The sequence below is a fragment of the Tsuneonella dongtanensis genome, from assembly GCF_001698205.1.
Classification (GTDB): Bacteria; Pseudomonadota; Alphaproteobacteria; order Sphingomonadales; family Sphingomonadaceae; genus Tsuneonella; species Tsuneonella dongtanensis.
This window is the reverse complement of record NZ_CP016591.1, coordinates 1,623,624-2,520,999: the sequence shown is the minus strand read 5'-3', so window position 1 is coordinate 2,520,999 and position 897,376 is coordinate 1,623,624. Positions and strand designations below refer to the sequence as shown.

891 protein-coding genes, 15 tRNA genes, 3 other RNA genes and 3 pseudogenes (2 of these 912 only partly in view) are annotated in these 897,376 nt (G+C 65.5%); 455 read left to right on the top strand and 457 right to left on the bottom strand.

The genetic code is table 11. The features are described from left to right. Together A6F68_RS12340 and A6F68_RS12335 are read right to left on the bottom strand one after the other, a co-directional pair. Positions 1-117, bottom strand: the start of a protein-coding gene (locus A6F68_RS12340; protein ID WP_067680597.1) for a 3-hydroxyacyl-CoA dehydrogenase NAD-binding domain-containing protein. It extends 1,917 nt beyond the left edge of the window; the window shows 117 of its 2,034 coding nt (coding positions 1-117); its start codon is at positions 115-117; the stop codon falls past the left edge of the window. A 10-nt stretch (positions 118-127) separates the two neighbouring features. Beyond that, positions 128-1,366: a serine hydrolase domain-containing protein gene (locus A6F68_RS12335; RefSeq protein ID WP_067680594.1), complete on the bottom strand. Its 1,239-nt coding sequence runs from the start codon at positions 1,364-1,366 to the stop codon at positions 128-130. Positions 1,367-1,541: 175 nt separating this feature from the next. On the opposite strand from A6F68_RS12335, the gene A6F68_RS12330 reads away from it, so the two are divergent. Together A6F68_RS12330 and A6F68_RS12325 are read left to right on the top strand one after the other, a co-directional pair. Next, positions 1,542-3,305 carry a class I adenylate-forming enzyme family protein gene (locus A6F68_RS12330; protein WP_067680591.1) on the top strand — a complete coding sequence of 588 codons (1,764 nt, stop codon included), beginning with the start codon at positions 1,542-1,544 and terminating at the stop codon, positions 3,303-3,305. A gap of 9 nt (positions 3,306-3,314) precedes the next feature. Continuing rightward, a complete protein-coding gene (locus A6F68_RS12325; RefSeq protein ID WP_067680588.1) occupies positions 3,315-4,568 on the top strand; it encodes a TetR/AcrR family transcriptional regulator in 1,254 nt (417 codons plus the stop codon). A gap of 63 nt (positions 4,569-4,631) precedes the next feature. On the opposite strand, the gene A6F68_RS12320 is transcribed toward A6F68_RS12325, so the two are convergent. The 3 genes and pseudogenes from A6F68_RS12320 to A6F68_RS12315 all read right to left on the bottom strand — a co-directional run bounded on the left by A6F68_RS12320 (position 4,632) and on the right by A6F68_RS12315 (position 8,940). Continuing rightward, entirely contained in the window at positions 4,632-6,962 is a 2,331-nt protein-coding gene (locus tag A6F68_RS12320; protein WP_232308141.1) for a TonB-dependent receptor domain-containing protein, read from the bottom strand. Positions 6,963-7,148: 186 nt separating this feature from the next. Continuing rightward, positions 7,149-7,532, bottom strand: a pseudogene (locus A6F68_RS15465) (TonB-dependent receptor plug domain-containing protein); the annotation flags it as partial. Positions 7,533-7,758: 226 nt separating this feature from the next. Continuing rightward, complete coding sequence (locus A6F68_RS12315; protein ID WP_084001815.1) at positions 7,759-8,940, bottom strand: MFS transporter; 1,182 nt, start codon at positions 8,938-8,940, stop codon at positions 7,759-7,761. 12 nt (positions 8,941-8,952) lie between these two features. Here A6F68_RS12315 and A6F68_RS15065 point away from each other — a divergent pair, with 12 nt between their 5' ends. Further along, on the top strand, positions 8,953-9,093 hold the full coding sequence (locus tag A6F68_RS15065; protein WP_157096732.1) for a hypothetical protein: 141 nt from the start codon (positions 8,953-8,955) through the stop codon (positions 9,091-9,093). Here A6F68_RS15065 and A6F68_RS12310 read toward each other — a convergent pair. The 13 genes from A6F68_RS12310 to tsaD form a co-directional block, all read right to left on the bottom strand. Further along, the gene (locus A6F68_RS12310; protein ID WP_067680579.1) at positions 9,087-10,154 is read right to left on the bottom strand and encodes an acyl-CoA dehydrogenase family protein; all 1,068 of its coding nucleotides are present in this window, start codon (positions 10,152-10,154) and stop codon (positions 9,087-9,089) included. The two genes, A6F68_RS15065 and A6F68_RS12310, sit on opposite strands and share 7 nt — an antisense overlap. Before the next feature lie 17 nt (positions 10,155-10,171). Then, positions 10,172-11,380 carry an acyl-CoA dehydrogenase family protein gene (locus A6F68_RS12305; protein ID WP_067680573.1) on the bottom strand — a complete coding sequence of 403 codons (1,209 nt, stop codon included), beginning with the start codon at positions 11,378-11,380 and terminating at the stop codon, positions 10,172-10,174. 13 nt (positions 11,381-11,393) lie between these two features. Next, on the bottom strand, positions 11,394-12,881 hold the full coding sequence (locus A6F68_RS12300) for an MFS transporter (RefSeq protein WP_067680569.1): 1,488 nt from the start codon (positions 12,879-12,881) through the stop codon (positions 11,394-11,396). After that, positions 12,878-14,185, bottom strand: coding sequence for an acyl-CoA dehydrogenase family protein (locus A6F68_RS12295; protein WP_067680566.1), 1,308 nt, complete (start codon positions 14,183-14,185; stop codon positions 12,878-12,880). Before A6F68_RS12295 ends, A6F68_RS12300 begins: the two co-directional genes overlap by 4 nt. 77 nt (positions 14,186-14,262) lie before the next feature. Continuing rightward, a complete protein-coding gene (locus A6F68_RS12290) occupies positions 14,263-15,030 on the bottom strand; it encodes an SDR family NAD(P)-dependent oxidoreductase (RefSeq protein ID WP_067680563.1) in 768 nt (255 codons plus the stop codon). A gap of 61 nt (positions 15,031-15,091) precedes the next feature. Next, positions 15,092-16,099 (bottom strand): fumarylacetoacetate hydrolase family protein, encoded by a 1,008-nt coding sequence (locus tag A6F68_RS12285; RefSeq protein ID WP_067680560.1) that lies wholly within the window; start codon positions 16,097-16,099, stop codon positions 15,092-15,094. Next, positions 16,096-16,734, bottom strand: coding sequence for a maleylacetoacetate isomerase (gene maiA / locus A6F68_RS12280; RefSeq protein ID WP_067680557.1), 639 nt, complete (start codon positions 16,732-16,734; stop codon positions 16,096-16,098). Before maiA ends, A6F68_RS12285 begins: the two co-directional genes overlap by 4 nt. Next, on the bottom strand, positions 16,734-17,906 hold the full coding sequence (locus A6F68_RS12275) for an acyl-CoA dehydrogenase (protein ID WP_067680554.1): 1,173 nt from the start codon (positions 17,904-17,906) through the stop codon (positions 16,734-16,736). Before A6F68_RS12275 ends, maiA begins: the two co-directional genes overlap by 1 nt. A 43-nt stretch (positions 17,907-17,949) precedes the next feature. Beyond that, entirely contained in the window at positions 17,950-18,306 is a 357-nt protein-coding gene (locus A6F68_RS12270; protein WP_067680550.1) for a response regulator, read from the bottom strand. 69 nt (positions 18,307-18,375) lie between these two features. After that, the gene (locus A6F68_RS12265; RefSeq protein ID WP_067680547.1) at positions 18,376-18,912 is read right to left on the bottom strand and encodes a hypothetical protein; all 537 of its coding nucleotides are present in this window, start codon (positions 18,910-18,912) and stop codon (positions 18,376-18,378) included. Then, on the bottom strand, positions 18,909-20,444 hold the full coding sequence (locus A6F68_RS12260; protein ID WP_067680544.1) for a lipopolysaccharide biosynthesis protein: 1,536 nt from the start codon (positions 20,442-20,444) through the stop codon (positions 18,909-18,911). Before A6F68_RS12260 ends, A6F68_RS12265 begins: the two co-directional genes overlap by 4 nt. Continuing rightward, positions 20,441-21,436 carry an NAD(P)H-dependent glycerol-3-phosphate dehydrogenase gene (locus A6F68_RS12255; RefSeq protein ID WP_074428352.1) on the bottom strand — a complete coding sequence of 332 codons (996 nt, stop codon included), beginning with the start codon at positions 21,434-21,436 and terminating at the stop codon, positions 20,441-20,443. The genes A6F68_RS12260 and A6F68_RS12255 overlap by 4 nt, the downstream gene beginning before the upstream one ends. Continuing rightward, entirely contained in the window at positions 21,433-22,470 is a 1,038-nt protein-coding gene (gene tsaD / locus A6F68_RS12250; protein ID WP_067680541.1) for a tRNA (adenosine(37)-N6)-threonylcarbamoyltransferase complex transferase subunit TsaD, read from the bottom strand. The genes A6F68_RS12255 and tsaD overlap by 4 nt, the downstream gene beginning before the upstream one ends. Before the next feature lie 46 nt (positions 22,471-22,516). Here tsaD and hemC point away from each other — a divergent pair, with 46 nt between their 5' ends. From hemC to A6F68_RS12230, 4 genes are read left to right on the top strand one after another with little or no spacing between them, the layout of a single operon-like run. Then, positions 22,517-23,446 carry a hydroxymethylbilane synthase gene (hemC, locus tag A6F68_RS12245; protein WP_067682608.1) on the top strand — a complete coding sequence of 310 codons (930 nt, stop codon included), beginning with the start codon at positions 22,517-22,519 and terminating at the stop codon, positions 23,444-23,446. Further along, a complete protein-coding gene (locus A6F68_RS12240) occupies positions 23,443-24,120 on the top strand; it encodes a uroporphyrinogen-III synthase (RefSeq protein ID WP_067680538.1) in 678 nt (225 codons plus the stop codon). Before hemC ends, A6F68_RS12240 begins: the two co-directional genes overlap by 4 nt. 48 nt (positions 24,121-24,168) lie before the next feature. Continuing rightward, on the top strand, positions 24,169-25,068 hold the full coding sequence (locus A6F68_RS12235; protein ID WP_067680535.1) for a mitofilin family membrane protein: 900 nt from the start codon (positions 24,169-24,171) through the stop codon (positions 25,066-25,068). Between the two features lie 41 nt (positions 25,069-25,109). Further along, positions 25,110-25,679, top strand: coding sequence for an alpha-ketoglutarate-dependent dioxygenase AlkB (locus A6F68_RS12230; protein WP_067680532.1), 570 nt, complete (start codon positions 25,110-25,112; stop codon positions 25,677-25,679). Here the strand turns inward: A6F68_RS12230 and rimO are convergent. Continuing rightward, positions 25,676-27,055 carry a 30S ribosomal protein S12 methylthiotransferase RimO gene (gene rimO / locus A6F68_RS12225; protein ID WP_067680529.1) on the bottom strand — a complete coding sequence of 460 codons (1,380 nt, stop codon included), beginning with the start codon at positions 27,053-27,055 and terminating at the stop codon, positions 25,676-25,678. The two genes, A6F68_RS12230 and rimO, sit on opposite strands and share 4 nt — an antisense overlap. A gap of 64 nt (positions 27,056-27,119) precedes the next feature. On the opposite strand from rimO, the gene A6F68_RS12220 reads away from it, so the two are divergent. Then, positions 27,120-27,539: a DUF1761 domain-containing protein gene (locus A6F68_RS12220; RefSeq protein WP_335673616.1), complete on the top strand. Its 420-nt coding sequence runs from the start codon at positions 27,120-27,122 to the stop codon at positions 27,537-27,539. On the opposite strand, the gene A6F68_RS12215 is transcribed toward A6F68_RS12220, so the two are convergent. The 3 genes from A6F68_RS12215 to serS are packed head-to-tail and all read right to left on the bottom strand — an operon-like array spanning position 27,536 to position 30,629. Next, positions 27,536-28,591 (bottom strand): potassium channel family protein, encoded by a 1,056-nt coding sequence (locus A6F68_RS12215; protein WP_067680523.1) that lies wholly within the window; start codon positions 28,589-28,591, stop codon positions 27,536-27,538. The two genes, A6F68_RS12220 and A6F68_RS12215, sit on opposite strands and share 4 nt — an antisense overlap. A 2-nt stretch (positions 28,592-28,593) precedes the next feature. Next, positions 28,594-29,355 carry a 5'/3'-nucleotidase SurE gene (gene surE, locus A6F68_RS12210; RefSeq protein ID WP_067680520.1) on the bottom strand — a complete coding sequence of 254 codons (762 nt, stop codon included), beginning with the start codon at positions 29,353-29,355 and terminating at the stop codon, positions 28,594-28,596. Beyond that, positions 29,352-30,629: a serine--tRNA ligase gene (serS, locus tag A6F68_RS12205; RefSeq protein WP_067680517.1), complete on the bottom strand. Its 1,278-nt coding sequence runs from the start codon at positions 30,627-30,629 to the stop codon at positions 29,352-29,354. The genes surE and serS overlap by 4 nt, the downstream gene beginning before the upstream one ends. A 210-nt stretch (positions 30,630-30,839) precedes the next feature. Between serS and A6F68_RS12200 the strand changes: the two genes are divergently transcribed. Continuing rightward, the gene (locus A6F68_RS12200) at positions 30,840-32,042 is read left to right on the top strand and encodes a sulfotransferase family protein (RefSeq protein WP_232308139.1); all 1,203 of its coding nucleotides are present in this window, start codon (positions 30,840-30,842) and stop codon (positions 32,040-32,042) included. Between the two features lie 19 nt (positions 32,043-32,061). Here A6F68_RS12200 and A6F68_RS12195 read toward each other — a convergent pair whose 3' ends face one another. Then, the gene (locus tag A6F68_RS12195) at positions 32,062-32,712 is read right to left on the bottom strand and encodes a hypothetical protein (RefSeq protein WP_157096730.1); all 651 of its coding nucleotides are present in this window, start codon (positions 32,710-32,712) and stop codon (positions 32,062-32,064) included. A 431-nt stretch (positions 32,713-33,143) separates the two neighbouring features. Here A6F68_RS12195 and A6F68_RS12190 point away from each other — a divergent pair, with 431 nt between their 5' ends. From A6F68_RS12190 to A6F68_RS12165, 6 genes are read left to right on the top strand one after another with little or no spacing between them, the layout of a single operon-like run. Next, on the top strand, positions 33,144-39,035 hold the full coding sequence (locus A6F68_RS12190; RefSeq protein WP_067680512.1) for a DUF5801 repeats-in-toxin domain-containing protein: 5,892 nt from the start codon (positions 33,144-33,146) through the stop codon (positions 39,033-39,035). 19 nt (positions 39,036-39,054) lie between these two features. Then, a complete protein-coding gene (locus tag A6F68_RS12185; protein WP_084001812.1) occupies positions 39,055-39,762 on the top strand; it encodes an OmpA family protein in 708 nt (235 codons plus the stop codon). A gap of 16 nt (positions 39,763-39,778) precedes the next feature. Next, complete coding sequence (locus tag A6F68_RS12180; protein ID WP_067680509.1) at positions 39,779-41,173, top strand: TolC family protein; 1,395 nt, start codon at positions 39,779-39,781, stop codon at positions 41,171-41,173. Positions 41,174-41,203: 30 nt separating this feature from the next. Continuing rightward, the gene (locus tag A6F68_RS12175; protein ID WP_232308138.1) at positions 41,204-43,339 is read left to right on the top strand and encodes an ATP-binding cassette domain-containing protein; all 2,136 of its coding nucleotides are present in this window, start codon (positions 41,204-41,206) and stop codon (positions 43,337-43,339) included. After that, positions 43,336-44,406: a cell wall hydrolase gene (locus A6F68_RS12170; RefSeq protein WP_232308137.1), complete on the top strand. Its 1,071-nt coding sequence runs from the start codon at positions 43,336-43,338 to the stop codon at positions 44,404-44,406. Before A6F68_RS12175 ends, A6F68_RS12170 begins: the two co-directional genes overlap by 4 nt. Beyond that, positions 44,403-45,665 (top strand): HlyD family type I secretion periplasmic adaptor subunit, encoded by a 1,263-nt coding sequence (locus A6F68_RS12165; protein WP_067680507.1) that lies wholly within the window; start codon positions 44,403-44,405, stop codon positions 45,663-45,665. The genes A6F68_RS12170 and A6F68_RS12165 overlap by 4 nt, the downstream gene beginning before the upstream one ends. Positions 45,666-45,669: 4 nt before the next feature. On the opposite strand, the gene A6F68_RS12160 is transcribed toward A6F68_RS12165, so the two are convergent. Then, positions 45,670-46,626, bottom strand: coding sequence for a transglutaminase-like cysteine peptidase (locus A6F68_RS12160; RefSeq protein WP_084001811.1), 957 nt, complete (start codon positions 46,624-46,626; stop codon positions 45,670-45,672). Between the two features lie 251 nt (positions 46,627-46,877). Between A6F68_RS12160 and A6F68_RS12155 the strand changes: the two genes are divergently transcribed. From A6F68_RS12155 to A6F68_RS12145, 3 genes are all read left to right on the top strand, one after another. Further along, positions 46,878-49,874, top strand: coding sequence for a TonB-dependent receptor plug domain-containing protein (locus A6F68_RS12155; protein ID WP_084001810.1), 2,997 nt, complete (start codon positions 46,878-46,880; stop codon positions 49,872-49,874). Positions 49,875-49,937: 63 nt separating this feature from the next. Next, positions 49,938-51,440, top strand: a complete 1,503-nt coding sequence (locus tag A6F68_RS12150) for an MFS transporter (RefSeq protein ID WP_232308136.1) — start codon at positions 49,938-49,940, stop codon at positions 51,438-51,440. Continuing rightward, positions 51,437-52,450: a serine hydrolase domain-containing protein gene (locus A6F68_RS12145; protein ID WP_067680504.1), complete on the top strand. Its 1,014-nt coding sequence runs from the start codon at positions 51,437-51,439 to the stop codon at positions 52,448-52,450. Before A6F68_RS12150 ends, A6F68_RS12145 begins: the two co-directional genes overlap by 4 nt. Here the strand turns inward: A6F68_RS12145 and dacB are convergent. Beyond that, positions 52,443-53,891 carry a D-alanyl-D-alanine carboxypeptidase/D-alanyl-D-alanine endopeptidase gene (dacB, locus tag A6F68_RS12140; RefSeq protein ID WP_067680501.1) on the bottom strand — a complete coding sequence of 483 codons (1,449 nt, stop codon included), beginning with the start codon at positions 53,889-53,891 and terminating at the stop codon, positions 52,443-52,445. The genes A6F68_RS12145 and dacB overlap by 8 nt on opposite strands. Positions 53,892-54,126: 235 nt before the next feature. Here dacB and A6F68_RS12135 point away from each other — a divergent pair, with 235 nt between their 5' ends. Further along, positions 54,127-55,890, top strand: coding sequence for an amidohydrolase family protein (locus tag A6F68_RS12135; protein ID WP_198152603.1), 1,764 nt, complete (start codon positions 54,127-54,129; stop codon positions 55,888-55,890). Here A6F68_RS12135 and A6F68_RS12130 read toward each other — a convergent pair. The 4 genes from A6F68_RS12130 to A6F68_RS12115 all read right to left on the bottom strand — a co-directional run bounded on the left by A6F68_RS12130 (position 55,887) and on the right by A6F68_RS12115 (position 60,377). After that, positions 55,887-57,368: an N-acyl-D-amino-acid deacylase family protein gene (locus A6F68_RS12130; RefSeq protein WP_232308135.1), complete on the bottom strand. Its 1,482-nt coding sequence runs from the start codon at positions 57,366-57,368 to the stop codon at positions 55,887-55,889. The two genes, A6F68_RS12135 and A6F68_RS12130, sit on opposite strands and share 4 nt — an antisense overlap. 65 nt (positions 57,369-57,433) lie before the next feature. Continuing rightward, entirely contained in the window at positions 57,434-58,417 is a 984-nt protein-coding gene (gene dgcA, locus A6F68_RS12125) for an N-acetyl-D-Glu racemase DgcA (protein WP_067680495.1), read from the bottom strand. Next, complete coding sequence (dgcN, locus tag A6F68_RS12120) at positions 58,375-59,412, bottom strand: N-acetyltransferase DgcN (RefSeq protein WP_067680492.1); 1,038 nt, start codon at positions 59,410-59,412, stop codon at positions 58,375-58,377. The genes dgcA and dgcN overlap by 43 nt, the downstream gene beginning before the upstream one ends. A gap of 68 nt (positions 59,413-59,480) precedes the next feature. Continuing rightward, complete coding sequence (locus A6F68_RS12115; protein WP_067680489.1) at positions 59,481-60,377, bottom strand: LysR family transcriptional regulator; 897 nt, start codon at positions 60,375-60,377, stop codon at positions 59,481-59,483. Positions 60,378-60,451: 74 nt separating this feature from the next. On the opposite strand from A6F68_RS12115, the gene A6F68_RS12110 reads away from it, so the two are divergent. Both A6F68_RS12110 and A6F68_RS12105 read left to right on the top strand, forming a co-directional pair. Continuing rightward, complete coding sequence (locus A6F68_RS12110) at positions 60,452-61,678, top strand: serine hydrolase domain-containing protein (protein WP_084001809.1); 1,227 nt, start codon at positions 60,452-60,454, stop codon at positions 61,676-61,678. A 71-nt stretch (positions 61,679-61,749) separates the two neighbouring features. Next, positions 61,750-63,801: a TonB-dependent receptor gene (locus A6F68_RS12105; RefSeq protein ID WP_067680486.1), complete on the top strand. Its 2,052-nt coding sequence runs from the start codon at positions 61,750-61,752 to the stop codon at positions 63,799-63,801. Here A6F68_RS12105 and A6F68_RS12100 read toward each other — a convergent pair. The 3 genes from A6F68_RS12100 to sppA form a co-directional block, all read right to left on the bottom strand. After that, positions 63,798-65,405: a winged helix-turn-helix domain-containing protein gene (locus A6F68_RS12100; RefSeq protein WP_067680483.1), complete on the bottom strand. Its 1,608-nt coding sequence runs from the start codon at positions 65,403-65,405 to the stop codon at positions 63,798-63,800. The genes A6F68_RS12105 and A6F68_RS12100 overlap by 4 nt on opposite strands. 99 nt (positions 65,406-65,504) lie before the next feature. Next, a tRNA-Val gene (locus tag A6F68_RS12095) sits at positions 65,505-65,579 on the bottom strand. Positions 65,580-65,672: 93 nt separating this feature from the next. Further along, positions 65,673-67,550: a signal peptide peptidase SppA gene (gene sppA / locus A6F68_RS12090; RefSeq protein ID WP_067680480.1), complete on the bottom strand. Its 1,878-nt coding sequence runs from the start codon at positions 67,548-67,550 to the stop codon at positions 65,673-65,675. A gap of 102 nt (positions 67,551-67,652) precedes the next feature. On the opposite strand from sppA, the gene A6F68_RS12085 reads away from it, so the two are divergent. From A6F68_RS12085 to A6F68_RS12070, 4 genes are all read left to right on the top strand, one after another. Continuing rightward, positions 67,653-68,699, top strand: a complete 1,047-nt coding sequence (locus tag A6F68_RS12085) for an aspartate carbamoyltransferase catalytic subunit (protein WP_198152601.1) — start codon at positions 67,653-67,655, stop codon at positions 68,697-68,699. Beyond that, a complete protein-coding gene (locus tag A6F68_RS12080) occupies positions 68,696-69,913 on the top strand; it encodes a dihydroorotase (protein WP_067680478.1) in 1,218 nt (405 codons plus the stop codon). Before A6F68_RS12085 ends, A6F68_RS12080 begins: the two co-directional genes overlap by 4 nt. Positions 69,914-69,969: 56 nt before the next feature. Continuing rightward, the gene (locus tag A6F68_RS12075) at positions 69,970-70,458 is read left to right on the top strand and encodes a VTT domain-containing protein (protein WP_067680476.1); all 489 of its coding nucleotides are present in this window, start codon (positions 69,970-69,972) and stop codon (positions 70,456-70,458) included. Positions 70,459-70,534: 76 nt separating this feature from the next. After that, complete coding sequence (locus tag A6F68_RS12070) at positions 70,535-71,353, top strand: hypothetical protein (protein ID WP_198152600.1); 819 nt, start codon at positions 70,535-70,537, stop codon at positions 71,351-71,353. Positions 71,354-71,416: 63 nt separating this feature from the next. Here A6F68_RS12070 and A6F68_RS12065 read toward each other — a convergent pair whose 3' ends face one another. Genes A6F68_RS12065 through A6F68_RS12055 form a run of 3 tightly spaced genes read right to left on the bottom strand, consistent with a single transcriptional unit; the run spans position 71,417 to position 74,065 of the window. Next, positions 71,417-72,790, bottom strand: coding sequence for an SPOR domain-containing protein (locus tag A6F68_RS12065; RefSeq protein ID WP_067682568.1), 1,374 nt, complete (start codon positions 72,788-72,790; stop codon positions 71,417-71,419). A 28-nt stretch (positions 72,791-72,818) separates the two neighbouring features. Then, positions 72,819-73,313: a hypothetical protein gene (locus A6F68_RS12060; protein ID WP_067680474.1), complete on the bottom strand. Its 495-nt coding sequence runs from the start codon at positions 73,311-73,313 to the stop codon at positions 72,819-72,821. Positions 73,314-73,339: 26 nt separating this feature from the next. Next, positions 73,340-74,065, bottom strand: coding sequence for a ParA family protein (locus A6F68_RS12055; protein ID WP_067680472.1), 726 nt, complete (start codon positions 74,063-74,065; stop codon positions 73,340-73,342). A gap of 224 nt (positions 74,066-74,289) precedes the next feature. Between A6F68_RS12055 and A6F68_RS12050 the strand changes: the two genes are divergently transcribed. From A6F68_RS12050 to bfr, 4 genes are all read left to right on the top strand, one after another. Beyond that, complete coding sequence (locus A6F68_RS12050; protein ID WP_067680469.1) at positions 74,290-75,462, top strand: SPOR domain-containing protein; 1,173 nt, start codon at positions 74,290-74,292, stop codon at positions 75,460-75,462. Between the two features lie 9 nt (positions 75,463-75,471). Next, complete coding sequence (locus tag A6F68_RS12045; RefSeq protein WP_232308134.1) at positions 75,472-76,764, top strand: DUF418 domain-containing protein; 1,293 nt, start codon at positions 75,472-75,474, stop codon at positions 76,762-76,764. A gap of 68 nt (positions 76,765-76,832) precedes the next feature. Continuing rightward, positions 76,833-77,021, top strand: a complete 189-nt coding sequence (locus tag A6F68_RS12040) for a (2Fe-2S)-binding protein (RefSeq protein WP_067680464.1) — start codon at positions 76,833-76,835, stop codon at positions 77,019-77,021. 111 nt (positions 77,022-77,132) lie between these two features. Beyond that, positions 77,133-77,615, top strand: a complete 483-nt coding sequence (gene bfr / locus A6F68_RS12035) for a bacterioferritin (protein WP_067680461.1) — start codon at positions 77,133-77,135, stop codon at positions 77,613-77,615. On the opposite strand, the gene der is transcribed toward bfr, so the two are convergent. Further along, positions 77,612-79,012: a ribosome biogenesis GTPase Der gene (gene der / locus A6F68_RS12030; protein WP_067680458.1), complete on the bottom strand. Its 1,401-nt coding sequence runs from the start codon at positions 79,010-79,012 to the stop codon at positions 77,612-77,614. The genes bfr and der overlap by 4 nt on opposite strands. 91 nt (positions 79,013-79,103) lie before the next feature. Here der and A6F68_RS12025 point away from each other — a divergent pair, with 91 nt between their 5' ends. Then, the gene (locus A6F68_RS12025; protein ID WP_084001808.1) at positions 79,104-79,823 is read left to right on the top strand and encodes a CHAP domain-containing protein; all 720 of its coding nucleotides are present in this window, start codon (positions 79,104-79,106) and stop codon (positions 79,821-79,823) included. Here the strand turns inward: A6F68_RS12025 and A6F68_RS12020 are convergent, their stop codons facing one another. Together A6F68_RS12020 and A6F68_RS12015 are read right to left on the bottom strand one after the other, a co-directional pair. Further along, on the bottom strand, positions 79,824-80,117 hold the full coding sequence (locus A6F68_RS12020) for a DUF3297 family protein (RefSeq protein WP_067680455.1): 294 nt from the start codon (positions 80,115-80,117) through the stop codon (positions 79,824-79,826). Between the two features lie 40 nt (positions 80,118-80,157). Then, entirely contained in the window at positions 80,158-80,337 is a 180-nt protein-coding gene (locus A6F68_RS12015; RefSeq protein ID WP_067680452.1) for a hypothetical protein, read from the bottom strand. Positions 80,338-80,475: 138 nt separating this feature from the next. Here A6F68_RS12015 and A6F68_RS12010 point away from each other — a divergent pair. The 3 genes from A6F68_RS12010 (at position 80,476) to A6F68_RS12000 (ending at position 82,660) form a co-directional block, all read left to right on the top strand. Continuing rightward, a tRNA-Leu gene (locus A6F68_RS12010) sits at positions 80,476-80,560 on the top strand. Between the two features lie 61 nt (positions 80,561-80,621). Beyond that, a complete protein-coding gene (gene tig / locus A6F68_RS12005) occupies positions 80,622-82,181 on the top strand; it encodes a trigger factor (protein WP_067680449.1) in 1,560 nt (519 codons plus the stop codon). Between the two features lie 47 nt (positions 82,182-82,228). Next, a complete protein-coding gene (locus tag A6F68_RS12000) occupies positions 82,229-82,660 on the top strand; it encodes a DUF1622 domain-containing protein (RefSeq protein ID WP_067680446.1) in 432 nt (143 codons plus the stop codon). Here the strand turns inward: A6F68_RS12000 and A6F68_RS11995 are convergent. Then, positions 82,591-84,057 carry an amidase gene (locus tag A6F68_RS11995; protein ID WP_418368994.1) on the bottom strand — a complete coding sequence of 489 codons (1,467 nt, stop codon included), beginning with the start codon at positions 84,055-84,057 and terminating at the stop codon, positions 82,591-82,593. The two genes, A6F68_RS12000 and A6F68_RS11995, sit on opposite strands and share 70 nt — an antisense overlap. Before the next feature lie 172 nt (positions 84,058-84,229). On the opposite strand from A6F68_RS11995, the gene A6F68_RS11990 reads away from it, so the two are divergent. The 3 genes from A6F68_RS11990 (at position 84,230) to A6F68_RS11980 (ending at position 86,844) form a co-directional block, all read left to right on the top strand. Further along, on the top strand, positions 84,230-84,934 hold the full coding sequence (locus A6F68_RS11990; protein WP_067680440.1) for an ATP-dependent Clp protease proteolytic subunit: 705 nt from the start codon (positions 84,230-84,232) through the stop codon (positions 84,932-84,934). A gap of 183 nt (positions 84,935-85,117) precedes the next feature. Further along, entirely contained in the window at positions 85,118-86,383 is a 1,266-nt protein-coding gene (gene clpX / locus A6F68_RS11985; RefSeq protein WP_067682561.1) for an ATP-dependent Clp protease ATP-binding subunit ClpX, read from the top strand. A 23-nt stretch (positions 86,384-86,406) separates the two neighbouring features. After that, complete coding sequence (locus tag A6F68_RS11980) at positions 86,407-86,844, top strand: AAC(3)-I family aminoglycoside N-acetyltransferase (RefSeq protein ID WP_335673627.1); 438 nt, start codon at positions 86,407-86,409, stop codon at positions 86,842-86,844. Between the two features lie 12 nt (positions 86,845-86,856). Here A6F68_RS11980 and A6F68_RS11975 read toward each other — a convergent pair whose 3' ends face one another. Together A6F68_RS11975 and mtgA are read right to left on the bottom strand one after the other, a co-directional pair. Further along, positions 86,857-87,783, bottom strand: coding sequence for a cation diffusion facilitator family transporter (locus A6F68_RS11975; protein ID WP_067680434.1), 927 nt, complete (start codon positions 87,781-87,783; stop codon positions 86,857-86,859). Between the two features lie 4 nt (positions 87,784-87,787). After that, positions 87,788-88,456: a monofunctional biosynthetic peptidoglycan transglycosylase gene (gene mtgA / locus A6F68_RS11970; RefSeq protein WP_067680431.1), complete on the bottom strand. Its 669-nt coding sequence runs from the start codon at positions 88,454-88,456 to the stop codon at positions 87,788-87,790. An 89-nt stretch (positions 88,457-88,545) separates the two neighbouring features. Here mtgA and A6F68_RS11965 point away from each other — a divergent pair, with 89 nt between their 5' ends. Then, entirely contained in the window at positions 88,546-88,806 is a 261-nt protein-coding gene (locus tag A6F68_RS11965) for a DUF4242 domain-containing protein (RefSeq protein WP_232308132.1), read from the top strand. Positions 88,807-88,863: 57 nt separating this feature from the next. Here the strand turns inward: A6F68_RS11965 and rpoH are convergent, their stop codons facing one another. Both rpoH and A6F68_RS11955 read right to left on the bottom strand, forming a co-directional pair. Further along, a complete protein-coding gene (gene rpoH, locus A6F68_RS11960) occupies positions 88,864-89,790 on the bottom strand; it encodes an RNA polymerase sigma factor RpoH (protein WP_074428350.1) in 927 nt (308 codons plus the stop codon). A gap of 124 nt (positions 89,791-89,914) precedes the next feature. Continuing rightward, on the bottom strand, positions 89,915-90,859 hold the full coding sequence (locus A6F68_RS11955; protein ID WP_067680428.1) for an RluA family pseudouridine synthase: 945 nt from the start codon (positions 90,857-90,859) through the stop codon (positions 89,915-89,917). 16 nt (positions 90,860-90,875) lie between these two features. On the opposite strand from A6F68_RS11955, the gene A6F68_RS11950 reads away from it, so the two are divergent. The 5 genes from A6F68_RS11950 to A6F68_RS11930 all read left to right on the top strand — a co-directional run bounded on the left by A6F68_RS11950 (position 90,876) and on the right by A6F68_RS11930 (position 95,271). Beyond that, positions 90,876-91,271: a M67 family metallopeptidase gene (locus A6F68_RS11950; RefSeq protein WP_157096726.1), complete on the top strand. Its 396-nt coding sequence runs from the start codon at positions 90,876-90,878 to the stop codon at positions 91,269-91,271. Positions 91,272-91,398: 127 nt separating this feature from the next. After that, positions 91,399-92,043, top strand: coding sequence for a histidine phosphotransferase family protein (locus A6F68_RS15235; RefSeq protein WP_067680421.1), 645 nt, complete (start codon positions 91,399-91,401; stop codon positions 92,041-92,043). Between the two features lie 3 nt (positions 92,044-92,046). Beyond that, on the top strand, positions 92,047-92,751 hold the full coding sequence (locus tag A6F68_RS15230) for an N-acetylmuramoyl-L-alanine amidase (RefSeq protein WP_067680418.1): 705 nt from the start codon (positions 92,047-92,049) through the stop codon (positions 92,749-92,751). 7 nt (positions 92,752-92,758) lie between these two features. Next, an RNA gene (gene rnpB / locus A6F68_RS11935) (RNase P RNA component class A) lies at positions 92,759-93,145 on the top strand. An 80-nt stretch (positions 93,146-93,225) separates the two neighbouring features. After that, the gene (locus tag A6F68_RS11930; RefSeq protein ID WP_067680415.1) at positions 93,226-95,271 is read left to right on the top strand and encodes a S46 family peptidase; all 2,046 of its coding nucleotides are present in this window, start codon (positions 93,226-93,228) and stop codon (positions 95,269-95,271) included. An 87-nt stretch (positions 95,272-95,358) separates the two neighbouring features. On the opposite strand, the gene A6F68_RS11925 is transcribed toward A6F68_RS11930, so the two are convergent. Then, on the bottom strand, positions 95,359-96,669 hold the full coding sequence (locus tag A6F68_RS11925) for a UDP-glucose dehydrogenase family protein (RefSeq protein ID WP_067680412.1): 1,311 nt from the start codon (positions 96,667-96,669) through the stop codon (positions 95,359-95,361). Next, on the bottom strand, positions 96,666-97,628 hold the full coding sequence (locus A6F68_RS11920; RefSeq protein WP_335673615.1) for a metallophosphoesterase family protein: 963 nt from the start codon (positions 97,626-97,628) through the stop codon (positions 96,666-96,668). The genes A6F68_RS11925 and A6F68_RS11920 overlap by 4 nt, the downstream gene beginning before the upstream one ends. Positions 97,629-97,741: 113 nt before the next feature. Here A6F68_RS11920 and A6F68_RS11915 point away from each other — a divergent pair, with 113 nt between their 5' ends. Further along, on the top strand, positions 97,742-98,497 hold the full coding sequence (locus A6F68_RS11915) for a TorF family putative porin (protein ID WP_067680406.1): 756 nt from the start codon (positions 97,742-97,744) through the stop codon (positions 98,495-98,497). A gap of 49 nt (positions 98,498-98,546) precedes the next feature. On the opposite strand, the gene A6F68_RS11910 is transcribed toward A6F68_RS11915, so the two are convergent. Further along, positions 98,547-99,302, bottom strand: coding sequence for an SIMPL domain-containing protein (locus A6F68_RS11910; RefSeq protein WP_067680403.1), 756 nt, complete (start codon positions 99,300-99,302; stop codon positions 98,547-98,549). A gap of 83 nt (positions 99,303-99,385) precedes the next feature. Between A6F68_RS11910 and A6F68_RS11905 the strand changes: the two genes are divergently transcribed. Then, complete coding sequence (locus A6F68_RS11905; protein WP_067680400.1) at positions 99,386-99,823, top strand: VOC family protein; 438 nt, start codon at positions 99,386-99,388, stop codon at positions 99,821-99,823. 66 nt (positions 99,824-99,889) lie between these two features. Further along, a complete protein-coding gene (gene nhaD, locus A6F68_RS11900; protein WP_067680398.1) occupies positions 99,890-101,191 on the top strand; it encodes a sodium:proton antiporter NhaD in 1,302 nt (433 codons plus the stop codon). Here nhaD and nhaA read toward each other — a convergent pair. Beyond that, positions 101,188-102,378 carry a Na+/H+ antiporter NhaA gene (nhaA, locus tag A6F68_RS11895; RefSeq protein WP_067680395.1) on the bottom strand — a complete coding sequence of 397 codons (1,191 nt, stop codon included), beginning with the start codon at positions 102,376-102,378 and terminating at the stop codon, positions 101,188-101,190. The genes nhaD and nhaA overlap by 4 nt on opposite strands. 188 nt (positions 102,379-102,566) lie before the next feature. On the opposite strand from nhaA, the gene A6F68_RS11890 reads away from it, so the two are divergent. Genes A6F68_RS11890 through A6F68_RS11865 form a run of 6 tightly spaced genes read left to right on the top strand, consistent with a single transcriptional unit; the run spans position 102,567 to position 105,670 of the window. After that, positions 102,567-102,851 carry an AtpZ/AtpI family protein gene (locus A6F68_RS11890; RefSeq protein WP_198152599.1) on the top strand — a complete coding sequence of 95 codons (285 nt, stop codon included), beginning with the start codon at positions 102,567-102,569 and terminating at the stop codon, positions 102,849-102,851. A gap of 23 nt (positions 102,852-102,874) precedes the next feature. Next, positions 102,875-103,654, top strand: coding sequence for a F0F1 ATP synthase subunit A (locus A6F68_RS11885; RefSeq protein WP_067680389.1), 780 nt, complete (start codon positions 102,875-102,877; stop codon positions 103,652-103,654). A gap of 33 nt (positions 103,655-103,687) precedes the next feature. Continuing rightward, complete coding sequence (locus tag A6F68_RS11880) at positions 103,688-103,915, top strand: ATP synthase subunit c family protein (RefSeq protein ID WP_067680387.1); 228 nt, start codon at positions 103,688-103,690, stop codon at positions 103,913-103,915. A 60-nt stretch (positions 103,916-103,975) separates the two neighbouring features. Continuing rightward, on the top strand, positions 103,976-104,470 hold the full coding sequence (locus tag A6F68_RS11875) for a F0F1 ATP synthase subunit B family protein (RefSeq protein WP_067680384.1): 495 nt from the start codon (positions 103,976-103,978) through the stop codon (positions 104,468-104,470). Continuing rightward, complete coding sequence (locus tag A6F68_RS11870; RefSeq protein WP_067680381.1) at positions 104,463-105,002, top strand: F0F1 ATP synthase subunit B family protein; 540 nt, start codon at positions 104,463-104,465, stop codon at positions 105,000-105,002. The genes A6F68_RS11875 and A6F68_RS11870 overlap by 8 nt, the downstream gene beginning before the upstream one ends. A 59-nt stretch (positions 105,003-105,061) precedes the next feature. Next, on the top strand, positions 105,062-105,670 hold the full coding sequence (locus A6F68_RS11865; RefSeq protein WP_067680378.1) for a flavodoxin family protein: 609 nt from the start codon (positions 105,062-105,064) through the stop codon (positions 105,668-105,670). Here the strand turns inward: A6F68_RS11865 and A6F68_RS11860 are convergent. The 7 genes from A6F68_RS11860 to aroA all read right to left on the bottom strand — a co-directional run bounded on the left by A6F68_RS11860 (position 105,667) and on the right by aroA (position 112,147). Next, positions 105,667-106,641 (bottom strand): NADPH:quinone oxidoreductase family protein, encoded by a 975-nt coding sequence (locus A6F68_RS11860; RefSeq protein ID WP_067680375.1) that lies wholly within the window; start codon positions 106,639-106,641, stop codon positions 105,667-105,669. The two genes, A6F68_RS11865 and A6F68_RS11860, sit on opposite strands and share 4 nt — an antisense overlap. A 1-nt stretch (position 106,642) precedes the next feature. After that, the gene (locus tag A6F68_RS11855) at positions 106,643-106,969 is read right to left on the bottom strand and encodes a DOPA 4,5-dioxygenase family protein (protein ID WP_067680372.1); all 327 of its coding nucleotides are present in this window, start codon (positions 106,967-106,969) and stop codon (positions 106,643-106,645) included. Positions 106,970-106,971: 2 nt separating this feature from the next. After that, positions 106,972-107,727 carry a hydroxyacylglutathione hydrolase gene (gene gloB, locus A6F68_RS11850; protein WP_067680368.1) on the bottom strand — a complete coding sequence of 252 codons (756 nt, stop codon included), beginning with the start codon at positions 107,725-107,727 and terminating at the stop codon, positions 106,972-106,974. Between the two features lie 95 nt (positions 107,728-107,822). Further along, positions 107,823-109,544, bottom strand: coding sequence for a 30S ribosomal protein S1 (gene rpsA, locus A6F68_RS11845; protein ID WP_067680364.1), 1,722 nt, complete (start codon positions 109,542-109,544; stop codon positions 107,823-107,825). Positions 109,545-109,929: 385 nt separating this feature from the next. Then, positions 109,930-110,553, bottom strand: coding sequence for a (d)CMP kinase (locus tag A6F68_RS11840; RefSeq protein WP_067680361.1), 624 nt, complete (start codon positions 110,551-110,553; stop codon positions 109,930-109,932). Beyond that, complete coding sequence (locus tag A6F68_RS11835) at positions 110,550-110,807, bottom strand: CBU_0592 family membrane protein (RefSeq protein ID WP_418368983.1); 258 nt, start codon at positions 110,805-110,807, stop codon at positions 110,550-110,552. The genes A6F68_RS11840 and A6F68_RS11835 overlap by 4 nt, the downstream gene beginning before the upstream one ends. Then, the gene (gene aroA, locus A6F68_RS11830; protein WP_067680358.1) at positions 110,804-112,147 is read right to left on the bottom strand and encodes a 3-phosphoshikimate 1-carboxyvinyltransferase; all 1,344 of its coding nucleotides are present in this window, start codon (positions 112,145-112,147) and stop codon (positions 110,804-110,806) included. The genes A6F68_RS11835 and aroA overlap by 4 nt, the downstream gene beginning before the upstream one ends. A gap of 138 nt (positions 112,148-112,285) precedes the next feature. On the opposite strand from aroA, the gene A6F68_RS11825 reads away from it, so the two are divergent. The 5 genes and pseudogenes from A6F68_RS11825 (at position 112,286) to rimM (ending at position 115,530) form a co-directional block, all read left to right on the top strand. Further along, positions 112,286-112,609, top strand: a complete 324-nt coding sequence (locus A6F68_RS11825) for a TIGR02300 family protein (RefSeq protein WP_067680355.1) — start codon at positions 112,286-112,288, stop codon at positions 112,607-112,609. Positions 112,610-112,715: 106 nt separating this feature from the next. Next, a tRNA-Ala gene (locus A6F68_RS11820) sits at positions 112,716-112,791 on the top strand. Between the two features lie 123 nt (positions 112,792-112,914). After that, on the top strand, positions 112,915-114,387 hold the full coding sequence (gene ffh / locus A6F68_RS11815) for a signal recognition particle protein (RefSeq protein ID WP_067680352.1): 1,473 nt from the start codon (positions 112,915-112,917) through the stop codon (positions 114,385-114,387). Positions 114,388-114,420: 33 nt separating this feature from the next. Continuing rightward, positions 114,421-114,900 (top strand): annotated as a pseudogene (gene rpsP / locus A6F68_RS15400) (30S ribosomal protein S16); the annotation flags it as partial. Positions 114,901-115,047: 147 nt separating this feature from the next. After that, entirely contained in the window at positions 115,048-115,530 is a 483-nt protein-coding gene (gene rimM / locus A6F68_RS11805) for a ribosome maturation factor RimM (protein WP_067680346.1), read from the top strand. Here rimM and A6F68_RS11800 read toward each other — a convergent pair. After that, positions 115,520-116,452 (bottom strand): NAD(P)/FAD-dependent oxidoreductase, encoded by a 933-nt coding sequence (locus A6F68_RS11800; protein WP_067680343.1) that lies wholly within the window; start codon positions 116,450-116,452, stop codon positions 115,520-115,522. The genes rimM and A6F68_RS11800 overlap by 11 nt on opposite strands. A 38-nt stretch (positions 116,453-116,490) precedes the next feature. Between A6F68_RS11800 and trmD the strand changes: the two genes are divergently transcribed. The 6 genes from trmD (at position 116,491) to A6F68_RS11770 (ending at position 120,569) form a co-directional block, all read left to right on the top strand. Continuing rightward, positions 116,491-117,222 carry a tRNA (guanosine(37)-N1)-methyltransferase TrmD gene (trmD, locus tag A6F68_RS11795; protein ID WP_067682540.1) on the top strand — a complete coding sequence of 244 codons (732 nt, stop codon included), beginning with the start codon at positions 116,491-116,493 and terminating at the stop codon, positions 117,220-117,222. Positions 117,223-117,227: 5 nt separating this feature from the next. Beyond that, entirely contained in the window at positions 117,228-117,593 is a 366-nt protein-coding gene (rplS, locus tag A6F68_RS11790; RefSeq protein WP_067680340.1) for a 50S ribosomal protein L19, read from the top strand. 158 nt (positions 117,594-117,751) lie between these two features. Continuing rightward, entirely contained in the window at positions 117,752-118,777 is a 1,026-nt protein-coding gene (locus tag A6F68_RS11785; protein ID WP_067680338.1) for an aspartate-semialdehyde dehydrogenase, read from the top strand. Further along, positions 118,777-119,388, top strand: a complete 612-nt coding sequence (locus A6F68_RS11780) for a hypothetical protein (protein WP_067680336.1) — start codon at positions 118,777-118,779, stop codon at positions 119,386-119,388. The genes A6F68_RS11785 and A6F68_RS11780 overlap by 1 nt, the downstream gene beginning before the upstream one ends. A 39-nt stretch (positions 119,389-119,427) precedes the next feature. Further along, a complete protein-coding gene (locus A6F68_RS11775; RefSeq protein ID WP_067680334.1) occupies positions 119,428-119,892 on the top strand; it encodes an SAM-dependent methyltransferase in 465 nt (154 codons plus the stop codon). Positions 119,893-119,921: 29 nt separating this feature from the next. After that, positions 119,922-120,569, top strand: coding sequence for a 2-hydroxychromene-2-carboxylate isomerase (locus A6F68_RS11770; RefSeq protein WP_067680331.1), 648 nt, complete (start codon positions 119,922-119,924; stop codon positions 120,567-120,569). Here A6F68_RS11770 and A6F68_RS11765 read toward each other — a convergent pair. From A6F68_RS11765 to A6F68_RS11755, 3 genes are read right to left on the bottom strand one after another with little or no spacing between them, the layout of a single operon-like run. Further along, complete coding sequence (locus A6F68_RS11765) at positions 120,566-122,140, bottom strand: DHA2 family efflux MFS transporter permease subunit (RefSeq protein WP_067680328.1); 1,575 nt, start codon at positions 122,138-122,140, stop codon at positions 120,566-120,568. The genes A6F68_RS11770 and A6F68_RS11765 overlap by 4 nt on opposite strands. After that, on the bottom strand, positions 122,140-123,210 hold the full coding sequence (locus tag A6F68_RS11760; RefSeq protein WP_067680325.1) for an HlyD family secretion protein: 1,071 nt from the start codon (positions 123,208-123,210) through the stop codon (positions 122,140-122,142). Before A6F68_RS11760 ends, A6F68_RS11765 begins: the two co-directional genes overlap by 1 nt. Further along, entirely contained in the window at positions 123,203-123,646 is a 444-nt protein-coding gene (locus A6F68_RS11755; RefSeq protein WP_067680322.1) for a MarR family winged helix-turn-helix transcriptional regulator, read from the bottom strand. The genes A6F68_RS11760 and A6F68_RS11755 overlap by 8 nt, the downstream gene beginning before the upstream one ends. Before the next feature lie 76 nt (positions 123,647-123,722). Here A6F68_RS11755 and A6F68_RS11750 point away from each other — a divergent pair, with 76 nt between their 5' ends. From A6F68_RS11750 to A6F68_RS11725, 6 genes are all read left to right on the top strand, one after another. Next, positions 123,723-124,169 (top strand): GFA family protein, encoded by a 447-nt coding sequence (locus A6F68_RS11750; protein WP_067680316.1) that lies wholly within the window; start codon positions 123,723-123,725, stop codon positions 124,167-124,169. Next, a complete protein-coding gene (locus A6F68_RS11745; protein WP_067680313.1) occupies positions 124,166-124,630 on the top strand; it encodes a GFA family protein in 465 nt (154 codons plus the stop codon). Before A6F68_RS11750 ends, A6F68_RS11745 begins: the two co-directional genes overlap by 4 nt. After that, positions 124,627-125,382, top strand: coding sequence for an alpha/beta fold hydrolase (locus A6F68_RS11740; RefSeq protein ID WP_067680310.1), 756 nt, complete (start codon positions 124,627-124,629; stop codon positions 125,380-125,382). Before A6F68_RS11745 ends, A6F68_RS11740 begins: the two co-directional genes overlap by 4 nt. 81 nt (positions 125,383-125,463) lie before the next feature. After that, positions 125,464-127,290, top strand: a complete 1,827-nt coding sequence (locus A6F68_RS11735) for a M2 family metallopeptidase (protein ID WP_067680307.1) — start codon at positions 125,464-125,466, stop codon at positions 127,288-127,290. A gap of 75 nt (positions 127,291-127,365) precedes the next feature. Then, positions 127,366-127,854, top strand: a complete 489-nt coding sequence (locus tag A6F68_RS11730) for a YbjN domain-containing protein (RefSeq protein ID WP_067680304.1) — start codon at positions 127,366-127,368, stop codon at positions 127,852-127,854. Between the two features lie 66 nt (positions 127,855-127,920). Beyond that, positions 127,921-128,889 carry a YncE family protein gene (locus A6F68_RS11725; RefSeq protein WP_067680301.1) on the top strand — a complete coding sequence of 323 codons (969 nt, stop codon included), beginning with the start codon at positions 127,921-127,923 and terminating at the stop codon, positions 128,887-128,889. On the opposite strand, the gene A6F68_RS11720 is transcribed toward A6F68_RS11725, so the two are convergent. Next, positions 128,867-130,306 (bottom strand): AMP nucleosidase, encoded by a 1,440-nt coding sequence (locus A6F68_RS11720; protein WP_067680298.1) that lies wholly within the window; start codon positions 130,304-130,306, stop codon positions 128,867-128,869. The two genes, A6F68_RS11725 and A6F68_RS11720, sit on opposite strands and share 23 nt — an antisense overlap. Before the next feature lie 79 nt (positions 130,307-130,385). On the opposite strand from A6F68_RS11720, the gene A6F68_RS11715 reads away from it, so the two are divergent. Further along, entirely contained in the window at positions 130,386-131,006 is a 621-nt protein-coding gene (locus tag A6F68_RS11715) for a DedA family protein (protein WP_067680295.1), read from the top strand. Here the strand turns inward: A6F68_RS11715 and A6F68_RS11710 are convergent. Both A6F68_RS11710 and hemW read right to left on the bottom strand, forming a co-directional pair. Further along, positions 131,003-131,893 (bottom strand): tyrosine recombinase XerC, encoded by an 891-nt coding sequence (locus tag A6F68_RS11710; protein WP_067680292.1) that lies wholly within the window; start codon positions 131,891-131,893, stop codon positions 131,003-131,005. The genes A6F68_RS11715 and A6F68_RS11710 overlap by 4 nt on opposite strands. Then, on the bottom strand, positions 131,890-133,035 hold the full coding sequence (gene hemW, locus A6F68_RS11705) for a radical SAM family heme chaperone HemW (RefSeq protein WP_067680289.1): 1,146 nt from the start codon (positions 133,033-133,035) through the stop codon (positions 131,890-131,892). Before hemW ends, A6F68_RS11710 begins: the two co-directional genes overlap by 4 nt. A gap of 53 nt (positions 133,036-133,088) precedes the next feature. Between hemW and A6F68_RS11700 the strand changes: the two genes are divergently transcribed. After that, positions 133,089-133,613 (top strand): CAP family protein, encoded by a 525-nt coding sequence (locus A6F68_RS11700; RefSeq protein WP_067680286.1) that lies wholly within the window; start codon positions 133,089-133,091, stop codon positions 133,611-133,613. Between the two features lies 1 nt (position 133,614). On the opposite strand, the gene rdgB is transcribed toward A6F68_RS11700, so the two are convergent. Then, positions 133,615-134,241 carry an RdgB/HAM1 family non-canonical purine NTP pyrophosphatase gene (gene rdgB, locus A6F68_RS11695; RefSeq protein ID WP_067680283.1) on the bottom strand — a complete coding sequence of 209 codons (627 nt, stop codon included), beginning with the start codon at positions 134,239-134,241 and terminating at the stop codon, positions 133,615-133,617. Next, positions 134,238-134,954, bottom strand: a complete 717-nt coding sequence (rph, locus tag A6F68_RS11690) for a ribonuclease PH (protein ID WP_067680280.1) — start codon at positions 134,952-134,954, stop codon at positions 134,238-134,240. The genes rdgB and rph overlap by 4 nt, the downstream gene beginning before the upstream one ends. Positions 134,955-135,036: 82 nt before the next feature. On the opposite strand from rph, the gene hrcA reads away from it, so the two are divergent. Genes hrcA through A6F68_RS11670 form a run of 4 tightly spaced genes read left to right on the top strand, consistent with a single transcriptional unit; the run spans position 135,037 to position 138,690 of the window. Beyond that, on the top strand, positions 135,037-136,095 hold the full coding sequence (gene hrcA / locus A6F68_RS11685; protein WP_067680277.1) for a heat-inducible transcriptional repressor HrcA: 1,059 nt from the start codon (positions 135,037-135,039) through the stop codon (positions 136,093-136,095). Positions 136,096-136,110: 15 nt separating this feature from the next. Then, positions 136,111-136,689: a nucleotide exchange factor GrpE gene (locus A6F68_RS11680; RefSeq protein WP_067680273.1), complete on the top strand. Its 579-nt coding sequence runs from the start codon at positions 136,111-136,113 to the stop codon at positions 136,687-136,689. Positions 136,690-136,694: 5 nt separating this feature from the next. Beyond that, positions 136,695-137,924, top strand: coding sequence for a threonine synthase (locus tag A6F68_RS11675; protein WP_067680269.1), 1,230 nt, complete (start codon positions 136,695-136,697; stop codon positions 137,922-137,924). Between the two features lie 55 nt (positions 137,925-137,979). Next, a complete protein-coding gene (locus A6F68_RS11670) occupies positions 137,980-138,690 on the top strand; it encodes a VV20781 family protein (RefSeq protein ID WP_067680266.1) in 711 nt (236 codons plus the stop codon). Between the two features lie 20 nt (positions 138,691-138,710). Here the strand turns inward: A6F68_RS11670 and A6F68_RS11665 are convergent, their stop codons facing one another. From A6F68_RS11665 to A6F68_RS11650, 4 genes are all read right to left on the bottom strand, one after another. Continuing rightward, positions 138,711-139,874, bottom strand: a complete 1,164-nt coding sequence (locus A6F68_RS11665; RefSeq protein ID WP_067680263.1) for a PrnB family protein — start codon at positions 139,872-139,874, stop codon at positions 138,711-138,713. Positions 139,875-139,983: 109 nt separating this feature from the next. Then, the gene (locus tag A6F68_RS11660; protein ID WP_067680260.1) at positions 139,984-140,373 is read right to left on the bottom strand and encodes a hypothetical protein; all 390 of its coding nucleotides are present in this window, start codon (positions 140,371-140,373) and stop codon (positions 139,984-139,986) included. A 55-nt stretch (positions 140,374-140,428) separates the two neighbouring features. Beyond that, positions 140,429-140,845: a vgr related protein gene (locus A6F68_RS11655; protein ID WP_074428316.1), complete on the bottom strand. Its 417-nt coding sequence runs from the start codon at positions 140,843-140,845 to the stop codon at positions 140,429-140,431. 113 nt (positions 140,846-140,958) lie between these two features. After that, complete coding sequence (locus A6F68_RS11650) at positions 140,959-141,438, bottom strand: copper chaperone PCu(A)C (protein ID WP_084001807.1); 480 nt, start codon at positions 141,436-141,438, stop codon at positions 140,959-140,961. Positions 141,439-141,607: 169 nt separating this feature from the next. On the opposite strand from A6F68_RS11650, the gene dnaK reads away from it, so the two are divergent. The 4 genes from dnaK to A6F68_RS11630 all read left to right on the top strand — a co-directional run bounded on the left by dnaK (position 141,608) and on the right by A6F68_RS11630 (position 146,197). Further along, positions 141,608-143,533: a molecular chaperone DnaK gene (gene dnaK, locus A6F68_RS11645; RefSeq protein ID WP_067680257.1), complete on the top strand. Its 1,926-nt coding sequence runs from the start codon at positions 141,608-141,610 to the stop codon at positions 143,531-143,533. A gap of 73 nt (positions 143,534-143,606) precedes the next feature. Continuing rightward, positions 143,607-144,728 carry a molecular chaperone DnaJ gene (dnaJ, locus tag A6F68_RS11640; RefSeq protein WP_067680255.1) on the top strand — a complete coding sequence of 374 codons (1,122 nt, stop codon included), beginning with the start codon at positions 143,607-143,609 and terminating at the stop codon, positions 144,726-144,728. After that, complete coding sequence (locus tag A6F68_RS11635) at positions 144,725-145,198, top strand: low molecular weight protein-tyrosine-phosphatase (protein WP_067680252.1); 474 nt, start codon at positions 144,725-144,727, stop codon at positions 145,196-145,198. Before dnaJ ends, A6F68_RS11635 begins: the two co-directional genes overlap by 4 nt. A gap of 60 nt (positions 145,199-145,258) precedes the next feature. Continuing rightward, positions 145,259-146,197, top strand: coding sequence for an MBL fold metallo-hydrolase (locus A6F68_RS11630; RefSeq protein ID WP_067680250.1), 939 nt, complete (start codon positions 145,259-145,261; stop codon positions 146,195-146,197). A gap of 9 nt (positions 146,198-146,206) precedes the next feature. Here A6F68_RS11630 and A6F68_RS11625 read toward each other — a convergent pair whose 3' ends face one another. Then, positions 146,207-148,543, bottom strand: coding sequence for a patatin-like protein (locus A6F68_RS11625; RefSeq protein ID WP_067680247.1), 2,337 nt, complete (start codon positions 148,541-148,543; stop codon positions 146,207-146,209). 71 nt (positions 148,544-148,614) lie between these two features. Between A6F68_RS11625 and radA the strand changes: the two genes are divergently transcribed. The 9 genes from radA to A6F68_RS11580 all read left to right on the top strand — a co-directional run bounded on the left by radA (position 148,615) and on the right by A6F68_RS11580 (position 157,985). After that, a complete protein-coding gene (radA, locus tag A6F68_RS11620; RefSeq protein WP_067680244.1) occupies positions 148,615-149,982 on the top strand; it encodes a DNA repair protein RadA in 1,368 nt (455 codons plus the stop codon). A gap of 17 nt (positions 149,983-149,999) precedes the next feature. Next, a complete protein-coding gene (locus A6F68_RS11615; protein WP_067680240.1) occupies positions 150,000-150,533 on the top strand; it encodes a CvpA family protein in 534 nt (177 codons plus the stop codon). Then, on the top strand, positions 150,530-150,985 hold the full coding sequence (locus tag A6F68_RS11610) for an iron-sulfur cluster assembly scaffold protein (protein ID WP_232308131.1): 456 nt from the start codon (positions 150,530-150,532) through the stop codon (positions 150,983-150,985). The genes A6F68_RS11615 and A6F68_RS11610 overlap by 4 nt, the downstream gene beginning before the upstream one ends. A 39-nt stretch (positions 150,986-151,024) precedes the next feature. Next, the gene (locus A6F68_RS11605) at positions 151,025-152,707 is read left to right on the top strand and encodes an MFS transporter (RefSeq protein WP_067680237.1); all 1,683 of its coding nucleotides are present in this window, start codon (positions 151,025-151,027) and stop codon (positions 152,705-152,707) included. Then, positions 152,704-153,744, top strand: coding sequence for an alanine racemase (alr, locus tag A6F68_RS11600; RefSeq protein ID WP_067680234.1), 1,041 nt, complete (start codon positions 152,704-152,706; stop codon positions 153,742-153,744). The genes A6F68_RS11605 and alr overlap by 4 nt, the downstream gene beginning before the upstream one ends. Positions 153,745-153,834: 90 nt before the next feature. After that, positions 153,835-154,401 carry a polyhydroxyalkanoate synthesis repressor PhaR gene (gene phaR, locus A6F68_RS11595; protein ID WP_067680231.1) on the top strand — a complete coding sequence of 189 codons (567 nt, stop codon included), beginning with the start codon at positions 153,835-153,837 and terminating at the stop codon, positions 154,399-154,401. Positions 154,402-154,475: 74 nt separating this feature from the next. After that, positions 154,476-156,017 carry a proline--tRNA ligase gene (proS, locus tag A6F68_RS11590; protein WP_067680228.1) on the top strand — a complete coding sequence of 514 codons (1,542 nt, stop codon included), beginning with the start codon at positions 154,476-154,478 and terminating at the stop codon, positions 156,015-156,017. 28 nt (positions 156,018-156,045) lie between these two features. Beyond that, on the top strand, positions 156,046-156,624 hold the full coding sequence (locus A6F68_RS11585; protein ID WP_067680225.1) for a DUF805 domain-containing protein: 579 nt from the start codon (positions 156,046-156,048) through the stop codon (positions 156,622-156,624). 38 nt (positions 156,625-156,662) lie between these two features. Further along, positions 156,663-157,985, top strand: a complete 1,323-nt coding sequence (locus A6F68_RS11580) for a M20/M25/M40 family metallo-hydrolase (RefSeq protein WP_067680222.1) — start codon at positions 156,663-156,665, stop codon at positions 157,983-157,985. A 4-nt stretch (positions 157,986-157,989) separates the two neighbouring features. On the opposite strand, the gene A6F68_RS11575 is transcribed toward A6F68_RS11580, so the two are convergent. Next, entirely contained in the window at positions 157,990-160,014 is a 2,025-nt protein-coding gene (locus A6F68_RS11575) for a M3 family metallopeptidase (protein WP_067680219.1), read from the bottom strand. Positions 160,015-160,154: 140 nt separating this feature from the next. On the opposite strand from A6F68_RS11575, the gene A6F68_RS11570 reads away from it, so the two are divergent. Next, positions 160,155-162,425: a ribonuclease R family protein gene (locus tag A6F68_RS11570; RefSeq protein ID WP_067680216.1), complete on the top strand. Its 2,271-nt coding sequence runs from the start codon at positions 160,155-160,157 to the stop codon at positions 162,423-162,425. On the opposite strand, the gene A6F68_RS11565 is transcribed toward A6F68_RS11570, so the two are convergent. Continuing rightward, positions 162,422-163,201, bottom strand: a complete 780-nt coding sequence (locus tag A6F68_RS11565) for a helix-turn-helix domain-containing protein (RefSeq protein WP_067680213.1) — start codon at positions 163,199-163,201, stop codon at positions 162,422-162,424. The two genes, A6F68_RS11570 and A6F68_RS11565, sit on opposite strands and share 4 nt — an antisense overlap. A gap of 121 nt (positions 163,202-163,322) precedes the next feature. Here A6F68_RS11565 and A6F68_RS11560 point away from each other — a divergent pair, with 121 nt between their 5' ends. After that, the gene (locus A6F68_RS11560; RefSeq protein ID WP_067680210.1) at positions 163,323-163,706 is read left to right on the top strand and encodes a hypothetical protein; all 384 of its coding nucleotides are present in this window, start codon (positions 163,323-163,325) and stop codon (positions 163,704-163,706) included. Here A6F68_RS11560 and A6F68_RS11555 read toward each other — a convergent pair. Continuing rightward, positions 163,703-164,155 (bottom strand): universal stress protein, encoded by a 453-nt coding sequence (locus tag A6F68_RS11555; RefSeq protein ID WP_067680207.1) that lies wholly within the window; start codon positions 164,153-164,155, stop codon positions 163,703-163,705. The two genes, A6F68_RS11560 and A6F68_RS11555, sit on opposite strands and share 4 nt — an antisense overlap. A 121-nt stretch (positions 164,156-164,276) precedes the next feature. Between A6F68_RS11555 and A6F68_RS11550 the strand changes: the two genes are divergently transcribed. The 5 genes from A6F68_RS11550 to A6F68_RS15060 all read left to right on the top strand — a co-directional run bounded on the left by A6F68_RS11550 (position 164,277) and on the right by A6F68_RS15060 (position 168,334). Continuing rightward, on the top strand, positions 164,277-165,584 hold the full coding sequence (locus A6F68_RS11550; RefSeq protein ID WP_067680204.1) for a pyruvate dehydrogenase complex dihydrolipoamide acetyltransferase: 1,308 nt from the start codon (positions 164,277-164,279) through the stop codon (positions 165,582-165,584). Continuing rightward, positions 165,584-165,862 carry a hypothetical protein gene (locus A6F68_RS11545; RefSeq protein WP_067680201.1) on the top strand — a complete coding sequence of 93 codons (279 nt, stop codon included), beginning with the start codon at positions 165,584-165,586 and terminating at the stop codon, positions 165,860-165,862. The genes A6F68_RS11550 and A6F68_RS11545 overlap by 1 nt, the downstream gene beginning before the upstream one ends. Further along, positions 165,855-166,415: a hypothetical protein gene (locus A6F68_RS15225; RefSeq protein ID WP_198152597.1), complete on the top strand. Its 561-nt coding sequence runs from the start codon at positions 165,855-165,857 to the stop codon at positions 166,413-166,415. The genes A6F68_RS11545 and A6F68_RS15225 overlap by 8 nt, the downstream gene beginning before the upstream one ends. 246 nt (positions 166,416-166,661) lie before the next feature. Continuing rightward, positions 166,662-168,077: a dihydrolipoyl dehydrogenase gene (gene lpdA, locus A6F68_RS11535; protein WP_067680198.1), complete on the top strand. Its 1,416-nt coding sequence runs from the start codon at positions 166,662-166,664 to the stop codon at positions 168,075-168,077. A gap of 92 nt (positions 168,078-168,169) precedes the next feature. Beyond that, positions 168,170-168,334 (top strand): hypothetical protein, encoded by a 165-nt coding sequence (locus A6F68_RS15060; protein WP_157096723.1) that lies wholly within the window; start codon positions 168,170-168,172, stop codon positions 168,332-168,334. Here A6F68_RS15060 and A6F68_RS11530 read toward each other — a convergent pair. Together A6F68_RS11530 and A6F68_RS11525 are read right to left on the bottom strand one after the other, a co-directional pair. Then, a complete protein-coding gene (locus A6F68_RS11530; RefSeq protein WP_067680195.1) occupies positions 168,331-169,530 on the bottom strand; it encodes a CaiB/BaiF CoA transferase family protein in 1,200 nt (399 codons plus the stop codon). The two genes, A6F68_RS15060 and A6F68_RS11530, sit on opposite strands and share 4 nt — an antisense overlap. After that, complete coding sequence (locus A6F68_RS11525; protein WP_067680191.1) at positions 169,527-170,327, bottom strand: crotonase/enoyl-CoA hydratase family protein; 801 nt, start codon at positions 170,325-170,327, stop codon at positions 169,527-169,529. The genes A6F68_RS11530 and A6F68_RS11525 overlap by 4 nt, the downstream gene beginning before the upstream one ends. 81 nt (positions 170,328-170,408) lie before the next feature. Here A6F68_RS11525 and A6F68_RS11520 point away from each other — a divergent pair, with 81 nt between their 5' ends. Then, positions 170,409-171,560: an acyl-CoA dehydrogenase family protein gene (locus A6F68_RS11520; RefSeq protein WP_067680188.1), complete on the top strand. Its 1,152-nt coding sequence runs from the start codon at positions 170,409-170,411 to the stop codon at positions 171,558-171,560. Next, on the top strand, positions 171,557-172,267 hold the full coding sequence (locus A6F68_RS11515) for an acyl-CoA dehydrogenase family protein (RefSeq protein ID WP_067680185.1): 711 nt from the start codon (positions 171,557-171,559) through the stop codon (positions 172,265-172,267). The genes A6F68_RS11520 and A6F68_RS11515 overlap by 4 nt, the downstream gene beginning before the upstream one ends. A gap of 6 nt (positions 172,268-172,273) precedes the next feature. On the opposite strand, the gene A6F68_RS11510 is transcribed toward A6F68_RS11515, so the two are convergent. From A6F68_RS11510 to A6F68_RS11485, 6 genes are all read right to left on the bottom strand, one after another. Continuing rightward, positions 172,274-172,349, bottom strand: a tRNA-Lys gene (locus A6F68_RS11510). An 89-nt stretch (positions 172,350-172,438) separates the two neighbouring features. Next, positions 172,439-173,554 carry a rod shape-determining protein RodA gene (gene rodA / locus A6F68_RS11505; protein WP_067680182.1) on the bottom strand — a complete coding sequence of 372 codons (1,116 nt, stop codon included), beginning with the start codon at positions 173,552-173,554 and terminating at the stop codon, positions 172,439-172,441. Continuing rightward, complete coding sequence (gene mrdA / locus A6F68_RS11500; protein ID WP_067680179.1) at positions 173,551-175,665, bottom strand: penicillin-binding protein 2; 2,115 nt, start codon at positions 175,663-175,665, stop codon at positions 173,551-173,553. The genes rodA and mrdA overlap by 4 nt, the downstream gene beginning before the upstream one ends. Continuing rightward, on the bottom strand, positions 175,665-176,222 hold the full coding sequence (gene mreD / locus A6F68_RS11495) for a rod shape-determining protein MreD (RefSeq protein ID WP_067680176.1): 558 nt from the start codon (positions 176,220-176,222) through the stop codon (positions 175,665-175,667). Before mreD ends, mrdA begins: the two co-directional genes overlap by 1 nt. Then, positions 176,219-177,124, bottom strand: a complete 906-nt coding sequence (gene mreC, locus A6F68_RS11490) for a rod shape-determining protein MreC (RefSeq protein ID WP_067680173.1) — start codon at positions 177,122-177,124, stop codon at positions 176,219-176,221. Before mreC ends, mreD begins: the two co-directional genes overlap by 4 nt. A gap of 18 nt (positions 177,125-177,142) precedes the next feature. Next, positions 177,143-178,186 carry a rod shape-determining protein gene (locus A6F68_RS11485; RefSeq protein WP_067682518.1) on the bottom strand — a complete coding sequence of 348 codons (1,044 nt, stop codon included), beginning with the start codon at positions 178,184-178,186 and terminating at the stop codon, positions 177,143-177,145. Between the two features lie 191 nt (positions 178,187-178,377). Between A6F68_RS11485 and mutL the strand changes: the two genes are divergently transcribed. Together mutL and A6F68_RS11475 are read left to right on the top strand one after the other, a co-directional pair. After that, on the top strand, positions 178,378-180,177 hold the full coding sequence (mutL, locus tag A6F68_RS11480; RefSeq protein ID WP_067680170.1) for a DNA mismatch repair endonuclease MutL: 1,800 nt from the start codon (positions 178,378-178,380) through the stop codon (positions 180,175-180,177). Then, positions 180,177-180,677 (top strand): hypothetical protein, encoded by a 501-nt coding sequence (locus tag A6F68_RS11475; protein WP_157096722.1) that lies wholly within the window; start codon positions 180,177-180,179, stop codon positions 180,675-180,677. The genes mutL and A6F68_RS11475 overlap by 1 nt, the downstream gene beginning before the upstream one ends. 1 nt (position 180,678) lies before the next feature. Here A6F68_RS11475 and A6F68_RS11470 read toward each other — a convergent pair whose 3' ends face one another. The 3 genes from A6F68_RS11470 to ychF are packed head-to-tail and all read right to left on the bottom strand — an operon-like array spanning position 180,679 to position 183,160. Then, on the bottom strand, positions 180,679-181,146 hold the full coding sequence (locus tag A6F68_RS11470) for a MaoC family dehydratase (protein WP_067680164.1): 468 nt from the start codon (positions 181,144-181,146) through the stop codon (positions 180,679-180,681). 59 nt (positions 181,147-181,205) lie between these two features. Continuing rightward, positions 181,206-182,003 carry a DUF1206 domain-containing protein gene (locus A6F68_RS11465; RefSeq protein ID WP_067680161.1) on the bottom strand — a complete coding sequence of 266 codons (798 nt, stop codon included), beginning with the start codon at positions 182,001-182,003 and terminating at the stop codon, positions 181,206-181,208. 56 nt (positions 182,004-182,059) lie between these two features. Then, positions 182,060-183,160 carry a redox-regulated ATPase YchF gene (gene ychF, locus A6F68_RS11460; RefSeq protein WP_067680158.1) on the bottom strand — a complete coding sequence of 367 codons (1,101 nt, stop codon included), beginning with the start codon at positions 183,158-183,160 and terminating at the stop codon, positions 182,060-182,062. 152 nt (positions 183,161-183,312) lie between these two features. Between ychF and A6F68_RS11455 the strand changes: the two genes are divergently transcribed. Further along, on the top strand, positions 183,313-184,365 hold the full coding sequence (locus tag A6F68_RS11455; protein ID WP_067680155.1) for a magnesium transporter: 1,053 nt from the start codon (positions 183,313-183,315) through the stop codon (positions 184,363-184,365). Here the strand turns inward: A6F68_RS11455 and A6F68_RS11450 are convergent. Continuing rightward, on the bottom strand, positions 184,362-185,342 hold the full coding sequence (locus tag A6F68_RS11450) for an SDR family oxidoreductase (RefSeq protein WP_067680152.1): 981 nt from the start codon (positions 185,340-185,342) through the stop codon (positions 184,362-184,364). The genes A6F68_RS11455 and A6F68_RS11450 overlap by 4 nt on opposite strands. 76 nt (positions 185,343-185,418) lie before the next feature. Between A6F68_RS11450 and A6F68_RS11445 the strand changes: the two genes are divergently transcribed. After that, positions 185,419-185,649, top strand: a complete 231-nt coding sequence (locus A6F68_RS11445) for a hypothetical protein (RefSeq protein WP_067680149.1) — start codon at positions 185,419-185,421, stop codon at positions 185,647-185,649. On the opposite strand, the gene A6F68_RS11440 is transcribed toward A6F68_RS11445, so the two are convergent. The 9 genes from A6F68_RS11440 to A6F68_RS15385 all read right to left on the bottom strand — a co-directional run bounded on the left by A6F68_RS11440 (position 185,646) and on the right by A6F68_RS15385 (position 190,824). After that, positions 185,646-186,269 carry a CPBP family intramembrane glutamic endopeptidase gene (locus tag A6F68_RS11440; RefSeq protein WP_067680146.1) on the bottom strand — a complete coding sequence of 208 codons (624 nt, stop codon included), beginning with the start codon at positions 186,267-186,269 and terminating at the stop codon, positions 185,646-185,648. The two genes, A6F68_RS11445 and A6F68_RS11440, sit on opposite strands and share 4 nt — an antisense overlap. Further along, positions 186,262-186,834, bottom strand: a complete 573-nt coding sequence (gene pth / locus A6F68_RS11435; protein WP_067680143.1) for an aminoacyl-tRNA hydrolase — start codon at positions 186,832-186,834, stop codon at positions 186,262-186,264. Before pth ends, A6F68_RS11440 begins: the two co-directional genes overlap by 8 nt. Before the next feature lie 14 nt (positions 186,835-186,848). After that, positions 186,849-187,349: an AAA family ATPase gene (locus A6F68_RS11430; RefSeq protein ID WP_067680140.1), complete on the bottom strand. Its 501-nt coding sequence runs from the start codon at positions 187,347-187,349 to the stop codon at positions 186,849-186,851. An 88-nt stretch (positions 187,350-187,437) separates the two neighbouring features. Continuing rightward, complete coding sequence (locus A6F68_RS11425; protein WP_067680137.1) at positions 187,438-188,127, bottom strand: 50S ribosomal protein L25/general stress protein Ctc; 690 nt, start codon at positions 188,125-188,127, stop codon at positions 187,438-187,440. Between the two features lie 106 nt (positions 188,128-188,233). Next, the gene (locus tag A6F68_RS11420; protein WP_067680134.1) at positions 188,234-189,115 is read right to left on the bottom strand and encodes a TraB/GumN family protein; all 882 of its coding nucleotides are present in this window, start codon (positions 189,113-189,115) and stop codon (positions 188,234-188,236) included. Further along, entirely contained in the window at positions 189,112-190,044 is a 933-nt protein-coding gene (locus A6F68_RS11415; protein ID WP_067680131.1) for a TraB/GumN family protein, read from the bottom strand. Before A6F68_RS11415 ends, A6F68_RS11420 begins: the two co-directional genes overlap by 4 nt. 40 nt (positions 190,045-190,084) lie before the next feature. Beyond that, positions 190,085-190,504, bottom strand: a complete 420-nt coding sequence (locus A6F68_RS11410) for a hypothetical protein (protein ID WP_067680128.1) — start codon at positions 190,502-190,504, stop codon at positions 190,085-190,087. Then, positions 190,491-190,685: a helix-turn-helix transcriptional regulator gene (locus A6F68_RS11405; RefSeq protein WP_067680125.1), complete on the bottom strand. Its 195-nt coding sequence runs from the start codon at positions 190,683-190,685 to the stop codon at positions 190,491-190,493. Before A6F68_RS11405 ends, A6F68_RS11410 begins: the two co-directional genes overlap by 14 nt. Before the next feature lie 4 nt (positions 190,686-190,689). Beyond that, a complete protein-coding gene (locus tag A6F68_RS15385; protein ID WP_257784442.1) occupies positions 190,690-190,824 on the bottom strand; it encodes a hypothetical protein in 135 nt (44 codons plus the stop codon). A gap of 154 nt (positions 190,825-190,978) precedes the next feature. Here A6F68_RS15385 and A6F68_RS11400 point away from each other — a divergent pair, with 154 nt between their 5' ends. The 3 genes from A6F68_RS11400 to ppdK all read left to right on the top strand — a co-directional run bounded on the left by A6F68_RS11400 (position 190,979) and on the right by ppdK (position 197,183). Continuing rightward, positions 190,979-191,878, top strand: coding sequence for a glycine--tRNA ligase subunit alpha (locus A6F68_RS11400; RefSeq protein ID WP_067682515.1), 900 nt, complete (start codon positions 190,979-190,981; stop codon positions 191,876-191,878). Beyond that, positions 191,845-194,454 carry a glycine--tRNA ligase subunit beta gene (locus tag A6F68_RS11395; protein ID WP_067680122.1) on the top strand — a complete coding sequence of 870 codons (2,610 nt, stop codon included), beginning with the start codon at positions 191,845-191,847 and terminating at the stop codon, positions 194,452-194,454. Before A6F68_RS11400 ends, A6F68_RS11395 begins: the two co-directional genes overlap by 34 nt. A 62-nt stretch (positions 194,455-194,516) precedes the next feature. Continuing rightward, positions 194,517-197,183 carry a pyruvate, phosphate dikinase gene (ppdK, locus tag A6F68_RS11390; protein ID WP_067680119.1) on the top strand — a complete coding sequence of 889 codons (2,667 nt, stop codon included), beginning with the start codon at positions 194,517-194,519 and terminating at the stop codon, positions 197,181-197,183. 14 nt (positions 197,184-197,197) lie between these two features. Here the strand turns inward: ppdK and A6F68_RS11385 are convergent, their stop codons facing one another. After that, complete coding sequence (locus A6F68_RS11385) at positions 197,198-197,887, bottom strand: methyltransferase domain-containing protein (protein ID WP_232308130.1); 690 nt, start codon at positions 197,885-197,887, stop codon at positions 197,198-197,200. A 107-nt stretch (positions 197,888-197,994) separates the two neighbouring features. Between A6F68_RS11385 and A6F68_RS11380 the strand changes: the two genes are divergently transcribed. The 5 genes from A6F68_RS11380 to A6F68_RS11360 all read left to right on the top strand — a co-directional run bounded on the left by A6F68_RS11380 (position 197,995) and on the right by A6F68_RS11360 (position 202,211). After that, positions 197,995-198,792: a ComF family protein gene (locus tag A6F68_RS11380; RefSeq protein ID WP_067680114.1), complete on the top strand. Its 798-nt coding sequence runs from the start codon at positions 197,995-197,997 to the stop codon at positions 198,790-198,792. 245 nt (positions 198,793-199,037) lie between these two features. Next, positions 199,038-199,418: a phosphoribosyl-AMP cyclohydrolase gene (hisI, locus tag A6F68_RS11375; RefSeq protein WP_067680111.1), complete on the top strand. Its 381-nt coding sequence runs from the start codon at positions 199,038-199,040 to the stop codon at positions 199,416-199,418. Positions 199,419-199,450: 32 nt separating this feature from the next. Beyond that, positions 199,451-199,894, top strand: a complete 444-nt coding sequence (locus A6F68_RS11370) for a MerR family transcriptional regulator (RefSeq protein ID WP_067680109.1) — start codon at positions 199,451-199,453, stop codon at positions 199,892-199,894. A gap of 12 nt (positions 199,895-199,906) precedes the next feature. Beyond that, the gene (locus tag A6F68_RS11365; RefSeq protein WP_067680107.1) at positions 199,907-201,706 is read left to right on the top strand and encodes an acyl-CoA dehydrogenase C-terminal domain-containing protein; all 1,800 of its coding nucleotides are present in this window, start codon (positions 199,907-199,909) and stop codon (positions 201,704-201,706) included. Positions 201,707-201,710: 4 nt separating this feature from the next. Further along, positions 201,711-202,211: a GNAT family N-acetyltransferase gene (locus A6F68_RS11360; protein WP_067680105.1), complete on the top strand. Its 501-nt coding sequence runs from the start codon at positions 201,711-201,713 to the stop codon at positions 202,209-202,211. A gap of 10 nt (positions 202,212-202,221) precedes the next feature. Here A6F68_RS11360 and A6F68_RS11355 read toward each other — a convergent pair whose 3' ends face one another. From A6F68_RS11355 to A6F68_RS11325, 7 genes are all read right to left on the bottom strand, one after another. Continuing rightward, a complete protein-coding gene (locus A6F68_RS11355) occupies positions 202,222-202,470 on the bottom strand; it encodes a hypothetical protein (protein WP_198152596.1) in 249 nt (82 codons plus the stop codon). A gap of 54 nt (positions 202,471-202,524) precedes the next feature. Continuing rightward, a complete protein-coding gene (locus A6F68_RS11350; protein WP_198152595.1) occupies positions 202,525-203,424 on the bottom strand; it encodes a hypothetical protein in 900 nt (299 codons plus the stop codon). A 153-nt stretch (positions 203,425-203,577) separates the two neighbouring features. After that, entirely contained in the window at positions 203,578-204,663 is a 1,086-nt protein-coding gene (locus tag A6F68_RS11345; RefSeq protein WP_067680096.1) for a PA0069 family radical SAM protein, read from the bottom strand. Positions 204,664-204,700: 37 nt separating this feature from the next. Continuing rightward, on the bottom strand, positions 204,701-205,330 hold the full coding sequence (locus A6F68_RS11340; RefSeq protein ID WP_067680093.1) for a hypothetical protein: 630 nt from the start codon (positions 205,328-205,330) through the stop codon (positions 204,701-204,703). After that, positions 205,330-205,857, bottom strand: coding sequence for a molybdenum cofactor biosynthesis protein B (gene moaB / locus A6F68_RS11335; RefSeq protein ID WP_067680090.1), 528 nt, complete (start codon positions 205,855-205,857; stop codon positions 205,330-205,332). Before moaB ends, A6F68_RS11340 begins: the two co-directional genes overlap by 1 nt. Beyond that, the gene (locus A6F68_RS11330; RefSeq protein ID WP_067680087.1) at positions 205,857-207,620 is read right to left on the bottom strand and encodes a lytic transglycosylase domain-containing protein; all 1,764 of its coding nucleotides are present in this window, start codon (positions 207,618-207,620) and stop codon (positions 205,857-205,859) included. The genes moaB and A6F68_RS11330 overlap by 1 nt, the downstream gene beginning before the upstream one ends. Next, positions 207,599-208,378, bottom strand: a complete 780-nt coding sequence (locus tag A6F68_RS11325) for a uracil-DNA glycosylase family protein (RefSeq protein WP_067680084.1) — start codon at positions 208,376-208,378, stop codon at positions 207,599-207,601. Before A6F68_RS11325 ends, A6F68_RS11330 begins: the two co-directional genes overlap by 22 nt. 75 nt (positions 208,379-208,453) lie before the next feature. Between A6F68_RS11325 and A6F68_RS11320 the strand changes: the two genes are divergently transcribed. The 9 genes from A6F68_RS11320 (at position 208,454) to A6F68_RS11285 (ending at position 217,630) form a co-directional block, all read left to right on the top strand. Continuing rightward, on the top strand, positions 208,454-210,100 hold the full coding sequence (locus tag A6F68_RS11320) for an electron transfer flavoprotein-ubiquinone oxidoreductase (protein ID WP_067680081.1): 1,647 nt from the start codon (positions 208,454-208,456) through the stop codon (positions 210,098-210,100). Between the two features lie 3 nt (positions 210,101-210,103). Continuing rightward, complete coding sequence (locus tag A6F68_RS15055) at positions 210,104-210,676, top strand: hypothetical protein (protein ID WP_157096721.1); 573 nt, start codon at positions 210,104-210,106, stop codon at positions 210,674-210,676. Between the two features lie 73 nt (positions 210,677-210,749). Then, complete coding sequence (locus tag A6F68_RS11315) at positions 210,750-211,259, top strand: endonuclease domain-containing protein (RefSeq protein WP_335673614.1); 510 nt, start codon at positions 210,750-210,752, stop codon at positions 211,257-211,259. After that, positions 211,256-212,062 (top strand): 4-(cytidine 5'-diphospho)-2-C-methyl-D-erythritol kinase, encoded by an 807-nt coding sequence (locus A6F68_RS11310; RefSeq protein WP_067680078.1) that lies wholly within the window; start codon positions 211,256-211,258, stop codon positions 212,060-212,062. Before A6F68_RS11315 ends, A6F68_RS11310 begins: the two co-directional genes overlap by 4 nt. Beyond that, on the top strand, positions 212,059-212,793 hold the full coding sequence (locus A6F68_RS11305) for an N-formylglutamate amidohydrolase (RefSeq protein WP_067680075.1): 735 nt from the start codon (positions 212,059-212,061) through the stop codon (positions 212,791-212,793). Before A6F68_RS11310 ends, A6F68_RS11305 begins: the two co-directional genes overlap by 4 nt. A gap of 65 nt (positions 212,794-212,858) precedes the next feature. Then, on the top strand, positions 212,859-214,703 hold the full coding sequence (gene ilvD, locus A6F68_RS11300; RefSeq protein ID WP_067680072.1) for a dihydroxy-acid dehydratase: 1,845 nt from the start codon (positions 212,859-212,861) through the stop codon (positions 214,701-214,703). 26 nt (positions 214,704-214,729) lie between these two features. Further along, entirely contained in the window at positions 214,730-215,059 is a 330-nt protein-coding gene (locus A6F68_RS11295) for a hypothetical protein (protein ID WP_074428315.1), read from the top strand. Further along, complete coding sequence (locus A6F68_RS11290) at positions 215,046-216,443, top strand: bifunctional ADP-dependent NAD(P)H-hydrate dehydratase/NAD(P)H-hydrate epimerase (RefSeq protein WP_067680069.1); 1,398 nt, start codon at positions 215,046-215,048, stop codon at positions 216,441-216,443. Before A6F68_RS11295 ends, A6F68_RS11290 begins: the two co-directional genes overlap by 14 nt. Continuing rightward, complete coding sequence (locus A6F68_RS11285; RefSeq protein ID WP_067680066.1) at positions 216,440-217,630, top strand: class I SAM-dependent RNA methyltransferase; 1,191 nt, start codon at positions 216,440-216,442, stop codon at positions 217,628-217,630. The genes A6F68_RS11290 and A6F68_RS11285 overlap by 4 nt, the downstream gene beginning before the upstream one ends. Here the strand turns inward: A6F68_RS11285 and A6F68_RS11280 are convergent. The 4 genes from A6F68_RS11280 to A6F68_RS11265 are packed head-to-tail and all read right to left on the bottom strand — an operon-like array spanning position 217,627 to position 220,401. Continuing rightward, positions 217,627-218,406 (bottom strand): hydrolase 1, exosortase A system-associated, encoded by a 780-nt coding sequence (locus tag A6F68_RS11280; RefSeq protein WP_067680063.1) that lies wholly within the window; start codon positions 218,404-218,406, stop codon positions 217,627-217,629. The two genes, A6F68_RS11285 and A6F68_RS11280, sit on opposite strands and share 4 nt — an antisense overlap. Beyond that, on the bottom strand, positions 218,403-219,089 hold the full coding sequence (locus A6F68_RS11275; RefSeq protein WP_067680060.1) for an alpha/beta hydrolase family protein: 687 nt from the start codon (positions 219,087-219,089) through the stop codon (positions 218,403-218,405). Before A6F68_RS11275 ends, A6F68_RS11280 begins: the two co-directional genes overlap by 4 nt. Continuing rightward, positions 219,086-219,376, bottom strand: coding sequence for an acyl carrier protein (locus A6F68_RS11270; protein ID WP_067680058.1), 291 nt, complete (start codon positions 219,374-219,376; stop codon positions 219,086-219,088). Before A6F68_RS11270 ends, A6F68_RS11275 begins: the two co-directional genes overlap by 4 nt. A gap of 35 nt (positions 219,377-219,411) precedes the next feature. Beyond that, a complete protein-coding gene (locus A6F68_RS11265) occupies positions 219,412-220,401 on the bottom strand; it encodes a GNAT family N-acetyltransferase (protein WP_084001804.1) in 990 nt (329 codons plus the stop codon). Here A6F68_RS11265 and A6F68_RS11260 point away from each other — a divergent pair. From A6F68_RS11260 to A6F68_RS11205, 12 genes are all read left to right on the top strand, one after another. Beyond that, on the top strand, positions 220,400-221,914 hold the full coding sequence (locus tag A6F68_RS11260; RefSeq protein ID WP_067680056.1) for an acyl-CoA ligase (AMP-forming), exosortase A system-associated: 1,515 nt from the start codon (positions 220,400-220,402) through the stop codon (positions 221,912-221,914). The genes A6F68_RS11265 and A6F68_RS11260 overlap by 2 nt on opposite strands. Continuing rightward, positions 221,911-223,140 carry a pyridoxal-dependent decarboxylase, exosortase A system-associated gene (locus A6F68_RS11255; protein ID WP_067680053.1) on the top strand — a complete coding sequence of 410 codons (1,230 nt, stop codon included), beginning with the start codon at positions 221,911-221,913 and terminating at the stop codon, positions 223,138-223,140. The genes A6F68_RS11260 and A6F68_RS11255 overlap by 4 nt, the downstream gene beginning before the upstream one ends. A gap of 176 nt (positions 223,141-223,316) precedes the next feature. Beyond that, positions 223,317-223,964, top strand: a complete 648-nt coding sequence (locus tag A6F68_RS11250; protein ID WP_067682503.1) for an XrtA/PEP-CTERM system exopolysaccharide export protein — start codon at positions 223,317-223,319, stop codon at positions 223,962-223,964. A gap of 14 nt (positions 223,965-223,978) precedes the next feature. Then, positions 223,979-225,484 (top strand): XrtA system polysaccharide chain length determinant, encoded by a 1,506-nt coding sequence (locus tag A6F68_RS11245; RefSeq protein WP_067680050.1) that lies wholly within the window; start codon positions 223,979-223,981, stop codon positions 225,482-225,484. 13 nt (positions 225,485-225,497) lie between these two features. Further along, on the top strand, positions 225,498-226,526 hold the full coding sequence (locus A6F68_RS11240) for a P-loop NTPase family protein (protein ID WP_067680047.1): 1,029 nt from the start codon (positions 225,498-225,500) through the stop codon (positions 226,524-226,526). A gap of 4 nt (positions 226,527-226,530) precedes the next feature. Next, positions 226,531-228,153, top strand: coding sequence for a preprotein translocase subunit YajC (locus A6F68_RS11235; protein ID WP_232308127.1), 1,623 nt, complete (start codon positions 226,531-226,533; stop codon positions 228,151-228,153). Between the two features lie 28 nt (positions 228,154-228,181). Beyond that, positions 228,182-229,309: an XrtA/PEP-CTERM system-associated ATPase gene (locus tag A6F68_RS11230; RefSeq protein ID WP_067680044.1), complete on the top strand. Its 1,128-nt coding sequence runs from the start codon at positions 228,182-228,184 to the stop codon at positions 229,307-229,309. A 16-nt stretch (positions 229,310-229,325) separates the two neighbouring features. Then, positions 229,326-230,213, top strand: a complete 888-nt coding sequence (locus A6F68_RS11225) for an XrtA system polysaccharide deacetylase (protein WP_067680040.1) — start codon at positions 229,326-229,328, stop codon at positions 230,211-230,213. Further along, entirely contained in the window at positions 230,210-231,265 is a 1,056-nt protein-coding gene (locus A6F68_RS11220) for a FemAB family XrtA/PEP-CTERM system-associated protein (protein WP_067680037.1), read from the top strand. The genes A6F68_RS11225 and A6F68_RS11220 overlap by 4 nt, the downstream gene beginning before the upstream one ends. Further along, positions 231,265-232,488 carry a TIGR03087 family PEP-CTERM/XrtA system glycosyltransferase gene (locus tag A6F68_RS11215; protein ID WP_067680034.1) on the top strand — a complete coding sequence of 408 codons (1,224 nt, stop codon included), beginning with the start codon at positions 231,265-231,267 and terminating at the stop codon, positions 232,486-232,488. Before A6F68_RS11220 ends, A6F68_RS11215 begins: the two co-directional genes overlap by 1 nt. Before the next feature lie 46 nt (positions 232,489-232,534). Next, the gene (gene xrtA, locus A6F68_RS11210; RefSeq protein WP_067680031.1) at positions 232,535-233,470 is read left to right on the top strand and encodes an exosortase A; all 936 of its coding nucleotides are present in this window, start codon (positions 232,535-232,537) and stop codon (positions 233,468-233,470) included. An 11-nt stretch (positions 233,471-233,481) separates the two neighbouring features. Next, positions 233,482-235,377, top strand: a complete 1,896-nt coding sequence (locus tag A6F68_RS11205) for an XrtA/PEP-CTERM system amidotransferase (RefSeq protein ID WP_067680028.1) — start codon at positions 233,482-233,484, stop codon at positions 235,375-235,377. Here A6F68_RS11205 and A6F68_RS11200 read toward each other — a convergent pair. The 4 genes from A6F68_RS11200 to A6F68_RS11185 all read right to left on the bottom strand — a co-directional run bounded on the left by A6F68_RS11200 (position 235,374) and on the right by A6F68_RS11185 (position 238,498). Next, positions 235,374-236,072, bottom strand: coding sequence for a pirin family protein (locus A6F68_RS11200; RefSeq protein ID WP_067682498.1), 699 nt, complete (start codon positions 236,070-236,072; stop codon positions 235,374-235,376). The genes A6F68_RS11205 and A6F68_RS11200 overlap by 4 nt on opposite strands. A 68-nt stretch (positions 236,073-236,140) precedes the next feature. Further along, a complete protein-coding gene (gene zapE, locus A6F68_RS11195; protein ID WP_067680025.1) occupies positions 236,141-237,256 on the bottom strand; it encodes a cell division protein ZapE in 1,116 nt (371 codons plus the stop codon). After that, on the bottom strand, positions 237,256-237,714 hold the full coding sequence (locus A6F68_RS11190; RefSeq protein WP_067680022.1) for a PaaI family thioesterase: 459 nt from the start codon (positions 237,712-237,714) through the stop codon (positions 237,256-237,258). The genes zapE and A6F68_RS11190 overlap by 1 nt, the downstream gene beginning before the upstream one ends. Before the next feature lies 1 nt (position 237,715). Then, positions 237,716-238,498: a succinate dehydrogenase iron-sulfur subunit gene (locus A6F68_RS11185; protein WP_067680018.1), complete on the bottom strand. Its 783-nt coding sequence runs from the start codon at positions 238,496-238,498 to the stop codon at positions 237,716-237,718. Between the two features lie 110 nt (positions 238,499-238,608). On the opposite strand from A6F68_RS11185, the gene A6F68_RS11180 reads away from it, so the two are divergent. After that, entirely contained in the window at positions 238,609-239,259 is a 651-nt protein-coding gene (locus A6F68_RS11180; RefSeq protein ID WP_067680015.1) for an HAD family hydrolase, read from the top strand. Here A6F68_RS11180 and A6F68_RS11175 read toward each other — a convergent pair. Beyond that, entirely contained in the window at positions 239,225-240,307 is a 1,083-nt protein-coding gene (locus A6F68_RS11175) for a hypothetical protein (RefSeq protein ID WP_084001802.1), read from the bottom strand. The genes A6F68_RS11180 and A6F68_RS11175 overlap by 35 nt on opposite strands. Positions 240,308-240,517: 210 nt before the next feature. On the opposite strand from A6F68_RS11175, the gene A6F68_RS11170 reads away from it, so the two are divergent. Next, on the top strand, positions 240,518-241,840 hold the full coding sequence (locus A6F68_RS11170; protein WP_067680009.1) for a lipopolysaccharide biosynthesis protein: 1,323 nt from the start codon (positions 240,518-240,520) through the stop codon (positions 241,838-241,840). Here the strand turns inward: A6F68_RS11170 and A6F68_RS11165 are convergent. Further along, positions 241,803-242,591, bottom strand: a complete 789-nt coding sequence (locus A6F68_RS11165; RefSeq protein ID WP_067682495.1) for a nucleotidyltransferase family protein — start codon at positions 242,589-242,591, stop codon at positions 241,803-241,805. The two genes, A6F68_RS11170 and A6F68_RS11165, sit on opposite strands and share 38 nt — an antisense overlap. Before the next feature lie 82 nt (positions 242,592-242,673). Between A6F68_RS11165 and A6F68_RS11160 the strand changes: the two genes are divergently transcribed. Continuing rightward, positions 242,674-243,309 carry a class I SAM-dependent methyltransferase gene (locus tag A6F68_RS11160; protein WP_067680006.1) on the top strand — a complete coding sequence of 212 codons (636 nt, stop codon included), beginning with the start codon at positions 242,674-242,676 and terminating at the stop codon, positions 243,307-243,309. Between the two features lie 69 nt (positions 243,310-243,378). Here A6F68_RS11160 and A6F68_RS11155 read toward each other — a convergent pair whose 3' ends face one another. After that, positions 243,379-246,099 (bottom strand): Rne/Rng family ribonuclease, encoded by a 2,721-nt coding sequence (locus A6F68_RS11155; protein ID WP_067680003.1) that lies wholly within the window; start codon positions 246,097-246,099, stop codon positions 243,379-243,381. Between the two features lie 453 nt (positions 246,100-246,552). Between A6F68_RS11155 and A6F68_RS11150 the strand changes: the two genes are divergently transcribed. The 6 genes from A6F68_RS11150 (at position 246,553) to A6F68_RS11125 (ending at position 253,930) form a co-directional block, all read left to right on the top strand. Further along, complete coding sequence (locus tag A6F68_RS11150; RefSeq protein ID WP_067680000.1) at positions 246,553-247,425, top strand: N-acetylmuramoyl-L-alanine amidase family protein; 873 nt, start codon at positions 246,553-246,555, stop codon at positions 247,423-247,425. Between the two features lie 49 nt (positions 247,426-247,474). Next, on the top strand, positions 247,475-249,991 hold the full coding sequence (locus A6F68_RS11145; protein WP_067679997.1) for a penicillin-binding protein 1A: 2,517 nt from the start codon (positions 247,475-247,477) through the stop codon (positions 249,989-249,991). A 23-nt stretch (positions 249,992-250,014) separates the two neighbouring features. Next, a complete protein-coding gene (locus A6F68_RS11140; RefSeq protein ID WP_067679994.1) occupies positions 250,015-250,560 on the top strand; it encodes a peroxiredoxin in 546 nt (181 codons plus the stop codon). A 69-nt stretch (positions 250,561-250,629) separates the two neighbouring features. Beyond that, positions 250,630-251,757, top strand: a complete 1,128-nt coding sequence (gene prfB, locus A6F68_RS11135) for a peptide chain release factor 2 (protein ID WP_067679991.1) — start codon at positions 250,630-250,632, stop codon at positions 251,755-251,757. Continuing rightward, the gene (locus A6F68_RS11130) at positions 251,757-252,497 is read left to right on the top strand and encodes a class I SAM-dependent methyltransferase (RefSeq protein WP_067679988.1); all 741 of its coding nucleotides are present in this window, start codon (positions 251,757-251,759) and stop codon (positions 252,495-252,497) included. Before prfB ends, A6F68_RS11130 begins: the two co-directional genes overlap by 1 nt. Before the next feature lie 26 nt (positions 252,498-252,523). After that, positions 252,524-253,930 carry an NAD(P)H-dependent flavin oxidoreductase gene (locus tag A6F68_RS11125; protein WP_067679985.1) on the top strand — a complete coding sequence of 469 codons (1,407 nt, stop codon included), beginning with the start codon at positions 252,524-252,526 and terminating at the stop codon, positions 253,928-253,930. Positions 253,931-253,942: 12 nt separating this feature from the next. On the opposite strand, the gene A6F68_RS11120 is transcribed toward A6F68_RS11125, so the two are convergent. Further along, positions 253,943-254,371, bottom strand: coding sequence for a DUF4440 domain-containing protein (locus A6F68_RS11120; protein ID WP_067679982.1), 429 nt, complete (start codon positions 254,369-254,371; stop codon positions 253,943-253,945). Between the two features lie 42 nt (positions 254,372-254,413). Further along, positions 254,414-255,421, bottom strand: a complete 1,008-nt coding sequence (locus A6F68_RS11115) for a 2-hydroxyacid dehydrogenase (RefSeq protein ID WP_067679979.1) — start codon at positions 255,419-255,421, stop codon at positions 254,414-254,416. An 87-nt stretch (positions 255,422-255,508) separates the two neighbouring features. Between A6F68_RS11115 and A6F68_RS11110 the strand changes: the two genes are divergently transcribed. Beyond that, the gene (locus A6F68_RS11110; protein ID WP_067679976.1) at positions 255,509-255,967 is read left to right on the top strand and encodes an SH3 domain-containing protein; all 459 of its coding nucleotides are present in this window, start codon (positions 255,509-255,511) and stop codon (positions 255,965-255,967) included. Positions 255,968-256,012: 45 nt separating this feature from the next. Here the strand turns inward: A6F68_RS11110 and A6F68_RS11105 are convergent, their stop codons facing one another. The 3 genes from A6F68_RS11105 to A6F68_RS11095 form a co-directional block, all read right to left on the bottom strand. After that, complete coding sequence (locus A6F68_RS11105) at positions 256,013-256,414, bottom strand: hypothetical protein (protein ID WP_067679973.1); 402 nt, start codon at positions 256,412-256,414, stop codon at positions 256,013-256,015. A gap of 118 nt (positions 256,415-256,532) precedes the next feature. Next, positions 256,533-256,934, bottom strand: a complete 402-nt coding sequence (locus A6F68_RS11100; RefSeq protein WP_157096720.1) for a hypothetical protein — start codon at positions 256,932-256,934, stop codon at positions 256,533-256,535. Between the two features lie 77 nt (positions 256,935-257,011). After that, positions 257,012-258,208 carry an acetyl-CoA C-acyltransferase gene (locus A6F68_RS11095; protein WP_067679967.1) on the bottom strand — a complete coding sequence of 399 codons (1,197 nt, stop codon included), beginning with the start codon at positions 258,206-258,208 and terminating at the stop codon, positions 257,012-257,014. 299 nt (positions 258,209-258,507) lie between these two features. Here A6F68_RS11095 and A6F68_RS11090 point away from each other — a divergent pair, with 299 nt between their 5' ends. From A6F68_RS11090 to A6F68_RS10960, 28 genes are all read left to right on the top strand, one after another. Beyond that, a complete protein-coding gene (locus tag A6F68_RS11090; protein ID WP_067679964.1) occupies positions 258,508-259,938 on the top strand; it encodes a coniferyl aldehyde dehydrogenase in 1,431 nt (476 codons plus the stop codon). Then, on the top strand, positions 259,935-261,230 hold the full coding sequence (locus A6F68_RS11085; protein ID WP_074428314.1) for a Vgb family protein: 1,296 nt from the start codon (positions 259,935-259,937) through the stop codon (positions 261,228-261,230). Before A6F68_RS11090 ends, A6F68_RS11085 begins: the two co-directional genes overlap by 4 nt. 68 nt (positions 261,231-261,298) lie before the next feature. Next, positions 261,299-261,673, top strand: coding sequence for an NADH-quinone oxidoreductase subunit A (locus A6F68_RS11080; RefSeq protein WP_067679958.1), 375 nt, complete (start codon positions 261,299-261,301; stop codon positions 261,671-261,673). Next, the gene (locus A6F68_RS11075) at positions 261,643-262,203 is read left to right on the top strand and encodes a NuoB/complex I 20 kDa subunit family protein (RefSeq protein WP_067679955.1); all 561 of its coding nucleotides are present in this window, start codon (positions 261,643-261,645) and stop codon (positions 262,201-262,203) included. Before A6F68_RS11080 ends, A6F68_RS11075 begins: the two co-directional genes overlap by 31 nt. Beyond that, positions 262,200-263,072 carry an NADH-quinone oxidoreductase subunit C gene (locus A6F68_RS11070; protein ID WP_067679952.1) on the top strand — a complete coding sequence of 291 codons (873 nt, stop codon included), beginning with the start codon at positions 262,200-262,202 and terminating at the stop codon, positions 263,070-263,072. Before A6F68_RS11075 ends, A6F68_RS11070 begins: the two co-directional genes overlap by 4 nt. Beyond that, positions 263,069-263,617 (top strand): hypothetical protein, encoded by a 549-nt coding sequence (locus A6F68_RS11065; protein WP_067679950.1) that lies wholly within the window; start codon positions 263,069-263,071, stop codon positions 263,615-263,617. Before A6F68_RS11070 ends, A6F68_RS11065 begins: the two co-directional genes overlap by 4 nt. Beyond that, the gene (locus A6F68_RS11060; RefSeq protein WP_067682492.1) at positions 263,614-264,825 is read left to right on the top strand and encodes an NADH-quinone oxidoreductase subunit D; all 1,212 of its coding nucleotides are present in this window, start codon (positions 263,614-263,616) and stop codon (positions 264,823-264,825) included. The genes A6F68_RS11065 and A6F68_RS11060 overlap by 4 nt, the downstream gene beginning before the upstream one ends. After that, a complete protein-coding gene (locus tag A6F68_RS11055) occupies positions 264,822-265,190 on the top strand; it encodes a cupin domain-containing protein (RefSeq protein ID WP_067679947.1) in 369 nt (122 codons plus the stop codon). The genes A6F68_RS11060 and A6F68_RS11055 overlap by 4 nt, the downstream gene beginning before the upstream one ends. Then, positions 265,190-265,858: a complex I 24 kDa subunit family protein gene (locus A6F68_RS11050; protein WP_067679944.1), complete on the top strand. Its 669-nt coding sequence runs from the start codon at positions 265,190-265,192 to the stop codon at positions 265,856-265,858. The genes A6F68_RS11055 and A6F68_RS11050 overlap by 1 nt, the downstream gene beginning before the upstream one ends. Then, positions 265,852-265,995: a hypothetical protein gene (locus A6F68_RS15220; RefSeq protein WP_198152594.1), complete on the top strand. Its 144-nt coding sequence runs from the start codon at positions 265,852-265,854 to the stop codon at positions 265,993-265,995. The genes A6F68_RS11050 and A6F68_RS15220 overlap by 7 nt, the downstream gene beginning before the upstream one ends. Next, positions 265,992-266,195, top strand: coding sequence for a hypothetical protein (locus A6F68_RS11045; protein ID WP_067679941.1), 204 nt, complete (start codon positions 265,992-265,994; stop codon positions 266,193-266,195). The genes A6F68_RS15220 and A6F68_RS11045 overlap by 4 nt, the downstream gene beginning before the upstream one ends. Beyond that, the gene (nuoF, locus tag A6F68_RS11040) at positions 266,185-267,474 is read left to right on the top strand and encodes an NADH-quinone oxidoreductase subunit NuoF (protein WP_067679938.1); all 1,290 of its coding nucleotides are present in this window, start codon (positions 266,185-266,187) and stop codon (positions 267,472-267,474) included. The genes A6F68_RS11045 and nuoF overlap by 11 nt, the downstream gene beginning before the upstream one ends. Before the next feature lie 19 nt (positions 267,475-267,493). Further along, a complete protein-coding gene (locus A6F68_RS11035; RefSeq protein ID WP_067679935.1) occupies positions 267,494-268,072 on the top strand; it encodes a hypothetical protein in 579 nt (192 codons plus the stop codon). After that, positions 268,069-268,764 (top strand): hypothetical protein, encoded by a 696-nt coding sequence (locus A6F68_RS11030; protein ID WP_067679932.1) that lies wholly within the window; start codon positions 268,069-268,071, stop codon positions 268,762-268,764. The genes A6F68_RS11035 and A6F68_RS11030 overlap by 4 nt, the downstream gene beginning before the upstream one ends. A gap of 244 nt (positions 268,765-269,008) precedes the next feature. Then, complete coding sequence (locus A6F68_RS11025) at positions 269,009-270,109, top strand: polysaccharide pyruvyl transferase family protein (RefSeq protein WP_198152593.1); 1,101 nt, start codon at positions 269,009-269,011, stop codon at positions 270,107-270,109. Between the two features lie 156 nt (positions 270,110-270,265). Then, positions 270,266-271,231, top strand: coding sequence for a nitroreductase family protein (locus tag A6F68_RS14880; RefSeq protein WP_067679926.1), 966 nt, complete (start codon positions 270,266-270,268; stop codon positions 271,229-271,231). Positions 271,232-271,353: 122 nt separating this feature from the next. After that, complete coding sequence (gene nuoG, locus A6F68_RS11015) at positions 271,354-273,345, top strand: NADH-quinone oxidoreductase subunit NuoG (protein WP_067679922.1); 1,992 nt, start codon at positions 271,354-271,356, stop codon at positions 273,343-273,345. Further along, positions 273,342-274,388 (top strand): NADH-quinone oxidoreductase subunit NuoH, encoded by a 1,047-nt coding sequence (nuoH, locus tag A6F68_RS11010; protein ID WP_067679919.1) that lies wholly within the window; start codon positions 273,342-273,344, stop codon positions 274,386-274,388. Before nuoG ends, nuoH begins: the two co-directional genes overlap by 4 nt. Next, a complete protein-coding gene (gene nuoI, locus A6F68_RS11005; protein WP_067679916.1) occupies positions 274,385-274,870 on the top strand; it encodes an NADH-quinone oxidoreductase subunit NuoI in 486 nt (161 codons plus the stop codon). The genes nuoH and nuoI overlap by 4 nt, the downstream gene beginning before the upstream one ends. Positions 274,871-274,885: 15 nt before the next feature. After that, a complete protein-coding gene (locus A6F68_RS11000; protein WP_067679913.1) occupies positions 274,886-275,503 on the top strand; it encodes an NADH-quinone oxidoreductase subunit J in 618 nt (205 codons plus the stop codon). Further along, the gene (gene nuoK / locus A6F68_RS10995) at positions 275,500-275,805 is read left to right on the top strand and encodes an NADH-quinone oxidoreductase subunit NuoK (RefSeq protein WP_067679910.1); all 306 of its coding nucleotides are present in this window, start codon (positions 275,500-275,502) and stop codon (positions 275,803-275,805) included. Before A6F68_RS11000 ends, nuoK begins: the two co-directional genes overlap by 4 nt. Before the next feature lie 8 nt (positions 275,806-275,813). Then, positions 275,814-277,853 (top strand): NADH-quinone oxidoreductase subunit L, encoded by a 2,040-nt coding sequence (nuoL, locus tag A6F68_RS10990; protein WP_067679907.1) that lies wholly within the window; start codon positions 275,814-275,816, stop codon positions 277,851-277,853. Next, positions 277,853-279,412: an NADH-quinone oxidoreductase subunit M gene (locus A6F68_RS10985; RefSeq protein WP_067679904.1), complete on the top strand. Its 1,560-nt coding sequence runs from the start codon at positions 277,853-277,855 to the stop codon at positions 279,410-279,412. The genes nuoL and A6F68_RS10985 overlap by 1 nt, the downstream gene beginning before the upstream one ends. Further along, on the top strand, positions 279,412-280,875 hold the full coding sequence (nuoN, locus tag A6F68_RS10980; RefSeq protein WP_067679901.1) for an NADH-quinone oxidoreductase subunit NuoN: 1,464 nt from the start codon (positions 279,412-279,414) through the stop codon (positions 280,873-280,875). Before A6F68_RS10985 ends, nuoN begins: the two co-directional genes overlap by 1 nt. A gap of 4 nt (positions 280,876-280,879) precedes the next feature. Further along, entirely contained in the window at positions 280,880-281,596 is a 717-nt protein-coding gene (locus A6F68_RS10975) for a biotin--[acetyl-CoA-carboxylase] ligase (RefSeq protein WP_067679898.1), read from the top strand. An 11-nt stretch (positions 281,597-281,607) separates the two neighbouring features. Continuing rightward, positions 281,608-282,384, top strand: coding sequence for a type III pantothenate kinase (locus A6F68_RS10970; RefSeq protein WP_067679893.1), 777 nt, complete (start codon positions 281,608-281,610; stop codon positions 282,382-282,384). Further along, positions 282,381-284,033 carry a ribonuclease J gene (locus A6F68_RS10965; protein ID WP_232308126.1) on the top strand — a complete coding sequence of 551 codons (1,653 nt, stop codon included), beginning with the start codon at positions 282,381-282,383 and terminating at the stop codon, positions 284,031-284,033. The genes A6F68_RS10970 and A6F68_RS10965 overlap by 4 nt, the downstream gene beginning before the upstream one ends. Beyond that, the gene (locus A6F68_RS10960) at positions 284,030-284,296 is read left to right on the top strand and encodes a DUF1467 family protein (RefSeq protein ID WP_067679885.1); all 267 of its coding nucleotides are present in this window, start codon (positions 284,030-284,032) and stop codon (positions 284,294-284,296) included. The genes A6F68_RS10965 and A6F68_RS10960 overlap by 4 nt, the downstream gene beginning before the upstream one ends. A gap of 3 nt (positions 284,297-284,299) precedes the next feature. Here the strand turns inward: A6F68_RS10960 and A6F68_RS10955 are convergent, their stop codons facing one another. Next, a complete protein-coding gene (locus A6F68_RS10955) occupies positions 284,300-286,930 on the bottom strand; it encodes a coiled-coil domain-containing protein (protein ID WP_067679882.1) in 2,631 nt (876 codons plus the stop codon). Positions 286,931-287,000: 70 nt separating this feature from the next. Here A6F68_RS10955 and A6F68_RS10950 point away from each other — a divergent pair, with 70 nt between their 5' ends. From A6F68_RS10950 to A6F68_RS10935, 4 genes are all read left to right on the top strand, one after another. Beyond that, on the top strand, positions 287,001-287,303 hold the full coding sequence (locus A6F68_RS10950) for a hypothetical protein (RefSeq protein WP_067679879.1): 303 nt from the start codon (positions 287,001-287,003) through the stop codon (positions 287,301-287,303). Between the two features lie 72 nt (positions 287,304-287,375). Beyond that, positions 287,376-288,536, top strand: coding sequence for a hypothetical protein (locus A6F68_RS10945; RefSeq protein ID WP_157096719.1), 1,161 nt, complete (start codon positions 287,376-287,378; stop codon positions 288,534-288,536). 34 nt (positions 288,537-288,570) lie between these two features. Next, entirely contained in the window at positions 288,571-289,533 is a 963-nt protein-coding gene (locus A6F68_RS10940; protein WP_067679873.1) for a hypothetical protein, read from the top strand. 1 nt (position 289,534) lies between these two features. Beyond that, entirely contained in the window at positions 289,535-290,905 is a 1,371-nt protein-coding gene (locus A6F68_RS10935; protein ID WP_067679870.1) for a sensor histidine kinase, read from the top strand. Positions 290,906-290,907: 2 nt separating this feature from the next. On the opposite strand, the gene A6F68_RS10930 is transcribed toward A6F68_RS10935, so the two are convergent. From A6F68_RS10930 to gltX, 3 genes are read right to left on the bottom strand one after another with little or no spacing between them, the layout of a single operon-like run. Then, positions 290,908-291,117: a hypothetical protein gene (locus tag A6F68_RS10930; protein WP_067679867.1), complete on the bottom strand. Its 210-nt coding sequence runs from the start codon at positions 291,115-291,117 to the stop codon at positions 290,908-290,910. Positions 291,118-291,120: 3 nt separating this feature from the next. Beyond that, positions 291,121-292,407 carry a citrate synthase gene (locus A6F68_RS10925; RefSeq protein ID WP_067679865.1) on the bottom strand — a complete coding sequence of 429 codons (1,287 nt, stop codon included), beginning with the start codon at positions 292,405-292,407 and terminating at the stop codon, positions 291,121-291,123. Between the two features lie 11 nt (positions 292,408-292,418). Then, positions 292,419-293,840 carry a glutamate--tRNA ligase gene (gene gltX, locus A6F68_RS10920; protein WP_067679864.1) on the bottom strand — a complete coding sequence of 474 codons (1,422 nt, stop codon included), beginning with the start codon at positions 293,838-293,840 and terminating at the stop codon, positions 292,419-292,421. Positions 293,841-293,869: 29 nt separating this feature from the next. On the opposite strand from gltX, the gene A6F68_RS10915 reads away from it, so the two are divergent. Further along, positions 293,870-296,062: a ComEC/Rec2 family competence protein gene (locus tag A6F68_RS10915; protein ID WP_084001800.1), complete on the top strand. Its 2,193-nt coding sequence runs from the start codon at positions 293,870-293,872 to the stop codon at positions 296,060-296,062. 6 nt (positions 296,063-296,068) lie between these two features. Here the strand turns inward: A6F68_RS10915 and lexA are convergent, their stop codons facing one another. From lexA to A6F68_RS10875, 8 genes are all read right to left on the bottom strand, one after another. Then, on the bottom strand, positions 296,069-296,746 hold the full coding sequence (gene lexA, locus A6F68_RS10910) for a transcriptional repressor LexA (RefSeq protein WP_067679862.1): 678 nt from the start codon (positions 296,744-296,746) through the stop codon (positions 296,069-296,071). 129 nt (positions 296,747-296,875) lie between these two features. Next, positions 296,876-297,661, bottom strand: coding sequence for an indole-3-glycerol phosphate synthase TrpC (gene trpC / locus A6F68_RS10905; RefSeq protein ID WP_067679858.1), 786 nt, complete (start codon positions 297,659-297,661; stop codon positions 296,876-296,878). After that, positions 297,658-298,650, bottom strand: a complete 993-nt coding sequence (trpD, locus tag A6F68_RS10900; RefSeq protein ID WP_067679856.1) for an anthranilate phosphoribosyltransferase — start codon at positions 298,648-298,650, stop codon at positions 297,658-297,660. The genes trpC and trpD overlap by 4 nt, the downstream gene beginning before the upstream one ends. Then, positions 298,647-299,231: an anthranilate synthase component II gene (locus tag A6F68_RS10895; protein ID WP_067679846.1), complete on the bottom strand. Its 585-nt coding sequence runs from the start codon at positions 299,229-299,231 to the stop codon at positions 298,647-298,649. Before A6F68_RS10895 ends, trpD begins: the two co-directional genes overlap by 4 nt. Continuing rightward, positions 299,228-300,184 carry a prolyl aminopeptidase gene (gene pip / locus A6F68_RS10890; protein WP_067679838.1) on the bottom strand — a complete coding sequence of 319 codons (957 nt, stop codon included), beginning with the start codon at positions 300,182-300,184 and terminating at the stop codon, positions 299,228-299,230. Before pip ends, A6F68_RS10895 begins: the two co-directional genes overlap by 4 nt. Then, complete coding sequence (locus tag A6F68_RS10885; RefSeq protein WP_067679836.1) at positions 300,181-301,002, bottom strand: phosphodiester glycosidase family protein; 822 nt, start codon at positions 301,000-301,002, stop codon at positions 300,181-300,183. The genes pip and A6F68_RS10885 overlap by 4 nt, the downstream gene beginning before the upstream one ends. Then, a complete protein-coding gene (gene trpE / locus A6F68_RS10880; RefSeq protein WP_067679832.1) occupies positions 300,999-302,513 on the bottom strand; it encodes an anthranilate synthase component I in 1,515 nt (504 codons plus the stop codon). The genes A6F68_RS10885 and trpE overlap by 4 nt, the downstream gene beginning before the upstream one ends. An 11-nt stretch (positions 302,514-302,524) precedes the next feature. Continuing rightward, complete coding sequence (locus tag A6F68_RS10875) at positions 302,525-304,462, bottom strand: peptidylprolyl isomerase (RefSeq protein WP_067679829.1); 1,938 nt, start codon at positions 304,460-304,462, stop codon at positions 302,525-302,527. Positions 304,463-304,657: 195 nt separating this feature from the next. Here A6F68_RS10875 and tpiA point away from each other — a divergent pair, with 195 nt between their 5' ends. The 3 genes from tpiA to A6F68_RS10860 all read left to right on the top strand — a co-directional run bounded on the left by tpiA (position 304,658) and on the right by A6F68_RS10860 (position 307,566). Beyond that, a complete protein-coding gene (gene tpiA / locus A6F68_RS10870; RefSeq protein WP_067679825.1) occupies positions 304,658-305,422 on the top strand; it encodes a triose-phosphate isomerase in 765 nt (254 codons plus the stop codon). Positions 305,423-305,495: 73 nt separating this feature from the next. After that, positions 305,496-305,843, top strand: a complete 348-nt coding sequence (gene secG / locus A6F68_RS10865) for a preprotein translocase subunit SecG (RefSeq protein ID WP_067679815.1) — start codon at positions 305,496-305,498, stop codon at positions 305,841-305,843. A gap of 91 nt (positions 305,844-305,934) precedes the next feature. Continuing rightward, positions 305,935-307,566, top strand: coding sequence for a CTP synthase (locus A6F68_RS10860; RefSeq protein WP_067679811.1), 1,632 nt, complete (start codon positions 305,935-305,937; stop codon positions 307,564-307,566). A 287-nt stretch (positions 307,567-307,853) separates the two neighbouring features. Here A6F68_RS10860 and A6F68_RS10855 read toward each other — a convergent pair whose 3' ends face one another. Further along, a complete protein-coding gene (locus tag A6F68_RS10855) occupies positions 307,854-308,330 on the bottom strand; it encodes an Hsp20 family protein (protein ID WP_067679810.1) in 477 nt (158 codons plus the stop codon). Between the two features lie 165 nt (positions 308,331-308,495). Between A6F68_RS10855 and grxC the strand changes: the two genes are divergently transcribed. The 5 genes from grxC to A6F68_RS10830 all read left to right on the top strand — a co-directional run bounded on the left by grxC (position 308,496) and on the right by A6F68_RS10830 (position 311,335). Then, the gene (gene grxC / locus A6F68_RS10850; RefSeq protein WP_084001798.1) at positions 308,496-308,762 is read left to right on the top strand and encodes a glutaredoxin 3; all 267 of its coding nucleotides are present in this window, start codon (positions 308,496-308,498) and stop codon (positions 308,760-308,762) included. After that, positions 308,759-309,577: a carbon-nitrogen hydrolase family protein gene (locus tag A6F68_RS10845; protein WP_067679808.1), complete on the top strand. Its 819-nt coding sequence runs from the start codon at positions 308,759-308,761 to the stop codon at positions 309,575-309,577. Before grxC ends, A6F68_RS10845 begins: the two co-directional genes overlap by 4 nt. A gap of 7 nt (positions 309,578-309,584) precedes the next feature. After that, positions 309,585-310,037, top strand: a complete 453-nt coding sequence (locus tag A6F68_RS10840; protein ID WP_067679802.1) for a DUF1178 family protein — start codon at positions 309,585-309,587, stop codon at positions 310,035-310,037. A gap of 39 nt (positions 310,038-310,076) precedes the next feature. Continuing rightward, positions 310,077-310,153: transfer RNA gene (locus tag A6F68_RS10835), tRNA-Arg, on the top strand. A gap of 24 nt (positions 310,154-310,177) precedes the next feature. Next, positions 310,178-311,335, top strand: coding sequence for an acyl-CoA dehydrogenase family protein (locus tag A6F68_RS10830; protein WP_067679800.1), 1,158 nt, complete (start codon positions 310,178-310,180; stop codon positions 311,333-311,335). Here the strand turns inward: A6F68_RS10830 and A6F68_RS10825 are convergent. Both A6F68_RS10825 and A6F68_RS10820 read right to left on the bottom strand, forming a co-directional pair. Next, a complete protein-coding gene (locus A6F68_RS10825; RefSeq protein WP_067679797.1) occupies positions 311,329-312,039 on the bottom strand; it encodes an anti-sigma factor family protein in 711 nt (236 codons plus the stop codon). The genes A6F68_RS10830 and A6F68_RS10825 overlap by 7 nt on opposite strands. Beyond that, positions 312,036-312,500, bottom strand: a complete 465-nt coding sequence (locus A6F68_RS10820; RefSeq protein WP_067682482.1) for an RNA polymerase sigma factor — start codon at positions 312,498-312,500, stop codon at positions 312,036-312,038. Before A6F68_RS10820 ends, A6F68_RS10825 begins: the two co-directional genes overlap by 4 nt. A gap of 139 nt (positions 312,501-312,639) precedes the next feature. Between A6F68_RS10820 and A6F68_RS10815 the strand changes: the two genes are divergently transcribed. The 5 genes from A6F68_RS10815 to A6F68_RS10795 all read left to right on the top strand — a co-directional run bounded on the left by A6F68_RS10815 (position 312,640) and on the right by A6F68_RS10795 (position 317,893). Further along, complete coding sequence (locus A6F68_RS10815; protein ID WP_232308124.1) at positions 312,640-313,836, top strand: S8 family serine peptidase; 1,197 nt, start codon at positions 312,640-312,642, stop codon at positions 313,834-313,836. A 115-nt stretch (positions 313,837-313,951) separates the two neighbouring features. After that, a complete protein-coding gene (locus A6F68_RS10810) occupies positions 313,952-314,827 on the top strand; it encodes a PRC-barrel domain-containing protein (protein WP_067679793.1) in 876 nt (291 codons plus the stop codon). A gap of 199 nt (positions 314,828-315,026) precedes the next feature. Beyond that, on the top strand, positions 315,027-315,287 hold the full coding sequence (locus A6F68_RS10805) for an FtsB family cell division protein (RefSeq protein ID WP_335673613.1): 261 nt from the start codon (positions 315,027-315,029) through the stop codon (positions 315,285-315,287). A gap of 117 nt (positions 315,288-315,404) precedes the next feature. Further along, positions 315,405-316,511 carry a pyruvate dehydrogenase (acetyl-transferring) E1 component subunit alpha gene (gene pdhA / locus A6F68_RS10800; RefSeq protein WP_067679787.1) on the top strand — a complete coding sequence of 369 codons (1,107 nt, stop codon included), beginning with the start codon at positions 315,405-315,407 and terminating at the stop codon, positions 316,509-316,511. Further along, positions 316,511-317,893, top strand: a complete 1,383-nt coding sequence (locus A6F68_RS10795) for a pyruvate dehydrogenase complex E1 component subunit beta (protein ID WP_067679784.1) — start codon at positions 316,511-316,513, stop codon at positions 317,891-317,893. Before pdhA ends, A6F68_RS10795 begins: the two co-directional genes overlap by 1 nt. Here A6F68_RS10795 and A6F68_RS10790 read toward each other — a convergent pair. From A6F68_RS10790 to A6F68_RS10765, 6 genes are all read right to left on the bottom strand, one after another. After that, positions 317,890-318,579, bottom strand: a complete 690-nt coding sequence (locus tag A6F68_RS10790; protein WP_067679781.1) for a TadE/TadG family type IV pilus assembly protein — start codon at positions 318,577-318,579, stop codon at positions 317,890-317,892. The genes A6F68_RS10795 and A6F68_RS10790 overlap by 4 nt on opposite strands. Next, on the bottom strand, positions 318,576-319,163 hold the full coding sequence (locus A6F68_RS10785) for a TadE/TadG family type IV pilus assembly protein (protein ID WP_067679775.1): 588 nt from the start codon (positions 319,161-319,163) through the stop codon (positions 318,576-318,578). The genes A6F68_RS10790 and A6F68_RS10785 overlap by 4 nt, the downstream gene beginning before the upstream one ends. Further along, on the bottom strand, positions 319,160-321,076 hold the full coding sequence (locus A6F68_RS10780) for a TadE/TadG family type IV pilus assembly protein (protein ID WP_157096718.1): 1,917 nt from the start codon (positions 321,074-321,076) through the stop codon (positions 319,160-319,162). Before A6F68_RS10780 ends, A6F68_RS10785 begins: the two co-directional genes overlap by 4 nt. A gap of 86 nt (positions 321,077-321,162) precedes the next feature. Beyond that, entirely contained in the window at positions 321,163-321,621 is a 459-nt protein-coding gene (locus tag A6F68_RS10775; protein ID WP_067679767.1) for a TadE/TadG family type IV pilus assembly protein, read from the bottom strand. Further along, positions 321,618-322,064 (bottom strand): TadE/TadG family type IV pilus assembly protein, encoded by a 447-nt coding sequence (locus tag A6F68_RS10770; RefSeq protein WP_067679764.1) that lies wholly within the window; start codon positions 322,062-322,064, stop codon positions 321,618-321,620. The genes A6F68_RS10775 and A6F68_RS10770 overlap by 4 nt, the downstream gene beginning before the upstream one ends. Further along, the gene (locus tag A6F68_RS10765; protein WP_067682479.1) at positions 322,064-323,410 is read right to left on the bottom strand and encodes a pilus assembly protein TadG-related protein; all 1,347 of its coding nucleotides are present in this window, start codon (positions 323,408-323,410) and stop codon (positions 322,064-322,066) included. Before A6F68_RS10765 ends, A6F68_RS10770 begins: the two co-directional genes overlap by 1 nt. Positions 323,411-323,477: 67 nt before the next feature. Here A6F68_RS10765 and A6F68_RS10760 point away from each other — a divergent pair, with 67 nt between their 5' ends. Further along, positions 323,478-324,143 (top strand): hypothetical protein, encoded by a 666-nt coding sequence (locus tag A6F68_RS10760; protein ID WP_067679761.1) that lies wholly within the window; start codon positions 323,478-323,480, stop codon positions 324,141-324,143. A gap of 35 nt (positions 324,144-324,178) precedes the next feature. Further along, entirely contained in the window at positions 324,179-324,640 is a 462-nt protein-coding gene (locus tag A6F68_RS10755) for an EF-hand domain-containing protein (protein WP_067679757.1), read from the top strand. Here the strand turns inward: A6F68_RS10755 and trmFO are convergent. Next, a complete protein-coding gene (gene trmFO / locus A6F68_RS10750; RefSeq protein WP_067679756.1) occupies positions 324,637-325,986 on the bottom strand; it encodes a methylenetetrahydrofolate--tRNA-(uracil(54)-C(5))-methyltransferase (FADH(2)-oxidizing) TrmFO in 1,350 nt (449 codons plus the stop codon). The genes A6F68_RS10755 and trmFO overlap by 4 nt on opposite strands. A 67-nt stretch (positions 325,987-326,053) precedes the next feature. Between trmFO and A6F68_RS10745 the strand changes: the two genes are divergently transcribed. Beyond that, positions 326,054-326,701 carry a lysoplasmalogenase family protein gene (locus A6F68_RS10745; protein WP_067679755.1) on the top strand — a complete coding sequence of 216 codons (648 nt, stop codon included), beginning with the start codon at positions 326,054-326,056 and terminating at the stop codon, positions 326,699-326,701. On the opposite strand, the pseudogene A6F68_RS10740 reads toward A6F68_RS10745, so the two are convergent. Both A6F68_RS10740 and gyrA read right to left on the bottom strand, forming a co-directional pair. Continuing rightward, positions 326,689-327,528 (bottom strand): annotated as a pseudogene (locus A6F68_RS10740) (TauD/TfdA dioxygenase family protein). The gene A6F68_RS10745 and the pseudogene A6F68_RS10740 sit on opposite strands and share 13 nt — an antisense overlap. After that, the gene (gene gyrA, locus A6F68_RS10735; RefSeq protein ID WP_067679753.1) at positions 327,525-330,317 is read right to left on the bottom strand and encodes a DNA gyrase subunit A; all 2,793 of its coding nucleotides are present in this window, start codon (positions 330,315-330,317) and stop codon (positions 327,525-327,527) included. Before gyrA ends, A6F68_RS10740 begins: the two are co-directional and overlap by 4 nt. Before the next feature lie 297 nt (positions 330,318-330,614). Here gyrA and A6F68_RS10730 point away from each other — a divergent pair, with 297 nt between their 5' ends. Next, the gene (locus tag A6F68_RS10730) at positions 330,615-331,913 is read left to right on the top strand and encodes a hypothetical protein (RefSeq protein WP_157096717.1); all 1,299 of its coding nucleotides are present in this window, start codon (positions 330,615-330,617) and stop codon (positions 331,911-331,913) included. A gap of 63 nt (positions 331,914-331,976) precedes the next feature. Here the strand turns inward: A6F68_RS10730 and A6F68_RS10725 are convergent, their stop codons facing one another. From A6F68_RS10725 to A6F68_RS10710, 4 genes are read right to left on the bottom strand one after another with little or no spacing between them, the layout of a single operon-like run. After that, positions 331,977-332,699 carry an NYN domain-containing protein gene (locus A6F68_RS10725; RefSeq protein WP_067679744.1) on the bottom strand — a complete coding sequence of 241 codons (723 nt, stop codon included), beginning with the start codon at positions 332,697-332,699 and terminating at the stop codon, positions 331,977-331,979. A 28-nt stretch (positions 332,700-332,727) separates the two neighbouring features. Further along, positions 332,728-333,369: a carbonic anhydrase gene (locus A6F68_RS10720; protein WP_067679741.1), complete on the bottom strand. Its 642-nt coding sequence runs from the start codon at positions 333,367-333,369 to the stop codon at positions 332,728-332,730. Then, on the bottom strand, positions 333,369-333,677 hold the full coding sequence (locus A6F68_RS10715; protein WP_067679737.1) for a DUF190 domain-containing protein: 309 nt from the start codon (positions 333,675-333,677) through the stop codon (positions 333,369-333,371). The genes A6F68_RS10720 and A6F68_RS10715 overlap by 1 nt, the downstream gene beginning before the upstream one ends. A gap of 9 nt (positions 333,678-333,686) precedes the next feature. Further along, complete coding sequence (locus A6F68_RS10710; RefSeq protein WP_084001794.1) at positions 333,687-334,658, bottom strand: sodium-dependent bicarbonate transport family permease; 972 nt, start codon at positions 334,656-334,658, stop codon at positions 333,687-333,689. Between the two features lie 55 nt (positions 334,659-334,713). On the opposite strand from A6F68_RS10710, the gene lipA reads away from it, so the two are divergent. After that, entirely contained in the window at positions 334,714-335,640 is a 927-nt protein-coding gene (gene lipA / locus A6F68_RS10705) for a lipoyl synthase (RefSeq protein ID WP_067679731.1), read from the top strand. After that, a complete protein-coding gene (locus A6F68_RS10700; protein WP_067679728.1) occupies positions 335,640-336,101 on the top strand; it encodes a type II toxin-antitoxin system RatA family toxin in 462 nt (153 codons plus the stop codon). Before lipA ends, A6F68_RS10700 begins: the two co-directional genes overlap by 1 nt. Here the strand turns inward: A6F68_RS10700 and A6F68_RS10695 are convergent. Genes A6F68_RS10695 through A6F68_RS10685 form a run of 3 tightly spaced genes read right to left on the bottom strand, consistent with a single transcriptional unit; the run spans position 336,062 to position 338,246 of the window. Then, the gene (locus tag A6F68_RS10695) at positions 336,062-336,559 is read right to left on the bottom strand and encodes a CinA family protein (RefSeq protein WP_067679725.1); all 498 of its coding nucleotides are present in this window, start codon (positions 336,557-336,559) and stop codon (positions 336,062-336,064) included. The two genes, A6F68_RS10700 and A6F68_RS10695, sit on opposite strands and share 40 nt — an antisense overlap. Next, complete coding sequence (locus A6F68_RS10690) at positions 336,556-337,104, bottom strand: hypothetical protein (protein ID WP_157096716.1); 549 nt, start codon at positions 337,102-337,104, stop codon at positions 336,556-336,558. Before A6F68_RS10690 ends, A6F68_RS10695 begins: the two co-directional genes overlap by 4 nt. An 8-nt stretch (positions 337,105-337,112) precedes the next feature. Continuing rightward, positions 337,113-338,246, bottom strand: a complete 1,134-nt coding sequence (locus A6F68_RS10685; protein ID WP_067679719.1) for a bifunctional 2-C-methyl-D-erythritol 4-phosphate cytidylyltransferase/2-C-methyl-D-erythritol 2,4-cyclodiphosphate synthase — start codon at positions 338,244-338,246, stop codon at positions 337,113-337,115. A gap of 75 nt (positions 338,247-338,321) precedes the next feature. Between A6F68_RS10685 and dusB the strand changes: the two genes are divergently transcribed. The 7 genes from dusB to hflX all read left to right on the top strand — a co-directional run bounded on the left by dusB (position 338,322) and on the right by hflX (position 347,554). After that, positions 338,322-339,338: a tRNA dihydrouridine synthase DusB gene (gene dusB, locus A6F68_RS10680; protein ID WP_074428313.1), complete on the top strand. Its 1,017-nt coding sequence runs from the start codon at positions 338,322-338,324 to the stop codon at positions 339,336-339,338. Beyond that, positions 339,335-340,423 (top strand): two-component system sensor histidine kinase NtrB, encoded by a 1,089-nt coding sequence (locus tag A6F68_RS10675; protein WP_232308123.1) that lies wholly within the window; start codon positions 339,335-339,337, stop codon positions 340,421-340,423. The genes dusB and A6F68_RS10675 overlap by 4 nt, the downstream gene beginning before the upstream one ends. 6 nt (positions 340,424-340,429) lie before the next feature. Further along, positions 340,430-341,845, top strand: a complete 1,416-nt coding sequence (locus A6F68_RS10670; RefSeq protein ID WP_067679713.1) for a sigma 54-interacting transcriptional regulator — start codon at positions 340,430-340,432, stop codon at positions 341,843-341,845. A gap of 58 nt (positions 341,846-341,903) precedes the next feature. After that, positions 341,904-344,138, top strand: a complete 2,235-nt coding sequence (locus A6F68_RS10665) for a sensor histidine kinase (RefSeq protein ID WP_067679710.1) — start codon at positions 341,904-341,906, stop codon at positions 344,136-344,138. Positions 344,139-344,154: 16 nt separating this feature from the next. Beyond that, positions 344,155-345,531, top strand: coding sequence for a nitrogen assimilation response regulator NtrX (ntrX, locus tag A6F68_RS10660; protein ID WP_067679707.1), 1,377 nt, complete (start codon positions 344,155-344,157; stop codon positions 345,529-345,531). Positions 345,532-345,683: 152 nt separating this feature from the next. Beyond that, positions 345,684-346,238, top strand: a complete 555-nt coding sequence (hfq, locus tag A6F68_RS10655) for an RNA chaperone Hfq (RefSeq protein WP_084001793.1) — start codon at positions 345,684-345,686, stop codon at positions 346,236-346,238. A 17-nt stretch (positions 346,239-346,255) separates the two neighbouring features. Then, a complete protein-coding gene (gene hflX / locus A6F68_RS10650; protein ID WP_067679704.1) occupies positions 346,256-347,554 on the top strand; it encodes a GTPase HflX in 1,299 nt (432 codons plus the stop codon). Here the strand turns inward: hflX and mazG are convergent. From mazG to A6F68_RS10605, 10 genes are read right to left on the bottom strand one after another with little or no spacing between them, the layout of a single operon-like run. After that, positions 347,549-348,310 (bottom strand): nucleoside triphosphate pyrophosphohydrolase, encoded by a 762-nt coding sequence (mazG, locus tag A6F68_RS10645; protein WP_067679701.1) that lies wholly within the window; start codon positions 348,308-348,310, stop codon positions 347,549-347,551. The genes hflX and mazG overlap by 6 nt on opposite strands. Before the next feature lie 54 nt (positions 348,311-348,364). Beyond that, on the bottom strand, positions 348,365-348,535 hold the full coding sequence (locus A6F68_RS15215; RefSeq protein WP_198152591.1) for a hypothetical protein: 171 nt from the start codon (positions 348,533-348,535) through the stop codon (positions 348,365-348,367). Next, entirely contained in the window at positions 348,532-349,299 is a 768-nt protein-coding gene (locus A6F68_RS10640; protein WP_067679698.1) for an MBL fold metallo-hydrolase, read from the bottom strand. The genes A6F68_RS15215 and A6F68_RS10640 overlap by 4 nt, the downstream gene beginning before the upstream one ends. Then, positions 349,296-350,072 carry a TatD family hydrolase gene (locus tag A6F68_RS10635; protein WP_232308122.1) on the bottom strand — a complete coding sequence of 259 codons (777 nt, stop codon included), beginning with the start codon at positions 350,070-350,072 and terminating at the stop codon, positions 349,296-349,298. Before A6F68_RS10635 ends, A6F68_RS10640 begins: the two co-directional genes overlap by 4 nt. After that, positions 350,069-351,625: a methionine--tRNA ligase gene (gene metG / locus A6F68_RS10630; RefSeq protein ID WP_067679695.1), complete on the bottom strand. Its 1,557-nt coding sequence runs from the start codon at positions 351,623-351,625 to the stop codon at positions 350,069-350,071. Before metG ends, A6F68_RS10635 begins: the two co-directional genes overlap by 4 nt. Beyond that, a complete protein-coding gene (locus tag A6F68_RS10625) occupies positions 351,618-352,580 on the bottom strand; it encodes a DNA polymerase III subunit delta' (protein WP_067679692.1) in 963 nt (320 codons plus the stop codon). The genes metG and A6F68_RS10625 overlap by 8 nt, the downstream gene beginning before the upstream one ends. After that, on the bottom strand, positions 352,577-353,215 hold the full coding sequence (gene tmk, locus A6F68_RS10620) for a dTMP kinase (protein ID WP_067679689.1): 639 nt from the start codon (positions 353,213-353,215) through the stop codon (positions 352,577-352,579). The genes A6F68_RS10625 and tmk overlap by 4 nt, the downstream gene beginning before the upstream one ends. After that, positions 353,215-354,354, bottom strand: coding sequence for a D-alanyl-D-alanine carboxypeptidase family protein (locus tag A6F68_RS10615; RefSeq protein WP_232308121.1), 1,140 nt, complete (start codon positions 354,352-354,354; stop codon positions 353,215-353,217). Before A6F68_RS10615 ends, tmk begins: the two co-directional genes overlap by 1 nt. Positions 354,355-354,408: 54 nt before the next feature. Next, a complete protein-coding gene (locus A6F68_RS10610) occupies positions 354,409-355,509 on the bottom strand; it encodes an SPOR domain-containing protein (RefSeq protein WP_067679686.1) in 1,101 nt (366 codons plus the stop codon). Next, positions 355,493-356,500, bottom strand: a complete 1,008-nt coding sequence (locus tag A6F68_RS10605) for a lytic murein transglycosylase (RefSeq protein WP_074428346.1) — start codon at positions 356,498-356,500, stop codon at positions 355,493-355,495. The genes A6F68_RS10610 and A6F68_RS10605 overlap by 17 nt, the downstream gene beginning before the upstream one ends. An 88-nt stretch (positions 356,501-356,588) precedes the next feature. Between A6F68_RS10605 and A6F68_RS10600 the strand changes: the two genes are divergently transcribed. The 4 genes from A6F68_RS10600 to A6F68_RS10585 all read left to right on the top strand — a co-directional run bounded on the left by A6F68_RS10600 (position 356,589) and on the right by A6F68_RS10585 (position 358,594). Further along, a tRNA-Ser gene (locus A6F68_RS10600) sits at positions 356,589-356,678 on the top strand. Positions 356,679-356,700: 22 nt separating this feature from the next. Further along, complete coding sequence (gene ribH, locus A6F68_RS10595) at positions 356,701-357,120, top strand: 6,7-dimethyl-8-ribityllumazine synthase (protein ID WP_067679679.1); 420 nt, start codon at positions 356,701-356,703, stop codon at positions 357,118-357,120. Beyond that, positions 357,117-357,665: a GNAT family N-acetyltransferase gene (locus A6F68_RS10590; protein WP_067679676.1), complete on the top strand. Its 549-nt coding sequence runs from the start codon at positions 357,117-357,119 to the stop codon at positions 357,663-357,665. The genes ribH and A6F68_RS10590 overlap by 4 nt, the downstream gene beginning before the upstream one ends. A gap of 2 nt (positions 357,666-357,667) precedes the next feature. After that, positions 357,668-358,594: an aldo/keto reductase gene (locus tag A6F68_RS10585; RefSeq protein WP_232308120.1), complete on the top strand. Its 927-nt coding sequence runs from the start codon at positions 357,668-357,670 to the stop codon at positions 358,592-358,594. Here the strand turns inward: A6F68_RS10585 and A6F68_RS10580 are convergent. Continuing rightward, positions 358,591-359,661 (bottom strand): Rv3169 family protein, encoded by a 1,071-nt coding sequence (locus A6F68_RS10580; RefSeq protein ID WP_067679669.1) that lies wholly within the window; start codon positions 359,659-359,661, stop codon positions 358,591-358,593. The genes A6F68_RS10585 and A6F68_RS10580 overlap by 4 nt on opposite strands. 2 nt (positions 359,662-359,663) lie before the next feature. Beyond that, on the bottom strand, positions 359,664-360,740 hold the full coding sequence (locus tag A6F68_RS10575; RefSeq protein ID WP_067679666.1) for a phosphotransferase family protein: 1,077 nt from the start codon (positions 360,738-360,740) through the stop codon (positions 359,664-359,666). A 76-nt stretch (positions 360,741-360,816) separates the two neighbouring features. On the opposite strand from A6F68_RS10575, the gene A6F68_RS10570 reads away from it, so the two are divergent. Beyond that, positions 360,817-361,125 carry a hypothetical protein gene (locus A6F68_RS10570; RefSeq protein ID WP_067682464.1) on the top strand — a complete coding sequence of 103 codons (309 nt, stop codon included), beginning with the start codon at positions 360,817-360,819 and terminating at the stop codon, positions 361,123-361,125. A 7-nt stretch (positions 361,126-361,132) separates the two neighbouring features. On the opposite strand, the gene eno is transcribed toward A6F68_RS10570, so the two are convergent. Then, positions 361,133-362,413 (bottom strand): phosphopyruvate hydratase, encoded by a 1,281-nt coding sequence (gene eno, locus A6F68_RS10565; RefSeq protein ID WP_067679663.1) that lies wholly within the window; start codon positions 362,411-362,413, stop codon positions 361,133-361,135. 174 nt (positions 362,414-362,587) lie between these two features. Between eno and A6F68_RS10560 the strand changes: the two genes are divergently transcribed. The 5 genes from A6F68_RS10560 (at position 362,588) to A6F68_RS10540 (ending at position 364,721) form a co-directional block, all read left to right on the top strand. Then, positions 362,588-363,190 carry a hypothetical protein gene (locus tag A6F68_RS10560; RefSeq protein WP_067679660.1) on the top strand — a complete coding sequence of 201 codons (603 nt, stop codon included), beginning with the start codon at positions 362,588-362,590 and terminating at the stop codon, positions 363,188-363,190. Positions 363,191-363,213: 23 nt separating this feature from the next. Beyond that, on the top strand, positions 363,214-363,618 hold the full coding sequence (locus tag A6F68_RS10555; RefSeq protein ID WP_157096715.1) for a phage holin family protein: 405 nt from the start codon (positions 363,214-363,216) through the stop codon (positions 363,616-363,618). Beyond that, positions 363,615-363,938: a hypothetical protein gene (locus tag A6F68_RS10550; RefSeq protein WP_067679656.1), complete on the top strand. Its 324-nt coding sequence runs from the start codon at positions 363,615-363,617 to the stop codon at positions 363,936-363,938. Before A6F68_RS10555 ends, A6F68_RS10550 begins: the two co-directional genes overlap by 4 nt. Before the next feature lie 28 nt (positions 363,939-363,966). After that, positions 363,967-364,389 carry a hypothetical protein gene (locus A6F68_RS10545; RefSeq protein WP_067679653.1) on the top strand — a complete coding sequence of 141 codons (423 nt, stop codon included), beginning with the start codon at positions 363,967-363,969 and terminating at the stop codon, positions 364,387-364,389. Positions 364,390-364,484: 95 nt separating this feature from the next. After that, positions 364,485-364,721 (top strand): DUF4170 domain-containing protein, encoded by a 237-nt coding sequence (locus tag A6F68_RS10540; protein ID WP_232308119.1) that lies wholly within the window; start codon positions 364,485-364,487, stop codon positions 364,719-364,721. 24 nt (positions 364,722-364,745) lie between these two features. Here A6F68_RS10540 and greA read toward each other — a convergent pair whose 3' ends face one another. The 4 genes from greA to carA all read right to left on the bottom strand — a co-directional run bounded on the left by greA (position 364,746) and on the right by carA (position 370,547). Next, positions 364,746-365,222: a transcription elongation factor GreA gene (gene greA / locus A6F68_RS10535; protein ID WP_067679650.1), complete on the bottom strand. Its 477-nt coding sequence runs from the start codon at positions 365,220-365,222 to the stop codon at positions 364,746-364,748. Between the two features lie 108 nt (positions 365,223-365,330). After that, positions 365,331-368,654: a carbamoyl-phosphate synthase large subunit gene (gene carB, locus A6F68_RS10530; RefSeq protein ID WP_067679647.1), complete on the bottom strand. Its 3,324-nt coding sequence runs from the start codon at positions 368,652-368,654 to the stop codon at positions 365,331-365,333. Next, complete coding sequence (locus A6F68_RS15050; RefSeq protein ID WP_157096714.1) at positions 368,638-369,384, bottom strand: hypothetical protein; 747 nt, start codon at positions 369,382-369,384, stop codon at positions 368,638-368,640. The genes carB and A6F68_RS15050 overlap by 17 nt, the downstream gene beginning before the upstream one ends. After that, the gene (gene carA / locus A6F68_RS10525; RefSeq protein ID WP_067679635.1) at positions 369,381-370,547 is read right to left on the bottom strand and encodes a glutamine-hydrolyzing carbamoyl-phosphate synthase small subunit; all 1,167 of its coding nucleotides are present in this window, start codon (positions 370,545-370,547) and stop codon (positions 369,381-369,383) included. The genes A6F68_RS15050 and carA overlap by 4 nt, the downstream gene beginning before the upstream one ends. A 123-nt stretch (positions 370,548-370,670) precedes the next feature. On the opposite strand from carA, the gene A6F68_RS10520 reads away from it, so the two are divergent. The 11 genes from A6F68_RS10520 (at position 370,671) to A6F68_RS10470 (ending at position 379,875) form a co-directional block, all read left to right on the top strand. Continuing rightward, positions 370,671-371,123: a GatB/YqeY domain-containing protein gene (locus A6F68_RS10520; protein WP_067679633.1), complete on the top strand. Its 453-nt coding sequence runs from the start codon at positions 370,671-370,673 to the stop codon at positions 371,121-371,123. Positions 371,124-371,132: 9 nt separating this feature from the next. Next, complete coding sequence (locus A6F68_RS10515) at positions 371,133-371,870, top strand: hypothetical protein (protein ID WP_067679630.1); 738 nt, start codon at positions 371,133-371,135, stop codon at positions 371,868-371,870. Between the two features lie 37 nt (positions 371,871-371,907). Continuing rightward, positions 371,908-373,788, top strand: a complete 1,881-nt coding sequence (dnaG, locus tag A6F68_RS10510) for a DNA primase (RefSeq protein WP_067679627.1) — start codon at positions 371,908-371,910, stop codon at positions 373,786-373,788. 11 nt (positions 373,789-373,799) lie between these two features. After that, the gene (gene rpoD, locus A6F68_RS10505) at positions 373,800-375,848 is read left to right on the top strand and encodes an RNA polymerase sigma factor RpoD (protein WP_067679625.1); all 2,049 of its coding nucleotides are present in this window, start codon (positions 373,800-373,802) and stop codon (positions 375,846-375,848) included. Positions 375,849-375,906: 58 nt separating this feature from the next. Continuing rightward, positions 375,907-376,359, top strand: a complete 453-nt coding sequence (gene rpiB, locus A6F68_RS10500) for a ribose 5-phosphate isomerase B (protein WP_067682455.1) — start codon at positions 375,907-375,909, stop codon at positions 376,357-376,359. Beyond that, positions 376,356-377,681: a serine hydroxymethyltransferase gene (gene glyA, locus A6F68_RS10495; RefSeq protein ID WP_067679622.1), complete on the top strand. Its 1,326-nt coding sequence runs from the start codon at positions 376,356-376,358 to the stop codon at positions 377,679-377,681. The genes rpiB and glyA overlap by 4 nt, the downstream gene beginning before the upstream one ends. Before the next feature lie 2 nt (positions 377,682-377,683). Beyond that, a complete protein-coding gene (locus A6F68_RS10490; protein WP_067679620.1) occupies positions 377,684-377,908 on the top strand; it encodes a hypothetical protein in 225 nt (74 codons plus the stop codon). Positions 377,909-377,920: 12 nt separating this feature from the next. Further along, positions 377,921-378,385: a transcriptional regulator NrdR gene (nrdR, locus tag A6F68_RS10485; protein WP_067679617.1), complete on the top strand. Its 465-nt coding sequence runs from the start codon at positions 377,921-377,923 to the stop codon at positions 378,383-378,385. An 88-nt stretch (positions 378,386-378,473) separates the two neighbouring features. Then, the gene (locus tag A6F68_RS10480; RefSeq protein WP_067679614.1) at positions 378,474-378,719 is read left to right on the top strand and encodes a hypothetical protein; all 246 of its coding nucleotides are present in this window, start codon (positions 378,474-378,476) and stop codon (positions 378,717-378,719) included. 83 nt (positions 378,720-378,802) lie between these two features. Continuing rightward, positions 378,803-379,111 (top strand): hypothetical protein, encoded by a 309-nt coding sequence (locus tag A6F68_RS10475; protein ID WP_067679603.1) that lies wholly within the window; start codon positions 378,803-378,805, stop codon positions 379,109-379,111. 44 nt (positions 379,112-379,155) lie between these two features. Beyond that, a complete protein-coding gene (locus A6F68_RS10470; RefSeq protein ID WP_067679601.1) occupies positions 379,156-379,875 on the top strand; it encodes an RNA methyltransferase in 720 nt (239 codons plus the stop codon). Here A6F68_RS10470 and A6F68_RS10465 read toward each other — a convergent pair. Next, a complete protein-coding gene (locus A6F68_RS10465) occupies positions 379,872-380,183 on the bottom strand; it encodes a chorismate mutase (protein WP_067679598.1) in 312 nt (103 codons plus the stop codon). The genes A6F68_RS10470 and A6F68_RS10465 overlap by 4 nt on opposite strands. Positions 380,184-380,399: 216 nt before the next feature. Between A6F68_RS10465 and rpsD the strand changes: the two genes are divergently transcribed. Continuing rightward, entirely contained in the window at positions 380,400-381,014 is a 615-nt protein-coding gene (rpsD, locus tag A6F68_RS10460) for a 30S ribosomal protein S4 (protein WP_067679595.1), read from the top strand. A gap of 151 nt (positions 381,015-381,165) precedes the next feature. After that, a complete protein-coding gene (locus tag A6F68_RS15210) occupies positions 381,166-381,333 on the top strand; it encodes a hypothetical protein (RefSeq protein ID WP_198152590.1) in 168 nt (55 codons plus the stop codon). Between the two features lie 17 nt (positions 381,334-381,350). On the opposite strand, the gene A6F68_RS10455 is transcribed toward A6F68_RS15210, so the two are convergent. Genes A6F68_RS10455 through A6F68_RS10430 form a run of 6 tightly spaced genes read right to left on the bottom strand, consistent with a single transcriptional unit; the run spans position 381,351 to position 387,279 of the window. After that, entirely contained in the window at positions 381,351-382,031 is a 681-nt protein-coding gene (locus tag A6F68_RS10455) for an SDR family NAD(P)-dependent oxidoreductase (protein ID WP_067679592.1), read from the bottom strand. Further along, the gene (gene tgt, locus A6F68_RS10450; RefSeq protein WP_067679587.1) at positions 382,028-383,158 is read right to left on the bottom strand and encodes a tRNA guanosine(34) transglycosylase Tgt; all 1,131 of its coding nucleotides are present in this window, start codon (positions 383,156-383,158) and stop codon (positions 382,028-382,030) included. The genes A6F68_RS10455 and tgt overlap by 4 nt, the downstream gene beginning before the upstream one ends. Before the next feature lie 11 nt (positions 383,159-383,169). Beyond that, a complete protein-coding gene (locus A6F68_RS10445) occupies positions 383,170-384,120 on the bottom strand; it encodes a DUF481 domain-containing protein (protein ID WP_067682452.1) in 951 nt (316 codons plus the stop codon). Between the two features lie 20 nt (positions 384,121-384,140). Further along, complete coding sequence (locus A6F68_RS10440) at positions 384,141-384,905, bottom strand: ABC transporter permease (RefSeq protein WP_067679584.1); 765 nt, start codon at positions 384,903-384,905, stop codon at positions 384,141-384,143. Continuing rightward, on the bottom strand, positions 384,902-385,849 hold the full coding sequence (locus tag A6F68_RS10435; protein ID WP_067679581.1) for an ABC transporter ATP-binding protein: 948 nt from the start codon (positions 385,847-385,849) through the stop codon (positions 384,902-384,904). The genes A6F68_RS10440 and A6F68_RS10435 overlap by 4 nt, the downstream gene beginning before the upstream one ends. Before the next feature lie 5 nt (positions 385,850-385,854). Beyond that, positions 385,855-387,279: an 8'-apo-carotenoid 13,14-cleaving dioxygenase gene (locus tag A6F68_RS10430; RefSeq protein WP_067679578.1), complete on the bottom strand. Its 1,425-nt coding sequence runs from the start codon at positions 387,277-387,279 to the stop codon at positions 385,855-385,857. A 58-nt stretch (positions 387,280-387,337) separates the two neighbouring features. Here A6F68_RS10430 and A6F68_RS10425 point away from each other — a divergent pair, with 58 nt between their 5' ends. Continuing rightward, positions 387,338-387,928 carry a TetR/AcrR family transcriptional regulator gene (locus A6F68_RS10425; protein ID WP_232308118.1) on the top strand — a complete coding sequence of 197 codons (591 nt, stop codon included), beginning with the start codon at positions 387,338-387,340 and terminating at the stop codon, positions 387,926-387,928. Here A6F68_RS10425 and queA read toward each other — a convergent pair. The 5 genes from queA to A6F68_RS10400 all read right to left on the bottom strand — a co-directional run bounded on the left by queA (position 387,898) and on the right by A6F68_RS10400 (position 391,369). Then, positions 387,898-388,926: a tRNA preQ1(34) S-adenosylmethionine ribosyltransferase-isomerase QueA gene (queA, locus tag A6F68_RS10420; protein ID WP_067679575.1), complete on the bottom strand. Its 1,029-nt coding sequence runs from the start codon at positions 388,924-388,926 to the stop codon at positions 387,898-387,900. The genes A6F68_RS10425 and queA overlap by 31 nt on opposite strands. A 39-nt stretch (positions 388,927-388,965) precedes the next feature. Then, positions 388,966-389,643 carry a peptidylprolyl isomerase gene (locus A6F68_RS10415; RefSeq protein WP_067679572.1) on the bottom strand — a complete coding sequence of 226 codons (678 nt, stop codon included), beginning with the start codon at positions 389,641-389,643 and terminating at the stop codon, positions 388,966-388,968. A gap of 70 nt (positions 389,644-389,713) precedes the next feature. Further along, positions 389,714-390,214, bottom strand: coding sequence for a pantetheine-phosphate adenylyltransferase (gene coaD, locus A6F68_RS10410; protein WP_157096712.1), 501 nt, complete (start codon positions 390,212-390,214; stop codon positions 389,714-389,716). Beyond that, positions 390,211-391,125, bottom strand: coding sequence for a polyprenyl synthetase family protein (locus A6F68_RS10405; protein WP_067679567.1), 915 nt, complete (start codon positions 391,123-391,125; stop codon positions 390,211-390,213). The genes coaD and A6F68_RS10405 overlap by 4 nt, the downstream gene beginning before the upstream one ends. After that, complete coding sequence (locus A6F68_RS10400; protein ID WP_157096783.1) at positions 391,118-391,369, bottom strand: exodeoxyribonuclease VII small subunit; 252 nt, start codon at positions 391,367-391,369, stop codon at positions 391,118-391,120. The genes A6F68_RS10405 and A6F68_RS10400 overlap by 8 nt, the downstream gene beginning before the upstream one ends. A gap of 66 nt (positions 391,370-391,435) precedes the next feature. Here A6F68_RS10400 and A6F68_RS10395 point away from each other — a divergent pair, with 66 nt between their 5' ends. Genes A6F68_RS10395 through A6F68_RS10370 form a run of 6 tightly spaced genes read left to right on the top strand, consistent with a single transcriptional unit; the run spans position 391,436 to position 396,122 of the window. Beyond that, entirely contained in the window at positions 391,436-391,834 is a 399-nt protein-coding gene (locus A6F68_RS10395) for a DUF2177 family protein (RefSeq protein ID WP_067679561.1), read from the top strand. Further along, positions 391,831-392,061, top strand: a complete 231-nt coding sequence (locus tag A6F68_RS10390) for a hypothetical protein (RefSeq protein WP_157096711.1) — start codon at positions 391,831-391,833, stop codon at positions 392,059-392,061. Before A6F68_RS10395 ends, A6F68_RS10390 begins: the two co-directional genes overlap by 4 nt. Before the next feature lie 10 nt (positions 392,062-392,071). Beyond that, positions 392,072-392,752, top strand: coding sequence for a hypothetical protein (locus tag A6F68_RS10385; RefSeq protein ID WP_067679555.1), 681 nt, complete (start codon positions 392,072-392,074; stop codon positions 392,750-392,752). A 10-nt stretch (positions 392,753-392,762) separates the two neighbouring features. Beyond that, on the top strand, positions 392,763-395,048 hold the full coding sequence (gene purL, locus A6F68_RS10380) for a phosphoribosylformylglycinamidine synthase subunit PurL (RefSeq protein WP_067679552.1): 2,286 nt from the start codon (positions 392,763-392,765) through the stop codon (positions 395,046-395,048). A gap of 4 nt (positions 395,049-395,052) precedes the next feature. Further along, positions 395,053-395,460 carry a DUF3052 family protein gene (locus A6F68_RS10375; protein WP_067679549.1) on the top strand — a complete coding sequence of 136 codons (408 nt, stop codon included), beginning with the start codon at positions 395,053-395,055 and terminating at the stop codon, positions 395,458-395,460. Beyond that, on the top strand, positions 395,457-396,122 hold the full coding sequence (locus A6F68_RS10370; RefSeq protein ID WP_067679546.1) for a nitroreductase family protein: 666 nt from the start codon (positions 395,457-395,459) through the stop codon (positions 396,120-396,122). The genes A6F68_RS10375 and A6F68_RS10370 overlap by 4 nt, the downstream gene beginning before the upstream one ends. Here A6F68_RS10370 and A6F68_RS10365 read toward each other — a convergent pair. After that, positions 396,119-396,961: a Coq4 family protein gene (locus tag A6F68_RS10365; protein ID WP_067679543.1), complete on the bottom strand. Its 843-nt coding sequence runs from the start codon at positions 396,959-396,961 to the stop codon at positions 396,119-396,121. The genes A6F68_RS10370 and A6F68_RS10365 overlap by 4 nt on opposite strands. Positions 396,962-397,026: 65 nt before the next feature. Beyond that, positions 397,027-397,911 carry a phosphoserine phosphatase SerB gene (gene serB / locus A6F68_RS10360; RefSeq protein WP_067679540.1) on the bottom strand — a complete coding sequence of 295 codons (885 nt, stop codon included), beginning with the start codon at positions 397,909-397,911 and terminating at the stop codon, positions 397,027-397,029. On the opposite strand from serB, the gene miaA reads away from it, so the two are divergent. The 6 genes from miaA (at position 397,904) to leuA (ending at position 404,539) form a co-directional block, all read left to right on the top strand. After that, a complete protein-coding gene (gene miaA, locus A6F68_RS10355; protein WP_067679537.1) occupies positions 397,904-398,851 on the top strand; it encodes a tRNA (adenosine(37)-N6)-dimethylallyltransferase MiaA in 948 nt (315 codons plus the stop codon). The genes serB and miaA overlap by 8 nt on opposite strands. Positions 398,852-398,967: 116 nt before the next feature. Next, positions 398,968-400,731 carry a biosynthetic-type acetolactate synthase large subunit gene (gene ilvB, locus A6F68_RS10350; RefSeq protein ID WP_198152588.1) on the top strand — a complete coding sequence of 588 codons (1,764 nt, stop codon included), beginning with the start codon at positions 398,968-398,970 and terminating at the stop codon, positions 400,729-400,731. A 13-nt stretch (positions 400,732-400,744) separates the two neighbouring features. Then, positions 400,745-401,260 carry an acetolactate synthase small subunit gene (gene ilvN, locus A6F68_RS10345; protein ID WP_067679534.1) on the top strand — a complete coding sequence of 172 codons (516 nt, stop codon included), beginning with the start codon at positions 400,745-400,747 and terminating at the stop codon, positions 401,258-401,260. Between the two features lie 90 nt (positions 401,261-401,350). Further along, complete coding sequence (gene ilvC, locus A6F68_RS10340; RefSeq protein WP_067679531.1) at positions 401,351-402,370, top strand: ketol-acid reductoisomerase; 1,020 nt, start codon at positions 401,351-401,353, stop codon at positions 402,368-402,370. A 9-nt stretch (positions 402,371-402,379) separates the two neighbouring features. Further along, a complete protein-coding gene (locus A6F68_RS10335) occupies positions 402,380-402,673 on the top strand; it encodes an I78 family peptidase inhibitor (protein ID WP_067679528.1) in 294 nt (97 codons plus the stop codon). Positions 402,674-402,859: 186 nt separating this feature from the next. Then, positions 402,860-404,539: a 2-isopropylmalate synthase gene (gene leuA / locus A6F68_RS10330; RefSeq protein ID WP_067679525.1), complete on the top strand. Its 1,680-nt coding sequence runs from the start codon at positions 402,860-402,862 to the stop codon at positions 404,537-404,539. Positions 404,540-404,616: 77 nt separating this feature from the next. Here leuA and A6F68_RS14750 read toward each other — a convergent pair whose 3' ends face one another. Further along, on the bottom strand, positions 404,617-405,147 hold the full coding sequence (locus tag A6F68_RS14750; RefSeq protein ID WP_074428312.1) for a GNAT family N-acetyltransferase: 531 nt from the start codon (positions 405,145-405,147) through the stop codon (positions 404,617-404,619). Positions 405,148-405,395: 248 nt separating this feature from the next. Between A6F68_RS14750 and A6F68_RS10320 the strand changes: the two genes are divergently transcribed. Continuing rightward, positions 405,396-406,439 (top strand): amidohydrolase family protein, encoded by a 1,044-nt coding sequence (locus tag A6F68_RS10320; protein WP_067679519.1) that lies wholly within the window; start codon positions 405,396-405,398, stop codon positions 406,437-406,439. Between the two features lie 113 nt (positions 406,440-406,552). Continuing rightward, the gene (locus A6F68_RS10315; RefSeq protein WP_067679516.1) at positions 406,553-407,527 is read left to right on the top strand and encodes an NAD(P)H-dependent flavin oxidoreductase; all 975 of its coding nucleotides are present in this window, start codon (positions 406,553-406,555) and stop codon (positions 407,525-407,527) included. Here the strand turns inward: A6F68_RS10315 and A6F68_RS10310 are convergent. The 3 genes from A6F68_RS10310 to A6F68_RS10300 all read right to left on the bottom strand — a co-directional run bounded on the left by A6F68_RS10310 (position 407,488) and on the right by A6F68_RS10300 (position 409,395). Beyond that, positions 407,488-408,045 (bottom strand): AHH domain-containing protein, encoded by a 558-nt coding sequence (locus A6F68_RS10310; RefSeq protein WP_232308117.1) that lies wholly within the window; start codon positions 408,043-408,045, stop codon positions 407,488-407,490. The genes A6F68_RS10315 and A6F68_RS10310 overlap by 40 nt on opposite strands. Beyond that, the gene (locus tag A6F68_RS10305; protein ID WP_067679514.1) at positions 408,042-408,764 is read right to left on the bottom strand and encodes a hypothetical protein; all 723 of its coding nucleotides are present in this window, start codon (positions 408,762-408,764) and stop codon (positions 408,042-408,044) included. Before A6F68_RS10305 ends, A6F68_RS10310 begins: the two co-directional genes overlap by 4 nt. A 148-nt stretch (positions 408,765-408,912) precedes the next feature. Continuing rightward, positions 408,913-409,395 carry a flavodoxin family protein gene (locus A6F68_RS10300; RefSeq protein ID WP_067682442.1) on the bottom strand — a complete coding sequence of 161 codons (483 nt, stop codon included), beginning with the start codon at positions 409,393-409,395 and terminating at the stop codon, positions 408,913-408,915. Positions 409,396-409,476: 81 nt separating this feature from the next. Here A6F68_RS10300 and recJ point away from each other — a divergent pair, with 81 nt between their 5' ends. The 10 genes from recJ to A6F68_RS10250 all read left to right on the top strand — a co-directional run bounded on the left by recJ (position 409,477) and on the right by A6F68_RS10250 (position 418,495). Then, on the top strand, positions 409,477-411,258 hold the full coding sequence (gene recJ / locus A6F68_RS10295) for a single-stranded-DNA-specific exonuclease RecJ (protein WP_067679511.1): 1,782 nt from the start codon (positions 409,477-409,479) through the stop codon (positions 411,256-411,258). Positions 411,259-411,329: 71 nt separating this feature from the next. Beyond that, a tRNA-Glu gene (locus A6F68_RS10290) sits at positions 411,330-411,404 on the top strand. A gap of 29 nt (positions 411,405-411,433) precedes the next feature. Next, positions 411,434-411,508: transfer RNA gene (locus tag A6F68_RS10285), tRNA-Glu, on the top strand. A gap of 64 nt (positions 411,509-411,572) precedes the next feature. Continuing rightward, positions 411,573-412,769: an ATP-binding protein gene (locus tag A6F68_RS10280; protein ID WP_067679508.1), complete on the top strand. Its 1,197-nt coding sequence runs from the start codon at positions 411,573-411,575 to the stop codon at positions 412,767-412,769. 68 nt (positions 412,770-412,837) lie between these two features. Then, entirely contained in the window at positions 412,838-414,223 is a 1,386-nt protein-coding gene (pstC, locus tag A6F68_RS10275; RefSeq protein WP_067679504.1) for a phosphate ABC transporter permease subunit PstC, read from the top strand. After that, a complete protein-coding gene (gene pstA, locus A6F68_RS10270; protein ID WP_067679501.1) occupies positions 414,216-415,478 on the top strand; it encodes a phosphate ABC transporter permease PstA in 1,263 nt (420 codons plus the stop codon). The genes pstC and pstA overlap by 8 nt, the downstream gene beginning before the upstream one ends. Beyond that, positions 415,475-416,263: a phosphate ABC transporter ATP-binding protein PstB gene (gene pstB / locus A6F68_RS10265; RefSeq protein ID WP_067679498.1), complete on the top strand. Its 789-nt coding sequence runs from the start codon at positions 415,475-415,477 to the stop codon at positions 416,261-416,263. Before pstA ends, pstB begins: the two co-directional genes overlap by 4 nt. Before the next feature lie 13 nt (positions 416,264-416,276). Further along, entirely contained in the window at positions 416,277-416,942 is a 666-nt protein-coding gene (gene phoU / locus A6F68_RS10260; protein ID WP_067679494.1) for a phosphate signaling complex protein PhoU, read from the top strand. A 64-nt stretch (positions 416,943-417,006) separates the two neighbouring features. Continuing rightward, a complete protein-coding gene (gene phoB / locus A6F68_RS10255; protein WP_067679491.1) occupies positions 417,007-417,693 on the top strand; it encodes a phosphate regulon transcriptional regulator PhoB in 687 nt (228 codons plus the stop codon). Between the two features lie 232 nt (positions 417,694-417,925). After that, positions 417,926-418,495 carry a TMEM165/GDT1 family protein gene (locus A6F68_RS10250; protein ID WP_067679487.1) on the top strand — a complete coding sequence of 190 codons (570 nt, stop codon included), beginning with the start codon at positions 417,926-417,928 and terminating at the stop codon, positions 418,493-418,495. Here the strand turns inward: A6F68_RS10250 and A6F68_RS10245 are convergent. The 6 genes from A6F68_RS10245 to A6F68_RS10220 all read right to left on the bottom strand — a co-directional run bounded on the left by A6F68_RS10245 (position 418,492) and on the right by A6F68_RS10220 (position 426,669). Further along, complete coding sequence (locus A6F68_RS10245) at positions 418,492-419,214, bottom strand: extensin-like domain-containing protein (protein WP_232308116.1); 723 nt, start codon at positions 419,212-419,214, stop codon at positions 418,492-418,494. The two genes, A6F68_RS10250 and A6F68_RS10245, sit on opposite strands and share 4 nt — an antisense overlap. Before the next feature lie 14 nt (positions 419,215-419,228). After that, positions 419,229-419,852, bottom strand: a complete 624-nt coding sequence (locus A6F68_RS10240; protein WP_067679481.1) for a LysE family translocator — start codon at positions 419,850-419,852, stop codon at positions 419,229-419,231. 38 nt (positions 419,853-419,890) lie between these two features. Beyond that, the gene (locus A6F68_RS10235) at positions 419,891-420,307 is read right to left on the bottom strand and encodes a hypothetical protein (RefSeq protein WP_067679478.1); all 417 of its coding nucleotides are present in this window, start codon (positions 420,305-420,307) and stop codon (positions 419,891-419,893) included. A 69-nt stretch (positions 420,308-420,376) separates the two neighbouring features. Continuing rightward, complete coding sequence (locus A6F68_RS10230; protein ID WP_067679475.1) at positions 420,377-423,952, bottom strand: error-prone DNA polymerase; 3,576 nt, start codon at positions 423,950-423,952, stop codon at positions 420,377-420,379. Position 423,953: 1 nt separating this feature from the next. After that, complete coding sequence (locus tag A6F68_RS10225; protein WP_067679472.1) at positions 423,954-425,393, bottom strand: UdgX family uracil-DNA binding protein; 1,440 nt, start codon at positions 425,391-425,393, stop codon at positions 423,954-423,956. A gap of 10 nt (positions 425,394-425,403) precedes the next feature. Continuing rightward, complete coding sequence (locus tag A6F68_RS10220) at positions 425,404-426,669, bottom strand: putative DNA modification/repair radical SAM protein (protein WP_418368982.1); 1,266 nt, start codon at positions 426,667-426,669, stop codon at positions 425,404-425,406. A 112-nt stretch (positions 426,670-426,781) separates the two neighbouring features. Here A6F68_RS10220 and A6F68_RS10215 point away from each other — a divergent pair, with 112 nt between their 5' ends. Together A6F68_RS10215 and A6F68_RS10210 are read left to right on the top strand one after the other, a co-directional pair. Beyond that, on the top strand, positions 426,782-427,657 hold the full coding sequence (locus A6F68_RS10215) for an alpha/beta fold hydrolase (protein WP_067679466.1): 876 nt from the start codon (positions 426,782-426,784) through the stop codon (positions 427,655-427,657). A gap of 103 nt (positions 427,658-427,760) precedes the next feature. Then, complete coding sequence (locus A6F68_RS10210; RefSeq protein ID WP_074428311.1) at positions 427,761-428,489, top strand: PilZ domain-containing protein; 729 nt, start codon at positions 427,761-427,763, stop codon at positions 428,487-428,489. A 109-nt stretch (positions 428,490-428,598) separates the two neighbouring features. Here A6F68_RS10210 and A6F68_RS10205 read toward each other — a convergent pair whose 3' ends face one another. Further along, the gene (locus tag A6F68_RS10205; protein ID WP_067679460.1) at positions 428,599-430,167 is read right to left on the bottom strand and encodes a DUF6504 family protein; all 1,569 of its coding nucleotides are present in this window, start codon (positions 430,165-430,167) and stop codon (positions 428,599-428,601) included. Further along, positions 430,100-430,891 (bottom strand): ImuA family protein, encoded by a 792-nt coding sequence (locus A6F68_RS10200; protein WP_232308115.1) that lies wholly within the window; start codon positions 430,889-430,891, stop codon positions 430,100-430,102. Before A6F68_RS10200 ends, A6F68_RS10205 begins: the two co-directional genes overlap by 68 nt. A gap of 87 nt (positions 430,892-430,978) precedes the next feature. On the opposite strand from A6F68_RS10200, the gene A6F68_RS10195 reads away from it, so the two are divergent. After that, positions 430,979-431,470: a pyridoxamine 5'-phosphate oxidase family protein gene (locus A6F68_RS10195; RefSeq protein WP_067679457.1), complete on the top strand. Its 492-nt coding sequence runs from the start codon at positions 430,979-430,981 to the stop codon at positions 431,468-431,470. A gap of 70 nt (positions 431,471-431,540) precedes the next feature. Here the strand turns inward: A6F68_RS10195 and A6F68_RS10190 are convergent, their stop codons facing one another. Beyond that, complete coding sequence (locus A6F68_RS10190; RefSeq protein WP_067679454.1) at positions 431,541-433,124, bottom strand: amino acid permease; 1,584 nt, start codon at positions 433,122-433,124, stop codon at positions 431,541-431,543. 138 nt (positions 433,125-433,262) lie between these two features. Here A6F68_RS10190 and panB point away from each other — a divergent pair, with 138 nt between their 5' ends. Together panB and A6F68_RS10180 are read left to right on the top strand one after the other, a co-directional pair. Next, positions 433,263-434,132: a 3-methyl-2-oxobutanoate hydroxymethyltransferase gene (panB, locus tag A6F68_RS10185; RefSeq protein ID WP_067679451.1), complete on the top strand. Its 870-nt coding sequence runs from the start codon at positions 433,263-433,265 to the stop codon at positions 434,130-434,132. 13 nt (positions 434,133-434,145) lie between these two features. Further along, positions 434,146-435,234 (top strand): DUF475 domain-containing protein, encoded by a 1,089-nt coding sequence (locus A6F68_RS10180; protein WP_067679448.1) that lies wholly within the window; start codon positions 434,146-434,148, stop codon positions 435,232-435,234. Here the strand turns inward: A6F68_RS10180 and A6F68_RS10175 are convergent. The 7 genes from A6F68_RS10175 to A6F68_RS10145 all read right to left on the bottom strand — a co-directional run bounded on the left by A6F68_RS10175 (position 435,170) and on the right by A6F68_RS10145 (position 444,455). Further along, the gene (locus tag A6F68_RS10175; RefSeq protein WP_067682437.1) at positions 435,170-436,150 is read right to left on the bottom strand and encodes a bile acid:sodium symporter family protein; all 981 of its coding nucleotides are present in this window, start codon (positions 436,148-436,150) and stop codon (positions 435,170-435,172) included. The two genes, A6F68_RS10180 and A6F68_RS10175, sit on opposite strands and share 65 nt — an antisense overlap. 41 nt (positions 436,151-436,191) lie before the next feature. Continuing rightward, the gene (locus A6F68_RS10170; RefSeq protein WP_067679445.1) at positions 436,192-437,748 is read right to left on the bottom strand and encodes a tetratricopeptide repeat protein; all 1,557 of its coding nucleotides are present in this window, start codon (positions 437,746-437,748) and stop codon (positions 436,192-436,194) included. Next, positions 437,732-439,108 carry a PEP-CTERM-box response regulator transcription factor gene (gene prsR / locus A6F68_RS10165; RefSeq protein WP_067679442.1) on the bottom strand — a complete coding sequence of 459 codons (1,377 nt, stop codon included), beginning with the start codon at positions 439,106-439,108 and terminating at the stop codon, positions 437,732-437,734. The genes A6F68_RS10170 and prsR overlap by 17 nt, the downstream gene beginning before the upstream one ends. After that, a complete protein-coding gene (gene prsK, locus A6F68_RS10160; protein WP_067679439.1) occupies positions 439,108-441,219 on the bottom strand; it encodes an XrtA/PEP-CTERM system histidine kinase PrsK in 2,112 nt (703 codons plus the stop codon). The genes prsR and prsK overlap by 1 nt, the downstream gene beginning before the upstream one ends. Position 441,220: 1 nt before the next feature. Then, on the bottom strand, positions 441,221-442,606 hold the full coding sequence (locus tag A6F68_RS10155; protein ID WP_067682435.1) for a TIGR03013 family XrtA/PEP-CTERM system glycosyltransferase: 1,386 nt from the start codon (positions 442,604-442,606) through the stop codon (positions 441,221-441,223). Between the two features lie 123 nt (positions 442,607-442,729). Next, positions 442,730-443,020: a hypothetical protein gene (locus tag A6F68_RS10150; RefSeq protein WP_067679436.1), complete on the bottom strand. Its 291-nt coding sequence runs from the start codon at positions 443,018-443,020 to the stop codon at positions 442,730-442,732. A 67-nt stretch (positions 443,021-443,087) separates the two neighbouring features. Beyond that, positions 443,088-444,455 carry a helix-turn-helix domain-containing protein gene (locus tag A6F68_RS10145; protein WP_067679433.1) on the bottom strand — a complete coding sequence of 456 codons (1,368 nt, stop codon included), beginning with the start codon at positions 444,453-444,455 and terminating at the stop codon, positions 443,088-443,090. Between the two features lie 135 nt (positions 444,456-444,590). Between A6F68_RS10145 and A6F68_RS10140 the strand changes: the two genes are divergently transcribed. The 3 genes from A6F68_RS10140 (at position 444,591) to A6F68_RS10135 (ending at position 447,023) form a co-directional block, all read left to right on the top strand. Further along, positions 444,591-446,189 carry an isocitrate lyase gene (locus A6F68_RS10140; RefSeq protein ID WP_067679430.1) on the top strand — a complete coding sequence of 533 codons (1,599 nt, stop codon included), beginning with the start codon at positions 444,591-444,593 and terminating at the stop codon, positions 446,187-446,189. A gap of 11 nt (positions 446,190-446,200) precedes the next feature. After that, a complete protein-coding gene (locus A6F68_RS15045; RefSeq protein ID WP_157096709.1) occupies positions 446,201-446,377 on the top strand; it encodes a hypothetical protein in 177 nt (58 codons plus the stop codon). 136 nt (positions 446,378-446,513) lie between these two features. Further along, complete coding sequence (locus A6F68_RS10135) at positions 446,514-447,023, top strand: hypothetical protein (protein WP_067679427.1); 510 nt, start codon at positions 446,514-446,516, stop codon at positions 447,021-447,023. 16 nt (positions 447,024-447,039) lie between these two features. Here the strand turns inward: A6F68_RS10135 and A6F68_RS10130 are convergent, their stop codons facing one another. From A6F68_RS10130 to efp, 4 genes are all read right to left on the bottom strand, one after another. Then, a complete protein-coding gene (locus A6F68_RS10130) occupies positions 447,040-448,839 on the bottom strand; it encodes an SLC13 family permease (protein ID WP_067679424.1) in 1,800 nt (599 codons plus the stop codon). Between the two features lie 84 nt (positions 448,840-448,923). After that, positions 448,924-449,008: transfer RNA gene (locus A6F68_RS10125), tRNA-Leu, on the bottom strand. Positions 449,009-449,052: 44 nt separating this feature from the next. After that, complete coding sequence (locus A6F68_RS10120; RefSeq protein WP_067679422.1) at positions 449,053-449,874, bottom strand: inositol monophosphatase family protein; 822 nt, start codon at positions 449,872-449,874, stop codon at positions 449,053-449,055. 7 nt (positions 449,875-449,881) lie between these two features. Further along, positions 449,882-450,445 carry an elongation factor P gene (efp, locus tag A6F68_RS10115; protein WP_067679419.1) on the bottom strand — a complete coding sequence of 188 codons (564 nt, stop codon included), beginning with the start codon at positions 450,443-450,445 and terminating at the stop codon, positions 449,882-449,884. 141 nt (positions 450,446-450,586) lie between these two features. Here efp and A6F68_RS10110 point away from each other — a divergent pair, with 141 nt between their 5' ends. Continuing rightward, positions 450,587-450,952 (top strand): hypothetical protein, encoded by a 366-nt coding sequence (locus A6F68_RS10110; protein ID WP_067679416.1) that lies wholly within the window; start codon positions 450,587-450,589, stop codon positions 450,950-450,952. Here the strand turns inward: A6F68_RS10110 and A6F68_RS10105 are convergent. From A6F68_RS10105 to thiE, 3 genes are all read right to left on the bottom strand, one after another. Next, entirely contained in the window at positions 450,949-451,614 is a 666-nt protein-coding gene (locus tag A6F68_RS10105; RefSeq protein WP_084001920.1) for a M23 family metallopeptidase, read from the bottom strand. The genes A6F68_RS10110 and A6F68_RS10105 overlap by 4 nt on opposite strands. Positions 451,615-451,621: 7 nt before the next feature. Further along, positions 451,622-452,818, bottom strand: coding sequence for a L,D-transpeptidase family protein (locus A6F68_RS10100; protein WP_067679413.1), 1,197 nt, complete (start codon positions 452,816-452,818; stop codon positions 451,622-451,624). 76 nt (positions 452,819-452,894) lie between these two features. Continuing rightward, positions 452,895-453,527: a thiamine phosphate synthase gene (gene thiE, locus A6F68_RS10095; protein WP_067679410.1), complete on the bottom strand. Its 633-nt coding sequence runs from the start codon at positions 453,525-453,527 to the stop codon at positions 452,895-452,897. A gap of 60 nt (positions 453,528-453,587) precedes the next feature. Here thiE and A6F68_RS10090 point away from each other — a divergent pair, with 60 nt between their 5' ends. Continuing rightward, positions 453,588-453,971: a hypothetical protein gene (locus A6F68_RS10090; RefSeq protein ID WP_067679407.1), complete on the top strand. Its 384-nt coding sequence runs from the start codon at positions 453,588-453,590 to the stop codon at positions 453,969-453,971. Here A6F68_RS10090 and A6F68_RS10085 read toward each other — a convergent pair whose 3' ends face one another. Genes A6F68_RS10085 through tkt form a run of 5 tightly spaced genes read right to left on the bottom strand, consistent with a single transcriptional unit; the run spans position 453,972 to position 459,535 of the window. Then, complete coding sequence (locus tag A6F68_RS10085; RefSeq protein WP_067679404.1) at positions 453,972-454,859, bottom strand: fructose bisphosphate aldolase; 888 nt, start codon at positions 454,857-454,859, stop codon at positions 453,972-453,974. A gap of 32 nt (positions 454,860-454,891) precedes the next feature. Further along, complete coding sequence (locus A6F68_RS10080; protein WP_067679401.1) at positions 454,892-455,353, bottom strand: PaaI family thioesterase; 462 nt, start codon at positions 455,351-455,353, stop codon at positions 454,892-454,894. Continuing rightward, on the bottom strand, positions 455,350-456,549 hold the full coding sequence (locus A6F68_RS10075) for a phosphoglycerate kinase (RefSeq protein WP_067679398.1): 1,200 nt from the start codon (positions 456,547-456,549) through the stop codon (positions 455,350-455,352). The genes A6F68_RS10080 and A6F68_RS10075 overlap by 4 nt, the downstream gene beginning before the upstream one ends. Continuing rightward, positions 456,549-457,556, bottom strand: coding sequence for a type I glyceraldehyde-3-phosphate dehydrogenase (gap, locus tag A6F68_RS10070; protein WP_067679395.1), 1,008 nt, complete (start codon positions 457,554-457,556; stop codon positions 456,549-456,551). Before gap ends, A6F68_RS10075 begins: the two co-directional genes overlap by 1 nt. A gap of 14 nt (positions 457,557-457,570) precedes the next feature. Next, positions 457,571-459,535 carry a transketolase gene (gene tkt / locus A6F68_RS10065; protein WP_067679392.1) on the bottom strand — a complete coding sequence of 655 codons (1,965 nt, stop codon included), beginning with the start codon at positions 459,533-459,535 and terminating at the stop codon, positions 457,571-457,573. Between the two features lie 175 nt (positions 459,536-459,710). On the opposite strand from tkt, the gene A6F68_RS10060 reads away from it, so the two are divergent. The 5 genes from A6F68_RS10060 to A6F68_RS10040 all read left to right on the top strand — a co-directional run bounded on the left by A6F68_RS10060 (position 459,711) and on the right by A6F68_RS10040 (position 461,510). Continuing rightward, a complete protein-coding gene (locus tag A6F68_RS10060) occupies positions 459,711-459,926 on the top strand; it encodes a hypothetical protein (protein ID WP_067679389.1) in 216 nt (71 codons plus the stop codon). Then, positions 459,923-460,507, top strand: coding sequence for a cell division protein ZapA (zapA, locus tag A6F68_RS10055; protein ID WP_067679386.1), 585 nt, complete (start codon positions 459,923-459,925; stop codon positions 460,505-460,507). The genes A6F68_RS10060 and zapA overlap by 4 nt, the downstream gene beginning before the upstream one ends. Before the next feature lie 10 nt (positions 460,508-460,517). Then, a non-coding RNA gene (ssrS, locus tag A6F68_RS10050) (6S RNA) lies at positions 460,518-460,687 on the top strand. A 26-nt stretch (positions 460,688-460,713) separates the two neighbouring features. Next, positions 460,714-461,298 (top strand): 5-formyltetrahydrofolate cyclo-ligase, encoded by a 585-nt coding sequence (locus A6F68_RS10045; protein ID WP_067679382.1) that lies wholly within the window; start codon positions 460,714-460,716, stop codon positions 461,296-461,298. Continuing rightward, entirely contained in the window at positions 461,295-461,510 is a 216-nt protein-coding gene (locus A6F68_RS10040; RefSeq protein ID WP_067679380.1) for a DUF2842 domain-containing protein, read from the top strand. The genes A6F68_RS10045 and A6F68_RS10040 overlap by 4 nt, the downstream gene beginning before the upstream one ends. Positions 461,511-461,520: 10 nt before the next feature. Here A6F68_RS10040 and A6F68_RS10035 read toward each other — a convergent pair. Next, a tRNA-Asp gene (locus A6F68_RS10035) sits at positions 461,521-461,597 on the bottom strand. Positions 461,598-461,765: 168 nt separating this feature from the next. Between A6F68_RS10035 and A6F68_RS10030 the strand changes: the two genes are divergently transcribed. Then, the gene (locus A6F68_RS10030) at positions 461,766-462,185 is read left to right on the top strand and encodes a hypothetical protein (protein WP_067679378.1); all 420 of its coding nucleotides are present in this window, start codon (positions 461,766-461,768) and stop codon (positions 462,183-462,185) included. Between the two features lie 6 nt (positions 462,186-462,191). Here the strand turns inward: A6F68_RS10030 and A6F68_RS10025 are convergent, their stop codons facing one another. The 4 genes from A6F68_RS10025 to thyA form a co-directional block, all read right to left on the bottom strand. Then, entirely contained in the window at positions 462,192-463,526 is a 1,335-nt protein-coding gene (locus A6F68_RS10025) for a dihydrolipoamide acetyltransferase family protein (RefSeq protein ID WP_067679376.1), read from the bottom strand. A 4-nt stretch (positions 463,527-463,530) separates the two neighbouring features. Next, a complete protein-coding gene (locus A6F68_RS10020; RefSeq protein WP_198152720.1) occupies positions 463,531-464,535 on the bottom strand; it encodes an alpha-ketoacid dehydrogenase subunit beta in 1,005 nt (334 codons plus the stop codon). Between the two features lie 59 nt (positions 464,536-464,594). Continuing rightward, a complete protein-coding gene (locus A6F68_RS10015) occupies positions 464,595-465,887 on the bottom strand; it encodes a 3-methyl-2-oxobutanoate dehydrogenase (2-methylpropanoyl-transferring) subunit alpha (RefSeq protein WP_067679374.1) in 1,293 nt (430 codons plus the stop codon). An 83-nt stretch (positions 465,888-465,970) separates the two neighbouring features. Beyond that, the gene (thyA, locus tag A6F68_RS10010; RefSeq protein ID WP_067679371.1) at positions 465,971-466,903 is read right to left on the bottom strand and encodes a thymidylate synthase; all 933 of its coding nucleotides are present in this window, start codon (positions 466,901-466,903) and stop codon (positions 465,971-465,973) included. A 101-nt stretch (positions 466,904-467,004) separates the two neighbouring features. Between thyA and A6F68_RS10005 the strand changes: the two genes are divergently transcribed. Then, positions 467,005-467,081 (top strand) — tRNA-Pro (locus A6F68_RS10005). A 21-nt stretch (positions 467,082-467,102) separates the two neighbouring features. On the opposite strand, the gene A6F68_RS10000 is transcribed toward A6F68_RS10005, so the two are convergent. From A6F68_RS10000 to A6F68_RS09985, 4 genes are read right to left on the bottom strand one after another with little or no spacing between them, the layout of a single operon-like run. Beyond that, positions 467,103-467,564 (bottom strand): DUF411 domain-containing protein, encoded by a 462-nt coding sequence (locus tag A6F68_RS10000; RefSeq protein ID WP_067679368.1) that lies wholly within the window; start codon positions 467,562-467,564, stop codon positions 467,103-467,105. A gap of 40 nt (positions 467,565-467,604) precedes the next feature. Further along, on the bottom strand, positions 467,605-468,342 hold the full coding sequence (locus tag A6F68_RS09995) for an energy transducer TonB (RefSeq protein ID WP_067679365.1): 738 nt from the start codon (positions 468,340-468,342) through the stop codon (positions 467,605-467,607). 50 nt (positions 468,343-468,392) lie between these two features. Then, the gene (gene recG / locus A6F68_RS09990) at positions 468,393-470,453 is read right to left on the bottom strand and encodes an ATP-dependent DNA helicase RecG (RefSeq protein ID WP_067679362.1); all 2,061 of its coding nucleotides are present in this window, start codon (positions 470,451-470,453) and stop codon (positions 468,393-468,395) included. 32 nt (positions 470,454-470,485) lie between these two features. After that, the gene (locus A6F68_RS09985; protein ID WP_067679359.1) at positions 470,486-471,880 is read right to left on the bottom strand and encodes a pyridoxal phosphate-dependent decarboxylase family protein; all 1,395 of its coding nucleotides are present in this window, start codon (positions 471,878-471,880) and stop codon (positions 470,486-470,488) included. A gap of 51 nt (positions 471,881-471,931) precedes the next feature. Between A6F68_RS09985 and A6F68_RS09980 the strand changes: the two genes are divergently transcribed. Both A6F68_RS09980 and mfd read left to right on the top strand, forming a co-directional pair. Further along, entirely contained in the window at positions 471,932-472,195 is a 264-nt protein-coding gene (locus A6F68_RS09980; RefSeq protein WP_067679356.1) for an FAD assembly factor SdhE, read from the top strand. Between the two features lie 120 nt (positions 472,196-472,315). Next, positions 472,316-475,783 (top strand): transcription-repair coupling factor, encoded by a 3,468-nt coding sequence (gene mfd, locus A6F68_RS09975; RefSeq protein WP_067679353.1) that lies wholly within the window; start codon positions 472,316-472,318, stop codon positions 475,781-475,783. Positions 475,784-476,076: 293 nt separating this feature from the next. Here the strand turns inward: mfd and A6F68_RS09970 are convergent, their stop codons facing one another. Then, entirely contained in the window at positions 476,077-478,422 is a 2,346-nt protein-coding gene (locus A6F68_RS09970) for an EAL domain-containing protein (protein WP_084001790.1), read from the bottom strand. 686 nt (positions 478,423-479,108) lie between these two features. Between A6F68_RS09970 and A6F68_RS09965 the strand changes: the two genes are divergently transcribed. Next, positions 479,109-480,539, top strand: coding sequence for a winged helix-turn-helix domain-containing protein (locus A6F68_RS09965; protein ID WP_157096708.1), 1,431 nt, complete (start codon positions 479,109-479,111; stop codon positions 480,537-480,539). A 385-nt stretch (positions 480,540-480,924) separates the two neighbouring features. On the opposite strand, the gene A6F68_RS09960 is transcribed toward A6F68_RS09965, so the two are convergent. Further along, positions 480,925-481,725 carry an outer membrane protein assembly factor BamD gene (locus A6F68_RS09960; protein ID WP_067679342.1) on the bottom strand — a complete coding sequence of 267 codons (801 nt, stop codon included), beginning with the start codon at positions 481,723-481,725 and terminating at the stop codon, positions 480,925-480,927. Positions 481,726-481,868: 143 nt separating this feature from the next. On the opposite strand from A6F68_RS09960, the gene A6F68_RS14745 reads away from it, so the two are divergent. The 6 genes from A6F68_RS14745 (at position 481,869) to A6F68_RS14730 (ending at position 485,475) form a co-directional block, all read left to right on the top strand. Continuing rightward, positions 481,869-482,033 carry a Flp family type IVb pilin gene (locus A6F68_RS14745; protein WP_074428310.1) on the top strand — a complete coding sequence of 55 codons (165 nt, stop codon included), beginning with the start codon at positions 481,869-481,871 and terminating at the stop codon, positions 482,031-482,033. A gap of 108 nt (positions 482,034-482,141) precedes the next feature. Beyond that, entirely contained in the window at positions 482,142-482,303 is a 162-nt protein-coding gene (locus A6F68_RS14740; protein WP_074428309.1) for a Flp family type IVb pilin, read from the top strand. Between the two features lie 106 nt (positions 482,304-482,409). Next, positions 482,410-483,228 carry a hypothetical protein gene (locus A6F68_RS09955; RefSeq protein ID WP_067679339.1) on the top strand — a complete coding sequence of 273 codons (819 nt, stop codon included), beginning with the start codon at positions 482,410-482,412 and terminating at the stop codon, positions 483,226-483,228. 180 nt (positions 483,229-483,408) lie between these two features. After that, complete coding sequence (locus A6F68_RS09950; protein ID WP_067679336.1) at positions 483,409-483,903, top strand: hypothetical protein; 495 nt, start codon at positions 483,409-483,411, stop codon at positions 483,901-483,903. Positions 483,904-484,016: 113 nt separating this feature from the next. After that, positions 484,017-484,418, top strand: a complete 402-nt coding sequence (locus A6F68_RS14735; protein WP_198152587.1) for an ImmA/IrrE family metallo-endopeptidase — start codon at positions 484,017-484,019, stop codon at positions 484,416-484,418. Further along, positions 484,408-485,475, top strand: a complete 1,068-nt coding sequence (locus A6F68_RS14730) for a beta family protein (protein ID WP_074428307.1) — start codon at positions 484,408-484,410, stop codon at positions 485,473-485,475. The genes A6F68_RS14735 and A6F68_RS14730 overlap by 11 nt, the downstream gene beginning before the upstream one ends. On the opposite strand, the gene A6F68_RS09940 is transcribed toward A6F68_RS14730, so the two are convergent. The 4 genes from A6F68_RS09940 to A6F68_RS09925 form a co-directional block, all read right to left on the bottom strand. Next, positions 485,476-486,228 carry a sce7726 family protein gene (locus tag A6F68_RS09940; protein ID WP_157096707.1) on the bottom strand — a complete coding sequence of 251 codons (753 nt, stop codon included), beginning with the start codon at positions 486,226-486,228 and terminating at the stop codon, positions 485,476-485,478. A gap of 223 nt (positions 486,229-486,451) precedes the next feature. Continuing rightward, positions 486,452-488,269 carry a translation elongation factor 4 gene (gene lepA / locus A6F68_RS09935; protein ID WP_067679327.1) on the bottom strand — a complete coding sequence of 606 codons (1,818 nt, stop codon included), beginning with the start codon at positions 488,267-488,269 and terminating at the stop codon, positions 486,452-486,454. Positions 488,270-488,316: 47 nt separating this feature from the next. Beyond that, entirely contained in the window at positions 488,317-490,413 is a 2,097-nt protein-coding gene (locus A6F68_RS09930) for an EAL domain-containing protein (protein WP_232308114.1), read from the bottom strand. A gap of 164 nt (positions 490,414-490,577) precedes the next feature. Continuing rightward, complete coding sequence (locus A6F68_RS09925; protein WP_067679321.1) at positions 490,578-492,905, bottom strand: EAL domain-containing protein; 2,328 nt, start codon at positions 492,903-492,905, stop codon at positions 490,578-490,580. On the opposite strand from A6F68_RS09925, the gene A6F68_RS15335 reads away from it, so the two are divergent. The 4 genes from A6F68_RS15335 to A6F68_RS09905 all read left to right on the top strand — a co-directional run bounded on the left by A6F68_RS15335 (position 492,904) and on the right by A6F68_RS09905 (position 497,316). Then, on the top strand, positions 492,904-493,092 hold the full coding sequence (locus A6F68_RS15335) for a hypothetical protein (RefSeq protein WP_067679318.1): 189 nt from the start codon (positions 492,904-492,906) through the stop codon (positions 493,090-493,092). The genes A6F68_RS09925 and A6F68_RS15335 overlap by 2 nt on opposite strands. Before the next feature lie 326 nt (positions 493,093-493,418). Continuing rightward, the gene (locus A6F68_RS09915; protein ID WP_232308113.1) at positions 493,419-495,149 is read left to right on the top strand and encodes a PHA/PHB synthase family protein; all 1,731 of its coding nucleotides are present in this window, start codon (positions 493,419-493,421) and stop codon (positions 495,147-495,149) included. A gap of 11 nt (positions 495,150-495,160) precedes the next feature. Next, on the top strand, positions 495,161-496,000 hold the full coding sequence (locus A6F68_RS09910; RefSeq protein WP_335673612.1) for an alpha/beta fold hydrolase: 840 nt from the start codon (positions 495,161-495,163) through the stop codon (positions 495,998-496,000). Further along, positions 495,997-497,316, top strand: coding sequence for an FAD-dependent oxidoreductase (locus A6F68_RS09905; protein ID WP_067679315.1), 1,320 nt, complete (start codon positions 495,997-495,999; stop codon positions 497,314-497,316). Before A6F68_RS09910 ends, A6F68_RS09905 begins: the two co-directional genes overlap by 4 nt. Positions 497,317-497,325: 9 nt before the next feature. On the opposite strand, the gene A6F68_RS09900 is transcribed toward A6F68_RS09905, so the two are convergent. The 5 genes from A6F68_RS09900 to A6F68_RS09880 all read right to left on the bottom strand — a co-directional run bounded on the left by A6F68_RS09900 (position 497,326) and on the right by A6F68_RS09880 (position 502,247). Continuing rightward, on the bottom strand, positions 497,326-498,399 hold the full coding sequence (locus A6F68_RS09900) for a DUF2855 family protein (RefSeq protein WP_232308112.1): 1,074 nt from the start codon (positions 498,397-498,399) through the stop codon (positions 497,326-497,328). A gap of 2 nt (positions 498,400-498,401) precedes the next feature. Then, the gene (dnaN, locus tag A6F68_RS09895; protein ID WP_067679312.1) at positions 498,402-499,529 is read right to left on the bottom strand and encodes a DNA polymerase III subunit beta; all 1,128 of its coding nucleotides are present in this window, start codon (positions 499,527-499,529) and stop codon (positions 498,402-498,404) included. 167 nt (positions 499,530-499,696) lie between these two features. Beyond that, on the bottom strand, positions 499,697-500,449 hold the full coding sequence (fabG, locus tag A6F68_RS09890; protein ID WP_067679309.1) for a 3-oxoacyl-[acyl-carrier-protein] reductase: 753 nt from the start codon (positions 500,447-500,449) through the stop codon (positions 499,697-499,699). Then, positions 500,449-501,387, bottom strand: a complete 939-nt coding sequence (gene fabD / locus A6F68_RS09885; RefSeq protein WP_067679306.1) for an ACP S-malonyltransferase — start codon at positions 501,385-501,387, stop codon at positions 500,449-500,451. The genes fabG and fabD overlap by 1 nt, the downstream gene beginning before the upstream one ends. Before the next feature lie 26 nt (positions 501,388-501,413). After that, positions 501,414-502,247: an LD-carboxypeptidase gene (locus tag A6F68_RS09880; RefSeq protein ID WP_067679303.1), complete on the bottom strand. Its 834-nt coding sequence runs from the start codon at positions 502,245-502,247 to the stop codon at positions 501,414-501,416. Positions 502,248-502,304: 57 nt separating this feature from the next. On the opposite strand from A6F68_RS09880, the gene A6F68_RS09875 reads away from it, so the two are divergent. After that, on the top strand, positions 502,305-503,726 hold the full coding sequence (locus A6F68_RS09875; protein WP_067679300.1) for a glutamate ligase domain-containing protein: 1,422 nt from the start codon (positions 502,305-502,307) through the stop codon (positions 503,724-503,726). Between the two features lie 3 nt (positions 503,727-503,729). Here A6F68_RS09875 and A6F68_RS09870 read toward each other — a convergent pair whose 3' ends face one another. Further along, positions 503,730-504,698 carry a DUF808 domain-containing protein gene (locus A6F68_RS09870; protein ID WP_074428306.1) on the bottom strand — a complete coding sequence of 323 codons (969 nt, stop codon included), beginning with the start codon at positions 504,696-504,698 and terminating at the stop codon, positions 503,730-503,732. Between the two features lie 185 nt (positions 504,699-504,883). On the opposite strand from A6F68_RS09870, the gene rpsF reads away from it, so the two are divergent. Genes rpsF through rplI form a run of 3 tightly spaced genes read left to right on the top strand, consistent with a single transcriptional unit; the run spans position 504,884 to position 506,095 of the window. Next, positions 504,884-505,249 (top strand): 30S ribosomal protein S6, encoded by a 366-nt coding sequence (gene rpsF / locus A6F68_RS09865; protein WP_067679295.1) that lies wholly within the window; start codon positions 504,884-504,886, stop codon positions 505,247-505,249. Beyond that, positions 505,249-505,473 carry a 30S ribosomal protein S18 gene (gene rpsR / locus A6F68_RS09860; RefSeq protein ID WP_067679293.1) on the top strand — a complete coding sequence of 75 codons (225 nt, stop codon included), beginning with the start codon at positions 505,249-505,251 and terminating at the stop codon, positions 505,471-505,473. The genes rpsF and rpsR overlap by 1 nt, the downstream gene beginning before the upstream one ends. A 10-nt stretch (positions 505,474-505,483) precedes the next feature. Beyond that, the gene (gene rplI, locus A6F68_RS09855) at positions 505,484-506,095 is read left to right on the top strand and encodes a 50S ribosomal protein L9 (RefSeq protein WP_067679290.1); all 612 of its coding nucleotides are present in this window, start codon (positions 505,484-505,486) and stop codon (positions 506,093-506,095) included. A 61-nt stretch (positions 506,096-506,156) separates the two neighbouring features. Here rplI and A6F68_RS09850 read toward each other — a convergent pair whose 3' ends face one another. The 4 genes from A6F68_RS09850 to rsmI are packed head-to-tail and all read right to left on the bottom strand — an operon-like array spanning position 506,157 to position 509,829. Continuing rightward, positions 506,157-507,659 carry a serine hydrolase domain-containing protein gene (locus A6F68_RS09850; RefSeq protein WP_198152586.1) on the bottom strand — a complete coding sequence of 501 codons (1,503 nt, stop codon included), beginning with the start codon at positions 507,657-507,659 and terminating at the stop codon, positions 506,157-506,159. Positions 507,660-507,672: 13 nt separating this feature from the next. Continuing rightward, positions 507,673-508,626 carry a glutathione synthase gene (gene gshB, locus A6F68_RS09845; RefSeq protein ID WP_067679285.1) on the bottom strand — a complete coding sequence of 318 codons (954 nt, stop codon included), beginning with the start codon at positions 508,624-508,626 and terminating at the stop codon, positions 507,673-507,675. A 10-nt stretch (positions 508,627-508,636) separates the two neighbouring features. Next, positions 508,637-508,987 carry a YraN family protein gene (locus tag A6F68_RS09840; RefSeq protein ID WP_067679282.1) on the bottom strand — a complete coding sequence of 117 codons (351 nt, stop codon included), beginning with the start codon at positions 508,985-508,987 and terminating at the stop codon, positions 508,637-508,639. After that, positions 508,984-509,829 (bottom strand): 16S rRNA (cytidine(1402)-2'-O)-methyltransferase, encoded by an 846-nt coding sequence (gene rsmI, locus A6F68_RS09835; protein WP_418368981.1) that lies wholly within the window; start codon positions 509,827-509,829, stop codon positions 508,984-508,986. The genes A6F68_RS09840 and rsmI overlap by 4 nt, the downstream gene beginning before the upstream one ends. Positions 509,830-509,868: 39 nt before the next feature. Here rsmI and A6F68_RS09830 point away from each other — a divergent pair, with 39 nt between their 5' ends. From A6F68_RS09830 to A6F68_RS09815, 4 genes are all read left to right on the top strand, one after another. Then, positions 509,869-511,035, top strand: a complete 1,167-nt coding sequence (locus A6F68_RS09830) for a penicillin-binding protein activator (protein WP_067679276.1) — start codon at positions 509,869-509,871, stop codon at positions 511,033-511,035. A gap of 56 nt (positions 511,036-511,091) precedes the next feature. Then, positions 511,092-513,068: a DNA topoisomerase IV subunit B gene (gene parE, locus A6F68_RS09825; protein ID WP_067679273.1), complete on the top strand. Its 1,977-nt coding sequence runs from the start codon at positions 511,092-511,094 to the stop codon at positions 513,066-513,068. A gap of 61 nt (positions 513,069-513,129) precedes the next feature. Then, positions 513,130-513,981: an AAA family ATPase gene (locus tag A6F68_RS09820; RefSeq protein ID WP_067679272.1), complete on the top strand. Its 852-nt coding sequence runs from the start codon at positions 513,130-513,132 to the stop codon at positions 513,979-513,981. A 127-nt stretch (positions 513,982-514,108) separates the two neighbouring features. Next, positions 514,109-514,411 (top strand): PilZ domain-containing protein, encoded by a 303-nt coding sequence (locus A6F68_RS09815; RefSeq protein ID WP_067679270.1) that lies wholly within the window; start codon positions 514,109-514,111, stop codon positions 514,409-514,411. Here A6F68_RS09815 and A6F68_RS09810 read toward each other — a convergent pair. After that, entirely contained in the window at positions 514,399-515,796 is a 1,398-nt protein-coding gene (locus A6F68_RS09810) for a methyl-accepting chemotaxis protein (protein WP_067679268.1), read from the bottom strand. The genes A6F68_RS09815 and A6F68_RS09810 overlap by 13 nt on opposite strands. Positions 515,797-515,927: 131 nt before the next feature. Here A6F68_RS09810 and A6F68_RS09805 point away from each other — a divergent pair, with 131 nt between their 5' ends. Further along, positions 515,928-517,109, top strand: coding sequence for a vWA domain-containing protein (locus A6F68_RS09805; RefSeq protein WP_067682417.1), 1,182 nt, complete (start codon positions 515,928-515,930; stop codon positions 517,107-517,109). A 454-nt stretch (positions 517,110-517,563) separates the two neighbouring features. Here A6F68_RS09805 and A6F68_RS09795 read toward each other — a convergent pair whose 3' ends face one another. From A6F68_RS09795 to A6F68_RS09785, 3 genes are all read right to left on the bottom strand, one after another. Then, positions 517,564-518,853, bottom strand: a complete 1,290-nt coding sequence (locus tag A6F68_RS09795) for a spinster family MFS transporter (RefSeq protein ID WP_067679264.1) — start codon at positions 518,851-518,853, stop codon at positions 517,564-517,566. Between the two features lie 95 nt (positions 518,854-518,948). Beyond that, on the bottom strand, positions 518,949-520,148 hold the full coding sequence (locus A6F68_RS09790) for an exo-beta-N-acetylmuramidase NamZ family protein (RefSeq protein WP_067679263.1): 1,200 nt from the start codon (positions 520,146-520,148) through the stop codon (positions 518,949-518,951). Beyond that, positions 520,145-520,687, bottom strand: coding sequence for a DOMON-like domain-containing protein (locus tag A6F68_RS09785; RefSeq protein ID WP_067679260.1), 543 nt, complete (start codon positions 520,685-520,687; stop codon positions 520,145-520,147). Before A6F68_RS09785 ends, A6F68_RS09790 begins: the two co-directional genes overlap by 4 nt. A gap of 32 nt (positions 520,688-520,719) precedes the next feature. Between A6F68_RS09785 and tyrS the strand changes: the two genes are divergently transcribed. From tyrS to A6F68_RS09760, 5 genes are all read left to right on the top strand, one after another. Then, positions 520,720-521,928 (top strand): tyrosine--tRNA ligase, encoded by a 1,209-nt coding sequence (tyrS, locus tag A6F68_RS09780; RefSeq protein WP_067679257.1) that lies wholly within the window; start codon positions 520,720-520,722, stop codon positions 521,926-521,928. A 78-nt stretch (positions 521,929-522,006) separates the two neighbouring features. Next, the gene (locus A6F68_RS09775; RefSeq protein WP_198152585.1) at positions 522,007-522,345 is read left to right on the top strand and encodes a PilZ domain-containing protein; all 339 of its coding nucleotides are present in this window, start codon (positions 522,007-522,009) and stop codon (positions 522,343-522,345) included. A 76-nt stretch (positions 522,346-522,421) separates the two neighbouring features. Next, on the top strand, positions 522,422-523,699 hold the full coding sequence (locus tag A6F68_RS09770; RefSeq protein WP_067679251.1) for an MFS transporter: 1,278 nt from the start codon (positions 522,422-522,424) through the stop codon (positions 523,697-523,699). Continuing rightward, positions 523,696-524,616 (top strand): cysteine synthase A, encoded by a 921-nt coding sequence (gene cysK / locus A6F68_RS09765; RefSeq protein ID WP_067679249.1) that lies wholly within the window; start codon positions 523,696-523,698, stop codon positions 524,614-524,616. Before A6F68_RS09770 ends, cysK begins: the two co-directional genes overlap by 4 nt. Then, on the top strand, positions 524,616-525,308 hold the full coding sequence (locus tag A6F68_RS09760) for a dienelactone hydrolase family protein (RefSeq protein WP_067679246.1): 693 nt from the start codon (positions 524,616-524,618) through the stop codon (positions 525,306-525,308). Before cysK ends, A6F68_RS09760 begins: the two co-directional genes overlap by 1 nt. Here A6F68_RS09760 and A6F68_RS09755 read toward each other — a convergent pair. The 7 genes from A6F68_RS09755 to A6F68_RS09725 form a co-directional block, all read right to left on the bottom strand. Continuing rightward, the gene (locus tag A6F68_RS09755; protein WP_067679243.1) at positions 525,305-525,529 is read right to left on the bottom strand and encodes a hypothetical protein; all 225 of its coding nucleotides are present in this window, start codon (positions 525,527-525,529) and stop codon (positions 525,305-525,307) included. The genes A6F68_RS09760 and A6F68_RS09755 overlap by 4 nt on opposite strands. Next, the gene (locus tag A6F68_RS09750) at positions 525,526-527,139 is read right to left on the bottom strand and encodes a long-chain fatty acid--CoA ligase (RefSeq protein ID WP_067679240.1); all 1,614 of its coding nucleotides are present in this window, start codon (positions 527,137-527,139) and stop codon (positions 525,526-525,528) included. Before A6F68_RS09750 ends, A6F68_RS09755 begins: the two co-directional genes overlap by 4 nt. A gap of 43 nt (positions 527,140-527,182) precedes the next feature. Then, on the bottom strand, positions 527,183-530,653 hold the full coding sequence (gene dnaE, locus A6F68_RS09745; RefSeq protein ID WP_067679238.1) for a DNA polymerase III subunit alpha: 3,471 nt from the start codon (positions 530,651-530,653) through the stop codon (positions 527,183-527,185). 65 nt (positions 530,654-530,718) lie between these two features. Further along, entirely contained in the window at positions 530,719-531,198 is a 480-nt protein-coding gene (locus tag A6F68_RS09740) for a glutathione peroxidase (protein ID WP_067679235.1), read from the bottom strand. 5 nt (positions 531,199-531,203) lie between these two features. After that, positions 531,204-531,731: a DUF1579 family protein gene (locus tag A6F68_RS09735; RefSeq protein WP_067679232.1), complete on the bottom strand. Its 528-nt coding sequence runs from the start codon at positions 531,729-531,731 to the stop codon at positions 531,204-531,206. Positions 531,732-531,822: 91 nt separating this feature from the next. Further along, on the bottom strand, positions 531,823-532,500 hold the full coding sequence (locus A6F68_RS09730; protein ID WP_067679229.1) for an ABC transporter ATP-binding protein: 678 nt from the start codon (positions 532,498-532,500) through the stop codon (positions 531,823-531,825). Further along, positions 532,493-533,734 carry a lipoprotein-releasing ABC transporter permease subunit gene (locus A6F68_RS09725; RefSeq protein ID WP_067679226.1) on the bottom strand — a complete coding sequence of 414 codons (1,242 nt, stop codon included), beginning with the start codon at positions 533,732-533,734 and terminating at the stop codon, positions 532,493-532,495. Before A6F68_RS09725 ends, A6F68_RS09730 begins: the two co-directional genes overlap by 8 nt. A gap of 152 nt (positions 533,735-533,886) precedes the next feature. Between A6F68_RS09725 and purF the strand changes: the two genes are divergently transcribed. The 3 genes from purF (at position 533,887) to A6F68_RS09710 (ending at position 536,537) form a co-directional block, all read left to right on the top strand. Then, positions 533,887-535,359 (top strand): amidophosphoribosyltransferase, encoded by a 1,473-nt coding sequence (purF, locus tag A6F68_RS09720; protein WP_067679223.1) that lies wholly within the window; start codon positions 533,887-533,889, stop codon positions 535,357-535,359. Continuing rightward, a complete protein-coding gene (locus A6F68_RS09715) occupies positions 535,360-536,070 on the top strand; it encodes an SDR family NAD(P)-dependent oxidoreductase (RefSeq protein WP_067679220.1) in 711 nt (236 codons plus the stop codon). Between the two features lie 119 nt (positions 536,071-536,189). Then, positions 536,190-536,537 carry a PilZ domain-containing protein gene (locus tag A6F68_RS09710; protein WP_057882900.1) on the top strand — a complete coding sequence of 116 codons (348 nt, stop codon included), beginning with the start codon at positions 536,190-536,192 and terminating at the stop codon, positions 536,535-536,537. Between the two features lie 34 nt (positions 536,538-536,571). Here the strand turns inward: A6F68_RS09710 and A6F68_RS09705 are convergent, their stop codons facing one another. Together A6F68_RS09705 and A6F68_RS09700 are read right to left on the bottom strand one after the other, a co-directional pair. Next, positions 536,572-537,858 (bottom strand): SAM-dependent methyltransferase, encoded by a 1,287-nt coding sequence (locus A6F68_RS09705; protein ID WP_067679218.1) that lies wholly within the window; start codon positions 537,856-537,858, stop codon positions 536,572-536,574. Between the two features lie 35 nt (positions 537,859-537,893). Beyond that, the gene (locus A6F68_RS09700; RefSeq protein ID WP_067679216.1) at positions 537,894-539,264 is read right to left on the bottom strand and encodes a cryptochrome/photolyase family protein; all 1,371 of its coding nucleotides are present in this window, start codon (positions 539,262-539,264) and stop codon (positions 537,894-537,896) included. A gap of 41 nt (positions 539,265-539,305) precedes the next feature. Here A6F68_RS09700 and A6F68_RS09695 point away from each other — a divergent pair, with 41 nt between their 5' ends. Next, positions 539,306-540,067 carry a phosphatase PAP2 family protein gene (locus A6F68_RS09695; protein ID WP_084001786.1) on the top strand — a complete coding sequence of 254 codons (762 nt, stop codon included), beginning with the start codon at positions 539,306-539,308 and terminating at the stop codon, positions 540,065-540,067. Here A6F68_RS09695 and A6F68_RS09690 read toward each other — a convergent pair. The 3 genes from A6F68_RS09690 to A6F68_RS09680 form a co-directional block, all read right to left on the bottom strand. After that, entirely contained in the window at positions 540,052-541,014 is a 963-nt protein-coding gene (locus tag A6F68_RS09690) for a metal-dependent hydrolase (protein WP_067679215.1), read from the bottom strand. The genes A6F68_RS09695 and A6F68_RS09690 overlap by 16 nt on opposite strands. Positions 541,015-541,179: 165 nt before the next feature. Further along, the gene (locus A6F68_RS09685; RefSeq protein WP_067679213.1) at positions 541,180-542,214 is read right to left on the bottom strand and encodes a 2-oxoacid:ferredoxin oxidoreductase subunit beta; all 1,035 of its coding nucleotides are present in this window, start codon (positions 542,212-542,214) and stop codon (positions 541,180-541,182) included. Then, positions 542,211-544,157, bottom strand: a complete 1,947-nt coding sequence (locus tag A6F68_RS09680) for a 2-oxoacid:acceptor oxidoreductase subunit alpha (RefSeq protein ID WP_067679211.1) — start codon at positions 544,155-544,157, stop codon at positions 542,211-542,213. The genes A6F68_RS09685 and A6F68_RS09680 overlap by 4 nt, the downstream gene beginning before the upstream one ends. A gap of 197 nt (positions 544,158-544,354) precedes the next feature. Here A6F68_RS09680 and A6F68_RS09675 point away from each other — a divergent pair, with 197 nt between their 5' ends. Continuing rightward, positions 544,355-545,287, top strand: a complete 933-nt coding sequence (locus A6F68_RS09675; RefSeq protein WP_232308111.1) for an alpha/beta hydrolase — start codon at positions 544,355-544,357, stop codon at positions 545,285-545,287. A gap of 32 nt (positions 545,288-545,319) precedes the next feature. After that, positions 545,320-545,757: an RNA pyrophosphohydrolase gene (locus A6F68_RS09670; protein WP_067682412.1), complete on the top strand. Its 438-nt coding sequence runs from the start codon at positions 545,320-545,322 to the stop codon at positions 545,755-545,757. A 12-nt stretch (positions 545,758-545,769) separates the two neighbouring features. On the opposite strand, the gene A6F68_RS09665 is transcribed toward A6F68_RS09670, so the two are convergent. From A6F68_RS09665 to A6F68_RS09645, 5 genes are read right to left on the bottom strand one after another with little or no spacing between them, the layout of a single operon-like run. Continuing rightward, entirely contained in the window at positions 545,770-546,276 is a 507-nt protein-coding gene (locus A6F68_RS09665; protein ID WP_157096705.1) for a tetratricopeptide repeat protein, read from the bottom strand. 59 nt (positions 546,277-546,335) lie between these two features. Continuing rightward, positions 546,336-547,517 (bottom strand): RsmB/NOP family class I SAM-dependent RNA methyltransferase, encoded by a 1,182-nt coding sequence (locus A6F68_RS09660; RefSeq protein ID WP_067679203.1) that lies wholly within the window; start codon positions 547,515-547,517, stop codon positions 546,336-546,338. A 7-nt stretch (positions 547,518-547,524) separates the two neighbouring features. Next, complete coding sequence (gene guaB, locus A6F68_RS09655; protein WP_067679200.1) at positions 547,525-548,988, bottom strand: IMP dehydrogenase; 1,464 nt, start codon at positions 548,986-548,988, stop codon at positions 547,525-547,527. A 60-nt stretch (positions 548,989-549,048) separates the two neighbouring features. Continuing rightward, positions 549,049-550,530: a M28 family peptidase gene (locus A6F68_RS09650; protein WP_067679197.1), complete on the bottom strand. Its 1,482-nt coding sequence runs from the start codon at positions 550,528-550,530 to the stop codon at positions 549,049-549,051. A gap of 32 nt (positions 550,531-550,562) precedes the next feature. Further along, on the bottom strand, positions 550,563-551,318 hold the full coding sequence (locus A6F68_RS09645) for a 3-hydroxybutyrate dehydrogenase (protein ID WP_067679194.1): 756 nt from the start codon (positions 551,316-551,318) through the stop codon (positions 550,563-550,565). Between the two features lie 114 nt (positions 551,319-551,432). On the opposite strand from A6F68_RS09645, the gene ypfJ reads away from it, so the two are divergent. Further along, positions 551,433-552,287 carry a KPN_02809 family neutral zinc metallopeptidase gene (ypfJ, locus tag A6F68_RS09640; RefSeq protein WP_067679191.1) on the top strand — a complete coding sequence of 285 codons (855 nt, stop codon included), beginning with the start codon at positions 551,433-551,435 and terminating at the stop codon, positions 552,285-552,287. Next, positions 552,271-552,909: a hypothetical protein gene (locus A6F68_RS09635; protein ID WP_067679188.1), complete on the top strand. Its 639-nt coding sequence runs from the start codon at positions 552,271-552,273 to the stop codon at positions 552,907-552,909. The genes ypfJ and A6F68_RS09635 overlap by 17 nt, the downstream gene beginning before the upstream one ends. A gap of 64 nt (positions 552,910-552,973) precedes the next feature. Here the strand turns inward: A6F68_RS09635 and A6F68_RS09630 are convergent, their stop codons facing one another. Beyond that, the gene (locus A6F68_RS09630; RefSeq protein WP_067679185.1) at positions 552,974-554,614 is read right to left on the bottom strand and encodes a M56 family metallopeptidase; all 1,641 of its coding nucleotides are present in this window, start codon (positions 554,612-554,614) and stop codon (positions 552,974-552,976) included. Next, positions 554,611-555,000, bottom strand: coding sequence for a BlaI/MecI/CopY family transcriptional regulator (locus tag A6F68_RS09625; RefSeq protein ID WP_067679182.1), 390 nt, complete (start codon positions 554,998-555,000; stop codon positions 554,611-554,613). The genes A6F68_RS09630 and A6F68_RS09625 overlap by 4 nt, the downstream gene beginning before the upstream one ends. 112 nt (positions 555,001-555,112) lie before the next feature. Between A6F68_RS09625 and A6F68_RS09620 the strand changes: the two genes are divergently transcribed. The 3 genes from A6F68_RS09620 (at position 555,113) to A6F68_RS09610 (ending at position 558,047) form a co-directional block, all read left to right on the top strand. Next, a complete protein-coding gene (locus A6F68_RS09620) occupies positions 555,113-556,294 on the top strand; it encodes an alpha-hydroxy acid oxidase (protein WP_067679179.1) in 1,182 nt (393 codons plus the stop codon). Positions 556,295-556,357: 63 nt separating this feature from the next. Then, entirely contained in the window at positions 556,358-557,398 is a 1,041-nt protein-coding gene (locus A6F68_RS09615) for a winged helix-turn-helix domain-containing protein (RefSeq protein WP_067679176.1), read from the top strand. Positions 557,399-557,489: 91 nt separating this feature from the next. After that, complete coding sequence (locus tag A6F68_RS09610; protein WP_198152584.1) at positions 557,490-558,047, top strand: hypothetical protein; 558 nt, start codon at positions 557,490-557,492, stop codon at positions 558,045-558,047. Here the strand turns inward: A6F68_RS09610 and A6F68_RS15205 are convergent. The 8 genes from A6F68_RS15205 to sdhC all read right to left on the bottom strand — a co-directional run bounded on the left by A6F68_RS15205 (position 558,044) and on the right by sdhC (position 562,834). After that, entirely contained in the window at positions 558,044-558,223 is a 180-nt protein-coding gene (locus A6F68_RS15205) for a hypothetical protein (RefSeq protein WP_198152583.1), read from the bottom strand. The genes A6F68_RS09610 and A6F68_RS15205 overlap by 4 nt on opposite strands. Further along, positions 558,199-558,900 carry a hypothetical protein gene (locus A6F68_RS09605; protein WP_198152582.1) on the bottom strand — a complete coding sequence of 234 codons (702 nt, stop codon included), beginning with the start codon at positions 558,898-558,900 and terminating at the stop codon, positions 558,199-558,201. Before A6F68_RS09605 ends, A6F68_RS15205 begins: the two co-directional genes overlap by 25 nt. A gap of 215 nt (positions 558,901-559,115) precedes the next feature. Continuing rightward, on the bottom strand, positions 559,116-559,559 hold the full coding sequence (locus tag A6F68_RS09600) for a thiol-disulfide oxidoreductase DCC family protein (RefSeq protein WP_067679173.1): 444 nt from the start codon (positions 559,557-559,559) through the stop codon (positions 559,116-559,118). Next, positions 559,556-559,705, bottom strand: coding sequence for a KR domain-containing protein (locus A6F68_RS15040; RefSeq protein ID WP_157096704.1), 150 nt, complete (start codon positions 559,703-559,705; stop codon positions 559,556-559,558). Before A6F68_RS15040 ends, A6F68_RS09600 begins: the two co-directional genes overlap by 4 nt. Beyond that, positions 559,702-560,190, bottom strand: coding sequence for a hypothetical protein (locus tag A6F68_RS09595; protein ID WP_198152581.1), 489 nt, complete (start codon positions 560,188-560,190; stop codon positions 559,702-559,704). Before A6F68_RS09595 ends, A6F68_RS15040 begins: the two co-directional genes overlap by 4 nt. Positions 560,191-560,248: 58 nt before the next feature. Beyond that, positions 560,249-562,057, bottom strand: a complete 1,809-nt coding sequence (sdhA, locus tag A6F68_RS09590; RefSeq protein ID WP_067679167.1) for a succinate dehydrogenase flavoprotein subunit — start codon at positions 562,055-562,057, stop codon at positions 560,249-560,251. Further along, a complete protein-coding gene (sdhD, locus tag A6F68_RS09585) occupies positions 562,057-562,443 on the bottom strand; it encodes a succinate dehydrogenase, hydrophobic membrane anchor protein (RefSeq protein WP_067679163.1) in 387 nt (128 codons plus the stop codon). Before sdhD ends, sdhA begins: the two co-directional genes overlap by 1 nt. A 10-nt stretch (positions 562,444-562,453) precedes the next feature. Continuing rightward, on the bottom strand, positions 562,454-562,834 hold the full coding sequence (gene sdhC, locus A6F68_RS09580; RefSeq protein WP_067679160.1) for a succinate dehydrogenase, cytochrome b556 subunit: 381 nt from the start codon (positions 562,832-562,834) through the stop codon (positions 562,454-562,456). 98 nt (positions 562,835-562,932) lie between these two features. Here sdhC and A6F68_RS09575 point away from each other — a divergent pair, with 98 nt between their 5' ends. From A6F68_RS09575 to A6F68_RS14725, 5 genes are read left to right on the top strand one after another with little or no spacing between them, the layout of a single operon-like run. After that, positions 562,933-563,640, top strand: coding sequence for an SDR family NAD(P)-dependent oxidoreductase (locus A6F68_RS09575; RefSeq protein WP_067682403.1), 708 nt, complete (start codon positions 562,933-562,935; stop codon positions 563,638-563,640). Positions 563,641-563,650: 10 nt separating this feature from the next. Then, positions 563,651-564,595, top strand: coding sequence for a subclass B3 metallo-beta-lactamase (gene bla, locus A6F68_RS09570; protein WP_232308110.1), 945 nt, complete (start codon positions 563,651-563,653; stop codon positions 564,593-564,595). Further along, positions 564,588-565,493: a 50S ribosomal protein L11 methyltransferase gene (locus tag A6F68_RS09565; protein WP_067679154.1), complete on the top strand. Its 906-nt coding sequence runs from the start codon at positions 564,588-564,590 to the stop codon at positions 565,491-565,493. The genes bla and A6F68_RS09565 overlap by 8 nt, the downstream gene beginning before the upstream one ends. Beyond that, positions 565,490-566,161 (top strand): TIGR02117 family protein, encoded by a 672-nt coding sequence (locus A6F68_RS09560; protein WP_067682406.1) that lies wholly within the window; start codon positions 565,490-565,492, stop codon positions 566,159-566,161. Before A6F68_RS09565 ends, A6F68_RS09560 begins: the two co-directional genes overlap by 4 nt. After that, positions 566,050-566,562: a PilZ domain-containing protein gene (locus A6F68_RS14725; RefSeq protein ID WP_084001783.1), complete on the top strand. Its 513-nt coding sequence runs from the start codon at positions 566,050-566,052 to the stop codon at positions 566,560-566,562. The genes A6F68_RS09560 and A6F68_RS14725 overlap by 112 nt, the downstream gene beginning before the upstream one ends. A 3-nt stretch (positions 566,563-566,565) precedes the next feature. Here the strand turns inward: A6F68_RS14725 and ligA are convergent, their stop codons facing one another. The 5 genes from ligA to A6F68_RS09530 all read right to left on the bottom strand — a co-directional run bounded on the left by ligA (position 566,566) and on the right by A6F68_RS09530 (position 573,215). Continuing rightward, positions 566,566-568,626 carry an NAD-dependent DNA ligase LigA gene (gene ligA, locus A6F68_RS09550; protein ID WP_067679148.1) on the bottom strand — a complete coding sequence of 687 codons (2,061 nt, stop codon included), beginning with the start codon at positions 568,624-568,626 and terminating at the stop codon, positions 566,566-566,568. After that, on the bottom strand, positions 568,623-569,444 hold the full coding sequence (locus tag A6F68_RS09545; RefSeq protein WP_067679145.1) for an alpha/beta hydrolase: 822 nt from the start codon (positions 569,442-569,444) through the stop codon (positions 568,623-568,625). The genes ligA and A6F68_RS09545 overlap by 4 nt, the downstream gene beginning before the upstream one ends. Positions 569,445-569,493: 49 nt before the next feature. After that, positions 569,494-570,165: a GNAT family N-acetyltransferase gene (locus A6F68_RS09540; protein ID WP_067679142.1), complete on the bottom strand. Its 672-nt coding sequence runs from the start codon at positions 570,163-570,165 to the stop codon at positions 569,494-569,496. After that, complete coding sequence (gene recN / locus A6F68_RS09535; RefSeq protein ID WP_067679140.1) at positions 570,162-571,826, bottom strand: DNA repair protein RecN; 1,665 nt, start codon at positions 571,824-571,826, stop codon at positions 570,162-570,164. The genes A6F68_RS09540 and recN overlap by 4 nt, the downstream gene beginning before the upstream one ends. 69 nt (positions 571,827-571,895) lie before the next feature. Continuing rightward, a complete protein-coding gene (locus A6F68_RS09530) occupies positions 571,896-573,215 on the bottom strand; it encodes a GGDEF domain-containing phosphodiesterase (RefSeq protein WP_067679137.1) in 1,320 nt (439 codons plus the stop codon). A 128-nt stretch (positions 573,216-573,343) separates the two neighbouring features. On the opposite strand from A6F68_RS09530, the gene A6F68_RS09525 reads away from it, so the two are divergent. After that, positions 573,344-574,120, top strand: coding sequence for an NAD kinase (locus A6F68_RS09525; RefSeq protein ID WP_067682401.1), 777 nt, complete (start codon positions 573,344-573,346; stop codon positions 574,118-574,120). A gap of 54 nt (positions 574,121-574,174) precedes the next feature. Further along, positions 574,175-574,249: transfer RNA gene (locus A6F68_RS09520), tRNA-Asn, on the top strand. Between the two features lie 10 nt (positions 574,250-574,259). Here A6F68_RS09520 and A6F68_RS09515 read toward each other — a convergent pair. Further along, entirely contained in the window at positions 574,260-574,997 is a 738-nt protein-coding gene (locus A6F68_RS09515) for a sulfite exporter TauE/SafE family protein (protein WP_067679134.1), read from the bottom strand. Between the two features lie 50 nt (positions 574,998-575,047). On the opposite strand from A6F68_RS09515, the gene A6F68_RS09510 reads away from it, so the two are divergent. Beyond that, a complete protein-coding gene (locus tag A6F68_RS09510) occupies positions 575,048-575,680 on the top strand; it encodes a GNAT family N-acetyltransferase (RefSeq protein WP_198152580.1) in 633 nt (210 codons plus the stop codon). Between the two features lies 1 nt (position 575,681). On the opposite strand, the gene secA is transcribed toward A6F68_RS09510, so the two are convergent. The 3 genes from secA to A6F68_RS15035 form a co-directional block, all read right to left on the bottom strand. Then, positions 575,682-578,459 (bottom strand): preprotein translocase subunit SecA, encoded by a 2,778-nt coding sequence (gene secA, locus A6F68_RS09505; protein ID WP_067679127.1) that lies wholly within the window; start codon positions 578,457-578,459, stop codon positions 575,682-575,684. Positions 578,460-578,553: 94 nt separating this feature from the next. Continuing rightward, on the bottom strand, positions 578,554-578,826 hold the full coding sequence (locus A6F68_RS09500; RefSeq protein ID WP_067679125.1) for a hypothetical protein: 273 nt from the start codon (positions 578,824-578,826) through the stop codon (positions 578,554-578,556). A gap of 50 nt (positions 578,827-578,876) precedes the next feature. Continuing rightward, positions 578,877-579,965, bottom strand: coding sequence for an energy transducer TonB (locus tag A6F68_RS15035; protein WP_198152579.1), 1,089 nt, complete (start codon positions 579,963-579,965; stop codon positions 578,877-578,879). Between the two features lie 61 nt (positions 579,966-580,026). Here A6F68_RS15035 and argJ point away from each other — a divergent pair, with 61 nt between their 5' ends. Further along, the gene (gene argJ / locus A6F68_RS09490; protein ID WP_067679118.1) at positions 580,027-581,250 is read left to right on the top strand and encodes a bifunctional glutamate N-acetyltransferase/amino-acid acetyltransferase ArgJ; all 1,224 of its coding nucleotides are present in this window, start codon (positions 580,027-580,029) and stop codon (positions 581,248-581,250) included. Positions 581,251-581,263: 13 nt separating this feature from the next. After that, on the top strand, positions 581,264-582,061 hold the full coding sequence (locus tag A6F68_RS09485; RefSeq protein ID WP_067679115.1) for an inositol monophosphatase family protein: 798 nt from the start codon (positions 581,264-581,266) through the stop codon (positions 582,059-582,061). Here A6F68_RS09485 and trxA read toward each other — a convergent pair. The 9 genes from trxA to A6F68_RS09440 all read right to left on the bottom strand — a co-directional run bounded on the left by trxA (position 582,058) and on the right by A6F68_RS09440 (position 595,368). Beyond that, on the bottom strand, positions 582,058-582,378 hold the full coding sequence (gene trxA, locus A6F68_RS09480) for a thioredoxin (RefSeq protein ID WP_067679112.1): 321 nt from the start codon (positions 582,376-582,378) through the stop codon (positions 582,058-582,060). The genes A6F68_RS09485 and trxA overlap by 4 nt on opposite strands. Positions 582,379-582,423: 45 nt before the next feature. Then, positions 582,424-585,876: a double-strand break repair helicase AddA gene (gene addA, locus A6F68_RS09475; protein WP_067679109.1), complete on the bottom strand. Its 3,453-nt coding sequence runs from the start codon at positions 585,874-585,876 to the stop codon at positions 582,424-582,426. Beyond that, positions 585,873-588,821, bottom strand: coding sequence for a double-strand break repair protein AddB (gene addB, locus A6F68_RS09470; RefSeq protein WP_067679106.1), 2,949 nt, complete (start codon positions 588,819-588,821; stop codon positions 585,873-585,875). Before addB ends, addA begins: the two co-directional genes overlap by 4 nt. After that, on the bottom strand, positions 588,814-589,536 hold the full coding sequence (locus A6F68_RS09465) for a nucleotidyltransferase family protein (RefSeq protein ID WP_198152578.1): 723 nt from the start codon (positions 589,534-589,536) through the stop codon (positions 588,814-588,816). Before A6F68_RS09465 ends, addB begins: the two co-directional genes overlap by 8 nt. Then, a complete protein-coding gene (locus A6F68_RS09460; RefSeq protein WP_067679103.1) occupies positions 589,533-590,507 on the bottom strand; it encodes an aminoglycoside phosphotransferase family protein in 975 nt (324 codons plus the stop codon). The genes A6F68_RS09465 and A6F68_RS09460 overlap by 4 nt, the downstream gene beginning before the upstream one ends. Then, the gene (gene tsaE / locus A6F68_RS09455) at positions 590,504-590,941 is read right to left on the bottom strand and encodes a tRNA (adenosine(37)-N6)-threonylcarbamoyltransferase complex ATPase subunit type 1 TsaE (RefSeq protein WP_067679100.1); all 438 of its coding nucleotides are present in this window, start codon (positions 590,939-590,941) and stop codon (positions 590,504-590,506) included. The genes A6F68_RS09460 and tsaE overlap by 4 nt, the downstream gene beginning before the upstream one ends. After that, positions 590,938-593,277, bottom strand: a complete 2,340-nt coding sequence (locus A6F68_RS09450; RefSeq protein ID WP_067679097.1) for a sensor histidine kinase — start codon at positions 593,275-593,277, stop codon at positions 590,938-590,940. Before A6F68_RS09450 ends, tsaE begins: the two co-directional genes overlap by 4 nt. 50 nt (positions 593,278-593,327) lie before the next feature. After that, on the bottom strand, positions 593,328-594,752 hold the full coding sequence (gene ahcY, locus A6F68_RS09445; protein ID WP_084001780.1) for an adenosylhomocysteinase: 1,425 nt from the start codon (positions 594,750-594,752) through the stop codon (positions 593,328-593,330). A gap of 154 nt (positions 594,753-594,906) precedes the next feature. Next, complete coding sequence (locus tag A6F68_RS09440) at positions 594,907-595,368, bottom strand: hypothetical protein (RefSeq protein WP_067679091.1); 462 nt, start codon at positions 595,366-595,368, stop codon at positions 594,907-594,909. Positions 595,369-595,587: 219 nt separating this feature from the next. Between A6F68_RS09440 and A6F68_RS09435 the strand changes: the two genes are divergently transcribed. Together A6F68_RS09435 and A6F68_RS09430 are read left to right on the top strand one after the other, a co-directional pair. Beyond that, positions 595,588-596,067 (top strand): peroxiredoxin, encoded by a 480-nt coding sequence (locus A6F68_RS09435; RefSeq protein WP_067679087.1) that lies wholly within the window; start codon positions 595,588-595,590, stop codon positions 596,065-596,067. 100 nt (positions 596,068-596,167) lie between these two features. Further along, entirely contained in the window at positions 596,168-597,052 is an 885-nt protein-coding gene (locus A6F68_RS09430; protein ID WP_067679084.1) for a phosphatase PAP2 family protein, read from the top strand. Here A6F68_RS09430 and folE read toward each other — a convergent pair. From folE to A6F68_RS09410, 4 genes are all read right to left on the bottom strand, one after another. After that, on the bottom strand, positions 597,033-597,641 hold the full coding sequence (gene folE, locus A6F68_RS09425) for a GTP cyclohydrolase I FolE (RefSeq protein ID WP_067679082.1): 609 nt from the start codon (positions 597,639-597,641) through the stop codon (positions 597,033-597,035). The two genes, A6F68_RS09430 and folE, sit on opposite strands and share 20 nt — an antisense overlap. Continuing rightward, entirely contained in the window at positions 597,638-599,182 is a 1,545-nt protein-coding gene (locus A6F68_RS09420; RefSeq protein ID WP_067679079.1) for a phospholipase D-like domain-containing protein, read from the bottom strand. The genes folE and A6F68_RS09420 overlap by 4 nt, the downstream gene beginning before the upstream one ends. A gap of 170 nt (positions 599,183-599,352) precedes the next feature. After that, positions 599,353-599,429: transfer RNA gene (locus A6F68_RS09415), tRNA-Arg, on the bottom strand. A gap of 46 nt (positions 599,430-599,475) precedes the next feature. After that, a complete protein-coding gene (locus A6F68_RS09410; protein ID WP_232308108.1) occupies positions 599,476-599,868 on the bottom strand; it encodes a (deoxy)nucleoside triphosphate pyrophosphohydrolase in 393 nt (130 codons plus the stop codon). Positions 599,869-599,984: 116 nt separating this feature from the next. Here A6F68_RS09410 and A6F68_RS09405 point away from each other — a divergent pair, with 116 nt between their 5' ends. Further along, on the top strand, positions 599,985-600,161 hold the full coding sequence (locus A6F68_RS09405; RefSeq protein WP_084001914.1) for a Flp family type IVb pilin: 177 nt from the start codon (positions 599,985-599,987) through the stop codon (positions 600,159-600,161). A gap of 117 nt (positions 600,162-600,278) precedes the next feature. Then, the gene (locus A6F68_RS09400; protein ID WP_067679070.1) at positions 600,279-600,443 is read left to right on the top strand and encodes a Flp family type IVb pilin; all 165 of its coding nucleotides are present in this window, start codon (positions 600,279-600,281) and stop codon (positions 600,441-600,443) included. Between the two features lie 73 nt (positions 600,444-600,516). Here A6F68_RS09400 and A6F68_RS09395 read toward each other — a convergent pair whose 3' ends face one another. From A6F68_RS09395 to A6F68_RS09380, 4 genes are all read right to left on the bottom strand, one after another. Further along, positions 600,517-601,968, bottom strand: coding sequence for a M48 family metalloprotease (locus A6F68_RS09395; protein ID WP_232308107.1), 1,452 nt, complete (start codon positions 601,966-601,968; stop codon positions 600,517-600,519). 138 nt (positions 601,969-602,106) lie between these two features. After that, positions 602,107-603,054 (bottom strand): acetyl-CoA carboxylase carboxyltransferase subunit alpha, encoded by a 948-nt coding sequence (locus tag A6F68_RS09390; protein WP_067679067.1) that lies wholly within the window; start codon positions 603,052-603,054, stop codon positions 602,107-602,109. Between the two features lie 10 nt (positions 603,055-603,064). Beyond that, the gene (locus tag A6F68_RS09385) at positions 603,065-603,940 is read right to left on the bottom strand and encodes a tyrosine recombinase (protein WP_157096701.1); all 876 of its coding nucleotides are present in this window, start codon (positions 603,938-603,940) and stop codon (positions 603,065-603,067) included. A gap of 13 nt (positions 603,941-603,953) precedes the next feature. Next, a complete protein-coding gene (locus A6F68_RS09380; RefSeq protein WP_067679064.1) occupies positions 603,954-605,813 on the bottom strand; it encodes a hypothetical protein in 1,860 nt (619 codons plus the stop codon). 206 nt (positions 605,814-606,019) lie between these two features. Here A6F68_RS09380 and A6F68_RS09375 point away from each other — a divergent pair, with 206 nt between their 5' ends. The 3 genes from A6F68_RS09375 to A6F68_RS09365 are packed head-to-tail and all read left to right on the top strand — an operon-like array spanning position 606,020 to position 608,465. Continuing rightward, on the top strand, positions 606,020-606,589 hold the full coding sequence (locus A6F68_RS09375; RefSeq protein WP_067679061.1) for a shikimate kinase: 570 nt from the start codon (positions 606,020-606,022) through the stop codon (positions 606,587-606,589). Then, positions 606,580-607,686 (top strand): 3-dehydroquinate synthase, encoded by a 1,107-nt coding sequence (aroB, locus tag A6F68_RS09370; RefSeq protein ID WP_067679059.1) that lies wholly within the window; start codon positions 606,580-606,582, stop codon positions 607,684-607,686. Before A6F68_RS09375 ends, aroB begins: the two co-directional genes overlap by 10 nt. Further along, positions 607,683-608,465, top strand: coding sequence for a cyclase family protein (locus A6F68_RS09365; protein WP_067679057.1), 783 nt, complete (start codon positions 607,683-607,685; stop codon positions 608,463-608,465). Before aroB ends, A6F68_RS09365 begins: the two co-directional genes overlap by 4 nt. Here the strand turns inward: A6F68_RS09365 and A6F68_RS09360 are convergent. From A6F68_RS09360 to pgi, 17 genes are all read right to left on the bottom strand, one after another. Further along, positions 608,462-608,716, bottom strand: a complete 255-nt coding sequence (locus tag A6F68_RS09360; RefSeq protein WP_067679054.1) for a hypothetical protein — start codon at positions 608,714-608,716, stop codon at positions 608,462-608,464. The two genes, A6F68_RS09365 and A6F68_RS09360, sit on opposite strands and share 4 nt — an antisense overlap. Before the next feature lie 151 nt (positions 608,717-608,867). Next, positions 608,868-610,919, bottom strand: coding sequence for an acetyl-CoA carboxylase biotin carboxylase subunit (locus A6F68_RS09355; protein ID WP_067679051.1), 2,052 nt, complete (start codon positions 610,917-610,919; stop codon positions 608,868-608,870). Positions 610,920-610,923: 4 nt separating this feature from the next. After that, the gene (locus tag A6F68_RS09350) at positions 610,924-611,205 is read right to left on the bottom strand and encodes a hypothetical protein (protein WP_157096700.1); all 282 of its coding nucleotides are present in this window, start codon (positions 611,203-611,205) and stop codon (positions 610,924-610,926) included. Next, entirely contained in the window at positions 611,202-612,209 is a 1,008-nt protein-coding gene (gene bioB / locus A6F68_RS09345) for a biotin synthase BioB (RefSeq protein ID WP_067679036.1), read from the bottom strand. Before bioB ends, A6F68_RS09350 begins: the two co-directional genes overlap by 4 nt. After that, positions 612,206-612,562: a hypothetical protein gene (locus tag A6F68_RS09340; RefSeq protein ID WP_067679033.1), complete on the bottom strand. Its 357-nt coding sequence runs from the start codon at positions 612,560-612,562 to the stop codon at positions 612,206-612,208. Before A6F68_RS09340 ends, bioB begins: the two co-directional genes overlap by 4 nt. Further along, entirely contained in the window at positions 612,559-614,706 is a 2,148-nt protein-coding gene (gene scpA / locus A6F68_RS09335) for a methylmalonyl-CoA mutase (RefSeq protein WP_067679030.1), read from the bottom strand. Before scpA ends, A6F68_RS09340 begins: the two co-directional genes overlap by 4 nt. 7 nt (positions 614,707-614,713) lie before the next feature. Next, positions 614,714-615,325, bottom strand: a complete 612-nt coding sequence (locus A6F68_RS09330; protein ID WP_067679027.1) for a glutathione S-transferase family protein — start codon at positions 615,323-615,325, stop codon at positions 614,714-614,716. 3 nt (positions 615,326-615,328) lie between these two features. Next, on the bottom strand, positions 615,329-616,117 hold the full coding sequence (locus tag A6F68_RS09325) for an enoyl-CoA hydratase-related protein (RefSeq protein ID WP_067679025.1): 789 nt from the start codon (positions 616,115-616,117) through the stop codon (positions 615,329-615,331). Between the two features lie 90 nt (positions 616,118-616,207). Continuing rightward, positions 616,208-616,645 (bottom strand): methylmalonyl-CoA epimerase, encoded by a 438-nt coding sequence (gene mce, locus A6F68_RS09320; RefSeq protein WP_067679022.1) that lies wholly within the window; start codon positions 616,643-616,645, stop codon positions 616,208-616,210. Further along, positions 616,642-617,472 (bottom strand): Abi-alpha family protein, encoded by an 831-nt coding sequence (locus A6F68_RS09315; protein WP_067679019.1) that lies wholly within the window; start codon positions 617,470-617,472, stop codon positions 616,642-616,644. Before A6F68_RS09315 ends, mce begins: the two co-directional genes overlap by 4 nt. A 9-nt stretch (positions 617,473-617,481) precedes the next feature. After that, positions 617,482-619,008, bottom strand: coding sequence for an acyl-CoA carboxylase subunit beta (locus A6F68_RS09310; protein ID WP_067679016.1), 1,527 nt, complete (start codon positions 619,006-619,008; stop codon positions 617,482-617,484). A gap of 57 nt (positions 619,009-619,065) precedes the next feature. Continuing rightward, the gene (locus tag A6F68_RS09305; RefSeq protein ID WP_067679013.1) at positions 619,066-619,788 is read right to left on the bottom strand and encodes an SDR family oxidoreductase; all 723 of its coding nucleotides are present in this window, start codon (positions 619,786-619,788) and stop codon (positions 619,066-619,068) included. Next, complete coding sequence (locus A6F68_RS09300) at positions 619,788-620,810, bottom strand: NAD-dependent epimerase/dehydratase family protein (protein ID WP_067679010.1); 1,023 nt, start codon at positions 620,808-620,810, stop codon at positions 619,788-619,790. The genes A6F68_RS09305 and A6F68_RS09300 overlap by 1 nt, the downstream gene beginning before the upstream one ends. A gap of 55 nt (positions 620,811-620,865) precedes the next feature. Further along, on the bottom strand, positions 620,866-622,215 hold the full coding sequence (gene gor, locus A6F68_RS09295; protein ID WP_067679007.1) for a glutathione-disulfide reductase: 1,350 nt from the start codon (positions 622,213-622,215) through the stop codon (positions 620,866-620,868). 56 nt (positions 622,216-622,271) lie between these two features. Then, a complete protein-coding gene (locus A6F68_RS09290) occupies positions 622,272-623,711 on the bottom strand; it encodes a DEAD/DEAH box helicase (RefSeq protein WP_067679004.1) in 1,440 nt (479 codons plus the stop codon). A 223-nt stretch (positions 623,712-623,934) separates the two neighbouring features. Next, a complete protein-coding gene (locus A6F68_RS09285; protein WP_067679001.1) occupies positions 623,935-624,807 on the bottom strand; it encodes an SGNH/GDSL hydrolase family protein in 873 nt (290 codons plus the stop codon). Then, complete coding sequence (gene pgi, locus A6F68_RS09280) at positions 624,804-626,348, bottom strand: glucose-6-phosphate isomerase (RefSeq protein WP_067678998.1); 1,545 nt, start codon at positions 626,346-626,348, stop codon at positions 624,804-624,806. Before pgi ends, A6F68_RS09285 begins: the two co-directional genes overlap by 4 nt. A gap of 175 nt (positions 626,349-626,523) precedes the next feature. On the opposite strand from pgi, the gene lepB (A6F68_RS09275) reads away from it, so the two are divergent. The 4 genes from lepB (A6F68_RS09275) to A6F68_RS09260 are packed head-to-tail and all read left to right on the top strand — an operon-like array spanning position 626,524 to position 630,167. Beyond that, positions 626,524-627,330: a signal peptidase I gene (gene lepB / locus A6F68_RS09275; RefSeq protein ID WP_067682390.1), complete on the top strand. Its 807-nt coding sequence runs from the start codon at positions 626,524-626,526 to the stop codon at positions 627,328-627,330. Further along, entirely contained in the window at positions 627,327-627,998 is a 672-nt protein-coding gene (rnc, locus tag A6F68_RS09270) for a ribonuclease III (protein WP_074428303.1), read from the top strand. Before lepB (A6F68_RS09275) ends, rnc begins: the two co-directional genes overlap by 4 nt. After that, a complete protein-coding gene (gene era, locus A6F68_RS09265) occupies positions 627,995-628,900 on the top strand; it encodes a GTPase Era (RefSeq protein ID WP_067678996.1) in 906 nt (301 codons plus the stop codon). The genes rnc and era overlap by 4 nt, the downstream gene beginning before the upstream one ends. Before the next feature lie 13 nt (positions 628,901-628,913). Then, a complete protein-coding gene (locus tag A6F68_RS09260) occupies positions 628,914-630,167 on the top strand; it encodes an MgtC/SapB family protein (protein WP_067678993.1) in 1,254 nt (417 codons plus the stop codon). Here the strand turns inward: A6F68_RS09260 and topA are convergent. The 3 genes from topA to plsY all read right to left on the bottom strand — a co-directional run bounded on the left by topA (position 630,164) and on the right by plsY (position 634,448). Beyond that, positions 630,164-632,698, bottom strand: coding sequence for a type I DNA topoisomerase (gene topA / locus A6F68_RS09255; protein WP_067678991.1), 2,535 nt, complete (start codon positions 632,696-632,698; stop codon positions 630,164-630,166). The two genes, A6F68_RS09260 and topA, sit on opposite strands and share 4 nt — an antisense overlap. 65 nt (positions 632,699-632,763) lie before the next feature. Further along, entirely contained in the window at positions 632,764-633,852 is a 1,089-nt protein-coding gene (dprA, locus tag A6F68_RS09250) for a DNA-processing protein DprA (RefSeq protein WP_067678988.1), read from the bottom strand. Continuing rightward, positions 633,849-634,448, bottom strand: coding sequence for a glycerol-3-phosphate 1-O-acyltransferase PlsY (gene plsY, locus A6F68_RS09245; RefSeq protein WP_067678985.1), 600 nt, complete (start codon positions 634,446-634,448; stop codon positions 633,849-633,851). The genes dprA and plsY overlap by 4 nt, the downstream gene beginning before the upstream one ends. A 116-nt stretch (positions 634,449-634,564) precedes the next feature. On the opposite strand from plsY, the gene murI reads away from it, so the two are divergent. The 7 genes from murI to A6F68_RS09210 all read left to right on the top strand — a co-directional run bounded on the left by murI (position 634,565) and on the right by A6F68_RS09210 (position 643,049). Next, positions 634,565-635,359: a glutamate racemase gene (gene murI / locus A6F68_RS09240; protein WP_067678982.1), complete on the top strand. Its 795-nt coding sequence runs from the start codon at positions 634,565-634,567 to the stop codon at positions 635,357-635,359. An 85-nt stretch (positions 635,360-635,444) separates the two neighbouring features. Beyond that, complete coding sequence (gene hemA / locus A6F68_RS09235; protein WP_067678979.1) at positions 635,445-636,665, top strand: 5-aminolevulinate synthase; 1,221 nt, start codon at positions 635,445-635,447, stop codon at positions 636,663-636,665. Positions 636,666-636,733: 68 nt separating this feature from the next. Further along, complete coding sequence (locus A6F68_RS09230) at positions 636,734-638,353, top strand: class I adenylate-forming enzyme family protein (RefSeq protein ID WP_067678976.1); 1,620 nt, start codon at positions 636,734-636,736, stop codon at positions 638,351-638,353. Between the two features lie 113 nt (positions 638,354-638,466). Then, a complete protein-coding gene (locus tag A6F68_RS09225) occupies positions 638,467-640,641 on the top strand; it encodes a putative bifunctional diguanylate cyclase/phosphodiesterase (RefSeq protein ID WP_067678973.1) in 2,175 nt (724 codons plus the stop codon). Between the two features lie 38 nt (positions 640,642-640,679). Next, positions 640,680-641,375 carry a nitroreductase gene (locus tag A6F68_RS09220; protein ID WP_067682384.1) on the top strand — a complete coding sequence of 232 codons (696 nt, stop codon included), beginning with the start codon at positions 640,680-640,682 and terminating at the stop codon, positions 641,373-641,375. A gap of 46 nt (positions 641,376-641,421) precedes the next feature. Next, complete coding sequence (locus tag A6F68_RS09215) at positions 641,422-642,279, top strand: TauD/TfdA dioxygenase family protein (RefSeq protein ID WP_084001778.1); 858 nt, start codon at positions 641,422-641,424, stop codon at positions 642,277-642,279. Then, complete coding sequence (locus A6F68_RS09210) at positions 642,276-643,049, top strand: hypothetical protein (RefSeq protein WP_067678967.1); 774 nt, start codon at positions 642,276-642,278, stop codon at positions 643,047-643,049. Before A6F68_RS09215 ends, A6F68_RS09210 begins: the two co-directional genes overlap by 4 nt. Here the strand turns inward: A6F68_RS09210 and A6F68_RS09205 are convergent, their stop codons facing one another. The 3 genes from A6F68_RS09205 to A6F68_RS09195 all read right to left on the bottom strand — a co-directional run bounded on the left by A6F68_RS09205 (position 643,050) and on the right by A6F68_RS09195 (position 646,796). Next, positions 643,050-644,255, bottom strand: coding sequence for an alanine racemase (locus A6F68_RS09205; protein WP_067678964.1), 1,206 nt, complete (start codon positions 644,253-644,255; stop codon positions 643,050-643,052). Between the two features lie 157 nt (positions 644,256-644,412). Beyond that, positions 644,413-645,585, bottom strand: coding sequence for a carboxynorspermidine decarboxylase (locus A6F68_RS09200; RefSeq protein ID WP_067678961.1), 1,173 nt, complete (start codon positions 645,583-645,585; stop codon positions 644,413-644,415). Then, positions 645,585-646,796 (bottom strand): saccharopine dehydrogenase family protein, encoded by a 1,212-nt coding sequence (locus A6F68_RS09195; protein ID WP_067678958.1) that lies wholly within the window; start codon positions 646,794-646,796, stop codon positions 645,585-645,587. The genes A6F68_RS09200 and A6F68_RS09195 overlap by 1 nt, the downstream gene beginning before the upstream one ends. 64 nt (positions 646,797-646,860) lie before the next feature. Between A6F68_RS09195 and A6F68_RS09190 the strand changes: the two genes are divergently transcribed. The 3 genes from A6F68_RS09190 to A6F68_RS09180 all read left to right on the top strand — a co-directional run bounded on the left by A6F68_RS09190 (position 646,861) and on the right by A6F68_RS09180 (position 648,778). After that, positions 646,861-647,826 (top strand): threonine ammonia-lyase, encoded by a 966-nt coding sequence (locus tag A6F68_RS09190; RefSeq protein WP_067678955.1) that lies wholly within the window; start codon positions 646,861-646,863, stop codon positions 647,824-647,826. Between the two features lie 68 nt (positions 647,827-647,894). Continuing rightward, positions 647,895-648,344: an MAPEG family protein gene (locus A6F68_RS09185; protein WP_067678952.1), complete on the top strand. Its 450-nt coding sequence runs from the start codon at positions 647,895-647,897 to the stop codon at positions 648,342-648,344. After that, the gene (locus A6F68_RS09180; RefSeq protein WP_067678949.1) at positions 648,341-648,778 is read left to right on the top strand and encodes an MAPEG family protein; all 438 of its coding nucleotides are present in this window, start codon (positions 648,341-648,343) and stop codon (positions 648,776-648,778) included. The genes A6F68_RS09185 and A6F68_RS09180 overlap by 4 nt, the downstream gene beginning before the upstream one ends. 4 nt (positions 648,779-648,782) lie before the next feature. On the opposite strand, the gene trxB is transcribed toward A6F68_RS09180, so the two are convergent. The 5 genes from trxB to egtB form a co-directional block, all read right to left on the bottom strand. Then, on the bottom strand, positions 648,783-649,766 hold the full coding sequence (trxB, locus tag A6F68_RS09175; protein ID WP_067678946.1) for a thioredoxin-disulfide reductase: 984 nt from the start codon (positions 649,764-649,766) through the stop codon (positions 648,783-648,785). Between the two features lie 73 nt (positions 649,767-649,839). Then, positions 649,840-650,616 (bottom strand): tyrosine-protein phosphatase, encoded by a 777-nt coding sequence (locus A6F68_RS09170; RefSeq protein ID WP_067678942.1) that lies wholly within the window; start codon positions 650,614-650,616, stop codon positions 649,840-649,842. 37 nt (positions 650,617-650,653) lie between these two features. Continuing rightward, entirely contained in the window at positions 650,654-651,319 is a 666-nt protein-coding gene (locus A6F68_RS09165; protein WP_067678939.1) for a retropepsin-like aspartic protease family protein, read from the bottom strand. 49 nt (positions 651,320-651,368) lie between these two features. Next, positions 651,369-652,355 carry an L-histidine N(alpha)-methyltransferase gene (gene egtD / locus A6F68_RS09160; protein ID WP_067678936.1) on the bottom strand — a complete coding sequence of 329 codons (987 nt, stop codon included), beginning with the start codon at positions 652,353-652,355 and terminating at the stop codon, positions 651,369-651,371. Then, the gene (gene egtB / locus A6F68_RS09155; protein WP_067678933.1) at positions 652,355-653,590 is read right to left on the bottom strand and encodes an ergothioneine biosynthesis protein EgtB; all 1,236 of its coding nucleotides are present in this window, start codon (positions 653,588-653,590) and stop codon (positions 652,355-652,357) included. Before egtB ends, egtD begins: the two co-directional genes overlap by 1 nt. Before the next feature lie 156 nt (positions 653,591-653,746). Here egtB and A6F68_RS09150 point away from each other — a divergent pair, with 156 nt between their 5' ends. Beyond that, positions 653,747-654,724, top strand: a complete 978-nt coding sequence (locus A6F68_RS09150; RefSeq protein ID WP_067678930.1) for a quinone oxidoreductase family protein — start codon at positions 653,747-653,749, stop codon at positions 654,722-654,724. Here the strand turns inward: A6F68_RS09150 and A6F68_RS09145 are convergent. Both A6F68_RS09145 and A6F68_RS09140 read right to left on the bottom strand, forming a co-directional pair. Next, the gene (locus tag A6F68_RS09145; protein WP_067678927.1) at positions 654,721-656,094 is read right to left on the bottom strand and encodes a class II 3-deoxy-7-phosphoheptulonate synthase; all 1,374 of its coding nucleotides are present in this window, start codon (positions 656,092-656,094) and stop codon (positions 654,721-654,723) included. The two genes, A6F68_RS09150 and A6F68_RS09145, sit on opposite strands and share 4 nt — an antisense overlap. A gap of 125 nt (positions 656,095-656,219) precedes the next feature. Then, positions 656,220-659,159 carry a M16 family metallopeptidase gene (locus A6F68_RS09140; RefSeq protein ID WP_067678924.1) on the bottom strand — a complete coding sequence of 980 codons (2,940 nt, stop codon included), beginning with the start codon at positions 659,157-659,159 and terminating at the stop codon, positions 656,220-656,222. Positions 659,160-659,268: 109 nt separating this feature from the next. Here A6F68_RS09140 and A6F68_RS09135 point away from each other — a divergent pair, with 109 nt between their 5' ends. The 8 genes from A6F68_RS09135 (at position 659,269) to miaB (ending at position 664,788) form a co-directional block, all read left to right on the top strand. After that, the gene (locus A6F68_RS09135) at positions 659,269-659,844 is read left to right on the top strand and encodes a NifU family protein (protein ID WP_067678921.1); all 576 of its coding nucleotides are present in this window, start codon (positions 659,269-659,271) and stop codon (positions 659,842-659,844) included. An 8-nt stretch (positions 659,845-659,852) separates the two neighbouring features. Continuing rightward, positions 659,853-660,461, top strand: a complete 609-nt coding sequence (locus A6F68_RS09130) for a malonic semialdehyde reductase (protein ID WP_067678918.1) — start codon at positions 659,853-659,855, stop codon at positions 660,459-660,461. A 42-nt stretch (positions 660,462-660,503) separates the two neighbouring features. Further along, entirely contained in the window at positions 660,504-661,118 is a 615-nt protein-coding gene (gene tsaB / locus A6F68_RS09125; protein WP_067678915.1) for a tRNA (adenosine(37)-N6)-threonylcarbamoyltransferase complex dimerization subunit type 1 TsaB, read from the top strand. After that, positions 661,115-661,570, top strand: a complete 456-nt coding sequence (locus A6F68_RS09120) for a GNAT family N-acetyltransferase (protein WP_067678912.1) — start codon at positions 661,115-661,117, stop codon at positions 661,568-661,570. The genes tsaB and A6F68_RS09120 overlap by 4 nt, the downstream gene beginning before the upstream one ends. Positions 661,571-661,711: 141 nt before the next feature. Further along, on the top strand, positions 661,712-662,152 hold the full coding sequence (locus A6F68_RS09115) for a Ros/MucR family transcriptional regulator (RefSeq protein WP_067678909.1): 441 nt from the start codon (positions 661,712-661,714) through the stop codon (positions 662,150-662,152). Positions 662,153-662,214: 62 nt separating this feature from the next. Beyond that, on the top strand, positions 662,215-662,637 hold the full coding sequence (locus tag A6F68_RS09110) for a Fur family transcriptional regulator (RefSeq protein WP_067678906.1): 423 nt from the start codon (positions 662,215-662,217) through the stop codon (positions 662,635-662,637). Further along, complete coding sequence (locus tag A6F68_RS09105) at positions 662,637-663,389, top strand: lysophospholipid acyltransferase family protein (protein WP_067678903.1); 753 nt, start codon at positions 662,637-662,639, stop codon at positions 663,387-663,389. The genes A6F68_RS09110 and A6F68_RS09105 overlap by 1 nt, the downstream gene beginning before the upstream one ends. A gap of 49 nt (positions 663,390-663,438) precedes the next feature. Next, positions 663,439-664,788: a tRNA (N6-isopentenyl adenosine(37)-C2)-methylthiotransferase MiaB gene (miaB, locus tag A6F68_RS09100; protein WP_067678900.1), complete on the top strand. Its 1,350-nt coding sequence runs from the start codon at positions 663,439-663,441 to the stop codon at positions 664,786-664,788. On the opposite strand, the gene A6F68_RS09095 is transcribed toward miaB, so the two are convergent. Beyond that, the gene (locus A6F68_RS09095) at positions 664,777-665,355 is read right to left on the bottom strand and encodes a hypothetical protein (RefSeq protein WP_067678897.1); all 579 of its coding nucleotides are present in this window, start codon (positions 665,353-665,355) and stop codon (positions 664,777-664,779) included. The two genes, miaB and A6F68_RS09095, sit on opposite strands and share 12 nt — an antisense overlap. A gap of 166 nt (positions 665,356-665,521) precedes the next feature. On the opposite strand from A6F68_RS09095, the gene A6F68_RS09090 reads away from it, so the two are divergent. The 5 genes from A6F68_RS09090 to A6F68_RS09070 all read left to right on the top strand — a co-directional run bounded on the left by A6F68_RS09090 (position 665,522) and on the right by A6F68_RS09070 (position 669,691). After that, a complete protein-coding gene (locus A6F68_RS09090) occupies positions 665,522-666,544 on the top strand; it encodes a PhoH family protein (protein ID WP_067678894.1) in 1,023 nt (340 codons plus the stop codon). Continuing rightward, positions 666,541-667,023, top strand: coding sequence for an rRNA maturation RNase YbeY (ybeY, locus tag A6F68_RS09085; protein ID WP_067678890.1), 483 nt, complete (start codon positions 666,541-666,543; stop codon positions 667,021-667,023). Before A6F68_RS09090 ends, ybeY begins: the two co-directional genes overlap by 4 nt. 26 nt (positions 667,024-667,049) lie before the next feature. Beyond that, positions 667,050-667,961 carry a hemolysin family protein gene (locus A6F68_RS09080; protein ID WP_067678887.1) on the top strand — a complete coding sequence of 304 codons (912 nt, stop codon included), beginning with the start codon at positions 667,050-667,052 and terminating at the stop codon, positions 667,959-667,961. A gap of 71 nt (positions 667,962-668,032) precedes the next feature. Next, the gene (locus A6F68_RS09075) at positions 668,033-668,914 is read left to right on the top strand and encodes a LysR substrate-binding domain-containing protein (RefSeq protein ID WP_067678883.1); all 882 of its coding nucleotides are present in this window, start codon (positions 668,033-668,035) and stop codon (positions 668,912-668,914) included. A gap of 54 nt (positions 668,915-668,968) precedes the next feature. Next, the gene (locus A6F68_RS09070; RefSeq protein WP_067678880.1) at positions 668,969-669,691 is read left to right on the top strand and encodes an EcsC family protein; all 723 of its coding nucleotides are present in this window, start codon (positions 668,969-668,971) and stop codon (positions 669,689-669,691) included. Here the strand turns inward: A6F68_RS09070 and A6F68_RS09065 are convergent. Then, on the bottom strand, positions 669,688-670,149 hold the full coding sequence (locus A6F68_RS09065; RefSeq protein WP_067678877.1) for a peptidylprolyl isomerase: 462 nt from the start codon (positions 670,147-670,149) through the stop codon (positions 669,688-669,690). The two genes, A6F68_RS09070 and A6F68_RS09065, sit on opposite strands and share 4 nt — an antisense overlap. A 100-nt stretch (positions 670,150-670,249) precedes the next feature. On the opposite strand from A6F68_RS09065, the gene mgtE reads away from it, so the two are divergent. After that, positions 670,250-671,692 (top strand): magnesium transporter, encoded by a 1,443-nt coding sequence (mgtE, locus tag A6F68_RS09060; RefSeq protein WP_067678872.1) that lies wholly within the window; start codon positions 670,250-670,252, stop codon positions 671,690-671,692. A 4-nt stretch (positions 671,693-671,696) separates the two neighbouring features. Beyond that, on the top strand, positions 671,697-672,089 hold the full coding sequence (locus A6F68_RS09055; protein WP_067678869.1) for a DUF1489 family protein: 393 nt from the start codon (positions 671,697-671,699) through the stop codon (positions 672,087-672,089). Here A6F68_RS09055 and A6F68_RS09050 read toward each other — a convergent pair. From A6F68_RS09050 to A6F68_RS09040, 3 genes are read right to left on the bottom strand one after another with little or no spacing between them, the layout of a single operon-like run. After that, complete coding sequence (locus A6F68_RS09050) at positions 672,086-672,763, bottom strand: DsbA family oxidoreductase (RefSeq protein ID WP_067678865.1); 678 nt, start codon at positions 672,761-672,763, stop codon at positions 672,086-672,088. The two genes, A6F68_RS09055 and A6F68_RS09050, sit on opposite strands and share 4 nt — an antisense overlap. A gap of 10 nt (positions 672,764-672,773) precedes the next feature. Then, positions 672,774-673,646, bottom strand: coding sequence for an NAD(+) diphosphatase (gene nudC, locus A6F68_RS09045; RefSeq protein WP_232308106.1), 873 nt, complete (start codon positions 673,644-673,646; stop codon positions 672,774-672,776). 4 nt (positions 673,647-673,650) lie between these two features. Then, positions 673,651-674,964: a serine hydrolase domain-containing protein gene (locus tag A6F68_RS09040; protein WP_067678859.1), complete on the bottom strand. Its 1,314-nt coding sequence runs from the start codon at positions 674,962-674,964 to the stop codon at positions 673,651-673,653. A 99-nt stretch (positions 674,965-675,063) separates the two neighbouring features. Between A6F68_RS09040 and A6F68_RS09035 the strand changes: the two genes are divergently transcribed. Continuing rightward, the gene (locus A6F68_RS09035) at positions 675,064-675,288 is read left to right on the top strand and encodes a hypothetical protein (RefSeq protein ID WP_067678856.1); all 225 of its coding nucleotides are present in this window, start codon (positions 675,064-675,066) and stop codon (positions 675,286-675,288) included. Here the strand turns inward: A6F68_RS09035 and mutY are convergent. Continuing rightward, a complete protein-coding gene (mutY, locus tag A6F68_RS09030) occupies positions 675,281-676,303 on the bottom strand; it encodes an A/G-specific adenine glycosylase (RefSeq protein ID WP_067678853.1) in 1,023 nt (340 codons plus the stop codon). The genes A6F68_RS09035 and mutY overlap by 8 nt on opposite strands. A gap of 29 nt (positions 676,304-676,332) precedes the next feature. Between mutY and A6F68_RS09025 the strand changes: the two genes are divergently transcribed. The 4 genes from A6F68_RS09025 (at position 676,333) to A6F68_RS09010 (ending at position 681,820) form a co-directional block, all read left to right on the top strand. Then, the gene (locus tag A6F68_RS09025) at positions 676,333-676,857 is read left to right on the top strand and encodes a DUF721 domain-containing protein (RefSeq protein ID WP_067682381.1); all 525 of its coding nucleotides are present in this window, start codon (positions 676,333-676,335) and stop codon (positions 676,855-676,857) included. Between the two features lie 6 nt (positions 676,858-676,863). Beyond that, on the top strand, positions 676,864-677,538 hold the full coding sequence (locus A6F68_RS09020; RefSeq protein ID WP_084001776.1) for a thioredoxin domain-containing protein: 675 nt from the start codon (positions 676,864-676,866) through the stop codon (positions 677,536-677,538). Between the two features lie 91 nt (positions 677,539-677,629). Then, complete coding sequence (locus tag A6F68_RS09015) at positions 677,630-678,367, top strand: DsbA family protein (RefSeq protein WP_067682375.1); 738 nt, start codon at positions 677,630-677,632, stop codon at positions 678,365-678,367. A gap of 30 nt (positions 678,368-678,397) precedes the next feature. After that, entirely contained in the window at positions 678,398-681,820 is a 3,423-nt protein-coding gene (locus A6F68_RS09010) for a chromosome segregation SMC family protein (RefSeq protein WP_067678850.1), read from the top strand. A gap of 98 nt (positions 681,821-681,918) precedes the next feature. Here the strand turns inward: A6F68_RS09010 and A6F68_RS09005 are convergent, their stop codons facing one another. The 5 genes from A6F68_RS09005 to rpmF form a co-directional block, all read right to left on the bottom strand. After that, complete coding sequence (locus tag A6F68_RS09005) at positions 681,919-682,329, bottom strand: MerR family transcriptional regulator (RefSeq protein WP_067678847.1); 411 nt, start codon at positions 682,327-682,329, stop codon at positions 681,919-681,921. Between the two features lie 11 nt (positions 682,330-682,340). Then, on the bottom strand, positions 682,341-682,640 hold the full coding sequence (locus A6F68_RS09000; protein ID WP_198152577.1) for an integration host factor subunit alpha: 300 nt from the start codon (positions 682,638-682,640) through the stop codon (positions 682,341-682,343). A 108-nt stretch (positions 682,641-682,748) separates the two neighbouring features. Next, entirely contained in the window at positions 682,749-683,714 is a 966-nt protein-coding gene (locus A6F68_RS08995) for a beta-ketoacyl-ACP synthase III (RefSeq protein WP_067678844.1), read from the bottom strand. Next, the gene (gene plsX / locus A6F68_RS08990) at positions 683,711-684,769 is read right to left on the bottom strand and encodes a phosphate acyltransferase PlsX (protein ID WP_067678841.1); all 1,059 of its coding nucleotides are present in this window, start codon (positions 684,767-684,769) and stop codon (positions 683,711-683,713) included. The genes A6F68_RS08995 and plsX overlap by 4 nt, the downstream gene beginning before the upstream one ends. A 23-nt stretch (positions 684,770-684,792) precedes the next feature. After that, on the bottom strand, positions 684,793-684,972 hold the full coding sequence (rpmF, locus tag A6F68_RS08985; RefSeq protein WP_057883014.1) for a 50S ribosomal protein L32: 180 nt from the start codon (positions 684,970-684,972) through the stop codon (positions 684,793-684,795). A 210-nt stretch (positions 684,973-685,182) separates the two neighbouring features. Here rpmF and A6F68_RS08980 point away from each other — a divergent pair, with 210 nt between their 5' ends. Next, positions 685,183-685,575, top strand: a complete 393-nt coding sequence (locus A6F68_RS08980; protein ID WP_067678838.1) for an MAPEG family protein — start codon at positions 685,183-685,185, stop codon at positions 685,573-685,575. Positions 685,576-685,664: 89 nt separating this feature from the next. After that, a complete protein-coding gene (locus tag A6F68_RS08975) occupies positions 685,665-686,141 on the top strand; it encodes a hypothetical protein (protein WP_067678836.1) in 477 nt (158 codons plus the stop codon). Between the two features lie 802 nt (positions 686,142-686,943). Here A6F68_RS08975 and A6F68_RS08960 read toward each other — a convergent pair. Further along, entirely contained in the window at positions 686,944-687,615 is a 672-nt protein-coding gene (locus A6F68_RS08960; protein ID WP_157096698.1) for a hypothetical protein, read from the bottom strand. Between the two features lie 49 nt (positions 687,616-687,664). Between A6F68_RS08960 and A6F68_RS15030 the strand changes: the two genes are divergently transcribed. After that, positions 687,665-687,901: a hypothetical protein gene (locus tag A6F68_RS15030; protein ID WP_157096697.1), complete on the top strand. Its 237-nt coding sequence runs from the start codon at positions 687,665-687,667 to the stop codon at positions 687,899-687,901. Here the strand turns inward: A6F68_RS15030 and A6F68_RS08955 are convergent. The 6 genes from A6F68_RS08955 to A6F68_RS08930 all read right to left on the bottom strand — a co-directional run bounded on the left by A6F68_RS08955 (position 687,898) and on the right by A6F68_RS08930 (position 692,877). Beyond that, a complete protein-coding gene (locus tag A6F68_RS08955) occupies positions 687,898-688,776 on the bottom strand; it encodes a transposase (protein ID WP_067682369.1) in 879 nt (292 codons plus the stop codon). The genes A6F68_RS15030 and A6F68_RS08955 overlap by 4 nt on opposite strands. 49 nt (positions 688,777-688,825) lie before the next feature. After that, positions 688,826-689,404, bottom strand: coding sequence for a winged helix-turn-helix domain-containing protein (locus tag A6F68_RS08950; RefSeq protein WP_084001774.1), 579 nt, complete (start codon positions 689,402-689,404; stop codon positions 688,826-688,828). 349 nt (positions 689,405-689,753) lie between these two features. Beyond that, the gene (locus A6F68_RS08945; protein WP_198152576.1) at positions 689,754-689,921 is read right to left on the bottom strand and encodes a hypothetical protein; all 168 of its coding nucleotides are present in this window, start codon (positions 689,919-689,921) and stop codon (positions 689,754-689,756) included. 492 nt (positions 689,922-690,413) lie between these two features. Beyond that, positions 690,414-691,055: an MBL fold metallo-hydrolase gene (locus A6F68_RS08940; protein ID WP_067678820.1), complete on the bottom strand. Its 642-nt coding sequence runs from the start codon at positions 691,053-691,055 to the stop codon at positions 690,414-690,416. Between the two features lie 76 nt (positions 691,056-691,131). Further along, on the bottom strand, positions 691,132-691,875 hold the full coding sequence (locus tag A6F68_RS08935) for a hypothetical protein (RefSeq protein WP_067678818.1): 744 nt from the start codon (positions 691,873-691,875) through the stop codon (positions 691,132-691,134). 348 nt (positions 691,876-692,223) lie between these two features. Further along, the gene (locus A6F68_RS08930; protein ID WP_067678815.1) at positions 692,224-692,877 is read right to left on the bottom strand and encodes a LexA family transcriptional regulator; all 654 of its coding nucleotides are present in this window, start codon (positions 692,875-692,877) and stop codon (positions 692,224-692,226) included. Between the two features lie 100 nt (positions 692,878-692,977). Here A6F68_RS08930 and A6F68_RS08925 point away from each other — a divergent pair, with 100 nt between their 5' ends. Beyond that, positions 692,978-693,163 carry a hypothetical protein gene (locus tag A6F68_RS08925; RefSeq protein ID WP_067678811.1) on the top strand — a complete coding sequence of 62 codons (186 nt, stop codon included), beginning with the start codon at positions 692,978-692,980 and terminating at the stop codon, positions 693,161-693,163. Beyond that, on the top strand, positions 693,156-693,512 hold the full coding sequence (locus tag A6F68_RS08920; protein ID WP_084001772.1) for a hypothetical protein: 357 nt from the start codon (positions 693,156-693,158) through the stop codon (positions 693,510-693,512). The genes A6F68_RS08925 and A6F68_RS08920 overlap by 8 nt, the downstream gene beginning before the upstream one ends. A gap of 39 nt (positions 693,513-693,551) precedes the next feature. On the opposite strand, the gene A6F68_RS08915 is transcribed toward A6F68_RS08920, so the two are convergent. The 8 genes from A6F68_RS08915 to A6F68_RS08880 form a co-directional block, all read right to left on the bottom strand. Then, positions 693,552-694,997 carry an aldehyde dehydrogenase family protein gene (locus tag A6F68_RS08915; RefSeq protein ID WP_067678808.1) on the bottom strand — a complete coding sequence of 482 codons (1,446 nt, stop codon included), beginning with the start codon at positions 694,995-694,997 and terminating at the stop codon, positions 693,552-693,554. Beyond that, positions 694,994-696,655 carry an acetolactate synthase large subunit gene (locus A6F68_RS08910; protein ID WP_067678805.1) on the bottom strand — a complete coding sequence of 554 codons (1,662 nt, stop codon included), beginning with the start codon at positions 696,653-696,655 and terminating at the stop codon, positions 694,994-694,996. Before A6F68_RS08910 ends, A6F68_RS08915 begins: the two co-directional genes overlap by 4 nt. A 78-nt stretch (positions 696,656-696,733) precedes the next feature. Continuing rightward, complete coding sequence (locus A6F68_RS08905; RefSeq protein WP_067678803.1) at positions 696,734-697,672, bottom strand: D-2-hydroxyacid dehydrogenase; 939 nt, start codon at positions 697,670-697,672, stop codon at positions 696,734-696,736. Beyond that, entirely contained in the window at positions 697,669-699,141 is a 1,473-nt protein-coding gene (gene cysS / locus A6F68_RS08900) for a cysteine--tRNA ligase (RefSeq protein ID WP_067678800.1), read from the bottom strand. The genes A6F68_RS08905 and cysS overlap by 4 nt, the downstream gene beginning before the upstream one ends. Positions 699,142-699,172: 31 nt before the next feature. Further along, positions 699,173-699,850 (bottom strand): nitroreductase, encoded by a 678-nt coding sequence (locus A6F68_RS08895; protein ID WP_335673611.1) that lies wholly within the window; start codon positions 699,848-699,850, stop codon positions 699,173-699,175. Beyond that, positions 699,847-701,667 carry a cobaltochelatase subunit CobT gene (gene cobT / locus A6F68_RS08890; RefSeq protein WP_067678797.1) on the bottom strand — a complete coding sequence of 607 codons (1,821 nt, stop codon included), beginning with the start codon at positions 701,665-701,667 and terminating at the stop codon, positions 699,847-699,849. Before cobT ends, A6F68_RS08895 begins: the two co-directional genes overlap by 4 nt. Positions 701,668-701,774: 107 nt before the next feature. Further along, the gene (fsa, locus tag A6F68_RS08885; protein WP_067678794.1) at positions 701,775-702,428 is read right to left on the bottom strand and encodes a fructose-6-phosphate aldolase; all 654 of its coding nucleotides are present in this window, start codon (positions 702,426-702,428) and stop codon (positions 701,775-701,777) included. A gap of 60 nt (positions 702,429-702,488) precedes the next feature. After that, entirely contained in the window at positions 702,489-703,190 is a 702-nt protein-coding gene (locus tag A6F68_RS08880; RefSeq protein ID WP_067678791.1) for a DUF4197 domain-containing protein, read from the bottom strand. Positions 703,191-703,248: 58 nt separating this feature from the next. Between A6F68_RS08880 and A6F68_RS08875 the strand changes: the two genes are divergently transcribed. The 4 genes from A6F68_RS08875 (at position 703,249) to A6F68_RS08860 (ending at position 707,748) form a co-directional block, all read left to right on the top strand. After that, positions 703,249-705,414 carry a primosomal protein N' gene (locus A6F68_RS08875; RefSeq protein WP_067678788.1) on the top strand — a complete coding sequence of 722 codons (2,166 nt, stop codon included), beginning with the start codon at positions 703,249-703,251 and terminating at the stop codon, positions 705,412-705,414. Between the two features lie 65 nt (positions 705,415-705,479). Continuing rightward, complete coding sequence (locus A6F68_RS08870) at positions 705,480-705,704, top strand: hypothetical protein (RefSeq protein ID WP_067678785.1); 225 nt, start codon at positions 705,480-705,482, stop codon at positions 705,702-705,704. After that, on the top strand, positions 705,705-707,096 hold the full coding sequence (locus tag A6F68_RS08865; protein WP_067678783.1) for a tetratricopeptide repeat protein: 1,392 nt from the start codon (positions 705,705-705,707) through the stop codon (positions 707,094-707,096). It abuts the gene before it with no gap. Positions 707,097-707,112: 16 nt separating this feature from the next. Next, positions 707,113-707,748 carry a glutathione S-transferase family protein gene (locus A6F68_RS08860; protein ID WP_067678780.1) on the top strand — a complete coding sequence of 212 codons (636 nt, stop codon included), beginning with the start codon at positions 707,113-707,115 and terminating at the stop codon, positions 707,746-707,748. On the opposite strand, the gene A6F68_RS08855 is transcribed toward A6F68_RS08860, so the two are convergent. The 3 genes from A6F68_RS08855 to A6F68_RS15020 form a co-directional block, all read right to left on the bottom strand. Then, a complete protein-coding gene (locus A6F68_RS08855) occupies positions 707,745-708,626 on the bottom strand; it encodes a CPBP family intramembrane glutamic endopeptidase (RefSeq protein WP_074428302.1) in 882 nt (293 codons plus the stop codon). The two genes, A6F68_RS08860 and A6F68_RS08855, sit on opposite strands and share 4 nt — an antisense overlap. A gap of 91 nt (positions 708,627-708,717) precedes the next feature. Then, the gene (locus A6F68_RS15025; RefSeq protein ID WP_067678774.1) at positions 708,718-709,482 is read right to left on the bottom strand and encodes an isocitrate lyase/PEP mutase family protein; all 765 of its coding nucleotides are present in this window, start codon (positions 709,480-709,482) and stop codon (positions 708,718-708,720) included. Then, positions 709,479-710,510: a bifunctional transcriptional activator/DNA repair enzyme AdaA gene (locus tag A6F68_RS15020; protein ID WP_067678771.1), complete on the bottom strand. Its 1,032-nt coding sequence runs from the start codon at positions 710,508-710,510 to the stop codon at positions 709,479-709,481. The genes A6F68_RS15025 and A6F68_RS15020 overlap by 4 nt, the downstream gene beginning before the upstream one ends. 112 nt (positions 710,511-710,622) lie before the next feature. On the opposite strand from A6F68_RS15020, the gene A6F68_RS08840 reads away from it, so the two are divergent. Further along, the gene (locus tag A6F68_RS08840; RefSeq protein WP_067678768.1) at positions 710,623-712,170 is read left to right on the top strand and encodes a S1 family peptidase; all 1,548 of its coding nucleotides are present in this window, start codon (positions 710,623-710,625) and stop codon (positions 712,168-712,170) included. Here A6F68_RS08840 and A6F68_RS08835 read toward each other — a convergent pair. After that, on the bottom strand, positions 712,167-712,994 hold the full coding sequence (locus A6F68_RS08835; protein ID WP_067678765.1) for a TauD/TfdA dioxygenase family protein: 828 nt from the start codon (positions 712,992-712,994) through the stop codon (positions 712,167-712,169). The two genes, A6F68_RS08840 and A6F68_RS08835, sit on opposite strands and share 4 nt — an antisense overlap. 197 nt (positions 712,995-713,191) lie before the next feature. Here A6F68_RS08835 and A6F68_RS08830 point away from each other — a divergent pair, with 197 nt between their 5' ends. From A6F68_RS08830 to A6F68_RS08800, 7 genes are all read left to right on the top strand, one after another. Continuing rightward, on the top strand, positions 713,192-713,746 hold the full coding sequence (locus A6F68_RS08830) for a F0F1 ATP synthase subunit delta (protein ID WP_067678761.1): 555 nt from the start codon (positions 713,192-713,194) through the stop codon (positions 713,744-713,746). Between the two features lie 7 nt (positions 713,747-713,753). Continuing rightward, entirely contained in the window at positions 713,754-715,283 is a 1,530-nt protein-coding gene (atpA, locus tag A6F68_RS08825) for a F0F1 ATP synthase subunit alpha (RefSeq protein WP_067678758.1), read from the top strand. Positions 715,284-715,311: 28 nt separating this feature from the next. Continuing rightward, positions 715,312-716,184 carry a F0F1 ATP synthase subunit gamma gene (locus tag A6F68_RS08820; RefSeq protein WP_067678755.1) on the top strand — a complete coding sequence of 291 codons (873 nt, stop codon included), beginning with the start codon at positions 715,312-715,314 and terminating at the stop codon, positions 716,182-716,184. A gap of 24 nt (positions 716,185-716,208) precedes the next feature. Further along, the gene (atpD, locus tag A6F68_RS08815; RefSeq protein ID WP_067678752.1) at positions 716,209-717,666 is read left to right on the top strand and encodes a F0F1 ATP synthase subunit beta; all 1,458 of its coding nucleotides are present in this window, start codon (positions 716,209-716,211) and stop codon (positions 717,664-717,666) included. Positions 717,667-717,670: 4 nt separating this feature from the next. Continuing rightward, positions 717,671-717,928: an ATP synthase F1 subunit epsilon gene (locus A6F68_RS08810; protein WP_067678749.1), complete on the top strand. Its 258-nt coding sequence runs from the start codon at positions 717,671-717,673 to the stop codon at positions 717,926-717,928. Positions 717,929-718,011: 83 nt separating this feature from the next. Next, on the top strand, positions 718,012-718,293 hold the full coding sequence (locus A6F68_RS08805; protein WP_084001771.1) for a VanZ family protein: 282 nt from the start codon (positions 718,012-718,014) through the stop codon (positions 718,291-718,293). Between the two features lie 127 nt (positions 718,294-718,420). After that, entirely contained in the window at positions 718,421-718,648 is a 228-nt protein-coding gene (locus A6F68_RS08800) for a DUF1153 domain-containing protein (protein WP_067678743.1), read from the top strand. Here the strand turns inward: A6F68_RS08800 and A6F68_RS08795 are convergent. Together A6F68_RS08795 and glmU are read right to left on the bottom strand one after the other, a co-directional pair. Beyond that, positions 718,645-718,920, bottom strand: coding sequence for an HNH endonuclease (locus A6F68_RS08795; RefSeq protein ID WP_067678740.1), 276 nt, complete (start codon positions 718,918-718,920; stop codon positions 718,645-718,647). The two genes, A6F68_RS08800 and A6F68_RS08795, sit on opposite strands and share 4 nt — an antisense overlap. Then, on the bottom strand, positions 718,917-720,296 hold the full coding sequence (gene glmU, locus A6F68_RS08790; RefSeq protein ID WP_067682361.1) for a bifunctional UDP-N-acetylglucosamine diphosphorylase/glucosamine-1-phosphate N-acetyltransferase GlmU: 1,380 nt from the start codon (positions 720,294-720,296) through the stop codon (positions 718,917-718,919). Before glmU ends, A6F68_RS08795 begins: the two co-directional genes overlap by 4 nt. Positions 720,297-720,355: 59 nt before the next feature. On the opposite strand from glmU, the gene A6F68_RS08785 reads away from it, so the two are divergent. Continuing rightward, positions 720,356-721,024, top strand: a complete 669-nt coding sequence (locus A6F68_RS08785; protein ID WP_067678737.1) for an HAD-IA family hydrolase — start codon at positions 720,356-720,358, stop codon at positions 721,022-721,024. Between the two features lie 117 nt (positions 721,025-721,141). Continuing rightward, positions 721,142-722,074, top strand: a complete 933-nt coding sequence (locus A6F68_RS08780; RefSeq protein ID WP_067678733.1) for an SDR family NAD(P)-dependent oxidoreductase — start codon at positions 721,142-721,144, stop codon at positions 722,072-722,074. On the opposite strand, the gene A6F68_RS08775 is transcribed toward A6F68_RS08780, so the two are convergent. From A6F68_RS08775 to A6F68_RS08760, 4 genes are read right to left on the bottom strand one after another with little or no spacing between them, the layout of a single operon-like run. Further along, positions 722,071-722,427: a DUF2794 domain-containing protein gene (locus A6F68_RS08775; protein WP_067678730.1), complete on the bottom strand. Its 357-nt coding sequence runs from the start codon at positions 722,425-722,427 to the stop codon at positions 722,071-722,073. The two genes, A6F68_RS08780 and A6F68_RS08775, sit on opposite strands and share 4 nt — an antisense overlap. Beyond that, the gene (epsC, locus tag A6F68_RS08770) at positions 722,424-723,125 is read right to left on the bottom strand and encodes a serine O-acetyltransferase EpsC (RefSeq protein WP_067678728.1); all 702 of its coding nucleotides are present in this window, start codon (positions 723,123-723,125) and stop codon (positions 722,424-722,426) included. Before epsC ends, A6F68_RS08775 begins: the two co-directional genes overlap by 4 nt. Positions 723,126-723,153: 28 nt before the next feature. After that, positions 723,154-723,765, bottom strand: a complete 612-nt coding sequence (locus tag A6F68_RS08765; RefSeq protein ID WP_067678725.1) for a P-loop NTPase family protein — start codon at positions 723,763-723,765, stop codon at positions 723,154-723,156. Continuing rightward, positions 723,765-725,039, bottom strand: coding sequence for a hypothetical protein (locus A6F68_RS08760; protein WP_067678722.1), 1,275 nt, complete (start codon positions 725,037-725,039; stop codon positions 723,765-723,767). Before A6F68_RS08760 ends, A6F68_RS08765 begins: the two co-directional genes overlap by 1 nt. Positions 725,040-725,109: 70 nt before the next feature. Here A6F68_RS08760 and purM point away from each other — a divergent pair, with 70 nt between their 5' ends. The 3 genes from purM to A6F68_RS08745 are packed head-to-tail and all read left to right on the top strand — an operon-like array spanning position 725,110 to position 728,373. Then, positions 725,110-726,216, top strand: a complete 1,107-nt coding sequence (gene purM, locus A6F68_RS08755) for a phosphoribosylformylglycinamidine cyclo-ligase (protein ID WP_067682358.1) — start codon at positions 725,110-725,112, stop codon at positions 726,214-726,216. After that, positions 726,209-727,174 (top strand): phosphoribosylglycinamide formyltransferase, encoded by a 966-nt coding sequence (gene purN / locus A6F68_RS08750; protein ID WP_074428299.1) that lies wholly within the window; start codon positions 726,209-726,211, stop codon positions 727,172-727,174. The genes purM and purN overlap by 8 nt, the downstream gene beginning before the upstream one ends. Beyond that, on the top strand, positions 727,174-728,373 hold the full coding sequence (locus A6F68_RS08745) for a sulfotransferase (protein ID WP_067678716.1): 1,200 nt from the start codon (positions 727,174-727,176) through the stop codon (positions 728,371-728,373). The genes purN and A6F68_RS08745 overlap by 1 nt, the downstream gene beginning before the upstream one ends. Here A6F68_RS08745 and mddA read toward each other — a convergent pair. From mddA to A6F68_RS08720, 6 genes are all read right to left on the bottom strand, one after another. Beyond that, on the bottom strand, positions 728,370-729,104 hold the full coding sequence (mddA, locus tag A6F68_RS08740; RefSeq protein WP_067678713.1) for a methanethiol S-methyltransferase: 735 nt from the start codon (positions 729,102-729,104) through the stop codon (positions 728,370-728,372). The two genes, A6F68_RS08745 and mddA, sit on opposite strands and share 4 nt — an antisense overlap. Positions 729,105-729,193: 89 nt before the next feature. Then, positions 729,194-729,634, bottom strand: coding sequence for a nuclear transport factor 2 family protein (locus tag A6F68_RS08735; RefSeq protein ID WP_067678710.1), 441 nt, complete (start codon positions 729,632-729,634; stop codon positions 729,194-729,196). A gap of 87 nt (positions 729,635-729,721) precedes the next feature. Then, complete coding sequence (gene ndk, locus A6F68_RS08730) at positions 729,722-730,144, bottom strand: nucleoside-diphosphate kinase (RefSeq protein ID WP_067678707.1); 423 nt, start codon at positions 730,142-730,144, stop codon at positions 729,722-729,724. A gap of 74 nt (positions 730,145-730,218) precedes the next feature. Continuing rightward, the gene (locus A6F68_RS08725) at positions 730,219-730,641 is read right to left on the bottom strand and encodes a DNA polymerase III subunit chi (protein WP_067678704.1); all 423 of its coding nucleotides are present in this window, start codon (positions 730,639-730,641) and stop codon (positions 730,219-730,221) included. After that, positions 730,638-730,790, bottom strand: coding sequence for a DUF2256 domain-containing protein (locus A6F68_RS14720; RefSeq protein ID WP_074428298.1), 153 nt, complete (start codon positions 730,788-730,790; stop codon positions 730,638-730,640). The genes A6F68_RS08725 and A6F68_RS14720 overlap by 4 nt, the downstream gene beginning before the upstream one ends. 8 nt (positions 730,791-730,798) lie before the next feature. Further along, positions 730,799-732,253, bottom strand: coding sequence for a leucyl aminopeptidase (locus A6F68_RS08720; RefSeq protein WP_067678701.1), 1,455 nt, complete (start codon positions 732,251-732,253; stop codon positions 730,799-730,801). Between the two features lie 104 nt (positions 732,254-732,357). Here A6F68_RS08720 and A6F68_RS08715 point away from each other — a divergent pair, with 104 nt between their 5' ends. From A6F68_RS08715 to rsmA, 4 genes are all read left to right on the top strand, one after another. Further along, complete coding sequence (locus A6F68_RS08715) at positions 732,358-734,706, top strand: LPS-assembly protein LptD (protein WP_067678698.1); 2,349 nt, start codon at positions 732,358-732,360, stop codon at positions 734,704-734,706. A gap of 116 nt (positions 734,707-734,822) precedes the next feature. Next, entirely contained in the window at positions 734,823-736,181 is a 1,359-nt protein-coding gene (locus tag A6F68_RS08710; protein WP_067678695.1) for a peptidylprolyl isomerase, read from the top strand. Continuing rightward, complete coding sequence (pdxA, locus tag A6F68_RS08705; protein ID WP_418368993.1) at positions 736,172-737,185, top strand: 4-hydroxythreonine-4-phosphate dehydrogenase PdxA; 1,014 nt, start codon at positions 736,172-736,174, stop codon at positions 737,183-737,185. Before A6F68_RS08710 ends, pdxA begins: the two co-directional genes overlap by 10 nt. Beyond that, on the top strand, positions 737,178-737,999 hold the full coding sequence (rsmA, locus tag A6F68_RS08700) for a 16S rRNA (adenine(1518)-N(6)/adenine(1519)-N(6))-dimethyltransferase RsmA (protein WP_067678689.1): 822 nt from the start codon (positions 737,178-737,180) through the stop codon (positions 737,997-737,999). The genes pdxA and rsmA overlap by 8 nt, the downstream gene beginning before the upstream one ends. A gap of 18 nt (positions 738,000-738,017) precedes the next feature. On the opposite strand, the gene A6F68_RS08695 is transcribed toward rsmA, so the two are convergent. From A6F68_RS08695 to A6F68_RS08685, 3 genes are all read right to left on the bottom strand, one after another. After that, the gene (locus tag A6F68_RS08695; protein ID WP_232308104.1) at positions 738,018-739,037 is read right to left on the bottom strand and encodes a sensor histidine kinase; all 1,020 of its coding nucleotides are present in this window, start codon (positions 739,035-739,037) and stop codon (positions 738,018-738,020) included. Between the two features lie 41 nt (positions 739,038-739,078). Next, positions 739,079-739,447: a response regulator gene (locus A6F68_RS08690; RefSeq protein WP_067678683.1), complete on the bottom strand. Its 369-nt coding sequence runs from the start codon at positions 739,445-739,447 to the stop codon at positions 739,079-739,081. A gap of 113 nt (positions 739,448-739,560) precedes the next feature. Next, positions 739,561-741,639, bottom strand: a complete 2,079-nt coding sequence (locus tag A6F68_RS08685; protein ID WP_067678680.1) for a malate synthase G — start codon at positions 741,637-741,639, stop codon at positions 739,561-739,563. Between the two features lie 166 nt (positions 741,640-741,805). Here A6F68_RS08685 and A6F68_RS08680 point away from each other — a divergent pair, with 166 nt between their 5' ends. From A6F68_RS08680 to A6F68_RS08665, 4 genes are all read left to right on the top strand, one after another. Then, on the top strand, positions 741,806-743,008 hold the full coding sequence (locus tag A6F68_RS08680) for a hydrolase (protein WP_067678676.1): 1,203 nt from the start codon (positions 741,806-741,808) through the stop codon (positions 743,006-743,008). Then, positions 743,005-744,018: an arginine N-succinyltransferase gene (locus A6F68_RS08675; RefSeq protein ID WP_067678673.1), complete on the top strand. Its 1,014-nt coding sequence runs from the start codon at positions 743,005-743,007 to the stop codon at positions 744,016-744,018. Before A6F68_RS08680 ends, A6F68_RS08675 begins: the two co-directional genes overlap by 4 nt. Further along, on the top strand, positions 744,015-745,277 hold the full coding sequence (locus A6F68_RS08670) for an N-succinylarginine dihydrolase (RefSeq protein ID WP_067682355.1): 1,263 nt from the start codon (positions 744,015-744,017) through the stop codon (positions 745,275-745,277). The genes A6F68_RS08675 and A6F68_RS08670 overlap by 4 nt, the downstream gene beginning before the upstream one ends. Positions 745,278-745,411: 134 nt before the next feature. Continuing rightward, positions 745,412-745,663: a hypothetical protein gene (locus A6F68_RS08665; protein WP_067678670.1), complete on the top strand. Its 252-nt coding sequence runs from the start codon at positions 745,412-745,414 to the stop codon at positions 745,661-745,663. A 54-nt stretch (positions 745,664-745,717) separates the two neighbouring features. Here the strand turns inward: A6F68_RS08665 and ssrA are convergent. Further along, positions 745,718-746,066, bottom strand: a transfer-messenger RNA (tmRNA) gene (ssrA, locus tag A6F68_RS08660). 7 nt (positions 746,067-746,073) lie between these two features. Beyond that, positions 746,074-746,499 (bottom strand): large conductance mechanosensitive channel protein MscL, encoded by a 426-nt coding sequence (mscL, locus tag A6F68_RS08655; RefSeq protein WP_067678667.1) that lies wholly within the window; start codon positions 746,497-746,499, stop codon positions 746,074-746,076. Positions 746,500-746,650: 151 nt separating this feature from the next. Between mscL and A6F68_RS08650 the strand changes: the two genes are divergently transcribed. The 5 genes from A6F68_RS08650 to A6F68_RS08630 all read left to right on the top strand — a co-directional run bounded on the left by A6F68_RS08650 (position 746,651) and on the right by A6F68_RS08630 (position 750,272). Beyond that, positions 746,651-747,274 carry a LemA family protein gene (locus A6F68_RS08650; protein ID WP_067678664.1) on the top strand — a complete coding sequence of 208 codons (624 nt, stop codon included), beginning with the start codon at positions 746,651-746,653 and terminating at the stop codon, positions 747,272-747,274. Positions 747,275-747,284: 10 nt separating this feature from the next. After that, positions 747,285-748,085 (top strand): TPM domain-containing protein, encoded by an 801-nt coding sequence (locus A6F68_RS08645; protein ID WP_067678661.1) that lies wholly within the window; start codon positions 747,285-747,287, stop codon positions 748,083-748,085. Between the two features lie 13 nt (positions 748,086-748,098). Next, positions 748,099-748,773, top strand: a complete 675-nt coding sequence (locus A6F68_RS08640) for a TPM domain-containing protein (protein ID WP_067682353.1) — start codon at positions 748,099-748,101, stop codon at positions 748,771-748,773. Positions 748,774-748,962: 189 nt separating this feature from the next. Beyond that, the gene (locus A6F68_RS08635; RefSeq protein ID WP_067682350.1) at positions 748,963-749,505 is read left to right on the top strand and encodes an NUDIX hydrolase; all 543 of its coding nucleotides are present in this window, start codon (positions 748,963-748,965) and stop codon (positions 749,503-749,505) included. Then, positions 749,487-750,272 carry an SDR family oxidoreductase gene (locus A6F68_RS08630; RefSeq protein ID WP_067678658.1) on the top strand — a complete coding sequence of 262 codons (786 nt, stop codon included), beginning with the start codon at positions 749,487-749,489 and terminating at the stop codon, positions 750,270-750,272. Before A6F68_RS08635 ends, A6F68_RS08630 begins: the two co-directional genes overlap by 19 nt. 31 nt (positions 750,273-750,303) lie before the next feature. Here the strand turns inward: A6F68_RS08630 and A6F68_RS08625 are convergent, their stop codons facing one another. Further along, positions 750,304-750,522: a PspC domain-containing protein gene (locus tag A6F68_RS08625; RefSeq protein ID WP_084001770.1), complete on the bottom strand. Its 219-nt coding sequence runs from the start codon at positions 750,520-750,522 to the stop codon at positions 750,304-750,306. Beyond that, positions 750,519-750,644, bottom strand: a complete 126-nt coding sequence (locus A6F68_RS15380; RefSeq protein WP_257784441.1) for a hypothetical protein — start codon at positions 750,642-750,644, stop codon at positions 750,519-750,521. The genes A6F68_RS08625 and A6F68_RS15380 overlap by 4 nt, the downstream gene beginning before the upstream one ends. A gap of 228 nt (positions 750,645-750,872) precedes the next feature. Between A6F68_RS15380 and recF the strand changes: the two genes are divergently transcribed. Then, positions 750,873-751,943, top strand: coding sequence for a DNA replication/repair protein RecF (recF, locus tag A6F68_RS08620; RefSeq protein ID WP_067678655.1), 1,071 nt, complete (start codon positions 750,873-750,875; stop codon positions 751,941-751,943). Here the strand turns inward: recF and A6F68_RS08615 are convergent. From A6F68_RS08615 to A6F68_RS08600, 4 genes are all read right to left on the bottom strand, one after another. Continuing rightward, positions 751,940-752,236: a hypothetical protein gene (locus A6F68_RS08615; RefSeq protein WP_067678652.1), complete on the bottom strand. Its 297-nt coding sequence runs from the start codon at positions 752,234-752,236 to the stop codon at positions 751,940-751,942. The genes recF and A6F68_RS08615 overlap by 4 nt on opposite strands. 63 nt (positions 752,237-752,299) lie before the next feature. Beyond that, on the bottom strand, positions 752,300-752,554 hold the full coding sequence (locus A6F68_RS08610) for an accessory factor UbiK family protein (RefSeq protein WP_067678649.1): 255 nt from the start codon (positions 752,552-752,554) through the stop codon (positions 752,300-752,302). A 37-nt stretch (positions 752,555-752,591) separates the two neighbouring features. Continuing rightward, positions 752,592-753,149, bottom strand: coding sequence for a TspO/MBR family protein (locus tag A6F68_RS08605; protein ID WP_067678646.1), 558 nt, complete (start codon positions 753,147-753,149; stop codon positions 752,592-752,594). Then, on the bottom strand, positions 753,146-753,946 hold the full coding sequence (locus A6F68_RS08600; protein ID WP_084001769.1) for a TlyA family RNA methyltransferase: 801 nt from the start codon (positions 753,944-753,946) through the stop codon (positions 753,146-753,148). Before A6F68_RS08600 ends, A6F68_RS08605 begins: the two co-directional genes overlap by 4 nt. Before the next feature lie 53 nt (positions 753,947-753,999). Here A6F68_RS08600 and A6F68_RS08595 point away from each other — a divergent pair, with 53 nt between their 5' ends. Further along, positions 754,000-754,536, top strand: a complete 537-nt coding sequence (locus A6F68_RS08595) for a hypothetical protein (protein WP_067678643.1) — start codon at positions 754,000-754,002, stop codon at positions 754,534-754,536. Positions 754,537-755,041: 505 nt separating this feature from the next. After that, positions 755,042-756,118 carry a branched-chain amino acid aminotransferase gene (locus A6F68_RS08590; protein ID WP_067678640.1) on the top strand — a complete coding sequence of 359 codons (1,077 nt, stop codon included), beginning with the start codon at positions 755,042-755,044 and terminating at the stop codon, positions 756,116-756,118. Here A6F68_RS08590 and A6F68_RS08585 read toward each other — a convergent pair. The 5 genes from A6F68_RS08585 to A6F68_RS08565 all read right to left on the bottom strand — a co-directional run bounded on the left by A6F68_RS08585 (position 756,115) and on the right by A6F68_RS08565 (position 762,326). Beyond that, entirely contained in the window at positions 756,115-757,167 is a 1,053-nt protein-coding gene (locus A6F68_RS08585) for a geranylgeranyl reductase family protein (protein ID WP_257784464.1), read from the bottom strand. The genes A6F68_RS08590 and A6F68_RS08585 overlap by 4 nt on opposite strands. Positions 757,168-757,178: 11 nt before the next feature. Continuing rightward, entirely contained in the window at positions 757,179-757,868 is a 690-nt protein-coding gene (locus tag A6F68_RS08580; RefSeq protein WP_067678634.1) for a methyltransferase domain-containing protein, read from the bottom strand. Continuing rightward, positions 757,861-758,907, bottom strand: a complete 1,047-nt coding sequence (locus tag A6F68_RS08575) for a type III polyketide synthase (RefSeq protein WP_067678631.1) — start codon at positions 758,905-758,907, stop codon at positions 757,861-757,863. The genes A6F68_RS08580 and A6F68_RS08575 overlap by 8 nt, the downstream gene beginning before the upstream one ends. 65 nt (positions 758,908-758,972) lie before the next feature. Continuing rightward, positions 758,973-761,033: an NAD(+) synthase gene (locus A6F68_RS08570; RefSeq protein WP_067682344.1), complete on the bottom strand. Its 2,061-nt coding sequence runs from the start codon at positions 761,031-761,033 to the stop codon at positions 758,973-758,975. A 279-nt stretch (positions 761,034-761,312) separates the two neighbouring features. Beyond that, complete coding sequence (locus A6F68_RS08565) at positions 761,313-762,326, bottom strand: DNA topoisomerase IB (protein ID WP_067682339.1); 1,014 nt, start codon at positions 762,324-762,326, stop codon at positions 761,313-761,315. Between the two features lie 84 nt (positions 762,327-762,410). Here A6F68_RS08565 and yghU point away from each other — a divergent pair, with 84 nt between their 5' ends. Beyond that, positions 762,411-763,295, top strand: coding sequence for a glutathione-dependent disulfide-bond oxidoreductase (gene yghU, locus A6F68_RS08560; RefSeq protein WP_067678628.1), 885 nt, complete (start codon positions 762,411-762,413; stop codon positions 763,293-763,295). Here yghU and A6F68_RS08555 read toward each other — a convergent pair. Further along, the gene (locus A6F68_RS08555) at positions 763,292-763,711 is read right to left on the bottom strand and encodes a c-type cytochrome (protein ID WP_157096693.1); all 420 of its coding nucleotides are present in this window, start codon (positions 763,709-763,711) and stop codon (positions 763,292-763,294) included. The two genes, yghU and A6F68_RS08555, sit on opposite strands and share 4 nt — an antisense overlap. A 123-nt stretch (positions 763,712-763,834) precedes the next feature. Between A6F68_RS08555 and A6F68_RS08550 the strand changes: the two genes are divergently transcribed. Further along, positions 763,835-763,909 (top strand) — tRNA-Gln (locus A6F68_RS08550). A 3-nt stretch (positions 763,910-763,912) separates the two neighbouring features. Here A6F68_RS08550 and A6F68_RS08545 read toward each other — a convergent pair. From A6F68_RS08545 to A6F68_RS08525, 5 genes are all read right to left on the bottom strand, one after another. After that, a complete protein-coding gene (locus A6F68_RS08545) occupies positions 763,913-764,893 on the bottom strand; it encodes an NAD(P)H-dependent flavin oxidoreductase (protein WP_067678622.1) in 981 nt (326 codons plus the stop codon). Between the two features lie 83 nt (positions 764,894-764,976). Further along, positions 764,977-766,656: an alpha/beta hydrolase gene (locus tag A6F68_RS08540; RefSeq protein WP_067678620.1), complete on the bottom strand. Its 1,680-nt coding sequence runs from the start codon at positions 766,654-766,656 to the stop codon at positions 764,977-764,979. A 213-nt stretch (positions 766,657-766,869) separates the two neighbouring features. Then, positions 766,870-767,778 carry a winged helix-turn-helix transcriptional regulator gene (locus tag A6F68_RS08535; protein WP_067678618.1) on the bottom strand — a complete coding sequence of 303 codons (909 nt, stop codon included), beginning with the start codon at positions 767,776-767,778 and terminating at the stop codon, positions 766,870-766,872. Then, positions 767,775-769,073, bottom strand: coding sequence for a serine hydrolase domain-containing protein (locus A6F68_RS08530; protein ID WP_232308103.1), 1,299 nt, complete (start codon positions 769,071-769,073; stop codon positions 767,775-767,777). Before A6F68_RS08530 ends, A6F68_RS08535 begins: the two co-directional genes overlap by 4 nt. A 15-nt stretch (positions 769,074-769,088) precedes the next feature. Continuing rightward, complete coding sequence (locus A6F68_RS08525; protein ID WP_067678613.1) at positions 769,089-771,377, bottom strand: TonB-dependent receptor; 2,289 nt, start codon at positions 771,375-771,377, stop codon at positions 769,089-769,091. 130 nt (positions 771,378-771,507) lie between these two features. Between A6F68_RS08525 and A6F68_RS08520 the strand changes: the two genes are divergently transcribed. The 5 genes from A6F68_RS08520 to A6F68_RS08500 are packed head-to-tail and all read left to right on the top strand — an operon-like array spanning position 771,508 to position 778,041. After that, positions 771,508-772,455 carry an NAD(P)H-dependent flavin oxidoreductase gene (locus tag A6F68_RS08520; RefSeq protein WP_067678611.1) on the top strand — a complete coding sequence of 316 codons (948 nt, stop codon included), beginning with the start codon at positions 771,508-771,510 and terminating at the stop codon, positions 772,453-772,455. Between the two features lie 4 nt (positions 772,456-772,459). Next, the gene (locus tag A6F68_RS08515) at positions 772,460-773,956 is read left to right on the top strand and encodes a carotenoid oxygenase family protein (protein WP_067678608.1); all 1,497 of its coding nucleotides are present in this window, start codon (positions 772,460-772,462) and stop codon (positions 773,954-773,956) included. Next, positions 773,957-775,648: a class I adenylate-forming enzyme family protein gene (locus A6F68_RS08510; RefSeq protein WP_067678605.1), complete on the top strand. Its 1,692-nt coding sequence runs from the start codon at positions 773,957-773,959 to the stop codon at positions 775,646-775,648. 1 nt (position 775,649) lies between these two features. Further along, a complete protein-coding gene (locus tag A6F68_RS08505; RefSeq protein ID WP_067678602.1) occupies positions 775,650-776,879 on the top strand; it encodes an acetyl-CoA acetyltransferase in 1,230 nt (409 codons plus the stop codon). 4 nt (positions 776,880-776,883) lie between these two features. Then, positions 776,884-778,041: a thiolase family protein gene (locus A6F68_RS08500; protein ID WP_067678599.1), complete on the top strand. Its 1,158-nt coding sequence runs from the start codon at positions 776,884-776,886 to the stop codon at positions 778,039-778,041. A gap of 59 nt (positions 778,042-778,100) precedes the next feature. On the opposite strand, the gene A6F68_RS08495 is transcribed toward A6F68_RS08500, so the two are convergent. From A6F68_RS08495 to A6F68_RS08465, 7 genes are all read right to left on the bottom strand, one after another. Further along, the gene (locus A6F68_RS08495; protein WP_067678596.1) at positions 778,101-778,856 is read right to left on the bottom strand and encodes an SDR family NAD(P)-dependent oxidoreductase; all 756 of its coding nucleotides are present in this window, start codon (positions 778,854-778,856) and stop codon (positions 778,101-778,103) included. A 35-nt stretch (positions 778,857-778,891) separates the two neighbouring features. Further along, entirely contained in the window at positions 778,892-780,169 is a 1,278-nt protein-coding gene (locus tag A6F68_RS08490; RefSeq protein WP_067678593.1) for an MFS transporter, read from the bottom strand. Next, positions 780,166-782,343 (bottom strand): alginate lyase family protein, encoded by a 2,178-nt coding sequence (locus A6F68_RS08485; protein ID WP_232308102.1) that lies wholly within the window; start codon positions 782,341-782,343, stop codon positions 780,166-780,168. Before A6F68_RS08485 ends, A6F68_RS08490 begins: the two co-directional genes overlap by 4 nt. Then, complete coding sequence (locus tag A6F68_RS08480; RefSeq protein WP_232308101.1) at positions 782,340-784,583, bottom strand: polysaccharide lyase 6 family protein; 2,244 nt, start codon at positions 784,581-784,583, stop codon at positions 782,340-782,342. Before A6F68_RS08480 ends, A6F68_RS08485 begins: the two co-directional genes overlap by 4 nt. A gap of 121 nt (positions 784,584-784,704) precedes the next feature. Then, complete coding sequence (locus A6F68_RS08475) at positions 784,705-785,439, bottom strand: FadR/GntR family transcriptional regulator (RefSeq protein ID WP_067682330.1); 735 nt, start codon at positions 785,437-785,439, stop codon at positions 784,705-784,707. Between the two features lie 128 nt (positions 785,440-785,567). Next, a complete protein-coding gene (locus tag A6F68_RS08470) occupies positions 785,568-788,633 on the bottom strand; it encodes a TonB-dependent receptor (RefSeq protein WP_198152575.1) in 3,066 nt (1,021 codons plus the stop codon). A gap of 164 nt (positions 788,634-788,797) precedes the next feature. Beyond that, positions 788,798-789,595, bottom strand: coding sequence for a 2-keto-4-pentenoate hydratase (locus A6F68_RS08465; RefSeq protein ID WP_232308100.1), 798 nt, complete (start codon positions 789,593-789,595; stop codon positions 788,798-788,800). Between the two features lie 303 nt (positions 789,596-789,898). Between A6F68_RS08465 and A6F68_RS08460 the strand changes: the two genes are divergently transcribed. The 7 genes from A6F68_RS08460 to A6F68_RS08430 all read left to right on the top strand — a co-directional run bounded on the left by A6F68_RS08460 (position 789,899) and on the right by A6F68_RS08430 (position 796,959). Beyond that, entirely contained in the window at positions 789,899-790,888 is a 990-nt protein-coding gene (locus A6F68_RS08460; RefSeq protein ID WP_067678584.1) for a TRAP transporter substrate-binding protein, read from the top strand. Next, positions 790,881-791,432: a TRAP transporter small permease gene (locus A6F68_RS08455; protein WP_067678581.1), complete on the top strand. Its 552-nt coding sequence runs from the start codon at positions 790,881-790,883 to the stop codon at positions 791,430-791,432. Before A6F68_RS08460 ends, A6F68_RS08455 begins: the two co-directional genes overlap by 8 nt. After that, a complete protein-coding gene (locus A6F68_RS08450) occupies positions 791,432-792,718 on the top strand; it encodes a TRAP transporter large permease (protein ID WP_067678576.1) in 1,287 nt (428 codons plus the stop codon). Before A6F68_RS08455 ends, A6F68_RS08450 begins: the two co-directional genes overlap by 1 nt. Positions 792,719-792,822: 104 nt before the next feature. After that, a complete protein-coding gene (locus tag A6F68_RS08445; protein WP_067678574.1) occupies positions 792,823-794,475 on the top strand; it encodes a right-handed parallel beta-helix repeat-containing protein in 1,653 nt (550 codons plus the stop codon). A 46-nt stretch (positions 794,476-794,521) separates the two neighbouring features. After that, positions 794,522-795,181 carry an RpiB/LacA/LacB family sugar-phosphate isomerase gene (locus A6F68_RS08440; protein ID WP_067678572.1) on the top strand — a complete coding sequence of 220 codons (660 nt, stop codon included), beginning with the start codon at positions 794,522-794,524 and terminating at the stop codon, positions 795,179-795,181. A gap of 10 nt (positions 795,182-795,191) precedes the next feature. Continuing rightward, positions 795,192-795,944, top strand: a complete 753-nt coding sequence (kduD, locus tag A6F68_RS08435) for a 2-dehydro-3-deoxy-D-gluconate 5-dehydrogenase KduD (RefSeq protein ID WP_067678570.1) — start codon at positions 795,192-795,194, stop codon at positions 795,942-795,944. Positions 795,945-795,954: 10 nt separating this feature from the next. Beyond that, positions 795,955-796,959, top strand: a complete 1,005-nt coding sequence (locus A6F68_RS08430) for a sugar kinase (RefSeq protein WP_067678563.1) — start codon at positions 795,955-795,957, stop codon at positions 796,957-796,959. Positions 796,960-796,962: 3 nt separating this feature from the next. Here the strand turns inward: A6F68_RS08430 and A6F68_RS08425 are convergent, their stop codons facing one another. From A6F68_RS08425 to A6F68_RS08410, 4 genes are all read right to left on the bottom strand, one after another. After that, a complete protein-coding gene (locus A6F68_RS08425; protein WP_067678561.1) occupies positions 796,963-798,012 on the bottom strand; it encodes a LacI family DNA-binding transcriptional regulator in 1,050 nt (349 codons plus the stop codon). A 162-nt stretch (positions 798,013-798,174) separates the two neighbouring features. Then, entirely contained in the window at positions 798,175-799,458 is a 1,284-nt protein-coding gene (locus tag A6F68_RS08420) for an alginate lyase family protein (RefSeq protein WP_067678558.1), read from the bottom strand. Positions 799,459-799,464: 6 nt separating this feature from the next. Next, positions 799,465-802,341, bottom strand: coding sequence for a TonB-dependent receptor (locus tag A6F68_RS08415; protein WP_084001765.1), 2,877 nt, complete (start codon positions 802,339-802,341; stop codon positions 799,465-799,467). A 144-nt stretch (positions 802,342-802,485) separates the two neighbouring features. Beyond that, positions 802,486-802,576 (bottom strand) — tRNA-Ser (locus tag A6F68_RS08410). A 76-nt stretch (positions 802,577-802,652) separates the two neighbouring features. Here A6F68_RS08410 and A6F68_RS08405 point away from each other — a divergent pair. Genes A6F68_RS08405 through A6F68_RS08395 form a run of 3 tightly spaced genes read left to right on the top strand, consistent with a single transcriptional unit; the run spans position 802,653 to position 804,342 of the window. After that, positions 802,653-803,054 carry a metallopeptidase family protein gene (locus tag A6F68_RS08405; protein ID WP_067678553.1) on the top strand — a complete coding sequence of 134 codons (402 nt, stop codon included), beginning with the start codon at positions 802,653-802,655 and terminating at the stop codon, positions 803,052-803,054. Between the two features lie 39 nt (positions 803,055-803,093). After that, complete coding sequence (locus A6F68_RS08400) at positions 803,094-804,038, top strand: peptidylprolyl isomerase (protein WP_067678552.1); 945 nt, start codon at positions 803,094-803,096, stop codon at positions 804,036-804,038. After that, positions 804,031-804,342: a DUF1905 domain-containing protein gene (locus tag A6F68_RS08395; RefSeq protein WP_067678550.1), complete on the top strand. Its 312-nt coding sequence runs from the start codon at positions 804,031-804,033 to the stop codon at positions 804,340-804,342. Before A6F68_RS08400 ends, A6F68_RS08395 begins: the two co-directional genes overlap by 8 nt. On the opposite strand, the gene A6F68_RS08390 is transcribed toward A6F68_RS08395, so the two are convergent. Genes A6F68_RS08390 through A6F68_RS08380 form a run of 3 tightly spaced genes read right to left on the bottom strand, consistent with a single transcriptional unit; the run spans position 804,339 to position 807,257 of the window. Next, positions 804,339-804,791 carry a tRNA (cytidine(34)-2'-O)-methyltransferase gene (locus A6F68_RS08390; RefSeq protein WP_067678547.1) on the bottom strand — a complete coding sequence of 151 codons (453 nt, stop codon included), beginning with the start codon at positions 804,789-804,791 and terminating at the stop codon, positions 804,339-804,341. The two genes, A6F68_RS08395 and A6F68_RS08390, sit on opposite strands and share 4 nt — an antisense overlap. Positions 804,792-804,798: 7 nt before the next feature. Continuing rightward, entirely contained in the window at positions 804,799-805,170 is a 372-nt protein-coding gene (locus A6F68_RS08385) for a VOC family protein (RefSeq protein ID WP_232308099.1), read from the bottom strand. Next, positions 805,167-807,257, bottom strand: coding sequence for a RelA/SpoT family protein (locus A6F68_RS08380; RefSeq protein WP_067678544.1), 2,091 nt, complete (start codon positions 807,255-807,257; stop codon positions 805,167-805,169). Before A6F68_RS08380 ends, A6F68_RS08385 begins: the two co-directional genes overlap by 4 nt. Positions 807,258-807,388: 131 nt before the next feature. Between A6F68_RS08380 and A6F68_RS08375 the strand changes: the two genes are divergently transcribed. The 5 genes from A6F68_RS08375 (at position 807,389) to A6F68_RS08360 (ending at position 812,147) form a co-directional block, all read left to right on the top strand. Then, complete coding sequence (locus A6F68_RS08375; RefSeq protein WP_067678541.1) at positions 807,389-808,825, top strand: cytochrome ubiquinol oxidase subunit I; 1,437 nt, start codon at positions 807,389-807,391, stop codon at positions 808,823-808,825. Then, positions 808,822-809,823 (top strand): cytochrome d ubiquinol oxidase subunit II, encoded by a 1,002-nt coding sequence (gene cydB / locus A6F68_RS08370; RefSeq protein ID WP_067678538.1) that lies wholly within the window; start codon positions 808,822-808,824, stop codon positions 809,821-809,823. The genes A6F68_RS08375 and cydB overlap by 4 nt, the downstream gene beginning before the upstream one ends. After that, positions 809,820-809,930 (top strand): DUF2474 family protein, encoded by a 111-nt coding sequence (locus A6F68_RS14715; protein ID WP_084001764.1) that lies wholly within the window; start codon positions 809,820-809,822, stop codon positions 809,928-809,930. The genes cydB and A6F68_RS14715 overlap by 4 nt, the downstream gene beginning before the upstream one ends. A 107-nt stretch (positions 809,931-810,037) precedes the next feature. Then, positions 810,038-810,874, top strand: coding sequence for a glycoside hydrolase family 16 protein (locus A6F68_RS08365; protein ID WP_067682324.1), 837 nt, complete (start codon positions 810,038-810,040; stop codon positions 810,872-810,874). Positions 810,875-810,935: 61 nt separating this feature from the next. Then, positions 810,936-812,147 (top strand): cytochrome P450, encoded by a 1,212-nt coding sequence (locus tag A6F68_RS08360; protein WP_067678535.1) that lies wholly within the window; start codon positions 810,936-810,938, stop codon positions 812,145-812,147. Here the strand turns inward: A6F68_RS08360 and hemF are convergent. Beyond that, positions 812,144-813,001, bottom strand: a complete 858-nt coding sequence (gene hemF / locus A6F68_RS08355) for an oxygen-dependent coproporphyrinogen oxidase (RefSeq protein WP_067678532.1) — start codon at positions 812,999-813,001, stop codon at positions 812,144-812,146. The genes A6F68_RS08360 and hemF overlap by 4 nt on opposite strands. Positions 813,002-813,048: 47 nt before the next feature. Between hemF and pdeM the strand changes: the two genes are divergently transcribed. The 4 genes from pdeM to infC all read left to right on the top strand — a co-directional run bounded on the left by pdeM (position 813,049) and on the right by infC (position 816,706). Continuing rightward, on the top strand, positions 813,049-813,741 hold the full coding sequence (gene pdeM / locus A6F68_RS08350; protein ID WP_067678529.1) for a ligase-associated DNA damage response endonuclease PdeM: 693 nt from the start codon (positions 813,049-813,051) through the stop codon (positions 813,739-813,741). A gap of 103 nt (positions 813,742-813,844) precedes the next feature. Beyond that, positions 813,845-814,270, top strand: a complete 426-nt coding sequence (locus tag A6F68_RS08345; protein ID WP_067678527.1) for a hypothetical protein — start codon at positions 813,845-813,847, stop codon at positions 814,268-814,270. Beyond that, a complete protein-coding gene (locus A6F68_RS08340; protein WP_067678522.1) occupies positions 814,267-816,063 on the top strand; it encodes an FAD-dependent oxidoreductase in 1,797 nt (598 codons plus the stop codon). Before A6F68_RS08345 ends, A6F68_RS08340 begins: the two co-directional genes overlap by 4 nt. Positions 816,064-816,184: 121 nt before the next feature. Continuing rightward, positions 816,185-816,706, top strand: a complete 522-nt coding sequence (gene infC, locus A6F68_RS08335; protein WP_067678519.1) for a translation initiation factor IF-3 — start codon at positions 816,185-816,187, stop codon at positions 816,704-816,706. 47 nt (positions 816,707-816,753) lie between these two features. On the opposite strand, the gene A6F68_RS08330 is transcribed toward infC, so the two are convergent. After that, positions 816,754-817,407 (bottom strand): hypothetical protein, encoded by a 654-nt coding sequence (locus A6F68_RS08330; RefSeq protein WP_084001762.1) that lies wholly within the window; start codon positions 817,405-817,407, stop codon positions 816,754-816,756. Positions 817,408-817,508: 101 nt separating this feature from the next. On the opposite strand from A6F68_RS08330, the gene A6F68_RS08325 reads away from it, so the two are divergent. From A6F68_RS08325 to A6F68_RS15015, 3 genes are all read left to right on the top strand, one after another. Beyond that, a complete protein-coding gene (locus A6F68_RS08325; RefSeq protein ID WP_067678516.1) occupies positions 817,509-818,924 on the top strand; it encodes an SLC13 family permease in 1,416 nt (471 codons plus the stop codon). 139 nt (positions 818,925-819,063) lie between these two features. Next, positions 819,064-820,368, top strand: a complete 1,305-nt coding sequence (locus A6F68_RS08320; RefSeq protein ID WP_067678513.1) for a cystathionine gamma-synthase family protein — start codon at positions 819,064-819,066, stop codon at positions 820,366-820,368. 296 nt (positions 820,369-820,664) lie between these two features. Beyond that, positions 820,665-821,432 carry a hypothetical protein gene (locus A6F68_RS15015; protein ID WP_157096691.1) on the top strand — a complete coding sequence of 256 codons (768 nt, stop codon included), beginning with the start codon at positions 820,665-820,667 and terminating at the stop codon, positions 821,430-821,432. A 48-nt stretch (positions 821,433-821,480) separates the two neighbouring features. Here A6F68_RS15015 and A6F68_RS08315 read toward each other — a convergent pair whose 3' ends face one another. Both A6F68_RS08315 and A6F68_RS08310 read right to left on the bottom strand, forming a co-directional pair. Next, the gene (locus A6F68_RS08315; protein WP_067678510.1) at positions 821,481-822,011 is read right to left on the bottom strand and encodes an SRPBCC family protein; all 531 of its coding nucleotides are present in this window, start codon (positions 822,009-822,011) and stop codon (positions 821,481-821,483) included. 65 nt (positions 822,012-822,076) lie between these two features. Next, positions 822,077-822,610: a J domain-containing protein gene (locus A6F68_RS08310; RefSeq protein WP_067678507.1), complete on the bottom strand. Its 534-nt coding sequence runs from the start codon at positions 822,608-822,610 to the stop codon at positions 822,077-822,079. Positions 822,611-822,714: 104 nt separating this feature from the next. On the opposite strand from A6F68_RS08310, the gene A6F68_RS08305 reads away from it, so the two are divergent. Beyond that, positions 822,715-822,900 carry a hypothetical protein gene (locus A6F68_RS08305; RefSeq protein WP_067678504.1) on the top strand — a complete coding sequence of 62 codons (186 nt, stop codon included), beginning with the start codon at positions 822,715-822,717 and terminating at the stop codon, positions 822,898-822,900. Here A6F68_RS08305 and pal read toward each other — a convergent pair. The 13 genes from pal to hisB all read right to left on the bottom strand — a co-directional run bounded on the left by pal (position 822,893) and on the right by hisB (position 831,079). Continuing rightward, positions 822,893-823,405, bottom strand: coding sequence for a peptidoglycan-associated lipoprotein Pal (gene pal, locus A6F68_RS08300; protein ID WP_067678501.1), 513 nt, complete (start codon positions 823,403-823,405; stop codon positions 822,893-822,895). The two genes, A6F68_RS08305 and pal, sit on opposite strands and share 8 nt — an antisense overlap. 59 nt (positions 823,406-823,464) lie before the next feature. After that, positions 823,465-824,841 (bottom strand): Tol-Pal system beta propeller repeat protein TolB, encoded by a 1,377-nt coding sequence (tolB, locus tag A6F68_RS08295; RefSeq protein WP_067678497.1) that lies wholly within the window; start codon positions 824,839-824,841, stop codon positions 823,465-823,467. A 2-nt stretch (positions 824,842-824,843) separates the two neighbouring features. Continuing rightward, positions 824,844-825,632 (bottom strand): energy transducer TonB, encoded by a 789-nt coding sequence (locus A6F68_RS08290; RefSeq protein WP_067678487.1) that lies wholly within the window; start codon positions 825,630-825,632, stop codon positions 824,844-824,846. 11 nt (positions 825,633-825,643) lie between these two features. Next, complete coding sequence (locus A6F68_RS08285; protein ID WP_067678484.1) at positions 825,644-826,081, bottom strand: ExbD/TolR family protein; 438 nt, start codon at positions 826,079-826,081, stop codon at positions 825,644-825,646. After that, positions 826,081-826,791, bottom strand: coding sequence for a protein TolQ (gene tolQ, locus A6F68_RS08280; protein ID WP_067678481.1), 711 nt, complete (start codon positions 826,789-826,791; stop codon positions 826,081-826,083). Before tolQ ends, A6F68_RS08285 begins: the two co-directional genes overlap by 1 nt. Beyond that, positions 826,788-827,240 (bottom strand): YbgC/FadM family acyl-CoA thioesterase, encoded by a 453-nt coding sequence (locus tag A6F68_RS08275; protein ID WP_067678478.1) that lies wholly within the window; start codon positions 827,238-827,240, stop codon positions 826,788-826,790. The genes tolQ and A6F68_RS08275 overlap by 4 nt, the downstream gene beginning before the upstream one ends. Positions 827,241-827,304: 64 nt before the next feature. After that, the gene (locus A6F68_RS08270) at positions 827,305-827,679 is read right to left on the bottom strand and encodes a histidine triad nucleotide-binding protein (protein ID WP_067678476.1); all 375 of its coding nucleotides are present in this window, start codon (positions 827,677-827,679) and stop codon (positions 827,305-827,307) included. After that, positions 827,679-827,996, bottom strand: coding sequence for a phosphoribosyl-ATP diphosphatase (locus A6F68_RS08265; protein ID WP_067678473.1), 318 nt, complete (start codon positions 827,994-827,996; stop codon positions 827,679-827,681). The genes A6F68_RS08270 and A6F68_RS08265 overlap by 1 nt, the downstream gene beginning before the upstream one ends. 40 nt (positions 827,997-828,036) lie before the next feature. Next, on the bottom strand, positions 828,037-828,192 hold the full coding sequence (locus A6F68_RS14710; RefSeq protein WP_084001760.1) for a PEP-CTERM sorting domain-containing protein: 156 nt from the start codon (positions 828,190-828,192) through the stop codon (positions 828,037-828,039). A 70-nt stretch (positions 828,193-828,262) separates the two neighbouring features. Continuing rightward, positions 828,263-829,021 carry an imidazole glycerol phosphate synthase subunit HisF gene (gene hisF / locus A6F68_RS08260; protein WP_067678470.1) on the bottom strand — a complete coding sequence of 253 codons (759 nt, stop codon included), beginning with the start codon at positions 829,019-829,021 and terminating at the stop codon, positions 828,263-828,265. Beyond that, on the bottom strand, positions 829,018-829,746 hold the full coding sequence (gene hisA / locus A6F68_RS08255) for a 1-(5-phosphoribosyl)-5-[(5-phosphoribosylamino)methylideneamino]imidazole-4-carboxamide isomerase (RefSeq protein ID WP_067682318.1): 729 nt from the start codon (positions 829,744-829,746) through the stop codon (positions 829,018-829,020). Before hisA ends, hisF begins: the two co-directional genes overlap by 4 nt. After that, positions 829,743-830,372, bottom strand: coding sequence for an imidazole glycerol phosphate synthase subunit HisH (hisH, locus tag A6F68_RS08250; RefSeq protein WP_067678467.1), 630 nt, complete (start codon positions 830,370-830,372; stop codon positions 829,743-829,745). Before hisH ends, hisA begins: the two co-directional genes overlap by 4 nt. A 113-nt stretch (positions 830,373-830,485) precedes the next feature. Beyond that, complete coding sequence (gene hisB, locus A6F68_RS08245) at positions 830,486-831,079, bottom strand: imidazoleglycerol-phosphate dehydratase HisB (protein WP_067678465.1); 594 nt, start codon at positions 831,077-831,079, stop codon at positions 830,486-830,488. Positions 831,080-831,195: 116 nt separating this feature from the next. Between hisB and A6F68_RS08240 the strand changes: the two genes are divergently transcribed. From A6F68_RS08240 to A6F68_RS08205, 7 genes are all read left to right on the top strand, one after another. Beyond that, complete coding sequence (locus A6F68_RS08240; RefSeq protein ID WP_067678462.1) at positions 831,196-831,699, top strand: SspB family protein; 504 nt, start codon at positions 831,196-831,198, stop codon at positions 831,697-831,699. A gap of 94 nt (positions 831,700-831,793) precedes the next feature. Beyond that, complete coding sequence (locus A6F68_RS08235) at positions 831,794-832,189, top strand: hypothetical protein (RefSeq protein ID WP_157096690.1); 396 nt, start codon at positions 831,794-831,796, stop codon at positions 832,187-832,189. Positions 832,190-832,238: 49 nt separating this feature from the next. After that, the gene (gmk, locus tag A6F68_RS08230; protein ID WP_084001759.1) at positions 832,239-832,883 is read left to right on the top strand and encodes a guanylate kinase; all 645 of its coding nucleotides are present in this window, start codon (positions 832,239-832,241) and stop codon (positions 832,881-832,883) included. Between the two features lie 80 nt (positions 832,884-832,963). Continuing rightward, positions 832,964-833,386, top strand: coding sequence for a hypothetical protein (locus A6F68_RS08225; protein WP_067678454.1), 423 nt, complete (start codon positions 832,964-832,966; stop codon positions 833,384-833,386). Positions 833,387-834,064: 678 nt separating this feature from the next. After that, complete coding sequence (locus tag A6F68_RS08215; RefSeq protein ID WP_067678450.1) at positions 834,065-834,646, top strand: hypothetical protein; 582 nt, start codon at positions 834,065-834,067, stop codon at positions 834,644-834,646. Continuing rightward, positions 834,643-836,784, top strand: coding sequence for a prolyl oligopeptidase family serine peptidase (locus A6F68_RS08210; protein WP_335673610.1), 2,142 nt, complete (start codon positions 834,643-834,645; stop codon positions 836,782-836,784). The genes A6F68_RS08215 and A6F68_RS08210 overlap by 4 nt, the downstream gene beginning before the upstream one ends. 21 nt (positions 836,785-836,805) lie before the next feature. After that, positions 836,806-837,918 (top strand): TonB family protein, encoded by a 1,113-nt coding sequence (locus A6F68_RS08205; RefSeq protein WP_067678444.1) that lies wholly within the window; start codon positions 836,806-836,808, stop codon positions 837,916-837,918. On the opposite strand, the gene A6F68_RS08200 is transcribed toward A6F68_RS08205, so the two are convergent. The 4 genes from A6F68_RS08200 to A6F68_RS08185 form a co-directional block, all read right to left on the bottom strand. Further along, positions 837,915-839,273 carry a DUF418 domain-containing protein gene (locus tag A6F68_RS08200; RefSeq protein ID WP_067678439.1) on the bottom strand — a complete coding sequence of 453 codons (1,359 nt, stop codon included), beginning with the start codon at positions 839,271-839,273 and terminating at the stop codon, positions 837,915-837,917. The two genes, A6F68_RS08205 and A6F68_RS08200, sit on opposite strands and share 4 nt — an antisense overlap. A 127-nt stretch (positions 839,274-839,400) precedes the next feature. Further along, positions 839,401-840,198 (bottom strand): SDR family oxidoreductase, encoded by a 798-nt coding sequence (locus A6F68_RS08195; protein ID WP_067678436.1) that lies wholly within the window; start codon positions 840,196-840,198, stop codon positions 839,401-839,403. A 14-nt stretch (positions 840,199-840,212) separates the two neighbouring features. Then, positions 840,213-841,352, bottom strand: coding sequence for an acyl-CoA dehydrogenase family protein (locus A6F68_RS08190; RefSeq protein WP_067678433.1), 1,140 nt, complete (start codon positions 841,350-841,352; stop codon positions 840,213-840,215). A 3-nt stretch (positions 841,353-841,355) separates the two neighbouring features. After that, complete coding sequence (locus A6F68_RS08185; protein ID WP_067678431.1) at positions 841,356-842,537, bottom strand: acyl-CoA dehydrogenase family protein; 1,182 nt, start codon at positions 842,535-842,537, stop codon at positions 841,356-841,358. Between the two features lie 171 nt (positions 842,538-842,708). Between A6F68_RS08185 and A6F68_RS08180 the strand changes: the two genes are divergently transcribed. The 5 genes from A6F68_RS08180 (at position 842,709) to A6F68_RS08160 (ending at position 848,553) form a co-directional block, all read left to right on the top strand. Beyond that, on the top strand, positions 842,709-843,566 hold the full coding sequence (locus A6F68_RS08180; protein WP_067678428.1) for an SDR family NAD(P)-dependent oxidoreductase: 858 nt from the start codon (positions 842,709-842,711) through the stop codon (positions 843,564-843,566). Next, positions 843,563-845,017: an MFS transporter gene (locus tag A6F68_RS08175; RefSeq protein ID WP_232308098.1), complete on the top strand. Its 1,455-nt coding sequence runs from the start codon at positions 843,563-843,565 to the stop codon at positions 845,015-845,017. The genes A6F68_RS08180 and A6F68_RS08175 overlap by 4 nt, the downstream gene beginning before the upstream one ends. Before the next feature lie 76 nt (positions 845,018-845,093). Continuing rightward, complete coding sequence (locus A6F68_RS08170; protein ID WP_067678423.1) at positions 845,094-846,386, top strand: acyl-CoA dehydrogenase family protein; 1,293 nt, start codon at positions 845,094-845,096, stop codon at positions 846,384-846,386. Further along, positions 846,383-847,471 (top strand): Zn-dependent alcohol dehydrogenase, encoded by a 1,089-nt coding sequence (locus tag A6F68_RS08165; RefSeq protein WP_067678422.1) that lies wholly within the window; start codon positions 846,383-846,385, stop codon positions 847,469-847,471. Before A6F68_RS08170 ends, A6F68_RS08165 begins: the two co-directional genes overlap by 4 nt. Further along, positions 847,468-848,553: a phosphotransferase family protein gene (locus A6F68_RS08160; protein WP_067678421.1), complete on the top strand. Its 1,086-nt coding sequence runs from the start codon at positions 847,468-847,470 to the stop codon at positions 848,551-848,553. The genes A6F68_RS08165 and A6F68_RS08160 overlap by 4 nt, the downstream gene beginning before the upstream one ends. A 4-nt stretch (positions 848,554-848,557) precedes the next feature. Here A6F68_RS08160 and A6F68_RS08155 read toward each other — a convergent pair whose 3' ends face one another. Next, positions 848,558-850,906: a S8 family peptidase gene (locus tag A6F68_RS08155; RefSeq protein WP_257784463.1), complete on the bottom strand. Its 2,349-nt coding sequence runs from the start codon at positions 850,904-850,906 to the stop codon at positions 848,558-848,560. Positions 850,907-851,144: 238 nt separating this feature from the next. Here A6F68_RS08155 and dapD point away from each other — a divergent pair, with 238 nt between their 5' ends. Genes dapD through A6F68_RS08140 form a run of 3 tightly spaced genes read left to right on the top strand, consistent with a single transcriptional unit; the run spans position 851,145 to position 852,596 of the window. Next, positions 851,145-851,984, top strand: coding sequence for a 2,3,4,5-tetrahydropyridine-2,6-dicarboxylate N-succinyltransferase (gene dapD, locus A6F68_RS08150; protein WP_067678417.1), 840 nt, complete (start codon positions 851,145-851,147; stop codon positions 851,982-851,984). A gap of 55 nt (positions 851,985-852,039) precedes the next feature. Beyond that, positions 852,040-852,366 (top strand): hypothetical protein, encoded by a 327-nt coding sequence (locus A6F68_RS08145; RefSeq protein WP_067678414.1) that lies wholly within the window; start codon positions 852,040-852,042, stop codon positions 852,364-852,366. A 2-nt stretch (positions 852,367-852,368) separates the two neighbouring features. Continuing rightward, on the top strand, positions 852,369-852,596 hold the full coding sequence (locus A6F68_RS08140; protein ID WP_067678411.1) for a hypervirulence associated TUDOR domain-containing protein: 228 nt from the start codon (positions 852,369-852,371) through the stop codon (positions 852,594-852,596). Between the two features lie 30 nt (positions 852,597-852,626). Here the strand turns inward: A6F68_RS08140 and A6F68_RS08135 are convergent, their stop codons facing one another. Then, positions 852,627-853,889 carry a dipeptidase gene (locus tag A6F68_RS08135; protein ID WP_067678409.1) on the bottom strand — a complete coding sequence of 421 codons (1,263 nt, stop codon included), beginning with the start codon at positions 853,887-853,889 and terminating at the stop codon, positions 852,627-852,629. 126 nt (positions 853,890-854,015) lie between these two features. Between A6F68_RS08135 and A6F68_RS08130 the strand changes: the two genes are divergently transcribed. Together A6F68_RS08130 and A6F68_RS08125 are read left to right on the top strand one after the other, a co-directional pair. After that, on the top strand, positions 854,016-854,306 hold the full coding sequence (locus tag A6F68_RS08130) for a DUF427 domain-containing protein (RefSeq protein WP_198152574.1): 291 nt from the start codon (positions 854,016-854,018) through the stop codon (positions 854,304-854,306). Positions 854,307-854,319: 13 nt separating this feature from the next. After that, a complete protein-coding gene (locus tag A6F68_RS08125; protein WP_067678402.1) occupies positions 854,320-854,733 on the top strand; it encodes a DoxX family protein in 414 nt (137 codons plus the stop codon). A gap of 45 nt (positions 854,734-854,778) precedes the next feature. Here A6F68_RS08125 and A6F68_RS08120 read toward each other — a convergent pair whose 3' ends face one another. Next, a complete protein-coding gene (locus tag A6F68_RS08120; protein WP_067678399.1) occupies positions 854,779-855,030 on the bottom strand; it encodes an SWIB/MDM2 domain-containing protein in 252 nt (83 codons plus the stop codon). A gap of 258 nt (positions 855,031-855,288) precedes the next feature. Between A6F68_RS08120 and A6F68_RS08115 the strand changes: the two genes are divergently transcribed. Further along, positions 855,289-856,713 carry a S41 family peptidase gene (locus A6F68_RS08115; protein WP_067678395.1) on the top strand — a complete coding sequence of 475 codons (1,425 nt, stop codon included), beginning with the start codon at positions 855,289-855,291 and terminating at the stop codon, positions 856,711-856,713. Between the two features lie 4 nt (positions 856,714-856,717). Here the strand turns inward: A6F68_RS08115 and A6F68_RS08110 are convergent, their stop codons facing one another. Further along, on the bottom strand, positions 856,718-857,320 hold the full coding sequence (locus tag A6F68_RS08110; protein ID WP_067678392.1) for a TetR/AcrR family transcriptional regulator: 603 nt from the start codon (positions 857,318-857,320) through the stop codon (positions 856,718-856,720). A gap of 123 nt (positions 857,321-857,443) precedes the next feature. Here A6F68_RS08110 and A6F68_RS08105 point away from each other — a divergent pair, with 123 nt between their 5' ends. After that, positions 857,444-858,331, top strand: coding sequence for a metal-dependent hydrolase (locus A6F68_RS08105; RefSeq protein WP_067678389.1), 888 nt, complete (start codon positions 857,444-857,446; stop codon positions 858,329-858,331). A gap of 74 nt (positions 858,332-858,405) precedes the next feature. Here A6F68_RS08105 and A6F68_RS08100 read toward each other — a convergent pair whose 3' ends face one another. The 3 genes from A6F68_RS08100 to rplU all read right to left on the bottom strand — a co-directional run bounded on the left by A6F68_RS08100 (position 858,406) and on the right by rplU (position 859,926). Beyond that, entirely contained in the window at positions 858,406-858,939 is a 534-nt protein-coding gene (locus A6F68_RS08100; RefSeq protein WP_067678386.1) for a GNAT family N-acetyltransferase, read from the bottom strand. Between the two features lie 199 nt (positions 858,940-859,138). Continuing rightward, positions 859,139-859,408, bottom strand: a complete 270-nt coding sequence (gene rpmA, locus A6F68_RS08095) for a 50S ribosomal protein L27 (protein WP_067678383.1) — start codon at positions 859,406-859,408, stop codon at positions 859,139-859,141. 17 nt (positions 859,409-859,425) lie between these two features. Next, entirely contained in the window at positions 859,426-859,926 is a 501-nt protein-coding gene (gene rplU / locus A6F68_RS08090; RefSeq protein ID WP_067678380.1) for a 50S ribosomal protein L21, read from the bottom strand. Positions 859,927-860,122: 196 nt separating this feature from the next. Here rplU and A6F68_RS08085 point away from each other — a divergent pair, with 196 nt between their 5' ends. Then, positions 860,123-860,620, top strand: coding sequence for a hypothetical protein (locus A6F68_RS08085; RefSeq protein ID WP_067678371.1), 498 nt, complete (start codon positions 860,123-860,125; stop codon positions 860,618-860,620). A 73-nt stretch (positions 860,621-860,693) separates the two neighbouring features. Here A6F68_RS08085 and A6F68_RS08080 read toward each other — a convergent pair whose 3' ends face one another. The 15 genes from A6F68_RS08080 to coxB form a co-directional block, all read right to left on the bottom strand. Continuing rightward, the gene (locus A6F68_RS08080; RefSeq protein WP_067678368.1) at positions 860,694-861,116 is read right to left on the bottom strand and encodes a hypothetical protein; all 423 of its coding nucleotides are present in this window, start codon (positions 861,114-861,116) and stop codon (positions 860,694-860,696) included. Between the two features lie 68 nt (positions 861,117-861,184). After that, positions 861,185-861,514, bottom strand: coding sequence for a Rossmann fold domain-containing protein (locus A6F68_RS08075; protein WP_067678363.1), 330 nt, complete (start codon positions 861,512-861,514; stop codon positions 861,185-861,187). Positions 861,515-861,517: 3 nt separating this feature from the next. Further along, positions 861,518-861,889, bottom strand: coding sequence for a dihydroneopterin aldolase (locus tag A6F68_RS08070; protein ID WP_067678359.1), 372 nt, complete (start codon positions 861,887-861,889; stop codon positions 861,518-861,520). Positions 861,890-861,900: 11 nt separating this feature from the next. Beyond that, on the bottom strand, positions 861,901-862,791 hold the full coding sequence (locus A6F68_RS08065; RefSeq protein WP_067678357.1) for a class I SAM-dependent methyltransferase: 891 nt from the start codon (positions 862,789-862,791) through the stop codon (positions 861,901-861,903). After that, the gene (gene thrC / locus A6F68_RS08060) at positions 862,791-864,206 is read right to left on the bottom strand and encodes a threonine synthase (RefSeq protein ID WP_067678353.1); all 1,416 of its coding nucleotides are present in this window, start codon (positions 864,204-864,206) and stop codon (positions 862,791-862,793) included. Before thrC ends, A6F68_RS08065 begins: the two co-directional genes overlap by 1 nt. Before the next feature lie 50 nt (positions 864,207-864,256). After that, the gene (locus A6F68_RS08055) at positions 864,257-864,841 is read right to left on the bottom strand and encodes an SURF1 family cytochrome oxidase biogenesis protein (protein WP_067678349.1); all 585 of its coding nucleotides are present in this window, start codon (positions 864,839-864,841) and stop codon (positions 864,257-864,259) included. Next, entirely contained in the window at positions 864,838-865,221 is a 384-nt protein-coding gene (locus A6F68_RS08050) for a DUF983 domain-containing protein (RefSeq protein ID WP_067678346.1), read from the bottom strand. Before A6F68_RS08050 ends, A6F68_RS08055 begins: the two co-directional genes overlap by 4 nt. Next, complete coding sequence (locus A6F68_RS08045; RefSeq protein ID WP_067678344.1) at positions 865,221-866,045, bottom strand: cytochrome c oxidase subunit 3; 825 nt, start codon at positions 866,043-866,045, stop codon at positions 865,221-865,223. Before A6F68_RS08045 ends, A6F68_RS08050 begins: the two co-directional genes overlap by 1 nt. 87 nt (positions 866,046-866,132) lie before the next feature. Then, positions 866,133-866,705, bottom strand: coding sequence for a cytochrome c oxidase assembly protein (locus tag A6F68_RS08040; RefSeq protein WP_067678342.1), 573 nt, complete (start codon positions 866,703-866,705; stop codon positions 866,133-866,135). Positions 866,706-866,709: 4 nt separating this feature from the next. Then, complete coding sequence (locus tag A6F68_RS15375; RefSeq protein ID WP_257784440.1) at positions 866,710-866,832, bottom strand: hypothetical protein; 123 nt, start codon at positions 866,830-866,832, stop codon at positions 866,710-866,712. Further along, a complete protein-coding gene (locus A6F68_RS08035) occupies positions 866,829-867,746 on the bottom strand; it encodes a heme o synthase (protein WP_067678339.1) in 918 nt (305 codons plus the stop codon). The genes A6F68_RS15375 and A6F68_RS08035 overlap by 4 nt, the downstream gene beginning before the upstream one ends. Continuing rightward, positions 867,743-868,351, bottom strand: coding sequence for a GIY-YIG nuclease family protein (locus A6F68_RS15460; protein ID WP_074428295.1), 609 nt, complete (start codon positions 868,349-868,351; stop codon positions 867,743-867,745). The genes A6F68_RS08035 and A6F68_RS15460 overlap by 4 nt, the downstream gene beginning before the upstream one ends. Positions 868,352-868,506: 155 nt before the next feature. Then, entirely contained in the window at positions 868,507-869,466 is a 960-nt protein-coding gene (locus A6F68_RS08025) for an alpha/beta fold hydrolase (RefSeq protein WP_067678336.1), read from the bottom strand. Between the two features lie 70 nt (positions 869,467-869,536). Next, positions 869,537-871,258, bottom strand: coding sequence for a cytochrome c oxidase subunit I (gene ctaD / locus A6F68_RS08020; protein ID WP_067678333.1), 1,722 nt, complete (start codon positions 871,256-871,258; stop codon positions 869,537-869,539). Positions 871,259-871,289: 31 nt separating this feature from the next. Beyond that, positions 871,290-872,381: a cytochrome c oxidase subunit II gene (coxB, locus tag A6F68_RS08015; protein WP_074428294.1), complete on the bottom strand. Its 1,092-nt coding sequence runs from the start codon at positions 872,379-872,381 to the stop codon at positions 871,290-871,292. A 188-nt stretch (positions 872,382-872,569) separates the two neighbouring features. Between coxB and pyrE the strand changes: the two genes are divergently transcribed. From pyrE to ruvX, 7 genes are read left to right on the top strand one after another with little or no spacing between them, the layout of a single operon-like run. Further along, entirely contained in the window at positions 872,570-873,148 is a 579-nt protein-coding gene (gene pyrE / locus A6F68_RS08010; RefSeq protein ID WP_067678328.1) for an orotate phosphoribosyltransferase, read from the top strand. 1 nt (position 873,149) lies between these two features. Then, on the top strand, positions 873,150-873,878 hold the full coding sequence (locus tag A6F68_RS08005) for a pyridoxine 5'-phosphate synthase (RefSeq protein WP_067678326.1): 729 nt from the start codon (positions 873,150-873,152) through the stop codon (positions 873,876-873,878). Between the two features lie 10 nt (positions 873,879-873,888). Beyond that, entirely contained in the window at positions 873,889-874,290 is a 402-nt protein-coding gene (gene acpS / locus A6F68_RS08000; protein ID WP_067678324.1) for a holo-ACP synthase, read from the top strand. Beyond that, positions 874,287-875,168 (top strand): signal peptidase I, encoded by an 882-nt coding sequence (gene lepB / locus A6F68_RS07995; protein ID WP_067678321.1) that lies wholly within the window; start codon positions 874,287-874,289, stop codon positions 875,166-875,168. The genes acpS and lepB (A6F68_RS07995) overlap by 4 nt, the downstream gene beginning before the upstream one ends. Further along, positions 875,165-876,289 (top strand): AI-2E family transporter, encoded by a 1,125-nt coding sequence (locus tag A6F68_RS07990; RefSeq protein WP_067678318.1) that lies wholly within the window; start codon positions 875,165-875,167, stop codon positions 876,287-876,289. Before lepB (A6F68_RS07995) ends, A6F68_RS07990 begins: the two co-directional genes overlap by 4 nt. After that, positions 876,289-877,443, top strand: a complete 1,155-nt coding sequence (locus A6F68_RS07985; protein WP_067678315.1) for a DUF3089 domain-containing protein — start codon at positions 876,289-876,291, stop codon at positions 877,441-877,443. The genes A6F68_RS07990 and A6F68_RS07985 overlap by 1 nt, the downstream gene beginning before the upstream one ends. Then, the gene (gene ruvX / locus A6F68_RS07980) at positions 877,425-877,910 is read left to right on the top strand and encodes a Holliday junction resolvase RuvX (protein ID WP_067678312.1); all 486 of its coding nucleotides are present in this window, start codon (positions 877,425-877,427) and stop codon (positions 877,908-877,910) included. Before A6F68_RS07985 ends, ruvX begins: the two co-directional genes overlap by 19 nt. Here ruvX and ribB read toward each other — a convergent pair. From ribB to A6F68_RS07940, 8 genes are all read right to left on the bottom strand, one after another. Beyond that, positions 877,907-879,193, bottom strand: a complete 1,287-nt coding sequence (gene ribB / locus A6F68_RS07975) for a 3,4-dihydroxy-2-butanone-4-phosphate synthase (protein WP_067678309.1) — start codon at positions 879,191-879,193, stop codon at positions 877,907-877,909. The genes ruvX and ribB overlap by 4 nt on opposite strands. 48 nt (positions 879,194-879,241) lie before the next feature. Beyond that, entirely contained in the window at positions 879,242-879,940 is a 699-nt protein-coding gene (locus A6F68_RS07970; protein ID WP_067678305.1) for an NAD(P)H-binding protein, read from the bottom strand. Next, on the bottom strand, positions 879,933-881,093 hold the full coding sequence (locus A6F68_RS07965; protein ID WP_067678302.1) for a deoxyguanosinetriphosphate triphosphohydrolase: 1,161 nt from the start codon (positions 881,091-881,093) through the stop codon (positions 879,933-879,935). The genes A6F68_RS07970 and A6F68_RS07965 overlap by 8 nt, the downstream gene beginning before the upstream one ends. A gap of 152 nt (positions 881,094-881,245) precedes the next feature. Beyond that, complete coding sequence (locus A6F68_RS07960) at positions 881,246-882,376, bottom strand: S8 family serine peptidase (protein ID WP_067678300.1); 1,131 nt, start codon at positions 882,374-882,376, stop codon at positions 881,246-881,248. A gap of 110 nt (positions 882,377-882,486) precedes the next feature. After that, entirely contained in the window at positions 882,487-883,182 is a 696-nt protein-coding gene (locus tag A6F68_RS07955; RefSeq protein ID WP_067678298.1) for an aspartate/glutamate racemase family protein, read from the bottom strand. A gap of 50 nt (positions 883,183-883,232) precedes the next feature. Continuing rightward, positions 883,233-884,216: an alpha/beta fold hydrolase gene (locus A6F68_RS07950; RefSeq protein WP_067678296.1), complete on the bottom strand. Its 984-nt coding sequence runs from the start codon at positions 884,214-884,216 to the stop codon at positions 883,233-883,235. Next, positions 884,213-885,214, bottom strand: coding sequence for an SO2930 family diheme c-type cytochrome (locus A6F68_RS07945; protein ID WP_067678293.1), 1,002 nt, complete (start codon positions 885,212-885,214; stop codon positions 884,213-884,215). The genes A6F68_RS07950 and A6F68_RS07945 overlap by 4 nt, the downstream gene beginning before the upstream one ends. Continuing rightward, positions 885,211-886,401, bottom strand: coding sequence for a parallel beta-helix domain-containing protein (locus A6F68_RS07940; RefSeq protein ID WP_335673609.1), 1,191 nt, complete (start codon positions 886,399-886,401; stop codon positions 885,211-885,213). Before A6F68_RS07940 ends, A6F68_RS07945 begins: the two co-directional genes overlap by 4 nt. 119 nt (positions 886,402-886,520) lie before the next feature. Between A6F68_RS07940 and A6F68_RS07935 the strand changes: the two genes are divergently transcribed. From A6F68_RS07935 to A6F68_RS07925, 3 genes are all read left to right on the top strand, one after another. Next, positions 886,521-886,880, top strand: coding sequence for a hypothetical protein (locus tag A6F68_RS07935; protein WP_198152573.1), 360 nt, complete (start codon positions 886,521-886,523; stop codon positions 886,878-886,880). A gap of 94 nt (positions 886,881-886,974) precedes the next feature. After that, the gene (locus A6F68_RS07930; RefSeq protein WP_084001757.1) at positions 886,975-887,763 is read left to right on the top strand and encodes an SDR family NAD(P)-dependent oxidoreductase; all 789 of its coding nucleotides are present in this window, start codon (positions 886,975-886,977) and stop codon (positions 887,761-887,763) included. A gap of 27 nt (positions 887,764-887,790) precedes the next feature. Next, complete coding sequence (locus tag A6F68_RS07925) at positions 887,791-888,726, top strand: YybH family protein (protein ID WP_067678284.1); 936 nt, start codon at positions 887,791-887,793, stop codon at positions 888,724-888,726. Here the strand turns inward: A6F68_RS07925 and A6F68_RS07920 are convergent. Genes A6F68_RS07920 through A6F68_RS14700 form a run of 4 tightly spaced genes read right to left on the bottom strand, consistent with a single transcriptional unit; the run spans position 888,723 to position 891,759 of the window. Then, positions 888,723-890,174: an NAD(P)(+) transhydrogenase (Re/Si-specific) subunit beta gene (locus A6F68_RS07920; protein WP_067678280.1), complete on the bottom strand. Its 1,452-nt coding sequence runs from the start codon at positions 890,172-890,174 to the stop codon at positions 888,723-888,725. The two genes, A6F68_RS07925 and A6F68_RS07920, sit on opposite strands and share 4 nt — an antisense overlap. Positions 890,175-890,185: 11 nt before the next feature. Continuing rightward, positions 890,186-890,494, bottom strand: a complete 309-nt coding sequence (locus A6F68_RS07915) for an NAD(P) transhydrogenase subunit alpha part 2 (RefSeq protein ID WP_067678277.1) — start codon at positions 890,492-890,494, stop codon at positions 890,186-890,188. A gap of 3 nt (positions 890,495-890,497) precedes the next feature. Then, positions 890,498-891,622 (bottom strand): NAD(P) transhydrogenase subunit alpha, encoded by a 1,125-nt coding sequence (locus A6F68_RS07910; RefSeq protein ID WP_067682303.1) that lies wholly within the window; start codon positions 891,620-891,622, stop codon positions 890,498-890,500. Between the two features lie 11 nt (positions 891,623-891,633). Beyond that, complete coding sequence (locus A6F68_RS14700) at positions 891,634-891,759, bottom strand: aa3-type cytochrome c oxidase subunit IV (protein ID WP_084001756.1); 126 nt, start codon at positions 891,757-891,759, stop codon at positions 891,634-891,636. A gap of 167 nt (positions 891,760-891,926) precedes the next feature. On the opposite strand from A6F68_RS14700, the gene A6F68_RS07905 reads away from it, so the two are divergent. The 3 genes from A6F68_RS07905 (at position 891,927) to A6F68_RS07895 (ending at position 894,739) form a co-directional block, all read left to right on the top strand. Continuing rightward, positions 891,927-893,345 carry a sigma-54-dependent transcriptional regulator gene (locus A6F68_RS07905; protein ID WP_067678274.1) on the top strand — a complete coding sequence of 473 codons (1,419 nt, stop codon included), beginning with the start codon at positions 891,927-891,929 and terminating at the stop codon, positions 893,343-893,345. A 48-nt stretch (positions 893,346-893,393) separates the two neighbouring features. Then, the gene (locus tag A6F68_RS07900; RefSeq protein ID WP_067678270.1) at positions 893,394-894,161 is read left to right on the top strand and encodes an SDR family NAD(P)-dependent oxidoreductase; all 768 of its coding nucleotides are present in this window, start codon (positions 893,394-893,396) and stop codon (positions 894,159-894,161) included. A gap of 62 nt (positions 894,162-894,223) precedes the next feature. Beyond that, complete coding sequence (locus A6F68_RS07895) at positions 894,224-894,739, top strand: hemerythrin domain-containing protein (protein ID WP_067678267.1); 516 nt, start codon at positions 894,224-894,226, stop codon at positions 894,737-894,739. Positions 894,740-894,750: 11 nt separating this feature from the next. On the opposite strand, the gene folP is transcribed toward A6F68_RS07895, so the two are convergent. Next, positions 894,751-895,863, bottom strand: a complete 1,113-nt coding sequence (gene folP / locus A6F68_RS07890; protein ID WP_067678264.1) for a dihydropteroate synthase — start codon at positions 895,861-895,863, stop codon at positions 894,751-894,753. A 367-nt stretch (positions 895,864-896,230) separates the two neighbouring features. On the opposite strand from folP, the gene A6F68_RS07885 reads away from it, so the two are divergent. Beyond that, on the top strand, positions 896,231-897,268 hold the full coding sequence (locus A6F68_RS07885) for a hypothetical protein (RefSeq protein ID WP_157096689.1): 1,038 nt from the start codon (positions 896,231-896,233) through the stop codon (positions 897,266-897,268). A 9-nt stretch (positions 897,269-897,277) separates the two neighbouring features. On the opposite strand, the gene A6F68_RS07880 is transcribed toward A6F68_RS07885, so the two are convergent. Continuing rightward, positions 897,278-897,376, bottom strand: the 3' end of a protein-coding gene (locus A6F68_RS07880) for a site-specific DNA-methyltransferase (protein ID WP_067678259.1). The gene runs 1,029 nt beyond the window's last position; only the last 99 of its 1,128 coding nucleotides appear in the window; the start codon falls outside the window, past its right edge; its stop codon occupies positions 897,278-897,280.

The following is an 897,376-nucleotide window of genomic DNA, read 5'->3' as shown; positions in this document are numbered from 1 at the left end:
CTCGATCTCACGCTTGAGGCCGGCGCGCACCGCCTGGCCCAGCGCATTGACGGGCGGGTTGTTCGACACGACGACGAGCACGTCGCCGTCGCGATGGGAGCTGATGGGGTCGGTCATTGGTCTCTCCTCAGGCGCGGCTGTCTGACAGCGCGGAATAGATCAGGGTCTTGAGCTGGCGGCGTACCGGATAGGCGCTCGACGGGTATACCTGCGTCATGAAGACCATCGTGATTGCCTCGACCGGGTCCACGAAGAACGCCGTCGAGTAGGCGCCGCCCCAGTAGAACTCGCCCTTGCTGGCGGGGATCAGCGTCTTCGCGGGATCGATCACGGTCGCAAAACCGAGGCCGAAGCCGACGCCGGCGTTCTGGCTTTCGGAAAACAGGCTTTGCGAAAGCTGGGTCAGGTCCTGGCCGCCGGGCAGGTGGTTGGCGGTCATCAGCGCAAGCGTCTTGGGACTGACGATCCGCGCGCCGTCGTGCTCGCCGCCCTTGACCAGCATGGTCACGAAGCGCTGGTAGTCCGCGGCAGTGGAGACCAGCCCGCCGCCTCCGCTGTCGAACTTGCCGGGCTCCGCCAGCCTGCTGGTCTTGCCCGCGTCGATCAGCCGCGCGGCCTTTCCGGGGACGTACTGATAGGCGTCGACCAGGCGGTCCGATTGCCCCTTGGCAACGCCGAACGCCGTGTCGGTCATACCCAGCGGATCGAAGATGTGCTGCTTGAAATAGTCGCCGAGCCGCATGCCGCTGATCCGTTCGACCGCGACGCCGAGCACGTCGGTCGACACTGAGTAGTTCCATCGTTCGCCCGGAGAGAATTCCAGCGGCAGCCGGGACAGCCGGGTGATGAATTCGTCGGAATCGAGGTGCGAGCGGGCGAAATCGAAATTGCTCTCGCGGTAGGCCGCATCGACGTTGGTGCGGTTCTGCAGGCCGTAGGTGAGCCCCGACATGTGCGTCATCAGATCGACGAATCGCATGGGGCCTGCCGCCTTACCCGGGTGGAAGGGCACGGGGCCGCTGCCACCGCCCGCGAAGATCGACAGGTTGGCGAATTCTGGGAAAACCTTGGTCACCGGTTCCTCGAGCGCAACCTTGCACTGCTCCACCAGCTGCATGAAGGCGATCGAAGTGACCGGCTTGGTCATGCTCGCGATGCGGTAGAGCGCGTCTTCCCTGACTTCCTCGCGGCCCTCGCCCATCGTGCCCGCATGCATCGAGTAGACCGGCTTGCCATCGCGGGCGACGATCAGTTGCGCCATCGGCAAACGGCCGCCGTCGACATAGGCTTCGCGCAGGAACGGCTCGATTCTCGCGAGTCGCTCCGGGTCGAAGCCGAGTGCGGCGGATTGTGTGGTATCGAGCATAGCGCGATTCTCTCCGATAGTCGCCGGTATGGTCTATCTCCGCCATACCCGGGTTTCCGCGAACGGCAACCGTCAACGTAGCGCAGTCTCCATACCAATACCACGAAAGTCCTCTTGCGTGGAGTGGCCGTTGGCCTAGACTGGCCTCGAAAATCAGATCGGGAAGAGGACTGACATGGGAGAAGCGAACCTGGCCGAGGCGATCGGCTGGACGCCGCCGGCGGGCTGGCCGGCGATGACGCGCGACGAAGCGCGTGCGCGGCTGACGGCGCCGGGCGAGCGTTTCGAAATGGAAACCGTGGACATCCGGGGCATTCCGACGCGCGTATGGAAGAACGCTCCGCCCAACTTGCGCGCGCTTATGATGGTCGCGCGGACGCATGGCGAGCGTGAGGCCTTCATTTACGAGGACGAACGGGTCACGTTTGCGGCTTTTCATCGCGCGGTGGCAAAGCTCGCGCACGAGCTGCGCGAGCGCGGAATCGGCAAGGGCGACCGGGTCGCGCTTGCCATGCGCAACCTGCCCGAATGGCCGGTGTCGTTCTTCGCCTGCGTCACGATCGGGGCCATCTGCGTGCCGCTCAATGCGTGGTGGACCGGCCACGAGCTGGCTTATGGGCTGGCCGATTCGGGGACCAGGATCCTCATCTGCGACGACGAGCGGTGGGAGCGGATTGCGCCGCACCTTGGCGACATACCCTCGCTTCGACACGCGCTCGTCTCGCGAGCCGCGGGCGAGCTCCCGGCACCGGCCGAACATCTCGAAAGCGTGATCGGCGCGCCGATGACCTGGGCGGGCCTTCCCGATGCGGAGATACCGGCCGAAGACATCGCCCCGGACGACGACGCGACGATCTTCTACACCAGCGGCACGACCGGCAAGCCCAAGGGCGCGCTCGGCACGCACCGCAACCTCGTCACCAACATCTTCTCCAGCGGTTACGGCGCTTCGGTCGCCGCGCTGCGCCGGGGCGATGAGCCGCCGCAGCCGGTGCACAAGACGACGCTGACCGTCATCCCGCTGTTCCATGTCACTGCCTGTTCGGCGGGCCTCATGGGGCTGGTCGCGGCGGGCAACACCGCGATATTCATGCGCCGCTGGGACCCGGTGAAGGCGTTCGAGATCATCGAGCGTGAGAAGGTCAACGCGACCGGCGGCGTGCCGACGATCGCGTGGCAGCTGATCGAGCATCCCGACCGCGACAAGTACGACCTCTCGAGCCTCGAGGCGATCGCCTATGGCGGCGCCCCCTCGGCCCCCGAGCTCGTGCGCAAGATCCGCGAGATCTTCGGCGCGCTGCCGGGCAACGGCTGGGGCATGACCGAGACGATGGCCACGGTCACCGGCATATCGAGCGAAGATTATCTCAACCGGCCGACGAGCTGCGGACCGCCCGTCGCCGTCGCCGACCTCAAGATCATGAGCGAGGACGGCGAGCGCGAGTTGCCGGTGGGCGAAGTCGGCGAGCTCTACGCGTGCGGCCCGATGGTGGTGAAAGGCTACTGGAACAAGCCCGAGGCGACCGCCGAAACCTTCATCGACGGATGGGTGCGCACCGGCGACCTCGCGCGCCTGGACGACGAGGGATACTGCTACATCGTCGACCGGGCCAAGGACATGATCCTGCGCGGGGGCGAGAACATCTACTCTTCCGAAGTGGAGAACGTGCTCTACGACCATCCCGCGGTGACCGATGCCGCGCTGATCGGCATTCCCCATCCGACGCTCGGCGAGGAACCCGCAGCCGTCGTCCACCTCGCCCCCGGATCGCACGCCAGCGAGGCCGAGCTCCAGGCATGGGTTGCGGAACGCCTTGCCAAGTTCAAGGTGCCGGTGCGCATCCTTTTCACCGAGGATACCCTGCCGCGCAATGCCAACGGAAAGATACTCAAGAAGGATTTGAAAGGCCTGTTCGACAATCCGGTCGCTGCGGGTTAGTCAGCGGCGATGAGCGGGGCAAGGGCATCGAAATCGGGCGAGACGGCGCGCTTCGGACGGCGCCGCGAGGACGTTATCCATGCCGCCTCCGCGCTGATCAACGAACTGGGCGTGAAGGGTACGACCTTCGCCGAACTCGCCCGCTCGGTCGGGCTCAATGCGACCAGCATCACCTACTACTTCGACCGCAAGGACAAGCTCGTCGTCGCGGTCTTCGCCTCCACGCTCGACTGGCTCGAAGACGCCGCGCGACAGGCCGCCGCCAGATCGACGCCGGAGGAGCGCCTGCGCGCGTTCATCGGGTCCCATGTCGATCTGCGCCGGCGTATCCGGCTGGGCGAGAAGGGCCTGATCACCTCGTTGAGCGAAATCCGCACGCTCGACGAGGATGCGCAGGAGCCCCTGCTCCAACAATACGGCCGCGTGGTCGACCATGTGCGATCGTTCTTCGGGAAGGGCCGTTCGGGAGAGCGCCGGGCGCTCGACACTGCTCGTGCTCACATCCTGCTTGAAGCGATGTTCTGGTGGCCCGTCTGGTCGCTGCGTTATTCGGTCCGCGATTTCGAACGGCTGGAAGAGCGGATATTCGATATCCTTGCCAAAGGGCTTGCCGCCAAGCCGGGCGAGTGGGAGCCGCTGCCGCTCGATAACCACGCATGGCGCAGCCGCGAGGACGGCGAGAACGAGATGGCCGACGCCTTCCTTCGTTCCGCGACCGTGATGATCAACCAGCGCGGTTACCGCGGCGCTTCGGTCAACCGGATCGCTGCCGCGCTGAATGTGACCAAGGGCAGCTTCTACCACCACCACAGCGCCAAGGACGATCTCGTCTACGAGTGCTTCGAGAAGAGCTACGACCGGCTGTCGGCCGCCCAGATCGCGGCGCGCAATGCGGACGGCGCGGGCTGGACCCAGGTCGCCAGCGCGCTGGCCGAGCTGATCGACCTGCAATTCCGCGATCCGATGCCCCTGCTGCGCACCGCCGCCTTGTCGGCCCTGGCAAGCGATGAAAGGGGCAGCGTGGTCGTCCGTTCGAACCGGCTGGCCAACCGCTTCGCCGGGATGATCGCCGACGGGATCGCGGACGGGAGTGTGCGCGCGGTGGACCCGATGGTCGCGAGTCAGATCATCATGCCCGCGCTCAATGGCGCCTACGAGGCGCGTGGCTGGGCTGCGCGTCAGCCCGACGCGGCGAGTGCCGTGCGGCTCTATGCGTGGACCCTTGCCGCGGGGGTCTTTGCCGACCCTCCGGATATTTCCTGACCAGACGAGAAAGGGGCCGGACGGTTTCCCGCCCGGCCCCGAGGCATCTCTTGGATTGCGAGCCTAGAACTGCTTGCGCAGTCCGATCTTGAAATTGCGCCCAAGCGGATTGGCCGTGAATGGATCGTAGTTGTAATCGAGCCGGGCGAAACCGGGGTCCTTGTCGGCCAGATTGTAGACCGACAGCAGCAGGTCGGTCTGGAGCGGCAATCCGATACGCGCGGTGAAGTCGATCGTCGTGAAGCTGGGAATTTTGTATCCCGTCGCCGTCGTCGCCTGCCGCTGATCGATGTAACCTTGGATGTAGTTGAGCGTCAGGCGGGCGTTGTGCCGGCCCCAGCCGAGTTCGGCGTACGAGGTCACCTTCCATTCGGGCAGAGGGTAGGCCGTGGTCTGGAAGTTCAGCTTGCCGACCGCTGAAAAGCCCGGCTGAATCAGGGTCGTGCCGATGAAGAAGTCGTTCGTCTTGTAATCAAGGGCATAACTCGCCGTGACTCCCGCCCCGTAGGACCCTTCGGCGCCGAATTCACCCTTGTAGTTTGCAAGGAAGTCAATGCCTGACGTCGTCAATCCCGGGCCGTTGCGATAGAGCGTGTTGATCGCGGTGACTTCGCCCAGCGTACGAGCGACCCCGCCGCAACCACCGCTGGCCGGACCGCCGGAGAAAAAGAAGCGGTCGGCAAGCGGGTTGGCGCAGTTCGCGGCCGATGTCGACGGCGCACTGGAACCGAGAGTTGTGTTGAACACCGAGTTCAGTAACCCGGCTACCGGTTCCGAAATGATGTCGTCGTCGAAGTCATATCGCCAATAATCGACGCTGGCGTTGAAACCGCCGAAGTTCACGATCACGCCGCCGCCATAGCTTGTTGCGCTTTCGGGGATCAGGTCCGGATTGTCGGCAACGCGGACCGCGCGGAAAGAGCCGCCCACGAATTGCAGGGACGTGACAAAATCGTTCGCAGTAAGGATATTCGACGGGGGGGCGCGGAAGGTGGTTTGATAGGTTCCGCGCAAAGCCAGCCAATCGGTGACCTGAAAACGCAGGCTGGCTTTTGGATCAAAGGTCGAGCCCACGTTGCCACTGTAGTCCTCGAACCGAGCCGCCAACTGGATGTCGACCCGGTCGCCGATCGGAATCTGCAGTTCCGCAAACACCGCCTTGGCATCCTGGCTGCTGTTGTTGTTCGTATTCGACCCCAGGAAACCCAGAAGCCCGACGCGGTTCGTGCAGTTTGTCACCCCGAAATCGAGCGAGGCGATGCAGGGATAGTCGGTGAGGTTGTTGAAAGGACCGTATTCTGCGTTGAATTTGGTCTTCCGGTACTGAACACCCAGCGCGAAGCCGACATTCGATCCGCCGCCGATATTGAAGCCCGTATCGCCGCTGACCACGGCGTCGGCTACGAAAAGCTGGTTTTCCGTAACGCTCCTTCCACGCTTGCTCAGCCAGTCGAAGAGAGCCGGAGAGTTGGCAAGCGCCGCGTTGTAGCTCGGATTGGTCTGCCCGGTGATCGGGTTGGACTGTATGCCGTTCGAAAACGGGTTGAAATATACGCACGCGCCGGTGCCGGGAGTGCCGGTAACCGGGTTGCAGCCTTCTCCGCCCAGTCCGCGGAGCGCGAGTTGCAGACGATCGACCAGGGTGTCGTAACCACGGATATCGCGCATGTAGTAATGGTACACCCCGTTCAACGCCCAGTTCACCGACGGAGAAAACTCCCCCTTCAGACCGGCGCTGAAGCGGATCGAATCGCTGTAACGGAATGTGGGTGTGGCCCCTTCCAATCCATTGGTATTGAATCGCGGATCGCCGCCAAGCAAAGCGATGCGGAACGCGCCCGCCGCTACGAGCGCGCTGTTTGCTCCGAGCGGAAACTGGTCCGGATTTGCTGCGCGATAAGCAATGAGGCCCGGATTGGTGGGCGGAATGAAAAACTGGCTACCAATCGGATTGGCCTGGGGACTGGGCTGGTTGAGCAAGAGATATGCCGGCGAGGTGTTCGAAAGAACGTTCGTATGCCCGTACAGTGCCGACGCTTCGAACGTGACGGTGTCCGTCAGGTCGATTTCGGTTTCGATGTAGGCCTGATATTTGTCCTCATTCTCGACCAGGAGGTCGAACAGGGTGTACTGGGCAGCACACCGATCGGCCAACGCGGTCGTCGTCGGAGCACCGCCCCGGACCGGAACCCCTCCAAGGACCTCGCACCCGCGATCGATCTGAAACCCGCCGCGCAGGCCGGCACCTGGCCCGAAGAAAAACGGCAGGAACGCGCTGGGATTGCCACCTTGCGTGAAGCCACCCGCGGGATTTTCGGCATAGGGTCGAATAGCAAAGTCGCGATCGATCGCGGCCAACGGCGAACGGTGCTGGTAACCGAACGACGCGAGCACGCGAAGTCCATCCTGGCTGTGTCCATATGTCGCCGAAGCGGTCCAGTCTCCATCCGACCCCTCAATGAAGCGGTAGTCGCCGCTAAGTACGAGGCCTTCAAGATTCTTGTTGGTAATGAAGTTGACCACACCGCCGATCGCGTCCGAACCGTAGGTGGCGGCGGCACCATCCTTGAGAACCTCGACCCGCCCGATCGCGGCGGCGGGGAGCAGGTTTACGTCCACCGCCGGGATTCCGATCGGAGCCGATGCCAGTCGCCCGCCGTTGAGGAGCACAAGGGTGCGCGCAGGCCCCAGGCCGCGCAGGTTGACGGTCGCAACGCCTTCGGAACCCTGCGAACGCGAATCGAACTGGTTCGAATCGCCGATGACACCGCTCGACCCGGGCAAGTTCTTGATGAGGTCCAGCGCAGTCGGGGTACCCTGATTGATCAGTTCTTCCTGCGAGATCACGTCGACCGGCAGCGCCGCGTCTTCCGCGGATCCGCGGATCAGCGACCCGGTGACTACGATCTGCCGTTCCTCGGCCCCGGCATCGGCGGCATCCTGCGCCCATGAGGCCGTCCCCATCATGCCCGCGCTAAGCGCGAGGCAGGCACACGTGTGGCGTAGTGCGATCTTGGTCATTGGTTCCTCTCCCATGCGAACGGTGTCGTTTTTAAGCCGTCTTGCGGCGGATACCCGTTTCTCGAAATTCAATTACGGTGGAGCCTTCATGTCAACAACAATCGCAATCATCCGTAGGGATTTCGCCGATTCTTCGATCGCTGTCGACAAGCGGCAACGGCAAACCCTGTTACACAAGTCCGCCATCGTGCCCGCGCGGTTCGCGCACGCCCACGAGCATCGTCACCAGCGCGGCCAGTAGCGCGGCCAGGATGATCGCGAACAGCGGCCCGAACCCGGCGGCGGCCACCAGCAGGCCCGCGAGGACCGGCCCGACGGATGCGACGGCACCTTCCGCAGTGGTGAGGAATGCCAGCCGCATCGGAATGTCCTCGTGCGCCCCGAATTCGAGCACCATGGTCGTGGCTGCGAGCATCCAGCCCGATGCTCCGGCGCCCAGCAGCACGAACGCCAAATAGAACAGCGGCGCGCTCGTCCCGGCGAAGATCAGCAGGCCCACCCCAGAGATCGTCGAAGCCAGCGCCAGCAGGAACACGATGCGGAAGCCTAAGCGGTCGCCCATCGGCCCCCACCACAGGTTCGACAATGTGTCGGCCCCCAGGAATGCCAGACTGAGGCCGCCGATCAGCGCGCCACTGAGGCCGAGGCGCTGGCCGGCATACACGGTCCAGAACGGCCCGCCGATGCGGATGGAAGTCGCCAGTGCCTGCGCGATGATGAAGCGCGTGAAATCGCGATGCTCGAACAGCTGCGGTATCTGGCCGAGCCGTTCACGCAGCGACACGACCGGCCGCGAGGCGGGGGCGGGGGGCTCGCGGATCAGCCATTGCAGGGCGACGAGGCCGAAACTGGTCAGCACGAACGCCAGCAGGAAGGTGGTCGAATACCCGTTGCCCAGGACTTCGCCTTCGATGAACCAATGCCCGGCTACCCAGGCCAGCACGGCGGCGATCAGCCCGCCCGCCAGATTGCGATAGCCCTGCAGGCGCCCGCGACGCGCTATCGGGATGACCTTGGCCATCAGCATCTGGAAGGCCACCCGCTGCGCCCCGCTGAAGAACCCGAGCACGAGGAACAGCGCGAGCGTGACGAACACCAGAACCTGCCCGGTCAGGAACCACCCGGCGAGCGCAAGCCCGAGGATGGCAAGGCGCATCAGCGAGCCCACGCCGACCGAGTAGCGCAGGATGTGGCTGCGGTGTTCGATCCGCGCGCCCGAGAGGATCGGCGAGATGGTCGAACCGAGCTGGAGAAGCGCGGTGCCGAGCCCGACCGCGGCGGGGCTGCCGGTGATCGCGAGGAGGTAGGCGGGGATGATCGTCGGCGCGTAGATCAGCCGGAACCCGGTCATCCCCAGGACGCCGTGGATGAAGCTGGCCGCGTAATTGCGCGACAGGTTCGTCTCGACGAATTGCGCGTGCTCGGCAAAGGGATCGGCGGCCCCGCCCTCGTCGGCGAGGGCGAGGCCGTATTCCTCGATTTCGTCCCCGGGCGGGGTCAGTAGCCCGCCAGCGCCGCGAAGCGGTTCTTGAGGTAGGTGGTCGATCCCCAGCTCGCCTCGAGCACGCGCGCGCGCTTGAGGTAGAAGCCGACGTCGTATTCGTCGGTCATGCCGATACCACCGTGGAGCTGGATGCCCTCCCGGCTGATGATGTGGAGCACGCGGTTGGCCTCGGCCTTGGCGACGCAGGCGGCGTGCGGAACGCCGAATCCGCTATCGAGGGCCTCGAGACCGCTTTCGACCGCCGAACGCATCATCGCGAGGTCGGCGAAGAGGTCCGCCATCCGGTGCTGCAGCGCCTGGAAGCTGGCGAGCACCTGGTTGAACTGGACGCGCTGCTTCAGGTAGTCGAGCGTCACGTCGAACACCTGCTGCGCCATGCCAAGCATCTCTGCCGCGGTGAGGATGCGCGCCCGGTCGAGGACCTTGTCGAGGAGGTCGTCGCCGCCGTTCGCCAGCTTGTCCGCCGCCGCGCCGTCGAAGGTGACGTTCGCGTGGCTGCGCTGGTCGGTCAGCTTGCGGTCGCTGAGCGACACGCCGTCGCCCTTTTCGACGAGGTAGAGCCCGTCTGCCGCGCTGACCACGAAGAGCGAAGCGCCGTGCGCCTCGTGCACGAAGGCCTTGGTGCCGCTGAGCTTGCCGCCCGAGACGCTGGCCTCGGTTTTGCCCCCGTGATGTGCGCCCTCATCGACTGCCAGCGTGCCGACGACTTCGCCGCTCGCCAGCTTGGGCAGCCATTTCGCCTTCTGCTCGTCCGATCCGCCCAGCACGATCGCGCTGGCCGCGACGGTGCTGGCAACGATGGGGCTCGCGGTCAGCGTCTTGCCGAGTTCCTCGATCACGAGGCCGGCGCTCATCCAGCCGAAATCGCTGCCGCCGTGCTCTTCGGGAATGACGATCCCGGTCCAGCCCATCTGCGCCATCGTCTGCCAGACATCGGGCTGGAAGCCTTCGGCCGGCTTGTCGGCGCGGTACTTGCGGAAGGCGGTGACCGGGCTTTCGTTGGTCGCCCAGTCGCGCGCCATGTCGCGCAGCATTTCCTGTTCTTCGTTGAGAATGGCCATTGTCCTGCGCTCCCTTCTTACTGGTGGTCCAGCATGCCGAGCACGCGCTTGGCGATGATGTTGTTCTGGATTTCGGTGCTGCCGCCGTAGATCGTGAATGCCTTGCCGAAGAGCCACGCGCGCACACCCGCGAGTTCGCTTTCGGAGAAGCCTTCGCCTTCCCAGCCCAGGCCTTGCAGGCCCATGATCTCGATCGCGAGCTCGGAGCGTTCCTGGCCGAGCTTGGTACCCAGCTTCTTGAGCACCGAGCTGATCTCGCTGACGCCGCCGGCCGCCTTGCTCTCCTCGACCGCGCGGCGCGCGGTGAGCAGGAACGCCTGCCAGCGGATCTCGAAATCGGCGACCTTGTCGCGCAGCACCTTGTCGGCGATCTCACCGTTGGCATCGAACTCGGCGTACTTCTTCGCCACTTCGGACATGGCGGCGCCCATCGCGCGACCGCCGCCGCCTGCGCCCGAGATATTGGTGCGTTCGTGCTGGAGCAGGCGCTTGCCGATCGTCCAGCCCTGGCCTTCCTTCCCGACCAGGTTCTCCTTGGGCACCTTCACATCGGTGAAGAACGTCTCGCAGAAGGGGCTGAGGCCGCTGATCATCTGGATCGGACGGACCTCGACGCCGGGGCTGTCCATGTCGATCAGCATGAAGCTGATGCCGTTGTGCTTGTCGGACTTGTCGGTGCGGACGATGGCGAAGCACTTGTCCGCCCACTGGCCGCCGCTGGTCCAGGTCTTCTGGCCGTTGACGAGGTAGTGATCACCCTTGTCCTCGGCGAAGGTCTGCAGGTTGGCGAGGTCCGACCCGGCGTTGGGCTCGGAATAACCCTGGCACCAGCGAATCTCGCCCTTGGCGATCGCCGGGATGTGCTCGCGCTTCTGCTCCTCGCTGCCGGATTCGAGCAGGGTGGGGCCGAACATCATCACGCCCATGCCGCCGATGGGGTTGTAGGCACCGGCCTTGCCCATCTCTTCCTGCAGGATGCGCGCCTGTTTCTTGCTGAGGCCGCCGCCGCCGTATTCCTTCGGCCAGGTGGGCACGCCCCAGCCTTTTTCGCCCATCGCCTCGCGCCACGCCTTCTGCTGCGCGTCTTCCTGCGTGGGGCCCTCGACGCTGGCGAGCGCGTTGCCCTTGCCCTTGAGTTCGGGCGGGAAATTCTTGGCGAGGAAATCACGCACTTCCTCGCGGAATGCCTCGTCGGTGTCGGCTCTCGGTTCGGCCAGGGTCGCCATTTCGTCTCTCCTGTTATCTGGCAGGCGCGCCGAGGGGCGCATCCTGCATATCGCGTGCCTTCGCTTCCGCCTCTCGTGCGCGCAAGCGTTCTACATTGGCAAGATGTTTTGCCTCGTCGATGGGATAGAACCAGATGATCAGGCAGCCGATCGCCCAAAGGCCCATCACCATCGGGACGTAATGCGCGATCAGGCTGTCAGTCATCGCCTCGGTGACGAGCGCCGGGTCGACGCCGCCGGGAAACTGCGAAGTTTCGAGAACGAACCCGGCCGCGAGGATGCCGAGGCCCGACGCACACTGCGTGGCGAAGCTGGACGCGGCGAAATAGATGCCTGCGTTGTGCTTGCCCGAGGTGACCGCGTCATCCTCCACCACGTCGGCGAGCATCGCGGCGGTCATCATCAGGCTCAGCGCCACCATGGTCCCGTACACCGCGCCGATGAGCAGAAGAGTGGGCAGAAGAAGCGGATGGCCGGGCGGGAAGAAGAGGTCGAAGTATGTCAGCCACAGCGGGCTGGTGCCCAGCGTGATCCCGATCAGCGCCATCCACAGCGATGTGTTGCGCTTGCCAAACCATTTCGTGACCTTGGGCGCGAGGGGGAGTGCGATGCACACCGCCACGAAGCTGTCGAGCGTGAGCAGCGCGAGCTGTCCCGAACTGAGCTGGTAGACATACGTGCCGAAATAAAGCGAGGTCGCGCCGTAGAGGCCAATCGCGGTCCATTTGAGGATCGCGAAGCCGAATACCGTGAGGAAACCGCGGTTCTTGAAAGCGACGCCCATTTCCTTGAAATGCGACAGCAAGCCCGGCGAAGCCTCGCGTTCGTCGGCCTGGCGAATGTAGGGAATACGCGATCGGGTGCCCCAACCGCACACCAGGATGCTGATGAAGATCAGGCTTGCGGCGGTGATGGCGAAGGGCACGTACCCCGCCGGATTGAGTTGCCCTTTGGGATATTCCGGTGTGGCCACGAAGAAGAACTTCAGCGCGAACGCGGCGAAAGCGAACGTGCCCGCGTAGGCGAACCAGTATCGCAGCCCGTAGATGCGGCTGCGTTCGGCATAGTCCTGGGTCAGTTCGCTACCCAGAGCGTTGGCGGGTACCTGATACATGCTCATCGATGCACGCGCGAATGCGGCGAAACCAAAGATCCAAACGCCCATCGCAAAGTCGGACAGGCCGGCCGGGGGAAACCAAGTCATGCCAAAGAAAAACGCCGCCGGCACGGCCGCGGCGAAAATGTAGGGGTGCCGCCGGCCATACTTCGAGCGGGTGAGATCAGACATGCGGCCGATCAGCGGATCGACCACCGCATCGACCAGCAAGGTCAGGGCGATCGCGGTCGAGACGACCGATGCCTTTACGCCCAGAACCTGGTTGAAATAGAGCAAGAGATAGGTCGAGAATGCCGCGCTCTTGATCCCGTCGGCGACCGAACCGAAGCCGTAGGCGAGGCGCGTCGGCCGCCGAAGCGGCGGGGCGTCGGCAGCGACCGTCATACCGCCATTTCCGCCGCATCGGCGATCTCGCCGACGGGGTCCGGGTAAAGCTCCATGGCAAGCGCCTTTCGATTGAGCAGCGAATAGTCCGGAAACACCGGGTCCTTCACGTCGCGGTATTGCTTGAGGTGCTGCTTTGCGACGGTGACCTTGTGCACTTCGGTCGGCCCGTCGGCGATGCCCATGACCATCGCGGCGATCAGGCCGCCGACGAACGGCATCTCGTTGGAGACGCCCAGGCTGCCGTGAATGTGGATGCAGCGCTTGGCGATATCGGCATAGACCTTGGGCATCAGCGCCTTGATCGCGGCGATGTCCTTCCGCACGCGGCGGTAGTCGTTGTACTTGTCGATCGCCCAGGCGGTCTTGAGCACGAACAGCTTGAACTGCTCGAGCTCGATATAGCTGTCCGCGATGTCGAACTGGACCCCCTGGTAGTCCGCGAGAGTTCCGGTGCGGGTGGTCCGGCTGACCGCCCGTCGGCTCATGCGGTCGAGCAGCTTGCGACAGTTGCCGACGGTGCGCATCGCGTGGTGGACCCGGCCCCCGCCGAGGCGGGTCTGCGAGATGGCGAACGCGCCGCCGCGCTCGCCCAGCAAGTGGTCGGCCGGAACGCGCACGTCGGTATAGCGGACGTAGCTTTCGCTGCCATCCTGCTGGCCATAGACGCCTACGTTGCGGACGATCTCGACGCCGGGCGTATCGATGGGCACGATGAACATGCTCATCCGCTGATGGCGCGGTGCGTCGGGATCGGTGACCGCCATGACGATCAGGAAGTCGGCCCACTTGCCGTTGGTCGAGAACCACTTCTCGCCGTTGATTTTCCAGTGGTTGCCATCCTGCTCCGCCCGGGTGACGAAATTGGTCGGATCGGACCCGCCCTGCGGCTCGGTCATCGAAAAGGCGCTGACGATCTCGTTGTCGAGCAGGGGCCTGAGGTAGCGTTCCTTCTGCTCGGGCGTGCCATAGTGGGCGATGATCTCTGCATTGCCGGTGTCGGGTGCCTGGCAGCCGAAAACGATCGGGGCAAACATCGCGCCGCCGATGATCTCGTTCATCAGGCCCAGCTTGACCTGCCCGTATCCCTGTCCGCCGAGTTCGGGGCCGAGATGACAGGCCCACAGGCCCTGGTCCTTCACTTCCTGCTGGAGCGGGCGGACCAGTTCGTTACGCCGGGGGTTCGTGACGTCGTACGGATGGATCCCGAGGTAGCCGAGCGGCTCGACCTTTTCGGTGACGAAGCTTTCCATCCAGTCGAGCTTCGCCTGGAATTCGGGATCGGTTTCGAAGTCCCATGCCATAATCCGCGTCTCTCCCGCAGGGCCGCTTTTCGGGGCTCAAGTGCTCACCATACCGCTTTTTTGAAAGGCGGCAAGACTCAGACGGTGGTCCCTCCATCCACGACGATCGTCTGGCCGGTCAGCCAGCTGGCTGCGGGCGAGGACAGGAAGGCGGCGAGGCCGGCGATATCGGCCGGTACGCCGAGCCGGCCCATCGGGGTGCGCGCTATCGCGGCCTTCTCCGCCTCCGGGTTCTCGTAGAGCGCCTTGGCGAAATCGGTCTTCACCAAACCCGGGGCGATTCCGTTCACCCGGATTCCGTGCCTCCCGTTCTCGACGGCGTAGTTGCGCACCAGCGAGATGTCGGCCGCCTTGGTGATCGCATAGGCGCCGATCGTCTGGCTTCCGCGAAGCCCGGCGATGGAGGATATGACGACGATGGCCCCGTCGCGCTTCGCGCGCATGTCGGGGAGGCACAGCTGGATCAGCCAGTGATTCGAAAGGATGTTGTTGTCGAGCGTCTTGCGGAACTTCTCGTCGTCGATCGTGTCGAGCGATCCATAATGCGGATTCGACGCGGCGTTGCAGACCAGGATGTCGACGGGGCCAAACACCTCCTGCGTGCGCCGGACGAGTTCCTCGAGTGCGTCCTTCGACGAAATGCTGGCGGCGATAGCGACGGCCGATCCTGCGCCGCATTCGTCATTGATCGCGTCGGCGACCGCTTCGCAGGCATCCTGCGTGCGGCTGGAAATCACGACCTTCGCCCCGCGGCGGGCCAGATGCTCGGCGATCGACTTGCCGATCCCGCGCGAGGATCCGGTGATGAGCGCGACTTTGCCGGTGAGGTCGAACGGATCGGTCATGGTATCTCTCCCGCTGCTATGCGGGATACCATGTGTTCGAAAACTCCTCCGCGCAAGAGGTTCAGGCGGCGACGACGTCCTGTTCGATCTTGCCGAAGATCGAGTGACCGGCCGCATCGCGCATCTCGACCGATACCTTGTCGCCCGGCTGCATGAAGCGCGTAGAGGGCTTTCCGTCGGCGATCGTCTCGATCATGCGGATTTCGGCGATGCACGAATAGCCGGCGCCGCCTTCGCTGACCGGCTTCCCCGGGCCGCCGTCCGCACCCTTGTTGCTCACCGTGCCCGAACCGATGATCGATCCGGCGCAGAGCGAGCGCGTCTTCGCCGCGTGCGCGACGAGGTCGGCCAGGCTGAAGGTCGCCTCCTGCCCCGCATTGGCGCGGCCGAAGGGAGCATCGTTGTAATCGACCATGAGCGGCAGGTGGATGACGCTGCCTGCCCAGGCATCACCGAGTTCGTCGGGCGTCACCGCGACAGGCGAGAACGCGCTGGCGGGCTTGGACTGGAAGAAGCCGAAGCCTTTTTCCAGCTCGCCCGGGATCAGCCCTCGCAAGGATACGTCGTTGACCAGCATCAGCAGCTTGATGTGGTCTGCCGCCTCCTCGCTCGAAACGCCCATCGGCACGTCGTCGGTGATGCACGCGATCTCGCCTTCCATGTCGCATCCCCACGAAACGTCCTTGAGCGGGATGGGATCGCGCGGGGCGAGAAATCCGTCGCTGCCGCCCTGGTACATCAGCGGGTCGTGATAGAAGCTTTCGGGCACCGTCGCGCCGCGAGCCTGCCGGACAAGTTCGACGTGATTGATGTAGGCGCTGCCGTCGGCCCACTGGTAGGCGCGGGGAAGGGGGGACATCGCGTCGTGCTCGTGGAACCGGCCGCAGGGCACCGACCAGTGTTCGACGTCGCGATAGAGCGCATCGAGATAGGGCGCCACGCGGTCCCAGTCGTCGAGCGCCGCCTGCAGCGTCGGCGCGATGTTGTCCGCCGCGCAATAGCGCGTGAGGTCCTTGGAGACGACGACGAGCTTGCCGTCGCGGCCGTGCTTGAGCGATGCGAGTTTCATTGAGGAGTATCCGGTTGGTTGTCTGGGTGCGCGCGCTGGAACGCGGGCAGGGCGAGGCACGCGGCCTCGATGCGGGTAAGGTGCGGATGGCGCGAGAGGTCGAAATCGAGCTTGCGCGCGTTGAAGAGCTGGGGAAGCAGCACGACCTCGAACAGGCCGGGGCGCCCATCCATCAGGAAATCGCCGGTGCCGAGTTGGGCCAGCCTCGTCTCGACGGGATCGAGCGTCCTAGCGAGCCAGTGGCGGTACCATTCGTCCGTTTCCGCTTCGCTATGGCCCATCGCGCCGCGCAGGTGCTTCAGCACCTGAAGGTTGTTCAGCGCGTGGATCTCGGTCGCGATCGCATAGGTCAGTTCGCGAACCGTGTAGCGGTCCTCGATGCCCGAGGGCAGCAGGGCTGGCTCGGGATAGGCCTCGTCGAGCCACTCGAGGATGGCCATCGACTGCGCCCGGTCGCGTCCATCGGCCTCCAGCATCGGCACTCCGCCGAACGGGTTGCGCGCGGTGAACTCCGCCGCGCTCTGTTCCGATGTCCGCAGGTTCACCGGGACGATGTCGTACTCGAGCCCCTTGAGGTTCAGCGCAATCCGCACCCGGTAGCTGGTCGAGCTGCGGAAGTAGGCGAAAAGCCGCATCAAAAGGCCGCGATTCCGGTGATCGCGCGTCCGAGGATCAGCGCGTGCACGTCGTGCGTGCCTTCGTAGGTGTTGACGGTCTCGAGGTTCACCATGTGGCGGATGACCTGGTATTCGCCGCTGATTCCGTTGCCGCCGTGCATGTCGCGGCTCTTGCGAGCGATATCGAGCGCCTTGCCGACGTTGTTGCGCTTCACGATCGAGATCATCTCGGGCGCGAAGTCGTGCTCGTCCATGAGCCGGCCGACCCGCAGGCTGGCCTGAAGGCCCAGCGCGATCTCGCTCATCATGTCGGCAAGCTTCAGCTGGTAGAGTTGCTTCGATGCCAGCGGGCCGAACTGGTTGCGGTCGAGCCCGTACTGGCGGGCGGCGTGGAAGCAGAATTCCGCCGCGCCCATCGCGCCCCACGAGATGCCGTAGCGCGCGCGGTTGAGGCAGCCGAAAGGCCCCTTCAGGCCCTGCACGTCGGGCAGGAGCGCATCGGCGCCCACCTTCACCTCGTCCATCACGATCATGCCGGTGGTGCTCGCCCGGAGCGAAAGCTTGTTGTCGATCTTGGGCGCCGAAAGTCCGGCCATGCCCTTTTCCAGGACGAAGCCGCGAATGCCCCCTCCGTGCGCCTCGCTCTTGGCCCAGACGACGAAGACGTCGGCAAACGGGGCGTTGCTGATCCAGGTCTTGCTGCCCGAGATCGAGTACCCGTCGCCGTCCTTTTTCGCATAGGTGCGCATGGAGCCGGGGTCGGAGCCGGCGTCCGGCTCGGTGAGCCCGAAGCAGCCGATGAGCTCGCCGCTGGCGAGGCCGGGCAAATACTTCCGCCGCTGCTCTTCGGAGCCGTAGGCGTGGATCGGGTACATCACGAGGCTCGACTGCACGCTGGCCATCGAGCGATAGCCGCTGTCCACGCGCTCGATCTCGCGCGCGATCAGGCCGTACGAAACGTAGTTGGCACCGGCGCCGCCGTATTCCTCGGGCACCGTGGCGCCGAGCAGGCCGGCGCGGCCCATCAGTGGGAAGAGTTCGGGTGCGTCGACCTCGTTGGCGAACGCGTCGATCACGCGGGGCTGGAGTTCGGCTTGCGCAAAGGCGTGCGCAGCGTCGCGAATCATCCGCTCGTCCTCGCTCAGCTGCGCGTCGAGACCGAACGGATCCTGCCAGTCGAATGGTGTCATGACCCCGCCTTCGCAGGGCTACGCGTCTCGTGCAAGGGCCGCGTCAGGCCGCGGCGAGTGCTTCGCGCATGGTGGCGATTACCTCGCTCGGCGGGCACGGCTTGGCGAGCGCGTGGGCCTGGGGATAGCGGCTGAAAACCTCGCCCGGTTTGACCTGCCCAGAATGGAAAATGACGGGGACGTTCTCGGCCATCAACTTCTCGGCGAGAGGATAGACCTCCCCATCGTCGAGGTTGATGTCGAGGATCGCCAGGTCGGGCTTGCGACGCTCCACGGCATCGATGGCCGACTCGGTCGTATCGAATGGGCCGGCCACTTCGAAGCCGGCTTCCTCGACGGTATCGCACAGGTCGACGCCGATGATCATCTCGTCTTCGGCGACAAGGACACAAAGCGTCATGGGCAGATCTCCAGCTGGCCGAAAGGTTCGCGGCCCAATCTTAACATTCATCAGTGCGGAAGGTTCCGCCTATTGTGCTCCGAATTTCTGTTCGAAACCGGCGAGATCCCCGTCGGCCAGCAGTCTCGCCTGTTCGACCCATGAGTCGCGTCGGATACGCCCTTGAAATCGGCCGAGTTGTGCGTCGATGCGGTCGATTTCCGCCTCGCTCCAGCCGGCGATTTGCGCAAAGCCGGTGACACCGAGATCCGCGAGCGTCGCGGCAAGCTTGGGGCCGAGGCCCTTGATGCGGGTCAGGTCGTCGCCCTCGTGGCTGGCGCGTTCGATCTGCGCTTCTTCCACTGCGGTCGCCACCGCTATTCCGACCCCTGCGATTGCCTCGGGAACCGGTGGCGGCATCGGATTGGTCCGCCCGGCCGCAACCGGCGGTGCATCGATCAGGGCCTGGTTGCGCGCAGCAGGGGCCGCGCCCTCGTCAAGCGTGTCGCGGCGATCGACCTCCACGCGGGTTCGGCGCGTCGCCATCACCAGCCACCACAACACCACGAGTGCGATCAGCCCGCCGATAATGACCAGCGGCAGGTTAGCGGAGACAAACTCGGTCACGAACGGGACTCCTCTGCTGTCGTTTGGGCCTCTTCGGCCGGATGTTCGAGCTTGCGGCGAAACAGGACGCGGTCCTCGGGGCCGAAGCCGTAGCGCCAGATCACCGCGCCATAGGCGAGAAGGATGGCGGGAATGCCGAAGGCGAGTTCAGCCCACTCGGGCAACTGGACCGCGACCCACCCGACGATGATTGCGGGAGCGGCGGCCCAGACGAGCGCCCAGCGCCAGTTGTTGATCGGCTCACCCAGGATGCGCGCGAGCAACCGCGACTTGACGACGGAGGCCGTGCCCAAGGCGAGCATGAGCGCAGCGGCGGCGCCTGCCGCCTTGTAGGTGTCGGGTAATCCGAGACGGTCGACCACGATCATGGCCGTCACCGTCAGCACACCCTGTAGTGCAATGGTCGCTACTGAGATCGCGAGGTTCCGGACCCGCGCGACGTAGATCAGCGCGGCCTCCGAGACGACCGCGGTCGCGGCGACCACCTCCGCCGCGAGGAGGAACGCGAGCGCTCCGGTCCCGCCGACGAAGTTGGGGCCGACGAGGCCCATGACGCCTTCGCCGGGTATGCCGAGCGCCAGCGCGATGCCGGCCTGCGCCGCCACGATCCAGAACCCCACCTGACAGACCTGGCGAGCGATCGCCGGGTAGTTCTTCTCGGTCAGGTTGCGGGTGATGACGGGGCCGAGGATCGGCTCGAAACTGGTCTTCAGCTTCTGCGGCAGCGAGGCGACCTGCTGCGCGACGTAATAGACCCCGACCGCCGCGGGCGCGGCGAAGAGGCCGAGGATGAAGATGTCGAGACGCCGCGTGCCCCATTCGATCGCATCGGCGGTGGCGAGCGGCAGCGCACGCATCGTCATGCGGCCCATTGCCGTCGGATGCGGCCGCCAGCCCCTCGGCAGCCCATACGTGCGCAGGAACGGCCAGAGCGCGGTCGCGAGGCCCGCATAGATCGACGCGAGGTAGGCCATGGCCAGACCCGAATCGGGGATGACGAAATAGAACGCGCCCGCGAGGATCGAGATGGTCCACGGCTCGACGACGGCCCGGGCACGAACGGTCGTGCCGATGTCGAAGCGGTAGGCTTGCGCCGCCAGGACGATCTCGGTGAGCGCATAGCCTGGGATCGCGAGTACGATCAGGAGGTCGAGTTCGGTGTAGATCCCGCTCGGAAACATCGGCGCCGGAACGAGCCAGAAGAACGTCGCGGCCACGATCGAAGCCAGCAGCGCAATCAGTATCCCGTCGAAAATCAGGTTGGCCGGGTGATCGTCGGGCGCTTCGGCGAGGCGCTGCGCAAGGCCGCGCTTCTCGCCCATCGAGCAGATCAGGGCCGTCAACTCGACGACCACGAGCGCGGACGCGAATCGTCCGAGGGCCTCGGCACCGTACAGCCGTCCGGCGATGAACAGGAACGGCAGTCGCGCGAGCAAGCGCAACAGGAAGCCGAGGAAATTGGTGCGACCGCCCTTCGCCAGCGCCGCGATGTCGCTGCCGTCCGATCGCGGCTCTTGCGCCGTGTCGGTCACGCGTCGCTCTCGGCGGTAAGCGGACGCGACAGCAGTTCTGCGACCACCGCTTTGGCCGGATCGCCCTGGAGAATGCGCAGCACGGACCCGACGATCGGCATTGCGACACCGTGACCGTCTGCCAGCTCGGCCAGGACGGGCGCCGTATGCGCGCCTTCGGCCACAGTCCTGCGGTCGGCCATGAGCGCGACGGGGTCACCGCCTTCGCCCAGCGCCTTGCCTAGGCTGAAGTTGCGGCTGGAGGTCGACGAGCACGTCAGGACGAGGTCGCCGAGGCCGCAAAGCCCCGCGAGCGTGTCGCGCTCGGCGCCCAGTGCCTCGCCGAAGCGCAGCATCTCGGCATAGCCGCGGGCGATGAGCGCCGCGCGCGCATTCTGGCCCAGACCGAGCCCGTCGACCACGCCGCAGGCGATCGCGAGAACGTTCTTCACCGCGCCGCCGATCTCGGCGCCTGTGACGTCGTCGGAGTAGTACGGCCGAAACGCGGGTCGTGCGATGTGCGGGGCGATACGCTCCCATTGCGCGCGGCCGCCGCCGCATGCGAGCGTCACGGCGGTCGGCAAACCGCCGGCCACTTCGTGCGCGAACGTCGGTCCGGCGAGGACCGCTATGTCGCTGCCGGGAGCAACGTCGCGCGCGGCATGGTTCATCAGCCGCCCGGTCCCCGCCTCGATACCCTTTGAACACAGCACGAGGTCGCGGGGGTACGAAGGCATTCCCCCGAGTACCGCCGCCATGTGCTGCGCGGGGGTGACGACGAGCAGCACCTCGAGTTCGGCCATTTCGGCGAGGTCGCCGGTCGCCCGAATGGTCGGAGCCAGCGACGCGGACGGTAGGAACAGGCTGTTCCGGTGAGCGGAGTTGATTTCCGCGACCAGGTCCTGCTCGCGCGCCCAGAGTCGCACCTCGCGGCCGTCGGATGCCAGCATCTGGGCGAGCGCCGTGCCCCACGCACCCGCGCCGAGCACGCCGATTGCGGGAGTCGTGCTCAACCCTTCACTCCCGCCCCGCGCACCGCTTCGGCGGCTGGGTCGAGCGGCCACCGCGGACGGGCAGCGAAATCGAGCGGATCGGCCGCCAGCCCCGCGTGCAGCCGTTCCTGTCCGGCCCATGCGATCATCGCCGCGTTGTCGGTGCAGAGCGACGGCGGGGGCGCCGAGAACCGCAGGCCCCAGTCGTCGGCCAGCGCTTCGAGTGCCGTGCGGACCGAGGCATTGGCTGCCACGCCGCCTGCCACCACCAGGGTTTCGACCGGCTCCATCGCGTCGAGCGCGCGGCGGAGCCGGTCGACGACACAGTCGATCGCGGCCTGCTGGAAGCTCGCGGCGATGTCGGCAGCCTCGAAGCGACCGCTTTCATGGGCGCGCAGGACCGCGCTCTTCAATCCGGCGAAGCTGAAATGGGGTTCGCTGCTGCCGGCAAGCGGCCGGGGCAGGGGGACCGCGGTTGCATCGCCTTCGCGCGCCAGCCGCTCGACAGCCGGTCCGCCGGGAAAACCGAGGCCAAGGATCTTGGCGGTCTTGTCGAAGGCTTCCCCCAGGGCGTCGTCGATCGTCGTGGCGAGGCGCCGGTAGCGGCCGACGCCCTCTACCCGGATGATCTGGCAGTGCCCGCCAGAGACCAGCAACAATGCATAGGGAAACTCAAGAGACGGATCGGCCAGCCGGGGCGACAGGGCGTGCCCTTCGAGGTGGTTGACCGCGTAGAGCGGCACGTCGCTCGCCATGGCAAGCGCCTTGGCACTGACGAGGCCGACCATGACCCCGCCGATCAGACCCGGACCCGCGGTCGCGGCGATCGCATCGAGTTCTTCGAGGCCGACGTCCGCTTCTGCGAGAACCGCGGCGATCATCGGCGACAGTCGCTCGGCGTGAGCGCGTGCGGCGATTTCCGGGACCACGCCGCCATAGGGCGCGTGCTCCTCGTCCTGGCTCGCGATCTTCTGCGCGACGATCGTGCGGTCGTCCGCCACGAGCGCCGCCGCAGTTTCGTCGCAGCTCGATTCAATGCCAAGGACCAGCCCCATGCCGCTTCCCCTTAGGCTTTTGCTTGGCTACGGCAAGCGCCGCCCGATGACCGCCACTCCCAAGCTCCGCCTCGGTACCCGACGTTCGCCGCTTGCGATGGCGCAAGCCGAAGAGGCGCGCAGCCGTTTGTGCGCGGCCCACGGCTGGGACGAGAGCGCGGTGGAACTGGTTCCGGTGGTAGCGAGCGGCGATCGCATCCAGGATCGGCCCCTCGCGGAAATCGGCGGCAAGGCGCTGTGGACCAAGGAACTCGACGAGTGGCTCGACGAGGGCCGAATTGACGGCGCGGTCCATTCGCTGAAGGACGTCGAGACCGTCCGGCCATCATTCCTCGCCATCGCGGCGATCCTGCCGCGCGCCGACGTCCGCGACGTGCTGGTCGGGGCCGCGAGCATCCGCGCCATTCCCGAAGGCGCGCGGGTCGGTACGAGTGCCCCGCGCCGCGCCGCGCAGATGCTCTACCGCCGTCCCGATGTGACCATCGTGCCCATCCGCGGCAACGTTGCCACCCGCATCTCCAAGCTGGCCGCGGGCGAGGCCGACGTCACCCTCCTCGCGGCGGCGGGTCTGGAGCGGCTGGGCGAGACGGGGGTCGGCACACCGCTGGAAACTGACGAATGGCTGCCGGCGCCTTCGCAGGGGGCGATCGCGATCGAATGCCGTGCCTACGACCCGCAGACCCGCGATCTGTTGTCGGCGATCGACCATGGCCCGAGCCGGGCGGCGGTCGAGGCCGAGCGCGCGCTGCTCGCTGCACTCGGAGGCAATTGCCATTCGCCGGTCGCCGTGCTGACGGAACGAAGGGGCGAGACGATCGCCCTCACCGCGGCGCTCTACAGTGCAGACGGCGCAGAGCGCGTCGATGGCACCGTCACCGTGTCGCCGGGCGACCGGGAAGGTCCGACGCGCCTCGCGGCCGACCTCCTCGCACGCGCCACCGCGGGCATCACCGTGCTGTTTGCGGGCGATAGGTGACGCGGCCGGTCGTGGTCCTGCGGCCCGAGCCGGGGTGCGGGGAAACGGTCGCTGCCGCCCGGTCGCTCGGGCTCGAAGCCATCGCGTCCCCGCTGTTCGAGGTCGAGCCGGTGGAGTGGTCGGTCCCAGATCCTGCCGAATTCGACGCGATCCTTGTCGGGAGCGCCAACGCCTTCCGTCACGGCGGTGCTGGACTGGAGCGCCTGCGTACACTCCCCGTCCTTGCGGTAGGTGCGCGAACCGCCGATGCGGCACGCGAGCGCGGGTTTCTCGTCCAAGGGACGGGGGAGGGAGGGCTTCAGGCTCTCATCGACCTGCCGGACATGCCGAGGCGGCTGTTGCGCCTTTCCGGCGAGGCGCGCGTCACGCTCGAGATCCCACACGAAACCTCGATCGACGAGGTCGTCGTTTACCGGACCATTCCGCTGCCGCTTTCCGAAGCAGCGGTCGGCGCGCTTCGACGCGGAGCCGTCGCGCTTCTGCATTCCGGGGAGGCGGCACGCCACTTCGCCAACGAGTGCGACCGCCTCGCAATCGCGCGCAGCGACGTGGCCATCGCCGTCCTCGCTCCGCGTATCGCCGCGGCTGCCGGAGAGGGATGGGCGAAGGCCGCGGTGGCAGCCGATGTCACCGACGCTGCCCTTCTGGCCTTGGCCGCAGACATGTGCCATTGATCGGGCAGGGATCGCCCCGGCGCACGTCGGGTCGTACACGGGAATGGAATGATCGACAGCACGTCCAGGGGCCCGTCCGGCCCGTCTCTGAAACCGGTTATCTTCGCGGTGCTCGCTTCGTTTCTGCTGGGCGCTTCCGTGGTCGGCTACCTTGCTTGGCGCGGCTATTTCGCAGGCGACGAACTGGCGGAGATCGATTTCGATAGCGAGCCCTCCGCACTGGCCAGTGCGGACCCTTCGCCAAGCCCGACTCCGAGCGCAACCGAGACCGAACAGGCCGCAGCCGCGGTCGAGCGGGTGGAGCAGACGCAGGGCGGCCTCGACCAACGCATTGCCGCGGCCGAGCAGCGCATCGCGCGCCTCGACCTTCAGGCGCAGGCAGCCGCGGGCAATGCGTCGCGCGCAGAGGGCTTGCTCATCGCGTTTGCAACACGGCGAGCGATCGAACGCGGTGCAGAGCTCGGTTATCTCGGCGACCAGCTGCGTCTCAGGTTCGCCGATGCGCAACCCAATTCCGTCGCCACGGTCATCGAGTTCGCGCGCGACCCCGTCACGCTGGACGTGCTTCTTGCGCGGCTGGACGGCCTCGGACCGCAGCTCGCCACGTCGACCGACCAGCCGACCTTTGCCCGGTTGCGCAACGAGCTTGCGAGCCTTTTCGTGATCCGCCGCGAAACCACGCCATCGCCGCAGCCTTCGCGGCGCCTCGAACGGGCGCGGATGTTCCTCGAGAGTGGACGCGTGGACAAGGCGATCGGAGAGGTCGAGCAGATGCCGGGGGCGGAGCAGGCCGAACAGTGGCTCGCCGATGCGCGCCGCTATGAACGGGCCCAGCGCGCACTCGACCTGATCGAGACGACCGCGGTGCGCGAGCCCCGGCGCTTGCGCGACAGCCAGGGTCGACCGATCGAGCAACCCGGACCTGCCGAAAGCGCGATCCAGGGCTGAAGCCCACTGGCGTCCGGCGGAGCGGACACCATATCCGCGCGATGGTTGCGCAGCCCAGCCTGTTTCCCGCAAGTTCCCTGGTTCCCGGTCTCGTCCTGATCGAGGAGGCGGTCACGGGGGATCGTGTCCGAACCCTGGAGCAGGCGGTCGACGCTTCGCCGCTCGCACCGTTCCAGTTCGGCCAATGGCAGGGCAAGCGACTCACCGCCAACTACGGGTCGGCCTATGACTACCAGCGAGCAAGGCCGATTCCTGCGCCGCCGCTCCCCGTCTGGATCATCGCGATCCGGGAGGTTCTCGCCCCGCTTTTCGGCCGTCGGCCAGAGGATTTCGTGCAGGCACTCGCCATTCGCTACGATCCCGGCGCAGGGATCGGGTGGCACCGCGACCGGCCGCAATACGGCGAGGTGATTGGCCTGTCGCTTTCGGCCCCGGCGACGCTCAGACTGCGCCGGCGGAGGCCAAACGGATCCTTCGAACGCAGCAGCGTCCACTTGCCCGTGGGCTCGGCCTATCTTCTATCCGGTGAGGTGCGCAGCGACTGGGAGCACTCGATCGCGCCCATCGACCGGACCCGCCGCAGCATCACGCTGCGGACGATGATGGCCTAGGGCGCGATCGCTCCGTAGAGGTCGTGGGCATCGGCGTCCTCGACCAGAACGTCCACGAAGTCTCCCTGCTGCAGGTCCACAGGCACGTTGCGAAGGAATACCTGCCCGTCGATCTCCGGAGCGTCGGCCTGGCTGCGGGCGGTCGCGCCGATGTCGCCGTCCTCGTCGGGTTCGCCCACTTCGTCGACGATGACCGGCAGGATGCGCCCCACCTTGGCGGCGAGCTTTGCTGCGCTGATCCGTTCGGTCACTTCCATGATCCGGGCGTAGCGCTCTTCCTTGACGGCCTCGGGCACCGGATCGGGCAGGTCGTTGGCCTGCGCGCCGGCCACCGGCTCGAAGCGGAACGCCCCGACCCGGTCGAGCTGGGCTTCCTCGAGCCAGTCGAGTAGGTAGGCGAAATCGTCCTCGGTCTCGCCCGGGAAACCGACGACGAAGCTCGAGCGGATCGTCAGGTCGGGGGCGATCGCACGCCATGCCTTGATGCGCTCCAGCACCTTGGCCTCGTTGGCCGGGCGCTTCATCGCCTTGAGCACCTTGGGCGAAGCGTGCTGGAACGGGATGTCGAGGTAGGGGGTCAGCAATCCCTCCGCCATGAGCGGGATCACCGCATCGACGTGGGGGTAGGGATAGACGTAGTGCAACCGGACCCATGGTGTCTCACCGTCCGGCGTACGCAGCTGGCCCAGCTCGCGCGCCATGTCGGTCATGTGCGCGCGCACTTCCCGGCCATGCCACATGCGCGGCTCATGCCGGATGTCGACGCCGTAGGCGCTGGTGTCCTGGCTGATCACGAGCAGCTCCTTCGTGCCCGCGGCGACCAGCTTTTCCGCCTCGCGCAGCACCGCGTCGATCCGCCGACTGGCGAGCCTCCCGCGAAGCTGCGGGATGATGCAGAAGGCGCAGCTGTGATTGCAGCCCTCGGAGATCTTCAGGTAGCTGTAATGCCGCGGCGTCAGCTTGACGTCCGGTTGAGGCACCAAGTCGACGAACGGTCCCTGCGACGGCGGCGCGGCTTCCCGGACGGCTTCGACGACCGCTTCGTATTGGTGCGCGCCCGTCACCGCGAGCACCTGCGGAAAGCGTGCGCGGATGACATCGGCTTCCTCGCCCATGCATCCCGTCACGATCACTCGCCCGTTTTCCGCGATGGCTTCGCCGATGGCTTCGAGGCTCTCTTCCTTCGCGCTGTCGAGGAACCCGCAGGTGTTGACGAGGACCACGTCCGCGCCGGCATAGTCGGGGCTCATGGCGTAGCCGTCGGCACGCAGCGAGGTCAGGATCCGCTCGGAATCGACGAGCGCCTTGGGGCAGCCGAGGCTGACCATGCCGACCTTCTTCTGGTCAGGGATAGTGGTGGCAGGGGGTGGGGTCATTGCGGGCGCGCCCCTACACCTCATTCCGCGATTGCGCTACACCGCTTGCATAACAGGGGAGGGGGTGCGCCTAGTGGGCCCGGTAAACTGGATCGCTGTCTTCGCCGCTGCCATCGCGGCTGGCGCCCTGGCGTTTGCGTGGTTCGGGCCGCTTTTCGGTCGCGAGAAAAAGCGCAAGGTTTCCGCGGGCCGGGTGATGACCCGCTCGCGGCCCGAGCGGATCGCGGCGCTGTCGGCCCTTCTCCTCCTGCTGACGGCGACGATGCTCGGCCACATGTTCGCCCGCACGGGCAGCGAGACCCTGGCGGCAAAGCCGTGGCTCTATTTCATGATGAGCGGGGGGCTGGCCGTCGCGTTCGTGATTCCCGCGCTGTGGATCAGTTTCAGCCACATCCGCGTACCCACCCGTGTGGCGCTGATCGACGCCGGTTACTGGCTGGTTGCCTACCTCGGGATGGGCCTGGTGTTCTACCTTTTGTCCTAGGCCTCCGTGTCGGCCGTCGGCAGTATTTCGACGATGGTATCGCCTTCCTTCAGCGGACCGCATTCCCAGTAACCGCGCGCTTCGCCGTCGCGATAGACCCTGAGTCCCTTGCCGCCGGAAATGAGCTCCTCGATCGACTGGCCGATCTCCGCAGGAAGGACGGGCCGCTCGACGAGCTTCACCCGGCCTCCGTGAGAGGCGAGGTCGGCCATGTACTCGGCGATGTGCGAACCTTGCGCGCTGCCGGCGAGCAGAAGCCCGGTAAAGCGCACGGGATTGATCACATTGTCCGCTCCCGCCTGCCTTGCGAGCAGTTCGTTATCCGCGGCGCGCACGACGACGCTGATCGGCACCTTGGGCGCTAGGTGGCGCACGGTCAGCACGATCAGGATGGAACTGTCGTCGCGTCCGGCCGACACCAGCACGGTCGATGCCCGGTCGATCCGCACCGCCACCAGGTTCTCGTCGCGCGAGGCGTCGGCCTCCATGACATTGCACCCGAGCGCCTCGGCCTCGGCCAGCCGCTCGGTGTTGGTGTCCATCACGACGATGCACTCGGCGTCGGTGCCCCGCTCGATGAGCTCGTTCACCGCTTCGGATCCCGAGACGCCGTAGCCGAGGACGACGATGTGGTCCGTCAGGCGTTCCTGTATCCGGCGCATGCGCCACTTCTCCCAGCTTCTGCGAATGACGAAATCGTAGGCCGCGCCGACGAAGATGAACAGCACCGCAAACCGGATCGGCGTAACGATCACGGCTTCCACCAAGCGGGCGCGATCCGAGATCGGCGCGATATCCCCGAACCCGGTCGTGGTGATCGAGATCATCGTGAAATAGACGACGTCGAGGAAGGTGATGTGCCCATCGAGGTTGTCGACGAGGCCCTCGCGATCCCACCAGTGGATCATGATGACCATGAAGACCAGGCCGAGGGCGAGGCCTACGCGAATGCCGAGATCGGCCCACACCGGCACGCGGACCGCTCGTCGCAGCGGCTGGAACCGCGGCCCGCGGAAGGTCTTCTGCGACCCCTTGGACCGGTCGCGGACCAAGGTCAGGCGAACCGTTCGGCGAGCGTGCCGAGCGAAGAGTGGTGCGTCAGGTCGAGCTGGAGCGGGGTCACTGCGACATAGCCCTCGTCGATGGCTTCGAGGTCCGTGCCGTGATCGAGCGTGTGCTCGATCGCCTCGAGGCCGAACCAGTAGTATGGATAGCCGCGCGGGTCACGTCCTTCGACGACGCTACCCCTCGAATAATCGTGAAATCCCTGGCGTACGACCCTGATTCCGTTCACTTTATCGACGGGAACGGCCGGAAAGTTGACGTTCACGAGCGTACGCCGCGGAAGCGGGGCGTCCAGCAGGGGGCCGAGTACCTTGGCGCCCCAAGTGCGCGCGACGTCGAACGGAACGGTGTCGCCCATTCCCTCGCTCGCATAGACCTGGCTGAGCGCTATCGAACGTATTCCGGCAAGAGCACCCTCGATCGCGGCGGACACCGTGCCCGAATAGGTCACGTCGTCGCCCAGGTTCGCGCCCCGGTTGACCCCCGAAAGGATCACGTCGGGTGGGCCGTCCATTACCTTGCGGAGGCCGAGCGTTACCGCATCGGTCGGGGTGCCGCTCACCGAGAAGCGCCGCTCGCCGTGTCGACGCATCCGCACGGGGCGGGACAAAGTCAGCGAGTGACCCGCGCCCGACTGCTCCTCGGCCGGGGCGCAAATCCAGATGTCGTCGGTGAAGGCGCGCGCGATTTCCTCGAGGACGTCGAGGCCCGGGGCGTGGATGCCGTCGTCGTTGGTGAGGAGGATCTTCACTGGCGGCCGGGCTCGAGTATCTCGATCCCGCCGGCCCAGGGCCTGAGCGCCTCGGGCACCACGACCGACCCGTCTTCCTGCTGGTAGTTCTCGATCACTGCGACGAGAGTACGCCCGACGGCGAGACCCGATCCGTTGAGGGTATGAACGAATGCCGGCTTGCCGTTCTCGGCGCGGTAGCGCGCATTCATGCGCCGGGCTTGGAAGTCGCCGCACCAGCTTACTGAGCTTATCTCGCGATAGGCGCCCTGGCCGGGCAGCCAGACCTCGAGGTCGTAGGTCTTGCGGGCCCCGAACCCCATGTCGCCCGCGCACAGCAGCATCGTGCGATACGGCAGTTCCAGCCGCTCGAGGATGACCTGGGCGCTTCGCAGCATGTGCTCGTGCTCGGCGGCAGCGTCCTCCGGACGGCAGATCGAGACCAGCTCGACCTTGTCGAACTGGTGCTGGCGAATGTAGCCGCGCGTGTCGCGTCCAGCCGATCCGGCTTCGGAGCGGAAACACGGGGTCAGCGCCGTCAGCCTGATGAAATTTTCGATTTCGACAATGGAATCGCGGACGGAATTCGTCAGGCTGACCTCGCTGGTGGGGATCAACCATCGGCCGTCGGTAGTCGAAAAGCTGTCTTCGGCGAACTTGGGGAGCTGACCGGTCCCGAACATCGCTTCTTCGCGCACAAGCAGCGGAGTCGCGCATTCGGTGTAGCCACGCTCGGTCGTCTGCACATCCAGCATGAATTGCGCGATCGCGCGCTGGAGCCGGGCCATCTGGCCCCGCAGGAAGGTGAAGCGCGCTCCGGCTATCGTCGCGCCGGTTTCGAAGTCCAGACCCAGAGCCGGTCCGATGTCGGCATGCTCTCGCGGTTCGAACGCAAAATTGCGACGATCGCCCCACGAGGCGATCTCGACGTTACCGTCCTCGTCTGCACCATCAGGAACGTCGTACGCGGGAAGGTTGGGCAGGCCGGCCAGGAACTCGTCCTGCGCCTTCGCAGCCTCGCGTTCGGCTTGCTCGGTGGCAGGAAGTTCGACCTTGATCTGCGCCACTTCTGCCTTGAGCGTCTCGGCAGCATCGTTGTCGCCACGCCCCATCGCGGCACCGATCGCCTTCGATGCCTCGTTCCGGCGCGCGAGCAAGTCCTGCGCCCTGGTTGCGGCCGCGCGACGGGTTTCGTCGAGCGCAAGGATTGTGCCCGAGGAAGCCGGAAAACCACGACGGGCGAGGGCGGCATCGAATGCCTCCGGGTCTTCGCGGATCGAACGTATGTCGTGCATGGGCGCGGCCTATGCCCGAGCGACCCGGCAAGGGCAATGCGGGAACCACGGCCCATGCAAACGGTAATCATCCGCACAGCCAAACGCCGGATACAGGGGGCGAAACTGGACGAGCAGACCATACTTCCGCCCCGACGCACTCCGTTCATCGACGTGGTCGACAGTGCGATCGCCGTCGGTCGCAAAGTGGGCGTTATCGCGCCTCCTCGGATGACCAAAGGCGCCCTTCTGGATCACGCCCGCGCGGCGACCGGTCTCGAGGATTTCGGCGACACGTGGTTCGAAGAACCGATGGATGTCCTTCTGGAGTCGGTTCGCAAGGAAGCGCGGCTCAACCATGCGGGGACTTTGGCCGCCGAGAAGCAGTTCCATCACGTCCTGCGTGACAGGCTCTACACGCAGATGTGGTTCGAAAGGCATCCGGAAATACTGGCCCGCCCGATACCCCATCCGGTCGTGATCGTCGGGCCGATGCGCAGCGGCACGACGCGGCTCCATCGCCTGTTGTCCGCAGACCGGCGGTTCGCCCATCTGCGCAGTTTCGAGACGATCAGCCCGGTACCCCGACCGGAATTCGAAGAGGTTCTGGCAGGTCGCACCGATGACTTTCGGCCCAAACTGGCAGCGCGCATCATGAAGGTGGCGCGGCTCGCCAACCCACGGACGCTCTCCATTCATCCCACCGGACCGTTCGAGCCTGAGGAAGAGCTCGGCCTGCTCGTCGCCTCTATGTGGGGCATGAAGCACGAAGCGCAGTGGACCGTGCCGTCCTACGCCCGCTGGTGCGAGGGCGAGGATGCGACACCCGCATATCGTCACATGGCCAACCTCCTGCGCCTGATCGGCTGGTCACAGCAAGAGAGCTCATTGCGGCCATGGATTCTCAAGACTCCGCAGCACATGCTTGATTTACCGGCATTGTTGCGAGTCTTCCCTGATGCTCGCCTGATCTTCACGCATCGTGATCCAAGGCAGGTTGTGGGCAGCGCTGCCTCGCTCGCCTGGAACCAGACGATCATCTATTCGGATCATGCCGAGCCCGGAAAGGTCGGGCGCGAGTGGCTCCGCAAGACCGAACTGATGGTGAGCCGAATGATCGAGGCGCGCAGGGCCATCCCCAAGGAGCGCATGATCGACGTCCACTACGACGAGATGGAGCGGGATTGGCCTGCGACGATGGGGCGGATCTATCGTTTCTTGGGACTCGACATGGAAAGCGCGCTTCCGGGCATGCACGACTACATTGAGCGCAGCCGAGCCCTCAAGCGTACGCCGCACCGCTACAGCCTCGGCGAATTCGGCCTGGTCGAGGACGAGGTGCTGGAACGTCTCGGCGACTACGTTCGGTTGTTCGACATCCCGATCGGGGAAAGCGCGCCTGAGGAGGTGTCAGGACTTCGCCGGACCGGCTGATCCCACACGATTCGCGGATTCACGAATTCGTGTCGATGACGATCGCATCCGTCAGCGCGTCGTAGCGAACCGCCACTTCGCGGCTGCGCAGCGAATCGAGGGTGACCTGGTCGCCTTCCAGTCGCGACAGCCGATCGGACAAAGCGGGGGATTTATCGGCAACAAGGGTGGCAAGCGCCTGTCGATCAACCGAAACCGAAGCACCTTTTCCGACCGAGAGGTTAATTGCTCCCAGGCGGTTTCCTGCCAGGATCACCGGCTTGCTCGTCCGGATCTGGCCGGCCTCATCAAGCGCACCACCATTGCCGAATTGGGCGATGTCGAAATCGAACGCCAGCATGATGCCCGGGCCCAGGGCAGGTTTGCCGCGCTGCTGGCCATCCGGCGCTACAGCTGTCGGCTCGGCCTCGGTTTCCAGGTTTTGATCAGTTCCCGGCACCTCTTCACTCACCTCGGCGCTTGTCGTCGAGGCTAACGCAACCGGAGTGGGCTCTGGCAGCTCGAGGCGGATGGGATAACCGCCTGCGCCGTTCCCGACGACCGGCATCTCGCGATGAGTTAGCAAATGCGAGCCCCAAGTAGCAGAGGGATTGGCGTTCGCATTCCAGGCGGCGAGAGAGGCAGCTGCCACCGCAAGTCCCGCCAACGAGGTTGCGAACAGGCGAACCATCCCTTTCGATCCTCCTCACTAACCCACCAGCACCTGCGCGCGGCCTTTCACCGGACATATCCGATGATTGCCGACAATCCTACACGCAGAAGGGAAGTTCGCCGGTTCGTTTGCCCAAAACCAGCCTCAAAAAGCGTGCCATTGTGGGATGCGCGGACGGTGCTGCGCGCTAAGTACATGTAAGTCGTGGGCTTACCCCGGCTGAACCAAGGATAGTTAATTCCCTTGAAAGGATATCGGATTCCTGTTCTGTTTCTCCTCAGAAACGACTCGTCGCTGACAGAAGGCACATCATCGTGCTCGTCACGACCATAACCAGGGCCGCAAGATTGGAGTTTTAACGGGGGGCTTACCGCCTCTCTGCCGCTCGATCGCGGTCGCCAATCTTGCTGTGTCGATGAGACACACCCGCAATGCGAGGTTGGAACACGATGGACTTGCACAATCAGGAGCCGAACGGTTTCGGCGATCAGGATTCGGCCGAACTGCAGGACGGTGGCGCCGGCGCGGGCCCTGCGAACCGTAGCGCTTCTCGGGTTCTTGTGGCCGATCAGTCGGGCGTGGTCGTTCTTCCGGCCGGCACCGAGCTCGGCGACATCCGGATCGAGGGCCGGGACCTCGTGGTGATTGGGTCGGATGGCGTGCGGTACGTCATCCCCGACGGTGCAATCATCGTTCCACAGCTCGTCATCGACGATGTGGCCATCCCGCCGCTCAACCTTGCCGCTCTACTCATCGGTAACGAACCACAGCCCGCTGCAGGAAACCCGCAGAGCTCGGGCGGCAACTTTGCCGGTCCGGTGGGACCGATCCAGGATGCCTTCGGTCTGGGCGATCTTCTGCCGTACACCGAACTCGCGTTTCCTGAGCCGGAGGAGCGGGAGATCATCCCCGCCGTCGACAACGAGCCGGATCTCGTCATTGTCACTCCGGATCAGCCGGTCGGTGCGACGGACGCGACTTCCACCGTGGACGAAGCTGCGTTGCCGGCGCGTCCCGGGGAGCCCGCCGGAAGCAATGCGTCGTCGAACGGCGAGACCGTGACCGGCTCGATCGTTTTCAACAGCCTTGATGGCGTCGGCTCAATTACATTTGGCGGCACGGCCATCACGGCGGTCGGCCAGACAATTGCGCTCACGAACGGCACGGTGACCATTACCAGCATCGCGCCGGGGGTTATCGGCTACAGCTATACGCTGGGTGACAACCTGCTCGGGGCGACGGTCGCCGAGACCGTCGCTGTCGTGATCACCGATCTCGACGGCGATACCGCCACCGCCACGCTCACCATCAATCTGCTCGACGATGCGCCGGATGCGCGCAACGACACCGATCTGGTTGCTGCGGGAACGTATGGTCCGGAGACTGGCAACGTCATCACCGGCACGGGCACCACGAGTGGTGCTGCCGGCGCCGATGTTCAGGGCGCAGACGGAGCGCGCGTCACCGCGATCAGCGGCTTTGGAGGTAATGACACGACCTTCGATACTGCCGGGAATCTCGTCGTCACCGGCCAATACGGTACGCTGACGATCAAGGCAGACGGCTCGTACAGCTATGTCCGTACGCCCAACACGGCGGGCGGGGTCACCGATACCTTCACCTACACGCTTACTGACGGCGACGGAGACAGCGACACCGCGACCTTGGTGATCACGATCGCCGACAGCCCGGCGAGCGTCGTCTCGCTGCCGACCAGCGGTGCGGGAACGGTGGTGAACGAGGCCGGCCTTCCGGCCCGCGGCAACGAAGCGCCCGGTACCGCGGCGCCGACCAACGTCGAGACGACTGCCGGCACCATCACTGTCGTAGCGCCGGATGGCATCGCGTCGGTCAAGATCGGCGATGTTACGGTTACTGGGGCGGGCCAGACGATCACCGTACCGCAAGGCACGCTGACGATCACTTCGTACAACCCGGCGACCGGCACGATCGCGTATTCGTTTACGCTCGGTGACAACACCTCGGGCGACACCACCTCGGTATCGTTCCCGATTACGGTGACCGACGTCGACGGCGATTCGGATACGAAAACTCTTACGATCACCATCATCGATGACGTGCCGGTTCCGGCGAACGACAGCGCTGCGCAAACCGTCGAGAACGCACCCGTCACGGTCAACGTATTGGCGAACGACGTCCAGGGCGCGGACAGCGTGCAGCCGGGCACCGTGACGTTTGTACCCGGATCCCTTTCGGTCAACGGTGCGGCAGCGACCGGCACGCTGGTCAACAACGGGAACGGCACGTTCACCTACACCCCCGGTCCGGGTGAATCGGGCGTCGTCACCTTCAACTATTCGATTACCGACGGCGACGGCGATACGCGGCAGGCAACTGTCACGATCACGCTCCTCGATGATTCGACGCCGGTTCTTGGCGAGGGTGCCAACCTGCTTGTCGACGAAGACGGGTTCGGAAGTGCGAATGTCGATTCCGATCCGCTGCAGGCGGACCCCTCTGAAACCGATGGAAACGAAAGCCTGACCGACTCTGGGTCGGTGACCGTTGATTTCGGAGGCGACGTACCCGCCAATGCCTTGGCTGCGTTTGTCCTGCTCGACGATTCGGCTTACGATTCGCAGCTTCTCACGCTTGACGGCAACCCGGTGACGTTTGCCGTGGAAGGCGGTGTCCTTGTCGGCCGCGACAGTGGCGGGGGCGAGGTGATACGCGTCAGTGTCACCGGGGCGGTTCCCGGCTCGAGTGCGGGTGAGGTGGTCTACACTTATTCCGCGACGCTCGTGCAGCCCGTGCGTCACGCTGATGCCGGGTCCGAGGATGTCGTCGTGTTGAGCGGCGTGTCTTTCCAGATCATCGATAGTGACGGGGATATGCTTCCCGCGGCTGGATCGTTTTCCGTTTCAATCCTTGATGATGTTCCCAGCATCGACATCGCGGCGGGGACGACGAACCTGGTGGTGGACGAGTCGTTCGGGACGGGCGGGTCGGTTCAGAACGAGCCGGGCGGAGCTCTCAACAACGACGAGACCGCGCCGGGCGCGGCGATGGGCGCGATCGGGTACGCCAAGGGGACGCTGTTCAGCGTGACCTCGGTGGATGCGGGGACCGACGGCGAGGCGAGCCGGGTTTATGCGCTGAGCGTGACCAACGCGGCCTCGGGCCTGGTTGATGCGGTGACGGGCGAGGCGGTGACGCTGACGCTGGTGGGCGGGGTGGTCGAAGGGCGCACCGCGACCGGCAACGCGCTGGTGTTCACGCTGTCGATCAATGCCTCGACGGGCGAGGTGACGCTGAACCAGTTCCGCGCGGTCGAGCACAACGATGCCGCGGACCACGACGAGAGCGGCGCGAGCGCGGCGGGTCTCGATGCGGGGACGATCGCGCTGGGGGTGACCCTGACCGACGGCGACGGGGACACCGCGGTCGACAGCGTCGACATCTCGGGTCTCCTGAAGTTCGAGGACGACGGTCCGGCGATCGACGTGCTGACGGGCGACGACACGGACGTCACGCTCCGGACAATGGATTCCGCAACGATCGGTGCGGCATCCGACGTCGCTTCGACGGCTAGCGGGGCCTTTGCAGGCGTCTTCTCGTTCACATCAGACGCGGGCACGGATGGGGCCGCAACTCCGACATTGACCTACGCGCTGGGACTTGGCGCCAACGCCGCGATGAGCGGGATGTCCAGCCACGGTGCGCCTATCATTCTGCTGAAGCTTAGCGACGGGTTGATGGTCGGTTACACCGGAGCTGTTGTTCCCACCGCAAAGACCGACGCCCAGGTCATTTTCAGCGTCGAAGTCAATGCCAGCGGGGTCGTAACACTGACCCAATTCCAGCAGATCGATCATCAGCTGCCCGGAGACACTTCGGCACCGTACAACGGATTGTCGGATGACGTCATCCTGTCCAACCAGCTGATCACGCTGACTGCATCTGCGACCATCACCGATGGAGACGGGGATACGGCAACAGACAGCGAAACGGTCGACCTCGGCGGCAATCTGCGATTTGCCGACGACGGTCCGACCGCCGTGTCACCCGAAGCGGCCTCACTGGCGAATAACGCGTCAGGATCGGACATGGGATATCTGTCGATCGACGGACTAGCGGACAATTATGGTGCCGACGGCCCAGGTTCGGTTCGCTTCCCCGGATCTCTCGAGACAACTGCAACGGGGCTGACTTCTGGCGGGGCGCCAATCAAGTACGACGTCTCGGACGACGGCCTCACTCTGACTGCCTATACTGGAGCGTCTCTGGCGACAGGCACGGTTATTTTCACTGCGGTCATCAATCCAAATACCAACCAGTATACAATCGACATGAGCGGGTCGGTCGACTCCGTGACCAAGATCACCCTCAATCCGACAGATTCCAGCTTCGTCGGCGGCAACGATCCGTGGGCCGGTTTCGATCGCGCGGGTCCTGCCGACATTCTCCTCACTCCTACCGCGCCGGGGCAGACGCTCAACACGAGTGCAATTCTGCTTGGCGTCGGCGGTGGCCAGGCGGTCGATACCGGCGAGGGCGTTCGGATCGACTTCGTCAACAATCTCGGTGGGGACCCCGCCAAATCGTCGGGTGCCAACAATGGGTACCTGGATGCCGCGAACCGCGATCACTCGTTCACCAGTCACTACGGAACGAACGGCGCTAGCGTGATCATCACGCAAGAGAACGGGAACCTCGCGCAAGCCACCAACGTGACAGCCAATTTCAAGGCCTTCGACGATCCGGACGGCGTCGACAACACGACTGTCGGCGACGGTTCGTCCGACCCCATCGACGGCATCACGATCACCTATTTGGGGATCACCTATGCTGATCCGATGACCGGCCAGCAGATCATCACTCCTACGCTGTCGCCGCAGAACTATGTCATCAGCGGACATACCTTCACTGTTCAGCTGCTCGCGGACGGTTCGGTCAACGTGACCGGCGTAGAAGGTGACAACGGAAACTCGGGAGCGGGCACCGAGGTCGCGGTGTTCACGGCCAGCGGCTACAACAGCCTCGTCGTGAGCAACGTGTCTCCCGGAACGTCGTTCAAGATTGGCGGATTCGGGGCGTCCGTACCATCGACCGCTCCGGTGAATTTCAGCATCCCGGTCGAGATCATCGACTTCGACGGCGACACTGCGGGCGGCACGAGCATCTCGGTGACGCTGAATCCCGCCCCTGTCGTTCTCGACCTCGATGGCGACGGAACAGAGTTCCTGTCGATCGAGGCAGGGGTCACGTTCGATTATGGTGCAGGGCTGGTGTCCACGGGGTGGGCGCATTCGGATGATGGCATCCTCGTCCGAGATGCAAACGCCAGCGGTACGGTCGACGACGCGACGGAAATCGTGTTCGGCCACTCTGGCATGACCGATCTTGAGGCTCTCGCTGCGCAATACGGCGACATTCTCGATGCGAGCGACGCCGACTTCGGACTGTTTGGCGTTTGGCAGGATGCCAACTCAAATGGCGTCGTCGATGCGGGCGAGTTGCGGTCCCTGGCGGAGGTCGGGATTGTGTCGTTAACGCTTAAATCCGACGGAACATCCTACAGCGCAGCAAATGGTGATGTTTCGATCGCCGGTTCTTCGTCTTACAAGCTTACAGACGGGACTACGGGTTCGGTCGCCGACGCTTCCTTTCACACTCAGTCCAAGGACGCGCAGCGGACCGCCGAGTTGGTTACGACCGCGGCCTTGGCCGGAGCGCTCCTGGATGCGACTTCGACCACGGTAGGAAGCCAGATTGTCGGCGAGATCGTCGCACTGGAGCAGCCGGTCATCGATGAAGTCCGGTTCGCAACTTTCAATGGTAACGTCGAGGCGATGCGCGACAACACCATCGGCGAACCCAGCGAAGCGCTTGAGCTGGCAGCCGACGCCAATGCCCAGGCGACCGCCCATTTCCGGGGCGAGACCGCCGAGGCGGAGCTGGTGGCCGACGGATCGGACTTCCGCTCCGAAGCGCCGGTCTCGGACTTCATCGCCGGCGACGGCGGCCCGTCAGCGGGCGCCGAGGCGGGAGGATCGCTGTTCGCGGCGATGGGCACCGGCGGCGTGATGGAAGGCTTGCTGGCGATGTCGGCAGCGCCTGGTGCTCCGGCCGAACTGTCCGGCAATCTCCAGGGGCTTGTTGGCGGGGCGATGGCGGACTTCGCCGGCGAAGCGATGCTTGACGGCCTGCTCGCGCATTTCTCGCCGAGCATGGAGGGGACGGCATTCACCCTGTCTGCCTTTGACGACATGTCGGGCCTGCTTTCGCAGGATCTCGGCGGGACCAACGCTTTTGCACACATGGCAATTCTACCCGAAGCCAACGACGACGCGAGCATGCTCGCGGCGGCGCAGGCCTGAACTTCGAGGAACGGGGGTAATGATGAGAAAGACGCTTGTATCGACGGTGGCAATCGCCGCTGCGGCAGTGGCGGTGCCAGGGCACGCGCAGGACAGCTCGCTGTCCGGGCTCGACCTGAACTCGCTGCGATCGGAAATCCAGCAACGTTACGACGCGGCGCTCGCACTTTCGACCGATCCCGCGATCGTGTCGGGCGACAATTCCCGCTATGTCTGGGCGAACGAGGCCAAGGTGCAGTGCGGCATCGCGCTCGGCTACCTCAAGTCGTCGACGCGCGACGAGGTCAGCATCGGCAAGTGCGAAATGGCCGCGCGGCTGATGAACCGGGTACCTGCGCCGTACACGCCGCCCCCGCCGCCGGTCGTGGCCGCTCCCCCGCCGGAAATCTGCAGCCAGCGTCTGCCGGGGATCGTGTTCTTCGAATTCGATTCGGCCGCACCGCCGGCGGACGCGAACCAGACGATCGAGTTCGTCTCGCGTAACGCCGCTGCCTGCAACTGGACCGCTTTCGACGTGATCGGCCACACCGACCGGTCGGGAAGCAACGCCTACAACATGGGCCTGTCCGAGCGACGAGCCGAAGCAGTCGCATCGCTGATGGCCTCGATGGGAATCGCGCGCTCCGCGATTTCGACGAGCGCCCAGGGCGAAGAGCAGCCGCGGGTCCCCACAGAAGATGGGGTCCGCAATCCGCAAAATCGCCGTGTCGAAATCGGCGTCCGGTAACATTCGAGGGGTTACTATGCGCAAGTACACACTATCGATCGCGACAGCGGTCCTGCTGGCATCGGCCGCTCCGGCTGCGTTGGCGCAGGATTCCGGTCCGACTTCGCTCCAGGAGGCCGTCGCGGTTGCGATGAAGGCCAACCCTGAAATCATTCAGGCCCAGATGAACACCGAGGCTATCCAGGCCGAGCGCAAGCAGGCGCAGGGTCTCTACGCACCGCGTGTCGATCTCGAAGCATCGGCGGGTATCCGTCGGCTCGAGAACACCACCCGGCGCAACCTCGGTATCGCCGACCAGGAGCTCTATCCGCTTGAGGTAGGCGGGGTCGTCGACTGGACGGTGATCGACTTCGGCCGGCGTCGCGGAGAACTGCTCCGGCAGGCAGCACGCGTCGACGGAGCATCGCTCCGCGTGGTCGAGCGCTCCGAGTTCGTCGCGCTGCAGGTTGCACGCCAGTACTTCGACGTTCTCCTTCAGCAGCGGGTCGCGGCGGCTTCGTCCGACAACGTGACGTTCCACCAGATGCTGGTGGGCGATCTTGGCAAGGGAGTGGAGCAGGGCTCGATCAGTATTGCCGACCGTCAACAGGCGGAAGAGCGGCTGCAGGCTGCGCTGGTTCGGCAGACGGAGGCCCAGCAGGACCTGCAGAACGCCATGATCGAGCTGCAGCGCCTGACGGGCCTGGAAATCAACCAGGTCGTGCTGCCGCCCAACCTTGCCTCCGCTCTGCCGCCCAGTCTCGATCAGGCTGTCGGCCAGGCTCGCACGAAGCACCCCAAGGTGCGCGAGGCGGTTGCCGACGTCGATGCGGCGACGGCCATGGTCAAGGCGGCCGAAGGCGATCTCTATCCCACCGTGGGCATCGAGCTGCGCGGCCGGATCGGCGACGATATCGACGGCTTCCGCGGCGAGACGAACGACCTGCAGGCGCGGGCCGTGATGCGCTGGAACATTTTCGACGGCGGTATCAACCGTGCGAAAGTGCAGGAAATGGTGCGCCGGGCGAGCCAGGCGCGCTATCGCTTGCACGAATTGCAGCGCGAGGCCGAGGCGGACGTGCGGACCGCCTGGACCACGATGAACAGCCAGACCGACATCGTGAACAAGGTCGAACGGCAAAGTCAGGTCAGCGACGACCTGCTCCTTTCGTATCGCAGCCAGTTCAATGTCGGCCGCCGCTCGCTCCTCGACGTGCTCGATGCCCAGAACACCCGCTACAACACGCAGGTGCGGCTCGAGACCTCGCGGTTCTCGCAGCTTTTCGCGCAGTACCAGACACTTGCCGCTACCAACAACCTGCTCGATGCCCTAAGCATCGCTCCGGGCGCAGGTGCGGGAATGGAAGAGCGGGCTCGGTTCGACTTCGGACCACCGGCGCCGGCTGAATTGCAGCGACGCGTCTATCCCTGACCAGGGCCGGGCGTCGCACGGAAAACAGGCATGATGATTGAAGGCGAAGCGATCGAGGGCGCCACGGCCGACCCGCTGGTGGAGTGCGTCCTCGAACTCGCGCGGCGGCTCGGGCCGTCGCTCGATGTAACGCGCCTCGAATACCTGCCGCGCGATGGGGCGGGACGCCTGCCCGGGCACCAGGCCGAGGCAGCGCTCGAGGTTGCCGATCTCGGTTTCGAGCCGCATCTCCGGCGGAGGCTACCCGCGGTGGCATCCGAGTATCCGGCTCTCATCGAATTTTCGCCCGGCGAGTTCGCCATCGGACTGGATGTGCGCGAAGGCGATATCCTGCTCTGGCGGCCCTACAGTGGCGAAACCTGGGAAAGCCGGTCATCGCTCAAGTCGCAGCCGATCACCCGTTTCATCACGGTCTACGGAGATCCCGACAAGCAGCGCGAGGACGAGGCTCCCTGGCACGCCAAGGGCCGGGGACACTGGTTCTGGGGTGAATTGCGCAAGGAGGCTGCGGCTTTCACGCCGGTCATCGTCGCTTCGACGGTGGTCAATCTCCTAGCCGTGGCGCTGCCGCTGTTCTCGATGAACGTCTACGACCGCGTGATTCCCAATCGCGCCCAGGCGACATTGTGGGTTCTGGCGGTAGGCGTCCTTCTCGCGTTCCTCCTCGAATTCCTTCTCAAGCGGGCGCGGACCGAGGTGGTCGACGAAATATCCATGCGGCTCGACCTGAAGCTGTCGCAGAAGATTTTCTCGCGGCTGCTTGCCGCGCCGCTCGACAGCCGGCGCGGTCATACGGGTGCGTTGGCGGCGCGGGTTTCCGAATATGCGACGGTCCGCGAATTCTTCGCTTCGACGACGGTCATACTCGTCGTCGATGTTTTCTTCCTGTTCGTGTTCGTCGGCGTCATCGCGATCATCGCGAGCTGGCTCGCGCTGATTCCGATCGTGATTATCGCTGCGATGGCCGTTGCCGGGTGGGTCCTGCAAAAGCGTGTCGTTGCCGCGGCGCAGGACGCGCAGGCGGATGCCGGGCTGCAGCAGACCCTGCTGGTCGAATCGCTGACCGGAATGGAGACGCTCAAGAGCCTCGGCGGCGAGGGCGGAATGATCGGCCGCTGGCGTCGGCTGGCCGAGGTCGGCTCCCATTCCCAGCAGCGCCTGCGGCACATCAATGCGCTCGCCATCGGCTTGGCCCAGACATTCCAGCAGATATCGACCGTATCGCTGGTGATCGGCGGGTATTACCTGTTCGCGGCGGGCCAGATCACGATGGGCGCCATCATCGCGGTTGTCATGCTTGCATCGCGATCGCTTGCACCGGCGGGCCAGATCGCATTCCTGCTCACGCGCGGGCGGCAAGCGAAGGAAACGCTCGACAGTATCGAGCGCCTGTTCGAGGGCGAGGACGAGCGCAAACGCACCGGCACGCTCGCCCTGGGGGCGATCTCGCGTCCGACGATCAAGCTCGAGAACCTCTCTTTCAAGTATCCTGACACTTCGCAGTCGGCGCTCGACGGTCTCGACCTGACGATCCAGCCGGGTGAAAAGGTTGCAGTCGTGGGCCGGGTCGCCTCGGGCAAGTCCACGTTGGGGCGTATCCTGTGCGGCCTGTACGCGCCCACCGACGGCGCGATGCTGATCGATGGGCTCGACAGCCGGCAGTGCCGGCCGCAGCAGCTGCGCGATGCTTTTCGCTTCGTCGGCCAGGACGCCGCGATCTTTACCGGTTCGGTCAAGGAAAACTTGGCGCTCGGTCGCCGCGACGTGAGCGACGAGGCGATGCTTGCCGCACTTCGTGCGACCGGGGCCGACCAGTTCTTGTCGCGCGATGCCGGCGGTTTCGATCGCGCAGTGGGCGAGGGGGGGCGGCGTCTTTCGGGTGGTCAGCGCTCGTTCCTTGCACTCGCCCGTGCGCTCGTTTCGCCTTGCGAGCTGTTGTTCCTCGACGAACCGACGGGGGCGATGGACGCACAGACCGAGCAACTTTTCGTCGAGCGTCTGTCCCAGTCCATGACAGAAGGGCAAACCCTGGTCATTTCGACCCACAGACCGGCGCTTTTCGCGGTATGCCAGCGCCTTATCGTACTCGACAACGGCCGCGTCGTGGCCGACGGACCGATCCAGGACGTGATCGCCCGATCGGGCCTGGCAGGAAAAACTCAATGAACACGCTCGCCATCGAAACGGCCTCGGTGCCCGACGACGGTAGCCCGGCGAAGGGTCGCCTGGTGAAAGGCGGCCTGCTGTTCGCAATCGTCGTGGGCGCGTTGGGCGCCTCCTCGTTCATGCCGCCCGAGCGCGAGGCGCGCGCCGCGGTGCCGGTCACCAGCGCGGTCCGCCAACAGATCGCGACGATGTCGACGGGAACCGACCAGGCGCTCGTTGTCGAGGGCGACAGCGCGGTAGAGCGTAATGCCCTGATCCCGATCAGCGGGCTACCCGTCGGCCGGATGGCCGCTTTTACCGAAATCGGCACCAGCTCGGCTGCCTATTCGACGGCCCTGCGATGCATGACGCAGGCAATTTACTACGAGGCGGCCAACGAACCCGAAACCGGCAAACGCGCGGTGGCGCAGGTCGTGATCAACCGCCTGAAGCACCCGGCCTATCCCAACTCGGTCTGCGGAGTCGTCTACGAGGGCGCGAACGCCCCTGTGTGCCAGTTCAGCTTCACTTGCGACGGGTCGCTGCTTCGCACCCCGATGGCGCGGCAATGGAACGAATCGCGCCGTATCGCCGCCGAAGCGCTGGCCGGGACGACCGAACCTTCGGTCGGGACCGCGACCAACTACCATGCCGATTACGTGGTGCCGAAGTGGGCCTTCACGCTCGGCAAGCTGGCCCAGATCGGGCGGCACATCTTTTACCGCCTGCCCGGGCGCGTAGGCAGCGAAAGTGCCTTCGGCGACCGCTGGACTGGCGTCGAGCGCATCCCGCAACTCGATTTCGGCCGACTGCGCGCTGAACTCGATGCGCGGCTGGCCGAAGAGACCCTCGAACCTGTCGAGGCGTTCGTGCCGGGCCTGACGGTCACGCCCGATGCCAAGGACCGGCATGCGGCGCACGACGTCGGCGGACGGCTCGATACCACCACGACCTGGCGCCTCTCGATTCCCGACCCGGCGGACATCAGCAACGGCTACAAGAATACCATCTCCAGCCAGGCCGATGCCGTGCGCGCCGCTGGGGCCGGTATCGCCGAAACGCCTGCGATCAAGGACCCGGCTGCGTGACCCTGCGCGAGCGTTATGAGAACTGGGATGCGAGCCGACGCCTCATCGCGATTTCGGCGCTCGGCCTCTTCCTGCTGATTATCTGGGCCGCGTTCGCGCAAGTCGACCAGGTGACGCGCGGGATGGGGAAGGTTATCCCATCGAGCAAGGCGCAGCTGGTTCAGCCGGCCGAGCCCGCGGTTATCAAGGATATCCTCGTCCGCGGCGGTCAGAGCGTGAAGAAGGGCCAGCTGCTCGTCCGGCTGGACGATGCGCAGTCCGCCTCGGAACTGGGTCAGCTCAAGGCCGAGACCGAGCGGCTCGCGATCCGCGCGGACCGGCTTCAGGGCGAGGCTGGCGGCGGTGCGCTGGGATGCGAAGGCGCCGACTGCGCGGACGAACGGCGGCTGCAACAGGTTCGGGTTGCGACTCAGCAATCACGGCAGAATGCGCTGGCCGCCGCGATCGAACAACGGCGCCGCGACCTGAGCGAAGCACAGGCAACTGCGGCATCGCTCGAGGACAGCGTCCGCCTAGCACGCGAGCAGGTCAACATGCTGACCCCGCTCGCTGCGAAGGGAATCGTTCCGCAAACCGAGTTGCTCACGGCGCAACGCGAGCTTGTCGACACGCAAGGCCGACTCTCGGCCGCGCGCCAGGCTGCCGCGCGCGCGTCGGCTTCGATCAGCGAGGCGCAGGCCGATCTGAATGCCGCGCGGCTCGATTTCCGCCAGCAAGCTTTGACCGAGCGGAGCGAGCTGCAGACCAAGATCGCGGTCAACGAGCAGACCATCCGCGGCGCGGCCGCCCGGCAGGAGCGCAATGCCCTGCGCGCGCCATCCGACGGTATCGTCAACGATGTGCAGATCACCACCGTCGGCGGCTTCGTCAACGCGGGCGAAAAGATCATGCAGGTCATCCCCGTGGGCGACAAACTGCTTGTCGAGGCACGGATCGCGCCGAGCGACATTGCCTTCATCAAGGTGGGTGACACCGCGAACGTAAAGGTGACGGCCTACGATTTCTCGATCTTCGGCGGCCTGCGCGGCAAGGTCCAGCAGGTCAGCGCCGACAGCATCTTCGACGAGGCCGAACGGCAGGCGTACTACACGGTACTCATCGAGACCGACAAGTCGTATATCACCAAGGGGGGGCAGCGCTTGCCTATCGTCCCCGGCATGATCTGCGACGTCGAAATCATCACCGGAAGCCGCAGCATCCTGACCTATCTGCTGAAGCCGATCGAAAAGGCCTTCGACATGGCGCTCACCGAGCGCTGAGCGGTCAGACGCCGTGCAGCCAGCGCGTCTGGTTGCCGAAGCTCAGGATTGGCCGGTAATCATGGCTCGGCGCGGCGTCGAGCACTTCGTCGGTCGCGTTGTCGAGCATCCGGTAACCCATGTCCGTGCGAACGATCAGCACCGCATGATCGGCGTTGCGGACGAGGTCGCGGGCGATGGTCAGCATCATGTCGTCGTGCGGCACGCCCGCGGCCGCGAGCAACTGCATCTTGACGAGGGCGATGTCCTCGCAATCGCCGCGTCCTGCCTTCAGCGTCTTGCGTGCGCCCGCCCAGAAGTCGCTCCGTCCATACTGGACGCTGTCCTCGGTATACTTGATCCGCTGGTTGGCCCAGCGGTTGACGGCAGTAAGGGCATCTTCCCGGCTGGCAGGCAGTGCGCCGATGTGCCGCTTGAGCTGAGTGGCGGACAGCGTTTCGCTCCGCACCCGTTTCCAGTCCCTGTCGAAGGTCGTGTTTCCGATGCGAACACGCTTGCTCGCCAGGAAGTTTTCCGGATCGAAGCTCAGGGTCGACAGGGCCGATCGCGCGCCGGAAGTGGGCGCGGTGCGCAGGGCGGCGAGGCCGTTGCACGCGGAGGGGGGGGCGGAGGCGTCGATACCGGGAGACAGCGTAGCCGTCGGCAGACTTGCCTCGGCGATCTGAACCCCGTTTCCGGCTGGTACCGCTGCCACTGCGGCCTGCTGCACCCGGATGGCATCGAGTGCACTCGGAGCGCCGCCGAGAACCGCGGCGCTCTTGGTGATCGGGCTGGCCGGCGCGAGCGCGGGCGACAGCGGCCTGGCGTCCATGACGCAGCCGGACACCGCGTCGATCACTGCCGGCAGCGCTATCGCATGAACGGAAGCGTTCGCCGGCGATGCGAAAGTGCCCAGCGCAAGTGCGGAAGCGCCCGCAGCGATGCGAGAAACGAGAGAAAGGGAGAGGTGGCCCTTGTCCATGCCACCCCGGATAAGGGGGGCAGGTAAGGGTAGAGTGACGAGACGGGGTTAACGCCGCGGTTACGAAAGCGGCGCGGAGGCGGCCTCCGCGCCGCGCCAACACAGGCAAGGGATTGCTTGCGACTTCGCCCAGCCGCTATCGCCTTTGGTTGTAACATAATTGCCTCAGGTTATGAGAATGCGCGGCGACGCTATTTCCTTTCCATGCAAACTGATATCCGCCAGCGAACAACCTTATCCAGGGGGTCTCTATGCGTTTGTTCAATCACCTTCGCCTCGCGTTGTTCTCCACCACGGCGGTGAGCAGTTTCGCATTTGCGCCTGCAGTGTTAGCGCAGGATGCGGGGGTGGCGGAGAACAACGCCTCAACTGAGGGAACAATCGTCGTCACCGGCACCCGCGTCGTGCGCGACGGATTCGAAGCGCCGACCCCGGTGCAGGTGCTGACCGAAGAGGACATCGAGAACTCCTCGCCAACGAACAACATCGCCGACTTCGTCAACCAGCTTCCGGCGCTCGCTGCATCGATCCGGCCGTCGAACTCGCGGCTCGAACTCAGCAACGGCCAGGCAGGCATCAACGCGCTCAACCTGCGCAGCCTCGGCACCGTGCGAACGCTGGTGCTCGTGAACGGCCGACGCTCTGTTGGCTCAACTGCGAATGGCATCGTGGACGTGAACACGATTCCCCAGTCCCTCGTGCAGCGCGTCGAAGTGGTGACTGGCGGTGCCTCGGCCGCGTACGGCTCTGACGCGGTCGCGGGTGTGACCAACTTCATCCTCAACAACGAGTACGAGGGCATTAAAGTGGGGGCCGATGCCGGCATCACCCACCGCGGCGACGGCTTCAACTATTCGGCCGACGCGACGGCAGGCTTTGCCTTCGCCGACGGTCGCGCACGGTTGATCGTCGCGGGCGAAATCGCCCACACCGACGGTATCTTCTCCATTGATCCTATCGAACGCGCGTGGAACCATCAGGGCTTCGTGCGGATCACCAATCCAGCCTGGTCCGCCAACGCGACCGTGCCGCGGTACCTTTTCCGCACGATGGTCGGCGCGGCCAACTCGACGCCGGGCGGCCTGATTACCGGGTCTTCGGGCGGCACCCCGCTCTGTGGCACCTACTTCGGCCAAGGCGGATCGATCAACCAGTACCAATACGGCAGCCTCGTGTTTCCCTCTCCGGCCTGCTCGTCGACCCCCTCGCTAAACCAGGGCGGTGACTGGCGGGTCAACGATTCGGGCCGCCGCATCGGCCTCAGCCCCGAGGAAGACCGCTGGGGCGTGTTCGGCCGCCTGAGCTTCGACATCACCGACGGCGTCCGCCTGTTCGGCGAGGCATCGTTCAACCGCCAGGAAACGCTGTTCAATGCCGGTCCCAACCTGATGACCGGCCTGTCGATCCGTGCTTCCAATTGCGGCACCGGGGCGACCGCCCCGATCAGCTGCAACGCATTCCTGTACCGGACGCTGGGCTCAGCGGCTCTCGCCGGGCGCAACACGGTGACGCTAGCGACCACCGCTGCGGACCTTCCGGGGCGCGGCACTAACAACGAGCGCAAGGTCGAACGCTACACGATCGGTGCGGAAGGCGATTTTGAGGCCTTCGGACGGCCCGCGCAGTGGGATATCTACGGGCAGTACGGCCGCGCGGACCTGCACGAACAGCTGATCAACATCCAGCAGACCACCCGCCGCAACGTCGCCATCGACGCGGTATTCGCCCCGGCCGGGAACGAGAGCGGCCTTCCGGTCGGCTCGATCCAGTGCCGGATCAACGTCGACGGCGATACGACAAACAATGACGCCGCTTGCCGTCCGCTCAACCTGCTCGGATTGGGCGTGTCGTCGGCGGATGCGATCGACTACGTCCTCGGCGATCCTTACCGCGACCAGTTCCTCAAGCAGACGGTGGCGGGCGCGAACTTGTCGCTCAACCCATTCGCCACATGGGCGGGCGACGTTAGCATCGCGGTTGGCGCGGAGTATCGAAAGGAAGAAATCGACGGCTTCGTGCCGCAGGAATTCCAGCCGGTCGTGAACGCCAACGGCTCGACGACGAGCCTGTGGTCGGTGGGCAATTATCGTCCCAGCAAGGGCAGCTACAATGTCAAAGAAGCCTATCTTGAAACCGTGATACCGCTCGGCTTCGGGCTGGACTTCAACGGTGCGATCCGCGGTACGGACTATTCAACCTCGGGTTTCGTCACGACCTGGAAGCTGGGCGCGACGTGGCAACCAATCGACGACATCCTGCTGCGCGCCAATCGTTCGCGCGACATTCGCGCGCCAAATCTGAACGAATTGTTCCAGGCGGGCACTGCGAACACTTCGACCGTAACCAACCCTTACTTTGTCGCGGGACAGATGAATCCCGGACCCGGTACGGGCATTTACGGGCCTAGCCTGTCCTACCTCGGCACCGTTACTGGCAACCTCAACCTGCGGCCGGAGAAAGCCGATTCGTACAGCTTCGGCGCCGTTCTCACTCCGCGCTTCGTACCCGGGTTAAGTTTCTCGGCGGATTACTGGCGGGTGAAAGTCACGGACGCGATCGACAGCCTGAGCGCGGACGATATCGTCAATCGCTGCTTCGAAGGATTGGCGGACTACTGCGCCGCCATCACTCCCGATCCGAACGTTGCCGGGCGCGTCCTGATCAGCCGTTCACCGTTCAATTTCGCGAGCATCCTTATCCGCGGGATCGACTTCGAAGCGGCCTATCGCGCGTCGCTCGGTGCGGGCAATTTGAACATCCGCGGGCTGGCGACGCGTTATCTCGAGAACACCGTCACCACCGGCGTACCGGGTTTCACCCCGTTCGATTCGGTCGGCACGCTGGGCATCGGCACGGGTTCGCAGTCGATCGTGCCGAAGTGGATCTACCGCGTCAGCGCCGCCTATGACACGGATGATTACACCCTGACCGCGGTGGCCCGCGGGGTCGGCGACGGGCGCTACGACGCGACCGGCATCGAATGCGGATCGAGCGGCTGTCCGGTCTCGACCAACCAGTTCCCGACCTATGAGGACAACAGCATCGATGGAGTAACCTACGTCGACTTCAACGCGACGTTCAAGTTCGACGCGTTCGGTGGCAAGAATGGAGAATTTTTTGTCAATGTGACGAATCTGTTCGACACCGACCCGATCGTCCTGCCGGAAACAGGTCTCGCGGCGAACAGTACATACAGCGACTTGCTCGGACGCGCCTATCGCGTCGGGGTACGGCTTAAACTGCGTTGATCGAGTGGCTGGCTGGCGCGCAAACCAATTGCGCCAGCCAGCGTTACGCGCGAAACCACGGGCGTGACCGCCGATCTGGCCATTCCCGCCACCACGCCATTCGGCGGGATGAGCCGCTCGCGCGTGCAGGCGCTCTACCTGCTGCTCGGCTTTTCCGCCGGCCTGCCCTTCTACATGTTCAATGCTGTGCTGACGCTACGTCTGGCGCAGCACGGGATCGACATCGCCATCGTCGGTTTCTTTGCCTGGATCGCATTGCTGCCGACGTTCAAGTTCCTCTGGGCGCCGCTGCTCGAGCGGTTCGATGTCCCGGGTTTCACCGGGTTCTGGGGACGACGCCGCGGCTGGCTGATGCTCGCGCAACTCGGCATCGTCAGCTCGATGGTGGGAATGGCGGCGACCGCCGACGATGCCAGTTTGCCACTCACCGCGCTGTTCGCGGTGACGCTCGCTTTCTGGACCACCACGCTGGAGATCGCCGCGGACGGCTGGCGGATCGAGCTGGCCCCGACCCAGACCGAGCAAGGGCCGGTCGTGGCGGCGAACCTGTGGGGATATCGCAGCGCCATGGTCGCGGCGGGCAGCGGTGCAGCTTTCATCGCGGCGAGGGCCGACTGGGCGGCCGCCTATCTGGGCATTGCCCTGCTCGCGTTTCTCCCGTTCCCGATACTCGCGGCCATGCGGGCGGAGGAGGGGGCCCGTGCCCGCCGGGTAACCGCTTTGGGCGGAGGGCTTGCCGCCGGGGCTATGTTCCTCCTGGCGGTCACCGCGCTCACCGCGGTCGCGGGCTGGGCCGCGCTGTCGCTGGCCGCTTGGGCGGGGATCGATTCCCGAACCAATGTTACTCCGTGGGCCCTTGCGATTTGCATGCTGCCGTTCATTGCGATGGCGCTTGCGTTACCGCGTATCCGCAGGATGGGACCGGACGCTCCGTGGCGGCGGTCGGCTACTGTCGGCCCCTACGTCGATATCTTCTGGCGCTTCGGGTTCGGTACCCTCGCGGTGCTGGCATTTGTTTCGCTCTACCGCGTCGGTGACGTGCTTGCGCTCACGCTCTCGCACCCGCTGTGGGACGCGCGAGGATATTCGCTCGACCAGATCGGTATCGCCGATGGTTTCGTCGCGCTCCCCTCCAGTATGCTCGGAGTGGCGCTGGGCGGATGGATGGCGGCGAAATGGCCGCTCGGGCGTACGCTGGCGATCGGCGCGGTTCTCGCCGCCGCGGGCAACCTGATCTACGCCTGGCTATGGTGGGCCGCGCCGGAGGGGTGGAGGCTTTATTGCTCGGTCGCGCTCGACCAGTTCGGCAATGGCTTCGCAGGCACCGTGTTCGTCGTCTACCTGTCGATGCTGGTGAATCCGCGTTTCCCTGCGGCACAATACGCGTTCCTGTCGGGCTTCGCTTTCCTCCTCGCGCGGCTTCTGGCGGGCGCATCGGGCACCATGCAGAAGGAGATCGGCTATGACGGATTCTTCATCCTCAGCGGCGCGGTCTCGCTCGTGGCGATCGTGCTGATCCCGGTGATCGTGCGCGTCCGCGCACGCCAGCCGGACGTGCCGGCATGATCGACGAGGTCGCCGCCCGCGCGTTCGAAGTCGTGCGCCCGGCACTTCCGGCCATTCCCGGCGCAACACTCGGCGTCGTGAGCGGGTCCGGCGAGCGCGCGGTGCTGCTCGATGGGTTTGCGGCAGTCGAACCAGAGCGGGAAGTGCTGACGCGCGATCACTGGTTCGACCTCGCGTCGCTATCCAAGGTGATCGCCACAACGACGATGATCCTCGAACTGGCCGAGCAGGGCCGTCTCGATCTCGACGCATTCATCACCTCGGCCATCCCCGACTTGCGGCAGTACGATGAAGTCGGCGCGGCCGAACGACGGCTGACCTTCCGTGATCTCCTGGCGCACCGGACTCATCTGCCTGCGGTTTTCCCGACCTACACCTACGGCAAGGACCCCGCGACGCTGCGCGCATTCATTCTCCAGCGCGAATGGTCAAAGGGTCCGCCCGTCTATTCGGACATCAACTTCATCCTGCTCGGCATTGCCATCGAGCGGCTGACCGGTGCCGAAATGCGCGACTGGCCGCTGGGTGAGGGACTGAGCTACGGGCCCCCGCCGGGCCCGGCCGTCGCCACCGAGCGCTGTTCGTGGCGCGGCCGCGTGATGAGGGGCGAGGTTCACGATGAGAACTGCTATGCCCTCGGCGGGGCGACCGGGCACGCAGGCCTTTTCGGCACGGTCGGCGGGGTGCTCGATTTTGCGCAAGGCCTGCTCGACGGAAGCGGCGCGAGCCCATTCGTGATCGAGGGCATCCGGGAGCGGCACGGTGAAGAGCGGACGCTCGGCTGGGAAGCGCGCTTTCGCGGCTGGCAGGGCGGCGACGCCTGTTCGGAAGCGACCATCGGGCATACCGGCTTCACCGGCACGGGTCTCTGGATCGATTTCGAGCGCGGCCTTGCCTGGACCCTGCTGACCAACCGCGTGCACCCGACGCGCCACGTGGACAACGGTATCTTCGAATTGCGGCCTGCGACCGGCGACGCCGTGATCGCCGCTTTCGACGCGCTCAGTTAGCCGCGGCGATGGCCAGCAGGGCGCGGTCCATGAACTGGGTTGCGCGGACCGCCTCCGGCACATCGTTGGCGTAGATCGCGAACGTGAGTGCGCGCCCGCTCGCACCGGTCATGTAGCCCGCCAGCGCATTGGTTGCGTTCAGCGTTCCGGTCTTGGCGAATATCCGCTCGGCAAGCGCTGTTCCGGCAAAGCGCCTGCTGAGCGTGCCATCGACGCCGCCTACTGGCAGGGACGCGCGGAATTCTGCACCCCATGCCTGGCCAGCGACCCAGTCGAGCAAACGGACCGTCGCGCGCGGGGTTACGCGGTTGTAAGTCGACATGCCCGATCCATCGGACAGGCTTACGGTCCCTTCCGGCACTCCCGCTCTAACGAGCATCCCCGTCACGGCCGCCTGCCCATCGGCGATGGAGCAAGTGCCCCGAATGCAGCCGGTGCGTCGAAGGAGAAGCTCTGCGTAAAGGTTCTGACTGACCTTGTTCACTGTCCGGACTGTCTCGCCGATGGGCGGGGTCTCGACCTGAGCGAGTGCGGCAACAGCGGGTACCCGCACTGGCGGCGCATCGCCTCGCACTGCCGGATCATCCGAGGGAAGCAGCGGACGGTAGCGCGAGGACACCTCGCCGGTCACGCGGACACCGCGTACTCGGAGCATCTCGGCCAGGCGCCAGGCGGCGTAGTGCGCCGGATCGTCGACACCCAGCCTCAGCGTTTCGGGCTTCGCGTCCACTCCGATTGATCCCGTGAGGACGAGCTCGCGTCCGTTGGGCGCACGATCATATCCGAGTTCGACCTTGTTGCCGGGTACCGTAGTGGCGAGGTTCATCAGCGAATAGTACGACGGAAGCGTGACCGCCGGTAGTTCCCCAAGTTTGCCCGGGGCCACGCTGGCGAGTATCTCGTTGTCGTCGATCGACAGAGCGGAAATTCCCGTGCCCGAACGCGTCGGGATGTTGTTCCAGCTCATCCCCGGGCTCCAGCGTTGGTCAGGGAAGGCGGCCGCGTCGCCCACCACGTTGCGGACCCGGCGCGTCCTTTTAGCGACGGCATCGGCAAGCGTTGCGAGGCAGTCGGTCGCGCAATCGGGAGCAGCTGACAGGTGCGGGTCGCCGCGGCCTTCCAGGATCACATCCTGCGCCTTACCTGTCCGGCTGATCCGCACCCGCGCGCCAGTGCCGGCGGCTTCCGGGAGCTGACCCTGCGCTACTGCGTCCATCGCTGCTGCGGTGGTGAATATCTTGGTGTTCGAGGCCGGAACGAAGCGCTTGTCCGGATCGATCGACAGGACCTCGCGCCCCTGCCCATCGGTCACCATCAGGCCCCAGCTCGTGGCCGGTCCGGCTTCGTCAAGGATCGAGGTGACTTCGTCCTTGAGCGCGTCTTGCGCGCCCACGGGAGCGGCGATCAGGGCAAGCGGGGCAGCGAAAGACAACAGGCGCATCGGGTCCGAACCTAGAGGGCGGTGTCCGGTTGGCAAGCGGCCTCCATGCCATGCCTTCGCCCGGCCATAACCCCCGAGCATTGATGCGCCCGCGCGGGGGTTGCTGCGCTTCGGCGGCCCCGTCACACTCGACGGCATGACGCGAATGTTGCGCCGTTTTTTCAGGACGTTCCAGTTCGGACTGGCCGCCTCGTTCATGGCGGCGCCGCTTGTACCTGCCTTCGGGGAGAATGTAATGCTGATCGAAGGAGCGCGCGTGTTCGACGGAACCGGCGCCAAGGCGCGGGTCGCCAAAGTGCTGGTGCGCGATGGGCGGATTGTTGCGATCGGCCCGGATGTTGAGGCGCCGACGGACGTCGAGCGGGTCGACGGTCGCGGAAAGACGCTGATTCCCGGGCTGTTCGACCTGCACACCCACACCCGCTCGCCGGCCTACCAGGCGCCGGAGGACTTGCCCAAGGCCTGGGCCGGATACCTTCTCAACGGCGTGACCACGATCAACGACTTCTCTGTTTCCGGCGAGATGATCGCGCCGATCCGCGCGCTGGTCGAGAAACCGGGCGGCTTCTGGGCGCCGCATCTCAACCAGGCCATCCGCTTCGGCGTGCCCGGCGGGCACGGGACCGAGTACGGCTGGGGCAGCTTCTTCACCATGCAGACCACGACGGCGCGTGCCGCCCATTTCCTGATGCCGCGCGCGCTGTCCTACGATCCCGATCTGATCAAGGTTTTCGCCGACGGCTGGCGCTATGGCCGGGATCCGGACGTCATGTCCATGAACGAGCACACGCTCAGCGCCATCGTCAAGGATGCCCACGCCGCCGGCAAGCCGGTGATCACGCATACCGTGACTCTTGAAGGAGCCAAGGTGGCCGCAGCCGCCGGGGTCGACGCCGTCGGACACGGCGTTGGCGATGCATTGATCGACGACGAGCTCATTAAACTCATGCGGCGCAAGGGCACGGCCTACATCGCCACGCTGGTCGTTTACGAGCCGCAACAGGAGCGCGTGTTGAGCGCGGCGGAGCTGGACGGCCTCGACGCAGGTGAACGCGCGGACGAGGTCAACCGCCGCGGCGGGCCGATCCGAGAATACGATACGAAGCGCTGGAAGATCATGCGCGAGAACATCGGCAGGCTGAAGAAGGCGAACATCCCCATCGGCATCGGTTCCGATGCCGGGATCGGCGGGGTTTATCACGGTCACGGCGCTGTCCGCGAAATCTGGTGGTTGGCACAGCTTGGCCTCTCGCCCGCCGAAGCGCTGGTCGCAGCCACGAAGACCAGCGCCGAGATCATCGACAAGGACGGCGACCGCGGGACGATCGAGCCGGGAAAGCGCGCCGACCTCGTGTTGGTAGACGGCTCTCCTGACAAGGACATCGACGACATCTGGAAGGTCGCTCGGGTCTGGCAGGACGGGCGCGAGGTGCCGCTCGCCGAGCTTCGCGCGATGCGCGACCGGCCCGAAACGAGCGCAATGCCGGTCGAGCCGATGACAGGTCCGGTGCTGAGCCAGGCGCGCGAGGACGGGCGAACCGACCTCGACACGCTTCCGGTGGCGACCACCGACCCCGGCATCGATCACTCGCACCTGATCGCGGTCGACAAGCCGGGCGGGAAGCCGGTTTTCCTCGCCGCCCAGATGGGCGCATCGCCGAGGCCTTACGTTCAGTGGGTGCTGCCACTCACGCGCGGACCGATCAACGTCGCGGATGCGAGCGGGTTCACGGGTGTGGAGCTCATCGTCAGGGGCGAGGGTGATTACCGGATGGTGATCGAAAGCTACGGCCTCGACGGCAGCGAGTGGTTCGCCGCGCCGTTTGCACCGAAGGAAGAAGCGCACGCGATCCGCTTGCCGTTCGAGCGCTTCCGTAGCCGCAGCAAGGAAGCCGTTCTCGACCTAAAGCAACTCCGCGCGCTCCGCGTGCATCTGGCGGGCAAGACCGGCGAAACTGCCTCGCTCGAAGTCGATACGATCCGTTTCTATCGGGATTAGGCGGGGCAACGTCCCGGCGGCGGGGTACGGCGGAGGGCTTTGCCTGCCGCGGCTCCCGTCAGCGAGCCCGCATCCACCGCCAGTTGGCCGTTGACCACGACCGTCCGCATTCCGCTCGCAACGAGTTGCGGCTCCTCGTATGTCGCGCCCGCGGCAAAGGTCGCAGGATCGAACACCGCGATGTCGGCAAAATGGCCTGGCTTGAGGCGGCCGCGCTCTTTCAGTCCGAGGAAGTCGGCCGTCACAGCGGTGCTGCGATCGACGAACTCCCGTGTCGAAATCACGCGGCGTTCCTTCGCATAGACGGCGAACTTCCGGGCGAAGCTGCCGTACATCCGCGGATGACCGCCCGACGCGTCGGACCCCGTCATCGTCCAAGGTTGGCGCATGAAAGTGGCGATGTCGCTTTCGGCCATGTTGAAGCTCACCACACTGACGTCGGCTTCGCGGATAATCGCCGTCGCGGCGGCAAGCGGGTCCGTGCCGGTGGCAATTGCGATTTCGCTTAACCGGCGGCCTTTCCAGGGGCCTTCGACGACGAGGAGGCTGTCCGGTCCCCCGCGGCGGCGCAGATTGTCGGCCATCCCCTCGCGCACGACAGGGTCGCCGAGCCGCGCGAGCATTGCCGGACGCCCGCCGGCTTGCGCGGCGAGAGGTACGAGCGAGGCGACCATGCTGGTTCCGCTCGCCTCCCACGGGTACTGGTTGGCCGTAACGTCGAGCCCCTCCGCGCGCGCCTTCTCGATCCGGGCCACGATCGAAGGAGCCATCCCGTGCAGGTCCACGCCGAGCGCCTTGATGTGCGAGATGTGGACCGGAATTCCCGCCTCGCGCGCGATCGCGATCGTTTCGTCCACCGCGGCTGTAAGGCCGACGGTGTAGTTCGATTCGTCGCGCAGGTGCGTATCGTAGACGCCACCCAGTTCTCCTGCGACATGGGCGAGGGCGACGACTTCGGGCTTCTCGGAGAAGCTCTGTGGTGCGTAAAAAAGCCCTGTGGAAAGGCCCAACGCGCCCTCGCACATCGCCTTGCGGACAAGCGTCCTCTCCCTCTCGAGCTCATCGGGCAAGGGCGCGCGGCGGGCATTGCCGATCACCTGCTGCCTGATGGTTCCGAACCCGGTGAAAGCGGCGAAGTTGATGCCGGGCGGCCGTCCAGATGCGCCGGCGAGCAGGTTGTCCATCTCAACCGGGCCGCGCCCGTCGCTGCCGATCACTGCGGTAGTGACGCCTTGCATGAGGAATGGCTCGACAAGCCGGGTCCGCGGTTCCTCGCTGGTCAACCAGCCGTCCATGTGCGTGTGCGGGTCGATGAAGCCGGGCGCGACGATCATTCCGCGCGCGTCGATGGTCCGCGCCGCGTTGACCGACAGACGGGGGCCGAGTGCGACTATCCGCTCGCCGCGCACCGCCAGGTCGCCGATGAAAGGATCCGCGCCGCCCGGATAGATGGTGCCGCCGGCGATAAGCAGGTCCACGTCCGCGGGACTTACAGTGGTGCACGATGCGGTGAGGGCGGTACACAGGAGGAGCGGAAGCCGCTTCAACCCCAGAAACCTTCCTCGGGTGGATGCATCGTGCCGTTCGCTTCCCATACGCCTCCCGGGCGATCGTCGGCCAGCCACAGGGGGCCGTCAAGGTCGGCCCAATCGGCCATCTGCGCGACGTGGAGCGCCGGGGCGATGCCGAGTGATGAGCAGACCATGCATCCGCTCATCAAGCCCATGCCCCGTTCACGTGCCGCCTTCGCCAGTTCAAGCGCGGCGGTGAGCCCACCGGTCTTGTCCAGCTTGACGTTGATCGCCTGGTAGCGCGCCGCGACGCTGTCGAGATCGTCGACGGTGTGCACCGATTCGTCGGCGCAGATTGGGACGGGCCCGCGAAAGCCCGCGAGCCAGCCGTCTTCCTCTGCCTTGCACGGCTGTTCGAGAACGTCGACGCGGCACTCGGCGAGCACGGGCATCGCCGCGCGGACAAGCGCCTCGTCCCAACTCTCGTTGGGATCGACAATCAGCGCAGCGTCTGGTGCAGCGGCGCGCACCGCGCGGATCATCGCGAGCGGTTCGGTCGCATCGACCTTTACCTTGAGCAGCGGTGCATCGGAAATTGCGGCGGCCGCCTCGGCCATTATCCGCGGCGTGTCGATGACTATCGTCAGGGCAGTCGGCACGGGGCCGGGCTCCGCCACTCCCAGCATCTGGGCCACGCTTCGGCGCGACTGCTTGGCCGTAAGGTCCCAGATCGCGCAGTCCACCGCATTCCGCGCCGCGCCCGCTCGCATGCCCGAGAGAATTTCGGCGACGCTCGCCCCGCCTTCGATCGCTGCCCGCGCATCCTCGATCTCCGCGAGCGAACTCTCGATGCTTTCGCCATATCGCGGATAGGGTACGCCCTCGCCGCGCCCGGTCACGCCGTCCATCGCGACTTCGACCGTGACCACTTCGGCGACGGTCTTGATGCCGCGCGAAATGCGGAAGGGCCGGCTCAGCGCGAAGCGATCGGCGCGGGCTTTGAGCGTTCGTGACACAGCAGGTTGTCGATGATCGCCTCGACCCCGAAGCGATAGGGATCGGTGCAGGGCAGTCCGAGCAGGTGGCCGGCTTCGCCGCACAGCCGCTGCGCCTCGGCCTCGGAAAAGCTCGAGGTGTTGAGGCAGATTCCTGCCGCGCGGACATTGGGGCTGGTCAGCCGGGCAACCTGGAGGTTGGCTGCCAGGCACTCGGCGAGCCCCGGCATGGGCCGTTCGGGAAGGCCGCGGATGCCCTTGCGCGCAGGATCGTGACACAGGACGAGCGCTTCGGGTTGCGCACCGTGAAGGAGCCCGGTCGAAACCCCCGCGAACGAGGGATGGAACAGCGAGCCCTGGCCCTCGATCACATCCCACCCGCCGTCATCTCGCGCGGGTGCGAGGTATTCGATCGCACCCGAGATGAAGTCGGCAATCACCGCGTCGAGCGGCACGCCGCCGCCGGCGATGAGAATGCCGGTCTGGCCCGTTGCGCGGAAATCCGCTGTCTGGCCGCTTGCCCGCAGTCCATCGACCAGTGCGAGCGACGCGTACATCTTGCCCACCGAACAGTCCGTGCCGACGGTCAATATCCGCCGTCCTGCGCGGGGGCGGCCGGTGCCCACCGGCAGATTGGCCGGCGGATCGCGCACGTCGAACAGGGCGAGACCCCGGGCGTTGGCGATCGCGACCAGCTCGGGCACCGCGTTGAGCCGGTGGTGCAGACCCGATGCGACATTGAGCCCGGCCTCGAGCGCGGCCTTCGCATCGGCGATCATCGGTAGGTCCATCGTCCCGCCAGCATTGGCGACGCCGAGCACGAGCGTGCGGGCACCCGCTGCTGCGCCTTCGGCAATCGACATGCGCGGCAGACCGAGCGTTAGCGGGCAATCGTCATGGCGGAATTCGCCCACGCAGTCGTGCCGACGAAACTCGGCGAGGCCGCGCGAAGTCTTGATCCCGACCGGGTCGGTCGTGTGCCCCAGATAGAGCAGGTAAGGCGCAGGTATGTTCACCGGTCCTTGCTAACCTCCGGGCGCGGGAATCCTCGCATATGGCCGTGGCGGAGTGGCATAAACGGCGGTTATGCCGGGCGGGATAGAGCGTCGATAGTCCGCGCCAGCGCCTTGAGGAAGTCGGTCGCGAGCGCGGTTGGCGGACGCTCGAGCAAGTACATCGCATTGACGTCAAACGTCAGCCGCGACTTGAGCGGACGCATGGCGAGCCCCGGAACGAGCGAGGCGCGCGCGGTCAAGTTGTCGACCACCGTCATGCCCACGCCAAGCCGGACGAGCGCCGTGGCGATATGGAATGTGCGCGCCGAGACGACTTCGTTCAATTCGACGCCGAGCCTTTCGGCCTCGTTGGTGAATATGGTGCCGACCGGTCCGCTTCCGGCAAGGCTCACGAGCGGACGTCCGGCCAGCTCCTCCAGTCCGATCCGTGAAGGAGCATCGGGCATGTCTTCCTCGCGGTAGAGCACAACCAGCTCACCCGCGCCGAGCCAGAAGCGTCCAAGCGGCGCTCCCTGGGGCACCTCATAGGCGACGACCACGTCGGTCTCCCGCTCGTAGAGCTTGCGAAGCAGGTCCGCGTGATGGACGGTCTGGAGATCGAAGCGGGTGTCCTTGTGCTTGCGCATGAACTGCGCAACCGTGACCGGCAGGGCGTCGAGCGCGATGGAGGGCAGGGCGGATACCCGCAGCAACGTGCCCGCCCCGCGCTTGAGATTGCGGCTCGCCTCACGCAGGGCATAGACCCGTTCCTGGATCTCGGAAACCTCGGCGAACAGGGTATGCGCGTCTTCTGTCGGCACAAGCCGCCCGCCGGTGCGATCGAACAACGGAAAGCCCAGTAGCGACTCGGCATGGCGCAGAACCTTCGAAACCGATGGCTGCGAAACGTTCAGCATCCGCGCCGCGGCACTGACCGAGCCGTTGACGTAGACCGCGTGGAAGACTTCGATATGGCGCAGGTTCATCGCGCACCACGATGGCCGAGCCGAAGCGGCAGGCCAAGCTTCAATCGCGCAGCAAGAGAGGATAGCGTGCCAGGATGCTCTATCGATTCACGCCTGTCGCGATCGCCCTTGTCAGCCTTGCCATGAGCGCCGCGCCCGCGAACGCGGAGGAAATTCCCCGACAGGACCCGGTCGGCTGGGCGCGGGTGACGTTCGATCGCGGCGGTATCACGAGCCAGGCCGCGGGCGGCGTGGCAGACCTCGCAACCGGCAGGCCTTTGACCGTGGAAGACCCGGCACGGGTCGCTTCGATCAGCAAGCTGGTCGTGGCGATCGGCGTCATGCGGCTAGTCGAGCAGGGCACGCTGGATCTGGACGCGGACGTGTCTCGCTACCTTAGCCGCCCGTTCCGCAACCCGACGTTTCCCGATTCGCCGATCACTCTGCGGATGCTGCTGGCCCACACCTCCAGCCTGACCGACACGGTCGATTACGTCCTGCCTTTTGATGCCGACATGTTCGGTGTCCTCGAAAACCCGCGCGCCTGGGACGCCGAGCACGCGCCGGGCAGCTATTTCCGGTACACGAACTTCAATACTCCGGTGGTCGCCTCGATCATGGAAAAGGTGACAGGCGAGCGGTTCGACCGGCTCATGAACCGCCTGGTGCTCGATCCCTTGGGGATCGAAGCGTGTTACAATTGGGCAGCGTGTTCGGACGACTTCGCGAAGCGCGCCGTGGTCCAGTACCGCGAACGCAAGCCGACCAAGGACGATCATCGAGGGCAGCCACCCGAGTGCCCGGTCACGCCGGCAAGCGACGGGTCGTGCGACCTGTCGCGCTGGAAGCCCGGCGCCAACGGAGCGACGTTCTCGCCGCAGGGCGGGCTACGGGTGTCGGTCATGGGGCTCGCGACGGTCGGCCGGCTATTGCTCAATCGAGGTAAAATCGACGGGGTGCGACTGCTGAAGCCCACTTCGGTCAAGGAAATCCTGGCCACCGAGTGGCGTTATGATGGGAGCAACGGCGACAACCAGAACGGCTTCCTCTGCCGCTATGGCCTCGCGACGCAGACCCTCGCGACACCGGAAGCGGGATGCCGCGACGATCCATTCGGCGACGGGCGCGAGCGGGTCGGCCATGCGGGCGATGCCTATGGGCTCAAGTCCGGCCTGTGGATCGATCGCAAGCGCCGGACCGGCGTTGCCTACCTTGCGACCGACGTCCTGGATGCGGACACCGGCCGTCACTCGGCCTACATGCGGATCGAGGAGGAACTCGCCCGCGGCCCGCTGGAACGCCCCTCCGCGCACGAGGACTGAGCGTCGTCCAACCACGCTTGAAATCATGATCGTTTGCGGCAATTTGTGCGTCCGCATCGAGAGGGATCAGGATGCTTGCCAGGATGCTGCTCGCCTCGACGATTGCCACGTCGTCCATGGCTGCGGCCCAATCGAGTGAACAAGTACCTGAGAGCGGCGAAGAAATCATCGTAACCGGCGAACGGGTTGCCCGCCCGATCCGCGAAACGCCTTCGAGCGTGTCGGTCACAACCGCCGAGATGCTGGAGGCATCAAGCGCCGACCGGCTCGACCAGATTCTCGAGGCCACGCCCAACGTCCAAGTCGGCTCGGGCGAGGAAGGTCCGGCAATCCGAGGACAGGATTCGACCGGAGTACTGCGCAACCTTTTCGCATTTCTCGGGGGGACGCGGCCACGGGTGACGGTACAGATCGATGGCAGGCCGAGCACCTACTACGAATATGTCAATTCCTCCGCCGGCCTCTGGGATGTCGAGCGGGTCGAAGTGTTCCGCAGCCCGCAGACCACCACACAGGGCCGCAATGCGATCGGCGGGGCCATCTTCGTCGAAACGCTCGACCCGACCTACGATTGGCAGGGCCGCGCCCGCATGCTGGTCGGCGACCAGGCGACGCGGCAGGGCTCGCTTGCCTTGTCGGGGCCGATCGTTGCCGACCAGCTTGCCTTCCGCGTGAGCGGCGATCTGCGCCTGGGAAAAACTGCAAGCGATCTTGCCGATGCCATTCCGGGCGCTGATGTCCGCCGTGACGATTACGGCCTTGCGCGCGTGAAGCTGCTGTTCGAGCCCAAGTCCATTCCCGATGCGCGGCTAGAGACGACCTACGTTCACACAAGAGCCCAGAGCCCGCAATTCGAGGCGGTGCTCCCGCCTTACCGCGAGCGGCGCGCGGCGATCCCCCAAGTGACCAACGGCGTTCATCGCATCGATGTGGATGCGGTGACCACTCGTCTGGATTACGAGCCGGCCGGCGCCGTTTTGTCGACCGCCACGTTCTCGTTCGGCGATCTCGTGGTCCAGAGGTTCGGTTTGCCCGGGCTCGGCCGGACGCGCGTGGACGGAACGGACTACTCGGCCGAGGGCATCCTGCGCTGGAAGGCGAGTACGGGAATATCACTGATATCAGGCGTCAATTACATTGCCACGCGCCAGCGCCAGTCGATCGACATCACCGGGCTGGGCATCGGCACCGGAGGTTTCCGCGACCGGCAGGAGAGCCTCGGGCTCTTCGGCGAGGCGACGGTGCGACCTGTGCCGCCGCTGAGCCTGACCCTCGGGATTCGATACCAGCGCGATCGCCAGCGGCGCGTGGGGCAGGTCGGTGCCCCGCCGACGGGAATAGCACTCGACTATGACGGATTGTTCGATGCGTGGTTGCCGAAGGCATCGCTGACCTACGAGCTGGCACCGCGGACAACTGCGGGCGTGCTGGTGCAGCGCGCCTACAATCCCGGAGGCACGTCGATCAGCCTCTTCCGCCTCGCAGAAGACAGCTTTCAGCCCGAGACCCTGTGGAATTACGAGCTCTTTTTTCGAACGAGCTTCGCGGGAGGCAGGGGCACCCTCGCTGCAAATCTGTTCAAGAACGACATCGCCGATGCGCAGCGGCAGCAGCTGGTCACGATCATCCTTCCCAACGGTAATCCCTTGGATACCCCGGAATTCGCCAATGCGCCCGTGGCACGAAGCAAGGGGCTCGAAGCGGAACTCGGTTATCGCGCAGGACGGCGCCTGTCCCTGGCCGCCGGCATCGGGCTCTTGCGGACCCGCGTCGTCGAGACGGTGCTCCCGAACGATCCCACGCTTGGGAAGGTCTTTCAGCGGGCCCCGCGCTTTAGCGCCTCCGGAATGGTCGACTGGAACCCGGTCGATCCGCTCCGCCTCTCGGTGCAGCTCACGCATCAGAGCGGCTACTTCAGCGACGACGCGAACACTCCGGCCTTGCGCATCGAGCCATCCACGATCGTCAACCTGCGCGGTTCGCTCGATGCAGGACCAGTGACGATATTCGCATACGCGCGAAACGTCTTCGATACGTTCTACCTGACTTATATCTTTCCCTCGAGGCTCGGCACCGCCGGGGACCCGCGCGAACTTGGAATAGGTCTGGAGGCGCGCTTCTAGACCGAGCTAGCTGCAAGAAAATCGGGCGTTGCACCCGACCGTCTCCAGTAATTCGCCAGCCCGATCCGCTCCATCAGCGGCATGAAGCGCGCATCCCGCTGCATCCCCGCTGCGGTGGGGGTGAACAGCATGTTGGTCTTCCGCCGACGTTGATCAGGAACCATGGGCTGCCCCGGTCGCCAATCCATGGCGGACAGTATGGGGCCCTCCTCCAGGTAATAGGCTTCGGCAAGCGCAAAGGCCGGGTCGTTCGCGCCCATGAGGTTGAGCAGCATCAGTCCGCTCACGACCGACGCGACATTCCGTCCGACGCCGCCCATGACCTGCGCGGTCGCGGCCTCGATCGCATCCGCATCACGGGACTGCGCCGCTGACACTGCAGTTGCAAACGTGGCGACCATGGGTGGCGGTAATGGCGGCCTGCCAGCGGCATCGCCAATGTGCGCCAACGCTCTATCGAAGCGGCCTGTCCCTGCCAGGAGCCATAACCGCGCAAACCACAGGCCATTGTGCCTGGGCCACATCTTGAGACCGCCCGTCACCGTCCGGTCTGCCTGCTCGGTCTGACCCATGAACCAGTGAGTATAGACCTTGCGGAACTGAAAGTTGGGATCGAGCGGCGCCGTCTCCGCGATCGTTTGCCTGAGTTCGGCGCCCTCGCGCATGCGCCCGACCGCGCCAAGAAAGAAGGCGTACGAATCGACCGTTTCGACATGCCCGGGATGACGGTCCAGCACCGACCGCAAGCGGCGCTCGCCTCCAATCCAGTCGCCGTAGTAGGGGACGGCCACCGCGCGCGCGGAAAGCGCATCGGCATTGTCCGCATCGAGCTCGAGTGCACGATCGGCCGCTTCGCTCACCTTGGTCAGCGGTATTGTCGCAGGGAGGATCCCGTGCTCGTCGACGCGGGCACGCGTAAGCGCCAACCGGCCCCACGCCGCGGCATGCGCGGGGTTGGACGCCACGGCCTTTTCGAGCAGGGCGATTGCTCTGGCTTCCCCTTCAGGAGTGCCGGAGTGCAGGGCGGCTTCGCTGCGGGCGATCAAGCGGGCGGAAATGTCTTGTGGTTCAGGGCGTGTTAGCCAGTAGCCCGCGCCTCCAGCGGCTGCGACCAGTCCCCCGGCGATGATCGCACGACGGGTGATTACTGAGCGGCTGGGCGCATTCTCAACGGTGGCGGCTGCGGCCTTCGCATCGGCGCCATCGGCCTCACCGACGCTCAGGCGATAGCCGATGCGGGGAATCGTCTCGACACCGAAACCGCCATCGGTGCTCCGCGCGATCCGCCGCACTTCGCCGATAGCGCGGTTGATGGCGTCGTCGCCAACGACCTGTCCCTTCCAGCAATGGCGAATGAGGTCGTCCCGGGTGAGCACCGCACCCCTCGCGTCGACCAGCGCCACGAGCACCTGCATCACCCGCGGTTCGGCTGTCGCTGTTCCGCCGGGGCCCTCGACCGTGCGAACCGAGGGGCGGACCGTTGCGGCACCCAGCGCGAAGTCGGGCCGTTTCGCAAGCGACCGCGGGTCGAGCCGGCTCGACCCAGAGCCGCCCTCTCCGCGATCGAGCGGAAACGTTTCGGGCGTGAATCGACTTTCGTTCATGCACGTCTTCCGATGCGCAATGGCGCTTCGGAAACTGCAATATCACGATTTTCGCGGACCGCCATGCCGCGGTCCTCGCTGCGCCAACCGGCCAGGAGATGGTGGGCGCGACAGGGATTGAACCTGTGACCCCACCCGTGTGAAGGGTGTGCTCTACCGCTGAGCTACGCGCCCGTCCTGCGGCCCCCGGACATCGTCCGGTGGGGTGGACAGGGGCGCGCCTTTGCCACCGGCTCATGAGCTTGGCAAGCGGCTATCCCGTAGCGGTCAACTAATGAGAGCGATCAGCTTTGCCAGCCAGCCGTCGAGTGCGCGCGCCGGCTGGCTACGGACGACAGGCGCGCATTCCAGGCAGTAGGCCTGCATTCCCTTTACGCCGGCCAGCCGTTCGAGATCAGCTGCCATTTGCGCAACAGCGGCATTGCGCCGGATCGCGAACGCACCGACTAGGTCGGTTCCGGAGGCAGGGCGGGCTTTTTCGCCGAACAGCAGATTGCGCAGCAATGTGTCGCTCGTGCGAGCATCCTCGCCAAGGTATTCGGCGTACCATTCGCCTTCGCCGAGTTTCGCCTGACCGGCCACCCACGCAAGCGCTTCGTCGAGGCCGCCATACTGGTCGACGAGTCCGATCTGCCTCGCAGTTCCCCCGTCCCACACGCGCCCCTGTCCGATTTCGTCGACTTTCGATTTCGAAAGCTTGCGCGCGTTTGCGACCCGCTCGATGAAATCGTCGTAACCGTCCTCGATGTAGGCCTGCATAAGTGCGTCCGCTTCGGGCGGCAGTCCGCCGATGAGGTCGGGTTGGCCCGACAGCGGCGTGGTCTTCACCCCGTCGACGCCGACACCCCACTTCTCCGCGAGGTTTTCGAAAGTCGGGATGACCGCGAAAATGCCGATCGAGCCGGTAACCGTGTCGGGCTCGGCAAAAATCCGGTCGGCCGACGTCGCAACCCAGTAGCCGCCGCTTGCCGCGACGTTGGCCATCGAGACCGCCACGGGAATCTTGCGATCCTTGTGCCGCAGGATCGCCTGGCGGATTTCTTCGCTGGCAAGCGCTGACCCGCCCGGCGAATCCACGCGCACGACGAGGCCCTTGAGATCGTCCTCGAGCGCTTCGTCGAGCAGTTCGGCGATCCGGCTACCCCCCGCAACGCCCGGTCCGGCGTTACCGTCCACGATTTCGCCGGCAATCGTCACGACGCCGATCGCATCGCCGTCTTCGGCCATGGGACGATCATCGAGCCACGGTTCGAGCTCGGTGAAGGCGAAGGCTCCGGGCTTGTCGTCCCATGGATCGTCGCCCGCGACTTCCGCCACACGCTTGCCGAACTGGACGCGGTCGCCCAGCTTGTCGACCAGTCCTGCATTCTTCGCTGCGGTCGCCGCGTCGCCGCCGGCGCGGGTGAAGAATGATACCGGGTCCTGCGCAAAAGCGGCCAGGTTGACCTGGGGCCGTGCCTTCTTGACGTGCGCCTGCCATTCGGCCCACAGCGCCCCGTAGATCTGCGTGTAGTTTTCTCGAGCAGGTTCCGACATCCCGTCGAGGATGTAGGGTTCAACGGCGCTTTTGTATGTTCCGACCTTGTAGACCCGCGCGTTGACGTCGAGCTTCTTGAGGAGGTCGCCGTAGTACAGCCGGTTGCCACCGGGCCCCAGGACGACCGCGCCGCCCATCGGGTTGAGCCACACTTCGCTCGCATGGCTCGCCAGCATGATCGCATCGTCGTTATAGACGGTGGCATAGCTCAAGACCGGCTTTCTCGCCGCGCGCACGCGATCGAGCGCGGCACCGATGTCCTCGAGATGCACCTGTCCGGCGGCAAAAAACCCGCCCATGTCGAGAACGACCGTTTTGATCCGGTCGTCGGTCGCCGCTTCTTCCAGCGCGTGGACGAGTTCCTGGACGTCGTATTCGCCGGTGGGCTCTTCGCCCGAAAGCAGCATCGCGATCGGATCGACAGCCGTCTTTTCCTCGACCACCACTCCGTCGAGCGACAGGAGGAGCGCGCCGTCGCGCACCGCGGAAGCGTTGGGCCGGGCGGTCAGCAGGGCATAGAGCGCCGCGAAAAACAGCAGCAGGAACAGCAGGCTGAGGCCGTCCTTTACGGCGACAATCAGGTGCCAGACCTTGCGAGCGAACGACATGTGTGAGGATTTCCCGATATTGCTTCGGTGGCGATCTAGGGATTGCGGACCGGTATTGCCACCCGATTGCACTTGACCGGCATACCCGCTTCGACCAAGGGCATGGCTTCAATGACATCGGCGGAAAACATCGGCGCTGGCGGGACTTCCGCGAGCCGCTATCCAGCGGGCGCGCGCGCGTTTCCGCACCGGGACTTGCTCGCGATCGGAAAGCTCGAACGGCACGAGATCCTGTTCCTTCTCGACGAGGCGGAACAATGGGTCGAGATGAACCGCGGTGCCGCCAAGCACAGCGACCTGCTCGCCGGCCTGACCGTCATCAACGCGTTCTTCGAGAACAGCACCCGCACGCTTCTGAGCTTCGAGATCGCGGGCAAGCGGCTGGGTGCCGATGTCGTCAACATGCATGCGGCGCAAAGCTCGGTGAAGAAGGGCGAGACGCTGATCGACACCGCAATCACCCTCAACGCCATGCGGCCGGATGCGATCGTGATCCGCCATTCGTCGAGCGGAGCGACCGCGCTGATCGCCGACAAGGTCGATTGCCCCGTGCTCAACGCCGGTGACGGGCAGCACGAACACCCCACGCAAGCCTTGCTCGATGCCCTTGCGCTGCGCCATGCGCTCAAGGCTCGCGGGCATTCAGGAGACGACTTCACCGGGCTGACGGTGACGATCTGCGGCGACGTGCTTCACAGCCGTGTTGCGCGTTCGAATATCCTCTGCCTTCAGGCAATGGGCGCGACGGTGCGGGTCTGTGCTCCGCCCGCCTTGATGCCCAGTCACATCGAGGCGATGGGCGCGAAGCCCTTCACGGACTTCGATCGGGCGCTCGATGGCACAGACGTCGCGATGATGCTGAGGCTCCAGACCGAGCGGATGAGCGGCCAGTTCGTGCCGAGCCCGCGCGAATACCACCACCTGTACGGCCTGACGGCGAAGCGACTGGCGAAGGCGGCGCCCGATGCCATCGTCATGCATCCCGGCCCGATGAACCGCGGGGTCGAGATCGACAGCGACGTAGCCGATTCGATCGACCGCTCGATCATAACAGCGCAGGTCGAGATGGGCGTTGCGATCCGCATGGCCTGCCTGGAGGTGCTCACCCGCCGCCGACGTGGGGTAGAAGGATGGGAGAAGGGCGCATGAACCCGCGTCCCATCACCATAGTCGGCGGAAAGGTCGTGACACCGGAGGGCTTGCGCGAGTCCTCTCTTCGACTTGCCGACGGGCTGGTGGCCGGCTTGTCCGGGCCGGAGCCAGGGGACGAGGTGGTCGACGCGAAAGGGCTGATCGTTGCGCCAGGCCTGGTCGATCTGGGCGTGTACGCCGTCGACAAGCCGGCGTTCCGTTTCGGCGGAATTACCCGAGCCGCGCTGATGCCCGATCAGAACCCGCCGCTCGATTATCCGGCGCGGGTCAATTTCATCGCCAAGAGCGGCAAGCCCGACCTGTGGGTCCACCCGCTTGCCGCGGCCACCGTGGGCCTTGCGGGCGAGCAACTCGCCGAGATCGCCTTGATGAAGGATGCAGGGGCACGCGGGATAGCGACGGGCCGCCGGTGGATTGCCGACTCCGGCGTCATGCTGCGGCTGCTGCAATATGCGGCCATGCTCGATCTCGTCGTGGTGAGCCATGCGGAAGACGCCGGGCTCGTCGGGAGTGCGGTCGCGACAGCGGGCGAGATGGCGACCCGGCTGGGACTGCCGAGTGCGCCCGCGGAGGCCGAACTGCTGGCAGTGGCGCGCGACATTGCACTCGCCGAAATGAGCGGCGCGCGGCTGCACCTTCGGCAAGTGACGACGCGCGGTGCGCTCGACCTCGTCCGGGCCGCAAAGGCGCGTGGCGTCGCGGTGACGGCGGGAGTGACCCCGGCGCATTTCATGTTGTCGGACCTCGCGACGATGGACTTCCGGACCTTTGCTCGCCTGTCCCCTCCGCTCCGCAGCGAAGACGACCGCCAGGCCGTGCGCGAGGCCATAGCGGACGACACCATAGACGTGGTCGCCAGCGGCCACGATCCGCGCGGGCCCGAGGACAAGCGTCTGCCGTTCGCCGATGCCGCGCCGGGGATGGCAGGCGCAGAGACACTCCTGGCGATGACCCTGACACTGGTTCGCGACGGGCTTATCGACATGCCGAGAGCCTTCGACCTGCTGGCGCGCAATCCGGCGAAACTCCTTGGAGTGGCCGCCGGAGAGCTTCGCACGGGCGCCGAGGCTGACGTGGCGATCATCGACCCGGACCGGCCGTGGATCGTCGCGGCCGCGAAGATGGAAGCGAGCGCGGGCAACACCCCGTTCGATCGGCAACCCACGCAAGGGCGCGTTCAGGCACTCTATAAAGGCGGACAGCCCGTCTGACGCGGCGAACCGCACCGGCTGCGGGAACGCATGGCCGGTTCGTTCGATCACGTATCATGGACCTCGCGCTAACCGATTGGTTGTCGATTGCTCGCTTCGAAGCGTTGCTCGCGATGCCCTTTGGCGAGGTATGGCTGGCGGCGGCTTTTCTTGCATTGACCGCGTCGGCTTATGCGTCCGGCGTTCCGGGAACATTGCTGCCCATTTCGTTCTCGTCTGGTGCACTTCTCGGCGGCTTGCTCGGGATGGCCGCAGTCGCAACCGGTGCGCTGATCGGCTCGCTGGTGCTCTACGCCTTGCTCGAGCGCGGCTCGCAATCTGCTCTTCGGGAAAAGTACGGAGAGCGGTTGGAAAAGCTTGAGAAATTCGCAGCTCGCGGAGGTATCTTTCCGATAATCGGGCTTCGTCTAGCGGGTATCCCGCACATCGCCGTGACCGGCCTCTGCGCGCTCGCCGCGGTAGGACGCAACCGCTACGCGGCCGCTACCATGATTGGCACTTTTCCTGCCATTGCGCTGTCTGCGACGGCTGGAGCCGCCCTCTAGAACTTGCTTCCCTCCAAGGCTCGGAAGGCGTAAACCTGCAACTGATGGGTCGCCCTGGGAGGGGGAGGGGCTTGTCATGGCCACAGTCGCGCCGGATGCCGGCAATTTCGATACCGATGGAAATGCGAACGGGTCGTTGACTCGGTTCATGGATCGCTGGATCTATGTCTTCATGGCGATGTACCTCATCGCCATCGTTCTGACCGGCTTCATTCCGGATTCGCTTTTCAAGATCGCCGCGGTCGAGCGGGCCGAGCGCCCGCCATTTCCTTTAGCCATGCATCTTCATGCCGTGCTGATGGGGGCATGGATCCTGCTCCTGCTCGCCCAAACGACGCTCATGGCGACGGGCCGCAAGGGCATGCACATGCAGCTTGGGGTCGCAGCGATGGTTCTGGCGCCAGCGCTCGTCATCGCCGGGGTCGTGCTCGTGCCCACGAACTTGCGCATCTGGGCGGCGTTCGGCGATGCGGCATCACCCGAAGTGCGCGAGGGCGTGCAAGGATTCCTGCACTTCATGGCCAACATTGCGCTGCTGCAGTTGCGGATAGCGTTCTGTTTCCTGTTGCTCGTCTACCTTGGTCTCAGGGCGCGCAAGCGCGACAGCGGCCTGCACAAGCGGCTGATGATCCTGGCGACGATCGCTCCGCTGCCGGCAGCGTTCGACCGGATGACGTTCCTGCCGCATACCCTGCCCGAGTCGCCCTTGACGGTCGAGTTGTGGCCGCTCCTCGCGATTGCGCCAATGTTCCTGTGGGACCTGTACCGTCAGCGCAGCATTCACCGAGCCTACTGGATCTACGCGGCGATCATGCTGCCGACGGCGATTGTCGTGAACCTGCTGTGGGATTCCCCGTGGTGGCACTCGGTCGCGCCGGGGCTGCTCTATCGCTGATACGAAAAAGGCCTCTCCTCGCACGCGGGGAGAGGCCTTCCTCGATGGCTCGATGATCAGGCCCTAGCGGCGCGCCATGCGTACGCCGGTATCGACGGCGCCCGGAAGCGGCCGACTGGCCGCCCATGCGATGCAACCCTGACCCTTGCGCTTGGCCGTGGAACAGAACGATCCGGCTTCGGCACGGGCGAGGCCGCCTGCCGACACGCGGTAATACGTTTTGCCGCGCACGACTGCCTTGGTGATCACCATTTTGAACTGCGACAGCTGCGGGAACTGCTTGGCGTAGATGCCCCAGGCACGAAGTGCGCCGGCTTCCGAGGAGAACGAGCCAAGCTGCACGAGGTGGTCGCCGCTGGCGAGGATCTCGCTGGCGCGGTTTTCGCGATCGACCACGCGGCGCGGTGCCGGCGTGGCTGCCCCAAGGCGGGTCGGGGTCTGCTGGACTACCGGCTGCGCGGCGAAATCGACCGCCGCGGCCATCATCTGCGCCGGAGTGGCACCGCTTGGCGCCGGAGTGGCGAACGCGGCCTGGAAGTCCGCAGGCGGATCGACGCGCTGCGGTGCCACGGCGAGGACCTGTGCGGAACCCGCATCGTCGGCGGGAAGCGCGGGCAATTCGCCGCTGGCATCGGCCAGATCGTTCGCGGGCACGGCCTCCTCTACCGGAGAGGCGAAGGCATTGGCTTCGGCAACGAGTTGCTCATGAGTCGGATGGTTGGCCAGCGCAAGCTGCGCGGGCTGCCCTCCGTCTGCGACCGGGCGGGCGCCCAGCAGTGCCGCTACGCGGTTCTGCGATTCCTCGGGGCGAGCCATCGCCGCCCACTGCGAAATCCGCGCGTCGAGCTGGTCGGCGGGCACGTCCTCGGCCGCCATGATCCGCGCACCGGCCCAGTTGCCGTTGAGGGCGAGGGCATAGGCGAGGTTCTGACGAGTCTTCGGCGTGTTGTCGCCGCTACGCACGGCATTCGACAGGATGTGGACGCCCATTTCGGTCTGTCCGGCCAGTGCGTAGGCCAATCCGATGTCGGCGGCGGGAATTTCGTCGCGCCAGTCGTCGAGGACTTCGAGCGCCGCTCCGCGATCGCCGGTTGCGATCGCTGCAAGCGCATAGCCGAGGGCGGTGCGAGGCGTCTCGTCGCCGAGCGCCATTGCGTCATCGAAGCTGGTACGCGCCGAAAGGAAGCGGCCGGCCTCCATGTATGCGGCGCCCAGCATGGCGCGATAGGCGGCATTGCGCGGGTCGGCGAGAACGGCGGCCTCGGCATGCGCGATGGCGGTGGAGACCTTGCCCTTCTTGAGCGCGACGTCGGCGCGGCCGGCCGAAACCTCTGCGCGCGGCGCGGCCTGCGTGGCGCAACCTCCCAGCATTGCCGAGGCAAGCGCGGTTCCCGCGGCCAGCGTGAGGATGCGGGTGTTCCTTGCCGAGCGGCTCATGGTCATTTCCCCCTGTCGATCCGGTTCTTCAGCGCCGCTTGACCTGCGCGGCGAGCGCTTCGAGTTCGGGCATTTCGCCCAGCAAGGCGTCGAGCGCCTCGGTCACTAGCGCCTGTGCGCTGCAGTCGCGCACGGTGCAGGCCAGGCGCAGCTTGAGATGGCGGTCGGTATCGAGTCGCAGCGTGAAGGCGGCTCGGGTCGACTTGTCGATCTTGGCCTTGCGGACCGGCGCAATTCGTTCGGCGATCGTTTCGCGCTGGCGAAGGACTGTCGGTTCCGGAGCGGTGATGTTGTCCGTTGCGGGCTTACCCGGGTTGAACTGCACGACCTCGGCCGTCTGAACCTGGTCGTCGTTCTCGCCCATGTCGTTCCAGCCCAGATCCTCGAGCTTGTCGGGATCGGAAACGGAATTGCTGGCCGGCATCGCGGCGAGCGCGGCGTGCTGCGGACGCATGGCCGGCTTGGCACCACCCTTTCGGGCCAGCAGCGTCGGGCTGAGCGAGGCGAAGGAGGCTTCGGCCATATCAGTTCGGCCTTTCCTGCCGCCGCTTACTGGGCGACGCGGCGGCCGAAGCCGCCTTGCGGGCGATAGGCGGCGCCGGGCGCCTGCTGATGGTGCATCGCGTTCGGCGCAGCGAACACCGTGCGGCGGAAGTTCTTCTCGAGCCGGTCGGAAATGTAGTTCCAGAGAGCGGCCATCTCGGCGGCCGAACGGCCTTCGGGATCGACCTCCATCACTGTGCGGCCGTCGATCATCGATGCGGCGAAATCGGTGCGGTGATGCAGGGTGATCGGGGCGACGGTGCCGTGCTGGCTCAGCGCGACCGCAGCTTCCGAGGTGATCTTGGCCTTGGGCGTCGCAGCGTTGACGACGAAGATCAGCGGCTTGCCGGCGCGCTCGCACAGATCGACCGTGGCGCCGACGGCGCGCAAGTCGTGCGGGGAAGGCCGGGTCGGCACCACGATGAGCTCGGCCACGCCGATGACCGACTGGATCGCCATGGTGATCGCGGGCGGCGTGTCGATGACGGCGAGCTTGAAGCCCTGCTGTCGCAGGACCTGCAGGTCGCTGGCGAGACGCGCGACGGTCGTCTGCGCGAATGCGGGGTATTCGGCCTCGCGCTCGTTCCACCAGTCGGCGAGCGATCCTTGCGGATCGATGTCGATAAGGACGACCGGGCCAGCGCCGGCGCGCTGCGCCTGCACCGCGAGGTGCCCTGAGAGAGTGGTTTTGCCCGAACCGCCCTTCTGCGAAGCCAGTGCCAATACCCGCAAGGCTGATCCCCCGTTAAATCCCTGTGAAGAGGCGCACCCATGCACCTCACGGAACGGGAGATCGCAGCATACCCCTAATATTGGGTTAAGCCGGGGCCGACCGATGAATGGATGGCGCACCGCGGAAGTTTGGGAAAAGAAACTCTTTGCTAACGGGCCGTTCACTATGTCAGTTTGCTTGGGGCCTGTGCCGGAGGCGCGGGCGACGTGGGGTCGAGAACGCGATGTTCCATTGGAAACCAGCGCTGGCCGGAGCGACCGGGATCGCCGGAGCTGGCCTGCTCGTTATCACCACTGCGGCCCACGCCGATGTGAAGGCCGGGGTCGATGCGTGGAGCGCGGGAAACTACGCCAGGGCGGTCGCGGAGTGGCGAGCCCCGGCGGCCAAGGGTGATGCCGACGCGTTGTTCAACCTTGCGCAGGCCTACCGCTTGGGGCGGGGCGTGAGCGAGGATCCCAGGCAGGCCGAGACATATTACGCACGCGCCGCGGCCAAGGGGCACCTCAAGGCGGCCGACAACTACGGCCTCCTCCTGTTTCAGGACGGACGCCGCGAGCAGGCCATGCCCTATATCACCGCGGCGGCCGAGCGGGGGGACCCGCGCGCTCAGTATCTTCTCGGTATTGCCCACTTCAACGGCGATCTGGTCGCCAAGGACTGGGTGCGCGCCTACGCACTCCTGACCCTCGCCAATGGAGCGGGCCTTCCCCAGGCTGGGCCGGCGATAAAGCAGATGGACGAGCATGTTCCGCTTACGCAGCGGCAACAGGCGCAATCCCTCGCCGCGTCCATTCGGGCAAATGCCGACGCCGCGCGATCGAGCCAGATGGCGGCGGCCGACCTTGGCGAAGGCGGTCCGGTAGCCGTGATCGATGCACCTTCCGGTCGAGCCGTCGCGCCGCAGCCGACGGCGCTTCCTCCTACGCGCCTCCCACAGGCAATCGCGGCGGTCGCCGTGTCGCCCTCGATCAGCGCCGCGGAAGCGGCCGTGGCGGAAGCGATGCGTGCAACGGGAACCGAAAGCCCGGCTACGGCGGGTGCGGACTATGTCCGTGCAGGCCGTCCCGGCACAGCACCAATGCCGGAGAGGGTTGCGCGCGCGACTGCGGAATCCTCCCCCTTGCTTCCCGCGCGCGCCGAACCCGCCGCCGGGCAGAAACCGGCTGCCAGCGGACCCTGGAAGCTCCAGCTCGGCGCCTTTTCAGTCTCGGGCAACGCAGACCGGGCGTGGACCAAGGTCTCGAGCGTTCCTGTCCTCGCCGGCAAGTCCAGGCAGTTGGCGCCCGCTGGCCGGCTCACCAAGCTCTTTGCAGCGGGATGGCCGACCCAGAGCGCGGCGCAGGGTGCGTGCAATGCGCTCAAGGCGAGCGGGCACGCCTGCATCGTCACCCGCTGAGGAAGAAGTGTGAGCGACGGTGACCGCTTGCCCGGGACGGTGGTTTCCAAGCCTGCCCTAGGGGCGATGCCGACGAGTGCGGGCGAACGCCTGCTCAGCCTCGACTTCACTCGCGGCGTCGCGGTCCTCGGCATCCTTTTCGCCAATATCATGGGCATGGGCCAACCACTGGCGACGGCCTACACCTGGCCCGGGGGATTTCTGAACGGGCACGACGGGCTCGCCGATGCACTCTGGGTGGCGCAATTCGTGCTCGTCGACGGCAAGATGCGCGGCCTTTTCACCTTGCTCTTCGGTGCTGGCCTGATCCTCTTCACCGATCGCGCCAAGGCGAAGGGCGGGTGGATAGCGCTGTCGCTCGTGCGGCTCGGCTGGCTGCTCGTGTTCGGCCTGGCGCACTATTACCTGCTGTGGCGGGGCGACATCCTGGCCCTTTACGCGCTGTGTGGTGCGGTGGTGCTCTTTGCGGTGAACTGGTCGTGGGTCCAGCAACTCGCGGTAGGGGTTGCCGTGTACATGGCCGGCGTCTTTTACAACACGGTTGTGCTGGCTCCGCTCTGGGCGGCCAACGAGACGGTTCGCGGCCGCCTTCCCGAATTCGACGGGGTTGCCGAGTCGACCAGGGCATTCGTCGAAAGCCAGCTGGACGACGGGCTGCGCGAGGCCGCCATTGCCGAGAGCGGAACCTGGATCGACTACGTCCGACATTCCGCTGTCGAACACACGTGGGAATGGTGGGACACGTTTCTGTCCTCTGCGCCGGAGGCAACTTCGCTGATGTTGGTAGGGATGGCGCTCTATCGTGTCGGCCTGTTCGACGGGCGGCTGAATCGCCGTGCCCAGGTGGCGTGGGGCTGGGCAGGGGTAATCGTCGGCTTCCTCCTCACATTGCCGCTCGGCCTGTGGGTCTATTTCGGCGGCTTTACGTACACCGGCACCGTGCTCGCCGCTTACGGACCGCAAGGTCTCACCCGTTTGCCGATGGTGCTTGGTCTCGCGGCGCTCTGCGCCGTGTGGGGCATGGGAGCGACGGGGTGGCTGGGGAGCCGGCTTTCCGCCGCTGGCCGCGCGGCCTTTACCAACTACATCGGCACGTCGCTCGTCATGCTGGCCGTCTTCCAGGGCTGGGGCCTGGGCCTGTTCGGTGAATTGAGCCGGGAGGGGCTTTACATCGTCGCGATCGCCGGATGCGTGATCATGCTGCTGTGGTCGAAGCCGTGGCTCAAGCGGTATCGCTACGGCCCGCTCGAGTGGCTTTGGCGATGCCTTACCTATCGGCAGGCCTTCCCACTGCGGCGATAAAAATACTTGCTATTGAGAATTGTTCGCATATTCTCTCCTTGCGAATCGATCGCAGGAGTCTTGCGCCGATGTACGTCTGCGTATGCAATGCCATCCGCGAATGTGAGCTACGCCGCGCAGCGTTGCGCACGGCCGGCGATGCCGAGGCAGTCTACGCCGCGCTGGGCAAGCGTCCCAACTGCGGCACCTGCCTTGCGGAAGCCGATGCGATCGTTTTCGAAGAGCGCGAACTGGCCGCGATTCCCTACGCCGCCTGAACCTGCGAAGCACTCGCAAATGGCGGAATTCCGCCATTTTTCGTCGCATCAGCGGTTGCCCCCACAGTCTGCCGAGCGCATAATCCCCGCGCTTCATCCGGAGATCGATTCATGAAGGGCGACCCCAAGGTCATCGACTACCTCAACCAGGCGCTGACCAACGAGCTGACGGCGATCAACCAGTACTGGCTGCATTACCGCGTGCTGCATCACTGGGGTGTGCGCAAGCTTGCGGAGTACGAGCGACACGAATCGATCGACGAGATGAAGCACGCCGATACGCTGTCGGAGCGCGTGCTGTTCCTCGATGGGCTTCCCAACTTCCAGGCGATCCACAAGCTCAAGGTGGGAGAGACGGTCGAGGAAATCCTCAAGGCCGATCTCGCGCTCGAGATGGAAGCGATCCCGCTGCTCAAGGACGCGATCGCCCACTGCGAAACCGTCCGCGACTACGTCAGCAGGGAAATCTTCGAGCGCATCCTCGAAAGCGAGGAAGAGCACGTCGATTTCCTCGAGACCCAGTTCGACATGATCGAACGCATGGGCCTGCAGAACTACGTGCAGCTGCAGAGCGAACCTGCGGGCGAGGACTAGTCCTTGGCGTAAGGATTCTTCGGCGACTTCAGCACCACGCGCACCGGCACGGCGTCGAAGCCCAGTTCCTTGCGGATTCCGTTCACGAGGTAGCGTTCGTAGCTCTTCGGCAGCATGTCGAGCCGAGTGCCGAACACCACGAAACGGGGCGGGCGGGTGCCAGCCTGGGTGATGTAGCGCAGCTTGATCCGCTTGCCCTTGGGCGCGGGCGGAGGATTGGCTTCGAGAGCATCGTCGAACCAGCGGTTGAGCGCCGCGGTGGGCACGCGCTTCGACCATGCCTCGCGGATCTCGAATGCGGCCTTGAGCATCTGGTCGAGGCCTTTGCCGGTCTTCGCGCTGACCGCGAACAGCGGCAGGCCGCGCACTTGCGCGAGGCCATCGTCGAGCGCGGCCTTGATCCCGTTGAACAGGCGGCTGGCGTCGCCGACCTGTTCGCTGCCCGCCATGTCCCACTTGTTGATCGCGATCATCAACGCGCGGCCTTCCTCGATCACCATCGAGGCGATCTTCAGGTCCTGGTGCTCGAGCCCGCGGGTCGCATCGAGCAGTAGCACCACGACTTCTGCAAAATCGATCGCGCGCTTGGCGTCGGCAACCGAAAGCTTTTCGAGCTTGTCGACAACCTGCGCGCGCTTGCGCATGCCCGCGGTGTCGATCAGGCGGATGTCGCGCACCTCGCCATCGGGGTCGGTCCATTGCCAGTCGACCGCGATCGAATCGCGCGTGATCCCTGCTTCAGGCCCCGTAAGCAGCCGGTCCTCGCCCAGCAGCCGGTTGATCAGCGTCGACTTGCCGGCATTGGGGCGTCCGACGATCGCGAGCTTGAGGGGGCCTAGTTCAAGGTCGTCGGGGTCGCGCGCTTCTCCCGCGCGGTCCGAAGCGGCTCGCTCGTCTTCGAAGGAACCGATGATGGGATAGAGGGCGTCGAAAAGGTCGGCGACGCCTTCTCCATGCTCGGCGGACAGCGCGACGGGTTCGCCGAACCCGAGCGAGAACGCCTCGTAGAGCCCGGCGTCGCCCGCGCGCCCCTCGGCCTTGTTGGCCACGGCGATAACGGGGATTTCCTGCGTGCGAAGCCAGCGGGCGATTTCCTCGTCGAGCGGGGTCAGGCCCGCGCGCGCATCGATCACGAAGAGCGCGGCGTCGGCGCCTTCGAGGCTTACCTCGGTCTGCTTGCGCATCCGGCCGGGGAGGGTCGCGGCGTCCTCGTCCTCCCAGCCTGCGGTATCGACGATGGTGAATTCCAGCCCCGCAATCACCGCATCGCCCATGCGCCTGTCGCGCGTGACGCCGGGCTGGTCGTCGACCAGCGCCAGCTTCTTGCCGACGAGCCGGTTGAAGAGCGTGGACTTGCCGACGTTGGGTCGGCCGATGATGATGACGGTCGGTTTCATGGGCTTGCCTGCGCGCAGGTGGCCGCTCGCGCGGCGAATGGCAAGCGCGGCGGTAACCCGGTGCTAACCTTGTTCTGTCACCGTCAGCGACATGAGGGGTCTTTCGCTCGCCATCGCCATGTGCGCGCTCGCTGTACCGAGCGCGGCTTTTGCCGACATCGCGGAGATGTCGGCGGGCGAGGCCGAACTCGCTCCGTACTTGCAGTGCGTACCCTATGCCCGCGAGCGCACCGGGGTCCAGATTTACGGCGACGCGCGGACCTGGTGGGACCAGGCAGCCGGGCGGTACCGGCGCGGAAACACGCCGCGGCCGGGCGCGGTCATGACCTTCATGCCCACCGGGTCGATGGTTCTCGGCCATGTCGCGGCCGTTTCGAAGGTCATCGACAGCCGCACGGTCCTGCTCGACCACGCCAACTGGTCGCCGATCGACGGCCGGCGCGGTCAGATCGAACGCGATGTCCGCGCGGTCGACGTGTCGCCCGCCAACGACTGGAGCCAGGTACGCGTCTGGTACGCACCGCTGGGAAATCTCGGCACGACCGCTTGGCCGGTGGCCGGATTCATCTACAACGAGCGTGAGGACGGTACGCCGTTGGGCCGTAAGCGGGTCTTCGCCAGTGCGTCGTCTGCGCCTGCTTCAAAGGCTTTCGCTCCCGCCCCGTCGAGCGCGTTCGCGGCCGCCTTCAAGGGCTTCGCCGATCCTGTGATGGTTAAGCCGACAGCGGATGCCCCGCGTCGTATCGCGGCAAGCACGCCGACGCGTCCGCGCGATCCGATCGACGCGGCGATCGCGCTATATGGAAGCTGATCAGGCCTTCTTCGCGACCGGGGGTTCGTCGCCCAGGTCCTCGAACCACGCCTCGACCGGACCATTGAGCTTCAGCGTCAGAGGTTGGCCCTTGCGGTCCATCGTCTTGCCGGCCTGCACGCGGATCCAGCCTTCCGAGATGCAATACTCCTCGACGTCGGTGCGCACACGATCCTTGAACTTGATCCCGACCCCGCGCTCCAGCGCCGACTGGTCGAAATGCTGGTTGCGCGGATTGACCGACAGGCGGTCCGGCGGCGTGTCCTGCGGACTTGGGGCTTTGTCTTCGCTCATGGGGCCGCGCCCTTAGTGCCAGCGCGCCCGCGCGGCAAGCTCACTGCTTGGGTGCGGGCACTTCGGACGGCGTTTCGCCCGGCTGGATCGTATCGGGTTCGACCGACGGATTCTCGTCCGGCTGGCTCGGGGGCGCTTCGCCGGGGTTGATGACCGGCGGCGTCTCCGGCGGAGCGGCGGGTTCGATGGTATCGGGCTTGCTGGGGGGCTGGGTGGCCATGATGATCCTTTCGTGTCGGCTCCTGAACGGTCCACCATCGTCGCACGTTCCCCCGCTTGCCCTTTCGCCGCGCGCGCTGTAACGGCGCACCCCTGTTCGCGAGCGGGGTTCCCCGCCCGCGCGGCTTCGTTCGGGTTTGCGGGCGTGGCGGAATTGGTAGACGCGCTGGTTTTAGGTACCAGTATCGCAAGATGTGGGGGTTCGAGTCCCTTCGCCCGCACCAGCCGCCGCCCCGATCTCGAGCGATCACGAGATTGACGTTTTACAAAGGCTTACGACCTCCCATGAAGATCGAAGAGACCACGAACGAAGGCCTGCGCCGCGCCTACAAGCTGACGATCCCTGCCAAGGAGATCGACGCCGCGGTGACCGCAGAGATCAAGAAGATCGCTCCGCAGGTGCGCATGCCCGGCTTCCGCCCCGGCAAGGTGCCCGCGAACCTCGTGAAGAAGATGCACGGCGAAGCGATTCACGGGCAGGTGGTCAACGAGCAGATCACCGGCGCCATCGATTCGCTGATGAGGGACAAGAAGCTCCGCCCGGCGATGCAGCCGCGCGTCGAGCTGGGCGAGGGCTACGAAGAGGGCAAGGATGCCACGCTGACCGTCGACCTGGAAGTGCTGCCCGAGATCGAGGCGCCTTCGGTCGACGGCATCAAGCTCGACAAGCTGACCGTTCCGGTGAGCGATGCCGAGGTCGACGAGGCGGTGGGCAACATCGCTGCCCAGCAGAAGAGCTGGAAGGACGCGCCCAAGAGCAAGAAGGCGGCCGATGGCGACCAGCTGATCATCGACTTCACCGGTTCGATCGACGGTGTCGAATTCGAAGGCGGCAAGGCGGAGGAAGCGCCCCTGGTTATCGGTTCGGGCCGCTTCATCCCCGGTTTCGAGGAACAGCTCGCCGGTGTGAAGGCGGGTGACGACAAGACCATCACCGTCTCGTTCCCCAAGGACTATCCGGCGAAGGAACTCGCCGGAAAGGACGCGCAGTTCGCGATCCATGTCCACAAGGTGCAGGTCGAGGACGAAACGAAGGTCGACGAGGACTTTGCCAAGAACCTCGGCCTCGAAAGCCTCGAGCAGCTTCGCAGTTTGCTCAAGGGCCAGCTCGAGCAGGAACTGGGTGGCCTCACCCGGACCGCCATGAAGCGCCAGCTGCTCGATTCGCTCGCATCCGGCCACGACTTCGCCGTGCCGCAGGGCATGGTCGATGCCGAGTTCGAGCAGATCTGGGCCCAGCTCCAGCAGGAAGCTGCGCAAGACGAGGATCCGGCCGCCGCCCTCAAGGAAATCGAGGCGGAGAAGGACGATTACCGCGCCATCGCCGAGCGACGCGTGCGCCTTGGCCTGCTCCTGTCGGAAATCGGCCAGGCGAACGGCGTCCAGGTGACGCAGCAGGAGATGAGCATGCTCATCCAGCAGGCTGCCCAGCAGTATCGTCCGGAAGATCGCGACCGGTTCATGGAGCTGATCCGCACGAACGACATGGCCGCCGCCCAGCTGCGTGCGCCGCTCTATGAAGACAAGGTCGTCGACTTCCTGTTCGACAAGGCCGACGTTTCGGAACGCGAAGTGACACGCGACGAGCTCCAGGCCGCGATCGAGGCGGAAGAGGCTCCGGCCCCGGCTCCTGCCAAGAAGAAGGCGCCGGCCAAGAAGGAAGCCGCCAAGAAGGACGCAGCCCCCGCCAAGGAAGCTGCGCCGAAAAAGGCGGCCGCCAAGAAGGATGCGGAACCCGCTGCCGAGAGGCCCGCAGCCAAGAAGGCTCCGGCCAAGAAGGCCGCGGCCGATGAGAAGCCTGCTGCCAAAAAGGCCCCTGCCAAGAAGGCTGCAGCCAAGAAGTAAGCCGGCGCGCTGCGGAACCGCTGCCCTTGGGCGGCGGTTACCGCTCTATGCTCGAAAGCTGGATCCGCGAAGTCACCCTCGCCACCTCACTGGTGGTCGAGGGTGTCGCCGCGTTGATCGTCGCCTACGCTGTGGCCGAGGCGATCGTGCGGCTGCTCATGTCGTTCCGGCGCCACAGCGGCGACCAACCCTCGCACGTCGCGCACGATGCGAAGGAGGATATCCGGCTCCGGCTCGGACGCTGGCTGGCGCTGTCGCTAGAGCTGTTGCTCGGCGCGGACATCCTGCGCACGGCGGTTGCTCCGAGCTGGTCCGAGATCGGTCAGCTCGCCGCCATCGCCGCGATCCGCACCGCGCTCAATTTCTTCCTCCAGCGAGAGATCGAGGCCGCGCAAGGCCGCCGGGCGCGTCAGTCCTCGACCGGCGACCAAGGCAAGAACGACGGAACCGGCACAGAAGCGCTGCGCGCCCGCTCGTAAGCTGCGCCGATCTTCAGGATGGCGTGATCCTGCCATTTGCCGCCCATGAAGCTGATCCCGACGGGCAAGCGCTCCACGGCGCCCATCGGAACGGTAAGGTGAGGATAACCGGCAATCGCGGCGAGATATCCTGCTCCCACCCGGCCGCCGAAATTATCGCCGCCCAAGAGGTCGATCGGCCAGGCCGGCTGCATTGTCGGCGCCACGAGAACGGCGAGATTCTGTTCTCGCAGTAATCGATCGATACCATCCTCCCGTGTCGCCCGCAGGTTTGCGTCGCGCGCCGCGCGATAGGCAGCGGCGTCGGTGGTCGTGAGCGATTGCTCGAACAGGCCCTGATCGAACCAGCGCAATTCCTGCGCGGCATTGGCCTTGTTGAAGGCCACTACCTCCGCGAGCGAGCGAGGCCCGCCCTCGACAGGCCGGGTTGCGAGGTACTCATCCATTCCTTCGCGCAGTTCGAACAAGAGGACTTGCAGGCTTCGCTGCCAGAATGAGCCCTCCGGCTGGAAATCGACGTCCACGAAAACCGCACCCGCGCGCTCCATATCGGCTCGAGCCTGCTCGAACAGCGCAAGGAGGCGAGGGTCGGTCCCGGCCTGATTGCGAAGGACGCCGATGCGAACCCCCTTGAGCGAAGCAGTGTCGAGGCTGCGGGTGAAGTCGGTCTTGTACTGATCGGCCTCGGCTGTTGCAGGGTCCGCCGGATCGCTTCCGGCAATCGCGGAAAGCAGCAGCGCGGCATCGGCCACGCTGCGTGCCATCGGGCCGGCAGTGTCCTGCGTGACACTAATCGGCACGATGTGCGTGCGGCTGACGAGACCGACGGTCGGCTTGAAACCGACGATTCCATTGACACTGGCGGGGCAGGTGATCGACCCGTTCGTTTCGGTTCCGATTGCCGCCCAGGCCATACCAGCTGCAATCGCCGCTCCGCTCCCGGAAGATGAACCGCAAGGGTTGCGATCGATCGCATGGGGGTTTCGCGTCTGGCCGCCGATCGCACTCCAGCCGCTCGACGAATCGTTCGACCGGATGTTGGCCCATTCGGACAGGTTGGTCTTGCCGAGGATCACCCCGCCGGCGGCGCGAATGCGCGCGACTGGCGGTGCGTCACGGCCGGTGCGGTTGTCTTTCAGCGCCAGCGAGCCCGCCGTGGTGGGCCATTCTCGAGTTTCGACGTTGTCCTTTACCAGAATAAATCGACCTTTCAGCGGTCCGGCATCGGCCGCGGCGCGGGACTTTTCGGGTGCGTCGCGATCGTAGACGATCACAGCATTCAGCATGGGGCCTCCATCGTCCAGCGACCGAATGGCGCTCAGGTAACTCGCCGTACGCGCTGCCTCGTCGACCGGTTCGCTGGCGGAAAGTTTGCTGCCGGCCGTGATCGACAGCATTGCAACGGCGAACGAAACGAACTTGGGATTTGATTTCATGTCGTCGACACTGCCATGCACCGCTCTCCCGTCAATCCCCAACGCCTTCGCTGGCAGAAGGTTAATCCCCTTGAACATCGCCAAGCCACTCGCGACATAGGCCGCCGATACGAGACGGAAGGAAGACAATCTCATGATCGATGTGTTCGGCGGTTCGCACGACACCTATGGCTCGCAGGGGCTGTTCCGGCGCGACCCCGTGACCGGAGCGCTGGTGCCCGTGGTGGTCGAGCAGACCAGCCGCGGAGAACGCAGCTTCGACATCTTCAGCCGCCTGCTTCGCGAACGCATCGTGTTCGTCACCGACCAGATCGAGGACAACATGGCCTCGCTGATCGTCGCGCAGCTGCTGTTCCTCGAGAGCGAGAACCCCTCGAAGCCGATCAGCATGTACATCAACTCGCCGGGCGGCGTGGTGACGGCCGGCATGGCGATCCACGACACCATGCAGTACATCAAGCCGCGCGTGTCGACGGTCTGCATCGGCCAGGCCGCGTCGATGGGCAGCTTCCTGCTCGCGGCGGGCGAGCCGGGCATGCGTATCGCGCTCCCCAACGCGCGCATCATGGTGCACCAGCCGTCCGGAGGCGCGCGCGGCATGGCGTCGGACATCGAGATCCAGGCGCGCGAGATCCTGCGCATCCGCCAGCGGATGAACGACCTCTACGTCAAGTACACCGGTCGTTCGCTGACCGAGATCGAGAAGGCGCTGGACCGCGACACCTTCCTCGAGGCCGAGGAAGCGATGAAGTTCGGCATCGTCGACAAGGTGTTCGAGACTCGCCCCGAGGGTGAGGCCGCGGCCGACGCCGAGGGATCCGGCGGAGCGCCCGAATAAGGTCTCAACGCCGGCATGCCCCAGCGCGGGACGCCGCACCGTAGCAATTCGGCAACCCTGCACTTTCAGGTTGTCGCAAGGCCGCTGTGCTAGGCGCAATGAGTTGATTATCGAGAATCCGGCCTTAGGGTCGACGAATCCCTGTCTCGGTCGCGAGGCGTTTTGGGCTTCGAAAGCCAGGATATGACCAAGTTGAGCGGAACCGACTCCAAAAGCACCCTTTACTGCAGCTTCTGCGGCAAGTCGCAGCACGAGGTGCGCAAGCTGATCGCGGGCCCGACGGTGTTCATCTGCGACGAGTGCGTCGAGCTGTGCAACGACATCATCCGTGAAGAGACCAAGGCCGGGATCGCCGGTCGCAAGGAAGGCGACGTTCCCACACCGCTCGACATCTTCACCACGCTCAACGACTACGTGATCGGCCAGGATCGCGCCAAGCGCGTGCTCTCGGTCGCGGTGCACAACCACTACAAGCGGCTGAAGCACAGCGGCAAGGCGGGCGACGTCGAGCTGGCGAAGTCCAACATCCTGCTCGTCGGCCCCACCGGCTCGGGCAAGACTCTGCTCGCGCAGACACTGGCGCGCACCTTCGACGTGCCGTTCACGATGGCCGACGCCACGACGCTGACCGAAGCCGGCTATGTCGGCGAGGACGTGGAGAACATCATCCTCAAGCTGCTGCAGGCAAGCGACTACAACGTCGAGAAGGCGCAGCACGGCATCGTCTACATCGACGAAATCGACAAGATCACCCGCAAGGCGGAAAACCCCTCGATCACGCGCGACGTGTCGGGCGAGGGGGTGCAGCAGGCGCTGCTCAAGCTCATGGAGGGCACCACCGCGAGTGTCCCGCCGCAAGGTGGGCGCAAGCACCCGCAGCAGGAATTCCTGCAGGTTGACACGACGAACATCCTGTTCATCTGCGGCGGTGCCTTCGCCGGCCTCGAGAAGATCATCGCCGACCGCCTGCAGAAGCGCTCGATCGGCTTCGGCGCGCACGTTGCCGATCCCGACAAGCGCCGCGTGGGCGAACTGCTCCAGAAATGCGAGCCCGAGGACCTCCTCAAGTTCGGCCTGATTCCCGAATTCGTCGGCCGCCTGCCGGTGATCGCCACCTTGAACGACCTCGACGTCGACGCGCTGGTGATGATCCTCACCGAGCCGAAGAACGCGCTGGTCAAGCAGTACTGCAAGCTCTTCGAGCTCGAAGACGTGGACCTCACGTTCACCGACGACGCTTTGCGTGCGGTTGCCGAGAAGGCGATCCAGCGCAAGACCGGCGCCCGCGGCCTGCGTTCGATCGTGGAAGGCATCCTGCTCGACACGATGTTCGACCTGCCCGACATGGACGGAGTGACCGAGATCGTCGTCGACAAGGACGTCGTCGAGGGTCGCAAGGATCCCGTTCGCGTGGTCGAGGCCAAGAAAGGCAAGGAAGAGGCGGCCTGAGCCCGCCTTCGTTCGAGACGGATATCCGGAGGCTCAGCTCCGACGATGTGTCGGCCATGCGGTCAGCGCTCGACGTGTACGCTGATTCCTTCGACGACGTGCCGAGCTATCGCGCGGCGCAGCCCGATGACACCTACCTCGAACGATTGCTCGCGCGCGACGATTTCATCCAGCTCGTCGCGGCAGATGGCGGCACTATCGTGGGAGCGATGAGTGCCTACGTGCTGCCGAAGTTCGAGCAGGCGCGGAGCGAAATCTACATCTACGATCTTGCGGTCGACGAAAATTGGCGTCGACAGGGGATTGCCGAACGGATGATTGAGCATCTGAAGTCGATCGCGGGGGACGTGGGGGCATGGGTTATCTATGTCCAGGCCGATCACGGCGACGAACCGGCGATCGCGCTCTACGCCAAGCTCGGTTCGCGCGAGGATGTCATACACTTCGACATCACCCCCTGACCTTCGGTCAGATCAGCAGTCAGCGCCGCACTTCTCGCGCGCAGTCTCGATCTGCACGGTCGCGTGCGCGATGCCGTGTTCGTGTGCGAGGTCGTGCGCGAGCGACCGGAGGAAGGCGTCTCCCGGGTGACCGCCGGGCATCACGAGGTGCGCGGTCAGCGCGGCCTCGGTCGTGCTCATCGGCCAGATGTGGAGGTCGTGGACCGCGGTCACGCCGGGCAGTGAGGCCAGGTGGATGCGAACGGCGGCTTCGTCGATGTGCCCCGGCACCGCGTTCAGTGCCAGCTTCAGGCTGTCCTTGAGCAGACCCCAGGTGCCCCATGCGATCACCGCGACGATGACCAGGCTCGTCGCAGGATCGATCCAGCGCGCGCCGGTCCACAGGATGAAGGCGCCCGCGACAACCACGCCGAGGCTTACCAGCGCATCCGCCGCCATGTGCAGGAACGCGCCGCGAATGTTGATGTCGTGCTTGCGACCGCGCACGAACAGCATCGCGGTGCCCGCGTTGATCAGGATGCCGATCCCGGCGACGATGATCATCGTGCGCCCCTCGACGGCGGGCGGCTCGCCCATGCGGTTGAGCGTCTCGAACGCGATCCCGCCGATCGCGACCAGCAAGAGCCCCGCATTGGCCAGCGCGGCGAGGATCGTCGAACTCTTGAAACCGTAGGTGAAGCGGCCGGCGGGTGGTCGCTTGGCGAGCACGCTGGCGCCCCACGCGAGTGCGAGGCTGAGCACGTCGCTCAGGTTGTGCCCGGCATCCGCGATGAGCGCCATCGAGCCCGACAGGACCCCGGCCACCGCCTCGACCCCGACGAAGGCGAGGTTGAGCACCACGCCGATCGCGAAAGCCGGGCCGTAATCGACCGGACCGTGCGCATGGCCGTGGCCGTGGCCGTGGCCATGACCGTGATCGTGAGAGTGCCCCGCGCCCATAGCCCTATTCGTAGACGCAGGCGTCGAGCCCGTCGCGCCTTACCACTCCGATCCGGGCGGCGATGGTGTTGCCGTAGCGACGGGTGAATCCTGTCGGGTTCACGACCGAGCGTTTCTTCGGCAGGGGCAGGGCGGCCGCCATCCGGGCCGCCTCAGTGCGTGTCATGTGGTCGGCCGAATGGCGGAAATAGCGCAAAGCACCCTCCTCGACGCCGTAGGTCCCGATCCCGGTCTCGGCGACGTTGAGGTAGACTTCCATGATCCGCCGCTTGCCCCAGATCTTTTCGATCAGGAAGGTGAACCAGGCCTCGAAGCCCTTGCGGACGTATCCGCCGCCCTGCCACAGGAACACGTTCTTGGCGGTCTGCTGGCTGATCGTGGAGCCACCGCGGATGCGCCCGCCTTCCATGTTGCGCTGGATTGCCTGTTCGATCGCTTCCCGGTCGAAACCGTCGTGACTGCAGAACTTGCCGTCCTCGGCCGCGATGACCGCCGAAACTAGGTTGCGGTCGATGCTCGACAACGGCTCCCAGTTCCGGACTACCGGGTTGGGGTCCATCAGCATGGTCGCGGTGTAAGGTACCGGCACGAACTTGAAGACGACGACCAGCAGCAGGCTGAGCGCGACGAACCCTAAGGCAAACTTGGCGACCAGCTTTGCGAACCACAGCATCGGGCACCGTTGCTAGGGGTATCGACTTCGCCCCGCAAGCGGTGCACATCTGCGGCGGGTCGTTTCGGAGAATGCCCATGCCGCAATTCGTGATCGAACGTGAAATGCCGGGAGCCGGTGCGCTGTCGGACGACGAACTGAAAGGTGCCTCCCAGCACTCGTGCAGCGTCCTCAAGGATCTCGGCCCCGAGATCGAATGGAACCACAGCTACGTTACCGGCGACAAGATCTACTGCGTCTATTCCGCGCCCAGCGAGGACCTGATCCGGCAACACGCCGAAAAGTCGGGCTTCCCGGCCAATTCAGTATCTGAAGTAAAGACGATCATCAGTCCGGCGACCGCCGGATAGCGAAAGGGCCGCCCCCTTATCGGGAGCGGCCCTTCGATTTTCCCTGCGTTCGGGCTGTCAGCCCGCGGCCAGCGCCGCGAGGCTTCCGGCCGGTGCGAGCCGCTCGCCGGCGATGCGCTGCATCGCCTTCTGGAGCTTCTCGAACGCGCGCACCTCGATCTGGCGGATGCGTTCGCGGCTGACGTCGTACTGCTGCGACAGTTCCTCCAGCGTCTGCGGGTTGTCCGTCAGGCGCCGTTCGGTGAGGATGTGCTTCTCACGCTCGTTGAGGCTGTCCATCGCCTCGACCAGCATCTCGTGCCGCATCGTCGCCTCTTCCGCCTCGGCGGTGGTTTCGTCCTGCAGCGGACGGTCGTCCTGCAGCCAGTCCTGCCATTCGCCCGAGCCTTCCTCGGCTCCGCGCATCGAGACGTTGAGCGACCCGTCGCCGCCCATCATCATCCGGCGGTTCATGTTGATCACTTCCTGCTCGGGCACGCCGAGGTCGGTTGCGATCTTGGTCACGTCGTCGGGATGGAGGTCGGAATCCTCGTAGGCTTCGAGTTCCTTCTTCATCCGCCGCAGGTTGAAGAACAGCTTCTTCTGCGCCGCGGTGGTGCCCATCTTCACGAGCGACCACGAGCGGAGGATGAACTCCTGGATCGAGGCCTTGATCCACCACATCGCGTAAGTCGCGAGGCGGAAGCCGCGATCGGGTTCGAACTTCTTGACGCCCTGCATCAGGCCCACGTTGCCCTCTGAGATGAGGTCGCTGACCGGCAGGCCATAACCGCGGTAACCCATGGCGATCTTCGCCACGAGGCGCAGGTGGCTGGTGACGAGCTGGGCCGCCGCTTCGGGGTCCTCATGCTCGGCATAACGCTTGGCGAGCATGTATTCCTGCTCGGGCGTCAGAATGGGGAATTTCTTGATTTCGGCGAGATAGCGGTTGAGGCTCTGCTCTCCGCTGAGCGCCGGGACAGATACTGTCTTGGTATTGCTCACTTTAACCCTGACCTTTCCTGCGTCGCTCTCGTTATCGGGACCCCTGATGGGCATCCGTCGGTTGGAGCACGCTCCTTGCTATATAGCGCTGGCACTCGATCGATTCGAGTGCTTTTCGTCGATTTCAATGTGCAACTCGGTCGATTAGTTCCGCCATGTCGGCAGGTAGTTCGCTCGCAAAGGCGAGCCGGTTACCGGTAACGGGATGGGCGAAGCCGAGGCTGGCCGCATGCAGTGCCTGGCGGCGGAAATCGAGCTCCGCGAGCAGGGGGCGCAAAGGCGCTGGAGTGCGTCCGTACACAGGGTCTCCCAATAGCGGATTGCCGATTGACGCAAGGTGAACCCGGACCTGGTGCGTGCGCCCGGTTTCGAGCCGGCATTCGACGAGCGCCGCGTGGGTCAACGGGCGCAAGGTCCGGTAGTGCGTGACCGCGTGTTTCCCGCGCGGCGACTTGTCGGGCAGCACGGCCATCTTCTTGCGGTTGGCGTCGGACCGGCCGATGCGCCCCTCTATGCGGCCTTCGGTCGGCCGCGGGTGGCCGCCCGTGACCGCGAGATAGGTCCGCTCGATCGAATGATCGGCGAACTGCCGGGCCAGCCCCTCGTGCGCGACATCGCTCTTGGCGACCACGAGGAGACCGGAGGTGTCCTTGTCGATCCGGTGCACGATGCCCGGGCGCAAGGTCCCGTTGATCCCCGACAGCCGACCCGCGCAATGATGGAGCAGCGCGTTGACGAGGGTTCCGTCGAGATTGCCGGCGGCGGGATGCACGACGAGACCTGCGGGCTTTTCGACGACGATCAGGTGCTCGTCCTCGAACACGATGTCGAGCGGGATGTCCTGTGCCACCGTGTCGAGCGGTGCGGGCGGGGGAAGGGCGACTGCGAATGGCTCGCCGCCTGCGACCTTGGCCGAGCCGCTCGCGACGATCTGCCCGCCGATCGTCACCGCGCCTTCGCCGAGCAGCGACTTGACCCGTTCGCGCGACAGTCCGGTGGCCTCCGCCAGTGCCTTGTCGAGGCGACCGGGCGTCGTCAGCATGCCGGTGATGATTTCGCCGTCCCCCATGCTAGGGAGATGGGCGATGCCGCGCGAAGTCTCAAGCACCCTCGTCGACCAACTCATCGACTGCGCGGGCAAGGCGCATCCGCGCGAGGCGTGCGGGCTGCTGCTGGGCAGCAACGACGTGATCGGCGAGGTTCGCGCTTGCGACAACGTGCATCCTCGCCCCGAAACGCATTTCGAGATCGACCCGCGCGCCCTGATCGAAGCGCACCGTGCTGCGCGGGCGGGCGGTCCCGAGGTCATCGGGTACTGGCATTCCCACCCGGCGGGGCGGCCCGAACCTTCTGCAACCGATCGCGCGCACGCCACGGGAGACGGCAAGGTGTGGGCCATCGTCGGCGAAGGGACAGTGCGCTGGTGGCGCGATGGGCCCGGCGGGTTCGAACCGCTTTCCTACCGCGTGACGGGCGGCTAGGACGGCGCCCATGCCGTTTCCCGCGCCCTGTCTGCCGCCGCCTTGTTCTCGCGGGGCTGGGGGTGCCGGTCTTTCTTCTCAGGACACTGTGACAGGTGTGACACCATTCAGGATGATTTCGACCTAAATGAACGAAACTGACCAACTCGATCTCGCCGCCATGCTCTGTTCGCGGCTTTGCCACGACCTGCTCTCGCCGGTCGGTGCGCTGACCAACGGCCTCGAGCTGCTGGCAGACGAGCGCGACCCCGAAATGCGGCAGAAATGCCTCGAACTGCTCGAGCAGAGCGCCAAGACCAGCGCGGACAAGCTCAAGTTCTTCCGCCTCGCGTTCGGCGCGGCGGGCGGGTTTGGCCAAAGCGTGCCGGTTGACGAGGCGAAGGCCGTGACCGAGGCGCTGGTCGGCGACGCCAAGCGGGTCGAGCTCAAGTGGGGCGTTGCGACCGACCGTCTGCCCAAGGGCGCGGTCAAGGTCCTGCTCAATTTCGCGCAGATCGGGCTCGACGCGCTGGTGCGCGGCGGGACGCTCGAAATCGGGGCCGAGAGCCGCGGTGGATCGAGCGAGATCGTGGTGCGCGCCGCAGGACCGCGGATCGCTTTTGACCAGACGATCGGCCGGGCACTGGAAAACCGGCTCGATCCCGGCGAGCTCAGCAGCCGCACGGCCGCGGCGCACATGCTGGCGCTGCTGGCCAGGCAGGCCGGCGGGGGCCTGCAGTACATGCTGTCCGACGAAGCGCTGATCCTCGGCGCGGTGCTTCCCGAGGGCTGACCCATGGATGAGCTCGTCCATCGCACGGTGCCGTCGCCCAACTGGGACGAGCGCAAGCTGCCGATCTCGATGGTCGTGCTGCACTACACCGAGATGGCGAGCGCCGAGCAGGCTCTGGCCCGGCTGACCGATCCCGAGGCCAAGGTCAGCGCCCACTACCTCATCACCGAAGCGGGTGAGGTCATCCGCATGGTCGACGAGGACAAGCGTGCCTGGCACGCCGGGGTCAGCTTCTGGCGCGGCCATCGCGACGTGAACTCGGCGAGCATCGGGATCGAGCTCGATCATCCGGGCCATGACCTGGGTTACCGCGAGTTCCGCGAAGAGCAGTTCGCGGCGCTGGTGCCGCTTCTGGCGCGCATCGTGAAGGACCACGGCATCCCGCGCGCCAACGTCGTCGGCCATTCCGACGTCGCCCCGGCACGCAAGATCGATCCGGGCGAGCTGTTCCCGTGGGACCGGCTTGCGGAATACAAGCTGTGCCTCGCGCGGCCCGACAAGCTCGAAGCCGGCGATCCGTTCGACAACGACGCCGCCTTCTACCTCGCGCTGGAGCGCTTCGGATACGACGTGACCGACGGGCACAAGGCGGTCGAGGCCTTCCAGCGGCGCTGGCGTCCCGAAAAGATCGACGGCGAGGTCGACGGGCAGGTGCGGGCGATCCTGTTCAAGTTGCTCTTGGATCGCGACCAGGGGCGGACTAGATAGCAACTCGCCAGGGGGCCGGGCAGCCGCGTGCGCCGCAAGGTGCTCGAGGAAAGTCCGGGCTCCACGAAACAAGGGTGGCGGGTAACGCCCGCCGCGGGCAACCGTAGGGAAAGTGCCACAGAAAGTAGACCGCCTCTCTCGAGAGGTAAGGCTGAAAGGGTGCGGTAAGAGCGCACCGGGGTCCTGGTAACAGGGCTCGCACGGCAAACCCCACCCGGAGCAAGGCCAAATAGGGGTCTCGCGCGAAAGCAGGGGCGTTTCGTCCCGAGAGACCCGGGTTGGCTGCTTGAGCCGCGCGGCAACGCACGGCCGAGATGAATGGCTGCCCCGGCGGCGTGGGTCCTTCGGGATACCGCCCGCCGGACAGAACCCGGCTTACAGGCCCCCTGGCGATATCCGTTGCACTTGAAACCGCTTCTGGACTTTGGCGTTCGGTGCATCGAATGCAGTCAGGTTCCTGAGGAGAGTTACCGCATGATTCGCACTGCCCTGTTTGCTTCTGCCGCTATTGCCGCACTCGCTTCCGTCCCCGCCTCCGCGGACGAAGGTATGTGGACCCTCGATGCATTCCCAGCAGAGCGCATGCGCGCCGACTATGGATGGGCGCCGGACCAGGCCTGGCTCGACAAGGTCCGGGGCGGTGCGGTACGACTGACCGGCGGCTGCTCGGCCAGCTTCGTCTCGCCGCAGGGGTTGATCCTCACCAACCACCACTGCATCGCGACCTGCCTCGCCGACAACTCGAGTGAGGCCAAGGACTACCTCAACGACGGGTTCGTTTCCTCGCGCCGCGAGGACGAATTGAAGTGTCCGGGGCAGCAGGCGGAAGTGGTGACCGCGATCACCGACGTCACTTCGCGTATCAAGGGCGCGATGGGGTCGCTGACCGGCGAGGCCCTGACGAAGGCCCGCGACGCGGAGATCGCGGCGATCGAGAAGGCCGGTTGCACCGATCTCAAGACCACGCGCTGCCAGGTCGTCACGCTGTTCGGCGGCGGCCAGTACAAGCTCTACACTTACCGCAAGTATTCGGACGTCCGCCTTGCCTGGGCGCCGGAAGACCGCGCGGCCACGTTCGGCGGCGATCCGGACAACTTCAACTTCCCGCGCTACTCGATGGATGCGAGCTTCCTGCGCGCCTACGAGGACGGCAAGCCGGTGGCATCGCCCCAGTTTCTCAAGTGGAACCCGCGGCCGCCGGTCAAGGGCGAGGCGACTTTCGTGGTCGGCAACCCCGGCTCGACCAGCCGCCTGTGGACCGGCAGCCAGCTCGCCTTCGAACGCGAGGTGCGCCTGCCCGTGACTCTCGCGACGCTTTCCGAGCTCCGCGGGCGCGTGATCCGCGCCATGCAGGAAAGCCCGACGAAAGAGCGCGAAGGTCTCGACACCCTGAACGGCATCGAGAACAGCCTCAAGGTTTTCATCGGGCGGACCAAAGCGCTCAACGATCCTGCATTCACCGGAAAGCTCTCCGCAGCAGAGGCGGACCTCAGAGCGAAAAGTGCCGGTAACGCTGCGATCGGGGATCCGTGGACTACGGTCGACGGTGCGATGAGCGCGTATCGCTCGCTCTATCTCCCGCTCCGCTTCACCCAGCCCTCGAGCGACCTGCTCGGCTATGCCCAGACCCTGGTGTTCGCCGCGCAGGAACGCGAAAAGGACAACAGCGAGCGTCTTCCGGGTTATACGGACAGCCGCTTGCCCTTACTCGAGAAGCAGATTCTCGACGAGCGCCCGATCCACCCGTGGCTCGACAAGCTCACGCTGGAATGGAGCCTTTCTAAGGCGCGCGAGTACCTCGGTGCGGATGATCCGGACACCAAGCTGCTGCTCGGCAAGGCCAGCCCGGAAGGGCTGACCGAATCGCTCGTCAACGGAACCAAGCTCGCCGATCCGGCGGTTCGCAAGGCGCTGTGGGATGGCGGAATGAAGGCGATCAAGGCGTCGGAAGACCCGATGATCGTCTATGCGCTGCGCCTCGCCGACCGTCAGCGCGAACTGCGCAAGCTGACCGATGCGCAGTACAGCGGGCCGCTGGCGATTGCCGGAAGCCAGCTTTCGGACGCACGCTTCGCGGCGTACGGCGACACGCTCTATCCCGATGCCACGTTCACGCTGCGGATCAGCTACGGCAAGGTTGCCGGGTGGACCGAGCGGGGCAACGAGGTGCCCTACGAAACCACCATGGGCGGTACATTCGATCGCGCGACCGGAAATGCGCCCTATGACGCAGCGGGTGGCTTCGTCGCCGCCAAGGCCAAGATCGACCCGAACGCGACCTACAACTTCGTCACCACCAACGACATCATCGGCGGGAACTCCGGCTCTCCGGTGATCGACCGTGCGGGCACGGTGATTGGCGCGGCGTTCGACGGTAACATCCACTCGCTCGGTGGGAACTACGGCTACGACGGCACGCTCAACCGCACCGTCGTCGTATCGACCGACGCGGTCCAGGAAGCGCTCGAGAAGATCTATCCGGCGCCTGCGCTGGTTAAGGAACTCTCTGGCAAGAAGTGATCGGGATGAGGCGGGGCGCTAGGCCCCGCCTGTTCGAGATCGGGGCGGGACCTTAGGTTCCGCCCCTTTTTGCTGCCGGTAAGGCCTTCAGTCCCGCCCGATACTCGAATAGGTAAACCCGGCAGCCCGCACGTCGGCGGGCCGGTAGATGTTGCGGAGGTCGACGAGGACGGGCGCGTTCATCACCGTCTTCAACCTCTGCAGGTCGAGCGCGCGGAAGGCATCCCATTCGGTGACGATCGCAGCAGCGTCGGCCTCTTCGAGCGCCGCGTAAGGGCTGTCGCACATCGTCACTTCCGGCATCAGCGGCCGGGCGAGTTCCATGCCTTCCGGGTCGTAGGCCGTCACTTGCACTCCCGCGTCGACGAGCGCCTGGGCGATGGCAATCGCGGGGCTGTCGCGCATGTCGTCGGTGTTGGGCTTGAAGGTGAGTCCGAGCAGTGCAACCTTCTTGCCGCGTGCCGTGTCGACACCGCCGAGCGCATCGATAACCTTGCGGCCCATCGCGCGCTTGCGGCTGTCGTTGACCTTGACGACCGCTTCCACGATCCGCGTCGGCGCACCTGAATCCTCAGCCGTCTTGAGCAGCGCCAGCGTATCCTTGGGGAAGCAGCTGCCGCCGTAACCCGGCCCGGCGTGGAGGAACTTGGAACCGATCCGCCCATCCATCCCGATGCCGCGGCTCACGTCCTGCACGTCGGCGCCGACCTTCTCGCAGAGATCGGCCATTTCGTTGATGAAGGTGATCTTGGTCGCGAGGAAGGCGTTGGCGGCGTACTTGATCAGTTCGCTGGTCCGCCGGCCGGTGAAAAGGATCGGCGATTCGTTGAGGTATAGAGGGCGGTACACCTCGCGCATGACCTCGCGGCCGAATTCGTCTTCGGCGCCGATGACGATGCGATCCGGGCGTTTGAAATCGCCGATCGCAGCCCCTTCGCGCAGGAATTCTGGGTTCGAAACGACCGACACCTTAAGGCTGCAGCCGCTATCGGCAATGATCCGCTCAACCTCGTCGCCGGTGCCGACGGGCACGGTCGACTTTGTCACCACCACCGCTTCGTTCGCCAGCGCCTCGCCGACCTCGCGCGCGACGGCATAGACGTACGACAGGTCGGCGTGGCCGTCGCCCCGGCGACTAGGCGTGCCGACGGCAATGAAGATGGCCGATGCCCCCGCTATCCCTTCGGCAAGATCGGTCGTGAACGAAAGCCGGCCCGCGTTGACGTTCGCTTCGACGAGCGCATCGAGCCCGGGCTCGTAGATGGGCATCACGCCTTCCCGGAGACGGTCGATCTTCGATTGGTCCTTGTCGATGCAGACCACTGTGTGTCCGAAGTCGGCAAAGCAGGCCCCCGATACGAGACCCACGTATCCCGACCCGACCATCGCGATCTTCATGCTTCGCAATCCTTTTTCGTTATTTCCGTCGCGCCGTTGGCTTCGACCGCCTGGATGATCCGTCGGCTGTCGCCCTCCAGGACGAGCGCAGTCAGGCAGCCGGTACGATAGGCTCCGGTGTCGATCCCGATGCGGTTGCTCCGGAGGTCTATGCTCTCGGCAATTGTATGCCCGTGGACGACGAAGTAGTCGTGCGGCGCATCGTGCTCGAGGAACGGTTCGCGAATCCAGCGGAGATGATGCTGCTTTTGCTCTTCGAGCGCGACGTCAGGCAGGATGCCGGCATGGACGAATAGATAATCGCCGGCGACGAAGTGGTCCTTGGCAGCCGCGAGATAGTCGCGATGCGCCGGCGGGACGGATCTCCCCATGATGTCCTGCAGTTCCTCCAGCGAAGCCTCGTCATACTGCTGGCGAGGGACGCCGTAGCTCAGGATCGTCTGGCGGCCGCCGTGTCGCAGGAAGTGGCGCAGGACCCCTTCGTTGTCGAACGATTGGAGGAACATCTCCTCGTGGTTGCCGGCAAGAAGTTCGACGCGTCGGCGCCGACCCCACTCTATGGACAATTCGACCACTCCGGCACTGTCCGGACCGCGATCCACCAGATCGCCCAGCAAGACGACAGTGGTGCGCGCGGGAGCCGCAGCCTTGTCGTCCTCTTCGATCGCTTCGATCAGCGCTTCGTACAAATCCCGGCGCCCGTGGATGTCGCCGATCACGTAAAAGCGTTCGCCCGCCGGCACCTTGGCGCGGACGGGGGCTGGCTTGGAACGGAAAATCTGGCGCAGCGGTTCGAACATGGCTTCTTGAAAAGGCAAACGAGGTTGCGGGCGGACACGCCGCATAGGGGAGCGGCCGCTAGGCGGCAATGCATGAGCAGGCAGTGAACTTGGCCTGCTGGTGCAGAAAATCAACACAACCCAGCGCATTCGCGTGGATACGAATTTTTTCTTGTGCATTGCAGCATGGCGAGGCAAGAAAGTTGCGCATTTGCCGCAAGGCGGTCCGCAAGAATGACGGACCCCCGGCGTGTGCGCAGGTGGGACGAGGCACAAACCCAAAGGAGTTTGCCATGCTCACGTCCATCCGCGGCATCGTTGCCGCATCAGTTCTCGCTACTTCCGCGCTCGTCGCAACGCCTGCGTTCGCGCAGGATGAAGAGGCCGGCCCCGTTTCCGTCTCGGGCAGCGTTACGCTGGTCTCCGATTATCGCTTTCGCGGCGTTTCGCTCTCGGGCGGCGACCCGGCTGTCCAGGGCGGCATCACCGTCACCCATGAAAGCGGGTTCTACATCGGCACCTGGGCCAGTTCGATCGACGACGGTGGCACCGACATCTACGGTGACATGGAACTCGACGTGTTCGGCGGCTGGAGCGGCGACCTTGCCGAAGGCGTCGGTCTCGACGTCGGCCTGCTGCTTTATGCCTATCCGACCAATGCGGCCGGCGTGAAGGCACAGTACTGGGAGCCCTACGCCACCATCTCGGGCCAACTCGGACCGGTCGAAGCGAAGCTCGGCGTCAATTATGCGTGGGAGCAGGCTTCGCTCGGAAACGACGACAACCTCTACATCCACACCGAACTCGCCACGTCGATCCCCAACACGCCGCTCAGCTTGTCGGCGCATCTCGGGTACACCGACGGCGTGCTGGCGCCTCCGTTCCTCGCGGGAACCGCGGACGATTCCGGCTTCGACTGGTCGATCGGTGCGAGCGCGACCGTTCTTGGAAGCCTGACGCTCGGTGTGTCCTACGTTGGTGTCGAAGGGCCGTCGATCAACGGCTTCACCGACGACGCCGTCGTGTTCTCGCTCGGCGCGAGCTTCTGATCGCAGGGGTGGGGGCGGTCCCGCGGACCGTCCCCATCGCTTGCCCCATTTACCCCAACGAGAAGTTGACCGTCGTGACGACGCGGACCTTCTTGTACGGCGTATCCGATACGCCCCACCCGCCGCCGCTGTCTCCATCGCGCGATTCGATCTCGAAATAGCCTTGGGTCGCGTCCCGGATCGATCCGACGCTGGTTCCGCTGTCCTTCGCGAACTGCTCGGCCGCAGCCCGGGCGTCCTTGGTCGCCTCGGCTACCATCGCCGGCTTGATCGCGTTGAGCCCTGTGAAGGTATAGGCCATGCCGCTTCCTTCCTCGAGCAGAACGCCTTTGTTCACCAGGTCGAACTGCCGCGCGACCGCGCGCTGGGCGCGGGCGATGTCCTTGGTCCGCAAGGCCAGCCGCTGCCGCACCGTGTAGCGCGTCACGCCGTTGTCGGTGAAGGTCGATACGTTGGCGCCCGTGGGCTGCAAGGCATCAGCCGGGAAGCCGAGACCGGAAAAGAACTGCTCGATCGCCGTCGTGTCGGCGCGAACCTTGGCCTGCACTGCCGACAGGTCCGTGCCGGTATCCGAGTAGGAAATGGTCCAGGTGGCAAGGTCGGCGGTGACGTCGCGCTCGGCGAGGCCCCGGACAGTCACGGCTCGTTCGGCCTCCTTCGCCCGCAACAGGCCGTTACCGAGCAGGTAACCCCCCGCTATCAGTCCGGCGGCCAGAACGGTGGCCGTCCCGAGCCAACGAAGGCTCTTGTCGTCGCGCGGAAAGCCCGGCGTGGCATTGATGGATTGATCGGCATGGTCGGTCATCGCTAGGCTCCCTGAAACGGCGCGACCCGTGCGATGAGTTGTGCATTTCTGTCGATGAACCGTTTTTGAATGGAGTCCACCCGATGGTGAAATATCTGCACTCGATGATCCGGGTGAGCGATCCCCAGGCCACCGTCGCGTTCTTCGAGTTGATCGGGCTGAAGCAGGTCCGCCAGTTCGACAACGAGAAAGGGCGTTTCACGCTCATCTTCCTCGCAGCGCCGGGGCAGGAGGGCGTTGCGGAAGTCGAGCTTACATACAACTGGCCACCCGAAGACGGCTCGCCGGGCGAGGAGTACGACGGCGGGCGCAATTTCGGGCACCTCGCCTACCGCGTCGACGACATTTACGCCACGTGCCAACGGCTGATGGATGCGGGCCACACGGTCCATCGTCCGCCGCGGGACGGCCACATGGCCTTCGTGAAGTCGCCCGACGGGATTTCGGTCGAATTGCTCCAGGAAGGCCACCTGCCGCCGCAGGAACCCTGGGCCAGCATGGAAAACACCGGGACCTGGTAAACTTTCCCGGCAGGCGGGGCCCGGTTTGGCTGGCCTTGTCTGCCGGGATTTGCTTGAGGGCAGGGCATGGTCACTGCACTCGTCATCGTTTTCGTCCTAGCTTACGTCGCAATCGCGCTCGAAGAGCCCCTGCGCACCAACAAGTCCGCCGCTGCCCTGATTGGCGCGGGCTTGCTTTGGTCGATCTATGCGCTTGCGACGGGCCTGCCCGAAGTGGTCGACGAGCAACTCAACGAATCGCTCATCGAAACGGCTCAGATCGCCTTCTTCCTCCTCGGCGCGATGACCATCGTCGAAGTGATCGACGCCCACGACGGGTTCGACGTCATCACCAGCAGGTTGCAGGCGAGCACGCTTGCGACCCTGATGCTGTTCATCTGCGGGGTCACCTTCTTCCTCAGCGCGATCCTCGACAACCTGACCACGACGATCGTGATGATTTCCCTGTGCCGTCGCCTGCTGCGGGAGCAGTCGGACCTGCTTCTGTTCGCCGGCATGATCGTGATTTCGGCCAATGCCGGGGGTGCCTGGTCACCGATGGGGGATGTGACGACAACGATGCTGTGGATAGGCGGCCAGGTGACCGCGCTGGCGATCGTCACGAAGCTGATCGTGCCCTCGCTCATCAACATGGCCGTGCCGCTGGCGATCGTCGCGTGGAGCCTTCGCGGCAAGCCGATCCTCGCGCCCGAGACGCTGGCGCCCGAGGCCGATTGCCGCAAGACGACGCCGTTCGAACGCAATCTCATGTTCACTGCGGGCCTGGCTGCGCTGGTGTCGGTCCCGCTGTTCAAGACCATCACGCACCTGCCGCCGTTCCTGGGCGTTCTCTTCGGCCTTGGCATCCTGTGGGCGATCGGCGACCGCATCCACCGCGAGAAGCCCTACGAGGAGCGCCAGCGCGTCACGATCGCGAATGCGCTTGCGCGGATCGACATGAGCGCGATCACCTTCTTCATCGGCATCCTGCTGGCCGTGGCGACACTCCAGCATGCAGGGATACTGGGGGCACTGGCCAACTGGCTCGACGAAACGGTCGGGCGGCTCGATGTGATCGTGATGATCATCGGCCTCGTCAGCGCGATCGTCGACAACGTACCGATGGTTGCCGGTGCCATGGGCATGTACTCGATCGAGGCGCACCCCACTGACAGCTTCCTGTGGGAATTCCTGGCCTATTGCGCGGGAACGGGCGGGTCGATCCTGATCATCGGCTCGGCCGCCGGCGTGGCGGCGATGGGCATCGCGAAGATCGACTTCATCTGGTACATGAAGCGCTTCAGCCTGCTCGCACTCATCGGCTACCTCGCGGGAGCGGGCGCATACATCGCGCAGGAACAATTTCTGCGCGGTGCGGGACTGATCTAGTCCTCGGGCTTCTCCGTGGTCACGCGTAACACTACGTATCCCAATATGAGCGACGCGAACGTACCCGCCAGCACCCCGATTTTGGCCTGTTCGTAGAGCATCGGGGCCTCGGCGAAGGCCATCGTGCCGATAAACAGGCTCATGGTGAAGCCGATGCCGCAGAGGATCGACACCCCCCACAGTTGAACCCAGCTCGCGCCTTCGGGAAGGCGCGCGATGCCTAGCTTGTTTGCCAGCGCCACGGCCCCCACGATGCCGATCTGCTTGCCGAGAAAAAGTCCCGCGGCGATGGCTACAGGCAAGGGTGCGAGCAATCCCTCGATGCCGAGCCCGCGCATGTCTACCCCGGCATTGGCCAGCGCGAACACCGGTACGACGAGATAGGCATTCCACGGTGCCAACCCGTGCTCGACCGTCTCGAGAAACGGCGTGTCGTCTGCACGCCGCATGGGGATCATGAGCGCGGCGACGACGCCTGCGATCGTTGCGTGTAGGCCTGAGTGAAGCACGCACAGCCACAGCACCAGCGTTGCCACGATGTAGGGCCAGTTCCGGTCCACCCTGCGCAAGTTCATCACCGCCATGATGCATCCGACGGCCACGGCGGCCAGAAGCCACAGGGCCTTCACCTGCACCGTGTAGAACACCGCAATGATAATGACCGCGCCGATATCGTCGACGATGGCGACGGTGAGAAGGAACAGGCGCAGCGATGCCGGGACCCGGTTGCCGAGCAGGCCCACGACACCCATCGCAAAAGCGATGTCGGTTGCAGCCGGGATCGCCCAACCACGGTCCAAGGTGGGGTCGTCGCCGACGAGAGCGACGAACAGAGCTGCCGGGATGGCCATGCCCGCGACCGCCGCAATGATGGGAAGCCTGCGTGCTTGCGGATCGGCGAGATCTCCCTCGACGAGCTCGCGCTTCACCTCGAGTCCGACGACGAAGAAGAATATCGCCATGAGGGCGTCGTTGATCCACAGGTGCGCGGTCGACAGCTTGGGGATGGGGGACCACGCCAGCGGGGAGTGGAACAGCGCGTGATAGGCCTCCGACAGCGCCGAATTGGCGAGCGCAAGCGCGGCAAGCGCCACGCCGATGAGCAGGATGCCTTCGCGCGAATCCGAAACGAACAGGGCCTTGACCGGGATGAGCGCGAGTTTGATCGGATTGGTTGTCTGCTGCATCGGGCGACCCTTGTCGAAGCGTCCCCTCCTTGCAAGACCCTCCAAGCCCGGTTTTCGCCGTCCGGCCCGGTTGACTCGGGCAAGCCCCCCACCTAAGGGCGGCGCGTCCGCGGCCGGCCTCGTCGGCTGCGTTTTCCTATGAACCCCGTGCGAGGCTGACGCTCTTCGTGGCGAACGATCCCGAAAACGTGAACGTAGGCGAAGACCCGAAGCTCGATTCGCTCGAGCAGCGGATCGCCGCGGCGCGCCAGGCCGAAGACCATCGCCTGGGGCGCGACAAGCCGCAGATCGACGGCCGCAGCCGGGCGATGCAGATCGCATCGACCATGGTCGGCTATCCGTTGGGCGGCATCGTCATCGGCTGGTTCCTCGACGGGCTGTTCGACACCCGGCCGTGGATCATGATCGGCCTGATGTTCCTCGCATTCTTCGGCGCGTGCCTGCAGGTCGTGCGCCTCAACAAAGCCGACTGACGGCAGCAATCCAGGGATAGACCGTGGCAGCCGAAGCCAAGATGGACCCGATGCACCAGTTCGCGATCTCCCCGATTGGGGGAGGCGAACTCGTTGCGTCGCCGTTCCAGTTCACCAATTCCGCGATGTGGATGGGGTTCGTCGTCGTTGCGATCCTGGTGTTCATGTGGGGTGGTACGAAGCGTCAACTCGTACCGGGCCGCTGGCAGGCCGCGGTCGAGGGAATCACCGGCTTCGTCGGCGATATTGCCAAGCAGGGCATCGGGCCCGAGGGCCGCAAGTACCTGCCGTGGATCTTCACCGCGTTCATGTTCATCCTCGTGTCGAACTGGCTCAGCGCGATGCCGTTCGCGATCATCCCGGGCGTCCACCCCTTCGCGGTGACCGGTCAGTTCACGATCACCGGTGTCCTTTCGATCCTGAGCTTCGCGATCGTCCTCGGCGTGGGCTTCTGGAAGCACGGCCTCCACTTCCTCAGCCTGTTCGTGCCCAAGGGCGCGCCGCTGCCGGTGAAGATGTTCGTTGCCCCGATCGAGTTCGTCAGCTTCCTGGTGCGCCCGTTCAGCCTTGGCCTGCGTCCTTTCGTCGCGATGTTCGCCGGCCACGTCCTGCTCGAGGTGTTCGGAAACTTCGTCGTTCAGGGGCTCAATGCCGGCAGCGTGCTGGGTTGGGGCATTTCGGCGCTGTGCTTCGTATTCCTGATCTTCGTGAACGCGCTGGAACTGCTGGTCGGCGGTATTCAGGCCTACGTGTTCGCGCTGCTGACTGCGCTCTACATCAACGACGCGGTCAACCTTCACTGATTATTCAAACGCTTGCTTAACGGAGTTAATATCATGGATCTCGCTTCTGCTCAGGTCATCGGTGCCGGTCTCGCGGCCATCGGTGCAGGTGCCGCCGCCGCCGGCGTCGGCAGCGTCTTCGGCTCGTTCCTTCAGGGCGCGCTGCGCAATCCGGCCGCCGCGCCAGGCCAGACCACCGTCCTCTACATCGGCTTCGCCGCCGCCGAACTTCTCGGCCTGATGGCGTTCGCCGTTGCGATGATCATCCTCTACGCGCGTTGATCCGGTACCCGGCGGGCAGGGGCCTGCCGGGACCGTTCTTCGGACCGTAAAGGGACACCGATGCCCCAGATTTCCCAATTGGCGCTCGTCTACCAGTCACAGTGGTTCTGGCTGGCTCTGACGCTGGCCGTCATCTTCTTCGTGGTTGGTCGCGGGATCCTGCCCAAGGTCGAGACGACGATCGATGCGCGTGACGCCCAGATCGCCGCCGATCTTGCCGAGGCCGAGCGCCTGCGGGCCGAGGCGGACGCGGCCGAGGAAGGCTGGCGGTCCAAAATCAACGCCGTCCATGCCGAGGCTGCCGCCCAGGCTGCGGCCGCGAAGGCCAAGGCCACAGCAGATGCGGACAAGCGCATCGCCAAGGCCAGTGCCGAGCTCGCCCAGAAGACCGCGGAAGCGGAAGCCCAGCTTGATGCGGCTCGTGCGAGTGCGCTCGCGGAGATCGAGGGTGTAGCTGCCGAGGCGGCGCAGGACATCGTCGCCAAGCTCACCGGAGCGAAGGTCACCGACGCTGCCGCGCGCAAGGCCGTTGCCGGAGCAATGACCCATGCTTGAGTTCCTTGCCGAAGCCGCTGCCAGCGGCGAAAGCCACGCTGCCCCTGGCGCGTTCGGGATCTCGGCCCTCGGGCCCGGCTTCTTCGTCGCGCTGTCGATGCTGGTCGTCTTCGCGATCATGCTCAAGGCCAAGGTGCCGGCGCTGATTGCAAGCATGCTCGATGCGAAGATCGGCGAAATCCGCAAGCAGCTCGACGAGGCCAAGCAGCTTCGCGCCGAAGCCGCCGCACTGCGTGACGAGTACGCGCAGAAGGCCGCCGATGCCGAAAAGGACATGGAGGCGATGAGGGCCTCGGCCGAGCGCAACGCGGCCGAGATCGTCGAGAAGGCCAAGGCAGACGCCGCCGCACTGATAGAGCGGCACAAGACCGCCAGCGCCGAGAAGATCGCCGCCGCCGAACGTACCGCCGTGGCCGAGCTTCGCGCCAAGGCGGCCTCGGCTGCCGCAACTGCTGCGCGCCAGCTCATCGCCGACAAGCACGGTGAGGACGCCGACCGCAAGCTGGCCGACGAGATTATCTCGGGCATCTGAATTCAGCTGGAACGGATTGCCGGGGCCACGCGCTCTTCTGTCATCGACAGGAGAACGCCGTGGCCCTTTCCGCAATCGCCCTGAACTGCTCGCTTTGCAAAACCCGTTCGCGCAAGAGTTCCACCGACGCGATGATCGGCGTGCTCGCCGAGGCCTTCGCCGTGCATGACGTCGCGCTGACCGAGACGATCCGGATCGCGGACCATGACGTGGCGTGGGGGGTTACTTCCGACGAAGGCCCGGACGACGCGTGGCCCGCGATTCGCGAGAAGATCCTCGCGCACGACATCCTGATCTTCGGCACCCCTATCTGGATGGGGCAGGCGTCGAGTGTGGCCAAGCTCGTACTCGAGCGGATGGATGCCTTCCTGTCCGAAACCGATGAAGCCGGGCGCATGCCCAGTTACTCGAAAGTAGCCGTCGCCGCGATCGTGGGAAATGAGGACGGGGCCCACTGGGCAAGCTCACAGATTTTCCAGAGCCTCAACGACACCGGATGGACGATTCCCGCCGTGGCCGCATGCTATTGGGTGGGTGAGGCGATGGGCTCCGTCGACTTCGTCGATCTCGAGCATCGACCAAGAAAGGTCAGCGAGACAGCTAAGATGGTCGCGGCGAATGCGGCGCATCTGGCGAAGTTGCTGAAGGGCTCGCCCTATCCCGGTTAGGGCTCGAAAACGACCTTTCCGACGAGTTGCCCGCCGGCCATCGCGTCGAAGCCCACACGCCAGCGCTTGAGCGGGAGCACGCGATCGATGATGGGGCGGATCACCCCTTTGCCCGCCAAGCGCGCGATCTCAGCGGCGATGGCTGCGCCGCGCTCGGGAAAGCGGCGCGCGAACTCTCCCGCGCGCACACCCACGATGGAGAACCCCTTGATGAGGGGGATGTTCACCGCGATCTCCGGGATCCGACCGGCGACGAACCCGATCACCAGCAGCTTGCCGCCGAATGCGACGCAGCGCGTGCTCTCGTCGAACACGTCGCCGCCGACGGGATCATAGACGAGGTCGCAAAGCGCCCCTCCGGTGAGTTCGGCGACGTCTTCCCGAAACCGTCCGCGATTGACGATTACCGCTTCGGGCGAGACCGCGTCCCGGATGAGGTCGACTTTAGCCGCATCGTGCGTCGCCGCGATCACCCGCGCACCAAGCGCTCGGGCCAAATCGCAGGCCGCCAGGCCGACCCCGCCGCTCGCCCCATGGACGAGAACCCACTGCCCTTCGCGGAGTCCACCCTGCTCGACGAGCGCGGTCCAGGCGGTGGTGTAGGCTGTCCCGAGCGAGGCAGCTGACGCGAAATCCATGCCCGGCGGGATCGGCCTGACCGCCCGCGCGGGGAGGGCGACGTACTCGGCGAACCCGCCCGTCTTCGCGCCGCCCATGACCGCCTGGCCGACGGGCAGGCTGCTGCCATCGGGTGCGGAAACAACCTCTCCCGCCAATTCCATGCCGCTCGTGAAGGGCGGCTCCGGTTTGAACTGATAGGCCCCCCGGGTCATCAGCAGGTCGGGGTAATTGAGCGAGGAGGCGCGCACCCGGACGAGTACTTCGTCCGGCCCCGGCTCGGGCATCGCGATGTCGGTGAGTGCGACCCCTGACAGGTCGTCCGTCAACCGCTCGACCCGCAGCGCCTTCACCTCAGTCGAGCGCCGTCATGTCGAGGCTCTCGGACGGTCCGAACCACACCACGTAGCGCGTGTGGTCGATGAGGTCGTCTCCGCTGAGGCCGTGGGCGAACACCGTCAGGTCGCCGCGTGCCTCGGGCGCCCAGGCGGCGAAGCGTGCGAACTCATCCGGGCGCATCGTAAGCTGCACCGATCCGCGCGGGTGCGGGCCGACCGGCGCGGTATGGAAATGACCGACCGGGCAACCGAACTCGGCTGCTGCCGCCGCGGCGAACGCCTGCGCCTGTTCCAGCTCGTGCGCGTCGAAGTAGATGTGCGCGTGGAATCCGCGGATCGCCACGGTCAGAAGCTGTCCTTGGCGGCGCGCAGCTTCGCGAACGTCTCGTGCGGACTGCCGCCGCCCCAGCGATTGCGCAGGTCCTCGCGATCAGCGCGAAGGAAGGGATTGGTCTTGAGTTCGCGCTCGAGCTTGGTCGGCACGGTCGGTTCGCGCCGGGCGCGCCGATCGTCGATTTCCTGCACGTAGAGCTGCAGGTCGAGGTTGTCGGGATCGGCGTGGAGCGCGAACTTCGCGTTCGACTGGGTATATTCGTGCGCGCAGTAGAGCATCGTCTGCGGGGGCAGCGCCTTGATGCGCGACAGGCTGTCCCAGAACTGCTTGGGCTCGCCTTCGAACATCCGCCCGCAGCCGAGCGCGAAGACGCTGTCACCGACGAACGCTATTTCGTCGTCGGCCAGGTGGTAGGCGATGTGGCCATTGGTGTGCCCGCTCACGTCGATCACGACCGCCGCGTGATCGCCGAGGGTCACGGTGTCGCCGTTCTTCACGACCCGGTCGAGCGGCGCGATCTTCTCGACCTCGGCCGGTCCGGTGATCGTGCAACCGGTCGCGGCCTTGATCGCCGCGTTCCCCCCGGCGTGATCGGGGTGCCAGTGGGTGTTCCAGATCTGGGTGATCTGCCAGCCCTTCGCCGCAGCCTCGCGCAAGTAGGCGTCGGCATCGGGCGTATCGATGCAGGTCGTTTCCTCGCTCACCGGGTCGTGGACGAGGAAGCCGTAGTTGTCGGACAGGCAGGCGAACTGATGGATCTCTAGCATCGCCGGAAGGTAGGCGCTCTTCCCGTTGTAGGAAAGGCCCGCCTGCTCTGCCGAGCGGGCGGGCCTTCCGTTTTGCCTTGCGGGCTAGGTCAGGATCAGTCCTGCTTCGCCTTCAGCGCTTCGCCGAGGATGTCGCCGAGCGACGCACCCGAATCCGACGAACCGTACTGCTCGACCGCCTGCTTCTCTTCGGCGATCTGGCGCGCCTTGACAGAGAAGTTGGGCTTCTTCGAACGGTCGAAGCCGATGACCATGGCATCGAGCTTCTGGCCGGCCTGGAAGCGATCCGGACGCTGCTCGTCGCGGTCGCGGCCAAGGTCGCTGCGCTTGATGAAGCCGGTGGCGCCATCGTCGCCCGCCTGAACCTCGAGGCCGCCATCGCGGACTTCGAGAACGGTGACGGTGACGACGTCGTTCTTCTTCAGACCGCCCGCACCGCCGCTCGCGGCACCGCCGGCAGCCGGCGCGCCCTTTTCGAGCTGCTTCATGCCGAGGCTGATGCGCTCCTTCTCGACGTCGACGTCGAGAACCACGGCCTCGACCTCTTCACCCTTGCGGTGCAGCGCCAGCGCGTCCTCGCCCGAGATGCCCCAGGCGATGTCCGACATGTGGACCATGCCGTCGACGTCGCCGGGCAGGCCGATGAACAGGCCGAACTCGGTGGCGTTCTTGACTTCGCCGGTGACCTTCGAGCCGACCGGGTGCGCTTCGGCGAACTCTTCCCACGGATTGCGCTGGGCCTGCTTGAGGCCGAGGCTGATGCGGCGCTTCTCGCTGTCGACCTCGAGCACCATCACTTCGACTTCCTGCGAAGTGCTGACGATCTTGCCCGGGTGGACGTTCTTCTTGGTCCAGCTCATTTCCGAAACGTGGACGAGGCCTTCGATGCCCGGCTCGATCTCGACGAAGGCGCCGTATTCGGTGATGTTGGTCACCTGGCCGGTCATCTTCATGCCGATCGGGTACTTGGCACCGACGCCGTCCCACGGATCGCTTTCGAGCTGCTTCATGCCGAGGCTGATACGCTGCGTTTCGGGGTTGATGCGGATGATCTGCACGGTGACGGTGTCGCCGATGTTGATCACCTCGTTCGGGTGGTTGACCCGCTTGTAGCTCATGTCCGTCACGTGGAGCAGGCCGTCGATACCGCCGAGGTCGACGAACGCACCGTAGTCGGTGATGTTCTTGACCACGCCGTCGATCACCTGGCCCTCGGCCAGCTTGTCGATCAGCTCGCTGCGCTGTTCGGCGCGGGTTTCCTCGAGCACTGCGCGGCGCGAGACGACGATGTTGCCGCGGCGGCGGTCCATCTTCAGGATCTGGAACGGCTGCGGCATGTCCATCAGCGGGCCGACGTCGCGGACCGGGCGGATGTCGACCTGCGAGCCGGGGAGGAACGCCACGGCGCCGTCGAGGTCGACGGTGAAGCCGCCCTTGACGCGGCCGAAGATGCGGCCGTCGACGCGCTTGCCTTCACCGAACTCGCTTTCCAGCTTGTCCCAGGCGGCTTCGCGGCGGGCGCGGTCGCGCGACAGCATTGCTTCGCCGTCGGCGTTCTCGACGCGGTCGACGAACACTTCGACTTCGCTGCCGACCGAAAGGCCGTGCGAGCCGTCTTCTTCGCCGCGCTCGAATTCCTTGAGGGAGATGCGGCCTTCGCTCTTCAGGCCCACATCGATGATCGCCATGCCGTTTTCGATGGCGGTGACGGTGCCCTTGACGACGCGGCCTTCGAAGCCGTCTTCGCCGGCGCCGCCGAGCTGTTCGTTGAGAAGCGCCTCGAAATCGGCGCGGGTCGGGTTGGCTGTCGAAGCCATGTCAGTTTCCTTCACATTTGCTACCGGCCACGGGTTCTACCCGGGTCTTTCTCCGTGCCGGCGGGATTGCCTTCACGGGCCAAGAGGGCCGATGCCGCGCGGAGCCGTATGCCGTCGCACGGGTCCATTCGAGCAGAAGCTGTCGTGAACGGCCGCGCGCCTAGTCGATGAACGGGCGAAACGCAAGGAGAAGCGCAAAGGGCTCGCCCCGGACAAATCGGGCGAAAGGCGACACAAAGTACACACCTTAAACGGGCAGCGGCTCGGCCTGCGGAACGGACTGCGAACGGGACGGGTTCGGGAGCGTTTCCAACGGAGGCGCGCGGGACCGGCATTGCCGGACCCTTGCCGATTTACCGGCCTGTAGGAAAACGGTTTTCCGTATCTATGCGCGCCGCGCCGCTTCGACGGCCTCGATCGCGGCGGCGAGCGCCTGTTCGCGGGTCATCGCGGTCGTGTCGATGACGGATGCCCCTTCGGCCACGCGCAGGGGCGCGTCCTTCCGGTTGGCGTCGCGCTCGTCGCGCTGGCGGATGTCGTCGGCGATGTCGCCGAGCGATACCTCCAGCCCGTTTTCGCGCATTTCCTTCCACCGCCGCTCGGCGCGCGCCTCTACGCTGGCGGTGACGAACAGCTTCACGTCGGCATCGGGCGCGATCACGGTGCCGATGTCGCGCCCGTCGAGAACCGCGCCGCCCGGCTGCTCGGCGAACTTGCGCTGGCGCTCGTACAGCGCCTTGCGAACCGACGGATGGACCGACACCCGGCTCGCAAACCCGCCGGTTTCCTCGGTGCGCAGGTGCGGGTCGCCCAGCAGGCTGTCGGGAAAGGCGGTCGCAGCCAGCGCGTCGCCGCCATCCTCGGGGTCGCCCCCGTCGAGGAATACCTGCCGCCCGACCGCGCGGTAGAGCAGGCCGGTGTCGAGATACGGGAGGCCGTAATGCGCGGCCAGCTTGCGGGCGAGGGTGCCCTTGCCCGAAGCGGTCGGGCCGTCGACTGCGATGATCATGCGGCGCGCCTGCGCGCGGCGAAGGCTTTCACCAGCCCGTAGATCGCGATCGCCGCCCAGAAGCCTTCGAGCACCAGGCTCGGCAGGTTGGTGTGCACCAGCAGGGATACCGTCAGCAGGGCGGCGCCCGCGAGGTTGGTGCCGTGCAGCACGAAGGGGTTCGGTTCGTCGCTCCACGTCAGGTAGGCGTAGGCCGCGATGATGCAGGCCATGCCGGCAAACCCGACGAGAGTGTAGATATCGAGCCCGGTCACGCGCGCGCACCGTCGAGCAAGGGTTCGAACGCCGGGAAGCTGGTCGCAATGGGGCGTGTGTCGTCGACCTCGACCCCGTCCTTCGACGCGAGGCCCGCGACCGCCATCGCCATTGCGATGCGATGATCGAGGTGGGTCTTCACCCGCGCGTTCGACGTGCCGCGCAGCGGCTCGCCGCCGGTGCCGTCGACGATCAGGCCGTCCTCGGTCTCCTCGACTCGCGCGCCCGCTGCGGTCAGCGCGGCGGCCATCGCGGCGATGCGATCGCTTTCCTTGACCCGTAGCTCCTCGAGCCCGCGGGTGACCGTGCGGCCCTGCGCCAGCGCCGCGGCCACGAAGAGCACGGGAAACTCGTCGATCATGCTGGGGGCGACCGCCGGGTCGACCTCGATCCCGGTGAGGGGGGCATGGCGGACGCGCAGGTCGGCGACCGGCTCTCCGCCGACATCGCGGCGATGGAGTTCCTCGATCTGGGCGCCCATCTGGCGCAGCACCTCGACCAGTCCGGCGCGGGTCGGATTGAGGCCGACGTTCTCGATCACAAGATCGCTGCCTTCGACGATGGTCGCCGCGACCATGAAGAACGCCGCGGACGAAGGATCGCCGGGGACCTCGATCGTCTGGGGGCGCAAGTCGGCCTCGCCGCGAACGGTGATCACGCGCTCGCCGCCCACTTCCTCGACTTCCAATTCTGCGCCAAAGCCGCGCAGCATCCGTTCGGAATGGTCGCGGGTGGGGACGGGCTCGATCACTGTGGTGATTCCGGCGGTGTTGAGGCCCGCCAGCAGCACCGCGCTCTTGACCTGGGCGGACGCGACCGGGAGGCGGTATTCGATCGGAACGGGGACGTTTGCGCCGGTCATCATCAGCGGAAGGCGACCGCCGGGCGACGGGGTGAACTGCGCGCCGATGCGGCTCAGCGGCTCGATGACGCGTCCCATGGGGCGCTTGGAAAGGCTGGCGTCGCCGGTGAACGTGGCGGTGATCGCATGGCTGGCGAGCAGGCCCATCAGCAGCCGCGTCGAAGTACCCGAATTGCCCATGTCGAGCGCCGTTTGCGGCTGCAGCAGCCCGCCGACGCCGACGCCGTGGATGCGCCACTCATCGCCGACCTTGTCGACCTGTGCGCCCATCGCGCGCATCGCGGCGGCGGTGGCCATCACGTCCTCGCCCTCGAGCAGGCCCGTGACGCGCGTCTCGCCCACCGCGAGCGCGCCCAGCATCACCGACCGGTGGCTGATCGACTTGTCGCCCGCCACGCGGATGCGACCGCGCAGGGGACCGGACGGCAGGAAGCGGCGAGGGGACGCTTGGTCCTGTTGGCTGGTCGATGCTTGCATGGGCGGCGGCTCTTTGACAGCGCCCATGCCCTGTGGCAAGGCGCGCCCGCTCTTGATTCCGGTGCGCCGGATATCCATCAAGTTTCGTGAATTTTACGCCCTGTCCCTTCCCGGGCAGGCAGCACCTGAGGATTTACAATGGTCAAGCCAGAGTGGGGCACCAAGCGTCAGTGCCCCAAGTGCGGTGAGCGCTTCTACGACCTGACGAAGGACGAGCCGGTCGAGTGCATCGAGTGCGGCGAGAAGTGGTTCCCCGAGCCGGTGCTCAAGTCGAAGCAGCCGATTCCCTTCGAGGAAGAGAAGAAGAAGGAAAAGGAAGCCGATTCGGACCTGGCCGATGACGATCTGGAGGATCTCGACGTCGACGACGACGAGGATTCGCCGGACAACGACGTCGATCTCGGCGGCGACGACGACCTCGGTGTGACCACCGGCGGCGACGACGACGACAACGACGAATAATTCGGCGGCCCGATTTCGGGCTTGCTATAACGGGTCGCCCTCCATAAAGGGGCGGCCCGCCGGACCCTCGGGACCGGCGATTATCGATGGCCAAGCTTTCGGGTTTGGGGCCTTAGCTCAGCTGGGAGAGCGCCTGCATGGCATGCAGGAGGTCAGCGGTTCGATCCCGCTAGGCTCCACCATCGAAACGGATACAAAGTCGGGTTTCTCGCAATGAGGCTCGCACGCTGGCCGACGAGGTTTCGTCCGCCGGCGTTTTTCGCATTTAGCCGGCCAGTCGCGGTCCGGCCGAGTTGAGGTAGCGCATGTTCGACACCCTGTCCGATCGTCTCGGCACCGTCTTCGACCGCTTGCGCGGTCGCGGCGCGCTGAGCGAACAGGACGTGCGCGATGCGATGCGCGAGGTGCGCGTCGCCCTGCTCGAGGCGGACGTCGCGCTGCCGGTCGCCCGCCGGTTCATCGATTCGGTCACCGAGAAGGCGGTCGGCCAGGACGTGCTGCGCTCGGTCACGCCGGGGCAGATGGTCGTCAAGATCGTCCACGACGAGCTCGTGGAGATGCTCGGCGGCGGCGACGGCGCTGTCGCCGAAGGGCTGAACCTCGCCGCGAAGCCGCCGGTCGTGATCATGATGGTCGGCCTCCAGGGCTCGGGCAAGACGACCACCACCGCCAAGCTCGCCAAGTGGATCCGCGAGAAGCACGGCAAGAAGGCCTTGATGGCCTCGCTCGACGTCGCGCGCCCCGCGGCGCAGGAGCAGCTCGCGGTGCTCGGTACTCAGGTCGAGGTCGCGACCTTGCCCATCGTCCAGGGCCAGCAGCCGGTCGACATCGCCCGCCGCGCACTCGAATCGGCGCGGCTGCAGGCCATCGACGTTCTGCTGCTCGACACCGCCGGCCGGCTCCACGTCGACCAGGCGCTGATGGACGAGATGAAGGCGGTCGCCGGGGTTTCGGCGCCGACCGAAGTGCTGCTGGTGGTCGATTCGCTCACCGGTCAGGACGCCGTGAACGTTGCCCAGTCGTTCTCGGGCGAGGTGCCGCTTACCGGCGTGGTGCTGACCCGCATGGACGGCGATGCGCGCGGCGGCGCGGCGCTGTCGATGCGGCACGTCACCGGCAAGCCGATCAAGTTCGCCGGCACGGGCGAAAAGCTCGACGCGATCGAGGCTTTTCATCCCGGCCGCGTGGCCGACCGCATCCTCGGCATGGGCGACGTCGTCAGCCTGGTCGAGAAGGCGGCGACCGCGATCAAGGAGGAAGAAGCCGAGGCGATGGCCCGGCGCATGGCCAAGGGCCAGTTCGACCTCAACGACCTGCGCATGCAGCTGAAGCAGATGCAGAACATGGGCGGTCTCGGCATGCTGGCGGGCATGATGCCGGGCATGAAGAAGGCCAAGCAGGCGATGGCCCAGTCGGGCGTGGACGACAAGGTCCTCGTCCACATGGACGCGATCATCGGCTCGATGACCCCCAAGGAGCGCGAGCGCCCGGAACTGATGAACGCCAAGCGCAAGAAGCGCGTCGCGGCGGGCGCCGGGCTCGAGGTGCAGGACGTCAACAAGCTGCTCAAGATGCACCAGGAAATGGCGCGGGCGATGAAGCAGATCCGCAAGATGGGCGGTTTCAAGGGGCTCGCCGCTGCCTTCGGGAAGGGCGGCCTCGGCGGTGCGCTCGGCGGCATGGGAATGGGCGGACCGGGCGTACCCCCGCCGTCGCTCCCGGGGCTGGGTGGCGGCGCGCTGCCCTCCAACCTGCAAGATTTGATGAAAAAGAAGTGATTTTCGAGTTTTAGTTCAGAAAGGTGAAGTGAAATGGCAGTTGCAATTCGTCTGTCGCGCGGTGGCGCGAAGAAGCGTCCGTACTACCGCATCGTGGTGGCCGACAGCCGCTCGTCGCGCGACGGCAAGTACCTCGAGCAGATCGGGACCTACAATCCGCTGCTCGCCAAGGACGACGAGAACCGCGTGAAGATCGATGCCGACCGTGCGAAGCACTGGCTGTCGGTCGGTGCGCAGGCGTCGGACCGCGTTGCCCGTTTCCTCGACGCCGCCGGCGTCAAGGAGCGTGCGCCGCGCAACAACCCCAAGAAGGGTGAGCCGGGCGAAGCCGCCAAGGAGCGTGCCGAAGAGCGTGCGGCCAAGGCTGCCGCCGCCGAGGAAGCCGCTGCCGAGGCCGCTGCCGCTCCCGAGCCCGAGGTCGAAGAGACCGCCGCGGTCGAGGCCGAGGCCGCTCCCGCCGAAGCCGAGAACGACGCCACCGGTTCGGTGAAGTCGGAAGAGACCGCTGAAGCCGTCGCCGAATCCGTCGATGCGCCCGAGGGTGCGACGGACGCCGATGCCGCAGCGATCGCCGAGGAAGTCGCCGAGGGCGGCCCGGTTGCCGAAGAGGCTCCGGCCGAGGAAGCGGCCAGCGACGAGAAGGCCGAGGGCTAAGCCCCGATGGACAAGCCCGTCACCCTCGCCGCCGTCGCCGGCGCGCACGGGGTGACGGGCGAAGTCCGCCTCAAGCTGTTCGGCGAGGGCGTCGAGGCGCTTTCGGCGTACAAGAGCTTCAACGACGGCGCATTGACGCTGAGGAAGCTGCGCGACGATGGCAAGGGCGGTGCGATCGCCCGCTTTGCCGAAATCCCCGACAGGACGGCCGCAGAGAAGTTGCGCGGCACCGTCCTCACCGTCCCGCGTTCGGCCATGCCTCCGCTTGGCGAGGGCGAATATTACCACGCCGACCTGATCGGCCTGGCCGCGGTTTCGCCTGACGGCGAAGTGCTCGGCACGATCGTGTCGGTCGAGAACTTCGGGGCCGGCGACGTGCTGGAACTCGAATTGACCGGCGGCAAGCGAGCCATGGTGCCCATGACCGCCGACGCCGTGTCCGAATGGGATCACGCGCGCGCGGTGATCGACCCCGCTTTCATCGCCTGAGCGGCGTCTCCGCGGCCAGGTGGTTGCGGATGGTGGTCGAAGCGACCCCCGCCTGACCCATCGCATTGCTGATCTGGTCGAGTCCCTTCACGACGTCGCCCGCGGCGAACAGTCCGGGCACGCTCGTTTCGTAGTGATCGTCGGTCAGGATGCAGCCGTCTTCGGACAGGCGAGCCCCCGCGTCCTTTGCAAGGCTGGAGCGTATGTGGCTGCCAAGTGCCGGATAGACGCTGTCGAACGCCATTCGTCCGGCGCCAGTGTCGAAGGCCAGCTGCTTGCCCTCGATCTTCCAGCCGCCGCAGGGGCCGTCCACACGGGCGATGCCGGCTGCGTCGAGCTTCGCGATGGATTCCGCGTCGAGCTCGTGCGCACCATCGGGCGAAACCAGCGTCAGGTCCGCGGTGTATCCGCGCAGGAACATCGCTTCGGCCGTGCCCTTCGCGCCTGTGCCCACCACCGCCACCTTCTTGTCGGTCACCTCGTATCCGTCGCAAACCGGGCAATAGCGGAGCATCCCGGCGGCGAGCGCGGCATCGTGCACTTCCTCGGGCAGGTCGGCCGGACGCCGGTTTATGACCCCGGTCGCCAGCAGCACCGACCGCGCGGTGTAAGTGCCGCTTTCAGTGCCCACGGTGAAACGGTCGCCTGTCCTGGCAAGGTGCGTGACGCGCTTGTCCTCGCGAACCGCGCCATAGAGGTGCGCCTGCTTGTACATCCGGTTGAGCAGGTCCTTGCCGTTGATGCCTTCGGGAAAGCCCGCGTGATTGTGGCTCGTCGGTATCCACGCCGCACGGCTTTCGCCGCTGTCGAACAGCCGGATCGAGAGGTGGTACCGCGCCAGGTAGATCGCCGCGGTCAGCCCGGCGGGCCCGGCCCCGATGATGATGCAATCGTCGGGTTTCGCTTCGCCGGTATCGCTCATCCTTGCCTTGCCCCTTCGCCTTGCGCATGGGCGAGGACATGACCTTCGCCGCCACCGTCATAACGCTCTACCCCGAGATGTTTCCCGGGCCACTCGGCATTTCGCTTGCCGGGCGCGCGCTGGAGCGGGGGGACTGGAGCATCGACGCGGTGCAGCTGCGCGATTTCGCGACCGACCGGCACCGCACCGTCGACGATACCCCGGCAGGGGGCGGGGCGGGGATGGTGCTCAAGCCCGACGTGCTCGCCGCCGCGCTCGACAGCGTGGATGATGGCAGGCCGGTGCTGGCGATGACCCCGCGAGGGCGTCCGATCGACCAGGCGCGCATCCGCGGGCTCGCGGCGGGGCCGGGGGTGACCATCCTGTGCGGCCGCTTCGAAGGGTTCGACGAGCGCATCTTCGAGGCGCGGCCGCATATCGAGCAGGTCTCGCTCGGCGACATCGTCCTGTCGGGCGGAGAGCCCGCCGCGCTGGCCGTGCTCGACGCTTGCATTCGCCTGCTTCCCGGCGTAATGGGCGCCCCGCTTAGCGGAGCCGAGGAGTCGTTCGAGGACGGCCTGCTCGAATATCCGCAGTATACCCGACCTCAGGAATGGGAAGGGCGCACGATCCCCGAAGTGCTGCGATCGGGGGATCATGCGAGGATTGCGGCGTGGAGAAAATCCATGGCCGAGACCGACACACGGCTACGCAGGCCGGACCTTTGGGAGCGTCATAGTGGCGCTCGGGTTCAGCCTGCCTCTGGTGCGCAGCGCGAAACGAAGGACTAGGACCAGTGAACCTGATCCAGCAACTCGAGGCCGAAGCGGCCGAGGCCCTGACCCAGGGCAAGGACATCCCCGAATTCCGCGCCGGCGACACGCTGCGCGTGGGCGTGCGCGTCGTCGAAGGCACCCGCACCCGTACCCAGAACTTCGAAGGCGTGTGCATCGCGCGTTCGAACCGCGGCATGGGTTCGAACTTCACCGTGCGGAAGATCAGCTTCGGCGAGGGCGTCGAGCGCGTCTTCCCGCTGTATTCGCCCAACATCGAGAGCATCACCGTGGTTCGCCGCGGCGTCGTGCGCCGGGCGAAGCTCTACTACCTGCGCGGCCGCACTGGCAAACGCGCCCGTATCGCCGAGCGTCGTGAGAACGCCTGACGGCTTGCGCCGTGAAGGCATCAAGGGGCGCTCCGGACCATCCGGGGCGCCCTTTTCGTTTTGGCTCCCTTACGCATACGTCGGCGCGGCGTTGCGCTTTGCGCACGGAGGCGTAAGGGGACTGTCCGAATTTTTGCAGGTGCGAAGGAGTATAGGCCGTGGGTTACCGGGTGGCGGTGGTCGGAGCGACCGGCAATGTGGGCCGCGAGATGCTGGCCGTGCTCGCCGAGCGCGAGTTCCCGTGCGACGAGGTCGCAGCGGTGGCGAGCGCCCGCTCGACCGGGACCGAAGTCGAATTCGGCGACACCGGCAAGATGCTCAAGTGTAGGAACATCGAGCATTTCGACTGGGCGGGCTGGGACATCGCGCTGTTTTCGGCCGGTAGCGGCCCCGCCAAGGAATACGCGCCCAAGGCTGCCGCCGCGGGCTGCGTGGTGATCGACAACAGCAGCTTCTATCGGATGGACCCCGACGTGCCGCTGATCGTGCCCGAGGTGAACCCGGACGCGATCGAGGAGTATGCCAAGAAGAACATCATCGCCAATCCCAACTGCTCGACCGCCCAGATGGTGGTCGCGCTGAAGCCGCTGCACGATGCGGCGGGGATCAAGCGCGTGGTCGTCAGCACCTACCAGTCGACCTCGGGCGCGGGCAAGGCGGGCATGGACGAGCTCTTCGCGCAGAGCCGCGCGATCTTCGTCGGTGACCAGGTCGAAAGCCACAAGTTCACCAAGCAGATCGCGTTCAACGTGATCCCGCACATCGACAGCTTCCTCGACGATGGTTCGACCAAGGAAGAGTGGAAGATGGTGGTCGAGACGAAGAAGATCCTCGACCCGAAGATCAAGGTCACTGCGACCTGCGTGCGGGTGCCGGTGTTCGTCGGCCACTCCGAATCGATCAACATCGAGTTCGAGCGCGAGCTTTCGGCGGAAGCAGCGATGGACATCCTGCGCGAGGCTCCGGGCGTGATGCTGATCGACAAGCGCGAGGACGGCGGATACGTGACCCCGGTCGAGTGCGTCGGCGACGGCGCGACGTTCGTATCGCGCGTTCGCGAGGACCCGACGGTCGAGAACGGGCTCAACATCTGGTGCGTCAGTGACAACCTGCGCAAGGGCGCGGCGCTCAACGCGGTCCAGATCGCCGAGCTGCTCGGTCGGCGTTGCCTCAAGAAGGGCTGATGGCCGTGCGGGTCGCGCTCGCTGTCGGTCTCGCCGCCGCGCTGGCCGCATGCGGCCGGACCGAGCCCGAACCCGTCACGGTCGAGACACCGTCGTCGTCCGGCACGGCCACCGCCGAAGCCACCACGGCGCCCGCCGAGAAGCCCAGGCCGGGCACGGCGATACTCGATGCCGAGGGCGTCGCGCTGGGCCGTACCGCGGCGACGGCGACGCGCTTTGCTTTCGGTACCCGGCGCCAGGACGTGGACGGTGCCGCTGCCGCTGCACTGGGCTCTGCCGGAGAGCAATCGGCCAACGGCGAATGCGGCGCGGGTCCGATGGAGTTCACCGACATCGGCGGGCTCAAGCTCAACTACCTCGACGGCAAGCTGGTCGGCTGGTTCGCGGAGGCCGACCCCAAGGCGGTCACCAGCGATGGCATCCGCCCGGGGATTCGTTTCCGCGACCTTCAGGCCACCCGCAGTGCCAGCCTGATCGAGGGAAGCACGCTCGATGGCGAATTCGAGTATCTCGCTGCCGACGGCCAGACGATCTACGGATTCGTGTCCGGAACCGGTCCAGAAGCAAAGGTCCAGGCACTCTACGCCGGGGTAAACTGTTTCTTCCGATAGCCGCATGCTCCCTCTGCTATCGTGCAGCGGGAGGCAGCGATGACAGACTTCACGATGACACCGGTCGGATACGTCCGCGGAGGGCGCGCGGAGGCGCTCGACGACGACTGGGGCGGGAGCGAGGCCACGATCGAGCTCGACCCGGCACGTTTCGACGCGGATGCCCTGCTCGGGCTCGACCAGTTCAGTCATGCCGAAATCGTGTTCGTGTTCGACAAGGTCCCCGACCACAAGATCGAGACCGGCGCTCGCCATCCGCGCGGGCGCGAGGATTGGCCGCGCATCGGCATCTTCGCGCAGCGCGGCAAGAACCGCCCCAACCGGATCGGGCTGACGACTTGCGAGATCGTCGCCGTCGATGGGACCCGGCTCCATGTCCGCGGGCTCGATGCGATCGACGGCACGCCGGTGCTCGACATCAAGCCGGCGATGCGCGGATTCCAGCCGCGCGGACAATTGCGCGAACCCGGCTGGGCCGGCGAGATCATGGCGGAATACTGGTGAAGGATAGCGGGTCGCGCTAGGAGAAAGGGATGACCTTGCACGCGGACCTCTACTTCAGCTTTCGCAGCCCTTACAGCTATCTGGCGATCGGTCGCTACCGGGCGCTGAGCGAATCCCATACCGTCGATATCGCGCTGCGGCCGGTCTATCCGCTGGCGATCAGGCAGCCCGATTTCTTCGAGCGCAACCACCCGAACTGGCTGCGCTACACCTTTATCGACATGTTTCGCGTGGCGCAGATGGAAGGCATACCTTTCGGCCCACCGCGGCCCGATCCGATCGTGCAAAACCCGATGACGCGCGAGATCGCCGCCGAGCAGCCGTATATCCGCAGAGTGACCCGGCTGGGCCAGGCTGCGGCGCGGCGCGGCAAGGGACTGGCGTTCGCAGCGGAAGCGGGCAGACTGATCTGGGGCGGAGCGGAAAACTGGCACGAGGGTGACCATCTCGCGGGCGCGGCAGCGCGTTCCGGCCTCGACCTTGCCGAGCTCGACGCGGAAGTCGCGGCCGAACCCGATGCGCTCGACGCAGAGATCGCGGCCAACCAGCAGGCGCTGGAGGACGCCGGCCACTGGGGCGTCCCGACGCTGGTGTTCGAGGGTGAGCCGTTCTTCGGGCAGGACCGGATCGCCATGGCGATCTGGCGGATGGAGCAGAAGGGCCTTGTACCGCGCTAGGAGCCGGGCCGCGCCGGCGGCCGGACGACCTTGCGCATCAGGAAGACCAGCGGAAGCGTGGCCAGCGTTAGCCAGAACAACAGGTAGAAATCGTTGGCGTAGCCGATCATCGAGGCTTGCCGGTTCACCTCCATGTCGATCGCGCTAAGCGCGGATGCACCCAGTCCCTGATATCTGTCGGCGGTGGACAGGTCGACGTCGAGCACGCTGGAGACGGTCACCGTCGCGCCGAGTTCCTCGTGGACGGTCTGCACGCTCGCACCCCAGAGCACGGTCACGATCGATATCCCGATCGACGAGCCGACGTTGCGGGCCAGGTTGAGCATGCTCGACCCGTCGGTCCGCAACTGCGGCGGCAGGGTGCCGAAAGCGGTGAGGTTCATCGGCATGAACACCAGCCCGAGCCCCAGTCCTTGCAGGAAGCCCGTCCAGACGACGTGGAACTGGTCCACCTCAAGCGACCAGTGCATCATCTGCCACATCGCAAGGTCGCTGATCAAAAACCCGGCCGCCACCATGTATCGCGGATCGACCTGGCGGTTGAGCAGGAGGCCGCTGAGCTGCATGCTGATGAGCACGCCGATCCCGCGCGGCGCCATCACGAAGCCGGTGTCGACCACGTCGTAGCCGAGGTTACGCTGGAGCAGGGGCGGCAGCAGCGCCATGGTCGCGAACATCACCACGCCGATGACCAGCATCAGGACGAAGGCGATGGCGAAATTGCGATCCATGAACAGCGACGGCGGCACGAGCGGCTGGCGTGCGGTCGCGAAGCGGATCACCGCCATCCAGAGGCCCGATATCGCGACCCCCGCGTAGATCCAGGCCTCGGCGGATTCGAACCAGTCGATCTGCGGACCGCGGTCGAGCAGGAGCTGGATCGAGGCGAGGGCAAAGCCGATCATCGCGAAGCCTGCCAGGTCGAAGCGGCGCTCGCGCAGCGGCCTTCGCGGCAGGCCTGCCAGCAGCATCGCGATCGACAGGGCGCCGACGGGCACGTTGATGTAAAACACCCAGCGCCAGTTGCCGCTTTCGGTCAGAAGCCCGCCGACGATCGGACCCATGATCGGCCCGATCATGATTCCCGCGGACCAGATCGCCATGACCGTCGGCTGGCGGCTCGGGCGGCTGCTGTCGAGCATGAAACTCTGGCTGAGCGGCGCGATGAATGCCCCGAACACACCCTGCAGCACGCGGAAGCTGACCATTTCCTCGAGGTTCTGCGCCAGCCCGCAGGCCATCGAGGCGAGGATGAAGCCGCTGACTGCGATGACGAACAGGCGGCGTGCGCCAATCCGGTCGGCCAGCCAGCCGGTGATCGGCATCGCGACGGAGGTCGCGAGGATATAGCTCGTGAGCACCCAGGTGATCGTATCCGGCGATGCGCCGAGGGACGCCTGCATGTGCGGCAGCGCCACGTTGGCGACCGTGCTGTCGAGCATGTACATCAGCGATGCGGTCATCGCCCCGACGATGAGCGCGGGCTGGTTGGGCGATGGCAGTGCGGCAACGTCCTCGATTTCCGGTGCCGACCCGGCCCGCGAACCCGGCGCCGCCGCGGCGCTGGCCATTACTTGCGGCCGTCGGTGAAAACGGTGACGTGGGTCGAGAGCCCGGCAATCATCTGGCGCCCGGGGTTGCCCTCGATCGCGATCCGCACCGGCACACGCTGGGTTACCTTGACCCAGTTGCCCGTGGCGTTCTGCGCGGGGAGGACCGAGAACTCCGATCCGGTCCCTGCGCCGATCGACTCGACGCGACCCTTCACGACCAGGCCCGGGTAGGCGTCGAACCGCACTTCGGCGGGCTGGCCCACCGCCATCTCGGCCAGGTCGGTTTCCTTGAAGTTGGCTTCCACAAAGCTCTTGCCGGTGGCGACGAGGGTGAGGACCGGCAGCCCTTGCAGGACCGACTGTCCAAGCTGGAGCCGGTCGGCCTGCGCGATCCGGCCGCTGACGGGAGCTCTGACCTCGGTGCGCGAGAGGTTGAGTTCGGCCAGGGCGCGCTCGGCACGACCTGCCGCGACCTGCGGGTTTTCGCCCGGGACCTGAGTGCCGGTCGCAAGCTTGGCCTGCGCGGCCGCGCGGCGCGCTTCGGCGGCGCTGAGCCGCGCGCGCGCCTCGGCGACCGCGTGCTGGGCCGCCTCGAGATCGGCTTTGGTCGTAAAGCCGCGGGTCCACAGTGCCTGCTGGCGATTGAGAGTGGCCTGGTTGAAGGCGATTTCCTCGCGAGCGGCGGCGATGTCGCTGCCCGACAGGTCGGCCGAGCCGGCAAGCGCGGTCACATTCGCCTGCGCAATGGCGATGGCGGCATCCGCCTGGGCGATCTGCAGCCGGTAGGGCTCGGGATCGATGCGGAAGAGGAGGTCGCCCGCTTTCACGACCTGTCCGTCGCTGACCGCGACCTCGACGATACGTCCGCCCACTTCCGAACTGAGCGAAACCTTGTCCTGCTGGACATAAGCGTTGTCGGTCGAAACCTTGCCCTGGAGGGTCCACCAGTAGATCCCGCCGCCGATGAGCAGGGCTATGGGCAGGGACAGCATGAGGATGAGCCCGCGGAACTTGCGGGCCGCGGGGGCGGGCGGCGGTGCGGCGGCCTCGTCCTTCGCCTGCACGATGACCGGATCCGCCTCAGCCATTGACGGCAAGCTCCTCCGCCGGGACCGAAAGGTTCTCCGATATGCGCGCGAGCATGGCGGCAAGCTGGGCCTGCTCGGAATCGTCGAACCCGTCGAGCATCGTCTCGATCAGGCCCGCGAGGCCGGAACGTATGCGCTCGATCTCGCCCCTGCTCCGTTCGGTCAGATGGAGGACGCGCGCCCGGCGATCGCCCGGATCGGCGCGCCGTTCGATAAGGCCCGCCTCTTCCATGCGATCCACCATGCGGCAGAGGGTGATCGGCTCGATCTCGAGTTTCTCGGCGTAGTACGCCTGATTCTGGTCGGGCATGCGCTCGATGTTGAGCAGGAGCCGCGCCTGCTGCGAGGTCGCGCCGGTCTTGCGGACACGCTCGTTGAAGGCTCGCCGCAACAGCCGGGCACTATCGGTCAGCAGGTACGGCATGTTCTTGTCCATGCGTGCACATATAATAAGTATGCTTATGACCGGCAATCGGGTTTGCGCATCGATTTTCCATCGGTAGGATGCTCTCATGATTGAGACGAAGACCGGCGGCTGCCAGTGTGGCCGCGTGCGCTATTCGGCCAAGGTCGACCCGGCCAAGGCGTACCTGTGCCATTGCCGCATGTGCCAGCGCGCGACCGGGGGCGTCGCCGCAGCCTTTGTCCAAGCGCGATGTGATGAGGTGGAATGGGAAGGCGAACCCGACTTCTATGCAAGCTCTCCCATCGCGGAACGTCCGTTCTGCGCGCATTGCGGAACGCCGATCGGTTTCCGCTTCACCGGCTCTGGCGACCACATGGACCTGACCATCGGCAGTTTCGACGACCCGTCGGACTTCGTGCCGTCCAGTCACGCCGGCGCGGAAAGCCTGCACGAGGCGTGGCTCGACACCAGCTCACTGCCGCGCACGCGCACGGACGAAATTCCCAAACTGGTCGAGAAGTGGCGCTCCGTGGGCCGCGACGTCCCCGAATGAACGATCTCTTCGCCGACACGCTCGAGGGCGGCTGCAACTGCGGCGCGGTGCGCTACACGCTCTCGCCGGGTTTCCGCATCGGGCCCTACGCGTGCCACTGTACGCTGTGCCAGACGCGCACCGGCAGCGCATTTGCCGAACACACGATGGTGTCGCGCGCGGCGCTTGCGGTCACGGGAGCGCAAAAGTGCGGCAAGACCGCCAATCCGAGCGGTGCTGAAGTGACCTTGTGGGGTTGCAACGAGTGCGGCGCGCGGGTGTGGGGCGAGAACGCGAGCCGACCGGGCTTCGCCACCTTGCGCTGCGGAACCCTCGATCTCAGTGCCGAGGTCGTCCCGGTCGGCCATATCTGGGTGTCGAGCAAGCAGCCCTGGATCGCGCTCCCCGAGGGCGCCAAGGCGATGGACGAACAACCGCGCACGCCCGAGGAATGGATGCGCGAACTGGGTACTGCCGCATGACCGAAATCCGGACCGAGACGCACCCCGGCTTCGACGGGCAGCCGGTCGCCGTGCATCGCATGGGCGCGGGACGCCCGGTGTTGTTGCTTCACGGCCTGTTTTCCGAAGCGAACACCAACTGGATCAAGTTCGGCCACGCGGCCAAACTCGTCGACGCGGGATTCGAGGCGATCATGCCGGACTTCCGCGCACACGGGGCAAGCGCCAAGCCGCACGACCCGGCCGCCTATCCGCCCGATGTGCTCGTGCGCGATACCTTTGCACTGGTGGAGGAGCTTGGCCTCGACGATTACGATCTCGTCGGTTTCTCGCTGGGGTCGCGGACCGCGGCGCGCAGCGTCATCGCCGGGCTGGAGCCGCGCCGCCTCGTCCTGTCGGGCATGGGTCTTGAGGGCCTGGCGGGCTGGAACCGCCGCTCGGCCTTCTTCCTCGACGCCATCGCGCGGTTCGACGAGGTGAAGCACGGCGATCCCGCATTTATGGCGGTCGCATTCATGAAGACCCAGAAAGTCGACCGCGTTGCCGCGAAGCTGCTGCTCGAATCGGTCGGCGACACCGATCCTGCCGACCTCGAGAAGATCGCCATGCCCACGCTGGTGCTATGCGGTGCGCAGGACCGCGACAATGGCGATCCGGTGAAGCTGACCGAGGCGCTTCCCGATGCCATCCACGTCGAGATCCCCGGCACACACATGGGATCGGTCACGGAAAGCATGCTGGGAGACGAGCTGGTCCGCTTTCTGACCGCTTGATTCAGGTGAGGCACAGGGTAGGGCACCTAAAGCGGTAACAACCGTAATCACCTGGTCGCCAATCTTCCCAAGAGGTTTTCAATGAAGTTCGCACCCGTCGCCCGCTGGGCGATCGCTGCCGCGCTCGTCGCGCCCGTTGCCGTGCCTGCCGTCGCGCACGAAGAAAGTGTTCCTACCGCTGCCGAAGCCAAGGCCTTTGTCGACGAGGCGGCCGCCGCCTATCGCGACCAGGCCATCCGCACCTCCCGTACCAGCTGGGTCTACCAGACGTATATCAATCAGGATTCCGCCGCCCTGAACGCCGAGCAGGAAGCGATCCTCACCAAGATGCAGGTGGAGAATGCGGCGAAGGCCGCTGCTTTCGCAAAGGCGCCGGGCCTCGATTACGACACCGACCGCATCCTGAACCGCATGCGGACGCTGATCACCACGCCCGCGCCGACGCGCGCGGGCGCAGCCGAGCAGGTCGCAGAGCTCAAGGGCGGCAACCAGGGTGCCTATGGCAAGGGCAAGGGCACGCTGAACGGCCAGCCGATCAGCGGCAGCGACATCGAGGCCGCGATGGGCACGAACCGCAATCCTGACGAGCTGAAGGAGATGTGGGTCAGCTGGCACGACAACGTCGGGGCGCCGATGAAGGACGATTATGCCCAGTTCGTGGCCCTGATGAACGAGGGCGCGCGCGAACTCGGTTACGCCGATACCGGAGCGCTGTGGCGGTCCAATTACGACATGGACCCCGACGCCTTCGCGGCGATGACCGAGCGCCTGTGGCTCGAGACGAAGCCGCTCTACGAGGCGCTGCACACCTACACCCGCACGAAGCTCAACGAAAAGTATGGCGACGCGGTGCAGGCCCGGACCGGCCCGATCCGTGCCGACCTTCTGGGTAACATGTGGGCACAGGAGTGGGGCAATATCTACGACATCGTAGCCCCCGCAGGTGCCGGCGACATCGGCTACGACACGACCGAGCTGCTCATGGCCAAGAACTACGACCCGGTGAAGATGGTCAAGGCGGGCGAGGGTTTCTTCTCGTCGCTCGGCTTCGATCCGCTCCCGGACACGTTCTGGACCCGCAGCCTGTTTGTGAAGCCCGCCGACCGCGAGGTCATCTGCCATGCCAGCGCGTGGAACGTGGACCAGGTCGACGATCTGCGGATCAAGATGTGCACCAAGGTCAACGGAGACGACTTCGTCACCGTCCACCACGAACTCGGCCACAACTACTACCAGCGCGCCTACAACAAGCAGAACGTGTTCTACCTCAGCGGCGCTAACGACGGCTTCCACGAAGCGATCGGCGACGCGGTGGCGCTGTCGATGACGCCCGAGTACCTCGTCCAGATCGGGCTTCTCGACAGGGACATGGTGCCGAGCGCGGACAAGGACCTTGGCCTTCTGCTGCGCGAGGCGATGGACAAGGTCGCGTTCCTGCCGTTCGGCCTGCTCATCGACCGCTATCGCTGGGATCTGTTCAGCGGCAAGGTGCAGCCGGCCGACTACGGCAAGCACTGGGTGGACATGAAGCGCCAGTACCAGGGCGTGGTCCCGCCGGTCGATCGTGGACCTGACACCTTCGACGCCGGCGCCAAGTATCACATTCCCGCGAACGTGCCGTATACCCGCTACTTCCTCGCCCGGATCCTGCAGTTCCAGTTCTACAAGGCCGCCTGCGACCAAGCCGGCTGGAAGGGCCCGCTGCACCGCTGTTCGTTCTACGGCAACAAGGAAGTCGGCAAGAAGCTCAATGCCATGCTGGCGATGGGCGCGTCGAAGCCCTGGCCCGACGCGCTGGAGGCCTTCACCGGCACCCGCGAGATCAGCGCCAAGCCGATGCTGGAGTACTTCGCGCCGCTCAAGAAGTGGCTCGATCAGCAGAACAAGGGCGAGAAGGCCGGCTGGTAACTTCGTCAAGGGCACTTGCGCCGCACCGCTTTCCGTTCGACACCTGCCCCGTTGGCGGCAGGTCGGGGGAAAGCGATGCGCGCAAGTGTCTTGATAGCATTCGGGCTGGCGCTCGCGCCCGCGGCGACATTCGCCGCCGATGAGACGGTTGCCGCGTCCAACCCCGACGGCATCGTGCGCGTATTGCGGGAAAGCGGCTTTTCAGCAGAGCTCGACAAGGACAGTTACGGCGACCCGCTCATCAAGACGTCATTCGCCGGATACCCCGGTTCGATCTATTTCTACGGCTGTGCCGCCGAAACGCACGAGGGCTGCGAGTCGCTCCAGTTCCGCGCGGGGCTCGACCGCAAGACACCGCTGACCCCCGAACTCACCAATGCGATCGTCAAGAAGTACCGCTTCACCGCGCTCTGGCTCGACGACGATGGCGACCCATGGGTCAATTTCGACCTGTTCACCGGCAGCGGCATCGCGCGCGAGAACTTCATGCGTACGCTCAAGGCCTTCGAACAGAACTTCGGTTCGATCGCCAACGACGTGTTCGCCGAGGAACGGGGGGAATAGCGCGTGGCCGGCTCTGGTGTCTTTCGCCGTTCGGTCCTGTTGGCGTGCCTTTCGTGCGCGGCATGCATGTCCGGACCCGCGCCTGACAGCGACAGGGCTCCCTTCCGATCCCTCTTTGTTGCCAACAAGACGGTGGGCAGCGTCACCCGGATCGATCTGGCGGACGGGACCGTGGCGTCGCGCGGATCGGCATGCCGCACTCCGCACGAGCTAGCCCTGTCACCCGGCGGGCAGCATCTGGCGGTCGGCTGTTACGATGGGCGCACGATAGCGATCCTCAACGCTGCCGACCTGTCGCCCGTTGCGACGATAGTATTGGGCGAAGGCGCAAGGCCGCATGGCATCGTGTGGCATCCAAAAGGCGAGATTTTCGCCAGCGCCGAAGGGCGAAGGTCGATATTCCGGGTTCGCGACCCGTTGAGCTCGGCACCGCAGATCGACGAGTTTCCGACCGGCGAAACGGGTTCGCACATGGTCGTCATTTCGCCCGCTGCCGACGTTGCCTGGACGGCCAACCTGGGGTCGCAGTCGGTCACGCGGATCGATCTCGGGGGAGGAAGCCCGCCGCGGTCGGTCAAGACGGGGCAGGGCACCGAAGGCATCGTCCTGTCTGCGGACGGCCGCAGGCTGTGGGCTTCCGCGCGCGAAGAGGACCGGCTGGTCGAACTCGATCCCGAAACACTCGCCATCCGGCGCTCTGTCACAACCGGGCGCTTCCCCCTTCGTGTCGTGGAGCATCCTTCGGGCAGGTGGGTCGTCACGTCGAACCTCACCGACGGGACCGTCAGCGTTGTCGACACCGCAACGGGCACGGTTGAACGGACGATAACTGTCTCGGGAGGAGCGGCCTCTGCGCAGGTGACTCTGCTGTTCGATCCGTCCGGGACGCGGCTCTACGCTGCGGAGACCCAGACCGATACGATTGCGGAGATCGACTTTGCGAGTGGCCGGGTACTGCGCAGGCTTGCGGGCGGACCCGGTGGCGACGGCCTGGCCATCCAGGCCGCCGGGATCACCGGAACGGCGGCTCGTTGAAAGCGCGCAGCTTGCGGGAATGCAGCCGGTCGCCTTCTTCGCGCAGGCGGCGGCAGGCGGCAACGCCGATCTGCAGGTGTGCTGCGATCGCTTCCTCGTAGAACTTGTTGGCCTGTCCCGGGAGCTTGATCTCTCCATGCAGGGGCTTGTCGCTCACGCATAGCAGCGTGCCGTAGGGTACCCGGAACCGGTAGCCCTGGCCCGCGATCGTCGCGCTCTCCATGTCGACCCCGACCGCGCGGCTGAGGCTCATGCGGCGGGCGGACTGGGTGTACTGCAGTTCCCAGTTGCGGTCATCGGTGGTGACCACGGTGCCTGTGCGCATGCGCTGCTTCAGGTCGGCACCGTGCGCGCCCGACACTTCCTCCGCGGCGCCGTAAAGCGCCTGCTGGACTTCGGCGATGGCGGGCAGGGGGATTTCCGGCGGCAGCACCGGGTCGAGCACGTGGTCGTCGCGCAGGTACGCATGCGCGAGGACGTAGTCGCCGATCTTCTGGCTGGGGCGCAGGCCGCCGCAATGGCCGATCATCAGCCACGCCTCGGGCCGCAGCACCGCCAGGTGATCGGTGATCGTCTTTGCGTTCGAGGGGCCGACGCCGATGTTGACCAGGGTGATCCCGCAGCGATCCTCGCCGATGAGGTGGTAAGCGGGCATCTGGTGCCGCCGCCACGCGGTGTCGGACAGTTGCATCCGCGCATTGGCCATCCGCTCGGTCAGGAATAGCCCCCCGGCGCCGGCGAGTGCGGTGTATCCGCCCGAACCGAGCTGCTCGGCCGCCCAGTCGACGAACTCGTCGACATAGCGGTGGTAGTTCGTGAACAGGACGAAGCGCTGGAAGTGCTCGGTGCTGGTGCCCGTGTAGTGGGCCAGCCGGGCAAGGCTGAAATCCGTGCGCAGGCCGTCGAACAGCGAGAGCGGGATGGTATCGTCCGGCCCGCCGAGTTCGATCCCGTCCGCGAGTTCGTCGCCGATCAGGGCCAGTTCGGTCGCGGGAAAATGCCGCGCCAGCACTTGCGGCTCGATCCCCGCGAGGACCGAGCCGGCCTCGCCGTCGAGCACATAGGGAAAGGGGATTTCCTGCCGCGATGCACGCACTTCTACCTCGACGGGGTAGTCCGCGGCGATGAGTTCGAGCTGTTCGGCCAGGTAGGACGCGAACAGGCGCGGCTTCGTTACCGTCGTTGCATAAGTACCCGCCGAATTGAGGCGACCATAGGCGAGGCCGCGGGTGCTCGCCGGCGGTTCGCCGTGGTAGCGAATGACGAGTTCGGGATAGGCGTAACTGCCGTCGACCCGCTTGGCAGGGTCGGGAAGGGCGCCATCCCTCGCGTAAGCCAGGATGTCCGTGCGCAAGTTTTCCACTGCACGGTCGTGGAGCTGGGCCAGTTCGGCAATGATGTTTTCGACGGATTCCATCGGCGGCGGATAGCGCGGCGTTTGCGACAAGGCAAAAGGCTCTTGAGAACCCTTTCCAGCGTCCCGACGTTAGAAGTGCATGCACGACCTGATCATCGAGGCAATCGCGCGCGGCGGCTATTTCGGCATCTTCGTGCTGATGGCGCTCGAGAACGTGTTTCCGCCCGTCCCGAGCGAGGTCATCATGGGCGTCGGCGGCGTGCTTGTTGCACGCGGAGAAATGGCGTTCTGGCCGCTGATGATCTGGGGAACGCTCGGCACGACGCTCGGCAACTATGCCTGGTACTGGATCGGCGACAAGTGGGGTTACGAACGCACGCGCCCGTTCATCGATCGCTGGGGCCGCTGGCTGACGATCGACTGGGAGCACATGGAAGCCGCGACGCGGTTCTTCCAGAACCATGGCCAGTGGGTCGTGTTCTTCCTGCGCTTTTCGCCCTTCCTGCGCACGATGATCTCGTTGCCGGCGGGTCTCGCCCACATGCCTCTGGGCAGGTTTCTTTTCTTCACATTTGCCGGATCGGCGATCTGGAATGCGCTGCTGGTGTTCGGCGGAACCGTGCTTGCGCGCTGGCTCGAGGAATACAACGGCGTGATGGGCTGGATCGTGCTCGGGCTCGTGGTCATGGCGATCGCCGCCTACGCCTGGCGCGTGGCGACGTGGAAGCCGCGCCATCTGAGGACGACGACCAACGACTAATCCGAGCGCGGATGCGCCTTGCGATAGGTGTCGAGCAGCGTTGCCGCGTCGACCTTGGTGTAAATCTGCGTCGAGCCCAGGCTCGCGTGGCCCAGCAGCTCCTGCAGGCTCCTGAGGTCCGCCCCGGCGCCGAGCAGATGCGTGGCGAAGCTGTGCCGCAGCGCGTGCGGCGTGGCGGTGGCGGGCAGGCCCAGCGCAATTCGGGCTCGCGCCATGGCCTTCTGGACCATTCCCTGCCCGAGCGGCCCGCCCCTTGCGCCGCGAAACAGCGGAGCGTCGGCGTCCAGCGGCCAGGGAGACTTGGCAGCATAGTCGGCAACACCGTCGCGGACGATGGGCAGCAGCGGCACGACGCGCTGTTTGCTGCCCTTGCCAGTGACCGTCAGCGTCTCGCCCAGAGGCATATCCTTGCCCTTGAGCGACAGCGCTTCGGCAATCCGCAGACCGGCTCCGTACATGAGCAGGAGGACCGCGCGGTCGCGGGATCCGATCCACTCTTCGGCAGCGCTGCCCGCCACGAGGTCCGCAAGGTTGACCGCATCGTCGGGTGTGACGGGGCGCGGGAGGCCTTTCTTGAGCCGAGGCCCGCGCAGGCGGGGTGGCGAGGCATCGTCGCCCATTTGCGATCGGGCGAACGCGACGAAGCCCTTCAGCGCCGAAAGCTCGCGCGCGGCCGAAGCGTTCGCCAACCCTTCCGCGCGCCGCAGGGCAAGCTGACGGCGCAGGGCCGGTCCGTCGAGCGCGGCGAGCGAGGTCCAATCGTCGAGGCCGGTCGCACTCAGCAGCCGGTCGGCGGCGGCGACGTAGGCACGTACGGTATGCGGGCTGCGCCGCCGACCGTCGCGCAAGTGGCCGCCCCAGGCTTCGAGAAGCGCGGCCTTGCTCACGCTTCGACCAGCGCTGCGGGGACCAGCTCGCCCAGCAGCGCGTCGAGCAGGGGCATTCCCGCCTCGGTGACCCGGATTCGCTCGCCCGAGATCTCCACGAAGCCGAGATCGCGGTGGAATGCGAGCCGGTCAGGATCGAGCAATTCCTCGATCCCGAAGCGCGCGCGCATCGCCGCGAGGTCGACCCCTTCGGCTAGCCGAAGGCCCATGAGGAGAGCTTCCGATGCCTGTTCGCGCAGCCCCAGCTGTCGCTCCTCGGCGATGCCGTGATCCGCACGAATTACCGCGTCGAGCCAGTTCTCCGGCTTCTTGTGCCGCACCGTCGCCACGCCGCCGCGCCGCCCGTGTGCACCGGGTCCGATGCCGACGTAATCGCGATAGCGCCAGTAGGTGAGATTGTGGCGGCTCTCGTGGCCCGGGCGGGCGTGGTTCGATACCTCGTAGGCCGGCAGGCCTGCCTCGTCCGTCATCGCGCGCGTCAGTGCGAACAGGTCGGCCGCCGGGTCGTCGTCGAGCGGCGCGAACGCGCCCAGCCGCACGTCGGTGGCGAAGCGGGTGCCCGGCTCGATCGTGAGCTGGTAGAGCGATAAGTGATCGGTCCCGAGCGCCAGCGCGCGCTGGAGTTCTTCGCTCCAGGCCTCCGCCGATTGTCCGGGGCGGGCATAGATGAAATCCGCGTTGACGCGGCGGAAAACGTGTTGGGCAGTATCGAGCGCGCGGAGACCCTCGTTCGCATCGTGCAGTCTGCCGAGGAACCGCAGCGCCGCGTCATCGAGCGACTGAATCCCGAGCGAGACCCGGTTCACCCCGGCTGCGGCAAGGCCAGCAAATGCCGCCGCCTCGACCGACGATGGATTGGCCTCCAGCGTGATCTCGATATCCGGCGCGAACCCCCACAGCCTCTCCGCCTCGTCGAGCAGTGCGCCGACCAGGGCAGGGGGCATCAGGCTGGGGGTTCCGCCGCCGAAGAAGATGGACTCCAGCGGCTCCCCGCCCGCGAGCGCAGCCTCGTGCCGCATGTCGGCCAGCAGCCCCGTCTGCCACGCGTCGACCTCCACCGCGTCGCGCACGTGCGAGTTGAAGTCGCAGTACGGGCACTTTTTGAGGCAGAACGGCCAGTGGATGTAGAGTGCGCGCGCCATTTACCTTGCGTGATACAGAATCGGTTAAGCGGCGTCGCTATAGCCGAAGCGTCATGGGGATGGGTCGTTTCATCGCGCCTGCATTGGGCGTGCTCGCAATCATGGGTTTCGACGCGCCGGCGCTGGCGCAGGGCCGCAGCGATTTCGCCGGCCGCTTGCTTGCCGCACACAACGAGGAGCGCGACCGCGCGGGCTTGCCGCGCCTGTCATGGTCCAGTCGTCTCGCGCAGGACGCGCAGGAGTGGGCGGTCCATCTTTCGCGCAAGGGCACGCTCCAGCATGCCGACAGCCAGCGGCGGCGCAACATGGGCGAGAACCTCTGGATGGGTTCGGCGGGCTACTACAGCGCCGAAGACATGATTGGCGGCTTCCTGTCGGAAAGGTCGAAGTTCCGGCCCGGCACTTTCCCGCAGGTCAGTTCATCAGGCAACTGGTCGGACGTCGGTCACTACACCCAGATCATCTGGCCGCGCACCACCGAGGTCGGCTGCGCGGTTGCAAAGGGCGCGGTGAACGATTTTCTCGTGTGCCGATACAACCCGCCGGGCAACACCTTCGGCGAAAGGGTCGGCGGCTGATCTAGCCGAACTGCTCGGCGACGAGCTTGGCAAAGGCGTCGGCGCGGTGGCTGATGCGGTGCTTTTCCTCCGGGTCGAGTTCGGCAAAAGTGACTTCGCGACCGCTCGGCACGAAGACCGGGTCGTACCCGAACCCCAGCGTTCCGCGTGGCGGCCAGGTAAGGGACCCATCGACCCGGCCCTCGTAGACCGCCGTATCTCCGTCGGGCCATGCGATTGCGAGAACGCAGCTGAACCAGGCGTCGCGCGGGGCCCCGGGGCCCTTGGCCTGAAGCATGCCTTCCACCTTGCCCATCGCCATATACCAGTCGCGGCCCGGATCGCCCTCGAACCACTGCCGCTCGGCCCAGTCGGCGGTATAGACGCCCGGCCGTCCGTCGAGCGCGGCGACAGAAAGCCCGCTGTCGTCCGCCAGCGCTGCCAGACCCGACGCCTCGGCCGCAGCGCGTGCCTTGAGCAGCGCGTTCTGGACGAAGGTCGTCCCGGTCTCCTTCGGCTCCGGTAGCCCGAGCGACCCGGCGCTGATGCATTTCACGCCATAGGGATCCAGCAGCGCGCCGATCTCCTTCAGCTTGCCCGCATTGTGCGTGGCGATGACCAGCGTGCCCGAGCCGATGCGGCGGGTCATTTGCGGGTCGCTTCGTCCTGTGCCCGGAAGACTTGGGCGCAGCCAATCTGGGCGAGACGGAGGAGGCGCAGAAGGCCCTCCTCGTCATAGGTCGCGCCCTCGGCGGTCGCCTGGACCTCGGCGATTTTGCCGCCTTCGATCAGCACGAAGTTCGCATCGGCGTCGGCCGACGAATCCTCGTGGTAGTTGAGGTCGAGCACAGGCGTGCCGGAGCAGATGCCGCACGAGATGGCGGCGACCTTGGCCTCGATCGGGTCGTCGGAGATGGCGCCGGCGGCCATCAGCTTGTCCACCGCCAGGCGCAGCGCGACCCATGCGCCGCTGATCGCCGCGGTCCGCGTGCCGCCGTCGGCCTGGATCACGTCGCAATCGAGCACGATCTGCCGCTCGCCCAGTTTCCTGAGGTCGACCACCGACCGCAGGGACCGGCCGATCAGCCGCTGGATTTCCTGCGTCCGCCCGCTCTGCTTGCCCTTGGCCGCCTCGCGCTGGCCGCGGGTGTGTGTCGCGCGCGGGAGCATCGAGTACTCGGCGGTCACCCAGCCTTCGCCCTTGCCGCGCAGCCATGGCGGGATGCGCTCCTCGACCGAAGCGGTGACGAGGACGCGGGTGTCGCCGAACCCGACGAGGCAAGAGCCTTCGGCGTGCTTGGTGAATCCGGTCTCGATCGAAATGGCGCGCATCTCGTCGGGCGCGCGGCCGGAAGGTCGCATGGGAGTTCCTTTGTGAGTCGTTGCCCAGCGCCTAGGCGCAAGCCCCTTGCCGCCGCAAGGGCGCGCTCTAGATTGGGGGCATATGCCTCCGCATCCCGTCACCGAACTGAGCACTCGCGCGCGGGAAGTTTTCCGGCTCGTCGTCGAGGGATATATCGCGAGCGGCCAGCCGGTGGGCTCGAAGACGCTGGCCGGGCCGAAAAGCGAAGGCGGCGGCGGGCTGAACCTGTCCCCCGCCTCGATCCGCTCGGTTCTGCACGAACTCGAAACGCTCGGCTTGCTCGCCGCCCCACACACCAGCGCGGGGCGGATGCCGACCGAAACGGGACTCCGGCTCTTCGTCGACGGCATGATGCAGGTCGCGGAGCCGTCAGCGGAAGAGCGCCGGACTATCGAGACGCGCATTTCCGCGCCGGGCCCGATCGAGGCGGCGCTGGAGGCGACCAGCGCGCTGCTGTCGGACATATCGGGCGCAGCGGGAATGGTCATGGTGCCCAGGCGCGAACCGCGGCTCGCGCAACTCACGCTTGTTCCGCTTGCCCCGACCCGCGCGCTGGCGGTTCTCGTGGGCGAGGACGGGGGAATCGAGAACCGGGTGATCGATCTCGATGCGCCTGCGTCGGCCTCGGCGCTGGAGCAGGCCGGCAACTACATCACGGCGCGGCTCGCGGGACGCACCCTGGCAGAGGCGGCGACTGCTATGCAGGCAGAGCTTGCGGGCGGGCGTTCGCAATTGGACGCCGCCAGTCGCGACCTGGTCGAGCGCGGGCTCGCAATCTGGAGCGAGGATGCGTCGCGGCGCCCCGTGCTCATCGTGCGCGGCGCCGCGAACCTGCTCGACGAGACCGCGCTCGGCGACATCGAACGCGTGCGCCAGCTCCTCGACGACCTCGAAAGCAAGCAGGCCGTCGCCGAGCTGCTCGAATCGGCGCGGTCGGCCGAAGCGACGCGGATTTTCATCGGTAGCGAAAACCGACTTTTCGCCCTGTCGGGATCTTCGGTGATCGCCTCACCCTATCGCGACCGCGAGGGAAGGGTGGTGGGCGTGCTGGGGGTCATCGGTCCCACGCGGTTGAATTATGCGCGCGTTGTCCCCATCGTGGATTTCACGGCCCGTTCACTGGGCAAGCTCATCGGATAACGACGAAAAAGACCCATGATCGAAGACGAAAAGCAGGCAGCCGAAGAGGCGAAGGCCAAGGAACTCGACGGCGTCCCCGCCGACATGATCGACGACCCCGAGGGCGCGGAAGCGCAGGACGGTCTGTCCGACGCGCTCGCAGCGCTCAAGAACGATCTCGACAAGGCGATGCAGGACGTCCTCTACGCCCGCGCCGAGACGCAGAACGTTCGCCGCAGGATGGAAAAGGACGTCGCTGATGCCCGCGCCTATGCCGCGACCGGTTTCGCGCGCGACATCCTGTCCGTCTACGACAATCTCGTCCGCGCGATCGACGCGATCCCCGCCGATCTCCACGACGACCCGCGGATGAAGGCGATGGTGACGGGGATCGAGGCGACCCAGCGCGAAGTCGAGAAGGTCTTTGCCGCGCACGGCATCACCCGCATTGCGTCCACCGGCCTGCCGCTCGACCCGAACCAGCACCAGGCGATGCTGGAAATCCCTTCCGACGAGCACGAACCGGGTACCGTGGTGCAGGAAATGCAGAGCGGCTGGATGATCAAGGATCGCTTGCTGCGCCCGGCCATGGTCGGCGTGGCGAAGAAGCCCTGACGCGCGTGGCGCTCACCGCAAATCTTGACGGCGAGCGCCCGACTTTCGTCACCCACCTCGAATGCTCGCTGACGGGCGAGCGATACGCAGCGGATGTGCTCCAGGGCCTGTCCGCGGCGGGGCGGCCGCTACTCGTGCGCTACGACCTTGCGGCGGCGGGCGCGGCTCTGTCCCGCGACACCCTCGAAGGACGTCCAACCGACCTGTGGCGCTGGCGTGAACTGTTGCCGGTGCGCCGGACCGCCAGCATCGTGAGCCTGGGCGAGATCGAGACCCCGCTCATACCGATCCCCAACTCGGCCGCCCCGAACGTCATCGTGAAGGACGAAGGGCGCTTGCCGACGGGATCGTTCAAGGCGCGCGGTTTGGTGATGGCGGTCGCGATGGCCAGGGAACTCGGCGTCACCCGGATCGCTATGCCAACCAACGGGAACGCCGGTGCGGCGCTCGCCGCCTATGCCACGCGTGCCGGGATCGAGACCGTGGTGCTGTGTCCCGACGACACGCCGGAAATCAACGTGCGCGAGATCGCAGCGCAGGGTGCGCGGGTCTACCGGGTCAATGGCCTGATCGACGAATGCGGCGCCATCGTGGGGAAGGGCGCGGCCGAGGGGCTGTGGTTCGATTTCTCGACACTCAAGGAGCCGTATCGGATCGAGGGCAAGAAGACGATGGGCCTGGAGCTCGCTGCGCAGCTCGGCTGGCGGCTGCCCAAGGCGATTTTCTACCCCACCGGCGGCGGCACTGGCCTTATTGGCATGTGGAAGGCCTTCGACGAGCTCGAGGCACTCGGCTGGATCGGCAGCGAGAGGCCGAAGATGTTCGCCGTCCAGGCGAGCGGATGCGCGCCAATCGTCAAGGCGTGGGAAGACGGCGTCGAGCACGCCGAGCGCTGGGAAAATGCGGACACGATCGCGATGGGCATCCGGGTGCCCAAGGCCGTGGGCGATTTCCTGATCCTGCGCGCGGTGCGCGAAAGCGGCGGCCGCGGCATTGCGGTGGACGACGCCGACACGCTGGCTGCGGTCGACGACTGCGGCAGGAAGGACGGTCTGCTGCTCTGCCCCGAAGGCGGCGCGACGCTGGCCGCCTGGCGGAAGGCGGTTGCCGAGGGCTGGATCGACGAAGGCGACGAGGCCGTGTTGTTCAACTGCGCAACGGGGCTGAAGTATCCGCTGAAGGACAGTTCGGTGACGCTGGACAAGAAAAATCTTGCGCCGCTGTCTTCGCTTTAGGTCCGTTCATCCCCGGTTTTTCCGCGCGACGTAGTCAGGCGCCGGAGGGAACCAAATGACACGAGAATTCTCCGCGCTTCTCGTTTCCTGCCTTACGGTCGCAGGTTGCCAGTCGATCACCGCGGTAGATGGATTCGACGCGGTCGCCGCGCGTGGTGAAGTCTTGCGGATCGACGGAGCCGGCTGGGGCCGCTCGGGCCACTTCGCCATTGCGCCCGCGGGGACTGCCGGAACCTTTCAACGCAGTGCAAAAGCCACCGCCGTGAACGGTGAGAAACTGGCGCTCGGAGACCTGAAAGTCACACTGGCCGGAGGCGAATTCGACGGTCTGTCGGCCGAGTGCGCTCATTCGCGCGAGACTTTCGAGATCACCGAACAGGTCTCGCGGGGCACGACGATCCAGTCCAGCTATCTGACGGGTCCTTATTTGCTTACGTGCGGTTTCTATCGCGGCGAAGCGGCCATCGGCGGCATCGCGATGCACGAAGAGGTGGCAAACGATGTCCGGACCCTTCGATCGGGGCGGGTCGAGGTTGGTGAGGTGCGGATGCGCCTGACGTCACTCCATTCGGGTCCAGGTCTGGCACTCCCTACCGGCGAGCCTCTCGGCTATGCCATGACCTATGGCTCCGGCGACGAAGCGGTGTTGTTCGTCAACGGCGGTGACCGACGCCTCGCGCTGCCGAAAAACGGTCGCGACGAGCGCGCCGCCGCCATGCTCGCGGGGGTCGCACTGTCGCTGGTATGGGATCCCGGCGACAGCTGACCTCCGCGAACCGTTGGCGATCAGACCAATTGCGCCGCGTTCTCGTCGCGGTGTTTCTTGAGGTACTTCATGAACGGCGTTCCGCCGGTGCCGACGTCGGGGTCGTTGCCGGCGATGCTGCCTGCCTGCTTGTTGATGTAGCTGGCCGCGTATTCGAGGTGGCGGGTGCGGAAGCGGGCGCTCTGGTTGAGGCAGGCGTTGAAGGCGTCCTTCAGGCTTTGCGCGCCGCTCGCCGCGACGAAATCGCGCAAGGTCGATTGCGCCGCGAGGTCCTCGATGAACTTGCGATGCGGCACAGGTCGGTAGTGGTGTAGCTCGTCGAGGAAGCTCTTGAGCGGATCGTCCGAATGGCCGACCTGGAACAGTGCATCCATGGCCGGGACGATGCTGCTCTGGCTGCCGGTCTGCCCGCGATAGGCCATCGGCTTCATCTCGAACCGGTCGACGCCTTCGTAGACGAGTCCGCCGCCGCTCAGTGCCGGATTGTTCGCCCAGCCGTGGATGTAGGGCCGCACGCGGTGGAAATAGATGTAGGGGTCGCACCGCTCCGGCATGCGCGCGAAGTGGCCGTAGATGCGCTCCCACGCGGCATCCATCTCGATCAGCAGGCGCTCGGCTTCGGCCTCGTCGCCCTGCCTGGCAACCGTCACGAGCTTTGCGGCATTGTCGAGCAGCACGCCCGCCTCGGCCTCGATCGCGACGTGGACCAGCACGAACCAGCTTTCGTCGTCGCCGCCGACGAAATGCTGGTGCATCACGATGTTGTCGAGCGCGATCGGGCCCGCCTTGTCGAGCCGGTACCAGTTGTCGAGCACATAGGCGGAATAGGGCAGCAGCGGCGCCTGGCCGAGCCGGTCAGCGATCGCGACCATCGGACGGGCGAGGTTTGCCGGAAGGTGGTCCGGCGGCAGGGGCTCGCCCCAGACGTAGGCCTGCACGAGGAAGCTGTAGTGCACCATGGCGGTGCGGACTTCTTCCTCGGCCGCCTCGCGGGCCCAGTCTTCGAGACCGGGGTCGGCGAGCTGGCCCAGCCAGTGACGCACGCGGCCGGTGGAGAGGAGGCCGGACAGGTTTCCGGCGGCCTGCTTCACCGCGTCGAACAGGCTGGGCAGGGCGATCTCGTCGATCTCGTAATGCGAAAGGTAGCCGCGTTCGCGGCTCATACCGTAGTCGGAAAGCTCCATTGGGTGCACCGTCAGCCGGGCGCGGGTTGGGCCGCCCGGATCGATATGCCAACAAGTATCCGTTGAAACCGGGTGGCTCAAGCGCGTGGCAGGATTTTCAGCGCAAAACTCAATGTCGTGTTGGTCCGCGCAGCACTTTCCCGCTATTTGATACGATCTCGAAAAGCGCCTCGAATACCCGATCAGGCATCTCGCCGACCGGTACTTTCCGGAACCAGCGGCGGACGTGGGTGCCTTCGGGCTGGACCTGAACGAAGTATTCGTTGTCGGTCCCTACGCATCCGAACCAGGTTTCTGCCGGGCCATCCGACTTAACCGGACAGTACCAACCCCAGTCTTCGGCGCATCCGATTTCAGCACTGATTCCGCGCTTCGATAACTCGTCGATCAAGAATGTTGCGAGGGTGTGTCCGTGCATGGAGTCCGAATTGACGAGTTCGTCGTCATCAGCGGTTCTTGGAAATGCATCGGAAGTGAACTCGAAGACTCGCGCCATCATGAGGACCCTCAGAAAGAGAGTATCGACTAGAGACGAATTGCTAATCTTTTGCTCCCTAGGTCCCCGGAAAGCGCACCAGCAGGTCGTACGCGCCGACGTCAGCCACGCCTGCCACCGCAACCCCGTTCCTCAGCCAGAACGCGTGTTTCACGATCTGCGCCTGCTGTTCGATGCCGTAGCGTTCGAGGCTCCAGCCGGGCTTGAGGCTGTAGTCGTAGCGGCAGAACGGATGGCGGTGGAGGATCAAGTACCATTCCCCGCGCGCCTGGGTCTGCCAGACGTGGGTCATCTCGTGGATGAAAAGACCCTGCCGGATCCGGTCAGCGGCAGCGAAATCGTCGCAGTAGCCCTGGCCGTGCGGATGGAAGTGGAGGTGCCCGCGCGGTGCCATCGTGATCTGGCGCGACTGGAACGGGAAGAACTTGCGGCGGCGGATCGTGACCCTGGCATAGTCGATCGCCGAGCCGAACACGCTGCGGGCCAGCGCGACCTCGCCTTCGGTCAGCCGCCGCTCGCCGCCGACCGGACATGCGGGGGCGGTGCCGTCTTCGTGGCTTTCGATCCCGAGGTGGTCGAGCCTGGCCGTCAGCGTTCGTCCCCGGCGGCGCGGATCTCTACCGGGAACGTGTGCTTTGCGCCTCCCGAGACGATGATCGTCGCTTCGGTGGTCCCGCCGGCCTGCAGCGAGGGATCGACGTCCATCGCCATCAGGTGCTTCTTGCCGGGCTCGAAGGAGAGCTTGTCGCCCTTCTTCAGCGGGACCGGGAGCATCTCCATCATCTGGACCTTGAAATCGTACTCGCCATAATCGTGGAACATCGCGCTTTTCGCGCCCTTTACCTCGGCGCGGTTGAGCGCGACGGACCGGTCGCCGTCGTAGGCGAGGTCGAAGTAGATCGCCGCCGGGTTGCCCGCGACCGGCGCGAGGACCATGCGGGCATTGGAAATCTTCATGCCGGCGATGCCCGCTTCCGCTTCGGGTGCCTCGGTGGGGGTTTCCCCGCACGATCCGAGTGAAAGTGCCGCTCCTGCCAGCGCCAGAGCCATCAGCGAACGTGCGATCATCGTTTTCCCCCTGTGGAACAGGCCGGTTCGGTAGCGTTCCCGGTCCCTTGTGCCAAGAAAATTGGCACCTATATCGCCCGCGCAATCCGAGCCGCCGAAAGGGCCTTGCCGTACTGCGGGGGGCCCGACTGGCGGTGTCCAACAACGACTTGAGACGAATAGGGAAACCATGGCCAAAGTTATCGGTATCGACCTCGGCACCACGAACTCGTGCGTCGCCGTGATGGACGGCGGCAAGCCCAAGGTGATCGAGAACTCCGAAGGCGCCCGCACCACCCCCTCGATCGTCGCCTTCACCAAGGATGGTGAGCGGCTGATCGGCCAGCCGGCCAAGCGCCAGGCGGTCACCAACCCCGACAACACGGTGTTCGCGGTCAAGCGCCTTATCGGCCGCCGCTTCGACGATCCGGTGACCAAGAAGGACACCGAGCTGGTTCCCTATACCATCGTCAAGGGCAAGAATGGCGACGCGTGGGTCAAGGCCGGCGGCGAGGACTATTCGCCCAGCCAGATCAGCGCCTTCATTCTCCAGAAGATGAAGGAAACCGCCGAGAGCTACCTCGGTGAGACCGTGACCCAGGCCGTCATCACCGTGCCCGCCTATTTCAACGACGCCCAACGCCAGGCGACCAAGGACGCCGGCCAGATCGCGGGCCTCGAGGTGCTGCGCATCATCAACGAGCCGACCGCGGCTGCGCTCGCCTATGGCCTCGAGAAGAGCGATGGCAAGACGATTGCCGTCTACGACCTCGGCGGCGGCACGTTCGACGTCTCGATCCTCGAGATCGGCGACGGCGTGTTCGAGGTGAAGTCGACCAACGGCGACACCTTCCTCGGCGGTGAGGACTTCGACGCTGCCATCGTCGAATGGCTCGCGGACAGGTTCAAGTCCAAGGAGAACATGGACCTCAAGACCGACAAGCTGGCTCTCCAGCGGCTCAAGGAAGCCGCCGAGAAGGCGAAGATCGAGCTTTCGAGCGCCCAGACCACCGAAATCAACCTGCCCTTCATCACGGCGCGCATGGAAGGCGGCAGCACCACGCCGCTGCACCTCGTCGAAACGATCAGCCGTTCGGACCTCGAAAAGATGGTCGCGGGCCTGATCGAGCGCACCAAGGAGCCGATGAAGAAGGCGCTCGCCGATGCCGGCCTCAAGGCCAGCGAGATCGACGACGTCGTGCTCGTCGGCGGCATGACCCGCATGCCGAAGGTGCGCGAGGTCGTGAAGGAGTTCTTCGGCAAGGATCCCCACACCGGCGTGAACCCGGACGAGGTCGTCGCCATGGGCGCGGCGATCCAGGCCGGCGTTCTGCAGGGCGACGTCAAGGACGTGCTGCTGCTCGACGTGACCCCGCTTTCGCTGGGCATCGAGACGCTGGGCGGCATCATGACCAAGATGATCGACCGCAACACGACGATCCCGACCAAGAAGAGCCAGACCTACTCGACCGCCGAGGACAACCAGAACGCGGTGACCATCCGCGTTTTCCAGGGCGAGCGCGAGATGGCGCAGGACAACAAGCTGCTGGGTCAGTTCGACCTGGTCGGCATTCCCCCGGCGCCGCGCGGGGTGCCGCAGATCGAGGTCACCTTCGACATCGACGCCAACGGCATCGTGAACGTGTCGGCCAAGGACAAGGGCACCGGCAAGGAGCAGCAGATCCGCATCCAGGCATCGGGCGGCCTGTCGGACGCCGACATCGACCAGATGGTGCAGGACGCGGAGAAGTTCGCGGAAGAGGACAAGAAGCGCCGGGCTTCCGCGGAAGCGCGCAACCAGGCCGACAGCCTCGTCCACGCGACCGAGAAGCAGCTCCAGGAACACGGCGACAAGATCGACGCGGGCCTGAAGGGCGAAGTCGAGGCGGCGATCGCCGAGGCCAAGACAGCGCTCGAAGGCGACGACACCGATGCGATTACCGCAAAGGCGCAGGCGCTGACCGAAGTCGCCATGAAGATGGGCCAGGCGATCTACAGCCAGGAACAGGCTTCGGCTGCCGATGCGTCGTCGGATGCCGCCTCGAGCGAGGGCGGTGCGGAGGAAGAGGTGGTCGACGCCGAATTCTCCGAAGTCGACGAAGACGCCAAGGGCTGATCAGCCAGATGGAAACCCAGTCCGCCACCGGTGCCCCAAGCGCCGGTGGCGGCTGAGTTTGGGGCCGGGGTAAATGTCAGCCACCGAAATCGATTTCTACGAAGTGCTCGGCGTGTCCCGCACCGCGGACGACGCGACGATCAAGGCTGCGTATCGCAAGCTCGCCATGCAGTTTCACCCGGACCGGAACGGGGGCTGCAAGGAGAACGAGGACAAGTTCAAGGGGGTATCGGCCGCCTACGAGTGCCTCAAGGACCCGCAGAAGCGCGCCGCCTACGATCGCTACGGCCATGCCGCGTTCAATGGCGGGATGGGCGGCGGCGGTCATCCGGGCGCCGACTTCGGCGACATCGGCGATATCTTCGAAACCATTTTCGGCAGCGCCTTCGGCGGCGGTGCCGGTCGCCAGCAGCCGCGCCGCGGTGCGGACCTGCGTTACGACATGGAAATCACCCTCGACGATGCGTTTCACGGGAAGAGCCGCGAGATCGAGATCGAGGTCAGTCAGACCTGCGGCACCTGCGAAGGATCGGGCGCCAAGCCCGGTACCTCGGCGCGGCGCTGCAACCTGTGTTCCGGCATGGGCAAGGTTCGCGCCAAACAGGGCTTTTTCGTGGTCGAGCGCGCGTGCCCGAATTGCCACGGCCGCGGCGAGGTGATCGAAAGCCCCTGCCGCGATTGCGGCGGCGAAGGCCGGGTCGACAAGCCGCAAGCACTCGAGGTCGAGATTCCGCCGGGCGTCGATACCGGCACCCGCATCCGCCTGTCGGGCAAGGGTGAGGCCGGACCGCGCGGCGCGCCGCCGGGCGACCTCTACATCTTCGTCCACGTCCGCCAGCACCCGGTATTCGAGCGCGAGGGGACGACGCTGATCACCCGCGTGCCGATCAGCTTCACCACCGCGGCGCTGGGCGACAGTATCGACATTCCCGACCTTGGCGGCGATCACCATGCCCTCTCGATCCCCGCAGGGATCCAGAGCGGAAAGCAGCTGCGCGTCCGCGGTGCCGGGATGCCGGTGCTGCAGGGCCGCGGACGCGGCGACATGGTAGTGGAAATCGTTGTCGAGACACCGACGAAACTCTCCAAGGTCCAGCGCGAGATCCTTCAGCAGTTCCGCGAGACCGAGACCGGCGACGAATGCCCTGACAGCAAGGGCTTTTTCGACCGCCTGAAAGATGCGTTTGGCGGGTGAGCGGCGCGTCGCCTGCGGTCCTGCTCGTCTGCCTCGGCAATATCTGTCGCTCTCCGCTCGCTGAAGCCGCGTTCCGTGCCGAGGCAAGGAAGGCAGGACTGGACCTCGAGATCGACTCCGCCGGAACCGCCGACTGGCACGTGGGCAAGCCTCCCGACCCGCGGTCGGTAGCGGTTGCCGCCGCTGCCGGCATCGACATCTCCGGCCTGAAGGCACGGCAGGTGACGGAAGACGACTTCCGCCGGTTCACGCACATATTCGCGATGGATAATCAGAACCTTGCCGATCTGGTCGCCATCGCGCCGCCGGATGCGGCCGCGCGGGTCGGCTTGCTGCTCGACATGGTTGCCTTTCGCGAAGGGGCCAGCGTCGTCGATCCCTATTACGGTGATGCCGAGATGTTCGAGTACACCTGGTCTGCCGTGTCGGAGGCCGCTCGCGCGTTCATGGAATTGCACGCTCACGGCTGATCGGCTCTTCCGGCCGTCGGCGACAATGGGTAACCTCCGGGCAACAGGGAGAGACTGAGCATGCGCACCATACTCCAATTACTTGCCACCGCTGCCGTGAGCGTCCTGCTGGCCATGCCAGCCGCAGCGCAGGTCGATCCTGCGAAGGTCGAGATCAGGGCCGAACCGCTCGGCCCCGGCGTTGCCGTGCTTTTCGGTGCGGGCGGCAACATGGGGGTCTCCCACGGTCCCGATGGCACTGTGCTGATCGACGACCAGTTCGCCCCGCTGACCCCCAAGATTGCAAAGGCGATAGCCGATCTCGGCGGAACGCCGGTGAAATACGTCGTCAACACGCACTGGCACTACGATCACACGGGCGGCAACGAGAACCTCGGCAAGACGGGCGCGACGATTTTCGCGCACGATAACGTGCGGGTACGCATGGCTGCAGGCGCCACGCTCCTTGGCCGGGTGATCCCTCCCGCGCCGCCGATTGCGCTTCCCGTCGTGACCTATGCCGACGGTATCACCTTCCATCTCAATGGCGACCAGATCCATGCGGTCAACACTGGCGGTGGGCATACCGATGGCGACACGGTGCTCCATTGGGCCAAGGCAAACGTCGTGCACACCGGCGACCTGATGATGAGCGACGCGCCGTTCCCGTTCATCGACGTGTCCTCGGGCGGTAACGCGGTCAATCTGGTCGCATCGCTCGACAAGGTCCTGGCGATGACCGACGACAAGACGAAAGTGATACCCGGGCATGGTCCGGTGACGGACAAGGCGGGTCTGAAGGCATGGCGCGACCGGATCGCGGGAGGCCTCGACACCGTGCGCCAGGCCAGAGCGAAAGGCCAGTCTCTCGAAGCCTTTCTCGCCGCCAACCCGTTCAAGCCGATGGACCGCGAAGGTGCCTTCGTGAACAGCGAGGCTTTCGCGCGGGCCGTGTGGGCGAGCCTGGATTCAGAAGCGACGGCCAAGAAGCACGATCACGGACCGGCGCACAAGCACTAGGTCCGCCCCCTAGGCTCCTGCGCGGGGCGCCTCATCAGTGGGCTTGCCCTCGATCTCGCGCCGGATGCCGTCCACGACCGTCTTGCCCGCTTTTAGACGAGGTTCTTCCTCGTCGAGAATGGCGAGGAATGCCCGCCGCTTGAAGTGGGCCTTTTCGCTGTCCGAAAAGTCGGCCACGGTCGAGGCGATCAGGTCGATCATCCGTTCGGCGCCATGCAATCGGCCCCACAGGTAGTCGTTCTCGCGATAGGCCCGGCTAAAGAACGCGCCGAAATTGAAGAATTCCGTCCCGCGCAGCGTGTCGCTCGTCCCGCCAGCGCGGATCGACTTGGCATCGTCAGGGCTGATGCGGTCGACCTTGACCGCGTCGAACTCGGTCAGTCCTTCGTTCTGGAGCAGCGGCAGCGTCGCGACGTCGTAGAAGGGGAAGCCGAGGTACGCCAGTAGCACGCGGCGGCGCAGCTCCTTGGGCATCGCCTCCAGCGCCTCGGCAAGCATGATTTCGGCTTGCGCGTCTATTTCCGGCAGCAGGCGGCGGTGCGCCAGCGCATCGAGGACTTCTCCCGGGTTCGCCATCACGTTTTCAGCGATGGGGGCGAAGTCGTCGCCCAGGCCCTGCACACCTTCCCGCGAGAAGTAGAGCGCGAGGATGCGGTAGATCGCTTCGCGGGCCGCCTCCAGCGCCGCATCGGAGATGTCCGGGTCGGCCTCCCATTCGCGAGACAGGCGACGGGCGATCAGCCGCAGGCGGCGTATCCGAAAGGCGAGATCGTGCGCGCGCAGAAACGCGATCGCCCCCTCGCTCGCCCCGCCACCGGGATCGATCAGGGAGGAGAGGCCCCGCGCGTCGAGTTCCTGGCGCAGTCGCAAGGCGATGGGTTCGGGCTCGGAGAGCTTGAGGCCGGGCGCGGCTTCGAGAACCGTTCTGGCAAGGGTCTCCACGATCCCCGCTACTTTCGCCTGCGCATACGGGTGGAAAGTATAGCTTGCCCGCTCCGCCGCGGCATTCTGTGCCTTGTTGCGCCACGCTGCGAGCCGTTTGGGGGTGGGTTTGTCGAGAAAAAGGGTCATGCCGAACAGGCGCTCGACCGATTCCTCGACCTGCGGGCGCAAGGCCGTGACGATGCGTTGCAGCTTCATGGCCTGCCGCGACTGATGCTCCAGCGCCTCGAGGTTGTCCCGGATGGGCTGCTCGCGCGGAATCGCCGAGATTGAGCCGACGATGGCGGAAAAGAATCCCACCGGACGGATGTGCCGCTCATCGCCCGGTCCGAAGCGATCGGGCGTAGGGTCTATGTAAACGAAGCGCCGGTCGACCTCTCGCTGGGCCGGACGCGACGGGAGCGCTTCGCGCGCCGCCGCGAAGGGCGCATTGATCAGTACCGAGCCGTCCACGAGCGAGGCGTGTTCCTCGTGCCCAAGGCGGACGTGCACCGGCATGATTCGCTCCAGGAACTCCCTGCGTCCTGTCCATTCGCGGCCGTGAGAGGCGGCGAGGGCGTCGATCTCCGCCACCCGCATCGGTGGGAAGGCCCCCGGAAAGCTCGCGGTCGCGCGGGACGCGAAGACGAGTTCGAGCGGCTCGGCCAAAGGTTCGCCCCCGGTCGCCGGAACCTTCGTGCGAAACGAAATCGGCAATCGGTGCTCGCTCTCCTCGACTACTGGCGGGCTGTTGAGCCGCAGCATCGAGAGGTGCCCGCGAAAATCGGTCGCCGTCACCATCAGGTCGATCGGGTGGCCGGGCGGGAGGAGCGGCGCCTCCACCGGCCCGGCCGCCATCGCTGCGAGGCCGTCGTAGAGGAGGGAGGAAAACCCCAGGCCGGAAAAGGGCGGCTCGAACCAGCGCCCGCGGATCAGGTGCGAAACCTTGCGGCGAACCTCGTTTCGCGTCTCGGGCGCGACGCTCTCGCTCACCGCGTTGCCTGGCCGGCGAAGCAGCCACCAGACCAGCGGCATCGCCCAGAGTTTCGCCGCACGGGACCAGGGCCGCGCGTCTGGATCGAGCAGGCGATCGACGTCGGCGGTCTCGAGCCAGAGCTCGGTCAGCGGTTCCAGGCTTGCGCCCGAATGGATCGCCTGCGCGAGGAACACCGCGTTGATGCCTCCTGCGCTGGCCCCGGTCAGGATGTCGGGCAGCACGCGAAGGCGCAGGCCGTGGTGTTCCTCGATCCTTGCGAGGAGCGCGCGGTAGACCGACCGGACGCCGCCCGCGGGGGCGCCGTCGCCGATGTGGTCCCGGCTTGCGCGTGCCAGGTGCCACAGTTCCTTGGTCACGCCGTGCATGTAGACCGCCAGGCTCACCCCGCCGTAGCAGACCAGCGCGATCCTGAGTTCCTTCTGCCGCATCCGAGGATTGTGCGCCCGTATCGCGGCGAAGGCAATTGCGTTCCACAAATGTTCCGGCTACGCCCGGATCGATGGTCAAGACCAAGCGCCGCTACGTGTGCCAGAATTGCGGGTCGGTCAGCAGCCGCTGGCAGGGCCAGTGCGCTGATTGTTCCGAGTGGAACACGCTGATCGAGGATGCGCCGGCGACCGTGTTCTCGATGAAGCACGATCTGTCGAGCGGCGGCCGCGCGATCGCGTTCGAGGACATGAACGCACCGAGCGAGCCGCTGGTGCGCCTGCCGACCGGCCTCGCGGAGTTCGACCGTGCGCTCGGGGGAGGGCTCGTCCCCGGCTCGGCGGTGCTGATGGGCGGCGACCCGGGGATCGGAAAGTCCACCCTGCTGCTCCAGTCGGCCGGCGCGGTCGCCAAGCGCGGCTTGTCGGTGGTGTACGTCAGCGGAGAGGAGGCGGCGGGCCAGGTTCGCATGCGCGCCGGGCGTCTGGGACTCGCCGATGCACCGATCAAGCTCGCCTCGTCGACCAGCGTGCGCGACCTGCTGACGACGCTTGGCACGATGGCGCCGCCGTCGCTGATGGTGATAGATTCGATCCAGACCATGCATTCCGACACGATCGAGGGGGCGCCGGGCACTGTCAGCCAGGTGCGCGGCTGCGCGTTCGAACTGATCCGCTATGCCAAGGAGAACGGCGTCGCGCTGGTGCTGGTGGGCCATGTGACCAAGGATGGCAGTATCGCCGGTCCTCGCGTGCTTGAGCATATGGTCGACGTGGTGATGAGCTTCGAAGGCGAACGCAGTCATCAGTACCGAATCCTGCGCGCGCTCAAGAACCGCTTCGGCGCGGTCGACGAGATCGGCGTGTTCGCGATGGCCGGGGCGGGGCTGGAGGAAGTGGGCAATCCGTCGCTCCTGTTCCTGTCGGGACGCGAGGAGCCACTTGCGGGGAGCGCGGTGTTCCCGGCGCTCGAGGGAACGCGGCCGGTGCTGGTCGAGATCCAGGCGCTGATCGTGCGGCTGCAGTCGGGCGCGACGCCGCGCCGCGCGGTGGTCGGGTGGGACAGCGGTCGGCTCGCCATGCTGCTCGCGGTTCTTGAGTCGCGCTGCGGCCTCAATTTTTCCTCGGCGGAGGTCTATTTGAACGTGGCGGGCGGCTACCGCCTGTCGGACCCGGCGGCCGATGTCGCGGTGGCGGCGGCGCTGATTTCGGCTCTGGCCGACAAGCCGCTCGAAACCCACGCCATCTGGTTCGGCGAGGTTTCGCTGGCGGGGGAGATCAGGCCGGTTGCCCACGCCGGATTGCGCCTGCGCGAAGCGGCGAAGCTCGGCTTCGGCACCGGAAACGGTCCGGCCGATGTCGATGCGGGTTCATCTGGACTTAACTATCGCAGCCTAAGGGGGCTGGCCAATCTCGTTGACCGAGTAATGGCATCGGCATAGGTATCCCCGCGATCGCAATGACGGGTTTTGATCTCATAGTGCTTCTGGTCGTCGGCGTGGCAGCCGTCGGCGGATTTCTGCGCGGTTTCGTGCAGGAGTTGCTCTCGCTCCTCGCGTGGGGCGTGGCGGTGCTGGCGATCTACAACCTGCATACTCCGCTATACGACTGGCTCCTGCCCAAGGTCGGCAACGCGCCCGGTGCGGGGACCGTCGCCTTCGCGATGCTGCTGCTGATTCCCTACGCGGGAATGAAGCTGATTTCGGGGCGGTTGGGGGAAACCACGCGCACGTCGTTTCTCGGGCCCATCGACCGCGTGCTCGGCTTCGGCTTCGGGGCTATCAAGGGCACCATCGTCGTGACCTGCGCCTTTGCACTGCTTGTGCTCGGCTACGACGCGGCATGGGGCATCGCCGGGCGCCCCGACTGGATCAAGCAGGCGCGGACGTATCCGCTGGTCAACGCAAGTGCCGATGCCATGGTGCAGCTCATCGAGCGCCGCGACGAGGACCGCCGGGCCGCCTCGGTGAAGATTCCCGAAATCCGCCGGTGACGGCCCCGCCCGCGGGTGCGCGCGGCGGCGCAGTTCTGTATACTCCCGACCTGCTCGCACTCGCGGTTTCACTGGCGCATTATCCCCTCGATCCGGCGATGCCGTACATCGGAGAAGCGCGCTCGCGCACATGCGGCAATACGCTGGCCGTGTCGCTGAAGGTGGACGAGGGTGACCGGATCGATGCTGTGGGGGTCCGGGTTTCGGCCTGCGCTGTGGGCCAGGGGGCCGCGGCGCTGTTCGCCAAGGGCGCCGTGGGCAGAACAGCAATGGACATCTCCCGGCAGCGCGATCTTATCGCGGCATGGCTCGCCAATGGCGGTGAACTGCCCGGCTGGCCTGGCCTGGAGTCGATCGCGCCGGCGCGCGCATACCCAGGTCGGCATGGGGCGATCCTGCTGGCGTGGGATGCCGCGCTGGCCGCGCTTTCCAAGCGGGAGGCGCGCGGCTAGAGCCGTCCCCAGAGGATCGAAGGGGAGCCTACTGCCGTCATGAGCGACACCGCCGCTGCAACGGGTATTCAGCCATATCACGAACCGAGCCCAAAGGAGGTTCGTCTCGTCATCGCCGCCTCTAGCGCGGGGACGGTGTTCGAATGGTACGATTTCTTCATTTACGGCACGCTGGCGGCGATCATCGGAAAGGCCTTCTTCCCCGCCGATAACGAGACGCTGCAGCTATTGCTGGTTTGGGCGGGGTTTGCCGTCGGGTTCGGATTCCGGCCGCTCGGCGCGATTCTCTTCGGCTATCTGGGCGACAAGCTCGGGCGCAAGTACACGTTCCTCGTCACCGTCACGCTGATGGGCGTGGCGACCGCCGGGGTGGGGCTGATACCCAGTGCCGCGACCATCGGGCTCGCAGCCCCCGCGATCGTCATCTTCCTGCGCATCCTGCAGGGCCTTGCGCTCGGCGGGGAGTACGGCGGAGCGGCGATTTACGTTGCCGAACACGCCCCACCCGAAAAGCGCGGCTTCTACACGAGCTTCATCCAGGCCAGCGTGGTCGGCGGATTCGTGTTGTCGATCGTGGTGGTGCTCGCCTGCCGAGCCCTGATTCCGGAGGAGGCGTTCAACGCATGGGGCTGGCGCGTGCCGTTCCTGCTCAGCCTGATCCTCCTCGGCATCAGCCTGTGGATGCGCCTGAAGCTGAGCGAAAGCCCGGTGTTCAAGGCGATGAAGGAAGCGGGCGAGATGGCCGGCAACCCGTTCGTCGAGAGCTTCACCTATCCCGGCAACAAGAAGCGGATCTTCGTCGCGCTGTTCGGCGTGACCGGCATCCTGACGACGATCTGGTACACGGCGTTCTTCAGCGGAATGGGCTTTCTGCGCGGACCGATGAAGATGGACCCGGCGCTGGTCGAATGGGTCATGCTGATCGCCGGCGGCCTGTCGATGGCGTTCTACGTCTGGACCGGCAAATGGTCCGACAAGGTGGGCCGCAAGAAGCCGATCGTGATCGGTGCGATCGCCACGCTTGTCCTCATCTTCCCGATCTTCTGGGGCATCGGTGCGCTGGCAAATCCGGGCCTTGCCCAGAGCGCGCGCGAGGCGCCTGTCGTCGTGACCGGCACGGATTGCACTTACGATCCGTTTGCTAGCCAGCAGGCCAGCGAATGCGGACGCATGCTCGCCGACCTCACCGCGCTGGGCGTCTCGTACGAGATCGATGCAAAGCCCTGCCCGCCGACGGCGGAATGCGTCGCCAATCCGATCACGATAGGAAACCAGCTCCACGTCTATGGCGGTATGGACGACGCGGCGCGCAAGGCCGCCGTCCAGGGATGGCTCGAGGCAGCGGGTTACGATTTCAGCGTCCAGCGGCCGCCGTTTGCCAACCTCGTCGGGATTGTCGCTCTGCTTCTCGCGTGCGGCATCCTCTCGGCACTGACCTATGGATCGGTCGCGGCGTTGCTGGCGGAGATGTTCCCGCCGCAGATCCGCTACAGTTCGATGTCGATCCCCTACCACATCGGGGCGGGGTATCTCGGCGGCTTCCTGCCGCTGATCGCGGGGTACATCGTCGCCACGACAGGCAACGCCTATGCGGGGCTGTGGTACACGTGGGGGATCGTCGCCTTCGGTCTGGTGGTCGCGTGGTGGGGCATCCGCGGCGGTCCTCCGCGCGACTTCGAGGCCTCGGATCACGTACTTCCGGTGTCGCCGGCCAACCCATGATCGATCTGCCGCCGCCCAGCCTGCGGCTCGATTTCGACAGTGCCGCCCTGGCGGACAACTGGCGTACGCTCGACCGCATGTCGGGCGCCGCCAGCGCGGGCGCGGCAGTGAAAGCGGACGCCTATGGCATCGGCGTGGCGAGGGCCGTTCCCGCGCTGTCCGCAGCCGGTGCCCGCGATTTCTACGTTGCCCACTGGAGCGAGGTCCCTGCGTTGGCCGCGCTCGTGCCGCCGGAGCAGGTCGCGGTTCTCCACGGGCCGATGACCGGAGCGGATTGCGCATTCGCCCGCGTGTGCGGCGTGCGCCCGGTACTCAACAGCCTCGACCAGGCGGCGCGCTGGAAAGCTGGCGGCGGTGGCCCTTGCGATCTCATGGTGGACACGGGCATCAATCGCCTGGGCGTACCGATGGATGCGCTGGGCGACCCGGTGCTGGCCGGGCTCGAGATCGACACGCTGATGTCGCACCTTGCCTCGGCCGACGAGGACAGCGCGCTCAACGACCGCCAGCTTGCCCGTTTCGCCCAGGCGTGCGCAGCCATTCCCGCGCGTCGGCGAAGCCTTGCCAACAGTGCAGGCATAGCGCTCGGCGCCGATTTCGCGTTCGACGTCACGCGCCCGGGGCTCGCGCTCTACGGCGGGGTCCCAAGGGCGGAATTCGCGGGTGCCATTCGCCAGGTCGTCCATCCCAAGGCGGCGATCATGCAGGTTCGCCGGATCGCTGGCGGTGAGGGAGTTGGTTACAACGCCACTTTCATCGCGCCGAGCGCCATGCGGGTAGGGGTCGTCTCCCTGGGATATGCCGACGGGTTTCTCCGGGCGCGCGGCCCCAACCACGCGTTGATGCACGAGGGCGCGCGCCTTCCGCTGCTCGGCAAGGTCTCGATGGATATGGTTGTGGTCGACCTGGCGGCATCGCCATCGCTTGGGGAAGGCGACTGGGTCGATGTGCCGTTCGACCTGCCCGCGGAAGCGGACCGTTCGGGTCTGTCGCAGTACGAACTCCTGACGACACTGGGGATGCGGCTTCGCGCCTGAATATTGCTGCGCACAAAAGGTGCAGCATTTGTTGCACTGCAAATGCTGCGAGTGCTAAGACGGGGTTCCAACCATACAGGGACCGGGTCCATGGCCAAGCGGGACAGCGCCGACGGCGCGATCGTCATCAAGAAATACGCCAACCGTCGGCTCTACAACACCGGCACGTCGAGCTACATCACGCTCGACGATCTGGCGAAGATGACCCGCGACAATGTCGACTTCAAGGTGCTCGACGCCAAGACCGGCGACGATATCACCCACACCATCCTGACCCAGATCATCATGGAAGAGGAATCGAGCGGCGGGGAGCAGATGCTGCCGATCGGTTTCCTGCGCCAGCTCATCTCGATGTACGGCAACTCGATGCAGTCGATGGTGCCGAGCTATCTCGATGCGATGATGGAGAACTTCCGGGCCAACCAGAACAAGCTCCACGAAGCGTTCATGGCGCGGGCAGGGGGGACGCCGCTGGGCAAGATCGCCGAGACCAACATGGCCATGATGCGTGCGGCAACCGACGCTCTGATGCCCAAGCGTGGTGGCGGCGGTAAGCCCACTCCGGCGCCGACGCCCTCCGCCAAGACCGACGAGATAGCCGAATTGCGCGCGCAGATGGCGGCGATGCAGAAAAAGCTCGACGACCTCGGCCAGTAACCCGCCGGGTCAGTGATTGCGGGCAGCGCGGCGCATCGCTAGGGCGCCGCCTCCCAGTTTAGAGAGAAATTCCCGTGTCCCAGATCCGCCACGCCCTGTCGGTCAAACGCGCCGACGACTTCGCCCAATGGTATCAGGAGGTCGTCTCGGCCGCCGACATGGCCGAGGAATCGGGGGTGCGCGGCTGCATGGTAATCAAACCGTGGGGCTATGGCATCTGGGAACGCATCCAGCGCCTGCTCGACGACCGCATCAAGGCGACCGGGCACGATAACGCCTATTTCCCGCTGCTTATTCCCTTGCGCAATTTCGCACGCGAGGCCGAGCACGTCGACGGGTTCGCCAAGGAGATGGCGGTCGTCACGCACCATCGCCTCGTCGCCGACGGCAAGGGCGGGCTGATGCCTGATCCCGAGGCGAAGCTGGAAGAGCCGCTCGTGATCCGTCCGACATCTGAGACGATCATCGGCGACGCGATGGCGCGCTGGGTTCAGTCGTGGCGCGACCTTCCGCTCAAGCTCAATCAGTGGGCCAACGTCATGCGCTGGGAAATGCGCACGCGCATGTTCCTTCGCACCAGCGAATTCCTCTGGCAGGAAGGCCATACCGCGCACGAAACCGCCGCAGAGGCGAAGGAGCACACCCTGCGGATGCTCGAGGTCTATCGCGCCTGCGCCGAGGAAGACCTCGCGCTGCCGGTGATCGCCGGCGAGAAACCCGAGAACGAGCGCTTCCCCGGCGCGGTCGAAACGTGGTCGATCGAGGCGATGATGCAGGACGGCAAGGCGCTGCAGGCCGGCACCAGCCACTACTTGGGCACCAACTTTGCCGAAGCGAGCGGGATCAAGTTCCAGGATCGCGATGGCGGCCAGCAACTCGCCCACACGACGAGCTGGGGCGTATCGACGCGCATGATCGGCGGCGTGATCATGGTCCACGGCGACGACGACGGGCTGAAGGTCCCGCCCGCTATCGCCCCGTGGCAGGTCGTGATCGTGCCGATGCTGCGCGAGGACGACGGCGATGCAGCGCTCATCGAGTACTGCGAGGGACTCCGCGCGAAGCTCGCCGCCAGCAACGCGCTGCGGGAGCCGGTGCGGGTGTTGCTCGACAGCAAGCCCGGCAAGGCCGCGGCCAAGCGCTGGGACTGGGTCCGCAAGGGTGCCCCGCTGATCGTCGAGGTCGGCGGCCGCGATATGGCCGAAGGTAAGGTCAGCCTGCTGCGCCGCGATGCGCTGTGGGCGGAGAACGGCAAGCCCGCCTTCACCGCGCCCTCGCTCGACGTGGCCGCAGCCTCGATCCCCGGCATGCTCGAAGCCATGCAGGCAAGCCTGCTGGCGGATGCGGCAGCTGTGCGCGACAGCCGGATCACGCGTGGCGTCACCGACATTGGCGAGCTTGAGGCGCATTTCGCCGACGGAGTGAAGAACCCCGGCTGGCTCGAGGTGCAATGGTCCAAACCCACCGGGGCTGCGCTGGATGCCGTGACCGAAAAGCTCAAGTCGCTCAAGCTGACGCTGCGCAACGTACCGATCGGTGCCGCTGCCGCGGATGGCACGTGCATTTTCACGGGGAATCCGGCAATCGAGCGGGTATTGGTCGCGCGCGCCTACTAGCGCTCGGCGCCTGACGGGGAGGGGACCAATGGGCAACTCGATCACGTATCACCTGGCGAACCTTGCGAGTTTCGCAGGGCGAGAGGGACGCCGGACGTTCTGGCTGTGGGTGCTGGCGATCGCACTCATCAACATCGTCGTCAGCATCGGATTGAGCGCGACGTTTACCGCCAGCGCAGTCGGTGCGGCCATACAGGGCACCGGAGCCGACGATACGACCGCGATCGAGGCTTTGGTGCTCAGGGAAATGCTGCCGAACATGCCCACTATGATCTGGGCCGGCGTCGCCATGTCGCTGTTCAACTGCGCGATGATGGCGGCTGCCTTCGTTCGCCGTCTGCACGACGGCGGTTTCCCCGGCCTCATCGTCCTGGTCCCGCTCGCGGCGGTCGCGCTCAACCTGTGGTTTCAGATCGAGCAGCTCGGCCAGATCGAGGAACTGCTTCAGGCTGCGCTCAACGCGCGATCGGCTGAAGACCTTGCTGACCTGCAGCGCGACGCGGGGCTACGGGGTCTCGTCAGCTGGATACCGCTGCTGGTCGTCGCCGGGTTCGGCCTGGTGCCTTCGAAGTCGGAGAACCGGTGGGGCCCGCCCCCCGCAGACTGACGGCTTGCCAAGCGCGCGAGGCTGTCCGACAAGGCCCCATGCGCACACGATTTCTGGCCCTTGCGGCCCTGCTTGCAGCCGCTCCCGCCGTCGCTGACGATCCGCAAGGGAGCGTTTCCGAGGCGCGCCTCAAGGCAGATGTCGAGCGGCTCGTCGCATTCGGCACGCGGCACACGATGTCGGTGCAGGATCATCCGACGCGCGGCATCGGCGCGGCGCGGCGCTGGGGCGAGGGGGAATTCCGCAAGACAAGCAAGGCCTGCGCGAACTGTCTCGAGATTGTCCTGCCCGAACGCATGGTGACGGGCGACCGGATCCCCACGCCGACGCGGCTCGTCAACGTAGTTGCCATCCAGCGCGGGACCGAGCGGCCCAACGAAGTCGTCATCGTGCAAGGCCACATCGACAGCCGGGTGAGCGACGTGATGGATTTCACGTCCGACGCGCCCGGCGCCAACGACGACGCCAGCGGGACTGCACTGGTCATCGAGGCTGCCCGTGTCCTGTCGCAGCGCAAGTACCCGACGACGATCGTCTATGCATTGCTATCGGGCGAGGAACAGGGTCTGCATGGCGGGCGCCTTCTCGCCGACTATGCCGCGGAGCAGGGCTGGACCGTCAAGGCCGTGCTCAACAACGACATCGTGGGCAATTCGTGCGGGTCGGACGGGTACTGCCAGCCGAACCACGTTCGCGTGTTCTCGGAAGGTCCGCGCGCCGATCTGGACGACAAGACCCGCGCCGCCCAGCGGCGCTTTGCGGGCGAGAACGACAGCCCCAGCCGCAACCTTTCGCGCTGGCTCGACACCATCGACGACGCCGCGCTCGAAGTCCGCCCGATCTGGCGCGCCGACCGGATGGGGCGCGGAGGCGATCACCTCCCGTTCCTCGAAAAGGGCTACCCGGCGATCCGCTTTTCGGTCGCGGTGGAGGACTACGATCACCAGCACCAGGACCTCAGGACCGAGAACGGCGTCTTCTACGGCGACACGGTGGGAGAGATGGACTTCGGCTATCTCGCCAAGGTCACCACCCTCAATGTCCGCGCGCTGGACAAGCTGGCGCGCTTACCGATGCCGCCCAAGCCGACGGCCGAGGCTGCCGTCCAGACCTTTACCACGCTCAAGTGGGACGAAGTCCCCGGCGCGGCGCACTACGCGATCTGGCAGCGCCCAACCGATGCGGCCGGCTGGGGCGATGAGCCGGTGATCGCGCAGGTCGTCGCCACGAGCGCCAAGCTCGAAGGCGTGCGGGGCGACGACTGGATCTTCGGCGTCAGCGCCTGCGCGGCCGTGGGAACGTGCAGCCCGGTCGCCAGCGCGGTGCCCGGCGGCGCCTTCGCCCCGCTGGCTTCCGACTGACGGCCTACTTCTGCCCGCCGGCGAGTTTTTCCTTGAGCGCCTCGGCACTGACCGGCCGCCCGAGAAAATCCTCGATCAGCTCTGCGGCCGGCTTGCTGCCCCCCGGCCCGATCACCAGGCGGCGATAATCCTGCGCGGTCTTCGGATCGCGCAGGCCGGCTGCCTTGAAGCGCGAGAACAGGTCCGCCGCGATCACGCGCGACCAGCCATAGGTGTAGTACCCTGCGCTATAGCCGTTGAGGTGACCGAAAGCGGCTTCCGGGTGGGTGTTTTCGGCAGGCGGGATCGGCGCGAACGGCGATACATAGGCCTTGTATGCAGCCGAGATGCCGGTTGCCGAGGGGTCGCTCGGCGCACCGAGATGATATCGTAGCGACGCGTTCGAATACCCGAGCTGGGTCTTCTCGTTGATGCCCTGTCCGAAGAACCTTGCGGCGACCATCTTGTCCACCAGTGCACGGGGGATCACTTCGCCAGTTTCGTTGCGGGCGAACTTCGCCAGCGTGTCGTAGTCGTAGACCCATTCCTCGAGCATCTGCGAAGGCGCCTCGGTGAAATCGCGTTCGTTGGCCACGCCGCTCTGGCCCATCCACCGCTGGTTGCCGCCAAGGATGGAATGGATGAGGTGGCCGAATTCGTGGAGATAGGTCTCCACGTCGCGGTGCTCCATCAGGCCGGTGTCGTACCCGCCCTTCGGCAGGTTCATCGTCAGCACCGAGACCGGGATCGCGTCACCCGCGATCCCCTTGCGCAGCGCGATGTGGTTCGCGTGCTTGTACTTCCCGTCGCGCGGGTGCGAATCGAGGTAGAAGCGGCCGATCACCTGGCCGCCGTCGACGATCTCGAACGTCTCGACGTCGGGATGCCACTTGGCGGTTTCCCACGGCCTGATCTCGAACCCGAACAAGTCTTCGGTCAGGTCGAAGATGCCGCGCTGCACGTTGTCGAAGGTGAAGTACTTGCGCACTTCCTGTGAATCCAGGTCGTAGCGCGTCTTGAGTGCGTGCTGGCGGGCGATGCCCAGGTTGAACGGGGTGAGCTCCTGCCCGGGCCGGATTTCGGCCAGCGCGGCCCGCAGTTCCGCCAGGTCTTTCTGCATGGCCGGGGTGGCGGCGGCATCGAGGTCGGCCATGTGCGCGATGACCTGCTCGGGAGTCGTCAGCATCCGGCTTTCGAGGATCAGCGAGGCATAGTTGGGGCGGCCCAGAAGCGTGGCGAGTTCCTGCCGCTTGGTGAAGATCTTGCCCAGCAGTTCGCTGTTTTGCGGATAGGCGCGCGAGGCGTAGACGCGCGCCAGCTTCTCACGCAGCGCATCATTCTCGGCATATGCCATGACCGGCTGGTAATCCGGCGTGTCGGTCGTGATGGTGACGAGACCGTCGGGCCCTGGCTGATGGGATGCGATCCAGTCCGCGGGAAGTCCCGCAAGCTCGCTCGGCAATGCCCTGATCGATCCGCGCGCGGCCGGGATGTTCTGGTCGAACTCGCTGCCCAGCTTGGTCAGCTCGTCCTGCAACGCCTTGACCTGCGCCCGCTTGGCGTCGTCGAGATTGACGCCGCTGCGCTCGTACCCTTCGAGCGTCCGCTTGAGGTAGTACGCCGTGACGGGGTCGCCGGTCACCGCGGGGATGGCTTTCAGCCTGTCATAGACGGGCCGCGACAGACCGATGTCGGTGTCGAGCGCGTCGAAGCGGTTGGCGCAGTCGACCCCGGCCTTGCGCATGTCCTCGGTACCGGCCGACTGGCCATAGCTGTAGAACTCCGCGCCGGCGGCATTGATGAGCGCCGAGAGCTCGTCATAGGCTTTCAGCGCGCTTTCGACCGTGTGCGGGCCCGGCATGGCCTCAAGCGCCGCGAACCGGCGCTTGGCCTCGGCGAAGAGCTTGTCGCAGCGGGCATTAAGGGTCGCTGCATCGGGGGCATCGGCGGACAGCGGACCGACGAATGCAGTCGCCGACTGGGCGTGGGCGATGGCCGGAGTGGCGAGGGCGGTGGCAATCAGCAGGCCGCTGGCAAAGGCGTTCTTCATCGGTAAGTCCCCAATAGCCCCGTCAAAGGGCAGCCTTGCCGAACTAGGAAGACACGGCGCGCTTGCCAACCGCCGTCGTCGAGTGGAGTCGGGCCCTCGTCGCTTGCGCGCACGGGCGGCGCCCCCCATATCGGGGCCCAATGAAGAAGAACCACAGATCCGGGACGCCCACCCGGGCGCAGATCCTCGAATTCCTCCAGTCGAGTCCGACGATCGCCGGCAAGCGCGAGATCGCCAAGGCTTTCGGGTTGAAGGGGCAGGAAAAGATCGCGCTGAAGGCGCTGCTCAAGGACATGGCCGAGGAAGGCCTGATCGACGGTAAGAAGACCGCCTATCACCGCATGGGCGGCGTGCCCAAGGTCACCGTGCTGCGCATCGCAGAGATCGAGGACGGCGAACCCTATGCCATTCCCGACGCCTGGTCGCCCGACGACGCCACTCCGCCGCCGCGGCTGCGGGTGATCGAAGGCAGGAAGGGCCGCGGCAACGCGAAGTTTCCCGCGCTCAAGGTCGGCGACCGCATCCTTGCGCGGACCGAGGAAACCGGGCGCGGCTGGACCGCGCATCCGATGAAGAAGCTGCCCGCGCGGACCGACGGGCTGATGGGGGTGGTCGAGCTCGACCGGACCGGCAAGGGCTGGCTTGCGCCGGTCGACAAGCGGGTGCGTACGTCGAGCCCGATCGCCGACCTGGGCGGGGCGGAAGAGGGGCAGCTCGTGCTCGCCGAGCCGGCGGGCAAGTCGCCGCGCTCGGGCGTCAATGTCGTCGAGGTCCTCGGCGATCCGCTTGCACCCAAGGCCTTCAGCCTGATCGCCATCGCCAAGCACGGCATTCCGCACGTCTTCGGCGAAGAGACGATCGCCGAAGCAGAGCGTGCCGCGCAATTGCCGCTGTCGGCCGAACATCGCGAGGACCTGCGCGACCTGCCGATCGTCGCGATCGATCCGGCCGACGCGCGCGACCACGACGACGCGATCTGGGCCGAACCCGACGGGGAGGGCGGATACCGCGCCGTCGTCGCGATCGCGGACGTGTCGTTCTACGTCCGCCCAGGCGGCCAGCTCGACCGCGAAGCGCGCAAGCGCGGCAACTCGGTCTATTTCCCCGATCGCGTGGTGCCCATGCTGCCCGAGGTGCTGAGCGCCGACGTCTGCTCCCTGAAGGAAGGCGAGGACCGCGCGGCGATGGCGTGCCACCTGCGCATTTCGCCCGAGGGGAAGGTCACCAAGTTCCGCTTCACCCGCGCGCTGGTCCGCATTGCGCACAACATCGCCTATGAGGACGCCCAGGCCGAAATCGACGGCGATGCTCCGCGCGAATTCCTGTCGCATCTGTGGGGCGCGTGGAAGCTGCTCGCGGCCGCACGGGCGGCACGCGATCCGCTCGAACTCGAACTCCCCGAGCGGCAGGTCAGGCTCGACGAGCACGGCAAGATCAGCGAGATCGCGATCCGCGAACGGCTCGATGCGCACCGCGTGGTCGAGGACTTCATGATCGCCGCCAACGTCGCTGCGGCCAAGGCGCTCGAGGCGAAGACCGCACCCGTCGTCTACCGCGTCCACGAAGCGCCGGGGCGCGAGAAGCTCGTCGCGCTGCGCGATTACATGAAGACCTTCGGCCACAGCCTCGCGCTGGGGCAGGTGATCACGCCCGGTCTGTTCAATCGCCTGCTCAAGGACATTGTCGACGACAGCGAGAAGGCGCAGGTCATGGAAGCCGTCCTGCGCAGCCAGACGCAGGCGTATTACGGCCCGGCCAATGCGGGGCACTTCGGCCTTGCGCTGGGCAGCTACGCGCACTTCACGTCGCCCATCCGGCGCTATGCCGACCTGCTCGTGCACCGCGCGCTGGTCGATGCCTACAAGCTCGAACAGCCGAAGCCGAAGGGCAGCCTGCCGGAATCGACCGGCCTGTCGGATCGCGACCGCGCCGACCTGTCGAAGGTGTCCGAAGCAATCAGCCAGGCGGAACGCCGCGCGATGGAGGCCGAGCGCGAGACGATCGACCGTTACGTCGCCGCCTGGCTCGCCGGGCGCGTTGGCGAGGTTTTCCCGACCCGCATCACCGGAGTGCAGAGCTTCGGCTTCTTCGCCACCATCGTCGGCCTCGGCGGCGACGGTCTGATCCCTGTTTCGACCCTCGGCAGCGAATACTTCACCTACGACGAGGCGGCCCAGCGGCTCGTTGGCAAGGACAGCGGCACGACCTACGCGCCCGGCGACAAGCTCGAACTGCGGCTTGCCGAAGCGAACCCGCTCACCGGCGCGCTGAAGTTCGAGCTGCCGAATGCCGAGGGCCGGATCGAGCCGCGCGGCAACCGGCCGCCGCCCAAGGACAGGCCCAAGCCGAAGCACCTGCAGGGCAAGCGCGGGCGCCCCGGCAACATCCGTCACCAGGGCCGGGGGCGCTAGCCGCCGATCTTGCGCAGCAATTCCGCCGATTCACGGTCGGCCGGATAGAACGCTTCGATCGCCAGTTCGCTCAGCGTGATGTCGACCGGCGTGCCGAAGATCGTGACCGTCGAGACGAAGGAAATGCGTCCCACGGTCGTGTCGAGCACCAGCGGCACCGCGATCGCGCTTGGCCCGGTCGTTTCGTTATCGTTCGCCTGCCGGTCGTAGGACGCCAGCTCTTCCCGGAGTTCGGCGAGCGCGGGATCGGCACTGGCCTCTATCTGCAGATCCAACCGGTGGAGGATATGCGCGCGCCACTCGCCGTAGTTGACGATCTGCGGCGCAAGGCCGTCAGGGTGGAGCGCGATCCTCAGTACGTTGGCGGGAGGGGTCAACAATTCAGGCGCTACCTGTTCGGTCAGGATCGCGACCGAGGCGTTGGCGGCGATCATGTTCCAGTGTCGGTCGACTGCCAGAGCGGGATAAGGCTCATGCCCGGCAAGGACGTGGTCGACGATGGCGCGCATCGCCGCCATCTCGTCCTCCGCAAGGTCGCGCTCGCGGTAAACGGGCGCGTATCCGGCCGCCAACAGGAGGGCGTTGCGCGCGCGGTGCGGGACCTGGAGCGTATCGGCGAGCCTGTCGAGCATCTCGGCACTGGGCTTGGCGCGCCCTGTTTCGATGAAGCTCAGGTGCCGGGTGGAGATTTCGCTGTCGAGCGCGAGGTCCATCTGGCTCATCCGCCTCCGCGTGCGCCATTCGCGCAGTTGTTCTCCCACGGGTGCGATGTCCATCGGCAGGTCTCCTTGGCCGCATCGCCTAGCCGGCGAGAGCTACGGGTTCCATTACCTCCGACGTAATCGACCAGCCGCACGGTTCCGGGGATGCTGCACGCGGAACAACCGGAGATCAGCAATGCCCACCCTCAAGCAGACCCTTCTGATGGACGCCGCCAGTGCAGCGCTGTTCGTGATCCTGTGCCTTGGTCTCAACGGCCCGATGGTCGCGCTCACCGGGCTCTCGCCGACGATAGTCGCCATCGCCGGATGGATTTGCGTGCCTTGCGTCCTGCTCTTCACCCAGCAGGCCTTCGCCCCGTCGAAGGGGTTGCTCACTGCGATCGTCGTCGGCAATCTTGCCTGGGTCCTTGCCAGTGTCGGCGTATGGCTGGCCAACTGGAGCGCACTCACCACGCTTGGTCATGTCGTGCTTGTCGCACAGGCCATTGCGGTCGAGTCGTTCGCAATGCTCGAATGGCGCGGGCTGAAGGCGCTCTCGGCAGTCCCCGCTTCCGCCTAACTCAACCGGTCGATGTCCTCGTCGGTAAGGCTGCCGGGGACCACGAATAGCGGGCAGGCAAGCTGGCCCGCGTGCGCCGAAAAGTGGGTGACCAGCGGGCCCGGCCCGCCTTCCGCGGCGGCGCCGAGGACGAGCGCGGCGACCTCGGGGTGCTCCTCGAGGTAGGCGCTGATGACGCTCTGCGCATCGCCGGTGCGAACCGAGATCACCGGCATCTTCCCACTCTCGGCGAAGATCGACCCGGCGGCGCTCGATGCGACCATCTCCGCCCGGTCGCGGGCTTCCTGTTCGATCGTCGCCTGGATCGCGCCGAAGGCGTTGAAGTTCTCGCGCTGGACAAGGGCCAGGATGTGCACCGCGCCCCCGGTCTTCATCGCACGACGACTGGCGAACCGCAGCGCCCGCAGCGCCTCGTCGGTCTCGTCCATGATCACCAGATAGACGCGCATTGTCCCACCCCCGCGAGGGCGCCGGTATCGGCGGAAAACGTATTCAGGGCAAGCCGCTTGCCGTGACGCTACGGCTTTGCCAAAGCGGGCAGGACATTCCTCCCCCTCGCGAAGGACCGCCATGCCGACGCCGATCAAGATGCCCGCCCTTTCGCCGACGATGGAAGAGGGCACGCTCGCCCGCTGGCTGGTCAAGGAGGGCGACACGGTCAGTGCCGGCGACGTGATGGCCGAAATCGAGACCGACAAGGCGACGATGGAGTTCGAAGCGGTCGACGAGGGCACGATCGCCAAGATCGAAGTGGCCGAAGGTACCGAGGGCGTGAAGGTCGGCACCGTGATCGCGTTGCTGGCGGGTGAGGGCGAGGATGCGAGCGCGGCGGCTAGTGCGCCCACACCGACCCCGGCGCCCGCACCGGCTTCGACCCCCGCACCTACACCCGCTCAGCCTGAGCCTGTCGAAGGCCGTGGGGCGACAGTTGCGAAAGGTGCTTCGACAAGCTCAGCACGAGCGGATGGTGGTGACAGGATCATCGCCTCCCCGCTCGCCAAGCGGATCGCCGAGCAGAAGGGCATCGACCTCAAGGGCGTGAAGGGCTCGGGCCCGGGCGGCCGCATCGTGAAGGCCGACGTCGAGGGTGCGCAGCCCGGTGCTGCAAAAACATCCGCTCAGCCTGAGCCTGTCGAAGGCCAAGCGCCACCGCTCGCGGCAAAGCCCGCCGCTGCGCAGGACTTCGGCATTCCGCACACCTCGGAAAAGCTCTCGGGCATGCGCAAGACCATCGCGCGCCGCCTGACCGAATCGAAGCAGCAAGTGCCGCACATCTACCTCACGGTCGACGTGCGCCTCGACGCGCTGCTCAAGTTGCGTTCTGACCTCAACGCGGCGCTCGAACCGCAAGGCGTGAAGCTCAGCGTCAACGACCTGATGATCAAGGCGCTCGCCAAGGCGCTCATCCAGGTGCCCAAGTGCAACGTGCAGTTCGCGGGCGACGCGCTGCTGACCTTCAGCCGCGCCGACATCTCGGTCGCGGTGTCGGTGCCGACCGGCCTCATCACCCCGATCGTCAAGGACGCGGGCGCGAAGTCGGTGAGCGCGATCAGCACCGAGATGAAGGACCTCGCCGGCCGCGCCAAGGAGGGCAAGCTCAAGCTGGAGGAATTCCAGGGCGGCACCGCCAGTCTGTCCAATATGGGCATGTACGGGATCAAGCAGTTCGAGGCGGTGATCAACCCGCCGCAGGGCATGATCATGGCGATCGGCGCGGGCGAGAAGCGCCCTTACGTGGTCAACGACGCGCTCGCCGTCGCCACCGTGATGAGCGCCACCGGCAGCTTCGACCACCGCGCCATCGACGGCGCCGACGGGGCCGAACTGATGCAGGCGTTCAAGGCGCTGGTGGAGGCACCGCTGGGGCTGGTGGCTTGATGGCGCGCGCAAAGCTCGCAGATCAGTGCCTCTGGCTGAAGCACATCGAGGCGGGGCCGCTTCGGAACGCACTTGGAAGCATTCATCCCGGCGGCACGATTTCGTTGCTGGTGGATGGCATCCCGGTCGACTTTGAGCGGATGGCAACTGGCAAGGACGGTCGTGTAACGGACGGCTTTAATCCGGTAGGCTCGAGCGCCGCGACGTGGCGTGCACGCTACGTCGCAGGCGAGCATCAAGATATCGAATTGGATTTCGCTGGTCGGATAGATGCCTAGCCGCTCCCCCCTCATCCGCGTCACCGCCATGCCGGCGGACACCAACCCCTGCGCCGTGGTGTTCGGCGGGCGGCCGGTGATCCGCATGGCGCTCGGCGCGGGGGCGTTGCTGCTGCTTGCGGCCTGTTCACCGAGCGCGGAGGTGCCTGAAAGGGAAGCCGGTGAAGAACCGGCGATCTTGCAGTCCCCGGCGACCGCGCCGCAAGGCTTCCCGGAGCGGCCGGTCATGATCGGCCAAGACGGGCCTGAGATGGACGCCTGCGGAACCGTTAGCAAGGTCAGGCTCGTGCCTGGTGAAGCGGGCGACAAGGCGATCGTCCGCGCCGCACCCGAGGGGGCTGCGCGCGAAGTCGCGCAGCTCGCTAGCGGGCACATGGTCGCGCAATGCGATTTCAGCGACGAGAACGTGTGGCTCGGAATCGTTTTCGACCCCGCCAAGCCGGATAGCCCCGATTGCGGCACCGGCTCACCGGTCGCCGCGGTCCAACCCTACGCCGGAACCTGCAAGTCCGGCTGGATCCGCTCGGACAATCTCGAAATGGTGGCGGGATGATCCCGGTGCCAGTTCGCATTTTCCTACACGCCCACCAATGTGCGATCATCGCGCCGATGACGAGCGATCGAAGCATCTTTGTGACGAATGGGAGGGGAAAGACCCCGACCCTGTACGCTCGTACGGAAGGTGACAACCGAGACACCCCTCTCGCCCCGTTCCACCGAGGGTGGAAGGCCGCTGGCGCGTTTTCAGAATCGACCCCGTTTCGTTGTGACACGGGCCCCACTCACAGACAGGTTTCCCATGGCTGACACCCAATACGACGTCATCGTGCTCGGCAGCGGCCCCGGCGGCTATGTCGCGGCGATCCGCTGCGCGCAGCTCGGCCTCAAGACCGCGATCGTGGAGCGTGAGCTGCTCGGCGGGATCTGCCTCAACTGGGGCTGCATCCCGACCAAGGCGCTGCTGCGCTCTGCCGAGATCCTGCACTATGCCCAGCACGCCAAGGACTACGGCCTGAAGATCGCCGGCACGATCGAGGCGGACCTCGAGGCGGTGGTCAAGCGCAGCCGCGGCGTCGCCAAGCAGCTCAACCAGGGCGTTACGCACCTGATGAAGAAGAACAAGATCGCGGTGCATATGGGCGAGGGCACGCTGACCGGCCCGACTTCGTTGACCGTGAAGGGCGAGAAGGGTGAGGAGAAGCTCACCGCCAAGCATATCATCGTCGCCACCGGCGCCCGCGCGCGCGACCTGCCGTTTGCCAAGGCCGACGGGAAGCGGGTGTGGACCTATCGCACCGCGATGACCCCGCCCGAAATGCCGAAGAAGCTGCTGGTGATCGGCAGCGGCGCGATCGGTATCGAATTCGCCAGCTTCTACAACGACATGGGCTGCGAGGTGACGGTCGTGGAAATGCTCGACCGGATCGTGCCGGTCGAGGACAAGGACGTCTCCGCCTTCCTCGAAAAGAGCCTGACCAAGCAGGGCATGACGATCATGACCGGCGCGGGCGTGGAGGATATCAAGGTCTCCGCCACCGGTGTGAAGGCGAAGATCAAGGACAAGGCGGGCAAGGTCGCGGAGAGCGACTTCACCCACTGCATCGTCGCGGTGGGCATCGTCCCGAACACCGAGGACGTGGGGCTGGAAAAGCTCGCCGACCTAGACCGCGGGTTCATCCAGATCGATCCCTACGGCCGCACGAAGTCGAAGGGCCTCTGGGCGATCGGCGACTGCACCCCCGGCCCGTGGCTGGCGCACAAGGCGAGCCACGAGGGCGTCACCGCGGCAGAAGCGATCGCCAAGGAATTGGGCAATAAGGACGTCCACCCGCACCCGCTCGACCGCAACAACATCCCGGGGTGCACCTATTGCCACCCGCAGATCGCCAGCGTCGGCATGACCGAGGCGAAGGCCAAAGAGGCGGGCTACGAGGTCAAGGCCGGCACCTTCCCCTTTATCGGCAACGGCAAGGCCATCGCGCTGGGCGAGGCCGAAGGCTTCGTGAAGACCGTGTTCGACGCGAAGACGGGCGAACTGCTTGGCGCACACATGGTCGGCGCGGAGGTCACCGAGATGATCCAGGGCTACGTCATCGGCAAGACGCTCGAGACGACCGAGGCCGAGCTGATGAACACTGTGTTCCCGCATCCCACCATCTCTGAATCGATGCACGAAAGCGTGCTCGCCGCCTACGGACGGGCGCTGCACATTTGAGCCTCGACTGATCGCAAGTCTCTGCAACTCGTCGCAAATTTCCGGAACTCGGCAAGACTGCCTCCGTTTCACGGGGCGAGAGGAGTCGCCTGATGGAATTCGAGATCGAGGAACGTCCGGATGCCGGAATTCTGGCAGCCCATCATTATTCGGACCGGTTCATCAGCCCGCAGCGCCAGCGCTTCGATGCCGAGTTGACCCGGCCGGACATGATCGACCGAGCGATCCGGATTCCGGATCAAGAACCGCTGTCCTAGGCAACCACGCCCGCCTCGCGGAGGCTGGCCACCTCGCTTTCGGTGATTCCGAGCACATCGTGCAGCACGTCATCGCCGTTCTCTCCCGCACGAGGGGGGGCGGCGCGGTACGTTGCAGGGGTTCTTGACAGAAGTGCCGGGAAGCCGACGAACCCGACCTCGCTGCCGTCCGCCCGCTCGAGCGATCCGACAAGACCCCGTGCGGCGACCTGTGGATGGGCCAAAGCTTCGGGCACCGTGTTCACGCGGCCGCTCGGTACGCCTGCATCGTTCAACGCGGTCACAAGCGCCTCCGACTGCCAGCCGCCGATGACCGGCTCAAGCTCCGCGAGGAGGGCGTCGCGGTTCGCACCCCGGTCTTTCATGGCCGCGAACCGCTCGTCTCCGGCCAATGCGTCGAGCCCAAGCACGCGGCACAGCTTCCCGAACTGGCGATCGTTCGCGGTGGCGATCAGGATGTCGCCATCGGCGCAGGCAAAGACCTGGTACGGAACGATGTTGGGATGCTGGTTGCCCAGCCGTCGCGGCTCGGACCCCCCGTTGAGCCAGTTGGCCGCCTGGTTGCTCATCAGCGCGACCTGCGCATCGAGCAATGCGAGGTCGATCCGCTGGCCTTCTCCGGTGCGGTCCCGATGACGCAGCGCCGCGAGGATCGAGATCGCGGCGTAGAGCCCGGTGGTGAGGTCGCTGATCGGCACCCCCACCTTCGTCGGTGGCCCGTCCGCCGCGCCGGTCACGCTCATCAACCCGCTCATGCCCTGGATCAGGAAATCGTATCCACCGCGGTCCTTCTCGGGGCCGGTCTGCCCGAACCCGGTGATCGAACACCACACGAGGTCTGGCTTGATTGCGCGCAGGTCGTCGTAGTCGAGGCCGTACTTCGCCAGCCCGCCAACCCGGAAATTCTCGACCAACACGTCGGACACCGCGGCGAGACGGCGAATGAGGTCCGCGCCCTCCTGCGATGCGATGTCGATCGCGATCGAACGCTTGTTGCGGTTGGCGCACGAGAAATACGCCGAGTCCTGCGAATCAGGCAGGAAAGGCGGGCCCCACGCGCGGGTATCGTCCCCCGCGCCCGGTTGCTCGACCTTGATCACCTCAGCCCCAAGGTCGCCAAGCACCTGGGTGCTCCACGGCCCGGCGAGGACGCGCGAAAGATCGAGGACACGGATACCGTCGAGGGCGCCGCTCACCGGTCGCGAAACTCCGGCTGGCGCTTGGCGAGGAAGGCATCGATCGCCTCCACATGGTCTTCGGTATGGTGCGACAGCGCCTGATAGGCTGCCGCCATTTCCAGATGGGTCGGCAACTTCTGGTCCATCCCCTCGCGCATCATGCGTTTTGCCATGCGGGTCGCGTGCCCCGGATTGGCTGCGATTGCATGAGCAAGCTCCTGCGCACGCGGCAAGACCTGCGCTGTCGGCACCACCTCGCTAGCGAGGCCGTATCGCAGCGCTGTCGCCGCATCGATCGTTTCCCCCGTCAACGTCATCCGGCTGGCATTCGACAACCCGACCACGCGCGGCAGAAGCCACGCTCCGCCGCCTCCGGGAATGATGCCGAGTTTCACGTAGCTCTCGGCGACCAGGGCGTCCTCCGCCATCACCCGCACGTCGCACATCAGGGTGATGTCGAGGCCCAAGCCGATCGCATGCCCGTTGATCGCCGCGACGACCGGCACCTCGAGCTCCCACAACGCCTTGCCGATCGTCTGCACGGTGGTGCGGTAGTGGGTCCTCTGGTCGAACGGGGAGCCGGCGAACAGCCCGGTCTTGTCGCGCATCGACTTGACGTTGCCGCCGGCACAGAACGACTTGCCTGCACCGGTCAGCACCATCGCACGGACCGATCGGTCGCGCGCGAGGTTGTCCGCCAAAGCTACGAATTCCGCGCTCTGGTCCGGGTCGGTGATGGCGTTGCGGTCTTCCGGCCGATCCATCGTGACGGTCAGCACCGCGCCTTCGCGCTCGATCTTGAGGAAATTGCTCATGGCCCGGCATTACCCAGCGCGTTACCGTGCCGCAATGCGCGGGATTGCAGCGAGAGGCGGACTGCAGCACACAGGGGTCAGATGTTCGACAGTCTGAGCCTCGCCGCAATCCCGCCGGAAGACGAAGCCCTTCGTCCGCATGTCCGTGCGCTTGCCCGCGAGGCAGTCGCCTCGATGAGCCTCGAACAGCGGGCGCGATCGTGGATGGGCTTCGACCCTGCGTTCAGTCGCACGCTAGGTGCGGCGGGACTGCTCGGGCTCACGCTCCCCCGTGAATACGGCGGCGGAGGGCGGGGACCCTTTGCCAGGTTCGTGGTCGTTGAGGAGTTGCTTGCTGCGGGAGCGCCGGTGGCGGCCCACTGGATCGCCGATCGCCAGAGCGCGCCCCTGATCCTCAATTACGGGACCGAGGACCAGCGGCGCGACTACTTGCCGCGGATCTGCCGGGGCGAAGCATTGTTCTGCATCGGCATGAGCGAGCCCGGCGCCGGGTCCGATCTCGCCGCTGTCCGGACGCGGGCGGAGAAGACCGATAGCGGGTGGGTGCTCAACGGCCAGAAGCTCTGGACGACGGGAGCGCACCACGTCGATTACATGATCGCGCTGGTGAGGACTTCGGGAGGACCGGAAGACCGTCACGCCGGACTCTCACAGCTCATCGTGCCGCTCAGGTCCCCCGGCGTCACGATCCGCCCGATCACGGACCTGGCTGGCGACGAACATTTCAACGAGGTGTTCTTCGACAACGTCGCGTTGTCTCATGAGGCTCTCGTCGGGGCCGAAGGACAGGGCTGGAGCCAGGTGACCGCCGAACTCGCGTTCGAACGCAGCGGACCCGAGCGGATCTACTCGAGCCATGTGGTGCTCGATGCGTGGATCGCTCACTTGCGGGCAGCACGGCGGACAGATGATGCGACCGCAGCCCTCGTGGGTGGTCTCGTTGCGCGATTGGCGGCCCTGCGGGCCATGTCTCTGGCGTGCACCGGACGGTTGGCGGCAGGCGAGAGCCCGGTGGTCGAGGCATCGATCGTCAAGGACCTTGGAACGTCGTTCGAGCAGGAGCTTCCTCTGGCGATCGCCGACGATCTTGCAGCGCACCACGGCGAAGCGGTCTCTCCCGACCTGGTCGCCGCCTTGCGCTACCTCACCCTCGTGGCGCCCAGCTTCTCGCTGCGCGGGGGTACGCGCGAAATCCTGCGCGGGATTATCGCGCGAGGAATGGGCCTGCGATGAGCGAGGTCCTGGCACCCTTCGAGGCGATGCTCGACCGGCTGTTCCCGCTCCAGCGGGTCCGCGCGATCGATGGAGGGGCAGACTGGGCCGCAGAGCTGTCGGAGGTCGAGGCGTCGGGCTTTCTCGATGCGCTTGTGCCCGGCGGACTGTCGCTGGCGGACGTGGTGCCGCTCTGGCGCGCGATCGGGCAGCGCGGCGCCCCGCTGGGCATTGCCCAAACGATGATCGATCGGTCAGGGCGGGAGAGCGGGCCGGCGCGTGCGCTGCTTCTTGCCGCTGCCATCTCGGGGGCGGCCGACCGGGTGCTTGCGATGAGCGTCGATCACGCGGCCCAGCGGGTCCAGTTCGGCAAGCCGATCGGGCGCCAGCAGGCCATTCAGCAGCAACTCGCTGTCATGGCCGAATATGTCGTTGCCGTGCGACTGGCGGTCGACCTTGCCGCGCAGGGCGATTGGCCTTCGGGCGAACAGGCCGCTCTCGCCAAGACGGTTGCGGCCACGTATGCGCCCCTGATCGCCAACACGGCCCATGCCGTTCACGGAGCGATCGGCATCAGCGCCGAATACGACCTTCAGCTATTCACCCGGCGGCTGCATGCATGGCGGACGGACGGCGGCGGTGAGACGTTTTGGGCGCAGAAGCTGGGGCGCGCCGCGCTCGCCTCGCAAGACGATGCGCTCGACTGGATCCGCTCCGCGCTGTTCTGAAGAGGATGGTGGACGCACTAGGGCTCGAACCTAGGACCCGCTGATTAAGAGTCAGCTGCTCTACCAACTGAGCTATGCGTCCGTACCGTCAGCTTTGAGGCGGCGTTTTTGCGCGGCCCCGAATCGTCGGGAGAGGCGCATATAGCGTCCCAATCGCGCTTGCCAAGGGCTTTAGCCGAGGCCTCTCCGTCCGGCCTTGCGGTTCCAGCGGTGCACCATCATCAGCGTGCCCAGGCAGATCATGTTGGTCATCATGGAGCTGCCGCCGTGGCTCATGAACGGCAGGGGGATGCCGACCACCGGAGCGAGGCCCATGACCATCATCAGGTTGATGCAAACGTAGAAGAAGATGGTCGCCACCATGCCGCCGGCAAGGAGGCGCGCGAAGCGATCCTGCGAAGCCAATGCCACGCTCCAGCCCCATCGCAGGATGAGGAAAAAGCAGGCGAGCACGAACAGCCCGCCGATCAGGCCCCACTCCTCGGCCATCGTCGCGAAGACGAAGTCAGTATGCGGTTCGGGAAGATAGTTGAGGTGGCTCTGCGACCCCTCGTTGAATCCTTTGCCGGACAACCCGCCCGAGCCGATCGCGATCTTGGACTGGGTGATGTGGTAACCGTCACCAAGCGGATCGCTTTCGGGATCGAGGAACGTGAACACCCGCTTCTGCTGATACGGCTTCAGGCCGAAGAAAAAGGCCACGGGTGCAAGGGCAGCCCCCGCCACGCCCGCGCCTACGAACCACTTGAGCGGCAAACCGGCGAGGAACATGACGATCGCCCCACCGAACCCGATCGCGAGCGCGGTGCCGAGATCCGGCTGCGCGAGAACGAGGATCATCGGAAAGGCGATCATCACCCCTGCGGGCACGACCGAGCGCCACGTCGGCACCATGCCCGAGGGCAAGTCGCCATAGAAGCGCGCCAGCGCGAGGACGACCGCGGGCTTCATCAGCTCGGATGGCTGAAGAACGATGATCCCGAGGTCGAGCCATCGCTGGCTGCCGCCGCCGACGAACCCGATCGCTTCCACCCCGATCAACATGACGAGGATGATCCCGAAAGCCGGATAGGCAAGCATTCGGACGAAATCCCGGCTGAACAGGGTCATCACGCTGGCCATCGTGAGGAACACGGCGAAGCGGATCAGGTGAGACAGCGCAAAGGGCTGGACCTTGCCGCCTGCCGCAGAAAACAGCACCGCCGCACCGAAAAGGGTGAGCAGGATCAGCGGGGCCAGCATGGCCCAGGGCTGCCTGGCGATCGGTGCAGGGATGACCGAGTTCATCGCGGCTCCGGGGCTTCGGGCCCGATCGACGGCGATGGTTCAGGCTGCGGCGCGGTGGTCGCCGCGGGTTGCGGGCCGACCGGCTCCGGCGGGGGCGTGAAAGCTTCGGTTTCGAGGGGCTGGGGCCGGGTCTGCGCGGCGCGCGATTCTGCATCGACGCGCGCGAACACGTCTTCCACCCGGCGCGGAGCCCGCCCGATATTCTCGCCCGCTGCTGCGGCGAACGTGGCATAGCGCCTTTCGAGCCGCTGCTGCGCGGTGCCGCCCCACTCCTTTTCCAGCGCGTAGAGGGCCTCCATCCCCTTCTGGGGATCGAACATGAAGGTCATCACGTCGCGCGCGATGGGATAGGCAGCGCCCGACCCCCCGCCATGCTCGATCACCACCGCACCTGCGTAACGCGGCTTGTCGAACGGTGCGAAGAATATGAACAACCCGTGGTCGCGATACTTCCAGATGCCGCCCTTGCCGGAAGAGATGTTGAGGCCGACCACCTGTGCGGTCCCTGTCTTGCCGGCCATCAGGACATTGTCGATGGGCAGCTTGGCACGACCGGCGGTACCGGGGCCGTTGACCACATCGCTCATCGCCTGCTGGATGACTTCGACGTGATTGCCGTGGAAATTCATCGACGGCGGTTGCGGCTGCTTCGGGTCGAGCACCATCCGCGGAAGCAGCTTGCGCCCCGTGGCCAAACGTCCCGCCATGACCGCCAGCTGTAGCGGATTGGCGAGCATGTAACCCTGGCCGATCGTCGCGTTCACCGTATCGAATGGCTGCCACTCCTGCCCGTACTTCTTGAGCTTCCACGCGGGATCGGGGACCGTTCCGTAGAACTGGCTGATGACCGGCAGGGGGAATTCCTGGCCCATGCCGCAGCGCTTCGCCATCGGGGAAATTACGTCCATCCCGAGCTTCTGCGCGAAGTGATAGAAATAGACGTCGCATGACTGGTAGATCGCCTTGGCCATGTCGACCGTACCGTGGCCGCGGCGGTTCCAGCAGTGGAACACGCGGTTGCCCACGCGAAGCCCGCCTGCGCATCCCACCGATGCGGAAGGGTCCAACCCTGCTTCGAGGAAGGCCATGGCGACCATGGGCTTTACCGTGGAGCCGGGCGGATACAGGCCTTTCAGCACCTTGTTGCGCAACGGCACCCGCTCGTCCTGGCTGAGCATCGAATATTCGACCCGGCCGATCCCGTCGGAAAAGCTGTTGGGATCGAAGCTGGGCATCGAGGCCATGCAGAGCAGGTCGCCGGTCGCGCAATCCATGACCACGACCGAGCCCGATTCGAGCCCGATGCGCCGCGCCGCATAATCCTGGAGCGGCCCGTCGATCGTAAGCTGCACCGGCTTGCCCTGGACGTCCTCGCGCGTGGCAAGGTCGCGGACCATCCGGCCCGACGCGGTCACTTCGACGCGCCGCGCGCCGGGCACGCCGCGCAGCCGCTGCTCGAACTGCTTTTCGACGCCGTCCTTGCCGATCTTGTAGCCCGGCGTGATCAGGATCGGATTGCGGTCCTTCTCGTACTCCTCGGCGTTCGCGGGGCCAACGAAGCCAATCAGGTGACCTACTGCCGGTCCGGTCGGATAGAAGCGCGAGAAGCCCCGTTGCGGGACCACCCCGGGCAGGTCCGGCAGGCGGACGCTGATCGCAGCGAACTGCTCATAGTTGAGGCCGCTGGCAACCTCGATCGGCTGGAAACCGTGCGCCCCGTCGATCTTGTCGTGGAGATCGCGGATGCGCTCGGGCGTCAGGCCCAGGATCGGCGCGAGCGTGGCAATCTGGCCCTTGGGATCGGGCATCCGGTCGGGGATGATGTCGACGCGGAAGTCGGCCTTGTTGGACGCGAGCGGCGCGCCGTTGCGATCGAGTATCCAGCCGCGCCGCGGCGGGATCAAGGAAAGGTTGACGCGGTTGCTCTCTGCCTCGAGCCGGTATTTCTCGTTCTCGAAGATGGACAGGTAGCTCATCCTCGCCGCCAGCAGCACACCGATACCGGCTTGGAATGTGCCGATGACGAACGAGCGTCGCTCGAATGCGGCGCCCAGCGTGGCCGGGCTCACGATGGCTTTGGCGCGACGGGCGCGGCGGCGGCGCAGCGCCATCAGTCGACCCCTCGCACACGCGCCAGCCGGAAGCGGTCGAGTCCGGCGACGAAGCGGGCGAGGACGGGTATGAGCGCGAGGGTAAAGACCGCCTGCGGTACGAGCACGGCCAGCATCATCGCCCCGATCTGGCCGCCAGAGAACAGGGCGGCGACGACGAGGTAACCACACGCCAGCAGGCCGGAAACCGCCCAGTCCTGGAAAAAGCCCCGCCAGGGGAACCGGGTCTCGAGAATTTCGATTGCGATCATGGTGGCCGACCACAGCATGATCGCACTGCCGAATGGCTGTCCGCTGAACATGTCGTCGAACAGGCCCAGCGGGAACCCGGCCCAGACGGGCAGCAGGCCGGGCCTGACCAGCCGCCACGATACAAGCATGAGGAAGCCGAGCGGCGGCACGAGCGGTACGGCGCTCGCAAGGAAGAAAACCGGCAGCAGCGATCCGATCATGATCGAAGCCCACGGCACGACATAGGCCCGGATCGGCGAATGCGTGCGGTTGATCTTGGATCCGTATCGGTCGCGCCGTGCGCGGCTGGAGAGTTCGCCGATCATTCGGCGCCAGCCTGTTCGCCGACAGCCTCGCTTACCGGGGTCCGCGCCGCTTCGACGGCGCGCGGCTGCCAGATCGGCTCGACGGAAACGAAGTCCGTCGCCGCGGGATCGGCGATGACCGCCGCGACGCCGCCGTCGGCCGTCACCTGCTGCACGATCGCGACGGCAATGCCGGGACGGTAATAGCCGCCCGCGCCGCTGGTCACGAACACGTCGCCCTTCTTGAGCGGGTTGATGCCGAGGTTGATGAGGCGAATGCGCAGCTTGCCGTCACCGCGCCCCTCGGCGAATGCCACGACCTCGTCCTTCGAGCGGCGAACCGGGATGACGCTTTCGGTGTCGGCCAGGAGAAGGACGCGCGCGCTGTCGTCACCCACTTCCAGGACGCGGCCGACCACGCCGCGAGGGCTGCGCACCGGCATGCCGACACCCACGCCCTGTTCGCGTCCCGCGCCGAGATAGGCGAAGCGCCTGGTGCTGGCTGCGGTCGAACCGACGAGCCGCGCCACCGCGACCGGCTTGATTTCCGATTCGCGGAAACCCAGCAGTGCCTTGAGTCGCGCATTTTCGGTGCGAACCGCGTCGGCTTCCTTCAGCCGAATGCGGGCGAGTTCGACTTCCTTGCGCAGCTCGGCGTTCTGGCTGCCGGCCGCGAAGTAGCCGCCGATCGCATCGATCCAGCTTTGACCGCCCGTCCGCACGGCGGCATTCGCTTCGCCGACCGGCGCGACCGCGTCCGAAGCCGAGGTGCGCAGACCGTTGAACGAAGTGGGACGCCACAGCGATACGCCGAGCAGCACCGCGCCCAGCGCAGCGCCGATCGCGGCGAGCACATAGCCCGTGAACTGTCCGTATTGCGCCCTGCGCGAATGCCCGGAGCGCCGTGAAGAAGGCGGCGCCATCTCAACTTACCCTTCAGGTCAGGCGGTCATCAAGACGCCGCGGTAGACCGGATCTTCCATGGCGCGGCCGGTACCGATGGCAACGCACGACAGCGGATCTTCCGCGATCGAGACGGGGAGGCCGGTCTCTTCGCGCAAATGATCGTCGAGCCCGCTGATCAGCGCGCCTCCGCCGGTCAGCACGATGCCCTGGTCGACGATGTCGGCCGCCAGCTCCGGCGCGGTGTTCTCGAGCGCGATGCGAACGCCCTCGACGATCGCACCGATCGGTTCGCTGAGCGCTTCGGCGATGTGGCCCTGGTTGATCTGGATTTCCTTGGGCACGCCGTTGACGAGGTCGCGGCCCTTGATCGTGATCACTTCGCCAATCCCGTCCTCGGGCGGACGCGCGATGCCATAGTCCTTCTTGATCCGCTCGGCGGTCGCTTCGCCGATCAGGAGGTTGTGGTGTCGGCGCACGTAACTGACGATCGCCTCGTCCATCTTGTCGCCACCGGTGCGGACCGAGGTCGTGTAGGCGAGACCGCGCAGCGAAAGCACCGCGACCTCGGTCGTGCCGCCGCCGATGTCGACGACCATGCTGCCGACCGGCTCGGTCACGGGCATGTCGGCCCCGATCGCCGCGGCCATCGGCTCGAGGATCAGGTAGACCTGCGATGCGCCTGCGTTCGAGGCGGCATCGCGGATCGCGCGGCGTTCGACCGAGGTCGAGCCCGAGGGCACGCAGATCACGATTTCCGGGTAGCGCAGCAGGCTCTTCTTGCCGTGGACCTTGCGGATGAAGTGCTTGATCATCTCTTCGGCAATTTCGATGTCAGCGATGACGCCGTCGCGCAGCGGGCGGATCGCCTCGATGTTGTCGGGCGTCTTGCCCATCATCATCTTCGCGTCGTCACCCACCGCCTTGACGCGCTTGATGCCGTTCTGCGTCTCGATCGCGACGACCGAGGGTTCGTTGAGGATGATGCCCTGACCCTCGACGTAGACCAGCGTATTGGCTGTGCCGAGGTCGATCGCCATGTTCTGCGAGCCGAATTTCAGAAGATTCGAGAAAAAGCCCATTGCGTTGCGCATTCCGTATGAAATTTCAGGCCCTTGCCGCAGAATCCTGCGGCGTCACGACCCGGGAGTGACGGGGGATGGGCGTCCCTTATCGAAACACTCCCCAAAAGGCCAAAAATTTTCTCCGCCCGTCCCCGGCAATCTGAACGGATCGCCTCGAATTTCTGACGTTTGGTCGCTAGGTGCGGTTAATGGCCGAAATCCGCCGCCTTCCGGAAAGCCTCGTCAACCGCATCGCCGCAGGCGAGGTGGTCGAGCGACCGGCGGCGGCGCTCAAGGAACTTGTCGAGAATGCGATCGACGCGGGGGCGACGCGCATTGCTGTCGTACTGGACGAAGGTGGTCTCGACCGGATCGAAGTAACCGACGACGGGTGCGGCATGGCGCCTCCCGAGATGGCGCTGGCGCTCGAGCGGCACGCGACTTCCAAGTTGCCGGACGAAAGCATCGAACTCGTCGCCACGCTGGGCTTTCGCGGAGAGGCGCTGCCGAGCATCGCAAGCGTTGCGAAGTTCACGCTCGAGAGCCGGGTGCGGGGGGCCGAACAAGGCTGGCGGCGCGTGGTCGATCACGGGATGGTGATCGAAGATGGGCCGGCCGCCCTTCCTCCGGGTACCCGCGTGCGTGTCGAGAACCTGTTCGCGAAGGTCCCGGCGCGGCGCAAGTTCCTGCGCTCGGCGCGCAGCGAGTATGCTGCCTGCCTCGACGTGGTGAAGCGGCTGGCGATGGCCCGGCCCGAGATCGGGTTCACGCTCGATCACGCAGGGCGGACGGTCCTTTCGCTGCAGCCCGCGCAGGATCTCACCGACAGGGTCGCACAGGTCGTGGCCCGCGAGCTCAAGGACAACGGCGTCGCGATCGACCAGCAGAGGGACGGTATGCGGCTCGGCGGGATTGCGGGCCTGCCGACGTACAACCGCGGGGTCGCCGACCACCAGTACCTCTTCGTCAACGGACGACCGGTGAAGGACCGGCTGCTCGTCGGCGCGGTGCGCGGTGCCTATTCCGACATGCTCGCGCGCGACCGCCACGCGGTGCTTGCGCTGTTCCTCGACATTCCGCCCGAAGACGTCGACGTCAACGTCCATCCTGCCAAGACCGAGGTCAGGTTTCGCGACGCCGGGGGCGTGCGCGGCTTCATCGTTTCGGCCTTGCGCCAATCGCTGGCGAGCGGAGACCGGCGCAGCGCACAGGCGCCCGATGCCGCGGCGATGGGGCGGTGGCAGAGCGAACCGGTGCGAGAGGTCGCGCCCGCACTCGCGTCGATTTTCTCCGGCCGCGACTGGTCGCGACCTTCGACAAGCGTGCGCGAAGCCTCGCAGGCGTGGCGCGCCTATGAAGGCGATGTGCTGGACCGTCCACAAGGGAGGGCGGAAGAGGCCGCGCCGCTGCCGGAGTCGGCCGAGGATTACCCGCTCGGCATCGCGCGCGGGCAAGTGGCGCAGACCTACATCGTGGCCGAGGCATCCGATGGGCTGATCATCGTCGACCAGCATGCCGCCCACGAGCGGCTCGTACTTGAACGTCTGAAGGCCGCGGGCGCGGGCGAGGCGACCGCGCGGGCGCAAGCGCTGCTCATCCCCGACGTGGTCGAGATGGACGAAGTCGACTGCGACCGGCTCGAAGGAGCGGCCGATAGGCTCGCGGACCTCGGGCTGGCGATCGAACGGTTCGGCCCTGGCGCCATGCTCGTGCGCAGCGTGCCCCATGCGCTGTCAGGAGCCGATCCGGACAGGCTGCTGCGCGATATAGCCGATGACATCGCGAAGCACGGCGAAAGCCTGCTGCTCGGCGAAAAGCTCGACCTCGTTCTCGCGACGATGGCCTGCCACGGGAGCGTTCGGGCGGGACGCACGTTGTCCGTGGCGGAGATGAATGCCCTGCTGCGCGAAATGGAACGCACGCCGCGGTCCGGACAGTGCAACCACGGCCGCCCGACGTGGGTGAAGCTCCGCATGGAAGACGTCGAGAAGCTCTTCGGGAGGCATTGATGCGGTCAGTCTGGGTCATGGCGCTGGCGGTGCTGGCGGCGGGTTGCGGCGAGCGGGAGCCCAGCGCAGCGGAGCAGCAGCGGATGGACGATGCCGACGTAGCCGCGGTCAAGGCGGCGCAGGAAGCACCTCCGGTACCGGTGACGCCCGACAAGATCCTCTACCCCGACATCGAGCGTTACGACCTGTTCGGTGCCGGCTGCAATTTCGCGCCCGAGGGCAGCATGGCGGCGATCGTCCTGGCGCAACCTGCGCGCGGCTTCATGAAGATCGACGGCGAAATGGAAACCTTCGCCCCCGATGCGGGCAGCGGCGACCTGCCGCTGGGCGCGAAGGGAAAATACACGGCGGGCGCATGGTCCTTCACGCTCGACCTGGCCTCGGAGGAAGGGGAACAGGACGGTATCGAGACGGTCAACTTCCCAGCGCGGTTCGTGCTCAAGAACGACCGCGACCAGATAGTCTACCAGGCCAACGGTATCGCCCAGTGCGGGAGTTGATCTAGCCGTCCGCTATCGGGGCGTCAGGGTCGCGCACCTGCACGAGGCCGTTGGAGACCATCTCCAGCACCGGCTCGTCGTTCTGGTTGAATACGCGAATCTGCGACTTGAAGATGCCCATTTCGGGCCTCGAACGGCTGCGACGCTTCTCGATGACGGTGGTTTCGCACCGAAGGACGTCGCCGGGAAAAACCGGCTTCATCCAGCGCAGGTTGTCGATCCCGGGCGATCCGAGACCGGCCTGCCGGTTGTTCTGCATGTTCTCGACCAGCATCGCCATCGTCATGGCGCACGTGTGCCATCCGCTCGCCGAGATGCGGCCGAAGTGGGTCTTCGCTGCCGCCTCGTCGTCGAGGTGGAACCCTTGCGGATCGTACTTGCTGGCGAAGTCCAGCACCTCTTCGCGCGTGACCTCGTACCGCCCGAAGCTGTTCGTGCGGCCGACCGGGATGTCCTCGAAATACTGCAAGCCGAATCCCCCTACGAAATGTCAGGGGCCTCATTAATCGAATGACGACGCCGGGAAAGTCAGAGGTGCGGCTTGAGATCGCCCTTCTGGATGTCGGGAATGATCCGGTAGCGCGACGTGATCAGGCTGAACACGCCGAAAAAGATCAGGCCGATCGCCACCAGCGAGTAAATACCGCTGCCGCTGAGTGCCACGATCGCTTCGCCCAGGCCCTTCACCTCGCTGGACTGCGAAAGCCACGCGCTTTTCACCAGCGACCATCCGATGAGGAGAAACACGATCGCGCGTGCCGCATGACCGGCTCGCCCGATGGGTTTCACATGTCGCGGAGCGCCGCCGCCGATGTGCTTCATGAAGCTGGCAGTCCAGGCCGACTTCGCCTGCATCGCAGCACCGACGATGAAGCCAACGCCGACAATGCCGAGCGCCAGCGCACCGAGGTCCCATGACAACAAGGTGCTCGCCGTTTCCTGGCTCTGTCCACCGGCGCCTTCGGACTGCTGCTTCGTGCCGCTCGCGAACTGGTAGGCGGTCCAGGCCAGGAGTGTGTGCGCGATCGCGCTTGCGGCCGCACCGATGCGCTTTGCCTTGCCCTTCGCATCGTCACCGTGATTCTCGATATCGGTCGCCGCGTCGATTGCCTTGAAGGCCGCGTAGGCGAGCAGGCCGAGTGCGATGAGGTAAAGGAGCGGCGTGCCGAAGGGCACGTCCTGCATCATGTCGAAGACCGCTGCCTGCCCGTCGTCGGCCTTGCCGACGGTCGAGAGCGCGATGTAGCCGAGCAGGATGTAGACCACGCCGCGCGCGGCGTATCCCAGGCGCACGAACCAGCTGAATTTCTCTGACTTATCGACCATGCCGCAAACTCCCTTTCGCGCCCAACGGACGAGGCGGGAGAAGGTGCCCGAGGTAGTCAGACGTTGAACTTGAACATCATCACGTCGCCGTCCTGGACGACGTATTCCTTGCCTTCCTGGCGCAGCTTGCCGGCTTCCTTGGCGCCGGCTTCGCCGCCGAGCGCGACGTAATCGTCGAACGCGATGGTTTCGGCACGGATGAAGCCGCGCTCGAAGTCGGTGTGGATCTCGCCGGCCGCCTGCGGGGCCTTCGCTCCCGCGGGGAAGGTCCACGCCCGCGCCTCCTTGGGGCCTGCTGTGAAGAACGTCTTGAGGCCCAGCAGCTTGTAGCCAGCCCGGATCACCCGGCTCAGGCCGCTTTCGGTAAGGCCGAGCGCCTCGAGGTACTCGGCGCGTTCCTCGACCGGCATGGAGACGAGCTCGCTCTCGATCGCAGCCGACACGACGACCGCCTCGGCACCTTCCGCCTTGGCCTTTTCGAATACCTGGGCGCTCAGCGCATTGCCCTCCGAAGCTTCCTCTTCGGCGACGTTGCAAACGTAGAGCACCGGCTTCGCCGTCAGGAGCTGCGCCTGCGCGAAAACCCTGGCCTCGTCCTCGCCGTTGGGCTCGGTCAGCCGGGCGGGCTTGCCCTCGCGGAGCAGTTCCAGCGCCTGGCCGAGCACGCTCGCCATGACCTTCGCCTCCTTGTCGCCGCCCGTCGCGCGCTTTTGCGCCGCGGGCACGCGCTTCTCGAGGCTCTCGAGGTCGGCAAGCATTAACTCGGTCTCGACCACCTCGGCATCGGCGATCGGATCGACCTTGTTGGCGACGTGCTGGATGTCGTCGTCCTCGAAGCAGCGCAGCACATGGACGATGGCGTCGACTTCGCGGATGTTGCCGAGGAACTGGTTGCCGAGCCCTTCGCCCTTGCTCGCCCCCTTCACAAGGCCCGCGATGTCGACGAAGCCGAGCTGGGTCGGGATGACCTTCGCACTGCCGGCGATCGCCGCCAGACTGTCCAGCCGCTCGTCGGGCACGGCGACCTGGCCCACGTTGGGTTCGATCGTGCAGAACGGATAATTCGCCGCCTGCGCGGCCTGGGTTTCGGTCAGGGCGTTGAACAGGGTCGACTTGCCGACATTGGGCAGTCCGACGATTCCGCAGCGGAATCCCATCGTGATATCGTCCTCGTGAAGGGTGCGCCGCGCGCCTTAGCGGGCGAGATTGTCGCGCGCCACCCCGGAAGGCGATTTCCCGTGTTGCGCCTTTGCACCGTTGCGGTAAGTCTCGTTTCGCGCACCGAAATTCGTGCGCAAGGGGTAGTCGGATGAGCGCGACCGCGGCGGCAGCACTGGACGGCGAGGACTTTGCGCAACTGCCGGAATCGGCGCCTTCGACCGGTCGCGAAAAAAGCGTGGCCGACCTCATGAATCCGCCCGTCGGGTTGTTCGGCCCGAAGGTGACCGTCCGCGAAGCGACCGAGGCACTGCGCGAGCAGGTCAAGTCAGCCTTCATCACCTACATCTACGTCGTCGACGACGGGGGCAGGCTGCTCGGCCTCGTCGTCATGCGCGAAATGCTGCTGGCCGAGCCGGACACCGCGCTCGAGGCCATCATGATCGCCGATCCGTTCGCGCTCGACGCCTCGCTGCCGCTGACCGAGGCGCTAAAACTGGCGCTGCACAAGCACTTTCCGGTCTATCCGGTCGTGGGCGAGGGAGGACGTCTGGTCGGGCTCGTACGCGGTTCGGACCTCTTCGCGAACCGGGCGGTGGAGATCTCGGCCCAATCGGGCTCGATGGTCGGCGTCGACAAGGAAGAGCGCATGGGCACTTCGCTCACGCGCAGCCTTAAACTGCGGCACCCGTGGCTGCAGATCAACTTGCTGACCGCCTTCGTCGCCGCCGCCGTGGTCGGCGCGTTCGAGGATACACTGAGCCGGCTCGTGATCCTTGCGGTGTTTCTTCCGGTGATGGCGGGGCAAACCGGCAATACCGGATGCCAGGCGCTGGCCGTCGCGCTCCGGGGCATGACGCTGGGCGACGTCAAGCCCGGAATGGAGCGGGACCTGGTGCGCAAGGAAGGCATGCTGGGCTTCCTCAACGGCGGTCTCGTGGGCCTGACGGCAGGCGCGGGAATGTTCGTCTATGCGACGATCACCGGCGAGCAGCAGCCCTTCACGCTGGCGGCCGTCGTGTTTCTTGCGATGATCATCGCGTGCAGCGTGGCGGGCATCGCCGGTGCGCTGATTCCGCTGACGCTGAAGCGGCTCGGTGCCGACCCGGCGACCGCGTCGAGCATATTCCTTACCACCGCCAGCGACGTTGCCAGCATGGGCATTTTCCTGTCGCTGGCGACGGCGATGATGCCCGCGCCCTAGTCGAGCACGCCGCGCACCCATTCCGCCATCGGCGAGCGGCCCAGCATGGCGAGCTGGGCCTTCTTCGAAACTTCGTTGATCTCGGTCTGGGGGATGGAGCCGCCGCTCACCGGCCTGCGAAGGGGACGCGATCCCGCGGGCATGGCGGCGATCTCGGCAATGGCCCGGGGAATGTCCATGACGTCGGCCGTTCGGCCCGAGCCGTCTTCGCTGCCCATGCGGGCGACCACTCCGGGATAGCCAGCGGCGTGCCGCTCGTTTGTCCGGGCTTTCAGCTCCGCCGAATACCGGTTGCGATTGACCCAGACCTTCGTCGGGTAGCCACCAGGTTCGATGATCGAGACCTCGATCCCGTGCGGGGCGACTTCGTAGGCGAGCTGCTCGAACATCGCCTCCACCGCGAACTTGGTCGCCGAGTAGTGCCCGGCAAAGGGCGCTATGACGCGGCCGAGCTGGCTCGAAATGGCGAATATCAGACCGCTCTTGCGGGCGCGCATGCCCGGCAGGACCGCTCGGGCGAGCCGATGATAGCCGAAGACGTTGGTGTCGAAGGCAAGGCGGGTCGCCTCCATGTCCTGGACCTCGACCGGACCGGTGATCCCGATCCCGGCGTTGTTGACCAGCACGTCGAGCCCGCCACCGGCCTGTCGCTCGGCTTCGGCAACCGCGCGGTTCACCATATCCTCGTCGAGCACGTCGAGCTCGAGCACGGTCAGGTCGAGTTTTTCGTCCCGCGCCAGCTTGCGAAGTTCCTCGGCCTCGGGACGGGGCACGTTGCGCATCGTGGCGAAGACCTTGGCGCCCAGGCGCGCGCAATGCTCGGCGGTGGCCCGCCCGAAACCGGATGACGCGCCGGTGATCAGGATCGACTTGCCCGTCAGCATGGGCGAGGCGCGGCTGTCCGTGGCTCGGGCGGCGGCGGCAAAAGCCCCGGTGGCAGCGGCTCCGGCAAGAAGGTGGCGGCGGTCGATCGGCATCTCGTGTCTCCTCTGCGGCTGAACGGTATCGCCAACCGGCTTGCGCGCCAAGCGTGCGTGGTCCACTCAGCCGCCAATGGGTCGCGCAGTTCCTATCATCGCAGTCGCCGTGCTCCTGTCGGGGTGCGAGACGACCAATTCCAGCGACTGGACGGGGGGCGCGGCGACGCCGTTCGACCAGGCCGAGAAAAGCTGCTTGGAGCTCACCGAGTCGATCGCGGACGCGGCTGACAAGCGCGATTTCTTCATCGACTGCATGGGCGCACTCGGCTGGACGCCGAATCCGGGCGCGTCGGTCGAGCTCTAGCTCGCTGCGAGGGTTTCCGGAGTGTCATATAGGCCGAGGCGTTCGGCTTCGCGCCGCAGCGTCTCGATTGCCCAGATATCATAGACGACGTGGCCGACGATCACGGTGAGCAGGCTGCCCGTGAGCCAGTAGACAGCACCGAACACGATCCCGATCGCGAACAGCAGCGCCGCGATAGGCGGCTTGGCCATATGGAACAGAGCGAAGGCGAGCGCGGTCGCGACGACCGCGACGGGGGTGCCAAACGCATCGCCAATCACCGGCAGGAGACCGCCGCGAAAAAAGGCTTCCTCGCCGATTCCCGCACAGATCGAAATCCATACGAAGAACGGCCATGATCGTTCGGGGCCGATCAGGCGCGCGGTCTTCGACTGCAGTCGCGTCGTCGTCTCGAGGAAGGTCGGCGACAACCGAAAGACCACCGCGGCCAAGGCGATCATCGCCAGCCCGAAACCCACCCCGACCGCGAGGTCGATGGGACCGCCCGATACGAACTGGCTTAGGTCTCGACCCGAAAAGTGCCAGCAGGCAGCGCCCAGTCCGACGAAAACGGCCGCTTGGAAACCGAGTGCGATAGAGACCTTCGAGCGAGGGATTGCCTCCGCGTCGTCGTCAGCCATCGCGCATCCGCAGTGCGATGTCGCTCATGAAGCGGGCGTCGTCGCCTGTCGCGAGCCATTCCGCCTCGCCAGCGATCGCGCCGAGCATGTCGGCGAGATCGTCGATCTCTGCCTTGGCGTAATTGCCCAGGACGTGCCCCGTCACCCGGTCCTTGTGGCCTGGATGGCCGATGCCGATGCGTACGCGCCTGAATTCAGGGCCGAGGTGCTTGTCGATCGAGCGCAAACCGTTGTGTCCGGCGAGCCCCCCTCCGACCCGGACCTTGACCTTGAAGGGGGCAAGGTCGAGCTCGTCGTGAAAGACGGTCAAGGCCTCCACGCCCAGCTTGTAGAACCGCAGCGCCTCGCCAACGGCGCGGCCGCTTTCGTTCATGAAGGTGGCCGGCTTGAGCAGCAGGACCTTGTGCGTACCGATCCGTCCTTCCTGTACCCAGCCGGAGAACTTCTTCTGCACCGGGCCGAATCCGTGCACTTCGGCGATGGCGTCGAGCGCCATGAACCCGACGTTATGCCGGTGCATCGCGTATTGCGGACCGGGGTTTCCGAGGCCTGCCCAGACTTGCATGGCGCGCGCCTAGCCTAAGGCAGCCGGTCGAGAAAGGCCTGCGCCTCGGCAGGCTTGCGAAAGCGGATCACGGTGCCGGGAAAGCGTTCCAGGCAACGCTCGAGCGCGGGGCTCTTCGCGTTGCGGAATGCCGCGACGTACCACAGGAAGGCCCAGTCGATCCGCTCGGGGCATCCCGGAGCAGCATCCGGGCGAACCTGACCATTGAGCGTCGTCACGCGCTTTATGACCCGCCACAGGCACAGCGGAGTGGGATAATCGAGCAGGATCGCCGTGTCCGCTCGCGCCAGTCGCCGGTCCATGCTCCCGCCGTAGTTGCCGTCGATGATCCAGGAATCGCGCGCGAGAATGCCGTCGAGCTTGGCGCGCCACTCGTCCGGATCGCGATCGACCCAGCCCGGCAGGTGGAACTCGGCATCCAGATGGACGAGCGGCAGGCCGGTCCGCGCCGCCAGCGCGCGCGCGAAGGTCGACTTGCCCGCACCGGGCGATCCGATGACCAGTACGCGCCGCATGCGAGAATTCCTCTCCCCCGAAAAGCAAGACGCCGGCCCATTGCTGGACCGGCGTCTGCTTGTCTCGGCAAAGGCCGCGAGCGGAGGTTTACTCCTCGGTCGCCGCTTCCTCGCCTTCGCCTTCGCCGTCGGTCTCTTCGTCCGCGTCGGCGTTCTGCTCGGTGGCGGGCACGTCACCGGCGGCCGCTTCGGCACCTTCGGCCTTCTTCAGCGCCGACGGGGCGACCAGCGTCGCAATGGTGAAGTCGCGGTCGGTAATCGCGCTGATCGAACCGGCCGGCAGCGACACTTCGCTGATGTGGATCGAATCGCCGACGTCCTTGCCGGTCACGTCGATCTCGATCTGGTCGGGGATCTTGTCCGATTCGCAGATCAGGTCGAGTTCGTGACGGACGATGTTCAGCACGCCGCCCTTCTTGAGGCCCGGGCTCTTCTCCTCGTTGAGGAAGACCACGGGGACCATGACCTCGACCTTCGCGTCCTTCGCGAGGCGCAGGAAGTCGACGTGGATCGGCCGGTCGCTGACGGGGTGGAACGCCACGTCCTTGGGAAGCGTGCGCACGGACTTGCCACCGATGTCGATCATGACGATCGAGTTCATGAAGTGGCCGGTGCCGAGCTGGCGCATCAGCTCCTTCGCCTCGACGTGGATCTGGGTGGGTTCTTCCTTGCCGCCGTAGATCACGGCGGGGACACGGCCTTCGCGGCGCAGATGACGGGAGGCTCCCTTGCCAGCCCGTTCGCGCGCCTCGGCCGGCAGGGTCAGAGCTTCGCTCATCGTAGTGCCTTTCGAATGCGTTTGAATATCCGGTCCGCCACGCCTCCAGGGATGACCATGACGCCGGAGCGCGGGCCGTTAGACGGGAACGGCCGGGAAAGCAAGCTCAGCGGACGCGGCGGACGGTATAGCCCTTCGCGGCGAGCAATTCGGGGAGGCCTGCGGGCGGGGCCATGTGCGCGGCACCGACCGCCACCAGCGGCCTCTCACCCTTGGCAAGGATCGCGCCGATCGCTTCGGCCCAGTCGCGATTGCGCCGGGTCAGCAGGGCTTCGCGCAATTCGGGGTCGGCGAGCATTCCCTCGTCGCCTTCGCGGGCGATCGCTTCCATGTCGCCCGCAAGCCACAGCTTCGCGAGCTTGGCCGTGTCGGGCGCGGTCATCGTGTCTTCCTCGACGACAGCGCCCAGGAGATCGCGCTGGTCGGCTTCGGGCAGGGTGTCGAAAATCCGGAACTGGCCCTCGATACCCTCGAGTTCCTCGACCCGGCGGGCCTTGAAATCGCGTACCAGGGCGCGATCCACCCCGTTCTCGCCGATCGAATCGTCTGCCAGCTGGGCGAGGGTCAGGGCGGCGGCCCAGGTCTCGGTCGCCTTGAAGTCGGCCTCGCGGTAACCGCCCTTGGCAATCAGCGCGCGCAGCCGCTCGCGGAGCGCGGTGGGCACGCGCTCGGCCAAGGGAGGCAGGCCGTCGGGTGCGTGCGAAAGCCGGGTAAACGTGGCGGCGAGCTTACGCGAATCGTCGAGGTCCTTGACCTCGACCACCAGCAGATCCGCGTCGACGATAGCCTGGTCGATCGCCGGCGTGCGCCACTTGGCTCCTTCGGGGAGCGAATGGATCGTGCCGAACAGCCAACCGGCTTTTTCTCCGCTGGCCAGGGTGATCTCCCACAACGCCGGGTCGGGTGGGGGCAATTCGGGTTCTGTATCGGCCTTTCCGCACGCCGCCAGGGCGAACAGGGCCAGCAGGCCGGCGAGCAGGCGGGTCACTGGACCCGCACGCTCTGGATCCCGCGCGCCGCCAGCGCCGCCTGCACGCTCTCCGAGCCGGCCAAATGTCCGGCGCCGACCGCCATGAACACGGTCCCGGGCTGGTCGAGCCGGTCGTCGATCCACTGCGCCCAGTTGCGGTTGCGCGCATAGAGCAGGCGGTCGGCGAGCGCCGGATCGTCCTTCATCGCCTCGTTCATCAGCTCGGCAAGCTTGTCGGCATCGCCTTTTTCCCACGCGGCGACCATATCGTTGAGGCCGGGGACGACCTCGTCGATCTTCGCCGAAACGCTGGCGAGGTAGGCGGCTTGCGCGTCGACCGGAAGCTCGTCGAAGAGCTTGAGCTGGCCTTCCAGGGTCTCGACCGCGTCGCGCTTCATGTTCGGGCCGGCCTTGCTCTCGAGCACCTTCTCGACCCCGCTGTCGACCTTGTAGCCGTTCTGGAGCAGCGGCAGCATCGACAGCGTCATCGCCGCGAACCAGGGCTCGAACCGGTCGAACGACTGCGGCGGGATCTTCAGCTTGCCCAATGCGGCCTCGTAGGTCGTGCGCTGTTCGTCCGACAGCATCGCGCGGAGCGACTTGTCGGCGGGCAACATGGCGAGGCCCATGATCGTGGTCTGCGCGGACGGGTCGGTCAGCGCACTCTGGGGCAGTTCGGTGACGATCGATCCCGACGCGGCAAGGGCGCCGGCAATCCGGTCGTCGAACCAGGTGCCGCCTTCGGGCAGGACATGGACCGTGCCGAACAGATAGATCGTCGTGTCCTCGTCGGACACCTTCCAGAGCGCCGGGCCGACCGTCGCAGGGGCGGCGGTCGAACTGGCGGCCGGGGTGGGCACCTCCGCGTGGGCGGTCGCGCAACCGGCGAGCAGGGTCAGTGCTGCGCCTGCGGTGAGGATGGCGCGGGAGTATCGAGCAATGGTCATAATCGGACTTTCGTGATGCCGAGCGGTCGATGGACCGATATCAGCGGTTGATGAATTTGCGGATTGCGTATGCGATGAGAAGGGCGCCGAAGGTTGCCATCCACATGCTACTCGCTTGCGCCTGTGGAGCCAGCCCGGCGCGTTCCAGCAACAGCCACGCCGGATAGCCGATGGCCAGCGCCGTGGTCGCAAAGTGCGAGGCCCAGAGATTGTCGACGAGGTCGAGTTCGTCCACGCGCCGGAAATAGGCGACGCTGAACCATGTGTAGGCCGATACGCCGAGCGCGATCGCCAGCAGCGTCAGGACGACGGATGCGGTGCCGGTCGCAGCGGCGTTGGCGAGGTGCGCCAGTCCTAACGCCGCGACGACCGCGATGGCGCCACCGAGCAGCGAGAAACGCCAGAATGCCAGCCGGCGTCGCCGCAGCCGAGCTTCCCCGCTCTCTTCAGTCATGCTCATCGAAAATCTCCTCGATCGGCAACGAGAACAGGCGTGCGATCCGAAAGGCGAGTCCGAGCGAAGGGTCGTGCTTGCCCGTCTCGATTGCATTCACGGCCTGGCGCGAAACGTCGAGACGCCCCGCCAATTCGGCCTGGCTCCAGTTGCGCTCGGCGCGCAGGACCTTGAGCCGGTTCTGCATGCGCTCAGCCGAAGAGCCAGAACGCGGCGCCCAGGGCGAGCGCCAACTCGAGCGCGAGCCATGCCAGGCCGACCCCCGCAATGCGCCGCGTCCATCGCGACTGGCGGATCGACCGAGGTACTATAGAACCCAGCAGCATGACGATCTCCGTTGTAAGGTATGCATGACATAATGTCGCGATTCGCTGACTATGTCAACACTACCTGACAAAAAGTTCGGACTACTTTCCATGCGTCGTGCGGATGCCCGCGCGGTTGACGCTCCCGCGCGCCTCCGCCATTGCGCGCTGCAACATGAGCCGCGACCCGTCGAAATCCTTCCAGGACATGATTCTCAACCTCCACGATTTCTGGAGCGGGCAGGGGTGCGTCGTCCTCCAGCCCTACGACATGCGGATGGGGGCGGGGACGTTTCACCCGGCCACCACGCTGCGCGCGCTGGGGCCCGAGCCGTGGAACGCCGCGTTCGTCCAGCCGAGCCGCCGCCCGACCGACGGTCGCTATGGCGAAAACCCCAACCGCCTGCAGCACTATTACCAGTACCAGGTGATCATGAAGCCGAGCCCGGCGAACCTGCAGGAGCTCTACCTGGAATCGCTGGGCAGGATCGGGATCGATCCGCTGAAGCACGACATCCGTTTCGTCGAGGACGACTGGGAAAGCCCCACGCTCGGCGCGTGGGGGCTGGGCTGGGAAGTCTGGTGCGACGGGATGGAGGTGACCCAGTTCACCTATTTCCAGCAGATGGGCGGGTTCGACTGCAAGCCGGTGGCGGGCGAGCTGACCTACGGGCTTGAGCGCCTCGCGATGTACATCCAGGGCGTCGACAACGTGTACGACCTCGACTTTAACGGTCGCGGCACGACCTACGGCGACGTGTTCCTCGAGAACGAGCGCCAGATGTCGAAGTGGAACTTCGAGGTCGCCGATACCGAGGCGCTGTTCGACCTGTTCAAAAAGGCCGTGGCGGAATGCCGCAACTGCCTCGCCAACGACGTGCCCATCGCCGCCTACGAGCAGGCGATCGAGGCGAGCCATGTGTTCAACCTGCTCCAGGCGCGCGGCGTGATCAGCGTGCAGGAGCGCGCAAGCTACATGGGCCAGGTGCGCGACCTCGCGCGGTCCTCTTGCGAGGCCTACGCCGCCAAGATGACGCCCGAATGGCAGGCGAAGTACCCGGAGTGGTCGCTGTGAGCGGCGCCGACTTCCTCCTCGAACTCCTCTCCGAGGAAATTCCGGCGCGGATGCAGGCCGGCGCGCGCGCCGATCTCGAGCGGCTGTTCCGTGCCGAGATGGACGCGGCTGGCGTCGCGGTGGGCGAGGTCACGGTGTGGTCGACGCCGCGCCGTCTCGCGCTGGTCGCGAAGGGTCTGCCGGAGGCGACCGAGGCGGTCAGCGAGGAAGCCAAGGGCCCGCCCGAAGGCGCGCCCGATGCCGCCATCGACGGGTTCTGCCGCAAGGCGGGCGTGACCCGCGAGAGCCTCGAATTGCGCGACGTGAAGGGTCGCAACACGTATTTCGCGGTGATCGACAAGCCGGGCCGCGCCACGCGCGAAGTTCTGGCAGAGGTGATCCCGGCGATCGTCCGGGCGTTCCCGTGGCCCAAGTCGATGCGCTGGGGCGAAGCCTCGCTGTCGACCGAGAGCCTGCGCTGGATACGCCCGCTGTCGGGCATCGTCGCTCTGCTCGGGGACGAGGTCGTAGAGTGCGAAGTTCATGGGATGAGAGCTGGTCGCGAAACCGCGGGCCATCGCTTCCAGAAAATCCGCAAGCGCGATCCGAAGTCCCGCAATTTTGGACTGCCGATCGAGATATTCAAAGACAAGAACCCGACCGTCCTGAATGAAAATGGGATGATCGAAATCGACAATGCTGGCGAGTACGAGCGTAGGCTGTTCGACGCGCAAGTGATCGTAAATCAGGGACTACGCGAAGACGAGATCAGGTGGGGCGCTAAGGCTGCTGCGAATGGTGCCAGCCTCACGCTGGTCGAGGACGAGGGGCTGGTGATCGAGAACGCCGGCCTCACCGAATGGCCGGTGCCGCTGCTCGGCCGCTTCGATGAGGCCTTCCTCGACGTCCCGCCCGAGGTGATCCAGCTCACCGCGCGGACCAACCAGAAGTATTTTGTCTGCAACGACAGCGCGGGCAAGCTCGCCAACGCCTTCGTCTGCACCGCCAACATCGAGGCGGCGGACGGCGGCGCGGCGATCGTCGACGGCAACCGCAAGGTCCTCGCGGCGCGGCTATCCGATGCGCGCTTCTTCTGGGAGCAGGACCGCAAGACTTCGCTTGAGGACCACGCGAAGAAGCTGGAGCGGATCACCTTCCACGAAAAGCTCGGCACCGTCGCCGACAAGGTCGAGCGGGTGGCGAAGCTGGCCCGCTGGCTGGTCGAGGAAGGCATCATCCTCCCCGGAACGGGGAGGGGGACCGCGAGCGAAGCTCGGGGTGGAGGGGCACCCGCCGCTGGCGAGACCTCGCAAGGTTCCGCCAATCCGCTTGTGCCCCTCCACCATCCTGCGGATGGTCCCCCTCCCCCGGTGGGGGAGGATCGCGCTGCGCTAGCCGACCTCGCCGAACAGGCCGCGCGGCTCGCCAAGGCCGACCTCGTCACCGAAATGGTCGGCGAGTTCCCCGAACTGCAGGGCCTGATGGGCGGCTACTACGCCCGCGCCGAGGGCCTGCCCGACGCCGTCGCCGACGCCATCCGCGATCACTACAAGCCGGTCGGGCAGGGCGACGAGGTGCCGACCGCACCGGTGACGGTGGCGGTGAGTCTGGCGGACAAGCTGGATACCGCTATTTCCATGTTTGCTGTTGACGAATTGCCAACGGGTTCAAAAGACCCGTTTGCCTTAAGGCGGGCATTCCTCGGCGTAAGCTCGTTAATCGACATGAACGAACTTAGAGTGCCGCTCGAGCAAGTGGTAAGTATGATTGGCGAAATGTTATTCGAACGCTTCGCGGTCGCAACGACGCCTTACCAGGTCACCGACCCTTGGTTTGCATTTCAACACGATTTCACTTTCGACGAATCGGACCCGAAGCTCGACACTTATTTCTCTGATTTGCCATTTGACCACGAAGGTTTTGTTCCGCCCTCAAGTGAAAAAGAAGCAGAGGGCAGATCCGAGTACTTTCTTGTAGCCCGCGAAAAAACACGAGCACGAGTGATGTCGTTCGTAAGCGACCGCCTCAAGGTCCAGCAGCGCGAGGCGGGCGTCCGCCACGACCTGATCGACGCGGTGTTCGCGCTCGGGGGCGAGGACGACCTCGTCCGCCTGCTCGCCCGGGTCCATGCGCTGCAGGCGTTCATGGGCACCGAGGACGGCGCGAACCTGCTCGCCGGGTACAAGCGCGCGGCGAACATCCTCAAGAAAGAGGATTGGCAGCCCGCCGAAACGCGCATTCCCGACAACGCCGACGAAGACCCGATGGAAAACGTCGACGATCCGCAGATGCGCGCGATCTACGCGGCGCGGAGCGCTGAAAAGAAAACACTTTCCTACACGCCCGAACCTGAGGAAAAGGCGTTGATCGATGCGCTCGACGCGGCCGAGCCGCGCGCTGCCGCCGCCATCGGGACGGAGGATTTCGCCGCCGCGATGGCCGCGCTCGCCAGCTTGCGCGCCCCGATCGACCGGTTCTTTGACAGTGTGACGGTGAACGATGCCGACCCGGCCAGGCGGGCCGCGCGGCTGGACCTGCTGGCACGGTTCCGCGCGGCCGTGCACAATGTTGCGGATTTCTCGCGTATCGAGGGATAGGATTTGGGTGTCGCTTTCGTGTCGCTTTCCGGCACGTCCACCCGCCCGGATGACAGGGAGCGATGATGAAGACGGTCTACCCATTCGGCGGCGGCGCGCCCCTCGACGATCCCCGCGCCAAGGACAAGACGATCGTCGGCGGCAAGGGCGCGAACCTGGCGGAGATGGCCGACATCGGCCTTCCCGTGCCCCCCGGCTTCACGATCACGACCGAGGAATGCGTCCGCTACCTTGAGCACGGCGGCGAGTTTCCCGAGAGCCTGAAGGCCGCGGTCTCCGATGCCATCGGCCACATCGAACGGTCGGTGGGCAAGACGTTCGGCGATCCGGCCGATCCGCTTCTGGTCTCGGTCCGCTCGGGCGCGCGGGTCTCGATGCCGGGCATGATGGACACCGTCCTCAACCTCGGCCTCAACGACGAGACGGTGCAGGGCCTCGCGGCGGTGAGCGGCGATCCCCGCTTCGCCTGGGACAGCTACCGCCGTTTCATCCAGATGTACTCCGACGTCGTCCTCGGGCTCGATCACGGGCTGTTCGAGGAAGCGCTGGAGATCGCCAAGGAGGACAAGGGCCTCTACTCCGATACCGAGATGGAGGCCGACGACTGGCAGGCCCTGGTCGCCGAATACCGCAAGATCGCCGAGGACGAACTCGGCCGACCGTTCCCGCAGGACGTGCACGAGCAGCTCTGGGGCGCGATCCGCGCGGTGTTCGATTCGTGGGATTCGGACCGGGCAAAGGTCTATCGGCGCCTGAACGATATCCCCTCCGGCTGGGGGACCGCGGTCAACGTGCAGGCGATGGTCTTCGGCAACATGGGCGACACATCGGCCACCGGCGTCGCCTTCACCCGCGACCCGGCGACCGGCGAGCGGGCCTACTACGGCGAATGGCTGGTGAACGCGCAGGGCGAGGACGTCGTCGCCGGGATCCGCACCCCGCAGTACCTCACGAAAGCCGCGCGCGAACGGGCGAACGCCAAGCCGTTAGCCATGGAAGAGGCAATGCCCGAGGCCTACGCGGAGCTCGCCCGCGTGTTCGACCTGCTCGAGGCGCACTACCGCGACATGCAGGACATCGAGTTCACCGTGGAGCGCGGCAAGCTGTGGATGCTCCAGACCCGCAGCGGCAAGCGCACCGCCAAGGCCGCGCTCAAGATGGCGGTCGACATGGCGGGCGAGGGCCTGATCGACGAGCAGACCGCGATCCTGCGGGTCGATCCGATGGCGCTCGACCAGCTCCTGCACCCGACGCTCGATCCCGAGGCGCATCGCGACGTGCTGACCACCGGGCTCCCCGCCTCGCCCGGCGCGGCCTCGGGCAAGATCGTGCTCGACGCCGACACGGCCGAACAATGGGTCGCGCGGGGCGAGAAGGTCATCCTCGTGCGGGTAGAGACCAGCCCCGAGGACATCCACGGGATGCACGCCGCGCAGGGCATCCTCACCGCGCGCGGCGGGATGACGAGCCACGCGGCCGTGGTGGCCCGCGGGATGGGCCGGTGCTGCGTCTCGGGCGCCTCTGCCGTGTCGATCGACATGAAGAGCCGCACGCTCAGGATCGGCAACCGCGACATGGCGGAAGGCGACGTGCTCACGCTCGACGGTTCGACCGGGCAGGTCATGGCGGGCGAAGTGGCGACGATCGAGCCCGAGCTGGTGGGCGACTTCGGCACGCTGATGGAGTGGGCCGATCGGCATCGCCGGATGAAGGTCCGCACCAACGCCGAAACGCCCGATGATTGCCGCATGGCGGTCCAGTTCGGTGCCGAGGGGATCGGCCTCTGCCGGACCGAGCACATGTTCTTCGACGCGCGCCGGATCAGCGCCGTGCGCCAGATGATCCTGGCCGAGGACGAACGCGGGCGGCGCAAGGCGCTGGCCCTGCTGCTGCCCGAACAGCGCTCGGACTTCGCCGAGATCTTCCGCGTGATGAGCGGGTTGCCTTGCACCATCCGGCTGCTCGACCCGCCGCTGCACGAGTTCCTGCCGCACGAGGATGCCGACTTCGAGGAGCTGGCCGAAGCGACCGGCTACGGTGCCGACCACCTCAAGCGCCGCGCTGGGGAGCTACACGAGTTCAATCCGATGCTCGGCCATCGCGGCTGCCGGCTCGGTATCACCTATCCCGAAATCTACGAGATGCAGGCGCGCGCGATCTTCGAAGCCGCGTGCGATGTCGCGGCGGAAGGCGGAGAAGCGCCGATCCCCGAAGTGATGATCCCGCTGGTCGCCAGTCGCCGCGAACTCGAGCTGCTGCGCGCGCTCGTCGACCGCACCGCGCAGGACGTCTTTGCCGAGAAGGGCCGCACGCTCGACTACCTCGTCGGGACGATGATCGAACTGCCGCGCGCCGCGCTGATGGCGGGCGAGATCGCCGAGGAGGCGCGCTTCTTCAGCTTCGGCACCAACGACCTGACGCAGACCACGCTGGGCGTCTCGCGCGACGACGCAGGGCGCTTCCTGTCGGCCTATGTCGAGCGGGGAATCTTCCCGCGCGACCCGTTCGTCAGCCTCGACATCGACGGGGTTGGCCAGCTGGTCCGGCTGGCGGCGGAGCGGGGCAGGGCGACCCGTCCGGACATCAAGCTCGGCATCTGCGGCGAGCACGGCGGCGACCCGGCGAGCATCGTGTTCTGCGAGGAAGTCGGGCTCGATTACGTGTCGGCGAGCCCCTATCGGGTGCCGATCGCAAGGCTGGCCGCGGCGCAGGCAGCGCTGCGCAGCTAGTCGTGCCAGCCAGCCTAATCCCTCCAACCGGTAAGCGTCAGGATTTCGAGAGTTTCCACGACCCGGCCGTGCCGGTCGGCATCATCGAGAAACGCCGTGCGGGCGCGCTCGAGCCCGGCCTTGGTGACTGGCGGAGTGACATCCGCCAGGGCACTTGTCAGCCCTTGGGTGCGCAAATCGGCGACGAGCGTATCGAGCGAGCCAAAGCGCAGGCGGAGCGTCCAGCTGTCGGCGACCTGCCGCGAGAAACCCGCGCGCTGGAGCAGGGCGGCACCCGAGCGGGCATCGACCGCCGGATGCAGCCGCGCCGCGGGGCGTTCGCCATCGGCGGCGAGCAGGGCAGCGCGCAGCCGCGGCAAGCTCCCCGCGCCGACGAGGTTGGCGATCATCACGCCGCCCGGGCCCAGCGCGTTGCGCTGGTGGATCAGTGCTCCGGGAAGGTCGTTCACCGTGTCGAGCGCGCCGAGGCTGGCAATCAGTCCGAAGCCGCCGACGGGGTAGGGCGCTTCCAGGTCGAGCGAACCCGGCTCCGCCACCGTCACGCGGACTCCCTTTCGCTCGAGCATCTTGCCGAGTTCGCCGGCGCCGGTCCCCAGGACGAGGGCGCGATCCGGTTCGAGCCGCATGAACTCGATCCGCTCGAGCGCGTCCTCGACCAGCGCATCGGCGAGCCAGTCCGCCGCTCCGCTGCGCTGCTGGAGCATTCGGGCTCGCTCCGCCCGCGCTGTCATGCGCCGAGCGCTGAATATCTCGGGTGGCAGGTCGCGAACCATCGGACCGTCCCTGCTCCTGCAAGCGCGCGGTGGCAAGGGTGAGCGTGGCCGGGACCTTGCGCGAGGGAATCGCCCCGCTGGTCGACCTCGTATACCCTCCGCGATGTCCGTTGTGCGGTGCGGCCATCGGTGCCCAGACCGGACTCTGCGCCGCGTGCTGGAGCGAGTTGCGCATACCGGGTGAGCCTTCCTGCGCGCGGTGCCGCCGCCCTTTCGGCGAAATCGACCCCGGTGAGGGCGCGGTCTGCGGGCCATGCATCGCCGACCCGCCGCGCCACGACGGGATCGCCGCGGGAACGCTTTATGGCGAGGGGTCGCGCAAGCTGGTGCTTGCATTCAAGCACGGTCGGCGGATCGCGCTGGCGCCGATGCTGGCGCGGCTGATCGTCGCCCGCCTGCCGAAGCTCGAAGGCGAGTGGATCGTCGTCCCGGTTCCGCTGCATCGCTGGAGGCTGTGGACGCGCGGGTTCAACCAGGCTGCCTTGTTGGGAAGGGAGGTCGCGGCGATGACCGGGGCGACACTGATCGTCGACGGCCTCATGCGGACGAAACGAACGCCGGCGCTGGGCGGTCTCGGCCGCAAGGCGCGCAAGAGGACACTCTCGGGTGCCATAACCGTCGATCCGCGACGCGCCGAAAGCCTAAAGGGTGCGCAGGTCATCCTTGTCGACGACGTGCTTACCAGCGGCGCGACGAGCGACGCATGTGTAGCGGCGCTCAAGCGGGCGGGCGCGGCAAAGGTGGTGGTGGCGTGCTTCGCCCGGGTGCTCGACGAAGTAGACGGGTCCCGGGCCATAAACGAAACGCCCGGGGCCGAGACCCCGGGCGCACCGTGACGAAATTATTTGGACTTTCGGCTACCACCCCCTTCGGCAGCCTGGGTCCGATCCCTCATCGTCTGCTTCCGGAGTCGCGGAATGCGCGTTACTTCCTTCGGCGGTCCCTGAACCTGGCGCTCTTCGGCACCGGCGTTCCGGTTCGCTGCCCCTTCGGACTGCGAGGCGATGTGTCTCATTGATGCTGCGTTCATCAAAGCGACATCTTGCGCGAAGGCGGATTTTGAAAGAGGGCTGTTGTTATCGTGCAACAAACACCCGACAAACCCTCCGAAGCGCCCGAAGCGCCTTTCACGCCCAAGTTCGACGCCACCGGGCTGCTCACCGCGATCGTGGTCGATGGCGATAGCGGCGCGATCCTCATGCTCGCGCACATGGACAAGGAAGCATTGTCGAAGACGCGCGAGACGGGCTTGGCCCATTTCCATTCCCGCTCGCGCGGTCGTCTGTGGATGAAGGGCGAGTCTTCGGGAAATACGCTGCGCGTGGAGCGCATTCTCGTCGACTGCGACCAGGACGCGCTGGTGCTCGAATGCCGACCAACAGGCCCGGCCTGTCACACGGGGGCGATAAGTTGCTTCTACCGCGAGCTTGACGGCGACGTTCTCCGGTCCGTCAATACTTGACGCAAACGTAAAGTAAGGGCTATCCGGCGGGCATGGTCGAACCCGCCCGCAAGCCCGATTCCGCCCATCAGGGCGCGCACATCGATCGCCCCGACCTGCTCGAGCGCGAACAGTTCTCGATTTCGGACCTTACCGAGGAATTCGGCTGCACCGCCCGGGCGCTGCGCTTCTACGAAGACGAGGGCCTGATCGCTCCGCGTCGTGTCGGTCTGGCCCGGATCTACTCGAAGCGCGACCGCGCCAGGCTCGCATGGATCATGCGCGCCAAGAACGTCGGATTCAGTCTCGGCGACATTCGCGAGATGATCGACCTGTACGATCTCGGCGACGGGCGCGTCGAGCAACGCCGCTTCACCATCGAAAAGTGCCGCGCGCACATCGCCAAGCTGAAACGCCAGCGCGATGACATCGATTCGGCCATCACCGAGCTCACCGAGTTCGTCGCGCACGTCGAGCGCGTCGTCGACGAAGGATAACGAGGACCTTTCATGCCCATCTACAACGCCCCGACCCGCGATACGAAGTTCGTCGTCAACGAGGTTCTGGACCTTCCGAGCTATGGCAACCGGCCCGGCTTCGAGAGTGCGACTCCGGACCTGATCGACACCGTGATCGACGAGTGCGGGAAGTTCTGCGCGGAAGTGATCGCCCCGCTCAACCAGGTGGGCGACAGCGAGGGTTGCACCCGGCATCCCGACGGGTCGGTCACCACTCCGACGGGCTTCAAGGAAGCGTTCAACCAGTACGTCGAAGCGGGCTGGTCGACGCTCGCCGCGCCGGCCGATTTCGGCGGGCAGGACATGCCGCACGTCCTCGGCTTCGTGCTCGAGGAGTACGTCTCGTCGGCCAACCAGTCGTTCGGGATGTATCCCGGACTCACCAACGGCGCGGTCAATGCGCTGCTCGCCTTCGGCAGCGACAAGCTGAAGGAGACCTATGTCTCCAACATGATCGCCAACAAGTGGCTCGGCACGATGAACCTGACCGAGCCGCACTGCGGAACCGATCTCGGCCTCATCCGCACGAAGGCCGAACCGCAGGCCGACGGAAGCTACTCGATCACCGGGACCAAGATCTTCATCTCGGCCGGCGAGCACGACCTGACCGAGAACATCATCCATCTGGTGCTCGCGAAGACGCCGGGCGCTCCCGAGAGCAGCAAGGGCATCAGCCTGTTCGTAGTGCCCAAGATCCTCGTCAACGACGACGGCTCGCTGGGTGAGCGCAACGCGGTCCAGTGCGGTTCGATCGAGCACAAGATGGGCATTCACGGCAACTCGACCTGCGTCATGAACTATGACGGTGCGAAGGGCTGGCTCGTCGGCGAGGAAATGCGCGGCCTCGCGGCCATGTTCGTGATGATGAACGCCGCGCGCCTCGGTGTAGGCATTCAGGGCCTCTCGCAGGCGGAGATCGCCTATCAAAACGCCGTCGCCTATGCGCGCGACCGCCGTCAGGGCCGCGCGCTGACCGGCCCGGCCGAGCCCGACCAGAAGGCCGACAGCATCATCGTCCACCCCGACGTGCGGCGCATGCTGATGGACGCCAAGGCTTTCACCGAGGGCATGCGCGCCCTTTACCTCTACGCTTCGCTTCAGGTCGACCTGACCCACAAGGCGGAAACGGAGGAGGAGCGCACGCTGGCCGACGACCTGCTCGGTCTCCTGACCCCGGTGATCAAGGGCTACGGCACCGACAAGGGCTATGCCGTCGCGACCGATATGCAGCAGGTCTTCGGCGGGCACGGCTACATCGTCGAGTGGGGCATGGAGCAATACGTCCGCGATGCCCGCATCGCGATGATCTACGAAGGGACAAACGGCATCCAGGCGATGGACCTTTGCGGGCGCAAGCTCGCGCACAAGGGCGGCGCGGCGATCCAGGCCTTCTTCGCCCAGGTCGACGAGGAAGTGGCCGGTGCCGAGGGCGAACTCAAGCCTCTCGCCGATGCGCTGGCGAAGGCGGTCGGCGAACAGAAGGCCGCGACGATGTGGTTCATGCAGAACGCGATGGCGAACCCGAACAACCTCGGCGCGGGCGCGCATCACTACATGACCATAATGGGCGTGGTCACGCTCGGCTGGATGTGGCTCAAGATGGCGAAGGTCGCGGCCGCGCGGCTGGCGGAGGGCACGAGCGAAAAGGCCTTCTACGAGGCCAAGCTGACCACCGCGCGCTATTTCTTCGAGCGTTTCGGTCCCGACTGCGGTGCGCTGCGCCGGAAGATCGAGGCGGGTGCCGAGGCGATGATGGCGCTCGACGAGGACATGTTCCTCACCGCCGCATGATCCGATGACGACGACGGCCATCCGCACCGCCACGCCGGACGATGCGGAGGCCGTTGCCGCGATTTACGCACACCACGTGCTGCACGGCACCGCGAGCTTCGACACCGAGCCGCCTCCGGTACATTTCTGGACCGAGAAGATCGGTGCGATCGTTTCGCGCGGGTGGCCCTTCCTCGTGGCGATGTCGGAAGGCGCGGTGACGGGCTACGCCTACGCCAGCCAGTTTCGCGACCGACCCGCCTACGCGCACACGTGCGAGGACAGCATCTACATCGCTCCCGACCGGGTGGGCCAGGGCGTCGGCACAAGCCTGTTGGCCGCACTGATCGATGCCGCACACCATTGCGGGTTCGAGCAGATGATCGCGGTCATCGGCGGTGCCGAACCGGCGAGCGTCGCGCTCCATATGAAAGCGGGGTTCGAGGAAGCCGGCCGGATGCGCGGCGTGGGCCGCAAGTTCGGGCGGACACTCGACACCCTCTACATGCAGCGCGCGCTCGGCTGACCCGTCGACGTTATCGGAGCTTCGCGCCCGATCCGGTCCATTTCGCCACGACCTCTGCAATCGGTGGATGACCGCTGCCCACGGGGGAAGGCTGGTGGTGAACCGACAGCACCGTCGCGTAATTTTCGGTCCCGTCCCGGATCACCTGAAGGCGATCGGCGGGCGAGGGCAGGGCGACGAAGTCGAACTCGCCCCAGTCCTCCGACACGGCCCCCGTGCCGCGCACCATGATGATCCGGCAGCTTGGCATCGGGTGCATGGTAGTCGCCCCGGCCAATGAGGCAAGGGTCGACCACCGGACCAACGAGCCGGGTTAACTTCGCAACCCGGTGAGCGACCCGACGACGCTCTGCCGGGTCGGGCTCCCGATCACGAAGACGATCCCGATCTGCCGCGCGCGGGGGCCGAACATCGCACCCGCGAACGTCCCCGTGTAATCGGAATCGGGGCTTTCGGCGGTGCCCTCGAAACGACCGGTCGAGGGCACGTAGGTGCCGCGCAGCCGTACGTTGATCCGCACAGGCTGATTGCCACCCACCGTCGAACCCTGGACGAGCGGCAGGTCGAGCACGAAGTTTGTCGCGCCAAAATCGAACACTGCATCGGCCGTCGTTCCGAACCCGCCCGCTCCGTCGCGAGTTGGCGATGTCGAGATCGCCGTAAAACGGTACCCGACCTGCCCGCTGGAAGGGAGGTCGCCTGCGATCGTCGTTGCGCCTCCGATGGCGTAGCGGTCTGCCTTCACGCGTCGTCCTGTACCATCGCTGACATCGTAATCGCGCGCCTGTCGCACGAGCAGGATTGATTCGCTCGATACCAGGCTGGCGGTCGATGTCGTCGCCGACACGGTAAGCGTTTCATCGACGTAGGGTGTGTTCTGCAGGAGTCGCCACTGGCGCCCGCCGACCGTCTCGCTCGCCAGCAGGTTCGGGCCGAAGCTGGACACCGCCCCGCCGTAGTCGAGCGCGATCATTTCGCTCGCCCGGTTCCATGACAGGAACTGGTCCACGGCGCGCGCATCGACCGATCGACCCTCGCTCGACTGGACGAATTGTCCGGCCGAGATCGTTCCGACCCGCTCGACCGCCGCCGCAATGAGTGCATATCGGAAGTCGGCCGAGAAATCGTACACCGGCTTGTAGGTCGCAGCGGGGGTCGGTGTGGGCGATGGAGAGGGGCTAGGCGAGGGCGAGGGCGCGGGCGTGACGGCCACTGGACCCGTCGATTCGCCGGACCCGCCTCCACACGAAGCGAGCAGGACGGATGCCCCCAGGAGAAGGGCGGAAGACAGGTTCTTCATGAGTTGCGACTCCGGAAAAGGTGCCGCGATTTCCTAGCTTTGCGAGCCGAAAATTGGATTAACGCACTAAAGGAGTCGCATCTGGCCGCCTGTTTCCGGTGGCCGGAATTTCGTGCAGTCGAGCTCGAACCGTTCCTTGCCGATCCCGGCCCTTTTGCAGGCGAGGGCGAAACGTGCGCGGAAGAGGTCCGCCCAGACCCCCGAGGGTTTCATGCGGGTGAAGAAATCCGGATCGTTGTCCCTGCCGCCGCGGATCGAGCGGACGATCCCCATCACCTTGTCGCCCCGCTCGGGAAAGTGGACCGAGAGCCACTCGAGGAACAGCGGCGCCACCTCGTGCGGCAGGCGGAGCGGAATCCAGCCTGCCGAGCGGACTCCCAAGGCAGCTGCGCGGGCGACGATGTCCTCCATGAAACCGTCGGTGATGGCGGGGATAATCGGCGCGACCGAACAATGTGCCGGCACCCCGGCCTCGACCAGCCTCCCAAGGGCGGCAAGGCGCTTGGCGGGGGCGGCGGCGCGTGGCTCGAGCTTCCCCGACAGCTTCGGATCGAGCGTCGTGACCGATACGCAAACCGCGACAAGACGCCGCCTGGCCATCTCGGCGAGGATATCGAGATCGTCGATGACCCGGTCGGACTTGGTCGTGATCGTCACCGGATGGCGCGCGTCGAGGCACACCTCAAGAACCTGCCGGGTGATGCGATAGCGCCGCTCGATCGGTTGGTAGGGGTCCGTGTTGGTCCCCATCGCTATCGGTTTCGGCCGGTAGCGCGGCTTCGCCAGCGTTTCGCGCAGCAACCGCGCCGCGTCGGGCTTGGCGAACAGCTTCGTTTCGAAGTCCAGTCCGGGTGAAAGGTCGTGGTACGCATGGGTTGGCCGCGCAAAGCAATAGACGCACCCATGCTCACACCCGCGATAGGCGTTGATCGAGCGGTCGAACGGGATGTCGGGGGACGTGTTGAAGCTGAGGATCGTCTTGGGATTCTCTTCGGTGACGGTAGTGCGCAGCTTCACCGGTGGCCCGTCGAGCGCCTCCATATGGTCGCGCCAGTCGCCGTCGATCTCGCGCGTTGCCAGGCCGAAACGCGTCGGCACCGCCGAACCCTGAGCGCCGCGGCCAGCGATTTCCGGAGCGAGTCGCCGTTCCATGCATGAGAACATACATGGAACAACCCGGGTGATCCAGCTACGCGGAGCCAGAGTATTCGGGGGCGGCCTGCGATAGTTCGGTAGTGTCGCGGCCCGGAACCTCGGGCCTGACCCCACGGATGTCGAACGCACCGACCATGCCACAGGCCATGTGCCAGCTCAGTTGTTTGGAGTAAGCGCTGCGGAGCCTGTGGCCGGGAGCCGAAATGCCGGGGCCCGGTTCGCGCGTTTCGAGCCAGCGGATCAAACGGGGCAAGGCCGAAGCGGCCTCTTGCACGAGCGCGCGACATGACCCTTCATCGTGGACAAAGTGCGCATACTCGAAACCGCCGACGCTCCGGGACACGACCGACCGGTCGAGCAGGCACAAGTCGATCATTCGTTCAACCGATGCGCGATCATCGAAGTTGGTGTGAGCGAACCGCAATTCCGTTTCGGGAATGATCTTTCCGTCCCAGTGTTTGAACGGACCGCGCGGCGCACGCGCTCCCTGGAACGCGAACGATCCGCCGTATTTGGCTGTCGAGAACCAGACGAAATGCAATTCGTCCCTCCAGGTCCGCTTGAACTCGGGATACGGTCCGGAGAAGCCGCAAGCCGAGAGTTGCGGCTCCATTACCTCGCGAATGGCCTTGCGCACGAACCGGTTGCTCGGCCGCGCCGCCATCAGGATTCCTGCAACCTCGGCATAAGGTCCACGAAGTTGCAGGGGCGGTTGCGGCTGTCGAGTTGCTCGGCGAGGATGCCGTCCCAGCCATCCTTCACCGCGCCGTTGGAGCCGGGCAGCGCGAAGATGTAGGTTCCGCGCGCGACGACCGCCATCGCGCGGCTCTGGACAGTGCTGGTGCCGATCGATCGATAGCTGATCATGCGGAACAGCTCGCCGAAGCCGGGGATCTCCTTGTCCTTCACGCGGTCGAGCGCCTCCGGCGTCACGTCGCGGCCGGTCAGGCCGGTCCCGCCGGTCGTCACGATGGCATCGACCTGGGGGTCGTCGATCCACGTATTGAGGCGATTGGCGAGGATGGTCGCATCGTCCTTTTCGATGGCACGAGCGACCAGCTTGTGGCCGGCGGACCGCACACGCTCGGCAAGGATGTCGCCGCTGGTATCGTCGGCGACAGTGCGGGTGTCGGAAACGGTCAGTACGGCGATATTGATCGGCCTGAACGGCCGGTCGGGATCGACCGCCATCAGCGGTTGCTGCTCAGGCGAACTGCTCGCGCACCCGAAAGCTCGGGGAAGGTCGGCCACATTCCCTGCGCCAGCGCCTTGCGACTTTCGGAACCGACGCCTGCCTGCCGCTCGTACATCCAGTAGTTGCGCATCACGATGCCGACGTAGCCGCGCGTTTCCCAATAGGGGATGCTTTCCATGTAGAGCAGCGGATCGCCCTGGTCGTTGATCTCGCTGTTCCAGCGGGTGATCGGGCTGAGACCTGCGTTGTAGGCCGCCATGATCTTGGGAAGCAGCCCGCCGGTCGCCGCGCTGTCGCGCAGCATCGAAAGGTGTCGCTGGCCAAACGCCAGATTGACCTCGGGCTTGTTAAGATCGCTCGGGCTGCCGCTGTAACCAAGGCTGCCCGAGTGGTCTTTCGCCGCTGCAGGCATGATCTGCATCAGCCCGCGCGCGCCTGCGGGGCTGACGGCGCCGGCCTGAAAGCGTGATTCCTGCAGCGCGTGCGCAAAGGCCAGCGCCGGGTCGACCTTCCAGCCGTTCGAAGGCTGCCAGCGCGGCGCCGGATATCGCAGTGCGTATTCCGCCCGGGCTCCGCGCGGAGCATTGGCCGACATCCACAACTGGGTCGACGGCAGACCGAGTTCGCGCGCAAGGCGGCTCAGGGCGTCGTATTCGCTCGCCGGGCCGATCCGGGCCTCGTGGCGCAGCACTTCGTCGGCAAGGGCATCGCGGCCGATTTCCGAAAGGGCAACCGCCGTGCGGACGTTGGGCTGATCGCGCAGCCGTTGCCAGTCGCCGAGATCGAAGTCCGCGGTGCGCTTTCCGCCCGGAAGCTCCTGCCCCAGGGCTTCGCGTGCCAGCATGCCGTAAAGCGTCTCGTCCATCCGGGCCGCGCCGCGCAGTTGCTCGGCGGCCTTTTCGGGCTGGCGGCAACGCACGTTCGCACGGCTCGCCCAGTAATAGGCGGCGGCATTGAGCTCGGGATTCTGCGCTGAGAGCGCCGCCCGCTGGAAAGCATCGGCCGCGCCTGCGCAGTCGTTCAGGCGCCACGCCGCAAGGCCGGCGGCCCAGTCGCCTTCGCCCACCCAGGCGCCGCTGCCGCCTTCGCGGACCGTGTTCGCCATCGCCAGGGCGGCGGCATCCTGATTCTCGATGTAATAGCTCCAGGCGACGCGCTGGCGCCATTCGGCCCGGGCTGCGCTCGACAGGGAAGCGTCGACACCGTCGAGTAGTACGCGAGCGCCGGACGGGTCGTCGTTCTTGATCCGCTCCAGGATGGCCGCCTTGACCGTCGCAGGCATCGTTCCGTCGTCGACCGCCGAGGGAAGAACGCGGCGCGGGGCGTAGCCCTGCGGGACGAGGCGTTGCTCGGCAGGCAGGCCGGGCATCGCGGTGAGACCGCGCTTGAGGCCGAGATTGGCGATCTGCTCTGCTTGCGGCAGGCTAGTGCCCTGCGACAGCCAGGCCTCGATCGCCGGCAGTTCGACTTTCGGGCTCGCGGCATCGAGGAAATATTCTGCGCGCGCGACCTGGTGCAGCGGCCCGTCCGCCTTCTCGGCGAACATCGCGTCGACGCGGGTCCAGTCCTTGGCGTCGATCGCCGAGAACAGCGACTTGTACCAGTCGCGCTCCGACTTGCTCAGCAGCTCGGGGACGTTGGTCGAATTGGCGCGGTTGCGGAAATATTCGGCGGCGCTGGAATTGGCGAGAGCGGGCGAGGCAAAAGTGCAGGCCAATGCGCTCGCGATGAGTACAGCTATCCGTCGGCTTCGCGCCATGTGTCGCTTTCCGTCCAATCCAGCCAGTGCTGCCAGAGACGCGCCCGGAGCTGCCCGTTACCGAGCAACCGTTCGAGCCCGGCTGCAAACAGCGAAGGAACCCTGCCGCCTTCATGGTTAAAGGAACGTAACTTTTGAGCGCCTTGCGCTGGATCGTGCCCGCAAAGCGGCAGGATGTTCCGTCCGAAGACCAACAGTCGCTTCGGGCGCACGAGGGCGACGTGGTGGGCGAGGAGTTCGCCCATGCCCTGTCGCTCGATCTGTGCCCAGTCGGCAAGCGGGGTGTGCCGGGGGAGGACCGCGGCCTTGTAGACCTTTTCGCCAGGCAGCCCGGCCGCGCGCAGGAACCCGTCGAGCAGCTTGCCATGCGGGCCGGACAGCAGCGTTTCCCGGTCCATCTCCTCGGGCATGGCGACAAGGACCATGAGGTCCGCTCCCGCTTCCCCGGCGGGTGCAATGCGCGGGGATAGGCCGCCTTCGTCGAGCGACGGTTCGGCAAGCCACCAACGCTGGAAAGCCGCGAGATCGGTCGGCCAGCTTTCGCGGGGGCCGCCGATGGTCGGCTCGAGCGCGATGGGCGGCACCTCGTCGGCGATCCGCCGCTGGGGAGCCTCTATTGGCTCCTCTGCTGCTGCGTCGGGATCGGTCAGCCACGCGTGCGGATCGTCGCGAAACACCGCGTCGACGCCCGCTTCGCGCCACCAGTCGAGCACGGCGGCAATATCACTGGCCAGGGGATGGGAAGCAGGCTTGTCCACGGGACATGGGTCTTGACCTGCCCCCGCGCTGCAATCAAGCGTTTCCCCGACATTCCAACGGGGAGCCGACAGGCAATGAGCGAACGCGAATCGATGCCGTGCGACGTGGTGATCGTCGGTGGAGGCCCGGCGGGCCTGGCCGCGGCGATCCGGCTGAAGCAGCTCAACGATGCACTCGAGGTCGTGGTGCTCGAAAAGGGCAGCGAGATCGGGGCGCACATCCTGTCGGGCGCGGTGGTCGATCCGAAGGCGCTCGACGAGCTTCTGCCCGAGTGGCGCGATAGCTGCCCGATGGCGCAGACCCCGGTCACCGACAACTGGCACTGGGTGCTCTCGAAGAATGGCAAGACGAGCCTGCCGCACCTGATGATGCCGCCCTTCATGTCGAACGACGGGTGCTACACCGGCAGCCTCGGCAACATGTGCCGCTGGCTGGCGGAGCAGGCCGAAGCGTTGGGGGTGATGATTTTCCCCGGCTTCCCGGCGGCTGAAATCATCATTTCCGAGGATGGAATCGTCAGCGGTGTCGTCACGCAGGACATGGGCGTGGCGGCGGATGGTTCGCACAAGCCCGATTATCAGCCCGGCATGGAGATCCACGCCAAGTACACGCTCCTCGCCGAAGGCGCGCGCGGCAACCTGACCAAGCAGATGAAGGCCAGGTTCGACCTCGAGGCGGATTGCCAGCCGCAGGTCTACGGGCTTGGTATCAAGGAACTGTGGGACATCGATCCCGACAAGCACGTTCCCGGCCGGGTGATCCACACCCAGGGCTGGCCCCTTTCCGAAAGCGAGAGCTGGGGCGGCGGGTTCCTCTACCACCAGGCGAACGGCCAGGTCGCGCTCGGGTTCGTCACCGCGCTCGACTACCGCAACCCGTGGGTCAGCCCGTTCCAAGAATTCCAGCGCTGGAAGCAGCACCCGGCGATCCGCGAATACCTCGAGGGCGGCAAGCGCGTGGCCTATGGGGCGCGGGCGATCAACGAGGGCGGCTGGCAGAGCGTGCCGAAGCTCGCGTTTCCCGGCGGCGCGCTGATTGGCTGCGCGGCCGGGTTCGTGAACGTGCCGCGCATCAAGGGCAGCCACACTGCGATGAAGAGCGGCATGCTCGCCGCCGAGAGCATCGTGGCGGCCATTGGTCGGGGCGAGGAAAAGACCGCGCTGATGGACTACGACGCGGCGGTCCGCGACAGCTGGATCGCGACCGAGCTCAAGCTGGTGCAGAACGCGCAGCCCGCGGTCGCCAAGTTCGGCGGCGACATCGGCACCGTGATCGCCGGCCTCGACATGTGGCTGCGCTATCTCAAGCTGCCGATCATCCCGGCGATGAAGCACGAGCCCGACTACGAGCTGACCGGTCGCGCCGACCTGTTCCCGAAGATCGCCTATCCCAAGCCCGACGGGGTGATCAGCTTCGACCGCCTGACCAGCGTCAGCTTCAGCTACACCAACCATGCCGAGGACCAGCCGGTCCACCTCAAGGTCAAGGACATGGATCTGCAGAAGCGCAGCGAGCTTGGCGTCTACGGCGGCCCCTCGCAGTTCTACTGTCCGGCGGGCGTCTACGAATGGCTGGTCGACGAGGCCACCGGCGCGCCGAAATACCAGATCAACTCGCAGAACTGCGTCCACTGCAAGACTTGCGACATCAAGGACCCCAACCAGAACATCACCTGGGTCACCCCCGAAGGTGGCGGCGGGCCGAACTATCCGAATATGTGAGTCATGAAGCGGCTCGCTCCCGTAGGAATCGGAGCACTCTTCCTTGGGTTCGGCAGCCTGTACGTTTGGTCGAAATTTGATCGCACTGCAGCGTATTCGGCGATCTGCGATGCAGGACTCCCAAACCTTTCCCGGCCCGCGGAAGTGAAGGCCGATGATCTTGGCTGTGTGGTCCTTGCACCGAAGGCGGTTTATGATGGTGTGCTAATTACCGGATTCGAAGCTTCCAATTTTTCCAGCGCAAATTTTCCCAGGAATTCCGGCAGTTTTTTTGAGCGCGACGATCTAAGAGCTTGGTTCAATTGCCCCGCAACCGGGTGTGGCAACGCGCTTAGGAAGCAATTGGATAACCGCTATCTCGATTCATGCATATTGGATGAACTAGACGGAATCGGGTTCGCGTCCATCCGAGTGGAAGGCTGGGTCACGCTGTCGGCGGATAGATTTGGGCATCTCGGTGCCTATCCGAAAGAGTTCTACGCTTCCAAAATACTGAAGGTCGGTCCGCCTCCCAAGTCCATCATCGATCGATGGATAGCTGGGTATCGAAGGGCCGAGCTTTGTGACGATCAATAGAATTCGTATCACGGAGAAATGTAGAGCGTAAGCATGCACGAAACCGCATTCGCCAAGATCAACCTTGCGCTGCATGTCCGGCGTCGGCGGGAGCATCCTCCCCGGAACGGGGAGGGGGACCACACGCAGTGTGGTGGAGGGGCACGTGCCGATGGCGGGACCTAGCGAGACTGTCCGCCGCGCGCGCAAGCTACGCGCCGAGATGTCGCCGCCGGAAATCAAGCTGTGGAATGTCCTGCGGGATCGTCCCGGCGGGTTTAAATTCCGTCGCCAACACCCAGCTGGGCAGTATGTGCTCGATTTCTACTGCGCATCAGTGAGACTGGCGATCGAGATCGACGGGTTCGCCCATGACAGCGCACGTGCTGCTGCGCGCGACGCTCGGAGATCGGAGTGGTTGCGGTCGCAGCATATCGCGACTTTGCGGGTTCCTGCCCGGGTTGTGCTGGATGATGTGGAGGCAGTTGTCGCGAGAGTCGTCGAGGTTTGTGAGCAGCGGGCTGCCGCGATGTCTCGCCAGAGGATTGTGCCCCTCCACCATCCTGCGGATGGTCCCCCTCCCCCGGTGGGGGAGGACGGGTGAACGAAACCGCATTCGCCAAGATCAACCTTGCGCTGCATGTCCGGCGGCGGCGGGGGGACGGGTATCACGAGCTCGAGACTTTGTTCGCGTTCGTCGATGCAGGGGACGGGCTGACCGCGCGCGCGGCAGAGCGGGACGAGCTAACAGTTATCGGCGAGTTCGCCCCGCAACTGGCTGATCCGTTTGGCAATATTGTCTCCAAGGCGCTCGGCAAACTGCCCCGGACAGGCGGGTTGGCGATCGCGCTCGAGAAGAACCTGCCAGTCGCCGCGGGGCTCGGGGGCGGGTCGGCGGATGCGGGGGCGGTGTTCCGGATCGTCGAGGCGATGCACGGGCTTCCAGACGACTGGCGCGAGCGGGCCGCATCGCTCGGCGCCGATGTGCCTGCCTGCGTCGAGAGCCGGATGTGTCTCGGCCACGGAACCGGCACCGAATTGTCGAGTGTTGACAACGATCTGGAGGGCACTCCTGTCATCCTCGTGAATCCGCGCCTGCCGCTCGCGACCGGGCCGGTGTTCGCCGGATGGGACGGAGAGGATCGCGGGCCGCTGCCCGATGGGCCAGCCTCGAAGATCGCCGCGGATGGGCGCAACGACCTCGAAGCGCCCGCAATCGCGTTGGTCCCGCAGATCGCCGAGGTCCTTTCGGCGCTGCGCGAGGGCGCGGCTCTCGCCCGCATGTCGGGTTCGGGCGCGACCTGTTTTGCGCTTTACGCCGACGAGCAGACGCGCGACGAGGCGGCGGAGCGGATCGCGCGCGATCATCCCGGCTGGTGGCAGATGAGCGGAAACCTGCGCCCATGATCAGCGAATGGCAGCCCTGGCGCCACATCGGGCCCGAGCCGCGCAGGCGCGGGATCGTGCTCATCGCCGATCACGCATCGAACTTCGTCCCCGACGACATCGTCCTCGGCATCGAACCCGCGCTCATGAACGACCACATCGCCATCGACATCGGCGTCGAAGGCGTCGCGGAGCGCATGGCGCGACGTCATGGCGTCCCCGCGCATGTCGCCTGCGTGAGCCGCCTGGTCTGCGATCTCAACCGCGACGAGGACGATCCGCGGGTCGTGCCCGCCAGCAGCGACGGGCACACGATCCCCGGCAACATCGGCGCGGACCTGGAGCGGCGGCTCGACCGATTTCACCGCCCCTACCACCATGCGCTCGCCGATTGGCTCGACCATGCCGATCCGGGACTGGTCATCTCGCTGCACAGCTTCACCCCGGCGCTCAAGAGCGCGCCCGCCAGCCGCCCGTGGGAGGTCGGCATTCTCTACAACACCGACGACCGCGCCGCCCGCCACGGCATCCGCCTGTTCGGCGAGGCGGGGCTCACCGTCGGCGACAACGAGCCCTATTCGGGCCGGGACCTCAACGCGACGATGAACCGCCATGCAGAGGCGCACGGCCGTGCATACCTCGGCATCGAGGTGCGGCAGGACCAGATCGATACCGAAGCGGGCCAGGCGCGCTGGGCCGCGCTGATCGCCGATGTCGCGGGCCGGGTGGCACTCATGCTTGAGGCGGCGTAAGGAAAAGGCGTTGGGTTTGGCGCGGCGGTTCGCCTAGGTCGGCCCCGACAGCCAAGGACCAGACAATGCCCGATCTCCGTTCGAAGACTTCCACTCACGGCCGTAATATGGCCGGCGCCCGCGGCCTCTGGCGCGCGACGGGCATGAAGGACGGCGATTTCGGCAAGCCCATTGTCGCAGTGGTCAACAGCTTCACCCAGTTCGTGCCCGGCCACGTTCACCTCAAGGACCTTGGCCAGCTGGTCGCCCGCCAGATCGAGGCTGCGGGCGGAGTAGCCAAGGAATTCAACACCATAGCGGTCGATGATGGCATCGCGATGGGGCACGACGGGATGCTCTATTCGCTGCCCAGCCGCGAACTGATCGCCGACAGCGTCGAGTACATGGTCAACGCCCACTGCGCCGATGCGATGGTGTGCATCTCCAACTGCGACAAGATCACCCCCGGCATGCTCATGGCCGCGATGCGCATCAACGTGCCGACGGTGTTCGTCAGCGGCGGGCCGATGGAAGCGGGCAAGGTCGTGGTGAAGGGCATGGAAGTCGCGCTCGACCTCGTCGACGCGATGGTTGCCGCGGCGGACGAGAAGTTCACCGACGAGGAGGTCGCCGAGATCGAGCGTTCGGCCTGCCCGACCTGCGGCAGCTGCTCGGGCATGTTCACCGCCAACTCGATGAACTGCCTGACCGAGGCGCTGGGCCTGTCGCTGCCCGGCAACGGCTCGGTCCTCGCCACTCATGCCGACCGGCAGGGCCTGTTCGAGCGCGCGGGGCGCCTCGTGGTGGCGCTGTGCAATCGCTATTACGGCGAGGGTGACGAGAGCGTGCTTCCCCGCAATGTCGCCAGCTTCGAGGCGTTCGAGAACGCCATGAGCCTCGACATCGCCATGGGCGGGTCGACCAACACTGTGCTCCACCTTCTCGCGGCAGCCCACGAAGCCGGTGTGGACTTCACGATGGCCGACATCGACCGGCTCAGCCGCGAAGTGCCGTGCCTGTGCAAGGTCGCCCCTGCGAAGAGCGACGTCCACATGGAAGACGTCCACCGCGCCGGCGGTATCATGGCGATCCTGGGCGAACTCGACCGCGCCGGATTGCTCCACACCGCGCTGCCGACGGTGCATTCGCCGACTATGGGCGACGCGCTCGCCGACTGGGATGTGCGCCTGACCAACAATCCCAAGGTGCAGGATTTCTACCGCGCAGCGCCCGGCGGCGTGCCCACCCAGACCGCCTTCAGCCAGGACAAGCGCTGGGAAAGCCTCGATACCGACCGCGCGAGCGGCGTGATCCGGTCCCGGGACCATGCATTCAGCCAGGACGGCGGGCTCGCGGTGCTCTACGGCAACCTCGCCAAGGACGGCTGCATCGTGAAGACGGCGGGTGTCGACGAGAGCATCGTCAGCTTCGGCGGGCCGGCCAAGGTCTTCGAGAGCCAGGACGCGGCCGTGGCGGCCATCCTGACCGACCAGGTCGTGTCGGGCGACGTCGTGGTGATCCGCTACGAGGGGCCGCGCGGCGGACCGGGGATGCAGGAAATGCTCTATCCCACGAGCTACCTGAAATCGAAGGGGCTTGGCGCGGCTTGCGCGCTGGTGACCGACGGGCGCTTCTCGGGCGGCACGAGCGGGCTCTCGATCGGGCATTGCAGCCCCGAAGCGGCCGAGGGCGGTACCATCGGTCTCGTGCGCGATGGCGACTGGATCGAGATCGACATTCCCAATCGCAGCATCCAGCTCGTGGTGCCGGACGAGGAACTCGCCCGCCGCAGGATCGAGCAGGACAATGCCGGCTGGTTCCCCGCCAAGCCGCGCCCGCGGGTGGTCTCTTCGGCGCTCCAGGCCTACGCCGCGATGACCACCAGCGCCGCGCGCGGGGCGGTGCGCGACGTCAGCCGACTCTACCGTTGATACGCATTCTGCCCGTTGTGGGTTTTGTGGCGCTGTCGGCTTGCAGCCGCGGCGAACCCCAACCTCAGGCGGCGGCCGACGCCACGCCCATTGCATGCGCCATCGGAGAAGCCTCCGATTTCGGGCGCGACTGCCTGGTCGAGAAAGTCGCGGGCGAGCAGGGGCCCGAGTTCGTCGTACGTCATCCGGACGGCAAGTTCCGCCGCTTGCGCATTGCCGAGAACCGCGGCGGCATGATCGCGATCGACGGCGCCGAGGAAGCGATCAACGAACTGGTCGGCGAGCCCCGGGTGCTGCAGGTCACCGTCGGCGCTGATCGCTATCGTTTTCCGGCCACGCTCGATGTCCAGTCCTGACCAGGTCCTGACCGCGGCCGAAATGCGCGCCGCCGAAGATGCGTTGATCGATGCGGGCACATCGGTCGACGAACTGATGCTGCGGGCAGGGCGCGGTGCCGCCGAGTGGGTCTGGCGGGTCGCGGCCGGTCGCCCGGTCACCGTGCTGTGCGGTCCCGGCAACAACGGCGGCGACGGCTACGTGATCGCGGAAACGTTGCGGGCCCGTGGCCTTGCCGTGGTCGTGATCGCGCCGGCCGAGCCGGGGACGGCAGCGGCCCGCACCGCGCGCGATCGCTGGCAGGGGCGTGTCGCGCAGGATGCCGCCGGGGCTCATGGCGGCGTTTTCGTCGACTGCCTGTTTGGATCGGGACTGACCCGCCCGCTTTCCGAAGAGCACGAGGCGTTGCTCGCAGAGCTTGCTGCACATCACGCGTACTCCGTCGCGATCGACTTGCCGAGCGGGGTGGCGACCGACGACGGTGCGCTTCTCGGCCGCGTGCCGCGGTTCGACCTGACTCTGGCGCTCGGGGCCTGGAAGCCGGCGCACTTCCTGATTCCGGCCCTGTCCCGCCTCGGCGAAAGTAGGCTGGTCGATATCGGGGTTGAGGCGTCGGCGAGCGCTGCGTCCGTCTATCCGCGGCCACGCGTCTCCGCGCCTGCGCGCGATGCCCACAAGTACACCCGCGGTCTCGTCGGAGTGGTCGCCGGCGCGATGCCGGGTGCTGCCCTGCTGGCGGCGGAGTCCGCCATGCGGGGCGGGGCGGGTTACGTGAAACTGCTGTCCCCCGTCTCGCACCCGGCCGCGCCCGCCGCCCTGGTTGTCGATCACGGCGATCTCGACGAGGTGCTCGCCGACGCGCGCTGGTCGGCCCTTCTGGTCGGTCCCGGGCTGGGCCGCGACGATGCGGCGCGGGAACGTCTCGAGGCGGCTCTCGCGCGGGGCGTGCCCACTGTGCTCGATGCCGACGCGCTGCACCTGCTCGACGACGACGCGCTCGAAGGCGTCGATCCGGCGCGTATCCTCGCGACCCCGCACGCCGGCGAACTCGCGCGGTTGTGTGAGACTTTCGGTATCGAGGGCGAGGGCAAGGTCGCCCGCGCCCGCGCCCTGGCGGGCCGAACCGGGATCACGATCCTCGCCAAGGGGCCCGACACAATCCTTGCCTCGGCGGACGGACGGCTTGCCTACTTTCCGCCGGCGCCGTCGTGGCTCGCCAGCGCGGGGACCGGTGACGTCCTTGCCGGGTTGGCGGCGAGCCGCCTCGCCATCTCCGGCGATCCGTTCAAGGCTGCCGGAGAAGCCGTCTGGCTGCATTCCGAGGCGGGCCGGATGGCGGGGCCTGCACTGACCGCAGACGATATGGTGTCCGCAATATCATCGGCTTACGCGCGATTCCTGTGAGCGTTTCCGAACCCATCGTGCGGATCGCCGCGAAGGGCGACGGGATAACGCCGAGCGGACGTCATGTTCCGCTGGCTGCACCGGGTGACGTCGTGCTGCCGGACGGCTCGGTGGAGGCGGGACCGCATCATGCCACTCCGCCCTGCCGCCACTTCGGCAAGTGTGGCGGTTGCCAGCTCCAGCATGTCGATGACGTCGCGCTGGCGTCTTTCGTGCGCGACCGGGTCCTCTACGCCGCGCGGTCGCAGGAACTGGAGCCTGAAATCCTCGGTGAAACCCACCTGTCGCCCCCGCGCAGCCGTCGGAGGGCTTCGCTCCACGCGCAACCCTTGGGCGCCAAGGTCGCCATCGGCTTTCGCGAGGCAGGCTCGCACCGGATCGTGGACCTGGCCGAATGCCACGTCCTGCGCCCGGAACTCTTCGCGCTGGTCGCCCCGCTGCGCCGCCTGCTCGGCCATCAGCGGGGGCGCTGGTCGGTCGACGTCGAGCTGACGCTGGCCGATCAGGGTGTCGATTGCGGCATCAGGGGCTTCGCCATGGAGGGTCTCGAAGCGACCGAGGCCGCGCTCGCGTTCGCGCAAGACAATGGCCTTGCCCGCCTGACGATCGACATGGGTTACGGAGCGCAAGCCGTGTGGGAGCCGCAGCCGCTCACGGTCACGCTCGGGCGAACGCCGGTGGCGCTGCCGCCGGGCGCTTTCCTCCAGGCGACGGCGGATGGCGAGGCCGCGCTTGTCGCCGCCGCACGCGAGTGGCTTGCCGGTGCCGATCCGGTCGCGGACCTGTTCGCGGGCCTCGGCACGTTCGCCTTCGCCCTCGATGCTCCGGTATCGGCCTTCGAGGCTGCGCGCGATGCGCACCTTGCCTGCCGCGCCGCCGCGGCGCGGGGCAAACTGCCCGTCGAAGCGCATCACCGCGACCTCTTTCGCAACCCGCTTCAGTCAAACGAGCTGGACCGGTTCGCCGGGGTCTTGCTCGATCCCCCGCGCGCCGGGGCCCGCGAGCAGGCGGCGCGTATCGCCGAAAGCGCGGTGGAACGGGTGGTGTACGTCAGCTGCAATCCGGCCAGCTGGGCGAAGGATGCGCGCACCCTTGCCGACGCGGGCTTTCGGCTCGCGGAATTGCGCCCGGTGGGGCAGTTCCGCTGGTCGACGCATGTCGAACTCGCGAGCCTGTTCGTGCGCTAGGCGCCCCTGAGCGCGGCCAGCAATTCCTTGCGCAGCCATTCGCGGGCATGCGGTTCGGCATAGGCGTGACTGGCGCCCTCGCAGATCCGGACGTCTGCGTCCGGTTCGATCGGGTAGCTCGCGCGGAAGGCCTGGGCGGTGCGGTCCGCTTCGGCGAGCAGGAAGCGGTAGGGCTTGGTCGAGGCATCGAGCCCTCGCGCCATGTCCTGCGCAAGCGAAGTGGCCTGCGCCTTCGGGCCGGCCGCCTTCACCAGTCCCCTTGCCAGCTTTCGCAAGTTCACTTCGCCCGTCACCAGTCGCACGAGTTCGCGCGGGTTTCTGAGTTTCTCGAGATAGCGCGAGCGGATCGCCTCGGCCGGCATCGCGCCGTCGTCCTGCTCGATCGTCCAGGGGTTCGACAGGACGAGCCCGTCGCACATGTCGCCCTGCATCAGCATCAGCGCGCTGGCCGCGTCGCAATTGCCGAACGCGACCACGCGGTTCATTGCCGGGACCATCGCCCGAAACGCCTCGATCGCCGCGCGAATGTCGTTGCCGCTTTTGCGGAAACCGCGGTTCTCGCCCTCGCTGTCGCCGATACCCCGGCGGTCGAATCTAAATACGGGAAAGCCTGCTGCCGCGATCGCTGCGGCGAGCCTGGCCTGCCCCGAAAAGGCGCCTGAGCGCACTTCGTTGCCGCCACTCACGATCAGCAGTCCGCTGGTCCCCGGTGCCGTGTCGAGCGTGCCCGCAAGCGTCGCCCCGCCGCAGGCGAACGTCAGGTGAAGCCGGCTCATGCGGCCAGCATCCCCATCGCGACGACCGCTGCGAGCGCATCGGCCTGGGCCGCGTCCTCGTCGGGTTCGGCGCGAAGCCAGAGGCCGGGGCCGCCCAGCGCCGATTGTTCGATCTCGGTCAGCACGCCATCGGGTTCGGCCGTCTCGAGCGCGCGGAACATCGCGGCGCCGATGGTCCATCCGGCCAGCTCGATCCCGTCCGTCCGGCCGATGTCCTGCAGGTCTTCAGTGCGTTCGGCATTGCCCGCTTCCCTGGAAGCAATGGTCCTGGCGCGCAGCATGGCGCGCAGAACCTGCCGCCCCCCGGTGGGCGCATATCGCCAACCGGGCAGGCCCGCCGGCGCAAGCAGCGCGCCCGCGCGGATTGTCAGCAGGTGCGTCGCCCGGAAATGCGCGGCCGCGGCGGCAGCGCCATCCCGCCAGACCTCAAGCGTCTGTTCGGGCAATTTCGCCTTGCTCTCGTTGCACCCCGGCAGGTCGGGCAGAACGCAGTCGATGCCGGACGCGTCAAGGCGCCGCATGACCTCGACCGTCTGCCGGCGGAGCTTGTTCGCTTCGTCGAACCATGCAGGCAGGACGAGCAGCCGGTGCGGTCGGTTGCGGTCGAATACCAGCGCCTGTTCGTCGTGCCTCCCGCCGTCGGGGGCAGGGCACGCCCAGTCCCTGAATTCGAAGGAGGTCACGTCGTTACGGCTTTGCCCTCGGCAAAAGCCAGCAGGCCGCCATAGGTCTCGAGCATCTCGCCATCGACGTCGTCATCGTCGATCACGATGTCGAGACGGTCTTCCATCTCGGTAAGCAAGCCCGCGACCGCCATCGAATCGAGTTCGGGCAGGTGCCCGAACAGGCCGGTGTCGGCGTCGAAGCCGGCGACGCGCTCTGCGTCGAGCCCGAGAACGTCGGCAATGATCGCCCGCAGCTTCGCGTCGATCGATGCCCGGCTGGGGGCGAGATGGTGGCCGTCAGTCATCCGGGCTGATCCCCCTCACGTAAACGCGCCGCGCCCTAGCGAGCGGATGCCCCGGGTGCAAGCACGCGCAGGGCGCGCTTGGCAAGGGCGGGCCAGGCCGCCGCTTGGCGAGGGTCGAGGCAATCGATCCGGAAACGCGGCCGATCGACCTCCATCCAGTCACGCTTGTATGGATCGTCGCCGGTGCCGAAATCGACCAGCTCCACCTTGTCGACGTCGATGACCCGTTCGAAGAGTGCCGCCGTGAGCGTCGTTCCGGCCGAGAGCGGTTTGGCGCTTTCGCGGTGTGCGAGCTTGTGGATGTAGGCTGTGCCGTTCTCGACCGTCCAGAACTGCGCGGCGACTGCTTGGTCCTCGGCGCGGGCAATGCCGAGGCGCAAGCGACCGGCCGCTCCCTCGGCCTGGGCGAAGGCGCGCAGAAGATCGGGATCGCCTTCCCCGGGCTTCCAGCTTTCCGCGTAGATTGCCTCGTATTCGGACCAGGCGACTGCGTCGAATCGGTCGTGAATCTCGACCGCGACCTTCTTCGCCTTCCGCTTGAGGGTGGTGCGCATCTGGCCGGGCCGTCCTGCCCAGTACTCCGAGAAGCTGCGCCCGTTCACGGGCATAACGTGGTTGTGGTCGCACCGGTCGACCGCGACATGCCAGCCCGCGGTGCGGAAGGCGGCTGCAAGCCGGGTCGCGCTGCCGTCCTCGTCGGGCACAGGCCAGAGTGTTACGCGGTGGCTATGTGCGCGGAGCGATCGGGCAACGGCGGCTAGCAGGACCGGATTGTCGCCGCGCGCACGCCACGTGAAGGCGTACCAGTTGCGCATCGGCTCGATCCGGCCGTTCGCCCTGGTCAGCATCAGCGTGGCGTCGCCGCATCGGGCCACGAGCGGCGGCAATCCCGCATCGGCGAGCAGCTCGAACCACTCGGCGCGATCGAACGGGCCCTCCCAAGGCGCACCTGCGGCTTGCAAGACGTTAACCGTGTCGTGATAGCTGACCGCGACCAAAGTGCTGTTGTCCCTCGGAGTAACCATGCCCCTTACGCTCGATCCCCGGCCCCGGCCGCTCGATCACCTTGCCGAAAGGGGCAGGGGGACCGCGCCGGCGCTGGTCTTGCGCGGCCGCACGCTTAACCATGAGGACTTAAGAACCCGTGTCGGTCAGCTTGCCGCGTGGCTGACGGGCCGCGCTGCAAAGGGCGATCGGATCGCGAGTTGGGCGGCCAAGGGCGAGTCGAGCTGCCTGCTGCCGCTCGCCTGTGCGCGGGCCGGGATGGTGCATGTCCCGATCAATCCGCTGCTCAAGCGGATGCAGGTCGCGCATATCCTGTCCGACAGCGGCGCGGTGCTGCTCATCGGAACAGCGGCGCGGCTCGCAAGTCTCGTCGAGGGCGATGTGCCCGAACACTGCGCCGTGCTCGCCGAAGAGGATTTGTGGGCAGAGGTCGAGGCTCACGATCCGCTCGGACCGTCGGAGCACGATCCCGACGAGATCGCCGCCATTCTCTACACCAGCGGATCGACCGGGAAGGCCAAGGGGGTGGTGCTGAGCCATGCGAACATGTGGCTCGGCGCGGTCAGCGTGGCGCATTACCTCGACATGGCGGCGGACGACGTAACGCTCGGCGTGCTGCCGCTGAGCTTCGACTATGGCCAGAACCAGCTCCTCAGCACGTGGTACGCCGGGGGATGTGTCGTCCCGCTCGACTACCTCGTCGCGCGCGACGTGGTGAAGGCGTGTGCGAAGCACGGGGTCACGACCCTTGCCGCCGTACCGCCCCTGTGGGTCCAACTAACCGAGATCGACTGGCCGGAAGAGGCGACCGGCTCGATGCGCCGCCTGACCAACAGCGGCGGCGCGCTGACCGAACCGCTGGTCCGGGCGCTCCGGCGCACCTTCCCGCAGGCACGCATTTTCCCGATGTACGGCCTGACGGAGGCGTTCCGCTCGACCTTTCTCGACCCGTCGCTGGTCGACAGCCACCCGACCTCGATGGGCAAGGCGATTCCCTTCGCCGAGATTCTCGTGGTGGGGGACCACGGCGACATCGCCGCCGACGGCGAGGAAGGCGAACTGGTCCACGCCGGCCCGTTGGTCGCGCTCGGCTACTGGAACGACGAGGCGCGCACGGCCGAGCGGTTCAAACCGGCTCCGCGGGCTTCGAGCTATGGCGGTATGGCCGTGTGGTCGGGCGACCGGGTGCGGCGCGAGGGCGACGGCCTGCTCTATTTCGTCGGGCGGCGCGACGCGATGATCAAGAGCGCGGGCAACCGCATCAGCCCGCAGGAGGTCGAGGATGCGGCTGTCGCCACCGGCATGGTCGCGGAAGCCGTAGCGGTCGGCGTGTCCGATCCGCGGCTCGGCCAGGCGGTGTGCCTTGCGGTGCGGCCCGCCGGCGATTTCGATGAGGAGGGCTTGCGCAAGGCGCTGGCAGCGGCTCTGCCGAACTTCATGCAGCCGCGCACCATCCGCCCATATGCCCAGATGCCGCGCAACCCGAATGGAAAGCTCGACCGCAACGCGCTCGCCGCGGAGCTGGCCGCGTGAAGCCGCTTGGGCCCATTCCGACGGGCTACGAGAGCCGCGACGGCGAACTCGCGATCGGAGGCAAGACCGCGCGGGAGCTGGTCGCCGAGGCCGGCGGCACGCCGCTGTTCGTCTATTCCAAGGCCCATCTCGATGCGCGGATGGCCGAACTGCGCGCGGCGATGCCCGAACGGCTGGCGATCCACTTCGCGGTAAAGGCCAACCCGTTTCGCCCGGTCATCGAGCACATGGCGGGCCTCGTCGACGGGTTCGACATCGCGTCCGGCGGCGAACTGGCGATGGTGACCGATGCCGGGATCGATCCCGCGCTGGTCAGCTTCGCGGGTCCGGGCAAGCGCGATGCGGAACTGGAAGCGGCGATTGCTGCGGGCGTCACCCTCAACTGCGAAAGCGAGAACGAGGCCCGCCGCGCGCTGGCCATCGGCAGCCGGCTCGGGGCGGCTCCGCGCATCGCGATCCGCGTCAACCCGGACTTCGAGCTGCGCGGCTCGGGCATGAAAATGGGCGGGGGCGCCAAGCCTTTCGGAATCGACGCGGAGCGGGTCCCCGCGCTGGCCCGCGAAGTGATCGCGGCGGGGGCCGACTGGCGCGGCCTGCACATCTTCACTGGCAGCCAGGCGCTCGATGCCGAGGCGATCGCAGAGACGCAGGGCAACGTCCTCGATCTCGCCGACCGGCTTGCGCGCGAGATCGGCCACGGCCCGCTGCCCAAGCTCAACATGGGCGGCGGCCTGGGTATTCCCTATTTCGCCGGCGATGCCCCCGTCGATCTTGATTACGTGGGCGAAGAGTTGTCGAGGAGGTTCGCCACGCTGCCCGAAACGCTCGAGACCACGCAGCTCTGTATCGAACTGGGCCGGTACCTCGTCGGCGAGGCGGGGGTTTACCTCTGCGAGGTCGTCGACCGGAAGGTAAGCCACGGCGAAACCTATCTCGTCACCGACGGCGGACTGCATCACCAGCTGGCCGCATCGGGCAATTTCGGCACCGTCGTGCGGCGGAACTACCCGGTCGCGATCGCCACCCGGTTTGGTGTTGAAGCTGACGAGGAAGCTAACGTCGTAGGGTGCCTGTGCACTCCGCTCGACCGGCTGGCCGACAAGGCCATGCTGCCGCGGGCCGACGTGGGCGATCTGGTCGCGGTCTTCTGTGCCGGCGCCTATGGCGCAAGCGCGTCCCCGGCGAATTTCCTCGGCCAGGGGTCGGCGCGCGAGATGCTGGTTTAACCATTCTCCTCGTGTTGTCCCGACGCGGGACCGCCCTCCAGAGGGCACTTCAAGCCTAACGGTATGTTCACCAATTTCGGCGAGGAAGCGGGCTGGTACACGCGCTTGTGCGGTGCGCCGGGTCGCTCCCGGCTGCGACATCGCATCGGCGCACCCGCGAATTCGAGGATGCATCGATGCTTGCCAACCTTTCTACCCGTTTCCTCGCGAGCACCGCGCTCGCCGCGCTGACGCTCAGCGGATGCGCCACGAACGGCGGTGGCAGCCAGCTTCCGCCGGCCTCGTTCGTCGCCATGCAGGAAGGCCCGGGCGAGGATTACGTGATCGGCCCGCTCGACGAACTGACCGTCAGCGTGTGGCGCAATCCCGAACTGTCGGCTGACAAGATCCAGGTGCGGCCCGACGGGCGCATCACCACCCCGCTCGTCAGCGACATGCCTGCGGTCGGCAAGACCCCGGCGATGCTGTCGGAGGACATCCGTCTCCAGCTGTCGCAGTACATCGAGGAGCCGCTGGTCAGCGTGATCGTGACCAATTTCGCCGGCACGTTCAGCCAGCAGGTTCGCATCATCGGTGCGACCGAAAAGCCGGCGAGCATCCCCTTCCGCGCCAACATGACCGTTCTCGACGCGATGATTGCGGTCGGCGGCCTCAGCGAATTCGCCGCCGGCAACAAGGCCAAGCTGATCCGCTTCGACAAGCAGGTCGGCCGCCAGCGCGAATACGGGCTGCGCCTCGGCGACCTGCTCAAGCGCGGCGAGAGCGAGGCCAACGTCATGCTCCAGCCGGGCGACGTCATCATCATTCCCGAAAGCATGTTCTGAGGGCCTGACCGCACATGAACGAGGTCTTCGAAGAACTGCGCGCGGCCGCCCATTCCGCCTGGGCCCGGCGCTGGCTCGTGCTCGGCGTCGCCTGGGGCGTATGCATGCTCGGCTGGATCGCCGTGGCGCTGATCCCGAATTCGTACGAATCGAAGGCGCGCATCTACGTCCAGCTCGACGACGTGCTGTCGGACCAGCTCAAGATCGCCAACGGCGGCGCGGACGAGATCCAGCGGGTCAAGAAGACGCTCGCGGGCGCGGTGAACCTCGAGAAAGTCGTGCGCAGCACCGATCTCGGCAAGGACATCGCCAGCCAGCGCGAGATGGAAAAGGCGGTCGCCAGCCTGATGGAGGACGTCAAGGTCGAGAGCGTCGAGGACAACCTGTTCACGATCACGGCCAAGGTCGGCAAGCGCAAGCTTTCGGACGCCGAGAATGCCCGGCTCGCGCAGACCGTCGTCCAGAAGCTGATCGACATATTCCGCGAAGAGAACATCGCCGGCAACCGCGGAGAGGTGGCCGACACGGTCGTGTTCCTCGACCAGCAGCTGGAGGAGCGGAAGGCCGAACTCGAGGCGGCGGAAGTGAAGCTGTCCGCCTTCGAAGCCGAGCATCCGGAACTCGTCGGCGGATCGACCGCGATCGCGGGGCGCCTTTCGGGCACGCGCCAGGAACTGCGCGGCGTGGAGGCCGACCTTGCCGCGGCGCAGAGCGCGCTGGCCGCGATCAGCGGGCAGCTCGCCGGTACGCCTCGCACGCTCGCGGGCGGCGGCGGCGACGGCAGTGCGCTCGGCCAGGCGCAGGCGCAACTTGCCGGACTGCAGGCGCGCGGACTGACCGACAGCCATCCCGACATCGTCGCGCTCAAGCGCCAGATCACGCTGCTCCAGCGCAGCGGGGGCGGTGCGGCGCAGGCGGGAACGCCGAACCCGGCCTACAGCTCGCTCGTTTCGATCAAGGCCGAGCGAGAAGCCAACGTGCAGGCGCTGCTCGCGCGCAAGGCCGCGCTGCAGGCAGAGATCAGCGGCGCGATGGCAGACCAGGCCAGCGAACCCGCAGTCTCGGCCGAAGCCAACCGCATCAGCCGCGATTATGAAGTCCTCAAGAAGAAATACGACGAGCTCCTCCAGAACCGCGAGGAGATGCGCCTGCGCGGGCAGGTCGAAAGCGAGCGTTCGAGCTTCAAGTTCGATGTCGTCGACCCGCCGACCACGCCGCGCCAGCCGGCCTCTCCCAATCGGCCGCTGCTGCTGTTCGGGGTGCTGCTTGCCGGGATAGCCGCGGGTGTCGGCACGGCATTCGGGCTGACCCAGCTCAAGTCGACGTTCTCGACCGCCGCGGGGCTCGAGCGTGCGCTCGACCTGCCGGTGCTGGGCACCATTTCCGAGACGCTGACCGAGCGCGCCAAGGCGTTGCAGGCCAAGCGGATGAAGTTGTTCTACGCCGGAAGCGGTGCGCTCGCCGGACTTTTCGTGCTCCTGCTGGGGATCGAGTTCCTCCAGCGCGGCATGGTCGCGTGAGGGGGCTGGCAGGATGACCGATCAGAGCAAGATTCCACTCCCCGGCGAACCCGGCAGCGAAGGCACTCGCGAAAGCTCGCTCCTCGAACGGGCCAGCGGCGCGTTCGGGCTCGACCCGTTCAGTCCGGCGAAGATGCCGGTTCGCCTCGACGAACCGCAGATGAAGCGCGCCAAGGCGGTGAAGCGCGATGAACCCGAGGCCGACGCTGTCGAACCGGTGCCAGTGTCGATGCCGGCGCCGGAGCCGAGCTTGCCGGTGTCCGCGCCGCAGCGAAGCATCGTCGCTCCCACGATCGTCGAACAGCCGGTGCGCTTTTCCGGGCCGCGCCACACGATCGACCGCGAGGTGCTCCTGCACAATGGCGTGATCGTCCCGGACGCCGCCACGACCGCGCTGCTGGAGGAATTCCGCATCGTGAAGCGGCAGGTGATCGCCGCGGCGCAGGCCGCGGGCGATGCAGCCGCGCGCCGCGTCCTCGTCTGCTCGCCTCATCCGGGCGAGGGCAAGACCTTCTGCGCGGTCAACCTGGCCATCGCGATGGCCGGCGAGCGCGACGGCGAGGTGCTCTTGGTGGATGCCGACTTCGGCAAGCCTTCGGTCCTTGCGACGCTCGGTCTCCCCACGGGGCCGGGCCTGATGGATGCACTCGCCAACCCGGCTATCAAGGTCGAGGATCTGGTGATCGCGACCGACATTCCGGGGCTGTTCGTGCTTCCGGCGGGCAGCCAGACCCATGCCGATAGCGAATTCCTCGCGAGTGCGCGCACTGCGGAAGTACTCGACCGCCTGACGCGCGGCGCGCCTGGGCGGATGGTCGTGTTCGACAGCCCGCCGGCGCTCGCCGCGTCGCCCGCGGCCGAACTTGCCAAGCACGTCGGGCAGGCACTGCTCGTCTGCCGGGCCGACCGCACCGGCCGCAGCGCGCTCGAGGATGCTGTCCAGCTTCTCGGCGCGTGCCCCGACATCAAGCTGCTGCTCAACGCGGCGCATTTCAGCCCGAGCGGACGCAAGTTCGGGAACTATTACGGGTACGGGGGGTAGGTCCGTGAACCGCAAGCTCATCCTGCTGGCCGGGGCCGCGACGATTGTCGCCATGCCGGCGCAGGCGCAGGAAGCGCAGCGCGGCGAAAGCCGCAAGACCGTGCGCGTCGATCCCTACATCGAGGCGAACCAGGTCTTCGCGGCCGAGCTCTCTCCGGGCGACGATACGGTGACCTATACCCAGGTCGCGGCCGGGGTGGACGTGAGCGTCCAGGGCCGGAACAACGGCGGCTCGGCATCGGTCCGCTACGAGCGGACCTTCGGCTACGACGACACGGTCTCCGACAGCTCCACGCTCAGCGGTATCGCGCGCGGCTACGCGAGCGTGGTTCCGCGCGCGCTGACGGTCGAGGCCGGTGCATTGGCGACCCGCACGCGGGTCGACGGCAACGGCGGTGCGACGCTCACCGCGCCGCGATCCGATCCTTCCGAAAGCAGGATCTATTCGATCTATGCCGGACCCAACCTGCACACGAGCGCGGGCGACGCGGAAGTCAATGCGAACTACCGGTTCGGATACACCCGCGCCGAGGCACCGGACGCGATCGTGGTCGCCCCCGGCGCGGCGCGGGTCGACGTGTTCGACGAGAGCACCGTGCACAGTGCCAACGCGCATGTCGGCCTGCGGCCCGGCGCACCGCTTCCGGTCGGCATCGGCGTCGGCGGCGGGGTTTACCAGGAAGACACCTCCAACCTCGACAGCCGCGTGCGCGACGCGCATGTGCGCGCCGACGTCACCGTGCCACTCGGGCCGAGCCTCGCGCTTGTCGGCGGCGTGGGCTACGAGGATGTCGAGATATCCAACCGCGACGCGGTGCGCGATGCGGGCGGAAACCCGGTCATCGGCGCCGACGGGCGCCTCGTGACCGACAAGGCGGGGCCGCGGCAAATCGCCTACGACGTTTCGGGTCTCATCTGGGACGTCGGCGTCGTCTGGCGCCCATCGAGCCGCACCGCGGCCGAGGCGCATGTCGGCAAGCGTTACGATTCGACGACGTACTACGGCAGCTTCGCCTGGGCGCCGGACAGCCGCAGCTCGGTCAACCTGTCGGTATACGACGGGATCACCGGCTTCGGCGGCCAGCTCACCAACGCGCTCGCTTCCCTTCCGACCGACTTTGCCGCGATCCGCAACCCGGTGACGGGCGATCTCGACGGATGCGTCAGCAGTGTCGAGGGCGGCAATTGCCTGACCGGCGTGCTCGGTTCGGTCCGCTCGGCGGTGTTCCGCGGGCGGGGTGTCGCGTTCAACTACTCGCGGCAGGTGGGCCGGATGACCGGCGGCTTCGGCGCAGGCTACGATCGCCGCAAGTTCATCGGCGCGCCGGGCACGGTCCTTGCAGCCGCCAACGGCGTGGTCGACGAAAGCTACTGGATCGCCGCGAGCATCAGCGGACAGCTCAGCGCCCGCGACAGCTTCACGGTCAATTCGCGCGCGCAGTGGTTCACCAGCGGCTTTGCGGGCGCGGGCGACGCGACCGTGCTCGGCGCCGCCGCTGCCTATCGGCGCTACCTCATCGAAGGCTTGTCGGCGAACGCCGCGGTCAGCGTGGACCGCCTCGACAGCGATGCCGGCCCCGACCTTTCCACCGCCGCGGCCCTCCTTGGTCTGCGGTACGATTTCTGACGACCGGAACGGATAGCGAGAGAAGACGATGTTCGACGATTTCTACGGTCTCACGGCCCGGCCATTCCAGCTGACGCCCGATCCGAATTTCTACTTCGAAAGCATCACGCACCGGAAGGCGCTGAGCTATCTCGGATACGGGCTCGCGCAAGGCGAGGGCTTCATCGTCATCACCGGCGAGGTGGGGGCGGGCAAATCCACCCTCGTCGCGCACCTCATGCGCAAGATCGACCCGAGCCAGCTGACCGTCGGACAGATCGTCACCAGCAACCTCGACGGCGAGGAAATGGTCCACGTCGCCGCGCAGGCGTTCGGCATCGAGGTGGAGGCGCACGACAAGGCGGCCGCCCTCGGCGCGATCGAGGCATTCCTGCAGGACGAGGCGCGCGCCGGTCGGCGCTGCCTGCTGGTGGTCGACGAATCGCAGAACCTCAGCGTCGAGGCGCTCGAGGAACTGCGGATGCTGTCGAACTTCCAGCTCGGCGCGCATCCGTTGCTCCAGACGTTGCTGCTGGGCCAGCCCGAGTTCAAGCAGGTGCTGGCCGAGCACGACCAGCTCGAACAGCTGCGCCAGCGCGTCATCGCCGCGCATCACCTCGAAGCGATGGAGCGTGAGGAGATCGAGCCGTACGTGACCCACCGCCTCCAGTGCGTGGGGTGGCAGGGCAACCCGGCGTTCGACCAGCGCGTGTTCGCCGAACTTCACGATGCGACCGGGGGCATACCCCGCCGCGTGAACCAGGTGATGAGCCGGCTCCTCCTGCTCGGCGCGGTCGAACAGCGCACGCGCATCGATTCGGTCATGCTGTCGTCGATCCGCAAGGAGATGCAGGACGAAAGCGCGTTCCCGATGGCCGCTCCCAAGCCGCTGGCCAGGATCGAGGCGGCGCCTGCGCCCGGCCCGATCAAGCACGCCTTCGTGCCGCCCCCCGCTCCGCGCGCCAGGGTCGAGGCTCTCCTAGCCGAGCGCGACGCAGAGATCGCCGAACTGAAGCAGGCGGTTTCCGAGCTCGGTCAGGCTCCGCTCGAAGATCGCTGGAGCGACCGACTTTCCGCGCTGGAGGAGCGGGTGGCGGAACAGGACAAGGCAGTGCGCCATGTCCTGTCGCTGCTGATCGACTGGCTCGAGGGCGACGCGCCGCGCGCTGCGGCCTGAAGGGAGCATTGCCGACATGGCGGTGCTGACCGTTCCTCCCCGCAAGATCATCAACGGCCTCTCGGTCGACGTCGAGGACTGGTTCCAGGTCGGCGCATTCGAGGACGTGATCTCGCGCGGCTCGTGGGACCGTCTGCCGCTGCGCGTGTCCGACAATGTCCTGCGGGTGCTCGACCTTTTCGCCGAGGCGGAAGCCAAAGCGACGTTCTTTACGCTGGGCTGGGTGGCGCAGCGCAACACGGAGCTCATGCGCCGGATCGCCGATGCGGGGCACGAGATCGCAAGCCATGGCTGGGATCACGCGCGGGTCCACACTCTCGACCGCGCCGGTTTCGGAGCCGATATCGCGAAGGCGCGCAAAGTCCTCGAGGACATTACCGGCGTGCAGGTGACCGGCTACCGGGCGCCGAGCTTCTCGATCGACCAGCGCACGCCATGGGCCTACATGGAGCTTGCCGAGCAGGGCTATGCCTACAGCTCATCGGTCGCACCCGTGACGCATGATCATTACGGCTGGCGCGACGCCCCCCGGTTCGCGTTCAATCCGCTGCCGTGGAGCGATCTGGTCGAGATCCCGGTGACCACGGCGATGCTCGGTGGCAAGCGCGTCGCCGCAGGCGGGGGCGGCTTTTTCCGCGTGCTACCCTATGCTTTCAGCCGCTGGGCGATCCGGCAGGTCAATCGCACCGAGCGTCGGCCGGCGGTGTTCTATTTTCATCCGTGGGAAGTCGACCCGGACCAGCCGCGCGTCCCGAATGCGCCGATGCGATCGAAGCTGCGGCATTACACCAACCTCGACCGCATGGCCGACAAGCTGCGCGCTCTGGTCCACGAGTTCGATTGGGGCCGGATGGACATGCTCGCGCACCGGGAGGCCTCGCGCGCGACGAGCCTTGCGGCATGAATGCCCCGTTCCTCGCAGCCGAGACGATCGCGCTGGCAGACTTGCGCGATGCGCGCGAGGCGGCACGCATCGAGCGGTTTGTCGCGGAACTGGGCGGCACGCCGTTCCAGAGACCCGCATGGCTGTGCGCCATAGAGCGGGGGACCCGCCAGCGTGCCCTTGGCCTGGTGGCTGAAAACCATGCCGGGCTGACCGGCTGGCTGCCGCTGACCGAGGTCCATTCACCCCTGTTCCCGCGCGCCCTGGTTTCGAGCGGCTTTGCCGTTGCCGGGGGTCCGCTTGCCACCTCGACAACGATCGCACGCAGGCTGTGCCGCGCGGCCGAGGAACTTGCCGTCCGCCGGGCCTGCGCTTCGGTCGAACTGCGGGGCGGCGAGGCCCCGACCGACTGGACGGTGCGGAGCGACAGCCATGCCGGCTTCGCCGCGCGGCTGGCTCCGGACGACGAAACGCAACTGCTGGCCATCCCGCGCAAGCAACGCGCCGAGGTGCGCAAGGGGCTGGAGCGTGACTTCGCGGTCGAAATCGGAAGCGCGGAGCGCGATCGCGCGGCGCATTACGCGGTCTACGCGCAAAGCGTCCGCAACCTCGGCACCCCGGTCTTTCCGCGTTCGCTGTTCGATGCCGTTCTCGACGCGCTCGATGCGGACATCCTCACCCTTCGGCTCGATGGCGAGCCGGTTGCCAGCGTCCTCAGCCTTTACCACGACGGCGTGGTCATGCCCTACTGGGGCGGCGGCACATTCGTCGCGCGCGCGACCCGCGCCAACGAGCGCATGTACTTCGAACTGATGCGGCACGCGCGGGAGCGGGGGTGCCGCACGTTCGACTTCGGGCGCTCGAAGACCGGCAGCGGGGCGTTCGCCTACAAGAAGAACTGGGGCTTCGAGCCGCAGCCGCTGGCCTATTCCACGTGGACGGCGCCGGAGCACGAAGCCCGCGATGTCGATCCGACGAGCGACGCCTATTCGGCGAAGATCGCGCTTTGGAAGCGCCTGCCGCTCGCCGTCGCCAACCGGCTGGGTCCGCCGATCGCACGCGGTCTCGCGTGATGGGCGAGACGCTTTTCATCGCGCACCGGATCCCGTTCCCGCCGGACCGCGGGGACAAGATCCGTTCGCACCATCTGCTGAAGGCGCTGGCGGCGCTCGGACCGGTTCACGTCGCGACGCTGGGCGAAACCGAGGCCGATTTCGCTGCCGAGCCGCTGCTCGCGGAGGTCGCGGCATCCCATTGCCTCGCCCGCAGGCCGATGAACCTGCCGCTCGCAGGTGTGCGCGCCATCGCCAGCGGCAAGCCGGTGAGCCTGACCGCGTTCGACAGTGCTGAATTGCGCCGGTGGATCGCGCGCCTGCTCACGACCCGGCCGATCGAAACGATCTTCGTATTCTCGGGCCAGATGGGACAGTACGTGCCGGATGGTTTCGCGGGGCGCGTGATCGTCGACCTGTGCGACGTCGATTCCGCGAAATTCGATTCGTATGCCGCCGAGCGCTCCGGCCCGCGCGGGTGGATCGACGCGCGGGAAGGGCGCCTGCTCGCGCAGGAAGAAACACGCCTCGTGAAGCGGTCCGACGCCACGCTGCTCGTCAGCGTGGAAGAGGCGGCCCTGTTGCGCTCGCGCATCGGCAGCGACGATGCCCGGATCATGGCCGTCGGCAACGGTATCGACACCGATTTCTTCGACCCGCAGGCAACCGAGCCGCACACGGCGCTCGTGGCGGAGGCGGGGCCGCACTTCGTCTTTACGGGACAGATGGATTACGCGCCCAACGTCGCGGCGGTGATCAGGGCGGCCCGCTCGATCATGCCGCTGGTCCGTGGCTGGCACCCGCACGCCTGCTTCCACGTCGTGGGCCGCGCGCCCAGTGCGGAAGTGCGCGCGCTCGACGGCATCCATGGCACACGAGTCTGGGGCGAAGTGCCCGACGTGCGCCCGTTCCTCGCCGCGGCGGACATCGTGCTTGCGCCGCTCTCGATCGCGCGAGGTGTCCAGAACAAGGTCCTCGAGGCGATGGCCATGGCACGGCCGGTGGTCATGTCTCCGGAGGCCGAGACCGGGATCGGCGGGCGGGACGGGGTGACCTATGCCGTCGCCAGCGACGACGTGCGCATCGCGGAGGCCGCGCAGTTGCTGCTTGCCGACGGGCCCCGCGCCTTGGCGATGTCCGCGGCAGCACGGCGGTTCGTGGTGGCCGAGAAGAGCTGGCAGGCCGCGCTCGCCCCGCTTTCGGGCCTGGTCCGCAGCCTAGGGGTAGCCCGCGATGCGGCGTGACCTCGCCGTTGCCCCTGCGCTAGCCGGTCTCCCTCCGTGGACAGCAGTGGCTCTGCGCATCGCAGCGGCCTGGGCAGTGCTCTTCATCGTCACGTTCCCCGAGTGGCGCGCGATGGCGCACCAGTGGTGGAACATCGACACCTACAACCATGTGCTGCTGGTGCCGCCCATCCTCGCATGGCTGGTCTGGCTGCGGCGCGACGAACTGGCACAGCTGGCGCCCCGGTCCTGGAGCCCGGGCCTCGCCTGGCTTGGAGCGGGACTGCTCGTATGCCTTGCCGGCCGGGCCGCCGACATCAACCTTGTCGCCCAAGCTGGCGCGCTGATGGCTTTTCAGGGCGCGGTTCTGGGCCTGGTCGGCCTGCGTGCGGCGCTCGTCATGGCACTCCCGCTCGCCTACTCGGCATTCTTGGTGCCGTTCGGCGACGAACTGATCCCCGCCTTGCAGCATCTGACGGCCCGGATCACGATTGCCCTGACCCAGTTGTCCGGGATCCCGCTATTGGCCGACGGGCTGACCATCGACACCCCCGGCGGCAAGTTCGTCGTGGCCGAGGAATGCTCCGGCGTGAAGTTCCTCGTCGCGATGATCGCGCTGGCAGTGCTTGCCGGTTGGACCGGGTTCACCCGCTGGCGCCCGCGCATCCTGCTGGTGGCAGGCGCGGCCCTGGTCTCGATCCTCGCCAACGGGCTGCGCGCCTGGGGGACGATCTACGTCGCACAGTGGGTCGGTGCGGAACGAGCCGGGAGTTTCGACCATATCGTCTATGGCTGGGTCTTCTTCGCGATCGTGATCGTGATGGTACTAGGGGTGGCTTGGCGATACTTCGACCGCGAACCGGGCGAGGCCGGATTCTCCGCCGCCCAGGTCGAGGTTGAACCTATTGTGCGGCTCGATCAATTTGCGATGTCGAATGCCGCGGCGATGGCGGGTATTGCCTTCCTTGCAATGGCCTTTGCCGCGCTCGGCGCGCTCGTCTAGGCACGCCGCCCATGTGCGGGATTGCGGGCATATTTCATTGCGGCACGCCCAAGCCGGTCGATCCGGCGCGGGTGAGGGCGATGACCGACGCCCTCGCGCATCGCGGGCCGGACGGGGAGGGGGTATGGAGCGCCCCCGGAGTTGCACTTGGGCACCGGCGCCTGTCGATCATCGACCTGACCGGATCGCCGCAGCCGATGGCCTCCACGGACGGCCGCGCGATGATCGTGTTCAACGGCGAAATATACAATTTCAAGGAGTTGCGCCGCGAACTTGAGAACGCGGGAGCGCGCTTTCACACCGATGGGGATACCGAGACGATCCTTGCCGCATGGCAGAAATGGGGGCCGGACTGCCTTTCGCGGCTGCACGGCATGTTCGCCTTCGCGTTATACGACCTCGACGCGCGGACGCTGTTCCTCGCGCGCGACCGGTTGGGGGTGAAGCCGCTCTTCACGGCGATGCTCAGCGACGGCAGCCTTGCCTTTGCATCGGAGCTGAAAGGACTGCTCGCGCATCCTCTCCTGCGCCGCGAGGTCGATCCGCTCGCGGTAGAAGACTATCTCGCCTGGGGCTACGTGCCGGACCACCGCTCGATCCTGAAAGGCGTCGAGAAGTTGCCCGCAGGCCACTACCGTCTGCTCAGGCACGGCGCGCCTCCAGCGGCGCCGACCCGCTGGTGGGACGTCAGCTTCGCCGAGCGCCGCCGGGAAAGTGCTGCCGACCTCGAAGCTGAACTGCTGTTCCACTTGCGCGAAGCTGTGACGAGCCGGATGGTATCCGACGTTCCGCTCGGCGCCTTCCTGTCGGGCGGGGTCGACAGCTCGAGCGTCGTTGCGCTGATGGCAGAGGCCAGCCGCGACCCGGTCCGCACCTGCTCGATCGGTTTCGATGAATCGTCTGTCGACGAGACGAATTATGCACGCCAAGTGGCGACGAAATTCAGCACCGACCACCGCGAACGAGTGGTCGCGAGCGACGATTTTTCAGAGATCGATCGCCTTGCCGCGATGTTCGACGAGCCTTTCGCCGATGCCTCGGCCCTGCCGACCTGGCGGGTCTGCCAGCTCGCCCGTGAGACCGTGACAGTAGCGTTGTCGGGAGACGGCGCCGACGAGGCCTTCGCCGGATACCGCAGGCATCGCTTTCACGCGGCCGAGGAGCGCGCCCGTCTGGTCCTGCCCGCGCGCCTTCGCGGACCCGTATTCGGGGCGCTCGGCGCTCTCTGGCCCAAGGCCGACTGGGCACCCCGTCCCCTGCGCGCCAAGACCACCTTCCAGTCGCTCGGTGCAAGCGGAGAGGAAGGCTACGCGCGCGCACTCGCGGTCGTTGCGCCGGAGCTGAGGGCAAGCCTCTATTCCGATGGCTTCCGGCGGGAACTGGGCGATTACAGGGCCGAGCGGCCCCTGATCGACCTGATGCGTTCCGCGCCGGCACGATCGGGTCTCGACCGCGCGCAGTACGCCGACCTCAAGTTCTGGCTCCCCGGTGACATTCTCACCAAGGTTGATCGGACTAGCATGGCGGTGAGCCTGGAGGCGCGCGAGCCGTTGCTCGACCACCGGTTGATCGAGTTCGCCGCGGGCCTGCCGCAAAATCTTCGGATCAGGGGTGGGCAGGGCAAGTGGCTGCTCAAGCACGCCATGGAACGCTACCTGCCGCGCGACGTACTCTATCGACCGAAGCAAGGCTTCGTCACCCCGATCGCGCAATGGCTGCGCGGACCGCTGGCCGGTGAGGCGCGGCGGATCGGACGCGGGGCGACGCTGGCGCGTACCGGGTGGTTCGATGGCGATCGCATAGCCGGACTGGCCGAAGCGCACATTTCAGGGCGCTCCGACCATTCACGGCTGCTCTGGCAACTTCTGATGCTCGACCGCTCGCTGGCGGTCCTGAAGATCGCCTAGCGGCTGTCTACGAGTACCAGTTCGGCGTCCTCGATCGCCTCGACCTCGATGACCCGTTCGCCGGTGATGGCGACCCCGTCACGCGCGCCGGCATCGTTGCCGTTGACGCGGTAGCGCCCGTCGACCGCGACCAGGTACTGGTGCCGCGAGGGATCGGCTTCGAAGCGAACCGTCTCGCCGGCCTTCAGCGTTGCCGCCATGACCTTGGCGTCGGCCCGGATCGGCAGCGCATCGTCGGCCTCGGGAGTGCCGCTGGCCAGCACGGTCCACGCGCCCGAACGGTCGCCACGCGGGAATTCGCGCGTGCCCCAGCTGGGCTTCTCGCCCGCGCGATCGGGGATGATCCAGAGCTGGAACAGCGTCGTCGCCTCGTCCTCGAGGTTGTATTCGGCGTGGGTGATGCCGGTGCCCGCACTCATGACCTGCACGTCGCCCGCGACGGTGCGGCCGCGATTGCCGAGCGAGTCCTGGTGGCTGATCGCACCCGAATGCACGAACGTGACGATCTCCATGTCCCGGTGGGGGTGGGGCGGAAACCCGCTCTTGGCAGCGATGTGATCGTCGTTCCACACGCGCAGTGCGCCCCAGCCCATACGTGCCGGATCGTGGTAGTCGGCAAAGCTGAAGTGGAAACGGGTGTCGAGCCAGCCGTGGTTGCGATGCGCGAGACTGTCGCGCGGACGGATATCGATCATCTGGATAGTCCACATCGGCGGGGTGTTGCCGCCGGAATGAAAGGAATGTGGGGCCTGCGCGCCCGGGTTCAACCCTCTGCGCCGTGTCCCAAGGCCATGTAGTCGGCGCTCTGCATTTCCTCCAGCCGGCTCACGGTGCGGGCGAATTCGAACGCGCCGTCTCCGGCGGGGTAGAGCGCTTCAGGCTCCGCCGCGGCGGTGACGAACAGCTTCACCTTGTGTTCGTAGAGAGCGTCGATCAGCTTGGTGAACCGAATGGCCTCGTTCCGGTTGTCGGGCCCCATCGCGGGTACGCCGACCAGCACCACGGTATGGTAGGCACGGGCGATTTCGAGATAGTCGGCCGCACCCCTGTTTTCTCCGCACAGGCGCTTGAAGCTGAATACCGCGACGCCCTTGAGGCTCTTGGGCACGTGCAGGGTACGCCCGCCGCCGAGGTCGAGCTCTCCGGTCGGCACGTTGGCTGCGTCTTCCGGACGATAGTCGGTGAGGCGGAAGAACGCCTCTCGCACCTGGGCGGTTGCATCATCGCCCAAGGGACTGTGCCATGAGTCCATCCCGGCCAGCCGGTCCAGCCTGTAGTCGACCGGCCCGTCGAGCGGGATGACGTCGAGGCGGCTTTCGACCAGCTCGATGAACGGCAGGAATAGCGATCGATTGAGCCCGTCCTTGTAGAGGTCGCGCGGAGGGCGGTTGCTGGTGGTCACGACCGTCACCCCTTCGTCGACGATCAGGGCGGTGAACAGGCGGCCCATGATCGCGGCGTCGGCGGTGTTGGTGACGACCATCTCGTCGAACGCGAGGCAGCGCACATCGGCCGCGATGCGTGCCGCCACCGGCGCAACGGGATCGCCCGCTTCCTTGGCCCGCTCGTCGCGCAGCATGCGATCGACCTCGAGCATGAAGGCGTGGAAGTGCACGCGGCGCTTTTCGGCGATGGCGAGGGTGTCGACGAACAGGTCCATCAGCATGGACTTGCCGCGCCCGACACCGCCCCACAAGTAGACCCCGCGCGGTGTCTCGTTCTTGCGGGCGAACCACTGCGAAAACAGGCCGCCGGGCTTGTCGGCCTCGAGCTCCTTCTCGAGTGAAGCCAGTCGCTCGGCGGCGCGTCGCTGGTCGGGGTCGGCGCGCAATTCGCCCGCTGCGATCAGCCGCTCGTACCGGGCAAGCAGGCCAGCCATCAGCCTGCGGCCTTGCGCACCAGCCCCGAGAAGGATGCGATTAGAACATCATCCTGCTCGACGATGCCGCGCATGAAGACGGTGCGCCGGGTCTCCTTGAGGACTTCAACGACCGAATCGAGCGGCTTGTCCATTGCGCCAGCCCCGATGAATTGCGTCGAGAGTTCCAGCGTCACTGCCCGTGCGCCCTCGTTGTCAGTCAACGTGCGCATGCCGGCGAACATGGAGACATCAATCAGCGAAAGGGTCACCCCGCCGTGGATCATATCCTGCAGGTTCGAATGCTTGCGTTCCGGCTGCATGCGAACGCGGCACTTGTCGCCCTCGATCCGAAGTATCAGCGGACCCATCACGGCGTGGTTGAAGCGCGTCTCGTCAAGGATGTTCCAGGTGTACCAGCCAGGATGGTCTTCGAGTGGGCGGTAGCGAAAGAAGCGTTCGTCTTCGCTCGACGACACGTCAGATATGCCGTTCGGCCTGCATCTTCTTGATCTCGGCGATCGCGCGTGCGGGGCTGAGCCCCTTCGGACACACGTTCGAGCAGTTCATGATCGTGTGGCAGCGGTAGAGACGGAACGGGTCTTCCAGCGCGTCGAGCCGCTCGCCAGTCATCTCGTCGCGGCTGTCGGCCAGCCAGCGATACGCCTGCAGCAGGATCGCCGGCCCCAGGAACTTGTCGCTGTTCCACCAGTAGCTGGGGCAGGCGGTCGAGCAGCACGCGCACAGGATGCACTCGTAGAGCCCGTCGAGCTTCTCGCGCTGCTCGGGCGACTGAAGGCGTTCCTTGCCGCTGGGCGTCGGGCTCACGGTCTGAAGCCACGGGCGGATGCTGGCGTACTGGGCATAGAAATGGGTGAAGTCGGGCACGAGGTCCTTGATGACCTGCATCGCGGGAAGCGGCGTTATGCGCACTTCGCCCTTGAGGTCCTCGATCGCGGTGGTGCAGGCAAGGCCGTTCTTGCCATCGATATTCATCGAGCAAGAGCCGCAGATCCCCTCGCGGCACGAGCGGCGGAAGGTGAGGGTCGGGTCGATCTCGTTCTTGATCTTGATGAGCGCGTCGAGGACCATCGGCCCGCACTCGTCGAGGTCGATCTCAAACGTGTCGTAACGGGGGTTCTCGCCGCTGTCCGGATCGAAGCGGTAGATCTTGAAGCTCTTCTTGCGCGTCGCGCCCGAGGCCGGGTGCGAGCGGCCCTTGCCGGTGATCTTCGAGTTTTTCGGCAGGGTAAAGGTGGCCATGATCGCGAGGGTCCTCGAGCGGAAGCTTGCCTCCCCATCTAACGCTTCGACCGGCGAGGGCAAGGGCAGGCGTTGCATCAGTCGTTGCGTCCTCGTAATCGGCTGCGGACATGCGCATCGCAATCTACGACCTTGACCGGACCATCACGCGGCGACCCACGTTCACCCCTTTTCTAATCTATGCCGCTAGTGCCCTGACTACTTGGCGCGTGGCCCTCGCACCGGTGTGGATCGTGCTGATGATCGGATATCGTTTCGGACTGTACGACCGCACTACGCTCAAGCGATTGGGCATGCGGTTGTTGATCGGGACGGTGCCTCTGGACAAATTGGACCGTGTGAGCGCGCGCTTCGCATCGCACCGGATCGCGCGCAGTGGCTTGCAGAGTAACGTTGTCCAGATGATTGAGAATGACCGTCGCGCTGGCGCGCGCATCGTCATGGCCACTGCTGCTTTTGAGTTCTACGCTTGGTATTTCGCCCGGGCCGTCGGCATCGAGGAGGTAATCGCCACCCGCTGGGACGGACAAGGCATACCTGGCGGCAATTGCTACGGACTGGTCAAGCGCGAGCGGATTCTCACTTGGATGGAACAGGAAGGCCTGGAAAAAGAGAATGCGCGAATTCGGGTCGTGTCGGATAGCTTCGCCGATGCACCGACTTTTGCTTTGGCCGACGAACCCATCTTCGTTTCAACAAGCGATCGCTCGACAGCAAGAGCACTGCTCAAGGGCTGGACTGTCGTTCCGGCAGCCCGCTGACCCAGTCGCGTATCGCAGCGGCAGCTCGGACCGATGCAGGCTGTGATTCTACGCTGAAAGTATACTCGAAAAGCTCGCGCTGCACGGCACGATACGCTTTGCCGATCTCGGCGAAATTGGGCAGTACTGCAACGAGATCCATGACCGTTCGAACGACCGGGCCTGCCTTTCGGAACACAAGCCATTCGTCTTCGCCTCGCTGCCGCCGGGACCGGGCGTCGATGAAGAAAGTCGGTCGCGGGCGAGTAAGGAATTCGTATACTTGGCTCGATACGTCGCCGATATACGCGTCAGCCCCCAGCATGTACGACATGTCGAACAATTTCGACGATGCAACGTCGATGCGAATGTTGGCTGCCCGGTCCGCCACTTCCGGAACTTGGGGCCGTTGGCGCGCGATCCGATACTCGGGGGAGACGTGAAGCTCCTTGCGAAACAGCATCACGTGTGGTGCGAAAATCAGGTTGAACCTTTGGCCGTCCGGACTGGCGAACCAGCGCAGTAGGTCCGGGCCGACATCATACCAACTCGACAGATAGGGGTCGAAGTGCGGATTGTAGACGAATGTCGGGCGTCCGTTTCCAAAGAAGTCGGGTCGCGCGGATAACTCGATAGTGTCGAATTTGGGATAACCGACAACCGTGATACTCTCGGGCGCCACACCGTGTGCAACAAGCTGATCGACGACCTTGGTGCCTGCCACGAAGACACGATCAAAGCGGGCAAAATCGGGATGATACGATACGCTCCTGTCACCCGCTCCATGGGGCAGAATAGCGAAGCGCGGCATCCGATCGGTAGGGATGAAGCGCATCACGTGTAGGCAAGTCCGCTCGGGGGATACGATGACATCAGCGGAAGCGAACGCTTTGCGGTTCGTGTAGAGGCGAAACAGTCGCGACGCTGGAAACAGCCGGTCGAGACCGGTGGCCAGTGCGCGAACAACGCTTGGCAGGCGAAGTTCGCACCACTCGATCCGCTGCGCCGCCACGTCGTCGATCAATTGGGTGAGGCGAGCGCGGATGGGATCATTGGCATACGCGATCACTGTTTGAACGTCCCGATGGTGTCGGGCGAGCGCGGCAGCGACAGGGGCAAGATGTGCTACCTGGTGCGCCGAGTCGTGATTGAATAAGAAGAGTGCACGTCGCATCGGAGAGTGCGCTAGAGGACCGCGTAACTGCAGACAACCGACGACCTGCCGTTCGCCCCTCCCTTGCCATTGCAGTTCTTCGCGCGCGCGCTACAGGCTGGTGCCATGAGCGAAGCGACCCGGCCTGCCGATCGGCGCAACGGTTTGAACAGCATAATGCGAAACGTAGCGTGGCTTATCGGCGGCAAGGGCTTCGGTGCGATCTGCAGCCTTGTCTACCTTGCTCTCCTTTCGCGGTCTCTTGGGCTTAAGGACTTCGGCCATTTTTCCCTCATCTTCGGGACCGCGCAAGCGCTAGTCGCGCTGACAAGCTTCCAGACATGGCAAACCATTGTACGATATGGTGCTGCGCCTGTACACGACCGACAATGGGATCAGTTCGGCAGGCTGGTTTGGTTTTGCGCCAGCATCGATCTCTTGGGGGTAGCTCTGGGCTGTCTCGTGGCGGTCGTGGTCTTCTTCGGGTTCGGCGATGCGCTTTCGCTTAACCCTGAATACACGGTCATGGCGTTCTGGTTCGTTTGCGCATTGCTAATCTCGCGAATGACAACGCCAACGGGTGTCGTGCGCGGGCTCGACCGGTTCGACATTGGCAGCTACGTTGAGGCGATCGTTCCGGCGGGGCGCCTCATTGCCGCAGGCGCGATAGTGCTGACGGGACCAAGCGTGGCGCGCTTCCTGCTGGCATGGGCCTTTTTCGATCTTGTTTCGGGCTTTCTCTATTGGGTTGCTGCGCGGAAAGTGGCGCCCCAGGCCCTTCGTTTCGGCAATTTCGGGCGGTGGTCCGAAGCCTTGGTTGAGAACCCCGGAATCCGTAGCTTCTTCGCGATGACGTTCGCAAGTGCCGCGCTTGACGCACTGTTCAAGCAAGGGCCTTTGCTCGCGGTCGGTTACTTTCTGGGCACGAGTGCGGCCGGGTTATACCGTCTCGCGGACCAGCTTGCGCAAGGCATCAGCCGCTTCGCCCAGCTCATCGCCCGGGCCGTTCTTCCCGAATTCGCCAGGGCGACCGCGCGTGATGACAGGGGCGACTTTGGCAAGTTGGTCCAACAGGTGAGTATCATGGCCGCCAGCGGGGGCGCAATCGTTACACTGCTGGCGGTTGTGGCCGGGCAATGGCTGCTGGTGCTCGTGGGTGGGGAGCAATTTGCCAAGGGTGCGCCCATACTGCTACCACTGGTCATTGCCTCGTCGTTCGAACTGGCCGCGGTTTCATTCGAACCTTTGCTCCTGTCGACTGGGCATGCGATCAAAGCCGTTGCGGCGCGCGCCGTTTCGATCGGCGCACTCGCCGCGGCATTCCTGCTGTTTGTGTCTGAGGGTGTCATGATCGCCAGTTGGGCGGTTCCCATCGGCATGGCCTTGTCGTCCGCTGGAATGGCTATTGCCGTCAATCGCGTGCTGCGGACGATGCGCGACGAGCCATGATCGCTTCGATCACCGGCAAATCCGAGGGCTTGTCTGCGTCGATGCAGGCTTCCGCGGCGTCCATCGAAACGACCTTCCCCAACAGCCCGAACCGGGCCGCGACCCGGTTTGCAAAGGTTTGAATGTCGATCAGCCGCAAGGCGGCTCCCAGAAGAAGGCCCGGACCGAACGCGCCGATGAGTTTGAGGCCCTTCTTGCGGTCCTGCTCGAGCCCGCGCCAGAAGTCGATGAGCGGCGTCACCTTCGGGCCATCTAGGCGAAAAAGGTTCGCGCCCGACCACGCACCGCCCCGGAACCTGAGCCAGGTCCGGGTCGTCGAATGGCCGGCCGCGGCGACCCGCTGACGTTCGACAAGACCCACGGCGACGTCGGACGAGCTTCCCTCCGCCAGGAACTGCTCGATCATGCCCCGAGTCAGCAGGACATTGTCCGCAGTGGTGACGAACAGCGGTCCCGATGCATTTGCCAGGGCGAGCTGGACCGCGTCGGCTATGGACCCGGCCGAATCCCGCCATTGTACCTGAGCGGCTGCCGCTATCGCCGCATCGGCTGCGAGTGGGGCGGTGTCCTGCGCAACGACCGTTATCGCACCGACCGACGGCGAGGCGTCCAGCGCGGCGAGCACCCACGCCAGCATCGGCCTACCGGCGATCGGCAAGAGCGCCTTGGTGGACAGGTCCGTACCATCGAGCAGAGGGTCCTGGCCGGGGCGGGATCCGGCAAGGACGAGCGTGGCGATCGGCGCGGTCATCGGCCCCGCGCCTTGCCCGATTGCGTGCCTGTTCGCCAGCGCTAGAATGATCGCCCGGGTCGCCAGGTCGGAGTAACGCCCGATGGGGCTCAAGCGCTGGTACGATGCGCAAATCATGCCGCGGGTGGTCACCTGTGCGTGCGGCCAGAAAGCGATCGCGCGGCTGCGGGTGAAGGTCGTGCCCCTGGCGCAAGGCAGCGTGCTGGAGATCGGCTGCGGCGGGGGACTCAACCAGCCGTATTACGATCGAGACAAAGTACTGGCATTTGCCGGGATCGATCCCAGTCGCGAACTGCTCGAAGGTGCCCGGCGGATGGCGGGAGAACGCGGTTGGTCAGGGGACATCCGCGAAGGCGTTGCCGAGGACATTCCGTTTCCCGCATCGACTTTCGACACGGTAGTCTGCACCTATACTCTGTGCTCCGTCGCCGACCACGCTGCGGCCATCGCGGAGATGCGCCGGGTGCTGAAGCCGGACGGCAACCTGCTGTTTCTCGAGCATGGCCGCGCACCCGATCCCGGCGTTGTCCGCTGGCAGCAGCGGATCGAGCCCGCCTGGAAGCCGCTCGCCGGGGGATGCCACCTGACACGGCAGATAGGCTCCGCGCTGCGAGGCGGAGGACTGGCGGTCGAGCCCCTAGGGCAGGGCTATCTTCCCAAGACGCCGCGTATCCTGGGCTGGATGGAGTGGGGGATCGCCCGCAAGAGCGCGCTTTAACAGCGGTTGCTAAGCGCCGACCTCCGCCGCCGCGCCCGTCACAGACAGGCACGGCGGCGGATCAGTCGTTCATTCGCCGAATGTGCGCGACCACCAGCCGCCGCGCTTGGCAGGCTTGTCCTCGGCTTCAGGCGTGCCGTTGGCGTCGTTCGCCGCAACCGTTTCCTTCGCATCCTCGGACTGGGGTGCTTCGGGAGCAGCCTTCTTGGCCCGCGTGCGCTTCGGCTTTGCCGGAGCGGCCTCCGCAGCCGGTTCGGCCGCATCCGCTTCGACAGCGGCTTCGGGGGCAGGAGCCTCGGCTTCGGCCTTCTTCTTGCGAGTCCGCTTGGGCTTAACCGGAGCTTCTTCGGTCGGAGCCTCTGCGACGGCCACTTCCGGCTCGGCTGCGGCTTCGGTATCGGCCTTCTTGCGGCGGGTGCGCTTCTTCGGGGCGGCTTCGGCCGCGGCTTCCGCGGTCTGCGGCGTGTCCTCGGGCCCCGCGACGACCGAGATGCTTTCGTCGACGGTATCGCCCACGGCCTCGGCCAGCGCGTCGGCGTCGGCCGAGCTCACGGTCTCGTCGCTCTCGCCCTTGCCACGACCGCGCCGGCGACGACCTCCACGACGGCGGCGCTTCTTCGGCCGGTCTTCGTCGTCGCGATCCGACGCCGCGGCATCGCGCTCCTCGTTACCTTCGTCGTCGTCGTCGTCGGAATCCTCGTCGGAACGAGGGGCGGCGTCGCCATCCTCGCGATCGCGGCGGTTGCGTCCACCACGGCGGCGGCGACGCTTACGTCCGCCGCGATCGTCATCGCCGTCGCGGCGCTGGCGACGCTCACGCTCTTCGACGTCCTCGTCTTCCTCGATCTCGTCCTCATCGTCCTCGATCGGCTCGTCATCGATTTCCTCGACGATCGGGGCGAACTTGGGAGCGGCAGTGGGGCGGGGGCCGCTGCTGGCCACGCGCATCTTGGCGCCTTCATCCTCGCCTTCGGGAAGGACCTCCACGTTGACGCCGTAGCGGTCCTCGATCTCGGCGAGATCGCCACGCTTGGCATTGAGGAGATAGATCGCCGCCTCGGTGGAAGCATAGAGCGAAATCTGCGTTCCCTTGCCCTTGGCTGCCTCGTCCTCGATCAGGCGGAGCGCGGAGAGGCCCGCCGACGAGGCGGTGCGGACGAGGCCCGTGCCGTCGCAGTGCGGGCATTCGCGCGTCGTCGCTTCGAGCACACCGGTGCGCAGGCGTTGGCGGCTCATCTCCATGAGGCCGAAGCCCGAGATGCGTCCGACCTGGATGCGGGCGCGATCGTTCTTCAGCGCCTCCTTCATCGCCTTCTCGACCTTCCGGATATTCGAGGAATATTCCATGTCGATGAAGTCGATGACGACGAGGCCGGCCATGTCGCGCAGGCGCAGCTGGCGGGCGATTTCCCGCGCCGCTTCGAGGTTGGTGGCGAGCGCGGTCTGCTCGATACCGTGTTCCTTGGTCGAGCGGCCGGAGTTGATGTCGATCGAGACGAGCGCCTCGGTCGGGTTGATCACGAGGTAGCCGCCCGACTTGAGCTGGACGACGGGGTCGTACATCGCGCGCAGCTGGTCCTCGGCGCCGTAGCGCTGGAACAGCGGGACGGGGTCGGAGTAGGCTTTAACCCTGCGCGCGTGGCTCGGCATCAGGAGCTTCATGAACTCCTTGGCCGACTTGTAGCCAGCCTCGCCCTCGACGACGACCTCCTCGATCTCCTTGTTGTAGATGTCGCGGATGGCGCGCTTGATCAGGTCGCTGTCCGAATGGATCAGCGCGGGCGCGGTCGACTTCAGCGTGTTTTCGCGGATTTCGTCCCAAAGGCGGGCAAGGTAGTCGAAGTCGCGCTTGATCTCGGGCTTCGTACGCTGGAGGCCTGCGGTGCGGACGATGAGGCCCATCGACTTGGGCAGCGACAGGTCGCTGACGATCGTCTTCAGCCGCTTGCGGTCGGCTGCCGAACTGATCTTGCGGCTGATGCCGCCGCCGTGGCTCGAATTCGGCATGAGCACGCAATAGCGGCCCGCGAGGCTGAGGTAGGTGGTCAGCGCGGCGCCCTTGTTGCCGCGCTCTTCCTTCACGACCTGGACGAGCAGGACCTGGCGGCGCTGGATGACGTCCTGGATCTTGTAGCGGCGACGCAGAGCCATGCGCTTGGCGCGCACTTCGTCGACCTGCTTGGCCCGGCTGCCGCGGTTGTCCTTGCCGCCCTTGCCCTGGCGGCGTCCGCGACCGCGACCACGGGGACGATCGTCTCCGCTCTCGTCGCTCGCGGCGTCGTCGTCGCCATTTTCCTCGTCGCCGTCGTCGTCGCCGTTCTCGAGATGGCCGCCCTCGATGGTGGCGACGTCATCCTTTTCGGACGTGTCGATCTCTTCGACGCCGTCCTCGGCAATTTCCTCGACCAGCGATTCGCCGGTTTCGTCGTCGGCGTCGTATTCGTCGCCGGGGGAGTGGCCTTCCTCTTCCTCCTCGGCGCGGAGCTTCGCCTCTTCCTCGGCGGCTTCCGCTTCCTCGGCGAGCAGGCGCTCGCGGTCCTCACGCGGGATCTGGTAATAGTCGGGATGGATCTCGCCGAAAGCCAGGAAGCCGTGGCGATTGCCGCCGAAATCCACGAACGCCGCCTGGAGCGACGGTTCGACCCGGGTCACTTTCGCGAGATATATATTGCCCTTGATCTGCTTGTGTTCGGCAGATTCGAAATCGAATTCCTCGATCCGGTTACCCTGCAGTACCGCCACCCGGGTTTCTTCCGGGTGGCGCGCATCGATAAGCATGCGCGTTGCCATTGTAATTTCTCCGTGCGCGTACCGCGGCGGGCCGGTCGGGACCGGGCCTGGTTCGGGGTGCGCAATCTGTGGGTGAACCGCCGCCGGAGGAGTGAAGTCCGATGGCGAAAGCGAACCGGCCCATGCGCGCATTCGCGCCGGGCCGGAGTGATGTGTCTGCAAGCATGCGCGTGCGCAACGGGTGCGCTGTCCGGCCCGAAAGGCCCCGTGAACCGCTCGATGGCGGTGTCGGGGACTGCGGGGAGGGAAGGCTCATCGCTTGCGTCAACCTGGTCGTCGAACCGGAAAAAACCCGGGAAAAAGAAAGCCGGACCGCCCCTGCAAGCGACAGCGCGACTTTGCGCAGTCGAGGCTTTCTGGGCAGTTGGCCCGGTTGCCGGGGTTGCTAGCACCGTGGGTTTCTATCGGCAACCATATTGCGCTTGCGCGACAGGACCCTAACCTCCGGCAGCAATGTCGCTGCGCGCCCAACTCCTGGCGATCTACCTCGCACCCGTGGTCGTCCTGGGCGCGTTGTACGCGTTCGGTCGCACGCTGCCGGTGCCGGTGCTCGGCCGCGATTACGTCCTGCATTTCGAACTGCCGCCCGGCGGCGAGCCGGCCGACTTGCCGCGCGTACTGGGCCCGCAGGACAAGTCTCGCCCGCTGATCGTGATCGACGCGGGGCACGGGGGGCACGATCCCGGAGCGAGTGCTGACGGCCTGCGCGAAAAGGACATCGTCCTCGGGCTGGCCACGGCCCTGCGGGACGAACTGGTCCGCGAAGGGGGAATTCGCGTGGCGCTGACCCGAGAGGACGATCGCTTCCTTGTGCTCGGTGAAAGGTTCGCGATCGCCCGCGCGCTGGATGCGGACCTGTTTCTGTCGATCCATGCCGATTCTTCAGGGGGCGTCGACGGGGTGACCGGTGCCAGCATCTACACGCTGTCGGACGAAGCATCGAGCCAGGCCGCCGCCCGCTTCGCCGCACGCGAGAACAGCGCCGACACGATCAATGGAGTAGCGCTCGACGGTCAGAGCGACGCGGTGGGCACGATCCTTGTCGAGCTGTCCCAGCGTCGCACCCAGTCTGACAGCGCGGAATTCGCCCGGCTCATCGCCCGCGAAGGGCAGGGAGTGCTGCAATTCCATCCCCAACCCCGCCGCTCCGCTGCCCTGGCCGTGCTGCGAGCGCCGGACGTGCCGGGGGTGCTCTACGAGGCGGGTTTCATTACCGACCCTGACGAAGCGCGGCGCATGGCATCACCTGAGGGCCGGGCTGCATTTGCGCGCGTGCTCGCCCGTGCGGTTCGCATATATTTCGCCAGGGCTGCGGGCACAGGCTGACCAAGCCACTGGCGCGGCGCGGAATCGCCGTGCTAAGGCCGCTTCGCAGATGGCCGACACGACGACTCTCGAACACTTTCGCTACCGCATTCGCCGCGATGCGCACGGGATTGCCGCCTGGTTCAAGGAGAACTGGCGCGAAAAGCGCTGGTTCCGTTGGGTCGCAAGTCTCGGCGGCGCCGGTCTTGTCGTCTTCATTGCCGGATGGATGTTCCTGGCGAGCGGCCTGCCGGATGCCGAGACCCTGGTGGATTACGAGCCGCCGCTGCCGACGATAGTTCGCGGTTACGATGGCGAAATCGTCCATTCCTATGCCCGCGAACGCAGGGTCCAACTTCAGTACGCCGACTTCCCGAAGAAGCTCGTCGAATCGTTTCTTGCCGCCGAGGACAAGACCTTCTTCACGCACGGAGGCGTCGACATCACGGGTACGCTGGGCGCTGTCGTCGATTATGCGACGAAGATGGGCTCCGGTGAGCGGGCGGTCGGCGGCTCGACGATCACCCAGCAGGTGGCCAAGAACATCCTCCTCGGCGACGAATACTCGGTGACCCGCAAGCTCAAGGAAATGATCCTGGCGCGGCGGATTGAGGGCGTTCTGACCAAGCCGCAGATTCTGGAGCTCTACCTCAACGAGATTCCGCTCGGCCGCAGGAGTTTCGGCGTGCAGGCCGCGAGCCGCGCCTATTTCGACAAGGACGTCGGCGATCTCGATCTGCACGAAATGGCGTTCCTCGCGATCTTGCCGAAGGCGCCGGAGAGGTATGGCCGCAAGAAGAACGAGGCTCTCGCGATAAGCCGACGCAACTTCGTAATCGACCAGATGGTCTCGAACGATTTCATCACCGCGGCGGAGGGCGCGCAGGCGAAGGCGGCGCCCTTGGGCCTCAAGCCCGCGCGATCAACGGTCCCAGTGGTCGATGCGGGGTATTTCCTAGAGGAAACGCGCCGCGAACTGATGGCTCGTTTCGGCGAGACGGCCGAGGACGGGAAGAACAGTGTCTATGCCGGCGGGCTGTGGGTCCGTACTTCGCTCGATCCAGAGCTGCAGACAGCTGCGCGCGATGCGTTGCGGGGCGGGATCCTGCGTTACAGCGCCGGCAAGGGGTGGTCGGGCCCGCTCGCGACGATCGACGTGTCGGACGACACGTGGCAGTCGCAACTCGCCGCCTCGCCGCTCGGCATCAATTACAAGGACTGGCGAGTCGGCGTCGTCACGGCGCGCAACGGCAACAGTGCGACGATCGGCTTCAGCGACGGCGATACGGCGCCGCTGACGGGTTTGCCCGACGGTCTGCGCGCAGGTCATGTTGTGGCTGCGGCGCCCAGCGGAAATTCCTATGCAGTGCGTACGGTGCCCGAGGTCTCGGGAGGGTTCCTGGTTCAGGAACCCGCCAGCGGGCGCGTGCTTGCGATGCAGGGCGGGTTCGACAGCCGCCTGAGCGATTTCAACCGCGCGACCCAAGCGCTCCGCCAGCCGGGTTCGACGATCAAGCCGTTCGTTTACGCGACCGGTCTCGATCAGGGTATGACGCCGGCGAGCGAGGTCCCCGACCAGGCCTACTGCTTCTACCAGGGGGCCGCGCTCGGCGAGAAGTGCTTCCGGAACTTCGGCGGCGGCGGTGGCGGTGTGCACACCATGCGCTGGGGCCTCGAGCAGAGCCGCAACCTGATGACGGTGCACATCGCCATGGAGGCGGGCATGCCCAACGTGACCCGCACCTTCGAGAAGATGGGAATCGGCAAGTACGAGAACTATCCTGCGTTCGCGCTCGGTGCGGGCGACACGACTGTCATGAAGATGGTCAACGCCTATTCCGCACTCGCGAACTTCGGGCGCCTCCATACGCCCACAATGATCGATTTCGTGCAGGACCGGCGCGGCAAGGTCATCTGGCGGGCGGACAGGCGCGAGTGCAGTGGCTGCAACATGGCCGAATGGGACGGGAAGGCGATGCCGCGCCTGGCCCCAACCGGCCGGCAGGTCATGGACCCGCGCACCGCCTATCAGGTCGTCCACATGCTTGAAGGCGTGGTCCAGCGCGGAACCGCGGTGCGCCTTCGCGCGCTCGAACTGCCCCTGTTCGGCAAGACGGGGACGACGACGGGGCCGACCAATGCCTGGTTCGTGGGCGGCAGTCCCGACCTTGTCGCGGGTATGTATATCGGTTTCGACAAGCCGCGGAACCTTGGGGGGTGGGTTCAGGGCGGCAATACGGCCGGTCCGATGATGATGGATTTCGTCAAGGCGACGCGCAAGCGCTGGTCTGACGATCCGTTCGTCGCGCCGGCCGGCGTTCGCATGGTCCGGGTCGATCGCCAGAGCGGCAAGCGCGTGTTCGACGCGTGGCCGACCAACGATCCCAAGGCGTCGGTGATCTGGGAGGCATTCAAGCCCGACACCGAGCCGCCGCGGGCTACCCGGCAGGACGAGATTGCCGCCAAGCGCAATGAAATCCTCGAGATGATCAGGCGCGGCAGGCAGGCCTCCGCCCGGGAGGCGACGACCCGTGAACGCGAGGAGCGACCAGGGGATTTCGTGGAAGAGCAAGGTGGCCTATATTAACCGCCTCGGAGAAGGATGAACGGATGAAAAGGCTGACTTGGCTCGCCGCTGCGGTGGCTTTGATGACGACCCCCGCAGCAGCGGGTTTGCCCACGGGTGCCAAGGCGCCGGTCTTCACCACACAGGCTGCAAAGGCAGGCAAGGCGTTCGGATTCAACCTTCGCAGCGCATTGGCCAAGGGGCCGGTGGTCCTCTATTTCTATCCCAAGGCGTTCACGCACGGGTGCACACTGGAAGCGAACGCCTTTGCAGAGGCGTCGCCGGAGTTTGCAAAGTTCGGAGCAACGGTGATCGGGATGTCCAACGACGACATCAACACGCTGAAGCTGTTTTCGGTCGAGGCATGCCGCAACAAGTTCGCGGTCGGGAGCGCGACGCCCACTATCGTCAAGGCATACGACGTGGACCTGAAGCGCGAAGGCAAGAGCACGGGCGTCACCAGCCGAACCAGCTATGTGATCGACCAGAAGGGCAATGTCGTCTTTGTGCATGAGGATCTGGACTACAAGGATCATGTTCGCCTCACGCTCGACGCCGTGAAGAAGCTGAAGGCGAAGAAGAAGAGCTGAATTCGCGCTCTTTCGCCACCTGCATCCGTCGGCTAAGCGGCGGCCGATCCCTGTTGGAGAAATGAATTCATGCGTGCCGAAGGGCAGGCCCATATCGAACGTATCGAAGCCGCGCTGGCACTGGTGCGCCAGTCGCTTGACTGGGAGCGCGCCCTGCGCCGGCTCGACGAGCTCAACGCTCGCGTCGAGGATCCGAAGCTTTGGGACGATCCCAAGGAAGCGGAAGCCGTCATGCGCGAGCGACGCCGGCTCGACAGCGCGATCGGGACGGTGAACGAGATATCCTCCGAGATGGCGGATGCGGTCGAATTCGTCGAAATGGGCGAAGCCGAAGGCGATGGAGAGATTGAGGCCGAAGGCCTCGCCACGCTCGCCAAGCTGGCCCAGCGCGCCGATGCCGACAAGGTCCAGGCGCTTCTCTCCGGCGAGGCGGACGCCAATGACACCTACCTCGAAATCCATGCGGGCGCGGGGGGCACCGAAAGCCAGGACTGGGCCGAGATGCTCCAGCGGATGTATACCCGCTGGGCGGAGCGTCGGGGGTTCAAGGTCGATCTGGTCGACTATCATTCGGGCGACCAGGCGGGGATCAAGAGCGCGACGCTGCTGATCAAGGGCGAGAACGCCTATGGCTACGCGAAAACCGAAAGCGGTGTGCACCGGCTCGTGCGGATCAGTCCCTACGACAGCAGCGCGCGGCGTCACACGAGCTTCAGTTCGGTCTGGGTCTATCCGGTGATCGACGACAGTTTCGAGATCGACATCAACCCGGCCGATCTCAAGATCGATACCTACCGCGCGTCGGGCGCGGGCGGGCAGCACGTCAACACGACCGACTCCGCGGTCCGCATCACCCACGTGCCGAGCGGCATCATCGTCGCCAGCCAGCAGGACCGCAGCCAGCACAAGAACCGCGACATCGCGATGAATATGCTGAAGGCCCGTCTCTACGAGGCCGAGATGAGGGCGCGCGAAGAGGCCGCCTCGGCAGAGCACGCCTCGAAGACCGACATTGGCTGGGGGCACCAGATCCGCAGCTACGTCCTGCAGCCGTACCAGATGGTGAAGGACCTGCGCACCGGCCACACCTCGCCGACGCCGGACGACGTTCTCGACGGTGCGCTCGACCCCTTCATATCGGCCGCACTGGCCCAGCGGGTGACGGGCGAGACGGTCGAAGTGGAGGATGCCGACTGATGCGCCGTCCGGCGCTTCTTTTTGTTCTGCTTTCGCTTGGAGCCTGCAGCTGGTCGGCATCCGATAACGGTGAACGACCGGATACCGCGCGCGACTTTCCGCGGGCGCACCGGCCGGTCTCGGACCTCAGTGGCAACCAGTTCTCGAACGAAACGCAGCGCGACAGCGTGGGCGAGGCGGCGAAGGTCATGGACCTTGCCGATATCAAGCCCGGGATGACGGTGGCCGACATCGGCGCGGGCGAAGGATATTACACGGTGCGGCTCGCCGAGAAGGTCGGCAGGCGTGGCCGGGTTCTGGCGGGCGATATCGACCGGGATGTCCTCAATCGCCTGGGCCAGCGCGTTGAGCGCGAACGGCTCGACAACGTCTCGCTCAAACTTGGCACCGCAGACGATCCCAAACTGCCCGAAAACAGCTTCGACCGCGTTTTCCTGGTTCACATGTATCACGAGGTGCAGGAACCCTACGCGTTCCTCTGGCGCCTGTGGCCGTCGCTCCGCGAAAATGGCCGCGTGATCGTTGTCGACGTCGATCGTCCGACCAATGAACACGGCATCGATCCGCTGCTGCTCAGCTGCGAATTCGAGCGAGTCGGGTTCCAGCTGGACGCGTTCAAGGATGCGCCCGAACTGGCCGGGTACTATGCACAGTTCAAACGAGCCGATAAGAGGCCCGAACCGGCTGCTATCAAGCCTTGCCGGCGCGACGCCGCGAATACGAGCGGCGGGACGCACTGAACCTCCCGGGGGAGCGATACACCGTAATGACATTCAAGGGGTTGCAGCCGATTCTTTACGGCGAACGCGAAGTCTGGCCGCTCGTCGAGGGCGGCAAGGGCGTGTCCGCGACCAACCACGCAAGCTCGGGCGCCTGGGCCGCCGCGGGCGGGATCGGGACCGTCAGCGCGGTGAACGCGGACAGCTACGACGAGGACGGCAACCCGATTCCGCAGGTCTATCCGCAAGCGACCCGCAAGGAGCGTTTCGAACAGCTCGTCCGCTACGCGATCGACGGCGCCACCGAGCAGGTAAAGCGCGCTTACGAGATCGCCGATGGCAAGGGCGCGATCAACATCAATGTGCTGTGGGAACAGGGCGGCGCGCAGCAGGTGCTGGAAGGCGTTCTGGAAAACTGCCCCGGTCTGATCACCGGCGTCACCTGCGGGGCGGGTATGCCATACAAGCTGGCCGAGATCGCCGCGCGGCACAGCGTGTACTACCTGCCGATCGTCAGCTCTGCCCGCGCATTCCGCGCGCTGTGGAAGCGCAGCTATTCCAAGGTGCCCGATCTCTTGGCGGCGGTGGTCTATGAAGACCCCTGGCTGGCCGGTGGGCACAACGGCCTCTCGAATGCCGAGGACCCGCGCAAGCCCGAAGACCCCTATCCGCGGGTCAAGGCATTGCGCGAAACGATGCGCGCCGAGGGTGTGTCCGAGGATACCGCGATCGTCATGGCGGGCGGCGTGTGGTTCCTGCGCGAATGGAACGACTGGATCGACAATCCCGAACTTGGCAAGATCATGTTCCAGTTCGGTACTCGGCCGCTGCTGACCGAGGAGAGCCCAATTCCGCAGGTCTGGAAGGACATGCTGCGCACGGTCGAGCCGGGCGACGTGCTGCTCCACCAGTTCTCCCCCACGGGCTTCTATTCCAGCGCGGTGAAGACCCCGTTCCTGTACGACCTGATGCATCGCTCGGAACGGCAGATCCCGATTTTCAAGCGCGAGCAGGAAGAGGGCACGATCCCGCTGTCCGATCACGGCAAGGCAAAGTATTTCTGGGTTCATCCCGGAGATCAGCGCAAGGCGCTGGCGTGGATGCACGAGGGCTTTACCGAAGCGCTCAAGACGCCCGACGATACGGTCGTCTTCGTCACTCCCGAAAGCGCAGATCAGATCCGTGCCGACCAGCAGGGCTGCATGGGCTGCCTGTCGCACTGCCAGTTCTCGAGCTGGAAAGACCACGACGATCACACCACCGGCCGCTTGGCCGACCCGCGCAGCTTCTGCATCCAGAAGACGTTGCAGGACATCGCGCATGGCGGAGATCCCGACGACAACCTCGCCTTCGCGGGCCATTCGGCTTACCGCTTCAAGCAGGATCCGTTCTATTCGAACAATTTCACGCCGACGGTGAAGGAACTGGTAGAGCGGATTCTCACCGGGGACTGATACCCCCGGAGATTATCGCCATAGCTGCATCGACCTGACGTCGCGGGGCAGGTCCGCATCCGTATCCTGGCCCGCGAAGACCCGCTCGATGAGTAACCATCTGCGCCGCACCGCCGTGCGGCGCCAGATCGATACGACGAATGTGTTGTCGAGCACCGGTCTGCCATCCACCGTCGATTCAAGTTCGATGGGGGCGGCGAAGATTGCCGACTTGCCCTGGCGGCGCGTGTAGATGCTCCCGTATCGATACCCCGTGCAGCGCAAGCGGGTTTCGGCGGCGTCGAGCCAACTGGCTCGATCGAGGATGGCCGGGTGTGCGGATCCGAACAGTATGACCAGGTCGCGGTCCGCCAGCGCCTTCATGTCCTTGCGGTCGCGGTTGATCCACGCGCGCATCCAGCGATGTTCCAGGGCCTCGATCGTGGAAGCGAAGTCGTTCATTACAAGAGCGAATACCGGACTGCGCTCGTCAGGCAAGCGCCGCTAGACGAGCCCTTCCAGCACTTGGTCGGGTGGACGATGGCCGTCGGCCCAGAAGCGGATGTTGGCGATGACTTTCTCGCCCGCCTGCTCGCGACCCTCGATCGTGGCGCTGCCGATGTGGGGCTGGGCGATTACATTCGGAAGAGCGACGATACGCTCGTCCACGCGTGGCTCTTCGGGAAAGACATCGAGACCCGCGCCGCCGAGATGGCCGCTTTCGAGCGCGCCTATCATGGCGTCGTAATCGACAAGGTCCGCACGCGCCGTGTTGATCAGGATCGCCCCCGGCTTCATCGCCGCAATGCGGGCTGCGTCGATCATTCCTTTGGCCCCGGGACTCGAAGGGCAATGGAGAGTGACGATATCGGACTGCGCGAGAAGGTCGTCGAGGCTTTCGACCCAGGTCGCACCGAACATCGTCTCGACCGCCTCGGGCAAGCGGTGGCGGTTGTGATAGCGGATGTCGAGGCCGAAGGCGCGGGCGCGGAAGGCGACGGCCTGGCCGATACGCCCCATGCCGACGATGCCCAAGACCTTCCCCGAAAGCTTGCGGCCGAGCAGCGCGCCGGGCGCCCAGCCAGTCCATTCGCCGCGGCGAATCAGCGAGGTCCCTTCACGCAGGCGACGCGGTACACCGATGATCAGCGCCATCGTCAGGTCGGCGGTATCGTCGGTGAACACGCCCGGGGTGTTCGTGACGATGATCTTCCGGGCACGGGCGGCAGCCAGATCGATGTGATCGACCCCCGCACCGAAACTGGCAATCAGGCCAAGCTGCGGTCCGGCCGCCGCGATCAGGTCGGCGTCGATCCGGTCTGTCACGGTCGGGACCAGGACGTCTGCCGTCTGCATCGCTCTTTCGAGTCGGTCGCGGCTCATCGGCACGTCATCGAGATTGAGCGCGGTTTCGAAAAGCTCGCTCATGCGCGCTTCAACCGACGGCAGCAGGTGACGCGTCACCACCACGTTGGGCTTGGCGGTCCGGCGCGGGGCAGGGCGGTCGTTCATGGATGTTCGGCTAGGGGGAACGGGGCGGGGCGGTCAAGCGCCGGTCGCTTGCGCGCAGGAAGGGGAACGCGCTAACGCGAAGTCGACATGCGATTTTTCCTGTTTCTTGCCGCGGCACTTCTTGCAACCCCTGCCGTCTCGCAGGATCGCGAGGTGCCCTACTGGGCAACCATCAAGGCCGAGACGCTGAACATGCGAGCCGGACCGGGCCGCGACTTCCCGATTCGCTGGGTCTACAAGCGGGAAGGTTTGCCTCTCAAGGTCATCCGGGTGCACGAAGGCTGGCGCCTTGTGAGAGACCCCGCCGGCGACGAGGGCTGGGTCACGGCGAACCTGCTGAGTGCCGAGCGCGGCGGGCTGGTCGTCGGCGATGGCCTTGCCGCAATACGTACCGGCGGATCGGACAGCGCCAAGGTCAAATGGAACGCGGAGCCAGGCGTCGTCGTCGCGCTGGGCGAGTGCGAGTCGGGCTGGTGCAAGGTGAACGCGGACGGTCGCAGAGGCTTCATGCGCGCCGACCGCCTGTGGGGCGCGGGCGCTCCCTGATCGGAAAGGCGGGGCCGGCCACAGCGACCGGCCCGCCCTTTTACGTCAGCCGGTAACCGGAACGCTGGTCGCCGTCACACCGGCGTCGCTGGTCGCCTTGAAAGTGCCGGTCGCGTCGGCGGCCTCTGCAGTCCAGCACATCTTGCCGAGGTTCTCGCCGTCGCCTTCGGGATCGAAGCAATGCTTACCGTCTTCCACCGAGTGCGCGCCCTTGACGTCGCCGTCCGGCCCCGATGCGGTGTAGGTGCCGTCCGCGTTGACGGTGAACTTCACCTTCGTCCCGTCCTCATAGGTCGCATCGTATTCGGTGCCGACGACCGGTCCGGCTGCGGCAGCAGGCGCGGGGGCGACTTCTTCGGCAGGCTCGGCAGGCGCCGGCTCGGCGGCTTCTTGCGAGCATCCGGCAAGCGCGATGGCGGCTGCCGAAAGAATGAGGATCGATCTCATGGACGTGTCTCCCTGTGAGCGACCCACGGGAGCGTCTAGCACAGTCGTGTGTGCCCGGTCGATAGACGCACAAAGGGCGGCAGTTTCCCGCCGCCCTTCGTTCTTGCGCTGGCGCTGATCAGGTCGTGGCTTCGGCCGGGGCGGGCGGCGTGACCGTCACGACCGTGCCGTCGTCCGCGGTCGAGGTGAAGGTGCCGTCGGCACCCGGAGCCTCGTCCTTCCAGCACATCTCGGGCGCGTCGCCTTCCGGATCGAAGCAGGTCTTGCCGTCCTTCGCCACGTACGTGCCCTTGTTCTCGACACCCTTGCCGTCCTTGCCCATCCAGGTACCGTCGGCGTTCATCGTCACTTCGCCCATCGAACCGTCGGCATACTTGACCTGGTAGGTGCCCATCACGGGCTCCGCAGCCGGAGCGGGCGCTTCAGCGACCGCCGTTTCGGCAGGTGCAGGTGCTTCTTCGGCTTGCTGCGAACAGGCGGCAAGCGCGGCGATTGACGCAATCAGAACGATTTTCTTCATGGCTTCCATCTCCCTCCAAGGGACCGGAAGGCTACGCCTGTCTTATTCCCGCCGCAAACTGTTTCACCGGGGCGTTTTCAGACGAGCTCCACCGCCACCGCCGTCGCCTCACCGCCGCCGATGCACAGCGAAGCGACGCCGCGCTTCAGGCCCTTCTGCTTGAGGGCGTTGAGCAGGGTCACGACGATCCGGGTTCCACTCGCCCCGATGGGATGGCCCAGCGCGGTCGCGCCGCCGTTCACGTTGACCTTGTCGTGCGGGATGCCGAGGTCCTTCATCGCGAACATCGCGACACAGGCGAAGGCTTCGTTGACCTCGAACAGGTCGACGTCAGCGACGGTCCACCCGGCCTTGTCGAGCACCTTGTTGATCGCGCCGACCGGGGCGACGGTGAAATCCTTGGGCTCCTGCGCGTGCGCGGCCATCGCGACGATCCTGGCGACCGGCGTCGCGCCCTTGGCCGAGGCGACGCTCTCTCGCGCCAGCACCACCGCGGCGGCGCCATCGGAGATGGAGCTGGACGAGGCGGCGGTGATCGTGCCGTCCTTGGCGAAGGCAGCGCGCAGCGTGCGCAGCTTTTCGGGGTTGCCCTTGGGCGGCTGTTCGTCGGTATCGACGGTCACGTCGCCCTTGCGGCCCGAGACGACGACGGGGACGATCTCGTCAGCGAAGGCGCCGCTGGTGATCGCCTCGTTCGCGCGGCGAAGCGACTCGACCGAGTAGTCGTCCATGTTCTCGCGGGTGAGCTGGTACTCGTTGGCGGTGTCCTGTGCGAAAGTCCCCATTGCGCGGCCCGCGTCGTAGGCATCTTCCAGTCCGTCGAGGAACATGTGATCGTAGGCGGTGTCGTGCCCGATGCGCGCGCCGGAACGGTGCTTCTTCAAGAGGTACGGCGCGTTGGTCATGCTCTCCATGCCGCCGGCGATCGCGACATCCATGCTGCCGCTGGCGAGCGCTTCGGAGGCCATGATGATCGTCTGCATGCCGCTGCCGCAGACCTTGTTGACCGTGGTCGCCTGGACCGACTTCGGCAGGCCCGCCTTGAGCGCCGCCTGGCGGGCAGGGGCCTGGCCAAGACCGGCGGGCAGCACGCAGCCCATGTAGATCCGCTCGATGTCCTCACCCGAAACGCCCGCGCGCTCAACGGCTGCCTTCACTGCGGTGGCGCCGAGATCGGTCGCCGAAACGTCCGCGAGTGCGCCCTGCATCCCGCCCATCGGCGTGCGCGCGTAGGAAAGGATGACGACCGGATCGGCTGCGGAGAAGGTGGGCATGGTTGACCTTTCAAATTCGGATTGGGCTTCGGCTTAATGCTGCACTGCGGCAATGGCAATCGTCTGAGGAGCGGGGGCTGGAAAGCGACACAAAGGCTACACCCAAATCCGTCCCCACTGTCGCACCCTTGCCGCAATATCGGCAAATCCCGTTCGAGCCGCGCAGAGGCGAAGAACCGCAAGGCGGGACTTATCGCACAGGGTTCGGCTTGTAGGAAAGTGCCGAGTGCGCCGCCCTTGCCAAGCGTCGCGTTATCGCAGAAACCCGTCGCAAACCGAAACCCGTCCGGAGAAGCAGCATGGCCGACAACCGCAAGACCGAACTCGAGGCCTTGCTCGAGAAGCAGCGCGATGCCTTCACCGCCGCGCGACCCGAACCGCTCGATGCCCGCCGCGACCGGATCGAGCGCGCGATGGCGCTGCTGAAGGAAAACGCCGATGAACTCTGCAAGGCGATGAGCGCCGATTTCGGCAGCCGCAGCATTCAGCAGTCGATGATCACCGATATCGCGAGCACGGTGGGGTTCGGGCATTATTGCCTGAAGAACATGGCAAAATGGTCCAGGCCAGAGCGCCGCAAGGTCCAGTTTCCGCTCGGCCTGCTGGGGGCGAAGGCGGAGCTGCGCTACGAACCGAAGGGCGTGATCGGCATCCTCAGCCCGTGGAATTTTCCGGTCAACCTCAGCTTCGGGCCGCTCATGCAGGTGTTTGCCGCGGGCAACCGTGCGATGATCAAGCCCAGCGAGTTCACCGAGCGCACCAGCGACGTCATGGCCGAATTGGTCGCCAAGCGCTTCTCCGACGATGAGTGCGCGGTGGTCACCGGCGGTCCCGAAGTGGCCCACGCATTCTCGAGCCTGCCGTTCGATCACCTGGTCTTCACCGGTTCCACGGCGACGGGGCGCAAGGTGATGGAAGCCGCAGCCCGCAATCTCGTCCCCGTCACGCTGGAACTCGGCGGCAAGAGCCCCGTGTTCCTTGGCCGCAGCGCGGACCTCAAGAAGGCGGGCGAGCGCATCGCGATGGGCAAGATGATGAACGCCGGTCAGATCTGCCTTGCGCCTGACTACCTCTATGTGCCCGAGGACATGGAAGAAGGCGCGGTCGCCGCGGTCGAACTGGGCGCGCGCGACATGTATCCTACGCTGCTGGCCAACGACGATTACGCCAGCGTCGTGTCCGACCGGCACTTCGACAGGCTGAAGGGCCTCGTGGCAGACGCGCGCGAGAAGGGCGCCGATGTCATCGAGGTCAATCCTGCCGACGAGGACTTCGGCAACTCGAACACCCGCAAGATGCCCCTGACGATCCTGCGCAACGTCACCGACGACATGGCCGCGATGCAAGAAGAGATCTTCGGGCCGGTCCTGCCGGTGAAGACCTACAAGGCGATCGACGAGGCGATCGACTACGTGAACAAGAACGATCGTCCGCTCGGCCTGTATTACTTCGGCGAGGACGGCGGCGAGCGCGAGAAGGTGCTCACGCGCACGATCAGCGGTGGGGTCACCGTCAACGACGTCGTCTTCCATGTCTCGATGGAGGACCTGCCCTTCGGCGGCGTCGGACCGAGCGGCATCGGCAGCTACCACGGGGTCGAAGGCTTCCGCGAATTCAGCCATGCGCGCAGCGTCTACACCCAGCCCAAGATCGACGTAGCCAAGCTCGGCGGGTTCAAGCCGCCCTATGGCAGCGCAACGGACAAGGCGATCAAGACGATGATGAAATGAGGGCGCTCGCCCTCGCTGCCGCGCTAGGGGTGGGCGGATGCGCGACCATGCCGCCACCGCCGGTCGACACCCTCGTCGAACCGGCGGACGTCACAACAGGCACCTGGCGCAAGGTCGATGCCGCGACCGGACGTCTGGCCGAGGTCGCCGAGCTGGAGGAGCTTGCACGCGCATTCCCGGATAGCGGGTCGGTGCAGGTCCGCCTCCTTTCGGCATATGTTCGCGAACGGCGGGGCGACAAGGCGCATGACCTGGTAGAAGCGATAACCAGCCGCGGCTATCGCTTCAGTCAGGCGGGCGAGGCGCAGTTGCGCCAGTTCTTCGCCGACCAGGGATCCAACAAGCTCTTCATGCTGTCGATCATGCCGAACGAGGTTCGCGTCGGCAGCGCCGTGGAGGCGACAGTGCCGGCCAGCGTGCTGTTGCCCGAGAGCGTCCTTCGCGAACGCCAGACCGGGCGGCTCTACGCCAGTTCGATCGTCTCGCGCGGATTGTTTCGCCAGGACGGAAAGGGCGGTTGGGAGGAAGTGGACCTGGGGGCGACGGGCAGCCTCTCGGGCATGGTGCAGGCACCCGACGGCACGATCTGGATTGCCTCGGGCGCGTACGAGCCGACGCCCGATCCGGACACCGCTTATAGGGGCTTGATCGGATACGACCCGCGATCCGGAAAGGTGTCGAACAAGGTCGCTCCGGCGGGAGCTACGCCGTCCGACATCGCCATCGGACCGGACGGTACGCTTTTCGCCGCGGATCCGCTGATGGGAGCGATCTACGACAGCCGCCCTAATACCGGGCACCTGCGGATGATCGTGGTGCCGGGTACTTTCCGCTCGCCGCAGGGCATGGCGGTGAGCGGGAACGGTCGCTTCCTCTACGTAAGCGATTACTCCTACGGCCTTGCGGTGGTCGACCTGCGGACGGGCGCGATCGATCGGCTGCCCGCGCCGAATTCGCCCTTCGTCGACGGGACCGACGGTCTCTGGTTTCATGGCGGGGAGCTGATCGCGATCCAGAACGGCGCCCGTCCGATGCGTATCGTCGCGCATCGGCTTGCGGCGGACGGCCGTTCGATCGTCTCGTCGCGTGTGCTCGAACAGGCGAATCCGGATTGGACCGAACCGGGCGCGGGATCGATTGCGGGGGATAGCCTGCTCTACATCGGGACCGGCCAATGGGACCGCTTCGGTGTCGGCGGAACGGCCGTCGAGGGCAAACCGCCCCTGCCGACCGAAGTGCGGAGGCTCGGGGTTGCGAAAAAGGGCATGGCTGTTCCCAAAAACCCCGGCTAGCGGCCTTGCGCGCCGGACCCTCGCGGACTAGGGCGCCCACGAACCCGCACGCAATCGAGTACGGACGCTTGGTCGATCTTTCGCAATACCTGCCGATCCTGATCTTTCTCGGGATTGCGCTCGGTCTTTCCGCGCTCTTCGTGTTCCTGCCGATGGGCGTCGCGCGGCTGACCGGGGCACACAATCCGACGGCCGAGAAGCTCAGCGAGTACGAGTGCGGCTTCCCGGCCTTCGAGGATTCGCGCAGCCAGTTCGACGTGCGCTTCTACCTCGTGGCGATCCTGTTCATCATCTTCGACCTCGAAGCGGCGTTTTTGTTTCCCTGGGCGGTCAGCCTCGACATGACCGGCTGGCCGGGCTGGATCACGATGATGGTGTTCCTCGGCGAACTCGCGGTCGGCCTTGCCTACGCATGGAAGAAGGGAGCGCTGGAATGGGAGTGATCCAACCGGCACCGGGCGGCGCAGTCGTGCCGCCGGACGCCGATTTCCACCGCTCGCTGACCGCCGAGGTTGAGGACAAGGGTTTCCTCGTCACGTCGACGGAGGAGCTGTTCCAGTGGGCGCGCACCGGCTCGCTGTGGCCGATGACGTTCGGCCTCGCCTGCTGCGCGGTCGAGATGATCCACGGCTACATGCCGCGCTACGATTTCGAACGCTTCGGCATCGCCCCGCGCGCGTCGCCGCGCCAGTCGGACGTGATGATCGTGGCGGGCACGTTGTGCAACAAAATGGCCCCGGCGCTGCGCAAGGTCTACGACCAGATGTCGGAGCCGAAGTACGTCATCAGCATGGGCAGTTGCGCCAACGGCGGCGGCTACTACCACTACAGCTACAGCGTGGTGCGCGGGTGCGACCGGATCGTGCCCGTCGACATCTACGTGCCCGGCTGTCCGCCGACGGCCGAGGCGCTGCTCTACGGCATCATGCAATTGCAGCGGAAGATCCGCCGGGTGGGGACGGTCGAGCGGTGAGCGTTCTGCACCCCGCACCGCGATATGCCTCGAACGAGGGCGTGCAGGCCGCGCTGTCGAAGGCGCTCGGCCAGTCGGTTGTTGCCGCGCACGAGGAGCACGGCGAGATCGTGCTGACCGTGGCGCGCGACGATGTCGAGACCGTCCTGCGCACCCTGCGCGACGAGCACGATTATCAGCAACTGATGGAGATCGCCGGGGTCGACTACCCGAGCCGCGACGAGCGGTTCGAGGTCGTCTACATGCTCCTCAGCCTGACGAAGAACCACCGCATCATCGTCAAGTGCACCGCCAGCGAGAGCACCCCCGTACCGACCGTGACCACGTTGTGGCCCAACGCCGGCTGGCTCGAGCGCGAGGTGTTCGACATGTACGGCGTGATCTTCGCCGGCAACACGGACTTGCGCCGCATCCTCACCGATTACGGCTTCGAGGGCCATCCCTTCCGCAAGGACTTCCCGCTCACCGGTTATACCGAGCTGCGCTACTCGGAAGACGAGAAGCGCGTCGTCTACGAGCCTGTCGAGTTGCCGCAGGACCTGCGCCAGTTCGACTTCATGAGCCCGTGGGAAGGCGCCGACTACGTTTTGCCGGGCGACGAGAAGGCGGCGACCCCGCCGGTCGACGAGCCCAAGACCACCGAGAAGCCCTCGCAGACCGGTGCGGGCGCCAAGACGGATGCCAAGGCGGCCGAGGAAGTTTCCGCCGGTCCCCCCGCCGAGAAGGCCAGCCGCAAGAAGGCCGCGGGCGCGCCCGCGCCGACCGAGGACCGCCCGTCACGCGCGCCGCGCAAGGGCAAGTCGGCCGACACCAAGGCCTCGACCGAGCCCAAGAAGCGTGCGCCCCGCAAGCCGAAAGGCGATGCATGAGGCGGCTTGCCGTCATCTCCGCGATCGCGCTGCTCGCCGCTTGCTCGCAGGCCGATGAGCCCAAGGGCGAGAGCGCCGAGGACTTCGCGCAGCGCGCGGGCGTGGCGCCCTCTGCCGGCGCGGTGCCGTCGGTCGCGGAAGTGAACGCGCAGCCCGTCGTGGCGGCCACCGGCGCGGCACAGCTCACCCCGCTCACCGCCGATGCGCCGAAGGTGCTCGGCAAGATCGCGGGCGGCTGCTCGTTCGTCTACCAGGGCCGCTCGCTGCTCGTGGTCGGCGCGGACGAGGGCGCCGATGCCAAGGGTCAGGGGGTGCTCGTGATCGATGGCCAGCAGGTCGTTCTGCCCGGCAGCGCCGCGGGCGGGCCGCAAGTCGTCGAAAGCGGGCCGACGCTTACCGGCGCGGGCTACACCGTCAGCGTCCTGCGCGCGGACGGCGCTCCCCAGGCCAAGGACGGTCGCAACGAATGGACCGCCGGCCTCAAGGTCGCGGGCCCCCAGGGCGAGACGACGTTCTCGCCCGGAACGTGGAGCTGCACGGCATGACGATGCAACTCGAACAGTCGCCGACCACCGGCGACGAGGTCATCACCAACTACACCATCAACTTCGGACCCCAGCACCCCGCGGCACACGGCGTGCTGCGCATGGTGATGGAGCTCGACGGCGAGATCATCGAGCGGATCGATCCGCATATCGGGCTGCTCCACCGCGGCACCGAGAAGCTGATCGAGCACAAAACCTACCTGCAGGCTCTGCCCTATTTCGACCGGCTCGACTACGCGTCGCCGCTGGCGATGGAGCACTCCTATGTGCTGGCGCTCGAAAAGCTGCTGAACATCGAGGTGCCGCTGCGCGCCCAGTACCTCAGGGTGCTGTTCGCCGAGCTGACGCGCATCTCGAACCACCTGCTCAACATGGCGCACCACATCCTCGACGTCGGCGCGCTGACCCCGGGTCTGTGGCTCTACGAAGCGCGCGAGGATTGCCTCAACTTCTTCGAGCGCGTCAGCGGCGCGCGGATGCACATGGCCTGGTTCCGGCCCGGCGGCGTGCACCAGGACGTGCCGGTCAAGCTGCTCGTCGACCTCGCCGACTGGATCGACACGCGGCTGATCCCGCTGTTCGAGGACGGCCTGAAGCTCGTCGTCGATAACCGCATCTTCAAGCAGCGCAACGTCGACATCGCCGTGGTGAGCAAGGACGACGCGGTCGCCTGGGGCTTCTCGGGCCCGATGATCCGCGCCGCGGGCGTGCCGTGGGACCTGCGCAAGAGCCAGCCCTACGACGTCTACGACCGCATGGACTTCGAAATCCCCGTCGGCACGCGCGGCGATTGCTACGATCGGTTCATGGTCCGGGTCGAGGAAGTGCGCCAGTCCGCGCGCATCATGAAGCAGTGCCTCGCCGAGATGCCCGAAGGCCCGATCGCGAGCGACGACCGCAAGGTGGTCCCGCCCAAGCGCGCCGAAATGAAGCAGTCGATGGAAGCGCTGATCCACCACTTCAAGCTCTACACCGAAGGCTTCCATGTCCCCGCTGGCGAAGTCTACGTGGCGACCGAGAGTCCCAAAGGCGAGTTTGGGGTCTACCTCGTGTCGGACGGGTCGAACAAACCCTACCGCTGTAAGATCCGCCCGACCGCGTTCAGCCACCTGCAGGCGATGGACTTCATGTCCAAGGGCCACATGCTCCCCGACGCAACCGCCATCCTCGGCGCGATCGACGTGGTGTTCGGGGAGTGCGACCGGTGACCTTCTGCGAACCTGTATCGCTTGCGGATAAGCTTGCTCAGTTTTCCGATCATTATAATCCGCGGATTATCGGCAACTACAACGGAAACGAAATCCGCGTGGTCAAGCTGCAGGGCGATTTCACCTGGCATAGCCATGCCGATACCGACGAGTTGTTCCTTGTCGTATCGGGCGAACTTGGGATCAGGTTTCGCAATGGGGTGCGGGTGTTGGGACCGGGCGAGTTTCTCGTCGTCCCCAAGGGAGTCGAACACCAACCTTTCGCCGATGGCGAATGCCATGTCATGCTTATGGACCGTGAAGGCGAGCCCAATACCGGATCCCACCCGTCAGTCCTTACCCGTGCAAAACTGGAAGCTATCTGATGGCTGACCGCGCACCCGCCCCCGATACGCCCGAACTGCGCGAGCGGTGGGGTTCGTTCGCCTGGACCGCCGAGAATGCGGACAAGGCGAAGGAGATCCTCGCGCGCTATCCCGAGGGACGCCAGCGCTCGGCGGTGATGCCGCTGCTCGACCTCGCCCAGCGGCAGGTCGGCGCGGAGACGAGCACGCAGGGCTGGCTGCCGCTGCCGGTGATGGAATTCGTCGCCCGCGAACTCGACATGCCGGTGATCCGCGTGCTCGAGGTCGCGACGTTCTACACGATGTACAACATCGCGCCGGTCGGCCGCTTCCACGTGCAGGTCTGCGGCACCACGCCGTGCATGCTGCGCGGATCGGACGACATCATGGCCGCGTGCAAGAAGCGCGGGATGAGCAAAGGCCACACCACTGACGACGGTCTGTGGACGCTGACCGAGGTCGAATGCATGGGCAACTGCGCCAGCGCCCCGATGGTCCAGATCAACGACGCGAACTACGAGGACCTGACCCCCGAACGCCTCGACGCGGTGCTCGATGCGCTCGAACGCGGCGAGACGCCCAAGGAAGGCACGCAGGACCCCGAGCGGCACACGGTGGAGCCGGTCGGCGCGCTCAGCAGCCTGACCGCGATGGTCGGCGAGAACCACGACTATCGGGGTGAATGGTGAGCATCGTCACGATCATCGTCGCGCTCGTGCTGATCTTCCTCGCGTGGAAGGTCCTGATGGGTATTGTGAAATTCGGCGCGATCATCCTGATCCTCGTTGCCGCCGCCTATTTCCTCTCGCAGGGAGGGATGGGATGAGCGACTGGAAAAGCCCCGAGGCCGGGCGCACGCTCGGGCTCATCTTTCTCCTGATCGGGGTGTTCCTGTTCGGCCTCGCCGCCTGGCAGAAATTCGGCCTCGGAGAGGAAACGCGGCTGTTTGCTCCCGCAGCCATGATTTGCGCGGCGGCTGCCATCATCCTCGGACAATCGAAGCGGAGAAGCGACAATGCTCGCTGACAAGGACCGCATCTTCACCAACCTTTACGGCTACCAGGACTGGGGCCTGAAGGCGGCGCAGCATCGCGGCGACTGGGACAATACCAAGGCGCTGATGGGCGTCGGCCAGGACGCGATCATCGACGAGATCAAGGCGTCCGGCCTGCGCGGGCGCGGCGGCGCGGGCTTCCCGACCGGCATGAAGTGGTCGTTCATGCCGAAGGAGAGCAAGGATGGCCGGCCGAGCTTCCTCGTCATCAACGCCGACGAATCCGAGCCCGGTTCGTGCAAGGACCGCGAGATCATCCGCCACGATCCGCACAAGCTGATCGAAGGCGCACTGATCGCCGGCTACGCCATGCGCGCGCGCGCCGCCTACATCTACATCCGCGGCGAGTTCATCCGCGAGGCCGAGACGCTCTTCAAGGCGGTCGCCGAGGCCTATGACGCGGGGCTGCTGGGCAAGAACGCGGCCGGGTCGGGTTACGATTTCGACGTGTTCGTCCACCGCGGCGCAGGCGCCTACATCTGCGGCGAAGAGACCGCGATGATCGAAAGCCTCGAAGGCAAGAAGGGCCAGCCGCGCCTCAAGCCGCCGTTCCCGGCCGGCGCGGGGCTCTACGGTTGTCCGACGACGGTCAACAACGTCGAGTCGATCGCGGTTGTCCCGACGATCCTGCGGCGCGGCGCTTCGTGGTTCGCGAGCTTCGGGCGCCCCAACAACGCTGGCACCAAGCTGTTCCAGATCAGCGGGCACGTGAACAAGCCCTGCGTCGTCGAGGAAGCGATGAGCATCCCTTTCGGCGAGCTGATCGAGAAGCACTGCGGCGGCATCATCGGCGGGCGCGACAACCTGCTGGCGGTGATCCCCGGCGGCTCCTCGGTCCCGCTGGTCCCGGCGGACCAGATCTGGGACTGCCCGATGGACTTCGACGGGCTGAAGGAAGTCGGCAGCGGCCTCGGCACGGCGGCGGCGATCGTGATGGACAAGTCCACCGACATCGTCCGCGCGATCAGCCGCATCAGCTATTTCTACAAGCACGAGAGCTGCGGCCAGTGCACCCCGTGCCGCGAAGGCGTGGGCTGGATGTGGCGGGTGATGGAGCGCCTGCGCACCGGCGACGCGCACGTCGAGGAAATCGACATGCTCCAGCAGGTCACCAAGCAGGTCGAGGGCCACACCATCTGCGCGCTGGGCGACGCCGCAGCCTGGCCGATCCAGGGCCTGATCAAGCACTTCCGGCCCGAAATCGAACGGCGTATCGCCGAGGCCGGCAACATGGCCGAAGCGGCTGAGTAATGCGGAAGGGAGGCGTGCGATGATCAATCGACTGTCGATCCTGGCATTGGTGGCGGCGGCGGTAAGTGCCGCGCCCGCGTCGGCGCAGTATGCGAGCGACGTGACCGAAGACCTGCGCGTGGAAACGCGCGACTTCGCCCAGTGCATTGCGGCCAAGGACCCTGTGAAGGCGCAGAAACTGCTCGGCCTGACGATCGGTTCGCCCGAATATCGTCGCGCGATGACCAAGCTGGTCAAGTGGAGCGGCTGCGTCGAAGATCCGGACATGGCGACTTTCGAGCCGCTTCTGCTCTCTGGCGCCCTGGCCGAACTGGCGATCAAGGATGGCGTCCCGGCCGGTCTCGGTTCGCTGGTTGCGTCGGCCAATCCCGCCGACCCGGCGCTGGCGATGGCCGATTGCGCGGTCCGCGCCGACAAGGCGAAGTCGGAGGCGCTGCTCGCCACCAAATGGCTCAGCGACGACGAGCGCGATGCAGCCTTTGATCTGAGCGCGACCCTGAAGCCGTGCGCGGCGAAGGATTCCATCCGGATCACTGCAGCCCAGCTTCGCGGCCTCGTCGCGCTCGCAACCCTGCGGACTTATGGGAACACGCCGTGAATCGCCTCCTGATATTTTCCGCCGCGCTTATGCTTGCCGGCCCGGCGCTCGCGCAGTCGTCGAACGAGAACGACCGCGACGACATCGCCGCGCGCAACGACGTGTCGGTCGAAAAAACCCTCGAGCGCGCCGAGCATGACCGCATGGACGCGCGCGCCAACGATAGGGTGTCGCGCGTGGCGCTGGAGCAGTGGGCGGGATGCATCGCGCGTTCGCACGCTGGCGAGGCCACACGCGTCCTGACTATCGATTTCAAGGCGCCGGCATATGGCCGGGCGATGCAGATGCTGTCGCAGGAAAGCAAGGACTGCATCCGCTTCCGCGGCACACTGCGCGCGGGCGGACTGCTGTTCGCGGGCGAGATGGCGGAAGCCCTGCTCGAGCAGCCGGGCGAGGCTCCGGTCGCACGGCTGGCGCGCGCCGCGGCGGGCCCGGCGACACCGTCGTTCTCGTTCACCGACAAGGTCGCGATCTGCACTGTGCGCTCGGCGCCCAACGACGTCGCCGACCTGTTCGCAACTGCACGCGACAGTGCCGAGGAAAATGCGGCCCTGCAAAAAGTCTCCGCGATCATGGGTCTTTGCGCCAAGGCGGCGGAAGCGAGCAAGCCGCTGTCGATCAATCCGGCCGGGTTGCGGGCGATGCTCGCCACGGCCGCGTTCCGTTCCGTGGAAAGCAGCAAGTCCTCCTGATGCCCAAGGCTACCGTAGGCGGTCGGGAAATCGAAGTTCGCACCGGGGGATCCGTGCTGCAGGCGCGCGGGCGTTGACGATCGGGCCGAGCACCATCCGCGTCCGGCTTGCGGAAGCGCTCCTGCGCGTGAACGGCCCGCTCCAGAAGGCGGATTGACCAGGCCACGGCTATGGTCCGCGCGGCGGTGCGCATCCGCCCGCCAAGCCGCGGCAAGATGCGCAATCGTGTGAGGGAATTAAGGCAGTGACGGTTCCCCGAAAAGTCGGCATCCTGACTTTGCCGCTCTATGTGAATTACGGGGGCATCCTGCAGGCGGCCGCGCTGTATCGTGTGCTGTCGGACCAGGGGCATCAGCCGGTATTCCTGGAACGGCGCCGCGACCGGAAGCCGCACAAGCAACTGGCGCGGCTGATCGCCGAGAACCTGCCGTTTCTCGACATCAAGGGGTTCCGCACCATGGCCCGGAGGTCGGGCAAGCATCGGCCCTTCATCCAGAACAACATGTCGGTGCGGTCCCGTCCGCTGCGGACCGTTTCCGACTTGCGGAAGGCCGTCTCGGAACATGATCTGGACGCGGTGATCGTCGGTAGCGACCAGGTCTGGCGCCCCGAATATCATGGGGACCAAACACCGCTGGCCTACTGGCTGAACTTCGTCGATCCGCGCCGCAGCAAGCGCATCGCCTATGCTGCGTCCTTCGGCAAGGCAGTCTGGGAGCGGCCCGATCTCGATGGGCGGATCGCCCCCCTGCTGGCCGATTTCCACGCGGTCTCGGTTCGCGAGGCGAGCGGTATCGAGATTTGTGCGCGCCACTTCGCGTACGACGATGCGAAGGTCATGATCGACCCCGCGATGCTCGTGGACCGGGCTTTCTATGACGACATCGCCACGGTCCCTTCCGACGCGGAGGGAACCTTCCTGAACTACATCCTGGGGCTGAACGATACGTCCATCGAAGACCTGACGAGGCTCGGCGCCGAGCTGCCGGGCGTCAGCCGCACGAAGTTCCTGCGCCTCAGTTTGGGAGGGGACGATATCACCATCAACGACTGGGTGGGGTATTTCCGTGCGGCGAAGTACGTCTTCACCGACAGCTTCCACGGTACTGCCCTGTCGATCTTGAACGAGAAGCCCTTTGTGAGCCTGGCGAACAAGAGGGGCGGAGAAGATCGCTTCGTCAACGTTCTCGGGTTGCTGGGACTGGAAGATCGGCTCGTCGAGCACGCGGACATCGGCAAGGTTGCCGAGCTCATGAAACAGCCTATCGATTATGTCGCCGTCCGCGCGCGTCTCGAGGAGTTGCGTGCGGACGCAACCGAGTTCCTGGCGAATGCTCTCGCCTGACATGGGAATCCGTCTCCTTCGAGCAGGTCACGCAGAGCGACGGGTTATGCGCAGGAGCACGGGCTTCCGTCCCCAACCGCGTACCGGCCGGGGACCTCTGGAGAGTGAAATGATGAGGTTGGCGGGAAACGCGATCCAGGCTGAGGCGAACGCGGGATGCTGAAACGTATCGCGCGCCATCTCAAGGGCATTTTCGCCTTATCGTACAACGCCGTTCGCGACACGTATCGTTTCTACAAATGGTCGTCGGCGGTCCGCGAGCCTCACCTGCGCAGCCAGCTTCGCGCCCGCCTGACTTTTGTCTACCACAAGCTGGAAAAAGGGCTGTCCATGCCGGACCGTCGGGCCGGCTTCGGGCGTGATGTCGCGACCAGCCTCGTGACCAAGCTGCGCGCGTACGAGGACGCGTACGGCCACGACGACGTGACACTTGTCGTCCGCGACGTGTTGCGGGAATACCGCTTCGAAATGGCGCGCGACGGGATAGCCGTCGACGAAGTCGAACGAATTCTGGGCCAGGATCCGGTGGCCCTCGACCCCGATCGCCGGGCCGGTTCCGTCCAGCTGACGCGAGACGATCTCTTTCCCATACCGCGCGAAGATGCCGTCCGCTTCCTGCAGGCGCGTCGCAGCGTCCGGCATTTCACGGGAGAACTGGTGCCCCGTGAACAGATCGAGCGCGTCGTGCGGATTGCGCAGCGCTGCCCTTCGGTATGCAACCGCCAGTCGGGCAAGGTTTACGCCTGCAACGACCGGGAGACGATCGATGCCGCGCTGTCGTACCAGAATGGCAATGCGGGGTTCGGCCACCTGATCGGCGGCCTTTTCATTGTCGTTGCAGACGTGACCCGTTTCAATCACGTGGGCGAGCGGCAGCAGGCTTTCGTGGACGGCGGCATCTTTGCAATGGCCCTGTTGCAAGCGCTGCAGGCCGAAGGGCTGGGTGGTTGCATGCTGAACTGGAGCATGGGCTATCACGATGACAACGCATTGCGCCGCCGTTTCGCGCTTGAGGATTCGGTTCACGTCATCACCATGATCGGGTTCGGGCCGACGCCGGACACGTTCAAGGTAGCCGCCAGTCCCCGCGAAAGCGTGCCAATTCGCTGGCTGGGCAATTGAACCATTTACTCTCGCAAGGTGGTTTTCTAAGTGCCCCCCTGAACCCGGGGCGCGGCGTGCGCTCCCCGTCCGGAATCCGGTCGCGCCGACCAGCGCGATCGCGCCTTCGATAAAAGGTAGCAATGCCCAAGGTCACCGTAGACGGCGAGCAGATCGAGGTCCCCGATGGGGCGACCGTCCTGCAGGCGTGCGAGCTTGCGGGGAAGGAAATCCCGCGCTTCTGCTATCACGAGCGGCTTTCGATCGCGGGCAACTGCCGCATGTGCCTGGTCGAGGTGAAGCCCGGGCCGCCCAAGCCGCAGGCGTCGTGTGCGTTGCCGGCTACAGAAGGCCAGGAAATCCGCACCGACAGCGAGATGGTCAAGCTGGCGCGCGAAGGGGTGATGGAGTTCCTCCTCATCAACCACCCGCTCGATTGCCCGATCTGCGACCAGGGCGGCGAGTGCGACCTGCAGGACCAGTCGGTCGCCTACGGCCGCGGAGCCTCGCGCTACGACGAGAACAAGCGCGCGGTGACCGAGAAATACATGGGCCCGCTCATCAAGACGGTGATGACCCGCTGCATCCACTGCACCCGCTGCGTGCGATTCTCCGAAGAGATCGCGGGCGTGGACGAAATCGGCGCGCTCTATCGCGGCGAGCAGATGCAGATTACGACCTATCTCGAAGAGGCGTGCAAGCACGAGCTTTCGGCGAACGTGATCGACCTGTGCCCGGTCGGTGCGCTCACCTCGCGTCCCTATGCGTTCGAGGCGCGGCCGTGGGAGCTCAAGAAGACGCTGTCGATCGACGTCAGCGACGCGGTCGGCGCGAACATCCGCCTCGACAGCCGCGGGCGCGAGGTCATGCGCGCGCTTCCGCGCAACAACGACGACGTCAACGAGGAATGGCTCAGCGACAAGGGCCGCTACATGGTCGACGGTCTGACCCGTCGCCGCCTCGACAAGGTGTGGATCCGCAGCAAGGGCAAGCTGCAGGCCGCGAGCTGGGACGAGGCGTTCAAGGCGATCGCCAAGGCCAAGCCGGGGGCCAGCATAGCGGCCATCGCGGGCGACCTGGTCGATTGCGAGACGATGTTCGCGGCAAAGAGGCTGGTGAATGCGCTCGGCTCGACCCTGCTCGAGGGACGCCAGACCGGGATGAGCTATCCCACCGGCAATCTCGCGGCGGTCAACTTCAATTCGACCTTCGCGGGAATCGAGACCGCGGATGCGATTCTGATCGTCGGCAGCATGGTCCGCTGGGAAGCGCCGCTGGTCAACGTGCGGCTGCGCAAGGCGGCCAAGCGCGGGGCGAAGGTCTTCGTCGTCGGCCCCCGCTGGGACACGACCTATCCGGCCGAATTCCTCGGTGACGACGCGGCGCTGCTGCACGACCTGCCGGGGCATGTGACCGAGGCGCTTGCCAAGGCCGAGCGGCCCGCGGTGATCGTCGGCGGGGCGGGGCTGGCCAAGGGCGCGCTCGATGCTGCGCTGGCGCTGCCAGTCCAGCGTGACGGGTGGAACGGGTTCAACGTGCTCCACATGGCGGCTTCGCGCATGGGCGGGCTGATGCTCGGTTACGCGCAGAAGGGCGGCATCGCCGACATCGCCAAGGCCGCGCCCAAGGTGGTGCTGGCATTGGGTGCGGACGAAGTCGACTGGTCCGCGTTCGCCGATAGCCTGAAGGTCTACATCGGCCACCACGGCGACAAGGGCGCGCACGCGGCGGACATCATCCTCCCCGCCGCCGCCTACAGCGAAAAGGACGGGACCTACGTCAACACCGAGGGGCGGGTGCAGTTCGCCGAGAAGGCCGTGTTCGCCCCGGGCGACGCGCGCGAGGACTGGACGATCCTGCGCGCGCTGGCCGATGCGCTGGGCGTCACCGTCGGGTTCGACAGCTTCGCCGAGCTCCAGGCCGCGATGATCACCGAAGTGCCGGCGCTGGGCGTCGAGGGTCTGGCCGATTACGGCGCGCTGCCGAAAGCCGGGAAGGGCAAGGCGAGCGGCGCGATCGCCTATCCGATCAAGGACTTCTACCTCACCAACCCCATCGCCCGCGCGAGCGTGGTGATGCAGGAATGCTCGGCCGAATTGCTGCATGGCGATGACGTGCGGGAGGCCGCGGAATGACCGAGTTCTTCCAGACCAATCTCGGACTGACCTATGAGTGGTCGTGGTTCCTCGCCACCCTCAGCGGCATCTTGCTCATCGCGCTGCCGCTGATGCTGGCGGTGGCGATCATTATCTACGTCGAACGCAAGCTGTGGGCGGCGTTCGCGCTGCGGCGGGGGCCGAACGTGGTGGGGCCGTGGGGCGTTCTCCAGTCCTTCGCGGACGGCCTCAAGGTATTCCTGCAGGAAACCATCATCCCCTCGGCCGCGAACAAGGGCCTGTTCCTGATCGCGCCGATCATCACCTTCACCGTCGCGCTGATGGCGTGGGCGGTGATCCCGTTCAATTCGGGCGCGGTGCTGGCGGATATCAACGTCGGCCTGCTCTACGTCCTCGCGATCAGCAGCCTCGGCGTCTACGGCGTGGTGATCGCCGGGTGGGCGTCGAACTCGAAGTACCCTTTCTTCTCCGCGATGCGTGCCGCGGCGCAGATGATCTCGTACGAGGTCTCGATCGGCTTCATCCTGATCTGCGTGGTGCTCTACGCCAACTCGTTCAACATGAACGCCATTGTCGAGGCGCAGCGCGGTCACGGGCTGGGGATCGTCAACGGCTACGTGTTCAACCTGCTGCTGTTTCCGATGTGGGTCATGTTCCTGATCAGCAGCCTTGCCGAAACGGCGCGCGCGCCGTTCGACCTGACCGAGGCTGAGAGCGAGCTCGTCGCCGGATACCAGACCGAATACAGCTCGATGAGCTTCGCGCTCTACTGGCTCGGCGAATACGCCAACGTGCTGCTGATGTGCACGCTGAACGCCGTGCTGTTCTTCGGAGGCTGGCTCCCGCCGCTAGAGCTGGAATTCCTCTACGTGATCCCGGGGTTCGTCTGGCTGCTGCTCAAGATCGCGCTGATGTTCTTCATCTTTGCGTGGATCAAGGCGACCGTGCCGCGGTACCGCTACGACCAGCTCATGCGGCTCGGATGGAAGGTGTTCCTGCCGATCTCGCTGCTGTTCGTGGTCCTTACGTCGGGCTGGCTCATGTTCACGAGGTACGGATGACCATCGCCCATCTCATCAAGTCGTTCACTCTGTGGGAGTTCGTGAAGGCGCACGCCCTCACGCTGAAGTACTTCTTCAAGCCCAAGGCGACGGTCAACTACCCGTTCGAGAAGAACCCGCTCAGCCCGCGCTTCCGCGGCGAGCATGCGCTGCGCCGGTATCCCAACGGCGAGGAGCGCTGCATCGCGTGCAAGCTGTGCGAGGCCGTGTGCCCGGCGCAGGCGATCACGATCGAGGCCGAGCCGCGCGAGGACGGCAGCCGTCGCACCACCCGCTACGACATCGACATGACCAAGTGCATCTACTGCGGCTTCTGCCAGGAAGCCTGCCCCGTGGATGCGATCGTCGAGGGGCCGAACTTCGAATACGCGACCGAAACGCGCGAGGAACTGCTCTACGACAAGGCGAAACTGCTGGCCAACGGGGACAAGTGGGAGCGGGCGCTGGCCGCGAACCTTGAAGCCGATGCGCCCTACCGATAGGGGCCGCGCGCAACGATGATCCAGACCGCCGCCTTCTACCTTTTCGCCGCGCTCACGATCGCCTCCGCGGTGCTCGTGATCACCGCGCGCAACCCGGTGCATTCGGTGCTGTGGCTGATCCTCGCGTTCTTCAACGCGGCGGGCCTGATGGTGCTCGTCGGCGCTGAATTCATCGCGATGCTGCTGGTAATCGTCTACGTCGGCGCGGTCGCGGTGCTGTTCCTGTTCGTGGTCATGATGCTCGACATCGACTTCGCTTCCCTGCGTGCCGGATTCGTCAGGAACTTCCCGCTCGGCCTGCTGATCGCGCTGGTGCTGCTGGCCGAACTCGTGTTCGGGATCGGTGCCTACCAGGCCGGCAAGATCGAGCTTGCCACCGGCACCGCCGACCAGGTCGCGCCCATGGCGGAAAGCAACATCGCCGCGATCGGCCAGGTTCTCTATGGGCAATACCTCTTCCTGTTCGAAAGCGCGGGCATCATCCTGCTCGTGGCAATGGTCGGCGCGATCGTGCTGACCCTGCGCGAGCGCAAGGACACCCGCCCGCAGGACATTTCGCACCAGATCCGGCGGCGTCCCGGCGACGCGACCCGCAACGTGAAGCCCGAAGTGGGCCAAGGGGTGCAACTGTGATCGGCCTCGAACACTACGTCGTCGTGGGCACGGTGCTGTTCGTGCTGGGGGTGCTCGGCATCTTCGTGAACCGCAAGAACGTGATCGTCATCCTCATGTCGATCGAGCTCATCCTGCTGGCGGTGAACATCAACCTCGTCGCATTCAGCGCCTTCCTCGGCGACCTGACGGGGCAGATCTTCGCCATGTTCGTGCTGACCGTTGCTGCCGGTGAGGCTGCGATCGGTCTGGCGATCCTCGTCATCTATTTCCGCGGCCGCGGTACCATCGCGGTCGACAGCGTCGACCGGCTCAAGGGATAGGCGGACCCGTGCATCCGATCCTGATCATCGTCTTCGGACCCTTGCTGGCTGCCGTGATCGGCGGGCTGGGCAACCGCATGCTCGGCAATACGGTGGTCAAGTCGATCACCACCGGCGCGCTCTTCCTGTCGTGCGCCTTGAGCTGGCCGATCTTCCTCGGCTTCGTCGGCGGGACTTACGAGCCGACCGTCGTGCCGGTTCTCCAGTGGGTCCAGTCGGGCGCGATGAGCTTCGACTGGGCACTGCGCGTCGACACGCTGACCGCGGTCATGCTGGTGGTCATCACCACCGTTTCGGCGCTCGTCCACCTCTACAGCTGGGGGTACATGGAAGAGGACCCGGACCAGCCGCGGTTCTTCGCCTACCTTAGCCTCTTCACCTTCGCGATGCTGATGCTGGTGACGGCGGACAACCTGGTCCAGATGTTCTTCGGATGGGAGGGCGTCGGCCTCGCCAGTTACCTCCTCATCGGGTTCTGGTTCAGGAAGCCCAGCGCGAACGCCGCAGCGATCAAGGCCTTCGTGGTCAACCGCGTGGGCGACCTCGGCTTCATGCTCGGCATCTTCGGCACGTACCTGGTGTTCGGCACGGTCTCGATCAGCGAAATCCTCGCTGCGGCACCCGGCATGGCGGGGGCGACGATCGGGTTCCTCGGCTACCGCGTCGACACGATGGATGTGCTCTGCATCCTCCTGTTCATCGGCGCGATGGGCAAATCGGCGCAGCTGGGCCTGCACACCTGGCTCCCCGACGCGATGGAGGGCCCCACCCCCGTGTCCGCGCTGATCCACGCCGCGACGATGGTCACCGCGGGCGTATTCATGGTCTGCCGCCTGTCGCCTATGTTCGAGGCGGCTCCGATCGCGCTGATGTTCGTGACCTTCATCGGTGCGGCGACCTGCCTGTTCGCGGCGACCGTCGGCACCACGCAGTGGGACATCAAGCGGGTCATCGCCTATTCGACCTGCTCGCAGCTAGGCTACATGTTCTTCGCCGCAGGCGTCGGCGCCTATGGCGCGGCGATGTTCCACCTGTTCACGCACGCCTTCTTCAAGGCGCTGCTGTTCCTCGGCGCTGGCAGCGTGATCCACGCGATGCACCACGAGCAGGACATGCGCTATTACGGCGGCCTGCGTAAGCACATCCCGCTGACTTTCTGGGCCATGACCGCCGGTACGCTCGCCATCACGGGCGTGGGTATCTACTGGTTGCACGCGGGCTTTGCCGGCTTCCACTCGAAGGACGCCATCCTCGAGGCGGCATGGGGCCGCGGGACCGAGATGGCCCACTTCGCCTTCTGGCTCGGCGCGATCGCGGCGCTTTTGACCAGCTTCTATTCGTGGCGGCTCGTGTTCCTCACGTTCTTCGGCAAGCCGCGCTGGGCGGGCAGCGAGCACATCCAGCACGCGGTTCACGGGCACCATCACGATCATCCCTCGGACGAGGACGCCGGCCATGACCATGCGCATGACCATGCCGCGCATGGCGATGGCACCGCAGGCTATCATCCGCACGAGAGCCCGCTCTCGATGCTGATCCCGCTCGGCGTCCTGAGCCTGGGCGCGGTGTTCGCGGGCTGGGTATTCAGCCACGCCTTCCTCGACGACGCCGGCTTCTGGCAGGGTTCGATCTTCTACAACGAGGATCTCATCCACGCGATGCACGCCGTGCCGCTTTGGGTGAAGCTGACGGCGACGTTCGTGATGCTGATCGGCCTCGCGTTCGCCTGGCTCGGCTACATCCGCGACACCGACATGCCGCGCCGCGCCGCCGAGCAGATCGGACCGGTCTACCGGTTCTTCTACAACAAATGGTACTTCGACGAGCTTTATAACGTCGTGTTCGTGAAGCCGGCGTTCTGGCTCGGCCGCAAGTTCTGGAAGATTGGCGACGAGGGGGTCATCGATCGCTTCGGGCCCGATGGCGCGGCCTGGGTGGTTGCGCAGGGCACGGTGGGCGCCAAGCGCTTCCAGTCGGGTTTCCTCAATACCTACGCGCTGTGGATGCTCATCGGCCTTGTCGCCGCGATTACCTGGGTACTGGTCTGATGGGGGGCTTTCCGATCCTTTCGCTGATGCTCCTCGTGCCGCTCGTGGCGGGGCTCGCTTGCTTCTTCCTCGAAGCGAAGGCCGCGCGCATGGTCGCGCTGATTGCCACGCTGGCGAACCTCGCTCTCGGCATACTGCTCTGGGTGAATTACGATATCGGCGGCGCGCAATGGCAGTTCACAGAACGGGCCGAGCTGTTCGCGGGCTTCAGCTATGCGCTCGGGATAGACGGCATCGCGCTGCTGTTGATCGTGCTCAGCGTATTCCTGATGCCGATCTGCATCCTCGCCAGCTGGGAATCGATCGAGAAGCGCGTCGGCGAATACATGGCGGCGTTCCTGTTCATGGAACTGCTGATGATCGGCGTGTTCGCCGCGCAGGACCTGCTGCTGTTCTACATCTTCTTCGAAGCCGGCCTGATCCCGATGTACCTCATCATCGGCATCTGGGGCGGCAAGGACCGCATCTACGCGAGCTACAAGTTCTTCCTCTACACGCTGCTCGGCTCGGTCGTGATGCTGGTCGCGATGCTGTGGATGATCGGGGAAGCCGGGACGACGGACATCCCGACGCTGATGCAGTACGACTTCGACCCCGCGGCTCAGACGTGGCTGTGGCTGGCGTTCTTCGCGAGCTTCGCCGTCAAGATGCCGATGTGGCCGGTGCACACCTGGCTGCCCGACGCACACGTCCAGGCGCCGACCGCGGGTTCGGTGATCCTGGCGGGCGTGCTGCTGAAGATGGGCGGCTACGGCTTCATCCGGTTCAGCCTGCCGATGTTCCCCGAAGCGAGCGCGCAGCTTGCCTGGCTGATCTTTGCGCTCAGCATGATCGCCGTGGTCGTCACCAGCCTGATCGCGCTGGTCCAGCACGACATGAAGAAGCTCATCGCCTATTCCTCGGTCGCCCACATGGCGATCGTCACGGTGGGCCTGTTCGCCTTCAACGTGCAGGGGCTGGAAGGCGCGATGATCGTGATGCTGAGCCACGGGCTGGTATCGGGCGCGCTGTTCCTCTGCGTCGGCGTCATCTACGATAGGCTGCACACGCGCGAAATCGACCGCTACGGCGGCCTTTCGATCAACATGCCCTACTACGCGCTGTTCTTCATGCTGTTCACGATGGCCAGCATCGGGCTTCCCGGCACCAGCGGCTTCGTCGGCGAATTCCTGAGCCTTGCGGGCATCTACCAGGTGTCGACGTGGGTCACGCTGGTCTGCACCACGGGCATCATCCTGGGTGCGGCCTACATGCTCTATCTCTACTGGCGCGTTGCGTTCGGCGTGCAGAAGAACGCCGACGCCGCGGCCATGCCTGACCTTAATGCCCGCGAATGGGCCATGCTCGCGCCGATCGCTGCCGCCGTGCTGTGGATGGGCGTCTATCCCGAAAGTTTCCTCGCACCCATGCGCAAGGACATCGCCGCCCTCGACGCACGCCTTTCGCGCGCCGCGCCCGAAGGGGACAGCAAGCCCGCCGAAGCCCGGCCCGAACAGGTGCGGACCAAAGCCGCGAACGCGATGCCGCACCATGAAGCGGCTGAAGGGGAGGGCCACTGATGGACTATTCCCTGTCCCTTCGCCTCGTCGCGCCCGAGGTCCTCCTCAGCGTAGGCGGGCTCATCCTGCTGCTCGCCGCAGCGTGGATGGGCGACAAGGCGAGCAAGGCGATCTCGATCGCATCGGTCGCGGTTCTCGTTGCAGCCGCGGCCCTGACCGCGCCGGTCCTGTGCGGCGGAAACGCCGGCGCCGGGACCGAGGCGTTCTTCGGCCAGATGCGCGCCGACGCGTTCGCCGCATTCGCGAAGATGCTGATCTACGCTGCCGGCGCCGCCAGCCTGATGATCGCCCCGCGGTTCTTCGACCGCTGGAACGCGATGCGCGCTGAATACCCCGTGCTGATCGTCTTCGCAGTCCTCGGCATGAGCATCATGGTCTCCGCCGGCGACCTGATGACGCTCTACATCGGGCTCGAGATGAACAGCCTCGCGGCCTACGTCCTTGCGGCTTTCCTGCGTGTGGATTCGCGTTCGGAAGAGGCGGGCCTCAAGTACTTCGTGCTGGGTGCGCTCGCGAGCGGCATCCTGCTCTACGGCATGAGCCTGACTTACGGCTTCACCGGCACGACCAGCTTCGCGGGGATCCGCGCGGTTCTGGAAAGCGGCATGTCGACCGGCGCGCTGTTCGGGGTGATCTTCGTTCTCGCGGGTCTTGCTTTCAAGATCGCCGCGGTGCCCTTCCATATGTGGACGCCCGACGTCTACGAGGGCGCGCCGACCCCGGTGACGACGTTCTTCGCGACCGCTCCCAAGGTCGCGGCCGTCGCGCTGCTGATGCGCGTATCTCTCGATGCGTTCGGGGCCCAGAGCGACGCCTGGCGCCAGGTGGTGACCTTCGCCGCGCTGGCCTCGATCGTCGTCGGTGCATTGGGTGCGATCGGACAGGACAACATCAAGCGCCTGCTCGCCTATTCATCGATCAACAACGTCGGCTTCATCCTTGTAGGTCTTGCCGCAGCCACACCCGAGGGCGCGAGCGCAATGCTCGTCTATCTCGCGATCTACGTCGCGATGTCGGTCGGAAGCTTCGTCGCGGTGCTGATGCTGCGCGACGCTGACGGCAACCAGGTCGAATCGATCACGGACATGGCCGGCCTCAGCCGTACCAGCCCGGCGATCGCATGGTGCCTTCTGCTGCTCATGCTCAGCCTTGCCGGTATCCCGCCGCTGTTCGGTTTCTGGGGCAAGCTGGTCGTGTTCCAGGCCGCCGTCGATGCCGGAATGATCGCCATCGCGACGATTGCCATCGCCGCGAGTGTCATCGGCGCGTTCTATTACCTCAAGGTCGGCAAGGTCATGTTCTTCGACGAGCCGGCGGACAAGGTGAAGGGGCCCAACGACTGGGCGCACTGGGCGCTGCTCGTGGTCAGCACCGTGTTCATTTCGCCGCTCGGCTACCTGCTGACCGGATGGCTCGGCGGCCTGGCCGACAAGGCTTCGGCCGCGCTGTTCCTGGCCGCCTGAGTAATTGGCAACGATCCGCTTCGTCGCCGAGACAGGCTCGACCAACGCCGACCTCATCGCCGCGATCCGCGACGGCGCACGCGTGGCCGAAGGCGAGTGGCTCGTCGCCGACCGCCAGACCGCCGGGCGAGGGCGGCAGGGGCGGACCTGGTTCGACGGTCGCGGCAATTTCATGGGCTCGACCATCGTCTGGCCCGGACCGCACGATCCGCCGGCACCGACGCTTGCATTGCTGGCCGGGGTCGCGCTGTATGAAACGGTCGCGCCCATGCTGGCCGACCCATCCGCGCTGTCGCTCAAGTGGCCCAACGATCTGCTTGTCGGCCGGGCCAAGCTGGCCGGCATCCTGCTCGAGCGGGAAGGTGACGCGGTCGTGGTCGGCATCGGGGTCAACCTGGCCGCCGCGCCGCAGGTTGATGGACGTGAGACGATCGCCCTGTCCACTCTGGGCCCGTCGCCCGACCGCGACCAATTCGCCGAGGCGCTGGCAACCGCTTTCGACCGTGAACTCGATCGGTGGCGCACCGTGGGGCTTGCGCCGCTTCTGCGCCGCTGGCAGGCGGCCGCGCACCGGCACGGCGCGTCTTTGACGGTGCAGGAACCGGGCGGATCGACGGTTTCGGGCACATTCGCCGGTCTCGACGAGACCGGTACGCTGCTGCTGCGCTTGGAAGACGGGACAACCCGGCCTATCCACGCCGGCGACGTCTCGCTGGGGTAAGGAACACCGCCATGCTGCTCGCTGCCGATGTCGGCAACACCAATGTGGTCTTCGCGCTTTTCGACGGGCGCGAAATTCGCGCGCGCTGGCGCATCGCGACCGACCCCCGCCGTACCGGCGACGAGTACGCCGTATGGCTGCTCCAGTTGCTCGAGATCGAGGGTTTCAAGCGGGAGGATATCACCCAGCTTATCGTCGGATCGGTGGTCCCGCGCGCGATCCACAACCTGACCGTCCTGGCCGAGAAGTACTTCGGCATGACGCCGCTGATCGCGGGAGAAGGGGCGGCAGACTGGGGCATTTCGGTCGACGTCGACCAGCCCCGGTCGCTCGGCACGGACCGCGCCCTCAACACCATCGCCGCCCATGCCAAGTACGAAGGCGACCTGATTGTCGTCGACTTCGGCACCGCGACGACCTTCGACGCAGTAGACTTCACCGGTGCATACAAGGGCGGGATCATCTGCCCGGGGCTCAACCTCTCGCTGGACGCCCTCGTCGGCAACACGGCCAAGCTGCCGCGCATCGCGATCGAGGCGCCGCGATCGCACAGCGTCATTGGCACCAACACCGAAGACCAGATGCTGATCGGAGTCTTCTGGGGTTATGTCGCCATGATGGAGGGCCTGATCGCCCGAATGCGCGCGGAAATCGGCCGTCCGGCCAAGGTCGTCGCCACCGGTGGTCTGGCAATCCTGTTCGACGAACACACCGACATCTTCGACCACGTCGACACCGATCTCACGCTGGACGGGCTGGCAATCCTGGCGGAGCGCGCAACGAAGTGAAAAGGGACTTCGCACCAGAGGACGAACTGCTGTTCCTTGCGCTCGGTGGCTCGGGCGAGATCGGCATGAACGTCAATCTCTATGGCTGCCAGGGCCGCTGGCTGATGGTCGACCTCGGGATGACCTTCAGCGGTAACGAGTACCCGGGCGTCGACCTGGTCTTCGCGGATCTCGAATTCATCGAGGAACGCGCCGGCGCACTCGAGGGAATCGTCCTGACCCACGCGCACGAGGACCACATCGGCGCGGTTCCTTACTTCGCCGCGGAGCTGGGCGTGCCGCTTTACGCGACACCGTTCACTGCCGATCTCGTGACGCGCAAGCTGGAAGAGGCGGGCATCGCCAATTCGGTCGAACTCGTCGTGGTTGATGATCTCGAACGGTTCCAGCTCGGTCCCTTCGGCATCTCCTATGTGCCGCTCGCGCACTCGATCGCAGAGGGCCACGCCTTGCTGATCGAGACGCCTTACGGCCGGGTTTTTCATACCGGCGATTGGAAGCTCGACGAGGAACCGATCATCGGCGAGCCGACGACCGAGGAGGAGCTGTGCGAACTGGGCGACGAGGGTATCCTTGCGCTGGTCTGCGATTCCACCAACGTATTCAATCCCGCCGAGAGCGGTTCGGAAGGTGCAGTCTACCGTGCGCTGCACGAGGAGGTCGCCAAGTGGACGGGTCGCCGCGTCCTGGTGACGACTTTCGCCAGCAACGTCGCGCGCCTGCACACCCTCGGCGCGGTCGCCGATGCGACCGGACGTAAGCTTTGCGTGGCAGGGCGTTCGCTCGATCGCATCATCGAGGTGGCACAGGACGCAGGCTATCTCGCGGAGTTCCCCGAGACGGTGGATTTCGATAACGCGATGGGCCTGCCGCGCGGCGAGGTGCTGATCATCGCCACCGGAGGGCAGGGCGAGCCGCGGGCGGCGCTCGCGCGCATAGCCGAGGAGCAGCACCCCATCGAGCTCACCTCGGGCGACGTCGTTCTGTTTTCCAGCCGCCAGATCCCCGGCAACGAGCTCGCCATCGGTCGCATCCAGAACCTCCTCGCCGAACGCGGGATCGTGATGGTGACCGACCGGCAGAGCATGATCCACGTTTCCGGCCACCCCGGGCGACCGGAGCTCGAAGCTCTTTATGGATGGCTCAGGCCGCAGATCCTCGTGCCGGTCCACGGCGAGATGCGCCACATGGCCGAGCAGGCGCGCCTGGGCAAGGCAAGCGGCATTCCCCAGGTGGTCGTGCAGAAGAACGGCGATCTCGTCCGCCTCGCGCCCGGCAAACCCGGCAAGCTCGCCGAAGTCCGCAGCGGTCGCCTCGTGCTCGATGGCGACATCATCGCACCGGCCGATGGCGACGCGATCGTCATGCGCCGCCGCATCGCGCGCGAAGGCGTCGTGATCGTGGTGATCGGGGCCAAGGGCGGCATTTTCGTCGAAGGGGTCGGCCTGCCCCTCGACGAGGACTACGCCGCCTTCGTGGCGGAGGCCGAATCCGACGTGGCGCAAGCGCTCGGAAAGCTGCGCGGACCAGCGGCGCGTGACCGTGATTCGCTGGTCGAGGCTGCGCGCCTCGCTGCCCGCCGGGCCGCGGGCCGCTGGTGCGGCAAGCGCCCGCAGGTGCGTGTCATCGTTCCGGGAGAGGCGGCGTGAACTGGACCTCTGTCGTGGCGATCTACGTGCTGTTCTGGGTCGCTTGCGCGTTCATCCTTCTGCCGTTCGGCGTGAAGACGCACGAGGAACTGGGGATCGAGAAGGTCCCGGGCCAAGCCGACAGCGCTCCGGCCAACTTCCAGCCGCGCAAGATCGTGGTGCGCGCCACGGTTCTATCCGCAGTGCTCACTGCGCTATGGGTGGCGAATCACGTCAACGGGTGGGTTACCCCGGCGACCTTCGGGATCGTGACCGCGAACTGAGTGTCAGTCGCGCAGGCGCTCGATCGCCTGCGCCAGCGCCACGTAGAGCTTGCCCATGTCGCTCGACAGCAGGGTGACGCCGATCGCGTGGCCGTCACGTGTCGACAGCATGGTGCGGAGCATGCCCTCGAAATCGTGGATGTAACGATTGACGTGTTCGCGGAAGTCGCCGTTCGCATCGTAGAGTTCCGCGATGTCGCGCGCCTCGGCCGGTTCGAGCAGGCGCACCGCGCGGCGGGTGAATATGCCCCGGTCTCCGCGCAGGTAGCTGGCCCAAGCCGTGTCGGTGACATCCGCCGAAAGGGCGCGGGCGATGTCGATCGCGTTCGAGTTGAGGCTCTCGGTGATGAGCGCGACCCGCCGGGAGAAGTCCCCGTCGACCTGCTCTTCTGCGCGCTGCCGGGCGAGCGCCACGCGGCTTTCGAGGTTGGCGGCAAGTTCGCTGACCTTCGCGAGCTGGTCGCGCAGCTGGAGTGCAGCCTCGCGTCCGGCACCGGCAGCTTTGGCCGCCGTCGCTTCGATCTCGGCGAGCGCCGATCCGACACGCTCTCGAAGGGCGCGATCCAGGGCCTCGTTCGTTTCTCCCGCGATGCGGGAAGCGATCGCCTCGATCCGGCCGCTTGCGGCTTCGTCGATCGATGCAACTGCGGAGCGGGCCTCGTCCGCAAGGGTCGCGATGGCTTCGCGCAAGGTACCCTGCGCCTGGGCGGAGGCAGCCTCGCTGTCACGGGCAAGCGCGGCGAGTTGCTCGCGCAGCGCTGCGATGCGCGCGGCTTCGCTTTGGCTTCCTTGCGCGACTTGCGTCTGCAGTTCCGCGAGCGTTTCCATGGCCGCAGTGCTGTTCCGCTGCGCCGAGATGACGTAGTCCGAAACCTCGCGGCTCCTGTCGCCCGCGCCCGCCAGCATCAGGCCAAGCGCTGTGCCTCGCTCGCCGAGTTCGGCAAGACGGCTCTCGGCATCGGACAATGCCGCCGGAAGATCGGCCTTGCTGTGTTCGGCACTTGCCCGAATGAGTTCCAGCAGGCGCACGCTCGCGTCGGTAAGCTCGGCCACCATGCGGTCGGTATCGCGCAGCGCTTCGCGGCTCGACCCAAGCCTTTCGCCCAGCGCGGTGATGGCCGCGGTGAGGATGTTTTCGGCCTCGCGGCCCTGTTCGGCGGCGGCTCCCATCTCCTTGGCCAGTTCGTCGAGACGGGCGGCGACCGCTTCGCTCTGCGCGAGCAATTCGCGCGAGCGGGCTTCCTGATCTTCCCTGCGGCCGGCGATCCCGGCATCGATATCGGCCAGCAGCGCGTTGACCTTTGCAGCCTGCTCTTCCGCAAGGTCGGTCGCTTCGCTTCGGCGCTTGGTGATCTCGGAGACGAAAAGGCCGTGCGATTCGGTGAGCTTGGCATCGACCAGGCTCGCTTCGTCACTGATGATCGCCAGCCGCTGCTGCGCACCGGTCTTGGCCGCCATGTCGACGGATTCGACGTGGCGGATCGCGGCTTCGAGATCGGACTTGAGCGTTTCGATCCGCTGGTTCCACAAATCGATAGCTTCGCGCTCGGCGCCGCCAAGGCTCGCGGACACGGTATCCGCGCCTTCGCGCACGCTGGAGATACGTGCTTGCAACGAGCGGAGCAGCTCTTCCTCGCTGCGCTCGAGAGCCTCGGAAACGCTCCCGACCTCCTCGCGCAGGCGGTCGGCGCGGTGCCGCATGGCGGCGAGCGCTTCGACCTCGCGCCCGTCGAGTTCGGCGCGGAAGGCGTCGCTCTTCTCGCGCAGCGCGGCGAAACGCGCGCCCGCTACATCGTCTAGCTGTGCCGCCTGTGCTTCGAAACCGGCGATGGCGGCATCGACCTTCGCTCGCAGCGAAGCGACCTGGCGCTCGCTGGCGAGACCAAACTCGTTGAGCCTCGTGAAGCCGGCAACCAGGCTGTCGAGCTGGCCATGCGCGGTATTTCCCGCCGCCCCAATTTGATTCGAAACGTCGCGCGCGGCGTTGGCGATGACCGGAAGGTCGTCCCGCAGCTTTTCCATGTTCTCGAGCGCGGCGCGACTGACGCCGGCGATCGCATCGACTTGCGCTCCATTGTCGTGAACGAGGGTCTGGAGCCGGTCGGCGTGTTCCGAAATACGCTGCGCAGCGATCCGTCCGAGTGTTTCGAGCTCACGGCTTTGCGCGGCGAGGAATTCACGCGCGAGGCTGAGCTCGCGGTTGACCACCGACAACCTGCTTTCAAGCGCGGCGGATTCCGTGCGAAGCGATAGTGCCGCGTCCGTAAACCGGCCTGCCTCACGCACACTGAGGCGGAGAGCGAGCAGGACCAGCGAAACGACCAGAAGAACCGGCACGGCCCAGTCGACGACCAGCTGCGTTCCGGCTTGGGGTGTCACGCCGCTCGCCAGGGTAGCGCGGTTGGCCCAGGCGAAAAACGCAGTCCAGCCCACGACCGCGATCACAGCGAGTGTCGGCACCAGCCAGCCGGTGAAGCGGCGCGGGGCCGGCTCCTCCCAGTACTCCTCCACGGGCCCTTGTTCCGCCCAGCCTTCCTCCAGCGTCAGCGGTTCGTCGACCGAACGCGTAGCTTCGCCAGGCGCATCCGCGCCGCTTCCGGGGCCGACTGCCCGGATGTGAGATCCCCCGCTCATTCCCGAGAATCTACACGATTCCAGTCATGTTCAACAGAGTCTTAATGATCGCCGCGCTAAAAGCGGGTCGATGGCTTACGAGAATGGTGCCTTTGACGCGACGATAGCCGCGGCTGCCGGGGAGGATCCGGCGCTTCTGCGCGAGCTGCGCGACGCCTTTCGCGAAAGCCTCGATCGCCAGCTGGACTTGCTGAAGCGCGCCCGCTGCGACGGCAACTGGACTGTCGCTGCCCAGCGCCTCAAGGGGCTGGCCGCCAGCTTCCATGCCGACGAACTGATCCATCTTGCCGACGAAGCGGCGGACGGCGCACCCGGCGATCCGTCGGTCGTGCGGCGGATCGAACTGTTCCGCGAACGCTTCGTCGGGGGCTGACCCCGGCCCCCTAGTCAACCCGATACCGGCTCCCTAGTCTGCCGCGCTCAACGTCTGGCGGGGAGTGTGCGCGTGCGGGTCGCGCTGATGGCAATCACGGATGAGGGCGGGGAACCCGTCAAGCTTGGCGGTCGGCCGATCGCATGGCACCAGTTGCAGGCGGCGCTTGCGCTAGGCTGCGAACGGATCGTGTGCCTCGCCGAAGGTCCCGGAGCGACCCTGGGAGCCCTTCAGCGCGAAGCCGAGGGCAGGGATGCGCGGTTCAGCGCCGTTTCCCACGCCCGTGCTTTGTCTGGTCTGATCAGTGCAGCCGACACCCTGTTCGTTTTTGCGCCCGGCATCCTGCCCGACAGGGAATGGCTCAACCAGGCGCTCGGGGCGAGGGCGGGGATTGCGTCGCTCCCGGCCGAAGGCGCGGTCGAACGCGGTTTCGAACGGATCGACCGCGACCGTGCCTGGGGCGGAGTGCTGGCGACGCGTGGCGATGCTGTCGAGGCGCTGACCCTGTTACCGCCTGACGCCGATCCCATTGCGGGCCTGTTGCGCATTGCGCTCCAGCGCGGAGGGCGCTGTGTAGAGGTGCCCGAGCGCTGGCTCGACGAGGGGCGGTGGGCACTTCTGGGAGACAGCGGCGCGGCGCAGAGAATGGAAATGGCCTGGCAATCCCGCCATGTCCCAACCCCCGCGATCGACCGCCCGGGCGAGATGCTCGCGCACTTTCTGGCCCGGTCCGTTCTCCCTCGAACAGCCGATCGACCCGCGGTGGCGCCGTCCATTGCCATTGGCGGAGCGACCCTTGCCGTTGCGGGCGGGATCGCCGGATATCTCGGCATGACGGTCGGCGGCCTGGCCGCGCTGGCCTTTGGAACGCTGGCGAGCGAGGTGGGCGAACGGCTGGGGCGGTTTGCGCGGGCAGGCGCGGGCAAAGAGCCGCGCCGGCGATACATCGAACTGCGTGATGCCGCGCTCGACCTGTCTCTCGTCGCCGTCGCCGCCAGTCCGCAGGAATTTGCCGGATGGCATGCGCCGTTCGTGGCCCTTGTCCTTGTCGGAGCCATCAGGCTGGCTCGCGAGGAGGGCGCGCAAAAGCCCATCCGGCCGCTGGGCGATCGTATCCTCGTCTTTTCAGTACTTTTCCTGGCGGCAGTGGGCCAGGGGTTCGTGCCTGCGATGGCCGCGGTAGGCCTTGCAGCGCTAGCGGCACGTATTTTCTGGCCCCGCCCACGAAGCTAACGCAGGTTTAACCACGGCCCGCTATGGCCGGTTCATGAGTGAAGCAGTGATGATGCAGTCGAGCGAAGCGCCCGTAGAAGCGGTCCTGCGCGATGAGCTGGCGCATGGGGACGTCGTGATCGGCACGATTGGGCCTGTACTGGGCCATTTGCTCGCCAATCACGACCATTCGCTGTTCAGCGACGAGATTGTCAGCCGCGTGCGCGGAATGGTGTGGGATGTGGCGCGCCAGCTGCTCGTCGCGAAGGCCGAGCAGGACACCTCGCCCGATCCGCACGGCGTTGCCGAGCGCCAATGCGAAGGCCTGACGCAATCCCTGCTTACCGATGCGCGGCTGGTCTCGCACTGTCACGCGCTCGCGATGGAGTCGCAGCTTTCCGCGCGTCTGGAAAAGCGCTCGGCGATCGACCCGGTTCTTTCCCCGCTTCTGCAGGCCTTGATCGCATCCGAAGACGGAGCGACCGCCGCGACCGCGATGGCGGCGCTGGCTGCGCAGGCCCGTTTCGTCCAGAGCCAGCGCCGTATGGAGCTTCCGATCGGCGAGCTGCCGGCCGACCTGTTCGATGCCGTCCTCGCGAAGTGGATCCAGCTGGCGGACGAGGGGGAGCGAGCGAGCGTGGAGCGCGCGGTCCAATCCTTCCGCCGCGATTACAGCGAAAGCGCAAGCCGGATCGGCCTGTTGTCGCGCCTCGTCACCGGAATGGGGCCGGGGGCCCGGGCCGCACTTTCCGTAGGCCATTCCGGCGTTGCGCTGTTTCTCAGCGCCATCGCTTCGTCGTCCCGCTTCGACAGGGACCTCGCGGTCGTCGCGACAAACGACAAGCAACTTGCGCGCCTGGCGCTTTCGCTGCGCGCCGCCGGGCTCAAGCCTCGCGAAGTCGAGGAACAGTTCCTGCACCTGCATCCAGACGTATCGCTGCCCGAGGGGTTCGATCTGCTTCGCGCCGACCGGGCTGCCGCCATGCTCGGCGCGTCCGGGCGGAGCTCGGTGGCCTGACATGGCCTCCCAGGGTGTCGTCCTTGCTCGTGCACGCACCGATGCGGCCGACAGGCTGATCGAAGCCGACGAGCCTTTGGCAGGACTTCACCGCCGTTGCGGCGGAGAATTGCCCGGCACGGTGGCGGTGCCCGCCTTGCTCGAACTCGTCCGCAAGTCGCGTCGGCTGGGGCTTAGGCTGGCGCGCACGATCGAGGCGCTCGACGGAGAAGACACCGTCCGTGCATGGGTCGAGATCGAGCCCGAAAGCGAGGGTGAAGCCGGGGGTTGCTCGATCGCGGTGGGAGCCTGGTCGACCAGCCCGCGTCCCGCGCCTTCGGAAGACGAGGCATCGGCCCTCAGGATCGCGATCGACCGCGCTGTTGCCGAGCTTACCGCGCGGCTTGCGCCAGACCAGGGTGTCCTGGCCTTCGACACGTCTGCATCGGACCTGGCCGGCCTCGCCCGCGCGATGCGGGAGAACCCGGGGAAGCCCTGGACCGAGTTCGTTGAATTGCCCGAGCTCGCGCATCGTCCGCCGCTCCATTGGCGGCTGCTCGACGGGACGCGCTGCGTCATCCCGGGCTCTAAACGCGGCTGGACGGTAACGCTGGTGCCGCTGGGGCGTCCCGATCCCGGCAGCGCGGGTTTCGAACTCCTGCTGGTGGCGGATGCGCCGTTGCCCGCAGCAATTTTGGCTTCCGAGGAGCCCTCGCGCGCCACTCCATCGTTCGGGCGGGAATTGACACCCGTGTTGCGCCAGCCGATCGCGCGGATCATCGCTAACGCCGAGACGATCCGCTCGCGCCTCGCGGGGCCGCTCGCCGAAGAATACAGCAGCTACGCTGCTGACATCGCGGCTGCCGGCCAGCACCTGCTTTCGCTGATCGACGATCTGTCGGACCTCGAGATTGTCGAGGCCGACGACTTTCGCACGGCTCCCGACCGAATCGACCTTGCCGACGTCGCACGCCGTGCTGTCGGTATCCTTGGCGTACGCGCACGCGAGCGAGGGACCACGCTTGTCGCGCCAGACGACGGGATCTCGGTTCCCGCGACAGGCGAGTTCCGCCGTGTTCTGCAGGTACTTCTCAACCTGATCGGCAACGCGATCGCCTATTCTCCCGGCGGCACGACCGTGCATATCGAGGTTGCTCGCGAGGGCGACCGGGCGCGGGCGGTGGTGCGCGATGAAGGTCCCGGAATCCCCGCCGACAAGCTCTCCAGCGTGTTCGACAAATTCGAGCGTCTGGGACGCGGGGGAGACGGCGGCTCGGGCCTGGGCCTTTATATCTCGCGCAAGCTAGCGCGAGCGATGCATGGCGATCTGACCGTAGAGAGTACGCCAGGCGAAGGCGCGCGATTTACGCTCGACCTGCCCGCCGCGGACTGAGCTCAGCCGCGCGGGCGGACCCTGCGCGACAGCCACACCAGCAGCAGTCCGAAGGCGGCGATGACGAGGCCGTTGGTCACCCAGTTGCGGTTCGCGAGCATGAAGCTTTCCGCGGGCCACATGATCACGCCTGCTCCTTGTAGCGCAAAGAACGTCCCGAACACGGCCAGCAAAAGGCCGACCACCATCAGAACCGCGCGCAGGGCAGCCATCGGCTAGCGCTTTTCGACCGGCACGTAGTCGCGCGCGGTCGGCCCGGTGTAGAGCTGGCGAGGGCGACCGATGACTTGGCCGGGATCGGAGATCATCTCGTTCCACTGGGCGACCCAGCCGACCGTGCGGGCGAGCGCGAACAGGGCAGTGAACATCGTCGTCGGGAATCCGATCGCCGAGAGGATGACACCCGAGTAGAAATCGACGTTGGGAAACAGCTTCTTCTCTTTGAAGTAGTCGTCGCTGAGCGCCATTTCCTCGAGCCGCAGGGCCGTCTCGAACAGCGGATCGTTTACTTTCAGCGCGTCGAACACTTCGCGAACGGTCTTCTGCATGACCGTCGCGCGCGGATCGTAGTTCTTGTAGACGCGGTGACCGAAGCCCATCAGGCGGAAGGGATCGTTCTTGTCCTTCGCGCGCTCGATGTAGTGCGGAATCTTGTCGGGCGTGCCGATTTCGCGAAGCATGTTCAGCGCCGCTTCGTTCGCACTGCCGTGCGCGGGACCCCACAGGCAGGCAATACCGGCCGCGATGCAAGCGAAGGGGTTGGCGCCCGACGATCCGGCGAGCCGTACGGTCGAGGTCGACGCGTTCTGCTCGTGGTCGGCGTGGAGAATGAAGATGCGGTCCATCGCTTTCTCGACCGCCGGGACGACTTCATACTGCTCCGCCGGCACGCCGAAGGTCATGCGCAGGAAATTGCCCGTGTAGCTTAACGAGTTGTCGGGATAGAGGAACGGCTGACCGACCGAATACTTGTACGCCATCGCGGCGATCGTCGGCATCTTCGCGATCAGCCGGTGGCTGGCGATCTTGCGCTGCTCGGGGTCCGAAATGTCGGTGCTGTCGTGGTAGAATGCGCTCAATGCGCCGACCACGCCGCACATGATCGCCATCGGGTGGGCGTCGCGCCGGAAACCGCGGTAGAACGTCGACAGCTGCTCGTGCAGCATTGTGTGGCGGCTGATCGTGTAGCTGAAATCGTCGAGCTCGGTCTTCGACGGCAGTTCGCCGTTGAGGAGGAGATAGCTCACTTCCATGAAGTTCGACTGTTCGGCCAGCTGGCCGATCGGATAGCCACGGTGGAGCAGGATGCCCTCATCGCCGTCGATGTAGGTCAGCGCGCTTTCGCAGCTTCCGGTCGACTTGTAGCCCGGATCGTAGGTAAAGGCACCGGTCTGGCCATAGAGTTTCCGGATGTCGATGACTTCCGGTCCGACACTTCCTTCGAGCACCGGAAGCTCGATGGTCTTGTTGTCGTAGGTCAGCGTCGCCGATTTGTCCGCCATGTCCGGTCTCCTTAAGCAGTGTGGTCCGCGTCGGCCGGTTCGACCTGCGCGTCAAGCCGCGCGAGAGCCTCTTCCCGTCCGAGCAGGGCCAGAACGTCGAATATGCCGGGGGACGTGGTCGTCCCCGTAAGCGCAGCGCGCATCGGCTGTGCAAGCTTGCCGAGTCCCAGCCCCTGTTCCTCGGCGAACCCCTTCAGATTGGCCTCAAGCGCGGCCACGGTCCAGTCGCTTTCGCTGCTCAAACGCGCAGAAATCCTTGCAAGCAGCGCGCGCGCGTCGTCGGTGAGCAGCGCGGCGGCCTTTTCGTCCATCTGGAGCGGTCGCTGCTTGAACAGGAAAGCCGCGCCGGCCGCGAGCTCGTGCACATCCTTTGCCCGCAACTTGAGCTGGGGCATCGCTTCGGTGAGGAGTGCCAGGTCGGCGTCGGGGCCGATCAGCGGCGCGACCAGCGAGGCAAGGCGGGCATCGTCCGCTTCGCGGATGTAGTGGCCGTTGAGGTTCAGCAGCTTCTTGAGGTCGAACCGGCTAGGGCTCTTGCCGACACCCGCGAGATCGAACAGCTCGATAGCTTCCTCGCGGCTGATCTCTTCGCGGTCCCCGTGACCCCAGCCGAGCCGCAGCAGATAATTGAATACCGCCTCCGGCAGCATGCCCATCTCGTCGCGATAGGCATCGACCCCGACCGCGCCGTGGCGCTTCGACAGCTTCGCCCCGTCGGCGCCCAGGATCATGGGCACATGCGCATAGACCGGCACCTGCCAGCCCATCGCATCGAGGATGACGATCTGGCGGAACGCGTTGTTCAAATGGTCGTCGCCGCGAATGACGTGCGTCACGCCCATGTCGTGGTCGTCCACCACGACCGCGAGCATGTAGGTCGGCGTCCCGTCAGAGCGCAGGAGGACGAAATCGTCGAGCTCGCTGTTGGCGACCGTCACGCGGCCCTGGACTTCGTCCTCGATCGTGGTTTCGCCTTCGCGGGGCGCCTTGATCCGCACGACGTAAGGCGCTTCGGCCGGCCAGGACGATGGATCGGCATCGCGCCACTCGCTGTCGATGCGGAAGGTGCGCCGCTCGGCCTGCGCCTTCGCGCGGCGCTCGGCGAGTTCGTCGGGCGTCAGGTAGCAGCGATAGGCGGCACCCTTCGCCAGGAGTTCGTGCGCAACTTCCGCGTGGCGGTTGGACCGGGCGAACTGGAACGTCGCCGGCTCGTCGCCTTCCAGGCCGAGCCAGCCCAGCCCGTCGAAAATCGCCGCAATGGCAGGCTCCGTCGAGCGCGCGCGGTCGGTATCCTCGATTCGCAAAAGGTACTTGCCGCCATGGTGGCGGGCATAGAGCCAGTTGAACAGCGCAGTGCGCGCACCGCCGATGTGGAGGAATCCGGTCGGCGAAGGGGCAAAGCGTGTGACCACACCTGCGCTATCGCTTGCCATCCGAATTCTCGTCCTTATCCAATGGTTTCATGGCGACCGGTACAGTGCCGTTGGTGCCCCTGTCCGACGATGGGGATAAGGGCGACCCTACGGTCGATGCTGCACTGCAGCGGCCTTGGCGCAAGGCGCGCCCCTTGTCCAGTGCGGCAGACCTGGCAGACCGGTTTCTGGAACGTGCGGCATTTGACCGGGCACCCTGGCTCGCTGTCGCCCTGGCCGCAGGTATTGCGGCATGGTTCGCCCTCCCGACGCCTGTAACCTGGCTCGCCTGGCTCGCAGGATGGACGCTCGCGGCTATCGCGGCGGCCGCTCTGTGGGCCGGCAAGGAGACGCGATCGTACTTGCGCCGCGCGTCCATCGCAGTGGCGATGCTGGCGGCCTTCGGCCTGGCGCTCGTCTGGGCGCGCTCCGAACTGGTCGGGGCGGAGCCGCTGGCGCGCCCACAGGTCAGCTGGATCGACGGCCGCGTCCTCGCGCGCGAGGACCGGCCTGCCGAGGGCCGGGTTCGCCTGACGCTGGCTTATCGCGATGCCGAGGGCGGAATGGCGCGGAAGATCCGCGTGAATGTTTCGCCCGAACTGATCGGCGACGGTGTTGAGGAGGGCGCCCGTATCAGGCTCCGCGCGCGACTGATGCCGCCCGGTCCGCCGATGGTGCCCGGCGCCTACGATTTCGCCCGCACGGCGTGGTTCGCGGGCCTTGCCGCCACCGGGAGCGCGATGGGCCCGGTCGAAACGATAGAGCCCGCTCCGCCTGGTGGCACCATAGCAAGGGCGCAGCGGGCACTGTCAGCCCATGTCCACTCGCGGCTCGACGGATCGGCCGGTGCCATAGCGGCTGCCTTCGCGAGCGGCGACCGCGGCGGGATCGCCATCGCCGATGAGGAGGCGATGAGGGACTCCGGCCTCACCCATCTCCTGTCTATCAGCGGAGTTCATGTCAGCGCGGTGATTGCCGCCGCCTACGTCCTGGCGGTGCGCCTGCTCGCGCTTTGGCCATGGCTCGTGCTGCGGGTCCGCCTGCCGCTCGTCGGCGCCGCGGTCGCCGCCGGCGCTGGCATCGCCTATACCCTGCTGACCGGCGCGGAAGTGCCCACGGTGCGCAGCTGCGTCGGTGCACTGCTGGTCCTCATCGCGCTGGCGCTGGGGCGAGAGCCGCTGTCCATGCGGATGGTGGCGACTGCGGCTTTCGCCGTCCTTCTCGTGTGGCCCGAAGCGCTCGTCGGGCCGAGCTTCCAGATGAGCTTTTCGGCGGTCATCGCGATCGTCGCCTTGCACGAGGCGGCGCCGGTCCGTGCATTTCTCGCCCCGCGCGAGGAGCGATGGATTGCCCGCGCCGGAAGACGTGCCGCGATGCTGTTGCTGACGGGGCTCGTCATCGAAATCGCACTCATGCCGATCGTCCTGTTCCATTTCCACCGGGCAGGCTTCTACGGCGCGCTCGCCAATGTGGTCGCCATTCCGCTGGTGACTTTCATTTCCATGCCGCTGATCGCGCTGGCCTTATTCCTCGACCTGCTCGGCCTGGGGGCGCCGATTTGGTGGTTGGCAGGCCAATCGCTCGAGCTGTTGCTCGCCATCGCGCGGTTCACCGCGGACCAACCCGGGGCGGTGCGCCTGATGCCGCAAATGGGTTGGGGCACCTTCGCCCTGTTCATCGCTGGGGGGTTATGGCTTGCGCTCTGGCGCGGGAAGGCCCGCCTGCTTGGCCTGGTGGCCTCTGGAGCGGGAGCGATAGCGCTTCTTTTTACGCCAACGCCCGACGTTCTCGTGAGTGACGATGGGCGTCACGTGGGAATTGTCGGCGAGGGTGACCGCCTGCTGGTCTTGCGTGAAGGACGCAGCGATTTCGCTCGAGACAACCTGCTCGAACTTGCCGGGTTGGAAGGTGATCCGGTGCCGCTCGAACGCTGGCCCGATGCCCGATGCAGTGCGGATTTCTGTTCACTGGATGTCGTACGCGAAGGGCGCACCTGGACGCTGCTCATGGCTCGCAGCCGGTCGCGCATCGAAGAGCGGTCGCTCGCTGCGGCGTGCGAGAAGTCGGATATCGTGGTCGCGGATCGCTTCCTGCCGATGAGTTGCCGTCCGCGCTGGTTGAAGGCCGATCGGCGCTTCCTGTCGGAGAATGGCGGCCTCGCGGTGGTTTTGCGGAGCGAAACGATCGAAACGGTTGCCGCCGGGCAGGGTCAGCATCCGTGGTGGACTGCCAGGGGGCGATAACGCCCTCTAGTGGTAGCGGCGCAAGAGACCTGCGAGCTTGCCCTGCACCTTGACCTCGTTGGGCCGATAGACCTGCGGCTCGTACGCTCCGTTGGCCGGGTCCAGCCGGACCATCCCGTTCTCGCGGCGCAGGTACTTGAGCGTCGCCTCCTCGTCGCGGACGAGCGCGACCACGATTTCTCCGTCGCGGGCCACATCGGTGCGCTTCACCAGAGCGAAATCGCCGTCGAAAATCCCCGCCTCGATCATCGAATCGCCGGATACCTCCAGCGCATAGTGTTCGCCCGGACCGAGCAGCGCGGCGGGAACGGGCAGGGTGCTTTGTCCCTCGAGCGCCTCGATCGGCATGCCTGCCGCAATACGTCCGTGAAGCGGGAGCTCGACGACGTCGTTGGCCGGCTCGGGACGAACCGGGGGACGCAGCGGCACGACGTTGTCCGCCGAGCGCGTGCGCGGAGCAGCAACCGAATCCTCGGGCTGACGGATGACCTCTAGAGCACGGGCGCGGTTCGCAAGGCGCCGGATGAAGCCCCGCTCCTCGAGCGCCGAGATGAGCCGATGCACCCCCGACTTGCTCTTGAGATCGAGCGCTTCCTTCATCTCTTCGAACGAAGGCGAAATGCCGCTTTCTTCCAGGCGGACGGTGATGAAATGCAGCAATTCGCGCTGTTTCGCGGTGAGCATGGGACCTATCCCCCGGCAAATGTTCCATACGGGAACGAACGCGGAACAATTAGGAAACTTGTTACAGTCCGTCAACCCGTATGAACGTTCTCCACCGAAGACACCGCGGATCGGTGTCGAAGGTTGCGTTCACGCGGCCAGCAATGCGCGCGTCGCCGCTTCGACATCCTGCTGGCGCATCAGGCTTTCACCAACGAGGAAGGTACGCACGCCGCTGCGTGACAGTCGCTCGCAGTCCGCATGGCTGTTGATCCCGCTTTCGCCGACCAGCAAGGTGCCGTCCGGAGCGAGCGGCGCAAGCGCCTCGGTCGTGGCCAGGTCGGTTTTGAAGGTCTTGAGGTTGCGGTTGTTCACCCCGATCAGCCGCGATCGGAGCCGGGCGGCCCGTTCCATCTCCGCCGCATCGTGAACCTCGACAAGGACGTCCATCCCGCGCTCGATCGCGGCGGCCTCGATCTCGGCCATCGCCCCGTCGTCGAGTGCTGCAACGATGATCAGGATCGCGTCGGCGCCGATGGCGCGCGCTTCGGCAACCTGCCACGGGTCGACCATGAAATCCTTGCGGAGAACCGGCAACGCACAGGCGCGCCGCGCATCGGCGAGAAAGTCCTCGTGCCCTTGGAAGAAGGGGGCGTCGGTGAGAACCGACAGGCAGGCGGCTCCGCCACTTTCATACGCAACCGCATGCTCGGCAGGGCGAAAGTCGGCGCGAATCAAGCCTTTGGAGGGGGAGGCCTTCTTGATCTCGGCGATCAGGGCGAACCCGGTCGCGACCTTCGCTTCCAGCGCGGCACGAAAACCGCGAGGCGCCGACTGACCACGGGCAAGACGATCGAGGTCCTCGATAGTCGCCAGCGCCTTGCGCGCGGCAACTTCGTCGCGCTTGACCGCGCATATCTCGTCGAGCTTGTTCATTGAGCGAGATCGATCCACTTCGCGAGCAGAGCTTCCGCACGGCCCGAATCAAGCGCTTCGGCTGCGACGGCGGCACCTTCGGCGTAATTCGCCGCCTTGCCGGCGATCATCAGCGATGCCCCGGCGTTGAACAGCACCGCATCGCGATAGGGGCCGGGCGCGCCCATCAGCAGCGCCTTGAGAGCTTTGGCGTTGTGCGCCGCATCGCCGCCGCGGATGGCCTCGATCGGTGCGCTCGGCAGCCCGGCGTCCGACGCGCGGGCACGGCGCATCTCCCATTCGTGACCCTTGACGTCGGCAATCTCGTTGCCACCCGCGAGGCTCAGTTCGTCGAGGCCTTCGTCACCCGATACAATCAACGTCCGCTCGGTGCCGAGGCGCGCCTTTGCTTCTGCGTAAATTGGCACATAGGCCGGGCGCGCGATGCCGATGAGCTGGCGTGTGACCCCGGCCGGATTCGACAGTGGGCCCATCAGGTTGAAGATGGTTCGGCGGCCGAGCCGCTGACGAATGGGTTGAATTCGACCCATCGCCGGATGATGGTTCTTCGCAAACAGAAAGCAGATGCCGATTTCGGCGAGCGTTCTTTCGGCGGTGCGCCCGGCCGCCTCCATGTCGAGCCCGAGCGCCTCGAGGGTGTCGGCCGCGCCCGCCTTGCTGCTCGCAGCACGGTTGCCGTGTTTCGCCACCGGCACACCTGCGGCGGCCACGACCAGCGACACCGCGGTCGAAACGTTGAGGGTATGGTGCCCATCGCCTCCCGTGCCGCAGACGTCGATGGAGCCCTCCGGCGCGTCGATCGGGATCAGCCGCGCGCGCAGCGCCCGCGCTGCCCCGGCAATCTCGTCGGCGGTCTCGCCGCGGTCGGACAGGTCGCAGAGGAACCGGGCGATTTCATTCTCGGCCACTTCGCCATCCAGCAGGGCACCGAACACCTCTTCGGCCTGCGATTCGGTAAGGTGCGGCTCGGATGGGGGCAGCGTCCTCACGCCGGAACTCCCGCTTCGATACCGCAGAGGCGCAGGAAGTTCGCAAGCAGGGCATGGCCATGTTCGGTGGCGATGCTCTCGGGGTGGAACTGTACGCCGTGGATGGGCAGCTCGCGGTGGCGGAAGCCCATGACATGGGCGTCATCCGCGGTCGCGTTGACGACGAGTGCGTCGGGAATGTCTTCGACCACCAGCGAGTGATAGCGGGTCGCGGTGAAGGGGGAGGGCAGGCCCTCGAACACGCCGCTGCCGTCGTGCGTGACGGGGGACGTCTTGCCGTGCATCAGCCCGCCGCGCACGACGCGACCGCCGAAATGCTGGCCGATGGACTGGTGTCCCAGGCATACGCCCATCAGCGGCTTGCCCGCATCGGCGCAGGCGGCGACGAGGTCGAGGCTGATGCCGGCCTCGTTCGGAGTGCAGGGGCCGGGGCTGATCAGGAATCCGGCGGCATTCGTGCGGATCGCTTCTGCGGCGGTCAGCGCATCGTTTCGCTCCACGCGCACCTCGGCGCCCAGCTCCATCAGGTAATGGACCAGGTTGAAGGTGAAGCTGTCGTAGTTGTCGACGACGAGTATCATGGCGCGGCGTTAGCGAACTTGTCGGTCGCGCGCACCAGTCCATCCACTATACCCGGCTCGCTCGCCGAGTGGCCGGCATCGTCGACAATCCAGAGTTCGGCTTCCGGCCAGACCTTCTTGAGCGCCCAGGCAGATGTCGGGGGCGTGCAGATGTCGTGGCGGCCCTGCACGATGACCCCCGGAATATGCTTGATCCGGTCGACGTCGCGCAAAAGCTGCGCTTCCTCCAGATAGAAATCCTCAAGGAAGAACTTGGCGCAGATGCGCGCGAAGGGCACCGCCTTGGCGGGGTCCTCGAAGTCGGCCAGCAGGCCGGGATTCGGGAGCAGCGTGGCAACGTTGCCTTCCCACAGCGACCACTCGGTGGCAGCGGCGAGGCGGGTGGCTTCGTCGTCGCTGGTCAGGCGAGCGTAGTAAGCTCGCACCAGGTCGCTGCGCTCCGCTTCGGGAATATGGCCCGAAAAGCTGTCCCACTGCTCGGCCATGATCTCGCTCGCGCCGTACTCGTAGAGCCAGCCCTTCTCGGTCTGCCGGGCGAGAAACACGCCGCGAAGGATGATCTCGGTGGCGCGCGCAGGATACTTCTGCGCGTAGGCGAGGGCGAGAGTGGCGCCCCAGCTACCGCCGAAGACCTGCCAGGCATCGTGACCGCACATTTCGCGCAAGGCCTCGATGTCGTCGACGATCCGCCAGGTGTCGTTGGCCTCGATCTCCGCGAAGGGGAGCGACTTGCCGCAGCCACGCTGGTCGAACAGCAGGACGTCGTACCGGGCGGGATCCCATTGCCGCCGATGCGACGTGCTCATCCCTCCGCCAGGGCCGCCGTGGAGGAACACGGCAGGCTTGGCGCCCGGCGTTCCGACGCGCTCGTAGTAGAGTTTGTGCCCGTCGCCCACGTCGAGGTGGCCGGTCTCGTATGGCTCGATTTCGGGATAGAGGGTGCGGTAGGTCATTCTGCCTTCTCCTCGACCAGCAGCATCGGGCCGATCGGTGCGCGGGCATCCATCCGGCCTTCGGCAGGATCCCAGAGCGCGGACACCGCCCCATCGAGATAGAGCGCGTTGGGGGTCTTCAGCACATCGCGGAAGTACCGAGCAAGCTTGCCGAAGCTGACCGGCCCTTCGCTGATGACGAAATGCGCCTTGCCCGCAGCGTCGACGCCCACGCCGTTGCGGATGGTCCGGCTGGGCCCGTCCTCGGTGATCTCGGGATGGAGCTTGCCGTCGATGAGGAGCATCGGTCCGCTCTGGGTACCGAATTCGGGTCGGTCTCCGACCTGGCTGTAGAATGCGTCGGCCGTCATCACGCGCCACTTGCCGGCCGAGCCAAAGAAGACGCCGTTGGGCTTCAGGTGGAAATTGCCCGCCCCGTCGTTGCGGTTGAGTTCCTTCAGTCGCTCGCCGTCCTTGACGTAGTAGCCGATCGGCTTGCCTTCGTCGTCGAACATGCCCGCGTTGACACCGAAAGCGACTCGCATGGCCTCGTCCGGCGAGGCGTCGGCAAAGGCCTTGAATCCCCTGTACGGCGTCTTGCCGAGCATCGTCGTTATCCGGTGGATTGCCGGATCCGCGGTGCAGTGGGTGAATTGCGCATCGTCGAAGGTGACGGTTTCGCACGGGGAGGCGACAGTAGAAGTCGGTGTCGGCGAAGGCGTTGCGGCCACATTCGCGTTGGGATCCTCAAGATCGATGCGCGTCACCGGCTCGCCGCCGGGCTGCTGGTTGCATGCCGCGAGCAGGATTACGAGGGGCAGGGCGAAGCGGGCCGTCACTGGCCGAACCCCGGCTCGGTCGCCTGCCGCGCCGCCTCGCGCGCCGCGGCAATGAGCGCGCTTGCCTTGGCTTCGCATTCGCGCTGCTCGTAGGCCGGATCGCTGTCGGCCACGATCCCGGCGCCGGCCTGCACGTGCATGACACCGTCCTTCACGACCGCGGTGCGAAGAACGATGCAGGAATCCAGCGTGCCGTCGGGTGCAAAGTATCCCACGCCGCCGGCGTAGGGCCCGCGCGCGGCGGGCTCGAGCTCGGCGATGATCTCGCAGGCGCGGATTTTCGGTGCGCCGCTGACGGTCCCTGCGGGAAAGCCCGCGAACAGGGCGTCGAGCGCGCTCTTCGCCGGGTCCAGAACGCCGACTACGTTGCTGACGATGTGCATGACGTGGCTGTAACGTTCGACGGTGAAACTGTCGGTCACCCGGACCGTGCCCTTCGCCGCCACGCGGCCTACGTCGTTGCGGCCCAGGTCGAGCAGCATGAGATGCTCGGCACGCTCCTTAGCGTCGGCAAGCAGACTTTCCTCAGCTTCCTTGTCCGCTTCCGGCGTCGCCCCGCGCGGTCGGGTACCGGCGATCGGGCGGATGGTCACTTCCCCGTCGCGCACGCGGACTAGGATCTCCGGGCTCGAGCCGACCACCGCGAAGCCGGGAAGGTCGAGGAAATAGAGAAACGGGCTCGGGTTGACCCGCCTCAGCGCGCGATAGAGCGAGAGCGGGGGCAGCGGAAAGGGACACTCGAACCGCTGCGACAGCACGACCTGAAAGATGTCGCCGGCCTCGATGTAGTCTTTTGCGCGGGCGACCATGCCGGCGAACTGCTCTGCCGGCATGGTCGGCTGCAGCGCCATTTCTGGCAAGTCGGCGGCGCGCGATGCAGGGGGAGGGGCAGCAGCCAGGCGGCGCAGTGTCTCGTCGATGCGCTCGCTCGCCGTTTCGACCGATTGGGACGGATCGCCGCTTCCGGACCAGACCGGTGCCATGCAGACAAGCTCATCGCTGAGCCGGTCGAACACCAGCAGGACCGTCGGCCGCGCGAACAACATGTCGGGCAGGGCAAGGCCCGGTTCCGCGGCGCGCGGCAGCTTTTCGACCAGGCCGATGGTCTCGTAACCGAAATAGCCGACGAGAAACGACAGCGCAGGAGGAAGGCCTTCGGGCACTTCGATGCGGCAGTTGTCCACCAGCGCGCGGAGTTCGGCAAGCGCGTTGCCTGATAGTTCCTCGAAGCCGTCGCGCGACACCTGCCAGTGGCGGTTCACTGCCGCGCGCTCGCCTTCGGCGCGAAACATCAGGTCGGGGTCAAGACCCAGCATCGAGTAGCGCCCGCGCACTTCCCCGCCCTCGACGGATTCGAGAAGAAAGTCGCCGCGTCCCGGCTCGATCAGCTTCAGTGCCGCGCCCACGGGGGTTTCCGTGTCGGCGACCACGCGCCGCCATACGAGCGCCGGCCGACCCTCAGCCAGCGCCGCGCGTGCCGCGTCGGCGTTCTCGGGAGCTGCGCCGCCCAGCGCGCGCGTCCTCAGTTTGCGCTCGTGCCGGTGAGCTGCCTGCGCACCGCGGCAATGGCGTCTGCGTTGCGCTCGATCTCGGCTTCCTTACGGATCGCGGCCCGCATTGCATCGCCATATTCGCGGCCCAGCATTTCGCTGAACGCACGCGATGCCTGGGCAAGCAGCGGATCGTCCGCTGCAATTTTGCCCGGCTCGATCTCGTCGAGAGCGACCACGAACCAGCCCGCATCGCGAGGCGCCTCGAGACGCTTGACGCTGTCCTTCGCCATCGAGAACAGCAGCGCGAGCGGAGGCGGCACGCGCTGGCCCTGCTGGACCAGTTCGCCGCGGGTCATGTTGACCGAGTCCATCGCCGGCAGGGCCACCTTCTCTGCAGCCATTGCCGCGGCCAGCGTCTGGCCCTTTGCGACGCGTGCAACGATGCGGTCGGCCGCAGCTTTCGCTGCCTTCTGCCCCGCCTCGCGGCGCCAACCGGCGGTTGCATCGTCCCTGATCTCCGCCAGCGGAGCGGCGGCCGACGGCGTAATCCGCGCAGTCTCGAAAACGAGATACTGATCGGTTCCGGGGATCGCAGCGATCTGCGGCTCGCCCTCTTCCATTTCGAAAGCGGCGGCGAGGGCCGGTGCGAGGACCGCCGGCGCGGTTTCGCCAGGAACACCGTAAACCCGTCCATCGGCAACGATCGGCTTTGTCGTGGAAACTTCTACCTCGAGCGACTTGGCGATGTCGGTCAGCGAACCGCCGTCGTCGATCTGGCCTTCCACTTCGGCGGCAAGATCGGCGAGTCCCTGCACGCGCTTTTCTTCGCGCAACGCGGCGACTATTTCGGTCCGAGCCTGGTCGAGTGAACGGGCCGGAGTGTTGTCGATCGCATCAACCCGGACGACGTAGAACCCGAGGCCTCCGCGTGCCGGAGTGGCGATTGCCCCGCGTCCCGCGGCGAAAGCTGCATTAGCCACCGCTTGCGAGGTGTTGCCCGCAAAGGTCGTCTTGTCCACGTTCTCGATCTTGCTCGGCTGGAGCCCGGTCTCGCGTGCAGCGGTCTCGAGCGCAGCCCCGCCACGCGCGGCGATCGCGTCGGCGGCTGCCTTTGTCGGAACGATCAGTTGAGTGAACGAGCGAAGTTCGCGCGCTGCATACTTTGCCGCTCGATCGCGATTGTATCGTGCGGACACCTCGGCGGACGTCGGTTCGATGTTGCCAAGGGCCTCGGCGCCGAACGTGGCGTAACGCAGCACGCGGCGCTCGGGCCGGATGTAGTCGCCGCGGTTGGCGTTGTAATATGCGGTGAGCTGTGCCGCTGTCGGCGCTCCGGTCGGCGCAAATGCCGCGCTCGGAATGGTCGCGATGGCTCCTTCGCGCCGCTCCTTCGTCAGGGCGGCATAGCGTGCCGCGACCTTGACCGGCATGCGGGCGCCGAACGATCCGGGCACGAGAACCTGCTGCGCGACGAGCGCATCGCCGAGGTCGCGGCGGACCTCCGCATCGGTAAGCTTCCGTTGGACAAGCGCCGCCTGATAGGCGGCTTCGCTGAACTGGCCGCCGGGGCCCGCAAACGCAGGGATCCGGCGGATCTCGCTGTTGATGAGGTTGCTCCCGACCCTGATGCCGTGCTCGGCAGCCCACCAGCTGATCGCGCGCCGATCGAGCAACTGGTCGAGTACCTCGTCCAGCCCGTTCTGCTCGACGAATGCCTGCAGGGACAGTGTCGGTTCCTGCTGCCGCAGCTGGTCGACTGCCAGTGAGGCGGCCTGACTCAGTTCGTTTGCGCTGATCTTCTCGTCGCCGACGACGGCCACGTTGTCGCCGCCGGTGATGCCGCCACCCATCGAGCCGGTGGAAGCCACGTCTCCCACCGCGAAGGCGACGCCGATCAGCCCGATGAAGCCGATGGTGAGGCCGAGACCGATCTTGGACTTGAAGACGTTGCGAAAGGACTGAAGCATGGCGATCCGAATATCGAAGGAACAGGTGCGCGGTCGAGGCCGCGCCGATGGCCGGGGGCTTTAGATGCCATGCGACCTTGCCGCAACAGGTCCTGACGCGTTTTGGTGCATGGGCCACGAAGGAGCTTTGCTTGAAGGAGCGATGGTGGCTATGGCCCGCCCCCAATCTTCAATTCACCTACGGGAAAACGTCACATGGCCTTGCGGCCCTTTATCGTCGGCAACTGGAAGATGAACGGCACGCGGGCGATGCTCGCGGAGGCGCGGGCGATCGACCGTTCCGCGCAGCGCCTGATGAAAGTCGAAGTTGCGCTGGCCCCGCCGTACACGCTGATCCACGCGGTCCACAAGGAAGCCGAACAGATCGGCGTCGGCGCGCAGGACTGCAGTGCCGAAGCCGACGGCGCGTACACCGGGGATATATCGGCGGTGATGATCGCCGATGCCGGCGCCAAGTTCGTAATCCTGGGACACAGCGAGCGCCGTCAGGGCCACATGGAAACGGATGCTCTGATCAGAGCCAAGGCGGAAGCGGCTCTTGCCGCGGGCCTCAAGCTGATCGTCTGTTGTGGCGAGGCCGAGGCGACGCGCGACGCGGGCGATGCCGAAGCTTTCGTGATCGCACAGCTGCGGAACTCTTTGCCCGAATCGATCGAGGGTGCCGGCGAACGTCTGTCTGTCGCGTACGAACCTATCTGGGCGATCGGCACAGGCAAGACAGCGACCGTTGCCGACGTCGAGACAATGCATCGTGCAATCCGCGCGCTCCTGGTCTCGCGATACGGCGAAGAGGAGGGCGGGATGGTCCGGATCCTCTATGGAGGTTCGGTGAAGCCCGAGAACGCCCGCGACCTGCTCGGCGCGGACGAGGTGGGGGGCGCCCTGGTGGGCGGCGCCAGTCTGACCGCCGAAAGCTTCCTCGGCATCGTCATGGCGGCAGCCGACCTGCAGGACGCCTGAACCCGCGCCGCTTGCCGATTGAGCCGCGCATCCCTAAGTGCGCGGTCGCACCCGAACACGAGAATTCCGTCCTATGTCGCTTTTCCTATTCCTGCTCGTCGTACAGGCGGTTGTTGCCGCAGCCCTCGTCGGGGTCATCCTCATGCAGCGGTCCGAAGGTGGCGGCCTCGGCATCGGCGGCAGCCCCAGCGGCATGATGAGCGCACGCGGCGCAGCCGACTTCCTGTCGCGCTCGACCCGCTGGCTGGCGATCCTGTTCGTGGTCCTTTCGATCGCACTGGCGGCACTCGCTGCCAGCACGAGCAACGGCGGCGTATCGGTCGAATCGACGCTCGATCGCTCGGCACCCGTCGCGCCCGCACCGGCCCAGCCGGCGCCGGTGCCGCCTGCCGATGACCCGCTCGCCGACCTGACCCAGTAACCGCTTGCGACAAGCCGGTTGTGGATTGCGGCACATTGCCGCGCGAACTTGCTTGCGCGTACCCCTGCGACACGCTTAAGGCCCGACTCCCATGGCGCGGTATATATTTATCACCGGCGGCGTGGTCTCCTCGCTCGGCAAAGGTCTCATGGCGGCGAGCCTCGCGGCTCTCCTGCAGGCACGTGGATTCCGCGTGCGCATCCGCAAATTCGACCCTTATCTCAACGTCGATCCGGGCACGATGAGCCCGTATCAGCACGGCGAGGTCTACGTGACCGACGACGGGGCGGAGACCGATCTCGATCTCGGCCATTACGAGCGCTTCACCGGGGTTTCGGCACACCAGGGCGACAACATCACCTCGGGCCGGGTCTATCGCGACATAATCGCGAAGGAGCGCCGCGGCGACTACCTGGGCGCGACGGTGCAGGTCATTCCGCACGTCACCGACGCGATCAAGGACTTCGCGCAGAGCGACACCGATGACCTCGACTTCGTGCTCTGCGAGATCGGGGGAACGGTCGGCGACATCGAGGGCCTGCCGTTCATCGAAGCGCTGCGTCAGCTGCGTAACGAGCTTGGACGCGACGATACCTGCTTCGTCCACGTCACCCTGGTGCCTTACATCGCCGCCGCGGGCGAATTGAAGACCAAGCCGACCCAGCATTCGGTCCGCGAGATGACCGGGCTCGGCATCCAGCCCGACATACTCCTCTGCCGCTGTGAAAAGCCGCTGCCCGATAGCGAGCGGGCCAAGATCGCGCTGTTCTGCAACGTGCGCAAGGAAGCGGTCATCCCCGCGCTCGACGCCTCGAGCATCTACGCGGTTCCTCTCCAGTACCACCGCGAGGGGCTCGACGACGAAGTTCTGCGTCATTTCGGCATGAGCGCCCCCGCACCCGACCTGTCGCGCTGGGACGACATCCTCGACCGCTATGAGCACCCCGAGGGGGAGGTGACGATCGGCGTTGTCGGCAAGTACGTCGGCCTGCCCGACGCCTACAAATCGCTCAACGAGGCGCTCGTGCACGGGGGCATGGCCAACCGGGTGAAGGTCAACATCCGCTGGATCGACGCCGAATTGTTCGAGAAGGACGACGACGAGATCGCTGCACGGCTCGAGCCGATGCACGGGATCCTGGTGCCCGGTGGCTTCGGCGAGCGTGGCAGCGAGGGCAAGATCGCCTCGGTGCGCTTCGCCAAGGAGCGGAAGGTGCCGTTCCTTGGCATCTGCCTCGGCATGCAGATGGCCTGCATCGAAGGGGCGCGGGCAGCGGGGCACTCGGAAGCCAGCTCGACCGAGTTCGGCCCGACGGACGAGCCGGTCGTCGGTATCATCACCGAATGGATGAGCAAGGAAGGCCTCCAGCAGCGCAGTGCCGAAGGCGATCTGGGCGGAACGATGCGGCTGGGCGCCTACGATGCCAGGCTTTCCGGCAACAGCTACGTCAGTTCGATCTATGGCGGCGCGACCACCATCAGCGAACGTCACCGCCATCGTTACGAGGTCAACTCGGCATACAAGGGCGCGCTCGAGAAAGACGGTCTCGTTTTCTCGGGAATGTCGCCCGACGGACTACTGCCCGAAATCGTCGAGCGGCCGGACCACCCCTGGTTCATCGGGGTGCAGTTCCATCCGGAGCTGAAAAGCAAGCCTTTCGATCCGCATCCCCTGTTTGCCGGGTTTATCGCTGCTGCGCTGCAGCAGGCCAGACTGGTCTGATTGCTGTCTGCAATGGCCTGAAAAGGGTCATTTCCTACAATCCGTCCCGATAGAAAACGAATATATGTTGCCTTAGGCGCCTCTACGCGCCTAGGGGGCAGGGGTTCGCACGAGTTATCTTTTGATAAGATCGCGTGTGTAAGCTGGCATGTGGCCGGCCTTTTACGAGCTTGGCGCGAGTTTGATCGTCTTCTGCGACCCGGACGGTCAGATTCGCCTGAGACGGCGTTCATTCGTCGTGGGGGCGGACCATTGGTCCGCCCCCAAATAATGTCAGCGCTGCCAGATTAGGCGGCGTTAGCCGCACCGCTTTCGGTATCGTCCTGAACGACCTCGAGCGTGGGCTGTCCGCCGACCAGGATTTTCTTCGGCTTCATCGCCTCGGGCACTTCGCGCACGAGGTCGATCGTCAGCAAGCCGTCGGCGAGGTCGGCATTTTCGACCCGCACGTAATCGGCCAGTTCGAAGCGGCGCTCGAACCCGCGATTTGCGATGCCGACGTGGAGCATTTCGCCCTGCTGGCCCTCGGGCCGCTTCCTGCCCTGGACCACCAGCAGATTCTGCTGTGCGGTGATGTCGAGATCGCCCGGCTTGAAGCCTGCGACCGCGATGGTGATGCAATAGTTGTCGTCACCCTTCCGCTCGATGTTGAACGGCGGATAGTTGTCGCCGGCATTGCCGCGCGCCTGGCTCTCGAGGATGTCGAAGAGGCGGTCGAAGCCGACGGTAGAACGACGATACGGTGTGAAATCGAGACGTGACATGAAACAAATCCTCCAATGAGCAATTTGACCATCAGGCGGGCCCGCAGATGCGGCGCCTGCCGGATTGCTTTCCCGCCCGCGATGCGGCACGGAAAGCGTAACCGAGATAGGAGCGGCGCGCGCGGTTTCAACCCTTTGCAAGCTGCTGAATCTGAAGGACAAATAATGGCATTGCCCGAAGTTGTGATCTACACCAAATTCGGTTGCGGCTATTGCTATCGGGCGAAGCGGCTGCTGGACGACAAGGGCGTGGCATACACCGAGCACGACATCACCATGGGCGGTCCCAAGCGCGACGAGATGATGTCGCGCGCTCCGATGGCGCGCACCGTGCCGCAGATCTTCATCGGTGACGTCCACATCGGCGGCTCGGACGACCTCGCCGCGCTCGATCAAGCGGGCAAGCTCGACGAGCTTCTCGGGACTGCATGACGCGGATTGCGCTGTTGCAGATGACCGCGGGGATCGACCCGGCGGTCAACGCCCGCACCGTGACGGATGCAGTGGCAGAGGCGGCGCAGGGCGGGGCGACGATGCTCTTCACGCCAGAAATGACCGGTTTGCTCGACCGCGACCGTTCACGCGCCGCAACCCACATCGTCCCCGAGCAACAGAACCCCGTCCTCGAGGCGGCACGTGCTGCTGCCTCTAGGCACCGCATCTGGGTCGCATTGGGGTCCATTGCGGTTTTCGGCGAAGGAGGCAGGTGGGCCAACCGTTCGATCCTCATCGGACCGCACGGAGAGATCGTGGCCCGATACGACAAGATTCACATGTTCGACGTCGATCTTGCCAGCGGCGAAAGCTGGCGGGAATCGAACGCGTTCGAGCCCGGCCGGGAGGTGGTTACGAGCGATGGGACTCCCCTGGGACGGTTGGGTTTGACGGTATGCTACGACATCCGCTTTCCCGCTCTTTTCGAAGAGCTTGGGCGCCGGAGCTGCGATGCCATCGCGATACCGGCCGCTTTCACGGTGCCCACGGGCAAGGCGCATTGGCACTTGCTGCAACGCGCCCGTGCGGTCGAGGCGAGCGCCTGGGTCATCGCAGCTTCGCAAGTCGGCGATCACGAAGACGGGCGCCGCACATTCGGTCACAGTCTGGTGGTGGATCCGTGGGGGGACATCGTGCTCGACATGGGAGGCGATGCGCCAGGCGTCGGCTTTGCGGAGATCGATGCAGAGCGAACCGCCGAAGTGCGCCGGCAACTGCCTTCCCTTGCCAACAAGCGCCCAATCCCCAACTAAGCCGCCGATGATTGTCTTCGATCTCTCGTGCACGCTTGGCCATCGCTTCGAGGGATGGTTCGCATCGTCCGAAGCGTACGCGGACCAGATTGGGCGCGGACTGGTGGCATGCCCACACTGCGGATCGGTCGGCGTCGAGAAGGCGCCGATGGCACCGGCCGTACCGGCCAAGGGTAATGCGCGAACGGAGGTTGCCGGACCTGCGCTGAGCAACGCCCTCCCTCCCGAGGTTGCGAAAGCCGTCCGGGCTCTCGCCGATGCGCAAGCTCGGGCGCTCAAGGAAAGCACGTGGGTGGGGACCGACTTCGCCGAGCAATCCCGTGCGATGCATTATGGCGAGCGCGATCACGCCACGATTCATGGGCAGGCAAGCCCGGATGAGGCGCGCGCCCTCGTGGAGGAAGGCATTCCGATCGCCCCGCTGCCGTTTCCGTTGGCACCGCCCGACGAACTCAACTGATTGCCAGCGCGATTCCGGCGCTTTACAGCCACCCCCGGCGCGCCCGTAGCTCAGCAGGATAGAGCATCAGATTCCTAATCTGGGGGCCACAGGTTCGAATCCTGTCGGGCGCACCAACTGACCGCAGGCGGGGCGAGAGAATGGACGAACGCGAGGACCTGGCGGAGATCCGCCGCGCCGTTCGCGCGCTATGCGAGCAGTTTCCCGGCGAGTACTGGCGCGCGAAGGATCGCGACCGTGCCTATCCCGGCGAGTTCGTCGATGCGCTGACCCGCGCAGGATTTCTCGCTGCACTGATCCCAGAGCAATTCGGCGGCAGCGGGCTGAAACTGGACGCAGCCGCGGTCATCATGGAGGAGATCCAGGCCTCCGGCTGCAACGGTGCCAGCGCTCACGCGCAAATGTATATCATGAATACGCTGCTGCGGTACGGGAGCGAGGCGCAGAAGGCCGCATACTTGCCCGGCATCGCCCGGGGGGAGTTGCGCCTGCAGGCGTTCGGGGTGTCCGAACCGACCAGCGGGACCGACACCCTCTCGCTGAAAACCCGCGCCGTGCGGGACGGAGAGCACTACGTCGTAAACGGCCAGAAAATCTGGACCAGCCGCGCCGAGCATTCCGACCTCATGCTGCTGCTCGCGCGCACGACACCGCGCGAGGAGGTCGCCAAGCGCACCGAGGGGCTCAGCGTGTTCCTCGTCGACATGCGCGAAGCGGTCGGCAATGGCCTGACGATCAAGCCGATCCGCACGCTGATGAACCACTCGACCACCGAAGTGTTTTTCGACGACCTGCGCATTCCGGCAAGCGCACTCGTGGGGCAAGAGGGGCAGGGCTTCCGCTACATTCTGTCAGGCATGAATGCCGAGCGGATCCTGATTGCGGCCGAATGTGTCGGCGATGCGAAGTGGTTCATCGAAAAGGCCGTCGGATATGCCAACGGACGCGAGGTCTTCGCGCGTCCGATCGGAAAGAATCAGGGAATTCAGTTTCCTATCTCCCGTTGTTACGCGCAAATGCGCGCTGCCGAGCTCATGGTCCACCATGCCGCGCAGGTCTATGACGCGGGCGGAAATCCGGGTGCCGAGGCGAACATGGCGAAACTTCTCGCCAGCGAAGCGAGCTGGGCTGCCGCCGACATGTGCGTGCAGACCTTCGGCGGCTTCGGCTTTGCCGAGGAGTACGATGTCGAACGCAAGTTCCGCGAGGCGCGACTGTACACCGTGGCGCCGATCAGCACGAACCTGATCCTGAGCTACCTTGCCGAGCACGTGCTCGGTCTGCCGCGCAGCTACTGAGCGGCCCAGCCGCGCTCTTTCGCCGCCCGTTCCGCCGCGGCGTCGAGCGCCGGGCCAGCCGCCATGCCCTGCGCAGCCTCCATGATCGCACTATCGACAGAGCTAGCCTGGCGGTAGTCGTTCGCCGATACGTCGATACCGTCGCGCTGGACCCTCAGGTGCCAGCCGCCGCCCCTGCGGCACGCAATGCCCGACACGTCCGCACGAGCGAAGCCGCGGCACAAGGTTCCTTCTTCGTCGGCGAAACTCAGGAGTATCCGCGTTTCGTCGCCCTGGCGCTGATCCGCGACTAGCTGGCTGTCGAGAGCCCTTGCGAGGTCGTTGGAAGCGAAGGTGAGGCCGTCGCGCGTCTCGGTCTGGCCGCTGCGCAGGCCGGGGATGAGCAATGCGAGAACCAACGCGGCGGCCATCGCCGGGCCAGCCCAGCGCAGCGTTCTGGCATTAAAGCCGAAGCGCTGGTTACGAATCTCATCAAGCGATACTATCTTTCGCGCGGCGTCGATCGGCGTGGTCAGTCGCTCGGGTACCGGCTCGGCAAGCACCGGTGCGAAGTGCGCTGTTAGCGCCTCGCGCAGCGAGCGTTCGGCGGCGATGGCCGACGCCAGCTCGGCGTCGCTTTCCGCCTCGCGCGCGATCCGCGCGGCCGTGAGTTTGTCCAGCTCGCCGTCGACGTAGGCGCGGATTTCGTCGGAATCGCGTGTCACGCAGCTTCTCCCAGCATGGCCATCAGCGCCTCGCGGCCCCGACCGAGGCGGGAGGTGAGGGTGCCCACCGGACAGCCGACGATTTCGGCTGCCTCCGCATATTTGTAGCCCTCGACAAGGACGAGCATGACCGCTTCGCGTTGATCGTCGGGCAGGCGGTCCATGGCGCGACCCACCACGCCGAGCTCGGCGGCCGCTTCCTGTCCGCCGTCGCCGCCGACGCTCAGCCCGGTTTCCTCGGTTACGAACGTCTGCGACCGCCGCGTGCGGCTTCGCCCTTCGTCGATCCAGATATTGCGCATGATCCTGTACATCCAGCTGTCGAGCCGCGTGCCCTCCTGCCACTGCGTGCGGGAGGTCAGCGCCCTTTCCACAGTCAACTGCACCAGGTCGTCACCATCGGCACGGTCGCGCGCCAGCCCGAGCGCGAACCGGCGCAAGCGGGGGAGAAGCGCGACCATCTCGTCTTCGAAGCCGTGGGCGATCGTTCTGGCCTTCGTATCTTGCGGTTCGTTCTTGCGGTCTTGCAGGGATGAAACGGATGGCGGGGATCGTTTCATCCCTGTTAAGCGCAAAAAGCCCATCAGGTGAACGATGCGAATGCCGATTTCCCGAATTGCCATGTTGCTCGCCTTGCTGGCCTCGCCCGCGGTCGCGCAGATAGGCCTCCCGGGGGTGCAGCTTCCGACCGGCCCTGTCCGCGACACCATCGGTGGTGTCGTGCGGGTTGCCGAACCGGTACTGGCCGATGCCGGCCGTCAACTCGCTGCGTTGCGCGAGGATCGGCTCGAGCGGCTTGTCAGGACCAATCCCAAACACCTCGAGATGACCCCGGACGGATTTCCCGCACGGCGCGGCGAGATCGTCGTGTTCGAGCCGAGCGAGTTTGCGCTGCGCGGCTTGCAAGCGCTCGGCTTTGGAGTAGTCGGCGTCGAAACGATAGATGGGCTCGATATCGCGGTCACGCGGGTGCGCCTGCCGCACGGAGTGCGCCTGCGAGAGGTCGAGGGATTGCTTCAGCGCGCCGCGCCGGGCCTGCAGTGGACGCCAGACCACATTTTCGAGCAGGTGGGACGCGGAGGAGGAGCAGCAAGGGCCATAGTGCCCACGCCCGCCATTTCCGCTCGAGTTGGAGTGGTCGACGGGGCGCCGTCGGCATCGCTTCCCATCGCCGCCAGCAAGGGCTTTGCCATAGGGGCCCCGATGGCGAGCGATCATGGCAGCGCGGTCGTTTCGCTACTTAGGCGTGCCGGTGTGCGTACCATCGCGGTCGCCGACGTCTATGGACAGGACCCTGCGGGAGGCAGCGCGACGGCTGTCGCACGGGGATTGGGGTGGCTCGTCGCAGGCGGCGCGAAAGTGATCAGTATGAGCATTGTCGGCCCTGACAACCCGCTGCTCTCGCGTTCGATTGCAGCAGCGCGTGCGAAGGGCGTCGTGATCGTGGCGGCAGTCGGCAACGATGGACCGGCGGCGCCCCCTGCTTTTCCGGCAAGCTACCCAGGGGTGGTCGCAGTCACGGGCGTCGACGCGCGAAATCGTGCCCTCATCGAGGCTGGGCGCGCACTCGATCTCGATTACGCTGCCCCGGGTGCGGACTTGGTCGCTACCAACGCTAAGGGTCGCACGGTAAAGCTGCGCGGCACCTCCTTTGCCGCGCCTCTCGCTGCCGCGCGCATAGCTGCGGCGATGGATGGAGACTGGCAAGCCAAGGTCGACGCCGAAGTAGTCGATCTTGGCAGGAAAGGTCCCGATCCGATCTACGGCCGCGGTCTTATTTGCGGGGATTGTCGCTAAACTTTCAGTAGCTTGTGCAGTTTTTCCAGACTTTCATGGATGGATCAGGACCGACGATCCGTTTTCCTGCCGACGGACGGCACCGCCTTCCGGCAAGGAAAAAAGGAACAGGACCATGAAAGCCATCTTCTTCACCTCGGTCGCGCTGCTGCTGGCTGCAACCCCGGCCCACGCCCAGTTGCTGGGTGGCGGTGGTCTGGGAGGCGGACTCGGCGGAAGTCTGGGCGGCTCCCTCGGCGGAACGCTCGACATTCCCTCCCGTGGAGTCGAAACCGTGACACGGGGCGCCGGTTCAGTTGTTGGCACGACCGAGGGCTCGACCAGGGTCGATCGCCGTTCTGGTCGGGTTTCGGCCGACCGCAATGCCTCCGCGCAAGGTTCGGGTTCGCTGGATAAGACCATGGTTACACCTGTCGGCGGGCTGACCGGATCGGGTTCGGGAAGCGGGCAGGCTAGCGGGTCGGCGAGCGGCGAGGCGCAACTTGTCGGTACCGACGCAGTCCGCGGCCTCGCGGGCGGCGCAGTCGGTACGGCGCGCGGCGCAGCGAGGACAGGGCGCGATGCAGCCGGAGACGGCGTGAGCCGGGTGCGCGGCGCCGCGAACGGCGCCTTGCAGCAAGGCGCCTCGCTCGGTGGCAACACAAGCGGCACGGCTACGAGTGCCGCGAATGGCATGTTCTCGGGTGCCGCCGGCCAGCTCGCCATCGCGGGCAGCGCCGCCGGGCAGGGAGCGGGCGTGTTTGGCATCGCCCCCGGTATGCCGGTGCTCGACGACAGTGGCGACCGCATCGGCGAGGTACGCCAGGTGATCGCAGACAGCCCAGGGCGTGTCGAAGAGCTCGTCGTCATGACCGAAGACGGTCCAGCGACGCTTCCGGCAGGGAATTTCACCGGAGCCGGTTCGCTGCTCATTTCGGCAATGGGCGAAGGCAAGATCGAAAAGACCGCCCGCCAGCAGGCGAGCGTGGAACCCGCCGACTCCGCCGATTGACCCTCCCTCCAGGCGGAGTCCCTCCCGGGAAGTCCGGGTCGATCGCAGGATCGGCCCGGGCTTTTCACGCGGGGTCGCAAAACTTGCGTGAAAGCGCTTGAATCGGTGCGCTAACTATGATTCTGTCAGTTCCGTGACACGGGAAGGACATCGAATCCTATCGCCGAAGGATCGGCTTACTCAGGGCGCCGCGCTTGCAGTGCTCCTGGTGCTGGGCGGCCTTGCGATTGTCGGGCCAAGCGGCTTGCTTGCCTGGGGCGATAACCTGCGCCTGCTGGATCAGCGCCGTGTGCAGATCGCCAAGCTCACGCACGAGCGCAACGAACTCCAGATGCAGGTCGACGCGCTGAACCCCAAGCGCGCTGATCCGGACTTCGTGGGAGAGCTGATCCGCAAGGACCTCAATGTCGTTTATCCCGACGAGGTCGTGATCCTGCTCAAGCCGACGGAAAGCCGCTAGGCCCCTACGTCAAATCGGGTTTTCGTATGCACGCGGATTGCGCGTACCGAAGGCTTGCGCCATAGGCTGAGGAGACCCTCGCCACTCACCGGCGCAAGACCATCGAGGACCCGCACATTGGCCAAGACAGCCAGCAAGGGCAAAGCCCCCGCGAAACCCGCCGCAGCTAAGCCGACGGCGAACAAGAGCAAATCCTCGGACGCCGACTTCGTCCTGCACTCGCTGCAGGAAGAGCATGAAAAAAGCCCGCGTTACAACGCGAAGGACGAAGAACTTGTCAGCATGTATGAGCAGATGCTGCTCATTCGACGGTTCGAAGAGCGCGCCGGCCAGCTTTATGGTCTCGGTCTAATCGGCGGGTTCTGTCACCTCTACATCGGCCAGGAAGCGGTTGCGGTCGGGCTGCAATCGGCGCTGACGGAAGGCCTCGACAGCGTCATCACCGGCTATCGCGACCACGGCCACATGCTCGCCTATGGAATCGATCCCAAGGTCATCATGGCCGAGCTGACCGGACGCGAAGCGGGCATCTCGCGCGGCAAGGGTGGTTCGATGCACATGTTCTCGACGGAACACCGCTTCTACGGCGGCCACGGGATCGTCGGGGCGCAGGTTTCGCTAGGGGGTGGGCTGGCGCTCGGTCACCAGTATCGCGGCGATGGCGGTCTTTGCCTTGCCTATTTTGGTGACGGTGCGGCCAACCAGGGCCAGGTCTACGAGACGATGAACATGGCGGCGCTGTGGAAGCTGCCGATCGTGTTCGCGATCGAGAACAACGGGTATGCCATGGGCACCGCCGTCAAGCGCGGGTCCGCGGAGACCGAGTTCCATCGTCGCGGCACGGCGTTCCGCATTCCCGGCATGGACGTGAATGGGATGGACGTCCTCCAGGTCCGCCGAGCGGCCGAAGTGGCATTCAAGCATGTGCGCGCGGGCAACGGCCCCGTCCTCATGGAGCTCAACACCTATCGCTATCGCGGGCACTCGATGTCGGACCCGGCTAAGTACCGCACGCGCGAAGAAGTGCAGGACCAGCGCGAGCACAACGATCCGATCGAGCGCGCGAAGAAGGAACTAATCGAGCGCGGGGTAGCGGAGGAGAAGCTGAAGGATATCGACAAGCGCATCCGCACCGCGGTCTCGGAAAGCGCCGATTTCGCCGAAAGTTCGCCCGAGCCGCCGGCTAGCGATCTGTACACCGACGTGCTGGTGGAGAGCTACTGATGTCCCTCGAACTGAAGATGCCCGCGCTCTCGCCGACGATGGAAGAGGGCACGCTCGCCAAGTGGCTGGTCAAGGAAGGCGACAGCGTGGCCGCCGGAGACATCCTGGCCGAGATAGAGACCGACAAGGCGACCATGGAATTCGAGGCGGTAGACGAAGGCACGATCGGCAAGATCCTCGTCGCCGAAGGTACCGAGAACGTGAAGGTCGGCGAAGTCATCGCGACTATGGCGGGTGAGGGCGGCGAAGAAACGCCTGCGCCGGCTCCCGCGGCGAAAGTCGAGGATGTGCCAGGTGAAGGGAAGGACGTCGGCCGCGAAGAGCCCGATGCCCCTGCGATCGCCAAGACGCCCAAGGCCGAACCCGCGCGCGATCCCGAAATTCCGGAAGGCACCTCGATGACCTCCATCACGGTGCGCGAAGCCTTGCGCGACGCCATGGCCGAGGAAATGCGCCGGGACGATCGCGTGTTCGTGATGGGCGAGGAAGTCGCCCAGTACCAGGGCGCCTACAAGGTCACGCAAGGACTGCTCGACGAGTTCGGAGCCAAGCGCGTCATCGACACACCGATCACCGAATACGGATTCGCCGGGATCGGCACGGGCGCGGCGATGGGCGGCCTGCGGCCAGTGGTCGAATTCATGACGTTCAATTTCGCGATGCAGGCGATCGACCACATCATCAATTCTGCGGCCAAGACCAATTACATGTCGGGCGGCCAGATGCGTTGCCCGGTGGTGTTCCGCGGCCCGAACGGCGCCGCAAGCCGGGTCGGCGCCCAGCACAGCCAGAACTATGGCCCTTGGTACGCCAGCGTCCCCGGCCTGATCGTCATCGCGCCTTACGATGCGGCCGACTGCAAGGGCCTGCTCAAGGCGGCCATCCGCAGCGAGGACCCGGTCGTATTCCTCGAGAACGAACTCGTCTACGGACGCACTTTCGAGGTGCCGGACATCGACGACTACGTTCTGCCGATCGGCAAGGCGCGGCTCGTGCGTGAAGGTAGCGACGTTACCATCGTCAGCTACTCGATCGGTGTCGGTCTTGCGCTCGACGCGGCCGAAACTCTCGCCGGCGAAGGCATCGATGCCGAAGTCATCGACCTGCGCACGTTGCGCCCGCTCGACAAGGAAGCGATCCTCGCCTCACTGGCCAAGACCAACCGCCTGATCATTGCCGAGGAAGGCTGGCCGACCTGCTCGATCGCGTCCGAAGTGATGGCGATCTGCATGGAGGACGGTTTCGACCACCTGGATGCGCCGGTCCTGCGGGTGTGCGACGAGGATGTGCCTCTGCCCTATGCGGCCAACCTCGAGAAGCTCGCGATTATCGATGCTCCGCGTATCGTCGAAGCGGCCCGGAAGGTCTGTTACCGTAGCTAGTCGTAGTAGTCCGCGACGCCGTGGTGCTTGTCGCATGTCGCGGACGGATCCGGATCGTCGGGGTCACGCTGGTAGATCTCGCTGAGGTCCCTGTTTTCACGGACATTGAATGCAGCGGTCGCGACGAGTTTCGGACTTCCGAAAAGGGCGTCCGAAATCAGCGGTTGATAGACGAATGCTACTTCGACGAACATGACGGCTTCGTCATCGAAGGCGACGATTTCCTGCCCCGGCGGACCCATACCGGCCAGCGAACCGTCCATGCCATCGCCGGCAAAGCCGTAGCTCGACGAATGGGTCAGCTTACCCATGCACCGTTGCCAGTGAATGTACTGCTGCCCGTCGCTTTCGGGAACGACCTCCAGGCTCGAGAGGATCACGCGTCCATGGTCGTAGAACCCGAACTTGTCGCCGCCCTGCATGTGCGCCCCGTAAAGAACGTCGTTCAGGTCGCTCTCGTAGATTTTCGCTTCCCCTAACAGCGAGTTCTCTCCCACTCGCGAGGCGTTGTCGGCGATCAGCATGGCAATCTGGTTGACGCGCATCTGGACGATCGCGCGGTTTGCCGACTCCACGCCATAGAGCCCGGCGGCCATGAGCAAGGGCGCGGACAACGCGAACTCGGTCAAGGCGGCACCCGATCGGGTGCGCCACAGGCGGCGCATGGCGGCCAGAATGCGGATCATGCGCAGTGCCCCACTTCGCCGATGAACGATTGCGCATCCCAAGGCTGGTTGCGAAGGACCGTCACGGCTTCCGTTTCGACATTGTCCGACAGGCCGATCAGCTTGGCGACCCCGAAAGCGCGCGGGTATCTCACCTCGACTACGTAAAGCACCGCATCGCGTGCGCCGCCGCCGCCGTCGACTCCCCGATCCTCGTCCCACATGCCATTGCCGTTCGCGTCCTCGAACGGTTCGCCATCGTTGCAGGTACCGTCCTTGTCGATGTCGGTGAAATCCTCGGCGCGGTGTACGTCGCTGAAAGAGGAGTACGCCCGTCGCACGAACCGCAGTTCTGCTCCTGGAACGATGGCATGAACCGCGTCTGTGACACGCGCGTCGATCAGTGCGGCGCTCGACTGCGAAGACTGGATCGTGGAGTCGCGGGCGGCCTTCTGGACACTGCCCTGCAACTGCGCCTGGACGTAGTAGTTATATCCCATCTCGAACATGCCCATGAGCAGCATCAACAGGGCAGGGGAGATCAGTGCGAACTCGACGAGGGTCGCTCCCCGGTCGTCTCGCCACAGGGCGCGAAGCGCGTTCATCGCTGGATCCTCAGTTGGCTGAGGTTCTTGGCTATGGTGGCAAAAGTCGCGTTGAGTTCGGCTGCGTCCGCAGCCTCAAAATAATGACCTTCTCCGGCACAATCCTTCATCATCTGGCTCAGCCCGGTGCCGAAACCGACGATCCACACGGTGATGTTGCGCTTGCGAACCTCGTTACAGGCGAACGCGAAACGGTTTTCGACGACCGATGTCAGCGAAACTGGCTGACCCTTGACCTTCCATGCGCTGTCCCAGCGACGCTGGTCGACCGGCTCGAAGCCGTAGCTGGAATAGCTGAGATCAAGGGTCGCGGTCACGCCGTCGGTGAGGAAGATGAGGTTGCGGTTGGTGGGCTGGGTAGGTCCGACGTCTGCGTTCTCGTCGGCGAAAATCCCGCTCGGCGAGATCAGGCGACCACCCCAGATCATACCGATATCGTGATAGGTGCTGCCTTCTGCCCTCAGGCTGGCGAGATAGTCGTCTAGTTCCTCGCTCGTGAGCTGTTGCATCCGGAGTGAAGGGGCAGGGCACGCGTCGGTCCGCAACCCTTGTGGTGCGATGAATTCCTTGCTCGTCTTGACGTCGTGCTGGACGAACGATCCCGCGCCGCTCCACTCGACAGCACGGCCATAGATCATGCCGGGATACATCGGGCGCCAGCGGGTTCTTGGGTCACCGGTCGGGGTCAGGTCAATGTCGAGGTCCAGCGCTCGCGTCAGATCGACGTTGTCGTAATCGTCGATCTTGTAGGTGTCGCGCTCTTCCATGCAGCCTTCGGTCTCGGCGCGCCAGTTGGTCACGTCGATGGTGACGGGCCTGTAGAGCCATGAGACTGACTCATCGAACCTGGGCTGTGTGACCTTGTCGTAGGTGTCGACGTAAGAGGTGTATGTGGTCTCGGTCACGACGCACGTAGTGTCCTTGAGGGACACTGAATATGTCTTGCCGTTCCGTGTACGCTCGATGACCTGCGTGACTTTGGCGCCTGCGGGTGGCCCGATGAAGACCTCTGTGGTCGTCGACTTGATCGTTGAACTCGTCGACAGCGAGCTGGCGGGTTTCGTCGGGCAGTAGAATCCGTCGAGCTCGTCGAAAGAGGCGGCATAGGTCGAGTATTCGACCGTGTTCCTGGTGCCGCTGACCGGCGAGGACGCGGTGTAATAGGTCCAGTCGACGATACCGAGAGTGCTGCTTTCGAGGACGCGCGACTGGTAGGTCCATTCATCCACCACCCAATCGTCTTCGAGGAGCCCGCCCACATTCACGTTGGTCGAGTATGGTACGAAACCATAGCGGATGCGCGTGCCCGCGGTCGCTGCTGCCGCTAGTTGCGCGTAGAAGCTCTTGACCGTTCCCCGCAGGGTCTCGAGCCTCGACGCGCTGTCACCCGGATTCGTCTCGTTCATCGACCCGGTGACGTCGAGGACCATCATCACGTCGGTATTGCTGAAGTTGATCTGGGCTTCGCAGTCGACCTTGATCGGGACCTCGTTGAACCCGAAGATGCGCATGATGGAGGTGGGCACGGTCACCTGGGCAACGCCCGAAATGGCGTAGTCGTCTTCCAGCGTCATCACGAAGCTGCGGTCGACCGATCCGTAGGCACCGGCGCGGTAATTGACGTTGAAGAACCGCTGTCCGATCAGCCCGGCGTCCTCGGGAATGGTACCGGTCACGACGGCTTCGGAGCCCAGCCTCTTGCGTGCGGCAAGCACGCCCGCGTCGCAGGCCTGTTGCAGCCGCGCCTGGGCCATGTACGACCGGCCCATGTCCACGCCGCCCCCAACCATCGCCAGGAGCGGCGCGATCGATGCGGCTATCATGGCAAGCGTATTGCCCGCCCGATCGCGGGCAAGGTCACCGAAAAAAGCGCGAATGCGCTCCAAACCAGAGAGGGGGACCAGATTGCTCACCCCGCGCGCATAGCGCAGGCCCGATATCGGTCAGGTCAAGGGGAATGGTTAATTCGGTAAGAACGTTTTCCAAGACCGCCCGGCGGTCAGGATGCGACGGTAGCCGACTGGTCGTAAAGGTAGATGTCCCGCCCGTACGAAATCGCCGGCGCCAGCGTGCCGATAACCGGCATGAACTCGGGTGCCGTGTAAGTGACCACCAGCCGTCGCTGCCTGATCCCGGCCACCTCGGTCGCTTTGACCGTTACATCGGGTACGAACAGCGATTCATCGAGGTTGTACTTACCAGATCCGGCGATCTCGAGGGCTCGGTCCTCGATCGCCTCGTCGGAAATCTTGTTGCCGCGCTGGTACTCGACCATCGCGAAGCGGGTCGTGTCGTTCACTACGTTGCGCACCGCATTGTACGACTGGACCCAGGTGCCGACCTGCAACACCCCGATCATCATGGTAATGAGAACCGGCGCAATCAGCGCGAATTCGACGAGCGTTGCCGCCCGTTCGTCCCGGTGTAGCTTGCGAGCGATGGCGATCAGCATGTTCATCCCACCTGGATCGTACGCACGACGACGTAATTGAACGAGTTGCCAAATCCGAACTCGGTCCAGGTCGGCGTGTAGGTCGCCCGAAATGTCGCCTGGACGAACTCGTATGCTCGTTGTCCGGTCGGGCAGGCGTTGTCGGTCCGCAAGTTCGTATTGTTTCCGCAGCGATAGCGCGCATCAAGCGTGATCTTGTCGAGCGGGATACCGGTCGATGTGGACAACATCGACTTCAGTTTCGTCGATGTGACGCCGGTGCCCGCAGCGGCGGCGAGGATGATTGCCTCGGCCTCGGAGGCCGCGCTCTGCAGCTCCTGCTGCTTCTGCACCATCGTGCCCATTTCGAAGATGCCGACCGCCATGACCGCCAGGATCGGCGCGACGAACGCGGTCTCGATAACTGCGGTTCCACGGCTGCACCGGGCAAGCATTTTCAGCAGCGCCATCACGAGATGAGCCTCACGCCGGGCTTGCTGTTAAGCGACTGCGTCTCTTCCTGCGTGCACAGCGTGTAGAGGTAGGCGCCGCCCGACACATCGAGGGTGTAGCTGGTAATCTGGAAGCAGACCCCGTCTGCAGCTTGCGAGTTGCCGTTCACCTTCACGTTACCCTTGGGCAGGTGGATCTTGCCCTGGATGTGCATGTTGACGTTGCCGTTGATCGTGTGATCGGTTTCCGTCGTCGTGTTGTCGGCGATCATCAGGATGTTTTCGTACATCTTGGCGAAGGCGTCGGAATAACCGAGGTCGATCAGCGTCGCGTAAGTCGGGGGCGTGAGGTTGAGGCTGCTCCTGATGGTGCCGCCGCCACCAGTCCCGTTCGCGCCGCTGCCGCCCATCTTGAGCGAAGCACCATTGAGCAGAACGAACATGACACCGTAACCTGAAACGACGGCGTTGTGGGTCAGGTCGAGTTCTGTTTTTACGTAGTAGATACCAGGATCGAAAATCGTGTTGCAGGCGATCTTGATGCCGGCATCATAGACACCGGGCGTGAGCGTGTAGGTCCCCTTCTTCGGCGCGTTCTTGCAATCGTAGGCAGGGGGCTTCGGAGCATCTTCCGGCGGCTGCGGGCCGTAAAGTTCGTTGACGTAGTCACCGATGCTGCTGTCGAGCACCAGCTCGCCGTCATAGTCCGACGGGAGGTCTGCCGCGTCTTTGTTGCACGCAGTGATCTTGGCGATGTCGATCGTCGCATTCTCGTCGATCTGGATCGCTCCCGCCTCGCAGGAAATCGCGATGACGCCGCAGTTGGCGATGACAGTGGCACCATTGCCGACCTGGAAAGTGCCCGATGCGTTTTTCTTCAACGTCCGCAGGCACGCCTTGTGAACGGTTCCGGCCGCGAAGGCGGCCTCCGAGCTCACCCCGATTACCACGGGCGAGCTGCTCATCAGCCTTGAGAACGGCAGGTCCACGGCAATCTGCGCAGTGACAACGACCGAATTGTTGGTTCCCCCCTGAAAGTTGCCGCGCCGCACAGCCGGGACAATCGACTGGATGTCTTCCGCGAGATACTCTTCGGCCTTGCTGAGGTTGTTGGCAAACTCACGCGATGCGCGGTTGTCGTAGGTGTTGGTGGTGTCCTTGTAGGCGAGGGCCCACGCACCCGCGATGGCCGCCTGGTCCGCGGCATGCTGCAATTCGCGCTGGACCATATACCATTGTGCGGTATCGACGCCGTATCCGGCGGCTCCGATGAGTACGGGCAGGGCTACGGCGGTCAGAAGCGTCGCATTACCGGATCGGCAATGCGTCAGGTTCTTGACTATCTTGGCGATTCGACCGGTCATAGGCACCTTGCGCAGCATCCAACTGCAAGGGCGATAGCGAATTGCGGTAAGTGATCGGTCAAGCCGTATGGTTAACAAGTTCCCCAATAGTGCCAGCGCGATATCACACCTGCCGCCGGAGCAGCGACTGGGCATTGCCTACACCCCGGAAGCGCAGCGCCCGGCCCTTGCAGCGCTCCTTGCCTTCGACGCCATGCTCGGACGGTTCATCGCGCGCGATACCGAGCCAGTTCTCGTCCAACTTCGCCTCGCATGGTGGCGCGAACAGTTGGGCGGCTCGGCCAGGAGCGCGACCTCGAACGACCCCCTGCTGTCGGAGATCAAGGCCCATTGGGACGGCGCCCAAGGCACTCTCGTCCAACTGGTGGACGGCTGGGAGGGACTGCTCGGCGAGGCTACCGATATGGCGATCGCCAATCTGGTTGCCGCGCGGGGCGCGACCTTCGCCGCGTTCGCCGAACTCGCTGGTGCCGAGAGCGAAAGCGAGAGCGCCCGGACTGCTGGCGAACTATGGGCCCTGGCCGACTTGCGCGCCCGTACGGACGATGCGCGTCGGCGTTCTGTGATCGATGGAATGAAACCGCCTCTCGGTACCCTGCCGCGGCGAAGGGAATTGCGAGGCTTGTGCGTCCTCGGAGGTCTGGGGCGACGGGCGCTCGCGAAAGACCAGCGCTTGCTTCACGATCGGCGTGCTGTGCTTTTCGCATTTCGCCTTGGCCTTATGGGCGGCTAACGTATGACAGGATACAGGTTCTGCTGGGGGCGCAAATGAGCAGGTTGGTGCTGGGCGGGGTTCTCGCGCTCATTCTGGTCGGCATCGGAGTCTTCTGGTGGCAGGGCCGAGCCGCTGTCGAAGAAGGTGCGCCGCCGCCGATGGCGCAGCCGGAACGCCCTTCGCCCGAGGATTTGCCGACCGCCAATGCAGGCGAGTTGAAGGGACCGGCTCCGCCGCAAGCAACCGAATTGACCCGCGAGGAGCAACGCTTCTTCCGCTACGACCGCAACCGCGACCGTCGGATAACCCGCAACGAAATGCTTTCCACCCGCAGCGATGCCTTCCGCAAGCTCGACCGGGACGGCAACAACCTGCTCGATTTCGAGGAGTGGGCGGTCGCTACAGTTGAACGGTTCGAGAAAGCCGATGGCAATGGCGACCGGGAACTCGACATGGGCGAGTTCGCCAAGACTGCGCCAAAGGCCGCGCGCCGAAAGCCAAGCTGTCGCTGCTAGGCGGCCATCGCCGTCCGCGCCTCCAGCCAGCGCGACAGGTCGGCCTTCGCCCGTTCTGTGTAGGCTTCCTTACGTGCCTTTTTCCGCACGTCGGGAAGCGGCGGGAACAGCCCGAAATTGATGTTCATCGGCTGATAGGTTTCGGCTTCGGCGTCACCGGTGATGTGCGCAAGAAGCGCACCGAGCGCGGTCGTGCGCGGAGGCGATTTCCACTCTTCGCCAGACAGCTCGCTCGCTGCCATCATCCCAGCCATCAGCCCGACAGCGGCGCTTTCGACGTACCCTTCGCAACCGGTGATCTGACCGGCGAACCGCACATGTTCCGCCCCGCGTAGTCTGAGCTGCCGGTCGAGCACCATCGGCGAATTGAGGAAGGTATTTCGGTGCAGGCCGCCAAGCCTTGCGAACTCGGCATTCTCGAGCCCCGGGATCGTGCGGAACAGCCGCACCTGCTCGGCGTGCTTCAGTTTGGTCTGGAAGCCGACCATGTTCCACAGGGTGCCAAGCTTGTTGTCCTGGCGCAATTGCACGACAGCATGCGGCCAGCGGCCGTTAGGGTGCTCGGGCGTGGCGGCGTGCGGATTGTCGAGACCTACTGGCTTCATCGGCCCGAAGCGCAGCGTTTCGGGCCCGCGTTCGGCCATGACCTCGATCGGCATGCAGCCTTCGAAATAGGGGGTGTCTTTCTCCCACTCGCGAAAGGTCGTCTTCTCACCGTCCAACAATCCCTGAACGAACCCTTCGTACTGCTCGCGGGTCAGCGGGCAGTTGATGTAATCCTTGCCACCCTTGTCCCAGCGCGCAGCCATCCAGGCAACGGACATGTCGATGCTGTCGCGGTGGACGATCGGCGCGATGGCGTCGAAGAATGCGAGCGAGTCCTGCCCCGTCGCCGTGGCGATGCTGTTTGCCAATGAAGCGGCCGTGAGAGGCCCCGTTGCAACGATCGTCGCACCGCTGTCGGGAAGCGTGTCGATCCGCTCCCGCACGATCTCGACATTGGAGAGGCCGGCCAGCTCGCGCTCGACCGCGGCAGAGAAGACGTCGCGGTCGACCGCCATCGCGGAGCCCGCCGGAACGCGCGCTTCTTCGCCCGCACGCATGACGAGGCTGTCGAGCTGGCGCATCTCGTGATGAAGGAGACCAACCGCGTTCTGGGCGTCGTCGTCCGAACGAAAGCTGTTCGAGCAGACGAGCTCCGCCAGCCCGTCTCCCTGGTGAGCCGGGGTCGTTTCCCCCGAACCACGCATTTCGGACAGGCGCACGCGGAATCCGCGCCGACCAAGCTGCCAGGCTGCTTCGCTTCCCGCGAGACCGCCGCCGACGATGTGGATGTCATGTTTCATCGCGTGCCGCCTAGAGCTTGCGCCCACTCCTGTTCAAGGGCAGTCAGCGCCCCGAGCAGGGGGACTTATGCCGAAACGCGCGTTGATCGAACACCGGCCGTTCCTTCTGGCCGGCATTGCAATGGCGATAGCGTTCTGGCTCGCCAGCGACAGCGCGCTCGGCGGACTGTTCCAGATTGCGCTGAAAGGCGGCTCGGTGGCGGCCCTCGCAGCCTATGCGATCGCGCGGAGCCGCGCCCGCGACGCGCGCATGATCGCCGCAGTCATGGCCATCGGTGCCGCGGGCGATGTCGGAATGGAGCTGAACGTCGTGGCGGGGGGAGGACTGTTCCTTCTTTCGCACCTCGTCGCGATCGCGCTCTATCTGGGGAACCGAAGGGCCCGCACCACCGGTTCGCAGATCGGCGCATCGCTTGCCTTGCTAGTCGGGGTCCCGCTTGCCGCCTGGCTGCTTGCGCGCGATCCCATGGCAGTCGTCTATGCTGTCGCACTCGCCGCGATGGCCGCGACGGCATGGCTCAGCCGGTTCAGCCGTTACAACGTCGGCGTCGGCGCGCTGCTGTTCGTCGCCAGCGACCTGCTGATCTTCGCCCGCTTGGGCGGGGTGCTCGGCGAAAATGTGACGGAGTGGTTCGTCTGGCCGCTTTACTACGCTGGCCAGTTCCTGATCTGCACGGGGGTCATCCGCACCCTGCGACGCGATCACACCGCTTGAGGCGCAGCGATGGTCGTCCGGTGCAACTCGCGCCGGTGGCCTTCGTACCCGCCGGTTGCGCGGTGCAGGACGGCGCGATTGTCCCACAGCACTACCACTCCGGGCGCCCAGCGGCGCCTGTGCACGAACTCGTCGCGCGTCTGTCACGCCATTAGGTCCGCAAGCAGCGCGAACGCGTCGCCATCGTCCATGCCCCCGATGCCTACGATGTAGCCGAGACAACTGAAGAGCCCCTCCTCACCCGTTTCCGGATGTCGCCGGACGAGCGGGTGGAGTTGGGTCGCGCGGGCGCTCTCGCCGGGGCGGATCGCCATGCTGCGTCCCTTGTCGCGTTCCCCATAGGACCCGTCCGGCGCGTAGGCAGAGCGAGCCGAGTGGATCGCAGTCAGCGAGCGCAGATGGTCCTTCCTGTCCGCGGGTAGCGCCGCGAACGCGGCGATCTGGTCGGCAAAGAGCATGTCCCCGCCCACTGGCGGAATATCGACCGCGGCCAGGCACGTCCCGGCCGGCGGTACTGGCAAAAACGACCAGTCCGAATGCCAGTTGTCGGCAAACAGGGGTGTTTCCTCATCCGCTTCGCGAAGGATGGCGGCGATATGGTCGCGCCCCGCGATCGGCGCGAAGAAAGGGTCCTGGCCGAACCCGCCGAGCGCGACCGTAAGCCGCTCCAGCTCATCGTCGTCGATATGCTGGTCGGGGAAGGCAAGGACCCTGTGCTCGAGCCACGCCGCCCGGATTGCAGCAACCGTCTCGGGATCAAGCGGCCCGGAGAGGTCGACGCCGGTTACTTCGGCCCCGCAAACTTCTCCGGACGGCTCGATCTTCATTCGGCGTCAGGCTCCCCGGGAATGTCGTCGTCGCTTTGCGGCGGCGTGTAGGGCTCTGTCGTCTGGCTTCCGCGCGCCTCCATCTCCTCGACGATGGCTTCCTCGGCCGCATTCTCCGGCTCTTCCTCCTCGTCGAGGCGCACAGCAGAGACGATGTGTTCGTTATCCGCGACGTTGAACAATCTCACTCCCGCGCTTGCTCGGCCGATAACGCGCAGTGATTCGAGTCCTATCCGGATGAGCTTGGCCTGATCGGTCACGAGCATCAGCTGGTCTGCCTGCGTCGCAGTAAAACTGGCGACAACCGGCCCGTTGCGATCGATGTTGTCGATGTTGGTGATCCCCTGGCCGCCGCGACCGGCGCGGCGATATTCGTAGGCCGAGGAAAGCTTGCCGTACCCATTCGCGCAGACGGTAAGGATGAATTGCTCCTTCTCCGCCATCTCGGAGAACCGCTCGGGCGCCAGGTCGGACTCGCTTTCCTTCTCGGCTTTCCAGGGAGCGAAGCGCAGGTACTGTTCGCGTTCTTCCATCTCGGTGCCGACCTTGTGCAGGATCGACAGCGAGACGACCTCGTCATCGCCGAGTAGCCGCATGCCGCGCACGCCGGTGCTGGTGCGGCTCTGGAACTCGCGCACATCGTCCGCGGCAAAGCGGATCGCCTTGCCGTTGCGGGTGGCGAGCAGCACGTCGTCGCTCGCTTCGAGCAGGGCGACGCCGATCAGGCGATCCTCGCTCCCGTCGTCGAAGCGCATCGCGTACTTCCCGTTCGACGGGATGTTGGCGAAGGCATCCATGCTGTTGCGCCGGACGTTGCCCTTGGCGGTCGCGAACACGACGTTGAGCGCGCCCCAGGTGTTCTCGTCCTCCGGCAGCGGCAAGACCGTCGCAATCGTTTCTCCGTCATCGAGCGCGGGCAGGAGGTTCACGATCGGGCGCCCGCGGGTCGCGGGCCCGCCTTCGGGCAGCTTCCAGACCTTGAGGCGATAGACCTTGCCCGCGGTGGAGAAGAACAGGACTGGATTGTGCGTCGACGTGACGAACATCTCCATCACCGCGTCCTCGTCCTTCGTGGCCATGCCGGCGCGGCCCTTGCCGCCGCGGTGCTGGGCACGGAAGGTCGAAAGCGGGGTGCGCTTGATATACCCGTCGAGGGTGACCGTGACGACCATCTCGTCGCGCTCGATCAGGTCCTCGTCGTCGAGGCCGTCCCAGGCAGGCGCGATCTCGCTCACGCGCGGGGTCGCGTAGAGATCGCGGATTTCGCGCAGTTCGGCGCGCATGACCTCGTAGAGCTTCGCCCGGTCGCCGAGGATCGAGAGGTACTCCTCGATCGCCGTCGCGAGTTCCTTGAGCTCGTCGCCGATCTCGTCGCGGCCGAGTGCGGTGAGGCGATGGAGACGAAGCTCGAGGATCGCACGGACCTGACGCTCGGAAAGCTTGTAAGTCCCCTCGTGCTCCTCGGCGGAGGGCTCGATTGCCTCCACCAGCGCAATGTACTGCGCGATGTCGCCGATCGGCCATTCCTTGGCGAGCAGCTTTGCGCGCGCGTCGGCCGGGTTCGAAGAACCGCGGATCATCGCCACGACTTCGTCCAGGTTCGATACGGCCACCACGAGGCCGAGCAAGATGTGCGCCCGGTCGCGCGCCTTGGCGAGTTCGAACTTGGTCCGGCGGGTGATCACTTCCTCGCGGAAAGTGATGAACGCCTGCAGGATGTCCTTCAGCCCGAGCGTTTCAGGGCGGCCGCCGCGGATCGCCAGCATGTTCGCCGGGAAGCTCGCCTGCGCCGGGGTGTGTCGCCAAATCTGGTTGAGCACGACTTCAGCCGTCGCGTCGCGCTTGAGGTCGATGACCACGCGCACGCCTTGCCGGTTCGATTCGTCCCGGATGTCCGAGATACCCTCGATCCGCTTGTCCTTAGCAGCTTCGGCGATCTTCTCGACGAGGCCGGCCTTTCCGACCTGGTAGGGAATCGATGTGAATACGATCGATTCGCGGTCTCCGCGTCCGCGCTCGATCTCATGCCGGGCGCGCATCAGGATCGACCCTCGGCCCGTCATGTAGGCAGCCTTCGCGCCCGACTGGCCGAGGATCAGCGGCGCGGTCGGGAAGTCGGGGCCGGGAATGATCTCCATGAGCGCCTCAGGCGCCATCAGGGGATCGTCGATCAGCGCGAGGCAGCCGTCGATCACTTCGCCCAGGTTGTGTGGCGGGATGTTGGTCGCCATGCCGACCGCGATGCCGCCTGCGCCGTTGACCAGGAGGTTCGGGAAGCGCGCCGGCAGAACCGTCGGCTCCTTGCGGCTTCCGTCGTAGTTCTCGGCGAAATCGACGGTGTCCTTGTCGAGATCGTCGAGCAGCGAGTTGGCGACCCGCGCCAGGCGCGCTTCGGTGTAGCGCATCGAAGCCGGCGGATCGGGGTCCATCGAGCCGAAGTTGCCCTGGCCGTCGATCAGCGGAACGCGCAACGACCATGGCTGCACCATGCGGGCAAGCGCATCGTAGATCGCGCTGTCACCATGCGGGTGGTAGTTGCCCATCACGTCGCCGACGATCTTCGCGCTCTTGCGATAAGGCCGTCCGGCGACGAAGCCGCCTTCCTGGCTCGCGAACAGGATGCGGCGATGGACCGGCTTCAACCCGTCGCGCACGTCGGGGAGCGCGCGGGCGACGATCACGCTCATCGCGTAATCGAGGTAGCTCGTCTTCATCTCGTCGACGATGTCGACGCGGGCATAGTCTCCCGGCGCAGCGGGCGGTGTCAGGGTTTCGGTATCGTCGCTCAAAGGTCTGCCGTTTCTGTGGCGCGCGCAGCGGCGCGGCGGGCTTATTCCGGCCTAGGGGAAGGGGGCTCAAACCGCCAGTTTGTACGGAGTGAATGCACTCGTGCAGAGGCCGTTTTCCACATAAGAATGGTGACCCGCCCGCGCAAGCGCTGTCGGCTGCCTGAAACCATCGTTCAAAGGCCGTTCACGGCCCAGGTCGTAGTTCGGTTTGCAATGTCCGGCACGATTGGCCACTAGCGCGATTGTACCGACAGCAGGCCCCCTGCGGGGCCGAGTCCACTCATGGGAGACCACTCGATGCCCAAGTTTCGTGCCGCCGGATCGCGGCTTGCCTTTGCTGTCGCGCTGGCGACTACCGCCGCCGTCGGTTTGACGGCCACCGCCACTCCTGCGCTTGCCCAGAAAAAGGGAAAGGATAAGGAACAGGCTGTCGCGCCGAAGGCAGACTATTCGAAGGCCTTCATCGCTGCCTATCAGCCGGTCTCGAAAGCGCTGAGCGAAGGTCCTGATCCTGCTGCAGTCAAGGCACAGCTTCCAGCGGTGATCGCCGCCGCCGAAACGCCCGACGACAGGTTCGCGGCGGGACAGCTTGTATTCAGCGCTGGCAGCAAGACAAGCGATACTGCCCTGCAACGCCAGGGCCTTGGTATGATGCTGGACAGCGGCAAGACCCCTGCAGCCGACCTTGCGCGCAACAGCTTCGCTGCTGCCCAGCTTGCATACAACGCGAAGGAGTGGGCAGAGGTCCGTCGTCGCGCGGAGCAGGCGATGGCAGCCGGGTACGATGGCGACGCGGAATTGCTCATCGCCGAAACGTATTTTGCCGAGAACCAGGTTCCCACCGGGCTCGATGCACTCGACAAGGCAATCGCTCGCAAGGTTGCAGCTGGTCAAAAGGCTCCGGAAGCTTGGCTCAAGCGTGCGGTTGCGCAGGCCTATCAGGCCAAGCTCGAGGCGCAATCGATGAAGTACGCCGGCATGTATGCCCAGTATTATCCGTCGAAGTCGAGCTGGGGTGATGCGATCGCGATCCAGCGCAACTTCCGCGACTACGATGGTCAGGAACTGCTCGACCTGCTCAGGCTGGCTGCGCGCGCGGATGCGTTGCGGTACGAACGCGATTACGTCGACTATATCACTGCCGCCGATGCCCGACGTCTTCCCGGCGAGACCCAGCGCGTGATCGATGCCGGTATCGCTGCTGGGCTTCTGAAGTCCGGGGACGTTTTCGTGACCGAAGCGCGCAACATCGCCAGCGGTCGGGTCAAGGCGGACCTTGCGGACCTTCCGGGTCTCGAACGAGACGCAAAGGCCTCGGGCTCCACCGCAGCCACCGCCATGGCCGCCGGGGACGCATTCTTGAGCTACAATCAACCAGCAAAGGCTGAGGAGTTCTACAATCTCGCGCTCGGGCGTCCCGGTGTCGATACCGCTCGCGTGCTGACGCGCTTGGGTATTGCTCAGCTCGACCAGGGCAAGATCGGCGAGGCGCAGGCAAATTTCGCCAAGGTTGACGGCGCACGTCAGGCCATTGCGCGCCTGTGGGGCGTCTACGCCGCGCAGCGTGCAGGAGCGGCCGCCTCTACGGCGCCGTAAAGCGACAGATTTGCGGTAAGGTAGCGGGCGCGCATCCACATCGGGTGTGCGCCCGTTCCCGTTCTAACGAAGGCGCTTGACCCAGAGCTGGCCGTCGTCGCGGCGCTCCACCTTGAAATTGCCAAGGTTGCGGAACATCGCCGACAGGCTGTTGAAGCCATAGTTGCGCACGTCGAAACTCGACCGGTTGCCGGCGATCTGGCCGACCTGCTGCACTTTGGCCCAGCCTTCGTCGTCGCGCTTCGCCTCCTTGTAGGCGGCGCCGATCAGTTCCATCAATTCGGTGTCGGCTGCCACCGTCTGCGCAGAATCCGGCGATGAATTGCCTTCGCTGGCGGCAGTCTTGATAAGCTGGTCAATGTCGATGAAGCGGGTGCAGACGGACTTGAAGGCTTGCGGGGTCTTGGCGCTGCCGAACCCGTAGACGATGATTCCGTCCTGCCGCAGACGCGTGACGAGCGGCGTGAAATCGCTGTCGCTGCTCATGATCCCGAAGCCGTCGACCTTGCCCTGGTAGAGCAAGTCGATCGCATCGATGGTCATGGCCATGTCGGTGGCGTTCTTGCCCTTCGATACGTCGAACTGCTGCTGTGGGCGGATGCCGAAGCGGTTCGTGATCGTGTCCCACTTGGCCAGGTTGCCTTTGGCGAAGTTGCCATAGGCGCGGCGGATATTGACCTGGCCGAGCTCGGCCATGACCGTCAGGACCGGGTCGATAGCGGCAGGCTGGGTGTTGTCCGCGTCTATCAGCAGGGCGATATTCTTGAGGTTGTTCTCGTTATTCATGGGCCGCTAGATGGGCCGCGGCCGGTGATTACGCAACTGGAGAGAATTCGCCGCTGTCCTCGTCGAGAACGTGCAGGACACCGTCCACGATGGCGAAGAAAGCGCCGCGCAGCTTGAGCTTTCCGCGCGCCTCAAGTTCGGCAACGCAAGGGAATGTCCGCAGGTTGGCGAGGCTGACCTTGACCGCTTCCATCTCCATCGCTCGCTCCGCGGCCCGGCCTTCCGTGCCGTGCCGGGCAACGACTCTTTCTCGCGCTTCGTCGAGCAGTTCGATCCAGTCCGCGATGAATCCGCCGCGGCCGGGCTCTTCGCCGTGCATCGACTGGGTCAACGAGGCCTGGCAGCCGCCGCACCGTCCGTGGCCCATAACGACGATCTGCTTGACCTTCAGGAACTGCACCGCGAACTCGAGCGCCGCCGACACGCCGTGGTGCCCGGGCGCAGTTTCAAAAGGCGGAACCAGCGCCGCCACGTTGCGCACGACGAAAATCTCCCCCGGATCGACGTCGAATATCTGCGCCGGATCGACCCTGCTGTCCGAACAGGCGATGATCATCAGCTTGGGCGATTGACCTTCGTCGGCAAGGCGGTCGAAGCGTTCCTTCTGGACATTGTAGGTGCCCGACCGGAACCGGCGGTAACCTTCGAGCATGTGCGCGAATTCGGGCATCAGAAGCGCTCGCCCCGAACAACCTGCACGTTCGCCATCGTCAGCAGCAACCCGTGACTCGTCAGGATCGGTGCCAGTCGATCGATCAGAATGTTGGCTTTCTCCTCCGATGCGATGGCCAGCACGAGCGACTTGTCAGCACCGGTGACCCGCTCCTCGTTCCATCGTCCTTCGCGTCCGCGGCCGGACGTCACCGGAACCACCGTCCAGCCGGAAATTCCGGCATCCTCGATTGCTTGCGTGACGACACGCACAAGCGGGGTGTCGGAGAGGATTTCGAGGCGCTTGCGGGTAACGGTTTCGACCATGAACTGCCCCTACATTCCGGCAAGCGCACGCGCCATGGCGGCGTAGATCGCGATGCCGAATACGACGTTGAACGGGAAGGTGATCGACAGGGACATCGTCAGATAGACGCCTGGGTCGGCCTCGGGGAGAGCAAGGCGCATGGCCGCCGGGACTGCGATGTAACTTGCGCTCGCGCCCAGCACGCCCAGTGCGGCGGCATCTGCGACAGAAAGTCCAAGCGCTGTTCCGAGCGCCACGGCGAGTGCGCCATTGACCAACGGCAGCGCGATCGCGAGCGCCGCGAGGCGCACGGTTAGCGCGCGGGAATCTATCAGTCGCCTGGCGGCAATCAGGCCCATATCTAGCAAGAACAGGCAGAGCACGCCCTTGAAACCGCTCTCGAACAGGGGTTTCACTTCTTCGAAACCCTCCGGGCCGGCAATAACCCCGATGGCGAAGCTGCCGAGGAGGAGGACGACCGAAGCGTTGAGGAAGAGCTCGTGCAGCATCGCGCCTCGGCTCGCAGATGCGCTCTGCGCGCCGCGGCGGGCGAGGAACAGGCCGCTGAGGATCGCGGGCGTCTCCATGACTGCGAGCACCGCCACCATGAATCCTGCAACGACCAGCCCGCTTGCACCCAGCAGTTCGGTAGCGGTCACGTAAGTGACCACGCTGACCGAGCCATAGTGCGCAGCGACCGCTCCTGCGTTGACTTTGTCGAGACGGCCGATCGCTCGCAATACAGCGTAGGCCAGGAAGGGGAGCAAGAGGCTGAGCAAGAGCCCGGCGCATAGAGCGGCTGCCACAGTTGCATCGATGCCGGACTTGGCGACTGCAACGCCGCCCTTCAGCCCGATCGCGGCCATCAGGTAGAGCGACATGCCCTTGGCGATGGCCTCGGGAATCGCGAGGTCCGATCGGAGTGCCGAGGCGATCGCCCCAAGCACGAAAAAGAGAATTATGGGTGATGTGAACGGCGCAAGGAGTGTCGAGGCGTCCATCGCCGCGGCGCTAGCCAGATTGGCAATCGCTGGCAAGATCGCTAGGGGCCTCCCCATGAACGACCTTGCGTCCGCCCCGAAGACCGAACGACAGCGCAAGCCCGACTGGATTCGCGTGAAGGCGCCGGTCAGCAAGGGCTATCACGAAACGCGCCAGCTCATGCGCGACCTCTCGCTCAACACGGTGTGCGAGGAGGCGGCATGCCCCAACATCGGCGAGTGCTGGACGAAGAAGCACGCGACGGTGATGATCCTCGGCGACGTGTGCACGCGCGCGTGCGCGTTCTGCAACGTGAAGACCGGGATGCCTAAAACGGTCGATCCGCTTGAGCCGGAGCACGTCGCCGCGGCCGCAGCGAAGCTTGGGCTCACCCATATCGTCGTCACCAGTGTCGACCGCGACGATCTGCCTGATGGGGGTGCCGGCCAGTTCGTCAAGGTGATCGAGGCGCTGCGGCGCGAGACCCCCGATACGACGATCGAGATCCTGACTCCGGATTTCCGCAACAAGATGCGGCCCGCCGTCGAGGCGATCTGCGCAGCGGGGCCGGACGTCTACAATCACAACCTCGAGACTGTGCCGCGGCTCTATCCGACCATCCGTCCGGGCGCGCGCTACTACGCGTCGCTTCGCCTGCTGGAAGAGGTCAAGGCGCACGATCCGCGCATCTTCACCAAGTCGGGGATCATGCTCGGGCTCGGCGAGCAGCGCCTCGAAGTCCATCAGGTGATGGACGACATGCGCTCGGCCGACGTCGATTTCATCACCATGGGGCAATACCTTCAGCCGACTCCCCGCCATGCGAAGGTAGAGGAATTCGTCACGCCGAAGGCGTTCGCGGCCTATGGCGCCATCGCTCGCGCCAAAGGGTTCCTGCAGGTCGCCGCGAGTCCGCTGACCCGTTCGAGCTATCACGCGGGAGACGATTTCGCGGCAATGCGCGCCGCGCGCGAAGAAAAGCTCGCTCGCCAGTCGCGCTGATGCCGGGCATCCACGAAGTCCACGCGCTGCCCTATTCGGCCGAACAGATGTTCGACCTGGTGGCGGATGTCGGGCGGTACCAGGAATTCCTGCCGTGGGTCGTCGCGACCCGGGTCAAGTCGAACAGCGAAACCGAGATGGTCGCCGACATGCTGGTGGGCTTCAAGCAGCTCCGCGAAAAGTTCACTTCGCGCGTGATCAAGCACCGTCCCGACCGGATCGAGGTGCACTACCTCGACGGGCCGATGAAGGACCTAGACAATCGCTGGCTGTTTCGTCCGATGGACGATGGCGGATGCGAAGTCGATTTCTGTGTCGACTTCACCTTCCGCAATGCGGTTTTCGAGGCGCTGGCAGGCCAGTACTTCGACCGCGCCTTCCGGAAGATGGTGGCCGCGTTCGAGGCGCGGGCGCACGAGCTTTACGGCAGTAATAGTTCGAGCGCCGCCAGCGTCGCCTGACGGCGGATTTCCGCCCGGTCCTTCCCGTCGAACTGCTTGAGCTCGCCTTCGGGTTCGCTCCCCGCTTCGCAGCAAGCGCGCGCGAAGACGACCGTGCCGACAGGCTTCAACGCTGTGCCGCCATCGGGCCCCGCAACCCCGCTGATCGCAACCGCCACATCGGCATTCGAGTGCGCGAGAGCCCCCTGCGCCATGGCCCAGACGCAGGCGATCGACACCGCGCCGAACGTCTCGATGATCTCGCTTGAAACGTCGAGATCCTGCATCTTCGCGTCGTTGGAGTATGTGACGAAACCGCGGTCGAGGACGGCCGAGGAGCCCGGAATCTCGGTCAACGCCGCGGCTACGAGCCCGCCGGTGCAGCTCTCGGCGAGCGCTACGCGGCGCCCGAGCTTCGCGTTCTCCTCGACGACGCGCCGGGCGAGATCGACGATCTCTTTCGGGAGCAGGTCGCTCACGACGCGGCCGGGCAGATCGGTGGATTCTTCGGCTTGGTCATGGCCATGATGAACGCGATCATCGCGCCGCTATCGCGCGGGCTGAGAACCGAGGCGAGCTGCATCCCGCGCTCGACGTTGCCGCACTGTTCGGGCTTGACCGCTTCTCCGATCTTCTGCGCGATCATCGCATCGACGAGCGGCCGCACCGATTCATCCGGGAGCGAGGCGAACATCGCGATCGGGTCGTCGGCCTTCGGCTTACCGACGCTTCCGCCGACGAACTTGAGCAGTGCCGACTTTGCGACCGGCCAAGTCTCGACCTGTAGAGCAGCATATTTCTGCGCAAAGGTATCGCCCTTCGTAGCGAGAAAGCCCGATTTCGACAGGCGCGGCGCACACTTGCCGCGCACGCCAGTCACCACCGAAGGGACCGCGTAGATCGCCATCTGCGCAACTTCGCGTTCGGTCAGGCAAGCCTTCGCGGCCTGGGCTTGTGCTTGCGCCTGGGCGGGGATGAGAGCGGCAAGCGCGGCGGCGGCGAGCAGGGCGGGGGTGCGTTTCACGTTGGACCTCACGATTTGCGGATGACGGTGGCCACGGCCTGAGCGGCGATCCCTTCGCCGCGACCGGTAAAGCCGAGCCGCTCGGTGGTAGTCGCCTTCACATTTACAGCGCCTGCATCGACGTGGGCAAGTTCCGCGATACGATTGCGCATCGCATCGCGGTGTGGACCGATCTTCGGCGCCTCGCAGATGAGAGTGACATCGATGTTGCCGACCCGATACCCGGCTTCATCGACGAGATGCACGGCATGCTCGAGGAAGCGGGATGAGGCGACGCCCCTCCATTGCGGGTCGGTCGGCGGGAAGTGCTGGCCGATGTCGCCCGCTCCGATGGCGCCCAGGAGCGCATCGACGAGCGCATGGATGCCGACGTCGGCATCGCTGTGCCCTGCCAGGCCGAAGTCGTGATCCAGCTTGATCCCGCACAACCAGAGCTCCTCGCCGCGCGACAGGCGGTGCACGTCATAGCCGGTACCGATGCGAACGGGCAGTGCCTGGTCCACGAAATCTCCTGCAAAAGTCAGTTTGGCGAGTGCTTCGTCGCCCTCGACGAGCGCCACCGCACCGCCCGCGGCGCGGAGCACCTGGGCATCGTCGCCAGCGTTGGGTTCCCCCCGCCAATCGTCGTGGGCGGCGAGGATTTCAGTGAAGCGGAAGGCCTGCGGAGTCTGGACCCGGCGCAAGATCTCGCGGTCGGCCGATCCCGTCATCACTCCGTTCTCGCCGATGGCCAGGCTGTCGACGACCGGCAGCACGGGGATGGCCCCGGTATGGGTGTCGAGCGCCGACAAAAGTCTTTCGATCACCTGCGCCGGCAAGATGGGCCTCGCGGCATCGTGGATCAGCACACGTTCGGCATTCTCGATTACCGCCAGCGCACTCGAGACCGACCCTTGCCGTGTCGCGGCGCCCGTCACAAGACGGACCGATAGTCCTTCGAGTGCCGCCGCAGCCACATCCATCGCACCTTCGGGAACGGCAACGACGACAGGCTCGGCACCGGCCGCCAGAAGCGCCTCGACCGAATGGCGCACCACCGGCTTGCCGCGCCACATTGCGAATTGCTTGGGCACCGGTTGGCCGGCGCGCAGCCCTTTCCCCGCGGCGACGACGATGGCGGAAAAGGAGGGGAGGACGCCCATTGCCCTGGCGCGCTAGCTTCTTGCGCCGACCCCATCAATCCACTATGCGCTGCCCAAATTTTAGGCATCCCGCAGTTGAACGCACTTCCTCCCCCGCCGCTGATGGCGCCGATCCGGGTCGGCCCGGTCACGATCGACGCGCCCGTCGTGCTCGCGCCGATGACCGGCGTGACCGACCTGCCGTTCCGGCGCCTCGTGCGGCGCTACGGCTCGGGCCTCAACGTGACCGAGATGATCGCGAGCGAAGCGGCGATCCGCGAAACCCGCCAGTCGATCCAGAAGGCCGAGTGGGACCCGATCGAGGAGCCCGTTTCGATGCAGCTCGTCGGCTGCGACCCTGCGTCGATGGCAGAAGCCGCGAGAATGCAGGAAGCGAACGGCGCGGCGATCATCGACATCAACTTCGGTTGTCCGGTGAGAAAGGTCGTCGGCCAGTATGCAGGCAGCGCGCTGATGCGCGAGGTGCCGCTTGCCATCAAGCTCATGGAAGCGACCGTCAAAGCGGTGGACGTGCCGGTGACGGTCAAGATGCGCATGGGCTGGGACCACGACAGCCTGAACGCGCCCGAACTGTCGCGCATCGCCGAAGACCTTGGCGTGCAGATGATCACCGTCCACGGGCGCACGCGCAACCAGATGTACAAGGGCGAAGCCGACTGGGCATTCGTGCGCAAGGTCAAGGACGCGGTCGGCATTCCCGTCATTGTCAACGGAGACATCTGTTCCATCCATGATGCCGCGCGAGCCCTCGAGCAGTCGGGTGCCGACGGGCTGATGATCGGTCGCGGCGCCTATGGCCGCCCGTGGCTGCTTGGCCAGGTCATGCACTGGTGGAAGACCGGCGAAAGCCTGGCCGATCCGTCGCTCGATGAACAGCACGCGACGATGGTCGAACACTACCGCGCGATGCTCGATCATTACGGCGAGTTCACCGGCGTGAAGATGGCCCGCAAGCACATCGGCTGGTACACCAAAGGCCTTCACGGGTCCGCGGAGTTTCGTAACAAGGTCAACTTCATCGACGACGCTGCGCAGGTGCTCGGCGAAATCGACCGCTTTTACGAACCGCTTTTGCTTCGGAAGGCGGCGTGAGCACGGCGACGCCGGTAGCCGACGACGCGACCCAAGTTTTGCCCGGGCCACGTGAGCAGATTGCGGGCCTGGTCTTCGCGGTCCTTCTGCTGGACCCCGACATGGTCATCGTCGAAGCCAATCCGGCGAGCGAGGAGATGCTGGGGCGCAGCGCGCACCGGATGATCGGCAGTCCGCTGTTCGATGTGGTCGGCATCGACGATCCGCGGGTGACGGCTCATTCCCGTGAGGATTTCGCTCCCCTGGTGGCGCGCGGAGTGACCATCCGGGCCGGGGACCAGTCCCGCCGCGTCAACCTGTCGGTATCGCCGCTTTCCGCATACTCCGGCTGGCGCGTGGTCACGTTGTCCGATGCCGGCCAGGACGAGATGTCCGAAGAATCGGGTTCCAGCCGGCTCGGCGCGCCTGCGATCCTTGCCCACGAAATCAAGAATCCTCTCGCCGCGATCCGCGGCGCTGGCCAGCTGATCGCCCGGAAACTGAACGAAAAGGACCGTCCGCTCGCAGACCTCATCGCGACGGAGGTTACACGGATCGCTTCGCTGATCGATCGCATGCAGCGGATCGGAGCCAGAGCAGCGGAGCCGAACGCTGCGCTCAATCTTCACGAGGCTGTGCGCCGCGCGATTGGCACGGTCCGCGGAGGCGGATTGCGCGGGGTGGAGCTGGTCGAGGAGTTCGACCCCTCGCTGCCGCCAGTCCTCGGCAACGAGGGCACGCTTGAGCAGGTCATGATCAACCTGCTCGCCAATGCGCGCGACGCCTGTGCCGGAGCCGAGGGGGCGAAGATCACCGTCCGCACACGATACGTGAGCGGCCTGATCTTCAACGCAATTCGTCCGGGGCGTTCGGTCCGCCTTCCGATCGAGCTGACGGTGAGCGACAACGGTCCCGGGATCGATCCGGACCTGCGTGCTCACGTCTTCGAGCCGTTCGTTAGCAGCAAGAAGAGCGGCCAGGGGCTCGGCCTCGCGCTGGTCCGACGCCTGGTGCAGGACATGGACGGCCGCATCGCGCACGAGCGCGATGAACGGGCAGGGCTCACGCATTTCCGCATCCACCTTCCGGTGGCGAAACAGGGGTAAGGTCAGATGGCGGGCAGGATCCTGCTGGTAGAGGATGACCCGGGCATTGCGACGGTCATCGTCACTGCGCTCGAGGATGAACGCTTCGAGGTAGACCGCGTCGACGGGATCGCGCGCCGCGATGCCTGCCTTGCGGACAAAAGCTATTCGGTCATGCTGACCGACGTGGTCCTGACCGATGGTGACGGGCTGTCATCGCTTGGAGAAGTGCGAGACGCCCATCCGGATATGCCGGTAATCGTGCTCTCGGCGCAGAACACTCTCGATACCGCGGTGCGCGCGACCGAACTGGCCGCGTTCGAGTATTTCCCCAAGCCTTTCGATCTCGACGAACTCGTCCGCGCGGTCGTTCAGGCGGCCGGCCAGCGGGGCGGCGAGGGCTCACCGGTGCCCGACGAAAGCGGCGAAGGGCTTCCCCTGGTCGGCCGTAGCCGGGCGATGCAGGGTGTCTATCGCATGATCACCCGGGTCCTGCGCAACGATCTGACCGTACTCGTCCTTGGAGAATCCGGCACCGGTAAGGAACTGGTCGCCGAAGCAATCCACCAGCTAGGGCATCGCAAGTCCGGCCCCTTCGTCGCGGTCAACGCCGCGGCGATCCCCCACGATCTCATCGAAAGCGAGCTGTTCGGTCACGAGAAGGGGGCTTTCACCGGCGCGATCGCGCAGGCCATCGGCAAGTTCGAACAGGCCAACGGGGGCACGCTGTTTCTCGACGAGATCGGCGACATGCCTCTCGAGGCGCAGACCCGGCTCCTGCGCGCGCTGCAGTCGGGTCGCATCCGGCGTGTCGGGGGGCGGCAAGAGATCGCAGTCGACGTGCGCATCGTCGCGGCGACCAACCGCGACCTCGCTCCGATGATCGCTGCCGGCACCTTCCGCGAGGATCTGTTCTACCGCCTCAACGTGGTGCCGATCGAGTTGCCGCCCTTGCGCGAGAGGCGCGACGACATTGCAGCGCTCGCCCGGCATTTCCTCGGGCTCGCCGTCGGAGAAGGTTTGCCTCGTCGGCGGATCGACACGGGGGCGGTCGCCGCGCTGGAGCGATTCCCGTGGCGTGGCAACGTTCGCGAATTGCGCAATGCCGTCTTCCGCCTTGCGCTCATCGCACGGGACGAAACGATCGATGCGGAAACGGTCGAAATGGTTCTCGGCTCTCCAGATGTCGCTGCCGAGGTGGATGGCGACACCGGCTTCGCTGGCGCCCTCGAAGCCTGGCTGCGGGTATCGCCACCGCGCGAGGGGCAGCTTTATGATGATGCTCTTGCCGAGTTCGAGCGTCCGCTGCTGTCGCACGCCCTCGCAAGCACCGGCGGCAACCAGCTTCGCGCCGCGCGGCTGCTGGGCATCAACCGGAACACGCTGCGAAAACGACTGACGGACCTGCAGATCGACCCTGACGACTGCACAAGGCGCGATTGAGGCGAGTGGACGAAAAACGCTTGCAAACCTGCAACAGTCCAGTTGTAACCGGGCAACGATGAGCGCGCCGGACGAGCACGGACCCACTACGGCATCGATCCGTCGCAGCCCCAGATGGTGGCGGCGCTTCGTCGTCGCGAGCCGCAAGGCCAATTTCTTCCTGATCCTGGAGCTTGTCGCCGCTCTCGGCTTCGCGGCGATGGTGTGGACCACATATTACACCTTCTCCAGCGCGCCGCCCGACGGGCAGCTTTTGCCGTCGCGGCAGGTGGCGGTGCTGCTGATCGCGACCCTGATTCCCGCGATGACGCTGGTCGTACTGTTCGGGCGCCGTCTGGCTCTGCGCCGTGCGGCCAACAGTACCGCTCGCATGCACGTGCGCCTGGTGTTCTTTTTCTCGCTCGTCGCCGCACTGCCGACCCTCCTCGTCGCAGCATTTGCGGCCTTTCTGTTCCAGACTGGTGTCGACTTCTGGTTCTCGGACAATTCCCGTGGCCTGATGCAGAACGCGAACAACCTGGCACGCGGATACTACGAACAGAATCAGTTGCAGGTCTCGCAGGGCTCGGTCGCGATGGCTGCCGACATTGGATATTATCTGGAAAGCTTCGCCCTCACCGATCCCGCATTCGTCGACGTTTATGGTCAGCAGATGCTCGCCCGGGACCTGAGCGAATCCGCCATACTCCAGCGACTTCCCAGCGGGAGCCTGCGAACCGCGGCGATCGCCAACCTGCGTTCCGGCAACGAGCCCCTGGTGTTTGCCGAGAGCGCGCTGCCGATGCTCAACGAGGGAGAGCCGATCGTCGTAGCCGGCAACACGGCGCGCATCGAGGCACTGGTGCCGATCGACAAGAAGTCGGGCGTCTATCTTTACAACGCGCGCAGCACGGAGGCGCTGGGCTTCAGCCAATGGGCAAGAGCACAGTCGATCGTGGCGGCCTACGACGTGCTCACGAAACGCGCCCGCGCGCTGCAGCTGCGCTTCAACCTTGCGCTGTTTTTCGTGAGTATCGCCCTCGTCATCCTCGCCGTATGGTTCGCGCTACGGCTGGCCGATCGCATGGTCGATCCCCTTAGTGAACTCGTCGGTGCAGCCCGCAGGATAGGTGCGGGCGACTTCGTCCGGGTCGAAGGGCGAACGGGTTCCGACGAGATCGGCATGCTCAATCGCGCCTTCAACCGGATGGCCGGGCAGATCGAGCAGCAGACCGCCGCGCTGCTTGGCGCGAACCGGCAGCTGGAAGAGCGCCGCGCCTTCATCGAAGCGGTCATCGAATCCATCTCGGCCGGGATCGTCACGCTCGATCGGGAGGGGCGCGTCCTGCTGATGAACAGTTCAGCACAGGAACTCCTGCTGGGCGAGAAAGGGCCGGTGCCGGCCTCCGTTCCCCTTCTCGACCTGGCTCCCCAACTCGCGGGCCTTGCCGACGGCAAGCTCGCCAGCGGGCTCGTCAACTGGACGAAGGGCGGCGAACTCCTGACGCTTGCGGTCAAGGTTGCCGATGCGCCCGACGGCCGGGTCATCACGTTCGAGGACATTACCCGCCAGATCCTCGACCAGCGGCAGGCCGCCTGGTCCGATGTCGCTCGCCGCATCGCGCACGAGATCAAAAACCCGCTCACTCCGATCCAGCTCGCCACCGAAAGGCTCAAGCGGCGGTACCGCAAGCAGATCGAAAGCGATGGGGATCTGTTCGACGAGCTGACCAACACCATCGTTCGGCAGGTCGGCGACCTGAGGAAGATGGTCGACGAATTCTCGAGCTTCGCCCGCCTGCCGAAACCCGTGTTCCGCCCCGAGGACGCGCAGGATCTCGTCAAGCAGGCGCTCTTCCTTCAGGAAGTCGCTCACCCGGAAATAGACTACGCCTATTCCTCCGACGCGGACGGCATCGTCACGATCGCCGCCGATCGCCATCAGATTGGCCAGGCGATGACAAACGTCCTCAAAAACGCCGCCGAAGCGATCGAAGCGCGTGCGCGCAATGCCGAGCCCGACTATCGTGGTCGGATCGCCGTGACCATGTCCGCAACCGAAGACCTGATGACGGTGACCGTCGACGACAACGGCGTTGGCCTGCCGCAGGACCGCGAGCGGATCGTCGAACCCTATGTCACGACCCGCGAAAAGGGCACGGGGCTTGGCCTCGCGATCGTCAACAAGATCGTCGAGGAACACGGCGGCGACATGACTTTTGCCAGTGCACCGGGTGGCGAAAGCGGCACCCGCGTGACACTGCGCTTCGCCCGCGATCCGCTTGCCGACGGCGGAACGGTGGCGGCTGAATGACCGGAGACACAATCTGATGGCGCTCGATATTCTCATCGTCGACGACGAACGCGACATCCGCGAGCTCGTCGCCGGTGTGCTGAGTGACGAAGGCTACGAATGCCGCACTGCGGGCGACAGCACCTCGGCGCTCTCTGCGGTCGACGAGCGCCGGCCCAGCCTCGTCCTGCTCGACGTCTGGCTCCACGGCAGTCCGATGGACGGGCTCGAAGTCCTCGACGAGATCAAGAAGCGCGAACCCGAACTGCCGGTCATCATCTTTTCGGGACATGGCAACATCGATACCGCCGTCTCCGCGGTCAGCCGCGGCGCGATGGACTTCATCGAGAAGCCGTTCGAAGCGGAGAAACTGCTCCTCCTGGTGCAGCGCGCCACCGAGACCGAGCGGCTGCGCCGCGAGAACACGCGGCTGCGGGAAGGTTTCGCACGGGGCGAGGAGTTTACCGGCAACTCCGCAGCCATCAATTCCGTCCGTGCGACGTTGAAGCGCGTGGCCAACACCGGCAGCAGGGTCCTCATCAGCGGTCCTGCCGGCGCGGGCAAGGAGGTCGCCGCCCGGCTGCTCCATTCTTGGAGCCCGCGGGCAGAGAGCGCGTTCGTGATCGTCAATTCGGCGCGCATCACGCCGGAGCGCTTCGAACAGGAGCTGTTCGGCGAGGAAGCCGACGGGAAGCTTGTGCGGCCCGGTCTGCTCGAACTTGCCGACGGCGGTACGCTCTATCTCGACGAAGTGGCGGACATGCCGTTGTCCACCCAGGCGCGTATTCTGCGCGTGCTCACCGAACAGAGCTTCGTACGCGTAGGTGGCAACCGGCAGGTCGGAGTCGATGTGCGGGTCGTGTCTTCGACCTCGCGCGACCTGGCGAAGGAGATGGAGGAGAAGCGGTTCCGCGAGGACCTGTTCTACCGCCTCAACGTCGTGCCAGTGACGATTCCATCGCTTAGCGAGAGGCGTGACGACATCCCGGCTCTCGCTGAGCACTTTTTCACACGCTACGCTGCGGAGCAGGGCATTCCGCCACCGGGAGTCAGCGAAGAGGCTGTCGCCGCCCTGCAGGCCTATGACTGGCCGGGCAACGTGCGCCAGCTCCGCAACGTGGTCGAACGAACGATCATCCTGACGCCTCGCGAACGCCTTGGCACGATCGAGGCCGACATGCTGCCGGGAGAAGTGACCGGCAGCAGGATCGGCGGGGGTGGGGCGGTCGCGTCGCTCATGGGTGTTCCGCTGCGCGAAGCGCGCGAGAGTTTCGAGCGCGAGTACCTCACGATCCAGATACGCCGGTTCTCTGGCAACATCTCGAAAACGGCGACTTTTATCGGGATGGAGCGCTCTGCGCTGCACCGCAAGTTGAAGCTGCTCGGAATGGGCGACCGCCGCGACGACGAGTAGCTTTCCGCAACTCTTGGAACGCAGTTGCAGCAAAAGCATTTGCGAATTGAGGCGAGCACGCCATATTCGGCACCGATTCCGGCGTACCTCGGGGAAGAGGAGCGCCTGATTGCGGACCGCAGAAGCGGCCGCCAACAACAGGAGACGTCCAAGTGTCCACATCCCGCACGCTGAGCGCGCGTCTGAAGCCCTTGAACGAAGTTGACGAGGCTCCGCAGCCTTCGTCCGGTGGGAAGCAGCAGAGCCTGCAGGACGCGTTTCTCAACCTGCTTCGCAAGAACAAGACCCCGGTGACGATGTTCCTCGTCAAGGGCGTGAAGTTGCAAGGCATCGTAACCTGGTTTGACAATTTCTCGATCCTGCTTCGGCGGGACGGGCAATCGCAGCTGGTCTACAAGCATGCCGTGTCGACAATCATGCCGTCGAGCCCGCTCGATGCCGGTCAATTCGCCAGCCAGGGCTCCGGAGCGAAGCAGCGGCTTTTGCAGGACGTCTTCCTGAGCCGTGTGCGCGAGGCCGGAGTTCAGGTGACGATGTTCCTCGTCAACGGAGTGATGCTCCAGGGCAAGATTGCGGCCTACGACCTGTTCTGCATGCTGCTCGAGCGCGAGGGCTACGTCCAGTTGGCCTACAAGCATGCCGTCTCGACAATTCAGCCGGCATCGGCGGTGGATCTGTCGGATGAGTTCGAAGGCGACAGCGACTGAGCTTCGATGAAAACCTGATGGGCGAGGTCTCGCGCGGTGCGCGGGCCCTTGTCGTGTGTCCTGACGTCCGCGGACGGCATCATGATCTCGAACCCGAGGCACGGCTCGAGGAAGCGTGCGGGCTGGCGCTGGCGATCGGGATCGTCATCGCGGATGCGTTCGTGCTTCCGGTTCGCCAGGTCCGCCCTGGCACCCTGTTCGGCGCGGGCCAGGTCGAAAACATGGCGGTCGCCTGCGAGCAGCATGAAGCCGAACTGGTCGTCGTGGACGGGGCCTTGTCTCCCATCCAGCAGCGCAACCTTGAGGACCGCCTGAAGCGCAAGGTCATCGACCGGACGGGCCTGATCCTGGAAATTTTCGGAGAGCGGGCGGCAACGGCGGAAGGACGCCTTCAGGTCGAACTGGCCCACCTCGACTACCAGCAGAGCCGCCTCGTGCGCTCGTGGACCCACCTCGAACGTCAGCGCGGCGGGTTCGGGTTCCTCGGCGGCCCCGGCGAGACGCAGATCGAGGCCGACCGCCGAATGATCCGCCAACGCATGGCGCGACTGCGCAAGGAACTCGAAGGCGTGCGCAAGACGCGCGCGCTGCATCGTGAGCGTCGGGGCAGGGCACCTTGGCCGGTGATCGCTCTGGTGGGTTATACCAACGCGGGAAAATCCACGCTTTTCAATCGCCTGACCGGTGCAGATGTCATGGCCGAAGATTTGCTCTTCGCCACTTTGGACCCGACAATGCGCGCGATCTCGCTGCCCGGGGTCGAAAAAGCGATCCTGTCGGATACTGTGGGGTTCATTTCCGACCTTCCGACCCAGCTAGTCGCTGCCTTTCGCGCTACGCTTGAGGAGGTGACCGGCGCCGACCTCATCCTCCATGTCCGCGATATCGCAAACCCGTCGAGCCAGGCCCAGAAAACGCAAGTCCTCGAGGTACTCGGCGATCTTGGTGTGACCGAAGGGGAGGGGGGCGCCTCCATTCCCATCATCGAGGTTTGGAACAAGATCGACCTGCTCGATGATGAGGTCGCGGTCGACGTGCGCGAAGCGGCCGAGGCCGATGACATGGTGGTCGCGATTTCGGCGGTGTCGGGCGAAGGAGTAGCGGATTTGCTCGCCCGGCTTGGTGACGAACTAACTCACGCTGCCCGTGTGCACGAATTCGTGCTGCCGGCGAGCGCCGGCAAGCGTATCGCCTGGCTCCATGCGCATGGCGAGGTCGTCGAGGAAAGCGATGCAGGTTCGGGTGCGGACGGGCCTCTGCGCAGGCTCGCGGTGCGGCTCAACCCGAAGGAACTCGGCCAGTTCGAAACGCTATGAGCGTTCGGCGGCCTTGACCGCTTGCCAAAGCGCCTCCTGCTCTTCGAGAGTCCTCTCGCCGAAATCACCCGCTGCCATTGCTTCCATGGAGCGGAATCGACGCTCGAACTTGGCGTTCGCCGCCCGCAGCGCGTCCTCTGGAGCGATGCCATAGGCCCGCACGAGATTGACCGCAGCGAACAGGAGGTCGCCTGCTTCCTCGAACCGACCGGCCGCGTCGGCTTCGGCGAGTTCTGACATTTCCTCCGCCAGTTTGGCGGCGGGACCGGCACGATCGGGCCAGTCGAAACCGACGCGGGCCGCGCGCTTCTGCAGCTTGTCGGCGCGCATCAGCGCCGGCAGCGCGATCGCGACCCCGTCGAGCGCACTTGTCGCTCCCTTGTCGGCTCGTTCCGCCGCCTTGAGCGCTTCCCAGCGCGCTTCACGGTCGTCGCCAGGTTTCTCGGCCTCGGCGAATATATGCGGATGGCGCGCTTCGAGCTTGTCTGCGATCGAGCGCGCGACGTCGTCGAACCCGAACTGGCCATCTTCCTCGGCAATCCGGGCTTGGAACACGACCTGAAAAAGCAGGTCGCCCAGCTCGTCGCGTATGTCTTCGATGTCGCCTCGCGCGACGGCGTCCGCGACCTCGTACGCTTCTTCAATCGTGTGCGGCACGATGGTCTCGAAGCGCTGGGCGCGATCCCAGTCACAGCCGTTCTCCGGGTCGCGAAGTGTGGCCATTATGCGGAGGAGGCGGTCCAGCTGGCCGGTCATCTCGGGATGATAATATATATTATGTTAAATGCAGCGTTCATCGTTCGCGACCACTCACCCCATCGCCATGCTGAAGATGAGAAAAACGGCGACGAAAATTCCGGCCCATATCAGGCCAATCCGCACGCCGTCTTTCCAGCCGAGCCGAAAGGAAGCGACCGCGCTTCCGGCCAGGATCAGCCAGGCAAACAATGCAATGAGCTGGACTGCGCCGAATTCGTTCACAATTGCACCTCCAGGCCATCGTAACCCACGACGACATTGCCGGGGACCTCGCCGCACAGCGTGCGATAATCCATTGATTTGTCGAGGTGCGTCAAGACTGCCCGGCGTGCACCAGAGCGCTCGGCGAGTTGCAGCGCCATTTCCAGATGCGCGTGCGTCGGATGCGGCCTCCGACGCAGGCAATCGACAACCAGCAGGTCGGCAGCTTTGGAAAGGTCGAGCAGCTCCGGCACAATCTCGCTGAAGTCCGTCGCGTAAACGATTGATTTTCCGTCAGCATCGAAGCGGTAGGCCGTCGACCTGGCGGGACCGTGCGGCATCTGGCAATGCGCGATTCCGAACCCGGCAAAAATGCGCAGTCGCTCGAGCGTATTCAACTCGCAGATGGTGGGATAGCCGTGCTCGCCGGCAAACACGTAGCCGAAGCGCGCCCGCAGCCGGCGGGCGGTTTCGTCTGCAGCAAAACCGGGCAGCGGTCCCGACCGATCGTATCGCATCACCCGCAAATCATCGATGCCGTGGCAGTGGTCGGCGTGATCGTGCGTCCAGAAAACGCCGTCCACTTTGTCGATGCGATTGGCGAGAAGCTGGTGGCGCAGATCGGTGGAGGTATCGACAAGCAGGCGCTTGCCCTCGCGGCTTTCCACGACGATCGACACCCGCGTCCGCCGATTGCGTGGTTCGGACGGATCGCAATCCCCCCAGTCGTCTCCGATACGCGGGACCCCGGTCGAGGTGCCCGAGCCGAGCATGACCAGCTTCATGCGGCCTTGCCGAACAGCCGGAAGAAGTTGTCGCTCGTCGTTTCCGCGAGATCTTCAAGAGGAACCCCGCGCAAGTTCGCGACGAAGGCCGCAGTGTCGCGCACGAACGCCGGTTCGCATGGACGGCCGCGATGCGGAACGGGCGCGAGGAAGGGGCTGTCGGTCTCGACCAACAAACGATCCGCGGGCAATTCGCTCGCGATTTCCTGCAGTTCCCTTGCGTTCTTGAAAGTCACGATGCCGGACAGGGAGATGGTCAGCCCGAGATCGAGCACCTTGCCGGCGAAGTCCCTGGAAGCCGTGAAGCAATGGATGAGGGCGGGAAAAGCGCCCTGCTCCATCTCGTCGGCCAGAATGGCGACGGTATCCTCTTCGGCGTCCCGCGTATGGACGATGACCGGAAGGCCGGTCTCGCGCGCAACACCGATATGCATGCGGAACAGGTCGCGCTGCACCGCGCGATCAGACTTGTCGTAGTAGTAATCGAGACCGCTTTCGCCGATACCGATGACCTTCGGGTGATCTGCTGCTGTCGTCAGTTTTTCGCGACCAAGGTCGGCATGCGCGTCGGCCTCGTGGGGGTGGATGCCGACGGATGCCCAGACGTCAGGCTCGCCTTCGGCGGTCCCGATCACGCGCGCCCAGTCGCTTTCGCGCGTCGAGATGTTGAGCATGCCGCTCACCCCCGCCGCCCTTGCTCTTGCCAGAACGCCGGCCCGATCCTCGACCACGCCTTCGTATTCGAGGTGGCAATGGCTGTCGATCAGCCTCACGCGGGCTCGTCCTCGGCCAACTCGAGCCGGGGAAACACCCCTATTGGCTGACTAAGTCGGAAGTCGCCGAGCGCAGAGAGCCAATCGCGGTTTGCCAACGCGGCAAAATCGCGCGCATTCTCGGCAATTCCCATCTGGTCCAGCAGGCGGTCGATACTCGACGGCACCACCGGGCGAATTGCGATCGCGAGATCGCGGACCTGACGGACTAGCGTCATCAACACCGCGGTCATGCGCTCCGGATCGGTTTTTCGCAGCGCCCAGGGGGCCTGGTCATCGACATAGGCGTTGCAGGCAAACACCGCGCGCATCCACGCTTCGATGCCTTCGCTGAACGCCAGTTCCTCGAACCGCTCGTGCATCGTGCCGATCTCGCGGGCAACGAAGTCCGACAGATCGGTATCCGCATCGAACACGGGCAGATCCGCACGCAGCGCACCGTCGAGGTTCTTGAAGATCATCGACAATACGCGCTGCGCGAGGTTGCCGAAGCTGTTTGCGAGTTCGGCGTTGCAGCGCGTCACGATCGCCTCGGCCGAAAAGCTGCCGTCCTTGCCGAAGGGGACCTCGGCAAGAAGAAAGTACCTGAGCTGATCGACACCGTAGCGCTCCGCCAGCTCAAGCGGGTCGACGACGTTTCCGGTCGATTTCGACATCTTCTCGCCGCGGTGGAGCAGGAAGCCGTGGCCGAAGATGGCCTTCGGTGCCGGAAGGCCCGCGCTCTTGAGGAAGGCGGGCCAATAGACCGCATGGAAGCGGACAATGTCCTTGCCGATGAGATGGAGGTTCGCCGGCCAGAAGCGCGCGAAATCCCCTTCCCGGTCGGGAAAGCCGATGCCGGTGAGATATGTCGTCAGCGCGTCGACCCAGACGTACATGACGTGTCCCGGGCTGCCCGGCACCGGTACGCCCCAGTCGAAGCTGGTGCGGCTCACCGAAAGGTCGCGCAAGTCGTTGCCCTTGAGAAACGCGAGTACTTCGTTGCGGCGGCTCTCCGGCTCCAGGAAACCAGGCGTTTCGTTGAGCTCGATAAGATAATCGCGATACTTCGAGAGACGGAAGAACCAGCTTTCCTCCACCTGCCATTCGACCGGCGTGCCCTGGGGCGACAACTTCGCACCGCCCTCGCCCTCGATAAGCTCGCCTTCGCCATAAAAGGCTTCGTCGCGGACCGAATACCAGCCTTCGTAGCGGTCGAGGTATAGATCGCCCGCGTCCGCCATGGCCTGCCAGATGGCCTGGCTTGCGGCGTGGTGCTGATCTTCCGTGGTGCGCCGAAATGCGCTGTAGTCGATGTGAAGAGCGGCACACATCTCGCGGAAATAGTTCGACATTTCCGTCGCGAATTCCAGCGTGTCGCGGCCCGCGTCGCGCGCCGTCTTGGCCATCTTCAGACCGTGTTCGTCGGTGCCGGTCACCAGCCGCACGTCGTAGCCTTGCGCCCTCTTGGTGCGCGCAATGACGTCGGCCGCGATCGCCTCGTAGGCGTGGCCGATGTGCGGGGGCCCGTTGGGGTAGCTGATTGCGGTGGTGAGATAATATGGGTCAGGCATCGGCGAGGCTGCTAGCGGCGGCTGCCGAGGCGAGCAAGCCGCCGATCTGCATCACCAGCAATCCCGGGTCGAAGTTATGGGTCGGTGCCTGCGCGGAAAGACGGACGATGTCGGCATGGGCATCGACGATCGCCGGAAGCGCGGCGCGCGGTGCATTCGCCGCCATCCGCGCGAGCGTCGCCCTTGCCAGGTCGAGAACCGCGGCCATCCGCTCCCGGTCGGGTCGTGCGCCGATCTCGGCTGCGAGCTTGCCCCGGAGGGCGAAGTCAGGGTCTCCGTTCTGGACAATCCGTTGCATGAGCGCATCCACCGGACCGAGTTCCTGGGCGACGAATTCGAGCGCGGCACCCGGCGACCCTGCCGCTGCGGCTATCGCTGCGGCGCGGGTGGCCGGATCGGCATCCGGCGCGCTTTCGGCAAGGATCTTCGCCACCGCGGTTTCGTCGAGCAGCGGGAAACGCAACGTGCGGCATCGCGACCGGATGGTCGGCAAGAGGCGTGCGGGGCGGTGGGCCACGAGGAGGAAGAACGTTCCGGCAGGCGGCTCCTCGAGACTCTTGAGCAGCGCGTTTGCCGCGTTCTTTTCGAGATCGTCTGCGGGGTCGAAGATCACCGCCCGGCGAGCTCCCAGCGTCGGCCGAGTGGTCAGCCGTCGTTGCATCTCGCGAACCTGGTCGATCTTGATGTTGCGCGCGAGCTCGTAATCCTTGCCGTCGTCCCGCTTCTTCTCCTCCTTCTCGTCCTTGGGGAGGTTGGTCAGGACCAGGATATCGGGATGCGGGCCCTCGGGCTGGGGTATCCCTGGTTCGGCCACCAGCTCGCGTGCAGCGGCGAGCGCGAAGTGCATCTTGCCGAGGCCCTTCTTCCCGGCGAGGAGCCAGGCATGATGCATCCGCTCACCCGAGAGCCCTTCGCGCCATTGCCGCCAGGCGTCCTCGTGCCCGACAAGCGTCATGGAGAGGGCTCCAACAGAGGTGCGACGGCGCTCCAGACGGCTGTCTGGACTTCCTCTGGCGTGGCATCCCCTGAAATGACCTTGAACTCATCGGGGTTCTCTTCCGCGAGCCTCCCGAACGTTTCGCCGACCGCGCGATGATAGCCAGCATCGCGGCCTCCGATAGCATCGGCATTTCCACCATCCCGTGCGCGAGTGCGGGCGAGCGCGGTTTCGGGATCGACGGTGAGCAATATCGTGAGGTCTGGGCGCAGTCCCCGGCTGCCGATGGCATGGAGCGCCTGCACCGCGTCGTCGCCGACTCCGCCTGCGCCGCCTTGGTACGCACGGCTTGAATCGACGAACCTGTCGGAAATCACCCAGCGACCCTGTGCGATAGCGGGGCGGATCAGACGCGCGACGTGATCGGCGCGGGCTGCGGCGAACAACAGTGCCTCGGCTTCCGGCCCCCACCCCTCCCCCGGCGGATCGAGGAGCAGATCGCGGATGGCTTCGGCGCCCGGCGTGCCGCCGGGCTCCCGGGTGAGGTCGACCGAAAGACCACGTGCGCGCAGGGCGTCGGCCAGGAGACGCGCCTGGGTCGACTTCCCGCAGCCCTCGCCGCCTTCGAAGGCTATGAAGCGCCCTTGCCGCATCAGAACAGTCCGGCCAGGCCATTGACAAGACGCTCGGCGAGGTTGGCCTCGTCGACCGCATCCGCGGCAACCAGCGGCACCCGCGATGGTCGCAGGCCCTCCACCGCTATCTCCAGCTCGGCTACCTGTTCGCCCTTGGCGATGGGCGCGCGCAAGGGGCCTTCGTAGCGAATCGTCAGGCGGACATCTCCGGTCTGGCCAGCAGGCAGGTCGTAACCGATCGGGCGCACCGCCATCAGGTTCACGCTGCGCGAAGAGCCGCCCTGCACACTCGCCTCGCCAACGATCGCATCCTTGGCGAACAGAGGGTGTCCGCGGAATGCCTGAAAGCCCCACTCGATGAAGGCGCGCGAGGTCGCCCTCTGGATCCGCCCGGTCGGCGCACCCGCAACCACCATGACCAGACGGCGACCGTCCCGTTCGGCACTACCGAGAAACCCGTATCCCGCCTGGTTGGTGAAACCCGTCTTGAGCCCGTCGGCACCCTCGATAACGCCGGATATCGGGTCGTGGTTACGCTGCTCGAAGCCGTTGAACTTGAGCCTCTGGTGACCGAAATACCGTTCGTAGAGGTCCGGATGGCGGGTGATCATCGCTTCGGCGAGCGTCGCAAGGTCGCGTGCGGTGACGAACGTCTTGCCCTCGTCCATCCACCCGTTCGGCGTTCCGAAGTGGCTGTCGCGCATGCCGATGGATCGCGCGGTCGCGTTCATCTGCTCGACCCATTTGTCGAGCGACCCGGCGATCCCCGCGCCGAGCGCCGCCGCGCCATCGTTGGCCGAAACCGTGGTCACGCCATGCAGCAGGGCATCGATGCTAACCCGTTGGCGATATTCGAGAAACATGGTCGATCCGACGCCGTGCCAGTCCTGCCAGATCTCGTCGTTCACCTGGATCAATTGATCGGGGGAGACCTTTCCTGCCGCGATCATCTCGAAGGCGGTGAACGCGGTCATCACCTTGGTGATGGAGGCCGGCATGAACCGCCGGTCGGGCTCGCGCGCATAGAGCGTCTGTCCCGAGGAGAGGTCGACGAGCAACGCGATCGGCACTTCGGGCGGCGGGGGAGCGGGATCGGTGGGCTTTCGATCCGCGCTGGCGGCGCCGACGCTCGTGACGAGCGCGGCGGCAGCCAGCAATGACTTGGGAAAGGAAATCGACGCTGCTCCCGCCACCGGGCGGAAGCCGGCGGTTCAACCTGCGGTATAGACTCGTGCGTCGCTATACCCGGCGGCCCGCACCTTGGCGAGCGCCGCCTCGGCCTGTCCACGGCTCGTGAAAGGACCGGTGCGGACGCGGAACAGCTTGCCTGTCGGGCTGACATAGCCGCCGAGGGCCTCGGCCACTCGCTGAGCGCTTGTCCGGTTCGAGAACGCGCCGGCCTGAACGACGAAGCCGTCCCCGCCTTGCGCTCCTCGTTCGGCAGCGGCTTTGGGAGTCGCAGGCTTCGCAATCGGAGCCGCTGCTTCCGGCACGAAAGGCACCCTGAGCGCCACTGGCGCCGGCTCTGTGCGTGCAACGACGACGGGTTTGGCGGCCTGATCGCTTCCTGCGAGCGGCTGAAGGGGATAGGCAGCGACGGCGGCCGGACTGGACGGGACGGCCGCGGGAGTCGTCGCTGGCCGCAAGACAGGGGCCAGTTCTGCAGATGCCTTTGCCACCGACGCAGCCTGGGGGCGCTCGGCTGCAAGGGCCGGTCTGGCCGGCGCCGGAGCGCGGAGGCTGGCTGCGCCGCTCGCCGGTAGCTTGCGCCGCAGCACCTCGACAAGCGACTTGGGGGTTTCGATCCGGTCCGGGGCGGCGCGACCTGCGCGGAGTTCGATCCGGTCCTTTTCGGGCGGATTTACCCGGCGCAGGCGGATGGCACCACCAGCGTCCTCTGCGAGCTGAGCAGCGGCGGCCGGGGCCAGCGCGATGATCGCGGTGCCCGTCATCGGCCCGCGCCGTTCGACCCGGGCGAGAATCGTCTTTCCGCTCGAAAGCGAAGTTACCTCGACGTAACTTGGCAGCGGCAGCGTTCGGTGTGCTACCGTCACGCCCTGCCCTGCATCGATCGCAGCATAACCGACCACGTCATAGTTCATCGTGTCGGCCGGGGTGTAGAGCACCCCTTCCACGCTGTAGGGATCGCCCAGCACCATCGGATAATCAGCGGCAGGACCCGTGGGATCCGTCGCCACTGCCACTGCCTGCGGGCGGTCGCCGCCATTGCCGACCAGCCCGCAGCCGGCGAGCGTGGCGGCGGTCAGGCCAAGGGCGAAAAGCCGGCAACCGGCATCAACGGACAATCTCATCTGCAAGCAACCCCACACTCATCGCGTAGTAGTTCGAGCAGTTATATTCGAGGATGACCCGATAATTTGCGGTTAACAGCCATGCGCGCGTACCCGGCCCATCGGGCTGGAACAGCGAGGCGGTGACGTTGTCGTCGAGGTAAACGAGCGGCTGTACGCCGAGGCGTTTCCACTCGGCGACGCTCATCCACTTGCTATGGCGATCGTGGACCCTGCTGCAGACCGGCGAGTTCATGGGGGATTTGAGCGCATTCCAGTCGAGGCCGCCGGGCACGCTGGCCTGCACGCCCCACGGCTGGCCCCGGCGCCAGCCGGCATCGCGGAAGTAGTTCGCTATAGAGGCCAGCGTATCCGCGCGGCTGTTCCAGATGTCGCGTCGGCCATCACCGTCGCCATCCTGTGCGAGGCGGAGGTAGATGCTCGGAAGGAATTGCGGGTAACCGAATGCGCCTGCCCAGCTTCCCTTCAGGGTCTGCCGCGTGACGCCGAGATCGGCGATCTTGAGCAAGTCGACGAATTCTGTCGCGAACAGTTCACGCCGCCGGCCTTCCCAGGCAAGCGTCGCCAGGCTGCGTGCGAGGTCGAAATCCCCCGTGTAGCTGCCGTAGTTGGTTTCGTGGCCCCAGATCGCCACGAGCATCTTCGCGGGCACGCCGTAACGGGTTTCCAGTTGCGACGCGAGCGGGCCCAGCGCCTGGTAATTGCGCCGCCCGCCATTGATCCGCGCCGCATCGACGTGCCGGTCCAGATAGGATTGCAGCCGCGGGAATTCGCCCGACGAGGACGGCGTCCCGGGTTGCGCTCGGTCAAGCTCGATCACCCGGCTGTTGGGCGTGAGGTCGTATGTCATGCGCTGGATCGTGGGTTCGCTGACGCCTTCCGCCCGGGCACGGGCGATGAGCAGCTGCAAATAGGCGTCGAACGACATCTCCTGCGCCGAAACCGGCGTGGCAAGCAAAGCGACGAGGAAGGCAAACAGTTTCAGGCGCATGGCCTTTTCTCGCATAGCTGGGACATGCGCGCAAACCGCAAAGCGTTGGTGACAACCGCATTCCGGCCCGCTAGCCGCTCATTTCGCCGGACGGGTGGCCGAGTGGTTTAAGGCAGCGGTCTTGAAAACCGCCGTGGGTTCACGCTCACCGTGGGTTCGAATCCCACCCCGTCCGCCACGATTGCGCAAGGAGCATCAGCTTGGCCCGATTCCTCATCGTCGAAGCACGGTTCTACGACCACCTCAACGACATGCTCGTTGCCGGCGCTGGAGCGGAGCTCAAGCGTAACGGGCACGATTACGACGTGATGACCGTCCCCGGCGCGCTCGAGATACCTGGAGCGATCGCGACCGTCGCGGAAAGTGGCCGCTATGACGGATTTGTCGCGATCGGCGTGGTGATCCGGGGCGAAACCTATCACTTCGAGATCGTCGCGGGCGAAAGCGCCCGGGGCGTGATGGCGCTGACCATGGATGGCATCGCCGTTGGCAACGGCATCCTGACGGTCGAGAATGAGGCTCAGGCGATCGTCCGCGCCGATCCGGCGCAGAAGGACAAGGGCGGCGAAGCGGCAAAGGCCGCGATGGTCCTACTCGATATCGCCCAGCAGTATCGGTGAACGGTTATCCCGTCCTTTTCACGGAGCGCCTGATCCTCCGGGTACCGGAGGCGGCTGACCTCGACGGATTCGCTGAAATGGGCGCGGACGAGGAATCGATGCGCTACATCGGCGGGCACGGGCCGCGCGCTACTGCATGGCGCGTGCTAAGCACGATCCGCGGCGCCTGGGACATCACGAGTTACTCCATGTTTTCGGTGATCGAGCGCGAAACCGGCGAATGGGTCGGGCGCGTCGGTCCGTGGGAGCCTGAGGGATGGCCGGGGCACGAGATCGGCTGGGGCGTGCACAAGAAGTTTGCCGGAAAGGGATACGCGTACGAGGCGGCCGTCGCGTCGATGGATTTTGCCTTCGACGTACTCGGGTGGGACAAGGTGATCCACATCATCGATCCCGCGAACGTTCGCTCGGTCGCTTTGGCCAAACGGCTCGGCTCGGCAAATCTGGGGCCGACGAGGATGCCCGCGCCATTCGACGACAAGGCGGTCGACGCCTGGGGTCAGACCGCCGACCAATGGCGCGCGCGCCGCATTGAAAGGGGTTAATTGTGGCCGATCACGATTTCATCGCCGGTATCCCGCTTGTCCTTGGCGGCAACGTCTTCGGGTGGTCTTCGAAGGGTGACGAGGCGTTCGCGGTTCTCGACGCATTTTACGAAGCCGGTGGCCGGATGATCGACACGGCCGACGTCTATTCGGCGTGGGTGCCCGGTCACAAGGGCGGCGAATCGGAGGCGGAGATCGGTCGCTGGCTGGAAAGTCGCGGAGTGCGCGATGAAATGCGGTTGCACACGAAGACCGGGATGCTTGGCGGAAGCGAGCTCTATGAACCCGCCACGGTGCTCGGTTCGCTCGACGCCTCGCTCGAGCGGCTGCGTACCGACCGCGTGGACCTCTACTACGCGCACAAGGATTATCCCGAGCTCGACATCGGGCAGATCGTCGAGGCTTTCGACGGCGCCGTGCAGAGTGGCAAGGCGGTCGCGGTGGGCGCATCCAACTTCGACGCCGCGAGGCTGGAGGCGGCGCTCGATCAAGCGAACAAGGACGGAGCTGCGGGATTCGCCGCGCTCCAGAACGAGTACAATCTCGTTGCCCGCCAGGCCTATGGTGCCGACTTGCAGCATCTCGTCGCGGACCGGGGTCTGGCGATGTTGCCGTTCTTCGGCCTCGCTTCAGGGTATCTCACCGGCAAATATCGGACCGACGAGGACTTTGCGAAGTCGGTGCGCGGTAGCCGCGCTCGCCAGCTTGCGGGAACAAACGGCCCCGCAGTGATCGCGGCGATGGACGCGGTAGCAGCCGAAACGGGGGCGAGCCTCGCCGCGATCGCGCTCGCCTGGCTGGTGCGCCAGCCCGGCATCCCCGCCCCGATTGCGAGCGCGCGGACGAAGGGGCAACTCGATGAACTGCTCGAATTCACCCGTGTCGAGCTGTCCGACGACCAGCTCGCGCGGCTGACTGCGGCCGCCTAGCGCGCGGGGTCGGCCAGTCCGGTCAGCCCGAGCGGGTCGTAGGGTCCGATCGCGAGCTGTTCGAACGATCCGATCCCCGTCTCGCCATCGGGCCCTGTCACGCGGCAGATCATCTGGACATGCAGGTTGTCGATGCGCGTCGGGTCGATGGCCGAAAGGTCGATGTCCTCGCGCTCGATCTCAAGCATGCCGTGATCGAGCCCGTGGCCCCACTTTGGCGATGTGTAGCCAAGCCCGCGCATCTGGAACCGTCCCAGCGGCTCGAACGCGAACGACTCGTTGCCGACCCGCAGTGTCCCGCCCGAAGGCCAGCGCGTGCCAGCGGTGGGCGCGGCGTCCATCGTGGCGTGTTCGTGTTCGGTAAACGCCTCGGCACCCTCGCCGTCGGGTGCGATCACCGTGCGGCTGTTCCACGTGCTGCCATCCTGATGCGCGTTGAGGTGCCAGAACAGGCTCCGCCGCGGCAGATTGACCGGGGTCCATTGCCAGAAGAACTGCGCGAGACCCCCGCCCTGCGGGTCCCGTGCACCGACTGGGCGCACCCCCCAGCTGCGGTCGCGCGTGCCGGCCGTGCCGCTTGCGACCGTCTTGCGCTCGCCGTCGATCTCGATCCAGCCCTCGTAGTGCCCGTTCTGGGTGAGGCGCGTGTAGTCCATCACCGTCCGCGGGCCGACGCGCCAGGTGAACCGCGGCTCCTCGATCGGGAAGGCCCGGCTGGTAAAAGTGAGGTCGGCGGCGATACCCTCCCCCTCGACCACTACGCGCAGCTTGTGCAGCGGCTCGATCACCTCGATGCGGATCGGCCCGCAGGCGAGGTCCATCCGCTCCATTCCAAGGCGGCGGCTTGCGTGAAGGCAGTGCTGCGTCTCGCCACGGATCGCGCTGAAGTGCGCGTCCGCGATATCGAGATGCGGATATATTCCGAACGCCACCGCAAAAAACCCGCTGCCGTCGGGCGCGTAGCCGTTGAAGAAGTAGCGATCGTAGAAATTGCGGTCGGTACCGGCATAGGCGACCGGCTCGGCGGTCTGGTGGAGCGGATAGTCGTCACCCTTCGTCAGCACCATGATCAGCCCTTTCCGCTCAGCAAGCCGATGCTGTTGTGCGCCAGCGCCAACGCGCACGCGCCGCGCGCCATCGACAGGAAATTCGCGTCGCCGCGTTCGGTGCGTTCGACAAAGGCCGAACTGAACACCGCGGTCGAGATGCCGTGGAGCGCGCCGAGCCGGTAGTGGTCCCATACTGCGCCGTGATCGAGCGGCACCCCGCGCGCGGTCATCTCGGCGCAGTATAGATCGAGCAGTTCGCCCTCGGCCTCGCGCCGCAACGCGTCGCCGATGCCGCAGCCGAGAAAGTATCCGATGTCGGTAAGCCCGCTTCCGGTGCTCACGGTCTGCCAGTCGAGCACCGCGATCGGCTCCTCGCCGCCGCGAATGTCGAACAGCATGTTGTCGAGCCGGAAATCGCCATGAATGAGGCAACGATCGCGCTGCTCGCGCCCGAACCACGCTTCGCGCGCCTCGTTGAGACTATGACATACAGCCATGAGTTCGGGCTCTAGGCTGTCGGCATAACGGTCCGCGAAGATCGCGTGCGCCTGCGGGTACATCGCCATGATCTGCGCGACCGCCTCGGGCTTCATGCTGAGCCATTCGAGATCGACAATGGTCGGGTCGTTCCAGCTCGGCGCGTGGATCGCGGCGGCCTGCCGCACCGCGTGGCGGGCGTCGGCGAGCGAACAGCTGTCGAGCTGGTTGCCCTGCCGGCACGGCCCGAGGTCTTCGAACAACAGCACGAATTCGCCGCCGTCGTCGTTCACCTCGGCCGCATAGGTGCGGGGCACGCGCACATCGAGCTTTGGCGCGAGTTCGCGATAGAAGCCGACCTCCTTGACGTAGAGTCCGAATGCCGCAGCGGTGCCGCGACTGGTGGGGTCGGCAGCGGGAAACTTGCCCGCGATCGTCGGCGGCCCCTCCCCGCCCTCGTAGCGCAGCGCAAACCGGGCGCTGTCGCCCACCTGCCCGGTGCCGATCGGTTGCCACTCGATTGAAGTGACGCGGCCGTGATCCAGCGCGCCGGCCTGGCGCAGCCTCCCGGTCAGCCACTCGGCGCTAACCTCCGCTGCTGTCGTCGGAAAATCGCCCAAACCCGCTCCTCTCACGCTGGAACGCTAAGCTGGCACGGGGCTTATGACAATCGACGCCGAACAGGGGATGCGACAAATGGATGGACCACTCGAATGGATCGCCGCGATTGGCACGATGATCGCCGCCGCGCTCGTCGCCGCGGACCTCGGTCGGAAGGTCACCGGGTGGGGCTTCGTGCTTTTCTGCGCGGTGTCCGCCACATGGGTCGTTTCGGGCATCACCGGCGATGCGATGCCGATCGCCGCGATGAACGCGATTCTGCTAGCGATAAACGCTTACGGCGTATGGCAGTACCTGCTCAGTCCCAAGAACAAGAAGGTGATGGACCGTCTCGAACCAGTGGCCGCGAGAATCGAGCGCGAGGTCGAGGCAGAGGAGAAGTGAGCGCGCTCTACAGGCGACCGAAGCATCCCGCGCCGGCATAGTGCGCGCTGGCCCCCAGCTCCTCCTCGATCCGGATGAGCTGGTTGTATTTTGCAAGCCGATCGGAACGCGCCAGCGATCCGGTCTTGATCTGGCCGCAGTTCGTCGCGACCGCGAGGTCGGCAATCGTCGCGTCTTCGGTTTCGCCCGAACGATGGCTCATTACAGCCGTGTACCCTGCCCGCTGCGCGATGCTGACCGCCTCAAGCGTCTCGGTCAGGGTGCCGATTTGGTTGACCTTGACCAGCAACGAGTTTGCGAGGCCCTTGCCGATGCCCATCGACAGGCGCGATGGGTTGGTCACGAAAAGGTCGTCGCCGACGAGCTGGACCTTGTCGCCGACGAGGTCGGTCAGCGCCTTCCAGCCCGCGAAGTCGTCCTCGCTCATCCCGTCCTCGATCGAGCGGATCGGGTAGGCATTGCACAGTTCGGCGAGAAACGCGGCATTCTCTTCCGGCGAAAGCGAAACGCCCTCTCCGGTCATCGCGTACTTTCCGTCCTTGAAATACTCGGTCGCCGCGCAGTCGAGCGCAAGGACGACGTCCTGCCCGGCCTTGAATCCTGCCTGCTCGATCGATCCCATGATGAAATCGAGCGCGGCGTGCGTGCTCGCAAGGTTCGGCGCGAAACCACCTTCGTCGCCGACGGCGGTAGCGAGACCCTTGGCGTGAAGCGCCTTCTTGAGCGTGTGAAACACCTCCGCGCCCCAACGCACCGCTTCGGCGAGGCTGTCAGCGCCCACCGGCATGATCATGAATTCCTGGATGTCGATGGGGTTGTCCGCGTGCTCGCCGCCGTTGATGATGTTCATCATCGGCACCGGCAAGACATGCGCCGAAACGCCGCCGACATAGCTGTAGAGCGGCAGCCCGCGCGCGTCGGCGGCCGCCTTGGCGACCGCGAGGCTCACGCCGAGGATTGCATTGGCCCCCAGCCTGCCCTTGTTGTCGCTGCCGTCGAGTTCGACCATCCCGAGATCGATGTCGCGCTGGTCTTCGGCGTCGAGTCCCACCAGGAGCTCACGCAGCTCGCCATTCACGGCTTCGACGGCCTTGGTCACGCCCTTGCCGAGGTAGCGCCCCGTGTCCCCATCGCGCAGTTCAACCGCCTCGTGCGCACCGGTCGATGCGCCCGAAGGCACTGCCGCGCGGCCGAAGCTGCCATCTTCGAGGAGTACGTCGACTTCGACCGTCGGGTTGCCGCGGCTGTCTAGGATTTCACGGCCGTGGATGTCGATGATCGCGGTCATTGGGCGCTCCGTCGAAAGGGTGTTGTATTCAGGTAGGACACTCCCATATCCGGGAGGCTGCCGCGCTCTATGCGGCGGAACAATGCGGCGCAAGTTGCGTTGCAGCAATGAACCGTCCGACACCCCCCGGACGCGCGATGAATTGGTATTCGAGAGGGCAAGAAGGAAGCAGTCATGGCCGAAGCCACCCCCACCAAGCCAAAAACGACGCGCAAGCCCGCGTCGAAGCCTGCTGCGAAGGTTGCAGGCACCGGCACCGCCACCACTCCGAGCAAGCCCGCCGCGGCCGCGTCACCGAAAAACACCGAGCTCGCGAAGAGCCGGTTCAATGCCGCGCTCGAGGAAGCCAAGGCAGGCGCCGCGGCCCTACGCAGCGAAGCCGGCGAACGTGCAGCCGCCTATCGCAGCCAGGCCCGTTCACAGAGCGAGGACTGGGTGGCCGAGGCCAGGAACTACGGCGTCCAGGCCAAGGACAAGGCGGGCGAGCTCGCCGTCGACGGCAAGAGCAAGGTCGCCGAGGCGCTTCTCGCCCTTGGTCGTGCGGTGTTCGACACCGCGCCTACGGTCGACGAAAAGCTGGGCGCCAAGTACGGCGATTATGCCCGCTCGGCGTCGCGCACGCTGCAGGAAACCTCGGCCAAGATCGATGCCAAGAGCGTCGACGAGATCGGCGAGGACGCCCGCGAATTCGTGCGCAAGAGCCCCGGCCTGGCGATCGGTATCGCCGCTGTCGGTGGGTTCCTGTTGGCACGGCTCTTCCGCGGTTCTAACGACTGACCCTTCCTGCTCGGGAGGGCTGTTTGAACACGCATGATCCGGGTTTCGACGCATCCGTCGACGATTTATCGTCGGCGGATGCTGTCGCCCCACAACAGCAATCGCTGACCGACGACGTCTTTGCGCTCCTCGACGATGGGCGAACGCTCGTTGAGACAGAGATCCAGTTCCAGAAGACCCGCGCGGCATTCGCTTTCGACCGGGGCAAGTCCGGGGCGGCTTTTGGCGTGGTCGCCTTCGCCCTTTTTCACCTGGCGCTGGTGGCCCTAGTAGTCGGGGCTGTAATCGCGCTGACGCCGGTGATCGGAGCGTGGGGTGCCACTGCTGTCGTGGTGGGAATTCTCGTCATCGCCGGCCTCTGGTTCGCGCTCGCAGCCAAACGAAAGTTTGCGCGCCTCGCTGCGGCTTACGCGGAGACACGCGAATGAGCGACGCGCTTGAACAGCAGCTTCGCGAGGACCGCGCACTGCGCGACGCCGCTCGTGTGTTATTCGACGCCGACCTTGCGCACTTGCGCGCCAGCCTCGCTGGAAAGAGCATTTCGAGCCGCATCGTGGACCGGATCGGCGAAGGCGCGTCCGAGGCGCTCGATGAGGCCATGGAGGTGGCGGACAACAACAAGGGCATCATCGCGACGCTGATCGCCGCGATCGTGCTGTGGTTTGCCCGCCATCCGATTATCGACCTCCTCACCGAGGACGACGAAGGTCCGGCGCCTCCGGAACAGAACGAGGAGGCTGCCCGTTGAAAGGGCAAGGCTTATTCAAGGAACCATCATGACCAGCACGAAGCGTACCGAACTCAAGCAGAAGATCGAAGCTGCGGAAAAGCGCAACGCAGAGCGGTCTTTCGGTGATTATGCCCGCGATGCCGCGGATGGCGCGACGTCCTTGGTGAAAGAGCACCCCGTGGCGACTGTCGTAGGCGGTCTGGCATTGGGCGCTATCGTCGCCTCCCTTCTTCCCGGACCGGGACGTAAAGTCCGCAAGAAAGCAAGTGCACGGGGCGCGGTGATCGCGGGAGCGCTCGCCGATCTGGCTTTGACCTATGGCACCCGCTTCCTCGACAATGCAGGCAGCGCTGCCCGCGCGGGACAGGATCGCGTTTCTGATCTCGGAGAAACGCTTGGCGACACGGCGCGCAATGCCGGGAAGACTGCAAGCAAGACGATCGGCGACCTCCGCTCGCGCTTCCACTGATCCGAATAACCTGAACAGCTGAGCGGCGCTGCGGGGTTTCCCTGCCGCGCCGCTTTGCCTATGGGGCCCGCGCATTCCTCCCCAAGGACCCAGAAATGACCGAATCCAAGAAGCAATTGATGCACCTTGTCATGGGCGGCCGGGTGACCGACCCGATGACCCTCGAGTTCGAGAACCTGAATGAAATCGACGTCGTTGGCGTATTTCCCGACTACACCAGCGCATTAGATGCGTGGCGCGGCGCGGCCCAGCGCACGGTCGACGATGCGGCGATGAAGTATGTCATCGTCCACCTGCACAAGCTGCTCGACCCGGAGGCGCAGGGCCAGTAGCCCTTCCCCGCCCCCGGCGAGCATTCAGATGAATTCGATCTTCTCGACCAGGTAGAACTTGTCGCCCGACGGAACCGTCACCTCGATCTCGTCGCCCACCTTCTTGGTGATCAGCGCACGGCCGAGGGGCGAGTTATAGCTGATCCGCCCGACTTTGGCGTCCGCCTCGGTCTGGCCGACGATCTGGTACTTCACCGGCTTGTCCTCGTCGTCGAGCAACGTGACGGTCGCGCCGAACACAATGCGGTCGCCCGACAGCGAGGCCGGGTCGATGATCTGCGCGCGGCTGATGCGATCTTCCAGATCGGCGATCTGCGCCTCGACCTGGCCCTGGCGCTCCTTCGCTGCGTGGTATTCGGCGTTTTCCGAAAGATCGCCGTGCGCGCGGGCTTCCTCGATAGCGTCGACGATCTTCGGACGTTCGGCGCGCAGGACCTTGAGGTCGGCGGCGATCCGCTCGTAACCCTCGGCCAGCATCGGCACCTTTTCCATAGTTGCCATCCCGTTTTCTTTCTCTTGTGCCGCGTGTTCCGGGACAATTCGAGACCCTGCCGCTCGGTGGAACGGCTCAGAAATGGTCACGATGTCGGGAAGAACGCGTCGTGTCTTTCAGCTATAATAGTCCTGCAGGGGCCGGACTGCAAGCTGACCCTCCGAGACTTCGGTGATCGCGCGCGCGGCGGCGACGCTGGCGGCGGCGGTCGTATAGTAGGGAACGTGTGCCTCGAGCGCGCCCGCGCGGATCGACTGGCTGTCCCGGTGCGACTGCCACCCTTCGGTGGTGTTGAAGATGAGCGCGATGTCGCGATCGATGATCCGGTCGACGACGTGCGGTTGACCTTCCGCCACCTTGTTGATCCGTTCCACCGGCAGGCCGGCCTCGGCGAGGTAGCGCTGGGTCCCTCCGGTCGCGATTGCGGTGAAGCCATGCTCGATCAGCGCTTTCACCGCGGGCAGGATCGTCGCCTTGTCGCTGTCCTTCACGCTGACGAAGAGGACGCCCTTCTCGGGGAGCGCGCTGCCCGCGCCGATCTGCGACTTGAGGTAAGCCGTCGGGAAATCGCGGTCGATGCCCATCACTTCGCCGGTCGACTTCATTTCGGGCGTCAGCACCGGGTCCGCGCCGGGGAAGCGGCTGAACGGGAAAACGGCTTCCTTGACCGCCATGTAGTCGAGCTCGCGTCGGAAGGGCTCGAAGTTCGATAGAGGCTCGCCCGCCATGACCCGCGCGGCTATCTTGGCGACCGGCTGGCCGATCGCCTTGGCGACGAAGGGCACCGTGCGGCTTGCCCGCGGGTTGACCTCGATCAGGTAAACCTCGCCATCCTTCACCGCGAACTGGACGTTCATCAGGCCCTTCACGCCGAGAGCAAGCGCGAGCGCTTCGGCCTGGCGCTCCATCTCGGCGACGATCTCGGGCGGAAGCGAGTACGGCGGCAGCGTGCAGGCGCTGTCGCCCGAATGGACGCCGGCTTCCTCGATGTGCTGCATCACGCCCGCGACCCGGACCTCGGTGCCGTCGCACAAGGCGTCGACATCGCACTCGATCGCGTCGCGCAAGTACTGGTCGACAAGCACCGGGCTGTCGCCGCTGACGTTGACTGCGGTGGCGATGTAGTCATCAAGCTGCGCTTCGCTGTCGACGATCTCCATCGCGCGCCCGCCGAGGACGTAGCTGGGACGCAGCAGCACCGGATAGCCGATCCGCGCGGCGGCGGCAGCGGCCTCGTCGCGGCTCTTGGCGATGCCGTTCATCGGCTGCTTGAGCTTCAGCTTGTTGACGAGCTTGGCGAAGCGTTCGCGGTCTTCGGCAAGATCGATCGCGTCGGGGCTGGTGCCGAGGATCGGGATGCCCTCGTCCTCCAGCGCCTGGGCGAGTTTCAGCGGGGTCTGCCCGCCGAACTGGACGAGCACGCCGACAACTTCGCCGCGGCTCATCTCGACGCGCAAGATTTCCAGCACGTCCTCGGCGGTCAGCGGCTCGAAATAGAGCCGGTCGCTGGTGTCGTAGTCGGTCGAGACCGTCTCCGGGTTGCAGTTGACCATGATGGTTTCGTAGCCGGCCTCGCTGAGTGCGAAGCAGGCGTGGACGCAGCAGTAGTCGAACTCGATCCCCTGCCCGATGCGGTTCGGGCCGCCGCCGAGGATGACGATCTTCTTGCGGTCGGACGGCATCGCCTCGTCCTCGGGCTTGCCGAAGCTCGGCGCCTCATAGGTCGAGTACATGTAGGGGGTCACCGCCTCGAATTCGGCGGCGCAGCTGTCGATGCGCTTGAATACGGGATGGACGCCGAGCTTGCGGCGCAAGTCGCGGACTTCCTGCTCGCTAGTGGCGCCGGCCATGGCGCGCAGGGTGTCGTGGAGCAGGCCCGAGCGCTTGGCCTGGGTCTCGCCCAGCCCGCCCGCAACGCCGACCGAGCGCACCGCCAGCGTGGCAAGGCGGCGGTCGGAAAAGCCCATCGCCTTCAAGCGCCGCATTTCCTGCGCATCGCGCGGCAGGCCGTGATGGCCGATCATCTTCTCCTCGTAGATGATCGCCTCGATCTGGCGCAGGAACCACGGGTCGTACCCGGTGATCGCCGCGACATCCTCGACCGAGAAGTCCTCGCGAAAGGCCTGCGCGACCTTCAGCAGACGGTCGGGCGTGCGCTTGGACAGCGAGGCGCGGATTTCCTCGGCGGGCAGGCCTTCGAGCTCGACCACGCGGTTGAACCCGTCGAGCCCGGTCTCCAGCCCGCGGAGCGCCTTCTGGACGCTTTCCTGGAAGTTGCGGCCGATCGCCATGACCTCGCCCACCGACTTCATCGCGGTCGCGAGTTCGATCTTGGTGCCCTTGAACTTCTCGAAGGCGAAACGCGGGATTTTGGTGACGACGTAGTCGATCGTCGGCTCGAAGCTCGCGGGCGTGGCGCCGGTGATCTCGTTGGTGATCTCGTCGAGCGTGTAGCCGACCGCCAGCTTCGCCGCGACGCGCGCAATGGGGAAGCCGGTGGCCTTCGATGCGAGCGCGCTGGAGCGCGACACGCGCGGGTTCATCTCGATGACGATCAGCCGCCCATCCTTCGGATTGACTGCGAACTGTACGTTCGAACCGCCTGTTTCCACGCCGATTTCGCGCAGCACGGCGATGCTCGCCGAGCGCATGATCTGGTATTCCTTGTCGGTCAGCGTCAGCGCCGGGGCGACGGTGATCGAATCGCCGGTGTGGACCCCCATCGGGTCGACGTTCTCGATCGAGCAGATGATGATGGCGTTGTCGTTCCGGTCGCGGACGACTTCCATCTCGTATTCCTTCCAGCCGAGCAGCGATTCCTCGATGAGGACCTCGGTGGTCGGGCTGGCGTCGAGACCTTCGCGGACGATCTTCTCGAACTCGGCCTTGTTGTAGGCGATGCCGCCGCCGGTGCCGCCGAGCGTGAAGCTCGGCCGGATGATCGACGGCAGGCCGGTTCTTTCAAGGACTTCAAAGGCTTCGGCGACGGTGTTGGCAACACCGCTGCGCGCGGACTCGAGGCCGATCTTGTCCATCGCCTCGCGGAATCGCTGGCGGTTCTCGGCCTTGTCGATCGCGTCGGCATCGGCGCCGATCATCTGGACGCCGAGCCGGTCGAGCGTGCCATCGTTGAACAGCGCCAGCGCGGTGTTGAGCGCGGTCTGCCCGCCCATCGTCGGCAACAGCGCGTCGGGTCGCTCCTTCTCGATGATCTTGGCGACGATCGCCGGGGTGATCGGCTCGACATATGTCGCGTCGGCGAACTCGGGATCGGTCATGATCGTGGCGGGGTTGGAGTTGACCAGGATCACCCGGTACCCCTCCTCCTTGAGCGCCTTGATCGCCTGCGTGCCCGAATAATCGAACTCGCACGCCTGACCGATGACGATCGGCCCGGCACCGATGACGAGGATCGATGAGATGTCAGTGCGTTTGGGCATGATTGATGCTAACTGTCTTTCCTATGAATCGCATCTCAACTCCCTGCTTTGGGATTATGAAGTAGCTATTTTCTTCGGTGTAAGGAGGTTGCGAACACGAGGTGACGAGCTTGTCAGACCCGACCCAAACGACATATTCGGCAGATTTGCACCGTTTGTCCGGACCCCAAATTTGGAGGTTTGTTGTGCGGTTTTGAAATCCATCAATCAAAGAAATTAGCAAAACTACCATAACTCCGGCGAACAGCCCGGAGGCTAGTAAAAAATCGAATTTTTCCCAACTCATCAATCCAACCGATGCGATTAAAAACGGCCAAACGATTAGATAGTCTAGATATGAACGACCAGTGAAAGAAACGAGGTCCAATACATAATCTGGGAACTCGATTCCGCTTGGTTTTATGCACGATATAGTCACGATAGAGAGGCCCAATAAAAGCGGCGCAAATTTTTGAGACCATGGATATCTTGCACGGATCTGGCGAGCCCCGAAAAATGATAGCGTTCCTAGAAAAAGGTGCGGAAAGAAAATCCCGAGCGCTTCTATGCCCCCTATTATCACATCGGACGTTGAAACTGCGGCCGCGTAAGAGACGCCCCAACCCAAAAATAAAAACCAGTTCACACCTAAGGCAAAAATCGTCGCGATTATTGAGATAAGCGCCGCATACTTGAGGACATTGCCCGCAACGGTTTCAAATCGTCCGACCCGCTCTTCATCGGTAATCATTCACCCAACATCCCCACGAACTTCTCGAACAGGTAGAAACTGTCCTGCGGGCCGGGGCTTGCCTCGGGGTGGTACTGCACCCCAAAGGCGCGTTTGCCCTTGATCGCGATGCCGCAGTTGCTGCCGTCGAACAGCGAGACGTGGGTTTCCTCGACGCCTTCGGGGAGCGCGGTGTTGTCGACCGCGAAGCCGTGGTTCATCGAGGTGATCTCGACCACCCCATCGGCCAGCCGCTTGACCGGGTGGTTCGCGCCGCGGTGGCCCTGGTGCATCTTGCTCGTCTGCGCGCCTGCGGCGAGGCCGAGCATCTGGTGGCCGAGGCAAATGCCGAATACCGGCACGTTCTTGTCGAGCAGCGCCTTGATCGTCGGCACCGCGTAGGCACCGGTCGCGGCCGGATCGCCCGGGCCGTTCGAAAGGAACACGCCGTCGGGCGAGAGCGCCTCGATCGCCTCGAGCGAGGTCTGCGCCGGCACCACCGTCACCCGCGCGCCCGCCTTCACGAGGTTGCGGAAAATGTTGTCCTTCGCGCCGTAATCGATCGCGACGACATGCGGCTTGCCCGCGTCGTCGGCCGCGGCGTAGCCCTTGCCGAGCTCCCAGTAGCCGCCGCCCCAGTCTTCCTGCGCCTGCCGGCTGACCTTCACGGCGAGGTCCATACCCTCGAGCCCCGGCCAGTCCTGCGCGCGCTTCAGGAGCGCCTTGAGGTCGAACTTCCCCTTGGGATGATGCGCGATCACCGCGTTGGGCGCGCCCTGCAGCCGGATGCGGCGGGTGAGTGCGCGGGTGTCGATGCCCGACAAGCCGATCTTGCCCTTGGCGGTCATCCACTGGGCGAATTCCTGCTGGGCGCGGAAGTTCGACTGCGGGGTGACCGCCTCGCGCACGATACAGCCTACCGCGCCCTCGACCAGGCTCTCGATATCCTCGTCGTTCGCGCCGACGTTGCCGATGTGCGGGAAGGTGAAGGTGACGATCTGCCCGGCATAGGAGGGATCGGTCATCACTTCCTGGTATCCGGTCATCGCGGTGTTGAAGCACACCTCGCCCACCGCATCGCCGGTGGCGCCGAAGCCCATGCCCCAGACCACCGTTCCGTCGGCCAATACCAGAACGCCGGTCGCTCCCTTGGGTTGCGCAGGCGTGTTGGCGGGGACGGCCATGGGGCTCTCCGAGTCAGGGGTTTTCCGGCGATGTCGCTAAGTCCCAGCCGCTAGGGCCGGTTCCCCGCGCCGTCAACCCGCGCTAGGGGCTGATGCATACTTATCCTTGGAAAGGTTTCCCCGATGATCCGCGATACCATCAAGCAAGCCCAGATCGACGCGATGAAGGGCGGTGACAAGGAACGTCTCGCCGCGGTCCGCCTGATCCTCGCCAAGCTGAAGGACCGCGATATCGAGCTGCGCACCGCCGCCAATGTCCCCGCTGATGATGCCACCGTGGTCGAAGTCCTGCAAAAAATGGCGAAGCAGCGGCGCGAATCGATAACCATGTACGTTGACGGCAACCGCGAAGAGCTCGCCGAGCAGGAACGCAAAGAACTCAAGGTTATCGAGGACTTCCTGCCGCAGCAGCTGTCTGAAGACGAGACGAAGGCCGCGATCGCCGACATCAAGTCAACCTTAGGTGCTGAATCCATTAAGGATATGGGCCGCGTGATGGCGGAACTAAAGGCGCGCCACGGCACTGTCCTCGACATGCAGACCGCCAGTCGGCTGGTCAAAGAGGCATTGTCGTGAGGGAATACCATGAGGACATTCATCACCGTTTCCGCGCTGGCGCTCGCGCTTGCGGGCTGTTCTGACGATCCGACCCCGTCCGAGGTGCGGGACAAGGAGATAACCGATCTCAACACCGCCAATACCGATGGCAAGGCCGATGCGATGGCCAAGGCGCTCCAGGCTGGCGACCTCGCCGAGTTCACCCTCGGCGGCAAGGTAAAGGGGCCGCAGGGTTTTGAAGTCACCGACGCGATGGGCAACTCGGCCGGGAACTTCGCCGACCTGCGCGCCTACGTCGCCTGCCCGCAGGGCACGATCGTCTGCGATCCGGCGCGCCAGGCCGAGGGTACGGTCTACACCTATGTGTTCGTGGTCTACCCCGGCGGCGACAACAAGCCGAACAAGGGCGTCGGGATCGGCAACTCCGTCAGCGATATCGAACGCGCTACCGCGTTCCGGATGACGCAGCCCGCCCACGGCTTCACCGGCAATGCCGGCTACGCGAAGCCCGAAGCACTCGCCGCGATCGGTCCCAAGGCCGACGTCGTGGTGAGCTGCGATGCGGGCAAGCTCGTCTGGACCGTCAGCGCGGGCGATGGTGGCAACCAGTGGGAGCAGAAGGAGCCGCTGACTTTCTACTGGCAGAGCACCCTGCCCCCTGCCGGGCCCGCAGAGGCCTACGCTCTCGATGCGGACGGCACGACGGCGATGGGCAGCGGACCGTACCCGGCCGCCAAGGAAGGGGTGAGCAACGCCTGCGCATGAGGTTGCCAATGCAGGGGGATGATCGCATTGGAAGTGCATGGCGCTCTCCCCGCAATGGCTCGACGAACTGCGTGCGCGCCTGACGCTGAGCTCGGTGGTGATGCGCACCACCAAGCTCCAGCGGGCCGGGAGCGAATGGAAGGCGTGCTGCCCGTTCCACGACGAGAAGACCCCCAGCTTCACCGTCAGTGATGCCAAGGGTTTCTACCACTGCTTCGGCTGCGGGGCGCATGGCGACGTCATCCGCTGGATGACCGATCAGCGCGGGCTTTCTTTCATGGACGCGGTCAAGGAATTGGCGTCCGAGGCCGGGATGGAGGTCCCTGCCCCCGATCCGCGCGCCGCGCAGGCGGCCGAGCAGCGGGCGGGTCTCACCGACGTCATGGCGGCGGCGCAGGACTTCTACCGGGCCAGTCTCGACACGCCGGGAGGTGCCAGGGCGCGCGAGTACCTCGCCTCGCGCAAGTTCGACGCGCATACCATGGAGCGGTTCGGTTTCGGTTACGCTCCGGGCGACCGCCAGGCGCTGAAGGCCGCGCTCAAGCAGTTCGACGAGCCGATGCTGATCGAGGCCGGCTTGCGCATCGCGGTCGACGACAAGGCACCCTACGACCGGTTCCGCGATCGGCTGACGATGCCGATCCACGATCCGCGCGGCCGGGTCATCGGTTTCGCCGCGCGTATCCTTGATGCCGACAAGAAGGACGCCCCCAAGTACATCAACAGCCCCGACACCCCCCTGTTCGACAAGGGGCGGACGCTGTTCAACCTCCACCGCGCGGGTCCCGCTTCGCGCAAGAGCGGCCGTCTGGTTGTCGTCGAAGGGCAGATGGACGTGGTGGCGATGGCGGCTGCCGGGTTTGAGGACGCGGTGGCGCCGATGGGCACCGCGCTGACAGAGCGACAGCTCGAACTGCTGTGGCGGCTCGTCGATGCTCCCATCCTGTGTTTCGACGGCGACAATGCCGGACAGCGTGCGGCGATGCGGGCGATCTCACGCGCCTTGCCGATGCTCGCTCCTGGGAAGACCATGCGCATCGTGAGGCTGCCGGCTGGTCTCGACCCGGACGATCTCCTCAAGCGACAGGGAGTGGCGGCCATGGAGGCCCTGCTCGCCGAACCCGGCAGCCTGATTGACACGCTGTGGGAGTTCGAGAAGGCGGCCGGGCCGTTGCGGACCCCAGAGGACAAAGCGGGATTGAAAGCCCGCCTTGTCGAACACTGCGAGGCGATACAGCATCCCGACATCCGCTCGCTCTACCGGCGCGAGCTGCTCGAGAAATTCTCCGCCTTCGCCTATCCGCCTCGCCCGGCCCGCGAATGGAAAGCCGGATTCGCCAAGCCCGCTTCGCCGCCTCTTTCGCCGGACAGCGCCGGGCGGCTGCGCAAGGCAGCCAGCGGAGCCAATCGCGATGCGCTGGCGAGCGCAGTCGTTGCCGGCCTGCTTCGCTTCCCCGACCAGATCCTCGTCCATGCCGAGCCGCTCGGACGCTTCGCGGCGCACGATGGCAAGACCGGACCGGCGCTCGAATCGCTGATCGAAGCGGCCGAGATGCTTGAACCGGGCGAGGAAACGCCCATATCGCCGCCACAGGGTTTCGCCCCGCCGCCGGACAATAATCGCTTTGCCTTCCTTGACGAAGGCGCCGATCCGCGAGCCGCGCGCGAAGACCTGGCCGAAGCCGTGGCGCTGCTGGTCGAGCGGCCCGCGCTCGAAGCCGCGCTCGCCGCGGCGACGGCGCGGTTCGAGACCGATCCCGAGGCCGCTTTCGCCGAGCAGCAACGCTTGCTCAAACGAAAGCTGGCATTCGAGAAACGACTCGGGCTAATGGCGAGCCGCAGGGCCGCGGGTGCGGCCCGATCCGATTCAGACTCTCCGTCGGCTCCGTCCGGCGCCACGGACGAGGACAGCGAGTGACACGAGACGACATGGCCACCAACGAAGACGACGGCACCGGCAAGGACGACGCCCCGCTCATCGATCTCAACGAAGCCAACATCAAGAAGCTGATCACCAAGGCCAAGCGCCGGGGTTATGTCACCGTGGACGAGCTCAACGAGGCTCTGCCGCAGGACGAGTTGTCGAGCGAACAGATCGAGGATGTCATGTCCGCGATCAGCGAAATGGGCGTGAACATCGTCGAAACCGACGAGGATGCCGAGGCTGAGGCCGATTCCGAAGACGAGGTCGACGAGATCGGCTCGGACGAAGACGGTGACGACGAAGGTGCGTCGAACAAGCCCGCCAAGCCCGCGGCCGCTGCCAAGAAGAAAGAGACCATCGAGCGTACCGACGATCCGGTGCGCATGTACCTGCGCGAAATGGGCGCGGTGGAACTGCTCAGCCGCGAGGGCGAAATCGCCATTGCGAAGCGTATCGAAGCAGGCCGCGACATGATGATCATGGGCCTTTGCGAAAGCCCGATCACCTTCCACGCGATCATCCTCTGGTCGGAAGCGCTCAACAACGAGGAAATGCAGCTGCGCGAGATCCTCGATCTCGACGCCATGCTGTCGAAGGAGCCGCCGGTCGACAAGATGACCGACGACGCCGAGGATGACGACGACGACGGCGAGATTTCCGAAGCCACGGCGGGCCCGACCTACAAGGAAGAGGACGACGTCGAGGAGGAAGAGGAAGAGGCGGACGAGGACGACGAGGACGGCGAGGGCCGCCCGAAGCGCCGCGAGGAGGACGACGAGGAAGACAACACCCTCAGTCTCGCGCAGATGGAAGCTACGCTGAAGCCTGCAGCGCTCGAGACGTTTGCTCGTATCACGGACCTGTTCAAGAAGTTCGAGAAGCTGCAGGCGGAGCGCGTCGACGTGCTTGGGCGGGGCGAGGATTTCCCGAAGGCCAAGGAAAAGAAGTACGAGGACCTGCGGGAAGAACTCACTGCGCAGGTCGAAAGCGTGCAGTTCCACGCGACCAAGATCGAATTCCTGGTCGACAACCTTTACGCATTCAACCGCCGGCTCACCGCGCTTGGCGGGCAGATGCTGCGCCTCGCCGAGCGGCACCGCGTCAAGCGGGCCGATTTCCTCTCGGTCTATATCGGCAACGAGCTCGACGACACCTGGCTGACCGAGAACGCCAAGAAGGACAAGAAGTGGGCCGCCTTCGCTGAGAAGGAGGCCGACGCGGTCGAGCGCATCCGCACCGAAATCGCGGACATCGCCACCGCCACCGGCATGTCGCTTCCCGAGTTCCGCCGCATCGTCAACATGGTCCAGAAAGGCGAGCGCGAAGCGCGCATCGCCAAGAAGGAAATGGTGGAGGCGAACCTTCGGCTGGTGATCTCGATCGCCAAGAAATATACCAACCGCGGGCTGCAATTCCTTGATCTCATTCAGGAAGGCAACATCGGCCTGATGAAGGCGGTCGACAAGTTCGAGTACCGCCGCGGCTACAAGTTCAGCACTTACGCCACCTGGTGGATCCGGCAGGCGATCACCCGCTCGATCGCCGACCAGGCGCGCACGATCCGCATCCCGGTCCACATGATCGAGACGATCAACAAGCTCGTGCGCACCAGTCGCCAGTTCCTCCACGAAAGCGGCCGCGAGCCGACGCCCGAGGAAATGGCCGAGCGCCTGTCGATGCCGCTCGAGAAGGTCCGCAAGGTGATGAAGATCGCCAAGGAGCCGATCAGCCTCGAGACACCGATCGGTGACGAGGAAGACAGCCACCTCGGCGATTTCATCAAGGACGAGAACGCGGTGATCCCCGTGGACGCGGCGATCCAGTCGAACCTCAAGGAAACGGTCACCCGGGTCCTCGCATCGCTGACGCCCCGCGAGGAGCGCGTGCTGCGCATGCGGTTCGGCATCGGCATGAACACCGATCACACGCTTGAGGAAGTGGGGCAGCAGTTCTCGGTCACCCGCGAACGCATCCGCCAGATCGAGGCCAAGGCGCTGCGCAAGCTCAAGCACCCGAGCCGCAGCCGCAAGATGCGGTCGTTCCTAGATCAGTAGCGGCAAAACTTGCGACGGGGGGTCGCGCGAATCACCCCCCTTCCCTATGTGCGCGGCCATGCGCATCGCCATTGCCTCCGATCATGCCGCCGTGGACCTCAAGACGACGCTGCGCGAGTGGCTGATCGACGAGGGGCACGAGGTCGCCGACCTTGGCCCCGACGGGCACGATAGCGTCGATTACCCGGATTTCGGGTACAGGCTGGCAGAGGTCGTGGCGGAAGGAACGGCGGAGCGCGGCATCGCATTGTGCGGTTCCGGCATCGGCATCTCGATCTCGGTCAACCGCCATCCCGGGGTCCGCTGCGCACTCGTTTCCGAGCCGCTCTCGGCCGCCCTTGCCCGCGAACACAATGACGCCAACGTCGTCGCGCTCGGTGCGCGGCTTACCGGAATCGACATGGCCAAGGCCTGCGTGACCGCGTTTCTCCAGACCGATTTCGCCGGCGGTCGCCACCAGCGCCGCGTCGACAAGTTGTCCAATCCCCCTGCCTCCAAGGAGACGGCATGACCGCCGCTACCCTCGATCGTCAGACCCCCGCCGCCGACCCGCTCGACCGCTTCTGGGGCGACGACCTCGCCGCTGCCGATCCCGCGGTTGCGGAGGCCATCCGGCACGAACTCGACCGACAGCGCAATCGCATCGAGCTGATCGCGAGCGAGAACATCACCAGCCGCGCCGTGCTCGAGGCGACCGGCAGCGTGTTCACCAACAAGTACGCCGAAGGATATCCGGACAAGCGTTACTACGGCGGCTGCGAATATGCCGACGTGGTCGAGAACCTGGCGATCGAGCGGGCGAAGCAGCTGTTCGGTTGCGCCTTCGCCAACGTCCAGCCCAACTCCGGCTCGCAGATGAACCAGGCGGTGTTCCTTGCCCTGTTGCAGCCCGGGGACACGTTCATGGGGCTCGACCTCAATTCGGGCGGGCATCTCACCCACGGCTCGCCGGTCAACATGAGCGGCAAGTGGTTCTCGCCCGTAAGCTACGGCGTGCGCAAGGACGACGAGCGGATCGACATGGACGCGGTTCGCGCAACCGCGCTCGAGCACAAGCCGAAACTCATCATCGCAGGTGGGACGGCCTATTCCCGGGTCTGGGACTGGGCCGCGTTCCGCAGCATAGCCGACGAGGTCGGCGCCTACCTGCTCGTCGACATGAGTCACATTGCCGGGCTGGTTGCTGGCGGTGCGCACCCCTCGCCCATCCCTCACGCCCACGTCGTTACCACGACGACGCACAAGAGCCTGCGCGGGCCGCGTTCCGGCGTCATCTTGTGGAACGACGAGGAGCTGTCGAAGCCGCTCAACATGGCGGTTTTCCCGGGGCTCCAGGGCGGCCCGCTCATGCACGTAGTCGCAGCGAAAGCGGTGGCCTTCGGCGAGGCGTTGCGGCCCGACTTTAGTGAGTATGCGCATCGGATCGTCGCCAACGCACGGGCCCTGGCAGAGGGCGTAGAGGCAGGCGGCTTGCGGGTCGTTTCGGGCGGCACCGACAATCACTCGATGCTCGTCGACCTCACGCCCAAGGACGTGACCGGCAAGGCCGCCGAGCACGGGCTCGACCGCGCCTGGCTCACTTGCAACAAGAACGGCATCCCTTACGATACCCGCAGCCCCTTCGTGACCAGCGGCATTCGCCTCGGCACTCCGGCGGGCACCACTCGCGGGTTCGGACCGGATGAATTCCGGACGATCGGCGGGCTTATCGCCGAAGTGGTTGACGGAATGAGCCGCAACGGCCCCGAGGGCGATGCGCAAGTCGAGGAAAGCGTCCGTCGCCGCGTCGGCGAACTGTGCGAGGCTTTCCCTGTCTATCCCGGAAGGAATTAAGCATGGACGATAACAATCCCAAGGACGGCCGCAACGACTGGGTCGATGACGTGAAGGCCGAGGTGACAGGGATGGCCAAGGAAGGCATGCATCACCCTTCGACCAAGCCCGTTCTGACCGGTGCCGCCGTCGGCGCCGTTGCCGGTGCGATCCTGCCGCTGGTCAGCTGGCCGATCGGTCTGATCGCCGGTGCAGGCTACATGCTTTACACGCGCGTCAAGAAGTAGGTCCGCGAAGGAATGCGCTGTCCGTTCTGCGCGCACGAGGATTCGCAGGTAAAGGACAGCCGCCCGGCCGAGGATGGCGCGGCAATTCGTCGCCGCCGCCAGTGCGATGGCTGCGGCGCGCGCTTCACCACCTTCGAGCGGGTGCAATTGCGCGAAGTCTCGGTCATCAAGTCCGACGGCAAGGGCCAGGCGTTCAACCGGTCGAAGCTTGAGCAGTCGATTGCGCTCGCCTGTCGCAAGCGCGGGATCGAGCAGGAGCGCATCGACCAGCTCGTCAGCGGAATCCAGCGCCAGCTCGAAACCTCGGGCGAAAGCGAAGTGCCGGCGGCGCGCATCGGGGCCCTCGTCATGGAAGGGCTGCGGCGGCTCGACAGCGTGGCCTACATCCGCTTCGCCAGCGTTTATCGCGATTTCGCCGACCCCAAGGATTTCGAGGAGTTTGCCGGCTCGATCCGCGATGCGGCCATGCCCGACTGACTTGATATCGGGCTTGGCAACGGCCCCAGCCTGTAATAGTTCACGTCGATACTTCAGAGGGTTGCTTCACCAGATGCTTAGAATTGCCTTGTCGGTCGCTGCCGCCGGCGCCGTCTTCTCGTCCATGCCGGCCATTGCCGCACAAGCTGTCGAGGATGCCGCACCGCCAGCGGTCGAACCTGCCAAGGAACCGGCCAAGGAAAAGCGCATCTGCCGCCGTGAGGAATCCTCGATGGGTTCGCGGATGTCGGGCAAGATTTGCAAGCCGGCCGCTGAGTGGAAAGCAGAGACAGACCGTTCCCGCCGCGCAATCGAAGATCGAGACAAGGACTGACCGGCGGGCCGACGGCCCTCTTTCTGGGTTCCTATCGGACCGTTCTTGGGTCACTATGTCACTTGCTGACATGGAGGGACGGCATGAGGGGTGCACTTGCAATCGTCGTGACGCTGATCGCCTGGCCGGCAATCTCCGCTGCCGGGACACCGCAGGTACCGACCACCGTCGAACCCCCCGCGACCAGCGCGACACCCGTGGCGGATGCGGGCCAGGCTTCGCAGACGGAACCGGCAAAGGTCTGCGTAACGCGTACGATGATCGGCAGTAACCTGCCCCGCAAGGTCTGCCGCAGCGCCGCGCAGATCCAGAAGGATCGCAAGCGCCAAGGGTTGCCGGTCGACCCGTCGATCACGCTCGACAACTTCGAGAACCGCGCCGGACAGAATTGAGGCCGCTTCCCATCCACTCGCGCGCGGGCTAGGCGCCGCGGCGCATGGAGCACGTTCCACCCGCCTTCGTCCTCGTTCGCCCGCAACTGGGCGAGAACATCGGCAAGGCTGCGCGCGCCATGCTGAATTTCGGCCTCACGGAAATGCGGCTGGTGGCCCCGCGCGACGGGTGGCCCAATCCTTCGGCCGGCCCGGCCGCTTCGGGAGCGGACATCATCCTCGAGCGCGCCCAGGTGTTCGACACAGTGGCCGAAGCGGTTGCCGACTGCGCGCACGTCTATGCGACGACGGTTCGCAAGCGTGGTGTCACAAAGCCCGTCGTCACCCCCGAAGTCGCGGCGCGCGAGATTCGCGCGCAACCCGGCCGCAGCGCGATCCTTTTCGGGCCCGAACGATCGGGGCTGGAGACCGAAGACGTCGCCCTCGCCCGCACCATCCTCACGGTCCCGATCAACCCCGAGTTCGGCTCGCTGAACCTTGCGCAGGCCGTAATCCTCGTTGCCTATGAATGGTCCAAGCGAGAGGCACTGGCGAGCCCGACGGTCGAGGACCTTCTGCCACCAGCGCCGCAGGAGGACCTGGACGGGATGATCGCACAGCTCGAGGCGATGCTGGAGCCTAAGGGCTTCTTCCGGCCGGCCAGCAGGGCCGCCTCGACCCGGCGCACGCTGCGCGGCATGCTGACCAAGCCGGGCTGGAACCACCTGGAAGTGCGGACGCTGCGGGGGGTGTTGAGCGCTCTCGCGAAGCCGGATCGCGGCTAGCTGCGAAGCCGGTCCCACTCGTCGAATTCGTAGGCGATCGATGCCTCCACCAGGCGATCCCAGATGTCCGCAATGGCATCGGAGGGAAGGCCCCGCGCCTCGGCATCGGAACGCGCCGCGGCGATGACCGCGGACTTGCGCGCTTCGTCGCGGACCGCGGCCCGTTCCTGCTTGATTCGGGCCGCTGCGCGCATGTAGCCGAAGCGCCGCTCGAGCAGCGCAACCAGCTCGCGGTCGGTGCGGTCAACTCCAGCGCGGACCTCGTCCATCGTCGCGCAGTCGTCGGGTACTTTCAGCGTTTCGATCATGCGGGGCGCGTTGGCCGCTCGGAACGGGTTTGTCGAGAGGGTGCGACTGGCGACCGAGCCGGGTTGACCCGCGCGGCGTTCCTGCTATGCGCGCGCCTCGCATTTGATCCCGCACCCCGGTGAAGCGGCGATCGCGTCTGGCACTTCGGCCAGTCGGGCGAAACCGGGTTCAAGGGCCACCACTGGGGTGGCCGAGCAAATCGAAGGAACGACATCATGTCGAAGCGCAAGAGCGCCAAGCACAAACTCGACCGCCGGATGGGCGAGAACATCTGGGGTCGCCCAAGCAGCCCCGTCAACCGCCGCTCCTACGGCCCCGGCCAGCACGGCCAGCGCCGCAAGGGCAAGATGAGCGACTTCGGCCTGCAGCTGCGCGCCAAGCAAAAGCTCAAGGGCTACTACGGCGACGTCACCGAGAAGCAGTTCAAGGCGACCTACGCCGAAGCCGCGCGGATGAAGGGCGACACCGGCCAGAACCTGATCGGCCTGCTCGAGCGCCGCCTCGACATGATCGTCTACCGCGCCAAGTTCGCGCCGACGATCTTCGCCGCGCGCCAGATCGTTTCGCACGGCCACATCCGCGTGAACGGTGTGAAGTGTAACATCGCCAGCCGCCGCGTTGCCGCGGGCGACGTGATCAGTCTGGGCGACAAGGCCAAGGAAATGGCCCTCATCATCGAGGCGCAGAGCTTGCCCGAGCGCGACATTCCGGACTATGTCTCACCCGACGGCACCGACAAGGTGACCTTCACCCGCGTGCCGACGCTCGACGAGGTACCTTACCCCGTCACGATGGAACCGAACCTGGTCGTCGAATTCTACTCGCGCTGACGTCGTCCCGGACTTGATCCGGGATCGGCCCGGATACGAAATACGGAAAGGGCGGTCCTGCGGGGCCGCCCTTTTCTTTTTCGCCGGCAGTTCGTCGCAAACATTCAGCAAGTTAGGAACCGCAAATCACACGCCGCATTTCTGCGTAGCGATGACCAAGTACCGTTTTGTCACTCCCAAGCGCGTCGGAAAATGGTATGTCGACGTGCGTCAGGCCCAGGCACACGCATGCCGCATTGGCGCGGGTTTCCTTGACCGTCTTACGGGCCGTTTCGTGGCGTATCCTGAAACCCGACTCGAAGAACTCGACTTCAGCTGATCGTCAGGAACTGATCGTCAGGGGAGGATCGCCTTGCCGTCCCAGGCGATGTGCGATCCGCTGTCGTCCGGACCCAATCGCTCAAGAGTGTCGAGCAGTCGGACAGCGCTCTGTTCGGGAGCAAGCAAGGTGCCCTCGGGCACACCGGAGTGGAAATCGGCGCTGAGCCTCGTGACCACGGTGCCGGGATGTAGTGCTACGCAGATCGCTTCCGGACGCGAGCGTGCAACCTCGATCGCGAGCGTGCGGATGCCCATGACCAGCGCGGCCTTCGAAGCGCGATACGAATACCAGCCGCCAAGCCGATTGTCCCCGATACTTCCGACCCGCGCGCCCAGCGCCACGAAGGCCGAGCGGCCCTTGCGGGGCAGCAGGGGGACGAAGTGCTTGGCCACGATCAGCGGCCCGGTCGCGTTCGTCGCCAATACCTCTGCCATTGCAGCCGGATCGAGATCGCGCAGGGCCTTTTCCGGCCCTCGTCCGACAGGGGCGAGAATGCCGCTTGCGACGATGACCAGGTCAACCGGGCCGCCCTTGACCGCCTCGGCGGCGGCACGGGCGATGGACGCTTCGTCCGTGAGGTCGACCTGCGGACGCGAAAGCGGGACGTTGGCAGTCCCACGAGCGGAAAGCTCTGCGCAAAGGGCGCCGCCGATCCCGCCCGAAGCGCCGATGACGACCGCGCGCTGCCAGGTCATCCCGGCGGTCTTCGATACCGATCGATGAACGCGGCGGCGAAGCGATCCATCGTGCCCGATGCAATGGACGATCTCATGCCGGCCATCAGGGCCTGGTAGAACGAGAGATTGTGCTCGGTCAGCAGCATGGCGCCCAGCATCTCACCAGCCTTGTGGAGGTGGTGGAGGTAGGCGCGGCTATACGCCTTGCACACCTGGCAGAAGCAATCATGGTCGATCGGCCCGGTGTCTTCGGCATGGCGGGCGTTGCGCATGTTGAGCGGCCCATTCCAGGTAAACGCCTGACCGTTGCGGCCCGATCGTGTCGGCAGAACACAGTCGAACATGTCCACCCCGCGCAGAACCGCGCCCACGAGATCGTCAGGCTTGCCGACACCCATCAGGTAACGCGGGCGATCTTCGGGCAGTTGTCCGGGCGCGAAATCGAGCGTGGCGAACATAGCCTCCTGCCCTTCCCCCACCGCGAGGCCGCCGATGGCATAACCGTCGAAGCCGATTTGCTGCAGCGCTTCGGCCGAGCGGGCGCGCAGGCGTTCGTCCAGCGCGCCCTGCTGGATGCCTAAGAGCGCGCTCCGCTCGGCGTGCTCGCCCCCGGCGTCGAAAGCATCGCGGCTTCGCCGGGCCCAGCGCATCGACAGCTCCATGCTCGCTTCGATTTCGGCGAGCGGTCGATCCGCGCGCGGGCATTCGTCGAACGCCATGACGATGTCGCTGCCGAGCAGGCGCTGGATCTCCATCGACCGTTCCGGCGTCAGCATGTGCCGCGACCCGTCGATATGGCTCTGGAAGGACACGCCTTCCTCGGTCAGCTTGCGCAGGGCCGCCAGACTCATCACCTGGTATCCGCCGCTATCGGTCAGGATGGGTCGGTCCCAGTTCATGAACCGGTGAAGCCCGCCAAGCCGCGCGACGCGCTCGGCACCCGGGCGCAGCATCAGGTGATAGGTATTCCCGAGCAGGATATCGGCCCCGGTCGCGCGGACGCTCTCGGGCTTCATCGCCTTTACCGTCGCCGCCGTGCCGACGGGCATGAACGCCGGCGTGCGGATCTCGCCGCGCCGCATCCGGATCGTCCCGGTGCGGGCCTTGCCGTCGGTGGCATGAATCTCGAATTCGAAGCGCGTCACGTGTCCGAGGCCTAGAATCCGTAGACGAACGAGAAGCGCGTAACGGTGTCGGTCGTGGTCTTCCCGGGCAGCGGATTGCTGTCGTAGTCGAGCGCGTAGGACAGGCGCGTGCTCAGCCGCTCAGTGACCTTGGCCTCGATCCCGGAAACAAGGCGCAGCGTTGTCGATTGCGAGTCGATCACGAGCAGCGCGGCCCCTCCGGTCTCGGCGACGGCGTTGAGGTCCTGGGTGAACTTGAGCCGTTCTAGCACCTGCCAGTCGAAGTCGAGACCGAACAGTCCGGCTATGCGCGTGTCCGATACACCGTCGGTCGTCCGCGTCAGCCGGAGCGCGGGCCCCGCCTTGATCGAGAGGTCCATCGTGTCGGTATCGACGACCTTGTAACCAATCCCGCCGGAGAGCGCATAGCGCGCCGCGGTGCCCTGCAGCCGGTCGCGCTCGTATTGTGCGAGCCCGAAGGCGAACAGATCCTCGCGCAAATCGTACCGCGGTTCATAGTCGGCGAAGAACTTCTCCCGCCGGGTCCGCCCGGCGACGCGCTGGAAGTCGGCGCGCGCCGAGAGCCGGTGCGACCAGTCGATGCCCTTGCGATTGAGCGAGATGGCGCCGGTCAGGCCCAGCGTGTCCGAATTGCCGGTCGCACGCGAACCGCCGATTTCCCCTTTCCCCTTCCAGCGCTCGAAAAGACCGGCGCTGCGGATCGCTGCAAGCTCGTCGGCCTTCTTGGCCTTGGCCATTTCGGCGCGCTGTCGACGGAATCCGGCGTGGATCTCCTCGATCGCGTCGACTTCGTTCGGATTTGTCTTCTTTGCCAGGTCGATCACGGTCGCGACGGCTTTAGGATCGCCAGTCTCGATGGCGGCGTCGATCATGGCTCGGACCGGATCCGGGATTGCGGCGGTGGCCGGCACGGACATGCCCGCCAGCGGTGCAGCAGCGACAAGGGGGAGGAGCAGGCGCATCGCGCCAGCCCGATAGCGGTTCAACTGCGAAGCCGCCACCCGCTCCGGAAAATCCAGGCAATAACGCCGATGCATACGCCAAGGAATGCGAGCGTCAGCCCAAGCGAAATCCCGATGCTCACGTCCGCTTGACCATAAAACGTCCAGCGCAGGCCGTTCACGAGATAGACGATCGGGTTGAACAGGGCGACGGTTCGCCACGGTTCGGCCAGCATGTCGATCGAGTAGAACGTGCCGCCCAAGAACGTCAGCGGGGTCAAAATCAGCAGCGGCACCATCTGCAGCTTCTCGAACCCCTCGGCCCAGATGCCGAGGATGAAGCCGAGCAGGGAGAAACTTGCCGAGACGAGGATGATGAAAAGAAAGGCCCAGACCGGGTGCGCGATCGAGTAGTCGACGAACAGCGTCGCGGTCAGCAGGATCACGCTGGCGAGTATCAGGCTTTTGGTCGCTGCCGCACCCACGAAGCCCAGCAGCGTCTCGGCCACGCCAACAGGTGCGGACAGCAGCTCGTAGATCGCGCCCGTGAAGCGCGGCATGTAGATGCCGAAGCTGGCGTTGCTCGTGCTTTCGCTGAGCAGCGTGAGCATCAGCAGGCCCGGCACGATGAATGCGCCGTAGTCGACCCCGCCGACATCGCTCATCCGGCCGCCGATCGCCGCGCCGAAGACGATGAAATAGAGGCTCGTCGTCAGGACCGGAGAAACGAGCGAGCCGAAGACGGTGCGCATGAACCGCGCCAGCTCGTTGCGGTAGATCGCATAGGTCGAGCGCCACCCGATCATGCGCCCGCTCCATCTTCGACCAGACCGACGAAAATGTCCTCGAGCGAGCTCTCCTTCTGGTCGAGCGCGGTGAAGACCACGTCCGATTTGGCCAGTGCCTGCGCGATCGCGGCGATCTCCGCCTTGCCCTTCCCCGACCCGTCGCCGCCGCGATAGGCGAGCGTCCGTCCGTCGTCTTCGAGGTGCAGCGGGTAGGCGCACAGCGAATCGGGTACTTCAGCAAGCGGTTCCGCCAGCCGGAAGCGCGCTTCGGTTCGCCCCATCCGCGCCATGATCGCGTCCTTGTCGTCGACCAGGAGGAGGCGTCCCTTGTCGATCACGCCGACGCGGTCGGCCATTTCCTCGGCCTCCTCGATGTAATGCGTGGTGAGGATCACGGTGACACCCGCCTCGCGCAGCCGGTCGATCTGGCGCCACATATCGCGGCGCAGTTCGACGTCGACGCCCGCGGTGGGCTCATCGAGAAACAGGAGTTCGGGATCGTGGCTGAGCGCCTTGGCGATCAGCACGCGGCGCTTCATCCCGCCGGACAGCGCGCGGATCTGCTCCTTGCGCTTGTCCCACAGGCTCAGCGAGCGGAGGACTTCCTCGATCCGGCCCTCATCGGGCGGCAATCCAAAGAGGCCGCGCGAGTACCGTACGCCGCGCTCGACCGTCTCGAACATGTCGAAGCCGAGTTCTTGCGGCACGAGGCCGATGCGCCGCCGGGCCGCGCGCCAATCGTGCGCCATGTCGAGCCCGAAGGCGTGGATCGAACCGCTGGTCACCCGCACGATGCCGCAGACCGCACCGATAAGGGTGGTCTTACCGGCGCCGTTAGGACCGAGCAGCGCGAAAATCTCGCCCTTGCGGATTTCGAGGTCGACCCCGTCGAGAGCCTTGAGCCCGCCGGGGTAGACCTTGGTCAGTCCTTCGATGCGGAGAATCGGTTCGGCTTCGCTCACCCGTGTCAGCTAGCGGCGATCCAGTTGCCGTGGAAGCCCGGAGGTACGACGTGGGGAATGTGCACTCGGGCGACATCCTCCATCGTTTCCGCGTCGAGGATCGCGAGGTCCGTCGTCTGGCTCGCGCGATCGATCACGTAGCCGATCAGCCAGCCATCCCCTTCGGGCGCATCGGCATTGCGCGGCACGAACACGAACTCGCCCGGCACGGCGTTCTCGCCGAAACTGCGGGTCGTCCGCGCGCCGGTTGAAAGGTCGTGACGGATCAGCGGGGCGGCGGCGAAGAATTCCTCGCTGCCGGCGTCGGGCAAGCCGACGACCCAGGCATAGCGATACGGCTGCGCGAAGAAGCGCTCGTCGGGCCGCGGAAACTCCTGCGGCGTCGGATCGATCGACGTGCGCTCGACCCGGCCACCCGTGGGATCGACCGTCCAGCGCTCCAGCCCGAGCGGCCTGCCGAACGGGCCTTCCATGTCGCCATCGAACATCGTTTCGTAGGCGCAGCAGTCGATCACGACCCGGCCCGCCTCGTCCTCGTAGCTGTTGGCGACGTGGAAGACATAGCACGGGTCGACTTCGTGCCAAGTCACGTCGCTCGCGTCGCCGTCGCGGCGCAGCAGTCCGACGCGCGCGGTGTGGTCGCGGTTCCAGCGGTACGGGAATTTGTGGCCTGCCAGCAGCGCCTTCATCGAGAAGGTCACCGGAAGATCGAAGATCACGACGTAGTTTTGCGTGATCGTGCAGTCGTGGATCGAAGGACCATGTTCGACCGGGATCGGTAGCTCGCGCAAGACCTTGCCGTGCTTGTCGAGCGCCACGTGGGTGATCCGCGACGGGTTTGCCGCGTCGTAGCAGATCGCGTGAAACTCGCCGGTGAGCGGATCCTCGTGCGGGTGCGCGGTGAACGAGCCGGCAAGACCGCCGCCGAAGTCGCTGAATGAGACGGTCTCCAGCTCCTCTGAGAGGATCGCGGGATATGAGCCCGCTTCGACCATTGCCAGGGTCTGGCCGCCAAACCCGATCACGTTGGTGTTGACCGTGTCGCTCATCCCCCGGCGCGGCCCGGGGGCGGCGGCGAGGCCGCTCGTCTGTTCGAGCGCGCGCGACCGGATGTAGCGATTGCGGTACCATTCGGCCTTGCCGCCGCGCAGTTTGACGCCGTGCACCATTCCGTCGCCCACGAACCAGTGGTGCCCCTTCCCCCCGGCAAAATGCGGATTGGGCCCGATGCGGACGTAGCGCCCGTCGAGTTGCGGCGGGATAGCGCCGGTGATCTCGAGGTCCGCGATGGTCAATTCCTCGGCCATCGGCGTGTGGATGCCGCGCATGAAGGCGCTGTCGTCCGAGAGGCGCTTGCGGCTGAGGCCCGCCACCGTGCCGATGCCGGCAGTCACTGCCCCGCGGATGGTCTTCTCGAGTACGCTTGCCATGGCCGAATCCTGTCGCTAGTCCAAAGTGAACAGCGTCAACATAGCGGTCAAGTAAACAGTGTCAACATCGGATTCCACCTATCATCACGGATCGCTTCGTACGGCGCTGATCGAGGCGGGGATGGCTGCGCTCGAAGGAAACGAGGGTGTCGATGTGTCGCTCCGCGAGCTAGCCCGCATCGTCGGCGTCTCGCCTGCGGCCGTCTATCGCCACTTTCCCAACAAGGACGCCCTGCTAGCCGAACTGGGTGGTGAAGGACTGCGGATACTCGGCACCGCGCAGCGCAAGGCCTACGAGGCGGCCGGCGGCGGTGCGGCCGGGTTTGCCGAGACGGGTCGCGCCTATGTCCGCTTCGCCCTGGCCCACCCTGCCCTTTTCCGTCTGATCTTTACACACGGCGAGCCGGGACGCTGGCGGGAGCGTGAAAGCGATCCGGCGCGCGAGATTCTCGAGGAAGCGACCCAGTCGCTTGCAGGAAAAGGTGCGGCCGCCGAGCGCCTTGCGACCCAGGCATGGGCGATCGCCCACGGTATCTCCATGCTGATGCTCGACAACCGCCTTCCCGCCGACGACGCGCTGATCGATCGCCTGCTCGACACGCGCAGCCTGTTCCCCGTTCAGGGCAGCAAGAGCGAAGAATCCCCGTAGCTGTAGAAGCGATACCGCTCGGCGATCGCATGGGCATAGGCTGCCTGCATCCGCTCGCGCCCCATGAGCGCCGAAACGAGCATGAACAGCGTCGATTTCGGAAGGTGGAAGTTGGTCATCAGCCCGTCGATCGCGCGGAACCGATAGCCCGGCGTGATGAAGATCGAGGTATCGCCTTCGAACGGTCGGATAATCCGGTCTTCCTCGGCAGCGCTTTCGAGGAGGCGTAGCGACGTGGTGCCCACCGCGATGACCCTTCCACCATGGGCACGCACCGCGTTGAGCCGATCTGCGGTTTCAGCGTCGATCCGGCCCCATTCGGCATGCATCGCGTGATCTTCGGTGTCCTCGGCCTTGACCGGCAGGAAGGTGCCCGCACCGACGTGGAGTGTCAGGGTTTCGGTGAGGATCCCCCGGGTCGCCAGATCCTCCATAAGCTCCGGTGTGAAATGGAGCGCGGCGGTCGGTGCCGCGACCGCTCCGTCCTTGTCCGCGAACATCGTCTGGTAATCGGCCCTGTCGCGTTCGTCGGTTGGGCGCTTTCCGGCGATGTAGGGCGGAAGCGGCATTCTTCCGGCGTGTTCCAGCAGCACTTCCACGGGCTCGTCGCCCGCAAATGCCAGAACCCACGAACCGTCGGGGAAGCGCTTTTGCGCCGTTGCAGAGACGCTACCCCCAAAGTCGATCGCATCGCCCTCGCGCAGCCGCTTGCCGTTGCGGACGAAGGCCTGCCAGCGCCGCAGGTCGATCCGCTTGTGCAGGGTCGCGCCGATGCGCGCGTCCCCGCGCCTGCCTTCGAGCTGGGCCGGTATGACACGCGTATCGTTGAACACCAGGACGTCGCCCGGCGCGAGCAGGTCCGGCAGATCGCGCACACCGCCGTCGATCGTTTCGTGCGGGCCGCGCAGCACGAGCATCCGCGCCGCATCGCGCGGCACCGCCGGGCGCAGCGCGATCAGCTCGTTCGGCAGTTCGAAATCGAAAAGGTCCACCCGCATCGCGGGCCCGCTAGCAGAGGTTGAGGCCCAGCGGGAGGCTCAGCTGCCGATCGGCGCGCTCAGCATATCCGCGGTGATCTCGGCCTCGGCAGCTGCGGCCGGGGCGAACTTCTGCGGCTTGCCGTCGGCAGCGATCGACGCCTGGACGACGACCGTGGGCTGCGCCGGCGGCTCTCCGCGGTTGATCGCATCGACCGCGTCCATGCCGGAGATAACCCGCCCGAGGTTGGTGTACTTCCGGTCGAGGCTGAAGCGCGGGTAGAACACGATGAAGAACTGGCTGTTCGCCGAATCGTCGCTTTGCGCGCGCGCCATCGAGACCGTGCCGCGCAAATGCGGCATCGGATTGAACTCGGCGGCAACGTCGGGAAGCTCGGATCCGCCGCGGCCCGTGCCGGTCGGATCGCCGGTCTGGGCCATGAAACCCTCGATCACGCGATGGAAGACGACGCCGTCGTAGAATCCCGAGCGCGTCAGGGTCTTGATCCGCTCGACATGGTTGGGCGCCCAGTCCGGCATGAGCCGGATGGCGACCCGCTTGCCGTTCGACAGGTCGAGCAAGAGGATGTTCTCGGGATCGTTGGCGATGTCGTAGTCGATCGGCGCATAGGTGCGCGGCGCCTGGGGCGCAGGGGCATCCTGGGCCAGCGCGGGCGCGTTCGCGAGCGCGAAGGCGGCCAGTGCGCCGGTGGCAATCAGTCGATTGAGCTTGAGCATATGCGTCCCGGATTTCCTGGTCGGTTCGAGCGCGCCTCTAGCGGCCGCGGTCTGTCGATACAATGAATGGTTAGGCGCGGATTGAACGAACCCGACCTTCCACATCGTCGCGGACCGCCGGCGTGACGAACTTGGAGATGTCGCCGCCATACATCGCGATTTCCTTCACGAGCCGGCTCGCGATGGGTTGCAAGGCAACGTCGGCCATCAGGAAGATCGTCTCTATCCGGTCGTTGAGCTGCCGGTTCATGCCGGTGAGCTGGTACTCGTATTCGAAGTCGGTCACCCCGCGGATACCGCGGATGATGACCGCGGCCCCTTGCGCCGAGGCGAAGTCCATCAGCAGCGAATTGAAGCCGATGACCTCGATATCCCCGCCGAGCGGGGCGACTTCGCGCCTCACGATCTCGATACGCTCGTCGTCGGAGAACATGGGAGACTTCGCCATGTTGGTGGTGACGCCGATGATCAGCTTGTCGACCAGCTTCGCTCCGCGCTCGATGATGTCCATGTGGCCGAGCGTGATCGGGTCGAACGTGCCGGGGTAGATACCGATGCGCCGCGCCATCAGCGGTCCCTTTCGACTATGAAGCGAGCGAGGGCACGCAGCAGTTCCGCCTCGCTGCCATGCGAGGCGAGATGGCCGATCGCCTGGTCGACGAGCGCGCGGGCCTGCGTGCGCGCAGCCTCGGCACCCATGAGGCTGACGAAGGTCGCCTTGCCGGCCACCTCGTCCTTGCGCAGCGCCTTGCCGGCGAGCTCCTCGTCGCCTTCCGCATCGAGGAGGTCGTCGGCGATCTGGAACGCAAGTCCGATGTCGCGGGCATAGGCCCGCAGGTGGCCGCGCCCTTCATCGGGGACGCGCCCCAGGATCGCGCCCATTTCCACCGACGCCGCGAGAAGCGCACCGGTCTTAAGCTGCTGGAGACGCGTGATCGTGTGCAGGTCGTGGACCGCGCCGCCTTCGGCCGCGATGTCCATCATCTGGCCGCCCGCCATCCCACCCCACCCGCTCGCCCCGGCCAGCGCGGCGACAAGCTCGGCGCGCACGAACGGATCGCCGCTGGTTTCGGGCATGGAGAGAATTTCGAATGCCAGTGCATGCAGCGAATCGCCGGCGAGGACCGCGGTCGCCTCGTCGAAGGCCTTGTGCAGCGTCGGCTTGCCATGCCGAAGGTCGTCGTCGTCCATGCACGGCAGGTCGTCATGGACCAGCGAATAGACGTGGATGGCCTCGACCGCGCATCCAGTGCGCACCGCGGCATCGCGATTGACGCCGTACATTTCCGCCGTGGCTACGGTCAGGAGCGGGCGGACGCGCTTGCCGCCGCCGATCGCGGCATAGCGCATCGCCTCGAGCAGCGGCGCACGGGTATCGTCGGGCACTGGCAGAAACTGGTCGAATGCGGCATCGACCTCGCGCTGGATGCGCGCAAGGGCATCCCCCAGGATGTCGCCCGCGACGATGCCCACGTCAGCCATCGGCATCGAATGGCACCGCATGGCTCGGGCTCCCATCGGGACCGGCGACGATCTTCTCGATCCGCGCCTGCGCCGCGTCGAGTCGGGCCTGGCAATGCCGCCGCAGCGCCTCTCCGCGTTCGTAAAGGGTTATAGACTGGTCGAGCGGCACTTCACCGCTCTCGAGCCGGCGGACTACGTCTTCGAGGGCGCGCAGGGCGTCCTCGAAAGTCATCGATGCGATCTGTTCGGCGCCCTCTTCCATCATTCGCTGCATTGACCGCGACGCAGGCCACGGTCAAGCTGCAGCGCAAACGGGAGGAAGCGGACGATGCAGTGGGTTATCGCCTATATTGCCACGGGAGTGAGCTTCGGCGTGCTCGACGCGCTCTGGCTGCGCTGGGCCGGGCCGAACCTGTACAGACCGGCACTGGGAGACCTGCTGGCGGAAAGCTTCCGCCCCGCCCCGGCAATCGCGTTCTATCTCCTCTACATCGGGGCGGTGGTCTGGTTCGCGGTCCGCACCGGACACGCGCATGGCGGAGTTGCGGTCGCGGCGCTCAACGGCGCGCTCTTGGGGGCGATCTGCTACGCGACCTACGATCTCACCAACCAGGCGACGATGAAAGTCTGGCCGGCCCATATCACGCTGATCGATATCGCATGGGGTGCTTTCGCCACCGCCGTGGCCGCATCGGTGGGATGCTGGGCGGCGGTGAAGTTCGGTTGACGATGCCGTTTGTCGGACGGATCGCTGTCACGGTGGGCGTGATGATCGCGGTGGCGAGTGCGACGGCAATCGCTCTCGCTCTCTACGACATGGACCGGGTCGGGCACGGCCAGCCATCCTTCGTATACGAACGGCTCACGCCCGGCATGGGATTCGGGGACGCGGTATTGATCGTGGCGGTCGCGCTGGCGGGCATCGCCGCGTGGGTCGTCAGCGGACGCGGGTGAGGTAGCGCGCATGTTCATCGGTCACTGGGCACCGGCTTTCGCGGCCGGCGCCGTCTCATCCGAAAGCCCGCGTCTCGGCACGCTGTTCGTCGCCGCGCAGCTCGTGGACTGGGCGTTCATGGTGTTCTTCATGGTGGGGTTGGAGGACGCGCGAATCGTTCCCGGGATCACGGTGATGAACCCGATGGACCTCCATCACATGCCCTATACCCACAGCCTGCTCGGCACGGCGGTATTCGCTGCGCTGTTCGCACTCGTCGTCGGGTGGAGCCTGCGGAGCGCGGTGGCCGCGGCCGTCGCGGGGCTGGTCGTCGCCAGCCACTGGTTCCTCGACCTGCTGGTGCACCGGCCCGACCTCACGCTGGCCGGTGGGAGCGAGAAGCTCGGCCTGGGCCTCTGGAACCAGCCCCTGATCGAGATTCCGCTCGAACTGGGAATCACCATCGGGGCATTCGCCTGGTACATGCGCGCCACGAAAGGCCCGGTCGGTCCGCCGTTGATCCTGCTTGCAGTGATGCTCGTGTTCCAGGCGATCAGCTGGTTCGCGCCGCAGCCGACGGAGTACTCGATCGCGCTTCCCCTGACCGCGCTGTTCGCGTTTTCGGTCGTGACCGCGCTCGCCTTCTGGGTGGGCAGGACGCGGTGGCATAAGCGGCAGGTGGGACTGGCGGTGGCCAGCTTCGCCCGCTAAGCGCGCGCGCATGGCCACCATCCAGTCCGAAATCACCCCCGAGGTCGTTGAACAGCACGGCCTCAGCCCCGAGGAATACGGCACGATCGTCAGGCGGCTCAACCGCGAGCCCAACCTCGTCGAACTCGGCATCTTCTCGGTCATGTGGTCGGAGCACTGCTCCTACAAGTCGAGCCGCCTGCACCTCAAGAAGCTGCCGACCGAGGCCCCTTGGGTGATCTGCGGGCCGGGCGAGAACGCGGGCGTGATCGATATCGGCGACGGGCAGGCCGCGATCTTCAAGATGGAGAGCCACAACCACCCGAGCTACATCGAGCCCTACCAGGGGGCCGCCACGGGCGTGGGCGGTATCCTCCGCGACGTGTTCACGATGGGCGCGCGGCCGGTCGCCAACATGAACGCGCTGCGCTTCGGGCGGCCCGACCACCCGAAGATGAAGCACCTGGTCAAGGGCGTGGTCGCCGGCATCGGCGGCTACGCCAACTGCGTCGGCGTACCGACGGTGGGCGGCGAGACCAATTTCCACCCGGCCTACGATGGCAACATCCTCGTCAACGCGATGACGGTAGGTGTCGCCGATGCGGACAAGATCTTCTATTCGGCGGCGACCGGTGTGGGCAATCCGATCGTCTATGTGGGAAGCAAGACCGGGCGCGACGGCATCCACGGCGCCACGATGGCGAGTGCGGACTTCGCCGAGGATGCGGAGGCCAAGCGCCCAACGGTGCAGGTCGGCGACCCTTTCACCGAAAAGCTGCTCATCGAGGCGTGCCTCGAACTGATGGCCACCGACGCCATCGTCGCGATCCAGGACATGGGCGCCGCGGGCCTCACCTCCTCGTCGGTGGAGATGGCCACCAACGGCAAGGCGGGCATTCGCCTTGTGATGGACAACGTCCCCTGCCGCGAAGAGGGGATGACGCCTTACGAGATGATGCTGAGCGAGAGCCAGGAGCGGATGCTCATGGTGCTGAAGCCCGGCAAGGAAGCCATGGCCGAGGCGATCTTCAAGAAATGGGAACTCGACTTCGCGGTGATCGGCGAAGTCACCGATACCGGCCACATGGTGCTCGAATGGCAGGGTGAGGTCGTCGCCGACATCCCGCTCGGCCCCCTCGCCGCCGACGCGCCGCTCTACGACCGGCCCGCGATGAGCCGCGAGGATTACAAGGCCTGGGCGCAGGTCAAGCCGCTGGGTGAAGTGCCCGAGAGCACCGATATCGGCGCGGACCTCTTGAAGCTGATGGCCAGCCCCGACCTCGCCAGCCGTCGGTGGATCTGGGAGCAGTACGACAGCCAGGTCGGCGCCGACACGCTCCAGTTGTCGGGTGGCGACGCGGCGGTGGTGCGCGTTCACGGCACTCGCAAGGCGCTGGCGATGACCACCGATTGTACTCCGCGCTATTGCTACGCCGACCCCTATGAAGGCGGCAAGCAGGCGATCGCCGAAGCCTACCGCAACCTCTGCGCGGTCGGCGCGAAGCCGCTGGCGGTGACCAACTGCCTCAACTTCGCCAACCCCCAGCGGCCCGAGATCATGGCGCAGCTCACCGGCTGCCTCGAAGGCATGGGCGATGCCTGCCGCGCATTGGACTTCCCGATCGTGAGCGGCAACGTGAGCCTCTATAACGAGAGCAAGGCCACCGGCGGCGGCAGCGCGATCCTTCCCACCCCCGCGATCGGCGGTGTGGGGCTGATCGACGATTATGCCAAGATGGCGACGATCGGGTTCAAGGGCGAAGGCCACGACATCTGGCTCATCGGCCCGCGGTGCGGACACCTCGGCCAGTCGCTCTACGTGCGCAACATCCGCGGTCACGAGAGCGGCGACGCTCCCGAGGTCGAGCTCAAGCTCGAGCGCGCCACGGGACGACTGATCCGCAGCGCGATCAAGAATGGCTGGGTGAGTTCGGTCCACGACGTATCCGACGGCGGACCGCTCGTCGCGCTCGCCGAAATGGCGCTTGCCGGAGGTGTCGGAGCCGAGATCCTTGGCGCATCGTTCATCCAGAAGCCTGCCGAGCACGACTGGCTCGACAAGGATGTCGCCAGCGCCACGGCGCAACTGTTCGGCGAAGACCAGGGCCGGTATCTCGTCGCGCTGGCCGGGGCGGATGGCGATGCCCTTCTGGAAGAGGCGGAAGCGCAGGGCATTCCGTTTGTCATGGTCGGTCGCACCGGAGGCACCGCCCTCCGCCTGACCGACGACGACGCGCCGCAGTTCGCGTTCTCGGTGGAATTGACCGCCTTGCGCGAAGCGAGCGACAGCTTCTTCCGCGACTGGATGGAAGGCTGACGTCATGGCGAGCGGCTATTCCGGCACCCCGCTCGCCAAGAAGCTGAGCCTGCGCGACGGGCAGAGGGTGTGGTTCAGCGCGATGCCCGAGAGCGTGGCCGACGAGATCGGCGAATACGCACTCGAGCTGACCTTCGTTGCCGACCCCGCCGAGGGCATCGACGCAGGCCACCTGTTCGTCACCGATCGTGCGGACTTGGAAGCGCAGCTCACCGCGCTGCGCAATCAGGTCGCACCCGACGGGCAGGTCTGGGTCAGCTGGCCAAAGAAGGCATCGAACGTCGCGACCGACATCACTGAGGATACAATCCGCGAGGTCGCGCTGCCGCTGGGCTTCGTCGACACGAAGGTCTGCGCCGTCGACGAGGTCTGGTCCGGCCTCAAGCTCGTGATCCGCAAGGAGCTGCGGTGAGCGAAGTACCCTTCCCGCGGCTCCCCGACGTCTCCGACGAAGAACGCACCGCCCGCGCAAAGGCCGCCTTCGAACGCCTCGCCACCCGCCGCACCTGCCGCGCCTTCGCCGACACGCCTGTCCCGCGCGAAGTGATCGAATACGCAATCCGCGCCGCCGGAACCGCGCCGTCGGGAGCGAACCACCAGCCCTGGCATTTCACGGCGATTTCGTCGCTCGAGGCCAAGCGCGCGATCCGCGAGGCGGCCGAGGCGGAAGAGCGCGAGTTCTATGCCGGACGTGCGAGCGACGAATGGCTTGACGCCCTCGCCCCGCTGGGCACCGATGCCGACAAGCCGTTCCTCGAGACCGCGCCGTGGCTGATCGTCTGCTTCGCCCAGCGGAAGGGCGGAATCGAGGAAGACGGCAAGACCAACAACTACTACGTCACCGAGAGCGTCGGCATCGCTTGCGGGATGCTTCTTGCGACGCTCCACGAGGCGGGGCTGGCCACCCTCACCCACACGCCGAGCCCGATGGGATTCCTGCGCGAAATCTGCGGCCGGCCGCCGCACGAAAAGCCGCTGATGATCGTCGTCGTCGGCCACCCCGCCCCCGACGCGACCGTCACCGAACACGCCCTCATCAAGAAGCCGCTGGAGCAGATCGCGAGCTGGCTCTAGGCCGCCAGCTTCTTCTCCGGCATCGCCTTGCCGAGCAGGTCGTAGGGGTCGATCCCCTCGCTCCGCCAGATCTCGTGGCACTGCTTGTACCAGTAAGCCGGGGTGATCCGCAGCTTCTGACGCGCATCGGCGAGGTCCATCGCGAGCAGTTCGCGGATCGACATCGCGACGAGCGGAGGACACGCCTTGCCGAGTCGATGTGCCTCGCGCACCGCCTTGAACACCGGGGCGTTCGACTTGACCTGCTTGGTGATGTTGAACGCGCCGGCATAGCCGAGCAGCAGGTGACCCGGCGCCGGACTCTGGCCGTGCGTAAACAACAGCACGCACTGTTCGCCCAGCGCATCGCGGCCATAGCCGGTGAGGACATGCATCAGGTCGTGCGTGTCGCGCTGGCGGAAGCCGTACCACTGGACGAGGTCGTCGTACTTCGGCCGACCCGTCTTTTCCGATTCCGCGACCAGGCCGGCAGCCGACAGGCCCTCGCGCTCCATGAAGTCGCAATAGGCGTGCGCGACCGATCCGGCGGGCAGCTTTCGGAGCGCGTCGTGGTCGTCGAGAATTGGTGCCAGCGCCGGCTCTTCGGTCCGCAAGCGCGCGCCGTTCTCGCTGAGGGTCAGCGCCCGCGCACGCGGCAGGAAGTGCTTCGAAGGCAGCGCCTCGTAGATCTCGAACACCAGCGCGGTGTTTTCCTTGTCCTTGATCAGCTCGCCGAACTTGCGCAGCGCCTTGCGAACGTTGCGGCGCGGTTGCGGGCGCGAGGGGTCGCGAAACACCGTGCCGTCTGCGGCACAGGCAAGGTTCGGATCGGCGTGCGGAAAGGTCTGGGGAGCGGTCATGGTGCGGCGAACTCTACTGACAGAAGTGTCAACATAGCGTTGCGTTTCGCAACTGGAAAGACCTCTCAGGCCGCCACCCATTCGTCGCGCGGAATGCCGAACAGCGACAGGATCGAAGTCAGGTCGCCGCGGTCGATCCATCCGTCTGCCGCGGATCGCGCCTTCGGCTTGGCACGATAAGCCAAGCCCCAGGTGGCAGCCTCGATCATGGGAATGTCGTTCGCCCCGTCGCCGGTCGCGAGACTCGTCGCGCTTTCGCCCAGCCGGGCGGCCTCGTCGAGGAGGACTTGCCGCTTCACCGAGCTGTCGGTTATCGCGCCGACGAGGCCACCGGTGAGCGCCCCGTCCGATACAGCCAGCCGGTTCCCCACGACCTGGTCGAAGCCAAGCTGCTCCGCGACGGGATCGGCGAAATGGTGGAAGCCGCCGGTCACCAGCACCGTGTGGCACCCCTTGGCCTTGAGGGTCGCCACGAGTGTGCGGGCGCCTTCCATCGGCCGGATCCGTTCGGAAAGGCAGGTGGCGATCGTCTCCTCGGGCAGCCCGGCGAGCAGCCCGACGCGCTCAACCAGCGCGCTAGCGAAGTCGAGCTCGCCCTGCATCGCGCGCTCGGTGATCGCCGCCACGTGCTCCTTGAGGCCGGCGAAATCGGCCAGCTCGTCGATGCATTCCTGCCCGATCATGGTCGAATCCATGTCGGAGACGAACAACTTCGGGACCTCGATCTCCTGCGCGGACACCAGAAGGTCGGAAGGCGCGAAATGCGCGTCGAGGACGCGGCGCAGCGTTGCCGGGTCGCCTTCGGGGAGCATGATCTGCAGCACGTCGCCGCAGAAATCGAGCATCACCGCCGCGGCGACGGGCATGCCTTCGGCCTCGAGCGCCGCGCTCGCGGCGTCGAGCCGTGTTTCCAGGTTCTGCGGGTCTGCTATCAGCCGCGCGATGAGCACTGCGTATTCTCCGAAGAATGGTGGCGATCGGCCTCCGGTCGCGCTCATCGCAGGGCCGACCGCGAGCGGCAAGAGCGATCTCGCCGTTCGGCTCGCACTGGCGCACGGAAACGCAGTCGTCATCAATGCCGACAGCGCGCAGGTCTATGCGGACCTGCGGGTGCTGAGCGCGCGCCCGAGCGAAGGGGAGATGCGCGGCGTGCCGCACCGACTCTTCGGGACATGGGACGGAGCGGTCGCCTGCTCGGCGGCGGACTGGGCAGCGGCCGCGCGGGCCGAGGTAGAGGCGGCACATGCGGCCGGAGCCCTGCCGATCCTCGTCGGCGGGACCGGGCTCTACATTCGCACGCTCCTTGAAGGAATCGCTCCGGTTCCCCCGATCGATCCTGAAGTGCGCGAGGCTGTCCGCGCCATGCCTGTCGCCGAGGCCTATGCCGCGCTGCGCAGCGAAGACCCCGAGCGGGCCGCGGCCCTCAATCCCGGGGACACCACGCGCGTGGCGCGCGCCCTCGAGGTCGTGCGATCGTCGGGACAGTCGCTCGCTTACTGGCAGGCCCGCAAGGAAGGCGGAATCGGGGATGCGGTCGACCTGATGCCGCTCGTGCTCGAGGCCGACCGCACGTGGCTGGGCGAGCGCTGCGACCGGCGTTTCGCGGCCATGGCCGACGGCGGCGCTTGCGAAGAGGTCGCCGCGCTGCTGACTCGCGGGCTCGACCCGTCGCTCCCCGTCATGCGCGCCATCGGCGTGCGCGAGATCGGTGCGTGGCTACGCCAAGAGATCGACAAGGCAACGGCGATCGCGGCGGGCCAGCTGTCCACGCGGCAGTATGCGAAGCGCCAGGCCACATGGTTCCGACACCAGCTGTCCGGCGACTGGCGCCGCTTCGATGCAGAAAATATCGCCCAGACCGAAGATGTTGAAACTTTATTCTTCGCTTGAGGGTTGACACGACATTTCGTGTCGCATAGTTGGGCTTTCTCGCGAGAGAGAAACGACCCGGCGCGCAGTCCCCGCGCCGGGTCGCTTTTATCTGGGGCCGGGGCTATCCGGCGGCGATGGAAGGAATGAAGCCAGTGGCCGAGCTCAGCGGCGCAAAGATCCTGATCGAATGCCTGGTGCGGCAAGGTGTCGAATTCGTGTTCGGCTACCCCGGCGGCGCCGTCCTGCCGATCTACGACGAAATGTTCAGCGACCAGCGCATCCGTCACATTCTCGTGCGCCACGAAGCGGGCGCGGCCCATGCAGCGGAGGGCTATGCCCGATCGACCGGCAAGCCCGGCGTGGTCCTTGTCACCAGTGGGCCCGGGGCGACGAACGCTGTCACCGGCATCGCCGACGCCTTCATGGATTCGATCCCGATGGTCATCCTGACCGGTCAGGTCGCGACGCCGCTGATCGGCACCGACGCATTCCAGGAAGCCGACACGATCGGCATCACGCGCCATTGCACCAAGCACAATTACCTCGTGAAGGACCCAGCCAAGCTGCAGGCGACGATCGACGAGGCGTTCTGCATCGCCACTTCGGGTCGGCCGGGCCCGGTGCTGATCGACATTCCCAAGGACGTCCAGGTCGCGCTGGCCACGATGGACGCGCAGGATACTGCGCCCCTGCCCTCGTCGCGCTACGTGCCGCCCTCGACCGGCCCGCTCGACGACATCCTGGATGCGGTCGAAATGATCGCCGCGGCAGAGCGCCCCGTCTTCTACACCGGCGGCGGGATCATCAATTCGGGTCCGCGCGCGACCGATTTGCTGCGCAAGCTGCAGGACCTGACCGGCGCCCCGGTCACCAGCACGCTCATGGGCCTCGGCACGTTTCCGGCGGACCATCCCGACTGGCTCGGCATGCTGGGGATGCACGGCACTTACGAAGCCAACATGGCGATGAACAAGTGCGACCTGATGGTGAACATCGGCGCGCGCTTCGACGATCGCGTGACCGGACGGCTCGACGCCTTCAGCCCGGACTCGAAGAAGATCCACATCGACATCGACCGCGCGAGCATCAACAAGATCGTGCCCGTCGACATCGGCATCGTCGGCGATTGCGCCGCGGTGCTCGAACAGATCGTTGCCGCATGGGGCAATCGCAAGGGTCAGGACCTCGGCGAATGGAAGGCACGGATTGCGGGATGGCGCGCCCGCGAGAGCCTCGCATATCCCGAAAGCCGGACCGAGATCATGCCGCAGCTCGCGGTCGAGCGGCTGTTCGCCCTCACCCGTGATCGCGACCCGATCATCACCACGGAGGTCGGCCAGCACCAGATGTGGGCGGCGCAGTACTTCGGCTTCTTCGGGCCGAACAAGTGGCTGACCAGCGGCGGCCTCGGCACGATGGGCTATGGCCTGCCCGCCGCGATCGGCGCGCAGCTCGGCAATCCGGACAGCCTCGTCATCGACATCGCCGGCGAAGCTTCGATCCAGATGAACATCCAGGAACTCGGCACCGCGAGCCAGTATCGGCTGCCGGTCAAGATCTTCATCCTCAACAACGAATACATGGGCATGGTCCGCCAGTGGCAGGAGCTGACCTATGAAAGCCGCTATTCGAACTCGTACAGCGACAGCCTGCCCGATTTCGTGAAGCTCGCCGAAGCCTATGGCTGGAAGGGCATCCGCATCGAAGACGAAGCGGGGCTCGATGCCGGCATTCAGGCGATGATCGACCACGACGGCCCGGTGATCGTCGACTGCCGCGTGTCGAAGGAGGCGAACTGTTTCCCGATGATCCCGAGCGGCGCGGCGCACACCGACATGCTGCTCTACGGCGACCGGGTCGAGGGCACGCTCGACGACGAAGCCAAGGCTCTGGTTTAGGGGCGCCGGTCTGATGAAAATTACAGCGCAAGCCGCCGAGCGCCACGTGCTCGCGATCACCGTCGACAACGAGGCGGGCATCCTCGCCAAGATCGCCGGGCTCTTCACCGCGCGCGGCTACAATATCGACAGCCTGACGGTGGCGGACATCAGCACCGACCATGCCGTCAGCCGTATCACCATCGTCACCAACGGGCCGCCCGCGGTGATCGACCAGATCCATGCGCAGCTTGAGCGACTGGTCCCGGTCCACAAGGTCGTCGACCTGACCGAAGCGGGCCCGCACGTCGAGCGCGAGCTGGCGCTGGTCAAGGTCGCGGGCACCGGCGAGAAGCGCGTCGAGGCGCTCCGCCTCGCCGATATCTTCCGCGCCAAGCCCGTCGATACCACCACCGAGAGCTTCATCTTCGAGATCACCGGCGCACCGGAAAAGATCGACAGCTTCGTCGGGCTGATGCGCGAGCTCGGCCTCGTCGAGGTCGGGCGAACCGGCATCGTCGGAATGATGCGCGGGGCCGAAGGGGCCTAAGGCCAGCTTCACCCGACCCAAACCAATTGCCCTTTTCCTTCGAGGCAGGGGCGCTAACGACACCCGCAACCGAATGGATGGGGACCTAACGTGAAAGTCTACTACGACGCCGACGCCGACCTGAACCTGCTGACGGGCAAGAAGATCGCCATCGTCGGCTATGGCAGCCAGGGCCATGCCCACGCCCAGAACCTGCGCGACAGCGGCGTGAAGGACGTCGCCATCGCCCTGCGCGAAGGCTCGGCCACCGCGAAGAAGGCGGAAGGCGCCGGATTCAAGGTGCTTTCGAACAGCGAAGCGGCCAAGTGGGCCGACGTTCTCATGATCCTTGCCCCGGACGAACACCAGGCGGCGATCTGGGAGAACGACCTCAAGGGCAACATGAAGCCCGGTGCCGCGCTCGCCTTCGCGCACGGGCTCAACGTGCACTTCGGCCTGATCGAGCCGCCCGCCGACATCGACGTGATCATGATCGCGCCCAAGGGCCCGGGTCACACTGTCCGCAGCGAATACCAGAAGGGCGGCGGCGTTCCGTGCCTGATCGCGGTCCACCAGGACGCGACCGGCAACGCACACGACGTCGCGCTCGCCTATGCCAGCGGCGTCGGCGGGGGGCGCTCGGGAATCATCGAGACCAACTTCAAGGAAGAGTGCGAGACCGACCTCTTCGGCGAGCAGGCCGTGCTGTGCGGCGGGATCACCCACCTGATCCAGGCCGGGTTCGAGACGCTGGTCGAGGCCGGCTACGCGCCGGAAATGGCCTATTTCGAGTGCCTCCACGAAACCAAGCTGATCGTCGACCTGCTCTACGAAGGCGGCATCGCCAACATGCGCTATTCGATCAGCAACACCGCCGAATACGGCGACATCACCACCGGCCCGCGCATCATCACCGACGAGACCAAGGCCGAGATGAAGCGCGTGCTCGCCGACATCCAATCGGGCCGATTCGTTCAGAAGTTCGTGCTCGACAACCGCGCGGGCCAGCCCGAGCTCAAGGCGAGCCGCAAGGCCGCCGCGGCCCACCCGATCGAGCAGGTCGGCAGCAAGCTGCGCGCGATGATGCCGTGGATCGGCAAGAACAAGCTGGTAGACAAGGCGGTCAACTAGGAGGTCCCGATGCGTCCGATTGCCCTCGCCTTGCTTGCCGCGCCCTTCGCTCTCGGCGCCTGTGCCACTGTCCCGGCAGAGGTGCCGGCGGGCGAAGGCTCCTGCTTCGCCGAGCGGGTCAATCCGTGGATCGGGCACGTCGCCACGCCGCAGTATCGGGCCGACATTGCCAAGGCGACCGGGGCCGAGACGATCCGTTGGCTCTATCCCGACAGCGCGATGACGATGGACTACCGCCCCGACCGGCTCAACGTGAAGCTCGACAAGAACACCGACGTCATCCGCTCAGCCAGCTGCGGTTGATTGCATCTGAAACATTTGCGCGCTGCGGCATTTTGCCGCATTGCACCCCGCATGAGCATCAAGGCGCTTACCCTGCTTCGACTTATCCGCCCTTGGGCGTGACCGGCTGCGCTGCCTGACGGGCGCGCGCCGCGCCCAAGGGAACGGACACCCGATCAGCAGCAACCAGCCTCACGAGTTTCTCCGATGACCATGCTCCGCGAACCGTCGCGAAAATACAGCGCCTTTCCGCAAGTCCCCTTGCCCGACCGCCAGTGGCCGAGCCGGACGATAACCACCCCGCCCCGCTGGCTCTCGACCGACCTGCGCGATGGCAATCAGGCGATCGTCGATCCGATGGACGCGGTGAAGAAGAACCGGTTCTTCGACCTCCTGGTCGAGATCGGCGTGAAGGAGATCGAGGTCGGCTTTCCCAGCGCGGGCGCGACCGAGTTCGACTTCATCTCGGGCCTCGTGCAGTCGGGGCGCATTCCCGACGACGTGACGGTCCAGGTGCTGACGCAAAGCCGCGAAGACCTGATCCGCACCAGCTTCGCCAGCCTCGACGGCGCGCGTGCGGCGATCGTCCATCTCTACAACGCAGTCAGCCCGGCGTGGCGCGACATCGTCTTCCGGATGTCCAAGGATGAAGTGCGCGAGATCGCGGTCGCCGGTGCCAAGGTGTTGCGCGACGAGGCCGCGAAGCGTCCGGGCACCGAGTGGCACTTCCAGTACAGTCCCGAGACCTTTTCCACCGCCGAACTCGATTTCAGCATCGAGGTCTGCGAGGCGGTGATGAAAGTGCTGAATCCGACGCCTGAAAGGCCGCTGATTCTCAACCTTCCGGCTACCGTCGAGGCGGCGACGCCCAACGTCTATGCCGACCAGATCGAGTATTTCTGCCGCAACCTGCCGAACCGCGAAAGCGCGGTCATCTCGCTCCACACCCATAACGACCGCGGCACCGGGGTAGCAGCCGCAGAGCTGGGCCTGATGGCGGGCGCAGACCGCGTCGAGGGTTGTCTGTTCGGCAACGGCGAGCGCACCGGCAACTGCTGCCTGGTGACGGTCGCTCTCAATATGTACACGCAAGGCATTGATCCGGGGCTGGATTTCTCGGACATCGACCGGATCATCGAAACCGTCGAGTATTGCAACCAGATCCCCGTCCACCAGCGCCATCCCTATGGCGGCGAACTCGTGTTCACCGCGTTCTCGGGCAGCCACCAGGACGCGATCAAGAAGGGTTTCGAAGCGCACGAGCGCCAGAACGACGAGCGCTGGCGTGTGCCTTACCTGCCGATCGACCCGGCCGATCTCGGCCGCAGTTACGAAGCGGTCATTCGCGTTAATTCCCAGAGCGGTAAAGGCGGCTTTGCATGGGTTCTCGAGCAAGACCAGGGCCTCAAGCTGCCCAAGGCGATGCAGGCGGACTTCTCGAAGGCCGTGCAGCGCATGGCCGACGACCTCGGCCGCGAACTCAACGCCGCCGACATCTGGCGCGCGTTCCGCGAAACCTACCACGTCCAGACGGTGGGCAAGCATCTCCAGCTCGTCGATTACGAGGAAAGCCGCGCCGCCGACGGTACGCGGGTGTTCGCCGGCACGATCGAGGTGGCAGGCAAGGCGCAGTCCGTCAGCGGTCGCGGGAACGGTCTGATCTCCTCGGTCGTCGCGACGCTGAAGGAGGCCTTCGGCATCGAACTCGAGGTGCTCGATTACTCCGAGCACGCCCTCTCCACCGGCTCCGATGCCCGCGCCGCGGCCTACGTTCAGTGCGCGGTTGCCGGGAACGGTACGGTTTGGGGCTGCGGGATCGACGAAGACGTCGCCACCGCAAGCGTTCGGGCGATCCTCAGCGCGGCGAATTCGGCGGTAGCGGAATGACGGGAATTGGGGTGGAGAGCGGACATGTTTCCAATTTAAGAGAGGGCGTTGGCCGAGAGGCCCTAGCTTGATCTGCGCTATCTCTGGTGGGTAGTCTCCTCGCCCCGCAAAAGGCCATAGCTGAACACATCAACATAAGATCCACCGATGAGGAAGTGCTCACGCAGTAGACCTTCGCGGCGAAATCCAACGGCCTCTATCAGTTTGATTGAGGCGATGTTTGGAGCGCTGATAGTTGCAATTAATCGGTGCAGATCTGTCCCGGCGAATATCCGCTCGATGAGCATCGAGACTGCAATTCGTCCAAACCCACGTTGATGAAATCTTTCATCAAGATGGTAACCGATAGCACCATGCTTCTGGCGGTATGATACCTCATTAAGGGAAACGGTGCCAATCGGTTCTCCGCTATAATGCACTATCCAACGGAATTCCTGCTGAGCGCCGGCTGACAGGTCTGGCTGGGAACGTGAGAGGCGTTCGCTCAACTGGTCCGGTGTTTGATCCAGCATCGGATTATAGAGTTTACTCAAGGGCTGATTCCGCCAGACATGCCAATGCTTCGCGTGTTTCGGTTCTGGCGCAATAAGTTCAATGAGGGGATTCATGACGCGTCCGTTCGCAAGTGAATTACCATATACAATCACTGACCATCCGATCGCCCGCAATGGGGTTGTTTGCGGACGTTTCGCTTTCCTACATCGATATGCTCGGCCTAGGCTCGCTCGGTGCCCAAACCTGCGCCTTCCTCTTTTGTCGCAACCTCGCTGACCACCCTTCCCCGCTTCCATCCCCCTGGACACTGTGACAAGTGTGACATGCCCTCGACAAACGGGGCCCAGCGGGAGAGCGTCAGATGACCGAAGCGATCCTCGAACCCGATCTGCCGATCATCGATCCCCACCACCACCTGTGGGACCTGCGGCCCTTGGTGAACGCGTTCCCCGAGCCGCGGCACGATTTTCTCGAGGCGCTGGTGGGCGCGCCTTATTACACCTTCGACGAATTGCAGGCCGATACACAGTCGGGCCACAATGTGGTCGGCACCGTGTTCATGGAATGCGGGGCGTTTTACGATGCCTCGCGCGGCGAGGAGCTGAAGACGGTCGGCGAGGTCGAGTTTGTGAACGGCGTCGCCGCGCAAGGAGCGAGCGGGCTCTACGGCAACTACCGCCCGTGCGCGGCCATCGTGGGGCATGCGGACCTCACTCTCGGCAGCGGCGCGGGGATGGTGCTCGACGCGCTCGCCGCCGCCTCGCCGCGCTTCGTCGGAATCCGCCACGCCGCCGCGTGGGACGCGGACCCCGAAGTGCTCGGCCCGCCGTTCCATCATCCCGAGGGGCTCTACCGCGAAAGCAAGTTTCGCGAGGGCTTCGCCGAGCTCGGCAAGCGTGGGCTGACCTTCGATGCCTGGCTGCTCGAACCGCAACTCGGCGACGTGCTCGACCTCGCGCGCGCCTTTCCCGACCAGCCCATCGTGCTCGACCACTGCGGTACGCCGCTCGGCATCGCGAGCTACAAGGGCAAGCTGGAGGAGAACTTCGACCGCTGGAGTGCGAACATTCGGACCATTGCCGAATGCGAGAACGTCACCGTCAAGCTCGGCGGCCTGGCGATGGCGTTCTGCCAGCTGCCCGATCGAGGCCCCGCCGCAGGCCTCGGCAGCGAGGAACTGGCCGCGATGTGGAAGCCGTACATAGAGACCTGCATCGAAGCGTTCGGGCCGAGCCGCGCGATGTTCGAGAGCAACTACCCGGTGGACCGCTGGGGCGCGAGCTACCCTGTGCTGTGGAATGCGTTCAAGCGGCTCGCGAGCGGCGCGTCTGACAGCGAGAAGCGTGCCCTGTTCGCCGGGACGGCGGCGCGGTTCTACGGATTGGAGCACCTTCTCACGCCCTGACGTGCGTAGCGCAGGCAGGCGATTTTGGTGTCGCCTTCGTGTCGCCTTTCGCGCCTCTCGACAGCCTCCACGCCACCGGTTAGTCCGGTTGCAAACTACAACCGGAGTAGCCGATGCCGACCACCCTGCCCGCCCCGTTTGACCGCCTGCGCCTCCCCGTGATCGGGTCGCCGCTATTCATCGTCTCGGGGCCGGAGCTGGTCATCGCGCAGTGCAAGGCAGGCATCGTCGGTAGCTTCCCGGCTCTGAACGCCCGGCCGTCGGGCATGCTCGACGAATGGCTCCACCGGATCACCGAGGAACTGGCCGAGCACAACCGCGACAACCCGGACCGGCCGGCCGCGCCATTCGCGGTCAACCAGATCGTCCACAAGTCGAACAACCGGCTCGACGAGGACATGGCGGTCTGCGCCAAGTGGGCGGTGCCGATGGTCATCACCTCGCTCGGCGCGCGCGAGGACGTCTTTGCCGCGGTCAAGGGATGGGGCGGTATCACGCTGCACGACGTGATCAACGACCGCTTCGCCCGCAAGGCGATCGAGAAGGGCGCGACCGGCCTGATCCCCGTTGCCGCCGGCGCGGGCGGGCATGCGGGAACGCTCAGCCCCTTTGCGATGATGCAGGAAATCCGCACCTGGTTCGACGGCCTGGTCGCGCTGTCGGGCTCGATCGCGCACGGCCGCTCGGTCCTGGCGGCGCAGGCGATGGGTGCGGACTTCGCCTACATCGGCTCACCGTGGATCGCCACGAAAGAGGCCAACGCCGACCAGCGCTACAAGGACGCCATCGTGGAAGCGAAGGCCGACGGGATCGTCTATTCCAACCTTTTCACCGGCGTCCACGGCAACTACCTGCGCTCCTCGATCGAGGCGGCGGGAATGGACCCGGACAACCTGCCCGTAAGCGATCCGTCGGCCATGAACTTCGGCAGCGGCGGCAATACCGAGGCCAAGGCATGGAAGGACATCTGGGGTTCGGGCCAAGGCGTCGGCATGGTGACCGCGGTCGATACGGTCGCGGAGCGGGTCGATGCGCTCCACGCGCAATATCAGGCCGCCAAGGAGGAACTCGCTGCCAAGGTGCTGTGAGTGGCTCCCCATAGCTGGTCGACCATCGCATCGAGTTCCGTGAAGTCGAAGCCGGTACCCAATGGGTCGTTCTTGTTCAGCCTCAGAGGTGCCCGGGGCGGATCGATCAGGCGCCGTCTCAGCGCGCGCTGGAGCAATGCGAGGCGAAAAAGGGCCTCTTCCCCGGCCTCATCGGGCGCCGAAGGGCTCTTGCTCACCCAGCGTGCTTCAATCTGGCCGACACGCTCGATGACCATGGCGTTGTAGCTGCGGTGCGGCCCTCGATGAAGCGGAAGGCCCAGGCGTACTGCCGCCTCGCCCTTTGCCGGCAAGAGAACGCCGTTGTGGCGGAAGTCATCGAATCCCAAGCGCCGGGCATCGATGGCCCCAAGAAGTCCCGCGAAGCACTTGCGACCGAGCAACTGGCGGGGAAGCAGGTGATGTCGCTGGAGCGCTGGATCGTAATCGACGCTGCCGGGGCGATTGACCGCGCGGAAGGGGATCCGCGGACGCTCAAGCCGAACCGAATGGAACCTCACGCCCGCCGCACTCGCACCACCTTTCCGTCACGTGTAGGTTCCAACGCCAGACGGCCGCCATCGGGTGCGACGATGAATTCGTTTGTGGTCACCTTGCCTTGCAGGACCAGTTGGTTGACGAGGCGCACTCCGAGCCTGACGGAACCGGCCCTGTCCTTGGCGATGTCGTTGGCAAGACGCAATTCCTGCCCGGTAAACCACGACAGCCCCTCGCTTATAATGCCGCCTTCGAGGTCATCGGCGAACGCGGTGAGACCCAGCGACGGGAATGCTCCGCCGGCAATCCATGTCTCGACGCTCGAGGTGAAGAACTCCGCTCCGACAATCGCGCTTGCAGGAGGCCAGGCCACAGCCTGTACTCCCGGTAGCGACCCCACCAGTGCGGAGACGATTGCGGACATGGTGCGAACGACCGGCATCGAATGTGCTCCGGCCGAGATATGCGGTCCAGGAGCGATATAGACCGGCTCCGTGCTTCCATCTTCGAACCCTGCGGCAAGGCCATATCGATGGCGAAACGGCGGAGTGTCGGGCGCGTCCGCAGGCTGGAGTCCGACAATATCGAAGGTCATGCCATCACGCAGGAGCTCGCATCCGGTGACGGCGCCCGACGCTGGGTCGGTCAGCCGATGAGAAATTGTCAGACCGGTGACGCTACCCACGGCGGCAGTGAGTGCGTCGAAACCTGGCCGCTGCCCCACCCGAAAGAGCAACAGCATCGCGCCCTCTTCTGCGCTATCCTCCCTGGACCAACTCGGTGCGATGAACCGGCCTTCCCCGTGCAAATCTCGCCCGATTTGGTGCCGCAAAACAATCGCTTCGTCGAGTCCGCACATCGACGATTGTCGCCGAAACGGATGTGATATTTCAGAACATGCCCGCTTTGAGCCCCTCTCCAAGCGCGGCGCCCAGTTTATGGCATTGCCGTATGATTTCCGTTGGGACCGTCTTGGGTGCCAGGATCGCTTCGGGTGTCTGCGCGTGGAGATTGACGATCATGGGTTCGGCCACCCGTCGCAGTCGCCAGCCGGTCGCGATGCGGTCGATCTGGCGCTGTGCTCCCTCCCCGTCAGAGCCTGCCGCGATTAGGGTCGCATAGGCACGGCCCTCAATGCGGCCGAGGACTGGGTAATAGCAGCGGTCGAACATCTCTTTCATCAGGCCGCTCATCGTCGCGAGGTTTTCCGGACAGACGAAAAGGTAGCCGCTTGCGGCAAGCAGATCAGCTGGCCCAACCGCCTCGGCCGAGAGAAGCCGCGCGTGTCCCGACGCACCTTCGTACGCTGCGCGCGCCATAGCTTCGGACGCTCCGGTCCGGCTGTGCCAGGCGATGAGCAACGACGCATCCATCGCGCCATCCATCGGGCCACGCTGTCGATTGTCAATCGTGCACGGGTATGCGCCGCCGGCTTGCCGCGTTAGACGGAAGGGATGGCGTCCCATTCGCTCAGACCTGTCCTTGGCGTCGAACGCTCCCTTTCGGGAAAGTCATGGCGCTGGCGCGGCGGCAATATGGACCTGGGCGAAGCGTCCGGCGCGCTCGACGACGTGGTGACTCAGCTTCTCCTGTCTCGAGGAGTGGAGCGCGACGATCTCGATCGCCACCGCGCTCCGACCTTGCGTGCGTTTCTGCCAGACCCTTCGCACTTTCGCGACATGGACACCGCAGCCGAGCGCCTGGCGCAGGCCGTCATGACCGGAGAGACCGTCACCATCTACGGCGACTACGATGTCGACGGTGCCACCAGTGCAGCGCTCCTCGTCCGGCTGCTGCGGTCGCTGGGCCACGATGCCCGCTATTACATCCCCGACCGGCTCCTCGAAGGTTACGGCCCCAGCGGAGAGGCACTCGTCCGTCTCGGCGAGGAAGGGTCGAGCCTGATCGTCACGGTCGACTGCGGTGCGATGGCGCACGATGCACTGGCGCAGGCACACGCGGCAGGGATCGACGTCGTCGTGGTCGACCATCACAAGTGCGCGGCGGAAAACCCCGTTGCCGCCGCGCTGGTAAACCCCAACCGGCTCGACGAAAGTGCGGAAGCCTCCGAGCATGGGCACCTCGCCGCGGTCGGCGTGGCCTTCCTCCTTGGCGTGGCGCTGGTCCGCACCCTCCGCGCCCGCGACTATTTCGTGGGGGATCGGAAAGAACCCGACCTCATGGCTCTGCTCGACTTGGTCGCGCTTGGAACGGTGGCCGATGTTGCGCAGATTCGCGGGCTCAACCGGGCTTTCGTCGCCCAGGGCCTGCGGGTGATGGCACGGCGCGCCAACGTGGGAATGGCAGCGCTGATCGACGCGAGTCGGCTTAAGCGCAGTCCGCAATGCAGCGACCTCGGGTTTGCGCTGGGTCCTCGGATCAACGCTGGCGGACGCGTGGGCGAATCGACGCTGGGCGTGCGCCTGCTGACGACCGAGGACCCGGCCGAAGCTGCGGAGATTGCGGCGCAGCTTTCCGCGCTCAACGAGGAGCGCCGGGCGATCGAGGCCGAAGTTCAGGCAGCAGCCGAAGCCCTCCTGGAAGGCCAGCACAACCGCGCGGTCCACGTCCTGTCCGGACACGGATGGCATCCCGGAGTGATCGGGATCGTCGCCGGCCGGATCAAGGAGAAGACCGGCAAGCCATCGCTCGTGGTCGCGCTCGACGGCGACGTCGGCAAGGGCTCGGCGCGCTCGATCGCGGGTGTCGACCTGGGAGCGGCGATCATCGCGGCGCGGGAAGAAGGATTGCTCGTTGCCGGCGGCGGTCACGCAATGGCCGCCGGCCTGACGGTCGATGCTGGAAAGCTTGCGGCCCTCGCCGATTGGCTCGATTCGAGGCTCGGTGCCGCAGTTGCGCGGGCGAAGGAAAGCGAATCGATGCCGCTCGACCTGGCGCTGGCGCCCGGTGGCCTGACCCCTTCGCTCGTCGAGGCCCTCGATGCAGCCGGGCCTTTCGGCGTAGGCTGGCCCGCTCCGCGCGTCGCGGTGGGCCCCGTGCGACTCGTGAAGGTCGATGTCGTCGGCACCGATCACGTTCGTGCGATTGCCAGCGGGATGGACGGGAAAAGCTTCAAGACGATCGCCTTCCGTGCCGCGGAAACGGCCTTGGGTCAGGCCCTGATCCATGGATCTCGAGGTCGCACGCTCTGGCTCGCGGGGCGCGCCAAGATCGACGACTGGGGCGACCGGCCACAGGCGGAACTCCAGATCGAAGATGCGGCCTGGGCAGATTGAGCGCGGGAACGCGCGGCAGGGTTGACCGCGCTTCCCCCCGCCCCTAATGGGCCCGCCACGCTTCCGGGCGTGGCCCCTTCGTCTAGCGGTTAGGACGCGGCCCTTTCACGGCTGAAACACGGGTTCGATTCCCGTAGGGGTCACCATCCGGAAAGCGCGTGCCATTCGCATGGATGGCCCCTTCGTCTAGCGGTCAGGACGCGGCCCTCTCACGGCTGAAACACGGGTTCGATTCCCGTAGGGGTCACCAGATCATCCAATATGACAGTCTTGAGACTGGCGCGTGCCTTGGCGCGCCGCTAGGGCCGCCCCCGATGGAGCCGCGTCGCAACCTTCCCTGGCTCGGCATCGCCCTTGCGGTGCTTGGCGCGATCGGACTTCTGATTCTCGGCGAACAACCCTGGCTGGCGCTGGCAGTCCTCCTCCTTTGGGTGGGATCGCTGTGGCTGGCGATCGCCGAACCGCCGCCGGTGCAGCCGGCCAACGGCGGGCCGCGGTTTTCCCGCGACACGATGGGTGAGCTGATCGAGCACTCCGGAACGCCCCTGCTTCTCACCGAGAAGGGCCGGATCGTGATCGCCAATCAGGCGGCGCGCGAGGTACTTGGCGCCCATATCGTAGATCAGGATGTGCGCGTCGCGCTGCGCCACCCCGATGCGATTGCCCTCGCACAGCTCGATCGGGCAGAGACACGCACGGTCAAGGGACTGGCGCGCCGTCACGACATCTGGCGCGTGAGCCGTCAGCCGCTCGGTGACGGAATGGCGGTCATCGAACTGATCAATCGCACGGCCGAGGCCGACATCAGCCGCTCCCACACCGATTTTGTCGCCAACGCGAGCCACGAACTGCGCACGCCGCTGGCATCCATAATCGGATACGCCGAAACACTGGCAGAAGAGAACGGTGGCGCAGACCCGGCGATGCGCGAGAAGTTTCTCGGCACCATCCTGCGCGAATCCAAGCGCCTCAAAGGCCTCGTCGATGACCTTATGTCGCTGTCGCGCATCGAGGCCGAAAAGCACGACCAGCCCTCCGAGCGGATCGACCTAAAGCCGCTCGTCGACCGCGCGGCCCGCGATGCAGCGGGTGCCGAGCGAATCACGCGGGTCGAGCTCGAGCTCGAGGACGGCCTTGTCGTGCGGGGTGATCAGCAGCAGCTGGAGCAGCTGGTCCGCAACCTAGTCGACAACGCGCTGAAGTATGGGGCTGAAGACCGCCCGGTTCACGTCACGCTCGTACACGGCCAGGGCGACAATGCGCGTTTCACCGTACGCGACGAAGGAGATGGCATTGCGCCCGAGCACCTCCCCCACCTCACGCGGCGTTTCTATCGGACCGATCCGGGCCGCAGCCGCGCGTCGGGAGGAACGGGTCTTGGTCTCGCAATTGTGAAGCACATCGTGGAGCGGCACCGGGGGCGGCTCGACATCGACAGCAAAGTCGGTACGGGAACGACGGTCGAGGTTCGTATTCCGCTAAGCAGCGACGGGGAGCAGGAACTGTCATGAAACCGTCACAGAACTTACGCATTGGCCCACGCGACCGCCCGGCTCCTCGCGGATAGAACCACTTCAGAATGTCGTTATCGCTCCTCCTTCTCCTGACGATTGGCCTCGCGCTCGCGGGTTGGCTGGCGGGCCGTGCGCGGGCGTGGGGCTTTCGCAAGGCCAACGCGGGACAGAGGTTGGCCGCTCTCCCGAGTTACCACGGTTGGTACGTTGCCCTGTGGATCGCGGTGCCTTTGCTCGTATTCGCCGCGGTGTGGACGTCCGTTGCGCCAAACCTGGTCCAGCAATCGGTCCTCGCCGATCCGGCAGCGGCGGGGCTTCCGGCGTTCGACTTCCAGCGCAATGCGATTCTCTCGCAGGCCCGCGCGGTCGCGACCGGGGTGGCTTCGACTACCACCCACCCGGATGCGGCGGCGCTGGTCGAACCCTATCGCGCGGCGATCGCGCGTTACCGCCTGATCGGCATACTCGCGACGCTGGGCATAGCGCTGGCTGCGGGTGCCTTCGCGTTCCTCCGGCTCAAGCCGCAATTCACTGCGCGCACCCGGGTAGAAAGGTCCGTGCTCGCGGTCCTGCTGGTGGCGTCGCTTGTAGCCATCCTGACGACGCTGGGCATTCTCGTCAGTCTCGTATTCGAGACGATCCGTTTCTTCGGGATGATCTCGCCGATCGACTTCCTGTTCGGCACGATGTGGTCGCCCGATCCGATGGTCTCGCCCACCTCGGCCGACCCGACGCGTTACGGCGCGATCCCGCTATTCTGGGGGACGATCTTCATCGGCGCGATCATCGCGATGATCGTAGCTATCCCGCTTGGGCTGATGAGCGCGATCTACCTGACCCAGTATGCACGGCCGTCGTGGCGCAAGTGGCTCAAGCCAGCCCTCGAGATTCTCGCCGGTGTGCCGACGGTGGTCTACGGCTATTTCGCCGCCCTTACGGTCGCTCCGGCAATCCGGGATGCGGCGCAGGCGATCGGGTTCGCTGGCGCCAGTTCGGAAAGCGCCCTCGCCGCCGGCCTCGTGATGGGCGTGATGATCATCCCGTTCGTCTCTTCCATGGCGGATGACAGCATCGCCGCGGTCCCGCAGGCGATGCGCGACGGCAGCCTCGCGATGGGCGCGACCAAGTCTGAAACGATTCGCCGCGTGCTCATTCCCGCGGCGCTGCCCGGCATCGTTGCCGGTGTCATGCTCGCCGTCAGCCGCGCCATCGGCGAGACGATGATCGTGGTCATGGCCGCTTCGACGGCAGCCAACCTCAGCGCCAACCCGCTCGATGCGATGACCACCGTCACCGTGCAGATCGTCGCCATGCTGACGGGTGAAGGCAGTTTCGATCACCCCGCGACGCTCAGCGCGTTCGCGCTGGGTTTCGTCCTGTTCATGGTCACGCTCGCGCTTAACTTCATCGCCCTGCGCGTCGTCAAACGGTTCCGTGAAGCCTATGAGTGAGTCGGCCGAAACCTTCCGGGCCCCCACCCGCACGCCGGCGTTCGAGGCCCGGCTGAAGAAGCGCTACGCGTCCGAGCGACGGTTCAAGGCGCTCGGGCTTACGGCGATCCTCGTCTCCGTGGCGGTTCTGCTGTTCCTGCTGACGACCATGGTCGCGAATGGGATCGGAGGGTTCCAGCGTGCCGAGTTGCGCGTGCCGGTCGATTTCACCCAGGCGGGCCTCTCGCTCGACCCGTCGCTGACCGACCCGGTCGATATCCAGCAAAGTCTGCAGGGCCAGGGCCTGCCCCAGGTAATCGAGTTCTTCGCCGCGAAGGAACTGGGCGATGCCGGAGGAGCCGAGGTGTCCGGCGACGCCTGGCGCGAGGTGGCCGCAGCAATCGCGGAGGATCCAGGCCTCCTTCGCCGTGCCGAAACGATGTACCTTCCGGCAAGTTCGGACCTTGCCGCCGGCCTGTCTGGCGAAGGTTCGGCCGAAGAGCGTGCGCTGGCCGACCGCCTTTCGGATGAGGGCAAGCTCGCCAACCGGTTCGACATAGGCTTCCTCGAGCGTTCGGATGCGACCGATCCACAGGCTGTCGGGATCTGGGGCGCGCTCAAGGGCTCTATGTTGACGATGTTCGTCACGCTGCTGCTCGCATTCCCGATCGGTGTGCTCGCTGCCCTTTATCTTGAGGAATACGCGCCCAAGAACCGCTGGACCGACCTCATAGAGGTTTCGATCAACAATCTCGCCGCGGTGCCTTCGATCATCTTCGGCCTGCTGGGCCTGGCGGTCTTCCTGTGGATTTTCCCGAACATGCGCTCGGCCCCGCTGATCGGCGGCATGACGCTTGCGCTCATGACGATGCCTGTCATCGTCATCGCCGGACGCAACGCGATCAAGGCGGTGCCGCCCAGCATTCGCGACGGCGCGCTGGCCATTGGCGCGAGCCCGGTGCAGGTCGTGTTCCATCACGTCCTGCCGCTTGCCCTCCCCGGCATCCTCACCGGGACGATCATCGGCATGGCCCGCGCGCTGGGCGAGACCGCGCCGCTTCTGATGATCGGCATGCGCGCGTTCGTTGCGACCCCGCCGTCGGGCTTTACATCGCCCGCGACCGTCCTGCCGGTGCAGATTTTCCTGTGGTCGGATGAAATCGACCGCGGCTTCGTCGAGCGCACAAGCGCGGCTATTATCGTGCTACTGCTGTTCCTGCTCGTGATGAACGGGCTCGCCATTTACCTGCGCAACAAATTCGAGAAGACCTGGTGACCGTAGTCCATCCCAACCTCGAGGTGACCGACGCCAAGATCCGCGCGCGCGACGTGTCGGTGTTCTACGGCGCGAAGAAGGCGATAGACGAGGTGTCGATCGACATTCCGTCGAAGTATGTCACCGCTTTCATCGGTCCGTCGGGCTGCGGCAAGTCGACCTTCCTGCGCGCGCTCAACCGCATGAACGACACCATCCCGTCGGCTCGCGTCGAGGGCACGATCGAGCTCGATGGTGAGGACATCTACACGTCAGGGATGGACGTCGTGCAGCTTCGCGCACGGGTCGGCATGGTATTTCAAAAGCCCAACCCCTTCCCGAAAACGATCTACGAGAACATCGCCTACGGCCCGCGCATCCACGGCCTGGCCGAAGGCAAGGCCGAGCTCGACGCGATCGTCGAACGCTCGCTTAAGCGCGCAGGGTTGTGGAACGAGGTCAAGGACCGGCTGACCGACAGCGGTACCGCGCTGTCTGGCGGCCAGCAGCAGCGTCTCTGCATCGCCCGCGCCATCGCCGTCGATCCCGAGGTGATCCTGATGGACGAGCCGTGTTCGGCGCTCGACCCCATCGCGACCGCCAAGATCGAGGAGCTGATCGACGAACTGCGCGGCAATTACGCGATCGTCATCGTCACGCATTCGATGCAGCAGGCCGCGCGGGTCAGCCAGCGCACTGCGTTCTTTCACCTCGGTAACATGGTAGAGTATGGTCGCACGTCCGACATATTCACCAATCCGCTCGAGGAACGGACCAAGGACTACATCACGGGCCGCTACGGCTAGGACACGGAAAAGCATGGAACACACCGTCAAGGCCTTCGACGAGGACATCACCAAGCTGCGCGGATTGATCGCCCAGATGGGCGGCATGGCCGAGGTCGCGGTGCAGAACGCGATGGATGCGCTGGTCAAGGGCGACGACGCGCTTGCCGAGCAGGTCATCGCCGACGACAAGAAGCTCGATGCGCTGGAAAGCGAGGTCGACAAGCTGGCCGTTCGCATCATCGCGCTGCGCGCGCCGATGGCTGACGACTTGCGCGAAGTCATCGCGGCGTTGAAGATCGCCGGCGTAGTCGAGCGGATCGGCGATTATTCCAAAGCGATCGCCAAGGCTGGGCGGCAGATTGAGGATCGCAAGAAATTCGGCCCGCTCACGCTCGTCCCTGCGATGGGAGAGATCGCCGCCGAGATGGTCCACGATGCCATGACGGCCTATGCCGCCCGCGACGCGGTCCTCGCGCGCGAGGTCATCCTGACGGACGAGAAGGTCGACAACTTTTACGAATCTCTCTTCCGCAACCTCGTCAGTCACATGGTCGAGAACCCCTCGACGATCAGCTCGGCCGCCCAGTTGCTGTTCGTCGCGCGCAACATTGAGCGGATCGGCGACCATGCGACCAACGTGGCCGAAATGGTTCACTATGCCGCGACTGGCGCCTACCCGGTCGACTCCGACTTCTGACGGTGCGGAGCGCGACACAGGATCGTCGTGAAGGTGTAACAATTCTGGTGTCGGGTGATTGCCGATGACCGCCGCCAAGCTTCTCCTGGTCGAAGACGACCCCGCGCTCGCCGAGCTTCTCGAGTATCGGTTCTCGAACGAAGGATATTCGGTTCGCTCAACGCCCGATGGTGACGAGGCGCTGCTCCTCGCGGCCGAGGACACACCCGACCTGATCATCCTCGACTGGATGATCGAAGGCACCAGCGGGATCGAGGTTTGCCGCCGACTGCGCCGCGACAAGTCGACCGCGCATGTGCCGATAATCATGCTGACCGCGCGCGAAGGCGAGGACGACAAGATCCGCGGCCTGGAGACCGGAGCGGACGACTACCTGACAAAACCATTCTCTCCGCGCGAACTTCTGGCGCGCGTCGCGGCCGTCCTGCGCCGCATCCGCCCCGCGCTGGCAGGCGAAAGCATAACGGTCGGCGATTTGTCGCTCGACCCGGTCGCGCACCGCGTTGCACGTCGCGGGCAGCCGCTTCATCTCGGTCCTACCGAATATCGCCTGCTCAAGTTCCTGATGGAAAGTCCGGGCCGCGTGTTCAGCCGCAGCCAGCTTCTTGATGGGGTTTGGGGCACCGAGAGCGAGATCGAACTGCGCACGGTCGATGTGCACATCCGTCGGCTGCGGCAAGCCATATCCGTTGACGGTGCGAAGGACCCGGTGCGCACCGTGCGCTCAGCGGGTTACTCGCTCGAGGGATAGGACCACGGGCGGGTTTGCGTTCCGTCTCCCGTATTGCTAGCTGTCGGCCGTCATCTGGGGAGTAGCCCACCGCCTTAGGGTGGTATCTTCGTGTCAACATACTCGGTCGAGAGGCCGTGGCGCGGGGGAGCGATCAGGTCGCTTGGGCGAGACCAATGGCACCCGCTTTCGTCCGGCCGGACGGGAGGCGGGTGTCGTTGCAGTCTCGTCGGTCCGGCCCGGAGATATTCCAATGGAAGCCATCATAACCTCGGTCGCAGTCGTTGCGCTCGCAGAGATCGGCGACAAGACCATGTTGCTCGCGATCGTACTCGCGACACGGTTTCGCAAGCCGGTGCCGATCGTTCTCGGAATCCTGTTCGCCACGCTGGCCAATCACGCCATCGCAGCCTTCCTGGGACAATCGATCGCCGGGCTCCTTGACGGGCGCTGGTTTCGTTACGCGATCGGCGTAAGCTTCATCCTCATGGCAGCGTGGACACTTGTGCCCGACAAGCTGGATGACGACGAGGGCGCCGGTCCATCGGGTTTCGGGGCCTTTCTCACCACATTGGTCGCGTTCTTCGTGGTCGAGATCGGCGACAAGACGCAGATCGCGACCATCGCGCTCGGCGCGCAGTTCCGCGACGTCTGGCTCGTTACGGCCGGCACCACTCTCGGAATGCTCCTGGCGAACGTTCCTGCGGTTTATCTAGGCAACCGTATCGTCGAGAGAGTGCCGCTTGGCGTGGTGCGCGGCATCGCTGCAATCCTGTTCCTGGCCATCGGTGCGTGGGTAATCGTGGAAACCGCGCTTCGCTAGCGGCAAACGCCGCCCAGGCCGCGTGCCGCCTGGTCGAAGTGGAAGTGGTCGCGATGGGCCGCGTTGTATTCGGGGCCGAGGACGGTTCCGAACGGGCCGCAGGCACCATCGCGCACACGCCTCAGGAAACGCGCTTCCGCGTCGTCGCCGTCCCAGTCGCGCAGGACGGTGATCCGCCTTCCGTCTTCAAGCACGAAGGCAGCGACATCGATCGCGTTGCCGGTCGCATGCTCGCTCCAGGGCGCGTCGTCTCGGCTGTACATCCGACGACACGAATAGGCGCCGTAATGCTCAATGCTCGCGAGGGGGGCACCGAGCTCCTCCTGCGCCGCGGGTCGGACGGCATCGCGCAGCCAGATCTCCACGCCAGCGGCCACAGCACAGGTCGTCGGCGGTACGTTCGGGCGCAAGGGGGCCTGGCTCAGCAAAGTGCGGTCGGTTCGGGCGCACGCGCCCTCGCCCGCCGGATCGAGCGTCTCGAATGCGATCTCGCTGCGTTCAAGAACGCCGCGACAAATCGCTGCGTCGCTGCGCATGGCTGCGATCTTTGCTTGGGTCGCCCAGCCCGGCGGATCGCGCAGGTCGAGCGGCGCCCAGGGATTGTGCTGGGGGTGCGCGTCGAGCCACCCCTTGGCCGCAAGCACCAACGCGGCGAGAAGGAGCGCCGAAAACGCGAGATGGTCGATGCGCGACAGGCGCGCGCCTCGCAGGCGCTTCAAGATGGCGCTCCACTTCATCGAAGTGCCATTTCCGCCAGAATGCCGAGCGCGATAGCGAGGAAGAGCAGCCCGATGGCGATATCCAGGCGTCGCCGGGTTTGCGGATCGCTCATCGCAGCGGTCAGGCCTTGGCCGGCGGCGATATAGATGGCTCCCACGATCACGTCGATGAAAAGGGCGGCTACCGCCATGACGACGAGTTGGGGGCCGATCGATTGCTTCGTGTCAACGAACGGTGGAAGCAGCGCGACGATGTAGATCAGGGATTTGGGGTTGCCGAGCGCAACCAGGATGCCGTCACGCAAGGCGTGAAGCGAACCTTTTCCGGCCTCGATGGAAGGCCCTGCCCGTCCACCGTGGCGGATGGCCTTCACGCCGAGCCATGCCAGGTACAGCGCGCCGCCGACCGCCAAGGCCGCAAAGGCGGCAGGGAACGCCGTCGCAAGCGTGCCGAGGCCTACCGCTGCGAGAAGCCACCAGCCGATGTAGCCGATCTGCAACCCTGTGAGCGCCGCAGCCCCGCTGCGCCACCCGATCCGTATGGTCTGCCCCATCACGAACAGCATCGACACGCCGGGGACGACGCTCGTCGCGGCGGTCATCAGCGCGAAGGCGGCAAGACGTTCCGGATCGACCACTCCCCGCCGCTAGAGGTCTGGCGGCGATTCGGGAACTGTCAGCGCGGGACCAGCGGTGGCGGAACTTCCCATCCCTTTGCGCGGCTCCAGGTGAAGCCCAAGGGCACAACGCAGCTTTCGCCCGACACGGTCACGGTCACGTCTCCGCCCTCGCCGCGGTTGTAGCGAAACGGGATGTAGTAATCGTGCCATTCGCCCCGGCCATCGGCGCGGACGGGGCGTTCGATCGGACGCATGTCCCCGTTGGTGATGGTCAGGAAGGTCCGTTCGCCGGGTTCGAATCCGGCGGCCGAGATCACGTAGAAGCGGCCATTGGTGCCGATCTCCCCCGAGCATGCGCCATCGTCGAAAGCGTCGACGCGCTCCCATCCGCGTGCGATGACGATCGGATCGTAGGCCATCGCTCCCGTGCCAGCGACGGAAACGGCGATCGACAGGGCGGCGGCGGTGCGCATGGCCGCACTCTACACCGGCGGGCGAGTCGGGGAATGCGGCGATTGCCTGCCGACCCGGATCGGGACGATTCAGTGGAAGTCTCGGCTCGGGGGGAGCGGCAACAGCTTCGGGACGATGCGCGCGTCGCGTGGATGGCCATGGAACCCGCATTCGCGATTGTTGGGGGGTGGCGGCTCCCACGGCTCGACTGCCTGGGTCTGGTGCGGATCGTCCGCACCCTCGCGCAGATCGTCTTTCGGGCCCCAGCGCGCAGGCAACGGGTTGTTGCAGTGGTCGGCGCGGGCGATCGGCGTCTTGATGAGGTCGTCGCTGAGGCGGTGGAGTTCGTGCGTCGCGTCGGTCATGTGGTGGGCGATCACATGGATCACCTCGTCGTCGTATTCGACCCGGCCGCGCACCTCCATCAGCCGCGATCCCATCACCACCTTGCGCTGCTTTTCCTTGAGGTCGGGCCAGACGACAAGGTTGATGACCCCGGTCTCGTCCTCCAGCGTGATGAAGCATACGCCCTTGGCGCTGCCCGGCCGCTGGCGGATGAGTACGACGCCGGCGACCTGCACCATGCTGCGGAACTTGCGCGCACGCAGGTCGCAGGCGCGCACGAAGCCGCGCTCGGCCAGTGAAGCGCGCAGGAACGCCATCGGGTGCGCCTTCAGGCTGAGGCGGGTGGTCTGGTAATCGGCGACGACCTCTTCGGAGAGCGGCATGCGGGGGAGCGCGGTGGGCACGGCCTCGCCGCCTTCGTCCCTCGCCTCGGCAAAAGCGAACAGCGGCAGGTCGGGCCCTCCGATCAGGCTGCGCGCGTCCCACAATGCCTGGCGCCGAGGGAGATGGATCGACTGGAAGGCGTCGGCGCTGGCGAGCCGCTCGATGTGGGCGGGCGAAATGCCCGCACGGTCGCGCAGCGCCGTGACGTCAGCGAATGATCCGCGCTCGGCCCGTTCGGCCAGCAGCCGGGCGGCGACGTGCTCGGGCAATCCATCGACTTGCCTGAGACCGAGGCGCAGGGCGATATGCCGGTCGAGGCGGCCCCGGTCCAGACTGGTGCTGTCGCGCCGCCCTGCTTCCACTTGGCCCACGACTTCGAGCGTGCAATCCCATTCCGACGCGTTGACGTCGGCGGGCAGCACCGTGACGCCATGTTCCACGGCGTCACGCACGATCTGCGCCGGGGCGTAGAAACCCATCGGCTGCGAGTTGAGCAAGGCGCAGCCGAACGCGGCCGGGAAGTGGCACTTGAGCCAGCTGGATACGTAGACGAGGTGCGCGAAGCTGGCCGCGTGGCTCTCCGGAAAGCCGTATTCGCCGAAGCCGCGGATCTGGTTGAAGCAGCGCTGGGCGAACTCGCGATCGTAACCGCGCTCGACCATCCGCTCGACCATCATGTCCTGCAGCTCGTCGACCATGCCGCGGCTGCGGAAAGTCGCCATCGCCTTGCGTAGCCGGTTCGCCTCGAGCGAGGAGAACTTGGCCGCGTCGAGCGCGATCTTCATCGCCTGTTCCTGGAAGATCGGCACCCCCAGCGTACGCTCGAGGATGCTGGAGAGCTCGTCGGGCGGGCCGTGCTCGGGGCTCGGCGCGGGGATCACGACCTGTTCGGCCCCACGGCGGCGCTTGAGGTAGGGGTGCACCATGTCCCCCTGGATCGGCCCGGGGCGCACGATCGCGACCTGGATCACGAGGTCGTAGAATTCGCGCGGACGCAGGCGGGGCAGCATGTTCATCTGCGCGCGGCTCTCGACTTGGAACACGCCGAGCGAGTCGCCCTTGCGGAGCATCGCGTATGTCTCGGGGTCCTCGCGCGGGACGGTGGCCAGCGTAAGCGTGCGTTCGTGCGTGTTTTCAATGAGATCGAGGCATTTCCTGATGCAAGTAAGCATCCCCAGCGCAAGCACGTCGACCTTGAGGATGCCCAGCGCCTCGATGTCGTCCTTGTCCCATTCGATGAAGCTGCGGTCGGGCATCGCGCCGTTGCCGATCGGCACGGTCTCGGTCAGCGGCCCGTCCGTGAGGATGAATCCCCCGACGTGTTGCGACAAATGGCGCGGCATTCCAATCATTTGCTCGGTCAGTTTGAGGACGCGCCGCAAGTGCGGATCGGTCACGTCCATGCCCGTCTCCTCGACGTGCTTGTCGCCGATTTCCTTGCCCCACCCGCCCCACACGGTGCGGGCGAGCGCGCTGGTTACATCCTCCGACAGGCCCATCGCCTTGCCCACCTCGCGGATGGCCATGCGCGGGCGGTAGTGGATCACCGTGGCGCAGAGCCCGGCGCGGTGGCGACCGTACTGGCGATAGATGTGCTGGATCACCTCCTCGCGCCGCTCGTGTTCGAAGTCGACATCGATGTCGGGCGGCTCCTTGCGCTCTTCCGAGATGAAGCGGTCGAACAGCAGCGCGTGCTTCGCCGGGTCGACGCTGGTAATGCCGAGGCAATAACAGACCGCCGAGTTCGCCGCACTTCCGCGCCCCTGGCACAGGATCGGCGGATCGACCCCGCGCGCGTAATCGACGATGTCCTTGATCGTGAGAAAATAGCGCGCAAGGTCGAGCTTGCCGATGAGCGCCAGCTCGCGGTGCAAGGTCGCGCGGACCGCATCCGGCAAGCCGCCCGGATAGCGCCACTCGGCACCTTTCCACGTCTCGCCTTCGAGGAACGCCTGCGGTGTCATCCCGTCGGGGTAGATTTCCTGCGGATATTCGTACTGCAGCTCGTCGAGCGTGAAGTCGCAGGCATCCGCCACGCTGCGCGCCGCGGCGATGGCGTGGGGCCAGCGATCGAACAGCGCCGCCATCTCGGCAGGACCCTTCAGGTGCCGCTCGGCATTACCGAACAGCAGATGTCCGGCTTCGGCCACGGTGGTCTTGTGCCGGATCGCCACCATCACGTCCTGCAGCGGGCGCCGCTCGGGGGTGTGGTAGTGCACGTCGTTGGTCGCGAGCAGCGACAGGCCATGGTCCTTCGCCAGCGAATCGAGCCGGTCGATGCGCGCGATATCGTCGCCGACGTGGAGGTAGCTCGCGGCGAGGTGGCGGAGGGTGGGAAGGCCCGCAACCAGATGTCCGATAAGCTGGGCGAAATCCCCGCCGACCGCTTCCTGCGCCTGCTCGCCGCCGAGCGTGACCACGTTGCTTGCCCATGCCGGGATGACGAAGCGGGCCCCCAGATCGTCCGGCGGCAGGAGGATCAGCTGCACCCCTTCGGCATGCTTCGCGAGCATCGCAAGGTCGATGTCGCACGCGCCCTTGGCCTGCCATTCGCCTTCGAGCGTGCGCATCCGGCCTGCGCTGATCAATTTGCACAGGCGGCCGTAGGCGGCCCGGTCGGTGGGATAGGCGAGGAAGGCGAGCCCCTCGACCGTTTCGATCCGGCAGCCGATGACGGGCCGCATCTTGAGAGTCTTCGCCTCGGTGTGCACCCGCACGACGCCCGCCATCGAGTTCGCATCTGCGATGCCGATCGCATCGTAGCCGAGCGCATGGGCGGTCAGTACCAGGTCGACCGCGTCGGATGCACCGCGCAGGAAGCTGAAGTTGGAAATGAGCCCCAGCTCGACGAACGCAGCGCGCGGCGGCGGGGCTACGGCCGACGGGTCGTCGAGTTCGATCCGCCGGCGCGGGATGAGGAGGTCGTTCTCGGGCATGTCATCCCGCGAGTTCCGCGAGGCGCGCCTTCACCGCGGCAAGATCGGCATCGAACAGCCGCGACTGTTCTTCCTGCGCTGCGCCGTCGAGACGGAGCAGGTAGCTGGGGTGTGCGGTGACCCACAGTTCGCTGCCGTCTTCGAGCGGTATCGGGGCCCCGCGGGCCTTCGAGATGCTCACCGTCTTGCCGAGCATCCCGCGCGCCGCGCTCGCGCCCATCGCGAGGATCAGCCTGGGCTGCACGATCTGGCGCTCGCTTTCCACCCACCAGCGGCAGGTATCGATCTCCTTGGCCGTAGGCGACTGGTGCAGCCGCCGCTTGCCCCGCTGCACGAACTTGAAATGCTTGACCGCGTTGGTGACGTAGGCGCTGCGCCGGTCGATCCCCGCGCGTTCGAGATGCCAGTCGAGCAGCTGCCCCGCGGGGCCGACGAATGGTCGTCCGGCGAGGTCCTCCTGGTCGCCCGGCTGTTCGCCGACGATCATCAAAGCGGCGTCCTTCGGCCCCTCCCCCATCACCGCGTGGTTGTCCAAGGAACCGATGGGGCACTTGCGGCAGGCGTGGATCGCCTTGTCGATTGCCTCAAGCGTTTCGGGTCGCTCGTCGAACTCCAGCGCACCTGCTGCGACCATCTGCGACTCCCGCGATTGCGCCCCGGCGACCAGCTCGGGGATAAGCACTGCCTCGGGCATGTTCTTCCAATACTTGCGGGGCATTTCCTTGAGCATCGCCCCTATCTTCAGTCGCGCCGGGTTGAAGATCGATGCGTAGTACTTGCGCCAGAGATCCTCCGTGGGATCGCCCTGCGGCGCATCGCTGCGCTGCGCGGGCGGGCCTTCCTCGAGCACGTTACCGTCCCAGTGCAGCGAACCCTTGGGCGTCAGGATCGACCACTTCATGTTGGCGAAGCGGCGGACGAAGAACCCGGCGTTGGTTCGCAGGATATGATGCTCGGGCTCGAACCAGGCGACGTAATGCTCTCCCGCCTCTTCGTCCTCGCTCTCCACGAGCCGGAAGCGGACGAAAGCGCGCATCTTGTGGATGTCGCGGCGCACGGTGCGCGCGAGTTCGTCGAGCCGCCGTACCTCGGTATCGGCCCCGTCCTCGAGCAGGCGCGGATTGGCCTGCAGTCGCCACAGCAGGCGATAGAGCAGCGCGAACCGCTCGGGATCGGAGTGACAGATCGCCGACTTCGCGAGGCTTACGAACGCCTTGCTCGCGCGCACCGGCGGGGCATCGGCGGGCGGCACCGGCAGGCGGCGATCACCGTGCGAGAACAGGCTGCCCGATCCGCCCGGCTCGACCCACGCGATCCGGTCGGGCGGCACCTCGCACTGTACCAACGCGCGTGCCCGCTCGCGCCAGAAGTCGAAATCGTCAGCCTCGGGCAGCGCGACGACATAGTAGGTGCCGAGCTTGACGTGCTGCAGAGCGGTCATGCCCAAAACCTCATGCGGCAAACAGCTCAAGCTGCTCCTGCTTCGGTGCAAGCAGAGCACGCAGGTCGGCGCGGTCGGTCAGGAGCACCGGACGCCAGTCGGCGGTGACGATGAACGGGCGCACCTTGGCAATCGACACGGTGAGCTTGGCGACGTCTTCTAGCCGCATCGTGCGGTGCCGCCGGCTCGCAAGGATGCGCCCCACCGCGCGCACGCCCAGCCCCGGCACGCGCAGCAACTGCTCTTTCGACGCACGGTTGACGTCGACCGGAAAGCGTTCGCGAAACTTGAGCGCCCAGGCCAACTTGGGATCAATGTCGAGCGGCAGGTTGCCGTCCGCCTCGGTCGCCTGCATGACTTCACTAGGCTGGTAACCATAGAAGCGCATCAGCCAATCCGACTGGTAGAGCCGGTGCTCGCGGATCAGCGGCGGGCGCTTCAGCGGCAGCACCGCGCTAGCATCGGGAATGGGCGAGAACGCGCTGTAATAGACGCGGCGCAGACGGAAACTGTCGTAGAGTCGGCTCGCCTTCCCCACGATATCCGCATCGGTTGCCGCATCCGCCCCGACGATCATCTGGGTGGACTGGCCCGCTGGCGCGAAGCGCGGTGCGTGGCGAAAGCGCTTTCGGTTGTCCTTCGCCTCGACGATGTCGCTCTTCAGTTTGCCCATCGCGCCCTCGATCTGCCGCGCGTTCTTGTCGGGCGCGAGGCGGGTGAGGCCGGCATCGGTCGGCAGCTCGACGTTGATCGACACGCGGTCGGCGTAGAGCCCGGCCTGGTGGACGAGTTCGGGATCGGCTTCGGGGATGGTCTTAAGGTGGATATAGCCGCGGAAGTCGTGCTCTTCGCGCAGCATCCGCGCAACCTCGACCAGCTGCTCCATCGTGTGGTTCGAGCTCTTGACGATGCCCGAGGAGAGAAACAGTCCCTCAATGTAATTGCGGCGGTAGAAGCTGAGCGTGAGGTCCACTACCTCTTGCGGGGTGAACCGCGCGCGGCGCACGTTCGAGCTCTTGCGGTTGACGCAGTAGTGGCAGTCGAACACGCAGTGGTTGGTCAGCAGGATCTTGAGCAGGCTGATGCAACGGCCGTCTGGCGCGTAGGCGTGGCAAATGCCCATTCCTTCGGTCGAGCCGATGCCCTTGCCGCCGGTTGAGTTGCGCTTGGATGTGCCGGACGACGCGCACGACGCATCGTACTTCGCCGCATCGGCAAGGATTTCCAGCTTTTCGATGGTGGTCTGCGTGCCCATCTGTTCCTTATATGTTCTCATGCAGGATTCGCCAAGAGGGCGTTGAAGGCAAATTACCCTCAGCCCGTCGCACGCATGAAACGGAAATCAGGAAACAAGATTGGTAACCCAGACACTTACGGAAGGATAACAAATGCCACACGCCACCACACGCGACGGGACGAAGATACGTTGGAAGGAGCTTGGTGAGGGTCGCCCGGTAATCCTCATCCACGGATGGCCGCTCAGCGCCGACAGCTGGGATCCGATCATGATCAAGCTGGCGGATAGCGGTTATCGTGCGATTGCCTACGACCGCCGCGGGTTCGGGCACTCGGACCATGCGGCCAAGGGCTATGACTACGACACTTTCTCGGACGACCTCGCTGACGTCATGAAGGAAACCGGAGCCACGAATGATGTAGCGCTGGTGGGGTTCTCGATGGGTGGCGGCGAGATCGCGCGATACATGAATCGACATGGCGGCAAGGGTGTAAGCCAGACGGTTCTGGTAAGCTCGGTTGTGCCGTACATGCTGAAGACCGACGACAACCCCGCCGGCGTGCCGCAATCGACCTTCGACGAAATGACCGATGGCATGAAGAAGGATTTCCGCCACTTCTTCACCGGCTTCTTCGAGGATTTCTACGGCGATGGCATCCTGACTGACAAAGTGAGCCAAGAAGAAAAGGACTGGGCGTGGATGACGACCATGCACGCCAGCCAGTATGCCACGTTACAATCAGCGGGCGCGTTCGCCACGACCGATTTCCGCCCCGACCTTGCCCACTTCAAGGTCCCGACGCTGGTGATCCATGGCACCAAGGACGCAACGGTGCCGATCGACGCCACAGGTCGCGCCGTGGCCGATGCCGTTCCGAGCGCCCGCCTTATCGAATACGACGGCGAACCGCATGCCGTCTTCGCAACCCAGACCGATCGGCTCGCGAACGACCTGCTCGCTTTCCTCGGAGAGGGCGGCAATCACACAGTAAAGGCCGATAGCGAGAAGAGTTCGCAGATGGCCTGACCAAAGGTGAATTGAAACGAGAACGGGCGCGTCACGATGGTAACGCGCCCGTTTACCATGGCCGGACACCGCGAATTCACCGCTCCGTGACAAGTCTGCGTGCGTGTCAGAACTGCTCCGCATCGCTGATGACGTTGCCTATGCGGAACGCCGCGCGTCGCGCCGCATTCGGGTCACTTGTTCCGCTAGCCTTCAGACGATGACGACGATGACGCACGGCATCCTCGGCGATATATCCGAGACCGGCGCCCGTTTCGAAGCGGCTGAGCCGCCCGGAAAGGGCGCCACTGCGCTGCTCCGCTGGGGTACGCACGAGGCCGTCTGCACGGTCATCTGGCACGACGACGGCGCGTGCGGCGTATGGTTCCAGACGCCTCTGTCGGCCGAACTTGTCGCCGAAACTGCAGCTCTTGACCGGGTAGTGGAGCTGCCGATCGCCAGCGTCGGCAACATTACGCAGGGGCGCAAGCGGTCGATGGGTTTTCTGAAGCGTGTGCGGCCGGAAGATTCGGCGCCGGTGGAGACCGAGCCCGCAGCCCCGCCCATCGCGAAAGTCGACGTACCGTCTATCGTCGGTGAGATGCAGTTTCGCCGCCCGCATCCGGATCAGGTGATGGAGCGTGAGCCGGAGGCAGAGCAGCGGTTCGCGGGGGAAATCACGGACCTGCTGGAAGCGGAAGGGCCGCACTCCGCGCCCGGAGACGTAGACGCGGGGCCGTCTCCGGCAAGCTTTGGACGCACCACCGGCCTTAGCGCGCCGACTGGCGGGCACACCCCAACGCTGGCTACTCTGCTCGCGCGCTACCGCCGCACGGGTTCGTGGGAAGACTGATGTAATCGCGCTTCCCTTCCCCTCTTCGTTACAAAGGGGGATGGGATCACCTGTTTGATCGAGATGATGCTGGACGGGTCGTGCCGCGGCACACGCCACCTTTTGCCCGCTAGCTGCACAGCCCCTGCAGGAACCAGTCGGGCATCCCGCCCCGCCCGTCGCCGATCAGGCCGAGGCGGTAGATCCAGTAGCGGCGGCCCGCGTGGTCCTCGATCCGGTAGTAGTCGCGCAGCCGCGCACTGCCCTTCTCGCGCCACCATTCGGGCGCGATCCGTTCGGGCCCCTCCACCCTTACCACCTCGTGCACCTCGCCCCGCCAGCGGAAGCGCTGCGGGTGTCCGTCGGGGGTGGCGTAGAGGACGGCGATTTTCTCCGCGCGGTCGAGCAGTTTCAGCGGCCGGGTGTGAAAGGCGAGTTCGCCCTGGCTGGCCGGCTCGGGCGCGAGCGGTGGCTGCCAGCGCTGCGCGCGTTCGGGGATGTGGCTGGCGTGGAGCACCGGCTTGGTCACCGCGCGCGGGCCGAGCCGCACCGTCAGCCGGTCGATGCACGCGGCGAGCGATGTCCCGTGCTCCTCCGCCGCCGCCTCGATATCGGCTTGCGCCAGCGCGAGTGGCTCGGCCCAGCTTGCGCGGAGGCGCACGGTCTCGATCCCGAAGCCGGCGTCGACGTCGTCGATCTTGGCGGAGAACAGCCGCACGATATGCGCTGCCTCGCGCGTGGCGGCGGCGAGTTCGAGCCGGCGGACGACCACTTCACCGTCGATTCGCCACAGGCCGAGTTCGAGCCGGCGGGCGCCCTGCCCCTTGCCCTCCAGTTCGCGCGCCATGTCGGCGGCCAGGTCGGCGAGCACCCGGTCGAGCAGGTCGCGGTGGCGGATCGGCTCCATCAGCCGCCGCTGCACCAGCGGCATCTCGGTGGGGATCACCGGCAACAGCGGTTCGGGCACCTTGCCGAGAAGTTGGTCGAGCCGGACCAGCGGGTTCGCACCGGGCGACTTGCGGTTGCGGAAGCGACGGTGGAGCGCGTCGCGCCCCCGGTGCTCCTCGAACCGGTCGGTCAGGTCGCCGATCCGCTTGAGGCCGAGGCGGCGGAGCACTGCGAGGACGTCGGCATCGAGACGCAGCGCAGCGACGGGGAGCCCGGCCAGCGCGGCGGCGATGTCACCGTGCGCGGGCAGGATCGTCGATGGCAGTCCGTAATGCGACAATGCCCATGCCGCGCCTGCGGTCGGCGCGATGGCGAACCTCGCCGACAGCCCGCGCGCCTCGAATCGCGCCCCGGCATCGACAAGCAGCCTTGCCTCGCCGCCGAACAGGTGGGCGACGGCAGTGACGTCCAAGAGCAGACCGTCGGGCGCGTCCATCGCGCTCCAAGGCCCCCAGCGCAGCGCCCAGACGGCGAGCTTTTCGAGGAAATCGTGCGTCCCGGCCGGATCGCTCGGCGCGACCTTGAGCTGGGGACAGAGCGCACGCGCATCGGCCAGCATCATGCCGCTGCGCGCTCCGCCTGCGAGCCCCGCGGCGTTGGCGGCATCGATCCGCGGTCCGTGCGCGGTTTCGGTGATCAGGGCATAGGGTTCGGCGTCGGCGCCCTCGCCCGGCGCCAGCCCGCTAGCAAGCCGCCAGCGATCGATCGCCAGCCGCGAAAGCCAGACCGAGAGGATACGGCGCGGCCGCATGCCTATAGTCGGGATCGCAGTCGGCGAGACGCGTGGCGGCGAGACCGTTGTCGTCATCGCGCAGGGTCCATGTGCCGGGGGGATGCATACGAGCGCGGAACAGTTCGGCACGCCAGGACGGTGTGCCGGGCGCGGCGGCGTTCCAGCGCGGAGCCGGAGAGGGAGCTGAGGTCATCTCCCACCGCAGCCGGGCCGACGACAGGTCGCGCTGCGCGTCGAGCCGAACGAGCCACAACGGCACGCCATGCTTTTCGGCGGTCAGCGTCAGTCGCCGCGAGGCGGTGAAATCGAGCGCCCGGGGATTGCCCGCCAGCTCGCCGACGACCGCTGCCACCTCGCGGCAGCGCAAGCCCTCCTCGAGCGCGAAGAGCGCATCCTCGGGTTTCTCGCAGACGACGTGGACGAGGCGGTGGCGGAACACCTTCGGCAGGCCCGGCCGATAGGGGCGCCCGCCGAGCCGCAGCGCATTGCGATCCTGCACCCACAGCAGAACGCGGCGGTCGTCAGCCTCTGCCGTCTCCGACCGATCCGCCGCAGCGAGCGCATCGGCGGCGAGCGCAAGCGCGGCGGCCGCTCCGCTCGCCTCGCGCGAGGCACCGAACACCTCGCTGTGGTGCGCCCCTGCCAGCCCCGGCCGCCAGCGCGGTGTGTGGGTGGACAGGCAGGCAAGCCCTGAGGCCGGCAGGAGCGCGTTCGGGGAGGTCATGGCAGACAAACGACTCATTCGTTCCCTTTATGTTCCATAGCGGATCGATTCGCAACGCCGGAACCGCACCCCTTCCCCGCCGTTCGGAAAACAAAGGAGATAGACATGCATCACAGCAAGCCCGCCGCCGACCCCGAGCAGCTCAAGAAGGACTTCTGGAAGGCGCTCGCCGATTCCCCGTTCCTGTTCCTCCAGCGCACCGGCGAAAGCGACACCGCGGTGCCGATGAGCCCGCAGCTCGACAAGGACGCCAACAGCGCCATCTGGTTCTTCACCCACAAGAAGAGCGCGTTCGCCCAGCTCGGCCCGGTCACCGCCACCTTCCAGGGAAAAGGCCACGACATGTTCGCCCGCTTCGACGGCACGCTCGCGGTCGAGACCAGCCAGGAGCGCTTCGATCAGTTCTGGAACAACTTCGTCGAGGCTTGGTACGACGAGGGCAAGAACGATCCGGACCTGCTGTTCCTGCGCATGGACCTTGGCAATGCCGAAATCTGGAATGGCGATATCGGCCTGATCAACACCGCGAAGATGGCGCTCGGCATGTACGTCGAGCCCGCGGCCGAAAAGCAGCACGTGAAGGAAACCGCGCTCTAAGCGGCAAAACCACGGCAAGAAAAAGGGCCGCCCCTCGCGAGAGGAGCGGCCCTTCTTTCATGCGAAAGCCCTAGCGGTGGCTATCCGGCGTATCGATCGGGAAATCGTGTTCCTGGCCACCGATGTCATCGACTACCTCCACGATGCCCTTGCCCAGATGGCTATTGCCGCGGCTGTAGGCGAAATAGACCAGCAGCCCGATCGCCGTCCAAACCGGCAGCACCAGCATTGCCGCAGACGGCAGGTTGAGGAACAGGAACAGACAGCCCAGAATCGTGAGCGGACCGATCACCATAAGCCCCGGGACCCGGAACGTGCGGGTCCGCGCAGGGTCGGTTCGCCGCAGCACCATCACCGCGATCGCCACCATGAAGAAGGCGTACAGCGTACCCGCATTCGCGATATCAGCGAGCTGACCGACGGGGAAAAACGCTGCGGCAATCGCCACGACCACGCCGGTGATCGCGGTCACGACATACGGCGTCTTCCACTTGGGGTGCACCTTCGACAGGCCCTCGGGCAGCAACCCGTCGCGGCTCATCACGAAGAAGATGCGCGTCTGCGCGAACAGCAGCACCAAGATCACCGACGGAAGGGCGAGGATCGCCGCATAGCCGAGCATGTTGCCGATCGCGCCGAAGCCGATTTGACGCAGAACGTGCGCTAGCGCCTCGTTCGAGCAGACCAGGGCATCGGCATAGATCGGCATCGCGCACTGACGCGCAAGTTCTTCGGAACCCGCAGGGAACGGCACACCATTCGGACCCATGATCGGCTGACCGCCGATGGTGCCGATCGCGCCCGCCGCGACGAGGATGTAGAACACGGTGCAGAACAGGAGCGAGCCGACGAGACCGATGGGCACGTTGCGCTGAGGGTTCTTGGTTTCTTCGGCAGCCGTGGAAACCGCATCGAATCCGACATAGGCGAAGAAGATCGTGGCAGCCGCGCCGACCGCGCCCACGCCCGTGCCCCAGCCCCCGAACACGCCGGCGGGAAGGAACGGATTGAAGCGCGCCGCGTCGAACTCGGAACTCGTCAGCGTCAGGGCAATGAACGCGGTGAGCGCCGTCACCTTGATCAGCACGAGCACCGCATTGACCTTGGCGCTTTCGCTTGTGCCGATCATGAGCAGCCAGGTCACGAGCAGCGCGATGACCAGTGCCGGAAGGTTGATGAAACCGCCGGGAGCGCCTCCCAGCGCGAGCGGTCCTGCCGTCAGCCAGGCCGGTAACGATATCCCGAATGTGTCACCCAGGATCGTGCCGGTAAAATACCCCGACCATCCGACCGACACCGCCGAGGCGGCGATCGCATACTCGAGAATGAGCGCCCAACCGACCGTCCAGGCCAGGAATTCGCCCATCGTCGCGTAGCTGTAGGTGTAAGCGGATCCCGCGACTGGGATCATCGACGCGATTTCCGAGTAGCAGAGCGCGGCGACGATGCAGACGAGGCCCGCGATAATGAAGGCGAGCATCAGGCCAGGCCCGGCCTTTTGCGCTCCGGCGGCAGTCAGCACGAAGATGCCCGTGCCGATGATGCATCCGATGCCGAAAAGCATGAGCTGAAATGCACCGAGCGTTCGGTGCAGCGACTTCTTTTCCGCCGTCGCCAGGATGGCGTCGAGCGGCTTGACGCGGTCTAGGAACATGGACCCGTTTTCCCTCTCTAGAGACGCCATCACGGCGCTCTCCCTCAATGGCGGGGGAAGCTAGCGCGGCCCACCGTCAAGGCAAGACGTAATGTCCGGGCTTTCCCCGCCTCGGTGGCGCCGCTAGAGCTTCCCGCCATGTCCACGACTTTCCAGCTCGACACTTCGACCAGTCGCGCACACCCGACGCCGCAGCCCATGCGGCGGCTGACGATCCCCGCGATCCGCCGCCGCAAGGTGGATGGCGTGACCGCCGAACCGATCGTCATGCTCACCGCCTACACCGCGCGCCAGGCCCAGCTGCTCGACGCGCACTGCGACCTGCTGCTGGTGGGGGATTCGCTCGGGCAGGTGATTTACGGGCTCGATTCGAGCGTACCGGTCACCCTCGACATGATGATCGCGCATGGCGCGGCGGTTGTGCGCGGCAGCTATCACGCGGCGGTGATCGTCGACCTGCCGTTCGGCACCTACGAAGCCTCACCTGAGGCTGCCTTCGCCACGGCGTCTCGCGTGCTCAAGGAAACCGGCGCTGCCGGGGTGAAGCTCGAAGGCGGCGCAGCGATGGGCGAGACGGTGGCATTCCTGAACGCACGCGGCGTCCCTGTCATGGGCCACGTCGGCCTGACCCCGCAGGCGGTGAACGTATTGGGTGGCTACAATGCTCGCGGCCGCAGCGATGCCGAGGCGGACAAGATCGTCTCCGACGCCAAGGCTCTCGATGAAGCCGGTGCTTTCGCCATCGTCGTCGAAGGTGTGGTCGAGCCTATCGCGGTTGCTGTCACCAAGGCGGTGTCCTGTCCGACGATCGGCATCGGCGGCTCCGTCGAATGCGACGGGCAGGTGCTCGTTACCGAGGACATGCTCGGCATGTTCGAGCGCGTCCCCCGCTTCGTGAAGCGCTACGAGGACCTCGCTTCGGTCATTTCCAAGGCGGCGGAAACCTATGCCGCAGAGGTGCGTTCCCGCACTTTCCCGACGCCCGAACAGACCTACCAGCCCAGATAAGGCCGCCTCATCGATGGATACGCTCAAGCGCTTTTACGGCTTCTCGCTGATCTTCACGCTGATCTGCCTCGGACTGGGTGTCTGGTACGGTGTCGAGAGCACCGGAACCTTCGCCGGAACGGCACAGATGCTGTGGATTATCGTCGTCCTGTCGATCCTCGAGATCTCGCTCAGTTTCGACAACGCAGTGGTCAATGCCTCGGTGCTGAAGGACATGGATCGCGTCTGGCAGAAACGCTTCCTGACATGGGGTATCGCATTTGCGGTGTTCGGAATGCGCATCGTCTTCCCGCTCGCCATCGTTGCCATCGCGGCGGGGATCGGGCCGATGGAAACCATCAGACTGTCGCTCAACGATCCTGTCGAATATGAACGTCTCGTATCGAGTGCGCATGTCGGCATCGCCGGTTTCGGCGGCGCGTTCCTTGCGATGGTGGGGCTGAAGTTCTTCTTCGACGGAGAGAAAGACGTGCACTGGATCGAGGTGGTCGAGCGTTTCCTCGGCCGTTTCGCCGCGCTGCCTGCGGCCGAGATCGGCCTGCTCCTTCTGTCGATCTGGGGCATTTCGCTGCTGTTGCCCGACGAAGAAGCGCTGACTTTCGTCGTGGCCGGACTGCTGGGAATCGTCACTTTCATCGCGGTGGAAGGCGTGTCGACGATGTTGGAACTGCATGAAGAGAAGCAGCGGCTCGCGGGCGCAGTCGTGCGCAGCGGGCTCGGCGGCTTCCTTTACCTCAACATCCTCGACGCGAGCTTCAGCTTCGACGGCGTGATCGGCGCGTTCGCGCTTTCGAACAACATGATCGTCATCGCGCTCGGCCTCTCGATCGGCGCGATGTTCGTGCGCTCCATGACCATTCACCTCGTCGAGAAGGGCACCCTCGCGCAGTACCGTTTCCTTGAGCACGGCGCCTTCTGGGCGATCATTGTGCTCGGTGCGATCATGCTGCTGTCGGCGAAATGGCACATCCCAGAGACGATCACCGGGCTTTTCGGGGCGATCCTGATCGGGCTGTCTCTGTTGTGGTCGGTCCGCTTCAATCGGCGGAACCCGGCGAGCTTCGATCATGACTTGCGAGGCGAGCAGCCAGCGGCGCACTGACCACCAGCTGGAGCAGGTGATAGGCGAGCAGCGGCAGCAGGACCATTCCCGCTACCGCTGGCGGGAATAGCACTGCGGCGAGCGGCGCACCCATTGCCACACTCTTTTGCGCCCCAGCGAACAGAAACGCGATCCGGTCGCCTCGATCGAGTCCGATCGCGCCCGCCACGAGCCACGAGCCGGCAAATGCGAAGACGAGCATCGCGCATACTGCAGCGAGCAGGACCGCCCACTCGCCCGCGCCGACCCTGACCCAAAGACCCTGCTCGACCGCTCCGGAAAACGCGACATAGACCGCGATCGCAATCGAAAGCCGGTCCATCCAAGTTACCAGGTTGCGATGGCCCGCCACCCATCCCGACATGCGCGTCTGCAGGCCTTGTCCGATGGCGAAGGGCAGGATCAGCATGCCGAACACCTTGGCAAGCCCCTCCAATCCCATGTCAGCCGCTCCGCCTCCGCCGAGCGCGACGAACAGCGGCGTGCAAACGAACACGCCCAGGATGTTGGTCAAGGCCGCAGCCACCACCGAACTCGCCACATTGCCTCCAGCCAGCGATGAATAGGCGGTCGCGGATTGCACGGTCGACGGCAGGACCCCGAGATAGAGAAATCCCAGCGCGACCATCGGCGGCATTGCGCCTGCCAGTCCAAGCTCAAGCCCCTTTCCCGCGAGAGCCATCGCCCCGAAGCACCACATTACGAGCGGCAGGAGGAAGCGCCAGTTGCCTATGCCCCGGATCACTTCGCGACGTGGCAGCCGCAAGCCGTTGAGAAAAAAGAGCACGAAGATGGCGGCGTTGGAGACCCACTGTGCGATATCGCGCGCGCCGCCGGTCGCGGGAAGCACGCTTGCGAGCAGGATCGCGAGGATCAGCAGCCGCACCATGAGATCGATCTTGCCGAGAAATCGCATCGTCCCGGGCATGGCGAGAGCAATGACGCTTGTCGAGCGGTTCAGCCCTCCAGCAACCGGTCGAACAATGGGTCGTTGCGGCCCCGCGTCTGGGCGTAACGCAACAGCAATGTGGCTCGCGACCGGTCACCCCGGTCCTTGAGGCGCCGAGCGAGAACCGCGGCAGCGTCGGCGTTGGCCGGTTCTCCGGCAAGGTGCTCGGCGATGAGGTCGGTTGCGGCATCGCGCCGGCCCGAGCGATCGAGAGCGACCGCCATGCGCTGGACGAGCGACCAGGATCGGCGAACCGTCGCCGCCTGTCCATAAAGGCGAACCGCTTCGCGGGCATCGCCTGCCGCAAGCGCGACGTCTCCTGCCAATGCGACTGCGTCCGAAGACCCGGGATTGGCGGCAAGGAGAGCGTTCGCTTTCTTGCGGGCGGCATTCACATTTCCGTTGCCGAGATATCGCCTGACCTCGCCCACGACAGGGGCGGTCCCCGCGCCCGCCCGGTCCGCGATCGCAGCGATGCGTAGCGCTCCGCCACTTGCCGCCGTGTCCAAGTAAGGTGCAGCTTTTTCGCGCTCGCCGAGCGCTTCGTACGAACGACCGACCAAAGTGGCGAGGTAGGGCGTCGTCGCGCGCTCGCCGAACCGCGCCACGAGCTCGCGGTGATTGCCGCCGAGGGCAAGTGCTTTGGCCAGCAGGTGGCGGACGCGCGGATTGTCAGGCTGGCGGCGCGACAGCACATCAAGGCCTTGTGCCGCGCTCGCGAAATTGCCGTTCTCGATGTCCAGAAGCGCAAGCAGCAGCATCGCCGCAGGCAGTTTGCGATCGATGTCGCCGCTGCGCTGGAGGAGGCTCCGTGCCAGATCGTCCTTGCCCGCGCGCGCAGCGAGGATTGCCTGGAGGTACGGTACGCGCCGGTCCCCTGGGGCCGCCGTCGAGAGTCGGCGTGTCGCCGCCACCATGTCGCGGGCTCGCCCGACTTCACCAAGGGTCGCCGCGTACTCCGCCAGCAATTCCGGGTCATTCGCCGCCACTTCAAGACTGCGCTCGAGAAGCGGCAATGCAGCAACGTTGCCGTGCGAATCGCGCACGAGTTGTGCGCGAAACAGGAGCGCTGCGGGATTGGCCGGCCCCTGTTCCAGAGCCCTCGCCGCCGCTTCGCGTGCCTGAACCTGCTCACCGCCGAGCCAGCGAAGTCGGCCGATGTCGACCCACAACTCGGGATCGTCCGGGTCGGACGCAAGCGCGCGGTCGAAGGCCTTCCCGGCTGCCGGCAGATCCCCCTGCTTCATCCGCAAGCGTCCGAGCATGTGAAATCCATGTGCGGAGGCCTCAGGGGCGAATTCTCCGCCGGTGAGCCAGAATTCGGCCTCAGGCAGATTGCCTTGCTGCAATTCCGCCTCGCCGAGCCATGGTGCCAACATGGCCGGGGCCGCCCCGCCGTCGAGTTCGCGGCGCAGGGCCGCCTCGGCGCCAGCCCCGTCGCCCGCCGCGAGCATCGCCCGCCAATCGTCGGCACCCGGGCCGGGAGCCGCTTCGCCGCCGCATCCCGCCAGTGCGCCGGCCAGGACAAGACAGAGAATTCGCGCGAAACTAGGTCGCGAGGTCATACTGTTTGATCAGGTCGTACAATGTCGGCCGACTGATGCCGAGCAGCTTGGCGGTGCTCGAGATGTTGCCCTCGCTTCGCGCCAAAGCATGCCGGATCACCGTACGATCGGATCGCTCGCGTGCGCTCTTGAGGTTGAGCACTTCGGCAGGCTCATCGACATTGCCCGCCAGGTCGAGGTCCTCGACGCCGACGAGCTTGTTCTCCGACATGATCACGGAGCGTTTTACACGGTTCTCGAGTTCGCGAACGTTGCCCGGCCAGCTCCAGGCGTCGATCGCCGCGAGGGCATCGGGCGCGAAGCCCTTCACCGACGGGTTCATCTCGGCGGCAAAGCGCTGGAGGAATGCCTTGGCGAGCAGCACGGCATCGCCGGGGCGCTCCGCAAGCGTTGGAATTCTTATGACGATCTCCGCGAGCCGATAGAACAGGTCTTCTCGGAAGGTGCCGGCAGCGATCATCGCTTCGAGGTCCTGGTGCGTCGCGCACACGACGCGGGTGTCGACCGCAATGGCCGAGCGACCGCCGATGCGCTCGATCGTGCGTTCCTGCAGGAAGCGCAGCAGCTTGACCTGCAGCGGCAACGGAATGTCGCCGACCTCGTCGAGAAACAGGGTTCCGCCTTGCGCCTGCTCGATCTTCCCTTCGGTGCTCTTGACCGCGCCGGTGAAGGCACCCTTCTCGTGCCCGAACAGCTCTGCTTCCAGCAGGGTCTCGGGGATTGCCGCGCAGTTGAGCGCGACGAAGGCCTTGCCCTTGCGGTCGCTTGCATCGTGGAGGCCGCGCGCGAGGAGTTCCTTGCCTGTGCCGCTTGCGCCCAGGAGCATGACCGAAACCTTGGTTTTTGCCACCCGCTCGATCGTGCGTGCTACCTTGGCCATTTCGGGCGCTGCGGTGATCATCCCGCCCAGGACTGTCTTCTCCTCGCCCACCTTGGCAGCGAGGCGGCGGTTCTCGCCCTCGATCTCGTGCAGGGCGAACGCGCGCCGGACGATCAGGCCGAGCGCATCGATATCGACCGGTTTCTGGTAGAAGTCGTAGGCGCCGCGCTCGATCGCGGTCAGTGCACTCTCGCGCGCGCCATGGCCGCTCGCGACGATGACCTTGGTATCGGGCTTCAGCGCCATGATCGCATCGAGGACCGCGAAACCCTCACTGGTGCCGTCGGGGTCGGGCGGGAGGCCGAGGTCGAGAGTGACGACTGCGGGTTCTTCGCTGCGCAACGCCGCGAGCGCACTGTCGCGATCGCCGGCAATGATCACTTCGAAATCCTCGTACGCCCATTTAAGTTGGGCCTGGAGGCCTTCGTCGTCCTCGATTACGAGAAGCTTCGGCCGGACGGTCGATTTCTGGTGCGTCATCACGCCACCTCTTGCTGCAGGTTGATGTCGGCCTTGGGGCCGACGGCAGTGGTCATGGGCAGGACCGTGGCAAAGCGGGTGCCGAGCCCTTCCCGAGAATCGACATCCAGCCGCCCGCCCATCGCACGGATCAGTTCGCGGGCCTCGAACGCGCCGATGCCGAAGCCGCCCTCCTTGGACGAGACGAACGGCTTGAACAGCTTGTCACGAACGAACTGCGGGCTCATCCCGCTGCCGGAGTCGATGATCTCGATACGGCCCTGCAAGCCGTCGCAGGACACGTCGATGAAGACCGGCATGTCCGGATCGCTCGCGTCGATGGCGTTCTGGACGATATGGACGAGCGCCTGTTCGAGCGCTTCGGCATCGGCCTTTACGACGCAAGGATCGCAGCGCGTCAGTTCGACCCGTCGTGCGCCCGAGTAGCGCAGCGCGATCCGTCGCGCGACCAGCGCAAGGTCTACAGGGACGCGGCCGGTTCCACCCGCCGCGCCATAGCGCCCGAGGCGCGCAAGCAGCGCGTTGAGCTTCTCGGCACTCTTGGTGAGCGTGACCAGCATGTCTGCGCGGAAGGCAGGATTGTCGGCATGTCTTTCCGCATTGCGGGCAAGAAGCGAAAGCTGGCTGGCAAGGTTCTTGATATCGTGCATCACGAAGGCGATGCGGCGATTGAATTCCTCGAAACGCGAAGCCTCAATCAGCGCCTCGTGTCCCGCCTGCTCGGCCAGGTAGCTCGCAAGCTGCCGCCCGACGACCTTCAGGAGGTCGAAATCCTCCCAGTCGAGCCTGCGGGCGAGCGGCGGGCGGGCCAGCACAGCCACGCCGACAAGGCGCTCGAAATGGATCAGCGGTACGATGGCCCATGCCTTCCGGTCATCGATCAGCCACGGCGGAACGACGGCGGGGTCGATCTCGGCGTCGTCGCTGTCTCGCACGTCGTCGAGTTCGACGATCTTGCCCGTGCGTTCGAGCAACGCGGCCAGTTCCGCGTCGCATGACGAGGACGAGGTCGACAACTCCGGCCATTGCCAATGGCCCGCAAGGACCATCTCGCCACCTTCCGCAGGGAGCAGCAAGGCGGCACCCTGGCTGTCGGTGATGTCGGCGAGCGCCTGCGCGGCGCGGATCGAGAGCGCGGGCGCCTCGGGCCCGGCGCGCCCGATCGTCCCGGTAAAGCGCAACCATTCGGCCCGGTAGTCGTACCTGTGCTGGAACAGGTGCTTAAAGGCCTTGACCCGCAGCCAGCCGCGCATGCGCTTCGATGGGAGCCACAGCAGAGCGACAGTCGCCGCCGCGAAGAGAAACCCCACTTGCGTGAACCGCGAAAATTCTCCGCCGAAAACCGCCATCGATTCCGCCAAAAGGGTCATGGCGATCAGATACGCCCCGATCACGAGCAGCGAGAGCGACTGGAAGGCGACAGTGCGGCTCGGCAGGATTTTCAGCTCTGCGGCGCGAGCATTGGCGCCGATCGCGAACAACAGGGCGACCCCGGCGATCACGAGGCCGCGCAGCGCGGCAAGCTCCACCGGCATGTATCCGACCAGCCAGGCTACGGCATAGAGGTTGAGCTGGAACGCCCATAGTCCCGCCAGCGCCGCAGCGGACCAGCGAAGCATCTGCCGCGACAGGCCCGATGCGCCCGCATAGAGATTGTGCAGCAGCACCAGCGCACCCACCGATACCAGCGCGCGGAAAAGAGCGCCGACCGAAAAAGCCAACTCGGCAATCGCCTTCACGTCCGCGAAGCGAAACTGCAGAATAGCCACTGCGGGCTGTAGGCATTCCACCAGTGCCAGGACGAAAACGAGGGGGCGGATCGGCGCGAGGCTGTGGTCGCGCCCGTCGTTCCCGAAGAGCCGGTAAAGCACGAAAAGCCATGCCAGGTTTCGCCCGGATTCCACAAGGCTCGCAGGCAACGTCCCTGGCCCCCACGCCGCAATGGTCACGCACCAGGCAGCGGATGCGACGAGCGCGACGATAACGCTGGCATGCTCGCGGCGGGGGTTGCCGTTGCGGGTGAGCAGCATCACCGCCACCACGGCGCAGGCGACCGCGCCGCCCAGGCTCAGGAAGAACCCGGCGAATTGCCAGAACGACGCCGCGCCCATCTCAGCGCGCTCCTTCGGACCAGAGGATCACGCGCACCGTCTGGAGCAGGATCAGCAGGTCGAGGAAAGGGGTATAGTTCTTGGCGTAATAGAGGTCGTATTCCAGCTTGGCGCGGGCATCCTCGACGCTGGCGCCATAGGGATAATTGATCTGGGCCCAGCCCGTGATGCCGGGCTTCACCATGTGCCGCTCGGCGTAATAGGGCAGCTTGTCCTCGAGGTCGGTCACGAATGCCGGGACTTCGGGTCGGGGTCCGACGAAGCTCATCCGCCCCGCAAGGACGGTCCAAACCTGCGGCAATTCGTCGATCCGGACCTTGCGGATGAAGCGGCCGAGCCGCGTGATCCGCGGGTCGTCCCTTTCCGCCCACTTGGCTCCGCCAGCCTCCGCATCGATCCGCATCGAGCGGAGCTTGTGGACGGTGAACGGCTCTCCGTAGAGGCCGACGCGGGTCTGCCGGAAGAATGCCGGACCCTTGCTGTCGATCTTCACGAGCAGGGCGAAGAGAGCGATCAGCGGGAACGTCAGGGCGAGCAGCAGGCCACTGGCGGTTACGTCGAACACGCGCTTGGCCGCGCTTGAGAGCATGCGTCCGCTGGAGAATCCGTCGGAGAATATGAGCCAACTGGGGTTGAGCGTGTCGAGGTCGACCCGGCCGGTCTCGCGTTCCATGAAACTCGAGAAGTCGTTGACGTGGACCCCGTGCGTCTTGATCCGCAGCAGGTCTTTCAGCGGCAGCGCATTGCGGCGCTCCTCGAGTGCCAGGACAACCTCGCTCGCGCCGATGTTCTCGACGAACCGGCCCAGATCGTGGATCGCGGTCCGCGGAATTGCCTCTTCGAGTTGCGGAGCGCCATCGTTCATGCCGATGAAACTGACCACGGCAAAACCGCTCTCGGGACGTTCCGCCAGCGCCTTGATCCGGCGAGCCCGCTCGCCTGCCCCGAGCACCATGACCCGGCGGCGAAAAGCGGCGGTTCCGATTACGCTGCCGACCAGCATGCGATTGGCGATCAGGAGCGCGGTGGCAATGACCATCGCGTAAAGCAGCGTCGAGCGCCAGAACGTGCTGCCAGGGAACAGGAAATCAATGAAGGCGAGAGCGATGATGCCGAGGCTGACGGCGACGAGCAGGCGCGCACCGGCGAACCGCATCGACCGCAGCGCATCCGCGCCATAAGTGCCGACCGCGATCATCGCGAGCCAGATCACACCGGCGAAACCGGCCAGCATCCAGGCGCGATCGGTTACCCTGCCCGGATCGGTACCGATCTGGCTTGCGCGCACCAGCCACGCGATCTCGCCTGCCGCCAACAGGAGCACGAGGTCGAACAGCCCGAGCAGCAAGACCGCATGCGGTATATAGTGCTTGAAAAGACGGATCATCGTCTCGGCCCGGGCGCGCTCCAATTAAGGTAAACGAGCCCTAGGACCGAGAGATGAAATGTCGGTAAACTTTACAACAGAGATCGGGGGGCTGGCCGGAACTGCCTCCCGCGAGCTCTCGTGTCAGTTTCCGTCGAGATTCTGCGCGGCATCCTGCGCTGCGTCACCGACCTGCTGGGCGGCCTCTCCGACTTCGTTCGCGGCTTCTGCAACCGCGTTGTCCTTCGACACTTCGGCGCCGCTCATGTTCGAGAAGATGAAGAAGCCGGCTATGACGGCGATCAGCAGGACGATGGCGATAAGCCAGCCCGATCCGCCGCCTCGGCGGGGTTCCCCGTCGGTCACGACGGTATGGGTGGTGTGCGTGCTGCCAGTGGCAGGGTCGCGGACTTCGGTAATGCGTTCTTCGGTCATTGGAGGATCTCCCTCATGGAATGGCGCAAGAACGGTCGCCGGTCGGTGCTGGTTCCGCGATGAATGGTTAACCGGCGAAGCGGAACGGCGTGGTGCCCTGTTCGATCGCCGAGAAAACGAGTGCGGTGCCGCGAGGCGGTAGCGAGCGCTGGGTGCAGCCGGCAATGTGGCAGCGAGCGCACCCCGCGCCGATCCCCTGTGCATCCGCTTCCCTCAGCGAGAGGCCCCGGGACGACGCGAGATCGGCGGCGAGCGAGGCCTCGAGCCCGAGGACGACCGCAAACCGGGCACCTTCGCGCCCTTCGACCGCGTGAGAAACGGTGAGCCAGTGCGCGGGGCTGGCGCCGGAGCCATCGACCTTGACTGCCTGGACGTGGAACGCGTCGGTTCGTTCGAACGCGCGATGCACATGCCACAAGGGACAGCTGGCGTCGCTGTCCAGGAACGCTGCCCCGCTCGCACCCGCATATCGCTTGGAGAACTGCCCTGCCCGGTCGATCCGCGCCATGAAGAAAGGCAGGCCACGCTGTCCGATCCTTTGGAGGGTGGTCAGGCGGTGCGCGAGGCTTTCAAAACCGACGCCGAAGCGCCGCATCAAGACCGCGAAATCGTAACCCGTCGCCTCGGCCGCGCGCAGGAAGCGTCCGTATGGCATGACCAATGCCGCGGCGGCGTACGACACGAGGTGCCGCTCGAACAGCCTGCGCGGTGCTTCGTCGGGAAACTGGGCGCCCTTCGCCAGACCGGCGATCAGGTCGCGAAATTCCAGTGAGGCGATCTGCGTCGCCACCTGGAAGGTACGCGACGATGGATCGAGCATTTCGTTGAGCTGGAGCTGGCGCGCGTGAAGATCGAGCCGCCGCACGTGATCCGGCAAGACCTCGCGTGGGAGAATCCGGATAGAAAGCTGATGGTGTTCGCGCAGCCTTTCCGCGAGGGCGGCGTAGGTGTCGCTGCGGGAGAGACGAAGTTCGTCGGCGAGCGCCTCTGCGGCCGCATCGAGGTCGGCGAAATGATTGCGCCAGCGCTCGATTTCTCGCCGGGCCGCCTGGGTGGGATCGTCGCGCCGTTCCTCCGGTGCGGCGTTGTCATATAGCCGTGCGAAAGCAGCTGCCGCCTGCGGCGCAGCCGAAAGAAACTCTGCGAGTTCGTCGCGGTCGATGCCCAGGTCAGTGAAACGATCATCGGCCATTCGCCGTGCAAGGCCGTCGAGACCGCCGATCGCTTCGTCTTCGCGCAGTGCGCGCGGGTCAAAATCGAACTGGTCGACGACCTGCAGCACCACGCGCGCCGAAAGCGGCCGCTGGTTGCGCTCGATGAGATTGAGGTAGCTGGGGGAGATGCCCAAACGGGTCGCCATGGCACTTTGCGTGAGCCCCTCGCGTTTGCGCAAACGCCTGATGGCAGGTCCGGCGAATATGGCCGCGTCAGTCATGTGTAACTTTCTTTACAAGATTACACAACAGTCTGCCGCGTTTCAGCCGCCAAGACAACAAACTTTGTAAATCTAGGCAGCCACGCTGCGCCAAGCCCGGTATCGCAATAGCACGATTTTCACCGGGATATTGCCATGACCTACCAGACCTCCATTGCCGACTTCCGCCGCACAATCGATGGCGCCGGTGCGCCCTGGAACGCCATCGATGCCGAAAGCGCCGCGCGGATGAAGCTGCAGAACCGCTTTCCCACCGGCCTCGACATCGCTCGCTACACGGCCAAGATCATGCGCGCCGACATGGCTGCATACGATGCCGATCCCGCGGCCTATACCCAGTCGCTCGGTTGCTGGCACGGGTTCATCGGTCAGCAGAAGCTGATCGCGATCAAGAAGCATTTCGGCACCACAAAGAGCCGGTACCTCTATCTCTCGGGCTGGATGATTGCCGCGCTGCGCAGCGAGTTCGGCCCGCTGCCGGACCAGTCGATGCACGAGAAGACCAGCGTCCCCGCCCTGATCGAAGAACTCTACACCTTCCTCCGCCAGGCCGACGCCCGCGAATTGGGCGGCCTTTTCCGTGAGCTCGACAAGGCCCGCGAGAGCGGCAACGAGGTCGAGGCGAAGCGGATTCAAGGTCTGATCGACAACCACGAAACGCACGTCGTGCCGATCATCGCGGATATCGACGCCGGCTTCGGCAATCCGGAGGCAACGTACCTGCTCGCCAAGAAGATGATCGAGGCGGGAGCCTGCGCGATCCAGATCGAAAACCAGGTGTCCGACGAGAAGCAGTGCGGCCACCAGGATGGCAAGGTCACCGTGCCGCACGAGGACTTCCTGCAGAAGATCCGCGCGATCCGCTATGCCTTCCTCGAGCTCGGCGTGGAGGACGGGGTCATCGTCGCACGCACCGATTCGCTCGGCGCGGGCCTGACCAAGCAGATCGCCTTCTCGAAGGAACCGGGCGACCTGGGCGACCAGTACAACGCCTTCCTCGATTGCGATGAAGTCGATGCGTCCGAGATCGGCAACGGCGACGTGCTGATCACTCGGAACGGCAAGCTGCTGCGGCCCAAGCGCCTGCCCAGCAACCTCTACCAGTTCCGTCCCGGCACGGGAGAGGATCGCTGCGTGCTCGACTGCATCACTTCGCTCCAGAACGGTGCGGACCTGCTGTGGATCGAGACCGAGAAGCCGCACATCGGCCAGATCGGCGGAATGGTGGATCGCATCCGCGAGGTGATCCCGAACGCCAAGCTGGTCTACAACAACAGCCCCAGCTTCAACTGGACGCTCAACTTCCGCCAGCAGGTGTTCGATGCCTGGGAAGCCGAGGGCAAGGACGTGTCAACCTACGACCGGGCGAAGCTGATGAGCATCGACTACGACGGCACCGAGCTCGCCGACGAAGCCGATGAGCGCATCCGCACGTTCCAGCGCGACAGCGCGGCGCAGGCGGGCATCTTCCACCACCTGATCACGCTGCCGACCTACCACACCGCGGCGCTCAGCACCGACAACCTCGCCAAGCGCTATTTCGGCGACGAGGGCATGCTGGGCTACGTCAAGCAGGTCCAGCGCGAGGAAATCCGCCAGGGCATCGCCTGCGTGAAGCACCAGAACATGGCCGGCTCCGACATCGGGGACGATCACAAGGAATACTTCGCCGGCGAAGCCGCGCTGAAAGCCGGCGGCGAGCACAACACCATGAACCAGTTCGCCGCGGCGTAAGGAGAGAGAGGATGACGACCATGACTGAAGAACGTCCGCCCGAACCGAGCCGGGCCCGCGCCCTGCTCTCGACCGCCGACTTCCGCCTGCTGCGGACCGCGCTGACTGCCTATGCGCGGACGGTTGAAGACCGCGACGAGCTTGCCCGGATCAATGCCTTGCACCATCGGCTCGGCACCTACACCTGACACGTCGGGCACACCGACTTATCATCTCCTGGGGAGGAGAGACGGCCGTCGGGGACCCCTTCCCCGGCGGCCGTCAACCATATGGCAACCATCGATGGTTGCCGCCCGTTTAACCTTGGTCCGCTAGGCGGTCCCCATGGTTCGCAAGGCGACAGCCAAGCCGGTCACGGCCCAGATGTATCGCCATTTCGCGGCGGTCACCATCGTGTGCACCCTGGCATTGGCCATGTTTGCAAACGGGGACGCCCGCGACGCGGTCGCCAGGGAAGTAGCCGTCAGCCAGGCGCCGGCCGAGGCCCATCCCACAGAATTGGTGCGCAAAGGCGATGGCCAGGGCCGCGGCTTTGGCAGCGAGGAGTTCGACGGCAGTTACGGACAGCCGACGGACGGTGACTTCGGTGGTGCGAACTCGGGGATCATCCCTCCCGACGCGTCAGGATCGGTGATCGGAATGCCTGCCGGCTTCAACATGTACGGAATATCAAACGAAGCCTGGGCGCGGCTCAGCGAAGAGCAGAAGCGCAAGATCATCGCGGATCACGCACGCTCGCAGCGCGAGGCGATCGCGCCCGGCAGGGCAACGCAGATCGAAAGCCTTCTTGACGCGTCGCGCGCGCGCTCGGGCGAAGCATCCGCTGCCGATTGAGCCGGCAACCTGGCCGTTACATCTGGTACGTCACCACCAGCAGGACAGACAGTGTCACCGTCATCAACAACACCAGCGGTACGCCCGTGCGGATGTAGTCTTTGAACTCGTACCCGCCCTCGGCCATGATGAGCATGTTGGTCTGGTAGGCGATCGGCGTCGCGTAGCAGAGGTTGCACCCGAACAGCACCGCGAGGATCAGCGGTTCGGGAGGCAGGCCGAGCTGCTGTGCGATGTTGAACGCGATGGGCGTTCCGACCGTCGCGGCCGTGGCGTTGCTGGCGAAGTTGGTCAGCAGGGTGACGAAGAGCATGATCGCGGCCAGGACCGCGGCGGGGCTGAGGAACTGGAGGCCCAGCGACATCGCCTGCCCCAGCCACTCGGCAGCCCCGGTGTCGCCGATCAGCCGCCCGAGCGCGATGCTCGCCGCTACCAGTACGATGACCTTCGCCGACAGGGCGCGGCCGACCCGGTCGAACTTTACGCAACCGGTCACGAACATCAGGATCGCCCCGGCGAGCGCCGAGATGGCGATGGGTAGAAGCCCGATCGACGCCAGCCCGACCGATCCCAGCATGATGCCTCCGGCGAGCACCGCTTTCGATCGCCGGGGAAGTTCGCGCATCCCTTCGAGGATCAGCAGGCTGTCGGCCCGGGCAAATGCCTGGAGCGGCTCTGGCAGGCCCATGACCAGCAGCACGTCGCCTTCCGCGATGCGCATTTCGCCCAATTGTGCGGCATCGTCGCCATCTCCGAGCAGCTTCTTCGGCCGATGGATGCCGAGCACTGCGACCCCGTACAGGTCGGCGATGCCCGAACTGGGCAGCGTACGTTCGATCAGGCGGGAATCGGCGGTGACAGTCATCTCCACCACCGCGATGTCTTCGCGTGCCTCGGCCGATTCCTTGCGAATGCGATCGATCACCCAGGCCGGCGCGACCTCGCCCTTCAGCGTCCGCATCGCTTCCTCGATCGCGTCGTGGGTTCCGGAGATCGTCAGGCGTTCCTGGGTCTGGATCTTGCCCGCCGGCCTATCGTGAAATTCGATCTCGGCAGGGAGCCGCGGCATCACCGTGGCGAGTTCCTGCCCCGTCAGAGTACTGCCTTCGTTGATCCTCAGGCGAGTGACGAACCGCCGCTTCACGTGGAGATCCTCTGTCCGGTTGTCGCCGAGAAGTCGCGGCGCGATGAGCCAGAGATACGGCAGCGCGACGAGCGCCGCGGTGAGGACGATCGGTGTGAAGTGGAACACGTTCATCTGGGGCATGCCCAGATCGCGCGCAATCGATACCACCAGCAGATTAGTCGATGTGCCGATTGTGGTACCCATCCCGCCGATCAGCACCGCCGCGTTGAGCGGGATCAGCGTTTTCGATGCCGCCATGCCGCCGCGCGCCGCCATGCTGACGAAGATCGGAAGCAGCAGGACGAGGACCGGCGTGTCGTTGACGAACATCGACAGGAAGAACGCCATGACCAGCGAAACGAGCAGGCCGACCTGCTGGTTGAACTTGAAAACGGACTCCAGCACCCGCGCGAAGGGTTCGAGCGCGCCGGTCACCACCAGCCCCCGTCCCATGATCATCAGCGCACAGATGGTGATCAGCGCGTAGTGGCCGAAGCCCGAGAAGGCGAGTGCCAGCCCGTCGGTCGGCTGCGTGTGCGGCATGGGAAAGAAATAAAGCCCCACCGCGATGACCGCGATGGTCAGCAACGACACGATCTCGGTGCTCATGCGCCCCCGCGCGAAGGCGACGAACATACCGATGGTGACGATCATCGCGCCGATCGCGTGGAGATTGGGAGCGTCGATCATCCGGTCACGGTGAATCCCAGACCGCGCCCGCAATTACAAGCGATTATCCCGCTCGAAAGCGCCAGAGCGGTGTTGCGAGAAATCTGGTGCCCCTGGCCCGACTCGAACGGGCACTTCTTGCGAAACTCGATTTTGAGTCGAGCGCGTCTACCGATTCCGCCACAGGGGCTCCCCGCAAGCGCGCCGTGCCTTAGCGGCGCAGAGTACGCTCGGCTAGACCTTGATCGCGCCGGCCAGTGCTTTGTGCAATTTGGAATGCAAACCGTCGTTGGCGGCAAGCACCTGGCGGTCGCAGATCGGCTGCGACCGGCCGCGGAAGTCGGTAACAAAACCGCCCGCCTCGCGCACGAGCAGACAGCCCGCTGCAGTGTCCCACGGGGCAAGGTCGCTCTCCCAGAACCCGTCGAAACGCCCGGCGGCGACCCACGCGAGGTCGAGCGAGGCGGCGCCGAAACGGCGCACACCCGCAACCTGCGGTCCTAACGCGCCGTAGATCTTGAGCCATTGCTCGAAGTCGCCGTGGGCCTGGTACGGCATTCCGGTGGCGAGCAGGGCGTCGGACATGCGCGACCGGCTCGATACGCGCAGCCGGCCATCGTGGAGCCATGCGCCCCGGGTCTTCTCGGCCCAGAAAGTCTCGTCGGTGATCGGCTGATAGATCACCGCTGCTGTCACCTCGCCCCAGCCCTTTCCGTCGAGCGTCGGCTCCTGCGCCGCGATCGAGATCGCGAAGTGCGGAATGCCGTGAAGAAAGTTGCTGGTTCCGTCGAGCGGATCGACGATGAAGCGCGGCTTGCCCTCTTCCCCAGGGATCTCGCCGCCTTCCTCCATCAGGAAACCCCAGCCCGGACGCGCGACCTTGAGCTCGTCCCAGATGGTGCGTTCGGCGATGCGGTCGGCCTTCGAGACGAAGTCCGACGGCCCCTTGCGGCTGACCTGGAGGTGCTCGACCTCGCCGAAGTCGCGCCGCAGCTTGCCGCCCGCCTTGCGCGCGGCCTTTTCCATGACGCGAATGAGTCCCGATAATGCGCTCACGACAGGATCAGCCCGCCTTGCCGACGTAGGTCCGCTCGTAAACGTCGACCACGATCCGTGTGCCGCTTTCGATGTGCGGCGGCACCATCACGCGCACGCCGTTGTCGAGCACCGCCGGCTTGTAGCTGGACGAGGCGGTCTGCCCCTTCACAACCGCGTCGGCCTCGACGATCGTCGCTTCGACCTGTTCGGGCAGAGCGACCGAGATCGGCTTTTCGTCCCACAGTTCAAGCGTGACGTCCATGCCGTCCTGCAGGAACGCCGCTGCATCGCCGAGAAGGTCGGTCGGCAGGTTGATCTGCTCGTAGGTATCCTTGTCCATGAACACTAGGCTGTCGCCATCGGTGTAGAGATACTGGAATTCCTTCTGGTCGAGCCGCACGCGTTCGATCGTGTCGGCGCTGCGGAAGCGCACGTTGGTCTTCCGCCCGTCCTGCAGGTTCTTCATCTCGACCTGCATGTAGGCCCCGCCCTTGCCCGGCTGGGTGTGCTGGATCTTGGCAACTTTCCAGATGCCGCCTTCGTATTCGAGGATGTTGCCGGGACGGATGTCCACGCCGGAAATCTTCATGGGTGGTGGGCCTTCGATTGGGAAAGAGCGCGGCGCGGCGAAGATTTCCGCCGGCCGATTGGGCGCGGCGCTTAGCGACAAGTGGCCGCGCGGGCAAGTTCGGGTGGCCGAATGGGGATCACTTTGCTAGGTCGGGCCGCGATGGTCGCCCGTCTTGCCTTCCTTGCAGCGCTTGTCGCGCTGGCATCGACCGCCTCACTTGCGGAGGGTCGGCTCGGTACGCTGGAATCCGGCCGTTACCTGTGCGAATTGCCAGGAGATGCCTCGGGACTGGCTTCCATTCCGATCCAGGATGGCTGGTTCGATATCATCAATGCGTCCAGCTACGCTTCCGGCAGCGGCAGCGGCACCTACCTGCTCACAGGCAAGACGGTCGTCTTCACGCGCGGACCGATGAAGGGAATGACCTTCAAGCGCATGGGCGCGCGCTCGCTCAAGGCCATCAATGCCGAGGGCGAACTGGCGAAAATGCGTTGTGTACGGAGCGGCAGAGGCGCTGCCGACTAGCGTCCGGCCAGCAACGTATAGGGATTGAGGGCGGTCGCCGGCTCCCACCACTTGGCGTCCGGTGTCGTACGCATGACGGCGAAATGGAGATGCGGCGAAGCCGGATCTGCGTTGCCGGTGTAGCCGACACTGCCGATGCGTTGACCCCGACGGACCTTTTGTCCCTCCTGCAGGCCCACGGCGTAGTCCTTGAGATGCGCGTAGTAGTAGATCGACCGGCCATCGTCGGACCGCACGTAGATCGTTTTCCCGCCAGCGTCTGAGAGGAACAGCTTTTCGATCGTTCCCGGAGCGCTGGCGACCACGCTGGTCCCCTCGGGCGCCATGATGTCGAGCGCCTCGTGCAGTCGCTCGCCGCCGCCGCGCTCGTCGGTGAAGGTGTCGGTCAGGTCCGACGCGCGCACGCCGACCACAGGGATCACCAGGTTACCGGTCCGGGCGTCACCCAGCCTCGTCTGGTCCGCCGTGTCGAGCGACGGCGCCGCGGTGGTTCCCATCGTCGCGCTGGGTGCGGGGCTCGGCGCGGCGTCGGCGGGCCTGGTGCGGTCCATCTGTCCGATACCGCGCGCGCCTTCCATCAACGTTCCGCCCATCACGATCCACGCTGCACTGGTCAGCGTGGCCGTGACGACGATCGTCATCAGCCGATCGACGAACCCCATCGCCATATTAAGCTACGAACTCCACCTTCGTCCCCGCCTTCACCATCTGGGCCAGCCGCGCGGCATCCCAGTTGGTCAGGCGGACGCAACCGCTGCTCTGCGCGCGGCCGATCGTTTGCGGCTCGGGCGTGCCGTGGATGCCGTAATGCTCCTTGCTGAGATCGATCCAGACGACGCCGACGGGGCTGTTCGGGCCGGGCGGCAGCTTGTGTTTGCCGCCGTCGTCGCCGTTTCCGAGCACCTCGGGATCGTAGGTAAACGGCGGATTGGGCGCCTTTCCGTTGATCTTCCAGTTGCCGAGCGGCAGCGGGAAGCGGCTCGATCCCGACGAAACGGTGAAGACCACCACGAGCTTGCCGGCGTCGTCGTAGCCCTTGAGTACGCTGTCGCTCTTGCTGACGACGACGCGCGCGACCTTGGGCTGTTCGGTTCCGACCCCCAGGCTCTGGAGAGTCTGCTGCCAGTCCGGGTCGTCCACCGCTCCCGGCGCGATCCGGTCAGCGCCGATGTTGGGCACGCGGATCAGCTGACCTGCGGCAAACATCGAGGATGTGCTTTCTTCGGAATCGGGACTGGCGGTCGGGGTCGGAGACGGCGTCGCTGGTGCGGTGCCGGGAGCTGAAGATTGCATCGTCGCCGGTTTGCCGCCTGGGTTGAGCATCTTGAGCACGTCGATCGTCGTGTGGAAGCGCTCGGCCAGCTTTTCGTCGAGGGTCTCGTAGGTCAACCGCTCGAGCTTGGCCTGCTCCGCCGCCTCTTCCGGAATATCGCGGTATTCCAGCGTGCCCCAGTCGTCGGGAATACGCACGACCCGAGTCGCGGGAATCGAGTCCCACTGGGCGAGCTTGGCCTTCGTCGGATCGTCGAGCTTCCCGGTCACCTCGAGGCCGTTGACCTCCTGAAAACCTTCGAGAGCATTCTCGGTCGACATACCCATCTTGCCGTCGATCACGCCCGGACCGAAGCCCTGGCGGTCTAGAACCACCTGCGCCTGCATGATGGGGCGCGGCTCGCTGTCGGGTATGTCGGGAACGTCCGATGCCATGTCGGCGCCGTCTCGTGATGACATCGTGTCCGACAGGCTGTCGGTCGTTGCGTTCGCCGATCGGTCGGCGGCGGCGGACTCCTCGTCGGTGCGGTCGGTCCCGTTGAGACCGCACGCGGCAAGTGCGAGGAGAGAGGCGGCGGCGATGATGTGGCGCAATGGAAGTCCCCTTTTCGCGGGACGCGACCCGTCCCTCGGCAAGCCAACGGGCGAAGCGGAAAATATATCCGGTCCGTCAGTTCGGTCGGGTAGGCGCCGAGGCTATGGCTTGCAGGAACGCTGTCACATTCGCAGCCGGATCGCCTTCCCAGACCGCGGCCGAAACGGCAAGAAAGTCCGCTCCCGCGGTCACCAGCGGCGCGCAATTCGCAGAAGTGATGCCGCCGATCGCGATGCAGGGGATCTCGAACAGGGTCTGCCACCATGTCAGCAGGTCGGGATCGGGGCGATGCTCGCTCGCCTTCGTCGAACTCGGGAAGAATGCGCCGAACGCCACATAGTCGGCCCCCGCTTCGCCGGCTTCCATCGCCAGGTGACGGCTCGCATGACAGGTGACGCCAATCTGCGCCTCGCGCCCGAGCGCCTCACGCGCCTCGCGCACATCGCCGTCGCCCTGCCCGAGGTGCACACCGTCGGCCCCAAGTCGCTTGGCCAGCGCGACGCTGTCGTTGACGATGAAGGCGCAATCGTGAGCCGCGCAGATCGCCTGGAGCGGCTCGGCAAGGCGCGCAGCCTCGTGCTGATCGATGCCTTTCACGCGGTACTGAAACGCGGCCACCGGCCCTGCACCGAGAGCGGATTCGAGCTTCGCGGGAAAATTCCCGGACACGTCGAGGGGAGAAATAAGGTAGAGTTCGCTGGTCGCCATCGCGCCGCTTGGTAGCGGTCATTCAGGCAACCGCAAGCGGAAGCGGCGCGTAAGGGCGTCATGAGAGCCTTCATTCCGATCTTCGCCACCGCCGTGCTCGGCGCCTGCACAGTCGTCCCGCCTCCCACCAGCACGCCGCCGCAACCGCAAGGCTATGCGGTCCCATTCGATGTAGCCGTTCAGGTCGGCGAACTCGTTGTCACACCGAAGAAGCTGGTCGAGGACAGCCGTTGCCCCATGAACGCGCGTTGCGTGTGGGCGGGACGGGTCGTGGTGACGGCGCGAATCGTCGGCCCCGGATTTTCGGACACTGCCAACCTTACGCTCGGCGAGCCATTCGGCACGCACGGCAAGATGCTGGCGCTTGTGTCCGTGCGACCGGAAAAAACCACGCAGGCCGAGATCGCTTCGCGCGATTATCGGTTCGCGTTCGAAGCGCGCTGATTAGGCGATACTGGCGGCCTGAATCTGGTCGATCGCCGCGCCGAGCGTGGTGTCGAACTCATCGTCCGATTGCTGCGCGCGCAGGTCCTGCAGCAAGCCGCGACTGAAGCTGGCGATCATGCCGGGGTTCCTGGCCAGTTCGGCGCACGCCTCGTCGGTCGAATAGCCGCCGGACAACGCGACGACCCGCAGGACCTTGGGGTGATCGATTAGCGGCCTGTAGAGGTCGGCCTCTACCGGGATCGACAGCTTCAACATGACCTGCTGGCCTTCGGGCAGCGCGTCGAGACCTTCAAGGATCGCGTCTCGCAGAAGTTTTTCACCTTCGGCGCGGTCGGCAGCCTTGATGTCGTATTCCGGCTCGAGGATCGGGACGAGCCCGCAGGACAGGATACGCGCGCCCTCCGCGAACTGCTGGTCGACGATCGCCCTGATCCCGGCCGGGTTTGCGCTCTTGATCACCGAGCGCATCTTGGTGCCGAAAACGCCGAGCTCGCGCGCACGATTACAGAGATCCTCGAGCCCCGGATTCGATTTCATCAGCTGGACGCCGTCGCGCTCGTCCTCGAGACCCTTGTCGACCTTGAGGAACGGCACCACGCCGCGCTCGGCGAGGCGCGTCGGGACCGGTTTGCCGCCGCTCAGCCCGTCCATCGTCTTCTCGAACAGGATCGCACCGATGACCTTGCCGTTGCCGAAGCAGGGGCTCTCGATGATCCGGGTGCGCATTTCGTGGATCAGGGCGAACATCTCGTCGTCGCCGTTCCACGATCCTTCGGCCACTCCGTAACCCGTCAGCGCCTTGGGGGTCGATCCGCCCGACTGGTCGAGCGCCGCGATGAAGCCCTCTCCGGTGGCGATACGATCAGTCATCTGCTGCTGGTTCATCTGGTATCCTGTCCCGAGTTGGTTGCGGTGCGCTAGCTGCGCTTCCCGACTTTTCGAATGATGCTCGTAAAGGCGAAAACGGGTTTAGCGTCGGCGGTGATCATGCCGCGGACGAATATGGTCTTGCCCCCCGCCCGCGTGACTTCGCCGCGCGCCTCCATCCACTGGCCGACGAAGACCCGGTCGAGGAACTCGCTGCCCATCTGCAGGGTGACTGCGTAACTTTCCTGGAGCTCGCGCTCAGCGATAGAGAACAGCGCGAAGTCGGCGAAGGTCATCAGGCACCCGCCGTGCATGAAGCCGCCGCCGTTCATGTGCTTCTGTTCTGCGCGGAAGGCACAAACGATCTCGCCGCTGTCCTCGGTGCGATAGTAGAACGGCCCGGCGCGCGTCTCGAACGCGTCGTGCGGCCAATTCATCCAGCCCGCGAACTCCCCGTCCTCGATCATCCGCGGTCCGCGCGGGGTTTCGGTGACTGCGGGTTCCTCGCTCATGCCTGCAGCGCCTTCACTCCGGGCAGCTCGCGTCCTTCCATCCATTCGAGGAACGCGCCTCCCGCGGTCGAGACATAGGTGAAGTCACCCGCCACGCCGGCGTGATTGAGTGCCGCCACGGTATCGCCGCCGCCAGCGACCGAAGTCAGGCTGCCATCCTGCGTGAGCGCCGCGGCGGTACGGGCCAGCGCCACCGTGGCGTCATCGAACGGCGGCGTCTCGAAGGCGCCGAGCGGCCCGTTCCAGACGAGCGTGCGGCAGGTCTTGAGGACGTCCGCCAGCGCTTCGACAGCGGTCGGTCCGACGTCGAGAATCATCTCGTCCGGCGCCACTTCGTGGACGTTGCAGGTGCGCAAGGAAGGCGGGTTGGCGGCGAATTCCTTCGCGACCACGACGTCATATGGCAGGTGTACCGTGCAGCCGGCGTGGTCGGCCTTGTCCATGATCGCGTTCGCGGTGTCGGCAAGATCGTGCTCGGCCAGCGACTTTCCGACATCCACCCCGCGCGCCGCGAGGAAGGTGTTCGCCATGCCACCGCCGATGATCAGGTGCTGCACCCGCCCGACAAGGTTTTCGAGGACCGCGAGCTTGGTCGAAACCTTGGCCCCGCCCACGACCGCAGCGACCGGCGTTTCGGGGCTCCCGAGCGCGGCGTCTAGAGCCTTGAGCTCTTTCTCCATCGCGCGGCCCGCGTATGCCGGCAGCAGGTGCGCCAGCCCCTCGGTGGTCGCATGGGCGCGGTGGGCGGCGGAAAAGGCGTCGTTGACGTAGAAATCGCCGACCGCCGCGATGCCGCGCGCGAATTCGGGATCGTTCTTCTCCTCGCCCGGCCAGAAGCGGACGTTGTCGAGCAGGCCGATGTCGCCATCACGAAGGATGCCGATCGACTGTTCGACGACAGGGCCCATGACTTCGGGGATGAACATGATCTCGCGGCCGAGCACACGCTCGACATCGCCCATGACCATGCTCGTGCTCATGACCGAACTGCGCTGGCCCTTCGGGCGGCCGAAGTGGGCCAGCAGCAGCACCTTCGCGCCGGCGTCCGCGAGTTCGAGGATCGTCGGCGCGCTCGCCTCGACCCTGGTCACATCGCTAGCCCGCCCTTCGTTCATCGGCAGGTTGAGGTCGACGCGGACGAGCGCGACCTTGCCGCGCACGTCCTTGAGGTCGTCGAGGGTCTTGAACGCCGCCATCAGAGCAACCGCGCCATCACCCCGGCGGTGTCGATCATTCGGTTAGAGAAGCCCCACTCGTTGTCGTACCAGCTGACCACCCGGGCGAGCTTGGATTCGAGAACAGCGGTTTCCAATGAATCGACGGTAGAACTGGCCGGGTAGTGATTGAAATCACTCGAAACCAGCGGCTGATCGGTATAGTCGAGCACACCCTTCATCGAACCTTCGGCCGCTGCCTTCAGGGCCGCGTTGATTTCTTCGGCGGAGGTGTCGCGGCCCGGCACGAAGACGAGATCGACCATCGACACGTTGGGGGTCGGCACGCGGACCGAGCTGCCGTCGAGCTTGCCCTTGAGCTCGGGGAGAACGAGGCCGACTGCTCGCGCGGCGCCGGTGGTCGTCGGGATCATGTTCTGCGCCCCGCCGCGTGCGCGGCGCAGGTCCTTGTGGATCTGGTCGAGCATGCGCTGGTCGTTGGTGTAGCTGTGGATCGTGGTCATGAAACCGCGCTCGATGCCCATCGTGTCGTTGAGCACCTTGGCCACGGGGGCGAGGCAGTTGGTCGTGCAGCTCGCGTTCGAGATGATGTCGTCGTCGGCGGTCAGCGTGTCGTGGTTGACGCCGTAGACGATCGTCTTGCTGACGCCTGTTGCCGGTGCCGAGATCAGCACACGCCTGGCACCCGCGGAAAGGTGCGGCCGCGCGGCTTCGTCCGACTGGAAGAAGCCGGTGCATTCCATGACGAGGTCGATGCCATTGGCGGCGTGCGGCAGGTTACCCGGGTCCTTCTCGGCGGTCACCTTGATGTGCCTGCCGTCGACGACCAGGTCGTTGCCGTCGGTTTCCACCTTGCCGGGGAAGCGCCCGTGGGTGCTGTCGAACCCGAACAGCAACGCGTTCGAGGCGGTATCCGACAGATCGTTGATGCTGACCAGCTCAAGGTCGTGGTCGGACCGCTCGAGAATGGCCCGCGCCACGAGCCGCCCGATGCGCCCGAAACCGTTGATCGCAACCTTGGTCGCCATGTGAAAAGCTCCTGCTAAATGCCCAGTCTGGCTTTGATTTTTGGTACGATGGCTTCGGCAGTGAAGCCAAACTTCGCGAACAGATCTTCCGCCGGCGCGGAAGCGCCGAAACGGTCGAGGCCGATCTGCAGGCCGTTTGCCATCGTGTAGCGTTCCCACCCCATCGTACTGCCTGCCTCGATCGAGACGCGGAGCAGCTGCTCGGGCGGCACGTTGGGCAGAAGGTCGTCCTTGTAGGACTGGTGCTGCGCTTCGAACAGTTCCATGCAAGGCATTGAAATCACGTCCGCACCGATCCCGTCGGCTTCAAGAGCATCGGCGGTGGCGACCGCTACTTCGACCTCGGAACCGGTCGCGATCAGGATGACCTTGCGGTCCGCTTTCGCGGCGCGCAGGCGATAGGCGCCCTTCGCCGAGAGGTTGCCGCCCTCGGTGCGCAGCTGCGGCAGGTTCTGGCGGCTCAGGGCAAGCACGCTCGGGGTATCGGTATCGGCAAGCGCCAGCGCCCAGCACTCCGCGGTCTCGATCGTATCGCACGGCCGGAAGACGTTGAGGTTGGGGACCAGGCGCAGGCTCATCAACTGTTCGACAGGCTGGTGCGTCGGGCCATCTTCGCCGAGGCCGATGCTGTCGTGAGTGAACACGTAGATCGCGCGGGTCTGCTGCAGCGCGCTGAGGCGCACCGCGTTGCGGCAATAGTCGCTGAAGATCAGGAAGGTGCCACCGTAGGGGATCACCCCGCCATGCAGCGCCATGCCGTTCATGGCGCAGGCCATTCCGAACTCGCGGATGCCGTAATAGAGGTAGCGCCCCGAGTAGTCCTGTGCGGTCAGCGGCAGGGTCGCTTTGGTCTTGGTGTTATTCGAGCCGGTGAGGTCGGCCGAACCGCCGATCATCGACGGAATGGCCGCTGTCAGCACCTCGAGCGCCATTTCGCTCGCCTTGCGCGTCGCGACCTTCTTCGGCTCGGCAAGGAGGCCGGCGATGTAATCGTCGAGCGCACCTTCGGGCACCGGAACGACGCCGAGGTCTTTGCCCGACGTCCGCTGCTCCCACTCTGCCCGGGCCTTGGCGCCGCGCTGGCCGGTCTCACGCCAGTCGGAGAGAATCTCAGCCGGTACCTCGAACGGAGCAGCGCTCCAGCCCAGTTCCGCGCGCGCTGCCGCCACCTCGTCCGCGCCCAGTGCCGCGCCGTGAACGCCGCTGGTGCCCTGCTTGTTCGGTGCGCCCTTGCCGATCACCGTGCGGCATTCGACCAGCACCGGCTTGTCGGTCAGCGCGGCCGCTTCGCCCAAGGCGCGGTCGATATCGGCAAAGTCGTGGCCGTCGCAGGCGAGGACATGCCAGCCCGACGCGCGATAGCGCGCGGGAATGTCCTCGCAGGTCGACAGGTCGGTCGATCCGTCGATGGTGATCCTGTTCGAATCCCACAGTACTTTGAGGCGGCCGAGGCCGAGATGGCCGGCAAGCCCGATGGCCTCGTGATTGACGCCTTCCATCAGGCAACCGTCGCCGGCGACCACCCAGGTATCGTGATCGACGACATCGGCGCCATGCGCGGCGTTGAGGTGACGCTCCGCAATCGCCATGCCGACCGCCATCGCAAGGCCCTGCCCCAGCGGCCCGGTGGTGCACTCGACGCCATCGAGCAGGAAATTCTCGGGATGCCCGGCGCAGGGGCTGCCGATCTGGCGGAAATTGGCAATGTCCTGGATCGTCGGCCGCTCGTATCCGGTCAGGTACAGCAGGCTGTAGATCAGCATTGAGCCGTGTCCGGCGGACAGCACGAAGCGGTCGCGGTCGGGCCAGTCGGGCGCTTTCGGATCGAACTTGAGATACTTCGAGAACAGGACCGTCGCGACGTCGGCCATGCCCATCGGCATCCCCGGATGGCCGGAATTGGCCGCCTGCACCGCGTCCATCGAGAGCGCGCGAATGGCGTTGGCCATCGGCGCCAGGCGGGCGGGGTTCAGCGTCATCGCGGCAATGCTCCGTTTTGAGGGCGATTCGGTGCGCGGGGACGCCTTTGCGTGACCGTCACGTGAGGTCAAGGCGAGGCCGGAGATAGTTCCCCGCGCAGGCGCTGAAGGCCAGTTATCAACAGGCCCCGGCAACCCTTTGCGTGGACGCGGGATTGGCGGTAAATCGCATCGTATGTCGGGGGATCGAAGCGAAGCGGCGGTGCAGCGTATCGAGGCCGCGCTTGCGCGCATCGCGCGCGCCGCCGATGCCCCGCCCCATGCGACCGCGCCGGCTCCCGCCGCATCGGCCAATGTGATGGCGCTCATAGAAAAGCACGAGACTTTGCGTGAGACGGTCGCTCAGGCGATCGCCGATCTCGACGCCGTCATCGCGGAGATCGATCAGTGAGCGAAGTCGCTCTCCAGATCGGCGGGCGGACGTACCGCGTGGCCTGTGCGGCCGGCGAGGAAGATCGGGTGACGCGGCTTGGTGCCACGATCAACGACAAGCTCGTGTCGATGGGCAACCCTACGGGTCCCGACGCGCAGAACCTGCTCTTTGCGGCCCTCCTGCTGGCCGACGAGGTCCAGGAGAGCCGCGATGCGACCGCCGGCGCGGACGAGGCAGTCGCGGCAGCCAGGCGCGACGCGGACACGGCGCTCGGCCAGCGCGACCAACTGAAAGCGACGATCGCCAGCCTCGAGGCCGAGCTGGCACGCCTGCAAAGCGCCGCGCAGTCATCCGCGCAGGAAATGGAAGGCGTCTTGTCGCGCCAGACCGAACTGACCGAGGCGATCGCCGATCACGAGGCGGAAGCTGCTAGGCTGCGCGCGGAGATCGCCGACCTCAGGTCCGCTCCGCCCCCTGCCAGTGGGCCGTCATCGGAGGGGAGCGCCGACCTGGCTGCATTGGCCCCGGCGCTCGAACGGTTCGCCGAAATGCTCGAGGAATGCGCCGACAAGCTTGAGAGCCGGGCCGCGAGCGCCTAGATAAGCCGCGGCGGGACTGCCCGGCACGAGCCACATCAAAATCCCCGGGGCTATAAGCAATCCAAGGGAGCTGTCCCTGCCTTGGCGACCGGGTTCGTCCCGGGGACCGAGGTACATGGCTCCCACCTGACGTTGAGGCGTCGGAGGATTTCGGGGCAAACGACCCATGGTGGTTCCGCCACTCCACCCATGGACCTGTGAGGCCGATGACCGTGACGATCGAGAGCAAGGCCGCCCTGAGACGGCGCATGCGTGCCGAGCGGCTCGCTCACGCGGAAGCGCTGCCGAATCAGGTTCGCGCGTTGGTGTTCCACCGCCCGCCGCGGCCGGTGCTGGAAATGGTGCCGGGCGACGGCGCGATCGGGCTCTATCACGCTGTTGTCGGCGAAGCCTTCGCGAGCGGCTACACGAAATTCTTCATCGAACAGGGGCGCACGGTGGCCTTGCCGTGGTTCGCCGACAAAGCGGCGCCCATGCGTTTCCGCGTGCACAGCGATCCGTTTGGCTGCACCGATCTCGAGCAGGGCCCGTTCGGTCCGCAACCTGCCACGGAGGCCGAGGAAGTCGTGCCGTTCGTGGTCTTCGCGCCGCTTGTCGCCTTTGCGCCGGACGGGCGGCGACTCGGTCAGGGCGGTGGGCACTATGACAGGTGGCTGTCGGCGAACCCCCATGCGCTCGCTATCGGGCTGGCCTGGGATATGCAGGAAGTCGCGAACCTGCCGAACGAACCGCACGACCGCCCGTTGGCGGCGATAGTGACCCCGACCCGCGTGATAGGACCCTTCGCATGAGAACAGAGCCCACCTTGCGGATTCCGCTCGGCATACTCGCGCTGCTCGCGGCGCTGGCGGCCTATACCCTCGTCATCGCACGCTATGCGCCGGACCTGATCGGCGACTGGCCGACGCTGGCGCAGGCGCTGGTCTATCTCGTACTCGGGATCGTCTGGCTGCTGCCGCTGCGGCGCTTCATCCTCTGGATGGAGACCGGCCGCTGGGGCTGATTGTCCCAAGTGGCGCGAGTGACGGGGCTCGAACCCGCGACCTCCGGCGTGACAGGCCGGCACTCTAACCAACTGAGCTACACCCGCGCATTCCGGGGCTTGCACCGCTTGGGAGCCGCGCCACTAAGGGGTGTGCTTCGGGCTGTCAACAGCAGTCGAGCGGCCTTTTTGCAGCCCGCGCGCTCCACCGAAAATTAACCATGTCGGGCCATGATCTCCCTGCCCCGGCCGCGGGGTTCAGGGGGATCGAACATCATGCGTTTCTGGCTCGGATTTGCCAGTCTTGTCAGTCTCGGTTCGGGCACTGCCTTTGCCGAAAGCGCGATCGACATCGATCGTTCGGTCTACGTCGAGCGCAGCAGCGAAGGCGTGCGGGCGCTCGAACCGGCACGAACGCTGCGCCCCGGGGACAAGGTCGTTCTCGTCGTCGAATGGCGCGCCGATTCGCCCGAACGCCGCTTCACGGTGCAGAGCGCCGTGCCGCGCACGCTCGCCTTCCAGCGCGCTGGCAGCGACGCGGTCGAGGTGTCGATCGACGGCGGACGCAGCTGGGGCGATCTGGGCACGCTCAAGGCCGGGACCCGGCTCGCCTCGGCCGAAGACGTCACGCACCTGCGGATGAAAGTCGCCGGATCGCCAAGCGGCCGAATGACCTACAGCGCCATCGTGCGCTGACTTTGCTCAGTTGACGAGCAGCAGCGCCGGCGTCTCGATCAGCTTGCGGACTTCCTGGATGAAGCTCGCGGCATCGTAGCCGTCGACCACGCGGTGGTCGCAGCTGATCGATATGTTCATCAGCTTGCGCTTTTCCACCCGCTCGCCGCCCATGCCGTCGGGGACGAACATCGGCCGTTCGACGATCCGGTTGGGGCCGATGATCGCGACCTCGGGGCGGTTGATCACCGGGGTTGTCGCCACCCCGCCCAGCGGACCGAGCGACGTGATGGTAAGGGTCGAGCCGCTGAGTTCGTTCGACTTCGCCGATCCGTCGCGTGCGGCCTCTGCCAGGCGCCGGATCTCGGTCGCGAGTTGCCACAGGTTCTTCGCTTCCGCATCGCGGATTACCGGGACCATCAGGCCGCCGTCCGTCTGGGTCGCCATGCCGAGATGGACCGCGCCGTGGCGCGTTATCACGTTCGCCTCGTCGTCGTAGCGCGCGTTGATCATCGGGAACTGCGGGATCGTCTTGCAAATCGCAGCGATCAGCAGCGGCAGCATGGTGAGTTTCGGCTTGTCGCCGCGCGCCGCGTTGAGCTGTTCGCGCAGGCGCTCGAGCTCGGTGACGTCGCATTCCTCGACATACGTAAAATGCGGGATGTGGCGCTTGGCCGCCGCCATGTTCTCGGCGATCCGGCGGCGCAGGCCGATGACCTTCACCGTCTCGTCGGCGCGGGTAATTCCCGCGGGAGTATGGCCGGTCGGGGCGCCATAGGCGATGAATGCGTCGAGGTCGGCGTGACGGATGCGGCCCTCCTCGCCCGGGCGGACTTCGGACAGATCGATGCCGAGCGCCCTGGCGCGCTCGCGTACGGCGGGGGTGGCGAGGACCTTCGCGGGCGACGACTTCGCTACCGGCGCCGGAGCAGGCTTGGGAGCAGGAGCGGGTTTCGGCTCGGGCGGTGGCGGCGGAGCGGCTTTCGGAGCGGCCTCGATGGCATCGTCTGCATCCGATGCATCAGGCGTTTCGACCTCTATCCGGGTCTCGACCTTCGCGGCCTTGGGCGCAGGCGCCTCCGAAACCGGTTCCGGCGCGGGCGCGCTATCGACTGCACCGCCCTCGGTCTCGATCACCACGAGCATGGAGCCGATGGCGATCACGTCGCCCGCCTCGCCTGCGACTTCGACCACGGTGCCCGAGACCGGGCTTTCCATCTCGACCGTCGCCTTGTCGGTCATCATGTCGGCGATCTGCTGGTCTTCCTCGACCTTGTCGCCCGGCTTGACGTGCATGGCGACGATTTCGGCCTCGGCGATGCCTTCGCCGATGTCGGGGAGATTGAACGTGAAACGGGCCATCGGATCAGGCCTCCAGGATCTTGTCGATGGCCTCGCCGATGCGGACCGGACCTGGGAAATAGGCCCATTCGAGGCTGTGGGGATAGGGGGTGTCGAAGCCGGTCACGCGTTCGATCGGCGCTTCGAGGTGGTAGAAGCAGCGTTCCTGCACGAGCGCCGACAGCTCCGCGCCGAAGCCGCTCGTCCGCGTCGCCTCGTGGACGATCAGGCAGCGGCCGGTCTTTTCGACCGAGGCCTCGATCGCCTCGATGTCGAGCGGCACGAGCGTGCGCAGGTCGATGATCTCGGCATCGACGCCCTTCTCCTTGGCCACCGCAGACACGACGTGGACCATCGTGCCATAGGCAAGGATCGTCAGCGTGTCGCCTTCGCGCACGGTGCGCGCCTTGCCGAGCGGGATCGAGAAATAGCCTTCGGGCACCTTGCTGTCCGGGTGGTTCTTCCACGGCTCGACCGGCTTGTCGTAGTATCCGCTGAACGGTCCGTTGTAGATCCGCTTGGGCTCGAAGAAGATCACCGGATCATTGTCCTCGATGGCGGCAATCAGCAGGCCCTTGGCGTCATACGGCGTCGACGGGATCACGGTCTTCAGGCCCGCGACGTGCGTGAACAGCGATTCGGGGCTCTGGCTGTGGGTCTGCCCGCCGAAGATGCCCCCGCCGAACGGCGAGCGGACGGTGAGCGGGGCGATGAATTCGCCCGCCGAGCGATAGCGCAGCCGCGCCGCCTCGCTGATCAGCTGGTCCATGCCCGGATAGATGTAATCGGCGAACTGGATCTCGGGGACCGGGCGCAAGCCGTATGCACCCATTCCGACGGCCGCACCGATGATCCCGCATTCGGAAATCGGCGTGTCGAAGACGCGGTTCTTCCCGTGCTTTTCCTGCAGGTGCGCGGTCGCGCGGAACACGCCGCCGAAATAGCCCACGTCCTCGCCCATGATGACGACGGTGGGATCGTGGCTGAGCATGATGTCGAGCGCGTCGTTGATCGCCTCGATCATGTTCATGTTGCGCGAAGGCGCGTCGGCGAGGCCGAGCGGGGTGTCGTCCTCCAGATCGGCGGCGGTCAGGCTTGTGGCCACTTGATCTTCCTTTCGCGGATTGCCTGCGCGGCCTGTTCCTCGAGGTGCCAGGGCAGTTCCTCGAACACATCTTCGAACATGGTGTGGAACGGGTGATGCATGCCGTGGCCGAGCACGCCGTTCTTCTCGGCGTCCTTGGTCGCGGCCTTGACCTGCTCGGCACATTCGAGATCGAGCGCTTCCTGCCGTCCCTCGTCCCATTCGCCGAGGTGGATGAGGTGGTTCTTCAGGCGCATGATCGGATCGCCGAGCGGCCATTCACTGCGCTCATGCGCGCTGCGGTACTGGCTCGGGTCGTCGGAGGTCGAATGCCCTTCGGCGCGATAGGTAAAGTGCTCGATCAGCGTGGGACCGGCGTTCGACCGGGCGCGGTCGGCCGCCCACTGGGTCGCGGCATAGACGGCCAGCGCATCGTTTCCGTCGACCCGCAGGCTGGCGATGCCGTAGCCGACACCGCGCGCGGCGAAGGTCGCCCGCTCGCCCCCGGCAAATCCGCTGAAGCTCGAGATGGCCCACTGGTTGTTGATGACGTTGAGGATCACCGGCGCGTTGTAGACCGTCGCGAACAGGCAGGCTGCGTGGAAGTCGCCTTCCGCGGTGCTGCCCTCTCCCACCCAGGTCGCAGCGATCCGGCTGTCGCCGCGCATCGCGCTCGCCATCGCCCAGCCCACCGCCTGCGGCGTCTGCGTGGCGAGGTTGCCGCTGATCGTGAAGAAGCTGTGCGGGCGGCTCGAATACATGATCGGAAGCTGGCGGCCTTTCAGCTTGTCGCCGCGGTTCGAGTAGATCTGGTTGATCATCTCGACCAGCGGATAGCCGCGCGCGATCAGGATGCCCTGCTGGCGATAGCTGGGGAACACCATGTCGTCGCCCGCCAGCGCCATCGCGGCGGCGACGCTGGTCGCCTCCTCGCCGGTGCACTTCATGTAGAAGCTGGTCTTGCCTTGGCGCTGGCCGCGATACATCCGCTCATCGAAGGCGCGGGTCAGCGCCATGGTGCGGAGCATCCGGCGAAGCGTATCGGGATCGAGCTTGGGGTCCCACGGGCCATGCGCGGCGTTATCGTCGCCCAGCACGCGGATCAGGTCGTTGGCGAGCGGCGCGGTGTCGATCGGGGCGCAGCCCTCGTCCGGTCGCGGCTGCGCGCCGGGTTCGCTGATCTCGAGATCGGAGAAATCGACCGCGTCGCCGGGCCGGAACTTGGGTTCGGGCACATGGAAGGCCAGCGCCGGGCGGTTGTGCCCTGCCCGTCCCGTACCGCTCATTTTGTCGGCCATGTCACGCTCTCCCGCGCCAGACGCAATGTTTTACAACTGCGTTATTTTATTTCAAAGCGGGCCATCGAGTCAAGGACGCCTCGTCAAACCGCGACCGGGGCCTTCAGCGCTCCGTGCGGCGTGTAGTCCGCCACCGAAAAATCATCGATCGAATAGTCGAAGATCGTCGGGGGGCGCCGCAGAATCTCAAGCTTCGGATGGCCCTGCGGTTCCCGCTGGAGCTGTTCCTCGATGAGCTCGGCGTGGTTGAGATAGAGGTGCACGTCGCCGCCCATCCACACGAACTCGCCTGGTTCGAGGTCGGCCTGCTGCGCGAGCATCCGCTGGAGCAGCGCCGCCGACCACAGGTTGAAGGGCAAGCCCAGCGCGACATCGCAGCTCCGCTGATAGAGCAGGCCATTAAGCCGCCCGTCCGCGACGTGAAACTGGTAGGTCTTGTGACACGGCGGCAGCGCCATCCGGTCGAGCTCTGCGACGTTCCAGCCTTCGATGATGTGCCGCCGGCTGCCGGGGTTGTTGCGCAACGATTCGACGACCTGCGCAACCTGGTTCACGCCCTCGCCCGCTTCGTAGAGCCCGTCGGGCCGGTAGCGATATGTCGGCCAGTCGACCCACTGCTTGCCATAGACAGGGCCCAGGTCGCCCCAGTTGGCCGCAAACGCCTCGTCGTCACGAATCCGCTCGACGAACGAATCGAGCGGGATGTCGTCACCGGTTTCGCGGACGTACCTGGCGTGCGGCCACTCGTTCCAGATGCCGACCCCCTGCAGCACCAGCGGGCGGATATTGGTTTCGCCGGTCAGGAACCACAGCAGCTCGCGCGTCGCGGTTTTCCAGTAGACCCGCTTTGTCGTGATCAGCGGCATCGCTCCGCCCGCAAGATCGAAGCGCAGCGTCGTCCCGAATACCGATCGGGTGCCGATTCCAGTCCGGTCGATCCGCTCGGACCCTTCGGTCCAGATGCGCCGCATCAGGTCGAGGTACTGGATTTCCGGGTGCTGTGGGGCGGCGAGCATGATCGGTCCCTAGCGCGCGAAAAGCCCGCTTGCCACCCCGCGATCCCCTCCCTATAGGGCCGCCTCTGCCTCGCCCCGGACCAGTTCCGGACGGCGCCGGTCGGGGAGTAGCTCAGCCTGGTAGAGCACTGTCTTCGGGAGGCAGGGGCCGGAGGTTCGAATCCTCTCTCCCCGACCATTTTACCTTGAGAAGGACGCTTCAGGGGTAGCGGGCGTAGATCGTCCGCCCCTTGGCGCCGAATGCGATCACTTCGTACGGTTGCACGCGCCCGTCCATCTCCATGCCCGGCGAGCCGACCGGCATTCCCGCAACCGCAAGCCCGGTTATTCCCGCCGGCCGTTCGCGCAGGAGTCGTTCGATCTCACGCGCGGGAACGTGACCCTCGATCACGTAGCCGTCGATTATGGTGGTATGGCACGACGCGAGATCGGCCGGCACGCCGTACTGCGCCTTCACCGCACCCATCGGAACGTCCTCGCGCATCTGGACTTCGTGCGACAGCCCCTCTCGCGCGTGGGCGGCCCATTCCTTGCAACAGCCGCAGCCGGGATCGCGGAACATGACGTAGGGGGCGGCCTGGGCGGCTCCGGTGCAGGCAGCCAGGAAAGCTATGGCAACCGGCGCGAGTGCGCGCCGCCAGCGATGAAGATGTCCACTCATGCCGTATTCTCGGCCATGACGCGCCGGGAGACAAGAGGGCCTAGCTATCGCGCGCATACCAGCTGTGGGTTTCGCGGACCTGCGAGGCCACCGGCCGTCCGCGCCGGTCGACCGCGGGGCGAAAGCGAAAGCGCTGTTCGATCAGGCGGCAGGTGAGGCTGTCGATCGCCGGATACCCGCTTGGACGATCGGACCGGCATTGCGTGACGCGTCCGTCGGCCTCGACGGTGTAGATCACCCTCACCGAGGCTTCCTCGCCTAGCGCGAGCACGCCTTCCGGCAGGTCTGCAAAGGCCATGCGTCCAGAGATGCGCCTCGGCCCCTTCACCGCCATGCCGTCGCCGGTACCGTCACCGTCGCCGCCTAGGCCGCCTCCCCCAAGTCCGTCGCCTCGCGTTCCCGCACCCTGACCCGGTCCCGGCAGCGGCGCAGCTCCGGTCTGTGGGGCGCTTCCGGTGGCGGCGACAGGTGCGGTGACGACCGGCGGCGGCACGATAAGCGGCACCACCGGAGGCGCGACGATCGCGGTCGCCTCGTTCTTCAGGTTGCGCCTGCCCGCCTCGTCTTTCGGCGCGGCCTTGCGATCCGTCTTGCGTTCGGCGGCCTTCTGTTTGGGCTTGGGAGGCGGCGGGTCGGCGAATTCGACCGACAGCAAGGCCGGCACCGCCTCCGCCGTCCGCGCCGGCCCGAAACCGAAGATCAGCACTGCGAGGATGCCCGCGGTGAGAAGCGCGGATGACGCCGCCGATACTGCACGCGGAGGCTGCGAGACGTACATCGCGCGCGCACTGGCCTCTTCCCAATTGATGGACCCTGAATGCGTCGGTGTCAGCCTCCGCGCAGGAGCTGGACTCCCCAGTCGCGTTCGAACAGGTAGAGCAGGATTCGCGCTGCCTCGCCGCGCTCGCTCGACAGGCCCCCGTCGCGATCCATCAACAGGCGGGCATCCTCGTGGGCGATTGGCAGGAGGCGCTGGATCTGGTCGAGGTCGGCGACGCGGAACGGCGTGTCGCCCGACTGCCGCGTGCCGAGGAGTTCGCCCCCGCCGCGCAGGCGCAGGTCTTCCTCGGCCAGGCGGAAACCGTCCTGCGTCTCGCGCATCAGCGCGAGGCGTTCCTTGCCGGTTTCGCTCAAGGCTTCGCCGCGCAGCAGGAGGCAGACCGACTTCTTGCTGCCCCGCCCCACCCGACCGCGGAGCTGGTGGAGCTGCGCCAACCCGAAGCGTTCGGCCTGTTCGATCACCATCAGGGTCGCGTTGGGCACGTCGACCCCGACCTCGATCACCGTGGTCGCGACGAGCAGCTTCGCATTGCCCGATGCGAAGCGCTCCATCGCGGCGTCCTTGAGCTCGGGCCGAAGCTGGCCGTGGACCAGCACGACGTCGTCCCCGAACCGCTCCCTGAGCGCGGCGTAGCGCGCCTCGGCGGCGGCGATGTCCTCGGTTTCGAGTTCGCGCACCATCGGGCACACCCAGTAGGCCTGCGCGCCAGCCTCGAGTTGCGCGGCGAGCCGGTCGACCACCTCGCCGATCCGCTCCTGGCTGATCACCACGGTATCGATCGCCTGCCGGCCCGGGGGCATTTCGTCGAGGCGGCTCACGTCCATTTCGCCGTACTGCGCCAGCGTCAGCGTGCGCGGGATCGGGGTGGCGGTCATCGCGAGGGTGTGCGGCGTCACGCGGCCCTTCTGCGCCAGCATCAGCCGCTGCGAGACGCCGAAGCGGTGCTGCTCGTCGATGACGATGAGGCCGAGGTTCCGGTAGGCCACGGTGTCCTGGAAGATGGCGTGGGTGCCGACGACGATCGGAATGGATCCGTCGTGGAGCCCCATCAGGATCGCCTCGCGTGCCCGGCCCTTGTCGCGACCAGTCAGGAGCGCGATCTCCACCCCGGTCGGGGCGAGCATCCGGCGCAGCGTCTCGAAATGCTGGCGCGCGAGAATTTCCGTCGGGGCCAGCAGCGCCGCCTGAGCCCCCGCCTCGACCGCGATCAGCATGGCTTCCAGCGCCACCACGGTCTTGCCGCTGCCCACATCGCCCTGCAGCAGCCGCAGCATCGGGGTGTCCTGCGCCAGGTCGCCTTCGATCTCGCCGATGCTGCGCGATTGCGCGCCGGTGAGCGGAAACGGCAGGTCGAGCTTGCCGCGCAGCGCCCCGTCGCCTCGCAGCGGCTGCCCCTTGCGCCGCTTGTTGTCGGCACGCACCAGCATCAGGGCAAGGCTGTTCGCGAGAAGTTCGTCATAGGCGAGCCGGTCGCGCGCCGCCGGATGCTCGCCCTTGTGGGCAAGGCGCAGCGCGTCCGCCCAGGCGGGCCACTTCGCCCGCGCGTACTGGCCCGGCTCGATCCATTCGGGCAGCTCGGGCAGCCGCGCGAGCGCCTGTGCCGCAAGCCCGGCCACCTTGGGCTGGGTCAGCCCCTCGGACAGCGAATAGACCGGCTCGTTGAGTGTGCCGAGCAGCCCCGAACTGTCCTCCGCCACGTGTTCAGGATGCACGATCTGGAGCATCTGGCCGTACTGGTCGAGCCGGCCCGCGACCCACCGCTTCGCGCCTACCGGCAGCAGCTTCTTCGCGGTGTAGCTGGCCTTGCCGAAATAGGTCAGTGCGACGTAGTTGCCCGGCGCGTCGGTCGCCATGACAGTGTAGGGTCCGCGCCCGCTGCGGCTCGAACGATGCTCTGTCACGGTGAGCGGCACGACGATCTGCTCGCCCACGCTTGCCGCGTCGAGATTGTCGATTGGGCGCCGGGTCACGAAGCGGTCGGGCAGGTGATACGCGACGTCGCGCACGCGCGTCAGCCCGAGCTTCTCCAGCGGCTTCTTCAGCTTGGGCCCCACCCCTTCGAGGGTCTCGGCCTCGGCGAACAGGGGATTGAGGATGTCGGGCCGCATGTCCGTCGATTAGCGCGACAGACGGGCGCGCGTCACCCCCGTGCGCGCACCTTCTCCCACGCCGCGCGCACGGCATCGACCGTGATGCGGCCGTCCTCGGGCGTTGTCGCAATCGAGCAGACCGATACGCGCATGACCCACTGTCCGCGCCACTCCGATGGCCCGACGAACGCGATCGCGTCGCGCTGGACCTGCTCTATGGTCGCGAGCGTCAGTGCATCACTGTCGCCGAAGCGGACCATGAACTGGTTGATCTCGGCGGGACATACGAGAGTGGCGCCGTCGATTGCAGCGATCTCGGCAGCCATTTCCCGGGCCACCTCCACGTCCGCTTCGACCATCCCGGCCACGCCCTCGCGGCCGAGCTGCTTGATCATGGCCCACATCGCGAAGCCCCGTGCACGGCGCGAAAGTTCCATGACGTAGGCTGACGGATCGCGCTCCCCGCCGCCGACGCTCGGCAGGTAGCTTGCGGTGATCTCCATCGCACGGCGATGCGCGGCTTCGTCGCGGACGATCGCGAAGCTGCCGTCGTAGGGGGTCTGGAGCCACTTGTGCCCGTCGGTGCCCCAGCTGTCCGCCTGCTCGATTCCCGCGACAAGGTGCTTCAGTTTCGGCGAGGCGGCGGCCCACAGCCCGAAGGCTCCATCGACGTGGAGCCAGGCGCCTGCGGCGCGGCACAGGGGGGCGATCGCATCGAACGGGTCGCTCACCCCGGTGTTGATCTGCCCGGCCTGCGCGATGACGATCGTGGGACCGTGCGCCTTCCCCAAAGCCGCTTCGAGCGCATTGGGCAGCATCCGCCCGAGGTCGTCGGTGGCGATCGTCACGACGCGCTTTGCGCCGAGCCCGAGGTAGCGCAGCCCGGAGAAGACCGTCGCATGGGCATCGGCGCCGATCATCACGGTGATCTCCGGCGCGCCGAACAGGCCGTCGGCCTCGACGTCCCACCCCGCCCGGCGCAGGACTTCTCCGCGCGCGGAGGCAAGGCACACCGTGTTGGCCACGGTCGCGCCGGAAACTATGCCGACCGAGCTTTCGCATGGGAGGCCCAAGAGCTCGAGAATCCATTCCGCGACGACTGCCTCGACCGCGCTCGCGGCAGGGGCCGCTTTCATGTTCGCGCAGTTCTGGCCCCAGGCCGACGTCAGCCAGTCGGCGGCGACGCCGGTCGGGTGCGAGCTGCCGATGACCCAGCCGAAAAAGCGCGGCGCGGTCATCGCCCGGATGCCACCTTCGGCCTTGGCGACGAGTTCGCGAATGATCGCCTCGCCCTCGCCCCCGCGTTCCGGCAACGGTTCGGCAAAACGCGCAAGGCACGCCGCGTAATCGTCCACCGGGGTGGTCTCCGCATCCGCGATCCTCCGCCGATAGGCTTCGGCGGCAGTGGCGGCGACGGAAAGCGGCGTTAGCGGATCGATGGTCATCGGTTGCAAGTCCTGTTGTCGGCGGGCGCCGCGTGCCATAGGCGGCTCGCAATGGACAGCGCTTCCCGAATCCGGCGGTTGAAGTTCCGCGCCTGGCATCGCGGCACGCGCGAGGCCGACTACATGATCGGCGGGTTCTTCGACCGCTACCACGAAAGCTGGGACGACGCTGCGCTCGACTGGTTCGAAGGACTGCTGGAAGAGGACGACGTCGACGTGATGGCCTGGGCACTCGGCACGCAGCCGGTGCCGGATGCGTTCGCCGGCCAGCACATGGCATTGATGCAGCGGCTCGATTACGTCGAGATGCCCTGATCGCACCGTGCCGGAAACGGCTTGCCGTTCGGCGCGTTCGGCTTATCTGACCTCCACCACCACAGCCCGCCCGGAATCACCGGACGGGCCTGCCGCGCGTGCCCAGCTGACAGGATCCCGATGCCCGACCTCCAGAAGATCCTGTCCGCCAAGACGCCGCTGACGCTGTCCTCGATCCCGCGCGGTGCCCAGCCGCTGGTGATGGCGGACCTCGCGCGGGCGTCGAAGGGACGCGCCGTCTTTATCGCGCCCGACGAAGCGGCGATGTCCGGACTTGCCGAGGCCGCGCGATATTTCGCGCCCGAGCTGGAGGTCGTCGAGTTTCCGGCGTGGGACTGCCTGCCCTACGACCGCGCCTCCCCCGCCCTCTCGGTCAGCGCCCGGCGGCTCGCCGCGCTGCACCGTCTCCAGGCCGGCAAGACCGGGTCGCAACTGCTGGTCACCACGATCAACGCGGTCCTCCAGCGCGTACTCACCCCCTTCCGCGTGCGCGAGGCGGTGCGCGAGATCAGGCCGGGGATGGAAATCGCCCGTGAGGCGCTGATCGCGCTGCTCCAGCGCCAGGGCTACAACCGCACCGACACGGTCATCGACCACGGCGAGTTCGCGGTGCGCGGCTCCATCTTCGACCTATTTCCGAGCGGCCTCGAGGCGGGGCTACGGCTCGACTTCTTCGGCGACGAGCTGGAGTCGTTGCGCCTGTTCGATCCCAACACCCAGATGACCACCGGGGTGATCGAGCGCCACCTTCTCATTCCCGCGAGCGAGGCGCTGCTCGACGAAGACACGATCAAGCGTTTCCGCACCCGTTACCGGGAGCGGTTCGGGGCCAACGCGACGCAGGACCCGCTCTACCAGGCAGTCAGCGACGGCCGGCGCCTTGCGGGCATGGAACACTGGCTTCCCCTGTTCGAGGAGCGGATGGCGACGCTGTTCGACCACCTTTCGCCCGACGACCTTCTGGTGATCGACAACGCTGCGCTGGGTGCCGCCGACGAGCGCCTGACGGACGTGGCCGACTACCACCGCCAGCGCGAGGAAGGCACATATCGCCCGCTTCCCGAAGACGCGCTCTACCTGACGCAGGGCGAGCTCGACGCCGCGCTTGCCGAAGGCCCGATCCACCGCGCCTCGATCTTTGCGGAGCCCGAAGGCGCGGGCGTGGTCGATTTCGGTTTCCGCTCGGGGCGCGACTTCGCACCTGAACGGACCCGAGGCGACAACGTCTATGCCGCCGCCGCCGATCATCTGAAGGCGGCGGGCAAGGCGGGCAAGAAGCCCTTGCTCGCGACCTATTCCAAGGGCAGCCGCGCGCGCATCGCGTCGATCATCGGTGAAGCGGGCGCACCGATGGCGCTCGCCGAAACCTGGCAGGAGGCCCTCGGCCTCAGTGCGAAAGGCAAGCCCGTCGCGCTGGTCCTGCCGCTCGAGGCCGGGTTCGCGAACGAGCAGGTGGATCTCCTCACCGAAGCCGACGTGCTCGGCGACCGGCTCGTCCGCCGCAAAAAGAAGCGCAAGAGTGCCGACGCCTTCCTTGCCGAGCTTCAGGCGCTCAATGCGGGCGACCTCGTGGTTCACATCGACCACGGGATTGGCAAGTACCTCGGCCTCGAAGCGATCCCCGTCGGCAAGTCGAAGCACGACTGCGTGATGCTGGAGTACCACGGGGGCGACAAGCTCTACGTGCCCGTAGAGAACCTCGAGGTCCTCAGCCGTTACGGATCGAGCGAGGAAATGGTCGCGCTCGACCGATTGGGCGGCGAGGCGTGGCAGAAGCGCCGCAGCCGCCTCAAGGAACGCATCCGGGAGATCGCCCACGAACTGCTCCGCACGGCGGCCGCCCGCGCGCTGCGCAAGGCTGCGGTCGTCGAGACCGAGGAAGCGAGCTTCAACCAGTTCGTCGATCGCTTCCCGTGGGAGGAGACCGACGACCAGGACCGCGCGATCGAGGAAGTCCTGGAAGATCTCGCCAGCGGCAAGCCGATGGACCGCCTCGTCTGCGGCGACGTCGGCTTCGGGAAGACCGAGGTCGCCCTGCGCGCTGCCTTCGCAACCGCGATGAGCGGGCGCCAGGTCGCGGTCGTCGCGCCGACGACCCTGCTCGCTCGCCAGCACTACGAGAACTTCGCCGCGCGGTTCTCAGGCTTCCCGCTGAAGGTCGGGCGACTCAGCCGCCTCGTCGGCGCGAAGGAAGCGTCGGACACCCGCGACGGCCTCAAGTCTGGCGATATCGACGTGGTGATCGGAACCCACGCGATCCTGTCGAAATCGACCGAGTTCAAGAACCTCGGCCTCGTGATCGTCGACGAGGAGCAGCGCTTCGGCGTGACGCACAAGGAAAAGCTCAAGCAGCTGCGCGCCGACGTCCACGTCCTCACGCTCACCGCCACGCCCATCCCGCGCACGTTGCAGATGGCGATGAGCGGCCTGCGCGAGCTGTCCACCATCCAGACCCCGCCGGTCGACCGCCTCGCGGTGCGGACTTACGTCATGGAATGGGACGATATGGTCATGCGCGAGGCACTGCTGCGCGAGCATCACCGCGGCGGGCAGAGCTTCATCGTCGTGCCGCGTATCGCCGACATGCCCGAGGTCGAGGAGTGGCTGCACAAGCACGTGCCCGAAGTGAAGGCGATCAGTGCCCACGGCCAGATGTCCCCGACCGAGGTCGAAGAGCGGATGAGCGCGTTCTACGAGGGCAAGTACGAGGTGCTGCTTTCGACAACGATCGTCGAGAGTGGGCTCGACATTCCCAGCGCCAACACGATCGTGATCCACCGGGCGGACCGGTTCGGCCTTGCCCAGCTCTACCAGCTGCGCGGCCGCGTGGGCCGGTCGAAGTTGCGCGCCTATGCGTACCTGACGACGCCGGCGGACACCGTGCTGAGCGAAGTGGCGGAAAAGCGCCTCAAGGTTCTGGGCGATCTCGACAGCCTGGGCGCCGGGTTCCAACTCGCCAGCCACGATCTCGACATTCGCGGGGCGGGCAACCTGCTCGGCGACGAGCAGTCGGGTCATATCCGCGAGGTCGGTTTCGAGCTCTACCAGTCGATGCTGGAGGACGCGATCTTGGCCGCCAAGGCAGGCGATGTCGGTCTCGAGCGCGAGGCTGGGCCCAGCCCGCAGATCACAGTCGACGCGCCGATCATGATCCCGGAGGAATACGTCCCCGACCTGGCCGTGCGCATGGGTCTCTATCGCCGCCTCAACGATGCGCGCGACCAGGGCGAAGTGGAGAGCCTCGCCGCCGAGATGATCGATCGCTTCGGGCCCCTGCCCGCCGCGACCGCGAACCTCGTCAAGCTGATCGAGATCAAGCACCAGGCGATCCGCGCGAACATCGCCAAGATCGACGTGGGTGCGCGCGGCACGCTGGTCACGTTCCACAAGGATGATTTCCCCGATCCGGCGGGGCTTATCGCCTGGGTCGAGCGAGTGGGTCCGGACGCGAAATTGCGGCCCGACATGAAACTCGTGCTGGCCCGCGCATGGGGCGACCCGCAGAGCCGCCTCAACGGGTTGTACCAGTTGACCAAGGGTTTGAGCGGGGTCGCGTTGCGGGCACAGGCGAAAAAGAAGGCCGCCTGAGCCTACTGCGGCCGGAATCTGCCTTGGACAGCCAAAAACCTGCCGCGAATCGCCTGCCGATTCGGGGATTCTTAACCGTGATTCGCAAGGGTTTGCGACCGACTTGCTCCAGCCCGAAACACCCGGGCCGGGAATCAAAAAGCCCCGGAATAACCGGGGCTTTTCAACATTTTCGTGCGTTCAGCGTCCGCCGAAGCAGTTCTCGAACCATTCCCAGAACGACATACGACCTCCTGTTTCGCACGGGATGTGCTAACAGGCATGGTTAACAGGTCGTAAACGTTTTGCAAGTGTTAAGCGGCCATCGCGCCGTCCTGCAGCCGTGAAACAAGTGTCTCCATCGTAATCGGACGGTAGTAGAAGTAACCCTGCGCAACATCGCAGCCCATTACCCGAAGCATATCGACCGTCGCCTTGTTTTCGACGCCTTCGGCGACCGCTGTTCGTCCCAGCGAATGAATCATGTCGATCGCGGTGCGAACAAGAGCGCGGTCTTCTGTGGAAGTCTCGATACCTGTTACGAAGCTTCGGTCGATCTTGACCTCGTCGGCCGGGATTTGGCGAAGGTAGTGCAGCGAGGCGTGGCCGATGCCGAAATCATCCACCGACAGGCGCACGCCCAGCTTCTTGAGTTTGGCGAGATTGGCGGTGACCGTGGCATCGTTCTCGATGGGCGCGGTCTCGGTGATTTCGAGCACGAGGTTGGCGACTGGGAAGCGGTTGGCCTGGATGATGCTCTCCAGCCCGATGACGAAGCGCGGGTCGCGCAAGTCCAGCGCGGAAATGTTGACGGCCACCTTGAAGGCGGGATCGATCGCCACGGCCTGACGCGCGTCGCGCATCGCGCGCTCAAGCACGAAGCGCGTGATCATTTCGACGCGGTTGTGTTCCTCGGCGCTCGCGATGACCATCGAGGGGTCGATCGGGCCACGTTCCGGATGCGTCCAGCGCATCAGCGCCTCGGCGCCGACGATCGCCTCGTTAACGAGCGAGACCTTCGGTTGGAAGACGACCTCTACATGATCTGTCGCCAGGGCTTCTTCCAGTTCGGAAAGGATCTGCAGGCGCCAGGCCCGATCGGCGGCCAGCACCGGCTCGCTGATCAGGTAGATTTTATTGAGATGCGCGGCATCCTCGGCACATTGAATGGCGTTCTCGGTCCGCTCGCGCAGCGACCCGTCGTGGATGGTGTCGATCCCGATCGACGATGCGACGTCCGGTTTCTGCGACCCGATGGTGATGCTGGTCCGGAACAGCGCGTGGAGCCCCAGGACGTGATTCTCCAGCTCCGAGATCGGGGCGCGCGGGCGCAGCCACACGAACGTGTCCTTGTCGAACGCGAACTGGTCGTTGCGCTCGGTCGCCCGCAGCATCGCGCGCGCCTTGATGAGCAGTTCGTCGATGTCCTCGGGCGTCAGGTTTGCGCTGATCGTGCCGAAGTTGCGGATCTTGAGCGCGATCACGTCCATTTCGGGCGCCGTACCGCCCGCGTGCAGCGTGTCGATGCGGATCAGGCCGGTCGTCCCGCGATAGGTCGCCTCGGCAAGCCGGTGCAGGCGGAACCAGGCGATGCCGATGATCATCAGCGCAGGCACCACGTCGACATTCACGTTCCGGGCATCCAGCGCGAGCGGGCCGGCGGCGAGAATTGCCACGGTCGACAGCATGATCCTGCGCGACGGGCGTACGCGCGAAACCTGCCACATCACCACCAGCGCAGCGAGGACGAACGCGGGATACCATGACAAGTCCCGCGGGATCCCGTTGCGCAGGGTTTCCGCCCCCAGCACGTGGAGCACCGCTCCGGGCGCCGGGGCACGGTAGGGCACGGGGTGATAATCCTGGGTCACGCGGCTCGACGGGGCGACGACGACGTCGCGCCCCGCGAAGTCCGAACGCCCGGCTCTCCCCTTCAGAACGTCGATGTAGCTGACGATCGGCACAGTCGCGTGGTCGATCGAAAAGTCGACCCGGTACTTGCCCGCAAAGGGTTGTACGCCGGCCAGCGCGACGGAGAGCGACGGATAGATTGCGCCGTGCACGCGCGACTGGCCGGGAAATTTCGTCGACAGTCCGAGGGGGCCTTCCAGACCATAGAGCGACACGACGCTCGCGTGCGGCCGGAAATAGGGGTGGGGGACAATCGAAACCGTGCGACCGTCGACTTGACGAAAGTCGGCCATCGCGCCGAGATAAACATGGGGCTTGTGCCGATCGAGTGCGTCGCGGAATTGCCGATCCTCGCTCTCGACAGTCAGGTCGGCGTATGCTCGGTCGAAGAACACGCGCCGGGCGCCCAGCTCGAACAATCGGTCGAGGAAGCGGGCATCGTCGCTGCGGAGGGGGTCATTGACGCTGAGTTCGTTGAGCGACCGATCGTCGACCGTCACGACGACGACGCTCTGGTCCGCCGCATGCATGCGCACCGCCGACCTTATCGCGCGCGCGGTGTCCTCGATCGGCAAAGGCAGGTCGAAAAAGCCGGCGATAAGACCGATGAGTATCGCCCACGCGGCGATCTTCCTTCGCGACAGTCCCGGACGATCGCCCGAAAGCCGCTTGCCATCCGACGCGCGCGACCACGGCCACCGCGGCTGCGGCACAGCCACGCTGTCCATTGGGGCGGTCATGTCAGGCATTGCGCACCAGCAGCATTAGATCTTCCCGACGTCGAAGTTTTCGAAACATCGCTATCGGACCAAATCGAAAAGAAATCGTAACCCTGATTGCCGGTTAACGCGGAGAATTGGCGCGGTTACGGGCATTTGCGGGCGGCGCGATGGTTAACGCGTTCAGGGTTCCGCCGGGCCTGTTCGACAACGCCAGCAGGGTCGAGTGACCTCGACTCTTGTCGACAGGCACTATCCCCAGCCAACAACGTTTTCGAGGCAATTGATGCATTTGCGGTTGCAGCGGCGCGTTCTCGAAGAAGCGGCCCGCGGGATGCCGCTCGACCCGTCCCCACCTTCGGGATGCGAGAATGGCCCGCGAAAAGTCTTATCCCCCGCCAGGCGAACCTTTCTCACGAGGGTTTATTTGAAGTTACCGCAGCCGACACAAAAAAGTTCGTCGCCGCTGTCCGGAAGAGCACCCGGGGCCTCGACCCGCCCCCTTCCCACCGACGTCGGGCGGCTTTATTGGGCATGGGCGCCCGGGCCGGTCCGATAACCGCCAGGGTGCGAGCGGCGCGAAGCCATCCGTAAGCAATCCACTGCCTGGCAGGTGTCCCATCAATCTCGAGCGGCCGACAATCAGCGAAGCGCCTCCGACCGACCTTTCGCGGCTTCCTCAGATCGTCGTGGGTCCGCTGACCATCAACCCGCCCATGAGGACCATAGCGGCCGATGGAAAAGAGGTTCTGCTCGAACCGCGGGTCATGCAGGTCCTCGTCGCCTTTGCGCGAAATCCGGGCCAGGTCCTCTCACGCGACAACCTAATCGCCCTGTGCTGGGACGGTCGTATCGTTGGTGACGACGCGATCAACCGGGCCATCTCGCTCTTGCGCCAGGGGCTGGCGGAAGTGGTCGGTGAAGCGGTCCGCCTCGAGACGATCAAGAAGGTCGGCTTTCGCCTCGTGACGGACGAACCGGCGCTGTCGCCGGGCGGCAGTGTCGAGACGCTGGGCCTTTCCCGCAGGATCGCGATCCTCGGCGGGGCCGGTGGGGTTCTAGCGCTCGGCAGCGTCGCGGCCTGGTTCAATCGGGAAGCGATACTCGGATCGCCCCGCGACCCGCGAGTGGTCGCGCTTGCCGAACGGGCCCACCTCATCCAGCTCACCGGCGAACCCGGGACGAGCGAGCAGGCGGTCGCGTTCTACAAGCAGGCCGTGTCCATCGACCCCGACGACGCGGATTCGTGGGGCGCGCTCGCGCTGGCCCACCTCCTGACCTTTTCGGGCTTCAGCAACCGCGACCGGACGTCCGTACGCGAGCAGATGATCAGCGCCGCGCGTCGCAGCCTCGCCCTCGATCCCGACCAGCCCGACGCGGACGCAGCCCTGTCGTTCTCCGAACCGGCATTCGGCAACTATGCCCGCTTCGACGCGGCGACGACCGGTTTGCTCGATCGTCACCCGGACTATTGGTACGCCCATGCCCGACGCGCGATGTTCCTGCGTGACGTCGGCCGCCTGCGGGATTCGCGCCAATTCGCGCAGCGATCGATCGAGATAGATCCGATGTTGCCGATCGGTTGGGGCAACGTGGCCATCGGCCATGCCATGTCGGGAGACCTGCTGCAGGCCGATGCCACGTTCGAGGAAGCCACGAGGCGGTGGCCCGCACACGGCTATCTCTGGAACCAGCGGTTCGCTCTCCTGCTGGAGCTCGGCCGCTACGACGAGGCGATCGCCCTCGCCCGCGACCCGCGCGCCCGGCCGGATTACATTCCCGCCGAAGTCGGTGAGCAACGCGCCGCACTGGCGCTGGCGATCCAGAAGGGCGATCAGGCCGCCCTCGCTAATGCGCGGATGCGGATAACCGCCGAGATCACGCGCGACCTCATCTCCGCCCAGCGCCATGCGCCGACGCTTGTCGCGATGGGTTTCGCCGACGACGCATTCGACAGCCTGTCACGTCTGTTCGCCGTGGCGGCGCAATCGAAGACGATCGCCCTGCAAGTCGCGACAGTATTCCTTTTCCGGCCAGCCTTCGCACCCCTGCGCAACGACAGCCGTTACCAGGCTCTGCTAAAAGCAAGCGGGCTGGAGAAATACTGGCGCCTGTCGGGCAGCCAGCCCGACTTTCGCCGCAGCTGACTGCCCTTCCCAGGGATCGGGTCGCGGTGGTCAGCCGCGGCCCTTTCCACACCGTCATAACTCGCCGGCCAATCCGACGCGGGCGGCGTTCCGGGCCCGTAGGCTACCGTGTTGAAGTAAGTCGGCACGAAGCGACCGCCCGGAGGCGTCAGCTGGTCGACGACGACGTTCTGTCCGGTAATATCGACCGTCTGGGCCGACACCCCGCTACCGATGACGAGGAATGCGGCGCTCGCGCCGGATGCAAGATACATGAAATGCATTGTGGTTCGCCCTGGTGTGAAACCAGTTCGAACGTGCGCTCAGCCGGCCGTGCGGCGCGCCCATCGATTCCTTATGGGAAGATGATATTTTTCCTGATTTTCGCCGGTTTTCCGGCTCGCGATCAGCTCGCGGAAGCGCCGGGCGCGCGTTTCTGCACCAGCGCGTAGGCCTTTTCGTACCATTCGTTGCCGGGGTAGTTCGCTCCGAGCACGGCGGCGTTCTTCACCGCTTCCTCGGGCACGCCGAGCGCCAGACTGCTTTCGACCAGGCGATAGAGCGCCTCGGGTGCGTGGCTGGTAGTCTGGAAGTTGTCGACCACATTCTGGAAGCGGATCTGCGATGCGAGCCAGTTGCCGCTGCGCTGGTAATATCGGCCGATCTCCATCTCCTTGCCCGCGAGGTGGTCGTTCACCAGGTCGAGCTTGAGCTGGGCATCGCTCGCATATTCGGTCGCGGGGTAACGGCGGATCAGCTCCTGCAGCGCGGTGCGGGTCTGCTCGGTTACCTTCTGGTCGCGGGTCACGTCGCTGATCTGCTCGTAATAGCTGATCGCGATCAGGTAATAGGCATAGGGCGCGTCGCGATTGCCCGGGTGGATCGACAGGAAGCGCTGCGCGCTCTCCACCGCCTTGGTGTAGTCGGCCGCGACGTAATAGCTGAACGCGCTCATCAGCTGCGCCCGGCGCGCCCAGGGCGAATAGGGGTGCTGGCGCTCCACCTCGTCGAACAGCGCGGCGGCGATCTTGGGCTGGCCGCGGTCGAGCCGGGCCTTGGCCGCGGCGTAGAGCGATTCCACGTCCCGCGCGACATAGGCGGTGTCCTTCGGACCGGCCCTGCCCGCACAGCCCGTAATGGCGAGCGACGCGCCGAGCGCGAGGGTTGCGAGGACGAGCTTGGCGGAGGGGCGCGTGCGGGTCTGCATGACCGGCGCCTATAACCGGCACTTGCGTGAACGCAAAGTGAAGTTGGCGCGCTCCTCCCCCGGGTAATCGCGCGCGCGTTGGTTAACGGCTTGCGAACCAATCGCCGCTAAACGCTTGAACCACAAGGGAAGAGGATTTTACCATGCTGCGCCGAATCCTGAAGGACACCGCAGGTGCCTCCGCGATCGAATATTCGGTCATCGCCGCGCTGATATCGGTCGCGGCGATCGGGGCGATGTTCGCGCTCGGCCAGCGCTCGAACGCGCAGTTCGAGACGGTCGAGGCCGCCTACGAGAACGCCAGCTGACGCTCGCGCCGCCGGCATCCTTGCCGCGCCGTTAGGGATTTTCGCATACCCGTGCGAAACCGCCCTGCTTCACCCTCGCTCCACCAGGAAAACAGGGGAAGCGACGGGATGATCCTGCACCGTTTGATTCGCGACGAGAGCGGCGCCACGGCCATCGAGTACGGCCTGATCATAGCGCTGATCGCCATCGTGGCGGTCGCGGCGATGGCGGGCGCTGGCAACGCGCTGTCGGGCACCCTGACCGAGGCGAAGGACGGGATGACCTTCTAGGGCGCCGCGAGGCCCCCCGGCCGGAGCACCCTCGCCCGCATTTTCCTACACGGCCCGAATCTGCTTCACCCTGTCCGGTTTGCCCGACCGACAGGAGAAGCCCCGCATGACCCGCAAGAAAGACCCGCGCGAGACGCGCACCCCGCTTGCCGAGATGGAGGCCGCCGGCCACCACCTCCCCACCTTCGAGCCCGTCCCCCGCAAGTTCCGCCACGACGGGTGGACGCCCGAGCGCCAGCGCGCCTTCATCGGGGCGCTGGCCGACACCGGCAGCGTCAAGCGCGCCGCGATGCACGTCAACATGAGCCCCGAGGGCGCCTATTACCTCCGCCGCCAGCGCGGCAGCGAGGGGTTCCGCCGCGCGTGGGAAGCGGCACTGGATTTCGGAGTCCAGCGGCTGAAGGACGAGGCGTTCGAACGCGCGCTCAACGGCCAGCTCTCCCCCGTGTTCGTCGGCGGCAAGCTGAAAGGCTTCCGCCGCGTGAAGAACGACCGGCTGCTGATGTTCTGCCTCAGGATGAACATGCGCGGGAGCGACGGCCGCCGCCTCTCCGCCAGCTACTTCGACCCGGGTGCGGACCGGCTGAGCGGCAATCCCATGTCGATAACGATGCCGGTACCTTCGCAGGCCGAGAAGGACGACATCAACGCCGCGATGATCGAACACTTCGATCCCGTCGCGATGACCCTGCCCGAGATCGAGGCGATGCAGGCCAAGCTGTCCGAACTCGCCGCCTGGCACCGGCGCGAGGAAGAGGGAAAGCCAGAGGACGACCCGCTCACCGACTTCGTGATCATGCCCCCGGACAAGGACTGGGCCCCCGTCGGCGACTGCATGGACATCAACGGCTTCGGCGACCCGGTGGAGGCACTGGAGCCGTTTGATGCGGGGGAGGATGATTGGAGGTCGCTCGAAGGCGAGTAACGCCAAAGCTTGGATAGCCTAGCGACGCGTTACGAGCCAGTGCGCGCAGCGCATCGAGCGAGCCGGCCGGCGGGTCGGCGTCAACCGAACCCGTTCGACGTCATGGGATTTACTTCCATGACGTCTTTTCTGTTTGCAGGTTGATATAGGCAACATCGCGTAGCCCCATTATGCAAAGGCATGAGCAACCGCAGACTAAACACCACTTCTGGTCTGAATGGCTGGATTTTGCCCTTAGTCGTAGGGGGGATCACGGGCGCCTTCGCGAGTGTCATACTCCTGGGTTGGCTGGGAGATCTCACTCCCAATGGCTTCAGCTACCTAGACCTCGCGGCAGTCCTGTTGACGGCGGTTGGTGTACTTGTGACGGTCCTTGGCGTCGCTTTTGCCATCGCGGCGGTCTGGGGATTTTCTGAACTCAAACGCAGCGCCACTCTAGCCGCCCAAGAGGCGGCAGTTGAGGAGGTAAAGGAACAGATTGAGAACGGAGAGATTCGTCGCTATCTTGAACGAGCGATCAGCGAGGAGATCAACTCAGACGAGATGGAAGAGCGGATCAAAGTTCGGGTGGACGAAGTTACCTTTGGAAATCGGGCCAAGGATGATGAGCTTTATCAGGACGATGTTGAAGGAGAAGGCGCGCCAGATGCGCTGCCAAACGATGACGGGAACTAAATATGTCTCCTGAGTGGAGAGGTCTAGCGGCTAGTATTCGGGAGACTATTCTCGGCTTCCAAGCCGAAGGTGCCGTAAGGCTGCGCGAGATCGCAACGGCCTTAGGCGTAGAAGTGAAAGCTGCTACGCTTTCGCCAGGGATATCAGGCGAAATCACCCGCGCGCCAGATGGCACTTACACCATACGCGTCAATCGGCATGACCCAAAGCGGCGGCAGCGTTTCACAGTGGCTCACGAACTAGCCCATTTTCTTCTTCACCGAGATCAGATTGGAAATGGCATTCAGGACGATAAGCTGTATCGTTCGTCCTTGAGTGATCGCAGGGAGCAGGAGGCTAACCGCCTTGCAGCCGATATATTGATGCCGCCACATCTAATTGACGCAGCATTAAATGACGCAATCGAAAAAGATGTGGGTGATCGACTCGCGCATCTTGCAAATGAGCTGAATGTCTCTGAACCAGCGATGTCAGTGAGGCTGGAGACACTTCGGATCGACATAGATGGCGCTTAGAGATTTCGACAGTCTGGCGTACATTCCCTTGCTTTCGGTTCGACCGGGCGAAATGAGGGCGCTTGAGGAGTTACCAGACAGCACAAAAGATCGGATGCTACCCTACGTGCCCCTGCGTCCTTGGGTAGGGTCAAATCGCCTTCAAAACGCTCTCGACCGACTTGAAGAGGCTTATGGGGAGCGCCCGATTATCGTTGGAGTTGGCGACCGCGAGCCCACACAGCAACGTCCAGTGTTCGGCGAACTCGATCGATTGCGCCGCGCGGATGGGGGTTTCGCATCGTGGTGCGGTTTTATCGAGGATCACGAGAACTTTATCCCAGTCGCGCAGCTAAGCCCTAATACCGTTGAGGAAAGCGCGCAGATTGATTGCCTCTGGGGGTTCGACCGAGGGCTAGTTATACATCTGCCACGACCTGCTTTTCCGGGAATGGGCGCCCTTGCCCAGAGGGTGGGAAACTTGACTGACGGCGGCGACGACGTTGTGTTCATCCTCGATTTTCAAACGGTCGCAGCAGATCACTTGCAAGTCGCTGCTCTGGCACAGGGATACATCGCGACGATCCGGAATGGCTGCCCAGACGCGTTCATCTGTTTATCAGCCACATCATTCCCATCGTCCTTCGACAATTTGCCCGCTCAGCAGATATACGAGCGTCGGCTTTTCAACCAGTTGACGGCCCTAGGGATTCCTGAACTAATCTACAGCGATCGGGGTAGCGCACGGATCGAGCGTCCAGGCGGCGGCGGCGGACAACCCTATCCCCGCATTGATTATCCTCTTGCGGCAGACTGGCGCTTCTTCCGTCATGAAACGCAATCTGGATTTTCGGGATACCAAGCACAGGCACGACTGCTCGCCGCCACGCAGTTTTGGAACCCAAATATCCGAGTTTGGGGCACTCAAATGATTGAGCGCACAATCGCTGGGGATCGGTCGGCAATCAGTAGCCCACAGAAAGCGACGGCAGCCCGGATAAATCTGCATCTCCAAGTCCAGACATTTCACGACGATCCCGCACTTGCGGAAGAGACAGAAGACGATTGGGATGAGTAGTCAGGGCTCGATGTTCTGAGCTTGAAGCCACGCTGCCCACTCCTCATCTCGGGCCGCAACGTTTTTCTCTGCCTTCAGTCGGATTTCGCGGAACCTGCTTAGCAATTGGATGTCATGGCGAAGAATCTTTCGCCTTCCGACCGATTTCCAGAATTGATCGCTTGTAGGGCCGAACTTCAACTTGAAGAAATGGAGAAAAATTTCCCGCTGCGACCACCCGCTGAAGCGCGCATCTCGGAAAGCCATTTCTCGCTCTTTAAGCGTGAGCATGCGGTAAAGGTTTTCATCCGGAACGCGCTCGTGACGTCCTTCGCTAAATTGCCTAAGATTCTTGTTCTCGTCGAATGTCCACACGTCGCAGAATGGAAGTTTAATACCAAGGTAAGCTAAAAGATGCGATTCATCTAAAACCAAAACTGTTCTGTCAAAACAATTACGATAGTCGTTAGTTTGTTTTACGAGTCGTTTTAGCGTGTCCTTTTTTGACTTAATTTCAACGCCGATGAACTCGTCATCGAGAATCGCGAGATCAGCGCGGGTTTGGCCCTTCAGTATCTGGAATTCCGTAGCCACCACGGGCCGCCTGCGCCGCGTCGATTGGCTTCGGATTAAGTTGAGAACTTCAGCTTTGATCTGCACCTCATCCATGTTGAGGGGCTGATAATCGCGCGCTACCAGATGGCAAGTCCCGCCGCGGCAAAGCCGCGTTGTCGAAGGGCTCAGCTCGGCAGGGGCTCCCCTGCCCCCGGCCATGATGACAGCCTCTCGCTTTCTAAGCCTGCGGTCGCAGCGCAATCTCGGGGGACCTTCGCCGCCACGCGCCGCTCCGCGCTTGCCGGCGCACACGCTCCGTCCGGCACGTGACGTCGATCCTCACCATTGCGCGCCGACGTCGGCCGATCCTCCCGCTGGCCTTCGGCCACCGGCTTCTAAGCTTGCGGTTGCTGCGTAATTCTCGCTTAGGCGCCTGCGGTCGTCACTCTTCCCCCATTCTAAGCGCCGCAATAAACGCCTCCTGCGGAATGCTCACGTTGCCATACTCCCGCATCCGCGCCTTGCCCTTCTTCTGTTTCTCCAGCAGCTTCTTCTTGCGCGTGATGTCGCCGCCATAGCACTTGGCGGTCACGTCCTTGCGCAGGGCGGCGATCGTTTCGCGGGCGATCACCTTGCCGCCGATCGCGGCCTGGATGGGGATCTTGAACAGGTGGCGGGGGATGAGGTCCTTCAGCCGCTCGCACATGCCGCGGCCGCGTGCCTCGGCGTTGGCGCGGTGGACGATGAGACTCAGCGCGTCGACCGGCTCGTTGTTGACGAGGATATTCATCTTCACGAGGTCGCCTTCGCGCAGGCCGATCTGCTCGTAATCGAAGCTGGCATAGCCGCGGCTGATGCTCTTCAGCCGGTCGTAGAAATCGAACACCACCTCGTTCAGCGGCAGCTCGTAGGTCACCTGCGCGCGGCCGCCGACGTAGGTCAGGCCGGTCTGGATGCCGCGCCGGTCCTGGCACAGCTTGAGGATCGAGCCGAGGTATTCGTCGGGGGTGTAGATCGTCGCCTTGATCCACGGTTCCTCGACCGTCTCGATCCGGTTCTGGTCGGGCCAGTCGGCGGGGTTGTGGAGCATGATCTCCTTCGCGTCCTCGGTCCGGCTCTTGCCGAGCTGGAGGCGGTAGACGACCGAGGGCGCGGTGGTGATGAGGTCGAGGTCGTATTCGCGGCTGAGGCGTTCCTGGATGATCTCCAGGTGTAAGAGGCCGAGGAAGCCGGCGCGGAAGCCGAAGCCAAGGGCCGCGCTGCTCTCCATCTCGTAGGAGAAGCTCGCGTCGTTGAGGCGCAGCTTGGCGATGCTCTCGCGCAGCTTCTCGAAGTCCGCCGCGTCGACCGGGAACAGGCCGCAGAAGACGACCGGCTGCACTTCCTTGTAGCCGGGCAGCGCCTGGGTCGCCCCGCTCTTCACCGTGGTGATGGTGTCGCCTACGCGGGCCTGCTCCACCTCCTTGATCTGGGCGGTGATGAAGCCGATCTCGCCCGCGGCGATCTCGGGCAGGTCGATGCGCTTGGGGGTGAAGGCGCCCACGCGGTCGATCAGGTGCTCGGTCCCGCCCTGCATGAACTTGACCTGGAGGCCCTTGCGGATGACCCCGTCGATCACCCGCACGAGGATGACCACGCCGAGGTAGGGATCGTACCAGCTGTCGACGAGCATGGCCTTCAGCGGCGCGGTGCGATCGCCCTTGGGGGGCGGAATCTTGGCGACGACCGCCTCGAGCACGTCGGCGATGCCGATGCCGGACTTGGCGGAGGTGAGGACGGCCTCGGAGGCGTCGAGGCCGATGATGTCCTCGATCTCGGCCTTGACCTTCTCCGGCTCGGCGGCGGGCAGGTCGATCTTGTTGATGACGGGGACGATCTCGTGGTCGTGCTCGATCGACTGGTAGACGTTGGCGAGCGTCTGCGCCTCGACCCCTTGCGCGGCGTCCACGACCAGCAGCGCCCCCTCGCACGCAGCAAGGCTGCGGCTGACCTCGTAGGCGAAGTCGACGTGGCCGGGCGTGTCCATCAGGTTGAGCTCGTAGGTCTCACCGTCCTTCGCGGTGTAGGAAAGGCGCACCGTCTGCGCCTTGATCGTGATCCCGCGCTCCTTCTCGATGTCCATGTTATCAAGCACTTGCTCGGACATCTCGCGATCGGTCAGCCCGCCAGTCGCCTGGATCAGCCGGTCGGCGAGCGTCGACTTCCCATGGTCGATGTGGGCTATGATGCTGAAATTGCGTATGCGCTGAAGGTCGGTCATTCCGCGCGCCCTTAGCGGCCCGCGAAAGGCCTGTCAGCAGTGCAGCGTCACGCCGCGCGCGATCTCGACAGGTCCGCCTGCAGAAACGCTGGCTTCCGGCGTAGTCCGTCATCGCGCTGCGGCGGATTGTAATAGCCTGGCGGCAACGCGGCGAGCGGCATTCCCGCGGCGGCGAGTGCGTAGGGGCTGATGCGGTGCCGCGTGCACAGGCCGTCGGCGCCGTCGCTGATCAGGCTGTCTTCGAATTCAAGGCCTTGCGTAAATCCCGCTGATCGCACGACCTTGCATACGGCCAGTTGTCCATCGCCGAGATCCAGGACCAGTTGGGTGCCCAGTGGCACGTCGATCAGCCCTTCGATCCCTGCGCCCGTCTTCGAAAGGTTCCTCATGACGACCTCGTACCGGTGGTCCTCATGAATCACGCCGACCTTTCGGTACGTCGAGCGACGGTCGGTCCGATGTTTGGGAGGACCGCTGGGAACGAACTTGAGCCCGCCCTCCTGCAATCGGGCGAGCAACTCGGATTGCGGCATAGCCTTTGAGAATATCCAGCCCTGGATGTGGCTGGCACCGAGCCCCGATATGAGCTTCAACTCGTCCATTGCCTCGACACCCTCGGCAACGGTTTCCATGTTTAGTGCACGGGCGAGACCAACGATCGCCGCGATGATCTCCGCGTTGTTTGTATCGCTTTCCGTCGCGCCGGCGACAAAGCTACGGTCGATCTTGATCTTGTCGAGCGGCGCGCTGCTCAGATAGCCGAGTGACGAGTACCCTGTGCCGAAGTCATCGAGCGCCAGGCGCACGCCGACTTTCTTGAGCGCCTTGAGCATCGCCCGCGTACCTTGAGGGTCGCCCAGGAATACGCTCTCGGTTATCTCGAGCACCAGGCGAGACGGATGAAGGCCCGTGCGATCGAGCGTGGAACGCACGATTTTCGGCAGGTCGGTCGCGGAGAACTGGATCGCCGACACGTTGACCGCAACGGTGAGGGAATCAGGCCATTGCGCTGCCTCTTCGCACGCGCGCCTGAGCACCCATTCACCGAGCGCGTTTACGAGGTTGGTTTCCTCGGCAACGGGTACGAATTCCGAAGGACTGATGAACCCGCGCTCTGGATGGTTCCAGCGAACCAGTGCTTCCATACCGGTTGCACGGTGATCGGAAGTACGAACGATCGGTTGGTAATGAATTTCCAGCTGATCGGTCTGGATCGCGTCGCGCAAGTCCTCCTCGATCTGCCGACGAAGCCGCGCCCCGTCCTTCAGTTCGCTCGAGAAGAACCGGTACTGCCCCCGGCCCCCGCCCTTGGCGGAATACAGCGCGAGGTCGGCGCTGCTTACCAACTCGTCGGTCTCGATGCCATCGTACGGTGCTATCGCAATGCCGACGGATGTACCGATGATCGCCCTGCTACCGTCGAGTGAATAGGGCTGCGAGATCATTTGAATGACACTCGTGGCGATTTCGCCCAGCCGGCCGCGGTCGTCGATATCAGGCAGCATGACCTGAAATTCGTCTCCGCCAAGCCGCCCGATTTCCCCGCGCGAGCCAATGATCCGCTCGAGGCGCTGGGAAACCTGCTTCAGAAGTTCGTCACCAGCGGGGTGGCCCAAGGTATCGTTGACCTGCTTGAATCGGTCGAGATCGAGCATCATCAGGGCACAGGTGCGCTTGGCAGCCTTATAAGCTGTCAGGGTTGCGGTGAGGCGCTTGGTCATCCGGTGCCGGTTCGCCAGCCCTGTAAGCGCATCGTACTGCGCCATCCGAGATGCATCCCGCTGGGTCTCGCGGATCGCTGTTATGTCCTTTGCACTCCCCCGATACCCGAGGAATTCGCCGTTCGCATCGTTCTGAGGGCGCGCGCTAATCGCCCACCAGACTTCCCGGTCGTCAACCGCCAGGCGAACCGGCAATTCGAAGATCGAGTTCTTGGCCCGAAGCTGGAAAGCGAGCGGCCGTTCGGCCTTGTCCTCATCTTCGGCTCTATCCGGCAGGAAAAGGGTAGAGAGTGGCTTGCCGATTACCTCTTCGCTGGCTTTGCCAAGTTGGTCAGCCGCGCTGGCCGATATGTAGCTCAGCATTCCGGCAGCATCCGTCGCCCACAGCCACGCTATGCCCGAGTCCTCGAACTGATCGAGCAAGGCCAGTCGAGTGGCCGGGTCCTGCCCCGAAGGGGAACGCGAGCGGTCACGCCGATTGGTCGGGTTACGTGTGAAAAATGAGTTCAGGGCCATGGCGGCGTGTCAGTTTCCCCGGGCGACCCGATAAGAATACAGCCCAATGCTGAAGCATTCGCTAACCCTCTTCAGGCCGTACGGCGCAACAGGTGGCTTTCGGAACTGGCCGCCGGCCCATCGAGTGCGGCGAACATGCCCGAAGATCCCCTGACAAGCGGAACCGCGAACTCCACACCCATCCGATCCTCGCTGGACCACCGCGTCGTCGCAGTCATCGACACGGAATCGGAAAGCGCGATGGAAAAAATCGTCCCAACGGGCACGTTCCACAGCCCCTCGACGAGCGCACCCGTCTGCGAAATATTGCGGATCGTTCCGTTGTAGAACTGGCCCTGATGCTCGAGAATGACCCGCCTGAGCATCGAGTGACGGGCAGCCCTCGCTGATCGAGGCCCCTTCGCAACAGCATCGAAGCCGGTCGCCAAGCGGGAACTGGCGGTTACGACATCAAGAGGCTGGTCGTAGATGTAGCCTTGGACGTGGCTGCAACCGAACATCCGGACAAGATCGAGTTCATCGAGAGTTTCCACCCCTTCGGCAGTGGTATCCATTCCCAGAGCCTGGGCCAGACTGGTGATGGACGCGATGATCGCCCCATTCTTGCTACCCCTCTCGGTAGCACCCTGGACGAAGCTCCGGTCGATCTTGATCTTGTCGAATGGCGCCTTCTTCAAGTAGCCCAGCGATGAATACCCGGTGCCGAAATCGTCGAGGGCCAATCGGACGCCGATCTGCTTCAGCGCCGCGAACATCGCGTCGGTTCCCTCGTCGTCGGTGAGGAAGACGCTTTCGGTAATTTCCAATTCCAGCCGTCCGGGATGGATGCCCGCTGAATCGATCGCATCTTCGACGATGAAGGGCAGTTCGGGATTCTTGAATTGGAGGGTCGACACGTTGACGGCGCAGCGGACATCGTGTGGCCATCGTGCCAAGTCCTGACAGGCTGTGCGGATCGCCCATTCGCCGATCGCACCGATCAGTCCAGATTCCTCGGCGATCGGTATGAACTTCGCAGGCGACATCCACCCGTGAGCGGGGTGGTGCCATCGCAGCAGCGCTTCGAATCCGACGATCTTCTCCGTCGCGATATGCACGACCGGCTGATAATGGAGTTCGAGGTTTCCCTCGGCGATGGCGTCGCGCAAGTCTCGTTCTAGCTTGCTTCTTTCCTCGGCGTCAGCGTGCAGGTCCGGCGCGTAGAAATGATGACGACCGCGTCCGCCGTCCTTTGCGGCGTAGAGGGCAAGGTCGGCGTTACGGATCAACGCTTCATTCGTCGTGCCGTCGTCGGGTGAAATTGCAATCCCGACCGAGACCCCGATCACCACGCGGTGACCCTCGATCGAATAGGGCTGCGAGATTGCTGTGATGATGTCCTTCGCAAGGGCGCTGACCTGAGCCCGGTCGATCCGCCCCGGCACGATCACCTGGAATTCGTCACCGCCCAGGCGGCCGACGCGGCCCGATCTTCCGACTGTCCGTTCGAGCCGCTGGGCGACCTGGCGCAGCAGTGCATCGCCCGCCGGGTGGCCAAGCGTATCGTTCACATGCTTGAAACGATCGAGGTCGAGCAGGAAAACCGCACACTCGCGCTGCATTTCCAGGGGATTGGCGAGAATCTTTTCCAGGCTCTGCGACATCTGGAAGCGGTTCGCCAGACCTGTCAGGGAGTCGAACCGCGCGAGCCTGGACGCCTGGTCCGCGCTTCGCTTCTTCTCGGTCAGGTCGGTGCCAGACCCGCGAAAGCCGCAGAAATTGTGATACTCGTCGAAAATGGGGCGACCGTTGATCGACCACCAGCGCTCCTCGTCCGGATTGCTCGATCGGACCGCTAGTTCGGTAAAGGCGGATCGCGCGGACAAGTGGAAAAGGAGTGTCCGCTCCCCCTCACGGCTGTCGCAGGCGAGGTCGAAGAGCTCGACAAATGGACGCCCATCCAATTCCGCTTTTTCACGGTTCAGTGAGCGAGCGACACTATCGGACAGATAGATGATCTGTCCGCGTCGATCGGTTTCCCAAAACCACCCCTGCCCGGTCTCCTCGTAATCGCGAAGGATATCTTCCGCTCGTGTCTGGCGGCGCTCGAGGGCCGCCTGGCGCTCGGCTTCCGCCTTGTTGATGCGTGCCTGGTAGCGACTGACGAGCACGAGAACGAGGACCGCCGCGCTCGTGGCCCCCACCGCATAAGCTGTACCTTCGATAAGGGCGTAGATCGACCAGCAGACGGCCTGAGCGGTAAAAATCAGCACGATGCGATTGCCGAGAAGCGCGGTGGTCAGCGCGGTCAGCGAGATGAGCGAGGCGGCTCCCCAATGATAATCGAGCGAACCGTTCACCATCCAGTTCGAAAAGGCCAATGAAGCAAGGCCGATCGGCGCTATCACGGCGAACCCCATGATCGCGAAGTACTGTGGCGATTGCGGCTTTATGGCGCGCTCGACGCGGGACAGGGTGGGTGAGCAAAGGAGGATCGCCATCGCAAACCCAGCGGCGACGACCGACGAAAAGGGAGGCAAAGAGCTCTCCGCGATTGCGGAAAGCACCATGGCCGCGGGGAGAAATATCGCGATCCGGTTCCAGTAAGAAGGAAGGGACGCGTTTTGCCGCTCGCCAATCGTTCTCGGCGAAACAGCGCGATCTGGTCTGCGACGGGGAGTTCGGGCCCGCGGAACACGCCCGGTGTCGATTTCCAGGCGAGGGGCAGCGTCGGGCAAAGGCCCGAGTTCCTCGAAGGCCTGATCGGCGTCCGGCGCATTCCCCAACATGGCCGCGTCTTGCCGCACCACCCTTGAAATTGGGTTAAGTATGCTTGCTCTCTCCTTCCTCTCATGGGAACGACTTCAATCCGGTGAGATTGACCTGAACGCACGCCCTACCCCGTCCGCTTGCCAACGTCCGGGTCGCCGTGCATGAACGAAAGGGTCAAGGCAGTCGCCGTGGGAGAGACGACGATGGGCTCACGCCTGGAAGATGAAGCAGCACAATCCACGACTACCCTCGGACCGATGGTCGGACTTGTCCGCGAGGACATAGCCGGCGCTGTCGCACTCCTCCTGCGGGAAACCGCAACCGATCCCCAGCGCACGATGCGCCACGCCCAGGCGATGTGCGAGGACATGATTAAGATCATGACCGGTCAGAGCGATCTCGCCCCCGATCCCAAGGACAAGCGGTTCAAGGACCCCGCGTGGCAGTACAATCCGTTCCTCAGGGCGGGCGCGCAGTATTACCTGGCCGTCCAGAAGGGCATGAAGAACTGGCTGGGCGAACTTGAGCTGGACGCGATCGAGCGTGACCGGGCCAACTTCATCAGTCAGATCATCATCGACGCCCTTGCCCCGACCAACACGCTCTGGGGCAATCCGACCGCGCAGAAGCGCCTCGTCGACAGCGGCGGGCTCTCGCTGATCAAGGGCCTCAAGAACGCCTACGACGACATGGTCCACAACAAGGGCATGGTCAGTCAGGTCAACAAGAGGCCGTTCAAGATCGGCGAAAACGTGGCGACGTCCAAGGGTGCGGTCGTGCTGCGGACCGAGATGATGGAGCTGATCCAGTACGCCCCGACGACCGACGAGGTCCATGCGATCCCGCAGCTGACGATCCCGCCGCAGATCAACAAGATGTACATCAATGACCTCTCTCCCGAGAAATCGGTGGTCAAATACCAGGTCGACAACGGCATCCAGACTTTCGTCATCAGCTGGAAGAACCCGAGCAAGGAGCAAGGCGTCTGGGGGATGGCCGAGTATGTGGCGAGCTGCGAAGAGGCGATGAAGGCGGTCGCGAAGATCACGGGTAGCGACAAGGTCAACATCTCGGCCGGCTGTTCGGGCGGGCAGACGGCTTCGGTCGTCGCCAGCAAGCTTGCCGCCGATGGCAGCGATCTTCTCGGTTCGCTCACCCTGATGGTCTGCGTCCTGCATCCCCAGCAGGGCGATATCGAGGCGGGCTCGCTGATGACCGACAACGGCCTGGCCCTCGCCAAGAAGCGGGCTGCCAAGGCCGGTATCATCAAGGGCGACGACCTCAGCCGCGGGTTCGCCTGGCTCCGGCCGAACGACCTCATCTGGAACTATGTCATCAATAACTACCTGCTCGGCGACGATCCGCCGGCCTTCGACGTGCTGTTCTGGAACGCCGACGCGACGAACCTGTCGGCCACCCTGATGGGCGATTTCCTGACCCTGTTCGAAACGCTCGCCTTCACTAAGCAAGGCGAAGTGGAAATGGCCGGGCACAAGGTCGACCTGAGCGAGGTCGATGCGGACCTGTTCATCCTCGGCGGGGTGACCGACCACATCACGCCGTGGCGGGCGACCTATCGGTCGACGCAACTGTTCGGTTCGGACGACGTAACCTACGTGCTCAGCCAGTCGGGCCACATGCAGGCGATCCTGAATCCGCCGGGCAATCCCAAGGCGAAATATTACGTGCAAAAGGGCGGCGGCGATCTTCCCGAAACGGCCGAAGAATGGCTCAAGGGCACGGAAGAAGTCGCGGGGAGCTGGTGGCCGTTTTGGATGGATTGGGTGCAGAAGCGCTCGGGACCCAAGAAAGCCGCTCCGAAGAAACTGGGCGGCAAAGGTTTCGAGCCGCTCGATCCCGCCCCCGGCCTCTACGTCCTCGAACAGGCCTGAAGGATACCGATTTGACCGACCCCATGGCGTCCGCGGACGTTCGCATGATGACCGCCGGAGGCCGCGAATTGCGCGTGGCGACCTGGCGCCTGAACGAGCCGTCGCACCACCTTCCCGTCCTGTTCTTCAACGGCATCGGCGCCAATATCGAGGCGGTCGCCCCGCTGGCGGAGGCACTCGACGATCGCGGCTTCGTGATGTTCGACATGCCGGGCGTGGGCGGATCGCCCGAACCCGTGGTGCCCTACAACACCTTCACGATGGCCTGGACGACCGCGCAGTTGCTCGACCAGCTCGGCCTGGACCTGGTCGATGTCATGGGCGTCAGCTGGGGAGGCGCGATGGCCCAACATTTCGCCTTGCAGCACGGCGATCGCGTACACCGGCTCATCCTCTGCGCCACGAGCGCCGGGATGCTGATGGTCCCGGGGAATCCCGCTGCGCTGAGTAAGATGGCCGACCCGCGCCGCTACGTCGATGCGGCTTTCATGGAAAAGCACTTCGCGACCCTGTATGGGGATGCCCTCGGCAAGACCGCGGGTAAAGGCTCGCACATGAGCCGGCTGAAGCCGCCTACGCGGCGCGGCTATTTCTATCAGTTGCTGGCCATGCTCGGGTGGACCAGCGCACCCGCCCTGCCCTTTCTCAAGAAGCCGACGCTGATCATGATGGGCGACGAGGATGCGATCGTGCCGCCCATCAACGGGCGGTTCCTGCACAGCCTGATCCCGAACAGCGAACTCGAGATTTTCGAGGGCGGCGGACACCTGTTCCTCCTCAGCCATCGCGAACAATCGATCAGCTGCATGCGCGCCTTCCTCGATCGGGAGGAGGCTCGCAAGGCTGCATGACGCGCCACCTCGCCATCATCGGCTCTGGCCCGGCAGGGTATTACACCGCCGAGGCTGCGCAGAAGCAGTGGGGCGATGATGTGCGGGTCGACGTTTTCGATAGCCTGCCGGTGCCGTACGGACTGATCCGAACCGGCGTCGCGCCGGACCACCAGTCGATCAAGGGCGTGAGCCGCCGTTACGAGGCGACCGCTCTCAGTGAAAACGTGCGTTTCGTGGGCAATGTCACGGTCGGTCGGGACGTGACCGTGGACGAGCTGCGGCAGTTCTACGATGCGGTCGTTTTCGCCACGGGCGCCCCGCACGATCGCGCACTGGGTATTCCCGGAGAGGGCCTGACGAACGTCTTCGGGAGCGCCGCATTCGTCGGTTGGTACAACGGGCACCCCCAGTTCGCTTCGCTGGCGCCCGACCTGTCGGGTCGCAGCGCCGCGGTGATCGGGATGGGCAACGTTGCCCTCGATGTCGCGCGGTTGTTGTCGAAAAAAAGCAGCGAGTTCGACGGCAGCGACATTGTCAGGCACGCGCTCGACGCGCTCAATGCGTCGAGCATTCGCCAGGTCACCATCATCGGTCGGCGCGGTCCGCACCAGATCATGATGACGCCGAAGGAACTCGGCGAGCTCATGCATCTCGACAAAGCGAGTCCCCGGGTCGATCCTGCCGACCTGCCCGACGAAGGCGAAGACGCCTTCCTCGAACCCGGTTTGCGGAAATCCGTCACCCATCTGCGAAGCTTCGCGGCCATTCCCGAGAGCGAGCGGGCTGACAAGCCGATCGAGATCGACTTCGACATGTTCGCATCGCCTGTCCGTCTTGTCGGAGAAGGCAAGGTCGAAGGGGTCGAAGTCGAACGCACCGTGGTCGAGGCGGGCAGAGCGATCGGCACCGGCGAGGCGTATGTCGTGCCCGCCGACATCGTCATCGCCTGCATCGGTTACCGCAGTTCCCCCATTCCCGGCGTGCCGTTCGATGAACGCGCGGGACGCTTCGCGAACGACGAAGGGCGCATCTTGCCCGGAATGTATGCCGTAGGCTGGGCACGGCGTGGGCCCAGCGGGACGATCGGCACCAATCGGCCGGACGGCTTCGGTGTCATCGAACGGATCGCGGAAGACTTCGCGAGCGGCGCGATCGATGGAAACATCCGCGAGGGCCGTGCCGGTTTCGACCGTCTGGCCGAGGCGCGCGGCCTGGACGTCGTCACCTTCCGTGACTGGAAGAAGATCGAGGAAGCGGAATCGAGGGCAGCCCGCGAAGGCGCCCCGCGCGAGAAGTTTGTGGATGTGGAAAGCATGATCCGCGCGCGCGGATGATGAAGATCGTCAGGGTTCGATGACGATCCCGACCTTCGGGTCGACCGAACCGCCCAGCATCTCGACAAAGACGTCGCGCGCCGCTTCCAGACCGCGGCGCCGTTCGATCTCGACGGTTCCCGCGGTGTCGGAGAGGAACCTGTGCATGCTTTCGGCTATCTGTTGCGACGCCATTGCCGGTCCGACCTCTTTGAACAAGGCGACCGCATGGTCGGGGGCGAAGAAAAGCTGCGGCGATGGGCCCGGCAGGTCGGCCGTCGCGCCCGTCCGCGCATCGAGGTGCGTCGCGCCGACAAGGCACGAGTAGCGCAGACCGCTTTCCAGATGCGTGTGGATCGCGCGCAGGACATCGGCATTGCCAGCGAAGTCGACCGAGACGCTTGGGACCTTCGGCAACTCGTCGATCGTGTCGTATGCGATAACCCGGTCGTAGAGACCGGTCGATGAGACGAAATCGACATTGCTTGCGGATGTAAGGCCGATGCGCGCGACCTCGGGCGACCGGTGGCGTGCCACGCTCGCCAGCGACAGCGCGGTCTTTGAAGATGCGCTGGTCAGAATGACCTGCTCGGCCCCGAACCATGCTTCGCGCCGCATAAAACTCTCGATCAGGAAGCCGGTCTTGAAGAGCGGGCCGAACACCATCCGCTCGGCTTCGCGCGACGGGTCGTGTTCCGGGTCGGCGGCGAGGCGCGCATACTGGTTGTAGACCGGGCTCATCGGTTGGCGATGGCCGGCGGTGTCCGTGAAACCCGAGGGCGACACTTTCCCGGGAATGACATCGAGGTGGGTCGCCATCGGCAGGTAGCCATACACCCGCTCACCCACAGCAATGTCCGGACAGCGGCTCTCGATCACCCACGCATGTCCCCACATCGGGACGATTCCGTAACCTTCGGGCGCAGGAAAGAAGTTCCAATAGCGGAAGGCATCGCCCATCGCGGCGTACGTGACGTTGTTCGACGTGACGGAAAAGCTCTCGATGGCGAGCCGCACGGCGCCGTCGGCAAGTGCCGGCATCGCCGCTTCGACGATCTCGGCATGGGCCAGGTTCGCCTTTTCGAGAAGAACCTGCCGCAGCACGATCAAACCCTCATCGGCATCAGGACATACAGTGCCGGGCTTTTCTCGTCCTGCCGGATCAGTGTCGGCGCACCCGGGTCCGCGAGGTGCAGTTCGACGGTGTCGCCGTCGATCTGGTGCAGGATGTCCTTGAGGTAGTTCGCGTTGAAGCCGATCTCCATCCCGTCGGCACGATAATCGGCGGGGACTTCCTCGGCCGCAGTACCGTTATCGGGAGAGGTGACCGACAGCGTGACCTTGTCGTTCTCCAGCCCCATTTTGACCGCGCGGGTCTTTTCCGTGGCGATCGTCGCGACGCGATCGACGCCCTCGTAGAAGGATTTCGGATCGAGCTTCAGAAGCTTGTCGTTGCCTGTCGGGATGACGCGCGAATAATCCGGGAAGGTCCCGTCGATCAGCTTGCTGGTCAGGACCACCCCGCCCTCGCCGCCGAGAGTGAAGCGGATCTTGCTCGCCGACAGGTCGATTTGGACATTCCCGTCGAGCGCTTCCTCGAGCAGCTTGCGCAGTTCGGCCACGGCTTTGCGCGGCACGATCACATCAGGCATGCCCTCTGCCCCGTCGGGCCGTGGCAGGGTGAAGCGAGCGAGGCGATGGCCATCGGTCGCCGCCGCCTTGAGCACCGGCTGGTCCTCGTCGGACACGTGCAGGAAGATCCCGTTAAGATAATACCGGGTCTCTTCTGTCGAGATCGCAAAGCGAGTGCGGTCGATCAATTCCGCCAGCGTCTTGGCCGGAAGCTCAAAGCTGGTCGGCAGGTCGCCTTCCACGATCACCGGGAAGTCGTCACGCGGCAGCGTCGGCAACGAGAACCGGCTGCGTCCGGCCTTGACCGCCATCCGGTTGTCGGCGGTTTCCAGGCTGACCTGGCTGCCTTCCGGCAGCTTGCGGGCGATATCGAACAGCAGATGCGCCGACACGGTGATCGCGCCCGGGCTCTCGACCGAGGCTGCGGCCATGTGTTCCACCACCTGCAGGTCGAGATCGGTTGCCATGACCTTGAGGGAGCCACCGTCCGACGCGTCGATCAGCACGTTCGACAGAATCGGGATCGTGTTGCGGCGTTCGACCACCGACTGGACGTGAGACAGGCAGCGCAGCAGCGTCGCGCGTTCGATGGTGGCTTTCATCGGTCTAACTCTTACCCCTCTCGCGCGCCCGCTAGCCTATCCGCAAGCCGGATTCGCCCCGGATTACGGCAACGGGCGCCGGAAAATGTCGAATTATCCTTAGCGGTGAGGCCGCTTGGAGCAAGAACCAAGGCAATGGGGGACCGATTCCTTGGGGATAACGCGCCTCAGGATAGCATTGCCATCCCGCCGTTGACGTGGAGCGTCTGTCCGGTGACGTATCCCGCCTCTTTCGAGGCGAGGTAGGCGACCGCCGCGCCGATGTCGTCGCCCTCGCCCATCCGGCCCATCGGGATGCGGGCGTTGAGCGCGTCCTTCTGCGCATCCGGCAGCGTATCGGTCATGGCGGTGCGGATGAAACCCGGTGCCACGCAGTTCACCGTGATGCCGCGGCTTGCGAGCTCTTGCGCCAACGACTTGGACATGGCGGTGAGCCCGCCCTTGGCCGCGGCGTAGTTGACTTGGCCGGGGTTACCGGTCGCTCCGACGACGCTGGTTATCGTGACGATCCGGCCGAACCGGGCCTTCATCATCGGCTTCGACGCGGCGCGCATGAGGCGGAACGCAGCCTCGAGATTGATGCGGATCACCGCGTCCCATTCCTCGTCCTTCATCCGCATGGCCAGGTTATCGCGCGTGATGCCGGCATTGTTCACGAGGATGTCGAGCTTGCCGAACGTGTCGAGGGTCGCGGGAATGAGTTCCTCGACCTGCGTTGTGTTCGACAGGTCGCAGGTGATTTCGACATGATCGCCACCCAGTTCGCTGTTGAGCTGTTCGCGAAAGGCGCGGAGCTTCGCCGAGTTGGAACCCGACAGCGCAATCCGCGCACCCTGCCGCGCGAGCGAATAGGCGATCGCCGACCCGATCCCCCCACTGGCCCCGGTGACGAGCGCGGTCATCCCTTCGAGATTGAACATCACCCGATCTCCTCCGCCAGCGCTTCAATATCGTCCATCGAGACTATGCTCGTCACTTTGACGTCGGGGGCGATGCGCCCGATCATCGGCGTGATGACCTTGCCGCCGATCTCGACAAATTCATCGACCCCGGAGGCGACGATATTCACCACGCTCTCCCTCCAGCGGACCCGCCCGCAAACCTGCTCGACCAGCAGTCGCTGTTCTTCCGCAGGGTCTTCGACAGCCCCTGCAGTGACGTTCGCGAACAGTGGAACCCGGAATGCCTTGGGAGGTGTCTTCTCCAATGCCTCCGCCATCGCATCGGCGGCAGGCTGCATCAGGTCGCAATGAAACGGAGCGGAAACAGGTAGAAGGATGCCTCGTTTGATGCCGTGATCCTTTGCAAGCGCGATCGCCCGCTCGATCGCCTCGCGATGGCCGGACAAAACGACCTGGGTCGGATCATTGTCGTTGGCAACCTGGCAGACCTGGCCTTCGGCGGCAGCTTCGGCCAGGCTTTGCGCCTTCTCGAGATCGGCGCCGAGCAGCGCGCACATGGCGCCGACGCCCACAGGTACGGCTGCCTGCATCGCCTGCCCGCGAAGCTTCAGAAGTCGCGCGGTTTCGGCCAGCGAGAAGGCGCCTGCCGCGCACAATGCGGTGTATTCGCCGAGGCTGTGACCTGCGACGCAATTCGCGACCTCGGCGAGCGTCAACCCGCCTTCCTTCTCAAGCACGCGCAGAACAGCGATTGCATTCGCCATGATAGCAGGCTGCGCGTTCTCGGTCAGGGTGAGCTGGTCTTCCGGACCTTCGGCCATGATGATGGAGAGCTTTTGCCCCAGCGCATCGTCGACTTCTTCGAACACCTCGCGGGCGGCCGCGCTGGCCGCAGCAAGATCGACCCCCATCCCGACCTTCTGGCTGCCCTGGCCGGGGAAAACGAACGCTCTCATGCAAATGCTCTCCTTTATCGGGGCGCCTATGCGCGGGCCAGCGGCGGGGCAACCCCGAAGGGCACAATATGGTTGCCGGCAAAGTGTCCGATTTCAGCTTCGCCCAGGTAGTCGATGGCGTGCCTTTCGCACCAGAAACGGACGATGTCCTCCGGCTGCGAACCGAATGGACGATCATTGTTCGGCACGTTGGTCACCCTCCCAAGCCGCAGCCCGGCAAGCCCGCATTTCGACAGGTTGCTGGTGACGTGAAACATCAACCGATCGACCGCATAGAGGTGCTCCGCGATCTCTTCGATCATGACCACATGTCCCGACAGGTCCGGCATGAGTTCGGTTCCGAGAATCGCCGATAAGGTCATCAGATTGAAGGCAACGGCAGGCGTTTCGCCCAGCGACGGTTCCAGGCCGGTGCATCCGTCGGAAAGCCACCGCAGTGCACGTCGCGCAGCGGCGTCCCCATCCTTGCGTCCCACATCGGCGACCATCGGTCCATGTGTCGGCCGGCCGATGCCGCTTTTGTACATCGCGGCCAGCAGGTAGCCACAATCGGAATAGCCGAGAAAGGTCTTCTGTCTGGCGACGTCGTCCATTCCCTCGATCGCGGCCGCGGCAATGCGATTCGAGCCGTATCCGCCCCGCGCGAACCAGACAGCATCGAATGACGGGTCGTTGGCGCACTCCAGCAACGCGGACAGGCGCATGGTGTCAGGGCCGGCAAAATGTCCCTCCGAAGCGAAGCACTGATCATGGATCACGAGTTCGACTTCCGGAGCGATCTCTGCAGCGAGCGCGGTGATGGCCACTGCATGTTGCGGCAAGATGGGAGTGGCGGGAGCGCACACAGCGACGCGAGTCATGTCGTTGCATTAGCAGCGCTTCACATTGCGGTCAGCCCCGCCTAGGCATTGGCGCGCATGATGGAATCCCCGATCGATCCGACCGCCCGCCCCTGGTTCTTCTGCGGTATCGGCGGATCGGGCATGCTGCCGTTGGCGCAGATCGTCCACGGACTTGGCGGAACCGTCGGCGGATCGGATCGCAGCCATGACCAGGGGCGTACGCCGGCAAAGTTCGAATGGCTCGAGGAGAAGGGATTCCAGCTCTTTCCGCAGGACGGGAGTGGCGTGACCAGTCGCGATCAGATTGTCGTCGCCAGCGCCGCCGTCGAGAATACCGTTCCCGAGATCGTCAAGGCTCGCGAGCTCGGCTGTGATCGGATGAGTCGCGCCGAGCTGAACGCGGCCCTGTTCAATGCTGCGGATACCGGCATCGCTGTTGCGGGAACGAGCGGCAAGTCGACCGTCACAGCGATGCTCGGATGGATCCTCCATTCAGCGGGACTTGAGCCGACGGTCATGAATGGCGCGGTGATGAAGAACTTCGTCTCCCCCGATAATCCGTTCGCCAGCGCGCACGTCGGCGGAAGTTCTGTGTACGTCAGCGAGGTCGACGAAAGCGACGGGTCGATCGCGCTGTATCGACCGGCGGTGGGCGTGCTCCTCAACATCAGCCTCGACCACAAGAGCATGGATGAACTGCGCGCCCTGTTCGGCGATTTCGTCGCGACTTCGCGGGCCACAGTGGTGAACGCGGACGATACGGAGACGGCAGCTTTGGCGAGCGGTGCCTCGCATCTGCTCGCTTTCGGACTCGATGCTGCCGATGCCGACATTTCGATTGTCCCGGGCACCGAAACGTCGACTGCGACTTCATCGGCCGCGACCGTGGTCGACCGGCGTGATGGATCACACTACCCACTTACAGTACCGATGCCGGGTCGGCACAACCTGTCGAATGCATTGGGCGCAATCGCCGCCGCGAATGCAGCAGGGGTGGCAGTGGTCGATGCTGTTCGGGCGATCGCCGGATTTGCGGGACTTGCTCGGCGCTTCGATCTCATCGGAACCACACATGCGGCGATTTCGGTCATCGACGATTTTGGCCACAATCCCGAGAAATGTGCCGCCACTCTCCGCACGCTGCGGCGGCATCCGGGCCGCATCATCGCGTTCTTTCAGCCGCACGGGTACGGCCCGTTGCGGCAGATGGGCGCCGAGCTTGCGGAAACGTTCGCGCGCGAACTTGGAACGGACGACCGGGTGATCATGTGCGATCCTGTCTATTACGGCGGGACCGTCGACCGCAGCCTGGGCGCAGAGCGGGTGGTCAGGCTGGTCGAGGATGCGGGCGGCCGGGCTGACTACATCCCGTCCCGAAAGGCGGTAGCCGATCGTATCCTGACACTAGCAAGACCAGGCGATCGGATCGTGATCATGGGTGCACGCGACGATACCCTGACCGAATTCGCCAGGGATGTGTTTGCGCGGCTGTCCTGACGATCAGTGCGCCTCGGCGCGCTCGCCTACGCCGTGCCCCATTCCAACTACCTTGTGCAGCACGAAGACGATCAGGAAACCGAGCATCAGGCCCACCAACGCCGATATCACTGCATAGGTCAGCCAGCCGAGGATGCCGGCAAGTCCTCCAGTGGCAGCTTCCACGGCATGTTGCACGCCGTGGGCCCAGTCTGACGGCCCGTGGATTCCGAGCTCGTGCAGGCTGTGGATGAGAATGCCCCCGCCGACCCACAGCATGGCGATCGTCCCGACGAACGACAGCACTGCAAGGACCTTGGGCATTGCCTTCAGCAAGAGGCGGCCAACAGACTGGGCAGTAGGGGAATCCCGTTCGGCGAGATGGAGGCCCACGTCGTCCATTTTCACGATGATGGCCACCGCCCCGTACACGATCAGAGTGATGGCGATGGCAACCGCAGCCAGAGCTATGGCGCGCATCCAGAAGCTGTCGGTGATCGAAGCGATCTCGTTCAGCGAGATCGCCATGATTTCGGCAGAAAGGATCAGGTCGGTGCGGATAGCACCTGCAACCCGCTGCTCTTCGAACTTGGCGGGGTCCTCGATCGCGTCCTCGAGAGTCTTTCCGTGTTTCTCGCCGCCAAGCTTCTCGAGCACCTTTTCGGCACCCTCGAAAGCAAGATAGCTCCCACCGAGGATGAGGATGTAGGTTATCGCCTGGGGTAGCAGCCAGCTGAGCAGCAGAGCACCTGGAAGCAGGAACAGGAGTTTGTTCTTGAGGCTGCCCCTCGTGATCTTGGCGATGATCGGCAACTCGCGCGCAGGATCGAGTCCAGTCACGTAGGAAGGGGTGACCGCCGCATCGTCGATGACCACCCCGGCAGCTTTCGACCCCGCCTTCCCAACTGCCGCGCCGACATCGTCAATCGAAGCCGCTGCCATACGCGCGATGACCGATACGTCGTCGAGTAGTGCTACCAATCCGCCCGGCACGCCATTCTCCCTGTCAGGCGCGCTCCTGCCCGCCAGTTCGCAGACGCACAAGACTTGCTTTTGTGCCCGATGCCGCTATGTGCGCGCCTTCCCTCGCTCCCGGGCGGCGGAAACGAAGAAAGCCGGAGGGGCCCCGCGATCCGCGCGGACAAGCCAGCGATCGGCATGAACAAGGAACCGAGAACATGGCTCTCTATGAGCACATCTTTCTCGCGCGCCAGGACCTGAGCCAGGCTCAGGTCGACGCTCTGGCCGCGACGGCCACCGAGATCGTCGAGAAGCTCGACGGCAAGGTGACCAAGACCGAGACCTGGGGTCTCAAGAACCTCGCCTACAAGATCGACCGCAACCGCAAGGCGCACTTCGTGCTGCTCAACATCGAGGGCCCCGGTGCCGTCGTTGCCGAGCTCGAGCGTCAGACCCGGATCAACGAGGACGTTATCCGTTACATGACCGTGCGTGTCGAAGAGCACGAGAGCGGCCCGAGCGTGATGATGCGCAAGGGCGACCGCGACCGCAAGCCGCGTCGCGACCGTGAGGAGCGCGACTGATGGCCCGCCCGTTTTTCCGCCGCCGCAAGTCCTGCCCGTTCTCGGGCAAGAATGCGCCGAAGATCGATTACAAGGACGTGCGCCTGCTCCAGGGCTTCATGTCCGAGCGTGGCAAGATCGTTCCGAGCCGCATCACCGCCGTTTCGGCCAAGAAGCAGCGCGAACTCGCGACCGCGATCAAGCGCGCCCGCCAGATCGGCCTTCTGCCGTACATCGTGAAGTAGGAGAAAGAGCATGGACATCATTCTCCTCGAACGCGTCGCCAACCTGGGCGCGATGGGCGATGTCGTAAGCGTCAAGGACGGTTACGCGCGCAATTTCCTCCTTCCGCAGAAGAAGGCGCTCCGCGCCAACGAAGCCAACCGCAAGGTCTACGAGGCCAATCGCGAGCGGCTCGAGAAGGAAAACGCCGAACGCCGCACGGACGCCGAGAAGTCGGGCGAAAAGCTCGACGGGACCGAGATCGTTCTGATCCGCTCGTCGTCGAACGCCGGCCAGCTCTACGGCTCGGTCAACGTCCGTGACGTCGTTTCGGGCCTCGAAGCGGCCGGCCACAAGGTCGACAAGCGCCAGGTGGTCATGGGTCACCCGATCAAGACGCTGGGCATCCACGACGTGACGATCGCGTTGCACCCCGAAGTGCAGGTCACGATCAAGGCGAACGTTGCGCGTTCGGACGACGAAGCCGAACTGCAGCGCCAGGGCGTCGACGTGATCGGCCAGATGGCCGAGGAAGATCGCGCCGAGAGCGAAGGCTTCACCGAAGCCGTCGATCCGACGCTCGAGCCCGGTGAAATCCCGGCCGACCTGATCGAAGAGCGCGCCGAGGCTTCGGACGAAGCCTGAGCCGATCAGCGAAAATGAGATGAGGGGCGCCGGGAGACCGGCGCCCTTTTTCGTTGGCGGCCTAGGGGTTGTCGACCTTCGCGAACGAGACGACCTGCAGCTGGAGGTCCGCGGTCGGAGCGCGCTGCACCCGACCGGCTACCCTGCCAGAGGTGCAGGTCCACTCGAACCTGCCTTCCATCGCCGAAACCGGAACCACCGGCGATCCCGTTTCGCACGCTCCCACGGCTTGCTTGATCGTGGCGATATCCTGTGACCGTCGACCAAGGTCGCGATCCGGCACGACGTTATTCGCCAGGGGCAGGCCTGCAACAGTGCCGGATGCCCACGCCCGCTTGGCAAGTTCGTACGCTGCGGTCAGTCCGGTCGAAATGGGGAGCGGCTTGTCGGGAATGGCGCCGGCTCTTCTGAGCGCCAAGAGTGCCTTGTAGTTCGTCAATCCAAGCGATGTGTAGGTCGCGTTGTTGAACACGAAAATGCCCACGCCCGCGGACGGAACAAGCGCCATGTGCGAACCGTAGCCGGGATAGCCGCCCGAATGGGTCAGGACCCGGCCGAGTTCGCACTCGCCGAGAACCCGCAGCCCCGCACCATAACCGGCCGACCAGCGACACGGCGCGCCTAGGACTTCGGGGCGATTTCCGGGAGGCGCATAGCTGACAACGGACACCAGATCGCGCACGGTCGATCGCCGGACCGGACCGGTTTCGGGCGCGTCGCTTGGCGGCCAGGCGGAGAGCAGGAAGGCCATCCATTTCGCATAATCGTTCGCGGTCGTCTCGACCCCGCCCATCGCTCCGAAGGCTCCGTCGCGCATGTCTGGTTCGCGGACCCACTCATCGTCCTGCCAGCGATAGCCGATCGCGCGCTCCGAGGCCGGGCTCGAGAAAACGTCGTAAGAGGTCGACGCCATGCCGAGAGGAAGCATGATCGTCTCGCGAATATAGTCCTGGTATCGCTTGCCGCTGACGTTGGTGATGATCCGACCGAGCAACGCGTATCCATAGTTCGAGTATTCGAACTCGGTCCCCGGAGCATTGGCAAAGTCCATCCCCGACCCGATAAGCTGCGTGAATTCAGGCTCCGTCAGCACCTGCTGACGATCTCCCCATGGGTTATCCTCGACGAGGCCGGCCGTGTGATGGAGCAGGTCGGAAACCGTCGGCGCCCGCGAATCCGCGGTAGGCAGCCGCCAATCGGCGACTTCGGGGACGTAGCGGGATACCGCGGCACCGAGGTCGATGCGACCCTCGTCGCGCAGGTGCAGGATCGCGAGACCGGTGAACGCCTTCGACATCGATGCGATGCGAAAGCGGGTATAGGCATCGACCGGAACACCCGTCTTGGGGTCCCGCGTGCCCAGCCCCTCGACGAAGACGAGCTTGCCGTCACTGACAATACCGTAAACGGTGCCGGGAACATGCGCGGCAACGCGATCGGTCTCGTAAATCGCGTGTATCTCGCCAAGCAGACTGTCGATCGACGCAGCCCCGCCGTCCTTTCCCGCAACCGGGGCCGAAAATGCGAAAAGGGCGCCGGCAGCGACTATCGAACTTATCTTCATGGCAACCCCTGCTTCAGCGCCCAAGCCGCGCTTCGACTGCATCCCAGATCATTCCAGGTGTGTCCGTCCCGTTGAACCGGTCGATGGCGACGATCCCCGTCGGCGACGTGACGTTTATTTCGGTCAGCCATCGGCCGCCGATCACATCGATTCCAACGAAAATCAGGCCCAGCTCTTTCAAGCGCGGCCCCATTGCAGCGCAGATCTCTTCTTCTCTCGGGCTGAGTTTCGTCGCTTCGGCGCTTCCGCCGACGGCGAGATTGGAGCGAAACTCCCCTTCCCCCGGTTTGCGATTGATCGCACCGGTCACCTCGCCGTCGATCAGCACGATGCGTTTATCGCCTTCCGCCACTTCGGGGAGAAAGGGTTGCACCATGTGCGGCTCGGGCCAGGTCTGGTTGAAGACCTCGAACAAAGCCGACAGATTGTCGCCATCGGCCGGAACGCGAAAGATTGCCTTGCCGCCATTGCCGTGGATCGGCTTCACCACCACTGCACCGTGCTGCTTCTGAAACGCCCGAACTTCATCGACCGAGCGCGTGACCAGCGTTGGAGGCATGAACTCGCGATAGTCGAGTACCATCACCTTTTCGGGCGCATTCCGTACCGATCGCGGATTGTTGACCACCAGCGTCTCGCCCTCGATCCGCTCGAGCAGGTGGGTGGCGGTGATATAGCCCATATGAAACGGGGGATCCTGTCGCATCAGGACGACATCGACATCTCTACCGAGGTCCAGGCGACGCATCTCGCCAGACGAGAAATGGTCGCCCGCGACCCGCTGCACCCGCACCGGTCGTGCATGGGCGATGAGACGATCACCGGCGTCGAGCGTCAGGCTTCCCACGTCGTAGTGAAACACCTCGAAACCGCGCTCCTGCGCACTCAGCATCAGGGCAAAGCTCGAATCCCCGGTAATGTTGATGCTCTCCAGCGGATCCATCTGGACCGCGATGCGCAAGGTCATTCGAATTTCCTCATGGCTGCCATGCGTTGACGATGTGCTGCGGCAGGCGACCGGGCGCAAGCAGGATCACATCGATGCGCAGGTCCTCACCGTTCTGTGCGTATTCGTGCGCCACTGCTTCGGCGGCGGCTGCCACCCTGCGCAGGCGATACTCGTCGATCGCAAAGCCGAGATCCTCCGTTCGCTTGCGCCATTTGACCTCGACGAACGCGATCACGCCTGCCCGCCTTGCTACCAGATCGATCTCGCCGACTGCCGTTTTGCGCCGCCTCGCCAGGACCGACCAGCCCTTTGCCCGCAAATAGAGTTCGGCCGCCAGTTCGCCCTTGCGACCGGCGGCCTCGGCACGCTGCCGCTTCATTCGCCGCGCAGTTCAAGAGCGCGTGCGTAGAGCGCCTTGCGGTCGATTCCGGTCGCCTTCGATACTTGCGCGGCGGCCTGCGAAGGCTTGAGGGTTGCAAGCGCCTCGACCAGCAGCGCCTCGGCATCGTCTGCCGAAGGCGGCGCAGCCGACGGCGGACCGACGAGCAGCACGATCTCGCCCTTCGCCGGATGCGCCTCGTAATGCCCGATCAAGTCCTCCGCGGTACCGGTGCGGCACTCCTCGTGGAGCTTGGTCAGTTCCCGCGCGACTGCGATGTCACGCTTCGGCAGGGTCGCCCCGATTGCTTCGAGCGACTTCACAAGTCTTGGCGCGGTTTCATAAAAAATCAGCGTCGAGGGCACGTCGGCGAGCTCGGAGAACAGATCACGCCGTGCCTTTTCCTTGGAAGGGATGAACCCCGCGAACAGGAAGCGGTCGTTGGGCAATCCGGATAGCGTAAGCCCAACGACAACCGCGCATGCGCCGGGGATCGAGGTAATCTCGATGCCAGCCTCACGGGCTTCGCGAACGAGACGGTAGCCGGGATCCGAGACGAGCGGCGTTCCGGCATCGCTGACCAGCGCCACCGCGCGCGTGCGCATCGATTCGACCAGCCTCGATCGGTCCTTGTCCCCGGCATGATCGTCATAGCGCCAAAGCGGCTTTGACAGGCCCAGGTGCTTCAACAGCTTGCCTGTGACCCGCGTATCTTCGCATGCCACCCCGTCGCAGGCACCGAGCGTCTCGACAGCGCGAAAGGTAATGTCGCCGAGATTGCCAATCGGCGTCGCGACGATGTAGAGGCCGGGAGGAAGGGACGCGGACGATTGGTGGGACACGACGCGCCTCATGGACCAGTGACGCGGGGAGCGGCAAGCATGAACATCGACAGGTTCGATCGGCGGAAACTCATAGTGGCCGGCGCCGCGCTCCTTCTGGCGGGGTGCAAGATCATTCCCGGGGGTCCTGCGACAACCGGCCCGGCACCTGCGCCAACACCCACCCCGACGTCCTCTTCCGCGCTGCCGACAGACGATGCGCGGCACCGCGTGGCCCTTCTCGTACCAATGTCGGGCGGCAACGGCGCAGTCGGCCAGTCGATCGCCAACGCCACTACGATGGCCTTGCTCGATACCAACGCGGACAATCTCCGGATCACGACCTACGACACGACTGCGGGTGCACGAAACGCTGCACAGCGGGCCGTTGCCGATGGCAACAAGCTGATTCTCGGCCCCCTTCTTTCCGAGGATGTCGCCCAGGTCCTCGCCGAAGCTCGTCCGGCGAACGTTCCGCTGATCACTTTTTCCAACGACACCGGGGTGGCAGGGCCTGACGTCTTCGTCATGGGCCAATCACCGGACGAATCGGTTGCCCGCACTGTCGCGTTTGCTCGCGGCAGAGGTTCGAGCCGTTTTGCGGCGATCGTGCCCGACGGGGAATACGGTCAGCGGGCTGCTGCGGCCTTTCGCACGGCGGTTGCTTCGTCTGGAGGGACGCTGGCGGGAATCGAGACCTTCGCCCGCGGCAATACCTCGATCGTGAGTTCAGCAACCAGGTTGCAGCAGAAGGGCGGATTCGACACCGTCCTGATTGCCGACGGTTCTCGGCTCGCCGGACAAGCCGCGGCAGTCCTACGGCCTCGCGGCACTGGCTCAACGCAGATCCTGGGCACCGAGCTTTGGAGCGGGGAAAGCGATGTGACGCGCACGCCGTCGCTGCGCGGCGCATGGTTCTCAGCGATGTCGGATGCGCGCTTCAAGCGGTTCTCGGATAGCTACAGGGCGCGTTTCGGTGCGCAGCCTTACCGTGTTTCCACCCTGGGATATGATTCCGTTCTCCTCGCGTTGCGGATCGCTCGCGACTGGCGTCCGGGTCGCACCTTTCCGGTGTCCCGACTCCGGGACGAAGGCGGGTTCCTCGGGCTCGACGGGGCATTTCGCTTCACCCGTTCGGGTGTCGTCGAAAGGGCGATGGAAGTGCGCGAAGTGCGCGACGGCACCGTGACGATCATCGACCCGGCGCCGGCCAAATTCGGCGGCTGACGATAACTCCATACGCCAGTTGAAGGTCCGCGGAAGCGGGGCCTATAGCCGTATTCATGTCCGACGACCTGTTTGCCAATCCCGCCGCTACGACCGGCACTTACGACGCTTCCTCGATCGAAGTTCTCGAGGGACTTGAGCCGGTCCGCCGCCGCCCCGGCATGTACATCGGCGGCACCGACGATCGCGCGCTCCATCATCTGGCCGCCGAAGTCCTCGACAATGCGATGGACGAAGCGGTCGCCGGCCACGCCAACCGCATCGAGGTTGAGCTGGGCGAGAACAACACGCTGACGATTTCGGACAATGGCCGCGGCATCCCGGTCGACGAGCACCCGAAGTTCCCCGGGAAGTCTACGCTTGAGGTTATCCTCACCACGCTGCACTCGGGGGGCAAGTTCTCGGGCAAGGCCTACGCGACCAGCGGCGGCCTCCACGGCGTCGGGGTATCCGTCGTCAACGCGCTGAGCGATCTCACCCGCGTCGAGGTTGCGCGCAACAAGGAGCTTTTCGCGCAGGAGTTCTCGAAGGGAAATCCGACGGGGCCCATTCGCAAGCTTGGCCCGACCCCGAACCGCCGCGGCACGACGGTCACCTTCCATCCCGACCCCGAGATCTTCGGCGACCGTCAATTCAGCGCCAAGCGCCTGTTCAAGCTCGCCCGATCCAAAGCCTATCTCTACGCCGGTGTAGAGATCCGGTGGAAATGCGTGTCGTCGCTGGTTGCCGATGATGTGCCTGCCGAAGCGGTATTTCAGTTTCCGGGCGGCCTGGCCGACCACCTCGCGGAGCAGGTCGGCGGTCGGGAGTGCGTAACCACGCAGCCCTTCACTGGGCGCCAGGATTTCCCCGAGGACCAAGGCCGCGTCGAATGGGCGATCGCTTGGCCGCTGTGGTCCGACGGTGCCTTTAGCTGGTACTGCAACACGGTGCCCACGCCCGACGGGGGGACGCACGAGCAAGGGCTGCGTGCCGCACTGACGAAGGGGATCCGCGCGTTCGGCGAGCTCGTCGGGCAGAAGAAGGCCAAGGACATCTCGGCCGACGACGTCATGACAGGCTCCGAAGTCATGCTCAGCGTCTTCATCCGCGATCCGCAGTTCCAGTCCCAGACCAAGGACAGGCTCACATCTCCCGAGGCGGCGCGCCTTGTCGAAAATGCGGTACGCGACCACTTCGACCATTTTCTGGCTGACAACATGGAGCGTGGTCGCGCGCTTTTGGCCGCGGTCGTCGATCGAATGGACGAGCGGCTCAAGCGGAAGGCGGAGCGCGAGATCAAGCGCAAGACCGCGACCAACGCCAAGAAAGTCCGGCTTCCCGGCAAGCTGACCGATTGCACCGGAGAAGGCGACGGCGAAACGGAGCTGTTTATCGTCGAGGGCGATAGCGCGGGAGGCAGCGCAAAGCAGGCACGCGATCGGAAGACGCAAGCGATCCTCCCGATCCGCGGCAAGATCCTCAACGTTGCAAGCGCAAGCGCCGACAAGATCCGCGCCAACCAGGAGATTGCCGATCTCGCCCTCGCACTGGGCTGTGGCACGCGCAAGGACTGCAATGCGGACAGCCTGCGTTACGACCGCATCGTAATCATGACGGACGCCGACGTCGACGGAGCCCACATCGCGACGCTGCTGATGACGTTCTTCTTCCAAGAAATGCCCGACATTGTCCGTCGCGGTCATCTGTTTCTCGCCCAGCCTCCGCTCTACCGCCTGACCGCTGGCAAGGAGAGCGCATACGCCCGCGACGACGCGCACCGCGCGGAACTGGAGGCAACAGTCTTCAAGGGCCGGAAAGTGGAAGTCGGCAGGTTCAAGGGCCTCGGGGAGATGAACCCGCAGCAGTTGCGGGAAACGACTATGAACCCCGCATCGCGAAGCCTCATACGGATAACGCTGCCCCCCGAGCATGAGCAGCGGCACGCGATCAAGGAGCTTGTCGACCAGCTCATGGGCCGGAACCCCGAGCACCGGTTCAACTTCATCCAGAACCATGCCGGTGACCTCGATCGCGAGCTCATCGACGCCTAGCGTATTGCACTCCGCGTCCGCGCCGCTTAACGCTCCCGTAAAGTTGCATAGAGGAACGGGTATGGTCGATCGCTTCGAAGGCACGAGCAGCTATATCGCGACGGAAGATCTCAAGGTCGCGGTCAATGCGGCCGTCACCTTGCGCAGGCCGCTGCTGGTCAAGGGTGAGCCGGGAACAGGCAAGACCGTCCTCGCCTACGAAATTGCCAAGGCTATCGACGCGCCGTTGATCGAATGGAACGTCAAGTCGACGACGAAGGCTCATCAGGGTCTCTACGAGTATGACGCGGTCGCTCGCCTGCGCGACGGCCAGCTCGGTGAAGAGCGCGTCCACGACATCCGCAACTACATCAAGCGCGGCAAGTTGTGGGAGGCGTTCACTTCGCCCCAACTTCCTGTTCTCCTGATCGACGAGATCGACAAGGCCGATATCGAGTTCCCGAACGACCTCTTGCAGGAGCTCGATCGCATGCGTTTCGACGTTTACGAGACGCAGGAGACGATCGAGGCCAAGGAGCGGCCCATCGTCGTGATCACCTCGAACAACGAGAAGGAACTGCCCGACGCCTTCCTGCGCCGCTGCTTTTTCCACTACATCAAGTTCCCCGATCGGGACACGATGCGCGAGATAATCGAGGTCCACTATCCGGGGATCCAGAAGATGCTCGTGACCAAGGCGATGGACGTGTTCTACGAGATTCGCGAGGTCCCTGGCCTCAAGAAGAAGCCCTCGACGAGCGAGCTGCTCGACTGGCTCAAACTCTTGCTGAACGAAGATATGCCGCTCGACGTGCTCCAATCCAAGGACCCGACGAAGGCCATCCCTCCCCTCCACGGCGCGCTGCTCAAGAACGAGCAGGATGTGATGTTGTTCGAACGGCTCGCCTTCATGGCGCGGCGGCAAGGCGCCTGAGCGACGATCTGGTCGTACCCAGAAAGTCGGCCCGTCAGGGTTGATAGCACTGTGCCTGCGCAGGGTTTGCTCTCTCGCAAGGACGGGTTAAGCTTCGCATAATCTGAACGGAGGAGTGACAGCTCCAGTGGCGGACGAGCGCAGCGAACAACGACACCCGCTGGATGTCTGGGGTTATTACCGGACGAGTTCGGGCGGCAAGCGCGAAGTCCCCATCAAGGACCTGTCCGAAACGGGCTGCCGCTTCTACGATAAGTTTTCCAGCCTGCTGCCGGACATGCAAATCAGCCTGAGGATCGAGACGCTCGGCCCCTTCCCGGCTACGGTTCGCTGGCAGGAAGACGGATACGTCGGGGTTGAGTTCGAGCACCGGCTATATGGGCCGACCTTTGACCACATCCGGCTGAGGCTCTCGCGTCAGAGCACGTAAGCGAGTTCGAAATCCCCCCAGCGACGACCGTTGATCACCAACGGCACGTAGACATTGCGGACGATTTCATAGGTCGTGCCGTCGCCCTCCTGCCTGTAGACCGCCATCATATACGGTGCGTTGCTGGCCTTCGCCTTTCGATCGATCGGGTCGAAAAGAATGCGGCCGTTTCGGCAGTACTTCGTGTCGTGCGCTAGGTCGCCGGTCGGCTGACGGGAGCGGTCCGATACGTGGGTTGGCAGGAAGCCGCGCATGTCGGCCTGGCTGCACATCTTGATCGGTCCGCCCTCGGCAACGACCCGGTCGTTTACGGGACGCCAGTGGTTGTCGGCCCAATCGCTAAGCGCCGTGCGGTACCGCTTGGGGTTGCTGCCCGGCACCTCGCGGTAGTCTTCGTCGAACAGTGCGGAACTCGGCAGTCGCCCTTCGGCCACTGCAGCCTCCGCCAGCGCGACGATCTCCGTCGCATAGGTCTGGGCTTTATCCACCATGGCACTGTCTTGCGGCGAGAGGCCTGCCTTGACCAATTCGTCGAACATACCGCTTGCGGTGAGTTCGAGGTCCTCAATCCGCGTGTGGGCACCCGCAAGCTTCTGCTCGTTGTCGATCGCTGCCCGGTCGAACGATTCGAGCACGCCCTGAACAGCGTGCACGTGATTGCTGATCGTCGCGGTCGCGCGGGTGATCTGGTCGTTCTGACCATCGACCTCGACGATAAGTTCGTTGACCGAGCGCATGGTGTGCTGGATCTGCCCAACGGAAAGCTTGGCCTCGCCACTCGCCTTGCCGCCCCGTTCGATCTTCGTGATGACTTCGTCGGCCTCCTTGCCAAGCGTGTCGATCGTCCGGCCGATCTCTTCGGTTGCGCGGCGCGTGCTGCTCGCCAGGCTCTTCACTTCGTTCGCGACCACGGCGAAAGTCCGCCCCGCATCGCCCGCGCGCATCGCTTCGATCGTCGCATTCAGCGCCAAGATATTGGTCGTTTCCGCAATCTGGTCGATTTCCTGCGCGCTCGAGCGGACCTGGGCCATTGCTGCTGCAAAGCCGGTGACGTGCTGGGTCAGCGTTTCCACCAGTTCGAGAAGCTCGGTTATCTGACCGAGCGACGATTGGATCAGGGCAGAGCCCTCACCCAGGCGCTCGATCGCCCGTTCGGACAACAGGCGCGCCTCGTCGCTGGCCTGGGCCACGCGAAGCTGGTCGGTTTCCAGCGCCGCGACCGTCTCGTGCAATGCCGAGTGTTCGGACCGCAAACGCTCGGAAGACCGCATCACCGATTCGATGATCCCGGCCACATCGGTGCAACCCACGGTCACTTCGCCGCAGCTTTCTGAAATGCGATCGATCCCGTGACCGGCAGCGATTTCGATGGCGGAGTATTCCATGTGCCCCCTGTGCGCAAACGCGTCTCCGGGGGCATTACGGCGCACATGGTTAGTGAAGGTTTAAGCCCACGAGCAAAAACGCAATCCGAACGCGCTGGCACATCACATCAAGTGCGGATATGAAACCGGTCATGTTCTTCAACTTCGTCGACGAGCTGCGCGCAGCGGGCATTCCAGCCAGCTTCAAGGAGCACCTGACCCTTCTCGAAGCGCTCGAGAAAGACGTGATCGAACAGACGCCCGAAGCTTTCTACTATCTCAGTCGGGCGACATTCGTGAAGGACGAGGGATTGATCGATCGGTTCGATCAGGTCTTCCAGAAGGTCTTCAAGGGTATCCTGACCGATTACGGCCAGCAGCAAGTGGCCATCCCGGAAGACTGGCTGAAGGCGGTAGCCGAAAAGTTTCTGACGCCTGAGGAAATGGAAGCGATCAAGTCCCTCGGGTCTTGGGACGAGATCATGGAGACGCTCAAACAGCGGCTCGAAGAACAGCAGAAACGCCACGAGGGCGGAAACAAGTGGATCGGTACCGGGGGAACGTCGCCCTTCGGCAATGGCGGCTACAACCCGGAGGGCGTGCGCATCGGCGGGGAAAGTCAGCACAAGCGGGCGCTCAAGGTCTGGGAGAAGCGCGAGTTCAAGAACCTCGACAACACGCGTGAGCTCGGCACCCGCAACATCAAGATGGCGCTGCGACGCCTCCGCCGCTTCGCACGCGAGGGAGCGGCCGACGAGCTCGACCTCGACGCGACCATCGAGGGCACCGCCAAACAGGGCTGGCTCGATATTCACATGCGCCCCGAGCGGCACAACGCTGTCAAACTGCTCCTATTCCTGGACGTCGGCGGATCGATGGATCCGTTCATCAAGCTCGTCGAGGAGCTGTTCAGCGCTGCCACGGCAGAATTCAAGAATCTCGAGTTCTTCTACTTCCATAACTGCCTCTACGAGGGTGTGTGGAAGGACAATCGACGTCGCTGGGCGGAGCGTACGAAAACGTGGGACGTGCTGCATAAATACGGCCACGACTACAAGATCGTGTTCGTGGGCGACGCGGCGATGAGCCCCTACGAGATCACCCATCCAGGCGGGTCGGTGGAGCACATGAACGAAGAAGCCGGCGCAACCTGGTTGCAGCGGGTGACCAACACCTACCCGGCGACCGTCTGGCTTAACCCGGTGCCCGAGCAGCAGTGGGGCTATTCCCAGTCGACCAAGCTTGTCCGCCAGCTTCTCAATGATCGGATGTACCCGCTCACACTCGACGGGCTGGACGACGCCATGCGCGAGTTGAGCCGCAAACAGGGATAAGGTATGATATGCGCATGGGAGACTCGCTCGTGCGCCTGATATCATTGCCCTTTGTCGCGCTCGTCACGATTTCAGCCGCACCGTCACCCGATAGTGGCAGGTCGGTCGAGGCTCCGCTTCCTTTGGAGTACAGGCCCTGCACAGGCTCGGTTCCTGTCTTCAACCCCGAAGGTTGCCCCGTAGCCGCAATCGCTATCGATCAACCCATTGGGCCATTGCGCGGACGTCCCGCGACGGCCGAAGGCGACTGTCCCGACCGCATCCGGAAAGTGCGCGAGGAATTGGATCAGCCTCGCCTGGAACGCAAACCGGCAAGTTCCGAAAATCCGGTCCTTATTGCCGCTGTCGACAAGCGGATCGACGGCTGCGCCGTCATGCAGATGCGAAACGACATAAACGACCTCCGCCCGATCCCTGCGCCGGCCGACGGCCCCCCGCGACTGCAGCCCGCGCGCTAAGCCTTGTCCAGCTCGGCGTTGAGCCGCAGGCTGCAACGCCAGAAGAAGAACGCGGGTATCAGCCCCAGGAATGCCGCGCCGTAGAGGACGTATCGCACGCTCTCCTCACCGTATTCGGGCCGCAGCCAATCCGACAGCATGCCGAAGAAGAGCGGTCCGAGGCCGAGCCCGATGAGGTTCTGGAAGAAGAGCACCACCGCCGCAGCTATGGCGCGGGTGCGGATCGGGACCAGCCCCTGCGCCGCAGAATAGGTCGGCCCATAATAGAGCGAATTGAGCAGTGTCGGTAGGAACAGCAGTGTCAGCCCAAGCTGCCAGCTCGTCGCCTGATAGGCCATGAACGCAATCGGCGCCGCCACCGCCATCCCGATTGCCGGAGCCGTCAGGACGTATTTGCGATTCACCGCGCCATATCGATCGGCGAGATATCCGCCGAGATAGGTACCCGCAATCCCCGCGACGCCGTTGACGACGCCGAACCAGAAGCCAACCTCTCCCGGGCTCATGCCGTGAGTGCGCTGAAAGAAGATCGTCGTCCAGGTCGTCTTACCGTAGGCGAGAAACGATGCTGCCGAGCCTGCACAGACCAGCAGAACGAAGGCGCGCGATCCCATGACCGATCGTATGGCGGTCCAGAACGGCATGACGTTCTGCGCGCCATGATCGCGAAGCGCTTCGAGGGTTTGATTCCTGCGAGGTTCCTTGAGAAGGAACCAGACCACCAGCGCCATCGCGACCCCGGGCAGGCCAACGAACAGAAACGCCTGCCGCCATCCCACCCAGTCGGCGAGAAACCCGCCGATCAGCATCCCGAGCAGCGTCCCGACGGGAATTCCGAGGGCGTAGAATGCCAGCGCTGAACTACGTCGTTCCGGTGGAACCAGGTCCGCGATGAGCGAGTGCGCCGGCGGGGTGCATCCCGCTTCGCCCACCCCCACCCCTATGCGGGCAAGAAGCAACTGAACGAAGTTCTGCGCCAGCCCGCAGAGCGCGGTCATCGCCGACCAGGTCGCGAGGGCAATGGCAATCAGCTTGGGCCGGTGCGTCGTCGGACGGTCCGAATATCTGGCGATTGGCAGGCCTAACGCGGTGTAGAACAGCGCAAAGGCAAGGCCCGTCATCAATCCGATCTGGGTGTCGCTGAGGCCGAGGTCCTTCGCGATGGGCTCGGCGAGAATGTTGACGATCTGGCGGTCGATGAAATTGAAGATGTAGACGATCAGCAGGATCCAGAGCGTCGCGGTCACTCCCCGCTGCGCGGTCGCCTGCGCCGGTGCGCTTGCCATTCGCCTTTTTCCTCTCAACACGGCGCTTTGTGCGCTTATGCAGGAGAGGCTCGGTCAGGTGGGGCCCCCGGTCAAGCGAAAATCGGGTATGGCGCTCAGTAGAGGATGCAGTCGCTCGTCTCTTCGCGCCACCTTGCCTCGTCGGACGCTGCAATGGCATCCAGGTCGGATGGTGCCGATGATGCATCGTCGACCCACTCGCGCAATGAAGGTCCGCCATTGATCACGTCGATCGCCAAGCGATCGAATTCGTACTCGTAGGCGAAGTCACGCCACAAGTCGTAATCCGGATAGAGCGTGCGGATCGCTTTGAACGCGAGGGCCTGCAGGCGCCACGGGCGGAAAAGACCATGATCGTAAAACGCCTGTTCCGCGTGAATCATAAGACCGCTGCATAACGTCCTGGCATGCTTGTGGAACGTGGGCTCGAACCAGCATGGACGTATCGCACAGCCTTCCAGCCACTCGGGCGCGATGCGCTGCATTTCGGCCATGATCTTGCCCGCATCGAGATCGGGAGCACCGAACAGCACCTCGAGCGGGCGGGTCGTACCCCTCCCCTCGCTCAGCGTAGTGCCCTCCAGCATCACCGTCCCGGCGTAGGCGCGCGCCATATTGAGGCTCGCGGCGTTAGGGCTGGGATTGATCCACACGCGGTCGGTCGGCCAGCCGAAACCCGGCCCTGCCTCGGGAAGCCAGTGATGCATATCGATGACGCGGTATGCCACGTCCAATCCAAACCGTCGGATGAACCAGTGGCCCATCTCACCCATCGTCAGCCCATGACGCATGGGCATTTCGGCAGCGCCGACGAAGCTCTCCTGCCCCGGCACGAGGAGCGTCCCTTCGACGGGCCTGCCCGCAGGGTTGGGTCGATCGAGAACCCAGACTTCCTTGCCGTGCGTCGCCGCCGCTTCGAGAAGATACAGGAGCGTTGTGACGAACGTGTAGATCCGGCAGCCGAGGTCCTGCAGGTCGAACAGGAACACGTCGGCAGTGCTCATCATCTGTCCCGAGGGTCGACGCACTTCGCCGTAAAGGCTGAAGATGGGGATGCCGTAGACTGCATCGGTCTCGTCCCCCGTCTCCACCATGTTGTCCTGCTTGTCCCCCTTAAGACCGTGCTGGGGACCGAATGCGCTCGTCACGTTCACGCCCGCGGCAATCAATGCATCGAGGCTATGGTCGAGGTTTGCGGTTACGGATGCAGGATGGGCGACAAGCGCCACGCGGCGCCCGGACAGATCCTGGATGAGATCCGGCTCGCTCAGGAGCCGGTCGATGCCGAATTTCATGGCCGCGTGGGTGGCGCAAGCTTCGCGGCGAAGCAAGACGGGTCGTGGAAATCGGGCTTTGCGGCGGGGTGCGCAATCGCCCAGAAGCTTTTTACGCCGCCCGCTTCTTCGAGCACGCAGGTGAAACCGGCTGCGGCGGGGAGCGCGGGCAGCACGTCGACGGGAATCGCTGCGTCGAATATCGCGAAGCTGCTTCCAAGCCGCATCGTGCAATCGGGCTCACGCGAAGCCGGACGCTCGGCCATCCCCTCGCGATACCGGTCAAAATCGTAAGCGGCCCATCGTTCCGAAGGCGACAGGTTCAGTTCCACGTACGCGTCGCTTCCTTCGGGTTTCAGGAAGACTTCGAAGCAGGTTGACTGCCAGAGTTCGTCAGCCCTGCCGCGCCCGGCGAACACCGGCACCACAAGATCCTGCGATCCGTCGATGCGCCAGCGAACACGGAGCCAGTCTGCGTCGAATCCGATGACCCGCGCTTCGACCCCTGTGATACGCGCGGGGAGATGCGAAGGATGCGCCTTCAACCGATGCGTTTGCATGTCTGAGCCCCCGTGCTAACCGCCCGCCCGCTATGAGCGCTTACGAATCCGATTTGCTGCGCCTGCTCGACGAGCGGGGCTATGTCCATCAGATGACCGATGCGGCGGGTCTGGATGCCCTTGCCGCGCGCCAAGTCGTGCCCGGCTACATCGGTTTCGATGCGACCGCGCCCTCGCTGCACATAGGCAGCCTGGTCCAGATCATGATGCTGCGCCGTCTGCAGCAGACCGGTCACAAGCCGATCGTGCTGATGGGCGGCGGTACGACCCGCATCGGCGACCCGACCGGCCGCGACGAGAGCCGCAAGATGCTCACCGATCAAACCATCGAGGACAACATCGATGGCATCAAGACAGTCTTCGAGAGGCTGCTTAGCTTCGGCGACGGTCCGACCGACGCGGTCATGGTCAATAACCAGGACTGGCTGGGCAAGCTTGGTTACATCGAACTTCTGCAAGAGGTCGGCACACACTTCACCGTCAACCGGATGCTGACGTTCGATTCGGTCCGCTTGCGCCTCGAGCGCGAGCAGCCGATGACCTTCCTCGAATTCAACTACATGATCCTTCAGGGTTACGACTTCCGGCACCTGTCGAAGGAAATGGGTGTCCGCCTTCAGATGGGCGGCAGCGATCAGTGGGGGAATATCGTCAACGGCGTCGAGCTCGGCCGGCGAATGGACGGGGCAGAGTTGTTCGGGCTCACTACCCCGCTCCTGACCACAGCCGACGGGGCAAAGATGGGCAAGACCGCTGCAGGGGCGGTTTGGCTCAATGAAGCGCAACTGCCGTCGTGGGATTTCTGGCAATACTGGCGCAACGCTGACGACCGCGATGTCGGTCGCTTCCTGCGCCTTTTCACTGACCTCCCGCTCGACGAAGTCGCTCGGCTGGAAGCGCTGCAAGGTGCAGAAATCAACGCCGCCAAGGTCGTGCTAGCCAACGAGGTCACGCGCCTGGTCCGGGGCGAGGAAGCGGCACGCTCGGCCGAAGCAACCGCGGCAACCACCTTCTCGGGAGGCGGTGCAGGCGAGGACCTTCCTACCCTCGCGCTCGAGCCCGGCATGAACTTCGCCGCAGCGCTGACCGCAATCGGCTTCACCGCTTCCAACGGAGAAGCCAAGCGCAAGATCGCCGAGGGTGCGGTCAAGCTCGACGGGGAACCAGTTACCGATCCGTCGGCGCCCGCACGGACCGGGCGCCTCAGTCTTGGCAAGAAGCGGCACGGTATCCTTGCCTGAAGCGGCCGGGATTAACCCAATATCAGCGAATTTCCTTCAGTACGTTCCCGTCCACACGCAATGGAGGGACCTGGTACAGTGTCTGTTGGAGCCCAGCTTTCGGTCACCGATCTGCGCCGTGCGGCGCGGCATCCGGTCGATTATCCCGTCATTGCGGAGCATCAGGTCCACGGCGACCTCAAGCTGCATGTCGTGAACCTGTCGGCACACGGTTTCATGGTCGACGGTGCGAACGACCTGTCGCGCGGTGATAGAGTGATCATCCGGCTGCCGGAAGTGGGCCGGATCGAAGCCTATGTAATATGGACGCGCGACGAGCGCGCCGGCTTTCAGTTCGAGCGCATCATCCGGCTCGACGATTTTGTCCGGATCATCGAGGCGTTGCAGCCCAATCCGCGCCTGCGCCGGGCGCGCTAACACTCAAACATTTCGTTAGATCGCATAGGGTAGCGCTTGCTTGGCAAGCGCCGCCGCTAATGCCATTGCGCGTGCCGTGAGCGCCGTGCCGCATCCCCTCTCGATCGCGAACTTTCGCGCCTATTTCCTGTCGCGACTGCTGGGCACGATCGCCATCAGCGCGCAGTCCATCATCATCGGCTGGCAGGTTTACAGCCTGGCCCGCGAGACGATGGACATAAAGCATTCCGCCCTGCTTCTCGGCATAATTGGCCTTGTTCAGTTCGTGCCGCTTTTCCTGCTGACCCCGGTCGTCGGCCTGATCGCGGATACATATGACCGGCGCTGGATCGTCCGCTGGACCACGCTCCTGCTGACGCTGAATGCCGCCATGCTCGGCTATCTGACATGGACGGGGAATCTTTCCCTGCCCTTTCTGTTCGTCGCCGCGATGTTCGTCGGCGTCGCCAGGGCATTCGCCGGACCAGCGTATTCGGCGCTGGCGCCCAACCTCGTCCCTCGCGCGGTGTTGCCGACAGCCATTGCGGTCAGTTCCATGGCCTGGCAGGTCGGCACGATCGCCGGGCCGAGCGTCGGGGGCGTGCTTTACGCAATCCATCCCGACGTGGCCTATGCATCGATATCCGCCATGCTGGCGGCATCGCTGCTGCTCATTTTCCTGATAAAGCCGGTGCCCCAACCTGCGGTGCAGAAGGATCGGAGACCGATACAGCGCGTCGTTGATGGTTTCCGCTACGTGCGCGACAACCGTCTTGTCATGGCGACGATTACGCTTGATCTGTTCGTGGTGCTTTTCGCAGGAGCGACCGCCCTTCTCCCGGTCTTCGCACGCGACATCCTCCAGGTAGGTCCCGACGGCTTCGGCGTGCTGGCCGCGGGCATGGGCATCGGGGCAACGGCTGCGTCGATCTGGTTCTCCTTCTTCCCGATGAAGAGCGACGTCGGGGTAAAGATGCTTGCCGCGGTGATCGTCTTTGCGCTGGCCATCGTCACGTTCGGGTTATCGAAACTGTTCTGGCTCAGCCTGATCGCTCTCGTGGTCGCTGGTGCGGCCGACATGGTTTCGGTCTACATCCGCCAGTCATTGATCCAGTTGCACACGCCCGACGAGATGCGCGGCCGCGTCGGCGCGGTATCGGCACTCACGATTTCGGCATCGAACGAACTAGGTGAAACGGAATCGGGTTTGCTCGCCGCGGTCATCGGCCCGGTAGCGGCGGTCGTGGCGGGCGGTGTCGCGGCGATCGCCATTACACTCTATTGGGCGCGCCTGTTTCCCGAACTCAGGCTTGCAAAGACATTCGACCCGCCCCCACTATCGCACCCAGACAAACCCCAGGAGGCCCTGCCATGAAAGCCGACAGCGTCCTTGCCACCATCGGCAACACCCCTCACATCCGCCTCGCCCGCATGTTTCCCGACCACGAAGTCTGGGTGAAGAGCGAACGCACCAATCCGGGTGGTTCGATCAAGGATCGCATCGCGCTCGCGATGGTCGAGGACGCCGAGAAGTCGGGCGCGCTCCAACCGGGCGGCACGATCATTGAACCGACCAGCGGCAACACCGGCATCGGCCTGGCGATGGTTGCCGCCGTCAAGGGATACAAGCTCGTCCTCGTGATGCCTGAGAGCATGAGCCTCGAACGGCGCCGACTGATGCTAGCCTATGGGGCAACCTTCGATCTCACGCCCCGCGAAAAGGGCATGAAGGGCGCGCTCGAGCGGGCAGGCGAACTGGTGCAAAGCACTCCCGGCGCATGGATGCCGCAGCAATTCGAGAATCCCGCCAACGTCGCCGTGCATGCCAGGACCACGGCACGCGAAATTTTGAACGACTTCGCCGACAGCCCTATCGATGTGCTGATCACGGGCGTCGGGACCGGCGGCCACCTCACCGGCTGTGCCGAAGTTCTGAAGACCGAATGGAGCGGAATGAAGGCCTACGCCGTGGAGCCGGTCCTTTCGCCGGTCATTTCGGGTGGCCAGCCCGGCCCGCACCCGATCCAGGGCATTGGCGCGGGATTCATTCCGGGGAATCTGCACACACGCGCGATCGACGGCGCCATCCAGGTGGATGCCGAAGCTGCGAAGAACATGGCCCGGCGTTGCGCGGTCGAGGAAGGTCTTCTGGTCGGCATTTCGAGCGGAGCGACGCTGGCGGCGATCGCGCAAAAGCTACCCGAACTGGGTTCCGGGTCACGCGTCCTCGGCTTCAACTACGATACCGGTGAGCGCTATCTCTCGGTGCCGGATTTCCTCCCCGAGGCTTGATGACTCAGGAGGTCGAATATCGAGACGGGGATACCTTGCTGACAGGCAAGGTATTCCGTCCGTCAGGCGATGCACGGGCCGCAATCGCAGTGTTCCCGACAATTATGAACCCGACACCTGCCGTTGAAGCGAAGGCGCGTGCCTTGGCCGAAGCGGGTTTCCTTGCATTCCTGTGCGATTTCTACGGCGAAACGCCGGCCAATTTCGCAGCGTCAGTGGATCTGTCTACCAAACTGCGATCCGCGGCGGAGCAGTATCGCAGACGATTGCGGGCGGGAATCGCTGCAATGGGCGAAACGGTACCGGGTCTGGCGCAGGGCGCGATCGGCTTTTGCATGGGCGGACAAGCGGTTCTGGAGCTCGCACGGGAAGGTGCGGACCTCGAAGCGGTCGCCAGCTTTCATGGACTGCTCGACACCAAAGCGCCTGCCGAACCGGGCAAGGTGAAGGCCCGCATCCTGGTCTGTCATGGTGACGCCGATCCGCTTGTCCCGCGCGAGCAGGTCATCGCCTTCTGGGAAGAAATGGACCGCGCGGGGGCGAACTGGCATTTCCATTCCTACAGCCGGGTGGTTCACGGCTTCACCAATCCGAAACCTCCTCCATCCGGAGGGCCACCCGCCTACGATGCCAGTGCCGATCGCCAGAGCTGGTCGGCGACGATGTCGCTGTTCGACGAGGTTTTCAGCTAGAGAAGCCGTCGCCTGCGCGCGGGCGGAACCCCAATCGAAAGCGCGAGTGCGAACCCGCCTGCTGCGGCGACGCCGAACTTGATTGCGTTGGCGAGCGGATCGTCGAATGTCGCCATGTGCCCGGTCAGCCACCAAGCGGCATTCTCGATCGCTAGCTGCGCGGCAAGTACCGTAGCCAGACCTGCACCAATCGCGACCGTGGTCCTCAGAAGCACTTTCATTCTACCTTCTCCAGCACGTAGTCGCGGAACCTCTCGCGAAGATCCTTCTTGCTGATCTTGCCTGTGCCGGTGTGCGGTATTTCGTCCACGAATTCAACTGCATCGGGCATCCACCACTTCGCGACCTTGTCCCGGAGATGGTCGAGAACTTCCTCGGCGCGCACAATCATATCGGGCTTGGCAACACAGACCAGAATGGGACGCTCATCCCATTTGGGATGGGGAATGCCGATCGCAGCCGCCTCGGCAATAGCGGGATGGCCGACAGCGGCGTTCTCCAGCTCCACCGAACTGATCCATTCTCCGCCGGACTTGATGACGTCCTTGGTCCGGTCGGTGAGCTGGAGCGTACCATCGGGATGGATAACGGCGACATCGCCGGTATCGAACCACTGATCGGAATCGACCGCGTCTTCCTCGGCTTTGAAATACCGCTTGATGACCCAGGGACCGCGTACCTGCAACGCGCCCGAGGACTTGCCGTCACGTGGCAGGACCTTCGTGTGGTCGTCGAGGTCGACACAACGCAATTCCACGCCAAACGCTGGGCGCCCCTGTTTCATGACAAGCGCAACCTGCTCGTCAAACGATAGCTCGTCCCAGTTTGCCGGCGGGGAACCCGTCGTACCGATGGGGCTGGTTTCGGTCATGCCCCAGGCGTGGGCAACGCTGACGCCGTTCTTCATCAGCCGCTCGATCATGAACTTCGGGGCAGCAGAACCCCCGATAATCGCCCGCCGCAGCTTGCCCACGTCGCGGACGTCCTTGCCGACCGAATCGAGATAGTTGAACATCGCCAGCCATACGGTCGGCACGCCTGCCGAGTGCGTCACCTGCTCGCGGTCCATCAATCCGCAAAGCACCTTCGGGTCGTTAACCTGCGAATAGACGAACTTGATGCCCGGGATGGTGCCGGCCCACGGCAGGCCCCAGCTCGCCGCATGGAACATCGGCACGACGGGAAGCACCACGGTGCGGCTGTCGGCGTCGAAAAGGTTCGGCTGCACGCCTGCCATCGCATGAAGCATCGTCGACCGATGCTCGTAGAGCACGCCCTTGGGATTGCCGGTCGTCCCACTGGTGTAGCAAAGCATGCATGGGTCGCGCTCGTCGACCTTCTCCCATTCGGTGTCGCCGTCGTGCGCGCCGATCCAGTCCTCGAACGCTGGCGCGTGGTCTCCGGAGTCGAAGCAGACGTACGTTTCCACACAGGGCCACCTGTCGCGCATGCGATCGACGATGGGCTGAAAGGCCGCGTCGTAAAGCAGCACGCGGTCCTCGGCATGGGTTACGATGTATTCGAGCTGGTCGTCGAACAGCCGGGGGTTGATGGTGTGAAGCACGCCGCCGACGCCAACGGCACCGTACCAGGTGACCAGATGGCGGCTGTGATTCATCGCAAGAGTGGCGATCCGGTCGCCCTTGCGGACGCCTGCGGCTCGCAGGGCCTGGGTCATCCGCTTCGCATCATGGCGCACTCCAGCCCAGGTCGTCCGGGTTTCTGTTCCATCCGCCCAGTACGTGATGTGCTCACGCTCACCGTATTCGCGGGCGGCATGGTCAATCAGGTGCGTGACGACGAGATCCCAGTCCTGCATCGCTCCGAGCATCGCGTTCTCCTTTTCCCGGCCTGTCGCCGGTCGAGGAGCCGGGTCAGGCGACCAGTCGCAGATTCGGTCCGCGCTGGGTTGTCAGCTGCACATTGGCAAGTCCCTCGATGCTTGCCAAGCGCTCGGCGAGCTCCCCGTCCAGATGGAAATCGCGGCCAAGCCGCACCGTGGGATCGCTCTCGCTACCGGTCCGCAGCCGCAGGCGCACTTCGCCCTTGCCATCGGGGCCGTGCAACAGCTCCGCCTTGAGCGCCTCGATCGCTTCCGCGGCGGTGACGTCAAGGCTGAGCACCATCCGCGCTGCAGCTTTCACATCCCGCAAGGGCCGTGCGCCGCGAACGGTCACCCGGGGTGGTTCGTCCGGGCTGGGACTGTCGAGCTCGACGTTGAGCAGGACGCAGGTGCCTTCTTCGGCCCACTTCACGAAGTTGGCCACCAGCGACTCCTCGAAACAGGCCGCGGAGAATTGCCCTGAGCTGTCGGAGAAGTCGGCCCGCACGAAGTCCTTGCCCTTCCGCGTCCGGCCTTTGTTTACCTTCTCGACCATGGCCGCCATCACTGCCGGAGCGCGCCCGCCGTTTGGCGCACCCGCTTCCATCAGCGAAGCGAAACTGCGCGCGCCGTTGGCGGAAGCGATGGCCCGGTACTGTTCGACCGGATGCGCAGAGAAGTAGAAGCCGAAGTTTTCCCGCTCCATGGCCATGCGCTCGGATCGCGGCCATTCGTCGGCGTCTTTCAGGCGGAGAGCGGTCTCGGGTTGCGCATCGCCGCCGAAAAGCCCCGCCTGCCCGCTTTCCCGCTCACGATTGGCGGCTTCGCTGACCGCCAACAGGAGATCGGCATTGGCGAAAAGCTTGGCACGGTTGGGCTCAAGCTTGTCGAGTGCACCCGCCGCGATCAATCCTTCGAGCTGGCGCGAATTGAGCGACCCCTTCGGCAAGCGCTGAAACAGGTCCTCGAGGGATTCGAACCACCCGTTCGCCTCTCGCTCTGCGACCAGCGCCTCCATCGCCTTCTCGCCGACGTTCTTGATGCCTGCCAGGGCATAGCGGACGGCGTACCCCTCGTCGGTTCGCTCGACGGTGAACTCTGCCTCCGAGCGGTTCACGTCGGGAGGCGCCACCTCGATCCCGGATCGCCTTGCGTCGTCGACGAATGCGGCCAGCTTGTCCGACTGGTGCATGTCGAAGCACATGGACGCGGCGTAGAACTCTTCGGGGTAATGCGCCTTGAGCCAACCAGTCTGATAGGCCAGCAGGGCGTAGGCGGCGGCGTGAGACTTGTTGAAGCCGTAACCTGCGAACTTGTCGATCAAGTCGAACAGCTCGTTGGCCTGGCGAGACGGGATCTGCGAAACTTCGGCGCAGCCGTCGACGAAACGCTGACGCTGCGCGTCCATTTCGGCTTGCACCTTCTTGCCCATCGCGCGGCGCAGGAGGTCCGCATCGCCCAGTGAGTAGCCGGCGAGGATTTGCGCCGCCTGCATCACCTGTTCCTGATAGACGAAGATGCCGTATGTTTCGGCGAGCACACCCTCCAGCTTGGGGTGCGGGTACTCGATCGGCACCTCCCCGGCCTTGCGCTTGCCGAACAGGGGAATGTTGTCCATCGGCCCCGGCCGATAGAGCGAAACCAGCGCGATGATGTCGCCGAAATTGGTCGGCTTCACAGCGGTCAGCGTGCGCCGCATGCCTTCGGATTCCAGCTGGAACACGCCCACTGTGTTACCGCTCTTCATCAGGTCATAGACCCGCGGGTCGTCGAGCGGCAGCGCCGACAGGTCGATCGCGACCCCACGCTTCGCCAGCAGTTCGACCGCCTTCTGCAACACGGACAGCGTCTTGAGGCCGAGGAAGTCGAATTTCACCAGCCCTGCGCTTTCGACATGCTTCATGTCGAACTGGGTGACGGGCATATCCGATCGCGGGTCGCGATAGAGCGGGACCAGTTTCGCCAATGGCCGGTCGCCGATGACCACGCCCGCGGCGTGGGTAGAGCTGTTGCGCGGGTACCCTTCGAGCTGCATCGCGAGGTCGATCAGACGACGCACGTCGTCGTCGTTGTCGTATTCGCGCTTGAACTCGGACACCCCGTTGAGCGTCCGCGGAAGAGTCCACGGGTCGGTCGGATGGTTGGGCACCATCTTGCACAGCCGGTCGACGTGGCCGTAGCTCATCTGCAGGATTCGACCCGCGTCACGCAGCACAGCGCGCGCCTTCAGCTTGCCGAATGTGATGATCTGCGCGACGTGATCGTCGCCGTACTTGGCCTGCACATAGCGAATGACTTCGCCGCGACGAGTTTCGCAGAAGTCGATGTCGAAGTCCGGCATCGAGACGCGTTCGGGATTAAGGAAGCGTTCGAAGAGCAGGCCCAGCTTGATCGGGTCGAGATCGGTGATGGTCAGCGCCCAGGCGACGAGCGAACCGGCGCCCGAACCGCGCCCCGGCCCAACGGGTATCCCGTTGTCCTTGGCCCATTTGATGAAGTCGGCAACGATCAGGAAGTAACCCGGGAAACCCATCTGGTTGATCACGCCGATCTCGAATTCGAGGCGGTCGACGTAAACCCTCAACTCCTCGTCGGGGATCGCACCGTACTTCTCCAGCCTCGCTGCGAGACCCTTGCGCGAATCTTCGGCCAGCATCCGCGCCTCGCCCTCGAGGTCGCCGGCGAGACTGGGCAGGATCGGGTCCCGCTTGGGTGGCGCAAAGGCGCAGCGTTTCGCGATCACCAGCGTGTTTGCCGTCGCCTCGGGCAGGTCGGCGAACAACTCCTCCATCATCGGCGCCGACTTCACGAAGGCTTCCGGGTTGGAGCGCGGCCGCTCGGCCGCATCGACATGGGTCGAATTCGCGATGCACAACATCGCGTCGTGCGCCGGATGAAAATGCGGATCGGCGAAATTTGCCGGGTTCGTTGCGACCAGAGGGAGGTCGCGGGCATATGCGAGGTCGATGAGCGCGTCTTCGGCCGCGTCGCACACAGAGGAACTGCGCCGGGCCAGCTCGATATAGAGGCGCCCCGGAAATAGTCCTTCAAGTTGGTCGCAAAGCGCTTCCGCATCGTCCGAGCGACCATCAGCCAGCAGACGAGTCAGGCCGCCCTCGCCGGCACCGGTCAAGGCGATCAGACCATCGGTGCGCCCGGCGAGATCATCGAGCGTGACATGCGCCGGCAGCTCGGTCGGCCGAGCCAGGTGTGCCCGGCTAACCAGGTCGCAAAGGTTGTCGTAGCCAGCCTCGTCCTGCGCAAAGAGGGGCAGGTGATCGATCGTCTGGCCAGACCCATCTCGGGCGATGCCGAGAAGCGTGCCGATGATCGGCTGGATGCCGAGATCGAAACACGCCTTCGCAAATGCCATCACCCCGTAGAGGCCGTTGCGATCGCAGATGGCGATGGCCGGAAAGCCGCGATCTTTTGCGAGCCGCGCAATCGCCTTGGGATCGATCGCTCCCTCAAGCATCGAGTAGCTCGACATGACGCGCAGCGGCACAAAGGGAGCGAAGGCCATGGAGGTCACATTAAGTGTGGCCGGCCGATTCGGAAGGGGTCAGGTCCGCAAATTGTCCACAGAGCCTAAAGGAGCTTCTCGATGTCCTTCTCGACTCCCTTGGGCGCGTCGGCCGGTCCGTAGCGCCTCACGACGTTCCCCTCGCGATCGACCAGAAACTTCGTGAAGTTCCATTTGATGGCCCGGCTGCCCATGAGACCGGGGGCCTCGCCTTTCATCCAGTCGTAAAGCGGACTGGCCCCTGCCCCGTTCACTTCCACCTTCTTGAGGACCGGAAACGTGACGTCGTAGGTCAGCTTGCAGAAGGTTGCGATCTCTTCGGCATTACCGGGTTCCTGTGCTCCGAACTGGTTGCAGGGAAAGCCGAGCACCTCAAAACCCTTGTCGCCATACTTGCGCTGAAGCGCTTCGAGACCTTCGTACTGCGGCGTGAAACCGCATTTGCTGGCCACGTTGACCACCAGCAGAACCTTGCCAAGTTTCTCGCTGAGATCGAGCTGGCTGCCGTCGGGCTTCTCGACGGTGAAATCGGCAATGGTCGTCATCGGCGCTACTCCTTGTGCGGCCGATAGATCAGGTCGAACGATGTTTGCCAAGTAAGGCCGTGATCGGCCGAGAACTCACCGTGTTGGCGGACTGCTCCATCGGGCTGCCTGGAATAGGACATCCGGGTAAGGCCATCTTCACCCTTCGGTCCGGATCCCTTCCACTCCCCTGTCAGTATCATGCCGCCAGAGACCGGACCGCCGGTGAAATAGACCGGCCCGGGGGCGCTGCCGATCCAGGTCTGCGTCCACCGCTTCGTCGTCGGATCGTAACCGGTCAGGCTCCCGCCCCCTGCGCCCTTCAAGGGCATCCAGTTCTCGCGCACGGCGCAGCCGTTGTAGAGCTTTTCTATCTTGCTGCGCGCGACCTGCGTGTCCCTGCCATTCGGGAACACGTCCCACTCCCCAATCCAGAAGTCGAACGCTTCGTAGTCCGCTCCGGCACACGTTGGCGGAGGAGGTGCCGGGGGCGGCGCGGAAGCAACCGGCGCGGCGGATTGAGCGAATGCGATAGCGGCGGCGAATGATATCACGTCTGTCTCCCCTTAAGCGGAGATGACCGCCTGGGGTTTGCCAACTAAGCAATCGCGATTCTGCGAAGCCCTCGCGCCTATCGACAGGCGTCTATTCGAGAAGCCCTTCGTGCAAACGAACGACGCGATCCATGCGTCCCGCCAGTCGTTCGTTATGGGTCGCCACGAGTGCCGCGCTTCCCTCACCTCGCACGAGGCCCAGGAATTGTTCCAGCACGATATCGGCAGTGTGCTCGTCGAGATTGCCGGTCGGCTCGTCGGCAAGAACGAGCTGCGGTCGGTTGGCGAGCGCACGACCTACGGCGACGCGCTGCTGCTCGCCCCCCGAAAGTTGGCTCGGGCGATGCGTCAACCGGTGACCGAGGCCCAATGAGCCGAGGATTTCCCGGGCGCGTTCTTCTGCTTCGGGCTTGCCTCGTCCCGCCACAAGCTGCGGGATGACGACATTCTCCATCGCGTTGAAGTCGGGCAAGAGGTGGTGGAACTGGTAGACGAAGCCCAGGTGCTCCCGACGAAGGGCGGTCCGGCCTTCTGGGGGAAGCGCGCTGGCGTCGACCCCGGCAATCTCGATCTTGCCCTTGAAGCCGCCTTCCAAGAGCCCGACTGCCTGCAGCATCGTCGACTTGCCGGACCCGGACGGGCCCAGAAGCGCAACGATTTCACCCGGGGCGATCGACAAGTCGATACCGCGCAAGACGTCGATCCGCTCGCCCCCTTGCTCGAACGAGCGGGCGAGCTTGGTCAACCGGACGACAGGGCCGTCACTCATAGCGCAGCACCTGTACCGGGTCGGTGCTCGCCGCCTTGAAGGCGGGATACAGCGTAGCGAGGAAGCTGAGGATGAGCGCGAGCAAGGCAATGCCGACGATTTCGACCGGATCGGGACGCGAAGGCAATGTGGTCAGAAAACGGACGGAAGGATCCCAGAGGTTCTGCCCCGTCACTACCTGGATCACGTTCACGATGCCCTGACGGAACGCGAGGATCAGGAAACCGAGGAGGAGCCCTCCCCCCGTGCCGATCGCACCGACGGTGAAGCCTGCCGTCACGAATATCTTGAGCAACGAGCGGCGCGTGGCGCCCATCGTCCGCATGATCGCGATGTCCCGCGTCTTGGCGCGCACGAGCATGACGAGGCTCGACAGGATATTGAATGCCGCCACCAGCACGATCATCGACAGCGCGAAGAACATCGCGACCCTTTCGACCTCTAGGGCCTCGAAAAGCGACGCATTGATCGTCTTCCAGTCATTCACCACTGCCTGCCCGGCGAGCCGCCGCGCAACCGGTTCAAGGTATTCTCCGGCGCTGTCGGCATCGTCCGTGGTCACTTCGATCATGCCGATCGTATCGCCGATCAGCATCAAGGTTTGCGCGTCGGCGATGGGCATCACGACGAAAGCCTTGTCGTAATCGTAGACTCCGATCTCGAAGACTGCCGCCACCCGATAACCGACCTGTCGCGGCACCTGACCGAACGGCGTGGACCGCCCGGCAGGATTGATGATCGTGATCGTGTCCCCGACCTGCGCGCCGATGTTCTCCGCCAGCCTGACCCCGATAGCGACCTCTCCGGCGTCGGGCTTCAGCATGGAGATATCTCCAGCGACTACCTTGTCGCCGAGACCGCGGATATCTTCGGAAGTGTTACCCCGCACCAGAACCGCTTCGACACGACCGTTGAAGGTTACCAGAAGCGGTTGCTCGATCAGCGGACTTGCACTGGTTACGCCGGGGGTCTTGCGGATGTCCTGCAGAATGTTCTGCCAGTTATCGAGCCTTCCCCCGTATGCCTGAACGATCGCGTGGCCATTCAGGCCCACGATCTTGTCGAGCAGTTCCGCCCGGAAACCGTTCATCACGCTCATGACCACCACGAGCAGTGCAACCGACAGCATGACGACGCCCACGCTTATCCCGGCGACGAGCGCGATGAAGCCCTCGCCCTTGCCCGGCAGCATGTAGCGCTTGGAGATCGTCCATTCGAAAGGGGAAAGCAGCAAGAGAGGCGCGTCTCGTTCAGGGAAGCGGTCGGTGAGGCCGTGTAGTGAGGCAACGCGCGCCGCGCAATGGCGCAAGGCATGGCGACTGGCCTTGTCTTTACCCTGCAACATCGCCATTGAGCGGCGCGCGAGCAGCGAGGCCGGACAGCCCCATGATCTTTCATCACCCGTTCGAAACTGCGGACGGCGACAAGCTCCGCGAGGAGTGCGGCGTATTCGGCGCGATCGGCGCGGCCGACGCGTCGGCCATAACGGCTCTTGGCCTCCACGCGCTCCAGCACCGGGGCCAGGAAGCCGCCGGCATCACGAGCTTCGACGGGCAGGAATTCTACTCGCGGCGCGGCCAGGGCCACGTCGCGGAGAATTTTTCTTCGCAGGATGCCTTGGCGGAGCTGCCGGGAATCATGGCTGCGGGCCATGTCCGGTATTCGACGACCGGCGGTTCGGGGCTGCGCAATGTGCAACCTCTCTATGCCGACTTGGCCGCGGGCGGGTTCGCGGTCGCGCACAACGGCAATATCTCGAATGCCCAGACCTTGCGTGACGAGCTGGTCCGGAAGGGCGCGATCTTCCAGTCCACCTCCGATACCGAAGTCATCATCCACCTCGTCGCGACGAGCCGGTATCCGACGACGATCGACCGCCTCATCGACGCCCTGCGCCTGGTCGAGGGAGCCTATTCGCTGGTCGTGATGACGCCTGAAGGCATGATTGCCTGCCGCGATCCGCTGGGCATCCGGCCGCTGGTCATGGGCAAACTGGGCGACGCCACGGTGTTCGCAAGCGAGACCGTAGCCTTCGACGTGGTCGGCGCCGACTTCGTTCGGCAGGTCGAACCGGGCGAGATCGTCCGCGTGGATTTCGACGGGAATGTGGTCTCGAGCCATCCATTCGGCACGCGCCAGGCCCGGCCGTGCATCTTCGAGCATGTCTATTTCAGTCGCCCCGATTCGATCTTCGACGGGCGCTCCGTGTACGAGGCCCGCAAGGCGATTGGCCGGGAACTGGCGATCGAAGCTCCGGTGGAAGCCGACCTCGTCGTCGCCGTTCCGGACAGTGGGGTTCCCGCCGCGATCGGGTATGCCCAGGAATCGGGCGTGCCGTTCGAACTCGGGATCATCCGCTCGCACTATGTCGGGCGAACTTTCATCCAACCCGGTGACGGCGCCCGGCATTCGAGCGTGAAGCGGAAGCACAACGCGAACCGTGGCCTCGTAGAGGGCAAACGCATCGTCCTGATCGACGATTCCATCGTGCGTGGAACGACTTCGATGAAGATCGTCGAGATGATGCGCGATGCGGGAGCGACCGAAGTCCATTTTCGCGTCGCCAGTCCGCCGACCGCGCATTCGTGCTTTTACGGTGTCGACACCCCCGAGCGCTCGAAGCTGCTTGCGGCACGCATGGAAATCGAACCGATGCGCCAATTCATCAAGGCGGATAGCCTGGCCTTCGTCTCGATCGACGGTCTCTACCGTGCCGTCGGCGAGACCGGTCGCAACCCCCTCCGGCCGCAATTCTGCGATGCGTGTTTCACCGGTGATTATCCAACCTCGCTGACCGATCTGAAGCAGCGCGAGATCCAGGACGCGCAGCTGCCGCTTCCCGTCAACAAGGTCGCGTAAATGGCTGATGAAAAAGCACTCGAAGGGCGGGTTGCGCTCGTCACAGGGGCCAGCAAGGGCATCGGCGGGGCAACGGCGATCGCGCTGGCCCAGTCAGGGGCGCATGTCGTCCTGACTGCTCGCGACGTTAAAGCTCTCGAAACGGTCGAAGATGCGATTCACGCCGTGGGAGGCAGCTCGACGATTGCACCGCTCGACCTTGCAGAGCAGGACGGGATACCTCGTCTGGCCTCCGCGATCGCGCAGCGCTGGGACCGTCTGGACATCATGGTGATCAACGCGGCCTACCTGCCGACGCTTTCGCCCGTCACCCAGGTCGATAGCAAACAGTTCGGGCAGGCGCTTACCGTCAATGTGTTGGCGACCCAGGCATTGCTGGCGGCTTTCGATCCCCTTCTTAAGCGAGCGGGACACGCCCGGGTCATCGGACTGACGAGTTCAGTCGGCTCGGCGCCTCGGGCCTTCTGGTCCGCTTATGCCGCCAGCAAGGCCGCCTTCGAAGTCCTGCTAGATTGCTACGCGATGGAAGTCGAAAAGCTGGGCGATACGCGGGTCGCTATCGTCGACCCCGGCGCAACTCGCACAGGAATGCGGGCCAAGGCGTATCCGGGCGAGGATCCGGCGAGCGTGAAGCCACCCGAGGATGTCGCGGCACGGATCGTCACGCTGCTCCAGAGCGACTTTCCCACGCGCCACCGCGAACGTCCTTAAAACCCGGTTAACCGACCCTCGCAACGCTCTCGAAAGCGGCTTGCGGCACCGTGCGATCTGTCTGGTCGGTGGCCCCGGCAAGACGAACCCTGAGGGACGCAAGCAAGGGCTCGAATGCCATGATCAATACGACCGACCGTTATGCCTTGGCAGCACAGGAAGACCGGTGCGCACCGCGCACGAAGATCAGCATCCCGGCGCAACTGCGCGCATCGGGGGGCCGACCGTTCCGCACGGTCGTGCACGACCTGTCCATTTCGGGTTTCTCTGCGGCAGCGATCAACCGGATGCATGTCGGCCAGTTCTGCTGGCTCACGCTTCCCGGGCTCGAATCACTGCAGGCAGAGGTTATCTGGTGGGACAACTGCATCGCCGGCTGCGCCTTTTCGGAGCTGCTCAGCCCGATCGTCCACGACAACATTCTCGCCCGCTACACCGGCGGAACGGTGTTCCGCCCGGTCGCTTGACCGGGCGATACCCCGCGGGGTTGGGGGGATCCCCCTAGCTGGCTTTGATCAGGGTGACCTGGTGGACATCTATTCCGCCGCCGCGGAAGCCCCCTTCGCAGTACATGAGGTAATAGCGCCACAGGCGGATGAACCGTTCATCGAAGCCGGCGGGTAACCGCCCTTCGTCGACCGCGAGGTCGAAGTTCTTGCGCCACATCGCCAGCGTCCGGGCATAATCCTGCCCGAAGTCTGACTGATCGGTCCACCGCAAGCCACGCTCTTCGGCGAGCGCGCGGAATTCGCTCGTCTTGATCAGCAGTCCACCTGGAAAGATGTAAGCCTGTATAAAGTCGGCGCTCTTCGCATAGGCTTCGAACAGTGATTCCTTCATCGAGATGTACTGTATCGCCGCTCGCCCACCCGGCCGAAGGTTGCGCGCGATGCAATCCATGAAGGTAGGCCAGTATTCGCGGCCCAGCGCCTCGACCATCTCGACGCTGACGATCGCATCGTATTGACCGTAGGTGTCGCGGTAGTCCTGCTTGAGGAAACGCGGATTGCCCGGATCGGTCGCGCGCGAGCGACAATATTCGAGTTGCTCGTCCGACAAACTGATCGCGTCAACCTGCGTCCTGCCGTCCTGCGCCGCCGCGTGGGCCAACATGCCCCATCCGCAGCCGATCTCCAGCAGGTTGTCCGCATTGCGGGCATCCACCCGGTTGAGCATCGCCATCGCCTTGCCGAGTTGAGCATAATCCAGCTCGGTCAGCAGCTGCTGCGCTTTTGAGGGCTTTCCGTCCGTGTCGAACAGGGCGCTGGAATAACACATCGATTGCCCGAGCCAGGCTGCGTAGAAGTCATTGCCGAGGTCGTAGTGTGCGTGAATGTTCCGCACGGCGCCGGCGTGGGTATTCCGGTTGAGCCAGTGCGCAAATCGGGCGGCGAGGCGGAAAGGACCACGTGCGCGGCCGGTATCCCCGAGCGCGTCGCCGTTGGCCATGAAGAGAGCGAATACAGGCACCGGATCGGGGCTGTCCCATTCGCCCGCTTCCCATCCCTGGTACCATCCGATCGATCCGTTCGAGGCGAGGCGCAGGAGTGCCCGCCAGTCACGGATGTGGACGGTCGCTTCGAATCCCGGAGCGCGGCCGCCGAGCAGGCGCGTCGTGCCATCGGGAAGGTGGCCGACGATGGTTCCGCTTTCGAGGCCGGCATCGATGCGGTCGAGTACCTTGTGAAAGCCGGGCGCGAAAAGCCGCGCGATGCGCCCCGGACTGCGCTCGAACCGCGCGCCCGCTTCCAAGAGGGAGCCGCCCCTTCCTAGCCCCTGTGCTTGCATGGCGCGCCTATGGACCCGATGGAAACGGGTCGCAACTAGCCACGCGACTTGCGGTAGGCCGAAAGGGCGCGCTCGCGGGCTTCCTTGTGACCGATCATCTTGGGCGGGTAATCGCCGCGCTGATCGTCCGGGGGATCATGGATGACTTCGTCCGGTAAGCTCGACAATTCCGGAACGAATTCGCGGATGTAGTCGCCCGCGTCGAACTTCTCGCTCTGGGTCAGCGGAGCCATGATTCGCGGAAACATGTTGCTGTCGACACCCGTGCCACTGATCCATTGCCAGTTGACGCCGTTGTTGCCGTAATCCGCATCGACGAGGCAGTCCCAGAACCACCGCTCGCCTTCGCGCCAGTCGATGAGCAGGTGTTTTACAAGGAAGCTTGCCGTGATCATCCGCACCCGGTTGTGCATCCATCCCGTTTGCCACAACTGGCGCATGCCGGCGTCGACGACGGGATAGCCGGTCATCCCGCGCTGCCATGTCTGCAAGTCGTTCCGAGCGGGTTTTCTGCTCCGCCACAGATCGCCGTATCCGTCGCGATAGCTTTTGCGCGGATAGTCCGGAAACTGCGCGATCACGTTCTGCGCGTAATCGCGCCAGATGATTTCCTTGGCGAAGGTCGCCCAGCCCTGCCCGCGGCGTCCGTGCAGTCGATGCCAGACCTGCGCCGGGGAAATCTCCCCCCAATGCAGATGTGGCGACAGTCGCGAAGAGCCATCGATCGATGGAAGGTTCCGGCCATCGTCGTAGTCGGCGACCATCCCCGACCATTCCTCCAGACGGTCGTGCGCGGCAGCTTCGCCCACCTGCCAGAATGCACGCATGCCGCCAGCCCAATCGGGCTTCGACGGGAGGAGACCCCAGTCGGCGAGGTCATCGCTATCCGGCCACCTTTCGGGCAGACTTATGGTGTCCGGCGCCGGCAGGGGCTCGCGCGGGGGCATCTCGTCCAGCACCGCCTTCGAGAACGGCGTGTAGATCTTGTAGGGATCGCCCGAACCGGTAGTGACGGCTCCGGCAGGCAAGAGATAATTCCCGTCGTGAAGGACGAGATTCACCTCCCCTGCTACCTTGCGCTGCGCTGCCCGCCACCACGGTTCGTAGTGCCGGATCGCATGAACGCACTGCGCGCCGACTTCCTTCGCCAACTGGATGAGCTCGCTTGCCGCATCGCCTCGTCGCAGGACGATCCTCGACCGATGCTTTCCGAGGTCGCGAGAAAGACTGTCGAGCGACTGATGGAGCCACCAGCGCGCCGCCCCGCCGATGGCGTGATCCCCCGGGGCGTCGTCATCGAGCACATAAACCGGGATCACTGGCCCGGCCTGGGCGGCATCGTGGAATGCGGGCTGGTCGGCAAGGCGGAGGTCGCGGCGTAGCCAGACGATCTGGGGAGCGGTCATCGTGTCCGGAACCCTATGCGACCCGCAGCGGTTCCCCCCGCATGGCCGAATCCGACATTGTCACGCCCGAAGAGCCGCCGGTCCCCGCCGAGACGGTTCGCCTGCCAATGCGCGGGTTCACGATCGACCGCCGCAAGGCGCTGATTGCCGCAGCGATCCTGTGGGCTGGCTACGCGCTGATGGTGTTCCTGGTCGTGACCGAGCGCACCGGGGCGTACGATCGTTGGGGCCTGATGATCAACCGCACCGGCGATCTTGCCGCGCTGAGCGGACCGAAGCTGGTGGCCGAAATTGTCCGCGATGTGACCGCGCTGGGCGGCGTCTTCCTGCGAAACCTGTTCGCGCTCGCGGCGGTTGTCGCCCTCCTCTTTCTCAAGTTGCGGCGCGAGGCGTTCCTGTTCGCCGCGACCGTGATGACCGGTTGGATTGTCAACACCGGGATGAAGACGCTGGTCGGGCGCCCACGCCCCGAGATCGTGCCGCACCTGACCGAGGCGGGCGGAGCGAGCTTTCCGAGCGGGCACAGCTTCAGTTCGGCGGTCGTCTATGTCGGCATGGCGCTCGCTTTCGCTTCGCTCAGCCAGCGCCATTCGGTGCGCTATACCGTCATCGGCGCGGCCATGGTGCTTTCGGCGATGGTGGCGTGGAGCCGGGTGATGCTCGGCGTGCACTTCCCCAGCGACGTGACCGCGGGCTGGCTCGGCGGCGCGGGCTGGGCGTTCCTGGCGGCCGCGCTCCTCTACAAGCCCGCCAGGGCGGCAGCGGACAGCGGCGTTTCGGAACACCCTCACTCCGCCCGCTGATCGAAGACCTGCGAACATGCATCGTCCGGCAACGCGACCGTAAACCGGTCGACGGCGCGCGGATCGAGGAAGCGCGCATCCCGCAATACCAGACTCCCGTCATCGATCCTTTCGACCAGCGGGACCCGCGACCAGAAAAGGAATGCCGCGATCTGTGGATCGCTGCGCGCAAGTTCATCGAGCCTGCACGATGGCCACCACGCGTCCCCGACCTTCTCGACCGATACGCGTTCCGCAGTCGGCCCGCGATAACCCGGGATGATATGATGCCGCCCGTCCTCGCCCCTGAAGATCAGGTCGCGCTTTCGCGGATCGAACGGAACCGGTGCGGCGATTGCGGTGGAGCCCAGTTCCAGACTGTGCATCCGGGCGAAATCGCGCGAAATCGTCCAGTTTGCGCCGATGTACAGCATAGTCACGACCAACCCCAGCCACGCCGGATTGCGCCAGGCCCCGCCGCGCTTCTCGCGCCGCAGCGACAGCCAGGTCGCCGCGCCCATGACCAGCCACAGCCACACGTCGATGATGAACAGCGTGTCGCCATAAAACCAGCGGCTGCTGAACGGCTCGAGCAGGCGCACGCCGTAGACGTTGAGCCAGTCCAGCGCCGGATGCGACAGCGTGGCGAGGAACGCCAGAGCGAAAAGCGACACGAAGTCGACACTCAAACGGCCCTCCGGCCGGGTGCCGCGTTTCGCCTGCCAGCGGTCGAACCACCACAGCCCGCCAGCTAGCAACAGCGGCAGCAAGACCATGGCGATCGGCCCGTGAGTGATACCGCGGCGGATCGCGAGATGTTCCACTCCATTGACCCAGAACAGGCAGCCGGCGTCGATATCCGGAATGTTCGCGCCGATGATGAGCGCGGGCATGGCGAGCCCGGTTTTCCGCTTGAGCCCGCCCTGACCGATGAGCGCCCCGACGAGGCTGTGGGTCAGGTTATCCATGCTCGACCGGGCTCCTTGCCGCCGAGGTCATGTCACACCTGTCACACAATCCTGGAGAAAAACTCCAGGCCTTTGGCGCACGGGATGCGTCAGGTCGATGAACGAGGCGGTTCGCGGTCATACGAACCGGGCTAGCAGTGCGGCCGGAAGTAGGAAATCGCTTCCTCAGATGGGGTCCTGCGCGGTTCCGCTCACGGTCCAGGTCTGCCCCGTAGCGAGCAACTTCGCCAGGTTCGCTTCCTTGCCCGCGCTGGCCTTGGCGCGCTCTTCGGCAACCGCTGCCTCGAAGGTCGGGCGCGGGTCGTCGTAAAGCACCCCGAGTGCCATCGGGAACGGACCGAACGGCATTTCGACCAGCATGTGCGCGACCGAGCGGTTCTTCACGTCGTGGACGATCACGCCCGCCGACTGCCAGTCGCCGTCCGCGACATCGACGACCTTGAGGCGCAGCGCCTCGCGATCGAGCGCGATACCTTGCGTTCCGCCTGCGAACAGCATCGGCTCGCCGTCCTGCAGCCAGAGCTGGCGGTCTTCCGCACCCTTGGGCGCGGCGAAGGCGTCGAACACGTCCTTGTTGTAGACGATGCAGTTCTGGAAGATCTCAACGAAGGCCGCGCCCTGGTGAGCGTGCGCCGCCTTGAGCACATCCGGAAGGTTCTTCGACACGTCGAACCCGCGCCCGACGAACCGCGCGCCCGACCCGAGCGCGAAAGCCGCGGGCCGCGCGGGATGGTCGACCGAGCCATACGGCGTCGAAGGGCTGCGGGTGCCTTCGCGGCTTGTGGGCGAAGCCTGTCCCTTGGTGAGGCCGTAGATCTCGTTGTTGAACAGCATGATCTGCATGTTCACGTTGCGGCGGAGCACATGCATCAGGTGGTTGCCGCCGATGCTGAGGCCGTCGCCGTCGCCCGTCACCAGCCACACGTCGAGTTCCGGACTGGCGAGCTTGATCCCGGTCGCGAACGCTGGTGCGCGGCCGTGGATCGTGTGGAAGCCGTAGCTTTCGATGTAGTACGGAAAGCGGCTCGAACACCCGATGCCGCTGACGAACACGGTCTTGGCCGGGTCGGCGCCCAGTTGCGGCAGCGTGCGCTGCACTGCCTTCAGGATCGCGTAGTCGCCGCACCCGGGGCACCAGCGAACCTCCTGGTCGGTCTCCCAGTCCTTCAGCGTCGTGGTGATGGGGGTCATGTCGTTCATGGGTTCACCGCCTTCACGCTCGGGAGCTGCTGCAGGTTGGGTTCGATCTCGTCACCGCCGGCATCGCCGGGAACGCCGTCGAAATAGGTCGCGATTGCCGCTTCCAGCTCGGCGATCTGGAACGGCTGGCCGCTGGTCTTGGTCAGCGGCTGCGCGTCCACGAGATACTGGTCGCGTAGCACGGTCTTGAACTGACCGGTGTTCATCTCGGGCACAAGCACCTTGTCGAACCCGCGCAGCAGGTCGCCGAGGTTGGCCGGCATCGGCCAGATGTGGCGCACGTGGATGTGGCTCACGTCCATGCCCTTGGCGCGGCTGCGGCGGACGGCCTGGTGGATCGGGCCATAGGTGCTGCCCCAGCCCACAACCGCGAGCTTGCCCGAAGTCTCTCCGAGCGCGACCTCCTGGTCCGGCACGTCGATCCCGTCGACCTTGCCCTTGCGCGCGTCGGTCATCGCCTGGTGGTTGCCCGGTGAATAATCGATGTGGCCGGTATCGACCGCCTTCTCGATGCCGCCGATGCGGTGCATCAGGCCGGGAGTGCCGGGCCGGATCCACGGCCGCGCGCCCTTTGCGTCGCGCTTGTACGGCAGCAGTTCGTCGCCGGCGTTCTTCTCTTCCAGGAAAGATACGGGCATCGGCTTGAAAGTTGCCGGATCGGGCACCTTCCAAGGCTCGGCGGCATTGGCGATATACCCGTCGGTCAGCAGCATGACCGGGGTCATGTACTGCACCGCGATGCGGCAGGCCTCGATCGCGCACTCGAACACGTCTGCCGGGCTGCGCGCGGCGACGACCGGCATCGGCGCGTCGCCGTTGCGGCCGTAGACCGCCTGGTAGAGGTCGCTCTGCTCGGTCTTGGTTGGGAGGCCCGTAGAAGGCCCGCCGCGCTGCGAGTTGACGATCACCAGCGGCAGTTCGGTCATGATCGCAAGGCCCATCGCCTCGCCCTTGAGCGCGATGCCGGGGCCGGACGACGAGGTAACGCCGAGCTGACCGGCGTAACTCGCGCCGATGGCCGAACAGATCGCGGCGATCTCGTCCTCGGCCTGGAAAGTCGTGACGCCGAATTCCTTCAGCCGCGCGAGGTGGTGCAGGATCGCGCTTGCGGGAGTGATCGGATAGCCGCCGAAAAACAGCGGCAATTCGAGCAGCTGGGCACCGGCGACGAGACCCATCGCCACCGCTTCCGCGCCGGTGATCGTGCGATAGAGGCCGGGCGCGCTCGGCACGGGGTCCAGGTGGAGCTGCTTGAGCGGCCCCGACAGTTCGGCCGTCTCGCCATAGGCGTGACCCGCGTCGAGCGCAGCAATGTTGGCATCGGCCAGTTCGGGCGCCTTGGCGAACTTGGCGCGCAGCCACTGGTGGATTGGCTCACGCGGGCGGTCGAACATCCACATGGCGAGGCCGAGCGTCCACATGTTCTTGCAGCGCAGGGCATCCTTGTTGCCGAGACCGAACGGCTTCACCGCCTCGATCGTCTGCGCAGAGATGTCGAACGCCAGCACCTGCCACTTTGCAAGGCTGCCGTCCTCGACCGGGTTGGTCGCGTACTTGGCCTTGTCGAGGTTGCGCTTCGAAAATTCGCCGGTGTCGATGATGAGCAGCCCGCCGGGCTTCACCGCCTCGACGTTGGTCTTGAGCGCCGCCGGGTTCATCGCGACGAGCACGTCGGGCGCATCGCCCGCGGTGTTGATCTCGCGGGAGCCGAAATTGATCTGGAACGCGCTGACGCCGAACAGCGTGCCCTGAGGCGCGCGGATTTCCGCCGGGAAATCGGGAAACGTCGCAAGGTCGTTGCCCGCGAGCGCGGTCGACAGCGTGAACTGTCCGCCGGTCAGCTGCATGCCATCGCCGGAATCCCCGGCAAAGCGAACCACCACGGCGTCGGGGGTATTCGAGGAAACCGCGGCCTGCGGTTTCGAAACGGCCTGGTCAGCCATCAAGCATCCTTGTCATGCGCCTTTCCGGCGCCTTCTTTCGGGTGAGGCGGGCACCTAGGGACGGCGCCGTGCCCTCGCCAACAAGTTTTTCTCCTCGCGCGGCAAAATGTCGAGTGGAAAAGACTCCTCGCGGTCACTAACTTCGCAGCCGAACTTTGGGAGGAACCGGTTTGCCAACGACCGATGCAGGACATTTCGTGCGCGACGACGTGCACGGATTTCTCGCCATGCTCGCCGCGATGGACCGCCGCGCGATGGACGAGGTGTCGGTCGAGGAGTCGCGCGCGGCCTATGCGTTGATCGGCCAGGTCGCCGAAGTCGATCCCCATCCCCTTGCCGTGGTTCGCGACCTCGTGTGCCCCGGACCGGCGGGCGACATTCCCCTGCGTGTTTACGATACGCGCGAACATCGCGAGCCCGGGCCGGTAGTGATGTTCTTCCACGGCGGGGGCTTCGTCATCGGCGATCTCGAGACCCATAACGCGTTCTGCACGGAGCTTGCCAAGGGCCTCGACCTGCCGGTGATCGCCGTTCACTACCGCCTTGCCCCCGAAGCGCCCTTCCCGGCGGCGCCCGACGATTGCGAGGCCGCAAGCCGATGGGTGGCGGGGAGCCCCTCAGAACTCGGTCGACAAGTGACCGGTCTCGTCACCACCGGCGACAGCGCGGGAGGCAATCTCACGATCGTCGTGACCCAGGCACTGATGGACGATCCCGCCGGAGTCCCTGTGCGGGTACAGGCACCGATCTATCCAATCGCTAGCCCGCTCGAGGAAACGGAAAGCTACAAGGCCTTTGGCGACGGGTTCTTCCTGACGGCGCGGTCGATGGAATTTTTCGATGCCAGCTACAAGCCCGACGAGGGTGACAAGCGGCGCTACCCGATCCTGCACGAAGACCACGCGCAGACGCCGCCGACGGTCCTGATTACGGCCTCGCTCGACCCCTTGCGCGATTCGGGTCGCGAATACGCCGCGCACCTCGTGCAGAGCGGGGTCGACGTCGTCTATCTCGAGGCGCGCGGTTCGATCCACGGGTTCGTCAACATGCGCAAGGCGCTGCCGAGCGCGCAGGCCGACGTGAACGCCCTGATCGGTGCCATCCGCCTCATGCTGGAGCGTCATCCGTGAGCAATTTGGGATACCGCCCCTGCGTGGGCGTGATGCTGGTCAATGCCGAGGGCAAGGCCTTCGTCGGCAAGCGGATCGACAACCGCGAAGGCGACTGGTGGCAGATGCCTCAGGGCGGCGTCGACGACGGCGAAGACCTGGCAGAAGCGGTGCTGCGCGAACTGGCTGAGGAAACCGGCGTCGCCGCTCACCTGGTGTCGATCATCGGGCGGATCGAGGAGGCCATGCGCTACGACCTCCCCGAAGAGCTTGTCGGCAAGCTTTGGGGCGGCAAGTACCGCGGGCAGGAGCAGATCTGGTTTCTCGCCCGCTTTTCGGGGACGGAGGCCGACATCGACCTCGAAGCGCACGATCCGCCGGAATTCTGCGAGTACCGCTGGGTCGATCCCGAGCAGCTGCCCGAGCTGATAGTCCCGTTCAAGAAGCGGGTCTATCGCACTGTAGTAGAGGAATTTCGCGCGCTCGTCTGATCGCGCGTCCGCTCAATTCTGCTGGGTGACGACGGTGTCCGGGAGGACCGCTTCGGCGGTCAGGACGCGCGGTTGCGGGCCCTTGGCGATCGCCGCGGCGAGCGCACGGGTTTCGGCACACTTGTCACCGCACATCGACTGAAGGCGGGCGAGGTTTCGGCGCGCTTTCTCGACCGCTCCCTTCTCGACGAGGGCAGCCCCTTCGCCGGACAGGGCGGCAAGGTTGTCAGGCTCACGCGTCAAAGCTTCGCGGTAGTAGCGGATGGCCTTGCCCTGCAGACCGTTGCGACGAGCGGCTTCGGCGAGGTCGAGGAAGATGCCGGTCGCGCCGGGATCCACCGTGAGCGCTGCCTCAAAGGCATCGACGGCCTTTTCGGGCTGGCCGGCAGCGAGGGCTGCCCGTCCTTCGGCCACCAGCGCCGCGGCGCGGGGATCGGTGACGTGATCGGCGCCCTCGCCCACGCTTGCGGTCATCGCGAGAACGACGGCGAGAGCGGCGGCAGGGGCGGCGAAACGCATCAGCAACTCCTTAAAGGCAGGCGTCCGGGCAAGTTCAGGCTCGGCCATAACGCCACTGGTTAACATGGGCGAGATAGACTCGCGATGAAAAATCCGTCCGTACCGTCATGAAACGGCGAGAGGCGCCAACCTTTCCCGCGCACGCGACCGAGCGGCAGATCGACCGCGTCGGCAGACCATTCGGGGTGATCCGCCAGGAACTGGTCGATCCTGTCGCTCCCTTCGGCATCGAGCAGCGAGCACGTCACGTAGACGATCCTTCCGCCCGGCCGAACGAGCGCCGCAGCGATATCCAGCAACCGCTGCTGCGTTAGCGCATATCGCTCCAGACGATCGGGAGTGAGTCGCCAGCGCGCCTCGGGATTGCGGCGCCAGGTCCCGGTCCCCGAACACGGTGCATCGACGACCACCGTGTCGGCCCTGCCCACACAATCCGCCAGAGCGTCCAGTTCGCGCTGCGGGTTCAGCAGGCGGGTTTCGATCATCCCCGCGCCCGCGCGTTCCGCGCGGGGAGCCAGACGCGAAAGCCGGGGCCGATCGGTATCGCAAGCGAGCAAGGTGCCCCGATTCTCCATCGCTGCGGCGAGTGCGAGGGTCTTGCCCCCCGCCCCTGCACACAGGTCGATCACCGTTTCGCCAGGGGCGGCAGCGACCGCGAGGCAAGCCAGTTGTGAGCCGGTGTCCTGGATTTCGATCAACCCGTCGCGAAAGGCATCCCATTGTTCGACAGGGGTTCCGTGCCGGAGCCGAAGGCCCTGCGGGGCATGGGTCCGTGCGGTTTCCTCCGGGAGAGCTATCGTTTCCCTATCGGATTTGAGGGTGTTGACCCGGATGTCGAGCGGTGCACGATCAAGGAGGGCATCGGCTTCCTCGCCCTCGACACCGGAAGTCGCGAGCGCATCGACGAGCCAGTGCGCGGCAATGCCGCCGTCCGCGACGGGCTCCCCTTGCGAAATCGCAGCGGGACCATGCACCGAGCCGTCGAACAGCGAGGCGATCGCCTCGTCGATATCGGCAAGGCGCAACATGGCGGCACGGCCTGACGACGGCACGGGTCCGCAAGCGCGGATGGCGGCGAATGCCAGGTCACGCACGGCCCGCCGGTCCTTCGAGCCGGCGTAGCGTCGCGTACGAAAATAGTCCGAGATCAGCCGATCCGCGGGCGCCCCACCCGCGATGGCAGCTTCTATCACGGCGTCCAGCACCTCGATCGCGGCCTGCACCCGCGCCGCGGGGGTCATCGACCGCTCATCGCGTGGGGTAGTTCGGAGCCTCGCGGGTAATCGCGACGTCGTGCACGTGGCTCTCGGCAAGGCCCGCATTGGTGATGCGTACGAACTTGCCCCGCTTGCGCAGCTCGGCGAGCGTTGCCGATCCGGTATAGCCCATCGCCGCCTTGATCCCGCCGACGAGCTGGTGGACCACGTCCTTGGCCGGGCCCTTGTAGGGTACCTGGCCCTCGATGCCCTCGGGCACAAGTTTCAGGGCGCTCACGTCCTGCTGGAAATAGCGGTCGGCGCTGCCCCGGGCCATCGCGCCGACGCTGCCCATCCCGCGATAGGCCTTGTAGCTGCGCCCCTGATAGAGGAACGTCTCGCCCGGGCTCTCTTCAGTTCCCGCCAGCATCGAGCCGATCATCACGCTCGACGCTCCCGCGGCAAGTGCCTTGGCCGCGTCGCCAGAGGTTCGCAATCCGCCGTCGGCGATCACGGGCACACCGGATTTCGCCGCTTCGGCCGCGCACTCCATGACCGCCGTCAACTGCGGCACGCCGACGCCTGCAACGACGCGCGTGGTGCAGATCGAGCCGGGGCCGATCCCGACCTTCACCGCATCCGCCCCGGCTTCGATCAGTGCCCGGGTCGCTTCGGCCGTCGCGACGTTGCCGGCGATTATCTGCACCGAGTTGGAAAGCTTCTTCGCCGCCTCGACTGCGCGGCTGACGTCCCTGTTGTGGCCATGCGCGGTGTCGATGATCACGACATCGACCTCGGCCTCGATCAGGGCCTTCGTCCGCTCGAAACCCTTGTCGCCGACGGTCGAAGCGGCGGCGACGCGCAAGCGGCCGCTCTCGTCCTTGGTCGCGTGCGGATAGGTCACCGCCTTCTCGATATCCTTGACCGTAATCAGCCCGACGCAGCGATAGTTCTCGTCGACGACGAGCAGCTTTTCGATGCGCCGCTGGTGCAGCAGGCGGCGCGCGTCTTCCTGGCTCGTCCCGAGCGGAACAGTCGCCAGGTTGTCGCTGGTCATCAGCTCACGAACCGGCTGCAGTGTATTCTCGGCGAAGCGGACGTCGCGATTGGTCAGGATGCCGCAGAGCTTTCCGTTGCCATCGGTCACCGGGATGCCGCTGATGCGGTTGTCCGCCATCAGCGCCTGTGCCTCGCCCAGCGTGGCGTCGGGGCCGATGGTGATCGGGTTCACCACCATCCCGCTTTCGAACCGCTTGACCGCGCGGACCGCGGCGCATTGCGCATCCAGTTCGAGATTGCGGTGGAGCACCCCGATCCCGCCGAGCTGGGCCATGACGATGGCCATGTCCGCCTCGGTCACGGTATCCATCGCCGCGGACAGCACCGGTATGTTCAGCGCTATGCCGCGGGTGAGCTGCGTGCTCGTATCGGCCATGCTGGGCAGGATGTCGCTCTCGGCCGGACGCAGCAACACGTCGTCGAAAGTCAGGCCGAGGGGGATATCATCGTGTGCCACAGGTCGCGTTTCGCCCTAGAGATTCGTGGCGGCCCATCTAACGGCAGGTTGCCGCGGTAGCTAGGGGGCCTCGACGCTTTTTCCTGTCGTGGCGGTCCAGCGTGCCGGATCGGCGAAATAACGGACCAGCGCCTGGGTCAGGAACAGGTCCTCGATAGCGCCTCCCAGCTCGATGCCGTCGGCCTTGTCGGCGGGCCGATGGTACCTTTCGGCATTGTAGCGTTCGAGCGCCGCCGCCGAGCCGAATGCACTCGTCACGGACACGGTCGGCACGTCGCGCTGAAGGAGCGCCCAGCCATCCTGACGGCGCAGGTATCCCTGCGCGAGATTCTCGTCCGCTTCCCTGCGGCCCAGTTGCTGAAGGACCTCCATGATCCCGGCGTCGAGCCCGGTCATCCCCTTGCCTACGATCGCCACCGGCGTGCCCTTCGGCGCAACCGCGATAGTATCGAGGTTGAACGCCGCGACGATGGTCTCGAGGGGCACGGGCGGGTTTTCGGCGAAGGCCTGGGCGCCGAGCAGCCCCCACTCCTCTGCGGTCGTCGCAAGGAAATAGACATCCCGCTGCAACCGCGGCCCGTTGGCCAGGCGTCGCGCAAGCTCTGTAATGACCGCCAGTCCGCTCGCGTTGTCGACTGCCCCGTTGCAGATGGCCGCCGGGTCCGTCGGCGAACCGCATCGGCCGAAGTGATCCCAGTGCGCCATCAGCAAGACCGCCCCGGCTTCGGGTCGCCTGCCGGGCAGCCGGCCGACAACGTTGAAGGTTTTCACGGTGCCCGCGGTGGACGCCGCATCGAGGGTCGCCGTCAGGTCGATCGCCACGGGCTTGAAGTCGGGACCGCGCGCATCGCGTAGGAGCGTCTGGAACCTGTCGGCGCCAATCAGGGCTTCGGCCGTCTCCCGCGACAGGTAGCCGTCGAGCGTATCGGAACCGTCAGTGGCGGCGAGTCGATAACTTCCGCGTCGCCGGGTCTCGACGAGTTCGTCGAAATCACTTGCCTCTCCCACGATTGCGAGGACGGCCGCCGCGCCCCCGCGCAGGAGAGCCTCACGCTGCTCGGCCTGCCCCGGATGATCCCACAACATCAGGACCACCCGGCCCGCGAGCGCGGCATTGTCGAGCTTCTCGCCCTGTTCCCCGACGAACAGCACCGGTGCCCGTTCGACCAGGCCCCGCCGGCCAGATGCAAAAACCACTGCGCCGTCAGCAGGTAACGCGATGGACCGACCATTGCGGAGGAAGCGGACCGTGCTGCGCTCGGGCTTGCTGCTGGTCAGCTCGACGGGCGCGAACCAAGGGTTGGCCGGGTCGTTGGTGCCCGACACAAGACCCGCCCCGCGCCACTCCTGTAAAAGGTAGCGCAGGGTCTTCGTCTCGCCTTCGGTGCCCGGCATCCGGCCTCCGAATTCGTCGCTCGCCAGGATCGAGACATGCCGGGTCAGCGCCGCGCGCAGTGCCGCGTCGGTCGCGGGCACGGCTCCGGGGCGAGCGCTTACACAGCCCGCAAGCAGCACCACGACAAGGAGCCACGCGACCCGCATTGCCTGCCCCCGAATTCTCCTTCGTACCTATGCTACTCGGCGGTCCACCCGCCGTCCACGCTCCAGTTTGCGCCGGTGACGTTCTGCGCCTCGTCGCGGCAGAGAAAGACGGCGAGCGCGCCGATTTCGGCGGGCTGGACGAACTTGCGCGTCGCCTGCTTGACCAGCAGCACGTCGTTGACGACCTGCTCGCGGGTCATTCCGCGTGCCGCCATCGTATCGGGGATCTGGTTCTCCACCAGCGGCGTCCAGACATATCCCGGGCTGATGCAGTTCGCGGTCACGCCATACGGCGCGAGTTCGAGCGCGACGGTCTTGGTGAGCCCGTCTAGGCCGTGCTTGGCGGCGTTGTACGCGGCCTTGAACGGCGAGGCGACCTTCGAATGCGCACTCGCGGTGTTGATCACGCGGCCCCAACCCGTGGCCTTCATGTGCGGAACGGCAAGCCGGATGGTATGAAACGCCGCAGTCAGGTTCAAACCGATGATGAGGTCCCACTTTTCGGGAGGAAAGTCCTCGACCGGGCTGACGTGCTGCATTCCGGCATTGTTGACGAGGATGTCGACCGGCCCTGCACCTTCCATCAGTGCCTCGCACCCCTCCAGGCGGGTCAGGTCCGCGGCCACATGGGTTGCACCCAGCTCATCGCATAGGGCGGCGATCTCGCGCTCGTCACCGAAGCCGCTCAAGATCACCTCGGCACCTTCGTCCCGGAGGGCGCGTGCGACCGCGAGGCCTATCCCCGAGGTCGAACCGGTGACGAGTGCGCGTTTGCCGGACAGGAACATTTGGCCTCCTTCGCGAATTGAACGATCGGACCGACCGCACTTGCGCTCTTGCGAGGCGAGGGGCACCTGTCCAGAGACATTGCGGCCCGGCCGCGCGAAACATGGGGCTTACGCATGCGGCTGAACCGGTTCGATCCATCGAGCATCAACGTCAGGGGTGGCGGTGGCGGGGGCTTTCCCGGAGGTGCCGGTGGCGGAATTGGCTGCGGGACGGTCGTCATCGCCCTGATTGCAGCGCTGGTCTTTGGTGTCGATCCGACTTCGATGCTCGGTGGCATGCAGCAGTCCGGTCCGACGAGCGCCCAGCAAGGCGATGGATCGGCGCAGTCGGTCGAAGAGCTCTGCACGCAGAATGCCTATGCAACCGAAGCCTGCAACGCCCTTCAATCGCTGGATCAGACGTGGCAGCCCGAATTCCAGCGCGCCGGGATTGCCTTCCGGCAGCCTACGCTCAATTTCTACACCGGCGGCACACGTTCGGGCTGTGGCAGCGCGTCGTCCTCGATGGGTCCGTTCTACTGCCCCGCGGACGAAGGCATCTACATCGACACGAGCTTCTACGACCAGATGGCGCGCCAGCTTGGCGCGGGTGGCGATTTCGCGCGCTATTACGTGATGGCACACGAATACGGTCACCACATCCAGAACCTCACCGGGGTGGCCAGCCAGATTCGCAGCGCGCAGAATCAGAACCCCCAGGCCGCCAACCAGCTTCAGGTCCGCATGGAACTGCAGGCCGATTGCTACGCCGGCGTCTGGGCGGGCAAGAACCGCAACCTCATCGAACCCGGGGATCTTGAGGAAGGCATGACCGCAGCCAGCGCGATCGGCGACGACGCTCTAACGGGTGGACGGGTCAGTGCCGAGAACTTCACCCACGGAACCAGTGCCCAGCGCATGGAAGCCTTGCGCGCCGGAATTCAATCGGCCGATGACACGGTATGTGATCGTTATGTCCAGATACGCTGATCTCGCGCGCGCTGCGGCGCTCGGCCTCGCCCTCGTCGCCTCGCCCGCATTCGCGCAGGATGCCGACGATCCGGTCATGAACCGGACGCCGGATGCCGAGGACGTCGCGATGACGCCGATCACCGATCTCAACCTGAAGAAGGATGAGATACCTTCTGTCCTGCTCGCAGCCGGGGCAGATCCTTACGCCAGTGTGGGCATTCGAAACTGCAAGGACATCGCCGCCGCAATTGCTCCTCTCGATGCCGCGCTGGGACCCGACATGGACATCCACGACGAGGATGGCGAACGGATCAGCGCCGGTGCGGTTGCCAAGAGCGTCGTTGCGTCGTTCATCCCGTTCCGCGGCATCCTTCGCGAACTGACAGGTGCAGCCGATCACAAGCGCGAATTCGAAGCGGCCATCTATGCCGGTGCCGTGCGGCGGGGCTTCCTCAAAGGCCTGGGCCAGCAGAAGGGTTGCGCCTATCCCGCCCGGCCAGCCGCAGCGAAGATTGCGGCTAAGCCGGCCAAGGCCAAGAAAGTCCAGTCAGCGGGCGGTGGTGAGCCCACCACGTTTGTGTCTGAACCAGTCGTCCAGGGCGAAAAGCCGGAAAAGAGTCCGAACCGCCGACGGAGATGACCATTGGAGGGCGGCCGCAACCGCCCTCCCCCGTCCAACTTTTTCAGCGACCCGGGGGGAATCGTTAGCCCCTCTTCTCGCTTTCGAGCCGTTCGATTTCGCGGTCGAGCTTGTCGAGCACTTCGCGGCGCGTTTCTTCGCTCATCCGACTGTTGGCTGCGATGGCCTCGCGGGCAGAGCGGAGGCCGCTGACCGCTCCGTGCATCACAGTCCGGCGGCAGAAACGGAACACCTTGCGGCCGTCCTTGCCCTCGACAACCCGGCTGTCACCGCCATCTTCGCAGGACATTTCAACGAGAGGCGCCAGGCGGGCGAGCTTCTCGCCGGAGCGGGCCATGCGCTCGGCCGCCTTGCGGTGCTCTTCCGTGAAGGCGTGGAGGCTCTTCTCATCGAACTTGAACTTCGCCTCAAGCTCCTTGTCGAGCTTGGCCATCCGCTCCTCGAGCTTGGCCATGTGCTCCTTGAACTCAGGGCTTTGCGGCGTGAACACCTTGCCATCCGCCCCGCGGAACATGAAGCGGCGCCCTTCTTGCCCTTCGATATCGATCTCGAAATCCTCGGCCTTGCCGTCGCGAATAACCGTGACCCTGCGCTTGCCCTCGGTCCGGTCACCAGCCGCCCTCGTCACGAGCACTCGGTGTACCTTGGCGACAGCTTCGGGGGCGTCGGGCGCGTCAGGTGCAGCTGGGGCCTCCGGCGACAACGGCGCCTCGGGCGGCAGAGGCGCATCCGGCGCCGTTGGCGGCTCGATCGCCTCCGTTGGCGAACTGTGCGCGTAGGTGATCGAGGCCGTGAGCGGCAGGGCAAGCGCCGCGATACCCACGAAAGCGCCCCCGATGCGGCGGCGACGCACTGAGTGGTCGGTCATTGTGAGATTCCTCAAGCGATGGATGATCGATTTTTCGCCAAGCACCGGACAGGCCATCGGCGCGGCAAGCGCAGCGCGCGGTGCGGCCGCGGCGCCGGCAATGAGCGCGGCGTAGTGCGCGCGCTCGAGGCGATCGCGTCCTTCGACCACGCGGGCATCGCAGGCCGCCTCCTGGTCGCGGCGCATCGCATTCCAGCCCAGCTGCGCCAGCGGGTTGAACCAGTGGATCGCGAACAGGGGAAGCGCAGCGAAGTTGGCGAGCAGGTCGTGCGACCGGTGGTGCGCCAGTTCATGCGCAAGAGCCAGGTCCCGTGTTGCGCGGTCTGGATTGGCCATGAATCCCGGAGGAAGGGCCACCACCTTGTCGAACAAGCCGAAGGCGAGCGGTGAACGGGTTGCCGGTGTCTCCACAAGCCGGATGCGGCCCGCATCGCCGACCGACCGGGCGTCGAGTAGCAGGTCGCGGCGAAGCTGATGATATGCAACGAGGCGCAGAGCGATGTACGTCGCGGCACCCACCAGCCACAAAGCCAGGATCCCCGTTTCGAGCCCCTCCCACCAGCCAGGCGTCGGATCACTGACGAGGTTCGCCGGCACCTCCGCGAGTTCCGCGCTGTCGAGAGCCGCAAGAACTTGGGGGTCGACGACAGGCGTGGCCTCAAACCTTGGTTCCGCCGCCGGCAGGACCAGTGGAGGCAGGCACAGGCGAAGGAGCGGCAGGGCCCACAGGGCGTAGGCCGTGCGCGGGCCGAAGTGGCGGGCAACCGGCCGGCGAACGACAAGCACCAGTGCGATCAGTACACCGGTCCAGACGAGCGTTTCGAGAAGCCACGTCATCGCCGCAACTCCTTCAGCATCGCCTCGATCTCGAGCAGGTCCTCCTCGCTCAGGGCCTCACTTTCCGCGAGATGCGCGAAGAGCGGCGCCGCGCGCCCACCGAAAAGGCGTTCGACGAGCCGCTTCGATTCGCTGCCGAGATAGTCGGCGCGTTCGATCAACGGCGAATAGAGGAAGCGGCGACCGTCCGGCTCGGTAGCCACGGCGCCCTTGGCGACGAGCCGCCCGAGCAGCGTCTTGACTGTCGGCATCGTCCAGTCGCGCGATGCGCAGACCCGTTCGCATACCTCCGCGGCCGCAAGTGGGCTTTTGTCCCACAGCGCTTCCATGACGGCGTGCTCAGCGTCGCTGATGCGTTCGGAAGGAATGTCCGTGTCGTCAGCCATCGCAGCCCTCCCCGGCTTCGATTACATTTGTGGCCGTAACGACTACGTCTGTAAACATGAAGCGCAGATGAATGACTGTTCAGTATCGACCTGGCTCACTAGGAATCACGGAATGGAACGGTCCTATGCCATCCCGCACGCGATCCGCAGCCTCGGCGATTGCCATAACGTCATGGACTTTCGCGAGCTCGCGTATCGCAAGCTTCCCTACCCAGTGTTTCACTACATTGATGGAGCGGGCGACGACGAGCGGACCAAGGCGCGCAACACCGAGGCTTACGAGGACGTCGATCTGGTGCCGAACGTCCTCTCCGGGGTGGGCACGATCGATACAACAACCACGATCATGGGGCGCGAAACCGGACTGCCGCTCGTGCTCAGCCCGACTGCCTTGCAGCGTCTCTTTCACTGGCAGGGCGAACGCGCAGTCGCCCGGGTCGCCGAACGCCACAACCTGTGGTTCGGCATCTCCAGCCTGTCGAGCGTCAGCATCGAGGAGATCGGCGCGAAGCACAGCGGGCCCAAGATGCTCCAGTACTATTATCACAAGGACCGCGGCCTCAATGCCGCGCTGGTCGAGCGTGCGCGCGCGGCGAAGTTCGACGCGATCGCGCTGACGGTCGACACGATCGTTTCGGGCAATCGCGAACGCTGCAAGCGCACTGGCTTCACCACCCCGCCGCGATTCACTCCAGCCAGTTTCCTGTCCTATGCGGCGAAGCCCGCATGGGCGCTGAACTTCCTTTTCCGTGAGCGATTCAGCCTGCCGAACCTGGAGACGCACGTCGCGCAAGGGAGCCGCAGCGCCATCTCGATCCAGGATTACTTCAACGAAATGCTCGATCCGGACATGGACTGGGCAGCCGTGGAGAGGCTGCGCAACGATTGGGGCGGGACGTTCTGTCTGAAAGGCGTCATGAGCGTCGGCGATGCGCGCCGCGCCGCCGACATCGGATGCGATGCGATCATGGTCTCCAACCACGGCGGCCGGCAGCTCGATGGAAGCCGGGCGCCTTTCGACCAGCTTGCCGAGATCGTCGACGCAGTGGGCGATCGGATCGAGGTTATCTGCGACGGTGGTGTGCGGCGCGGCACGCACGTCCTCAAGGCGCTGGCGACAGGTGCAACCGCCGCATCAGGCGGACGGCTCTACCTCTACGCTCTCGCGGCCGCGGGCGAAGCGGGAGTGGAACGCGCGATCGGAATTCTCAGGGACGAGATCGAGCGCGGGATGCGGTTGATGGGGGTGAGAACCGTCGGCGAACTCGACCGTACGATGCTGCGCAGGCGCTGATGCCATCCGCCAAAGCCGCGCAAGGTGGTGGCGTCGCGCCGAAATTTCCGTAACGCTGGGGCGATGTCCAATGGTGCCTACCGCTTCGGCCCTTTCCGGCTTGACCCCGAAGACCGCCGGCTGACGCGCGATGGTGAGCCGGTCGAGGTCAGCGCGCGTTATCTCGATGCGTTGATCCTGCTTGCTGCGGAAGGTGGGCGCCTCGTCACGAAAGATCGCTTCATGGACGAGGTCTGGCGCGGTGTGCCGGTGACCGATGAGGCGCTTACCCAATGCATCCGCGCGTTGCGCAAGGCTCTCGGCGACGATGCCGCGGCGCCGCGCTACATCGAAACGGTACCCCGGCACGGATACCGGCTTGTCGCTGCTCTCGGTGGCGACGACGCCCGAACGGTCGCACCGCTGGCCGATCCGGTGTTTGCTCCCACTGCATTCGACGGCTTTTCCGCCGCCCTGGGCGGAGGCCTGGCGGGCATCGCCGGCGGCCTCGGTTACCTGGCCCTCGGGCTGGTGACCCCGGGCATCGGCACCGCGTCGACCTTGCTCGTGCTCGTCAGCATGAACCTGCTGCTGGGGGCGGCGGCGGGCCTGGCGGTTGGAGGAGCCGCAGCCTTCGCCGCGCAGCTTTCACATGGCAAGGCAGGCTGGATCGTGGTCGGCGGAGCGGTCGGGGGGCTGCTGGTCGGAGCGATAGGTCGGATGCTTGGCAACGACCTGTTCGCACTGCTTTTCGGCCGGGCTCCCGGCGCGATCACCGGGGCGGTCGAAGGTCTGATCCTGGGGGCGGTCACGGGTATCTCGCTCGCGCTGGCGTTGCGTGCTGAAGACCGGTCGGCGGCTCGGCGGCTGTTGCCGGGGTTTGCCTTTGGCGGGGCGGCCGGGTTGATCGTGGCTCTCGCCGGAGGACGGCTGATGGCGGGAAGCCTCGCCGAACTGTCGTCGCGGTTTCCGGATTCGAACCTGCAGGTGGGGGGCGCACTTTTCGGCGAGAACGGGTTCGGACCGATCGCGCTGTCGGTCGTCACCGCTTGCGAGGGCGCTCTTTTCTGCGGGTGCGTCGTGGCGGCGATCGTTCTGGGACGAAGACTGCGCGCTGCGGGCTGAGTGCCCGATTTCAGCCATTCCTCACCTGCCCGTCATGACGCTCATCGCCCTTGATGCGATTGCCGCCTCCGTCATCAACACGGAGGATTCGATGAACACTGCAGTTACCGAAATGAGCCCGCGCACCGAGCGTTTCTTGCGACGGATCGGATGGCTTTCCGCCGCCGCTCTGCTCGCCCTTCCAGCCATTGCCATGCAATTCACCGAAGAGGTCAACTGGACCACGAGCGACTTCGTGATCGCCGGGGTCGTCCTGGCATTGGTCGGCGGAGTGTTCGAACTGGCCGCGCGATCGAGCACCAATCTTGCCTTCCGCATCGCCACGGTCATGGCGGTCGCCTGCGGATTCCTGCAGGTCTGGATCAACGGCGCGGTCGGGATCATCGGCAACGAGGACAACCCGGCAAACTGGACCTATTTCGCCGTCGTCTTCATGGCCGCTGTGGGGGCCGTTGCGGCCTACGGCAACCCGCGCGCGCTCGTACGCACTATGATTGCGGTCGCGGTGGCGCAGGGGCTGTTCTCGATCATCCATGCGATCAACGGCACGCCGACGCCAATCATCGACGGCTTCTTCGTCCTCCTCTGGCTGGTTGCGGCAGGCCTGTTCCGTCGCGCGGCTCTCCAGCGCGAAGCGGCGATCGCCTAGCAGACCTCGGCCGTGTTGAGCGGCGGCGGGCCCGGCGGGACGCGCGCCGGGTGGCGCCAAAAGGGATCGCCGGCCAGCCTGATGCGCGTGCCGTAGGCCTTGCCGAGCGCGGAGAACAACGCGGGGTCGTACTCCGCCAGGTCCTCGCGGCTCAGAATCCGCCGACCGTCGAACACGGCGAGCCGGTTCGATTCGAACCAGAACTGGGTACCTTCTGCCCAGTACTCGTCGACACTGGTCGAGGCATACTCATCCTTCCACCGCCCCGCGGCCAACGCGTCGCGGTATGGCCGTCGACTTCCTGCGAAAGGGCCGGATCGACCGCCCGGATCGCCGCGAGGACGTTGTGGGCAAACTCGTGGACGAAGATCGTCTCGCCCCAATAGCGGCTTTCCCGAAGGCCGAGCAGGTCTTCCTCCGCCCCGCTGGTGAGCGGTCCCGCCATGCCGCGCGCGCGGGCATCCCAGTATTGTCGGTCGGTCAGCTTGCCGATCCGTTCGTCATAGTGCTTGCGCTCGCAGCGGGTCAGCCGCGGGTCGGAGCGGTCGGGCCGCGTCCAGTGCGCCTGCTCGGGCAAGTCGGTGGTCGCTTCGCTCTGCGCCATGATCGCGACGCGGTAGCCTCTTTCCGAAAGCCACCGCGCCAGATCGGGCCGCGCACTCGTCATCTGCTCGACGATCGAGGCAGCGACATCGAGCGCTTCGGGCTTGACCTTGCTCGAACCGACAACCGGGATGCCCGACGCGCTGCGGTGCTGTGCATAGAAGCGGTCGAGATCGTCGAGCGGCGCGAGGCGCCCTTGCGGTGCGCACCCAGCGACCGCGAAAGCTGCGACGAGCGTGGCATGGCACACCCACCGCCCCCTTTTACGAAACACCCGGTGGAGCAATTTCGATAAACGAAACAGTGCGTTGCTTGGGCTGTGGTTGTTGGCCCCGTGACCTTCGACGGTGCGCAAGGTGGCGGTCGGGTTGGGCCTTCCGACATGGAGGCGATACCGCCAGGGAATCGAAACAGCGACCATCGCCGGGTCCTGCCAGATTTCCGCGATGTAGGAAATTCGCCGCCCTAGAGCAGGCGCGCATGCTGCTCCGGTGTCAGCAAGGCGCATGCGTCGGTCTTGCCGAACCAGCGATAGCGGTTGCGAGCGACGAGGTCGTAGATGCGGTCGCGCAGTAATCGCGGCACCAGACGCGACAACCCGGCGATGCGCCAAATGCCGCCCAGTTCGCGCGCAAGTGCGAGGTAACCGTCGCTCCTGGTGCTGGCGTTGCCGTTCGCGACGAACAAATACGTGGCATCCATTTTGAGCCCGTAGTGCCGGTAGAGCGCACTCCCGATCGGTCCCTGCGCTGACGTAAAGGCGATCCGCCCGGCGCGATCGTGGCGCATGATGAACGACGCGCCCCCCGAACACAGCACGCATACTTCGTCGAACACGAATAGCGGACAGCTGTCGTCGAAAGCCGGCACGGCCGGATCGTCGCGGTAGCTGTACGGTGGGTGATTCATGGGTCGAGCGAAGCTGCGGACGCACCGGCTTGGTCTGGACGGCGTCCGGCAATCACGAGCCGGATACCTGCATCCCGGGCCAGGCTGCGCGCGACGTATGTGCCGAAGTTGCCATAGCCGCCGACCACTACGACGCGCACGGTCAATGCGTCGTCCGGAAGTGCGGAATCCCTCGCTCGTCGACCCCGCCGAGGGCATCGATGAGCGTCTCGTGAAACTGGAAGAAATCCTCGCGGTCGGCGAACAGCATTTCGTGGAGACTGAACCGCGCGCCGATCCCTTTGATCTCGACAGTCTGGCCCGGTCCGATCCTGAAGCTGCGAACCCGGGTGACTTTATCGTAGTCGAGGACCACCTCGCGCCGGAACGGTCCCATGCCCATTCCAACGATGCGCTTGGGTTCGAGATCGACATACTGTGCACGGTCGTGTCCTTGCATAAGTCGCAAGATAGCCAGCGCGCACAGAAGGACCATCGCGACAATGACTACCGCCAATGTGAGGCGAGCCGCACCGTCGGTTAGGACCACATGGCCGGCGATTGTCGTCGGTCCTTCGGCCGGGTGAGCCACAATGCTCCACAGCACGAGTGCGCCGATGATCGTCACGGCGATCAGGCCCGGCACCATCATCAAGGGCTTCTGGTTCAGGTAGAAACGCTGCCTCCGTGCAAGCCCCGGAGGCGGCACCTCAATACACCCGCTTCTTCGGCTTGATGTATTCGACGTCGTCGGTGAGCGTGTACTCGTGGACCGGGCGGTAGTCGATCTTCACCCCGCCGCCCTTGCCGCCCCAGCCATCGAACCAGGCGGCGGTGTGCTTCATCCAGTTGGCGTCGTCGCGGTCGGGGAAATCCTCGTGCGCGTGGGCGCCGCGGCTTTCCTTGCGGTTGTAGGCACTCGCCATCGTCACGCTCGCCTGGGCGATCAGGTTGTCGAGTTCGAGCGTTTCGATGAGGTCGCTGTTCCAGATCAGCGAGCGGTCGGTGACGCCGATGTCCTGCATCCGCGCGTAGGTGCCCTTCAGCGCTTCGACGCCTTCCTTCATCAACTGGTCGTTGCGGAAGACCGCCGCGTGCGTGCTCATAGCGCGCTGCATGTCGAGGCGGATGGCCGCAGTCGGCGAGCCGCCCTTGGCATTGCGGAAATGGTCGAGCCGGCCGAGCGCCAGGTCGGCGCTGTCCTTGGGCAGCTCGGCCTGCTTCTCGCCGGCCTTGAACAGCTCCCTGAGCCGGTGACCGGTCGCGCGGCCGAACACCACGAGGTCGATCAGCGAATTCGAACCGAGGCGGTTCGCACCGTGAACCGATACGCACGCCGCCTCGCCCACCGCGAACAGCCCGGGGACGACGGTGTCGGCGTTGCCGTCCGCGCCGATCGTCACGACCTCGCCGTGGTAGTTACAGGGGATGCCCCCCATGTTGTAGTGCACCGTCGGCACCACCGGCAACGGCTGGCGGGTCAGGTCGACGCCGGCGAAGATCTTGCCGCTCTCGGTAATGCCGGGCAGCCGCTCGGCCAGCACCTTGGGATCGATGTGGTCGAGATGGAGGTAGATGTGGTCCTTGTTCGGGCCCACGCCGCGTCCTTCGCGGATTTCCAGCGCCATCGACCGCGACACGACGTCGCGGCTGGCGAGGTCCTTCGCGCTCGGGGCATAGCGTTCCATGAACCGCTCACCCTCAGAATTGGTCAGGTACCCGCCCTCGCCCCGCGCACCTTCGGTGATGAGGACGCCCGCGCCGTAGATGCCGGTCGGGTGGAACTGGACGAATTCCATGTCCTGCAGCGGTAGCCCGGCGCGCAGGACCATGCCGCCGCCGTCGCCGGTGCAGGTGTGCGCGCTCGTCGCGGTGAAATAGCAGCGGCCGTATCCGCCGGTCGCAAGGACCACGGCCTTGGCACGGAAGCGGTGAATGCTGCCATCGTCGAGGCACATCGCGATCACCCCGCGGCAGGCGCCGTTCTCCATGATCAGGTCGATCGCGAAGTATTCGATGAAGAAGTCCGCGTCGTACTTCAGGCTCTGCTGATAGAGCGCGTGGAGCATCGCGTGGCCGGTGCGGTCGGCGGCAGCGGCAGTGCGCTGGACCGGGGGGCCTTCGCCCATGTTCTGCATGTGGCCGCCGAACGGACGCTGATAGATCGTGCCGTCCTGGTTGCGGCTGAACGGCACGCCCGCGTGCTCGAGCTCGTAGACCGCGGCGGGCGCCTCGCGCACCATGTACTCGATCGCATCCTGGTCGCCGAGCCAGTCCGACCCCTTGACGGTGTCGTACATGTGCCAGGTCCAGTGGTCTGGGCTGTTGTTGCCGAGCGAGGCCGCAATGCCGCCCTGGGCGGCCACCGTGTGGCTGCGGGTCGGGAAGACCTTGGTGATGTTGGCGGTCCGAAGACCGCTCTCGGCCGCCCCCATCGTGGCACGCAGGCCCGAGCCGCCCGCGCCGACGACCACGACATCGTAGGTATGGTCGATGATCTTGTATGCTTCGGCAGCCATCAGGCGGCTCCTCCGAGGGCGAGGCGGACGATCGAGAACAGCGCGAAGCCCGCGCCGCCGACCGCAGCGAGATTGAGGGCCGCAAGCGCGGCGAACTTGTTGCCGGGGATGTGGACGTAATCCTCGACGAGGACCTGCAGGCCGAGCCGCGCGTGCCAGAACGCGCTGATGACGAACAACGCCACCGCGGTCGCCGGCAGGGGTTCGGAAATCCAGGCTTTCACCGTCGCGAAATCGTAGCCCGGCAGCAGGGCCAGGCTGATCGCCAGGAACAGTCCGAGCACGAGGTTGCCGATCGCGGTGAACCGCTGCAGCAGCCAGTGATGCGCGCCGTGGTGCGCCGAGCCGAGCCCGCGCACCTTGCCGATCGAGGTTCCGTTACCCATTGTCAGCGCCTCACTTGGTCAGGATCAGGGCCCAGAAGCCCGCGGTCAGCAGGACGCCGATCAGCGGGCTCAGGATCGACCAGGTCTTGTTCGTATCGAGTTCGTACCCCGCGCCGATATCGAGCACGAAATGGCGGATGCCGCTCGCCATGTGAGTGAAGAAGGCCCACGACAGGCCCACGAGTACGATCAGGCCGATCGGCGACCCGGCGATGGCCAGGAAGTCGGCATAGGCCTCCGCTCCGCCGACCAGCGACGCGAGCCACCAGACGAGCACCGCGAGGCCCACCAGCGCCATCCCGTCCCCGCTTGCGCGGTGAAGGATCGAGACCAGCATGTGCGGCCCCCATTTCCAGATCTGCAGGTGCGGCGAGAGTGGGCGGTCGGCCATCGAGATTTCCCGTGTGACGAAGCGTGTCTACCCCTTAACGGCTTGTCCGGTCCGTGCAAGCGCTCGACACGCAACCGATGATGAAGGAAAGGGGACGAATGACGACCATCCTCCTTACCGGCGCATCGCGGGGTATCGGCGCAGCGGCGCGCCTGGCGCTCGAAGCGCGCGGCTGCCGCGTGATCGGCCAGGCGACACGGCCCGGCCCGGGCCTGATCGCCGCCGACTTCGCCGATCCGCAAGCCCCACAGATACTGTGGGAAGCCGCGCTCGACGAAGCGGCCGGCCGAATCGACGTGCTGGTCAACAACGCGGGATTGTTCTCCGCCAATCCGCTCGATGGCTCGGACATCGCCTGGCTCGATGGATGGGAAGACACGCTGCGGATCAACCTGACGAGCGCGGCGCAGCTGTCCCGCTTCGCCGTGCGGCACTGGCAGGCGGCAGGAGGCGGCGGCCGTATCGTTCACGTGGCAAGCCGCGCCGGGCATCGCGGCGATTCGCCGGCCCACTGGCACTATGCAGCAGCCAAGGGCGGCATGCTCGCCCTGCACAAGACGATCGCGCGGCAATACGCGGCCGAGGCCATCCTAAGCTATGCCATCGCACCCGGGTTCACCGACACCGACATGGCCGGAGACTACCTCGCGAGCCGCGGGGGCCCGGACCTGCTCCGCGACATTCCGCTCGGCCGGGTCGCTACGCCAGAGGAGATCGCGACGATGATCGCCTTCTGCGCGCTCGACGCGCCGCCGAGCATGACCGGCGCCACCCTCGACGCCAACGGAGCCAGCTATGTCCGCTAAGGTTGCCTTTGTGACCGCCCTCGCCGCCCTCGCCGGCTGCGCGCCGGTGCCACCAGCGGGCGACAGCGGGCCGGCGACGGCACAGATGCCGAACCGCCTTGCCGCTGCGAACGGGGCTGCGGCGTTCGCCGAGACTTGCAAGGACTGGGACGACTGGGACAAGCCTGCCCCGCCTTTCCAGGTGCTCGGCGGGACGTGGTACGTCGGGACCTGCGGGATCGCGTCCATCCTCGTCGCCGACCCGGCGGGTCACATCCTGATCGACAGCGGCACCGAGAAAGGGGCCGAAGTGGTGCTCGCGAACCTGCGAACCATCGGGGTCGATCCCAGGGACGTGCGCTATATCCTGGCGAGCCACGAGCACTTCGACCATGTCGGCGGCCACGCGGCACTCGTCCGCGCGACGGGTGCCAAGGTCGTCTCTTCCGCCGCCGCTGCGGAGGTCTTCCGGACCGGGCGGACTGCGGCCAGCGATCCGCAGGCCGACGCGGGCCACCCGGCCATGGCGCCGGTCACGGTCGACCGGATCGTGGCCGACGGCGAGGTGATCGCCCTCAACGTCGATCCGCTCACGACGCAAAACCGGCTCAAGGCCCACGCCACGCCCGGCCATACTGCAGGGGCGCTGAGCTGGACCTGGACCGCCTGCAACCTGCCGGACGAACCGCCGGTCTGCCGGCGCATCGCCTATGTCGACAGCCTGTCGGCGGTATCGGCCGATGATTACCGGTTCACCGATCATCCCGAGTGGATTGCGTCCTTTCGCAGAAGCTTCGCGAAGGTTGCCGCGCTGCCCTGCGATATCCTGATCACGCCCCACCCTTCGGGCAGCAAGCTGCTCGACCGCCTGCGCGCGAACAATCTCGAGACGGTCGGCCAATGCCGGGACTATGCGGACCGACAGGCTGCAGCGTTCGACAAGCGGCTCGCGGACGAAAAGGCCAAGGGTGGCTGACAGCTGGACCATCCGCGCCGAAGTGCCGCGTGAAGCGGCGCGCGCCGCGCTCCTCGCGCATGAGGAAGCCGACGACTGGCCGCCCGAATGGGTCCTCGTCGGCATGGAAATGGCCGACGACCGCCCCGAGGACTGGTTCGTCGAGGTGTATCTGCCGCATAGGCCGAGCGCCGCGGACAAGCGCCGGGTGGCGGCGCTGTTCGGTAATGAGCCACCCCGGCTGACGGGGGCGAAAGTCGTCCCGCAGGACTGGGTCACCGCAAGCCAGCAAGGCCTCGAGCCGATCGTCGCCGGACCCTTCCGGGTCCGCACTGCCGACTTCGTGCGCGAGCCGGGCACCATCGATTTCGTCATACCGGCAAGCCAGGCCTTCGGCACCGGCCACCACGCGACGACCGAGGGCTGCCTTGCGATGCTTGCCGCCATGAAGGCGCGCGGGACCGTGGTGCGCAACCTCGCGGACATCGGTACCGGCACCGGCCTGCTCGCCTTCGCGGCACTGGCGCTGTGGCCGCGTGCGCTGGCCACGGCGAGCGACATAGACCCGGTCTGCACCGGCGTTGTGGAAGACAACGCCCGCGCGAACGGCATTCCGCTGGGAGCCCGCGCGGGCGCGCTGACGATGGTGATCGCCGACGGCATGGACGATGCCCTGCTCAGGGCGCGCGGGCCCTACGATCTCCTCATCGCCAACATCCTCGCAGGGCCGCTCGTGGAACTGGCGCCCGACTTCGCGACCGCTGTTCCGCCGGGCGGCAACCTGCTTCTTGCGGGCCTGCTCGAGACGCAGGAGGCCAAGGTTCGTGCGGCCTATCGCCGCGCCGGTTTCCGTCTCGCCGCCCGGCTTGTCAAAGGCGACTGGTCGATCCTGTGGCTGCGTCGCCGCAGCGCGCGATGAGAGTGGCGCTCCGTGCGCTCGCGTGGCTGGCGCTGGCGATCGGCTTGGTCCCACTGACCGGTTGGATTGGCAGTTCGATCCCGCGCAATTCCGCCTGGACCGAACCGGCGGCCGGCGTCGAGATCATGGTGGAAACCAACGGTGTCCACACCGCGATAGTAATGCCGCTCGTCACATCGCAGAAGGATTGGCGATCGGACTTTCCTGCCAGCGATCTCGGGGCGCCGAACCGGCCGTACACGCATGTCTCGGTCAGCTGGGGCGAGCGCGAGGTCTTCCTCAACACGCCCACCTGGGCCGAGCTCTCACCGATGACCGCACTGCGCGCAGCGACCGGCGGCGATGGCCTGCTCCACGTCGCGCACTACGTGCGCCCGGCCCCAAGTCCGGACGCCAGGGTGCTGCGCCTGCGCGAAGAGGAATACGCAAGGCTCGTCGCTGTCATCGAGGCGCAGGTCGCTTCACCGGACCAGCGCAAGGTCTATCCGGGATACGAGGATTGGGACGTGTTCTACGACGCGCCGGGCCGGTACCATGCCGGCCGAACCTGCAATCAATGGACCAGCAACACCCTGGCCGCTGCCGGAGTTCGCACCGGATGGTGGACCCCTTTTGCGGGCGGCGTGATGAAGTGGGTCGCTCACCCCCGCGGAACAAGCAAAGCTTAAACAGTCGGCGGTATTATGACAGGATGCTTCGCCGTGTCCTACCCGCGCAACGATCCGGTCAGCGATGCGCCAACCGCCTTCGGCTCGGCGTCCCGGCAGGCCTGTTGTTGACGCACCGGACACACCGCTGCCTGATCGACGACATCTCATCGACGGGCGCGCGCATTCGCGTGGAGCAGGAGATCGCCGTCGGGCGAACGGCAATGCTGCAGTTTCACCGGCTGCGGCTCTACGGCAGCGTGATCTGGTATGGCGACGGCGAGTGCGGCATCCGCTTTGATCGCAAGATGGAAGCCGAGGACATCGAAGGGTTCCTGTGGATCGTCCAGAACCCCGAGGCCTACGAACGCCTCTGCCGCGAGAGCGGTGGGCACGACTGGGCGATGGGGCTCGGCGGCTGATCGTCAGCCCGCCGCCGCGACTATCTGAGCCCAGGCCGCTTCGTCGATCACCTCGATACCGAGTTCGGCAGCCTTCTTGAGCTTGCTGCCCGCACCGGGGCCGGCAACCACGAGGTCGGTCTTGGGGCTGACCGAGCCCGCTGCTTTGGCACCGAGCCGCTCGGCCTGGGCCTTGGCTTCGTCGCGGCTCATCGTCTCCAGCTTGCCGGTGAACACCACGGTCTTGCCGCTGACCGCACTCGCAGTGGTTTCGACGATGTAGGGCGGCGGGCTGACTTGGCCGAGCAGGTCGTCCCAGACGGCCTGGTTGTGATCCTCATGGAAGAAGTCGCCGAGGGCCTCGACGACCACCGGCCCTACGCCATCGATGGAGGTCAGCTCGGCAATTGCATCCGCATCGCCGGCGTGCGCCCGTTCCGCTGCCGCGCGGAGCGCCGGGAGGGATTCGAACCGCTTCATGAGGTCGCGGGCGGTGACCGCGCCGACGTGGCGGATCCCCAGACCGAACAGCAGCCGCGCCGCATCGGGCGATCGCTTCGCCTCGATCGCCGCCAACAGATTGTCCACAGACTTGTCCTGCCAGCCCTCACGTCCGACGAGGTCCGGGCGACGGCTCTTCAGGCGGAAGATGTCGCCCGGCCCCTTCGCCAGCCAGCCAAGCTCCATGAACTCGGCGATCGATTTCTCTCCCAGCCCTTCGATATCGAGGGCGGCGCGGCTCACGAAATGGCGCAGGCGTTCGAACTGCTGCGCGCGGCAGATGAGGCCGCCGGTGCAGCGAACGTCGACTTCGCCCTCTTCAGCGACCGCCTCGCTGCCGCAGACCGGGCAATGGTCGGGAAACGCGAATGCGGGTCGATCTTCGTCGCGCGTCAGGTTCTCCACCACTTGCGGGATCACGTCGCCGGCGCGCTGGACGACGACGCGGTCGCCCGGACGTACGCCGAGCCGCGCGATCTCGTCGCGGTTGTGCAGCGTCACGTTGGTGACGGTCACGCCGCCGACCAGAACCGGGGCGAGCCGCCCCACCGGAGTCAGCTTGCCGGTCCGGCCGACCTGGATGTCGATCGCCTCCAGTGTCGTCTCCGCGCGCTCCGCCGGAAACTTGTGTGCGAGCGCCCAACGCGGCGCCTTGGCGACGAAGCCGAGCCGCGCCTGCAGGGCCAGGTCGTCGACCTTGTAGACGACTCCGTCGATGTCATACGGCAGGTCGCCGCGGCGCGCGCCGATGCTGCGGTAATGCTGCAGCAATTCCTCGAGCGAATGGCAAAGCAGCAGATCGGGGCTGACCGGCAATCCCCAATCTTTCAGGCGCTTCATCATGGCGAACTGGCTGGCTTCGGGCACCTCGCTGGCAGCGCCCCATCCGTGCGCCCAGAACCGCAAGGGCCGCTGCGCGGTGACGTTCGCATCCTTCTGCCGCAGCGAACCGGCCGCAGCATTTCGGGGGTTGGCGAAAATCTTTCCGCCCGCTGTCTGTTGCGCAGCATTGAGCGCGGCAAAGTCCTGTTTCGCCATGTAAATCTCGCCGCGCACCTCGAAGACGTCGGGCACGTTTCCGCGCAGCATTTGCGGCACGTCGGCAACATGCGCGACATTGGCGGTGACATCCTCTCCCACCTCGCCATCACCGCGCGTCGCGGCCCGCACCAGCTTGCTGTTCTCGTAGCGAAGCGAGCACGACAGGCCGTCGATCTTGTCCTCCGCCGTGAAGGCAAGCGGCGCGTCGTCGGCAAGGGCAAGGAAGCGCCGGACGCGGGCGACGAACTCCTCGACCTCCTCATCGGAAAACGCGTTGTCGAGGCTCATCATGCGAACTTCGTGCCGCACCTTCGACAGCGGCGATGCGGCGACTTCGTGCCCGACCTTGCGCGAAGGAGAATCCGGCCGGACGAGGTGGGGGAACTGCTCCTCGAGTTCCGCATTCCTCCGGACGAGCGCATCGTATGCCGCATCCGAAATCTCGGGCGAATCCTCGGTGTGATAAAGCCGGTCGTGCCGCGCGATTGCCCTGGCGAGGCGCATCAGCTCGTTGGCGGCGTCGGCTTCGGTGATCCCGCTCATTTGCCCTTCAATACGGCCAGCATGGCGTCCTCGTTCGCGGCATAGGCCGCCTCGCCCGGGGTGATGATCGCGAAGTGCGTGGCATCGGGATTGGCGCGTACGGCGACACGAGCTCCACCCGAGCGGACCGCTTCGAGCGATTCGGGCGGCGGCGTGGGCAGCCGCGCCTGCACGAACAGCACTTCCGCCACCGCGGGACGGGGCGCGATTGCCGCAAGGCGCCCGGCGCCGGCCTGACCCATGAACGGCGCGACGGAAGAAAACTGGCACAGCGCGTCGAACGCGTCCCGCTCGCGGCCGAGGTCGCCCGGCCCGTCGAGCACGATCGCGGCACGCGCGGGGATTGCTGATACCGCGCCAGTCGGCCCTTCGACGTCCTGCGCGGTCGGGAGCCAAAGCGCCGGAAGAGCGCCCGCGGAATGCCCCACGAGCGTAACCCTGTCACGATCGATCGGGTACGACCGTGCGATATCCTCGATCAGCTTCGCGGCGGCGCGCCAGTCGGAGAACGAGCCGGGCCACCCTCCCCCATCGCCGACCTCGCGGTAGTCCACGTTGAGGGTGGCCACTCCCAGCGATTGCCAGCGCGTCGCGAGCGGAGCCATGTACGCTTGATCCGCCAGGCCGGTCTTGAAGCAGCCACCGTGGAATACCACCGCCAGCGGGAACGGCCCCTTCCCTTGCGGAAGGCGCAACTCGGCGAACCCGCGCGCGTGATCGGCATACCGCAGCACGGCATCCGGCTTCGTAGGCGAAAGGTGCGCGTCGGTGCCCCACATCGCTCCGTTTGCGGCAGGCGTCGGTGGAGTGGTGGTCATCGCGCACCCAGCGCAGGATGCGAAAAGAGCCAGCGCCGCAATTCGCATCTCACGCCGCCTCCAGGATCGTGACGACCATCGACCGCCGCTCGGCGAAGCCCAGCGAACGATAGAGCCGTATCGCACCGTCATTGGTGCTGTAGCTGTGCAGGAACGGGGTTTGCCCGCTGTCGATCATGTCCTTCATGACGCGCATCATCAGCTTCCGCGCAAATCCGCGTCCCCGCGCCGAAGGGTCGGTGCAGACCCCGCTCACTTCAGCGAAACCGGTCGCGGGACGCATCCGGGTGCCCGCCATCGCGACCAGGTGATCGCCTTCCCTGACGCCGTAGAACCCGCCGTAGCGATGCGTGGCCCCGGCCCAGGGACCCGGCTCGGTCGCCTTCGCCAGACGCGCCATATCGGGAGCATCCTCATCGTCCAGCGCAACGATCTCATCCCCCACGTTCTCGACCAGTGGGTTTTGAGCGACCATTTGCGAAAGGGGCGCCGAACGGGCGACACGCCACCCTGGCGGCGCAGCAATTTCATCGGTCTCGACCAGCCACAGCGGCCCGCTCTCCCGCCAGGCATCGAAGCCGGAAGCGTCGCCCGCCGCACTCGCCGCAAAGGGTCCGATCGAAGGATCGATCCGCACGGCATCATCGCGCCGCTGCGCGAAATGAGCCTGGGGCCCGGTCAGGCAATGCCATACCGGACGGTCGAGCACGTGATCGCTCACACGCCCTCCAGCAACCGGTCCGCCTGGGCACGCGCTTCGGGAGTGACCTCGGCGCCGGACAGCATCCGTGCGATCTCCTCCTGCCGCGCCGCCGCATCCAGCAGGCTGACGGACGTGCGGGTCACGGTGCCCTCGCTGGTCTTGTGGATCGAGTAGTGCGTGCGCCCGCGTGCGGCGACTTGCGGGCTGTGGGTGACCACCAGCACCTGGCCGCCTTCCGCAAGCCGCGCGAGCCGCTCGCCGATCGCACTCGCCACCGCCCCGCCGACCCCGCGGTCGATCTCGTCGAAAATCATCGTGGCCGCCCCGCCCTTTTCAGCGAGCGCGACCTTGAGCGCGAGGATGAATCGCGACAGCTCGCCGCCACTGGCGATCTTGTTGAGCGGCGCGAAATCGGCGCCGGGGTTGGTCGCGATGAGAAACTCCGCCGCGTCGATTCCGTGCGGGCCCCAGCGCTCCTCGGGCAGCTCGTTCACCGCCGTAAGGAAGCGCGCGGCATCGAGTTTCAGCGGCGCCAGTTCCCCTGCCACCGCCGCATCGAGCCTGACAGCCGCTTCTCGCCGAATGCGATGAAGCGCCTGCGCCCGCTCGCGGTACGTTTCGCCCGCTGACTTTGCCGCCAGGGCGAGTGCATCGAGTTCCGCCTCGCCGCCCTCGATGGCATCGAGCGCGTGGCGGAATTCGCGCATCTTGTCGGGCAATTCGTCGACCTCGCACCGGTGCTTTCGCGCGATCGCGCGCAGGTCAAACAACCTTGTTTCGGCCCGCTCCAGAGCAAGCGGGTCATGGACGAGCGCCTCGGCGGCTTCGGACAGCTTGTCCTCCGCTTCGCCAGCCTCGATCACGGCGCGGTCCAGTGCCGAGAGTGCTTCGGCCAGAAGCGGATGCTCGGCCGCGATCCGGTCGAGCCGCCGTGCTGCGACGCGCAGATGGGCAAGTGGGGAATCCGAACCTTCCCACAGGTGCCGCAATTCCTCGAGGTCGCCCGAAAGGCGCTCACCCTTTTGCATCGACGCACGGGTCTCGGCGAGCCGCACCTCTTCCCCGGCTTGCGGTTCGAGCGCCGTCAGTTCCGTGAGGTGAGCGAGCAGCAGGTCCTGATCGGCCTGCGCCGTCTCGACCCGATCACGGGCGGCAGCGAGCCGATCCTCCGCGGCGCGCCACTCACTCCACGCCCGCGCCACGCCATCGACCTCGCCGCCCGCGAAGCGGTCGAGCAGCGCGCGGTGTCCTCGCGGATTCACGAGCCCGCGATCATCGTGCTGGCCGTGCAGTTCGACCAGCGACGAAGCCAGTTCGCGGAGCAGCGCGACCCCCACCGGTTGATCGTTGACGAACGCCTTGCTGCCGCCGTCGGCGCGCAGGGTGCGCTTGAGAATGAGCGGCTCGCCCGGCTCGACCTCGATCTCGAACTGGTCGAGCACCGCCTGAACCGCCGCGGGCACACCGGCGAATTCGAAGGCCGCGGTCACGCTCGCCCGGTCCTCGCCCGCGCGGACCAACCCGCTGTCGGCCCGGTTGCCGAGAACGAGGCCCAGCGCATCGAGCAGGATCGATTTGCCCGCACCCGTCTCGCCCGTCAGGACGCCGAGACCGCTGCGGAAGTCGAGGTCGAGCGCCTCGATCAGCACGATGTTACGGATGGAGAGGCGCGTCAGCATGGCAGCGCCCGATTCTCTAGCCGAAGCACCCGCGCGCGTCACGGGCGCCGCGCAGCTTGCCAACAACGGTCAGGACCGGGCGCGCTCCAGGAAGGCGGACGCCGAGAGGGGCACCGATCCCAAGTAGCCCTGGAACTTGGCGCAGCCTTCATCGCGAGCAATCGCTGCCTGTGCCTCGGTTTCGATCCCTTCCGCGACCACATCGAGTTGGAGCGCACGGGCAAGCGCGACGATCGATTTCAGGACCGCGCGGTCGCGCGGATCCGATTCGATCCCTTCGATCATCGAACGGTCGAGCTTGATCTCGTCGAGTGCCAGCAGCTTGAGGTAACGGAAGTTGCAGAATCCCCCGCCGAAATCGTCGAGCGCGATGCGGATTCCTCGTGCGCGCAATCGTTCGATAACCGGTGCGCTCCGCTCCAGGTCCGACAGCAGCACCTGCTCGGTGATTTCCAGCGTCACACGGTCAGAATCGAAACCGGTCGCAGCGACTATCTTGAGGAAATCCCGGGCGAACTCACGGCTCGCGAGGTCCGCCGGGGTTATGTTGAGCGACAGGCGTAGGTCATGGGGCCAATCGCGCGCCGCCTCCAGCGCTGTCTCCGCTATGTGGCGCGACAGTTGGGCGACGTGATCGACCCGCTCGGCGATCGCGAAAAGTGGCCCTGCGCCAATCAACCCGACCCGGCGATGGTGCCATCGGGCGAGCGCTTCCGCCCCGACAAGTCGTCCGTCAGCGAGCGAGAACTGGGGCTGAAACGCGATCTCGATCTCGTTCCGATCGATCGCGGCGAGGAGATCAGCCTCAAGCTCGGCGGCCCTTATTCCGGCGGGCGCGTGGCTCCGCTCGGCCCACAGCACGCGCGCATCGGGACGGTCGTGCGCGCGGCCCAACGTCGCGGCAAGCCGGTCGAGAATGTGGGCCGGGCTCTCGCCGGGTAGCACCCGCATCATGGCGATGCGCGGCCAGAGCCTTACGGTCCCCGAACCGTCGATGGCCGCGATCGGGGCAGCGATCGCTTCTCCCACCGCTTCGCCAAGCCACTGCCAGCGCTCGCGGTTGAGTTGCTGATGCGCTACGAGCGCGAACTTTCCGCCACCGAGGCGGGCGGCGATCCATTCTCCGTCCGCAAGTTCATCGGCCGCAAAGTGCAGAAGGCGACGAGCCACCTCGACCAAGGCGCCGTCGCCGGCGGCTTCGCCATAGGCAAGGTTCACTGCGTCGAAGCGACCAAGGCCCAGTAGCATCGCGTGGACCGGGGCGGCTCGACCACTCTGCGATGCATCATGTCGCCACTCATCCAATCGGGAACGCAGCGCATCGGCACCCGCAAGACCCGTCAGCGCATCGCGCGCGAAGGCAGTTGAAGAATCTGGTAAACTTGCCATCCCCGCACCCTAGCTGTGATCGTTCCCACGCGCTTCGGCCGCGTCGCCTGCGTTGCCAAATGGGACAGCGGCAACTAGCGTCGCACCTTGCCGACCTGCGGGGGAGAGTTACGCGCGTGACCGGGGACATCGACGTCAAGCGGCTGGCGCTGGTCGCTTCGCGGACCGACCGCGCGCAGGAAGCGGCAGCGGAACTGCGGTCCGCCTTCAATTTCGTGCCTCTGAGCCGCGCCCGGGCCGTGATCGTCCTGGGTGGCGACGGGTTCATGCTCCATACGCTCCACCGGATGCTCGACAAGGATCGGGTGGTGCCTGCCTACGGGCTCAATTGCGGCACGGTAGGCTTCCTCATGAACAAATACCGCGGACCGGCGCGGCTGATCGACCGGCTGGCCAAGGCGCGTCGTTTCGACATCGCGCCGCTGCGTATGAGGGCTATCGGCAACGACGGGTCGGAACACATTGCCTGCGCGATCAACGAGGTATCGCTGCTGCGCGAGACCCGCCAGACCGCCAAGATCGAAGTGACCCTCGACGGTAAGACGCGGCTCAAGGAACTGGTCTGCGACGGGGTGCTGGTGGCGACCCCAGCGGGCTCAACCGCATACAACCTGTCGGCAAACGGTCCCATCCTGCCACTCGATTCGCAGCTGCTCGCGCTGACGCCGATCAGCCCTTTTCGGCCGCGCCGATGGTCGGGTGCGGTCCTGGCCGAAAGGAGCCGCATCACCTTTCGCGTCAACGAGCCGGCAAAGCGCCCGGTTTCGGCCGTGGCGGACCAGAAGGAATTCCGCGACGTTGCCGAAGTGCACCTTGAAATCGCACGGGAAAATCAGCTGACCCTGCTTTTCGACCCGGGCCACGCACTCGACGAACGGATCGTGGCGGAGCAATTCGCCGTATAGGGTTGCCAAGCCGGAAACGCGCCCATATAGGCGCGCTCCTGCCGAACTGGCTGCTCCCCGATAGCTCAGCGGTAGAGTAGGTGACTGTTAATCACTTGGTCGTTGGTTCGAATCCAACTCGGGGAGCCACTTTCCAGCCCTAGCCCAGCAAGAGCCGCGCGCCGACCCAGATGGTCAGCGCCGCGGTGAGCCAGCGGATCGCATTTTGCGGCAGGAATCTCACCGCGAGCAGACTGCCTATCTGCCCGCCGATGACGACGGCGATCAGCAGCGGCAGGCCGAACGCGGCGGCCGCGCCGATCAGCCCCGGCCCGTTTTTGATGAGCTGCCCGGCCAGCCCGAACACCGAATTGACCAGGATAAAGAATGCCGCGGTCGCCGCTATCGCCCGGGCGTTGTTCCAGCGCACGAGATGGAGGAGCGGCGCGAGGAAAATCCCGCCGCCTATCCCGACGAGGCCTGCGAGATAGCCGATGGGTGCAGAGATGAAGGGCATCCAGCGCGCCATGGGCGTCGGTTCGCCCTCCCGGGTCGCGGTGGCAGGGATGAGCAGCGTCAGGCCGGTCAGGACAAGGCTTGCCCCAAGCAATGCGAGGAAGGTGGCTTCCTTGACCGGGGTCAGGCCCCCGAGGAATGCCGCCGGCGCGGCGATGGCCGTCAGCGTTATCGCTCCACGCCAGGGAGTGAGCCCGGAGCGCGCGAAACGAAGCGAGCTGCCGCTCACAACCACGATATTGCAGAGTAGCGAGATGATCGGCAGCAGCCGGAAGTCGACGCCCGCGAGCGCCAGGAGCGCACTGTAGGTGGACCCGCCTCCGAACCCCACCGAGGCATAAAGCAGCGCGGTGAGCGCAAATATGATGGCAAGCCACGTCATGGCTCGACCTATCGAGGCCGCATGACGCGTGCTAGCGCGAAATGGAGCCCATGATGGAACTTGCGCACGACATCGATCTTGGGGGGACGCTGACAAGGGCTTCGCGGCACGATGCCCGGCAGGTTGGCGAGATCACCGCCGATGCGTTCCGCGACGATCCGTTCAACCGCTGGCTCCTGGGCACGCAGGCGGGAATACGCGGCGTGTTCGTGCCGCTGGCGCGCCACGTCTATGTCCCGAACGGCTTCTCGTACCGCCTTGGCGATGAAGGCGCGGCGATGTGGATGTTCCCGGGCGGCGATGACCGCCTCGGCTTCTTGGCGCTGCAGAAGTTGCGCTTCAACGCGCTGTTTCGTGCCAGCAACGGTGCGATCGGACGCATCGAACACGCGGTAGCCGCGATGGAGGCCGCCCATCCCGCGTTCGACCACGCCTATCTGTTCACCATCGGCGTCCGGGCACGTTCACAGGGCAAAGGGCTTGGACGCAGGCTCATGTCGCCTGTCCTAGAGGCTTGCGATCGCGCGGGCCTGCCGGCCTATCTCGAGAATTCGAACCCGCGCAATCACGGCTTCTACCGCTCGTGCGGGTTCGAGCACGTGCAATGGATCGAAGCCGAACCGGGCGCGCCACCGCTCGAAGCCATGCTTCGGCAGCCCAGGGCGCCCGATCCGGCCTGCTAGGTCACTCTGTAGGGGCGGCTGCCGCCTTGGCGCCCACCGCACCGTGGCAGTGCTTGTACTTGTTGCCCGAGCCGCAGGGGCATGGCGCGTTGCGGCTGATGTCCTCGCCCGCCCACGGGTTGTCGGCAACGCCGCCCGGCCCTGCCGCCGCCATCGGCGATCCGGCCAGCGAACCGAACAGCGCTTCTCGCATCCGCGAATCGTCCCCGTCGTCCGAGTTCTCGAAGCCGCTCAACGGGTCGATGTGACCGGTCAGGAAGTCGGGCAGTTCGGGCAGCGACAGCGGCGCGGTTTGCGGGGCGAACTGGAATTGCGCCTTCATGAGGATGCTCGTGACGTCTTCGCGCAGCGTGTCGAGCATCCGTTCAAACAGCACGAAGGCTTCGCGCTTGTACTCGTTGATCGGCTGCTTCTGGGCGTAGGCACGCAGGAAGATGACCTGGCGCAGCGCGTCGAGCGTCGAGAGGTGTTCCTTCCAGTGGTGGTCGAGCCGCTCGAGCAGTATCTGCTTCTCGAGCCGCTTCCACATGGCCGGATCGGCCTCGGCGATTTTCGCCTCCATCACTTCGTCGCTCATCGCGGCGATGCGCTGTTCGAGAAGCTCGGGATCGACTTCCTCTTCCTGGAGCCAGTCGTCGATCGGCGGCTCCAGTCCGAGCACGGTGCCGAGCCGCTCCTTCAGGCCGGCCACGTCCCACTGTTCGGGATACGATCCCGGCGGGCACGCTTCGCCCACGATCGTGTTGACGGTGTCGTGGCGCATGTCGACGACGACGTCATCGACCGCCTCTGAGTCCATCACCTCGCCGCGCTGCTCGTAGATGACCTTGCGCTGGTCGTTCATCACGTCGTCGTATTCGACGACCTGCTTGCGGATGTCGTAGTTGCGCGCCTCGACCTTCTTCTGCGCAGTCTCGATGGCCTTGGAGAGCCACTTCGAACCGATCGCCTCGCCGTCGGCGAGGTTGGAGTTCATCATGCGGGCGAACAGCGTGTCCGGTCCGAAGATGCGCAGCAGGTCGTCTTCCAGGCACAGGTAGAACCGGCTCAGGCCAGGGTCGCCCTGCCGCCCGGCGCGCCCGCGAAGCTGGTTGTCGATCCGGCGGCTTTCGTGACGCTCGGTGCCGAGCACGAAGAGGCCCCCCGCGTCGAGCACCTTCTGGCGTTCGGCGGCGACTTCGGCCTTGATGCGATCGATCTCGAGCGGGCGCTTGGGGTCGTCCTCGGCCAAGTCCTTCAGCTCGTCCTCGATGCGGAATTCGACGTTGCCGCCGAGCTGGATGTCGGTGCCACGACCGGCCATGTTGGTGGCGATGGTGACCGCACCCAGACGGCCCGCCTGCGCGACGATGTGCGCCTCCATTTCGTGGAAGCGGGCGTTAAGCACCGAATGCTCGACGCCCTCCTTCTCCAGGAAGCTCGACAGGAGTTCCGACTTTTCGATCGACACGGTGCCGACCAGCACCGGCTGGCCGATCTTGCTCTTCTCCGCGATGGCCTTGGCAATCGCCTGGAACTTGTCGTTCGTGTTCTTGTAGAACTCGTCTTCCTCGTCGATCCGCTGGACCGGCACGTTGGTCGGGATCTCGACCACGTTCATCTTGTAGATGTCCCAGAACTCGCTCGCCTCGGTGGCGGCGGTACCGGTCATGCCGGACAGCTTGGGATACATGCGGAAGTAGTTCTGGAAGGTGATCGAGGCCATCGTCTGGTTCTCGGGCTCGATCTTCACGCCTTCCTTGGCCTCGACCGCCTGGTGCAGACCGTTGGACCAGCGGCGACCATCCATCATGCGGCCGGTGAATTCGTCGATGATGACGACCTTGTCGTCCTTGACGATGTAGTCGATGTCGCGCTTGAACATCTTGTTCGCGCGCAGCGCCTGGTCGAGGTGATGGACCACCTGCGTGTTCTCGACGTCGTAGAGATTGTCGGTGACGAGCAACCCGGTATCCGCGAGCAGGGCCTCGATCTTCTCGGCGCCCTCTTCGGTCCAGCTGATGTTCTTGGTCTTCTCGTCGGCCTCGTAGAAGCTCTCGTCGATGTTCTTCACGATTGCGTCGATCGTGACGTACATCTCGCTCTTGTCGTCAGTCGGACCGGAGATGATGAGGGGGGTACGCGCTTCGTCGATCAGGATCGAATCGACCTCGTCGACGATCGCGAAGTTGAAGGGGCGCTGCACCATCTGCGCCCGATCGTGCTTCATGTTGTCGCGCAGGTAATCGAACCCGAACTCGTTGTTCGTGCCGTACGTGATGTCCGAGCCATAGGCCTCGCGGCGCTCAAACTCGTTGAGGTTGGGCACGATCACCCCGACGGTCAGGCCGAGGAACTTGTGGATCCGGCCCATCCAGTCGGCGTCGCGGCGGGCGAGGTAATCGTTGACGGTGACGACGTGGACGCCCTTGCCCTCGATCGCGTTGAGATAGGTCGCCAGCGTGGCCACGAGGGTCTTGCCCTCGCCCGTGCGCATTTCGGCGATCTCGCCGCGATGGAGCACCATACCGCCGACCATCTGCACGTCGAAGTGACGCATGCCGAGAACGCGCACCGATGCCTCCCGCACCGTCGCGAAGGCTTCGGGCAGGATGTCGTCGAGGGTCTTCCCGCCTTCGAGCTGCTCGCGGAACTTGGCCGTCTGCGCCACAAGCTCTGCATCGGTCAGCGCCTGGATCTGCGGTTCGAGCGCATTGATCTGGCGGACGATCTTGTCGAGCGACTTGACGTAACGGTCGTTCGACGACCCGAAGAGGGCCTTTGCGATATTCTGGATCATGGAGTGCCCCTGGGGCTGGAAACCTATGAGATAACGCCCGCCGGGGCGAATGTGCCCGGGCGGCGCGAAACGGAAGCGATCGAGGTGTGGCGCGCTATTCGAGCGCGCGATCAGGTCCGAGCTGGATCGTCGGAATGACGATGACGACGGGCTTGGGCGGCTTGCAAGGCGGCAGGGTCGCCACCTTGCTGCGCAATTCCTGCCGCTGCTGGCGCCGGTCGCATGCGGTGACCGGGTTGCCCGGCGCAGACTGTGCGCCTTCGACCACCGACTGCGACATCACCGCCATCATCCGCGCTTGCGCAGGAGTGCCGACGGTCGTGAGACCGGTCAGAATGGCAAGGCAGGCGAGTATGCGACGCAGCATGGCGCGGAAATATAGTCCTGAGTGTGATGAACGTCCAGTGTGCGGAGCGGTTATCGACCCTTCGGCGTGGTTCGTATGGTGATTTCGACTTCGATCGTCTCGGGTAGCGGGGTCTTGTCGGAAAGTGGCGCACGGATGCCGCGCGTCTTCACATCCTCACAGAGTTTCTCGATGGGATTGGCGATCGACACAGCGGGTCCCTCGCCGCTGACCTTGCAGTTCTCGACCTTGCCGCCCTCCGTTGTCTCGAGTGTCATCGCGACCCGGCCCGGCTTCAGGAGCATCGCCGGCAAGGTGATCGGCGATCTCCGGATCGGGATAGATGATCGGGCGGTCGAGGCGCCGCTTTTCGTGGGCACCCTCCAGATCACTTCCTGAGTGACCCTTCCCCGCGTGGGCGTGCCGTCGGCCGCCAGTGCGGGCTTGAACATCCCCCGCTCGCCCACGATCACGCAGCTTCTGGCGTCGAGATCGGGATGACCGCTCGAATCGATTACCTGGCACGCCGCCGGCTTGCCTTCCGGATCGACTTCGAATGAGACCTTGGTCGTGCCCTCGCGCTTCGAGTCGCGCGCGCCCTCGGGCCAGTCGGCCTCGAGGACCCGCGCCCACCCGAACTTCTGCTGCACCGGCGGGCGCGGGAATGTCTCGCTGCGGCCGGTCGGTACGAACGTTGCCGGAGACGGCACAGCCCGGACCATCGGCGGCGCCATCGAGGACCAGTCCATCTTCTGCCGCCAGATTCCTGCCGTATCCTGCCCCGACGCATCGGTCGCGGGCCAGAACTGGGCACGCGTCGCGAAGGCGGTGCACGCGGCCGCATCGAGATCGGCGTCACCGCTGCTTTCGACGACTCGGCAATCGGCGACGCGCCCCCACTTCGAAATCGCGAGCTCGACCTCTGTCGTGCCTTTGCGCTCGCGCTCGCGCGATTCCCGCGGGATGTCACCGTACATCGGGGTGCTCGAAAGGCCGTAGCGCGGCGTTGGCGGCAGGTTTGGCCCCTCGGGCCGCTTCGGTGGAGGCGGCGCGGGGGCTACCCGGATCGGCGGAGGCGCGGGGCGTGGCTCCACCCCCTCCTGCATTTCGCCCGCACCCGCGGTTGCCGCGGCCAGCGCGGTCAGATAAATCGCCAGCATCCAGTTCGACCCCTTGCTACTTTCCGTCCCTATTGCGCCACGATTACAAAAGGGTAAGCGCGTGTCCACCGTATCCCCCCTCGCTGTCCCCTTTCCCGAAGCGCCGCACATCGCGGGTGCAACGCCGCGCATTGCCCGCGCAGGATACAAGGACTGGGGACGCTGCGACCTGACGTTTGTCGAACTGACCGAAGGCACAACCGTTGCGGGCGTGTTCACGAAGAACGTCTGTTGTTCCACCGAGGTCGAACTGGGCCGCGAGCAGGTCGTGCTCGGCCGCGCCCGCGCGCTGGTGGTCAACGCGGGTAATTCCAACGCCTTCACAGGCTATCGCGGACGCGAGGCGGTCGAGGCGATCATGGGCCAGGTGGCCGCGCATCTGGGATGCGAGCCGAGCGATGTGTTCGTCTCATCGACCGGTGTGATCGGGGTTCCCTTGCCCAAGGACAAGGCGCGCGCGGGACTCGACGCCGTGTTTGCAGCGCCCGAGTGCTCGTGGGAAGACGCGGCGGCCACGATCGGAACCACCGATACCTTCACGAAAGGCGCGGTGGCCACCGCAATGCTGGGCGATAAAAAGGTCACGCTGGTCGGCATCGTCAAGGGCAGCGGGATGATCGCGCCCGACATGGCCACGATGCTGGGCTACGTGTTCACCGATGCCGCGGTTGCGGCACCCTTCCTCCAGCAATGCCTTTCGGCTGCAAGCGACGGAACCTTCAACTGCATCACGGTCGACGGCGACACGTCGACGAGCGACACCGTCCTCGCTTTCGCGACCGGGAAGGCGGGGAACACCCCCCTCGCCACCTTCGACGATCCCGGCGCGGATGCCTTCGCCGCCGCGCTTCACGACGTCTGCCGCCAGCTGGCCCACCTCGTCGTTCGGGACGGCGAAGGCGCGCAGAAGTTCATCGAGATCGCGGTTACTGGTGCCGTGAGCGACGAAAGTGCGCGCAGGGTCGGCCTCGCTGTCGCCAACTCCCCGCTGGTGAAGACTGCCATCGCGGGGGAAGACGCCAACTGGGGGCGTGTGGTGATGGCGGTCGGCAAGGCCGGCGAACCCGCCGATCGCGACCGGCTCTCGATCGGCTTCGGCGGCACCTGGGCCGCGCGCGACGGGCAGCCGCTGGCGGATTACGACGAGGCACCGGTAGCCGAGCACCTCCGAGGGCAGGATGTCGTCATCGAGATCGACCTGGGGCTCGGCGATGGATGCGCCAACGTGTGGACCTGCGATCTCACCCACGGGTACATCTCGATCAACGCCGACTACCGCTCGTGATGGGCCGCAAACGATGAGCGCGCTCGACGACGAGATGCTGGCGCTGATGCGTTTCGTGTCGCAGCGCACGATCCTGCCGCGCTGGCGCAACCTTGCCGAAGGCGACATCATCGAGAAGGCGCAGGATGAGCTTGTCACCGTCGCCGACCGCGAAGCAGAGGCGTTCCTCACCGAGGCGCTGACGAAGCTCGCTCCGGATGTCCCGATCGTCGGCGAGGAGGCGGCGCACGCCGACCCTTCGGTGCTAGATCATCTGTCCGGTCAGTGCTGGATCGTCGATCCGATCGACGGGACGCACAACTATGCACACGGCAAGTCGCCATTCGGCATCATGGTCGCCCTGGCGGATGCAGGGGAGGCGATCGCAGGATGGATCTACGATCCCGTGCGTGACCGGTTCTGTCACGCGCGGCGCGGCGAAGGTGCCTTCGTCAACGGGGACCGTGTCGAGGCCCGGCCGACAGGCGACGAGCCGCCGGTTGCGGCGATTTCGGTGATTTTTCTCGACCAGCATCGACGCAAGGCCGTCAACGACCACGTAGCGCCGCATTATCGCGTCGTGGAAACGCCGCGCTGCGCCGCCGAACAATATCCTCGACTCGCGCTGGGTGAGAACGACGTGTCGTTCTTCGAACGCACGCTCGCCTGGGACCATGCGGCCGGGGTGCTGTGGCTCAACGAGGCCCGCGGCAAGGTCTGCAGGCCGGACGGATCGCCCTATCGGGTCGACGAGGTCGACCGCACCGGGATAATCGGCGCCGCGAGCCCGGCCTTATGGGACGTGCTCGCGACGCTCTACGCGAAACTCTAGAGTTCGCTCTCGAGCCAGCCCTTGAGCTGGCTCTTCGGGGCAGCGCCGAGCTTCTGCGCGACGGGCTTGCCGTCCTTGAAAAGGACCATGAGCGGGATCGACTGGACGCCGATCTGCCCTGGAACGCCGGTGTTCTCCATGATGTCCATCTTGGCGATGGTCACCTTGTCGCTGAGTTCATCAGCAATCTCTTCGAGCGCCGGGCCGATCATCTTGCACGGACCGCACCATTCGGCCCAGAAATCGACCAGCACGGGCTTGTCGCTGTCGAGCACGTCGGACTGGAAGCTGGCGTCGGTGACGGCGATTGTGGGCATGGGGAATCTCCTGTTGTCGGGCGCCAATCTAGGCATCGTCCGCGTCTACTCAACGGGCGGGAGCGGAAAGCTTTCCGATTTTGCCGACAAGAGGCTCTTGCGCTCGGCCAGCTTGGCTTCAGGAATTTCGATAAGTTGCGGCGTCTGCGTGTACAGCACAGCCGCCCGGACCGCGCGACCGGGATAGATCGCGGCCAGCGCGGCGGCATAGGCAGCCATCTGCCGCAGCGTCGTCTCGGGCACTTCCTCGAGAGTGGCAGGGGGACGGCGCGCGGTCTTGAAGTCGACCACAGTCACGCACTCGCGCTCGACCAGCAGGCGGTCGGCGGTTCCCGCGATAACGAGGCCTTCCACGTTGGCGGCGAGCGGGACCTCGGCAAGCGCGCCCGGCACAAAGACATGCGCGAAGCCCGGCTCCGACAGCACGGCGAGCGCGCTATCGAGCATCTCCGCTTGAGCGATGGGCGACAGATAGCCGGCCTGGCGTTCGAGCCATGCGCGCGCCGTCATTTCGCGCTCGGCGGGCACTACATCGGGCAGGCGCTCAAGCAGCCGGTGGATCAGGACGCCCCGTCGTGCCGCCTCCCTCGCGACCTCGGGCGAAAGCGGCGGATCGCTGCCTTGTTCCGAACCGGCTGCAGACGGTGCAAGCGGGCGCGGCGGGCGCGGTTCCGGACCGATCGGGGCGGTCGCCCATGCCGGCAGCGACACCGGAGCTTGGAGTTGCTCGACCGTGCGAGCGATCGGCGATCCGAGCGCCCCCCATTCCCGGCGCATTCCCCAGATGGGATCGGCGATCTCCTCACCTTCCATCAGCGGAGCGAGGCGTGCGTACCAGGAATCCGGCGCCGGCTCCGTTTCCCGCTTGCCGAGAGCGCCGCCGATGAACAGCGCTTCTTCCGCGCGGGTCATCGCCACGTAGAGAAGGCGCCAGTGCTCGGCGCGCTCGGCAGCTCTGACGGCGGCCTCGGCCTCGCGGATGGGGCCGGCCACCTCGTCCTTGCGAAGCGCAGGCAGCGGCACTTTGCGCCCGCCCCCGCCCGGCAAGCCTTCCGCCAGATCCATTCCGCGCGTGCGGGACGCATCCGGGTTGCCGGCAGCGTCGGCGAGGATCACGATGGGCGCCTGAAGGCCCTTCGATCCGTGGACGGTCATCACCCGAACGAGCCCGCCGCCGTTATCGCTCTCGCGCTTCAGTTCGCCCTCGCCCGAATCGAACCACGCGACGAACCCTGCAAGGCTGGCGGTCGAAGTCGCTGCATAAGCGCTTGCGGCGTTGAGCAGTTCGTCGACCGGGTCATTCACTTCGGGGCCAAGGCGCGAAACGAGCGCCTTGCGCCCTTGCCAGGGGCCAACCAGCATCCAGCGGAGCATCGCTTGCGGTGGCTCGAAGTCGGCGATGCGCAACAGGTCGCGCAGCTTGTCCGCGGTCGCGCGCTGAAGCGGAGCGGTCCCCTGGCGGATATGATCCCACAGCCGTCCCTTCTCGCGCCAACCGTGTGCAAGGAGGTCTTCCTGGCTCCACCCGATGAGCGGACTGACGAGGAGGTTGGCGAGGCTGAGGTCGTCGAGCGGCTGCGCGGCAAAACGCAACGCGGCCATCAGGTCCTTGACGCCCAGCGGGGCGCCAAGGCGCAGGCGGTCGACACCCGCCACAGGAACACCCGCGGCATGAAGGCGCGCAACGATAAGGCCTGCCAGTTCGCGCCGCTTGCGGACGAGGACCATGATGTCGCCGGGTCCGGCGTTACGCCCCCCATCCCGCGACAGGGGAAAGCCGCGCCTGAGCCAGTCTGCGACCTGGTCCGCGATGCGGTTCGCCATCGCCCGCTCGGGTTCGGACAACCAGTCTTCCGGGCCTTCCTCGTCCCCGCCGCCGCGCGCGCTCACCGGGCGCCAGAGCGTGACGAGGCCCGGCCGTTCGAAGCCGACGTGCCGCTCGACGGTCTCGTCGGGACCGATGCCGAAGGCGCCCTGCCCGATCGCGGCGATGGCCGCATCGACGAAGTCGAGCACAGGTTGCGAGGTCCGGTACGACCGCCCGAGACCCAGCGGCAAAAGCGGCTCGATTGACGGATCTTCCGCCGCGAGCGAGTCGATCAGATCGCGGTAATACCCCCGGGCTGCGGCGAAGTTCTCGGGGCTCGTTCCCTGGAAACCGAAGATCGCCTGCTTGTAGTCCCCCACGACGAAAAGCGTGCGCTGGACACCCGGTCGCTGCCCCTCCCCGGCAAAGAAATCGTCGGTGATCGCCCGAACGATGTCCCATTGTGCGCTATTGGTGTCCTGCGCCTCGTCGACCAGCACGTGATCGAACCGCCGGTCGAGCTTGTACCGGATCCACGGTGCGACGTCGGCATTCGAGAGCAGCGCGGCGGCGCGGCGGATCTGGTCGTCGAAGTCGATCAGCCCCTCGCGCGTCTTCGCTTCCTCCCAGGCGAGCGCGAAGCGACGACCGAGCTCGAGCGCCGGTGCGAGAAGTTCGGCGAGTGCCAGCAACACCCGCCGTTCGCGCAAGGCACCAAGCGAAGCCGCGACGGCTTCGGCGTGGACGGCGTACTCCGGGTCGTGCTTTTCCAGGCTGCCCAGCGACCGGGGATCGCCTTTCTGGGTGAACAACGCCGCCTCGACCCTGTCGGCAGCAGCAACCCGCTCCACCCCGCTCGCAGCGAGGAACTCGGCGATAGCATCGACCGACTTCGCTGCGGTCGCCGTGCCCCATGCCATGTTCGCTGCGCGCATTCTTTCGAGCGCCCGGCAGTCGAACACGCCATCGGCGCACAGCTCGGAGAGGCTTTCTTCGCCGGCATCGGCGGGCAATCCCAGCAGGGTTCGGACCCGGTCGCGCATCGGCGGCTGCCAGCTTCCCGCGCCGAACCACATCTCGCGCGCTTCGGCACAACGCATGAGCCACTGCGGCACCTCCGCCGGGCCCATCCGCTCGCTGAGCATGCCCAACGGCGCAAGCACGCCGACGTCGTCCTTTTCCTCCGCCTCGGCGACCATCGCGGCCAGCACCTTGTGCGCCAGGACGTCGCGGTCGCGGTCTTCCATCGGACGCGTGCCCGGAATCAGCCCGGATTCGTCGGGGAATGCCGCAAGTAGCCACTGCGAGAAGGCATGGATCGTGTCGATCCTGAGGCCGCCTCCCGGGCAATCGAGCACGCTCGCAAAAAGGGTTCGCGCCCGATCGATCGTCGCCGCGTCGTTGGGCGCTCCGATCGCGATCAACTCAGTCGCAAGCTTCGTCTCCTCGAGCCGCACCCAGCGCGCCAGAACCGCGTTGATCCGCTCGGCCATTTCCGCCGCGCCCGCCTTGGTAAAGGTCAGGCACAGGATCTGTCCCGGCGATACGTTCGGGCGAAGCAGGAGACGCAGAACGCGTGCCGACAGGACCTGCGTCTTTCCTGTGCCGGCGGACGCGGACAGCCATACGCTGCGGTCGGGGGCGACCGCGCGCGCCTGGTTCTCGGCGAGTGGGTGGACCTTTCCGCTCACGCCAGATCCTCGGTTTCACGCCGCACCCATTCGTCGAGCCGCATAAGCTGGTCGTAAGTCGCGTATCCCGGTGCGTCGGGGTTCAACCGTGCGGTGAAAGCTTCGTTGCCGAGTATCCAGCGATCGAGCGCGTCGTCGAGAAACTCGCGCGCCGTGGGCAGAAATTCGTCCGCCGGGATGCCCTTGAGCTTGCGGCCTTCGAGCACGGGGGTCTCGATGTAACCGAACCCGCCGTCCTTGTTTCGCGCGAGCGACCAGTATTCGAAACGACTGACGGGACCTTCGGCGCCCTCGAACGCACCGTCCTCGACCATCAGACCGAGCGTACCGAGCTGGAGCGCGTACCCTTCCTGTACCTGAGCCCCGCTGGGCGGCCTCCCCGTCTTGTAGTCGATCACAGCGAAGCTGCCGTCGGCGAGGCGGTCGAGGCGGTCGATCCGGCCCTTCACGACCACGCCGCGCCATTCCACCGCGCCCTTCTTTTCCCACAGGACAGGCCCGCGCGCAGGATCCGCCGCTATGGCACTCTCGACCCATTCGAGCGCCTGCAACAGCCGGGGCCGCCACAGCGCCCGCACCAATGGGTGCGCGTTCATCGCCTGGAGCTGCTCGGCGGCGATCTCAGCGAGCGGACGCCCGGTCTCGTGCCAGAGTTCGAGGATCCTGTGGGCCAGCTCGCCTTGCCATTCCGGGCTGGGTTCCGCGTCCAGACCATCGAGTTCGGACAGGCGAAGGATGCTCGAAGCGTAGAACTGAAATGGATCGGCCCGCAGGCGATCCAGCTTCGTAACCGACAACGCGATCCTGCGCTGCGCCGCGCTGGGTATCGGCTGCGGCCGCGGATAGGGTTCGGCTGCCGGAGCGTGGTCGATTGCGGCGGCCATGGCGGGCGCTTGGGCTTCCCGGTGCGCATCTCCCAGCTCCCCGAGCAATGCCTGGACACGCAGGAGGAAGCGCGAAGCGATGGCAGGGCCGCCCTCGTCGCGGCGAGCGCGGCTCAGCACCACTTCCGGCGCACCGAGCACCGCGGCTAGGTCGTGCGCCGAAAGCCCGATGCGGAATTCGGCGCCCGGCACCCCGAGAGCACGCAGGACTGCGGGCGCAAGCAGCGGATCGGTCGAAGGGCGCGCCGGCCAGGTCCCTTCGTTGAGACCGGCGGCGATGACGAGATCGGCGCGCGCCATCCGCGATTCGATCAGACCGTAGATCGCGACCCGGGGGTGTCCTCCATACGGAGGCCGTACCGCGATCGCATCCATTGCATCGCGCAATGCCGAATGCAGGTCGTCCGCCTCCAGCACGGTCCCGGCATCGCGTGCATGGAGACGCAGGTCTTCGACGAAAGCGGCAAGCGCCCTGCCGTCCTCCCGGTCCCACAGGTTGGCCCCGGCCATCGCTTCACCCGCGGTGGCGAGACGGTCCAGCCATTCGGCGAGCGGCAGCCGCTCATCCGACAACAGCGGCGCTAGGATCGCTTCAGCTTCGCCCCACCATTCCGGAACTCGCGCGGCGGCTGCAATCGGTCCAAGCGGCTCGAGGCCCGGCGCGGGCCGTGGTCCCCGCAGCTTCCGCTCGAATGCCCGCAGCGCATCGAGCCACGCCCCGCGCGTTTCGCCCATGCGGACCAGCGGATTGGCAAGCGCGGCGACGAGAGCGACAGGTGCGGCGCGCTCGCCAGCGAGTTCCGCAAGTTGGAGCAGGAAGCGGCCGGCGGTCGTTTCCGAGAGGGCGCGCCCTGCCGAATCGTCGGCCACGAGGTTCCAGCGAGCGAGATGCTGAACGACCCGTCTGGCCAGCCCTCGGTCGGGGGTCACAAGCGCGACCCTCCTCTCCGGAACTTCGACCGCCTCGCGGATGAGCAGCGCGATGGCTTGCGCCTCCGCCTCGGGATTGGCGCTTTCCATCACCCGCACGCCCGAGAGCCGACGCTTGTCGGCCGGCAGGTGGACCCAAGCGCGGCTCGCCTGCGGTGGCAGGAACAGCGAAGAGATCGCGTGGGTACGCTCCGGCGGCCCCTTGCCGATCCCCGCACGGTGCCACTGCTGCACTTCGGCGCGATTGACCCCCATCCGGTTGAGCAGGAGCTTGAGGTGATATTGCGGATGGGTGACCGCGTCGCCGGGGGCGAACGGCGGGTCGCCGGGGTTCTCTCCCGCACCTGCCGCGCCGAGTTCCTCCCACACCTCGTCCGACATCGACAGGTCGAGGTCGGGGAGAATGACTGCGCCCGATGGCAGCTCGCTCACCACGCGCAGCAGGCCGGCCAGCGCCGGCGCCGCCGACGTCACGCCGGCAGCAATTACCGGCGTAGGAGGCGGAGAGGCCCGCCAACGCCGCGCGGCATGCTCGAACAGGCGATTGCGCCGGGCCGACGCATCGAGCTGTCCCGCGGCTTCGAGTTCTGCCAGCCAACGCGCCTGCACCCGCGCAAAACGCTGAAGGGCCGCCCGCCAGTGCTCGGCCATGTCGCCCACGAGGTCGAGCACGCGGTCCTGGAGAAGTTCTTCCGGTCCGATATCCTCGACGAGGAGGCGGTCCATCGTCCGCGCGGTTTCCCGCGCGAGACGCAGCACCGCGGACCCGCGCGGAGCGTCGGCGCCCATCTCGTCGCGCAGTATCTCGGCGAGCCGGAGCCAGCGGCGCGTCGGTTCGACCGCGGGCGGTATGTCGGCACTGCCAAGTGGATCGAGCAGGGCGCCGAGCGTCTCATCGAGATCGAGATCGCCCACCACCGCCATGCGCAGCATCAGGAGGCCTCCGCCGGAAGCACGAACGAAAGCTTCCTGCACGGTCCTTGCCGCGCGGGTCGAGGGTAGCAGTAGCGTAAGGCGGGCGAGCCCCAGATCGGGTTCCGAATAGCGCGGGATCAATCCCGCGACGAGGGCATCAGCAAAGCCGCGATGCGCGGCGATCGAGTAGACTTGCGGCGCGACCCTATCACCCACTCGCCAGCGCCTCCTCTGTGGGCTTGATCGCTTGCGGGCTGCCAACCTCGAACCACTGACCGGTAAAGCTGGTGCCGAACAGGCGCCCTTCTTCCCGCGCGCGCTCCCAAAGCACGTTCGTGCTGAAGGGGCCTTCCGGCGCATCGCGCAAGAGGCGGTGCGAGACGATCTGGATGCCGGTGTAGATGAACGGCGCGATCCGGCCGGGCTTGCGGCGGCTCAGGCGGCCGATCCCGTCCATGTGGAAGTCTCCCGGACCTCGAAAATTGGCCGCCCGTGCGTGGGGCACGACGAGGAGGAGCGCATCCATCTCGTCCGCGTTCCAGCGGGCGGACAGGTCGGCAAAGGCAGTGCGCGGACCGTCGAGCCAGATGTTGTCGGAGTTCAGGCAGAAGAACGGATCGGGCAGGAGCCCGGCGCGGTGCGCCTTGAGCATGCCTCCGCCGGTTTCCAGCAACAGGTCGCGCTCGTCCGATACGATGACCTCGGGCGCCTTGCGGTGCTTCATGTGCGCGATGAGCGGTTCGGGGAGGTAATGCACGTTGACGACCGCGTGCCCCACACCTGCCTCGGCAAGGCGATCGAGCGCATGATCGATCAGCGGTTTGCCCGCGACCCGCACCATGGGTTTCGGCTGCGCCGCCGTCAGCGGACGCATCCGCTTTCCGAGACCGGCCGCCATGACCATCGCGGTGTCGCTGGCGAGCGCAGTCACGTGATCGTCCCGCCCCCGGCTTCGCGAAGCGCACGCGGGATGTTGGCGTCGAACCACGCGGCGACCGGTGCCAGTGCCGGATGCGCCAGATCGCGTTCCATCGCCTCCCAGACGCGGGGGATCATGTCGAGGTAGCGCGGCTTGCCGTCCCGCTTGTAGAGCCGGGTGAAGATGCCGACGATCTTGGCGTTGCGCTGCGCACCGAGCCGGGCGTAGTCGGCTTCGAAGTCCGCACCTGCATCGACCTGCGACTGGTAGCGGTCGAGCATCGCCCGCTCGAGTTCCTTTGAAACGTCGCGCCGCGCGTCCTGCAGCAAGCTGACGAGGTCGTACGCGGGATGGCCCACAAGCGCGTCCTGGAAGTCGATCAGTCCCTGGCCATGCTCGGGCAGCAACATGATGTTCTCCGCATGGTAGTCGCGCAGCACGGTCACGCCCGGGTTCTGCCGGTCGAGCATCGGCGTGAGGACGTCTTTCCAAGCCGAGATATATCCCGGCACATCGATCGAAAGACCCGCCACCGGGCAGTACCATTCTGTCAGCAGGTCGCATTCACGCTGGTAGGTCTGCAGGTCGTAGGGTTCGAAAGGTCCTGCGGGGAGAGCATGGAGCGCGACCAGCGCATCGATCGCGCGCGCATACGCTTCGAACTCCCCGTCGGGGTTGGCGTCGAGCCAGTCGCGCATCCGGTCGTCGCCGAAATCCTCGAGCAGCACCCATCCTTCGCCAGCGTCGGCGGAATAGATCTCCGGTGCCCGCATCGCGTTCTCGGTCAGCCACCGGGCGACGTGGAGGAACGGTTTCGGGTCTTCGTGCGGCGGCGGCGCATGCATCAGCATCGCTTTGCGCTGCCCATGTTGCACCCTGAAGTAGCGCCTGAAGGAAGCGTCACCGGGAATGGGATATATCGCCGCGCCGGCCCATCCGGCTCGTGCGAGGAAATCGGTCAGGCCGTCGGGCAGGGAATTCATGGCAAGCGCCCTAGCCAATCCGCCCCGCCTTCGACAATCGCGACGCGGCCTTTCCCCAGAGTTTCCAACGCAATTGAGAGGCATTGCGGCTCATTGTCGAAGCCGCCGGCATTTTCCGGCCATTCGGCAAGCAGCACCGCGCCTTCGCGATAATCGTCTAGCCCGAGCTCCGCGAGCTCCAACGGGCTCTCCAGACGGTAGAAGTCCGCGTGCACGAGCGGCGGCTCGAGCGCATCGTAGGTTTCGAGTATCGTGAAGGTCGGAGACGGGACTTCCCCAAGATGGCCGAGCGCCGCGATGATTGCGCGCGCAAGCGTTGTCTTCCCGGCCCCGAGTCCGCCGGAAAGGGCAACGACGTCCCCTGCGCGCAGGCGCGTTGCGATACGGTGGCCGAGCGACTCCATCGCTGCAAGATCGGGCAGTTCCAGCCTCACGGGAGGTGGATGGTCGCGAACGTGCCCTCACCCCGACGAGACACGATGTCGAGAGTTCCGCCGTGTGCTTCGACGAGTTGGCGCGCGAGGGGGATGCCGAGCCCCTGCCGGCGCTCGGGCTTGCCGTCCGCTCCCGTGCGCAGTCCCTCGACCGCTCGGCGCAGTTCGTCCTTGCTCATGCCCCTGCCGTTGTCGGAAACCACGATGCGCACCCCGTCCTTCTTGCGCGAGAGGTCGACGAGGATCTTTCCGCCCTTCGGCGTCGCGGCGATGGCATTGTCGAGCAAATGCCCGATCGCGCGGCCCAGCTGCCGCGGATCGGCTTCGACCTTCGATGTTCCACCGCCGCGCAGGTCGAGGCTGAGCCCCCCGTCGACGATGGCGGCTTCACGCTCGCGGACGACCTGCGTGACGAAAGGCAGCAGGTCGAGCTTTTCCCTGGCGAGCGGCAGAAGGCCAGCCTCGCTCTGTGAGAGGTCGAGTACGTTCTCGACCTGGTCGGTCAGGCGATGCACTGCTTCGAGAATGGCCCCGACATACTCGCGGGCCTGTGGGGAGAGTTCCCCCGCGACCCCAGCTTCGAGCAGCTCGGCGAAGCCGCTGATCGATGTGAGCGGTACACGGAACTCGTAGCTCATGTTGGCGAGGAACCGCGTCTTGACCTCGTCGGCCGCCTCCAGCGCCTGCGCCCGCTCGCGCAAGGCGTCCTCGGCATTCTGCGAGTCGGTGATGTCGAGCACCGTGAGCAATCCGTTTCCGTCCGGTAGCGGCACGCCGGCGATCTCGAGCGTGCGTCCATCGGCGAGCGACACCCGCCCACCCGTCTGGCGCCGATCGAGCGTGGCGCCGCGAACGACGTCGCCGATGGCCTTCGCCTGCTTCGGCTTCGACAGGTTCGGGGCGATTCTCTCGATCAGCTCGTCGGCCGTAGGGTGGCCGTCGATATCGGCCTGGTCGAGACCCCAAGCCGCCGCGAAGCGCCGATTCCACAACTGAATGTGTCCGTCAGGCGCGAAAACGGCGAGCGCTTCGAACAGGCTGTCGAACGTGGCCGTTCGCGTACGGAGAAGGGTGTCCCGGGTCGCGGACAACGCGAGACTCTCGGTCCTGTCCTCTGCGATCAGGACGAGACCGCCGTCCGGCATGGGTTGCGCAACGATCCGCAAATGGGTGCCATCGCTCAGCGGCCAGGCTTCCTCGACCGCTTCGTCGGCCAAGAACCAGTCCGCGCGTTCTGCCCGCCATGCCGGGAAGTCCCGCACTTCCGGAGTGCGCCCGGCCTCGCGCGTTTCGCGGAGAAGGCGCTCGAATTCGATCCCTTCGACAGCGCCGGGCCGCATGGCGAAGATGCGCCGGAAAGGCTGGTTGGCCGACAGCAGCCTTCGGTCCGCGCCGAACTGCGCCACGCCGACCGAAAGCTGGTCGAGCATGTCCCGTTGGGCTTCGCGGAAAGCTCTGAACGCGCGGGCCTGCTCTTCCATCTCCTCGATGTCGACCGCGTACCCGGCGACGCCTTCTTCGCCGAGAGGCAGGTCGCTGACCCGCAGCGACCGGCGCTGTCCATTGATCGTCGCGGCCACGATCCGCTCGACCGGAGTCTTCGCTTGGGCCGCCTGCCCTGCAACTTGGGCCGCGGTCAGACCGTCGACCGATTCAACCAGCTCGACCTGTTGCTCGACAACCGTCTCGGCATTCTCGCCTCCGACCGCAGCCACGTAGGCGCGGTTGACGAGCTTGAGCCGGGAATCCGGGCCGCGGAACCACATCGGAAGCGGGGCCGCCTCGATCAGCCCGACGAGCGCGGCAAAGTCGCCCTTCGCGCGCGCCGCTTCGGAGCGCAGTCGCGAAAGCTCGTTCTGGCTCTCGGAGAAATCGAAGACCCAAAGCAGCGCGGAACCGCCCGGCGATACCTGCGGATCGGCAAGCACGCCGCGTACCGCGAGGCTGCGCTGCGATCCCGGCGGGGTAAGCGCCATGCGAAACGGCGCGGCGGTCTTCTGCGTCCGCGAAACATTCGCGGAAAGCTCGGCCAGTTGCTCCGGCGAAATGCCCTTGCCACCTTCCGCTCCGGCGAGGTCGCTGAGATATTGCGGCAGCTTGGATAGCCCAAGCCATCCGGCGAGCCGCTCGCTCGCCTCGATTCGCCCGTCCACCCGGACGATCACGGGAATTGCCGGTGATTCGTCGATCATCCGGACCATGCGGCGCGCAGCCTTGCGGGTGGCTTCCGCCTTGCGCGCCTTGCCGCCGGCAGCGATCATCATCCACGCGGCACCTGCGACCCAGACGGCCAGCAGGAGGCCGAGGAGCGCAAGCGCGGTGGCGTTCAGTTGCATGGGCGGTCAGCTATGCGCGCTGACCGCGCCATGCAACGATATTGGGCAACTTAGTAACGATAGTGATCAGGCTTGAAGGGCCCTTCGACCGGCACGCCGATGTAATCCGCCTGCCGCTTGCTGAGCGTCGTCAGCTTCACGCCGAGCTTCTCGAGGTGAAGCGCCGCGACCTTTTCGTCGAGGTGCTTGGGCAGGACGTAGACGTCGTTCTTGTACTGGCCCGGATTGGTGAACAGCTCGATCTGCGCCAGCGTCTGGTTGGTGAAGCTGCTGCTCATGACGAAGCTCGGGTGGCCGGTGGCGCATCCCAAGTTCACGAGACGGCCCTTGGCGAGGATCAGGATCTGCTTTCCGTCGGGGAAGGTCACAAGGTCGGTGCCCGGCTTGATTTCCTTCCAGTCGTAATTGTCGAGCGCCGAAATCTGGATTTCGCTGTCGAAGTGGCCGATGTTGCAGACGATGGCCATGTTCTTCATCGCCTTCATGTGTTCGGCGGTGATCACGTCCTCGTTGCCGGTCGCGGTGACGAAGATGTCGCAGCGCTTCACCGCCTCTTCCATCGTGACGACTTCGTAGCCTTCCATCGCGGCCTGGAGCGCGCAGATCGGATCGATCTCTGTCACCATCACGCGCGCGCCGCCGTTGCGGAGCGAATCGGCACTGCCCTTGCCGACGTCGCCGAAGCCGGCAACGCAGGCGACCTTGCCGGCGAGCATCGTGTCGGTCGCACGGCGGATCGCGTCGACGAGCGATTCCTTGCAGCCATAGAGGTTGTCGAACTTCGACTTGGTCACGCTGTCGTTCACGTTGATCGCGGGGAACGGCAACTTGCCCTGCTTGGCGAGGTGGTAGAGGCGGTGGACGCCGGTCGTCGTCTCTTCCGAGACCCCCTTGATGTTGCGGACGGTCGCGGTGAGGTAGCCCGGCTTGGCCTTGAGGAACGCCTTGAGCGCGCGGACGAATTCGATTTCCTCGGCATTCGAGGGTTCGAACAGGTCCTCACCCGCCTCGACCCGCGCGCCCCAAAGGGCGAACATCGTGGCGTCGCCGCCGTCGTCGAGGATCATGTTGCAGGTGCGGTCCTGGTCGTCTTCGCTCGACCAGTCGAAGATGCGTCCGACGTAGTCCCAGTACTCGGCCAGGGTTTCGCCCTTGATCGCGAAAGTCGGGATCCCCGCCGCCGCCATCGCCGCGGCGGCGTGATCCTGCGTGGAGAAGATGTTGCACGTGGCCCAGCGCAGCTCCGCACCGAGAGCGACCAGCGTCTCCATCAGCACCGCGGTCTGGATCGTCATGTGGAGCGAACCGGTGATGCGTGCGCCCTTGAGCGGCTGCGAGGCTCCGTATTCCTCGCGCAGCGCCATCAGCCCGGGCATCTCGGTTTCGGCGATCGCGATCTCGTCGCGGCCGAATTCGGCGAGGTTGATGTCCTTGATGACGTAATCACGGTTCAGGGTGTCGGCAGAAGTGGCCACGGGGAAATTCTCCAGAATATCGGGATGGCGCGACCCCTAGCCTTCGCGTGTTCGGAAGGCAAATATAAAGCTTCCTTTATATGTGATGGCACAACCGCAAAAAAACGGGCGGCCACCTTTCGGTGCCGCCCGTTTCCCCCCGTCGAGACCAGCTTCAGCGGCGGGAAGCGAATTGCGCTGGCCGGTCCGCGAGCACTTCGTCGGCTGCCGCAACCAGCCGTGCCCGATCCTGCGTTGCGGCCAGATCCTTCGTCATTGCCTTGAGCTCGGAGCAGCCGAGCCACGGGTGACCCTGGCCGTACTGATTGGCCATGCCGACGCTTACCGTGTCGAGGGCCTTCTTGGCCCGCGCCGGCCCCATCCGCGCGACGTAATCGGCCTGCATCGTGCGGAACGCCTGGCCCATCGTCGGGCTGTGGTTCGTGGCAAACCGGGAATAGTCCGCCTGGAAATTGTCCGGGCCGAACCGGCACCTCAACGAACTGACCATCAGCATGATGTCGAGGCGGCGAAGTTTCGCGGCATCGTCCGTGGCACCCGCAATGGCGGTCTGCGGAAAGGTGGCGAGCGTCGATACCGCGGCCAGAACGGCCGCCAGCTTGGCAATGGATTTCATGACCCCAGTCTCCCTGAACGGGCCCCACCCCGGCCCGCGCTTTGCAGCGAGCACCCCTGCCCGCCTGTGATGGAGACTGATCCCAATGCGTTTACTTGTTCTTAAACGCCAAAGGTGAAGCGAAATTAACCGCGACCGCAGCCCTCAAGCGCTTGCGCCCCGGCGTTCGCACGCTATCTCGACGGGCAGACGGACGGGACAGCGAAGGGAAATTCCGACATGACGATCAAGGTGGGCGACAAGCTGCCCGACGTGAAGCTGGTCAAGGCGACCGAAGCGGGCCCGGAAGCGGTCCAGAGTGCAGACTATTTTGCGGGCAAGAAGGTCGCGATCTTCTCGGTCCCCGGCGCGTTCACCCCGACTTGCTCGGCGCGGCACCTCCCCGGTTACGTCGACAAGGCCGGCGAGCTCAAGGCCAAGGGCGTCGATGAGATCGTGGCGACAGCGGTCAACGATCCCTTCGTGATGGGCGCCTGGAACAAGGCCGCAGGGTCCGACGACATCACCATGCTGGCCGACGGCAACGGCGACTTCGCCGAGGCCATGGGCCTGACGATGGACGGAAGCGCCTTCGGTCTCGGCAAGCGCGGCCAGCGCTGGTCGGCCATCGTCGAGGACGGCGTGGTCAAGGAACTCAACGTCGAGGCGCCGGGCGATTTCTCGGTCTCGAGCGCCGAGCACCTCCTCGGCCAGCTCTGACAACCTGAAATAAACCAAATCGGATTAGGGCGGCAGCGTGCAAACGTCTGCCGCCCTTTCCATTTCAGCCTCCGGCAGTGACGGATCGCGTGACGTCGCTTTGAGCCCGCTTGCCATCCTCATCGCCGCGACGTTGCTGGTCGCCTCACTGGCCGCTCTCGCCATCGTCCCGTCAGCCGGCATGAGGTTCGAAGCCGCCGGCTTCCTGCAGTTCCTGGCGCTTGCCGCGTGCATGATCGGCCTTGCCGGTTGGTGCCGGTTCAGGAAGCTCGATCCGCGCGTGGGAGATGCGGCGACAATCGTCGCGATCGGCACCGTTGCCCTGATGGCTTGCGGCGTGATCTCGAATGCCGGCTTGCGACTCGGCGCGGCCCCGATCGACGTTTGGCTGGCCTCAGCCGATGCAGCCGTGGGCATCGACGTCGAACGGGCGGTCCGGGCGATGGTCGCTCATGCATGGGCGATCGACGCGTTGACCTGGATCTACAACGCGTCGGGCGCCGCGATCGTCGTGCTCATTGCGGCGAGGACCGTTGCCGGTCACCGTGCAAAGGCCTGGGAGCTGTTGGCCACCGTAGTCGTGTCGATGCAGGCGGTCGCTCTGTTGTCGATCGCCTTTCCGGCGATCGGCGCGATGGCCCACCTCGACATGCTGGACCTGCAAGGAAACGGTCTGCCGTCAGGTGCAGGCGTCTACCACCTGGAAGCATTCAGACAGTTCCATCAAGGGAGTGACCCTGTCCTGCGGCTGTCCGAAATGAGCGGGCTGGTCACTTTCCCGTCCTTCCATACGGTGCTGGCCCTGCTCGCAGTCCAGGCACTGGCCGATACCCGGCTGCGCTGGCTGGCAGTCGCCTGGACCGCGGCGGTGATCGTGTCGACGATCCCCATCGGCGGGCACTATGTGACCGATCTCGTCGCGGGATTCGCCATCTGGGCCGGCTGCGCTTGGACAGCCCGGCGGTTCAGTAACCCATCAGCTTGAGCACTTCCTCGCGGCTTCGCTCGTCGTCGAGGAAACATCCATAGAGTTTGCTCGTGACCATCGAGACGCCCGGCGTCCGAACCCCGCGCGCAGTCATGCAGGAGTGCGCCGCTTCGATCACCACTGCCACGCCCTGCGGCTTCAGGTGATCCCAGATGCATTTTGCTACTTCCGCAGTCAGCCGCTCCTGGACCTGCAGTCGCCTCGCAAAGCCGTGCAGGACGCGCGCGAGCTTCGAGATTCCGACGACACGGTCGGTGGGCATGTAGGCGATCGCGGCCTTGCCGATGATCGGCGCCATGTGGTGCTCGCAATGCGACTGGAAGGGAATGTCCCTGAGCAGCACGAGCTCGTCATAGCCGCCAACTTCCTCGAAAATGCGGCTCAGATGGACCGAGGGGTCCTCGCCGTACCCGAGGCAGTATTCCTTCCACGCTCGCGCGACGCGGGCCGGCGTGTCGAGCAGGCCCTCGCGCGTCGGATCGTCGCCCGCCCACTCGATGAGAGTGCGGATGGCGTCCTGCACATGTTCGGGGACAGGGGGCTTTCCGCGCGGATCGTCTTCGTCTGGTCCGACCAGGCTGCTCATGATGCCTTTTTCCTTTTCCACCGAACCCGGTTCCATGTCCGGTTGAGCAGACTGCCCTGCTTCATCAGACCGCCCTTGGCAAACGGCTCGAACATATCGTCGGGATGCTCCGGGTCGAGCAATTGGGAGCCTGCGAGGGTTTCCTCGATTTCCCCCACCTCCGGGGGTACGAAACGCCGAAGCTGGCGACTGTTCGCACGCCCGTACCGCTCAATGAAGCCGAGCATCGAATCGTCCGCTTCCAGCGCCTTTGCGACCGCGTCTTCCTCCATCCCGCAATGTTCGGCGAGCAGCGATCGGCGAAGAGCCGCGATCGCGTCTCCCGCATGCTCGTTGCCCGGACGCGAGCAGTCGATGAATGCATCGCATTCGCTGTCGAGCCCCATCGATCGGTTGTTCCAGTTCGCCGAACCGATGCGCAATACCGTGTCGTCGAAGATCGTCAGCTTGGCATGGACATAGATCTTCGTCTCGCCGGTCCAGGGAACGAATAGACCGAAGCGCTTCTTGTGATCGACCTCCTCGATCGAATGGAGAAGGCAATTGCGCGCGTGATCCATCGCCTGCTGCTCGAGCCATCCGTCCGCGGCATCGGGCTGGACCATGACGATCTCCGGTGGATCGTCTTCCTGCAGCCGCTTCATGATCGCCTCGGCGATCTTCGGCGACGTGAAATACTGGTTTTCGGAATAGATGAACCGCTTCGCCGCTGCGATCTGGTCGAGCAGGAGGCGCTCGATCTCGCGAATTTCGGCGAGGTCATCGTATTCGCCTCGGGTACGCGCGAAGCCGATTTCCACGTTCTCGAACTGGACGGGCAGGTCTTCGGGCCAGAGGCTTTCTTCCGGGAGTTCGACTTCCGAGAGCACATCGCCCCCCGCCCGATGCCAGCGCTCGCGACCCAGTGCCCCGAGGTGACGGGCGCCCTCGCCTTCCAGCATCATGGTCGCGTCATGCCAGGGCCCGTACTTCAGGCCGCGCGGCCGACGTCGGCGACGATCGTTCTCGATGTGCTCGCGCGTGTCCCACCGGTCCTGCGTCATGTCGATGCCGCCGCAGACCGCCAGCTTGTCATCGAGGACAGCGATCTTCTGGTGGTGTGAACATCCCACTGGATGATGGTTGTCGAAATTGAAAGTGATGCCCTTCTTGGCAGCCATGCGGATCACGTCGACGATCATGTAGCCGCGCATCACGAACTGGAACACGCCGACGCCCCACTTGAGAATGCCGATTTCCAGTCCGTCGCGGTGTCTGACGAGCCAGTTGAGAAAGCTTCCCAGCCGTCGCGGGTGGTCTCGCCGGAACGGGCGACTGAACCAGCGGCGACCGACCGCCAGGTGGATTCGGGTGTCGAAATCCCACCCGATCAGCATGATTCGCCTGCGCGCCTTGAGCATCGCTTTCTGCATCAGCGCGAAATAGTCTTCGGCGTCGACGATTACGCTGGCGCGTTCAACATGCGCATAGCGCCATACGCCGGGTTCAGCCGAAAAGTCGGTGAACTGGATCTCGCCGGTCTTCGTGGGCTGGTCGGCCAATTTTCCCCCCGGTGCCGTTTCCGATTGCCTATGCTGAACAGGCGGGAATGGCGAGAGTTCCTTGCAACCGCACGACCGATTGTGCCGTGAGTACCCTGGATTGTCGATGGAAGGTGCGCCCGCCTCAGAAACGTTCAAGGCCACCCCCTTGCGGAGATGGCCTGGAAAATTGGCGCGCCCGGAACGATTCGAACGTCCGACCCTCAGATTCGTAGTCTGATGCTCTATCCAGCTGAGCTACGGGCGCGCTTGAGAGGGGGCCACATAGGCACCGCAACCACCCTTGGCAACACCTATTGCGCGCGTTCGGCAAGGAGATCGACCAGCGCGACATCGAGCGGCGGCATCGGCAGACCGGCTGCCTCGGCAAGCGCGAACCAGCCCAGCCCAGCGCCCGCCTCAGCTACGGGAATACCCTGAAATTCGACAACTTTGTAAAGCTGCATGACGATCCCCGGAGATGGATTGTCAGGTGGGCTTTCGGCGAACGCGATCGGCACCAGCGCTGTCTCTTTGACCAGTATGGTCAATTCCTCGTTAAGCTCCCGGACAAGCGCAAACCGCGGGTTTTCGCCCGCCTCGACCTTGCCTCCGGGGAACTCCCACAACCCCCCGTGATGCTTGTCGATCGGTCTTTGTTGCAGGAGAAATCGCCCCTCGGTGTCGGCGATGGCCGCGGCGACCACGGGTATCCATGTCGGATTTCTTTCCATCCGCGTCGTCCTTCGAAACCTTTTCTTAACTCCCGAGCGCGCAAAACGCATGCTGTCAGGAAGTATTCGACGGACAACAACCAATGCCGATGCGCAAGCTGATCAAAGCAATTGCCAGCGACATTTCGGGGGCCACCGCCGTCGAATACGGACTGATCTTGGCGTTGATCTTCCTCGCCATGCTCGCTGCTGTCCAGAACTTCGGCAACACCTCCATCGCCATGTGGGAAGGGGTCGCCGAGAAGATCGAGGCAACACGAAACTAAGGCGGGATGCGGTTAGGATTTTCTCAATAACCTATCCGTATCTCACACGATCAGCCCCGACCGCAAATATGGGTGCGGGACGGGCCGGGTAGCGAAGACTGAACCAGGAGACGACACATGCAGTTCATCAAGAGCCTCGTCCGCGACGAAGCGGGCGCCACCGCCATCGAATACGGCTTGATCGCCGCGCTCATCGCGGTTGCCGCGATCGCCGCCATGCAGGGCCTCGGCAACCAGCTGAGCGCGACTTTCAAGGAAGTCGAAACCAAGATGGCGAACTGATCTAACCATCAGATCGACAAAAATCGGGCGGCGGGAGTGATCCCGCCGCCCTTTTTCTTTGCAAACCCAGCTATCAGCGGCCGCGAACGACCAGCTTGACCTTCTGACCGGCGACCACCCCTTCGTTGGACGAAAGGCCGTTGAGCACGCGGAAGCGCTGTTCCTGCGCGTCGGTATAGGCCATTCGTGCGGCCAGCGACTGAACGGTATCGCGCGAACCCACCGTCACGACGTCGATCACGCGGGGAATCACCTGTGCCGCTTCGTTGGCGCTGATCCGGCGCATCGAATTGAACATCGGCGAGAATACGCCCGAGCGACCGGCCTGGCTGATGGTCATGAAGTGGAACGCCTGATTGTTCGAAAACTCATAGGCGAAGACGACGACATCGACCTGGCCGTTCCCTGAATTCACACGCGCCGTGCCATAAGTTGCAGGCAGACCGTTGACCGTAGTGCGCTGGAGCGTCTGCGGCGCGATCTGCTGCTGCTGGCTCAGGCCTGCAAAGACCTGCCGCACGTAGTTCTCGAGATTACCGCTATACGGAGCGGTCGTCAGCTGAGCCTGGCCGCTCTGTCCGTTGATCGACACCGCGCGGGTACCGTTGACCATGTAGAACCCGTTCGGCGCGGTAAAGGTGAGCCGAAGATCGGGGTGAATGAACTGGCTGCCTTCGATCACGCCCTGCGCGGGATCGTCACCATAGGTCATTCCGTCGATGCGGGTGAGGAAAGTGTCGCGGTTCGTTACGCCTGACGCGTTGCCTGCTAGCGATGCAGCATTCCGGACGCGGCTCGCAGGATCCGGGTGGGTGGATGCCCACTCCGGCATGCGCGCGTCATTGCGTCCCTGGAGACGCGCGTCGAGCGCGTTCTGATTGGCAAGGCTTTGCAGCACGGTCGACATGGCCCGCGGGTCGTAACCCGCGCTGCGCAGGTACTGGATGCCGAGGCGGTCTGCCTCGAGCTCCTGGTTGCGCGAGAACTTGAGCGTGAGCATCTGAGTGCCCTGCTGAATACCTTGGGCAAGCGTCTGGCCGATCTGACTGTTCCCCAGAACAGCGCCGGTCAGGACCGAACCCAGCAGTCCGATGATCGAGTTTCGCGTGGCCGCTTTCTGCCGCCGCTGCGAGTGCCGCGCCGCAACGTGGCCGACTTCGTGACCAAGAACGCCGGCAAGTTCGGCCTCGTTGTTCATCAGACCGACAAGCTGACGGGTCGTATAAATGTAGCCACCGGGGATCGCGAAAGCATTATTGACCGCGCTGTTGAGCAGCGAGACGGTGAACGCATCCCGGGCGTTCGAAAGGCTCGAATGCACCGCGATATTCTTGCCCACCTGTTCGACATACTGGGCGTGGGTGCCGGTCATCGCACCGCCGAATTCCTGGAGAAGCTGGGGATGCGCTTCCGCACCCTGCTTGGCTTCGGCCGGGGTAATCTGTGTGGCCGTGCTTTGCGCTTCGGCAGTCGTAGCGCAGCCGCTGATGGTCACGGCTGCGGCGCTCAGGAAAAGCGCCGCCATGCGCGAATTAGTGCGTAGTCGAGTCATCGTTATGATCTCCAAGGACGTGTGCGGCGGTCCACCGCGCGCCGCGATTGATTGGGTTTGCACGCCTTGGAACCCGCCTCGGGCGGGCTTGGTTCCCTCGAAGGATGCGCGTCAGGCGACGCCGAGGGTCAGAAAACGTTCTTCACGAAGCCGCCGAAGGGCTTCGGGCGACAGCTTGGACAGCTCGTCGAGTTCTTCGCCGATCGCCTGCCCCAGCGCCTTTGCGGTCGCTTGCGGATCTCGATGGGCTCCACCGACCGGTTCCGGCACGATCCGGTCGATCACGCCCAGGCGCTCCAGATGCTGCGCGGTGACCTTCATGGCTTCGGCCGCCTCGGGGGCCTTTTCCGCCGTACGCCACAGGATCGACGCGCATCCTTCGGGGCTGATGACCGAATAGACGGCGTGCTCCAGCATCAGGACCCGCTCGGCACTAGCGAGAGCCACTGCGCCCCCCGAACCGCCCTCGCCCACAATGGTAGCGACCATCGGAACCGGGAGCGCCAGGCAAGCCTCGGTCGACCGGGCAATTGCCTCGGCCTGACCGCGCTCTTCGGCCTCGATACCGGGAAAAGCGCCCGAAGTGTCGACCAGCGTGACGACAGGCAGGCCGAACCGCCCGGCGAGTTCCATCAACCGGATCGCCTTGCGATAGCCCTCGGGCTTTCCCATGCCGAAATTGTGACGAATGCGACTTTCGGTGTCGTGCCCCTTCTCGTGACCGATCAGGACGACGCGGCGCCCCCCCAACGTCGCCAGACCGCCCATGATCGCCTGGTCGTCGCCATAAAGCCGGTCGCCGCCGAGCGGCACGAATTCGTCGAACGCGTGCGAAACGAAATCGCGGAAATGCGGCCGCGCCGGATGCCGGGCCACCTGGGTCTTTTGCCACGGCGTGAGCGCAGCATAGGTGGCCGCGAGCAATTCGCCGCTCTTCGCCTCGAGCCGTGCGAGTTCGGTGGAGATGTCCACCTCGTCGCCATCGGCAGCTGACCGCAGTTCGGCAATGCGCCGGTCGAGCTGAGCGACTGGCTTCTCGAATTCGAGATAGGAATGCATCGGCAGGCAGCTAGTCGCGGTTGCGCGCGCGTGCAAGCGGATGCCGTTCATTGACGAGCGCGACGAGCCGCGCCGAATCGACGTGCGTGTAGATCTGGGTCGTCGCGATGTCGGCGTGACCGAGAAGTGTCTGAAGCACGCGCAGGTCCGCCCCGCCCTCCAGCAGATGGGTCGCGAAGGCATGGCGAAGGACATGCGGGCTGACCTTTTCTGGCGGGATGCCGGCCCGCTCGGCAAGCTCCTTGACCAACTGAAACAATCGCACGCGGCTCAGGTGCTTGCCGTTACGTGAAGGGAACAGGAACCGGCCCTCCGGGCGCACGGCCAGCCAGCGCGACAGCGCGGCGCGCGCTCGCCCGCCTACCGGTACCATGCGAGCCTGCCCGCCCTTGCCCGTGACGGTCACGAAAGGGGCATCGCGGGGCACCGCAGCGAGAGGGAGCGAAACGAGCTCGGTCGCGCGCAATCCCGAACCGTACAGCATCTCGATCAGCGTCAGGAGGCGAACCGCCGCCGGAGAGTCGCCGCGCGCTTCTTCTTCCGCGCGGGAGAAAAGGCTGTCTACTTCGGCATGAGTCAGGATTTTAGGCAGCGGCCGCCGCGCAGCCGGTCGCGGAAGCGCGTTCGAGGGATCGTCCGCGCGCAGCCCCTCATCGACGAGAAAACCGTAGAACTGGCGAAGCGCGGAGGACTTGCGCGCCACCGTGGCCGGAGCAAGGCGAGACCAATGCGTCCCGAGCCGGGCGATTGCCGATCCATCCGCCGCTGCAAGTTCGCCGATCGCTTCTTCCGCCCCTTCCAGATCGCGCCGGTAGGCTGCCAGGGTGTTGGCCGCCGCGCCGCGCTCTGCAGCGAGCATCGCGAGAAAATCCTCGACCGCGCTCACCTGGGGCCGGCCATCAGCCGCGCGCGACCGCCTCCGCGGCGATCATCCGTGCCTCGGCCGACAGCCCCACGCGGTTCAATGCCGAAACGATATGGAAGAGGTGGCGCGCGGTCATCCTGTCCCACCCATCGCCCTGCATTCCCAGCCCGGCCAGTAAAGCCACGAGCGCCTGGTTGTCGACCGCGGCGGCGGCGTCGATCGCGCGCGTCCAACGTGTCGGAGCGCCGAGATTCATGCCAAGGTCCTTGGAGAAGCCGCTCACGTCCCCCTGATCGATCCGGCCGAGCCCCGCGAGCCCGGCAACAAGAAACTGCGACTTGCGCTGTTCGGAACTTGAATCGTCGCCGATAAAGTCGTCGATCGCACCGGACGAGACCGCCTGGGTGCCGCGGGGATTGGCGAACACCAGCTGTGCCCATGCGAGGCTGCCCTGCGGCGCGACTTCGGTCCAGCGCAGCGCATCGCGTTCGAATCCTGCCGCCAGCATAGATGCGACGAGCGTTCCGGCATCGTCCTCGAAAGCGTCGTTCGGCTCGACCCGCGCGGCGGCAAATGCGGTCAGGACCAGGCGACCGTAGTCGATGGCCCCGCCTGCTCCCGGCGCCCAGATTTGGCGGATTGCATCCATCCGCGCCGCCGCATCCGCGCCAACATACGCTTGCCGCAACAGCGAGGCCCGCGTCACCTCGGGGCCTTCGGCTTCCTGTTCTGCGTAAAGCTGCGAATAGAGGTCGACCAGCGCCGCCGCCGAAAGGATACCCTCCCTCGCGGCGGTATCGGACGCCGCGATACGGCGCGGCAGGGACAGCATTGGCGCAGTCGCCGCCACCCGGTCGTAATAGGGCCCGAGCTCTTCCATGAGCCCCTCGGGTATCGGCTCGCCTACTGCGTTGGCCAGGGCGAAGCGAAGGGGTGTAATCTCGTCCACCCCCTTCCATTCGATGGTAACGGCGCCGCGCCCCTGCCCCGCTGCACCGGCAAGGCGCTGGGCGAGCAGCGCATCGATATTGGCGGCCTCTCCGCGATAACGAACGCGCTCGATGTCCGTCTTCGCCCGCGCGCCCTCGCCAGCATAGGCGTTGCAGATACCTTGGAACAGGCGCCACGTGCCGTCTTCGCGCCGGTTGCCCTGCAAACGGACTGCAGGGCACGCACCGACCAGATCGGCTGTACCGACATAGGCATCGAGCGCGGCAGCGGTGAACTTCGGCGTCCAGTTGGCGGTATCGATGTCCTGCGCAACCGCCCGGGCGACCGAGAACTCGCCCATTGCATTGAGCGCCTCGATCCGAAGTGCGGCAAACTCGACCGGGTCCATCTGCGAGGGGGACTCGAGCCGGCTGGCGAGCGCGCGCCGGAGAAGGATATGACCCCAGCGCGAAACGAGGGGGCGCTTCGCACCCGTGAGTGCCGCGCGCACGAGCGATGCCGGCTGATTGGCCAGCGATCGTGCCGGCAATCCGCCTTCCGATGCGGCCAGCACCCCGGTTCGCTCCAGCGAGCGCCGCGCGCCCGCCGGAATGTCGATCTTGGGCTTGAGACCGAGAAGCTCGTCGAGCTCGTCGGTCGACATTTTCTCGAGTTCCTCGAGCGTAGGGAGCTTTCCGCCCAGAGCAGGAATTTCGAGCGGGATGCTCGGTGCTTGCGAGCCGCCCGGGATTGGCTGGATGACCGGCAGCGACGTGGGTGCCCCGGGTTGTGACGGCTGGGCCGGTTGAGGACTAGCGGCGGTCGGACGGGCAGTCGGGCTGGGCGTCGGCGCGGGGTCGTCAAACCCGGGAGGCAGCAGGGATTCGGGCGCCGACTGGGCAAACGCCAGGCCCGAGGCGAGAGCCAGCGCCGCAGCGCCCCCGAACAAAGCAAAACGGTTCATCGCGCGACCTCCGGAACCTCGACAGGCTCGGCGATGGGGCGCAGCGGCTCCTCTCCGCCGTCGACCCAGGCATAGGCGAGCAATACAACGACCAGCCCGACGGCCATCCACTTCCTCCGCGACCATGTCATTGCCAAGTCAGACTGCCCTTCCCGCAAGGTGTGGTTGGTTGCACGCGCCCTAGCCCATCTATAGGCGGGGCGGCAATGCACTCCGCCAGCCCGAGCCTGAGCGACGCCGAGATCGGCGCGATCGCCGCCCGGATCGACCGGCCGGTGGTGCTCGTCGGCCTCATGGGCGTTGGCAAATCCACCGTCGGGCGAAAGCTCGCCACGCTGCTCGGGACCGATTTCGTGGACGCCGACGAAGCGATCGCCGAAGCCGCAGCGATGTCCATTCCGGAAATTTTCGAACGGTTCGGCGAAACGCATTTCCGCGACGGGGAGCGCCGCGTGATCGCGCGCCTGATCGAGGAATCCCACGGCGTCATCGCCACCGGCGGCGGCGCATTCGTGAACGACGAAACCCGTGCGCTTCTGCTCGATCGCGCGATCGTGGTGTGGATCGATTGCGATGTGCCGACGCTCGTCGAGCGGACTGCGCGCAGAGATAACCGGCCTCTCCTCAAGGGGGGCGATCCGGAAGAGATCCTCACCCGGCTCCACCGCGAACGCTCTCCGCTCTATGCCGAGGCGCCGATCCATGTCACCAGCAAGGCGAATCCGCACATGGCGACCGCGCTGCAGATCATCGAGGCAATCGACGCATGGCTGTGATCCCAGTCTCCCTCGCCGGGCGCGGCTATGAAGTGCATGTCGGGCGCGGGTTGCTCGAGACGCTGGGAAATATCGCCGCTCCCTTCATGCGCAAGAACCGCGTCGCGGTCGTCGCTGATGCCAACGCCTGGGGTGCGCATGGGCGGCGGATCGAGGCGGCCCTCGCCCAAGCTGGCCGCTCGGCCGATGTTTTTCAGGTCGAAGCGGGCGAGATGTCCAAGAGCTGGGACGTTCTCGCCAAGCTGTGCAACTGGCTGCTCGAGCGCGGCGTCGAACGCGGCGACCACGTGTTCGCGGTCGGCGGCGGCGTGGTCGGCGACCTTACGGGTTTCGCCGCGGCCATCCTCAAGCGCGGCTGCGGCTTCGTACAGGTCCCCACCACCCTGCTGGCGCAGGTCGACAGTTCGGTCGGCGGAAAGACCGCGATCAATACCGATGCCGGCAAGAACCTCGTCGGCGCCTTCCACCAGCCCTCGCTGGTCGTCGCCGACCTCGCCACGCTCGACACTCTACCCGCCCGCGAATTGCGCGCGGGCTACGCCGAGGTGCTCAAGTACGGCGTCCTCGGCAGCCGCGAGTTCTTCGACTGGCTGTCCGATAACGGCGCCGCGGTGCTCGCCCTGCGCGAGAACGCGCTCGAGCACGCCGTCGCCACCAGCGTCGCCATGAAGGCCGCGATCGTCGCCGAGGACGAACGCGAGACCAGCGGTCGGCGCGCACTGCTGAACCTGGGGCATACCTTCGGCCACGCGCTGGAGGCCGAGACCGGCTTTTCCGACCGCCTGCTTCACGGTGAGGGCGTGGCACTCGGGATGGTTCTCGCGGCACGGTACTCGGCGCGGAGAGGGTTCATCGCAGCCGAGGAGGCAGAGGCGGTAGCACGCTCGATGGAGGCGGCCGGGTTGCCTTCGTCGCTGTCCCGGCTCGGGTTGGATGCCGACGGCCGGCGGCTCGCCGATCACATGCTCCACGACAAGAAGATGGATGCCGGGCGCCTGCCCTTCATCCTACTGCGCGGTATCGGCGATGCGTTTCTCGCCCGCGATGTCGAGATCTCCGACGTGGCTGATTTCCTCGACGCCGAGCTGGCCGCATGACGCGTTTCGTCGATCTTTCGATCCCGATCACCAACGATGTCGTCTCCGACCCCGAGGTGATGCGGCCGCAGATCCACTACATGACGCACGAGAACACCTGGCAGCAGATCGCCATGTTCTTTCCGGGTCTCGAGAAGGATGATTTGCCCGAGGGCGAAGGGTGGGCGGTCGAGAGCCTGACGCTTTCCACCCATAACGGCACCCACATGGACGCGCCGTGGCACTTTCATTCCACAACCGGGCATGGAAGTCTTGGGGGCGCCACCCCCGCCCCGAGTATCGACGAGGCCCCGCTAGACCGGTTCTTCCGGCCCGGCGTGAAGCTCGATTTCAGCCACCTTCCGCACGGCCATGTGGTGACCGGCGCGGAAGTGGCCGAGGCCTTCGAAAAGATCGGCTACGATCTCCAACCGCTCGACATCGTGCTTGTCCAGTCGGGCGCGATCTACGGGACGCAGAACTTTACCGACCAGGGCGTCGGGCTCGGCGAAGAGGCGACGCTGTGGCTTACCCAGCGTGGGGTCGAAGTGGTAGGTACCGATGCGTGGAGCTGGGACGCGCCGTTCAGCCACACCGCCCGGCGATGGGCCGAAACCCGCGACCCCAAGATCATCTGGGAAGGCCACAAGGCCGGGCGCATCCGCCCGTACTACCAGATCGAGAAGCTGACCAATCTCGCCGCGCTGCCGAGCCACGGCTTCACACTGAGCTGCTTCCCGGTAAAGATCGAACGCGCCAGCGCGGGCTGGATCCGCGCGGTGGCGCTGATCGAGGACTAGGCGGCCGGCCGCTCGCGCGTCGGCAGCTTCGTGACGTTGGCACCCGCGCCCGCCATCATTTCGTCGTGTTCGCGGAAGAGCCGCTCGAGATCGTCGCGGCGGCAGAGCAGCGTCTGCGCGATACCCGGTGCCAAGCTTTCGCCATCGCCGATGCGGCCGAGCAAGGCGGCAAGATCGCTGATCGTCGCCTCGTCGGGCGTCTTGAAGAAATGGCCGCGGCCGTCGAAGAAACCGATACCCTGGTGAGCCATCGTCGTTCTCCTGCTTCGCCCGGAGGGATGTCCGGACACTGGCAGGATTCTCGCGAAACGCGCGGCGACGCCAGCGAGTTTACCACGATTCGCGGTTAATACGCACAGGTGTGCCGGGGCGGAGCAGCCTGTGGTCGCGTTGTGAATCCGCCTATTCGAGCTCGAGGATGACCTCGTCGACCGCCAGGCTGTCGCCCTGCTTCGCGTTGATTTTGCCGACCGTGGCGGCCTTTTCGGCGCGGAGGATGTTTTCCATCTTCATCGCCTCGACCGTGGCGAGCGGCTGGCCGGGCTGGACCTCCTCGCCCTCTTCGACATGGAGCGAAACTAGCAGGCCCGGCATCGGGCAGATGAGGAACTTCGAAAGGTCCGGGGGCACCTTCTCGATCATGTGCTGCGCGTATTGCGCAACATGGGCGGGCAGGATGCGCACGTCGTGCTTCGCGCCGCGGGTGGTCATGCGGTAGCCGGTGTGGGTGGGGCTGAGCTGGATGCCGTAGGTTTCCAGCGGTTCGGCCTCATCGTCGTCGTTGTTTTCGTAGAGCTCGACCGACACGAACCGGTCGCCGGGCGTGTATTCGAGCGCAATTGCGACCGGCTGGCCATCGACGGTGATCGCATCTTCCTCAAGGCTGACGGCGTGGTCTTCCTTGCCAATGCGGACCGCCCAGTCGCCCGGAGCAGCGCGTTCGTCGCCGAGCTGGCCGTCGATCCGCCGCGCGCGGTCGGCGTCGGCGGTGGCGATGGCGCCGGCGACCGCGGCGAGCACGCCGACGGTGCGGGTGTCGGCCTCGGCGCCGTGGAAACCCGCGGGATACTCCTCGGCGATGAAGCCGGTGGTGAGTTCTCCGCTGCGAAAGCGCGGGTGCTGCATGATCGCGCTGAGGAAATCGACGTTGTGGCCTAGCCCCTCGATCTCGAACGCATCGAGCGCGGCGATTTGCAGGTCGGCAGCCTCGTCGCGGGTCGGGGCCCAGGTCACCAGCTTGGCGATCATCGGGTCGTAGAACATGCTGACCTCGCCGCCTTCGTAGACGCCGTCGTCGACGCGCACGCCGTCAACGCCCCGGCGACCGTTGGCGCTGCCGTCATCAGTCCAGCCGTCCACCGGCGGTTGGTAGCGAGTGAGGCGGCCGGTGCTGGGCAAAAACCCGCGATAGGGGTCTTCGGCATAGACGCGGTTTTCGATTGACCAGCCGTCGATGCCGATGTCGGCCTGCGTGAACGGCAATTTCTCGCCTGCCGCCACGCGGATCATCTGTTCGACGAGATCGATGCCGGTGATGGCTTCCGTCACCGGGTGTTCGACCTGCAGCCGGGTGTTCATTTCGAGAAAGTAGAAGCTCTCCCCCGTGGGATCCGCGCCGCTGACGATCAGCTCGACCGTCCCCGCGCTGTAGTACCCGACCGCGCGGGCCAGCGCGACGCACTGCTCGCCCATCGCTTTGCGCATCGCGGGCGTGACGAAGGGCGACGGCGCTTCCTCGACCACCTTCTGGTGGCGGCGCTGGATGCTGCACTCGCGCTCGTTGAGGTAGACGATGTTGCCGTGCTGGTCGCCGAGGATCTGGATCTCGATGTGGCGTGGGTTGAGGATGAACTTCTCGATGAAGACGCGGTCGTCGCCGAAGCTGTTCAGCCCCTCGCGCTTCACGCTTTCGAAGCCTTCGCGCACGTCGGTTTCGGTGTAGGCGAGGCGCATGCCCTTGCCGCCGCCGCCGGCGCTGGCCTTCATCATCACCGGGTAGCCGATCTCGTTCGAGATACGCACGGCGTGCTCGGTATCCTCGATCTCGCCGACGAAACCGGGGACGACGTTGACCCCCGCTACCTTCGCCAGCTTCTTGGACTCGATCTTGTCCCCCATCGCCGCGATCGCGTTCACCGGCGGTCCGATGAAGGCAATGCCCTCCTTCGCCAGCGCCTCGGCGAAGCTAGTGCGTTCGGAAAGGAAGCCATAGCCCGGATGCACCGCCTCGGCCCCGGTCGCCTTGCACGCGGCGATGATCTTGTCCGCGATCAGGTAGCTCTCGGCCGCGGGCGCCGGGCCGATGTGCACCGCCTCGTCCGCCATCCGCACGAACGGCGCGCGCGCGTCGGCGTCCGAATAGACCGCGACCGTCGCGATACCCATCCGGCGCGCGGTCTTGATGACCCGGCAAGCAATCTCGCCCCGGTTGGCGATGAGGATTTTGGAGAACAAATCTCTACTCCTGCAGGTCAGCGTCGTTAAGTCCATCGGGTTGATCTGAATTGGAATCGCGGCTTCCAACCATTCCAAGAGCGCGCCAAATTCCGTCAGTGATTTTCCAGGACAAGTGAAAGAGGCCTACAAACACCGAGATCGCCACCACGGCAAACACGACCTCACTCATCCAGCTATCGCCCGTGTATTGTGCCTCCAAGAGCATGGCGAGAGCCAAAAAGCTGACCAGGATTCCAAGTCCGAGCAAAACCACAAGAAGAATTGCCCACCAGCTCAGTCTCATTCCGCAGCCTCCACCACCTTGCACGCCCGCAGCGGTTCCTCACCCTTGAGCGTCGTCAGCCCCAGCTTGGCGAACAGCGCGGCGTCGCTGTCGTCGCCGGCGTTGGGGGCGGTGAGCAGCTTGTCGCCGGTGAAGATCGAGTTCGCGCCGGCGAGGAAGCACAGCGCCTGGGTCGCCTCGCTCATCGACTCGCGCCCGGCGGAGAGGCGCACCATCGAGAGCGGCATCGTGATCCGCGCCACCGCGACGGTCCGGACGAACTCGATATCGTCGATCTTCGCAAGCGGGGTATCGGCCAGCATGTCGCCCAGCACCGTGCCCTTGACCGGCACCAGCGCGTTGACCGGCACGCTCTCGGGATGCTGCGGAAGCGTGGCGAGCGTGTGGACGAAGCCGACGCGGTCCGCGCGCGTCTCCCCCATGCCGACGATCCCGCCCGAACACACGTTGATCCCCGCCGCGCGCACGTTCGACAGCGTATCCAGCCGGTCGGCCATGGTGCGGGTGGTAATGACGCGCTCGTAGTATTCGGGGCTGCTGTCGATGTTGTGGTTGTAGTAGTCGAGCCCCGCCTCGGCGAGCATGTCGGCCTGTTTCGGCGTCAGCATGCCGAGCGTCATGCAGGTCTCCAACCCCATCGCGCGGACGCCCTTCACGATCTCGACGATCGCAGGCATGTCGCGGTCCTTGGGGTTGCGCCAGGCGGCGCCCATGCAGAACCGCTGGCTGCCGTGGTCCTTGGCCTGCGCGGCCGATTGCAGCACAGCCTGCACGTCCATCAGCTTGCTCGCCTCGACACCGCTGTCGGCCTTCACCGACTGCGAGCAATAGCCGCAATCCTCCGGGCAGCCCCCGGTCTTGATGCTGAGCAGCGTGCACAGCTGGACCTGTTCGGGCGGATGGTTCTTGCGGTGGACGGTGGCCGCGCGGAACAGAAGTTCGGTGAACGGCAGGTCGAAGAGGGCCGAGATCTCCTCGCGGGTCCAGTCGGTACGAATACTCAACTAACCGACTCCACTATCAGCGACAGGAATGCGCCCGTGCCCGTGCCGTAAGCCGCCATCGCGATACGGCGATGCCAAGTCAGGTAGGAGGGGAGCGGCTTGCCCGCAATTTCGGCGATAAGAAGCCGGTTCTGACCATCGAAGCCGAGAATTCCGGCGACGGCTATCGCCGAAATCATGGCGCCGAGAAGGCCGGACCGCACGTTCATCTCGGCCGCCTGGAGGATGCCGAGCACGCCACCGAGCGTGACCAGAGACAGTGTCGTCATGTGCTTGAACCAGTCGTAGAGCAACAGCGTCGCGCCCGCGACGGACTTCTCGCGCACCATTTCGCCGTCGAACGGACCGCTCATTTCGCTTTCTCTCTCAGTTCGCTGCCAATCGGCGGCATGTTGTGCCCAAGCAGACGCAGCATGTCCGCGGCGCATTCGACCACTTTGCTCCCCGGTCCGTAAATGCCCTGCACTCCCGCCTCGCGGAGGAAGTCGTAGTCCTGCGGCGGGATCACCCCGCCCGCGACGACCTTGATGTCGGGGCGACCCGCCTCGCGCAGGAGGCCGATCAGCTCGGGGATCAGCGTCTTATGCCCGGCGGCGAGGCTGCTCGCGCCGATGGCGTCGACCTTTTCTGCCAGAGCCATGTCGCGGGTTTCGGCAGGGGTTTGGAACAGCGGGCCGCTGACCACGTCGAAGCCCATGTCGGCAAAGGCGCTCGCGATCACGTTCGCGCCGCGGTCGTGCCCGTCCTGGCCCATCTTTGCGACCAGAACCTTGGGCGCGCGGCCCAAGCGGCGGCCGACCGCGGCTACGCCCTCGACCACTTGCGCATAGCGGCTGTCGCCCTCGTAGGCGGCGGAGTAGATGCCCTTCACCGGCGTCGGGTTGGTGCCGTAGCGGCCAAATGCCTCCTCCATCGCGGCGGAGATTTCGCCGAGCGTGGCATCGTGTCGCGCGGCCTCGACCGCGAGCGCGAGGAGGTTGCCGCCGTTGGTGCAGCCTTCGGTCAGCGCCTTGAGTGCGGCCTGACATGCCGCCTCGTCGCGCCCGGCACGCACGGCTTTCAGCCGCGCGATCTGCGCCTCGCGCACAGCGTGGTTGTCGATGTCGAGCGTGTCGAGGTGCTCTTCCTCGGCCTTGCGGTACTTGTTGACGCCTACGATCACCGTCTCGCCGCGGTCGACGCTGGCCTGCTTGGCCGCCGCCGCGCTTTCTATCGCGGCCTTGGGCTTGCCGCTGGCGACGTAGGCGGTCATCCCGCCCGCCGCGTCGACCTCGGCAATCAGCTTCTCCGCTTCCTCGACCAGCTTCGCGGTCAGCGCCTCGACGTAATAGCTGCCGCCGAGCGGATCGACGACGTTGGTGATGCCGGTCTCCTCCTGCAGCACCAGCTGCGTGTTGCGCGCGATGCGGGCGGAGAAATCGGTCGGCAGCGCGATCGCCTCGTCGAGCGCGTTGGTGTGCAGCGACTGCGTACCGCCCAGCACCGATGCCAGCGCCTCGATCGTGGTGCGGATGACGTTGTTGTAAGGGTCCTGCTCCTGCAGCGAGACGCCGCTCGTCTGGCAGTGCGTGCGCAGCATCTTGGAGCGCTCGCTCTTCGCGCCCAGTCCGTTCATGGTCTTCCACCACAGCGTCCGCGCGGCGCGCAGCTTGGCGACTTCCATGAAGAAGTTCATCCCGATGCCGAAGAAGAACGAGAGACGTCCCGCGAAGGCGTCGATGTCGAGCCCCGCGGCCATCGCGCGGGTCGCGTATTCCTTGCCGTCGGCGATGGTGAAGGCGAGCTCCTGCACCGCGGTCGCCCCGGCCTCGTGCATGTGGTAGCCGCTGATCGAGATGGAGTTGAACTTCGGCATCTCGGCCGAGGTGTAGGCGATGATGTCCGACACGATCCGCATCGATGGTTCGGGCGGGTAGATGTACGTGTTGCGGACCATGAACTCCTTGAGGATGTCGTTCTGGATGGTCCCGTCGAGCTTGTCGCGGCTCACGCCTTGCCGCTCGGCGGCGACGATGAAGAACGCCAGCACCGGGATCACCGCGCCGTTCATCGTCATGCTGACCGACATCTGGTCGAGCGGGATGCCGTCGAACAGGATTTCCATGTCGCGCACCGTGTCGATCGCCACGCCCGCCTTGCCGACGTCACCCACCACGCGCGGGTGGTCGCTGTCGTAGCCGCGGTGGGTGGCAAGGTCGAAGGCGACCGAGAGGCCCTTCTGCCCCATCGCAAGGTTGCGGCGGTAGAACGCGTTCGATTCCTCGGCGGTCGAGAAGCCCGCGTACTGGCGGATCGTCCACGGGCGGCCCGCGTACATGCTCGCCTTCACCCCCCGAGTGAACGGCGCGAAGCCGGGGAGGCCCGGGTCGGCAGGCACATCATCGGCGGTGTAAAGCGGCTGGATCGCGAAGCCTTCGGGCGTGTGCCACGTCAGGTCGCGGCCCTTGACCTCCTTGTCGGCGAGAGCCTGCCAGTCGTCCCTGGTCTTGTCTGTCATTCGTACCTCAGGCGGAAGCGCTGGGCCTCGCACTGACGGTTTCGTGCCACCGGGTCAACGCGGGGAGATCATCCCCCGGCCCGCATCCGACGAACTTCGCGAAATCCACGGTGGTCAGCAGCAGGATGTCGGCCATCGAGAAACGTTCGCCCGCAAGGAATTCGCGGTCGCCCAGCGACTCGTCGAAGAAGGCGAATGCGCGCGCCACATGGCCCTTGTTCGCCTCGCCCCATTCGGCGTTGCGTCCCGGAAGCGCGGCGGTGAACCGGTGGGTGTGGACCCAGACCTGGCCGATCGGGTTCATCGCGATCATCTCGACCCGGCGGTTCCACATCTCGACCACGCCGATCTCGGTCGGGGTACGGCCGAACAACGGCGGATCGGGATGCAAAGCTTCGAGGAAGCGGCAGATGGCCACGCTTTCCGCGATGACCGTCCCATCGTCGAGTTCGAGCGCGGGCGTCTGCCCGCGCGGGTTCTTGGCCACGTACTCGGGCGACTTCTGCTCGCGGGCGAGGATCGAGACGTCCTTGCTGGGCAGCGAGATGCCCTTTTCCGCGGCGAAGATGCGCACGCGGCGCGGGTTCGGCGCAGGGTTGGCGCTGTCGTAGAACAACATGGCTTAGGCTCCCTTGAAGGCGGGTTTGCGCTTCTGAAGGAAGGCCATGCCGCCCTCCATCGCGTCGGCGCTCGCACCCGCAAGGCTCTGGCCTTCCGCCTCGGCGAGCAGGACCTGCGGCAGCGTGCCGTCGAGCGCCGTGGCGATGTTCGCCTTCATCGTGCGGTAGGCGACGGTCGGCCCTTCGCTGAGCAGCGTGGCGAGCGCCATCGCCTCGTCCATCAGCGCCGCGTCGTCCACGGCCTTGTAGATCAGGCCCCATTCCTCGGCCTGGTCGGCCCCGATCTTCTCGCCGAGCATCATCATGCGGGTGGCGCGGGCGCGGCCGATGCTGCGGGCGAGCAGCCAGGTCGAGCCGCCGTCGGGCACCAGGCCGATGTTGACGAAGGCCTGCAGGAAATAGGCGCTGCGCCCTGCGATCACGAAGTCGCCGGCCAGCGCGATCGAGCAGCCCACGCCCGCCGCCGGTCCATTGACCGCGCAGACCACGGGGACCGGGCAACGCATGATCTGGCTGACGAGCGGGTTGTAGTGGTTCTGCAGAGCAAGGTGGCTGCCGCCCTTCATCTGGAGCGCGCTGCGCTCGCCGCGCGCCGCGAGGTCCGCGCCCGAACAGAAGCCCTTTCCCGCCCCGGTGATCAGCACCGCGCGCGCATCGCCGAGGTCGTAGAACGCGGAGGTGAGCTCGTTCGCCAGCTCGATCGAGGCGGCATTGAGCCGCTCGGGCCGGTTGAGCGTGATCTTGAGGACATTCCCGACGCGCTCGGTCAGGATGGTTTCGTAATCGGCCACGCGCGCTCTCCCAAATGTGCGTTTCGCTTCGCAACGGGTGTGACGCGATCGCCCACCTCTGGCAAGTCCGCTACGGCAAGCGAAGTCCGATCAGTGCCCGCCCCGCGGCGACTCCATGATCTCGGTGAGCTGGCCCATCATGTCCTTGGGGTGGAGGAAGAAGATCGGCGTCCCGTGCGCGCCGATACGGGTGGGGCCGAGGATACGCTTGCCCAGCCCCTCGAACCACGCGCGCGCCTCGGCAATGTCGGGCACTTCGTAGCAAAGGTGATGCTGCCCGCCCGCCGGGTTCTTGGCGAGGAAACCGGTAAGCGTGCTGTCCGGCCCCAGCGGCTCGATCAGCTCGATCTGGGTGCCGTTAGTGCCATTCTCGCCCGGCGTATCGACGAAGCAGACCTTCACCCCTTGCTCCGGCAGGTCGAACGGCTCAGTGATCGAGGTCGCCCCCATCACCTCGCGGTAATAGGCCACGCTTTCCGGGATCGAGGGCGTCGCGACGCCGATGTGGTTAAGACGGCCGAGTTTCATTTGGATGCCACTTTCTCCGGGAGGAGATCACCACGACAAGCTACTACGAATGCAATACCCAAAGATGATGGCGTGACAATGTTAGCGTAGAACGTAAAATCTCGGAAAGTGTGGCGGAACTGGGTGCAGGTGAGAAGCATCTCAGATAAAAGTATGGAACGAGCTTGGAAATTTTCGACTTCATCGAAGCGCGAATATAGATCATCTTCAACGAAGGGTACAAAATCAATGCCAACCTTCTCAATTAAGATGTGCTGAGAAAATTGAGGCAAGCTGTCGATATAGTTTTCTAAATCACTTCGGTATTCTAACTTCGATCTTTTGCCTATGAGTGAGCTTATCGTGTCCACTAAGGCGGAGGTGGCGCCGCTTACGGATGCGTCGAGTACGACCTGTGTGACTTCTTTATCGGCACCGATGTCGGATATGAGTTCCGGGCAGACAAATCTTTCCAAGAGCTCAAGCTCTTTTACAGAGAATCGCGAAAGCATTGAGATAAATATGTTCTCTATATACTTCGGATCAAATGACGCAGTTGCAAGTAAATTTGCCCATTTGTCGATTAACGGGCTGGCCTCGTCCTCAAGTGAAGCATTTTCCAAAAGTGGGATTAGCGTCTTAAAGGGAACTTCCTGAGCTTCGAAGCCGTGTTCAGCGGCAATCTGCTTGGCGCGATTTATTGTCTCAAGAGAAGACTTCCAACGGTAGAAGCGGATTTTGTCGCTGAGCAAGTCGCCTACTTCAGCCAACGGTCCGAATATGCGCCTTAAAAAGCTATGCGACTCTTCCGGAATGTCTGGCAAGTTGATATTTAAGTCACCGGTCATGCGGCTTCCTCACAGCGGAATATTGTCATGCTTCTTCCACGGGTTCTCGAGCACCTTCCCGCGTAGCTTGCGCAATCCCAGCGCGATGCGCCGACGCGTCGAGTGGGGATAAATCACCTCGTCGATATACCCCCGCTGCGCCGCGACGAAGGGGTTGGCGAAGCGGTCTTCGTATTCCTTCGTCTTCTCCGCGATCTCCTCCGAACCGAGGCCGCGGAAGATGATCTCGACCGCGCCCTTGGCGCCCATCACGGCGATTTCGGCGGTGGGCCAGGCGTAGTTGAGGTCGCCGCGCAGGTGCTTGGAGGCCATCACGTCGTAGGCGCCGCCATAGGCCTTGCGGGTGATCACGGTGATCTTGGGCACGGTCGCCTCGGCATAGGCGAACAGCAGCTTGGCGCCGTGCTTAATGATGCCGTTGTGCTCCTGCGCCGTGCCGGGGAGGAAGCCGGGCACGTCGACGAAGGTGAGGATCGGGATCTCGAACGCGTCGCAGAATCGCACGAAGCGGGCGGCCTTCTTGGATGAATTGATGTCGAGCACGCCCGCGAGCACCATCGGCTGGTTGGCGACCACGCCCACGGTGCGCCCCTCGATCCGGCCGAACCCGCACAGGATGTTGCCCGCGTGCGCCGGCTGGATCTCGAAGAAATCGCCCTCGTCGAGGACCTTCCGGATCACTTCGTGCATGTCGTAGGGCTGGTTGGCGTTCGCCGGGATCAGCGTGTCGAGGCTGTCCTCGAGCCGGTCCCACGGATCGTCGGTCGGCCGCTCTGGCACCGTCTCGCGGTTCGACAGCGGCAGGAAGTCGAAAAACGCGCGGGTAGCCAGCAGCGCCTCGATGTCGTTCTGGAACGCCACGTCGGCGACGCTGGTCTTGGTGGTGTGAGTCACCGCCCCACCCAATTCCTCCTGCGTGACCACCTCGTTGGTGACGGTCTTCACCACGTCGGGGCCGGTGACGAACATGTAGCTCGAATCCTTCACCATGAAGATGAAGTCGGTCATCGCCGGCGAATAGACCGCCCCGCCCGCGCACGGACCCATGATGAGGCTGATCTGCGGCACCACCCCGCTCGCCAGCACGTTGCGCTGGAACACCTCGGCATAACCGCCCAGCGATGCGACGCCCTCCTGAATGCGCGCGCCGCCACTGTCGTTGAGGCCGATGACGGGCGCGCCGACCTTCATCGCGCTGTCCATCACCTTGCAGATTTTCTCCGCGTGGCGCTTCGATAGAGAGCCTCCGAACACGGTGAAGTCCTGGCTGAACACGAACACCAGCCGGCCATTGATGGTGCCGCTGCCGGTGACGACGCCGTCGCCGGGGATCTTCTGGTCCTGCATCCCGAAGTCGACGCAGTCGTGTTCGACGTAGGCATCGAGTTCCTCGAAGCTGCCCTCGTCGAGCAGCACGTCGAGCCGTTCCCGTGCGGTGAGCTTGCCCTTGGCGTGCTGCGCGGCGATCCGCTTTTCGCCCCCGCCCAGCTTGGCGGCGGCGCGGCGGCGTTCCATCTCGGCGATATTGGCAGACATGCTCTCTCCGTGTTCGACAGCGGCGGTTAGGCCGGTCGAAAGCGAAGCGTCAAGCTGTCAGAATTTCAGCATGATGCGCCTGGCGAGCGCGGGACTTGCCGAATGCACCGCCTTCAGCAGCTTGACCATGCCGACGTTCGCCTCGGTCCGGTCCTGCTCGATCGCGCGGATGATCTGGCGGGCGCATTCCTCTGCCGGCATCTTGCGGTTGGCGCGCCCGGCGGTCATCTGCGTGTCGACCACCGGGGGCAGGGCCTCGATCACGTTGACCGACGTGCCCGCGAGCTGGGCGCGGATCGCCTGGGTATAGGCCCTGAGGCCTGCCTTGGTCGCGCAATAGACCGGCCCGCCCGCACGCGGTGCGATCGCCAGGCCGCTGGTGACGTTGACGATCGCCGCCTGCGGCCGACCCTTCAGCTGCTCCACGAATGCGGCGATCAGCCGGATCGGGGTGTTGAGGTTGGCATAGATGCAGTCGTCGGCGGCATCGGGATCGGGCGGGGCCTCCCGGAAATCGTGGTCGACGCCCTGCCCGGCATTGTTGATCAGCACGTCGATCTCGCGTTCGCCCAGCGTGTCGACGATCGTCCGGACCCCGGCGGGAGAAGACAGGTCGGTCTCTATCGCCTCGAAGCCCGCATCACGCATCCGCGCAAGGCCGTCGCTGGAGCGGCCGGTCAGGATCACCTCCGCGCCTTTCGCCTTCAGCTGGTGCGCCATCGCCTCGCCGATACCGGCTGTTCCTCCGGTGAGGAGGACCGTCTTGCCTTCGAGCCGCATCAGACCTTCACCACCCCATGCGCGATCAGGCTTTTCGCGCAGTCGACGATGCTCTCCGCCTCGGGCCGGGTGGCCCATCCGAGTCGCTCCTTCGCGTGGCTGAAATCGACGTTGCGGCTCTTGCCGATCTCCGCCTTGATCGAACGGACGCCCGGATTCACCAGCGCCAGGATGCTCACCATCCAGTTCGGCATGACGCGCGTCGGCACCTTGCGGGTCTGTTCGGGCGGCAGGTTGTCGCGCAGGATCCGCGCGACCTCGATCATCTTGTAGAAGCGTCCCGAGGCAAGGAACCGCTCGCCGGCGAGGCCCGGGGTCTCGAGGCAGCGCACGTGCAGGTCCGCGCAGTCGCGTGTGTCGACGATCGCGAACCCGAGGTCGGGCGCCATCGGCATCGATCCGTTGAGGAGCTGTTTCACGACCTCGACCGAGGGACTGAAATCCGCGTCGTGCACCGGCCCCAGAACCATCGACGGGTTGACCGAGACGAACTCGATCCCACCGCCTTCCGCAGCGACCCAGTCGCGCGCGGCGCGCTCGGCGATCGTCTTCGATTTGACGTAAGGGTAGACGTCGGGGTGGTCGACGTTTGTCCAGTCCTTCTCGCTGACGGTGTAGACCTTCTCGGCGCGGCCATAGGCGACCGCTGCCATCGAACTCGTCTGGACGAAGCGCGTGACCCCGGCATCGCGCGCGAAACGCAGCGCGCGCAGCGTGCCCTCGCGCGCGGGCACGATCATCTCGTCCTCGTGCTTCGGAGCGGCGGCGGCGATCGGCGAGGCGACGTGGGCGACATGGGTGCAGCCTGCGGTGGCTTCGGCCCACCCGGCGTCGTCCATCAGTTCGGCTTCGAACACCGACAATTGCTCGCCCGCGTCGGGCCAGCGCTTGCGCAGCTTGCCCTCGCTTTTCGCATTGCTGCGGACGGTGGTGCGCATCGTCCAGCCCTTGCCCAGCAACTGGTCGATCAGCTCCCCGGCGATATAGCCGGTGCCGCCGGTGACGAGGACGGTTCCACCCATGCCCTTCTCCCTTCGCCGTCGAGGCTACGCCGCGGGCCCACGATAGGCAATCGACCTACTTCAGGAGCACCAGTTCTTCCGCCATCGTCGGATGGATCGCGACTGTCGCGTCGAAATCGGCCTTGGTCAGGCCCGCTTTCACCGCCACCGCGGCGGCCTGCATGATCTCGGCGGAATCCGGGCCGATCATGCCGATGCCGACGATCCGGTCGTTCGCCGCATCGACGATCATCTTGTACAGCGCCCGCTCGGTGCGTCCGGCGAGCACGTTCTTCATTGGGCGGAAGTCCGACTGGTAGACCTTGATGTTGCCGAGCTTGTTGCGCGCTTCGCCCTCGGTCATGCCGACCGCGGCGAGCGGCGGGTGGCTGAACACCGCTGACGGGATCACCGTGTGGTCGACCGCGACCGGATCGCCCTTGCCGAAGACGGTGTCGGCGAAAGCCTGCCCCTCGCGGATCGCCACCGGGGTCAGCTGCACCCGGTCGGTCACGTCGCCGACCGCGTAGATATGGTCGACACTGGTCTTGCTGAACCGGTCGACCTTGATCTCGCCCTTGTCGCCCAGTTCGACCCCGGCCTTGTCCAGCCCGAGACCTTCGGTGTTGGGGACCCGGCCGGTCGCGAACAGCACGCAATCAACGGTCATGTCCTCGTGCCCGGACATCGAGACCTTCAGCGCCTTGCCGCTCCGCTTGATGCTCTTGAACTGGGCGTTGAACCGGAAGTCGATGCCCTTGGCCATGCTGATCTGGAGCAGCCTGTCCGAGAGCGAGCGATCATAACCGCGCAGCAACTGATCGCCGCGGATCATCAGCGTGACCTTGCTGCCGAATTCGTTGAAGATGCCGGCGAATTCGTTGGCGATATAGCCGCCCCCGGCGATCAGCACGCGCTTGGGGATCGCGTCGAGATGGAACGCCTCGTTGCTGGTGATGCCGAGATCGTTGCCCGGGCAATCGGGCACGTGCGGCCGGGCCCCGGTCGCGATCAGGATGTATTTCGCGGTAACGGACTTGCCGCCGGCGAGCTTGATCTCGTGCGGGCCGACCAGTTCGGCGCGCTCCAGAATGATCTCCACGTCGTGGTTGTTCAGCGTGTCGGTGTAGGCGCCATTGAGCCGGTCGACGTCTTTGAGCACGTTGTCGCGCAGGGTCTTCCAGTCGAACTTCGGTTTGCTGATCGTCCAGCCGAAGTTCTTCGCGTCTTCGAGGTCTTCGGCAAAATGCGCGCCGTAGACGAGCATCTTCTTCGGCACGCAGCCGCGGATGACGCAGGTGCCGCCGACGCGGTATTCCTCGGCGATCGCGACCCGCGCGCCATGCGCCGCCGCAACCCGGCTCGCGCGGACCCCGCCCGAGCCTGCCCCGATTACAAAGAGATCGTAGTCGTATTCGCCGGCCATAAGCTTCTCCTGTCGGGGAGTTCGCCTATGGCGCGGCGAAAGTTACCGGGCAACCGTCAGCCGCGCGATCGGCGCTGGAAGTTTCCACCGCCCTGGCCGCCGCCGTTGCCGCCACCGGCGCCCTTGCCGCGGAACCGGCGACGCTTGTTCTGACCGCCGCCGGCAGGCTTGGCTGCGCGATCGCCGCCCTGCGCTGCCGGGCGCTCGGCCTGGCGCTCGTCCCGGCGCGGACCGCGATCGTTTCGGCGATCGCCGCCGAGCGGCTTGGGATGGACCTTCTTGGCGCGCGGCTGCTGGACCTGGCCCGGGTTCCCCTTGGGCCGGACGATCGGCATTTCCTCGATGAAGGCGCGGAAGTTGTCGGGCAGCGGCAGGCGTTCGCAAGTGACGCCTGTCAGCTTCTGGATGTCGCGCAGGTAGGCGCGTTCGTCCTCGGCGCAGAGCGTCATGGCGATGCCGTCCGCACCCGCGCGCGCCGTCCGGCCGATACGGTGGACGTACTGCTCGGACACGTTGGGCAGCTCGAAGTTGATCACGTGGCTCACGCCCGGGATATCGATCCCGCGCGCCGCGATGTCGGTCGCGACGAGGATCGGCACCCTGCCCGACTTGAAGTTGGCAATGGCCCGCTCGCGCTGCGGCTGGCTCTTGTTGCCGTGGATCGCGTCGGCCTGGATGCCGGCCTGTGCCAGCTTCTTCACGACGCGGTCCGCACCGTGCTTCGTGCGGGTGAAAATCAGCACGCGCTCCATGCCCTCGGTCTTGGGATAGCGCTTGCGCAGGATCATCTCCAGCAGGCCCTGCTTCTCCGACTGGCTGACGAGCGTGACATATTGCTCGACGCGCTCGGCAGTGGTCGCCGCCGGGGTGACCGAGACGTGCGCCGGGTTGGTCAGGTACTGTTTCGACAGATCCTTGATCGAAGACGGCATGGTGGCGCTGAACAGCAGCGTCTGCCGCTCCTTCGGCATCAGCGCGACGAGCTTGCGCAGCGCATGGATGAAGCCAAGGTCGAGCATCTGGTCCGCCTCGTCGAGGACGAGGATCTCCACGCCGTCGAGCCGGAAGGCCTTCTGGTCGACGAGATCGAGCAAACGGCCCGGCGTGGCGACGAGGATATCGGTGCCGCGGTGGAGCTTGTTACGGTCCTTGCCGACCGAGGTGCCTCCGACGACAACCGAGACCTTGAGGCCGGTGAAGCCGCCGTAGTCCTCGGCGCTCTTGGCGATCTGGCCCGCGAGCTCGCGGGTTGGGGCGAGCACGAGCATCCGGCACGATTTGAACGGCGTCTGCCGCCCCGCCTCGCGCAAATTGTCGATGCTGGGCAGCATGAACGCGGCGGTTTTGCCAGTCCCGGTCTGCGCGATGCCGAGCAGGTCGCGGCCCTCGAGCACGAGCGGAATCGCCTGCGTCTGGATCGGAGTGGCAACGGTATAGTTCTTCTGCTCCAGCGCCTGGAGGATGGGCTGCGAAAGCCCGAGTTGTTCGAATGACATGTGGTGTAGACTCGTATGCGAGCGACAGCGCGCAGCAGCTTTCGCTGCGCGCGTTCGCGGGGTGGTTGGAGCCGCCAGACTGTTGCCTGGGGGCCCCGTCAACGACCCGCGTGAAATGGGAAGTCAGGGAAATGAACCGAGATGCGGCCGGGGCGGTTTCCCGCCTGTTCACGCTGCCAGGGCTTCTCGATGCCGGCGCATATGGTGCGTTGCAGCGAGAAAGTCAATCGGAAGCGGTCGCGGCGTCGTCAAACTGCTCCATCGCCACCTTCTGCAATGCCGCGGCGACCTTCGGATCGATGCCGAGTTCGTTTGCCGCCTTCTCTCCCGCGCCGAAGCGGCGCACATCGTAACCGGTGATCTGCGCGAACACGACCAGCGCCTCGAGATACGAACCCTCTGCGCTCGCGTGGTACTGGTCGTAGCTCCACAGATCGACCTTGCCGAAGTCGCGCCCGTCATAGGGGTTGGCGTCGGCCACGCCCGCCTCGATGGCTCGCTGCCAGGCCTCGCCCACCGGGATCACGCCGTCGATGTCGTCGGACGCGGCGTCGGCTGCGTCGAGCGCACGGCGCACGTCGATCGCCATCGTTGCGAGCGGCTTGCCGAACCAGTGTCCGGTCGGCTTGTACGCCTGATCCGCGCGGGTCCATGTCGCCAGCAGGTAGACCTTCACGCCCGGGTTGCGCGCCGTGACGAGGCGGGCGAGCTCCGGCGCGTCGCGCGCGGTCGATGCGGGGTTGCCGGGGTTCTTCGCGTCGAGCGTCGAATACTGCTGCAGCACCACGACATCCCACGGCTTGTCGATCGCCTGTCGCTTTTCGGAAAGATGGTAGGCCAGGTCGCTCCCGCCGCGCAGTTCGTGGCTTGCTTCCCATTCGAACCCCGCCTGCTCCGCGAAGCGTTCGAAGATCGCCGGGATGCCGCCGATATTCGCTTCCCCCAGCGCCTCGACACTGTCCGCGCGATATCGCAGCGCCGACGAGTTTGCGCCCATGGTGAAGCTGTTCCCGACGAACAGGATGCGCTCGTGTGCAAGCGCGGCGTCCGCTCCGAACGCTGCCAGCGCCAGCGCGGCGGCAGTCAGCAGCTTCATGCCGAAAGCCCCGCCGCCTCGAGCAGCGCCCGCGTGCTCGGGTCGAAATCGCCCCCGCCCGCCTCAATGTCCTTGGCCATCTTCTTGCCGAGCTCGACCCCGAACTGGTCGAAGGGGTTGATGCCGAGGAGGACCGCATTCGCGAACGTGCGGTGCTCGTGGAACGCGATGAGCGCGCCCAATGTGGCGGCGTCGATATCGTCGCACAGGATCGTCGCGCTGGGCCGGTCGCCGGGGAAAGCTCGCGCCGGGTCCTTGCCGTCGGCGCTCATGTTGCCGCCGGCCATCAGCGCCGCGCCTTGCGCAAAGCAGTTGGTAAGGAGGATCGCATGGTGCGCCGGATCGAGCGCGTCGCCCGGAGCAACGCTGGCGATGAAGTCCACCGGCACCTCCACGGTGCCCTGGTGAAGCAGCTGGAACACCGCGTGCTGCCCATCGGTCCCCACCCCGCCCCAGGTGATCGGGGCAGTCGCGCCCTCGACCGGCTCTCCGTCGAAGGTCACGCGCTTTCCGTTCGATTCCATCTCGAGCTGCTGGAGGTAGTCGGGAAACAGCTTCAGCCGCTCGTCATAGGCGAACACCGCGCGCGTCTGGCACCCGCGCACGCGGGTGTAGAGCTGATCGGCAAAGGCCGCGCGCAGCGGCAGGTTGGCGCGCCCGTCGGTATCGCGAAAGTGCACGTCGACCGCGTGGGCGCCGGCGAGCATGGCGTCGAACGCCTCCCACCCCACGCCGAGAGCGATCGGGAAGCCGATCGACGACCACAGCGAATACCGTCCGCCGACGCTTTCGGAGAACGGCAGCACGCGGGTTTCGTCGACGCCCCATTCGACCGCCTTGTCGGGTGCTGCCGTCAGGGCGACCACGCGGCCGTAGGGATCGACAACGCCGTTCTCCTTGAGCCAGTCGAGTGCGCTGGCCGCGTTGGTCATCGTCTCAATCGTCGTGAAGGTCTTGCTGGCGACGGCGACCATCGTCGTCGCGGGATCGGCGGCGGCAAAGGCCTCTTCCAGCGCGAGCCCGTCGATGTTCGAGACGACATGGACTTCGACCAGCGCGCCGTCCCTCGCCAGGGCGTCGATCGCCAGCTTGGGGCCCAACGCAGAGCCGCCGATGCCGATATGGATCAGGTGGCGGATTTCGCCCAGCGCCCCCCGGTGAATGGCATCGACCAGCAGGTGCATGCGGTGATGAAACTCCGCCGCTTCCTCGACCGACGCTTCCGCGCCGATCCCGCGCTGCGCGGTATGCTCGGCCGCGCGCCCCTCGGTCACGTTGATCGCCGCGCCGGACAGCAGCGCGGCGCGCCGGCCGGCAAAGTCGCTCGCGTCGGCAAGCGCCTCGAACGCAGCCAGCACATCGTCGTCGAGATGGGTCTTAGACCAGTCGAAGATGGCGCCGCCCATGTCCTCGCTTCCCGGCCAGTCCAGCCGGGCCGAAAGCTTGCCGAGGCGATCGGGATCAGCCGTGAACAGTTGGCCGAGCGTGGGCTGCTGCAAAGCCTCGATCGCATCCCATGCTTTCCGGACCGCAACGTTCACATTAAATTCCTTTCCTACCCGCCACACTCGCGCCTAGTGGAGCGCAGATGATCGATAGCCGCACCCCGCTTTCCCGGCCACCGTCTGCGCTGCATGAAGTCGTATTCTCCGCGGAAGGCACTTTTACTTCAGGACTGTGTGACAGGTGTGACACGCCCGTCGAAGGATGCGTCCGATGACGGCCAGTGTCGAGGTCGTCAGGACGCCCGGCGAACCCGAGAAGGAAAGCTGGGGAAGCTTTGGCGCGTTCGTCCTCAAGCTCGCGGTCGCGGTGTTCGTGTTCCGCAGCTTCTTCTTCTCGTTCTACACGATCCCCAGCGAATCGATGCTCCCGCGTCTTTGGAATGGCGACTACTTCGTCGCGGCGAAATGGCCCTATGGCTATTCGCGCTGGTCGTTGCCGTTCAACCTGCCCCTGATCCCCGGCCAGGTCTTCGCCTCCCTGCCCGAGCGGGGCGACGTGGTCGTATTCAAGCACCCGGTCGATAAGGTCGACTACATCAAGCGCGTGATCGGCCTGCCCGGAGACAGCGTGGCGATGAAGGGCGGGCAGATCATCCTCAACGGGGTTCCCGTGAAGCGCGAGCGCGTGGCCGACTTCGTCATCCCGCAATCGCCCAACACCGCCTGCGCCTGGGGTGGCATCGGCAGCCCCGCAACCTGCACCTATGCCCAGTACCGGGAAACGCTGCCGTCGGGCGTCACCTATGACACGCTCGACTTCGGGCGCACGCCGCAGGACGATTTCGGACCGGTAATCGTGCCCGAGGGCAGCGTATTCGCCATGGGCGACAATCGCGACAATTCGCAGGACAGCCGGTTTCCTGCCAGTCCGGGTGGCGGGGTGGGCATGATCCCCACCGAGCTGATGGTCGCGCGGGCGAGCGTGATGGTTTGGTCGACCGACGGCTCGGCGGACTGGATCAAGCCGTGGACCTGGTTCTCGGCAGCTCGATGGGATCGCATCGGGGACGGCATATGAGCATCCTCGCAACCGAAACCCGTAAATGGCTCGCGGACACCGGATTCACCGTGCGCGACGAGACGATGTGGCGTGCCGCGCTGACCCATGGCAGCACGGGCGATGCCGCCAACTACGAACGGCTCGAATGGCTCGGCGACCGCGTGCTCGCGCTGTCGGTGTCCGAATGGCTCTACCAGACCGACGACTCCGCCGAAGGCCAGTTGGCGCAGCGCCTCAACGCTCTGGTCAGCCGCGACACGTGCGCTTGCTGCGCCCGCGACATCGGGGTGCCCGAGCACATGCGCCTGGGCAAGCAGGCGCGCGACGACGGCGCGCATGACAGCGACAACGTGCTGGGCGACGTGATGGAGGCCCTGCTGGGCGCGAATTTCCTCGATGCCGGTTTCGACCCCACGCGGGATCTTATCCGCGTGTTGTGGCGCGAGGCGTTCGATGGGCGTCGCGGGCGCTCCAAGCACCCCAAGTCAGCACTCCAGGAATGGGCTGCGGGCAATCGGCGCAAGCCGCCGGTCTACGAGCTCAAGGACCGCTCGGGCCCCGATCACAGCGCCAGCTTTACCGTTCGCGTGAGCGTCCTCAACGTCGGCGAGGTGGAAGCGACCGGCAACAGCAAGCAGCAGGCGGAAACCGCCGCCGCCAAGGCTTTCATGGAGAAATTCGGATGACCGCCGAGACATCCACGCGATGCGGCTTCGTCGCGGTGATTGGAGCGCCCAACGCGGGCAAGTCCACCTTGGTCAATGCGCTCGTCGGCCAGAAGGTCGCCATCGTCAGCGCCAAGGCGCAGACCACCCGGGCACGGCTGATGGGGATCGCTCTGGAGGACAAGACGCAGATGGTCCTGGTGGATACGCCGGGCATCTTCGCACCCAGGCGCCGACTGGACCGGGCGATGGTCAGCGCGGCGTGGGAGGGAGCGCACGCCGCCGATGCGATCCTGCTGGTGGTCGACCCGGTCAAGCAGCGACGGCACGAGCTCGAGCCGCTGGTGGAAGCGCTGGGAAGACGGCCGGAGCGCAAGATACTCGTCCTCAACAAGGTCGACGTGGCTAAGAAGGAGCCGTTGCTGGTCCTCGCGCAGGAGCTGACCGGCAAGGTCGACTTCGCCGAGGTGTTCTTTGTGTCGGCGCAGACCGGAGACGGCGTGGCCGAGATGAAGGTCGCGCTCGCCGCGATGATGCCCGAAGGCGAATGGATCTATCCGGAGGATCAGGTCAGCGATGCCAGCGAACGCCTGATGGCGGCAGAGATAACCCGCGAGCAGCTTTACAAACAGCTGCACGAGGAACTGCCCTACGACAGCGCGGTCCGGCCCGAGCAGTACATCGAACGCAAGGACGGCAGCGTCGAGATTCACCAGCAGATCGTTGTCGGCCGCGACAACCAGCGGGCGATCGTGCTCGGCAAGGGCGGCAGCCGCATCAAGGCGATCGGCGAGGCAGCGCGCGCGGAGCTATCCGAGGTTCTCGGCCAGAAGGTTCACCTGTTCCTTCACGTGAAGGTCGAGGAAAACTGGGCCGAAAGCCGCGAAATCTTTGAGGAAATCGGGCTGGATTGGGTGCGCTAGGCACGCGGGGCTGATGGAACCAGCTGATCCGTTCCTCGCCCTGGGAGCCGCGCTGTGCGCCGGGCTCCTCATCGGGATCGAGCGCGGGTGGAAGCTTCGCAACGAACGGCCGGGCGAACGCGTCGCCGGGGTCCGGACGTTCACCCTTCTCGGACTGGTCGCGGGTCTTTCGGGATTGCTCGCCGCACAGGGTTACACGCTCGTCTCGGGATTGATCGCCACGGGCTGCACGGCGATCGTCGCAGCCGGTTACTGGAAGGGCGTTGGGGCCGGCGGGAAGCCCGATGCCACCTCGGCTGTCGCGGCGATGGTGACGCTCGGCCTCGGTTTCGTCGCGGGAAGCAGCAACCCGGCCCTGGCGGTCGCCGCGGCTGCGGTCGTCACCCTCGTCCTGGCGCTGCGGACCGAAGTTCACCGCTGGATCGGGTTGCTCGACGAGGCCGATATCAAGGCGTTCGCCCGCTACGCGGTGATCGCGGGAGCAATCTATCCGTTCCTTCCCGACGGTCGTTACGGCCCCTACGATGCGTGGGATCCGCATGCGCTTTGGCTGGTCGTGATCGTGGTCACCGGTTTCTCATTGGCCGGGTACCTCGCCAATCGCCTGTTCGGCGCACGGCGCGGGACTATCGCGACCGCGATCATCGGAGGCGCGTACAGCTCTACGGCGGTGACCCAGTCGTTTTCCCAGCGGCTTGGATCGGGCGCTGGAGGTAGCGCCGAGAATGCGGGCATCGCGCTGGCAACCGCAGTCATGTACCTGCGGGTGATCGTGCTGGTCGCCATCCTCGCCGGCAGCCTGCTGATGCCGTTCCTGCTCATCGTCGCGCCCGCGCTGATCGTGGCCGCGATTGCCAGCTACGTGCTCTACCGCAAGGCGGAGGCGAGCACCGGCCCTGCCCCGCCGGGCAACCCGATCGCACTCCTCCCGGCGTTTGCTTTCGTCGCCTTCGTCGCAGTGGCCGCGGTGGCAGCGCGCTGGGCCGAAGGCACGTTCGGCGAAGAAGGGATCGCGATTCTGCTACTGACGATGGGCACGATGGACGTCGACGCGGCGATCGTCACCGCGGGCGGTCTGGAGCCGGGCACGATCGCGCCCGCACTCGCCGCACTGGCGATCGGGGGGACCATCCTCGCGAACATGCTCGTCAAACTGGGCGTCGCCCTCGCATATGGACGCGGCGCCGCGCGGCCCGCGGCGCTCGCGCTCGGGGCGAGCATGATCGCGCTCGCCGCCAGCCTGGCGGCTGGATACCTGCGGCTCTAGGAAGCCTTCGCCTTTTTCGGCGCCGCCTTCTTCTTCGCAGGAGCCTTCCGGCCCTTCTTCTTTGCCGGCCCCTTTGCCGCCCGCGCGTCGATCAGTTCGATCGCCTGCGCTTCGGTCACGTCCTCGGGCTTCACGTCTTTCGGCAAGGTCGCGTTGGTCGTCCCGTCGGTCACGTAGGGCCCGTACCGACCAGGCATCACCTTCATTTCCCCGCCGCTGGTGGGATGCGCACCGAGCGTCTTGATCGGCTCGGCCTTCGCCCGACCGCCGCCCGCGCCGCGATTGGCGGCCTGGGCGAGAATGTCGACCGCGCGGTTCATGCCGACTTCGAACACCTCACGGGTGCTGGTCAGCTTGCCGTACTTGCCGTCGTGGCGGAGGTACGGGCCGTAACGGCCGATGTTCGCCTCGATCTCCCTGCCGGTCTCGGGATGCTCGCCGACGATGCGCGGGAGCGACAGCAGCTTCAACGCCCATTCGAGATCGAAATCGTCGAGGTCTTTCGGAATGCTCGCACGCTTGGCGTCCTTGCCCTCGCCGAGCTGGACGTAGGGACCGAAGCGACCCGCCTTGCGAACCACCTCGAGGCCGCTCTCCGGGTCCTTGCCCATCGAGCCGTCCTCGCCGCTGTCCGCACCGCCGCCCGGACTGGCGAACTGGCGGGTGTACTTGCACTCGGGATAATTCGAGCAGGCAATGAACGCGCCGAACTTGCCGCCGCGCAGGCTCAGCCGCCCGCCCGAGCGCCCTTCGGCAAGGCACGTCTGGCATTCGCGCGGGTCGTGGCCGTCGGCGCGCGGCGGGAACAGGTAGTCGCCCAGATATTCGTCGAGCGCCTCGGTCACTTCCGAGGGCTTGCGCTCCATCACGTCCTCGGTCTTCGGCTTGAAGTCGAGCCAGAACTGGCGGAGCAGCTTCTTCCAGTCCTCCTTGCCGTCGGAAACGATATCGAGCTCGTCTTCCATCCCTGCAGTGAAGTCATAGGCCACGTAGCGCTCGAAGAATCGCTCGAGGAACGCCGTCAACAAGCGCCCCGATTCCTCTGCGAAGAAACGGTTTTTCTCCATCCGCACGTACTCGCGGTCGCGCAGGGTCTGGATGGTGGAGGCGTAAGTCGAAGGCCGGCCGATACCCAGTTCCTCGAGCCGCTTCACCAGCGATGCCTCGGAAAAGCGCGGCGGCGGCTGGGTGAAGTGCTGGGTCGCGTCGACGCCGGTCTTCGCCGGGCTGTCGCCCTTGCGCATCAGCGGCAGCAAACCTTCGTCGTCGTCCTCGCCCTTCTGGTCGAAGCTCTCTTCGTAGACGGCGAGAAACCCCGGAAACTTCACGACTTGTCCGGTCGCACGCAGCTCGTGCCGCCCAGTCGGATCGCGCAAGGTGACCGTGGTGCGCTCGAGGCTCGCGGCGGCCATCTGGCTCGCCATCGCGCGCTTGAAGATGAGGTCGTAGAGACGTGCTTCGTCGCCCTGCCCCGCCCGCTCGCGCCCGAAGTCGGTCGGCCGGATCGCCTCGTGCGCTTCCTGCGCATTCTTGGCCTTTGTCTGATACATGCGCGGCTTTTCGGGAAGGTAATGCCCGCTGAACCGGTCGCTGATCGCCTTGCGGCAGGCACTGATCGCGCTGCCGTCCATCTGAACCCCGTCGGTCCGCATGTAGGTGATCGCGCCCTGTTCGTAGAGCGTCTGCGCCAGCCGCATGGTGTGGCTCGCCGAATAACCGAGCTTGCGCGCAGCTTCCTGCTGCAGGGTTGATGTCGTGAACGGCGGCGCCGGGTTGCGCTTGAGCGGCTTGGTCTCGACATCTTCGACCGTGAACCGCGCGTCCTCGACAGCCTTTTTCGCGGCTTCGGCAGTGCCTTGGTCGCCGATGCTGAGACGTTCCAGCTTCTTGCCATCGTAGACCACCAGCCGCGCGTCGAACGCGGTCCCGTCGTGCTGCATATGCGCGACGACCGACCAGTATTCCTGCGCGACGAAGGCCTCGATCTCACGCTCACGCTCGACGATCAGGCGCAGCGCCACCGACTGCACCCGGCCCGCGCTTTTCGCCCCAGGCAAGCGACGCCAAAGCACTGGCGACAGCGTGAAGCCGTACAGATAATCGAGCGCACGGCGCGCGAGGTAGGCGTCGATCAGGTCCTGGTCGAGGTCCCGAGGCTTCTGCATCGCCTCCGTCACCGCGTTCTTGGTGATCGCGTTGAAGGTCACCCGTTGGACGTTTTCGGGCAGCGCCTTCTTCTTCGCGAGCAGGTCGCGCACGTGCCAGCTGATCGCTTCGCCCTCGCGATCGGGGTCGGTGGCGAGGATCAGGCGGTCCGCCTTCTTCGCGAGGTCGGCGATGTCCTTCACCCGGCCCTGCTTGTCGCGGTAGACCTCCCAGTCCATCGCGAAATCCTCGTCGGGACGCACGCTGCCGTCCTTGGGCGGCAGGTCGCGCACGTGGCCGTACGAAGCGAGGACCTTGAAGTCCGAGCCCAGGTATTTCTCGATGGTCTTCGCCTTGGCCGGCGATTCTACGATGACAAGCTGCATGGGAGTGAGTGGTCGTCCTTACGCGTATACGTGTACGCGAGGGTGGAGCCGGTTCCGCAAGGCCGTCAAGCGGTCAGAGAAACCCGCCCGCCCGCGTGCCGAACGAGGCGCCCTGAAATTTCCAGTTCGAGGAGGGCCATCTGGACGGCGGCGGCGCTTTCGCCCGACTGGCGGATCAGTTCATCGACCGCGACAGGAGCCGAGGTGAGCAGCGCGGCAACATCGGCCGGCTCGGCTGCAGCGAGTTCATCCTGATCGACAATGTAATGGGCCGTCGCTTCGCGGAAGGTCGACCGGGGCGTTCCGTCGAAGCCCGTCATCAATTCGATCACGTCGTCCGGCGTCTGAACCAGCACGGCTCCATCACGGATGAGCTGGTTGCACCCCGTTGCCCGACCTTCGAGCGGGCTGCCGGGTATCGCCATAACCTCGCGCCCCGCCTCAGCCGCCAGGCGCGCGGTGATGAGCGAACCGGACTTGGGTGCCGCCTCTACGACGAGCGTGCCAGCGGCGATCCCCGCGATGATCCGGTTGCGGCTGGGAAAATGGCGTGCGAGCGGCTCGGTGCCCGGCGGCTGTTCGGCCAGGAGAAGGCCGTCCACCGCGACGCGCTCCTGCAGGTCGGCGTGTTCGGGCGGGTATGTCACGTCGATCCCGCTCGCGATCACCCCGACCGTCGCGGGCATCGCGCCCCAGTGCGCGGCGCCATCGATCCCGCGCGCAAGCCCCGAGACGATGATGAAACCGGCCGCGGAGAGCGCCGCAGAGAAATCGCGCGCCAGCTTGACCGCCGCAGCACTTGCGTTGCGCGCACCGACGATAGCGACACAGGGTTTTTGCGCCAGCGACAGGTCGCCGCGCCAGGTCAGGATCGGCGGAGCCCCGTCCGCTTCGGCCAGCAAGGCGGGGTAGTCCGGCTGGTCGTGGAAGAGGTACTTCGCGCTTGCCCGCCTGACCTGCGAGATCTCCTCCGCGATCCGCTCGGGCGCTGCCGCCACGTAGGCGCGTCCTCCACGCTGCGCCAGATCGGGCAGCGCCTCGATGGCCGCCTGGGCGCTGCCGAAGCGCGCCAGCAACTGCCGATAGCTGACCGGGCCGATGTTGGGCGATCGCAGCAGCCGAATGCGCGCGAACGCTTCTTCCTGTGCGATCACGCGCCGCCGTCCACCTTCTTGCTACTGCCTACGCGAGGCTCCTCCCCGCGCATCAAGCGGCCGATATTGGCGCGGTGCAGCCAGATGATGAGTGCTGCGATCACCGCGAGCGGGACCACGTAGTCGCCGAAACCCAGCACCGCCGCCGCGACCGCCGCGGCGACGACCGCGCTCATTCCCGCGACCGAACTGATACGGCCGACCGCCAGCACGACCAGCCAGACGAGCGCGTAAGCGAGCCCGATCGGCCACGCGAGGCCAAAGCTTACTCCGGCGTTGGTCGCCACGCCCTTCCCGCCCTTGAAGCCGAGCCACACGGGGAAACAGTGGCCCAAAACGGCCGCCACCGCGGCGATCCCTTCGCTGCCCGGCCAGAGCGTTTTCGCGAGCAGTACGGGTGCGAGGCCCTTTGCGAGGTCGAGCAGCAAGGTCGCCGCCGCCACCCCCTTGTTGCCGGTACGCAGAACATTGGTCGCGCCGATGTTGCCGCTGCCGATCTTGCGCACGTCGCCCAGGCCCGCGGCGCGGGCGAGCAGCAGGCCGAACGGAATCGACCCGAACGCATAGCCCAGGAGCGCGGCGTACAGGTTTTCCATCGGCAGACCCCCTCGCGGTTCGGACCGCCCTTGCCCGGACGGCGCGAATTCATCTAGCGCGGGTAAAGAGCAAAAGCGCCTGCCCGACAAGCACACAGCGAAGGGATTATTCGGACTTGGACCCTTCTTCTCCCATCCTTTTGTTCGACTCCGGCGTCGGGGGGCTGACCGTGCTGGCCGAGCTGCGCAAGGCGCTCCCCGATGCGCCGGTGATCTATGCCGCCGATACCGCCGGCCTTCCCTACGGCACCAAGACCGAGGCCGAGATCGCGGCGCGTGTGGCGGGCCTGCTCGGCGTGCTGTCCGAGCGATACCGGCCCCGCCTTGCGACAATTGCCTGCAATACCGCGAGCACGATCGCGCTCGGCATGGTTCGCGACGTTCTGCACATCCCGATCGTCGGCACTGTGCCTGCGATCAAACCGGCTTCCGCGATGACAAGGTCCGGTGTCATAGGGCTGCTGGGCACCGAAGCGACGATCCGGCAAGGCTACGTCGACCGACTCGAAGATGAGTTTGCGGCCGACAAGCGGCTTATCCGCCACGCCGCTCCGGAGCTTGTCGCAGCGGCCGAGGCGAAGCTGCGCGGGATGCCGGTCGACCAGCGCGCGATCGCGAGCGCTGTCGAGGGATTGCGAGAGCATCCAGACGGCGATGCCATCGATACGGTCGTGCTGGCCTGCACGCACTTCCCTCTGCTTTCCGACGAACTACGGTCGGCCTTTGGCGAAGGCGTGCGCTTGGTTGACGGCGCCGAGGGGATCGCGCGGCGGATCGTAAGTCTGACACAAGGTCAGGGTTTCCATCGTTCATTGCCCGATTTCGCGGTTTTCACTGGTGAACCCGACGGCAGCGCCGCGTTCGCAGATAGCCTGCGCCGCTATGGCCTGGACCGCGTCGAACGCCTCTAATCGCGAACGATTCGCAAAGATCGCGGTGGAAATGTTGCGCGAGCGAGGATAGGGCCGTGTCGATGCCGTCGGACGGGACAGCAAAGTGAACTACGACCACATATTCGATCAGGCGATCGACCGGCTCCACGCCGAAGGCCGCTACCGGGTGTTCATCGACATCCTGCGCAACAAGGGCGCCTTTCCCAACGCGCGCTGTTTCCACGGTCATAACGGGCCCAAGCCCGTGACGGTCTGGTGCTCGAACGACTATCTCGCGATGGGTCAGCACCCCAAGGTCATCAGTGCGATGGAAGACGCCCTGCATGACGTCGGGGCGGGTTCCGGCGGTACGCGCAATATCGGCGGCAACACCCATTACCACATCGAGCTCGAGGGTGAGCTGGCCGATCTCCACGGCAAGGAAGCCGCGCTGATCTTCACAAGCGGTTACGTGTCCAACGACGCGACGCTGTCGACGCTTGCCAAGCTCCTGCCCGGTTGCGTGATCTTCTCCGACGAACTCAACCACGCGAGCATGATCGCGGGCATCCGCAACTCGGGCTGCGAGAAGCGCGTATTCCGCCATAACGACGTCGCCCATCTCGAAGAACTGCTAGCCGCCGAGGATCCCGACGCGCCCAAGCTGATCGCCTTCGAGAGCGTCTATTCAATGGATGGCGACGTCGCCCCGATCCACGCGATCTGCGATCTTGCCGAGAAGTACAACGCCCTCACCTACATCGACGAGGTTCACGCCGTCGGCATGTACGGCAAGCGTGGCGGCGGCATTTCCGAACGCGACGAGGCCGCGCACCGGATCGACATCATCGAGGGCACGCTCGGCAAGGCGTTCGGCGTGATGGGCGGATATATCGCCGCTGACCGCAAGATCGTCGATTGCATCCGCAGCTACGCGCCCGGATTCATCTTTACGACCTCGCTCAGCCCGGTGCTGGTTGCCGGCGTGCTCGCGTCGGTCCGCCATCTCAAGTCGTCGAGTGCAGAACGCGATGGCCAGCAGGCCGCCGCCGCTCGCCTCAAGGCCATGTTCCGTGAAGCCGGTCTGCCGGTGATGGACAGCGTCACGCACATCGTTCCCTTGATGGTCGGCGACCCGGTTCGTGCCAAGAAGATCAGCGACATCCTGCTCGCCGAATACGGGATGTACGTGCAGCCGATCAACTTCCCGACCGTGCCGCGCGGGACCGAGCGCCTCCGGTTCACCCCGGGCCCCGCTCACGATGAAGCGATGATGCGCGAACTGACTGCGGCGCTGGTCGAGATCTGGGACCGGCTCGAACTGGATCTCGCACAGGCGGCCTGAGGCTTAGCCAGGGGTTCGCGACCACCCCTTCACGTGCAGGGTTCTCGGGCTTCCAAAGGAGAAGCCCGATGTACCACGTCACGCTGTCCGAGAGCCATTTCCCCCCGCAGACCGATGTCGAACTCCGCGACAGCACTGTCGGGTCGATCCTGCGCGATGCGGCCGTCCGCTGGCCCGACGCCATCGCCCTGGAAGAAGTCGATGAATCCGGCGAATCAATGCGCACGTGGACCTATGCGCAGTTGAACGACGAAGCAGACGCGCTTGCCACGGCCCTCCTCACTCGCTTCCGGCCGGGCGAGCGGATCGTGCTGTGGGCCAACAATGTGCCGGAATGGATTATCTGCGCCTACGCATTCGGGATGGCCGGGATCGTGCTTGTGACGGCCAACCCCGGTTATCAGCCGCGCGAACTCGATTACGTCGTCCGCCAATCATCCGCTGTTGCCGTGTTCGTCGTCGAGAGCGTCCGCGGCAACCCGATCGCCGAGATCGCGCGGACGGTTGCCGATGACATTCCCGCCGTTCGCGAAATCACCGATATCCGGGACCGCGACACCCTTTTCGCAACGGGAGATCTGCAACAGCCCGTTCCCGAAGTCGTCTCGTCGGACATCGCGCAGATCCAGTACACTTCGGGAAGCACGGGTTTTCCCAAGGGCGTGCTGCTGCACCATCGCGGTTTGGTTAACAACGCTCTGCTTACGACCAAGGCGTCAGGAGGGAACGATGGTGCTCGCGTATTGCTGGTGATGCCACTGTTTCACACGGCCGGCTGCATGACGTTCCTTGGGCTGTGCCAGCGTGGCGGCCATCTGGTCATGCCGCCGATGTTCGACCCCGCGCTCGCCAATCTCTTGCTGGAAACCCGGGAGATCGAGGAGCTTGGGGCTGTCCCGACGATGCTGCAGTTCATGCTCGATGCCGACGCGCGCGAGCCGCGCGATTTCTCCAGTATGCGGGTCATGGTGAGCGGCGGCGCGATGGTGGCGCCCGAACTGATTCGAAGGGTCGAGACACGGTTCGGCTGCCCTCTGCTAACCGTGTACGGACTGACCGAGGCTTCGCCGATCATCACACTCGTTCGGGCCGGCCATTCGGCGACCGATCGCAGCGAAACCGTCGGCCAAGCGAACACGCAATGCGAAATCTCGATCCGGGACCCTCAGAGCAATACCGTCGTGCCGGTTGGCGTGGTCGGGGAAATCTGCGCGCGCGGCTACATGGTCATGGCCGGATACAACGACAATCCGGAAGCGACAGCCGCAACGATCGATGCCGAGGGCTGGCTCCATACCGGCGACCTCGGCACGATGGACGAGCGCGGCTTCGTAAAGATAACCGGCCGCTTGAAGGAAATGATCATCCGGGGAGGCGAGAATCTGTTCCCGGTGGAGATCGAGAACGTACTGCTGGAGCACGGCGACGTCGCGCAAGTCGCGGTGGTCGGTCTGCCCGACGAAACGTGGGGCGAGATCGTCGCCGCCTTCGTTCTCCCGCGCGAAGGCATCACTCTGGACTTGAACGCGCTGAAGGCACACTGCCGTGCGCAAATGGCCGCGCAGAAGACGCCAAGCGTATGGGTAGAGGTCGACGAATATCCCCTGACTGGCTCGGGAAAAGTGCAGAAGTTCACGCTGCGCGATCGCTATCTCGATGGCTTCTACGACGGGGCCACGATAGCCTGACCGAAACGCCGTGCGCTTCGTCGAAATTCGCTTTCGCTTAGGCCCCTGTAAACCATTCCGAGCTATGGATTCTGCACCTTTCCCGACCCGGAAAGGCCAGTAAACGGACGGACATGGCAGTCAGGAATCTCCTCAAGGGTTTTGCGAGCGTAGCGGACGATATCACCAGCGATGGTCTGCGCGCGACCATGCTCGACGACTTCGAGCAGACCGGAATCGCGTGGATCTGGGCATCGGACGCCGACGGGACGCTGAATTACCTGTCACCTGCGGCGGCAGGAGCACTCGATGTGCCGCTACCTCAACTGCTCGGCCAGCCGGTTGCAACGCTTTTCGAGACCGACCCGGACGATCCCGACAATCGCTCGGGCCGCCCGCTCGGTTTTCAGTTGAAGGCGCGAAGCAAGGTACAGGATGTGGTCGTGCGCTGCGCCCTGCCCCAGGCGCGGACCGGGAAACCGGTTTGGCTGTCGCTCTCGGGTCAGCCCAAGATCGATTCCAGCGGCAAGTTCCACGGTTACCGCGGCGCGGCGAAGGACGTTTCGGTCGAGTACCAGCGCAAGATCGAGGACCAGCGCCTCGCGGAGTTCGATTCACTGACCGGCCTGTACAACCGGCATCGGATGAACCGCCGGCTGGAAGGCGTCCTTGCAGCGTACAAGGCGGCGAAGCGCGTCTGCGCGCTGATGATGCTCGACCTTGACCGGTTCAAGCAGGTCAACGACACCATGGGCCACCCGGCGGGCGACAACCTGCTGCAGCAGGTCGCCGAGCGTCTGCGCAACGTGATCGGCGATCGCGGCGAGATCGGCCGCCTCGGGGGCGACGAATTCCAGGTCATCCTTCCCGACATGGACGACCGCGGCAAGCTCGGCGAACTGGCCGAAAAAGTGATCCAGATCGTGTCGCAGCCGTATCCGATCGACGACAAGCGCGCGATCATCGGCACTTCGGTGGGCATCGCAATCGCGCCCTACGACGGCCTGGAATCGGACGAACTGATCCGTGCCTCCGACCTGGCGCTCTACGCGGCCAAGAACGGCGGACGTGGGCAATTCCGCTTCTATTCCGCCGACCTCAAGGACGAAGAGGAAGAGCGCGCGCTGCTGCTCGATGACCTGCGCGAAGCGCTCGCGGCCGACGAGCTGCAGCTGCACTATCAGCCGGTCGTGCGCATTTCCGACAACATGGTCGTGGGCATGGAAGCCCTCATGCGCTGGGAGCACGAGGAGCGCGGCTGGGTCCCCCCCGGCACGTTCATTCCAGTAGCCGAGGAATCGAGCCTCATCGCCCCGCTCGGCGAATGGGCGCTGCATCGTGCCTGCAGGGACGCGATGGAATGGCCCGAGACCGTCCGGGTGGCGGTCAATGTGTCGGCCCGCCAATTCACGGCGAACGGTTTCGTCGACGTAGTAGCCGCAGCTTTACAGGAAAGTGGACTTGCGCCCGATCGGCTCGAACTCGAGCTGACCGAGAGCGTGTTCATGGGCGACAGCGAAACGACCGAAGTCACCTTCAACGCACTGAAGAAGATCGGCGTGCGCCTGGCACTCGACGACTTCGGAACGGGCTATTCCTCGCTAAGCTACCTGCGCTCTGCGCCGTTTGACAAGCTGAAGGTCGACAAGAGCTTCGTCGACACCTGCACCCAGAAGGATCAGAACAGCGCCAAGATCATCACGGCGATCATCGGTCTGTCGAAAGCGCTGGGGATGGAAACCACTGTCGAGGGCGTCGAAGCGTTCGACCAGCTGGATGTGGTCAAGAAGCGCGGCGCGGAATTGGTCCAGGGCTGGATCTATTCCAAGGCGATGCCCCAGGCGATGGTCCTGGCCAACATTCATTCCGGCGAGTTCAAGATAGAGCCGAGCGGCCCCGACAAGCACCGGGCCGACCGCCGGTCGATGTTCCGCCGCATCGGGATCATTCACGGCGATCATCGCTATGAGGCGGTGATCCGCGACCTCAGCAAGAACGGCGCCTTCATCGAAGGCCTCGTCGGTGTGCCGAAGGGCACGCAGTTCGTCCTCGATCTCGGGAGCGGCCAGCTTGTCGTGAGTGAGGTGATGCGATCGGAGGGCGCGCAGCTCGGAGTCGAGTTCGAGACCCCCCTCGTCAACGATGGCGCCGGCGGGCTGTGCACACGCCACCGGGTCAGCCCCTACGCCCTCGCCGCGGCAGGTATGCCGCTCACCTCGTTTGCGGCTGGCGGCGCGACACCGCTGAACCAGCAGGCCCCCACTACCCCGCCGGCGTTCATGCAGGTTCAGGTCGGGAGCGGCGGCTGAGCCTTTACTGACGCTGGCGACCGGCTATGTCGGTTGCCATGAGCAACGCATCCATTCCCACCTACGACGAAGTCGTGACAGGTCGCCGCTCCATCCGCGGCTACCTCGACAAACCTGTCCCGCGCGCACTGATCGAGGAAGTGCTCGCGCTGGCGATGCGCTCGCCTTCGTCGATGAACACCCAGCCGTGGCACTTCCACGTAATCACGGGTGAGCCGCTCGACCGCATCCGCCGGGGCAACACCGAGAACATCCTCGCCGGAGTGCCCGACAGCCGCGAGTTCCGCCGCGGCAGCGCCTTCGCCGGAGTTCACCGCGAACGACAGATCGGCGTCGCCAAGCAGCTGTTCGAAGCGATGGGCATAGCACGCGACGACAAGGACGGGCGGCAGGATTGGGTGCTGCGCGGTTTCCGCCAGTTCGATGCCCCGGTCTGCGTGATCATCACCTACGACCGCGTTCTCGACGATGGCGACGACAGCAAGTTCGATTGCGGCGCCGTAACGACCGCGCTCGTCAATGCCGCGTGGAGCCGGGGCCTCGGCTGCGTCATCAATTCCCAAGGCATCATGCAAAGCCCGGTTGTTCGCGAGCACGCGGGCATTCCCGATGACCAGATCATCATGAAAGCGGTCGCGCTTGGCTGGCCAGACGAATCCTTCCCGGCCAATGCAGTGGTGAGCCACCGCAAGACGGTAGACGAAGCGGCACGGTTCATCGGCTTTCCCGATTGACCCGGGTGCCCATGGCAGCGCACACTCCGCGCGGAGGACTATGCCCATGGCCACGACCGCTCCTGCCCGCGCGCAAACCTTGACCATCCGTCCGATGACTCCGGCGATCGGCGCCGAGATCCTGGATATCGATCTTGCAGCCCCCGACATCGCCGAACGCGTGCCTGAAATCCGCGCGGCGTTGCTTGAATACGGGGTGATCTTCTTCCGAGACCAGCACCTGACTGCGCAGCAGCATATCGCTTTCGCGCGGCACTTCGGGGAACTGGAGATCCATCCCGCCACTCCCAAGGATCAGCCTGACCCGGAAATCCTGCGCATCGCGCATGGGCCCGACAGCAAGGGGCGCGAAAACAACTGGCACTCCGACGTCACCTGGCGGGAAATGCCGTCGCTCGGCTCGATTCTCCGCGCGATAGAGGTGCCCGAAGTCGGCGGCGATACGCTGTTCGCCAACATGCACCTCGCCTTTGAGCGGCTCAGCCCTGAAATGAAGCGCTTCTGCACCGGCCTCACCGCGGTGCACGACATTGCCCGCGTTTTCGCAAAGCGGCTCAAGAAGTCACCCGAGGAACTCCACGAGCAGTATCCTCCGATGCGCCATCCGGTGGTTCGCACCCACCCGGAAACCGGCAAGCCGGCGATCTACGTCAACGTCGGCTTCACCAGCCACATCCAAGGGTTGAGCGAGAATGAAAGCCGCTGGCTGCTCGACCATCTCTTCGCGACGGCGGCCGACCCGGAGATTCAGTGCCGGTTCCGCTGGCGCCCCGGTTCGGTGGCCTTCTGGGACAACCGCGTGTGCCAGCATCTGGCAGCGAGTGACTACTTCCCCGCCAGGCGCGTGATGGAACGGGTCACGATTGCCGGCTGCAAACCATTCTACAAGGCGGAGACTGAATGAGCCGGGACCTGATCGATTGCGGAGACGGGTTCTGGTCCATCCGGGGCGACTTCCGCATCGGCGGACTGGTCAATGTAGGGACCCAGTGCGCGCTTGTGCGAAGGCCCGACGGATCTTTCATCATCCTCGATTCCTATACCCTCCCGGACGCAGTTCTGAGCGACGTGGACCGCATAACCGGTGGCCGGAAGAACGTCTCCGCGATCATCAACCTGCATCCGTTTCACACCGTTCATTGCCAGTGGATGCACGACGCGTTCCCGGCTGCCGCACTCTACGGCACCGCACGCCATCACGCGAAATGGCCCGATCTGCCTTGGGCGAGCGAGCAATGCGAAAGCGGTGCTCTTGGCCCCCTTTTCGGTGACACCTTGGAGTTTTCCCTGCCGCGCGGCGTGGCGCTGGTGTGTGAGGACGAGAACGTGCATTTCAGCTCGGTCCTGGCTTATCACCGCGAAAGCCGGACGATCTATGTCGACGACACCCTGTCGTACCTTACGGCACCGTTCCCGCTTTCGCTTTTGCCCATGACGGGACGGCTCGATTTCCATATGACCCTGGCCAAGGCACTGGAGCCGCGCGCCGGCGCGGCGGACGACTTCCGCGACTGGGCGATCGAGATCGGCACCGACTGGGCCGATGCAGTGCGCGTGGCGACCGCGCACAATACCCTGCTGAGGATCAAGCCAGGCAGCTTTCCCGAGTTGATCGGGGCCGCCCTTGGCCGGGTTGCGCCGGTGCTGGATGGGCACCGGCGCAAGCACGGTTGATCAGCGAAGGCTGACCACGTTGTCGCTGGCTCGCGGGTCGACCCGGTCGCCGCGATAGAGGCTCGCCATCGGCTCGTCTTCGACCACGATCTGCTCGGCGTTGCCGAAGCCGTTGAAGCCGGTCTTCATCGCCGCGCCGTAAGCGCCGAGCATGCCGATTTCGATGTAGTCGCCCGCCTGGATGTCCGCCGGCAGCATGAAGGGGCCCTTCATGTAGTCGGCATCGTCGCAGGTCGGCCCGTAGAATGCGAATTCCTGGAGCGGCTGCTCAAGATCGTCCTCGAGCGCCTTGACCGGGAATCGCCACTCCACGTGCGCCGCGTCGAACAGCGCGCCGTAGGCACCGTCATTGATGTAGAGCTCTTCGCCGCGGCGCTTTTCGACGCGCACGATCAGGCTCGAATACTCGGCGCACAGCGCGCGGCCGGGCTCGCACCACAGCTCGGCGTTGTAGGCGATCGGCAGCGCCTCGAAGTGGCGATGGATGATCGCGAAGTAATCCTCCAGCGGCGGCGGCTCCATGCCCGGATAGTCGGACGGGAAGCCCCCGCCGACATCGACAACGTCGATCACCACAGAGGCCTCGGCAACCGCGGCGCGCACGCGCTCCAGCGCCTGGACGTAAGCGAACGGCGTCATCGCCTGGCTGCCGACGTGGAAGCACACGCCCAGCCAGTCGCAGTGCTGGCGAGTGACGCGCAGCAGTTCGGCCGCATCGGCAAGGTCGCAGCCGAACTTCGACGCGAGGCTCAGTTCGGAATACTCCGACGACACGCGCAGGCGGACCAGCAGGCGCAGGTTGCGCGCCCGCTCACCAGAGTCATTGGTGGTGGCGTCGACGATCTTCTCCAGCTCTTCGATCGTGTCGAGGCTGAAGGTCTTCACGCCGTGCTCGAAATAGGCCTCGCGGATAGCGCGCGCGGTCTTGACCGGGTGCATGAAGCACAGCTCGGCCTCGGGCAGCGCCTCGCGCACCAGGCGCACCTCGGCGATCGAGGCGACGTCGAAGTGCGTCACCCCGTTGTCCCAAAGAATGCGGACAAGCTCGGGAGAGGGATTCGCCTTCACCGCATAGAGCGACTTGCCCGGAAACTTCTCGACGAAGAATCGGGCGGCGCGCGCAGCGGCGTGCGGGCGATTGAGGATGACCGGTTCGTCCGGCGCGAGGGCGCGAACTACAGACCGTGCGTCAGGATGGATGTGCAACTCAAGGGACCCCCAAACGGTTTGTTCGGACAAGGCAGCCTTGCGGTTATGGAAGTCCCCTTGGGGCTGCGGGGGCGGCGTATATAGGCCGGGGGGTGAACCGCAAGTGAAAATTGCGCGCTTGGGACTGCTTTGTGCGCGCGAACCGATCGTCGCGTCAGCTCAGCCGGTCCCGGAAGTCCTCGTAGCCGAAGGCCTTGATCTGCTCGAGCGAATCGCTGTCGCTGTCCCAGAGCCAGATCGAGGGCAGCTGAACCCCGTTGAAGGTATTCGTCTTCACCATCGAGTAGTGCGCCTGGTCGAGGAAGGCGATGCGCTCGCCCGGCTCGTTCGGCACTGGCAACCGGTAGTCGCCGATCACGTCGCCCGCGAGGCAGGACGGGCCACCTAGGCGAATCGGTTCGCCCTCCCCTGCTTCGTGCAGCATTGCCGGCCGATACGGCGCCTCGATCACATCCGGCATGTGGCAGGTGGCGGAGATGTCGACGATCGCCACGGGCAACCCGTTCCAATGCGAATCGAGGATCGTGCCGACGAGGATACCCGCGTCCAGCGCCACCGCCTCACCCGGTTCGAGGTAGATCTCGGCGCCGGTATCGTCCTTCGCATCGCGCAGGAACTCGACCAGCTCCTCGCGCTGGTAGTCGGCGCGGGTGACGTGGTGGCCGCCGCCCATGTTGATCCACTTGAGCTCGCCGAACCACGGTTCGATCACGTCGAACACTTTGTCCCACGTAGCCTTGAGCGGCTCGAAATCCTGCTCGCAGAGATTGTGAAAGTGAATGCCGTCGACCTGCTCCATGATTTCCGGCGTCAGCTGGTCGATCGGAAATCCGAGGCGGCTGCCGGGACTGGAGGGGTCGTAGCGCGGCACCTCGCCCTGCGGGCAGAGCGGGTTGATCCTGAGGCCGACGTCGAAATCCTGCCCCGCCGCCCGCGCGGCGTCGAGGATCGGGCGATAGCGTTCGAGCTGGCCGGGCGAATTGAAGATCACGTGGTCGGACAGGCGGCAGACCTCGGCGAGTTCGTCGGGCTTGTAGGCTGCGCAGTAGGTCGCGATCTCGCCGTCGTAGAACTCGCTCGCCAACCGCGCCTCCCAGAGGCCGGAGGTGCACACGCCGTCGAGGTACTCACCGATGATCGGCGCGACCGACCACATGCTGAATGCCTTCAGCGCAGCCAGGACCTTGATGTCCGCCGCATCGCGAATGTCGGCGAGGATCGAGAGGTTCGCCCGCAGCTTCGCGGCATCGACGACGAAAGCCGGCGAATCGACCCTGTCGAGGTCAAAACGGGCGAAAGCGCCCGGATCGCCGGCTTTGGTTTCCATCAGAAGCTGACCGGTCCGTCCAGTTCTTCAACGGTCCACGGCAGGCCGTCAGAATTGAGCATGTCCATGAACGGATCGGGGTCCATCTCTTCCATGTTGAACACGCCGTCGCCCGACCACTTGCCGGTGACCACCATCGCGCTGCCGATCATCGCGGGAACGCCCGTTGTATAGCTGACCGCCTGGTTGCCGGTTTCCTCGTAGGCCGCTTCGTGGCTGCAGATGTTCTTGATGTAGAACGTCTTTTCGCCCGACCCGTCGAGCGCCTCGCCGGTGGCGATCACGCCGATGTTGGTGTTGCCCTTGGTCGTCTCGCCCAGCGTTTCGGGCTTGGGAAGCACCGCGGCGAGGAACTGGAGCGGGATGATCTCCTTGCCCTGGTAGCGGATCGGCTCGATCGAGGTCATGCCGACGTTCTGCAGCACAGTCAGGTGCGTGATGTATGCGTCGCCGAAGGTCATCCAGAAGCGTGCGCGCTCCAGCTCGGGGACGAACTTCGCGAGGCTTTCCAGCTCCTCGTGGTACATCAGGTACATGTTCTTCGGGCCGACCGCCTCGAAGTCGAAGTTCACCTTGTTGGCCATTGCCGGGGTCTCGACCCACTCGCCGTTTTCCCAGTGACGGGCGGGCGCGGTGACTTCGCGGATGTTGATCTCGGGGTTGAAGTTGGTCGCGAAGTGCTGGCCGTGGTCGCCGCCGTTGCAGTCGAGGATGTCGAGCTGGCGGATGGTCTTCAGCTTGTGCTTCTTGAGCCACATCGTGAACACGCTGGTCACGCCCGGGTCGAAGCCCGAGCCGAGCAGCGCCATCAGTCCCGCCTGCTTGAAGCGGTCGTGGTAGGCCCACTGCCACTTGTATTCGAACTTGGCCTCGTCCTTCGGCTCGTAGTTCGCCGTGTCGAGGTAGTTCACACTAGCTTCGAGGCAGGCGTCCATGATCGGCAGGTCCTGGTACGGCAGCGCCAGGTTGACGACGAGGCTCGGCTGCACCTTGCGGATGAGGTTGACCATCGCCGGCACTTCTTCCGCGTCGATCGAGTATGTCGTCACGTCGCGCCCGGTACGCTCCTTCACGCTCGCCGCGATCGCGTCGCACTTCGATTTCGTGCGGCTGGCGAGGTGGATGTCGCTGAAGATATCGGCGTTCATCGCCATCTTGTGGACGCAGACCGAGCTGACCCCGCCCGCACCGATTACCAGGACTGTCGACATGATTTCTCCAGGAACTCTGCACGCGCCCATTGGCGCTGAATGCCGAACGCACTAGTCGCGAGATATGTTTCGCGAAAGCCCCCGAGAGCCGACTCGTGACGGCGTTGTCCGTGCCGCCGAGAAAGTCGCGGCGATCGTCCAGCCGACCCCGCTGCTGCCGATCGAGGTAAACGGGGTCCGCATCCACGCAAAGTGCGACAACCTGCAGCCCATCGGCGCATTCAAGATTCGCGGTGCATGGCACCGGCTCACCGATCTCTCGCCAGAAGAACGTGCCGCAGGGGTCGTCGCGGTATCGAGTGGCAACCATGCGCAAGGCGTCGCCTGGGCGGCCCGCGAACTGGGTATCGAGGCGGCGATCGTGATGCCGGCCGATGCCCCTCAGGTGAAACTCGATGCGACCCGTGCGCTCGGGGCCGAAGTGATCCTGTACGACCGCGCAGGCGGCGAGGACCGCGACGTCATCGCCAACGCATTGTGCGACGAGCGCGGACGAACGCTGGTCCACGCCTATGCCGACCCGTGGGTGATCGAGGGTCAGGGCAGCATGGGGATCGAAATAGCCGCACAACTCGGTCGACAGCCGAGCCGGATCGTCGTGTGCTGCGGCGGCGGCGGCCTGGCCGCAGGGCTCGCCCTCTCCTGTCCGGACAGCGCCATCGTTCCCGTCGAACCCGAGGGCTGGGACGACATGGCAAAAAGCCTGGCAACGGGCACCATCCAGCGCGTCGGCCCCAACCCGCCGAAGACAGCGTGCGACGCGATCCAGACTCCCAGCACCGCCCCGTTGAACTTCGCTGTGCTCAATGGCCGGTCCGACCCCGGCATCGCCGTGTCCGATGCCGAAGTGCGCGCGGCCCAACGCTTCGCATTCTCGAGACTGCACGTCGTCGTCGAACCGGGCGGTGCCGCTGCCCTCGCCGCGGCGCTGGCGGGCAAGGTGGCTCTCGATCCTGACACAGTCGTTACGCTGACCGGCGGAAACACCGATCCCCACGATTTCGCGGCGGTGATCGCGCGCGACGATTAGTCTCGTTTGACAACCCACCCCTTGCCGCGCAAGCTTGCTCTGGAAACAGGGGGAAGGGGCTCAGTTCGATGCAGGCACAGATTCTGGCGCCCGCTGCCGTGCTGGTGGTGTGGTCGATAGTGATGCTCATCTGGACCGCGGGAACGCGCTTTCCGGCGATCTTTCGGCTCGAGGACAAGTCGGGCATCGGCAGGCCGGGCGGACGCGGGCAGGACCTTGAGCAGGTGCTTCCAGCCAAGGTCAACTGGAAGTCCCACAACTACACTCACCTGATGGAACAGCCGACGATCTTCTATCCGACGGTGATCATTCTCGCGCTGATGGGAGCCAGCCCCAGCGACGTGCTGTTTGCGTGGATCTACGTTGCGGTCCGGGTCGTCCATTCGATCTGGCAGGCGACGGTCAATCGTATCCCGGTTCGCATCCTGCTGTTCGGACTCATGACGATCGCGCTCGCCAAGCTGGCGATCAGCGCGCTCATGGTCACCCTCTTCGCCAATCCGGGAGTCGTCGCATGATCGGCATGGAAATCCTGAAACCCGTCGTCGTGCTGCTCGCCTGGACGATGGTCATGTGGCTGTGGATGTATGCCACGCGCATCCCGGCGATGAGCAAGGCGAGGATCGATCCGAATGCACTGGTCGACGATGCCGAGATGTCGCTCGACCGGGCTCTTCCCGTGAAGGTGCAGTGGCCGGCGCACAACTACAATCACCTGCACGAGGCACCGACCGTGTTTTACGCGGTCGCGATCGTGCTGGCGATCATTGGACAGGGAGACGGTCTCAACGCGACGATCGCGTGGATCTACGTCGCGCTGCGGATCGTTCACTCCATCTGGCAGGCGACTATGAACCGGGTCATGGTCCGGTTCGCTCTGTTCATTCTATCGTCGCTGGCGCTGATCGCGCTCATTCTCCACGCCGGGATGGCGGTGTTCGACGCCGCGTGACGGTTCAGCCCGCGGCCTCGGCCTCCTCGACGTGACCCTGAAGATCGACGTTTAGCCCCGAGACGAACCGCTCCGCGTCTAGCGCAGCCATGCAACCGGTCCCCGCGGCGGTGACCGCCTGGCGATACGTGTGATCCATCACGTCTCCGCACGCGAAGACGCCGGGGATCGCGGTCTTGGGAGTGCCTGGCTCCACGACCAGATAGCCGCTCGCGTCCATTTCGAGCTTGCCCTTGAAAAGTTCGGTCGCCGGCGCATGCCCGATCGCGACGAATGCGCCGTCGGCGGCGAAGTCGCTGGTCTCGCCGGTGACCGTGTCCTTAAGAACGAGGTGCGTGAGACCGCCCGCCAGCGGGTCGCCTTCGAACCGTTCGACCGTCTTGTTCCAGAGCACCGTGATCTTGGGGTTGGCGAACAATCGCTCCTGCAGGATCTTCTCGCTGCGCAGTTCGTCGCGGCGGTGGATCAGGGTGACGTCGTCGGAATGGTTGGTGAGGTAGAGCGCTTCCTCGACCGCCGTGTTGCCGCCGCCGATTACTGCCACCTTCTTGCCGCGGTAGAAGAACCCGTCGCAGGTTGCGCAGGCAGACACGCCCTTGCCGCCGAGCTCCATCTCGCCGGGCACGCCGAGCCACTTGGCCTGCGCGCCGGTCGCGATGACCAGCGTGTCCCCTTCGTAGATGTCGCCGCTATCGCCGATGGCGCGGAACGGAGGTCCCGAAAGGTCGACCTCGACGATCGTGTCCCACATCATCCGCGTGCCGACATGGACGGCCTGCGCCTCCATCTCCTGCATCAGCCAGGGACCCTGGATCACGTCGCGAAAGCCGGGATAATTCTCGACGTCGGTGGTGATGGTCAGCTGCCCGCCAGGCTGCAGACCCTGCACCACGATCGGCTCCATCATCGCGCGCGCGCCATAGATCGCCGCCGACAGCCCCGCGGGGCCAGAGCCGATGATGAGCATGCGCGTCTTGTGGGTAGCCATAGATTCCTCCGTCTGCGCGCCAGATAGGAAGACCCGATCGCGAAAGCGAGTCGGGCTGCCGCCACTATCCCCGTCAGGCGATGTATCGCTCGCGCAGGCGCTCGCGCAGGACCTCGTCGACACCCACCGCACGCTCGAGCCAGCCGTCGAGCGAACCCGCCATGTCCGCCGCGGTGTCGCGGAACTTGGTCAGGTAATCCTCGTGCACTTCGAGCAGCGCGCGGACAGCTTCTTCATCGAGCGTGCGACCAAGCCTCGCCTCGATGCCCGGCACCGACTGGGCCCGCAGGATGTGGAGTGTGGGCGAAGCGTTGGTCAGCAGGAATTCGCCGTACTGGTCATCTTCCGACGCGCCGAGGATGTGGAGCAGCAGCATCGCTGCAACGCCGGTCCGGTCCTTTCCCGCGAAGCAGTGGACGAGGCTCGCCCCCTCGCGGCTTGCGAGCGCTTCGAGGTAGCGGCCGAACATGGCCTGCATGGCCGGGTTCTCGGGCATTCGGGCGTAAACCGACATCATGCGATTGCGCGCGTATTCGGCTGTGGTCACGTCCGGGCCGATGTCCATGTGCGGAGGTGCCGAGGTCGTTTCACCTTCGTGCGCGATGACGTCTCCTGCCCAGCCATCGTGTCTGCGGCAGGGATTGGCCTCGCGCTCCGAGATGCCGCGCAGATCGATCACCGTGCGGATATCGAGAGCCCGGATCGCTGCGAGATCCTGGTCGGTCGCCCCGACGTGCTGGCCCGATCGGTACAGCGACCCGCGCTTCACCCGGCCGCCATCGGCAGAATAGCCGCCATAGTCGCGGAAGTTGTGGATGCCATCGAAGGCGGGGACGTTCGTTTCGCTCATCCCAGCGCCGTGCCAGCGAGCGATGTTTCCGGCAAGCCTACTGAGCGACCGGCTGCGGATTGTTGGGCCGCAGGATCATCGTGTTGTTCTCCACCCGCCACGAAGCCAAGCGGCTGAGCAGATTCATCCCGATTACGTTCGTTTCGCCCATGTTGGGCGCGATGACGGCGTCGAGACCGCCGGCCTTCACGTTGCCGAAGCGCAGGGTATCGATCGTGGTGATCTCTGCCGATACGGTCCCGTTCGCCGTGGAAATCCGGACCGGCATGCCGCCTGCGCGCGGTTCGAGACCGGCCCGATCGGCGAACGATTGCGAAACCGCGGTGAGCGTCGCGCCCGAATCGACCAGAAACGGCGCTGTCACCCCGTTGACCTGCGCTTCGATCCAGAAGTGACCGTCGGCCGCCATCGGTACGCGCGTCTCGCCGCCGGCAACGGTCTGGGCGGGGAGTCCGAGCCGGGGCACGGCAACGTCCAGACGGGGATCGAAGCGCGAAACCTGAAGGACTACTACGACGAGGATACCGGCAAGGGCCAGCGTACTGACACTGGCCAGGGCACGTCCGCCCGCGACCCCGCGCCGAGCGATCGCACTGCCCAGGAAGCTGCCGACGATCGCGGCGACGGTAGCCATAAGCAGGCCCGAACGCGGAACCTCGCGAATCAGGTCAGCCGTGAAATCGATGAAGGTCTTCAGGTCCATCGCCCGGGCACACTACACTGGGCTTGATGACCGCACCATGACCGGAGCGCTAGGGCGCGCTGCGCGGGATGGTCGCATCGGCTAGGATCAGCGAGAACAGGCCTTCCCCGTCAGTCCACCGGGCGCGCGGGGTCCACCCGCCAGCCAAGAGAAGCAGGTTCGCGCTGCGCCGGGAAAACTTGTGGCTGTTCTCTGTGTGGATCGTCTCGCCCGCCGCCATGCTGAACCTGTGTCCCGCGACCTCGAACGCGATTGCCCGGGTCGCTTGCAGATGCATCTCGATCCGCGCGAAGTCGTCGTTCCAGCGCGCAACGTGGCGCAATGCTTCGACCGGGATGGTGCCGTCCAGTTCACGGTTGATGCGTTCGGCGAGGTTGAGATTGAATCGAGCGGTCACACCTTGCGCGTCGTCGTACGCCGCTTCGAGAACCGCGGGATCCTTGATCAGGTCCATCCCGATCAGCAGACGGCTACCCTCGCCCAGCGTCGCACGCATCGTGCGCAGGAGGTCGGTCGCGGTCCGCGCGACCATGTTGCCAATCGTAGAACCCGGAAAGAAACCGAGCTTGGGCAAGTTCGCGACGGCATCGGGCAACTCGACCTTGCGCATGAAGTCGGCCTCGACGGGATGGACCGGAAGGCCGGGAAACTTCGCGGCAAGCGCATCGGCGGAGGCGCGCAGGAAGTCACCCGCGATGTCGAGCGGGACGTAGGCCGCAGGCGCAATCGCTTCCAACAGCAGCGGCGTCTTGACCGAACTGCCCGACCCGAACTCGACCACCGCGCGCCCTTCGCCGATAAGGGCGCGGAATTCGTCGCCGCGGGTCGAAAGTATCTCGGTCTCGGCACGCGTCGGATAGTATTCCGGCAGGCGGGTGATGTCTTCGAAGAGCTCCGAACCGGCGTCGTCGTAGAACCAGCGCGCCGGGACAGCCTTCTGCGGCTCGGAGAGCCCCTGCAAAACGTCGCCGCGAAACGCGGTGGCGATGCCATTTTCGTCCGTCTCGACGAGGCTCAGTCCTTTGGATGTAGGCATCAAGCGTCCTTTGCCAGGCGCAGCCCGGTGAATTGCCACCGCTGGTGGGGATAGAAGAAGTTGCGATAGCTGGCGCGCGAGTGGCCACGGACCGTTGCGCAGCTCGCGCCGCGCAGGACGACCTGGCCGCTCATGAACTTGCCATTGTATTCGCCAACCGCGCCTTCGGCCGGGCGAAAGCGCGGATAAGGGAGATAGGCCGACCGCGTGAACTGCCAGCAATCGCCGAAAAAGCTCTTGCCACCAGTCGGCAGCGGGGGGCCGGCACCGTCCAGCTGGTTGCCCGCGTCGGGGTCATTTCGCTGCGCCATCGCCTCCCACTCGAACTCGGTCGGCAGGCGGGCTCCGGCCCAAGTGGCGAAGGCGTCCGCCTCGTAATAGGAAATGTGCGTGACCGGCGCGTGCGGGTTGCGCGGTTGCCAGCCACTGTGCGTGAAGTGGTCGCCCTCACGCCAGTACAGCGGCGCGCCTATCCCTTCCGCCTGCACCCACGCCCAACCATCGGAAAGCCACACGGCGACGTTCCGGTAGCCGCCGTCGTCGATGAATTCCTGCCATTCGCCATTGGTCACCAGTCGATCGGCAAGTGCAAACGGCTCGAGAAGCACGCGATGGCGCGGGCCTTCATTATCGAAGGCGAACCCGCCCCCATCGTGGCCGATCATCGCAATGCCGCCCGGGTGGGCAAGCCATGTGATGGCATCCACGGGATCCAGCTGAACAGCACCGGGCGCCTCCCACATCGCCGGCCCCATAGGGCTCTGGAACAAGGCATGCTTGATGTCGGTCAGCAGCAATTCCTGATGCTGCTGCTCGTGCGCGATGCCGAGTTCGATCAAGGGCGCCAGCGCCGGATCGTCGAGCAGCGGCGTCATCGCTGAAGTAACGTGGGTTCGCCATTCGACGATTTCCGCGAGCGTGGGACGCGACAACATGCCTCGGCTCGGTCGCGCAAGCCGTGCGCCTTCCGCTTCGTAATAGGAATTGAACAGAAACGGCCAGTCCTCGCGCCACAACCGGTAATCCGGCACGTGATCGCGCAGGAGGAACGTCTCCCAGAACCATGTCGTATGCGCGAGATGCCACTTGGTCGGGCTGGCGTCGTCCATCGATTGGATCGTCGCGTCGGCATCGGATAAGGGCGCCGCGAGAGCCTCGCTCAGTGCGCGCGTTGCAACGAATCGATCGTTGATTTCGCCTGTGATGCAATGACTTGCTGCCCCGGCCTGCGACACCGACCAATCCCCTCTCGCTGCGGAGTCGCGTCCATGATGAGCGACCCGGTGCACGTTGTGAACCCCGTTGTTCGAATTTTGTTCCCGGCCTTGCCGTGTCCCTGTCCTTCGTTACATCGCTCCGAAGCGTTACATTACGGGGTAAGGGGACTTTCCATGCGCACACGGCAAGCAATCATCGAGCAAACTGGCGGTCCCGAGGTCATCCAGTGGCGTGAGATCGAGCTTCCCGATCCCGGTCCCGGACAGGTGCTGGTGCGCCATTCCGCGGTCGGGCTGAATTTCATCGACACCTATCACCGCTCGGGCCTTTATCCGATCGACCTCCCCGGGACGCTGGGGCTCGAAGCGGCCGGCACGGTCGAGGCGACGGGCGACGGAGTTACGCACGTGAAAGTCGGCGACCGCGTCGCGACGTTTGGCCCCAACCGTGCAGCCTATGCAGATTACCAGCTGACCACGGAGGACAGCCTTTTCAAGGTGCCCGAGGGGATCAGCCTGGAAGTGGCCGCAGCGGTCCTGCTCAAGGGCCTCACGACCGAGATGCTCGCGGAGCGGGTAGCGCCGGTGACGCCCGGTGGCTGGGCACTGGTCCACGCCGCGGCGGGAGGTGTCGGGCAATTGCTCGTGCAATGGCTCGTCGCGCGCGGCGTTCGGGTAATCGCAACGGCGGGCTCGGCAGAAAAGTGCGCCCGCGCACTCGCGCTCGGAGCAGAGCATGCGATCGACGCCGGTGCTGGCGACCTTGCTGCGCAGGTCCGGGAGATCACTGGCGGAGCGGGCGTGCGCGCGAGCTATGACGGCGTGGGCAAAGCGACGTGGGAGGCATCGCTTGCAGCAACCGGTCGGCGGGGCGTGATCGCCAGTTTCGGCAATGCCAGCGGGCCGGTGACGGGCGTCAACCTCGGCAGCCTGGCCGCAGCGGGTTCGTTGTTCGTCAGCCGCCCTACCCTGTTCGACTACTACCGCGAGCCCACCGAGCGCGCGGAGGGTTCGGCGAAGTTATGGTCGCTCATCGAGAGCGGCAGGCTGACCGTGGAGATCGGCCAGACCTACCCGCTCGCCGAGGCCGCGCAGGCGCACCGCGACATCGAAGGCCGCCGCACGACAGGTTCGACCTTGCTTGTCCCCTAAGCCGCGGCCGCCGGCCGGGTCTGCGCCTCGAGATTCAGCATCTCGGCGAGCAGGAAAGCCAGTTCGAGCGACTGCGCGGCATTCAACCGCGGGTCGCAATGCGTGTGGTAGCGATCGCCCAGCGCCTCGTCGGTGATGGCGACGGCGCCACCCACGCACTCGGTCACGTCCTGCCCGGTCATCTCGATATGGATACCCCCGGCATGAGTTCCTTCCGCGCGGTGAACCGCGAAGAAGCCCTTCACTTCGGACAGGATGCGATCAAACGGGCGCGTTTTGTAGCCGCTGTCCGACTTGACGACGTTGCCATGCATCGGGTCGCAGCTCCACACGACCGGGTGGCCTTCGCGCTGCACCGCACGCACCAGCCGCGGCAGGCCCGCTTCGACCTTGTCGTGTCCGAACCGGCTGATCAGCGTGATCCGCCCCGGTTCGCGCGCCGGGTTCAGCGTATCGAGCAACCTGAGCAGGTCGTCGCTTTCCAGGCTCGGCCCGCACTTCATTCCGAGGGGATTGCCGATGCCACGCGCGAATTCGATATGCGCGCTGCCGGGGAAGCGTGTCCGGTCGCCGATCCAGAGCATGTGCGCCGAACAATCGTACCAGTCGCCCGTCAGGCTGTCCTGCCGGGTCAGCGCCTGCTCGTAAGGCAGCAAGAGCGCTTCGTGACTGGTGTAGAACGTCGTCCGCTCAAGCTGCGGCAGAGTCTCGGGATTGACCCCGCAGGCCTCCATGAAATCGAGCGACTCGCCGATACGGTCGGCCACGTCCTTGAACTTGTCGGCCCACGGCGATCGGCCCATGAAGTCGAGGGTCCACCGGTGCACCTGCCGCAAGTTGGCATAACCGCCGCCAGCGAAGGCCCGCAGCAGGTTGAGGGTCGCCGCCGCCTGCGAGTAGGCGCGCACCATGCGCTGCGGATCGTTGCGCCGGGCGTCAGGCTCGAACTCGATCCCGTTCACGTTGTCGCCAAAGTAGCTCGGCAGCGTCACGGACCCTTGCGTTTCCGTATCGGAACTGCGGGGCTTGGCGAACTGCCCGGCCATCCGCCCGACCTTCACCACCGGGCGCTTGCTCGCGAAAGTGAGCACGACCGCCATCTGCAGCAGCACCCGGAAGGTGTCGCGGATATTGTTGGGGTGAAACTCCGCAAAGCTTTCCGCGCAATCGCCGCCCTGGAGGAGGAAACCGTGCCCGTTTGCCACGTCCCCCAGATCGGCCTTCAGCGCACGCGCTTCGCCCGCGAAGACAAGCGGCGGATAGCTCGCCAACGTCTTCTCGGCGTCGGCCAGTGCGGCGGCGTCTTCGTATTGCGGCAGGTGACGCGCTTCGTGCGCCTGCCAGCTTTCAGGGGTCCAGTTACTTGCCACAGTCTCTTCGTCGGTCGGTTGCGGGTATCATGCTTTAGGCGGAACCCCTCCGAACCGCAAAGGACCACCCGGGCCAAGCGCGATAATCTTGGCCGCGATGAAGGCGCGGTGTCCCGAGCGGTGCGTCAGCGACCTCCCGCCGGCGGCGAGGAGGCCGGGGCCGTCGCGAGCTGCTGGCCTTGCGGGATGACTGCCAACCGGAACGGCTGGCGGCTTGCGAGGTACTTGGTCGCAAGCGCCTGCATCGCTTCGGGCGTGGTTTGCGTGTAGTCGACCAGCAGTGTCCGCAGGAGCGCGACCCGGCGCGAATCTTCCGACGCGCCTTCGAGCTGCCAGAGCCAGAAGGTATTTCCGGTCGAGGCGCGGCTCACCGACTGCTTGAGCGGCTCGGTCACCCGGGCCAGCTCGTCGGCAGTCACAGGGGTCGTGACGAGGTCACGGACGATCTGCTCGGTCGCCGCGAAGTAGGCCGGAACATCCTGCGGCCGGATAAGGGCCAGCGCCTTGATCGATCCCCCCGTCTCGACGTCGACCGGCCAGTCGTTGACGACTTGTGGCGAGTAGCTCGCGCCCGTCCGTTCGCGCATCTCGTCGAGCAGGCGATTGTTGAACAGGTCGCTGAGGATCTGGAGCTGGCGGGATTCGCGCAGGCCCACGACACCGCCACCGGTCGGCCACGCGACCATGGCAGCAGCCTGGCTATCGTCGCCGCGATGGAACAGCACGCGCGGATCAGAGGCACTGGCAAGGTTCGTCGCACGGGCCAGAGCGTCCGCCGGGATCGGCTGGCGCGCGGGCAGAGCACCGAAGGTCCGCCGCAGCGCCTCGAGCGTCGCGTCCTTGTCGAACTCGCCGAACACCAGCACCTCGACCGGCCCCTGCGCCAGCAGCGGCTCCCACACCTTGCGGAAACCTTCAGGCGTCGCAGCGTCGAGCTCCGGCGGAGCGGGCGTTTCGAAGCGCGAATCGCGGCCGTACAATTCGTACTCGAGGTCGCGTTCGAGCATACCGTTGGGGCTCGTCGCGTAGCTTTCGTACGCAAGCTTGGCCGCGGCCCGCGCCCGGATCACGGGATTGGCATCCCAGCGGGGCATGCCGAGCTTTGCAGCGAACAGGTAAAGCTGGTCGGCCAGGTCGGCCGAGCGGGTCTGTGCCGCGAAGGTGAACACGCCCTCCTCGATTTCGAAGTCGAAGCCCATCCTGCGACCAGTGGAAATGCGGTCGAGCTCCTCCTGCCCCAGTTCGCCCACACCGGAGCCGACGAGCGCCGCCTCGCCGAGCGAGGCGTACACGGCATCCTCGGGCGCAAAGGCGCGGCGGCCCGAACCGAAACGCACCTTGACCGTCACCCGGCCCGGCTCGGCATTGTTGCTCCACAGCAAGGCACTCACGCCGTTGGCGAACTTGACGCGGTCGATACCGAGAATGCCCAGCGGGGACTGCTCGGCGATCGTCCCCGGAGGTCCAACAGGCGGAAGCTGGTCGAACGAGACGCTCTTCGCCGCCAGTCGCGCGCTGCCGTCTGCCGCGATAGGGGTTAGCAAGGCCGTGCGCAGTGCGGAGGCATTTGCCTCGGACGCGTCGGGGGTGACGTAGACCGACCGGGTCACCGGTCCGCTGAACAGGGCGCGCGTGTGCTTGAGCACATTCTCCGGAGTGAATTTGTCCTTCATGCCCTGGAACACGAGCAGCACCGTCTCGGGCGCAGCGACCGTTTCGCGGATGTCGACTGCCTGGACGATGTCGTCGGCAAGCTTCGATCCGGCCAGCACCGCCCGCTGCTCGACCGAGCTGGCAAACGCCACCTCGAACTCGGCCATTTCCCGGTCGATCTCTTCCTGCGTCGGCGGAGTGGCGATCGCGTCTGCGATGACACCGCGGACGTCGGCGAGCGCCGTTTGCCAATCTTCGGTCAGGGGCGCGAAACTCACGAAAGTCGCGTCGGCGGTGCGGCTGACATCATCCTGGTTCACTTGCGCATAGAGGTACGATCCGCCCGCGCGCGCCCGCGATTCGAGGCGCCGGTTGATGATCGCCTGCGACAGCGAGTCGAGCAGCAGTCCTTCGTTGTAGACGATGGTGTCGTTGACCTGCCGCCAGGGGCGCATGACCGCGTATGTCATCGTGCGCGGCAGGTCCGGCTCGACCAGGACCGCGGTTTCGCCGACCGGATTCGCGGGATCGGAACCGGCGGGAGCAACCGGGTCGCCGAAATCGGGCGGCTCGACATGGGGGCCGCGGCCCTTCCAGTCGCCGAAATAGCGCTCGACGAGCAAGGCAAGCGCGCGCGGATCGGCATCGCCGGCGACCACGATCACGGTGTTCTCGGGCCGGTACCAGCGGTCGTGGAATGCCCGCACCGTCTGCGGAGTGGCAGCCGTCAGGGTAGCTTCCGTGCCGATCGGCAACCTGTTCGCGAGGCGCTGCCCGGCAAAGATGGTCTTGCGGCTTTCCTCGGCAACGCGCTGCGCCGCGGCGGCCTGCTCGCGCTTCTCGGCGAGCACGATCGGCAGGTCCTCGGACAGCCCCTTCGCTGAAAGAGTAGGCTCGCGGATCATGCCCGACAGAAGCTTGAAAACCTCTTCGAGCTTGCCAGAATTCGCCTCGGGCACATCGAGCTTGTAGACGGTCTGTGTCGGGGTCGTCTCGGCGTTGGTATCGCTGCCGAAGGTCGCGCCGAGCCGCTGGAACGTCGGAATGGCGGCCCCGTTCGCCAGGTACTTGCTCTCGCGGAAAGTCATGTGCTCCAGCAGGTGCGCGAAGCCCTGTTCGTGATCCTGTTCGTGGATCGAACCCGCATCGATCCGCACGCGGATGGACACCTGTTCGGGCGGCACCCCGTTCTTGCGCACGGCATAGCGCAGCCCGTTGGGCATCTCGCCGAACATCCACTCCTTGTCGCGCGGGACGTCGCTTCCCCGATAGATCCACGGCGTTTGCGCGCCCGTCTGGAGATGCTGGGGCGCCAGTGCCCCGGTTTTCTCCTGCGCCGGTACCGGCGAGGAGATCAGGAAAAGCGGGAGGATCGGCGCAAGGTGCCGCAAGGCACGCGGAAAAAGGCTCATGAAGACGCTATAGTGGGTCCCCAAGTGAAGGGATAGTGAATGTGGGCGAAGAAACGCTCTGGGCGCGCCGTCCTTGCCGCGCACCGCGCCCATCCCTACATCTTCGGATATGTTCATCGAGACGGAAACCACGCCGAACCCGGCGACGCTCAAGTTCCTCCCCGGCCGACAGGTCATGCCCGCCGGCACCCGCGAATTCGCTTCGCCCGAAGCCGCCGAGGCCAGCCCGCTCGCCGAAGCGTTGTTCGATACCGGTGAAGTCACGGGCGTGTTCTACGGTTCAGACTTCGTATCCGTCACCGCCGGTCCCGGGGCCGACTGGTCCCAGCTGAAGCCGCAGGTGGTCGCGGTCCTGCTCGACCATTTCGTCAGCGGCGCGCCCCTTTTCGCGGGAGGAGCAGCCGGTTTCTCGGTCCCGCCCGAAGACCAGCCGGTCGTCGATGATGACCCGGCAGACGCCGACATCGTCGCCCAGATCCACGAGCTTCTCGAAACCCGCATCCGTCCCGCTGTCGCCAACGACGGCGGCGACATCGTCTACCGGGGATATCGCGACGGCGTGGTGCATCTGCAGATGCAGGGCGCCTGCTCGGGCTGTCCTTCCTCGACCGCCACACTCAAGCACGGCATCGAGGGACTGCTCAAGCACTACATCCCCGAAGTCACCGAAGTTCGCGCCGCGTAAGGATTCCCATGACCAAGCAGTTCCACGACCGCCCCTTGGGCGACGAAGCGCTCGACCAGATTTTCCGCGAAGCGCGCAGCTACAACGGATGGCTCGACAAGCCGGTAAGCGAGGCACAGATCGAGGCCATCTACGAGCTGGCCAAGATGGGACCGACTTCGGCCAACATGCAGCCGGCGCGCCTGGTCTGGTGCAAGTCGCAGGAGGCGAAGGACAAGCTCGCCGAGTTCGCTTCCGAGAACAACAAGAAGAAGATCCGCACTGCGCCCGTCTGCGTGATCATCGGTTACGACATCGACTTTCACGAGGAGTTGCCCTGGCTGTTCCCGCACACCGATGCGAAAAGCTGGTTCGAAGGCAACGAAGCGCTGCGCAAGGAAGGTGCCGCGCGGAATTCGGCGTTGCAGGGCGCATACCTGATGCTGGCGGCCCGCTCGCTCGGCCTCGACTGCGGCCCGATGTCCGGAGTCGATCTCGACAAGGTCACCGCGGAATTCTTCGCCGACGAGCCCAGGGTGAAGGCCGACTGGATCTGCTCCATCGGTTACGGGGATGCCACCTCCATTTTCGGTCGCAGTCCGCGCCCCGAATTCGCGAAGTTCAACCGCATCGCCTGATGCGCTCTTGCGCGTGAGCCCCCGATAGTCTTGGGTCGCGGGATGCGAACCCTGGCGATCGAATGCGCGACCGAAGCCTGTTCGATCGCGCTCAGCGACGGTGACCATCTCGTCGCCGCGGACCATCGCGTCCTCGGCCGCGGCCACGCCGAACACCTCGTGCCGATGATCGCATCGCTGCCCGGTCGCGGCCGGGCAGAGCGGATCATGGTGTCGCTCGGCCCCGGCAGCTTCACGGGCGTCCGCATCGGCATGGCGGTGGCCAACGCGCTGGCGATCGCCTGGGGGGCGGAGGTCACGGGATACCCCACGCTGGACCTCGTCGCCGCGATGGCACTCGCCGGGGAGCCGGCCGATCGCCTGACGGTCTGCATGGCCGGCGGTCACGGCGAATGGTTCGTGCAGGACTTCGGTCCGGCAGGCGAGCCCCTCACCCCGCTCGCCTCGCTCACGCCCGATGCGGCCAGAAATCGTGGCGCTGCACATGCGATCGCAGGAACCCGCGCCGCGGAACTTGCGGAGTTGTTGGGGACAGGTTTCTCCGCTCGCCCCATGCTTCCCGATGCACGCCATGCAAGCCTGCTCCGCGCGGCATCATTCACGGACACGATAGCGCCGATCTACGGCCGCGGCCCAGACGCCCGCCTCCCCGCATGATGGACGATCTGGACCGGATCATGGCGGTGATGGAGGCGGCTTTCGATCCGCTGTGGGGCGAAGCGTGGACGCGCCGCCAGGTCGGCGACTCGCTGACATTCCCGCACACGCATTATCGCTTGCTTACCCGCGATGCCGTCGAGCCGCGAAGCGACGAGCAGGCGGCGGGCTTCACCCTCGTCAGGGCGGCGCCGGGCGAAGAGGAACTGCTGCTCGTCGCGGTCGTGCCCGAAGCGCGCGGTCGCGGCCTGGGACACGCTCTGATCACGCAGGCGGTCGCCGATGCACGGACGCGCCGGGCGGAGCGCCTGTTCCTCGAGGCAAGGCACAACAACCCGGCTATCGCACTTTATCGCAGGATGGGTTTCGAAGCGATCGGGCAGCGCAAGGATTATTACCAGACATCCGACGGGCAGAAACTCGACGCGATCACTTTCGCACTGCGGATTTGAATCCTCGATCTTTAAAACCGCGCAGATTCAGAACGAACGATTCGGGCTCGACTTGTTCGGGCGTAAGAAAAATGCTTAAGCTGATCCACGCGGGGGAGTTGGGTCGGCGAACCTGCGGACTTTCGATCGCACGAGGTTCAAATGGATAATATGGAAACCGACTTGTCGGAGACGTTGATTACACTCACGTCCGACATCGTCGCTGCACATGTCAGCAACAATAATGTCTCCGTGGAGGATGTCCCTTCGCTCATCACTGCCGTTTATGGTGCACTTGCAGGTCTCGGGGGTTCCGCTCCCGTTGCGGAAGAGAAGCCGGAGCCGGCTGTCTCGATCCGCTCTTCGGTCAAGAAGGACCACCTGGTCTGCCTTGAAGACGGCAAGAAGATGAAGATGCTCAAGCGGCACCTCATGACCGAACACGGCATGACGCCCGACGAGTATCGCGCACGCTGGGGCCTGGGTGCGGACTATCCGATGGTCGCTCCCGACTATGCGGAAACGCGCCGCGACCTTGCGAAGAAAATCGGCCTGGGCCGGAACCCGACGCAAAAGCGCGGACGCCGCAAGAAATCCGCCTGACACTTGGCAGTCGCGCCGCGGAGCCCTAGGTTCCGCGGCGCGACACCAATTCGGAGCCGGGCTTGCACCAGACCATCGATCTTGAAGCACTGTGTGCAGAGCGCGGACTGCGCATTACCGAACAGCGCCGGGTCATCGCGCAGGTTCTCTCGGCCAGCGAAGACCATCCCGATGTCGAGATGCTGCACAAGCGCGCGTCGGCCATCGATCCGAAGATCTCGATCGCCACGGTGTACCGCACCGTCCGGCTGTTCGAAGAAGCCGGCATTCTCGACCGCCATGATTTCGGGGACGGGCGGGCTCGCTACGAGGCCGCCCCCGAAGCGCATCACGATCACCTGATCGACGTCGAGACCGGCAAGGTCGTCGAGTTCGTCGATCCGGAGCTCGAGGCGTTGCAGCGCCAGATTGCCGAGAAGCTCGGCTACAGGCTCGTCGACCACCGGATGGAACTCTACGGGGTCCGTCTCGACCGCGAGAGCTGATGGCGCACGCGCTGCCCGCTCCGCGGATTCGCCCGCTGGGCTGGGCGCTCATCGTCTTTCGACTCCTTCTGATGATCCTGATGCTGGTGCTGTGCGCGCCGCTTCACCTCCTGTGGAAACTCGTGGGAGCTGGCCGCTGGTGGCCGCGCGTGTTCCTGGCCGCGATCGGAATGATCGCCGGGCTCCACATCAGGATTGAGGGTCAACCCCGCCGCGGCGCGCTCCTGCTGGCCAACCACGTCAGCTGGCTCGACATCCCAGCACTCGCCCATGCGACAGGCAGCGCATTCGTCGCGCATGACGGGCTCACCGCCTTCCCTGTTCTCAAGTGGCTCTGCGAGATGAACGAGACGGTGTTCATCGCGCGGCACAGCCGGACGAGCATCGCCGATCAGGTCGAACAGGTCCGCCTCGCGATGGATTCGCGCGGTTCGCTCACTCTGTTCCCGGAGGGGACGACGAGCGACGGCACCGGGCTGCTGCCGTTCAAGTCCTCGCTTCTGTCCGCCCTCGTTCCGCTACCTGCGGGGGTCGCAGTCCAGCCGGTTCTCCTCGCCTACGAGGACGCGGCGCGGATCGCCTGGGTCGGGGAGGAACACGGGCTCGACAACTTCAAGCGCATCCTCGCCCGGTTGCGACCGATCAGGTTGACGATGGTGTTCCTCGAACCGCTGTCGGGCGAGGCGCTTACCGATCGCAAGACCATCTCGGCAACCGCACGCAGCGAGATCGCTTCCGCGATGGCGCGCTAGGACCCGGACCCTAGCCCTTCCCGGCGTTTTCGGCTAACGGGCCGGCCCCATGCGCCCTACCCCGCCCCCCAGGACCTACCGGGTCAAGAGCTTCGGCTGTCAGATGAACGTCTACGACGGCGAGCGCATGGCCGAACTGCTCGCGGCACAGGGCATCGCGCCTGCGGCGGACGGCGAGCACGCGGACCTCGTCGTGCTCAACACCTGCCATATTCGCGAGAAGGCGGCCGAGAAGGTCTATTCCGACATCGGGCGCCTGGTGAAGGACGGGGAGAAAGCCGGCAAGGCGCCTCTGATCGCCGTCGCCGGATGCGTGGCCCAGGCCGAAGGAGAAGAGATCATGGCCCGCGCGCCCGGGGTCAGCATGGTCGTCGGCCCGCAAGCCTACCACCGGCTGCCGCAGATGCTCGACGCCGCCGTGCAAGGCCACCGCGCGACCGATACCGACATGCCCGCGATCGCCAAGTTCGATGCCCTCCCCGCGCGCCGCAGGATCGGGCCGAGCGCGTTCCTGACAGTGCAGGAAGGTTGCGACAAGTTCTGCACCTATTGCGTCGTCCCTTACACGCGCGGGGCCGAAATATCGCGTCCTTACAGTGATCTGGTTCGTGAAGCCGAGAAACTGGTCGATGCCGGGGCCCGCGAGATCACGCTGCTGGGCCAGAACGTCAACGCCTGGACAGGCACGGACGAAAAGGGGCGCGCCATCGGGCTCGACGGACTGATCCGGTCCCTCGCCGAACTGCCCGGCCTGGTTCGTATCCGGTACACGACGAGCCACCCGTCGGACGTCACCGATGGACTGATCGCGGCGCACGGCGAGGTGGAGAAGCTGATGCCGTTTCTCCATCTGCCGGTGCAGAGCGGCAGCGACCGCGTGCTGCGGGCAATGAATCGCAGCCACACCGCCGACCAGTATCTTCGCCTCCTGGAACGCTTCCGCGCCGCGCGATCCGACATCGCGCTGTCGGGCGATTTCATCGTCGGTTTCCCCGGCGAGAGCGATGCCGAATTCGAAGAAACGCTGCGTCTCGTCGATGCCGTGGGATACTCGCAGTGCTTCAGTTTCAAGTACTCGCCCCGCCCCGGCACGCCCGCCGCGACGATGGATGGCCAGATTGCCCCGGAGGTCATGGACGAGCGCCTGCAGCGCCTTCAGGCGGCCCTCAACCGCGACCAGCTGGCGTTCAATGCGGCTTCGGTCGGCAAACGGTGCCCGGTCCTCGTCGAGCGCAAGGGAAAGAAGCCCGGCCAGTGGCTCGGCAAGTCGCCCTGGCTCCAGTCGGTCTGGTTCGAGGGAGACTACGCCATCGGCGACATGGTGGACGTCGAACTCGTCGAGGCGGGCCCCAACTCGCTTGCGGCGCGCCCGTTGACGCTGGAAGCGCTACCCGCCTGAAGGCTTTTCGCCCTCCAGTTTCACCAACACCGGGTCTTCGGTGATCACTTCGGTGCCTGCCTCGGCCACGATCTCGGCCGGGGGAACGGTCGGGTTAGACGGATAGCTTTTTCCGTCATGTTTGAGCAGCGCGATGCCCGCCGGCCCGCCGCCGCCCGCAATCGATACGGTGAGGTCATTCCAGCCGTTGGTCTTGCTGTCGAGGACGGTCACCGGGGTGCGGGACACGCTGATCTCGGCGACCTTGCTCCACATGGGACCAGCGGGGGTCAGGACAAGAGTGTTGCAGCCGCCTGTGCCGCAGAAATAGCTCGAGACGAGATGGACTATGGCCTCCTCGGCACCGTCCCCGTTCAAGTCCCTCCATGCCAGGGCATACTGCATCGGTGTCGCGTCGGGATACTCCTGCAACAGGAATTGGCGGATGTCCTCCTCCTCGCGATCGGCGGGCGCGGGCGACGTCGCGGCAGTCGTGGCGGGTGCCGCAGCCTCCTCGGAATCCGACGGTGCTTTTTCCGTGCACGCGGCAAGAGCCAGCAACGACACGACAAGAAGCGACTTTCTCATGGCGCGACTCCACGCAGATGAACCTACGTCGTCACGATGCGCCCGGCGCATTTCGCTGGCAAGTCGCCCGATTTCCCCGACAACCTTGATCCCCTTCGCTTGCCATGTGCCGAAGCGTGCCTAGATTCCCGACTCGATACAGCAAGGGAGGGCCCATCAGGCTTTCATGGCTCGCAAACCTGCCCGCGCCGACGGCGCCATTCCGTTTTCTCCCTCCGCGCCTCCACGGCGCGCAAGGACCGAGATAACCTTCGAGGACCAGCGCCTTCTGGGGCCCCTCTTCGGGCAGTTCGATGCCAATCTCGTGCAGGTCGAAAATCGCCTTGGCGTGTTTATTTCGGCCCGCGGGGACCGCGTCCAGATCGAAGGCAGCGACGATGCCGTCGCCCGCGCCCGCGACACGCTGAAAGCGATGTACGACCGGCTTGCCACCGGGCAGGAGCTCGATGCCGGTGCGATCGAGGGACTGATCGCCATGTCGGTCGAGCCAACGCTCGAAGGAATCGTGCGCGGGGGCGAGAACGCTCCGCCCATCATGATCCGCACCCGCCGTAAGACGATCGTCCCGCGCAGCGCGGGCCAGATCCCCTACATGCAGCAGCTGGCGAAGGACGAGATCATCTTCGCGCTCGGCCCTGCTGGCACCGGGAAGACCTACCTTGCCGTGGCGCAGGCGGTCAGCCAGCTCATCAGCGGCAGCGTCCAGCGGCTGATTTTGTCGCGGCCCGCGGTCGAAGCGGGTGAGAAGCTTGGTTTCCTTCCGGGCGATATGAAGGAAAAGGTCGATCCCTATCTCCGCCCGCTTTACGATGCGCTCTACGACTGCCTGCCGCCCGAACAGGTCGAACGGCACCTCGCTAGCGGTGTGATCGAGGTCGCCCCGATCGCCTTCATGCGCGGGCGCACGCTGAGCGACGCCTTCATCATCCTCGACGAAGCGCAGAACACGACGCGGGAGCAGATGAAGATGTTTCTCACCCGGTTCGGCCAGAACAGCCGGATGGTGGTCTGCGGCGATCCCAGGCAGGTCGACATACCGGGCGGCGACCGGATGAGCGGCCTCGCCGACGCGGTCGACAAGCTCGAGGGCGTCGAGGGAATTGCAGTCAGCCGCTTCACCGCGGCCGACGTGGTGCGTCACCCGATCGTTGGGCGCATCGTCGAGGCGTACGAGGGCCCTTCAAGCTGACGCTCGATATCGAGATCGACGGCTGGCCAGCCCCGCCTGACTGGACGGAGGTGGCCTCACGCGCCAGCGAGGCGGCAAGCAAGGTGGCGCCCGAACTCGCCAGTGATCGCCTGTCGGCGAGCCTGCTGTTCACCAGCGACGAGGAAGTTCACGCCCTCAATCGCGAGTGGCGCGAGAAGGACAAGCCGACGAACGTGCTGTCCTTCCCCATGATCGACCGGGAGACCCTGCTGTCGCGAGCCCCCGACGGGCCGCACGAGCTGCTGGGCGATATCGCCCTCGCCTGGGAAACCTGTCGCCACGAGGCGGACGACAAGGGCATCGCGGTGGAGCACCATGCCGCGCACCTCATCGTTCATGGCCTGCTCCATCTCGCCGGTCACGACCACATCGATCCGGACGACGCCGACGCGATGGAAGCGCTTGAGATCAAGGCCCTTGCATCTATGGGCATCGACAACCCATATGGGAACGTCTGAACCACAGGGGCTTATTAGACAGGGCCATGCCCGATACCGATTCCCAACCGGGAGAAGCGGACAGTAACCGCGGGCTCTGGCTCGCGATCCGCAAGTTCTTCGAAACCGACGACGGCGAACGCTCCTTGCGCGAACAGCTCGAGGAAGCGATCGACGAACATGATGCGGCGGAAGCCGAAGACGGCGTCGCGTCGCCGGCCAACGGCGACCTGTCCCAGGTCGAGCGGCAGATGCTGCGCAACCTGCTTCATTTCTCCGAGCACGATGCCGACGACGTCGCCATTCCCAGGGGCCAGATCATCGCGCTGAGCGCGGCGGCAACCTGGGACGAGGTCGTGGCGGCATTCGCGGAGCACGGGCATTCCCGCCTGCCGGTCTACCGCGACACCCTCGATAGCGTGATCGGGATGATGCACATCAAGGACGTGTTCCCGATCATCGCGACGGGCGCAGCCCCGCCCGAGGACTGGACGAGCCTGATGCGCCAGCCGCTGTTCGTGCCGCAGGCGCGCAACGCGCTCGACGTGCTCGCCGACATGCGACAGCAGCGCATTCACCTCGCCGTTGTGCTCGACGAATATTCGGGCACCGACGGGATCATCACCATCGAGGACCTGGTCGAGGAGATCGTCGGAGAGATCGAGGACGAGCACGACGACGAGGAACCCGACTGGATCGTCCCCCTGCCCGACGGAATCTGGGATTGCGACGCGCGGGCCGAGCTCGACGATGTCGCCGAAACGATCGATCCGCGCCTCGGCGAGGTTGAAGAGGCAGTCGACACACTCGGCGGGCTGGCATTCGTCTTGGCGGAAGCCGTACCGGAGGTCGGCACGATCCTGACCCATCCCAGCGGCTGGCGGATCGAAGTCACGGAGGCCGACGAGACCCACGTCAAGCGGATGCGCCTTCATCCTCCTTCGGAGGACGAGGGCTAGCCCTCACGCTATTTCGCACTTGCGGAAAAATTCGGCTCGACAAGGGTCGCGGCAGTAATCATCTTTGCTTTATGTCAAGGCGCCTTCCTCCCCTTCGCGCGCTCGAGGCTTTCCTGCGCGTCGTCCGCCTCGGCTCCGCGCGCGCGGCGGCGACCGAGTTGGGTCTCAGCCCGTCGGCTCTCTCGCGCCGTATCGGGACGCTCGAGGATTTCGTCGGCAGGAAGCTGTTCACCCGCGCCCACCAGGCGATGCAGCTGACCGACGACGGGCGCGCGTTTCACGATGCGGTTGCGCCGCACATCGAGGCGCTCGCGGCGGCGGTCGAATCGCAGTCGGACACCGTCGGCGTCATGCGCCTGCACCTAGGCGTGCTGCCCCTGTTCGGCGGGCAGAGGCTGTTTCCCCGCTTGCCCGAACTGCGCAAGCTCCACCCGCGCCTGCACATCGACATCGATACCGGTCCGCACCTGCTCGATCGGGTCGGCGACACGCTGGACGCTGCGATCATCCTGACCCACGAACCGGATCCTTCGCTCCATTCCGTCCGCCTCGATCACAACCGCGTCTATGCGATCGCCTCGACGGAACTGGCGGCCGAAGTTGGCGGAGTGCCCGACAGGACGAAGCTGTCGAAGCAGACCTTCCTCGTCCACAACGAACTGCCCGACAGCTTCGTCGCCTGGCGCGAGGCAGTGGGACTGCAAGGGTTCGAACCGGCCGCGGTCGACCATTACGATTCGGGCCAGCTCATCCTCGAAGCCGCAGCCCAGGGCCTCGGCATCGCGATCATGCATGACGATCACTTCACGCGCGCACGCGACGGACGGCTGGCGCGGCTGTTCGACATCGATGTCGAAAGTCCGTACTCATACTGGTTCGTATGCCGACCGCGCGACCTCGACCAGCGGCCGGTGCGGCTGTTTCACGACTGGCTGGTGAAGGCCGAACTCTGACGGAACGCCAGCTCGGTCTCGAGTGTTTCCGGAATACACCTAGGGAGCATCTCAGTGGACATTCGCAAAGAGCAAGCCGCCTATCGCAACGCCAAGCCTTCCCGCCTGGGCCGGGGCATCGAGCGCCTGACCAATCCGTTCGGCAAGGCCATAGCCAGCGTCGTCCCTAACTCGGTCGTCGAATCGGTCGTGAAAGGCATCGATGCCGCGGCGGGCGCGCCGTCGCTTGCCGCGATGCGGCACGATCCGGCCGATCTGGACGCCGCGCGCGAAGCGGCTCGAAAAATCGAACGCCTGGCGAAGAACGTGAACGGCGCGACCGGCGCCGCGGCCGGTTTCGGCGGAGCGATCTCAGCCGGTCTCGACATTCCGGCGTCGCTCGGAATCGCCCTCAGGAGCATCCGCGACACCGGCCGCGCTTACGGCTTCGACGGCAAGGGCGAAGCCGAAAAGCTGTTCCGCCTCCAGATCCTCGAACTGGCGGCGCTCGACGATCCAGAACTTCGCGCGCAGCGCATTGCTGGCATCGAGCAGGCCATCGCGGAGGACGGCTCGCTGAAACCGGTGACAGGCGACGCCGCCACCCCGATGGTCGATGCCGCGATCGAGCGGATCAGCCGCGCGATGGCCTTTGCCACGTTCCGCCGCCGGCTGGGCATGGTTGTGCCCATCGCCGGATCGGCGGTCGGACTGCTGGTGAACCGCTCGTTCCAGGAAGACGTGGCCAAGGCGGCCCGGTTCGCCTTCCAGGAACGGCGCTTGAAGACGATGCCCTAGGAGACGGTCGCCTTCACGATCTTGCCCGGCTGCCGCGGCGGCTCGCCCTTCGGCAGCGCGTCGACGTGCTCCATGCCGCTCTCGACCTGGCCCCACACCGTATACTGGCGGTCGAGGAAGCGCGCGTCGTCGAAGCAGATGAAGAACTGGCTGTTGGCGCTGTCAGGATTGTTGGTCCGCGCCATCGAGCAGGTGCCGCGCACGTGCGGCTCGGCGTTGAATTCCTGCTTGAGGTCGGGCTTGTCGCTACCGCTCATGCCGGTGCCGGTCGGATCGCCGCCCTGCGCCATGAAGCCGGGGATGACCCGGTGGAACACGACGCCGTCGTAGAAGCCTTCGTTGGCAAGCTCGGTGATGCGCGCGACGTGGCCGGGCGCCAGGTCGGGCCGCAACTTGATGACGACGTCGCCGCCTTCGCCATTTCCGGTGTCGAGGGTGAAGGTCAGGGTATCGGCCATCAAAGTCTCCTGTAATTGAGTCGCGGGCCGATATAGGCACCGCCGCCGCGAAGTCACCCGTGCGCTTGCGTTTCCGGTGCCCGCGCCTAAGGCCTCGCGCATGGTGGACGAGACGATCCTCGACGACGACGCACTGGCGGCACCGCTCGAAGAGCGTCCCGACGATCGCGTCGATGACGAGCGTCACGACGAGGACAACCGGCTGAAGCCGGAATTCGTCCGCAGCGTGATCGACGCGCTCGACGACGGTGATACCGGGCGGGTCCACAACCTCGTCGAGCCGCTGCACGAGGCAGACGTCGCCGACCTGTTCGAAATCCTCGATGCGGGCGACCGCCCGCTGCTCGCCGCGGCCATCCCGGACCTCATGACCGGCGAAGTGATCGCCGAGCTCAACGACTACGTCCGCGACGACATGATGGAGGCTCTCCCTCCCGAAGCGGTCGCAGAGATTGCCGAGCAGCTCGACACCGACGACGCGGTGCAGCTGCTTGAGGATCTCGAGCCCGAGGACCAGGCGGCGATCCTCGCCGAGATGGAGCCCGAGGACCGCGCGGCGATCGAGAGCGCGCTAGCCTATCCGGAAGAGACCGCCGGCCGATTGATGAGCCGCGAATTCGTCGCGGCGCCCGAGCACATGACGGTTGGCGACATCATCGACTACCTGCGCGATGCCGATGCCGACGAACTGCCGACGGAGTTCTGGGAAGTCTTCGTCGTCGACCTGGCGCACAAACCGGTCGGCACATGCCAGCTTTCGTGGATCATGCGCGCTCCCCGATCGACGCCGCTCGTCGAGGTAATGAAGCGCGACCAGACCCTCATCCCGGTCACGATGGACCAGGAAGAGGTCGGCAACATGTTCCAGAAATACGCCCTGATCTCGGCCGCGGTGGTCGACGAGAACGGGCGTCTGGTCGGCCAGATGACGGCGGACGACGTGGTCCACATCGTGTCCGAGGAAGCCGGTGAGGACGTTCTCCTGCTTTCGGGCGCAGGCGATGGCGACATCAACGAGCCCATCCGCGACGCCTATGTTGCGCGGGTGCGCTGGCTGGTGGCCAACCTCGGCACCGCAGTGGTCGCGAGCGCGATCATCGCGATGTTCGGCGCTGCGATCGAACAGCTGGTGGCACTTGCCGTGCTGATGCCGATCGTCGCCAGCATCGGGGGCAACGCCGGCACGCAGACGATGGCGGTGACGGTGCGCGCGATCGCGATGAACCAGCTGACCCGTGCCAATACCCGCCGGATGATCTGGCGCGAGCTGCGCGTCGCCCTGCTCAACGGGGCGACCGTCGCGGTGCTGATCGGGGTTGCGGTCGCCTTGCTGTTCGAGCCCCAGCTGGGCGGCGTGATCGCCGCGGCCATGATGATCAACATTCTCGTCGCCGGTCTCGCAGGAGTGGCGGTCCCCGTCATCTTCGAAAGGCTCGACCAGGACCCCGCCGTGGCATCCAGCGTTTTCGTGACGATGATCACCGATTCTATGGGCTTCTTCGCGTTTCTCGGGCTGGCGGTCGCGGCGGGCCTCGCCGGGTGACGCCATGCCGCTGAGCATGACCAAGATCGCCTATCGTTCGGGCAGCATCGACAACCTGCGGGCGTGGGTCGAGGCAGGCGAAGAGGCGCACATGCGCACGCGCTATCGCCCCACCCGTCATGCCGAGATGATCGGCGGATCGCTCTACTGGATCCTCGACCACGCGATCGTGGCGCGGAGCGAAATCCTGGGCTTCGCCGAACGGCCCGACGGACACTGGACGATCCGCCTCGCACCCAAGCTCATCCTGGTCCAGCCGAAACACAAGCGCGCGCACCAGGGCTGGCGCTACCTGACCGAGCGACAGGCCCCGCGCGACCTCGAAGAGGGCGAGGAACCGGGCGATGCAATCCCCGGCCGGCTGGCAGGGCGCCTGACGAAGCTGGGGCTTATCTAGCCGCCCCGCTTCGCTACGACCTTGCGGAGCACATTCACGTAAGTCTCCGGCTCCTGCGCGCCGGGTACGATGAATTTTCGATCGATCACCATCGCCGGGACGCCGGAGACGTTGTTGTCCCACGCCATGCGCTCTTCGGCCCGCACCGCGTCGGCGATCCCCGGATCGTCCAGCGCCGCTCTTGCGTCCTCACGGTCGAGCCCGACCTCCCCGGCGATGTCGAGCAACACGTCGCGCTCGCCCACCTTGCGGCGCTGCTGGAAGTGCGCCGCGAACAGCGCCAGCTTCAGCCTGGTCTGCGCTTGCGCTCCCGCGGTCTCGCGCGCCCAGAGCAGAAGCTTGTGCGCGTCGAACGTGTTCCAGAGCATCGACGGCGGCGGATCGCCTTCGCCGATATAGTCGAACGGAAAGCCGGCCGCGGCGGCGCGCTCCGCCATCATCGTCCGTCCGGCCTCTGCCTGCTCGGGCGTGCGCCCGTACTTGCGGGCGATGTGCGCGCGGCTTTCCTCGCCTTCGGGCGGCATGTCGGGATTGAGTTCGAACGGCAGCCAGCGGATCTCGGCGTCGATCTCGCCTTCGAGCGAGGCCAGCGCCGTCTCGAGGTGCTTGTAACCGATCACGCACCACGGGCACATGACGTCGGACCAGATGTCTATGGTGACGTGCTGGGTCATCCCCTTCTCCTCATCGGTCGAGCCACCAGGTTACCAGATGGTGCGCGATCGCGAACGAGCGCGGAAAGATCAGGTTCTCGTTGCCCTCCGGTCCCGCGGCGCGCGCCTCGATCAGTTCGGCGCGGGTGAACCACCGGGCTTCCTCCAGCTCGGTGCGATCGATGGTCAGTGCATCGTCCTCCGCGACCGAGTGGCACCCGATCATCAGCTGGCTGGGGAACGGCCACGGCTGGCTGGCGATGTACGTTACCTCGCGGACCCGGACGCCGGCTTCCTCGAACACCTCGCGCGCCACCGCTTCCTCGATCGTTTCGCCGGGCTCGACGAACCCTGCGAGGGCAGAGAAGATACGCGGCGGAAAACGAGGCTGGCGGCCAAGCAGAAGCTTGTCTTCGTACTCGACCAGCATGATCGTGACCGGATCGGTGCGCGGGAAATGCGCTGCGCTGCATTCCGGGCAATCGCGCTGCCAACCGCCCTTCGCTACGCGGGTCCGCGCGCCGCAGCGCGCACAGAAGCGGTGCCGCGCGTGCCAGTCGACGAGGCTGCGCGCCCCGCCGTACACCGCAAGGTCCTGCGGGCTCAGCACCTGCATCGCCTGCCACACCTGCGGCTGCGCGTAGGCGGGCCCTTCCGCTCCCTGGTCGGGCACCGCGGCAAAGCAGGCCTTGCCGTCGAGAAGGCCGAGGAACACGAGATCGGCATCCTCGGGCACTTCGGCGAGACTGCCCCAGCCCAGCGCACCGGTCGTGTTGTCGAACGTCGGTAGCAGGCCGTCGAGCCGAAGCAGCCGCGCCCGCCAGTCCATCAACCCGGCGAGCGCGTCCGGGTCGGTGCGCAAGTGATCCGCGCGGTCGAGCGGCGAGCCGCTGAAGGCGATCACGCCGTCACTTGCCCGCCATCGCGGCGAGATCCTTCAGCACCGCCGCGGGAAACTCTGCATGGACCGGGTAGGCATCGGACGGCATGTACTGCGTCATCAGATTGGCCCGCAGACCCCGCTTGAGGTCGACCAGCGCGACCGTCCCTGCAGCGCCGCCCCAGCCGTAGGTGCCGGCCTGTTCGCCCAGACCCACGCGGCCACCGGCGCCGAAACCCGATCCCGCAGCGAACGTCCCCTTCGTCTCGACCCCATCGGGCAGCAGGTTCGAGGTACCGACGCGCACCGCCAGTTCGTTCAGCACGCGCTTGCCGTCGATCTTGCCGTACCCCGCGATCATCTTGAGGAACCTGTCGTAGTCGGCCGGTGAGCTGACGAGCCCCGCACCTCCCGTCGGAAACGGTGGTGCATCGGCATAGACCGACGCGGCGCCCGGATCGATCGGGATGAGATTTCCACCCACGACGCCGTAGTTCGTCGAGAGGCGGGCCACGTCCTCGGCCGGAACCTGGAAATAGGTGCTGTCCATGCCCGCGGGTCCGAAAATCGCCTCGTGCAGGTAGGCATCGAAGGTCATACCGCTCGCGACCTCGATCACGCGGCCCAGCAGGTCGAGGCTCATCGAATAGGACCAGCGCGTGCCGGGCTGCGCGACCAGCGGCAACTTGGCGAGCCCGTCGGCAAACGCGGCAAGGCTGCGCACCGGCACGCCCCGCCCGAACATCGCGGCGAGCGCCGGGACCTTGGTCACCTGTCCGGCGATGATCCCGGCATCTTCGTAGGCCGTCTTGATCGGCCCCTTCTGGATGATTCCGTAACCGATACCTGCGGTGTGGGTGAGAAGGTGGCGCACGGTGATCGGACGCACGGCCGGCTCGACGTCGGTGAGCGACCCGTCGTAGGTCTTCTGCACGGTCATGTTTGCGAAGGCCGGCAGCAAGTCGGCAATCGGCTGATCCAGACCGAGCTTGCCATCAGCGATCAGCTGCATCGCCGCCATGCCGGTGACAGGCTTGGTCATCGAATAGATCCGGTAGAGCGTGTCGGGCCCGGCTACCGACGCGTGTCCCAGCGCGAGCGTTCCCCCTCCGATCATCGTCGGCGCGGCCTGCCCCCAGCCGAGCGTGGCGACCATGCTCGCGACCTTCCGACTGTCGATGTACGACTTGACCATGGCCTCCACCGCCGGCCACGCGGTGGTGCCCTGCGCAAGCGCGCGCAGCGGCCAACCCGCCATCGTCGCGCCGGCTCCCAGCAGTGCACTCGACCGCAGCAACGAACGACGCGACATCTGCGGCGTGGCGAAATCCCTGAAAGCCATCGATTACTCCGTGATCGGTTTCAAATGAGGATGTGCGACATGGTGGCTGCGCGGTCAATCGGGCTTGCAATCCCCGAGTGTCCTATCCATGTAGGACACATGGGCAACATCATCGCATTCATCCTCGGCCTCATCTCGCTGGTGATCGTGATCCCAGCGACGATTCCCTTCCTCGGCTGGGCCAACTGGCTGGCGCTTCCCCTGATCGTGATCGGGATCATCGCGGGCCAGCTTTCGTCTTCAAGCAAGGCGGGGCGCAATTTCTGCCTGATCGTCCTGCTCGTCGCGGTCGTGCGGCTGAGCCTGGGCGGCGGGGTCATCTAGCACCGGCGCGCGCCGCGGCCTTCGCGAACAGCGTCGGCAGCCCTGCCTCCTCGAGCTTGTCCAGCGGCCACCATTCGCCGTCGCCGACGGGCGTGGCGGTGCGGGACACGTGCACGGCCAGCTCCAGGTCGAAGTGGGTGAAGCCGTGGCGCACCACGCCCGCGTCCTCCCATTCGCCGTCCGGAACCCCGCTGCCGTCGCTGCGCGCCGACCAGCCGTCGTCGGGCAAGGCGCGCATTCCGCCTAGCATCCCCGTCCCTTCGCGCCGGACCAGCCAGACGGCCCTCTCCCGCTCGATCCACAGCGCCGCGCCGCGCCGCGTGGGCTTTGCCCTCTTGGCCGCCTTGACCGGGTAACGCCCCGGCTCGCCTTCGGCCCGCGCGGCGCAATCGGCGGATAAGGGGCATAGCAGGCAGCGCGGTTCGCGCGGCGTGCAGACCGTCGCGCCGAGGTCCATCATCGCCTGCGCGAAGTCGCCTGCGCGCGATGCGGGGGTGATCGCGCCGGTCCGCTCGTAAATTGCCTTTCGTGAAGCCGGCAGCGGCTCGGCGATCGCGAACAGGCGCGAAACCACCCGCTCCACGTTGGCATCGACCACGACCGCACGCCGCCCAAAAGCGATCGCCGCGACGGCCGCTGCGATATACGCGCCCACGCCCGGCAACTGACGCAGGCCCTCCTCGGTGTCGGGAAAGCCGCCGCGCTCGACCACCATACGCGCCGCCGCGAGCAGGTTTCGCGCCCGCGAGTAATATCCCAGCCCCGCCCACGCGGCCATCACGTCGCCATCGTCGGCCGCCGCCAGCGCTTCCACCGTGGGCCAGCGCGCAAGGAACTTCGCATAATACGGCGCAACGGCAGCCGTCGTCGTCTGCTGCAGCATGACCTCCGAGAGCCAGACGCGATAGGGCTCGGGCGCAGCCGCACCCGGCGGGCTGCGCCACGGGAGGGTGCGCGCGTGGCGATCGTACCAGGCCAGCAACCTTGCCGGAATGTCGTCGTCGCTGGCGCTCATGGCGCGCCTATGGCATGGGCGCGGCGACGATGGAACGGGACGCTCCGCCACCTCCGCCCAAGCCCAGGGCGCGCCAGTACGAACGGCCGCGCGGCGGGCCCGCGCGATCGATCGCGGAGCTGACCCCGCAAGTCGGCCGCACGGCGTTTCGCCGCTTCGGCTTCGTCCAGTCGAGCGTCGTCACCCGCTGGCCGGAGATCGTCGGCGAACACCACGCCAAGGTCTGCACGCCCGAGGCGATCCGCTTTCCGCCGGGCGAAAAGGCCGACGGCATCCTGCAACTCGTGGTGTTGCCCGCGCACGCGCCCCTGATCCAGCATGTGATCCCCGAGATCATGGAACGGGTGAACCGTTTCTTCGGCTACAAGGCCGTCGCGCGGGTAAAGCTGCGTCAAGGCGCCGTTCAGCCGCCCCGGGTAGAAGCGCGGCCCGCCGCGCCGCCTTCGCTGAAGCCCGTGCCGATCGAGCTGGGAGATTCGCTGCGCGACGTGGGCGATCCGGAGCTGCGCGCGGTCCTGGAATCCCTTGCCCGGACGCTGGGCGCGAAGGAGTAGCATGGCGTGAAGTTGTTTCGACCGATCCTGGCGGCGACCGTCGCCCTGGCTGCGTCGGCGGCAGTGGCGGCGTCCACGAACTGGCTCACCGTGGTCGATACCGCGGGTGGAGGACACAAGGTCGGCAACCCTGCCGCGAAGATCAAGCTGACCGAGTTCGTCAGCTACACCTGCAGTCATTGCGGAGACTTCGCGCAGCAGGCGACGGGCGCGATCGATGTCTACGTGTCCACGGGCAAGGTCCAGCTCGACATCCGCCATGTCGTGCGCGATCCGGTGGACCTGACAGCCACGATGCTCGCGAACTGCGGCCCGGCAGCGAAATTTCCGGGCAACCACAAGGCCCTGATCCTTGCCCAGCCCAAGTGGCTCCCCATTGCCGAGCGTGCGACGCAGGGCCAGCAGCAGCGCTGGTACACGGGCGCCGGACCCGCGCGCCGCCGGGCGATCGCCAACGACCTGAAGTTCTACGACATCATGATCGGCCGCGGGTACGAGCGCACCGCGCTCGATCGCTGCCTATCGGACGAGGCGCTGGCAACGCGCCTGGCCGAGCAGACGAAGGCCGATGCCGACAAGTGGAAGGTACGCGCCACCCCGAGCTTCGCCATCGACGGTGTGCTCCTTACGGGGACGCATGCCTGGTCGCTGCTGCAGCCCCAGCTCGACGCCCGTTTCTGAACGCCATGGGCATAGCTGTGGAAAGCGCCCCGTCGCGCTTCACCGTCCGCCCACCCTCGTATACCCTCTAGGCCCACCCGAAAGGATGATCATGCTGCGTACCGCCTCTTTTGCCCTCGTCGCCGCACTCGCGCTCGCCTCCTGCGGATCGAACAATGCCGCCGACGGCGAAGTCGCGGAAGGCGCACCGGTCGCCGCCGTCGCCGCTCCGACCGGACAGGCGTGGATCGACGTGGCCTCGGTCACTCCGGACGGCGGATACATGGTCGGCAACCCCGATGCCCCGATCAAGCTGATGGAATACGGCTCGCTGACCTGCGGCGCGTGCGCCAACTTCACGCAGACCGGCTTCGAGACCCTTCGCGACAAGTACATCAACACTGGCAAGGTCAGCTTCGAACTGCGCAACCAGGTCCATAACGGCATCGACCTGGTTCTCGCGCGGCTCGTGCGCTGCTCGACGCCCGATGCCATGGTGCCGCTGTCGGAGCAGGTCTGGATGAACTTCGACACGATAATGACCGGTGCGCAGGCCGCAGGGCCCCAGCTCGAGGCCGCGATGGCCCTGCCGGAGAGCCAGCGTTTCGTCGCGGTGGCGCAAGCGAGCGGACTGCTTCCCTTCTTCGCCAGCCGCGGCATCAGCGAAGACCAGGCGCGGACCTGCCTGGCGGATGCCAAGTCGGTCGAGGCAATCGCCGAACGATCGGACAAGCAGTCCGAGGAACTCAACGTCACCGGCACCCCGACCTTCTTCGTCAACGGCAGCAACGTCGGCACCCAGAGCTGGGAGACGCTCGAACCGATGCTCCAGCGGGCCGGCGCCCGCTAGACCGGTCGCGGAGGGGGGACACACACCGGGATGCTCATCAGGCGGCTCAAGCTCAGCGGTTTCAAGAGCTTCGTAGAGCCGTCCGAGCTGCGCATCGAGCCGGGCCTGACCGGGGTGGTCGGCCCCAACGGTTGCGGAAAGTCCAACCTGCTCGAGGCGATCCGGTGGGTCATGGGCGAAAACTCGCCCAAGTCGATGCGCTCGGGCGGGATGGACGATGTCATCTTCGCCGGCACCGCCAGCCGTCCGCAGCGCGACTTTGCCGAAGTGGTACTCACCGGCCAGGGCGACGACGGCGAGGAGCTTGAGGTCGTCCGCCGGATCGAACGCGGCGCGGGCAGCGCGTACCGCGTGAACGGGCGCGACGTGCGCGCCAAGGACGTCGCCCTGACCTTCGCCGACGCGGCGACGGGGGCGCACTCCCCGGCGCTAGTCAGCCAGGGCAAGATCGCGCAGGTCATCGCCGCCAAGCCGGCCGAGCGCCGCATGATGCTGGAAGAGGCGGCAGGCATCGCCGGCCTCCACGTCCGTCGCCGCGATGCCGAGAGCAAGCTGCGCCAGACCGAGGCCAACCTGGCCCGGCTCGAAGACCTGATGGCGGGCCTCGACAGCCAGATCGCCTCGCTCCGCCGGCAGGCCAAGCAGGCCGAGCGCTACAAGGCGCTCTCCGAGCAGATCCGCGTCGCCGAGGCGCGGTTGCTGTTCGCCCGCTGGCGCGACGCGGCGGCGGCGGCGACGGCCGCGCGCGCCGAAGCGAAGGCGGCGGACGAGCGCGTCGCCGCTGCCCAGCAGGCTTCGAGCGAAGCACAGAAGGCGCAGGCCGCCGCGGCCCAGGCGCTAGCCGCAGCGCGCGACGAGCTCGCCGACCGGCGCGACGATGCCAGTGCGCACGGCCACCGGATGGCCGCGCTGTCGAGCCAGCTGGAAGCCGCCGAGCAGCGCCTCGCCGACCTCGACCGGCAGAAGACGCGGCTCGAGGAGGATCGCGGCGATGCCGACCGGTTGACCCGGGATGCCGCCGAAGCGCTCGCCCGGCTGGAGAAGGAACTGGCCGCCAATGCCGCCGCGCTCGAGGCCGACGAGGCGCGCCGCCCTGCACTGGCGAGGAAGCTCGAGGATGCCGAGCGCGCCGGGCGCGCGGCGGAACTCGCCCTCGCCAAGGCTACCGCGGACCAGGCCGGGGTCGAGGCGGAATGGCGTGTCGCCGAGGCGGAAGTGGCGCAAGCCGAGGCCCGGCTCGCGCGGCTCGAAAGCGAGGCCCGGCGCCATGCGGAGGCGCGCATGGCGCTGTCCCAGGCGGGCGATCCCGAAGCTGCGGTGAACGCGGCACAGCGCGACACCGAGGATGCTGCGAAGGCCGTCCTCGCCCTGCGTGACGCGCTCGATGCCAAGCGATCGCGCAAGGAAGCGCTGCAGTCAGCACGCGACGAAGCTGCGTCCGCGCTTTCGGCAGCCCGGGCGGAAGTCGCCGGGCTCGAACGCGAATTCCAGGGTCTCGACCGCGACCGCCAGGCGCGCGCGAAGGCCGCAGCGGGGCGGCAGGGCCTGCCCACTGCGCTCGACCGCGTCCGCGCGGCTTCGGGATACGAGCGCGCGGTCGCCGCCGTGCTCGGGCGCGATGCCCGCTCTCCCCTTGGCACGCCGCAAGGCGATGGCGAGGGACGCTACTGGACCGGATCGACCGCCCCTGCCCCGGTCGCCGATTCGCTGGCACGGCACGTCACCGATTGCCCGCAAGAGCTCGCTGCGCGGCTCGCGCTCGTCCACGTCGCGGACAGCGATGACGGGCGAGCGCTGAAACCGGGCGAGTGGCTCGTGACCCGGGCCGGTGCGCTGCGGCGCTGGGACGGTTTCATTGCGCGCGGTGAAGGCGCTGCCGAAGCGGCCCGTCTCGAGGCCGAGAACCGGCTCGCCGAGCTGGAGTCGCTCCTGCCGCCCCGGCGCGAGGCGCTTGCCACCGCGGAAGCCGCACAGGCGCGCGCCCAGGACGAACTCGCCACGCTGCAACGCGAGCTGGTTGCCGACGAGCGCGGGGTTCAGGAGACGATCGAAGCCGAGCGCGGCGCGCTCCGGGCGCTCGACCAGGCCGAGGCCGCACGCGAGCGCCATGCCGCGCGGCTGGCGGAACTGGCGTCGAGCGAAACGGATCTCGCCGAACAGCGCAACGCCGCCGAGACCGACATGGCTTCGGCACTGGCAAAGCGGGATGCCCTGCCCCCGCCCGATGCCGGGCGTGCCACTCTCGAAGCGGCCCAGGCGAAGAACGAGGCGGCGCGCTCGGCACTGCAGGCGGCGACCGCGGAGCTCGCCGCCCACGATCAGGGCCTCGCGGTCGCGCGCGAGCGTACCGCTGCCCAGAGGTCGGATATCGCGAGCTGGCAGGCCCGCTCGGGCGAGGCCGCGCGGCGACTGTCGGACATGAGCCGCCGGTTCGAAGAGATCGAGCAGGAACGCGCCGTCGTCGCCGCCAAGCCCGAAGGCCTCCTGCGCGAAATCGAGCGCGGCGACGAGGTTCGGGCGCGCCTGACCTCCGAACTTGCCGAAGCGGAGAAGGCGGTGGTGGAAGCGCAGACGGCCGCGACCGCCGCCGACCACGCGCTGGCCGACGTCACCGAGGCGCTCGCCACCGCCCGCGAATTGCGCGCCGGACTTGCCGCCCGTGCCGACAACGAAGAGCAGCGCCGCGAGGAGATGGCGCGCATCTCGGGCGAGCGGTTCCAGTGCTCGCCGCCGCTCCTGTCCGATCGCATCGGTTTCGATGCCGAAGCTGTGAAGAATGCCGGGCTCGAGGGCGAGGAAATGGAACGCCTTACCGCCAGTCGCGAGCGGATCGGCCCGGTCAACCTGGTTGCCGCGGACGAGCTCGAGCGGATCGAGGCCGAGCACGGATCGAGCGCCGCGGAGCAGGCCGAGCTGACCGAGGCGGTCAATCGCCTGCGCGGATCGATCGGCAACCTCAACCGCGAAGGGCGCGAGCGCCTGCGCGCCGCATTCGAGCAGGTCGACACGCACTTCCGCCGGCTGTTCACTCGGCTGTTCGAGGGCGGGCAGGCGCACCTTGCGCTGATCGACAGCGACGATCCGCTCGAGGCGGGGCTCGAGATCTACGCCCAGCCGCCGGGCAAGCGGCTGCAGTCGCTCACCCTGCTGTCGGGCGGCGAGCAGGCGCTTACCGCGATCGCGCTGATCTTCGCGCTGTTCCTGACCAATCCCGCGCCGATCTGCGTGCTCGACGAAGTCGACGCCCCGCTCGACGATGCCAACATCGACCGCTTCTGCGACCTGCTCGATTCGATGGTCGCCGAAACCCAGACCCGGTACCTGATCGTGACCCACAACGCGGTGACGATGAGCCGCATGCACCGCCTGTTCGGCGTGACGATGGTCGAACGCGGCGTCAGCCGCCTGGTCAGCGTGGACCTCGGCGAGGCGGAGCTCCTCGCGGCCGAGTAGCTCAATCACGAGCGCTAGAAAGCAAACTCCAGCACCGAGACTACCGGGCGGGATCGACGGTCACATGCTCGCCCCGGCCCGGGATGAGCAGGGCACGATCAACTCTCCAGCGCAGCGGCTAGTGTTCGGCGGATTGCCTTGAGACGGTCGACCGCCTCACCGGGAATGCCGGAAGTCTCGGCGCGGGGCAGGCTCTGCGTTTCGGACTGCGGTTCGGTCCGTGGCACTTCCACCCCCGACCCAGTGTCCGGCTTGAATCCCTTCAACGCCGCCTTGGCACCGCGGAGGGTATAGCCTTCCTTGTTCACCAGCCGGTCGATCTCTTCGAGCAGGGCCACGTCTTCCGGGCGGTAATACCGCCTTCCGCCGCTGCGCTTGAGCGGCTGGAGCATCGGGAACTGGCCTTCCCAGTACCGCAGCACGTGCGACTTGATGCCGAGCGCGTCGCCCACTTCGCCGATCGTGCGCAGTGCGCCCTCGTCCTTGCCGTCGTCGAAGCTGGCTACCATGCGCGCATTTCCTAACCCTTGGCCACCCGCTCCTTGAGCAGCTGGCTGGCGCGGAAGGTCATCACCCGCCGCGGTGTGATCGGCACTTCGATCCCCGTCTTGGGATTGCGGCCGATCCGTTCCTTCTTGTCGCGCAGAACGAAGGTGCCGAAGCCCGAGATCTTGACGTTCTCACCCTTCGACATCGCCTCGCACATGTGGCGCAGAATGGATTCGACCAGATCGAGCGACTCGGCCCTGCTGAAGCCGAGCTTGCGGTTGATCGTGTCTGCCAGGTCTGCGCGAGTCAGCGTGCCCACCGAACGCATCATACGCGGGGTCCTCCCCTCTCCATCGGCGCGACCCGATGTCCGGGAACAATGCTAACGAACTTGGCGTTCTGCCGCAATGCGCGTCCGGAAATTTTCCAGACGGGCCCGTTACATACGGACGAGACTGGCGCCCCAGGTGAACCCGCCGCCCATCGCTTCGAACATAACGAGGTCGCCGGGCTTGATCCGGCCATCGCGCACCGCGACGTCGAATGCCAGCGGAACCGACGCGGCCGAGGTGTTGGCGTGGCGATCGACCGTGACCACGACCTTCTCGGCCGGCAGTCCGAGCTTGCGCGCGGTCGCGTCGAGGATGCGAGCGTTGGCCTGGTGCGGCACGACCCAGTCGATCTCGTCCGCGGTGAAGCCGGTCTCCGCGAGCACTGTCTCGAGCACGCTCGCCAGGTTGGTCACCGCGTGGCGGAACACTTCCTTCCCCCGCATCCGCAGCTTGCCGACGGTGCCGGTGGTCGATGGGCCGCCATCGACGTAGAGCAGCTCGTTGTGCGCCCCGTCGGCGTGGAGCTGGGTGTAGATCACGCCCGGACCGTCCTCGGCGACGTCCTGCGCCTCGAGCACGAGCGCACCAGCACCGTCGCCGAACAGGACGCAGGTCGTGCGATCCTCCCAGTCGAGGATGCGGCTGAACGTTTCCGCCCCGATCACCAGCGCGCGCCGGGCCATGCCTGCGCGGAGCATCGAATCGGCGGTGGCAAGCGCATAGAGGAAGCCGGAGCAGACCGCCGCGACATCGAACGCGATGCCGCCGTGGCAGCCGAGGATGTCCTGCACCTTCGTCGCGGTGGCCGGAAACGTCTGGTCCGGCGTTGCGGTCGCCAGCACGATAAGCCCGATGTCGGCCGGGGAAAGCCCGGCGGCCTGCAGGGCCGTGGATGCCGCTTCGGCGGCAAGCGTCGCGGTCGTCTCGCCCTCGCCCGCGATGAAGCGGTTGCGGATGCCGGTGCGCTCGACGATCCATTCGTCGCTCGTGTCGACCATCGCCGCCATCTCGGCGTTCGGTACCGCCCGCTTGGGGAGGGCCGATCCGCTTCCGAGCACGACCGAGCGAATCACGCGGCTTCGCCCTCGGCCCCGTTGGTGCGCAGGCGCGTTCCGCCGAGCTCGGCGAGATCGGCGGTGATGCGCTGGGTCAGTTCGTTCTCGAGCAGCCGCGCGGCCACGTCGACCGCGTTGGCGACGCCGGCGGCAGTAGCGCTGCCGTGGCTCTTCACCACGACGCCGTTGAGGCCGAGGAAGACCGCCCCGTTGTGGTTGTTGGGATCGAGGTGGTGGCGCAGCAGCTCGGTCGCCGGGCGGCTCACGAGGAAGCCGAACTTCGAGCGGAGGGAACTGGTGAAGGCGCTGCGGAGAAGATCGGTCACGAAGCGCGCCGCGCCCTCGATCGCCTTCAGGGCGATGTTCCCGGAAAAGCCGTCGGTCACGACGACGTCGCACGTGCCCCGGTTGATCTTGTCGGCCTCGATGAAGCCGTCGAAGCTCAGCGAAAGGCCGGTCGCCGCCCTCAGGGTGCTGGCGGCCTGCTGCAGTTCCTCGGTGCCCTTGAGCTCCTCGGTCCCGATGTTGAGCAGCCGCACCCGCGGTTCCTCGCGCCCCGTGACGATTCGCGAATAGGCCGCGCCCATCACGGCGAACTGGACGAGGTTGCGCGCATCGCACTCGGTATTGGCGCCGAGGTCGAGCATGATGACGTCGTTGTCGCCAAGGGTCGGCAGCAGCGCGGCGAGCGCCGGCCGGTCGATCCCCGGCATCGTGCGCAGCGCGAGCTTGCTCATCGCCATCAGCGCGCCGGTGTTGCCCGCGCTCACGGCGGCGCCGGCGTCTCCCGCCTTCACCGCACCGACGGCCAGGCCCATGCTGGTGGTCTTGGCACGGCGCAGCGCCTGGGTCGGCTTTTCGTCGCCGCCGACGACGTCCTCGCAGTGGAGGATCTCGGACGCGCCGCGCATGTTCGGGTGCGCGTCGAGCGCGGCCTTGATCCGCGACTCGTCGCCCACGAGGAGGAACTTGAACTTGTCGTGGCGCCGACGGGCCAGTGCCGCGCCGGAGACCATCGTCTGCACGCCCTCGTCCCCGCCCATCGCGTCGACGGCGATACGCGGGAGGGTCATGACCGAACTACCCTAAGCGGCCGTCAGAGGCCGACGGCGACGACTTCGCGGCCGTTGTAGTGTCCGCAGTGCGAGCAGAGGTTGTGCGGGCGCTTGAGCTCGCCGCAGTTCGAGCATTCGTGGAACGCCTCGACCTTCAGCGAATCGTGGCTCCGGCGCATACCGCGGCGGCTGGGCGAAACTTTTCTTTTTGGGACGGCCATCGTGGCACCTGTTCCGTATATAATTCAAAAGCGATTGCGGTTCGCCCTAGGCCAAGGCCATTCGGCGCACAACCCATGCGGGCCGGGGACGCGGCGAACGGACCCGGCAGTGGCGGGAAGGCGCGCCCTATAGCGAAAAACGCGTCCGTTGCAAGCGGCCCCGGGTGTGCTAGCCCACACACCTCGGATCGCAAGAGGAGTGGGGCACGAATGATCCTTCCGGTTACCCTGTGCGCGGCAGCCGCCGCGGCCATCATCAACCTCTGGCTCAGCATGCGCATCGGCCAGATGCGTGGGCGCACCAAGGTCTCGATCGGCGACGACGCCGGCGGCCCGCTCACCGCGCGCATGCGCGCGCAGCTCAATTTCGTCGAGAACACCGCCTTCGTGCTCATCCTGATCGCCGCGATCGAGATCGCCGGAAAAGGCCAGCCCTGGCTCGCCTGGGTCGCGGCGATCTACATGCTCGGCCGCGTGGCCCACGGGATGGGAATGGACGGCGGCGCGTTCAAGACCGGACGGATGATCGGCACGCTCATCACGATGCTGACGCAGCTGGGGTTGGCGGTGGTCGCAGTGCTGGTGGCGCTTGGAGTGATATAGCGTCGGCTTTCGGGGCAATCGTCAATTGCCACGAATGTCCGATGTGGGGTGGAAAGCGGAAATTAGCTTTCGCCAGATAGAACCCACTCATGACGGATATATACGAGCCACAAGCCGAGTTTCTAACTTGGGTCCTATCGGGCGATGCTCCACTTACCGGCTCGCCGTTTGCCGAGACCAACCTCCGTCGTGTCATCGCGCTCATGAACGATGCGCAGACCGCGAATAGGGACTGGGCAACTTTCATACTGGCACTTGCAGAGGTCGATGGCGACGAGGTTCGCACCGCGTTGATGGCTGCGACCAAAGACGTCGATGCGGTAGTTAGAGGCGAAGCTCTGCTGGGTTTGGCTATGCGAGACCGTGACCTCGCGCTTCCATTAGTTAGGCGAGAGTTGGAAGGGGATGAGTGGGGCAGCCCAACTTTCGAGGCAGCCGAGCTCTTGGCTGATCCGTCGCTTCTCGGAGCACTTCGACGGTGTCAGGGGACCGCCAAGAAGGAATGGATGAACAGAGAAATTGCTGACGCCATCGTTGCTTGTGAGCGGGCCATCACTCCCGATTGAGGAATGTCCGCAATGGGGTCGTTACCGGCTGGACCGCTTTCTTAGGGAATCTCGCGATAGCGGCCGGTCCGCTTGCGGATCGCCGATTAGCCTAGCGAGTGTCCGATTTGGGATGGTTAGCGGACATCAATTCCGCGATGCCGCTCGTTCGTTTATTATCTGCGCAACCTTTGTCACCCGTCCTTCAAGGTCGTCGAGAAACGGTCGACCGTACTGCTCCATTCGGTCTGGAGGATAGTTGCGGATTGCGATGCGATACCGCTCCACTTGGTCCTTCAACTCCGACAACAGTCTCTCTAGCTGGGCGTCCGAGAGGCTTTCGCGCCGATTGTAGGCTTTCAACCAGAACATGCTTCACAGTCGCCAGAATCTGAAGAGTGGTCAATGTCCACAATGAGGTCGTTTCCGGATCGTCGGGTTGCGGGGTGGGAAGCGGACCTTCTAATCGCTCAATTTGTAAGAAGATTCGGGTTGTCCAGCACAACCTCGCGGCGCTTCCGCCAGAACGGGAAGAGGATTAGTCCTGTCTCAGATACCGCTCGCCACGCTCCATCCTCGCGAGCTTCAAGAACTGCCTTTTGAAGCAAATTACCGCGCCAAATTTCGCGAACCCTCGCCTCGCCCGAGTAGCACCACGCGATGAAATCCAGTGCTTCCTCAGCGTCATCAAAGTGCTGGTGCCATCCACCCTGACCCAAATAGATGGTCCACTCGCCTCCTTGTTGACGAAGCTCGACAGCAAAACCGGATGAGATGGGCTGGTCAATCCTAAGCCAATTTTCGGTAGTGTCTCAGTTTGAAATCAGACGGTCGGCCAGATTGCGGCGATCATCGTGCAGGCCGCTTCGATGTTCGCAATACGTCGAGCGGAGTTCGCAGGGGCGCGAAAGACGTTCTCCCGGGATACGTCGATCACCATTGATGTTTGAGGGTGCGGCTCGCCAAGATCGGCGAGGTATTGGGTCGCGTGCATGTGCGCCAACGTTGCAAGATTCACGTTTGCCTCTGCCCTACGGTTCTCGGCGGCTTCGCCAGCCCCGCCGATTGTGCAGCGGATGAACGCCTGGCCCACCCGAGCGCGCCGGTTGTCGATCACTAGAGCGTCGGGTGCTACTGATACCTCGACGCCGTTGATGTTGAGCGGGGGCGATGGTTGTCGGGCTTCACGATACTCTGGCCCCCACACATCCAGCGCGTTCGAGGCGCGCTGGAAGGCCTCGATCACATCAATGCAACGCTGCGCATCATCACGCACGAGCGGGCCATTTGTGCCGTCGTCGCGTCGATCTTCAAGAAGTGCGTTCGCTTGGGCCACGATACGATTAAGCCCGCCGCGATCCCTTAGGCATTCAGCAATCGTTCTGCGCGCATGATGGTACTGGATGATGATCGGACGGTTGGGCCCGGGGTTTTTCGCTTGCCTCAAGATTCCCAGCTGGCCTACAGGTGTGGCAGCGCTGAGATAGTCTGCCAATTGAGACGCCGAAAGTCGGGGATTCACGCGCGGGGCAGGAGGTCGAGCCATGGATGAGTTCCTTGCGGTGGGGACAACTCCGACGGGACAAGAAATATACTTGTCCGAACTATCCCGAAAGACATTGGCGGACAACGGCATGTCCGATGCAATCGGTGGATTGTATCTTTATGAAGCGGAGAACGCGCCGGGCAGTTTCGGCATCCGCGTTTTGGCGTCGGTGCCTTGTCTTGAAGCCGGTTATCGCATGATGGACATATTCGGACTGCGCGTCTCGGCGGCTTAGCCGCGCTTCTTGTAGGGACCGCGCGGCTTAGGTGCCGGGGCCATCCCATCGATCTTCGCAACGATATCGTCCAGCGTCCAGAGGCGGTCGGTAATGCCAGCGGCCATCGCCGGGGTCACGCGCAGCGTCTTATGGATGCGGCAGAAATTGTAGAACGCGAAGTAGAGCGCCAGCGCGTGAATATGGTTGTCCAGCTTCTTGCTGAAAGCGTTCGTCAGGCGCGTGAAGCGGCGGTTCTGCATCCGGATCGAAAGGTTCATGCGCTCGACGTGCGACGTGCTGACATGGGCGTAATCGGGATTGCCTTCGCGGCGGACCTTCTTCGCGCCGGTGCATATGGCGGGGCTGTAGCGGCGATCAGGGCTCTTGCCGCCGAGTTCGCCATACAGCTTCACAAGCTGTGCGTAGTCCACGTCAGCGCCGAACGCGCCTTCGACCGCTTCAAGATAGGCGCGATGCCCGTCAGTGGTAAGCTGGACGCGGTTGGCAAGGCGGGCGCGTAGATCGTCCATCAGGACCATCGCGCTTTCCGCGCCACGGTCGCCGACGAAATAGGACACCATCAGCTTTGTGTCGGCGTCGATAGCGGTCCAGGTCCACACGTCGCCAGCGCCCTCCGGGGCGTCCTTCGCGGTCGCGACGTTCGCAGCCTTCGCGTAGCAGAACGACCAGATTTCGTCGCACTGGATGCGGCTCGCCTTCACATCGCGGACCGTCTCGTCATGGATAGAGAGGCAAGCCTCACCGGCCTCGACGAGCAGCTTGCTCACCGTGTTGATCGACACGTCCGCAATGCGGCTGATCGACCGCATGGACGATCCCTCGCACAGCATGGCGAGGATTTGAGTGCGCTTGGCGAGAGGCAGCTTGTTCATGCTCATTTTAATATGAACTTTTTTGCTTACCGTCAAGCACAATCATGCATCAAAACGGAATGTCGTCGTCCTCTGAATCTGTGATGTTGGGTTCAAGGCCCAAATCCCTCAAGTCGAAATTGGTCTCTTCTTGTTCTTCTACGCGCTCATCGGAATTCTCTTTGGAAACAGCAGTTTCCTTGACCTCGCCAACCTTACTGCCCTTCGCAAACTTGCGGCCAGGATACCACTCTTGGAGACCCCAGACACCGCGATTGACGCGCACGATGTCCCCGACGTTGTAGAAACGACGGAGTAGGATCGATCCAACCGTGTTGTTCTTGTCGGCGGAAGTTAGTTCCACACCACCAGCCTCAAGGGCGGAAACGATTTCCGCAGTAGAAGCCTTGTTACGCTTCGCCTCGAGAACCTTCCGCGCGGCATCGGCGATCGACATGCCGAGCAACGAACCGCCAGCGGGTGCGGTGCGCTCGGCGGGGGCCTTAGTCGGCGCGGCGGATACCCCGGCCTTGACTCCGGTCAGCCGCTCAATCGCTGCAATTGCGGTTTCAATTTCATCGCGTTGGCGACGGAGATCAGCCAAAACAACCGCGTAGGCGTCAGCACCAGCGTCGTTTTCCATTGCCATTTGTCCTCATTTGTGCCAGACAATGGCCGTCCCGGAGACGCTTCGCGCGCATCCGGGACGGCACCCTCCGGGTTCCGGGTTGGAGTGTGACCGAAGGGCCGGGTCTAGAATTTCGGACCCATCTTCGTAACCTCCTCTCGACTTGGGCCATCTGGCAGGATGGCCGTGGTGGACAGACAAGGGCCCCGCTCGCGAGGGCAGGCTCACCAGCGCGGGACCGGTCCTCTGGCGAGGATTCGGTCCCGTCGCGATTCCAGCTTTAAAGGATTGCCCTACACCGCGCAATAGCGGTGCATGGTATGTGGGGAAAAATAATTCAGGCAGCGGATTTGCAGGGCGGCGGTCTGTCTTAGTCCTTCCAACGTGCCTTTGCGGCTTCGCGGGCGATTTCGGCCCGCCGCTCAGGGGATATGGCCTTGGCGCGCGCCTTCCCGCCTTTGCTGCCAAGCTGAGCGGCGGCACTGGAAAGCTCCGCGCGGTCGTCTTCAATCTCGCCAGTAGCGATCTTACCGATCATCACCGCACGCCCGATCGCATCGGCTGGTCGCTTCTCTCCGCGTGGACCTTTAGGCATCAATCCAACTCCGCGCTGACTGCATCATAATCAGCCTTCGCTTGGTCCAGGTTCCGTGCCGCAGCCGCCACGAGACTTGGCGCGAGATTCGAACTCCCGTCGGTTGCGCTTCTATACCGGGCGTTGGCATCATGCAGCCTATCGAGAGCGGCGGACCACGCGGCATAACGGGGATTATCTTGAACAGCCATATCGCCTCCATGCTTTGCGCTAAGCATACTATGGAAACGCAAGGGCCGCTCGTCAAATTTCAAACTGAGACACTACCCAATTTTCACCTCGATTGAACTTGAGCTCAGAGTGTTTCCCGAGCTTGTCTGACAAAGCGGCAATCGCGTCCATCGGATCATCTTAGCCGCCAACTCTTACCGTCACGCCAACGCCCGCAATGGGGTCGTTAGCCGTCAGGCCGGTTCTGGGGTCGAAAACCGGACATCACCTCAGCGCGTAATCGCTCACGAAGGCGTTCGTCTGCCGCTCCCGCCCGAAAGTGCTCGTGGGGCCGTGGCCGGGGATGAAAGTCACATCGTTGCCGAGCGGCCAGAGCTTCTGGGTGATAGCGTCGATCAGGTCCTGGTGGTTGCCCATAGGAAAGTCGGTGCGGCCGATGCTGCCCTGGAACAGCACGTCGCCGACGATCGCGAACTTGCTCGGGCGGTGGAAGAACACGACGTGGCCCGGCGTGTGGCCCGGGCAGTGGATCACTTCGAGCGTCAGTTCGCCCACGGTGACGGTGTCGCCGTCCTCCAGCCAGCGGTCGGGCTCGAACACCTGCGCCTGCATCCCGTACTTGCCGCCGTCCTCGTCGAGGCGGCTGATCCAGAACCGGTCGGCCTCGTGCGGGCCCTCGATCTTGAGGCCGAGCTCCTTCGCCAGCATACCCGTCTGGCCGCAGTGGTCGAGGTGACCGTGCGTGACGAGCAGCTTCTCCAGCGTAACCCCCGCCCGCTCGACCCCGAGCTTGAGCTTGTCGAGATCGCCGCCCGGATCGACCAGCGCGCCCTTCATCGTCTTCGTGCACCAGATCAGCGAGCAATTCTGCTGTAGCGGCGTCACCGGAATGATCGCGGCGCGCATGGGGGGGTGGCTGGGGGCGTCAGGCATGAAAGCGAGATGGCGGGCGATTCCCGCTAAATCAAGGCGGCCTGAACGGTCAGCTTATCGGCGTCGACTGCTCGTTGAGGAAGCCGGCGATCTGAAAGGATTCGCGCCACTGTCCTTCGTACGGGTCGCGGACGGCCCCGCGCGCGACAACCGCGGCCACCTGACCTTGCGCGCCGAGGACCTGGCCGCGCACAGTCCCGTCGAAACCGCTCCCGGGAATACGGAAGGTCCCGGTGATGCGCCCGGTCGATCGGTCGACGCGCCCGTTCTCGATATCGTAGAGCGTTTCCGGATAGGGCCCGAATGCATCGGTGTACGTCACGGAGACCTTGCCGAAGACCGTGCCCGTGCCGAAATCGACCGCAAGCGTCGCGTTGCTCAACCGGGTCCCGTCCGTGTAGCGCTCCGGAATGGTGTAGGTGACCTGACCCGTCGTCGGGGCACGTATCGCGCTGCGGGGGAAGTACACGAAAGTCCCGAAGGGTTTGCTCTTCCGATCCGCGCCAAAGAACGATCCCAGCAGCGTCAGCTGAGAAATGGCGTTGGGTACGCCGGGAATGTAAAAATGAGTGGCCGCCAGGCGCCGGTTGCCGGAGTCGACGAGGTAATTCGCGGAACGGGCCAGGTTGTCGGGATCGTCGACCAGTTGCCCGCTGCCATAGACCGGGAAGGTCGCGGCAAAGGTTCGCGGACCGGCCAGCCACCTCAGCGCCACGTCGCCCGGCTCAAGCCAGCGCGATCCGCTGGCCTCTTCGAGCCAGCCGATCACATCCATTTCGGTATCCGCGGTCACCGCGAACGGGGCATATGTCGATATCGTGCCGGTGCCGTTGTCCGGGCCCGGAGACGGTGACGGCGAGGGACTAGGCGAAGGTGCGGGGCTCGGTGCCGAACCCGTAGGCGGAGCGCCGCCGGACGAACTCGACCCGCCGCCTCCGCACCCCGTAAGGCAGAGGGCAACTACCGCGGCGGAAAGGACCGCAGCCCTCGGTAATCCATTCATTTAACACCCGTTTCTCGCGAAGAGACACGGCTGATTTAGCCGGATTCACCCACGAAAGGGAATGATGGAAACCTGATGATTTGCCGATGAAAGCGGAATTGCCCGCTTTCACGGCTTGGACCCCAAGATGGAAAAGTGTCACAACCGCCCGCTTTTCCATACCACGCGGCCGACGATCTCGAGCTCTTCCAGCGCCACCTCGAGCGGGGGATAGGCGTAGTTCTGGCTGAGCAGCGTGGCGCGCCCCGGCCCCGCGGCGGCGAGGCGCTTGACCATCAGCGCATCGCCCAGGCGGACCACGTGGATGCCGTCGCGCAAGCTGCGCTGGGCGCGGTCGACGAGGATTTCGTCGCCGTCGTGAAGCAGCGGCTCCATCGAATCGCCCTGGACGCGGATGGTCGAGAGCTGCCCGTTGCCGAGGCCCTGCTCCTTCAGCCAGCGGCGACTGAAGCGGAACGAATCGAACGGGCGCTCGTCCGTGCCGAGGGCTCCGGGCCCGGCCGCCGCGCCGAGCGCGAGCCGCGGGACCTCGATCCAGTCGCCACGCATGGGCGCGCCCGACGAGGAATTTTCCTCCGATCCGCCAAGCTCCGATTCGGCGACGCCGAAGAACTGCGCGAGGACGCGCCGGTCGCCTTCCTCCAGCTTGCGCGGAGACCCCTTGCGAATGAACTGCTGCAAGTAGCTGGAATTACGCCCGATCATTTCGGACAGCCCAGCCAGGCTCACGCCCCGGCGCTGCGCCAGATCGAGCAGGCGGACGCGCGTGGGATCGTCGGGAGGATTTACCATTATTCCTTCCTACACGTAGGATTTTTCCTAGACAAGTAGGATTTCCGGTGGTGGTTTGGCAGCTCGATCGCCCGTTCCGAGTCGCAGGGGAACCGCACCAATGCTCATTCGCACCGTCGAGAAATTCCTGAGGGAGCACGACATGCCGCCCACCAAGTTCGGCCGCCTGGCCACCAACGATCCGCGCTTCGTGCTGGACCTGCGCATGGGGCGCGAACCCCGCCGCGCGCTGGTATCACGGGTGGAACATTTCATGAACACTTATCGGGAGACCGCCCGTGTTTGAGCCCGGCCACACCCCTCCCCCGGCCCGGCGCGCGCCGGTCGGAACCGCCGGCCGCGTGCGCGAAGCGCTCGTCGCGCTGACCGAAGGTCATGGACAGGTGCTGCGCCAGTCAGAGCGGCCGTGGGCGAGCGTGACCTTCGAGGGCGCGCGGCACGCGTTCGACCTGGCCTTTTCCGGCCCGCAGGCCGTGGCCGCCGGAGAGAGCTTCATCGATGGCCTGCCGGATCACGAATTCGCGATCCCCGGCCAGCTCGTCGCCGAGGCGACCGTCACCGCGGTCGATCACACCCTCGCCCCCGAACCGCGCATGGTGGTGACGTGCGAACTGCTGCTGCTGAAGGACGCGTGACAGCCGGTTTTGGTGTGTACTTAGTGTCGCCTTTCGCGCTCAGGCGAGGCCCTGGCGCCGGATCACCAGGTTCCGGATCTCGCTCATGTCCTCCATCGCGAAGCGGATGCCCTCGCGGCCGAGGCCGGAGTCCTTGACCCCGCCATAGGGCATGTTGTCGACGCGGTAGCTGGGCACGTCGTTGACCACCACGCCGCCGACGTCGAGCACGTCCCACGCCTCTAGCACCTGGTGGATGTCGCGCGTGAACATGCCCGCCTGGAGGCCGAACTTGCTGTCGTTGACGATGTGCATCGCCTCGTCCCAGCTCGAGAAGCGGGTGAGGTTGGCGAGCGGGCCGAACGCTTCCTCGCGGTTGGCCTTGCACCCCTCGGGCACGCCCTCGAGCAGGGTCGCCTCGAGCATCGCGCCCTCGCGCTTGCCGCCGCACAGCAGGGTCGCCCCGGCCTCCACCGCCTCGTCGATCCAGCCCTTCAGGCGGGTCGCTTCCTTCTCGGAGATCATCGGGCCGACGAAGGTGTCGCGGTCCTTCGGGTCGCCCGCGACCAGCGTCTTCGCCTTGGCCACGAGCATGTCCTTGAACCGGTCGTAGACCTCGTCCTGGATCAGGATGCGCTGGACGCCGATGCAGCTCTGCCCGCTCTGGTAGAACGCGCCGAAGATCGTGCGTTCGAGCGCGTGGTCGAGGTCGGCGTCCCTGTCGACGATCACCGCCGCGTTGCCGCCGAGTTCGAGCACGACCTTCTTCTTGCCGGCCTTGGCCTTGAGGTCCCAGCCGACGCCGGGCGATCCGGTGAAGCTGAGTAGCTTGAGCCGCTCGTCGGTGGTGAACAGGTCGGCCCCGTCGCGGCTGGCGGGCAGGATGGAGAACGCGCCTTCGGGCAGCACGTCGCACTCGGCGAGCACCTCGCCCATGATGATCGCGCCGAGCGGAGTCAGCGAAGCTGGCTTCATCACGAACGGGCACCCGACCGCGATCGCCGGGGCGATCTTGTGCGCGGCCAGGTTCAGCGGGAAATTGAACGGGCTGATGAAGCTGCACGGGCCGATCGGCACCCGCTTCCACATGCCCATGTAGCCCTTGGCGCGCGGGCTGATGTCGAGCGGCTGGACCTCGCCGTAGTTGCGGGTCGCCTCTTCGGCGGCGATGCGGAAGGTGTCGATCAGGCGGGTGACCTCGCCCTCCGCGTCCTTGATCGGCTTTCCAGCCTCGACGCACAAGGCATAGGCCAGCTCGTCGAACCGTTCCTGGAACCGGTCGACGCAGTGCTGGAGGACGCCTTGCTTCTCGTAACTCGCGAGCCGCGCCATCGGCTCTGCCGCGCGGACCGCCCCGGCAATCGCCTCGTCGATGACGTCGGGCGTCGCCAGCGCGGTGCGGAAGGCGACCTCGCCGGTGAACTTGTCGGTCACCTTGAGGTCGGTGTTCGGCTGCGCGGCCTTGTTGTTGAGGTAGAGCGGGTATGTGTCCTTGAGCTTGGTCACAGCGCCTTGCTCAGCTCCTTGATGTCCTTGTTGAGAATGCGGTCGTTCTCGGAGTAGTCGACCGGGCAGTCGATCAGGTGGACGCCGGGCGTCTCGTTGCAGTGCCGCAGCGTCTCGCGCAGGTGGTCGCTGCTGGTGATCCGGTGGCCGGTCGCCCCGAAGCTCTCGGCGAACTTGACGAAGTCGGGGTTGCCGTAGGTCAGGCCGAAATCGGCAAAGCCCATGTTCGCCTGCTTCCAGCGGATCATGCCATAAGCATCGTCGCGCAGGATGAGGACGGTGAGATTGAGGCCGAGGCGCACCGCGGTCTCCATCTCCTGGTCGTTCATCATGAAGCCGCCGTCGCCGCAGATCGCCATGACCTTGCGCTCGGGATAGAGCATCGCGCTCATCATCGCGCTCGGCAGACCCGCGCCCATCGTCGCCAGCGCGTTGTCGAGCAGTACGGTGTTTGGCAGGTACGCGGTATATCCGCGCGCGAACCAGATCTTGTAGACCCCGTTGTCGAGGCAGATGATCCCGTCGTGGGGCATCGCGTCGCGGACCTGCTGCACGAGGTGCGGCGGGAAGATCGGGAAACGCGCATCCTTGGCCAGCTTGCCGGTGTGCTCGAGTTCGGCCGCGTGATACGCGAGCATGTGGTCGAAGCTCCAGCTACGGTTGGGGCTGATGTCTTCCTTGATCTGCCAGATGGCGTTGGCGATGTCGCCAATCACCTCGACCTGCGGGAAATAGACCGGGTCGACCTCCGCGGTGCGGTTGGAGACGTGGATCACCTTCGCCCCGCCCGCCTTCATGAAGAAGGGCGGCTTCTCGATCACGTCATGGCCGACATTGATGATGCAGTCGCTGTCTTCCACCGCGCGGTGGACGAAGTCCCCGGCGGAGAGCGCGGCGCAACCGAGGAACTTGGGGTGACGCTCGTCGATCACGCCCTTGCCCATCTGGGTCGTCAGGAACGGTATGCCGGTCTTCTCGACGAACTGTTCCAGCATGCGCCCGGTCATCTTGCGGTTCGCGCCCGCACCGATGACGAGGACAGGCGCCTTGGCCTTTTCGATCATCTCGACCGCCTGGCGCACCGCTTTGGGCTCGGCCGACGGGCGCCGCGCTGTGGAGCGCGGGATCGGCTGGGCGTCGGTCTTTTCCTCGGCGATGTCCTCGGGGAATTCGAGGTGAACCGCGCCGGGCTTTTCCTCTTCGGCGAGGCGATAAGCCTCTCGCACGCGGCTGGGGATGTTATCGCCCGCGGCCAGCTGGTGTGTGTACTTGGTGATCGGGCCCATCATCGCGACGACGTCGAGGATCTGGAACCGGCCCTGCTTCGACTTCTTGATCGGCTTCTGCCCGGTGATCATCATCATCGGCATTCCGCCGAGCTGGGCATAGGCGGCGGCCGTCACGAAGTTGGTCGCGCCGGGGCCGAGCGTGGCGATGCAGACGCCGGTCTTGCCCGTGTGCCGGCCATAGGTCGCTGCCATGAAGCCGGCGCCCTGTTCGTGCCGGGTCAGGATCAGCTTGATCTTGTCCGACCGGCTGAGGCTGTCGAGGAAATCGAGGTTCTCCTCGCCCGGAACGCCGAAGATGTATTCACACCCCTCCGCCTCGAGACACTCGATGAAAAGATCGGATGCTTTGCGCTTGCCGGCTTCGGCCATTCCGCCACTCCCCCCAGTTCGGAAAGGGGGAGCCTATCAAGCGGAGTGGCAGGAGTCTTGTATCAATCGGCTCTTTTTTCAGTATCCGCGCGCCGGATCGAAAATCGGCGCCAGCGGCTCGCCGGCGACGTAGCGGCGGCAGTTCTCCACGAAGCGCTGGGCAGAGCGCACGAACATCTTCGACTGCGCGCGTCCCGAAAGGTGCATCGTGACCTGCGCGTTGTCGAGCGACCAGAGCGCGTGATCCGCGGGCAACGGCTCGGGCGTGGTCACGTCGAGCAAGGCGCCGCCGATCGCCTTGGCCTGCAAGGCTTCGACCAGCGCATCCTGGTCGACCACCGCGCCGCGGGCGATGTTCACCAGCACGGCGCTGTCCTTCATCGCGGCCAGCTCCGCGCGGCCGATCATTCCGTCGGTCTCTGGCGTGGCGGGGACCGCGAGGATGAGCCAGTCGAAGTCGCCGAGCCGGTCGCGCCATTCATCGGGGCCCAGTGCCCCCTCCGACGCGGAGCGCCGCACCGGCACCACCTCGACGTCGAAGGCCTCGAGCCGGGTCTTCACCAGCCCGCCGATCGCCCCCATGCCCAGCAGCAGCGCGCGAGTGCCCGCCAGCTCCAGCTTGCCGGGCGAATCGAGCAGCCATTCGTGGCGCTCCTGCGCGCGGACCACCTCGCGGTAGCCCTTGGCGTGGACCAGCATCAGCATCACGACGTATTCGGCGATGGTGATGGCATTGATCCCGGCGCCGTTGGTGATCGTCACCTTGCGTTCCGCCAACACGTCGAGCGGCAGGAAATCGAGCCCGGCGTAGATCGAATTGAACCACCTGAGGTTTTCGGCGGCGCGCACCGCCGCGACCATCGGCTCCTTCCTGTCGAGATCGAACCAGCCGATCTCCGCATCCGGCGCCAGGGCGGCAAGCTCCTCGAGCGAAGTGAACCAGCGCGGCTCGATCTCCGGCGGCAGGTGCGGTTCGACAAGGGGGCGCACGAGGCCCGAAAGGACGGCGATGGTCATAGCTTCCACTCCCAACCCAGTGGGTCGCCGTCCATCACCTCGACGCCCTGTGCCGCGAGTTCATCGCGGATGGCGTCGGATTCGGTGAAGTCCTTTGCGGCGCGCGCCTCCTTGCGGCGGGCGAGCGCGGCCTCGATTTCGTCTTCGGTGATGGTGGCGTTGGCGGGGCGGATGCGGAGATCAGCTCTCGACACGGTGCTAAGTTGCAATCCGAACACCCTGTCCATCTCGGTCACGACAGCGAGCACGTCGACTATCCACGCCGCTTCTGTGCCTGCAACGCCAACAGCACGTTCAAGCGCGACCAACGCCGCTGGAGTATTTAAGTCGTCGCTTACAAAACCTTCAAAGTCATCGAATAGTTCTCGAATGTTCGGTCCCAAGCCAGCGATCGCTGCAGCTCTGTCATTTGCAAGTCGGTCCTGCACCTCGCTGACGTCTGTGGATGCCCGATGCTTTTCTATCATTGCGACGAGCCGCTTCAGCCGCACCAGCGCAGCGCCCAGCCCCTCCCAGGTGAACTCCAGTTCGCTGCGATAGTGCGCCTGAAGGCACAGCAGGCGATAGGCAAGTGGGTGGTAGCCGCGGTCGACGAGTGCCTGCAGTGTCAAGAAATCGCCGGTGGATTTGCTCATCTTCCCCCGCCGGTCAACGAGGAAGTTGTTGTGCATCCAGATCCGCGCGCCGGTGTCCGGGCCGCAGCTGTGCGCCTGATTTTGGGCGATCTCGTTCGGGTGGTGGATTTCGCGGTGGTCGATCCCCCCGGTGTGAATGTCGAACGGATGGCCGAGCAGCTCGGCGCTCATCACCGAGCATTCGATGTGCCAGCCGGGCGCGCCGCGGCCCCAGGGCGAATCCCATTCCATCTGGCGGCTCTCGCCCGGCGGCGTTGTGCGCCAGAGCGCGAAGTCGGCGGCGTGGCGCTTGCCCTCGACCGTCTCGATCCGGCCCTCGCCCTCATCGGTCGAGGCGCGCGCAAGGCGGCCGTAGTCGGGCACGGTCGAAACATCGAAATAGAGCCCGCCGTCGAGGCGATAGGCGTGCTTACCCTCGATGGCCTTGCCCCACTCGACCATCTTCTCGACGTAGTCGGTCGCCCTGGGGTGCTGGACCTCGCGGATGTTCAGCCGCCGCAGGTCCGCCTCGAACACCTCCTGGTAGTGCCGCGCGATGTCCCACGCCGACTTGCCCTGCGACGCCGCGGCCTTCTCCATCTTGTCGTCGCCCGCGTCGGCGTCGCTAGTGAGGTGGCCGACGTCGGTGATGTTGATCACGTGGGTGAGGCGATACCCCTTGAAGCTCAGCACCCGTCCCAGCGTGTCGGCGAAGACATAGGCGCGCATGTTGCCGACGTGCTGGTAGTTGTAGACCGTCGGTCCGCACGAATAGACCCGCGCCTCGCCGGGGTGGATCGGCTGGAAGGTTTCCAGGCTGCGGGTCAGCGAGTTGAAGAGCTTCAGGTCGGCCATGCGCGGCGGGTTAGCGGCACGCGGCCAAGCGTCAATCCCAACCTTCCCAGCGCACCGCCTCGTCGAGGGGCGCGCGGGGGACGGGGAACGTGTTGACCGGGTCCTCGCGATCGCCCCAGCCGATCGCCATGCCGCAGAAAAAGATGTGATCCTCGGGAATGTCGACCACCTCGCGGATCTGCGGGGAATAGACCGCCCACGCCTCCTGGAAGCAAGAGTCCATTCCCTCCTCGCGCAGGAGCAGCGCGATAGTCTGCAGCCACATGCCGATGTCCGACCACTGCGGCGGCCCCATGTATTTCGGCGTGTGGGCCAACATCAGCACCGGCGCGCCGAAGGCCTGGAAGTTGCGCGCGAACCACATCAGCCGCGCCATCTTGTCCTCGCGCGGGATACCGAGCGCGGCGTAGAGCGCCTCGCCCACCCCGAAGCGCCGCGCCTCGTAGTTGCGGTCGAGCTCGGGCGGATAGACGTGGTACTCGGGCGCGAACGCCGCGCGCCCCTTCGGTACATCCTCCGCCACACGGTCCAGCAGCCGCCGGAGCGGATCGCCGGTGAGCACGATCCCGTGCCACGGCTGGGTGTTCCCGCCCGACGCCGTGCGCTGGGCCTTCTCGAGAATGCGCTCGAGCACGGCGCGATCGACCGGCTTATCGAGGAAAGCTCGGATGGAGCGGCGCGTGGCAACGGCTTCGGAGACGTTCATCATTCAACCTCGAACAGTTCGGCCAATTGCTCGGTGATCGTGCCGCCGAGTTGCTCGACGTCCATAATCGTCACCGCACGCTTGTAGTAGCGGGTCACGTCGTGGCCGATGCCGATGGCGACGAGCTGCACCGGCGACTGCTTCTCGATCCAGTCGATCACCTTGCGGAGGTGCTGTTCGAGGTAGCCTGCGCTGTTCACGCTCAGGGTCGAATCGTCCACCGGCGCGCCGTCGGAAATCACCATCAGGATGCGGCGGTCCTCGCTGCGGGCGAGCAGGCGCTCGTGCGCCCAGAGCAGCGCCTCGCCGTCGATGTTCTCCTTGAGCAGCCCCTCGCGCATCATCAGGCCGAGGTTGCGGCGCGCGCGGCGCCACGGTTCGTCAGCCTTCTTGTAAATGATATGGCGCAAGTCGTTGAGGCGGCCCGGCTGTGCGGGCTTGCCCTCGGCCAGCCATTGCTCGCGGCTCTGCCCGCCCTTCCACGCGCGGGTGGTGAAGCCGAGCACTTCGGTCTTCACGCCCACGCGCTCCAGCGTACGGCCGAGGATGTCGGCGCTGATCGCGGCGATCGAGATCGGCCGCCCGCGCATCGAGCCCGAGTTGTCGATCAGCAGGGTAACGACGGTGTCCTTGAACTCGACGTCGCGCTCGACCTTGTAGGACAGCGAGTGGCCCGGACTAATGATGACCCTGGCGAGCCGGGCGGCATCGAGCAGGCCCTCTTCCTGGTCGAAGTCCCATGAGCGGTTCTGCTGCGCCATCAGCCGGCGCTGGAGGCGGTTGGCGAGGCGAGTGACGACGCCTTGCAGGCCGGTCAGCTGGCTATCGAGATAGGCGCGCAGCCGGTCGAGTTCCTCGCTGTCGCACAGCTCGGGCGCCTCGATCACCTCGTCGAACTTCGTGGTCCAGGCCTTGTAGTCGAAGCCTTCGGGGATATCGGTCCACGGACGGTTGGGCCGGACGGGCATCATGCCCTCCTCGCCCTCGTCCCCCGGCTCGCCGTCCTGCATGTCCTCTTCGGAGGACATTTCGGTCTCACCCTCGCCGTCGTCGTCGCCCTCGGACATCTCGCCGGCCATCTCGGTAGCCTGCGGGTCGCCCTGCCCCTCGTTGTCGTCCTCGCCCTCGTCTTCCTGCTCGCCCTCGGGCTCGTCGCCGTCGTCGCTGTCGTCGGGGGTCTGGTCGAGATCGTCGGGCAGCGTCAGTTCGAGGTGGCGCAGCAGGTCGAGCGTAAGGTTCTGGAACGCCTTCTGGTCGTCGAGCGTCAACGCCAGCGCATCGAAATCGCCGAGCGCGCGGTCCTCGATCCAGTCGCGCACCATCTCGACCCCGGCACTCGCCCGCTCGGGGACGGCTTGCCCGGTCAGCTTCTCGCGCAGGATGAGGCCGAGCGCGGTCGGCAGCGGCACGTCTTCCTTGCGGATCGCCCGCGTGATCGGGTCGCCCGCGGTGCGCAGTTGCATCGCCGCGTCGAGGTTGTCGCGCATCCCGCCGTAGCTGTTCGAACCCAGCGCCTCGTAGCGGATCATCTCGGCGACATCGTAGCACGCCCGCGCGACCGGCTCCGTCGGAGCGCCGCGCGCGTGGAGCGCCTCGTTGTGATGAAGCAGGCGCAGCGCGAACCCGTCAGCCACGCCGCGCGCCTCGCGCACCTGGTCGGCCGGCAGCGAGCGCCCCGGAAGCGGCACGCGCATCTGCTTGCCGCGCACCGTTGGCGCATCCGCGCTCCACGCGACCTCGACCTCAGGCTCGTGCGCGACCGCACGGCTGGCGCCGGTCAGCGCGTGCTTGAAACGATCTAGAGGGGTTTCGTCGGCCATCAATTGCTGGGCTAGCGGCAGTGCGTGGCCTTCGACAAGCTTAGGCTGAGCGGACCTGGCAAAAACATCCGCTCATCCTGAGCCTGTCGAAGGATGCTTCGCCAACGCTAGCCGATCGTCTGCCCGGTCTTCGCCCAGTCGGCGAGGAAGCCTTCGATGCCCTTGTCGGTGAGCACGTGCTTGGCAAGGTTGCGGATCACCGCGGGCGGCGCGGTCATCACGTCCGCACCGATCCGCGCGCTTTCGAGTACGTGGACCACGTGGCGCACGCTGGCGACGAGGATTTCGGTGCGGAAGTCGTAGTTGTCGTAGATCAGGCGGATGTCGCGGATCAGGTCCATGCCGTCGAACCCGTTGTCGTCGTGCCGGCCCACGAAGGGCGAAATGAAGGTCGCCCCCGCCTTGGCCGCCAGCAGCGCCTGGTTGGCGCTGAAGCACAGCGTCACGTTGACCATGGTGCCGTCATTGGTCAGCGCGCGGCAGGTCTTCAGCCCGTCGATCGTCAGCGGCACCTTGATGCAGACGTTGTCGGCGATCTTCCGGAGGACTTCGGCCTCCTTCATCATCGTCTCGTGATCGAGCGCGACGACTTCGGCCGAAACCGGCCCGTCGACGATGCCGCAGATTTCCTTCGTCACTTCTATGAAGTCGCGGCCCGACTTGTGGATCAGTGACGGGTTGGTGGTCACCCCGTCGAGCAGCCCCGCGTCGTTCAGTTCGCGGATGTCGGCGATCTCGGCGGTGTCGGCGAAGAATTTCATGAAAAAGGCTCTCCGGGATGGCGATTCCCGGAGAGCCTTAGCTTGTGGGTCCGGCGGTGGCTAGAACGCGTTCCCTGCGCCAAACACGCCGATGATCAGCGGATCGCGGGTGCTCGCGGGATCGCGGCGGATCGCTTCTTCCTCGAAGCCGATCTGGTCCCAGATGACGTTGTCGACCGTGGTGCTGAAGGTGCGCGCGACCTGCGGCACGTCGACACCCGTGAGCGCGGCGAGCGCTTCACCGACCAGCGGATCGCTGGCGACGCGCAGCCCCTGTCCGATACCCGGAAGCATGGCATCGACGAGGCGATAGCCCATTTCCTGTCGCAGGAAGCTGGTGGCCGCGCGCGGACCGCCGCGGACGAGGTCGACCGCGTTCTGGAAGCCCACCACGCGGATAGTGTCGGCCACGACAGGCGCAGCCCGCTCCGCCGCGTCGAAGGCCACCGGGGCGAGCGCGCGGGCGAGACGATCCTTGAAAAGGCTCGAGGTCAGGATCCGCCCCAGCGTCCCGCCGCGTGCGCCGAGGAACTGGTCGAAGCCGATCGAGGCGACCTGCTGGTCCCAGAACCCGCCAGGGGCGGTCATCCGGTCGAACGCGCGGCCGGTCGAAAGGAAAAGCAGCCGCGCGATAGCGTCGGTAAAGCTGAATCCGCCGAGGCTGGAACAGGCGGGCAGCACGAGCGCGCCGCCGGCGACTCCAATGCCCGCAAGGAACTTGCGGCGGTGGAAAACGGTCGGGGTGTCAATCAATTCGGTCATTCTATCGGGTCCTCACCTTGCCGCTCCACCCCGGCGGCGCCCATATGGGCATGAACACATGAACCGCGCCCGACTGGTCATATTCAACGCCGCGCTCGGCCCGCTCGACTACCGCGTCCCGGACGGGATGCACGTCGAGCCGGGTTCGGTCGTCGTCGCGCCTCTCGGTCCCCGCCAGATCGTCGGGATCGTCTGGGAGGCTGAACGGCTGCCCGCGAGCGAGGTTCCGGAAGCCAAGCTAAGGCCCTTGATCGACGTCCTGCCGGTTCCTCCGCTCAGGGCCGAACTTCGGCGGCTGATCGAATGGACCGCCGACTACTATTGCGCTCCTCTGGCAGCCGTCGCCCGGATGGTCCTGTCCAGTGGCGGCGCGCTCCGCGGCCCCGCCACGATGACCGAATACCGGCTGTCGGGCGGCCTGCCCGAACGCCTCACGCCGCAGCGGCTGGCGGCCATCGAGGCGCTGGAGGGAGAGCAGGCGACGATCCGCGAGCTCGCCGGAATCGCCGGGGTGAGCGAAGGAGTCCTGCGCGGACTCGTCAACCAGGGTGTGCTCGAACCGGTCCTGGTCGATTGCGACCGGCCCTACCCCTCCGCGCGTGCTGATTTTTCGGTGCCGGTGCTGAATTCGGCGCAGGAAGAGGTGTCGAAAATCATCATCTCGGCGGTCGAAGCGCGGCAATTCGCCCCGTTCCTGCTCGACGGAGTGACCGGATCGGGGAAGACCGAAGTCTACCTCGAAGCGGTCGCCAGAACGCTCGAGATGGGTCGCCAGACGCTCGTTCTGCTGCCCGAGATCGCGCTGACCGAGGCATTCCTGCGCCGGTTCGAAGATCGCTTCGGTACCCCGCCGGTGGTCTGGCATTCCAGCCTCAAGTCGACCGAGCGCCGCCGGGCATGGAGGGCGATCGCCGCCGGCGAAGCCCAGGTCGTCGTCGGCGCGCGCTCGGCATTGTTCCTGCCTTACAAGAACTTAGGCCTCATTGTTGTCGACGAGGCGCACGAGGTGAGCTTCAAGCAGGACGACGGGGTGCGCTACAACGCACGCGACGTGGCGGTGATGCGCGCGCGATTCGAATCGATCCCGGTGGTGCTCGCCAGCGCCACCCCAGCGCTCGAAAGCCTGCAAATGGCCGAGAGCGGCGTCTATCAGCGGCTCGTGCTGGAGGATCGCTACGGCGGCGCGCGCCTGCCCACCATCGACACCATCGATCTCACCGAGGAAAAGCCCGAACGCGGCCGCTGGCTGGCCCCGCGGCTGGTTGCGCAGATGGAGGAGCGGCTTGCGCGGGGGGAGCAGTCGCTGCTGTTCCTCAATCGCCGCGGGTATGCTCCGCTAACCCTCTGCCGGAATTGCGGTTTTCGCTTCCAGTGCCCGAATTGTACGGCCTGGCTGGTCGAGCACCGCCTGTCCCGTCGGCTGGCCTGCCACCACTGCGGGCACGAAACCCCGCCCCCGCCCGCATGTCCCGAATGCGGCGAGCCCGATTGCCTTGTCGCCTGCGGCCCCGGGGTCGAGCGCATCGCCGACGAGGTGGCCGAGATCCTGCCCGAGGCACGGGTCGCGGTCGTGACCTCCGATACGATCACCTCTCCGGAAAAAGCGGTCGAGTTCGTCGCCCGGACCGAAGCCGGGGCCATCGATGTGATCGTCGGCACCCAGCTCGTCACAAAGGGCTTTCACTTTCCAGAGTTGACGCTGGTGGGCGTCGTCGACGCCGACCTGGGCCTCGAAGGCGGAGACTTGCGCGCGGCCGAGCGAACTTACCAGCAGATCGCGCAGGTCGCCGGGCGGGCGGGGCGGGGAGCGAAGCCCGGCGAGGTGCTGATCCAGACACGGCATCCGACCGCCTTGGTCATCGCCGCGCTGGCCGCCGGCGACCGCGACGCCTTCTATCAGGCGGAAACCGACGCCCGCCGCCACGCCGGCGCCCCGCCCTTCGGTCGTTGGGCGGCGATCATCGTATCATCGGAGGATGAAGCCGAAGCGCGCGAGGCGGCAAACCGGATCGGCGATACCCGTCCGCATCTCGAGGATGTGGCGATACTCGGCCCCGCTCCCGCGCCGCTCGCTCTCCTGCGTGGTCGCTATCGGTATCGCCTGCTCCTCAATGCACGCCGAAGCGCTCAGGTTCAGGACGTGATCCGGGAATGGCTTGCGCCTCAGCGCCTCGCGCCGGGTGTCAGGGTCACGATCGACATCGATCCTTACAGCTTCGTTTGAAATCTGCGGACAATCGTTTAGGCAGGCGTCCAGGGCCTGCGCAGGGGCCTTACGGGGATCTTTAGATGAAAATTTCGATATCGCTGTTCGCAGCTGTCGCTGCCGCATTCGCCACGCCTGTCGCGGCCGCCGAATGGCACCTCGCCAGGACCGAGCATTTCAATATCTATTCGGAAGATACGCGCGAAGCGACCGCAGAGTTCGCGCGCGAACTGGAGCGTTTGGACGAAGCGTTGCGGATCATCAGCGGGATCGGGCCTTCCAAGGAGGATACGCCCGAATCCATCTAGGTGACGGTATTCCGGTTCGGCGAAACCAGCGACATGGCAGCGCTCGCCGGTGCGCCTGGCAGCGGCATCGGAGGATTTTTTATCCCCCGCGCTTCAGGCGCAGTCGCGTTCGTTCCGATCAAGAAGGACTTGCGCCGCGAACGCGGTTTCCAGACCGCTTACGATACGAACCTGGATCTCGATCCCAAAGCGACATTGATGCACGAGTATGTGCATTACTTCATGTTCCAGCACGCCGACGCTCCCTATCCGCTGTGGTACAGCGAGGGCTTCGCCGAGCTGTTTTCGAACGTTCAGTTCAATTCCGACCATTTCGTCATCGGCGAGGTTCCGCCGTGGCGCAGCCCGGCCCTCGCGACGATCAAGGTCGATCTTGAGAAGACGTTCGACCCGCCCGCAAAGCCGGATCGGGAAACCACCGGTCGAAACTATGCGCACGGCTGGCTGATCGCGAGCCATCTGAACCTCAAGCCGGAACGTCGTGGCCAGATTGCCAAGTACCTCCAGGCCGTCGCCGAGGGCAAGGCACCGATGGATGCTGCCAAACTTGCCTTCGGCGATCTCGACAAACTCACGTCGGAGCTCGAAGCGTTCCGCAAGGGCCGTGCTTTCCTGCTCAAGGTGCCTTACGCCCAGAAGAAGGTGCCTGACGTCGCGATCAGCGAACTGGCCGCGGACGAAGCCGCGCGAATGGACATGATGATCCGGGCGAAGCGCGGCGTGGACGAGGACGAGGCCAAGAAGCTCGTCGCGACCGCTCGGGCGCTGGTGCAGAGCTATCCCAACAGCGCCGCAGTGCTGCTTGCGGCGACCGAAGCGGAGTTCGACGCGCGCAACTTTGCGGAAGCCGAAAGCCTTGCCGACCGCGTCCTGGCGATCGATCCCACGTCGGTAGACGCCGCGATCTACCGCGCGCAGGTCGACTTGATGCGATCCTTGGACAGCCCTGCCAAGCTTGCCGAAGCACGGCGCGAATTCGTCGCGGCCAACAACATGCGCAACGACCATGCCTTCCCGCTCTACGGCTACTACATGACGCACCTCTTGGATGAGAGCATCGCCGAGGTGCCCGACGCGGCCAAGGCTGCGCTCCAGAGCGCCTTTGCTTACGCTCCTTTCGATCAGGACGTCCGACGCGCGCTGATCCACATGCTCCTGACCGAAGACCGCGCCGCCGAAGCGAAGATCGTGGGTGCGAGCTACCTCGCCGGCAACGGCGGCTATGCCTGCATGCTGCGCAAGAAGTTCGAGGCGTTCGAGAAGGGTCAGAAGGACTCGTTGCTCGAGGAGGTAAAACCCGAACATCCGGGAATTTATCGCGATGAAGCGGCCCGCAAGGCGGAACGCGAAAAGACGCGAGAGGAGATCAAGAGTTACGGTTGCGAGGTTTGATGCTAACAGCTTGTCCATGCTGACAGTCCACCATCTGCGTCTCTCGCAGTCCGAACGCATCGTCTGGCTCTGCGAGGAGCTCGGTCTCGACTACGAGCTGAAGCTCTACATGCGCCGGGCAGACAACAATCTCGCACCCGACGAGTACAAGGCTCTGCATCCCATGGGGATCGCGCCGGTCATCACCGACGGCGACCTGGTGCTCGGGGAAAGCGGTGCAATCATCGACTGGATAATTGCAATGTATGCGCCGGGCACTCCTCTCGTGCCCGGCCCCGACCATCCCGACTTCGCCGACCACCTGTTCTTCTATCACTGGGCGAACGGAACATTCATGACCAACGGGATGATGGCGCTGGTCGCCGCGCGGATGCTCCAGCAGCAACCGCCGCCCTTCGTGGCCGACCGCATGGCGAAGAGCTGGGCCATCGTGGAGAAGCGCCTCGGCGAGGCAGACTATTTCGGCGGTGCGCAGCTGACGACGGCCGATATCATGATGGGCTTCCAGCTCACCACCAGCCGCGCCATGAGCGGGCAATCGATCGAGGGCATGCCCAACCTGCAGGCCTATCTCAGGCGGATCGGCGAGCGGCCCGCCTACCAGCGCGCGATGGCAAAAGCCGAGCCGGGGATGCCGCCCAAGCTAGACTAGGGTCGCTTCGCCTCCCCTGCTCGCGCCAACCGTCGGCGCACCCACCAGGGCCTGACGACATGGCCGCGTCGAGCGGCAAGCACTACGAGCCACAGGCCCACCGCGGTTGCGACCACGATCGCGACAATCGACGCCTCGACCCCGAACGCACCGCCCGAAATGAGCTCGGGCCCCCTTGTCTCCGCTTCGACGAGACCGTCGACTGCAGCGCCGGAGACCGGCACGTCCCACAAGTATCCCTGCGTGACATTCCAGCCAAAGTGGATCCCGATCGGTAGCCACAGGTCCCGCGTGAGCATGTAGGCACCCCCGAGCAGAACCCCTGCTTCCAGCGAAATCGCGAGCGAGCTGAAGGTCGACGCGTTGTCGTTCGATGCGTGGGCGAACCCGAAGAGCGCGGAGCTCGCCGCGAGCGCGAACCAGCTGCCCCCGAATTCCTCGAGGAACCGGAAGAGGATACCCCGGGCGACGATTTCCTCCACAAAGGCAGCCTGAAGGCCCGCCCCGAAAAGAAGCATCGGCCAGCTGGTACTGCCGCCCCAGCCCAGGATCGCATACCCGCCGAGCAGCGCTACCACGCCCACGATCGCGCTCATCAGGAGCGCGGCATAGACCGCACCAAGCCAGCCGTCGTGCATCCGGACATCGAACGGCAGGTCATCGCGCGGACTTTCGCCGAGGCGCGTGACGACGATCTTGTACATCACGATCGAGATCAACGTCGCACCGATCAGCACCAGCGAAAGCGCCACGTCCTCCGGAAAGACATCCAGCGGGAGGGTCTGCATGGTCAGCGCAAACGCGAAGATCGGTCCGATCACCGCGATCAGTGCCAGGATCATGGCAACCAGCGGAAACGCCAGCACTCGCCGCCGCATGGAAGGACGATTTCCAGCGTTGCCGACACTCGCTCCCGTCATTTCGCCCCCTTCTCAATTACATTTAAAGGGGCACGAGCGGTCGGGCTAGTCAACCGGCGTAAGGCGGTGTGCCCCCCGAAAAGACAACCCGCGCCTGAGCGGTCAGCCAATCCATCGCCGCCCGCCAGGGTCCTCCGCCATAGCTGATCCTTGCGACACCCAGCCCAGCGAGCTCGTCGCGAGTTCCGCGGCCAGGCGCCCACATGATGTTCACCGGGAGTGCGGACGACTTACAGATGCGGGCGATGGTGGAATGGTCGCCCAGGAACGGTACGAAGAGGCTGCCGGCCCCGGCATCGGCGTAGGCCTTGGACCGTTCGATCGCGGACTCCACCAGCGACGGAGCATAGTCCGCCGGCTTGATGTCCCGATAGACGTCGGTCCGCGCATTCACATGGAGCCCGCTCGCGGCTGCCGCGGCGATACGCGCGGAAGCCTCGGCGACAGGCAGGACGCCAGCTTCGCCGGGAAGCCTGTCTTCCATGTTGATACCGATTGCACCGGCGTCGCGTGCCGCTGCGACCGAACGACCAACCTCGTCGGGATTGGAACCGTAGCCGGCTTCGAGGTCGAGCGTCACAGGGAGTTCGCTGACCGAGACGATGCGGCGCAGGTTCTCGAGCACGGACCCGAGCGGGAATTTCTCTCCGTCCAGATACCCACTTGCTTCCGCGACACCGTGACTGCCGGTGGCAAGCGCATGGGCTCCGGCCTCGGCCACCGCACGGGCGCTGCCCGGGTCCCAGATGTTGAACAGAATGAGGGGATTTCCAGGCACGTGCAGCGCGCGAAAAGCTTTGACCTTGTCCATCATTTCAATCCCTCACGCTTGAGGAGCTCGCGCTTGATGTCGAGCCCGTAGGCATATCCGCCAAGATCGCCTCCTGTCCGGATCACCCGATGACACGGGATGAGAACCGCGACGTTGTTGCGCGCGTTGGCGCTACCCGCTGCGCGTACGGCCTTGGGATTGCCGGCCGCGGCGGCGATCTCGGCATACGTACGCGTCTCACCGGGGGGAATCTCGCGCAGGGCCTTCCAGCACGCTTCCTGGAAAGCGGTCCCTTTCACATCGAGCGGGATGTGCGCGCTATGGCCGGGCTCCTCGACCGACGACACGACGTCCGTAAGCAGCCGCTCGAATTCGGTGCCGCCTTCGACGAGCTCGGCGTTGGGAAAGCGCCGGGAAAGCTCTTCCGGCCCCTCGTCGAACGAGAGACGACAGACTCCCTTGTCGGTAGCGGCCACCAGCATGGGCCCTAGCGTCGTCGAAACGACCGCCCAGCTAATTCTGGTGCCGCGACCTCCATCGCGCCAGGCCGACGGGTTCATGCCCATCTTGTCCTCCATCGCATCGTAGAACCGGCTGGGACTCTCGTAGCCTGCATCGTAGATCGCATCGGTCACCTTGCCCCCTGCGCTCAGCGCGGAGCGCGCCTTTTCCTCCCTGAGCGCACGGGCATAAGCAGCCGGTGACAGGCCAGTCGCGCGGGTGAAAAGGCGCTGGAAATGGCTCGGCGAATAGCCGGTCAGCGCTGCCAGTTCTTCCAGTCTCGGCAGTCCGTCGGACGCCTTGATCTCGTCGATCGCGGCGCGGACAGCGGCCTCGTCGCGTGCCACGTCGCCGGGCTTGCAGCGCAGGCAAGCGCGCAGGCCGGCAGCTTCAGCATCAGCGGGTGACGCGTAAAACCGCACATTCTCGCGCTTGGGCGGGCGCGCGGCGCAACTGGGCCGGCAATATATGCCGGTCGAATGAACCCCGGTGACGAAGTGTCCGTCGAACCGCCGGTCCTTCGCCAGCGCGATGCGCCAGCGGTCATCGTCAGTCAGTTCATATGTCATGGTCGCTTTCCTTGGTGCCAGATGTCGGTGCGGGTGAACAGCTACCGCAGTGAGATGAGGCGCGCGTCCCGCCGCTTGCGGTCAATGTCGCGGCAAGGCACAAGCCGCCGCGATGTTTCGCCTGTTCGCGCTGCTGGCTGCGTTTGCCGCCCTCATCCTTCCCGCCACCGTCCGGCCTGAAGCGGCGGACATCGCCGCCGCCGCGCGCGGGGTAGTCCGCGTAGTCATCATGGGAACCGACGGCGAACGGGTGTTTCCGGTCAGTCATGGCACCGGCTTTGCCGTCCGGCCCAACCGTATCGTGACCAATGCGCACGTGATTCGCGAAGTGCTGCAGGACGATACCCTGCGTATCGCCATCGTCCCGCCCGATGGCGACGGCGCGGACTATGGCAAGGTGATCGCGGTATCGAGCGCCAAGGATCTCGCGGTAATCGAGACCACGGGGGCGCTGCGCTTGCCGGCCCTGACGGTTGCGGGCGGTGTTGCGAGCGACGGTGACGAGGTCGCCGCGGTGGGCTACCCGATGAACGTCGACCGGGCCCAAGGGCTCGACCTATCCGACCTCTTCCGGCCACAGCCGCCCGTGAAGAGCCGGGGTTTCGTTTCGGGCACACGGCCGAGCCGCGACTTCGATTCGGTCCTGCACACAGCGCCGATCGCCCGCGGCAACTCGGGCGGTCCCTTGCTCGACGGATGCGGCCGGGTCGTCGGAGTGAACAGTTTCGGCACGACGTCCGACGACGGCTCCGACGCGGAATTCTCGTTCGCAGTGTCGAACAGAGAACTCCTGCCGTTTCTCAAGTCCGCCGGTATCGAACCAGCCGTCAACGCGATGCCTTGCCGATCGATGGCGCAGCTCGACGCGGCTGAGCGTGAACGACTTGAAGCGGAACAAGCCGCAGCGCGCGCCAAACTCGCGCAGCGTGCCGAGACCGACCGGGAGCGGCGCGAGCGTGCACGGCTCGAAGCGCAGCTTTCAGTGATGGATGACCGCGAGAACGCGATGGCGCTGGCCGGCATCCTTCTCCTGCTCGCTGCCGGATCGGGCTTCGCCTCCTGGAACCTGCGGGCAGCCGATGACGGCGGCAAGAAGATGCGGATCGCGGGCGCGCTTGCCGCGGTGGCGGCGGTGGCATCGCTGGCGGTGTGGTTCACCCGGCCGGGGCTGGACGCGATCGACCGCCGCGTTGCGGACGCAATGGCTGAGAGACCGGAATCAGGCGATCAGGGCGTCGCCCCCGATAGCGCAGGCGCGGCCGACCTCAGCTGCTCCATCCAACCCGATCGCAGCCGCATCGTCGGCCAGCCGCCCAAGGATCTCGATTTCGGCTGGAACCCCGACGGCTGCGTCAACGGCCGCACCCAGTACGGCTTTGCCGACGGTAAGTGGACCCGCCTCTTCGTGCCCAACGACGAGGACACTATCTCGGTAAACAGCTTCGATCCCGAAACGCGGGTCTTCCGCACCGACCGTTTCCCGCTCTCCCAGTCCGCTATGGCCAGGGCCCGCGAGGCTCGGGCGCAGTACAAGGCACCCACTTGCGGCGCACAGAATGCCGCCAGCGAGCTTGGCGAGATGCAGTCCGGCGTCGCCTCGATGCTGCCGCAGCAGGCGACGGAGCGCCTGGTCTATTCCTGTCAGCCGAAGAGGGACTAGGCGGCCAGCGCCTCTCCGCTCAGCGTGATGCGATGCATTTCGCGCGCGTGGCCGTGGTAATCGTTCATGGCGTTGTGCCACGTGGTGCGGTTGTCCCAGATCGTCACCGTACCCGGCCGCCAGACTACCTTGCACTGGTTGTCCTCGGTCAGCGCGGCATTGATCAGCCTCGCCAGAAGAGGAAGGCTCTCTTCGCGCGTCTTGCCGACGAAATTGATCGTGAAACTGCCGTTGACGTAGAGCAGCTTGCGACCCGTATGCGGGTGCCGGATTACGACGGGGTGGATTGCGCCCGTCTTGAGGTCATGGCCACGCAAGTCGGCGCCCTGATCGGTTTGCGCATAGATCCCGTCGGCCTTGTAGACGTGATCCGCGGTGTGGAAGGCCTTAAGGTCCTCGATCTCGGCCTTGAGGTCGTCGGGCAGCGAATCGTAAGCTGCCCCCATGTGCGCGAAGTGCGTGTCGCCACCTGAAGGCGGCAGAGTGCGTGCGACCAGGATCGAGCCCATCGCCGGGACCTGGTCGTAGGAATGGTCGGTATGCCAGGCACCGCCGATGTTGGTCTGCTGGTCCGCGGCCTTCCGCACGATTGCGATCTGCGGGTATTTTTCCTGCAGCGGGAAATAGTTGTTGATGTCGATCCCGCCCCAACGCTCGGCGAGCGCAATGTGCTCCTCCGGGCTGAGCTCCTGGTCGCGCAGCACCGCTACCCCGCGGTCGTAGACGAGTTGCTTCAGCGCCTCGAGCTCGGCGCCATCGACATCCGCTAGCCGAATCCCACTCACCTCGGCGCCGATTTTCTCGGCCATCGGGGTCCATTCCATCACCGCTCTCCCGTTCGATTTTCCTCGATCATACTTCAGCCAGTGGCCTCGGCATAGTATCCCTTCCCGACTCCGGTTGCATCGCAGCAAACCCGGTGATAGGGGCGCGCCAGCCTTGCCCGGGGAGCCTTGCGGCACCCCACTTTCCGGCGAGGCGGCAAAACCGATTTTTCCCGGATCCAAGAGGACCATCGCGCGTGGATATTTCCGCCGGTATTCAGGCTAGCCTTGCAGGGCGTTACGCCTCGGCGTTGTTCGAACTCGCCAGCGAGGCAGGGACCGTCACTGCCGTCGAATCGGACCTCGACACTCTCGCCGCAGGGCTCGACGAATCGGCCGACTTGCGCGAACTGACCACCAATCCCCAGATCGGGCGCTCTGCACAGGGCCAGGCGATCGAGGCTGTGGCCGGAGCGCTCGGCTTGTCCGACCTCAGCAAGAAATTCCTCGGCACGCTGGCCGCCAACGGTCGCCTTTCGAAGCTGGGTGACATGATCCGCGCCTTCCGCACGATCGCGGCAGCGCAGCGCGGCGAAGTGACCGCCGAAGTCACCAGCGCCCACGCATTGACCGACGCGCAGATCGACCAGCTCAAGACCAAGCTGACCGCGCGCGAAGGCCGCACCGTAAAGCTTTCCACGAAGGTGGACCCGGACCTGCTCGGCGGGCTCGTGGTCACCATCGGATCGAAGCGGATCGACGGATCGATCCGCACCCGCCTCAACTCCCTCGCTCAGGCCATGAAGGGCTAAAGACGTCATGGAAATTCGCGCCGCAGAAATCAGCAAGGTCATCAAGGACCAGATCGCCAACTTCGGCACCGAGGCGGAAGTCTCGGAAGTCGGCTCGGTGCTTTCGGTCGGTGACGGCATCGCCCGTATTCACGGTCTCGACAAGGTCCAGGCCGGTGAGATGGTCGAGTTCGCCAACGGCGTGCAGGGCATGGCGCTCAACCTCGAAGCCGACAACGTCGGCGTCGTGATCTTCGGCTCTGACTCCGAGATCAAGGAAGGCGACAGCGTCAAGCGTACGGGCACCATCGTGGACGTCCCCGTCGGCAAGGGCCTGCTCGGCCGCGTCGTCGACGCGCTCGGCAACCCGATCGACGGCAAGGGCCCGATCGTCTCCGACGAGCGCCGCCGCGTCGAGGTGAAGGCCCCGGGCATCATCCCGCGCAAATCGGTGCACGAGCCCGTGCAGACCGGCCTCAAGGCGCTGGACGCCCTCGTCCCCGTCGGCCGCGGCCAGCGCGAGCTGATCATCGGTGACCGTCAGACCGGCAAGTCCGCCGTCGCGATCGACACCTTCATCAACCAGAAGGAAGTCAACGCGAGCGGCGACGAGAGCAAGAAGCTCTACTGCATCTACGTCGCGGTCGGCCAGAAGCGCTCGACCGTCGCACAGCTCGTCAAGACGCTCGAGGAAAACGGCGCGATGGAATATTCCATCATCGTCGCCGCGACCGCATCGGAGCCCGCGCCGCTGCAGTACCTCGCGCCTTACACCGGCTGCACGATGGGTGAATTCTTCCGCGACAACGGCATGCACGCCGTGATCGTGTACGACGACCTTTCGAAGCAGGCGGTCGCCTATCGCCAGATGTCGCTGCTGCTGCGCCGCCCGCCGGGCCGCGAAGCATACCCCGGCGACGTGTTCTATCTGCACAGCCGCCTGCTCGAACGTGCGGCCAAGATGAACGAGGCGAACGGCTCTGGCTCGCTCACTGCCCTCCCCATCATCGAAACGCAGGCGGGCGACGTGTCGGCCTACATCCCGACCAACGTGATCTCGATCACCGACGGCCAGATCTTCCTCGAGACCAACCTGTTCTTCCAGGGCATCCGCCCGGCGATCAACGTTGGTCTGTCGGTCAGCCGCGTCGGCGGCGCCGCGCAGACCAAGGCGATGAAGAAGGTGTCGGGCTCGATCAAGCTCGAGCTCGCGCAGTACCGCGAGATGGCCGCGTTCGCGCAGTTCGGCTCGGACCTCGACGCTTCGACGCAGAAGCTGCTTAATCGCGGTGCGCGGCTGACCGAGCTGCTCAAGCAGCCGCAGTTCCAGCCGATGCCGTTCGAGGAGCAGACCGTGTCGATCTTCGCCGGCACCAACGGCTATCTCGACAGCGTCCCGGTCGACAAGGTTACCGACTACGAGGCCAAGATGCTGGCGTTCATGCGTGCCGAGCATGCCGATGCGCTGAAGATGATCCGCGAAACGCGCGACTTCGGCGACGACGCCAAGAAGGCGACCGTGGCCGGTCTCGACGCCTTCGCCAAGCAGTACGCCTGAACCCGAGACGATTAGCTAGGGAGCCGAAATGGCCTCGCTGAAGGAACTCAAGGGTCGGATCAACTCGGTCAAGTCGACCCAGAAGATCACCAAGGCCAAGCAGATGGTTGCGGCCGCGAAACTGCGCAAGGCGCAGGCGGCGGCCGAGGCCGCGCGCCCCTATGCCGAGCGGCTGGGTGCGGTGATGGCCTCGCTCGCAAGCAAGGTCGCGGGCGCCGAAGGCGCGCCCAAGCTGTTCGCCGGCACCGGCAAGGACCAGCGTCACCTGCTCGTCGTCGCGAACAGCGACAAGGGCCTCGCAGGCGCGTTCAACTCGAACATCGTCCGCGCCGCGCTGACCAAGGCGCGTGAGCTGCGTGCCGCGGGCAAGGACGTCGACTTCTACCTCGTCGGCCGCAAGGGCCGCGCGCCGATCCGCCGCGCGCACCCGCAGAACATCGCCCAGATGTTCGATACGACCGACGTGCGCGAGCCCGGCTACGCCGAGGCCGAGCGTATCGTCGCCGAGCTGATGGAGATGTACGAGGCCGGCAAGTTCGACGTCGCGCACCTGTTCTACAGCAAGTTCAAGTCGGCGCTGACGCAGGAGCCGACCACGCTCCAGATCATCCCCGTCCCCGCCCCCGAGACGGCCACCACGAGCCAGGCCGCGGTCGAGTACGAGCCCGACGAGGAAGAAATCCTCGCCGAACTGCTGCCCCGTTACCTCAAGACCCAGGTCTTCGGCGCGCTGCTCGAGAACCAGGCCTCCGAACAGGGCGCCTCGATGACCGCGATGGACAACGCCACGCGCAATGCAGGCGAGCTGATCAACAAGCTGACCATCCAGTACAACCGCAGCCGCCAGGCCGCGATCACCACCGAACTCATTGAAATCATTGCGGGCGCGGAAGCGCTCTAAGAGATCGAAGGCAAGGAAACGAACATGGCCACCGCCCCCGTGCTCAACCAGACCACCACCGGCACCATCAGCCAGGTCATCGGCGCCGTCGTCGACGTCGCGTTCGAAGGCGAACTGCCGGCGATCCTCACCGCGCTGGAAACCGACAACAACGGCAACAAGCTCGTGCTCGAGGTTGCCCAGCACCTCGGCGAGAGCACCGTGCGCACGATCGCGATGGACGCGACCGAGGGCCTGACCCGCGGCCAGGCCGTTCGCAACACCGGCGCTCAGATCTCGGTGCCGGTCGGCCCCAAGACGCTCGGCCGTATCGTCAACGTCATCGGTGAGCCGATCGACGAGCGCGGTCCGATCAACTCGGACATGAAGGCGCCGATCCACGCCGAGGCTCCGCTGTTCATCGACCAGTCGACCGAAGCGTCGATCCTCGTCACCGGCATCAAGGTTATCGACCTTCTCGCCCCCTACGCCAAGGGCGGCAAGATCGGCCTGTTCGGCGGCGCCGGCGTCGGCAAGACCGTGCTGATCCAGGAGCTGATCAACAACATCGCCAAGGGTCACGGCGGCGTGTCCGTCTTCGCGGGCGTCGGCGAGCGTACCCGCGAGGGTAACGACCTCTACCACGAGTTCCTCGATGCCGGCGTTATCGCCAAGGACGCCGACGGCAACGCGACCTCGGAAGGTTCGAAGGTGGCGCTCGTGTTCGGCCAGATGAATGAGCCCCCGGGCGCCCGCGCCCGGGTCGCCCTGTCGGGCCTGACCATGGCCGAATACTTCCGCGACCAGGAAGGCCAGGACGTGCTGTTCTTCGTCGACAACATCTTCCGCTTCACCCAGGCGGGCTCGGAAGTGTCGGCGCTGCTCGGCCGTATTCCTTCGGCCGTGGGCTACCAGCCCACGCTGTCGACCGACATGGGCAACCTGCAGGAACGCATCACCTCGACCACCAAGGGCTCGATCACCTCGGTGCAGGCGATCTACGTTCCCGCGGACGACCTTACCGACCCGGCGCCGGCGACTTCGTTCGCCCACTTGGACGCAACGACCACGCTGAGCCGCGCGATTTCGGAGCTGGGCATCTACCCGGCGGTCGACCCGCTCGACTCGACTTCGCGCGTTCTCGAACCGCGCGTCGTCGGCGAAGAGCACTACCAGACCGCCCGCCGCGTCCAGGAAGTGCTGCAGAAGTACAAGTCGCTGCAGGACATCATCGCCATTCTCGGCATGGACGAACTGTCGGAAGAGGATAAGCTCACCGTCGCCCGCGCGCGCAAGATCCAGCGCTTCCTGTCGCAGCCGTTCCACGTGGCCGAGGTGTTCACCAACATCCCGGGCAAGTTCGTGCAGATCGAGGACACCGTGAAGTCGTTCAAGGCGGTCGTCGACGGCGAGTACGACCACCTGCCGGAATCCGCGTTCTACATGGTCGGCGGGATCGAGGAAGCGGTCGAAAAGGCCAAGAAGCTGGCCGAGGACGCCTAAGCGAATGGCACTCCACTTCGAACTGGTGACCCCGGCGAAGCTGGTCCGGTCCGAGGACGTCCACATGGTGGTCGTCCCCGGCACCGAGGGCGACTTCGGTGTGCTCGAGGGCCACGCCCCCGTGATGTCGACCATCCGCGACGGCGCGCTGCAGGTGTTCCGCACCGAAGGTGGCCAGCCGGAGAACATCGAGATCCGCGGCGGGTTCGCCGAGGTCGGCGAAAACGGGCTGACGGTGCTCGCTGAGCACGTCGAAGCCTGACCATCCGCGATTTCCTGAACGACGCGCGTGCGCAGCCCTGGCTGCGGCGCGCGTTTTTCGTGTGCGCCGTATTCTCGTTCGTCATGGCGCTCATCCCCCGCTCGCCAACCATTCCGATCGAGCAGGGGGACAAGGTCATGCACATGCTGGCCTTCTTCACCCTGGGCGGACTCGCCGCGGCGGGCTGGCGCGCCTCCCCGGCCCTGCTCCTGTTTGCTTCCCTCGGGATTTTCGGGGGCGCGATCGAGGTCTTCCAGGCGATTCCCGCCCTTCACCGCGATGCCGATTGGTACGACTGGATAGCCGACATGGGGGCGGCTGCGCTGGCCATCGCTGCGGTAAGGATCGTCCTTCCGCGCCAGTGACTTCGGTTCGTCGCTCGTATCGCACGGTCGGGATGCTCAACCGAAAAGTAACCATTCGCGACAATCCGTAATTAACCGTTGCCGGTGAGATTTGCTTCAGACGGGGGGCGTCTAGGAGTAAATTGGCATGGCGTACCCATATGACAGCACGGTCTCTGCAGCTATCAAGCGAGCGGGCCTTCCCAAGTCGCACAAGGTCCACTGGTCCGAACAGCGCAAGGCGGACGTCGTCCGCGCGGTGCGGGACAAACTGATCACGTTCGACGAAGCGCGTTGGCGCTATCTCCTCAGCCGGAGCGAGTTCCGCACCTGGGAAGAAAAGGTCGACCAGCAGGAGGCGAAGGAAATCGCCTAGCCCTTGCGATGCGTGGGGGCGTGAAAGTCGGGCGGCTTGTCCGCTACCCACGTGACGAATTTCGCCAGCGCCGCGTTGTCGAGCAGGACGGCACGGTCCCCGCCGATCCGCGCGAGCACGGCGTTGGTGAAGTTCGCATGGATCGCCTGGTGGCAGATCGGGTGAACCGGCACCTTCACCCTTCCTTTCTTCGACTTGGGCACGGGATGGTGCCAGTCGAACTGGTCACCCAGGGGACGGTCGCAGAGCCAGCAGGTGGCAGGTTCGCTCAACGCCCGCCTCTCTTGTTCTTCTCCGCCGCCTTCTTCTTTTTCATGGCGTCGTGGAAGCGGTCCGCCCAGCCGGGCTTTACGAGTTGCTCGGCTCTGACCATCCGCAATTCCCCGTCGTCCACATCGCGGCTTACCGCGCTTCCTGCCGCGACGATGGCGTCTGCCCCGATGCGCACGGGCGCGATCAGCGCGCTGTTCGAGCCGATGAAGGCCCGCTCCCCGATCACCGTCTTGTGCTTGAAATACCCGTCGTAGTTGCAGGTGATGGTACCCGCGCCGATATTCGCGCCAGCGCCGACCTCGGCATCGCCGAGGTAGGTGAGATGGCTGGCCTTGGCGCCCGCGCCTAAGACGGCCTTCTTCATCTCGACGAAATTGCCAACCTTGGCGCGCTTCTCCATCACCGCACCGGGTCGCAAGCGAGCGAACGGCCCGACTTCGCAACCCTCGCCCACTGTCGCACCCTCGAGGTGGCAGAACGCCTTGATCGTCGCGCCGCTCGCCACGGTCACTCCGGGACCGAAGACGACGTTCGGCTCGACCGTCACATCGGCCGCGAGCTCGGTATCGTAGCTGAAGAACACCGTTTCGGGCGCGCGAAGCGTGACACCCGCCGCCATCGCTTCGGCGCGCTTGAGCTGCTGCCACTGCGCCTCGGCTTGGGCGAGTTCGGACCGGCTGTTGATGCCGGCTACCTCGTCGGGGTGGTCGGTTCGCACGGCCGCACAGGTTCGCCCGTCGCGCACTGCCACGTTGACGATGTCGGGCAGGTAGAATTCCCCTTGGGCGTTGTCGTTGTCGAGGCGCCCGAGCAGATCGAACAGGTCTTCCGCGCGCGCGGCCATCAGGCCGGAGTTGCACAGGCGGCACGCCCGTTCTGCCTCGTTCGCATCCTTGAACTCGACCATCTTCTCGATCGTCATGTCCGCGTGCGTGATCACGCGGCCGTATTGGAGCGGATCGGACGGCTCGAAGCCAAGCACCACCACGGCCGGCGCATCGGGCGCCCGAAGGCGTGCCAGCATGTCGGACATCGTTTCGGTCTTGATGAAAGGTGCGTCGCCGAGGAGCATGAGAACGTCCCCGGTAAATCCCGACAGTGCGTCCTTCGCCTGCGCGACCGCGTGACCCGTTCCCAGTTGCGGCTCCTGGACGACGCATTCGGCCCTGTCGCCGACGCGGTCGATCACCTGTTGCCGTTCGTCCCCCACGATCACGATCGTGCGCGCGGGTTCCAGTGCTGCGACCGATGCCAGCAGGTGATCGATGATCGAACGTCCGGCGATGGGGTGGAGAACCTTGTGCAGCCCGCTCTTGAGTCGGCTGCCCTTGCCGGCGGCAAGGATGACGGCGGCGAATTCGCGTGGTGTGTTCATGCCGGGCGCCATGCCACCGATTGCTTGCGGTTGGAAGAATCCCCGCTACCGCGTGACGCATGGCCGATTTTCAGTTCGACATCGTCGCGTTCGACCTCGACGGCACGCTCCTCGAGACCCATCGCGACCTTGGCACCGCAGTCAACCATGCCCTCACCCTGGGCGGCTTCCTCGCGGTGCCAATCGAAAGCGCGACGGACCTCATCGGCGGCGGGGCCAAGATCATGCTGCGGCGCGCGATCGACGATCAAGGGGGGTGCGAAGACGGTCGGTTTCGCGAGCTCTACAAGGCGATGCTCGCCTATTATGGCAAGCATTTCGCCGACCACACTCAGCCGTTTCCCGGCGCTGTCGACATGCTCGACACGCTGCGGGGACGCGGGGTCAGGCTGGCAGTGGTTACGAACAAGTTCGAGGAGTTCGCCCGTGGGGTCCTCAAGGCGCTCGACATGCACGATCGGTTCGATTGCGTGATTGGCGGCGATACCCTGGGCAAAGGCAGGGCCAAACCCGCACCCGACCCCATCTGGGAAGCGCGCGAGCGATGCGGCGGCGGACGGATCGCCTTCGTCGGAGACAGTTCCTACGACGTAAGGGCGGGTCGCGCCGCAGGCGTACCGACTATTGCGGTGACCTTCGGGTACCACGACCTGCACCCGCACGAGATGGGCGCCGACGCCGTGATCGATTCGCTCCCTGAGCTGATCCCGGCGCTCGAGTCGCTCTGACGTTACGGCATCGCGCCCCGCCCTCGCCCCTGTTGCATCGCAGCGCGGATGGTGCCAACGCCGACCCAGACTTTACGCGCGCGTAAACCGCGCCCCAGCAGCAGGAGCACATTCGCCATGACCATCTCGTTCAAGGACAAGGTCGCAATCGTTACCGGTGCGGGCGGCGGTCTGGGCCGCGAATACGCGCTCGAACTCGCCCGCCGCGGGGCGAAGGTCGTCGTCAACGACCTCGGCGGCGCACGTGACGGTACCGGTCATTCGGACGCGGCGCTGAAGGTCGTCGAGGAGATCGAGGCGGCCGGCGGCACCGCCATGTCGAACGGCGGCTCGGTCACCGATTACGAGCAGATGGAAAAGATGGTCGCCGACGCCAAGCAGAAGTGGGGCGGCGTGCACGTCCTCATCAACAACGCGGGCGTCCTCCGCGACAAGACCTTCGCCAAGATGAGCCCCGAAGACTTCGAGTTTGTCCTCAAGGTGCACCTGACCGGTTCGGCCTTCGTCACCAAGGCATGCTGGGAAACGATGCGCGAGCAGGCCTACGGACGCATCCTGATGACCGCGTCGTCGACCGGCCTGTTCGGCAACTTCGGCCAGGCGAACTACGGCGCGGCAAAGCTGGGTCTGGCGGGCCTGACCAAGACGCTGCAGCTCGAAGGCGGCAAGTACAACATCAAGGTCAACACGCTGAGCCCGGTCGCCGGCACGCGGATGACCGAGGACCTCTTCCCGGAGCAGGCCTTTAAGCTGTTCGCCCCCGAGAACGTCGTCCCCGCCGCGCTCTACCTCGTCAGCGAGGACGCACCGACCAACGCCATCGTCGGCGCGGGCGGCGGCGGCTACCATTCGGCATGGGTGATGATGAACGACGCCGTGTGGCTGCCCGAGGGCGAGCGCACCGTCGAGGGCTTCGCCGCCCACTGGGCCGAAATCTCCTCTCAGACCAACCTCGTCGCTCCCAACTCGGGCGCCGAGCAATCGGGTGCGATCCTCAAGGCCATGCAGAAGGTGATGGGCGACGCGGCGCCGAGTTCCACTCGCGGCTAGTCGCCGACTGCCTTGACCAGACGACGCTCGACCGGGGCGAGGACCCCGGCGAGCTCATGACCGCGTTTCAGGATCTGTCCGTGCTCCCCGAAAAGGGTCCACATCCCTTGCCGCGCCCTCAATGAAGGGCGTTTCTCTATCCGCGCCTGAGGACGCTCCGCCGCGCGACGGAAGGCCGCGAATGAAGCAAAATCGCGGGTGAAGTCCATCGCATAGTCGCGCCACTCGCCGGCGGCGACCATCCGGCCGTAGAGGTCGAGGATGCGCGACAGCTCCTCACGCTCGAAACCGACCTGACTGGGAGCACGACCGGGAAACGGGACGATCGAGCCGCTCCCTGGGCCGAAGCTCATCCGCGCTTGGCTCCGCTGCGCCTGGCGACTTCGGCGGTCGGGATCGCGGCCTTGAGCTCGGCCATTTCAACACGCAGCGCCGCGAGCTCGCTCTCCAGCTTCTCGACGCAGTCGCGACTGGGCGCGCAGGGCTCGTCGCAAGGGGTTCCGTAGGGGATGAACTCACGGACCCATTCCTCCGCCGGCACCAGCGTCGAACGGGCCTTGAGGCCGATCATCGTCGCGCCCTCCGGCACGTCGTCGGTAACGACGGCGTTGGCCCCGATGCGGGCACGTTCGCCGACGGTGATGGGTCCGATCACCTGTGCACCCGAGCCGATGATCACGTTGTCGCCGATCGTCGGATGCCGTTTTCCACCGACGCCGTTGGTCGGGTTCGTTCCGCCCAGCGTCACGCACTGGTAGATCGTCACGTTGTTCCCGATCCTCGCGGTCTCGCCGATGACCGTGAAGCCGTGATCGATGAAGAAATTCTCGCCGATCTCGGCACCGGGATGGATGTCGATGGCGGTCAGGAAGCGGCTCAGATGGTTTACGAAACGGGCGAGGAAATAGAGCTTCGCCTCGTAAAGCCAATGCGCGACGCGGTGCAGACCAAGGGCGAGGACACCCGGATAGAGGAGAATTTCCCATCGCGAATGCGGCGCCGGATCGCGCGCCCGCACCGAGTCGAGATAGCGTGTCAGCTTGTCGAACATTCTTCGCGAATCTCCCACCGATCGCCCGTCAAAGCAAGCGCGGCTGTTCAGCACCCTGCACCGCTTCGAGCGCATCGCGCCAGACACCTTGCGTCGGCGGGACCTTCCGTTCGAGGCTGAGCCGGTCGATCGTCGCCACTACCGCCTCGATCCCGGAGAAACTCCGCTCGAGCCGCGGCACGAGATAGGTAAGCGCGCCCTCGCCCAGCGCAAGGCCGCGCCCTTCCGCGTGGGCCTCGATCATCGCGGCAACCATATCGTCGTCAGGCACGCCGATCTCGAGATGAAGCGCCGCGCCCATGCGGCTGCGCAAGTCCGGCAGCGTGATTTCCCAAGGGTCGCGATCGGTGACCAGAAGCAATGCGTGGCCCTGTTCCTGCGCCCGGTTCCAACGGTGGAACAGCTCCGTCTCGTCAAAGGCGTCGGCCCCGTCGATGGCCTCCACTTCGCCCTGCGCTGCGCCCCAGCGCGCAAGGAGCGACTTGCCGCAGCGGGGCGGTCCGGCGAGAATGGCCGTGCCGTAGGGCCAGCTTGCCGGATCGGAGAGGGCATCGATCGCCGCCCGGTTGGCGTTACCGACGACGATGCGCACCGGATCGTCCGCCCGGCGGACGGTCAGCGGCAGCGCAATCTGGGACATCAGCGACTGATCGCCAGCCCGGCTCCCGCCTGCCGGACCGTGAAGCCGCGCGCCCGCAGCGCGGCGGCGAGCGCGTTGACGTCGCCTCCGTAGCTCACCGTCATGACCGAAGTACCGCCGATCGCGGTGCTGGTTGCGGCCGCGCCCCGCACGCCGGGAGTGCCGCGGACGGCAGAGAGGGCCGAGTCGAAGGCCGCCGCGTTGGGCGTCGCAAACTGGACGCTGAAGCTCGAGACGACCGCCGGCGCTGCTGTTGCAGTGGCCGCTGGGTCGGGCGTCGTATCGGGAGCGGCATTGGCCGCGGCCTGCGCGGCGCGCTCCCGCGCTTCGGCGGCCCGACCGAACTCGATCAGGCGCTGCAACGCCGGGTCGATCTGCGGCGCACCGAGGTTGAGGGTCGAATCGGGCTTGAGCTTGCCCTCCTCCAGCGCTGCCTCGAAGATCGTGTTGAACCGCAGCACTGCGCGATCGAGCATCGCCGGCAGCGCTTCCTGGCTCGGCGCAGTCATCGTAAATTTGTCGAGGAAGACGTTGTCGGGTCCGAAGCGAGCGGTGAATTCGCCGCGAACCGGTCCGCCCGGGTATTGATGCTTGAGGTCGGCAATCGCGACCAGCACGTCCGAAGCACCGAACTGGTCGAGCACGTTGCGCCACCAAGTCCGGCTGCGCCGACCGGTCTGACCGTATGTCAGCAAGATAGAATCGCTGCCGGCCCCAGAGGGCCGGACATAGTCGATCCTGCTTGCTCCCGGCTGGTATTCGGCCCACGCGCGCTGCCACGGATTGCGCATTTCATAGACGGTTTGGGTGCCCGCGCTGAACGTCACCGGCACCAGCAGAAGCGGCGCCGAATGCTGCACGTCCCCGCCGCGCCCCAGCATACCGCCCGCGCGAGCGCGGTCGAATACGACGCCAAGCCGCGCGATGTAGCGGTTGGGTCCGAGCTGTTCGCGCTCGATCACGACCGACGAAACCAGCGAATAGAGCTGCCCATCGGGAATCGCCGGCCCGCCGATCTTCTTCCAGGCAAGGCGCATAGCCTCCCGCCAGCCCTGCTCGCGCGCCTCTTCGGCAGACTTGGCGGTGACGTCGACGGCTATTCCACCGACCTCTATGTCGCCCGAAGCCGCTACCGCCGCGATGCCGCGATCGCCCCCGATCTGCGCCAGCAGCGCGCGACCGCCGACCACCAGAAGTGCGGCGAAAGCAAGCACGACGACGGTGATGATGGCGGCGCGGCGCGGGTCGCGCAGTGATGAAGGGTTGGGTGCCATAGGGGAAAACTGGCGGCCTTTTGCCCAAACGGGCATGGAAATCCAAGCGCGAATGCGTCAGGGCGCTTTCATGGCTACGAACGGTCCGCCCCCGCGCTCCTACACCTACGAATCCGCCGGGGTGTCGATCGACGCCGGCAACGCCCTAGTGCGCGCGATCGGACCGCTGGCGAAATCGACGGCTCGCCCCGGAGCGACGAGCGAACTCGGCGGTTTCGGGGGATTCTTCGACCCCAAGGCAGCAGGTTACACCGATCCGCTCCTCGTCGCCGCGAACGACGGTGTCGGTACCAAGCTTAAGCTGGCGATCGATCATGACCGCCACGATACCGTCGGCATCGACCTCGTCGCGATGTGCGTGAACGACCTCATCGTGCAAGGCGCCGAGCCGCTTTTCTTCCTCGACTACTTCGCCACCGGCAAGCTCGAGAACGGCGTCGCCGAGCGAGTCATCGCAGGCATAGCCGAAGGGTGCCGACAGGCCGGATGCGCGCTCATCGGTGGCGAGACCGCCGAAATGCCCGGCATGTATGCCACGGGCGACTACGATCTCGCCGGCTTCTGCGTCGGCGCCGTGGAACGTGGTGAACAGCTGACCGGTGACAAGGTCGCGCCTGGGCACGTCCTGCTCGGCATCGCCAGCTCGGGTGTCCACTCGAACGGCTATTCGCTCGTCCGTCGTCTGGCCGAGGACATGGGCTGGCGGATGGACCGCCCTGCCCTGTTCGATCCCGAGACGCGTCTGATCGACGCGCTGATCGCTCCGACGAAGATTTACGTGAAAAGCCTGCTGCCGCTTGTCCGCGCGGGCAAGGTCGATGCGCTTGCGCACATCACCGGCGGTGGATTGCTCGAGAACGTTCCTCGCGTACTTCCCGAAGGTGCCCATGCGGTGATCGACGCCGACGCATGGGAACAGCCGCGGCTGATGGCGTTCCTGCAAGCGCAGGGACATATCGAGCCAGGCGAGATGGCCCGCACATTCAATTGCGGCATCGGGATGGTGCTCGCGGTCGCGTCCGACATGGCGCGCGAGGTGGCCGCCGATCTCGAAGCGAACGGCGAGATTGCCTGGCGGATCGGAGAGGTGATCGAGGGGCCGCGTGGCTGCACGGTTCGCGGTTCGGCGGAGACCTGGTCGGCGCGCGACGCATGGGAAGCACGGCATCTTGCCTGACCCGGCAAAGGTCGCCGTCCTGATCTCCGGGAGCGGAACCAACATGGCGGCGCTGCTCTACGCCAGCCGCCTCCCTGATGCCGCCTTCGAGATAGTCCTCGTTGCCAGCAACGATCCCGACGCCGCCGGTTTGCAGCTGGCCGCCGCCGAGGGCGTTTCCACCTTCGCTATGAGCCATAAGGGCATGGACCGCGGCCTCCACGACGCGGCGATGGATGCGGCGATCCGTAACGCAGGCGCTGAGTATGTCGCCCTGGCAGGCTACATGCGGGTGCTCGGTGGAGACTTCGTGCGATCCTGGGAAGGCAGGATGCTCAACGTCCATCCCTCGCTCCTGCCGAAATACCGCGGACTTGGCACGCACCGGGCTGCGCTGGAGGCGGGCGACAGCCATGCGGGGTGCAGCGTTCACCTTGTGTCGGAAGAACTGGATGCGGGCGAGGTCCTTGGCCAGGCCGAAGTGGCGATCCTGCCCGGCGATTCGGAAGCGACGCTCGCCGCCCGGGTCCTGATTGCCGAGCACCAGCTCTACCCCCGCGTGCTGGGCGACTACGTCTCGCGGTCGAACGACCCGGCGTGGCTGCTCTCTCGGGTCCGCAGTCTCGCCCTCGCGCTGCCGGAGGCGCATGAGCGCGAAAGTCACGGCTCGCCCGGGTGGCGCGCTGGAAGCGAAAAATCGGGCAAGTTCTTCGCCCATTTCGCGGACCAGCATCACGGCACGCCGCACATCTCGCTTCTGGTCAAGACGGGCAGCATGGATGAGCTCGAGGATCTCGTCGAGGCGCAGCCGCATGCCTACCACAAACCGGCATACTATGGCGCGAGCGGCTGGGTCGGGCTGATCCTCAACCGGTCGGGCGTCGATTGGGACGATGTCGCCGACTGGCTCGAACGAAGCTGGCGCGCCGTGGCCCCGAGGTCTGTGACCCGGCTGCTCGACATCGCAGACGAGTTCTGATGCCACCGCCACGTCCGCATCCCCTCGCGGTCGCACCGTTCGCGCGCATGGCCGATCGGGCTCTGGCCAAGATCTGGCGCAGCGGCATTACCCCGAAACCTCCGCTCGACCCCGAATATCTGTGGGCCGTCGGCTCTCGGGGTTACACCGCGGATGACGAAACTGGAGGACGCTCGCGGGACGAGGTGGCCGACTTTCGCGAGCGGCTCGACCGGCTTTGCCGCGCATTGCGCGAAGAAGCGGAGCTCAATGCCCTTGGGCACACGATGGCATACGGGCAGCTCACGGCGGCGATCCGCAAGCGCCACGCGCTCGGACGGCTGTGGCGTGAGAAACCTGCGCTCGCCAAGACCGCTATCGCCCCGCCGATCGTCGTCGTCGGACAGATGCGCAGCGGGACCACGCGCCTCCACCGCCTTCTAGCCGCTGACCCGGCTCATGCCGCTACGCGCTTCTGCAACAGCTTCGATCCCGTTCCTTCCCGTCCGGACCTGCGCCCAGCCAAAGCGGCGGCAGCGCTCGCGATCGGGCGCCGAATCAATCCCTGGCTCGATACGCTCCACCCTTTCGGGGCCACGCGTGCGGACGAGGAGATCGGCTGGCTGTCTGCCGCGCTAAGCACGTGCGCTTTCGAAGCACAGTGGCGCATCCCCTCGTTCGTTTCATGGAGCGAGGCGCGCGATGCGGCCCCGGTCTATGCGGAATTCGCGCGCATCCTTCGAACCGACGCTGCGACGATGGGCGACGCGGATCGTCCGCGCGTTCTCAAGTGCCCGCAGTTCGCCGAGGACCTGGCCGTCCTGGTTGCAGCGTTTCCCCGGTGCCGCATCGTCGTTGCGAGCCGGGAGATCGAGCCCGTACTTGAGAGCACCATTTCGATGGTTTCCGGCCAGTCCGCATTTCAGTCGGACATCCGATCTGTTGAATCCATCCGCGTCGAATGGCGGCGCAAGCTGGCTCTGCGCCAGCAACGGATCGACCGAGGGCTGGCACTGTTCGAGGGCCGCGTCGCCACCGTGGAATTCGACGCGCTCGATGCCGACTGGCGCACGGCGATCGCCGAACTCTACGCAACCCTCGATTTGCCACTGACGGCGGAAGCGCTGGCGGCAATGGAGCGAGAGCAATCGGCAGCGGCCCGATCGCCCCACCGCGCGCACGCAAGGTCGCTCGATCGTTTTGCGGCCGCCCGACCCTAGCGTCGGCCCACCCCCGGAAAGACCGAACCGACCCGCGCCCGATACCGCGCGTACTCCTCTCCGAAGTGGGCGACGAGATCACGCTCTTCGTGTGCAATGCCGATGAAGATGTAGACGGTCGTTCCGATGGCAAACAGAAGGTGGCCCAACGACATGTCCGGCGTCGCCCAGAATCCGAGCAGGAAGCCCGTATAAATTGGATGGCGCACCCACTTGTAGAACAAGGGCGTCTTGAAGGTGTGCTCGGGCACAGGCTGGCCTCTGAAATGATGCCAGGCCTGCGACAGCCCGAAGAGTTCGAAGTGGCTGATGAGCCAGGTCGATATGAAGAGGATCGCCCAACCGAGCAGGAATACCCCCCACAGCGCCATTCGCGCGACTTCGTTCTGCACTGACCAAACGGTCCCCGCGATGGGATGCCAGAAAACGAAGATGAGCAGGAGGCACAGTGCCGTGGCCAGGCAATAGACCGATCGCTCCATCGCGGCCGGTATCACGCGGGTCCACGCAGACTTGAATGCGGGGCGCGCCATGACGGAATGCTGGACACCGAACAGGGCGATAAGTCCCAGATCGATCGCAGCAGCGACGATCGGCGATGCGCTCAAGCCCTTGTCGACGTGGGTGGGCAGCGCGTCGATCCCGGCCACGAAGCCCACAAGATAGACGAAGGATACGAAAAAGGCCGTGTAGCAGAACAATGCGACAGGCAGTGCGAGCAGTCTCGACATCTCTTCCCTCCCCGGAAGCGATGCGACCCAGGGGCGACCCTCGTGAAGCCGACCCTACCACGCACGACGTCTATTGCCTAACTGCAAGCCTAGGCGGCGGCCGAGTCCCCCGAAGCCTGCTGCGACATGTCCATAACGGGGCCCGCCGAATATCGGCGGTTGAACGCGGGAGGGCCTCCCTCCGCCCAGGATTGCCATTCGGCAATAAGGCCGTTCTCGCATCGGGCACGCCACACTGCGCGGCGACGACCGAACTCGGCGACCGAGCTGTTGGCCCATCCTCGCAAGAGAACGAAAGGTTCGCTGTAACTGATCGTCTCGACATCGATGCGGAAACCCGGATCGGCATCGAACAGCCTTTGCGCGCCGTCCATGACCGCTTCGCGCCCGCTCACGCCTTCGTGCCAGCTATCGATGTAGGTGTAGTCGTCTGTGACCATGGTCCGCATGGTCTCGACGTCATGCGCGTTCGTGGCCGCGACAAAGCGCGTAACGAGCGTCTTGCTCTTCCTACCGCGACCCCAGAGCATCCGCCGGGGATACCACGGCAGTGCAGATCAGCGCTAACGCATTTGTTAAGGCGAGCCGGGGGCGGGATTAACCGCCCCCGCTCCCGATCAGCCGACGATTTCTTCCGGCTTGAAGAAATATTCGATCTCGATCTTGGCGTTTTCGTCCGAATCCGAGCCATGAACCGAGTTGGCCTCGATGCTCTCGGCGTAAGTCTTGCGAATGGTGCCTTCGGACGCATCCTTGGGGTTGGTGGCGCCCATAATGTCGCGATTGCGCTTTACCGCATCCTCACCTTCGAGGACCTGCACGACGACCGGTCCGCTGGTCATGAAATCGCACAGTTCGCCGAAGAAGGGACGCTCCTTGTGCACGGCGTAGAAGCCTTCCGCCTGTTCGCGGGTCATGTGGATGCGCTTCGAGGCGACGACGCGAAGGCCGGCATCCTCGAGCATCTTGGTAACCGCGCCGGTCAGGTTGCGGCGGGTGGCATCGGGCTTGATGATCGAAAAGGTGCGGGTAACCGCCATGGGATAATCCTCAGGAAGAAATGGGATGGAGATTTGCGCGCGCCCCTAGCGACGGGAGCAGGTCTGCGCAAGGCTCAGGTCTTCTTGACCCAGCGTCCATCCTCTTGCGCGAAATAGCTGCGCTGCACGTCGTCGCGGCCGTCGAACTGTCGCCAGAGCGCGCGCGCCTCCGCCACCTGCGGCTCTCCGAACAGCACGATCGTGCGGTCAAACTCCGCGGCCTCGTCGCGCCACTTGCCGTCCGCGAGCACCGCCACGGCTGCGCCGTTGTCGCGCCTGCAGGTCTCGGCCAGGAGGATCGGCTGGCGCTCGGCGTGATCCTCGCCATGGGCCAGAAAGCCGTCTGCCGCCCACAGCGCCCCGGAAATGGCCGCGCGGCGCTCCGCATCGGCTTCGACGACCAGCATGCGCTCGTTACCGTCGAGAACCCGCGGCGCGATCTGCGCGACAACCCGCTCGACCGGGCCTTCGGATACTTGCCAGAAATCGAGCCTCATTGCGCTTTGCCCTTCCCCGACCGGCAGCGGTCGGAACAGTATTTCACGCTGTCCCAATCCCGCTCCCACTTCTTGCGCCAGGTGAATGGAAGGCCGCACGTGGCGCAAGGCTTGCTCGGAAGGTCCGCCTTGCGCCGCATTTTCGGCATTACGGCCTTCAGTTCTCCAGCACGTCGCGCACGTAGCGGTCGATCAGGCGAACGCCGTAACCCGTCGCCCCCTTGCCCCAGGTCGCGCCCGGCTTGGCCGCCCAGACCGTACCCGCGATGTCGCAGTGGGCCCAGGCGCGTCCCTTGTCGATGAAACGCTGGAGGAACTGCGCCGCCGTGATCGACCCGCCCTCGCGAGGACCGATGTTCTGCATGTCGGCGATCGGGGAATCGATCAGCTTGTCGTAGGCGGCATGGAGCGGCATTCGCCACAGCTTGTCGCCCGTCTCGCGGCCCGCCTTGAGCAGAGCGTCGGCGAGCGCATCATCGTTGGCGAACACGCCGCCATGCTCATGACCGAGGCTGATGACCATCGCACCCGTCAGCGTGGCGAAGTCGACGATCGCAACCGGATCGTATTCCTTCTGCACCCACGTCAGCGCATCGCACAGCACCAGCCGCCCCTCGGCATCGGTGTTGAGAATCTCGATCGTCTGCCCGCTCATGCTGGTCACGACATCGCCCGGGCGCTGCGCCTTGCCGTCGGGCATGTTCTCGACCAGGCCCATGACCGCGACGACATTGGCCTTTGCTTTCCGGCGCGCGAGGGCGAGCATCGCGCCCGCCACGGCACCCGCACCGCCCATGTCCCACTTCATGTCACCCATGCCGGGACCCGGCTTGAGGCTAATCCCGCCCGTGTCGAAGGTGACGCCCTTGCCGACGAACGCGGTCGGCTTCGCGCCTTTCTCTCCGCCGTTCCACTCGACAACCAGCAGGCGCGAAGGCTTGTCCGAACCCTGCCCGACCCCGAGCAGCGCCCCCATGCCAAGGCGGGTCATGTCATCGACGCCGAGCACGATCACCTTGAGGCCCGCCTTTTCGTAATCGGCGCGAACTCGCTCGACGAACGATTCCGGGTAAATCACATTGGCAGGCTCGGTCACCAGTTCGCGGGTCAGTTCCACGCCGTCGGCGACGGCGGCAGCATCCGCCCAGGCATCCTTCGATCCGTCCGGCGCGCCGACCGCAACAGCCTTGGCAAGCGTCGTCTTCTGCTCGTCCTTCATCCGGGTCCGGTACCGGTCATAGCGCCAGGTGCGCAGGCGCAGGCCCATGAGGACCGCCGCGGCTTCTTCCGCGGACAATCCCTCACACTCTATCGCGATGCTGGTCGCACCCGAGCAGGCGTACTTCGCGGCCAGCGCGGCCCCGGCCTTTTCGAGATTGGCAAGACGCGATTCGTCGGCTTTCTCGCCCGCGCCGGCAAGCGCCACTCGCACCACCGATCCACCCCGTTCGGCAAAGCTGTCGAAAACTTGCCCGGGGCGGCCCTTGAAGCGGGCGGCTCGCGCGCCTTCAGTCAGCGTGGCTTCGAGATCGGCGGGCAGCGTATCCTTGTCGACTACGCGGGCGACAACGGGGGTGCCGGCGGGAACGGTCTCGGCGAATTCAATCTTCATGCTTACTCCAGAGGATAAGGCTCGTCCCGCTATCGACGCACTTCGGCGCATCCGGGCTCAGGATGGCGATTGCGATTAGGCGGCAGTGCTGCGATAGGCAAGCGATGCTCCCCCCCTCGATCGGATTGCAGCAAGCATCGGGCCGCCGCTTGCCAGCCTCCAGACGTGGGGCGTTCGCCAGCGTGGCCGTGATAGCCGTCGCACTGCTGGCCGCGCCTGCCTGGGCCCAGGACGGCCCCGCGCCCGGAATGGGCACGACCGGCAGCCCCGAAGGGACCCCGCCGGACCTTTCCACGCCGATGCCGCCGATCGACGCGGCGACGATGCCCCCTGCACCGACCGGCGAGCGCCAGATCAATTTCGAGGCCAACTCGGTCGCTTACGACGAGAACAGCGATTCGGTGACCGCCAGCGGCGACGTCGTCCTGCGCAGCGAGGACCGCTCGGTCCGCGCGGATCAGGTAACCTGGAGCCGGACGAGCGGTACGATCGTCGCCACCGGCAACGTCCGCTTCGTCGATGAGGACGGCAACCAGCTCTATACCAGCCGCATCGAACTGACCGACAAGTTCGAAGCCGGCGCGATGGAAGACCTGCTCCTGTCCCTGCGCGAGGGCGGGCGTCTTGCCGCGGCCAACGGCGAGCGACTGGCCGACGGCACCATCGAGCTTTCGCGAGCGGCCTACACCGGATGCGAGGTCGTGGATGCCGAAGGCTGCCCGCGGGAGCCGAGCTGGCGGATCACGGCCGATCGGGTGATATACTCGCCCGAGGACAAGATCGTACGCTTCCGGGGCGCTTACCTGGAACTGTTCGGGGCACGGCTCATACCGCTACCCGGACTGGCCGTGCGAACCGACGGACGGCCGGTTTCCGGATTCCTGATTCCGGACATCCAGTACTCGCGCAACAACGGCCTCGAGCTCTCGGGCAGCTATTACGTCAATCTTGCGCCGAACCAGGATCTGACGCTCAGCGCGTATGCATTCACCGGCGCGCCGCCGATGGCATCGGCCCAGTGGCGGCACCTGACCTCGCTCGGCGCCTATCAGGCGACCGGTTATCTCACATATAGTCGCCGCCTCGACCCCTTCGGCGGGTCATCGACCGGCGCCGACCGTCTGCGCGGCTATCTGTTCGCCAATGGCAAGTTCCAGTTCGATCCCAACTGGAGCCTGACGTTTTCAGGACGCCGGGTCACCGACCGGACCTTCCTCCGGCGCTACGACATCAGTCGCGACGACCGTTTGCGCTCGCTTATCGAATTGGAGCGGATCGACGCCGATTCATACCTGGCCATTGCCGGATATGCGACGCAGACGCTGCGGCTCGGCGTGCCGCAGGGGACAGTACCCATCGCATTGCCGATGATCGACTATCGCCGCCGCCTCGACACGAAATTTCTCGGCGGCGGGAAGCTGGAACTTCAGGCGAACTCGCTGGCCCTGTATCGGCCCGACGGTCAGGACACGCAGCGCGCTTTCGCGGGTGCCAAGTGGGACCTCAAGCGAGTGACCGGAATGGGCCAGCTGCTCACGGTCACCGGCCTCGTGCGCGGCGATGTCTATCATTCCGACGAAAACGGATTGACCGCCACCGCGATCTATCGCGGTAACCCCGGGTGGGAAACCCGTGCAGTTGCGCTCGTGGCCGCGGATGTCGAGTGGCCCTTCGTCGGCCCCGCATTCGGCGGAACACAGGTGTTCACCCCGCGGGTCCAGCTCGTCGCCACTCCGCCTATCCGCAACCTGGCCGTACCCAACGAGGACGCGCGAGCGATCGACCTCGAAGATTCGAACCTCTTCGCGCTCAATCGCTTCCCCGGCTATGACCGGATCGAGGACGGGCCGCGCGTGACCTATGGTCTCGACTGGGAACTGACCCGGCCCAACTGGCGCATCAACACCACGATCGGCCAGTCCGTGCGGCTCAACAACCGGGCGACGATCCTGCCCGACGGCACCGGCCTCAGCGAGCGGGTTTCCGACTTCGTCGGACGCACGGATGTCCGGTTCAAGGATTTCGTGAAGTTTACGCACCGCTTCAGGCTCGACAAGGACAACCTGGCGGTGCGGCGCAACGAGATCGACGCTACCGTCGGTTCGAGCAGGACCTACCTCGAGGTGGGATACTTGCGGCTCAACCGCGACATTTCGACGACGATCGAGGACCTGCGCGACCGCGAGGAACTGCGGCTGGCCGGGCGGGTCGCGTTTGCGCGCTACTGGTCTTTGTTCGGGTCGGGGGTGTTCAACTTGACCGACAGGGCGGAAGACCCGACCTTCACTGCCGACGGGTTCGACCCGATCCGGACCCGGCTCGGAGTCGCCTACCAGGATGACTGCCTTGAAATCGGCGCGACGTGGCGCCGCGACTACCTCGACCAGGGCGACGCGCGGCGGGGCAATACCTTCCAGTTCTATTTCGCCTTGCGGAACCTCGGTTTCCGTTGATGCGAGGCCGGTTGGCAGACTCCGATTAACGCGCTATCCGCCGCGCGCACTCAGCTTGGGTTAAGCCGCTTCGGCCCACCCGCCCGGGCTCAATCCGGCGTTATTCAAAAGCGTCGATGCAAACGGACCAAGGCGTGATCGAAAGAACCATTTTCAAGCTGCTCAACGGCGTCGCCGCGCTCGGCCTTGCCGTTTCACCGATCGCCGCGTCCGCGCAGGAGGCTGCGGCGACCGGCGGATTGAACCTGCCCAGCAATGTCTCGGTGATCGGCCAGAACGATCCCAACACGCGCCGCCCCACGGCGGTGGTCAACGGCCAGATCATCACCGGTACCGACGTCGACCAGCGGCTTGCGCTGATCATCGCGGCTTCGCGCGGCGAGATATCGGAACAGGAGCGGCAGCGGCTGCGAACGCAGGTTCTGCGCAACCTGATCGACGAGACGCTGCAGATCCAGGAAGCGCGCGCGCAGGAAATCGAAGTCCAGCAGGCGGAAGTGGACCAGACGTATGCGCGCGTCGCGGCGCAGAACTTCGGTCAGAACGTCCAGGCGATGGACGAATATCTCGCCCGGATCGGCTCGTCGGCGGGGTCGCTCAAGCGCCAGATTCTCGGTGAACTGTCATGGCAGCGGCTGCTTCGTCGCAACGTGGCGCCTTTCATCAACGTATCGTCGGAGGAAGTGACCGAAATCCGCGAACGGCTTGAGGCCAGCCGCGGCACGGAGGAGTATCGCCTCGGCGAAATCTGGATCGCCGCCACTCCCGAGAACCGCGAGCAGGTTCTGGCCAACATCACCCAGATCATCGAACAACTGCGTCAGGGCGGCAGCTTCCAGGGTTACGCGCGGCAATATTCCGAATCCTCGACCGCCGCTGCCGGGGGCGACCTCGGTTTCGTCCGGCTCGAGATGCTTCCCAGCGAACTTGCTGTCGCCGCACGGCAGATGCAGGTCGGCCAGTTGCTTGGCCCGATCGAGAATTCGGGAGGATTCTCGCTCCTCGCGCTGATCGACAAGAAGGCGATCCTCACGGCGGACCCGCGCGACGCGGTGCTCAGCCTCAAGCAGGTCTCGTACGATTTTCAGGACGGCATCACCGAAGCGGAGGCACAAGCCGAGTTGCAGAAATTCGTGTCCGGGCTCGGCCAGATGCGCGGGTGCGGCAGTGCCGAGGAAGTTGCCGGCTCGATCGGCGCCAAGGTCGCGAGCAGCGACGGTATCGTGCTGCGGTCTCTGCCCGAGGCTATCCAGGCGATGCTTCTCGATCTCCAGGTCGGTCAGACTACCGCGCCATTTGGCGGCATCGAGGAAGGCGTGAGCGTCCTGATGCTGTGCGGCCGTGACGATCCCGTGGATGCCGGCGCTCCGAGTTTCGACGAGCTCATGGCGCAGCTCGAAGACGAGCGCATCAACAAGCGGGCACAGCGATACCTGCGCGACCTGCGCAACGACGCGGTGATCGAATACAACTGAGGTCCGCCCCGCTCGCCGTATCGCTGGGCGATCCGGCGGGTGTCGGCCCCGAACTCATCGCCGAGGCATGGGCCCGGAGGCTCGAACACGCCTTACCTCCGTTCGCAGCGATCGGCGGGGCCAGCCTGCTTGTCGAGGCCGGGGCCTCTCGCGGTATCGAGCTGCCGGTAGAGCCGATCGCCTCGCTGAAAGATGCTGCCGAAGTGTTCGGACGGGCGCTCCCGGTTCTGGGCGAACTCGACGGATCATGGAGGCCTGGTTTTCCCGACTCCGCGGGCGCCACACTGGCGCTCGCGAGCCTGAAGCGGGCCACCGAGTTGACGTTCGCGGGCGAGGCATCCGGCGTCGTGACGGCTCCCATAGCCAAGGCATTGCTCGCCGAGGTCGGTTTCGACCACCCCGGCCAGACCGAGTTCGTAGCGGCAGCTTGCGGCGTGGCGGCTGAGGACGCGGTGATGATGCTCGCCGGACCGCAATTGCGGACGGTGCCGCTGACAGTCCACGTCGCGTTGGCCGAGGTACCGGGTCGCATAACGACCGATCTCATAGTCCGCCGCGCGCGCGTCGCGGCTGCCGCGCTTGAGCGCGATTTCGGTATCGAGGCCCCTCGGGTCGCGGTCGCCGCGTTGAACCCGCATGCGGGTGAAGGCGGGAAGTTCGGCGACGAGGAGGCGCGGATCATCGCGCCGGCCATCAAGGCGCTGCGCCGTGAAGGCATCGCTGCCACCGGCCCGCACCCCGCTGACGCGCTGTTTGCTCCCCACGCCCGCCATGGTTTCGACGTGGCGCTGTGCATGTACCACGATCAGGCGCTGATCCCGCTGAAGGCGCTCGATTTCGACGCGGGCGTCAACGTGACCCTGGGCCTGCCGATCGTCCGCACCAGTCCGGACCACGGAACGGCTTTCGACATAGCCGGAACCGGGCGCGCAAACCCCGGCGCGATGATCGCCGCGATCCGCATGGCCGGCGAATGCGCGATGCGGCGTGCGGCCAATGGCTAGCCTTCCTCCGCTGCGCGAGGTCGTCGCACGTCACGGCCTGTCTGCAAGCAAGGCACTCGGCCAGAATTTCCTGTTCGACGAGCAGCTGCTCGACCGGATCGCCGCGGTTCCGGGCGATCTCGACGACGCGGCGGTGCTGGAGATCGGGCCCGGACCCGGTGGCCTCACGCGCGCCCTGCTGCGGGCTGGCGCTCGCGTGACCGCGATCGAGATGGACCGTCGCTGCCTCCCAGCACTCGCCGAACTCTCGGAGGCCTACCCCGAAAGACTTCGGGTGATCGCGGGCGATGCCATGAAGCTCGATCACGACGAGTTGATGGAGCAACACTACGCGGTGGTCGCCAACCTGCCCTACAACGTCGGCACGGCGCTCTTCACCCGTTGGCTCTCTGGAGAATCGTGGCCCCCGCGATGGACCAGCCTCACGCTTATGTTCCAACAGGAGGTTGCCCAGCGTGTCGTCGCCGTACCGGACACCAGCGCCTATGGTCGCCTGGCGGTTCTTGCCCAATGGCGCGCGTCTGCTCGCCTGGCGATGAAGGTTCACCGCAGCGCGTTCACGCCTCCGCCCAAAGTGATGAGCGCGATCGTCCATGTCGAACCGGTCGCGATGCCCGGAGGCGTATCCGCGCGGATCCTCGAGCGGATTACCGAAGCTGCTTTCGGCCAGCGCAGGAAGATGCTCCGCCAGAGCTTGCGGGGCGTACCTGGCGCGCTCGAAGCGCTCGAGACGCTCTCCATCGACACGCAGCGGCGTGCGGAGACGCTGTCAGTGGCAGAATTCGTCTCAATCGCCAGGATATTGAGCGCCTGAGAGGCTCCTCTTGCGACCTCAGTCGAGCGACCGGCAGAGGTTCATCTGAGGTACCGTTATCACGACACGGAGACCCTCGGGGAGCCAGTCCTTCGACAGTGAACCCGCCAGCTGTCGTTCGACGCTCATCTTGATCAGGCGACTGCCGAAGCCGTCTGTCTCAGGCGGCCCCGAAATGGGCGGACCACCCAGTTCCGTCCAGTGCAGCGACACCTGGCCATGGTCGAGGGTCGAGCGAAGTTCGACCGATCCATCTTCGCTGGACAATGCGCCGTACTTGGCGGAGTTCGTGGCGAGCTCGTGGACCACCAGCGCGATCGGCGTGGCCCCACGATCGTCGAGCGGGATCGTGTCCGATACGATCCTGATCCGGTCATCATCGGTACGATAGGGCGCGAGAAGTTCGACGAGCAGGCCGTGCAGCTCGTTGTTGTCCAGCTTGGGCTGCGACTGCTCGCTGTGCGGACGGGCGAAGTTGTGCGCGCGACTGAGCGAAAGGATCCTTTCGCTCAATTCACCGAGGGCAGTGGAGCCATCCCGGCCGGTTCGTTTGGTCAGCTCGATCAGGCCGATGATGACCGAGAATATGTTCTTGATACGGTGGCTCAGCTCGCGGCTCAGAACCTCGAGCTGATCGGCTGAGGATTTTGCGTCGTGGATATCGGTACAGGTGCCGATCCAGCGCACGATCTTTCCATTTTCCCGAACCGGCAGTGCCCGGCCGAGCGTCCAGCGATATTCCCCGTCGTGGCGCCGGAGGCGGTATTCGATCTCGTACGGCTCGCCGGTTTCCAGCGAGTGGCGCCAGCGCTCCCACGCGCGATCCTGGTCGTCCGGATGGAACATCCCGTTCCATTCCTCACCATCGGTCGAACCTTGCGGGACACCGGTGAAGGCGTACCACTGCGCGTTGTAATAGTCGTGATAACCGTCGGGCAGCGTCGACCAGACCATGTGCGGCATCGTATCGGTCAAGACACGAAACCCCGCTTCGCTGGCGAGGAAGGCGGTCACATCGGCGTGTGAGGCGTCGTTCACAATCTGGGCCTCAGTGATATCGAGAATTCACGAACGACCGGTCAATATGCCTGAGAGGTTGGCTTGGCCTGTCGCTTGATGCGCTCGACGGTGTCGACCAGCAGCTGCTCGTCGATCGGCTTCTCGATTACCGGCGATGCAAATTCGTTGCAGCCTTCGAGCTGCGACGGATTTGCGGTCACGAATACGATCTCGACGCCGGTCCGCGCGAGCGACGAACCGATCGCCGGCCCCGTGAAGCCGTCGCGAAGATTGAGGTCGACAAGCGCAAGGTTGGGCCGCTCGTCGCTCAATGCGAGGGCACCTTCCATGTCCTCCGCCGTGCCGATGACCTGCACGCCGCACCGTTCCAACACGGACTCGGCGTGAATGGCTGCAAGGAATTCATCTTCAACGATAATCGCGCGCATCGATAAATACGGTCCAGGTTGCTCCTGTGCGACGAAACGTCAAAAGCCGCCTTGCGTTCCACAATGGCGCACTTTTGAACGTATGTTGCTCAGACGCAACGAATTTGCCGACCTCAGGCTTTCGCAACCTGCCGCCAGGCATGCAGCAACGGCTCGGTGTAGCCCGAGGGTTGCTCCACCCCCTTGAACACGAGATCCACGGCCGCCCTGAAGCCGGGACCGTCCTCGTTGCCGACGAGCGGTGTATAGGACGGATCGCCTGCGTTCTGCGCATCGACCTTAGCCGCCATCCGTCGCAGGCTGTCCATCACCTGCTCGGCGGTGCAGACGCCGTGATGGAGCCAGTTAGCCATGTGCTGGCTGCTGATGCGCAGAGTCGCGCGGTCTTCCATCAGGCCGACATCGTGAATGTCGGGCACTTTTGAGCACCCCACCCCCTGGTCGACCCACCGCACGACATAGCCGAGCAGCCCCTGTGCGTTATTGTCGAGTTCCTCGCGAACCTCGTCCTCCGACCAATTGGTGCCATGCGCCACGGGTATCGCCAGCAGGCCATCGAGGCCCGGCGCCTCTCCGAGTTCCTTCTGCCGTTCGAACACATCCATCGTGTGGTAATGCGTCGCATGGAGCGTGGCGGCCGTCGGTGACGGCACCCAAGCGGTGTTGGCCCCAGCTTTGAGGTGGCCGATCTTCTGCTCCATCATGTCGCGCATCATGTCGGGCGCGGCCCACATGCCCTTGCCGATCTGCGCCTTGCCCGACAGGCCGTGCCTGAGGCCGATGGCGACGTTGCGCGCCTCGTACGCGGTCAACCAGGAGCTCGTCTTCATCTCCGCCTTGCGGATCATCGGGCCGGCTTGCATCGAGGTATGAATCTCGTCGCCCGTGCGGTCGAGGAAGCCGGTGTTGATGAACACGATCCGGTTGCGGACCGCGTGGATGCACGCGGCGAGGTTGGCGCTGGTGCGGCGTTCCTCGTCCATCACGCCGACCTTGATCGTGTGGCGGTCAAGCCCGAGCAGGTCCTCCACCGCATCGAACAGGTCGTTGGTGAAAGCGCACTCCTCGGGACCATGCTGCTTCGGCTTGACGATGTAGATCGAACCCGTGCGGCTGTTTCTGTACCGGCCAAGGCCCCGCACGTCGTGCGCACCGATCGCGCTGGTGATCACCGCGTCCATGATCCCCTCGGGCACCTCGGATCCGTCCGGCAGGAGGATCGCGGGGTTGGTCATGAGGTGACCGACGTTACGCACGAACAGCAGGCTACGACCGGGGAGCGCCCGATCGCCGATCTGCACATCGTCGGCCAGGCGCCGGGTCAGGGTCCGTCCGCCCTTGTCGAAGGTATCCTCAAGATCGCCGCGGATCACGCCGAGCCAGTTGCGATAGGCAGCCAGCTTGTCTTCCGCATCGACCGCCGCAACCGAGTCCTCGAGATCGGCAATCGTGGTGAGGGCAGACTCGAGCACGACGTCGGCAATTCCGGCCTTGTCGTCCCGCCCGACCTCGCTGTTCGCATCGAAGACGACCTCGATATGGAGCCCGTTGTTGACGAACATCTTTCCGCGGTTGGTGTCGCCGACGAACTGCGCCGGATCGGCGAGCGCGATCGCGTCTGGCCCGGTCAAGTCGCTCCAGCTTCCCGACGCGAGCGGAACCGCTCCATCCAGGAACGAGCGCGCCTTCGCGATGACTGCGTCGCCGCGGGCCTTGTCGTATCCGCCCGGCCGCGCAGGCGGCGCGTCAAGCGCGTCGGTACCGTAATAGGCGTCGTAGAAGCTTCCCCAGCGCGCGTTGGCGGCGTTGAGCAGGAAGCGTGCGTTGAGGATCGGGACCACGAGTTGCGGCCCCGCCATCGTTGCGATCTCCGGATCGACGTTCTGCGTCCCGATGATGAAATCACCCGGTTCGGGGACGAGGTAACCGATCTCCTGCAGGAAGGCACGATAGGACCCTGCCTCATGGGGCTGGCCCCGGCGGGCGACATGCCAATCGTCGATCTTCGCCTGCAGGTCTTCGCGCTTTTCCAGCAAGGCGCGATTACGCGGAGCGAAGTCGGCAAGGATCGATGCGAAGCCCTTCCAGAACGCGTCGCCATCCTTCCCGAGAGGCGCCAGCACCTCGCCCTCGATGAAGCGCGCAAGTGCGCCGTCCACCTGCAGTCCGGCCTTGGTCACGGTATTGCTCACTACGTCCCTCGCATGTTGCCAGCGCACCGAAGAGATTCGGTACGGGTTGAGTAACTGTCGTCCGGGGAGGAAGCGAGCCGCGCAAATGCACAAGCCGGGGAGCGATTGCAACTGCCGGTTGCGCGGGGTTGGACTGTGTCGCGCGGCCCGCTAGGAGCGGTTACCGATGAAACTTGCCGCTGACCAGTTCACCGCCGCGATCGACGGCCATGCGATGCTGGAGCACGTGCTCGCGTGGAGCGCGATCAACACCGGCACCGCCAATCTGGAAGGTCTCGCCAGGCAGGCGGCTCTCCTCGCCGACGCTTTTTCCGCCCTTCCCGGTTCGATCGAGCTGGCCGAGCCCACCCCGGTCACCGTCGTGTCCCCCGACGGGAGCGAGGTCGAGAAAGCGCATGGCAAGCACCTCGTGCTGCGGGTGCGGCCAGATGCGCAGCGGCGCGTGCTCCTCACCGGCCACATGGATACGGTGTTTCCTGTCGACCACCCGTTCCAGGACCTGCGCTGGATCGACGACGAGACGCTGAACGGGCCTGGTACCGCCGACATGAAGGGCGGCATCGCGGTGATCCTCCATGCGCTGCTGTCGCTGGAAGGCACGCGCGCAGGGCAGGCGCTTGGCTATGACGTGATGATCAATTCCGATGAGGAAACCGGATCGCTCTCTTCCGCCGGCCTCATCGCGGAACTGGCGCGGGGCAAGTTTGCGGCGCTGACCTATGAACCCAGCGCGCTGCCCGACGGCACCCTGGCACATGCGCGGGGGGGATCGGGCAACTACTCGATCGTGGTGACCGGCCGCTCGGCCCATGCCGGGCGCAACCCGCACGAAGGACGCAATGCCATCGTCGCCGCCGCCGACCTTGCTGTCAGGCTCAAGGCGATGGGCCACTCCGATCTCTCGATCAATCCGGCGAAGATCGACGGCGGTTCGGCAAACAACGTCGTGCCCGACCACGCCGTGCTCCGGTTCAACATCCGGCCGAAATCAACCGAGGCGGCCGATGAATTCACGTCCAATCTCAAAACCTTGTTGATGGAAATCGAGAAGGCACATGAAGTGTCGCTGCGGCTCCACGGGGGCATTACCCGCCCGCCGAAGCCGGTTGACGCCCGCGCGCAGCGACTGTTCGATCTCGTACGCGAGTGCGGTGCCGAACTCGGCCAGTCGATCGCGTGGCAACCGTCCGGAGGCGTTTGCGACGGGAACAACATCGCAGCCTGCGGCGTGCCTGTCGTCGACACGATGGGAGTGCGCGGCGGCGCGATCCATTCGCCCGACGAGTTCATGATCGTGCCCAGTCTTGCGGAGCGAGCGGCGCTTTCCGCGCTCGTCCTCGCCCGCATCGCCTCCGGAGAACACATTTGAGCTTCCGCCTGCGCGCCGCACACCCGAGGGATCTCGAACCGCTCTACGAGATGGCCAAGCTCACCGGCGGCGGATTCACCAACCTGCCCGCCGACCGCGCCTCGCTCGCGGCCAAGCTGGAGCGGGCGGAAAGCGCCTTCGCGCGCACCGAAGATACGCTGGCCGACGAACAATTCGTGCTGGTGCTCGAAAATGCCGAAACGGGAGAAGTGCGCGGCACCTGCCAGTTGATGACGCAGGTCGGACAGCGCTGGCCGTTTTATTCCTATCGCAAGAATACGCTGACCCAGCATTCGCAGGAACTTGAGCGCACGGTGCGCGCCGACCTGCTCAGCCTCGTCACCGATCTCGAAGGGTCGAGCGAGGTCGGCGGCCTTTTCCTGCACCCGAACGAGCGCGCGGGCGGGCTCGGCCTGCTGCTCGCGCGCAGCCGCTACCTGTTCATCGCGATGCACCGGGCCCGCTTCGCAGACCGGATCCTCGCAGAACTTCGCGGAATCATCGACGAGCGCGGCGGCTCGCCCTTCTGGGACGGGGTCGCGGGCCGTTTCTTCGGGATGAGCTTCCAGGATGCGGACTATTTCAACGCGATCAACGGCAACCAGTTCATCGCCGATCTCATGCCGAAGCATCCGGTCTACATCGCCATGCTCGACGACGACGCGCGCGACGTGATCGGGATGCCCCACCCCACGGGGCGCGCGGCCATGCGCATGCTCGAGCACGAAGGGTTCCGCCACGACGGCTATGTCGACATCTTCGACGGCGGCCCGACGATGACCGCTCGTACCGATGACGTGAAGTCCATCCGCGAGGCGCACGCCGGGAAAATAGCCCGCGCGGACCTCGACGGCGGTGAGCGCGCGATCCTCGCCTGCGGCCGTCTCGGCGACTTTCGCGCCTGCTATGGCATGCGCGCGATCGATGACGGCTCGGTGGCAATCGATGCCAAGAGTGCTGGCCTTCTCGGCTTGGGCGAAGGCGACACCGTGTGGAGCGTGCCGCGATGAGGCCTGCGCGGGACCTCGTCGAGATCAATTTCGACGGGATCGTCGGCCCGAGCCACAACTATGCAGGGCTCAGCCTCGGCAACCTCGCCGCGACCGCCCATGCCGGTGACGTCAGCTACCCGCGCGCTGCTGCGCTGCAGGGCCTCGCAAAGATGCGGCACAACATGGCCCTGGGCCTCGCGCAGGGGTTTTTCGTGCCCCTGCCCCGCCCCAATCCCGACTACCTGCACCGGCTGGGCGCCGACGAAAAAACCGATCCCGCGCTGACGGGTGCTGCCTGGTCTGCTTCGTCGATGTGGACCGCAAATGCCGCGACCGTGAGCCCCTCGCCCGACACGGCGGATGGCCTCTGTCACCTCACCCCCGCGAACCTCGTGACGATGCCGCATCGCGCACAGGAGTGGCCCGACACCGCGCGCCAGCTCGCCGTCGCATTCGCCGACGAGGCGCATTTCAAGCTGCACCAGCCGGTTCCTCCGAGCTTCGGCGACGAGGGCGCGGCCAACCACATGCGCTTCTGCGAAAGCCATGGTGCTGCCGGGGTGGAGGTGTTCGTGTATGGCCGGACGGGCGGCGCATTCCCGGCTCGCCAGCACGAACAGGCCAGCCGCGCGGTCGCGCGCTTGCACGGTCTCGATCCCTCACGCGTACTGTTCGTCGAGCAGAACCCAGCGGCGATCGCTGCCGGGGCGTTTCACAACGATGTCGTCGCGGTAGCGAACGGCCGGATACTGTTCACGCACGCCGAGGCTTTCGCCGACCAGTCGGCGACATTCGACGCCATTCGCCGCGCGTTTCCAGCCCTCAAGGTCGTCGAAGTGCCCTCGTCCGCGGTTACCCTCGACGATGCGATCCGCAGCTACCTGTTCAACGCCCAGCTGGTCACGTTGCCCGACGGCGAGACCGCGCTCATCGTGCCCACCGAGTGCCGCGAAGTCGCTGCGGTCGCGGCCTTTCTCGACACGCTTGTCTCAGGCAACGGTCCCATCCGACGCGTCCTCCCCGTGGACGTCCGGCAATCGATGGCCAACGGAGGCGGGCCCGCCTGCCTTCGGCTGCGCGTGGTGGCCGATCCCGCGACCGTCGATCCACGGTTTCTGCTCGACGAAGCCAAGTCCGATTCGATCGAACGGGTCATCGCGGCCCACTGGCCCGAACAGATCGACCCCGCCGACCTGGGTCGTTCGGCGCTGGTGGCCGACGTCGTCTCGGCGCGCGCAAAGCTGCTGGAAGCGCTGGACCTGGAAATTCTCGGTTAACGCGCTGGACCCTTCGTCGGGCTCGTTTACACTTCGCTTCCTGTTAACCATCGAATGGGACAGCCTGCCCTCGGTTTGGCACGCTCGTTGCTCAGCTGCGTTAACGATTGAAACTGGGTTGCGAGAGCTGTTTTATGCTGAAGAAGATCGGTCGCCTCTTCGTCATCAAGACCCGGTTCGAGGCGGGACTGATCATCTACGCGCTGGCGCTCGGCGCTTGCGACCGCGGGCTGCACTACATGGAGCAATTCCCCGGCTGGGGCGGCAAGGCGCTTTTCGTCGCCGCAACCGGTTCGGTGTTCCTCGCAGGCGCCAAGATCTTCGATTGCCTGCGCTTTGAGCGCGAGCGGAGCGAGGCCGAAGCGGCGTCGGCCGGCACGCCCTGATCTGACCTGAAACGAAAGGTGGGGGTTTCTGTTGCTACGTACCCCCGGACGCCCGGTTTCCGATTCTGTTACCCGGTTCGGTCCGAACCGTGCTCAAGTCTTTGTAACTTCAGGCCGTTAGGCCCTAGAATTACGCAGCGAGAGCAAGTGCTTCGTTGTCGTTGGCACTTGTGTGTTGTGAGCCTATTTGCGGGTTACTCAGCCCGGGCGAAAACAGCGCTTTTCAGCACACGTCGATCCTGGTTCGGCCCCGTCATTTCCTCCGCAACGACCGGAAGAGGTGGTGGAGCCGCCGGGTACTGCCCCCGGGTCCGCTGCGCCTATTGCACGCCGCAGTTTATCGCCATAGCCGGTCGAAACCGGCACCGCCCGATATAGGCGATGCCGGCTTAATGGGAAGTGTCCGAATTCTAGGGCCGGCGCTTCAGTTCGTCCCTGATCTCGGTGAGCAGATCGACTTCGCTCGGTCCGGCGGGTGCATCGTCCTTGTGGTGAACCGCCTTGTTGGCCGCTTTCACGATCAGGAAGATGACCCACGCGATGATCAGGAAGTTGACCAGTTGCGTGATCAGGTCGCCGTAGCCGATCATCGGCACGCCGGCCTCCTTGAGCGCGGCGTAGTTGGTCAGCGAACCGGAATAACCTTCCGGAACCGGCCCAAGCTGGATGAAGTAATTCGAGAAGTCGACGTTGCCGAAAAGCCAGCCGATGACCGGCATGATCACACTGTCGGTCAATGACGTCACGATCTTGCCGAAGGCCGCGCCGATGATCACGGCGACCGCCAGGTCGAGAACGTTGCCGCGGTTGATGAAAGCCTTGAATTCCGAAAGCATGCGAGTCCCTCCACTCTGCGCCCCGGACATGTTTCGCGCGCGAAAATCGGTGCGTCAACGTCCGGTATTTCTTGAAAGGGGTCAGCGGTGTGCTAGATTCGCAATACAGGCGGGAGCTTTCCTGCCGATTGGTAACAAGGGGTTTGCCTTGATGAACTTCACCGCCGTCCGCCGCGCCGCGATCGTCGCGTTCGCAGCCCTGGGACTCGCATCGTGCGGGATCAACTCGATCCCGACAAAGGAAGAAACCGCGAAGGCCCGCTGGGCCGATGTCGAGGCCGCGTTCCAGGAGCGCGCCAACCTCATCCCGAACCTTGCCGAAGTCGCTCGTGGCGCTGCCGAGCAGGAGCGTGGCATCCTGACCGACGTGATCGAGGCGCGCGCCAAGGCGACCAGCGTCAACATCACCGCAGACGACCTGACCGACGAGACGAAGATGGCCGAATATCAGGCGGCGCAGAACCAGCTGTCGTCGGGGCTCGGGCGCCTGCTCGCCAACTTCGAGGCGTATCCCGACCTCAAGTCGATCACCAATTACCAGATGCTGCAGGGGCAACTCGAGGGCAGCGAGAACAAGGTCCGCATCGCCATCCGCGACTACAACGAGGCCGTGCGTGACTACAACACCGAGATCCGCACCTTCCCGAGCGCGATCGGTGCCAACGTGATCTACGGGTCGGAACCGATGGTGCCGTACAAGGCTGTCACCGCAGGTGCGGAAGTGGCGCCGACGCTCGACATGACGCCGTCGGGCTCGGCCACCAAGTCGAACTGATATAGTTCGGATGCGCGCATTCGCGCTTTTTTTCGCCGCGCTGGCGACGCTGCTCGCGTCGCCAGCGTTGGCGCAGGCATTTCCCGAACTCACCGGGCGGGTCACCGATGCTGCAAACGTGATCCCCGCGGATGTCGAGGCGCAGCTCGACGCCAAGCTTACGGAGTTCGAAGCGCGCACCCAGCGGCAGTTCGTCGTGGCGACCATCCCCAGCCTGGAAGGCTACGACATCGCCGATTACGGCTACCGGCTCGGCCGAGCATGGGGGATCGGCGACAAGGAGCGCAATGACGGGGTGATGCTGCTGGTCGCACCCAACGATCGCAAGGTACGGATCGAAGTGGGCTATGGCCTCGAACCTTACCTGACCGATGGCTATTCGACCCTGATCGTCCAGAACACGATCCTTCCTGCATTCAAGGCCGGAGACATGCCCGGCGGAATCGTGGCTGGCGCTGACGCGATCATCAAGCAGCTCGAATTGCCTGCCGAAGAGGCGGCGCGCGTTGCTCAGGAGGCCGAGATGGCACCGGAAGGCGATGGCGAGTTTCCGATTGGCTTCTTCATCTGGCTCGCCTTCATTTTCTTCTTCTTCATTCTGCCCCTGATGCGCAGGCGCAAGCGCGGTGGACGCCATAATGGGACGCTGACCGGTAGCAGCGTCGGCGACATCATCCTGTGGGAGGTCGGCAGGTCGGTTCTCAGCGGCGGCTCGCGCGGGGGTGGCGGAGGCTGGAGCGGAGGCGGCGGAGGCGGCTTTTCCGGTGGCGGCGGCAGCTTCGGGGGCGGCGGCGCCTCCGGTGGCTGGTAAGGCGAGGACAGGCATGCGCTATCTCGACCACGACGAACATGCGAAGGTCTCCGCAGCAGTGGCGGCCGCCGAAGCGCACACTGCCGGCGAGATCGTCACCGTGCTGGCCGATCGGTCCGACGGATACAGCGACATCCAGCTCGGCTGGGCGGTGCTCGCATCGACGGCTGCGCTGACGTTCCTCGCCCTGTTTCCCGATTTCTACCTTCCGCTTGTCGATCGGGTCCTCGGCGGATGGAATCACGATTGGCACCCGCAGGCGGTCCTCTCGCTCGCGGTGGCAGTGGTCGTGCTGAAATTCGTGGGGGTCTGGGCGATCCAGTTCTGGCAGCCGCTCAGGTATTTCCTGATACCGCCGCCCATCAAGAAGGCCCGCGTTCGCGAGGCGGCGATCAGGCACTTCAAGGTCGGCGCCGAGCGCCGCACGCACGGCCGGACCGGCGTCCTCATCTACCTGTCGATGTCCGAACATCGGGCCGAGATCGTCGCCGACGCATCAATCGCCGAAAAGGTGACTGCCGAGGTCTGGGGCGGAGCGATGGCCGACATGCTCGTCCACATCCGCGAGGGGCGTGTGGCCGACGGGCTCGTCGCCGGGATCACCGACGTCGGCGCGGTGCTGGCCGAGCACTTCCCTCGCCACGAGAACGACGTGAACGAGCTGCCCGACCGCCTTATCGAAGTCTGATCGGCGCGCGCCGCTTTGTCGCCGCGACAACGCTTTCCTACACACCAGAACCTGTGCCAAGCTCCCCTCCCCGGGCGTTGAAGTGACTGTGCCGGCAAAGCACTGACGATTAATCCCGGGCTTGGAAGGCGGCGGCGGGTGATCCAGGTGTCGCTTTCGTGTCGCCTTTCGCTGTTTCAGGAGGACCGATTGAGCACTGCGGACGAGCCCGAAGAGACCGTCTGGCAAGGCAAGTACATCGCCGCAAAGAAGCGCGGACGGTGGGAATATGTCTCTCGGGTGCGCGGTATCCGCGCCGCGGTGATCCTGGCGGTCGAGGATGGCCATATCCTGCTTGTCGAACAGTACCGCGTTCCGCTCGGCATGCCGTGTCTGGAGCTGCCCGCCGGCCTGGTCGGCGACCAGGATGACCCCGACGAGGAGGTCCTCGATGCTGCGGGGCGCGAGCTTGAGGAGGAAACCGGGTGGCGCGCAGATCGGCTTGAAATCGCGGGCGAATTTTTCAGTTCGCCGGGCATGGTCAGCGAGCACTTCACGCTCGTGCGCGCGTCTGGACTGACTCGCACCGGTCCTGGCGGCGGTACCGATGGCGAGGACATCACCGTCTACCGCGTGCCCCTTGCCGAACTTTCCGGTTTCGTCGAAAAGCGCCGGAGCGCGGGCGTCGGGATCGACGTTCGAATAATGGGTCTGCTGCTAGCGGGAGAATTCGGATGCGTGGTGGACGGGTAGCGGGCAAGCTGGCGCTGGTGACCGGCGGAGCGCAGGGACTGGGTGCGGCGCATTGCGAAGCGCTCGCCCGCGAGGGTGCGCGGGTGCTGTGTACCGACATAAACGGCGACGGAGCGATGGAAACCGTCGCCCGAATCAACGATGAATTCGGCGCCGACACCGCGTTTTCGATGGTCCATGACGTGACCAACCCCGACCACTGGGACGAAGCGATCGAAATGGCGCGCGAGAAGCTCGGCGGGCTGTCGGTCCTCGTCAACAACGCCGGTGTCGGAGTGCGCGGCAATATCGAGACATGCACGCTGGAGGAATGGCGCAAGGGCTTCGCGATCAACGTGGATTCGGTGTTCCTCGGCTGCCAGAAGGCCCTGCCGCTGATGAAGGACAACCAGCCCGGCTCGATCATTAACATCAGCTCGATCGCCGGCCTGATCGCGAGCGACACGATGCCCGGCTACAATGCCAGCAAGGCCGCGGTGTGGATGCTGTCGAAAAGCGTCGCGCTCTACTGCGGCAAGATGGGATGGAACATCCGCTGCAACTCGGTCCATCCGACTTTTGTCGATACGCCGATCCTCGACGGGATGGTGCGATCGACCGGACGCGAGAAGAGCGTGATCATGGACAAGCTGGCGCGCCAGATACCGTTGAAGCGGGTCGGCGAGCCGCGCGAGATCGCCGATGGCGTGCTGTTCCTCGCCAGTGACGAGAGCAGCTTCATGACCGGGGCCGAGCTCAAGCTCGACGGCGGCATCAGCGCGATGTGAGGGAAAGGAGGGAGCCCCCGAGAGGGCTCCCTCAGTCGGCGATCAGCGCGATCGCCAGGTAGACCAGCAGCAGCGAGCCGAAGCCGAGGATCGTGCCGGCGGCAAAGGCCACGCGGACGATCATGGGGTCGATGTCGAAGTGACGGGCAATGCCCGAACAGACACCGAAGACCTTGGCGTTGCTGCGGTCGAGGTGGAACCCGCTCTTGACCGGGGTCACTGCGGGCCGGGGGTTGTCGAGGCCGTTCACGCCAGCATACCACCCGGCAGGAGCGCGCCGCCATTGGCGGGAGCGATCGCCGTCGCGAACATCACGAGGCTGAAGGCAAGCGAGAAAACCGCGGCGGCAGCCTTGTTGTTGAGAATTTGCATTGTCGTATCCCTTTTTCGAAACTCCGGCGGATCATTCCGCCTGATGCCGGATACTTCGCAAGGGCCGTGCCAATTGCAGAAAACGGCGGAAATCCGCCATTTTCCGTTTCGAGTTGATAAACCTCACATGAATGCTTTGCTCAACATTGGGAAATTTTACCACGAGTTGGGATTTGCACTTTCCCTGCTGGCAGCGTCCCTGCCACACGGCTATCGCTCTCCTATCGAATGTCGATAGATCGCATCTCCCTGAACGGCTTTCGCAACCACGCCGCGACCTCGCTGGAGGGCGCGGCCCAGTTCAACCTGCTGATCGGAGAGAACGGGGCCGGCAAGACCAACATTCTCGAGGCTCTTTCGCTCCTCGCCCCCGGGAGGGGCCTGCGCCGTGCCGCGATCGCCGAGATGGCGTCGGCCGACGGACCCGGCGGCTTCGCGGTGGGCGCATCGCTCGCCAACGACGGGGAACCGGTGCGCCTCGGCACATCCACCGATCCCGCCCGGCCGACCCGGCGCGCGGTTCGCATCAACGGCGCCGAAGCGTCTGCCCTTGCCCTCGGCGAATGGCTGGCGCTTGCCTGGCTCACCCCGGCGATGGACGGGCTGTTCATGGACAGCGCCGGCGCGCGGCGGCGCTGGCTTGACCGTATGGCGGTCGCCCTCGATGCCACCCATGCCCGGGCTGCCGCGCGGTACGAAGCGGCCCTGCGCGAGCGCAACCGCCTCCTTGCGGGAGAGGCCGCGCCCGATCCCGTCTGGCTCGACGGCATCGAAGCGCAGATGGCCGAGGCCGGAGCCGCACTGTCCGCCGGACGGTCGCGTCTGGTCGCTGCATTGGGCGAGGAACTGGCCGCCCTGCCCGACGAGCCCTTCGCCCGCCCGGAACTCGCGCTCGTTTCGGGCGGCGACGGCACGCCCGAGGCATTACGGGCTAGCCGCGCGCTCGACCGAAGCGCCGGTCGCACCCTTGCAGGGCCGCACCGCGACGATCTTACCGTCACGATGGCAGGCAAGGGCCACGCAGCCGCCCAGTGCTCCACCGGCGAGCAGAAGGCGATGTTGATCGCCATCACCCTTGCCCACGCAGCGCTTGCTGCGCGAGGCCGGGCGAGCGTGCTGCTGCTCGACGAGGTTGCCGCGCACCTCGATCCCCGGCGCCGGGAAGCGCTCTACGAACGGCTCGCCGCGGGGAAGACGCAGGTGTGGTTCACCGGAACCGAACTGGCGCCGTTTGCCGCGATCGGGGGAGAAGCGACGGTCTGGCGGGTGTCCGGCGGTACGGTGGCGCGCGAAGGCTAGACGCGCTCGGCCAGCGCATCCGCGCAGTCGGCGCAGACTTCGCCCAACCCCGCGTTCTTGGCTGCCATGCGCTCGCGCGACGCCGAAACGGCCGCGCTCTTGCCGCGGCCCATGCTCCAGTTGGCCTGCATGCGCACCTGCGGATTGGGCGCGCACCAGATTTCCCCGGTAGCGTCGATGGCCGTGATCCACAGCAGGTTATGTTCGGGACCGTAGTCGATCATTCCGATCGCGAGCCCGTCCCCCTTGTCGAGTACGTGCAGCGGGATCGGCGGGTTGAGCTGGGTAAACATGAAAAGGTCCCTTTCGCCCACTCAAACCGAGCGCGCGTGGGAGCGTTCCAATCTTGCGTAATGTCAGGCTCTGTCGGCGAGCTTCGCTTCGAGCGCCGCGACACGGGCGGCCAGCGCCTCGCTGTCCTCGCGCGCCCTGGCAGCCATCGCCTTGACCGCGTCGAATTCCTCGCGGCTTACGAAATCCATGCCGCCCATCGCCTCGCGAAGACGCTCGCGTGCGCCGTCCCGGGCTTCGCGCGTCATACCCGCAAAGGTGCCTGCCGCGGCATTGGCCAGCTTGACGAGATCGGCGACGAGGGGGTTTTCGCTTTGCATGGCGCGTTATGTGGCGGCGCACCGCGCCGCCCGCAAGTCACAATTCGAAGCGTTCGACCGCACCGTTCGCCGGGCCTTCGATCCCGCCGCCGGGATTGAGTTCGAGGAACTGCCAGTTGAGTACGGTCGCGAACACGATCCACGCCAGGTAGGGCAGCAACAGGACCGCGGCGAGCTTTCGCACGCGCCAGAAGAGCACGATGGTGATCAGCACCAGCACATCGAGAACGCCGATCACGATCAATGCTGCACGCATATCGTGCATCGCGAAGAAGACCGGCGACCAGGCGAGGTTGACCACGAACTGCAACGCGAAGAACGCGATCGCCAGCCCGCGTCCGCGGGCGCCCCACGCGGCGCAGACCAGCGCCAGGGCCAGGCCCATGAGGACGTACAGGATCGTCCAGACGATCCCGAACCACATCGGGGGGGGAAAGATCGCCGGCTTTTCGAGCGACTGGAACCAGAAGCTTCCTGCCCCGCTGCCCGACAGCTGTCCCGAGAGGAAACCCAGCAGAACGACGAGCGGTACGGTGAACAGGGCCCAGCGAATGAAGCTGGCGCGCAACTGTCCGCGCGAGGCGAGAGCGGTCATGGATTCTCCGTCGAAACCGAATCGTCGATGGTTGTGTGGCCGACCACCGATGCGGGCGCAACGGTGCCACGTCGCGCGGCGATGAGGAACTCCACATTGCCCTCGGGTCCCGTGATGGGACTGGGGACGATTCCGTCGACGGCCCAGCCGCCCGATTCGAGCCATTCGCGCACCTCGTCGCAGACGCGCGCGTGAAGCTGCGGATCGCGGACCACCCCGCCCTTGCCCACCTCGTCGCGGCCAACCTCGAACTGGGGCTTGATCAAGGCGACCAGACGGCAATCGGACGCGGCAAGCTCGAGCGGTCGCTGAAGGACCTTCGACAATCCGATGAAGGAGGCATCGCAGACGACCCAGTCGCACGGCGCGTCGATCATCGCCGGCGTCAGCACCCGCGCGCTCGTCTGTTCGAGCACCGTGACCCGCGGATCCTGCCGGAGCTTCCATGCGAGCTGGTTCGTGCCCGAATCGACCGCGAAAACGCGGCGCGCCCCGCCTTGCAGAAGAACGTCGGTGAACCCGCCGGTCGAACTGCCGATGTCCATCGCAGTCGCGCCTGCGGGATCGAGTCCGAAGGCTTCGATAGCGTGCGCCAGCTTGATGCCCCCGCGCGAAACCCACGGATGGTCGCGCCCGCGCACGTCGATCTCGGCATCTTCGGCAAGCTGGTGGCCCGGCTTGTCGAGCTTGCGCCCAGCCGAGAAGACCAGACCCGCCATGACCAGCGCCTGCGCACGGCTGCGACTTTCGGCGAGCCCGCGATCGACGATCAATTGGTCGAGGCGCTTCTTTCCCATGGACCCTTCATCGCCTAGCGTGCGTTGAACGGCTGTCAAACCCGGGAGAATTCATGCGCTTTCGTGCATCCATTGCCGCCATTGCCTGCCTCGCCACCGCCTGCTGCTCGGCGCCGGCTCCCGAACCCACGCCCGCACCGCCGATCGCGCGGCCGACGCCCGCCCCGACGCCGACGCCGACTCCGACCACTGCATACGCCAACTGGATGGATGCGCCGCAGACCGCCGGGGACTGGTTCTATCGCAAGGGCGGCACGACCACCGCGGCACTGTTCGGCGAATCGGGCACCGACGCGCGCTTTGCGATCACTTGCGTCCTCGGCCAGCGGCGCGTCACCCTTGCGCGCGCAGGGGCTGCAGCCGAGCCCATGCCCATGCGAATCCGCACCGAGACCACCGACCGGGCGATTACGGCCACGCCGGCCACCGGCGAGCTGCCGTCCCTTATCGCCACGCTCGGCTCGAGCGATCCGCTGCTCGACGCCATCGCCTTTTCGAAGGGCAGGTTCGCGGTCGAAGTACCGGGGCAGGCGGCGCTTTATCTCCCGAGCTGGCCGGAAATCACGCGCGTGATCGAGGACTGCCGCTGACATGAAAAAGGGCCCGCAGATCGTGCGGGCCCGAAGTGTCGATACTGACAGTGAAAAACTAAAATTCAAGGCTTGTCTTGCGGCGCTGAAAGACTCACATTCCCTGACGAGGCCAGCGACCCACGCGGCTCTCGGCCCCCGGTGAAACGAGGGGTCTGGCTCTAGAAGCGCGAAAGGAGGTGATCCGATGTCTCATGGTTCAGCAGGGAGGTCGGTGACGACCCTCGCGAGGCATTATCGGTAATCTCTGACGCCGATAGAGGCTTCGTGGGCGGCCGAACCGGCCGCTGACCATGCGAAGGGCGGTATCTCGGATGAGATGCCGCCCTTCTCATTTCGGCAAACGATTGGGGGCGGTATCTCGGATGCGATGCCGCCCTTCTCATTTCGGCAAACGATTGGGGCCGGTATCTCCGATGAGATGCCGCCCTTCTCATTTGCCGGCTTGGGACGCGGCAAGCTCGGCTTACTTGCGCGAGGGCGCGACGCACCTTAACCGCGCCTCATGGAATTCGCGCAGATCACCCATCCCGCACCCGTGCCCGGCGAAACCCGCGCACAGGCCATCGCCGACCCCGGCTTCGGCAACGTGTTCACCGATCACATGGTGACTATCGACTATCATGCCGACCGCGGGTGGCACGATGCGCGCATCGGCCCGCGCGAGCCGCTGGTGCTCGACCCGGCCTGCGCGGTCCTGCACTATGCGCAGGAGATCTTCGAAGGCCTCAAGGCCTATCGCCATCCCGACGGCAGTTTCGCCCTCTTCCGCCCGCACGTGAACGCGGCGCGGATGAATGCGAGCGCCGACCGGCTTGCGATGCCCCACATTCCCGAAGACCTGTTCGTCGAGGCCTGCCGCCAGATCGTCCTCAAGGACCGCGACTGGTTTCCGACGGTCGACGGCGGATCGTTGTACCTGCGGCCTTTCATGTTCGCTTCGGAGGCGTTCCTCGGCGTACGACCGGCGCGGGAATACAAGTTCCTCGTGATCGCCTCGCCTGTCGGCAACTACTTCAAGTCGGGCGTCCCGGCGGTGAGCATCTGGGTGAGCCGCGATTTCGTGCGCGCGGCCCCCGGCGGCACCGGCGCGGCGAAGACCGGCGGCAACTATGCGGCGAGCCTGGTCCCCCAGGCCGAAGCCATCGCCAAGGGGCACGACCAGGTGGTGTTCCTCGACGCGGTCGAGCGCAAATGGATCGAGGAACTGGGCGGCATGAACCTGTTCTTCGCCTTCGCCGACGGCACGGTGGTCACCCCGCCGCTGACCGGCACGATCCTGCCCGGCGTGACGCGCAACAGCCTGATCCAGCTCCTGCGCGACGAAGGCCTGACGATCCGCGAGGAACGGTATTCGATCGACCAGTGGCGCCGCGACGCGGAAAGCGGGCACCTGCTCGAAACGATGGCCTGCGGAACCGCCGCGGTCGTCACCCCGGTCGGCAAGGTCGAGGGGCCCGAAGGGTCCTTCACCATCGGTTCGGGCGGGCCGGGCCAGCTCACCGGGAAGCTGCGCGAAAGGCTCGTCGCGATCCAGCGCGGGCAGGCGCCCGACCCGCATGGCTGGGTGATGAAGCTCTAGATCCGGGTCAGCGCCATCGCCGCCCGGGCGAGCGAGGGCATTGCACCGCTGACACCGGCGAGCAATCGCGCCCCGGGCTCGATCTCGGCGATATGCCAGATCAGTCTCGCAACGCGGATCGGACGCGCGGCGCGCAATGCGAACTCGCGCTGGAAGCGCGCGGCATCATGCCCGGCAAGCCACGCCTGGGCGGCGGCCGCGCCGCTCTCCATCGCGATCGCCATGCCTTCGCCCGCGAGCGACGGAATCACCGCCGCCTGATCGCCGAGACGCCAGATGCCCGGTTCGGTGGTCTGCGCGACGAAGCCATAGGGCACGGCACCGATACTATCGACAGGCAGGTCGGCAGGCGCGAAGGCCATGCGATCGGCAAAGCGCGGATGCCGCGATGCCAGCCGGTCGAGCAGTGCGCGCGGGTTGCCGCCAGCCTCGGCCAGCAGCGACTTGCGCAAGGCAAGGCAAACGTTGGCGCTGCCGTCTTCCTGCAACACGATGCCAGCGTAACCCCCGCGGAACAGGTGCAGTTCAATCCGGCCCTTCAGACGTGTCCGAAGGCCTTCGGCAGCGGGCAGACGTATGCGAATGCCCAGCGCGGGGTCCTTGTCCTGCCGGGGGCGCACTGCGCCGCGCACGTCGTGCTTGCCGCTGGCGAGAAAGATCGCCTCGGACCGATGCTCCGCCTCTTCGCCTTCGATCACGCCCGGTGCGACCGAGCGGGCCTTGTCGATCACCAACCGCGCACCCTCGCCCACCGCCCTTCGCCTGAGCGCGGTGTCGAGCGCGTGGCGCGACAGGCCGAAACCGGGCGAAGGCAGCGACGCAATCGCCTCAGACTTGCCCGCGATCAGCGCCAGCGTTTCCACGGGATGCGCCCCGAGTTGCATCGGGCCGATCCCCACCGCGCGCAGCCGCTCGGCAGTGCGCCACGACAGGAAGCCGCCGCACAGGGCATCGCCAACGGTTTCGTCGCGATCGAGCAGCACCGGCCGTACTTCGCCACGACAGAGGTGGATCGCCGCCATGCAGCCCGCCGGCCCCGCGCCAAGGATGAGTGGGGCGTTCAGCGGATCTTCTCGACGCAGAGCCGGAAGGGGAACTGGCGGAACACGCGGGCTCCGTCGATCCCGGCGTCGGCCAGCAATGGCGGCCATTCACCCGGCCGATACGACCGCGCGATGGACAGGTGCCCGTCATGCCGCACGATCGGGTGCCAGCGCATCAGTCCCGCCAGAAGCGGCCACCCGGCATAGGCGAAGCCGTGGCGATGCAGGTCGTTGACCAGCCAGCCTGCTCTCGCCTCGCGGTCCATGAAGCGCAGGAACGTCAGGAGCTGCTCGCGGGTCATGTGATGCGCCACGAGGCTGGAAATGACGCAGTCCCAGCCTTCGCCCGCACAATCGGCATAATCCCCCGTTCGGTATTCGATAGGGATACGCGATGATGTCGAAGTGTCCTTCGCTGCCACTGCGCTGCGCGGGTTCAGGTCGATTCCGACCAGTCGCGCTTCGATTCCATGGCGCTCGGCCCAGCGGGCTATGGCGCGCAACATATCGCCATCACCGAACCCGACATCGAGCAGGTTGAACCTTTTGTGCGTGCCGATCGCCCGCTCGAGAAACGCCAGCGTCGGCCGCCGGGCCAGCGTCAGTGTGTTCACTCGCGCAAGGTCGTGGAGGACCGCGGTGTATGTCCCCGCGTCGAGCGCAGGGTCGTCCATCAATTCTTCGGCAATGGCGCGCTGTTCAAGCATCCGCCCAGCCGAACCGGAAGCCCTCCATCGCAAGGCCCGGCCCGAACGCCAGCGCCACCCCGCTTTCGGGACGGACGCGCATGATTCGCTTGAGCGCGAACATCAGCGTCGAGGAGCTCATGTTGCCGCACATCCGCAGGACTTCGCGAGACTCGTCGAGCGCGGTGGGCGCGAGGTGCAAACCTTTTTCCACCGCATCGAGAATCGAGCGACCCCCAGCATGCACGGCCCACGCGGCGATCTCCTGCGGCGTCCTGCCGCCGGTTATGCGCGTCTGGATCGCCGGGTCCGCGAGAGCGCTGGCGATGCGACCGGGCACTTCCCCGGACAGGCGCATGTGGAAACCCGTGTCGCCGATCCGCCAGGTGATCAGGTCCTCGCTGTCTTCGAGAGCAGCGGAGATACCCTCGCCGAGTTCGAGACCGGCTTCGCCGCCGGTAACGATGGCGGCCGCAGCGCCGTCGCCGAACTGCGCGCCCATCAGCAGCGGCTCGAGGTCCATCTCCTCCTGGTGATGCAGGCTCGACAGCTCGACCGTCACCACCAAGACACGCGCCGCAGGCTCGGATCGCACGATGTGCCGCGCGGTCCGCAACGCCGTCACCGCCGCATAACAGCCCATGAAGCCGACGAGCACGCGCTCGACGTCGTTACCGAGGCCGAGACGGCGGGCGATGATCTGATCGATGCCCGGCGCAATGAAGCCGGTGCAGCTGGCGACGACGATATGGGTGATGGCGCCCAGTTCGGGCAGCCCGCCGATCGCCTTCAATGCCAGTTCCGGCGCCTCTTTCGCATAGATCGCCATGCGCGCCGCGGTGCTCGGCGATTCGCCGCCGTAGAAGCCGACGCCTTCGTCCAGCCGCGCGTCCTCCTCTTCGAGGACCGACCAGCGGTGTTCGATGCCCGAACGGTTGGCCATCCGTTCGAAGAGCTTCGCCTCGCGGGTTTCGCCCAGCCGCGAAAGCGCCCAGCGCCGGTAGTCGGGCTCGAAATCGAGGTCCGGGACCGCGGTGGCGATCGCAGCGATGCGGGGCATAGGGGGCGGCGTCCGATTATGGTTGTTCGATGAAACGTACAATGTGGGGAAGGCTCGCGCGATTCCTAGCTTTCCGGCACCTTGGCGCGCAACTCGTCGAGCCAAACGTCGGCTACCGCGTCCGACGGCGCGCGCCAGTCGCCGCGAGGGCTCAGCGCACCCCCGGCCGACACCTTGGGACCATTCGGCAACGCGCTGCGCTTGAACTGGCTGAAGCCAAAGAAGCGGCGGAGGAAGTTCTCCAGCCAATGCCTGATCGTCGCAAGGTCGTATGCGTGCTTGGCGTCCTCCGGAAAGGCCAGCGGCCACTTGCCCCGCGCCGTATCGCGCCATGCGTGATAGGCCAGGAAGGCGACTTTCGACGGTTTCTGGCCCCAGCGGATGGTGTGGTGCAGGAAGAAATCGTTCAGCTCATACGGCCCGATGATGCTCTCGGTGCTCTGGATCGCTCCGTCGGCGCCCGGGGGTACGAGCTCGGGGCTGATCTCGGTCCCCACGATATCCTCCAGGACGGCGTCGGTCTCGCGGTCGAATTGGTCTGTCCGCGTGGTCCAGCGAATGAGATACTGGATCAGCGTCTTGGGGACGCCCGCGTTCACGCCATAGTGGCTCATCTGGTCGCCGACGCCGTATGTGCACCACCCGAGCGCGAGTTCCGACAGGTCTCCGGTGCCGATCACGAAGCCGCCGTGCTGGCCCGCGAGGCGGAAGAGGTAGTCCGTGCGCAGGCCTGCCTGCACGTTCTCGAACACCGTATCGTGGACCGGCTCGCCATCGGCGAAGGCATGGCCGATGTCCTCGAGCATGCGCATGGCCGCGGGCTTGATGTCGATTTCCTCGGCTGTGATGCCGAGCGCCTTCATCAGCCGCCATGCGTTGGACTTCGTACCTTCCGAGGTGGCGAAGCCGGGCATCGTGTAGCCGCGGATCGTCGTGCGCGGCAGCGTCAGCCGGTCGCAGGCCTTGGCCGCGACGATCAGCGCATGGGTGCTGTCGAGCCCGCCCGAAACGCCGATGACCAGCGATCGCGCCTTTGTGGACTCGATCCGGCGCATCAGTCCGTCGACCTGGATGTTGAACGCCTCGTAACAATCCTCGTCGAGCTTGTCGGGGCGGTTGGGGACAAACGGGAAGCGCCGGACCGGCCTTGCCAGGCCGACGTCGGCGAAGCTCGGGCGATGGTCGAACGAGACGACGCGGAAGTGATCCTCGGGCCGACCGGCCTCCTCCGCGGCATCGTTGAAGGTCTGCATCCGCATCCGCTCCGACAGAATGCGGTCGCAATCGACGTCGGCGAGGCACAGTTCGGGGTGAAGGGCGAAGCGCTCGCTCTCGCACAGGAGGTCGCCCAACTCGTAAATCATCCCCTGCCCGTCCCACGCCATGTCGGTCGTGCTCTCGCCGTGCCCTGACGCGGAATAGACGTAGGCGGCGACCGCGCGGCTCGACTGCGCACGGCTGAGCAGGTGACGCTCGTCCGACTTGCCGATGGTGATGTTGCTCGCCGAAAGGTTCGCCAGGATCGTCGCACCAGCAAGCGCGGCGTAGGTCGAGGGCGGGATCGGCGACCAGTAATCCTCGCAGATTTCGATTGCCACACGGAAGCCGGGCAGGTCGCTGGCGGCGAAGATGAGGTCGGTACCGAACGGCACCGTCTCGTCGCCCACGGCGATCTCCAAACCCTGGATCTGCCGCCCGTTGGCGAACCAGCGCTTCTCGTAGAATTCGCGGTAGTTCGGCAGATAGCTTTTCGGGACCGCGCCCAGCAGTCGGCCACGGTGGATGGCAAGCGCGCAGTTGTAGATGCGGCCGTTGTGCCGCAGCGGCGCCCCGATCAGCAGCAGCGGACCGAGGTCGCAGCTGGCGGCGACGACGTCCGCAACCGCAGCTTCGACCGCGTCCTGCATCGCCAGTTGCAGGTGCAGATCGTCGATCGCGTAGGACGACAGGCACAGCTCGGGATAGACGAGCAGGTCGACGTGCGCATCGTGGGCGCGGCGCGCTTCGGCGATGATCGCGTCCCGGTTGAAGATGACATCGGCGGTCCGCACTTGCGGCGTGCTCGCCGCGACGCGGACCAGCCCGTGAGCGTGGATCGAATAGAAGGGGTGCGTAGCGGCGCTCATAAGCGGCCCGTCCTTGGTGTTGGAGGAGTTGGTTGCCGGGATCAGCCAGTCTTCCGGGGTGCAGATCCCGAGGTCGGCAAGCCGCCGTTGCACGGGCGGCCGCGGGATCTTGCCCTTTGCTTCCCAGCCGTAGATCGTTCGGCTCGGCCAGGGCTGCGGGACGCCGTAAGTTTCCCCGAAGACGACCGCGGAAAGGCCCCGCCGCTCACGCCATTCGCGTAATTTGAGGCCGGCGAGGTGCATGGGTGGCGAGTATCCCAAAAGGATACCACGTGCAAGTCATGCCGCGGCGAGCAGTTTCGCGGCCCTGGGGGCGCCTTCGAGAAGGTCGATGAGCGTGCGCTCCTCGCGGCTCAGCCAGCGCGTGGAGCGCGGCATCTTCAAACTCCCGCGCCATTTTTGCTGGCGATCGACGAGTGCGATGATCGCCGGGTGGACATAGCTGCGGCGCGTCACCGCCGGGGTGTTGCCGAGATGGTCCGCCACCTCCTGCAACAGCGCCTTGAGCGTCAGCTGACCGTCCGCGGATGCGAGGACCCTCAAGGCCAGCACGCTCGCATGCCAGGTGCGAAAGCTCTTGGCGGTGAAGCGTTCGCCCATCGTTTCGCACAGGTATTCGTTGACGTCGCCCGAGCCTACCGAGCGTTGTTCGCCGTCTTCGTCGATGTACTGGAACAGGCGCTGCCCCGGCAGGTCCTGCATCGCGCGCACGACCCGGCTGAGGCTGCGATCGCTCAGCACCACTTCGCGCTCGATGCCGTGCTTGCCCTTGAAGCGAAGGCGCAGCGTCTGGCCGTTCACCTGCGCGTGCTTCTGCCGGAGCGTCGTGGCCCCGAAGCTCTTGTTCTGTTTCGCGTAGACGTCGTTACCCACCCTAATCGCGCCGAGATCGAGCAGGCGCACCACGCTCGCGATCGCGCGCTCGCGGGTCAGCTTGTTCGCTTTCAGGTCTTCCTCGACGCGCTTGCGGACGAGCGGCAGCAACCGGCCGAAAGCAGGGCATCCATCAAACTTCTCGCTTTCGCGCGCGGTGCGGAAATCGGGATGATAGCGATATTGCTTGCGGCCTTTCGCATCGATGCCGGTGGCGAGGATGTGGCCGTTGGGGGCCGGGCAGAACCACGCGTCGGTATACGCCGGCGGCAGGGCCACGCGATTCAGCCGGTCCCGCTCGTCCGGGTCTGTAACCCGATCGCCCTTCGCATCGTAATAAGCCCATCCCTTGCCGCTGCGCTTGCGCGTGATGCCGGGCATGTCGTCGTCGACATAGATGAGCTGTGAGGGAGCGACCATGAATCGCGCAACGGCGGGACTTGCCTTGCGGTTCCACGCGCCTGTGCCCATGTGCGCCACATCCGATCGAGGGAGACCACCGCAATGCCCGACGCCGCCTACACCCCGCCCCCCGTCTGGACCCACGACAAGGAGAACGGCGGCCAGTTCGCAGGCATCAACCGTCCGACCGCCGGGTCGCGGCATGACAAGGTGCTGCCGGTCGGCGCGCATCCATTCCAGCTCTACTCGCTCGGCACGCCGAACGGGCAGAAGGTGACGATCATGTTCGAGGAGCTGCTCGCGGCGGGTCACTCCGCCGAATACGATGCGTGGCTGATCAACATTCGCGAAGGCGACCAGTTCGGCAGCGGCTTCACCGCGCTCAATCCCAACGGGAAGATCCCGGCGCTTGAGGATCGCAGCGGCGACGCTCCCTTCCGCGTGTTCGAAAGCGGCGCGATCCTGGTGCACCTCGCCGAGAAGTTCGGCGCGTTCCTGCCGCGAGACAATCCGGCGCGGGCAGAGGTCCTGAGCTGGCTGATGTGGCAGATGGGCACGGCGCCGTTCATCGGTGGCGGCTTCGGGCACTTCTATGCCTACGCCCCGGAAAAGTTCGAATACCCGATCGATCGCTACACGATGGAGACCAAGCGGATCCTGTCGGTCGCCGATCTGCGCCTGGCCGAGACCGAGTATCTCGGGGGTGACGATTACTCCATCGCCGACATGGCCGCATACGGCTGGTTCGGCGCACTGGCCCGCGGGGATGCGTACAACGACGCGGTCACGTTCCTTTCGATGCACGAGTACGCGAACGTGAACCGTTGGGTCCGCCTGCTCGAGGATCGACCGGCGGTGCGGCGCGGACGGATCGTCAACACCGCCAACATGCGCGAACGCCATTCGGCGGCCGACTTCGACGCCATCGAGAACCCCTCGCTGCTCGACCAGGTGCCGTGGAAAACGGCCCCCGTTGCGGCAGGCTAATTCCGGCGCAAGGTGACCATGTAGGCGGCCAGGTCGTCGACATGCTCGGCGGGAATCTCGAAATACATCTCGTCCGGGTAATTCCCGTGATCGCGGAGCCACTGCGCGAGCATGGCTGAACTCAGGCCCGGCGTGTTCGCGATCGCGCCGAAACTCGGCGCATCGGGCACGGGTGACGTCTCGCCGTGATCGACGGAATGGCAGTCCGCGCAGCGATATTTTGCCAGGCGTTCCCCGCGCCATTCAGGCGACTTCCGGTCGAACCGGATGGCTTCAGCAGTGCTGGCGGACGCGGCGGGCCTGGGGATCTCGGCACAGCCGCTCGCGAGAGCGAGCGCGGCGAGACTGAGAATGGTGGATCGCATCATGGAAGCACCATGCGCGAACTGGCTCGACACGGCCTTGATCTCGATCAATTTTGAAGGATTGGCTGGGGCGGCAGGATTACCGCCTTCGGCGTCCTCTTCGGTGTTGCACACCTCCGAGTCCGAACCGGTCTTTTCTTAGCCCGCAAGCCCGCTATAGGGGCGCCTCGCTGCTGGGGCGTCGCCAAGTGGTAAGGCACCGGTTTTTGGTACCGGCATTCGCAGGTTCGAATCCTGCCGCCCCAGCCAGCCTTATCCCGCTATCGACTGTAACCGCGTCCTCACCGCTTCGGCCTGCGCCATGATGTTGGCGACGAGCTCCTTGCAGGTCGGGATGTCGTGCACCAGCGCCTGGCTCTGCCCGCTCGACCAGATGCCGCCGTCCATGTCGCCCTGTGCGTAGACCAGCTCGCGCCCCCGCGCCCCCGCCATCAGGTGCTTGACCTCCTCGAAGGTCGTGTTCGGGTTGCGCTGGATCGTGGCGACTTCCTCGGACACCGCGTTGCGCGCCACGCGCGCGGTGTTGCGGAACGGACGACCGACCAGGACCGTGTCGAGTTCGGTATTCTCGACGATCTGCTTCTTCACGTTGGGGTGAATGGCGGCCTCCTGCGTTGCGCAGAAGCGGGTGCCCATGTTGACAGCGTCGGCCCCGAGCGCGAGCGCGGCGACCAGGCTGCGACCATCGGCCATGCCGCCGCTCGCGACGATCGGCGTGTCGGGCAGCGCATCGACCGTGGCGGGAAGTAGCACGACCAGTCCGACATCGTCCTCGCCCGGGTGGCCGGCGCATTCGAAACCGTCGATCGAGATCACGTCCACGCCCTTGCGGACCGCGCTCTCCGAGTGGCGCACGCTGGTGCACTTGTGGATCACCTTCACCCCGGCTTCCTTGAACGCGGGCAGGTGATCGGTCGGCGCGCGGCCGGCAGTCTCGACGATCTTGAGCCCGCTTTCGATGATCGCCTCGCGGTACTCGTCGTAGGGGATCGGGTTGATCGACGGCAGCAGCGTGAGGTTCACGCCGAATGGCTTGCTGGTGAGGCTGCGGACCTTGTCGATCTCTTCCTTGAGCGCGGCGCCGCTGGGAAACATGTGCGCGGTGATGAAACCCAACGCGCCAGCTTCGGCCACGGCCGCTACGAGTTCGCCGTATCCGACCCCGGTCATTCCCCCCATCAGGATCGGGGTCTCGACCCCGAACATCTCGGTGATCCGCGTCTTGAAAGCCATCGCACGCCACTCCCGCTCGCTTTACGTTTGCGTCAACGTGGCGCGGGCACGACCGGCTGGCAAGCGAAATGCGAAGGAATGGATCAGGCGGCTGGCGCGCCAACGAAGCCGGCCGCCTCTTCGGGATGGGAATAGAGGAGCATCTGGCCGGCAGTCGGAAGGATGTGGCATTCCGCACCGGGTAACACTTGCTGGAAATACCGCCGGGAAACCTGCGGGTCGTGAAGGACGAAGTGCCTTCCGAAGACGAGAGTGTACCGGTCGGTCCTCCCTTGGGGGCGCGGCTCCCACCCTTCGGCCCATTCGACATTCTCGGTGATGTAGCCGGCGAGATTATCGCGAAGCGGCATGGCGGCGAGCAGATAGTCCTCCGCCACCTTCGGGTCGTCGAGTGCGCGCAAATCGGCTTCGCTCTGCGCGAACGATCGCCGCATCCCCATCACTATCCGTTCAGGCGACGCATAGCGCAGTAAGAGGCCGATGAGCAGTCGGATGGAACCAGGGCTGCGGGCATAGCGGCGCTTGAGCGCACCGAGCGGTCCCTTGTCGACGGGCGTATGCGAGATGGGCGGCGTCGGATTGAACAGAATGGTGCGGCTGATCCGATCGCCGAGGCGGTCGGTGAAAGTGAAGGAGCCCTGCCCCGCGCTGCGGCTGACCAGGACGCAGTCTTCCAGGTCTTCCGCGTCGAGGATCTGGCCGAGATCGTCTGCGGATTGTGCGAAATGCGCGTCGGCTCCGGATGAACGCGCTACGCAGGTTCCGCCGAACCCCGGTCGATCCGCAGCTATCACCTGCCACCCCAGCCGGTTGAGCCGCCGGACGAACCGGGTTGGCGGATGGCGGCAGCAAATCGAGCTGTGGAGCAGCACGACCGCCGGGCGTCCACGCTCGCCAAAGACCGAATAGGCGATCCGGCGCCCGTCTTCGGCCACGATCTCGGCGTGGCGCGGACGGGGCGCCGGTGCGAGAGCGCCGTCAGGCCGTTCGAGGAATGCCTCTACAACGTTGACCGCCTGGGCAAGGACGCAGCTGACCTCGGCGGCGGATGCGACGCCGATGCGCTCGTAGACTTCGGCCAGCAGTACCTTCACCGTCGCAAGCGACGTCTTCGCGTTGCGGGCGATAGTCTTGCGCGGCGTTCCGCCGGCCATCGCCCGCGCGACTTCGAGGTGGCGAAGGCTGATCTCGAGCATATCGGCCACCTGCTCGTCGACCGGCTTCAGGTCGTCGGCCCTCGGCCCGAACATGATCATCAGAACGTGTTCAACCGTCTCGGCCAGGTTGCGCGTGCCGAATTTGGCGCGCAGCCGCATGACGGCATTGCGCGCGGGCACCGTAGCGAGGCCCGCGGCGACGGCCGCCTGCTCGAAATCGCCGAATTCCGCCAGCGCACTCGCCAGCGACGCCTCGATGGGAGAAAGGCCATATCCTTCGGCAACACGCCGGATAGCCTTGTCCCAGGCTGCATCCGAGAACCGCAGCACGAGGGCCTGTGGGCGCTGATGGTCCAAGTCGACACCGCACACCTCGGCCCACCTGTCGCTGAGCGAAGAGCCGGCGACGAGGAACAGGTTGCCCCGGCCCGGCCAGCCATTGCCCCATGAGCGGGGCAGCAAACGATAGCGCTGGCCATGGCCCAAAAGCGCCATCAGGTCGTCACAGTCGGAAGCGGAAAGCTCCGGCGCGACACCCGCAGCACCCAGATCGACCGCCCGCGGCCCGCCGACAATGGCCGTTATCTGAAATTCGCCGACCCCCATGCAAGACTCGTGCTTCAGAATTCGGCGTGGCGCAAGTATATGGATGGCCGGGAGTTTTTGGGGCGCGGTTCCCGCGTCAATCGGGCAATGCCGCTCCCACGGTAGGGGGCGCATCCGGGGATATCGGGCGACCGAAGAAGTCGACGCTGGGCCGTTCGCTGACATGCCGGAACACGGCTTCACGCCGAACGAACGACCACGCGCTTGGTTCGATCAGGCCTCGAAGGTCGTGTTGTCCAGACGCACCTCATCACCGCACTCGCTGCACACGGCTTCGAGACGCAAGCCGCTGCTGCACAGGCGGTGGGTCAGCAGCAGAGGCGGTCCCTTATCGTCGGCGAACCACGCATCGCCCCACTGGAGCAGGGCGAGCAGGACCGGATAGAGATCGCGACCTTTCGCCGTGAGCCGGTATTCGAACCGGTCCTGGTGCGCCGAATACGGAACCGCCTTGATGATGCCCTGCGCCAGGAGACGCTCGATCCTGCCGGACAGTATATTCGTGGCCATCAGGGTATCCCGCTGGATCTCGTCGAAGCGGTGGATGCCGGTAAAGCACGCGCGCACGACAAGGGTTGCCCAGCGATCACCGAACAGCTCGATCACGGAATCGACCATGGTCACGTTGCCGCGCTTTGCGCTGGCGGCCGCGGTCTGTTGGCGGCGGCGGGCATAGACAGGAGTGACCTGCGTCAGCCCAGGCCCGGGCGCCCAATCGACCTCGCGAGGATCGATCAGGCCATGGCACGCCTGGCAAACCGGTACCGGCGTTGTGACCTTGCCACACGCGCGGTGGACGAGCCGCACATTGATGCTCCGGCTGGCGGGTTCCCATTTCGCTTGCCAGCGCAGGATCATCAGCGCCACCGGATAGAGCTGGCGGCCCATGTCGGTCAGCGCATAGCCTTTCTGCCGTTCGCGCGCCTTTACGAGCACGCCGGCCTCCACCAGCTTCGCAAGCCGGTTGCTGACCACGGACCGCGCAAGCCCGGTTCCGGTGACCATTTCGTCGAACCTGTGCTGCCCGCGAAAGGCCTGCTCCAGGATGAGCAGAACCGGCACGTCGCCGACCACGTCGAGCGCGCGCCAGATCGAGCAGGCCCGGATGGACTGGTGCTTCACCGCTTCGCCATGAGCCTTTCGGCCACCGCGTGATAGGCGGGAAGCGAGATATCGTCGAAACGGACGTTCGATGCCTGCGGGTTCGAGGCGAACCGCGCGATCACCATCTCGGCCGCGGGATCGATGTAGATGGCCTGCCCATGAATCCCTCGCGCCATGTAGGCACCATGCGCATTGTGCGAGACCCACCACTGGCTCTTGTAGCTCCAGCCGGGCAATGTCCGGTATCCCGCCTTGGCGAAGTCGGCCTTTCCGGCTCCTTCGCGGATCTTGGCGATCACGGATGCGGGAACGACCTGGCGACCGTTGAACCTGCCGCCGAGCCGCATGGTTTCGCCGAACCGCGCCATGTCGCGCAGCGTCAGATTGAGGCCCCCGGCGGTGAATGGAGCGCCCGCGCTGTCCACCAGGATCGCGCCATCGTGCTCGGCGCCGATCTGCGACCAGATGCGTTCGCTCATCACTTCGTGCGCGCGCTTCCCGGTTACCCGCGCGATGATCCAGCCGATCACCTCGGTATTGGCCGAGCGATAGGTGAAGCCCTCACCGTGCGAGCCCTTCTTCGCGATGGTGAGCAAATAGTCGTAGGCCGAAAGCGGCCCCGTATAACCGCGGGGAGCCGGTACCGCGCCGACGGCGAGCGAGAAGCGCGCGATGTCGGCATTGGGGTCGGTGTAATCCTCGCTGAAGGCAATGCCGGTGGTCATGTCGAGCACCTGGCGCACGGTCGCGTCGCCGAAGCCGCTGCTCGCCAGTTCGGGCACATAGCGCGAGACCGGCGCCTGCTCGTCGATCTTCCCTTCCGCGATGAGGATTTCGGCCAGTGTGCCGAAGTACGACTTGGTCACCGAGAACGCGATGTGCGGCTGATCGGGCTTCATCACGCCCGAATAGCGTTCGTAGACGATGCGACCCTTGTGCAACACGAGCACGGCATCGCCGTAAACGTCTTCGAATGCCTGCGACCACGTCATCGTGCCCGATCGCCCGAGCGGCGTGAACGTCACGGAATCGAGGTCCGTGCGCAGCGCTTTCGGGAGCGCCGACACACGCTCCCCTCCCCTGGCGATCACGGCCGTCGGCATCAGTTCGCGCAAGTGCGCGAAGGCCCAGCGGGTCTTGGGAAATTGCAGATGGCCGCCGTCGCGGAAAAGAACGCGCTTTTCCGGTGGCGGCGGACTGCCTTCCATCCAGCCGAGCGTGGCAGGATCGCTTTCCGCCGGACTAGCCGGAGCCTGCTGCGCATGTGCCGAAGGGCTAGCGAGCAATAGCAACCCGGAGGTGATGGCGGTCAAGACCGTGCGCATCGGCTAGAACTTGAAGTCGACCGCGACCGCGACGCTCGCGGGACGATCGTAGATGGCGTTGTAGGCGATACCGGTGTTGCGCGTGATCGTGGTCGCCAGCGGCACCGCGCCGGCGGTCTGCTTGATCCGCTCGCTGGTCAGGTTGCGGCCGATGAAGGAGATCGCCCACCGGTCATCGATATCGCCGATCGACACCCTCGCCCCGACTTTCACGAAGCCGTCCTGCCGGGTTCGCGGATCGAGGTTGGCTGCGGCGATATAGCTCGACGAGAAGTCGAAGTTGAGGTTCGCTCCGAACTTGAGCGACCGGCCGACTTCGTGGCTGAAGTCTCCGTTGAGGTTGCCCGACCACTTCGGCGACAGGGTGTTGCGCTTGCCGGTGTAGTCGCAGAACCCGCCGGCCACGTCAGGCACCTGCTGGAAGAAGCACTGGCCGTTGGGAAAGTTGGTGAACTTGAAATCGAGATAGGCCAGCGCGCCGCTCAGGGTCAGGTGGCGATCCACCGCCCAGCGGAAGTCACCCTCCACTCCCTGCGTGGTCGCCCCCGACGCGTTGCGGACGTTGAAGTTCAACGTGCCGTCGAAGACGTTCGTCTGCAGGTCCTTGTACTCGGTGCGATAGAACGAGACGTTCATCGCCAGGTCGCGCGACTTGTATTTCAGGCCGGCCTCGAAGTTGTCGGCACGCTCCGCATCGAACTGGAACGAGCCGGGCCGCGCCACGGTGGTCGAATTCGGCAAGGAATTCGACCGCACGTCGAAACCGCCGGCCTTCGTGCCGCGGGCGAAGGAGCCGTACAGCATCAGCTCGTCCGTCAGGTCGAACTGGATGTTCGCCATCGGGTTGAACGAGTCTTCGCTCAGGCTGCCCGCGATCGAATGCGCCTCGATGTTGAGGGCCCGGAAAGTCGCGACCACCACGGCAGGGTTGAAGGTATTGAGCGGGCCGCGGTTGACCGTCAGCACGCGGCTGCCGTCCTTGGTCTCGTGATTGAACCGCGCGCCGACCGTCAGACGAATCGCATCGGACAAAGAAAGCTCGCCTTGCGCGAACACGGAGATAAGGTCCGAGCTCTGGCTGTAGACGCGGTCGTTGGTGGTATCGCCCAGCGCGTTGAATGGAGGGCCGAAGCCCAGGAAGGTCGGATTGAACCGGACCTGGTCGGTCACGCCCAGCTTGGTGTTCTGGTAGTAGACCCCCGCGATGTAGTTGAACGGCTGATCGCCCGGAGAGGCGATGCGCAACTCCTGCGACAGCTGGCGATAGTCTTCGGTCTGGAGAGTACCGTCGAGGAACACCGGGTTGACGAAATCGACGTCGATCATCTCGTTCACGTTGTAATCGAGATACCCGCTGACCGATGTGAGCGTGTGCGCGCCGAGTTCGAGGTTGGCGGTCAGCACCGCGTTGAATACCTTGTTCCGGCTCTGGTAGCCGCCGTCGGCGCGGACGTAATCCTCCCGCGTGTCGACGAAGAGCGGGCCCGCGAAGATCGCGTTGTAGCTGCCGACCGCACCGAAAATCTCGCGCGGCTGCCCCTTCGTCTTGAAGTCCGCGTATTCGAGCTTGAGATCGGCCGAGAGCGGCGAATCCCCGTCGTAGGCGAGAATTCCGCGGGTGAAGATTTCGCGCACGTTCGGCTCGCGGCGATCCTGGCGCGTGTTGAAGAAGTAGCCTTCCATCGTCCGGTAGTAGCCGACGACCCGCGCCCCAAGCCCGCTATCGGTCAATGGTGATGAGATCACTCCGGTGATCTTGGCTTCGTCGTGATTGAATTCGTAGAGCGCGTTAACCGAGCCTTCGAGCTCGTTGCCCGGCCGTCTGCTGACGACGTTGACCGCGCCCGCGATCGCGTTCTTGCCGAAGAGGGTCGGTTGGGGCCCGCGCAGCACCTCGATCCGCTCGAGGTCCACCAGCGGCATGCGGCTGAGCTGGTCGCGCCCGTAGTAGACGCCATCGACGAACATCGCGACCGACTGCTCGAACCCTTTGTTGTCGCCCGAGGCGATGCCGCGGATGGCGATGCGGTTGGCGATTGCGGTCTGGGTGATCTTGAGGTTGGGGATGGACGAGGAAACCGATTCAAGGTTGGTCTGGCCATAGGCCTCGATCTGCTCGCCCGTCACCGCGGAGATCGAGATCGGGACGTCGGAAAGCCCCTCTTCGCGCTTCTGGGCGGTCACGACGATTTCCTTGAGCCCGCCTTCCTCCTCCACCGCGGAATCCTGCGCGAAGACGACCTGCGGCGCGAAAAGCGCGGTGCATGCGAGCAGCTTGATCGAATTCCTCATGATGAACTCCTCCCCAAAGCGCCCACCGCCAGCGCAGATCGCTTCCGCTGCTTGTGTCGGCGTGCGAAGTATGTTTAAACAAGTAAGTCTGTTTGCGCAAGTAGCCATTGGCGCTACCACAGGGAGGATCATGGCAGTCCCGGAAGCCTTGAAACGGAACCTCGCGCTGCCCGCGATCGCGGCTCCGATGTTTCTCGTGACCGGTCCGGAGATGGTCATCGCCGCTTGCCGCGCAGGGATGATTGGCGCCTTCCCCACTCCCAATGCACGGACGAGCGCCGATCTCGCGGATTGGCTCGGCGAGATTTCGTCCGCCCTGTCAACTGACCCGACTGCCGCTCCGTGGGCTGCGAACCTAGTGGTCCATCCGTCCAACGAGCGGCTGGCGGCCGACCTTGAGGCTGTGGCCCGCTACAAGGCACCGCTCGTCATCACGGCTCTCGGGAGTCCGGCCCGCGTCATCGAGGCGGTCCATTCATACGGCGGATTGGTCTTTGCCGATGTCAACTCGGTGGCTTTCGCGCGCAAGGCGGCGGCGGCCGGGGTCGACGGGCTGGTGCTCGTCGCGGCAGGAGCAGGCGGTCACACCGGAATGACCGCCGGCTTCGCCTTCGTCGAGGAGGTCCGGAGGTTCTGGGACGGTCCGATCGTCCTCGGTGGCGCGATCTCGACCGGCCATGCCATCCGCGCCGCGGAGGTCCTTGGCGCCGACCTAGCCTATGTCGGCACCGCCCTCATCGCCACGCAGGAAAGTCTCGCGGCGCAACCGTACAAGTCGATGGTCGTCGCCGCGGGTGCCGAAGACATCGTGCCCAGCAAGGGCATCACCGGTGTCACCGCGAACTGGTTGCGGGACAGCCTGTTGGCGGCGGGCTACGATCCCGACAACATGCCGCAGGACAAGACGCCTAACTTCGAGAATGCGCAGGACGACGCCAAGGCGTGGAAGAACGTGTGGTCGGCGGGCCAGGGCGTCGGTGCGGTGACGGCGATCAAGCCGGTGGCCGAGGTGGTCGCGCGGCTCAAACGGGAATACGATGCGGCATGCCAATTGCCGCGCTTCGATGCGAAGGAGTGAAGCGATGACGGTCGAACTCGTGGGAAAGGTGCGCTCGACGCTCAAGAGCACCGACCATCCCTACATGCAGGGCGCCTGGCGTCCGACGTTCAACGAATGGAACGCGATCTTCGCCAACGGCGACGTCGAGGTCATCGGCACGATCCCCGACGACATCGACGGCGTCTACGTCCGCACCGGCGAGGTGCCCGTGCACGAGCCGATCGGCCGCTACCACCCGTTCGACGGCGATGGCTTCATCCACGCGATAAGCTTCAAGGGCGGCCGGGCGAGCTATCGCAGCCGCTTCGTGCGGACCAAGGGATTCGAAGCCGAGCAGGAAGCCGGCAGAGCGCTGTGGGCCGGCTTGATGGAACCCCCGCACAAGTCCACGCGCCCCGGCTGGGGCGCACAGGAATGGCTCAAGGATTCATCCTCGACCGACGTCGTCGTCCATGCGGGCCAGATACTCTCGACCTTCTACCAATGCGGCGAAGGCTACCGGCTCGACCCTTTCACGCTCGAGCAGTTCGGCACCGACTCGTGGGTGCCGCAAGATGGCATTTCGGCCCATCCCAAGTTCGATCCCGCGACCGGCGAGCTTATGTTCTTCAACTATTCGAAGCATGCGCCGTACATGCACTACGGGGTCGTCGGACCGGACAACAAGCTGAAGCACTACATTCCGGTTCCGCTCGCCGGGCCACGGCTGCCACACGACATGGCGTTCACGAAGAACTACGCGATCGTGAACGACATGCCGCTCTACTGGGACCCGGAACTGCTTAAGCGCAACCTGCACGTCGTCCAGTTCCATCCGGACCAGAAGACCCGATTCGGGATCATCCCGCGGTTGGGGCAGCCCGAGGATATCCGCTGGTTCGAGGCCGAGCCGACCTACACCCTCCATTGGCTCAACGCTTGGGAGGAAGGCGACGAAGTCATTCTCGACGGATACTTCCAGGAAGAGCCGCAGCCCAAGTCGCATCCCGATGCCCCCGACGGGCTGGAGCGCATGATGGCCTACCTGAGCCAGGGCCTCATGAAGCCGAAGCTCCATCGCTGGCGCTTCAACCTCAAGACCGGAGAGACCACCGAGGAACGGCTGGACGACCGCATTCTCGAATTCGGGATGATGAACCAGAAATATGCCGGGCAGAAATACCGCTACGCGTACTCCGCCGTGCCGGAGCCTTACTGGTTCCTGTTCACTGGATTGGTGAAGCACGACCTCGAAAACGGCACGAGCGAGGAGATTGCATTCGGCCCCGGCCGCTATGGCAGCGAAGCACCTTTCGCCCCCCGCATTGGCGCCACGGACGAGGACGACGGTTACCTGGTATCCTTCATCGCCGACGTCGAGAACGACCGCTCCGAATGCGTGCTGATCGACGCCAAGCGCTTCAGCGAGGGCCCGGTCTGCCGGATCGTCCTCCCCGAACGGTTCTGCTCGGGCACGCATTCGGTCTGGGCGAACGGCAACGACATCGGCATGGGCCCCAACACGGTCCTCGGCGCCTAGATGATCGTGTCGCCGGAAGCCAGGCGCCGGGCATACCGCGAAGCCGGATGGTGGGGGGACAAGACCCTCGCCGACCTGTTCTTCGCCAACGCGGCGGCGCATCCAGAGCGGGTGGCACTTGTGGACGCGCCCAACCGAGGCGACTTCGCCTTCGGGGACGCGCGGCGGATGACTTATGCCGAACTCGCGGCGGAGGTGGAGCGACTGGCCGGGGCGCTGCTCGAAGCCGGCATCGGCAAGGACGACGTGGTGGTCATCCAGCTGCCCAATATCAGCGAATTCGTCGCACTCTACTTCGCATGCGCCACCATCGGCGCGATCGTCAGCCCCGTTGCCATCCAGTACCGCAGCCACGAGCTGTCGACGATGTTCGGTATCGTCGAGCCGAGGGCCTTCGTCTGCGGGACCCAGGCGAAGGGCATGGACCACGTCGGCGTCGCGCGGCCTCTGCTCGGTGATGCCATGCTGATGACGGTCGGCCCCGACGCGCCGCCGGATGCGATCGACTTGTCCGCGGCACAGGCCGTTCCCGGTCGGCTGGAGGCCCACCGCGCTGCGAACCTGGTCGACGCGGACGACGTCTTCACGATTTGCTGGACCTCGGGCACGACCGGCGTCCCCAAGGGCGTTCCGCGCAGCCACAATCACTGGGTCGGCATCGCTCCCGGCACGTACGTCACCGCGCGGCTCGAGGATGGCGACGTGCTGCTCAACCCCTTCCCCCTGATCAACATGGCGTCGATCGGCGGGGTAACGATGAGCTGGCTCCGGATTGCAGGCACGATGGTCCTCCACCACCCGTTCGATCCGCAAGTTTACCTCGCCCAGATAGCGACCGAGCGGCCATCCTTCACCATCGCGCCGCCTGCAGTCTTGACGATGCTTCTGCAGAACGAGGCTCTGCTGGCCCAGGTCGACCTGTCGAGCCTGCGCACGATCGGATCGGGCTCGGCACCGCTCGCCCCGGCGATGGTCGCCGGCTTTCAGGAGCGGCTGGGCATTCCGGTCATCAACATCTTCGGATCGAACGAGGGCATGTCGCTGATTACCGGACCCGACGACGTGCCCGACCCCGTCGAACGGGCGAGCTTCTTCCCTCGGTTGCTGAACCTGCCGCCGTACTATCGCGACGAACCGCAGGTGATCATGGAGTCGCGCCTCGTACCACCCGAGGGCGGGGACCCGATCACGGCAGAGGGTATTCCGGGCGAGCTGCAAATCCGCGGACCCGCCGTATTCGACGGCTACTGGCGCGCGCCCGAACAGACCGCCGCAGCTCTCACCGAGGACGGCTATTTCCGGACCGGCGACCTGTTCCAGATCGAACAAGCCGGCCGCTTCCTGCGCTTTGTTGGCCGGTGCAAGGACCTGATCATCCGCGGCGGCGTCAACATCTCGCCGGAGGAGATCGACCAACTGCTCGGCGGGCACCCTTCTCTGGCGGAAGCGTGTGTTTTCGCGCTGCCCGACCCGGTCATGGGCGAGCGCATCGGCGTCGCCGCCGTCCCCCGCCCCGGCACCGACGTCACCCTCGACGAGGTGACCGACTATCTGCGGTCGCACGACCTGGCGGTTTTCAAGTTGCCCGAGCGGCTCTTCGTGATGGGCAGCCTGCCCCGCAACGTGACCAACAAGGTGATGCGCAGCGAAGTGCGTGCAATGGCGCTTGCCACGATCGAGGAGGAGGCCTGACATGGCCCGAGAGGTGTTCATCCTGGGCGGCGCCCAGACCGATTTCGCCCGTAATCTCGAGCGCGAGGGCGGCGGCATGTTCGAACTGTTTCGCGACGTCGCGGAAGCCGCGTTCGCAGCGACCGGGATCGAGCCGCACGAGGTCGAGACCGCGCACGTCGGCAACTTCGTCGGCGAACTGTTCGCCGGACAGGGCCAGCTCGGCGGCTTCTTCGGCCATGTCCACCCCGACCTGGCGGGCATCCCGACTTCCCGTCACGAAGCCGCCTGCGCTTCGGGCAGCATCGCCATCCTTGCCGCCAGCGCCGAGATTGAAGCGGGCCGGTATGACCTGGCGCTCGTCCTCGGCATCGAGCTGATGCGCAACGTGCCGGGGCAACGCGCGGCCGAGTACCTGGGTGCCGCTGCCTGGGCCGGCCGCGAGGCGCAGGAGGCCCGGTACCTCTGGCCGCACATGTTCTCCAACGTCGCCGCGGAATACGAGGAGCGCTTCGGGCTCGACCGTGCCCACTTGCGCGGGATTTCGGAGATCGCCTTCGCCAACGCAAAGCGCAATCCCAACTCGCAGACGCGCAAGTGGGCAATCACGCCCGACCACCTCGGCGACGACGACACGCTCAACCCGCCCATCGAGGGGAGCCTGCGCAAGGCCGACTGCGGCCAGGTGACCGATGGTGCGGCGGCCATCTTCCTCGCCTCTAAGGAAGTGGCCGAAGCCTATGCGAAGCGGCGCGGCATCGCGCTCGACAGCATTCCACGGATCAAGGGATGGGGCCATTCCACCGCGCCGCTGCTCTACTCGACCAAGGTAAGCGGAAGCCGGGGCCAACCCTATGTGTTCCCCACCGTGCGCAAGGCGATGATGGATGCACTCGGCCGGGCCGGAATGGCCGACATTTACGCTTGCGACGGCGTCGAGGTGCACGACTGCTTCTCGATTACCGAGTACATGGCCATCGATCATTTCGGCATTACTCCCCCCGGCGAGAGCTGGCGCGCGGTCGAGGACGGCACCATCGCGCTTGGCGGCCGGTTACCGGTCAACCCGTCGGGCGGCCTCATCGGGCTCGGCCATCCGGTAGGCGCGACGGGCGTACGCATGACGCTCGATGCATGGCGCCAAGTGACCGGGAACGCCGGCGACTACCAGGTCGAAGGAGCGAGGAACTTCGCCACCTTCAATGTCGGCGGCAGCGCCACGACTTCGGTGAGCTTCGTCGTCGGCGTCTGACCGCGTGACTGTTGCCTTTCTTTACGACGCTGTCCGGAGCCCGCGCGGCAAGGCACGCCCTGATGGCGGGCTGGCGGAACTGAAGCCTGAAACTCTTGTCGGCGTCCTCGTCGATTCGCTTCGCGAGCGTACGAACAAAGCGATGGCCGAACCCGGCGCGTTGCTGCTCGGCTGCGTGACCCAGGCGGGCGCGCAAGGAGGGCACATTGCGCTGGCATCCAAGCTCGCGGCGAACCTACCCGACACTTGCGCGGCGCATACGATCAACAACTACTGCGCGTCCGGGCTGAGCGCGATCGGCCACGCGATCGCCAAGGTGGCATCGGGACAGGAGCGTTCGGTCGTCGCCGGGGGCGTCGAGATGATGAGCCACGCTCCGTTCCTGAGCGACCGAGCCGAATTCTATACGTCTGTCGATCAGCCGCCTTCTCGGCGCTTCGTTCCACCGGTGCTGGCCGCCGACCGCCTCGCACATACGCTGGGGATCGGCCGGGCCGAGCTCGACGCCGCTGCGCTCGTCTCACAACAGCGCGCCGCCGCGAGCGACGCAGACCCGGTGCTGCAGGCGTCGCGCATCCCTGCTGGATCGCTGACGGGGGAGGAATGCACCCGTCCGGGCACGACCGCCAAAGCGCTCGCCGCCATGCCGTCCGCGTTCGCCGCGCTGCAAACCGAGTATGCCGAGGCGCTGGGGGGCAATCGGTTCGATCCGCTGCATACCCTCGCCCACGCACCGCCTGTCTGCGACGGCGCCGGACTTGCGCTTGTTGGAGCCGCAAACCTCGGTCCCGCACCCCGTGCCCGCGTCCTCGCCTATGCGGAAAGCGGCGGCGACCCGGCCGCATCGCTGACCGCCGGGCTGGCGGCGATGGACAAGGCGCTTGTTCAAGCTGGCCTCTCGCTTGCGGAAATCGACCGCATCGAGTTCATGGAAGCCTTCGCCGTCACGATCGCAAGGTTCCTGAGGGATTTCCCGGTCGAACCCGAGCGCGTCAACGTGAGCGGCGGGCACCTCGCCAAGGGGCATCCGATGGGCGCGACCGGCGCAATCCTGACGTCAACCCTGCTGGACGTTCTCGATGCTTGCGATGGAAGGCTGGGCCTGGTCGTCGCAACCGGCGCCATGGGCGTCGGCGCGGCGATCGTCGTCGAGAGGATCTAGGCCGGACAGCGCCAGAGCCGGGAAGCGACCCTGCTCGAGCGCCATCTCGCGCGACAATCCTACGAAAAGAACATTCCGCCGTTGATGTCGACGTTCGCCCCGGTGATGAACGACGACTCGTCGCTGGCGAGGAAAACGACTGCATCCGCCGGCTCACGCGCATCTCCCTGCCGACGGAGTGGAGTAGCGGCCGCCACGTTCGCGCGAACTTCGTCCTTGGTGAAGGTGTCGTGGAAGGTGGTGGCGATCATGCCCGGGCACAGTGCGTTCACGCGGATGCCTTGCGGCCCGAGCTCCTTGGCCATGGCCCGGGTAAAGGTCATCACGGCCGCCTTGCTGGTGGCATAAGCCGAAGCTCCCGGACCACCTCCATCGCGGCCGGCCTGCGAAGCGAAATTTACGATCGCCCCGCCAGCGGGCATGTGCGGCACGACCGCCTTCGTTGCGAGGAACGTCGACGTCAGGTTGAGCCGCATGACGTGCTCGAGAAAATCGAGATCCATCCGCTCGAGAGTTCGCCGCTCGACCATCCCGCCGGTCACGTTGACGAGGATATGAATCGTCTCGCCATATTCAGACCGGGCTTCTGCAACCAGGCTATCGACGTCCGTGGGCAAGGTCATGTCGCCCCGCACCGCCTTCGCAGTTCCCCCGGCGCCTACGATATCCGCCACGGTGTCGCTGGCGGCATCCTCGTCATGGAGATAGTTCACGACGACCGCTGCACCTTCGCGAGCCAGGGCCACGGAAACAGCCCGCCCGATGTCGCGGCTGCCCCCCGTCACGATCGCCACCTTGTTCGTCAGTCTTCCCATGATTTCACTTTCGTTCGATGATTGTCAGCCGGTGCTCACGCGCGCGGATGAAGAGGTCGGATTGAGGGGCACAGAAGGTAGATTGAAGCGACCGACGCGATGGCGAGCCCCGCCCCCACCGCGAATGCGGGCGCATAGCTCTGGACTGTGATGACCGGAATCAGGAAGTTGAGCCCGACGACCGCCAGCTTGGCTGCGGTCCCCGCAAAACCCGCCAGGGTCGCCACCGACGCCCCGCCGTAGAAGTCGCTGGGCAAGGTCTGGATGTTGCCGACCGAAACCTGGAACCCGAAGAGGATTGCCGCCATCAGCAGCACCGCCGCCGTCGGCGTCGCCGCCTTGATCGTCAGCAGGAGCGACACAAGCATGATCACCCCGCCGAGCGCGATCACCATCTTGCGTGTGCGGTCTACAGACCAGCCCGCTCCGATCCGGTTGCGCGCCAGCAGGCCGCCCGCCCACGCCCCAAGCATCGCGCCCACATAGGGCACCCAGGCGTAGAGTCCGATTTCGGTCACCCCGAAGCCGTATGTTTCCGAGAGGTATAGCGGCAGCCAGCCGACGAAGAGCCACCAGATCGGGTCCAGGAAGAACGAGGCGAGGATCACACCCCAGCTCTCCTTGCGCGACAGGATTTCCCGCGCGCCGGGCGCATAGGCCGGCGCATCGTCCGTCGCGGCATGGTGGCGTTGCCCGGTCAGTATGTAGTGGCGTTCTTCAGCGGAGATCCAGGGGTGCGCCTCAGGCCCGGACTTGTAGACGATCAGCCACGGCACCAACCAGAGGAAGCCCAGCAGACCGATCGCGACAAAGGTCGCCTGCCACGACCCGAGAAAGACGAACAGGTAGGCCACCACCGGAGCCGAAACGATCCCGCCGATCGCCGCGCCGGAGTTGAATATGCCCTGCGCCAGAGCGCGCTCGTCGATCGGGAACCACTCTGCATTGGCCTTGGTTGCACCGGGCCAGTTCCCCGCTTCCGAGAGACCCAGCAGCGTGCGGAAAAAGGCGAAGCCTGCCAGCCCGGTCGCAACGGCATGGAGCATCGTTGCCGCCGACCAGACCGCAATCGACAGCACGAAGCCGAGGCGCGTACCGATCCAGTCGAAAATCTTGCCGAACAGGGTTTGCCCGAATGCATATGCGAACGTGAAGAAGTTCAGGATGATCGCGTAGTCGAGCTTCGACAGCCCAAGGTCTTCGGAGATTTCGGGCCAGAGAAATCCCAGCGCGCCGCGGTCGACGTAGTTGATCACCGTTGCCAGTGCGACAAGGGAAACGACGATCCAGCGCAGCTTTCCGTTCGGTTTCATGGCGCGTTTTCCCTGGGGTTATCAACCAGCGCCGCGAATCCCCGCCAGACGACGTCGCGACCTTCGATGATAGCGGTGTGATCGCGATCGGGGTCGTCGACCCACGAAATCGCGAGCGTGTGCTTGCGTCCATCTCGGCGCTCGACGGTGACGAGATCGTATTGGCCCGACCGCTGGTGCGAAAGCGACGCAACCCGGCTTTCGCTTTCATCGGTGCGTTCAGCGGCCCCATCGTACCGACCGTGCGGTTCGAGGACGGTGACGAACACCGGCGAGCGGACGGCCGAGACCTGCTGGATCACCATCGGTTCGCGTCGAAGGTTGAAGTCGGGATCGTTCGCGCCGCTTTCGCCGATCAGCACCGTGGCGCCGGATTGGGGAATCCATCGAGCCGTGTAGAACCGGTCGCCGGTCAGCCATGTCAGGAAGCCATCCGTGGCGGACTTCGGTTGACCTCGAGCGTCGATCCAGATGTGCTGCAGGCCATTCGCGTCACCCAGCACGGGGCGAGCCTGCGTGAACGACGTCCTGACAAAACCGCTCCGCATGATGTGCCCGTTGAAGTGCAGCGGCAGCTGATAGACATGAGCAGTTTCCGACTCTGACCTCAGCACGTCGACAACCAACGGTTCCGCAATGTCGGACAGCCGCACGAGCGCCAGCACCCGCTGCATCCTCACGCCGGGATAGGCGCTGTCGATCTCGGCCGCGCTCAGCTTGAGGCGGTCGCTTTCGACGAAAGCCAGCTGTCGCGGAGCATGCCGTTCGGCCAGTTCCGGGTCGCCGCCGAAGTGACTTTTACCGTCCACGACGAGCGTGTTGTGCGCGATGGTCTGCTTCGCCCAGGTCTCGTTCTCGGGGAGATATCGACCGCCCTCTTTCGCCGGAATGTTCAGGAAGCGAGCGGCGCCGTAGTCGGTCACGACCTCGTTGCCGTTATCGTAGAACTGCCAGCCAAGCTTGTCGAAATGGCCGTGGCCCATTCCCTGCGAGGTGTTCTTGGCGATGAGCGCGGACCCGTCGAAGCCCGCCCCCTCACGCAGCACGGCCAGCGCGCCCTTCTCGCCGCCCGGTCCATCCCGAAGCAGTGTCGTGCGAAACGGAAAGGGCCGTGCCTTGCCATCGGCAAGGTCCATGGAAAGGGCTTGCCCTGCCGCCGTCAGGACGGTGCGGCCTTGCCATTGGGCAATGGACAGAAGACCCGGGGCCTTCGTCCGCGCATAGCCGATTGCCACCCCTTCGTAGAGCTCGTCGGTGCGCAGGCACTTGTCCTTCAGGGCATCGTTGAGCGGGAAGAAACAGCCGCCATAAGTCAGCTGGATCGTCGTATCGAGTGCCTTCAGCAGCACTCCTTCGCGCCGTTCGAAAATGCGACGGCCCGGCTCGCGGCGCTCGATTGCGTCAGCGAAAACCAAGAACGGCAAGAGCGCGTAACGCTGATAATACGGACCTTCAGCGTAATATCCGTCGGGCGAGAAAAGCTCGTCGACCTGCCGCAGGAAACCGGTGCGTCCGGTGCCGTCCGACCCGCGCAAGGCAAGGTCGACAAGCGCTTGGTCGCCCAGCACGTAACCCGTCATCCCGACACCCGCCGCGGCCCAGGTCGCATGGTTGTGGATGCGGTCGAAGGTCGCACGAGAGTCCACGGCAAGGAATCGTGCCGCGGCGCGGAAGACGTTTTCGTCGATGATGCGCCGCTCGCCCTGCGGAAGAATGTCGCGGATCGCCTCGTATCCCTGCGCTGCATGGACCAGCCAGACGGCATCGTTCAGCACTTGCCAGAACAGGCGCCCCGGGTGCTGGTTGGCTTTCGCCGGATGGTCGTCCAGCTTCGGATACAGCTTTGCATAGGCCAGCAGGACGTCGCGCACATAGTCGGCGTACTTGCGCTCTCCCGTCAGCGAATAGAGCCTGCCGCCCAGTTGCAGGGCACGGTAATTGCGCTTGTGCTGTTCGTGCGTGTAGCCACCGCCGGGATCCTTCGGCACCGGCACCACGACGCCTTCTCCGATCATCCCGTCGACGAATGCGCGGGCGTCGCGAAGCTCTGCGGCGAACAGCGAAGTCTGCTCTGCCGTGCCGCTCGCCGCGTCGGTCACTGGCTGGGCAACTGCCGCAGCCGGGATCGCAGAAAGGGCCAGGCCGAGCGCCAGCGGTGCGCTGCGCAAGATCACTTGCGGCCATCCGTGGGCAAGAGGTTGCCCGACGTGTCGGCCCGCGGTGCGCCGCGATGCTCGAGTTCGATCACTTCGATCGGGGCGGCCGTGTCGAACGTGTTGCCCGTTATGACGGTGTCTGGCACCCCGACCGTATGGACGACGCGGACCGGCCCGGATGCCGAGAACGTGTTGCCCGATATTCGCGATTCCTGGACGCCGTGAAGGTGCACGGACGGCTGGTCTGCTCCTGCCTTCCCGCTGCCTGAGATTTGCGACCCGGTCATCGCGAAATGGGGACCGAACGTGCTTTCGTCGCGGCCGCCCCGATAAAGGACGGCGACACCTCCGCCCACGTTGCTGAAATTCGACTTCGCAACGGTGACGAATTCTACGCCGTACTGACCGAAATCGTCGCTTTCCGCATCAGCCCGGATCACCGCACCCGTGATGTTCGAGAAGCTGCTGTTCCGGACCACGATCGAATCCGCAAAGGCGCTCTTTCCGACGACCACGACATCGAACGCGCGGTTCACATTGAGGTCGCGCACGGCGACCCGGTCCAGTTCCAGCGTGAAATTGCCGCGCATTGGGGTGGCGCTGGTGCGGATGACGGCATTGCCGACGTTGTCGGGCGCCTCGTCACCCGTGATGGCGAGGTTCGCGAGGCGAAGCGCCACGCCATCCGCGATCTCGAACAGGCTCGGGCGCGCGAAGGCGATGACTGCATCGTTCGGGCCAGCCGCGCCGACGACGGACACGTCCCGGTCCACAACCAGGGTCTTCTCGACGAAATAGCGCCCGGGAGCGAGTTCGATGACATCGCCCGGTTGCGCGTTCGATATCGCGCGCTCCAGCGCTGCCGGGCCCGCCGATACGCGTACCGTGCGAGACGTCTCCTCCACGGCGGGGACGGGCTTCGGATACCAACCCGGCCCCACTTCGGCACGCGTCACCGGCTTCAGGTCGCGCGGCGCACCAAGGTTCGGTGTCTCCTTGCCGACGGGATACAGCAAACCGTTCTCCGCCCGTTCGAGCGCAACTTTGCGCCGGTCCAGTTGGGGCACCGCGGCGGCAGCTGATCCGGCAAGAACGACGTTGCCTGCAAACGCGATGCCGGAAACGTCGTCATCCACGGTCACGAACAGGCCGTCGCCCTCCCCTGAGAGCAAATTGTTCTCGACCAGCGACGCCGTCGGCGGTGCCGACCGTTCGGCATCTGCCCCGGCCGCGAGCGCGATCCGTGTGGAATCGAAGATCGAGTTGTACTCGATGACGGCGTTGGTGACCTGGACGTATCGGTGGACGGGGGAATCGGGCACGCCGTTCATGACCGCCAGCGCACTGGCGAACCCGGTGCCCCGAAGCCCTTCCATGTAGTTGCCGCGCACCGTCTGATCGCGGTTGATGACGCGAATGCCCCCGGTGTGCGGCTTCCCGCGGCCGAGGAACACGTTGCGCTCGACCAGGTTGCCGTCGCCATGGCGCAGCGTCACCGCCCCCTGGCTCGCATCGAAGACGTTCTCCCGCACCACGTTGCGGCCCGCCTTGATCGAGACGATCTCGACCTCTCCGTCGCATTCCTCGAAGTAGTTGTTTTCGATCACCGTGCCGGAATCGTGCATCGAGAACTGGCTGGTCCCCACCCGGATCGTTTCGCCGCCGTTCGATCCCAGCACCGGCCGCTTGCCGAAGTAGTTGTGGTCGATGCGATGACCGTTCTGCCGACTGCCTTCGCTGTCGAGGCGAACCGCGAGCGTCACGCCCTTGTTGGTCTTGCCGGCAACATAGCCGTGGTCGAACCGGTTGTTCCGGCCATACATGCTGATCCAGTAGTCATCGTCGTATCGACCGGGCTTGCTGAAGCCGTCGATAACGATCCCGGTCATCCGGCTGTCGTGCGCCGGATCGTCCTTGCTGGTGCGGTACGACAACACCTCGCCCGTCGGACTGTAACCGTCGCGGAAAACGAGATCGGAGACGACGATGAACTGCCCGCCGATCCGCAGGTTGGACCGGCCCGTCAGGACGACTTTCCCGGCCGATTGGGCGCGAAGGGCGATCGGGCGTTCCACGGTGCCGCGACCGGACAGAACGATCTCGAAGTCGCGCCATTCGCCATTCGCCAACACGATCGCATCGCCTGCGCGAACCTTGCTTGCAGCGGCGGCATACTCTGCCTGCGAATGAACGAGGAAGTCTTCGGCGCTTAAGGGAGCGGAGGCGACCAGCAAGCCTGCAATGAGAGACGTCTCCACTCGCACTGTTGCCGCTCCCTCGATCCCGAACCGAAATATCGATTAGCTAGGCAAACGCATCGAGTCAACCAATCTCGAATACCTTAAGCAGAATTATTGCCAGTCCAATCGGTCATACCAATCACACCGAGCCAGCGAGGAAACGTTCGCGGCTCTGTGATACGCGCTCCTGCAACTCGCGGAGTGCCTCGCGCTCGGTGGCGTCGAGCATCGCTGCAATGAGGCGATGAAAATGCGCGCGCATCGCAGATCGCGCCCGGTCGCAATCGCGCGCGCGCAGCGCATCGAGAATTTCGCGGTGCTCGTTTGCCCGCGCCTTGGGATCGTCGTCGCAAACGGCTTCGTAAGCGCGCTTCACCGGCACGATGTCCTCGCGCATGCGCCAAAGGGTTTCGATGAGGTGCAGCAGGGCCCCGTTTCCGGATGCCCTCGCAATGGTCGCGTGGAATTCGCGATCCGCCTCGGTCGAGACCTCCTCGTCACTCGATTCCATCGCCGCAATCAAAGTTTCCAGGCGAGCGATCTCGTCGGCACCGATATGTTTCGCGGCAAGCGCCGCCGCTTCCGCCTCGACCAGCGACCGTGCTTCGGTGACCTCGAACGGGCTGACCTGCGGAAGCGCTCCCGGCACACCACCCTTGCGCTCGCTGACGTAGACACCGGAGCCCGTCTTGATCTCGATGCGTCCGATGGCCTGGAGGGCGATCTCGGCTTCCCGAATGGTCACCCGACTGACATCGAAGCGCTCCGCAAGCTCGCGCTCGCCCGGAAGCCGCGATCCCGGCGGGAAGGTGCCATCGTCGATCAGCGCGCTTATGCGCTCGGCGATGCTCTGAAAGAGGCGTGGCTCTGCCATGTTGGTGACGATCCCCATAGTGTTGCAGACCACTCGCCTAGCCCACTGACGCCGCTTTTGTCATCACCGCCGTCAGGGGACAGCAAGAAGCCCGGCCGGCGCCCCCATCCGCCGACCGAGCAACGTCGTCACAGTTTAATGCTGAGCCCCGCCGTGATGCGCCGATCGGTAAGACCCTGGAAACACAGCACCGCGTTGTTGTTGACGCAGTAGAGCCGCTGGTCACCTCTCAGGAGGTTGATGCCCTCCACGCCGATGTTGATGTTCGGGGTCACGTCGTAGTTGATGCTGGCATTGAGCTGCCCGCGCGCATCAGCGATGACGGGCAGGTTCCAGCGGAACTGCTCGGTCGTGATGTAGGACGAGCGCCAAGTGTAGCGGAGGCGGGCGTTGAGACCGTACTTGTCGTAGAACAGCGTGGTGTTGTACGCGTACTTCGACAGCCTCGTCAGCGTGACCTTGCTTTGCACCGACCCGGCCGGGAAGCCCAGACCCGTGTCCAGGTTACGCGTGGTCAGCCCGGTGTAGAACGTTTCCGCCGATCCACCCGGCTTCTGGTAGGTGAAATTGCCGATGAAGCCGAAGCCCGAGGCGAACCCGAGGGCGTCCTCGAACTGCGACAGGTCATACTGGAATGCGGCTTCGACGCCTGTCTGGGTGGTCGTCCCAGCAACGTTGAAGGTCGATCCGAGCGGCGCGCAGATGCCGTTGCCCGGCGTCTGGCTGTTGATGTTCCGGTTGGCCAGCGGGTTGAATACGCCGCCGCCCGGACACGCAGGATCGATCGAATACTGCGGGTTGCCGTTCACGAAGCCGATGGGCGTCGGGAAATCGACGATGGGCGAGAACAGGTTGCTGCGGATCTTGTGGAAGAAACCGAGGCTCAGCAGGCTCGACGGCGCAAAGTACCACTCACCCGACAGGTCGAACGAATAGACCGATTCCGGCACCAGGTTGGGGTTGCCGCCCTGCACGATCGCTTCGGCAGAAGTCGAATACGAACGCGAGGTCGACAGGTCGTCGAAGTTCGGGCGGCGGATGTCGCGCGCGATGCCTCCGCGGAGGAGGACGTTGCGCGCCGGTTCCAGCACCAGGTTGAACCGCGGCAACAGGAAGCTGTACTTGGCGGTGCTGGTCGTCTGTCCGGCTGCCACGCCGTTGCTGATGTTGTTGCCCGTCGAGGACAGCGTGGTGGTGAGCCAGCGCACGCCGATGTTGCCCCGCGCGGGGATTCCGATCGGCTCCAGATCGAGATTGGCCTGGAAGTAGAGCGCGTTGGTGCGTTCCTTCACGCTGAAGAACCCGGCCGCCGACTCGGTTGGGCCGCTCAACAGCGGCACCGCGGGAAATTGCGGATTGGCCGTATTGCTGGCGGTGATCGCGGCGTTCAGCGCATCGAGCACCGCGCCCGGGTCGCGGAACGACAGTCCGCCATCGATGATGAGGAAATCCGAGAAGTACAGTTCGCGGCCGTCGGCCGCGTTGAAATTGCTCGGCGCCTTGATCAGGATATCCGAGAACAGGTTGCCCTCGGGACGGTTGAAGCGCCCCGCCGAGCCGGTTGAGTTGCTGGTCAGGCTGATGTTGTTCGAGATGTCGTTGTTGATCGCGGTCGTCTCGTTCCAGCGATACCCGAAGTCGATCGACGGCACGATCGGGTTGAGGTCGAGCGTGTCGTAGGTAAAGTCGAGCCTTGCGGCCCTTTCCTTGTTTCTCGCCGTGCTCGCGCCCTGCGCTACCTGATTGAGCTGGTAGTTGGCCGGGTTGAGCAGGTCATCCGTCGTCGGGGCGAACGGGCTCGAGGTGTCGATGCCGGACTGGACGACATTGTCGCGCAAGTCGAAGCGCACCGGCGATCCGTTGTCCAGCGTCCCCCGCCCGAACACCGGCTGGACCGACCTGGGGTTGATGAAGTCGAGCGTCGTCGAGAAGTTCGGATTCACCGTATTGGAAGTCGACAGAGAAAGCTCGGCGCGGACGCGCAGCTTTTCGCCTTCCCATTCGGTGCCGACGTCGTAGACACGGCTCTTCGTCACGCGCGAACCGGTGTCGCTGGACATGCGCAGGTTCGGATCGAGCGTTCCGCCGCTCGCCCCCACGACGCCGATGGTCCCGTGCGTCGTGGCCTCCACGGTCCCGAGATCGATCGGACCGTTCGGACCGATGAGGGTGCCGAGGTCGATGGTCTGGAAACCTTCGTGGAAAGCCGTGTTGACCGCGTTCGATGTTCCCGACACCTGCACGCGATTGCTTTCCTGAGAGCGCTGCTGGTTGTTCAGCGTCGCATCGAAGTACAGCTTCAGGCTGTCGGTTGGCTTCCATTCCAGGCCGGCCGTACCGTTGTAGGTTTCGTATTCGTAATTGTTGGTTTCCTGCTGAAGGAACTGCACTTGCAGGTAATCGAATGGCTGGTTGGCGTTGCTGCCGGGCAAGTTCGGGGCCGTCGATGCCTTGCGCAGGTTGTCGAGATCGACGCGCGGGGCGAACTGGGCGACGTCCTGCCGCGCATAGCTGCCGCTCAGGACGATGCCGATTTCGCCGATGCCGGTATCGAACCGGTTGCCGACCGTCGCTGACAGTCGCGGCAAGGTTGATTGCGCAAGGTCGCTGCGCTCCCATTGGGCTCGGGCGGCCACGAGAGGCTCACGCAAGCTGAGCGGGCGGATGGTGCGCAGGTTGATTGTGCCGCCCACCGAACCTTCGATGGTCTTCGCCTCGGGAACCTTGACGACCTCGACCGAAGAAATGAGCGAAGCGGGAAGATCCTCGAAACTGATGCCCGAGCGCCCGGAACCCGAACCCACGGTCGACACGCCGTTGATCTCGACGCGGTTGGCATCGGTGCCGCGAATCTGCACCGAGTTGCCGACGCCCGCCTGCCTGGTGATCTGGATGCCGGTGACGTTCTCGAGCACTTCCGCGAGGTTCTGGTCGGGCAGCTTGCCGATGTCTTCCGCCTGGATCACTTCTACCAGGTTGTCCGCGTTGCGCTTCTCTCCGAGCGCGCTTTGCAGCGAACTGCGAATACCAGTGACGACGATAGCCTCGCCGCCGTCATCGTCGGATCCCGCGGCCGCGTCCTGCGCAAACGCCGAGGATGCGAACATGCAGCCGGCCATGGCCGTCCCGACCAAGAGCGACCCCATGCGGCGAGCAGACCCGCGCGCACTGCCGTTGTGATTCCTACGAGCCATGTTTCCCTCCCATTTGGCGGTCCCGCTTCGACGGGGCTGCAAGCTGCGCCACAGGGCGCGTTGCCTTAGTACCTGCAGCTAATTCGACTATGCCTGTTTGTCAAACCTCTAGACCATTCCTATTGTGGCTATTTTTGTCATACCAATTTAAAGAAATGCCAAGGTCAAGCATCGTGAGGCCGCTCGCCGCTGGTGACGGTCCTGCATGAAACCGTATGGGATCCGGCAAGTGTCGCTGTGACGACGCTGCCGGGCGTGACCGTGTGCACCCCGGTCAACGCCCCGGTCGAAATCCACGAACCCGCCTCCAGAGAAATGCCGCGGGCTTCCAGGACCGAAGTCAGGAAGGCCAGCGAGCCAATCGGACCATCGAGCATGTCCGAGGCCCGCCCCTCGCCTACCTGCACACCATCGACGGCGAGTTCGACCGGAGCGGTCAACAATTCGTTCGGCGCAAAGCCCGAAAGCTCCGGCCCGAGGACCAACCCGTAATTGTTGCCGAAGTCGGATGCCGTAACTGCCGGGCCCTCGTCGTTGATTCCGGAGAAAGGGGAGCTCGCTACCTCGATACCAAGGCGTATCTCGTCGATGGCCGCGGACGCTTCGGCGAAAGACAGCGCCGAATGGATCGGTCGCGAAACGCGCAGGATTATCTCTGCTTCCACGGCCGCAAAGCCGCGCAGGACCGGCACGTCGACCATCGCACCGCTCTCGTTGCGAACGAGACGGCTTTTAAAGATCGGCCCCGCGAGTCGTTGAGCCCCGAAGCGATCGACTAAGCCGTCAGCGATCCGACCGAGCTTCCAGCCCACGACCCGGTCAGGCCACAGGGACAACGCAAGATCCTGGATTCGATAGGCCTCTTCCAGGGACTCCGGGTGCGCGCCGGGATAGCGCGAGAGCACCTCGTCCTCGCGCCGGGCCGACACAAAGGCAGCCGCAATTCGCGCCAGTTCGCTCAACTCAGCCAATCCCCAACCCCCGAATGTTTGAGCCATCGTGTCCCTGTTAGACACCGGTGTCAATGGCAAATCGCCCAATCCTCCGTGTTAGGAAGATTGCGAATATATGATCACCGGTTTGACGAACTGGATTGCAGGAGTGGCATAGCGCCCCAATCCTCACTAATCCGAGTTAGCCTGCCCTTTTTTGTTGGTAACCGGTGTCATTCTGTGCAATACCGTTTTCGATCCGAAAGCGGATGCGACTGGAGAGGGTACCGTCTTGGCACTTGCGATTGCTCGCCGGACAATGCTGGTCACGCTGTGAGAAGGCGCGGTTTCATCGTCGGCTCGGTCGCCACGCTCGCCCTGGGCGCATGCAATCGATCTGCAGGACGGACCCTGCGCGCCGCCGAGTTCCACCCCGAAGAGTATCCCACGTCGCAAGCATTGCTCGATATGGGCCGCCGGATGGCGGACTATTCCAACGGCCGCTTGACGCTCAAGCTCTACCCGGGCGGCCAACTGGGCGCCGAGCGCGATACGCTGGAACTGGCCACCTTCGGCGGGATCGACATCAACCGCGTCGCGCTGGCCCCGCTCAACAGCATCGAACCGCTGACGCTCGTCCCGTCGCTGCCGTTCCTGTTCGACGACCAGGACCACATGCGCCGTGCGATGGACGGAGCGCCCGGTCGAAAGGTGCTCCAGTCGCTCGTGCCGCATAGCCTGGTTGGACTTTGCTTCTATGACAGCGGCGAGAGGTCGTTCTACAACGTGCGCGGCCCGATCCGCACGCCCGACGATATGCGCGGCCTCAAGATGCGGGTCCAGAACAGCGACCTCTATGTCGACTTGGTTGAATCGCTCGGTGCCAATCCGACCCCCATGCCGCTCGGGGAGATTTACCAGGCGTTGGTCCAGGGCGTCATCGATGGCGCGGAGAACAACTGGCCCAGCTACGAAAGCACGCGCCATTACGAGGTGGCCCGTTTCTTCAGCCTGACCAGGCACGTGATCGCGCCTGAGATTCTCGTGATGTCGCGCGCGGTGTGGGACGATCTCTCGCCGGACGATCGAGCGATCGTACAGCAAAGCGCCATCGAATCGGTGCCGCTGATGCGCGGACTGTGGGACGCCCAGGTTCGAAAGTCGCGCGCCATCGTCGAGAAGTCGGGTGTGGCCGTTAACGAGATCGCCGAGATCGGCGCCTTCGTCGAACGCGTTCGACCGGTCTGGGACGCATTCGTGACCTCGCCCGAACAAAAGGCGCTTGTCGCGCAGATCCGCGAAATGGGAGGGTCGGGTGCTTGAAAGGCTGACGCGCTTCAACGACCGTCTGGCGCAATTCCTCATGTGGATCGGAGGCGCCGGCCTTGTCCTGATGACGGCGATCGTCGGATGGCAGGTTTTTGCCCGCTATGTGCTCAACAACAGCCCGAGCTGGGCCGAACAGCTCACCTTGCTGCTCATGCTCTGGTACGCTCTGCTCGCAGCCGCGGCAGGCTTCCAGCAGGGCTTCCACATCCGCATCGCCGCCCTCCAGGCGCGCCTCCCCGAGCGTCAGGCGCGCTGGCTGCGCATCGTGGTCGAGGCGCTTGTTGTGATGACCGGTGTGCTCTTCGTGGTCTGGGGAATCCAGCTGGCCGAGACAGTGCGAACGCACACCATCCCGTCGCTGTCGCTGTCGCGAGCATGGGCATATCTTCCCCTGCCGATAGCGGGGGCTTGCATAGTCCTGTTCTCTGCGACGCGACTGGTCGGCGAGATCGTGCGACCGGGCTTCGCTGCGCATAAAGACCCTGATCATGTCGAGCCGCAGGACAATACTACCATCTCCGCTGCGGGAGGCCGCTGATGGATCCGGCACTCGTCGTCCTGCTGCTTGCCCTTGCGGTGCTCCTCGTGATCGGCACCCCGGTGGCACTCGCGTTGCTGCTGTCGACCGCCGCGGCGCTTGTCCTGCTGGATATCCCCCTCGCAGTATCGCTCCAGCGGCTTGCAGCCGGGATCAACGTGTTCTCGCTGCTGGCGATCCCCTTCTTCATCTTTGCCGGCGACCTCATGTACCGATCCGGCATAGCCGGCCAATTGGTGAGCATTGCCGAAGCCTCGCTCGGGCGCGCGCGCGGTGGCCTGGGACAGGTCAACGTCGGTGCGTCCATGCTGTTCGGCGCGGTGTCCGGTTCGCCGATCGCGAATGCCTCGGCGATGGGGTCCACCATTTCCCCGATGATGCAAGAGAAAGGCTACGACCGCGATTACGCGACCAACGTGAACGTGACCGCCGCGATCGTCGGCCTGCTTATTCCGCCGTCGCACAACATGATCATCTACGCGGCTTCCGCGGGGACGGGCGTGTCGATCGCGGATCTGTTCCTTGCCGGGGTATTCCCGGGCATTCTCACCGGATTGTTGCTGATGTTCGTGGCCTGGCGCGTTGCAGTGGCGCGCGGCTATCCGGCGGGCGTCTTCCCCGGATGGCGGGCGTTCGCGAAGGCAACGCTCTATGCCCTGCCCGGCCTGATGACGGCGATCATCATCATCGGCGGCATCCTGAGCGGGATCTTCACCGCCACCGAATCATCGGCGATCGCGGTGATCTACACCATTGCGGTCGGCGTGCTGGTCTATCGGACGGTCGGCTGGCGTGAGTTCCAGGACAGTGCGATGGCATCGGTCCGGATTACCGCCATGGTCCTCCTCATCATCGGCGCGGCGAGCAGTTTCGGATATGTCCTCGCGATCCTCGAAGTCCCTTCGGGCATGGCCAGCCTTATCGGCTCGATCACGAACGAACCGATTCTCGTACTCTTGATCATCAACGTGATGCTGCTGTTGCTCGGCACTTTCATGGACATGTCGCCGCTGATCGTCATCACGACACCGATCTTCCTTCCGATCGTCGCCCCGCTGGGCATCGATCCGGTCCATTTCGGCATCATCATGATGCTCAACCTCGGTATCGGACTCGTGACGCCACCTGTCGGATCGGTGCTGTTCGTCGGCGCGGCGGTGAGCGGCATCAGCGTCGAGAAGACGATCCGGACGATATGGCCATTCTACTTCGCGCTCATCGCCGCGCTTCTGCTGGTGACCTACGTACCCGCGATCTCGCTGGCGTTGCCCGCAGCGTTCCAATGATTGGATTCTACAAGCCCTGCCGCGCAACACGGCCACTGCATGGGCCATTCGACGTTTTTGAATCCGGCGATTCAAACGCCAGAAAGAGGGGAAAACAGGCAGCCATGAAATATCTCGCATTGCCCGTCCTCGCCGCCGCCCTGGCCGCTCCTGCCGCTGGCCAGGAGCGGCCCAGCGAAGCCGCAGGCGGAGTGCCGGCCGGGCTGCCCGACTACAGCTATGCAGGGTACGGGTTCGGCACCGCCGATATTCCCCCTGCCCCGCCCACTTCGATCGCCGTGGCCGATCACGGTGCCGTGCCCGACGACGGCCTCGACGATACGAAGGCCGTTCAGCGCGCGCTCGAGGCCGCACGCAAGGTTCCCGGACCGGTCACTCTGCGCTTCCCTTCGGGCCGGACACAGATCACCGAAATGCTGCGCATCGACCGGAGCGATATCGTCCTCGAAGGAACGGGTTCGGATGCGGGCGGCAGCGAGCTGTGGTTTCCCCGCCCCCTCGAACTGGTCGACACATCGCCGCAATGGGACGAACTGCGCGAGTATCTGGTCAAGGAAGATAAGCGGCAGATCGAGCCGGAAAACAACATCGACTACCTCTTCAGCGAGTGGAGCTGGAGCGGCGGATTCCTGTTCACGGGTCCGCCGGACACGCGCCCGGTCAGCTATGATGGCAGCAAGGACGTACGCGATCCGGTGCTGACCGATGGCGTTGCTGGCAGGCAGTTCGAGCGCACGCTGACCGTCGCCGACCCGGGCAAGCTTCGCACCGGCCAGGTGATCCAGCTCCAATGGTTCGCGACCCGGGGCAAGGACAGCGCGATCATCAAGTCGCTCTATGGCGACACCGAGCTGCCGATCGGTTCGCATCACTGGACCTTCCCCAACCGGCCCACGGTTTCGCAGTCGACGCGTATCGTGGCGATCAGCGGAAAGACGGTCACGCTCGGCGATCCGCTGCTTCACGATGTACGGCCGGACCAGCCCGCTGTCGTCGCGAACTGGGAGCACCTGACCAACGTCGGCATCCAGAACCTGGCGATCCGGTTTCCCGAGGGCGCGGCCTACGGCCATCACCTTGAGCAGGGTTTCAACGGCATCTACATGACGGGCGTGTTCGACGGGTGGGTTCGCAACGTCGTGATCGACAATGCCGACAGCGGTATCCTCACCGACAATGCGGCCAGCCTGACAATCGCCGACGTCACGACCACCGGAGACCGGCTGGCGCATTACGCGGTACATGTCGGCGCGGTGCACAACGTCCTCGTGCGGGACCTGCGCGTGGAGAATCCGGTCGTGCATCCACTGACGGTCAACACGCGCTCGACGCGCTCGGTCTTTACCCATGCCCAGGTGCTCCAGGGCGCCATCCTCGATCAGCATAGCGGCTCGAACCACCAGAACCTGTTCGACGACGTCACCTTGCGCATCGCACCGAAGTGGACCGGAGGTGCGTGGACCTGGCGGCTTTGGGAGGGCGGCGGCGCACCCTACTGGAAGCCGGGCCACGGGATCGGCAACACGACCTGGAACGCCCGACTCGTCTTCGATGGGGGGCCCGCGAAGGGAGAAACCCTCAAGGTCATGAGCGGCCTCGAAGGGCCTGGCGGCACGGTTGTGGGCATTTCGGCAAGTGGACGGCCGGTCGAAGTCGATTATCGTCCGACAGCACGGATCCTCGACAGCGGCCGTATCCCGGCCATCCCGTCGCTCTACGAATATCAGCTCAATCGGCGCACAAACCGGGCCGATTGACCGAACGCCTCAGGCAAGAACAGATAGACACCGGAAGGACTACCCCATGAAGATCGCGCTTATCATCGAGAACAGCCAGGCGGCCAAGAGTTCGGTTGTGGAGGATGCGCTGCGGAGCGTGGCGGAGCCGATGGGGCACGCGGTTCACCACTACGGCATGTACACGCCGGACGACGCGGCATCGCTGACCTATGTGATGAACGGCCTGCTCGCGGGCATCCTGCTGAACTCCAGGGCTGCGGATTTCGTGGTGACCGGGTGCGGCACGGGCATGGGCTCGATGCTCGCGTGCAACGCGATGCCGGGCGTGTTCTGCGGCCTGGTGATCGATCCGACCGACGCGTTCCTGTTCAGCCAGATCAACGACGGCAACTGCATGTCGATGCCCTATGCCAAGGGCTTCGGCTGGGCCGCGGAGCTCAACCTGCAGGATTGCTACCGCAAGATCTTCGAGAACGAGGGCGGCGCGGGCTATCCGAAGGAACGCGCGCACCTGATGGCGGCCAACCGCACCAAGCTGAAGGACCTGAAGGCCGCATCGACGCACGACATGCTGACCGTGCTCAAGTCGGTCGACCAGGACCTGCTGAAGGCTGCTGTCGCGGGCGAGCGGTTCGCCGAGTACTTCTATGCCAACTCCCAGGACGAAGGCATCAGCGCCTATCTGCGCGAGCTGACCGGCGTCAGCGAACCTGCCCTGTCCTGAGAGCGCACCGATGATCGACTTCAGTCTTTCGGGTCGAAGGGCGCTGGTCACCGGGGCCAACACCGGGATCGGCCAGGCCATCGCGGTGGCGCTTGCAGCGGCCGGTGCCGACGTCGCGCTGGCAGGACGGAGCGAGCCGGCCGAGACGCTGCGGCTGATCGCCGACGCCGGTGGCAAGGCCGTGAACATCGCTGCGGACCTGTCCTCGATCGAGCCGGTCGAGCGGGTCGTGGCCGAAACGGTCGAAGGTCTCGGCGGGATCGACATCCTCGTCAACAACGCCGGGATCATCCGCCGCAACGACCTTGCTGACTTCACCGAGGAGGACTGGGACGCGGTCGTCGATACCAACCTCAAGAGCCTGTTCTTCCTCAGCCAGGCGGCCGCCCGGCACATGGTAGCCCAGCGCCGCGGCAAGATCGTCAACATCGCCAGTCTGTTGAGCTTCCAGGGCGGTATCCGGGTGCCGAGCTATGCCGCGGCGAAGAGCGGCGTGGCCGGCGTGACCAGGGCCATGGCGAACGAACTCGCGCCGTCCGGGGTGCAGGTCAACGCGATCGCGCCCGGGTACATCGCGACCAACAACACCGCCGCGCTGCAGGCCGACGAGACCCGCAACCGCCAGATCCTCGAGCGCATCCCGACCGGACGCTGGGGCCGGCCCGAGGATATCGCCGGCGCGGCAGTCTTCCTCGCCTCGCCCGCCAGCGACTATCTGACGGGACAGATAATCGCCGTCGACGGCGGATGGATGGCGCGCTAGCGATCCAGACATGACTGTCACTTGCTTCGGCGAACTGCTCGTCCGGCTCACGCCGCCCGGTAACCGCCTCATGGTCCAGGCCGATTCGCTCGACCTGACGGTCGGCGGTGCCGAGGCGAACGTAGCGGTCGCGCTCGCTTCCCTGGGCCATGCGGTGCGGTTCACCGGCATGGTCTGCGATAACCCGCTCGGGGACCGGGCGCTGGCCGCGCTGCGCAGCACCGGGGTGGATGTGCGCCACCTCGCGCGCGCGCCGGGCAGGATGGGGCTCTATTTCCTCGAAAACGGTGCCGGCTCGCGACCGTCGACCATCACCTATGACCGCGCCGGGAGTGCCTTTGCCGAAGCGGACCCCTCGTCGATCGACTTCGCCGCGGCGCTGGACGGCTCGCGTCTCCTGCATAGCGGAGGGATTACACCGGCCCTTGGTCCGAAAGGCGTGGCGCTCGCCAAGGCAGCCCACCAGGCAGCCAAGGCAGCCAACGTCCCCATCTGTTTCGACGGCAACTATCGCGGCGCCTTGTGGAGCGCATGGGAGAGCAACCCGCGCGCGATACTGTATGACCTGGTGTCCGACGCGACGATCCTGATCGGCAACCACCGCGACATATCGCTGCTTCTCGGTCGCGCGTTCTCCGGCGATGGTGCAGACCGACGCCGCGAGGCCGCCGAAGCCGCCTTCGACGCATTTCCCAATCTGAAGCTCATCGCTTCGACCGCACGGCAGATCGTCTCGAGTGGGCACCACCGCATCGCCGCGCGCGTCGACGGCCGCGATGCGGCGCATCAGACGGCAGAGATCGACGTGACAGGCATTGTCGATCGCATCGGCACAGGCGATGCCTTTGCGGGGGGCGCGATCCACGGTTGGATCGAGGGCGGCGACGAGAAGGCCATGGCGGAAGGCGGCCTCGCCTTGTGTGCGCTGAAGCACAGCATTCCCGGCGACATGCCGCTCATCGACCGTGCGCGCCTCGCGGCATTTGCGCCCGGCAGTGCCGACGTCGTGCGCTGATCGCTAGTCGGGGCGCGGCGCTATCGATCCCCTGTCGATGAAGGTCGAGGGCAGCCTGGTCGGCAGTTCCTTTTCGTCATCGTCGATATCGGGAAGGTAACGCTCCACCAGCTTACGGGCGGCAACGCGCCCCATTTCGACAATCGGCCAGCGCACCGTGCTGAGCGGCGGCCACAGGTGCGAAGCGGTCGGGGAATCGTCGAAGCCCACGATCGAAAGGTCGTCGGGAACATCGATTCCGCGGGCCTTTGCGGCATGCATGACACCCGCCGCCATCTCGTCGTTGCTAGCAAATATGGCCGTTGGACGAGGCGTTGCCAGGAGCAACTGGTTGCCAGCGGCGATGCCTGAATCGAAGCGGTAGTTGCCCTGCGCGAACAGCACGTCGTCGATGGCAACCCCTGCCCCGTTCATCGCGTCGCGGAACCCTTCCTCACGCTCGAGTGCGGAACGAAAGCCGGCCGGGCCGCGAACGAAACCGAAGCGGCGATGTCCTGCGGCGATCAACGCCTTGCAAGCCTCGCGCACCACCTCGCGGTCGTTCGATGCGACGCAATGGGCTTCATCGTCCAGAGGCGCGGAACCGACGCGCACGTATTCGACGCCGCACGCCCGGCACACCTCGGCCAGATCGTCGCGCTCCGAAATCGGCGGCAGCAGCAGGACACCGAGCGGCCGGTGTTTTTCGAGGAAGGCACGGACATCCTCCAGCATACCGTCCGACGTGCGATCGACGGGGCGGACAACAAGCGCGAGGTCGCTGTCCCCGATCGTCTGCAAGACCCCCTTCTGGAAGTTCTGCACCGTCTGGGCGTTGGGATTGTCATGCAGAAGCACGATCAGGAAATTGCGGCGAAGTGCCAGTGCGCGTGCCTGCGGGTTCGGCACGAAGCCGAGTTCGACGATCGCGGCTTCGACCTTCTTCCGCGTGGGCTCGGTGAGCAGGGGCGACTTGTTGATGACCCGGCTGACGGTCTTCTTCGAAACTCCGGCGAGCGCCGCGACATCGTTGATGGTAGGCGCCTCGCCCTTGGCGCCCGTGCTTCCCCTCACATGCCATCCTTTCTTCCGTTTCGCGGCTCAATACCGGTCCTTTTTCGAGAAAGACACACCCCGTCGCAGAAGAATATACGATGCGCGGGTCGCAGGAAGGTTGGCCGGCCGAACGAATGCGAGGCCGCAGGGAGATGGATTAACCGAAACTCTGGACGCGCTTCAGGGTCGATGGGGGCCCAGATAGTACGCCGCCGGGGATTTTCCGGCAGACTCCTCATAGCGCATCGCTGCGGCCTCGTAGCGCCGATCGGCAAGATACCAAGCGGCGGTTCGGAACGTCTCAACCGCCAGCTCGGCCTCTTCGCGCATCGCCTTGGCATCTCCGAAGGCGATGTCCGGGTAGCCCCAGTCCTTTTCCGGATCGACCACCGCAGCAGTCCGGTCGAGCGCGGTACGCAGCCCCGCGCCGGCCCCATTGCGATAGCCTGCCACATCGACGCCGATGCAAGCGCCGATCTGCGCCATTCGTGCGGCGGCATGGAGAGTCCAGAGCGTGTAGTGCCACGACCGCGTCCGCGAGAGCTCTTCCGGCAGTGTGCCATCGGCGGCAAATTGCGGCTCGATGCGCGCCGGTCCGAAGCGCTCTGCAATCGTTTTCGCCACCGGTTCGAGACGGGCATAGAGGGCGAACTGACCTATCAGCATGTCATAATACACGCCGTGGTTGTTGGTCTTCGCACGCTCCGCGCGGCCGATCGGGCTGGTTGCCATCCATTGGACCAGATCGCCGAACCAGGCTTCCACGGCCTCTCCGTCGCCATCGGAAAGCGCACCCGAGGGGCCCAGCAAACCGATCGCTTCGACGACTTGCACGAAGCGGAATGCATCCATGACCCCTTCGGCCCGCCCCAGCGATCGACCGGGGACGGCTTGCGCATGGTCGAAATTGGGGTTCATCCGGGTTGCGGGATCGACGAACCACACGCGCACCAGAGCGGCAGCGTGTTCGGCGTAGCGGCGATCGCCGGTATGATGCCACGCGAGAGCAAGCAGCGACACATCGTTGCTGAAATTCTGCAGACGGTCGAGGTCGAACTGAGGGCCGCTGCGCTCGGGATTGATCCGTCCGTCGCGCCGCGAATAGGGCAGCCCACCGGGCTTACCGGCCGTCGGCCACCAGTAGGGTCCGATCGACTGGTAGTCATGCCGGTCACCGCTCGCAGCCAGCTTGGTCTTGTGGGTGACCGAATAGGGGCCCCGCCCCAGCGCGGCGTCTGCATCGTTCTTCAGTCGGGCGAGCACCGCCGGGTCCGACGCGGCGGTCGCCTTGGCCGATGCAAGCATGCCCGGCGTCCACAGAAACGTACGGGCACCTCCCGCCGCAGCCTCGTATCCGTTCGATCCGTCACACACCTGCGCCGCCGCAGGGGCGGCGCAGGCGGTAATCGAAAGGGCCGCCAGCACTCGTAAAGCGATGTTCAGCAGCGATAGACCGGCAGGCATGTCAGCTCAGAAACGGAGCTTCACGCCGGCGTAATACCGGCGGCCGGACGAACTGACCTCGCTGACGGAATCGAGCGTCGGGCGGGACAGGATGTAGTCCTCGTTGGTGAGATTGAGGGCTTGGAAGCGCAGCTCGACGTTCTTGGTGAGGTCGATGCTCGCACTCGCGTCGAGCGACTTCTGCTCGGACGAATAGCGGTTCGCGGCCAGTTGGAACGGCTTGAAGTAAGGCGAGCGGTATTTGTAGATCAGACGCAGCGCGAGCGGCCCCTTCTCGTAATACCCCTCTGCGCTCAGCGTGTGCTTCGATAGGCCCACGAAAGTTGCCGGGGCGACAAAGTTGGCAAGCGGGTTGACCCCGTCGACGATGCTGGGATCGGGATACTCGAAGTCCGTGTCCGCGTAGCTGTAGCCGAGGATCACGCCAAAGCCGCCCAGCAGACCCGGGAGGTAGGAGAAGCTGTGGTTGAGCGTTGCCTCGAACCCCCACAACTTCGACGTATCGTCGCTGTTCGTCTGCTGCGCCACGGGATAGAGGATCGTCTGGCCGTTGATCGTGAACGGCTCGATGATCGCGCCGCCGGTGGCCGGCACGATCCCCGCCCGAAGCCGCTTGTAAAAGCCTGCGAGGGTGATCGCGTTGTCGGCCGAAGGATACCATTCGAACGACACGTCGGCGTTCCAGCTTTCCAGCGGTTCGAGCCGCGGGTTGCCGCCCGAGATGCCCGAAATCGCGTCCAGGATCGTCGTTGGATTGCCTGCGCTGTCGGTGCTTATGAAGCGACCCGCACCCATGTCCTCGATATTGGGGCGCGAGATCGCCTTGTAGATCGCGCCGCGGACGAGGAAGTCGTCGGACAGGTCGAGCCGCGCATTGACGCTCGGCAAGACGCTCCAGAAGTTGTTCTTGCCTGTCACGTTTTCGAATGCGCCGGCGACCGGAGCCAGCGTAACGACACCGGCCGTGTTGGTCGTGGCGTTGAACGACCCGCGGAATCCCTTCGACGTCACCTGCGTGTTGACTACGCGCACGCCGATATTGCCGCCGAAGGTCCCCGACGGATTGCCGAAATCGGCCATGGCATAGGCCGCCATGATCTGTTCGCGCACGTTGAGGTCGCTGATGCTCCGCGGATCGGCCAGCGGACCGGCATCGGGTGTGCCGGCCAGCGCCTCGTAAAGGCACAGCGGGTCGAACGAGGCGAAGCTGCTGACGTTGATCGGCGTTCCGCCAAAGTAATTCTTCTCGCGGAACGGTATGGCGCAGGCCGCATTGCCCGCGGCGGTCACCGTGGCGGAAACGGGATCGATATCGTTGTCGTTGTCGAGGTCGGTCAACCGAAGATGGTTCGAATAGCGCAATCCGCCCTTGATCGCGGTAATGAAGCTGTCGGCGACGAACGCCGTTCCGTCGAGCCTCGCTGCGAAGATCTTGTCGGTCCGGTACTCGGCCTGGCGTTGGGCTCGCCCGTTTCCTAGGTAGATCGACGCGTCGTCCAAGTCGAACGCGCTTCCGTTGGCCAAGGGGAAGATCGACAGCACCGGGTATCCCGACGACTTGTCGAGGATGTAGGGGACCCGGCCCGATGTGTAATTGACGTTGCTCGTGGTTCCGTTCGGATTCGTGACCGCAAACATGCGGGTTCCGGTCGAGCGCAGGCGGGTCGAGCGGTCGACCTGGTCACGCTGGGTTTCGGAATACGACAGGTCCAGGCCGATCTTGGCCGCATCGTCGGTCCATTCGGCGGAAAAGCCGCCTCCGTAGTAGTCTTCGTCGCGCTCGCGGTTGCGTGGCTGCGCTTCGAGGTAACTATTGCCCTGGAATGCCAGCAGCGTTCCGTCGGCGAGCAGGCCGCCGGACAGCGGAATGATCCCGCGGCGCCCCTCGGCCAGCGAGAAGTCGACGCGGTTCTCGGTCCAGCTGCGGCGCGAGAATTGCCCGTCGATGTTGATGTCCAGTTCCGGTCGGGGCTTGAACTGGATCGTGCCCATCACCGCGTCACGGGTCAGGTCGTTGTTCATTTGCCGATAGAGAAAGGCATTGGGCACGAAATACACCGGGTTGGCGCTGGCGGCGCTGTAACTGCAGTTGCCGCTGGTGTTGGTGCCGATCGAATTGCACGGACGGACGCTGGAACTTTCCGTGTAAAAGTCCTCTGCCGCGGATTCGTCGGCGCGGGCGTAGCCGATCGAAATGCCGAGTTCGCCATCGCCGACCTGAAACTGGTCGATGACACTCGCCGAAATGCGATAGCCGAGACCGTTGCGACCTTCGATCCGGGCATCGTGGGGCTCGTAGACTCCGCGCGCGTCGATCGTCACGCGCGCCTTGCCGTAATCGAGCGGACGCAGGGTGCGAAGGTCGATCACACCGGAGGTCCCGCCCTCCACCAGCGAAGCGTTCTGCGACTTGTAGACGAGCACGCCGTTGACGAGTTCGGACGGGAACTGCTGGAACGAAACCGCGCGGTCGCCGCTGCCGCTGGTGACTTCGCGGCCATTGAGCGTGGAAAAGCCCAGGAAAGGCCCAAGTCCGCGGATCGAGATCTCGGACGCGCTGCCCTTGAAGCGATCGGCGGTCACGCCGACGATGCGTTCGAGCGTCTCGCCGACCGACTGGTCGGGCGTGGCGCCGATTTCCTCGCTGACGAGCGCATCGACGATGAGGTCCGCGTTACGCTTGGTCTGGAGCGAATTGCGCTGCGTGGCGCGCACACCGCTGACCACGATGCCGTCGTCGCTCGACTCTGTTGCCGGACCCGCCTGACCGGTCCCGACGTCTTGCGCGACGGCGGGCATCGCGAGCGCAAGCGAGGCCACTCCTCCAAGGAAGCCCTGTCGAAGAACGGCAGAAACCGGCGACCGGTGACGCGTGGCAATCATGAAACTCTCCCTCTGTCCGACGATCTTGTGTCGCTCGATGGACTACCGGTGTCATTTGCTGACACCGGTGTCAACCAGATAAGCGCGATTCCGCAGGAAGCGATTGGAGATTTAGGCTCTATGCATGGATGGCGAGGGGGTGGCTGGCGGAGCGGGAGGGATTCGAACCCTCGATACGCTTGTGACGTATACTCACTTTCCAGGCGAGCGCCTTCGACCACTCGGCCACCGCTCCGCATGCACTGGAAGCGCGCCCCTAGCCATCTGCGGGGATGGTGACAAGCGCCCGGAAGCTGCCCATATCGCCACCCATGAACCGCACTTTCGGCCCACCACCCTCCCCCGCCGAGTTCGAGGCGATTGCCCGGACGGCATTTGCCCGCCTGCCCGCGGAGTTCGCCGCGCATCTCGGCGACCTGGTGATGAGTGTCGAGGAATTCGCCGACGAGGAAACCCTCGCCGCGATGGGGATCGAGGACCCGTTCGAGCTCACCGGCCTGTTCGAAGGCATCGGCTTGACCGAGCAATCCATCGCGGACAGCGGCCAGATGCCAAACCGGGTGCGCCTGTTTCGGCAACCGATCCTCGACGAGTGGATCGCCGACGGGCACGATCTCGAACACCTCATCGCGCACGTGGTGGTCCACGAGATCGGCCATCACTTCGGCCTCAGCGACGAGGACATGCACGCGCTGGAAGACGCCGCGGACTGACGCTTGCCTTGGCGCGTGGGCGTGGCACAACCCTCTCCCATGACAGCGAAACTCCTCCTTGCCGCCGCGCTGCTCGCCGCGCCCGCCCTCGCCCAGGAAGCGGAGAAGCCCGCGGCGCCCTCCCCGAACGAAATCGTCGCCGCTGCGCCCGCGAGCGAGTGGGTTGCGATCGCGCCGGACGACCTGCTGGTGATGGATCTCGCCCCCGACCGTGATGGCAAGGCCCGCCGCGTGGTCATCCAGTTCATGCCGCCGCCCTTCAGCCACCCGTGGGTCGCCAACATCCGCACACTGGCAAAGGCGCACTGGTGGGACGGCCTCGCGATTGGGCGTGCCCAAGACAACTACGTCGTCCAGTGGGGCGATCCGGACGCTGAGGATGCGGCGAAGGCGAAGACGCTTCCGAAGGGTCTGCAAGTGACGAGCGAGAATCGCTACGTCGCGAAGATTGAGGAAGATGTGCTGAGATATTCAAAGTTTCGCGATAGCTATGCGCAGTTTTCAATCATGCGAGATGGGTGGCCGGTGGCGGTCGAATGGCCAAGCAGCCACTCGATGGCTTACGATGCCTGGCCCGTCCACTGCTACGGCAGCGTCGGCGTCGGTCGGAACATGCCGCCCGATGCGGGAACCGGCGCCGAGCTCTACACCGTGATCGGCCATGCACCTCGGCATCTCGACCGGAACATCGCCGTCGTCGGCCGGGTGATCGAAGGGATCGAGCACCTGTCCACCCTGCCGCGCGGCACAGGACCGCTGGGGTTCTACGAAACGCCGGAAGAGCGCGTGCCGATCGCCGCGATCCGGCTCGGCAGCGAGGTCGCGGACTTACCCGCCTTCCAGTACCTCTCGACCGACGGCGAAGCCTTCGCCCGCTATGCCGACGCGCGTGCGAACCGGCGCGATCCGTTCTTCATCGTGCCCGCAGGCGGTGCGGACGTGTGCAACATCCCGGTGCCGGTGCGGCGCGCGCCCATTGAGTGATCTGACGCACACCACGACGCTGGAGTGCTGGCGCGGTGAGCGTGGGACTTACCACCTCGTCACGATCACCGGCGAGGCTGCAGAGGCGATCACCCAAGCCGAGCGGCTGCAACGGCTCGAGTTCGGCGCCCGGCGCGGCTTCGGGTCGGTGAAGGTCATGGCATTGGTCGGCGAAACGCGCTGGAAGACCTCGGTGTTTCCCTCCAAGTCGGGCGACTGGTGGCTGCTCATCGGCAAGAAAGTGTTGCATGCGGAGGATCTCGCCGAGGGCGATCCGCTGACTGTCGAACTGGAGCTGCTCTAGCCCGGGAGCCCGCCCGTCTGGCGCAGTGCCTCGCCCATCGCCAGCGCGACCGAAGAGGCGAGGTTCATCGAACGGACCTCGGGGCGCATCGGAAATCGAACCTGCGCCCCGCTGGCATCGCGCACGTGGTCCGGCACCCCGGTGCTCTCCTTGCCGAACAGCAGCACATCGTCGGGCCGGAACGCAAAGTCATAGGGCGAGTGCTGGGCCTTGGTGGTGAACAGCACCAGCCGCCCCTCCCCCAGCGTATCGCAAAACGCCTCCCACCCGGCGTGGCGCACCACCTCGACATGGTCGATGTAGTCCATTGCAGTGCGGCGCACCCGCCTGTCGTCCCACACAAAACCCATCGGCTCGATCAGGTCGACTGGCACGCCGAGACACGCGCCGAGCCGCAACACCGCACCAACGTTGCCCGCGATCTCGGGCTCGAACAATGCGACGCGCATGCGGCTGTCAAAGCTTCTGCATCAGTTCGATGCGGTTGCCGAAGGGATCGCAGATGTCGCCGCGGCGGTACCCGTCGAGAGGCGATCCGTCGGTAAAAGCGACATCGTACGCCTCCAGTCGGTCGCGCATCGCAGCGAGATCTTCAACCAGCAGCGCGGGATGCGCCTTGGCCGCCGGGCGGAAATTCGCGTCCACTCCGAGATGGACGCTGACGCCGCCCCCTTCGAACCAGCAGCCGCCACGAGTTGCGAGGTCGGCAGGTTTGGGCACTTCGGCGAGCCCGAGGACGCCGGCATAGAATGCGCGCGCCGCGTCCTCGCCGCCCGCCGGCATGGCGAGCTGGACGTGGTCGAACCCGACGATCGGGCAATCGCTCACAGCCGCTCCGCCTGCGCCACCGCGTCGCTGGCACGCAGCGCGCTGAGTATGCGGGTCAGATGCGCAAGGTCGTCGACATCCAATTCCACGTCGTAGGTCGTGAACGGATGGTCCTTCTGCGTCTGGTCGAGGGCAACGACGTTCGCGTGATTCTGGGCGAACAGTCCCGCCATCTCGGCAAGCGTCCCCGGCCGGTCGTAAAGGGTCACCCGAAGCCGACCCACGGCGCCGTGGCTGCGCTTGCCCCAGTTGAGGTCGATCCAGTCGGCGTCGATCCCGCTGGCCAGCTCGAGGCAATCGATCGTGTGAACCTCTACCGGAGCGTCGGTCTTGCGCAGGCCGACGATGCGGTCCCCGGGCACCGGGTGGCAGCATTCGGCAAGGTGGAACCCCACGCCGGGCGTGAGCCCGCGGATCGAGATAGCCTTGTCCTGCCGCGGCTCTTCGTCGGCTTCGTCGAGGTCGGCAGTGCTGCCGGGGACGAGCGCTTCCATGACCGCCCGGTCGCCAAGCTTGTTGGCGCCGATTGCGTACATGAGGTCGTCCTCGTCCTCGAGTTCCAGCCTTTTCACCGCCTCGCGCACCGCCTTCTTGCCGATCTTCGCCGGAAGCCGCGCGGCGATCTCGTCGAATAGCTTGCGGCCGAGGGTGGCGACTTCCTCGCGTTCCTTGAGCCGCACCGAGCGGCGGATCGAGGCGCGCGCCTTTCCGGTGCTCACGAAGCCGAGCCAGCTCATCTGCGGCTCGGCGTTCTTGCCCTTGATGATCTCGACCACGTCGCCGTTGTTCAGAACCGTGCGCAGCGGCATATGCCGACCGTTGATCTTGGCACCGACGGTCTGCGCGCCAAGGTCGGTATGGACCGCGAAGGCGAAGTCGACCGGGGTCGCGCCCTTGGGAAGCTGGAACAGGGCGCCCTTGGGCGTGAACGCGAAAATCCGGTCCTGGTAGATTGCGAGACGGGTGTGCTCGAGGAGTTCCTCGGCGTCGTGGCTTGCGTCGACGATCTCGATCAGGTCGCGCAGCCAGCCCACCTGTCCGTCGGGCCGGTCGCCCTGCTTGTAGGCCCAGTGCGCAGCAAGGCCGAATTCGTTGGTGCGGTGCATCTGCTTGGTGCGGATCTGCACCTCCACCCGCATCGAATTCTCGTAGATCAGCGAGGTGTGCAGGCTGCGGTACCCGTTCGTCTTGGGCGTCGAGATGTAATCCTTGAACTTGCCGGGAATGAACTGCCAGGTCGTGTGCAGCACGCCGAGCGCGCGGTAGCAGTCGGCATCGGTGTCGGCGATGACCCGAAACGCCATGATGTCGGTCACCTGCTCGAAGCTGACGTGCCGTTCGGCCATCTTGCGCCAGATCGAGTAAGGGTGCTTCTCGCGCCCCGAGACCTCGACCTTCAGGCCCGCCTCGGCAAGCGCCTGCTTGATCGCCAGCGCGATCGCATCGACCTGCCCGCCATCGGCGCTGCGGATCTGCGCGAGGCGGCCAGTGATGGTGCCATAGGCCTCCGGCTCGAGCTGTTCGAACGCGAGCATCTGCATCTCGCGCATGTATTCGTACATGCCCACCCGCTCCGCCAGCGGGGCATAGATTTCCATCGTCTCGCGCGCGATGCGCTTGCGCTTGTCCGGGCTCTTGATGAAATGGAGCGTCCGCATGTTGTGCAGCCGGTCGCCCAGCTTCACGAGAAGCACGCGGATGTCCTCGCTCATGGCGAGCAGGAACTTGCGCAGGTTCTCCGCCGCCCGCTCGTTCTCGGGCATCGCCTCGATCTTGGAGAGCTTGGTCACCCCGTCGACCAGCCGGGCTACGTCGCTGCCGAACAGGTCCTCGACCTCGTCGATCGTCGCCAGCGTATCCTCCACGGTATCGTGGAGCAGCGCGGTGATGATCGTTTCCTGGTCGAGCTTGAGGTCGGTCATCAGGCCCGCGACCTCGACCGGATGGCTGAAATAGGGATCGCCCGATGCGCGCTTCTGGGTGCCGTGCTTCTGCACGGTGTAGACGTACGCGCGGTTGAGCAACGCCTCATCGGCGTCCGGATCGTACTCCTTGACCCTTTCCACGAGTTCGTATTGGCGCAGCATCGCGAGCACGATGTGCGGATTGCACGCTGAACGGCAAGTCTTTTCGCACTCGCAGCGTTGCATTGCACGCAACTCGGCTTGCCAAATGACCGATTGAGCGCCGAAGCCGGTCAGGCCATACCGCAGTGCCGATGCCGGACCTCGACGCCCTGCTCCTCGCGCGGATCCAGTTCGCCTTCACGGTGAGCTTCCACTTCATTTTTCCCGCGTTCTCGATCGGCCTCGCCAGCTACCTGATGGTGCTCGAAGGTTTGTGGCTGAAGACGGGCGAGCAGCGTTACCTCGACCTGTTCCGCTTCTGGCTGAAGATCTTCGCGGTCGCCTTCGCGATGGGCGTGGTGAGCGGGATCGTCATGTCCTATCAGTTCGGGACCAACTGGGCCGTATTTTCCGACAAGGCCGGGCCGGTGATTGGCCCGCTGATGGCCTATGAGGTGTTGACCGCCTTCTTCCTCGAGGCCGGTTTCCTCGGCGTGATGCTGTTCGGGATGAAGAAGGTCGGCAAGGGGCTGCACTTCGCGGCCACGTGCATGGTCGCAGTCGGCACCTTCATCAGCGCGTTCTGGATCCTCTCGGTCAACTCGTGGATGCAAACGCCGGCGGGCTTCGTGATGGGCGCGAACGGCCAGTTCCTACCCGGCGAGAGCTGGTGGGACATTGTGTTCAATCCCAGCTTTCCGTACCGGCTGCTGCACACCGTCACCGCGGCCTACCTGACCACCGCCTTCGTCGTGGGCGGTGTGGGCGCGTGGCACCTGCTGAAGGACCGCACCCAGCGACACGCGCGGACGATGTTCTCGATGGCCATGTGGATGGCGGCGGTCGTAGCGCCCGTGCAGATCGTGCTGGGAGACCTGCACGGCCTTAACACGCTCGAACACCAGCCGGCCAAAGTCATGGCGATGGAAGGCCATTTCGAGAGTCACCCGGATGGCGCCCCCCTGATTCTGTTCGGCATCCCCGACAGCGAGGCCGGTGAAGTAAAGTACTCAATCGAGATTCCAAAGGCTTCCAGCCTGATATTAAAGCATGACCTCAATGCGCCCCTGGCCGGGCTCGATACCGTCCCGCCCGAGGATCGGCCCCCTGTCGGCATCGTTTTCTGGTCTTTCCGCGTGATGGTCGGGATCGGCATGCTCATGCTAGCAATCGGCCTGTGGAGCCTTTTCGCGCGCTGGCGCGGGCGGCTCTACGAGTGGCGCTGGCTGCACCGGGCGGCACTCGTCATGGCGCCGTCGGGCTTCGTCGCGGTCATCGCCGGCTGGATCACCACCGAAGTCGGTCGCCAGCCTTGGACGGTCTACGGCCTGCTTCGCACAAGCGACAGCGCAAGCCCGCTCGACGCGCCGGCCGTGGCGAGTTCCCTTGCCGCCTTCGTCGTCGTCTACTTCGCCGTTTTCGGCGCAGGCGTCTGGTACATCCTGAAGCTCATGGCCGACGGGGTGCAGACGGGCGAGAGCGGTCCCGCGACCGGGGTCGCCGGGCCGATCCGTGCCGCCGGTATCACCCCCGCGTCCCAGGCGGCCAGCGACGGCGAGCCGCGCGAGCAGGGGGAGGTCGAGCGATGACCCTCGACCTGCCGCTGATATGGGCGTTCCTGATCGCCTTTTCGGTGTTCATGTATGTCGTGATGGACGGCTTCGACCTCGGCATCGGGGTGCTTTTCCCGACCTTCGCGGTGGGTCAGGAGCGCGACGCTGCGATGAATTCGATCGCGCCGGTGTGGGACGGCAACGAGACCTGGCTGGTACTCGGCGGCGGCGGCCTGTTTGCGGCCTTCCCCCTCGCCTACGCGATAGTCCTCCCGGCGACCTACCCGCTGATCATCGCCATGCTTCTCGGGCTCGTGTTCCGCGGTGTCGCATTCGAGTTCCGCTGGCGGGACCCCGGTCACCGGGCTTTCTGGGATATTGCCTTTGCCGGCGGATCGCTGGTTGCGGCGCTAGCGCAGGGCATGATCCTGGGTGCGCTGCTGCAGGGGATCGCGGTCGAGGGACGGTCCTATGCCGGGTCGTGGTGGGACTGGCTGACCCCTTACACGCTGCTCACCGGCGTCGGCACAGTGGCGGGCTACGCTCTGCTCGGCAGCACCTGGCTGGTCTGGAAACTGGAAGGTGCGGCGCAGGACCACGCGCGCAGGCTCGCCGTGCGCGCGGCGTGGCTGACGATCGCGCTGATGGCGGCCGTCAGCCTCTACAACGTCGTGCTGCGCCCGGAATATGCCGAACGCTGGCTGGCCATGCCCGATCTGCTTTACGCCGCACCGATTCCGCTCGTGAGCGGCGCGCTTGCCCTGCTCCTGCTGCGCGGACTGGCGCAGGGCCGTGAAGCGGCCCCCTTCGCATGCTCGCTCGGCCTGTTCCTCACGGGAATGGCCGGTCTTGGCGTGACCATCTTTCCGAATATCGTCCCGCCCGACGTGACGATCTGGGACGCTGCCGCGCCTGCGCGGAGCCAGCAGTTCATGCTGGTGGGCGTGGCCATCACGATGCCGCTCATCCTCGCCTACACCGCGTGGGCATACTGGGTCTTTCGCGGCAAGGTCGATGCGGACGGTTACCATTGACCGAGCCTTCATTCGGCAGGCGCCTCGCATGGATGGTCGCGATCTGGGCGCTGAGCGTCGGAGCGCTGGGCCTGGTCGCGATGGCGATCCGCGCGTGGATCACCTGATTTCCTGACTCTCCGCAGCTACGCGGCATCACCGATCGCCAGCCTTGGCATGCGGACCGCGAGCCGCTATGAGAACGTTCACAAGAATGTTCGGAGAGAGGACTTTCATGCGGATTTTGGCATCGCTTGCCGCCTTGGGCCTTGCCGGCTGCGCCACCTTACCAGCGGCGTCAGCCGCCCCCGCCGAGGGACGCGCGCTCATCTTTTCCGACGAGTTCGACGGGACGACGCTCGACCGGTCGAAGTGGGTGACGATCGGACCCGATTTCTGGGTGAACAACGAGCAGCAGGCCTATGTCGACCGGCCCGACGTGATCGAGGTCAGAAACGGTGCCCTCGTGCTCACGCCCCGGTTCGCGCCCGGCGTCGACACCAACACCAAGCGTAACGCAGATTTCATCGCCGGTCGCGTCGAGACCGACGGCAAGTTCAACATGCGTTACGGCCGGATCGAGGCGCGCATCCGCATGCCCGACGCGGTCGGCGTCTGGCCGGCTTTCTGGATGGTCGGCAACGGCCCCTGGCCCACGACCGGCGAAATCGACGTCATGGAATATGTCGGCGAGAAGGACTGGATCGGCAGCGCTGTGCACGGGCCCGGCTATTCGGGCGACGCGGGGCTTTCCAACCGGTTCTACTTCCCGCCGGGCGAGGATGTCACGGGCTGGCACGTTTACGCCGCCGAATGGAAGCCGGACTCGATCGAGTTCTACGTCGACGGCCGCCTGCACAACCGCATCACCCGGCCGATGGGCGAAATGTACGGCAAGTGGGTGTTCGACAATCCCGAACGGATCGTGATCAACTTCGCGCTCGGCGGCGGATACCCGCTCAAGATCAATGGCGTGAAGAGCCCGTACCAGGGCCTGCCGCAGGCCACCGTCGACCGGATCAAGCGCGGCGAACTGGCGATGGAAGTCGATTGGGTGCGGGTGTGGCGCTAGGCGGCCATACCCGTTAGGGTCCCCTGTGCGCCTACTGGGGCGCCTGAAGGGGAGAGCCACCATGGCCCAGACTACCCCGTTGCCGACCGGCATCCGGTTGACTTCGCTCGACGCCGAGTATCGCGAGAACCCCGCTGGGATTTACGACCGCCTGCGATCCGAGGACCCGGTCCATTTCGACGAGCAGTTCCAGCGCTATTTCGTCACCCGTGCCGCCGACATCCAGGAAGTCCTCAAAGATCGCTCGATGGGGCGGGATCCCGACAAGGCACGGCCCGACAGCTATGTGAAGTTCTTCATCGACGAGGCCAGCTTCGAGAAGTCGATGCTGTTCCTGGACGATCCCGACCATGCTCGCCTGCGATCGCTCGTCACGCAAGCCTTCGGGTTCCGCGCCATTTCCGAACTCCGGCCGCATATCGCCGAAGTCGCCAACAGACTCCTCGACCAGCTTGAGGGCCAAGACGAGTTCGACGTCATTTCCGAGTTCAGCTCGCCCCTGCCGATCATCATTATCGCCGAAATGCTGGGGGTCGATCCTGCCGACAAGGACGACTTCATCCGCTGGTCCCAGGCGACCGACGTCGCCTTCAGCCCGATGCGAACCGAGGACCAGAACCGCCAGCTGATAACCGCGCGCGACAGCATGTCCGAGTACTTCTACGCCGCCATCGCGGAGCGCCGGCGCGAGCCGCGCGACGATCTCCTTTCCGCGCTCATCGAAGCAGCCGACGGCCAGCATCGCCTCAGCGACCAGGAGATCGTCGTGTCGGCGCGGCTGCTGCTCGTGGCGGGCAACGTCACGACGACCGACCTCATCGGCAATGCGGTGCGGCTGCTCCTCGAAGACGACGAGCAACGCAGGCGACTGGAAGCGGAACCGGAATTGATCGACAACGCGGTGGAGGAAGTGCTGCGCCTCGACCCGCCAGTGACGGCGGTCGCGCGCATTACGTCGCAGCCGGTCACGGTCGCCGATACCGCGGTACCTGCCGGGGAGAACCTGTTTCTCGCCACTCATTCGGCGGCACTCGACCCCGACCTCAATCCCAATCCGGGCCGGTTCGACATCGCCCGCGACAAGCCGAAGCATATCGCCTTCGGAGGTGGCGCGCATTTCTGCCTGGGCGCCCAGCTTGCACGCGCCGAAGCGCAGATCGCCATCCCGCTATTGCTCGCGCGCTTCCCCGGATTGCGCCTGGTCGAAGCACCGGAGCGCAAGATCGCGCCCGGCTTCAACGGGTACAAGTCGCTGAAAGTCGCTGTGCGCTAGCTCCACACCGCTTCGGGCGGCAGGCTCATCAGGATCGCGTCGATATTGCCCCCGGTCTTGAGGCCGAACAGCGTGCCGCGGTCATAGACCAGGTTGAACTCGGCATAACGGCCGCGCCATTCGAGCTGGCGGAGCTTGTCTTCCGGAGTGAACTCCGATGCCATCCGCCGCCGCACCAGCTTCGGGAACACGTCGAGGAAAGCCTTTCCGACGTCCTGCGTGAATGCGAAGTTGCGCTCCCAGGCGGCTTCGTCGGCGCACTCGAGGTGGTCGTAGAATATCCCCCCCACGCCCCGATGAACGCCTCTGTGGGGGATGAAGAAGTACTCATCTGCCCATTTCTTGAACCGGTCGTAATAAGTCGGGTTGTGTCCGGCGCAGGCGGCGCGGAATGCGGCGTGGAATTCAGCGGTATCCTCTTCGTAGGGGATCGGCGGATTGAGGTCGGCACCGCCGCCGAACCAGGCCTTGCCGGTCGTCAGGAAGCGCGTGTTCATGTGCACCGCGGGCACGTGCGGATTGGCCATGTGCGCTACCAGGCTGATGCCTGTCGCGGTGAACCCGGGATTGTCCTCGTCCGCGCCGTGGATCGTGGCCGCGAACCCGGGCGCGAAGGCACCGTGCACCGTGGACACGTTGACGCCGACCTTCTCGAACACCTTGCCCTTCATCACCCCGCGCACCCCGCCACCGGGGTTTTCATTGCCGTCTTCTTCGCGATTCCACGGCGTGTATTCGAAGGCGGCATCGGAGCCGGCCTCGCGCTCGATGGCCTCGAATGCGGCGCAGATCTGGTCGCGCAGGCTTTCGAACCAGTCCTTCGCGCGGGCGGTTTGGGGGGTCCAGTCGGTCATGGTGCACTCCCCTTGCCAAGCCGAATCCGCTGGGGCAAGAGCGGGCCATGGTTCCCTTTTCGTTCGCAGGCGAGGAATTCGCCCTGACCCAGGGCCGTGCGCTTTACTGGCCGCGCGAACGCGCCCTGCTGGTGGCAGACCTGCACCTTGAAAAGGCAAGCTTCTTCGCACGGCACGGCCAGATGCTCCCGCCCTACGACAGCCGCGAGACGCTCGAGCGACTGGCACTGGCGATCCGGGAGACGGGTGCGCGGCGGGTCTATACGCTGGGCGACAATTTCCACGACTCGGCGGGCACCGAGCGGCTCGAACCGCACGCTGCCGGGATGCTCGCAGCGCTGACCCGCGCGACCGACTGGGTATGGATCACCGGCAATCACGACCACGCGATGGAAGCCTCGATTGGAGGAACGCTTGCCGATGAGCTCGACATCGCCGGCCTGCTCCTGCGCCACCGTGCAAAACCCGGCGAGACGCGCCCGGAACTGTCGGGTCACTACCACCCTCGCCTTCACCTGACCGTACGCCATCGACGCATCCGTCGCCCCTGCGCGGTGATCAGCCGGGATCGCGAGGGATCGGGCCGCATGATTCTTCCCGCCTATGGCGCGCTGACCGGGGGAATGGACGCGGCCGATCCGGCGATCCTCAAAGCACTGCAACCCGCCCGCGCGATCGACGCCGTCGTTTCGGCGGGCGATCGGCTGGCCACCTTCCCGCTCTGGCGCGCGGCGGCATAAGGGCATGATCCGCTTGCAAAAACGATCGAGCTGACCCAATCCCTCCGGACCGACCGCCGAATGCCGGCTCGGGGCATCATAAAACGAAGACCGGGGGGACGTCGTGTTCAAGAACTGGCGCGATTGGTTGACGCGGTTCGTGCCCGCCGAGGTGGCCGGCATTGCCGGGAGCTACGCGGGCTACTTGCTGGTGGCCGACCTCGGCGTCTCGCCGATCCTTGCAGCCTATGGCGCGGCATTCGGCGAGAATTGCGGCTACTATACCGTCGTCTTCCTGCGTGACTGGTTTGCGCTTCCGCAGGAGAAGCGCCAGCTCGTTCCGGTGCTAAAAGCCATGGTCCACGACTTCGGAATCGCCGAAGTCCTCGACTCCTTCATCGTTCGTCCTGGCTTCACTGTCGCGGCGGTTGCGCTGTTCGGACAGGGATGGGGCGTCGGCATCGCAAAGTTCGCGGCCGACGCGGTCTTTTACTTGCTCGCCATTTTCTTCTGGGAAAAGCGGCGCGCCCGGGAAAATGCCGAAGGATGACGCATGCATCGGTCCTTGTGATCGGCGCTGGGCTTTCCGGGCTGGCGGCGGCCCGCGCCCTCACCGACCGCGGCCAGGATGTCACGATCCTCGAAGCACGCGATCGGGTGGGCGGCCGGACGCACGTGGTCGACGGGTTCGATGTCGGGGCGGGCTGGATTCACGGCACCGAAGGCAACCCGATCACCAACCTCGTGCGGCGACTGGGTTTCACGCCCTATTTCACCGGAGGCGATTCGAGCTGCACCGGGGGTTGGGACGGACTGGCAATCGCCGGTTGCGGGCGGCAAGAGAAGGATCGCCTCCTGTTTGCCGGAGACCGGGCACTCGATCGCACGTTCGCGGCCGTGCACGGCGCCGAAGGCGACCCATCCCTTGCCGAGGCGCTCGAAAGCGCGATCGCCGAACTGTCGCTCGCAGAGCCCGACGCCGAAGCGGCGCGCTGGCACATGCGCATGCTGTCGCGCGACGATCTTGCCGAAGACCCGGATCGGGTGTCGGCGCGTTTCTGGGACGAGGGGTACGAACTCTACGGTTACGGCGATTCCACCCTGCTGGAAGGAATCGGATCGATCGCTCCGCGCCTGGCCGAAGGTCTGCAGGTCGAATTCGGAAAAACGGTCGATCGCGTGTCGGTCGGACCCGATGCAGTCGCCGTCCGATGCACCGATGGCACGGTCTACGAAGCGGAGCAGGTCATCGTGACCTTGCCCCTCGGCGTTCTGAAAGCCGGCACGGTGACGTTCGCCCCCCCTCTTCCGGCCGAACGACAGGAGGCGATCGACCGTCTTGGCGTCGGATGCCTTGCAAAGATCGCCTTGCGCTATCCCGCGGTCGCCTGGCCCCGGCAGCAGTACGTTTTCGCACTTCCCCCCAACAGGGGACGCGGTGCTGCCATGGCGATCAATCGCGCCAGCATCGACGGGACGCCCGAAGTGATCCTCCTCGCCGGGGGCGATCTAGGCCGGGCTCTCGAAGAGATGCCCGAAGCCGAAGCGGAGGCTTGGGCCCACGCGGAGTTCAGCGAGATGATCGGCTCTGCGCTGCCGCGACCGGTGAGCATGAAGCGTTCGCAGTGGTCGCGCGATCCTCTGGCAATGGGCTGCTACGCCTACATCGCCTGCGGCAGCCATCCGCGCGATATCGAGCATCTGGCCCAGCCGCTCGGCAGCCGGCTGTTTTTCTCGGGCGAGGCGACGAGCCGCGAGCACTGGGGCACCATTCACGGCGCTTATCTGTCCGGCTTGCGTGCCGCGGCGGAAATCACCGGGGACTGGACCATCGTGCCGCCCGCCCATTTCACCGAGAATCGCCGCTGGCGCGCGCAGATGCTTCGCGCCAATCGCTTCTTCGCGCTCGGCCGCGCGGCCCTTTCACCCGATGAAAGCGCCCGCCGGCTTGCACTGCTTCAAGGGTGCGCGATCTTTGCCGAGGTGGATCGGCCCGATCTCGCGGTCCTTGCGGGCATGCTCGAACCGCGCAGGCTGGTAGCTGGCGAACGGCTTTGCGAAGAAGGGGAAGCGGGCCAGCACGCGTGGATCGTCGACAAGGGTAACCTTGCGGTAGAGCAGCGCGGACGGATCGTCGCCACGCTCGGTCATGGTTCGCTGATCGGCGAGTACGGACTGTTCAGTGAACAGCGACGCACCGCAGCGCTCGTGGCGACAAAGGACACCGAGCTATTCGAACTTGAGTATGATCGGCTGGAGCGGTTCCTGCATGCCTATCCGCAGGCCGCCATGGCGTTGCTGCGGACGGTAATCGGGCGAAGCCTGGCTTCTGTGTCCGAATAGGCACAGGCACCGGGGCCCAATCGCAGACCCCCTTCCTTCTCGGCGTGTTTCTCCCTAAGTAGCCGCGCTAACAGAACGGCAATTTCCAGGAGAACGCCCCATAGCCCGTCCCCCCCGGCGCATGCTTCAGCCGCCCGTCAAGAGCGGCCCGCGCTTTGATAACATGATCCAATCCGACAAGGTTCGCGTCATCGACGAGAACGGTGAGAACCTCGGTGTGATGTACACCCGCGAGGCGATCGAGCAGGCCGCCGACGTCGGCCTTAACCTCGTCGAGATTTCGCCCAACGCCGACCCGCCGGTCGCCAAGTTCCTCGATGTCGGCAAGTACCGCTACGAGGCCCAGAAAAAGGCGAACGCCGCGCGCAAGACGCAGAAGACGCAGGATATCAAAGAGATCAAGATGCGTCCGAACATCGACGATCACGATTACGATGTGAAGATGCGCAGCGTGATGAAGTTCATCGGCGAAGGCGACAAGGTCAAGATGACGCTCCGTTTCCGGGGACGCGAAATGGCGCACCAGGAACTCGGCATGGACCTGCTTCGCCGGGTGCAGGAAGACGTGGCCGAAGTCGCCAAGGTCGAGGCCTATCCGCGCCTCGAGGGGCGCCAGATGCTCATGGTGCTCGCGCCCAAGTGACAACGCCAACCCCGGTGGCCACGCCGCCGGGGTCGCTTCGTATCGCGTCAGTCGATCCGGAAATCGAGGATCGTGAAGCGCGTCGGCGCAGTGGCATAGACCCCGTGGCCGAGGCCCGAGCTGGAACCGAAGACGAACCCCACCGACCCCGCGTTGGCGAGCGCTTCGCGGAAGGCAGCCGGGTTCTTCAACGCCTTGTGCGCCACGACCGCGTTCCAGTCCTCGTCCAGACCGATCGACACGGTGTGCGTGCCCGGCGAGAGATTGGCGATGCGGTTGTCCGGCGAGTACCAGCGGTAGGTCGAATAACGTCCCTTGGCGGTCCAGTTGTCGCCGCGCTGCTGGATGAACAGCGACAGCCAGCCCGGCCCGCCATTCTCCTGGCCGTAGAAACGCGTTCCCGGCGCTGCATCGATGCGATAGCGCAAGGTAATTCGGCTTGCGCCTTCGAGAGAGCCCACCGGGACGGTCACGGCGTGGACATGCCCTTGCGCACGGGTCGGCCCGGGCATGGCGAAGCTTGCACCGTCGCGCGTCGCGTCGAGCGTCCGCTGAACGCCCACGGAGTAGTTCCTCCCGCGAATGGTGGGGCCGACTTGCCACGCCTCGGCAGGCGGTGCCTGCGCGATGGCAACATCCGCCGCAAGGGTGGCAACAACTGCTCCGGCGACAAGCGCCATCGTTGAAAGGATCGTCTTCATATGATTGTGACTACCGCTAACACGCTTGCAAGCCTCTGAACCGGGCGGTTGCCTGCGCTTAAGGTTGCGCTAGTCTCTCACCCAGGGAGGGACGAAACCGCATGACCGCACGCCGCATCGGCCTTGTCGCCGGGCTCGTCCTGTTCCTCCTGACGGTCGTCCTGCCCCCGCCGGACGGGATGTCGCGAGAAGCATGGACCGCGGCGGGACTGGTCATGTGGATGGCCGCCTGGTGGATGACCGAGGCGATCCCGCTCTACGCGACCGCGCTGCTGCCGTTCATCGTCCTGCCGCTTGGCGGAGTGGCCGATGCCAACAAGACCGCGGCGGCATACTATTCGCCCATCATCTTCATCTTCATCGGCGGCGCCTTCCTGGCTCTGGCAATCGAGCGGACGGGCCTCCACCGACGGCTCGCCCTGTGGATCATGGGCATGACGGGCGCGAAATCGTGGCAGCTCCTGCTGGGAGTCATGGCCGCCACGGCGATCCTGTCGATGATGATCTCCAACACCTCGTCCGCTCTCATCATGATGCCGATGGCGGTGGCGATGCTCGCCGCGGGCGGTGTGGAGCCGGGAGAGACCGACGGGTTTGCGGGTGCGCTGCCCATGGGTATTGCTTTCGCTGCCTCGATCGGCGGTCTCGGCACGCTGATCGGCACGCCCACCAACGTCATCGGGGTCGGCCTCATCGAGCAGGCGCTCGGGGTGAAGATCAGCTTCCTCCAGTGGAGCCTCTACGCGCTTCCGCTAGTAGCGCTGGCGATCCCGCTTGCAGCCTTCCTTATCGCGAAGGTCCAGCGCATCGGCAGCTCGCCGTTCGACCCTGTCGCTGCGAGAGCATCGATCGCCGATGGCGGGGGTGCATGGTCGGTGCCTGAGAAGCGCCTGATGGTCGTTGTCGTGCTGGCAATGCTCGCGTGGGTCACGCAGCCGTGGACCGAGCCCCTGCTGCCCAAGGGCGGCCTGACCGACGGCACGATTGCCGCGGCCGCCGGCTTGGCGATGTTCCTGCTCCCCGACGGGACCGGCCGTCCGATGCTCACCTGGCCCGAAGCCAACCGCGCGCCCTGGGACGTCGTGCTGATGTTCGGCGGGGGCCTCGCGATGGCAATGGGGATGACCGCGAGCGGACTGGCGGAATGGCTCGGCCAGGCGCTGCTCCCGCTCGCCAGCCTGCCGCCGTTCCTGTTGGTCCTCGTGGTCGTGGCGTTCATCATCGTGATTACCGAATTCGCGAGCAACATCGCCACCGCGAGCGGGATCATGCCGGTCGTCGCCGCCCTCGCCCCCTCGATGCACGCCGACCCGATCCTCATCGCGCTGCCGGCGGCGATAGCGGCCACCTGGGGCTTCATGCTGCCAGCCGGGACGGGGCCCAACGCGCTCGCCTGGGCCACCGGACACCTGTCGCTCAAGCGGATGATCGCGGCGGGGTTCTGGCTCGACGTGGCGGGAGCCATTCTCATCGCCTCGGTCATCTGGGCAATGCACGGACTACTTGGTTACGGTTGAAATCGGTTTGCGCGCGCGCTAACCGGCGCTCCGTCCGGCGAGCCGGCGGAGATGCGACCTGCGGAGGTTAGGTCGCGAGCGCCCCGGCCCCTCTCGTCGCCCCCGCCTTCCTGGGGGCTCATGAGCGGAAGGCACCTCCATGTCCGACACCACCGAAAAGACCCCCGGGCGCAAGCCCAAGCCCACCCTCACCCGCATCGGCAACCGCGAGCTTTCGCCCGCCACCCTGATGATGGGCGCAGGCTACGATCCGCAGCTGTCCGAGGGCAGCCTCAAGCCGCCGATGTTCCTCACCAGCACCTTCGCCTTCGAAAGCGCGGCCGCTGGCAAGCACCACTTCGAGGGCATTACCGGCAAGCGCCCCGGCGGCGCCGAGGGCCTCGTCTATTCGCGGTTCAACGGACCCAACCAGCAGATCCTTGAGGAGCGGCTCGCGATCTGGGACGGCGCGGAAGAGGCGCTGTGCTTTTCCAGCGGCATGACCGCGATCTGCGTTCTGATGCTGGCTCTGTGCAATGCGGGCGACGTGATCGTCCACTCGGGCCCGCTCTACGCCGCGAGCGAAGGCTTCGTCGCCAAGCACATGAGCCGCTTCGGTGTCACCTACATCGATTTCGCGGCCGGCGCCGACCGTGCCGAGCTGGACGCGGTGCTGGCGAAGGCCAAGGCGCAGGCCGACGAGAACGGCGGCAAGGTCGCGATGATCTACCTCGAAAGCCCGGCCAATCCGACCAACGCGCTGGTCGACGTCGAGGCGGTTGCCGCGGCGCGCGACGCCGCCCTGGGCCCCGATTGCCCGATTGCGATCGACAACACCTTCCTCGGCCCGCTCTGGGCCAAGCCGATCGACCAGGGCGCCGACCTCGTCGTCTATTCGCTGACCAAGTACGTCGGCGGCCATTCGGACCTTGTCGCGGGCAGCGTTTCGGGTGCCACCAAGTGGCTCACGCCGGTCAGGATGCTGCGCAACACGATGGGCGGCATCGCCGACCCCAACACGGCGTGGATGCTCCTGCGCAGTCTCGAAACCGTCGAACTGCGCATGAGCCGCGCGGGCGAAAACGCCACCAAGGTCTGCGAGTGGCTCGCCCGGCATCCCAAGGTCGAAGGCCTGGGTTACTTGGGTATGATTGCCGATCCGCGCCAGCAGGACATCTTCGACCGCCACTGCAAGGGTGCGGGCTCCACCTTCTCGCTCTTCATCAAGGGCGGGGAGGCCGAGTGCTTCCGCTTCCTCGACGCGCTGACGATCGCCAAGCTCGCGGTCAGTCTGGGCGGTACCGAAACCCTCGCCAGCCACCCCGCATCGATGACGCATCTGTCGGTGCCCGATGCACGCAAGCAGGCGCTCGGAATCACCGACAACCTCGTGCGCATCAGCATCGGCATCGAGGACGCGGACGACCTCATCGCCGATTTCGCGCAGGCGCTCGACGCGGTGTAGGTCGCGGCTGGTGCGGAACGGCGCGAAAGGTGACACGAAGTACACACCAAAACGCCTCGCCACGTTTGCCCGCTAGGTGGCGGGATCGTCGCAAACATCGTCTATCCCGCGCATCGCGGAGCCGAATGCGATGTTCACCACACTTCGCGCCGCCGGAGCGCGAAATCGGCAGAAGGATCGGATCAGGTCAAAGAGCCAATCGCGAGGCTAGCGCGAGGAGGGGCGTGTAGGAAAGTGGTTTGTCCGCACTTGGGATGGCAAGCGGACATTAACCGCAGCGGCGCTATCGGCGTTGAATGTCAACGAACGCACCCACCGACGAAGAACTACGCCTGCTGGCAATCCTGCAAGGGGTCTGTGTCCAATATATGGGAGGTTCAAGCCTTTCATACATAGACCATGGATTCATGTCGGCAGGCGAACATGCCGTAAGTCTCTTGGCCAAATATGGTTTGCTTGTTCCGGACAGAAGTGGAGGCACTTGGACCCAGAAGGCATGTGCGCTTGAGGCGCTGGATGACCTTGAAATGTCTAACATCGAACTCATTCGTGAATCGTTTGCGGGCGCGTCGGCCAGCAAAACGCTTTCTGAGTTTCCGGGGGTCAATCGAACAAGGCCAGACGTTGAAGTAGGAAGCCTCAGACTTTGGATCACTGGGCTCGCCAAATCTAGAGGCACCAAAAGGCCGAGTTCGTGGCCCGAATTGGAACCAGACCGGCTTGATGTCGAAGCCAGACTTGTCGCTGTTGACCTAGATGCCAAAATTGGGGGCCAGCTCTTTACTCTTGCCGAACTTCAGACGTTTCGTGACTCAATCGACGGTCTCGGCAAACGAGAGGGTTCAGTTGCGAAACTGTCAGGAGTCAATGGCAGCTTGGTTGCTGAACTAGGCACGATGCCTTCTGGTTTGGTCGAAGGATCAGCGAGCATTGGCAATCCCAATTTCGGGACGAATGCAACGGCCCGCCTCCGCTTCAAGGGCGACCATCAGCTTCAGAGCATCATTCAACAAATCGATGTAGTTTTGACCAAGTTTCAACCAGAGATTGCGAAGGACCGATAGTACGCAATGGGGTCGCTAGCAGTCATTCCGCATCGAAGCGTCGTCCGCTCACCGCTGCCCCAATTCTCGCTCGTAGCCCTCGACCGCCTCGACGCCGAATTCGGCCTGGATTTTCAGCTTCGTGAGCGCGTCCGCTGCGGCGACCGATGACTTGGCGACCTCGTCGCCCAGTTCCTCTTCGGTCAGGCCGGGGCGGTGGGTGATGGTGTTGACGAACGTGAGCGTGCACGACCCCTCGCCCGTCGGTTCGATCGTGTAGGCTTCGTGGCTGCCCAGGCGGCGGCCGACTGGCGGGACAATCGAGCAGGCGTAGGCATACGAATGGCCCGGCACCGCTTCGGTCACGCGGAACAGGAAGTTAAGGTCGGGCGCGAGGTCGTACCACAGGCGGTATTCGAGCGGATTGCTCGAAATCTCGCGGATTTCGTTGCCGCGCGCGCGGAGCTGGTGGCGCGCGTCGGCGAAGTCGAGCAGCGCGTAGACTTCGTCCGCAGGACGGTCGATCTCGATCGAGACCTTCATTTCGATCGGCTCATCCGGGAGGAGCGTGGGCCGGTTGCGCTTGAACAGTCCGAACATCGAAGGCTCCCCGCAGCAGTGTTGCGGGGGGTGTAGCGCGAAGCGGTTAGCGTTCGGTTAGGGCCTCAGCCCTTCCACTCGCGCCGGGCCTCGGCCTGCACCAGCACTTCGTAGGCGACCTGAATTTTCTGGAACTCGGCTGCCGCTTCCGCGTCGCCGGGCTTCACGTCGGGATGCACTTTCTTCGCCCGCTCGCGGTAGGCCTTCTTGACCGCCGCGAAGTCGGCATCGGCGGATAGGTCGAACACCTCCAGCGCACGCATCTCGTCGGCACTGCGGCTTCCGTCGCCACTACCGGCCCAGCCATAATGGCCAGCCTGCGCGAAGCCATCGTTGTCGCGCTTCTCATTCGCCGCCCGCTCGGCCGCCTCTTCCTTCGACAGCCCTTCGAAATAGTCCCACTTCGAGTTGTATTCGGCCGCGTGCTTCTGACAGAATTGCCAGCGTTCGGGACTGTTCGGGCTCTTGGGCGCGGGACAGTTTCCAGGCTCGTCGCAGCCATGCCGGTCGCACAGGCGGACCGTGGTCGCCTCGCGTGCAGAGCCGTACCCGCGCCAGCGCGGGAAACCCCAGTCCATCGATCTGCGTGCGCCGACCATCGATCCTTCCTAGGCACCATCCGGGGAAATGCAATGAAGCGCCGGAACCAATCCGCCCACCGTATGTTGCATTGCGGAATCAAAGTCCTTAAGTGAAACCTAAGATGCCGAAGACAAGTCCCCAGCTTCTCCTGTCCGCCGCCGCGAGCACCCTGGCGCTGGCCGCGCTGGCGTTGAGCGCGCCCACTCTCGATGCCTCGAGCGTCGAGGCCGTGTCGCCGATCGGTGCGGTCGCGGGGATCGACCTGCCGTCGGCCCCCGCCCTGCCCGTGCTTCTTCCGACTAGTTGACCACGATCGAAACCGCGCGGCGGTTCTGCGCCCAAGCGGTCTCGTTCGAACCCAGCGAGACGGGGCGCTCCTTGCCCCAGCTGATCACGCTGATCCGGCTCGCCGCGATGCCGAGCCCGGTCAGGTAATTCTTCGCCGCATTGGCCCGCCGCTCACCGAGCGCGAGGTTGTATTCGCGCGTTCCGCGCTCGTCGGCGTGCCCCTCGATGGTGATGTTCACCTGGGGATACTGGCCGAGATACTGCGCCTGCGTCTGCAGCGCAGCGGCGTCGGCGCTATCGATGTTGTAGCGATCGGTGTCGAAGTAGATCACGTTCTGGCCGTTCACGCCCTGCATGAAGTGCGCCTGCGTGCCCGGCTGCGCGACGCCGGCCATGGTGTCGCCCGGAGTACTGGTCGCGGTGGCCTGGGGCTCGGGCGGGAGCGAAGCCGGGGGTTCCTTCTTGCACGCGGAAAGCGCGGCGGTCCCTGCAAGTAGCGCGGCGACGAGGATACGGCGGTTCATCAGGCAACTCCTTGGTAGTATTCTGGCAGCAGGGCGACCCGCTCGATTAACGAATGCACTTACGGCAGGATGGGTCCCCACGCGGGGTCCGATGCGTCGACCGGCGTCGACAGGCGGCGCTCGTTCCGGCCCGTCAGGTCGACCTGGTAGAGCGCGGTGCGGCCCGAATTGCGCTCGGTACGGAAGAACTGGATGACCCGTCCGTTGGGCGCCCAGGTCGGTGCTTCGTCCTGCCAGCCGTTGGTCAGCGTCCGGACTCCGCCGCCCGAGGGCGACATGACCGAGATGTTGAAGCTGGAGGCGTTGGTGAACGCGATCTGGTCGCCGCGCGGGCTCCACTCGGGGGTTGCGCAGCGGCTGCCGCCGAAGCTGATCCGACGCTGGTTCGAACCGTCGGCATTCATCACGTAGCACTGCTGCGCGCCGGACCGGTCGCTTTCGAACACGATCTGGCTGCCGTCGGGAGAGTACGAGCCGCCGATGTCGATGCCCGGGCCGTCGGTCAGGCGGGTGCTCGCCCCGCCATTCGCGGACACGCGATAGATGTCGGTGTTGCCGTTCACCGCCATCGAATAGAGCACCCAGCGTCCGTCGGGCGACCACCGCGGGGCGAAGGTCGGGTTGCGGCTCTGCGTGACGAGCGTCTGGCGACCCGTGCCGATGTCGTAAACGTAGATGCGCGGGTTGCCGTCGACGTAGCTGAGGTAGAGCAGCCGACGGTAATCGGGCGAATAGCGCGGGGTCAGCGCGGTCGCGCGGCCGTTGGTGATGAAGCGGTGGTTCGCTCCGTCGGAATCCATGATCGCCAGCCGCTTGACGCGGTTATCCTTGGGCCCGGTTTCGGCGATGTAGGCGATGCGGCTGTCGAAGAACGGGCTCTCGCCCGAAAGCCGCGAATAGACGAGGTCGGCGCACTTGTGCGCGGCGCGGCGCCAGTCGACCGGCGGAACGACCCAACCGGCGCGGGCCAATTCCTTGTTCAGCGCCACGTCGTAAAGGTAGCAGCCCACCGTGAGACGCCCATCGGCGCCGGCGCGGACATATCCGTGCACGAGCATCTCGCTGCCACGGCTCGACCAGGTGCCCCACGCGGGACTGGTGATCTCCGGATAGCTCGGCACCGGGAGCGCGCCGGGCCCCGTCGGCTTGAACAGGCCGTTGTTGCGCAGGTTGTTGTAGACCACGTCGGCGATCGCACGCCCGAGCGCGGCCGTCCCGCTGGTGTTGGCCGGGGTCGGCGCGTTGCGGTCGGTCGCGAAAGTGGGGATGGCGATACCAAGGTCGTCGAGATTGCCCTGGTACGTGATCATCCCGGTCAGCCCCTCCTCCTCGGTCGTTTCGACCGCGACGGTTTCGGGCGGCTTCTGGCCGAGGTCCTGCGCGGCGAGCGGTATGGGCGTCGCGAGCAGGAACAGGATGGCGAATTTCTTGAGCATGATCACAGTTCCAGGTTGAAGCCGAGCGGTCCGACGACCTTCCATGCCTCGTAATACTCTTCGGGCAAGTCGAACGGGGCAGCCAGTTGCACCGCGCGGATGGCCAGTTCCCTGTGCCTGTCCGACTGCGGCCGGTTGACGTCGTTCACGCCGGTCTGGCGCACGAAGGTCGGCGCGCCGGCAAGGCTGCCGTCGGGGTTCAAACGAAAGCGCAGGTAGGTCGTGATCTGGTCGACCTCGGGTCCGCTCGGCGGTTTCCAGCGCGGCCGGATCTCGTTCGAGATCGCCTGGAGGAGGCTTGCCTTCGCACTCGCGCCGATCTGGCTCGCGGGTACGCGGGTCTCGCGCGTCGTCGTGCTGTCGCCCGCACCGGGAAGGAAGTCGCTGCCGATGCGGCTGCCGCCCGCCGGCTTGGGGGTGGAACGCTCGCGCGTCGACGGCGCGTCGGGACGGCGGCGCGGTTCGTTCGAGGCCTGGGTGGGCTTCGGCTTGGGCGCCTGGGTCGCCCGGGGCAAGGGCTTGGGGGGAGGAGGCGCGGGAAGCGGCTCGACAACGGGCGCAGGCTCTTCCGCCAGAGTGGGGGCGATCGCGGCCGCGCTCTCGGGCACGGGTTCGGGCGCGGTCGCGGACAAGCCCACGTCGGTCGCCAGGTTGACCGTCATCCGCTCCATCGCAGGGACGGCCTCGCGCTTCGACGACTGAACGAGAAACGCGGCGCCGAGCGCGAGGTGCAGCACCACGGCGATGCCGAGGCCGATGCGCTCTTCCCGCCTGAGGTTAGCGAAAACCATTGTAGTCGTCGCTATGGGGCCGAAACTGAACTGTTGGTGACCAGCGAGATCGAATTGAACCCGCCCCGGTTGAGCTCGCCCATCACCGCCATCACCCGGCCATAGTCGAGCGCCTTGTCGGCGCGCAGGGTAACGACCGGTTTCTCGCCGCCGCTGTCGAGCGCGGCCAGCGCGGCGGGGAAGCCGCCCACCGGCACCCGCTCCTTGTCGATGAAGATGTATCCTTCGCGGTCGATCGACACGGTTACCTGCCGCGGATCCTGGTCGATCGGGTTCGCGCGGCTATCTGGCAGCTCGACCGGGACACCGGCCGTGAGCAGGGGCGCGGTGACCATGAAGATGATCAGCAGGACGAGCATGACGTCGACGAACGGCGTGACGTTGATTTCCGCCATCGGCGCGCGCCCGCGCCGCCTGCCGCGCCGCGATGCCTGCAGGCCCATCGCCATTACATGCCCTCCAGCTCGCGGCTGAGACTGGCATGGAACCTGTCGGCGAAGCGCTGCAGCCGCGCCTCGATCGCGTTCACGGCGTGGCCGAAGCGGTTGTAGGCGATGACCGCCGGGATCGCCGCGAACAGCCCGATCGCGGTGGCGAAAAGAGCCTCGGAGATGCCGGGCGCGACCACCGCGAGCGAGGAATTCTGCTGCTGGCCGATCTGGAAGAAGCTGTTCATGATGCCCCAGACCGTGCCGAACAGGCCTACGAAGGGCGCGACCGAGCCCACCGTGGCAAGGAAGTTGAGCCGACCCGACAGGTCGTCCGCCTCGGTCGCCACCTGGCTTTCCATCGCCGCGGCGAGCCGCTGGCGCAGGCCGTCGCGGTCGGCCACCCGGCCCCCCTTCACCGAATGCTTCCACTCGCGCATCGCCGCCGAAGCGACCCGCGCGCTGGCGATGTCCTTTTTGCCGCGCTGGGTCATCAGCGCCTCGAAGCTTTCGGCTTCCCAGAAGGCCTCCTCGTATTCGGCACAGCGCTTGCGGACCGAGGCCATGCGCATCGAGAACCCGACGATGATCATCCAGGTCCATACGCTCGCCAGCAACAGCCCGATCATGACCGCCTGCACGACGATATCGGCGTCGAGGAACAGCTGGACGGGGTTGAGCCGCCCCGGAAGTTCAGGCGTTGCGGCGGCGAGGAGCAGGAGGTCGGTCATTCGCGTCCTTCGGAAAAACTGTTGAATGCTTCGCGCCATGCGGCGGGCTGGCGGCGCGGGCGACCGTTCGGATCGATGAACCCGACCCGCACGGTCTGTTCGGCGATCAATTCATCGCCCCGCATTGCCCGCTGATGAATCCGCACGCTGGCCGCGCCGAGTTCCAAACAGGTGCTTTCGATCACCACGGTGTCGTCGAGCCTGGCGGGACGGGCGTACCTGATGTGCAGGTCCGCCACGGCATAGGCGCCCTCGCCGCTCTCGACTGCGGCCCGCTGGTCGATCCCGAGCATCCGCACGAGATCGCTGCGCGCGCGCTCGAACCAGCGCAGGTAGTTCGCATGGTATACGATGCCCGACAGGTCGGTGTCCTCGTAGTACGCGCGCACCGCGAACAGGTGGCGAGGACCGTCGATGACACCCCCGGGCAATGTTGGCTGCGCGCTCATGCGTCGCGGCGCTTAGCGAATGGCAGAGTCGCGTGGCAAGCGCGCCTGCGTTAATCGGGGTATATCATCCGATCATGCGACCCAGCGGGCGGCCCCCGAAGATGTGCGCATGGAGGTGCGGCACTTCCTGCCCGCCGTGGGTCCCCACGTTGTAGAGGACCCGGTAACCCGTCTCGACCAAGCCGGCCTCGCGCGCGACGTGCCCGATCGCGCGGGCGAGACCGGCAATCTCGGGATCGCTCGCCTGGGCGGAGAAATCGTCCCAGCTCACGTAGGCGCCCCTGGGGATCACGAGAATGTGGACCGGTGCCTGCGGGGCTATGTCGTGGAACGCGAAGGCCCAATCGTCCTCGTAGACCTTGTTGGACGGCAGCTCGCCGCGAAGAATGCGGGCGAAGATGTTGGCGTCGTCATAAGGCTGGGTCGGGTCGATCGGCATCAGGAGCTCCGGCTGGCTTTCTCGTCGAGGCCCGATGTACCCTCGCGACGGTCGAGCTCGGCGAGAACGTCGGACAGCGGAACACCTTTTTCCGCCAGCAGGACGAGAAGGTGGAACAGGACGTCCGCGGCCTCTGCGGTCAGGTCCTCGCGGCTCCCAGACAGCGCGGCGACAACGGCTTCGACCGCTTCCTCGCCCAGCTTGCGGGCAATCACCGCCGCCCCGCGCGCATGGAGCTGCGCGACGTAGCTCGACTGCGCGTCTCCATCGGCCAGCCGGCCGGCGATCGTCCGTTCGAGGCGCGAAAGCGTATCCATGACGCCCGCATGGCGGCGGCGCGGTGCCGCCGTCAAGCCATCAGTCGCGCTTGCGGCGCGAAGTCTGGCGCCCGACGACTACGCCGAGCACGCCTAGACCGAACAGCATCAGGTTGGATGGTTCGGCCACCGCCGTGCTGGCCGCCATCGCGGGCGCGGGCAGTACGAGCAGAAAGAGCGTGAAGGCATCGCGCATGACCCCTCCCCCATGGCCAGGCGGACGGGTTTGCCAATGTCGCAGTCGCGCTCGTCCCACGTCGGGACGATCAGGCGCGCGCGGGCAATCCGGCGGCGCGCAGCGCGTCGTGCGCCTCGGCAATGGTGTGGGTGCCGAAATGGAAGATGCTGGCGGCCAGCACCGCGCTTGCGTGGCCTTCGGTTACGCCTTCGACGAGATGCTGGAGCGTCCCCACACCGCCGCTGGCGATGACCGGGACGGAAACCGCATCGGCGATCTCGCGGGTGAGCGCGAGGTCGTAACCGGCCTGGGTTCCGTCGCCGTCCATCGAGGTGACGAGCAGTTCGCCCGCGCCAAGCTCGGCGAGCCTGACCGCATGTTCGACCGCGTCGAGGTGAGTCGGCTTGCGCCCGCCGTGGGTGAAGATCTGCCACCCCGCCCCGCTGCGCCGCGCGTCGACGCTGGCGACCACGCACTGGCTGCCGAATTTTGCAGCGATCTCGCCGACCAGCTCGGGCCGCGCGACCGCCGCCGAGTTCACCGCCACCTTGTCCGCACCGGCAAGCAGTAGCGCACGCGCATCCTCGACCGAGCGCACCCCGCCGCCGACCGTGAGCGGCATGAAGCACACCTCCGCCGTGCGCCGCACGACGTCGAGCAGCGTCCCGCGCCCCTCGTGGCTGGCCGAGATGTCGAGGAAGCAGAGTTCGTCCGCCCCCGCCCGGTCGTAGGCCTGTGCCTGCTCGACCGGGTCGCCGGCGTCCTTGAGGTCGACGAAATTGACGCCCTTGACCACGCGCCCGTCGCGCACGTCGAGGCAGGGGATGACGCGGATGCGGACGGTCATGCCCGGCTTGCCATTGCGATAGCTGCGGCGAGATCGAGCCGACCTTCGTAAAGCGCGCGGCCAGTGATGACGCCCTCGATCCCGTCACGGGCGTGAAGCGAGAGGACGTGGATATCGTCGAGGCCCTTCACGCCGCCGCTGGCGATCACCGGAATGTCCACTCGCCGCGCGAGGTCGAGCGTCGCGTCGATGTTGACGCCCTTCAAGAGTCCGTCGCGGCCGATGTCGGTGAACAGCAGGCTGGCAACGCCGGCATCCTCGAAGCGGCGGGCGAGATCGACCACCGCCACGTCGGAGACATCGGCCCAGCCCTCGGTCGCGACCATGCCGTCCTTCGCGTCGACCGCGACGACGATGCCGCCCTCGAACTCCTTGGCCATGTCCTTCACGAACTGCGGGTCCTTCAAAGCCGCCGAGCCCATGACCACCCGCGCCACGCCGAGGTCGAACCAGCCCTCCACCGCCTCGCGGTTGCGGATGCCTCCGCCGAGTTGGACGTAGCCGGGAAAGGCCGCGACGATCGCCTCGACCGCCGTGCGGTTTTCGGCGCGCCCCGCGAACGAGCCGTCGAGGTCAACCACGTGAAGGTGTTCGGCCCCGGCCTCGGCAAAAAGCATGGCCTGCGCTGCGGGGTCGTCGCCATAGACGGTGGCGCGGGCCATGTCGCCTTCGGCCAGCCGGACGACCTCGCCGCCTTTCAGGTCGATCGCGGGGAAGACGATCACGGGTTCCACTCCAGGAAGCGGGCGAGCAGGCCGAGGCCGTAGGCCTGGCTCTTTTCCGGGTGGAACTGCACGCCGAGTATGTTGTCGCGCGCGACCGCGGCGACGAGTCCGCCGCCGTGGTCGGTCATCGCGGCGACGTCGCGCCCCTCGGCCACCGCGAAGTGATAGGAGTGCAGGAAGTAGGCTTCTCCCGCCTCGATCAGCTCGGCACCGTCATGATGGGGCATCGGGCGAACGTCGTTCCAGCCCATGTGCGGCACCTTGATCGCCGGATCCGTACGCTCGATCGGGCGCACTTCACCCGCGATCCAGCCGAGCCCCTTGGTCACGCCGTGCTCCTTGCCCCGCGTGGCGAGCAGCTGCATCCCGACACAGATGCCGAGGAAAGGGACGCCGACGTGCAGGACCCGGTCCTCGAGCGCCTCGACCAGCCCTGGAATGGCCTTCAACCCGTGCGCACAGGCCTTGAAGGAACCCACCCCCGGCAGGACGATCCGGCGCGCGCCGCGCACGATCTTGGGATCGGCGGTGACGTGGACATGGCCCGCGCCCGCAGCCTGCAGCGCGTTGTGGACCGAGTGAAGGTTGCCCGCGCCGTAATCGATGAGCGCTATCGCCTCGGACATCCTAGTTTCCCGCACCCGCCTCCGCGGGCGCGGTCCTCGCTAGACGGGCAGCGAAGCTGCCCCCGCTGCGGGCGGCCGTTCGGCCTTGCGGGCGCGATGCGCCCGTTGCTGCGCTAACCACCGAGCTGCCCCTTGGTGCTGGGCACCGCCCCGCCCTTGCGGGGGTCCAACTCGACCGCCTGCCGCATCGCGCGGGCAAAACCCTTGTAGAGCGATTCGCAGATGTGGTGGTTGTTGGTGCCGTAGATCAGCTCGCAGTGGAGCGTGATGCCGCAGGCCTGGCTGACCGAGTGGAACCAGTGCTCGATCAGCTCGGTATCCCACTCGCCGAGCTTTTCCTGGCTGAATCCGGCTCGCCAGACGAGGTAGGGCCGGCCCGAAATATCGAGCGCGACCCGGCTCAGCGTCTCGTCCATCGGGGAGAAGGCCTGCCCGTACCGGCCGATCCCGCCCTTGTCGCCGAGCGCCTGGAGCAGCGCCTGACCGAGCGCGATCGCGCTGTCTTCGGTCGTGTGGTGCTGGTCGACATGAAGGTCGCCGTCGACCTTCATCGTCACATCGATAAGCGAGTGGCGGCTGAACTGCTCGACCATGTGATCGAGGAAGCCGATCCCCGTCTCGACCGAGTACGTGCCGGTCCCGTCGAGATTGACCTCGACGAGAATCTTCGTCTCGCTCGTGTTGCGCTCGATCCGTCCGGTTCGCATGGGCTGCGGCCTATACGCAGCAGCAGCGCGGGCGCAAGCAATCCGCGCTTGGGAGCCGGCGCATCGGGCTTTTGCGGCTTGACCGCATCGCGCCGCACCGCCAATCGTCGCGGGCGATGACCGACGAGACACCCGACAGCCTGATCCCCTACGACGAGATCGTGCAGGAGGCGCTGCGCGCGGTCGTCGGCCGGGTGCTGGGAGAGGTCGAGGCCGCGGGCGGCACGCTGCCAGGCAACCATCATTTCTACATCACCTTCAAGACCGGCGCGCCGGGGGTCGACATCCCCAAGCACCTGCGCGAGCGATTCTCGGACGAGATGACGATCGTGCTCCAGAACAAATTCTGGGACCTTGCGGTGGACGAGGAAGGCTTCACCGTCAGCCTCACCTTCAACCAGGTGCCTGCCAAGCTCGACATTCCGTTCGGCGCAATCACCGCGTTCGTGGACCCGGCGGTCGACTTTGGGCTGCAGTTCCAGGCGACCGTCGCCGACATGGCACCCGAAACGCACGAGGAAGCCGAAAACGACGGTTCGGAACGCGGGCCCCACCCGGCCGTTTCCGAAAGCGACGACGGTTCCAACGTCGTCACGGTCGATTTTGGCCGCAAGAAGTAGCCGCGCGGCCATTGGCGCCGCGCCACAGGGGAGCGGCATGGCGCGCAAGTCCACGAAAACGTTAAAGAAAAATAGCGGCGAAGGCTCCGGCGCGGTGACCGACGTCGGCGCGAAGGGCGTGAGCAAGGCGCTCGCCGCGACGACCGACGCCGAGACCGATGTGCCCGGCCCCAGCGAGAACCCGGCCACCAACCTCATCATCCACGACATCGCAATGCGCGCGGCGGGCCGCGTGGTGCGCCATACGATGGAAAAGGGACTGCTGCGCGGCCGCTATGGCGGTAGCGGGGCCAAGGCGATCATCGAGAACCGCAGCATCGGGCAAGCGCTGGTGAGCTCGCTCATCGCCCGGCTCGCCACCCGCTCGCTGCCCGGCGCGCTGCTGGTCGGCGGCGGACTCGTCGCTAAGACGCTCTACGACCGCGGGCAGTCCAAACGCACGGCAAAGCGGTCGGGCGACAAGACGCTGAGGAAGATGGCGGAGGATTGAACCTTCCGGAAGGGTTGATTCGAGCCCGCCACCCTGCGCAAGAGCGCGCATGGCCGATACCCAATCGCAAGCCCTGAAGCGTCGCGGGCTCATGTTCGTTTTGTCCTCGCCGTCCGGTGCGGGCAAGACCACGATCAGCCGGATGCTGCTCGACGCCGACGACAGCATCAAGCTTTCGGTCAGCTGCACCACCCGCAGCCCCCGCCCGGGTGAGATCGACGGTGTCCACTACCACTTCGTGAGCGACGCCGACTTCGACCGCATGGTCGAGGAGGACGATTTCTACGAATGGGCGCACGTCTTCGGCCACCGCTACGGCACACCCAAGGGGCATATCCGCGAAGCGCTGAAGCAGGGGCAGGACTTTCTGTTCGACATCGACTGGCAGGGCACCCAGCAGCTCTACCAGAAAGACCGGCAGGACGTGGTCAGCGTGTTCATCCTGCCCCCCAGCCTTCCCGAACTCCGCCGCCGGCTCGAAGCGCGCGCGCAGGACAGCGCCGACGTCATCGAGAGCCGCATGGACCGCGCCCGCGGCGAAATCAGCCACTGGGCCGAGTACGAGTACGTCGTGATCAACGACGATGTCGAAGCGTGCTTCCGCAAGGTGCAGGAAATCCTCCACGCCGAACGCATGGAACGCACGCGGCAGACCGGACTGATCCCGTTCGTGCGGGAGCTGATGGGGAGTTAGGGCTGCTACTGGGCGGGAAAGCGGACTGTCCGCTAACGACTCCCATTGCGGACATTGGGGACGCGTGGGATGTTCGAGGGATGCAAACACCTGCTGTAACGCTTGCCGCTGCCCTTCGAGACCGGGAGTGCCGCGTCGCGCGCCGAGAAGCTGATTGGGTCTTTGACTTCGGCGAAGGTAACAGCATCGCTGCCTCGGTCCCTTGGCGCGTTGTAACCGCCGATGGTATTATTGCACACGGCCACGAAGATGATGGTCAATGGTTTGGCCTCGGCCAGCCGGTGGACGGACAGGCCCGCAGCAACGAGTTGCTCAACAGCCAAAAGGTTGTGGGCGTTGAAGTTGATGCAGGCACAGCCGATTTGCGCGTGGTCTTTGACGGCGGTGCCCGTCTCGACTTCTTCAATAACTCGTCCGGTTACGAAGGTTGGCAAGCCGTGATCGGAGGCCAGAACGGCCTTACTGTGATCGCGCTGGGCGGCGGGGGCCTGGCCACTGACTAATGTCGGCCTTCCACCCTCTCATCAGACGTTCGCACCGAGTCCGGCGCAAGCCAGAAGCCGACAGGCTGGTTTCGCGCTTCGCAACCCGAAAGCCGCTTGTCAGTAAACGACCCCATTGCGGACATGGCGTGAGACCGTAAGCTTGCCTCATGACTTTGCTCCATCTGCGCTTTGCACCTGAAGACAAATGGCACGGTGAGCTAATCGCGACGTGCTCGCACGACCACTATTCGGGTCGGGGCAGCGCTTGGTTTAACAGAGATGACATCCGGGCTTTCGCGCAAGCACTTGCCGCTTACCCCCTCGATGCTAATAATCCGCCTTCGCTGGCTGGCGGTTTCTGGACAGACGGGGCGGATGCTGCCGGTCTCACGGAAGTGCACCTCGGGATTGATGTTGCCCCATACGACGCACTTGGCAGGTTACGTTTCACCGTTCGCTTAGCGAATGAGGTTTGGGGTGCGTCTGAACAAACTCTCGAATGCCAAGCCACGCTTCGTTTCCTCGGAGCGTATAGCGACTTGGCCCCATTTGCGGCTGCCCTGCTAAGCTTGGCAGATGGACTGGCGAGTGAGGCAGAGGTGCAGTTCTCTACCTAACAAGAATGGCAGCTTTCCACCCCAATAGCCGCCGAAAACCGCTTTCCTACACCCCACGCGTTGTGCCCTACCCTCGTGGATGTCGCACTCGCCTGCCCATCGTGTCCGCCGCAAGCCGGGGTTCTTCCATCCGGTGCCGGTTCGCGCCCGGTGCGACGGGTGGAGCATCGTGCGGCAGTGCCATTTCCTGGCGTATCTCTACCTCACGGGGTCGGTTACTGCTGCGGCGCGTGGCGTCGGAATGTCGCCGAAGTCGGCGTATCGACTGCGCGCGCGTGACGGAGCCGAAGGCTTCGCCTACGAATGGGACCGGGTGCTGACCCACCCGGGCACCGGGCGGCCCACCCCGCCCCCGATCGATTACCGCAAGGTCACGAATCCAACGCTCCGGCACCGCGTGGAGATCGGCCGCGTCAAGCCGGTGCTGCACATGGGGCAAGTCGTCGGTATCGCGAGAAAGGCCGATAATACAACGCTCTTGCGCGCCTTGCGGCGGCACGATGCGGTGTGCGCGAGCATCGACCGGGACGAGCGGGAGGAGGACCGGCGAGTTTTCGCGAATACCCGTTTCGGTGTGACAGGGCCGATCGACGAACGACGGTTGCCTCTCGCGGACGCGCCGCTAGGGTGCCGCTTCCAGTCGCAGGGAGATCCCCGTTGAAACTCGTTTCCGCAACCGCCATCGCGGTTGCCATGACCTTTTCCGCCGCCGCCAACGCGCAGACCAACAACCCCGCCGAAACCGTCGACCCGACCGAAGCGGCCAGCGATGACCCGTTCCTGTGGCTCGAGGAAACCCGTAGCGAGGAAGCGCTCGCCTGGGTCCGCGCCCAGAACGAGAGGGTCGCACAGACCCTGGGCGAGGACCCGCGGTTCGCGCAACTGCAGGCAGACGCGCTTGCCATCCTCGACGCCAAGGACCGCATCCCCGGCGTCGGCTTCGCCAGCTACGGCATGGTCAATTACTGGCAGGACGCCACGAACCCGCGCGGCCTCGTCCGGGTGACCACGCTCGACAGCTACCGCACCGACAATCCGGTGTGGGAAACGATCCTCGACATCGATGCGCTCGCCAAGGCCGAGGGCCGCGAGTGGGTCTACAAGGGCATGAGCTGCCTGCCGCCCGCTGGCACGAAATGCATGGTCGCGCTGTCGGACGGCGGCAAGGACGCCACCGAACTGCGCGAATTCGACGTGACCACCCGCAGCTTCGTGAAGGACGGGTTCTACCTGCCCGAAAGCCAGGGCAGCGTGCAGTGGGTCGACGAGGATACCCTCCTCGTCAGCCGCGACTTCGGCAACGGCACCGTGACCGAGAGCCTGTATCCCTTCACCACCCGCGAATGGAAGCGCGGCACGCCGATCGAAGATGCGCCGGAGATCTTCCGCGGCGACGCCAAGGACGTGTCCTCTAGCGCCTATCTCGTGCGCGATGCGACCGGCAAGATCCACGCGCGCGCCGCCCGGCGCGGGGTATCGTTCTTCGAACGCGAGAATTACATCTGGCACGGCGGCGACTGGCTCAAGCTCGACATGCCGAAGAAGGCGGGCTTCGGCGGCATTGTCGACGGCCGCATCATCTTCAGCACCGACGAGCCCTGGACGATCGGCAGCACCACCTATGCTCCGGACACGATCCTCTCTGCCGACCTGGCGGAATTCCTGGCGGACCCCAACGGCGCTGCGAAGTCGCTCGTCTGGGCGCCCGGCCCGAAGCAGACGGCGCGCGGCAGCGCGATCACCCGCGACGCGCTGTACGTCAGTCTGCTCGACAACGTGCGCGGACGCGTGTTGCGGTTCGACTTCGCCGACGGCAAGTGGACATCGTCTCCGGTCGCTCTCCCGCAGAATGCCACCGTCGGGATTGCCGCGGCCTCGAACGAGACCGGCGAGATCATGTTCTCCTCGACCGATTTCCTCACGCCCTCGCAGCTCTGGTATTCGGACGGCAGCGCCGCCCCGGCGGTCATCAAGACGAGTCCCGAGCGCTTCGACGCGAGCGGCCTTGCGATCAGCCAGCACGAGGCGACCAGCAAGGACGGAACCAGGATTCCCTACTTCGTCGTCGCGAAGGAGGGTGTGAAGCTCGACGGCAAGACGCCGACCCTGCTCTACGGCTACGGTGGCTTCCAGTCGTCCGAACTTCCCGGATATTCGGGCACGATCGGCAAGCTCTGGCTTGAAAAGGGCGGCGCCTATGTGCTGGGCAACATGCGCGGCGGCGGCGAGTTCGGCCCGCTCTGGCACCAGACCGCGATGCGCGAGAACAAGCAGCGCACCTGGGACGATTTCATCGCCATCGGCGAGGACATCGTGCAGCGGGGGCTGACCAGTCCGAAGCACCTCGGCATCATGGGCGGCAGCCAGGGCGGCCTGCTGGTCGGAACCGCGTTCACGCAGCGGCCCGACCTGTTCAACGCCGCGATCGTGCAGATCCCCCTCTTCGACATGCTGCGCCTGCCCTACATCGGCCGCGGCGCTTCGTGGATCGGCGAATACGGCGATCCGCGCATTCCCGAACAGCGCAAGTGGATCGAGGCCTACTCCCCCTACCAGAAGCTGGTGAAGGGCGTGGATTTCCCCACTCCGTTCTACTGGGCCAGCACCGCCGACGACCGCACCCATCCGAGCCACGCCCGCAAGGCGGCCGCCCGGATGAGCGCGAACGGCCAGCCGTACTATTATTTCGAGGACATGACCGGCGGCCACTCGGGCGGCGTCGACAACGCCCAGCGCGCGAAAATCCAGGCCTATCAGTGGGTCTATCTGATGCAGCAGCTGATGGACGGCGGCGAGTAACGCAGAGACGGAGCACGCTTCATGACACGTCTGTTCGCATCCTTCTCGGTTCTGCTGGCGCAATCCGCCATCGGGGCAACGGCTGCGGCGAGCATTCCTTCGCCGATCGTCACCGCACCCGCCCAGCGCACGATCGTGCGCTGGATTTCGGGTGAGGTGCGCTGCGGCGATGCACGGCCGGACATGTCCGGCTTGCGAAGCACCTGGCCGGACTCGACATTCGCAGGTCCGGCTGTGCGCATCGCCGATGTCACATTCAGCTTCGCGATCGATGCTCAGGGCCGTGTCCGGTCAGTGACGCCATTAGGGCAACAGGGCTCCGTAGGCGGAACGGACCTGGGCCCTTCGCTCGTGGCCAGTCGTTTTCCCGCGGGGCAGCCGCACGAAACGTGCCTCGTCACCTATTCGCCGAACGCGACGCCCCTGTCCGTCGCGCCGATCGCGGACCTGCTCGAGTTCTCGGTTCGTCCGGGGCCGATGCGGCTACCCAAGGAAGGCTGGGACCGGATCGCCGCCTCATTCGAATGCAACAAGTCTCCGCGTCCGCAGGCGCTCGTGCGGCGATATCCCGATCCCCGCCGCGTCCCCGAAACGCCCGGTCAGCAGCAATGGACGCTGGTGGCGTTCGACCTCGACCAGTCGGGCGCGGCGACGAACGCACGGATCGCCGCGGGGACCGGGTCCAAGGTGTTGGACGACGCAGCTCTGGAAGCCGCCGCCGGCAACCGCTTCGCCAGCGGCGCGCGCGAGGGATGCCTGCAACCTTTCGTCCGCCGCGCAGGCACACTCGATGCGCCCGAGCTTCCCGACGCCCTGCGCGATGAATCGCCGGAGGGCGCTTGCGGCGGCAAGGGCAACTGGCAGGTCGAGCCGCGCCTCGTCTATCCAGAGCACTACCGCCTGCGCTCGATCGAGGGTTGGGCGAAGCTGACCTACGACGTCGCGCCGTGGGGAGCGATCGACAACGTCCGCGTCGTCGAAAGCCAGCCGAGCGCCGATTTCGGCCGGCAGGCGCAGATGATGCTGCGGCAGGCCAAGGTCGTGCAGGGCAACGGAACGACCGGCTGCAGCCAGATCGTCCGCTTCCGCATGGCCGGGGATCTGTCGGCCGACGAATCCCCCGCGATGGACTAGGTCGCGCCGAGCATCTGCCCCGGCACCGGGCCGCTCCCGCCGCCGGACAGCCGCATCGGCTGCGGCTTCCAGTAGGTCAGCGAACGCCAGACCCATTCGAGCGGGCCGAAGCGAAAATTCTTCAGCCAGATGACGCTGATCGTCATCTCGACCGCCGCGATCGTCAGCACCAGAAGGTAGAGCTGGGACCGGTCGAGCTGGCCGTAGAGCCCGAACCCGAAGCCGTAGAACAGCGCAGTGCAGATCAGCGTCTGGCCGATGTAGTTCGACAGCGCCATCTGCCCCGCCGCCGCGAATCCGCGCTGCAGCCAGCGGAGCACGCCAAGGCGGATCACGAGCAGCACCAGTCCCAGATGGCCGAAAACCATCGCGAGCCGGCTGAACTCGTAGGTGCGCGACGCCTCGGCCGACGCCACGGCGCCGTAGTCGCCCGCCTGCAGGATGCCGAGTTCGTAAATCCCGAGGGGGATTCCGATGGCGTAGCCCACCCCCATCATCAGCGCGTAGAACTTCGCTTCGCGCTCGGCCGAAAGCACGCGCCATTTCAGCAGGGCCATGCCGATCAGCATGAACGGCATCATGTCCGTGAAAAGCCAGAACGGCAGGTCGTTCCACTGGAAGTCGCGGCTGAACTCCCACTGCCCCGCGACAGCCTCGGGGTATGAACCAGAGTGCCACGCCTCGAACATGGCGGTGCTCTCCGCGGTTGGAGTGGTGTGCATCACCATTTCGTTCCACTCGTCGAGCGCCATCTGCTGCTCGGGATCGAGCGTCCCGCCACTGGCGACCACCGCCTCGAGCTGCTCTGCAGTCTCGGACAGTTCGACCGTATCGTGATAGTCGCTGTTGAGCACCACGGCTGCCACTGCCAGCGCAGCGATCCCGATCGCGAACTGCCATTTCGCCGCCATCTTGCGAAAGGCGAACAGCAGGAACCCGCACAGCGAATAGGCGAACAAGATTTCGCCGGTCCACAGCAGCAGCGCCCAGTGGACGAAGCCGAACAGCATCAGCCAACTCATCCGGCGGAAGTGGATTTCCGCGGTCGTCAGCCCGGCGCCGCTGCTCTCCATCCGTTCGGTCATGAGCACGATGCCAGCACCGAACAGCAGGGAGAAGATGCCCCGCATCGTCCCCTCGAAGCCGACATTCATGATCTCGAAAAGGCGCAGGTTGAGCGGATCGGTCCCGCCGGCGGCATACGGGTTTCCGTAGGCCTGCCAGATCAGGCCGAACGCCGATATGTTCATCAGCAGGATGCCGAACACGGCGATCCCGCGCAGAATATCCAGCGAGTCTATGCGATCGGATTTCTTGACGGGCGCGGCGGTGGCCGCGATCTCGGCATCGGTCATCAGGAACCCCCCAGTCCCCCGAGCAGCTTCTTGCTGCGACCCGATGTTCGCACTCCCGACCTCGGTGCTCCGGTGCGCGTTATCGCCTTGCTAGTAGCCGATTACGCCAATGGCAATCACATCGCCACTATGACGGTTCTGCAAAATGGCTCGGGAGGTGTGCGTTGACGATGCCGCCGTCCACGGTGAGCGTCTCGCCGATAGTGTAGTCGCCGGCCCGGCTCGCCAGGTAGACCGCGCTTCCGCCCATGTCGTACTTGTCGCCGACCCGCTTGTTGGGAATGCCCTTGCTGCTGGTATCGGCATGGTCGCGGGCGACCTTGTTCATGCTTGAGGGAAACGCGCCCGGCGCGATCGCGGTGACGTAGACGTGGTCCTTAACCAGCCGCGCGGCCATCCGGCGCGTCAGGTGGATCAGCGCGGCCTTGGACGCTTGGTAGCTGTAGGTTTCCCACGGATTGATCCGGAGACCGTCCACCGAGGCGATGTTGATGACCTTGGAAGGATGAGCCTGGCTGGCGCCCGCGGTCAGGAGCTTGTGCAGCTTCTGTGTCAGGAAAAACGGTGATTTGACGTTCAGGTCCATCACCTTGTCCCAACCGGCCTCGGGGAAGTCGAGATAATCGTTACCCCACGCAGCGCCGGCATTGTTGACGAGGATGTCGAGCCTCGACTCGCGCGCGGAAATCTCTTCGACCAGCGCGTCGATCCCGGCCATCGTCGAGATATCGCCCTGAATGCCGATGACCTTGTCGCCAAGCTCTGTGCAGGTCTCTTCGATCTCGTTGATCTTGCGGGCCGAGATATAGACCCTGTCGATGCCCGCCGCGAGAAATCCCTCGACGATCATCTTGCCGATCCCGCGGCTGCCGCCGGTCACCAGCGCGACGCGGCCTTTGAGGCTGAACATGTCTTCGAGGGTCATCGCATCTTCTCCGGTCAGTAGCCGCTCAGCCGCGCCACGCGGTCGGCGTGGTAGTACACATCGCCCATGAACTCGGCGAGCGCGCGGTCGCGCTTCATGTATAGTCCGATGTCGTACTCGTCGGTCATGCCGATGCCGCCGTGCATCTGCACGCCTTCCTTGACCGCGAGTCCTGCCGCCTTGCCGACCTTGGCCTTGGCGACCGACGCCATGAGGCTCGCCTGTTCGCTTCCGGCATCCAGCAGTTGCTGCGCCTTGATCGTCGCGGCGCGGGCGATCTCGACTTCCGAATAGAGGTGCGCGGCACGGTGCTGCAGCGCCTGGAACTCGCCGATCAGCTTGCCGAACTGCTTGCGCTGCTTGAGGTAGTCGACGGTCATGTCCATCGATCCGCGCGCGACGCCGATCCCCTCGGCAGCCGCGCCGACGCGCCCCGCGTCGAGTACTTTGTTGAGCACGGTGCGCCCGCCGTCGACCTCGCCGATCACCGCATCGCCGTCCAGTTCCACCCCGTCGAGCGTGACGTGGCTGGCCATCGAGCTGTCGACCAGCCGTACCGAGTTGTGACCGAGGCCCGCCGCATCCTTCGGCACCGCGAACAGCGTGACGCCGTCCTCGTCGTCGTCGGCTCCCGCGGTGCGTGCGGCGACCACGATCATGTCGGCGCTGGCGCCGTGGACGACGAAGTCCTTCTTGCCCGTCAGGCGAAACCCGTTGCCCGACTTCTCGGCGCGGGTGGCGATGCGCTCGGGCCGGTGCTTGGCGCCTTCATCGATCGCAACAGCGAACACGCTGTCGCCCGCGATCAGCCCGGGGAGCCAACGCCCCTTGCCTTCCGCGCTGGCGTGGGCGAGCGCGCTCGCGGCCATGACCGAGCTGGTCAGGAACGGCGACGGAGTGAGGTTGCGGCCGATTTCCTCAAGCACGATCCCGGCTTCGACGTGGCCCATGCCGAGCCCGCCGTCCGCTTCGGGCACCAGCAGGCCGGTGAAGCCCATCTCGGCCATCTGCTTCCACAGGTCGTGGCCGAACCCGTCCTTGCAGCCCCGGTCGCGCCAGTGTCGCAACTGTTTCCCGATCGCGCCTTCCTCGCCCATGAACTGCGCGGCGGTTTCGGCGAGCATCGCCTGGTCTTCGGTGTGATAGAGTGGCATCGATCAGGCCCCCGGGAGTTCGAGAATGCGCTTGGCGACGACGCCGAGCATGACTTCGCTGGTACCGCCCTCGATCGAATTGGCCTTGGTCCGCAGCCACTCGCGCGCCCGCGCTCCGCCGCGAGTCTCCTCGCTATCCCATTCGAGCGCGGTCGAGCCGCCCGCGGCCATGAACAATTCGTGGCGACGCTTGTTCAGCTCGGTCCCGGCGTACTTCATCATGTTCGGCTGGGCCGGATGCGCCTTGCCGACCTTGATCTCGTCGAGGAATTTTTCGCCCATACAGGCATAGGCGAGCGCGTCGACATCGAACATCGCCAGCTCGGCGCGGAGGAGCGGGTCGAGTTCGCCCGCACTGCGCTTCATCGCAGCGCCGATCGCGCTGGTGCGCGCGCCGCCGTCGGCCCCCGAGATCATCTCGCGCTCGTGGCCGAGCAAGTACTTTGCGACGTCCCAGCCGCGATTGACCTCACCCACCTGCGCGGGAATGTCCTCGCCATACGACTTGGGCACCTTCACGTCGTCGAAGAATGTCTCGCAGAACGGCGAGTTACCGCTGATCAGCAGGATGGGCTTCGTAGTGACCCCAGGCGTTTCCATGTCGTAGAGCATGAAGGTGATGCCCTGGTACTTGTTCGCCTTGTCGGTGCGCACGAGGCAGAAGATCCAGTCGGCCTTGTCGGCGTAGCTGGTCCAGATCTTCTGACCGTTCACGATCCAGTGATCGCCCTTGTCCTCGCCGAAAGTCTGCAAGCTCACGAGGTCAGAACCCGAGCCAGGTTCGGAATAGCCCTGGCACCAGCGGATTTCGCCACGGGCGATCTGGTTCAGGAAGTGCTTCTTCTGCCCTTCGGTGCCGAAGTGCAGCAGCGCCGGCCCAAGCATCCAGATGCCGAAGCTCGAAAGAGGGGGACGAGCGGAAATGCGCGCCATCTCCTCGCGCAGAACCTTGGCCTCCGCCGGCGAGAGCCCGGCGCCCCCATACTCCTTCGGCCACGCTGGAACCGTGTAGCCCTTGTCCCGACACGCTTCGAACCATGCCTTCTGCGCGTCATTCTTGAAGGTCGCGCGACGACCGCCCCAGTAGACGTCCGATTCGTCCTGCACCGGCTGGCGCATTTCGGGTGGGCAATTCGCTTCGAGCCACGCGCGGGTTTCGGCGCGGAAGGCTTCAAGATCGGCCATGTCCGGGTCTCCTCTCGTTGACGCACACGTAAAGCCGTTTCCAGAGTCGGGGCAAGACCCGATTTCGGCCATACCGCTTTTACGAGGATGCCGTAACGGAAGCATTTGGCCCGTTGACGAACCTCGCTATCCGCCTACCCTACCGCTCATACAAATCAGCTGGGAGGGGCCATGCGATTCTCTGGCAAGACCGTGGTCGTGACCGGTGCGGCCTCGGGTATCGGGGCGGAAACAGCACGTCTTTTCGCCCGCGAGGGTGCGGTCGTGTTCGCCGCCGACATCGACGGCGCGGGCGTCGAGCGGCTGGTGTCGGAAGGCGCAGGGGACATTCGCTTCCAGCAGTGCGACGTCTGCTCGACCGATGACATCAAGGCCTTGATGGACCGAGCAGCTGCCGAAACCGGCGGCATCGACGTGGTCTTCAACAATGCCGGGGCCGGAGGCGCGCGGGCGAAGATTCACGAGATCGAGCCCGACGAGTGGGACAGGACGATGGACCTCCTCCTGAGGTCGGTCGCGTTCGGCATTCGCTATGCGGTGCCCCACATGATCGGGCGGCAGGGTGCAGCGATCGTGAACACGGCAAGCGTGGCCGCGACAGGGTCGGGTTACTCGCCAACGGCCTATGCGGTCGCCAAGTGCGGGGTGCTTCATCTCAGCAAGGTCGCCGCGGCAGACCTTGCACAGTTCGGCATACGCGTGAACGCGATCCTGCCGGGATTTATCAACACGAACATCTTTACCGCTTCTCTCGAAGTTCCCGACGATACGAAGGCTATCGCAAAGGCGATGATCGCGCAGGCGAGCGCAAACGCGCAGCCGGTCAGGCGCGGCGGGCAACCGCGCGATATCGCCGAGGCCTGCGCTTATCTCGCCAGCGAAGCCGCCAGCTTCGTGAATGGCACCGGCCTCTTGGTCGACGGGGGCCTGACCATCGGGCAGCGACCGAGCTGGGATCCCGAAGCGCCAAGCCCCCTTGCCGCGCTTATGGCTCTGGAAGAGCAGGCCAGGGCCGGGTCGCCCTCGTGACCGCCGTGGCGGCCGCGCCGACGCATCAGGTCGCGGGTCGAGTTCCGGGCCGCCTCGTCTTCGCCAACGGCCTCGGCAGCGTCGCTTACGGAATCAAGGACAACGGATTTTCCACGTTCCTCCTTCTTTTCTACAACCAGGTCCTTGGGATGGATGCCCGGCTCGTCAGCCTGGCTTTGCTGATCGCGCTGGTATTCGACGGGCTCATCGACCCGGTTGTCGGTCACATCAGCGATCGCACCGATACGCGCTGGGGTCGGCGCCTGCCGTATCTGTACCTGGCAGCGATCCCGCTTGGCCTTTTGTGGGTCTTGCTGTGGTCTCCGGTGGGCGCGGCGAGCTTCCCGGTCCTGCTCGCCTCGGCAATCGCCGTCCGCGCGGCGGTCGCGTTCTGCGAAGTCCCCTCAGCCGCGCTCGTCGCCGAAATCACGCGCGATTACGACGAGCGGACCCGGCTGACGCGCACGCGTTTCCTGTTTGCATGGGGCGGCGGTCTGCTGATGCTGTTGCTGGCCTATGGCGTCTTCCTGCCGAATGCGATGCTCGCGCGCGACGGTTACCAGCTCTACGGAATCGCAGGCGCCGCCCTCATGGTGATCACCGTCCTCGTGTCGGCAATCGGCCAGCACAAATGGGTCGCGCATCGCCCGCCTCCGCGCCCGGCAGACGAACTGAAGGGGATCGGTGGCGCGGTGTCGGACATCCGCGAGAGCCTGGGCCACCCTGCGTTCCTGGTCCTGATGTTTGCGCTCATCGCGGCGATAACCAGCCAGGGGATCACCTTTTCGCTGTCGAACTACCTTTACATCTTCGTCTGGCGCTTCCCCCCCGTGGCGCTCCAGCTTTATCCGCTGATGCTGTTCGCCAGCGTCGTCGGCAGCTTCCTGCTGGTCACCCCGCTTCACCGGCGTTTCGGAAAGCGCGAAGTGGCGATCGGGGGCGCGATCGTAGGGATGGTATTCTGGGCGCTGCCGCTGACCTTGCGCTACCTGGGCCTGTGGTGGCCGGACGGGTCGACCGCATCGCTCACCATGATGTTCGCCTCCACTTTCATTTCCAACATGTTCAGCGTGGTGATGACGATGTCGCTCTGGTCGATGCTCGCCGATGTCGTCGAAGCGTCGGAGGAGCAAACGGGACGCCGATCGGAAGGCACCTTTGCTGCCGGGGCGTTCTTCGCGGCCAAGTGTTCGACGGGTGTCGGGATATTCGTAACCGGCTTCCTGCTCAGCCTTTCGGGCATGCCAACCAACGCCAGTCCCGGAGATGTGGCGCCTTCGGTGATTGCCCACCTTACCCTGGCCTATGTCGTTTGCATCGCCGTGCTGGCGATCGTGGTGGCGCTCGTCATCCGCCGTTTCCCGATCACGCGCGAAGACCACGAGGCGCGGCTCGCGCTGCTGGCCGATGCCGCGCTCGCAGATCCAGAGGCGCGAACAATGCACCCGTGAATTCACCCGGCGGGGCTTGGCTATCGCGCCCCGCTCTGCCACCAGACGATCGATTGCAAGGAAGGACGTAACCGTCATGGATTTCGAACCCACCGACCGCCAGAAGCATTGGCGCGACCGTGTCCGCCACTTCATCGACACCCACATCCGACCGCGAAGCGACGAGTACAAGGCCGCTCACGAGAAGGATCGCTGGGGCGTAAATCCAGTGCTCGAGGAGGAGAAGGCGCGCGCCAAGGCGCAGGGCATCTGGAACCTCTTCATGCCGCCGCAGTCGGGCCGCCCTCACGTCGACGACACGTTCGACTTCGACGGGCCCGGGCTCACCAACCTCGAGTATGCGCTTTGCGCCGAGGAAATGGGCCGGGTGGGCTGGTCCAGCGAGGTATTCAACTGCTCGGCACCCGATACCGGGAACATGGAAGTGTTCCACCGTTATGGCACCCGCGAGCAGAAGGACGAGTGGCTGAAGCCGCTGATGGAAGGCGAAATCCGTTCGGCCTTCCTGATGACCGAACCGGCGGTCGCTTCGTCCGACGCCACGAATATCGAATGCCGCATCGTTCGCGACGGCGACCACTACGTCATCAACGGGACCAAATGGTGGTCGAGCGGCGCCGGTGACCCGCGCTGCAAGGTCGCGATCCTGATGGGCAAGACCGATTTCGAAGCCAAGCGCCACCAGCAGCAGTCGCAGATCATCGTCCCGCTCGATGCCGAAGGCGTGCACATCAAGCGCTTCCTGCCGGTCTTCGGCTACGACGACAGTCCGCACGGACACATGGAGATCGTGCTCAAGGACGTGCGCGTGCCGGCCTCGAACATCCTGCTCGGCGAAGGGCGTGGGTTCGAGATCGCGCAGGGACGGCTCGGGCCCGGCCGCATCCACCACTGCATGCGCACGATCGGCGTCGCGGAAGAGGCGCTCGCCAAGATGTGCAGGCGGCTGCAGATCCGCGAGGCATTCGGCAAGCCGATCTACCAGCACTCGGTCTGGGAAGAGCGCGTCGCCCGTGCCCGCATCGACATCGAGATGACCCGCCTGCTTTGCCTCAAGGCGGCCGACATGATGGACAAGGTCGGCAACAAGTCGGCCGCGCAGGAGATCGCCATGATCAAGGTGCAGGCACCCAACATGGCGCTGCGGATCATCGACGATGCCATCCAGGCGCACGGTGCAGGCGGCGTGAGCGACGACTTCGGTCTTGCCAATGCCTACGCACACCAGCGCACGCTGCGACTCGCTGACGGTCCGGACGAGGTCCACGCGCGGGCCATCGCGCGCATGGAGTTCGCCCGACACGCCCCGAACGTGCAGCCCCCGGGCGAGCCCGAATTCAGCTCCGGCGACCTGGCGGTGACCCGATGAAGGCTGCGGTACTCATTCAGCCGAAGGCCCCGCTGGAGATCGAAGAGCTCTCGATTTCCAAGCCGGGTCCGCACGAGGTGCTGATCCGCACTGCGGCTTGCGGACTTTGCCACTCCGACCTCCACTTCATCGAGGGGACCTATCCGCACGCCCTCCCCGCCGTTCCCGGCCACGAGGCGGCGGGCGTGGTCGAAGCGGTTGGCAGCGAAGTCCGGACGGTCAAACCCGGCGACCACGTCGTATCGTGTCTCAGCGCGTTCTGCGGACACTGCGAGTTCTGCGTGACGGGACGCATGGCGTTGTGCCTCGGTGCCGACACGCGACGTGCACAAGGCGCGCCGACGCGGCTTTCGCGGCCCGATGGCAGCCCGATCGCGCAGATGCTCAATCTTTCGGCCTTCGCCGAACAGATGCTGATTCACGAGCATGCCTGCGTGCGCATCGATCCTGAGATGCCGCTCGACCGGGCGGCGGTCATCGGCTGCGCAGTGACCACCGGCGCGGGAACGATCTTCAACGCCTGCAAACTGGTGCCGGGCGAGACGGTCGCCGTGATCGGCTGCGGCGGCGTCGGCCTGGCTGCGATCAATGCGGCCAAGATCGCCGGCGCGGGCATGATCATCGCTTGCGATCCCGTGGCTTCGAAGCGCGAGCTCGCCAAGGTCCTCGGGGCGACCCATGCAGTCGATGCGCTGGCAGACGACGCGGCGCAGCAGGTCATCGAGATGACGAAGGGAGGCGTCCACCACGCCATCGAGGCAGTGGGACGCCAGGCGTCGGCCGATCTCGCCTGCAAGGTCCTGCGGCGCGGCGGCACCGCGACGATCCTCGGGATGATGCCGCTCGACTGCAAGGTCGGCCTCGGCGCACTCGATCTGCTGCAAGGCAAGAAATTGCAGGGCGCGATCATGGGGATGAACCGCTTCCCCGTCGATCTGCCGCGACTGGTGGATTTCTACATGCGCGGACTGCTGGATCTCGACACAATCATCGCCGAACGCATCCCGCTGAGCGCAGTGAATGACGGGTTCGAGAGGATGAAGGGAGGCGACAGCGCGCGCAGCGTGATCGTGTTCGACCAATGAGCGAGGCGCCCGCAGTTCAGGACGCGCAGGCGGCGTTCACGGGTACGATCGAGCCATCGGAGGCCGACCGGCTGGACGAGGCACGCCTTACCGCGTGGATGGAAGCCAATGTCCCGGGCTTCCGCGGACCGCTGTCCCAAGGCAAGTTCAAGGGCGGGCAGTCCAACCCGACCTACAAGCTGTCCAGCCCCAGCGGGAACTATGTCCTGCGCCGCAAACCGTTCGGCAAACTGCTGCCCAGCGCGCACGCGGTCGACCGCGAGTTCAAGGTCCAGTCGGGCCTCCACAAGGTCGGCTTCCCGGTCGCGCGGCAATACGGGCTGTGCACCGACGACGATGTGGTCGGCTCGTGGTTCTACGTCATGGACATGGTCGACGGTCGCACGATCTGGGACGGCGCGATGCCGGGCGCTTCAGCCGACGAGCGCCGCGCGGTCTATTTCGCGATGACCGATACGCTGGCCGCGCTCCACAACGTCGATCTCGCCGAAGCCGGGCTCGAGGACTACGGCAAGCCCGGCAACTACTTCGGCCGCCAGGTCGATCGCTGGACCAAGCAGTACCGCCTCTCCGAGACCGAGCACATGCCGGCGATGGAGAAGCTCATCGAGTACCTTCCGGCAACGCTGCCCGAGCAGACCCGCACCAGCGTGGTCCACGGCGATTACCGGATCGACAACATGATCTTCGCGCACGACCAGCCCGAAGTGCTCGCCGTGCTCGATTGGGAGCTCTCGACGCTCGGCGATCCGCTGTCCGACTTCACTTACCTCTGCATGGCCTGGGTCACCGAGAACGGCGGCCGGTCGGGGGTGATGGACCTCGACCGCGCGGACCTCGGCATTCCCGAGCTCGACGAAGTGGTTGAGCGCTATTGCGCGGCGACAGGGCGCACCGATGTGCCGGACATGAACTGGTATTTCGCCTACAACCACTTCCGGCTCGCAGGCATCCTTCAGGGCATCAAGAAACGGGTGATCGACGGAACCGCAAGTTCCGCGCACGCCAAAGCGATGAGTGCGCGGGTTGACCCGCTCGCGCAGAAGGCCTGGAGCTTCGCCGAGAAAGCCGGCGCAGGCTAAGCTCCTAGAACGACTTCGCCCATTTCAGCGCAATGCCCTTGTCGTCGGGCAAGCTCGCCACGTGTCCGGGATCCTTGCGATAATAGAGGCTCGCCGCGGCGCTTCCGCCGAACAGGCGCCCTGCCCAGGCGATCTCGCCGTCGAGTTCACGTCCGCTGGGCGAGAGCGAGATGGCCCGCACGGCATACGTGGGCGAGAGACTGCCGTAGTCGTAATCGACCGGTAGGCTGAGGGCCAGGCCTCCGCTTTCAACCCGCAGCGGCTGCGACAGGCGGAAACTCAGGCTGTCGGAGCGCCCAAGAACGCCCCGTTTGGCTATGTCTGCCGACCATGCACGACTGGTGAAGTGCGAACCGCTTGCGATGGCGCCGACCTTTTCGGCGCGGGTCCACCCTTGGCGCGCGCTTCCGCCGAGGCGCCAGCCATCTGCGAACTTCCAGCCGACGCTCGCATCCACGAACATGGTGCCAGCCCCGCCTGCGCCGAACGCGTCGCTGAAATAGGCCCCAAGGATGGTGCGGTCCTCGCTCAACCACGTCAGTCCGAGCGCCGTCTCGACCGCACCGAAATGCCGGTCTGCAGCAAGAGAGAAGGCGGCTGTATCGCGGCTTTCCCTGCTCCTCCCGAGGGTTCCATCGACCATCCGCAGCGAGCCGAGCCAGGCCTCTCCGGTCTCGGCGGTGGCAGTCAGTCCCCACGGACCCAGCCTTTGGCGATAGGCAACCGCTACGTCCGCGCCCGCGGAAAAGCCCAAGTCGCCTCGCGCCTCGCCTGCAATCATGAACGCCGGGCGCTCATGCCCCTGGAGTTCGGCCACCAGGCCATCGCTCCGTTCGCGAAAGCCGAATGCGATTTGCTTGCCCGGCGCGAGTGCGAGCGCCGCGCGCCCGGCCAGCACTTTGGCGGCATCCGCATCCTGGCGGCTAAGGCGAAGCTGGGCCGGCCACGCGCTGCCACCATCCGTGCTTTCGGCAATCGAGAACGCCATGCTCAACGCATCCGTTCGCGCACCGACCCGACGCGATCGCTCTTCGAGCGCGCCCAATAGTCGCGGCACCTGCGTTGCCTGCTGCATGCCAAGCCCCAGGTCCGTCCCGTATGCGCGTCCATAGGAATCGAGGACAATTGCCCGGGTCGTGATGCCGGCGAAAGCGTCGCCCATCGGGGCGGACCCAATCGCGGTATCGTCGCCGAGCGGAACTTGTGCCGTACTGCCGGCCAGCGTCGTCGCTCCGCGGGGCGCGAAGGCCGCAGCAATGTCGAGGATACCCCGCCCGTATGTCGTGTCGGTGCCCGCTGCGCCGGCATCGCGTGCGCTCGTCAGTAGGATATCGACGATCTGCGTACCCGTCAGGTTAGGAAAGGCCTGCTTAAGCAGTGCCGCGGCTCCCGCAACTTGTGGCGCGGAGAAACTGGTGCCGGAAATCACCGTGACGAAAGTGCCGCTGGTGGTCGACTCGACCTTCAATGTGCCGTTTTCGTAGACGCAGCAGACCCGCTCGCCGAGGGCCGACAAAAAGAAACTCGCCTGGCTGCCGGCCTTGTTGCTGAACCGGGAAAACGTCCCGACATCGTTGACCGAGCCGACTATGATGACGTTTCCGCCACCTGCGTTGCGGACACCAGATGCGAACGGATTTGGCTGGTTGGGATCGACCGCAGGGTCGCTGCCATCGCCTTCATTTCCGGCAGAGACGACGATGACCGTTCCGGCAGCCGCCGCGCGTTGGACCGCCGCGACGAGCGTGCCGTTGGGGCTCTCGCCACCCAGGCTGAGATTGATCACCGAAGCGCCCGCAGCAACCGCACGATCGATTCCCGTCGCAATGTCGCGATCCGAAAAAACGCACCCGTCGGTGTTCGACGGCGAGGTATTCGAGCAACTTCCAGGGCGATCGGCTCGCAGCGCGACGATGGTCGCGTTGTACGCAATTCCCATGATCCCGGTGTTGTTGCGCGCGGCTGCCGCAATCATGGCTACGTTGGTACCATGGTCGTCCACCGCCTCGACCGTCCCATTGCCGGCGACGTCGGAACTTGCCGGATCGATACGTCCCGCGAACTCGGGACTGTCCGTGTCGATGCCGGTATCGATCACTGCAACCTTTACACCAGCGCCGGTCGCGCCCTGCGCCCATGCAGCCGTCGCGTTGTGAAAGCCGGGGCCATCAGAGCGGCGGAATTCCGCCGTATCGAAGGACGCGGCAGTCGTGGCTGTCGGGGTTGGAGTGGGGGTCGGCGTCGGAGTCGGGGCAGGAGTTGGACTCGGGCTCGGGCTCGGGCTCGGCGTCGGTCCCGGGGTACTGATTACCCCGCCCCCGCCGGCGCCCCCACCGCCACCACACGCCGACATGGCCAGAAGGACCGCCAGAGCGGAGCCAACTTCCCACGGCAATCTGTGCAGGCGTCGACCGGTCATATTGCAGCAATCCCGAAAGTTACGGCCATCTTGCGCACCATGGTTGAAGAATCGCTGAACGCCGATTTTTCGGACGATCCGCCAACGACGGCCAAAGCCCACATGTTCCCTTGCCCCCGTTCCCGCGCCCCGCTAGCGCCCAGGGGGCCGTAGCCAAACGGGAGCAGCAGGAATGTCAGCCGAACTCCAATCCGCCGTCGAGGCGGCATGGGAAAGCCGGAGCGAGGTAAATCCGGGCAGCAGCGAAGTTCGCCAGGTTGTGGATGCGGCCCTCGAGATGCTCGACAACGGTACGGCACGCGTAGCCGAGTCCGACGGCGCCGGCGGATGGCGTGTAAACGAGTGGCTCAAGAAGGCCGTGTTGCTGAGCTTCCGCCTCGCCGACAACGCCGTGATCGAAGGCGGCAGCGCAAGCGCGCCTGCTTACGACAAGGTACCGCTCAAGTTTTCCGGTTGGGGTGAGAACCGCTTCCGTGAAGCCGGCTTCCGGGTCGTACCGGGTGCCGTGGTTCGACGCGGGAGCTTCATCGACAAGGGCGTGGTGGTCATGCCCAGCTTCGTCAACATCGGCGCCTACGTCGGCGAAGGGACGATGGTCGATACCTGGGTGACCGTGGGCAGTTGTGCCCAGATCGGCAAGCACGTGCACCTTTCGGGCGGCGTCGGCATCGGCGGGGTGCTGGAACCCCTGCAGGCAGGGCCCGTCGTCATCGAGGATGGTTGCTTCATCGGCGCCCGGTCCGAGGTGGTCGAGGGCGTTCGCGTCTGCGAAGGCGCTGTGCTGTCGATGGGCGTTTTCATCGGCGCCTCGACAAAGATCGTCGACCGCAAGACTGGCGAAGTTCACGTCGGCCGCGTGCCGCCCTATTCGGTGGTGGTCCCTGGTTCGCTGCCCGGAAAGCCTCTGCCTGACGGCAGCCCGGGTCCCAACCTCTATTGCGCCGTGATAGTGAAGACGGTCGATGCGCAGACGCGCGCGAAAACGGGTATAAACGAATTGCTGCGTGATTAGGAACCGGAGCAAACCGAGACCGTAGAAGCTGACAATCAACAAGGGAGCCACTCAGATGGAAAAGCGGGGCGACGAAGTACACGCGAGCGAGACCGAGGTCAGCGGCGGATCGAAGGAAGGCGTGGTCAGGTGGGTCCTGATCATCGGCCTGATCCTCGCGGTCGGCTTTCTGACTATCATCTGGGTGACCGGCGCGGCAGTGCAGGACGACGGCGCGGATAGCGAAACCAGCGTCAGCAACACGATCGCTGTCGAGGAAGCTGCCGACGAGGACCGCGGGGAACCAATCGCGCCCGCGATGGATGGGCCGGAAGAAGCTGCGGACACCGGGGAAGAACCCGGCGACGCTCCCGCCGGCGATCCGAAGCCCGACGCGAACTGATCTTGGCAAAGTCCGCCAACAGTTTCCGGACTGGCGCGACGGTGCGCTGGCAGTGGGGCGGCGGGCACGCCGAGGGCCGTGTCGCGGAGCGATTCGAAAGGCGCGTGCAACGCACACTCAAAGGCTCGAAGATCGTGCGCAACGGGAGCGAGGAGAACCCGGCGTACCTCGTTGAACAGGACGATGGCAGCAAGGCTCTCAAGCTCGGTTCCGAACTGGAAGCGGGCTAGAGAGCCTGCCGCAAGAGCATCGCTTAACCTTCAGAACAAGCTGGGATTCTCAATCGGACGATCATCGCGGTGCGCGGCGGCGTAGGCTTCGGCCGCCCGCATGACGCGGGCGATGTTGCCGCCTGAAATCTTCTCGAGCTCCGTGCGGGTGTAACCGCGACGCGCAAGTTCCGTGAATAGGGCCGGATTGCCGGCTGCGTCTTCGGCGCCGACCGGACCGCTCGGCATGCCATCATAGTCACCGCCGATGCCGATGTGATCGATCCCGGCCACCTTGCGCACATGATCGATGTGATCGGCCCAGTCCGACACGGTCGCTTTCACCTCCGGGTTGGCGGCATTCCAGGCCGCCATTCCGCTTTCCACCGCGACCGGATTGCCGCGCCATAGCGCTTCGAGCCGCGCCTTTTCGGCAGCCTGGTTTGCACTCCATTGCCGCCGCCGCTCACTGAGGAAGTCGGGAAAGCCGACAGTCATCACGATGCCCCCGTTCGCCTTGAGGCGCGCAAGAACGCTGTCGGGCACGTTGCGCGCGTGGCCGTTGACAGCACGAGCGCCCGAGTGGCTGAAGATGACCGGCACGCTCGTCAGGTCGAGGGTGTCGATCATCGTCTTCTCGCTGACGTGGCTGAGGTCGATCAGCATCCCGAGCCGGTTCATCTCGCGGATCACGTCCTTGCCGAAGGGCGTCAGCCCGTCGTGCTTCGGCGTATCTGTCGCGCTGTCGGCCCACGGCGTGTTCTTCGAATGCGTGATCGTCATGTACCGGACGCCAAGGGCGTGCATCTGACGCAGGACCGCCAGGCTCGATCCGATGGAATGGCCGCCTTCCATACCCAGCAGCGAAGCCACCCTTCCCGCCTTCATGGCCTTGGCCGCGCCGTCGGCGGTGGTGGCGAGCTCAAGGCGATCGGGATAGCGAGCGATCAACCGCTTCATCACGTCGATCTGCTCGAGCGTAGCCTGGACGGCCTGCTGCTCTGTCAGCCCCGCACTGACGTAGACCGACCAGAACTGCGCTCCCAGCCGCCCCTTGGCGATCCGGGCAAGGTCCGTGTGCATCGCGCCCTTGTTCTTCTCAGGGTCGGCCGTGTCCGTCGTATCGGCGAAGTCGAAATCGGCAATCATGTTGTCGTACCGCTCGCGCAGCTGCTCGGGCACGTCGTTGTGTCCGTCCCAAACGGGGGTCGAACGAAGCGCCGCTTCGGCAACCTGTTCCGGTGTCTGGGCAAATGCTGCCGATGTTGCAGTCACGAGGCACAAGGCTGTGAAGGACGCGAAAGTAAGGCGCATTCGAAACTCCGGGTTTTGAGCGACCGGTGAAACCCGGTGGGATGAAGCTGTGGTATGACGTCTATCCGCCTGCAAACAAGCCCGCTAGGCTTCTGCATCGCATTGTTGGTCAGGGAGGGCAGCAAGATGCCGATGCAAGCCGTATGGAACGGGCGCGTGATTGCCGAGGGCGAAAACACCGTCGAGATCGAGGGCAATCACTACTTCGCTCGCGAAGCGGTCGACGAACGCTTTTTGGTCCCTAGCACCACGACCAGTGTGTGCCCATGGAAAGGCACCGCGCACTACTATTCGCTCGAAGTTGACGGTGTGCGCAATCCGGACGCCGTATGGTTTTATCCCGACCCGAAACCGGCCGCAGCCGAAATTCGTGACAGGCTGGCATTCTGGAAGGGCGTGGCGGTGACCCGAGAGTGACGAAAGACTGAAGGTGATCCGCTCGGCGCTCCGCTGGATCCTGGCTGCCTTCTATGCGGCCGCGGGCTATTTCCACTTGGCCGCCCCCGATCCGTTTTTGAAGATCACGCCCGACTGGGTACCTGCACCGGCAACGGTCGTCGCGCTGACGGGGGTGGCCGAACTGCTGGGAGCCGCCGGGCTCGTCCAGTGGCGGTCGAAGCGCCTCCGCCGTTATGCCGGCATGGGACTGGCGCTCTATGCGCTGTGCGTCTGGCCGGCGAACTTCAACCACTTCCTGATCGATTTGGCGCGGCCGGATGGCGGCCTGGGGCTCGCCTATCATCTTCCCCGGCTCGCTTTTCAGCCGGTACTGATCTGGCTCGCGATGTGGGCGGGCGAAGCGACCGATTGGCCCTTCGCCCGCCACGGGGCCTCCGCGAAGTAGTGCTTCGCGGAGCGTATCCCCGCAATCACGCGTGATCCTGGCGGATCAGCTCATGTGCTTCGAAACAGCACCGGTCATCTTGAACATCGAAATCTGCTCAGAGCCCGTGACCTTGCCGAGAGTGGCGTCGGGATTGATCATGCGCTTGTCCTTCGAATCCTGAAGGCCGTGCTTCTTGATGTAGTCCCACACCTTCGAGGTAACCTGGGCGCGCGTCATCGGGCCCTTGCCGACGACCGCTTCGAGGTCCCCGGTCAGGTTTACCGGCTTCTGCAGCGCGTTGTTCTTGCCAGCCATGATCAATGGTCCTTTCCTGCTTGGCTATGGCGGCAATCCTAGGCGCTCCTCCGCCTTACGGCGAGGGCGCAAGGCCCCCGGAGAAGAGTTTTCGACAGGCGCGAAGGGCATTTCAGCCTGAATCGCCCTCGAAACAGTGCCTTTCGACAAGATTTGTTTGCTCAGCCGCTATTCAGGCGGCATTTTGCATTTCGCGCTTTTGGCCCCTGCGCGGGTTCGCGAGGGGATTTCCACGACATTTCTTGGAGGGGTTAGACGATGAGCATGGGTCGCACTTCGCTCTCGCTTGTAATTGCCCTGTCGCTGACAGCATGTGGCGGCGGCGGATCGGGCGGTGGTGGCGGAACCTTCGGCAATGCGCCGACCCCCACTCCGTCCACCAGCGCGTGCACGCTGTCATCGCGCCAGGATTTCGCCAAAGCGGTGATCGACGAATGGTATCTCTTTCCGAGCCTCGTCGATAACACCGTCAGCAAGGCCAGCCACTCGACCGTCCAGTCGTACATCGACGCACTCGTCGCGCCGGCGCGCGTGCAGTCGCGCGACCGTTTCTTCACTTACATCACCTCGATCGCCGAAGAGAACGCGTTCATCAATTCCGGGTCGAGCGCGGGGTTCGGCATTCGCCTGGCGTACGACACGTCCCAGAACCGCGTGTTCGTGGTGGAATCGTTCGAAGGCGCGCCGGCGCTTGCTGCCGGCATCGACCGCGGCACGGAGATCGTTGCGATCGGGACAAGCGCGTCGAACCTGCAATCGGTCGCTTCGCTCATGGCGAGCGGCGGGTCGTCGGCGGTTTCGAATGCGCTGGGTCCGTCGGACGCCGGCGTCACTCGCGTTCTTGAGATCGTCAACGGCAGCACGCGCACGACCGTGACGGTAACGAAAACCAATTTCGCGCTCGATCCGGTCTCGAACCGCTACGGCGCGCAGATCCTGAACGATGGCGGAAAGCGGGTCGGCTACATCAACCTGCGCACCTTCATCGATACCGCCGATGCCGACCTGCGCAGCGCGTTCGCAACGTTCAAGTCGCAGGGCGTGACCGAGGTCATCGTCGACGTGCGCTATAATGGCGGTGGTTTGGTCCGGATCGCCGAGCTTTTCGGAGAGTTGATGGCTGCCGACCGTGTCGGCCAGGTCTTCAGCTACACCACATTCCGCGACAGCAAGGCGAGCAACAACTCGACCGACCTCGTCATGGCGCAGCCCCAGGCCATTGCCGCGACGAAGATTGCGTTCATCGGCTATGGCGGCACAGCATCGGCGAGCGAACTCGTCGCGAACTCCTTCATCCCGTACCTCGGCACGAATACCGCGCTGATCGGCAGCAATACCTTCGGCAAGCCGGTGGGTCAGATCGCGATCGACAAGGCGGAATGCGACGACCGGATGCGTGTGGTTGCCTTCCGGACCGAGAATTCGAACCGGCAGGGCGACTACTACACCGGTCTGGCGAGCGTGTTCCCGCGCACGTGCCGTGCGACCGACGACATCAGCAAGCAGCTCGGCGATCCGAACGAGGTCGCGATCAAGACCGCGCTCGATTTTCTTGCAGGGCGCGCCTGCACGCCGATCGCCGGGGTATCGGGACAGGGCACGCTATCCGTGCAGCCGTCGAGGGAGCTGATCTATCCTGCGGCACCGTCGGCCGCACAGCGGGATACGCCGGGCCTGTTCTGACAATTTAGGGTTGCGGCTCGGGGTCGCGGGCAAGCGCTACAACGAGAAGTCGCTCGGCACGTTCGCGCGCAGTCGCTTCGGGCAGCCCGAGCGAACGCGCCAGTGCCGGGCCCATCAGCGCATTGCCAAGTGCCATAAGCACCAAAGTCAGCGTCGTTTCGTGAAGAGCGAGGACGCCCGAATGCGACTGGGCCTCCTGCGGCGCGATCTCATCCACCAGCTCGTGAATCGCCTCGACGATCGGGTCGAGCGCATCCTCGTTGCCCGTCAGCAGCATCCAACTGGCGAGCGCTCCGGCCCCTTCCTTGTCGAAGGCATCGAAAGTGAGATCCACGACTTCGCGCGGCGAACCCAAGCCTGCCCTGCTTGCTTGCACAGCATCCTTGATCGTGTCGCAGACCGTTTCGGCCAGGTGCTGCGCCAAGGCCTTCTGCAGCCCTGATGCCGAACCGAAATGGTGCAGGAGGTTGGCATGGGTGCGGCCGATCCGAGAGGAAACCGCCTTCAGCGTCACCGACTGAGGGCCCGTTTCGATCAGGAGATGGCGCGCGGCTTCGAGCGCGCTGGTGCGCGATTCTTCGGGGCTGAGGCGCTTGCGAGTGGCCATGACGGGAATGCGACTAGTCCGTGCGGCACGCAACGACAAGGAACCATTCGCCAACCCAAACCTTATTGACACTGATGTCAGCAGCAGCTACTTACATCAGTGTCAGTTAAAGGATCCGATTCGATGAATGCTCCTGCCAAGTTCGATATCGAAGCATCTGCTCCGGCACTCGGAACCGCGACGCCCGACGATCTGGACATCGTTGTGCGCGACCGTCGGTTCCTGCGCGGCCAGACCGCCAAGCGCTGGTGGCTGAACGGCGATCCGATTGCGACCGCCTGGTTCAACGCCCTTTCGGCGACCTTTCCGCGCGGAGAAGCCTTTTTCATAGAATCCGTCCGCGCTTTCCGCGACGGTGCCGACCCCAAGCTTGCCGGCGAAATTCGCGCCTTCATCAAGCAGGAAATCAACCACACCCGCGAGCACATCGTGCTCAACAAGCTGGCGGAGAGCAGCGGTTACGACATCGCCTTCATCGACAAGCGCGTCGAAGAACTGCTCGCGTTGCTCAAGGATCGTCCGGCTTACCTCAACCTCGCCGCGACGATGGCGCTCGAGCACTTCACCGCGATGTTCGGCCAGGAACTTCTCGCCAACCCTGCGCACCTGAAGGGCGCCGAGGGCGATCTCGGCGACATCTGGCGCTGGCACTCGGTCGAGGAGATCGAGCACAAGGGTGTCGCTTACGACACTTGGCTGCACGCGACCCGCGACTGGAGCCGCTGGCGCCGCTGGAAGCTCAAGAGCCTGATGATGGTGCTCGTGACCAAGCGGTTCATCGGCAACCGCGTGAAGGACATGAAGGACCTCCTCGCGCAGGACGGCCTTACCGGTTGGAAGGTGACTGCCCGGATCTGGGCCTACCTCCTCTTCCGGCCCGGTTTTCTCCGCCGCATCGCGCTTCCGTGGCTCGCCTTCTTCCTTCCCGGTTTTCACCCGTGGAACGAGGACGATCGCCACCTGATCAGCAAGTACGAAGGCGACTTCAGCGACGCCCTGCTCCCGGCCTGATCCAACAACTCAAGATGTACGAAGCGCCGCACCGGTCTTTTCCGGAGCGGCGCTTCTTTCTTTGACGAGACGGTTCAAGCGGCGCGCATGACAGGTGCCGACGGTTCGGCAAGATCGAGCGTATATTCGACCGACCGGACGGCCCGCCCTCGCGCCCGGCTGTAACGCATTGCGTTGCGACCAGTCGGGATGAAGCCGAGCTTGCGCAAGACCCGCCCCGACGCGGGGTTGTCGGCGAAATGGCCAGCGAGGGCACGACGATGACCGAGCATCCGTGCCACGCGGAGCACGCCGGCCGCTGCCTCGGTCGCATAGCCGCGGCCCCAGTAGGGGCGAGCCAGCCAATAGCCGACTTCGATCTCGCCGTTACGATCGCCGAGACCGGCGGATCCGATCACTTGTCCGCTCGCCGATTCGACAACGAGGAAGTGCGGCTTGCACGGATCCTGCGGCAGGGCGACGAATTCCCTCGCTTCCGCAGGGCCATAGGGCCACGGCGCGCGAGCGAGATTCATCGCCACGCCTTCGTCGGCCACGCCCTCGAGCACAGCTTCCCAATCCTCGGGCCACGCGGGCCGCAGCAGCAGCCTTTCGGTAACGTGGAACACCAGCCTTCTCCTCCTCATCCGCGTCCGGGCGCTAGCCGGAGCACGTGACACTCTCGTTGCGCCGCTCCGGCGGGAGCGACGATGGGTGAGGGAGATACGACAAGAGGGAGACGGGCTGACCCCATCTCCCTCTTCGTGCCGGATTTCTACCTCCGGCGGGGGGCCATCCCGTGGACGGCCCCTTTATCGGGTCGTCCGATTATTCCGCGGCGACTGCCGGCATGTCGACCGATACGTACTTGCGGCCGAGTTTGCCGGCATGGAATCGCACGCGACCTTCGACGAGCGCGAACAGCGTGTGGTCCTTGCCCATGCCGACGCCGTTGCCGGGATAGAACTTCGTCCCGCGCTGGCGCACGATAATGTTGCCCGGAATCACTTCCTGGCTGCCGAACTTCTTGACGCCGAGGCGACGGCCCGCGGAGTCGCGGCCGTTGCGGGACGAACCGCCTGCTTTCTTATGTGCCATTGTTTCGTCCTACTCTCTTACTTGTCGGTCTTCTTGGCAGCCGGCTTCTTGGCCGGGGCCTTCTTTTCGGCAGCGGCCTTGGGGGCAGCTTCCTTCTTCGGAGCAGCAGCCTTCTTGGGCGCGGCTTCCTTCTTCGGAGCTGCATCCGCCTTGGGGGCCTTGGGAGCCTCGTCCTTCGGAGCGGCGTCAGCCTTCGGCGCAGCCTTCTTCTCGGCCTTCGAATCGCCGACCGAAACGATGCGCAGCAGGGTCATCTGCTGGCGGTGACCCGCCTTGCGGCGATAGTTGTGCCGGCGGCGCTTCTTGAAGACGACGACCTTCTCGCTCTTGGCCTGGGCGATGATTTCTGCCGAGACGACGGTCTTCGCCGCGTCGGCGAGCTTTTCACCTTCGCCGGCGAGCAGGACGTCGCCCAGGGTGATCGTGTCACCGGCGTCACCCGCCAGCTTCTCGACCGCGATCTTGTCTCCGGCGGCAACCCGGTACTGCTTGCCGCCCGTGCGCACTACTGCGAACATGGGATTTTCACTTCCGCTTTACGTGTGTGGCCGCCTTCGGAAGGCGACGAAACCGGAAGCCCCCGACATGGGGTCCCGGAAAGATGGGTGCCGTTAGGGGAAGCCTCCCGCGAAGTCAACGCCCCAGTGGCTCAAGCGGGCCACCCGTGACGCGTAAGTCCTTCCCTCGCCCACAACCCGTGGTAAGGACCGGCGCGTGACCGTCGCCAAGCCCGCAATCGCCCTGATCCCCGCCGCCTTGCTGGCCGCCTGCGCCACCCCTGGCAATTACCCCTCGCTCGCCCAGAGGCCGGCGGAGAGGGTCGAGGGCACCTTTCAGCCCGACGATGCCGTCTCTGAAGTCCCGGCCCCGGTCCAGCCATCGGCCGACCTGGCAGCAAGGCTTGCCGATCTGGTCGCCCAAGCGGAAGCCGGCCACCGAGAGTTCCAGGCATCGACCCCCGCCGCCGAGCGCCTGGCAGGCAACTCCGGAGGCACCGCGTCGGACAGCTGGGCCGCAGCGCAGGTCGCGCTCGCCGATCTCGATTCGATTCGCAGCCGCGTCGCCGTCGCTCTCGCCGAACTCGATTCGCTGTGGGTCGACGCAACCGTGGAAGCCGGTCCGCGCGAAGCGATCGGCTCGGCGCGCGCGACCGTCGAAGCTCTCGTGGTGCAGGAAGACACAGTGCTCGCCCGCCTGCGCGGACGTATCTGACGCGCAAGGGGAAACGCGCGGAACCGGACGAACCGATCCCGCGCGCTCCCCCTCTCGAAGCAGGAAACGCCGGCTAGACGAGCGCCGCGATGGTGACGCAGACGATGCCCCAGGCAAAGATCAGGACGGGCAGGACGAGCATTTGGGCCGTCGCTTCTCCCGCGCTCAGGCGTCCGGTCGCGGTCATCACGCCCTTGCTCCGGAAGCGATTCCAGTCGAGCGGCCCCGCCGGATTGTTCGGCCGCATCCGGGTCCAGATCGCCGGGATTGCGAAACCGGCGACAATGAAGAACGCGAAGATGACCATCGGGATGATCAATTCCGGGCTCCCCATCCCGAAGGCCATCACGGCAAGGAAGCCGAGATAGAGCCCCACGGTCGAGAGATAGAGCCCGCGCGGTAGTTCGAAGGTGCGGTCGACCGTGACCGGGTGAAGCAGTTCGGTGCGAACGGTGGCGGCCTCGGCGACGATCTCGCGGGTCAGGTGCCTGGACATCTGGAAAGCTCCTTCGTTGGGTACGAAGCGGGCTTAAGCCGATCGCGCACAGAGCGATTTGATCTGCGTCAAACGGTAATGGGATTTCCGGCGCCGCCCGCGTCGAGCACGAAATACTGACCGGTTACGCCCGGCGCGCGGCCAAGATAATCGGTGGCTGCAGCGATCGCGGCTTCTTTGTCCGACGCAATCGCGTTCACACGCCGCGGGGCATGTTCCCGCGCCAAGCCCTGGACAGCGGCGAGTCGCCAGGCGCGATGGTCATGCCCGGCAGGTTCGAAGACGATGACGACATCGCCAGTCTCGATCGCGGAGAGCACCTCAGGCAGATCGCGGGAATGAAAACGCGCCGCGGCCTCGACCGGTGAACTGGGCAAGCCTTCAATTCGAACGATCACCGGTCAGCGCCTGTGCCGGGTCAGGGTGATGCCGATCTTCTCGTTCGCCTCGGCAATGGCGAGTTTCACGATCTTGACGGTGACTGCTTCGACCCGATCGTCCTGCACGAACAGCGTGTCGCAAATGTGCTCGGCCACCGCCTCGATGAGCTTGAAATGCACGCCCGGCGGCAGCGCTTCGCCCGCGGCGAACTTGAGGTCCATGTAGTTCTTGCTGGCCGACAGGTGCGTGTCGGGCTCGTAGCGAGGCGCCGCCTTGAGTTTCGCTGCGATCGATATGCGCAGCGGCTGCGGCTTGCCGGTCTCCTCGGAGTAGATGCCGGTCAGGACATCGACTTCGAGGTCGGCGACTTCAAGGATCAGCGAATCGTCCATGCGCCCCGCACTTAGCCCGGATTCGACCAGCGTGCGAAGATGGCCGTCGGAAGCAGCCTGCCGCCCTCGCCTTCCTCGCGGACCGCGAGGTCGCCGTGCTCGATCATCCCGGGGAGATCGGCGAAGAGCTCGGCGAGGAGTCCTGCGAGCGCGAGGCTGCTCATGCGAACGGCGTAGACGGTGAGGAAAAGAAAGCGGCTGTCGCCGTCGAGGAGTCGGCGGCAATCGCCGACAAGCCCCGGCAGCCCTTCTTCCAGGCGCCAGACCTCGCCGTCGGGACCCCGACCAAACTTGGGCGGATCGAGGATGATCCCATCGTACCGTCTGCCGCGCCGCACTTCGCGCGCGGCGAACTTGGCGGCATCGTCGACAAGCCAGCGGATCGGTCGCTCGGCCATCCCCGAAGCCTGCGCATTCTCGCGCGCCTGCGCGACCGATTTCTTGCTCGCATCGACGTGGGCGACCGGACCACAATCGCTAAGCGCCAAAGTCCCAACCCCGGTATAGCCGAACAGGTTGAGCGTCTGCGCGTCGGCCTTGCCGCCAAGCTGCGCGCGCATCCAGTCCCACACCGGCGCCATGTCGGGAAAGAAGCCGAGATGCCGGAAGGGCGTGCATTGCGCTGTGAACCGCACATCGTTCCATGCCAGCGGCCAGCCGTCCCGCGGGACAGGGCGATCGAACTGCCAGCGCCCGCCCCCGTCCTCGTCGCTGCCGGGAACGAACTCGCCGTCGGCCTGCCACTCAGCATGGCGGGGAGACCACATCGCTTGCGGCTCGGGCCGGATGAAGCGATGCGGCCCGTACCGCTCGAGCTTCCGGCCGTGACCGCTGTCTACCAGGCCATAGTCGGCCCACCCATCCCCGGCGAGGATCACCGGCGCTTCGACGAGCTCCGCCATCAGGCCGAAGGGGTAGCGTGTTCGGCGATGTAGTCGCGCACCGCTTCGTAGGTCCCAGGAAGCTCTGCGTAGCGCTCCTCGCGAGTGAAGAGGTCCCCGACACGCGCGGGAAGCGGCGGACGCTGACCGGTCGCCCGCTCGACCGAATCGCGGAATTTGGCAGGGTGCGCCGTGGCCAGCGTCACCACCGGTACGTCCGCCGACAGGTCCGACGCCATGGCAGCGTGCAGTCCGATCGCGGTATGGGGATCGATCGTCTCGCCGCACTCCTCGTGCGCCCAGCGCATGGTGGCGGTCATTTCGGATGGTTCGACGCGGGCGCTCGTGAACAGCGACGCCGCGCCTTGCTGCTGCGCGTTGGTCAGCCGCATCGACTTCGAGGTTTCGAAACCGCGCATCTGTTCGGCCATGGCCATGCCGTCGCGTCCGCCGAGATCAAACAGCAACCGCTCGAAGTTCGAGGAGACCTGGATATCCATGCTCGGCGCCGCGGTGGGCGTGACGGTCCCGGCCGAGTAATCACCTGCCGACAAGGCGCGGTGGAGAATATCGTTGACATTGGTCGCCACGATCAGTCGCTCGATGGGCAATCCCATTCGCGCCGCGACGTAGCCGGCAAACACATCGCCGAAGTTGCCCGTCGGAACGCTGAAGGCGACCTTGCGATCGGGCCCGCCGAGCTGGAGCGCGGCGGCGAAGTAGTAGACCACCTGCGCCATCAACCGGGCCCAGTTGATCGAATTGACCGCACTCAGGCGGAAACGTCCGGTCATTTCGGGGTCGCCGAACATGCGCTTTACCGTCGCCTGCGCGTCGTCGAAGCTGCCGTCGATGGCGATGTTGTGCACGTTCGGCGCAAGCACCGTCGTCATCTGGCGACGCTGGACGTCACTGACGCGGCCCAGCGGGTGGAGCATGAATATCTCGACCCCCTCGCGCCCGGCGATCGCGTCGATCGCCGCGCTGCCGGTGTCGCCGCTCGTCGCCCCGACGATCGTCAGGGCGCCGTCCGCCCCGGTGTCTTTCCGACGCCCGAGAAACTCTTCGAAAAGCAACCCGAGGAGCTGGAGCGCCACGTCCTTGAACGCCAGCGTCGGCCCGTGGAACAGCTCAAGCAACCAGTTCTGCTGGTCGAGCTGGAAGAGCGGAGTGACGGCCTGGTGCGCGAAGCGACCGTAGGCCTCGCGGGTCAACTCCAGCAACCGGTCGGGTGAAAGGCTCTCGCCGACGAACGGGGCCATCACCCGGGCAGCGAGTTCCGCATAAGGCAGGCCGCGCATCGCGGCGATCTCGTCCGCGGTGAACGAGGGCCAGGCGCGCGGGACATAAAGACCACCGTCGCTGGCCAACCCGGCCAGCGTCACGCCCTCGAAGTCGAGGACTGGGGCCTGGCCGCGGGTAGAGACGTATTCCATCGTATCGGGCGGTTAGCGGCGCGTGGCGGACGCGGCAAGCAAGCGCGGCTTTACGCGGGCGTAGCGCGCCACCGCTTTCGCAGCGCGAGCGCGTAGATCACGAGCGCGGTCAGCGCGAACAGGAACCACTGGACGGCGTAGGAGAGGTGGTTGTTCGGCACGTCGCGCGGGTCGGGTGCCGCGAGTTGCTCCAGACCCGCTAGGGGCGGCGACGCGACGAGCTTGACGCCGTCCCGATACGGACCGACGAAACCGCCCACCGCTCCGCCAGCCCAGGTCGCGGCTTGCGGGTTGCGCGACCAGCCCAGGGCTACGGCAGCGGCTGCCCCATCCGCCAGAACGCATTGCGCGATGTGCGCCCAGCCCGTCTCGCCCGTGGTCGAATTTCCCGCAACGACATCGACGCCCTTTACCGATGCGCAATCGATCCGGGCGCGCCGATACAGCGCCGCCTCCTGCTCGACCTTGCGCGTGGGCCAGGCGACTTCCGACGACATCGCGCTCGCGCGCTCGTACCTCAGAAGTTCCTCTTCCTTCTCGACCAAGCGCCCGAGTTGCCAGAAGCCGAGCGCGACCATAATCGCGACCGCGAGCAGCACGACGAGCGTCGCGAAGAACGGCACCCGGCGCTTCATTTCAGCCGACCCTCGCCTGCCTTGTTGCGATATTCGCTGGCGAGCAGTGCCGCCTTGGCGACCCGCAAGCCACCGATCGTCATGAGCGTCGCGAGCGGCACCCACAGCACGACGTGGACCCAGTAGGCCGGCTCGAAAGCGAGCTGGACCCAGATCGCCAGGACCGCAATCAACGCGCCGATGATCAGGATGAGGAACGCCGCCGGCCCGTCGCCGACATCGAACTTGGCGAAATCGAGTCCGCAGACCCGGCACTTCGGCGCAAAGCGGGCGACCCCGGCATAAAGCGTCTTCGCGCCGCACTGCGGGCAGAGACCGAAAAGGGCAGCCAGGGCGATCCCGGGCTGCCCCTTCGATGTGTCGGGCCTGTCAGGGTCCATCAGTGGATCGGCGCGCCCCACCCGCCCCAGACGTAAACGGCGACGAAGAGGAACAGCCACACGACGTCGACGAAGTGCCAGTACCACGCCGCCGCTTCGAATCCGAAGTGCTGCTGCGGCGTGAAGTGGCCCTTGTAGGTGCGGATGAGGCAGACGATCAGGAAGATCGTGCCGACGAGCACGTGGAAGCCGTGGAAACCCGTCGCCATGTAGAAGGCCGAGCCATAGGTGTTGGTCCCGAACGGGAACGGTGCCACCGAGTACTCGTAAGCCTGGATGCAGGTGAACAGCGCGCCGAGCAGGATCGTCAGCCACAGGCCTTTCTTCAGGCCTTCGCGGTCCCCGTTGATGAGCGAGTGGTGCGCCCAGGTCACCGTCGTGCCCGAGCAGAGCAGGATCAGCGTGTTGAGCAGCGGCAGGTCGAACGCGTCGAGGACTTCGAGCCCCTTGGGCGGGAACTGTCCGCCGATCACTTCGACCAGTTCGTTCGGGAAAAGGGCGAAGCTGAAGAACGCCCAGAACCACCCCACGAAGAACATGACTTCCGACGCGATGAACAGGATCATGCCATAGCGCAGGTGCAGCTGCACGACCGGGGTATGGTCGCCCGCCTGCGCTTCCTTCACGATCTTCGAGAACCAGCTGAAAAAGGTCGCGATGAGACCGGCGATGCCGAGGCCCATGACGATCGGCCAGCCGCTCATGCTCTCGCGATGCATGAACAGCACCAAACCGCTGGTGAAGGTGAGCGCCGAAAGCGAGCCGAGGAGCGGCCAGATGTCGGGCGGAAGGATGTGATACTGGTGGTTCTTGGCGCCGGCCATGAGGATTCTCGTCCCTGAAAACTGAAACGCGTCGAGCGAATTTCGCCCTGCCCTTAGTGCCCCGGACGCGCGGGGTCCAGAGGGCTTCTAGCTCTCCGGTTCGGAGCGGTGGAAAGTGTAGCTCAAGGTTATCTGTTCGACCCCGGCCGCGTTCGGATCGTCCTTCATCATCGGGTCGACGAAGAACAGCACCGGCATCTGCACTTCCTGGCCCGGCTGGAGGGTCTGCTCGACGAAGCAGAAGCACTGGACCTTGTTGAAGTACTGTCCCGTCTGGACCGGCGACACGTTGAAGCTGGCGGTGCCGGTCACGGGCTCGTCCGAGTTGTTCCGGGCGTAGTAGAACGCCATCTGCCGCTCGCCCAGCTTGACCGTCTGGGTCACCTGCTCGGGCCGGAAGGTCCACGGCAGATCGGAATCGACGTTCGCGTCGAAGCGGACCGATACGGTCGCCCCGGCCACTTGCTTGCCCGCGAATTCGGCGGCGATCGCGTCACTCAGGCTGGCGCGCTGGGTCGTGCCGCCGAATCCCGTCACCTGGCAGAATATCCGGTAGAGCGGCACCGAGGCATAGCCGAGCCCGAGCATCGCCGCCGCGAGCAGAGCGGCATAGAGCGCAACCTTGGCGTTGTTTCTCTGCAGGCTTGGTGCGGTGGCCATCGACTTATCCGAACTGGACGAAGGTGATCGCGTAGAAGAGCGCCACGAAGAACAGCAGCACCAGCGCGAGCGCGGTGTTGCGGCCCTTTCGGCGACGCTTGAACTCGGCTTCTTCTTCCGGCGTCATGCGAAAATTCCCTGTCCGTAAACGGCCCGGTCCGCTACCAGGGCGGCAAACAGCGCGAAGAGGTAGAGCACGCTGAAAGCAAACAGGCGCTTTTCGGGCTTCATGCTGTCACCCGCCTCAGCCCGGCGCAGCGCAACCGGCGCGGCGAGCGCGAGGAATACGAGGCTCAGCAGCACCGCGGCCCCGCCATAGACTGCCCCGGTCCCGCCGATGAACCACGGCGCGGCGGCGATCGGCAGCAGCAGGATCGCGTAGGCGAGGATCTGGCGGCGCGTGCTCGCCTCCCCCTTCACCACCGGCATCATCGGGATGCCGACCTTGGCATAGTCGGTCTGCACGAACAGCGCGAGCGCCCAGAAGTGCGGCGGCGTCCAGAAGAAGATGATCGCGAACAGCAGGACGGGCATCAGCGTGACGTCGCCGGTCACCGCGACCCAACCGATCATCGGCGGGAAGGCCCCCGCGCCGCCGCCGATCACGATATTCTGCGGCGTGCGCGGCTTGAGCCAGATCGTATAGACGACCGCGTAATAGACGATCGAGATCGCAAGGATGATCGCGGCAAGCCAGTTGACGGCCACGCCCATGACCATGACCGAAGCGCCCGACAGCAAGATGCCGAAGTCACGCGCGTCGTCCTTGCGCAGCCGCCCGCCGGGAATAGGACGCCCGGAAGTGCGCTTCATCCCGGCGTCGATGTCGGCTTCCCACCACTGGTTGAGCGCCGCCGCGCCCCCTGCGCCCATCGCGATGCACAGCACCGCGGTAAAGGCGATCAGCGGGTGGATGTATCCGGGGGCGGCGAGCAACCCGCACAGTCCGGTGAAGATCACCAGGCTCATGACGCGCGGCTTGGTCAGCGACAGGAAGTCGCGCCAGTCGGTCGGCAGGTAGAGGGCGGGTGAGTCGCTCATCGGGGGGCTGGCGCGCCTATAGGGACGAGAGGCGAAAAGGGGAAGCGCGTCGAGGGCTTGTCACACCTGTCACGGTGTCTCGGGCGAAAGGCCACACGAAAGTTACACCAAAAACCGGCCGGTTGGCGGACTGACCTCGGCTCGTTTTTCGCAAGCGCGAGCGCAGCGAGAGGAAGGGGAGCAGGACACAGTGCCACGTTGGCACATCGCGGTGCCTGTAGGAAAATGAAAAGCCGCCTTATTAAGCCCTCGCCCAACACTCTCCACCCCGCTCGGCCTGAGCTTGTCGAAGGCCCCGCGCCCACGCCCGATCCAAGGCCCTCAGCGCTCGCGTCCCCGAGCCAGCACAGAAATCCGGGCCCACCCGCTGCGATCGGCGATTCCTTCTTGGCTTTGCTCCACCCCTTGAGCGTGCGCTCGATAGCAAACGCCTCGTCGCGCGGCATGAAATTGTCCGACCAGACAAGCTGCACCGGCAGCCGCTTGGCCGTGTATCCGCCCAGCGCCCCGGTCATGTACTCCGCCATCCGCCGGTCGATGTCGTCGGTGTGGCCAGCGTAATAGCTGCCGTCACTGCAGCGCTGGAGGTAAGCGTGGAATGCCATCGCGCGAGGCTGCCGTTCGCGCGTGGCCTTCGACAAGCTCAGGCTGAGCGAGTTGTGATCTCGCTAGGTCTAATCTTCTTGCCCGCATACCACGTTGGTCGGTTCGCCAAGTTTGGGGACGAAAAATCTCGAGTACGAGTGCGTCAGTTCACTGTTTAGACCCGACCCAGCCAATCGAGCAGCAGTGCGTTCACCTTTCCCGGCCGCTCCTGCTGGGTCCAGTGGCCGACGCCCGGCAGCACATGCCCCTCCACCTTGGGCGCGAACATGCGCATCATCGCTACCGGATCGGTCACCGCGCCGAACAGGAAGGTCGCGGGGTCGCGACTGCCGCCGATGAACAGCGCCGGGCATTCGATGCGCTTGCCCTTCCAGCCCTGCAGCCACTCGAAGTCGCGCTCGTGGTTGCGGTAGCGGTTGAGAGGCCCGCGAAAGCCGCTCTGGCGGAACTCGTTGCCGTAGAAAGCGATGTCCTTGTCGGTCAGCCATGGCACCGGCTGGGGGTCGGGCAGGCCTTCTAGGAACTTCGCGCCGTAGGGCTTGTCCCAGTAGGTGCCAGGCGGCACGTCGCCGCAGATCGAATACATCATGCGGTGGACGAAGTTCTGCGGATCGGCCTCCGCTTCGGCTTCTGCGACGCCGGGTGCCTGGAAGTATTCCTGGTAGAAGTACTTGCCCTTCGACGTGAAGTGCTCGTGGAACACCTCGGTAAACGGACGGCTCGGCACCCCGGCGAAGGGCACGGAGAGGCCCGCGACCGCGTGAAAGCGTTCGGGGTGGGTCAGCGTCGTGTTCCAGACGATTGGCGCGCCCCAGTCGTGCCCGACGAGGATCGCGGGCGCATCGGGCTGGAGGACATCGGCAAGGCCGACGAGATCGCCGGCGATCTTCTGAAGCGAGTAATCGGCGATTTCAGGAGGCTTGTCCGACCCGCCGTAGCCGCGCACGTCGATCGCGCAGGCGGTAAAACCGGCTTTGGCGACGGGCCCGATCTGGTGCCGCCACGAGTACCAGCTTTCCGGAAAGCCGTGGACCATGATCACCAACGGCCCCGTACCTTCGATCGCGCAGCGCAATTTCACTTCGCCGGTGTCGATCAGGCGCATCTCGGGCATCGCGATCCTCCAAAGCAAACGGCCGGCCCTTTAGGGACCGGCCGCGCGCTTTTCGTCAAGCAGCTACCGCTCAGGCGGTCGCCGTGCCCTTCGGCATGTGGTTGTGGTAATCGTGGTCGTCCTCGATCACCGGCAGCGTTTCGAACTGGTGGAACGGCGGCGGGCTCGACAGGCTCCACTCGAGCGTCGTCGCGCCCTCGCCCCAGTAGTTGGCTTCGGCCTTCTTGCCCGCGAACAGCGCGTAGAACACGTTCACGAAGAAGAAGATCATCGAGCCGGCCATGATCGTGTAGCCGAGCGAGCTGATGTCGTTCCAGTACGCATAGGCTTCGGCATAGTCCGGGTAACGGCGCGGCATCCCCTGCAGCCCAAGGAAGTGCTGCGGGAAGAAGATCACGTTCACGCCGATGAAGAAGCCCCAGAAGTGCAGGTGGGCCAGAAGCTCGGAGTGCATCCGGCCGCTCATCTTCGGGAACCAGTAGTAGAAGCCCGCGAAAAGGCTGAACACCGCGCCCATCGACAACACGTAGTGGAAGTGCGCGACCACGAAGTAGGTATCGTGCACCACGTCATCGATGCCGCCGTTGGCGAGGTAGACGCCGGTCACGCCGCCCACGGTGAACAGGAAGATCATGCCAAGGGCCCAGACCATGGGCGACTTGTACTCGATCGATCCGCCCCACATCGTGGCGATCCAGCTGAAGATCTTCACGCCGGTCGGCACCGCGATGACCATCGTAGCCGCGGTGAAGTACATCTTCGTGTTCACGTCGAGGCCCACGGTGTACATGTGGTGCGCCCAGACGATGAAGCCGACGACGCCGATGGCGACCATCGCATAGGCCATGCCGAGGTAGCCGAACACCGGCTTGCGGCTGAACGTCGCGACGATCTGGCTGATCATGCCGAAGCCCGGCAGGATCATGATGTACACCTCGGGGTGACCGAAGAACCAGAAGAGGTGCTGGTAGAGCACCGGGTCGCCGCCGCCGTCGGCCGCGAAGAACGTCGTGCCGAAGTTGCGGTCGGTGATCAGCATGGTGATCGCCGCGGCGAGCACCGGCAGCGCCAGCAGCAGCAGGAACGCGGTGACCAGGATCGACCACACGAACAGCGGCATCTTGTGCAGGGTCATTCCCGGCGCGCGCATGTTGAAGATCGTGGTGATGAAGTTGATCGCGCCCATGATCGAGGCGGCACCGGCAAGGTGCAGCGCAAAGATCGCGAAGTCGGTCGCCGGGCCCGGCGAGCCGCTGGTCGAGAGCGGCGCATAGACCGTCCAGCCGGTGCCCGCGCCGTTGCCGGTCGCATCGCCGGGCACGAACAGGCTGATGCACAGCGAGGCGAAGCCCGCCACGGTCAGCCAGAACGAGATGTTGTTCATGCGCGGGAAGGCCATGTCGGGCGCGCCGATCATCAGCGGTACGAACCAGTTGCCGAAGCCGCCGATCATCGCCGGCATGACCATGAAGAAGACCATGATCAGGCCGTGCGCGGTGATCAGGACGTTCCACGCGTGGAGGTTCGCCTCGAAGCTTTCCGCCCCGCCCATCATGCTGACCCAGCCGCCGAGCACCTGGATGCCCGGCTGGGCGAGTTCCATGCGCATCACGCCGGAAATCGCGCCGCCGACGATGCCCGCGATGATCGCGAAGATCAGGTACAGCGTGCCGATGTCCTTGTGGTTGGTCGACATGAACCAGCGGGCGAAAAATCCCGGCTTGTGATCGGCATCGTGATGCGCGTGATCGTCGTGGGCCTGGAAGTGGCTGGTATCGGCGGTGGTGGCCATCGTTTTGGTCTCTACGCTTCGAATAGGGTGATCAGGCGGCGGGAGCGGCTTCGGTCGCCGGAGCTTCGGCGCCTTCGGCAGGCTGCTGCGCGGCGGTCTCGGGCTGCTGGAGCGGCGCGACGGCGGGCGCGGCGGCTTCCTCGGGCTTGCCGACGGTGCCGCCCTGCGCGCGGACCCATGCCTCGAACTGCGGACGCGGCAGCGCCTCGACCGCGATCGGCATGTAGCCGTGCTTGGCGCCGCACAGTTCCGAGCACTGGCCGTAATAGATGCCCGGCTCCTTGATCATCAGCCGCTTCTCGTTGAGGCGGCCGGGAACGGCGTCGAGCTTGAACCACAGGCTCGGCACGGCGAAGGCATGGATGACGTCGGCGGCCGTGGTCTGGATGCGGATCCATTCGCCGGCCGGCACGACCATGCGGTTGTCGACCGCGAGCTGGCCGGGTTCGCCGCGCCGCTCCGCTTCGTCTTCAGGCAGCATGTTCGAGATGACCTCGAACCCGCCGTTGTCGGGATAGGTGTAGCCCCAGTACCACTGGTAGCCCGTGACCTTGACCGTCACCGCATCCTTCGGCGCCGACTGGTACTGTGCCGACAGCAGGCTGATCGACGGGATCGCGATACCGACGAGGATAAGGACCGGAAGCAGCGTCCAAACGACCTCGATCAGCGTGTTGTGGGTGGTGCGCGAAGGAACCGGGTTGGCCGAGCGGCGGAAGCGGATCATCGTGTAGAGCATCAGGCCCAGCACGAAGGCACTGATGATCGCCATGATCCAGACGAGCGCGTTGTGGAACGGCACCGCCTGCTCGCCGATGGGCGAATACTGCTTCTGCACGTCGAGGCCGCCGGGGGTCGGCTGGCCCTTGATCCACTCGGGACCGAGCGGCTTGTAGGCCGAGGCCCCTTCGGCGACGTCGGTGGTCGAGGCATCGGCCTTGTCGTCCACCGCGCCGATCGCGGCGGCACCGGTTTCCGCGGCTGCCGGAGCGGCCTCGGTCGCAGCGGCGCGTTCGACCGCCGGTGCGGCGTCCTGCGCCAGAGCGGCCTGCGGGGCGAGCGCCACGAGCAGCGCGGCCCACAGCGGGGCAAGGATTCGGGCGGTCGATTTGCCGAGGATCATCGGTGCGAAGCTTTCCGTCTTATGCCTGTTCTTGGTGCCCGGTTTTCCGCCCTCATGGCAGGCCGGATGAACCCCGCTGACGGGGGTTTGGGCGGGCCTATACGCGCGCTTGCCCCATGCCTCAAGCGCTTCTAGGGAGATTTTTGCCCGCCTTTCCCCACCCTCAACCGAGCCCGCACGATCCGCCGATGACCGACGAAGAAGTCCTGCACGAATTCCGTAGCTGCGATGCCCTGCTGGAAGGGCACTTCAAGCTGTCAAGCGGACGGCACAGCGCGCACTACCTGCAGTGCGCCCGGGTGCTGATGAACCCCGACCGCGCCGGGCGGCTCGCCATCGCGCTCGCGCAGAAGCTGCCGCGCGATCTCAGAAGCCAGATCGACGTTGTCGTCAGTCCCGCGATGGGCGGCCTCATCATCGGGCACGAGATGGGCCGCGCACTCGGCAAGGACGCCGTGTTCCTCGAGCGCCCCGAAGGCACGTTCGAACTGCGTCGCGGTTTCCGGCTGGAGCCGGGCGCGAAAGTCCTGATGGTCGAGGACGTCGTCACCACGGGGCTTTCCAGCCGCGAAGCCATCGCCGCGGTCGGCCGGGAAGGCGGCGAGGTCATTGCCGAGGCGGCACTGGTCGACCGCTCGAACGGGACGGTCGATCTGGGCGTGCCGTTCTACCCGCTGATCGACATCAACTTTCCCAGCTATGCCGAAGACGAAGTTCCCCCTGAACTCGCCGCGATTCCGGTGTCCAAGCCGGGGAGCCGCAAATAAATTGACCCAGCGTCTCCGTCTCGGCGTCAACATCGACCACGTGGCGACGATCCGCAACGCGCGCGGCGGCGACCACCCCGACCCGGTGCGCGCGGCGGAGATCGTCGCACGCTGCGGCGGCGACGGGATCACCGCGCATCTGCGTGAAGACCGCCGCCACATCCGCGACGACGACCTCGCCCGTATCCAGGCGGCGACCGACTTGCCGCTCAACCTGGAAATGGCCGCGACCGACGAGATGCTCGAGATCGCGCTGCGCCACAGACCGCACGCCGCGTGCATCGTGCCCGAACGGCGCGAGGAGCGCACGACCGAAGGCGGGCTCGACGCCGCGGGGCAGCACAATCGGCTCGCCCCGATCGTCAGCCGCCTGGCAGACGCGGGCATCCGCGTCAGCCTCTTCATCGCCCCCGAAGAGCGCCAGATCGAGGCCGCGCTACTTCTCGGTGCGCCGGTGGTGGAACTGCACACGGGCGAATACGCCCACGCGACGGGTGAGCAGGTTGAGGGCGAACTGCGGCGGCTTGCCGACATGGCCGCCCTCGCCGCCAAGAACGGGATCGAGCCCCACGCCGGCCACGGCCTGACTTACGACAACGTCTTGGCCGTAGCCGCCATCCCCCAGCTCGCCGAGCTCAACATCGGCCACTACCTCGTCGGCGAAGCGGTGTTCGTCGGGCTCGAGGCGGCGGTGGTGCGGATGCGGGAGCTGATGGACCTGGCGCGATGAGGGGCATGCGGTGATCATCGGCCTTGGCAGCGACCTCACCAACATGGACCGCATCGCCAACTCGCTCGAGCGGTGGGGCGAGAAGTTCGAGGCGCGCTGCTTCACCGATGTCGAGCGGGCCAAGGCGGCCAAGCGCCCCTTTACCCGCGTGGGCACCTTCGCGAAGCGCTGGGCGGCCAAGGAAGCCTATGCCAAGGCGGTCGGCACGGGGTTCAGGCGGGGCGTGTTCCACAAGGACATCGGCGTCGTGAACGCCCCCTCGGGCGCGCCCACCCTCGCGCTGACTGGCGGGGCCGCCAAGCGGCTTGCCGAATTGGTGCCGGACGGCCATGAGGCGCGTATTCATCTCACCCTAACCGACGACCATCCATGGGCGCAGGCCTTCGTCGTGATCGAGGCCCTACCCCGATGACCTCCTTAAGCGAAATCAACCCCTTGAGCACCTCCGACAAGAAGCGCGAAAAGATAGACTGGCTGGCCGAACTGCGCGGCCTGGGCCTTATGCTGCTCGCCGTGCTGGCGTTCCACAGCCTGGTCGCCAAGCCTTTCTACATCCCATCGACCTCGATGGTGCCCAACCTGATGGTCGGCGACAGGCTGGTGGTCTCGAAGTATCCCTATGGCTGGAGCTGGGTCTCGGCCTCGTTCCACGTCCTGCCGCGCGGCGACTGGCGCATCCTGGGATCGACCCCCGAGTATGGCGACATCGTCATCGCCGTGCCGCCGACGCGCGACGAGGACTACATCAAGCGCGTGGTCGCCCTGCCCGGCGACCGGATCGCGGTGGTCAACGGCCAGATCGTTCTCAACGGCAAGCCGGTGCCGCAGAAGGTCGAGCCCGATATCCGAATCCCGGTCGATTCGCAGGTCTGCAACGGCACCCCGTGCCTCGATTACTTCGAGGGCTTCCGCGTCCGCTCGCCCGACGGCAAGGATTACTACGAAGTCCCCGCCCGGCGCGAGACGCTCCCCAACGGTGCGACCTACCGGATCGTCGACCACCGCCAGCAGCCGCTCGACGACATGCCCGAAATTTCGGTGCCCAAGGGTCACGTATTCCTGATGGGCGACAACCGCGACCATTCGGCCGACAGCCGCGCGGAAACCTGGGAGAGCGGCCTCGGCGGGCCGGTCCCGCTCGAGAATGTCGGCGGCCGCGCCGAGTTCATAACCTTCTCGCTCGACGGCACGACGACGCTCAACCCCCTGACATGGTGGAGTTCCTTGCGTGAAGGCCGTGCATGGTCCACTTTGCGTCCGGCCATCGCAAAGGGGACGACGGGCGAATGAGCGACACCGCGCCGCACGAGCACAGCCACCCGCACGCGGAGGGCGACGTCGGCGCCAGTCCCACGCGAATCGCCAACCCGGCTCTTCGCCTCGAGGCCAATCGCGCGGCGATCTGGGCCGGGGTGATCGGGCTGGCCGTGCTCGCGGTCTACCTGGCGCAGTCGCTGCTGGTGATTTTCGGGGCGCTGGTTTTCGCGGCCATGCTCGACGGCGGCGCGCGCCTGCTCGGTCGGTTTCTTCCTATCGGGCGCGGCTGGTGCGTCGCCATCGTGCTGCTGCTGGGAACATTGTTCACCGTGTGGCTGGTCATGTTCGCCGGGTCGCAGATCGCGGAGCAGGCGGCCCAGTTCCCGGCGCTCATTACCGAGCAGGCGGCCAAGGCGGTTGCATGGCTCCGGTCTAAAGGCGTCGCGATCAGCCAGGACGATATCCAGGGCATCGCTGGCAGCCTCGTCAGCGGAGTCGGGACCGTCACCCGTGCCATCGGGGGCGTTTTCGGCGCGCTGACGACACTTCTGCTGATCGTCATCATCGGCATCTACCTTGCGATCGATCCGCGTCCGTACGAGCGCGGTCTTTCGTGGATGGTGCCGGAAACCAAGCGCGACGATCTCGCCGACACGCTCAGCCATATGGCCTACACCATGCGGCGACTGCTCGCGGGCCGGCTTCTGGGCATGTTCGCGGAAGGCATCTTCACCTACGTCGCGCTCACGCTCGTCGGGGTGCCGATGGCGGCGCTGCTGGGCCTCATCACCGGCATCCTCGCCTTCATTCCCAATATCGGGGCGATCATCTCGGGCGTCCTGATGGTCCTGGTCGGCTTCTCGGGCGGGACCGAGATGGGCCTGTGGACGATCGGGATCTATCTCGCGGTGCAGAATTTCGACGGCTACGTGCTCGTGCCGATGATCGCCAAGAAGACGGTCGATCTCGCGCCGGCGCTGGTTCTCGGCTTCCAGCTGATCATGGGCGTGCTGTTCGGCGTTCTCGGGCTGACCTTCGCCGATCCCATGCTCGCGATGATCAAGGTCGCGCTGGAGCGTCGCTCGCACAGGCTCGAGGAAGACGACGAGGGTGAAGCCTCGTCTGCTGATGGAGCGGAAGCGGCGATCGCCTGATGGCCCGCAAGTTTCTCTATTTCGTCGCGTTCTGCATCGTCGTCGTGATCGCCGGCGCCTTTGCGCTGGCTATCTGGTCGCAGCAGCTGACCCGGCTCGCATTCGTTCCTTCGGCAGAGTTCGTGGAGCAGTCGCCGCTGGCCGCCAATGCGTATCAGGATCCGGCGATGTGGCTGTCGCGCCCCGGGATGGGCGTGAACGACCCCGCGCGCTGGCAGCCCGCCTTCGAGGACGAAAACGACCGCTCGCTCCTTCCGACCCCGGCCGATCCTGAGGAAGAGAAACCGCGCGAATTCGCGGTGTTCTTCGTGCATCCAACCAGCTTCCTCGACAGGAACCGCTGGAACGCCCCGCTCGACGATGCGGAGGCCAATCGCATTGCGCGCATCTATGCCCGCGGAATGGCGAGCCCGTTCAACCAGTCGAGCGAGATCTGGGCGCCCAAGTACCGGCAGGCGACATTCGGCGCGTTCCTCGCCGAAAGTCCCGAAGCGACCAAGGCGATCGATGCGGCCTACCGCGACGTGCGCGATGCGTTCCGCGTGTTCCTCGCCAGTGTCGATCCCGACGACCCGATCGTGCTGGCGGGCCATAGCCAGGGCTCGCTGCATCTCCTGCGCCTCCTGCGCGAGGAAGTCGCGGGCAAGCCGCTCGCGACACGGGTGGCGGCGGTCTACGCGGTCGGCTGGCCGATCTCGCTGGAGCACGACCTGCCCGCGCTCGGTCTCCCCGCCTGTGCGACCGCCGAACAGGCCGGCTGCGTGATGAGCTGGTCGACCTTTGCCGAGCCCGCCGATCCGGGACCGCTGCTGGAATCCTACAGCGAATCGAAGGGTTTCGATGGCCAGCTGCGCGGCGATAGCGCGTTCCTCTGCTCCAATCCGCTCACCGGCGGGATCGGCGGCTCTGCCGACGCGGGCGCAAACCTGGGCGCCCTGGTGCCGAACGGCGACCTGTCACATGGCTCGCTCATCCGGGGCTACGCGCCCGCCCGTTGCGACGATCGCGGGCTGCTGCTGATCGGTGCCCCGCCCGAAATGGGTGATGCCGTACTCCCAGGCAACAACTACCATGTCTACGACATCCCGTTGTTCTGGGCGAACCTGCGGGAGGACGTGCGGCGCCGGGTTTCGGCATGGACCCCGCCCCGCTGATCACCGACAGCGCGCGCGACTATGCCGCGGCCCTGCCCGACGGCGGAGCCCTGCTCGCGCTCGACCTCGGCACCAAGACCATCGGCACCGCGCTGTGCGACGCGGGCTGGCGCTTCGCCAGCGCACACAAGACGCTCGAGCGGGGCAAGTTCGGGCGCGACCGCGAACTTCTTTCCGCGCTGGCGCGGGAGAGAACGGTTCGCGGCATCGTGATCGGCCTGCCGCGCAACATGGACGGCAGCGAGGGCCCGCGGGCGCAGGCAAGTCGCGCCTATGCCCGCAACCTGTCCGCAGCGCTCGGCCTGCCGATCCTGCTATGGGACGAACGCTGGTCGACCGCGAGCGCCGAACGCGCGCTCATCGAACAGGACATGAGCCGCGGCAAGCGCAAGGAGCGGATCGACGCGCACGCAGCGGCGGTGATCCTCCAGGCGGCGATCGACGCGCTTTCGGGTAGCGGCTTCTAGGTCAGCGACCGCTGGCCCACGATGCTCAGGCCGTACCCTTCGAGCGCAACCAGCGAATGCTCGGTGTTGGTCAGCAGCACCATGTCGTGCACGCCCAGCTCGGCCAGGATCTGCGCCCCGCCGCCATAGTCGCGCTGCTCGCTCGACGGCAGCACCGAGGGGCTCTGCTGGCCAAGCTGGCCCATGCGGATCGAGGCGCTGACGTATTCGGCCGTGGGCCGGTTGATCAGCACGATCACACCCGCGCCTTCCTCGCCGATGATCTGCATGGCGCGTTCGACCATGCCGCCCCGCAGGTTCTCCTCGCCGAAGACATCGGGGAACAGGGAGAGGCTGTGCATCCGCACGAGCGTGGGCTGGTCCGCCCGCACTGCACCCTTGACCAGCGCCAGCGTCTCCTCGCCGGTAGCCTTGTTGAAGAATGCGACAGCCTGCCACTCCCCGCCCCAACGGCTCGCGAACCGACGCTCGGCGCGCCGTTCCAGCAGATGGTCGTGCTGCCGGCGATAGGCGATGAGGTCGCGAATCGTCCCGATCTTGAGATCGTGCAGCCGGGCGAACCGGACGAGGTCGCCGAGGCGCGCCATTGTGCCGTCCTCGTTCATGATCTCGCAGATCACGCCCGAGGGGTTGAGCCCGGCAAGGCGGCTGATGTCCACCGCAGCCTCGGTATGGCCCGCACGCACCAGCACTCCGCCATCGCGGGCTACCAGCGGGAAGACGTGGCCGGGGGTGACGATGTCGTCGCGAGTCTTGGTGCCGTCGATCGCCACCGAAACGGTGCGCGCGCGGTCGGCGGCGGAAATGCCCGTCGAAACACCCTCACGCGCCTCGATTGAAGTCGTGAATGCCGTCTCGTGCCGCGTGCGATTGTTGCGGCTCATGAGGTCGAGACCGAGCTGGTCGACCCGCTGGCGGGTCATCGCAAGGCAGATCAGCCCGCGACCGTGCCGCGCCATGAAATTGATCGCGTTGGGCGTCGCCATCTGCGCCGGGATGATCAGGTCACCCTCGTTCTCGCGATCCTCGTCGTCGACCAGGATGAACATACGGCCGTTGCGAGCCTCGTCGATGATCTCTTCGGCGGATACGATCACCGGACGCTCGTCGTTGGCGGAGAGGAACACGTCGAGCTTGCCGAGTGTGTCCGCGGTGGGATTCCAGCTGTCTTCGAGGCAATCGCGCAGCGAATTTGCATGCAGGCCTGCGGCTCTGGCCAGCGCGGCGCGGCTCATGCGGTTTTCGGCGACAAGCTCGCGTACGCGGTCGATGGTCTGGTTCATGCGACTCGCAATATCACATCCTAATGTGATTGCGACATCAAAATGTGATCACTCGTCGAGATGCACCAGCGACAGGCTCGCTGCCGCGCGCAGTATGGCGTCATTGTCGTGGACGAACCGACCTGCCGCCTTGCGCATCGCCAGCGCCATGGCCGCCTTGGCCACCAGTTCCGCCTTGATCGAGCGGTAAGCGCGATACTTCCCCTGCATCGCCATGTCGGCAAGCGGGCTGAGCATAATGGCGATCCGCTCGGCGGCCCGCAGGTCACCGGTGCGTCGTCCCTTCAGGAGGCCGGGCCGCAGCACGTCGAGCCGCTTGAAGCGGATTGCCGCCAACTCCCGCTCGACCTCTCCCTTGGTGCGAAGGTAGCGATTTTTGGACAAGGCATCGGCGCCTGCCGAACTGACCGTCACGAACCGCTCCACCCCTTGCGCCTTGGCCGCACGGGCAGTGGCGATGACGAGATCGTGATCGACCGCGCGGAAAGCCGCCTCGTCGCGTCCCGACTTCTTCCAAGTCGTTCCCAGGGCGCAGATGACCGCGGTCGGGCGGATCGCCTCGAAGACCTCTCCCCACTTGGTCGGATCGGCGACGAACATCTCCATGCGCGCGCCGGCAGGCAGCGGCGCCTCACGCCGGGCGATGGCGACCAGCCGCACATCCTCGCGCCCGACGGCGAGCTTCATGATCTCTCCGCCGATCAGGCCGGTGGAGCCGACAAGCGCAATGCGCAGGGGATCAGACATTCCGCAGCCCCTCGGGCTCGCGGCCGAAGATGGCGGTACACTGGCGAATGGCGAAGCGGTCGGTCATCCCGGCAATGAAGTCCGCGAGGTGCCGGCTGCGCTCCGGCTCGTCCTTCGGCAAGGCCGCGCGCCATTCCTGCGGCAAGGAGTCCGGGTTCTGGTCATAGGCGGCGAACAGGCGGGAAACGACATCGCGGGCGCGAGTGGCGGCCATGAGCTGTTCGGGGTGATAGTAAAGGCGCTCGTACATGAACGCCTTCAGCGCCCGTTCCTCTTCCGCCATTCCCGTCGAGAAACCGGCAAGCGGCGCCTCGTGTGCACGCACGTCCGCCACGCTGCGCATGCCTTTCGCGTTCGCACGGGTCGTTTCGATCACGTCGTTGACCATCAGCCCGATCCGGCTGCGCACGAGTTCGCGCAGACGCTGGTCGACGCTCGCGTTCGGATAGCGCGCCTCGATCGCGCGGTACTGGTCGGCGATCGGCGCGAGTTCGAGCAGGTCGTCGAGCAGCAGGAACCCGGCGCGCAAGCCATCGTCGATGTCGTGGTTGTCGTAGGCGATGTCGTCGGCGATCGCGGCGACCTGCGCCTCGAGGCTGGGCCATGCGCCGAGATCAAGCGGAAATGTTTCGTCGAGTTCGGCGAGCGCCCAGTTGGGCGTCGCGACCGGCCCGTTGTGCTTGGCGAGGCCTTCGAGCAGGTCCCACGACAGGTTGAGGCCGGGGTGGTCGCAATAGGGACTCTCGAGCCGCATCAGGACGCGCAGCGTGTGGGCGTTGTGATCGAAGCCGCCGCGCGTCGCCATCGCTTCCTGCAGCGCTTCCTCGCCGGCGTGGCCGAAGGGCGGGTGCCCGATGTCGTGGGCGAGACACAAAGCCTCGGTCAGGTCCTCGTCGAGGCCGAGCGCGCGGGCGATGACGCGGCCGATCTGCGCGACCTCGATACTGTGGGTCAGCCGGGTGCGGTAGTGATCGCCGTCCGGCGCGATAAACACCTGCGTCTTGGCCTTGAGGCGGCGAAAAGCGATCGAATGCACGATCCGGTCACGGTCGCGCTGGAATTCGCTGCGCGGGCCGCGGGTACCTTCTCTATTCTCCGCGAACTCACGCCCTCGGCTGGCGGCAGGATCGGCGGCGTAGGGTGCGAGTGTCATCGGTGGCCAGCGGTTAGGCGGGGCGCCTCACGCGGGCAACGGGAACAGGTCCGGAACACTCGGAAAGCGCCCGATAAAACGGGCCGCGCATCGAAAAGACGCGCGGCCCGCAAGGGATCCGGCCAGGTGCGACCCGCCGGAGATCGTTCGGATCAGCGAACGCCGATAGGATCCGGGCTGCCGTCCTTGTCGCCTGAAATCACGCCGCCGCTGCGCGGCGTGCCGAGCAGGAGGATCCCCGCGAGGTGCGGAGATGCCATCGAAGTGCCGGAGATCGTGTTGTAGCCCCCATCCTTCCAGGTCGACGGGATGCTGACGCCGGGCTCGGCCCATTCCACGCCGAGACCGTAGTTCGAGAAGCTGGCAAGCGCCTTCGACTGGGTCATCGCCGATACCGCGAACACGTTGTCGGTCTTCGAGACGCCGCCGGCACGCGCCGGAGAGTGGTTCTTGGCATCGTCGGTCTCGTTACCCGCCGCGAGCGCGAACTTCAGTTTCGAGCCGGCCGCAAGGACTGCATCGTCGAGAGCCTGCGACACGGGCCCGCCAAGGCTCATGTTGGCGACGTCGCCGGCGCTTGCGGCGGTTCCTACATAATCGACGCCGGCAATCACGCCGGAATAGGAACCCGAGCCACGTCGATCGAGCACGCGTACCGCGACCACGGTTGCCCCGGCCGCCACGCCGACCACGCCGGTCGAATTATTGATTGCCCCGACGGTGCCCGCCACGTGCGTGCCGTGGCCATTCTCGTCGTTCCAGCCGCTGCGCGAACCGGTGAAGTCGCGGCTGCGTGTCTGGTCGACGTTCAGGTCGGGATGGTCGGCATCGATCCCGCTATCGATGATCCAGGCCGTCTTGCCCACTCCGTTGCCCGCGCCGCCGACCGCCTGGATACCCCAGGGAACCGACTGCCCGGTCGAACCGCCACCGCCGCCGCCGGGACGCGCCGCCGCGTCGATCGGCGGGATGCGCGCGACCTGATCCTGCTCGCAGTAAGCGATCGACGGATTCGCACGGCGCATCGCCGTCACGGCCTGTTCGCTCATGTTGGCGGCGAAGCCACGAATGGTTTTGCGGTACACGAACTTGACCGCACCGCCGTGCGCCTTGGCCGCGGCGTTGGCGCGACCATTAACCTCGTCCTTCGCGACGCGGTCGTTCTTGAACACGCAGATGTACTGGTTCGCGATTTTTTCAGCATGCGCCGGAGTGGCGGCGATCCCCATCGCCAATGCAACAACGCTCGCGGCCGCGAGGCGGCCGACAACCCGGTTTTTCATCTATGGTCCCTCCCTATCAGGAAAGGCGAGAATGCCGCGTGCCGCATCAATTGGAATAGACAAAGATCATTAGGGCCTTCGTAACCATGCGCCCTGTCGCAAGAGTGCAACTATTCGTCGCCGGTCAGCCAATCTACGGCCGCCCGGCAATGGGCTCGGGTTGAATCGAACACCGGCAAGACATTGGCGTCGACGTCCACCACCATCGACAGTTCGGTGCAGGCGAGCACGATCGCTTCGGCCCCTTCGCGTTCCTTGAACGTGATCCAGGTCTTCATCGTCCGCTCCGCCTCGCGGCTCGCCTTGCCGACCATCAGCTCGTCGTAGATGATCCGGTCGATCTTCTCGACCTGCTCCATGTCTGGCGGCAAGAGGTCCACGCCGTGACTGACCAGTCGGCGGCGGTAGAAGCTTTCGGTCATGACGTTGCGGGTGCCGACGATCGCCGCACTCTTTATACCGGCAGCCTTCATCTCCCGTCCCACGCAGTCGGCGATGTGGAGCACCGGTACGCCTGCAGCTTCGGCCACGCGATCGTAGACCTTGTGCATCGAGTTCGCACAGATGAGAAGCGCGCCCGCGCCCGCATCGGCGAGCCTGCGGGCGCTGTCCGAAAGGACCTCGGCCGCGTGGTCCCAACCGGCATCCTCCTGGATTGCGCGAAGGGTGGCAAAGTCGAGGCTTTCGATGAGAAGTGGCGCGCTGGACCCTGGCGAGACCTTGCGCTGTACGCCGCGATTGATGAGTTCGTAATAGTCGCGGGTGGAGGCCCAGCTCATGCCCCCGATCAGCCCCAACTTGCGCAAAGCAACACTCCCTCGATCCATCGTACGCGCCTTGGCCAGAGGCTAGCGCGTCAATCGGCGGTGCGTCCAGCGACGGCGGGTTCTGCGGTGGGGGTAAGCGTGCCCAACCACGCGCGCAGGTCGGCGAGGCTCTGCTCGGGCGCCTCCTCCATCGGAATGTGCCCGATTCCGGGATAGTGGACGAGCTGCGCATCGGGCAGGTGGTCCATGTACCATCCTGCCGCTTCATAGGGGATCAGCGAGTCCTCCTCGCCCCACATCACCAGCGTCGGCGCGCGGATCCCCGCCACCTGTTGCGGGGTGAACTGCTGCCAGCCGAGCGAGAAGCGCGCCATCGTCGCGTCGCGATTGCCGGGATAGCGGGCGAGCTCCCAGTACCGGTCGACCGCTTCGGGCGTCACGATCGACTGGTTCGCTACGCTTTGCCTGAGGCTTCGCTCGACGATCGAACGCGGCATGATCTGGAACGCGACGGGCGCCACGACCGGCATGCGCGCTAGAGTGAAGGCCAGGTTGCCCCCGCCTTCGCGGCGGATCGCGGCACCGCCCGCGTCCACCAGTACCAGTCCCGCAAGCCTTTCGGGATGCTTCATCGCGTATCGCGCGGCAATCGCCCCGCCCATCGAGTTGCCGGCGAGCACGAACCGGTCGAGTCCCAGCTTGTCGGCCACCGCGTCGACATCGGCGACGAAGCGGTCGGTCCGGTAGTCGCCATCGGGCGCGCCGCCCGTCAGCCCGTGGCCGCGCTGGTCGTACCGGATGACCCGGTAGTCGCCCTTGAGGCCATCGACCCATTGCTGCCACGTGTGGAGGTCCGCGTTCGAGCCGTGGAGCAGCACGATCGCAGGCGCATCACGCGGGCCCTCGTCGCGCAGGTGCACCCTGGGGCCGCTGGCGAGCTCGACGAATCGCGAGGGCGCCGCGCCGTACTTCGCCCGCATTTCCCCTGGGTCGGTATCGGGAGTCCGGAATACGAAGAACGCGAGCAGCAATGCCGCGACGATGATCGCGATAATCTTGACGAAGCGCCTCATAGCCCCCTGATCCAGCGTTCGACGGCGCCGAGGCCCTCCTTGTCGATCGTGGACTTGCCGAGTTCGGGCATGGCCACCCCGCCCTCGAGGCTGCCCATCCGGTAGGTCAGGATCGACTGCTCGGGATGCCCAGGCACCACGCCGAACAACAGGTCGCCAGCCCCGCGGCCTGCAGCGACGGGCCGTTTCATGATGCCGAGAGCCTTGGGATCGGTTTGCTCCCAGCGCAGGTCGAGACCCGAGTTCGATGCCGTTGCCCCCGGCCGGTGGCAATGCGCGCAATTGACGTCGAGATAGCCGCGGGCGACCGCATCGACGGGTGCCTTGGCGCGCTCTTCCCACAGCGGCACGAGCGCCGCGACTTCGGGCGCCTTGTCGATCAGGCCCGCGCTCGCGAAATCATCGAGCCATCCGCGCGACAGGTTGCGCGCCTTGGGACCGATGGGCACGACCTTGCCTTCGAGCCCGTGACATTCCTTGCACTGGTTCTTGTTCGGCACCCGGTATTCGATCGATTCTCCGGCAGGGGTCACGACCGGCACGCGCGCACCGGCGATGGCCAGGGTGGCTTCGGTCTGCTCGGCATTCCACAGATACGGCAGCGCGATCCACCCGTCTGCGCGGTGCAGGAGGACGCGGGTCTCGATGAGCCGGCGTTCCCCGTTCTCGGTGAAGGCAAACGTCTTGATGAGCGCCGAGCCGACCGGCAGGTCGAGCAACCCCTCGCCGCGCGCCTTGGCTTGCTGTCCGAACGGCACATAGGCGAAGCGCAGCTTGTCGGCCCCGTCGGAATAGAGCGGGGTATTGAGGCGGTAGGGCATCACCCGCTCGGACGGCAGCTGCTCGGCCGCGTCGGCGAAGAAGCCGAATGCCGACAATGTCCGGGGCATGGAGTCGCCCTGGATCACCGCGTCGCTCGGCGCAGGCGTGTCGCGCGCGGTCGCCATCGCCGCCGCGGCTGCCGCCAGCGCCAGTCCGAGAATGGCCGAACGGATCATTTGAGGCGCGCGTCGAGCTCCGCGGGCGCGCCCGCCGTGGCCCGGTCGACCGCGTCCGCATAAGCGGCAAACCGTGCAGGTGCCGGACGGGCATCGTCGGGGCCCTGACCCTGCTTGGTCAGCGCGAGGGTCCAGCCCGCCAACGCCGGATCGACCGTGATCGCCCCTTCGCCCAGGCCGTCCCACATGACCGCCGGCAGAGCGCCGCCGAACATCGCGACGAGCTGCTCGCCGCCGCCGATCTGCGGCTGGGTGCCATTGCCGCTCGCCCGGTTGGGGCCGATCGCCACCTTGCGGGGATAGGGATTGTACCGCGCATCCTCGAAGGCGAGCGGATAGGCGACGACCATGATCCCGGACGTCGGATTCCCGGTGATCGTGTTGTGCTCCACGGTCACGGCATCGTTCGCCATGACCATCACGCCGGTCCCCCGGCGCACCCCGGCGACGATGTTGCCGGGCGGAGCGAAATTGGGCGTGTCGTTGTCGACGACGAGGTTGTCGCGGACGAGTACGTTGCCTCCGCCCATCACCGGCAGGCTGGGCAGGTCGAACACGAGGATGCCGCCGGTGTTGCGGGTAACGAGGTTCGCTTCGACCAGCGCGTCGCGGCTGTTCTCGATCTCGATTCCTGCGACGTTCGCCTCGGCAAGCGAATTGCGCACGGTGATCCGGCGGCTCTGGCCCACGTAGATTCCCGCATCGGAGGCGCCCGAAACCTGTACCCCGTCGATGAGGACGTTCGTGCACTCTACCGGGTAAATGCCATAGGCGCCGTTGGTCGACAGCGGCCCGCCGGTCCAGGTCACGCGTACCCGGTGGTAGACGATGTCGTCCGCGCCCTTCGACTTGATCCCGTCGCCCTTGGGGTTCTCGATCGCGAAGTCGCGCAGGGTCACGCCGTCGCTGGTGACCAGCAGTCCTTCGCCCGCGCCCTTCTGAGCGGTAAAGTCGAGCACGGTGGTATCCATGCCCGATCCGCGCACGGTCACCCGGTCGACATCGAGACTGAGACCGTCATCGAGTGCGAAGCGGCCCGCGCCGAGTACGATCTCGTCGCCCGGTTCGGCCAGGATCAGGGCCTCCTGCAGACGGGTCTGCGCACCGTCGCCGGCGGCGACCTCATGCGTGGCGGCATACAGGGGCGAAGCCGCGGCGCTCAGAGCCAGGGCGGCAAGACAGGTCATCCTCATGGGTCGCAGGCTGCAACTGACCGCCATGTAAGTCAATCCGCCAGAGCCCTTGCACGACTCGCAATCGGGGAGCATCCTCAGCAGGTTACAGCACCGGAGCAAATGCCATGCGCATGAAACTGCTTGCGGGGGGGATGCTGCTGACGCTCGCCGCCCCCGCTCTGGCCGAGAACTGGGATTTCGTGCTCGTCAACAAGACCGGCAAGACGATCAAGATGGTCGAGGTATCGGTCGCCGGATCGGGCGACTGGAAAAAGGACAAGCGGGAAGAAGACCAGGGCCCCGGGACGATCAAGCCCGGAGACGACTACACCGTCCACTTCGAAAAGGACCCCAAGGTTTGCAAGTACGACGTGCGCATGACCTTCGAGGGAGACGAGACGCCGATCATCTGGACCGGGTTCGACACCTGCAAGTTTGCCTTTGGTGACTTCGCGCTCAACGGCGGGACGCCGTCGGTCAAGGGCACCTAGACAGTAATTCGCTTGCCAATTCCCCGGCAATGGGGAAGCTGGTGACGTCGCAGGGTTCGCATCCCCGCCCGGCCGACATCGTCTGCCGCGCCAAATGATGGTGAACGCGATGTCGGACTTCAACGGCAAGGTCGTCCTCATAACCGGTGCCACTTCGGGCCTGGGCGCCACGGCAGCGATCCAGCTGGCAGCGAAGGGCGCGAAAGTCGCGATCACCGGCCGGCGGCAGGAACAGGGCGATGCGATGATCGCCCAGATCGAAGCAGCTGGCGGAGAAGGTCTGTTCATCCGGGGCGATGTCACCGTGCAGGCCGACGTCGACGCGATGGTCGCTCGCACGGTCGATCGCTGGGGCCGGCTCGACGGGGCGGTCAACAACGCGGGCGTGACCGGCGGTGTGTTCATCCCCGTTGCCGAGTTCACCGACGACGACTGGAACAGCGCGATCGACATCAATCTGACGGGCGTATTCAGGTCGATGCGCGCGGAAATCCCGGCCATGCTGGCCAGCGGCGGCGGGTCGATCATCAACATTTCGTCGGCCTATGGACTCAACGGCGGCGACATCGGCAACTGCGCCTACGTATCAAGCAAGTGGGGTGTGATCGGCCTCACCAAGACCGGCGCGATCGATTACGCCCGGGAAGGCATCCGGGTGAATGCCATCTGCCCGGGATACTGCCATTCGGAAATGGTCGACCCGTACTACGAGGCCGAGCCGGCGCTATTCGAAAAGCTGCTCGAACGGTACACCGCGACCGGCAAGATCGGCGAAAGCCATGTCATTGCCGACGCGATCGAGTTCCTGCTGTCCGACAAGGCGAGCTTCGTCAGCGGGATCGCCCTGCCCGTACAGGGCGGCGACCACTCGCGCCTCTATTGATAACCTCGCGGGTTCGGAGCTGGCCGCATGACTCTCGAGGACCTGAACTACATCGCGCAGATCACGGCCGCGCTGGCGGTCGTCGCGTCGTTGCTGTTCCTGGGCATCCAGACGCGCCAGAACACGAAAGTGATGCGCGCCAAGGCCGCCTGGGACGCGCAAAACTCGTTCGTCGCGATCAACGACCAGTTATCGGACGGCGGTCCTCTGAGCGAGATCATGTATCGCAACCTGACCGGTACGGCGCCGGTCACTGACTACGAGAAGTACCTGATCCACCGGTTCATGCGGGCGTTCCTCCAGCGGCTCGAGGCACAGTTCGCGCTCTACCAGCACGGTATCCTGGGCGAGGAATTGTGGACGCTGCGTCGCGGCTATGCTCGGTCGGTGATGGCAATCCCGCTGGTCCGTGAAATCTGGGAGGCCGACAAGAGCAACTCCATGCTGACCCGGGGGTTCATCGCCGAAGTCGAAGGCGGTCCGGCATCGCCTGCTCCGGTTTTCGCCGGCATCGATCCGGTCGGGAAACCGGACAGCGAGCAAGAGCGGCCAGATACCGCGGACTTCGATACTTTCGTCGCGGCGTACCAGCAGGGCCTCCAGGGTATGGTGCAGGGCGACAACTCGGCGGTGATGGCGCTCCAGTCGCGAATGCCCGACGTGACGCTTGCCAATCCCCTCGGGCCGCCGATTGTGGGGCTGGACCGTATCGTCCAGGAGTCGGCGCGCGTTGCGCGTTTCTATGCCGGCGGCAGCGTATCATTCGAAGAGGTCGTGCGCTACGTCGCGGAGGATTTCGCTTGGCTGGTGTGGTTCGAGCGCGTTGAAGCCAAGCGAGCGGATAGCGGGGAAATCGCCCGCCGCTCGCTACGAGTAACGACTATCGTTCGCCGCGAAGAAGGCGAATGGCGGATCGCGCTGCGGCACGCCGATACGATCGGCGCTGAGCCGAAACCCGCCTAGTCGAACGACTTGACGATGTCCTCGACCATCTTCTTCGCGTCGGCGAGCAGCATCATCGTCTGGTCCATGTAGAACACGTCGTTGTCGACGCCGGCGTAGCCCACGCCGCCCATGCTGCGCTTGATGAAGAACACCTGCTTGGCCTTGTCGACGTCGAACACCGGCATGCCGTAGATCGGCGACGACTTGTCGGTCTTGGCCGCCGGGTTCACCACATCGTTGGCGCCGATGATGAAGGCGACGTCGGCTTGTGCGAATTCGGAGTTGATGTCCTCGAGCTCGAAGACCTTGTCGTAGGGGACCTGCGCTTCCGCCAGCAGCACGTTCATGTGCCCGGGCATGCGCCCCGCGACCGGGTGAATCGCAAACTTCACCTCGACACCCTTTTCCTCGAGCATGTCGGTCATCTCGCGCAGTGCGTGCTGCGCCTGGGCGACCGCCATGCCGTAGCCGGGGATGACGATGACCTTTTCCGCCTGCTCGAGCATGAAGGCCGCGTCGGCCGCGCTGCCGGTCTTGTAGGGGCGCTGCTCCTTCGCCTCGCCCGCGATCGCCGCGTCCGCGCCGAAGCCACCCGCGATCACGGAGATGAAGCTGCGGTTCATCGCGCGGCACATGATGTAGCTGAGGATCGCGCCCGAACTGCCGACCAGCGCGCCGGTGATGATCATCGCGGTGTTGTGCAGCGTGAAGCCCATCGCTGCCGCGGCCCAGCCCGAGTAGCTGTTGAGCATCGAGACAACGACCGGCATGTCCGCCCCGCCGATCGGGATGATCAGCAGGAAGCCGATGACGAAGGCCGCGGCGAGCAGCGCCCAGAACAGCCAGCCTTCGCCCGCCCCCGCATCGTTCGACACGGCATAGAGGGCGGTTGCGCCGAGGATTGCCACCAGGGTGCCGAGATTGATCACGTGTCGCCCCGGCAACAGGATCGGTGCCCCGCTCATGTTGCCGTTGAGCTTGGCGAAGGCGATCACCGAGCCCGAGAAGGTGATTGCACCGATCGCCGCGCCCAGCGCCATCTCGACCCGGCTGACTGCGAGGATGTTGCCGTCCATCCCGAGAATGCCGAACGCGCCCGGATTGAGGAACGCCGCCACCGCGACGAGCACCGCCGCGAGGCCGACCAGCGAGTGAAACGCGGCGACAAGTTGCGGCATCGCGGTCATCGCGATCCGCTGGGCGATGACCCAGCCGATCCCGCCACCGACCACGATCGCGCCAACGATTTCAGGCAGAGAGGCAACGTCGTGCGTCACCAGCGTCGTCACCACCGCGATCAGCATGCCGACCATGCCGTAGCGGTTGCCCGCACGGCTGGTCGCCGGGCTCGACAGCCCGCGCAGCGCGAGGATGAAAAGGACGCCGCTCGCGAGATAGGCCAGCGCCACCCACGGGCTCACCGCGTGCGCCGCGTCGGCCGCGACCGACAGGTCGGTGGTCTGCATCGGGGCGAGGCTCACGCCTTCTTCTCCACCTGCGGCGCAGGCTTGTCCTTCTTCTTGTACATCGCGAGCATCCTCGCGGTCACCGCGAAGCCGCCGAAGATGTTCACGCTCGCCAGCGCCACCGCCAGCAGCCCGAGCCACTTCGCGCTCGGACTACCCGCCGCCGCGCTCGCTATGAGCGCGCCGACGATGATCACCGAGCTTATCGCATTGGTCACCGCCATCAGCGGCGTATGCAGCGCCGGTGTCACCGACCAGACGACGTAATAGCCGACGAAGCACGCCAGCACGAAGATCGACAGGATCGAAATGAAATCCACTGCTCAGCCCCCCTTGAGCCGTTCGCTCACCACTTGGCCGCCCCGCGTCAGCCGGATGGCGTCGCCGATTTCCTCGTCGAGCACGGGCCTTCCCGCTTCCTTGTCCCAGAATGCGGAGAGGAAGTTGAACAGGTTGCGCGCGAACAGCGCCGATGCGTCGGCGGGCAAGGTCGCGGGTGTGTTCGAATAGCCGATGATCTTCACGCCGTGCTTCTCGGTTACCTGGTCGGCCACCGAACCCTCGACGTTCCCGCCCTGCGCCACCGCGAGGTCGTAGATCACGCTGCCGGGCTTCATCGTCGCGATCTGCGCGTCCGACACCAGCCGCGGCGCGGCGCGGCCGGGAATCAGCGCTGTCGTGATCACGATGTCCTGCTTGGCGATGTGGCTGCTGACGAGTTCTGCCTGCGCGGCCTTGTATTCGTCGCTCATCTCGCTGGCGTAACCGCCGGCCCCCTCGCCCTCGATCCCGGCGACGGATTCGACGAATATCGGCTTCGCTCCCAGCGATGAAATCTGCTCTTTCGTCGCCGAACGCACGTCGGTTGCCGAGACTTGCGCACCCAGCCGGCGCGCGGTCGCGATCGCCTGCAGGCCCGCGACGCCGACGCCCATCACGAAGACCCTGGCCGCCTGGATCGTGCCCGCGGCGGTCATCATCATCGGGAAGGCGCGGCCATAGGCGTCAGCAGCGGCGATCACCGCCTTGTAGCCCGCGAGGTTCGATTGGCTCGACAGCACGTCCATCGATTGCGCACGGGTAATGCGCGGCATGAACTCCATCGAGAGCGCCTCGAGCCCCGCACTGGCGTAGGCGTCCACCCGGTCGCGCTGGCCGAAGGGATCGAAGGTCGCCGCGACCCAGGCTCCCGGATTGGCGCCCGAAAGCGCCGCCACGTCGGGGGCCTGCACGCCCATCACGATGTCGGCACCCTTGACCACTTCGGCGGAAGAACGAACTTCCGCACCTGCTTCGGCGTAGGCCGCGTCGGGAATGCTGGCAGATACGCCGGCCCCGCTTTCGACCGCCACGGCGGCGCCGAGGCCGATGAATTTCTTCGCCGTTTCGGGCGTCAGCGCCACCCGGGTCTCGCCCGGAGCGGTTTCCTTGAGGACGGCGATCCGCAGCGGGATGACCGTCACTCGGCGATGGCGATGATGATGAGGATGGTAAGGATCGCGATCAGCGGAACCGACCACTTCAGCAGCGTGATGAAACCGCCGTAGGTGCCCTTGTGCGCCTTCATGTCATTGCCGGTTGCCATAGTATTCACTCACCCCAGAATTTTCGGATTGCGCGGCGGTCCTATCGCGCCCCGCCCGCCCGCTCAAGCCCGCTGAGGCCTCTTGCGCGGAGCTTTTCCCTCTTAAGCGGACCTTTACCCCTGTCCCCTATTGGGTCGGTCTGTTTCGGGACGGGACACATGGGACAATGACCGACGGCGAAAACCGCCTGCTGATGCTGATCGACGACGAACCGGCGCAAAGCCGGCTCATCACCGCGCTCGCCGCGCGCGAGGGCTGGCGCACTATCGTGGTGGGCGATTCGGAAACCGCGATCGCCACGCTCGGCACGCGCCAGGGGATGCAGCTTTCCGCGATCATCCTCGACCAGTGGGTACCGGGCGACGACGCCTGCCGCCTGATTGCGGAATTGAAGGCGCGCCGCCCCGCCCTTCCGATCCTGATGCTCACCGCCAGCGCCTCGCCGCTCCTCGCGGTCGAGGCGATGCGCGCGGGCGCCAACGATTACATGATCAAGCCGGTCGCACCCGACCGCCTGATGCATGCGCTGCGCACCGCCGCCAAGCGCGAGGCTCCGCGCGACGAGCTTCAGCCGCTGACCGAAAAGCTGGGAACGGTTCTCGATTTCGATGCGATGATCGGCACCGCGCCCAATTTCCGCGCAGCGCTCGCCAAGGCGGCGAAGTCGGCGCGCGGCCACGGCAACGTGCTCATCGAGGGTGAGAGCGGGACCGGCAAGGAAATGCTGATACGCGCGGTGCACGCCGCCAGCCCCCGCGCGAAGGGCCCGTTTCGCCTGATCAACGCCCGCTCGGTGCCCGCCAACTCGATCGAGTCGGTCCTGTTCGGGCACGAGCAGAACGCCTTCCCGGGCGCCTTCGAACGGCAGGTCGGCGCGATCCAGCAATGCGACGGCGGCACCCTCGTGCTCGACGAGGTCGACCGCCTGTCGATGGACGTGCAGGAGCGCCTCGCCGAAGTGCTCTCGACAGGGGTCGTGCGCCCGATCGGCGCGCGCCACGGCTTCAAGATCGATGTGCGGGTGCTGTCGGCCAGCAACCTGCCGGTGCAGTCGCTCGGCGATGCCGGCTTCTTCCACCCCGCGCTGCACGAAGTCCTTGCCCCGACCACGATCACCCTGCCGCCGCTGCGCGAACGCACCGGCGATATCCAGGCGCTGGCCCGCCATTTCCTCACCCGGATCGGGGAGCAGCCGGGCCTTCGCAGCCTCACGATCACCGACGGCGCGCTTGCGCTTCTGGCGGCGTTCGACTGGCCCGGCAACGTCCGGCAGCTCCAGGCGGTCTTGTTCCGCGCGGCGGTCTTCTGCGACGGCGATGCCCTGACCTCCGACAGCTTCCCGCAACTCTGCGAAATGCTCGGCGAGACGGTGGAGACGCGCGACCCCCGGCAGGACGGCGTCGGCGTGATGCTTTACACCGAGGACGGCAACCTCCGCAGTCTCGAGGACATCGAGGCAGACGTCATCCGCCTCGCCATCGGGCACTACCGCGGACGCATGACCGAAGTCGCGCGGCGGCTCGGCATCGGCCGGTCGACGCTGTACCGCAAGCTTGGCGACTTGGGGATCGACAACGCGGCCTAAAGGCCGCGGGGGCATCGACAACGCCGCCTGACGCGCTAAGCGGCGGGCATGACCGAACCCGCCCTCGATTTCTCCGGCCGTTCCGCACTCGTCACCGGCGCCGGCTCCGGCATCGGCGCAGCCGTTGCCCGCTGGCTCGATGCACACGGGATCGCGACGCTCCATCTCGTCGACGTGAATGCCGAGGGCATGGCCGCGCTCGACCTTTCGTGCGAAGTCCACCGGCATGTCCACGACGTTTCCGACCCCCAGTTCTGGGGCGGTTTCGAGCGGGCGGCAGGCACGCTCGACCATGCGGTCGTGAACGCCGGGATCGCGCTCGGCGGCGCTCCGATCGCGGAGCAGACGTTCCAACACTGGCGCAGGGTCATGGCGGTCAACCTCGACGGGGCATTCCTGACCCTGGCAGCGGCCTTGCGACTGATGCAGGCGAACGGCGGCGGGTCGGCTGTCGTCACCAGTTCGATCACCGCGATCAAGCCGGTGCCGGGCATCGGGGCATACGGCGTATCCAAGGCCGGCGTCGCGCACATGACCCGTATCGCCGCGGCGGAAAACGCGGCGCGCGGCATCCGGGTAAACGCCGTGGCTCCGGGCGGGGTCGATACCGCCATCTGGGATTCGGGCGAGGCGTTCCGCAAGGCGGTCGAGGACCATGGCCGCGAAGGCGCGATAGCGGCGATGGGTGCGGGCACGCCGCGCGGCCGCTTCGCCACCGCAGACGAGATAGCGGGCGACATCGGCTATCTCCTCAGCGACATGGCCGCCAACGTCACCGGCGTGGTGCTCAATACCGACGGGGGCTTTTCGCTCTAGCGGAACTCCCGCGCCCCTTCCCCGTTCGGTCCACAAGCATCCGCAACAGGGAATTTTCCGCAATGGACATCGTCGACTGCATCCTAGCCGACCACGACCGCCAGCGGCGCATGTTCGCCGCGCTCGACGAAGCGAAGGACGACCCCGAGGCGCTCGGCAAGATTTTCGCCAAGCTCAAGAACTTCCTTGAGGCGCATGCAGAGGCAGAGGAGAAGTTCTTCTACCCCACCCTGCTCAAGAAGGGCAAAGGCGCGCTCGATTCCGACAGCGCCGAGGAGACGACCGAGGACGCGATCGACGATCACAACAAGATCGCCATCGCGGCCGAGGAGGCCATGCGCCACAAGCCGGGTTCGGAAAAATGGTGGCACTGGGTGGACCAGTGCAACTGCAACAACTCGTCGCACATGAGCGAGGAGGAGCGGCAGGGACTGACCGATTTCCGCCGGACGGTACCACTCAAGACGCGGGTCGAACTCGCGATCCAGTACCTTGCGTTCGAGTCAGCGCATGAGGACGAATACGAGCGCGAGGTGAAGGATCCCGAGACCTACATCGAGAATCACGAAGCGGCCTGACTGGCGCGGCGCTAGTCCGCCAGCATCGTGAAATCGGTGAGCGCCGCATCGCGCAGGCCGCGCCATACGTTGCGCGCCTGCACGGTCTCGGCAACGTCGTGCACGCGGACGAGCTGTACGCCGGCGTCCATGGCCCTGACCGCCAGCGCCAAGCTGCCGCCCAGCCGCTCGTGGGGCTCCGCCTCGCCGGAAAGAGCGCCGACCATCCGCTTGCGGCTCCCGCCGAACATCAGCGGCTGGCCGAGCGCGTGGAACAGCGGGAGCGCGTTGATGAGCGCAAGGTTGTCGGCAAGCGACTTGCCGAACCCGATACCCGGGTCGAGCACGATCCGTTCGCGCGCAATACCCGCATCGATCGCGGCATCGCGGCGTTCGGCCAGCGCGTCGAACACGTCGAAAACCACGTTCGCGTAGTCGGCGTCCGCATGGACGTCGTCGTCCGCACCGGGCGAATGCATCAGCACGATCGGGCAGCCGCGCTGCGCCGCGAGCTCCGCCATCGTCGGATCGTGGCGCATCGCGGTCACGTCGTTGAGCATGTGCGCCCCGGCATCGAGCGCAGCCCGCATGACCGCCGCACGGCGGGTGTCGACGCTGATCGCCGCGCCCATCTGCGCGCAGTATTCGACCGCCGGTACGACGCGGGCGATCTCGTCCCCTTCCCAGACCGCCGGTGCACCGGGCCGGGTGCTTTCGCCGCCAATGTCGACCAGCGCCGCGCCCGCCTCCACCATCCCGGCTGCATGGGCTGCGCCGTCTTCTGGCCGGTCGAGGAACTTGCCCCCGTCGGAGAAACTGTCGGGCGTGACGTTGAGTATGCCCGCGATCTGCGGCTGGTCGAGCCGGATCGTCCGCTCACCCAGCTGCAGCGGCGGGTGCGCGGTCCGCAGCGCAGCCCACTGCGCCTCGGCCTCCGCGCCCAACGCTTCGGGCAATCGGGCGAAGGTTTCGGCGGCCCCCCCAGACGTAAAGCGGTGTCGCGCCACGACCCCGCTGTCGCTCCGCACGATAGCCGCGAACCGGTGTGCATAGACCAGTCCGCCCGCGAGCCGGATGCAATCGCCCTCCTCGCTTTGCGGACTCGCCGCGAGGCCGATGGGCATGAGGTAAAGGCGGTCGGTCATCCGAGCCGTCTAGCCCAGCCGATCATCTCAGGCCAAGCGGCGAAGGAACGCGTTCACCATTTCCTGCTAAGCGAGACGGATGTTTCGGTCGCAACGGACCTTTCGCGCAATCGCGTACCTGCTGTGTGGCATCCTCGCTTTCATCCTGCCGATCGTTGCCATTCCTATCTTCGACTTGTCCCTCCGCGCGAGCTCCCCGTGGCGCTTGCTCGGAGTTCCCATCATCGCCGGCTTCTTCGCAATGGCGTATGGCGCAGGTCAACTGGTGAAGGTGATTATCGAACCTCGCGGTTCGGTCGATCCTGGCAGTCGTGACGGCGGGATTCAGTCCAAAGCCGCGAGGCGCAAATTCCCCGCACCCCGCGGAATGATTGAAGAACCGGAATTCGTCTCACCGTTCGCGCTTGCCCATTTCGCGCAAAAGCCCGCTTATGGCCCGCAATTCGATAATGCTGCCAGCGATCGCTACGGCCGCGAGCTTGAACAGATCGCCCGCGTCGAGGGAACGCAGCCCACGCTCGAAGTCGTGCTTTCGCAGCTGGCGCAATTCGCCACGCCCGCCCTGACCGCGGCCGACGAGCAATCGCGTCGCTGTTCGTTCGACTGGTTCGCCTTTGCCGCGGAGGCGTCAGCCATTCGCGCCGATCTGTCCGCCACCGACGATGGCTCGATATTCGCCGCGAGCCTGCGCCTCTCGCACAACAGCGCGAACCGGTCAGCGATACAGCGCCAGTACGAGCGCATCGACGAAAGGCGCCCCGACCCTCCCACGCGCAAGCTGGGAAGACCCGGCGAATGGCGCTCGAGCAGCATCCATTCTCCCATGCGAGCGATGGGTCTCGGGCCGCTGATAGCCTATCCCCGATCCCAGACGCATCCGAACCATCGGGCAGGCAGGGCGCGCGCAGTCCAATTGCGGATGCTTGTCGAATTTCTCGTCGTTCTGCGCTTCATCGAGGCGGTGGAGATGCGAGCGAACCGGTATGGATTGCCGTTCGCAATCCAGCTCGATGCCGGGTCGGAGTATTACAGTGGGCCGGAGGCGCTCTACTCGGCCCAGCCGATGATGGCTCGTTTCGTGGACTGCCGGGTGACCACGGGCGATCCGCGTGCGCGGGAAGCCTTCCGACAATACCGCGAGGACGAGCTCACGCGCTATGACGCAGAGACCGAGAAATTCGCGCTCGCGATGGTCGATACGTATGAACGATACGGCTACTTGCCGTGGCAATGGCTGCCCGAGGACATGGACGAATTGCGGAAACGGTTGGCGGGGGTCCAATGGACCCTCCCGCCCTCGAAATCACCGGATCAGCCCTCGCCAGAAGAAGTGGGCAAGCTGATCGAAATGTTTCGTGCGCAGCGAGCGGGCGACCGGCCAGCTGGCAAGCCGCCGATAGTCTGATTGCTCAGGTCAATCCTCGTTCGCCAGCAGCCAGTCCTGCCGGGCGGCGTCGATGGGTTCGACCTTGCCGCCGCGTTCGAAGTGCCAGAACGACCAGCCGTTGCAGCT

Excerpts from the sequence above, each read along its gene's own strand:
- A6F68_RS12335 (WP_067680594.1), bottom strand. The coding sequence starts at position 1,366 with ATGCTCGATACCACACAATCCGCCGCACTCGGCTTCGACCCGGAGCGA.
- A6F68_RS12330 (WP_067680591.1), top strand. The coding sequence starts at position 1,542 with ATGGGAGAAGCGAACCTGGCCGAGGCGATCGGCTGGACGCCGCCGGCG.
- A6F68_RS12325 (WP_067680588.1), top strand. The coding sequence starts at position 3,315 with ATGAGCGGGGCAAGGGCATCGAAATCGGGCGAGACGGCGCGCTTCGGA.
- A6F68_RS12315 (WP_084001815.1), bottom strand. The coding sequence starts at position 8,940 with ATGACCGGGTTCCGGCTGATCTACGCGCCGACGATCATCCCCGCCTAC.
- A6F68_RS12310 (WP_067680579.1), bottom strand. The coding sequence starts at position 10,154 with ATGGCCATTCTCAACGAAGAACAGGAAATGCTGCGCGACATGGCGCGC.
- A6F68_RS12305 (WP_067680573.1), bottom strand. The coding sequence starts at position 11,380 with ATGGCGACCCTGGCCGAACCGAGAGCCGACACCGACGAGGCATTCCGC.
- A6F68_RS12300 (WP_067680569.1), bottom strand. The coding sequence starts at position 12,881 with ATGACGGTCGCTGCCGACGCCCCGCCGCTTCGGCGGCCGACGCGCCTC.
- A6F68_RS12295 (WP_067680566.1), bottom strand. The coding sequence starts at position 14,185 with ATGGCATGGGACTTCGAAACCGATCCCGAATTCCAGGCGAAGCTCGAC.
- A6F68_RS12290 (WP_067680563.1), bottom strand. The coding sequence starts at position 15,030 with ATGACCGATCCGTTCGACCTCACCGGCAAAGTCGCGCTCATCACCGGA.
- A6F68_RS12285 (WP_067680560.1), bottom strand. The coding sequence starts at position 16,099 with ATGAAACTCGCATCGCTCAAGCACGGCCGCGACGGCAAGCTCGTCGTC.
- maiA (WP_067680557.1), bottom strand. The coding sequence starts at position 16,734 with ATGCGGCTTTTCGCCTACTTCCGCAGCTCGACCAGCTACCGGGTGCGG.
- A6F68_RS12275 (WP_067680554.1), bottom strand. The coding sequence starts at position 17,906 with ATGACACCATTCGACTGGCAGGATCCGTTCGGTCTCGACGCGCAGCTG.
- A6F68_RS12270 (WP_067680550.1), bottom strand. The coding sequence starts at position 18,306 with ATGACGCTTTGTGTCCTTGTCGCCGAAGACGAGATGATCATCGGCGTC.
- tsaD (WP_067680541.1), bottom strand. The coding sequence starts at position 22,470 with ATGGGGCTGGTCCTTGGCATTGAATCGAGCTGCGACGAAACTGCGGCG.
- hemC (WP_067682608.1), top strand. The coding sequence starts at position 22,517 with ATGACCGCCACTCCCAAGCTCCGCCTCGGTACCCGACGTTCGCCGCTT.
- A6F68_RS12235 (WP_067680535.1), top strand. The coding sequence starts at position 24,169 with ATGATCGACAGCACGTCCAGGGGCCCGTCCGGCCCGTCTCTGAAACCG.
- A6F68_RS12230 (WP_067680532.1), top strand. The coding sequence starts at position 25,110 with ATGGTTGCGCAGCCCAGCCTGTTTCCCGCAAGTTCCCTGGTTCCCGGT.
- rimO (WP_067680529.1), bottom strand. The coding sequence starts at position 27,055 with ATGACCCCACCCCCTGCCACCACTATCCCTGACCAGAAGAAGGTCGGC.
- serS (WP_067680517.1), bottom strand. The coding sequence starts at position 30,629 with ATGCACGACATACGTTCGATCCGCGAAGACCCGGAGGCATTCGATGCC.
- A6F68_RS12200 (WP_232308139.1), top strand. The coding sequence starts at position 30,840 with ATGACCAAAGGCGCCCTTCTGGATCACGCCCGCGCGGCGACCGGTCTC.
- A6F68_RS12195 (WP_157096730.1), bottom strand. The coding sequence starts at position 32,712 with ATGGTTCGCCTGTTCGCAACCTCGTTGGCGGGACTTGCGGTGGCAGCT.
- A6F68_RS12190 (WP_067680512.1), top strand. The coding sequence starts at position 33,144 with ATGGACTTGCACAATCAGGAGCCGAACGGTTTCGGCGATCAGGATTCG.
- A6F68_RS12185 (WP_084001812.1), top strand. The coding sequence starts at position 39,055 with ATGATGAGAAAGACGCTTGTATCGACGGTGGCAATCGCCGCTGCGGCA.
- A6F68_RS12180 (WP_067680509.1), top strand. The coding sequence starts at position 39,779 with ATGCGCAAGTACACACTATCGATCGCGACAGCGGTCCTGCTGGCATCG.
- A6F68_RS12175 (WP_232308138.1), top strand. The coding sequence starts at position 41,204 with ATGATGATTGAAGGCGAAGCGATCGAGGGCGCCACGGCCGACCCGCTG.
- A6F68_RS12170 (WP_232308137.1), top strand. The coding sequence starts at position 43,336 with ATGAACACGCTCGCCATCGAAACGGCCTCGGTGCCCGACGACGGTAGC.
- A6F68_RS12160 (WP_084001811.1), bottom strand. The coding sequence starts at position 46,626 with ATGGACAAGGGCCACCTCTCCCTTTCTCTCGTTTCTCGCATCGCTGCG.
- A6F68_RS12155 (WP_084001810.1), top strand. The coding sequence starts at position 46,878 with ATGCGTTTGTTCAATCACCTTCGCCTCGCGTTGTTCTCCACCACGGCG.
- A6F68_RS12145 (WP_067680504.1), top strand. The coding sequence starts at position 51,437 with ATGATCGACGAGGTCGCCGCCCGCGCGTTCGAAGTCGTGCGCCCGGCA.
- dacB (WP_067680501.1), bottom strand. The coding sequence starts at position 53,891 with ATGCGCCTGTTGTCTTTCGCTGCCCCGCTTGCCCTGATCGCCGCTCCC.
- A6F68_RS12135 (WP_198152603.1), top strand. The coding sequence starts at position 54,127 with ATGCTGATCGAAGGAGCGCGCGTGTTCGACGGAACCGGCGCCAAGGCG.
- A6F68_RS12115 (WP_067680489.1), bottom strand. The coding sequence starts at position 60,377 with ATGAACCTGCGCCATATCGAAGTCTTCCACGCGGTCTACGTCAACGGC.
- A6F68_RS12110 (WP_084001809.1), top strand. The coding sequence starts at position 60,452 with ATGCTCTATCGATTCACGCCTGTCGCGATCGCCCTTGTCAGCCTTGCC.
- A6F68_RS12105 (WP_067680486.1), top strand. The coding sequence starts at position 61,750 with ATGCTTGCCAGGATGCTGCTCGCCTCGACGATTGCCACGTCGTCCATG.
- A6F68_RS12100 (WP_067680483.1), bottom strand. The coding sequence starts at position 65,405 with ATGAACGAAAGTCGATTCACGCCCGAAACGTTTCCGCTCGATCGCGGA.
- sppA (WP_067680480.1), bottom strand. The coding sequence starts at position 67,550 with ATGTCGTTCGCTCGCAAGGTCTGGCACCTGATTGTCGCCGTAAAGGAC.
- A6F68_RS12085 (WP_198152601.1), top strand. The coding sequence starts at position 67,653 with ATGGCTTCAATGACATCGGCGGAAAACATCGGCGCTGGCGGGACTTCC.
- A6F68_RS12080 (WP_067680478.1), top strand. The coding sequence starts at position 68,696 with ATGAACCCGCGTCCCATCACCATAGTCGGCGGAAAGGTCGTGACACCG.
- A6F68_RS12075 (WP_067680476.1), top strand. The coding sequence starts at position 69,970 with ATGGACCTCGCGCTAACCGATTGGTTGTCGATTGCTCGCTTCGAAGCG.
- A6F68_RS12070 (WP_198152600.1), top strand. The coding sequence starts at position 70,535 with ATGGCCACAGTCGCGCCGGATGCCGGCAATTTCGATACCGATGGAAAT.
- A6F68_RS12065 (WP_067682568.1), bottom strand. The coding sequence starts at position 72,790 with ATGAGCCGCTCGGCAAGGAACACCCGCATCCTCACGCTGGCCGCGGGA.
- A6F68_RS12060 (WP_067680474.1), bottom strand. The coding sequence starts at position 73,313 with ATGGCCGAAGCCTCCTTCGCCTCGCTCAGCCCGACGCTGCTGGCCCGA.
- A6F68_RS12050 (WP_067680469.1), top strand. The coding sequence starts at position 74,290 with ATGTTCCATTGGAAACCAGCGCTGGCCGGAGCGACCGGGATCGCCGGA.
- A6F68_RS12040 (WP_067680464.1), top strand. The coding sequence starts at position 76,833 with ATGTACGTCTGCGTATGCAATGCCATCCGCGAATGTGAGCTACGCCGC.
- bfr (WP_067680461.1), top strand. The coding sequence starts at position 77,133 with ATGAAGGGCGACCCCAAGGTCATCGACTACCTCAACCAGGCGCTGACC.
- der (WP_067680458.1), bottom strand. The coding sequence starts at position 79,012 with ATGAAACCGACCGTCATCATCATCGGCCGACCCAACGTCGGCAAGTCC.
- A6F68_RS12025 (WP_084001808.1), top strand. The coding sequence starts at position 79,104 with ATGAGGGGTCTTTCGCTCGCCATCGCCATGTGCGCGCTCGCTGTACCG.
- A6F68_RS12020 (WP_067680455.1), bottom strand. The coding sequence starts at position 80,117 with ATGAGCGAAGACAAAGCCCCAAGTCCGCAGGACACGCCGCCGGACCGC.
- A6F68_RS12015 (WP_067680452.1), bottom strand. The coding sequence starts at position 80,337 with ATGGCCACCCAGCCCCCCAGCAAGCCCGATACCATCGAACCCGCCGCT.
- tig (WP_067680449.1), top strand. The coding sequence starts at position 80,622 with ATGAAGATCGAAGAGACCACGAACGAAGGCCTGCGCCGCGCCTACAAG.
- A6F68_RS12000 (WP_067680446.1), top strand. The coding sequence starts at position 82,229 with ATGCTCGAAAGCTGGATCCGCGAAGTCACCCTCGCCACCTCACTGGTG.
- A6F68_RS11995 (WP_418368994.1), bottom strand. The coding sequence starts at position 84,057 with ATGCTGTCGATCACGGCCGGCAGCAAACTTTCCGCCAGCGAACCGGTC.
- A6F68_RS11990 (WP_067680440.1), top strand. The coding sequence starts at position 84,230 with ATGATCGATGTGTTCGGCGGTTCGCACGACACCTATGGCTCGCAGGGG.
- clpX (WP_067682561.1), top strand. The coding sequence starts at position 85,118 with ATGACCAAGTTGAGCGGAACCGACTCCAAAAGCACCCTTTACTGCAGC.
- A6F68_RS11975 (WP_067680434.1), bottom strand. The coding sequence starts at position 87,783 with ATGGGCGCGGGGCACTCTCACGATCACGGTCATGGCCACGGCCACGGC.
- mtgA (WP_067680431.1), bottom strand. The coding sequence starts at position 88,456 with ATGCTGTGGTTCGCAAAGCTGGTCGCCAAGTTTGCCTTAGGGTTCGTC.
- A6F68_RS11955 (WP_067680428.1), bottom strand. The coding sequence starts at position 90,859 with ATGGGGGACGGCGAAATCATCACCGGCATGCTGACGACGCCCGGTCGC.
- A6F68_RS11950 (WP_157096726.1), top strand. The coding sequence starts at position 90,876 with ATGCCGCGCGAAGTCTCAAGCACCCTCGTCGACCAACTCATCGACTGC.
- A6F68_RS15235 (WP_067680421.1), top strand. The coding sequence starts at position 91,399 with ATGAACGAAACTGACCAACTCGATCTCGCCGCCATGCTCTGTTCGCGG.
- A6F68_RS15230 (WP_067680418.1), top strand. The coding sequence starts at position 92,047 with ATGGATGAGCTCGTCCATCGCACGGTGCCGTCGCCCAACTGGGACGAG.
- A6F68_RS11930 (WP_067680415.1), top strand. The coding sequence starts at position 93,226 with ATGATTCGCACTGCCCTGTTTGCTTCTGCCGCTATTGCCGCACTCGCT.
- A6F68_RS11925 (WP_067680412.1), bottom strand. The coding sequence starts at position 96,669 with ATGAAGATCGCGATGGTCGGGTCGGGATACGTGGGTCTCGTATCGGGG.
- A6F68_RS11920 (WP_335673615.1), bottom strand. The coding sequence starts at position 97,628 with ATGCACAAGAAAAAATTCGTATCCACGCGAATGCGCTGGGTTGTGTTG.
- A6F68_RS11915 (WP_067680406.1), top strand. The coding sequence starts at position 97,742 with ATGCTCACGTCCATCCGCGGCATCGTTGCCGCATCAGTTCTCGCTACT.
- A6F68_RS11910 (WP_067680403.1), bottom strand. The coding sequence starts at position 99,302 with ATGACCGACCATGCCGATCAATCCATCAATGCCACGCCGGGCTTTCCG.
- A6F68_RS11905 (WP_067680400.1), top strand. The coding sequence starts at position 99,386 with ATGGTGAAATATCTGCACTCGATGATCCGGGTGAGCGATCCCCAGGCC.
- nhaD (WP_067680398.1), top strand. The coding sequence starts at position 99,890 with ATGGTCACTGCACTCGTCATCGTTTTCGTCCTAGCTTACGTCGCAATC.
- nhaA (WP_067680395.1), bottom strand. The coding sequence starts at position 102,378 with ATGCAGCAGACAACCAATCCGATCAAACTCGCGCTCATCCCGGTCAAG.
- A6F68_RS11880 (WP_067680387.1), top strand. The coding sequence starts at position 103,688 with ATGGATCTCGCTTCTGCTCAGGTCATCGGTGCCGGTCTCGCGGCCATC.
- A6F68_RS11875 (WP_067680384.1), top strand. The coding sequence starts at position 103,976 with ATGCCCCAGATTTCCCAATTGGCGCTCGTCTACCAGTCACAGTGGTTC.
- A6F68_RS11870 (WP_067680381.1), top strand. The coding sequence starts at position 104,463 with ATGCTTGAGTTCCTTGCCGAAGCCGCTGCCAGCGGCGAAAGCCACGCT.
- gloB (WP_067680368.1), bottom strand. The coding sequence starts at position 107,727 with ATGCTAGAGATCCATCAGTTCGCCTGCCTGTCCGACAACTACGGCTTC.
- rpsA (WP_067680364.1), bottom strand. The coding sequence starts at position 109,544 with ATGGCTTCGACAGCCAACCCGACCCGCGCCGATTTCGAGGCGCTTCTC.
- A6F68_RS11840 (WP_067680361.1), bottom strand. The coding sequence starts at position 110,553 with ATGATCATCGCAGTCGACGGCCCGACCGCTTCGGGCAAGGGCACCCTC.
- aroA (WP_067680358.1), bottom strand. The coding sequence starts at position 112,147 with ATGCAAGCATCGACCAGCCAACAGGACCAAGCGTCCCCTCGCCGCTTC.
- A6F68_RS11825 (WP_067680355.1), top strand. The coding sequence starts at position 112,286 with ATGGTCAAGCCAGAGTGGGGCACCAAGCGTCAGTGCCCCAAGTGCGGT.
- ffh (WP_067680352.1), top strand. The coding sequence starts at position 112,915 with ATGTTCGACACCCTGTCCGATCGTCTCGGCACCGTCTTCGACCGCTTG.
- rimM (WP_067680346.1), top strand. The coding sequence starts at position 115,048 with ATGGACAAGCCCGTCACCCTCGCCGCCGTCGCCGGCGCGCACGGGGTG.
- A6F68_RS11800 (WP_067680343.1), bottom strand. The coding sequence starts at position 116,452 with ATGAGCGATACCGGCGAAGCGAAACCCGACGATTGCATCATCATCGGG.
- trmD (WP_067682540.1), top strand. The coding sequence starts at position 116,491 with ATGACCTTCGCCGCCACCGTCATAACGCTCTACCCCGAGATGTTTCCC.
- A6F68_RS11780 (WP_067680336.1), top strand. The coding sequence starts at position 118,777 with ATGGCCGTGCGGGTCGCGCTCGCTGTCGGTCTCGCCGCCGCGCTGGCC.
- A6F68_RS11775 (WP_067680334.1), top strand. The coding sequence starts at position 119,428 with ATGACAGACTTCACGATGACACCGGTCGGATACGTCCGCGGAGGGCGC.
- A6F68_RS11770 (WP_067680331.1), top strand. The coding sequence starts at position 119,922 with ATGACCTTGCACGCGGACCTCTACTTCAGCTTTCGCAGCCCTTACAGC.
- A6F68_RS11765 (WP_067680328.1), bottom strand. The coding sequence starts at position 122,140 with ATGGCCAGCGCCGCGGCGGCGCCGGGTTCGCGGGCCGGGTCGGCACCG.
- A6F68_RS11760 (WP_067680325.1), bottom strand. The coding sequence starts at position 123,210 with ATGGCTGAGGCGGATCCGGTCATCGTGCAGGCGAAGGACGAGGCCGCC.
- A6F68_RS11755 (WP_067680322.1), bottom strand. The coding sequence starts at position 123,646 with ATGGACAAGAACATGCCGTACCTGCTGACCGATAGTGCCCGGCTGTTG.
- A6F68_RS11750 (WP_067680316.1), top strand. The coding sequence starts at position 123,723 with ATGATTGAGACGAAGACCGGCGGCTGCCAGTGTGGCCGCGTGCGCTAT.
- A6F68_RS11745 (WP_067680313.1), top strand. The coding sequence starts at position 124,166 with ATGAACGATCTCTTCGCCGACACGCTCGAGGGCGGCTGCAACTGCGGC.
- A6F68_RS11740 (WP_067680310.1), top strand. The coding sequence starts at position 124,627 with ATGACCGAAATCCGGACCGAGACGCACCCCGGCTTCGACGGGCAGCCG.
- A6F68_RS11735 (WP_067680307.1), top strand. The coding sequence starts at position 125,464 with ATGAAGTTCGCACCCGTCGCCCGCTGGGCGATCGCTGCCGCGCTCGTC.
- A6F68_RS11730 (WP_067680304.1), top strand. The coding sequence starts at position 127,366 with ATGCGCGCAAGTGTCTTGATAGCATTCGGGCTGGCGCTCGCGCCCGCG.
- A6F68_RS11725 (WP_067680301.1), top strand. The coding sequence starts at position 127,921 with ATGTCCGGACCCGCGCCTGACAGCGACAGGGCTCCCTTCCGATCCCTC.
- A6F68_RS11720 (WP_067680298.1), bottom strand. The coding sequence starts at position 130,306 with ATGGAATCCGTCGAAAACATCATTGCCGAACTGGCCCAGCTCCACGAC.
- A6F68_RS11715 (WP_067680295.1), top strand. The coding sequence starts at position 130,386 with ATGCACGACCTGATCATCGAGGCAATCGCGCGCGGCGGCTATTTCGGC.
- hemW (WP_067680289.1), bottom strand. The coding sequence starts at position 133,035 with ATGGCGCGCGCACTCTACATCCACTGGCCGTTCTGCCTCAAAAAGTGC.
- A6F68_RS11700 (WP_067680286.1), top strand. The coding sequence starts at position 133,089 with ATGGGGATGGGTCGTTTCATCGCGCCTGCATTGGGCGTGCTCGCAATC.
- rdgB (WP_067680283.1), bottom strand. The coding sequence starts at position 134,241 with ATGACCCGCCGCATCGGCTCGGGCACGCTGGTCATCGCCACGCACAAT.
- rph (WP_067680280.1), bottom strand. The coding sequence starts at position 134,954 with ATGCGACCTTCCGGCCGCGCGCCCGACGAGATGCGCGCCATTTCGATC.
- hrcA (WP_067680277.1), top strand. The coding sequence starts at position 135,037 with ATGCCTCCGCATCCCGTCACCGAACTGAGCACTCGCGCGCGGGAAGTT.
- A6F68_RS11680 (WP_067680273.1), top strand. The coding sequence starts at position 136,111 with ATGATCGAAGACGAAAAGCAGGCAGCCGAAGAGGCGAAGGCCAAGGAA.
- A6F68_RS11670 (WP_067680266.1), top strand. The coding sequence starts at position 137,980 with ATGACACGAGAATTCTCCGCGCTTCTCGTTTCCTGCCTTACGGTCGCA.
- A6F68_RS11665 (WP_067680263.1), bottom strand. The coding sequence starts at position 139,874 with ATGGAGCTTTCCGACTACGGTATGAGCCGCGAACGCGGCTACCTTTCG.
- A6F68_RS11660 (WP_067680260.1), bottom strand. The coding sequence starts at position 140,373 with ATGATGGCGCGAGTCTTCGAGTTCACTTCCGATGCATTTCCAAGAACC.
- A6F68_RS11650 (WP_084001807.1), bottom strand. The coding sequence starts at position 141,438 with ATGATCGCACGTTCGCTGATGGCTCTGGCGCTGGCAGGAGCGGCACTT.
- dnaK (WP_067680257.1), top strand. The coding sequence starts at position 141,608 with ATGGCCAAAGTTATCGGTATCGACCTCGGCACCACGAACTCGTGCGTC.
- dnaJ (WP_067680255.1), top strand. The coding sequence starts at position 143,607 with ATGTCAGCCACCGAAATCGATTTCTACGAAGTGCTCGGCGTGTCCCGC.
- A6F68_RS11630 (WP_067680250.1), top strand. The coding sequence starts at position 145,259 with ATGCGCACCATACTCCAATTACTTGCCACCGCTGCCGTGAGCGTCCTG.
- A6F68_RS11625 (WP_067680247.1), bottom strand. The coding sequence starts at position 148,543 with ATGCGGCAGAAGGAACTCAGGATCGCGCTGGTCTGCTACGGCGGGGTG.
- radA (WP_067680244.1), top strand. The coding sequence starts at position 148,615 with ATGGTCAAGACCAAGCGCCGCTACGTGTGCCAGAATTGCGGGTCGGTC.
- A6F68_RS11615 (WP_067680240.1), top strand. The coding sequence starts at position 150,000 with ATGACGGGTTTTGATCTCATAGTGCTTCTGGTCGTCGGCGTGGCAGCC.
- A6F68_RS11605 (WP_067680237.1), top strand. The coding sequence starts at position 151,025 with ATGAGCGACACCGCCGCTGCAACGGGTATTCAGCCATATCACGAACCG.
- alr (WP_067680234.1), top strand. The coding sequence starts at position 152,704 with ATGATCGATCTGCCGCCGCCCAGCCTGCGGCTCGATTTCGACAGTGCC.
- phaR (WP_067680231.1), top strand. The coding sequence starts at position 153,835 with ATGGCCAAGCGGGACAGCGCCGACGGCGCGATCGTCATCAAGAAATAC.
- A6F68_RS11585 (WP_067680225.1), top strand. The coding sequence starts at position 156,046 with ATGGGCAACTCGATCACGTATCACCTGGCGAACCTTGCGAGTTTCGCA.
- A6F68_RS11580 (WP_067680222.1), top strand. The coding sequence starts at position 156,663 with ATGCGCACACGATTTCTGGCCCTTGCGGCCCTGCTTGCAGCCGCTCCC.
- A6F68_RS11575 (WP_067680219.1), bottom strand. The coding sequence starts at position 160,014 with ATGAAGAACGCCTTTGCCAGCGGCCTGCTGATTGCCACCGCCCTCGCC.
- A6F68_RS11570 (WP_067680216.1), top strand. The coding sequence starts at position 160,155 with ATGAAGAAGAACCACAGATCCGGGACGCCCACCCGGGCGCAGATCCTC.
- A6F68_RS11565 (WP_067680213.1), bottom strand. The coding sequence starts at position 163,201 with ATGGACATCGCACCCGTGGGAGAACAACTGCGCGAATGGCGCACGCGG.
- A6F68_RS11560 (WP_067680210.1), top strand. The coding sequence starts at position 163,323 with ATGCCCACCCTCAAGCAGACCCTTCTGATGGACGCCGCCAGTGCAGCG.
- A6F68_RS11555 (WP_067680207.1), bottom strand. The coding sequence starts at position 164,155 with ATGCGCGTCTATCTGGTGATCATGGACGAGACCGACGAGGCGCTGCGG.
- A6F68_RS11550 (WP_067680204.1), top strand. The coding sequence starts at position 164,277 with ATGCCGACGCCGATCAAGATGCCCGCCCTTTCGCCGACGATGGAAGAG.
- A6F68_RS11545 (WP_067680201.1), top strand. The coding sequence starts at position 165,584 with ATGGCGCGCGCAAAGCTCGCAGATCAGTGCCTCTGGCTGAAGCACATC.
- A6F68_RS15225 (WP_198152597.1), top strand. The coding sequence starts at position 165,855 with ATGCCTAGCCGCTCCCCCCTCATCCGCGTCACCGCCATGCCGGCGGAC.
- lpdA (WP_067680198.1), top strand. The coding sequence starts at position 166,662 with ATGGCTGACACCCAATACGACGTCATCGTGCTCGGCAGCGGCCCCGGC.
- A6F68_RS15060 (WP_157096723.1), top strand. The coding sequence starts at position 168,170 with ATGGAATTCGAGATCGAGGAACGTCCGGATGCCGGAATTCTGGCAGCC.
- A6F68_RS11525 (WP_067680191.1), bottom strand. The coding sequence starts at position 170,327 with ATGAGCAATTTCCTCAAGATCGAGCGCGAAGGCGCGGTGCTGACCGTC.
- A6F68_RS11520 (WP_067680188.1), top strand. The coding sequence starts at position 170,409 with ATGTTCGACAGTCTGAGCCTCGCCGCAATCCCGCCGGAAGACGAAGCC.
- A6F68_RS11515 (WP_067680185.1), top strand. The coding sequence starts at position 171,557 with ATGAGCGAGGTCCTGGCACCCTTCGAGGCGATGCTCGACCGGCTGTTC.
- rodA (WP_067680182.1), bottom strand. The coding sequence starts at position 173,554 with ATGAACTCGGTCATCCCTGCACCGATCGCCAGGCAGCCCTGGGCCATG.
- mrdA (WP_067680179.1), bottom strand. The coding sequence starts at position 175,665 with ATGGCGCTGCGCCGCCGCCGCGCCCGTCGCGCCAAAGCCATCGTGAGC.
- mreD (WP_067680176.1), bottom strand. The coding sequence starts at position 176,222 with ATGATCGGCGAACTCTCCAGCCGCGCACGGCGCGACCGATACGGATCC.
- mreC (WP_067680173.1), bottom strand. The coding sequence starts at position 177,124 with ATGGCGCCGCCTTCTTCACGGCGCTCCGGGCATTCGCGCAGGGCGCAA.
- A6F68_RS11485 (WP_067682518.1), bottom strand. The coding sequence starts at position 178,186 with ATGGGCTTTTTCTCGAATCTTCTGAAATTCGGCTCGCAGAACATGGCG.
- mutL (WP_067680170.1), top strand. The coding sequence starts at position 178,378 with ATGGCCGAAATCCGCCGCCTTCCGGAAAGCCTCGTCAACCGCATCGCC.
- A6F68_RS11475 (WP_157096722.1), top strand. The coding sequence starts at position 180,177 with ATGCGGTCAGTCTGGGTCATGGCGCTGGCGGTGCTGGCGGCGGGTTGC.
- A6F68_RS11465 (WP_067680161.1), bottom strand. The coding sequence starts at position 182,003 with ATGGTCGATAAGTCAGAGAAATTCAGCTGGTTCGTGCGCCTGGGATAC.
- ychF (WP_067680158.1), bottom strand. The coding sequence starts at position 183,160 with ATGGGATTCCGCTGCGGAATCGTCGGACTGCCCAATGTCGGCAAGTCG.
- A6F68_RS11455 (WP_067680155.1), top strand. The coding sequence starts at position 183,313 with ATGAGCGCGACCGCGGCGGCAGCACTGGACGGCGAGGACTTTGCGCAA.
- A6F68_RS11450 (WP_067680152.1), bottom strand. The coding sequence starts at position 185,342 with ATGCCGATCGACCGCCGCCACCTTCTTGCCGGAGCCGCTGCCACCGGG.
- A6F68_RS11445 (WP_067680149.1), top strand. The coding sequence starts at position 185,419 with ATGGGTCGCGCAGTTCCTATCATCGCAGTCGCCGTGCTCCTGTCGGGG.
- A6F68_RS11440 (WP_067680146.1), bottom strand. The coding sequence starts at position 186,269 with ATGGCTGACGACGACGCGGAGGCAATCCCTCGCTCGAAGGTCTCTATC.
- pth (WP_067680143.1), bottom strand. The coding sequence starts at position 186,834 with ATGCAAGTCTGGGCAGGCCTCGGAAACCCCGGTCCGCAATACGCGATG.
- A6F68_RS11430 (WP_067680140.1), bottom strand. The coding sequence starts at position 187,349 with ATGCGGCGCGTACTGGTCATCGGATCGCCCGGTGCGGGCAAGTCGACC.
- A6F68_RS11425 (WP_067680137.1), bottom strand. The coding sequence starts at position 188,127 with ATGAGCGAAGCTCTGACCCTGCCGGCCGAGGCGCGCGAACGGGCTGGC.
- A6F68_RS11415 (WP_067680131.1), bottom strand. The coding sequence starts at position 190,044 with ATGACCATTGCTCGATACTCCCGCGCCATCCTCACCGCAGGCGCAGCA.
- A6F68_RS11410 (WP_067680128.1), bottom strand. The coding sequence starts at position 190,504 with ATGAGCATGACTGAAGAGAGCGGGGAAGCTCGGCTGCGGCGACGCCGG.
- A6F68_RS11405 (WP_067680125.1), bottom strand. The coding sequence starts at position 190,685 with ATGCAGAACCGGCTCAAGGTCCTGCGCGCCGAGCGCAACTGGAGCCAG.
- A6F68_RS15385 (WP_257784442.1), bottom strand. The coding sequence starts at position 190,824 with ATGCTGCTGGGTTCTATAGTACCTCGGTCGATCCGCCAGTCGCGATGG.
- A6F68_RS11400 (WP_067682515.1), top strand. The coding sequence starts at position 190,979 with ATGAGCCGCGACCCGTCGAAATCCTTCCAGGACATGATTCTCAACCTC.
- A6F68_RS11395 (WP_067680122.1), top strand. The coding sequence starts at position 191,845 with ATGGCAGGCGAAGTACCCGGAGTGGTCGCTGTGAGCGGCGCCGACTTC.
- ppdK (WP_067680119.1), top strand. The coding sequence starts at position 194,517 with ATGATGAAGACGGTCTACCCATTCGGCGGCGGCGCGCCCCTCGACGAT.
- A6F68_RS11385 (WP_232308130.1), bottom strand. The coding sequence starts at position 197,887 with ATGCTCCAGCAGCGCAGCGGAGCGGCGGACTGGCTCGCCGATGCGCTG.
- A6F68_RS11370 (WP_067680109.1), top strand. The coding sequence starts at position 199,451 with ATGGTCGAACCCGCCCGCAAGCCCGATTCCGCCCATCAGGGCGCGCAC.
- A6F68_RS11365 (WP_067680107.1), top strand. The coding sequence starts at position 199,907 with ATGCCCATCTACAACGCCCCGACCCGCGATACGAAGTTCGTCGTCAAC.
- A6F68_RS11360 (WP_067680105.1), top strand. The coding sequence starts at position 201,711 with ATGACGACGACGGCCATCCGCACCGCCACGCCGGACGATGCGGAGGCC.
- A6F68_RS11355 (WP_198152596.1), bottom strand. The coding sequence starts at position 202,470 with ATGCACCCGATGCCAAGCTGCCGGATCATCATGGTGCGCGGCACGGGG.
- A6F68_RS11345 (WP_067680096.1), bottom strand. The coding sequence starts at position 204,663 with ATGGAACGGCGACTCGCTCCGGAAATCGCTGGCCGCGGCGCTCAGGGT.
- A6F68_RS11340 (WP_067680093.1), bottom strand. The coding sequence starts at position 205,330 with ATGGCGGCGCGGCCGAGCAACCGGTTCGTGCGCAAGGCCATTCGCGAG.
- moaB (WP_067680090.1), bottom strand. The coding sequence starts at position 205,857 with ATGGCGGTCGATCCCGACCGGCCGTTCAGGCCGATCAATATCGCCGTA.
- A6F68_RS11330 (WP_067680087.1), bottom strand. The coding sequence starts at position 207,620 with ATGGCGCGAAGCCGACGGATAGCTGTACTCATCGCGAGCGCATTGGCC.
- A6F68_RS11320 (WP_067680081.1), top strand. The coding sequence starts at position 208,454 with ATGAGCGAACGCGAATCGATGCCGTGCGACGTGGTGATCGTCGGTGGA.
- A6F68_RS15055 (WP_157096721.1), top strand. The coding sequence starts at position 210,104 with ATGAAGCGGCTCGCTCCCGTAGGAATCGGAGCACTCTTCCTTGGGTTC.
- A6F68_RS11315 (WP_335673614.1), top strand. The coding sequence starts at position 210,750 with ATGTCCGGCGTCGGCGGGAGCATCCTCCCCGGAACGGGGAGGGGGACC.
- A6F68_RS11305 (WP_067680075.1), top strand. The coding sequence starts at position 212,059 with ATGATCAGCGAATGGCAGCCCTGGCGCCACATCGGGCCCGAGCCGCGC.
- ilvD (WP_067680072.1), top strand. The coding sequence starts at position 212,859 with ATGCCCGATCTCCGTTCGAAGACTTCCACTCACGGCCGTAATATGGCC.
- A6F68_RS11290 (WP_067680069.1), top strand. The coding sequence starts at position 215,046 with ATGTCCAGTCCTGACCAGGTCCTGACCGCGGCCGAAATGCGCGCCGCC.
- A6F68_RS11280 (WP_067680063.1), bottom strand. The coding sequence starts at position 218,406 with ATGAGCCGGCTTCACCTGACGTTCGCCTGCGGCGGGGCGACGCTTGCG.
- A6F68_RS11270 (WP_067680058.1), bottom strand. The coding sequence starts at position 219,376 with ATGACTGACGGCCACCATCTCGCCCCCAGCCGGGCATCGATCGACGCG.
- A6F68_RS11260 (WP_067680056.1), top strand. The coding sequence starts at position 220,400 with ATGCCCCTTACGCTCGATCCCCGGCCCCGGCCGCTCGATCACCTTGCC.
- A6F68_RS11265 (WP_084001804.1), bottom strand. The coding sequence starts at position 220,401 with ATGGTTACTCCGAGGGACAACAGCACTTTGGTCGCGGTCAGCTATCAC.
- A6F68_RS11250 (WP_067682503.1), top strand. The coding sequence starts at position 223,317 with ATGCTTGCCAACCTTTCTACCCGTTTCCTCGCGAGCACCGCGCTCGCC.
- A6F68_RS11245 (WP_067680050.1), top strand. The coding sequence starts at position 223,979 with ATGAACGAGGTCTTCGAAGAACTGCGCGCGGCCGCCCATTCCGCCTGG.
- A6F68_RS11240 (WP_067680047.1), top strand. The coding sequence starts at position 225,498 with ATGACCGATCAGAGCAAGATTCCACTCCCCGGCGAACCCGGCAGCGAA.
- A6F68_RS11230 (WP_067680044.1), top strand. The coding sequence starts at position 228,182 with ATGTTCGACGATTTCTACGGTCTCACGGCCCGGCCATTCCAGCTGACG.
- A6F68_RS11225 (WP_067680040.1), top strand. The coding sequence starts at position 229,326 with ATGGCGGTGCTGACCGTTCCTCCCCGCAAGATCATCAACGGCCTCTCG.
- A6F68_RS11220 (WP_067680037.1), top strand. The coding sequence starts at position 230,210 with ATGAATGCCCCGTTCCTCGCAGCCGAGACGATCGCGCTGGCAGACTTG.
- A6F68_RS11215 (WP_067680034.1), top strand. The coding sequence starts at position 231,265 with ATGGGCGAGACGCTTTTCATCGCGCACCGGATCCCGTTCCCGCCGGAC.
- A6F68_RS11205 (WP_067680028.1), top strand. The coding sequence starts at position 233,482 with ATGTGCGGGATTGCGGGCATATTTCATTGCGGCACGCCCAAGCCGGTC.
- A6F68_RS11200 (WP_067682498.1), bottom strand. The coding sequence starts at position 236,072 with ATGATCGATATCCGTCCGCGCGACAGTCTCGCGCATCGCAACCACGGC.
- zapE (WP_067680025.1), bottom strand. The coding sequence starts at position 237,256 with ATGGCTGGCCTGCTTGCCCGGTACGAGCGGCTGATCGCAGCGGGCGAA.
- A6F68_RS11185 (WP_067680018.1), bottom strand. The coding sequence starts at position 238,498 with ATGGCCACCTTTACCCTGCCGAAAAACTCGAAGATCACCGGCAAGGGC.
- A6F68_RS11180 (WP_067680015.1), top strand. The coding sequence starts at position 238,609 with ATGCGCATCGCAATCTACGACCTTGACCGGACCATCACGCGGCGACCC.
- A6F68_RS11170 (WP_067680009.1), top strand. The coding sequence starts at position 240,518 with ATGAGCGAAGCGACCCGGCCTGCCGATCGGCGCAACGGTTTGAACAGC.
- A6F68_RS11165 (WP_067682495.1), bottom strand. The coding sequence starts at position 242,591 with ATGACCGCGCCGATCGCCACGCTCGTCCTTGCCGGATCCCGCCCCGGC.
- A6F68_RS11160 (WP_067680006.1), top strand. The coding sequence starts at position 242,674 with ATGGGGCTCAAGCGCTGGTACGATGCGCAAATCATGCCGCGGGTGGTC.
- A6F68_RS11155 (WP_067680003.1), bottom strand. The coding sequence starts at position 246,099 with ATGGCAACGCGCATGCTTATCGATGCGCGCCACCCGGAAGAAACCCGG.
- A6F68_RS11150 (WP_067680000.1), top strand. The coding sequence starts at position 246,553 with ATGTCGCTGCGCGCCCAACTCCTGGCGATCTACCTCGCACCCGTGGTC.
- A6F68_RS11145 (WP_067679997.1), top strand. The coding sequence starts at position 247,475 with ATGGCCGACACGACGACTCTCGAACACTTTCGCTACCGCATTCGCCGC.
- A6F68_RS11140 (WP_067679994.1), top strand. The coding sequence starts at position 250,015 with ATGAAAAGGCTGACTTGGCTCGCCGCTGCGGTGGCTTTGATGACGACC.
- prfB (WP_067679991.1), top strand. The coding sequence starts at position 250,630 with ATGCGTGCCGAAGGGCAGGCCCATATCGAACGTATCGAAGCCGCGCTG.
- A6F68_RS11130 (WP_067679988.1), top strand. The coding sequence starts at position 251,757 with ATGCGCCGTCCGGCGCTTCTTTTTGTTCTGCTTTCGCTTGGAGCCTGC.
- A6F68_RS11125 (WP_067679985.1), top strand. The coding sequence starts at position 252,524 with ATGACATTCAAGGGGTTGCAGCCGATTCTTTACGGCGAACGCGAAGTC.
- A6F68_RS11120 (WP_067679982.1), bottom strand. The coding sequence starts at position 254,371 with ATGAACGACTTCGCTTCCACGATCGAGGCCCTGGAACATCGCTGGATG.
- A6F68_RS11115 (WP_067679979.1), bottom strand. The coding sequence starts at position 255,421 with ATGAACGACCGCCCTGCCCCGCGCCGGACCGCCAAGCCCAACGTGGTG.
- A6F68_RS11110 (WP_067679976.1), top strand. The coding sequence starts at position 255,509 with ATGCGATTTTTCCTGTTTCTTGCCGCGGCACTTCTTGCAACCCCTGCC.
- A6F68_RS11105 (WP_067679973.1), bottom strand. The coding sequence starts at position 256,414 with ATGAGATCGATCCTCATTCTTTCGGCAGCCGCCATCGCGCTTGCCGGA.
- A6F68_RS11100 (WP_157096720.1), bottom strand. The coding sequence starts at position 256,934 with ATGAAGAAAATCGTTCTGATTGCGTCAATCGCCGCGCTTGCCGCCTGT.
- A6F68_RS11095 (WP_067679967.1), bottom strand. The coding sequence starts at position 258,208 with ATGCCCACCTTCTCCGCAGCCGATCCGGTCGTCATCCTTTCCTACGCG.
- A6F68_RS11090 (WP_067679964.1), top strand. The coding sequence starts at position 258,508 with ATGGCCGACAACCGCAAGACCGAACTCGAGGCCTTGCTCGAGAAGCAG.
- A6F68_RS11085 (WP_074428314.1), top strand. The coding sequence starts at position 259,935 with ATGAGGGCGCTCGCCCTCGCTGCCGCGCTAGGGGTGGGCGGATGCGCG.
- A6F68_RS11075 (WP_067679955.1), top strand. The coding sequence starts at position 261,643 with ATGGAAGAAGGGAGCGCTGGAATGGGAGTGATCCAACCGGCACCGGGC.
- A6F68_RS11065 (WP_067679950.1), top strand. The coding sequence starts at position 263,069 with ATGAGGCGGCTTGCCGTCATCTCCGCGATCGCGCTGCTCGCCGCTTGC.
- A6F68_RS11060 (WP_067682492.1), top strand. The coding sequence starts at position 263,614 with ATGACGATGCAACTCGAACAGTCGCCGACCACCGGCGACGAGGTCATC.
- A6F68_RS11050 (WP_067679944.1), top strand. The coding sequence starts at position 265,190 with ATGGCTGACCGCGCACCCGCCCCCGATACGCCCGAACTGCGCGAGCGG.
- A6F68_RS15220 (WP_198152594.1), top strand. The coding sequence starts at position 265,852 with ATGGTGAGCATCGTCACGATCATCGTCGCGCTCGTGCTGATCTTCCTC.
- A6F68_RS11045 (WP_067679941.1), top strand. The coding sequence starts at position 265,992 with ATGAGCGACTGGAAAAGCCCCGAGGCCGGGCGCACGCTCGGGCTCATC.
- nuoF (WP_067679938.1), top strand. The coding sequence starts at position 266,185 with ATGCTCGCTGACAAGGACCGCATCTTCACCAACCTTTACGGCTACCAG.
- A6F68_RS11035 (WP_067679935.1), top strand. The coding sequence starts at position 267,494 with ATGATCAATCGACTGTCGATCCTGGCATTGGTGGCGGCGGCGGTAAGT.
- A6F68_RS14880 (WP_067679926.1), top strand. The coding sequence starts at position 270,266 with ATGCTGAAACGTATCGCGCGCCATCTCAAGGGCATTTTCGCCTTATCG.
- nuoG (WP_067679922.1), top strand. The coding sequence starts at position 271,354 with ATGCCCAAGGTCACCGTAGACGGCGAGCAGATCGAGGTCCCCGATGGG.
- nuoH (WP_067679919.1), top strand. The coding sequence starts at position 273,342 with ATGACCGAGTTCTTCCAGACCAATCTCGGACTGACCTATGAGTGGTCG.
- nuoI (WP_067679916.1), top strand. The coding sequence starts at position 274,385 with ATGACCATCGCCCATCTCATCAAGTCGTTCACTCTGTGGGAGTTCGTG.
- A6F68_RS11000 (WP_067679913.1), top strand. The coding sequence starts at position 274,886 with ATGATCCAGACCGCCGCCTTCTACCTTTTCGCCGCGCTCACGATCGCC.
- A6F68_RS10985 (WP_067679904.1), top strand. The coding sequence starts at position 277,853 with ATGGGGGGCTTTCCGATCCTTTCGCTGATGCTCCTCGTGCCGCTCGTG.
- nuoN (WP_067679901.1), top strand. The coding sequence starts at position 279,412 with ATGGACTATTCCCTGTCCCTTCGCCTCGTCGCGCCCGAGGTCCTCCTC.
- A6F68_RS10970 (WP_067679893.1), top strand. The coding sequence starts at position 281,608 with ATGCTGCTCGCTGCCGATGTCGGCAACACCAATGTGGTCTTCGCGCTT.
- A6F68_RS10955 (WP_067679882.1), bottom strand. The coding sequence starts at position 286,930 with ATGAGCGGGGGATCTCACATCCGGGCAGTCGGCCCCGGAAGCGGCGCG.
- A6F68_RS10950 (WP_067679879.1), top strand. The coding sequence starts at position 287,001 with ATGGCTTACGAGAATGGTGCCTTTGACGCGACGATAGCCGCGGCTGCC.
- A6F68_RS10940 (WP_067679873.1), top strand. The coding sequence starts at position 288,571 with ATGAGTGAAGCAGTGATGATGCAGTCGAGCGAAGCGCCCGTAGAAGCG.
- A6F68_RS10935 (WP_067679870.1), top strand. The coding sequence starts at position 289,535 with ATGGCCTCCCAGGGTGTCGTCCTTGCTCGTGCACGCACCGATGCGGCC.
- A6F68_RS10930 (WP_067679867.1), bottom strand. The coding sequence starts at position 291,117 with ATGGCTGCCCTGCGCGCGGTTCTGATGGTGGTCGGCCTTTTGCTGGCC.
- A6F68_RS10925 (WP_067679865.1), bottom strand. The coding sequence starts at position 292,407 with ATGGCGGACAAATCGGCGACGCTGACCTACGACAACAAGACCATCGAG.
- gltX (WP_067679864.1), bottom strand. The coding sequence starts at position 293,840 with ATGGCAAGCGATAGCGCAGGTGTGGTCACACGCTTTGCCCCTTCGCCG.
- A6F68_RS10915 (WP_084001800.1), top strand. The coding sequence starts at position 293,870 with ATGGCGACCGGTACAGTGCCGTTGGTGCCCCTGTCCGACGATGGGGAT.
- lexA (WP_067679862.1), bottom strand. The coding sequence starts at position 296,746 with ATGCTCACCGCGAAACAGCGCGAATTGCTGCATTTCATCACCGTCCGC.
- trpC (WP_067679858.1), bottom strand. The coding sequence starts at position 297,661 with ATGAACAAGCTCGACGAGATATGCGCGGTCAAGCGCGACGAAGTTGCC.
- A6F68_RS10895 (WP_067679846.1), bottom strand. The coding sequence starts at position 299,231 with ATGATACTCGTCGTCGACAACTACGACAGCTTCACCTTCAACCTGGTC.
- pip (WP_067679838.1), bottom strand. The coding sequence starts at position 300,184 with ATGACCTACCGCACCCTCTATCCCGAAATCGAGCCATACGAGACCGGC.
- A6F68_RS10875 (WP_067679829.1), bottom strand. The coding sequence starts at position 304,462 with ATGCTTCAGTCCTTTCGCAACGTCTTCAAGTCCAAGATCGGTCTCGGC.
- tpiA (WP_067679825.1), top strand. The coding sequence starts at position 304,658 with ATGGCCTTGCGGCCCTTTATCGTCGGCAACTGGAAGATGAACGGCACG.
- secG (WP_067679815.1), top strand. The coding sequence starts at position 305,496 with ATGTCGCTTTTCCTATTCCTGCTCGTCGTACAGGCGGTTGTTGCCGCA.
- A6F68_RS10860 (WP_067679811.1), top strand. The coding sequence starts at position 305,935 with ATGGCGCGGTATATATTTATCACCGGCGGCGTGGTCTCCTCGCTCGGC.
- A6F68_RS10855 (WP_067679810.1), bottom strand. The coding sequence starts at position 308,330 with ATGTCACGTCTCGATTTCACACCGTATCGTCGTTCTACCGTCGGCTTC.
- grxC (WP_084001798.1), top strand. The coding sequence starts at position 308,496 with ATGGCATTGCCCGAAGTTGTGATCTACACCAAATTCGGTTGCGGCTAT.
- A6F68_RS10845 (WP_067679808.1), top strand. The coding sequence starts at position 308,759 with ATGACGCGGATTGCGCTGTTGCAGATGACCGCGGGGATCGACCCGGCG.
- A6F68_RS10840 (WP_067679802.1), top strand. The coding sequence starts at position 309,585 with ATGATTGTCTTCGATCTCTCGTGCACGCTTGGCCATCGCTTCGAGGGA.
- A6F68_RS10830 (WP_067679800.1), top strand. The coding sequence starts at position 310,178 with ATGGACGAACGCGAGGACCTGGCGGAGATCCGCCGCGCCGTTCGCGCG.
- A6F68_RS10820 (WP_067682482.1), bottom strand. The coding sequence starts at position 312,500 with ATGGTCGCGCTTCTCCCCCGCTTGCGCCGGTTCGCGCTCGGGCTGGCG.
- A6F68_RS10815 (WP_232308124.1), top strand. The coding sequence starts at position 312,640 with ATGCCGATTTCCCGAATTGCCATGTTGCTCGCCTTGCTGGCCTCGCCC.
- A6F68_RS10810 (WP_067679793.1), top strand. The coding sequence starts at position 313,952 with ATGAAAGCCATCTTCTTCACCTCGGTCGCGCTGCTGCTGGCTGCAACC.
- A6F68_RS10795 (WP_067679784.1), top strand. The coding sequence starts at position 316,511 with ATGTCCCTCGAACTGAAGATGCCCGCGCTCTCGCCGACGATGGAAGAG.
- A6F68_RS10790 (WP_067679781.1), bottom strand. The coding sequence starts at position 318,579 with ATGATCCGCATTCTGGCCGCCATGCGCCGCCTGTGGCGCACCCGATCG.
- A6F68_RS10785 (WP_067679775.1), bottom strand. The coding sequence starts at position 319,163 with ATGAACGCGCTTCGCGCCCTGTGGCGAGACGACCGGGGAGCGACCCTC.
- A6F68_RS10775 (WP_067679767.1), bottom strand. The coding sequence starts at position 321,621 with ATGAACATGCTGATCGCCATCGCTCGCAAGCTACACCGGGACGAACGG.
- A6F68_RS10770 (WP_067679764.1), bottom strand. The coding sequence starts at position 322,064 with ATGGCGCTGCTGAAAATGCTTGCCCGGTGCAGCCGTGGAACCGCAGTT.
- A6F68_RS10765 (WP_067682479.1), bottom strand. The coding sequence starts at position 323,410 with ATGACCGGTCGAATCGCCAAGATAGTCAAGAACCTGACGCATTGCCGA.
- A6F68_RS10760 (WP_067679761.1), top strand. The coding sequence starts at position 323,478 with ATGGTTAACAAGTTCCCCAATAGTGCCAGCGCGATATCACACCTGCCG.
- A6F68_RS10755 (WP_067679757.1), top strand. The coding sequence starts at position 324,179 with ATGAGCAGGTTGGTGCTGGGCGGGGTTCTCGCGCTCATTCTGGTCGGC.
- trmFO (WP_067679756.1), bottom strand. The coding sequence starts at position 325,986 with ATGAAACATGACATCCACATCGTCGGCGGCGGTCTCGCGGGAAGCGAA.
- A6F68_RS10745 (WP_067679755.1), top strand. The coding sequence starts at position 326,054 with ATGCCGAAACGCGCGTTGATCGAACACCGGCCGTTCCTTCTGGCCGGC.
- A6F68_RS10730 (WP_157096717.1), top strand. The coding sequence starts at position 330,615 with ATGCCCAAGTTTCGTGCCGCCGGATCGCGGCTTGCCTTTGCTGTCGCG.
- A6F68_RS10725 (WP_067679744.1), bottom strand. The coding sequence starts at position 332,699 with ATGAATAACGAGAACAACCTCAAGAATATCGCCCTGCTGATAGACGCG.
- A6F68_RS10720 (WP_067679741.1), bottom strand. The coding sequence starts at position 333,369 with ATGCCCGAATTCGCGCACATGCTCGAAGGTTACCGCCGGTTCCGGTCG.
- A6F68_RS10715 (WP_067679737.1), bottom strand. The coding sequence starts at position 333,677 with ATGGTCGAAACCGTTACCCGCAAGCGCCTCGAAATCCTCTCCGACACC.
- A6F68_RS10710 (WP_084001794.1), bottom strand. The coding sequence starts at position 334,658 with ATGGACGCCTCGACACTCCTTGCGCCGTTCACATCACCCATAATTCTC.
- lipA (WP_067679731.1), top strand. The coding sequence starts at position 334,714 with ATGAACGACCTTGCGTCCGCCCCGAAGACCGAACGACAGCGCAAGCCC.
- A6F68_RS10700 (WP_067679728.1), top strand. The coding sequence starts at position 335,640 with ATGCCGGGCATCCACGAAGTCCACGCGCTGCCCTATTCGGCCGAACAG.
- A6F68_RS10685 (WP_067679719.1), bottom strand. The coding sequence starts at position 338,246 with ATGGGCGTCCTCCCCTCCTTTTCCGCCATCGTCGTCGCCGCGGGGAAA.
- A6F68_RS10670 (WP_067679713.1), top strand. The coding sequence starts at position 340,430 with ATGGCGGGCAGGATCCTGCTGGTAGAGGATGACCCGGGCATTGCGACG.
- A6F68_RS10665 (WP_067679710.1), top strand. The coding sequence starts at position 341,904 with ATGAGCGCGCCGGACGAGCACGGACCCACTACGGCATCGATCCGTCGC.
- ntrX (WP_067679707.1), top strand. The coding sequence starts at position 344,155 with ATGGCGCTCGATATTCTCATCGTCGACGACGAACGCGACATCCGCGAG.
- hflX (WP_067679704.1), top strand. The coding sequence starts at position 346,256 with ATGGGCGAGGTCTCGCGCGGTGCGCGGGCCCTTGTCGTGTGTCCTGAC.
- mazG (WP_067679701.1), bottom strand. The coding sequence starts at position 348,310 with ATGACCGGCCAGCTGGACCGCCTCCTCCGCATAATGGCCACACTTCGC.
- A6F68_RS10640 (WP_067679698.1), bottom strand. The coding sequence starts at position 349,299 with ATGAAGCTGGTCATGCTCGGCTCGGGCACCTCGACCGGGGTCCCGCGT.
- metG (WP_067679695.1), bottom strand. The coding sequence starts at position 351,625 with ATGCCTGACCCATATTATCTCACCACCGCAATCAGCTACCCCAACGGG.
- A6F68_RS10625 (WP_067679692.1), bottom strand. The coding sequence starts at position 352,580 with ATGACGCTTGTCGGGCACGAGGACGCCTGGCGGCAATGGCGCGAAGGG.
- tmk (WP_067679689.1), bottom strand. The coding sequence starts at position 353,215 with ATGCGGCAAGGGCGCTTCATAGCCTTCGAAGGCGGCGAGGGCTGCGGG.
- A6F68_RS10610 (WP_067679686.1), bottom strand. The coding sequence starts at position 355,509 with ATGAGATTGTCCGTTGATGCCGGTTGCCGGCTTTTCGCCCTTGGCCTG.
- A6F68_RS10605 (WP_074428346.1), bottom strand. The coding sequence starts at position 356,500 with ATGCGCCTGAAACTGTTTGCCTTCCTCGTCGCTTTGCTTGCCACGCCG.
- A6F68_RS10580 (WP_067679669.1), bottom strand. The coding sequence starts at position 359,661 with ATGGTGCTGACGAAGGGTGACGACTATCCGCTCCACCAGACCGCCGAG.
- A6F68_RS10570 (WP_067682464.1), top strand. The coding sequence starts at position 360,817 with ATGGATGGACCACTCGAATGGATCGCCGCGATTGGCACGATGATCGCC.
- eno (WP_067679663.1), bottom strand. The coding sequence starts at position 362,413 with ATGACCGCGATCATCGACATCCACGGCCGTGAAATCCTAGACAGCCGC.
- A6F68_RS10560 (WP_067679660.1), top strand. The coding sequence starts at position 362,588 with ATGGCCGAAGCCACCCCCACCAAGCCAAAAACGACGCGCAAGCCCGCG.
- A6F68_RS10550 (WP_067679656.1), top strand. The coding sequence starts at position 363,615 with ATGAGCGACGCGCTTGAACAGCAGCTTCGCGAGGACCGCGCACTGCGC.
- A6F68_RS10545 (WP_067679653.1), top strand. The coding sequence starts at position 363,967 with ATGACCAGCACGAAGCGTACCGAACTCAAGCAGAAGATCGAAGCTGCG.
- A6F68_RS10540 (WP_232308119.1), top strand. The coding sequence starts at position 364,485 with ATGACCGAATCCAAGAAGCAATTGATGCACCTTGTCATGGGCGGCCGG.
- greA (WP_067679650.1), bottom strand. The coding sequence starts at position 365,222 with ATGGCAACTATGGAAAAGGTGCCGATGCTGGCCGAGGGTTACGAGCGG.
- carB (WP_067679647.1), bottom strand. The coding sequence starts at position 368,654 with ATGCCCAAACGCACTGACATCTCATCGATCCTCGTCATCGGTGCCGGG.
- A6F68_RS15050 (WP_157096714.1), bottom strand. The coding sequence starts at position 369,384 with ATGATTACCGATGAAGAGCGGGTCGGACGATTTGAAACCGTTGCGGGC.
- carA (WP_067679635.1), bottom strand. The coding sequence starts at position 370,547 with ATGGCCGTCCCCGCCAACACGCCTGCGCAACCCAAGGGAGCGACCGGC.
- A6F68_RS10520 (WP_067679633.1), top strand. The coding sequence starts at position 370,671 with ATGATCCGCGATACCATCAAGCAAGCCCAGATCGACGCGATGAAGGGC.
- A6F68_RS10515 (WP_067679630.1), top strand. The coding sequence starts at position 371,133 with ATGAGGACATTCATCACCGTTTCCGCGCTGGCGCTCGCGCTTGCGGGC.
- dnaG (WP_067679627.1), top strand. The coding sequence starts at position 371,908 with ATGGCGCTCTCCCCGCAATGGCTCGACGAACTGCGTGCGCGCCTGACG.
- rpoD (WP_067679625.1), top strand. The coding sequence starts at position 373,800 with ATGGCCACCAACGAAGACGACGGCACCGGCAAGGACGACGCCCCGCTC.
- rpiB (WP_067682455.1), top strand. The coding sequence starts at position 375,907 with ATGCGCATCGCCATTGCCTCCGATCATGCCGCCGTGGACCTCAAGACG.
- glyA (WP_067679622.1), top strand. The coding sequence starts at position 376,356 with ATGACCGCCGCTACCCTCGATCGTCAGACCCCCGCCGCCGACCCGCTC.
- A6F68_RS10490 (WP_067679620.1), top strand. The coding sequence starts at position 377,684 with ATGGACGATAACAATCCCAAGGACGGCCGCAACGACTGGGTCGATGAC.
- nrdR (WP_067679617.1), top strand. The coding sequence starts at position 377,921 with ATGCGCTGTCCGTTCTGCGCGCACGAGGATTCGCAGGTAAAGGACAGC.
- A6F68_RS10475 (WP_067679603.1), top strand. The coding sequence starts at position 378,803 with ATGAGGGGTGCACTTGCAATCGTCGTGACGCTGATCGCCTGGCCGGCA.
- A6F68_RS10470 (WP_067679601.1), top strand. The coding sequence starts at position 379,156 with ATGGAGCACGTTCCACCCGCCTTCGTCCTCGTTCGCCCGCAACTGGGC.
- A6F68_RS10465 (WP_067679598.1), bottom strand. The coding sequence starts at position 380,183 with ATGATCGAAACGCTGAAAGTACCCGACGACTGCGCGACGATGGACGAG.
- rpsD (WP_067679595.1), top strand. The coding sequence starts at position 380,400 with ATGTCGAAGCGCAAGAGCGCCAAGCACAAACTCGACCGCCGGATGGGC.
- A6F68_RS15210 (WP_198152590.1), top strand. The coding sequence starts at position 381,166 with ATGACCAAGTACCGTTTTGTCACTCCCAAGCGCGTCGGAAAATGGTAT.
- A6F68_RS10455 (WP_067679592.1), bottom strand. The coding sequence starts at position 382,031 with ATGACCTGGCAGCGCGCGGTCGTCATCGGCGCTTCGGGCGGGATCGGC.
- A6F68_RS10445 (WP_067682452.1), bottom strand. The coding sequence starts at position 384,120 with ATGCGCCTGCTCCTCCCCCTTGTCGCTGCTGCACCGCTGGCGGGCATG.
- A6F68_RS10440 (WP_067679584.1), bottom strand. The coding sequence starts at position 384,905 with ATGATCGGGTGGCGCTCGACCTATGCGATCTACCGCAACGAGCTGGCG.
- A6F68_RS10430 (WP_067679578.1), bottom strand. The coding sequence starts at position 387,279 with ATGGCAAGCGTACTCGAGAAGACCATCCGCGGGGCAGTGACTGCCGGC.
- queA (WP_067679575.1), bottom strand. The coding sequence starts at position 388,926 with ATGCGGGTGGACCTTTTCGATTTCGAACTGCCGAACGAGCTGATCGCG.
- A6F68_RS10415 (WP_067679572.1), bottom strand. The coding sequence starts at position 389,643 with ATGCTCAAGCTCAATCGACTGATTGCCACCGGCGCACTGGCCGCCTTC.
- A6F68_RS10405 (WP_067679567.1), bottom strand. The coding sequence starts at position 391,125 with ATGGCTGACGTGGGCATCGTCGCGGGCGACATCCTGGGGGATGCCCTT.
- A6F68_RS10400 (WP_157096783.1), bottom strand. The coding sequence starts at position 391,369 with ATGGAAGAGGGCGCCGAACAGATCGCATCGATGACTTTCGAGGACGCC.
- A6F68_RS10395 (WP_067679561.1), top strand. The coding sequence starts at position 391,436 with ATGCAGTGGGTTATCGCCTATATTGCCACGGGAGTGAGCTTCGGCGTG.
- A6F68_RS10385 (WP_067679555.1), top strand. The coding sequence starts at position 392,072 with ATGTTCATCGGTCACTGGGCACCGGCTTTCGCGGCCGGCGCCGTCTCA.
- purL (WP_067679552.1), top strand. The coding sequence starts at position 392,763 with ATGGCCACCATCCAGTCCGAAATCACCCCCGAGGTCGTTGAACAGCAC.
- A6F68_RS10375 (WP_067679549.1), top strand. The coding sequence starts at position 395,053 with ATGGCGAGCGGCTATTCCGGCACCCCGCTCGCCAAGAAGCTGAGCCTG.
- A6F68_RS10365 (WP_067679543.1), bottom strand. The coding sequence starts at position 396,961 with ATGACCGCTCCCCAGACCTTTCCGCACGCCGATCCGAACCTTGCCTGT.
- miaA (WP_067679537.1), top strand. The coding sequence starts at position 397,904 with ATGAGCACTGCGTATTCTCCGAAGAATGGTGGCGATCGGCCTCCGGTC.
- ilvB (WP_198152588.1), top strand. The coding sequence starts at position 398,968 with ATGGAAGGAATGAAGCCAGTGGCCGAGCTCAGCGGCGCAAAGATCCTG.
- ilvN (WP_067679534.1), top strand. The coding sequence starts at position 400,745 with ATGAAAATTACAGCGCAAGCCGCCGAGCGCCACGTGCTCGCGATCACC.
- A6F68_RS10335 (WP_067679528.1), top strand. The coding sequence starts at position 402,380 with ATGCGTCCGATTGCCCTCGCCTTGCTTGCCGCGCCCTTCGCTCTCGGC.
- leuA (WP_067679525.1), top strand. The coding sequence starts at position 402,860 with ATGACCATGCTCCGCGAACCGTCGCGAAAATACAGCGCCTTTCCGCAA.
- A6F68_RS14750 (WP_074428312.1), bottom strand. The coding sequence starts at position 405,147 with ATGAATCCCCTCATTGAACTTATTGCGCCAGAACCGAAACACGCGAAG.
- A6F68_RS10320 (WP_067679519.1), top strand. The coding sequence starts at position 405,396 with ATGACCGAAGCGATCCTCGAACCCGATCTGCCGATCATCGATCCCCAC.
- A6F68_RS10315 (WP_067679516.1), top strand. The coding sequence starts at position 406,553 with ATGCCGACCACCCTGCCCGCCCCGTTTGACCGCCTGCGCCTCCCCGTG.
- A6F68_RS10305 (WP_067679514.1), bottom strand. The coding sequence starts at position 408,764 with ATGCTGTTGCTCTTTCGGGTGGGGCAGCGGCCAGGTTTCGACGCACTC.
- A6F68_RS10300 (WP_067682442.1), bottom strand. The coding sequence starts at position 409,395 with ATGGATGCGTCGTTGCTCATCGCCTGGCACAGCCGGACCGGAGCGTCC.
- recJ (WP_067679511.1), top strand. The coding sequence starts at position 409,477 with ATGGCGTCCCATTCGCTCAGACCTGTCCTTGGCGTCGAACGCTCCCTT.
- A6F68_RS10280 (WP_067679508.1), top strand. The coding sequence starts at position 411,573 with ATGGAGCCGCGTCGCAACCTTCCCTGGCTCGGCATCGCCCTTGCGGTG.
- pstC (WP_067679504.1), top strand. The coding sequence starts at position 412,838 with ATGTCGTTATCGCTCCTCCTTCTCCTGACGATTGGCCTCGCGCTCGCG.
- pstA (WP_067679501.1), top strand. The coding sequence starts at position 414,216 with ATGAGTGAGTCGGCCGAAACCTTCCGGGCCCCCACCCGCACGCCGGCG.
- phoU (WP_067679494.1), top strand. The coding sequence starts at position 416,277 with ATGGAACACACCGTCAAGGCCTTCGACGAGGACATCACCAAGCTGCGC.
- phoB (WP_067679491.1), top strand. The coding sequence starts at position 417,007 with ATGACCGCCGCCAAGCTTCTCCTGGTCGAAGACGACCCCGCGCTCGCC.
- A6F68_RS10250 (WP_067679487.1), top strand. The coding sequence starts at position 417,926 with ATGGAAGCCATCATAACCTCGGTCGCAGTCGTTGCGCTCGCAGAGATC.
- A6F68_RS10235 (WP_067679478.1), bottom strand. The coding sequence starts at position 420,307 with ATGCGCACCGCCGCCGCCCTGTCGATCGCCGTTTCCGTCGCTGGCACG.
- A6F68_RS10230 (WP_067679475.1), bottom strand. The coding sequence starts at position 423,952 with ATGCCCGAGAACGACCTCCTCATCCCGCGCCGGCGGATCGAACTCGAC.
- A6F68_RS10225 (WP_067679472.1), bottom strand. The coding sequence starts at position 425,393 with ATGACCGCTCTGCAGCACGTCAAGCTCGGCACCTACTATGTCGTCGCG.
- A6F68_RS10220 (WP_418368982.1), bottom strand. The coding sequence starts at position 426,669 with ATGAGAACATATAAGGAACAGATGGGCACGCAGACCACCATCGAAAAG.
- A6F68_RS10215 (WP_067679466.1), top strand. The coding sequence starts at position 426,782 with ATGCCACACGCCACCACACGCGACGGGACGAAGATACGTTGGAAGGAG.
- A6F68_RS10205 (WP_067679460.1), bottom strand. The coding sequence starts at position 430,167 with ATGCGGCCGCGCCGTATCCTCTCGGTCTGGCTTTCGCGGCTGGCGATC.
- A6F68_RS10200 (WP_232308115.1), bottom strand. The coding sequence starts at position 430,891 with ATGAGTCGTTTGTCTGCCATGACCTCCCCGAACGCGCTCCTGCCGGCC.
- A6F68_RS10195 (WP_067679457.1), top strand. The coding sequence starts at position 430,979 with ATGCATCACAGCAAGCCCGCCGCCGACCCCGAGCAGCTCAAGAAGGAC.
- A6F68_RS10190 (WP_067679454.1), bottom strand. The coding sequence starts at position 433,124 with ATGTTCCTAGACCGCGTCAAGCCGCTCGACGCCATCCTGGCGACGGCG.
- panB (WP_067679451.1), top strand. The coding sequence starts at position 433,263 with ATGTCCACGACTTTCCAGCTCGACACTTCGACCAGTCGCGCACACCCG.
- A6F68_RS10180 (WP_067679448.1), top strand. The coding sequence starts at position 434,146 with ATGGATACGCTCAAGCGCTTTTACGGCTTCTCGCTGATCTTCACGCTG.
- A6F68_RS10175 (WP_067682437.1), bottom strand. The coding sequence starts at position 436,150 with ATGCGATTTCTCGGCAAGATCGATCTCATGGTGCGGCTGCTGATCCTC.
- A6F68_RS10170 (WP_067679445.1), bottom strand. The coding sequence starts at position 437,748 with ATGACCTCGCGACCTAGTTTCGCGCGAATTCTCTGTCTTGTCCTGGCC.
- prsR (WP_067679442.1), bottom strand. The coding sequence starts at position 439,108 with ATGACGCACCAGAAATCGACCGTCCGGCCGAAGCTTCTCGTAATCGAG.
- prsK (WP_067679439.1), bottom strand. The coding sequence starts at position 441,219 with ATGGGCGCGGCGTCGTTCTGGCAATTCGCCGGGTTCTTCCTGAGCCTG.
- A6F68_RS10155 (WP_067682435.1), bottom strand. The coding sequence starts at position 442,606 with ATGATCCGTCTTTTCAAGCACTATATACCGCATGCGGTCTTGCTGCTC.
- A6F68_RS10150 (WP_067679436.1), bottom strand. The coding sequence starts at position 443,020 with ATGACCGAAGAACGCATTACCGAAGTCCGCGACCCTGCCACTGGCAGC.
- A6F68_RS10145 (WP_067679433.1), bottom strand. The coding sequence starts at position 444,455 with ATGACTGACGCGGCCATATTCGCCGGACCTGCCATCAGGCGTTTGCGC.
- A6F68_RS10140 (WP_067679430.1), top strand. The coding sequence starts at position 444,591 with ATGACCTACCAGACCTCCATTGCCGACTTCCGCCGCACAATCGATGGC.
- A6F68_RS15045 (WP_157096709.1), top strand. The coding sequence starts at position 446,201 with ATGACGACCATGACTGAAGAACGTCCGCCCGAACCGAGCCGGGCCCGC.
- A6F68_RS10135 (WP_067679427.1), top strand. The coding sequence starts at position 446,514 with ATGGTTCGCAAGGCGACAGCCAAGCCGGTCACGGCCCAGATGTATCGC.
- A6F68_RS10130 (WP_067679424.1), bottom strand. The coding sequence starts at position 448,839 with ATGATCGACGCTCCCAATCTCCACGCGATCGGCGCGATGATCGTCACC.
- efp (WP_067679419.1), bottom strand. The coding sequence starts at position 450,445 with ATGAAGATTTCCGGCGTGGACATCCGTCCCGGCAACATCCTCGAATAC.
- A6F68_RS10110 (WP_067679416.1), top strand. The coding sequence starts at position 450,587 with ATGGTCGCCCGTCTTGCCTTCCTTGCAGCGCTTGTCGCGCTGGCATCG.
- A6F68_RS10105 (WP_084001920.1), bottom strand. The coding sequence starts at position 451,614 with ATGGGGTTCGTCGATCGGCTGATGACGATCGTCGTCACGGCCACGCTG.
- thiE (WP_067679410.1), bottom strand. The coding sequence starts at position 453,527 with ATGGCGACCAGCGAACTCTACCTTATTTCTCCCCTCGACGTGTCCGGG.
- A6F68_RS10090 (WP_067679407.1), top strand. The coding sequence starts at position 453,588 with ATGAGAGCCTTCATTCCGATCTTCGCCACCGCCGTGCTCGGCGCCTGC.
- A6F68_RS10085 (WP_067679404.1), bottom strand. The coding sequence starts at position 454,859 with ATGAACCAGCAGCAGATGACTGATCGTATCGCCACCGGAGAGGGCTTC.
- A6F68_RS10080 (WP_067679401.1), bottom strand. The coding sequence starts at position 455,353 with ATGAGCGAGGAACCCGCAGTCACCGAAACCCCGCGCGGACCGCGGATG.
- A6F68_RS10075 (WP_067679398.1), bottom strand. The coding sequence starts at position 456,549 with ATGGCGGCGTTCAAGACCCTCGACGACCTCAAGGACGTGCGCGGCAAG.
- gap (WP_067679395.1), bottom strand. The coding sequence starts at position 457,556 with ATGGCGACCAAGGTTGCGATCAACGGTTTCGGGCGCATCGGGCGGCTC.
- tkt (WP_067679392.1), bottom strand. The coding sequence starts at position 459,535 with ATGACGCTGAACCCCGCCCGCCTGGCGCCGATGGCCAACGCCATTCGC.
- A6F68_RS10060 (WP_067679389.1), top strand. The coding sequence starts at position 459,711 with ATGTCGGGGGATCGAAGCGAAGCGGCGGTGCAGCGTATCGAGGCCGCG.
- A6F68_RS10045 (WP_067679382.1), top strand. The coding sequence starts at position 460,714 with ATGACCGTGACGATCGAGAGCAAGGCCGCCCTGAGACGGCGCATGCGT.
- A6F68_RS10040 (WP_067679380.1), top strand. The coding sequence starts at position 461,295 with ATGAGAACAGAGCCCACCTTGCGGATTCCGCTCGGCATACTCGCGCTG.
- A6F68_RS10030 (WP_067679378.1), top strand. The coding sequence starts at position 461,766 with ATGCGTTTCTGGCTCGGATTTGCCAGTCTTGTCAGTCTCGGTTCGGGC.
- A6F68_RS10025 (WP_067679376.1), bottom strand. The coding sequence starts at position 463,526 with ATGGCCCGTTTCACGTTCAATCTCCCCGACATCGGCGAAGGCATCGCC.
- A6F68_RS10020 (WP_198152720.1), bottom strand. The coding sequence starts at position 464,535 with ATGAACATGATCGAGGCGATCAACGACGCGCTCGACATCATGCTCAGC.
- A6F68_RS10015 (WP_067679374.1), bottom strand. The coding sequence starts at position 465,887 with ATGGCCGACAAAATGAGCGGTACGGGACGGGCAGGGCACAACCGCCCG.
- thyA (WP_067679371.1), bottom strand. The coding sequence starts at position 466,903 with ATGCTCGCCGCCCCACAGCACCCGGAAATCCAGTACCTCGACCTGATG.
- A6F68_RS10000 (WP_067679368.1), bottom strand. The coding sequence starts at position 467,564 with ATGAGTGGACATCTTCATCGCTGGCGGCGCGCACTCGCGCCGGTTGCC.
- A6F68_RS09995 (WP_067679365.1), bottom strand. The coding sequence starts at position 468,342 with ATGTACGTCTCGCAGCCTCCGCGTGCAGTATCGGCGGCGTCATCCGCG.
- recG (WP_067679362.1), bottom strand. The coding sequence starts at position 470,453 with ATGCGGCCCGACATCCTCAATCCCCTGTTCGCCGAGGCCGAGACCCTC.
- A6F68_RS09985 (WP_067679359.1), bottom strand. The coding sequence starts at position 471,880 with ATGACCATCGATCCGCTAACGCCGCTTTCCGTCGCCGCCACTGCCGCC.
- A6F68_RS09980 (WP_067679356.1), top strand. The coding sequence starts at position 471,932 with ATGGACAGCGCTTCCCGAATCCGGCGGTTGAAGTTCCGCGCCTGGCAT.
- mfd (WP_067679353.1), top strand. The coding sequence starts at position 472,316 with ATGCCCGACCTCCAGAAGATCCTGTCCGCCAAGACGCCGCTGACGCTG.
- A6F68_RS09970 (WP_084001790.1), bottom strand. The coding sequence starts at position 478,422 with ATGCCTGACATGACCGCCCCAATGGACAGCGTGGCTGTGCCGCAGCCG.
- A6F68_RS09965 (WP_157096708.1), top strand. The coding sequence starts at position 479,109 with ATGAGGACCATAGCGGCCGATGGAAAAGAGGTTCTGCTCGAACCGCGG.
- A6F68_RS09960 (WP_067679342.1), bottom strand. The coding sequence starts at position 481,725 with ATGCAGACCCGCACGCGCCCCTCCGCCAAGCTCGTCCTCGCAACCCTC.
- A6F68_RS14745 (WP_074428310.1), top strand. The coding sequence starts at position 481,869 with ATGCTGCGCCGAATCCTGAAGGACACCGCAGGTGCCTCCGCGATCGAA.
- A6F68_RS14740 (WP_074428309.1), top strand. The coding sequence starts at position 482,142 with ATGATCCTGCACCGTTTGATTCGCGACGAGAGCGGCGCCACGGCCATC.
- A6F68_RS09955 (WP_067679339.1), top strand. The coding sequence starts at position 482,410 with ATGACCCGCAAGAAAGACCCGCGCGAGACGCGCACCCCGCTTGCCGAG.
- A6F68_RS09950 (WP_067679336.1), top strand. The coding sequence starts at position 483,409 with ATGAGCAACCGCAGACTAAACACCACTTCTGGTCTGAATGGCTGGATT.
- A6F68_RS14730 (WP_074428307.1), top strand. The coding sequence starts at position 484,408 with ATGGCGCTTAGAGATTTCGACAGTCTGGCGTACATTCCCTTGCTTTCG.
- A6F68_RS09940 (WP_157096707.1), bottom strand. The coding sequence starts at position 486,228 with ATGGCCGGGGGCAGGGGAGCCCCTGCCGAGCTGAGCCCTTCGACAACG.
- lepA (WP_067679327.1), bottom strand. The coding sequence starts at position 488,269 with ATGACCGACCTTCAGCGCATACGCAATTTCAGCATCATAGCCCACATC.
- A6F68_RS15335 (WP_067679318.1), top strand. The coding sequence starts at position 492,904 with ATGATCGCGAAGTACTGTGGCGATTGCGGCTTTATGGCGCGCTCGACG.
- A6F68_RS09925 (WP_067679321.1), bottom strand. The coding sequence starts at position 492,905 with ATGGGGTTCGCCGTGATAGCGCCGATCGGCCTTGCTTCATTGGCCTTT.
- A6F68_RS09915 (WP_232308113.1), top strand. The coding sequence starts at position 493,419 with ATGAACGAAAGGGTCAAGGCAGTCGCCGTGGGAGAGACGACGATGGGC.
- A6F68_RS09905 (WP_067679315.1), top strand. The coding sequence starts at position 495,997 with ATGACGCGCCACCTCGCCATCATCGGCTCTGGCCCGGCAGGGTATTAC.
- dnaN (WP_067679312.1), bottom strand. The coding sequence starts at position 499,529 with ATGAAAGCCACCATCGAACGCGCGACGCTGCTGCGCTGCCTGTCTCAC.
- fabG (WP_067679309.1), bottom strand. The coding sequence starts at position 500,449 with ATGTTCAATCTCGAAGGGATGACCGCGCTCGTCACCGGGGCCAGTGGG.
- fabD (WP_067679306.1), bottom strand. The coding sequence starts at position 501,387 with ATGAGAGCGTTCGTTTTCCCCGGCCAGGGCAGCCAGAAGGTCGGGATG.
- A6F68_RS09880 (WP_067679303.1), bottom strand. The coding sequence starts at position 502,247 with ATGACTCGCGTCGCTGTGTGCGCTCCCGCCACTCCCATCTTGCCGCAA.
- A6F68_RS09875 (WP_067679300.1), top strand. The coding sequence starts at position 502,305 with ATGATGGAATCCCCGATCGATCCGACCGCCCGCCCCTGGTTCTTCTGC.
- rpsF (WP_067679295.1), top strand. The coding sequence starts at position 504,884 with ATGGCTCTCTATGAGCACATCTTTCTCGCGCGCCAGGACCTGAGCCAG.
- rpsR (WP_067679293.1), top strand. The coding sequence starts at position 505,249 with ATGGCCCGCCCGTTTTTCCGCCGCCGCAAGTCCTGCCCGTTCTCGGGC.
- rplI (WP_067679290.1), top strand. The coding sequence starts at position 505,484 with ATGGACATCATTCTCCTCGAACGCGTCGCCAACCTGGGCGCGATGGGC.
- A6F68_RS09850 (WP_198152586.1), bottom strand. The coding sequence starts at position 507,659 with ATGAAGATAAGTTCGATAGTCGCTGCCGGCGCCCTTTTCGCATTTTCG.
- gshB (WP_067679285.1), bottom strand. The coding sequence starts at position 508,626 with ATGACCTTGCGCATCGCGGTCCAGATGGATCCGCTGGAGAGCATCAAC.
- A6F68_RS09840 (WP_067679282.1), bottom strand. The coding sequence starts at position 508,987 with ATGAAGCGGCAGCGTGCCGAGGCCGCCGGTCGCAAGGGCGAACTGGCG.
- A6F68_RS09830 (WP_067679276.1), top strand. The coding sequence starts at position 509,869 with ATGAACATCGACAGGTTCGATCGGCGGAAACTCATAGTGGCCGGCGCC.
- parE (WP_067679273.1), top strand. The coding sequence starts at position 511,092 with ATGTCCGACGACCTGTTTGCCAATCCCGCCGCTACGACCGGCACTTAC.
- A6F68_RS09820 (WP_067679272.1), top strand. The coding sequence starts at position 513,130 with ATGGTCGATCGCTTCGAAGGCACGAGCAGCTATATCGCGACGGAAGAT.
- A6F68_RS09810 (WP_067679268.1), bottom strand. The coding sequence starts at position 515,796 with ATGGAATACTCCGCCATCGAAATCGCTGCCGGTCACGGGATCGATCGC.
- A6F68_RS09805 (WP_067682417.1), top strand. The coding sequence starts at position 515,928 with ATGTTCTTCAACTTCGTCGACGAGCTGCGCGCAGCGGGCATTCCAGCC.
- A6F68_RS09795 (WP_067679264.1), bottom strand. The coding sequence starts at position 518,853 with ATGGCAAGCGCACCGGCGCAGGCGACCGCGCAGCGGGGAGTGACCGCG.
- A6F68_RS09790 (WP_067679263.1), bottom strand. The coding sequence starts at position 520,148 with ATGAAATTCGGCATCGACCGGCTCCTGAGCGAGCCGGATCTCATCCAG.
- A6F68_RS09785 (WP_067679260.1), bottom strand. The coding sequence starts at position 520,687 with ATGCAAACGCATCGGTTGAAGGCGCATCCTTCGCATCTCCCCGCGCGT.
- tyrS (WP_067679257.1), top strand. The coding sequence starts at position 520,720 with ATGAGCGCTTACGAATCCGATTTGCTGCGCCTGCTCGACGAGCGGGGC.
- cysK (WP_067679249.1), top strand. The coding sequence starts at position 523,696 with ATGAAAGCCGACAGCGTCCTTGCCACCATCGGCAACACCCCTCACATC.
- A6F68_RS09760 (WP_067679246.1), top strand. The coding sequence starts at position 524,616 with ATGACTCAGGAGGTCGAATATCGAGACGGGGATACCTTGCTGACAGGC.
- A6F68_RS09755 (WP_067679243.1), bottom strand. The coding sequence starts at position 525,529 with ATGAAAGTGCTTCTGAGGACCACGGTCGCGATTGGTGCAGGTCTGGCT.
- A6F68_RS09750 (WP_067679240.1), bottom strand. The coding sequence starts at position 527,139 with ATGCTCGGAGCGATGCAGGACTGGGATCTCGTCGTCACGCACCTGATT.
- dnaE (WP_067679238.1), bottom strand. The coding sequence starts at position 530,653 with ATGGCCTTCGCTCCCTTTGTGCCGCTGCGCGTCATGTCGAGCTACTCG.
- A6F68_RS09740 (WP_067679235.1), bottom strand. The coding sequence starts at position 531,198 with ATGACGACCATTGCCGATTTCACCGTCGAGAAGCCCGACGGCAGCCAG.
- A6F68_RS09730 (WP_067679229.1), bottom strand. The coding sequence starts at position 532,500 with ATGAGTGACGGCCCTGTCGTCCGGTTGACCAAGCTCGCCCGCTCGTTC.
- purF (WP_067679223.1), top strand. The coding sequence starts at position 533,887 with ATGATCTTTCATCACCCGTTCGAAACTGCGGACGGCGACAAGCTCCGC.
- A6F68_RS09715 (WP_067679220.1), top strand. The coding sequence starts at position 535,360 with ATGGCTGATGAAAAAGCACTCGAAGGGCGGGTTGCGCTCGTCACAGGG.
- A6F68_RS09710 (WP_057882900.1), top strand. The coding sequence starts at position 536,190 with ATGATCAATACGACCGACCGTTATGCCTTGGCAGCACAGGAAGACCGG.
- A6F68_RS09705 (WP_067679218.1), bottom strand. The coding sequence starts at position 537,858 with ATGCAAGCACAGGGGCTAGGAAGGGGCGGCTCCCTCTTGGAAGCGGGC.
- A6F68_RS09700 (WP_067679216.1), bottom strand. The coding sequence starts at position 539,264 with ATGACCGCTCCCCAGATCGTCTGGCTACGCCGCGACCTCCGCCTTGCC.
- A6F68_RS09695 (WP_084001786.1), top strand. The coding sequence starts at position 539,306 with ATGGCCGAATCCGACATTGTCACGCCCGAAGAGCCGCCGGTCCCCGCC.
- A6F68_RS09690 (WP_067679215.1), bottom strand. The coding sequence starts at position 541,014 with ATGGATAACCTGACCCACAGCCTCGTCGGGGCGCTCATCGGTCAGGGC.
- A6F68_RS09685 (WP_067679213.1), bottom strand. The coding sequence starts at position 542,214 with ATGAACGACATGACCCCCATCACCACGACGCTGAAGGACTGGGAGACC.
- A6F68_RS09680 (WP_067679211.1), bottom strand. The coding sequence starts at position 544,157 with ATGGCTGACCAGGCCGTTTCGAAACCGCAGGCCGCGGTTTCCTCGAAT.
- A6F68_RS09670 (WP_067682412.1), top strand. The coding sequence starts at position 545,320 with ATGCTGGTCAATGCCGAGGGCAAGGCCTTCGTCGGCAAGCGGATCGAC.
- A6F68_RS09665 (WP_157096705.1), bottom strand. The coding sequence starts at position 546,276 with ATGCGTTTCGCCGCCCCTGCCGCCGCTCTCGCCGTCGTTCTCGCGATG.
- A6F68_RS09660 (WP_067679203.1), bottom strand. The coding sequence starts at position 547,517 with ATGACCCCCGCGGCGCGGGTGCAGGCCGCGATCGAGGTGCTGGACGCC.
- A6F68_RS09650 (WP_067679197.1), bottom strand. The coding sequence starts at position 550,530 with ATGCGGGTCGCGTGGCTCCTTGTCGTGGTGCTGCTTGCGGGCTGTGTA.
- A6F68_RS09645 (WP_067679194.1), bottom strand. The coding sequence starts at position 551,318 with ATGTTCCTGTCCGGCAAACGCGCACTCGTCACCGGTTCGACCTCGGGG.
- ypfJ (WP_067679191.1), top strand. The coding sequence starts at position 551,433 with ATGCGGCTGAACCGGTTCGATCCATCGAGCATCAACGTCAGGGGTGGC.
- A6F68_RS09635 (WP_067679188.1), top strand. The coding sequence starts at position 552,271 with ATGTCCAGATACGCTGATCTCGCGCGCGCTGCGGCGCTCGGCCTCGCC.
- A6F68_RS09630 (WP_067679185.1), bottom strand. The coding sequence starts at position 554,614 with ATGACGTGGCTTCTCGAAACGCTCGTCTGGACCGGTGTACTGATCGCA.
- A6F68_RS09625 (WP_067679182.1), bottom strand. The coding sequence starts at position 555,000 with ATGGCTGACGACACGGACATTCCTTCCGAACGCATCAGCGACGCTGAG.
- A6F68_RS09620 (WP_067679179.1), top strand. The coding sequence starts at position 555,113 with ATGGAACGGTCCTATGCCATCCCGCACGCGATCCGCAGCCTCGGCGAT.
- A6F68_RS09615 (WP_067679176.1), top strand. The coding sequence starts at position 556,358 with ATGTCCAATGGTGCCTACCGCTTCGGCCCTTTCCGGCTTGACCCCGAA.
- A6F68_RS09610 (WP_198152584.1), top strand. The coding sequence starts at position 557,490 with ATGAACACTGCAGTTACCGAAATGAGCCCGCGCACCGAGCGTTTCTTG.
- A6F68_RS09600 (WP_067679173.1), bottom strand. The coding sequence starts at position 559,559 with ATGAATCACCCACCGTACAGCTACCGCGACGATCCGGCCGTGCCGGCT.
- A6F68_RS09595 (WP_198152581.1), bottom strand. The coding sequence starts at position 560,190 with ATGATGGTGCCGGGCCTGATCGCCGTGACGATCATCGGCGCACTCGTG.
- sdhA (WP_067679167.1), bottom strand. The coding sequence starts at position 562,057 with ATGGCTGCCGAAGCATACAAGATCATCGACCATACCTACGATGTCGTG.
- sdhD (WP_067679163.1), bottom strand. The coding sequence starts at position 562,443 with ATGGGTAACGGAACCTCGATCGGCAAGGTGCGCGGGCTCGGCTCGGCG.
- sdhC (WP_067679160.1), bottom strand. The coding sequence starts at position 562,834 with ATGGCCGACCGCCCACTCTCGCCGCACCTGCAGATCTGGAAATGGGGG.
- A6F68_RS09575 (WP_067682403.1), top strand. The coding sequence starts at position 562,933 with ATGACGACCATCCTCCTTACCGGCGCATCGCGGGGTATCGGCGCAGCG.
- A6F68_RS09560 (WP_067682406.1), top strand. The coding sequence starts at position 565,490 with ATGAGAGTGGCGCTCCGTGCGCTCGCGTGGCTGGCGCTGGCGATCGGC.
- A6F68_RS14725 (WP_084001783.1), top strand. The coding sequence starts at position 566,050 with ATGGACCAGCAACACCCTGGCCGCTGCCGGAGTTCGCACCGGATGGTG.
- ligA (WP_067679148.1), bottom strand. The coding sequence starts at position 568,626 with ATGAGCGGGATCACCGAAGCCGACGCCGCCAACGAGCTGATGCGCCTC.
- A6F68_RS09545 (WP_067679145.1), bottom strand. The coding sequence starts at position 569,444 with ATGACCACCACTCCACCGACGCCTGCCGCAAACGGAGCGATGTGGGGC.
- recN (WP_067679140.1), bottom strand. The coding sequence starts at position 571,826 with ATGCTGACGCGCCTCTCCATCCGTAACATCGTGCTGATCGAGGCGCTC.
- A6F68_RS09530 (WP_067679137.1), bottom strand. The coding sequence starts at position 573,215 with ATGGCAAGTTTACCAGATTCTTCAACTGCCTTCGCGCGCGATGCGCTG.
- A6F68_RS09515 (WP_067679134.1), bottom strand. The coding sequence starts at position 574,997 with ATGACGTGGCTTGCCATCATATTTGCGCTCACCGCGCTGCTTTATGCC.
- A6F68_RS09510 (WP_198152580.1), top strand. The coding sequence starts at position 575,048 with ATGATGGAACTTGCGCACGACATCGATCTTGGGGGGACGCTGACAAGG.
- secA (WP_067679127.1), bottom strand. The coding sequence starts at position 578,459 with ATGATCCAGAATATCGCAAAGGCCCTCTTCGGGTCGTCGAACGACCGT.
- A6F68_RS09500 (WP_067679125.1), bottom strand. The coding sequence starts at position 578,826 with ATGCTGCGTCGCATACTCGCCTGCCTTGCCATTCTGACCGGTCTCACG.
- A6F68_RS15035 (WP_198152579.1), bottom strand. The coding sequence starts at position 579,965 with ATGCTGGCGATTTATCTGACCGCGCTGGCCGCGGCAACCGCGGGTGCG.
- A6F68_RS09485 (WP_067679115.1), top strand. The coding sequence starts at position 581,264 with ATGAGCGCGCTCGACGACGAGATGCTGGCGCTGATGCGTTTCGTGTCG.
- trxA (WP_067679112.1), bottom strand. The coding sequence starts at position 582,378 with ATGCCCACAATCGCCGTCACCGACGCCAGCTTCCAGTCCGACGTGCTC.
- A6F68_RS09460 (WP_067679103.1), bottom strand. The coding sequence starts at position 590,507 with ATGAATTCCCTGCCCGACGGCCTGACCGATTTCCTCGCACGAGCCGGA.
- A6F68_RS09450 (WP_067679097.1), bottom strand. The coding sequence starts at position 593,277 with ATGCAACTGAACGCCACCGCGCTTGCGCTCCTCGGCCTCCTGCTGGCC.
- A6F68_RS09440 (WP_067679091.1), bottom strand. The coding sequence starts at position 595,368 with ATGAAATCCATTGCCAAGCTGGCGGCCGTTCTGGCCGCGGTATCGACG.
- A6F68_RS09435 (WP_067679087.1), top strand. The coding sequence starts at position 595,588 with ATGACGATCAAGGTGGGCGACAAGCTGCCCGACGTGAAGCTGGTCAAG.
- folE (WP_067679082.1), bottom strand. The coding sequence starts at position 597,641 with ATGAGCAGCCTGGTCGGACCAGACGAAGACGATCCGCGCGGAAAGCCC.
- A6F68_RS09405 (WP_084001914.1), top strand. The coding sequence starts at position 599,985 with ATGCGCAAGCTGATCAAAGCAATTGCCAGCGACATTTCGGGGGCCACC.
- A6F68_RS09400 (WP_067679070.1), top strand. The coding sequence starts at position 600,279 with ATGCAGTTCATCAAGAGCCTCGTCCGCGACGAAGCGGGCGCCACCGCC.
- A6F68_RS09395 (WP_232308107.1), bottom strand. The coding sequence starts at position 601,968 with ATGGCGGCGCTTTTCCTGAGCGCCGCAGCCGTGACCATCAGCGGCTGC.
- A6F68_RS09390 (WP_067679067.1), bottom strand. The coding sequence starts at position 603,054 with ATGCATTCCTATCTCGAATTCGAGAAGCCAGTCGCTCAGCTCGACCGG.
- A6F68_RS09380 (WP_067679064.1), bottom strand. The coding sequence starts at position 605,813 with ATGAACCGTTTTGCTTTGTTCGGGGGCGCTGCGGCGCTGGCTCTCGCC.
- A6F68_RS09375 (WP_067679061.1), top strand. The coding sequence starts at position 606,020 with ATGCACTCCGCCAGCCCGAGCCTGAGCGACGCCGAGATCGGCGCGATC.
- aroB (WP_067679059.1), top strand. The coding sequence starts at position 606,580 with ATGGCTGTGATCCCAGTCTCCCTCGCCGGGCGCGGCTATGAAGTGCAT.
- A6F68_RS09365 (WP_067679057.1), top strand. The coding sequence starts at position 607,683 with ATGACGCGTTTCGTCGATCTTTCGATCCCGATCACCAACGATGTCGTC.
- A6F68_RS09360 (WP_067679054.1), bottom strand. The coding sequence starts at position 608,716 with ATGGCTCACCAGGGTATCGGTTTCTTCGACGGCCGCGGCCATTTCTTC.
- A6F68_RS09350 (WP_157096700.1), bottom strand. The coding sequence starts at position 611,205 with ATGAGACTGAGCTGGTGGGCAATTCTTCTTGTGGTTTTGCTCGGACTT.
- A6F68_RS09340 (WP_067679033.1), bottom strand. The coding sequence starts at position 612,562 with ATGAGCGGTCCGTTCGACGGCGAAATGGTGCGCGAGAAGTCCGTCGCG.
- scpA (WP_067679030.1), bottom strand. The coding sequence starts at position 614,706 with ATGACAGACAAGACCAGGGACGACTGGCAGGCTCTCGCCGACAAGGAG.
- A6F68_RS09330 (WP_067679027.1), bottom strand. The coding sequence starts at position 615,325 with ATGTTGTTCTACGACAGCGCCAACCCTGCGCCGAACCCGCGCCGCGTG.
- mce (WP_067679022.1), bottom strand. The coding sequence starts at position 616,645 with ATGAAACTCGGCCGTCTTAACCACATCGGCGTCGCGACGCCCTCGATC.
- A6F68_RS09315 (WP_067679019.1), bottom strand. The coding sequence starts at position 617,472 with ATGACCGGTGACTTAAATATCAACTTGCCAGACATTCCGGAAGAGTCG.
- A6F68_RS09310 (WP_067679016.1), bottom strand. The coding sequence starts at position 619,008 with ATGTCTGCCAATATCGCCGAGATGGAACGCCGCCGCGCCGCCGCCAAG.
- A6F68_RS09305 (WP_067679013.1), bottom strand. The coding sequence starts at position 619,788 with ATGCGGCTCGAAGGCAAGACGGTCCTCCTCACCGGAGGAACAGCCGGT.
- A6F68_RS09300 (WP_067679010.1), bottom strand. The coding sequence starts at position 620,810 with ATGGGTGGAACCGTCCTCGTCACCGGCGGCACCGGCTATATCGCCGGG.
- gor (WP_067679007.1), bottom strand. The coding sequence starts at position 622,215 with ATGGCCGGCGAATACGACTACGATCTCTTTGTAATCGGGGCAGGCTCG.
- A6F68_RS09290 (WP_067679004.1), bottom strand. The coding sequence starts at position 623,711 with ATGTCATTCGAACAACTCGGGCTTTCGCAGCCCATCCTCCAGGCGCTG.
- A6F68_RS09285 (WP_067679001.1), bottom strand. The coding sequence starts at position 624,807 with ATGAAGCTGCTGACTGCCGCCGCGCTGGCGCTGGCAGCGTTCGGAGCG.
- lepB (WP_067682390.1), top strand. The coding sequence starts at position 626,524 with ATGACGGCCAGTGTCGAGGTCGTCAGGACGCCCGGCGAACCCGAGAAG.
- rnc (WP_074428303.1), top strand. The coding sequence starts at position 627,327 with ATGAGCATCCTCGCAACCGAAACCCGTAAATGGCTCGCGGACACCGGA.
- era (WP_067678996.1), top strand. The coding sequence starts at position 627,995 with ATGACCGCCGAGACATCCACGCGATGCGGCTTCGTCGCGGTGATTGGA.
- A6F68_RS09260 (WP_067678993.1), top strand. The coding sequence starts at position 628,914 with ATGGAACCAGCTGATCCGTTCCTCGCCCTGGGAGCCGCGCTGTGCGCC.
- topA (WP_067678991.1), bottom strand. The coding sequence starts at position 632,698 with ATGCAGCTTGTCATCGTAGAATCGCCGGCCAAGGCGAAGACCATCGAG.
- plsY (WP_067678985.1), bottom strand. The coding sequence starts at position 634,448 with ATGGAAAACCTGTACGCCGCGCTCCTGGGCTATGCGTTCGGGTCGATT.
- A6F68_RS09230 (WP_067678976.1), top strand. The coding sequence starts at position 636,734 with ATGTACCACGTCACGCTGTCCGAGAGCCATTTCCCCCCGCAGACCGAT.
- A6F68_RS09225 (WP_067678973.1), top strand. The coding sequence starts at position 638,467 with ATGGCAGTCAGGAATCTCCTCAAGGGTTTTGCGAGCGTAGCGGACGAT.
- A6F68_RS09220 (WP_067682384.1), top strand. The coding sequence starts at position 640,680 with ATGAGCAACGCATCCATTCCCACCTACGACGAAGTCGTGACAGGTCGC.
- A6F68_RS09215 (WP_084001778.1), top strand. The coding sequence starts at position 641,422 with ATGGCCACGACCGCTCCTGCCCGCGCGCAAACCTTGACCATCCGTCCG.
- A6F68_RS09210 (WP_067678967.1), top strand. The coding sequence starts at position 642,276 with ATGAGCCGGGACCTGATCGATTGCGGAGACGGGTTCTGGTCCATCCGG.
- A6F68_RS09200 (WP_067678961.1), bottom strand. The coding sequence starts at position 645,585 with ATGGAAACCAAAGCCGGCGATCCGGGCGCTTTCGCCCGTTTTGACCTC.
- A6F68_RS09195 (WP_067678958.1), bottom strand. The coding sequence starts at position 646,796 with ATGTCGACAGTCCTGGTAATCGGTGCGGGCGGGGTCAGCTCGGTCTGC.
- A6F68_RS09190 (WP_067678955.1), top strand. The coding sequence starts at position 646,861 with ATGTTTCGCGAAAGCCCCCGAGAGCCGACTCGTGACGGCGTTGTCCGT.
- A6F68_RS09185 (WP_067678952.1), top strand. The coding sequence starts at position 647,895 with ATGCAGGCACAGATTCTGGCGCCCGCTGCCGTGCTGGTGGTGTGGTCG.
- A6F68_RS09180 (WP_067678949.1), top strand. The coding sequence starts at position 648,341 with ATGATCGGCATGGAAATCCTGAAACCCGTCGTCGTGCTGCTCGCCTGG.
- trxB (WP_067678946.1), bottom strand. The coding sequence starts at position 649,766 with ATGGCTACCCACAAGACGCGCATGCTCATCATCGGCTCTGGCCCCGCG.
- A6F68_RS09170 (WP_067678942.1), bottom strand. The coding sequence starts at position 650,616 with ATGAGCGAAACGAACGTCCCCGCCTTCGATGGCATCCACAACTTCCGC.
- A6F68_RS09165 (WP_067678939.1), bottom strand. The coding sequence starts at position 651,319 with ATGGACCTGAAGACCTTCATCGATTTCACGGCTGACCTGATTCGCGAG.
- egtD (WP_067678936.1), bottom strand. The coding sequence starts at position 652,355 with ATGCCTACATCCAAAGGACTGAGCCTCGTCGAGACGGACGAAAATGGC.
- A6F68_RS09150 (WP_067678930.1), top strand. The coding sequence starts at position 653,747 with ATGCGCACACGGCAAGCAATCATCGAGCAAACTGGCGGTCCCGAGGTC.
- A6F68_RS09140 (WP_067678924.1), bottom strand. The coding sequence starts at position 659,159 with ATGAGCCTTTTTCCGCGTGCCTTGCGGCACCTTGCGCCGATCCTCCCG.
- A6F68_RS09135 (WP_067678921.1), top strand. The coding sequence starts at position 659,269 with ATGTTCATCGAGACGGAAACCACGCCGAACCCGGCGACGCTCAAGTTC.
- A6F68_RS09130 (WP_067678918.1), top strand. The coding sequence starts at position 659,853 with ATGACCAAGCAGTTCCACGACCGCCCCTTGGGCGACGAAGCGCTCGAC.
- tsaB (WP_067678915.1), top strand. The coding sequence starts at position 660,504 with ATGCGAACCCTGGCGATCGAATGCGCGACCGAAGCCTGTTCGATCGCG.
- A6F68_RS09120 (WP_067678912.1), top strand. The coding sequence starts at position 661,115 with ATGATGGACGATCTGGACCGGATCATGGCGGTGATGGAGGCGGCTTTC.
- A6F68_RS09115 (WP_067678909.1), top strand. The coding sequence starts at position 661,712 with ATGGATAATATGGAAACCGACTTGTCGGAGACGTTGATTACACTCACG.
- A6F68_RS09105 (WP_067678903.1), top strand. The coding sequence starts at position 662,637 with ATGGCGCACGCGCTGCCCGCTCCGCGGATTCGCCCGCTGGGCTGGGCG.
- miaB (WP_067678900.1), top strand. The coding sequence starts at position 663,439 with ATGCGCCCTACCCCGCCCCCCAGGACCTACCGGGTCAAGAGCTTCGGC.
- A6F68_RS09095 (WP_067678897.1), bottom strand. The coding sequence starts at position 665,355 with ATGAGAAAGTCGCTTCTTGTCGTGTCGTTGCTGGCTCTTGCCGCGTGC.
- A6F68_RS09090 (WP_067678894.1), top strand. The coding sequence starts at position 665,522 with ATGGCTCGCAAACCTGCCCGCGCCGACGGCGCCATTCCGTTTTCTCCC.
- A6F68_RS09080 (WP_067678887.1), top strand. The coding sequence starts at position 667,050 with ATGCCCGATACCGATTCCCAACCGGGAGAAGCGGACAGTAACCGCGGG.
- A6F68_RS09075 (WP_067678883.1), top strand. The coding sequence starts at position 668,033 with ATGTCAAGGCGCCTTCCTCCCCTTCGCGCGCTCGAGGCTTTCCTGCGC.
- A6F68_RS09065 (WP_067678877.1), bottom strand. The coding sequence starts at position 670,149 with ATGGCCGATACCCTGACCTTCACCCTCGACACCGGAAATGGCGAAGGC.
- mgtE (WP_067678872.1), top strand. The coding sequence starts at position 670,250 with ATGGTGGACGAGACGATCCTCGACGACGACGCACTGGCGGCACCGCTC.
- A6F68_RS09055 (WP_067678869.1), top strand. The coding sequence starts at position 671,697 with ATGCCGCTGAGCATGACCAAGATCGCCTATCGTTCGGGCAGCATCGAC.
- A6F68_RS09050 (WP_067678865.1), bottom strand. The coding sequence starts at position 672,763 with ATGACCCAGCACGTCACCATAGACATCTGGTCCGACGTCATGTGCCCG.
- A6F68_RS09040 (WP_067678859.1), bottom strand. The coding sequence starts at position 674,964 with ATGGCTTTCAGGGATTTCGCCACGCCGCAGATGTCGCGTCGTTCGTTG.
- A6F68_RS09035 (WP_067678856.1), top strand. The coding sequence starts at position 675,064 with ATGGGCAACATCATCGCATTCATCCTCGGCCTCATCTCGCTGGTGATC.
- mutY (WP_067678853.1), bottom strand. The coding sequence starts at position 676,303 with ATGAGCGCCAGCGACGACGACATTCCGGCAAGGTTGCTGGCCTGGTAC.
- A6F68_RS09025 (WP_067682381.1), top strand. The coding sequence starts at position 676,333 with ATGGAACGGGACGCTCCGCCACCTCCGCCCAAGCCCAGGGCGCGCCAG.
- A6F68_RS09015 (WP_067682375.1), top strand. The coding sequence starts at position 677,630 with ATGCTGCGTACCGCCTCTTTTGCCCTCGTCGCCGCACTCGCGCTCGCC.
- A6F68_RS09010 (WP_067678850.1), top strand. The coding sequence starts at position 678,398 with ATGCTCATCAGGCGGCTCAAGCTCAGCGGTTTCAAGAGCTTCGTAGAG.
- A6F68_RS09005 (WP_067678847.1), bottom strand. The coding sequence starts at position 682,329 with ATGGTAGCCAGCTTCGACGACGGCAAGGACGAGGGCGCACTGCGCACG.
- A6F68_RS09000 (WP_198152577.1), bottom strand. The coding sequence starts at position 682,640 with ATGATGCGTTCGGTGGGCACGCTGACTCGCGCAGACCTGGCAGACACG.
- plsX (WP_067678841.1), bottom strand. The coding sequence starts at position 684,769 with ATGACCCTCCCGCGTATCGCCGTCGACGCGATGGGCGGGGACGAGGGC.
- rpmF (WP_057883014.1), bottom strand. The coding sequence starts at position 684,972 with ATGGCCGTCCCAAAAAGAAAAGTTTCGCCCAGCCGCCGCGGTATGCGC.
- A6F68_RS08980 (WP_067678838.1), top strand. The coding sequence starts at position 685,183 with ATGATCCTTCCGGTTACCCTGTGCGCGGCAGCCGCCGCGGCCATCATC.
- A6F68_RS08975 (WP_067678836.1), top strand. The coding sequence starts at position 685,665 with ATGACGGATATATACGAGCCACAAGCCGAGTTTCTAACTTGGGTCCTA.
- A6F68_RS15030 (WP_157096697.1), top strand. The coding sequence starts at position 687,665 with ATGGATGAGTTCCTTGCGGTGGGGACAACTCCGACGGGACAAGAAATA.
- A6F68_RS08955 (WP_067682369.1), bottom strand. The coding sequence starts at position 688,776 with ATGAACAAGCTGCCTCTCGCCAAGCGCACTCAAATCCTCGCCATGCTG.
- A6F68_RS08950 (WP_084001774.1), bottom strand. The coding sequence starts at position 689,404 with ATGGCAATGGAAAACGACGCTGGTGCTGACGCCTACGCGGTTGTTTTG.
- A6F68_RS08945 (WP_198152576.1), bottom strand. The coding sequence starts at position 689,921 with ATGATCGGTAAGATCGCTACTGGCGAGATTGAAGACGACCGCGCGGAG.
- A6F68_RS08940 (WP_067678820.1), bottom strand. The coding sequence starts at position 691,055 with ATGCGCGCCGCGATCATTCCGGTGACGCCGCTACAGCAGAATTGCTCG.
- A6F68_RS08930 (WP_067678815.1), bottom strand. The coding sequence starts at position 692,877 with ATGGTAAATCCTCCCGACGATCCCACGCGCGTCCGCCTGCTCGATCTG.
- A6F68_RS08925 (WP_067678811.1), top strand. The coding sequence starts at position 692,978 with ATGCTCATTCGCACCGTCGAGAAATTCCTGAGGGAGCACGACATGCCG.
- A6F68_RS08910 (WP_067678805.1), bottom strand. The coding sequence starts at position 696,655 with ATGGCCGAAGCCGGCAAGCGCAAAGCATCCGATCTTTTCATCGAGTGT.
- A6F68_RS08905 (WP_067678803.1), bottom strand. The coding sequence starts at position 697,672 with ATGACCATCGCCGTCCTTTCGGGCCTCGTGCGCCCCCTTGTCGAACCG.
- cysS (WP_067678800.1), bottom strand. The coding sequence starts at position 699,141 with ATGGCCGACCTGAAGCTCTTCAACTCGCTGACCCGCAGCCTGGAAACC.
- A6F68_RS08895 (WP_335673611.1), bottom strand. The coding sequence starts at position 699,850 with ATGATGAACGTCTCCGAAGCCGTTGCCACGCGCCGCTCCATCCGAGCT.
- cobT (WP_067678797.1), bottom strand. The coding sequence starts at position 701,667 with ATGGCCGACGAAACCCCTCTAGATCGTTTCAAGCACGCGCTGACCGGC.
- fsa (WP_067678794.1), bottom strand. The coding sequence starts at position 702,428 with ATGAAATTCTTCGCCGACACCGCCGAGATCGCCGACATCCGCGAACTG.
- A6F68_RS08880 (WP_067678791.1), bottom strand. The coding sequence starts at position 703,190 with ATGACCGAATTGATTGACACCCCGACCGTTTTCCACCGCCGCAAGTTC.
- A6F68_RS08875 (WP_067678788.1), top strand. The coding sequence starts at position 703,249 with ATGAACCGCGCCCGACTGGTCATATTCAACGCCGCGCTCGGCCCGCTC.
- A6F68_RS08870 (WP_067678785.1), top strand. The coding sequence starts at position 705,480 with ATGAAAATTTCGATATCGCTGTTCGCAGCTGTCGCTGCCGCATTCGCC.
- A6F68_RS08860 (WP_067678780.1), top strand. The coding sequence starts at position 707,113 with ATGCTGACAGTCCACCATCTGCGTCTCTCGCAGTCCGAACGCATCGTC.
- A6F68_RS08855 (WP_074428302.1), bottom strand. The coding sequence starts at position 708,626 with ATGCGGCGGCGAGTGCTGGCGTTTCCGCTGGTTGCCATGATCCTGGCA.
- A6F68_RS15025 (WP_067678774.1), bottom strand. The coding sequence starts at position 709,482 with ATGATGGACAAGGTCAAAGCTTTTCGCGCGCTGCACGTGCCTGGAAAT.
- A6F68_RS15020 (WP_067678771.1), bottom strand. The coding sequence starts at position 710,510 with ATGACATATGAACTGACTGACGATGACCGCTGGCGCATCGCGCTGGCG.
- A6F68_RS08840 (WP_067678768.1), top strand. The coding sequence starts at position 710,623 with ATGTTTCGCCTGTTCGCGCTGCTGGCTGCGTTTGCCGCCCTCATCCTT.
- A6F68_RS08835 (WP_067678765.1), bottom strand. The coding sequence starts at position 712,994 with ATGGAATGGACCCCGATGGCCGAGAAAATCGGCGCCGAGGTGAGTGGG.
- atpA (WP_067678758.1), top strand. The coding sequence starts at position 713,754 with ATGGAAATTCGCGCCGCAGAAATCAGCAAGGTCATCAAGGACCAGATC.
- A6F68_RS08820 (WP_067678755.1), top strand. The coding sequence starts at position 715,312 with ATGGCCTCGCTGAAGGAACTCAAGGGTCGGATCAACTCGGTCAAGTCG.
- atpD (WP_067678752.1), top strand. The coding sequence starts at position 716,209 with ATGGCCACCGCCCCCGTGCTCAACCAGACCACCACCGGCACCATCAGC.
- A6F68_RS08810 (WP_067678749.1), top strand. The coding sequence starts at position 717,671 with ATGGCACTCCACTTCGAACTGGTGACCCCGGCGAAGCTGGTCCGGTCC.
- A6F68_RS08805 (WP_084001771.1), top strand. The coding sequence starts at position 718,012 with ATGGCGCTCATCCCCCGCTCGCCAACCATTCCGATCGAGCAGGGGGAC.
- A6F68_RS08800 (WP_067678743.1), top strand. The coding sequence starts at position 718,421 with ATGGCGTACCCATATGACAGCACGGTCTCTGCAGCTATCAAGCGAGCG.
- glmU (WP_067682361.1), bottom strand. The coding sequence starts at position 720,296 with ATGAACACACCACGCGAATTCGCCGCCGTCATCCTTGCCGCCGGCAAG.
- A6F68_RS08785 (WP_067678737.1), top strand. The coding sequence starts at position 720,356 with ATGGCCGATTTTCAGTTCGACATCGTCGCGTTCGACCTCGACGGCACG.
- A6F68_RS08780 (WP_067678733.1), top strand. The coding sequence starts at position 721,142 with ATGACCATCTCGTTCAAGGACAAGGTCGCAATCGTTACCGGTGCGGGC.
- A6F68_RS08775 (WP_067678730.1), bottom strand. The coding sequence starts at position 722,427 with ATGAGCTTCGGCCCAGGGAGCGGCTCGATCGTCCCGTTTCCCGGTCGT.
- epsC (WP_067678728.1), bottom strand. The coding sequence starts at position 723,125 with ATGTTCGACAAGCTGACACGCTATCTCGACTCGGTGCGGGCGCGCGAT.
- A6F68_RS08765 (WP_067678725.1), bottom strand. The coding sequence starts at position 723,765 with ATGTCCCAGATTGCGCTGCCGCTGACCGTCCGCCGGGCGGACGATCCG.
- A6F68_RS08760 (WP_067678722.1), bottom strand. The coding sequence starts at position 725,039 with ATGGCACCCAACCCTTCATCACTGCGCGACCCGCGCCGCGCCGCCATC.
- purM (WP_067682358.1), top strand. The coding sequence starts at position 725,110 with ATGGCTACGAACGGTCCGCCCCCGCGCTCCTACACCTACGAATCCGCC.
- A6F68_RS08745 (WP_067678716.1), top strand. The coding sequence starts at position 727,174 with ATGCCACCGCCACGTCCGCATCCCCTCGCGGTCGCACCGTTCGCGCGC.
- mddA (WP_067678713.1), bottom strand. The coding sequence starts at position 729,104 with ATGTCGAGACTGCTCGCACTGCCTGTCGCATTGTTCTGCTACACGGCC.
- A6F68_RS08735 (WP_067678710.1), bottom strand. The coding sequence starts at position 729,634 with ATGCTCTGGGGTCGCGGTAGGAAGAGCAAGACGCTCGTTACGCGCTTT.
- ndk (WP_067678707.1), bottom strand. The coding sequence starts at position 730,144 with ATGGCGGTTACCCGCACCTTTTCGATCATCAAGCCCGATGCCACCCGC.
- A6F68_RS08725 (WP_067678704.1), bottom strand. The coding sequence starts at position 730,641 with ATGAGGCTCGATTTCTGGCAAGTATCCGAAGGCCCGGTCGAGCGGGTT.
- A6F68_RS14720 (WP_074428298.1), bottom strand. The coding sequence starts at position 730,790 with ATGCCGAAAATGCGGCGCAAGGCGGACCTTCCGAGCAAGCCTTGCGCC.
- A6F68_RS08720 (WP_067678701.1), bottom strand. The coding sequence starts at position 732,253 with ATGAAGATTGAATTCGCCGAGACCGTTCCCGCCGGCACCCCCGTTGTC.
- A6F68_RS08715 (WP_067678698.1), top strand. The coding sequence starts at position 732,358 with ATGCTCCCCCCCTCGATCGGATTGCAGCAAGCATCGGGCCGCCGCTTG.
- A6F68_RS08710 (WP_067678695.1), top strand. The coding sequence starts at position 734,823 with ATGCAAACGGACCAAGGCGTGATCGAAAGAACCATTTTCAAGCTGCTC.
- rsmA (WP_067678689.1), top strand. The coding sequence starts at position 737,178 with ATGGCTAGCCTTCCTCCGCTGCGCGAGGTCGTCGCACGTCACGGCCTG.
- A6F68_RS08690 (WP_067678683.1), bottom strand. The coding sequence starts at position 739,447 with ATGCGCGCGATTATCGTTGAAGATGAATTCCTTGCAGCCATTCACGCC.
- A6F68_RS08680 (WP_067678676.1), top strand. The coding sequence starts at position 741,806 with ATGAAACTTGCCGCTGACCAGTTCACCGCCGCGATCGACGGCCATGCG.
- A6F68_RS08670 (WP_067682355.1), top strand. The coding sequence starts at position 744,015 with ATGAGGCCTGCGCGGGACCTCGTCGAGATCAATTTCGACGGGATCGTC.
- A6F68_RS08665 (WP_067678670.1), top strand. The coding sequence starts at position 745,412 with ATGCTGAAGAAGATCGGTCGCCTCTTCGTCATCAAGACCCGGTTCGAG.
- mscL (WP_067678667.1), bottom strand. The coding sequence starts at position 746,499 with ATGCTTTCGGAATTCAAGGCTTTCATCAACCGCGGCAACGTTCTCGAC.
- A6F68_RS08650 (WP_067678664.1), top strand. The coding sequence starts at position 746,651 with ATGAACTTCACCGCCGTCCGCCGCGCCGCGATCGTCGCGTTCGCAGCC.
- A6F68_RS08645 (WP_067678661.1), top strand. The coding sequence starts at position 747,285 with ATGCGCGCATTCGCGCTTTTTTTCGCCGCGCTGGCGACGCTGCTCGCG.
- A6F68_RS08640 (WP_067682353.1), top strand. The coding sequence starts at position 748,099 with ATGCGCTATCTCGACCACGACGAACATGCGAAGGTCTCCGCAGCAGTG.
- A6F68_RS08630 (WP_067678658.1), top strand. The coding sequence starts at position 749,487 with ATGCGTGGTGGACGGGTAGCGGGCAAGCTGGCGCTGGTGACCGGCGGA.
- A6F68_RS15380 (WP_257784441.1), bottom strand. The coding sequence starts at position 750,644 with ATGCAAATTCTCAACAACAAGGCTGCCGCCGCGGTTTTCTCGCTTGCC.
- recF (WP_067678655.1), top strand. The coding sequence starts at position 750,873 with ATGTCGATAGATCGCATCTCCCTGAACGGCTTTCGCAACCACGCCGCG.
- A6F68_RS08615 (WP_067678652.1), bottom strand. The coding sequence starts at position 752,236 with ATGTTTACCCAGCTCAACCCGCCGATCCCGCTGCACGTACTCGACAAG.
- A6F68_RS08610 (WP_067678649.1), bottom strand. The coding sequence starts at position 752,554 with ATGCAAAGCGAAAACCCCCTCGTCGCCGATCTCGTCAAGCTGGCCAAT.
- A6F68_RS08605 (WP_067678646.1), bottom strand. The coding sequence starts at position 753,149 with ATGACCGCTCTCGCCTCGCGCGGACAGTTGCGCGCCAGCTTCATTCGC.
- A6F68_RS08600 (WP_084001769.1), bottom strand. The coding sequence starts at position 753,946 with ATGGGAAAGAAGCGCCTCGACCAATTGATCGTCGATCGCGGGCTCGCC.
- A6F68_RS08595 (WP_067678643.1), top strand. The coding sequence starts at position 754,000 with ATGCGCTTTCGTGCATCCATTGCCGCCATTGCCTGCCTCGCCACCGCC.
- A6F68_RS08590 (WP_067678640.1), top strand. The coding sequence starts at position 755,042 with ATGGAATTCGCGCAGATCACCCATCCCGCACCCGTGCCCGGCGAAACC.
- A6F68_RS08580 (WP_067678634.1), bottom strand. The coding sequence starts at position 757,868 with ATGCTTGAACAGCGCGCCATTGCCGAAGAATTGATGGACGACCCTGCG.
- A6F68_RS08575 (WP_067678631.1), bottom strand. The coding sequence starts at position 758,907 with ATGCCCCGCATCGCTGCGATCGCCACCGCGGTCCCGGACCTCGATTTC.
- A6F68_RS08570 (WP_067682344.1), bottom strand. The coding sequence starts at position 761,033 with ATGAGCGCCGCTACGCACCCCTTCTATTCGATCCACGCTCACGGGCTG.
- A6F68_RS08565 (WP_067682339.1), bottom strand. The coding sequence starts at position 762,326 with ATGGTCGCTCCCTCACAGCTCATCTATGTCGACGACGACATGCCCGGC.
- yghU (WP_067678628.1), top strand. The coding sequence starts at position 762,411 with ATGCCCGACGCCGCCTACACCCCGCCCCCCGTCTGGACCCACGACAAG.
- A6F68_RS08545 (WP_067678622.1), bottom strand. The coding sequence starts at position 764,893 with ATGGCTTTCAAGACGCGGATCACCGAGATGTTCGGGGTCGAGACCCCG.
- A6F68_RS08540 (WP_067678620.1), bottom strand. The coding sequence starts at position 766,656 with ATGGGGGTCGGCGAATTTCAGATAACGGCCATTGTCGGCGGGCCGCGG.
- A6F68_RS08525 (WP_067678613.1), bottom strand. The coding sequence starts at position 771,377 with ATGAGGAATTCGATCAAGCTGCTCGCATGCACCGCGCTTTTCGCGCCG.
- A6F68_RS08520 (WP_067678611.1), top strand. The coding sequence starts at position 771,508 with ATGGCAGTCCCGGAAGCCTTGAAACGGAACCTCGCGCTGCCCGCGATC.
- A6F68_RS08515 (WP_067678608.1), top strand. The coding sequence starts at position 772,460 with ATGACGGTCGAACTCGTGGGAAAGGTGCGCTCGACGCTCAAGAGCACC.
- A6F68_RS08510 (WP_067678605.1), top strand. The coding sequence starts at position 773,957 with ATGATCGTGTCGCCGGAAGCCAGGCGCCGGGCATACCGCGAAGCCGGA.
- A6F68_RS08505 (WP_067678602.1), top strand. The coding sequence starts at position 775,650 with ATGGCCCGAGAGGTGTTCATCCTGGGCGGCGCCCAGACCGATTTCGCC.
- A6F68_RS08495 (WP_067678596.1), bottom strand. The coding sequence starts at position 778,856 with ATGGGAAGACTGACGAACAAGGTGGCGATCGTGACGGGGGGCAGCCGC.
- A6F68_RS08490 (WP_067678593.1), bottom strand. The coding sequence starts at position 780,169 with ATGAAACCGAACGGAAAGCTGCGCTGGATCGTCGTTTCCCTTGTCGCA.
- A6F68_RS08475 (WP_067682330.1), bottom strand. The coding sequence starts at position 785,439 with ATGGCAGAGCCACGCCTCTTTCAGAGCATCGCCGAGCGCATAAGCGCG.
- A6F68_RS08470 (WP_198152575.1), bottom strand. The coding sequence starts at position 788,633 with ATGGCTCGTAGGAATCACAACGGCAGTGCGCGCGGGTCTGCTCGCCGC.
- A6F68_RS08450 (WP_067678576.1), top strand. The coding sequence starts at position 791,432 with ATGGATCCGGCACTCGTCGTCCTGCTGCTTGCCCTTGCGGTGCTCCTC.
- A6F68_RS08445 (WP_067678574.1), top strand. The coding sequence starts at position 792,823 with ATGAAATATCTCGCATTGCCCGTCCTCGCCGCCGCCCTGGCCGCTCCT.
- A6F68_RS08440 (WP_067678572.1), top strand. The coding sequence starts at position 794,522 with ATGAAGATCGCGCTTATCATCGAGAACAGCCAGGCGGCCAAGAGTTCG.
- kduD (WP_067678570.1), top strand. The coding sequence starts at position 795,192 with ATGATCGACTTCAGTCTTTCGGGTCGAAGGGCGCTGGTCACCGGGGCC.
- A6F68_RS08430 (WP_067678563.1), top strand. The coding sequence starts at position 795,955 with ATGACTGTCACTTGCTTCGGCGAACTGCTCGTCCGGCTCACGCCGCCC.
- A6F68_RS08420 (WP_067678558.1), bottom strand. The coding sequence starts at position 799,458 with ATGCCTGCCGGTCTATCGCTGCTGAACATCGCTTTACGAGTGCTGGCG.
- A6F68_RS08415 (WP_084001765.1), bottom strand. The coding sequence starts at position 802,341 with ATGATTGCCACGCGTCACCGGTCGCCGGTTTCTGCCGTTCTTCGACAG.
- A6F68_RS08405 (WP_067678553.1), top strand. The coding sequence starts at position 802,653 with ATGAACCGCACTTTCGGCCCACCACCCTCCCCCGCCGAGTTCGAGGCG.
- A6F68_RS08400 (WP_067678552.1), top strand. The coding sequence starts at position 803,094 with ATGACAGCGAAACTCCTCCTTGCCGCCGCGCTGCTCGCCGCGCCCGCC.
- A6F68_RS08390 (WP_067678547.1), bottom strand. The coding sequence starts at position 804,791 with ATGCGCGTCGCATTGTTCGAGCCCGAGATCGCGGGCAACGTTGGTGCG.
- A6F68_RS08380 (WP_067678544.1), bottom strand. The coding sequence starts at position 807,257 with ATGCTGCGCCAATACGAACTCGTGGAAAGGGTCAAGGAGTACGATCCG.
- A6F68_RS08375 (WP_067678541.1), top strand. The coding sequence starts at position 807,389 with ATGCCGGACCTCGACGCCCTGCTCCTCGCGCGGATCCAGTTCGCCTTC.
- cydB (WP_067678538.1), top strand. The coding sequence starts at position 808,822 with ATGACCCTCGACCTGCCGCTGATATGGGCGTTCCTGATCGCCTTTTCG.
- A6F68_RS08365 (WP_067682324.1), top strand. The coding sequence starts at position 810,038 with ATGCGGATTTTGGCATCGCTTGCCGCCTTGGGCCTTGCCGGCTGCGCC.
- A6F68_RS08360 (WP_067678535.1), top strand. The coding sequence starts at position 810,936 with ATGGCCCAGACTACCCCGTTGCCGACCGGCATCCGGTTGACTTCGCTC.
- hemF (WP_067678532.1), bottom strand. The coding sequence starts at position 813,001 with ATGACCGACTGGACCCCCCAAACCGCCCGCGCGAAGGACTGGTTCGAA.
- pdeM (WP_067678529.1), top strand. The coding sequence starts at position 813,049 with ATGGTTCCCTTTTCGTTCGCAGGCGAGGAATTCGCCCTGACCCAGGGC.
- A6F68_RS08340 (WP_067678522.1), top strand. The coding sequence starts at position 814,267 with ATGACGCATGCATCGGTCCTTGTGATCGGCGCTGGGCTTTCCGGGCTG.
- infC (WP_067678519.1), top strand. The coding sequence starts at position 816,185 with ATGCTTCAGCCGCCCGTCAAGAGCGGCCCGCGCTTTGATAACATGATC.
- A6F68_RS08330 (WP_084001762.1), bottom strand. The coding sequence starts at position 817,407 with ATGAAGACGATCCTTTCAACGATGGCGCTTGTCGCCGGAGCAGTTGTT.
- A6F68_RS08325 (WP_067678516.1), top strand. The coding sequence starts at position 817,509 with ATGACCGCACGCCGCATCGGCCTTGTCGCCGGGCTCGTCCTGTTCCTC.
- A6F68_RS08320 (WP_067678513.1), top strand. The coding sequence starts at position 819,064 with ATGTCCGACACCACCGAAAAGACCCCCGGGCGCAAGCCCAAGCCCACC.
- A6F68_RS15015 (WP_157096691.1), top strand. The coding sequence starts at position 820,665 with ATGTCAACGAACGCACCCACCGACGAAGAACTACGCCTGCTGGCAATC.
- A6F68_RS08315 (WP_067678510.1), bottom strand. The coding sequence starts at position 822,011 with ATGTTCGGACTGTTCAAGCGCAACCGGCCCACGCTCCTCCCGGATGAG.
- A6F68_RS08310 (WP_067678507.1), bottom strand. The coding sequence starts at position 822,610 with ATGGTCGGCGCACGCAGATCGATGGACTGGGGTTTCCCGCGCTGGCGC.
- A6F68_RS08305 (WP_067678504.1), top strand. The coding sequence starts at position 822,715 with ATGCCGAAGACAAGTCCCCAGCTTCTCCTGTCCGCCGCCGCGAGCACC.
- pal (WP_067678501.1), bottom strand. The coding sequence starts at position 823,405 with ATGAACCGCCGTATCCTCGTCGCCGCGCTACTTGCAGGGACCGCCGCG.
- tolB (WP_067678497.1), bottom strand. The coding sequence starts at position 824,841 with ATGCTCAAGAAATTCGCCATCCTGTTCCTGCTCGCGACGCCCATACCG.
- A6F68_RS08290 (WP_067678487.1), bottom strand. The coding sequence starts at position 825,632 with ATGGTTTTCGCTAACCTCAGGCGGGAAGAGCGCATCGGCCTCGGCATC.
- A6F68_RS08285 (WP_067678484.1), bottom strand. The coding sequence starts at position 826,081 with ATGGCGATGGGCCTGCAGGCATCGCGGCGCGGCAGGCGGCGCGGGCGC.
- tolQ (WP_067678481.1), bottom strand. The coding sequence starts at position 826,791 with ATGACCGACCTCCTGCTCCTCGCCGCCGCAACGCCTGAACTTCCGGGG.
- A6F68_RS08275 (WP_067678478.1), bottom strand. The coding sequence starts at position 827,240 with ATGAGCGCGCAGCCAACATTGCCCGGGGGTGTCATCGACGGTCCTCGC.
- A6F68_RS08270 (WP_067678476.1), bottom strand. The coding sequence starts at position 827,679 with ATGCCGATCGACCCGACCCAGCCTTATGACGACGCCAACATCTTCGCC.
- A6F68_RS08265 (WP_067678473.1), bottom strand. The coding sequence starts at position 827,996 with ATGGATACGCTTTCGCGCCTCGAACGGACGATCGCCGGCCGGCTGGCC.
- A6F68_RS14710 (WP_084001760.1), bottom strand. The coding sequence starts at position 828,192 with ATGCGCGATGCCTTCACGCTCTTTCTGCTCGTACTGCCCGCGCCCGCG.
- hisF (WP_067678470.1), bottom strand. The coding sequence starts at position 829,021 with ATGACCGTCCGCATCCGCGTCATCCCCTGCCTCGACGTGCGCGACGGG.
- hisH (WP_067678467.1), bottom strand. The coding sequence starts at position 830,372 with ATGTCCGAGGCGATAGCGCTCATCGATTACGGCGCGGGCAACCTTCAC.
- hisB (WP_067678465.1), bottom strand. The coding sequence starts at position 831,079 with ATGCGAACCGGACGGATCGAGCGCAACACGAGCGAGACGAAGATTCTC.
- A6F68_RS08240 (WP_067678462.1), top strand. The coding sequence starts at position 831,196 with ATGACCGACGAGACACCCGACAGCCTGATCCCCTACGACGAGATCGTG.
- gmk (WP_084001759.1), top strand. The coding sequence starts at position 832,239 with ATGGCCGATACCCAATCGCAAGCCCTGAAGCGTCGCGGGCTCATGTTC.
- A6F68_RS08225 (WP_067678454.1), top strand. The coding sequence starts at position 832,964 with ATGCAAACACCTGCTGTAACGCTTGCCGCTGCCCTTCGAGACCGGGAG.
- A6F68_RS08215 (WP_067678450.1), top strand. The coding sequence starts at position 834,065 with ATGTCGCACTCGCCTGCCCATCGTGTCCGCCGCAAGCCGGGGTTCTTC.
- A6F68_RS08205 (WP_067678444.1), top strand. The coding sequence starts at position 836,806 with ATGACACGTCTGTTCGCATCCTTCTCGGTTCTGCTGGCGCAATCCGCC.
- A6F68_RS08200 (WP_067678439.1), bottom strand. The coding sequence starts at position 839,273 with ATGACCGATGCCGAGATCGCGGCCACCGCCGCGCCCGTCAAGAAATCC.
- A6F68_RS08195 (WP_067678436.1), bottom strand. The coding sequence starts at position 840,198 with ATGACCCTCGAAGACATGTTCAGCCTCAAAGGCCGCGTCGCGCTGGTG.
- A6F68_RS08190 (WP_067678433.1), bottom strand. The coding sequence starts at position 841,352 with ATGCCACTCTATCACACCGAAGACCAGGCGATGCTCGCCGAAACCGCC.
- A6F68_RS08185 (WP_067678431.1), bottom strand. The coding sequence starts at position 842,537 with ATGGCCGATCTTGAAGCCTTCCGCGCCGAAACCCGCGCGTGGCTCGAA.
- A6F68_RS08180 (WP_067678428.1), top strand. The coding sequence starts at position 842,709 with ATGCGATTCTCTGGCAAGACCGTGGTCGTGACCGGTGCGGCCTCGGGT.
- A6F68_RS08170 (WP_067678423.1), top strand. The coding sequence starts at position 845,094 with ATGGATTTCGAACCCACCGACCGCCAGAAGCATTGGCGCGACCGTGTC.
- A6F68_RS08165 (WP_067678422.1), top strand. The coding sequence starts at position 846,383 with ATGAAGGCTGCGGTACTCATTCAGCCGAAGGCCCCGCTGGAGATCGAA.
- A6F68_RS08160 (WP_067678421.1), top strand. The coding sequence starts at position 847,468 with ATGAGCGAGGCGCCCGCAGTTCAGGACGCGCAGGCGGCGTTCACGGGT.
- A6F68_RS08155 (WP_257784463.1), bottom strand. The coding sequence starts at position 850,906 with ATGTCGGCGTGTGGTGGCGGTGGGGGCGCCGGCGGGGGCGGGGTAATC.
- dapD (WP_067678417.1), top strand. The coding sequence starts at position 851,145 with ATGTCAGCCGAACTCCAATCCGCCGTCGAGGCGGCATGGGAAAGCCGG.
- A6F68_RS08145 (WP_067678414.1), top strand. The coding sequence starts at position 852,040 with ATGGAAAAGCGGGGCGACGAAGTACACGCGAGCGAGACCGAGGTCAGC.
- A6F68_RS08135 (WP_067678409.1), bottom strand. The coding sequence starts at position 853,889 with ATGCGCCTTACTTTCGCGTCCTTCACAGCCTTGTGCCTCGTGACTGCA.
- A6F68_RS08130 (WP_198152574.1), top strand. The coding sequence starts at position 854,016 with ATGCCGATGCAAGCCGTATGGAACGGGCGCGTGATTGCCGAGGGCGAA.
- A6F68_RS08120 (WP_067678399.1), bottom strand. The coding sequence starts at position 855,030 with ATGGCTGGCAAGAACAACGCGCTGCAGAAGCCGGTAAACCTGACCGGG.
- A6F68_RS08115 (WP_067678395.1), top strand. The coding sequence starts at position 855,289 with ATGAGCATGGGTCGCACTTCGCTCTCGCTTGTAATTGCCCTGTCGCTG.
- A6F68_RS08110 (WP_067678392.1), bottom strand. The coding sequence starts at position 857,320 with ATGGCCACTCGCAAGCGCCTCAGCCCCGAAGAATCGCGCACCAGCGCG.
- A6F68_RS08105 (WP_067678389.1), top strand. The coding sequence starts at position 857,444 with ATGAATGCTCCTGCCAAGTTCGATATCGAAGCATCTGCTCCGGCACTC.
- rpmA (WP_067678383.1), bottom strand. The coding sequence starts at position 859,408 with ATGGCACATAAGAAAGCAGGCGGTTCGTCCCGCAACGGCCGCGACTCC.
- rplU (WP_067678380.1), bottom strand. The coding sequence starts at position 859,926 with ATGTTCGCAGTAGTGCGCACGGGCGGCAAGCAGTACCGGGTTGCCGCC.
- A6F68_RS08080 (WP_067678368.1), bottom strand. The coding sequence starts at position 861,116 with ATGTCCAGGCACCTGACCCGCGAGATCGTCGCCGAGGCCGCCACCGTT.
- A6F68_RS08070 (WP_067678359.1), bottom strand. The coding sequence starts at position 861,889 with ATGGACGATTCGCTGATCCTTGAAGTCGCCGACCTCGAAGTCGATGTC.
- A6F68_RS08065 (WP_067678357.1), bottom strand. The coding sequence starts at position 862,791 with ATGGCGGAGCTCGTCGAAGCGCCGGTGATCCTCGCCGGGGATGGGTGG.
- thrC (WP_067678353.1), bottom strand. The coding sequence starts at position 864,206 with ATGGAATACGTCTCTACCCGCGGCCAGGCCCCAGTCCTCGACTTCGAG.
- A6F68_RS08055 (WP_067678349.1), bottom strand. The coding sequence starts at position 864,841 with ATGAAGCGCCGGGTGCCGTTCTTCGCGACGCTCGTCGTGCTGCTCGCG.
- A6F68_RS08050 (WP_067678346.1), bottom strand. The coding sequence starts at position 865,221 with ATGGACCCTGACAGGCCCGACACATCGAAGGGGCAGCCCGGGATCGCC.
- A6F68_RS08045 (WP_067678344.1), bottom strand. The coding sequence starts at position 866,045 with ATGGCCGGCGCCAAGAACCACCAGTATCACATCCTTCCGCCCGACATC.
- A6F68_RS08040 (WP_067678342.1), bottom strand. The coding sequence starts at position 866,705 with ATGGCCACCGCACCAAGCCTGCAGAGAAACAACGCCAAGGTTGCGCTC.
- A6F68_RS15375 (WP_257784440.1), bottom strand. The coding sequence starts at position 866,832 with ATGACGCCGGAAGAAGAAGCCGAGTTCAAGCGTCGCCGAAAGGGCCGC.
- A6F68_RS08035 (WP_067678339.1), bottom strand. The coding sequence starts at position 867,746 with ATGAGCGACTCACCCGCCCTCTACCTGCCGACCGACTGGCGCGACTTC.
- A6F68_RS15460 (WP_074428295.1), bottom strand. The coding sequence starts at position 868,351 with ATGGCATTCCACGCTTACCTCCAGCGCTGCAGTGACGGCAGCTATTAC.
- A6F68_RS08025 (WP_067678336.1), bottom strand. The coding sequence starts at position 869,466 with ATGCCCGAGATGCGCCTGATCGACACCGGCGAAGTGAAATTGCGCTGC.
- ctaD (WP_067678333.1), bottom strand. The coding sequence starts at position 871,258 with ATGGCCACCACCGCCGATACCAGCCACTTCCAGGCCCACGACGATCAC.
- coxB (WP_074428294.1), bottom strand. The coding sequence starts at position 872,381 with ATGATCCTCGGCAAATCGACCGCCCGAATCCTTGCCCCGCTGTGGGCC.
- pyrE (WP_067678328.1), top strand. The coding sequence starts at position 872,570 with ATGACCGACGAAGAAGTCCTGCACGAATTCCGTAGCTGCGATGCCCTG.
- lepB (WP_067678321.1), top strand. The coding sequence starts at position 874,287 with ATGACCTCCTTAAGCGAAATCAACCCCTTGAGCACCTCCGACAAGAAG.
- A6F68_RS07990 (WP_067678318.1), top strand. The coding sequence starts at position 875,165 with ATGAGCGACACCGCGCCGCACGAGCACAGCCACCCGCACGCGGAGGGC.
- A6F68_RS07985 (WP_067678315.1), top strand. The coding sequence starts at position 876,289 with ATGGCCCGCAAGTTTCTCTATTTCGTCGCGTTCTGCATCGTCGTCGTG.
- ruvX (WP_067678312.1), top strand. The coding sequence starts at position 877,425 with ATGGACCCCGCCCCGCTGATCACCGACAGCGCGCGCGACTATGCCGCG.
- ribB (WP_067678309.1), bottom strand. The coding sequence starts at position 879,193 with ATGAACCAGACCATCGACCGCGTACGCGAGCTTGTCGCCGAAAACCGC.
- A6F68_RS07970 (WP_067678305.1), bottom strand. The coding sequence starts at position 879,940 with ATGTCTGATCCCCTGCGCATTGCGCTTGTCGGCTCCACCGGCCTGATC.
- A6F68_RS07965 (WP_067678302.1), bottom strand. The coding sequence starts at position 881,093 with ATGACACTCGCACCCTACGCCGCCGATCCTGCCGCCAGCCGAGGGCGT.
- A6F68_RS07960 (WP_067678300.1), bottom strand. The coding sequence starts at position 882,376 with ATGAAAAACCGGGTTGTCGGCCGCCTCGCGGCCGCGAGCGTTGTTGCA.
- A6F68_RS07950 (WP_067678296.1), bottom strand. The coding sequence starts at position 884,216 with ATGAGGCGCTTCGTCAAGATTATCGCGATCATCGTCGCGGCATTGCTG.
- A6F68_RS07945 (WP_067678293.1), bottom strand. The coding sequence starts at position 885,214 with ATGATCCGTTCGGCCATTCTCGGACTGGCGCTGGCGGCAGCCGCGGCG.
- A6F68_RS07940 (WP_335673609.1), bottom strand. The coding sequence starts at position 886,401 with ATGACCTGTCTTGCCGCCCTGGCTCTGAGCGCCGCGGCTTCGCCCCTG.
- A6F68_RS07935 (WP_198152573.1), top strand. The coding sequence starts at position 886,521 with ATGAAACTGCTTGCGGGGGGGATGCTGCTGACGCTCGCCGCCCCCGCT.
- A6F68_RS07930 (WP_084001757.1), top strand. The coding sequence starts at position 886,975 with ATGATGGTGAACGCGATGTCGGACTTCAACGGCAAGGTCGTCCTCATA.
- A6F68_RS07925 (WP_067678284.1), top strand. The coding sequence starts at position 887,791 with ATGACTCTCGAGGACCTGAACTACATCGCGCAGATCACGGCCGCGCTG.
- A6F68_RS07920 (WP_067678280.1), bottom strand. The coding sequence starts at position 890,174 with ATGCAGACCACCGACCTGTCGGTCGCGGCCGACGCGGCGCACGCGGTG.
- A6F68_RS14700 (WP_084001756.1), bottom strand. The coding sequence starts at position 891,759 with ATGGCAACCGGCAATGACATGAAGGCGCACAAGGGCACCTACGGCGGT.
- A6F68_RS07905 (WP_067678274.1), top strand. The coding sequence starts at position 891,927 with ATGACCGACGGCGAAAACCGCCTGCTGATGCTGATCGACGACGAACCG.
- A6F68_RS07900 (WP_067678270.1), top strand. The coding sequence starts at position 893,394 with ATGACCGAACCCGCCCTCGATTTCTCCGGCCGTTCCGCACTCGTCACC.
- A6F68_RS07895 (WP_067678267.1), top strand. The coding sequence starts at position 894,224 with ATGGACATCGTCGACTGCATCCTAGCCGACCACGACCGCCAGCGGCGC.
- folP (WP_067678264.1), bottom strand. The coding sequence starts at position 895,863 with ATGACCGACCGCCTTTACCTCATGCCCATCGGCCTCGCGGCGAGTCCG.
- A6F68_RS07885 (WP_157096689.1), top strand. The coding sequence starts at position 896,231 with ATGATTGAAGAACCGGAATTCGTCTCACCGTTCGCGCTTGCCCATTTC.